The 922,746-nt window shown below is 73.5% G+C and carries 732 protein-coding genes, 3 rRNA genes, 16 pseudogenes and 4 riboswitches (2 of these 755 running past the window's edge); of the genes and pseudogenes, 325 read left to right on the forward strand and 426 right to left on the reverse strand.

Features of this window, described 5'->3' with window-relative positions; translation table 11 throughout:
* The 3 genes from C9F11_RS04140 to C9F11_RS04195 all read right to left on the reverse strand — a co-directional run.
* On the reverse strand, window positions 1-10,045 hold the 5' portion of the coding sequence (locus C9F11_RS04140) for a type I polyketide synthase (protein WP_138957968.1). It extends 9,671 nt beyond the left edge of the window; 10,045 of the gene's 19,716 nt are visible here — the first part of the coding sequence; it begins with the start codon at window positions 10,043-10,045; the stop codon falls past the left edge of the window.
* 53 nt (window positions 10,046-10,098) lie between these two features.
* Window positions 10,099-23,115 (reverse strand): type I polyketide synthase, encoded by a 13,017-nt coding sequence (locus C9F11_RS48500; RefSeq protein WP_269078070.1) that lies wholly within the window; start codon window positions 23,113-23,115, stop codon window positions 10,099-10,101.
* A gap of 1,944 nt (window positions 23,116-25,059) precedes the next feature.
* Window positions 25,060-25,596: a MarR family transcriptional regulator gene (locus tag C9F11_RS04195; RefSeq protein ID WP_138957970.1), complete on the reverse strand. Its 537-nt coding sequence runs from the start codon at window positions 25,594-25,596 to the stop codon at window positions 25,060-25,062.
* Between the two features lie 39 nt (window positions 25,597-25,635).
* On the opposite strand from C9F11_RS04195, the gene C9F11_RS04200 reads away from it, so the two are divergent.
* Window positions 25,636-26,586, forward strand: a complete 951-nt coding sequence (locus C9F11_RS04200; RefSeq protein ID WP_138957971.1) for an EamA family transporter — start codon at window positions 25,636-25,638, stop codon at window positions 26,584-26,586.
* A gap of 21 nt (window positions 26,587-26,607) precedes the next feature.
* Here the strand turns inward: C9F11_RS04200 and C9F11_RS04205 are convergent, their stop codons facing one another.
* From C9F11_RS04205 to C9F11_RS04215, 3 genes are all read right to left on the reverse strand, one after another.
* Entirely contained in the window at window positions 26,608-27,069 is a 462-nt protein-coding gene (locus C9F11_RS04205; protein ID WP_138957972.1) for a MarR family transcriptional regulator, read from the reverse strand.
* A 62-nt stretch (window positions 27,070-27,131) separates the two neighbouring features.
* Window positions 27,132-27,491 carry a DUF6204 family protein gene (locus C9F11_RS04210; RefSeq protein WP_138957973.1) on the reverse strand — a complete coding sequence of 120 codons (360 nt, stop codon included), beginning with the start codon at window positions 27,489-27,491 and terminating at the stop codon, window positions 27,132-27,134.
* Between the two features lie 75 nt (window positions 27,492-27,566).
* Complete coding sequence (locus tag C9F11_RS04215) at window positions 27,567-28,232, reverse strand: MerR family transcriptional regulator (protein WP_138957974.1); 666 nt, start codon at window positions 28,230-28,232, stop codon at window positions 27,567-27,569.
* Window positions 28,233-28,368: 136 nt separating this feature from the next.
* Between C9F11_RS04215 and C9F11_RS04220 the strand changes: the two genes are divergently transcribed.
* Entirely contained in the window at window positions 28,369-29,676 is a 1,308-nt protein-coding gene (locus C9F11_RS04220) for a YhgE/Pip family protein (RefSeq protein WP_138957975.1), read from the forward strand.
* A 58-nt stretch (window positions 29,677-29,734) separates the two neighbouring features.
* On the opposite strand, the gene C9F11_RS04225 is transcribed toward C9F11_RS04220, so the two are convergent.
* Window positions 29,735-31,396, reverse strand: coding sequence for an ATP-binding cassette domain-containing protein (locus tag C9F11_RS04225; RefSeq protein WP_138957976.1), 1,662 nt, complete (start codon window positions 31,394-31,396; stop codon window positions 29,735-29,737).
* A 323-nt stretch (window positions 31,397-31,719) separates the two neighbouring features.
* On the opposite strand from C9F11_RS04225, the gene C9F11_RS04230 reads away from it, so the two are divergent.
* The 4 genes from C9F11_RS04230 to C9F11_RS04240 all read left to right on the forward strand — a co-directional run bounded on the left by C9F11_RS04230 (window position 31,720) and on the right by C9F11_RS04240 (window position 35,819).
* The gene (locus C9F11_RS04230; RefSeq protein WP_138957977.1) at window positions 31,720-32,886 is read left to right on the forward strand and encodes a lactate 2-monooxygenase; all 1,167 of its coding nucleotides are present in this window, start codon (window positions 31,720-31,722) and stop codon (window positions 32,884-32,886) included.
* A 223-nt stretch (window positions 32,887-33,109) separates the two neighbouring features.
* Entirely contained in the window at window positions 33,110-33,265 is a 156-nt protein-coding gene (locus C9F11_RS47260; RefSeq protein ID WP_171075627.1) for a DUF6131 family protein, read from the forward strand.
* Between the two features lie 74 nt (window positions 33,266-33,339).
* Complete coding sequence (locus tag C9F11_RS04235) at window positions 33,340-34,887, forward strand: FAD-dependent oxidoreductase (protein WP_138957978.1); 1,548 nt, start codon at window positions 33,340-33,342, stop codon at window positions 34,885-34,887.
* A gap of 176 nt (window positions 34,888-35,063) precedes the next feature.
* Complete coding sequence (locus C9F11_RS04240) at window positions 35,064-35,819, forward strand: calcium-binding protein (RefSeq protein ID WP_138957979.1); 756 nt, start codon at window positions 35,064-35,066, stop codon at window positions 35,817-35,819.
* A 67-nt stretch (window positions 35,820-35,886) separates the two neighbouring features.
* Here C9F11_RS04240 and C9F11_RS04245 read toward each other — a convergent pair whose 3' ends face one another.
* The gene (locus C9F11_RS04245) at window positions 35,887-37,395 is read right to left on the reverse strand and encodes an amidase family protein (RefSeq protein ID WP_249401588.1); all 1,509 of its coding nucleotides are present in this window, start codon (window positions 37,393-37,395) and stop codon (window positions 35,887-35,889) included.
* Between the two features lie 84 nt (window positions 37,396-37,479).
* A complete protein-coding gene (locus tag C9F11_RS04250; RefSeq protein WP_249401589.1) occupies window positions 37,480-38,337 on the reverse strand; it encodes a helix-turn-helix transcriptional regulator in 858 nt (285 codons plus the stop codon).
* An 87-nt stretch (window positions 38,338-38,424) separates the two neighbouring features.
* Here C9F11_RS04250 and C9F11_RS04255 point away from each other — a divergent pair, with 87 nt between their 5' ends.
* Entirely contained in the window at window positions 38,425-39,216 is a 792-nt protein-coding gene (locus C9F11_RS04255; protein WP_249401590.1) for a glucose 1-dehydrogenase, read from the forward strand.
* Window positions 39,217-39,237: 21 nt separating this feature from the next.
* Here the strand turns inward: C9F11_RS04255 and C9F11_RS04260 are convergent, their stop codons facing one another.
* Complete coding sequence (locus C9F11_RS04260; protein WP_138957982.1) at window positions 39,238-40,680, reverse strand: PepSY domain-containing protein; 1,443 nt, start codon at window positions 40,678-40,680, stop codon at window positions 39,238-39,240.
* A gap of 314 nt (window positions 40,681-40,994) precedes the next feature.
* Between C9F11_RS04260 and C9F11_RS47265 the strand changes: the two genes are divergently transcribed.
* Complete coding sequence (locus tag C9F11_RS47265) at window positions 40,995-41,522, forward strand: luciferase family protein (RefSeq protein ID WP_171075628.1); 528 nt, start codon at window positions 40,995-40,997, stop codon at window positions 41,520-41,522.
* A gap of 16 nt (window positions 41,523-41,538) precedes the next feature.
* On the opposite strand, the gene C9F11_RS04270 is transcribed toward C9F11_RS47265, so the two are convergent.
* Complete coding sequence (locus C9F11_RS04270) at window positions 41,539-42,099, reverse strand: GNAT family protein (RefSeq protein ID WP_138966036.1); 561 nt, start codon at window positions 42,097-42,099, stop codon at window positions 41,539-41,541.
* A gap of 2 nt (window positions 42,100-42,101) precedes the next feature.
* Window positions 42,102-43,352, reverse strand: coding sequence for a GDSL-type esterase/lipase family protein (locus tag C9F11_RS04275; protein WP_138957983.1), 1,251 nt, complete (start codon window positions 43,350-43,352; stop codon window positions 42,102-42,104).
* Between the two features lie 231 nt (window positions 43,353-43,583).
* Between C9F11_RS04275 and C9F11_RS04280 the strand changes: the two genes are divergently transcribed.
* A complete protein-coding gene (locus C9F11_RS04280; protein ID WP_171076052.1) occupies window positions 43,584-43,784 on the forward strand; it encodes a hypothetical protein in 201 nt (66 codons plus the stop codon).
* A 103-nt stretch (window positions 43,785-43,887) separates the two neighbouring features.
* On the opposite strand, the gene C9F11_RS04285 is transcribed toward C9F11_RS04280, so the two are convergent.
* Window positions 43,888-44,871 carry a DMT family transporter gene (locus C9F11_RS04285; RefSeq protein ID WP_138957984.1) on the reverse strand — a complete coding sequence of 328 codons (984 nt, stop codon included), beginning with the start codon at window positions 44,869-44,871 and terminating at the stop codon, window positions 43,888-43,890.
* A gap of 93 nt (window positions 44,872-44,964) precedes the next feature.
* Here C9F11_RS04285 and C9F11_RS04290 point away from each other — a divergent pair, with 93 nt between their 5' ends.
* Window positions 44,965-45,948, forward strand: a complete 984-nt coding sequence (locus C9F11_RS04290; RefSeq protein ID WP_138957985.1) for a LysR family transcriptional regulator — start codon at window positions 44,965-44,967, stop codon at window positions 45,946-45,948.
* 69 nt (window positions 45,949-46,017) lie between these two features.
* Window positions 46,018-48,165 (forward strand): VCBS repeat-containing protein, encoded by a 2,148-nt coding sequence (locus C9F11_RS04295; RefSeq protein WP_138957986.1) that lies wholly within the window; start codon window positions 46,018-46,020, stop codon window positions 48,163-48,165.
* 30 nt (window positions 48,166-48,195) lie between these two features.
* On the opposite strand, the gene C9F11_RS04300 is transcribed toward C9F11_RS04295, so the two are convergent.
* On the reverse strand, window positions 48,196-49,119 hold the full coding sequence (locus C9F11_RS04300) for a glycoside hydrolase family 16 protein (protein WP_138957987.1): 924 nt from the start codon (window positions 49,117-49,119) through the stop codon (window positions 48,196-48,198).
* A 483-nt stretch (window positions 49,120-49,602) separates the two neighbouring features.
* A complete protein-coding gene (locus tag C9F11_RS04305; RefSeq protein WP_138957988.1) occupies window positions 49,603-49,872 on the reverse strand; it encodes a hypothetical protein in 270 nt (89 codons plus the stop codon).
* Window positions 49,873-50,035: 163 nt separating this feature from the next.
* Here C9F11_RS04305 and C9F11_RS04310 point away from each other — a divergent pair, with 163 nt between their 5' ends.
* The 3 genes from C9F11_RS04310 (at window position 50,036) to C9F11_RS04320 (ending at window position 52,511) form a co-directional block, all read left to right on the forward strand.
* On the forward strand, window positions 50,036-50,866 hold the full coding sequence (locus C9F11_RS04310) for a thioesterase family protein (RefSeq protein WP_138957989.1): 831 nt from the start codon (window positions 50,036-50,038) through the stop codon (window positions 50,864-50,866).
* A gap of 236 nt (window positions 50,867-51,102) precedes the next feature.
* On the forward strand, window positions 51,103-51,405 hold the full coding sequence (locus C9F11_RS04315) for a hypothetical protein (RefSeq protein ID WP_138957990.1): 303 nt from the start codon (window positions 51,103-51,105) through the stop codon (window positions 51,403-51,405).
* Between the two features lie 116 nt (window positions 51,406-51,521).
* Entirely contained in the window at window positions 51,522-52,511 is a 990-nt protein-coding gene (locus C9F11_RS04320) for an MsnO8 family LLM class oxidoreductase (protein ID WP_138957991.1), read from the forward strand.
* A 70-nt stretch (window positions 52,512-52,581) separates the two neighbouring features.
* On the opposite strand, the gene C9F11_RS04325 is transcribed toward C9F11_RS04320, so the two are convergent.
* From C9F11_RS04325 to C9F11_RS04345, 5 genes are all read right to left on the reverse strand, one after another.
* Window positions 52,582-52,977: a hypothetical protein gene (locus C9F11_RS04325; protein WP_138957992.1), complete on the reverse strand. Its 396-nt coding sequence runs from the start codon at window positions 52,975-52,977 to the stop codon at window positions 52,582-52,584.
* A 126-nt stretch (window positions 52,978-53,103) separates the two neighbouring features.
* The gene (locus C9F11_RS04330) at window positions 53,104-53,655 is read right to left on the reverse strand and encodes a hypothetical protein (RefSeq protein ID WP_249402136.1); all 552 of its coding nucleotides are present in this window, start codon (window positions 53,653-53,655) and stop codon (window positions 53,104-53,106) included.
* A 193-nt stretch (window positions 53,656-53,848) separates the two neighbouring features.
* Window positions 53,849-54,805 carry an AraC family transcriptional regulator gene (locus tag C9F11_RS04335; RefSeq protein WP_138957994.1) on the reverse strand — a complete coding sequence of 319 codons (957 nt, stop codon included), beginning with the start codon at window positions 54,803-54,805 and terminating at the stop codon, window positions 53,849-53,851.
* A 250-nt stretch (window positions 54,806-55,055) separates the two neighbouring features.
* On the reverse strand, window positions 55,056-55,760 hold the full coding sequence (fabG, locus tag C9F11_RS04340) for a 3-oxoacyl-ACP reductase FabG (protein WP_138957995.1): 705 nt from the start codon (window positions 55,758-55,760) through the stop codon (window positions 55,056-55,058).
* Between the two features lie 75 nt (window positions 55,761-55,835).
* Window positions 55,836-56,654: a helix-turn-helix domain-containing protein gene (locus C9F11_RS04345; RefSeq protein ID WP_242714792.1), complete on the reverse strand. Its 819-nt coding sequence runs from the start codon at window positions 56,652-56,654 to the stop codon at window positions 55,836-55,838.
* Window positions 56,655-56,821: 167 nt separating this feature from the next.
* Between C9F11_RS04345 and C9F11_RS04350 the strand changes: the two genes are divergently transcribed.
* Both C9F11_RS04350 and C9F11_RS04355 read left to right on the forward strand, forming a co-directional pair.
* Window positions 56,822-57,709 (forward strand): helix-turn-helix domain-containing protein, encoded by an 888-nt coding sequence (locus tag C9F11_RS04350; RefSeq protein WP_138957996.1) that lies wholly within the window; start codon window positions 56,822-56,824, stop codon window positions 57,707-57,709.
* On the forward strand, window positions 57,706-58,701 hold the full coding sequence (locus C9F11_RS04355) for an MBL fold metallo-hydrolase (protein ID WP_171075629.1): 996 nt from the start codon (window positions 57,706-57,708) through the stop codon (window positions 58,699-58,701). The genes C9F11_RS04350 and C9F11_RS04355 overlap by 4 nt, the downstream gene beginning before the upstream one ends.
* Before the next feature lie 550 nt (window positions 58,702-59,251).
* Here the strand turns inward: C9F11_RS04355 and C9F11_RS04360 are convergent.
* Together C9F11_RS04360 and C9F11_RS04365 are read right to left on the reverse strand one after the other, a co-directional pair.
* Window positions 59,252-59,704, reverse strand: coding sequence for an NUDIX hydrolase (locus tag C9F11_RS04360; RefSeq protein WP_171075630.1), 453 nt, complete (start codon window positions 59,702-59,704; stop codon window positions 59,252-59,254).
* 784 nt (window positions 59,705-60,488) lie between these two features.
* Entirely contained in the window at window positions 60,489-61,172 is a 684-nt protein-coding gene (locus tag C9F11_RS04365; RefSeq protein ID WP_138957998.1) for a hypothetical protein, read from the reverse strand.
* A gap of 522 nt (window positions 61,173-61,694) precedes the next feature.
* Between C9F11_RS04365 and C9F11_RS04370 the strand changes: the two genes are divergently transcribed.
* The gene (locus tag C9F11_RS04370; RefSeq protein WP_138957999.1) at window positions 61,695-62,366 is read left to right on the forward strand and encodes a hypothetical protein; all 672 of its coding nucleotides are present in this window, start codon (window positions 61,695-61,697) and stop codon (window positions 62,364-62,366) included.
* Entirely contained in the window at window positions 62,366-63,595 is a 1,230-nt protein-coding gene (locus C9F11_RS04375; RefSeq protein ID WP_138958000.1) for an MAB_1171c family putative transporter, read from the forward strand. Before C9F11_RS04370 ends, C9F11_RS04375 begins: the two co-directional genes overlap by 1 nt.
* Before the next feature lie 9 nt (window positions 63,596-63,604).
* On the opposite strand, the gene C9F11_RS04380 is transcribed toward C9F11_RS04375, so the two are convergent.
* Window positions 63,605-64,198, reverse strand: coding sequence for a TetR/AcrR family transcriptional regulator (locus tag C9F11_RS04380; protein WP_249401591.1), 594 nt, complete (start codon window positions 64,196-64,198; stop codon window positions 63,605-63,607).
* A gap of 128 nt (window positions 64,199-64,326) precedes the next feature.
* Here C9F11_RS04380 and C9F11_RS04385 point away from each other — a divergent pair, with 128 nt between their 5' ends.
* Genes C9F11_RS04385 through C9F11_RS04395 form a run of 3 tightly spaced genes read left to right on the forward strand, consistent with a single transcriptional unit; the run spans window position 64,327 to window position 66,298 of the window.
* Window positions 64,327-65,202, forward strand: a complete 876-nt coding sequence (locus C9F11_RS04385; protein ID WP_249401592.1) for an NAD(P)-dependent oxidoreductase — start codon at window positions 64,327-64,329, stop codon at window positions 65,200-65,202.
* 39 nt (window positions 65,203-65,241) lie between these two features.
* Window positions 65,242-65,652 (forward strand): metalloregulator ArsR/SmtB family transcription factor, encoded by a 411-nt coding sequence (locus C9F11_RS04390; protein ID WP_138958002.1) that lies wholly within the window; start codon window positions 65,242-65,244, stop codon window positions 65,650-65,652.
* Window positions 65,645-66,298 carry an SRPBCC family protein gene (locus C9F11_RS04395; RefSeq protein ID WP_138958003.1) on the forward strand — a complete coding sequence of 218 codons (654 nt, stop codon included), beginning with the start codon at window positions 65,645-65,647 and terminating at the stop codon, window positions 66,296-66,298. Before C9F11_RS04390 ends, C9F11_RS04395 begins: the two co-directional genes overlap by 8 nt.
* A gap of 13 nt (window positions 66,299-66,311) precedes the next feature.
* Here the strand turns inward: C9F11_RS04395 and C9F11_RS04400 are convergent, their stop codons facing one another.
* Both C9F11_RS04400 and C9F11_RS04405 read right to left on the reverse strand, forming a co-directional pair.
* Window positions 66,312-67,259 carry a TauD/TfdA family dioxygenase gene (locus C9F11_RS04400; RefSeq protein ID WP_138958004.1) on the reverse strand — a complete coding sequence of 316 codons (948 nt, stop codon included), beginning with the start codon at window positions 67,257-67,259 and terminating at the stop codon, window positions 66,312-66,314.
* A gap of 267 nt (window positions 67,260-67,526) precedes the next feature.
* The gene (locus C9F11_RS04405; protein ID WP_138958005.1) at window positions 67,527-69,038 is read right to left on the reverse strand and encodes a PLP-dependent aminotransferase family protein; all 1,512 of its coding nucleotides are present in this window, start codon (window positions 69,036-69,038) and stop codon (window positions 67,527-67,529) included.
* 28 nt (window positions 69,039-69,066) lie between these two features.
* Between C9F11_RS04405 and C9F11_RS04410 the strand changes: the two genes are divergently transcribed.
* Window positions 69,067-69,666: a LysE family translocator gene (locus C9F11_RS04410; RefSeq protein ID WP_138958006.1), complete on the forward strand. Its 600-nt coding sequence runs from the start codon at window positions 69,067-69,069 to the stop codon at window positions 69,664-69,666.
* Window positions 69,667-69,729: 63 nt separating this feature from the next.
* On the forward strand, window positions 69,730-70,434 hold the full coding sequence (locus tag C9F11_RS04415; protein WP_212767798.1) for a phenylalanine--tRNA ligase beta subunit-related protein: 705 nt from the start codon (window positions 69,730-69,732) through the stop codon (window positions 70,432-70,434).
* A gap of 22 nt (window positions 70,435-70,456) precedes the next feature.
* On the opposite strand, the gene C9F11_RS04420 is transcribed toward C9F11_RS04415, so the two are convergent.
* The 8 genes from C9F11_RS04420 to C9F11_RS04455 form a co-directional block, all read right to left on the reverse strand.
* Complete coding sequence (locus C9F11_RS04420) at window positions 70,457-71,533, reverse strand: LacI family DNA-binding transcriptional regulator (RefSeq protein ID WP_138958007.1); 1,077 nt, start codon at window positions 71,531-71,533, stop codon at window positions 70,457-70,459.
* A gap of 73 nt (window positions 71,534-71,606) precedes the next feature.
* Entirely contained in the window at window positions 71,607-72,452 is an 846-nt protein-coding gene (locus tag C9F11_RS04425) for an ROK family protein (RefSeq protein ID WP_138958008.1), read from the reverse strand.
* A complete protein-coding gene (locus C9F11_RS04430; protein ID WP_138958009.1) occupies window positions 72,449-74,143 on the reverse strand; it encodes a class I mannose-6-phosphate isomerase in 1,695 nt (564 codons plus the stop codon). Before C9F11_RS04430 ends, C9F11_RS04425 begins: the two co-directional genes overlap by 4 nt.
* 38 nt (window positions 74,144-74,181) lie before the next feature.
* Window positions 74,182-77,346 carry a glycoside hydrolase family 38 C-terminal domain-containing protein gene (locus C9F11_RS04435; protein WP_138958010.1) on the reverse strand — a complete coding sequence of 1,055 codons (3,165 nt, stop codon included), beginning with the start codon at window positions 77,344-77,346 and terminating at the stop codon, window positions 74,182-74,184.
* Between the two features lie 25 nt (window positions 77,347-77,371).
* Window positions 77,372-78,256: a carbohydrate ABC transporter permease gene (locus C9F11_RS04440; protein WP_138958011.1), complete on the reverse strand. Its 885-nt coding sequence runs from the start codon at window positions 78,254-78,256 to the stop codon at window positions 77,372-77,374.
* Between the two features lie 14 nt (window positions 78,257-78,270).
* Window positions 78,271-79,251, reverse strand: coding sequence for a sugar ABC transporter permease (locus tag C9F11_RS04445; RefSeq protein ID WP_138958012.1), 981 nt, complete (start codon window positions 79,249-79,251; stop codon window positions 78,271-78,273).
* Window positions 79,248-80,552: an extracellular solute-binding protein gene (locus C9F11_RS04450; protein WP_138958013.1), complete on the reverse strand. Its 1,305-nt coding sequence runs from the start codon at window positions 80,550-80,552 to the stop codon at window positions 79,248-79,250. The genes C9F11_RS04445 and C9F11_RS04450 overlap by 4 nt, the downstream gene beginning before the upstream one ends.
* Before the next feature lie 230 nt (window positions 80,553-80,782).
* Complete coding sequence (locus tag C9F11_RS04455; RefSeq protein WP_249401593.1) at window positions 80,783-81,802, reverse strand: serine hydrolase domain-containing protein; 1,020 nt, start codon at window positions 81,800-81,802, stop codon at window positions 80,783-80,785.
* Window positions 81,803-82,308: 506 nt separating this feature from the next.
* On the opposite strand from C9F11_RS04455, the gene C9F11_RS04460 reads away from it, so the two are divergent.
* Both C9F11_RS04460 and C9F11_RS04465 read left to right on the forward strand, forming a co-directional pair.
* Window positions 82,309-82,938 (forward strand): LysE family transporter, encoded by a 630-nt coding sequence (locus tag C9F11_RS04460; RefSeq protein ID WP_249402137.1) that lies wholly within the window; start codon window positions 82,309-82,311, stop codon window positions 82,936-82,938.
* A 123-nt stretch (window positions 82,939-83,061) separates the two neighbouring features.
* Window positions 83,062-83,502 carry a tautomerase family protein gene (locus C9F11_RS04465; RefSeq protein WP_138958015.1) on the forward strand — a complete coding sequence of 147 codons (441 nt, stop codon included), beginning with the start codon at window positions 83,062-83,064 and terminating at the stop codon, window positions 83,500-83,502.
* On the opposite strand, the gene C9F11_RS04470 is transcribed toward C9F11_RS04465, so the two are convergent.
* Window positions 83,469-84,254: a DUF4239 domain-containing protein gene (locus C9F11_RS04470; protein WP_138958016.1), complete on the reverse strand. Its 786-nt coding sequence runs from the start codon at window positions 84,252-84,254 to the stop codon at window positions 83,469-83,471. The genes C9F11_RS04465 and C9F11_RS04470 overlap by 34 nt on opposite strands.
* Window positions 84,255-84,392: 138 nt before the next feature.
* Window positions 84,393-85,400, reverse strand: coding sequence for a cation diffusion facilitator family transporter (locus tag C9F11_RS04475; protein ID WP_138958017.1), 1,008 nt, complete (start codon window positions 85,398-85,400; stop codon window positions 84,393-84,395).
* Window positions 85,401-85,939: 539 nt separating this feature from the next.
* Between C9F11_RS04475 and C9F11_RS04480 the strand changes: the two genes are divergently transcribed.
* The 4 genes from C9F11_RS04480 (at window position 85,940) to C9F11_RS04495 (ending at window position 93,169) form a co-directional block, all read left to right on the forward strand.
* Entirely contained in the window at window positions 85,940-87,100 is a 1,161-nt protein-coding gene (locus tag C9F11_RS04480; protein WP_138958018.1) for an ATP-grasp domain-containing protein, read from the forward strand.
* Between the two features lie 219 nt (window positions 87,101-87,319).
* Complete coding sequence (locus tag C9F11_RS04485; RefSeq protein ID WP_249401594.1) at window positions 87,320-90,109, forward strand: non-ribosomal peptide synthetase; 2,790 nt, start codon at window positions 87,320-87,322, stop codon at window positions 90,107-90,109.
* A 49-nt stretch (window positions 90,110-90,158) separates the two neighbouring features.
* Window positions 90,159-91,106 (forward strand): NAD(P)-dependent oxidoreductase, encoded by a 948-nt coding sequence (locus C9F11_RS04490; protein WP_138958020.1) that lies wholly within the window; start codon window positions 90,159-90,161, stop codon window positions 91,104-91,106.
* 119 nt (window positions 91,107-91,225) lie between these two features.
* Entirely contained in the window at window positions 91,226-93,169 is a 1,944-nt protein-coding gene (locus tag C9F11_RS04495) for an aminotransferase class I/II-fold pyridoxal phosphate-dependent enzyme (protein ID WP_138958021.1), read from the forward strand.
* Window position 93,170: 1 nt separating this feature from the next.
* Here C9F11_RS04495 and C9F11_RS04500 read toward each other — a convergent pair whose 3' ends face one another.
* The 3 genes from C9F11_RS04500 to C9F11_RS04510 all read right to left on the reverse strand — a co-directional run bounded on the left by C9F11_RS04500 (window position 93,171) and on the right by C9F11_RS04510 (window position 95,701).
* Window positions 93,171-93,617, reverse strand: a complete 447-nt coding sequence (locus tag C9F11_RS04500; protein ID WP_138958022.1) for a hypothetical protein — start codon at window positions 93,615-93,617, stop codon at window positions 93,171-93,173.
* A 100-nt stretch (window positions 93,618-93,717) separates the two neighbouring features.
* Window positions 93,718-94,278, reverse strand: a complete 561-nt coding sequence (locus C9F11_RS04505; protein WP_138958023.1) for a GNAT family N-acetyltransferase — start codon at window positions 94,276-94,278, stop codon at window positions 93,718-93,720.
* Window positions 94,279-94,309: 31 nt separating this feature from the next.
* Window positions 94,310-95,701 (reverse strand): helix-turn-helix domain-containing protein, encoded by a 1,392-nt coding sequence (locus C9F11_RS04510; protein ID WP_171075631.1) that lies wholly within the window; start codon window positions 95,699-95,701, stop codon window positions 94,310-94,312.
* A 234-nt stretch (window positions 95,702-95,935) separates the two neighbouring features.
* Here C9F11_RS04510 and C9F11_RS04515 point away from each other — a divergent pair, with 234 nt between their 5' ends.
* Window positions 95,936-97,267 (forward strand): M64 family metallopeptidase, encoded by a 1,332-nt coding sequence (locus C9F11_RS04515; RefSeq protein WP_138958024.1) that lies wholly within the window; start codon window positions 95,936-95,938, stop codon window positions 97,265-97,267.
* 294 nt (window positions 97,268-97,561) lie between these two features.
* Window positions 97,562-98,578: a M20 family metallopeptidase gene (locus C9F11_RS04520; RefSeq protein WP_346347223.1), complete on the forward strand. Its 1,017-nt coding sequence runs from the start codon at window positions 97,562-97,564 to the stop codon at window positions 98,576-98,578.
* A 27-nt stretch (window positions 98,579-98,605) separates the two neighbouring features.
* On the opposite strand, the gene secD is transcribed toward C9F11_RS04520, so the two are convergent.
* Together secD and C9F11_RS04530 are read right to left on the reverse strand one after the other, a co-directional pair.
* Window positions 98,606-100,966: a protein translocase subunit SecD gene (gene secD / locus C9F11_RS04525; RefSeq protein ID WP_138958025.1), complete on the reverse strand. Its 2,361-nt coding sequence runs from the start codon at window positions 100,964-100,966 to the stop codon at window positions 98,606-98,608.
* 73 nt (window positions 100,967-101,039) lie between these two features.
* The gene (locus tag C9F11_RS04530) at window positions 101,040-101,441 is read right to left on the reverse strand and encodes a hypothetical protein (RefSeq protein WP_138958026.1); all 402 of its coding nucleotides are present in this window, start codon (window positions 101,439-101,441) and stop codon (window positions 101,040-101,042) included.
* A 677-nt stretch (window positions 101,442-102,118) separates the two neighbouring features.
* Between C9F11_RS04530 and C9F11_RS04535 the strand changes: the two are divergent.
* Window positions 102,119-102,358: pseudogene (locus tag C9F11_RS04535) on the forward strand (helix-turn-helix transcriptional regulator); the annotation flags it as partial.
* 295 nt (window positions 102,359-102,653) lie between these two features.
* Here the strand turns inward: C9F11_RS04535 and C9F11_RS04540 are convergent.
* The 3 genes from C9F11_RS04540 to C9F11_RS04550 form a co-directional block, all read right to left on the reverse strand.
* On the reverse strand, window positions 102,654-104,516 hold the full coding sequence (locus tag C9F11_RS04540) for a protein-arginine deiminase domain-containing protein (RefSeq protein ID WP_249402138.1): 1,863 nt from the start codon (window positions 104,514-104,516) through the stop codon (window positions 102,654-102,656).
* Between the two features lie 315 nt (window positions 104,517-104,831).
* Window positions 104,832-105,260, reverse strand: a complete 429-nt coding sequence (locus C9F11_RS04545) for a pyridoxamine 5'-phosphate oxidase family protein (RefSeq protein ID WP_138958027.1) — start codon at window positions 105,258-105,260, stop codon at window positions 104,832-104,834.
* Between the two features lie 152 nt (window positions 105,261-105,412).
* A complete protein-coding gene (locus tag C9F11_RS04550) occupies window positions 105,413-105,922 on the reverse strand; it encodes a cupin domain-containing protein (RefSeq protein WP_138958028.1) in 510 nt (169 codons plus the stop codon).
* A gap of 233 nt (window positions 105,923-106,155) precedes the next feature.
* On the opposite strand from C9F11_RS04550, the gene C9F11_RS04555 reads away from it, so the two are divergent.
* The 8 genes from C9F11_RS04555 to C9F11_RS04590 all read left to right on the forward strand — a co-directional run bounded on the left by C9F11_RS04555 (window position 106,156) and on the right by C9F11_RS04590 (window position 134,236).
* The gene (locus tag C9F11_RS04555; protein ID WP_138958029.1) at window positions 106,156-106,794 is read left to right on the forward strand and encodes a TetR/AcrR family transcriptional regulator; all 639 of its coding nucleotides are present in this window, start codon (window positions 106,156-106,158) and stop codon (window positions 106,792-106,794) included.
* Window positions 106,795-107,200: 406 nt separating this feature from the next.
* On the forward strand, window positions 107,201-122,713 hold the full coding sequence (locus C9F11_RS04560) for a non-ribosomal peptide synthetase (RefSeq protein WP_138958030.1): 15,513 nt from the start codon (window positions 107,201-107,203) through the stop codon (window positions 122,711-122,713).
* Window positions 122,710-129,744: a non-ribosomal peptide synthetase gene (locus tag C9F11_RS04565; protein WP_138958031.1), complete on the forward strand. Its 7,035-nt coding sequence runs from the start codon at window positions 122,710-122,712 to the stop codon at window positions 129,742-129,744. The genes C9F11_RS04560 and C9F11_RS04565 overlap by 4 nt, the downstream gene beginning before the upstream one ends.
* Window positions 129,745-129,753: 9 nt before the next feature.
* Window positions 129,754-130,749 (forward strand): ketoacyl-ACP synthase III family protein, encoded by a 996-nt coding sequence (locus C9F11_RS04570; protein ID WP_138958032.1) that lies wholly within the window; start codon window positions 129,754-129,756, stop codon window positions 130,747-130,749.
* A gap of 16 nt (window positions 130,750-130,765) precedes the next feature.
* Window positions 130,766-131,050 carry an acyl carrier protein gene (locus tag C9F11_RS04575; RefSeq protein WP_138958033.1) on the forward strand — a complete coding sequence of 95 codons (285 nt, stop codon included), beginning with the start codon at window positions 130,766-130,768 and terminating at the stop codon, window positions 131,048-131,050.
* Window positions 131,047-132,216, forward strand: coding sequence for an acyl-CoA dehydrogenase family protein (locus C9F11_RS04580; RefSeq protein ID WP_249401595.1), 1,170 nt, complete (start codon window positions 131,047-131,049; stop codon window positions 132,214-132,216). The genes C9F11_RS04575 and C9F11_RS04580 overlap by 4 nt, the downstream gene beginning before the upstream one ends.
* The gene (locus C9F11_RS04585) at window positions 132,213-133,310 is read left to right on the forward strand and encodes an HAD-IIIC family phosphatase (protein WP_138958034.1); all 1,098 of its coding nucleotides are present in this window, start codon (window positions 132,213-132,215) and stop codon (window positions 133,308-133,310) included. Before C9F11_RS04580 ends, C9F11_RS04585 begins: the two co-directional genes overlap by 4 nt.
* A gap of 41 nt (window positions 133,311-133,351) precedes the next feature.
* Window positions 133,352-134,236 (forward strand): 3-hydroxyacyl-CoA dehydrogenase family protein, encoded by an 885-nt coding sequence (locus tag C9F11_RS04590; RefSeq protein ID WP_171075632.1) that lies wholly within the window; start codon window positions 133,352-133,354, stop codon window positions 134,234-134,236.
* A gap of 40 nt (window positions 134,237-134,276) precedes the next feature.
* Here C9F11_RS04590 and C9F11_RS04595 read toward each other — a convergent pair whose 3' ends face one another.
* Together C9F11_RS04595 and C9F11_RS04600 are read right to left on the reverse strand one after the other, a co-directional pair.
* Window positions 134,277-137,579, reverse strand: a complete 3,303-nt coding sequence (locus C9F11_RS04595) for a S8 family serine peptidase (protein WP_138958036.1) — start codon at window positions 137,577-137,579, stop codon at window positions 134,277-134,279.
* 155 nt (window positions 137,580-137,734) lie between these two features.
* Window positions 137,735-138,586 (reverse strand): LysR substrate-binding domain-containing protein, encoded by an 852-nt coding sequence (locus tag C9F11_RS04600; RefSeq protein WP_138958037.1) that lies wholly within the window; start codon window positions 138,584-138,586, stop codon window positions 137,735-137,737.
* Window positions 138,587-138,666: 80 nt separating this feature from the next.
* On the opposite strand from C9F11_RS04600, the gene C9F11_RS04605 reads away from it, so the two are divergent.
* The gene (locus C9F11_RS04605) at window positions 138,667-139,182 is read left to right on the forward strand and encodes a cupin domain-containing protein (RefSeq protein ID WP_138958038.1); all 516 of its coding nucleotides are present in this window, start codon (window positions 138,667-138,669) and stop codon (window positions 139,180-139,182) included.
* Window positions 139,179-139,541: a DoxX family protein gene (locus C9F11_RS04610; protein WP_138958039.1), complete on the forward strand. Its 363-nt coding sequence runs from the start codon at window positions 139,179-139,181 to the stop codon at window positions 139,539-139,541. Before C9F11_RS04605 ends, C9F11_RS04610 begins: the two co-directional genes overlap by 4 nt.
* Before the next feature lie 18 nt (window positions 139,542-139,559).
* Here the strand turns inward: C9F11_RS04610 and C9F11_RS04615 are convergent, their stop codons facing one another.
* Complete coding sequence (locus tag C9F11_RS04615; protein ID WP_138958040.1) at window positions 139,560-141,566, reverse strand: PucR family transcriptional regulator; 2,007 nt, start codon at window positions 141,564-141,566, stop codon at window positions 139,560-139,562.
* A 160-nt stretch (window positions 141,567-141,726) separates the two neighbouring features.
* On the opposite strand from C9F11_RS04615, the gene C9F11_RS04620 reads away from it, so the two are divergent.
* The 9 genes and pseudogenes from C9F11_RS04620 (at window position 141,727) to C9F11_RS04660 (ending at window position 151,845) form a co-directional block, all read left to right on the forward strand.
* On the forward strand, window positions 141,727-142,578 hold the full coding sequence (locus tag C9F11_RS04620) for a helix-turn-helix transcriptional regulator (RefSeq protein WP_138958041.1): 852 nt from the start codon (window positions 141,727-141,729) through the stop codon (window positions 142,576-142,578).
* Entirely contained in the window at window positions 142,575-143,381 is an 807-nt protein-coding gene (locus C9F11_RS04625) for an SAM-dependent methyltransferase (RefSeq protein ID WP_138958042.1), read from the forward strand. Before C9F11_RS04620 ends, C9F11_RS04625 begins: the two co-directional genes overlap by 4 nt.
* Entirely contained in the window at window positions 143,381-144,859 is a 1,479-nt protein-coding gene (locus C9F11_RS04630; RefSeq protein ID WP_138958043.1) for a helix-turn-helix domain-containing protein, read from the forward strand. The genes C9F11_RS04625 and C9F11_RS04630 overlap by 1 nt, the downstream gene beginning before the upstream one ends.
* 122 nt (window positions 144,860-144,981) lie before the next feature.
* A complete protein-coding gene (locus tag C9F11_RS04635) occupies window positions 144,982-145,557 on the forward strand; it encodes a phosphoesterase (protein WP_138958044.1) in 576 nt (191 codons plus the stop codon).
* Window positions 145,557-147,131: an alkaline phosphatase D family protein gene (locus C9F11_RS04640; protein WP_138958045.1), complete on the forward strand. Its 1,575-nt coding sequence runs from the start codon at window positions 145,557-145,559 to the stop codon at window positions 147,129-147,131. The genes C9F11_RS04635 and C9F11_RS04640 overlap by 1 nt, the downstream gene beginning before the upstream one ends.
* Before the next feature lie 753 nt (window positions 147,132-147,884).
* A complete protein-coding gene (locus C9F11_RS04650; RefSeq protein WP_138958046.1) occupies window positions 147,885-148,676 on the forward strand; it encodes a DUF4239 domain-containing protein in 792 nt (263 codons plus the stop codon).
* 316 nt (window positions 148,677-148,992) lie between these two features.
* Window positions 148,993-149,281 (forward strand): annotated as a pseudogene (locus C9F11_RS48505) (1-deoxy-D-xylulose-5-phosphate synthase N-terminal domain-containing protein); the annotation flags it as partial.
* 102 nt (window positions 149,282-149,383) lie between these two features.
* Window positions 149,384-150,433, forward strand: coding sequence for a hypothetical protein (locus C9F11_RS48510; protein ID WP_346347445.1), 1,050 nt, complete (start codon window positions 149,384-149,386; stop codon window positions 150,431-150,433).
* 41 nt (window positions 150,434-150,474) lie between these two features.
* Window positions 150,475-151,845 carry a cytochrome P450 gene (locus tag C9F11_RS04660; protein WP_138958047.1) on the forward strand — a complete coding sequence of 457 codons (1,371 nt, stop codon included), beginning with the start codon at window positions 150,475-150,477 and terminating at the stop codon, window positions 151,843-151,845.
* A gap of 45 nt (window positions 151,846-151,890) precedes the next feature.
* Here C9F11_RS04660 and C9F11_RS04665 read toward each other — a convergent pair whose 3' ends face one another.
* The 6 genes and pseudogenes from C9F11_RS04665 to C9F11_RS04690 all read right to left on the reverse strand — a co-directional run bounded on the left by C9F11_RS04665 (window position 151,891) and on the right by C9F11_RS04690 (window position 157,952).
* Window positions 151,891-152,622, reverse strand: a complete 732-nt coding sequence (locus tag C9F11_RS04665) for a hypothetical protein (protein WP_138958048.1) — start codon at window positions 152,620-152,622, stop codon at window positions 151,891-151,893.
* 542 nt (window positions 152,623-153,164) lie between these two features.
* Window positions 153,165-153,650, reverse strand: coding sequence for a hypothetical protein (locus C9F11_RS04670; protein WP_138958049.1), 486 nt, complete (start codon window positions 153,648-153,650; stop codon window positions 153,165-153,167).
* A 12-nt stretch (window positions 153,651-153,662) separates the two neighbouring features.
* On the reverse strand, window positions 153,663-153,797 hold the full coding sequence (locus tag C9F11_RS49630; RefSeq protein WP_138958050.1) for an MFS transporter: 135 nt from the start codon (window positions 153,795-153,797) through the stop codon (window positions 153,663-153,665).
* Window positions 153,798-153,925: 128 nt separating this feature from the next.
* Window positions 153,926-154,996 (reverse strand): polyprenyl synthetase family protein, encoded by a 1,071-nt coding sequence (locus C9F11_RS04680; protein WP_138958051.1) that lies wholly within the window; start codon window positions 154,994-154,996, stop codon window positions 153,926-153,928.
* A pseudogene (gene ispG / locus C9F11_RS04685) lies at window positions 154,993-156,116 on the reverse strand (flavodoxin-dependent (E)-4-hydroxy-3-methylbut-2-enyl-diphosphate synthase). The gene C9F11_RS04680 and the pseudogene ispG overlap by 4 nt, the downstream one beginning before the upstream one ends.
* A pseudogene (locus C9F11_RS04690) lies at window positions 156,113-157,952 on the reverse strand (1-deoxy-D-xylulose-5-phosphate synthase). Before C9F11_RS04690 ends, ispG begins: the two co-directional pseudogenes overlap by 4 nt.
* A 488-nt stretch (window positions 157,953-158,440) precedes the next feature.
* On the opposite strand from C9F11_RS04690, the gene C9F11_RS04695 reads away from it, so the two are divergent.
* Window positions 158,441-158,770, forward strand: coding sequence for a hypothetical protein (locus C9F11_RS04695; RefSeq protein ID WP_138958052.1), 330 nt, complete (start codon window positions 158,441-158,443; stop codon window positions 158,768-158,770).
* Between the two features lie 34 nt (window positions 158,771-158,804).
* Here C9F11_RS04695 and C9F11_RS04700 read toward each other — a convergent pair whose 3' ends face one another.
* A complete protein-coding gene (locus C9F11_RS04700) occupies window positions 158,805-159,434 on the reverse strand; it encodes a hypothetical protein (RefSeq protein ID WP_138958053.1) in 630 nt (209 codons plus the stop codon).
* Between the two features lie 281 nt (window positions 159,435-159,715).
* Between C9F11_RS04700 and tcmP the strand changes: the two genes are divergently transcribed.
* Window positions 159,716-160,822: a three-Cys-motif partner protein TcmP gene (gene tcmP, locus C9F11_RS04705; RefSeq protein WP_138958054.1), complete on the forward strand. Its 1,107-nt coding sequence runs from the start codon at window positions 159,716-159,718 to the stop codon at window positions 160,820-160,822.
* Here the strand turns inward: tcmP and C9F11_RS04710 are convergent.
* The 3 genes from C9F11_RS04710 to C9F11_RS04720 form a co-directional block, all read right to left on the reverse strand.
* Window positions 160,819-161,574 (reverse strand): phage Gp37/Gp68 family protein, encoded by a 756-nt coding sequence (locus C9F11_RS04710; RefSeq protein ID WP_138966060.1) that lies wholly within the window; start codon window positions 161,572-161,574, stop codon window positions 160,819-160,821. The genes tcmP and C9F11_RS04710 overlap by 4 nt on opposite strands.
* A gap of 244 nt (window positions 161,575-161,818) precedes the next feature.
* A complete protein-coding gene (locus tag C9F11_RS04715; protein WP_138958055.1) occupies window positions 161,819-162,040 on the reverse strand; it encodes a hypothetical protein in 222 nt (73 codons plus the stop codon).
* Between the two features lie 753 nt (window positions 162,041-162,793).
* On the reverse strand, window positions 162,794-164,095 hold the full coding sequence (locus tag C9F11_RS04720) for a hypothetical protein (RefSeq protein WP_138958056.1): 1,302 nt from the start codon (window positions 164,093-164,095) through the stop codon (window positions 162,794-162,796).
* Window positions 164,096-164,765: 670 nt separating this feature from the next.
* On the opposite strand from C9F11_RS04720, the gene C9F11_RS04725 reads away from it, so the two are divergent.
* Window positions 164,766-165,905: an RICIN domain-containing protein gene (locus C9F11_RS04725; RefSeq protein WP_138958057.1), complete on the forward strand. Its 1,140-nt coding sequence runs from the start codon at window positions 164,766-164,768 to the stop codon at window positions 165,903-165,905.
* Window positions 165,906-166,221: 316 nt separating this feature from the next.
* Window positions 166,222-166,884: a lysophospholipid acyltransferase family protein gene (locus tag C9F11_RS04730; RefSeq protein WP_138958058.1), complete on the forward strand. Its 663-nt coding sequence runs from the start codon at window positions 166,222-166,224 to the stop codon at window positions 166,882-166,884.
* A 599-nt stretch (window positions 166,885-167,483) separates the two neighbouring features.
* Here the strand turns inward: C9F11_RS04730 and C9F11_RS04740 are convergent.
* Both C9F11_RS04740 and C9F11_RS04745 read right to left on the reverse strand, forming a co-directional pair.
* The gene (locus C9F11_RS04740) at window positions 167,484-168,152 is read right to left on the reverse strand and encodes a hypothetical protein (RefSeq protein WP_138958060.1); all 669 of its coding nucleotides are present in this window, start codon (window positions 168,150-168,152) and stop codon (window positions 167,484-167,486) included.
* Window positions 168,149-168,847: a sigma-70 family RNA polymerase sigma factor gene (locus C9F11_RS04745; protein WP_171075633.1), complete on the reverse strand. Its 699-nt coding sequence runs from the start codon at window positions 168,845-168,847 to the stop codon at window positions 168,149-168,151. Before C9F11_RS04745 ends, C9F11_RS04740 begins: the two co-directional genes overlap by 4 nt.
* Before the next feature lie 328 nt (window positions 168,848-169,175).
* Between C9F11_RS04745 and C9F11_RS47270 the strand changes: the two genes are divergently transcribed.
* Window positions 169,176-169,418, forward strand: coding sequence for a hypothetical protein (locus C9F11_RS47270; protein WP_171075634.1), 243 nt, complete (start codon window positions 169,176-169,178; stop codon window positions 169,416-169,418).
* A gap of 170 nt (window positions 169,419-169,588) precedes the next feature.
* On the opposite strand, the pseudogene C9F11_RS04755 reads toward C9F11_RS47270, so the two are convergent.
* Window positions 169,589-169,753, reverse strand: a pseudogene (locus tag C9F11_RS04755) (pirin family protein); the annotation flags it as partial.
* 122 nt (window positions 169,754-169,875) lie between these two features.
* On the opposite strand from C9F11_RS04755, the gene C9F11_RS04760 reads away from it, so the two are divergent.
* The gene (locus C9F11_RS04760; RefSeq protein ID WP_138958061.1) at window positions 169,876-170,685 is read left to right on the forward strand and encodes an IS5 family transposase; all 810 of its coding nucleotides are present in this window, start codon (window positions 169,876-169,878) and stop codon (window positions 170,683-170,685) included.
* Window positions 170,686-171,212: 527 nt separating this feature from the next.
* Here the strand turns inward: C9F11_RS04760 and C9F11_RS04765 are convergent.
* The 6 genes and pseudogenes from C9F11_RS04765 to C9F11_RS04790 all read right to left on the reverse strand — a co-directional run bounded on the left by C9F11_RS04765 (window position 171,213) and on the right by C9F11_RS04790 (window position 179,768).
* The gene (locus C9F11_RS04765; RefSeq protein WP_138958062.1) at window positions 171,213-172,133 is read right to left on the reverse strand and encodes a recombinase family protein; all 921 of its coding nucleotides are present in this window, start codon (window positions 172,131-172,133) and stop codon (window positions 171,213-171,215) included.
* Window positions 172,134-172,375: 242 nt separating this feature from the next.
* Complete coding sequence (locus tag C9F11_RS04770; protein WP_138958063.1) at window positions 172,376-173,131, reverse strand: GAF and ANTAR domain-containing protein; 756 nt, start codon at window positions 173,129-173,131, stop codon at window positions 172,376-172,378.
* A gap of 1 nt (window position 173,132) precedes the next feature.
* Entirely contained in the window at window positions 173,133-173,861 is a 729-nt protein-coding gene (locus tag C9F11_RS04775; RefSeq protein ID WP_138958064.1) for a GAF and ANTAR domain-containing protein, read from the reverse strand.
* Between the two features lie 299 nt (window positions 173,862-174,160).
* Window positions 174,161-177,376 (reverse strand): Tn3 family transposase, encoded by a 3,216-nt coding sequence (locus C9F11_RS04780; protein WP_171075635.1) that lies wholly within the window; start codon window positions 177,374-177,376, stop codon window positions 174,161-174,163.
* Between the two features lie 461 nt (window positions 177,377-177,837).
* Window positions 177,838-178,455 (reverse strand): annotated as a pseudogene (locus C9F11_RS04785) (IS701 family transposase); the annotation flags it as partial.
* Window positions 178,456-179,144: 689 nt separating this feature from the next.
* Window positions 179,145-179,768 carry a hypothetical protein gene (locus tag C9F11_RS04790; RefSeq protein ID WP_138958066.1) on the reverse strand — a complete coding sequence of 208 codons (624 nt, stop codon included), beginning with the start codon at window positions 179,766-179,768 and terminating at the stop codon, window positions 179,145-179,147.
* A gap of 395 nt (window positions 179,769-180,163) precedes the next feature.
* On the opposite strand from C9F11_RS04790, the pseudogene C9F11_RS04795 reads away from it, so the two are divergent.
* The 4 genes and pseudogenes from C9F11_RS04795 to C9F11_RS04810 form a co-directional block, all read left to right on the forward strand.
* Window positions 180,164-180,457, forward strand: a pseudogene (locus C9F11_RS04795) (transposase); the annotation flags it as partial.
* Window positions 180,458-180,815: 358 nt separating this feature from the next.
* Complete coding sequence (locus C9F11_RS04800) at window positions 180,816-181,712, forward strand: hypothetical protein (RefSeq protein WP_138958067.1); 897 nt, start codon at window positions 180,816-180,818, stop codon at window positions 181,710-181,712.
* Window positions 181,713-181,763: 51 nt separating this feature from the next.
* Window positions 181,764-182,330: a hypothetical protein gene (locus C9F11_RS04805; protein WP_249401596.1), complete on the forward strand. Its 567-nt coding sequence runs from the start codon at window positions 181,764-181,766 to the stop codon at window positions 182,328-182,330.
* 49 nt (window positions 182,331-182,379) lie between these two features.
* Window positions 182,380-183,903: an ISKra4 family transposase gene (locus C9F11_RS04810; RefSeq protein WP_138958068.1), complete on the forward strand. Its 1,524-nt coding sequence runs from the start codon at window positions 182,380-182,382 to the stop codon at window positions 183,901-183,903.
* Between the two features lie 243 nt (window positions 183,904-184,146).
* Here the strand turns inward: C9F11_RS04810 and C9F11_RS48515 are convergent, their stop codons facing one another.
* Window positions 184,147-184,731 (reverse strand): hypothetical protein, encoded by a 585-nt coding sequence (locus C9F11_RS48515; RefSeq protein ID WP_249401597.1) that lies wholly within the window; start codon window positions 184,729-184,731, stop codon window positions 184,147-184,149.
* Between the two features lie 298 nt (window positions 184,732-185,029).
* Window positions 185,030-185,635, reverse strand: coding sequence for a hypothetical protein (locus C9F11_RS49905; RefSeq protein ID WP_346347224.1), 606 nt, complete (start codon window positions 185,633-185,635; stop codon window positions 185,030-185,032).
* Window positions 185,636-185,771: 136 nt separating this feature from the next.
* On the opposite strand from C9F11_RS49905, the gene C9F11_RS04825 reads away from it, so the two are divergent.
* Window positions 185,772-186,446 carry a hypothetical protein gene (locus C9F11_RS04825; protein ID WP_346347225.1) on the forward strand — a complete coding sequence of 225 codons (675 nt, stop codon included), beginning with the start codon at window positions 185,772-185,774 and terminating at the stop codon, window positions 186,444-186,446.
* Between the two features lie 106 nt (window positions 186,447-186,552).
* The gene (locus C9F11_RS04830; RefSeq protein ID WP_138958069.1) at window positions 186,553-186,750 is read left to right on the forward strand and encodes a hypothetical protein; all 198 of its coding nucleotides are present in this window, start codon (window positions 186,553-186,555) and stop codon (window positions 186,748-186,750) included.
* A gap of 436 nt (window positions 186,751-187,186) precedes the next feature.
* Here the strand turns inward: C9F11_RS04830 and C9F11_RS04835 are convergent, their stop codons facing one another.
* Window positions 187,187-187,660, reverse strand: a complete 474-nt coding sequence (locus C9F11_RS04835) for a hypothetical protein (RefSeq protein WP_138958070.1) — start codon at window positions 187,658-187,660, stop codon at window positions 187,187-187,189.
* Window positions 187,661-189,000: 1,340 nt separating this feature from the next.
* Here C9F11_RS04835 and C9F11_RS04840 point away from each other — a divergent pair.
* From C9F11_RS04840 to C9F11_RS47275, 4 genes are all read left to right on the forward strand, one after another.
* Window positions 189,001-189,480, forward strand: coding sequence for a hypothetical protein (locus C9F11_RS04840; protein ID WP_138958071.1), 480 nt, complete (start codon window positions 189,001-189,003; stop codon window positions 189,478-189,480).
* A 107-nt stretch (window positions 189,481-189,587) separates the two neighbouring features.
* Window positions 189,588-190,217, forward strand: a complete 630-nt coding sequence (locus tag C9F11_RS04845; protein WP_171075636.1) for a DUF4158 domain-containing protein — start codon at window positions 189,588-189,590, stop codon at window positions 190,215-190,217.
* A 38-nt stretch (window positions 190,218-190,255) separates the two neighbouring features.
* Complete coding sequence (locus C9F11_RS04850; RefSeq protein ID WP_138958073.1) at window positions 190,256-191,536, forward strand: IS701 family transposase; 1,281 nt, start codon at window positions 190,256-190,258, stop codon at window positions 191,534-191,536.
* 281 nt (window positions 191,537-191,817) lie between these two features.
* Window positions 191,818-191,979: a hypothetical protein gene (locus C9F11_RS47275; protein WP_171075637.1), complete on the forward strand. Its 162-nt coding sequence runs from the start codon at window positions 191,818-191,820 to the stop codon at window positions 191,977-191,979.
* A gap of 85 nt (window positions 191,980-192,064) precedes the next feature.
* Here C9F11_RS47275 and C9F11_RS04855 read toward each other — a convergent pair whose 3' ends face one another.
* The 3 genes from C9F11_RS04855 to C9F11_RS04865 all read right to left on the reverse strand — a co-directional run bounded on the left by C9F11_RS04855 (window position 192,065) and on the right by C9F11_RS04865 (window position 200,455).
* On the reverse strand, window positions 192,065-193,513 hold the full coding sequence (locus C9F11_RS04855; protein ID WP_249401598.1) for a hypothetical protein: 1,449 nt from the start codon (window positions 193,511-193,513) through the stop codon (window positions 192,065-192,067).
* Between the two features lie 451 nt (window positions 193,514-193,964).
* The gene (locus tag C9F11_RS04860) at window positions 193,965-198,536 is read right to left on the reverse strand and encodes an FG-GAP-like repeat-containing protein (protein WP_171075638.1); all 4,572 of its coding nucleotides are present in this window, start codon (window positions 198,534-198,536) and stop codon (window positions 193,965-193,967) included.
* A 407-nt stretch (window positions 198,537-198,943) separates the two neighbouring features.
* On the reverse strand, window positions 198,944-200,455 hold the full coding sequence (locus C9F11_RS04865) for an MBL fold metallo-hydrolase (RefSeq protein WP_138958075.1): 1,512 nt from the start codon (window positions 200,453-200,455) through the stop codon (window positions 198,944-198,946).
* A gap of 77 nt (window positions 200,456-200,532) precedes the next feature.
* Here C9F11_RS04865 and C9F11_RS04870 point away from each other — a divergent pair, with 77 nt between their 5' ends.
* The 4 genes from C9F11_RS04870 to C9F11_RS47280 all read left to right on the forward strand — a co-directional run bounded on the left by C9F11_RS04870 (window position 200,533) and on the right by C9F11_RS47280 (window position 203,554).
* Complete coding sequence (locus C9F11_RS04870; RefSeq protein WP_171075639.1) at window positions 200,533-201,171, forward strand: TetR/AcrR family transcriptional regulator; 639 nt, start codon at window positions 200,533-200,535, stop codon at window positions 201,169-201,171.
* 240 nt (window positions 201,172-201,411) lie between these two features.
* The gene (locus C9F11_RS04875; RefSeq protein ID WP_138958077.1) at window positions 201,412-201,843 is read left to right on the forward strand and encodes an SDR family NAD(P)-dependent oxidoreductase; all 432 of its coding nucleotides are present in this window, start codon (window positions 201,412-201,414) and stop codon (window positions 201,841-201,843) included.
* Between the two features lie 1,096 nt (window positions 201,844-202,939).
* The gene (locus C9F11_RS04880) at window positions 202,940-203,239 is read left to right on the forward strand and encodes a hypothetical protein (RefSeq protein ID WP_249401599.1); all 300 of its coding nucleotides are present in this window, start codon (window positions 202,940-202,942) and stop codon (window positions 203,237-203,239) included.
* Between the two features lie 177 nt (window positions 203,240-203,416).
* Window positions 203,417-203,554 carry a hypothetical protein gene (locus C9F11_RS47280; protein ID WP_171075640.1) on the forward strand — a complete coding sequence of 46 codons (138 nt, stop codon included), beginning with the start codon at window positions 203,417-203,419 and terminating at the stop codon, window positions 203,552-203,554.
* A 1,037-nt stretch (window positions 203,555-204,591) separates the two neighbouring features.
* Here the strand turns inward: C9F11_RS47280 and C9F11_RS04885 are convergent.
* Window positions 204,592-204,744 (reverse strand): annotated as a pseudogene (locus tag C9F11_RS04885) (pirin family protein); the annotation flags it as partial.
* 541 nt (window positions 204,745-205,285) lie between these two features.
* Here C9F11_RS04885 and C9F11_RS04890 point away from each other — a divergent pair.
* From C9F11_RS04890 to C9F11_RS04900, 3 genes are all read left to right on the forward strand, one after another.
* Window positions 205,286-206,428, forward strand: coding sequence for a hypothetical protein (locus tag C9F11_RS04890; RefSeq protein ID WP_138958078.1), 1,143 nt, complete (start codon window positions 205,286-205,288; stop codon window positions 206,426-206,428).
* Between the two features lie 200 nt (window positions 206,429-206,628).
* Window positions 206,629-207,588, forward strand: coding sequence for a hypothetical protein (locus C9F11_RS04895; protein ID WP_212767800.1), 960 nt, complete (start codon window positions 206,629-206,631; stop codon window positions 207,586-207,588).
* Between the two features lie 268 nt (window positions 207,589-207,856).
* Window positions 207,857-208,450: a YbhB/YbcL family Raf kinase inhibitor-like protein gene (locus C9F11_RS04900; RefSeq protein ID WP_138958079.1), complete on the forward strand. Its 594-nt coding sequence runs from the start codon at window positions 207,857-207,859 to the stop codon at window positions 208,448-208,450.
* A gap of 58 nt (window positions 208,451-208,508) precedes the next feature.
* Here the strand turns inward: C9F11_RS04900 and C9F11_RS04905 are convergent, their stop codons facing one another.
* The gene (locus C9F11_RS04905; RefSeq protein WP_138958080.1) at window positions 208,509-209,213 is read right to left on the reverse strand and encodes a DUF1326 domain-containing protein; all 705 of its coding nucleotides are present in this window, start codon (window positions 209,211-209,213) and stop codon (window positions 208,509-208,511) included.
* Window positions 209,214-209,488: 275 nt separating this feature from the next.
* Here C9F11_RS04905 and C9F11_RS04910 point away from each other — a divergent pair, with 275 nt between their 5' ends.
* A complete protein-coding gene (locus C9F11_RS04910) occupies window positions 209,489-210,637 on the forward strand; it encodes an alkaline phosphatase PhoX (protein WP_138958081.1) in 1,149 nt (382 codons plus the stop codon).
* Window position 210,638: 1 nt separating this feature from the next.
* On the opposite strand, the gene C9F11_RS04915 is transcribed toward C9F11_RS04910, so the two are convergent.
* From C9F11_RS04915 to C9F11_RS04930, 4 genes are all read right to left on the reverse strand, one after another.
* Window positions 210,639-211,322: a response regulator transcription factor gene (locus C9F11_RS04915; protein WP_138958082.1), complete on the reverse strand. Its 684-nt coding sequence runs from the start codon at window positions 211,320-211,322 to the stop codon at window positions 210,639-210,641.
* A 115-nt stretch (window positions 211,323-211,437) separates the two neighbouring features.
* Entirely contained in the window at window positions 211,438-212,436 is a 999-nt protein-coding gene (locus C9F11_RS04920; protein ID WP_249402140.1) for an acetylserotonin O-methyltransferase, read from the reverse strand.
* Window positions 212,437-212,701: 265 nt separating this feature from the next.
* The gene (locus tag C9F11_RS04925; protein WP_171075641.1) at window positions 212,702-213,529 is read right to left on the reverse strand and encodes an STAS domain-containing protein; all 828 of its coding nucleotides are present in this window, start codon (window positions 213,527-213,529) and stop codon (window positions 212,702-212,704) included.
* Between the two features lie 199 nt (window positions 213,530-213,728).
* Window positions 213,729-214,280, reverse strand: a complete 552-nt coding sequence (locus C9F11_RS04930; RefSeq protein ID WP_138958084.1) for a GNAT family protein — start codon at window positions 214,278-214,280, stop codon at window positions 213,729-213,731.
* A gap of 50 nt (window positions 214,281-214,330) precedes the next feature.
* Here C9F11_RS04930 and C9F11_RS04935 point away from each other — a divergent pair, with 50 nt between their 5' ends.
* The 5 genes from C9F11_RS04935 (at window position 214,331) to C9F11_RS04955 (ending at window position 218,626) form a co-directional block, all read left to right on the forward strand.
* Window positions 214,331-214,921, forward strand: a complete 591-nt coding sequence (locus C9F11_RS04935) for a TetR/AcrR family transcriptional regulator (RefSeq protein WP_171075642.1) — start codon at window positions 214,331-214,333, stop codon at window positions 214,919-214,921.
* A 155-nt stretch (window positions 214,922-215,076) separates the two neighbouring features.
* On the forward strand, window positions 215,077-216,375 hold the full coding sequence (locus C9F11_RS04940) for a histidine kinase (RefSeq protein WP_138958086.1): 1,299 nt from the start codon (window positions 215,077-215,079) through the stop codon (window positions 216,373-216,375).
* Complete coding sequence (locus tag C9F11_RS04945) at window positions 216,372-217,043, forward strand: response regulator transcription factor (RefSeq protein ID WP_138958087.1); 672 nt, start codon at window positions 216,372-216,374, stop codon at window positions 217,041-217,043. Before C9F11_RS04940 ends, C9F11_RS04945 begins: the two co-directional genes overlap by 4 nt.
* A 66-nt stretch (window positions 217,044-217,109) precedes the next feature.
* Window positions 217,110-217,586 carry a MerR family transcriptional regulator gene (locus C9F11_RS04950; protein WP_138958088.1) on the forward strand — a complete coding sequence of 159 codons (477 nt, stop codon included), beginning with the start codon at window positions 217,110-217,112 and terminating at the stop codon, window positions 217,584-217,586.
* A gap of 8 nt (window positions 217,587-217,594) precedes the next feature.
* Window positions 217,595-218,626: an aldo/keto reductase gene (locus tag C9F11_RS04955; RefSeq protein ID WP_138958089.1), complete on the forward strand. Its 1,032-nt coding sequence runs from the start codon at window positions 217,595-217,597 to the stop codon at window positions 218,624-218,626.
* Here C9F11_RS04955 and C9F11_RS04960 read toward each other — a convergent pair.
* Window positions 218,617-219,462 carry a class I SAM-dependent methyltransferase gene (locus tag C9F11_RS04960; RefSeq protein WP_138958090.1) on the reverse strand — a complete coding sequence of 282 codons (846 nt, stop codon included), beginning with the start codon at window positions 219,460-219,462 and terminating at the stop codon, window positions 218,617-218,619. The genes C9F11_RS04955 and C9F11_RS04960 overlap by 10 nt on opposite strands.
* 107 nt (window positions 219,463-219,569) lie before the next feature.
* Here C9F11_RS04960 and C9F11_RS04965 point away from each other — a divergent pair, with 107 nt between their 5' ends.
* Complete coding sequence (locus C9F11_RS04965; protein ID WP_138958091.1) at window positions 219,570-220,154, forward strand: TetR/AcrR family transcriptional regulator; 585 nt, start codon at window positions 219,570-219,572, stop codon at window positions 220,152-220,154.
* Window positions 220,155-220,214: 60 nt separating this feature from the next.
* Here the strand turns inward: C9F11_RS04965 and C9F11_RS04970 are convergent, their stop codons facing one another.
* The gene (locus C9F11_RS04970) at window positions 220,215-220,739 is read right to left on the reverse strand and encodes a VOC family protein (protein WP_138958092.1); all 525 of its coding nucleotides are present in this window, start codon (window positions 220,737-220,739) and stop codon (window positions 220,215-220,217) included.
* A gap of 289 nt (window positions 220,740-221,028) precedes the next feature.
* Window positions 221,029-222,954 (reverse strand): histidine kinase, encoded by a 1,926-nt coding sequence (locus tag C9F11_RS04975; protein ID WP_171075643.1) that lies wholly within the window; start codon window positions 222,952-222,954, stop codon window positions 221,029-221,031.
* A gap of 289 nt (window positions 222,955-223,243) precedes the next feature.
* Here C9F11_RS04975 and C9F11_RS04980 point away from each other — a divergent pair, with 289 nt between their 5' ends.
* Entirely contained in the window at window positions 223,244-225,757 is a 2,514-nt protein-coding gene (locus tag C9F11_RS04980) for an NEW3 domain-containing protein (RefSeq protein ID WP_138958094.1), read from the forward strand.
* Here the strand turns inward: C9F11_RS04980 and C9F11_RS04985 are convergent.
* A complete protein-coding gene (locus C9F11_RS04985; protein ID WP_138958095.1) occupies window positions 225,754-226,302 on the reverse strand; it encodes a hypothetical protein in 549 nt (182 codons plus the stop codon). The two genes, C9F11_RS04980 and C9F11_RS04985, sit on opposite strands and share 4 nt — an antisense overlap.
* Window positions 226,303-226,534: 232 nt before the next feature.
* On the opposite strand from C9F11_RS04985, the gene C9F11_RS04990 reads away from it, so the two are divergent.
* Window positions 226,535-227,113 carry a histone deacetylase gene (locus tag C9F11_RS04990; RefSeq protein WP_138966074.1) on the forward strand — a complete coding sequence of 193 codons (579 nt, stop codon included), beginning with the start codon at window positions 226,535-226,537 and terminating at the stop codon, window positions 227,111-227,113.
* A gap of 8 nt (window positions 227,114-227,121) precedes the next feature.
* Here C9F11_RS04990 and C9F11_RS04995 read toward each other — a convergent pair whose 3' ends face one another.
* The gene (locus C9F11_RS04995) at window positions 227,122-229,446 is read right to left on the reverse strand and encodes a collagenase (RefSeq protein ID WP_138958096.1); all 2,325 of its coding nucleotides are present in this window, start codon (window positions 229,444-229,446) and stop codon (window positions 227,122-227,124) included.
* 291 nt (window positions 229,447-229,737) lie between these two features.
* Here C9F11_RS04995 and C9F11_RS05000 point away from each other — a divergent pair, with 291 nt between their 5' ends.
* The gene (locus C9F11_RS05000; protein ID WP_138958097.1) at window positions 229,738-231,141 is read left to right on the forward strand and encodes an aminopeptidase P family protein; all 1,404 of its coding nucleotides are present in this window, start codon (window positions 229,738-229,740) and stop codon (window positions 231,139-231,141) included.
* 17 nt (window positions 231,142-231,158) lie between these two features.
* Here C9F11_RS05000 and C9F11_RS05005 read toward each other — a convergent pair whose 3' ends face one another.
* Both C9F11_RS05005 and C9F11_RS05010 read right to left on the reverse strand, forming a co-directional pair.
* Window positions 231,159-231,818, reverse strand: coding sequence for a class I SAM-dependent methyltransferase (locus C9F11_RS05005; RefSeq protein WP_138958098.1), 660 nt, complete (start codon window positions 231,816-231,818; stop codon window positions 231,159-231,161).
* 41 nt (window positions 231,819-231,859) lie between these two features.
* A complete protein-coding gene (locus C9F11_RS05010; protein ID WP_138958099.1) occupies window positions 231,860-232,261 on the reverse strand; it encodes a VOC family protein in 402 nt (133 codons plus the stop codon).
* Between the two features lie 173 nt (window positions 232,262-232,434).
* On the opposite strand from C9F11_RS05010, the gene C9F11_RS05015 reads away from it, so the two are divergent.
* The 8 genes from C9F11_RS05015 (at window position 232,435) to C9F11_RS05050 (ending at window position 240,279) form a co-directional block, all read left to right on the forward strand.
* Window positions 232,435-233,619 (forward strand): FAD-binding oxidoreductase, encoded by a 1,185-nt coding sequence (locus C9F11_RS05015; protein ID WP_138958100.1) that lies wholly within the window; start codon window positions 232,435-232,437, stop codon window positions 233,617-233,619.
* The gene (locus C9F11_RS05020) at window positions 233,609-233,929 is read left to right on the forward strand and encodes a (2Fe-2S)-binding protein (protein WP_138958101.1); all 321 of its coding nucleotides are present in this window, start codon (window positions 233,609-233,611) and stop codon (window positions 233,927-233,929) included. The genes C9F11_RS05015 and C9F11_RS05020 overlap by 11 nt, the downstream gene beginning before the upstream one ends.
* The gene (locus C9F11_RS05025; protein WP_138958102.1) at window positions 233,910-235,451 is read left to right on the forward strand and encodes an NAD(P)/FAD-dependent oxidoreductase; all 1,542 of its coding nucleotides are present in this window, start codon (window positions 233,910-233,912) and stop codon (window positions 235,449-235,451) included. The genes C9F11_RS05020 and C9F11_RS05025 overlap by 20 nt, the downstream gene beginning before the upstream one ends.
* 188 nt (window positions 235,452-235,639) lie before the next feature.
* Window positions 235,640-236,563: a dihydrodipicolinate synthase family protein gene (locus C9F11_RS05030; RefSeq protein WP_138958103.1), complete on the forward strand. Its 924-nt coding sequence runs from the start codon at window positions 235,640-235,642 to the stop codon at window positions 236,561-236,563.
* Between the two features lie 21 nt (window positions 236,564-236,584).
* Window positions 236,585-237,589, forward strand: coding sequence for a proline racemase family protein (locus C9F11_RS05035; RefSeq protein ID WP_138958104.1), 1,005 nt, complete (start codon window positions 236,585-236,587; stop codon window positions 237,587-237,589).
* Window positions 237,586-238,968: an aldehyde dehydrogenase family protein gene (locus tag C9F11_RS05040; protein ID WP_138958105.1), complete on the forward strand. Its 1,383-nt coding sequence runs from the start codon at window positions 237,586-237,588 to the stop codon at window positions 238,966-238,968. The genes C9F11_RS05035 and C9F11_RS05040 overlap by 4 nt, the downstream gene beginning before the upstream one ends.
* 143 nt (window positions 238,969-239,111) lie before the next feature.
* Window positions 239,112-239,834 (forward strand): GntR family transcriptional regulator, encoded by a 723-nt coding sequence (locus tag C9F11_RS05045; RefSeq protein ID WP_138958106.1) that lies wholly within the window; start codon window positions 239,112-239,114, stop codon window positions 239,832-239,834.
* A 91-nt stretch (window positions 239,835-239,925) separates the two neighbouring features.
* A complete protein-coding gene (locus C9F11_RS05050) occupies window positions 239,926-240,279 on the forward strand; it encodes a VOC family protein (protein ID WP_138958107.1) in 354 nt (117 codons plus the stop codon).
* Between the two features lie 109 nt (window positions 240,280-240,388).
* Here C9F11_RS05050 and C9F11_RS05055 read toward each other — a convergent pair whose 3' ends face one another.
* Window positions 240,389-241,549 carry an NAD(P)/FAD-dependent oxidoreductase gene (locus C9F11_RS05055; RefSeq protein WP_138958108.1) on the reverse strand — a complete coding sequence of 387 codons (1,161 nt, stop codon included), beginning with the start codon at window positions 241,547-241,549 and terminating at the stop codon, window positions 240,389-240,391.
* A gap of 179 nt (window positions 241,550-241,728) precedes the next feature.
* On the opposite strand from C9F11_RS05055, the gene C9F11_RS05060 reads away from it, so the two are divergent.
* Window positions 241,729-242,490: a class I SAM-dependent methyltransferase gene (locus tag C9F11_RS05060; RefSeq protein WP_138966076.1), complete on the forward strand. Its 762-nt coding sequence runs from the start codon at window positions 241,729-241,731 to the stop codon at window positions 242,488-242,490.
* 79 nt (window positions 242,491-242,569) lie between these two features.
* Here the strand turns inward: C9F11_RS05060 and C9F11_RS05065 are convergent, their stop codons facing one another.
* A complete protein-coding gene (locus C9F11_RS05065; protein ID WP_346347226.1) occupies window positions 242,570-243,595 on the reverse strand; it encodes a hypothetical protein in 1,026 nt (341 codons plus the stop codon).
* Between the two features lie 280 nt (window positions 243,596-243,875).
* Between C9F11_RS05065 and C9F11_RS05070 the strand changes: the two genes are divergently transcribed.
* On the forward strand, window positions 243,876-244,280 hold the full coding sequence (locus C9F11_RS05070; protein ID WP_138958110.1) for an FKBP-type peptidyl-prolyl cis-trans isomerase: 405 nt from the start codon (window positions 243,876-243,878) through the stop codon (window positions 244,278-244,280).
* Window positions 244,281-244,344: 64 nt separating this feature from the next.
* Here C9F11_RS05070 and C9F11_RS05075 read toward each other — a convergent pair whose 3' ends face one another.
* Both C9F11_RS05075 and C9F11_RS05080 read right to left on the reverse strand, forming a co-directional pair.
* Complete coding sequence (locus tag C9F11_RS05075) at window positions 244,345-245,502, reverse strand: endonuclease/exonuclease/phosphatase family protein (protein ID WP_249401600.1); 1,158 nt, start codon at window positions 245,500-245,502, stop codon at window positions 244,345-244,347.
* Window positions 245,503-245,525: 23 nt separating this feature from the next.
* Entirely contained in the window at window positions 245,526-246,158 is a 633-nt protein-coding gene (locus tag C9F11_RS05080) for a M15 family metallopeptidase (protein WP_138958111.1), read from the reverse strand.
* 87 nt (window positions 246,159-246,245) lie between these two features.
* On the opposite strand from C9F11_RS05080, the gene C9F11_RS05085 reads away from it, so the two are divergent.
* Both C9F11_RS05085 and C9F11_RS05090 read left to right on the forward strand, forming a co-directional pair.
* On the forward strand, window positions 246,246-246,941 hold the full coding sequence (locus C9F11_RS05085) for a response regulator transcription factor (protein WP_138958112.1): 696 nt from the start codon (window positions 246,246-246,248) through the stop codon (window positions 246,939-246,941).
* 10 nt (window positions 246,942-246,951) lie between these two features.
* Window positions 246,952-248,043, forward strand: coding sequence for a HAMP domain-containing sensor histidine kinase (locus tag C9F11_RS05090; protein WP_138966080.1), 1,092 nt, complete (start codon window positions 246,952-246,954; stop codon window positions 248,041-248,043).
* A 146-nt stretch (window positions 248,044-248,189) separates the two neighbouring features.
* On the opposite strand, the gene C9F11_RS05095 is transcribed toward C9F11_RS05090, so the two are convergent.
* Window positions 248,190-248,471: a peptidylprolyl isomerase gene (locus C9F11_RS05095; RefSeq protein ID WP_138958113.1), complete on the reverse strand. Its 282-nt coding sequence runs from the start codon at window positions 248,469-248,471 to the stop codon at window positions 248,190-248,192.
* Between the two features lie 310 nt (window positions 248,472-248,781).
* On the opposite strand from C9F11_RS05095, the gene C9F11_RS05100 reads away from it, so the two are divergent.
* The 3 genes from C9F11_RS05100 (at window position 248,782) to C9F11_RS05110 (ending at window position 251,744) form a co-directional block, all read left to right on the forward strand.
* Entirely contained in the window at window positions 248,782-250,233 is a 1,452-nt protein-coding gene (locus C9F11_RS05100; protein ID WP_138958114.1) for a glycoside hydrolase family 16 protein, read from the forward strand.
* 192 nt (window positions 250,234-250,425) lie between these two features.
* Entirely contained in the window at window positions 250,426-251,223 is a 798-nt protein-coding gene (locus tag C9F11_RS05105; RefSeq protein ID WP_138958115.1) for a thymidylate synthase, read from the forward strand.
* A 17-nt stretch (window positions 251,224-251,240) separates the two neighbouring features.
* A complete protein-coding gene (locus C9F11_RS05110) occupies window positions 251,241-251,744 on the forward strand; it encodes a dihydrofolate reductase (protein WP_138966082.1) in 504 nt (167 codons plus the stop codon).
* A gap of 46 nt (window positions 251,745-251,790) precedes the next feature.
* Here C9F11_RS05110 and C9F11_RS05115 read toward each other — a convergent pair whose 3' ends face one another.
* From C9F11_RS05115 to C9F11_RS05135, 5 genes are all read right to left on the reverse strand, one after another.
* Complete coding sequence (locus C9F11_RS05115; protein ID WP_138958116.1) at window positions 251,791-252,903, reverse strand: ABC transporter substrate-binding protein; 1,113 nt, start codon at window positions 252,901-252,903, stop codon at window positions 251,791-251,793.
* A gap of 77 nt (window positions 252,904-252,980) precedes the next feature.
* Window positions 252,981-254,114, reverse strand: coding sequence for an acyltransferase family protein (locus tag C9F11_RS05120; RefSeq protein WP_249402141.1), 1,134 nt, complete (start codon window positions 254,112-254,114; stop codon window positions 252,981-252,983).
* 148 nt (window positions 254,115-254,262) lie between these two features.
* Window positions 254,263-255,294: a hemolysin family protein gene (locus C9F11_RS05125; protein WP_138958118.1), complete on the reverse strand. Its 1,032-nt coding sequence runs from the start codon at window positions 255,292-255,294 to the stop codon at window positions 254,263-254,265.
* Window positions 255,291-256,619: a hemolysin family protein gene (locus C9F11_RS05130; RefSeq protein WP_138958119.1), complete on the reverse strand. Its 1,329-nt coding sequence runs from the start codon at window positions 256,617-256,619 to the stop codon at window positions 255,291-255,293. The genes C9F11_RS05125 and C9F11_RS05130 overlap by 4 nt, the downstream gene beginning before the upstream one ends.
* 187 nt (window positions 256,620-256,806) lie before the next feature.
* Window positions 256,807-257,292, reverse strand: a complete 486-nt coding sequence (locus tag C9F11_RS05135) for a flavodoxin family protein (RefSeq protein WP_249402142.1) — start codon at window positions 257,290-257,292, stop codon at window positions 256,807-256,809.
* Window positions 257,293-257,444: 152 nt separating this feature from the next.
* On the opposite strand from C9F11_RS05135, the gene C9F11_RS05140 reads away from it, so the two are divergent.
* The 3 genes from C9F11_RS05140 (at window position 257,445) to C9F11_RS05150 (ending at window position 259,397) form a co-directional block, all read left to right on the forward strand.
* On the forward strand, window positions 257,445-257,882 hold the full coding sequence (locus C9F11_RS05140) for a hypothetical protein (RefSeq protein ID WP_138958121.1): 438 nt from the start codon (window positions 257,445-257,447) through the stop codon (window positions 257,880-257,882).
* A gap of 146 nt (window positions 257,883-258,028) precedes the next feature.
* Window positions 258,029-258,676, forward strand: coding sequence for a DUF3105 domain-containing protein (locus C9F11_RS05145; protein WP_138958122.1), 648 nt, complete (start codon window positions 258,029-258,031; stop codon window positions 258,674-258,676).
* A 52-nt stretch (window positions 258,677-258,728) separates the two neighbouring features.
* Window positions 258,729-259,397 carry a thioredoxin domain-containing protein gene (locus C9F11_RS05150; RefSeq protein WP_138958123.1) on the forward strand — a complete coding sequence of 223 codons (669 nt, stop codon included), beginning with the start codon at window positions 258,729-258,731 and terminating at the stop codon, window positions 259,395-259,397.
* Here the strand turns inward: C9F11_RS05150 and C9F11_RS05155 are convergent.
* Window positions 259,352-259,912, reverse strand: coding sequence for a CGNR zinc finger domain-containing protein (locus C9F11_RS05155; RefSeq protein WP_138958124.1), 561 nt, complete (start codon window positions 259,910-259,912; stop codon window positions 259,352-259,354). The two genes, C9F11_RS05150 and C9F11_RS05155, sit on opposite strands and share 46 nt — an antisense overlap.
* A 102-nt stretch (window positions 259,913-260,014) precedes the next feature.
* Here C9F11_RS05155 and C9F11_RS05160 point away from each other — a divergent pair, with 102 nt between their 5' ends.
* Both C9F11_RS05160 and C9F11_RS05165 read left to right on the forward strand, forming a co-directional pair.
* A complete protein-coding gene (locus tag C9F11_RS05160) occupies window positions 260,015-261,277 on the forward strand; it encodes an MFS transporter (RefSeq protein ID WP_138958125.1) in 1,263 nt (420 codons plus the stop codon).
* A gap of 4 nt (window positions 261,278-261,281) precedes the next feature.
* Window positions 261,282-261,632 carry a hypothetical protein gene (locus C9F11_RS05165; RefSeq protein ID WP_138958126.1) on the forward strand — a complete coding sequence of 117 codons (351 nt, stop codon included), beginning with the start codon at window positions 261,282-261,284 and terminating at the stop codon, window positions 261,630-261,632.
* A 38-nt stretch (window positions 261,633-261,670) separates the two neighbouring features.
* Here the strand turns inward: C9F11_RS05165 and C9F11_RS05170 are convergent, their stop codons facing one another.
* Entirely contained in the window at window positions 261,671-262,969 is a 1,299-nt protein-coding gene (locus tag C9F11_RS05170) for an MFS transporter (RefSeq protein ID WP_138958127.1), read from the reverse strand.
* A gap of 55 nt (window positions 262,970-263,024) precedes the next feature.
* Between C9F11_RS05170 and C9F11_RS05175 the strand changes: the two genes are divergently transcribed.
* The gene (locus tag C9F11_RS05175) at window positions 263,025-264,026 is read left to right on the forward strand and encodes a DUF5937 family protein (protein WP_138958128.1); all 1,002 of its coding nucleotides are present in this window, start codon (window positions 263,025-263,027) and stop codon (window positions 264,024-264,026) included.
* Here C9F11_RS05175 and C9F11_RS05180 read toward each other — a convergent pair.
* From C9F11_RS05180 to C9F11_RS05200, 5 genes are all read right to left on the reverse strand, one after another.
* Complete coding sequence (locus tag C9F11_RS05180; protein ID WP_138958129.1) at window positions 264,023-264,988, reverse strand: threo-3-hydroxy-L-aspartate ammonia-lyase; 966 nt, start codon at window positions 264,986-264,988, stop codon at window positions 264,023-264,025. The two genes, C9F11_RS05175 and C9F11_RS05180, sit on opposite strands and share 4 nt — an antisense overlap.
* The gene (locus C9F11_RS05185) at window positions 264,985-265,695 is read right to left on the reverse strand and encodes a helix-turn-helix transcriptional regulator (RefSeq protein ID WP_138958130.1); all 711 of its coding nucleotides are present in this window, start codon (window positions 265,693-265,695) and stop codon (window positions 264,985-264,987) included. The genes C9F11_RS05180 and C9F11_RS05185 overlap by 4 nt, the downstream gene beginning before the upstream one ends.
* A 78-nt stretch (window positions 265,696-265,773) precedes the next feature.
* Window positions 265,774-266,418 (reverse strand): CatB-related O-acetyltransferase, encoded by a 645-nt coding sequence (locus tag C9F11_RS05190; RefSeq protein WP_138958131.1) that lies wholly within the window; start codon window positions 266,416-266,418, stop codon window positions 265,774-265,776.
* Between the two features lie 217 nt (window positions 266,419-266,635).
* Window positions 266,636-267,298 carry a hypothetical protein gene (locus C9F11_RS49910; RefSeq protein ID WP_138958132.1) on the reverse strand — a complete coding sequence of 221 codons (663 nt, stop codon included), beginning with the start codon at window positions 267,296-267,298 and terminating at the stop codon, window positions 266,636-266,638.
* Window positions 267,299-267,543: 245 nt separating this feature from the next.
* Window positions 267,544-267,876 (reverse strand): hypothetical protein, encoded by a 333-nt coding sequence (locus tag C9F11_RS05200; protein WP_138958133.1) that lies wholly within the window; start codon window positions 267,874-267,876, stop codon window positions 267,544-267,546.
* A 121-nt stretch (window positions 267,877-267,997) separates the two neighbouring features.
* On the opposite strand from C9F11_RS05200, the gene C9F11_RS05205 reads away from it, so the two are divergent.
* A complete protein-coding gene (locus C9F11_RS05205) occupies window positions 267,998-269,413 on the forward strand; it encodes an amino acid permease (RefSeq protein WP_212767802.1) in 1,416 nt (471 codons plus the stop codon).
* Between the two features lie 108 nt (window positions 269,414-269,521).
* Here the strand turns inward: C9F11_RS05205 and C9F11_RS48525 are convergent, their stop codons facing one another.
* Both C9F11_RS48525 and C9F11_RS48530 read right to left on the reverse strand, forming a co-directional pair.
* The gene (locus C9F11_RS48525; RefSeq protein WP_249401601.1) at window positions 269,522-270,826 is read right to left on the reverse strand and encodes a hypothetical protein; all 1,305 of its coding nucleotides are present in this window, start codon (window positions 270,824-270,826) and stop codon (window positions 269,522-269,524) included.
* On the reverse strand, window positions 270,781-272,427 hold the full coding sequence (locus C9F11_RS48530) for an NACHT domain-containing protein (RefSeq protein ID WP_249401602.1): 1,647 nt from the start codon (window positions 272,425-272,427) through the stop codon (window positions 270,781-270,783). The genes C9F11_RS48525 and C9F11_RS48530 overlap by 46 nt, the downstream gene beginning before the upstream one ends.
* 133 nt (window positions 272,428-272,560) lie before the next feature.
* Here C9F11_RS48530 and C9F11_RS05215 point away from each other — a divergent pair, with 133 nt between their 5' ends.
* From C9F11_RS05215 to C9F11_RS05225, 3 genes are all read left to right on the forward strand, one after another.
* Window positions 272,561-272,782, forward strand: coding sequence for a hypothetical protein (locus C9F11_RS05215; protein ID WP_138958134.1), 222 nt, complete (start codon window positions 272,561-272,563; stop codon window positions 272,780-272,782).
* An 83-nt stretch (window positions 272,783-272,865) separates the two neighbouring features.
* Window positions 272,866-273,615, forward strand: coding sequence for a FadR/GntR family transcriptional regulator (locus tag C9F11_RS05220; protein ID WP_138958135.1), 750 nt, complete (start codon window positions 272,866-272,868; stop codon window positions 273,613-273,615).
* A gap of 25 nt (window positions 273,616-273,640) precedes the next feature.
* A complete protein-coding gene (locus tag C9F11_RS05225; RefSeq protein ID WP_138958136.1) occupies window positions 273,641-274,921 on the forward strand; it encodes an MFS transporter in 1,281 nt (426 codons plus the stop codon).
* 83 nt (window positions 274,922-275,004) lie between these two features.
* On the opposite strand, the gene C9F11_RS05230 is transcribed toward C9F11_RS05225, so the two are convergent.
* The 4 genes from C9F11_RS05230 to C9F11_RS05245 all read right to left on the reverse strand — a co-directional run bounded on the left by C9F11_RS05230 (window position 275,005) and on the right by C9F11_RS05245 (window position 283,918).
* On the reverse strand, window positions 275,005-277,122 hold the full coding sequence (locus C9F11_RS05230; RefSeq protein WP_138958137.1) for a DUF11 domain-containing protein: 2,118 nt from the start codon (window positions 277,120-277,122) through the stop codon (window positions 275,005-275,007).
* An 85-nt stretch (window positions 277,123-277,207) separates the two neighbouring features.
* On the reverse strand, window positions 277,208-279,292 hold the full coding sequence (locus C9F11_RS05235; RefSeq protein WP_138958138.1) for a DUF11 domain-containing protein: 2,085 nt from the start codon (window positions 279,290-279,292) through the stop codon (window positions 277,208-277,210).
* Complete coding sequence (locus tag C9F11_RS05240; protein ID WP_138958139.1) at window positions 279,289-280,971, reverse strand: DUF11 domain-containing protein; 1,683 nt, start codon at window positions 280,969-280,971, stop codon at window positions 279,289-279,291. The genes C9F11_RS05235 and C9F11_RS05240 overlap by 4 nt, the downstream gene beginning before the upstream one ends.
* A 214-nt stretch (window positions 280,972-281,185) precedes the next feature.
* Window positions 281,186-283,918 carry a discoidin domain-containing protein gene (locus C9F11_RS05245; RefSeq protein ID WP_138958140.1) on the reverse strand — a complete coding sequence of 911 codons (2,733 nt, stop codon included), beginning with the start codon at window positions 283,916-283,918 and terminating at the stop codon, window positions 281,186-281,188.
* 239 nt (window positions 283,919-284,157) lie between these two features.
* On the opposite strand from C9F11_RS05245, the gene C9F11_RS05250 reads away from it, so the two are divergent.
* A complete protein-coding gene (locus C9F11_RS05250; RefSeq protein WP_138958141.1) occupies window positions 284,158-285,180 on the forward strand; it encodes a proline racemase family protein in 1,023 nt (340 codons plus the stop codon).
* A gap of 38 nt (window positions 285,181-285,218) precedes the next feature.
* On the opposite strand, the gene C9F11_RS05255 is transcribed toward C9F11_RS05250, so the two are convergent.
* The gene (locus C9F11_RS05255) at window positions 285,219-285,812 is read right to left on the reverse strand and encodes a TetR/AcrR family transcriptional regulator (RefSeq protein ID WP_171075644.1); all 594 of its coding nucleotides are present in this window, start codon (window positions 285,810-285,812) and stop codon (window positions 285,219-285,221) included.
* A gap of 82 nt (window positions 285,813-285,894) precedes the next feature.
* Here C9F11_RS05255 and C9F11_RS05260 point away from each other — a divergent pair, with 82 nt between their 5' ends.
* Window positions 285,895-286,311: a VOC family protein gene (locus C9F11_RS05260; protein WP_138966086.1), complete on the forward strand. Its 417-nt coding sequence runs from the start codon at window positions 285,895-285,897 to the stop codon at window positions 286,309-286,311.
* Here the strand turns inward: C9F11_RS05260 and C9F11_RS05265 are convergent.
* Window positions 286,301-287,143 carry an alpha/beta fold hydrolase gene (locus C9F11_RS05265; RefSeq protein ID WP_138958143.1) on the reverse strand — a complete coding sequence of 281 codons (843 nt, stop codon included), beginning with the start codon at window positions 287,141-287,143 and terminating at the stop codon, window positions 286,301-286,303. The genes C9F11_RS05260 and C9F11_RS05265 overlap by 11 nt on opposite strands.
* 166 nt (window positions 287,144-287,309) lie before the next feature.
* Here C9F11_RS05265 and C9F11_RS05270 point away from each other — a divergent pair, with 166 nt between their 5' ends.
* On the forward strand, window positions 287,310-287,666 hold the full coding sequence (locus tag C9F11_RS05270) for a MerR family transcriptional regulator (RefSeq protein ID WP_138958144.1): 357 nt from the start codon (window positions 287,310-287,312) through the stop codon (window positions 287,664-287,666).
* A gap of 64 nt (window positions 287,667-287,730) precedes the next feature.
* On the opposite strand, the gene C9F11_RS05275 is transcribed toward C9F11_RS05270, so the two are convergent.
* A complete protein-coding gene (locus C9F11_RS05275) occupies window positions 287,731-288,375 on the reverse strand; it encodes a dihydrofolate reductase family protein (RefSeq protein WP_138958145.1) in 645 nt (214 codons plus the stop codon).
* A gap of 87 nt (window positions 288,376-288,462) precedes the next feature.
* Entirely contained in the window at window positions 288,463-289,038 is a 576-nt protein-coding gene (locus C9F11_RS05280; protein ID WP_138958146.1) for a TetR/AcrR family transcriptional regulator, read from the reverse strand.
* 57 nt (window positions 289,039-289,095) lie between these two features.
* Between C9F11_RS05280 and C9F11_RS05285 the strand changes: the two genes are divergently transcribed.
* From C9F11_RS05285 to C9F11_RS05300, 4 genes are all read left to right on the forward strand, one after another.
* On the forward strand, window positions 289,096-290,298 hold the full coding sequence (locus tag C9F11_RS05285; protein WP_346347227.1) for an NAD(P)/FAD-dependent oxidoreductase: 1,203 nt from the start codon (window positions 289,096-289,098) through the stop codon (window positions 290,296-290,298).
* A gap of 413 nt (window positions 290,299-290,711) precedes the next feature.
* The gene (locus C9F11_RS05290; protein ID WP_138958147.1) at window positions 290,712-292,217 is read left to right on the forward strand and encodes an FG-GAP repeat protein; all 1,506 of its coding nucleotides are present in this window, start codon (window positions 290,712-290,714) and stop codon (window positions 292,215-292,217) included.
* A gap of 202 nt (window positions 292,218-292,419) precedes the next feature.
* Window positions 292,420-293,286, forward strand: a complete 867-nt coding sequence (locus tag C9F11_RS05295; protein ID WP_138958148.1) for a glycoside hydrolase family 16 protein — start codon at window positions 292,420-292,422, stop codon at window positions 293,284-293,286.
* Window positions 293,287-293,555: 269 nt separating this feature from the next.
* Window positions 293,556-295,622, forward strand: a complete 2,067-nt coding sequence (locus C9F11_RS05300) for an AAA family ATPase (RefSeq protein WP_138958149.1) — start codon at window positions 293,556-293,558, stop codon at window positions 295,620-295,622.
* A 75-nt stretch (window positions 295,623-295,697) separates the two neighbouring features.
* Here C9F11_RS05300 and C9F11_RS05305 read toward each other — a convergent pair whose 3' ends face one another.
* From C9F11_RS05305 to C9F11_RS05345, 9 genes and pseudogenes are all read right to left on the reverse strand, one after another.
* The gene (locus tag C9F11_RS05305; protein WP_138958150.1) at window positions 295,698-296,729 is read right to left on the reverse strand and encodes a terpene synthase family protein; all 1,032 of its coding nucleotides are present in this window, start codon (window positions 296,727-296,729) and stop codon (window positions 295,698-295,700) included.
* A 47-nt stretch (window positions 296,730-296,776) separates the two neighbouring features.
* Window positions 296,777-297,553 carry a glucose 1-dehydrogenase gene (locus C9F11_RS05310; RefSeq protein WP_138958151.1) on the reverse strand — a complete coding sequence of 259 codons (777 nt, stop codon included), beginning with the start codon at window positions 297,551-297,553 and terminating at the stop codon, window positions 296,777-296,779.
* Window positions 297,554-297,678: 125 nt separating this feature from the next.
* The gene (gene uppS, locus C9F11_RS05315; RefSeq protein ID WP_138958152.1) at window positions 297,679-298,398 is read right to left on the reverse strand and encodes a polyprenyl diphosphate synthase; all 720 of its coding nucleotides are present in this window, start codon (window positions 298,396-298,398) and stop codon (window positions 297,679-297,681) included.
* A gap of 239 nt (window positions 298,399-298,637) precedes the next feature.
* Window positions 298,638-298,757, reverse strand: a pseudogene (locus C9F11_RS48535) (4-hydroxy-3-methylbut-2-enyl diphosphate reductase); the annotation flags it as partial.
* Between the two features lie 537 nt (window positions 298,758-299,294).
* Complete coding sequence (locus C9F11_RS05325; RefSeq protein WP_138958153.1) at window positions 299,295-301,409, reverse strand: MMPL family transporter; 2,115 nt, start codon at window positions 301,407-301,409, stop codon at window positions 299,295-299,297.
* Window positions 301,406-302,632, reverse strand: a complete 1,227-nt coding sequence (locus C9F11_RS05330) for a beta-ketoacyl-[acyl-carrier-protein] synthase family protein (protein ID WP_171075645.1) — start codon at window positions 302,630-302,632, stop codon at window positions 301,406-301,408. Before C9F11_RS05330 ends, C9F11_RS05325 begins: the two co-directional genes overlap by 4 nt.
* Window positions 302,629-302,895: a phosphopantetheine-binding protein gene (locus C9F11_RS05335; protein WP_138958154.1), complete on the reverse strand. Its 267-nt coding sequence runs from the start codon at window positions 302,893-302,895 to the stop codon at window positions 302,629-302,631. The genes C9F11_RS05330 and C9F11_RS05335 overlap by 4 nt, the downstream gene beginning before the upstream one ends.
* A gap of 687 nt (window positions 302,896-303,582) precedes the next feature.
* Entirely contained in the window at window positions 303,583-304,830 is a 1,248-nt protein-coding gene (locus C9F11_RS05340; protein WP_138958155.1) for an MFS transporter, read from the reverse strand.
* A gap of 156 nt (window positions 304,831-304,986) precedes the next feature.
* Window positions 304,987-305,883, reverse strand: coding sequence for an alpha/beta hydrolase (locus C9F11_RS05345; protein WP_171075646.1), 897 nt, complete (start codon window positions 305,881-305,883; stop codon window positions 304,987-304,989).
* 284 nt (window positions 305,884-306,167) lie between these two features.
* Between C9F11_RS05345 and C9F11_RS05350 the strand changes: the two genes are divergently transcribed.
* Window positions 306,168-306,596 (forward strand): nuclear transport factor 2 family protein, encoded by a 429-nt coding sequence (locus C9F11_RS05350; protein WP_138958157.1) that lies wholly within the window; start codon window positions 306,168-306,170, stop codon window positions 306,594-306,596.
* Window positions 306,597-306,641: 45 nt separating this feature from the next.
* On the opposite strand, the gene C9F11_RS05355 is transcribed toward C9F11_RS05350, so the two are convergent.
* Window positions 306,642-307,160 carry a hypothetical protein gene (locus C9F11_RS05355; protein WP_138958158.1) on the reverse strand — a complete coding sequence of 173 codons (519 nt, stop codon included), beginning with the start codon at window positions 307,158-307,160 and terminating at the stop codon, window positions 306,642-306,644.
* Window positions 307,161-307,335: 175 nt separating this feature from the next.
* On the opposite strand from C9F11_RS05355, the gene C9F11_RS05360 reads away from it, so the two are divergent.
* From C9F11_RS05360 to C9F11_RS05375, 4 genes are all read left to right on the forward strand, one after another.
* Window positions 307,336-309,192: a hypothetical protein gene (locus C9F11_RS05360; protein WP_249401603.1), complete on the forward strand. Its 1,857-nt coding sequence runs from the start codon at window positions 307,336-307,338 to the stop codon at window positions 309,190-309,192.
* A 201-nt stretch (window positions 309,193-309,393) separates the two neighbouring features.
* Entirely contained in the window at window positions 309,394-309,906 is a 513-nt protein-coding gene (locus tag C9F11_RS05365) for a TetR family transcriptional regulator (RefSeq protein WP_269078125.1), read from the forward strand.
* A 76-nt stretch (window positions 309,907-309,982) separates the two neighbouring features.
* Window positions 309,983-310,069, forward strand: a riboswitch (ZMP/ZTP riboswitch).
* Window positions 310,070-310,090: 21 nt separating this feature from the next.
* The gene (locus C9F11_RS05370) at window positions 310,091-310,969 is read left to right on the forward strand and encodes a bifunctional 5,10-methylenetetrahydrofolate dehydrogenase/5,10-methenyltetrahydrofolate cyclohydrolase (protein WP_138958160.1); all 879 of its coding nucleotides are present in this window, start codon (window positions 310,091-310,093) and stop codon (window positions 310,967-310,969) included.
* A gap of 134 nt (window positions 310,970-311,103) precedes the next feature.
* Window positions 311,104-312,282, forward strand: a complete 1,179-nt coding sequence (locus C9F11_RS05375; RefSeq protein WP_138958161.1) for a trypsin-like serine protease — start codon at window positions 311,104-311,106, stop codon at window positions 312,280-312,282.
* Between the two features lie 18 nt (window positions 312,283-312,300).
* Here C9F11_RS05375 and C9F11_RS05380 read toward each other — a convergent pair whose 3' ends face one another.
* Together C9F11_RS05380 and C9F11_RS05385 are read right to left on the reverse strand one after the other, a co-directional pair.
* Window positions 312,301-315,222: an FAD-binding and (Fe-S)-binding domain-containing protein gene (locus tag C9F11_RS05380; RefSeq protein ID WP_138958162.1), complete on the reverse strand. Its 2,922-nt coding sequence runs from the start codon at window positions 315,220-315,222 to the stop codon at window positions 312,301-312,303.
* 135 nt (window positions 315,223-315,357) lie between these two features.
* Window positions 315,358-316,524, reverse strand: a complete 1,167-nt coding sequence (locus C9F11_RS05385) for an aminotransferase class V-fold PLP-dependent enzyme (protein ID WP_138958163.1) — start codon at window positions 316,522-316,524, stop codon at window positions 315,358-315,360.
* 201 nt (window positions 316,525-316,725) lie between these two features.
* Between C9F11_RS05385 and C9F11_RS05390 the strand changes: the two genes are divergently transcribed.
* Window positions 316,726-317,484, forward strand: coding sequence for an IclR family transcriptional regulator (locus C9F11_RS05390; protein ID WP_138958164.1), 759 nt, complete (start codon window positions 316,726-316,728; stop codon window positions 317,482-317,484).
* A 300-nt stretch (window positions 317,485-317,784) separates the two neighbouring features.
* Window positions 317,785-319,182: an SLC13 family permease gene (locus tag C9F11_RS05395; protein WP_138958165.1), complete on the forward strand. Its 1,398-nt coding sequence runs from the start codon at window positions 317,785-317,787 to the stop codon at window positions 319,180-319,182.
* Window positions 319,183-319,481: 299 nt separating this feature from the next.
* On the opposite strand, the gene C9F11_RS05400 is transcribed toward C9F11_RS05395, so the two are convergent.
* Together C9F11_RS05400 and C9F11_RS05405 are read right to left on the reverse strand one after the other, a co-directional pair.
* The gene (locus tag C9F11_RS05400) at window positions 319,482-320,105 is read right to left on the reverse strand and encodes a cysteine hydrolase family protein (RefSeq protein WP_138958166.1); all 624 of its coding nucleotides are present in this window, start codon (window positions 320,103-320,105) and stop codon (window positions 319,482-319,484) included.
* A gap of 260 nt (window positions 320,106-320,365) precedes the next feature.
* Window positions 320,366-321,358 (reverse strand): helix-turn-helix domain-containing protein, encoded by a 993-nt coding sequence (locus C9F11_RS05405; RefSeq protein WP_138958167.1) that lies wholly within the window; start codon window positions 321,356-321,358, stop codon window positions 320,366-320,368.
* A 462-nt stretch (window positions 321,359-321,820) separates the two neighbouring features.
* Here C9F11_RS05405 and C9F11_RS05410 point away from each other — a divergent pair, with 462 nt between their 5' ends.
* The 4 genes from C9F11_RS05410 (at window position 321,821) to C9F11_RS05425 (ending at window position 325,801) form a co-directional block, all read left to right on the forward strand.
* Window positions 321,821-322,972: an LLM class flavin-dependent oxidoreductase gene (locus tag C9F11_RS05410; protein WP_138958168.1), complete on the forward strand. Its 1,152-nt coding sequence runs from the start codon at window positions 321,821-321,823 to the stop codon at window positions 322,970-322,972.
* A complete protein-coding gene (locus C9F11_RS05415) occupies window positions 322,969-323,958 on the forward strand; it encodes an amino acid ABC transporter permease (protein WP_138958169.1) in 990 nt (329 codons plus the stop codon). The genes C9F11_RS05410 and C9F11_RS05415 overlap by 4 nt, the downstream gene beginning before the upstream one ends.
* The gene (locus tag C9F11_RS05420; protein ID WP_275940268.1) at window positions 323,955-324,725 is read left to right on the forward strand and encodes an amino acid ABC transporter ATP-binding protein; all 771 of its coding nucleotides are present in this window, start codon (window positions 323,955-323,957) and stop codon (window positions 324,723-324,725) included. Before C9F11_RS05415 ends, C9F11_RS05420 begins: the two co-directional genes overlap by 4 nt.
* An 86-nt stretch (window positions 324,726-324,811) precedes the next feature.
* Entirely contained in the window at window positions 324,812-325,801 is a 990-nt protein-coding gene (locus tag C9F11_RS05425) for an ABC transporter substrate-binding protein (RefSeq protein WP_138958170.1), read from the forward strand.
* On the opposite strand, the gene C9F11_RS05430 is transcribed toward C9F11_RS05425, so the two are convergent.
* From C9F11_RS05430 to C9F11_RS05440, 3 genes are all read right to left on the reverse strand, one after another.
* Window positions 325,770-326,882, reverse strand: a complete 1,113-nt coding sequence (locus tag C9F11_RS05430) for a LacI family DNA-binding transcriptional regulator (RefSeq protein ID WP_212767804.1) — start codon at window positions 326,880-326,882, stop codon at window positions 325,770-325,772. The genes C9F11_RS05425 and C9F11_RS05430 overlap by 32 nt on opposite strands.
* Window positions 326,876-327,796, reverse strand: coding sequence for an ABC transporter substrate-binding protein (locus C9F11_RS05435; protein ID WP_138958171.1), 921 nt, complete (start codon window positions 327,794-327,796; stop codon window positions 326,876-326,878). The genes C9F11_RS05430 and C9F11_RS05435 overlap by 7 nt, the downstream gene beginning before the upstream one ends.
* A 188-nt stretch (window positions 327,797-327,984) precedes the next feature.
* Window positions 327,985-328,443: a nuclear transport factor 2 family protein gene (locus C9F11_RS05440; RefSeq protein WP_138958172.1), complete on the reverse strand. Its 459-nt coding sequence runs from the start codon at window positions 328,441-328,443 to the stop codon at window positions 327,985-327,987.
* Between the two features lie 101 nt (window positions 328,444-328,544).
* On the opposite strand from C9F11_RS05440, the gene C9F11_RS05445 reads away from it, so the two are divergent.
* Window positions 328,545-329,099, forward strand: a complete 555-nt coding sequence (locus C9F11_RS05445) for a TetR/AcrR family transcriptional regulator (RefSeq protein WP_138958173.1) — start codon at window positions 328,545-328,547, stop codon at window positions 329,097-329,099.
* Between the two features lie 40 nt (window positions 329,100-329,139).
* On the opposite strand, the gene C9F11_RS05450 is transcribed toward C9F11_RS05445, so the two are convergent.
* Window positions 329,140-330,273 carry a hypothetical protein gene (locus tag C9F11_RS05450; protein WP_138958174.1) on the reverse strand — a complete coding sequence of 378 codons (1,134 nt, stop codon included), beginning with the start codon at window positions 330,271-330,273 and terminating at the stop codon, window positions 329,140-329,142.
* A gap of 149 nt (window positions 330,274-330,422) precedes the next feature.
* Complete coding sequence (locus C9F11_RS05455) at window positions 330,423-331,601, reverse strand: epoxide hydrolase family protein (RefSeq protein ID WP_138958175.1); 1,179 nt, start codon at window positions 331,599-331,601, stop codon at window positions 330,423-330,425.
* A 356-nt stretch (window positions 331,602-331,957) separates the two neighbouring features.
* Between C9F11_RS05455 and C9F11_RS05460 the strand changes: the two genes are divergently transcribed.
* Both C9F11_RS05460 and C9F11_RS05465 read left to right on the forward strand, forming a co-directional pair.
* Window positions 331,958-332,755, forward strand: coding sequence for an arylamine N-acetyltransferase (locus tag C9F11_RS05460; protein ID WP_138958176.1), 798 nt, complete (start codon window positions 331,958-331,960; stop codon window positions 332,753-332,755).
* A 168-nt stretch (window positions 332,756-332,923) separates the two neighbouring features.
* Window positions 332,924-334,162: a tyrosine-protein phosphatase gene (locus tag C9F11_RS05465; RefSeq protein WP_138958177.1), complete on the forward strand. Its 1,239-nt coding sequence runs from the start codon at window positions 332,924-332,926 to the stop codon at window positions 334,160-334,162.
* A 9-nt stretch (window positions 334,163-334,171) separates the two neighbouring features.
* On the opposite strand, the gene C9F11_RS05470 is transcribed toward C9F11_RS05465, so the two are convergent.
* The 3 genes from C9F11_RS05470 to C9F11_RS05480 form a co-directional block, all read right to left on the reverse strand.
* On the reverse strand, window positions 334,172-334,933 hold the full coding sequence (locus tag C9F11_RS05470; RefSeq protein WP_138958178.1) for a dual specificity protein phosphatase family protein: 762 nt from the start codon (window positions 334,931-334,933) through the stop codon (window positions 334,172-334,174).
* A 203-nt stretch (window positions 334,934-335,136) separates the two neighbouring features.
* Window positions 335,137-336,045 (reverse strand): hypothetical protein, encoded by a 909-nt coding sequence (locus tag C9F11_RS05475; RefSeq protein ID WP_138958179.1) that lies wholly within the window; start codon window positions 336,043-336,045, stop codon window positions 335,137-335,139.
* On the reverse strand, window positions 336,042-338,270 hold the full coding sequence (locus C9F11_RS05480; protein WP_138958180.1) for a PEP/pyruvate-binding domain-containing protein: 2,229 nt from the start codon (window positions 338,268-338,270) through the stop codon (window positions 336,042-336,044). Before C9F11_RS05480 ends, C9F11_RS05475 begins: the two co-directional genes overlap by 4 nt.
* Before the next feature lie 360 nt (window positions 338,271-338,630).
* Between C9F11_RS05480 and C9F11_RS47285 the strand changes: the two genes are divergently transcribed.
* Window positions 338,631-339,365, forward strand: a complete 735-nt coding sequence (locus C9F11_RS47285; RefSeq protein WP_171075647.1) for a class I SAM-dependent methyltransferase — start codon at window positions 338,631-338,633, stop codon at window positions 339,363-339,365.
* Window positions 339,366-339,391: 26 nt separating this feature from the next.
* On the opposite strand, the gene C9F11_RS05490 is transcribed toward C9F11_RS47285, so the two are convergent.
* The 3 genes from C9F11_RS05490 to C9F11_RS05500 form a co-directional block, all read right to left on the reverse strand.
* On the reverse strand, window positions 339,392-339,745 hold the full coding sequence (locus C9F11_RS05490) for a hypothetical protein (protein WP_138958182.1): 354 nt from the start codon (window positions 339,743-339,745) through the stop codon (window positions 339,392-339,394).
* 183 nt (window positions 339,746-339,928) lie between these two features.
* Window positions 339,929-342,151 carry an MMPL family transporter gene (locus C9F11_RS05495; RefSeq protein WP_138958183.1) on the reverse strand — a complete coding sequence of 741 codons (2,223 nt, stop codon included), beginning with the start codon at window positions 342,149-342,151 and terminating at the stop codon, window positions 339,929-339,931.
* Between the two features lie 517 nt (window positions 342,152-342,668).
* A complete protein-coding gene (locus tag C9F11_RS05500; protein ID WP_138958184.1) occupies window positions 342,669-343,547 on the reverse strand; it encodes an NAD(P)-dependent oxidoreductase in 879 nt (292 codons plus the stop codon).
* A 179-nt stretch (window positions 343,548-343,726) separates the two neighbouring features.
* Here C9F11_RS05500 and C9F11_RS05505 point away from each other — a divergent pair, with 179 nt between their 5' ends.
* Entirely contained in the window at window positions 343,727-344,749 is a 1,023-nt protein-coding gene (locus C9F11_RS05505) for a helix-turn-helix domain-containing protein (protein ID WP_138958185.1), read from the forward strand.
* On the opposite strand, the gene C9F11_RS05510 is transcribed toward C9F11_RS05505, so the two are convergent.
* Complete coding sequence (locus tag C9F11_RS05510; protein ID WP_138958186.1) at window positions 344,742-346,319, reverse strand: fatty acid--CoA ligase family protein; 1,578 nt, start codon at window positions 346,317-346,319, stop codon at window positions 344,742-344,744. The two genes, C9F11_RS05505 and C9F11_RS05510, sit on opposite strands and share 8 nt — an antisense overlap.
* Before the next feature lie 277 nt (window positions 346,320-346,596).
* Between C9F11_RS05510 and C9F11_RS05515 the strand changes: the two genes are divergently transcribed.
* The 10 genes and pseudogenes from C9F11_RS05515 to C9F11_RS05560 all read left to right on the forward strand — a co-directional run bounded on the left by C9F11_RS05515 (window position 346,597) and on the right by C9F11_RS05560 (window position 359,484).
* The gene (locus C9F11_RS05515) at window positions 346,597-348,204 is read left to right on the forward strand and encodes an NAD(P)-binding domain-containing protein (RefSeq protein WP_249401605.1); all 1,608 of its coding nucleotides are present in this window, start codon (window positions 346,597-346,599) and stop codon (window positions 348,202-348,204) included.
* Window positions 348,204-349,310, forward strand: a complete 1,107-nt coding sequence (locus tag C9F11_RS05520) for an alpha-hydroxy acid oxidase (protein WP_138958187.1) — start codon at window positions 348,204-348,206, stop codon at window positions 349,308-349,310. Before C9F11_RS05515 ends, C9F11_RS05520 begins: the two co-directional genes overlap by 1 nt.
* 83 nt (window positions 349,311-349,393) lie before the next feature.
* A complete protein-coding gene (locus C9F11_RS05525; RefSeq protein ID WP_138966101.1) occupies window positions 349,394-350,725 on the forward strand; it encodes a cytochrome P450 in 1,332 nt (443 codons plus the stop codon).
* 96 nt (window positions 350,726-350,821) lie between these two features.
* Window positions 350,822-352,117, forward strand: coding sequence for a cation:proton antiporter (locus tag C9F11_RS05530; RefSeq protein WP_138958188.1), 1,296 nt, complete (start codon window positions 350,822-350,824; stop codon window positions 352,115-352,117).
* Window positions 352,118-352,287: 170 nt separating this feature from the next.
* Window positions 352,288-353,040 (forward strand): class I SAM-dependent methyltransferase, encoded by a 753-nt coding sequence (locus C9F11_RS05535; protein ID WP_138958189.1) that lies wholly within the window; start codon window positions 352,288-352,290, stop codon window positions 353,038-353,040.
* A gap of 139 nt (window positions 353,041-353,179) precedes the next feature.
* Window positions 353,180-354,850 carry an IS1182 family transposase gene (locus C9F11_RS05540; RefSeq protein ID WP_138958190.1) on the forward strand — a complete coding sequence of 557 codons (1,671 nt, stop codon included), beginning with the start codon at window positions 353,180-353,182 and terminating at the stop codon, window positions 354,848-354,850.
* Window positions 354,851-355,109: 259 nt separating this feature from the next.
* Complete coding sequence (locus C9F11_RS05545) at window positions 355,110-357,035, forward strand: protein-arginine deiminase family protein (protein WP_138958191.1); 1,926 nt, start codon at window positions 355,110-355,112, stop codon at window positions 357,033-357,035.
* A gap of 163 nt (window positions 357,036-357,198) precedes the next feature.
* A complete protein-coding gene (locus C9F11_RS05550) occupies window positions 357,199-358,215 on the forward strand; it encodes a DUF5954 family protein (protein WP_138958192.1) in 1,017 nt (338 codons plus the stop codon).
* A gap of 17 nt (window positions 358,216-358,232) precedes the next feature.
* Window positions 358,233-358,559: pseudogene (locus C9F11_RS05555) on the forward strand (hypothetical protein); the annotation flags it as partial.
* Window positions 358,560-358,680: 121 nt separating this feature from the next.
* A complete protein-coding gene (locus C9F11_RS05560) occupies window positions 358,681-359,484 on the forward strand; it encodes an alpha/beta fold hydrolase (protein WP_138958193.1) in 804 nt (267 codons plus the stop codon).
* 35 nt (window positions 359,485-359,519) lie between these two features.
* Here C9F11_RS05560 and C9F11_RS05565 read toward each other — a convergent pair whose 3' ends face one another.
* Complete coding sequence (locus tag C9F11_RS05565; protein ID WP_138958194.1) at window positions 359,520-361,004, reverse strand: MFS transporter; 1,485 nt, start codon at window positions 361,002-361,004, stop codon at window positions 359,520-359,522.
* A gap of 112 nt (window positions 361,005-361,116) precedes the next feature.
* On the opposite strand from C9F11_RS05565, the gene C9F11_RS05570 reads away from it, so the two are divergent.
* Window positions 361,117-361,557: a MarR family transcriptional regulator gene (locus tag C9F11_RS05570; protein WP_249401606.1), complete on the forward strand. Its 441-nt coding sequence runs from the start codon at window positions 361,117-361,119 to the stop codon at window positions 361,555-361,557.
* A gap of 74 nt (window positions 361,558-361,631) precedes the next feature.
* On the opposite strand, the gene C9F11_RS05575 is transcribed toward C9F11_RS05570, so the two are convergent.
* Entirely contained in the window at window positions 361,632-362,471 is an 840-nt protein-coding gene (locus C9F11_RS05575) for a serine peptidase (protein WP_138958195.1), read from the reverse strand.
* A 148-nt stretch (window positions 362,472-362,619) separates the two neighbouring features.
* Between C9F11_RS05575 and C9F11_RS05580 the strand changes: the two genes are divergently transcribed.
* From C9F11_RS05580 to C9F11_RS05595, 4 genes are all read left to right on the forward strand, one after another.
* Window positions 362,620-362,958, forward strand: a complete 339-nt coding sequence (locus C9F11_RS05580) for a CU044_2847 family protein (RefSeq protein WP_138958196.1) — start codon at window positions 362,620-362,622, stop codon at window positions 362,956-362,958.
* Between the two features lie 34 nt (window positions 362,959-362,992).
* Window positions 362,993-367,414, forward strand: coding sequence for an AAA family ATPase (locus tag C9F11_RS05585; protein WP_138958197.1), 4,422 nt, complete (start codon window positions 362,993-362,995; stop codon window positions 367,412-367,414).
* Window positions 367,415-367,856: 442 nt separating this feature from the next.
* Window positions 367,857-368,306 carry a protein-tyrosine phosphatase family protein gene (locus C9F11_RS05590; protein WP_138958198.1) on the forward strand — a complete coding sequence of 150 codons (450 nt, stop codon included), beginning with the start codon at window positions 367,857-367,859 and terminating at the stop codon, window positions 368,304-368,306.
* 88 nt (window positions 368,307-368,394) lie between these two features.
* Entirely contained in the window at window positions 368,395-368,676 is a 282-nt protein-coding gene (locus C9F11_RS05595) for a metal-sensitive transcriptional regulator (protein ID WP_138958199.1), read from the forward strand.
* A 43-nt stretch (window positions 368,677-368,719) separates the two neighbouring features.
* On the opposite strand, the gene C9F11_RS05600 is transcribed toward C9F11_RS05595, so the two are convergent.
* From C9F11_RS05600 to C9F11_RS05610, 3 genes are all read right to left on the reverse strand, one after another.
* Window positions 368,720-369,493 (reverse strand): sulfite exporter TauE/SafE family protein, encoded by a 774-nt coding sequence (locus C9F11_RS05600; RefSeq protein WP_138958200.1) that lies wholly within the window; start codon window positions 369,491-369,493, stop codon window positions 368,720-368,722.
* Window positions 369,494-369,511: 18 nt separating this feature from the next.
* Window positions 369,512-370,882: an MBL fold metallo-hydrolase gene (locus C9F11_RS05605; RefSeq protein ID WP_138958201.1), complete on the reverse strand. Its 1,371-nt coding sequence runs from the start codon at window positions 370,880-370,882 to the stop codon at window positions 369,512-369,514.
* Between the two features lie 117 nt (window positions 370,883-370,999).
* Complete coding sequence (locus tag C9F11_RS05610; RefSeq protein WP_138958202.1) at window positions 371,000-371,419, reverse strand: nuclear transport factor 2 family protein; 420 nt, start codon at window positions 371,417-371,419, stop codon at window positions 371,000-371,002.
* Window positions 371,420-371,548: 129 nt separating this feature from the next.
* On the opposite strand from C9F11_RS05610, the gene C9F11_RS05615 reads away from it, so the two are divergent.
* The 4 genes from C9F11_RS05615 to C9F11_RS05630 all read left to right on the forward strand — a co-directional run bounded on the left by C9F11_RS05615 (window position 371,549) and on the right by C9F11_RS05630 (window position 376,110).
* Window positions 371,549-372,145 carry a TetR family transcriptional regulator gene (locus C9F11_RS05615; protein ID WP_138958203.1) on the forward strand — a complete coding sequence of 199 codons (597 nt, stop codon included), beginning with the start codon at window positions 371,549-371,551 and terminating at the stop codon, window positions 372,143-372,145.
* An 84-nt stretch (window positions 372,146-372,229) separates the two neighbouring features.
* On the forward strand, window positions 372,230-373,687 hold the full coding sequence (locus tag C9F11_RS05620; RefSeq protein WP_138958204.1) for an NAD(P)/FAD-dependent oxidoreductase: 1,458 nt from the start codon (window positions 372,230-372,232) through the stop codon (window positions 373,685-373,687).
* Between the two features lie 99 nt (window positions 373,688-373,786).
* Window positions 373,787-375,106 carry an aminotransferase class I/II-fold pyridoxal phosphate-dependent enzyme gene (locus tag C9F11_RS05625; protein WP_138958205.1) on the forward strand — a complete coding sequence of 440 codons (1,320 nt, stop codon included), beginning with the start codon at window positions 373,787-373,789 and terminating at the stop codon, window positions 375,104-375,106.
* Window positions 375,107-375,168: 62 nt separating this feature from the next.
* A complete protein-coding gene (locus tag C9F11_RS05630) occupies window positions 375,169-376,110 on the forward strand; it encodes a dihydrodipicolinate synthase family protein (protein ID WP_138958206.1) in 942 nt (313 codons plus the stop codon).
* Here the strand turns inward: C9F11_RS05630 and pulA are convergent.
* From pulA to C9F11_RS05665, 7 genes and pseudogenes are all read right to left on the reverse strand, one after another.
* Window positions 376,057-378,774 carry a pullulanase-type alpha-1,6-glucosidase gene (pulA, locus tag C9F11_RS05635; protein WP_346347228.1) on the reverse strand — a complete coding sequence of 906 codons (2,718 nt, stop codon included), beginning with the start codon at window positions 378,772-378,774 and terminating at the stop codon, window positions 376,057-376,059. The genes C9F11_RS05630 and pulA overlap by 54 nt on opposite strands.
* Window positions 378,771-380,123 (reverse strand): annotated as a pseudogene (locus C9F11_RS48100) (alpha-amylase family protein); the annotation flags it as partial. The gene pulA and the pseudogene C9F11_RS48100, both read right to left, overlap by 4 nt.
* Window positions 380,124-380,299: 176 nt before the next feature.
* Window positions 380,300-381,373: a LacI family DNA-binding transcriptional regulator gene (locus C9F11_RS05645; RefSeq protein WP_249401607.1), complete on the reverse strand. Its 1,074-nt coding sequence runs from the start codon at window positions 381,371-381,373 to the stop codon at window positions 380,300-380,302.
* Complete coding sequence (locus tag C9F11_RS05650) at window positions 381,370-383,025, reverse strand: glycoside hydrolase family 13 protein (RefSeq protein WP_138958207.1); 1,656 nt, start codon at window positions 383,023-383,025, stop codon at window positions 381,370-381,372. Before C9F11_RS05650 ends, C9F11_RS05645 begins: the two co-directional genes overlap by 4 nt.
* 35 nt (window positions 383,026-383,060) lie before the next feature.
* Window positions 383,061-383,909 carry a carbohydrate ABC transporter permease gene (locus C9F11_RS05655; protein ID WP_138958208.1) on the reverse strand — a complete coding sequence of 283 codons (849 nt, stop codon included), beginning with the start codon at window positions 383,907-383,909 and terminating at the stop codon, window positions 383,061-383,063.
* A 2-nt stretch (window positions 383,910-383,911) separates the two neighbouring features.
* Window positions 383,912-384,922, reverse strand: coding sequence for a sugar ABC transporter permease (locus C9F11_RS05660; RefSeq protein ID WP_138958209.1), 1,011 nt, complete (start codon window positions 384,920-384,922; stop codon window positions 383,912-383,914).
* A gap of 2 nt (window positions 384,923-384,924) precedes the next feature.
* On the reverse strand, window positions 384,925-386,196 hold the full coding sequence (locus tag C9F11_RS05665) for an extracellular solute-binding protein (protein WP_138958210.1): 1,272 nt from the start codon (window positions 386,194-386,196) through the stop codon (window positions 384,925-384,927).
* 288 nt (window positions 386,197-386,484) lie between these two features.
* On the opposite strand from C9F11_RS05665, the gene C9F11_RS05670 reads away from it, so the two are divergent.
* Window positions 386,485-387,510, forward strand: coding sequence for a LacI family DNA-binding transcriptional regulator (locus C9F11_RS05670; RefSeq protein ID WP_138958211.1), 1,026 nt, complete (start codon window positions 386,485-386,487; stop codon window positions 387,508-387,510).
* 36 nt (window positions 387,511-387,546) lie between these two features.
* Here the strand turns inward: C9F11_RS05670 and C9F11_RS05675 are convergent, their stop codons facing one another.
* The 7 genes from C9F11_RS05675 to C9F11_RS05705 all read right to left on the reverse strand — a co-directional run bounded on the left by C9F11_RS05675 (window position 387,547) and on the right by C9F11_RS05705 (window position 394,687).
* Window positions 387,547-388,041, reverse strand: a complete 495-nt coding sequence (locus tag C9F11_RS05675) for a PPOX class F420-dependent oxidoreductase (protein ID WP_138958212.1) — start codon at window positions 388,039-388,041, stop codon at window positions 387,547-387,549.
* A 102-nt stretch (window positions 388,042-388,143) separates the two neighbouring features.
* Entirely contained in the window at window positions 388,144-389,412 is a 1,269-nt protein-coding gene (locus tag C9F11_RS05680; protein WP_138958213.1) for an ABC transporter permease, read from the reverse strand.
* Window positions 389,409-390,164 carry an ABC transporter ATP-binding protein gene (locus C9F11_RS05685; protein WP_249401608.1) on the reverse strand — a complete coding sequence of 252 codons (756 nt, stop codon included), beginning with the start codon at window positions 390,162-390,164 and terminating at the stop codon, window positions 389,409-389,411. Before C9F11_RS05685 ends, C9F11_RS05680 begins: the two co-directional genes overlap by 4 nt.
* Entirely contained in the window at window positions 390,161-391,669 is a 1,509-nt protein-coding gene (locus C9F11_RS05690; RefSeq protein ID WP_249401609.1) for a peptidoglycan-binding protein, read from the reverse strand. Before C9F11_RS05690 ends, C9F11_RS05685 begins: the two co-directional genes overlap by 4 nt.
* Window positions 391,666-392,274, reverse strand: coding sequence for a hypothetical protein (locus C9F11_RS05695; RefSeq protein ID WP_249401610.1), 609 nt, complete (start codon window positions 392,272-392,274; stop codon window positions 391,666-391,668). Before C9F11_RS05695 ends, C9F11_RS05690 begins: the two co-directional genes overlap by 4 nt.
* A gap of 185 nt (window positions 392,275-392,459) precedes the next feature.
* Window positions 392,460-393,344, reverse strand: a complete 885-nt coding sequence (locus C9F11_RS05700; RefSeq protein ID WP_346347229.1) for a prephenate dehydrogenase — start codon at window positions 393,342-393,344, stop codon at window positions 392,460-392,462.
* On the reverse strand, window positions 393,341-394,687 hold the full coding sequence (locus tag C9F11_RS05705) for a PLP-dependent aminotransferase family protein (RefSeq protein ID WP_138958214.1): 1,347 nt from the start codon (window positions 394,685-394,687) through the stop codon (window positions 393,341-393,343). The genes C9F11_RS05700 and C9F11_RS05705 overlap by 4 nt, the downstream gene beginning before the upstream one ends.
* 192 nt (window positions 394,688-394,879) lie before the next feature.
* Here C9F11_RS05705 and hppD point away from each other — a divergent pair, with 192 nt between their 5' ends.
* Both hppD and C9F11_RS05715 read left to right on the forward strand, forming a co-directional pair.
* Window positions 394,880-395,995 carry a 4-hydroxyphenylpyruvate dioxygenase gene (hppD, locus tag C9F11_RS05710; RefSeq protein WP_138958215.1) on the forward strand — a complete coding sequence of 372 codons (1,116 nt, stop codon included), beginning with the start codon at window positions 394,880-394,882 and terminating at the stop codon, window positions 395,993-395,995.
* A gap of 73 nt (window positions 395,996-396,068) precedes the next feature.
* Complete coding sequence (locus tag C9F11_RS05715; RefSeq protein ID WP_138966119.1) at window positions 396,069-397,133, forward strand: alpha-hydroxy acid oxidase; 1,065 nt, start codon at window positions 396,069-396,071, stop codon at window positions 397,131-397,133.
* Between the two features lie 15 nt (window positions 397,134-397,148).
* Here C9F11_RS05715 and C9F11_RS05720 read toward each other — a convergent pair whose 3' ends face one another.
* From C9F11_RS05720 to C9F11_RS05810, 19 genes are all read right to left on the reverse strand, one after another.
* Window positions 397,149-397,553, reverse strand: coding sequence for a VOC family protein (locus tag C9F11_RS05720; RefSeq protein ID WP_138958216.1), 405 nt, complete (start codon window positions 397,551-397,553; stop codon window positions 397,149-397,151).
* A complete protein-coding gene (locus C9F11_RS05725) occupies window positions 397,550-398,512 on the reverse strand; it encodes a phosphosulfolactate synthase (RefSeq protein ID WP_212767805.1) in 963 nt (320 codons plus the stop codon). The genes C9F11_RS05720 and C9F11_RS05725 overlap by 4 nt, the downstream gene beginning before the upstream one ends.
* 7 nt (window positions 398,513-398,519) lie before the next feature.
* Complete coding sequence (locus C9F11_RS05730; RefSeq protein ID WP_249401611.1) at window positions 398,520-399,878, reverse strand: AMP-binding protein; 1,359 nt, start codon at window positions 399,876-399,878, stop codon at window positions 398,520-398,522.
* Window positions 399,879-399,887: 9 nt separating this feature from the next.
* Complete coding sequence (locus tag C9F11_RS05735; RefSeq protein ID WP_138958217.1) at window positions 399,888-400,145, reverse strand: acyl carrier protein; 258 nt, start codon at window positions 400,143-400,145, stop codon at window positions 399,888-399,890.
* Window positions 400,145-400,393, reverse strand: coding sequence for a ferredoxin (locus tag C9F11_RS05740; protein WP_249401612.1), 249 nt, complete (start codon window positions 400,391-400,393; stop codon window positions 400,145-400,147). The genes C9F11_RS05735 and C9F11_RS05740 overlap by 1 nt, the downstream gene beginning before the upstream one ends.
* Entirely contained in the window at window positions 400,390-401,634 is a 1,245-nt protein-coding gene (locus tag C9F11_RS05745) for a cytochrome P450 (protein WP_138958218.1), read from the reverse strand. Before C9F11_RS05745 ends, C9F11_RS05740 begins: the two co-directional genes overlap by 4 nt.
* Window positions 401,635-401,659: 25 nt before the next feature.
* On the reverse strand, window positions 401,660-402,838 hold the full coding sequence (locus tag C9F11_RS05750) for a cytochrome P450 (RefSeq protein ID WP_138958219.1): 1,179 nt from the start codon (window positions 402,836-402,838) through the stop codon (window positions 401,660-401,662).
* A gap of 12 nt (window positions 402,839-402,850) precedes the next feature.
* A complete protein-coding gene (locus C9F11_RS05755) occupies window positions 402,851-404,353 on the reverse strand; it encodes a tryptophan 7-halogenase (RefSeq protein ID WP_138958220.1) in 1,503 nt (500 codons plus the stop codon).
* A 108-nt stretch (window positions 404,354-404,461) separates the two neighbouring features.
* Window positions 404,462-405,817, reverse strand: coding sequence for a cation:proton antiporter (locus C9F11_RS05760; RefSeq protein WP_138958221.1), 1,356 nt, complete (start codon window positions 405,815-405,817; stop codon window positions 404,462-404,464).
* A gap of 11 nt (window positions 405,818-405,828) precedes the next feature.
* Complete coding sequence (locus C9F11_RS05765; RefSeq protein ID WP_138958222.1) at window positions 405,829-406,050, reverse strand: MbtH family protein; 222 nt, start codon at window positions 406,048-406,050, stop codon at window positions 405,829-405,831.
* 3 nt (window positions 406,051-406,053) lie between these two features.
* Complete coding sequence (locus tag C9F11_RS05770; RefSeq protein ID WP_138958223.1) at window positions 406,054-412,521, reverse strand: non-ribosomal peptide synthetase; 6,468 nt, start codon at window positions 412,519-412,521, stop codon at window positions 406,054-406,056.
* 35 nt (window positions 412,522-412,556) lie between these two features.
* Window positions 412,557-426,269, reverse strand: a complete 13,713-nt coding sequence (locus C9F11_RS05775; RefSeq protein ID WP_138958224.1) for a non-ribosomal peptide synthetase — start codon at window positions 426,267-426,269, stop codon at window positions 412,557-412,559.
* Window positions 426,270-426,294: 25 nt separating this feature from the next.
* Entirely contained in the window at window positions 426,295-430,977 is a 4,683-nt protein-coding gene (locus C9F11_RS05780; RefSeq protein WP_138958225.1) for a non-ribosomal peptide synthetase, read from the reverse strand.
* The gene (locus tag C9F11_RS05785; protein ID WP_138958226.1) at window positions 430,974-439,031 is read right to left on the reverse strand and encodes a non-ribosomal peptide synthetase; all 8,058 of its coding nucleotides are present in this window, start codon (window positions 439,029-439,031) and stop codon (window positions 430,974-430,976) included. Before C9F11_RS05785 ends, C9F11_RS05780 begins: the two co-directional genes overlap by 4 nt.
* Before the next feature lie 83 nt (window positions 439,032-439,114).
* Window positions 439,115-441,217, reverse strand: a complete 2,103-nt coding sequence (locus C9F11_RS05790) for an ABC transporter ATP-binding protein (RefSeq protein ID WP_249401613.1) — start codon at window positions 441,215-441,217, stop codon at window positions 439,115-439,117.
* A gap of 290 nt (window positions 441,218-441,507) precedes the next feature.
* Window positions 441,508-442,446, reverse strand: a complete 939-nt coding sequence (locus C9F11_RS05795) for a ParB/RepB/Spo0J family partition protein (protein WP_249401614.1) — start codon at window positions 442,444-442,446, stop codon at window positions 441,508-441,510.
* 442 nt (window positions 442,447-442,888) lie between these two features.
* A complete protein-coding gene (locus tag C9F11_RS05800) occupies window positions 442,889-444,160 on the reverse strand; it encodes an ATP-binding protein (RefSeq protein WP_138958228.1) in 1,272 nt (423 codons plus the stop codon).
* A gap of 8 nt (window positions 444,161-444,168) precedes the next feature.
* Window positions 444,169-444,822, reverse strand: coding sequence for a response regulator transcription factor (locus C9F11_RS05805; protein ID WP_138958229.1), 654 nt, complete (start codon window positions 444,820-444,822; stop codon window positions 444,169-444,171).
* 268 nt (window positions 444,823-445,090) lie between these two features.
* Window positions 445,091-447,919 (reverse strand): LuxR family transcriptional regulator, encoded by a 2,829-nt coding sequence (locus tag C9F11_RS05810; protein WP_171075648.1) that lies wholly within the window; start codon window positions 447,917-447,919, stop codon window positions 445,091-445,093.
* Between the two features lie 486 nt (window positions 447,920-448,405).
* Between C9F11_RS05810 and C9F11_RS05815 the strand changes: the two genes are divergently transcribed.
* Window positions 448,406-448,831: a metalloregulator ArsR/SmtB family transcription factor gene (locus tag C9F11_RS05815; RefSeq protein ID WP_138958231.1), complete on the forward strand. Its 426-nt coding sequence runs from the start codon at window positions 448,406-448,408 to the stop codon at window positions 448,829-448,831.
* 7 nt (window positions 448,832-448,838) lie between these two features.
* Here C9F11_RS05815 and C9F11_RS05820 read toward each other — a convergent pair whose 3' ends face one another.
* Window positions 448,839-449,738: a LysR family transcriptional regulator gene (locus C9F11_RS05820; protein WP_138958232.1), complete on the reverse strand. Its 900-nt coding sequence runs from the start codon at window positions 449,736-449,738 to the stop codon at window positions 448,839-448,841.
* A gap of 192 nt (window positions 449,739-449,930) precedes the next feature.
* Between C9F11_RS05820 and C9F11_RS05825 the strand changes: the two genes are divergently transcribed.
* Both C9F11_RS05825 and C9F11_RS05830 read left to right on the forward strand, forming a co-directional pair.
* A complete protein-coding gene (locus C9F11_RS05825) occupies window positions 449,931-450,842 on the forward strand; it encodes an EamA family transporter (protein WP_249401615.1) in 912 nt (303 codons plus the stop codon).
* Between the two features lie 53 nt (window positions 450,843-450,895).
* Window positions 450,896-451,534, forward strand: coding sequence for an NAD(P)H-binding protein (locus C9F11_RS05830; protein WP_138966129.1), 639 nt, complete (start codon window positions 450,896-450,898; stop codon window positions 451,532-451,534).
* Window positions 451,535-451,599: 65 nt separating this feature from the next.
* On the opposite strand, the gene C9F11_RS05835 is transcribed toward C9F11_RS05830, so the two are convergent.
* Together C9F11_RS05835 and C9F11_RS05840 are read right to left on the reverse strand one after the other, a co-directional pair.
* Window positions 451,600-452,985 carry a nitrate/sulfonate/bicarbonate ABC transporter ATP-binding protein gene (locus C9F11_RS05835; RefSeq protein ID WP_138958234.1) on the reverse strand — a complete coding sequence of 462 codons (1,386 nt, stop codon included), beginning with the start codon at window positions 452,983-452,985 and terminating at the stop codon, window positions 451,600-451,602.
* 56 nt (window positions 452,986-453,041) lie between these two features.
* Window positions 453,042-454,724, reverse strand: a complete 1,683-nt coding sequence (locus C9F11_RS05840; RefSeq protein ID WP_249401616.1) for an ABC transporter permease subunit — start codon at window positions 454,722-454,724, stop codon at window positions 453,042-453,044.
* Between the two features lie 429 nt (window positions 454,725-455,153).
* Between C9F11_RS05840 and C9F11_RS05845 the strand changes: the two genes are divergently transcribed.
* Window positions 455,154-455,885 carry an MgtC/SapB family protein gene (locus C9F11_RS05845; RefSeq protein ID WP_138958236.1) on the forward strand — a complete coding sequence of 244 codons (732 nt, stop codon included), beginning with the start codon at window positions 455,154-455,156 and terminating at the stop codon, window positions 455,883-455,885.
* 12 nt (window positions 455,886-455,897) lie between these two features.
* Here the strand turns inward: C9F11_RS05845 and C9F11_RS05850 are convergent, their stop codons facing one another.
* Window positions 455,898-456,356 (reverse strand): MarR family transcriptional regulator, encoded by a 459-nt coding sequence (locus C9F11_RS05850; protein WP_138958237.1) that lies wholly within the window; start codon window positions 456,354-456,356, stop codon window positions 455,898-455,900.
* A gap of 164 nt (window positions 456,357-456,520) precedes the next feature.
* Here C9F11_RS05850 and C9F11_RS05855 point away from each other — a divergent pair, with 164 nt between their 5' ends.
* Entirely contained in the window at window positions 456,521-457,303 is a 783-nt protein-coding gene (locus C9F11_RS05855) for a class III extradiol ring-cleavage dioxygenase (protein ID WP_138958238.1), read from the forward strand.
* A gap of 507 nt (window positions 457,304-457,810) precedes the next feature.
* On the forward strand, window positions 457,811-458,143 hold the full coding sequence (locus C9F11_RS05860; protein ID WP_138958239.1) for a hypothetical protein: 333 nt from the start codon (window positions 457,811-457,813) through the stop codon (window positions 458,141-458,143).
* 94 nt (window positions 458,144-458,237) lie between these two features.
* Here C9F11_RS05860 and C9F11_RS05865 read toward each other — a convergent pair whose 3' ends face one another.
* The 4 genes from C9F11_RS05865 to C9F11_RS05880 form a co-directional block, all read right to left on the reverse strand.
* Window positions 458,238-459,347, reverse strand: a complete 1,110-nt coding sequence (locus C9F11_RS05865) for a cytochrome P450 (protein WP_138958240.1) — start codon at window positions 459,345-459,347, stop codon at window positions 458,238-458,240.
* 230 nt (window positions 459,348-459,577) lie between these two features.
* Window positions 459,578-460,492, reverse strand: a complete 915-nt coding sequence (locus C9F11_RS05870; protein WP_138958241.1) for an N-acetyltransferase — start codon at window positions 460,490-460,492, stop codon at window positions 459,578-459,580.
* 76 nt (window positions 460,493-460,568) lie between these two features.
* Window positions 460,569-462,710, reverse strand: coding sequence for a glycosyltransferase family 4 protein (locus C9F11_RS49635; protein WP_138958242.1), 2,142 nt, complete (start codon window positions 462,708-462,710; stop codon window positions 460,569-460,571).
* Window positions 462,711-462,943: 233 nt separating this feature from the next.
* Complete coding sequence (locus C9F11_RS05880) at window positions 462,944-464,158, reverse strand: DUF418 domain-containing protein (protein WP_138958243.1); 1,215 nt, start codon at window positions 464,156-464,158, stop codon at window positions 462,944-462,946.
* Between the two features lie 250 nt (window positions 464,159-464,408).
* Between C9F11_RS05880 and C9F11_RS05885 the strand changes: the two genes are divergently transcribed.
* From C9F11_RS05885 to C9F11_RS05895, 3 genes are all read left to right on the forward strand, one after another.
* On the forward strand, window positions 464,409-465,074 hold the full coding sequence (locus tag C9F11_RS05885) for a response regulator transcription factor (RefSeq protein WP_138966131.1): 666 nt from the start codon (window positions 464,409-464,411) through the stop codon (window positions 465,072-465,074).
* 176 nt (window positions 465,075-465,250) lie between these two features.
* Complete coding sequence (locus C9F11_RS05890; protein WP_138966133.1) at window positions 465,251-466,345, forward strand: sensor histidine kinase; 1,095 nt, start codon at window positions 465,251-465,253, stop codon at window positions 466,343-466,345.
* A 70-nt stretch (window positions 466,346-466,415) separates the two neighbouring features.
* Window positions 466,416-467,447 carry a hydroxyacid dehydrogenase gene (locus C9F11_RS05895; RefSeq protein ID WP_138958244.1) on the forward strand — a complete coding sequence of 344 codons (1,032 nt, stop codon included), beginning with the start codon at window positions 466,416-466,418 and terminating at the stop codon, window positions 467,445-467,447.
* Between the two features lie 11 nt (window positions 467,448-467,458).
* Here the strand turns inward: C9F11_RS05895 and C9F11_RS05900 are convergent, their stop codons facing one another.
* Both C9F11_RS05900 and C9F11_RS05905 read right to left on the reverse strand, forming a co-directional pair.
* Window positions 467,459-467,986: a hypothetical protein gene (locus C9F11_RS05900; RefSeq protein ID WP_138958245.1), complete on the reverse strand. Its 528-nt coding sequence runs from the start codon at window positions 467,984-467,986 to the stop codon at window positions 467,459-467,461.
* Window positions 467,987-468,021: 35 nt separating this feature from the next.
* A complete protein-coding gene (locus tag C9F11_RS05905; RefSeq protein ID WP_138958246.1) occupies window positions 468,022-468,675 on the reverse strand; it encodes a DJ-1/PfpI family protein in 654 nt (217 codons plus the stop codon).
* Between the two features lie 235 nt (window positions 468,676-468,910).
* On the opposite strand from C9F11_RS05905, the gene C9F11_RS05910 reads away from it, so the two are divergent.
* Window positions 468,911-469,861 (forward strand): helix-turn-helix domain-containing protein, encoded by a 951-nt coding sequence (locus tag C9F11_RS05910; RefSeq protein WP_138958247.1) that lies wholly within the window; start codon window positions 468,911-468,913, stop codon window positions 469,859-469,861.
* A gap of 18 nt (window positions 469,862-469,879) precedes the next feature.
* Here the strand turns inward: C9F11_RS05910 and C9F11_RS05915 are convergent, their stop codons facing one another.
* Window positions 469,880-470,833, reverse strand: a complete 954-nt coding sequence (locus C9F11_RS05915; RefSeq protein ID WP_138958248.1) for an NADP-dependent oxidoreductase — start codon at window positions 470,831-470,833, stop codon at window positions 469,880-469,882.
* A gap of 132 nt (window positions 470,834-470,965) precedes the next feature.
* Between C9F11_RS05915 and C9F11_RS05920 the strand changes: the two genes are divergently transcribed.
* Window positions 470,966-471,379: a helix-turn-helix domain-containing protein gene (locus C9F11_RS05920; protein ID WP_171075649.1), complete on the forward strand. Its 414-nt coding sequence runs from the start codon at window positions 470,966-470,968 to the stop codon at window positions 471,377-471,379.
* A gap of 42 nt (window positions 471,380-471,421) precedes the next feature.
* On the opposite strand, the gene C9F11_RS05925 is transcribed toward C9F11_RS05920, so the two are convergent.
* Window positions 471,422-472,150: a class I SAM-dependent methyltransferase gene (locus C9F11_RS05925; RefSeq protein ID WP_138958250.1), complete on the reverse strand. Its 729-nt coding sequence runs from the start codon at window positions 472,148-472,150 to the stop codon at window positions 471,422-471,424.
* A gap of 119 nt (window positions 472,151-472,269) precedes the next feature.
* On the opposite strand from C9F11_RS05925, the gene C9F11_RS05930 reads away from it, so the two are divergent.
* The 3 genes from C9F11_RS05930 (at window position 472,270) to C9F11_RS05940 (ending at window position 476,597) form a co-directional block, all read left to right on the forward strand.
* On the forward strand, window positions 472,270-473,130 hold the full coding sequence (locus tag C9F11_RS05930) for a hypothetical protein (protein WP_138958251.1): 861 nt from the start codon (window positions 472,270-472,272) through the stop codon (window positions 473,128-473,130).
* A 103-nt stretch (window positions 473,131-473,233) separates the two neighbouring features.
* Window positions 473,234-474,019: a slipin family protein gene (locus C9F11_RS05935; protein WP_138958252.1), complete on the forward strand. Its 786-nt coding sequence runs from the start codon at window positions 473,234-473,236 to the stop codon at window positions 474,017-474,019.
* Window positions 474,020-474,170: 151 nt separating this feature from the next.
* Window positions 474,171-476,597, forward strand: coding sequence for a polysaccharide lyase 8 family protein (locus C9F11_RS05940; RefSeq protein WP_138958253.1), 2,427 nt, complete (start codon window positions 474,171-474,173; stop codon window positions 476,595-476,597).
* A gap of 11 nt (window positions 476,598-476,608) precedes the next feature.
* On the opposite strand, the gene C9F11_RS05945 is transcribed toward C9F11_RS05940, so the two are convergent.
* From C9F11_RS05945 to C9F11_RS05960, 4 genes are all read right to left on the reverse strand, one after another.
* Window positions 476,609-479,164, reverse strand: a complete 2,556-nt coding sequence (locus tag C9F11_RS05945; protein WP_138958254.1) for a sensor histidine kinase KdpD — start codon at window positions 479,162-479,164, stop codon at window positions 476,609-476,611.
* A 51-nt stretch (window positions 479,165-479,215) separates the two neighbouring features.
* A complete protein-coding gene (locus tag C9F11_RS05950; RefSeq protein ID WP_138958255.1) occupies window positions 479,216-481,759 on the reverse strand; it encodes an ATP-binding protein in 2,544 nt (847 codons plus the stop codon).
* 10 nt (window positions 481,760-481,769) lie between these two features.
* Complete coding sequence (gene kdpF / locus C9F11_RS05955) at window positions 481,770-481,859, reverse strand: K(+)-transporting ATPase subunit F (protein WP_138958256.1); 90 nt, start codon at window positions 481,857-481,859, stop codon at window positions 481,770-481,772.
* A gap of 143 nt (window positions 481,860-482,002) precedes the next feature.
* On the reverse strand, window positions 482,003-482,881 hold the full coding sequence (locus C9F11_RS05960; protein ID WP_138958257.1) for an NAD(P)-binding domain-containing protein: 879 nt from the start codon (window positions 482,879-482,881) through the stop codon (window positions 482,003-482,005).
* Between the two features lie 225 nt (window positions 482,882-483,106).
* Here C9F11_RS05960 and C9F11_RS05965 point away from each other — a divergent pair, with 225 nt between their 5' ends.
* The 7 genes from C9F11_RS05965 to C9F11_RS05995 all read left to right on the forward strand — a co-directional run bounded on the left by C9F11_RS05965 (window position 483,107) and on the right by C9F11_RS05995 (window position 492,723).
* A complete protein-coding gene (locus C9F11_RS05965) occupies window positions 483,107-486,457 on the forward strand; it encodes a BTAD domain-containing putative transcriptional regulator (RefSeq protein WP_138958258.1) in 3,351 nt (1,116 codons plus the stop codon).
* Window positions 486,458-486,902: 445 nt separating this feature from the next.
* Entirely contained in the window at window positions 486,903-487,352 is a 450-nt protein-coding gene (locus C9F11_RS05970) for an SSI family serine proteinase inhibitor (RefSeq protein WP_171075650.1), read from the forward strand.
* A gap of 207 nt (window positions 487,353-487,559) precedes the next feature.
* Complete coding sequence (locus C9F11_RS05975; RefSeq protein ID WP_138958259.1) at window positions 487,560-488,024, forward strand: nitroreductase family deazaflavin-dependent oxidoreductase; 465 nt, start codon at window positions 487,560-487,562, stop codon at window positions 488,022-488,024.
* Window positions 488,021-488,560 carry a GNAT family N-acetyltransferase gene (locus C9F11_RS05980; protein WP_138958260.1) on the forward strand — a complete coding sequence of 180 codons (540 nt, stop codon included), beginning with the start codon at window positions 488,021-488,023 and terminating at the stop codon, window positions 488,558-488,560. The genes C9F11_RS05975 and C9F11_RS05980 overlap by 4 nt, the downstream gene beginning before the upstream one ends.
* Window positions 488,561-488,671: 111 nt before the next feature.
* Window positions 488,672-490,075, forward strand: coding sequence for a dihydrolipoyl dehydrogenase (gene lpdA / locus C9F11_RS05985; RefSeq protein ID WP_138958261.1), 1,404 nt, complete (start codon window positions 488,672-488,674; stop codon window positions 490,073-490,075).
* A 139-nt stretch (window positions 490,076-490,214) separates the two neighbouring features.
* Window positions 490,215-492,362, forward strand: coding sequence for an MMPL family transporter (locus tag C9F11_RS05990; RefSeq protein WP_138958262.1), 2,148 nt, complete (start codon window positions 490,215-490,217; stop codon window positions 492,360-492,362).
* Between the two features lie 40 nt (window positions 492,363-492,402).
* A complete protein-coding gene (locus tag C9F11_RS05995) occupies window positions 492,403-492,723 on the forward strand; it encodes a DUF6191 domain-containing protein (RefSeq protein WP_138958263.1) in 321 nt (106 codons plus the stop codon).
* A 12-nt stretch (window positions 492,724-492,735) separates the two neighbouring features.
* On the opposite strand, the gene C9F11_RS06000 is transcribed toward C9F11_RS05995, so the two are convergent.
* Both C9F11_RS06000 and C9F11_RS06005 read right to left on the reverse strand, forming a co-directional pair.
* Entirely contained in the window at window positions 492,736-494,088 is a 1,353-nt protein-coding gene (locus C9F11_RS06000) for an MFS transporter (protein ID WP_138958264.1), read from the reverse strand.
* A 39-nt stretch (window positions 494,089-494,127) separates the two neighbouring features.
* On the reverse strand, window positions 494,128-494,925 hold the full coding sequence (locus C9F11_RS06005) for an isocitrate lyase/phosphoenolpyruvate mutase family protein (protein ID WP_138958265.1): 798 nt from the start codon (window positions 494,923-494,925) through the stop codon (window positions 494,128-494,130).
* A 281-nt stretch (window positions 494,926-495,206) separates the two neighbouring features.
* Here C9F11_RS06005 and C9F11_RS06010 point away from each other — a divergent pair, with 281 nt between their 5' ends.
* The 4 genes from C9F11_RS06010 to cpt all read left to right on the forward strand — a co-directional run bounded on the left by C9F11_RS06010 (window position 495,207) and on the right by cpt (window position 498,677).
* Window positions 495,207-495,707, forward strand: a complete 501-nt coding sequence (locus tag C9F11_RS06010) for a hypothetical protein (RefSeq protein ID WP_171075651.1) — start codon at window positions 495,207-495,209, stop codon at window positions 495,705-495,707.
* Between the two features lie 118 nt (window positions 495,708-495,825).
* The gene (locus tag C9F11_RS06015; protein ID WP_249401617.1) at window positions 495,826-496,455 is read left to right on the forward strand and encodes a class F sortase; all 630 of its coding nucleotides are present in this window, start codon (window positions 495,826-495,828) and stop codon (window positions 496,453-496,455) included.
* A 121-nt stretch (window positions 496,456-496,576) separates the two neighbouring features.
* Window positions 496,577-498,079, forward strand: a complete 1,503-nt coding sequence (locus tag C9F11_RS06020) for a serine/threonine-protein kinase (protein WP_138958266.1) — start codon at window positions 496,577-496,579, stop codon at window positions 498,077-498,079.
* 76 nt (window positions 498,080-498,155) lie between these two features.
* Window positions 498,156-498,677, forward strand: coding sequence for a chloramphenicol phosphotransferase CPT (gene cpt / locus C9F11_RS06025; RefSeq protein WP_138966142.1), 522 nt, complete (start codon window positions 498,156-498,158; stop codon window positions 498,675-498,677).
* A gap of 13 nt (window positions 498,678-498,690) precedes the next feature.
* On the opposite strand, the gene C9F11_RS06030 is transcribed toward cpt, so the two are convergent.
* Together C9F11_RS06030 and C9F11_RS06040 are read right to left on the reverse strand one after the other, a co-directional pair.
* Entirely contained in the window at window positions 498,691-499,506 is an 816-nt protein-coding gene (locus C9F11_RS06030) for a peptidoglycan recognition protein (protein WP_138966144.1), read from the reverse strand.
* Between the two features lie 324 nt (window positions 499,507-499,830).
* Window positions 499,831-500,778: a LysR family transcriptional regulator gene (locus tag C9F11_RS06040; RefSeq protein WP_138958267.1), complete on the reverse strand. Its 948-nt coding sequence runs from the start codon at window positions 500,776-500,778 to the stop codon at window positions 499,831-499,833.
* Between the two features lie 327 nt (window positions 500,779-501,105).
* Here C9F11_RS06040 and C9F11_RS06045 point away from each other — a divergent pair, with 327 nt between their 5' ends.
* Window positions 501,106-502,284 (forward strand): serine protease, encoded by a 1,179-nt coding sequence (locus C9F11_RS06045; protein ID WP_249401618.1) that lies wholly within the window; start codon window positions 501,106-501,108, stop codon window positions 502,282-502,284.
* A 155-nt stretch (window positions 502,285-502,439) separates the two neighbouring features.
* A complete protein-coding gene (locus tag C9F11_RS06050) occupies window positions 502,440-502,697 on the forward strand; it encodes a hypothetical protein (protein ID WP_138958268.1) in 258 nt (85 codons plus the stop codon).
* 48 nt (window positions 502,698-502,745) lie between these two features.
* Here the strand turns inward: C9F11_RS06050 and asnB are convergent, their stop codons facing one another.
* Both asnB and C9F11_RS06060 read right to left on the reverse strand, forming a co-directional pair.
* Window positions 502,746-504,587 carry an asparagine synthase (glutamine-hydrolyzing) gene (gene asnB, locus C9F11_RS06055; protein WP_138958269.1) on the reverse strand — a complete coding sequence of 614 codons (1,842 nt, stop codon included), beginning with the start codon at window positions 504,585-504,587 and terminating at the stop codon, window positions 502,746-502,748.
* A gap of 232 nt (window positions 504,588-504,819) precedes the next feature.
* Window positions 504,820-505,416, reverse strand: a complete 597-nt coding sequence (locus C9F11_RS06060) for a TetR family transcriptional regulator (protein WP_138958270.1) — start codon at window positions 505,414-505,416, stop codon at window positions 504,820-504,822.
* A gap of 458 nt (window positions 505,417-505,874) precedes the next feature.
* Between C9F11_RS06060 and C9F11_RS06065 the strand changes: the two genes are divergently transcribed.
* The 6 genes from C9F11_RS06065 (at window position 505,875) to C9F11_RS06090 (ending at window position 511,387) form a co-directional block, all read left to right on the forward strand.
* Window positions 505,875-506,819, forward strand: a complete 945-nt coding sequence (locus C9F11_RS06065; RefSeq protein WP_138958271.1) for a Gfo/Idh/MocA family oxidoreductase — start codon at window positions 505,875-505,877, stop codon at window positions 506,817-506,819.
* Window positions 506,820-507,272: 453 nt separating this feature from the next.
* A complete protein-coding gene (locus C9F11_RS06070; RefSeq protein WP_138958272.1) occupies window positions 507,273-508,094 on the forward strand; it encodes a helix-turn-helix domain-containing protein in 822 nt (273 codons plus the stop codon).
* A 273-nt stretch (window positions 508,095-508,367) separates the two neighbouring features.
* Complete coding sequence (locus C9F11_RS06075; protein ID WP_138958273.1) at window positions 508,368-509,408, forward strand: PhlD; 1,041 nt, start codon at window positions 508,368-508,370, stop codon at window positions 509,406-509,408.
* 142 nt (window positions 509,409-509,550) lie between these two features.
* Entirely contained in the window at window positions 509,551-509,898 is a 348-nt protein-coding gene (locus C9F11_RS06080) for a hypothetical protein (protein WP_138958274.1), read from the forward strand.
* Window positions 509,898-510,524, forward strand: coding sequence for a trimeric intracellular cation channel family protein (locus C9F11_RS06085; RefSeq protein WP_138958275.1), 627 nt, complete (start codon window positions 509,898-509,900; stop codon window positions 510,522-510,524). Before C9F11_RS06080 ends, C9F11_RS06085 begins: the two co-directional genes overlap by 1 nt.
* Window positions 510,525-510,580: 56 nt before the next feature.
* On the forward strand, window positions 510,581-511,387 hold the full coding sequence (locus C9F11_RS06090; RefSeq protein ID WP_138958276.1) for a GNAT family N-acetyltransferase: 807 nt from the start codon (window positions 510,581-510,583) through the stop codon (window positions 511,385-511,387).
* Here C9F11_RS06090 and C9F11_RS06095 read toward each other — a convergent pair.
* The 4 genes from C9F11_RS06095 to C9F11_RS06110 form a co-directional block, all read right to left on the reverse strand.
* On the reverse strand, window positions 511,368-511,922 hold the full coding sequence (locus C9F11_RS06095) for an isochorismatase family protein (protein ID WP_138958277.1): 555 nt from the start codon (window positions 511,920-511,922) through the stop codon (window positions 511,368-511,370). The two genes, C9F11_RS06090 and C9F11_RS06095, sit on opposite strands and share 20 nt — an antisense overlap.
* A gap of 47 nt (window positions 511,923-511,969) precedes the next feature.
* Window positions 511,970-512,419, reverse strand: a complete 450-nt coding sequence (locus tag C9F11_RS06100) for a MarR family transcriptional regulator (RefSeq protein ID WP_138958278.1) — start codon at window positions 512,417-512,419, stop codon at window positions 511,970-511,972.
* A gap of 71 nt (window positions 512,420-512,490) precedes the next feature.
* On the reverse strand, window positions 512,491-513,618 hold the full coding sequence (locus C9F11_RS06105; RefSeq protein ID WP_138958279.1) for an isoaspartyl peptidase/L-asparaginase: 1,128 nt from the start codon (window positions 513,616-513,618) through the stop codon (window positions 512,491-512,493).
* A 122-nt stretch (window positions 513,619-513,740) separates the two neighbouring features.
* The gene (locus tag C9F11_RS06110) at window positions 513,741-514,967 is read right to left on the reverse strand and encodes an acyl-CoA dehydrogenase family protein (protein ID WP_138958280.1); all 1,227 of its coding nucleotides are present in this window, start codon (window positions 514,965-514,967) and stop codon (window positions 513,741-513,743) included.
* A gap of 162 nt (window positions 514,968-515,129) precedes the next feature.
* On the opposite strand from C9F11_RS06110, the gene C9F11_RS06115 reads away from it, so the two are divergent.
* Window positions 515,130-515,783 (forward strand): TetR family transcriptional regulator, encoded by a 654-nt coding sequence (locus tag C9F11_RS06115; RefSeq protein ID WP_138958281.1) that lies wholly within the window; start codon window positions 515,130-515,132, stop codon window positions 515,781-515,783.
* Window positions 515,784-515,844: 61 nt separating this feature from the next.
* On the opposite strand, the gene def is transcribed toward C9F11_RS06115, so the two are convergent.
* Window positions 515,845-516,390 (reverse strand): peptide deformylase, encoded by a 546-nt coding sequence (def, locus tag C9F11_RS06120; protein WP_138958282.1) that lies wholly within the window; start codon window positions 516,388-516,390, stop codon window positions 515,845-515,847.
* Window positions 516,391-516,527: 137 nt separating this feature from the next.
* Between def and C9F11_RS06125 the strand changes: the two genes are divergently transcribed.
* The 5 genes from C9F11_RS06125 to C9F11_RS06145 all read left to right on the forward strand — a co-directional run bounded on the left by C9F11_RS06125 (window position 516,528) and on the right by C9F11_RS06145 (window position 521,148).
* Window positions 516,528-517,775, forward strand: coding sequence for a MurT ligase domain-containing protein (locus C9F11_RS06125; protein ID WP_138958283.1), 1,248 nt, complete (start codon window positions 516,528-516,530; stop codon window positions 517,773-517,775).
* Between the two features lie 33 nt (window positions 517,776-517,808).
* Entirely contained in the window at window positions 517,809-518,537 is a 729-nt protein-coding gene (locus C9F11_RS06130; RefSeq protein WP_138958284.1) for a glutamine amidotransferase, read from the forward strand.
* Window positions 518,538-518,767: 230 nt separating this feature from the next.
* Entirely contained in the window at window positions 518,768-519,793 is a 1,026-nt protein-coding gene (locus C9F11_RS06135) for a 6-phosphofructokinase (RefSeq protein WP_138958285.1), read from the forward strand.
* Between the two features lie 126 nt (window positions 519,794-519,919).
* Window positions 519,920-520,891: a cytochrome c oxidase assembly protein gene (locus C9F11_RS06140; protein WP_138958286.1), complete on the forward strand. Its 972-nt coding sequence runs from the start codon at window positions 519,920-519,922 to the stop codon at window positions 520,889-520,891.
* Window positions 520,892-520,989: 98 nt separating this feature from the next.
* The gene (locus tag C9F11_RS06145) at window positions 520,990-521,148 is read left to right on the forward strand and encodes a hypothetical protein (RefSeq protein ID WP_138958287.1); all 159 of its coding nucleotides are present in this window, start codon (window positions 520,990-520,992) and stop codon (window positions 521,146-521,148) included.
* 107 nt (window positions 521,149-521,255) lie between these two features.
* On the opposite strand, the gene C9F11_RS06150 is transcribed toward C9F11_RS06145, so the two are convergent.
* A complete protein-coding gene (locus C9F11_RS06150) occupies window positions 521,256-521,654 on the reverse strand; it encodes a subtilase-type protease inhibitor (protein WP_138958288.1) in 399 nt (132 codons plus the stop codon).
* 332 nt (window positions 521,655-521,986) lie between these two features.
* Here C9F11_RS06150 and C9F11_RS06155 point away from each other — a divergent pair, with 332 nt between their 5' ends.
* The gene (locus C9F11_RS06155) at window positions 521,987-522,730 is read left to right on the forward strand and encodes a lysophospholipid acyltransferase family protein (RefSeq protein WP_138958289.1); all 744 of its coding nucleotides are present in this window, start codon (window positions 521,987-521,989) and stop codon (window positions 522,728-522,730) included.
* A 67-nt stretch (window positions 522,731-522,797) separates the two neighbouring features.
* A pseudogene (locus tag C9F11_RS06160) lies at window positions 522,798-523,394 on the forward strand (NAD(P)-dependent oxidoreductase); the annotation flags it as partial.
* A 111-nt stretch (window positions 523,395-523,505) separates the two neighbouring features.
* Here the strand turns inward: C9F11_RS06160 and C9F11_RS06165 are convergent.
* The 6 genes from C9F11_RS06165 to C9F11_RS06190 form a co-directional block, all read right to left on the reverse strand.
* Window positions 523,506-525,110 carry an alpha/beta hydrolase gene (locus C9F11_RS06165; protein ID WP_138966148.1) on the reverse strand — a complete coding sequence of 535 codons (1,605 nt, stop codon included), beginning with the start codon at window positions 525,108-525,110 and terminating at the stop codon, window positions 523,506-523,508.
* 222 nt (window positions 525,111-525,332) lie between these two features.
* Entirely contained in the window at window positions 525,333-526,526 is a 1,194-nt protein-coding gene (locus C9F11_RS06170; protein ID WP_138958290.1) for a site-specific integrase, read from the reverse strand.
* A gap of 70 nt (window positions 526,527-526,596) precedes the next feature.
* A complete protein-coding gene (locus C9F11_RS06175) occupies window positions 526,597-526,806 on the reverse strand; it encodes a helix-turn-helix domain-containing protein (protein ID WP_138958291.1) in 210 nt (69 codons plus the stop codon).
* Window positions 526,807-527,328: 522 nt separating this feature from the next.
* Window positions 527,329-528,804, reverse strand: a complete 1,476-nt coding sequence (locus C9F11_RS06180) for an ATP-binding protein (RefSeq protein ID WP_138958292.1) — start codon at window positions 528,802-528,804, stop codon at window positions 527,329-527,331.
* A 2-nt stretch (window positions 528,805-528,806) separates the two neighbouring features.
* Window positions 528,807-529,646 (reverse strand): DNA primase, encoded by an 840-nt coding sequence (locus C9F11_RS06185; protein ID WP_138958293.1) that lies wholly within the window; start codon window positions 529,644-529,646, stop codon window positions 528,807-528,809.
* Window positions 529,643-530,719 carry a DNA cytosine methyltransferase gene (locus C9F11_RS06190; protein ID WP_138958294.1) on the reverse strand — a complete coding sequence of 359 codons (1,077 nt, stop codon included), beginning with the start codon at window positions 530,717-530,719 and terminating at the stop codon, window positions 529,643-529,645. The genes C9F11_RS06185 and C9F11_RS06190 overlap by 4 nt, the downstream gene beginning before the upstream one ends.
* A 99-nt stretch (window positions 530,720-530,818) precedes the next feature.
* Here C9F11_RS06190 and C9F11_RS06195 point away from each other — a divergent pair, with 99 nt between their 5' ends.
* Entirely contained in the window at window positions 530,819-531,790 is a 972-nt protein-coding gene (locus C9F11_RS06195; RefSeq protein WP_138958295.1) for an HNH endonuclease signature motif containing protein, read from the forward strand.
* A 9-nt stretch (window positions 531,791-531,799) separates the two neighbouring features.
* On the forward strand, window positions 531,800-532,441 hold the full coding sequence (locus C9F11_RS06200) for an HNH endonuclease (RefSeq protein WP_138958296.1): 642 nt from the start codon (window positions 531,800-531,802) through the stop codon (window positions 532,439-532,441).
* A gap of 104 nt (window positions 532,442-532,545) precedes the next feature.
* On the opposite strand, the gene C9F11_RS48105 is transcribed toward C9F11_RS06200, so the two are convergent.
* From C9F11_RS48105 to C9F11_RS06270, 13 genes are all read right to left on the reverse strand, one after another.
* Window positions 532,546-532,740, reverse strand: a complete 195-nt coding sequence (locus C9F11_RS48105; protein WP_212767808.1) for a hypothetical protein — start codon at window positions 532,738-532,740, stop codon at window positions 532,546-532,548.
* 87 nt (window positions 532,741-532,827) lie between these two features.
* On the reverse strand, window positions 532,828-533,247 hold the full coding sequence (locus C9F11_RS48550; RefSeq protein ID WP_249401619.1) for a hypothetical protein: 420 nt from the start codon (window positions 533,245-533,247) through the stop codon (window positions 532,828-532,830).
* Complete coding sequence (locus C9F11_RS06220; protein WP_138958297.1) at window positions 533,234-533,635, reverse strand: hypothetical protein; 402 nt, start codon at window positions 533,633-533,635, stop codon at window positions 533,234-533,236. Before C9F11_RS06220 ends, C9F11_RS48550 begins: the two co-directional genes overlap by 14 nt.
* Window positions 533,632-533,835, reverse strand: coding sequence for a hypothetical protein (locus tag C9F11_RS06225; protein WP_138958298.1), 204 nt, complete (start codon window positions 533,833-533,835; stop codon window positions 533,632-533,634). The genes C9F11_RS06220 and C9F11_RS06225 overlap by 4 nt, the downstream gene beginning before the upstream one ends.
* A 17-nt stretch (window positions 533,836-533,852) precedes the next feature.
* Window positions 533,853-534,161, reverse strand: a complete 309-nt coding sequence (locus tag C9F11_RS06230; RefSeq protein ID WP_138958299.1) for a hypothetical protein — start codon at window positions 534,159-534,161, stop codon at window positions 533,853-533,855.
* A 216-nt stretch (window positions 534,162-534,377) separates the two neighbouring features.
* Entirely contained in the window at window positions 534,378-536,411 is a 2,034-nt protein-coding gene (gene traB / locus C9F11_RS06235; protein WP_249402144.1) for a plasmid transfer protein TraB, read from the reverse strand.
* Between the two features lie 29 nt (window positions 536,412-536,440).
* Window positions 536,441-536,959, reverse strand: a complete 519-nt coding sequence (traA, locus tag C9F11_RS06240; RefSeq protein ID WP_138958301.1) for a plasmid transfer protein TraA — start codon at window positions 536,957-536,959, stop codon at window positions 536,441-536,443.
* A complete protein-coding gene (locus C9F11_RS06245) occupies window positions 536,959-537,471 on the reverse strand; it encodes a hypothetical protein (RefSeq protein ID WP_138958302.1) in 513 nt (170 codons plus the stop codon). Before C9F11_RS06245 ends, traA begins: the two co-directional genes overlap by 1 nt.
* 144 nt (window positions 537,472-537,615) lie before the next feature.
* Window positions 537,616-537,927 carry a hypothetical protein gene (locus tag C9F11_RS06250; protein WP_138958303.1) on the reverse strand — a complete coding sequence of 104 codons (312 nt, stop codon included), beginning with the start codon at window positions 537,925-537,927 and terminating at the stop codon, window positions 537,616-537,618.
* A 29-nt stretch (window positions 537,928-537,956) separates the two neighbouring features.
* The gene (locus C9F11_RS06255) at window positions 537,957-538,340 is read right to left on the reverse strand and encodes an RRQRL motif-containing zinc-binding protein (protein WP_138958304.1); all 384 of its coding nucleotides are present in this window, start codon (window positions 538,338-538,340) and stop codon (window positions 537,957-537,959) included.
* A 10-nt stretch (window positions 538,341-538,350) separates the two neighbouring features.
* Window positions 538,351-539,361 carry a DUF2637 domain-containing protein gene (locus tag C9F11_RS06260; RefSeq protein ID WP_138958305.1) on the reverse strand — a complete coding sequence of 337 codons (1,011 nt, stop codon included), beginning with the start codon at window positions 539,359-539,361 and terminating at the stop codon, window positions 538,351-538,353.
* Window positions 539,358-539,687: a hypothetical protein gene (locus C9F11_RS06265; RefSeq protein ID WP_138958306.1), complete on the reverse strand. Its 330-nt coding sequence runs from the start codon at window positions 539,685-539,687 to the stop codon at window positions 539,358-539,360. Before C9F11_RS06265 ends, C9F11_RS06260 begins: the two co-directional genes overlap by 4 nt.
* Entirely contained in the window at window positions 539,684-539,974 is a 291-nt protein-coding gene (locus tag C9F11_RS06270) for a hypothetical protein (RefSeq protein WP_138958307.1), read from the reverse strand. Before C9F11_RS06270 ends, C9F11_RS06265 begins: the two co-directional genes overlap by 4 nt.
* A gap of 595 nt (window positions 539,975-540,569) precedes the next feature.
* On the opposite strand from C9F11_RS06270, the gene C9F11_RS06275 reads away from it, so the two are divergent.
* The 3 genes from C9F11_RS06275 to C9F11_RS06285 all read left to right on the forward strand — a co-directional run bounded on the left by C9F11_RS06275 (window position 540,570) and on the right by C9F11_RS06285 (window position 542,897).
* A complete protein-coding gene (locus C9F11_RS06275) occupies window positions 540,570-540,938 on the forward strand; it encodes a winged helix-turn-helix domain-containing protein (protein WP_138958308.1) in 369 nt (122 codons plus the stop codon).
* A 233-nt stretch (window positions 540,939-541,171) separates the two neighbouring features.
* Entirely contained in the window at window positions 541,172-542,395 is a 1,224-nt protein-coding gene (locus tag C9F11_RS06280; protein ID WP_249401620.1) for a helix-turn-helix transcriptional regulator, read from the forward strand.
* Between the two features lie 52 nt (window positions 542,396-542,447).
* On the forward strand, window positions 542,448-542,897 hold the full coding sequence (locus C9F11_RS06285) for an NUDIX hydrolase (protein WP_138966155.1): 450 nt from the start codon (window positions 542,448-542,450) through the stop codon (window positions 542,895-542,897).
* Between the two features lie 42 nt (window positions 542,898-542,939).
* Here the strand turns inward: C9F11_RS06285 and C9F11_RS06290 are convergent, their stop codons facing one another.
* The 12 genes and pseudogenes from C9F11_RS06290 to C9F11_RS06340 form a co-directional block, all read right to left on the reverse strand.
* A complete protein-coding gene (locus tag C9F11_RS06290; RefSeq protein WP_138958309.1) occupies window positions 542,940-543,155 on the reverse strand; it encodes a hypothetical protein in 216 nt (71 codons plus the stop codon).
* A 471-nt stretch (window positions 543,156-543,626) separates the two neighbouring features.
* Window positions 543,627-545,072 carry a GGDEF domain-containing protein gene (locus C9F11_RS06295; protein WP_249402145.1) on the reverse strand — a complete coding sequence of 482 codons (1,446 nt, stop codon included), beginning with the start codon at window positions 545,070-545,072 and terminating at the stop codon, window positions 543,627-543,629.
* A gap of 135 nt (window positions 545,073-545,207) precedes the next feature.
* Window positions 545,208-545,843, reverse strand: a pseudogene (locus C9F11_RS48555) (caspase family protein); the annotation flags it as partial.
* Window positions 545,844-545,858: 15 nt separating this feature from the next.
* On the reverse strand, window positions 545,859-546,206 hold the full coding sequence (locus C9F11_RS06300; protein WP_138958311.1) for a hypothetical protein: 348 nt from the start codon (window positions 546,204-546,206) through the stop codon (window positions 545,859-545,861).
* Window positions 546,207-547,128: 922 nt separating this feature from the next.
* A pseudogene (locus tag C9F11_RS06305) lies at window positions 547,129-549,217 on the reverse strand (TerD family protein).
* 203 nt (window positions 549,218-549,420) lie between these two features.
* A complete protein-coding gene (locus C9F11_RS06310) occupies window positions 549,421-550,215 on the reverse strand; it encodes an urease accessory protein UreD (protein ID WP_249401621.1) in 795 nt (264 codons plus the stop codon).
* Window positions 550,212-550,898: an urease accessory protein UreG gene (ureG, locus tag C9F11_RS06315; RefSeq protein WP_138958312.1), complete on the reverse strand. Its 687-nt coding sequence runs from the start codon at window positions 550,896-550,898 to the stop codon at window positions 550,212-550,214. The genes C9F11_RS06310 and ureG overlap by 4 nt, the downstream gene beginning before the upstream one ends.
* A 134-nt stretch (window positions 550,899-551,032) precedes the next feature.
* Window positions 551,033-551,710: an urease accessory UreF family protein gene (locus C9F11_RS06320; protein ID WP_138958313.1), complete on the reverse strand. Its 678-nt coding sequence runs from the start codon at window positions 551,708-551,710 to the stop codon at window positions 551,033-551,035.
* Window positions 551,711-551,752: 42 nt separating this feature from the next.
* Entirely contained in the window at window positions 551,753-553,474 is a 1,722-nt protein-coding gene (locus tag C9F11_RS06325; protein WP_138958314.1) for an urease subunit alpha, read from the reverse strand.
* Complete coding sequence (locus C9F11_RS06330) at window positions 553,467-553,847, reverse strand: urease subunit beta (RefSeq protein WP_138958315.1); 381 nt, start codon at window positions 553,845-553,847, stop codon at window positions 553,467-553,469. The genes C9F11_RS06325 and C9F11_RS06330 overlap by 8 nt, the downstream gene beginning before the upstream one ends.
* Before the next feature lie 16 nt (window positions 553,848-553,863).
* On the reverse strand, window positions 553,864-554,166 hold the full coding sequence (locus tag C9F11_RS06335) for an urease subunit gamma (RefSeq protein WP_138958316.1): 303 nt from the start codon (window positions 554,164-554,166) through the stop codon (window positions 553,864-553,866).
* 296 nt (window positions 554,167-554,462) lie between these two features.
* Window positions 554,463-554,741: a type II toxin-antitoxin system Phd/YefM family antitoxin gene (locus tag C9F11_RS06340; protein WP_138958317.1), complete on the reverse strand. Its 279-nt coding sequence runs from the start codon at window positions 554,739-554,741 to the stop codon at window positions 554,463-554,465.
* 90 nt (window positions 554,742-554,831) lie between these two features.
* Here C9F11_RS06340 and C9F11_RS06345 point away from each other — a divergent pair, with 90 nt between their 5' ends.
* From C9F11_RS06345 to C9F11_RS06360, 4 genes are all read left to right on the forward strand, one after another.
* Window positions 554,832-555,461, forward strand: coding sequence for an ATP-dependent Clp protease proteolytic subunit (locus C9F11_RS06345; protein WP_138958318.1), 630 nt, complete (start codon window positions 554,832-554,834; stop codon window positions 555,459-555,461).
* Between the two features lie 7 nt (window positions 555,462-555,468).
* Complete coding sequence (locus tag C9F11_RS06350) at window positions 555,469-555,774, forward strand: hypothetical protein (protein WP_138958319.1); 306 nt, start codon at window positions 555,469-555,471, stop codon at window positions 555,772-555,774.
* A gap of 543 nt (window positions 555,775-556,317) precedes the next feature.
* A riboswitch (cyclic di-AMP (ydaO/yuaA leader) is annotated at window positions 556,318-556,485 on the forward strand.
* A gap of 3 nt (window positions 556,486-556,488) precedes the next feature.
* Window positions 556,489-556,965, forward strand: coding sequence for a C40 family peptidase (locus C9F11_RS06355; protein ID WP_138958320.1), 477 nt, complete (start codon window positions 556,489-556,491; stop codon window positions 556,963-556,965).
* A gap of 202 nt (window positions 556,966-557,167) precedes the next feature.
* Complete coding sequence (locus C9F11_RS06360; RefSeq protein WP_138958321.1) at window positions 557,168-557,686, forward strand: DUF6328 family protein; 519 nt, start codon at window positions 557,168-557,170, stop codon at window positions 557,684-557,686.
* Between the two features lie 13 nt (window positions 557,687-557,699).
* Here C9F11_RS06360 and C9F11_RS06365 read toward each other — a convergent pair whose 3' ends face one another.
* Complete coding sequence (locus C9F11_RS06365; protein ID WP_138958322.1) at window positions 557,700-558,131, reverse strand: ATP-binding protein; 432 nt, start codon at window positions 558,129-558,131, stop codon at window positions 557,700-557,702.
* A 263-nt stretch (window positions 558,132-558,394) separates the two neighbouring features.
* On the opposite strand from C9F11_RS06365, the gene C9F11_RS06370 reads away from it, so the two are divergent.
* Window positions 558,395-559,255 (forward strand): helix-turn-helix transcriptional regulator, encoded by an 861-nt coding sequence (locus C9F11_RS06370; protein WP_138958323.1) that lies wholly within the window; start codon window positions 558,395-558,397, stop codon window positions 559,253-559,255.
* Window positions 559,256-559,264: 9 nt separating this feature from the next.
* Window positions 559,265-559,489, forward strand: a complete 225-nt coding sequence (locus C9F11_RS06375) for a DUF397 domain-containing protein (RefSeq protein ID WP_138958324.1) — start codon at window positions 559,265-559,267, stop codon at window positions 559,487-559,489.
* A gap of 78 nt (window positions 559,490-559,567) precedes the next feature.
* Here C9F11_RS06375 and C9F11_RS06380 read toward each other — a convergent pair whose 3' ends face one another.
* Complete coding sequence (locus C9F11_RS06380; protein WP_138958325.1) at window positions 559,568-560,704, reverse strand: 8-amino-7-oxononanoate synthase; 1,137 nt, start codon at window positions 560,702-560,704, stop codon at window positions 559,568-559,570.
* Window positions 560,705-560,880: 176 nt separating this feature from the next.
* On the opposite strand from C9F11_RS06380, the gene bioB reads away from it, so the two are divergent.
* The 4 genes from bioB to C9F11_RS06400 all read left to right on the forward strand — a co-directional run bounded on the left by bioB (window position 560,881) and on the right by C9F11_RS06400 (window position 564,859).
* A complete protein-coding gene (bioB, locus tag C9F11_RS06385) occupies window positions 560,881-562,065 on the forward strand; it encodes a biotin synthase BioB (protein ID WP_138958326.1) in 1,185 nt (394 codons plus the stop codon).
* Window positions 562,058-563,353, forward strand: a complete 1,296-nt coding sequence (locus tag C9F11_RS06390; protein WP_138958327.1) for an adenosylmethionine--8-amino-7-oxononanoate transaminase — start codon at window positions 562,058-562,060, stop codon at window positions 563,351-563,353. The genes bioB and C9F11_RS06390 overlap by 8 nt, the downstream gene beginning before the upstream one ends.
* Window positions 563,350-564,054 carry a dethiobiotin synthase gene (bioD, locus tag C9F11_RS06395; protein ID WP_138958328.1) on the forward strand — a complete coding sequence of 235 codons (705 nt, stop codon included), beginning with the start codon at window positions 563,350-563,352 and terminating at the stop codon, window positions 564,052-564,054. Before C9F11_RS06390 ends, bioD begins: the two co-directional genes overlap by 4 nt.
* 133 nt (window positions 564,055-564,187) lie before the next feature.
* Window positions 564,188-564,859, forward strand: coding sequence for a class I SAM-dependent methyltransferase (locus tag C9F11_RS06400; protein ID WP_138958329.1), 672 nt, complete (start codon window positions 564,188-564,190; stop codon window positions 564,857-564,859).
* A gap of 6 nt (window positions 564,860-564,865) precedes the next feature.
* On the opposite strand, the gene C9F11_RS06405 is transcribed toward C9F11_RS06400, so the two are convergent.
* From C9F11_RS06405 to C9F11_RS06415, 3 genes are all read right to left on the reverse strand, one after another.
* Complete coding sequence (locus tag C9F11_RS06405) at window positions 564,866-565,228, reverse strand: VOC family protein (RefSeq protein ID WP_249401622.1); 363 nt, start codon at window positions 565,226-565,228, stop codon at window positions 564,866-564,868.
* 396 nt (window positions 565,229-565,624) lie between these two features.
* On the reverse strand, window positions 565,625-565,963 hold the full coding sequence (locus C9F11_RS06410; protein WP_138966161.1) for a fic family toxin-antitoxin system, toxin component: 339 nt from the start codon (window positions 565,961-565,963) through the stop codon (window positions 565,625-565,627).
* A 36-nt stretch (window positions 565,964-565,999) separates the two neighbouring features.
* Complete coding sequence (locus C9F11_RS06415) at window positions 566,000-566,227, reverse strand: antitoxin (protein ID WP_138958330.1); 228 nt, start codon at window positions 566,225-566,227, stop codon at window positions 566,000-566,002.
* A 186-nt stretch (window positions 566,228-566,413) separates the two neighbouring features.
* Here C9F11_RS06415 and C9F11_RS06420 point away from each other — a divergent pair, with 186 nt between their 5' ends.
* The 6 genes from C9F11_RS06420 to C9F11_RS06445 all read left to right on the forward strand — a co-directional run bounded on the left by C9F11_RS06420 (window position 566,414) and on the right by C9F11_RS06445 (window position 574,043).
* A complete protein-coding gene (locus C9F11_RS06420) occupies window positions 566,414-567,241 on the forward strand; it encodes an ABC transporter ATP-binding protein (protein WP_138958331.1) in 828 nt (275 codons plus the stop codon).
* 11 nt (window positions 567,242-567,252) lie between these two features.
* Window positions 567,253-569,820 carry an FtsX family ABC transporter permease gene (locus C9F11_RS06425; protein WP_138958332.1) on the forward strand — a complete coding sequence of 856 codons (2,568 nt, stop codon included), beginning with the start codon at window positions 567,253-567,255 and terminating at the stop codon, window positions 569,818-569,820.
* Window positions 569,821-569,896: 76 nt separating this feature from the next.
* The gene (locus C9F11_RS06430) at window positions 569,897-570,787 is read left to right on the forward strand and encodes a TIGR03621 family F420-dependent LLM class oxidoreductase (protein WP_138958333.1); all 891 of its coding nucleotides are present in this window, start codon (window positions 569,897-569,899) and stop codon (window positions 570,785-570,787) included.
* Window positions 570,788-570,926: 139 nt separating this feature from the next.
* Complete coding sequence (locus C9F11_RS06435) at window positions 570,927-571,352, forward strand: GNAT family N-acetyltransferase (protein WP_138958334.1); 426 nt, start codon at window positions 570,927-570,929, stop codon at window positions 571,350-571,352.
* Window positions 571,353-571,569: 217 nt separating this feature from the next.
* A complete protein-coding gene (locus tag C9F11_RS06440; RefSeq protein ID WP_138958335.1) occupies window positions 571,570-573,033 on the forward strand; it encodes a hemolysin family protein in 1,464 nt (487 codons plus the stop codon).
* Window positions 573,030-574,043: a hemolysin family protein gene (locus C9F11_RS06445; RefSeq protein WP_138958336.1), complete on the forward strand. Its 1,014-nt coding sequence runs from the start codon at window positions 573,030-573,032 to the stop codon at window positions 574,041-574,043. The genes C9F11_RS06440 and C9F11_RS06445 overlap by 4 nt, the downstream gene beginning before the upstream one ends.
* 45 nt (window positions 574,044-574,088) lie before the next feature.
* On the opposite strand, the gene C9F11_RS06450 is transcribed toward C9F11_RS06445, so the two are convergent.
* On the reverse strand, window positions 574,089-574,337 hold the full coding sequence (locus C9F11_RS06450) for a holin (RefSeq protein WP_138958337.1): 249 nt from the start codon (window positions 574,335-574,337) through the stop codon (window positions 574,089-574,091).
* Between the two features lie 41 nt (window positions 574,338-574,378).
* Window positions 574,379-575,365, reverse strand: coding sequence for a LysR substrate-binding domain-containing protein (locus C9F11_RS06455; protein WP_138958338.1), 987 nt, complete (start codon window positions 575,363-575,365; stop codon window positions 574,379-574,381).
* 70 nt (window positions 575,366-575,435) lie between these two features.
* Between C9F11_RS06455 and C9F11_RS06460 the strand changes: the two genes are divergently transcribed.
* From C9F11_RS06460 to purB, 4 genes are all read left to right on the forward strand, one after another.
* Entirely contained in the window at window positions 575,436-576,095 is a 660-nt protein-coding gene (locus tag C9F11_RS06460; protein ID WP_138958339.1) for a maleylpyruvate isomerase family mycothiol-dependent enzyme, read from the forward strand.
* Window positions 576,096-576,318: 223 nt separating this feature from the next.
* Complete coding sequence (locus C9F11_RS06465; protein ID WP_138958340.1) at window positions 576,319-577,164, forward strand: SGNH/GDSL hydrolase family protein; 846 nt, start codon at window positions 576,319-576,321, stop codon at window positions 577,162-577,164.
* 171 nt (window positions 577,165-577,335) lie between these two features.
* Entirely contained in the window at window positions 577,336-578,109 is a 774-nt protein-coding gene (locus tag C9F11_RS06470; protein WP_138958341.1) for an SDR family oxidoreductase, read from the forward strand.
* 118 nt (window positions 578,110-578,227) lie between these two features.
* Window positions 578,228-579,670, forward strand: a complete 1,443-nt coding sequence (gene purB, locus C9F11_RS06475; RefSeq protein WP_138958342.1) for an adenylosuccinate lyase — start codon at window positions 578,228-578,230, stop codon at window positions 579,668-579,670.
* 68 nt (window positions 579,671-579,738) lie between these two features.
* Here purB and C9F11_RS06480 read toward each other — a convergent pair whose 3' ends face one another.
* Window positions 579,739-580,332 (reverse strand): DedA family protein, encoded by a 594-nt coding sequence (locus tag C9F11_RS06480; RefSeq protein ID WP_138966163.1) that lies wholly within the window; start codon window positions 580,330-580,332, stop codon window positions 579,739-579,741.
* A 264-nt stretch (window positions 580,333-580,596) separates the two neighbouring features.
* On the opposite strand from C9F11_RS06480, the gene C9F11_RS06485 reads away from it, so the two are divergent.
* On the forward strand, window positions 580,597-581,739 hold the full coding sequence (locus C9F11_RS06485; RefSeq protein ID WP_138958343.1) for a sensor histidine kinase: 1,143 nt from the start codon (window positions 580,597-580,599) through the stop codon (window positions 581,737-581,739).
* Window positions 581,739-582,374, forward strand: coding sequence for a response regulator transcription factor (locus tag C9F11_RS06490; RefSeq protein ID WP_212767809.1), 636 nt, complete (start codon window positions 581,739-581,741; stop codon window positions 582,372-582,374). The genes C9F11_RS06485 and C9F11_RS06490 overlap by 1 nt, the downstream gene beginning before the upstream one ends.
* Window positions 582,375-582,528: 154 nt before the next feature.
* Here the strand turns inward: C9F11_RS06490 and lysA are convergent, their stop codons facing one another.
* The 4 genes from lysA to C9F11_RS06510 form a co-directional block, all read right to left on the reverse strand.
* Complete coding sequence (gene lysA / locus C9F11_RS06495; protein ID WP_249401623.1) at window positions 582,529-583,920, reverse strand: diaminopimelate decarboxylase; 1,392 nt, start codon at window positions 583,918-583,920, stop codon at window positions 582,529-582,531.
* A gap of 47 nt (window positions 583,921-583,967) precedes the next feature.
* A complete protein-coding gene (locus C9F11_RS06500; RefSeq protein ID WP_138958345.1) occupies window positions 583,968-584,414 on the reverse strand; it encodes an SAV_915 family protein in 447 nt (148 codons plus the stop codon).
* A gap of 339 nt (window positions 584,415-584,753) precedes the next feature.
* The gene (locus C9F11_RS06505) at window positions 584,754-585,437 is read right to left on the reverse strand and encodes a response regulator transcription factor (protein ID WP_138958346.1); all 684 of its coding nucleotides are present in this window, start codon (window positions 585,435-585,437) and stop codon (window positions 584,754-584,756) included.
* 182 nt (window positions 585,438-585,619) lie between these two features.
* A complete protein-coding gene (locus C9F11_RS06510; RefSeq protein ID WP_138958347.1) occupies window positions 585,620-586,015 on the reverse strand; it encodes a DUF2795 domain-containing protein in 396 nt (131 codons plus the stop codon).
* A gap of 911 nt (window positions 586,016-586,926) precedes the next feature.
* On the opposite strand from C9F11_RS06510, the gene C9F11_RS06515 reads away from it, so the two are divergent.
* From C9F11_RS06515 to C9F11_RS06540, 6 genes are all read left to right on the forward strand, one after another.
* The gene (locus C9F11_RS06515; protein ID WP_138958348.1) at window positions 586,927-587,736 is read left to right on the forward strand and encodes an SDR family NAD(P)-dependent oxidoreductase; all 810 of its coding nucleotides are present in this window, start codon (window positions 586,927-586,929) and stop codon (window positions 587,734-587,736) included.
* A 271-nt stretch (window positions 587,737-588,007) separates the two neighbouring features.
* Entirely contained in the window at window positions 588,008-588,826 is an 819-nt protein-coding gene (locus C9F11_RS06520; RefSeq protein WP_138958349.1) for a GNAT family N-acetyltransferase, read from the forward strand.
* 106 nt (window positions 588,827-588,932) lie between these two features.
* Complete coding sequence (locus tag C9F11_RS06525; RefSeq protein ID WP_138958350.1) at window positions 588,933-590,789, forward strand: methylmalonyl-CoA mutase family protein; 1,857 nt, start codon at window positions 588,933-588,935, stop codon at window positions 590,787-590,789.
* Window positions 590,786-593,041 (forward strand): methylmalonyl-CoA mutase, encoded by a 2,256-nt coding sequence (scpA, locus tag C9F11_RS06530; RefSeq protein WP_138958351.1) that lies wholly within the window; start codon window positions 590,786-590,788, stop codon window positions 593,039-593,041. Before C9F11_RS06525 ends, scpA begins: the two co-directional genes overlap by 4 nt.
* A gap of 12 nt (window positions 593,042-593,053) precedes the next feature.
* Entirely contained in the window at window positions 593,054-594,136 is a 1,083-nt protein-coding gene (gene meaB, locus C9F11_RS06535) for a methylmalonyl Co-A mutase-associated GTPase MeaB (RefSeq protein ID WP_249401624.1), read from the forward strand.
* Window positions 594,133-595,221, forward strand: coding sequence for an enoyl-CoA hydratase/isomerase family protein (locus C9F11_RS06540; RefSeq protein ID WP_138958352.1), 1,089 nt, complete (start codon window positions 594,133-594,135; stop codon window positions 595,219-595,221). The genes meaB and C9F11_RS06540 overlap by 4 nt, the downstream gene beginning before the upstream one ends.
* A 65-nt stretch (window positions 595,222-595,286) precedes the next feature.
* On the opposite strand, the gene C9F11_RS06545 is transcribed toward C9F11_RS06540, so the two are convergent.
* From C9F11_RS06545 to C9F11_RS06555, 3 genes are all read right to left on the reverse strand, one after another.
* Window positions 595,287-595,727, reverse strand: a complete 441-nt coding sequence (locus tag C9F11_RS06545; RefSeq protein WP_138958353.1) for a hypothetical protein — start codon at window positions 595,725-595,727, stop codon at window positions 595,287-595,289.
* A gap of 82 nt (window positions 595,728-595,809) precedes the next feature.
* Entirely contained in the window at window positions 595,810-596,547 is a 738-nt protein-coding gene (locus C9F11_RS06550) for an ABC transporter permease (protein ID WP_171075653.1), read from the reverse strand.
* 2 nt (window positions 596,548-596,549) lie between these two features.
* On the reverse strand, window positions 596,550-597,497 hold the full coding sequence (locus C9F11_RS06555) for an ATP-binding cassette domain-containing protein (RefSeq protein WP_138958355.1): 948 nt from the start codon (window positions 597,495-597,497) through the stop codon (window positions 596,550-596,552).
* A 109-nt stretch (window positions 597,498-597,606) separates the two neighbouring features.
* On the opposite strand from C9F11_RS06555, the gene C9F11_RS06560 reads away from it, so the two are divergent.
* The 3 genes from C9F11_RS06560 (at window position 597,607) to C9F11_RS06570 (ending at window position 600,832) form a co-directional block, all read left to right on the forward strand.
* Window positions 597,607-598,854, forward strand: a complete 1,248-nt coding sequence (locus C9F11_RS06560; protein ID WP_138958356.1) for a histidine kinase — start codon at window positions 597,607-597,609, stop codon at window positions 598,852-598,854.
* Between the two features lie 43 nt (window positions 598,855-598,897).
* On the forward strand, window positions 598,898-599,560 hold the full coding sequence (locus C9F11_RS06565; protein WP_138958357.1) for a response regulator transcription factor: 663 nt from the start codon (window positions 598,898-598,900) through the stop codon (window positions 599,558-599,560).
* Window positions 599,561-599,674: 114 nt separating this feature from the next.
* The gene (locus C9F11_RS06570) at window positions 599,675-600,832 is read left to right on the forward strand and encodes an ROK family transcriptional regulator (RefSeq protein WP_138966167.1); all 1,158 of its coding nucleotides are present in this window, start codon (window positions 599,675-599,677) and stop codon (window positions 600,830-600,832) included.
* Window positions 600,833-600,918: 86 nt separating this feature from the next.
* On the opposite strand, the gene C9F11_RS06575 is transcribed toward C9F11_RS06570, so the two are convergent.
* Window positions 600,919-601,680, reverse strand: coding sequence for a GntR family transcriptional regulator (locus C9F11_RS06575; protein ID WP_138958358.1), 762 nt, complete (start codon window positions 601,678-601,680; stop codon window positions 600,919-600,921).
* Window positions 601,681-601,969: 289 nt separating this feature from the next.
* On the reverse strand, window positions 601,970-602,860 hold the full coding sequence (locus C9F11_RS06580) for an RNA polymerase sigma-70 factor (protein ID WP_138958359.1): 891 nt from the start codon (window positions 602,858-602,860) through the stop codon (window positions 601,970-601,972).
* 170 nt (window positions 602,861-603,030) lie between these two features.
* Between C9F11_RS06580 and C9F11_RS06585 the strand changes: the two genes are divergently transcribed.
* The gene (locus tag C9F11_RS06585; RefSeq protein WP_138958360.1) at window positions 603,031-603,870 is read left to right on the forward strand and encodes an alpha/beta fold hydrolase; all 840 of its coding nucleotides are present in this window, start codon (window positions 603,031-603,033) and stop codon (window positions 603,868-603,870) included.
* A gap of 14 nt (window positions 603,871-603,884) precedes the next feature.
* On the opposite strand, the gene C9F11_RS06590 is transcribed toward C9F11_RS06585, so the two are convergent.
* Window positions 603,885-604,286: a VOC family protein gene (locus tag C9F11_RS06590; protein ID WP_138958361.1), complete on the reverse strand. Its 402-nt coding sequence runs from the start codon at window positions 604,284-604,286 to the stop codon at window positions 603,885-603,887.
* A 297-nt stretch (window positions 604,287-604,583) separates the two neighbouring features.
* Here C9F11_RS06590 and C9F11_RS06595 point away from each other — a divergent pair, with 297 nt between their 5' ends.
* The gene (locus tag C9F11_RS06595) at window positions 604,584-606,173 is read left to right on the forward strand and encodes an alkaline phosphatase D family protein (protein WP_138958362.1); all 1,590 of its coding nucleotides are present in this window, start codon (window positions 604,584-604,586) and stop codon (window positions 606,171-606,173) included.
* Window positions 606,174-606,567: 394 nt separating this feature from the next.
* Window positions 606,568-607,956, forward strand: a complete 1,389-nt coding sequence (locus tag C9F11_RS06600; protein WP_249401625.1) for a GNAT family N-acetyltransferase — start codon at window positions 606,568-606,570, stop codon at window positions 607,954-607,956.
* A gap of 69 nt (window positions 607,957-608,025) precedes the next feature.
* Here the strand turns inward: C9F11_RS06600 and C9F11_RS06605 are convergent, their stop codons facing one another.
* Both C9F11_RS06605 and C9F11_RS06610 read right to left on the reverse strand, forming a co-directional pair.
* On the reverse strand, window positions 608,026-608,937 hold the full coding sequence (locus C9F11_RS06605) for an NAD(P)-dependent oxidoreductase (RefSeq protein ID WP_138958363.1): 912 nt from the start codon (window positions 608,935-608,937) through the stop codon (window positions 608,026-608,028).
* 94 nt (window positions 608,938-609,031) lie between these two features.
* Entirely contained in the window at window positions 609,032-609,616 is a 585-nt protein-coding gene (locus tag C9F11_RS06610; RefSeq protein ID WP_138958364.1) for a TetR/AcrR family transcriptional regulator, read from the reverse strand.
* 201 nt (window positions 609,617-609,817) lie between these two features.
* On the opposite strand from C9F11_RS06610, the gene C9F11_RS06615 reads away from it, so the two are divergent.
* Entirely contained in the window at window positions 609,818-611,530 is a 1,713-nt protein-coding gene (locus tag C9F11_RS06615; protein WP_138958365.1) for a DUF885 domain-containing protein, read from the forward strand.
* Window positions 611,531-611,582: 52 nt separating this feature from the next.
* On the opposite strand, the gene C9F11_RS06620 is transcribed toward C9F11_RS06615, so the two are convergent.
* Complete coding sequence (locus C9F11_RS06620) at window positions 611,583-612,074, reverse strand: rhodanese-like domain-containing protein (protein ID WP_138958366.1); 492 nt, start codon at window positions 612,072-612,074, stop codon at window positions 611,583-611,585.
* A gap of 94 nt (window positions 612,075-612,168) precedes the next feature.
* On the opposite strand from C9F11_RS06620, the gene C9F11_RS06625 reads away from it, so the two are divergent.
* A complete protein-coding gene (locus C9F11_RS06625; RefSeq protein ID WP_138958367.1) occupies window positions 612,169-612,615 on the forward strand; it encodes an Lrp/AsnC family transcriptional regulator in 447 nt (148 codons plus the stop codon).
* Between the two features lie 70 nt (window positions 612,616-612,685).
* On the opposite strand, the gene C9F11_RS06630 is transcribed toward C9F11_RS06625, so the two are convergent.
* The 3 genes from C9F11_RS06630 to C9F11_RS06640 all read right to left on the reverse strand — a co-directional run bounded on the left by C9F11_RS06630 (window position 612,686) and on the right by C9F11_RS06640 (window position 617,728).
* Entirely contained in the window at window positions 612,686-615,730 is a 3,045-nt protein-coding gene (locus C9F11_RS06630) for an SMC family ATPase (RefSeq protein WP_138958368.1), read from the reverse strand.
* A complete protein-coding gene (locus tag C9F11_RS06635) occupies window positions 615,727-616,893 on the reverse strand; it encodes an exonuclease SbcCD subunit D (RefSeq protein WP_138958369.1) in 1,167 nt (388 codons plus the stop codon). The genes C9F11_RS06630 and C9F11_RS06635 overlap by 4 nt, the downstream gene beginning before the upstream one ends.
* A 208-nt stretch (window positions 616,894-617,101) precedes the next feature.
* Window positions 617,102-617,728 (reverse strand): YigZ family protein, encoded by a 627-nt coding sequence (locus C9F11_RS06640; RefSeq protein ID WP_138958370.1) that lies wholly within the window; start codon window positions 617,726-617,728, stop codon window positions 617,102-617,104.
* A 480-nt stretch (window positions 617,729-618,208) separates the two neighbouring features.
* Here C9F11_RS06640 and C9F11_RS06645 point away from each other — a divergent pair, with 480 nt between their 5' ends.
* Complete coding sequence (locus C9F11_RS06645; RefSeq protein WP_269078072.1) at window positions 618,209-621,481, forward strand: AfsR/SARP family transcriptional regulator; 3,273 nt, start codon at window positions 618,209-618,211, stop codon at window positions 621,479-621,481.
* A 381-nt stretch (window positions 621,482-621,862) separates the two neighbouring features.
* Here the strand turns inward: C9F11_RS06645 and C9F11_RS06650 are convergent, their stop codons facing one another.
* From C9F11_RS06650 to fabG (C9F11_RS06735), 18 genes are all read right to left on the reverse strand, one after another.
* On the reverse strand, window positions 621,863-623,713 hold the full coding sequence (locus C9F11_RS06650) for an AfsR/SARP family transcriptional regulator (protein ID WP_138958371.1): 1,851 nt from the start codon (window positions 623,711-623,713) through the stop codon (window positions 621,863-621,865).
* A gap of 183 nt (window positions 623,714-623,896) precedes the next feature.
* Window positions 623,897-626,833, reverse strand: a complete 2,937-nt coding sequence (locus C9F11_RS06655; protein ID WP_138958372.1) for an amino acid adenylation domain-containing protein — start codon at window positions 626,831-626,833, stop codon at window positions 623,897-623,899.
* The gene (locus C9F11_RS06660) at window positions 626,830-637,788 is read right to left on the reverse strand and encodes a non-ribosomal peptide synthetase (RefSeq protein WP_138958373.1); all 10,959 of its coding nucleotides are present in this window, start codon (window positions 637,786-637,788) and stop codon (window positions 626,830-626,832) included. The genes C9F11_RS06655 and C9F11_RS06660 overlap by 4 nt, the downstream gene beginning before the upstream one ends.
* Window positions 637,789-637,876: 88 nt before the next feature.
* Window positions 637,877-638,092 (reverse strand): MbtH family NRPS accessory protein, encoded by a 216-nt coding sequence (locus tag C9F11_RS06665; RefSeq protein ID WP_138958374.1) that lies wholly within the window; start codon window positions 638,090-638,092, stop codon window positions 637,877-637,879.
* Window positions 638,093-638,309: 217 nt separating this feature from the next.
* A complete protein-coding gene (locus C9F11_RS06670; protein ID WP_171075655.1) occupies window positions 638,310-640,799 on the reverse strand; it encodes an ABC transporter permease in 2,490 nt (829 codons plus the stop codon).
* On the reverse strand, window positions 640,800-641,567 hold the full coding sequence (locus tag C9F11_RS06675) for an ABC transporter ATP-binding protein (RefSeq protein WP_138958375.1): 768 nt from the start codon (window positions 641,565-641,567) through the stop codon (window positions 640,800-640,802).
* Window positions 641,560-642,927 (reverse strand): MFS transporter, encoded by a 1,368-nt coding sequence (locus C9F11_RS06680; protein WP_138958376.1) that lies wholly within the window; start codon window positions 642,925-642,927, stop codon window positions 641,560-641,562. The genes C9F11_RS06675 and C9F11_RS06680 overlap by 8 nt, the downstream gene beginning before the upstream one ends.
* On the reverse strand, window positions 642,924-643,910 hold the full coding sequence (locus C9F11_RS06685) for an ornithine carbamoyltransferase (protein ID WP_138958377.1): 987 nt from the start codon (window positions 643,908-643,910) through the stop codon (window positions 642,924-642,926). Before C9F11_RS06685 ends, C9F11_RS06680 begins: the two co-directional genes overlap by 4 nt.
* A gap of 18 nt (window positions 643,911-643,928) precedes the next feature.
* Window positions 643,929-648,851, reverse strand: coding sequence for a non-ribosomal peptide synthetase (locus C9F11_RS06690; RefSeq protein WP_138958378.1), 4,923 nt, complete (start codon window positions 648,849-648,851; stop codon window positions 643,929-643,931).
* 34 nt (window positions 648,852-648,885) lie between these two features.
* Complete coding sequence (gene sbnB / locus C9F11_RS06695; protein WP_138958379.1) at window positions 648,886-649,914, reverse strand: 2,3-diaminopropionate biosynthesis protein SbnB; 1,029 nt, start codon at window positions 649,912-649,914, stop codon at window positions 648,886-648,888.
* A complete protein-coding gene (sbnA, locus tag C9F11_RS06700) occupies window positions 649,908-650,927 on the reverse strand; it encodes a 2,3-diaminopropionate biosynthesis protein SbnA (RefSeq protein ID WP_138958380.1) in 1,020 nt (339 codons plus the stop codon). The genes sbnB and sbnA overlap by 7 nt, the downstream gene beginning before the upstream one ends.
* Window positions 650,924-652,306: a condensation domain-containing protein gene (locus C9F11_RS06705; protein ID WP_138958381.1), complete on the reverse strand. Its 1,383-nt coding sequence runs from the start codon at window positions 652,304-652,306 to the stop codon at window positions 650,924-650,926. Before C9F11_RS06705 ends, sbnA begins: the two co-directional genes overlap by 4 nt.
* A 3-nt stretch (window positions 652,307-652,309) precedes the next feature.
* Window positions 652,310-652,555, reverse strand: a complete 246-nt coding sequence (locus C9F11_RS06710) for a phosphopantetheine-binding protein (protein WP_138958382.1) — start codon at window positions 652,553-652,555, stop codon at window positions 652,310-652,312.
* A 68-nt stretch (window positions 652,556-652,623) separates the two neighbouring features.
* The gene (locus tag C9F11_RS06715; RefSeq protein ID WP_138958383.1) at window positions 652,624-653,604 is read right to left on the reverse strand and encodes a beta-ketoacyl-ACP synthase III; all 981 of its coding nucleotides are present in this window, start codon (window positions 653,602-653,604) and stop codon (window positions 652,624-652,626) included.
* Between the two features lie 43 nt (window positions 653,605-653,647).
* On the reverse strand, window positions 653,648-654,622 hold the full coding sequence (locus C9F11_RS06720; protein WP_138958384.1) for a TauD/TfdA family dioxygenase: 975 nt from the start codon (window positions 654,620-654,622) through the stop codon (window positions 653,648-653,650).
* Window positions 654,623-654,660: 38 nt separating this feature from the next.
* Complete coding sequence (locus C9F11_RS06725) at window positions 654,661-655,596, reverse strand: TauD/TfdA family dioxygenase (RefSeq protein WP_138958385.1); 936 nt, start codon at window positions 655,594-655,596, stop codon at window positions 654,661-654,663.
* Window positions 655,593-656,387, reverse strand: a complete 795-nt coding sequence (locus tag C9F11_RS06730; protein ID WP_249401628.1) for an alpha/beta fold hydrolase — start codon at window positions 656,385-656,387, stop codon at window positions 655,593-655,595. Before C9F11_RS06730 ends, C9F11_RS06725 begins: the two co-directional genes overlap by 4 nt.
* The gene (gene fabG, locus C9F11_RS06735) at window positions 656,384-657,172 is read right to left on the reverse strand and encodes a 3-oxoacyl-ACP reductase FabG (protein WP_138958386.1); all 789 of its coding nucleotides are present in this window, start codon (window positions 657,170-657,172) and stop codon (window positions 656,384-656,386) included. The genes C9F11_RS06730 and fabG (C9F11_RS06735) overlap by 4 nt, the downstream gene beginning before the upstream one ends.
* Window positions 657,173-657,309: 137 nt before the next feature.
* On the opposite strand from fabG (C9F11_RS06735), the gene C9F11_RS06740 reads away from it, so the two are divergent.
* On the forward strand, window positions 657,310-658,020 hold the full coding sequence (locus C9F11_RS06740) for a 4'-phosphopantetheinyl transferase superfamily protein (RefSeq protein ID WP_249401629.1): 711 nt from the start codon (window positions 657,310-657,312) through the stop codon (window positions 658,018-658,020).
* 21 nt (window positions 658,021-658,041) lie between these two features.
* On the opposite strand, the gene C9F11_RS06745 is transcribed toward C9F11_RS06740, so the two are convergent.
* The gene (locus C9F11_RS06745) at window positions 658,042-658,788 is read right to left on the reverse strand and encodes a transcriptional regulator (protein ID WP_138958387.1); all 747 of its coding nucleotides are present in this window, start codon (window positions 658,786-658,788) and stop codon (window positions 658,042-658,044) included.
* 263 nt (window positions 658,789-659,051) lie between these two features.
* Between C9F11_RS06745 and C9F11_RS06750 the strand changes: the two genes are divergently transcribed.
* Window positions 659,052-659,507, forward strand: a complete 456-nt coding sequence (locus tag C9F11_RS06750; protein ID WP_030678563.1) for a TerB family tellurite resistance protein — start codon at window positions 659,052-659,054, stop codon at window positions 659,505-659,507.
* Between the two features lie 46 nt (window positions 659,508-659,553).
* On the opposite strand, the gene C9F11_RS06755 is transcribed toward C9F11_RS06750, so the two are convergent.
* The gene (locus tag C9F11_RS06755; protein WP_138958388.1) at window positions 659,554-660,507 is read right to left on the reverse strand and encodes a M48 family metalloprotease; all 954 of its coding nucleotides are present in this window, start codon (window positions 660,505-660,507) and stop codon (window positions 659,554-659,556) included.
* A gap of 8 nt (window positions 660,508-660,515) precedes the next feature.
* The gene (locus C9F11_RS06760) at window positions 660,516-660,977 is read right to left on the reverse strand and encodes a BlaI/MecI/CopY family transcriptional regulator (RefSeq protein ID WP_138958389.1); all 462 of its coding nucleotides are present in this window, start codon (window positions 660,975-660,977) and stop codon (window positions 660,516-660,518) included.
* A gap of 258 nt (window positions 660,978-661,235) precedes the next feature.
* Between C9F11_RS06760 and C9F11_RS06765 the strand changes: the two genes are divergently transcribed.
* Together C9F11_RS06765 and C9F11_RS06770 are read left to right on the forward strand one after the other, a co-directional pair.
* On the forward strand, window positions 661,236-661,811 hold the full coding sequence (locus C9F11_RS06765) for a TerD family protein (RefSeq protein WP_138958390.1): 576 nt from the start codon (window positions 661,236-661,238) through the stop codon (window positions 661,809-661,811).
* 132 nt (window positions 661,812-661,943) lie between these two features.
* Entirely contained in the window at window positions 661,944-662,363 is a 420-nt protein-coding gene (locus tag C9F11_RS06770) for a CoA-binding protein (protein WP_138958391.1), read from the forward strand.
* Window positions 662,364-662,374: 11 nt separating this feature from the next.
* On the opposite strand, the gene C9F11_RS06775 is transcribed toward C9F11_RS06770, so the two are convergent.
* Both C9F11_RS06775 and C9F11_RS06780 read right to left on the reverse strand, forming a co-directional pair.
* Entirely contained in the window at window positions 662,375-663,463 is a 1,089-nt protein-coding gene (locus C9F11_RS06775; protein WP_138958392.1) for a helix-turn-helix domain-containing protein, read from the reverse strand.
* Between the two features lie 136 nt (window positions 663,464-663,599).
* Window positions 663,600-664,298 carry a hypothetical protein gene (locus C9F11_RS06780; protein ID WP_138958393.1) on the reverse strand — a complete coding sequence of 233 codons (699 nt, stop codon included), beginning with the start codon at window positions 664,296-664,298 and terminating at the stop codon, window positions 663,600-663,602.
* 302 nt (window positions 664,299-664,600) lie between these two features.
* On the opposite strand from C9F11_RS06780, the gene C9F11_RS06785 reads away from it, so the two are divergent.
* A complete protein-coding gene (locus tag C9F11_RS06785; protein ID WP_138958394.1) occupies window positions 664,601-665,644 on the forward strand; it encodes an NAD-dependent epimerase/dehydratase family protein in 1,044 nt (347 codons plus the stop codon).
* A gap of 31 nt (window positions 665,645-665,675) precedes the next feature.
* On the opposite strand, the gene C9F11_RS06790 is transcribed toward C9F11_RS06785, so the two are convergent.
* Complete coding sequence (locus C9F11_RS06790; RefSeq protein WP_138958395.1) at window positions 665,676-666,791, reverse strand: HAMP domain-containing sensor histidine kinase; 1,116 nt, start codon at window positions 666,789-666,791, stop codon at window positions 665,676-665,678.
* A gap of 452 nt (window positions 666,792-667,243) precedes the next feature.
* Window positions 667,244-667,939, reverse strand: a pseudogene (locus tag C9F11_RS06795) (response regulator transcription factor); the annotation flags it as partial.
* A 123-nt stretch (window positions 667,940-668,062) separates the two neighbouring features.
* Here C9F11_RS06795 and C9F11_RS06800 point away from each other — a divergent pair.
* The 3 genes from C9F11_RS06800 to C9F11_RS06810 are packed head-to-tail and all read left to right on the forward strand — an operon-like array spanning window position 668,063 to window position 670,271.
* The gene (locus C9F11_RS06800) at window positions 668,063-668,809 is read left to right on the forward strand and encodes a glycosyltransferase family 2 protein (RefSeq protein WP_138958396.1); all 747 of its coding nucleotides are present in this window, start codon (window positions 668,063-668,065) and stop codon (window positions 668,807-668,809) included.
* Window positions 668,806-669,510: a DUF2064 domain-containing protein gene (locus C9F11_RS06805; RefSeq protein WP_138958397.1), complete on the forward strand. Its 705-nt coding sequence runs from the start codon at window positions 668,806-668,808 to the stop codon at window positions 669,508-669,510. The genes C9F11_RS06800 and C9F11_RS06805 overlap by 4 nt, the downstream gene beginning before the upstream one ends.
* Window positions 669,507-670,271, forward strand: coding sequence for a methyltransferase domain-containing protein (locus tag C9F11_RS06810; RefSeq protein ID WP_138958398.1), 765 nt, complete (start codon window positions 669,507-669,509; stop codon window positions 670,269-670,271). Before C9F11_RS06805 ends, C9F11_RS06810 begins: the two co-directional genes overlap by 4 nt.
* A 397-nt stretch (window positions 670,272-670,668) precedes the next feature.
* On the opposite strand, the gene C9F11_RS06820 is transcribed toward C9F11_RS06810, so the two are convergent.
* Window positions 670,669-671,988: a molybdopterin-dependent oxidoreductase gene (locus C9F11_RS06820; RefSeq protein ID WP_138958399.1), complete on the reverse strand. Its 1,320-nt coding sequence runs from the start codon at window positions 671,986-671,988 to the stop codon at window positions 670,669-670,671.
* Between the two features lie 217 nt (window positions 671,989-672,205).
* On the opposite strand from C9F11_RS06820, the gene C9F11_RS06825 reads away from it, so the two are divergent.
* Window positions 672,206-673,576, forward strand: a complete 1,371-nt coding sequence (locus tag C9F11_RS06825) for a hypothetical protein (RefSeq protein ID WP_138958400.1) — start codon at window positions 672,206-672,208, stop codon at window positions 673,574-673,576.
* 83 nt (window positions 673,577-673,659) lie between these two features.
* On the opposite strand, the gene C9F11_RS06830 is transcribed toward C9F11_RS06825, so the two are convergent.
* From C9F11_RS06830 to C9F11_RS06840, 3 genes are all read right to left on the reverse strand, one after another.
* Window positions 673,660-674,016, reverse strand: coding sequence for a hypothetical protein (locus tag C9F11_RS06830; protein WP_138958401.1), 357 nt, complete (start codon window positions 674,014-674,016; stop codon window positions 673,660-673,662).
* A gap of 348 nt (window positions 674,017-674,364) precedes the next feature.
* Complete coding sequence (locus tag C9F11_RS06835) at window positions 674,365-675,174, reverse strand: lysophospholipid acyltransferase family protein (RefSeq protein ID WP_249401630.1); 810 nt, start codon at window positions 675,172-675,174, stop codon at window positions 674,365-674,367.
* Window positions 675,171-675,986: a GNAT family N-acyltransferase gene (locus C9F11_RS06840; RefSeq protein WP_138958402.1), complete on the reverse strand. Its 816-nt coding sequence runs from the start codon at window positions 675,984-675,986 to the stop codon at window positions 675,171-675,173. Before C9F11_RS06840 ends, C9F11_RS06835 begins: the two co-directional genes overlap by 4 nt.
* Window positions 675,987-676,485: 499 nt before the next feature.
* Between C9F11_RS06840 and C9F11_RS06850 the strand changes: the two genes are divergently transcribed.
* Window positions 676,486-677,709 carry a CaiB/BaiF CoA-transferase family protein gene (locus C9F11_RS06850; RefSeq protein ID WP_138958404.1) on the forward strand — a complete coding sequence of 408 codons (1,224 nt, stop codon included), beginning with the start codon at window positions 676,486-676,488 and terminating at the stop codon, window positions 677,707-677,709.
* The gene (locus C9F11_RS06855) at window positions 677,706-678,869 is read left to right on the forward strand and encodes an acyl-CoA dehydrogenase family protein (RefSeq protein ID WP_138958405.1); all 1,164 of its coding nucleotides are present in this window, start codon (window positions 677,706-677,708) and stop codon (window positions 678,867-678,869) included. The genes C9F11_RS06850 and C9F11_RS06855 overlap by 4 nt, the downstream gene beginning before the upstream one ends.
* Before the next feature lie 3 nt (window positions 678,870-678,872).
* Here the strand turns inward: C9F11_RS06855 and C9F11_RS06860 are convergent, their stop codons facing one another.
* Window positions 678,873-679,430, reverse strand: coding sequence for a YbaK/EbsC family protein (locus C9F11_RS06860; RefSeq protein WP_138958406.1), 558 nt, complete (start codon window positions 679,428-679,430; stop codon window positions 678,873-678,875).
* Between the two features lie 62 nt (window positions 679,431-679,492).
* Complete coding sequence (locus C9F11_RS06865; RefSeq protein WP_030678512.1) at window positions 679,493-680,077, reverse strand: XRE family transcriptional regulator; 585 nt, start codon at window positions 680,075-680,077, stop codon at window positions 679,493-679,495.
* 112 nt (window positions 680,078-680,189) lie between these two features.
* Here C9F11_RS06865 and C9F11_RS06870 point away from each other — a divergent pair, with 112 nt between their 5' ends.
* Window positions 680,190-681,056: a DMT family transporter gene (locus C9F11_RS06870; protein WP_138966180.1), complete on the forward strand. Its 867-nt coding sequence runs from the start codon at window positions 680,190-680,192 to the stop codon at window positions 681,054-681,056.
* A 39-nt stretch (window positions 681,057-681,095) separates the two neighbouring features.
* On the opposite strand, the gene C9F11_RS06875 is transcribed toward C9F11_RS06870, so the two are convergent.
* A complete protein-coding gene (locus C9F11_RS06875) occupies window positions 681,096-681,881 on the reverse strand; it encodes an acyltransferase (protein ID WP_138958407.1) in 786 nt (261 codons plus the stop codon).
* 136 nt (window positions 681,882-682,017) lie between these two features.
* Between C9F11_RS06875 and C9F11_RS06880 the strand changes: the two genes are divergently transcribed.
* A complete protein-coding gene (locus tag C9F11_RS06880; RefSeq protein WP_138958408.1) occupies window positions 682,018-682,554 on the forward strand; it encodes a gamma carbonic anhydrase family protein in 537 nt (178 codons plus the stop codon).
* 65 nt (window positions 682,555-682,619) lie between these two features.
* Here the strand turns inward: C9F11_RS06880 and C9F11_RS06885 are convergent, their stop codons facing one another.
* The 3 genes from C9F11_RS06885 to C9F11_RS06895 all read right to left on the reverse strand — a co-directional run bounded on the left by C9F11_RS06885 (window position 682,620) and on the right by C9F11_RS06895 (window position 684,344).
* The gene (locus tag C9F11_RS06885) at window positions 682,620-683,258 is read right to left on the reverse strand and encodes a DedA family protein (protein WP_138958409.1); all 639 of its coding nucleotides are present in this window, start codon (window positions 683,256-683,258) and stop codon (window positions 682,620-682,622) included.
* Window positions 683,259-683,358: 100 nt separating this feature from the next.
* Window positions 683,359-683,802 (reverse strand): DUF6234 family protein, encoded by a 444-nt coding sequence (locus C9F11_RS06890; RefSeq protein WP_138958410.1) that lies wholly within the window; start codon window positions 683,800-683,802, stop codon window positions 683,359-683,361.
* Between the two features lie 83 nt (window positions 683,803-683,885).
* Window positions 683,886-684,344 (reverse strand): DUF4442 domain-containing protein, encoded by a 459-nt coding sequence (locus C9F11_RS06895; protein ID WP_171075657.1) that lies wholly within the window; start codon window positions 684,342-684,344, stop codon window positions 683,886-683,888.
* Between the two features lie 82 nt (window positions 684,345-684,426).
* On the opposite strand from C9F11_RS06895, the gene C9F11_RS06900 reads away from it, so the two are divergent.
* The 3 genes from C9F11_RS06900 (at window position 684,427) to C9F11_RS06910 (ending at window position 687,779) form a co-directional block, all read left to right on the forward strand.
* On the forward strand, window positions 684,427-685,416 hold the full coding sequence (locus tag C9F11_RS06900; protein WP_138958411.1) for a hypothetical protein: 990 nt from the start codon (window positions 684,427-684,429) through the stop codon (window positions 685,414-685,416).
* 77 nt (window positions 685,417-685,493) lie between these two features.
* Window positions 685,494-686,516 carry a hypothetical protein gene (locus C9F11_RS06905; RefSeq protein WP_138958412.1) on the forward strand — a complete coding sequence of 341 codons (1,023 nt, stop codon included), beginning with the start codon at window positions 685,494-685,496 and terminating at the stop codon, window positions 686,514-686,516.
* Window positions 686,517-686,711: 195 nt separating this feature from the next.
* On the forward strand, window positions 686,712-687,779 hold the full coding sequence (locus C9F11_RS06910; protein WP_138958413.1) for a hypothetical protein: 1,068 nt from the start codon (window positions 686,712-686,714) through the stop codon (window positions 687,777-687,779).
* A 280-nt stretch (window positions 687,780-688,059) separates the two neighbouring features.
* On the opposite strand, the gene C9F11_RS06915 is transcribed toward C9F11_RS06910, so the two are convergent.
* The 3 genes from C9F11_RS06915 to C9F11_RS06925 all read right to left on the reverse strand — a co-directional run bounded on the left by C9F11_RS06915 (window position 688,060) and on the right by C9F11_RS06925 (window position 691,519).
* Window positions 688,060-688,893: a fused MFS/spermidine synthase gene (locus C9F11_RS06915; protein ID WP_138966184.1), complete on the reverse strand. Its 834-nt coding sequence runs from the start codon at window positions 688,891-688,893 to the stop codon at window positions 688,060-688,062.
* A 434-nt stretch (window positions 688,894-689,327) separates the two neighbouring features.
* Entirely contained in the window at window positions 689,328-690,506 is a 1,179-nt protein-coding gene (tuf, locus tag C9F11_RS06920) for an elongation factor Tu (protein ID WP_138958414.1), read from the reverse strand.
* Between the two features lie 308 nt (window positions 690,507-690,814).
* The gene (locus C9F11_RS06925; RefSeq protein ID WP_249401631.1) at window positions 690,815-691,519 is read right to left on the reverse strand and encodes a DNA alkylation repair protein; all 705 of its coding nucleotides are present in this window, start codon (window positions 691,517-691,519) and stop codon (window positions 690,815-690,817) included.
* A 49-nt stretch (window positions 691,520-691,568) separates the two neighbouring features.
* Between C9F11_RS06925 and C9F11_RS06930 the strand changes: the two genes are divergently transcribed.
* Entirely contained in the window at window positions 691,569-692,273 is a 705-nt protein-coding gene (locus C9F11_RS06930; protein ID WP_138958416.1) for a TVP38/TMEM64 family protein, read from the forward strand.
* A gap of 59 nt (window positions 692,274-692,332) precedes the next feature.
* On the opposite strand, the gene C9F11_RS06935 is transcribed toward C9F11_RS06930, so the two are convergent.
* The gene (locus tag C9F11_RS06935; protein WP_138958417.1) at window positions 692,333-693,502 is read right to left on the reverse strand and encodes a thiolase family protein; all 1,170 of its coding nucleotides are present in this window, start codon (window positions 693,500-693,502) and stop codon (window positions 692,333-692,335) included.
* Between the two features lie 437 nt (window positions 693,503-693,939).
* Between C9F11_RS06935 and C9F11_RS06940 the strand changes: the two genes are divergently transcribed.
* Both C9F11_RS06940 and C9F11_RS06950 read left to right on the forward strand, forming a co-directional pair.
* Window positions 693,940-694,377, forward strand: a complete 438-nt coding sequence (locus C9F11_RS06940; protein WP_138966186.1) for a helix-turn-helix domain-containing protein — start codon at window positions 693,940-693,942, stop codon at window positions 694,375-694,377.
* 392 nt (window positions 694,378-694,769) lie between these two features.
* A complete protein-coding gene (locus C9F11_RS06950) occupies window positions 694,770-695,642 on the forward strand; it encodes an undecaprenyl-diphosphate phosphatase (RefSeq protein WP_138958418.1) in 873 nt (290 codons plus the stop codon).
* A 345-nt stretch (window positions 695,643-695,987) separates the two neighbouring features.
* Here the strand turns inward: C9F11_RS06950 and C9F11_RS06955 are convergent, their stop codons facing one another.
* From C9F11_RS06955 to C9F11_RS06975, 5 genes are all read right to left on the reverse strand, one after another.
* Window positions 695,988-696,206: a hypothetical protein gene (locus C9F11_RS06955; protein ID WP_138958419.1), complete on the reverse strand. Its 219-nt coding sequence runs from the start codon at window positions 696,204-696,206 to the stop codon at window positions 695,988-695,990.
* On the reverse strand, window positions 696,203-696,730 hold the full coding sequence (locus tag C9F11_RS06960) for a hypothetical protein (RefSeq protein ID WP_249401632.1): 528 nt from the start codon (window positions 696,728-696,730) through the stop codon (window positions 696,203-696,205). Before C9F11_RS06960 ends, C9F11_RS06955 begins: the two co-directional genes overlap by 4 nt.
* Complete coding sequence (locus C9F11_RS06965; RefSeq protein WP_138958420.1) at window positions 696,727-697,101, reverse strand: hypothetical protein; 375 nt, start codon at window positions 697,099-697,101, stop codon at window positions 696,727-696,729. The genes C9F11_RS06960 and C9F11_RS06965 overlap by 4 nt, the downstream gene beginning before the upstream one ends.
* 87 nt (window positions 697,102-697,188) lie before the next feature.
* On the reverse strand, window positions 697,189-698,028 hold the full coding sequence (locus tag C9F11_RS06970) for a helix-turn-helix transcriptional regulator (protein WP_138958421.1): 840 nt from the start codon (window positions 698,026-698,028) through the stop codon (window positions 697,189-697,191).
* A gap of 15 nt (window positions 698,029-698,043) precedes the next feature.
* Complete coding sequence (locus tag C9F11_RS06975; protein ID WP_138958422.1) at window positions 698,044-698,772, reverse strand: DUF6879 family protein; 729 nt, start codon at window positions 698,770-698,772, stop codon at window positions 698,044-698,046.
* A 354-nt stretch (window positions 698,773-699,126) separates the two neighbouring features.
* On the opposite strand from C9F11_RS06975, the gene C9F11_RS06980 reads away from it, so the two are divergent.
* The 4 genes from C9F11_RS06980 (at window position 699,127) to C9F11_RS06995 (ending at window position 701,856) form a co-directional block, all read left to right on the forward strand.
* Window positions 699,127-699,627, forward strand: coding sequence for an RICIN domain-containing protein (locus C9F11_RS06980; protein WP_138958423.1), 501 nt, complete (start codon window positions 699,127-699,129; stop codon window positions 699,625-699,627).
* 309 nt (window positions 699,628-699,936) lie between these two features.
* Window positions 699,937-700,116: a hypothetical protein gene (locus tag C9F11_RS06985; RefSeq protein ID WP_138958424.1), complete on the forward strand. Its 180-nt coding sequence runs from the start codon at window positions 699,937-699,939 to the stop codon at window positions 700,114-700,116.
* Between the two features lie 174 nt (window positions 700,117-700,290).
* Window positions 700,291-700,845, forward strand: a complete 555-nt coding sequence (locus C9F11_RS06990) for a hypothetical protein (protein ID WP_138958425.1) — start codon at window positions 700,291-700,293, stop codon at window positions 700,843-700,845.
* Window positions 700,846-701,091: 246 nt separating this feature from the next.
* On the forward strand, window positions 701,092-701,856 hold the full coding sequence (locus C9F11_RS06995) for a GAF and ANTAR domain-containing protein (RefSeq protein WP_138958426.1): 765 nt from the start codon (window positions 701,092-701,094) through the stop codon (window positions 701,854-701,856).
* A gap of 115 nt (window positions 701,857-701,971) precedes the next feature.
* Here C9F11_RS06995 and C9F11_RS07000 read toward each other — a convergent pair whose 3' ends face one another.
* Entirely contained in the window at window positions 701,972-702,802 is an 831-nt protein-coding gene (locus C9F11_RS07000; protein ID WP_138958427.1) for a GAF and ANTAR domain-containing protein, read from the reverse strand.
* A gap of 122 nt (window positions 702,803-702,924) precedes the next feature.
* A complete protein-coding gene (locus C9F11_RS07005) occupies window positions 702,925-703,809 on the reverse strand; it encodes a maleylpyruvate isomerase family mycothiol-dependent enzyme (protein WP_171075658.1) in 885 nt (294 codons plus the stop codon).
* A 272-nt stretch (window positions 703,810-704,081) separates the two neighbouring features.
* Here C9F11_RS07005 and C9F11_RS07010 point away from each other — a divergent pair, with 272 nt between their 5' ends.
* Complete coding sequence (locus C9F11_RS07010; protein ID WP_138958428.1) at window positions 704,082-705,092, forward strand: SMP-30/gluconolactonase/LRE family protein; 1,011 nt, start codon at window positions 704,082-704,084, stop codon at window positions 705,090-705,092.
* Between the two features lie 69 nt (window positions 705,093-705,161).
* Window positions 705,162-706,160, forward strand: a complete 999-nt coding sequence (locus tag C9F11_RS07015) for an NAD(P)/FAD-dependent oxidoreductase (protein ID WP_171075659.1) — start codon at window positions 705,162-705,164, stop codon at window positions 706,158-706,160.
* A gap of 40 nt (window positions 706,161-706,200) precedes the next feature.
* On the opposite strand, the gene C9F11_RS07020 is transcribed toward C9F11_RS07015, so the two are convergent.
* Window positions 706,201-707,976: a hypothetical protein gene (locus C9F11_RS07020; RefSeq protein ID WP_138958429.1), complete on the reverse strand. Its 1,776-nt coding sequence runs from the start codon at window positions 707,974-707,976 to the stop codon at window positions 706,201-706,203.
* Window positions 707,977-708,095: 119 nt separating this feature from the next.
* Window positions 708,096-708,647: a cupin domain-containing protein gene (locus C9F11_RS07025; protein WP_138958430.1), complete on the reverse strand. Its 552-nt coding sequence runs from the start codon at window positions 708,645-708,647 to the stop codon at window positions 708,096-708,098.
* Window positions 708,648-708,803: 156 nt separating this feature from the next.
* Between C9F11_RS07025 and C9F11_RS07030 the strand changes: the two genes are divergently transcribed.
* A complete protein-coding gene (locus C9F11_RS07030) occupies window positions 708,804-709,664 on the forward strand; it encodes a LysR family transcriptional regulator (protein ID WP_138958431.1) in 861 nt (286 codons plus the stop codon).
* 34 nt (window positions 709,665-709,698) lie between these two features.
* Here C9F11_RS07030 and C9F11_RS07035 read toward each other — a convergent pair whose 3' ends face one another.
* Window positions 709,699-710,355: a TetR/AcrR family transcriptional regulator gene (locus tag C9F11_RS07035; protein ID WP_138958432.1), complete on the reverse strand. Its 657-nt coding sequence runs from the start codon at window positions 710,353-710,355 to the stop codon at window positions 709,699-709,701.
* A 67-nt stretch (window positions 710,356-710,422) separates the two neighbouring features.
* Here C9F11_RS07035 and C9F11_RS07040 point away from each other — a divergent pair, with 67 nt between their 5' ends.
* The 5 genes from C9F11_RS07040 (at window position 710,423) to lnt (ending at window position 715,700) form a co-directional block, all read left to right on the forward strand.
* A complete protein-coding gene (locus C9F11_RS07040; RefSeq protein WP_249401633.1) occupies window positions 710,423-712,042 on the forward strand; it encodes an MFS transporter in 1,620 nt (539 codons plus the stop codon).
* A gap of 206 nt (window positions 712,043-712,248) precedes the next feature.
* A complete protein-coding gene (locus tag C9F11_RS07045; RefSeq protein WP_138958433.1) occupies window positions 712,249-712,848 on the forward strand; it encodes a DUF2165 domain-containing protein in 600 nt (199 codons plus the stop codon).
* A 97-nt stretch (window positions 712,849-712,945) separates the two neighbouring features.
* Window positions 712,946-713,125 (forward strand): hypothetical protein, encoded by a 180-nt coding sequence (locus C9F11_RS07050; protein WP_078868890.1) that lies wholly within the window; start codon window positions 712,946-712,948, stop codon window positions 713,123-713,125.
* A 173-nt stretch (window positions 713,126-713,298) separates the two neighbouring features.
* Entirely contained in the window at window positions 713,299-713,829 is a 531-nt protein-coding gene (locus C9F11_RS07055) for a nuclear transport factor 2 family protein (RefSeq protein ID WP_138958434.1), read from the forward strand.
* 224 nt (window positions 713,830-714,053) lie between these two features.
* On the forward strand, window positions 714,054-715,700 hold the full coding sequence (lnt, locus tag C9F11_RS07060; RefSeq protein ID WP_138958435.1) for an apolipoprotein N-acyltransferase: 1,647 nt from the start codon (window positions 714,054-714,056) through the stop codon (window positions 715,698-715,700).
* Here lnt and C9F11_RS07065 read toward each other — a convergent pair.
* Window positions 715,624-716,529 carry a Gfo/Idh/MocA family oxidoreductase gene (locus C9F11_RS07065; protein WP_138958436.1) on the reverse strand — a complete coding sequence of 302 codons (906 nt, stop codon included), beginning with the start codon at window positions 716,527-716,529 and terminating at the stop codon, window positions 715,624-715,626. The genes lnt and C9F11_RS07065 overlap by 77 nt on opposite strands.
* 10 nt (window positions 716,530-716,539) lie before the next feature.
* Complete coding sequence (locus tag C9F11_RS07070; RefSeq protein ID WP_138958437.1) at window positions 716,540-717,841, reverse strand: FAD-dependent monooxygenase; 1,302 nt, start codon at window positions 717,839-717,841, stop codon at window positions 716,540-716,542.
* 92 nt (window positions 717,842-717,933) lie between these two features.
* Between C9F11_RS07070 and C9F11_RS07075 the strand changes: the two genes are divergently transcribed.
* On the forward strand, window positions 717,934-718,530 hold the full coding sequence (locus C9F11_RS07075; RefSeq protein WP_138958438.1) for a TetR/AcrR family transcriptional regulator: 597 nt from the start codon (window positions 717,934-717,936) through the stop codon (window positions 718,528-718,530).
* 138 nt (window positions 718,531-718,668) lie between these two features.
* A complete protein-coding gene (locus tag C9F11_RS07080) occupies window positions 718,669-719,169 on the forward strand; it encodes a hypothetical protein (RefSeq protein WP_138958439.1) in 501 nt (166 codons plus the stop codon).
* A 34-nt stretch (window positions 719,170-719,203) separates the two neighbouring features.
* On the opposite strand, the gene C9F11_RS07085 is transcribed toward C9F11_RS07080, so the two are convergent.
* From C9F11_RS07085 to C9F11_RS07115, 7 genes are all read right to left on the reverse strand, one after another.
* Window positions 719,204-719,698 carry a hypothetical protein gene (locus tag C9F11_RS07085; protein ID WP_138958440.1) on the reverse strand — a complete coding sequence of 165 codons (495 nt, stop codon included), beginning with the start codon at window positions 719,696-719,698 and terminating at the stop codon, window positions 719,204-719,206.
* A gap of 169 nt (window positions 719,699-719,867) precedes the next feature.
* Window positions 719,868-720,536, reverse strand: coding sequence for a uracil-DNA glycosylase (gene ung / locus C9F11_RS07090; RefSeq protein WP_171076061.1), 669 nt, complete (start codon window positions 720,534-720,536; stop codon window positions 719,868-719,870).
* A 128-nt stretch (window positions 720,537-720,664) separates the two neighbouring features.
* Window positions 720,665-722,251, reverse strand: coding sequence for an ABC transporter substrate-binding protein (locus tag C9F11_RS07095; protein WP_249401634.1), 1,587 nt, complete (start codon window positions 722,249-722,251; stop codon window positions 720,665-720,667).
* A gap of 204 nt (window positions 722,252-722,455) precedes the next feature.
* On the reverse strand, window positions 722,456-723,211 hold the full coding sequence (locus tag C9F11_RS07100) for an SDR family oxidoreductase (RefSeq protein ID WP_138958442.1): 756 nt from the start codon (window positions 723,209-723,211) through the stop codon (window positions 722,456-722,458).
* Between the two features lie 44 nt (window positions 723,212-723,255).
* On the reverse strand, window positions 723,256-724,017 hold the full coding sequence (fabG, locus tag C9F11_RS07105; RefSeq protein WP_138958443.1) for a 3-oxoacyl-ACP reductase FabG: 762 nt from the start codon (window positions 724,015-724,017) through the stop codon (window positions 723,256-723,258).
* A gap of 146 nt (window positions 724,018-724,163) precedes the next feature.
* Window positions 724,164-724,514 carry a DUF3037 domain-containing protein gene (locus C9F11_RS07110; protein ID WP_249402147.1) on the reverse strand — a complete coding sequence of 117 codons (351 nt, stop codon included), beginning with the start codon at window positions 724,512-724,514 and terminating at the stop codon, window positions 724,164-724,166.
* 83 nt (window positions 724,515-724,597) lie between these two features.
* Window positions 724,598-725,374, reverse strand: a complete 777-nt coding sequence (locus C9F11_RS07115; RefSeq protein ID WP_138958445.1) for a HipA family kinase — start codon at window positions 725,372-725,374, stop codon at window positions 724,598-724,600.
* A 306-nt stretch (window positions 725,375-725,680) separates the two neighbouring features.
* Here C9F11_RS07115 and C9F11_RS07125 point away from each other — a divergent pair, with 306 nt between their 5' ends.
* Window positions 725,681-726,190 (forward strand): Rieske (2Fe-2S) protein, encoded by a 510-nt coding sequence (locus C9F11_RS07125; RefSeq protein ID WP_138958446.1) that lies wholly within the window; start codon window positions 725,681-725,683, stop codon window positions 726,188-726,190.
* Window positions 726,191-726,194: 4 nt separating this feature from the next.
* Here the strand turns inward: C9F11_RS07125 and C9F11_RS07130 are convergent, their stop codons facing one another.
* Window positions 726,195-726,845, reverse strand: coding sequence for a cysteine hydrolase (locus C9F11_RS07130; protein WP_138958447.1), 651 nt, complete (start codon window positions 726,843-726,845; stop codon window positions 726,195-726,197).
* A 282-nt stretch (window positions 726,846-727,127) separates the two neighbouring features.
* Here C9F11_RS07130 and C9F11_RS07135 point away from each other — a divergent pair, with 282 nt between their 5' ends.
* Window positions 727,128-727,601 carry a pyridoxamine 5'-phosphate oxidase family protein gene (locus C9F11_RS07135; protein WP_138958448.1) on the forward strand — a complete coding sequence of 158 codons (474 nt, stop codon included), beginning with the start codon at window positions 727,128-727,130 and terminating at the stop codon, window positions 727,599-727,601.
* A 151-nt stretch (window positions 727,602-727,752) separates the two neighbouring features.
* On the opposite strand, the gene C9F11_RS07140 is transcribed toward C9F11_RS07135, so the two are convergent.
* Window positions 727,753-728,655 carry a LysR family transcriptional regulator gene (locus C9F11_RS07140; protein ID WP_138958449.1) on the reverse strand — a complete coding sequence of 301 codons (903 nt, stop codon included), beginning with the start codon at window positions 728,653-728,655 and terminating at the stop codon, window positions 727,753-727,755.
* A 94-nt stretch (window positions 728,656-728,749) separates the two neighbouring features.
* Between C9F11_RS07140 and C9F11_RS07145 the strand changes: the two genes are divergently transcribed.
* Window positions 728,750-729,742, forward strand: a complete 993-nt coding sequence (locus C9F11_RS07145) for a DMT family transporter (protein WP_138958450.1) — start codon at window positions 728,750-728,752, stop codon at window positions 729,740-729,742.
* Window positions 729,743-729,794: 52 nt separating this feature from the next.
* On the opposite strand, the gene C9F11_RS07150 is transcribed toward C9F11_RS07145, so the two are convergent.
* A complete protein-coding gene (locus C9F11_RS07150; protein WP_138958451.1) occupies window positions 729,795-731,126 on the reverse strand; it encodes an aminotransferase class I/II-fold pyridoxal phosphate-dependent enzyme in 1,332 nt (443 codons plus the stop codon).
* A 95-nt stretch (window positions 731,127-731,221) separates the two neighbouring features.
* Between C9F11_RS07150 and C9F11_RS07155 the strand changes: the two genes are divergently transcribed.
* Window positions 731,222-731,926 (forward strand): pyridoxamine 5'-phosphate oxidase family protein, encoded by a 705-nt coding sequence (locus C9F11_RS07155; protein ID WP_138958452.1) that lies wholly within the window; start codon window positions 731,222-731,224, stop codon window positions 731,924-731,926.
* Window positions 731,927-731,971: 45 nt separating this feature from the next.
* Here the strand turns inward: C9F11_RS07155 and C9F11_RS07160 are convergent, their stop codons facing one another.
* The 3 genes from C9F11_RS07160 to C9F11_RS07170 form a co-directional block, all read right to left on the reverse strand.
* On the reverse strand, window positions 731,972-732,961 hold the full coding sequence (locus C9F11_RS07160) for an EamA family transporter (protein WP_138958453.1): 990 nt from the start codon (window positions 732,959-732,961) through the stop codon (window positions 731,972-731,974).
* A gap of 285 nt (window positions 732,962-733,246) precedes the next feature.
* Window positions 733,247-734,263, reverse strand: coding sequence for an EamA family transporter (locus tag C9F11_RS07165; RefSeq protein ID WP_138958454.1), 1,017 nt, complete (start codon window positions 734,261-734,263; stop codon window positions 733,247-733,249).
* Between the two features lie 111 nt (window positions 734,264-734,374).
* On the reverse strand, window positions 734,375-734,917 hold the full coding sequence (locus C9F11_RS07170) for a Clp protease N-terminal domain-containing protein (protein ID WP_171075661.1): 543 nt from the start codon (window positions 734,915-734,917) through the stop codon (window positions 734,375-734,377).
* 198 nt (window positions 734,918-735,115) lie between these two features.
* Between C9F11_RS07170 and C9F11_RS07175 the strand changes: the two genes are divergently transcribed.
* The gene (locus tag C9F11_RS07175; protein WP_138958456.1) at window positions 735,116-735,304 is read left to right on the forward strand and encodes a hypothetical protein; all 189 of its coding nucleotides are present in this window, start codon (window positions 735,116-735,118) and stop codon (window positions 735,302-735,304) included.
* A gap of 59 nt (window positions 735,305-735,363) precedes the next feature.
* On the opposite strand, the gene C9F11_RS07180 is transcribed toward C9F11_RS07175, so the two are convergent.
* Complete coding sequence (locus C9F11_RS07180; protein WP_138958457.1) at window positions 735,364-736,155, reverse strand: putative protein N(5)-glutamine methyltransferase; 792 nt, start codon at window positions 736,153-736,155, stop codon at window positions 735,364-735,366.
* Window positions 736,156-736,314: 159 nt separating this feature from the next.
* On the opposite strand from C9F11_RS07180, the gene C9F11_RS07185 reads away from it, so the two are divergent.
* A complete protein-coding gene (locus C9F11_RS07185) occupies window positions 736,315-736,743 on the forward strand; it encodes an SRPBCC family protein (RefSeq protein ID WP_138958458.1) in 429 nt (142 codons plus the stop codon).
* A gap of 144 nt (window positions 736,744-736,887) precedes the next feature.
* Here C9F11_RS07185 and C9F11_RS07190 read toward each other — a convergent pair whose 3' ends face one another.
* On the reverse strand, window positions 736,888-737,532 hold the full coding sequence (locus C9F11_RS07190) for a PadR family transcriptional regulator (protein ID WP_138966199.1): 645 nt from the start codon (window positions 737,530-737,532) through the stop codon (window positions 736,888-736,890).
* Window positions 737,533-737,805: 273 nt separating this feature from the next.
* On the opposite strand from C9F11_RS07190, the gene C9F11_RS07195 reads away from it, so the two are divergent.
* A complete protein-coding gene (locus C9F11_RS07195; RefSeq protein ID WP_138958459.1) occupies window positions 737,806-738,633 on the forward strand; it encodes a PhzF family phenazine biosynthesis protein in 828 nt (275 codons plus the stop codon).
* An 81-nt stretch (window positions 738,634-738,714) separates the two neighbouring features.
* Here the strand turns inward: C9F11_RS07195 and C9F11_RS07200 are convergent, their stop codons facing one another.
* A complete protein-coding gene (locus C9F11_RS07200) occupies window positions 738,715-739,515 on the reverse strand; it encodes a type II CAAX endopeptidase family protein (RefSeq protein WP_138958460.1) in 801 nt (266 codons plus the stop codon).
* Window positions 739,516-739,721: 206 nt separating this feature from the next.
* The gene (locus C9F11_RS07205; protein ID WP_138958461.1) at window positions 739,722-741,242 is read right to left on the reverse strand and encodes a glutamate--cysteine ligase; all 1,521 of its coding nucleotides are present in this window, start codon (window positions 741,240-741,242) and stop codon (window positions 739,722-739,724) included.
* A 534-nt stretch (window positions 741,243-741,776) separates the two neighbouring features.
* Here C9F11_RS07205 and C9F11_RS07210 point away from each other — a divergent pair.
* Together C9F11_RS07210 and C9F11_RS07215 are read left to right on the forward strand one after the other, a co-directional pair.
* Window positions 741,777-742,373, forward strand: a complete 597-nt coding sequence (locus C9F11_RS07210) for a hypothetical protein (protein ID WP_138958462.1) — start codon at window positions 741,777-741,779, stop codon at window positions 742,371-742,373.
* 321 nt (window positions 742,374-742,694) lie between these two features.
* Entirely contained in the window at window positions 742,695-742,901 is a 207-nt protein-coding gene (locus C9F11_RS07215) for a DUF5999 family protein (RefSeq protein WP_275940270.1), read from the forward strand.
* Between the two features lie 177 nt (window positions 742,902-743,078).
* Here C9F11_RS07215 and gcvP read toward each other — a convergent pair whose 3' ends face one another.
* Entirely contained in the window at window positions 743,079-745,967 is a 2,889-nt protein-coding gene (gene gcvP / locus C9F11_RS07220) for an aminomethyl-transferring glycine dehydrogenase (protein ID WP_138958464.1), read from the reverse strand.
* A gap of 186 nt (window positions 745,968-746,153) precedes the next feature.
* Window positions 746,154-746,251: riboswitch (glycine riboswitch) on the reverse strand.
* 135 nt (window positions 746,252-746,386) lie between these two features.
* On the opposite strand from gcvP, the gene C9F11_RS07225 reads away from it, so the two are divergent.
* A complete protein-coding gene (locus tag C9F11_RS07225) occupies window positions 746,387-746,812 on the forward strand; it encodes a PRC-barrel domain-containing protein (protein ID WP_171075662.1) in 426 nt (141 codons plus the stop codon).
* A gap of 180 nt (window positions 746,813-746,992) precedes the next feature.
* Here the strand turns inward: C9F11_RS07225 and C9F11_RS07230 are convergent, their stop codons facing one another.
* The 13 genes from C9F11_RS07230 to C9F11_RS07290 form a co-directional block, all read right to left on the reverse strand.
* Complete coding sequence (locus tag C9F11_RS07230) at window positions 746,993-748,543, reverse strand: DNA polymerase IV (protein ID WP_138958466.1); 1,551 nt, start codon at window positions 748,541-748,543, stop codon at window positions 746,993-746,995.
* Between the two features lie 242 nt (window positions 748,544-748,785).
* Complete coding sequence (locus C9F11_RS07235; protein ID WP_138958467.1) at window positions 748,786-749,424, reverse strand: MerR family transcriptional regulator; 639 nt, start codon at window positions 749,422-749,424, stop codon at window positions 748,786-748,788.
* 262 nt (window positions 749,425-749,686) lie between these two features.
* Window positions 749,687-750,160, reverse strand: a complete 474-nt coding sequence (locus C9F11_RS07240; protein ID WP_028797289.1) for a bifunctional nuclease family protein — start codon at window positions 750,158-750,160, stop codon at window positions 749,687-749,689.
* A 53-nt stretch (window positions 750,161-750,213) separates the two neighbouring features.
* On the reverse strand, window positions 750,214-750,957 hold the full coding sequence (locus C9F11_RS07245; protein ID WP_138958468.1) for a MerR family transcriptional regulator: 744 nt from the start codon (window positions 750,955-750,957) through the stop codon (window positions 750,214-750,216).
* A 42-nt stretch (window positions 750,958-750,999) separates the two neighbouring features.
* Window positions 751,000-751,947: an FHA domain-containing protein gene (locus C9F11_RS07250; protein ID WP_138958469.1), complete on the reverse strand. Its 948-nt coding sequence runs from the start codon at window positions 751,945-751,947 to the stop codon at window positions 751,000-751,002.
* 82 nt (window positions 751,948-752,029) lie between these two features.
* Window positions 752,030-752,890 (reverse strand): DUF881 domain-containing protein, encoded by an 861-nt coding sequence (locus tag C9F11_RS07255; RefSeq protein ID WP_138958470.1) that lies wholly within the window; start codon window positions 752,888-752,890, stop codon window positions 752,030-752,032.
* 5 nt (window positions 752,891-752,895) lie between these two features.
* Complete coding sequence (locus tag C9F11_RS07260) at window positions 752,896-753,228, reverse strand: small basic family protein (RefSeq protein WP_003988855.1); 333 nt, start codon at window positions 753,226-753,228, stop codon at window positions 752,896-752,898.
* Window positions 753,225-754,124 (reverse strand): DUF881 domain-containing protein, encoded by a 900-nt coding sequence (locus C9F11_RS07265; RefSeq protein WP_138958471.1) that lies wholly within the window; start codon window positions 754,122-754,124, stop codon window positions 753,225-753,227. The genes C9F11_RS07260 and C9F11_RS07265 overlap by 4 nt, the downstream gene beginning before the upstream one ends.
* Window positions 754,125-754,213: 89 nt before the next feature.
* Entirely contained in the window at window positions 754,214-756,709 is a 2,496-nt protein-coding gene (locus C9F11_RS07270) for a mannose-1-phosphate guanyltransferase (protein WP_138958472.1), read from the reverse strand.
* 113 nt (window positions 756,710-756,822) lie between these two features.
* Window positions 756,823-757,431, reverse strand: a complete 609-nt coding sequence (locus tag C9F11_RS07275; protein WP_138958473.1) for a CDP-alcohol phosphatidyltransferase family protein — start codon at window positions 757,429-757,431, stop codon at window positions 756,823-756,825.
* 141 nt (window positions 757,432-757,572) lie between these two features.
* Window positions 757,573-757,689, reverse strand: a 5S ribosomal RNA gene (gene rrf / locus C9F11_RS07280).
* A gap of 89 nt (window positions 757,690-757,778) precedes the next feature.
* A 23S ribosomal RNA gene (locus C9F11_RS07285) occupies window positions 757,779-760,902 on the reverse strand.
* A gap of 317 nt (window positions 760,903-761,219) precedes the next feature.
* Window positions 761,220-762,745: ribosomal RNA gene (locus tag C9F11_RS07290) — 16S ribosomal RNA — on the reverse strand.
* The 16S, 23S and 5S rRNA genes sit together here, the layout of an rRNA operon.
* Before the next feature lie 667 nt (window positions 762,746-763,412).
* On the opposite strand from C9F11_RS07290, the gene C9F11_RS07300 reads away from it, so the two are divergent.
* Entirely contained in the window at window positions 763,413-763,862 is a 450-nt protein-coding gene (locus tag C9F11_RS07300; protein WP_138958474.1) for a PTS glucose transporter subunit IIA, read from the forward strand.
* Window positions 763,863-763,942: 80 nt separating this feature from the next.
* Window positions 763,943-765,613, forward strand: coding sequence for a phosphoenolpyruvate--protein phosphotransferase (gene ptsP / locus C9F11_RS07305; protein WP_138958475.1), 1,671 nt, complete (start codon window positions 763,943-763,945; stop codon window positions 765,611-765,613).
* A 105-nt stretch (window positions 765,614-765,718) separates the two neighbouring features.
* On the opposite strand, the gene C9F11_RS07310 is transcribed toward ptsP, so the two are convergent.
* The 3 genes and pseudogenes from C9F11_RS07310 to C9F11_RS07320 all read right to left on the reverse strand — a co-directional run bounded on the left by C9F11_RS07310 (window position 765,719) and on the right by C9F11_RS07320 (window position 770,296).
* On the reverse strand, window positions 765,719-766,984 hold the full coding sequence (locus C9F11_RS07310) for a transposase (protein ID WP_138958476.1): 1,266 nt from the start codon (window positions 766,982-766,984) through the stop codon (window positions 765,719-765,721).
* Between the two features lie 428 nt (window positions 766,985-767,412).
* Window positions 767,413-768,237 (reverse strand): annotated as a pseudogene (locus C9F11_RS07315) (hypothetical protein); the annotation flags it as partial.
* 76 nt (window positions 768,238-768,313) lie between these two features.
* Window positions 768,314-770,296, reverse strand: a complete 1,983-nt coding sequence (locus C9F11_RS07320; RefSeq protein WP_138958477.1) for an acetoacetate--CoA ligase — start codon at window positions 770,294-770,296, stop codon at window positions 768,314-768,316.
* Between the two features lie 214 nt (window positions 770,297-770,510).
* On the opposite strand from C9F11_RS07320, the gene C9F11_RS07325 reads away from it, so the two are divergent.
* Window positions 770,511-772,901 (forward strand): glycoside hydrolase family 31 protein, encoded by a 2,391-nt coding sequence (locus tag C9F11_RS07325; RefSeq protein ID WP_138958478.1) that lies wholly within the window; start codon window positions 770,511-770,513, stop codon window positions 772,899-772,901.
* A gap of 43 nt (window positions 772,902-772,944) precedes the next feature.
* On the opposite strand, the gene C9F11_RS07330 is transcribed toward C9F11_RS07325, so the two are convergent.
* Entirely contained in the window at window positions 772,945-773,478 is a 534-nt protein-coding gene (locus C9F11_RS07330) for an NUDIX domain-containing protein (protein ID WP_138958479.1), read from the reverse strand.
* A 71-nt stretch (window positions 773,479-773,549) separates the two neighbouring features.
* Between C9F11_RS07330 and C9F11_RS07335 the strand changes: the two genes are divergently transcribed.
* The 5 genes from C9F11_RS07335 to glpK all read left to right on the forward strand — a co-directional run bounded on the left by C9F11_RS07335 (window position 773,550) and on the right by glpK (window position 778,907).
* On the forward strand, window positions 773,550-774,353 hold the full coding sequence (locus tag C9F11_RS07335) for a M15 family metallopeptidase (RefSeq protein ID WP_138958480.1): 804 nt from the start codon (window positions 773,550-773,552) through the stop codon (window positions 774,351-774,353).
* Window positions 774,354-774,437: 84 nt separating this feature from the next.
* The gene (locus C9F11_RS07340) at window positions 774,438-774,863 is read left to right on the forward strand and encodes a zinc ribbon domain-containing protein (protein ID WP_138966203.1); all 426 of its coding nucleotides are present in this window, start codon (window positions 774,438-774,440) and stop codon (window positions 774,861-774,863) included.
* Window positions 774,860-776,050, forward strand: coding sequence for a lipid-transfer protein (locus C9F11_RS07345; RefSeq protein ID WP_138958481.1), 1,191 nt, complete (start codon window positions 774,860-774,862; stop codon window positions 776,048-776,050). The genes C9F11_RS07340 and C9F11_RS07345 overlap by 4 nt, the downstream gene beginning before the upstream one ends.
* A gap of 489 nt (window positions 776,051-776,539) precedes the next feature.
* Window positions 776,540-777,295, forward strand: coding sequence for an MIP/aquaporin family protein (locus tag C9F11_RS07350; protein WP_138958482.1), 756 nt, complete (start codon window positions 776,540-776,542; stop codon window positions 777,293-777,295).
* Between the two features lie 76 nt (window positions 777,296-777,371).
* The gene (gene glpK / locus C9F11_RS07355) at window positions 777,372-778,907 is read left to right on the forward strand and encodes a glycerol kinase GlpK (protein WP_138958483.1); all 1,536 of its coding nucleotides are present in this window, start codon (window positions 777,372-777,374) and stop codon (window positions 778,905-778,907) included.
* Between the two features lie 153 nt (window positions 778,908-779,060).
* Here glpK and C9F11_RS07360 read toward each other — a convergent pair whose 3' ends face one another.
* Genes C9F11_RS07360 through C9F11_RS07380 form a run of 5 tightly spaced genes read right to left on the reverse strand, consistent with a single transcriptional unit; the run spans window position 779,061 to window position 787,318 of the window.
* Window positions 779,061-779,666, reverse strand: a complete 606-nt coding sequence (locus C9F11_RS07360) for an ATP/GTP-binding protein (RefSeq protein WP_138958484.1) — start codon at window positions 779,664-779,666, stop codon at window positions 779,061-779,063.
* 17 nt (window positions 779,667-779,683) lie between these two features.
* Window positions 779,684-783,421, reverse strand: a complete 3,738-nt coding sequence (locus tag C9F11_RS07365; protein ID WP_138958485.1) for a hydantoinase B/oxoprolinase family protein — start codon at window positions 783,419-783,421, stop codon at window positions 779,684-779,686.
* 25 nt (window positions 783,422-783,446) lie between these two features.
* Entirely contained in the window at window positions 783,447-783,854 is a 408-nt protein-coding gene (locus tag C9F11_RS07370; RefSeq protein ID WP_138958486.1) for a DUF742 domain-containing protein, read from the reverse strand.
* Between the two features lie 9 nt (window positions 783,855-783,863).
* A complete protein-coding gene (locus tag C9F11_RS07375) occupies window positions 783,864-784,304 on the reverse strand; it encodes a roadblock/LC7 domain-containing protein (RefSeq protein ID WP_138958487.1) in 441 nt (146 codons plus the stop codon).
* On the reverse strand, window positions 784,301-787,318 hold the full coding sequence (locus C9F11_RS07380; protein WP_138958488.1) for a nitrate- and nitrite sensing domain-containing protein: 3,018 nt from the start codon (window positions 787,316-787,318) through the stop codon (window positions 784,301-784,303). The genes C9F11_RS07375 and C9F11_RS07380 overlap by 4 nt, the downstream gene beginning before the upstream one ends.
* 714 nt (window positions 787,319-788,032) lie before the next feature.
* Between C9F11_RS07380 and C9F11_RS07385 the strand changes: the two genes are divergently transcribed.
* Complete coding sequence (locus C9F11_RS07385; protein WP_138966205.1) at window positions 788,033-788,638, forward strand: hypothetical protein; 606 nt, start codon at window positions 788,033-788,035, stop codon at window positions 788,636-788,638.
* A 148-nt stretch (window positions 788,639-788,786) separates the two neighbouring features.
* Here the strand turns inward: C9F11_RS07385 and C9F11_RS07390 are convergent, their stop codons facing one another.
* Window positions 788,787-790,103: an FAD-dependent oxidoreductase gene (locus tag C9F11_RS07390; RefSeq protein WP_138958489.1), complete on the reverse strand. Its 1,317-nt coding sequence runs from the start codon at window positions 790,101-790,103 to the stop codon at window positions 788,787-788,789.
* The gene (locus tag C9F11_RS07395; RefSeq protein ID WP_138958490.1) at window positions 790,100-790,456 is read right to left on the reverse strand and encodes a bifunctional 3-phenylpropionate/cinnamic acid dioxygenase ferredoxin subunit; all 357 of its coding nucleotides are present in this window, start codon (window positions 790,454-790,456) and stop codon (window positions 790,100-790,102) included. Before C9F11_RS07395 ends, C9F11_RS07390 begins: the two co-directional genes overlap by 4 nt.
* A gap of 808 nt (window positions 790,457-791,264) precedes the next feature.
* Here C9F11_RS07395 and C9F11_RS07400 point away from each other — a divergent pair.
* The 5 genes from C9F11_RS07400 (at window position 791,265) to C9F11_RS07420 (ending at window position 798,587) form a co-directional block, all read left to right on the forward strand.
* The gene (locus C9F11_RS07400; RefSeq protein ID WP_138966207.1) at window positions 791,265-792,008 is read left to right on the forward strand and encodes an IclR family transcriptional regulator; all 744 of its coding nucleotides are present in this window, start codon (window positions 791,265-791,267) and stop codon (window positions 792,006-792,008) included.
* Between the two features lie 509 nt (window positions 792,009-792,517).
* Window positions 792,518-793,603 (forward strand): S-(hydroxymethyl)mycothiol dehydrogenase, encoded by a 1,086-nt coding sequence (locus tag C9F11_RS07405; protein WP_138958491.1) that lies wholly within the window; start codon window positions 792,518-792,520, stop codon window positions 793,601-793,603.
* A 131-nt stretch (window positions 793,604-793,734) separates the two neighbouring features.
* On the forward strand, window positions 793,735-796,227 hold the full coding sequence (locus C9F11_RS07410) for an FAD-dependent oxidoreductase (RefSeq protein ID WP_249402148.1): 2,493 nt from the start codon (window positions 793,735-793,737) through the stop codon (window positions 796,225-796,227).
* Between the two features lie 55 nt (window positions 796,228-796,282).
* On the forward strand, window positions 796,283-797,461 hold the full coding sequence (solA, locus tag C9F11_RS07415) for an N-methyl-L-tryptophan oxidase (RefSeq protein ID WP_138958493.1): 1,179 nt from the start codon (window positions 796,283-796,285) through the stop codon (window positions 797,459-797,461).
* 10 nt (window positions 797,462-797,471) lie between these two features.
* Complete coding sequence (locus C9F11_RS07420) at window positions 797,472-798,587, forward strand: aromatic ring-hydroxylating dioxygenase subunit alpha (RefSeq protein ID WP_138958494.1); 1,116 nt, start codon at window positions 797,472-797,474, stop codon at window positions 798,585-798,587.
* A 46-nt stretch (window positions 798,588-798,633) separates the two neighbouring features.
* Here C9F11_RS07420 and C9F11_RS07425 read toward each other — a convergent pair whose 3' ends face one another.
* The 4 genes from C9F11_RS07425 to C9F11_RS07440 all read right to left on the reverse strand — a co-directional run bounded on the left by C9F11_RS07425 (window position 798,634) and on the right by C9F11_RS07440 (window position 806,781).
* On the reverse strand, window positions 798,634-803,310 hold the full coding sequence (locus C9F11_RS07425; protein ID WP_138958495.1) for a hypothetical protein: 4,677 nt from the start codon (window positions 803,308-803,310) through the stop codon (window positions 798,634-798,636).
* A 94-nt stretch (window positions 803,311-803,404) separates the two neighbouring features.
* Window positions 803,405-804,298 carry a hypothetical protein gene (locus C9F11_RS07430; RefSeq protein WP_138958496.1) on the reverse strand — a complete coding sequence of 298 codons (894 nt, stop codon included), beginning with the start codon at window positions 804,296-804,298 and terminating at the stop codon, window positions 803,405-803,407.
* 76 nt (window positions 804,299-804,374) lie between these two features.
* A complete protein-coding gene (locus C9F11_RS07435; protein WP_138958497.1) occupies window positions 804,375-805,901 on the reverse strand; it encodes a hypothetical protein in 1,527 nt (508 codons plus the stop codon).
* Between the two features lie 175 nt (window positions 805,902-806,076).
* Entirely contained in the window at window positions 806,077-806,781 is a 705-nt protein-coding gene (locus C9F11_RS07440) for a GntR family transcriptional regulator (RefSeq protein ID WP_138958498.1), read from the reverse strand.
* Window positions 806,782-807,015: 234 nt separating this feature from the next.
* On the opposite strand from C9F11_RS07440, the gene C9F11_RS07445 reads away from it, so the two are divergent.
* The 5 genes from C9F11_RS07445 to C9F11_RS07465 all read left to right on the forward strand — a co-directional run bounded on the left by C9F11_RS07445 (window position 807,016) and on the right by C9F11_RS07465 (window position 811,445).
* Window positions 807,016-808,317 carry an MFS transporter gene (locus tag C9F11_RS07445; protein ID WP_138958499.1) on the forward strand — a complete coding sequence of 434 codons (1,302 nt, stop codon included), beginning with the start codon at window positions 807,016-807,018 and terminating at the stop codon, window positions 808,315-808,317.
* A complete protein-coding gene (locus C9F11_RS07450; RefSeq protein ID WP_138958500.1) occupies window positions 808,314-809,081 on the forward strand; it encodes a putative hydro-lyase in 768 nt (255 codons plus the stop codon). Before C9F11_RS07445 ends, C9F11_RS07450 begins: the two co-directional genes overlap by 4 nt.
* A 65-nt stretch (window positions 809,082-809,146) precedes the next feature.
* Window positions 809,147-809,911: a 5-oxoprolinase subunit PxpA gene (locus tag C9F11_RS07455; protein WP_138958501.1), complete on the forward strand. Its 765-nt coding sequence runs from the start codon at window positions 809,147-809,149 to the stop codon at window positions 809,909-809,911.
* A 23-nt stretch (window positions 809,912-809,934) separates the two neighbouring features.
* Entirely contained in the window at window positions 809,935-810,549 is a 615-nt protein-coding gene (locus tag C9F11_RS07460; RefSeq protein ID WP_138966209.1) for an allophanate hydrolase subunit 1, read from the forward strand.
* On the forward strand, window positions 810,546-811,445 hold the full coding sequence (locus tag C9F11_RS07465; protein WP_138958502.1) for a biotin-dependent carboxyltransferase family protein: 900 nt from the start codon (window positions 810,546-810,548) through the stop codon (window positions 811,443-811,445). Before C9F11_RS07460 ends, C9F11_RS07465 begins: the two co-directional genes overlap by 4 nt.
* Here the strand turns inward: C9F11_RS07465 and C9F11_RS07470 are convergent.
* From C9F11_RS07470 to C9F11_RS07490, 5 genes are all read right to left on the reverse strand, one after another.
* Window positions 811,411-812,268 (reverse strand): SGNH/GDSL hydrolase family protein, encoded by an 858-nt coding sequence (locus C9F11_RS07470; RefSeq protein WP_138958503.1) that lies wholly within the window; start codon window positions 812,266-812,268, stop codon window positions 811,411-811,413. The two genes, C9F11_RS07465 and C9F11_RS07470, sit on opposite strands and share 35 nt — an antisense overlap.
* Window positions 812,265-813,455 carry a glycosyltransferase gene (locus tag C9F11_RS07475; RefSeq protein ID WP_249402149.1) on the reverse strand — a complete coding sequence of 397 codons (1,191 nt, stop codon included), beginning with the start codon at window positions 813,453-813,455 and terminating at the stop codon, window positions 812,265-812,267. Before C9F11_RS07475 ends, C9F11_RS07470 begins: the two co-directional genes overlap by 4 nt.
* A gap of 158 nt (window positions 813,456-813,613) precedes the next feature.
* Window positions 813,614-814,738, reverse strand: coding sequence for a glycosyltransferase family 1 protein (locus tag C9F11_RS07480; protein ID WP_138958505.1), 1,125 nt, complete (start codon window positions 814,736-814,738; stop codon window positions 813,614-813,616).
* 394 nt (window positions 814,739-815,132) lie between these two features.
* On the reverse strand, window positions 815,133-816,551 hold the full coding sequence (locus C9F11_RS07485) for a HEAT repeat domain-containing protein (protein ID WP_138958506.1): 1,419 nt from the start codon (window positions 816,549-816,551) through the stop codon (window positions 815,133-815,135).
* Between the two features lie 301 nt (window positions 816,552-816,852).
* Window positions 816,853-817,245 carry an ankyrin repeat domain-containing protein gene (locus C9F11_RS07490; RefSeq protein WP_138958507.1) on the reverse strand — a complete coding sequence of 131 codons (393 nt, stop codon included), beginning with the start codon at window positions 817,243-817,245 and terminating at the stop codon, window positions 816,853-816,855.
* A gap of 324 nt (window positions 817,246-817,569) precedes the next feature.
* Here C9F11_RS07490 and C9F11_RS07495 point away from each other — a divergent pair, with 324 nt between their 5' ends.
* Both C9F11_RS07495 and C9F11_RS07500 read left to right on the forward strand, forming a co-directional pair.
* Window positions 817,570-817,764 carry a hypothetical protein gene (locus tag C9F11_RS07495; RefSeq protein ID WP_030674661.1) on the forward strand — a complete coding sequence of 65 codons (195 nt, stop codon included), beginning with the start codon at window positions 817,570-817,572 and terminating at the stop codon, window positions 817,762-817,764.
* Window positions 817,765-817,801: 37 nt separating this feature from the next.
* Window positions 817,802-819,379: a hypothetical protein gene (locus tag C9F11_RS07500; protein WP_138958508.1), complete on the forward strand. Its 1,578-nt coding sequence runs from the start codon at window positions 817,802-817,804 to the stop codon at window positions 819,377-819,379.
* An 86-nt stretch (window positions 819,380-819,465) separates the two neighbouring features.
* Here the strand turns inward: C9F11_RS07500 and C9F11_RS07505 are convergent, their stop codons facing one another.
* A complete protein-coding gene (locus tag C9F11_RS07505) occupies window positions 819,466-820,962 on the reverse strand; it encodes a PLP-dependent aminotransferase family protein (protein ID WP_138958509.1) in 1,497 nt (498 codons plus the stop codon).
* A 98-nt stretch (window positions 820,963-821,060) separates the two neighbouring features.
* Here C9F11_RS07505 and C9F11_RS07510 point away from each other — a divergent pair, with 98 nt between their 5' ends.
* From C9F11_RS07510 to C9F11_RS07520, 3 genes are all read left to right on the forward strand, one after another.
* Window positions 821,061-821,780, forward strand: coding sequence for a hypothetical protein (locus C9F11_RS07510; RefSeq protein ID WP_249401635.1), 720 nt, complete (start codon window positions 821,061-821,063; stop codon window positions 821,778-821,780).
* Complete coding sequence (locus C9F11_RS07515) at window positions 821,777-822,544, forward strand: glycerophosphodiester phosphodiesterase (protein WP_138958510.1); 768 nt, start codon at window positions 821,777-821,779, stop codon at window positions 822,542-822,544. Before C9F11_RS07510 ends, C9F11_RS07515 begins: the two co-directional genes overlap by 4 nt.
* Window positions 822,545-822,848: 304 nt before the next feature.
* Complete coding sequence (locus tag C9F11_RS07520; protein WP_030360404.1) at window positions 822,849-823,223, forward strand: RNA polymerase-binding protein RbpA; 375 nt, start codon at window positions 822,849-822,851, stop codon at window positions 823,221-823,223.
* Between the two features lie 243 nt (window positions 823,224-823,466).
* Here the strand turns inward: C9F11_RS07520 and fxsA are convergent, their stop codons facing one another.
* The 4 genes from fxsA to C9F11_RS07540 all read right to left on the reverse strand — a co-directional run bounded on the left by fxsA (window position 823,467) and on the right by C9F11_RS07540 (window position 827,625).
* Window positions 823,467-824,057, reverse strand: a complete 591-nt coding sequence (gene fxsA / locus C9F11_RS07525) for an FxsA family membrane protein (RefSeq protein WP_138958511.1) — start codon at window positions 824,055-824,057, stop codon at window positions 823,467-823,469.
* Window positions 824,058-824,104: 47 nt separating this feature from the next.
* Window positions 824,105-824,908 carry a polyprenol monophosphomannose synthase gene (locus tag C9F11_RS07530; RefSeq protein ID WP_171075664.1) on the reverse strand — a complete coding sequence of 268 codons (804 nt, stop codon included), beginning with the start codon at window positions 824,906-824,908 and terminating at the stop codon, window positions 824,105-824,107.
* A 549-nt stretch (window positions 824,909-825,457) separates the two neighbouring features.
* On the reverse strand, window positions 825,458-827,098 hold the full coding sequence (locus C9F11_RS07535; protein WP_138958512.1) for an amidohydrolase: 1,641 nt from the start codon (window positions 827,096-827,098) through the stop codon (window positions 825,458-825,460).
* 86 nt (window positions 827,099-827,184) lie between these two features.
* Window positions 827,185-827,625, reverse strand: coding sequence for an Lrp/AsnC family transcriptional regulator (locus C9F11_RS07540; protein ID WP_030674680.1), 441 nt, complete (start codon window positions 827,623-827,625; stop codon window positions 827,185-827,187).
* 386 nt (window positions 827,626-828,011) lie between these two features.
* Here C9F11_RS07540 and C9F11_RS07545 point away from each other — a divergent pair, with 386 nt between their 5' ends.
* The gene (locus tag C9F11_RS07545; RefSeq protein WP_138958513.1) at window positions 828,012-828,461 is read left to right on the forward strand and encodes a hypothetical protein; all 450 of its coding nucleotides are present in this window, start codon (window positions 828,012-828,014) and stop codon (window positions 828,459-828,461) included.
* 70 nt (window positions 828,462-828,531) lie between these two features.
* On the opposite strand, the gene C9F11_RS07550 is transcribed toward C9F11_RS07545, so the two are convergent.
* Both C9F11_RS07550 and C9F11_RS07555 read right to left on the reverse strand, forming a co-directional pair.
* Window positions 828,532-829,623 carry a phosphotransferase family protein gene (locus C9F11_RS07550; RefSeq protein WP_138958514.1) on the reverse strand — a complete coding sequence of 364 codons (1,092 nt, stop codon included), beginning with the start codon at window positions 829,621-829,623 and terminating at the stop codon, window positions 828,532-828,534.
* Between the two features lie 38 nt (window positions 829,624-829,661).
* Complete coding sequence (locus tag C9F11_RS07555) at window positions 829,662-830,789, reverse strand: hypothetical protein (RefSeq protein WP_138958515.1); 1,128 nt, start codon at window positions 830,787-830,789, stop codon at window positions 829,662-829,664.
* Between the two features lie 290 nt (window positions 830,790-831,079).
* Between C9F11_RS07555 and C9F11_RS07560 the strand changes: the two genes are divergently transcribed.
* On the forward strand, window positions 831,080-831,712 hold the full coding sequence (locus C9F11_RS07560) for a hypothetical protein (protein WP_138958516.1): 633 nt from the start codon (window positions 831,080-831,082) through the stop codon (window positions 831,710-831,712).
* On the opposite strand, the gene C9F11_RS07565 is transcribed toward C9F11_RS07560, so the two are convergent.
* Entirely contained in the window at window positions 831,704-832,876 is a 1,173-nt protein-coding gene (locus tag C9F11_RS07565; protein ID WP_138958517.1) for an acyl-CoA dehydrogenase family protein, read from the reverse strand. The two genes, C9F11_RS07560 and C9F11_RS07565, sit on opposite strands and share 9 nt — an antisense overlap.
* A gap of 408 nt (window positions 832,877-833,284) precedes the next feature.
* On the opposite strand from C9F11_RS07565, the gene C9F11_RS07570 reads away from it, so the two are divergent.
* Window positions 833,285-834,532: a glycoside hydrolase family 18 protein gene (locus C9F11_RS07570; RefSeq protein ID WP_138958518.1), complete on the forward strand. Its 1,248-nt coding sequence runs from the start codon at window positions 833,285-833,287 to the stop codon at window positions 834,530-834,532.
* Between the two features lie 89 nt (window positions 834,533-834,621).
* On the opposite strand, the gene C9F11_RS07575 is transcribed toward C9F11_RS07570, so the two are convergent.
* Window positions 834,622-835,224 carry a TetR/AcrR family transcriptional regulator gene (locus tag C9F11_RS07575; RefSeq protein ID WP_138958519.1) on the reverse strand — a complete coding sequence of 201 codons (603 nt, stop codon included), beginning with the start codon at window positions 835,222-835,224 and terminating at the stop codon, window positions 834,622-834,624.
* 334 nt (window positions 835,225-835,558) lie between these two features.
* Here C9F11_RS07575 and C9F11_RS07580 point away from each other — a divergent pair, with 334 nt between their 5' ends.
* The 3 genes from C9F11_RS07580 to C9F11_RS07590 are packed head-to-tail and all read left to right on the forward strand — an operon-like array spanning window position 835,559 to window position 838,062.
* A complete protein-coding gene (locus tag C9F11_RS07580; protein ID WP_216677669.1) occupies window positions 835,559-836,080 on the forward strand; it encodes a DUF6230 family protein in 522 nt (173 codons plus the stop codon).
* A complete protein-coding gene (locus C9F11_RS07585; protein WP_171075665.1) occupies window positions 836,071-837,114 on the forward strand; it encodes a DUF6114 domain-containing protein in 1,044 nt (347 codons plus the stop codon). Before C9F11_RS07580 ends, C9F11_RS07585 begins: the two co-directional genes overlap by 10 nt.
* Window positions 837,115-837,147: 33 nt before the next feature.
* Complete coding sequence (locus tag C9F11_RS07590; RefSeq protein WP_138958520.1) at window positions 837,148-838,062, forward strand: hypothetical protein; 915 nt, start codon at window positions 837,148-837,150, stop codon at window positions 838,060-838,062.
* Here C9F11_RS07590 and C9F11_RS07595 read toward each other — a convergent pair.
* On the reverse strand, window positions 838,040-838,222 hold the full coding sequence (locus C9F11_RS07595) for an SCO1431 family membrane protein (protein ID WP_138958521.1): 183 nt from the start codon (window positions 838,220-838,222) through the stop codon (window positions 838,040-838,042). The genes C9F11_RS07590 and C9F11_RS07595 overlap by 23 nt on opposite strands.
* A gap of 212 nt (window positions 838,223-838,434) precedes the next feature.
* Here C9F11_RS07595 and C9F11_RS07600 point away from each other — a divergent pair, with 212 nt between their 5' ends.
* Entirely contained in the window at window positions 838,435-839,919 is a 1,485-nt protein-coding gene (locus C9F11_RS07600; protein WP_138958522.1) for a M1 family metallopeptidase, read from the forward strand.
* A 55-nt stretch (window positions 839,920-839,974) separates the two neighbouring features.
* Here the strand turns inward: C9F11_RS07600 and C9F11_RS07605 are convergent, their stop codons facing one another.
* A complete protein-coding gene (locus C9F11_RS07605; protein WP_171075666.1) occupies window positions 839,975-841,333 on the reverse strand; it encodes a peptidase C39 family protein in 1,359 nt (452 codons plus the stop codon).
* Window positions 841,334-841,616: 283 nt separating this feature from the next.
* On the opposite strand from C9F11_RS07605, the gene C9F11_RS07610 reads away from it, so the two are divergent.
* From C9F11_RS07610 to C9F11_RS07620, 3 genes are all read left to right on the forward strand, one after another.
* Complete coding sequence (locus C9F11_RS07610) at window positions 841,617-842,267, forward strand: hypothetical protein (RefSeq protein ID WP_138958524.1); 651 nt, start codon at window positions 841,617-841,619, stop codon at window positions 842,265-842,267.
* Window positions 842,268-842,723: 456 nt separating this feature from the next.
* A complete protein-coding gene (locus C9F11_RS07615; RefSeq protein WP_138958525.1) occupies window positions 842,724-844,607 on the forward strand; it encodes an AAA family ATPase in 1,884 nt (627 codons plus the stop codon).
* A 126-nt stretch (window positions 844,608-844,733) separates the two neighbouring features.
* Window positions 844,734-846,695 (forward strand): histidine kinase, encoded by a 1,962-nt coding sequence (locus C9F11_RS07620; protein WP_138958526.1) that lies wholly within the window; start codon window positions 844,734-844,736, stop codon window positions 846,693-846,695.
* Window positions 846,696-846,734: 39 nt separating this feature from the next.
* Here C9F11_RS07620 and C9F11_RS47290 read toward each other — a convergent pair whose 3' ends face one another.
* Window positions 846,735-846,905 (reverse strand): hypothetical protein, encoded by a 171-nt coding sequence (locus tag C9F11_RS47290; RefSeq protein ID WP_171075667.1) that lies wholly within the window; start codon window positions 846,903-846,905, stop codon window positions 846,735-846,737.
* A gap of 343 nt (window positions 846,906-847,248) precedes the next feature.
* Here C9F11_RS47290 and C9F11_RS07625 point away from each other — a divergent pair, with 343 nt between their 5' ends.
* A complete protein-coding gene (locus C9F11_RS07625) occupies window positions 847,249-847,953 on the forward strand; it encodes a response regulator transcription factor (protein ID WP_249401636.1) in 705 nt (234 codons plus the stop codon).
* A gap of 123 nt (window positions 847,954-848,076) precedes the next feature.
* Here the strand turns inward: C9F11_RS07625 and C9F11_RS07630 are convergent, their stop codons facing one another.
* The 10 genes from C9F11_RS07630 to ribD form a co-directional block, all read right to left on the reverse strand.
* Window positions 848,077-849,138 (reverse strand): hemolysin family protein, encoded by a 1,062-nt coding sequence (locus C9F11_RS07630; RefSeq protein ID WP_138958527.1) that lies wholly within the window; start codon window positions 849,136-849,138, stop codon window positions 848,077-848,079.
* Complete coding sequence (locus tag C9F11_RS07635; protein ID WP_138958528.1) at window positions 849,135-850,484, reverse strand: hemolysin family protein; 1,350 nt, start codon at window positions 850,482-850,484, stop codon at window positions 849,135-849,137. Before C9F11_RS07635 ends, C9F11_RS07630 begins: the two co-directional genes overlap by 4 nt.
* Window positions 850,485-850,682: 198 nt before the next feature.
* Window positions 850,683-851,135, reverse strand: coding sequence for a PH domain-containing protein (locus C9F11_RS07640; RefSeq protein WP_138958529.1), 453 nt, complete (start codon window positions 851,133-851,135; stop codon window positions 850,683-850,685).
* A 20-nt stretch (window positions 851,136-851,155) separates the two neighbouring features.
* Window positions 851,156-852,004, reverse strand: coding sequence for an ATP phosphoribosyltransferase (gene hisG, locus C9F11_RS07645; protein ID WP_138958530.1), 849 nt, complete (start codon window positions 852,002-852,004; stop codon window positions 851,156-851,158).
* An 83-nt stretch (window positions 852,005-852,087) separates the two neighbouring features.
* Entirely contained in the window at window positions 852,088-852,360 is a 273-nt protein-coding gene (locus tag C9F11_RS07650) for a phosphoribosyl-ATP diphosphatase (RefSeq protein WP_030674739.1), read from the reverse strand.
* Between the two features lie 35 nt (window positions 852,361-852,395).
* Window positions 852,396-852,881: a 6,7-dimethyl-8-ribityllumazine synthase gene (gene ribH / locus C9F11_RS07655; protein ID WP_138958531.1), complete on the reverse strand. Its 486-nt coding sequence runs from the start codon at window positions 852,879-852,881 to the stop codon at window positions 852,396-852,398.
* A gap of 44 nt (window positions 852,882-852,925) precedes the next feature.
* Complete coding sequence (locus tag C9F11_RS07660) at window positions 852,926-854,254, reverse strand: bifunctional 3,4-dihydroxy-2-butanone-4-phosphate synthase/GTP cyclohydrolase II (RefSeq protein WP_138958532.1); 1,329 nt, start codon at window positions 854,252-854,254, stop codon at window positions 852,926-852,928.
* Window positions 854,251-854,919, reverse strand: coding sequence for a nicotinamide mononucleotide transporter family protein (locus tag C9F11_RS07665; RefSeq protein ID WP_138958533.1), 669 nt, complete (start codon window positions 854,917-854,919; stop codon window positions 854,251-854,253). Before C9F11_RS07665 ends, C9F11_RS07660 begins: the two co-directional genes overlap by 4 nt.
* Window positions 854,916-855,530, reverse strand: a complete 615-nt coding sequence (locus C9F11_RS07670) for a riboflavin synthase (protein WP_138958534.1) — start codon at window positions 855,528-855,530, stop codon at window positions 854,916-854,918. Before C9F11_RS07670 ends, C9F11_RS07665 begins: the two co-directional genes overlap by 4 nt.
* A gap of 2 nt (window positions 855,531-855,532) precedes the next feature.
* Window positions 855,533-856,624, reverse strand: a complete 1,092-nt coding sequence (gene ribD / locus C9F11_RS07675) for a bifunctional diaminohydroxyphosphoribosylaminopyrimidine deaminase/5-amino-6-(5-phosphoribosylamino)uracil reductase RibD (protein WP_138958535.1) — start codon at window positions 856,622-856,624, stop codon at window positions 855,533-855,535.
* Window positions 856,625-856,792: 168 nt separating this feature from the next.
* Window positions 856,793-856,923: riboswitch (FMN riboswitch) on the reverse strand.
* 321 nt (window positions 856,924-857,244) lie between these two features.
* Between ribD and C9F11_RS07680 the strand changes: the two genes are divergently transcribed.
* A complete protein-coding gene (locus C9F11_RS07680) occupies window positions 857,245-859,578 on the forward strand; it encodes a chitinase C-terminal domain-containing protein (protein WP_138958536.1) in 2,334 nt (777 codons plus the stop codon).
* A 129-nt stretch (window positions 859,579-859,707) separates the two neighbouring features.
* Here the strand turns inward: C9F11_RS07680 and C9F11_RS07685 are convergent, their stop codons facing one another.
* Window positions 859,708-860,880: an ROK family transcriptional regulator gene (locus tag C9F11_RS07685; RefSeq protein ID WP_138958537.1), complete on the reverse strand. Its 1,173-nt coding sequence runs from the start codon at window positions 860,878-860,880 to the stop codon at window positions 859,708-859,710.
* Between the two features lie 150 nt (window positions 860,881-861,030).
* Between C9F11_RS07685 and C9F11_RS07690 the strand changes: the two genes are divergently transcribed.
* Complete coding sequence (locus C9F11_RS07690; protein WP_138958538.1) at window positions 861,031-862,254, forward strand: MFS transporter; 1,224 nt, start codon at window positions 861,031-861,033, stop codon at window positions 862,252-862,254.
* 7 nt (window positions 862,255-862,261) lie between these two features.
* Here C9F11_RS07690 and C9F11_RS07695 read toward each other — a convergent pair whose 3' ends face one another.
* Window positions 862,262-863,563, reverse strand: coding sequence for an alginate lyase family protein (locus C9F11_RS07695; protein ID WP_138958539.1), 1,302 nt, complete (start codon window positions 863,561-863,563; stop codon window positions 862,262-862,264).
* Between the two features lie 320 nt (window positions 863,564-863,883).
* On the opposite strand from C9F11_RS07695, the gene C9F11_RS07700 reads away from it, so the two are divergent.
* Window positions 863,884-865,311: a solute carrier family 23 protein gene (locus C9F11_RS07700; RefSeq protein ID WP_138958540.1), complete on the forward strand. Its 1,428-nt coding sequence runs from the start codon at window positions 863,884-863,886 to the stop codon at window positions 865,309-865,311.
* On the opposite strand, the gene C9F11_RS07705 is transcribed toward C9F11_RS07700, so the two are convergent.
* Window positions 865,290-866,333: a glycoside hydrolase family 6 protein gene (locus C9F11_RS07705; RefSeq protein WP_138966221.1), complete on the reverse strand. Its 1,044-nt coding sequence runs from the start codon at window positions 866,331-866,333 to the stop codon at window positions 865,290-865,292. The genes C9F11_RS07700 and C9F11_RS07705 overlap by 22 nt on opposite strands.
* A 240-nt stretch (window positions 866,334-866,573) precedes the next feature.
* Here C9F11_RS07705 and C9F11_RS07710 point away from each other — a divergent pair, with 240 nt between their 5' ends.
* A complete protein-coding gene (locus tag C9F11_RS07710; protein WP_269078126.1) occupies window positions 866,574-867,230 on the forward strand; it encodes a DUF5995 family protein in 657 nt (218 codons plus the stop codon).
* A gap of 103 nt (window positions 867,231-867,333) precedes the next feature.
* Window positions 867,334-868,263 (forward strand): LLM class F420-dependent oxidoreductase, encoded by a 930-nt coding sequence (locus C9F11_RS07715; protein ID WP_138958541.1) that lies wholly within the window; start codon window positions 867,334-867,336, stop codon window positions 868,261-868,263.
* A gap of 46 nt (window positions 868,264-868,309) precedes the next feature.
* On the opposite strand, the gene C9F11_RS07720 is transcribed toward C9F11_RS07715, so the two are convergent.
* Both C9F11_RS07720 and C9F11_RS07725 read right to left on the reverse strand, forming a co-directional pair.
* The gene (locus C9F11_RS07720; RefSeq protein WP_138958542.1) at window positions 868,310-870,004 is read right to left on the reverse strand and encodes an NAD(P)/FAD-dependent oxidoreductase; all 1,695 of its coding nucleotides are present in this window, start codon (window positions 870,002-870,004) and stop codon (window positions 868,310-868,312) included.
* 53 nt (window positions 870,005-870,057) lie between these two features.
* The gene (locus C9F11_RS07725; RefSeq protein WP_171075668.1) at window positions 870,058-870,855 is read right to left on the reverse strand and encodes a carbon-nitrogen hydrolase family protein; all 798 of its coding nucleotides are present in this window, start codon (window positions 870,853-870,855) and stop codon (window positions 870,058-870,060) included.
* A 382-nt stretch (window positions 870,856-871,237) separates the two neighbouring features.
* Here C9F11_RS07725 and C9F11_RS07730 point away from each other — a divergent pair, with 382 nt between their 5' ends.
* Entirely contained in the window at window positions 871,238-871,846 is a 609-nt protein-coding gene (locus C9F11_RS07730; RefSeq protein WP_138958543.1) for a Repetin, read from the forward strand.
* Window positions 871,847-871,986: 140 nt separating this feature from the next.
* Here the strand turns inward: C9F11_RS07730 and C9F11_RS07735 are convergent, their stop codons facing one another.
* The 9 genes from C9F11_RS07735 to rpe form a co-directional block, all read right to left on the reverse strand.
* Window positions 871,987-872,442 carry an Lrp/AsnC family transcriptional regulator gene (locus C9F11_RS07735; protein WP_030674789.1) on the reverse strand — a complete coding sequence of 152 codons (456 nt, stop codon included), beginning with the start codon at window positions 872,440-872,442 and terminating at the stop codon, window positions 871,987-871,989.
* Window positions 872,443-872,467: 25 nt separating this feature from the next.
* The gene (locus C9F11_RS07740) at window positions 872,468-873,961 is read right to left on the reverse strand and encodes an amino acid permease (RefSeq protein ID WP_138958544.1); all 1,494 of its coding nucleotides are present in this window, start codon (window positions 873,959-873,961) and stop codon (window positions 872,468-872,470) included.
* Window positions 873,962-874,383: 422 nt separating this feature from the next.
* Window positions 874,384-875,826: a GuaB1 family IMP dehydrogenase-related protein gene (locus C9F11_RS07745; protein ID WP_171075669.1), complete on the reverse strand. Its 1,443-nt coding sequence runs from the start codon at window positions 875,824-875,826 to the stop codon at window positions 874,384-874,386.
* Between the two features lie 184 nt (window positions 875,827-876,010).
* Window positions 876,011-877,237 carry an MFS transporter gene (locus C9F11_RS07750; RefSeq protein ID WP_138958546.1) on the reverse strand — a complete coding sequence of 409 codons (1,227 nt, stop codon included), beginning with the start codon at window positions 877,235-877,237 and terminating at the stop codon, window positions 876,011-876,013.
* Window positions 877,238-877,407: 170 nt separating this feature from the next.
* On the reverse strand, window positions 877,408-880,278 hold the full coding sequence (locus tag C9F11_RS07755; protein ID WP_138958547.1) for a LuxR family transcriptional regulator: 2,871 nt from the start codon (window positions 880,276-880,278) through the stop codon (window positions 877,408-877,410).
* Between the two features lie 104 nt (window positions 880,279-880,382).
* The gene (locus tag C9F11_RS48560) at window positions 880,383-880,793 is read right to left on the reverse strand and encodes a barstar family protein (protein WP_249401637.1); all 411 of its coding nucleotides are present in this window, start codon (window positions 880,791-880,793) and stop codon (window positions 880,383-880,385) included.
* 13 nt (window positions 880,794-880,806) lie between these two features.
* Window positions 880,807-881,235 carry a ribonuclease domain-containing protein gene (locus tag C9F11_RS07765; RefSeq protein WP_138958548.1) on the reverse strand — a complete coding sequence of 143 codons (429 nt, stop codon included), beginning with the start codon at window positions 881,233-881,235 and terminating at the stop codon, window positions 880,807-880,809.
* Window positions 881,236-881,327: 92 nt separating this feature from the next.
* Window positions 881,328-882,326, reverse strand: coding sequence for a sugar-binding domain-containing protein (locus C9F11_RS07770; RefSeq protein ID WP_249401638.1), 999 nt, complete (start codon window positions 882,324-882,326; stop codon window positions 881,328-881,330).
* A gap of 172 nt (window positions 882,327-882,498) precedes the next feature.
* Window positions 882,499-883,185: a ribulose-phosphate 3-epimerase gene (rpe, locus tag C9F11_RS07775; RefSeq protein ID WP_138958550.1), complete on the reverse strand. Its 687-nt coding sequence runs from the start codon at window positions 883,183-883,185 to the stop codon at window positions 882,499-882,501.
* A gap of 145 nt (window positions 883,186-883,330) precedes the next feature.
* Between rpe and C9F11_RS07780 the strand changes: the two genes are divergently transcribed.
* Complete coding sequence (locus tag C9F11_RS07780; RefSeq protein WP_138958551.1) at window positions 883,331-885,529, forward strand: MMPL family transporter; 2,199 nt, start codon at window positions 883,331-883,333, stop codon at window positions 885,527-885,529.
* A gap of 55 nt (window positions 885,530-885,584) precedes the next feature.
* Here C9F11_RS07780 and C9F11_RS07785 read toward each other — a convergent pair whose 3' ends face one another.
* Together C9F11_RS07785 and fmt are read right to left on the reverse strand one after the other, a co-directional pair.
* On the reverse strand, window positions 885,585-887,051 hold the full coding sequence (locus C9F11_RS07785) for a transcription antitermination factor NusB (RefSeq protein ID WP_138958552.1): 1,467 nt from the start codon (window positions 887,049-887,051) through the stop codon (window positions 885,585-885,587).
* A gap of 73 nt (window positions 887,052-887,124) precedes the next feature.
* Window positions 887,125-888,069, reverse strand: a complete 945-nt coding sequence (gene fmt, locus C9F11_RS07790; protein ID WP_138958553.1) for a methionyl-tRNA formyltransferase — start codon at window positions 888,067-888,069, stop codon at window positions 887,125-887,127.
* 525 nt (window positions 888,070-888,594) lie between these two features.
* Between fmt and C9F11_RS07795 the strand changes: the two genes are divergently transcribed.
* Entirely contained in the window at window positions 888,595-889,140 is a 546-nt protein-coding gene (locus tag C9F11_RS07795; RefSeq protein WP_138958554.1) for a hypothetical protein, read from the forward strand.
* 154 nt (window positions 889,141-889,294) lie between these two features.
* On the opposite strand, the gene C9F11_RS07800 is transcribed toward C9F11_RS07795, so the two are convergent.
* The 14 genes from C9F11_RS07800 to pyrR all read right to left on the reverse strand — a co-directional run bounded on the left by C9F11_RS07800 (window position 889,295) and on the right by pyrR (window position 906,143).
* Window positions 889,295-891,445, reverse strand: a complete 2,151-nt coding sequence (locus C9F11_RS07800; RefSeq protein WP_138958555.1) for a primosomal protein N' — start codon at window positions 891,443-891,445, stop codon at window positions 889,295-889,297.
* 111 nt (window positions 891,446-891,556) lie between these two features.
* Window positions 891,557-892,765 (reverse strand): methionine adenosyltransferase, encoded by a 1,209-nt coding sequence (gene metK / locus C9F11_RS07805; protein WP_138958556.1) that lies wholly within the window; start codon window positions 892,763-892,765, stop codon window positions 891,557-891,559.
* 309 nt (window positions 892,766-893,074) lie between these two features.
* On the reverse strand, window positions 893,075-894,283 hold the full coding sequence (gene coaBC, locus C9F11_RS07810) for a bifunctional phosphopantothenoylcysteine decarboxylase/phosphopantothenate--cysteine ligase CoaBC (RefSeq protein WP_138958557.1): 1,209 nt from the start codon (window positions 894,281-894,283) through the stop codon (window positions 893,075-893,077).
* A 109-nt stretch (window positions 894,284-894,392) separates the two neighbouring features.
* Complete coding sequence (gene rpoZ, locus C9F11_RS07815; RefSeq protein WP_005319902.1) at window positions 894,393-894,665, reverse strand: DNA-directed RNA polymerase subunit omega; 273 nt, start codon at window positions 894,663-894,665, stop codon at window positions 894,393-894,395.
* Between the two features lie 26 nt (window positions 894,666-894,691).
* Window positions 894,692-895,249 (reverse strand): guanylate kinase, encoded by a 558-nt coding sequence (gmk, locus tag C9F11_RS07820; RefSeq protein WP_138958558.1) that lies wholly within the window; start codon window positions 895,247-895,249, stop codon window positions 894,692-894,694.
* Between the two features lie 62 nt (window positions 895,250-895,311).
* Complete coding sequence (locus C9F11_RS07825; RefSeq protein ID WP_016638838.1) at window positions 895,312-895,635, reverse strand: integration host factor; 324 nt, start codon at window positions 895,633-895,635, stop codon at window positions 895,312-895,314.
* A 424-nt stretch (window positions 895,636-896,059) separates the two neighbouring features.
* Window positions 896,060-896,902 (reverse strand): orotidine-5'-phosphate decarboxylase, encoded by an 843-nt coding sequence (gene pyrF / locus C9F11_RS07830; protein WP_138958559.1) that lies wholly within the window; start codon window positions 896,900-896,902, stop codon window positions 896,060-896,062.
* Window positions 896,899-898,011, reverse strand: a complete 1,113-nt coding sequence (locus tag C9F11_RS07835) for a quinone-dependent dihydroorotate dehydrogenase (RefSeq protein WP_138958560.1) — start codon at window positions 898,009-898,011, stop codon at window positions 896,899-896,901. The genes pyrF and C9F11_RS07835 overlap by 4 nt, the downstream gene beginning before the upstream one ends.
* A gap of 56 nt (window positions 898,012-898,067) precedes the next feature.
* Window positions 898,068-901,376, reverse strand: a complete 3,309-nt coding sequence (gene carB / locus C9F11_RS07840) for a carbamoyl-phosphate synthase large subunit (RefSeq protein ID WP_138958561.1) — start codon at window positions 901,374-901,376, stop codon at window positions 898,068-898,070.
* Entirely contained in the window at window positions 901,369-902,553 is a 1,185-nt protein-coding gene (carA, locus tag C9F11_RS07845; RefSeq protein ID WP_138958562.1) for a glutamine-hydrolyzing carbamoyl-phosphate synthase small subunit, read from the reverse strand. The genes carB and carA overlap by 8 nt, the downstream gene beginning before the upstream one ends.
* Window positions 902,550-903,179, reverse strand: a complete 630-nt coding sequence (locus tag C9F11_RS07850; RefSeq protein WP_138958563.1) for a hypothetical protein — start codon at window positions 903,177-903,179, stop codon at window positions 902,550-902,552. Before C9F11_RS07850 ends, carA begins: the two co-directional genes overlap by 4 nt.
* Window positions 903,176-904,462: a dihydroorotase gene (locus C9F11_RS07855; protein ID WP_138958564.1), complete on the reverse strand. Its 1,287-nt coding sequence runs from the start codon at window positions 904,460-904,462 to the stop codon at window positions 903,176-903,178. Before C9F11_RS07855 ends, C9F11_RS07850 begins: the two co-directional genes overlap by 4 nt.
* Before the next feature lie 5 nt (window positions 904,463-904,467).
* Entirely contained in the window at window positions 904,468-905,445 is a 978-nt protein-coding gene (locus C9F11_RS07860; RefSeq protein ID WP_138958565.1) for an aspartate carbamoyltransferase catalytic subunit, read from the reverse strand.
* Between the two features lie 122 nt (window positions 905,446-905,567).
* Window positions 905,568-906,143 carry a bifunctional pyr operon transcriptional regulator/uracil phosphoribosyltransferase PyrR gene (gene pyrR, locus C9F11_RS07865; protein ID WP_030674879.1) on the reverse strand — a complete coding sequence of 192 codons (576 nt, stop codon included), beginning with the start codon at window positions 906,141-906,143 and terminating at the stop codon, window positions 905,568-905,570.
* Between the two features lie 240 nt (window positions 906,144-906,383).
* Here pyrR and bldD point away from each other — a divergent pair, with 240 nt between their 5' ends.
* Window positions 906,384-906,884 (forward strand): transcriptional regulator BldD, encoded by a 501-nt coding sequence (gene bldD / locus C9F11_RS07870; protein ID WP_016638847.1) that lies wholly within the window; start codon window positions 906,384-906,386, stop codon window positions 906,882-906,884.
* A gap of 203 nt (window positions 906,885-907,087) precedes the next feature.
* On the opposite strand, the gene nusB is transcribed toward bldD, so the two are convergent.
* The 14 genes from nusB to C9F11_RS07940 all read right to left on the reverse strand — a co-directional run bounded on the left by nusB (window position 907,088) and on the right by C9F11_RS07940 (window position 920,745).
* Window positions 907,088-907,519, reverse strand: a complete 432-nt coding sequence (gene nusB, locus C9F11_RS07875) for a transcription antitermination factor NusB (protein WP_138958566.1) — start codon at window positions 907,517-907,519, stop codon at window positions 907,088-907,090.
* A 2-nt stretch (window positions 907,520-907,521) separates the two neighbouring features.
* Window positions 907,522-908,088 carry an elongation factor P gene (gene efp, locus C9F11_RS07880; protein ID WP_138958567.1) on the reverse strand — a complete coding sequence of 189 codons (567 nt, stop codon included), beginning with the start codon at window positions 908,086-908,088 and terminating at the stop codon, window positions 907,522-907,524.
* A 46-nt stretch (window positions 908,089-908,134) separates the two neighbouring features.
* Window positions 908,135-909,235: an aminopeptidase P family protein gene (locus C9F11_RS07885; RefSeq protein WP_138958568.1), complete on the reverse strand. Its 1,101-nt coding sequence runs from the start codon at window positions 909,233-909,235 to the stop codon at window positions 908,135-908,137.
* A 173-nt stretch (window positions 909,236-909,408) separates the two neighbouring features.
* On the reverse strand, window positions 909,409-909,903 hold the full coding sequence (locus C9F11_RS07890) for an excalibur calcium-binding domain-containing protein (protein WP_138958569.1): 495 nt from the start codon (window positions 909,901-909,903) through the stop codon (window positions 909,409-909,411).
* Window positions 909,904-910,023: 120 nt separating this feature from the next.
* The gene (locus tag C9F11_RS07895; protein WP_138958570.1) at window positions 910,024-911,082 is read right to left on the reverse strand and encodes an AAA family ATPase; all 1,059 of its coding nucleotides are present in this window, start codon (window positions 911,080-911,082) and stop codon (window positions 910,024-910,026) included.
* Window positions 911,083-911,240: 158 nt separating this feature from the next.
* Complete coding sequence (gene aroB, locus C9F11_RS07900) at window positions 911,241-912,332, reverse strand: 3-dehydroquinate synthase (protein ID WP_138958571.1); 1,092 nt, start codon at window positions 912,330-912,332, stop codon at window positions 911,241-911,243.
* Window positions 912,329-912,811 (reverse strand): shikimate kinase, encoded by a 483-nt coding sequence (locus C9F11_RS07905; protein ID WP_138966230.1) that lies wholly within the window; start codon window positions 912,809-912,811, stop codon window positions 912,329-912,331. The genes aroB and C9F11_RS07905 overlap by 4 nt, the downstream gene beginning before the upstream one ends.
* Before the next feature lie 53 nt (window positions 912,812-912,864).
* Window positions 912,865-914,049: a chorismate synthase gene (gene aroC, locus C9F11_RS07910; protein WP_138958572.1), complete on the reverse strand. Its 1,185-nt coding sequence runs from the start codon at window positions 914,047-914,049 to the stop codon at window positions 912,865-912,867.
* Between the two features lie 148 nt (window positions 914,050-914,197).
* Entirely contained in the window at window positions 914,198-915,040 is an 843-nt protein-coding gene (locus C9F11_RS07915; RefSeq protein ID WP_138958573.1) for a shikimate dehydrogenase, read from the reverse strand.
* Complete coding sequence (gene mltG, locus C9F11_RS07920) at window positions 915,021-916,688, reverse strand: endolytic transglycosylase MltG (protein WP_138958574.1); 1,668 nt, start codon at window positions 916,686-916,688, stop codon at window positions 915,021-915,023. Before mltG ends, C9F11_RS07915 begins: the two co-directional genes overlap by 20 nt.
* A 125-nt stretch (window positions 916,689-916,813) precedes the next feature.
* Entirely contained in the window at window positions 916,814-917,287 is a 474-nt protein-coding gene (gene ruvX, locus C9F11_RS07925; protein WP_138958575.1) for a Holliday junction resolvase RuvX, read from the reverse strand.
* Window positions 917,284-919,956 carry an alanine--tRNA ligase gene (gene alaS, locus C9F11_RS07930; RefSeq protein WP_138958576.1) on the reverse strand — a complete coding sequence of 891 codons (2,673 nt, stop codon included), beginning with the start codon at window positions 919,954-919,956 and terminating at the stop codon, window positions 917,284-917,286. The genes ruvX and alaS overlap by 4 nt, the downstream gene beginning before the upstream one ends.
* Entirely contained in the window at window positions 919,956-920,309 is a 354-nt protein-coding gene (locus C9F11_RS07935) for a DUF6167 family protein (RefSeq protein WP_138958577.1), read from the reverse strand. Before C9F11_RS07935 ends, alaS begins: the two co-directional genes overlap by 1 nt.
* A 7-nt stretch (window positions 920,310-920,316) precedes the next feature.
* The gene (locus C9F11_RS07940; protein WP_030681106.1) at window positions 920,317-920,745 is read right to left on the reverse strand and encodes a DUF948 domain-containing protein; all 429 of its coding nucleotides are present in this window, start codon (window positions 920,743-920,745) and stop codon (window positions 920,317-920,319) included.
* A gap of 195 nt (window positions 920,746-920,940) precedes the next feature.
* On the opposite strand from C9F11_RS07940, the gene C9F11_RS07945 reads away from it, so the two are divergent.
* Window positions 920,941-922,746: the 5' portion of an AAA family ATPase gene (locus C9F11_RS07945; protein WP_249401639.1), read on the forward strand. It continues 432 nt past the right edge of the window; the window shows 1,806 of its 2,238 coding nt (coding positions 1-1,806); the start codon lies at window positions 920,941-920,943; its stop codon lies beyond the right edge, outside the window.

The raw sequence follows: 922,746 nt of genomic DNA on the forward strand, positions 1-922,746 counted from the left end.
GGCGCTGCTGCGGGTCCATCGCCAGGGCCTCGCGCGGCGAGATCCCGAAGAAGCCCGCGTCGAACCCGGAGACGTCCGACAGGAAGGCGCCCGACCGCAGGTACGTGGTCCCCACCGCGTCCGGGTCCGGGTCGTAGAGCGCCTCCACGTCCCAGCCACGGTCGGTCGGGAACTCCGACACGGCGTCGCCGCCCTCGGTCACCAGGCGCCACAGGTCCTCGGGCGACTCGACCCCGCCGGGGAATCGGCAGCTCATCGCGACGATCGCGATCGGGTCGTCGGTCGTGGCCGCGACGGGCCCGCCGACCGTGACGTCGAGGGCCCCGCCCAGCAGCTCGGCGCGCAGGTGTGCCGCGAGGGCGGCAGGCGTCGGGAAGTCGAAGACCAGCGTGGAGGGCAGGGCCAACTCGGTGGCCGCGTTGAGGTGGTTGCGCAGCTCGACGGAGCTGAGCGAGTCGAAGCCGAGCTCCTTGAAGGCACGTTCGGGCGCGATCGCCTGGGCGGAGCTGTGCCCGAGCACGGCGGCCACGTGGCCGAGCACCAGGTCGAGCAGGGCGTTGTCCCGCTCGGCTGCGGTGAGGCCCGCGAGGGACTGTGCGAGCGCGGAGCGGGCAGCGGCGGGTGCGGCGGTCCTGCGTGCCGTGCCGCGTACGAGGCCGCGCAGGAGGTGCGGTACCGGCTGGGTACGCGCCTGGCGGCGCAGGGCGGGGATGTCCAGCGGCATCGGAGCCACCGTGGCCCGTCCGGTGGAGCCCGCCGTGTCGAACAGGGCCAGGCCTTCCGTCGGGCCGATCGGGAGGGCGCCGCCGCTGGTGATGCGGCGTACGTCGTTCTCGTCGAGGCTGCCCGCCATGCCGTCGGCCGTGTCCCACAGGCCCCAGGCGAGGGAGGTCGCGGGCAGGCCCTGGGCACGGCGGTGCTCGGCGAGGGCGTCCAGGAAGGCGTTCGCCGCCGCGTAGTTGGCCTGGCCGGGGGTCCCGAAGACGCCCGAGGCCGAGGAGAAGAGCACGAACGCCGACAGCTCCAGACCGGAGGTCAGTTCGTGCAGGTGCCAGGCCGCGTCGGCCTTCGGCCGGAACACCGCGTCGATCCGCTCCGGCGTCAGCGAGGCGATCACACCGTCGTCCAGCACGCCCGCCGTGTGCACCACGGCAGAGACCTGGTGCCCGGCGAGCAGAGCCGCCACCGCATCCCGATCCGCGACGTCACAGGCCGCGAACATGACTTCGGCGCCCTGCGCGGTGAGTTCGTTACGCAGCTCCTCGGCACCCTCGGCCGCCGCGCCACGACGGCTCACCAGGAGCAAGCTCCCTACGCCGCGCTCCGCGACCAGGTGCCGGGCGACCAGACCGCCCAGCGTGCCCGTCGCACCGGTCACCAGGACCGTGCCCGTACCGAAGCCCGGGTCGTCCACCGCGGACTGCGCCGCCCTGACCAGGCGAGGCGCACGGGCCTCGCCGGAACGCACCGCGAACTGCGGCTCCCCCGTGGCCAGCACCGAAGGCAGCACCTCCAGCGAAGCCGCCTCATCATCCAGGTCGACCAACACGATCCGGTCGGGATTCTCCGACTGAGCCGACCGCACCAGACCCCACACCGCGGCCTGCGCCAGATCCCCCACACCCTCATCAGGAACGGTGCTCACAGCTCCCCTGGTCACGAGGACCAGACGCACCGCCGCCAACCGCTCGTCGACGAGCCACCTCTGCACCACGTTCAACGCCCAGCACGCGGCCTCACGCGCACCCACCACCGGACCGGACACGGAGTCCACCGGGCACGACAGCACAACGAAGTCCGGCAGCTCGCCATCCCGCGGCCCGGCCAACGCCTCCAGATCCGACCACTCAGTAGTCGGAACATCACCATCGAGCATCAGGGCAACCGGCGCCCAGTCGACACCGAACAACGAGTCACCGCGATCGTCCCCGGCGAACTGGTCCAGCGACACCGGTCGCAGCACCAGCGAGTCAACCGTGGCGACCGGAGCACCCGCCCCATCAGCGACCGCCAGCGACACCCCATCCGCCCCAGCGGGCGCCAACCGCACCCGCAGCACGGTCGCCCCCGCAGCGTGCAGGCGCACACCCGACCACGAGAACGGCAGCCTGCCCGCCCCATCGGCCTCACCCATCAGCCCAATGGCATGCAGCGCCGCATCAAGGAGCGCCGGATGCAGGCCAAACCCTCCTGCGTCCACGCCTTCCGGCAGTACGACCTCGGCGAACACCTCGTCGCCCTTGCGCCACACGGCCCGCAGGCCCCGGAACACCGGCCCATAGGCGAAGTCGGGGTCGGCCACGCGGTCGTAGAACCCGTCGACGTCCACGGCCTCCGCACCGGCGGGCGGCCATGCGACCAGGGCGGGCCCGGCCGAGCGGCCGCCTTCGCGCAGCACGCCCACGGCGTGCCGGGTCCAGGAGGACGCCTCCTCCACCTCGCCGGTGCTGGAGTAGAAGGTCACCTCCCGCGCGCCCGAGGCGTCCTGGGCGCCGACCGACACCTGCACGCGCACGGAACCGCCCTCCGGCAGCACCAGAGGCACTTCCAGCGTCAGCTCCTCCACCAGGTCACACCCGACCTGGTCCCCCGCACGTACCGCCAGCTCCACAAAGGCCGAACCCGGAAGCACCACCGAACCCATGACCTCGTGATCACCCAGCCACGGGTGCGACTGCACCGACAACCGGCCCGTCAGGAGCACACCATCCGTCCCGGCCAGCGCGACACTCGCACCCAGCAACGGATGCTCCGCAGCACCCAGACCCGCCGCCGACACATCCCCCACCGACGGCAGCACGTCCAGCCAGAAACGCTCCCGCTGGAACGCGTACGTCGGCAGGTCCACCAGCGGCGCCCCGCTGCCCGCGAAGAAGGCGCTCCAGTCGACCGTCACGCCCCGCGCGTGCAGCGCGCCGACCGTGGTGACGAGGGCCGTTTCCTCGGGCCTGTCGGCGCGCAGCGCGGGCAGGAACACCGCGTCGGGCGCGCTGCCGTCGCCGAGCGCGGACAGCGTTCCCCCCGGGCCGACCTCGACGAACGTGCCCACGCCCTCGCCCGCCAACGTGCCCACGGCATCGGCGAACCGCACCGACTCCCGTACGTGCCGGACCCAGTACTCCGGCGAGGCGAGGTCCTCAGCGCTCGCCCGCGCACCGGTCAGCGTCGACACGAGCGGAATCTCGGGCTCGCCGAACGACACTGCCTCCAGCACCTGTCGGAAGCCGTCCAGCATCGGGTCCATCAGCGGCGAGTGGAACGCGTGGCTGACCCGCAGCCGAGTCACCTTCCGACCCTCCGCACGCCACTGCTCCGCCACTACCTCAACATCAGCGGCGACACCCGAAATCACCACGGAGGAGGGCCCGTTGACCGCCGCGACACCCACCGTCTCCGGCAGGTGCGCAGCGACCTCTTCCTCGGTCGCCTGGATCGCCACCATCGCACCGCCTGCGGGCAGCGCCTGCATCAGACCCGCACGCGCAGACACCACCTTCACCGCGTCCGCCAGCGACCACACACCCGACACGTGCGCGGCAGCAAGCTCACCGATCGAGTGACCCGCCAGCATGTCGGGGCGCACACCCCACGACTCAAGAAGACGGAACAGCGCCACCTCGACCGCGAACAACGCAGGCTGCGTCACCCCCGTCTGGTTCAACGCCTCGACGTCCTCGCCGAACAGCACCTCACGCACCGACGCGTCGAACTCACCCAGCACGCCATCCAGCGCCTCCGCGAACACGGGGAACCGCTCAGCCAACTCACGCCCCATGCCCAGGCGTTGCGACCCCTGGCCCGAGAACAGGAACCCCACCCGGCCGGGCTCATCAGCCACGCCGGTGGCCACCGCGCCGCCGGCCCGCCCCTCGGCCACGGCCTCCAAGGCAGCAAGCAGCTCCGGCGAGTCGGCGCCGACCACCACCGCGCGGTGCTCCAGCGCCGCCCGCGAGAACACCAGCGCGCGGCCCACGTCCGCCGCCGACAGCTCAGCCGACGCCTCCACAAAGGACTTCAGCCGCGCGGCCTGCTCCCGCAGGGCTACCGGGCTCTTGGCCGACAACACCCACGGCACCACCGCACCCTCGGACAGCGACTCCGAGGCCTCCTCATGCTCCGCCACAGGGGCCTGCTCGATGACGGTGTGTGCGTTCGTACCACTGAACCCGAACGACGACACACCAGCCCGCCACGGCCGATCCACCACCGGCCACGCACGCTCACCCGTGAGCAGTTCCACCGCACCCGCCGACCAGTCCACATGCGAGGACGGCTCATCCACGTGCAGCGTGCGCGGCAGAACGCCATGACGCATCGCCATGACCATCTTGATGACACCCGCCACACCGGCCGCGGCCTGCGTGTGACCGATGTTCGACTTGACCGAACCGAGCAACAACGGCTGACCCGCAGGCCGGTCCTGGCCGTACGTCGCAAGCAGCGCCTGCGCCTCAATCGGGTCACCCAACTTCGTACCCGTGCCATGCGCCTCCACCGCATCCACATCGGACGGAGACAGACCCGCACTCGCCAGCGCCTGACGAATCACCCGCTGCTGCGACGGACCATTCGGAGCCGTCAGACCATTCGACGCACCGTCCTGATTCACCGCAGAACCGCGTACGACGGCGAGCACCTGGTGACCGTTGCGCTGCGCGTCCGACAGACGCTCCACCACCAACATGCCGACGCCCTCACCCCAGCCAGTGCCATCAGCACCGTCGGAGAACGCCTTGCAGCGGCCGTCCACCGAAAGTCCCCGCTGACGGCTGAACTCGACGAACGCGGCGGGCGTCGACATCACCGTCACGCCGCCCGCGAGTGCGAGCTCGCACTCGCCCGAGCGCAGCGCCTGCACCGCCAGGTGCAGCGCCACCAGGGACGACGAGCACGCCGTGTCCACCGTGACGGCCGGACCCTCGAAACCGAACGTGTAGGAGAGGCGGCCGGAGATGACGCTCGCCGCGCTGCCGGTGCCCAGGTAGCCCTCGACGGTCTCCGGCGCGGCCATCATCAGCGTCGTGTAGTCCTGGCCGTTGGTGCCGACGAAGACACCGGACCGGCTGCCCCGCAGTGCGTTCGGGTCGATGCCCGCGCGTTCGAAGGCCTCCCAGGAGGTTTCGAGGAGGAGGCGCTGCTGCGGGTCCATGGCGAGGGCCTCGCGCGGGGATATCCCGAAGAAGTCCGCGTCGAAGTCCGCGACGCGGTCGAGGAAGGCGCCCCTGCGGGAGTACGACGTACCGACACCGGCGGTGTCCGGGTCGGGGGCGTAGAGCCCCTCCAGGTCCCAGCCGCGGTCGGCCGGGAACTCCGTGACCGCGTCCTCGCCCGCCAGGAGTGCGTCCCACAGGCCTTCCGGGCTGCTCACGCCGCCGGGGAACCGGCAGGCCATCGCCACGATCGCGATCGGCTCGTCGGTCGCCCCGGAGACGGCGAGGGGCGCGGCGGCCGCGGGGGCCGCACCGGACAGTTCGGTCCGCAGGTGGGCGGCCAGGGCGGCGGCCGTCGGGTAGTCGAAGACCACGGACGCGGGCAGGGCGAGACCGGTCGCCTCGCCGAGCCGGGCGCGCAGCTCCACCGCCGTGAGGGAGTCGAAGCCCAGCTCCCTGAAGGCACGCGTCGGTGAGAAGGCGTCGCCGGAGACGTGCCCGAGCACGGTCGCGGCCTCGTAGCGGACCAGCTCGGTCAGCTGCCGCTCCTGCTCGGCCTCGGTCAGGCCCGCCAGGCGCCGGGCGAGCGCCGAGGTGCCCTCGTGCTCCGCGGGGGCCGCGTCGAACACGGCGCGGGCCTGCGGCAGTTCGCGCAGGAGCGGGCTGGGCCGCTGTGCCGTGAAGGTGTCCGCGAACCGGGCCCAGTCGACGTCGGCGATGGTGATCTGCCCCTCGCCGTGGTCCAGGGCGGTGCCGAGACCGGCGAGGGCCGCGTCGGGGGCCATGATGGCGAGGCCCGCGCGCCGGAGGTGTCCGGCCTGCCCCGAGTCCGCGACCATGCCGCCGCCGCCCCAGGGCCCCCACGCGACGGCGGTGGCGGGCAGGCCCGCCGCCCTGCGGTGGGCGGCGAGGGCGTCCAGGTAGGCGTTGGCCGCGCCGTAGGCGGCCTGGCCGCCGCTGCCCCACACTCCGGCGATGGACGAGAACAGCACGAACGCGTCCAGCGGCTCGTCGGCCAGCAGTTCGTGCAGGATCCTCGCGCTGTCGGCCTTGGCCGCCAGTACGTCGGCGAACGCGGTGAGGTCGTCCGGGTCGAGGTCGGCGAGCGCGGCCGGGTGCTCGACGCCCGCCGTGTGGACGACGGCGGTGAGCGAGGGGACGCGCTCCAGGAGCGCCGCGACGGCGTCCCTGTCCGCCGCGTCGCAGGCGGCGATGGTGACGCGCGCGCCGAGGCCGACGAGTTCGGCCTCCAGCTCGGCCGCGCCCTCGGCCGCCGCGCCGCGGCGGCTCACCAGGACGAGGTGCTCGGCCCCGCGCTCCGCCAGCCAGCGCGCCACACGGCCGCCCAGGGCGCCGGTGCCGCCGGTGACCAGGACGGTGCCGCGCGGCGACCAGCCGTCGCCGGGAGCGTCGCCCAGGGGTGCGGGCAGCAGCCTGCGGCCGAGCAGCTGCCCGCCGCGCACGGCGAGCTGGTCCTCACCGGTCGTCCCGGTGAGGGCCGACGCGAGGAGGTCCCCGGTCGTCTCGTCCCGCGCCTCGGGCAGGTCGATCAGGCCGCCCCAGCGTCCGGGGTGCTCCAGCGCGGCCACCCGGCCCAGGCCCCACAGGGTCGACTGGGCGAACCCGGCCACCTCGTCGCTGTCGGCGGCCGCCACCGCGCCCGAGGTCACGCACCACAGCGGCGCGGGCACGTCCGCGTCACCGAGCGCCCGCAACAGGCCGATGGTGGCCGCGACGCCCGCGGGCACGGTCGGCCCGTCCGCGGCGGCGAGCCCCAGCAGCGAGACCACTCCGTCGGGAGCGGGCGCGCCGCCGAGCCGCTCCGCCCAGTCGGCCGCCGCCGGGTCCACGTACAGGACGTGCGCCGCGGCGCCGTTCCGGGTCAGCGCGTCGCCGACCCACTCGGCGCGGCTCTCCCCGGCCGGAGCCACGACCAGCCAGGTGCCGTCGAGCCGCCGGGGTCCGGCGGCGACCGGCCGCCAGTCGATCCGGTACCGCCAGGCGTCGGCGGTGGAGCGGTTCCGCTGCTTGCTGCGCCAGGCGGAGAGGCGGGGAAGCACCGCGCTCAGCGGGTCGTCGGACGACACGCCCAGCGTCCAGGCGAGGTCGGCGGGGTCGCCTTCCTCCACGGCCTCCCAGAACTTCGCCTCGGCCGGGGACATCCGCTCGACGGCCTCGTCGGCGGCCGGGGCGTCCAGCCAGTAGTGCTCCCGCTGGAACGCGTACGTCGGCAGGTCCACCCGCCGGGCGCCGCTGCCGTCGAAGCAGGCGGCCAGGTCCACCGCGGCACCGCGCACGTGCAACTGGCCCACGGCGGTGGTCAGCGCGACGAGTTCGGGGCGGTCGCCGCGCAGGGCGGGCACGAAGGCGGCCTCAGGGGCGGCGGACTGTCCGAGACCGGACAGCACGCCACCGGGACCGACCTCCAGGAAGACGTCCACGCCCTGCTCACGCAGCGCCGTGACCGCGCCGTGGAACCGTACGGACTCCCGTACGTGGCGGACCCAGTACTCCGGCGACGCCAGCTCCTCAGCGCTCGCCCGCGCGCCCGTGAGCGTCGACACGATCGGGATCGCGGGCGCCTCGTACGACACGCTCTCCAGCACCCGGCGGAACTCATCGAGCATCGGATCCATCAGCGGCGAGTGGAACGCATGACTGACCTTGAGCCGGGTGACCTTACGGCCCGCCGCACGCCACCGCTCACCCACCGCCTCCGCAGCGGCGGCGACACCCGAAATCACCACCGAAGAGGGCCCATTGACCGCCGCGATACCCACCGTCTCCGGCAGGTCCGCAGCGACCTCTTCCTCGGTCGCCTGGATCGCCACCATCGCACCGCCTGCGGGCAGCGCCTGCATCAGCCCCGCACGAGCCGACACCACCTTCGCCGCATCCGCCAGCGACCACACACCCGATACGTGCGCGGCAGCAAGCTCACCGATCGAGTGACCCGCCAGGACGTCCGGACGTACACCCCACGACTCAAGAAGACGGAACAGCGCCACCTCGACCGCGAACAACGCGGGCTGCGTCACCCCGGTCTGGTTCAACGCCTCGGCGTCCTCGCCGAACAGCACCTCACGCACCGACGCGTCGAACTCACCCAGCACGGCATCCAGCGCCTCCGCGAACACCGGGAACTGCTGGGCCAGTTCACGGCCCATGCCGAGGCGCTGCGACCCCTGGCCCGAGAACAGGAAGCCCAGCCGGTGGGGCTCCGCCTCGCCGACCACGACGCCGGGGGCGCCGCGGCCCTCGGCGAGCGCGGTCAGCCGGTCCGTGGTGGTGGTCGGGTCCTCGGCCAGCACCACGGCGCGGTGTTCGAACGCCGTCCGTGTCGTGGCCAGCGAGAAGCCGACGCCCACCGGGTCGAATCCGGCGGCTCCCGTCACGGTGGACAGCAGGCGCTGGGCCTGGGCGCGCAGGGCGTCGGGGGTGCGGCCCGACAGCGCCCACGGCACGACGGGCGCGGCGGGCAGATCGGCGGCCGGGGGCACCGGCTCCGCGGCGGGCGGCTCCTCCAGGATGACGTGGGCGTTCGTGCCGCTGACGCCGAACGAGGACACACCGGCGCGGCGCGGTTCGCCGGCCTCCGGCCACGGCTGCCGCTCGGTGAGGAGCGCCACGGTGCCCGCGGACCAGTCGACGTGGCTGCTCGGCTCGTCGATGTGCAGGGTGCGCGGAAGCACGCCGTGCCGCATCGCGAGGACCATCTTGATGATGCCGCCGACACCTGCGGCGGCCTGGGCGTGGCCGATGTTCGACTTCAGCGAACCCAGCCACAGGGGCCGGTCATCGGGCCGGTCCTGGCCGTACGTGGCGATGAGGGCCTGGGCCTCGATGGGGTCGCCGAGCGTGGTGCCCGTGCCGTGGGCCTCGACCGCGTCGACCTGCTCCGGGGTGAGCCGCGCGTTCGCCAGGGCCTGGGTGATGACCGCCTGCTGGGACGGTCCGTTGGGGGCCGTCAGGCCGTGGGACGCGCCGTCCTGGTTCACCGCGGAGCCGCGGACCACCGCGAGGACGGGGTGGCCGTTGCGGCGGGCGTCGGAAAGGCGCTCGACGAGGAGCATGCCGACGCCCTCGCCCCAGCCGGTGCCGTCGGCGCTGTCGGAGAACGCCTTGCACCGGCCGTCCCGGGCGAGTCCGCGCTGGCGGCTGAAGTCGACGAACGTGCGCGGCGTGGACATGAACGTGGCGCCGCCCGCGAGCGCGAGGGAGCACTCCTCGCGGCGCAGGGCCACCATCGCCAGGTGCAGGGCCACGAGGGACGACGAGCACGCCGTGTCGACCGTCACCGCGGGTCCCACGAGGCCGAGGGTGTAGGCGATGCGGCCGGAGGCGATGCTGCCCGCGCTGCCGTTGGCGAGGAAGCCCTCGAACCCTTCGGGTGCCTGCGGGAGGCGCGCCGCGTAGTCGTTGTACATCACGCCCGCGAACACGCCGGTCCGGGTGTCCCTGGCCTGCTCGGGGTCGATGCCCGCGCGTTCGAAGGCCTCCCAGGAGGTTTCGAGGAGGAGGCGCTGCTGCGGGTCCATCGCCAGGGCCTCGCGCGGGCTGATCCCGAAGAACGCCGGGTCGAAGCCGGTGGCGCCCTGGAGGAAGCCGCCGTGCCGGGTGATCGAGGTGCCCGCGTGGTCGGGGTCGGGGTCGTAGAGCGCCTCGACGTCCCAGCCGCGGTCGGCCGGGAACTCCACCACGGCGTCCCCGTCGTCGGCGAGCAGCCGCCACAGGTCCTCGGGCGACTCGACGCCGCCGGGGTAGCGGCAGCTCATGCCGATGATGGCGATCGGCTCGCTGTCGCGCTCCTCGACCTCGCGCAGGCGCCTGCGTGCGCTGCGCAGGTCGGTGGTGGCCCGCTTGAGGTAGTCGCGGAGCTTGTCCTCGTTCTCCATCTGGCGTGTGCTCCTTACAGCGGTGCGGACGGGTTCGACGCGGTCCGACCTGGTCACGAGGTCTCGAGTTCGTTGTCGAGGTAGCCGAAGAGTTCGTCGTCGGTGGCGGCGGAGACGTCGGACTCGATGTCCGCGTCGTCGTCCGCGTCACCGGCCCGCGCGTCGCTCCACTTGGCGAGCAGGGCCCGCAGCCGCAGGTCGACCTTCGTGGCGGTGCCGTCGTCGGCGAGGGCGAGCAGTGAGCTCTCAAGCCGGTCGAGCTGGGCGAGCACACCGGTCTCCGGCTCGGGCTCGGTGCGCGGGAGCAGGGTGAGGACGTGCCGGGTGATCGCGGCGGCCGACCGGTGGTCGAACACGAGCGTCGAGGGCAGTCGCAGGCCGGTGGCCGCGGTGAGCCGGTTGCGCAGCTCGACCGAGGTCAGCGAGTCGAAGCCGAGGTCCTGCAGCCCGCGGCCGGGATCGATGTGGGTGGCCGCGGAGTGGCCGAGCACCGCCGCGACCTGCGCGCAGACGAGGTCGAGCACGGTCTGCTCGCGCTCGGCCGCGGACTGGCCCGCGATGACGTCGGCGAACGCCGTGGTCGCGGCGGCGGGAGCCGTCGTGGCGCGGCGGGCGGGGGCGCGGACCAGGCCCCGCAGCATCGGCGGCAGGGTGCCGTCGGCCGCTTGGCCGCGCAGGGCCGCGGCGTCGAGGAGGACCGGCACGAGCTCGGCGCGGTCGTCCCGCGTCCCCGCGTCGAGCAGCGCGAGCGCGTCCTCGGTGGGCAGTTCGAGGATGCCGGAGCGGCCGAGCCGGGCCCGGTCGCCCCCGTCGAGCCCCGCCGTCATGCCGCTGGCGGCGGCCCACATGCCCCACGCGAGGGAGACGCCGGGCAGGCCGAGCGCGTGGCGGCGGCGCACGAGGGCGTCGAGCGCCGTGTTCGCGGCCGCGTAGCTCGCCTGGCCCGCGCTGCCGAGGATCCCGGCGGCCGAGGAGAAGACGACGAACGCGGACAGGTCGGCGTCCCTGGTCAGTTCGTCCAGGTGCAGCAGCCCGTCGACCTTCGGGCCGAACACGCGGTGGATCCGCTCGGGCGTCAGGGACTCCAGTACGCCGTCGTCGACGACGCCCGCCGCGTGCACGACCGCGCCGAGCGGCCGGTCGAGGGAGGCGAGGAGCGCCGCCACGGACGCGCGGTCGGCCACGTCGCACGCCGCCACGGTCACCTCGGCGCCGAGCGCGGCGAGGTCGTCCCGCAGCTCCGCGGCACCGTCGGTCGCGAGCCCCTTGCGTCCCGCGAGGACGAGCCTGCGGACGCCCCGGTCGGTGACCAGGTGCCGGGCCACGAGGGCGCCGAGCGTGCCGAGGCCGCCGGTGACCAGGACCGGGCGGTCCGGGTCGAGCGGTGCGGGCACGGTCAGCACGGCCTTCGCCGCGCCGAGGTCCTGGCCGAGCCCGCGGAACGCCTCGGGTGCGCGGCGCACGTCCCAGGTGCGGACGGGCAGGGGGCTCAGGGCGCCCGCCTCGAAGAGGGCGAGGACCTCGGTCAGGATCTCCTGGAAGCGGTCGGGGTCCGGCTGAGGGCTGTCGTACGCGAACTCCAGCGGATCCGGGAGGGCTTCGGCCTCCGCCGTCGGCGGGGTGAGCAGGACCTCGGCGTCGCCGCCGGTCCCGGTGGTGTGCACCCGCGCGCCCCAGTGCCGGGCGAGCTGCACGGCCGCCGTGCCGATGTCACCGGCCGCCGCGGGCACGAGGACGGGCTGTCCCCGGTGCAGCCCGGCCAGGGCGTGGTGGGCGGTCACGAAGGCCTGGGGCAGGGCGGCGGCGCACGCGAAGGTCAAGGCCGCGGGCATCGGGGCGAGCAGCCTGCGGTCGGTGACCGCGAGCGGCCCGAAGGCGTGGGTGGCGGCGCCGAGCACGCGGTCGCCGACCGCCAGGTCGGTGACGTCCGTGCCGACCTCGGTCACCACGCCCGCGACCTCGCTGCCGAGGGCCGCGTCGGCCTCGGTGCCGAGGGCGGTGCGCACGTCGCTGGGGTTCAGGCCCGCCGCGCGGACGGCGACGCGGACCTCGCCGGGCGCGAGGGGCGCGGCGGCGTCGGGGTGCGGCACCAGGGCGAGGTCGTCCGGGGAGCCGCCTGCCGCCGCGCTGAGCCGCCAGGGGCCGTCGGCGGGCGGGGTGAGCAGGCCGTCGGTGGTGGCACGGGCGAGCCTGGGCGCGTCGACCCGTCCCGCCCGTACGACCGTCTGGGGCTCGTCGGAGGCCAGCGCGGCGGGCAGGGCCAGGGCGGAGTCGTCGGTGTCGTCGAGGTCGACCAGGGCGAAGCGGCCGGGGTTCTCGGTCTGCGCCGAGCGCACCAGGCCCCACACGGCGGCCTGCGCCGGGTCGGGCGACGCGGTGGCGACGGCGCCGCGGGTCACGAACACCAGGCGGGTGTGCGCGGTCCGCTCGTCGGCGAGCCAGTCCTGGGCGAGGGCCAGGGCCCAGGCCACCGTCTCCCGCACCGTCCGCGCGTCCGCGGCGGACGGTCGGGGGCAGGGCGCGAGCAGGTCGGTCACGCCGTCGAGGGCGCCGAAGTCGGCCACGGTCGGCGCGTGGGCGCCGAGGTCGTCGGTGCCGAGGACGGCGAGCCCGGCCGGGCTCGCGCCGGAGGTCTCGACGGGCACCCACTCCAGGGCGAACAGGGCGTCCGCGGCCGGGGCCGCGGCCTTGCGGAGGTCCGCGGGGCGCATCACGAGCGACTCGACGGTCGCCACCGGCCTGCCCGCCGGGTCCGCGACGGCCAGCGCCATCGTGTCCTGCCCGGTGGGCGTCCAGCGCACCCGCAGCGTCGAGGCGCCGACGGCGTGCAGGCGTACGCCCGTGAAGCCGAACGGCAGGCGGGGGCCGCTGCCGGTCTCGTCCAGGGCGCGCAGGACGGGCGCGTGCAGCGCGGCGTCGAGCAGGGCGGGGTGCACGCTGAAGCCCTCGCCGCCCGCCGGGTCCTCCAGGGCGACCTCGACGTAGACGTCGCCGCCGAGGCGCCAGGCGGCGCGCAGGGCGCGGAACACGGGCCCGTAGCCGTAGCCGAGTGCGGTGAGCCGGTCGTAGACGTCGTCGACGTCCATGGGCGTCGCGCCCTCAGGCGGCCAGGCCGCGAGGTCGGTCGCCGGTGCGTCGCCCGTGGTGAGCCTGCCGGAGGCGTGCTCGGTCCACGGCGCGTCCCGGTCGGCGTCCTCGGCGCGGGCGTGCACCCGGATGCTCCGGCCGCCGTCGGTCTCCGCGCCGACGGCGACCCGCAGGGCGACGCCGCCGCGTTCGGGCAGGACGAGGGGGGCGTGCAGGGTCAGTTCCTCGACGGTGTCGAGGCCGCAGTGGCCCGCGGCGTGCAGGGCGAGGTCGAGGAAGCCCGTGCCGGGGAACAGGACGCGGTCACCGACGCCGTGGTCGGCGAGCCACGGCTGGGTCCGCGTGGACAGCCTGCCGGTGAACACCACGCCGTCGGAGTCGGGCAGGGCGACCGCGGCACGGAGCAGCGGGTGGTCGCCCGTGGCGACGCCGAGGGCCGCCGTCGCTCCGTCGCCCGCGGGCGCCACGGCCGCGGTGAGCCAGTACCGCTCGTGCTGGAAGGCGTAGGTGGGCAGGTCGACGCGGGCGCCGCGGCCGCCGAGGGCGGCGGCCAGGTCGAAGCGGGCGCCGCGGACGTGGAGGTGCGCGGCGGCGCGGGTCAGGGCGTCCGCTTCGGGCCTGTCGGAGCGCAGCGTCGGGACGAACACGGTGTCGGGGGCGCTGTCCTGGCCCATCGTGGCGAGCACGCCGCCGGGCCCGCACTCCAGCATCGTCGTCACGCCCTGCGCGACGAGCGCCGTGACGCCGTCGGCGAACCGTACGGGCCGGCGCACGTGCCGCACCCAGTGGTCCGGCGACGCCAGCTCCTCGGCGTCGACGGGCGTGCCGGTGAGCGTGGACACGATCGGGATCCGGGGCGCCGCGAACGACACGCCTTCGAGGACCCGGCGGAACGCGTCGAGCATCGGCTCCATCAGCGGCGAGTGGAAGGCGTGGCTGACCCGCAGGCCCGTCACCTTGCGTCCCTGTGCCTTGAGGCGGTCGGCGAGGGCGAGCACTTCGAGGTCGCTGCCGGACAGGACGAGGGAGTTCGGGCCGTTGATGGCGGCGATGCCGACGTGCTCGGAGCACTCCGGCGCGATCTCCTCCTCGGTGGCCTGTACGGCGACCATGACGCCGCCGGTGGGCAGCGCCTGCATGAGCGCACCGCGCGCGGCGACGATCGCGCAGGCGTCGGCCAGCGAGAACACGCCCGCGACGTGCGCGGCGGCCAGTTCGCCGATGGAGTGCCCGGCCAGGGCGTCGGGCCGCAGGCCCCAGGACGTCCACAGCCGGTACAGGGCGACCTCGACGGCGAACAGCGCGGGCTGGGCGTACTCGGTGCGGTCGAGGACGGCCTGGTCGGCGCCGAAGACGACGTCGCGCAGCGGCAGGTCGAGCAGCGGGTCGAGGTGGGCGAACACCTCGTCGAGGGCGTCGGCGAACACGGGGTGCGCCTCGTACAGGCCGCGGCCCATGCCGACGCGCTGGGAGCCCTGGCCGGAGAAGAGCACGGCGAACGTGCCGCCGTCGGGGGCGCCGTGCACCACCGCCGGGTGGTCGGTGCCTTCGGCCAGCGCGTCGAGACCGGCCTGGAGTTCGGGCGCGACGGTGCCGAGGACGACCGCGCGCCGGTCGAGCGCGGCCCGGCCGAGCGCGAGCGTCGCGGCGACGTCCACCGGCGACAGGCCGGGCCGCTCGTCCACGGCGGCCGCGAGGCGGACGGCCTGCTCGCGCAGCGCGGCGGTGTCGCGGGCGGACAGCGGCCAGGCAAGGAGTCGGCCGTCGGGCTCGGCCGCCGGGGCCGGGGCGGCGGGTTCGGCCTGTTCGAGGATGACGTGGCCGTTGGTGCCGCTGACGCCGAACGCGGAGACGGCGGCCCGCCTCGGCCTGCCGGACTCCGGCCACGGCCGCTGCTCGGCGAGGAGTTCGACGGCGCCGGTCGTCCAGTCGACGTGCTGGGAGGGGCGGTCGAGGTGGAGGGTGCGCGGCAGCACGCCGTGCCGGAGCGCCTGCACCATCTTGATGACGCCCGCGATGCCGGAGGCGGCCTGGGTGTGGCCGATGTTCGACTTCAGGGCGCCGAGCAGCAGCGGCCGCCGCGCGGGGCGGTCCTGGCCGTACGTGGCGAGGAGCGCCTGTGCCTCGATGGGGTCGCCGAGGCGGGTGCCCGTGCCGTGGCCCTCGACGGCGTCCACGTCGGCGGTCGTCAGGCCCGCGTTGGCGAGGGCCGCGCGGATGACGCGCTGCTGGGCGGGGCCGTTGGGCGCGGAGAGGCCGTTCGACGCGCCGTCCTGGTTGGTCGCGGAGCCCCGGACGACGGCGAGGACCTCGTGGCCGTTGGCGCGTGCGTCGGAGAGCCGCTCCAGCAGGATCAGGCCCGCGCCCTCGCCCCAGCCGACGCCGTCGGCCGCGTCGGCGAACGGCTTGCACCGGCCGTCGGGGGCGAGGCCGCCCTGGAGGCTGAACTCGGCGAAGGCCGTCGGCGTCACCATGACGGCGGCGCCGCCCGCCAGGGCCATCGAGCACTCCCCGGACCGCAGTGACTGCACCGCGAGGTGCAGGGCGACCAGCGCCGACGAGCACGCGGTGTCCACGGTGACGGCGGGCCCGCGCAGGCCGAGGGCGTAGGCGACGCGGCCCGACACGACGCTCAGCGCGTCGCCGGTCAGCCGGTAGCCGTCCATCTCGGGGGCCGCCTGCTCCAGGGTGCCCGCGTAGCTCTGCGGTGAGGCGCCGACGAACACGCCGGTGAGGCTGTCGCGCACCGAGGACGGGTCGATGCCCGCCCGTTCGAAGGCCTCCCAGGCCAGTTCGAGCACCTGCCGCTGCTGGGGGTCCATGGCCAGGGCCTCGCGGGGGGCGATGCCGAAGAAGCCCGCGTCGAAGCCGCCCGCGTCGTAGACGAAGGCGCCCTCCAGGGTGCGGCTGCGGCCGTGGGCCTCCGCGTCGGCCGGGTACAGCCGGTCGGTGTCCCAGCCCCGGTCGTCAGGGAAGGGCCCGATGGCGTCGCGCCCGGCGAGGACGAGGTCCCACAGGTCCTCGGGTCCGCCGACGCCGCCGGGGAAGCGGCAGCTCATCGCCACCACCGCGATCGGCTCGTCCGCGGCGCGGGCGGCGACCCGGCCCGCCGCGGCGGTGTGCCGCTCGCCGAGCACCACGGTGTGCAGGTGCTGGGCCAGCGCCGTGGGCGTGGGGTGGTCGAACACGACGGTCGTGGGCAGCCGTACGCCGGTGGCCGTGGTGAGGCGCTTGCGGAGCTCGATGGCGGTGAGGGAGTCGAAGCCCAGCTCGCGGAACGCCCGGTCGGGGGTGACGGTGTCGGCGCCGTCGTGGCCGAGGACGGCGGCCGCGTGGCCGCGCACCAGGTCGAGCAGGAGCCGGTCGCTCTCGGCTTCGGTGAGCCCGGCGAGCCGGTCGGCGAGCGCCCCTCCGGCGGCGGGCTGTTCCGCCGCGTCCCGCTCGGCCAGCGCGACGACGTCGGGTATCTCGCCGATGAGCGGGCGCGAGCGGGCCGCGGTGAAGCCGGGGGCGAAGCGGGCCCAGTCGACGTCCGCGACCGTGAGGGTCGTCTCGCCCGTCGCGAGGGCGGTGGCGAGCGCGCCGACGGCGAGTTCCGGCCGCATGGGGCGCATGCCCCTGCGGCGCAGCTGGTCGTCCAGGTCGCCGGTCACCATGCCGCCGCCCGCCCACATGCCCCAGGAGACCGAGGTGGCGGGCAGGCCGTCGGCGCGGCGGCGCTGCGCGAGTCCGTCGAGGAAGGCGTTGGCCGCGCCGTACGCGCCCAGTTCGCCGCTGCCCCACACGGCGGAGCCGGAGGAGAACAGGACGAACGCGTCGAGGTCGCGCCCGGCGCACAGCTCGTCGAGGTGGGCCGCGCCCGCGGCCTTCGCGGCGAGGGCGTACGCGAGGTCCGAGGTCTCGGTGTCGGCCAGCGGCAGGGACGGGACGGTGCCCGCCGCGTGGAAGACCGAGCGGACGGGTGTGCCGTCGGCGTCGAGCCGGGCGAACAGCTCGGCCAGGGCGGTGCGGTCGGCGGCGTCGCAGGCGGCGACGGTGGTCCGGACCCCGAGCGCGGTCAGCTCGGCCGCCAGCTCGGGTGCGCCGGGCGCGTCGGCGCCGCGGCGGCTGGTCAGCACGAGGTGCTCGGCGCCGTTGCCCGCGAGCCAGCGGGCGACGTGGCCGCCGATGGCTCCGGTGCCGCCGGTGATGAGTACGGTGCCCGTGGCCCGCCAGGGGGGTGCCGCCGCCGGCGCGGGGGCCGGTGTGAGGCGGCGTACCGACACGCCGGAGGCGCGGATCGCCAGCTGGTCCTCGTCCGCCCGGCCGGCCAGGACGGCGGCGAGCCGCGTCGTGGTCCGGGCGTCGGGGGTCACGGGCAGGTCGACGAGTCCGCCCCAGCGGTCCGGGTGTTCGAGGCCGACGGTGAGGCCGAGGCCCCACACCTGGCTCTGCGCCGGGTGGGTCAGCGGGTCGGACCGGCCGACGGACACCGCGCCCGTCGTGGCCAGCCACAGCGGCGCGCCGATCCCGGCGTCGCCGAGCGCCCGTACGAGCGCCAGCGTGCCGGAGAGGCCGCTCGGGACGACGGGGGCCGCCGGGTCGGGCCGTTCGTCGAGGGCCAGCAGCGACAGGACGCCGCTGGGTACGACGTCCACGGCGCGCAGCGACTCGGGCGAGCCGTCGGCCTCCAGGACGTCGGCGCCGTGGGCGCGCAGCGCCTCGACGGCCGCCGTGTGCCAGGGGTGTTCCGCCTCGGCCCGCGAGCCGACCACGAGCCAGGTGCCGGTGAGGGCGGGCGCGGGGGCGGCGGCGAGCGGGCGCCAGGTGATCCGGTGGCGCCACGCGTCGGCGGCGGACCGCTCCTGGCTGCGCCGCCGCCAGTCGGCCAGGCTGGGCAGGACGTCGGTCAGGGGGGCGTCGGCGGGCACGTCGAGGGTCGCGGCGAGGTCGCCGCGCTCCACCGCGGACCAGAACTCCGCGAAGGCGGGGTCGTCGCCCGCCGTCGTACGGGCGGTCTCCTCCAGCCAGAACCGCCTGCGCTGGAAGGGGTAGGTCGGCAGGTCCACGTGCTGCCCGGCGGGCACCGCGGCCCGCCAGTCGAAGGGCAGGCCCTCCACGTACGCCTCGGCGGCCGACAGCAGGAACCGGTCGAGGTCGCCGTCGGTGCGGCGCAGCGTGCCCACCACGACGGCCTCGGCGTCGGCCGCTTCCAGGGTCTCGCGCACGCCGAAGGTGAGCACGGGGTGCGGGCTGCACTCCACGAACACACCCACGCCCCGGTCCAGCAGACCGCGCGTGCCCTCCTCGAAGCGCACCGTGTTGCGCAGGTTCTGGTACCAGTACGCGGCCCCGACCTCGGTCCCGGTCAGCCACTCCCCCGTGACCGTGGACAGCATCGGCACCTGCGCGGGCACGGGCTCCAACCCGGCCAGCACGTCGGCCAGTTCCTCCTGGATGCGCTCGACGTGCGGCGAGTGCGAGGCGTAGTCGACGGGGACCCGGCGGGCCCGTACGTCGTCGGCGGCGCATGCCTCCATCAGCTCGTCGAGGGCGTCCGCGTCGCCCGCCACGACCGCCGAGCCGGGGCCGTTGACCGCGGCGACGGAGATCCGGCCGTCCCAGCGGGCGATCCGCTCCCGCGCGGCCTCGACCGTCACCGCGAGCGACACCATGCCGCCCTGCCCGGAGAGCGCAAGGATCGCCTTGCTGCGCAGCGCCACGACCTTGGCGGCATCGGCGAGGGACAGCGCGCCCGCCACGTGCGCGGCGGCGATCTCCCCCTGGCTGTGGCCGACGACCGCGTCGGGCTCCACACCGTACGAGCGCCACAGCGCGGCCAGCGACACCATCACCGCCCACAGCGCGGGCTGCACGACATCCACGCGCTCCAGTGCGGCGGCATCGTTCAGGACGTCGTACAACGACCAGTCCACATACGGCGCCAACGCCTGCGCACACGCGTCGAGGGAGGCGCGGAACACCGGCGAGGACTCCGCCAGCTCCACCCCCATGCCCAGCCACTGCGACCCCTGACCGGGAAACACGAACGCCACCTTCCCCGCAGGCCGCGCGACACCGACCGCCACCCGGGCGGACTCCGCCCCGTGAGCCACCGCCGCCAACGCCTCGGCGCCACCCCCGACCACCACGGCCCGGTGCTCGAACACCGACCGGGACAGCAGGGTGTCCGCCATGTCGGCGGAAGCGAACTCCTCCGCGGCGACGGCGAGTTGGGAGGCGTGCGCGCGCAGGGCGTCCTCGGTGCGCGCGGAGAACACGAAGGGCACCGGCGCCGACGGCGGGTCGGCCGGGGTCTCCGGGGTGGCCGGGATGTCGTCGGGTGCCTGCTCCAGGACGGCGTGGGCGTTGGTGCCGCTGATGCCGAACGAGGACACGGCGGCGCGCCGGGGGCGTGCGACCTCCGGCCACGGCGTGGTCTCGGTGACCAGCGACACCGCGCCCGACGACCAGTCGACGTGCGGCGTGGGCTCGGTGATGTGCAGGCTCCTGGGCAGCACGCCGTGGCGCAGCGCGAGGACCATCTTGATCAGGCCCGCGACGCCGGAGGCCGCCTGGGTGTGGCCGATGTTGGACTTCACCGAGCCGAGCAGGAGCGGGCGGTCCGCCGTGTGCTCCTGGCCGTACGTGGCGAGCAGCGCGTCCGCCTCGATCGGGTCGCCGAGGCGGGTGCCGGTGCCGTGCGCCTCCACGGCGTCGACCTCGGCGGCCGACACGCCCGCGTCGGCGAGCGCCTGCCGGATCACCCGGCGCTGCGCGGGGCCGCTGGGGGCGGTGAGGCCGTTGGACGCGCCGTCCTGGTTGATGGCGGTGCCCTTGATCAGCGCGAGGACGGGGTGGCCGTTGCGCCGTGCGTCGGAGAGGCGTTCCAGGAGCACCATCGTGGCGCCCTCGGCGAGGCCGAAGCCGTCCGCGCTCGCCGAGAACGCCTTGCACCGGCCGTCCGGGGCCAGCGCGCGCTGCCTGCTGAACTCCACGAACATGCCCTGCGAGGGCATGACCGTGACGCCGCCCGCGAGGGCGAGGGGGCACTCGCCGCGCCGCAGCGACTGCACGGCGACGTGCAGGGCGGTCAGCGACGACGAGCACGCCGTGTCCACGGTGACGGCCGGTCCCGCGAACCCGAAGGTGTAGGAGAGCCTGCCGGACGCGACGCTCGCGGTGTTGCCGGTGAGGAGGTAGCCCTCCAGGTCGGCGGGCGCCTCGTGCAGACGGGGGCCGTAGTCCATCGTCATGGCGCCCACGAACACGCCCGTCCGGCTGCCCCGGACCTGGGCCGCGTCGATGCCCGCCCGCTCCAGGGCCTCCCAGGAGATCTCCAGGAGCAGCCGCTGCTGGGGGTCCATCGCCAGGGCCTCGCGCGGCGAGATGCCGAAGAACTCCGGGTCGAACTGGGGGGCCTCGTGCAGGAATCCGGCCTCGCGCTGGTAGTAGCCGCCCGCCCGTTCGGCGTCCTCGTCGTAGCGTCCGTCCAGGTCCCAGCCCCGGTCGGCGGGGAAGGCGGTGAGGCCGTCGCCGCCCTCGGACAGCAGCGTCCACAGGTCCTCGGGGCTGCGTACGCCGCCGGGGAGGCGGCAGCTCATCGCCACGACGGCGATCGGCTCGTCGTCCTCGACCGCGGCGAGGGTCACCGGCTCGTCGTCCTCGGTGGGGGTGCCGAGGACGATCCGGCCGATGTGCTCGGCGAGGCCGCGGCACGTGGGGTTGTCGAAGACCGCGGAGACGGGCAGGTTCAGGCCGGTGGCCGCGTTGAGCAGGTTGCGCAGGGTCACCGCGCCGGCCGAGTCGAGGCCGAGTTCCAGCAGCGGCGCGTCCACGTCGGCGGCGGTGCCGAGGGGCCCGACGACGGCGGCCAACTGGGTGCGAACCAGGTCGAGCAGGAGTTCCGGGCGGTCGGGGGCGTCCGCGAGCCGGTCGGCGAGCGAGGCGGCGGGGGCGGCCTCGGGCACCGTGTGCAGGGGGTAGGCGGGCAGGGGCACGGCGCGGGCGCCCCGGCCCGCGAACACCGCCTCCCAGTCGGGGAGTGCGCCGTGCGCGTGCAGTGCGGCGAGCGCGGCGGCCAGGTGGTCGGCGCTGCCCTTGCCCCGGCGCAGCGTGCCGACGACGGCGGCCTCGACGGCGGCGTCCTCGATGGTCTCCTGCACGGCCCGGGTCAGGACGGGGTGGGGGCTCGACTCCAGGAGCAGCCGGTGTCCGGCGGCGAGCGCGGCGCGGGTGGCGCTCTGGAAGTCGGCGGTGCCGCGCAGGTTGCGGCACCAGTGGTCCGCGGTGAGGGTGAGCGGGTCGACCCGGGCGCCCGTGGTGGCCGTGTAGATCGGCACGTCCGTCGGGCGGGGGGTGAGGGGGGCCAGGTCGGTGCCCATCAGGTCGAGGACCGCGTCGACCTGGCGGCCGTGGGCCGCGAGGCGGATGTCGATGCTCCTGGCCCTGATGCCGTCGGCGGCGAGGTCGGCGAGGAGTGCGGTGGCCGCGTCCTCGGTGCCGGAGACCAGGACCGAGCCGGGGGCGTGCACGGCGGCCAGGTCGAGGCCCTCGTAGCGGGTGAGGCGCTCGCGCACCTCGTCGGCGGAGGCGAGGACCGAGACCATCACGCCGCGTTCGAGCAGGTGCACCTGGGCCTGGCTGAACAGGGCCACGGCCCGCGCGCCGTCCTCCAGGGACAGCGCGCCCGCGACCGTCGCGGCCGGGATCTCGCCGACGCTGGAGCCGATGACGGCGCCGGGCCGCACGCCCCAGGACCGCCACAGCGCGGCCAGGGACACCATCATCGCCCAGAGCGCGGGCTGCCCCACGTCCGGCCGGTCGAGGGAGGGTGTGTCCGTGGTGCCGCGCAGGACGTCGAGGACGGGCCAGTCCACGTACGGCGTGAGGGCGTCCGCGCAGGCGTGCAGCTGGTCGGCGAAGACCGGGTGGGCGGCGAGGAGTTCGTCGGCCATGCCCAGCCACTGCGGTCCGTGCCCGGGGAACACGAAGGCGATGCCGTCGGTGGGGTCCGCGGCCGGGAGCGCCGACGCCGTTAACGCCGGGCCCGGCACCACTAAGCGGCCCTCGCTGAGGGCGAGCAGCTCGTCGGTGAGCCGTGCGCGGTCGCCGCCGGTGAGCGCGGCGCGGCGGGCGAGCGCGGGCCGGGTCGTCGCGAGGGAGTAGGCGAGGTCGACGACGGGCAGGCCGGGCTCGGCGGTGAGCAGCGCGTGCAGGTCGGCGGCCCGTGCCCGCAGGGCGCCGGGGCTGTGCGCCGACAGGGCGACCGGGACCGCGGGTCCTTCGGGGGCGGTGCGCCCTGCCCCGGGGCGGCCCGCGCGCAGGGCGGCCTCGACGAGGGCGGGGACCGAGTCGGGCCACGCGTGGTCGTCGTCGAGCCGGTAGGCGAAGGCCGCGGTCCGGGCGTCGTCCCGGCGGGCGAGCACGACGAAGGCGCCGTCGGCCCCGACCAGGGCCGTGGCGCACGCGCCGGACCGGAGGGCGGCGACCGCTTCGGCGAGGGGGGCGCGGCCGGTGCGGCCGGTGCGGTGCGGGTTCGCCGGGTCGGGGAGGCCGAGGATCCGCGCCAGCTCGCCGGCGCCGTCCTTGCCCGCGTCCTCCGCGCCCGTCTCCTCCGCGCCCGCGCCGGTCGCGCTCGCTTCGGCGGCGCCCGTTACGACGGCGTCCGCTTCGGCGGCGTCCGCTTCGGCGGCGTCCGCTTCGGCGGCGTCCGCTTCGGCGGCGTCCGCTTCGATGGCGCCCGCGTCGGCCACGGCTGCTTCGGTCGCGCCCGCGTCGTCGGCCGCAAGGAAGACATCGATGTCCGCACGGTCGCGGGTGCCGATGCCCGCGTCCTCACAGGCCGTCCACGCCGATTCCGCTTCGGCCGCCCGGTCCGCGGGCAACGGCACACCGGTCAGCTCGGCCAGTACACCGGGATCCTGCCGCGCCCGCACCGGTGCCGCGGGTGCGGCACCGATGACGGCGACAGCGCTGGTGTCCACTCGTACCGATTCGCACATGGCGGTCTCCGCCCCCGTGAGTCGTCCATTAGTACTGAACTGATGGTTGCTCGGCCCGGATTGGATCGAGCCTTTCTCAGCCAATCCTCCGCGACAACGAGTGCAAGTCAAAACCAGCGCTTCGAAAAATGTCAACCGACGAACATTTTCAGCCTGGGGCGCGAACGCCGCCGTTTACACCCTACTTACAAGGCGTTTACGAGCGGCGGGCGGGTGGGAATGGCCGTAGCCCCGCGGACTCGCGGAATTCACCGAGCGGACTTCCGTAATCTGCGCGCCCCGCAGCGGTCGCAGAGGAGACGAGCGAGCCTCTCCCATGCCCCATGGCGCAGTAAGGCTTGCCCTTTCGGGCAGAAAGCGCCTGGCGTTCCGGATGGCTGGAAAACCCATGTCAGAGGCGTGTTTCGGTGCCCGAAGACCATGCAGCCACACCATTCAGGCCACCAAGGTCACATTATCGCGCCAACCCGGAAATCATTACTGGCCGGGGACGTCGGCGGCGGGCAGGGCTGCGGCGCTTGCACGGCGGCGATGTTCCCGGGTACGCGTTGCCCTGACGGCCGGGATGGAGCGCGGCCCCGCGTGGAGCGCCCCGGTCCGCGACGCTCACACCTCCGAGAATCCGCACGTCCCAGGGCCATTGCGCGGCTGCCGAGCGCGGGGCGCACGGCGGGCTCGGGGCGGGCCGGCACCGGCGCCGCCCACCGGGGCGAGCACTTCGCGCCACCGCGGGACGGTCGGCCGGGGCGACGGGGCGGCCACTGGAGTCACAGCGGCAGGAAAAAATAGGAGGGAAGTTGGCCCGATCAGCGCGCACCAGGTAAAAGGGCGACAAGCAAACTGCCATTAGCCCCGACCAGAGACAGGCCGGGGTTAGGAACGGTGATATGGGAGCCCTATTCATAGGGGCGCGCTCAGCCCGCCCCGGTCTCCAGGGGCAACGGAAACGGCACACAGGAAAAAGGCCAACACTTATACGGTCGACTGCCGGGCTCGGGCGTCTTTTTCGCATGCCCCCGTGCGAGCACCGGCCTCAAGGAAGATATTCCGGCAAGGCGATCCACCGGGAAGTCCGATGGGATGTGCAGCCGGATCGTGCGAGGTCAGAGGATTACGTTATCCGAACTCTCGTGTTGCGACCAACCATATCCCCGTGGGCGCTGCCCGCACCAGCCTCTCTTTTTGTGGCCGTCGCGAGCGAAAACAACACTCCCTCGCGGCCCTTCACGGGCGGCGCCGGGGGTCGTTTACGCGCTGACAAATATGCGGCAGCGAATCATTCACACCCACTCCACCTGGTGTTACTCTACGTAATTTTGCGACCGCGATAGATGACTTTGGCATATGCCCTACGTCCTGCGCGGCTCCCGCGGGCCGCGCCTCCGCGCCACGCCCATGCCCGTTCGGCCACGATCAGGCTCCGTTTCCTGCCCGTTTCGGGCCCCCATACCCACTCTCCGTGGCCCACCTCACACTCTCCGCGCCGCCCGGCGACGCCCGGCCGGGGCGCGGGCACCTCTCCGGAGCCCCCCGTCGCGGCCGGGCCCGCCACCGGGCCGTTCACCCGGGCCGCGCGGCCCGGGTGAACGGCGGACCGACGGCGACCGTCCGCACACCGTCCGCGCGGTGAAGCCGGACCCGCCCCCCACCAGCACCAGGTATCCGCAGGTCGCAGGCGTAAGCCCGAGATGCCCTGGAGGGCGCGAAGCCCAGCCGCCCGGTGCAGTACGCGGTGCCCGAACAGCGGGAAGATCATGCACGTTCGGGCGGCGGCCCCCCTCGGCATCGGTGGCGCCCACGCGCCCACGGCCGCGCCCGCCTCACCGGCCATGGCCTCCGCCCCGGCCCCAGCGGGCCGTCCCGGCGTCTCGCCCGCCCCGTCGGCCGGTCCGGCGCGCCCGCGACGGAGCCCGCCCAGGCACCGCCGGTGTCGCCCGCGTTCGTTCACCCACCGTCACGCGTGTGCGGCGGTTCCACACGGGAGAGCCAGGTCGTGAGCAGTGCTTCGAGCGACGCCGCTTCGTCGGGGGTCAGGAGGTCCACCAGCTGACGTTCGTTGCGCATGTGGTCGGTGAACGCCTCGTCGATCAGTTCCCGTCCGGGCCCGGTGAGAGCGACGATGCGGCCGCGCTGGTCGTCGCCGGAGCGGCGCCGGGTGACGAGTCCGGCCCGCTCAAGGCGGTCGATCCGCTTCGTCATCGCCCCGGTGGTGACCATGGTGTGCGCGGCCAGCTCGCCGGGCGCCCGCTCGTAGGGCGCTCCGGCCCGGCGCAGCGCGCACAGCACGTCGAACTCGCCCTCACCGAGACCGTACTGCCCATAGACGAGGCAGAGTTGCTCGGTGAGCCGGTCGGCCAGGCGGTGCAGCCGGCCGATCACCCCCTGCGGGGTGACGTCGACATCGGGCCGCTCGCGGCGCCAGTCGGCCTGGATGCGGGCCACGCGGTCCCGCGGCTGGTCCCCCCTGCGCACATCGTCCATCCGCACATACTAACTTCCCAGGAAGCTATATTAGCTTCCATGGAAGCCAATGTGCGATGGGTGGCACTGACCGCGATCGCTCCGGTGGCCTGGGGCACGAACTACTTCGTCACGCACGAGTACCTCCCCGCGGACCGCCCGCTGTCGGGGGCCGCACTGCGCGCGCTGCCCGCGGGCCTACTGCTCCTCGCCGTGCGCGGGCAGCGGCCGCGCGGCGCGTGGTGGTGGCGCTCCGCGGTGCTCGGCCTGCTCAACGTGAGCGTGTTCTTCGTCCTCGTCTACGTCGCCTCGCAGCTGCTGCCGACGAGCGTCGCCGCCACGGTCATGGCGGTGTCCCCGCTGACGATGATGCTGATCGCCTGGCTCGTGGTGTCCGAACGCCCCAGCGCCACCCACCTGTCGGGCGCGGTCGTCGGCCTCGCCGGGGTCTGCCTCATGCTGCTCACGGGGGTGGAAGGGGTGAGCGTGCCGGGCGTCCTCGCCTCGGCCGCCGCCATGCTGATGTCGTCCTTCGGCTACGTCCTGGCCAAGCGCTGGAGCGCCGACGCCGACGTGCTCGCCTCGACCGCCTGGCAGCTCACCGCCGGGGGCCTCTTCCTGCTCCCGGTGGCCGCCGCCGTGGAGGGCCCGCCCGCCGCGCTCTCCCTCTCCGAGATCCTCGCGTTCGTCTACGTCGGCCTGATCGCCACGGCCCTGGCCTTCGCCGCCTGGTTCACGGGGCTGCGCCATCTGCCCGCGGGGACGGTGGGTCTGATCGGACTGCTCAATCCCTTCACGGGCGTGCTGCTCGGCACGGCGGTCGCCGCGGAGGTGCTGACCGTGCGGCAACTGTGCGGGCTCGCCCTGGTGCTGGCGGGGGTCGTCCTCGGCAGGCCCGCACGCGCGGGGCGGCGCGGCGGCGGCCGGACACGCACGCGTGCCGTCGCCGACGGGCGGCCCGGCTCCGGCGAGGACTCCGCACGCGATCCCTCTCGGTGCGGCCCCGGGTGAAGGCCGCACCGAGGCCCCAGGTCAGGCGGATGGGGTGGCGCCCCGCCCGTCGAGGCCGGTGCCGCCGAGGCGGGTCAGCGCGGCGGACAGGGAGGCGACGTCCTCCGTCGCCCACGCGGGCGGCGCGAAGACGTCGGCGGCGACCCGCTCGGCCGTGGCGAGCATCTCCGCCAGGCGTTCACGGCCCGTGTCGGTCAGCGCGGCGTACGCCACCCGGGCGTCGCGGGCGTTCGCCTCGCGCGTGACGAGGCCGATCCGCTCCAGCGGGGCCAGGCCCCGGGTCACTCCGGACGCGGTCAGGCCGAGCGCCTCGGCCAGGTCCACCCGGCGCATGCGGTCGCCGGGCGCCTGCCCCAGGCGCAGGAGCATGGTGAAGTCGGCCAGGCTCACGCCGTGCAGGCCGCCCAGGGCCGCGTCGAACCGCTTCACCAGGGCGGTCTGGGCCCGTACGAGACGCAGCGACGCGTCGAGGGCATCAGTCATTGCTTCCTCCTTGACTGCTCAAGCTTAAGGCAAAGCTTGAGCAGTCAAGAATCGGAGTCGGGTCAGGTGCGCCGCTGGGCGGCGGCCCGGCGCCGCCGCTTGCCGAGCGGCGCCTGCGAGAGGTCCTCGGCCTGGGACCGGAGGTTCTTGTAGCCGTAGCCGCCCCGCGCGAGCCACGCCTTCGCGGCCGCCTCGGCCCGGTCGGCCGCCTCCAGGATGTCCTCCTCCGCCTCCCCCTCGGCCTGGAAGCGGAAGGTGAAGGCGGGCCGGGCCGCGATGTCGTAGCTGAGGTGCCCCTCGGGCGTGAAGGCGGCGCGCAGCACGTCGTGCTCCGCAGCCCGCGCCAGCAGCTCGGCCCGCTGGTCGGGCGTCAGTCCGTCGAAGACACCGCGCACGGTGATACGGAAGGTACGAGTAGTCATCCGGCGACCTTAGCCAGCGGGAGCGGAGGCGCTCCACCGCGTTTCCCGGCGGAGCGACCGGCTCCGCCGGGGCGGTCACGCGTCGCCGGAGCCCCCCGCCGCCTCCATCCGGCGGCGCACCTGGTCCTCCTGGGCCAGGCGCCGCAGGAGTTCGAGTACGGGGCCGGAGAGGGCGAGGACGACCACGGCCTGCTCGGCGAGGGCGGGCGAGTCGTCGAAGTCCGCCGCGCGTTCGAGGTCGAGGCGGGCGATCGACCGGGCCAGCTCCCCATAGGCGGCGAGCCGGTCCAGGCGGTAGTTGGCGTCGAGGCGTCTGAGCTCCCGCAGCACCGTCGTCAGCCCCTGGACGTGCGGGGAGTCGTCGGGGACCTGCCAGTCCATGGCGGCGATGAGGTCCGCGGCGTCCGCCTCCGCCGCCGCCTCGGCCGCCGCCTCCCGCTCCCCGTCCCCGGCCGGGGCCTGCGCGACGGGCACCGGCAGTGCGTAGCTGATCGCCTTGAGCGTGCCGTCGGTGCTGTCGGCCCGGTCGACCGCCGCGAGGACGTCGCCGGTGGCGGCGATGGACAGGCCGCCGAGCGTGGTGAGCGCCTTGATCAGGCGCAGCCGCTGGACGTGCTCCTCGCCGTACTCGGCCAGCGTCGCGGCCGTCGCGCGGCCCGCGGGCAGCAGCCCCTGGCGCCGGAAGTACTTGATGCTGGCGACCGGTACGCCGGTCCTCTGGCTGAGCTCGGAGATCTTCACGCGGCTTCCTCGACGACGGGGGACGCGTCCCGGCAGCCCCTCACGGCAATTGGACACCACCAACTCGATACTGTCACTATCTAGAGCTGGATACCTTAAGTATCTAGTTACGTAGCGTCAGTGCACTGGAGCGTCCATGCCTTCCCCTCAGCCCTCGTCCGCGCTCCGCAGCCCCCGGCTGTGGATCGGCACGGGCATCATCGTCGCGGTGGTCTCCACCTTGTTCGCCCTGCTCTACGTGGGCGGCAACGTGAACCCCAAGGGCAACCTGCGTGACCTGCCCGTCGCGCTGGTCAACAACGACCGCGGCGCGGGCACGGGCAAGCAGCACCTCAACGTCGGCGACCAGGTCGTCTCCGGCATCAAGAAGGCCGCCGCGGACAACGACAGCATCGACTGGCAGGTCCTCAGCCAGGCCGAGGCCGACAAGCGCCTCGGCCAGGGCAAGCTCTACGGCGCGCTCGTCGTGCCCAAGGACTTCACCGCCACGGTCGGCGGCCTCAGCAGCGCGCAGCAGAAGAACCCCGCCGCGCCGACCCTGACGGTGCTGACCAACCAGGCGGCCGGAAGCTTCGGCTCCTCCATGGCGAGCCAGGCCACGCAGAAGGCCGCCCACGCCGCGTCCGCGCAGCTCGGCAAGGAGCTCCTCGGCCGCGCGAGCGAGCAGAAGGCGCCGCTCGCCCCCGCCGCCCGGCTGATGCTCACCGACCCCGTGACCGTCCAGGTCGCCGACGGCCACCCGCTGGAGACGCACAGCGCCATGGGCCTGAGCGCCTTCTACTACGCCCTGGTCCTGCTGGTCTCCGGCATGCTCGCCGCCAACGTGATCCACTCCCAGGTCGACACGGCGCTCGGCTATCTGCACTCCGACTTCGGCCCGTTCCGCCAGCGCAACCCCCTGCGCCGCACCAGCCGCGTGCGCACCCTGGCCATCAACTCGGCCCTGATGCTGGGTCTCTCCGTGGTCATGGGCTCCCTCGTGGAGCTCGCCACGGTCGGCGTCCTCGGCATGGACGCGGACCACCTCGGCCTGCTCTGGCTCTACTCCGTGGGCACCATCGCCGTCGTCGGCCTCAGCGCGCTTGCGCTGCTCGCCGTCTTCGGCACCCCCGGCATGCTGCTCTCGACCATCGTCTTCGTCGCCATGGCCGTCCCGTCCTCCGGCGCCACGGTGCCGCTGGAGGCGCTGCCCGGGTTCTTCCGCGCGCTCGCCGAGTTCGAGCCGCTGCGCCAGCTCACCGGGGGCCTGCGCGCCATCCTGTACTTCGGCGCCCAGGGCGACGCCGGACTGACCCGCGCCTGGATCTCCATGGGCATCGCCCTGGTCGTCTCCCTGCTGTTCGGCTTCGGCATGACCCGCCTGTACGACCGCAAGGGCCTGCACCGGGTGCCCGCCGAGCCCGCCGAGGCCACCGAGGCCGCGCCGGAGCCCGCGACGGCCTGATACCCGCCCCGCCCACGGCCGGGCCGGAACGGTATGCACCGTTCCGGCCCGGCCGTCGTCATTCCCGGCGTTCGGCGAGCACCAGGCGCGGCCAGTCCGCGAGGTCCCGCAGGAGCCGGCGGTCGTGCGTGGCGACGACGACGGCCGCGCTCGTCCCCCGGACGGCGTCGGTCAACTCGTCGACGAGCGCCGCCGACAGATGGTTGGTCGGCTCGTCGAGCAGGAGCAGACCGGGCCGCGCGGCCAGCGCGAGGGCCAGGTCGAGGCGCCGCCGCTGCCCCTGCGACATCCGCCCGACCGGGGTGCGCAGCGCCTCGGCGTCCAGCAGGCCGAGCGCCTTGAGCGGGACGGCGTCGGCGTCGCGCAGCGTCCCTCCCGCCACGAGCCGCCCCACATGCCGGGCGTGCGCCTCGCGGGCGGTGAGCGCGGGGTCCTGCCCCGCCGTCTCCTGGGTGAGCCGGACGACCCGCGCGCCCCGGGCCGTCCGGACGTACCCCTCCGTGGGCGCGAGCGCACCGGCGAGCACCGCGAGCAGCGTGGACTTCCCCGCGCCGTTCGGCCCGGTGACGAGCAGCCGGTCGCCGCCGTCGACGCTGAGGCCGACCGGGCCCGCCAGGCGTCCTTCGACCGCGACGCCGTGCGCCCGCAGCTGCGGCGCCCCCGGCCGGACGCCCGGGTCCGGCCAGCGCAGCGCCGCAGGCGGCTCCGGGACGTCGATCCGGTGCGCCTCCAGGGCGTCCTGCTGCCGCTTCAGGGCCTGGACGACGCCCGGCGCGCGGGACTGGCGCTGGTGCTTGCCGGTCCCCTTCTCCGGCCGCCAGCCGGTGGAGAGCCGGTCGCGGGCCCTGGACACCGCGTCCTGCAGGTGCCGGTGCTCGGCCTGCTGCTCCCGGTGGTCCTGCTCCCAGCTCTCGCGCTCACGGCGCCGGGCGTCCTGCCAGGCGTCGTAGCCGCCGGCGTACAGGCGCGGCCTCGCGTCCCGGGTCGCGTCGAGGTCGAGGAAGCGGTCGGCGACGTCGCGCAGCAGCGCCCGGTCGTGGCTGACGACGGCGAGGCCCCCGGCGTGCTCGCGCAGCCTGCGGGTCAGGAAGTCCAGGCCGTCGGCGTCGAGGTGGTTGGTCGGCTCGTCGAGCAGCAGGACGTCGTGGTGCGCGCCGAGCAGACAGGCCAGGCGGACCCGGTAGCGCTGCCCCACGGAGAGGGTCGCCAGCGGGCGCTCCCGGTCGGCGGGGGCGCCGAGGGCCTCCAGGGCGACGTCGACGCGGCGTTCGGCGTCCCAGGCGTCGAGCCGGGTGGCGGCGTCGAGCGCGGCGGCGTAGCGGTCGTCGGCGCCGGGGCGGCCCTCGGCCAGGGCGTGGGTCGCCCCGTCCAGGGCGGCGAGGGCCGCGAGGGAGGCGGCGAGCGCCGCGGACGTCAGGGTGCCCACGGTCGCGCCGTCGGGTACGGCGAGCTCCTGGCGGGCCAGGCCGATGGTGCCGGCCCGGTGCACGCTGCCCTCGTCGGGCGCGATCAGTCCGGCGAGGACGTGAAGGAGCGTCGTCTTGCCCCGGCCGTTCTCGCCGACGACGGCGAGCCGCGAGCGGGCGGGGACGGTGACCGAGACGTCGTGCAGGACGCGGCGGGATCCGCGGGTGACGGTGACGCCCTCGGCGCGGACGTGTGCGCTGCCGCCCGCCTCGACGGGCAGGGGCGGGGTTTCGGGGGTGGGCGTGAGGTTCACGGGGTGCTCCGCAGCTCGCAGGGAGCCGGGCAGCGCACAGCGGCCGCCCGGCGGGAACCGGGACGGCGAGCGCGGATTCAGCAGAGGAAGGCGCCGCCGTCAGCGGGCGGAGCGGACCTTCTGCGACCAGATGCCTCGTGCCATGCCGATCACGGTAACAAGGGCGGCGCCCCGGTTCATCCGAATTTCCGCCGGTCATGGCGCGGCCCGCGCGGCCGCGCCGCACAAATCCGGTGAACGGCTGTGGTGGGGCGGGCCCGCCGCGCTGCACCCTGGTCGCTGGATCGCCGCACCGGGACGGCGGTAGGCGGAGAGGCAGGCACATGGGGCAGGCATTCGGTTCCTACCAGAACGAGATCTACCTCGAAGGGCTCGGCGGGGTCGTCCCGCGCTTCCCGATGGACTTCGCCGGGTGGGAGGCCAGGGCCCGGGCGGCGCTGCCGCCTTCGGTGTGGTCGTACGTCGCGGGCGGGGCGGGGGACGAGCGCACCCAGCGCGTCAACGTCTCCGCGTTCGACGGCTGGGGGCTCGTCCCGCGCATGCTCGTCGGCGCCGCGGAGCGCGACCTGTCCGTCGGACTCTTCGGGACGAGGCTGCCCTCGCCCGCGCTCATGGCGCCGATCGGCGTGCTCGGTCTGTGCGCGCAGGACGGGCACGGCGACCTGGCCACCGCGCGGGCGTCCGCCCGTACCGGCGTACCGATGATCGCCTCCACGCTGTCCGTCGATCCCCTGGAGGAGGTGGCCGCCGCGCTCGGGGACACGCCCGGCTTCTTCCAGCTCTACACCCCGAGCGACCGGGACCTGGCGGAGAGCCTCGTCCGCCGGGCGGAGTCGGCCGGATTCCAGGGCATCGTGGTCACCCTCGACACCTGGGTGACGGGCTGGCGTCCGCGCGACCTGAGCGTCAGCAACTTCCCCCAGCTGCGGGGCCACTGCCTCGCCAACTACTTCTCGGACCCGGTCTTCCGCGCACAGTTGAAGCGGCCGCCGGAGGAGGACCCGCAGGAAGCCGTCCTCAACTGGGTGCGCGTCTTTCCCCACGCGCTCACCTGGGCGGACCTGCCCTGGCTGCGCTCGCTGACCGATCTGCCGCTGATCCTCAAGGGGCTCTGCCACCCCGACGACGTGCGCCGGGCCAAGGACGGCGGGGCGAACGCCGTCTACTGCTCCAACCACGGCGGCCGCCAGGCCAACGGCGGGCTGCCCGCCCTGGACGCGCTGCCCGGCGTGGTGGAGGCCGCCGACGGGCTGCCGGTGCTCTTCGACTCCGGCGTCCGCAGTGGCGCGGACATCGTCAAGGCGCTCGCCCTGGGCGCCACCGCCGTCGGCATCGGCCGCCCCTACGCGTACGGGCTCGCCCTCGGCGGCACCGACGGCATCGTCCACGTGCTCCGCTCGCTCCTCGCCGAGACCGATCTGATCATGGCCGTCGACGGATACCCGGCGCTCGGCGACCTCACGCCGGAGGCGCTCCGCCGCGTGGTGTGACACGACCGCGTGTCGAGCCGGGGAAGCGGGGTACTGGGATTCTCACGCCGCCTCGACGACGCGACCGCGCGGTCGCGTCGAGCACGGCGGCTCCACGTCCGGTGGCCCGTGCCACCGGGCGCCCTCCCCCGACGACACAGCCAGTACGTCGCCCCCGGCCCGGCCGGTACGGCATCACACCGACGGGCGCATACTGGAATATATCCGCACATTGGAGGACCCAATGATCGCGATCGGCCTCGTCCTGCTCGTCATCGGCCTGGTGGCCGGCATCTCGATCCTCTGGACGATCGGTGTCGTCCTCGTCGCCGTCGGCGCCGTTCTCTGGCTCCTCGGCGCCGTCGGGCACGCGGTGGGCGGACGACGTCACTACTGGTAGCAGCGCACCGCACGACCGCCGCGGCCCCCCGGGGCCGCGGCGGCGCCCGCACCCGGCCCCCGAGGGGAACCGTCATGCAGCGCACCGCAGTTGTCGACGAGTCGTACTGGCTGGCCACGACGCCCGAGACCCGCTACCCGGCCCCCGACACGGATCTGACGGCGGACGTCGCGGTCATCGGCGGCGGCATCGCCGGTCTCTGCACGGCGTGGGAGCTCACCCGCTCCGGCCTCGACGTGGTCCTCCTGGAGGCGGACCGCGTCGCCGCGGGCGTGAGCGGGTACACGACCGCCAAGCTCAGCGCCGCGCACGGCCTGCGCTACGCGCGCCTGGAGGCCGAGCACGGCGCCGACGACGCCCGCCTCTACGCCCTCTCCCAGCAGGAAGCCGTCGAGCGGACCGCCGGACTGTGCGCCGACCTCGGTATCGACGCGGACCTGGAGGGCGCCCCCGCCCTCACCTATCTGCGCGACTCCGAACGCGTCCACGAGCTCCGGGACGAGGCCGCCGCGGCGCGGCGGGCCGGACTCGACGCCTCCTTCGTGACCGACACCGAACTGCCCTTCGCCATCGCGGGCGCGGTCCGCGTCGAGGGCCAACTCCAGTTCCATCCGCGGAAGTTCCTCCTCGCCCTGGCCGAGCACCTCACCCGAGCCGGCGGCCGCGTCTTCGAGCGCGCCCGGGTCACCGGCCTCCACGACGGCCACCGGTGCCGTCTGACCACCGAGGCCGGTGGCACCGTGCGGGCGCGCGACGTGGTCATCGCCACGCACTACCCGGTCTTCGACCGCACCCTGCTCTTCACCCGGCTCACCCCCCGCCGGGAGCTGGTGCTCGCCGCACCCGTGCCGTCGGCCGCGGCCCCCACGGGCATGTACCTCACACCGGAGGACGGGGTCCGCTCACTGCGCAGCGCGCCGTACGACCAGGAGCGGCGCCTCGTCATCGTCACCGGGGAGTCCTTCACGCCGGGAACGGGCGACGTGCGGGAGCGGTACGCCCGGCTCGACGCCTGGGCCCGCGCCCACGTGCCGGACTTCGCCCGGGCGGACACCGGCTACCGCTGGGCGGCGCAGGACAACGACTCGCTGGACCACCTCCCCTACGTCGGCCACGCCCACCCCGGCACCCGGCACGTCTATGTGGCCACCGGCTTCGGCGGCTGGGGCATGAGCAACGGCGTCATGGCGGGCGGGCTGCTCACGGCCCACATCACCGGCGGGCCCCGCCCCGCCTGGACCGACCTGTACGACCCGCGCCGGCTGCCGCCGGTCCGCGACGCGGGCCGGCTCGCCGCCCAGCAGGCGGCCGTGGCCAAGCACTTCGTCGGCGACCGGCTGCACACCGCGCACGTCGACTCGATCGCGGACGTCCCGCCCGGCAGCGGAGCCGTCATGCGCCTGGAGGGCCGCCGGTGCGCCGTCCACCGCGACGCGAGCGGCCAGGTCAGCGTGGTCTCCGCGCGCTGCACCCACCTCGGCTGCCTGGTGCACTTCAACGACGCGGAACAGGCCTGGGAGTGCCCCTGCCACGGCTCCCGCTTCGCGACGGACGGCTCGGTCCTGCACGGCCCCGCCACCCACCCCCTCGAACCGCGCGGGACGCCGGACCCGCCCGCCTGACGGCCCCTCGCCCCGGGGGCCCGGGCCGCTCGTATGCCGTACCGGCGAATGGTTGTACGTGACGCACGTGGCGATCGCCACGGTGATGAAGATGTGGTGAAGACCGTAAGGTCACTTCGTTCACATCTATCGCCGGGCAGCGCTCGCGTCCCGGCACCATCCGTGGGGGACTTGTCATGCAACACCGCACTCGCATCGCCGTGTTCGGCTCCGTGCTCGCCGCGGCCGCCGTGGGCTTCACCGCCCCCGGGGCCCTGGCCGCCGCGCCCGAGGGCATCTCGATCACGAACGTCACCGTGAACGACGGCAAGCCGGTCGTGCTCGGCACCACCGCAGGCAAGACCTTCAAGGTCTCGGTGACGGCGAGCACCGACTCCGCGATCACCGAGTCCGACATCACCCTGTTCGGCCCGAACTCGAACGTGGCGCAGCCGCAGACCACCCCCAAGTGCACCACCGAGGGCACGAAGGCGACCTGCACCGGGACGTTCACCATCGACCCCGACGTCGACTTCTACGACAACACGCCCGCGGGCACGTGGTACGTCAACCCCCTGCTGGTCTCCGACACCGACAGCATCTACGCGGAGAAGGCCGGGAAGTTCAAGGTCCAGCGCGAGTCGAAGCTGACGGTCGACGCCTCGCCCGAGCCGATCAAGAAGGGCAAGACCCTGACCATCACGGGCGCGCTGACCCGCGCCAACTGGGAGACCCACAAGTACGCCGGCTACACCGGCCAGTCGGTGACCCTGGAGTTCAAGAAGAAGGGCGCCACCGCCTACACCGCGGTGAAGACCGTCAAGACCGACACCAAGGGCAACCTGAAGACCACGGTCAAGGCCTCGGTCGACGGCTCGTACCGCTACGCCTTCGCGGGCAACGCCAGCACCGGGGCCGTCAACGCCGCCGGTGACGCCGTCGACGTGCGTTGATCGCCACGTCGTAGGCACCGGTTGAGCGGCGGGCGCGCGGGGCACGCCGCGCGCCCGCCGCGCCGTTTCACAGGGTCGGCCGCTCCTGAGCCCACGGAGCGGCCGACTCCAGTTGTCCGGCGAGCGCGAGCAGCAGCCCCTCGCTGCCGAGCGGCCCGCCGAACTGCACCCCCAGGGGCAGGCCCTCGGGCGTGCGGTACAGCGGGACCGACATGGCGGGGCGGCCCGTGATGTTGGCGAGCTGGGTGAAGGGGTTGGGCGCGAGGTTCTGGACGACGGCCTGCTTCCACAGCCTGGTCCTGCTGAGCCTGCCCGCCACCCCGGCCTTGAGCAGCGCCTTGCCGACCTGCCGGGTCAGCCAGGGCGTGTCGAGTTCGCCGATCCGCACCGGCGGCCGGGCGAGCGTCGGCGTGAGCAGCACGTCGTACGTCTCGTGGAACGCGGTCAGTTGACGGGCGTAGGTGTTCCACCGGGCGTTCCGCACGGAGTGCTCGACGGCGCCGACCGCGCGGCCCGCGGCCGCGATGAGGTGGGTGTCGAGCTCGAACCGGTCGTCGCCCGCGCCGGTGCGGTGCTTCAGCTCCGCCAGCGTCGCGGCGTTCTCCACCGCGTACATGGTCATGAAGTCGTCGGCCATGCGCAGGCCGTCGACGGCGGGCTCCGCCTCTTCCACGTCGTGGCCGAGCGCGGTCAGGAGCTTGACCGCCACGTCGACGGCTTCGACCGCCTCGCGCGCCACCGGGGTGCCGATCGGCGAACGGGTGCTCACGCCGACGCGCAGCCTCGGCGGTGTGCGCCGGGCCAGTTCGGCGTACGGCGCCTCGGGGCGGGCCGCGAGATAGGGGCCGCCCGGGTCGGGGCGGGCGGTGAGCACGTCGAGCAGGGCCGCGCTGTCGCGCACCGTGCGGGAGACGACGCCGTCGCTGGCCGCGCCCGCGAGCAGCTCCCCGTGCGCGGGGCCCGCGGGCACCAGGCCGCGCCCCGGCTTGAGGCCGAAGAGGCCGCAGCACGCGGCGGGTATGCGGATCGAGCCGCCGCCGTCGTTGGCGCCCGCGGCCGGGACGATGCCCGCGGCGACGGCGGCCGCGGAGCCACCGGACGAGCCGCCCGGGGTGTGGCCGAGGTTCCACGGGTTGCGGGTCGCGCCGTTGGCCTCGGGCTCGGTGATGCTCTTGATGCCGAACTCGGGCGTGTTCGTCTGCCCGAACACGACGAGCCCGGCGTCGAGCCACCGCCGCACGGCCTCGCTGTGGCGTGCCGCGACGAGCCCCGCGGCCGCGCGGGAGCCGCGCCCCGTGGGCCGCCCCTCGTAGTCCTGCATCAAGTCCTTGATCAGGAACGGGACTCCGGCGAAGGGTCCCGTGAGCTCGCCCGCGGCGCGCTCGCGCGCGATGCTCGGCATCGGGCGGACGATGGCGTTGATCTTCCCGTTGACGGCCTCGGCGCGCGCGAGTGCCGCCTCGAGGAGCTCGGCCGGTGACGCGTCGCCCCGCGCCACCACCTCGGCGAGCCCGACCGCGTCGTACTGCTTGTAGTCCTCGTAGTCCACCGCGCACCCCACCTGACTCGGCGTCATAGATCCCCGGGAGGTTAGATCGTCCGCGCCGTGGGCGGCAACGGTGTCCCGCAGGCCCCGGCACGAAGGCGGTGGCCGCGCGCGTCAGCCGGGCACGCCCATGCTCTGCGTGCCGATCACCGAGAGCAGCCGCAGCGCCTCTTCCGACGGCGAGCCGGGGACGGCGCTGTAGACGAGGACCCGCTGGTCCCGGTCGGTGAGGTCCAGGACGTCGCCGCGCACGGGGACGGGCCCGACGAGGGGGTGCGCGAAGGTCCCGCAGAACGTGGGCCGGTCGGCCACGTCGTGCGCGGCCCACAGCCGGGCGAACTCCTCGCTGCCCGCGAGGAGTTCGTCGACCAGGCCCCGCACCTCGGCGTCGTCGGGATAGCGGGCCGCGGCGGCGCGCAGGTGCCGGGCCGCGGTCCGGGCGAAGTCGTCCGCGTCGGAGAGGCCGTACAGCCTGCGGCCGTGCCGGTGCGGGCCGAGGTAGGCGCGCCGGACGAGGTTCCGGTCCCGGCGCGGGAGCGCGGAGAAGTCCTCCATCAGGGCGGCCGCGAGGTCGTTCCAGGCGAGGACCTCGTACGTCGCCGACAGGACGACCGCCGCCGCGTCCGGCATCCGCCGCAGCAGGTCGACGATGCTCGGCCGCACCTCCCGCGACGGTCCCGGCGGCTCCGGCGGGACACCGGCGAGCCGCAGCAGGTGGTCGCGCTCGGCCTCCGTCAGCCGCAGCGCGCGGGTGAGCTGGGCGAGGACCTCCCGCGACGGATGCGGGGCCCGGCCCTGTTCGAGGCGCGCGTAGTACTCGGCCGAGATGAACGCGAGCTGCGCCACCTCCTCGCGGCGCAGCCCCGGGGTGCGGCGGCGCGGCCCCGCGGGCAGCCCCACGTCGGCGGGGGTGATGCGCTCCCGCCTGCTGCGCAGGAAGTCGGCGAGCTCTCGTCGTTCACGTTGATCCACACGTCCAGTGTGGACGGTCGGCCAGGTGCTCATCCAGGCACTGTCAGTGCCTGGATGAGCGGGACGGGCGGCAGCAGGCTCGTCGGCATGAACGACACAGCAATGACCTCCAGCACCACCGCGAGCCTGCTCACCGGCAAGGTCGCCCTCGTCACCGGCGCCGGGCGCGGCATCGGCGCCGCCGCGGCCCGTCTCTTCGCCCGGGAGGGCGCCCGGGTGGTCCTCGCGGCCCGCACGGAGACCGAGCTCGAGGCGGTGACCGAGGAGATCAGGGCGGCCGGCGGCACCGCGGCGCACGTGGTGTGCGACCTGGCGGACCCGGCGAGCGTCCGCGCCGCCGTCGACCGGTGCGTGGAGCTGTACGGCCGGCTCGACGCGGCCTTCAACAACGGCGCGGCGGGGCAGCGGCCCGGCCCGATGGACCAGCTCCCCGAGGCCGACTTCGACCACGTCTGCGCCGTGAACCTCAAGGGCCCGTGGCTGGCCATGAACGCCGAGATCGCCGCCATCCGCGCCACCGCGGGGCGCGGCGCCATCGTCAACACCTCCAGCGTCGGCAGCCTGATGGCCAACCCCGCGCTGCCCGTGTACGCCGCGACGAAGGGCGCCCTCAACAGCCTGACCGCGTCGGCGGCCGCCACGTACGGCCCCGAGGGCATCCGCGTCAACGCCATCGCGCCCGGCACCACGCTCACCGAGATGCTCCAGGAGTGGGACGCCGAGTCCCCCGGCACCATCGAGCAGCTCAACGCCCTGACGCCGCTGGGCCGTGCCGCCGCACCGGAGGAGATCGCCGAGGCCGCCGCCTGGCTCCTCAGCGACCGCTCCTCCTACGTCACCGGCACGGTCCTGCGGGTCGACGGCGGCATGCGGGCCTGAACCACCGCCCGCCCGGGGCGGCTACGCGCGGTCCGCCGTGGCCCTGGGGCCCTGGTCGCGCCTGCCGCGCCGGTGCGCGATCTCGCCCAGGAGGACGTCGACCGCGATGAACGCGGCCAGCGGGATGCCGAGCAGCGGCACGAAGTAGCCGAGCACCGCGATCGCCGCCATCAGCGGGACCAGGACGTACGCCGGGACGTGCTGCCAGGCGCCGCGCGGCAGCGGGCGGCCGAACGCGCTGCCGCTGCCGCGCAGCCACCACATCCGGTAGCCCCACACGATCAGCAGGACCAGGGCGAGGGCGAGGGCGGCGAGCGCGATCTGGTTCGCGAGGCCGAAGAGGGTGCCGGAGTGCGCGTCGATGCCCCAGCGGGTCAGCTTGGCGAGGACCGGGAAGTCGTCGAACCGCAGGACGTCGGTGACCTCACCGCTCTGCGCGTCGACGGCGACGGAGTCCTGCTTCTCGGGCCAGCTGCGCTGGATCTGCTTGACGACGTAGCCGGAGGAGGCGTCGGCGGGCGGGACGATCTCCACCGGGTTCGTGAGGCCCTCGGCGCGGGCGGCCTTGAGGACGGTGTCGAGCCCGACGTCGCCCGTGCCGCCGGACCCGGTCCTCGCACCGCTGCCGCCGCCGTGTCCGGCGTGCTCCCCGGCGCCCGCCCCGGCCGCGCTCGCCGACACCGCGGGCGTCGTCTGGCCGAGGGTCTCGCGCAGGTCGCCGATGCTCTCGCCCGCGTACGTCGACCAGGTCAGGCCCGTGGCGGACAGGAAGAAGAGGCCTCCGGCCGCCCACACGCCCACCGAGCCGTGCAGCGAGAGCAGGCGCCGGCGGCCCGTCGTGCCCCGCAGCCCGCGCCGGGCCCGGCGGCGCCCGAACCACAGCACGACGCCGCCGCCCGCGATCACCCACAGCCAGCTCGCGGCGAGTTCGCTGTACAGCCGGCCCGTCTCGCCCAGGTGCAGATCGCGGTGGAGACCGGAGATCCAGGTGCGCAGCGGCAGCGAGCCGCTGGAGCCGTAGCTCTCCTCGGCGCCGCGCACCTCGCCGTTGTACGGGTTGACGAACACGGCGAGGGTGCGGTCCTCGGCGACGCCCGGCACCCCGGAGAGCAGTACGCGGGTCGTCGCGCCGTCCTCCGCCGAGGGCCGCACCGCGGCGACCGTGCCCTCGGGGTGGGCCTTGCGGGCCGCGGCGACCTGCCGCTCGATGGGCAGCTCCCGGTCACCCACGGGCACCGTCAGCTGATCGGCGTACACGACCTTCTCCGCCGTGTACGAGGCGGCGTAGAGGAATCCCGTCGCGGCGGCCACGAGCAGGAAGGGGGCGATGAGCACCCCGGCGTAGAAGTGCAGCCGCAGGACCAGCGGGCGCAGCGTGGACCACACGGACGGCCGCGGGGCGGGCTCCGCCGTGGCGGCGGGCCGCCCGTCGGGCGGTGCGGGGGCAGGGGGCTGGGCGGACATGTCGTGCTCTCCTGGTGCCGGTCGGTGGTACGAGGTGCTCCGGTGCTGACCGGACCGGTCCATGGGTCGAGCGGCGCGCAGGGCGAGTTCCCGGATGCCTATGTGATCTATGACACTCCCGTGCGGTTCTGCGGTACGACAACACCGCACGTCATCGGCACGGGCGGGTGACACGGTCCCTCCCCTTCCGCTCGACCGGGAGCCAGCCATACCCTTGCTGACCTCAGGCGCGAGCGCGGGCCCGGCCCGCCGCAGGGAATCAGCTTGTGAACAGGGGTAGTTCGCAGGGTGAAATCCGCGCGACGATGGGGCGCATGACGGCGGCGCAACGTGCCATGACCCAGCTGGAGTCATGGCCGAACCTCGTGAGCGGTTCCCCCCGGTGCGCGGTGGGACGTTCCTTCGGCACACCGGGCACACCCGCGCGAGCGGGCTACGAACTGGTCCACTTCCACTGCGACGACGCCGCGGACGTCTGCCTCACCCGCGCCGCCGTCGACCGGCTGCGGCCGCAGCTGAGACACAGCTCCGCGATCCGGGTGCGGCCCGGGGCGTCGTGGATCACGGTGCTGCTCGACTGCGACATGGACATCGCGCTCCTGCTCACGCTGGTCAGCGTCGGGCTCAAGGCGCACGACGACGCGCTGGCCGTGCTCCGGGGAGAGGAGCAGCGGGGCCGGTCGGCCGACTGCCCCTCTCCCCCGTGCGACTGGGAGGCCCGCGCCCAGCCCGTGGCCCACGCCGCGCTCGCGCCGGCGACGCCCCCGCCGCCCGTCGAGAGCCGCCGCGGCCTGCGCGCGACGTGGCGGGCGGTCGAGCGGCTCATCCCGCACGGGCACTGAGCGGCGCGGCGTCGCCCTACGCGTTCTCCTTCCGGGCCCGCCACGCGGGCGCGAGCACCGACCAGATCTCCTCGTCGTGCCGCACGCCCCGGTACAGATAGCTCTCCTTGAGCACACCGTCGCGCGTCATGCCGAGCCGCCGCGCCACGGCGATGCTCGGCGCGTTGCCGGACGAGACCCACCACTCCACGCGGTGGATGCCGCGCTCCTCCACGGCCCAGTCGATGAGGGCGCGCGCGGCGCGGGTCACCAGGCCCTTGCCCGCCGCCGACGGCTCCAGCCAGCAGCCCGCCTCCGCGGTGCCCTGCCCGACGTCCATCCGGCGCAGGATGACGGCGCCGACGAGCCTGCCGTCCCAGTGGATGCCGCAGATCCGCCCGGCGTCGGCGGCGGCCTTGTCCGCGTACGCCTGGAGGTAGGCGCGGCTCGACGCGAGGTCGGTGATGATGTCCGGCAGGCCGTTGTGCCGCCCGATGAACTCCCGTCCCCGGTCCACGTGCGCCAGGAACTCCTCGGCCTGCCACGGCTCCAGCGGGCGCAGCTCCGCGCCGTCGTCGCCCAGGGATATCGCGTACATCGTCATCTTCTGCCTCCGGTGGTGAGGAGTGAGAGGTCCATCGCGTCCGCCATGGCCTCGAAGCCCGCGTCGTTGACGTGGAGGCCGTCGCCGCTGCCCAGGTCCGGGTGGATGCGCTCCGGGTCCCGCGGGTCGGCGACCGCGGCCGCGGTGTCGACGTAGGCGTCGTAGGGGCTGTCGGCGCCGCGGATCCAGGCGTTGACCTCGCGGGCGACGGCCCGGCCCGCCGGGCTGTCGTAGCCGTCGAAGATCGTGCCCTTGTAGGGGCCGATGGTGGTGGCGATCGCGGTGAGCCCGGCCGCGTGCAGCCGGTCGGCGAGGGTCGTCAGGCCCGCGATGAGTTCGTCGGCGGTGGGCGGGGCCGCGGGCTCGGGGTGGGCGAGCTGGCCGGGCGTGCCCAGGTCGTTCACGCCGAGGTGGACCAGGACGTGGGTGGCCCCGGGCACGGAGAGCACGTCGCGCTCCAGGCGGTTCAGGGCGCTGTCGCCGACCTCGTCGGTGAGGAGGCGGTTGGCGGACAGGCCCTGGTTGACCACCCAGCCCGCGCCGTCGGGGAGCCGCGCGTTCAGCAGGTCGGTGAGGCGGCGGTCGGTATCGGGCGTGCTGCCGAAGCCTTCGAGCCAGGAGTCGCCGAACGCCACGGTGACGGGCGTCCCGGCCGGGGCGAGGACGTCGACGCCGGTGAGGTAGTGCCGGGTCACCAGGAGTTCCAGGCCCTCGGCGCTGTCGAGGGACGCGGTGGCCAGGGCGTTCCCGGGGACGGCGTAGCCGGTGGTGTTGGGGACGGCCGCGTAGGTGCTCAGGCCGGTCTCCTCGGGCAGGTACAGGCTCAGTGCCCACTCCTCGCCCGCGTGCACCGCGCGTTCGACGGCGTCGCTGATCACTTCCGCGCCCGGCGCGACGACGACCTCGGTGGCGCCGTCGAACAGCACCGGGGTGTCGGTCGCGGTGTCGACGGCGCTGTGCCGGGTGCGCCGCGCGAGACGGGCGCCCGCGACGCGCAGCGGGGCCGTGCCGTACTGGTTGCTCAGGCGTATGCGCAGGGCGCTGCCGCCACCGGCGAGACGGATGACCTGACGGACGGTCTGGTCGGCGAAACCACGGCGTTCGAAGAGCTCGATGGACTCGTAGGGGCTGAGGACCGCGGAGCGGAAGGCGGCTGTCCAGGCCGTCTGCGAGGCGGACGGGTCGAGCGCTGCGGGCGGGCGCCCGGTGGATCGGGGGGTGTGCGGTGCCGGGGTCTCTGCGTTCATGATCGACTGAACCGGAGGGGGCGGGGAGATATTTCCGGTGGGAGAGGCTCGCCCCCTTTCCCCACAGACTTCCGTCCACACAACCCGTTCGTATGATCGTCAGTGACTCCTTGATCCCTTCGGCTGTTGGGTACGACGAGGGGGCCGGAGCAGCCGGTCCGCCGGGCCGGGTGGGTCCCCTCGGCCGGACGAGGCAAGGAGCAGGTTGTGAACGGCAGTCGGGTGAGGAAACTGTCCCGCTGGGCGCTGGTGGCCGCGGTCGCCGTCGGGCCGGTCGTCGTGTCGGCAGGCGCGGCGCACGCCGACGAGACGCACCGCGACTCGCACAACGCGCCGGTGGTGGCACTGATCAACACCGGCCAGATCGACGACCCGATGGAGGACGTCCTGGAGCACACCCTGAACTTCGGGGACGGCTACAGGTGGGACTGACGCCTCACGAGCAGTGCCCCGCAGGGGCGTGGGCAACCGCGCGACCGGCCACGACGGACCCGCGGACGCCCGACAGCACGGTGCGGCAGATCCAGCGAAGCGCCTAGGTGACGCGCTGCGCGTCAGGGCCGGACGGCAACGCCGTCCGGCCCTCGCGCTCCCCGGCGGCCTCGCGGGCGGCCCGCCCCGTCGGCGCCGCCCGGTGGTCCCGCTCCACCGCCTGCCCCCAGTACGTGCCCACGACCATCAGCCCCGCGCCGAGTGCGGCGAACGGCGTGAAGCGCTCGCCCCCGAGGCCGATGCCGACCGCGACGGCCCACACCGGCTCGGTGCCGAGCAGCAGACTGGCCCGGCTCGCCGAGCTGTGCTGCACCGCCCACGTCTGCGCGAGGAACGCGAACACGCTGCAGAACAGGGCGAGATACACCAACTGCCCCCACACGGCGGCGTCCGCCGAGCCCAGCGCGGGCAGCCCGTGCGCGGCGGGCACCGCGAACACCGCGGAGCCGACGACGGTCTGGACCGTGGTGAGGTGCAGCGGCCGCACCGCACGGCCCGCCGTCAACCGCCCCACCAGGGCCACGTGCGCCGCCCGCACCACCGCGGCCGCCAGCATCAACAGGTCGCCGCCGCGCAGCCCGTGGAAGCCGCTGCCGGACATCAGAAGGCCGACGGCCACCAGACACACCCCCGCCGCAGCGAAGAAGCGCGGTGGCAGCCGCCCCGCGCCGGACGTGCGGTCGAGGAACGGCGTGAGCACGATGGTGAGGCTGATGATCAGGCCCGCGTTGGCCGCGCTGGTGTGCGCGACGCCGTACGTCTCCAGGACCAGGACGGCTGCCTGCGTGAGCCCGAGGAGCCCGCCCGCCGTCCACTCGTCCCGGGTGAAGCGCCGGTCCCGGCGTCGCACGGCGACCAGCGGGAGGCAGACGGCCGCGGACAGCACGTACCGCGCGCACAGCACCACCATGACGGGCAGCACGTCGACGGCCGTCTTCGCGGCGAGATAGCTGGAGCCCCACACGAGGGCGACGAGCAGCAGGACGGCGTCGGCGCGACCGGCCGGAAAACCGAGGTTCTGGGACACCCCGCACACGCTGCCCGCTCATGATGTTGAAGCCAAGAGCGTGCTTCTTCAGCAACAGTGAAGTATCACTACATCGTTGCCTACGATGGGCCGATGAACGAGCGGCAGCTACGGATCCTGCGGGAACTCGGCGAGCTGGGCAGCGTCACCGCGGCCGCCGAGGCACTCCTGATGACGCCTTCGGCGGTGTCCCAGCAACTGCGGCTGCTCCAGCGCGCGATCCCCGTGCCCCTCACCGAGCGCGCCGGGCGGCGCCTGGTCCTCACCGACGCCGGGCAGGCCCTGGCCGACGCGGCGGCCGGCGTGGAGAGCGCGCTCGCCCACGCCCGGCACACCATCGACGCGTTCCTCAACGAGCCGGACGGGCCGGTGTCCGTGGCGGCCTTCCACAGCGCGGCCGGGGCGTTCTTCCCGCTGCTGCTCCGCGATCTGGCGGGCCCCGGCGGCCCCCGGCTCGCCCTCGCCGACGAGGACGTGGCGCAGGACCGCTTCCCGGTGCTCACCCGGGACTACGACCTCGTCCTCGCCCACCGCCTGGACCCCGCGCCGCCGTGGCCGCGCTCGGTCACCGCCACCACGCTGCTGCGCGAACCCCTGGACGTGGCCCTGCCGGTGGACCATCCGCTGGCCGCCAAGCGCCGCCTCACGCCGCACGACGTGGCGGACCAGCCCTGGATCACGGTGCACGACGGCTTCCCGCTGCTCGCCACCATCGACGCCATCGCCACGGCCGCCAACCGGCGCCTGGACATCGTGCACCGCGTCAACGAGTTCACGGTGGTCGCCGAGGCCGTCGCCGCGGGCGGCGGCCTGGCCCTGATGCCCCGCTGGACCACGCGCCCGCACCCGGCGCTGACCCTCAAACCGCTCAGCGGCGTGCACGCCCGGCGCCACATCGACGTGCTCCACCGGCCCGAACGCGCGGCGCGCGGTGCCGTGCGCACGGTGCTCGCCGCGCTGCGCCGCGCCGCCGTCACCGTCCGGGACCGCGACGCCGCGCGGGCTCCCCACCGGCCCGCGCGCGGCCCCTCCGGGTCACCCGCGCACGGTCCCGCCGGGGCAGGCGAATCCCCGTAAGCGGCACGATCTTGGCTGATATACGCTGCCGCTACTTTCATGGCAGCCATCCCGGGGGGGAACTTTTCCATGACTCTGCAGTCCCGCGCGCTTCTGGGGAGCGCGCTCGCACCCGTACTCGCTCTCGCCGTCGCCGCGCCGAGCGCGCACGCGGCGCCGCCGCAGGCGGCGGCCAAGGCCGCCGAGGCCGCTCCGCGCGGGCCCGTGGGCCCGTGGACGGCGCCCGCGGCCCTGCCCGGCGTCTCCCAGGTCCACGACCTCAAGACGAACCGCGGCGGCACCGTCGTCGGCCTGTTCACCCAGGACGGCAAGCGCGTGGTCGCCCTCAGACCCGCGGGCAGCACTGCCTGGCAGCCCGCCCGGCCCGCGGAGAAGGGCTCGCTGCACCGGACCGACGACGGCGCGGTCTCGCTCCTGACGTGGGAGGAGCCCGCTGACGGCGGCCCCGGCGGGCTGCGCGTCTCCCGGCTCGGCCCGGACGCCACCGCCTTCGGCCCGGCCGAGACCGTGCCGACCGGCGGCCCGGCGCACTCCCCCGTCGCGGCCGCCGACGCGGCGGGCCGCACGGCCGTCGCGTGGATGGACGGCGACCGCCGGCTGAGGGTCGTGGAGCGGTCGGGCCCGGGTGCGGAGTGGACCGCTCCGGTCACCCTCGACCAGCTGCCCGAGCCGATCGAGCGGCCGGACCACTCCTACTACTACCGGCTGCGCGACCTGCGCCTCGCCGTCGCCGACGACGGCACCGTCGGGGTGGTCTGGGGCGGCAACAGCTCCTACGAGGGCGACGGCGTCGACCACGACCCGACCGCGCACAAGTGGCACTACAAGTACCTGGAGAAGCCCGCGGGGTCCGGCTCCTGGAGCGCGCCGCGCGATCTGCCGCAGCTCGGCGAGTACCCCGACCAGGTCACGTTCGCCGCCCACCCCAAGGGCGGCTTCCACCTGTTGTCCCACGGCGCGTACGCCCGCAAGCCCGCGGGAGCGGACTGGGGCACCACCCAGGCCACCGGGGCCGGCGGCGACGCCACCCGCCCCGCCGAGCTGTTCACGGCCCCCAACGGCGACGTCACGGCGGTCGGCCGCGGCGGCTGGGGCCCTCATGTGGCCACGCTCCGCGCCGCCACGGGGCGGTGGACCGAGTCGCGCCTGCTCGACCGCAACGTGCCGGACGACTCCGTGAGCAGCGCCCGGACCGCGACCGGCGCGCTGGTCATCACGTACGCGCGCAAGCGGTACGTCTCCGGCTCCGTGGTCCGCGTGGACTTCGTCGCGCAGACCTTCGGCGACCACGGCGTCTCCAAGCCGCGGATCCTGAGCGGGTCCGCCGACGGCCGCTCCAGCAGCGGGCGCGTGACCGCCGACGGCCAGGGCCGCCCCGTGGCGGTGTGGACCGAGGCCCAGGGCCGCGACGACCGGCAGACGTTCACCGCCACCACCGGCGAGCGCGCCCGGCCCAAGTGGCACGACTACGCCGACGACTCCAAGGCGGACCTGATCGGCCTGTCCACCACCGGCGCGCTCAACCTGTTCACGCAGGACGGCTCGCCGCGCCCCTTCCAGCTGCGGACCTGGCCGGAGAAGACCCGCCTCGTGCCCTTCGGCGACTTCGACGGCGACCGCTGCAACGACGTGGTCGCCCGGATGCCCGACGGCGAGACCCGGCTCTACACCCCGGTGTGCGGCGGCATGCCGCTGCCCGAGTCGCCGTACAAGAAGCTGGCGCGCGACTGGAGCAAGTACGACACGCTCCTCGCCTCCGGCGACCAGACCGGCGACGGGCGCCCGGACCTGCTGGCCCGCGACAAGGCCACCGGGCACGTCTATCTGTACGCGCACGACGGCCGGGACGGCTTCGCGCCGCGCGTGAAGATCCGCTCGTCGTGGACCGGCTACCGGCGGGTCATCGGCGCGGGCGACCTGAACGGCGACGGGATCGGCGACGTCCTCGCCCTCGACAAGTCCGGTGAGCTGTGGCGCTACGACGGCACCCGCACCGGCCGCCTCAAGGACCGCGTCCGGGTCTTCAAGGACTGGGGCGCCTCCTACAAGGACGTCATCGGCGCCGGTGACGTCGACGACGACGGCAAGTACGACCTGGTCTCCCGCGACACGTCCCACCGCCTGTGGCTGAACGCGGGCAACGGCAGGGGATCCTTCGCCGGCCGCACCCAGATCGGTGACAAGCCGTACTGGAGGCAGTGGGCGTCGATCGGCTAGGGCCGCACCGCCCGGGCCCCCGGCGGGACGCTACCGCGCGCCCTTCCAGCCGTACGCGTACGCGGCGACCCAGGTGATCTCCAGCTGGGCGCTGCTGCCGGGGGCCGCCGGCGGGCCCTCCAGGGCGCTCTCGTTCTGGAGCACCCAGGACAGCGGGCGGTCCGGCACGTTCCGCGTGTCGCGGCCCACTTGGCGGCCGTCGACGAAGAAGCGGACCTGGCCGGGCGTCCACTCGGTCGACACGGTGTGCCACCGCGTCCAGTCGTCGGCCCCGTGGTACGTGCCCTGTTCGCCGCCGCCGCAGGGGTGGTGGAAGGCGGTCAGGGAGCCCGTCCACTCGCCCTCGGGGTGGTCCATCTCGCAGCCGCCGCCGTAGTGCAGCCACGCCGACTTGTACCCGGCGGCGGGCTTGGTCACCTTGATGCGGGCGCTGTACTTGCCGTACTTCAGCTGCATCACGGCGCGCGGGACCACCGCCGCGGCGTGCACGGGACCGCCGTCGGCGGGCCGCCACATCCGGATGCGCATGCGGCCGTCCCCGTCGGCGGCGGGGCCGACGCTCACGGTGTCCTCCGGGTGGTAGACCCCCGCCACGCTCCGGCCCCGCTGCCGCTCGTTGGCCGTGTCACGCCAACCGGTCGGGTACGCCCACCAGTTGTTCCGGTACGCGCCCCGCAGCCCGCCGCAGTAGGCGGCCGAGGTGTCGACGTGGTGGGCGCAGTCGCTGAACGCGCCGAGCGGCACCCGGTCGCCGTTGAAGTCCTCCGCGAGGACCTGCCAGTACGGGCCGCAGTCGCCGTGCGGCATGGCGGCACCTGCGGTGCGGCAGGCGTCGGCGGACCGGGGCGCCCCGTCCGCGCGCGGGAGGCCGAGCAGTCCGGCCAGCAAGGTGACGCCCACGGCCGCGAACAGCGCGGGTCTGCGGCGCCGGTGCGGTGCTGCGTGTGTCCCCATGGCAGTGCGCTTCCTCCCGGGCACGGGATGCGGCTCCGGCGCGGTGGTGTCGGTGGTGCGCCGGGGAGAAGGGCATCTTTGCCGGGCGGGAGGGAGAGCGCCATCCCCCGAGACGGCTCATTCCAGTCCTTGTCCCGCCGCCGATTTCAGGTGTGGGATACACGCGACACTCGGGTGCGGACACACGGGCCGGGCCGTGACCGCGGACAACTCGCGGTCGTCCGCGCCGACATGCACCAGCTCTTCGGCCATGGCCGGGGCAACGGGCGGGCCCGCCCGAGGGGCACCGTCCGGCGTGGTGACCCGCTGCCCGTACGCAGGGCGTACAGCCGCCGTCGACGCCGTCGGCGTAGTCCGATCCCCGCGCCGCGCCCGGCCTCGTCCGCACCGGGCCACCGGTCCCGGCCTCCCCCGCCGCCGTCCGCCGGTCCCGTCGACGGCGTACCCCTTGTGGTCGTCACCGCCGACGTGCGCCGCTTCCCTTCAGGGGGTGTCCCCGCGCCAGTCCCACAGGTTCCGCGCACCGGCGCGCGGTCCGTACTCGGCGCGGCCGCCCGGGCCGTACCGGCCGATCTCGGTGTCGAGCAGCGCGCCCTCGGCGAGCCGCCCCGCCGTCCATCCGGTGACGTCGAGGAGCAGGCCGTCGAGCGGGCCGCCGACGAGCTCGCGGTAGTCGTGGCCCGGCTGCGGGCCGGGGTCCGGTGCGTCGTGGTCCGTGCCGTACACGCGGCGACGGCGTATCACCTCGTCCATGCCCCGAGCCTCGCATCCGGCACTGACAATCGCCCGGCCGGGGAGGCGAAGACCCGCACGCCGTGGCCGTCTGTGGGTCAGATCACGGTGACCTGCGGGACGCCCGCTCCTACGATGCGTGGCCAAGGCACCTATCCCCGCGCCTTCCCGCCCCGCCAAGGAGATGCATCCCGTGACCACCGGCGACGTCGCACGCGAGAGCTACTACGAGCGGACGGGCGAGGACCTCTACAAGCCCACGGCTCACGCGGGCGGCGCGTGGAGCGCGGACGAACAGCACTTCAGCCCGCTCGCGGGGCTCATCGCGCACGCGATCGACCGGCACCTCGCGCGGGACACGGCGGCCGCGGCGCGGCCCGCGCCCCTGGCCCTCGCGCGGATCAGCTACGACATCCTCGGCCGCATCGCCCTCGACGAGTGCCGGGTCACCGTGGAGACCGTGCGCCCCGGCCGGACCATCGAACTCCTCGAAGCGACCGTGGTCATCGGCGACCGCCCGGTCGTCCGGGCCCGCGCCTGGCTCCTCGCGTCCCTGGACACCTCGGCCGTGGCCGACAGCCCGCACGACCGGATGCCCGCACCGGAGGCGCTCGCTCCGTGGGCGATGAAGGAGAAGTGGCACGGCGGCTACATCTCGTCCGTCGACGTCCGCCGGACGCCTCCGTCCCGCAGGGGCCGCGCGGCCGCCTGGGTGTCCTCGCGCCTCGACCTGGTCGCGGACGAGCCGAGCACCGCCCTGGCCTCGTACATCGCGCTCGTGGACACCGCGAACGGGATCGCCGTGCAGCAGGACCCCGCCGCGTGGATGTTCCCGAACCTCGACCTGACGATCCATCTGCACCGGCAGCCGCGGGGGCCGTGGACCGGCCTGGACACGACCGTCACGTTCGGCCCGTCGGGGCAGGGGCTCACCAGCAGCGTCCTGCACGACGTCGACGGACCCGTCGGCCACGCCGAGCAGATCCTCACCGTCCGCCCGCTGGCCGACGGCTGAGGGGACCGCACAAAACGGGTGGACCGGGCGGGGGCGCGGAACCTACACTCACGGCGCTGCGGGAAGCGACGGTGCCGGTACGGCGCGACGGCTCCCGGAGCCACCCGTACCAGGGGCGCCGGATGCCGTGGGGCCGCCCCGTGCGCACAGACGAGGAGGTGTCGCCGTGAAGCGGCGAACCTAGCCGCCCGCCCGGAAGGTCCGGGAGCCCGGGCGGCGGTTCCGATGGGAACACGATGTCCCGCACGGACAAGACCAAACCCCTCTGGGTGCGCCACGAGGAGCACCGCCCCCGGCCGGTCCACGACCACCGCCACGGCCCCTGCGACCTGCCGCCGCGGCCCACGCGCGAGGCCCCGGAGACCCGCTGCCGGTGGGAGCACCCCGGCGCGCTGCTGTTCGGCCACACCTGCTGCTCGGGCTGCGCCCGGCGCGGCTGCGTCACCGAGCGCAGGCGGGAGGCCGGGGCCGACCGCCGCAAGGAACGCTACGCGGGCCGGCGCGAGGCCCGCCGCGCCGCCGGGGACGACACCGCCTGAGCGGCACGGCCTCCGCCCGCGCCCGCCGTACCCGGTGCGGCGGGCGGGCGGCAGGGGCGAGGCCCGTGGACACGGGCCCCGCTCCGCCGCCCGCCGCGCTGACCTATCGTGAACGCATGATCGATCTGCCCCTCTCCGCCCTCGAGGTCTCCCTCGTCGAGGAAGGCGCCACGCCCGCCGACGCGCTGCGCAACTGTCAGTCCGTCGCCGGGGAGTTGGCGCGGTTCGGCTATCACCGGCTGTGGTTCGCCGAGCACCACCACTCCCCCGCCATCGGCGCGTTCCCGCCCGTGCTGCTCGCCGCGGACACCGCCGCGACCACCGCCGCGATGCGGGTCGGCTCGGGCGGCGTGCTCGCCCCCAACCACGCCCCGCTCACCGTCGCCGAGCAGTTCGCCACGCTCGCGGCGCTGCACCCGGGCCGGGTCGACCTGGGCATCGGCCGGGGCCCCGGCACCTTCCACGAGCCGACGGCCCGCGCGCTGCGCCGGGGCGCCGGGCCCGCCACCGACGCGGAGTACCGCGCGGACGTCGAGGCGATCCTCGGCTTCCTGGGCGAGGAGAACTTCGGCGAGCTGCCCGAGCCGTGGCTGCTCGCCTCCAGCGACGCCGGGGCCGGGCTCGCGGCGGACCTGGGGCTGCCGGTCGCCTTCGCCCATCACATCCGCCCCGACAACACCCTGCGGGCGCTGGAGCGTTACCGGTCCGGCTTCCGCCCGTCCCGCTGGAGCGCCGCGCCGCGGGTCCTGGTGTGCGTCGAGGCCGTGTGCGCCGACACCGAGGAGCGGGCCGCCGAGCTCGCGCGGCCGATGGACGTCATCAAGGCGGGGCTGCTCAACGGTCTCGCCGAGACGCCCTTCCCGACCCCCGCCGCCGCGGCCCGGCACGAGCTCGGCGAGCGGGACCGCGAGGCCGTGGCGGGGTTCGTCGCGCAGCAGGCCCGCGGCACCAAGGAGTCGATCGCCCCGCAGCTCACCCGGATCGCCGAGGCCACGGGCGCCGACGAGCTGATGCTGGTCACCCCGGTCTTCGACCCGGCCGCCCGGGTCCGCTCCTTCGAGCTCATAGGGGAGCTGCGCACGCGTGGCGCGCGTCAGCCCGCCTGAGTACGCAGGCGGGCTGACGCGCTTGACCGGTGGCGGGACCCGGGGCGCCCGGGTCCCGTCACCGGAGTCGTCAGAAGTGGACCTCCGCACAGGCGCGGCCGCGGGACTCCATGCGGTCGCCCACGTGCTCCCAGCCCTCGGCGCACAGCACGGCGCCGTTGGGCAGATCACGGTGCACGGGCACCGTGAACTTCTGGTGGTAGCCCCAGAAGCCGGTGGCGCTGTTCTGGTCGATGCCACCGCCCCAGATGTGGAAGTGCCCGGTGAAGTCACCGTTCCACGTGGTAGCCGCCTGCACCGTCTCCACGCGCAGGCCGCTGCCGTCCACGCGGATGCAGGTCCGCTGGTTGCACCCCGAAGCCCCGGCGAACGCCGACGGCGCGGCGGCTGTCACAGCCACCCCCAGGCAGACGAACGTCGTCACCGTCCGTACCAGCCACCGCGCCTTCGCACCCATTCCGTTCACGTGCCACCTCTCTGGAGTCGTCAGCCATGTCGAAAAGGCGTGACGATCTTGGCAGTGACGGCGGGCCCGACCGGCGCTCCCGCGCGCCGGTCCACCCTGACGGGGGATCAGGGGCGTTCCGGGTGACTACTGCGGCACGTTCAGGACGAAGTCGAACTCGGCCTCCTTCGTGTTGCCGACGTCCCGTACGTTCATGAGCAGACGGGAGTCGAAGATGGGGTCGGTGTTGTTGCGGGGTTCGTTGGGGAAGTAGAGCTGGGTCGTGAGCACCGGGCGGCCGGGGGCCTGGAGCTTCACGTGGATGTGGCGGGTGCGCCCCGGGTACAGGCCGGGGAACACCGTGGTGAGGGTGAAGGCACCCTGCGCGTTGGTGAACTGGTGCCCGCGGAACTTGAAGCCCCTGTTGTCGTACGCGCCCCTGCTGTCGGCCTGCCAGAAGTCGAGGAGCACGTTCCCGATCGGCTTGCACCTGCGGCCGAAGACATAGCCGGTGACGGTCAGGCGTATGCCCTGGGTGCCGGGCTCGATGAGGTTCGTCCGCAGCGGGGAGTTGGGCTTGAAGTACGGTCCCTCGGTCTGCGGCGGGGTCGGGTCGTCGCCGTCGTCACAGGGCGGGGTCAGCTCCAGGGGCGCGCTGGTGCCCGCCTTGGAGCGGGCGAGGGCGGGGGCCGCCCCCATCGCCACCGGTACCGCGATGCCCGCGGCCAGGGCCGCGCGCAGCACCGTCTTGCGGCTCGGGCCCGGGCGGGGGGCGCCCGCGGCGGTGCCGAGGCCTTCGCCGTCCCTGGGCTCGTCCGCGTCGTGCCCGTTCACGTGGGTCTCGCCGTCCATCGCTCCTCCTGGGGGTGGGGGGATCGGATCGGCTATGAAGCTATGCGGAGGACCGGGCCCGGGCGATGGACGGAAGTCGGTGGTCGTGGTGAATATCACCACCGCCGCGGCGGAAGTCGCCGGGGCTCGTCCCCGTCTCGCGGCGGAAGAACCGGCAGAAGTAGGCGGGGTCGGTGAACCCCACCCGGTCCGCGACCTGTCGTACCGTCAGCTCGGTGCGGGCGAGGAGCCTCTTGGCCTCGTGGGCGCGGGCCTGCCGCAGGAGTTCGCCCGGGGTGCGGCCCATGGCCGTCTTCACCGCCTCGTTGAGGTAGCTCACGGAGACGCCGAGCCGGGTGGCGCATTCGCGCACCGACCACAGCGGTGTTTCGGCCATGTCCACGAGCGTGACGAAGTCGGCGGCGACGGAGGCGGGGCGGGCGGGCGCCGCCTGGCGGGCGGCCCGTTCGGGGGTGAGGAGGCGGGCGGCGCGTACGACGAGGACGTGCAGCAGCGCCTGGAGCACGCTGGGGAAGTCCTCGGCCCCCGTCCGGTACTCGTGGTCGAGGTCGCCCACGAGGTGGTGCGCCCAGGCGGCCTCCGTGTCGGAGAGTTCGAGCCAGGAGCGGCGGCCGAGTCTGCGCAGGGTCTCCTGATCCCCCGGGTTCTCCAGGAGGAAGTCGTCGGTGAACAGGATCAGACAGCCTTCGAGGTCCCGGACGCCGTCCCAGTAGTGCACCTGGCCCGGGGTGATGAAGCACAGGTGGGGCGGGCGCAGCGTGAAGCGGGCCAGGTCGACGACGTGGCTGCCGGTGCCGCCGGTGACGTACACGATCTCGTGGAAGGTGTGCCGGTGCGGGAAGGAGGCGCGCGACATGGGGCCGATGGTGTCGAAGGTGCCGATCGCGAAGGGCAGCGCGTTCGGTCTCGGCACCTCGAGCCGGTGGATCGGCAGCCCTCCCCTCTCCGGTTCGCTGCCGTTCGCCCGGCCGCCGGGCAAGATGGTGGTCCCGCGCATGCGTACGCTCCTCACCCTGACGCGGCCCGCCGCGATCACACGACCCTTGTCAGGTCCAGACCAATCGATGGGTCCACGATGACACGCGGGACGGAGCGTCTCCCACGCATCTCAGGCCAATTTGCGGCTCAACGAGCTTGACTGCCGCGGCCACGGCCGTACCCCCGTACCGGTCGTGGCCGCAAGCAGCCGCCCGTGTCCGCGCGGTCGGCGCGACGAATCAGTGCCGTCGCGGCGACCGCGCGGGGTCTCAGTGCCCCATGCCCGCGCCGCCGTCGACCGGGATGACGGCCCCGGTGATGTAGGCGGCGTCCGGCGAGGCCACGAACGCCACGGCGGCGGCGACCTCCTCGGGGCGGGCGAGGCGGCCCAGCGGGATCTGCCGCACCAGGGCCTCGCGCTGGTCCTGGGTCAGGGCCTCGCTCATGGCGGTCTCGGTGAGGCCCGGCGCCACCACGTTCACCGTGATGGAGCGCGAGCCCAGCTCGCGGGCCAGGGAGCGGGCGAAGCCGACGAGGCCCGCCTTGGACGCGGCGTAGTTGGCCTGGCCCGCCTCGCCGCGCAGGCCCACGGCCGAGGAGATCACCACGATGCGGCCGCTGCGGGCGCGGAGCATGCCGCGGGTGGCCCGCTTCGCGACGCGGAAGACCCCGGTGAGGTTCGTGTCGATGACGGAGGTGAAGTCCTCCTCCGTCATCCGCATGAGGAGCTTGTCGTTGGCCACGCCTGCGCAGGCCACCAGGACCTCGACGGGCCCCTGCTCCTCCTCGACCCGCTGGAACGCCAGGTCGACCTGGTCGGTGTCCGTGACGTCGCAGCGCACCGCGAGCAGGCCCTCGGGGGGCTCGCCCGAACGGTAGGTGACGGCGACGCGGTCACCGGCGGCCTGCATCGCGCGGGCGATGGCCAGGCCGATGCCGCGGCTGCCGCCGGTGATCAGTACGGAGCGGGACACTGAGAACCTCTCTGGTCGTGGTGGGGGGACGTGCGGTGGGCGGCGGCGTCACGTGGGGCGGACTCCGGCCGCGGATCAGCCCGCGTGCCGGACCCGGGTCCGGGTGAGCAGGCCGCTCATGGAGGCCGCCGTGTCCATCACCGCATGGACACAGCGAGTGCGGGTGACCGCGCCGCGCAGCTGCCGCCGCGGCGCGACCAGGGCCACGGCCCCGGCGAGCACGGAGCCGCGCCACACGGGGGCGGCTATCGACTCCCACTCCGGGAGCGGCGAAGGACCCACCGCGTGACCTTGCTCACGGATGCGGTCGAGCGGCGCACCCGGCGACGAGGTGCCGTCGAGACAGGCCAGGATGGCCAGGCCCGCGGCGTCGGCGTCCAGGGGCGCGCTCCACAGCCGCCGCAGCGCCGACCGGGGCGCGGCCTCCAGCGTCGCGGCGTGCGCACCGACCGCGCGGTCGATGCAGAACCGCAGTGCGGCACCCACCAGCAACGGAGCGTACAGGAGCGACACTTGCCCGGTACGTGACTGTAGAGTGACGAGTTCAGCACGCAACGCAGGCGAGGTCTGACCGACTTTAGTATCCGTGACCTCATCGACGAGGTGGGTGGATCGGTGCGGTGTCTCCGTCAGCGCGTAGTGGCCCCGAGGACCGCGCTGCTCGACGGCCCCTTCCCTGGCGAGGGCCCGCACATAGCGGTGGGCGGTGGGTGCGGGCAGCTCCGCGCGCGCGGCGACGACCGCCAACGGATGCGCTCCCGGGCCCAGTTCCCGCAGCGCGCGGAGCACGGCCAGTGTGCGGGCCACCGCACTGCCGGCGGGTTCCCGCACCGCCGTGGTGGCCACCGGTCGCAGCACCGCGCCGTCCTCCTCACTGGCACGGCTCGTCGCCACGCCCCGCCTGTTCAGGTCCTGACGCCATTCTCGTGGCAGGACCGGGAGGATCACCAGGCCGTGATTTTTCCGGTCCGCATTTTTCAGGAAGTTCAACTTCCGATGAAAATGTTTCCTACGGAACGGTGCGAGCGACCACCCCGCACAGCGCGGAGAAAGGTTGGAAATTGAACAACAAGGAGGCGCTGCAGCAATTGCTGCAGTTCAAGCGCAGCCAGATCAGCCCCACCGAGCTGGGCTCGCCGCGCCGCACCGGGCGCGGCCGGCGCTCGCACGGACTCTCGCAGGCCAGGGTGGCGCAGGAGCTGTTCGTCTCCGAGCGGACCTACGCGCTCCTGGAGCGCGGAGAGATGGCACAGCCGTCGGCCGAGTTCCTCGACAACGTGGCCACGGTGCTGCGGATGGAAGAGCCCGAACGCACGGCGCTGTACGTCTACGCGCTCGGATATGAGCCGCCCTTCCCGATGGACCCGCTGGCGGGCACGCACGTGGGCCCCGCGTGGCTGACGGCCGTGAATCGGGTCAAGGGCCAGCCGTGTTACATCAATGACGTGGCCTGGAACGTACTGGCGTGCAACGACGACTTCATCCGCATGTTCCCCCAGGTTCCCGGGACGACGCCCCAGTTGCCCGAGCGCAATCTGATGCGGTGGATGCTTCTGTGCGAGGCGGCACGGGAGTGTCACCTCGTCGACTGGGAGGAGAACTGGGCGGTCAAGGTGTCGGCCCAGCTGCGCACCGCGATCGCCGCGCACCCGCACAACAAGGACCTCCAGCAGATCGACGAGGAGGTCAACGACGACCCCGTCGCGGGCCCCATCTACCGTCGGCACGACGTGGCCTACGTCCACCCCGACGGGGACGCGCGCCCCATGCGGCACGCGGGGATAGCGTCGCTCGGCGTGGACCGGGACGACGCCAGCCGGTGCTGCGCCCGGCACGAGCCGTCGGTCCTCGGCTCGGTGACGATGTGCACCGCCCAGCCGCTGAAGTCCCCGGGGTCCCGCTTCTTCTTCCTGGTCTTCGCGCCCACGCTGCCGGGTGAGAATGCATGACCATGGAATCCGATCCGCGCCTCGTCCCCCTGGCCACCGGCGTCCACGTGTGGTCGCCCGACGCGGCGGGCGCCTGGGGGCTCGCCAACTGCGGCCTGCTCACGGCCGCCGGAGAAGCGGCCCTGGTGGACACGCCGTACACCCTGGACCGCACCGACGACTTCCTCGCCGCGGCGCGCGAGGCCACCGGGCCGGGCACCCGGATCTCCACCGTGTTCACCACGCACGGCAACGGCGACCACGGCTGGGGCAACCAGCGGGTGACCGGCGCGGAGATCGTCTCCACCCGGCGCACCCTGGAGCACCAGTGCTTCGAGCCGACGCCCGAGCAGCTGCGCTTCCTGGTGGAGGACACGGACCCGGGCGAGCCGCTCGGCTGGTACTTCCGGCGCCACTTCGGCCGGTTCGACTTCCGCGGCATCACCGTCCAGGAGCCCACGCGGACCTTCGAGGGCCGTCTCGACCTCCACGTCGGTGACATGCCGGTGGAGCTGCACGACGTGGGGCCGGCGCACACCGTCGGCGACATGGTCGTGCACCTGCCCGAGGAGCGCATCGTCTTCGCCGGTGACGTGGTGTTCGCCGGTGACCACGCGTGCCACTGGGCCGGTCCGCTGGAGCGGGTCGTCCTGGCCTGCGAGCGCGTGCTCGGCTGGAACCCCGAGCTCGTCGTCCCGGGCCACGGTCCGGTACTCGACCAGGAAGGCCTGCGGGGGCACGTCGCCTATCTGCGGGACCTGTCCGAGCAGGCGCGGTCCCTGCACGCGCGCGGCCTCACGCCGACCGAGGCCGCGCGGCACCTCATCGCGGAGGACCGCTATCCGGATCTGCATCTGCCCGAGCGCCTGGTGATCACCCTGGCGTCGGAGTTCCGGCATCTGGACCGGGCCGACGCGGAGCCCGACATCCTGGCCCTGATGACCGACTGCTCGCGGATCGCCTGGCAGCGGGACGGCGGCGAGCAGGCCCTGTCCGCCGCTCCGGCGGGCTGACGTCGCAGGGCGGCGGACGCGCCGCGGCAAGGTCCCTGGATTCCGGCTGCCGGAATCCAGGGACCTTCCCTTTCGCCACGTGAAACGCGCGGGCGTCCGGCGGTGCCGGAGTGTTGCGCGGCGGCGCGATGCGGGATGGGGTGAGCCTGTCGGCAGGCCGCTACAGGTTCCAGCGGGCGCCGACCGGCACACCGGGCAACGGTTCTCCCCCACGTTCGGTGTGCGCAGGGGCGGCGGGACGCCGTCGGCCCTGCGTGAGAATGCCGTCGCCGATCCCCCGGCGGCGGCATTCGTGCGTACCGGCACGTGTCGGCCCCCTCCCGCACGGGAGGGGGCCGGCGTGTCAGGCCGCGCACTGGTTCACCCGCCCGTCGCGGGCCGCACCACTGACCGGAGTGCTGGGCGCCGCCCCGGCCCCCGGGGGCCGGGTGCGGTGCGCTCAAGGTGTCGGATTCGGTGGCGGGACAGGATCCGGTCGGCTCGGGCCTCTCCCTGGCACGGGGTGGCGCCCCCGTGTGCGCCGCTCAACCGGCGGCCGTGCGGCGGTGGCTCACACCTCGACTTCGAGGCAGACCAGTCGCTTCTCCCGGCGGGCGGTCAGGGCGGCCTCCCACATGGGTTTGACGAACGGCGAGACCAGCGACGCGTCGACGCGCTGGGGCGGGGCGAAGCGGTAGCAGACGTCCCCGTCCTCGCACGGGGTGAGGGCGCGCCGCTGTTCGGCGTCCACCTCGCCCGCGTCGAAGATGTAGCAGACGCGGGGCATCGGCCCGCCGGAGTCGACCCAGGCGACCACGAGCAGGTCCCCCATCGTCACGTCCAGGCCCAGCTCCGCGCGGATCTCACGAGCGCACGCGGCGCTCGGATCCTCCCCTCCCTCGACATGCCCCCCGGGCAGATTCCAGTACGCCGTGTAGAGCGGCTTCACCATCAGCACATCACCGTGCTCATCGGTGATGATGGCCCCGGCCGATGCGGCCAGGGTCGTAGCAGTAGCATCCATGGCATCTTCCTGAATTAGCCCCGTCATGATCTGAGCACCGGCTCATCAGGAACGGGCAGCTCGGCGAGCGGAGTCCCCAACTCCCCCCGACGGGTACGCGCGCAGACGTCGCGTGCACCCCCCGGCAGCGGCTCGGCTCTCCGGGCCAAGGCGCCCCCGCGCCCCGGAGGGAACCATGACCGCGGCCGTGTCCAAGGCCGTACTGCCAAGGAGCGCGCCGGCGGTAAGCGGTGTCGCCACCAGTCCATCGCTCCTCCCCTGCACCGCCGCGGTCCGGGTCGGGCCGCGACAGCCCCTGGCATCACCTGATAGAACGCTCGTTCCATTCGCAGGGGCCAACCAGTCCCCGGGGATTGACTCCGCGGCGTCGGGCGGGCAACCCGTGGCCGCCGCGGGGCGGCATCGCTGCCTTCCGGGGCATGAGCAGGACCGTCGGCCGCTCGCCGAGCACTCCCGCCCCCACGGGAGAAGTCACGACAACGACCATACGGACGAATGGAACATCCGGGCAGGTTTCCTTCCCCGTCAGAGCCAACCTGCCCCCGGCTCTGGCGTAGACAGATCCTGATGCACTATCACAGGCGGTGTCAACGATTGAGAACGACGCATGTCATGGCGTCGGCGACTGCGGCAAGTCGGTACAGAGCACCGCACAGTGTTCGGCGCGGAACGCCGCACGGTGTACGGTGCCGCACGACAACGCGCGTAGCGCCCCGGCCCGGCGCGCCCCGCCCCGGTCCGGCCGGGCCCGCCGCCCGGACCCGAGCGACCTCCTCGACCGGACCTACGCGGACGCGTCGTCCGGGCCGGGGCCCTCGCCGGGCTTCCGCTCCTGGATCGCCCTGACCAGTTCGTCCAGGGCGGGCAGCAGGTCCCGCAGCGTGTCGATCTGCGCCCCGTCCGCGGTGCTGCGCAGGGCGACCGACCGGGCACCGAGCTCCTGGAGCACCGCGTGCGTCGCCAGCTTGGGCAGGTCCTCGTGCACCATGCGCCTTAAGTAGGCGACCAGGGCGGCGCCTTCGGTGCGGGAGCAGAAGCCCTCCGGCACCCGGAAGAACAGTTCGAGGCGGGCGGCGTGGTCGTGGTTCGCGCCGCGCTCGCCGTTCAGGAGGTTGGACACGTGCTGGGCGGAGATGCCGGTCGCGCGCGAGATCTCCCTGAGGCCGTACGGCTCCCTGCCCGCCGGGGTCTCCTTGAGCCGGGTGCGCTGGAGGAACCGCAGCCGCTGCTGGAAGAGGGCCTTGCGGAACGTCTCGCGCGCGTACTTCTCGCGCGGCTCGTCCTCGGGAGGCTCGCCGTTCAACAGGGCCCGCACCCGCTCGGGTTCGATCCCCGTGGCGCGGGAGATGAGCGTGAGGTCCAGCAGCCGCCCGCGCGTGGTCCCCAGGCGCGCGGCATAGGCGTCGACGTCATCGAGGAGACGGGCGATCACGTGTCCGGGCGCCGGTTGGTGGTCGGCTGCGTTCACCTGAGGGTCTCCATGGGCCACGGAACTCGTTGGGCGCCCTGAGAGTATCCGTCCGAACCATCCCCGGCCAGCACTGTCTTCAATTGTTGACACCATAACCGGCCGTAAAGCGTTCGACTTTCGGTCAAAACTGGCGGTCGAGCGGCAGCAGCTTCCGTTTCGTGCTCTCCGCCGTGTCCTGCCAGCCGTACAAACGGGCGGCGGTCACACGCCGCCGCGCGGCCGATACCCACCAGCGCACTCGCTACTCAACTCACCTCCGCACCACGGGAAAACACCACACTCGCACTGTCACAACGCCAGCCGACGCCGCCGTATGAATCCAGCCTGATAATGTCCCAGCGCAGGTCAGCGGGCACACGTCTGTCACAGGGGCGGAACGGGGAGTGTGAAGGGCCTATGAGAACCGCCAGCGCACGGGCGCCGCGCCCGTGTCTCGCGACGCACCCACGAAGAGCCGCGCCGGGGCCGGGAATCGCCCCCGTGCCACCCCCCTCACGGCCGACCCGGGAGAGCTGACCCGTGCTGTTCGCGGGCGCCTCCGCATCCTGGCGCCACACCGGCGAGGCCCGCGTCACCGACGCCCCGGCCCGCATCCTCGACGCCGTCCGCAGGCGCCGCGCCTGGGTCCGCGCGCGGCGGCGGGCCGTCCGCATCATCCACGACGACCTCGGGCTGCGGCCCGGCCAGGGCCTCCAGGAGCTCCTGCAGGCCGTCGTCCGGCGGCGCCGCCGGCCCCTCACCGTTCTGCGGGTGCCCCTGCCCCCGCACGTCAGCGGCTTCTGTGTGCGCGGCGACGTGGAGGACACCATCGTCGTCACCGCCAACACCAGTGAGCGGCAAGGGCTGCACGTCCTGCTCCACGAGCTCTACCACCTGCTGTGCGGCCGACCGCCCGCTCCGAGCCCGTACGCCGTCGCGGCCTGCGACCCGCCCGGTCTGGGAGCCGTGAGCGCACAGATGCCCTCCCTGCCTCCCGCCGTGGTCGAGGAGGTGCTCCTGCGACCCGCCCGGCCACGCGCCGGGACGCCGGTGCGCGCGGACGCCGCGGCGCCCGCGGAGCAGGGGGAGGACGAGGAGTGGGCCGCCGAAGTCTTCGCCACCGTCGGCCTGTTGATGCTGTGCCTCGACCCCGCGGTCAGCTATACCGGCGCCCTGACCTCGTCCTTCGCCCACCGGCGCGCCGACGTCTGATGTGGCACGCCCTGCTGGCCTCGGTCAGCCTCACCGTCGCCGCCGTCAGCCTGGCCCTCGGCACCGTCAAGGCGCTCGCGGCCCGGCGCGAACCGGCCCTGGTCCTCAAGCTCACCGCGTCGTCCCTGTTCCACTCGGCGGCGCTCTTCCTGCTCGTGACGCCCCCCGTCTACCACGCCGTCGGCGAGCTCACCGGCGTGCCCCATCTGGCCGCCCTGCTCATCGACTGCGCGGCCCTGCTGCGCGTCGGCCACGCCCATCTCCTGACGCATCTGTGGCATCCGCCGGACCGTGGCGGAGTGCCGCTGCGGCGCAAGGTGCGGGCCTGGGCGCCGCTGTACGGGGGCACGCTCGTCGTCCTCGCGGCCCTGTTCGCCCTGACGGACTTCGACGGGCCCGCCCGCCCCTTACTGTTAGCCACCGACCACGCGCGCGTGCCTCAGATCGTGGCGCTGCACGTGCTCTACTTCCTCGCCCTGTCGACGGCCGTGACCGCCACCGTGCTCAAGTGCCGCTCGCTCCTGGCCCTCGGCGCCCCCGGGCTCACGCCCGAACTCGACCGGTCCGTACGGGGCTTCGCGGTGGCCGTCGCCCTGGACCTGGTGCACGCCGTGTGTCTCCTCGTGGCCATGGCGGGCGCCGCGCACGGCCGCGGTCTCGACGCGCTCGCCGAGGGCGCCTGGCTGACCACGGCGGCCAGCGCGCTCGTCGCCACCCACAGCCTCGTACGCCTCTCGGTGCACGCCCGCCGCCAGGAGCGGCGCGACTACTTCGCGCTGCGGCCGCTGTGGCAGACCGTGGTGCGCGGCGATCCCCGTCTGGTGCTCACCCCCGGCCTCGCGTGGGACCGCTGGGACACGCGCATCGCCCTGTCCCGCAGGCTCGTCGAGATCCGGGACGGCGCCCGCGGCCTCCGGCCGTGGATGACCGCGGCGCCCGCCCACGCCGTGGCCCAGCTGGCCCGCGGGGGCGCCCACCCCGGCGTCGACGTCGTCGCGGCGCAGGCGGCCGCCACGCTCCTGTACGCCGCCGGGCGGCGCGGCGCGGGCAGACCGCCCGCCCCGGCCGACTCCGGCTTCCCCGGGCTGCCGGGCGAGGACGTCCCGGCCGCCGGGGAACGCGCCCATCTCGTCCTGGTCGCCCGCTACCTCGACCATCCGATCGTCCTGGAGGCCCTGACGCTGCCGTGCCGCCGGCCCCGGGCGATGTGCGACAGCGGGCACGCGTAGCCGGCCGCCTCACGTCCCTTCGGCGACCGCCGCGTCGAGGAGCGGGCCGAGTTCGGCGACCGCCGCCGTCAGGGCCCGCGCGTCCCGTTCGGCGCGGGCGATGAGCAGCGCGCCCTCCAGGGTGCTGATCATGAGGGTCGCGAGGGCCTCGGCGCGCGCGGCGGGCACGCCCATGTCCGTGAGCGCCCCGGCCACCGCCCCGCTCCAGCGGCCGAACGCGGCCGCGGCGGCGGCCCGGGTGGACTCCGTGGAGCTCCCGCGGTCGACGACGGCCGCGGCGACCGGGCAGCCGGTGGCGTCCGGGGCGGACTCCAGCTCATCGGTCCACTGGCGGACCATCGCGGCGAACAAGCCGCTGGGCGAGGGTTCGGCGAGCCCGGCCACGAACCGCCGCACGCGCCCCGCCGCATAGCCCCCGCCCCAGGCAACGGCCTCGTTGACCAACTGCTCCTTGCCGCCGGGGAAGTAGTGTTGGAGCGAGCCCCGCGGCGCGTTCGCGCGCGCGGCGACGTCCCGCATCCCGGCGGCGGCGACGCCGCCGCCGCGCATCAGCTGGGCCGCGCCGAACACCATCCGCTCGCGCGGCCCCCTCTCGGACCCCATCGCCGCTCCCCTTCTTCTCTTCCCGTACCGCCTGCCGACCGCCCCCGCGCGGGACTACTATGACAGCCGTCATAGCTATGACGGCTGTCATAACCGCGGCCGCGAGGCCGGAGCACGGGGGTGCGCGCGTGGACGTGGGATTCGTGGGACTCGGCGTCATGGGGCAGCCCATGGCACTCCGCCTCGCCGGTGCCGGCGCCGAGCTGATCGTGTGGAGCCGCACCGCCGCGAAGTGCGAGCCGCTGCGCGCCGCGGGAGCGCACGTCGCGGCGGACCCCGACGAGGTCTTCCGGAAGGCGCCCGTCGTGATCCTGATGCTCGCGAACGGCGACGCGATCGACGCCGTCCTCGGGCGGGGCACGCCGGACTTCGCCGCGCGCGTCGCCGACCTGACCGTCGTCCACATGGGCACGACGTCGCCCGAGTACTCCCAGGGCCTGGCGGCCGACGTCCCCGCGGCGGGCGGACGGTACGTGGAGGCCCCGGTGTCCGGCTCCCGCGAGCCCGCCGAGGCCGGGCGGCTCGTGGCGATGCTCGCGGGGGAGCCGACGGACGTGGAGCGGGTGCGTCCGCTCCTTGCGCCCCTGTGCCACGAGGCGTTCGCGTGCGGCCCCGTACCGAACGCGCTGGTGATGAAGCTTTCGGTGAACCTCTTCCTGATCACCACGGTCACCGGGCTCGCCGAGTCCTTCCACTTCGCCGAGCGGCACGGCCTGGACACCCGGCAGTTCCTGGAGGTCCTCGACGCCGGGCCGATGGCCAGCGGCGTCTCGCGGATGAAGGCGCCCAAGCTGCTCGCCCGGGACTTCGGCGTCCAGGCGGCGGCGCTCGACGTCCTGAAGAACAACCAGCTCGTCGCGGCCGCCGCCCGCGCGACCGGCGTGGCCTCACCGCTCCTCGACGTCTGCCACGCGCTGTACGCGGACACCGTGGCGCTGGGCCACGGAGGCGCGGACATGGTGGCCGTCCTGCACGCCATCGAGGCACGGACCGGGAACGCATAAGAGTTGCCTTATATAAGGCAGGGGTGGCACGCTGGGGCCGTGCACGCATTCGACGTGCTGGGCGATCCGGTCCGGCGCCGCATCCTGGAACTGCTCGCCGAGGGCGAGCGGAGCTCCGGCGCGGTGACCGCCGCGATCCGGGAGGAGTTCTCTATCTCCCAGCCCGCCGTGTCCCAGCACCTGCGCGTCCTGCGCGAGAGCGGGTTCGCGACGGTGCGCGCCGACGGCGCCCGCCGGCTCTACGCCGTGGACGCGGCGCCGCTGCGCGAGGTGGACGCCTGGCTCGGGCGCTTCCGCGGCTTCTGGGAACAGCGCCTGGACGCGCTCGGCACGGAACTGGCCCGGGGCAAGCGGGCCCGGCGCTCGCACGACGGCACACCAGGGGGTGGTGAGCGCGGTACGCGACCTCGTACCGCCACGGAAGAGAACGAGGAGACCTCCGATGGCTGACATCGCCGACCTGATCAACGCCATGCACCGCCAGGTGCGCGACACCGAGACCCCCCAGGGCACCGGCCGCGGCATCGTCATGAGCCGCACGTACGACGCCCCCGTCCACGACGTCTGGGAGGCGTGCACCGACGCGGAGCGCCTGGGGCGCTGGTTCCTGCCCGTCACCGGCGAGCTGAAGCCCGGCGGGCACTACCAGCTGGAGGGCAACGCGGGCGGCGAGGTGCTGCGCTGCGAACCGCCCCGCCTGCTGCGGGTCAGCTGGATCTTCGGCGAGCCGCAGGAGGGCGGCTTCAGCGAGGTCGAGGTGCGCCTGACGCCCGAGGGCCAGGAGCGCACCCGCTTCGAGCTGGAGCACGTGGCCGTCGTCGACCCGGCGTTCTGGGGCACCTACGGCCCCGGCGCCACCGGCGTCGGCTGGGACCTCGGCCTGGTCAGCCTCGGGAAGTACCTCGTCGAGGGCGAGGCCTTCGACCGCGAGGCGACGCAGGCCTGGAGCGAGTCCGACGAGGCGCGCGCGTTCCTCACCGCGAGCAGCGAGGCCTGGGGGACGGCGAACGCGGCCTACGGCACGCCCGCCGCGACCGTCGCGGCGATGACGTCCGCCACCACCGACTTCTACGTGCCGCCCGCCTCCGGCTCCTGAGCGCGCCGCGGGATCAGTACGGCCGGTCGCCCGCGATCGCCACGCGCTCGGCGACCCGGCGGGCGGCCCCGTAGTCGGCGACGGCGTAGTGCTGGGTGGCGCGGTTGTCCCAGAACGCGACGTCGCCCGCCTGCCAGCGGAACCGCACCTGGTACTCGGGCACATGGGCCTGCTGGAACAGCAGCCGCAGCAGCCGGTCGCTCTCCGCCCGCTCCACACCGAGGATCCGGGTGGTGAAGGAGGCGTTCACGAACAGCGTGCGCCGGCCCGTCGCCGGGTGCCTGCGCACGACCGGGTGGCGCACGGGCGGGAAGGCCTCCTGCCACCGGGCGAGCCGCTCGGGCCCGTAGAACCGCCGGAAGCCGGGCAGGAAGTCGTGCTCGGCGACGGCGCCCTCGACGCGCTCCTTCACCTCGTCCGCGAGGTTGTCGTACGCGGCGGCCATGTCGGCCCACAGGGTGTCGCCGCCGAACGGCGGGACCTCGCGCAGCTGGAGCACCGCGCCCAGCGCGGGACGCTCCCGGAAGGTCACGTCCGCGTGCCAGACGTTCTCGAAGGTGGGCACGGACGAGGCGCCCTTGTCGAACCGCGCCACCTCGTCGCTGTCGCCGCTCTCCAGCAGCGGGTTGGTCTCCAACTCGCCCCAGTGGCGGGCGAACGCGCGCTGCCGCTCGCCGCTCAGGTGCTGCCCCCGGAAGAACAGCACCTTCCATTCGAGCAGGGCCCGGTCCACCTCCTCGCGCAGGGCGGGCGACAGCGGCCGGGCGAGGTCGACACCGCGGATCTCGGCGCCGATGGTGGCGGCCCGGGGGACGACCTCGAACAGCTCGTAGGGCCGGTCCCGCCAGCCCTGCGGGGTGCGGCGCAGCACGCGCCGCCCCTCGTACAGGCCGTCGGCGGGAATCAGCGCGGGGCGCAGCGGGCCGGGGTCGGCGGGGTGCGGGGCTTCCGCGACGGACATGGGGCACCTCCGGAGCACAGGGGGCAGGCGTGTGACGCGTTGCGGCCGGGCCGCACGGCGGACGGCCGACGGGGACAGGCGGCGAGGGACCCGAGGTCCGCTACAAGCCGCCGCGCGCGCAGCCACATCGGTCCGGCACGGTGGCCGTTCCGAACGCGTGGGCGCGGTGCGTGAACATGCCCTCATCATGCGCCCCGTGGATCACCGGATCAAGGCCGGGGCCCGCGGGAGCGCGGCCGTGCGGACGCGCCGTCAGCGGACGCGCCGTCAGCGGACCAGGGTGCCCAGGACCGCCACGCCCTCGCGGATGTCCGTCGGCGTGCTCGCCGCGTAGCCGAGGACGAGGCCCGGCGGCTGGGGGCGCTGGGCGTGCCAGGACAGGGGCTGTACCTTCACGCCCCGCTCCAGGGCCGCCGCGGCGAGCTCGGTGTCGGCGCCCGCCGCGGCCCCGTGCGCGAAGGTCACCATCAGGTGCAGGCCCGCGGCGGCGCCGTGCACGACGGCGCCCGGCAGATGTGTGCGGATGGCCTCGATCATGGCGTCGCGGCGGGCGCGGTGCCGTCGGCGCAGCAGCCGCAGATGGCGCTCCAGGTCCCCGGACTCCATCAGCCGGGCGAGGACCAGCTGCGGCAGCGCCGCGTTGCCGAGGTCCGCGAAGCGCTTGGCGTCCACGAGCGCGGCGTGGTGCGCCCGGGGCGCGAGCAGCCAGCCCACGCGCAGGGCGGGCGCGAGGAGCTTGGACACGCTGCCCGCGTACGCGACGCGGTCGGGGAGCGTGGCCCGCAGGGCCGGGACGGGCGGCCGGTCGTAACGGTGCTCGGCGTCGTAGTCGTCCTCGATGATCAGCCCGCCGTCGCGGGTCCACCGCGCGAGTTCGCGCCGCCGTACGCCGTCGAGGACCACGCCGGTGGGGAACTGGTGGGCCGGGGTCAGCAGGACGGCCGGGGCCCCGGTGGCGCGCAGCGCGTCCACGCGGATGCCGTCGGCGTCCACGGGCACGGGCGGCGCGTCGAGGCCGGACACGCGCAGGTGCTGGCGGAGCCCGAGCGAGCAGGGGTCCTCCACCGCGACGCGGGAGATCCCCACGCCCTGGAGCACGGTGGCGAGCAGGCCGAGCGCCTGGGCGGTGCCCGCGACGACGAGCACCTCGTCCGGGTCGGCCGCGATGCCTCGGTTGCGGGCCAGCCACCGGGCCACGGCGCGGCGCAGGGCCGGGGTGCCGCGCGGGTCGCCGTAGCCGAAGTCCGAGGGCACGAGCCCGGCGAGCACGGACCGCTCGGCGCGCAGCCAGGCGGCGCGCGGGAACGCGGCGAGGTCCGGCAGGCCGGGCGACAGGTCGACCCGGGCGGGCGCGGCCCGCAGCGCGTCGAAGACGTCGGTTCCGGGCGGCGTCCTGAACAGCGGGGAGCTGCCTGACGGTACGTCATGTGCCTTGACACAGGCGTTAGTTGGCGAGGCCAGCGGTGCGGCCACGACCACGGTGCCGCCCCTCCCCCGCCCGGCCACGTGCCCGTCCTCCGTCAGCCTGCGGTACGCCTCCGTGATCACGCCGCGGGAGACGCCGAGCTCCGCGGCGAGCACCCGGGTCGCGGGCAGCCTGCTGCCGACCGGCAGCAGGCCGTCGGCGACCGCGCGCCGGACCTGGCGGGCCAGCCAGTCGGCCATGCCGCCCCGCGGGGCCTCGGCGGTGTTCAGCTGGAGGAAGTCGGAGGCGGTGGAGGACTCGGGTCCGCCGACCGCTTTGGACCTGTCAGGGGGAGATCCATTGGACCTGTTCACAGAACCATTGTGACGACAGAGTCAAGGCATGGAATTTCTGCTCACCACGCTCGTGATGACCGTGACGCCGGGCACCGGGGTCCTCTACACCGTCTCGGCGGGCCTCTCGCGCGGCCCTCGCGCCAGCGTCGTCGCGGCCGTCGGCTGCACCCTGGGCATCGTTCCGCACATGCTGGCGGCGATCACGGGCCTGGCCGCGCTGCTTCACACCAGCGCCCTCGCGTTCCAGACGCTCAAGTACCTCGGTGTCGCCTACCTCCTCTTCATGGCGTGGAAGACGCTCCGCGACCGGAGCGCGCTCACCGCGGACCGGGACGACGCGCCGCGCTCCTCTTTCCGGGTGATCGTCGACGCCGTGCTGCTCAACCTCCTGAACCCCAAGCTCACCCTGTTCTTCTTCGCGTTCCTGCCGCAGTTCGTGCCCGACGGCCATCCGCACGCGGTGCTCCGCATGCTCGAACTCAGCGGCTACTTCATGCTCCTGACGTTCGTCGTGTTCGCCGCGTACGGGCGGTTCGCGGCGGCCATGCGCGACCACGTCATCGCGCGGCCCGCGGTGGTGACGTGGCTGCGGCGCGTCTTCGCGGGCGCGTTCGCCGCGCTGGGCGCGAAGCTCGCGCTCTCGTAACGGGCCCTCAGCGGCTCCGCCCTCGCCTCCCCTCCCGTTCCTCCTCCCCCTCCCCCTCTGCCGATGGGAATCACCGTGTACTTCCAGCATGAGCCCGCCCTGTGGCGGGACTTCCCGGCCCTGGTCCCCGGCGTCCTCCACGCCCGTGGCATCACCCCGGACGTCCCGGTCGACGCGCCGGTCGCCCGGTACGCGGCGGCGGCGGCCGAGCGGCTCGCCGCCGCTCCGGAGAGCGGTTTCCCCGAAGTCCAGGCCTGGCGGCGGGCGTTCTCCACGCTCGGGATCAAGCCCACCCAGTACCGCTGCGCCTCGGAGTCCCTGCTGCGGCGCTTCCGCAAGGACGGCTCGCTGCCGCGCATCCACCCGCTCATCGACCTGTGCAACGCCGTGTCCCTCGCGTACGGCATCCCGGTCGGCGTCTTCGACCTCTCCCGCGTCGGCGGGGACCTCGAAGTCCGGTACGCCACGGGGGACGAGGCCTACGAGACGTTCTCCGGCGGCGTCGAGCGGCCCGACGCGGGCGAGGTCGTCTTCGCCGACGGCCGGGGCCGGGCCCACTCCCGCCGCTGGACCAACCGCCAGAGCGGCCGCTCGGCCGTGCGGACCACCACGTCCGACGTGCTGATCATCGCGGAGGCCCTGCACGACACCGCTCCCCAGGACGTGCCGAAGCTGGTCTCCGCGCTCGCCGACGAGCTGCGCGCGACGTGGTCGATCGAGCCGACGACGGGGGTGCTGACCCGGGAGGCTCCCGGGTTCACCTGCTGAGGGCGCGTCCAGCTCCCTCGGGTCAGTCGCCGTACTCGACCAGCTCGGTGGGGAGCACCACCCGTCGCGCGGCCGCGACCGGGCCGTCGGCCGGGTCGCGCCCGCGCATGCGGTGGCGGAGCAACCGGCCCGCCTCGCGGCCCAGTTCGTCGCTGTCGTAGGCGACCAGGGTGAGGGGCAGACCGAGGGCGTCGGCGAGTTCGAAGTCGTCGAAGCCCGCGAGTGCGGTGTCGGTGCGGCGCGCGCGAAGGGCCCGGAACGCCCCTATGGTGTTGCGGTTGTTGGAGCAGAACAGGGCCGTGGGCGGGTCGGGCAGGCCCAGGAGTTCGGTGGCCGCGCGCTCCGCCTGGCCGGGCCGGGTCTGGCCCTGGCGGACGTGCCGTTCGTCGACGGTCAGGCCCGCGTCCGCGAGGGCGGAGCGGTAGCCGCGCAGCCGCTCGGTGCCGGTGTAGACGGTCGGCGGCGAGCCGAGGAAGCCGATGCGGCGGTGGCCGCGTGCGATCAGGCGCGCGGTGGCGGCGCGGGCACCGCCGAAGTCGTCGACCAGGACGCAGTCCGCGGCGAAGCCCTCGGGCGGGCGGCTGGCGAGGACCACGGGGACGCCCTCGGCGGCCGCGGCGGCGAGATGACGCTGGTCGTCCCCCGCGGGCACGGCGATGATGCCGTCCACGCGGCGGCCCACCAGGTCCTCGACCAGGTCCCGTTCGGCGTCCAGGTCCTGCCCGGTGTTGCCTATCACCGTCTTGAGTCCGTCCGGGGCGAGCACGGAGTCGACGCCGAGGGCGAGCCGGGAGTAGAAGGGGTTGGCGAGGTTGGTGACCACCAGGCCGACGAGGCCCGTCCCCCGGCCGAGGCGCAGGCGGCGGGCCAGTTCGTTGGGCCGGTAGCCGAGCGCGGCGGCGGCCGCACGGACCCGGTCGCGGGTGGCCGGGTGGACCCGGGGGTCGTCGCGCAGCACCCGCGACGCGGTCATCGCGCTGACCTCGGCGCGCTCGGCGACGTCCCGGAGGGTGGCCTTGCCGCTCCTGGACTCGCGCGGGGCGGGGCCGCGCGCGGGCGCTCCCGTCCCGCCCTCGGGCTCGTGCGGAGTTCCGGGCATCCGGGCCTTCCTTTCCGTTCCCCCCGCTGCACGGTGTCCCCCGTCGCGGCGGGGCATCCCCCCGCCGGCTCCCCTAGCGCGGCCGCGCGTACAGCGCCGCCCCCACCAGCGCCGCGTCCCCGCCGAGCGCGGCCGCGCGCAGCGCGACCGGGGTGTCCCCCAGGCCGTCGCGCAGCGCGGGGCCGACGAGGTCCCAGGACGCGGCCATGCCGCCGCCCACGATAAGCGCCGTGGCCCCGAAGTCCCGCACGTACGGTGCGAGGACGGCGCCGAGGGGACGCAGGGACTCGTACAGGACGCGGGCGGCCCGGCCTTCGCCCGCGCGGGCACGGGCGGCGATGTCCCGCACGTCCGCGGCACGGTCGCCGTAGCGGGCGATGACGGCACGGCGCGAGACGGTGCCCTCCAGCGGGCGGCCCTCGGCCCGGGTCAGGTCGACGCGGCCGAGCGGCGGCACGCCGGGGCCGTCGCGGCAGACGGCGCCGTCGGCGAGGAAGGCCGAGCCGACGCCCGTGCCGAGGGTGACGCCGACGCATCTGCGGTGGCCGCGCGCGGCGCCCGCGTGCCACTCGCCGAGCGCGAAGGCGTGCGCGTCGTTGAGGAACGCCACGCCCCCGGGCCGGGGCCAGACGCCGTCGAGCAGGACGGAGCCCACGTCGATCCCGTACAGGTCGTCGAACTTGCCGACGCCCTCGTAGCGGGCCACGCCCTTGTCGTAGTCGAAGGGGCCCGGCAGGGCGACGCCCCACACCTCGCCCGGCGCCGCGTCGAGGTCGGTGGCGCAGCGCACCACGGCGCCGAGGACGTGCTCGGCGCTGCCGCGCGCGTCGACGCCGCGGCGCACCCGGCGCACGACGCGGGCCGCCTCGACGAGGGCCGCCGTCACATGGGTGCCGCCCAGCTCCAGGACGGCTGTCATGAGCGGCCCGCGGCGGGCGCGCGGACCAGCGCCTTGACGACCCGCACGGGGCCGCCGCGCGCGGCGATGCGGTACGGGCCGACGGCCGCGGGCACCGTCAGCGTCTCCGCGTACGACAGCGGATGCGAGGCGCCCGCCGCCGTGTGGAGCTCCACGCCCTCGCCCTCCACGACGTTCAGGACGTGGAAGCGCCCCGCGGTGTCGTCGGTGGCCTCGGCGCCGGCGTCCAGGGTGAAGCGCCGCACCTCGTAGAACATCTCGTCGAGGGCGCCGATGAGGTCCTCGCGCCAGCCCGGGCCCGTGCGCAGGGCGCGCGGCTCCTGGACGAGGTCGCGGGCGACGGCGTCGCCGCGCCGGACGGTGTCCAGGTTCGCCAGGCCGTGTGCGTAGGGCAGCGCGCGCGGCCTGCCGTCGGCGTCGGGGCGCAGCCAGTCGTAGAAGCGCAGGCTGTACAGGTACGGCGTGGCGCTGATCTCCAGGACGAGGTTGCCCGCGCCGCTGGCGTGCGGGGTGCCCGCGGGGATGAGGAAGAGCCGGCCCTGTTCGGCGGGGAAGGTGAGGACGTGGTCCTCGGGGTCCATGGGCACGCCGTCCTCCGCGGCCTCCTCGACCTCCTTGCGGAACAGGTCGGGGTCGGCGTCCTCGCGCAGGCCGAGGAACACGCGCCGGTCGGGTCCGCCGAGCGTCAGGTAGTACGACTCGTGCTGGGTGTAGGGCCAGCCGAAGCGCTCCCGCATGTACCGCTCGCGCGGGTGGCAGTGCACGGACAGGTTGCCGCCGTCGACGGTGTCCAGGTAGTCGAAGCGGATCGGGAAGGAGGTGCCGAAGCGGGCGTGCGCGTCGGCGCCGAGCATCTCTTCCGGGTGCAGGACGCACAGCAGTTGGAAGGGCACTTCGGCCTGGCGGTCGGGGCCCGTCCCGATGAGGACGCCGGATTCGGGGGCGATGAGTTCGTAGCCCAGCGCCGTGTTGCGCGCGCCCGCGGCGAAGCCGAGCCGCCGCCGCGCCCAGTGTCCGCCCCAGGGCGTGGAGTTGAAGTACGGGCGGGTGCGCACCGGCCTGCGCGCGAGGCGGGCCAGGGTGGCGCGCAGGCCGTCGCCGTCGAGGTGGACGGGCCGGTCGGGGTCCTGGACGTCGAGCCAGGCGTCGACGCGCGGGGCGAGGCTGTCGCGGTGCCGGTCGAGCACGGGCCAGTCGACGTAGAAGAGCCGCCGCAGGTCGCCCGGTTCGTGCGGCAGGCCCAGGTTGCGGCCGGTGCCCGCGGCGACGGCGGCCTCCGCGTACCGCTTGGGCACGTCGGCGTACCACAGGACGTCGTGCGGGACGAGGGACGCGCCCGGGCCGTACACGAGGCACAGGGCGTCCGGTGCCCCGGCCGCGCGCGGCAGTTCGTCGAAGAGGTCGCTGAGGGGGTTGGCGGCGAGCTTGCAGTAGTACGGGTCGCCGGTGCCGTCCTCGGTGCGCGCGCGCACCGAGGACGGCGGCGCGTAGTGCGCGCGCACGTCCAGGGTCCGCACGGGCCCGGCGAGGTGCGCGGCGAGCCGGGCGGCGAGGCGGTCGAAGTCCACGGACGGGGGCCCCTCCACGGCCACCGTCCGCGGACCGCCGGGCAGTCGTGCGGCCACGGCGGGCCAGCCGGTGGCCAGGACGGCCCCGGGCGCGGGGCCGTAACGCGGGTCGAGCCGGTACACACCATCTCCTTACCGCCGAGGCAGCGACGGGCCGGCTCTCACCGGCGCACGAACAGGACCGCCGCCGTGCCGAGGGCGGGCACGTCGACGCTCACCTCCCCGTCCTCCAGGGGGAGTTCGGATCCCCTGCCGCCCAGGTAGCCCGCCCGGTGGGCGGCGCGCGCGGGGAAGCCGATCCGCACCCGGCACGCCACCGGCTCCTCGGCGAAGGACTGCAGCCGCAGCAGCGTCTCGCCCGCCCGGGGCGTGGTGGCGCCGACCAGGCGCACCCGCGGGTCGTCCAGGGCGGCGAAGCAGTGCGTGGCCGGGGCGTCCCCCGTCGCGCCCCGGGCCCGCACCGCCCGCAGCGGCCTGCTCCACGCCGCCGCCGTCCGGGTCCCGAGCCCGGTCGCCGTCGGACCGCAGGCGACGCTGTAGCGGAAGGTGAACGCGAAGCCCTGCTCGCTGGGGAAGTTGGTGTCCCACAGGTTGTTGTGGATCCAGGAGAAGACGGTGGCGGGCTCGTCGTGCCCGAGCGTCCTGGGGAACGGCGCGTACGGCAGCGCGATGTTGCCGAACTGCACGAGCGGCGCGTCCTGCGTGGACCAGGCGACCGCGAGCCCGTCGTCGGCCAGGGTCACCCAGCGGCGCACGGCCCGCATGTGCCGCGCCGAGCCCGGCACCACCGGGAGCCCGGTGCCGGTGGCTCCGCCGGAGGCCTCCATGCGGACGACGGGGTGGTCGAAGGCGAAGGGGAAGGCGAAGTAGGCGCTCTCCTTGCCGAGGGTCCGGTCCTTGTCGAGGCGGTTCTCGACGTCTAGCCGGGGCACGCCGCGCGGCAGCGTGAGCGTGACCCGCAGGCGGTTCGCGCCCACCGGACGGGTCTCGTACGTGATCGACTCCGCGGTCGCCGTGGAGGTGCGGCCGATGAGCGCGGCGGGCGGGGCGACGGCACGCCGCCCCAGGTGCTCCAGGCGCTCGGAGGCCGTGGTGCGGCTGGAGTTGTGGTTGAAGGCCCCGGCGGTGGTGTAGCTGTCGTGGACGTATCCGTTGAAGCCGACGATCGCGTCGGCGCGCACGAGCTCGCGGCCGGTCGACTTGTCGATGATCGAGGCCACGCAGGCCTGGGCCAGGTCGACGCGGACGGCCAGGTACTCGTTCTCCAGGAGCGTGGGGTCGGGGTGGGCGGCGGCGCGCGCGGCGCTCTCTGCGGGGTCCTCGCGCTCGGTGCCGCCGGTGGGGTTCCAGCCGGTGGCGGCCTTGGCGACGGGGGGCGCGGCGCCTGGCTCGGCCCGCCCGGCGGCGGCCCGTACGTCGAGGCGCACCGAACCGGCGGACGGCACCTCGTCCACGCGGACCAGCAGGAAGCGGCCCGCGTCGCGGTGGTCGTCGTTGGTCTGCGGCCGCTCCTCGTGCGCCAGCGGGCGGCCGTCGCGGGCGTCGTGCACGGTGACCCGCCGGTCGAGCGGGACCGTGCTCTCCGGCAGGAAGATCCGTACGACGTCGGTGCGCGGCCAGGAGCAGGTGTTCACCACGTGGTACGTGGCCAGGGCGCCGGGCGCGGCGGCGAGCCGCTGGCCGAGCCTGGCCGAGGCGCGGCGCAGCAGCGCGGCGCCGTCGTCGTGGGCGCGCATCGCCTGTCCGTACTTCCAGTGCCACTGGTGCTCGCCGGAGTGGCCGCCCTCGTCGCCGTGCGTCCACGGGTCGCCGGCGCCCCAGGTGTGCTCGTCGAAGAGCGACACCGCCTCGTACACCCCGGCGGCGTCACGCGTGTCGTCCTCGGCCCCCGTGGCGTCGAGGAGAGCGGCGAACGTGCCGATGGTCTGGGCGTCGGCGACCGTGGACTGGGCGGTGCGGGCGAGCGACAGCGGGCGCGCGCCCGCGCCCACGCCGTCCACCCACCAGTCGGTCCAGTCGCCCTCGAAGGTGCGGATCCCGTCGCCGATCCTGGCCTCGGCGTCACGGAAGAAGTCCTCGTTGCGGGAGAGCCTGAGGCGCGGGTACGCCCAGGTCTCGTTCCAGCGGCGCACGGTCTCGGCGATGACGCGGCGCGGCGGCGCGTTGTCGCCGAACTTGCCCTGCACGCGCAGGTGGAGCACGTCCCACGGGTACGGTTCGCGCTTGACGTCCACGTGGTCCATGGCCCAGCCGAAGATGCCGCCCCGGTAGGGGTAGGGGTGGGTCGCCAGCGAGGTGAGGTAGGCGGGCAGCAGGTCGTCGACGTCCGCGTACGCGGTGTCGAAGCCGAGCAGCGGGCCCTCCATGTAGGCGAGGCCGTGCGGGGTGTCGGTGACCCACACCAGGACGCTCGCGCCGCTCGGGGCGCGCCAGCGGAAGAGGCGGGGCAACAGCTCGCCGCCGACGAGGTGCGGCACGGAGCGGCCCGCCCAGTTGTGCGCGACGGACAGATAGCGGACGCCCGCCTGGGCGAGGGCGTCGACGAGCCCGACGACCGCGCCCGGCACGTCGGTCTGCATCGCGGAGGTGAGGGTGATGCCGTGGCGTTCACGGAGCTCGTGGGCCGGGCGCAGCAGTTCGTGCAGCTCGTCCGTGGAGCAGGTCTCGGTGTGCAGGTTGAACGGCATCGCCGTCAGCTCGATGCGGCCCTCCCGTACGCGGCGCAGCAGTTCCTCGACCTGCTCGGCGGGCCGGGCGTCGGCCCACTGCCCCAGCGACCACAGGGACTCCACGCACCAGCGGAAGCGGGACTCGGAGGGCCAGTCGTCGGTCGCCCGGGTCAGCTCCAGACAGGAGTCGAGGAACGACAGGTGTTCGTTCAGGACCTGGCCCTGCGGGTCGGTGTAGCCGATGTCGAGGTGCGAGTGGTGCACCAGGTGGACCGTCCAGCGGCGCTGCGGGGTCAGCTGGACGGCGATCCCGTCGGCCCCCTGCGGCAGGCCCACGGTGAGGCGCGTCGCCGTGTCCACGGCGGGCACCAGGAGCCGGGCGCCGCCGCCGGGCCCGGCCACGCGCTCCGCCCGCACCGCCGTGCCCGAGGCGGTGCGTACGGCCAACTCGGCGGGGACCCGGGCGCCGTCCACGGGGTCGATCCGCAGCGATTGGAGCAGGGTGCCGTCGGCCGCCTCCCGCAGCAGGGGTTCCTCGCTGAGCCGGAGCGCGGCGCCGTCGAGGGTGCCCTCGGCGCCGACCACGTCGGAGCGCAGGCTGGCGCGGACGCGGTCGTTGTCCCAGTCGGCGGTGCGGACCAGGGCCCGTGTGGTCATGCGGATCTCCCCGGGTGGCGGGCGGTCAGCGGACGGACGCGGCCATGCCGCGCAGGAACAGGCCGCGGAACACGAGGAACAGCAGCAGCGTGGGCACGGACACGACGAGGGCGCCCGCGAGGATCACGGGCGGCCCGCTGGAGGCGTAGGTGGCGCGGAGGGTGGCGAGCGAGGCCATGACCGGCTGGACGTCGCGGCTGCGGCTGAGGGTGAGCCCGAGCAGCAGGTCGTTCCAGACTGCGGTGAACTGGAAGAGGAAGGCGGCGCCGAGCCCGGACCGCATCAGCGGCACGTGGATGCGCCAGAAGACGCGAGTGAAGGAGGCCCCGTCGATGAGCGCCGCCTCCGTCAACTCGGGCGGCATCGTGGTCATCTGATTGCGGATCAGGAAGAAGGCGAACGGCACCGCCCAGGCGACGTAGACGAGCATCAGGCCGAGCCGGGTGTCGTACAGATCGGCGTCCGCGTACAGGCCGAACAGCGGCGCGAGGAAGACCTGCAGCGGGAACAGCGTCCCGGAGTAGATCAGCCAGAACCAGAAGGCGGGCCGCGGGATCGGCAGGACGACCACCGCGAACGCCGCCATGGCCGCGACGAGCACCGCGAGCAGGCCGCACACGACGGCGTACAGGAGCGAGGCCTGGAAGCTGTCGCCGATGCCCGCCTCGTCCCAGGCCGTCCTCACGTTGTCGACGAGCGCGAAGCCCTGGAAGGTCCAGTCGGGCTTGCCCTCGTACGCGGCCACGGGGGTCAGCGCGTTGACGACGAGCAGGTACAGCGGGAGCAGCCAGAGCGCGACGCACCCGGCGACGAAGGCGTGCAGTCCTATGCGGCTAAACCGCCGCCGCTCTCGCGGACCCCACTCCCGCCATCGTGGTTCCTCAATTGATGGTTGCGGCGCATCCGCCATGAAAAATCCCTCCCTCAGGCCCTCGACCAGCCCGTGTCGGGCATCTGGCGGCTCAGATAGAGCCAGGACGAGGCGACGACGACCACGGAGAGCACGAGGGCGATCGCCGAGCCGTAGCCGACGTGGAAGAGGCGGAACGTCTCGCGGTACATGGTCAGGGCGAGGGTCTCGGAGGAGCGGGACGGGCCGCCCTGGGTGAGGATCCAGATCATGTCGAAGGCCTTCAGACTGTTGACGATGGCCATGCCGACCACGACGACGGTCACGGCGCGCAGCTGCGGCACCGTGATGTACCGGAACATGCGCCAGCCGCTCGCGCCGTCCAGCTGGGCCGCCTCGACGGTGTCCCGGGGGATGGCGCGCAGGCCGATGGCGAAGAGCACCACGTTCAGGCCGGTCGCCTGCCAGGTGCTCGCGACGATCAGCGCCAGGGTGTTCTGCGGCCACTCCAGGAGCCAGGTCTGCGCCCACGCGTCGAGGCCGACGGCGCGCAGGGCCTGGTTGACGGCGCCGTCGGAGGTCAGCATGAAGTACCACAGGGCCGCGGTGGCGGTCCCGGAGATCGCGAAGGGCAGCACGATCACCAGCTGGGCGACGCCGCCCCAGCGGAGGCGGTGCGTGGCCAGGGCGATGACGAGCCCGGCGAGCACCGGCAGGAGCAGCGTCCCGGCCACCCACATCAGGGTGTTGAGCAGGGAGCGGCCGAAGACGGGGTCGTCGGCGAGCCGGGTGTAGTTGTCGAGCCCGGTGTAGCTGCTCGTGAAGCCGTTGTCCTCGAAGAAGCTGCCGTACACGCTGCGCAGGAACGGGTAGACGAGCAGCACGCCCACGAACGCGAAGGCGGGCAGGGCCCAGGGCAGCGCGGTCAGCGGCCCGCCGAGCCGGGCGCCGGGGCGTACGGCGTGGTGCGGGGTGCGCAGGGGCACGCGGCGCCGGACGCGGCGTTCGCGGGCGCCGCGCGCCGGCGTCCCTGCGGGGGTCACGGTCCCGGTCATGTCTCGCCCGCCTCCCGCCACACCTTCCAGGCCTCGTCGGCGCGGCCCTGCATGGTGCGCAGGACCTTCCGGTACGAGGAGGGGTCGAGCAGGAATCCGGCGAGGTCGTCGACGGTGGCCTCGACGAGTTCGGGCGGGCCCTGCTCCCAGAAGCGGTTGAGCAGCCACAGGCGGTCGCCGCGGACCTTCTTCTGGAGTGCGGCGATCACCGGGTTGGCGGGCGTGACCCGGGGGTTGGGGCAGCCGTCCTGGAGGGTGTGCGAGAAGGCCTTCATCACGGCCGGGTGCAGCCAGGCTCCGGTCGCCCGCACGGCCTCGTCGTGGTCGGGTCCCTTGACGGTGGCGACGAGGGCGCTGGACTCGAAGACGACGCTGGGGCGGGCCCCGGGCTCGGCCATGGGCAGGACGAAGGCGCTCATGTTCCTGCCGGGCTCGGCGCCCGCGGCCACGAGCGTGGAGCCGAGCCAGGTGCCGCAGGGCACCATGCCGACCCTGCCGTGCACGAGCGCCGCGGCGGCGTCGACGTGGTTCATGTCCATCGGCGTGAACCAGTCCCGGTCGAAGAAAGAGACCAGGGTGCGCAGGGCGCGCTCGGCGCGCGGGTCGGTGTAGCGCGCGCGGCCGTTCATCAAGTCGTCGTAGAAGCGCGGGTCCTGGCGGCTGAGGACCTCCTGGAACCAGATGAAGGCGGGCCAGCGGCCGTCGGCGGTGCCGTGCAGCGGCGTCACCTCGTTGCGCTTGAGCCGGGCGCAGGCGGCGAGGAAGTCGTCCCAGGTGCGCGGCGGCTTCAGGCCGTGCTCGGCGAACACCTCGGGGTTGTGGAACACCACCCAGTACGCGAGGTTCATCGGCAGGCCGTAGACGCGCCCCCGCTCGGTGAACGCGGAGCGCAGCGAGGGGTCGGCCCAGCCCTTGCGCTCGGCGCGGTCCCACGCCGCGGAGAGGTCGACGACGCCGCCGGTGCGGGCCAGGTCCTTGAGGCGGTAGCCGGACCAGTACTTGAGCAGGTCCGGGGTCTTGCGGGTGCGCAGCGAGGACTTGACGACCTGCTCGAAGGATTCGAGGAGCGGGTTGACCTCGGGGACGAGCCGCAGCCCCGCGACGTCCTGCATGGCCTTGCCCGCGGCCGTCATCGGCGCGGCCCAGGCGGCGCTGTCCCCGAACACGCCCACCTTGCCCCGGGGTTGGCCCGTGGCGGTGCCGCAGGCCGTGGCGAGGGCTCCGGCGGCGGCCGCGGCGGCGCCGGTGATCAGCGTGCGACGTGCCGGAGCGGGTGGCGCGGTGGGCGTGGTACCTGACATGGGCGGCCCCCAAGTGGGTCCCGTGCGTCCCGGGTCGTCCCCCGGGTTGTACCGGCGTGTACCGAGCGGCACCGGGTGCGCCCGGGGCGTGCCCCGGCCCGGTGTTAGCGTTAACACGAGCGAGTTGGAGCGTCGCGGCGGCGGGGGCGGATGTCAAGGCCCGTCGCACCGTTCAGGCCATTTCGCCCTCCTGACGGTTCGGCCCGGTCAGCGCTCGGTCAGCGGCCCGGTCAGCGGAGGTCGCGGATGAGGGTGCGCAGGACGGAGTCCACCCTCGCCTCGTCGAACTCCTCGGAGCCGACGAGCAGGGTCACGGCCCGGCGGCCGTCGTCGGTGACGGCGTTCCTGATTTTGTGGCCGGTCTCCATGAAGCCGCTGTGCCCCCAGGTGACGAAGCCCTTGGTGTGCTCGTGGCGCTCGGCGCCCAGGCCGTAGCGCGCGCCCCGCTCCGTGGGGTCGGGGACGGTCCGCTTCATCTCGGCCAGCTGGGCCGGGGCCAGCAGCTTCCCGGACATCAGCGCGGACCAGAACGCGGTGACGTCGGCACCGGTGGAGACGAGCGCGCCCGACGCGTCGGCCCCGGAGGTGTTCCACTCCGTCCAGTCGAGGAGCTTCCCGGACCGCTTCACATAGCTGCGCAGGTCCGGCTCAGGGAGCGTGGTCCGGTCGCCGGGCCAGTACGTGCCGCGCAGTCCCAGGCGCTTGACGATCCGCTCGGTGATCTCGGTGCCGATGCCGCGCCCGGTGACCTTCGTGACGATCAGTCCGACCAGGTTGTAGTTGGTGTTGGAGTACGAGAAGGGCTCGTCCTCGGGCGGGGGCAGGGTCAGCGCCTGCTTGACCGTCCGCAGGGGGTCCACGTGGTCCCAGCGGTGGGCCAGTTCGTCGTCCCAGAACGGCGCGTCCAGGTAGTCGGGCAGGCCGCTGGTGTGCTGGAGCAGCTGCCGGATCGTGATCCTGCGCCCGTCGTAGGGCCCGGACCGGACCAGACCGGGAAGGTGGTGGTCAACGGTGTCGTCGAGCCCGAGTCTGCCTTCGCCGACGAGCTGGAGCACGACGGTGGCCGTCCAGGCCTTGGTGTTGCTGGCGATGCGGCTGTGCTCGCGGCCGGTCGCCTCGCGGCCCGTCCTGAGGTCGGCGAGGCCCACGCCCCTGGTCAGGAGACCACAGCGAGGGCTCTTCACCGCCACGCCGATCCCCGAGGCACCGGCCCGCGCCAGCTCCTTCAGCGCCGCCCGGACGGGCTTCACGTCACACCCCGGTGCCGTGGCCGACGCGGCCGGAGCCGTCAGCAAGGAGACGGTGACCGCCAGAGCGGCGACACCGCTCGTCCTCCGGCGTGTCCCGCGCCTTGTTCCACCTGTGGTCCCACCTCTTGTCCCACGTGTGGTCCCACCTGTTGTCCCACGTCGCATGAAGTCTCCCTCTTTCCTGCGCGGTCGCTCGCGGCGCGACCGGTCACGCCCAGCGTCGGGCCCCGACCGGACAGGGGCATGCGGCAGCCGTCCAGGGATTCCGCGCGCGGTTTGTGCGCTCGGCCAACAGGCCGTCGCGTCCGGTCTGCTAGACGGCAGGGCGGCGGGTGGACGGCCGGACGGCCAGGGGGTGAAAACCGGTTGCCCGGCCCCCTGCCGGGGCCGCAAGCTCAGCGCATGGTCCTCGCACCCACACCCACGTTGCCGCTCGCCCCCGCCGACCGTCCGGCGCGTGGCCAGCAGCAGCCCGGCCGTCCGTGGAGGTCCGCGCCGCCGCTCCGGTGAACGGGCACCTGGTCGCGGGGCTCGTCGCCGGGTACGGCATCGCCATGCCGGTGGGAGCGGTCGCGACGTATCTGGTGGGGCTCACCGCCCGGACGTCGTGGCGGGTGGGGGCGTGCGCCGCCCTCGGGGTGGCGACGGCCGACGGGCTGTACGCCCTGGTCGCCACCGTCGCGGGGGCCGCCGCGGCCCCTGTCGTCGCACCGGTGATGGGCCCGCTGCGCTGGGTCTCCGCCTGCGTCCTGGTCGTCCTCGCGGCACGCGCGGCCACGGCGGCCGTCCGCCGGTACCGCGCCCCGCGCACGGCCGCGCCCCGCGACGGCGCCCCGCCGACCCCGGCTCGCGCGTACACCGCCTTCCTCGGCATCACCCTGCTCAACCCCACCACCGTCGTGTACTTCGCGGCGCTCGTGGTGGGCAGCGGGTCCGGCGCGGACCCGGACCGCCTCGGGCAGGCGGTGTTCACGCTCGCCGCCTTCGTGGCCTCCGCGAGCTGGCAACTGCTGCTCGCCGGGGGCGGGGCGCTCCTGGGCCGCGTCCTGACGGGCCGCCGGGGCCGCCTCGTCACGGCGCTGACGTCCAGCGCGGTGATCACGGCGTTGGCGGTGCGTCTGCTGGTGGCGGGGTGAGTCCTCCTCCCGGCCGTGGGCCCGAGGCCGCCATGGCCGAGCGGGGCCGGATAGTGTACCTACTAGTATGTACACGATCCGGCCCGGCCCCGGGCGCACCGCACCTCCAGAAGGAGTCCCGCCATGCCCCTCGTCCGCATAGACGCCCTGCGCGCCGACGGGGCGCGCCTCGACGCGCTCGGGCGGGCCGTCCACGCCGCGCTGGTGGAGACGATCGGCATTCCGCCCGACGACCACTTCCAGATCCTGACCAGTCACGACGGCACCGGCAGCACGCTGCGGCACGGGACCTATCTGGGCGTGCGCCGCGACGACGGGATCGTCTACGTCGTGATCACCATGCGGGCCGGACGCACACCCGACCAGAAGCGCGCCCTGTACCGGCGGATCGCCGAACTCGCCGAGGAGTACGCGGGCACCGAGCCGCGGAACGTGTTCGTCACCGTGCTGGAGAACGCGTCGGCCGACTGGTCGCTCGGCCACGGCGAAGCCCAGTACGCCCCGGCCGAGCGGCCCCGGGACGTCCCGCCTCACCAGAACTGCGCCAGCGTGCCCTCCGCATAGGGCTCCGGGCTCACACTGATCCCACCCGCGAACGGGCGGTCGAGCACGAGGACGAGCAGCAGGCTGAAGCCGATGAGGGCGGCGATGGCGCCGACGAACAGTAACCGGACCTTGCGGCTCCTGTTGCCGTACAGAAAGGTCAGGGGTATGATCACCAGCGCGCCGCCGTACACCAACACCTGGAGCAGCGGGGGCAGTTCCTGGTGGGACTGGGTCAGCCGGGCCCGGCGCTGGGCCACCACGTCGTTGAGGTGCGTGATGGACTCGCGGTAGAAGGCCCGCTGCGGCCCGTCGTCCGGCTCGTACGCCTGGAGGACGGCGTAGATCCCGTCGATCTGGCGCTGGGTGACGGTGTGCTCGGCCTTCCCCGCGCGCATGAGCGGCCACTGCCGCTCCACCACCGCGTGGACGTACACGCTGACGGCGGCCTCCATCTGGCTGCGCTCGGCGGGTGGGAAGGCCCGTACGTTCCGCACGACCTGCTCCAGGTCGGACGCCTCGGTGGAGACGACCGTCTCGGCCTCCTCCAGCTGCGTCCAGAGCGTCACCACGACGAACGCGAGGATGATGCCGTAGATCGCGCCGAAGACGCTGAGCACCACGCCGACCATGTCGTTGTGCGCGCCCTCGGCGAGGGAGGGCCAGCGGCGGTGCGCCAGTTCGCTGCCGGCGAGCGACAGGGCCAGGATTCCGCCGACGACCATCGCCACGAGCGACAGCATGGAGAAGTTGTTCAGCAGCCAGACTCCCACGGGCACTCCCACGCGGCAGGCAACGGTGGACGTCCCGTTGTTCTGCGCCGGGCCCGCCACCGGTATGCGCCGTCCGCCGGGCACCACCCGTACGGGGACGGAGCGCGCGGGGCGGGGCCGCCCCGGGGTGGTGCCGGGTCAGTGGACGCGGCGGGCGCCGCGGTGCGTCGGGCCGTGGCCGCTCGGGCAGTGCGGGGCGGCGGAGGCGGGCGGCGTCGCGGCGGCGGCCGGGTCCTCGTGGTCGATCTGGAGCGTGGTGTGCGTGAGCCCGTACGCGTCGGCGAGGCGCTTGTCCAGCTCGCGCCGCACGGCGTGGCAGTCGCCGCCGGGGTGGACGAGGACGTGGGCCGACAGGGCGGGTTCGCCGGACGTGATGGTCCAGATGTGCAGGTCGTGGACCTCGGCCACGGAGGGCATCCCGGCGAGTTCGCCCCCGATCGCGTCCGGGTCGAGGCCCGCGGGCGCCGCTTCCAGGAGGATGCGGCCGGAGTCGCGGAGCAGCCCGCAGCCCGCCTTGACCATGAGGGCGACGACGAACAGCGTGGCGATGGTGTCGGCGCGGGCGAAGCCCGTGGTCATGACGATGACGCCCGCGACGGCGGTGCCGATGAAGGCGTACAGGTCGTTGAGGATGTGCTGGTAGGCGCCCTCGACGTTCAGCGACGAGCGGTTGGCCTTGGACAGGCACCAGGTCGCTGCGAGGTTGACGGCCACGCCGGAGAGCGCGGTGGCGAGCACCATCCAGCCGGTGACCTCCGGCGGGTGCAGCAGCCGCTGCACGGCCTCGAAGCCGAGCCAGGCGGCGGCGAGCAGCAGCGTGAGCCCGTTGGCCTGGGCGGAGAGTATCTCCGCCCGCTTCAGGCCGAAGGTGTACGTGCCCTTGGCGGGCCGCGCGGCGAGCCGCATCGCGACGAGCGCGAGCACGATGGAGAAGGCGTCCGTGAGCATGTGGACGGCGTCGGATATCAGCGCGAGGGAACCGGCCATGAAAGCGATGACCGTCTCGACGGCAATGAAAACGCCAATCAATACGAGGGCGAGCGAAAGCCATCGCCGGTCGGCGTCGGCGGAGACGCCGTGACTGTGCCCGGCATGACCTCCGCCCTCGTGGTCGTGTGTGTGCTGATCCGTATGAGCGTGCCCCACGGAGTTCCCCCCACGTGTGCCGACGGTGACTGCCGCAGGGGAGTCAAGCGCAATTCCACCACTACCGCAAAGGCTGCATCGGTGACCGTTTTCAATTCCGGTTCGCGCCCTGCTTCTTGGCGGCCCGCGTCTGGAATTTCGGGCCGGGGTCGGCTCAATTCAGTGCGTTTGACCGCGAGGACGGGCGCGCACGACCCGGCCCTCCCCCCCTCGCCACCCGCCCTTACCCGGCGTGCCGCCTGGACTTCGGGCGGGCCCTCCGCTCCAGCTGGAGAGGAAGTGGGACAAGAGGGCTTATACGGCTGGAAGGGGAGAAAGATTCTCCAAGCGTCCTACTTCCCCCCATCACGGCCCTCAACTTGTGACCCACACCACGCCGAATGGATAAAGGATCTTGTTCCGCGTATCCACACGGCGGGATCCCGTGTGCCACGATGCCAGCGTGTTGCTCGACCACTCAGGAAATCACCCACTGAATCAGCGGTGACTCCACTGATGACTTCTTGAACATTCGGCTGGCCGTCATACGGGGGACGAGAATGCCGACCATTATCGCCATCGGGCATCGGGACGACCTCGATCGGGCATTGCGACGCCGGGGCCTCGATCCCTTCTACATCGTGCAACAGCCGACGCGTTCGCTCCGTGGCGTCGACTGCACACGTGTCACCGACATCGAGAACGCCCAGGAAATCCTGCGAGCGGTGCTCTCCGCGCGCGTCCGTGATGCCGTGGGAGTGCTCACCGTCCACGAAATGGGCGTGTTCGGAGCCGCTTTCCTGCGGCAGCAGTTGAACCTTCCGGGAAACACGGACTCCGGGACGGTCCCCTACTTCCGGGACAAGTACCTGCAGAAGAGCGGACTGCCCGCGGGCATCGCGCGGGCGCGCTGTCGCTACGCCACCCCGGACACCACGTTCGCCGATCTCGTCGACGACCTGGGCGACACCTTCGTCGTCAAACCCGCGACCGGGGCCGGGTCCCTGCGCACCAGCGTCGTCCGCTCTCCCGAAGAGTACGCACGCGCTCTGGAGCCGTTTCCCGGCGACTCGGACGTCGCCGTCGTCGCCGAATCGTTCATCGCGGCGCCGGAAGTCTATATCGACGGCATCTGGGAGAACGGCGACCTCCGGTGGTCGTCGATGACGCGCTATCACGACGCGCCGCTGCGCGCCGCGCAAGGCGGCGTTCTGGCCGCGCACCTCCTGGACAAGAGGCGGCACGAAACGCTGTTCTCCCAGGCGGAGACGCTCGCCCGGCAGGTACTCAGCCACCTCGGCGCGCCGTCCTGCGTGTTCCATCTGGAGGCGTTCGTCCAGGAGTCGGGGCTGACGTTCGGCGAGTGCGCCATCCGCCTCCCGGGGGCGCTCTCCCCGCAGATCAACCACATGACCTACGGCGTCGACCTCTTCGACGTCGAAATCAGCCTCGCGCTCGGGGAAGGAGTCACGCAGACCCTCGACGACCGTACGCCGGATCGCTTTCACGGCTATCTGCTGCTGCGCCGCCCGAAGCGGGGAAGACTCACCCGCGAGGACTTCGAGCGGAGCTTCCTCTTCGACGAGATCGAGTACTCCTCCGCGCCCGATACGCCGCTCGGACCGTACGGCAAAGTGGGCCATGCGATCGTGTCCGACCACGATGAGCTGAAACTGCGGCAGACGATCGAGGAAATCGTCCAGTTCAACGAGGGCGACTGACACCGTCCCGCTCCGAAGCCCCGGCTTCCCGGGCGCTTCCCCGGGCATCCCAGCGCACCCCGGCCACGTCCTCCGTGCGGGGCAGTCGCGGATTCGCCCTCCCCTTTTCCCTCTCACTGCATGCGCTCACGGCTCTTCCGCGCTGTTTTTGGCTGGAGGTTCGTTCCGATGCCGGATCAACGTTCTTCTTTGACTGCTTCGTATGTGACTGTTGCTCATGTGCTCGAGCGTGCGGCCCATGACACGACTCGTGGTGTCACCTTCGTCGGCGGCTCCTTCCTCTCCTACGCCGAACTGTGGGATTCCGGCCGCCGGATCGCGCGGGGGCTGCGCGGCCTCGGCGCCGCGCCGGGCGACCGGGCGCTGATCGCCGCCCAGGACCCGGAGGGCTTCGTCCGTGCCTTCTGGGGGTGCGTGCTCAGCGGTGTCGTGCCGTGTCCGGTCGCGCCGCCCGCCGACCCCGCGCTCCGGCACGCGCGCCTGGCGCAGCTGCGCGCGCTCCTGGGCGACCCGCTGTTCCTCGTGCCCAAGGCCGCGCACGGGGACCTGCCCGAGACCGGCCTGCGGACCGTCACCGTGGAGGAGCTGAGCCAGGCCTCCCCCGAGGACGACCGAGTGCGCTCCCCCGCCGTCGGCCCCGCCCCCGACGACCTCGCCCTGCTGATGCTCACCTCCGGGTCCACCGGCGCGAGCAAGGCGGTCGAGCTCACCCACGCCAACCTCCTCGCGGCGGTGGCGGGCAAGGCCGGAGCGCTCGGCCTCGGGCCCGACGACACGATGATGAACTGGATCTCGGCCGACCACATCGCCGCGGTCGAGGCGCACCTGCTGCCGATGTCCCAGGGCGCGGAGCAGGTCATCGCGACACCGGAGACGGTCCTCGCCGACCCGGTGGAGTTCCTCAGGCTGCTCACGGCGCACCGGGTGCGCGTGGCCTTCACCCCCAACTTCCTGTTCGGGCAGATCAACCAGGCGCTCGCCCAGGGGCCGGCCGAGCGGCCGGACATCGACCTGTCGCAGGTGCGGCACATCATTTCCGGCGGCGAGGCGACGGTGACCGCCACCGTGCGGACCTTCCTGGACGCCCTCGCCCGCCACGGGCTGCGCGAGGACGCCGTCGTGCCCGCGTTCGGCATGACGGAGACCTGCGCGGGCAGCGTGTTCAACCGTGACTTCACCGCCCGCGACGGGGAGCCGGAGTTCCCGTCGCTCGGCCGTCCGGTACGGGGGCTGCGCATACGGATCGTCGACGGCGACGGCACGGTGCTCGCCGCCACCGGCGAGGAAGCCACAGCCGACGAAGCCTCCGCCGACGAAGCCACCATCCGGGGAGCCACCGCCATCCGGGGAGCCACCGCCGGAGAAGCCTCCGAACCCGGTGAGGTGCAGCTGCGCGGCACCATGGTCACCTCGGGCTACTTCGGCGACGAGCAGGCCACCGCACGGGCGTTCACCGCCGACGGCTGGTTCCGCACCGGCGACCTGGGACACCTCGACGCTGAGGGGCGGCTGACGCTGGTCGGCCGCGCCAAGGACTCCATCATCGTCCACGGCGTCAACTACTACAGCCACGACCTGGAAGCGGCCCTGGACGGGCTCGGCGAGGTGCGGCGCGGCCAGGTCGCCGCCTTCCCGGTGCGGCCCGAGGGGGCGGACTCCGAGCAGCTCGCCCTCGCGTTCGTACCGGCCTGCGATCCCACCGACGACGCGGCCGTGTACCGGGCGATCGTGGCGATCCGCAGCTCCACGGTGCTGCACTGGGGGTTCCGCCCCCGGCTGATCCTCCCCGTCACCGCGGCCGACATCCCGCGCGGCAACCTCGGCAAGGTCCAGCGCGCGCGGCTGCGCGCGGCCGTCGAGGCCGGGGACCTGGACGGCGCGGCCCGCCGGGCCCAGGAGGTCAGCGCCCGCTTCCTCGGCGCCCACACGGCCCCGGAGGGCGCGGCCGAGTCGACGCTCGCCGCCCTGTACGCCCGCGTCCTGAACACCCGCGAGGTGTCCGTGACCGCGAGCTTCTTCGACCTGGGCGGCACCTCCCTCGACGTGCTGCGGCTCAAGCTGGAGATCCAGGCCGCGTTCGGCATCGACGACGTACCGATGGCGACGCTCCTCCAGGCCCCGACCGTACGGGCCCTCGCCGCGCGCCTGGCCGCCGGGCGGGGCGGCGGCGACGCGGCCTACGACCCGCTGGTGCCGCTCCAGGTGACCGGGGACGGCACCCCGCTGTTCTGTGTGCACCCCGGCCTCGGCGAGGTCCTGGTGTTCGTCAACCTCGCCAAGTACTTCACCGGCGAACGGCCCTTCCACGCGCTGCGGGCACGCGGGTTCGGGCAGGGCGAGACCCACTTCGCGTCGTTCGCCGAGATGGTCTCCACCTACGTGGCGGCGATCCGGCGGGTCCAGCCGCGCGGGCCGTACGCCGTCGCGGGCTACTCCTACGGCGGCGCGGTCGCGTTCGAGATCGCCAAGCGCCTCGAGGCCGACGGCGACGAGGTCGGCTTCGTGGGCGTCTTCAACCTGCCGCCGCGCATCTCCGCCCGCATGAACGAGATCACCTTCACCGACGGCGCGATCAACCTGGCGCTCTTCCTCGAACTGATCGCCGCCGCCGACGTGGAGCGGCTCACCGCGACCCTCCGCCCCCTGCCCGAGGCCGACCAGCTCGCCTACCTCGTCGCGCACGCGCCGCGGCGCCGGCTGACCGAACTCGACCTCACCGTCGAGCGGTTCACCGCGTGGGTGCACCTCGCCCAGAACATGGTGCGCCTCGGCCGTACGTACGAACCGTCGGGGTCGGTCGGACAGGTGCGGGTCTTCTACTGCACGCCGCTGCGCGGCACCACACAGGAGTGGCTCGACGGCCAGCTGCGCCACTGGGACGCCTTCACCCGCGGCCCCAACCGCTACGTCGAGGTCGCCGGGGAGCACTACACCCTGATGAGCCCGCAGCACGTGGGGACCTTCCAGGCGACCTTGCGGCAGGAACTGACCCGCGCGCTCGGCCGATGAGCCCGGCCACGACCCCCGCCACCGCCGACACGAGCAGGAGCCGCTGACCATGCGAGGCAAGAAGATCCTCATCACCGGCGGGACCGGGCAGGTCGCCCGGCCCGTCGCCGAGGCGCTCGCCCCCGGCAACGAGGTGTGGTGCCTGGGCCGCTTCGGCGACCGGGCCGCCCGCGCGGCACTGGAGGAGCGGGGCGCCCGCACCTTCACCTGGGACATGGACTCCGGCGGCCTCGACGGCCTGCCGCGCGACTTCACCCACGTCCTGCACTCGGCGGTGCACCGCGGCGAGAGCGGCGACTTCGACGCGGCGGTGCGCGTCAACTCCGTCGGCACCGCGCGCCTGATGACGCACTGCTCGGCCGCGGAGGCGTTCCTGTACGTGTCGTCCGGAGTGGTCTACGACCGGGCGGATCCCACCCACCGCTACCGGGAGGGCGACCCCCTCGGCGTGGGCGCGCCGTGGCTGCCGACGTACCCCGTCGCCAAGCTCGCCACCGAAGGCGTGGTGCGGGGCCTGGCCGAGGCGCTCGCGCTGCCCACGGTCATCGCCCGCCTCAACATCGCCTACGGCCCGTACGGGCACGGCGGCGTACCCATGATCATGTTCCGGGAGATGCTGCGGGGCCTGCCGTGCGCGGTGCCGCGCGAGGGCCAGAACTACTGCAACCCGGTGCACACCGACGACGTCGTGCGCCAGGTCCCGCTCCTGTGGGAGACGGCGCGGACCCGCGCGCGGGTCGTCAACTGGGGCGGCGACGAGGAAGTCGGCATGACCGACCTCCTGGAGTACATGTCCGCGCTCACCGGCGTGCCGGTCACGCTGGACCGCGGCGACCGCAGCCGGGGCACGGCGGTCTTCGACCACACGCTGCGCCGCAGTCTCATCGGCGACTGCGCGGTCGGCTGGAAGGCGGGCATCGCCCGCACCCTGGCCGAGCTGTTCGGGGAGTACCGCGACCGCATCGACGCGTCCGTCGGACCGGGCGCGGCCCGGTGAGGGGAGCCGGGGCGTCCCGGCGGGCGGGGCCGGGACGGGCGGGACGCCGGGATAGGCGGGAGAACCACGTGCCCCATGTGACGAACACGAGCCCCATGTGACGAAGAGGAGTGCCCAGCGTGCGCAGGACCGCAGACATCGACGCGCTTCAGGACGTGCTGTGCGCCGCCCTCGGCTCCCGCGAGCCCGTGTGTTCGCTGGGGCACCTAGCCCAGGACACCGCCGCGTTCGCCACCCTGGACCCGGCGGTCCTGGAGCGCCCCACCCTGGTCAGCGGCGGGGCGCCGTACGCCCCGACCGGTCCGGTGCCCGCGCGCCCCGCGCTCGACGAGCTGCTGGGGCGGGCCGAGGCGCTGGACGTGCCCCAGGTCCTCGTGCCCCGGGTGCGCCGCAGCGACGACACGAGCGTGCTGCGCCGGGCCGGTTTCGTCCCCGTCGCCGTGGACCCCGAGTGCGTCTTCCGTCTCGCCGGGGACGTGGACGAGGCGCTGCGGACCCGCGTCGGCGCCGACCGGCTCGACGAGCTGCGCCGCCGCCACGCCGAGGCGGCCCGCGAGGTCCGCTGGGAGCGGGTGCCGCTGCGGGGGCTCGGCGGGCGTGCCGGGGTGCGCGAGGCCTTCGTGGCGCTGCACGAGGACACCGCCCTGTACACCGCCGACGCCCTCGACGCGCTGGCCCGCGGCCCGTTGGCGGAGCGCACCGAGATGCTCGTGGCCCGCCGCGGGAGCGCCGTCGTGCAGGCCGGTCTCCTGACGAGGTCCCACAACGGCCGGGGCGTGTACTGCCTGGCCCTGGCCACGCTGGACGACGGTCCCGGTGCGGACCTCGACCTCCAGGAGGCGGGCCTGTACGGGGTGTACCTCGACGCCCGGCGGGCCGGCCTCGCCTGGGTGCACCTCGGCGGGGGCGACGCCGGCCGGATGCGCGGTCTCGGGGCCGATCTGTTCGTGCCCGTCGACCACTGGCTGCGGGCCCCCGGCCTCGCCCCCGCCGAGGCGGACGCGGGCGAAGCGGTCCTCTCGGCCTTCGCGGCGCCGCCGGTCGCCGCGGTGCCGGTGCCGGGCCCGGCCCGGTTCCGGCGTCAGCCGCGGTTCGACGTGGTCGACCTGTCGAGCAACACCAATCCGTTCCTGGGGGCCGCGAGCCACTACCCCGAGCTCGACACGGCGGAGCTGGCCCGGACGTATCTGTCGACGGTGGCGCGGCTGCCCGGCCACGCGGGGGTCGGCGCGCTCACCGCGGACCACGTGCTGTTCACGAGCGGGGCGGTCGACGGCGCCCTGCTGCTCCTCTCGGCGCTCGCCTCGCCCGGCGAGCGCGTCTGCGTCACGTCGCCGACGTTCCCGCTCTACGAGCACTTCGCGCGCGTGCTGCGGCTACCGGTCGTCGACGTGCCGCTGCGCGGCGAGGACCTGGACGAGCTGGACGTCGAGGGGATCCTGGCGGCGGAGCCGCGGGTGACCCTCCTGTGCGACCCGAACAACCCGGTCGGGACCAGGCTCGACGCGGCGCGGGTGCACGCCCTGGTGGCGGGCCGCCAAGGGCTCGTGGTGATCGACGAGGCGTACGTCGAGTTCAGCGAGAAGCCCTCGTACGCCGGACTCGTCGCGCGCTACGACAACCTCGTCGTGCTCAGGACGCTGTCGAAGGCGTGGGGGCTCGCCAGCGCGCGCTGCGGCGTCGTCCTGGCCCGGCCGGGCGTCGTCGACGCGCTGCGGCGGGTGCAGGTGCCCTTCGGGTTCACCGACGCCTCGCAGCGGGCGGTGCGGGACCGGCTGACCGACGCGCCGCGCGTGCTCCACAGCGTCCGGCGCGTGCGCGCCGAGCGGGAGTGGATGGCGGCCGCCCTGGCCGGCCATCCCGCGGTGGAGCGCGTCTTCCCCTCGGAGACCAACTTCCTGCTGGTCCGGCTGCACAAGCACGAGCGGGTCATGGACCGGCTGCGCGACGCGGGAATTCTCGTCGCGGACACCGGGCGCGTCATTCCCGATACCTGCCGCATATCCATCGGCGAACGGCACGCGAACCATTCCCTGCTCGCCGCGCTCACCGCCGCTCTCTGAATCAGTGCCGCTGTGCCCCGGTGAGTTCCAGGGGTTCGTTCGGCCCGGCCTTTTCCTCTATCACCAGGAAGGAGAGGACTTCCTCGCCGATATTCCTCATGTCGTGGAGGTGGAACGCGCCTTCGGCGATACGGAAACGCTGGGTGTGGCCGCGTTCGTACGCGATCTCGCGGCTGGACCCGTCGCCCAGGTGCTGCCGGGCCCGGCCGCTGGTCAGGGCTATCCAGACGTAGTCGAGGACGTGGCGGTGGACGGGGATCCGCTCGCCGGGGCCGAGGCGGGTCTCCCAGATCCGTACGGACGCGGTCTCGGCCAGGAGCGAGGAGCCGACGCGGCCGTTGTGGGCGTTCTTCTCGAAGTCCTCGTGCAGCGGCGGACTCCAGCGGTCGAATGCCTCGGCCACCACGGTGCTGACCAGCGGGAGAACGGCGGGAATTCCTTGACCCATGAACCGGATCCTTTCGGTTTCGGGCGTGCGCCGGTGTCCCGGGAACGGGCGGCCGACGATCCGGCCCAGGCTATCCCCGGCGGAATTGCGGCGACAAGGATCAGTCGGGGAACACGTAGAGGACCTGTGGTTCGCCCCAGGCCACGAAGTGGTCGGCGGGGGTGGCGCCCAGGCTGTCCAAAAGGTGGCGGGAGCGGGTGTTGGCGCGCTGGGTGACGGCCACCACGCCGGGGATGGCGGAACGTATCGCCTGCCGGGCCCAGCCGACGACCGCGTGGACCGCCTCGCGGGCGTAGCCCTGGCCCCAGTGCTCGGGCAGGAGCTGGTAAGAGACCTCGGTGCGGCCGTCGTGGCCGTCGGGCTCGGCCACGACCAGGCCGAGCACCGCGCCGTCGTGCCGCTCGACGGCGAACGCCCCGGGCACGCCCACGCAGTGCTGCTCGCGGGCGCGGACGACGTCGGCGCTCACGGGCCCGCCGAGGTGCCGCCGGACCTGTGGGTCCGTCCACAGCCTGACGGCGTGCGGCACGTCCGGCTCCGCGACCGGGCGCAGGGTCAGGCGCTCGGTCGCGAGCGTCGTCGGCCAGTCGAGCACCGGGCGCTCCGGGGCCTTGTCCGGTGCTGTGGGTCGTTCCGCTGTCGTGCCCCCATCGGATGTCATGGGCCCATCGAAGCAGAGGCAAGATCGTGGTTCACAGGGGCGGTGTCGCCGGGGCCGGGCCCAGCGTGGTCGTCCCGGGTGCGGCCCGGTGGCCGAGGCCCGTGCGGTAGGCGTCGAGGGCGGCCTCGACGCGCCCGGTGCGCCGCAGCAGGTCGCCGAGCAGCCGGCACAGGTCGGCCAGGTCACCGGCCGCGCTGGAGCGCTCCAGGAGGGACAGGGCCGCGCAGTAGTGCTCCTCGGCGGACTCGGTGTCGCCGCGCTCCTCCGCGATCAGGCCGAGCAGGCGGTGCGCGCCGCCCGCGTGCACGGCGCCGCGCTCGGCGCCCAGCGGCCCGGTGTCGGCGCCGTCCGCGCCGGAGACGAGCAGCGGTCGCAGCAGGGCCTCCGCCTCGTCCGCCCGGCCGCGCCGCCGCAGCACGTCGGCGAGCTCGACCTCGACCTGCTCGGTGAAGAGCGCGGCCCGTTTGGAGGCGAGCATGTCGCGGGCCGTGCGCAGCTCGCTCTCGGCACGGTCGAGATCGCCGTCCTGGGCGTGGACGTAGCCGCGCATCCAGTGGCAGTGGGCGAGTTCGGTGCGGATGTGCAGCTGGCGGTAGAGCTCCTGCGCCTTGGCGAGGGACGCGTCGGCCTCGGCGGTGCGGCCCTCGGCGATGAGCGTACGGGCGACGCCGCGGTGCATGTGGGCCACGAGCGCGGGGTCGCTGACGCTCGGGGCGAGGGCGAGCGCCAGCTCGGCGGCGTGGGCGGCGCGGGCGTGCGCGCCCATGTCCATGTACGGCGCGATGGACGCCGTGTACAGGAGCAGCAGCGCGTCGGGGTCGTGCAGGCCCGCGGCGTTGAGCTCGTCGAGGGTGGTCTCCAGGAGGTAGCAGGCGTAGCGCAGTTCGCCGGTGAGCAGGTGCGCGGTGGCGCGGCCGCGGATGGCGGGGACGCGGCGCGGCAGCGGCTCGTCGGCGAGGAGGCGCTCCACGGCGGCGAAGCAGTCGCGGGCGTCGGTCAGCTCGCCGGACTCCAGGAGGCAGTCGCCGAGGCCCTGGAGGGCGGCGGCCTGCTCGGAGGGCAGGGCGTGGGCGACGGCTTCCTCGTGCAGGGTGCGGAAGACGGCGGCGGCGTCCTCGGGCGCGCCGGTGGCGAGGGCGCGCCGGGCGTCGGTGAGCCGCAGCCGCAGATCGGTGGCCAGGCGGGCGGGCCGCCCGGTGGCCAGCTCCTCGTAGCCGACGCCGAGGCGGCCCGCGAGGTGTCTGAGGGCCGCTTCGGAGGGCCGTACCTTGCCGGACTCCAGGGTGGAGACGTACGCGGGCGTGTAGGCCGGTTCGGCCAGCTGCCGCTGGGTGAGCCCCCGTTCGGTGCGCAGCCGCAGCACGCGGCGGCCGATCTCGGCCGGGTCGTCGAGCCGCGCCCCCTCGGGGCTGATTTCCGCCACCTCTCCCCCTCCGTGGATCCTCCGTAGGTCCGTGACCTGAGCTAAGTCGATGGGCGCGGGGGTTGGATAGGGGCCGGACGGGTTTGCCCGGTGGCGTGAAGTCACCCTCAACTCATGTGCCTCAAGTGAAACTTCACGTACTCATTGCCTCTTCCCTCGCGGCCCCCTACGTTGAGCGGCGCGTTAATCCTACTTAACTCGCCGCTTAATAAGCGGCCTTGAGGAGGCCCCCACATGGCCAGCGACACATCAGGCATACCGACCCGTACCAGACGAAAGCGTCTCCGGGTCGCCCTCGCGGCGGGCGTCACGCTCGCGGCGACCCTCTCCGCCACGGGCGGGGCGGTCGCCCACCCGGAGCCCTCCGCCGCCGAACCCTCCCGGAGCGTCGAGTACTTCGGCAAGGACGGCCACCCGCGCCACACGGAGGTGCCCGCGCCCGCGCCGCTCACGCGCGAGGAGCGGTCGGAGATCGCGGGCGGCGCCGACGGCGACGTCGTGCCGATCGTGCAGAACGGCCCCGTCGGCACCAAGGCCGACGTCGTCTTCATCGGCGACGGCTACACCGCCGCCCAGCAGGAGGACTTCCACGCCGACGTCCGCACCAAGTGGGCGGAGGTCTCCAAGGTCGAGCCGTACGCCTCGTACAAGAACCTCTTCAACGTGTGGGCGGTGGACGCCCACTCGCGGCAGTCGGGCGTCTCGGGCGACCCGACGAGCAACGTCCGCAAGGACACCGCGCTCGGCTCGTCCTTCTACTGCGACAACATCGAGCGCCTGCTGTGCGTCGACACCAACAAGGTCGAGGCGTACGCCCGCAAGGCCGCGGACCCCGACGTGGTGATCGTGCTCGCGAACTCCACGAAGTACGGCGGCGCGGGCTACAACGACATCACCTCGCCCTCCGGCTACGACGGCATCGCCACCGGCTCCTCCGACAACGCCCAGTCCTCGCAGGTCGTCGTGCACGAGCTCGGCCACTCCCTGGGCAAGCTCGCGGACGAGTACTGGTACGACGAGTACGGCACCTACACGGGCGCCGAGCCGTCCTGGCTGAACAGCAGCAAGCTCACGGCCGCCCAGCTGACCGCGCAGAAGAAGAAGTGGTACCGCTGGATCGGCCAGGCGTCCCCCGACGGCGGCACCGTCGGCGCGTACGAGGGCGGCAACTACTACCCGCGCGGCCTGTACCGGCCCACCGACAACTCGATCATGCGCACGCTGGGGCGGCAGTTCAACCTGCCCGGGCGCGAGGCGATGATCGCGGGCTTCCACCGGCACGCCTCGGTGGCGACCAGCGCGACGCCCACCGGCAGCGAGGTGCGCCGCAAGCAGCGCGTCGCCGTCGAGACGGGCGCGGGCGTCCGCCTGCGGTGGTACGTCGACGGCCGCCCGGCCAAGAAGGGCGACGACGCGCGGGCCGTCACGCCGCGCTCCCTCGGCGTGCCCGCCGACGGCCGCGCCCACACGATCTCCGTGCGCGCCAAGGACACCACGAAGGCGGTCCGTGACCCCGCCCTGCGCAAGCTCCTGACGAGCGAGCTGACCTGGCACGTCACCCGCTGAACCGCGGACCTCGCATGACGGCCCCCCGGGCGGGGCAGCCTTCTGGCCCGCCCGGGGCGGCCCACAGTCGCCCCGCCCCGTTCACCGGAGGTGGCACGCCATGACCGCCGACGACCCGCGGCCCCTGCTGGCACAGGCCCGTGAGCTGCTGCCCGGCCTCGTGACCACGCGGCGCGCCCTGCACCGCGCGCCGGAGCTCGGCCTGCGGCTGCCGCGTACGCAGGCCACGGTCCTGGCCGCCCTGGAGGGCCTGCCCCTGACGGTCACCACGGGGCGCGCTCCCTCAGCTCCGTCGTGGCCACCCTGGAGGGCGCGCACCCGGGCCGGACGGTGCTGCTGCGCGGCGACATGGACGCCCTGCCGCAGCGCGAGGACACCGGCCTGGAGTTCGCCTCCGAAGCGCCGGACGCCATGCACGCCTGCGGGCACGACCTGCACACGGCGATGCTGATCGGCGCCGCCCGGCTGCTCGCCGCGCGCCGGGAGGAACTGCGCGGCCGCGTCGTGTTCATGTTCCAGCCGGGCGAGGAGGGCGACGGCGGCGCCCGGCACATGATCGACGAGGGGGTCCTCGGGACCCGCGGGGAGGGCGGTGTGGACGCGGCCTTCGCCCTGCACGTGTCGACCCGGCTCGACTCCGGCACCGTGCACCTGCGTCCAGGACCCGCGCTCGCCGCCCACGACACGCTGCGCGTGACGGTCCGCGGCCGCGGCGGCCACGCCTCGGCGCCGCACCGGGCCCTGGACCCCGTGCCGGTCGCCTGCGAGATCGTGCAGGCCCTCCAGACGATGGTGACGCGCACGGTCCACGTCTTCGACCCCGCCGTGGTGACCATCGGCAGGATCGAGGCGGGCACCACCACCAACATCATCCCGGAGACCGCCGAACTCCACGGCACCCTCCGTACGCTGACCCCCGCCACGCGGGAGCTGCTGCGGGAGAACGTGGCCCGCGTCGCGCACCACGTGGCGGCCGCGCACGGCGCCACGGCCGAGGTGGAGCTGCCGGAGGGCTATCCGCCCGTCGTCAACGACCCGGACCGGACCGCGGCCGCGCGCGCCGCCGCGACCGCGCTGCTCGGGCCCGACCGGGTCCACGAGCTCGCCGAGCCCGTCATGGGCGCCGAGGACTTCTCGTACGTCCTTCAGCGGGTGCCCGGCGCCATGGCGTTCCTCGGCGCCTGTCCGCCGGGGACGTCGCCCGACGAGGCGCCCGACATCCACTGCAACCGGGTCGTGTTCGACGAGGACGCCATGGCCGTGGGCAGCGCCGTCCACGCGGCCGTCGCCCTGCGCTTCCTGGGCGACTGACCGCGCGGACGGCCCGGGCGGCGGGCCTCAGACCACCGCGCCGTCGCCGCTCCGGCGGCGCCCCGCCTCCAGCGGGCTGCGCGGACGGGGGCCTTCCGAAGGCCGTGCCGGACGCCGGGGCGCCGGGCTCCGCCGCTCCAGGAGGACCGCCGCGGGCACCGCGACGGACACCGTCGAGGCCATGCCGAGCACGACACCGGCGATCAGGGCGAGCGAGAAGTCCGCGAGCGAGTCGCCGCCGAGGACGGCGAGGGCGGCCAGGACGAACAGCGCTCCCATGCCGGTGTTCACGGTGCGCGGCAGGGTGCGGACGACGGCCTTGTTGGCGAGGTCCGCCAGCTCGGCCCGGGGGTCGCGGCGCCGCGCCTCGCGCACCCGGTCGAAGACGACCACCGTGTCGTTGACGGAGTAGCCGATGACCGTGAGGACGGCCGCGAGGAAGACGCTGTCGACGGTCTTGCCCAGCCAGGCGAACAGGCCGACCACCAGGAGCACGTCGTGCACCATCGCGGTGACGGCGGCCGTCGCGAACGTCCACCGGAACCGTACGCTCAGATAGACCAGCTGGGCGGCGACGGCGATGCCGAGCGCCACCAGGGCCTTCTGGCGCAGCTCGGCGCCGAGGCTCGGGCCGATGCGTTCGTCGCGTTCGACGGTCACCTCGCCGCCGGGGCCCGCCAGGGCCTTCTTGATGCGCTCCTGTTCGCCGTCGCTGAGTTCACCGGTGCGGACCGTGATGTCGTCCTCGCCCGACTCCTGCACCACGGCGCGCGGGAAGCCCGCGTCCGCGACGGCCTCGCGGGCGGTGTCGGCGTCCAGACGCTGGCTGGTGCTGTACTCGACGAGGCGGCCGCCCGTGAACTCGACGCCCAGGTCGAGCCCGCGCACCACGATCCCCGCGACCGCCACGGCCACCAGGAGCGCGCCGGCGCCCAGCCAGCGGCCCCCGTGGCGCACCGGGCGGGGGTTGCGCCGGGCGAGCAGGGTGCGGACGCGGCCCGTGGTGGCCAGGCCCGTGAGCCGCGGCCGGGCGCGGACGAAGCGGCGGCGCACGGCCGCGTCGGCGAGCGCCCTCGTGACGACGAAGGACGCGACCATCGACACGAGGACGCCGATCGACAGGGTCACGCCGAAGCCCTTGACCGGGCCGGTGGCGAAGAAGAACAGCAGCCCCGCGGCGAGCAGCGTCGTGACGTTCGAGTCGACGACGGCGCTCCAGGCCTTGGTGAAGCCGGTGTGCAGCGCCTTGGCCATGCTGCGCGGCGCCCCGGCGGTGCGGGACTCCCCGTCGGGACGGAGCGCGCGGGGGCCCAGGTACTCCTCCCGCGCGCGTTCGAAGACGAGGACGTTGGCGTCCACCGCCATGCCGATGGCCAGTACGAACCCGGCGAGGCCGGGCAGCGTGAGGGTGGCCCCCACCGCGAGGAGCGCGGCGTACGACATGAGTCCGTACAGGGCGAGCGCGAGGGTCGCGAGGGCGCCGAGCAGCCGGTAGACGACGATGATGAACAGGCCGGTCAGGACGAGGCCGATGAGCGCGGCCTGGGTGCTCGCGTCGATGGCGGCGGCGCCGAGCGTCGGGCCGACGGTGCGCTGTTCCACCACGTCGACGGGGACCGGCAGGGCGCCGCCCTTGACGAGGGCGGCCAGGTCGCGGGCCTCGCCCTCGTCGAAGCCGCCGGTGATCTGGGTGCTGCCGCCGGTGATGCCGGTCCCGCAGCGTACGTCGGCGTTGACGCCCGGCGCGGAGATGACCTTGCCGTCGAGGACGATGGCGACGCGCCGCTGCGGGGCGTCCCGCGGCGCGCAGGCCGCCTCGCCGGTGACGCGGGCCCAGTCGTCCGCGGCCTTCTTGCGGAAGTCGAGGGTGACGTACCAGCCGTTGAGGGCCTGCTGGTCCAGGACCGCGTCGGCGTCCTTCACGCCGTCGCCGGTCAGCGCGGTCGGGCCGAGCCGCAGGTGGCCGCCGGGCCGGTCGGGGTCGGGCAGGGTGCGGGAGCCGTCGGCGGCGGGCGCGGCCTTGCCGGGCCGGTCGGTCGCACCGGTCACCGGGTGCACGGTCAGCTGCGCGGTGCGGCCGATGACTTCGGCGGCCTCGCGCGGGTCGCGGACGCCGGGCAGTTCGACGACGATCCGCTTGGCGCCCGCCTGGGCGAGGCTCGGCTCGGACACGCCGAGGGCGTCGACGCGCTGGCGCAGGACCTCGACGGCCCTGCGGGTCGCGGCCTCGTCGGCCTTGACGGTGGGTGAGTCCTTGGTCTCCAGGACGATCTGGGTGCCGCCCCGCAGGTCGAGGCCGAGGCGGGGTGACTGGGTGAGGGCGAGGAACAGCGAGGCGGCGACGGCGACCAGGGCGACGATCGCCCGCCACAGGGGTGCGCGGGGCATGGGTGTACTCCACATCCACGATGAGGGCATGACGAAGGGGGACGGCGCGGCGGCCGGGCGCGCGAAGCGCCCGTCAGGCGGCGTCCTGAACGGTGTCGTTGCTCATCGGTGGCGGTGGGCCGCGCGGCCGCGGCCCGGCGTCGGGGTGCTGCCGGGCCGGGGCCGTGCCGCGCGCGGGCGCGGCGGGTCCGCCGACGGGCCGGTGCGGCGCGCGGTCGGCGGCCGTGGTGGCCGGGTACGGCGGGTGCGGAAGGTGCGCGTGGTGCGGGTGCGCGACCGTCGCGTGGACGACGCGCGGGAGGTCCGGGGCGTGGGGGCCCACGCTGTCGCTGTGGGAGCGGTCCGGGGCGGCCAGCGCCGTAGGGACCGCGGGGACGGCCCCCGGGGCGCGCGACGGCACGGCGAACGCCAGGACCGCGACGACCACCGAGAGGACCGAGGCGGCGAGCCGGGCGGACCGGGCGCGGTACTGCACGCGGGCCTCCTGGCCGGGTCGGCGGTCGTCGGGAGCCCGCGGCCGGGGGCGGCCGGGTTCGGGGTGCCAATTCGCTCAACGCGGAGGAGAACGGGGAGGTTCCCGCCCGGGCGGCTCGGGGGCGCGGGGCTCACCGGCCTTGTCCATGTGGGGCGCACGGGCCCGGGCCACGCGAGGCTCGCGACGAACTCCTCGGCGGAGCCCGACCCGCCGTCCAGACCCCGCGCGGCGACGGCTCCGGACAGCCACGGCTCCGGACGGCGACGGCCTCGGCGGTGGAGGACCCCGGGCGGCATCAGGCACTGCGCTACGCCAGCCGCAGACGACCTGAGTCTCCGCACGGCACCAGCGGCGAGCGGCGTCGGCGCCAAGCGTCAGCCCTGCACGTCCGCCCCGCGCGGCGCCAGCCCCGGACGGCCTCGCCCCGCGTCACCTCAGCCCCGCGCGGCACCAGCCCCGCGCGGCGCCAGCGCTGAGCGGCACCAGCGCTGGGCGGGACCAGCCGTGGACGTTCGCCCCGCGCGGCCCCCGCCCCCGCTTCGCCCGAGGCAGAACGTACTTCGCCCATGGCAGAACATCGCCCCCGCGGGCCCCCGCGCTCCTACGCTGAGGCCGTGACCAGCCATGCGACGAACGCCTCGCCCCCTCCGCCGCGGCCGGACCGGGACGCCCGCGTCATTCCCCTGCGCCCGGCCGCGCCCGCCCCCGCCGTCAAGGAGCCCCTGTGGCGTGACGTCGTCGGGACCGTGCTGCGACGCGAACGTCTGGCCCAGGAGCGCACGTTGAAGGACGTGGCGGACGCGGCGCGGATCTCGGTGCCGTATCTCTCGGAGGTCGAGCGGGGTCGCAAGGAGGCCTCGTCGGAGGTCCTCGCGGCGGCGGCGCACGCGCTCGGCCTCGGCCTCGGCGATCTGCTGGGGCTCGCGCACCACGAGCTGACGGCCGCCGCGCGGCGGGCACGCGGCGGACTGCACGGGCCGGGAGCCGCGGGCACCCGGGCGCCGCGGGCCGTGGTGGCGCGCACCACTGTGTCGCAGACCTCCGTGGCGCAGACCTCCGTGTCGCAGGCCAACGTGTCGCAGGTCTCCGTGGCGCGGCTCGGGAGCGGTGGCCCGCACCAGGGCCAACTGCGGCTGGCCGCCTGACGCGCAGGGGCCCGTGGGGGCCCGCGTCCGTCGTCGGGACGCGGGCCCCCACGGGCCCGGAGCAGGGTTACGCCTTGGGCCACCACGGGGCGGTGGTGTCCCGCAGCGTGTTGGTGCCGCAGTGCACCTCGCCCATGCCGATGTGGTACGTGTACCAGTCATCGATGTAGGTCGTGGTGAATCCGGCCTTGGCGTACACGGAGTTCACGGCCTCGGTGAAGATGTCCTTGCCGCCGATGACCGGGCCCCACTGCTGGGGCGCGAGGTAGCGGGTCGGGCTGAGCAGGACGCCGTTGACCGCGCCGGGGATGTAGGCGCTGTTCTGCCAGGCCGCGGCGGCCCGGGTACGGCCCTTGCCGCCCGCGTCGGCGCGGTTGTCGTCGCCGCGCAGCTGGTTGAACTTGCGCAGCGAGTCCGGGCCGAGGCGGCGCAGCTTGCGGCTGTTGCTCAGGCCGCTGCCTCCCTGGCCGTCGCGCACGTACAGGCCCGGCACGCGCACGATCTCGGCGTCGGTGACACCGGTCTCGCGCTTGAGGGTCGCCAGGTTGGCCTCGATGCGCTCGGCGGCCAGCTTGTTGTCCGCCTTGAACTTGGCGGAGCCGAGGACCTTGTCGATGGTCTCCTTGGGCGCCGGGACGTCCGAGCCGCGCGGCACCGAGAACATCTTCTTCGCGCCGTGGCCCTCGCGCTGGGCCTTGCGCAGGAGTTCCACACCGGCCTTCGGGTCGGCCACGCCGATGCGCCAGCCGCGCTCGGTGTCGGCGGGCAGGAACTGGACGAACTCGTCCACGTGCCCGACCGACAGCCAGGACGTGTCGAGCAGCAGCGGGTCCTGGGCACCCTGCGACTTCAGGAAGGTCCGCATGGACTTGGCGGGCTTGGAGCCGTTGTCCTTGCGGTAGCCCTGGATGATGCGCCCGGCGGGGTAGTCCTTGTTCCCCAGCTTGTACGGCGGAATGGTCTCCAGGTTGCCCATGGAGTTGAGCGTCCACTCCTCGTTGGCGCCGGCCTTGGCGACCTGCACCACGCCGACGTCGGGGCCGCGCAGCTTCTCGAACAGCTCGCGGCCCGCCGGACGGTCGAGCTGCGCGGAGCGGATCAGCACGCGCATCGTGCGCGGCTTGCCGTCCGGGCCCGGCATGCTGGCGTAGCCGGGCTCCACGAAGTCCTGCGCCCAGATGTCGCCGTACTTGGTGAAGGTGGTCAGCGGCTTGCTGATCCCGGCGTCCTTGACCTGCTTCGCCAGGTCCTTGACGAACTTCTGCTGGGCCTTGCTGTACGCGTCGCGGCCCGGCACCTTGGTCACCAGGACTTCCTGGGCCTTCTGCAGGTGGTGCTGGGTGAGCACCGGCGCGGTGCGCAGCACGACGTCGTCGGAGCGGGCCGGGCCGTCGCCGCCGCCGACGGTGAACCGGACGGTGATGTCGCCGTTCCACTGCGCGGCGTCCCGCACCACGTCGGTCGCCTCGATGCCCAGCTCGACGCCGGAGCGCAGCTCCTTGACGGTGAGCTTGTCGGTGGGCTTCAGCAGGGACCAGCGGCCGTCGCGGTGGACGAACAGACGGGCCTTCTTGGCGCCCGCGCCCACCACCTTCACGGTGCCGTGGCTGCCCGCGGCGGCGTCGGGCAGCGGCACGGTCCGCAGCCGGGCCAGGTCGAGGGCGTCCTTGGCGCCGTTGACCTTGGTGTCGGACGCGTCGTTGCACCGGGCGAGCTTGGCGCTCGACAGCGGCCGTCCGTTGCTGTCCTTGACGGGGCAGCGCTTGGCGTCGTCGTCGATGTTCGGCAGGACGATCGCGCCGCGCTCCCGCGTCCAGGTGTTCTCGCCGCGGCTGTCGCTGTCGCCCTCGACGTCGACGCGCCCGTCGCGGTTGACGTCCGCGCGCAGGTCGGGCTTGTTCGCCGGGGCCGGGGTCGCGGCGTCGGCCATGGCCGTGGCCCCCGTCGCCACGAGGACCCCGGCCGCGCCGGCCGCCAGGGCCATCTTTCTCCAGCTGTGCGTGTGCACAGTTCCCCTCTCCTTGTCAGGGCCCTCTGGTCGGTGGGTCGGTCGGCGAGGGCCGCTGCTGGAGAAGAGGCCGCGCGGGGGCCGCGGGTTGCCCGGAACCGGAGGACATCGGGGGTCACACGTGCACTTACTTCCGCTGACAGCCGGACCAACAGGCCGATATCAGGCACCGGGAATCCCCGGGTGGCCGTCGGGCGTCCCCGACAGCGGCCCACCGGACATTCCCCACGGCGGCCGTCAGATGGACCCGAGGTCCGAGGAGATCCACCGCTGCGGGCGCAGCCGGACGACGATCTGCTCGCCGTGCCCCTTCCAGGCCTCCTCCACATAGCCGTCGACCTTGTCGGCCGGGAGGTAGCGGGCGGAGATCTCGTGCAGCTGCTCGCGGGTCGCGGGCTCCGTCGCCACGACCGGGCCCTCCACCGACACGTACCGGACGGACGGCTCCACGCGCTCGACCATGAGCGTGAACCGCCCCGCCGCGGCGATCAGTTGCGCCTTGCGCGACTCCTTGCCCGTCATGATCCAGATCTCGCCGCCGGGCTCGTACTGGTACCAGATCGGGACGGTGACCGGCGCCCGCCCCTCCTCTCCCGCGTCCACGGACAGCGCCGCGATGTGCGCCTGCGCCAGGAACTCCTCGCGCTCCTCGGGTGTGAGGGCCATCTGCGTCTCCTTCGTACGTACGTCAGGACCGTGCGGTCGGCACCCCGGACGGCGGGGCCGCGGGGCGTGCCGCGACATCCCTACCCCGCCGAAAGCCCGTTTGATTCCCCCTCGGCCGGTCTTCGCGCGGACGGAGCGGCGGGGCGCGGCCGTCAGCGCTTGGGCGGGGTGAGGCCGTAGCGCCGTACGACGTCGTCGAACCAGTCGGGGTGGCCGTAGGTCAGCCCGTACTTCTCGGCGAGTTCGTCGAAGGCGCCGCGGTCGCTCGTGCTGGCGGCCACGAGGTCGGCGATTTCCTGGAAGTAGCGCTCGAAGCCGCCCGGGGTGATGATCTCGATGATGCGGCCGGGGGTGTCGCCGGCGTTCCACATGGCGTGCATCTGGCCACGGGGTTTGATGATGTAGCCGCCCGGGCCGATCACGGTCTCGGCGTCGTCGGAGCGGAAGCCGATCTCGCCCTCCAGGACGATGGAGTACTCGTCCTCCCTGGTGTGCAGGTGGGGCGGGGTGATCACGCCCACGCCGAAGGGGTGCTCGACGATGGACAGCGGGCCCCCGGAGGCCGCGCTGCTCAGCTTGAAGTCGGCGCCGAAGCCGGGGATGGGCGCGTGGTGGCCCTCCCCCGGCTGTACGACCGTGAGGCGCGGGACGCTGGTGCTCATGGGGGCGTTCCTCCCTGACCGGGTGCGGGGTGCGCCCCGGGGCCCAAGGCGCCGCGCAGGGGCGGACGTTGGACCGACGGCTTCCGGACTTGCGGGCTCCGGGCCGCCGTGGCGCGCTGCCTGACGCGGGCCACCCTGCCCTACAGGTTTCGTTACAGTCAATGATTGAAACTCCACCACGGGGTGCGCGAGGGGGCTCCGGTTAGGGTGATCCCGGACAGGAGGAGCACGTCATGAGCAGCAAGGACGCGGGGGCGCCCGCGCCGCGCCCCGGCGGCAGGCCCCGGGATCCGGCGATCGAGGAGGCGATCCTCAAGGCCACCCGGGCGCGGCTCGCCACCGACGGCTACGCGCGCCTGACGATCGGCGACGTCGTCGCCGACGCCGGGGTCACGCGCCCGACCCTGTACCGGCGCTGGGCGAACAAGCGCGAACTCGTCGTGGACGCCCTCGACTACGGCCTGCGCAAGCAGCGCGAGGCCTATCCGCCCATGGACCTGGAGCGGATGACTCCGCTGGAGGCGTTCACCGAGGCCGTACGGCGCCTCGACCCGCGCTACCACAACGAGCGGGCCATGGCCCTGCACGGCAACTTCATGGGCGAGGCCGAGCGCGAGCCGGAGCTGTTCACACAGCTGCGCGAGCACGGGAACGAGCCGCGCTGCGCGGAGCTGACGCGCACCCTGCGCCACCTCCAGGACGTGGGCGCCGTGCGCGCGGACGCCGATCTCGACGCCGTGGTGACCCTCTGCTTCGGCAGCTACTTCGGCGACTACCTGCGCGCGGGGCGGAGCACCCCGGCCGACCTCGCCGACCGGGTCGTCGCCGTGCTGTGGCCCACCCTGCGGGCGCACGAGCGGCCCGAGGCGTAGCCGAAGGCGCCAAACCTCCCGCTGGCAAAGGGAAATCCGGCCAATGATGCGGCTGAGGTGCCGTTGTCATGTCGACGGGACTTCCGCCACTCTGGACGCCACATCGCAGAGGTCACCTGGAATACCGGCCGAGTGCGGTGCCTCACGCAGCACAGCGGTCACAGCGATTGCACTGCCTCTTCTTCGTCTCCCCGAGCGTGCGCCAGGGCCTTGCGGGGTGCCTCTCCGGAATCGACCGAGAACCGCCGGGGTAAGCAAAACCATTGCCGGTATAGGTGAGTTGCCGCTCCTTCACTCCTGGAGCTGGTGGAAATCACGGCACGTTGCAGGAATTCGCGCATCAGCAGCGGGGCGGATCGGATCCAGCGGGGCCGGTCCGGCATGCGACGAACAGGAGCGGACGCAGGTGATCCCTTTGCTTTCGGTGCAGGTGTTTTCGGCGCAGGGCGGGGCGTGGTTCACGGAGCGGCGCGGGGACGGCCGGGCCCCGCACGGGCGGACCCTGGAGCTGCGCCTGCACGGCGAACCGGACGCGGAGGCACTGGCGTCGGCGGTCCGGGACGTCACGGCCGCCGGGGGCACCGGGACGGTCCGGCGCGTGGCCGGCGGTCACGTGGTCGCCCTCGCCGTGCCGCCGCGCGGCGACGGGCGGCTCGCCCCGCTCGTACGGGACCTGGAGGCCGCGTACGCCGCCCGGCGGCGGGGCGGCAAGGCGCCTGGGCGGTCCGGCGCGGCCGAGCCGGAGGGACCGCCGCGCACCGCTGTCGCCACGGTGGAGTTCCGCCTCGACCACGACCTGCTGCGCGCGGTGGAGGCGGCGGCCCGCGCGTGCGGGGTCACGGCTCCCGTGCTGCTGCGGGCGGCGTTCGCGGTGCTGCTGCGGCGGCTCGGCGACGGCGCGGGCCCGGTGCTGGGCCTGGGCCTGCCGGTCGCGGGGCGCCACAGCGAGCCCGGGGAGCCCGCCGAGTCCGAGGAACCCGCCGAGTCCGAGGGGCCTTCGGAATCCGGGCTTCCAGGGGAGGGCCCGGCAGAGCTCGTGTGGCGCGTCACCGAGACCCCGGCGCTCCCCGCGGACCTGTGGCGGGACGACCCGCCCTTCGCCGCGCTGGCACGGTGGCTGCGCGACCGGGAGGCGGCCGCGGACGGCGGTGCGGCCCTTCCGCTCGCGCTGCACCACCCCCTCGACGGCCCCGGCGGGAGCGGGCTGTCCGGCGTGCTCCCGTACGACACCGCCCTGGGCGACCGGGAGGCGGCGGTGGCGCTCGCGCGGCAGTTCGTGCGGGTCGTGCGCCAGGTAGCGGCCGGGCCCCGGCGGCGGGTCACGGCGGTGGGCGTGTCCCTGGCGCCGGTGGATCCGGGTGACCTCGACGCGTGGGAGCGGCGGTATCCAAGGCTCGTGGAGGTCTGGCCGCTCACCCCCGTGCAGTCGGGGCTCCTCTTCCACGCCCAGCTCGGCGACCCCTCCCAGGACGCCTATCGGATGCAGTTCGTCATCGGGCTGCGGGGGCGGGTGGAAAGCGAGCGGATGCGGGCGGCCGGACAGGCCCTGCTCGACCGGCACGCGAATCTGCGCGTGGCTTTCGTGGCAGGTTCCGACGGGGATCCGGCACAAGTCGTGGTGGAGGGAGTGCGACTGCCCTGGCGTGCCGTGGACTTACGTGAAAGCAGCACGGATTCGCCTGCCGGCGGGCCCCTTGCCGCGTTATTGGCCGAGGAATCACAGGCGCCCATCGACGTGCGTGTTCCGCCTTTGCTGCGCATGGCATTGGCGCGCACCGGAGAAGAGCGGTACGACCTCGTTCTGACGGCTCATCATGTCCTTTTCGACGGGCTTTCCCTGCCGCATCTGGTCAGGGACGTCCAGCGGCTTTACGAGGCGGGCGGGGACGGCTCCTCGGTGCCGCGAGGGCCCGCATACCGGGATTTCCTGGTGTGGCTGTCCGAGCAGGACCGGGACACCGCCGCGCGGGCGTGGGCCGAGGAGCTGGCCGGGATGACGGAGCCGACGCTGCTGGCGCCGGTCGTCGGGGCGGGCGCCGCCGGGGCGGTGGGAGCCCCGGCGGACGAGCTCGCCGCCGAAGGAGCAGTGAGCGCCTCAGAGGCCGAGCGCACTTCAGCAGCCGAGCCCGCCGAAAGCGCCGCAGAGGTCGAAGTCGCCCTCACCGGCACGACCGTGCGGGCCCTGGCGCTGCGGGCCGACGAGCTGGGCGTCACCGTGGACACCCTCGTGCGGGGTGCCTGGGCGCTGCTCCTGAGCGGCCTGACCGGGCGGCGGGACGTCGTCTTCGGCACGACCGTCCCCGGGCGGCCCGACGCGGTGCCCGGCGCGGCCGCGATGGCCGGTCTCTTCGTCAACACGCTTCCGGTGCGGGTGCGCCTCGCGCCCACGGACACCGTGGCGGACGTGCTGCGCGGCCTGCGGGAGCGACAGGAGGCCCTCCCCGGCCACACCTGCGGCCTCGCCGACATCCACCGGGCCACCGGCACGCCCCTGCTGTTCGACACCCTGGTGACGTCCGAGCCGTACACCGTGGAACACGGCGGCCAGGACATCAAGAACGGCAAGAACGGCCCGGGCGTCAAGGACGGCAAGGACGGCGGCGGTTTCGCGGTCACCGGGGTCCGCGCGTGCGCCGGGACCCACTATCCGCTGACGGTGACCGTCACCACCGAGCCGCGCCTGCGCCTCGCGCTCCAGTACCGGCGCCCCCTCGTCGGCCGCGGCGCCGCGCAGACCGTCGCCGACCGTCTCGCGCGCGTGCTCCGGCAGATCGCCGCCGACCCCGCCACCGCGGTCGCCCGACTCGACCTGCTCACGCCCGTCGAGCGCGCGGACCTGCTGACCGGGCCCGACGACACCGCTCCCCCGGTCGCGGCGGACACGGTCCCCGGGCTCTTCGCGCGGCAGGCCGCCGCCACCCCCGAGGCGGTGACGCTGGAGTACGGCACCGAGTCGGTGACGTACGCGGAGCTGGCGGCGCGCGCCAACCGCCTCGCGCGCGAGCTGCTCCGGCGCGGGGTAACGACGGAGACGGTGGTGGCGGTGGCGCTGCCGCGCTCCCCCGACCTGGTGGTGACGCTGCTCGCCGTGCTCACGGCGGGCGGGACCTATCTGCCGGTGGACGCCGCGTACCCCCCGGAGCGGATCGCCTATCTACTGGCGGACTCCGGCGCGCTGCTCGTCGTGGCGGACGGCGCGACGGCGCGGCGCCTTCCCGAAGGGGCCGTGCCCGTCCTGCGCCTGGACGATCCGGAGGCCGTCGCGTCGGTGGCGCGGCTCGACGACCGGCCGGTCGCCGACGACGAGCGCGGCGGGCCGCTGTCCGTCGCCCAGGCCGCGTACGTCATCTACACGTCGGGCTCGACGGGGCGGCCGAAGGGCGTGGCCGTCACGCACTCCGGCGTGGCCGCGCTCGTCGCGTCGCAGCGGCGGCGGCTCGGGCTCTCGGCCGCCACGCGGGTGCTCCAGTTCGCGTCCCCGAGCTTCGACGTATCGGTGTACGAGGTGTGCATGGCGCTGCTCACGGACGCCACGCTGGTCCTCGCCCCGCAGGACGAGCTGGCGCCCGGCGCCCCGCTGGCCGGGACGATCGCCGCGCGGCGCGTCACGCACGTCTTCCTGCCGCCCGCCGTGCTCGGCGCGCTGCCCGCGGGAGCACTGCCCACCGTCACCTCCCTGGCGGTCGGCGGCGACGCGGCGACGCCCGAGCTCGTGACCGCGTGGACCGGAGGCCGGGACCTGGTCAACGCCTATGGGCCGACCGAGACCACAGCCATCGTGACCTTCAGCGACCCGCTCGTCCCCGACGGCCGCACCCCGCCCATCGGCCGCCCCGTCGCCCGCACCGAGCTGTACGTCCTGGACGACGCGCTGCGCCCGGTGCCCCCGGGCGTGGCGGGCGAGCTGTACGTGGCGGGCGACTCCCTGGCACGCGGCTACCTCGGCCGCCCGGGGCTGACGTCGGGCCGCTTCGTCGCCTGTCCCTACGGCGCGCCCGGCCGCCGCATGTACCGCACCGGGGACGTGGTGACCCGGCGCCACGACGGCCAGCTCGTCTTCCACGGGCGGGCCGACGACCAGGTGCAGATCCGCGGCTTCCGCGTCGAACCCGGTGAGGTACAGGCCGCGTTGAGCGAGCACCCTGGGGTGGCGCGGGCGGTCGTCGTCGCCGACGAGCGGGACGGCGACCGGCGCCTCGTGGCCTATGTGGTGCCGTCGGCGGGCGCCGCCGGTCCCGCCTCCGGGGAGCTGCGGGCCTTCGTGGCCGAGCGGCTGCCCGCGTACATGGTGCCGTCGGTGGTCGTGCCCCTGGCCGCGGTGCCGCTGAGCCCCAACGGGAAGCTGGACCGGCGTGCGCTGCCCGCGCCGGAGCCCGGCGGCGGCGCGGCGCGGGGGCGGGCGCCGCGCAGCACGCGGGAGCGGGCCCTGTGCGCGCTGTTCGCCGAGGTCCTCGGCGTCGGGCACGTGGGCGTCGACGACAGCTTCTTCGACCTCGGCGGGCACTCCCTGCTCGCCACCCGCCTGGCCAACCGGGTACGGGCCGCCCTGGGCGTGGACCTGCCGATCCGGGCGGTGTTCGAGTCGGCGACCGTGGCGGGCCTGGCGGAGCGCGTGGGCGCGGCGGCCCGCTCGTCCCGCCCGGCCCTGCGCCGGGCCGACGCGCGCCCCGCCCGCGTTCCGCTGTCGTTCGCCCAGCACCGCCTGTGGTTCCTGCACCGCTACGAGGGCCCTTCGGCGACGTACAACCTGTCGTACGTCCTGCCCCTGAGCGGGGACCTGGACGTGCCCACTCTGGCGGCGGCGGTGCGGGACGTGGTCGTGCGGCACGAGAGCCTGCGCACGCTGTACGTCACCGACGACCGGGGCGTCGCGGCGCAGGTCGTCGTGCCCGGGGCCGAGGTCGCACTCGGCGTACCCGTACGGAACGTCGTGCCGGATGCGGTGGACGCGGCCGTGGCGGAGGAGGTCGCCTACCGCTTCGACCTGGCGGCGGAGCTCCCGGTGCGGGCGAGCCTGCTGCGCCGCGCCCCGGACGAGCACGTGCTGGTCCTGCTCCTGCACCACATCGCCGCCGACGGCGAGTCCATGGGGCCGCTCTCCCGCGATCTGGCCACCGCCTACGCCGCCCGCCGCCGGGGCGGCACACCGCAGTGGGCCGAACTCCCCGTGCAGTACGCGGACTACACCCTTTGGCAGCGCCACCTCCTCGGCGACGAGGACGACCCCGACAGCCTGCTCTCGACCCAACTCGCCTACTGGCGGGCGGAGTTGGCGGGCGTCCCGCAGCCGCTGCGGCTTCCCCTCGACCGACCGCGGCCGCCGGTGGCCGGGCACCGGGGCGACACCGTCGCGTTCGCCCTGCCCCCCGACGTCCTGGCCGCCGTCGAGGACGTGGCGCGGGCACAGGGCGCCACCGTGCCGATGGTGCTCCAGTCCGCCCTCGTCGTGCTGCTGCACCTGATGGGCGGCGGCGACGACCTGACGCTCGGGGTGCCGATCGCGGGGCGGACCGACGAGGGGCTCGGGGAGCTGGTCGGGTTCCTCGTCAACACCTGGGTGCTGCGGGCGGACCTGTCGGGCGACCCGACGTTCGCCGACGTGGTCCGGCAGGTACGGGACAAGGCCGTGTCCGCGTACGACCACCAGGACGTGCCCTTCGAGCGCCTCGTGGAGGCCCTCAACCCGGAGCGCTCCACCGCCCACCACCCGCTGTTCCAGGTGATGTTCTCCTGGCGCACGACGGACCACGAGGCCTTCGACGTGCCGGGGCTGCGGTCGGCCTTCGAGCTGGTTCCCACCCGGACCGCGAAGTTCGACCTCGTGTTCGCGCTCGCCGACACGCCGGGGCGCGGCGTCGTGGGCGGTCTGGAGTACGCCACCGACCTGTTCGACCGGAGCACCGCCGAGGCACTGGCGGCGCGCTTCACGCAGGTCGTACGGCGGTTGGCGGTCGATCCGGGGGCGCGGCTCGGCTCCGTGGACGCGCTGGTGCCCGGGGAGCGGGAGCAGCTGCTGCGCGCGTTCAACGACACGGACGTGAACACGCCCGACCTCACGGTCCCCGAGCTCTTCGCGCAGCGGGTCGCCGCCGCGCCGGACGCCGTCGCGGTGGTGTGCGGCGCGACCTCGCTGACGTACCGGGAGCTGGCCGCACGGGCCGACCGGATCGCCCGTGAGCTGCTGCGGCGCGGGGTCGGCCCCGACGCCCTGGTGGCGGTCGCGCTGCCGCGCTCGGCGGAGCTCGTCGTGGCGCTCCTGGGGGTCGTGCGGGCCGGTGCGGGCTACGTGCCCGTCGACCCCCGGCACACGAGTGCCCGCCTCGGCCAGGTCCTCGCGGACGCGGACCCGCGGCTCGTCCTGACCGACGCGGCCACACGGCACGCCCTGCCCGCCGGCCTCGAAGGGGTGCTGCTCCTGGAGGAGTTGACCGGTCCGGACGGGCCCACCGGACCCGGCAGGGCCGCGCTGTCGCCGCAGCACCTCGTCTATGTGATGCACACCTCCGGCTCCACCGGCACCCCGAAGGGCGTCGGCATCACCCATCGGGGCGTGGTGCGCCTCGCCCTCGACCGCGCGTACGCGGGCACCGGTCACGAGCGCGTCCTGATGCACTCCACGCAGGCCTTCGACGCCGCCACGTACGAGCTGTGGGTGCCGCTCCTGAACGGCGGCACGATCGTGGTGGCCCCCGACGGGCCCCTCGACCCGGCGGCCCTCGCCGCGCTGGTCGCCGAGCACCGGGTGACCGGACTCCTGGTGACGGCGGGCCTCTTCCGGGTGGTGGCCGAGGAGCTGCCCAAGGCGTTCACGGGCGTGCGCGAGGTGTGGGCGGGCGGTGACGTGGTGCCCCCGGACGCCGTCGAGCGGGTCCTGGCCGCCTGCCCGGGCACCACGGTCGTCGACGCCTACGGGCCGACGGAGGCCACCATGGCCGCGTCGGCGCACACGATGCGCGAGCCCGCCGACGTCGGGGCCGTCGTCCCCATCGGGCGGCCGCTCGACCACACCCGTCTGTACGTCCTGGACGCGGCGCTCCGCCCGGTCCCCGCGGGCGTGCCGGGCGAGCTGTACATCGCGGGCGACCGCCTCGCCCGCGGCTATCCGGGCCGTCCCGCCCTGACCGCGGAGCGCTTCGTGGCCTGCCCGTTCGACGGGCCCGGTGACCGCATGTACCGCACCGGGGACCGCGTGGCGTGGACGCCCGGGGGCCGCCTCGTCTTCCAGGGCCGCACCGACGCCCAGCTGAAGGTGCGCGGGTTCCGGATCGAGCCCGGCGAGGTCGAGGCCGCGCTGACCGCGCACCCCGGCGTGGCGCAGGCCGTCGTGGCCGCCCGGGCCGGGGCGGGCGGCGGCGCGCGGCTCACGGCGTACGTCGTCCGGGTCGGCGAGGGCGGCATCGCGGGCGTCGGGGACATCGACTTCCACGTCGGCGTGACCACGGCGGAGCTGCGCCGGTTCGTGGCGGACCGGCTGCCGGAGTTCATGGCCCCGGCGGCGTACGTGCTCCTCGACCGGCTGCCGCTGACGCCGCACGGCAAGCTGGACCGGGCGGCGCTGCCGGAGCCGGAGTTCACCACCGGCGCGTACCGGGCGCCCCGGTCCCGGCGCGAGCAGGTCCTCGCGGACGTGTACGCCGACGTGCTCGGCCTGGGCCGGGTCGGCGTCGACGACGACTTCTTCGCCGTGGGCGGGGACAGCATCCGCTCGATCCAGGTGGTCTCCCGCGCCCGGGCGCACGGCGTGGAGGTCACCCCGCGCCAGGTCTTCCAGCACCGGACGGTGGCCGCTCTCGCCGGGCTCGCGCCCACCGGCCCCCACGGCGGCGCGGGGCCGCGGCCGCGCGCGAGGCTCGCCGAACTCGACGGCGGCGGCACGGGCTTCCTGCCGCTGCCGCCCATCGCGCGGTACGTCCGCGAGCGCGGCGGCGGCATCGACCGGTTCGCCATGGCGGTCCTCCTCGACCTGCCCGAGGGCATCGACCGGGCCGGGCTCGTCGCCACCCTGAACGCGGTCGTCGACCGTCACGACGTGCTGCGCGCGCGCCTGGTGACCGACGGCGACGCGGGCGCGGGCCTGCTGGTCGGGCCGCCGGGCTCGGTGGACACCGGCGCGCTGCTGCGCCGCGTGGACCGTGCCGGGCCCGGGGGCGCGGCGGACGAGAGGTGGTGGCGGAGCGCGGTCGCGGCGGAGCGGGGCGCGGCGGCGGACCTCCTCGATCCGGCGGCCGGGGTGATGGCGCGGTTCGTGTGGTTCGCGCCGGACCCCGCCCCGGACCCGCCGACGGGCGCGGCGCCGGGCGCGGGGCGGCTCCTCGTCGTGCTGCACCACCTGGTGGTGGACGGCGTGTCGTGGCGCGTCCTGCTGCCCGACCTCGCGGCGGCCTGGGCGGACGTGCGCGCGGGCCGGACGCCCGCGCTGCCCGGGGTGGGCACGTCGTTCCGGCGGTGGGCGCACGCCCTCGTCGCGGAGGCGGGCAGCGACCGCAGGGCGGCCGAGCTGCCCCGCTGGCTGACCGTGGTGGAGGGCCCCGACCCGGCCCTCGGCGCCCGGCGGTTCGACCCCGCCGTGGACGTGCGGTCCACGGTGGACACGGTGCGCCTGCGGCTGCCCGCCGGGGTCACCGAGGCACTCCTGACCACGTTGCCCGCGACCTTCCGCTGCGGGGTCAACGACGGGCTGCTCGCGGGTCTCGCCCTCGCGGTCGCCCGCCTCCGCCGGGCACAAGGAGTCGACGAGCGCTCGCTGCTGCTGGCCCTTGAGGGCCACGGGCGCGAGGAAGCGGCGGTCCCGGGCGCCGATCTGTCGCGGACGGTCGGCTGGTTCACCAGCCTGTTCCCCGTCCGCCTCGACGTGTCCGGCTGCGACGTCGACGAGGCCTTCGCGGGCGGGGCCGCGGCGGGCGGCGCGGTCAAGGCCGTCAAGGAGCAGCTCCTCGCCGTGCCCGACGGCGGCATCGGCTACGGGCTCCTGCGCGAGCTGAACCCCCGCACCGCCGCCGTGCTCGCCCCGCACGGCACCGGGCAGATCGGCTTCAACTACCTGGGCCGGTTCTCCCCCGCCGACATGCCTCAGCGGCTGCGCGGCCTCGGCTTCACCCAGGTCGCGGGCCTGGGCGAGCCGACCGCCGAGTCGGGCGGCGCCATGTCCGCGCTCGCCGCGGTGCAGATCAACTCGATGGTCGTCGACACCCCGCACGGCCCGTGCCTCGACGCGGAGTTCGAGTACGCCACGGGCGCGGTGTCCCGCGCCCGGGTGCTGGAGCTCGCGGAGCTGTGGGCCGCCGCCCTCGACGGCCTCGCCCGGCACGCCGCGGGGCCCGGCGCGGGCGGGCTCACGCCCTCGGACGTGCCACTGGTGCCGGTGCGCCAGGGCGACATCGAGGCCTGGGAGCGCCGGTATCCGGGGCTCGCGGAAGTGTGGCCGCTCACCCCGCTCCAGTCGGGTCTGCTGTTCCACACGCTGTACGCCGACGGCGAGCCGGACGCGTACCACGTGCAGTTCGTCCTGCGTCTGCGCGGGCCCGTCGAGGCCGCCCGGATGCGGGCCGCCGGGCAGGCGCTCCTCGACCGGCACGCGAACCTGCGGACGGCCTTCGTCGCGGGGGCCGACGGGGACTCCGTACAGGTCGTCGTGGACGGCGTGGAGCTGCCGTGGCGCGAGCTGGACCTGGCGGGGGACGGCGACGGGGCGCGGGCCGGGCAGGGCGCGGTGCTCGACGCACTGCTGGCCGACGACGTGCGGGAGCCCTTCGACGTGGCGGTGCCGCCGCTGCTGCGGATGGCGTTGGTCCGGCTCGCCCCGGAGCGGTTCGAGCTGGTGCTGACCGCGCACCATCTGCTGTTCGACGGCTGGTCGTTGCCGATCCTCACCCAGGATCTGCTGCGGCTCTACGGCGCGGAGCGCGACGGCTCCGCGCTGCCGCCCGCGCCCCGGTACCGGGACTTCCTGGCGTGGCTGGCCGGGCAGGACCGTCAGGCGGCGGCCCGGGCGTGGGCCGAGGAGCTCGCGGGGGTGGCGGAGCCGACGCTGCTGGCTCCGGTGGCGCGGGCCGCCGCACGCGGGGCCGCGGCCCCGCCGCACCCGGCGCGGCCCGAAGGGTTCGGCCAGGTCGAGGTGCCCGTCCCCGTGGACCTGGCGCGGGACCTCGCGGCCCGCGCGGCCGGCCTGGGCGTCACCCTGAACACCGTGGTGCAGGGCGCCTGGGCGCTGCTCGTCGGCGGCCTGACGGGCCGGGACGACGTCGTGTTCGGCGCGACGGTGTCCGGCCGCCCCGGCGCGGTGCCCGGCGCGGACGCGATGGCCGGGATGTTCATCAACACGCTGCCGGTACGGGTGCGGTGCGGGCCCGCCGACAGCGTCGCCGAGGTCCTCACGGGCCTCCAGGACCGGCAGGCGGCGCTGCTCGACCACCACCACTGCGGCCTCACCGAGATCCACCGGGCCACGGGCACGAGCGTCCTCTTCGACACCCTCCTCGCCTTCGAGTCGTACCCCGTGGACCGGGTCGGCTTCGGCGAGGCGAACGCGGCGGCGGGCATCGAGGTCACCGGCATCCGCCCGCTGTCCGGCTCGCACTACCCGCTGACCGTGCTGGCCGCCGCCGACCCGCAGCTGCGGCTGACGCTCCAGCACCAGCGGAGCGTGGTCGGCCACGACGCGGCCCTGGACCTCGCGGACCGCTTCCGGCGCGTGCTGGCCCAACTGGCCGCACGGCCCGATGTGTTGGTCGGCCGGCTGGAGGTGCTGACGGCGGCGGAGCGGGAGCGGCTGCTGCACACGCTCAACGACACGGCCGTCGGGGCGCGGGAGCGTACCGTCGTCGACCTCTTCGAGGAGCAGGTCCGGCTGCGGCCCGACGCGCGCGCAGTGGTCTGCGGCGCGGTGTCCCGCACGTACGCCGAGCTCGACGCCCGCGCCGACCGGCTCGCGCGGGCCCTGGCCGGACTCGGCGTGGGCCCGGAGACGGTCGTGGCGCTCGCGCTGCCGCGCGGCGCGGACCTGGTCACCGGCATGCTGGGCATCCTCAAGGCGGGCGGCGCGTATCTGCCGCTCGACCCCGGGCACCCCGGCACCCGCATCGGCCACATCCTCACCGACGTGGGCCCGGAGCTGCTCCTCACCGACGCCGCCACGGTCGGCGGGCTGCCCGCGACCACCACCCGTACCGTCCTCCTCCACGACACCGGCATCGACAGCCCCGAACCCGTCGGCGGCGGGCCCGCGTCGCCGCGCCGCCCGCGCCCCGAGCACCTGGCGTACGTCATCGCCACGTCGGGTTCGACGGGGCGGCCCAAGGGCGTGGCCCTCGCCCACGCCCACCTCGTCAACCCCTTCGCCCGCCTGGCCGAGCAGGTCGGCGTGGCCGGGCGGCGGATGCTGACCGGCACCTCCATCGGCTTCGACATGGCCGCCTTCGAGATCTTCTGCACCCTCACCCACGGCGGCTGCGTCGAGATCGTCCGCGACGTGCTCGCCCTGGCCGAGCGCGACAGCTGGGACGTCGACGTCATCAGCTCCGTGCCGTCGGCCTTCGCCGAGCTCGTCGACCGGATCGGCGACCGCGTCCGCCCCACGACGCTCGCGCTCGGCGGTGAGGCGCTGCCCCCGGCCCTGGTCGCCCGGGTGCGCGCCCGGTGGCCCCGGATCCGGATCGTCAACGGCTACGGCCCCAGCGAGGCGTTCTACGCCACCTCCCACGTCCTGGACCCCGGCCGCGACTACTCCGGGGCGGTGCCGATCGGCCGCCCGCTGGCCGACGTGCGCGCCTACGTCCTGGGCCCCGGCCTGACGCCGGTCGCCCCCGGCGCCACCGGCGAGCTGTACCTGGCGGGCGCGGGCGTGGGCCGGGGCTACCACCGGCGCCCCGCCCGCACCGCCGAGCGGTTCGTCGCCGACCCGTTCGGCGCGCCGGGCACCCGCATGTACCGCACGGGCGACCTGGCCCGCCTCGACGACCGGGGCGAGCTGGAGTACGCGGGGCGCGCCGACGACCAGGTCAAGATCCGCGGCCACCGCGTCGAACCGGGCGAGATCGAGGCCGCCCTCGCCACACACCCCCGGGTGGGCCGGGCGGCCGTGGTCGTCCAGGGCGCCGCCGCGGCACGCCGCCTGGTCGCCTACGTCGTCCCCGCCGACGGGGGCGAGGGGCCGCCGCCCGCCGGGCTGCGCACGTACCTCGCCGGGCTGCTGCCCGACTTCATGGTCCCCGCCGCCTTCGTCGCCCTCGACCGGCTCCCCCTGTCCCCGCACGGCAAGCTCGACCGCACGGCGCTGCCCCGCCCCGCGTTCACCCGCGACACGGCCTACCGCGCGCCGCGCACGCCCCGGGAGCAGGTGCTGTGCGCGCTGTTCGCCGAGGTGCTCGGGCCGGAGAACGTCGGGGCCGCGCCCGTGGGCGTCGACGACAGCTTCTTCGACCTCGGCGGGCACTCCCTGCTCGCCACCCGCCTGGCCAACCGGATGCGCGCGTCCCTCGGCGTGGACGTCCCCATCCGGGCGGTGTTCGAGTCGGCGACCGTGGCGGGCCTGGCGGAGCGCGTGGGCGCGGCGGCCCGTTCGTCCCGCCCCGCGCTGCGCCGGGCCGACGCGCGCCCCGCCCGCGTTCCGCTGTCGTTCGCCCAGCACCGCCTGAGGTTCCTCGACGCCCTCGAGCCCCTGCCGACGTACCACCTGCCGCTCGTGGTCCGGCTCCGCGGGGACCTGGACGTGCCCGCTCTGGCGGCGGCGGTGCGGGACGTGGTCGTGCGGCACGAGAGCCTGCGCACGCTGTACGTCACCGGCGACCGGGGCGTCGCCGCTCAGGTCGTCGTGCCCGGCGCCGACGTCGAACTCGACCTGCCGGTACGGGACGTCGCGCCGGAGGCGGTGGCCGCGACGGTGTCCGGGGAAGTGGGCCGCGCCTTCGATCTGGCGGCGGAGCTCCCGGTGCGGGCGAGCCTGCTGCGCCGCGCCCCGGACGAGCACGTGCTGGTCCTGCTCCTGCACCACATCGCCGCCGACGGCGAGTCCATGCGCCCCCTCACCCGCGACCTGGCCACCGCCTACGCCGCCCGCCGCCGGGGCGGCACACCGCAGTGGGCCGAACTCCCCGTGCAGTACGCGGACTACACCCTCTGGCAGCGCCACCTCCTCGGCGACGAGGACGACCCCGACAGCCTGCTCTCGACCCAACTCGCCTACTGGCGGGCGGAGTTGGCGGGCGACCCGCAGCCGCTGCGGCTTCCCCTCGACCGGCCACGGCCACCGGTAGCCGGTCACCGGGGCGACACCGTCGCCTTCCGGCTCGCGCCGGAGGTGCGCTCCGCACTGGAGGACGTGGCCCGGGAGCACGGGGCGACCGTACCGATGGTGCTCCAGTCCGGCCTCGTCGTCCTGCTGCATCTGCTGGGCGGCGGCGACGATCTGGCCGTGGGCTCCTCCATCGCCGGGCGCACGGACGAAGGCCTGGCGGAGCTGGTGGGGTTCTTCGTCAACACCTGGGTACTGCGGGCCGATCTGTCGGGCGACCCGACGTTCGCCGACGTGGTCCGGCAGGTACGGGACAAGGCCGTGTCCGCGTACGACCACCAGGACGTGCCCTTCGAGCGGCTCGTGGAGGCCCTCAACCCGGAGCGCTCCACCGCCCACCACCCGCTGTTCCAGGTGATGTTCTCCTGGCAGCGGGGCATGGGCGACCTCGAACTCGCCGAGCTGAAGGCCACCCCGGAGCCGGTCGTGACGGGGACCTCCAAGTTCGACCTGCTCTTCCAGGTCGACGAGCCGTCGCCGGGCGGCCGGCAGGCCGGGCAGGGCCTCTCCGGGCTCGTCGAGTACGCCACCGATCTGTTCGACCGGAGGACCGCCGAGGAGCTGGCCGACCGGTTCACCCGCCTCATGGGCCGGTTGGCGGCGGACCCCGGGGCCCGCCTCGACGCCCTGGACGCGCTGACGTCCGCCGAGCGGGAGCTGCTGCGCGACCTGAACGACACCGCCGCGCCAACCCCGCCGGTGACGGTGCCCGCGCTCTTCGAGCAGCGGGCCGCCGCCGCGCCGGACGCCGTCGCGGTGGTGCACGGCGAGGGCTCCCTGACCTACCGGGAGCTGAACGCGCGCGCCAACCGCCTCGCCCGTCTCCTGGTGCGGCGCGGCGTGCGCGCGGACGCGGCCGTGGCCGTCGCCGTGCCGAGGTCGCCGGAGTACGTGGTGACGGTGCTGGCCGTCCTCAAGGCCGGTGGCGCGTACGTGCCGCTCGCGCACGACCATCCGCCGGAGCGTCTGGAGCGGCTGCTGCGGGACGCCCGCCCGGCGCTCCTCGTGAGCACGTCCGACGTGGCGGCCGACCTCCCCGACGGGCCGTGGCCGCGCCTCGTCGCCGACGCTCCCGACACGCTCGCGGCCCTGGCGGACGAGCGGGACGACGACCTGCCGGACCGCGGGCTGCCGGACCGGCTCGCCTACGTCATCTACACCTCCGGGTCCACGGGCGCGCCCAAGGGCTCCGGGGTCAGCCACCGCGGCGTGGTGGACATGGCGGCGGACCGGATCTGGCCGGGCGGCGCCCACGAGCGGGTGCTGCTGCACAACACGCCGACGTTCGACATGTCCGTCTACGAACTGTGGGTGCCGCTCCTGGGTGGCGGCACCGTCGTCCTCGCCCCGCCCGGCAGGCTGGACGTCGACGCGTACGCGACGCTGCTCACCGAGCGGCGGGTGACCGCGCTCCTGATCACCCCGGGGCTCCTGCCCCTGCTCACCGACGCCCGCCCGGACGCGCTCGCCGGGCTGCGCGAGGTGTGGACCGGCGGCGAGACGGTGCCCCCGGAGACGGTGGCGCGGCTGCTGCGCGCGTGTCCGCGGACCGTCGTCGTCAACGCGTACGGGCCGACGGAGGCCACGGTGTTCGCCACCCGCCGCCGCGTCACCGCCGCCGACCGGCTCGGCCCCACGGTCCCCATCGGCCGGCCCATGGACAACACGCGCGTGTACGTCCTCGACGACCTGCTGCGCCCCGTGCCGAGGGGCGTCGCGGGCGAGCTGTACCTCGCGGGCTCGGGCCTGGCACGCGGCTACGCGCACCGCCCCGCCCTCACCGCGGAGCGGTTCGTGGCCTGCCCGTTCGGCGGGCCCGGGGAGCGCATGTACCGCACCGGGGACGTGGTGGTGTGCACGCGGGACGGCGAGCTGCTCTTCCGCGGCCGCGCCGACGACCAGGTCCAGATCCGCGGCCACCGCGTCGAACCCGCCGAGGTGGAGGCGGCCCTCATGACGCATCCGGGGGTGGCCGCGGCCGTCGTGGTCGCCCGGGAGAGCCCTGGCGGCGGGGGGAAGCGGCTGGTGGCACACGTGGTCCCGACGGGTCTGGGGGCGGGCGCCGGGGCCTACGGGGACAGGGGGGCCGACGGGGCCTGCGGGGGCGGCATGGCTGACGCGGGCGGCGCGGGCGGCGCGGCTGACACGGGCGGCGCGGGCAGCGCGGCTGACACGGGCGGCGCGGGCGGCGTGGCTGGCGTGGCGTTCGGGTTCGCGGGGCTGCGGGAGCATCTGGCCCGGCGGCTGCCGCCGTACATGGTGCCTGCCGTGTTCGGCACGCTCGACGCCCTCCCGCTCACCCCGCACGGCAAGGTGGACCGCCGCGCCCTGCCCGAACCGCCGGATCCCGGGGCCGCTCCGGTGCGGCCGCGCACGGCCACCGAGCGGGCGGTCGCCGCGATCTGGGCGCAGCTGCTCGACCGGGACGAGGTCGGCGTGCACGAGAAGTTCTTCGAGGCGGGCGGGACCTCCCTCTCCCTCCTCGCGCTGAGCCGTCGCCTGGCCGGACTCGGCCCGCGCACGGTGCCGTTGAGCGCGCTGTTCGAGCACACCACGGTCGAGGCGATGGCCCGCCTGGTCGACGGCCGCCCCCTCGGCGCACCCTCCGACGAAACGAGGTACGAGCTATGACGCATCCGAGCCCACCAGGCCCGGAGGCCGTGGCGGTCATCGGCGTGGCCCTCGCCCTGCCCGACGCCGACGGCCTGGACGCCCTGCACCACAACCTCGTCGAGGGCAGGGTCAGCGTCCGGGCGCCGGGCCGGGACCGGGTCCACTACGCGGGCGCGGCCGCGGACGACGCCTACCTCCCGCTGGCCTATCTGGACCGGATCGACCTCTTCGACCACCGGTTCTTCGATCTGTCGCTGCGCGAGGCCGAGTTGATGGACCCGCACCAGCGCGTGACCGCCCAGCTCGCCCACCAGGCGATCGAGAACGCCTGCTACGCGCCCCGCGACCTGAAGGGCTCGCGGACCGCGGTCGTCCTCAGCGCGCCCGAGCCGCACTACGCGGGCCTGTACCCGGACGACGACCCGCAGCAGCTCCTCGGCTCGCACCCGTCGGCCACGGCCGCGCGGATCTCCTACCTCTTCGACTTCGCCGGGCCCGCGCTCGTCGTGGACACCGCGTGCAGCAGCAGCCTGACCGCGCTCGCCCTCGCCGTGGACCAGCTGCGCGAGGGGCGGGCGGACCTGGCGGTCGCGGGCGGGGTCAGCCTGTACCCGGTGCTGATCCGCGAGCGCGACTACGTGCCGATGCTCGGCATCGTGTCCGCCGACGGGGTGTGCCGCCCCTTCGACGCCGCCGCGGACGGCTCCACCGCGGGCGAGGGCGGCGGGCTCGTCGTGCTCAAGCGCCTCTCCGACGCGCTCGCCGACGGCGACCACGTCCACGCCGTGGTGCGCGGCGTCGCGGTCAACCAGAACGGCTTCCGCGCCACGAGCATGAGCGCGCCCAGCGCCCGTGGCCAGTCCGACGCCATCGTCGAGGCCTGGCGGCAGGCGGGCGGGGCGCCGCCCGACTACGTGGAGTGCCACGGCTCGGGCACCCGGCTCGGCGACGTCATCGAGGCCGAGGGGCTGCGACAGGCCTTCGCCGAAGCCGGAGTCGACGGCGACGCCGGAGTCGGGGGCGGGCTCGGAAGCGGCGAGCCCTGTGGGATCAGCAGCGTCAAGGGCAACATCGGCCACATCAACCATGCCGCGGGAGTCGCCGGGCTCCTCAAGGTCCTCGCCGGGCTCCGGCACGGCACGCGGTACCCGAACCCGAACTTCAGCACGCCCAACCCGCTGATCGACTTCAGCGGCCCGGTCCGCATCGACACCGGGGCGAAGGCGTGGGAGCCCGCGCCGGGCTCGCCGCGCCGCGCGGGCGTCAGCTCCTTCGGCCTGACGGGGACCAACGTGCACGCCGTCGTCGAGGAGCCGCCGCCCGTGCCCGAGGCGCCCGCCGCGCCGGAGCCGGGCACCGAGCTGGTCACCCTCTCCGCGAAGTCCCCCCGGGCACTCGCCGTCTACGCGCGGCGCGTCGCCGACTTCCTCGACGAAACCGGGCACCGGCTGCCCGACATCGCCCACGCCCTGAACCGGGGCCGCGACGACCACCCGTACCGCTGGGCGGGCACCGCACGCGACCGCCGCGAACTGGCCGCCGCGCTGCGCTCGGTCCGCCACGCCGAGCGGGAGCCGTCCCCGGCGGCCCCCCTCGTCCTGCTCTTCTCCGGCGACGCGGAACTCGGCGACGCCACCTGGGCGGCCCTGGGCGCGGCCTTCCCCCGGCTCGCCGACACCGACGCCGGCGCGGACGACGGCTCCCCCGGCGCCCGCCTGTTCGCCCGGCAGCTCGCGGCCCACCGCCTCGCGGGCGCCCTCGGCCTGACGGGGGCGCGCCTGGTCGGCTCCGGCGTCGGCAATCTCGCCGTACGGTCCGTGCAGAGCCCGGCGACGGCGGACGAGGCCCGCCGCAAGGCCACGGACACGCCGATCACGAGCCAGGTCGACGAGTCCGGGCTGCGGCGCGCGGCCCGCGGCCTCGTCGACGAGGGCGCCGTGGTGGTCGAGCTGGCCGCGGACGGCACCCTGGCCCGGCAACTCGCCCGGGTCGCCCCCGAGCTGCCCGTCGTCCGCCTCTACGCCGACCCTACGCGCGACGGCGTGCTCGCCGCGCTCGGCAGGCTCTACGCGCTCGGCGCGGACATCGACTGGAACGCGTACTACGCCGGGGCCCGGACCCGCCGCATCGAGGCGCCGACCTACCCGTTCGACGCCGACGCGGTGTCCTGCTGGTGCCTGCCGCCGGGCGGTCCGCCGCGGGACCACGCTCCGGCGCCCGCCCACGCCCCGGCACCGGCGCGGCAGACCGAACCGGGCGACACCGAGGCCGCGTTGGCCGCCCTGTGGACGCGCGTCCTCAAGGCCGACGGGGTCGGCCCCGACTCCAACTACTTCGAGCTCGGCGGCACGTCCATCGCGGGCATCACCGTGCTGCGGGCCGCCGAAGAGCGCTTCGGCGCCCGGCTGACCTTCGCCGACCTGCACCGCAACCCCACCCTGCGCGCCCTCGCCGCACGCATCGACGCCGTGCGCGCGGCGGGCCCCGAGCGGGACGACTGGACGATCACCCCACTGCCGCGCCCCGGCCGCCTGCCGCTCTCCTTCAACCAGGAACAGCTGTGGTACCTGGACCGGCTCAACCCGGGCAGCCCGCTGTACAACATCCCCGCCAACACCCGCTACGTCGGTGACTTCGACCTCGGCGCGTTCCGCGGCGCCCTGCGCGACGTCGTGGACCGGCACGAGGTGCTGCGCACCCGCCTCCCGGACGAGGACGGCACGCCCTACGCCGTGGCCGATGTGCCCGAGCCGCAGGTGGAGTTCGTCGACCTCACCGCGCTGCCGGTGGGCGAGCGCACCGAGGAGCTGGCCCGCGCGATCACGGCGGAGGCGACGGCGCCCTTCGACCTCGGGCGGGGCCCGCTCCTTCGGACCGTGGTGGTCAAGGCCGCCGAGCGGGACCACGTGGTCCTGCACACCGTGCACCACATCGCCTTCGACGGCTGGGCCCCCGCGGTGTTCTTCCGCGAGCTGTCGGCCTGCTACACCGCCCGGCTCGCCGGACGCAGGGCCGACCTGCCCGAACTCCCCGTGCAGTACGCGGACTTCGCGGCCTGGCAGCGGCGGTGGCTCGACGCGGCGCGCGTGGAGCGCGGCCTGACGTACTGGCGCGGGCAGCTGCGCGACCTGGACTCCCCCGAGCTGCCGCTCGACCGCCCGCGCCCGCCCGCGCAGTCGTACCGCGGCGGCTCTGTGAAGTTCACGCTCGACGAGGAACTGGCGCGGCGGCTGCGGGCGTTCAGCGCCGGTGAGAGCACGACGAGCTTCGTCACCATGCTCGCCGTGGTCGACGCGCTCCTGCACGTGTGGGCGGGCCGCCGGGACGTGGTCGTGGGCGCCGCGACGACCGGCCGGTTCAACCCCCTGACGCACGACCTGATCGGCTACTTCAACAACCTGCTGCCGTTCCGTACGAAGGTCGACCCGGGGATCGGCTTCCGCGAGCTGGTCGGCCGGTGCGCGGCCACCGCCACCGGGGTCCTCGACCACGAGGAGATCCCGTTCGCGAGGATCGTCGCCGACGCCGACCACCGCGACCCGTCACGGCACCCGGTGTTCACGGTCTGCTACACCCACCAGAACACCGCCGCCGCCACCCTCGGCCTGGAGGGCCTGCGCCCCGAGGCCCTGCGGGGCGACCTCGCCGGGGTCTCCGGAGTCGCCCCGGGCACCTCGAAGTTCGACCTCACCTTCGGCCTGTACGACCAGGACGACAGCCCCATGGACGGGTACCTGGAGTACGCGGTCGACCTGTTCGACGCGGCCACCGCGCACCGGCTGGTCGGCCTCTTCCAGGGCATCGCCGAGGCCGTGGTGAGCGACCCGGACCGGCCGCTCGCGGACCTCTCCCGGCTCCTCGACGCGCCCGCAGGACCCGACCTCACCGAGCCCTCCCTGCTGGTCGGCGAGCGCCGCACGCTCCCGGACGTACGCCTGGTCAGCGAGGTCTTCCAGGAGCACGCCGCGCGGCGCCCGGACGAGGTCGCGGTGATCGACGCCGCCGGGGAGCACACCTTCCAGGAGATCGACCGGCGCGCGAACCGCCTGGCCCGGCAGCTCATCGCCCACGGCGCCGGCCCCGAAAGCACCGTCCCGGTGCTCGCCGCGCGCGGGGCGGGCCTGGTCGTCGGCTGGCTCGGCGTCCACAAGGCGGGGGCGGCCTTCGCCTCCCTCGACCCGGCCGTTCCCGCGCGGCGCGTGCGGTCCGTCCTCGCCGGGGTGGACGCCGCCGCCGTGGTCCTGGGCGAGGGCATGACCGTCCCGGCCACCGACGGCGTCCCGCTCGTCAGGATCACGGACGCCGCCGGGGACCCGGCCCCGGACGAGGACACCGCGCCGCCGCAGCGAGCAGGCGTCCGCAATCTGGCCTACGTCGTGCACACCTCGGGCTCCACCGGGCTGCCGCAGGGCTGCGAAGTCGAGCACGGCGGACTGCTCAACGCCCTGGCGTGGTACGCCGACGAGGCCCGGCCGCGGCCCGGCGACCGGCTCGCGCAACTGGCCGCCACCGGCTTCGACCTGGCGGTGTTCGAGGTCATGGCGGCCCTGCGCCACGGCACGCCCCTGTACTTCGTCACGGACCCGCTCCAGACCCCGGACAAGCTCCTGGGGGAACTGGCCGAGCACGGCGTCACGCTGGCCTGCATGCCGACGCCGCTCGCCGAGACGGTCCTCGCCGAGCTGCCCGACGCGCCGGATCCCGCGCTGCGCCTGGTGCTCGCGGGCGGCGACCGGCTGCGGGTGCGCCCCCCGCGGCGGGCGCCGTTCGGCCTGGTCAACGTCTACGGCCCGACCGAGTGCACCGTCTGCGTGACCGCGAGCCGGGTGGCCGACGCCGAGACCGCCCCGGACGTCGTCCCGGACATCGGCAGGCCCCTGCCCCGCGTCCGCGTCCACGTCCTGGACCCCCGGCTCAAGGCCGTGCCGCGCGGCGGGCTCGGCGAGGTCTACGCCGGGGGCGCGCACGTCGGCCGCGGCTACCACGGCAGGCCGGGCGCGACCGCGGCCCGGTTCGTCGCCGACCCCTACGCGGACGAGCCGGGCGCCCGGATGTACCGCACCGGCGACCTGGCCCGGGTCCGCGCCGACGGCACCCTGGAGTTCCACGGCCGCGCCGACGACCAGCTCGAACTGCGCGGCCACCGGGTGGAACCGGCCGAGGTCGAGCGCGCACTGCTCGCCCACCCGCGGGTGCGCGAGGCGCTCGTCCACGCCGCCCAACAGCCCTCCGGCGCCCCGCTCCTGGTGGCGCACGTCGCGGGCGACGACGTACCGGAGGAGGCCGAGCTGACGCGGTGGGCGGCCCGCGCGCTGCCGGAGTACATGGTCCCCGGCCGGGTCCTGCGCCATGCCGCGCTGCCCAGGACGGGCAACGGGAAACTCGACCGCCAGACGATGAGGAAGAGGGACATGTCCGACCGCGACACGACGAACGAACTGACGGCGGTGGTCACGGCGGTGACCCCGGGGGCGGTCCTCGACGACGCCGGACGCGGGGCCGAGCGGGTCCTCGCCACGATCTGGACCGAGCTGCTCGGCGTCGCGCGGGTGGCGCCGGACGACAACTTCTTCCGCATCGGCGGTGACTCGCTGCTGAGCGTGGGCATCGCCGCGCGGGCCACCCGGGCCGGGCTCCCCCTGACCCCGCACGACGTGCTGAGCCATCCGACGCTGCGCGACCTCGCCGCGGTCGCCGCGAAGGGCGCGGGGCCCGGCGCCGCGCCCCGCCCGGCGGCCGCCGTGCCCGCGCCGCGCGAGCCGGTCCCGCCCGCGCCCCTGGTGCAGGCCCTGCTCACCGCGGCGCCGGACGGGGCCAGGGACTTCATCACGCCCGTCCTCCTGGAGACGGCCGCGGGCATCGGCGCGGACGCGGTGCGGGCGGCCTTCGACCGCCTCGTCGAGGTCCAGGAGCCGCTGCGCTACCGGTTCCTCCACAACAGCCTGGGCTGGCGCATCGAGTGCGCCGAGCACGAGGGCGCCCGGATCGTCGACCACCGGGTGCTGCCGCCGCTGGACGAGGAGCAGCTCCAGGCGTATCTGGAGGCCGATCTGGACGAGCTGCTCGCGGACGTCGACCCGGGGCGCGGACCGGTGCTGCGGGCCAGGTTCTACGACCGGGGCGCCGACCGGCCCGGCGTGGTCGTCCTCGCGGTCCACCACTTCGTCTTCGACTCCACGTCGTTCGTGCCGCTCATCGAGGACCTCAACGCCGCCTTCGCGGACAACGCCCCGGCGGCGCCGCGCCGGGCCGCCTGGCGCGCGTGGACACACCTGCTGCGCGCCATGGCCGCCTCCGACGAGGTCGCCGGTGAACTCCCGTACTGGAAGGGCGTCCTGAGCGCGGGTGCCACGGCGCGGCCCGTGCCCGAGAAGGGCGCCGACGGCGCGCCCTCCGGCCTGCTGCGCCGCCGGGTCGCGCCGGACCGGGTCGCGGCGCGGCTCACCGAGAGCGGGCCCACCGGTCAGAGCGCCGCGCTCGCCGCGGTCGCCACGGCCTGGTCCCGGTGGCGCGGGGAGCCCGACGCGTTCGTGAGCACCGTCGGCATGGGCAGCTCGCCGAACGCGCTGTGGAACGGCGACCGGAGCGATGCGGTCGGCTGGTTCACGCATCTGTTCCCGGCCCATCTGCGCGTCGCGGCCGGCGCCCGGGTCGCCGACGCCCTGCCGGGCGTCGCCACGGCCCTGCGCTCCGTGCCCAACGACGGCATCGGCTACGGCGTCCTGCGCCACCTCAGCCCGGCGACCCCGGCGGTGGCGGGCGTCCGCGCGCTGCCCGAACCGCAGGTCCTGGTCGAGCACGTGGCCAACGCCAACGACGGCCTGACCAAGCTGGGCGGGCCCCATGTGCGGCCCCGGCCGATGACCCTGGTCACCGTGCCCCACGCCCTGCTCACCCAGGTGCCGATCGTCGTGGAGACCCACGTCCTGGCCGGGGCGCTGGAGCTCGGCGTGATCCACCGGGGGTCCGTCGCCGCCGCCGACATGGAGGACTTCGCCGACCACCTGGTCGAGGCGTTCGCCGAACTCGCCGCCGACGAGGGCCGCTGAGTGCCCCCGGTGACGGCCATCAAGGCGGCCGCCTGCTACCACCCGGACCGGGTCCTGCCGGTCGCGGAGCTGCCGGGGCTCGCGGAACTCGGCGACGGCGAGCGCGAGACCTGTGCGCGCCTCGGCATCGACGAGGTCCGCGCGGACGAGACGCTGAGCGCGTTCGACCTGGCCGTGCGCGCGGCCCGGCAGACCCTGTCGGAGGCGCGGCTCGACGCGGCGGAACTGGGCGCGCTCGTCCTCATCGACGCGCGCGTCCCCGACACGCTGATGAGTTCGGCGGCCACCCGGCTGCAGGCGCTGCTCGGGGCGGAGCGCGCCCTGACCTTCTCGGTGGGCGGCCTCGGCTGCGTCTCCCTCACCCCGGCGCTGCTCACGGCCCGGGGCCTGCTCGCCGCCGACGGGGACCTGGACCACGTCCTGGTCGTGCACGGCAGCAAGCCGCCCACGCCCCTGCGCTACCGCCACCCGGTGACCGTCAGCGGCGACGGCGGCGCCGCCGCGGTGATCTCGCGCCGCGGCCCGGTGCGCGTCCTCGACGTCGTGCAGGAGACCAACGGCGCCCACTGGGACCTGTTCCGCGTCGACTACCGGGACCGGCCCACCGCGCGGTGGCGCGAGGAGTGCCGCGACATCCCGCAGTACTCCTTCCGGCTCGCCGTGGAGTCCCGCATCCGGCTGCGCGCGCTGCACCAGCGCCTCCTGGACCGCAACAACCTGGTGCCCGGGGACATCTCCCGCTACCTCAGCCACAACCTCTCCGAAGGCACCTTCCGGTTCACCGAGGAGGCCCTCGGCATCAAGATCAGTACGGCGTGCTTCGACAACCTCCGTCACTACGGGCACCTCGGCCCGAACGACGTCCTGCTGAACCTGCGCACCGAGCTCGACCGCGGCGGCCTGGCGGAGGGGCAGCGCGCGGTGCTGCTCAGCGCGAGCCCGGTCGCCGCGTGGAGCCTGCTGCTCGTGGAGATCGGCGACGGCGCCACGACCCACTACCTGTGAGAAAGAGGGCCCACCCATGGACACACCGAACGGGACGGACGCCGCCGACGCGGCGTCCGTGACCGAGGAGCTGCGCGCGTATCTGTCCGGCGCCCTGGGGCGGGAACCGGGCCCGGACGAGGACTACTTCGCCCTCGGCCTGGTGACCTCCCTGTTCGCGATCGAGCTGGTGAACTTCGTCGAGCAGCGGTACGGCATCGAGGTCACCGTCGACGACCTCGACCTGGACCACTTCCGCACCCTCGGCCGGCTGCGGGAGTTCGTCCTCGCGAAGGCCGCGGGCCGGGGCGCGGCGGCGTGAGCGGCACCGTCACGGCCGACCCTGCGGCCGTGGGGGCGCGGTTCGCCGACGCGGTGCGCCAGGACGCCGCCGCCTGGGACGCGCGCGGTGAACTGCCCGCCGAGGTGCGCCGCGCCCTCGCGCGGGACGGGCTGCTCGGCGCCGATCTGCCGCGCCGCCACGGCGGGCTCGGCGCCACGCCCGCCGAGCTGGGCGAGGTGTGTGCCCGGCTCGGCGGGGTGTGCGGCTCGCTGCGCGGCCTGGTCACCGTGCAGGGCATGGTGGGCGCGGCCCTGCTGCGCTGGGGCACCGCCGGGCAGCGCGAGCGGTGGCTGCCCGCGCTCGCCCGGGGCGAGCTGATCGCGGCCTTCGCCGCGACGGAGGCGGAGGCGGGCAGCGACCTGGCCGCCGTCGCCACCGCGGTCGAGCGGCACGGCGAGGCGTACGCGGTGAGCGGCGAGAAGCGCTGGATCACCTTCGGGGAGATCGCGGACGTGTATCTGGTCCTGGGCCGTACGGGCGGCCGCCCCGCCGCGGTGCTCGTCGAGGCCGACCGGCGCGGCGTGCGACGGGAGCCGGTGCGCGGCCAGCTCGGTCTGCGCGCCGCCCAGCTCGCCCACGTGACGTTCGACGACGTGCGCGTACCGCCCGAGAACCTGGTCGCTCCGCCCGGGTTCGGCCTGTCGCACGTGGCGGGCACCGCCCTCGACCACGGGCGGTTCACGGTGGCCTGGGGCTGCGTCGGGATGGCCGAGGCGTGTCTGGGCGCGGCCGCCGAGCACGCGGTGCGGCGCGCGCAGGGCGGGGTGGTCCTGGCCGAGCACCAGCAGGTGCGCGCGCTGTTGGGGCGCGCGGTGGTGGACGGCCGCGCCGCCCGGGAGCTGTGCCTGCGGGCCGCCCGGCTGCGGGCGGCCCGCGCCCCGGAGGCCGTGGCGGAGACCGTCGCAGCCAAGTACGCGGCGGCGCGCGCGGCCACCTCGGTGGCGGGGAGCGCGGTGCAGATCCTGGGCGCGGCCGGCTGCGCCCCCGACAGCCTGGTGGGCCGCTGCTACCGGGACGCCAAGGTCATGGAGATCATCGAGGGTTCGGCGCAGGTGTCCGAGCTGACCATCGCCGACCACCTGCTGCGCGCCCACGGACACGGGCGGGCCGGGCGGCGGCCCGAGGACGAGGGAGAGGGCCGATGAGCACACCGCCCCGCGGACCGCACGGCACGACGGCGGCCGGGCCGGGGACGGATCCCGCGCGGCCCCCGGAACCGACGGTGAAGTGCCTGGTGTGGGACCTCGACGACACCCTGTGGGACGGCGTCGTGCTCGAGGGCGACGCGCCCGTGCCCTTCGCGGCCGCCGTACGGACGGTACGCGCCCTCGACCGGCGGGGCGTCCTGCACGCGGTGGCGAGCCGCGGCGAGCACGACGTGGCCGCGGCACATCTGGCCGCGCACGGGCTCGACACCCTGTTCACCGTCCTGGAGGTGGGCTGGGGCGCCAAGTCCCGGGCCGTCGAGCGGATCGCGGCCGAGCTGAACATCGGCCTCGACACGGTCGCGTTCATCGACAACGACGCGGTGGAGCGCGCCGAGGTGGCCGCCGCGCTGCCGGACGTGCGCTGCTACCCCGCCCACGAGGCGGAACTCCTCACCTCCTACCCGGAGTTCACGCCGCGGTTCCTGACGGACGAGTCGGCGCTGCGGCGCGACCTCTACCGCACCGAGCGGCGGCGCAAGGCCGCCGAGGCCGAGCACACCGGGCCGCCCGCGGGGTTCCTGGCCTCGCTCGGCCTGGTCCTGACGGTCCGGCGGGCCACCGGCGCCGACCTCGCCCGCGCGCACGAGCTGACCGTGCGCACGCACCAGCTCAACACCACCGGGCGCACCTTCGGCCCGGACGAGCTGCGCGGCCTGTGCGCGGACCCCGGGCACGAGGTGCTGGTGGCCGGGCTCACCGACCGGTTCGGCTCCTACGGCACCATCGGGCTCGCGGTGACCGCGCTCCGGGACGGCGCGACCGTGCTCGAACTGCTCCTGATGTCCTGCCGGGTGATGTCCCGGGGCGTCGGCGCGGTGCTCATCGACCACATCGTCGCGACGGCCCTGGCCGCGGGCCGCCGCCCGGTCGCGGAGTTCGTGCCCACCGACGTCAACCGGCAGATGCTGGTCACGCTGCGCTTCAGCGGCTTCGCGGTGGTGGCGGACGCCGGTGACCGCCTCACCCTGGCCATCGACCCGGACGACCCGCCGCCCGCCCGCAAGCACCCGGTACGGGTGGTCACCGCATGAGCGGCGCCCGCCGCGGCACCGGCAGGAACGAGGAGGATCCCATGGTTCAGGACGGCGTCGGAGGCGGTGTCGTCGGCGTGGTCGGCGCCGGGACGATGGGCGTCGGCATCGCGCAGTGCCTCGCCGAGGCCGGGCACCGCGTGGTGGCCGTCGACCCCGAGGAGGCCGCCCTCGCTTCGGCCCCGGCCCGGCTCCGCGACGGCGTCCGGCTGGCCAGGATGGTCCGCGGGGCGACCGCGGCGGTCCCGCCGGACCAGGCCCTCGCGGCGGTCACCTGGACCGCGCGCCTGGAGGACCTGGCCGAGGCGTGGTTCGTGCTCGACTGCGCGCCGGAGCGCATACCCCTGAAGGAGAAGCTGTTCCGCGACCTCGACGAGGTGTGCCCGCCCGGGGCGGTCCTCGCCACGGGGACCTCGGCCATCCCGGTCGAGCGGCTCGCCGCGCGCACGGGGCGGCCGGACCGGGTGCTCGGCCTGCACTTCATGAACCCGGCGCCGATGAAGGAGGCCGTGGAGGTGGTCCGCGGCCCGCGGACGTCCGACGAGACCCTGGACACGGCCCTCGCCCTGCTCGCGGGCATCGGCAAGAAGGGCATCGTGGTCGCCGACGGCCCCGGGTTCGTCTCCAACCGGGTCCTCATGCTCACCATCAACGAGGCCGCCACCGTGGTGCGGCAGGGCACCGCGGACCCGGCCACCGTCGACCGGATCTTCGAGGAGTGCTTCGGGCACACCATGGGGCCGCTGGCCACCGGCGACCTGATCGGCCTGGACACCATCGTGGACACGCTGTACGTCCTGCTCGAATGCACCGGCGACCAGCGCTTCCAGCCCTGCGAGGGGCTGGAAGCGCTGGTCGCCGACGGTCATCTGGGCCGCAAGAGCGGCCGGGGATTCCACCGCTATCCGGCCCGCGCGCCGAGGTGACCCCCCGGCGCGCGGCGCCCTGGTGCGGTGCGGGCCCGCCCTAGGGGGCGAGCCGGTAGGCGTTGCTGATCGTCTCGGTCATGGTGTTGCCCGAGGTGTCCTTGAGGTACACCCGGTACGACACGGCCTTGGCCGTCGCCGGGTGCCGCACGCTCGCCGTGCGCGCGCCCGCGGCGTCGGTCGTGACGGGGGCGGTCTTCCAGGTCCTGCCGCCGTCGTAGGAGACCTTGACGGTCAGCTCGGCGACCTTGCCCCGGCCCGCGGCGGCCCCGGCCACCTTCAGCGGCACGGTCAGCGTGCCGCCCGCGGGGGCGGTGCCGTTCAGCGCCAGCTTCGGGGCGAGGCGGACGGTGGAGAGGGGCAGGTCGGTGGGCGGCTCGTCGGGCGTCTTCGCCGAGGTGAACGTCCAGGCGACGGCCACCTTCGTGCTCGTCGTGGCGTCCTTGGCCGGGCGGCTCGCCTCCATGGTCAGGCGGTACGGGGCGGAGGCGGCGGGGAGTTCGGCGTTCACCGCGCCGGGCGCGCCCTTCGCGATCAGGCGGCCGCCGGACTCCAGGCGGGTGGAGCCGCCGCTCACGGGAGAGGTGCCCGAGTGGCCCGCGCCGTCGCTGAACAGCTGGACGTAGGCGTCCATGGAGTTGCCCGCCCGGCGCGCGCCCTGGCTGCTGTCCGCCTTCAGGTCGGGGCCGACCACGCCGGTGTTGAAGTTCAGCGTGTAGCGCTTGCCCGCCTTGTACGCGACCGGGTCCGTGCCGTAGCTGATGCTCGGCTCACCCGTGTCGTCGAGCTGCTCCATGGACCAGCTCCAGCGCAGGCCCTTGGTGGTGACGTAGCTCGTGCCGGAGGCCGGGAGGTTCAGCTTGGTCGGCGACAGGAGGTTCGGGCCGTAGCCGTTCGTGCCGATGGGCAGGGCGGCGAGGGTGCCCTTGCGCCGGGCGGCGGAGGAGCCCGCGCCGATCTTCATCTCGGCGAGTTCGGCCTTGGTGGTGGCGTGCTTGAGGCCGGTGAACCAGGTGCCGGTGCGGCCGAAGGCGAGCCGGTAGTCGACCTTCTTCGTCGCGCCCGGGACCTTCCAGAGGCCGCTGTACTGGGCGTGGAAGGTGGGCGACTCCGGGCCGAGCCCGGCGGTGCGGACGGCCGTGGCGTCGGTGAGGCTCCAGCTGCCGGAGATGCCGGTCGCCTGGTCCTCGTAGCTGATGTGCGCCTCCGCCAGGCGCGCGGTCCTGTCCGGGGTGGTGACGGCGAACGGCTTGGCCTTGCGGGCGTCCAGCGTGATCGACTTCTTGGCGCCCACCGTCAGCTTCGGCTGGACGAAGACCGTGAGCCGCCCGCTCGGGTCGTAGACGGAGCTCTCCAGCGCGTAGGTGCCCTTGGGCACCCGCAGCGTGGCCTCGCCGTCGCGGTAGGGCACCTGGAGCTTCTTCTGCGTGGCGGGGTCGGTGAGCGTGGTGACGTAGGTGGACGCGCTCTCGCCGCCGGCGTCGAGGTGCCGGAACGTGACGTCGTACGACTCGACTTCGCGCTCGACGACCAGGCCGGTGCGCACGGACTGGCCGTCACCGGCGGCCAGCAGGCTGCCGCCGTAGGTGCCGTCGGCGGTGCCGAGCTTCGTGTTGACGGTGACCGTGGTCTTCGCGGTGCCGCCCGCCGGAACGGTGAGCTCGGTGTCCGCCGCGGTGAACAGGGCGGCCGGTCCTGGGCGGCCCGCCGGGTCCACGCTGGTGGTGGACAGCTTGAGGGTGACGGGCTTGGTGCCGTAGTTGCGGTAGGTGACGGTCTTGGCGACCGGCTTGTCGTCGGTGTGCGGCCACGCCTGCGTGCCGAAGGCGAGCGTGCCGGGCTGGGAGACCACGGAGGCGGTGATGGCGCGGGTCAGGTCCACCCGGCCCGCCCCCTGCTGGTACGGGTTGAGCTTGGGGTTGGGCTTGGCGGAGCCGGTGAGCGCGGCCTTGAGCTGCGGTCCGGTCCACGTGGGGTGCTGCTGGAGGAGCAGGGCGGCCGACCCGGAGACGTGCGGGGCCGCCATCGAGGTGCCGGACATGGCGACGTAGCCGTTGCCCTCGGTCCCGGCGGGACCGTCGGTGGAGGCGGCGGCGGTGATCTCGACGCCGGGGGCGGAGACGTCCGGCTTGGCGACGCCGTCGGCCGAGGGGCCGTGGCTGGAGTCCTCCGCGATCCGGCCCTGCTTGTCGACCGAGCCGACCGTGAGGGCCGCGGGGGCGCTGCCGGGGGTGGTCAACGTGCCCGCGCCGGGGCCCTCGTTGCCCGCCGACGCGACGAACAGGGCCTTGCCGGAGAGCCGGGCGACGGCCTCCTCCATCGGGTCGGTGCCCTGGGTGTCGAGGCTGCCGAGGCTCATGTTGACGATCTTGGCGCCGTTGTCGACGGCCCACTGCATGCCCGCGATGATGTCGGAGTCGTAGCCCCCGCCCACCTCCTCGGAGATGACCTTGCCGTCCAGGATCCGCACGCCGGGGGCCACGCCCTTGTACTTGCCGCCCGACTTGGCGCCGGAGCCCGCGACGGTCGAGGCGACGTGCGTGCCGTGGCCCATGCGGTCCTTGGCGTCGGGTGCCGTGGTGAAGTTCTTCTCGATGACCTCGACGCCCTTGAGGTCCGGGTGCGTCTGGTCGACCCCGGTGTCCAGGACGGCGACCTTCACGCCCTTGCCGGTGTATCCGGCCTGCCACATGGTGGGGGCGCCGATCAGCGGCACGCTCTTGTCGAGCGCGGGGCGGACCTTGGCGTCCAGCCAGACGTGGGCGACGGCCGGAACGGCGGTGGTGCGGACGTTCGCACGGCCGCCCGTGCCGCGGGTGAGCGCCGACCACAGGTCCGCCGTGTCGGACTTGGGCGTGCTGAACGCCTCGCCGCCGAGGGTGGGGAGCTCGCGGCGGTCATGGGCGCGGCCCTTGAACGTGTCGGCGGCCCGGAAGCTGTTGGCCTTGCCCGGCCGGTAGCCGACGATCAGCGGCAGCGACGGGCTGCGCGCGTCGTCGTACCGGTCCTTGACGAGCTGTGTGACGTCGAAGAGCCGCCGGTCGAGCCGGCCCGCGGTGATCAGCTCCTGGGCGTCCTGCGGCACGGCGAACACGTGCCCCGCCTCGCGCCGCACCGAGATCGTGACCTCTTCGCGGCCCTTGCCGCGGATGAGGCGGACGACCTCGCCGCCGCCCCTGGCGACGACCACCCGGTCGCCGGTGATCAGCGTGACCGTCGCCGTCTTCCCGGCCCGGTCCCCCCGACCGCTCTTGGCGGCCGCGGCCGCGGCGCCGTCCCGCGGTGTCCCGGTGTCGGCTGCCGCCGCCCCCGTGAGCAGTGCTCCGGACAGTACGGCGGCCATCGCCGCCGCCCCCACCCTCGATATGCCTGTCACCCGAATTGCCTGTCCCTTGAACGTGCCGATGCGCCCCCCGTGAGACGCGATCTTGGCACGGGCGGTTCTCAGGAGACGATTCCGGCCGGGCGGCCCCGTCCGTACCGCCTCCACCAGGGACGTCAATACCGGTATGAATCCACCGCAATCCGGACGAACGAGCGGATCAGTGGGTTGGTGTCCCCCTCGTTCCAGGCCACCAGGACGCGGCTGGGCTCCATGTCGGCCAGCGGCACCACGGTGAGGCCCCGGCCCGGCTCGTGACCCAGGGGCGTCATGCCGACCGTGCCGTTCCACAGGACGGCCTGCCGGCACTCCTGGACGGCGCGCACCACCGGGCCCTCGCGCGGTTCGCCGCCGCTCCAGTACGTCTGCCAGACGCCGTCGGTGCCCTGCGGGAAGAGGAACCAGCGGCGGTCGGCCAGATCGGCCAGGCGCAGGCGGTCGCCGCGGGCCAGCGGGTCGTCGGCGCGCAGCAGCGCGCCCACCGGGTCGGCCCGCAGCTCCCGGGTGCTCAGGCCCGTCTCGTCGAACGGCCCGCGGGTCAGGGCGACGTCGACGAGCCCGGCGTGGAGCCCGCAGGTGGGATCGGTCAGGTCGGTCTCGCGGACGCGGACCTCGACGTGCGGGTGGCGCCCGCGGAAGGCCTCGGCCAGGCGGGCCGCGTCCGGGTCGGCGCTGTCGCCCAGGATGCCGACGGTGAGGGTCGCGGCACCGGCCGCCGCGGCCACCCGGGCGTGCACCTGCTCGGCCCGCTCCAGCAGGGCGCGCGCCTCGTCGAGGAGCACCGAGCCCGCGCCGGTGAGCCGGACACCGGCGGACGACCGCACGAACAGGGCGGCGCCGAACCCGGTCTCCAGCTGTTTGATCGCCCGGCTCAGCGGCGGCTGGCTCATGTGCAGCCGGGCGGCGGCCCGCCCGAAGTGCAACTCCTCGGCGACCGCCACGAAATAGCGCAGCGTGCGCAGCTCCATGACAGCACGATACCCGTGGGGTATCGAGGGCACGGAAGGGGTCTTGGACACCCCGGGCGCACCGGCGGTGGAATCGACGCATGACAGAGACACCGAAGACCGCTGCCACACCCGACACCGGTACGCCGGACGCCGACCCCGCCGTGACCGTGGTCGGTCCGGGCGAGGGCGAGGTCATCGTCCTGGGCACCACGCGCATGCGCGTCCTGGAGGACGGCGCCGCCACCGGGAACCGCCTGGGCTGCACCGAGTCCGTCCTCGCACCGCACACGCCCGGACCGCCGCAGCACCGCCACGCCCGGCACGACGAGGGCTTCTACGTCCTCTCCGGCTCGGTGCGCTTCACGGTCGGCAGGCAGGACCACGACGTGCCCGCGGGCGCGTTCGTGACGGTCCCGCCCGGGGCCCCGCACACCTTCGCCAACGTGACCGGCGAACCGGCCGTCATGCTCAGCGTGTTCACGCCGTCCCTGTACGTGCAGTACTTCCGGGACCTCCAGGCGGCGGCCGCCGAGGGCCGGAGCCTGACCCCGCAGGAGCACCTGCGGACGATGAGCCGCTACGCCACCGAACCGGCCACCGACGTCGCCCCGTGAACGTCGCCTACGGAGTCATCGCCGCTCTGCTCGCCCTCTTCTACCTCTACGGCGGCGGGTTGAAGGCGGTCCGCAGCCGCGAGCGGCTCCTGCCGATGATGGCCTGGGTGGACGACACCCCGATGCCGGTGGTCAGGAGCCTCGGGGCCGTGGAGGTGCTGGGCGCGCTGGGGCTCGTCCTCCCGCCGCTGACCGGGATCGCGCCCTGGCTCGGCTCTGCCGCGGCCGTCGGGTTCGTGGCCCTGCAGCTCGCCGCGATCAGGGTGCACCTGCGCCGCGGCGACCGCGCGGTCGCCCTCAACGTCACGCTGCTGCTCGCCGCGGCCGCCACCGCCGGGCTCTCGACGGCGTGGTGGTGACGTCGGCGCGCCCCCGGGTCACGGTGTCGAGCACAGGTCGCCGCGCAGGTCCGTGCTGCCGACCTCGCCGTTCAGGATGTGCAGGGAGAACTGGAGGTCGCGCAGGCCGCCCAGGGAGCCGAGGTCCCGGGCCATGTGCCCTTCGAGGGCGCGCAGATGGGAGCGGACGGTGAATTCGGAGAGGCCGAGGGCGCGGGCGGTGGGTTCGATGTGGGCGTCGTGCGCGAGCCAGACCGTCGCGGTGGCGAGCAGGTTCCTGCGGTCGCCGCGCGCGCCGCACAGCAGGTTGTCCGCCCAGGCCCTGGCTTCGGGCGAGGCGAGGAGCGACTCCAGGGTGGGCGTCGCGCCGCCGACCAGGGTGAGGGAGCGCTCGGGCCGGTGCCGGTCGGCGAGCAGGTCGAGGGCGAGCCCGACGGTGGCCCGGTCCCGCACGGTCGCGAAGTCCATGTCCAGGAGCTCGGCCGCCTTGGCCACGCGGCGCCTGACGGTGTTGCGGTGCACGCGCAGCCGCCGGGCCGCCACCGCGTAGGGGAAGGCGAGGGCGGTGGGCAGGGTGTCCCGCATCTGCTCCCCCTGCGCGTCCGGCCCGAGGAGCGGGTCGAGGAGCCCGCGGGCCCAGCGCCGCGCCGCGTCCCGTGGCAACACGCTGACCAGGTCGGTGCTCTGCGCGGACAGCGCCACCGCGTCGGGGCGGCGCAGCGCGAACCGCTGTGCGGTGATCGCCTCCTGGAGGGCGTCGGCGAGCATCACCATCGGGTGCGTGCCGCTGCCGCCCAGCGAGGCGTCGGCGCCCAGCTCGGCGACGAGCCGGGTGAGCGCGGTGGCCACCGCGTCACCGGTGCGGCGCGGCCGGATCGGCTCGACGACCAGGATCCGGCGGTCCTCGCGCGGATCGGCGACGACCAGGGCCCGGCCCGCCGTTCCCGCCTCGCAGCGGAGCAGGACGGCGTCGCGCCGGTCCTGGGGGGTCTCGACGACGAAGACGCGGACGGCGTCCGGGGTGAGCAGTCCCGGCGCCTGGGTGGCCATGACCCGGCGCGCCTTGTCGACCTCGGCGTCCAGGAGCAGTTCCACGGCCGCCATCCGGGCCGCGTGCGCGGCGTCGGCGGCGGCGCGGTGCTCGCGGCGCGCCTGGTCGAGCAGGCCGAGCAGGCGCGCGGCGTGCCGCATGAGCCGGAGGTCGGCGTCGTCGAAGGGGGGCGAGCGACGGGCGACGGCCAGCACCGTGTTCCCGGCGTCCGCCGCGGAGACGGCGCCGACCGCGGCGAGGTCTCCGGCCGTGGCGCCCCGGCCGCCCCAGGCGTCGTCGGCGGGGGCGGGGGGCTGTGCGTCGCCCGCCGACGAGAGGGGGATGAGCCGGGTGTGCGGACCCTGTGACCGGTCGTGCGCGAGGCCTTCGCGGTGGCCGCGCAGGAACGCCTCCGCCAGGGCCTCGGCCGCGGTCTCGGGCGACGCGGCGAGGACGCTGCCGGGCTCGCTGACGAGGACCTGCGCCCGCAGGGCCCGCGCCAGCCAGTCCGCGATGCGCTGCATGGCCTCGGGGTCGGCGGCCCGGGTGGGCAGCTGCTGGACGAGGGTGGTGAGCTGACCGGCGCGGGCCTCGGCCTCGGCGAGCCGTCGCTCGGTGAGGTCGCGGCCCGCCCTGACCCACTGGCGCGGCGGCGCGGTGGTGGTGAGCAGGGGGACGCCGAGTGCGGCGGACACCTCCCGCACCGCCAGGGAGAACGGCTGGTGGGCGCCGGACAGGACGCTCACCGCGAGGCCCGCGCACCCGTCGAGGGCCAGCTGTTCCAGGAGCGTCTCCAGGGCGACTTCCGCGCGCCCCCGCAGCCGGAACGGCATCTCGGTGAGCAGGACGAGGGAGCCGGGTTCGAGGCGGCGCTGCGGCTCGCCCTCCAAGAGCTGGGGCAGGGTCAGGGTCGCCAGTCCGGCGACCCTGACCGCCTCGTGCGGTGTGGCGGCGACGCCTCCGGCGAAGGCAAGCTCGAGTTCGACCCTGCCGACCAGTGCGCCCAGCGTCAGCACGTCATCTCCCCCGTATTCCCCCGTGCGTACGACGTGTTGTCCGCCCCGGTTGTCCCGGCCGCTTCACCACAGCGCCTACTCAACGGGTTGCGTCCAGGGATTGCAAGCGACAAGGTGTGCACTGCCCACAAGTTGCGGAGACTGTCGGAAGGAGGGGCGCGTGGCTCGCGAACGATCCGGTCGGACCGTCGCGCACCTCGTGCTCGCCACCCGGCTGAAGGTCCTCCGCGAGGCCGCCGGGCTTTCGCTCAAGCAAGCCGCTTCGGCCCTCGGCGCGCACCCCGCCACGGTCCGCCGGATCGAGCAGGCCCAGACGTCCCTGGACGTGGGTCAGGTGTCCGTGCTCCTCGCGGCGTACGGGGCGGCGCGGGTGGAGACCGAGGAGTTCCTGGGCAAGTTGGCGAGTGCCAACGCCCCGGGGTGGTGGCACCCCTGGCGCGCCGTGATGGACCCGTGGCAGCTCGACCTGATGAGCGTGGAGTCCGCGGCCGGAATCGTACGCACGTGGGAGCCCGCACTCGTTCCGGCTCTGCTGCGCACACCGTCGTACGCGCGCGCCGTCGACGACGTGCTGCGCCCGGACCTCTCCCCCGCGGCCAAGGACCGCAGAACCGATCTGCTGGTCCAGCGCCAGGAGCGGCTGCGCACCCAGCAGACCCGCATCTGGGCCGTGATGTCAGCCGCGGCCCTGCACACCCGCGTCGGACTGCCGGGGGTGATGACCGAGCAGCTGGAGGTGTTGCGCGCCACGGCCGAGCGGCCGGACGTCACGCTGCAGATCCACCCGCTGGACGGGCCCCCGCACGCGCTGACCGGCAAACCGCCGCTGACCCTGTTCCGCGTCGAGGTGCCGGAGATCTCCGACCACGTGGTCAGGGAGGGCGGCCTGGCCGGCACCGCCGACGTCTGGGACGCGCCCGACACGGTGACGGCCTACCGTCTGCTCCTCGACTACTCCTGCGCCACCGCACTCCACCCCGACAAGTCGAAAGAGGTACTGGACCTGTCATGACCGAACCGATGAGGCTCCCCCCGCGGTTGGACGAGATCGACAGTTCCGTCGCCCACAGCGCGCGCGTGTGGAACTACTGGCTGGGCGGCAAGGACTGGTACGAGGCCGACAGGGCCGCCGGTGACGCCTACCGCGACAAGTACCCCCTGATCGAGCCGTTCGCCCAGGAGTCCCGGGGCTTCTTGGTGCGCACCGTCACCTGGCTGGCCAAGGAGGCCGGGATCCGGCAGTTCCTGGACGTGGGCGCGGGCCTGCCCACGGCCAACAACACCCACGAGGTGGCCCAGCGCATCGCCCCGGAGAGCCGGGTGGTGTACGTCGACCACGACCCGCTCGTGCTCCTGCACGTCCAGGCGATGGGCAAGAGCACCCCCGAGGGGGCCATGGACTACGTGCTCGCGGACATGCGCGACACCGAGGCGGTCCTCACGGGCACGGCCAAGACGCTGGACATGACCCGGCCCGTCGCCCTGGTGATCAACGACGTCCTCGGGCACATCGTGGACTGGGAGGAGGCCCTCGGTCTGGTGCGGCGCCTGGTGGCCCGGCTGCCCTCGGGGAGCTATGTGTCCCTGAGCCACTCCACGGCGTCGGACGACAGGCACCGCGAGGTGCAGGAGGAGTACAACAACTCGGGCGCGATTCCGTACGTCTTCCGTGAGCCGGAGGTGACCGTCGCGTTCTTCGAGGGCCTGGAGATGGTCGAGCCCGGCTATGTGTCCTGGCCCCACTGGCGGCCCGAGGCGACCACCGGCACCCTCACCGCGCGAGCGGGGTGGGGTGGGGTCGCGCGGATACCGTGATGACGACGCGCGGCCCGGGCCGTGAGCCGCACCCCGCACGGACCCCGGCCCCGTCCGCCGTGGAGCACGCGCAGGTGGTGCGGCGGCTGACACGTGCGGCGGCCCGCTCCGGCGCGCTCCTCGTCGCCGAGGTCGCCGCCCTGGCCGAGGGCTGGGCGGCGCTCGTGGACCCGGCGGCCGGCCTCGTGCACGCCACGCCGGACTCGGCGGGGCCCACGGCGCTGCGGGCCGCCGCGCACCCGCAGGCGCACCCGCACGTGAGCGTCCATCAGGTGCCGGGGGCGCAGGGCACCGTCCTCGTGGTCTGCCCCGGCGTGGCGGCGGCCCCGCCCCTGACGGCGCTCGTCACGCAGTGCGCCGTCGACCTGCTGCGCCTGCGGGCCCGGCACGCGGAGGAGACGCGCGGCGCCGAACAGCGCGTGCACACCGCCGTACTGCGGCTGCTGCTGCGCGGCCAGCACCGGCTCGCCGCCGAGGTCCTCGGCGGGGAGACCGCCACGCACGCCACCGTGTACCGCCTCACCGGGCGGGCCCTGCACACCGCCCACCACGCGCTGTGGCGGGCGACGCAGCCCGACCTGTCGAACGGCACCCGCACGCTGGTCAGTCTGGACGGGGCGGAGCTGACCGTCGTCGCCCTGCACGGCGCCCGCGACCTGCCCCGGGCCGACGCCGGTCACCCGACGCTCGCGCTCGTCGCGCGCGTCGCCGACCGGCACCAGCTGACCGGGGGCGCGGCGGCCCCCGCGCCCCTGGACATGTTCGTCACCGCTTGGGCCGAGGCGGGGAGCACCCGCAACAGCACCTCCATCGGCCGCCTCACCTCGGTGACCGGCCTGGGGGCGCACGGGCTGCTCCACGTGATACCGCCGGACCGCCTCGTCACCTGGTCCGCGGCCGTGCTCCAGCCGCTCGACGGCAGGGAGCGGCGCACCCTGGAGGCCTGGCTGCGCTCGGGCTCCGCACAGGCCGCCGCCCCCGCGCTCGACGTGTCCGAGGGCACGGTCCGCTCGCGGCTGCGCGGCATCGGCGTCCTGCTCGCGGTCGACCTCGACCACCCCACCGTGCAGGCCCAGTCGCTGCTCGCGCTGCGCGCCCCGGCCGCACCCGTCCCGGCCGCGGCGGCGCAACCCCTGCTGCCGAGCCCGCCGTTGCCCGCCGCCCTGCTCAGCGCCGAGCGGGCGGGGCGCTGGGCGTCCGGGCTGCTCCAGCCGCTCGACCCGCGGCTGCGCATCGCGCTGCGCTGCTGGCTCGCGCACCGCGGCCGCACCGCGCCCGCCGCCACCGAACTGGCCCTGCACCGGACCACCCTCAGCACCTGGCTGAGCGAGTGCGGCCGCCTCCTGGACCTGGACCTGTCGGCCGCGACCGTCCGGACGGAGCTGCACCTGGCCGTGGAGACGGCCGCGGCCACCGACGACGTACCGGCGGCGCTGCCGCGCCGGGGCGGCCGGACGTACCGCGAGCCGGGGCGGTAGCCGCCCGCCCACACGCCGTACCGGCGCCCCCGGCGGTAACAGAATTCGCCACGACGCTTCTCCTGGTTCACACGGGGCTGGTGGGCTGACCGCGCCCACATCACCCATCTCAGGAGGCGCGCGTGAATCTCGTCGTCAACGGCGACGCGGAGAGCGGGGCGGGCGGCAGCGCCGACCCCGTCACCACCGTCCGCGGCTGGAAGGTCGTCCAAGGAGCCCCGGCGCTCGTCCCGTACAGCCTGGGCGGCGGCTATCCGACCCCGTCGGACCCCGGCCCCGCGCGGCGCGGCAGCCGCTTCTTCTCGGGCGGCAACAGCCCGCGCACCGCCCTGGTGCAGGACGTCGCCCTGCCCCGGAGCGGGCCGACCGGACGCAGGGCCGTCGACGCGGGCGAGGTGCGCTACGCCGTGACCGCCTGGCTCGGCGGCTACGCGGGGCAGGAGGACGGCGCCCGCCTCTCCGTGGAGTTCCGCGACGCCAAGGGCACCCCGGTGGCCCTCAGCGTGCTCGGCCCGGTGAGCTCCGCCGAACGCGAGGGCCGCACGGCGCTGCTCGAACGCGCGGCGGCGGCCCAGGTGCCGCCCGGCGCGCGCACGGCGCGGGTCCTGCTGGTGTTCACGCGCAGTGGCGGCGGCACCTCCAACGACGGCTACGCCGACGCCGTCTCCCTCACCCTCGAGCCCACCGGAGACCGCTGATGACCGTGAACCGCCGTGACCTCCTCAAGGCCGCCGCGGCCGCGGGCGCGCTCAACCTGGCCTGGCCGCTCGCCCCGGGGCTCACCCCCGCGCAGGCCCGCGAGGCCGCCGAGCGGCTCGGCGCGGAGTACGACCGCGCGCCGTTCACGCTCGGCGTCGCCTCCGGTGATCCGCAGCGGCACTCGGTGCTCCTGTGGACCAGACTCGCGCCCGAGCCGCTGGCCGCCGAGCAGCAGCTCCCCGAGGTCGTCGAGGTCGAGTGGGTCGTCGCCAAGGACGCCCGCCTGCGCCACGTCGTCGCGCGCGGGACGGCTCCGGCGTCGGCGACGCTCGGGCACAGCGTGCACGTGCCGGTGAGCGGGCTCGCCCCCGGCCGCCACTACTGGTACGCGTTCAAGGCGCTCGGCAGGACCAGCCGGGTCGGCCGGACGCGGACCGCGCCGCGCGGCCGGGTGAAGAAGGTGACCTTCGCCGCCGCCAACTGCCAGGCGTTCCACGACGGCTTCTACGCCGCGCACCGGGGCATCGCGCAGGAGAACGTCGACTTCGTCGTGCACCTCGGCGACTACATCTACGAGCACGGGCAGGTCGGCGGCGTGCCGGAGAAGCACGTGCGCGACCACGACGGGCCGGAGATCCTCACGCTCGCCGACTACCGCAAGCGGCACGCCCTGTACAAGGGCGACAAGTCGCTGCGCGAGGCGCACGCCGCGCACCCGTGGTTCCTGACCTGGGACGACCACGAGGTCGTCAACGACTACAGCGGCACCGGGGGCGGCGCGCCGTTCATGCGGCGCCGCGCGGCCGCGTACCAGGCGTGGTTCGAGCACATGCCGCACCGCGACTCCTTCGGCGGTTCCGCGCTGCCGGACCCGGAGATCCACCGGGTGCGCCGCTGGGGCGACCTGCTCGAACTCACCGTCCTCGACCTGCGGTCGTACCGCTCGGCGCAGAACCTGCCGGACGGAACGATCCTCGGCGCCGAGCAGAAGGCGTGGCTGAAGAAGACCGTCGACAGGGCTCCGGACTCCTGGCACGTGTGGGCCAACTCGATCATGCTGAGCCAGCTGCGCGGCAGGCCCGGCGGCTCGTACATGTTCACCGACCAGTGGGACGGCTTCCTCGCCGAGCGCAAGGAGGTCCTCCAGCACGTGCACGGCAGCGGCCTGGAGGACCTGGTGGTCATCACGGGTGACTGGCACTCGGCGTTCGTCGACGACATCCGCACCGACTTCGACGCGCCCGACTCCCCCTTGGTCGGCACGGAGTTCACCGCGCACTCGGTGACGTCGGGCGCGTACTCCCCGGAGTGGAACGCCGCCAACGGCCCCGTGATGGGCAAGGCCAACCCGCACCTGAAGTACTTCGAGGGCAACCGGTACGGCTACGACGTGTACGAGGTGACTCCGGAGCGCTTCAGCACGCACATGCGGGTGATCGGCGACCGCCGCGACCCGCGCTCCCCCGTCACCACGCTGACCACCTTCCACGTGGACCGGGGCAGGGCGGGGTCGTACGAGGACGACGCCACGAAGGCGTCACCCGCGCAGTACCGCAGGGACCCGGCGGGTTAACGTCCCTACGCCTGATGAGCTGCGGGTACGTGTGACTCGTTCCATGTGAGTGCACATCGCGTGCACATGACCCCGATGGCAACAGCTCTTGGCACGTGAGGACACAGCAACAGCAGGACGTGATGCGGCGTCCACGACTCCAGGTGTTCCGCCGCCTCTCACGTCCACGCGTGTGCGCCACCCACCACCAACTAAGAGGTCAATCAGGCTGCAGATGCCCGGAAGGCGCTCGACGGGCGAGCCGATCGCCACTTGGAGTTCCACGCGTGCAAGGTTGGCCCCCAGCCAGAAGTGGGGGCCGTGCCCGAAGGCGAGGTGCCTGCTTTCGGCGGTCCGGTGGATGTCGAACTCATCCGGGTCGGCGAAGTGCCGCGGGTCGTAGTTGGCGGCCACCACCGGCACCAGGACAGCTTGCCCCTTCCGCACCGTGCCACCGGACGGGAGGGGCAGGTCCGCGGTGACCACGCGCAGCAGGCCTCCGTGCCCGGGCACCTCCGTGCGGAGGATCTCCTCGACGGCTCCAGGCCGGCCCTCGCGCGCTCGTCAGCGGCGTGAAGGGCCGACCAACGCCTGCAGTCGAGGACGGAGACGAGGCCTTGCGGAGCACCTCCGCGGATGCGGAGCGGCCTCTGGCTCTGGCTCTGGCTCTGGCTCTGGCTGCTCACTCGGCGGGGTGAACTTCTACCCGTATGCCCGCAGTTGCCTTCATCCAGGTGGTTTTGAACCGTCGTACCCGGCCTAGACTCCGCGCTCATGTCGCTCTGGCTGCTCAACCACTTCAGCACCTTCACGCTAGCCGTCATCACCGTGGGCGGAACCGTTCTCCTGGCCGTCGGCGGCAGTGTGCTGCTGCGGCGCAGGTACCCCTCGCTGATCCAAGGGGAGCACAACGACATGGTCGGTGTGACCCTCGGAATGTTCGGCGCGATCTACGGGATCATTCTCGCGTTCGTGATCGTCACCCTGTGGACGCAAGTGGAGGACACCCAGACCATCGTCGCCACCGAAGCCACCGACGCGGCCCTCATCGCCCGCGACGCCGCCGCGTTCCCGCCGCCGGTGCACGCCCGCCTCGACTCAGCGATGAGCGGCTACGTCCACGCAGTCGTCGAGGACCAGTGGCCCCGGATGCGCGAGGGGAACCCCAGCTACGGAGCGACCGAGACACATCTGCGGGCCGCTTACGAGGTCCTCCAGGCGTACGACCCGACAACCGATCGGGAGCAGGTCTTCTACGAACAGGCCGTCGGCCATCTCGACGACGTCGCCACGCAGCGGCGCGCCCGCATCACGATGGCGCGCCAGGAACTCCCCGTGCTGCTCCAGGTATTGGCGTTCGGCGGCGCACTCGTCCTGGTCCCGCTGACCTTCCTCTACGGCCTTCGCAAACTGCGGGTCCAGATGCTGTTCGTCGCCTCGGTCGCCGCGCTCGTCGGCTTCAGCCTGCTACTGGTCGTCGTCCTGGACCGCCCCTTCGCCGGCGACCTCGACGTCAGCCCCGCCCCGTACCGCGAGGGAGCGCTTGCCCAGTACTGGGTCAAGTGACGCAGTGAGCATGGCCGGTGCCTGGCCGGATGTGTTCTCCGGGGCGTGCGGGGTGGCGGGTCCGGGGTCCGGGGGTGGCTCCGGGTGGTGGTACGGGTGGGTGTCGCCCGCCCCGGGCCGTACGCGGGAGCGGGGATGGCGCTGCTGGCGTGTGGGCTGCGTCGGTGTGCTCCGCGCGCCCTGCCCGGCGGGGCTTGCCGCGTGATCGTGCACGCGTCACGTTGAACGGTGAACCCTGCACGGGCTGCGGCTGCGGCGAGGCCGGTAGCGGTGGTCCGGTGTTTTCAGCGGGCGCGGCCGGAGGCGAGGTCCAGGGATGGCGGTGCGGGCGGCGGGGCTGCTGGCGACGGTCACGGTGCCGCAGGACGTGCGGGCCCTGCCGCCGGAGGCGCTGCCCCAGCTGGCTCACGAGATCCGCGCCTTCCTGGTGAAGAAGGTATGCGCGGCCGGGGGGCATCTGGGGCCGAACCTGGGGGGTGGTGGAACTCACCCTCGCGCTGCACCGGGTCTTCGATGCCCCGCGCGACACGCTCGTCTTCGACACGGGGCACCAGACGTATGTGCACAAGCTGCTGACCGGACGGCAGGGCTTCGACCGGCTGCGGCAGCAACACGAGGGCGCTCCTTCTGAGGGTAATGCACCACGTGGAAGCTGCTCTGCAACGGCTGCTCCCGGGCCGATCAGGACCACGATGACGGAGGACACCATGGCTCAGCCGGCTTCTGAGAACCTGCTTTCCTTCGCCTTCCCCGCTTTGACCAAGCGTTTCCCTCCGGGCCGGTTGCATCCGCTCGCCGACAGGGAGGAGGAACGTACCGGAGCGTGGTGCCGCGAGCATCTGTCCTGGCTGCTTCCTCATTCCGGGCAGATGGAGGCTTTCCTCGCTGACCAGTGCGCGCTGGTCGGGCTGTACACCCATCCGGATGCCTTGCCCGACCGCATCACCCCGATCTGTGACATCTACCAGTTCTTCGGAGCGGTCGACAACGTCCTGGACAATGTCGACATCGCGGACCGCGGCACCCCCGCCATACGCGCCGTGGTCCAGCAGCTGCTCGACTCCATGCGCACGGGGGCGGGCGCAGCCGGTGACTCCTTGTACGCCAAGGAAGTCACCGAGCTGGTCTGTCGTTTCCACGCACACATGAGCGTGGCGCAGCGGCAGCGGCTGCAGGAGGCCCTCGCCGAGTACGTGCACGGGTGCGCTGTCGAGGACCCTCTGCGTACCGGAAATTCCGATCTGGACTTCGCTACCTTCATCGGGATTCACCTGAAGTCGGGGACCCGGGCCCTGGTCCAGCTCATGGTGGAATTCGGGCTGGGCATAGACATGACCGCCCCGCTGGCCGCCTGCCCGGCTTTGCAGGCGGCGGCCGATGCCTCGGTCAAGCACTGTCTGCTGACCAACGACCTGTTCTCCTACCGCAAGGAGCACTTCCACGGCGACGCGACCATGAACGCCCTGACCGTCTTCCTGCGGGACGGTTGCCATACCCTCCAGCAGGCCGTGGACCGGTTGTGCGAACAGGTGCACACGGCCGAGGAGGAGTTCTACACCGCCCAGGGAGAGGTCCTGGACAGCGCCGTCGGACAGTGCCCCGATGTCCGTGCCTATCTGCACGGTCTGGAGATGTTCTCGGCCGGGTTCGTGTGCTACGGCTTTACTTGCGGGCGCTACAACGGTCCGGGCCACCGGTGGAACGGTGTGGAGTCCGGTCTGATGGTCTTGCACCCGGACCGGACCGAGTACCGGTAACCCCTTTCGGGATCTTTCCGATGACCTCGCAGGGAAACGTCATGGAAACGGCACACGCCCCTGTCCTCGCACCCGGGGCACTGCCCCTTCTCGGGCACGCCCTGGCGCTCAGCGCCCCGCTGCGATTCCTGCGGTCCCTGCCTGCCCACGGCGACCTGGTGGAGGTGAGGGTCGGTCCGCTGCGGGCCGTGGTGGTCTGCGATCCCGCGCTCACCCACCAGGTCCTCCTCAATGACCGGGTGTTCGACAAGGGAGGCCTGGTGCTCAAACGAGGCCGGGAGATCGCCGGCAACGGGCTGGGCACCTGTGCCCACCGCGACCACCGGCGCCAGCGTCGCCTGGTCCAGCCCGCCTTCCACCGCCACCGGATGCCGCACTATGCGTCGGTGATGGTCCGACAGGCCAGCGAAGTGATGAACGCCTGGCGTCCCGGCCAAATCATCGACGTCCTCGACGAGATGGGCACCGTCAGCATTCGGAGCATCGCAGCTGCGGTATCCGCCGCGCTGCCGCCCGGGCGGGCGGACAGCCTGATCGCGGACTACTTCAGCCTCGAACAGGTCCTGTACCGGCGCATGCTCACCCCGCCGCCCTTTGACCGGCTGCCCACCCCCGGTAAGCGCCGTTACGACCGGGCCCGTGCCCGGCTCCAGCAGACCGTCCAGGAGATCATTGCTGTCCACCGGGAAGGAAAGCCGGACCGCGGTGACCTGATGTCGATGCTACTGCTGGCCCGCGTTGCCCCCTCCGATACGGACGACGGACGACGGCTGTCCGACCGGGAAGTCAGTGACCAGATCGTCTCGTTCTTCTTGGCCGGAGCGAAGACCGTCGCCGAGACCCTGTCCTGGTCCGCGCACCTTGTCGCCACGCATCCGGAAGTGCGGCAGCGGCTGCACGCCGAGGTGGACACCGTCATGTCCGCCAGCGTCCCACTCTATGGGGACCTGCACAGGCTCAAGACCACCGAGAACATCGTCAAGGAGACCCTGCGACTGTACCCGGCCGCCGCCCTGACCCGGACCACGACGACGGCCACCGAACTCGGGCGGTACCGCCTCCGTGCCGGGACCACCGTCGTCTACAGCCCCTATCTCCTCCACCGTCACCCCGGCCTTTTCCCCGATCCTGAACATTTCCGGCCCGAGCGCTGGCTCAGCATCCCCGCAGCTGACGCCCGCGCCGTCTATCTGCCCTTCGCTGCGGGCCCGCGCAAATGCATCGGGGACACCTTCGGGTTCATGGAGTGCACCCTGGTACTGGCAATGCTGGCGGCCCGGTGGCAGCTGGAGCCGGTGGGGGACTCGGACTCCTCCCCGGTGTTCGGCGCCACACTCCGGCCGCGGCGGCTGCGGATGCGGCTCATTGCCCGGACCGGAACGGAAGACGAGCCGCCTGCGAGCCCTGCCTGAACCTGGCTCGCCCCGGGGCACGGGCCTGCTCAACCGGCGGTCGGCCTACGGGACCGACTGGCGGGTGCCGGAATCCGGGCGGGGTGCATGGAGACCGGCGCGGCGCAGGAAGATCACTCCGGCGGCGATGATCCACGCATAGACACCGAACCACAGCGCGACGGCGAACAGCGACCCGGGTGCCCAGGGGCCGGATGGCACGAAGAGCGAGCCAGCGGCAGCCACGCACAGCACGGCGACGCCCGCTGTGCCCCACCGGCCGAGCACCGGCGGCAGCAGTGGCCACCGGTGGTTCGCGGCAAAGACCGCCACCCACACCAGGGAGAGCTGGAACATCGACAGCGTCGCCAGGATGTTGCAGGCCCCCCACAGCAGAGTGATGAGGTCCCGTTCGGCCTGGCCCGTGCCGAACCCGGGATGATGGCGTGCCATGTGGATGAAAGCGATGTCCAGTGCCGGAGCAATGACTTGCACGGTGGTGACGCAGATCATGTTGTAGGTCATGACCTTGACGGCCGCGGTGGTGCGGCCGGCGCGTCGGGTGTAAGCGACGCCCAGCAGGATCATGAACTGCAGCAGCAGCCCCCATCCGACAGCCCAGCCGATTCCGAGGATCTCCATCCGGCGGCCGGGCAGCCCCCAGGCGAGGAAGGCCGCCCCGTCAGAGCCATTGTGCGGGTACGCGCCGGCGGCAGGGCTTTGTGCCAGTTGCACGAGAGCGCCGGCCACGGCGCTCATGCCTGCCCAACGCAGGCAGGTGTGCTCCGTGCTGCTCATATGTCCTCCTTCGGCCCCTTGGGGCCCGGGCGGTCCGTACGTGCTTGCTGCGCGCTGGGTGCGCCGGTCGGGCAGCGGGTGAGGGGGCATGGGGCAGGTTTCTTTGGGGGAAGCCGGGCAGGCTGCCACGGCAGCGAGCAGGACGGCGCCGACGGCGGTCCGCGCAGCGGTGTGCAGTCCGTTCAGGAAGTACTCCCGGCCGACAGAGCAACCCCGAAGGAAGTGGGAACCGGCCGTCGGCAGCAGCGGATCGGACGCGGGGCCGTGTGCTGTGGCACGGGTGTACAGAGCGGTGGTCAGGACGGTGCCGAAGCCGGCGATGCGCCGCCGACTTCGCACAAGAGGTCGTTGAGCACGGTCCCGGTACTGGACCGCTCCGGGGGGATGGCATTCATGACGGCGTCGGTGGCTGGCGCGGTGGCCAGGCCAGCCCCCCGCTCCGGCGAGGAGTTGGAAGGCCAGGACATACCCGTACGCTCCGGAGTGAGCGGGCGTCCAGGCCAGGACGGCGAACCCGGCAACGACGAGCAGCATGCCAGCCACTACACCCTGACGCCGCAGCATGCGGTGGTGGGCAGGGACAGGGCGGCACCAAGGGCGGCGGCTGCGGCTAGCGGCAGGATCCTGAGGCCGTCCTGGAACAGGGAGTAGCTGAGCACGAGTTGCAGGTGCAGGGTGAGGACGTACAAGGAGCCGAAGAGGGCGAAGAGCAAGACGCCGAGCACGCCGGCCGCAGCGGAGAAAGGGCGGTTGCGCAACAGGCCGGGCGGCAGTAACAGCCCCGGACTGCGCCGCTGCCAGCGGGCCAGCACGATCAAGATGAGGACGGCGCCGGTGAAGCCGGGCTGGACCAACCGGCCGCCCCAGCTGCAGGACGGGCCTTCGACGACCGCCCACACCAGCAGGCGCAGTCCCGTTGTGGCCGCGGCCACGGCAAGGGGCGCAGGGGGGCCGCGACTGGGGGCGCGGTACTCGGGCAGCCACAGGCAGGCTCCGGCGAGGGGGGCGATCACGACCGGGAGATTCATCCAGAGGCCGGCTCACCACGAGAAGTACTCGATCAGTAGTCCCCCGGCCAGGGCCAGGGTGTAGGCATTAGCGATCCACTGCAATCCCGTCAGGGTCGGGCGCAGGCCCGTCTGCAGACTCGTCAGGGCCGTATTCATGACGGTCATGCCTAGACCGAACAGGAGCAGCCTCGCACGCAGTACGGCCAGTGCAGCCGTCGGATATCCAGCCGTCGTCCCGGTTGCTGCGGGAGCGGCCTTCTGGACGGGCACGGCCGGTGCACGCTCCTGCCGGGTCACAGGGCGCGCTCCGTGAGACTCAGCGCCTGCTGGCGCAGCACTTCACGTGCGGACGGCCGCAGGGGGGCCTGATCGAGGGCGTCCAGGGCGCGACGGTGCCGTTCGGCAATCATCTGTTCGACGGCTGCGCGGGCCCCCGTGTCCTTGAGTACCTGCCGTACAGCAGCGGCATCGGCGGGAGTCAGCCCCCGGACCCCGAGATGAGTGCGCAGTACCTGCTCCTGCTCGGCGGTCGCGCGGGCAAGGGCGGTGGCGACCAGGACGGTGTGCTTGCCCTCACGCAGGTCGTCCAGCACGGACTTCCCGGTCTGTTCCGGGGTGCCGAAGACGCCGAGCAGGTCGTCGCGCAGCTGGAATGCCTCTCCCAGCGGCAGGGCGTAGGCGGACAGGGCACGCAGCTGACCGGGGCGGGCTCCGGCGAGTACGGCGCCGATCTGCAAAGGACGTTCGACCGTGTATTTGGCGGTCTTGTAGCGGATGGCCCGCCAGGGCAGATCCGGATCGGTGACCGGCGGGCGGGTCGTGACGAGGTCCAAGTACTGGCCGACAAGCGTCTCGACCCGCATGGTGTTCAGCAACGGCCACGCCCGGATGAGTGGGTCCGCTCCGGCATCGGTGATGCGCAGGAGATCGTAGGACCAGCCCAGGGCAAGGTCACCCAGCAGGATGGCGGCGTTGATACCGAGGCTTTCCGCGTCGTACCGGTCGGTGTGAAGGGCAGCCAGGGCTCGCTGGGCAGTGGGGTGCCCGCGCCGGGATGCGGAGTTGTCCATGATGTCGTCGTGGATGAGGGCGAAGGTGTGGAACAGCTCCAGAGATGCCGCAGCCCGGTAGACGGCCGGCAGCGGGGGCTGCTCGGTGGTGGCGTACCAACCGGTGACACACAGCAGAGGGCGGATGTGCTTGCCGCCCGCCGCCAGGTGTTCGCGAAGTACACCCGTGAACAGGCTCAGCTCCGGCAGAGACGATGCCTGCTCCTGCGCGGTGAGGAAGTCCTCGAGCGTTCGGTCGACCACGTCACGGACCTTGTCCGCGTTCAGCGACGGAGAGGACGCGGCGAGCGTCATGACGTGCCGCTCCCGGCTTCTGACGCCTGCTCGGTCAGGCGCAGGGCCTGGTCCAGCAGGGCGTCGACGATCTTGGCTTCGGGGACGGTGGTGATGACCTGGCCGCCCCGGAAGATCTGGCCTTTGCCGTTGCCGCAGGACACCCCCAAGTCGGCCTCGCGGGCCTCGCCGGGCCCGTTGACGATGCAGCCCATCACCGCGATGCGCAGGGGATGGGGGAAGCTGCTAAAGGCGGCTTCGACGCGGGTGGCGAGGCGGTGGAGGTCGACCTGGAGGCGGCCGCAGCCGGGGCAGGAGACGATCTCCAGTCTGCGTGGGCGCAGGCCCAGGGAGGTCAGGATGTGGTTGCCGGCCTTGACCTGTTCCACGGGGGTGTGGAGAGGGAGACGCGGATGGTGTCCCCGATGCCTTCGCCCAGCAGTACGCCGAAGGCGACGGCGGACTTGACGGCTCCCTGGAGAGACGGGCCGGCTTCGGTGACTCCCAGATGGATCGGGTAGTCGCAGCGGTTCGCCAGGAGGCGGTTGGCGGCGATCACTGTGCGCGGGTCGTGGTGCTTGACCGCGATCTTCAGGTCGGTGAAGCCGTGCTCCTCGAACAAGGAGGCCTCCCACAGCGCGGATTCCACCAGGGCCTCGGCGGTGGCTTTGCCGTGCTTGGCCAGCAGCCGCGGATCCAGGGAACCCGCGTTGACCCCGATCCGGATCGGCACTCCGGCCGCCGAGGCCGCCTGGGCGATCTCGCCGATCCGGTCGTCGAACTTCTTGATGTTGCCGGGGTTGACCCGCACCGCCGCGCACCCGGCGTCGATCGCGGCGAAGACGTAGCGGGGCTGGAAGTGGATGTCGGCGATCACCGGGATCGGGGACCTCTGGGCGATCGCGGGCAACGCGTCGGCGTCCTCCTGGGTGGGGACGGCGACGCGGACGATGTCGCAGCCGGCCGCGGTGACTGCGGCGATCTGTTGGAGTGTGGCGTCCACATCAGCGGTGTTCGTGGTGGTCATGGTCTGCACGCTGACCGGTGCACCGCCGCCCACGGCGACGGCACCGACCTGGATCCGCCGCGAGGTGCGGCGTGCCGGAGTCATGACGGGCAGGGGCAGGCCGGTGGCCGTCATCGGCTGTCTCCTCCTGGAACGGGGCGGGCGGAGCCGCCGGGCGCCGTACCGGGCTGCTGGACGAGAGCCTGCCGGGCAGCGCGGGCGATGCCCGCCGCGTCCAGGCCCGCCTGGGCCAGCAGGGCGGCCCGGGAATCGTGCGGGAGGAAGGCGCGCGGCAGGCCGAGCACGATCAGGGAGGCGGCGGTGCCGGTGTCCTGGCAGGCCAGGGCCAGGGCAGCGCCGACGCCGCCGGTGCGCAGGCCGTCCTCGACCGTGACCGTCAGGCGGTGCCGGGCGGCCAGCGCACCCAGTGCGGGGTTGACAGGCAGCACCCAGCGCGGGTCCACCACCGTCACCCCCAGCCCCTGCGCCTCCAGCAGCCCGGCTGCCACACGGGCGGGGTCGGCGAGTGGGCCGACCGCTACCAGCAGCACATCCAGGCCCCGGTGCGCACTGCGGTGGAGGATGTCCAGACCGTCCATCCGCGCCAGCGCCTCCAGGCCGCCCGGGGCCTGGCCCTTCGGGATACGGATCGCGGTGGGTCCGTCGTCGGCGACAGCCTCGCCGAGCAGTTCCCGCAGCCGGGTGGTGTCCCTGGGGGCGGCGATGCGCAGGCCCGGCACCGCCGCCAGCACCGCCAGATCCCACATGCCGTGATGGGAGGGCCCGTCCGGGCCGGTGACCCCGGCCCGGTCCAGCACGAAGGTGACCGGCAGCCGGTGCAGCGCCACGTCCATCAACACCTGGTCGACAGCACGGCCCAGGAAGGTGGCGTAGATGGCGACGACAGGGTGGAAGCCGCCCATCGCCAGACCTGCCGCACTGGTGACAGCGTGCTGCTCGGCGATGCCGACGTCGAAGACCCGCCAGGGGAACCGTTTGGCCATGACGTCAAGGCCGGTCGGGCGCAGCATCGCCGCCGTGACCGCGACAATGTCCTCGCGCTGGGCGGCCAGCTCGGCCAGCGTCTGCCCGAACACGCCCGTCCACGACGGCCCCGGGCCGCCGCCGTCCGGGCGACCGGTGGACGGATCGAGGACGCCCACCGCGTGCAGGCAGTCCGCCTCATCCCCCTCAGCGGGCGCGTACCCCTTGCCCTTGACCGTCAGTACGTGCACGACCACCGGACGGCGCAGCGCCCGCGCCTGGCGCAGGACGGTCTCCAGCTCGGCGGTGTTGTGGCCGTCCGCCGGTCCGAAGTAGGCGAAGCCCAGCTCGGTGAACAGGTTCTGGCAAGCCCTTGCTCCTCGGCCGGCCTTCACGTCGGCCAGGCGGTTCGCAAGGGCCCCGACGGTGGGGGCGTAGGAACGTCCGTTGTCGTTGACCACCACGACCACCGGGCGCTCGCGGGCCGCGCCGAGGTTGTTCAGTGCCTCCCACGCCATCCCGCCGGTCAGGGCGCCGTCCCCGATGACCGCCACTACCGCGCGGCCCCGCTCGCCCGCCAGCTGGCGGGCCTTGGCCAGCCCGTCCGCATATGAAAGCGCCGTGGAGGCATGCGAGTTCTCCACCAGGTCGTGCACCGACTCCGCCCGTGAGGGATAACCGGACAGGCCGCCTGCCTGCCGCAGCCGGTCGAAGCCCTGCCGTCCGGTCAGCAGCTTGTGCACATACGTCTGGTGCCCCGTGTCGAAGACGAGCGTGTCGCGCGGGGCATCGAAGACCCGGTGCAGCGCGAGGGTGAGTTCCACCACCCCCCAGGTTCGGCCCCAGATGCCCCCCGGCCGCGCATACCTTCTTCACCAGGAAGGCGCGGATCTCGTGAGCCAGCTGGGGCAGCGCCTCCGGCGGCAGGGCCCGCACGTCCTGCGGCACCGTGACCGTCGCCAGCAGCCCCGCCGCCCGCACCGCCATCCCTGGACCTCGCCTCCGGCCGCGCCCGCTGAAAACACCGGACCACCGCTACCGGCCTCGCCGCAGCCGCAGCCCGTGCAGGGTTCACCGTTCAACGTGACGCGTGCACGATCACGCGGCAAGCCCCGCCGGGCAGGGCGCGCGGAGCACACCGACGCAGCCCACACGCCAGCAGCGCCATCCCCGCTCCCGCGTACGGCCCGGGGCGGGCGACACCCACCCGTACCACCACCCGGAGCCACCCCCGGACCCCGGACCCGCCACCCCGCACGCCCCGGAGAACACATCCGGCCAGGCACCGGCCATGCCCCACGCCACACTTCGCCGAGCGGCCAGGCCCATACCCCACTCCAGGCCGACAAACCGAACACTGCCCGCCAGGCGGTCGACGCAGCGGTCACGCCCTACAACTGCGCAGGGCCCACCGCACAGGACCTGCCCCGATGTACCGATTCCCACGGCGAACGCCCGAAGCTGCCGTCACCTGGGTGGATGCCGCCTCGCCGGTCACCGGGCAGGCCATCGAGCAGCGGCGCGGGGTGGGCTCCACCCACAGCACGTGGCTGATCTGCGCGGCCGACTGGCTTCCAAGTATCAGATCGTGCTCGCCGCAGCGCTGTTGTCTGCCGGCGAAGTTCGGCCTGCTTCTCCATCCAGACCCTCGCATCCTCAAGGACGGCGTCGATCCGCGTACGGGTCCCCTGGTCCACGCCGTCTATTGCGGTGAGGGTGCTGCTCACCCTGTTCACCACGACCAAGGCCCCGATGGTGCGGGCCTCCTCAAGGCGGCGGAGGAGGGCCTGAGCCTGGGCCCGTGAGTCCGGCGTCTGCCATTCCCCGACGGCCAGCGGGTCAGCCGGGCTTGCTGCACGCACGGACGACCCGTTCGAGCGCTCCAGTCGACAGGCCCCGCTCGGTCATCTCGCAGTCGTCCAGCGCGAACCACTCGGTGGGCCGGACGAAGGCCTCGGTGCCGATGCGGACACGCCGCGCCGTGCCCTGGCTGTCCAGGCGGATGCGGTGGACGTACCAGCGCTGAATGAGGGTGCCGCGGTCGGCGGGCACGGACAGACCCAGCACCGGCTCGCTCGGCCCGTCCCACACCGGGGGCACCGCCTGGTCCAGGTGCACGCGCAGGCGGCGCCCTCGGTGTGGGAGCTGGATGTCCACGACCGAGCCGATCGGCGCCCCCTCCGGCCGGGCGAACTCGAAGTCGGCATGCTCGCAACGGTGGTGCAGCCACGCAGCGGCAGCGGCCTTCACATACAGGTGGTCGACGCGGGAGATGCCGCGTGCCCGGCGGCCGCACACCTGCAGATGCCCGTCAGGGCCGGGATGGTGCGCGAAGTGGCAGACCCGGTCGGTGTACAGCTTGATGGTCAACCGCAGCCCGCAGCGGTCGAGCAGGATTCCGCACCAGAAGGTGTCGCCTCCATGCCTCTGCCGGAAGGCCCCCAGCTCGATCGCTTCCAACGGCAGCACAAGCGGCTCCTCAGACTCCGCACTGCCCGGGACCGCCGTTTGGATCTACCACTTGTCAGCCTGCACGCCATCCTCCCTCCATCCACCCAACTCAGCGTGCCGCCAACGGCGTTGACTCCACAGACGATCGGTGTGCCCGACGAGGCAAGCGACAGCTCCGGCTTGCCATGAGAGCGCTGGTGCCTTCGGGCTGAGGCTGGCCGACTTGGTGTTATAGACAACAAGTCGTCCTGCAGTCACGCTGGGTGTGCTCGATCGGTGTGGGGCCAGGGGAGGGAACCATGCGGAGAGTCGACGAGTTGCGGGAGCGGACCGTTTGGAAGAGCGATCCGCACACCCAGGTGAAACACCTCGTGTACCGCCATTACCTGCAGTGCTGGATGGGTAAGATCCTCCAGACGTTCTCGGAAGCCACCATCGTGGATGCCTTCGCAGGGCCCGGTGTCTACACCGACGGCCCGCCCGGCTCCCCCGTCGTGGTTGCCAAGACCTTCCTCGAGCACACGGCGCATCGGCGCTTCAACAAGCTCCACCTGGTCTGTCTCGAGGAGCGGCCCGACCGGGTGGAGGAACTCCAGCGGCAGTTGGCCAAGCTGCCCCCATCACCCCAGCTGAACATCAGCGTGCAGCCGCCCGGCGTCTTCGCCGAACAGCAGCCCCGGCTGTCCGCACTCGCCCACCGCGGCCGCGCCGACACCCCCGTGCTCTGGCTGATCGACCCGTTCCGCCTGAAGAGCGCACCGTTCTCGCTGATCAGGCAGTGCCTTGCCGGACCACGTGACGAGGTGCTGTTCACCCTCTTCACGAACGAGTTGCACCGCTTCTGCCAGCGCGAGGGCTACGACAAGACCATGACCCCCTACTTCGGCGGCACCCACTGGACATCCGCCGTGACCGAACGGCGCGGCCGCAGAGAGGCCTTCGCCACGGCCTACCAGCAGGGCCTGACGGATCAGGGCCTGTTCACAGGCAGCTTCGGCATCAAGGTCAGCAGCCAGAGTGCCCGGTACCACCTGGTCCTGGCCACCCACAGCGAAGCGGGCCTGAAGTGCTGGGCCCCCGTGACCTGGAAACTGGATCACTACAGCGGTCAGGGCGCCTCCGCCGAGACGGCAGGCGCCCTGTCGCTGTTCGACGAGACCTCGGTCGTGGACCGGCTGGATGTCGCACTGCGCGCCCATGCCGGCACCGCCCAGCGGCGGGAGACGCTCTCCAGCCAGGCAGCCCGGCTGAATCACATGGACAAGCACCTGCGCCAGGTCCTGGACACCCTCGCCGCCCAGGGCCTGGCGTTCCGCGTCGACCCGGTCCGCGCGCGCACCTCCTGGCCGGAAGGGTGCACCGTGCGCTTCTACGCCCCCGAGGACGTCGCCGACGAAGCCTCCTAGCGCGCAGGAAGCACCAGCTGCTGAGGCATGTCGTCCCAGGTACGGCCGTCCAGCTCACGGCCGCCGGCCTTCGGCGTGCGGCCGCCCCACTGCTTGAAGAAGAACGCCACCCCAGCGGTCTGGCAGGTGTCACGGATCTGCGTCACCCACGCCTGGTCAAGCGGCCGGTGCCCGGGACCGGACTCCCCTCCGGCGATCACCCAGTCGATCGCCGTGAGCTCCAGCCCGTCCAGCGGCCCAAGCAGCGGCTCGCACGACAGGAACCTCACCGCCGCCGGCACCTGCCGCAGATCATCCACGCGCGGCAGTTCCTTCGCGCTCTCCACCGACACGCCCATCCACACGTTCGCCGGCCACTCCAGCTGGCCGGCGACCTGCCGGAGCCGACGCGCACGCTTGGTGAGTACCTGGTAGGTGTGCTGCGGGGTGCCCGCCATCACCTCGAACACACGGCGCACATAGTCAAGCGGCACCCGGGCGTGGAACAGGTCGCTCATGGAGTTCACGAACACCGTCCGCGGGCTCTTCCACCCGTACGGCACGGCGAGCGCCTCCGGGTGCAGCGTCAAGCCGAACCCGGGCCCCGACGTGCGCGGGTCGCCGTCGTTCTGGTACTTCGCCGAGCCCATCGCCTTCAGCCGCTTCGCCAGCGTCAGCGCGTAGCAGTTGTCGCAGCCCGCTGAGACGCGGTCGCATCCCGTGGTCGGATTCCACGTCGCCTCGGTCCACTCGATCGCACTGCGATCACTCACCGCTCGGCCCTCCATCCCCGCCAACCGAGCCCTGCCACAGGCACGGCACCGACGTGACTCATGCCCAACGAGCCACCAGAGCAACGGTCATCGGCATCCAATCAGGCGCCGCCCGCAGGCGTGGCCTCATCACCCAACTCGAACATTCGCACCCATTTCCGTGAAGGTTTCTCGGCACAAACCAGCCACACGGCAGCAGCACCGACACACTGCGCCACCACGACCCGGACCAGGCCAACGCCGCTCACGCAGGCCCCCACGGCGTGTAGCCAAGGTCCAGATGCCCAACAAGGCCGGACAACCGCTGCACCCGCGTGAACAGGCGCTTGGCCGACGCCTCGCCGTACCGGTCGATGTGGTCGAACACGACCTGGTGGTCATGCGCGGCACGGGTGCGCCAGTCGAGCATCTGCTCGCGGGACAAGTCCGCCAAGACCACCTCCCGCTCGGCGTCGTCGACGTCCACGCGCTTTCACTCCGGGGCCGGGGTGACGGCGGCGGGACGGGGAGCGGGCAGCACGCTCGGGGCCGTCACCGGCGCGGCCGGGACCAGGACCTCGGGCCGCGCGGCCGCGGCTTCGGCACGGGCCTGAGCCGCGGCGGCCTGCCGGGCACGGACCTTGTCCCACTCGTGCGCCTGCCCACGCCCTGGCCGTCACGTCCTGGTGCAGCTGCTGCTCGGCCGCAGCACGCCGCCCCGCCTCCGAGGCACCGGGCAGCGCGCCGGAAGCGGACGGCGGAGGGCGCCAAGCCGCCCGGGGCCGGGGTGTGATCTTGGTGTAACTCCGCTGCAGGGCAGGGGGCCACGCGTCTGTGGTCCAAGGAAGGACGTCCACCACCCGATGGGAAATGCAGGTGCAAGGCCTGCCGGGCGCTCCACACGAAGGCCCCTTCGTTCGAGGGGGCCTTCACCGTTTTCCGGGTGGCGGTCCGGCTGCGGGTCCGTGGCGGCACCGGCGCTCGGGCGGCAGGTCCAGGTGGCCCGCTCAGGCGCTCCTGGGCGGCTTGCGGGACGCGCCCTTCTTCGCCGCGGTCTTCTGGCGGTGGTCTTCTTCACGGGCCGTTTCGGCTGGAGCTCGTGGACGTCTGCTTCGCCGCGCGAGGCGCGTGCGCGCTGGACGGGCTGCTCCAGCGCGGCCATCAGGTCGACGACGTTGTCCGCCAGGGCTTTCTTCAGACCTGCTGCTGGGGGCCTGCTCACACAGGGGTATGGAGGCGCCTACAGCCAGGTGACGTCGTCGCCGTCGACGATCAGGTTGTCCCAGGCGGGAATGCGGTAGAACTTCTTGTTCTCGCCGCCGCCGAGGACGTCCTTGCGCCAGACCCCGACGCCGTCGGTGAGGGTGTAGCGGCCCTCGTAGACCTTGTCGTGGGCAGGCACGAAGGTCCCCTGCTCGCAGGTGATGTCGGTGGACCACATGCCGTGCCCTCCGGAGTACTCGTTGTACCGGCGCGGCATGGCGTCGCGGTGGTAGTGCCCGGCGTACTCGGGCTGGGGCTGGGGGTCGGCTTCGCTGGCCGCTGCGGTCACCACGGCCAGCGGTGCGCCGGGCAGGCGGGCGGTAGCGGATGCCTCTGCGGCGTCGGGGGCGATCACGGTGCAGGTGTGGTCGGAGTAGGCCACGCACACGGTGCCGTCGGGGGCGACGGCGACGGCCGGGGCTGTGTCCGGGGCGCTGGGGAAGGTGCCGGTCTCGGTGAGGTCGGCGGCGTTGAGGATGCTGCCCGTGCGGTCGGCGTGGACGGCGCAGAGGTGGGTGCCGTCCGGGGACAGCGCGAGGGCGGTCGGGGCGGGGCCCTGGGCGCGGGCGGTGACGGTCAGGGTGGCGGTGTCGATGGCGACCAGCGGGTCGGCCTGATGGGGCACGAACGCGTACAGGGTGGAGCCGTCAGCGGCGAGGAGCACCTGGACGGCGTGGAACTTCTCCGCGGGGGCGGCGATGTCGACCACCTGCCCCGGCCCCGGATCTGTCTCCTCCGCGCCGTCTTCCTGCCCGGTGGTCCCTTCCTGGGTCCGCTCGGGTAGGTCCATGGCCAGTGCACAGGGCGTCACCTTCTGGTTCGTGTTCCCACCCTGCCTGCCCAGGTAGAGGCGTTTGCCGTCCGGGGACACCGCGATGGTGCCCCAGGAACTGAAGACGGGCTTCTGGGGAATGGGGTGTTCCTCCTCCTTCCCCGAGGCGGTGTCCACCTTGAGCACGACGGGGCCCTGGGGCAGAAACAGACGGCTGCCGTCGGTGTTCACCACGACGTCGGTTGCCCAGGGGCCCTCTTGACTGGAGTAGAGGGTGTCCGTCTCCAGGGTCCGGGTGGCGACCGTGCTGACGTGGTGGCCTCCCTCGGGCAGGACGTACAGCATCGTGGAGGCGCCGCCCAAGGGAGCGGCCAGGCCGCGGTTGCCCATCAGGGCCTGGGTCGCCCTGATCCGGCCGGTGGCCGTATCCAGCACCGCGATGCCGCCCGGCTCCGGCCCCGTCTGCCGGTAGGCGATGTAGAAGTGAGACACACCCGGCTGCGTCATGCGACGTCCCTCCCGAACGGCGAACGGCCCCGGCCGCCCCATGCGCCCGCGCCCTGCCACCCCATGCCGCGCACCGTAGCCAGCCCACCGTCGCCCGGGGAGGCCACCAATCCGCCCATAACCGGTACTTGGCCGCATTCGACTGGAAACCGACGCCCGCCGCATCAGCCAAGTCCCCAAGCCCATCAGCCGCAAGGAGGCAGCCCGCCCGACGCCTCGTGAGCCGCGGCATCCTCGCCGAAACACGTCTGTTCAGCATGCCCCGGCCGACGAGGTGGACCCGCGCGAAGCCTCGCAGAACACCCAATCGGCCAGCGCCCGCGCCCAGCGTGTGGCCGGCCAGAGCGCCACGTCCTGCCGCCCGCCCTGGTCTCGGAGCGCGGGCAGTGACGCTCGCGGGCAGTTCCTCTCCTGCTGCGGTGCGATGGCGGCCGCGATGTCCGGTCGGCGGTTCAGGGCGTGCGGCGACGGGGCGGCGGAGCTGTTGCGCCGCGCCGTCCGGCTTGACCGTCAAAGGACACAGCGAAGGCCTGCGCGGACTGCTTTGCCCGCAGGGGCCTTCGGCGAGTGCCGGAGCACAGCCTCCTGGTGCGGCGCCCGCGGTGTGCCATGCGCCATGGCGCATCCCCACCCGATCAGGTGATCATGTGGTGACGTCACGTCACATTCGATGACCGAAAGGCTGTTCACGATGCTGGTCGACTGGCCCACGGAAACCTTCGTACTACGGCTGCACCGCATCCCCGGCCTGGTGGCGGGGGCCGCGGCGGGGAGCCCGGAGGGCACCCCCGTGGTGCTCGGGCCGGAGAGCGGCGGCGACGGTGAGCGGTGGGTGGCCGAGCGGTTCCGGGTGATCAACCACCGGATCCGGCACGCCGCCACCGGCCTCTACCTGACCGCCGAGGGAACGGGCAGGGGCGCCGCCGTCACCCTGCGGCCCAAATTCTCCGACACCGGCAGCGATTCCTCGTACTGGCGGCAGGCGTGGCGGGCCTTCGTCCAGCGTGACACCGGTCGGCTGATGGCCCTCAACGACGCCTCCGACTGCCTCCTCGGCCTGGCCGACCCGGCTGCCGAGCGGCCCGGTGGACCGCTGGTCCTGGAGAAGGGCGCCGGGGCCGAGGACCGGTCCTGCACGGCCTGGGCTCCCGCCCCCGTCGCACCGCCGGCGCCCGCACCCGCTCCGGCACCCAAGGCCACCGACCTGCCGGTGGGGACGGGACGGGTCCGGGTGCCGGCCCGCCGCTACGAGAAGGACCGGCGGACCATCGAGCAGATCTTCGATGAGACCACCTTCCGGGAGGTCCCGGGCGAACTCCTCGCCCCGGGCACCCGCATCGCAACCTTCGACTTCGACCAGCACTCCCAGGGCGACTGGTACAAGGAGGGCCGCGAGGGACGTCTCGTGGCCTTCACCGACAGCTATGAGGGTGCGGGTGCCGTGCGCAAGGCCTTCCACCGGCTGCCCGGGGAGCCCGCCCGCTACGTCGACGGCGACGAGGTCGACGTCCACTACGTCCCGCCGAAGCTCGTCGCCCGCACCAACTTCCCCGCCGCACTCTTCGCCGACGTCAGCGGCGCCCTCGTCAGGACGCCGCACCGGCTGGCCAACGGGCACGGCTTCTACAACCAGCCGCAGCGCCGCGAGGGCCTCTACTACCCCAGGCGCGACGGCGCCGGCACCGTCGTGCAGTGGAACAAGACCTGGATGGCGGACAACGACACCACCTCCAAGGTCTTCCTCTGCTTCGACGGCCGCTACTTCATCGACGAGATGGACATCACCTGGGCCGAGGACGGCAAGAGCTGACCCGCCCGCCGGCACCCCGACATGTCCGGGGGGAGAGCAGCAGGTGTTCCAACTCCTCCAAGCCGCACACCGGGAGGTCAAACAATCTCGCTGATCGCGGACTCTGGCGATCACGAGGCCGCACTCACGGGCGCACGGCATTTTCATCCACGTTGTCGTCAAGGCGCCTCCCGTGCGGCAGCCGTGCGCCCCGCCCGGCTCTGCACCCGCGGCACTGGGTAGCCCGGCGGCCAGAAGATGAGTACGCCGACTCACGCCCGGACCGCGCCCGCCACCGACGATGAAGATCAACATCGTGGAAGCCGGGAGACCACTCATGCTCAGCCGCATCGCCGACCTTCTGGTCCCCGCCGTCGGCCGCCTGTCGGTGACCGCCGACCCCCGCGCCGAGCTCGCGCCGGGCAGTATCATCGCCGCGAACCACACCTCCCTCGCGGACCCGGCCATCGTCATCGCCGCCCTTCGCCGCCTCGGCGCCGAGCCGGTCATCATGGCGGCCGCCGGGCTGTGGCGCGTCCCGCTGCTCGGCCGTGCCCTCGCCCGGGAAGGACACGTCCCCGTCATCCGCGCGGACCGGCGCGCCGCGGACGCGCTGGATGCGGCAGCCGACGCCCTGGAGCAGGAACGGATGGTCCTCATCTACGCCGAGGGCGGGCTCCCCCGACGCCGCAACGCCGCGGAAGCCGCTCCCGGGGCCTTTCACAGCGGCCTGGCCCGACTCACCGAGCGCACCGGCGCCCCCGTGGTGCCCGTCGGCCAGGCCGGGGCCCGGCGGATCACCTCCGGCCACACCATGAAGCAACTCGCGGGACTCCTCACCGCTCCCGTGCGCCGCCCGCGTCTGCACGTTCATGTGGGCGCGGCACTGGAGCTGACCGGCGAGCGTGCCGTACGGACAGCGCGTGCCCGGACCGCGGTGACCAGCGCGTGGCGGACGGCGGCCGCCCAACTGGGTGAGCCCGCCGCGCTCGCCGCGTGACTTCTACCCGCGCGGCACCGGGCCGGGACCCGCACCCGGCCGGGGCAGGCCATCGTCGCCCGCCTGGACGCGGCCCTGGGCGAGACTGACGCCCTGCACAACCACGTCGATGCCCCGCAGCCAGCCATCGTCTGAACCCCGGCTCCTCCCCCGCCGCACGCTGGCTGATCATCTGCCTGACACGGCCTCAGCCTCCGTGGCAGGGGGCGGTGATCGGATCGGCAGACGGCAGGGGGCTCCTGTGGAAGCACGGATGTGGACCGGACTGGCCGGCATCGCGAAGAAGACGTACACCACCACGACGTCGCCACCGCCTGCGAGCTGCCCATCGTCGGCCCCGCGCCGTGCCTGAACATGGTGCTCGCCACGCATGACGGGCACGTCCTGCACCCGCCTCCCTGCATCGAGCAGTTCCTGTCCCGCAGCCCCGAGGGCTGGGCAGGGGTCCCCCCGGCTGCCGACCGGCCAGCCCGGTGTGCGGCCCCTCACGGGTCCGGGCGGTCCGAACGGAGTCGGGCAGGAAGATCCCCGCTCGTCCCGCAGAGGGCCGCGCCGTTCCCGCCCGGTGCAGGACCGGGCGGGAACGGCGCGGCGATTGGTCAGTTGCTCCCCCGCGGGCTCGGGACCGGCTCGCAGGGTGCTGCCTTGCCCCGGATGCCGTAGAAGCTCGTGGAGGCCATGTCATTGCCGGCGTAGAACCCGGTGCCGCGCTCCATCACCATGGTGTCGCCCCGGTGGAAGACCAGCTTCCACACCTTGGCGTACGGTCCGCCGGGCTTGCCCTCGCGCATCCCGGCCGGGCCGGGCTTCACCTTCTCGCGCCCGTCGGCGCCGTCGCCCTTGTCGTGACGCTCGGCGTTGAGAAGGCTGATGACGGTGTTGCCGATCATCTTGCCCCGCGGCATGTCGCAGACCTTGCCCTTGGGCAGCTCGTCCACCGACACCCGGACCCCGGCCGCGCGCAGCTTGTCGGCCAGCGCGTCCTGCTCGCCGGTGTCGAGCGTCAGATCGTTGACGGTGACCCGCACCTGACCACCGGGAAGCCGCTCCACGGCATACGCCGACGAACCTCCATCGCCCCCCGGCACGACGATCGCCGCCACGGTCGCCGCCGCGCAGGCCGCCAGGACCGCACCGGCCCGCACCGGCGTCACCAACCGCCGGCGCACCGGCACCACAGCGGACCGCGAGTCCGCCCCTGCGCCCTGCAGCCGTGCCTCGCGCTGCAGTTCTTCCAGCAGCCGGTCCTCGAATGTCTGGGTGCTCATGACTCTCCCCCCGCGTAAGCGATCGTGGTGGTACGTGACTCGGCCTGCCGCGCCTGCCCGGCGTGCCCTGCGCGTTCGTCCTGGCGCGTGCGCGCGACCGGCTTGTGGTGCCCGGCCTGGGGCACCTCCTGCCGCTCCCCCGCGAGTTCCTCGGCACCACGCAGCTTTCTGCGCGCGCGGTGCAGCCGTACGCGGGCGGCGACCTGGGTGGTCCCCAGGGCCGCCGCCGCCTCGCTGACGGTCAGCTGGTCGACGGCGACGAGTTCGAGCACGGCGCGCTCGCTCTCGGGCAGCTCGGCGAGCAGCTCAAGGGCCCGCCGTCCGCCCCGCTCGGCGTCGAGCTTCTCCTCCAGCCGCGCGATGTCGTCGTCGTCGAGCAGCCGCCGCCCCGCAATCCGCGCGCCCAGCCCGGCCTGCCGCGAACTGCGCCGGTACTCGGCGCGCACCACATTGCGGCCTATGCCGAACAGCCAGGCCGCCTCGCTCCCGCGCCCGGGCCGATACCCATCAGCCGAGTCGACCACCGCGAGAAAGACATCGGCGGTGAGATCCGCGACGGTGTGCGGATCACTCACCCGCCGTGCCACGAACCGCGTCACGGCGTCCACATGCCGCCGGTAGAACTCCTCGAACGCCTGCGGATCCCGCAGCCCGCCCCCGGACGGCCCGCCTCTGCTCCTGCTCTCGGTCCCCATCACTCTCCTCGGCACCCTGATCAATCATCACCAATGCTGCGTACGACTGTTTTTGGACGGAGAGGACCCTGGCGTTACATCCCCACCGGTGCGGAAGCTCCGGCGTCGCCGACGGCGAGCTCGCGGTCAGCCGGTGTCGGTAAGGCCACCGTGTTGCCACGGGCGGTGGCGAACCGCAACGGGACGCCCGCCCAGACCTGGCGATTCTGGGACACCGGAGACGACGGCCACCTCACCGAAACCGCCGTGCCCAACGGCGGTTTCGATGAGGTCCTCAACGCCGACACCGCCAACGCACAGGCGGCACCGATCCGCCTGTCTTCGGTGAGTGCCCGCGCCGTGCCCTCGACGCCCGTTAGCCCGCGGCCGCACGTTCGGCCTCCGCCCGCTGCGCCGCTGCCACACGGGCCGCATCCCGGCGGGCCTGCTCCGCGCGGGCCTGCTCCTGCCGCCAGGCGAGGTCCTCCGCCTCGCCAGCGGCGTGCTCGCGCAGCCGATCCTCGCGGACGCGCCGCCGCTCGCCGTCGGACAGGCCGGGCAGCTCCCGGTCGGCGCATGGTGGAACGCCTGAACAGAGTCCAGCCACGGGCCCGCCGAGGTCGCCACCGCACACCGGAGCAGCCGCGCGCCCACTGCGGAGAGCGGGCTGTCAGTGGCGGCGACAATCTAAGGTTCGGCAGTCACCCCACCGGTCGCCCTCGCCCACCGTTCCGAAGCGCCACTCGCCCACGTACCCGCAGGTCAGCGCACGCGACCTCGCGGCTTCAACGCCACCGGCGGCAGCTCCGCGGCGGGCAGTGGCCGCCCCTCGTAGCGCTTCACCTCGCCGAAGCGCGTGCCCGTCATCCAGTCGGTGCGGGCCTGTTCGATGTCGGCCTGGGTACGGCCGATGAAGTTCCACCACATACCCAACTACGGGAGTGTTTTCGCAGATCAGGGCCATTCCAACCTTAAGAGCTCGTAACACGATCTTGTGGATGTGTGCTGGTGGGGCGTGACCGGTACGACGAATCAGCCGTTCGTGAGGTGTGGGGAGTCGGCCGTGGATCGTGGAGGATGAACTGTGGGCGCTGATCGAGCCGTTGCTGCCGCCCTGGCCGCAGAGGGCGCCCGGCCCGAAGCCGGTGGATGACCGGCGGTGCCTGCAGGGCGTCCTGTACGTGCTCTACAACGACATCAGCTGGCAACTGCTGCCGCTGGAGCTGGGGTTCGGCTCGGGACAGACCTGCTGGCGTCGGCTGGACCGGTGGCACGAGGCTGGCGTCTTCGAGACGCTGCACCGCATCCTGCTCGCCGAACTCCATGCGGCCGACGCCCTGGACTGGACGCGGGCCTGCGTGGATGCCTCCCACATCCGCGCAAAAAAGGGGGGCGAGGCCACCGGCCCGTCGCCGGTCGACCGCGGGAAGACGGGCAGTAGACACCACCTGATCTGTGATGGGAAGGGCACCCCGTTCAAGGTCATCACCACCGCGGCCAACGTCAACGACGTCACCCAGACCCTGGCCCTGGTCGATGGCATCCTGCCCGTCGCCGGGAAGCCGGGCCGTCCGCGCAAGCGCCCCGACGCGCTGCTTGGCGACAAGGGCTACGACAGCAACCTCAACCGGCGTGAGCTGCGCCGACGCCGCATTCTGCCGGTGATCTCCTGCAAGGGCGCCCCGAACATCAAGGACCTGGGCAAGCTCCGCTACGTCGTCGAGCAGACCTTCTCGCTCCTGCACCACTTCAAGCGCCTGGCCGTTCGCTGGGAAAGACGCCTCGACCTGCACAACGCCTTCGTCTCCCTGGCCTGCGGCCTCATCTGCTGGAGACGCCTCAAGAAAGCCCGCCCATGATCGTGTTACGAGCTCTTAGGGAGCGGTCCTGGCTCAATTCGTGCACGAGCTTCGGCCCCACTGCCCTTCTGTGGGAGTCGCTTCCAGAGATTTTGGGCCCCACCCTCGCAGCAGGCCAGTCCCGTTCGGCGTGGGGCCGATGTCCATTGTCGATCAAGCCCATCAGAGCCGTCATGGGGCCAAATACCGCGCGAAGGTGGAGCCGTTCTCGTCCGTCAAGCCGCTGCGTCGGCGCCCGTGCCGCGAAGCCTCCGCCTGGAGGGGCCCGTGCGCCTGCGCGACCTGATCACTGACGTATGGAGCTGGCTCGTCTACGGGCCAGCCATGGCCGACCCACGCCGTGCCGGTCGCCGCAACGAGTGGGCGAGCCTGACCGGCTGTGGGTACCGGACGAGGAGCTGCGCCGTCTTGTCGCGTACCGGATGCTGGCCGCCTACGACTCCAACCAGGCCGGGCAACTCACCGCTGTCAGGGGTAGCGCCGAGGTAAGCCCAAAAGCCGCCAGAGCTTGATCTTGGTGGGTCTTTTCAGCTCCGGGTGTGAGCCCCGAGGGCGTTGACGCGGTTCTCGTACTCGCGGCAGGCCTTCCGCTGGGCCGGGATCGCCGCGGTGCCGTCGAGAGGCTGGCAGCGGTCGAGGAGTTGGCGGTGGACCGCGGGAGTGGCGGTAACGCGGAGGGTGTAGCCCGCGCCGCGTCGTACGGCCTGGCCGTAGGCGAGCGAGACTCGCTCGGCGTCGTCCAGCTCGGTGGCGCGGAGGAAGTCGGCGACCTTGCCGGGCATATCGAGGGTGACGGGCGCTTCCGGGGCCGGGGCACTCTTGTTGGCGGCGACGTGCTCGGGCAGGAGGTCCGCGACGGCCGTACGGACGGCGCCGCGGCTGACGCCGTGCTCGCGAGCCAGGGCGGCGATGGACCGGCTCTCCAGGTACGCGGTTCGCATGTCGTCGACCTTCGCGGCCGGGACAGCGGGACGGCGACCGCCCTTGTTGCCCTTCGCCGCAGCGGCCCGCAGCCCGTTGTACGTCAGCTCCCGCTGGAGATCGCGCTGGAGCTCCCCGGCGGCCGCGAGGGTCTGCACCATGAACTTCACGGTGGACAGCAGCTCGCCGGTGCGCGGGTGGCGGGCGGTGAGATCCATGCCGGAGAACGCGCCGTCGTGGATGCGCAGGGCGAGGTGGTCGCGGTGCAGGACGTCGAGCACGTCGAGGATGTGCACGGTGCCGCGTACGAGGCGGAACATCTCGGAGACGTGCACGGTGTCGCCCGGTCGCGCGTACTCCAGTAGCGTGCCGAACTTCGGCCGCTGGAGCGGGTGAAGTCGACTGGAGGTGCCGGCCTCCTCCTCGAAGACGACCGGTTCCTTGATCCCGGCCTCGTCCAGGACGAGATTCTGGCGGTCGGTCGACTGCTGGTCGGTCGACACCCGCTTGTAGACCAGATTGGCCACGCTGTTCCTCGCTTCTGCCGGCGCATCGGACCTCGGGTGTCATCTAACCCTGTCGCCAACCGCCATCGGATCTCATTGGATCTGAGCTGCCGTCAGGCTCCGGAATCGCCGGGTCCATTGGACCGTCGTCGCCCCTGTCGGCAAAGGTTCCTTTGCCGACAGGCAGCGGATGCGGCGTCGGTCGTGCGTGTGGGCGTTCCAGGGGTGTGGAGTGTGCGGGTGCCTTGGGGCTGTCGTGGTGGCTACTGGGGTTTGAAGGTGTCGGGGGGCAGGCGGCGAGTGAGGACGGCGCGGGCGAGGTGTGGCAGGGGTTGGTCGTGTGTGGCGGCGTGGGCTCTCAGGAGGTAGAGGGCTTGGCCCGGGGGGATGCCGAGTCGGTTGGCGAGGAAGCCGGTGGCCTGGTGGATTTCGGCGCGGTACAGCCGCAGTCCGGTGCCCGGTCCGCGGGTGCTGGCCGGGGTGGTCAGTTCGGTGTAGAGCAGGAGGAGCAGGGTGCGGCCCAGATGGTCCAGGCCGTGGAGTTGGGCAGTGGTGAGGGGGTCGGGGGTGGTGCGGTAGCCGGTGAGGACGCCGATGGTGGCGGCGCCGAGTCGCAGCGGGGTGGCGGTGACGGCACGGAGGGGGGTGCGGGCGGCGGCTGGCAGGAAGAGGGGCCAGCGGGCCGGGTCGGTGGCAGGCAGGTCTGGTTCGATCACCGGGTGGTCGTGCTGTGCGGCTTCGAGGGTGGGGCCGTCGCCCAGGGTGTATTGCAGGGTGTCCAGGTCGGGGCCCAGGCCCGTGTCAGGGTCGCACCACAGCAGTTCGAGGTGGCCGTCGTGGGCGAGCATGTTCAGGGTGAGAGCGTCCAGGCCGAACTGGCGGGCGGCGCCGGGCGGGACGGCGCACTCCGCGCCGTGTCCGTTGCGGGCGGCCAGGTGCGCGCGGGCCAGGAATGCGGTCAGGCCGTCATGAGGGAGAGGGGCGTCGCCGGTGGCGCCGTCCCGGTCGTCGCGGGGCATGTCACGGTGTCATGGTGAGGTCGGCCGGGATGTCTCCGTGCGCAACGTTGGATGCCAGCACGGTGAGTTTCTGCTGACGGGAACGAGCGTGGCGGCGCGGCCGGGCGAATGCCTCGTCCATGTCGATGCCCAGCTGCGAGGCGAGTACGCCCTTGGCCTGTTCGATCACGATGCGGGATTCCAGGGCGGTCTCCAGCTGGCCGATGATCTCCTCCTTGGCGAGCAGGGCCTGCCGGTGGTGCTGGCTGATCCCGGCAGCGTCGGCCAGCGCCTGCGCCAGGCGCAGGTCCTCCCGTGTGGGCACGCGCGCGGTGCTGAGCAGGTTGAGGGAGCCGAGCGGATGGTGGGGGGTGCGCAGCGGGACGGCGGCGACGCTGGTGATGCCAGCGCGCAGGGCGCGGGGGGTGAAGCGGGGCCAGCGCTGGTGGGCGACGCTGGTGTGCAGCAGGGCCGGGGCCAGCGCCTTGCTGGTGCGGGTGCTGTCCAGGCAGGGACCTTCGTCCAGTTCGATCTGGTCTTCTTCCAGACGCCGGCACGTTTCGTCGGAGGCGGTGAGGTAGTCGACCTGGCCGGTCTCGTCGAGGATGGTGAGGGCGGAGTGCACACCCAGCTGGCCGACCACATGTCCGGTCAGATCATGCAGCAGTTCGAGGACGTCGAAACCGTCCGCACGCCAGGCCAGGTCGAGCACGGCCTGGGAGGCGAGGACGCCATGGCGGGTGACAGACATCGAATGTCCGTTCCGTCGCCTCCCGGACACGCGGCAACGAGCGGGGGCCGGGCACGCCGTGAACGCACGAGAGGCGAGCCTAGATGAGGGCTGGCTCAAGGAGCCGTGTCATGCCCGCTGACGGAACGTTCGGATGTCGCCTCGATTCGCGTCTGTCCGCCGGAGTCGCCGCTGTGGCCAGTTCCATCCAGCCTGGACAGCTCACGGTACGTAATCGAGCGTACTCTTCCGGGGCCGGTAGGGAACCGGCCCCGGAGCCGACGATTCAGCCATGCGTAGCGAGTCTCTCCCCTGCCCGGTCAGGCCGCTGTGCCGAAACCCTCGGCTCGCAGGTCCCGGTCACGGAGCTGGGTGAAGTCGACGTCGAGCTTGGGGTCGTACGGGCCGGGCTGGATGCCGAGTTCGTGGGTGGAGTACTCGCCGAACCGCTTGATGTGCTCAGTCAAGTACGGGGAGATGTGGGCCAGGTCCTCCGGGTCGATCTCCCAGCCCTCCTCCAGGAGCTGACGGACGATCTCCGCGATGTCCAGGGCGTTGTGGAAGATCACCGCGTTCGTGAGCAGGGCGTTGAACTTCATCGCCTTCTCCTGCTCGATGGGGTCGTTGTCGGCGAGGACGCCCTGGTTGCCGAAGCCGACCCACTGGGAGAACCGGTTGAACGACTCGACCTTGTTCGTCGCAGCCGTCACCCGCCGGCGCAGCGGCGCGTCGGTGAGGTAGCGCAGCAGCTGCACCGTGCAGATCACACGGCCGACCTCGCGGAACGCGGTGTAGGTGGAGTTCTTGTGCGAGCCCGAGCGCAGCCGCTTCAGCAGGGTTGAGGAGGAGATGGCGCCCTCGCGCACGGACACGGCCACCTTCATCAGGTGCCGGAACTGGGACTCGATCAGGTCGAAGTCGATGACGTGTCTGCCCGGCTCACCGAACAGCGAGTCGATGTGGACGTAACTGCTCTGTTTGGACGGGCGGTAGAAGGTCAGGCCCTTCCAGTTCCTGATCCTGGGCATCAGGTCGAAGCCCAGCAGGTGCGCCAGGGCGAAAACGGGCACACTCTGGCCCTGTGTGTCGGCGTGCACGGTGGTCGGCTTGACCTCGCTGGTGTTCTTGAGGAGGCCCTCGATGATGTAGACGGCCTCCCATACCCCGCATGGGATGAAGTGCGTGAACAGCGCGATGTAGGTGTCGGAGATGTGGTGGTAGGCGATGCCGCCCGCCTTGCCGTAGCGCACGCTTGTCTCGGCGAGCAGGTTGTTGAGGTAGGTGTCCATGTGGGTGCCGTCCGCGGCCACGGCGGTGCCGTCGCCCCAGGCCTGGGAGATGTCGAGGCGGGCGTGCACGTTGACCAGGTCGGCGACGGCCTCGTTCAGCAGTGCGATGGAGAAGTGCCGGTTGGCCACGTACGACAGCTCGTGCCCGGACACCCCGGGGATGTGCCTGACCGCCTCGTACGGGCCCATGTTGGTGCCCTTGACGAACGTGGTCAGCACGTAGCGGCCGAACGGGTCCTTCAGCCTGGGGTCGTTGCCCGACGGTGGGCCGAAGCGGCGCCACCACTCCACCCAGTATGCGGTGCGGGCCACGATCCCCATCAGCGTGCGCTCCGGCATCCGGGCCTTGACCTCCTGCTCCAGGCGCTTCGCCGAGGGCCGCTGCCCCTCGGAACGGTGCGGCTTGAGTGAGGGGATGCCGGTCTCGGGGGCGATGACCAGGCCCTCGTTGTCCGGATACCCGGCATCGGCCGCCGCGGCGGCGCCGCGCAGCTTGTCCTCCAGTTGTCGGCGGAAGGAGCCCGCGTCGAAAGCACTCGCCTCGCCCTCCTCGCACAGCCCGACCTCCACGAGGTAGTCGGCCAGCTTCTCCTGGATGTCCTCCCATGCGAGCAGCTGCTCGGACCAGTCGGCGTACTCCTCCGAACTGACCACGGCGACGTCCCCGGTGCGCAGCTCCTCGGCGAGGTGGGTGAAGACCATCGCCTCGAAGTGCTTGCGGGCGAACCGGCCCGGCCGCGTCTTGTCGAGCACGGCCTTGCGCCAGTTCTGTGTGGCGAAGGAGATGTCGATCTGCTTGCCATGCTCGCCGAGCGCGCTGATGTACTCGCCGCGGGCGCTCTCGTGGCGCATCGCGTGCGCGAGCGCGGCCAGCACCCGACCGTCCTCGGAGGTGGTGGTGAACTCCAGCTTCTCCGCCAGGTCGAACATGACCGACCGGTCCCGGCCGAGCTGACCGTACAGCAGCACTTCCCAGAAGTTGCCGTGATGCGCGGCGACCTTCTCGATTCTCTCGTACTGCCCCGCGAATCCGCCGAAGACCTCCACCGCCTTGGTGACCGCCCCCAATCCGCCGGCCTGCACCAATTGGGCCTTCGCCAGGGCGAGCACGGCCGGGGAGACCTCGCCTCCCAGGCGCCGGGCGACCTCCTCCACCGGCGCCGCCTCGTCCAGCGCGTCCAGGGCCTTCACGGCCTCGGCGGTCATCGCCGCGGCCTTCGCCAGCGCTTCCTGGGCGGGGCCGCCGTCGTCGAGGTTCTTGAGCACGGTGCGGTAGTTCCCGATCAGGGCCTCGACGATCTCCCGCTCGGCCAGCCGGATCTCCTCCAGCTCCTCCTTGGCCTTCTTGATCTTCATGGCGACCCGCTCGCAGAACATCGTCGCCAGATCGTCCCGTACCCGCGTCCGGGCCTTGTGGGCGAGGCAGGCCAGCAGCGCGATCCGCTTCATGGTCGCGTAGTCCCGCAGTTCGGAGGCGTCCGCCGCATCCGCTTCCCCGGCGAAGTCGGTGACTTTCGGCGCGGCGACGCCGTCCACCCACACCGCGGTGTCACCGAGCTCGTCCAGCCACTCCATGTGCGTGAACAGGCGCTTGAAGTGCGACCAGCTCGGGCCCTGGGCGGTCTGCTTCAGCCGGTTGAACCGCGTGGTGCCGTCGCTGTCACGCTCGTCCAACAGCCGCAGCATCCCCGCCTGCTCGGCGAGGCTCATCCGGTCGTGGATGCCGCAGTAGATCGAGGTGTTCACCTCCGTGCGGGTCGTGGAGGCCATCGTGTCGAAGGTGGAGAACGCCGGCAGCTCCAGCCCGGCCGCCACCACCTTCTCCAACGCGATATTGATCAGGTCGGCGGGCCGGTTCTTCGACACGGCCTCCTTGCGGATCGCCGCCTCGGCGATCTGCCGGGCCTGGGACTGCCTGTACTTCGTCCCCACCCGCTGCCGCACCTCCGCACGCTGACGCTCAGCGGTGCGGCCCGTCTCGTACAGTGGGAGCGTGCCCTCCGGCAGCTCGACCGTACGGCGGACGAAGTCGACCACCATCGCCGGATACTCGTCCGACTTCGGGAACCGGCCCATCCGCTGGTACGACTTCAGTGCCAGCAGCAACGCGAGCTGACGGCCGTCAGAGTCCATCCGCTCGGCGGCCCACGCGGCCTCCTCCCGCGTCGGAGCGAAGAAGAGATGCAGCTCATGCGCGGTGATCAGCCGCCTGAATCGCGGATACGCGGTCCGCTCGATCGAGGTCACAAGTCCCGCCCCAGGCCCAGAGATCAGTCGGTACCAGCACCAACGACCTTCGGCCGAATGGGTGACGGCGCGACCGCATAGGACACCAAGATCAGGATCTGGCGGCTTTTGGGCATACCTCGGCGCTACCCCTGTCACGGGTGACGACGAGCCGGGGCTGGAGCGCCGTGAACTCGGGTCGCCTCCAAGGTCGTCGACACTGCTCTCGGCTACCTCCTTGGCTCCGAGCAGACCATCAGCGTCGCCGGGGCCGAGCATGCCGACGACGAACCGAGCCCCGAGGCCGCCGCGGCGCTCGCCGTGCAGGACCGGCTCCGGGCATGGGCGGAGAAGGAACTGCTGCCGCTCCGAGTCCAGCAGGCCGAGCGCACCGCGATCCTTCTCGGCGACGCCGTGTACTCCCTGGCCTGGGACCCGGGCTTGTACTTCCCCGAGTGGCCAGAAGACGGAGTGCGGCGCATGCGCCATTCCTGGCCATAGGCACAGTCGCCGGTCACCCAGGCAATGGGCAAGGGCGAGGCCAGGCCCCGCAGAATCATCACGCGGGCCAGCTCGCCCTTGGTCGCGAACCGTCGGTTCTGCGGAATGCCCGCCGCCCGGCACCGGTCCGTGTCACTCGTCCAGGACTTCGGCAGGTAGAGCTCCCGGTCTACCAGTGCCCGGCCCTTGGGCGAGGCATAGGCGGCGAAGACTCCGACCTGGCTGTTCTCGGTACGGCCTGCAGTGCCAGAGTACTGTCGCTGGACACCGGCTGAAGCGGTGCCCTCCTTGATGAAGCCGGTGTCATCCACGATCAGCACACCGTCTGGGCAGCCGAGCTGTTCGGCGACGTAGAGCTGCACGTCGTCCCGCAGCGTGTCGGGGTCCCAGGATGCACCGTTGAGCAGATGCTGAAATCCAGCAGGGCCGCGGTGGCCGGCGTACTCGGCCAGTTGCCAGCCGTTCTTCCGCTCCACCGGCGCCAGCAGTCCCCGCACGTAATCACGCATCCGCCACCGCAGATCCACCCGCGAGAACCGGCCCGCCACCCTCGCGAACACCGACTCCAGCTCGGCCGCCCACAGACCCGCCTCGTCCATCCCCACCATACCCAGGACAACGAAACCAGCCAGCTCAGGCAACGATCTCTGACTGGAGTACTAGGCCGCCTCAGCACACGCCGGGCCGCGCCCGGCAACGGCCCCGCCGTGCGGATGCGCGGCGGGGCCGTTGCCGGGCGTCCTGCCGCCCTACGGGAATGGGTCTTAGGGATCCTCAGAACCCTGACCACTGATACGTGGAACGGGTCGATAGGGACCCAACTGCGGCCGCTGAGTTCTCCAAAGATGCCGATGCCACAGTTTGATGGACCAGATAGCGCATGAGATCGGCACGAAGGACAACAGCGTAGGGACGGCCAGCGGTAGCCACGGCCAGACGGAAATTGGCCAAACCACTGCGACGACGATGGGAAGTACGAAACTCTGACCGAGCAAGAGCGCCCCCCATCCGTAGTCAACTCGAGACCACCATGATCGCTCCTCAAGGAACGGCTCGAACCGCAGCATGACGGCGATCACCAGCGCCACAGCGGGTGCAATGATCCAAGGAGAAGTGGGCATACCCCGATTGCCGATGAGTTCACCGATAAAGGTGGCAGGCATGTAAGCCACCAGAAGGAACATGGCCGTATAGAGAGCGCCTCCGGCTAGGGCCCCAAGTTCGCTATCCGATTCAGAGGCCGGAATCTTTGATTCGCCATTCACGGCGCCCACTTCCTCTCGTCAGCCTACAAGCACGCCTCTGCAAGCGCTGGAAGCCCCGTCGAGTTAACTATAAGATTAACGATGTCTTCATCGATGCCAGTAGGACGCTTCTTGTGCTTGATGTAGTCCCAGACAGCCTTGATTACCTTCTTGCCCCCCTTGGTAATCTTGTACACCTTGGCGATGCCGATTCCGTTCTCGGCGGCGAACTTCGCCACTCCAGTTACGCAGCTAAACCATCCACGTGTGGCAGGCTTAGAATTCAGGAAATCCACCACCTCCTGGACCGCTCCCTGGTCGCCCGTCTCGATGCGCTGGATCAGCGACTCGGGAATTGAGCCAATAATGTCGAACGCTTGCTCAAGTGCAGCTATACCCTTCTCGTCACTGATGTCAGCAAGGCTGTCAGAGCGTACGGCGGCAGAGCCCGTATCCGCAGCTGACTCACGTTCCGCGATATGAACCACGGCATTCCGCAAGATCTGTATCGCATCCGCAGAGGCCACCGCAGGCGCCGCCTCTACTTGCACGTGCGTCCGGTCAGCAGCCGCCGCCGACGCGGACGTCACAGTGCCAATCATGGCTGCGGCGACGAGAGTGGCAACTCCTGCCCCGAAGCGACGACGGATAGTCCTGTTCTGCAGCACGACACTCCTATTGGTTTCCATTTAAGGCGCGGGTTGGCGGCATCGATTCCCGACCGTACTGTCGGCGGCCGCAATCGCCTGTCGTCATCGAACCCTATTTCGAGGCCCAGCTAAGGTCTAATAGGAATATCCGGCGTGGCGATAGGAATTCCCTTTCGCTGCTTCGCCTCTCGCTGCGGAAGGGCCGGGAGTCATAACCGCTGCCGATAGAGACTCCCCGCGCCTTGAAGCGAGAGTTGCCCAAGAACTTCCCTCGGCGAGCCCCAGCGCTCCCCGACGCCGACCGCCACCACACCGACCACGAGGCATCTCGCGGCGGCTGGCACTCCGCCTAGTACTCCAGTCAGAGATCGTTGCCTGAGCTGGCTGGTTTCGTTGTCCTGGGCATGGTGGGGATGGACGAGGCGGGTCTGTGGGCGGCCGAGCTGGAGTCGGTGTTCGCGAGGGTGGCGGGCCGGTTCTCGCGGGTGGATCTGCGGTGGCGGATGCGTGATTACGTGCGGGGACTGCTGGCGCCGGTGGAGCGGAAGAACGGCTGGCAACTGGCCGAGTACGCCGGCCACCGCGGCCCTGCTGGATTTCAGCATCTGCTCAACGGTGCATCCTGGGACCCCGACACGCTGCGGGACGACGTGCAGCTCTACGTCGCCGAACAGCTCGGCTGCCCAGACGGTGTGCTGATCGTGGATGGGTGTAGCTCTCTTCCGGGGACAACCCCGATGGTTTGATCTGGGAGATCGTGGTTGTGGGTGATGGCGGCGTGGTCGGGTCTCTACCGTGTGGGTGGAGGAGGCGACGCTGATGGGGTCGTTGATCGGGGAGTTGGAGGCGCGGGAGGCGGCGGCCCGGGCCGGGTGCGGTCGCCACCGTCCTCGACGAGTGACGGAACCGCCGGGGCCGCACCGTGTCGGGGGCCGAGCGGGGCGGGCCGCCCACCGACTACCATCGCCGAGTTCGTGCCACCCACCGGCCCGGGCATCGCGGCGCGGCGTACAGGGGAGCTGACACGGCATGAGAACGAAGAGCGCAGCGGCGTGGGCGGTAGCGGTGCTGATGCTCGGCGCAGCCGTCGGCGGCTGCGCCGAGCAATCGGACAAGGGACCGTCCGGCAGCAGCGCGAAGCAGACGAAGTCCCACCGCGAACCCGAGGACAAGCCTGATTCACGGGTCGTCGAGCACGACGACGACCACACCGTCCTCGAACTGTCCGACGGCCGGCAGGTGTCCCTCCGCTTCACTCGCCGCGGCCTGCAGGCACAGCATCGCAGCGCCTCTGACGACGCCTGGTCCGCCCGGAAGACGGTCTATGAGACCGGCACCAAGCCGTGCCACGGCATCAGGGCAAAGGCGTACCGGGACACCGTGTGGCTCGCAGCCGGCTTCGGCGCGTACTGCAGGGACGGCGAAGAACCGCAGGAAGTGATCGCGGCCGTCGCCACCGGGGACCTCTCCTCCTGGACCACCGACCCGACCAAAAACTACATCGCCTGGCCGAAGGCCCGCATCCGCGACGGTGGCGCCCGAGTGGACTTCGTCGATAGCGGCATGCTGCGTACCACCACGCTGACCTGGCGCAAAGGCTCCGGATTCGCCGAGGTGGCAGCGAAGTACAAGCCCATCCACCCCTGGTTCGTGGGCCGGTGGCGAGCCACGGACGGCAGCCAGGAGCTGACCATCCACCAGGCCGAGCCGGGCAGATCCGCACGCGTGGTCATCGAGTCCCGCACCGGCCCGCGATGCAAGGGCAGCGGCGCTGTCTTCGGCATCAACCAGTACGACCTTTACGTGAGCAACTTCAAGCTCGATCAGGGCACCAGGACCTTCACCTGCCCGCCGGAGGAGACCAAGTACTCCTTCGACGTGAAGTCCTCGGACGGCCCGCTGCGCCTACGCAAGATCGGCAACCACCCGAAGACCGTCCTTACCTATGAGCGGGCGGGCTGACGTAAGACTGCGCATGAGGGGCGGCGGCGTGGTCGGGTCTCTACCGTGTGGGTGGAGGAGGCGACGCTGATGGGGTCGTTGATCGGGGAGTTGGAGGCGCGGGAGGCGGCGGCCCGAGCCCAGGTGGAGGCGCTCGAAGCGGAGCTCGCCCGACTGACGGCCCGTCTGGAGGACGAGCGGGAGGCATGGTCGCGGCTGCGGATCGCCCGGGAGACGGTGGCCGAGGTGATCATGGATCTGAACGGGTCCGGAGCGACCGCACCGGTGGCCAGCGGCGTGGAGCCGGAGAAATCGGTGCACCCCGGGGGGCGGGTGGTCGGGGCGATCACAGTGCCGCACTGGCGCCAGGGGCTGTCGGCTGCGGTGCTGCCGGATGTCTACCGGGACATCATCGAGGTCCTTACCGACGCCGAGAAACCGATGCAGGCCAAGCAGATCGTGCCGCGGATCGGGCTGCCCGCGGTGACCGGAAAGATCGAGGGGACGCGGGGGAAGCTGAAACGGCTGGTGGAGCGGGGCTGGCTGACCGAGGACAAGCCCGGACGGTTCACGGTGGCCCACCCCGGCGACGGCGTGGAACCGGTGAACTCCCGGAACGATAAAGGCTCTTCTCTCTAGCTTCGGAGGTAACCAACCAGACCGAAGCACCCAAGAAAGAAGAGCCGTGGTGGAACCCTACGACGCCTTGTCCGCCATCGATCCGTTCGCCGCCGCCGCAAGGGCCTTCGACCGCCTGACCGAGGAGTTGGCCGACCCCGCCTCGGCCGTGCTGACCCATCACGATCTGGAGGACCTGATCGAGGCGCGGGGCCGCGAGCTGCTGCTCCAGGCCCATCTCGACCTGCGGGAGCGGGCCGAGCGCGAGCAGGGGGAACGCGCTGGCCGCCCGGCGGTCCGGGGTGCGGACGGACAGGTTCGCCCGCATCGCGAGGTGGGCCATTGCAGGCGTCTGGCCTGCGTGTTCGGCACCGTGACCGTGACGCGGACCGCGTGGCGGGGCAGGTCGATGACCAGCGTCCGCCCCCTGGATGCGGACCTGTCGCTACCCGCCGGGCTGCACTCGCACGGCCTGCGCCGCCGCGCGGTTGCCGAGGCGGTGCGCGGTTCCTACGACCAGGCCAAAGAGGCGATCGAGCTGCGGTGCGGGAAGGTCCTGGGCAAACGGCAGGCCGAACATCTGGTCGCCTGCGCGGCCGTTGACATCGACGGCTTCTACGCCCGTCGCGTCCCGGCGCCGTCGACCGCTCCCACGACGCTGGTGATCCAGGTCGACGGCAAGGGCATCGCGATGCGACCGTCCGGTCTGCGGCCGGCCACGCTCAAGGCGCACCTGAAGACCCCGCGGGCGATGCGCACCCGCCTGGCGCCGGGCGAGAAGCCGCACCGCAAACGGATGGCCATGCTGGCCTGCGTGTTCGACGCCGACCCCGCCCCCCGGCGCCCGCACGACATCATCGCCCCGCCGGAGGGCCGCAGCGGCCTCCGGCCTCCGCGCCCGGGACCGAAATCGCGGGCGAAGTGGTTGACCGGCTCGGTCATACACCCGCCCGAGCACACCATCGCCGCGGCCTTCGATCAGGCCCAGGCCCGCGACCGCGACCACGTGCGGACCTGGGTCGTCCTGGTCGACGGCGCCCGCCACCAACTCGACCTGATCCGCGCCGAAGCCGACCGGCGCGGGATCACCGTGCAGGTCCTGCTCGACATCGTGCACGTCAGCGAGTACGTCTGGGCTGCCGCGCACGGCTTCCACCGGCCCGGCACCCCGGCAGCCGAAGCCTGGGTCGCCGGGCATCTGACCACGATCCTCCACGGCCGGGCCAGCCGCGCCGCCGCGGAGATCACCGCGCAGGCGGAGCGGGCCGGCCTGCGCGGAGCGAAACGCGAAGCCGCAGACACCTGCGTCCGCTACCTGGCGGGCCACCTTGACCAACTCTGCTACGACACCGCGTTGGCCGAGGGCTGGCCGATCGCCACCGGCCCAATCGAGGGCGCGTGCAGGCATCTCATCGGCGACCGTCTGGAGACCACCGGGGCAAGGTGGGGGCTGAGCGGCGCCGAGGCCGTCCTCAAACTCCGGGCGGTGAAGGACAACGGTGACCTCGACGCCTACTTCGCCTTCCATCTCACCCGCGAGCACGAACGGCTCTACTCCACCTCTGACCAGCACGACTACGACCTCACGGTCTGAACCACAGGCGTCCCCCGGGGAGAGCTACACCCAACCTTGAAGGCGACCAACGAAGCGCGTGCGCACTGCCTGGACTTGCTGCGCGAGACGTACGGGCTGCCCGTGTTGCAGCTCGACGCCCGCGGGAGGGCGCCGTCCCGGCCCACGACGGCGGCCAGGCCCAGTGCCGACAGCGCGAACCACTCGCCCCCGGCAGCGGCGTCGCCGCACTGAGGGCGCCGCTGCACGTACACCGCTCCCTGATCACGAGCGAGATGGAGCAGCAGTGCCACCAATTCCCGGCACGCGGCGCAGCGTCCAGGGTGAGCACGCGGGGACTGCCGCTGAACGCACAGTTGGTCGAGCGGGCCCACGACCTCGAAGCTGTGGATGAGCCTGCACCACGCGCTCTGCCCGGGCCCGCCACAGCGCCGCGGTATGGAAGACCTCGCCCTGGCAGCGGCGCTCGATCGGGGCTGGCACGTCGTCTGCGACGACGTCGGGCTCGAGGAAGGCCCGACGGAACAACCCGCGCAACGCGGCGGTCTGCCGCTCCATCGCCTCTGCGATGGCCTGGTCCGGGTCCACCCTCGATGGCGCGGCAGCCTGGCGGTGCGCGGCGATCGCGCGGTGGTAGCCATCCGGCGAGGGGCGGCGCTCCACCGGCGCGTCGGGGATGACGTCCAAGCGGCCAGTGTCCGGGCCGAACACCACCGCCTGGACGCGCTCGGCGAGTTCGGGCACCGCCGTGGCGAGGACGCTGTCGCCCACGGCTGGGGCGGCCAGGCCGCGCTCGGTCATCATCATGCCGATCGCCGCGCCGAGCCCAAACAGCTCGCACCCGTCCACCCGCCGAGTGCTTCGCACTGGACCCTCACCAGCCAGCAAGAACCCCTCGCTCCTCGCTGTGATCCGGCGGTCAGGTGGCGGGTTCGTAGGTAACGGTGGTGGCCGGGCCGTCCGGACGGAGAGGGCCAAAGGCCGGGCCGTGGCATGATCCTGGCAACTTCCGGTTGGCGGTTTTCACACGTTCGGCGCCCTTTGCTCTTATTTGCCGCCCGTGGCCGTCGTACGGCTTCACCCGTGGGGGGTGGCGCGTGACGGCGCGTGCGGGGGTTACGGCTGTGACGTCGATCACCCAATACCCCTAAGAGGTATAGACCCTTCCGGTAAGCGCCCCATAAACGGGCGGGTCACATTCCGCTACTGACGGGTGTGTCATCACGGGCTGCTGCGGCCCATGATCGCTGTGTGATTTCTCGTTCCTTACACATGCGTGTTCATCCGTTCGGCGGGGTTGAGTGGCCGTCATCAGTGGGCGGCGCGACAGGCGTTGACGTTCGCCCTTCGCCTGCCGCCTCAACGAAGAGGACTCATGACCGAAGATGCCCACGCGCAGGACGACAGCAGCCCAGTCGTCGCGGCCGTGCTGCCTCTGCCGCTGGAGTTCGAAGCGCTCTACCTGGCCAACCAGGAGGCGTTTCACGGGTACGCCGCCACGTGCCTGGGCAGCGACGCGGCTGCCGAGGACGCGGTGCACCGGGCCTTCCTGGAGATCCTGTCCCACTGGGAGGGCCTGCTGGGGGAGAGCAACCTCCAGCAGCAGGTGTGGTCGATCCTGCGCCGGGTCGTCATATCGCAACGGCTGGAGGAGTTCCGACATGAGCTCGCCGGGCTGCACGGCGACATCGGCCTCTTCACCGCCATGAGCAGCCTGCCGCCCCGGCAGTTCGACGTGATCGTGCTCCGCCACATCCTGAAGTACGACACCCAGCGCATCAGCTGGTACATGGGCGTCACACCCAGCACCGTCGACTACCACGCCGCAAGGCCAAGGAGCGCCTCGAGCCCGCTGTGTCCTCGTACATCAAGATGGAGGGGGAACCGAAGTGAGCAGTGTGGAAGAGCGATTGCACCAGGCGGGGAAGAAGCTGGCGATCCAGCGCAGGCCGTTCGACGTCGGCGCGGGCCTGCGCCGGCTCGCCGAGGACGGCGGATACGTCCTGCCCGCCACCCACGTGTCCTCAGTCTCCAGGGCCGGCCACCAGCTCTCGGTCGTCGTGCGCTGGTTCCTCAACCAGCCCCGCGCCACGGTCCACATGGAGCGCCTCGCCACGGCCATCGGGAACGGGGGGCCCGAGGACGGGACCGAGCCGCTGGCGGACCTCGACATACACGGCGCGCACGTCTTCGCGTGCATGCTCCACCTCGCCGACCATCCCGAGAGCGCGCAGTTCTGGTGGCAGCTCGCCGCCGGGGCCGGGCACCGCGGCGCGGCCTACTGCCTGCACCTGCACCACCTCGGACGCGGCGAGACCACCGAAGGCCAGCACTGGCTCCACGAACTCCAGCACGCCCTGGACGGACCCGACATCGACTTCGTCATCGGCATGGGGCAGTTCGCCGTCTACATGCGCGACAACCACCCCCCGGTGCCCCAGGGCGCCGGACTCACCGCCGAGGTCGAACGCCTCGCCTCCCGCGGCGACGCCGAACCCGTCCTGGTGTGCAGGCCCGAACGGGAGATCGCCGACCGGCTGCAGCACTTCGCCCAACAGCCCTGAGCACCCCGGAAAAAGCGAAGAGCCCCCGGCGGTCTCCGGTTTCCAGGCCACCGACCGCCGACAGGCTCCTCAACCCGGCACAGCCCTCCAGAAAGGACTCACCGCGATGCAGCGTACGCCCGCGACCACCCAGACGGCCATCGTCTCCCTCGACAAACCCCCACCCACCCGCACCGTCCGCATCCGCCGATGGCTGCGCCGCCGACGCCGCTACGCCGCCCTCCACCTCCCGCGCGGCCTCTGCTACGGCCTGGGCACCGGCCTGGCCGGCATCGGCTTCTACTGGCTCCAGCACCACCTCTGACCCGACAGATCCATGCGCCCACGCCCCTGAGCGAAACGTACGCGTACCCGCGCGTACGCCTGCGCAAGTCGCGCAACAACCAGGGGATACGGTGGCGCAGTGCCGCCGACCTGCTGCTCGGCGGCACGGACACATCGGTCATCGCAGTCGTCGCACGGACCGAGACGCTGCGTGTCGCCCATGTCGAACTGCGCGCGGCCGCTTCCGCCGACGGCCGACCGCGCTCGGTCATCATCAGGCCGAGCGACGCGCCGCACCTAAGCAATTCACGTCGGCGCCAATTCCGAGCCGAATCCGGCGCTACGTTTTGGTCAGGAGATTGCGGGTGCAGACAGGCCTGGTGTGTGCCCGAGAGCAGAGATCCGAGCTCACGGAAGTGCACTCGGCGTGACCGCACACCATGCCACTACTGCCTGGTTCAACGAGATATCGATACTCAGGGACGCTTCGACTTTACGAGATCTTCTATGGTGCAGCCCTCGCCCTCTCTCGCAAGAATCCTGAGGAGGGCCCCAGTCGCTGAGAAGCGGAGACGACTCCAGTAGAGAGCCCGGACATTGGTCACCCCCGTAGAGATGATCCAGAGTTCCTGAACGTCGACGAGTTCACCGAAAGCCGGGGCGCTGTGCCGCGCGGCGAAGATCTGTGATGGTGAGCTGTTATCGATGGCGTCCTTCAAGGAAACCAGAGACAAACTCGGCCCATCAGACACCTCTTCAAGCTGACCGGACAATAACGCGTGACAGGAAACGAAAAGCAGCACGGAAAGACGCCTCAGGAATCCAGCCGGCTCCACCTCCCATAGCGCACATCCTTCCTGGAGCCATGACGAGATATCGTCGTCGCCTTCGATGTACGCCGTGATGGTCCTGCTGATCTCCCGGCAAGACCGTACGAGGGGATCTTCCATGAGCTGACGCCCTTCAGAGTGCCCTGGCCGCGTGTGGGGAGGAGCTGTCCAGCACTATCGTGCACGGCTGCCGTCCTCGCCAGACCGGTGCTGCTCCCGCACCGCCCGCTGGCCGGCAGGGCGAGGGCCTTGCCGGGCAGCGGGCGGCAGAGGGATTCCAGCAGTGGCCGGGCCGGTGCCGGGCTTCACAGCGGGCCGCGTGCAGTGCCCACGACCAGCTCCCACTCCCCCAGAGCTGACGTCACCGAGACCACTTAGAAGCACTTCACCTCGAGCACCGCGCTCGTATCCGATCCCGTGTAGACGTTGCACCCGTCAACGACCGAGCCGTGCGCCTGGGTCCGGTAGCTGTATTCCTTGGGCGCTGGACGGCACCCGCCGCTGACGGATTTCGACCGTGCCGGGGGCGGGCACCCCTGACCTGTGCCGCTCTCCTGGCGCGTGGTCCACACACCTGGGCCAGGACCGGTCTGCTCGTAGAACTGTAGCTCTGTTTGATAGCTGCAGGTATCAGGCTTCCTGGCACACGCCTTGATCCCGCCAGTGGACGTGATCTTAGACCCGCTGTAGTTCGGCTTGTTCGCGAACCAGGCGCAGTCCGGATTCGCCTCTGCCCTTCCGCTGCCAGTCCTTACCTCGCCATGAGATTGACCTTCACAGGCATCTGCATGTGAAATCCCCCCACTGAACAGGACGGTAACGCAGGTCACCGAAAGGATGACCATGGGGCGTAGGATGCTTCCTCTCGCGCCTGCTGTCCGGAGAATCACGGTTCCCACTCCATTCACGTTCGCAATTTCTGCTCAAGTCAGCCCACACCAGGATCAAGGGAAGCGCAACCCTCGGCAGCAGATTCGCACAGCATGGCGAGAAATGGGCGCGGAAGTGGAATTGAATATCTCCATTCCGGCTTTGCAGGAGCTTTGGCCCGAGAGGTTCATCACCCGATATCAAGCACAAGCTCCGACGGCACGCAGTGTGGTGTGAGGGCGGCCGAGATGTCCGGCCAGTGCTCCAGGACGCTGCCGCCGACGGCCGGGAGATCCCAGGTCCGCTCGGCCATCAGACCCTGGAGCATGGCGGCGAACCCGGACGCCTCCTGGCTGTCGCGCCGCGCGTTCCGGGCCCGGGCGGCACCGCGGGGCGCGGGCCTCGCTCTGCCCGCGCTGCTTGGCGGCCTCCCCCGCGGACCGGAGCCTGACCCGGGCGGGTCGACTCCGGACACCTCCTTGCCGCTCATGCCTGCACCCACGGGGTGTAGCCGAGGTCCAGGTGACCAAGGGCCTGCGAGACGCTGCACGGTCGCGACGAACGACCTGGGTGAACAGGCGCTGTGCGGAGTGCTCGCCGTACCGGTCGATGTGGCCGTGGACGAGCTGGTGGTCGTGCGCGGCGCGCGTGCGCCAGTCGAGCACCTGCTCACGGGTCAGTTCCTCGAGGACCAGCTCCTGGTCGTCGTCGACACCGGCGGGCTCCGGCTCCGGAGCGGGGACGACGGCGGCCGGGCGCGGTGCGGGCGACACGACCGGGGCCACCGGCTCGTCCACGACGGCGTCGGCCGGCTGCGCGGCCGCGGCTTCGGCGCGGGCTTTGGCAGCGGCGGCCTGCTGCTCGCGGACCTGCTCCCACCGGCGGGCCTTGGCCCACGCTTCGGCCGTCACCTCCTGGTGCAGCTGCTGCGCGACGGCCGCGCGGCGCTCGCTCTCGGAGGCGCCGGGCATCGCGGCCTCGACTGCGGCCGCGACCACGCGGCGCTGGACACGGCGGTCGGCCTGCTTCTCGGCCCCGAACTCCTAGCGCAGACACCGGGGGACAAGTAACCCGCCGGTAGTTCCTGGGAGGTCTGCACGCGCCGTTTCCCGGCGCTCCGTGCCCTCGTTGAGCTGACCGGGTGAATGCCCGTGGGGTCCAACGGCAGGGGACTGGTGTGCGGCAGGAGTGGTCACCGGAAGACGTGGTGGCGTGCTGGACCTTGGTGGACGGCGACTGGGAGCCGGTCGCGAACAAGTCGGGTCCGACCCGGCTGGGCTTCTGTCTCATGCTCAAGTTTTTCGAGATCGAGGCCAGGTTCCCGGAGTTCGTCGAGGAGTTCCCGCAGCCCGCGGTGGAGTACGTCGCCGGGTTGGTGAAGGTCCCGGCGGCCGAGCTCGCGAAGTACGACCTGGCGGGCGCGAAGCGGCACCGCAGGCAGATCCGCGAAGTGCTCGGGTTCCGGCCGACGGCGCTCGCGGACGAGGAGGCACTCACCGGGTGGCTGGCCGCGGCAGTCTGTCCGGTCGAGTTGGCGGAGGACCGGCAGCGCGAAGCCCTGCTGGTCGAGTACCGGGCGCGGAAGATCGAGCCGCCGGGCCGGACTCGCGTCGAGAAGATGCTGGTCGCGGCCCGGGGCCGGTGGGAGGCGGCGTTCTGTGCCCGCGTCATCGACCGCCTGGGCGAGGTGGGCACGGCCCGGCTGCTGTCTCTGGTCGCGGAGGACAACGAGGCGGGCACCTCCCTGCTGGCCGCGCTCAAGCGCGACCGCATGTGTCAACGGCCACTCCTAGTAGGACTCCGTTAGGTCTTCCTGTCGGTTTGGTTCGGGAGCATGTTGGGTGTGTGGACGCACATGACGTGATGCGTGTTCGGGCGAAGTTGGCGTTGTTCGTGGCGGATGTGTTCGCCTCGGTGCCGCGCAAGGACCAGCGGGCCAAGGGTGACTGCTATCTGCGGGGCCTGATGCTGGACGGCCGGCGCAAGTCGATCCAGGCGATGGCTTCTCGGCTGCCGGACGGCAACGAGCAGAACCTGCAGCAGTTCGTGGACCAGTCCACCTGGGACCCGATGCCGGTGCGGCGGCGGATCGCCGAGCGGATGACCGGGCTGATCGGCCCCGAGGCATGGGTGGTCGATGACGTGTCCTTTCCCAAGGACGGCCGGATGTCGGTCGGTGTCGCACCTCAGTACTGCGGTGCGCTGGGCAAGCGGGCCAACTGCCAGGTCGCGGTGAGCGTGCATGCCGTCACCGCCACGGCCTCGTGCCCGTTGCAGTGGCACCTGTTCCTGCCCAAGGAGTGGGCCGCTGATACCGAGCGGCGCACCGCCTGCAAGGTACCGGCGGACATCGGGCACCGCGAGAAGTGGCTGCTCGCCCTGGACATCCGCGACGAGCTCACCGCCTGGGGCATACCGCCCCGCGTCGTGCTCGCCGACGCGGCCTACGGGACCAACGCAGCCTTCCGCACCGCGCTCACCGAGCGCGGCCTGGGCTATGTGCTGTCCATCCACGCCGACGCCACCGCCCGCCCCTTCGACGCAGTCCCCGAGGCGCCCGCCCGCAAGGGCACCAACGGGTGCTGGCCCCATCCCCGCTACCGACAGGCACCCCTGGCCGTGTCCGCGCACGCCGCCAACCTGGGGCACCGCGGCTTCACCGATGTCACCTGGCGCCAAGGCTCCCGCGGCCCACTGCACTCCCGCTTCGCGGCCCAGCGGGTACGCCCGGCAAGTAACTCCATCGTCCGCCCGCTCAGGTCCCGGGCTTCGGCCGAACAGGGCTGGTGGGACGGCGTCCTGTCCGACCTGTGGCTGCTGGTCGAATGGCCCGCCGGCGCCGAAGAGCCCACCGAGTACTGGTTCTCCAACCTGCCCGCCCACACCAAGCTGGAAGACCTGGCCGGCTGGGCCAAGCTGCGCTGGCGCGTCGAACACGACTACCGGGAGCTCAAACACGGCCTGGGACTGGACCACTTCGAGGGCAGGTCCTGGCCGGGCTGGCACCACCACGTCACCCTCGCCACCGCCGCCCACGCCTTCCTCACCGAACAGCGGCTCTCCCCAAAAGCCCCCACGCCGGCCCCACCCTCTACCTCGTCCTCGACCTCCTCCAGGACACGCTGAGGTGCTGGACCGGCATCTGCACCACCTGCCACCGCCCGCTACCCCGCCCCTACCAGCGGAAAGTAACAAGACCCCCTGCAACCTAACGGAGTCCTACTAGGAGACTTCGTCCGAACCGGCACCGAACCTGTTCTGGACGGGACACCGATGAGTTGACTCCTCGTACACCCGGGACCGGCATTGACGGACTACCCAGTGGCTCGCCCCTACCAGCTGCCCCTCGCCGGCTTCCTCCCGCTCCTCCACCAGGTGGTGCCCTACGCGGTCCTGACCGCTGGCGTGTGAGCACCACACGAGCCCGCTGCTGCACTCTCCCCCGCCTGCGGTGCGAGGTGACCGCCACGTCCTCGGAACCCCGGTTCAACGCCCGGGTCGCCGAGCGGCTCCGTGACCACACCGGTTATCGGGCCATCCAGCAACTGCCGGGCATCGGGACCAGCTAGCCGCAGTGCTGGTTGCCGAGATCGGCGACGTGCACGCACTGATCTACCTCGTCCCGGATCTGGCGCAGCGACGGCGCGGCGGTCGTCAAACGGTGCTGTCCCTACCAGGGCGGGACCAGAACCTACGCCTCCTAAGGGACTCTGCTGCGCTCGGAGCGGCGGAAGGTGTTCCCCGTGCATCAGGGTGAGGGTTGCCGAGCACAGCAGTCCGCACGGCCAGCCAGTTTTGGGTCCGCCACCAGTTGAACAGCTGGCCGGTGGCGAGCACTGGAAAGGTGAGCGCGTCGACGAATTCTCTACGCTGGTACACCTCGGTAGGGCGCTCGGCAGGGTCGAGCCGGTGCTGATGGTTGACGATCAAGGCCGCGCAGGTGACCGGTTGGCTGGGGCGTAGCTTCGGCCATGTCTCCAGATGTCGTTGAAGCTGAGAGGTCAGTTTCTCCGGTGCTGCGCCGGACGCGGCTTTCACCTCGACCAGGCATGTGGCCCCGTCCAGCACGACGAGCAGGTCCGCCGACCGGGTGGCGCCCAGTTCGGTATCCAAATCGGTGACGGTGAATCCGGCGGCGCGCAGCACGACAGCCACAGCATCGACCAGTTCGCTGCCGCTGGCGTACAGGAGCCCGGACCGCACCGGTTCAGCCGCCTGGCGCGCCCGCTCGACGTCGGCCTGGAAGCGAGCCTTGTCGTCGAGGTAGCGGCGCTCCAACTCATCAAGGGCGACGCGGGCCTGCGTCTCCGCGGGCGTCTCCAGGTCGGCGTCGATGCTGTGGCGGGAACGGACACGACGCAGCGCGGCCGGGACAAGTTCGGGCAGGGCGCGCTGGACGATCCAGTCGACCACGGTGTTCCAGTCGACCGCGTCCGGGATCAGGTACCAGATCTGCTGGCCGTTGCTGGGCGTCCAGCGAGCAACGATCGGTTCGCCCAGGCTGTCCACCAGGATCGGCACCAGTTCCCCTTCGGGCGGGTGGACAGTGGTCCCCTGAGGGCCCACCAGAGCCGTCGACTGCAGCGTCATGGCCCACCATGGGGCGTCGGCCGGGCGGTTCCGCAGTCGTAGGCCCAGGTCGCGGTCGGTCGCGTCCAGATCGGAAGCCAGGGAGACCTCCGCTCCTGCGGGCAGGCGCTTCCCAGCGATCGAGCCGGTGAAGCTGCGGAAGTGCACACTGGCGTCGTAGCGGCTGAAGACGTTTCGGAGGCAGTCATCATCCACGTTGCCCATCGTGGCAATGATCAGCGCGGGCTCGCCACGCGAGGCCGCGCCGGACAGGAAGCGCTCGAACTCGTCCGCACCCCGGCTGGCGAAGTGGCTCGGGTTGATGGCCACGGCGCAGGTACTGGTGTCCATGCCGAGCCAGCGTGGCTCAGCCCCTGCCTCGGTCCAAGAGATGTCTGCGTACTTGGCGGAGGCCGCGAAAAGCTGGTGCGCGTAGTCGGCTGCCTGCGAATCGGGCTCCGCCATCTCCGCAGGATTGTGAACAGCAACGTGGACAGCAATCAGGCCGTTCGAACCTTGGGAGTGTGCAGCCATGACAGCACCGTAGCGGCCGGGTATGACAACGCAGCCACACTTCTCCCTCCCCGACAGTGCGCGGCCCTGCCGGTGGCACCAGCCCGTTCGACAGCATGTCGACCCGTTTCCCTTCTGGTCATACCGCCCTTGCAGTCGATCAGCACGATGGTTCAAGTTGCGTCACGACCAGCGCGGCCGCCCATGGCTATGAGCACCACGGGCAGGCGCCAACGCGCGTGGCGGTGCCACTCGCTGCAGACGCTCAAGGCGCTCACAGACGCCGCATCGGTATAAGCGGACCTCGCCGCTGGCGAACGCGAGGCCCCCTGCCAGCATCTGGCCGGCAGGGGGCCTCAGAGTCCATCACGTGTCACGTCGCTGTCACCAACCCCGTCGAGGGCGAAGTGATCAAGGCCCCGGATTAACCAACAGCGTCCGGGACGGTGCCGGGGCCGCCGTGGTGGTGTGGTCAGATCCGGACCCGGTGTGCCGGAGCCGTGCCTGCGGCGATCCGGTCGGCTGCGATCCAGCCTCCGGAGTCTCCGCCGTTGTTGACCCAGGCGCTGATGCTTCCGTCGCTCTGCGACAGGAGGTAGTCGGCTTTGCCGTCGCCGTTGATGTCAGCGAAGCTGACATCGGCGCCGGAACCCGGCCCGCCGGGGCCGGAGGCGAAGGTGCCGTATTCGGTGAAGCCGCCCTTCCCGTCGCCTCCGTTGTTGATCCATGCTGTGACCGCGCCGTCGTCCGCGACGGAGAGGTAGTCGGCCTTGCCGTCGCCGTTGATGTCGGCGAAGCGGATGGTGGATCCCGGCTTGGCGCCGGAGGCGAAGGTGCCGCGGTCGGACCAGCCGTCCTTTCCATCGCCACCTCGGTTGAGGTGGGCCCGTACCGATCCGTCGTCCTCGACGACGAGGTAGTCGAGAAGGCCGTCACCGTCGATGTCGGCGAGCCGGACCTTGTCACCGGGGGCGCCGACGCCCGAGGCGTAGGTGGTGGGGCTGCTCCAGCCGCGGAAGGTGGGCTTGCCGGACACCGAGGTGGGCGGGTTCCAGCCCTGGTGAGTTCGGGCCGTCACCGATCCGTCATCCCGGACGACGAGGTGGTCCGTGTACCCGTCTCCGTTGAGATCCATGAAGTAGACGCGGTTGGTCTCGTGGTCCTGGAAGGTGATGAACTTCTCGGACTTCGTCGTGCAGCCGATCCACTCCGTGGCGCCGGTCTCATCGACGACGAAGCAGTCGTCCTTGCCTCCGTTGAAGTTGATGCCGGTATGAACCGCGGAGCGGGCTCCGGGTGAACCTGCCGGTGCGAGTTTCACCGGGTCGCGCCACCCGGGCTGGGTGCTGTCGCCGCCGTTGTTGATCCATGCGGTCAGCGCACCGTTTTCCGCAAGGACGAGGTAGTCGGCCTTGCCGTCGCCGTTGACGTCGGCGAACCGGACGTTCTCGCGGGTGGCCTGCACGGGGGTAGACGGACCGGAGGCGAACTTCCGTGGGGCTTCGAAGCCACCGTGTCCGTCCCCGCCCTTGTTCGTCCAGACCCAGGTCTCGCCGGTGGATCGCACGACGAGGTAGTCGGCTTTGCCGTCGCCGTTGACGTCGGCGAAGCGGACGTTCTCGCGGGTGGCTTGTTCGGGCGTGTCGGGCCCGGAGGCGAAGGTGCCGTGGTCGATCCAGCCGCCGTGTCCGTCGCCTCCGTTGTTGATCCATGCTTTGACGGCGCCGTTGTCTTCGAGGACGAGGTAGTCGGCCTTGCCGTCGCCGTTGATGTCGGCGAAGCGCACCGTTTCGGCTGGGGCGACGCCTGCGGCGATTTGGCCTGCTTCTTCCCAGCCGCCGCCGCCCTTGGCGTCGGTGCCCTTGTTGATCCATGCTTTGACCGCGCCGTTGTCCTCCAGAACGAGGTAGTCGGCCTTGCCGTCACCGTTGATGTCGGCGAAGCGCACTCTTTCGGCTGGGGCGACGCCTGCGGCGATTTGGCCTGCTTCTTCCCAGCCGCCGCCGCCCTTGGCGTCGGTGCCCTTGTTGATCCATGCTTTGACCGCGCCGTTGTCCTCCAGAACGAGGTAGTCGGCCTTGCCGTCACCGTTGATGTCCACCGGGCCATCGCCCAGGTGGCCCGTGCTGCTCGGAGCGGACTTGATCTCCACGTTCTCGGTGATCCAGCCGTCCGCGGCCGCGGCGGCGACACTGTCGCAGAAGGCGTCGGCCAGCTTCGTGTAGCCGCTCGCGGTGGGGTGCAGGCCGTCGCCACCCTTCATGTCGCCCGCGTCGACGGCGCTCATGTTCACGAAGCGGATCTTCATTCCCTTGCTCCGCCAGGTGTCCACCAGGGGCGGCAGGAGCTTGTTGTAGGCGGTGAACAGCGGCTGGAAGCGCGCCCACTTGGTGTCGGGGTCGGTCGGGGCGATCGAGCCGAGCAGCACCGTCATGTCCGGCGCCATGGCGTGGATCTTCCCCAGCAGGGTGTCCATCCGGTCCCGCGCGTCCTGAGGACTGGTCGCGGCCCCCCGGTTGAGGTCGTTGGTGCCCGCCATCAGCGTGATCACGTTCGGCTTCGCTGCTGGCAGCCATCGGTCGAGGTCACCCTCGGAGTAGCCGGCGTTGTCGGCCAACTCGTCGATCCGCCAGCCCGGATGCCCCTCGTGGTCGCCGTCGAAGGTGCCGTCACCGTTCTTGCGGGAGCCGACGAAGTCCAGCTTGCCGGTGTGGCCCTCCAGCGCCTCCCACAGCTCCTTGCGGTAGCCCAGGCTGTCGTTGGAACTGCCGACTCCCTGGGTGATCGAGTCGCCCAGCGGCATCACCGTAAGCCGCGGCACCTCCCACGGGTCCCGATTCTCCAGGCCCGTGTGCTTGACCTTCACTCCGCTCGGGGCCACCGCGGGGCCGCCCTGGCACGCGAAAGCCCCGTACTGCTCGTGCGCGTCGTGCTGCCGCACCGTCTGGCTCAGGCACTCCGAGAGGGCCTGCTGCCCGAAGGCGTTCGGATGGACGAACTCCTGGACCTCGCCTTGCGGCTTCCGGGAACCCGGCAGGTTCGGCAGATCCGGCAGATGGTCGACCCAGCGCACCCATTCGGCCACGTTGGCGGACAGCGGGGACTGACGCGAGTTGTTCTCGTCCGCCAGCTTCGCGTGTTTGGAGTTCAGCTCGTGCCCTGAAAGAGCACGCCCCAGATCGAGGAAGACGGCCTTCTTCTCGATCGCGGCTCCCTTGAGAGCATCGGCGATCTTCGGGACGACGGTGCGGTTGGTCCAGGTGGCGTCCTCGTCGTAGAAGGGGAATCCGGCCTTGGAGTACCGGGCGTAGGTGTCGCCGGTCTCACGCATGTCCTCGGCACGCGGCAGCGGACTCGGGTAGGACTGGATCACCAGCGTGTAGTCCCCGTCCTCTCTCCCCGCCGCTCTCATGGCCGAGCGGATGGCGTCGACCGTGCCCTCGACGCTGCCTTTCAGGCCCGCCAGCTTCTCCTTGAGGGGGCCCTCCTCTCCGCCGTGGCAGGCGCCCTGGTTGAACATGAACCTGCGAGCACAGCGCTTCAGGACCCCGGAGAAGTCGAGGTCGTTCCCGCCGATGGACAGCGCGATCACCTTGATGTCGTGGCTGCCCGCCAGGGCACGCAACTGCTGGACTTGCGGTTCCTCACCCTTGAGACCCACGCTCCGTACGTGCTTCGTCTCGGCGCCGGAACAGGCGATGTTGATGCGCCGCTCCGGTGGAATGCCGTAGATGTCGCCGCCTCGGATCTCGGCCACGTCCGACCGATCACACCCATTGCCGCCCTGGTAGGAGGTGTCTCCATACACGGTCGTCAGGTCGTGCTCGCATCGCGTGTCGTCGTCGTTGCACTTGATGGCGGCCCGGTCGGTTCCCCACGCCGAGCCCGCGGTGCGGCTCGTCGGGTCGGCGTTACCGGCCCAGCGGCCGCCTTCACCGGAGATGAAGCTGTCGCCCATGGACACGATCGTGTCCACTCCACAGGCATCCTCATCGGCGGCCGCACGAGCGGCGCGGCCCGGAGCACCATACAGGGTGCTCTTGTCCCAGGAACCGCTCTTGCAGCTGGGACGGTCGGCCGGGGCCGACCTGATGGGGAAGTGGTCGGAGGTGTCCCTGTTGCCCCGGGACACGGACAAGTTGGCGAGTGCGTCGTCGGCGACCAGGAAGTCCAAGGCGTAGCCGCCGCCCGCGCCGGCTTGCTGTGTGATGGCAGGAGGGCCGTCCGGCTTGCCGTTGTCGGTGACGTAGTAGGTGTGGGGCACGCCGAACGTGGACGGGCCGCTGTTGAAGTCGCCGACGATGCGCCAGTGGGCGCCCCCGACAGCGTCGCGGATGGCGTCGACCAGGGCGCGTGCGTGCGGGTTGGGCTTGTCGTCGGTGCGGATCGAGGCGGCGTGGACGCTGAAGTACCAAGTGTGGCCGAACCGTACGCCAAGCGCGGGCCGCTGCCGGATCCACTTGCGGTCGTCGCCGGTGACCCGGACGACTCTCACCTCGTCGGGGGCCTCCTTGGTCCAGATCGCCATGGACTTGCCCGCGTTGGAGCGGCCGGTCGTGGGGCGGTCCGGCTCGTCACCGGTTGTGGGGTCCGGCTCGTCATTCGGATCCTGTTGGTCTCCGTCCGACCCCCAGTCCTTCTTGTCCAGGATCTTCAGGTAGTACAGGTGCCCGAGATTCCTGTCGCGCGCGGTGGGGCGCCCCCATTGCTTGTGAAAGACCTGGTACTTCAGGCTGGGAAGCCCTTTCGCCGTACGGCCGTTGGCGCTGGTGTCGCTGGTGTAGCTGAGGTTCCGTTGCTCGTCAGGCGAGACGTAGTCGCTTGGTGGCTTCTGCGCCTCCTGCAAGGCGACGACATCACCCTCGGGTAGCAGGTTCTGTCGCGCGTAGGTCCACTTGTTGCCGCCCTGCATGTTCCACGAGATGACACGCTCGTCGTTCCCCGTCAAGGTGATCTGGGCCTGTGCCGGTTGGATGCCGGCAGCACTGAGCAAGGTGGCCACCAAGGCCAGCGTCAGAGTGACCATGGCGCTGATGCGTGCCATGGGTCTCCCCGTCCCGCAGGGCGAGCGTTCCCAGTGTCCGGGTGTCCGGGGTATGGGTGGTGTGTTCATGTGTCCGTTTCAGTCGCGGAGTGCCCGCTGTAGCAGCGGCCATCGGCGTTCGGGGTGGGGGCTGCACACGACCGTCGGCGCGTCGGCTTCATCTGGACTTCGCCTTTCGCCGTGCCCTTCCAGCGGAGGCTCGCGCCTGCTCAGCGTCTGGGTGTGCGACGGCCTTGCTGGACGGGCCGAACGGGCCGATCGTCGAGGTCATGCGTCGCGGGCGGACGGGCGTGCCCTTGTCAGCGTGGATCTCCACGACCGCCCGTGCTCATCGCGACGCCGTTCGAGGCTTGTCGGTCGGCGGGGGACCGGCGCACTCAGTCGGCTGCGCGGTCCGTGTCGGTTGTTCAGGCCTGCGCGGGTTGTGCGAGCCAGTCGTCGAGCGGGACCTGGCACGTGTTGAGGATGCCGGCGATCAGTGCGTAGGTGCCGGTGAGGGCGAGCAGTTCCAGCAGTTGTGGTGGAGAGTGGTGTGTGGTCAGTTCCTGCCAGGTGGCGGGGGACACCATGTGTTGCTCGTGGAGCTCGTCGACGGCCCGCAGTAGTGCCCGGTCGGCTTCGTCCCAGCCGGGGTCGTCCGGTCCCGCGAGGGCACGGGCGATCTCGGACTCGGTGAGCCCGGCGGCGGCGCCGATGTGGACGTGGTGCTCCCACTCGTAGGCCGAGCCGGTGCGGTGGGCGGTCCGAAGGATCGCTAGTTCCCGCTGGCGGGGCGGGATCAGTCCCTGGGCGAGCTGGGTGAGCAGGGGTGCCAGCGCGACCAGCAGGTCGGGGTGGTTGCCGATGGTCGCCAGGACGTTGAGTACCGGGCGACCCACCAGCGGCCCCGCGCCGCCTGCGAGGATCTGGGCCGCGGGGCCTTCCAGGCGTGGGGCCAGGGCGGCGATCTCGGACGCGGGGCGCGGCGCGATGCGCGGGGGCGTCTCGGCGGGGCGAGGCGCGGCGTATTCGTCGAGGTGGCCCATCAGCTCCTCCTCGGCGGGGGTGCCGTCGCCGTTGAGCTCGCGGTAGACCGCGCCGATGTTGAGCACCAGGCGTTCCGGGTCGTCCCAGTTGGGGAAGCCGTCCAGGTCCATCTCGCGGGCGGCTTGCAGTACGGGTACGCCCGCCTGGTGCGCGCGGACGGCGTGGTCGCGGACCCGCTCCAGGTAGTGCCGGAAGGCACGCACTTCGGGCTTGCCGACGACCGGGCCGTGTCCGGGCACGATCGTTTCGACGTCCAGGCCGAGGATCAGGTCGCAGGCGGCGATCCAGTTCTCCACCGGGCCGCTGTGGATCACCGGGTGGCCGCCGATGAACAGGATGTCCCCGGCGAACAGCACGGCGGCGTCCGGCACATGGACCAGTACGTCCCCGGTGGTGTGGGCCGGGCCGACCTCGATCAGCCGGACGGTTCGCCGGCCCACCGTCACCTCCAACTCGCCGCTGAAGGCCCGGGTCGGCAGCGTCGGGGTGATGCCGGTGAAGTCGAAGGTCTCGCGCATGTCCTCGGCGACCCGCGGGAGCGGGACCGTGCCGGGCGAGGCGAACAGTTCGTGGAGCCGGTCGCGGCGCATGGCGGCCGCGGCGGCCTCGGAGGCGAGGATCGCGGCATCCGGGAGCAATTGGTTGCCCCACCAATGGTCGCCGTCGCTGTGGCTGTTGACCAGAGTGTTGATCGTGAGCCGGGGCAGAGCCCGCGTCATCTCGTCCAGCATGGCGTGGGTCTGGGGGACGGTGAACAGGGTGTCGACGAGCAGCCCTTCGTCGCCGGAGACGACCAGCCCGGCGTTGCTGAAGCCCCAGGTGCCGCTCGGCTGTAGATAGGTGTAGGTATCTGCGGCGATCTGGTGCAGACCCAGGGTGTAGGGGACGGCCATCGCTCGACCTCCTCAGTGAGTGTACTGGAGTACTAAGCTATATCTGAGTACTTATTGGATTCAAGTACACTCCTGATGTGAGGTCGACAGCACCGCAGGACGCGGGAGAACCACAGGACCGCCGCGAACGGCGCCGCAACGCCACGCGCGAACGGCTGCTGGCCGCGGCCCTGGAACTGTTCGCCGCCCATGGGTACGCAGCCACCACCTATGAGCACATCGCCGAGCGCGCGGATGTGGGCCGCCAGACGGCGTTCAATCACTTCCGCCGCAAAGAGGACTTCGTGACCGCCTGGGTCCAGCAGAGGCACGAGCGCCTCGACCAGCACGAGGCGGCGGACGCGCTCGGCGCCGAGAGGCCGGCCGTCGAGTCACTGGCGGACGAACTGCGCGCACTCGCGGAACTCAACGAACAGGACTACGCGTTGGCCAGGGAACTGCACGACGGCGGAGTGCTGCACACCGCCTTCAGTCTCGGCGCCGCCACGCCTCGCGCGATCCTCGCCGCTGTCACCCGCGGTCAGCGGCGCGGTGAGATCCGCCGCGACCTCGATCCCGGGACGCTCGCCGACATGATCTTCGATGGTTACGTGACCGCCCTGAGCCGATGGCTGCGCGGTGAGGGTGCCTTCTCACTCACTGAGGCCCTGCTGACCAGGCTCGCTGTGCTTGCCGACGGTTTCACTGTTGACTCCCGCGGTTCCAGCCCGAGCTGACGCGACGCCCGTGGTGTCGTGGTTCTACGGCTGGGCGTCATCCGTTCCGTAACCGCATCTGGGCAGCCGATGGCGATGCGCGGCACCGGTCACAGCGTTCCGTTGTGACCGTCACGGAAACCGTTGTTCCCCAAATTTCCTCCTCACGTCGCGAGGATTGCGCTCCGGCACCAGAACGAACTGCGGAGTCGCCCGACCGGCGATATCCGGCCCATTGCGCGGCAGTGCGAGGAGTATCGGATGAGCCTGCACGGAAAGACAGCTCTCGTCACCGGGTCCTCCAAAGGGATCGGCAGAGCGATCGCGCTGCGGTTCGCCGAAAAAGGCGCCGACATCGTCATCAATTACTCCCGGGACAAGAGCGCGGCCGACGAGGTCCAGAAAGCGGCGGAGGAATACGGCGTCAGGGCCGTGTCGGTGCAGGCCGACGTCTCCCGGGTACCGCAGATCGAGCTGCTGTTCCAGGAGGCGCTGTCCGCGTTCGGGCAGATCGATGTCGTCGTCGCCAACGCCGGGATCGAGGAGGTGAACATTCCCGTCGCGGACGTGCGCGAGGAGGACTCCGACCTGCTGTTCCGCGTCAATACGAAGGGCCCGTACTTCGTGCTGCAGGCGGCGGCCCGCCATATGCCGCCGTGGTACGTCAACGTCGAGTCGAAGGCGGGCCATTGAAACGGCAGGTCAATGAGCGACAGCTCTCGGTGTTGCAGTGGGTGGGATCTGGGTGCCCTGCCGGCGTCTGGGAGAGCAGCTCCTACAAGACCACTTGCCAGGCACTGCAGAACCGGGGCCTGGTCACGATCTCCCGGAAGGGCGGGCAGTGGAATGTCGCCCTGACAAGCGTCGGCCAGCACTATCTGGCGCACGGCACGTACCCTCCCCGCGGTTCGCGCTCCCAGAAGACCCAGGCCGACACTCCACAACCCCCATCTCACCGCGCGCAGGAAACTCCGGCCTCCGTGCGAAAGCCAAGCCCTCCCCCGCAGCCTCGCATGACGTTCACGGAGCAGCTGCTGCAAGAGCTCGCGGAGACGGGCGGCCGGATCGTCAAGAGCGGAAGCGGGCCGGACTCCGTGAACTGGCCGTCCCGTATCGACGCTGCCCGCAGGTCCGGCAAGATCCCGGAGACGAAGGAGCTGTACGGGGGCTGGTGCCGTGACGGGTACGAGATCAAACTCGTCGACATCCCCGCCTGGCGTCTTGCCGTCCTCGACCCCGTCCCAGTGCCCTCGCGGCTCGTACGGCCGCACCCCGTGGTCCGGGCCATGCAGAACGAACGTCAGCCGCTGGGCCTGACCAAGCCCGTCCAAGGACGTGCTCTCCGGCTCATCCAGGCACTGATCGCCGCCGCCGAGAACGACGGACACCCCAGTTCAGCAGGACAGACTGGCTTCGCACCCCCGTCGCATCGCCGCCGCAGGGCATCTCCCCACTTCACCATCACCGCACAGGGACAGACAGTGGGGTTCCTAGTCCTCCAGGAGCAGGACCGTACGGAGCACGTCGCCACCGAGAAGGAACTCGCCGAGGCGAACTCCTGGATCAGGATCCCCGCTTCGACTACACGCCGTCTGAGCGTCTCCGCTTCGTCCTTAGCGGCTGCCAACCGCACCGGGCGAGCGAGTGGGTTGACACTCCCGGACACTCCCTCGAAGAGCAGCTCGCCGAGATCGCACAGGAGGTCGCTCTCCGCGGCGAAGCCGCAGAACGCAGACGCCTCGACGAGGTCGAAGCAGCACGCCAGAAACGGGTCCGCTGGGAAGCTGCCATGGAGGGGGCTCGCGTCCGGTACGCGGAGGCGTACCGCGTCAGGCACCTCGAAGCCCAGGAAGCGGCATGGCGCCACGCCACCCGACTGACCGAATACGTGAGCGCCGTGCGCACGCGAGTCGAGGTCATGCCGCCGGGAAAGGCGAGAACCGAAGCCGAAGCATGGATCAGCTGGGCAGCGGACACCGTGGAGCGTCTCGACCCCCTGGAAAATCCGCCCCGGTTGCCCGACATTCCCGAGCCGCGAGCCGACGACCTGAAGCCCTTCCTCGGGCACTGGAGCCCCTACAGCCCCTGAACCCGTCACCCACCGGACGGCCCCGCCCAGCGTCACGGAACGTCACCACCGAGAGCCTGGCTGGGCGGAGGCAGCCACGGCTGGGCAATCGGCCTCCCACCCCGCGCGCTGTACATACCGGCCTCCGGGTTCACCGGGCCGGCCATCAAGGAAAGCGAGCGGGCCCTGAACCAGCGAGTGATCATTCTCGGCGAACTACGAGAACTCGTCCTCCTGCTTGAACAGAAAGGTGATGTCGCGCACTGGCTGCACGAGAAGGTCCGTATCGCTCAGCTCGACCGGCGCCACCTCGCCTTGCTGGGCGCCGACTTCTGAATCACCACTCACCCAAACCCAAGACTTCACGCGCGTGTGCGTCCAGCCACCGCCGGTGCGGGACGCGGATCTCAGTTGTTGTGGCACCTGAGCGTCCGGGGCTGGCCTACAGCTGACCGTGCCGGGAGCAGTCCCGATTAGGCAGACGGGCACTCCTGGACGCCGGAAGGGGCACGAGCCCCCGTGAGGGAGTCGAGCAGGCGATCAGGGGCAACACCCGACCACAGGAAGCAACGCAACGGCCTCGCCAGGACCGGGCCGAGCGTGTCGAACGCGCTGGCTCCCTGGCCTAAGCCGACGCACGAGGGACCCCGCGAAAACAAGCCGACGGGGGTGCACATCAGTCACAGCGATCACACGCGTGTCACGAACTGTGTCGACGCCCCCGAACCACAAGGCCCTGACCAGGCAAGATGTTCCCTACCTGGACCATATGGACGCCATAAGACGCCTCCGCCTACCTGTGCCAGGTGGTACCGCGGTGACCGACTCGTGAGACCCCTCCAGCACGACAAGATCCGGACCAGATACGGACCAACTCAATCTCATGCCACCCGATTTCACACTTAGCTGCAGTTCAGAGGCGCTACGCAGCGTGTACCACCAGCAGACCAAGAATCTACCGGCATGGCCGCAACACGCAGCAGGGCCGGCCGAGCCACTCACCCCAACTAGGTTGTCGACTTTCTACAACACGGCAACTCTCACTTGGAGCACTCGCACGCCTCACGCCATCGAGTCAGCATGAGTCCATTCCATGACCCCGCCCCTGCACGCCCCGTGCGCCTGCGACCAGCCGGAACGAGACCGCAACAGAACCTGACACACCATCAGTAAAGTCAGCATTAGGTCAGCAAGAGTCCGACTAAAGCTGACCACACGCGCCCACAGCCTGGAATCACGCTCGACGCCGTCAAGGTCACGATCGGGCGGCCGAAGGCCCTCACTCTGCGGGCCTGACGACCGCTTCACCGGTCGCGCTCGCCAGCCGCCCCGAACCGCCACCCACCCGCGTTCCTGCAGTTCAGCGCACCCGCCCCCCGAGGCTTCAACGCCACCGGCGGCAGCTCCGGGGCCGGGAGCGGTGCTCCGTCGTAGCCCTTCACCTCGCCGAAGCGCGTGCCCGTCATCCAGTCGGTGCGGGCCTGTTCGATGTCGGCCTGGGTGCGGCCGATGAAGTTCCACCACAACCACGTAGCTGGCCAACGGCCCCACGTCTGGACTTGAGGGTGAACCCTCACCATGACGTGACAGCGGCACTGCCGAAACCATGCGACGCTCCTCGCGCAGGGTCTCGGCAGAGACGGGGCGCTGATGCGCCTCCCGGTGTCGGGCATCCAGCACCTGCGCCTTCACCAGCAGCGGATCCTCGTCCTCGTCCGTCCGCTCGCCGTCTGTGGAGGCGCTCTTCTCCTTCACGGGCGCAGCGGTGCCGTCTGTCGAGACACTGGGACGGTGGATCAGGAGTTCCACCGCCAGCAGCAGCGCGACCGGAGGCCGTCCAGCGACCAGCACTGGCTGCCGCTCCAGGGCCGGTGCAGAGGCACGCCTGGCCCTTCCGGCTCCGCCGCCTCCTCCCGGCCCGAGGCACCGGCACCGCTTCCGAAGGCCCGGGAGGAGGCGGAACGCGCCATGATCGCGGCGTTGGCCGTGCAACGCCTGTTTCCGGAGCGGGTGTTGGGGACACGATGAGTGCAAGTGGAGGAAGTACGGAGTAACGGGGGGATTTTCGTGAAGAGACGTAAGGCGTGGGTGGTGGCGGGGGCGCTCGCCGCGGTCGTGGTGCCGTCGGTGACGGCGGCCGGACCGGTGGTCGCGGCGCCGCGGGCGGCGGGGCCGGTGGCGCAGGTGCTGCCGCCGCTGCCGGGCGACACGGGGGCCTCGGCCAGCCTGATCAACGACGCCGGTCAGGTCGTCGGCTCCAGCCGCGACGGGGACGGGCACTACCGCCCGGTGCGGTGGGAGCCCGACCTCACGCCGACACGGCTCGGCCTGCTGGAAGGCGGGACGCTGGCCGACCCCAAGGTGATCGTCGCGGACGGCTCCATCGCGGGCCAGGCCGCGGCCGCCGACAAGCAGTGGCACCCGGTCATCTGGGGGACGGCGGGCACGGTGCGCCGACTGCCGGAGCCCGCCGGATACGCCACCGGTGTCGCGGAGGACCTCAACGACGACGGCGTCTCGGTCGGCACGGTCAGCGACAGCTGGGTGAGCCGCGCCGTCCGCTGGAACCGCCAGGGGCAGCCCGAACTGCTCCCGGTGGAACCGGGCATGCGGTACAGCAAGGCGCTGTTCGTCGACAAGCAGGGCAACGCGTACGGCTGGATGAACTCCACGGCGTCCCCAGGGGACGTCGTGCGCTGGGACCGGTCCGGGAACATCACCAGGCTCAAGTCCCCCGACGACCCCTACTACACCTACGCCGAGCTCCGTGACGTCAACGACCGCGGCACCGCCGTCGGCGCGAACGGCACCGGCGAGAACTGGGTGGCCGCCATGGCCCCGCCCGGCGGCACCTTCACGTCCCTGCCCGGCGCGCGGCACAAGAGCACGGTGACGGACGTCAACGCCACCGACGTGGCCCTCGGCGGCGTCAACGGCGCCGCCGTCCGCTGGGAGGGCGGCGAGATGGTCCGCCTTCAGCCCGTGACCGGCACCGTGGACGTCCAGGTGAGCGCCCTCAACGACGCCGGTACGGCCGTCGGTTCCTCCAGCGTCAACGCCGTGACCTGGGACGCCACCGGCCGGCCCACGAAGCTGCCGGTCACCCCGGACGTGCGGTCCGCCCGCGGCCTCGCCATCAACCGCCCCGGCCACGTCCTCGGATACATCGACACCTGGACCGCCTCCAGGGTCCCCGTGGTCTGGCGCTGACCCGTCGCGGTCGCACCGCACGCCCCGGCACGTCAGACGGACGTGCCGGGGCTCTTCGCGTGCAACGGAGCCATCACCCGGATGTTATGACGACGTGTTAGTAGGCACGGGGTGCGCGGGTCAGTAGCTTCGACGAGTGACGGGCGGTGCGGGCGCCCGTCGGCACGATCCCCCCACAACCGCTTCGAGACGAGGTCCTCGTGAGCCGTAGACAACTCCCCCGTCTGCTGACCGCATCCGTCGTCCTGGCCCTCGGCGCCGGGACCCTGGCCACCTCCGGCCCCACCGCGGCCGCCGCCCCCGGCACCCCACAGGGCCGCGCCGCCGCACCCTACTGCTACGACGAACCGTCGCAGCCGAACGCCGACGTGAGCGACCTCAAGGCGTCCTTCAACGCCTCGAACTGGATGCGCACCCTCCAGACCATGTACAAGCGGCGCTGGCCCAGCGGTGAGGCCCTGGCGATCGCCCAGGCCAAGGACAAGTACTGGGACCAGTTCGTGAACAAGCAGAGCTTCGAGGGATTCGCCGAGTCGATGATGGTGGCGATCCACGAGGAGACCCACATGTGGGACCTCGACCCGTCCCGGACCAAGTGGGACGTCCACATCGCGGCCTGGATCAACGCCGGTCAGCAGGCGCTGACGGTCCCCGTGCTCGGCGGCTTCCCCCGCAAGGAGATCCTGCCCCTGATCAAGGACAGCCTCAGCTCCTCCATGGACGACATCTACCTGCGGGACAGGACGCAGGGCGAGTACCGCCTCCAGGGCGTGCTGGCGGAGCAGAACGCGGGCCTGACCGGACTGCCCGCGGTGACGGTGGTCCAGGAGTACATCAAGGGCGTCGGCGCCAGCAACGCCCGGGACATCGCCGCCACCAACCTGCGCTACCTGCTGCTCTACTTGCGCGTCGCCAAGGACAAACACCCCGACTACTGGGCCCGGATCAAGGCCGAGCCCAAGCTGCGCGACCTGGTCCTGACCCAGTTCCTGCGTACCGCGTACTGGCTGGAGAAGTCCGCGCCCTACACCGGCAAGCTCGGCAGCCGCGACGCCGACAAGATCACGGCGGCGAACTACGCGCCGGAGAACATCGCCGTCCTGGAGGAGTTCACCGGCCGCAAGGTGCGCGTCGACGCGCAGAAGCACTGCACCGCCTGAGCGCGGGCCACGGGGAGGCCGGGCCTCCCCGTGGCACTTCGAGTGGCTCTGGAGGACCTGTTGCCGGTCGCAGTGGTCCGCGCGGAGGCCGTGGCGGCGCGGGCGGTGCCGCTCGCCCCCGCGCTCGCCGAGGACGAGAAAAGTACAGCGATCCGGGCCATGAGTGACATGACATCAGAAACGACGGTGCCTACGCTGGCCCCACCGCACGAACACCGCTCTCGCGCCACGGAACCCCAGCGACCCCCCACCTCCTCGGGAGCCTCCAGTGAGAAGTGCACGCATCGCGCTCTGCGCTCTGCTCGTCACCGGAGCCGTCGGCCTCTCCCCCGCCACCGCCTCGTCGGCCTCCTCGGCGCCGTCGGCGACCCGGAGCGCGTTCGCCCTCTCGAGCACCGCGTTCGCCGACGGCGGCGTCATCCCCAAGGTCCACGAGTGCACCAGCGGTGGCGGCAGCGACCCCGCCAAGAGAAACGAATCCCCTCCCCTGGCCTGGTCGGGTGCCCCGGCCGCCGCCAAGAGCTACGCGATCGTCATGCGCGACCTCGACAACGCCAACCTCATCCACTGGGTCATCTACGACATCCCGGCGAACACTGCCTCGCTCCCCCAGAACGTCGACCACAAGTACCAGCCCTCGACCCCGGCGGGAGCCAGGCAGGTCTACTACCGCGGCAGCGCCAGCCTCTACGGCTACCAGGGGCCCTGCTCGCCCTCGACGGTGAACACCTACGAGTTCGTCGTCCACGCGCTCAACCAGGCATCGCTGACCAGCCTGAACGCGAACTCGTCGACCCGGACCGCCGCCAGGGAGATCGCGGCGGCGTCGATCGGCTCGGCCAGGATCACCGGCGAGTCCTAGCGTTCGCACCGTGCCGAGGGCGGCCCGGTCAGCGGTCGAAGGCCGGCGGAGGGGCCGGTCAGGGGCGCCAGTCGAAGGGGAAGTGCTTGCTCGATCCGCCCCGGTACGCGTGGGAGAAGTCGAAGCCTTCCGCGTGGTCGCTCTCGACCACGCCCCAGGTGGCGATCTGGCCCGGCCCCACCTCGGCGCCCGGCGCGTTGACGAGCTGGACGCGGCGGTCGGGGTCGGCGGTCGGGCCGGTCAGGGCGACGGCACCGACCGCGACCTTGTCGCCGACGTCGGCCCGCCAGTACGAGAGGTCCTCGGCCGCGTCGAAGCGGACGGGGGCGTACTGGACGTCGCGCAGTTCGCTGATGAGGGAGCCGAACTCGCCCGGCCAGCCCCCGACGTGCCCGGCGAAGATCTGCTGGAGCGCGTCCCGCTGGGCCCGGTCGCCCTTGGCGTCTATGTAGAGCATCACCTTCATCGTGGCGTTCGGGTCGCCGACCCACATGTTGCCGGTGAACTCGCCGAGCGCGACGACGCCGAGGCCGTCCAGGCGCACCTCTCCGAAGTGCCCTTCGTGGATCTGCCAGACGAGCGTGAACAGGCAGTCCCCGTGGGTCGGGGCCTGCGCGAAGGTGCAGGGGCAGGGCAGGGAGCAGCTGCAGACGTCGAACCACTCGCCCCGCAGGTGCCAGTCGGGCAGCGAACCGTCGCCACCGGCGCGGACGACGGTGGGCGTGGCGGGCGCGCTCGGCGAAGTCGCGGACGTGGTGCACATGGTGGGGCCTCCTGAAGGGATGCGACAGATACCTGGTGGGGGTATCTGTGGTCGATGGGGAGGACGGTACGGGGCTGGGTTCGCGCCCGTCAAGTACCCCCTGGGGGTATTAGTAACCCTGGGGCCTGACATCTGACACCCGGGGCCCGGCGCCCGGCGCCCGAAGCCCATCGCCCAGTGGCCGAAAACAGTTCATCCCCCGGTGACTTACCGCCCCGGCGCGGCGGCCCTACTGTCCACGGCGTTCCCGTCCCCCGTGCGACGAAGGAGTCGACATGGAACGCCGTACCGTGCTGCGCGCTGCCGTCTTGAGCGCCGGAGCAGCAGCATTCTCCGGTTCGCTGTGGCGGCAGGCCGCCGCGTATCCCGCCCTGCCGGGGCCCAGCCCCTACGGGGCCCTCCAGACGGCCGACGCCAACGGCATCAGGCTCCCCGCGGGCTTCACCAGCCGGGTCATCGCCCGCTCCTCCCAGCAGGTGTCCGGCACCGGCTACACCTGGCACGGAGCGCCCGACGGCGGCGCCTGCTTCGCCGACGGCACGGGCTGGATCTATGTGTCCAACGCCGAGCTCAGCGGCGGCCAGGGCGGCGCGAGCGCGGTGAAGTTCAACAGCTCCGCCCAGATCACCGGCGCCTACTCCGTCCTGTCCGGCACGCAGCGCAACTGCGCGGGCGGCGCCACCCCGTGGAACACCTGGCTGTCCTGCGAGGAGACCGACACCGGCTACGTCCACGAGACCGACCCGTGGGGCGTGAACCCGGCGGTGCAGCGGGCGGCGATGGGCCGCTTCAACCACGAGGCGGCGGCCGCCGACCCGGTCCGCAAGGTGATCTATCTGACCGAGGACAAGACCGACGGCCGCTTCTACCGGTTCGTGCCCACCACCTGGGGCAACCTGGCGTCCGGCTCCCTCCAGGTGCTCAAGGAGACCGGCGGGACGCTGTCCTGGGCCACCGTGCCCGACCCGGACGGCAGTCCCACCGCCACGCGCTACCAGGTGTCCGGCGCCAAGGTCTTCAACGGCGGCGAGGGCTGCCACTACCGCGCCGACATCTGCTACTTCACCACCAAGGGGGACAACCGCGTCTGGGCCTACCACGCGGCGAACAACACCCTCGCCGTCGTGTACGACGACAACGTCGGCGGCGCCCCGCTGACCGGCGTGGACAACGTCACCGCCGCCGCGGTCGGCGACCTCTACGTGGCCGAGGACGGCGGCAACATGGAGATCTGCGTCATCACGCCCTCCGACGTCGTCGCCCCGTTCCTGCGGATCACCGGCCAGTCCTCGTCCGAGATCACCGGGCCCGCGTTCAACCCCGCGGGCAACCGCCTGTACTTGTCCTCGCAGCGCGGCACGTCCGGCTCCAGCAGCGGCGGCATCACCTACGAGGTGACCGGCCCCTTCCGCAACAGCCTGTGACCTAGGCCCCGTTCGCCGCGCCGTCCGCGCCCGGGCTCACCAGGCCGACCTCGTACGCGAGGACGATGGCCTGCGCCCGGTCGCGCAGCGACAGCTTGGCCAGGATCGCGTTGACGTGGGTCTTCACCGTGGACCTGCCGATGCCGAGGGCCTGGGCGATCTCCGGGTTGCTCAGGCCCGCGGCCACGGCGCGCAGGACCTCCGTCTCGCGCGCGGTGAGGGCGTCGAGACGGCCGTCGGGGCGCGGGCGCGCGAGGACCGCGCCGCCCGCGAAGGCGTCGATGAGCCGACGGGTGACGGCCGGGGCGAGCAGCGCCTCACCGGAGGCGACGGTACGGATGGCGTCGACCAGGTCCTGCGGTTCGCAGTCCTTGAGGAGGAAGCCGGAGGCGCCGCCGCGCAGGGCGGCGAACACGTACTCGTCGCGGCGGAACGTGGTGAGGACCAGGACCCGTACCGGCGGGTCGAGGGCGGTCAGCAGGCGCGTGGCCGTGAGGCCGTCCGTGCCCGGCATCCTGATGTCCATCAGGGCCACGTCGGGGCGGTGGGCGCGGGCCAGTTCGACGGCCTCCGCGCCGTCGGCGGCCTGGCCCACCACGGTCAGATCCGGCTCGGCGTCGATGACGGCGGCGAAGCCCGCGCGCACCACCGCCTGGTCGTCCACGACGACCACCCGCACCGCCATGGCCCGCCCTCCCCGACGTGTTCCCGCCCCGCTCGCGTCCGTATGGCAGGAAGCGTACGTGCGCCGGGGCGGAGGCGGCCGCCCCGCCGCCGCTCGCGCGGGGCCCCGCGCCCGGTCAGCCCTCGGCCGCCGCCTCGATGAGGCAGAAGGCGTTGCCCTCGCCGAGCCCGGTCACCGAGGTCAGGGTGAGCCCCGCCCGGTCGCAGAGCTCGGCGAACTCCTCGCGGGTGCGTTCCCTTCCGCCCACGTTCAGCAGCATGTTGAGGTCGGTCAGATAGAGGGCGGCGCTCTCGGGGGCGACCGCGGCGGGCAGCAGGTGTTCCACGATCAGCACGCGCCCGCCGGGCGGAAGCACCGCGCGGCAGTGGCCGAGGACGGTGACGGCCTGGTCGTCGTTCCAGTCGTGCAGGATGCTCTTGAGCAGATAGAGGTCGGCGCCCTCGGGGACCGACCGGAAGAAGTCACCCACCACCAGGGAACAGCGGTCCTCGACGCCGTGCCGCCGCAGCGTCAAGGGCGCCTGCGCCAGGCCCTCCTCGGTGTCGCAGAGGATGCCGGAGAGCGCCGGGTGCTCGCGCAGCACCGGGGACAGCAGGGTGCCGTCGCCGCCTCCGATGTCGGCGACCGTGGTGAAGCGGCCGAAGTCGTAGGCGTGCGGGAGCTGGGCCGCGGTGAGCGAAGTGGACTGGCTCATCGCCGTGTTGAACAGCGCGGACAGCTCCGGGTGCTCCTTGAGGTAGGGGAAGAAGTCCCTGCCGAAGACCGAGGCGAAGGTGGTCTCGCCGGTCCGCACGCCCTCGTCCAGGTGCTCCCAGGCGCGCAGCATCGCCGGTTCGGCGAACATGCCGACGAGCGCCGCGAGCGAGTCGGGCCGCGCCGGATCGAGGAGGGCTCCCGCGGAGGTCACCGCGTAGGACTCCGGGGCGCGCTCCTGGAGGATGCCGAGGCCCGCGAGGGCGCGCAGCAGCCGGGCGGTGGCCTGCGGCTGCGTCCCGGCCTCCGCGGCCACTTCGGCGGCGTGCCGCTCCTTGGCGCCGATGATCTCGACCACGCGCAGCCGGACGGCCGCGCGCAGGGTCTGGGCCGCCAGGCTGCCCAGGAGGAGTTCGACCACGCGCCCGCGGTCCTCGGCACTCGCCGCCGGGGTCTCGCCGTTCGTGTCCACCGGCGTCCCGCCGTTCGTTTCCGCCGGGGTCCCACCGTTCGTGTCCGCCACCGTCACTCCCCTTCCGGTCGGGTCGCGCGTGCCTCGCCGCACGGACGACCATGCAACTTAGGTAACCCTAACCTGGAGGGCGGGGGCGGGCATCGCGTTCCGGCCAACCGGGCACCGCCGCCCGGCCGTTGCCGTGCCCCGCGACCGCCCGGGCGCCGCCCTGTCAGATCAGACAGGAGGCGCGGGCCAGCCCCTCCAGGGCCCGGCGCCGACCGTCCCGCCACGCCAGGGCCCCCGGGAAGTGGACGGACACGACCCCGATCAGCGCACCGGCACGGGCATGGATCGGCACCGACGCGACCGCGCCGACGTCGGCGTCCCGCAGCACGTCGAGGGCCGGAGTGCCGAGGAAGACCGGGGAGTTCACCACGTCCGCGACGAAGACCGGCTCGTGGTCCCGGGCGGCCACGCCGCACGCGGTCTCGCGGTCGTCGACCGTCTCGAAGAAGCTCAGGAACGGCTGCTGGAACCCGTGGTGCGCGACGATGCGCAGCGCTCCGACCGCGGGGTCGAGGAGCTGGGCGTTGCCCATCGGAGCGCCGGTGATCCGCAGGGCCACCGAGAGCGCCTCCGCGAGGAGCGAGCGGCGCCGCCGGTACTCGTGGGGCGCCAGCGGTGCCGTGCGCGCGTCGTGCACGAGCCGCGCCCCGTCCGCGCCCCCGCACATCTCCAGCGGGCGCAGCACCGCGCTGTGGGCCCGCGTGACGGTCAGACCCCCGCCCTCGGCGGCGGCCTGGTGGTGGGCGTCCAGGAGGAGGTCGACACCGGCGGCGCCGCAGAACGTGACCCGGCTCAGGTCGAGCGCGACCTGGTCGCGCTCCTCGCGCGCGCGGTCCAGGGTGCGGGCGAGCACCGTGGCCGAGGAGACGTCCAGCTCGCCGGCCACGCGGATGACGACACGGCCGTCGGCGCGGGCGACCGCGAGCCGCAGGCCGTCCGACGCCCGGGACCACTCCACGGCCTCACCCCACTCCCCGGTCGCCGACCTCATGAGCCGTCCACCCATGAGCCGTTCACGCTGGAACCGTTCACGCTGGAACCATCCACGCTAGGACCGGGAGCCCGCGCGCCTCCCGCCCTCCACCGACCCTTGCCCGAACCATCATCGATACGGACAAGACCGGTCGGCCGGGCACGCGTTCGCGACCGGAGCGGACCGTTTCCGACAGCCCCCGAGGGGGGAAGCCGGGCTACACGCCGCGGGCGCGCCACTCCGGGGCGAGGACGGACCACTGCTGGGCGTCGTACCGCACGCCTTCGTACGGCCACGACGCGCGGCGCACGCCCTCCAGCGTCATGCCGAGGCGCTTGGCCACCGCGGCGCTGCGCTCGTTGTCCGCACGGCAGACCCACTCCGCGCGGTGCATGCCCCGGACGGTGAACGCCCAGTCGAGCAGGGTCTCGCAGGCCCGGGTGATCAGGCCGTGCCCCTCGGCCGCGGGCTCCAGCCAGCAGCCGACCTCGCACGTACCCGAGGCGGCGTCGAAGCTCACGAACATCACGCCGCCGACCAGCGCGCCCTCGCGCCGGATGCCGTACAGCCGGGCCCCGTCCGCGGCCTGCCGCTCGGCGTACCGGCCGAGCGTGGCCCGGGCGGCGTCGAGGCCGTCGGTGACGAAGGCCGCCCCGACCCACGGCCGGATGTGCTCGCGGGCCCGGTCCAGATGGGCGGCGAACTCCTCGGCGTGCCACGGCTCGAGCGGGCTCAGGTGGGCATCGTCCCGCAGCGGGAGGGCGAACATGGAGACCTCACATTCACACAACAAGTGTTATGACTATGTACGGTAGCAGCATGCCACGCACCAAGGGAGATCACGAAGCCCGCCGCCGCGACGTGTCCGAGGCCGTCTGGCGGGTCCTCGCCGCGCACGGCTTCGGCGGCCTGACCCTGCGCGCCGTCGCCGCCGAGCTCGGCGCGACCACCGGCCTGCTCACCCACTACTTCCCGGCCAAGCGCGACCTGGTCGCGCACGCCCTGGACCTGCTCGACCGGCGCACCGCGACCCGTCCCCGGCGCGCCGGGGGAACGGGCCTGCCGGCCGTGCGCGCCGCGCTGCTCGACGTGCTGCCGCTGACCGCGGAGGCCACCGACAGCAACCGCATCTGGGTCTCCTCCTGGGACACCGCGCTCGCCGACCCCGGCCTGAGCGAGGAGTACGCCCGCAAGTACGCGCGCAGCCGCGACAAGCTGCGCGACCTGGTCGCCACGGCACAGGAGCTGGGCGAGCTGCCCGCCGGGGACCCCGCGCGCATCGCCGCCGCCGCGCAGTCCTTCGTGCTCGGCCTGGTGGTGCAGGCCCTCTTCGCCCCGGCGGCGTTCTCGCCGCAGCACCAGGTCGAGCTCCTGGACGACTACCTCGCCGGGCTCACGGCGACCTCCTGACACCCCCCGGCGCGCTCCCTCCGGAGAGCTACGGACGATCTCACCCCAGGGCGGGACGCCGCCCCCGGCCCCGGCCCCCTAGCCTCACTTCCGGGTACGCCGACAGCCGTGCTCACGCCCTCCCTCTCGCACGGTGACCACCGAGGACGCCCGGCATGACCAGCCACCACCCCCCGCCCACGAGCCCCGCCCCGGCCCGGGTCGAGGCCGCGCTCCGCGACCTGCGCGCCGACCTGACGACCACCCGGGCCATGCCGCTGCCGCCCTGGTCCTGGCCGCGCGGCCTGCGGTGGCTGCGCCGGCTCCCGCACGCCTTGGTCGTCCTCGCGGCCGCGGCGGTGGCGGCGACCGGCGCGGACCTGCCCGCACGGCTCCTGGCCGTCGGGCACGCGGCCTGCTGGCCGGTGGCGCTGCGCCGCCCCGTGCCCGCCTGGTGGCTGTCGAGCGCGTTCTTCGTCGCCATCCCCCTCGCTCATCCGCCCACGCCCGCCAACGAGCTGTGGACCTGGACCGTGCAGGCGGGCGTGCTCCTCCTGCTCGCGCTGCGCGTGCCCCCCGCGTCGGCGGCCGCGGCGGCGGTCCTCAGCGCCGCGGCCGGAGTGGTCCTGAAAGCGGCCGGGGGCGCCGTCGGCTCCTGGGACCTGGTGTTCTTCGGCCTCGTCCTGTTCGCCCTCGCGGTGTTGGTCGGCGGGGTGGCCCGGGGGCGCAGGGAGGACCGCGCCCGGCTCGCCGCGCAGATCGCCGCCACCGCGCAGGAGCGTGCCGTGCGCACCGTCCTGGAGGAGCGCACCCGGATCGCCCGCGAGCTGCACGACGTCGTCGCCCATCACATGTCGCTCATCTCCCTCCAGGCCGACGCGGCGCCCTACCGCGTCCCCGACCCGCCGCCGGAGCTCGCCGCCGCGTTCGCCTCGATCCGCGCCAACGCCCTGGAGGGCCTCGCCGAACTGCGGCAGCTGCTGGGTCTGCTGCGCGCCGACGCCCCCGGCGCGAGCACGGCCGCCACCGCCCCGCAGCCCTCGCTCGCCGCGCTCGACACCCTGCTGGCGCACGTGCGCGCGGCGGGGCTTCCCGTGGCCGTGCGCGTCGACGGCGACCGCAGGCCGCTGCCGCCGGGGGTGGAGCTGTCGGCGTACCGCATCATCCAGGAGGCGCTGAGCAACACCCTGCGGCACGCCCCCGGCGCCGAGGCGGCCGTCGAACTCTCCTACGCGCCCACCGCGTTGCGGCTGTGCGTCACCAACGGGCCCGCCGCCGTGGCCGCCGCCCCCGCGCCGGGCGGCGGCCACGGCCTCACCGGGATGCGCGAGCGTGCTGCCATGCTGGAGGGCGACCTCGCCGCGGGCCCGCTGCCGGGCGGGGGCTGGGAGGTCACCGCCGTCCTCCCGGCGCGCCGCACCCCGCGCGGCCTTCCCGGCCAGGACCCCACCACGGACAAGGACTCCCCCGCATGACGATCCGCGTGCTGATCGCCGACGACCAGGCCATGGTGCGCGAGGCCCTCTCCGTCCTGCTCGGCGCCCAACCCGACCTCGACGTCGTCGCCACGGCCGAGGACGGCGCCGCGGCCGTGGCCCGCGCCACCGCGCTGCGGCCCGACGTCGTCGTCATGGACATCCGCATGCCCGGCCTCGACGGCATCGAGGCGACCCGCCGGATCACCGCGGACCCCGCGTCCCCGACGAAGGTCCTGGCCCTGACCACCTTCAACCTCGACGAGTACGTGTACGAGGCGCTGCGCGCCGGGGCGAGCGGCTTCCTGCTCAAGGAGGCCTCCGGCAGCCGGCTCGCCGACGGGATCAGGGTGGTGGCGCGGGGCGACGCGCTGCTCTCCCCGGAGCTCACCAAGCGGCTCATCACCGAGTTCGCCCGCATCGGCCCGGTGGCGAAGCGGCCCACCGGCGTGGTCGTCGACCGGCTCACCGCGCGCGAGACCGAGGTCCTCGTCCAGGTCGCCCAGGGCCTGTCCAACGCGGAGATCGCCACGGCCCTCACCGTCGCCGAGGAGACCGTCAAGACGCACGTCGGCCGGATCCTGCACAAGCTGGCCCTGCGCGACCGCACCCAGGCCGCCGTCTTCGCCTACGAGTCGGGCCTCGTCACTCCGGGCGCCACCGCCTGACGCCGGGCCGCCCGCACGCACAAAGCACTTGCTTCAAGTGCACTCGAACGCTTTAGCGTGATCGGCATGACGGTGACCGACAACGCCTCCTTGACAGCTCCGCGCCCGGACACGCGCCCGGACATCTGCGTGTCCCCGACGCTGCGGCATCCGCGCCCCGACGGCCAGGACCGCTACACGATCAGCGAGGTCGCGGCGTTCACCGGGCTGCGGGCCCACACCCTGCGCTGGTACGAGCAGATCGGTCTGATGCCGCACGTGGAGCGGTCCCACACCGGGCAGCGCCGCTTCAGCAACAGGGATCTGGAGTGGCTCGATTTCGTGGGCAAGCTGCGGCTGACCGGAATGCCGGTCGCCGCCATGGTCCACTTCGCGGACCTGGTCCGCAGGGGCGAGGTCACCCACGCGGAGCGGCGGGAGGTCCTGGAGCGGACCCGGCACGACGTCGTCGCGCGCCTCACGGAGCTGCGGGACGCCCTCGCCGTCCTCGACGCCAAAATCACCTTCTACGCGGGCGCCCACCGTGCGCCGGAAGGGGCCTGAACGCCCTCATGAGCACCTCCATCGAACCGATCCCCACGGTCCGCCTCGGCACCGGCGGCCCCCTCGTCGGCGTCCAGGGCTTCGGCGCCATGGGCATCAGCGCCGCCTACGGACAGACCGACGACGCGGCGGCCCGCGACACCCTGGAGGCGACCGTCGAGGCGGGCGTCACCCTCATCGACACCGCCGACATGTACGGCAGCGGCGCCAACGAGGAGTTCCTCGCGCCGTTCGTCGCCGCGCACCGCGACGACATCACCCTGGCCACCAAGTTCGGCATCGAGACCCGCGCCGACGACCCCGGCCACCGGGCCGTCCGCAACGATCCCGCGTACGTGCGCCGGGCCGTCGAGGGAAGCCTGCGCCGCCTGGGCGTCGAGGCCATCGACCTGTACTACATGCACCGCAGGGACCCCGGGGTCCCGCTCGCCGAGTCCGTCGGCGCGATGGCCGGGCTGGTGCGGGAGGGCAAGGTCAAGCACCTGGGTCTGAGCGAGGTCACCGGGGCCGAGCTGCGCGAGGCGTACGCCGTGCACCCCATCGCCGCGGTGCAGTCGGAGTGGTCGCTCTTCAGCCGGGACGTCGAGCACAGCGTGGTGGGCGCGGCCGCCGACCTCGGGGTCGCCTTCGTGCCGTACTCGCCGCTCGGGCGCGGCTTCCTCACCGGCGCCTTCACCGACGCGAGCGCCGAGCTGTCGAGTGACGACTTCCGTCAGTCGATGCCGCGGCTGAGCGGCGACAACGCCGTGGCGAACGCCGCCCTCCTGACGCCCCTGCGCGCCATCGCGGCCGACCGCGGCGCCACCCCGGCGCAGATCGCCCTGGCCTGGGTGCAGCAGCGGGCCCGGGCGCACGGCCTCGCGGTGGTACCGATCCCCGGCACCCGCAAGCGCGGCCGCCTCCTGGAGAACGCGGCGGCCACCCGGATCACCCTGACCCCCGGGGAACTCGCCCTCCTGGAGCCGATCGCCGACCAGGTGGCGGGCGATCGCTACCCGGACATGTCCCTCACCTCCGCCGCGCGGGAGGCTCAGGCCTGACGGCGGGCCGTCAGGAGCCGGCCGGTGCCGAGCAGCCGCAGGCCGTCCCCGGTCTCGTGCCGCCTCAGCCGCTCGGTGAGGCGGGTGCGGGCGAGGGCCCGCGCGTCGGCGCCGACCTGGTCGAGGAGGTGGCGGCCGGGGCCCGAGTCGAGCATGAAGCGGGCCGCGTCCTCGGCGTCGCGGCCCCAGGTCCCGTACGCCCGGACGCGTTCGGCCCGTACGTCGTGGAACCCGGCCGCCACGAGCAGCCCCGTAGCGGTGTCGGCGTCGGCCAGGGAGAACATGCCCGGCCCTCCGGGCGCGCCGAACCCCCGCATCGGCAGGATGTCGTCGAGCGCGCCGAGGGCCAGCAGCCACTCGGTGTCCTCCGGCTCGGCGGCGGTGAGGAAGGCGATCCGGCCGCCGGGCCGCAGCGCGCGGGCGACGTTGGCGAACGCGGCGACGGGGTCGGCGAAGAACATGACGCCGAAGCGGCTGATCGCCACGTCGAAGGCGGCGGGCGCGAGGGGATGGACCTGGGCGTCGCCGTGCGCGAAGGAGACGTTGGCGACGCCCTCCGCCGCCGCCCGCTCCCGGGCGCGCGCCAGCATGGGCGCGGAGAGGTCGAGACCCAGCGCGCGGCCGGGGCCGACGGCCCGGGCGGCGAGGCGGGTGGTGGCTCCGGCCCCGCAGCCGACGTCCAGGACCTCGTCACCGGCGCGGAGGGCGGCGGCGTCGAGCAGCGGCTGGTCGAACCCGCCGTTGACGGCGTTCCAGCGGTCCTGGTGGGCGGCCCAGTGGGTGCCCTCGTAGCCGTTCCACGCCTGCGCCTGGGCGGTGTTGACGATGCCGTGCATGCGAGATGACCTCCAGCGGTGCGGCCGGGCACCCTAGAATGGGCGAGTGCCCAAATAGTATGGGCACGCGCCCATACTGGCAATCGCCTTGCCCTGGGAGGGACTTGATGTCACCGCGCGGAGTCGCGATCCCCGATCTGCGAGAGCGGCTGTTCGACGCCGCGGAGCGCGTGCTCGCGCGGGACGGCGCCGGCGCCCTGACCGGCCGGGCCGTCACGGAGGAGGCGGGCTGCGCCAAGGGGGTGCTGCACACGCACTTCGCGAGCCTCGACCAGTTCGTCGCCGAACTCTGTCTGGACCGCTTCGCCCGTGCCGCGGCACGGGCGAAGGACCTGCCGGAGCGGGCGGGTACGGCCACCGTGGCCGAACACCTCGGCGCCGTGGCCGCGGCGGTCCTCTCCCTGGACCCCGGTGTCGTGGAGCTGGCCGTGACCCGCCCGGCCGCCACCCTGCGGATCCGCGAGGCCTGGCGGGCGGGCGCACCCGGCTTCGGCGCGGTGCAGGAGTCGATCGGCGCCTATCTGCGCGAGGAACAGCGCCTGGAGCGCGTACCACGGGAGCGGGACACGGCGTCCGTCGCCCTCGCCCTGGTCGGGACGCTGCACCATCTGCTGATGACGGGGTGGGAGGGCGCGGCGGATCCGCGGGGCGAGGTGGAGCGGCTCATCCGCGCGCTGGTCGGCGGGGCCTGAGGCAAGGCCTTCGGCGGAGCCTGGGGCAGGGCCTTCGGCGGGCCCCGATGCCCGGCCCGCTCAGTCGCCCGGGCGGAGGGGCGGGCTCGCCACGCCCTGCTCCCGGCCGCCGAGTTCGGCGTCCAGGGTCTGCTGCGCGACCCGCATCGCCTCGGCGTACCGCGGCTCGGACATGCGCTGCCAGGCCTCGTCCGGCGCGACCTCCTCCTGGCGGCTGACCACCCACCAGATGTTGCCGAACGGGTCGCGCACCCTGCCGCCCCGGTCGCCCCAGGCGCTGTCGGAGACCTCGGTGACGACCCGCGCGCCGTGGGCGACGGCGGCGGCCACGGCGGCGTCCGCGTCGGGGACGTAGACCCGCAGGAGCGAGGGCATCACCGGCCAGTCGGGCCGCCGGTCGAAGGCCAGCACGACCGTGTCGCCGACCCGGATCTCGCCGTGGCCGATGGTGCCGTCCTCGACCGGCACCCGCGCCAGCTCCTGCCCGTCGAACGCGGCGGCCACGAAGTCGAGCAGGGCACCGGTGTCGTCGGTGACCACCCAGGGCGCGACGCTGGTGTACCCCTCGGGCACGGTGCGGTTCATCGGTGACGTCCTTCCGTAGCGGCCTGCCGGGCCACGGCGTTCGGCCGGGGCCCACTTGCTTCGGAGCCGACACTAGAAGGCGCATAGGACGGTTCCTGACCTGGAGGACGCGCCGTCAGGTCGTACGTCCGCTGCGGCTGATCGCGACCGTGGCGCCGGGAGGTCGTACACCGAGGCCCGCGTCGCGAGGAGGTCCCCGTGAACCCCCGTCCACGGCTGGCGCGTCGCCATGCAGTCATCGTGGCACGGTGATCGTTCGGCGCCGTGGGAGCGTCCGGGCCCGCCGCGCTCAGGGGAGGCGGGCGGCGTCCATCGCGTCCAGGAGGTCCCGGAGTCCGGCGAGCGCCCCGCGGGCCGCTTCCGTCATCCCCGTCAGTGCCGCGCGGCGGTCGTGGGGCGTGGCCAGACCCTCCTCGGCGCGGCGGACGAGGCCCGCCGTGTGGGCGACGACCGTGCCGTGCAGGCCCGTCGCGACGCGGCGGCGCTCGCCAATCACCGCGTCGTCGACGCGCGCGGCCACCGCGTCGAGCACGCGTCGCTCCCAGCGCCCGCCGTCGCCCCGGCGGGCGCGGGTCAGCAGGCCGAGCGCCCACACGGGCAGCAGCCACGGCACGGCCACCAGGCCGAGGCCCGCGAGCAGCGCCGCGGTGCCGGGGCCCGCCGACTCGGCCGGGTCGCTCAGCACCGCGAGCCCGAGCACCGCCCCGCCGACGGCACCGACCGCGACCGGCGCGGGCCAGGTCGCGCGGGCGGGGCCGTAGGCGCCCACCGCGCGCAGCGCGGCCAGTTCCACCGCCCACGCGCAGGCCAGGGCCGCGAGCCAGGCGAACGGCAGCACGCCCGCGACCGTGGCCGCCGCCCAGGCCAGGGACACGCCGAGCGACACCGCGAGGGCCGTCGCGGGGGCCCGGCGGCGCAGCGGCAAGGGGGCCGCGTGGGCGGTCAACAGGGCGGCCAGGCCGCACAGTTCAGCGCCGGTCAGCGGCACGGCGGCGAGCAGCGGCGCCGCCGCGCAGACGGTGAACAGCGCCACGTCCACCGCTCGCGGCCACCAGGTGCGGGGCGGCCGCGTCGGCAGGGTCGCGGCGACGGTCCAGCCGCCGCGCCGCGACGGGCCCGCCGCGAGCCGTCCGCCGACGGACGCGGCCCGCGCCGTCAGGTGTGCGAGCCCCCGGCCGGTGCCGAGGCCGCCGCCCAGCGGCTCGCACTCCCGGGCGGGTTCGTTCGTCACGGTGACCGTCACCTCGCCGGGGGCGTACCCGAGACGGACGGTGACCGGCGCCCCCGGGGCGTACCGCATCGCGTTGGTCAGGGACTCCTGGACGACGCGGTACGCGGTGGCGCGGACGGCGGGCGCCAGGGGCCGGGGGCGGCCGCGGACGTCGAGGGCGACGGGCACACCGCGGCGCTCCAGGCCCGCGCACAAGGGCGGCAGGATGTCGTGCAGCGGCCCGTCGTCCGGCTCGTCGGCGACCACCGCGACCAGTTCGGCGAGGGCGGCCAACACGTCACGGCCCACCGCGGCGCCGTGGGCGAGGGCCTCGTCGGCCAGTTCGGGGCGGCTCTCCGCGAGCCGCAGCGCGGCCGCCCCCTGGACGGCGATGGCGGTGAGGTGGTGCCCCGCGGTGTCGTGCAGGTCGCGGGCGAGCCGTTCGCGCTCGGCGTCGGCGGCGGCCCGGCGTTCGCCGTCCACGTCGGCGAGGCGGGCGAGGAGGCGGGCCCTGCGGTCCTCGCGGTGGGCGCGCAGCCGCCCGCACAGCACGACGACCAGGTGCAGCAGGGCGCCCGCGAGCAGGTCGTCGAGGAGCGGGCCCGTCACGTCACCGCCCGCCCCGGGCAAGGGGGTCGAGGCGGTGGCGAGCGCCGCTCCGGGCAGCGCGAGGCGCGCGCGGCGGCGCACGGACAGGGAGAACAGCGCGACCCAGACGGCGACGGGCAGCGCGGGCGTCAGCGCGGCCTCCGGCAGCAGCGCCCGGGTCACCGCGTCGGCCGCGAGCACCGCGCAGAACACCGGCACCGGTGCCACCGCCCGCCACACCAGGGCTGCCGCCGACGCGAGCACCGCGAGGAGCCCCAGGCCCGTCTGCCAGGGCTCGGCATGGCCCGGGCCGAAGACGACCACGGTCACGTGTCCGGCGAGGAGCAGCGCGGGCACCGCTGCGCCGACGCCCTCCGCCCGCCTACGCGCCACCGCCCCGAGGCCGTCCGATGCCACGCCGTGCTGTGTGTGCCGCGTCCGGTGTCTGCGGGCCTCGTCGTGGCTGGTCGCGCAGTTCCCCGCGCCCCTTTGGGGCCCTGTCCCCTCGGGGCGCTGTCCCTTCAGGGCGCTGTGGCGCAGCCGTGCCCTCATCCGGTCCTCCCCCAGCCCGCGGCCCCGGCCCGCACCGCGACCCTACCGGCGTACTTCTCCACCCACGGGTGGAGGAGACACCGGCCAGCAGGCCGGTGCCGGGCCCCTGCCCGGGCAGGACGCGGACCCGCGCCGGTCGCGATGTGCTGGGGCCATGAGCATCGACCGACGTACCGCCGTCGCGGCGGGGATCACCGCCGGGCTCGGCCTGGCGGCGGCGTCCGCCGTGAGCCGCGCGACCACCTCGCCGCAGGGCGTGCCCGGGAACGGGGCGATCACCGTCCGGGGCGAGTCCGCCACCCGCACCTCCCTGCCCGTCGCCCGCGACCCGAGAGCGTCGGGCGGCGCCTACCTGGCCCTGGACACGGCCGACGCGCCGCCCGCGCGCGGCGGTTGGTACGCCACGTACACCGTGGACGCCCCGGCGGCCGGGCCGTACCGCCTCACGGCGGTGGCCTCCGTGCCCGTGGAGCAGCCGCACGCCGAGCAGCCGGGCTCGTACCTCCGGCTGGCCGTCAACGGCACCGCGCCGCTGCCGCTCGCCCACTCCCAGCCCCACTGGTACGAGTCCCCGAAGGCCTGGGGCGCGCTGTCCCGGGTCACGCTGGGCGAGGTCGAGCTGTGCCGGGGCGCCAACACCCTCACCTTCACCGTCGAGGGGCCGACCGTCCTGGACGCGTACACCGGATACCGCTTCCTCCTCGACGAGTTCACCCTCACCCCGGTCCCCCTCGCCCTGCGCGCCGTGCGCGTGCGGGACCGCGCGGGGGAGCCGGCGGACAACCTCGGCCACTACCGCGACGAGCGGCACGCGGCCCTGGCCTTCGAGCTCAACGCGGCGGCGCCGGAGCCGGTGGGCGTCTCGTACCGGCTGCTCGACCACTCCTCGAAGGAGGTGGCCTCCGGCCGCGTGCGCGTCCCGGCGGGCGCCGCCGGGGCCGTGCTCCCCCTGCCCGCACTGCCGCCCGGCGCCTACCGTGTCCTGGCGGCCCTCGGCTCGGCCCCGAGGGCCACGGTCACCGGGCGCTTCGCGCGCCTTCCGGAGCGGCGTGCGGTGCGGGGCCCGGCGAACCGCTTCGGCGTCAACGTCGCCACCTACGCCCTGGTGCCGCCCGCCCGGCTGCCCGCGCTCGCGTCGGCCCTCGCGGCCATGGGCGTCGGGCACGTCCGCGACGGCGGCTCCTGGCCCGCCGCGCAGCGCGCCCCGCGCGGCCCGTTCGCCGCAGAGCCCTTCGACACCGCCCGCGCGGCGTTCCACGACCACGGCCTGAAGGTCGTCGAGGTCGTCTCGCCGCCCCCCGACTGGGCGTTGACCAGGACCTCCGTGCCGCTCCCCGCCGACCTGCGCGACGCCTACCGCTACACCGCCCACCTCGCGGGGCGGGGCGGGCGCGTACCGGCCGACGCGCTCCAGCTGTCGAACGAGCCCGACGTCGACGCCACCGCGAGCACCGGCGACCAGCACGCCGCGTACGTCAAGGCGGCGGCGCTCGGCATCGCGGACCAGCCGGACGCGCCCCCGGTGGTGCTTCCCGGCATCGCGCAGGAGGGCCTCTTCCAGGAGCTGATGCTGCGCAACGACGTGGTGCGGTACGCCGACGTGTGGAGCTTCCACGGCTATCCGCCGCTCGACGACACCGACCCCGATCCTTCGTCGGCGCCGGAGGAGCAGCAGGAGCTGCGCGGGCGGTTCGGGGCGCCGGGCCGCGAGGTGGCGATGTGGATGACGGAGTGCGGTGCCTTCCTGCCCGCCGTACCGGGTGGCGACCCCGCGTACGCCACACAGCGCACCCAGGCCCGCTATCTGGTGCTTTCGGCGGTGGAGAGCCTGGCCGCGGGCACGGACCGGCAGTTCTGGTTCTGCGGGCCGCCGTGCACGGACGACGGCGTCTCGTTCGCGCTGTTCAGCCGGGACTTCCAGCCGCTGCCCGCGTTCAGCGCGTACGCGGCGCTCACCGCGCTCCTCGGGGAGGCCAACTACGCGGGAACGATCACGGAGTTGCTGCCGCGCGCGGCCGGTTTCGTCTTCGCGGACGGCGCGGGCCGCACGGTGACGGTGGTGTGCGCGCCCCGGCCGAGGTCCGTGGACGTCCCGGTGCCGGACGGGCCGACGCGCGTGTACGACATCATGGGCGCGGCCCGGGGCGCACCGCCCAGGTCCCGGCGGGGAACGGTCCGCGTGAAGGCGGGCCGCGACCCGCTCTACCTGGTGACCGAGGCTCCGCCGCCCCGGCGGCCCAGGCCGCCCGCGGGCGACGGCCGCACCCGGACGCGCCCGCTGTCCCCGGCCGAGCACATCGTCCTCGACCAGCGCTTCGCGGCGGCCGACGCGGCGCCGGACAAGGCCGACGGCGACGCCGAGCCGCCGCTGGGCTACCGCCTGGGCACGACGACCCGGATGCGCCTCGCCGTCTACAACTTCAACCCCACCGCGCGGACCGTCACGCTCACCGCGCGGCCGCCCGCGGGGTGGTCGGTGACGCCCCGCCGCGTGGCGGAGGTCCGGGTGCCCGCACACGGGCGCGTACGGGTGCTCTTCACGGTGACGGCGGGCGAGCGGGTGGCCACCGGAGCGGACCACCCGCTGACCTTCGAGGCCCGCCTCGGCGACGAGCCGGTCCCGCCGTCGGTGTCGCTCGTCCAACGGCGGCCCCGAGGCGGTGACTAGCGCAGGCCGAACTGGCTGCGGCCGTCCACCTTGCCGTTGCCGATGGAGAACGACGCCACGCCGTACGACGAGCCGTTCTGCTCGCACACGTAGATCGCCGACTTCACGCCCTGGGCCTCGGAGTCGGCGGAGCGCACGCAGACGCCCTTGCCCGCGATGGTGTGCATCTGCGCGACGGTCTTGCCCTTGGTGATCTTCTTGTACTTGGCCTTCGTCATCTTGCCGTTGGACTCCTTGCCGTCCAGACCGGCCTGCGACTTGATCTCCAGCTTGCCGTTGCCGAAGAAGAACTCCGCCGTGCTGAAGCGCTTGTTGCCCTTACAGGTGTACGTCTTGCTGGAGTAGCCCGGGAAGCTGTCGCTCGCGGTCTTCTTGCAGGCGCCGCTGCCCGCGACCGAGGTCAGCTTGGCGACGGACGCGCCGAGCTTCACCTTGTCGTACTCGGCGCGCGTGATGGTGCCCGAGGCCGCCTGCGCGGTCGGCGCCAGGGCGGCGGTGAGAGCGGTGGCGAGCAGACCGGCGGTGAGCAGGCTCTTGCGCGACATGCGAGTTCCTCATTCTTGCGCGAAAACGGCAGGGCTGAGGGACGTCACGAAGGCACAGCCCCCCACCCTTCGAACAAAGCGAAGTATAGGGAGACGTCGATCTTCTTTTCGAACACTTTCGCCGGATGACAGCTCATACTGGGTGACAAGCACCACACCGCACACGGAGCCTCATGTGCCGAGCCCCGACCCGGGCCGGGAGCGCGTCTGGTACGTCTCCTACGGCTCGAACATGCACCTCGACCGCCTCATGGCGTACATCGCGGGCGGCAGGCCCCCCGGCTCGTCCCGGGACCACCCGGGCTGCCGCGACCGGCGGCCGCCCGAGGTCTCGCGCGCCGTGGAACTGCCGGGCGCCCTGTACTTCGCGACGGAGTCGGCGCTGTGGACGGGCGGGCGGGCCTTCTACGACCCGGCCGCCGACGGTGTCCTGTACGCGCGGGCGCACCTGGTGACCCGCGGGCAGTTCTCCGACATCGCCGCGCAGGAGATGTACCGCGCCCCGGGCAGGGACCTCGATCTGACGGCGGTGGTCCGGAACGGCCGCGCCCGCCTCGGTGCCGGGCGCTACGAGACGCTGGTGTGCCCGGGGCTCCTCGACGGCCTGCCGCTGCTCACCTTCACGGCGCCCTGGCACCTCGCGGACGTGGCCCTCAACCCGCCGGCGGGCGCCTATCTGCGGCACCTGGGCGCGGGCCTGATGGAGACGGCGGCCTGGGGTGAGGCCGCCGTCTCCGCCTACCTCGCGGCCCGGCCGGGCGCCCTGGGTCACTGGACGGCCGAGCGGGTCGCGCGGCTGCTCGCGCGCTGACCTGTGGGTCAGCCGCGCAGCGGGCCCTCGCAGCGGAAGTCCGAGGTACCGGCCCGCCCGTCGGTCCAGATGTCCACGGCACCGAACGAGCAGTTCATGTCGGCGAGGTTGTTCTCACCGCCCTTGGCCCGGTCGAGGATGAAGTAGTCGACCGTCTCGGACATGTCCTTGTAGACCAGGTCCTCGTCCTGGGAGTCGGTGAGGCGGGCCGTGATCCGTCCCGTGCAGGCGAAGCGCGGGCGGTCCTGCGAGCCGCCGGCGGCGCACTCCGGGGCGTTGCCGGTCGTCGCCTTGATGGAGTCGCGGACCTGGGCCGCCGTGGTGGCGCGCAGCTGGCCCACCGGCACGTACGTGGTGGCGGGCACGAACAGGTCGTCGACCTTGGCGATCTGTTCGTCGAGGAAGGCGTCGTACTCGGACTGCAGGTGCGTGTCCCTGCCGACCCGGTCGCGCCAGGCGTCGAAGCCCGTCGGGTCGTCCTTGCGCAGCAGGCGGTACATCTCCTGGAGCTCGGCGGGGTGCTCGGCCCACAGGTACTCGAAGAACGTGCCCGCGTAGTTGTAGAACCGGAAGCCGTCGCCGTCGTAGGTGGCGTGCAGGAGCTGGTTGACACTCATCCGCGGGCCGCCGCCCGCGGTGTCGGCGATGATGCCCTTGACCAGGGACTTGCGGACCTTGATGCCGTCGTCGCGGGTGGCGCCGTCGAAGAACTCCGCGGTGCCCTCGTCCATCGCCGTGGTCCGGTCGCCCTGGTACCACGGGCCCTCGCCGAAGGAACCGGGCACCGCCCAGCGGCCGTTGAGATAGTGCGTGTACTCGTGCCGGAACAGCTCCTCGAGGGTGAGCGAGGAGTCCTGCGGGACGCGGCGCTGGTAGGTGTAGAAGGTGGCGCCCTTCTCGATGTACATGCCGCCGTTCTCGGTGCTCAGGCCGGTCAGGAGCGGCTGGAAGTTCTCGTACTCGGCGCGCGAGGAGTACAGGACCACGCGCAGGCTGGAGTTGGTGTCGCCCTTGAGCGGCTCCTGGGTGCCGACCACGCGGTGGAACTGCGCCTTGACCTGCTGGCTCGCGTAGTACAGCTGGTCGACGGTGGGGCGGTCGAGGGCGTGGCGCACCACGATCCCGTCGGTGCCCTGCTTGCCGTAGCTGTACGTCTGCGGGAACAGCTTCTTCTCGATGTCCTCGCGGCACACCTTGTACGGGGCGCAGGCCTCGAACTCGACCAGCCAGGTGGCGACCTTCGCCCACGGCGCGCTGAGGTTGCCGAAGGTCCGGGCGGTGACGTCGAGGAGCCCGCCGAGCCCCGAGACGATCTCGGTGCGCAGCGCCTCGACCTGGCCCATGCGGCCGTACTCCAGGAGGGCGTCGCGGGCCGCCCAGGCGTTGTCCGTGCCCTTCAGGTGTCCGTAGCCCGCGAACGCCTTGAATGCGGCGCGGTAGGCGGGGTCGGCGGCGACGGCCGCGTGGAAGGCGGTGTCCCGGTTGCCGGGGTAGACGCCCAGGTAGTTCAGGGACAGCGCGGCGAGGGCCGACCCGCCCCAGGAGCGGTTCTTGTAGGTGTCGGGCCGGTCGGCGTCCATGGTCTTCAGGACCCGTTTGACCAGGGGCAGCTGGTGCTGGCGCAGGCCCGGCGCGCTCGCCGCGTACAGGGCCTCGCGGAGCGTCTCGGCGTTCGTCCCGGTCGCGTCGAAGGTGCGGGCGGCCGAGCCGAAGGCGTCGACGGCCGCCCGCATGGCGGCGACCGTCGGCGGGTCGGTGACGTCGATCTCGTCGCGGGAGAAGTCGTGGTACGCGACGGCGTGCAGATAGGTGAACATCTCAAGGAGGTGGCCGGTGTTCTTGCCGTCGTGGCTCGCGGCGAGCGCGCTGACGCGCCGCGACACGGCCTGCACGTGCGCATCGGACATCACCGGGGCGAGGCGCCGGTCCCAGGTCCAGATCAGCGAGCGCAGACAGCCGTCTGCGGTGACGGCCGGGTCGGCGAGGAAGTCGGCGAGCCCCTCCGGGGACAGCCGGGTCAGGTCGTCGAGCGTGCACCCGGCGGCCGCGGTCCGCCGCTCGGGCTTGGGCGTACGGGGGCCGGGGACACGGCCGTCGGTGAGGCCGCCGGGCGCCGGGAGCCGCCGGGCCCCGGGCTTGGGCGCCTTGGCGAGGCGGTCGGCCCGGTCGTGCGGGTCGGGCGCGGCGGGTCCCGGTCGCGCGGCGGCCTGCCGTATCGCGTCGCCCGGCGCGGACGGGGTGTCCGCCTGGCCGAGCGGGGCCGCGGTCACGCAGAGGGTCACCGCCGTCGCGGCGGTGAGCAGGGATCTGCGCAGGGTTCTCGAAGGAAACACAGAGGGCTCCCAGGGTGGGGGTCATGGGAAAGCACACGAGGCAGGGGCGATGGGCGCCCAACTGCCCGCCTTGTAACGGCACTTGGCGACCAGGGCCCGTCAGGGAACCCAACGCCATGTGACGCGTAACGTAGTAATGTGAAATTGCACTGACAAGGGGTCAGGCGCTCCGTTATCCAGCTGTGTCCCGGCCGGACCACCCATCGCGTCCGGCCCGGACCCTCCGCCGCGCCCCGGCCGACCGGCCCGGACGGGCGGCCGGGTCACCCGGCGAACCGAGGAGGACCACCCATGCCCGAGACCACGACCGACACCCCCGGCCCGCGAGCGGCCGACACCCCCCGCGCCCCGGGCACGGTCAGCCACGACCTGCCCGTCTCCCCGGAGTTCGAGCGGTTCATGGCGGGTGACTGGGCGCCGAGCCCACTGCCCGGCGACCTCCGTCTGACGGCCGCCGACGTCACCCCGGGCCGCCGGGCGCGCCTGGCCGCCCGTTTCCCCGGGGAGCGGCTCGTCATCCCCGCCGGGGAGTTGCGGGTGCGCTCCAACGACTGCGACCACCGCTTCCGGCCGCACAGCGCGTACGCGTGGCTCACCGGCCTGACCGGCGAGGAGCAGGCGGGGCACGTCCTGGTCCTGGAGCCCGACGGGCCGCACCGGCACGAGGCGGTCCTGTACGTGCGGCCCCGCTCGCCGCGCGCCGACGGCGGCTTCTACCGGGACCGGCGCTACGGCGAGTTCTGGGTCGGCCGCCGCCCCGACCTGGAGGAGGCCGAGCGCATGACCGGCATCCGCTGCGCCCACCTGGACGGCCTCGGCGCGCTCCCGCCGGGGCGCCACGCGGCGACGGACGGCGAACTCGCCGCCGCCCTGAGCGAGCTGAGGCTCGTCAAGGACGCCTGGGAGGTGGCCCAGCTCCAGCAGGCCGTGGACCACACGGCGGCGGGCTTCGAGGACGTGGTGCGCGCCCTGCCCCGCGCCCTCACCCATCCGCGCGGCGAACGCTGGATCGAGGGCGTCTTCGGCCTGCGCGCCCGCGCGGAGGGCAACGGCACCGGCTACGAGACCATCGCCGCCTCCGGTGCCCACGCCTGCGTCCTGCACTGGATCCGCAACGACGGGCCGCTGGACGCGCGGGAGTTGCTCCTCCTGGACGCGGGCGTGGAGACCGACACCCTCTACACCGCCGACATCACCCGCACCCTGCCGCTCTCCGGGCGCTTCTCCCCCGTCCAGCGGCAGGTGTACGAGCTCGTGCTCGCCGCACAGGACGCGGGGATCGCCGCGCTGCGGCCGGGCGCGCGCTTCCGCGACTTCCACCGGGCCGCGATGCGCGTGATCGCGGAGGGCCTCACGGAGTGGGGCGTCCTCAAGAGCCCCGAGGGCGACTTCCACCGCCGCTACACCCTGTGCAGCAGCGGCCACATGCTCGGGATCGACCTGCACGACTGCGCGCAGGCGCGGACCGAGGTCTATCTGGACGGAGTCCTGGAGGAAGGCCAGGTCCTGACCGTCGAACCCGGCCTCTACCTCCAGCCGGACGACGAGACGCTGCCGCCCGAACTGCGCGGCATCGGCGTCCGCGTCGAGGACGACCTGGTGATCACCGCCGAGGGGGCCCGCCTCATGTCCGGGAGCCTGCCGCGCACTCCGGACGGGGTGGAGGAGTGGATGGGGAACCTCATGGAGGGCTGAGCGGGGCGCCCGGCCCGTTAGCCGGGGCTCCCGGCGGGGGCGTCGTAGAGCAGGCTGTAGCGCCAGAACAGACGGCGGCGGATGCGGGCGCCGGGCAGTTCCCGCGCGGCCGCGGCCCGGACGTCGGCAAGGGTCTCCAGCGGGTCGGCGGTCGGCGCCGTCATGTGCGGGGGCGGCGCGTCGGCGCGGGCCGGATGCCTGATCAGGCCCAGGACCGGATTCAGGAGCGCGGCGGGCAGGGTGGCGAGCCGGTCGACGGGCCCGGACTCCCGGTAGCAGCCGAGGATCACGAGGCGCCCGCCCGGAGCGAGACACCGGCGGAGCTCGCGCAGGGTGGGCGCCAACGGCAGGTGGTGCAGGACGGCGACCAGGGTGACGGCGTCGTAACGTCGCCGCGGGTCGCGCCCGTCGAAACCGGCCTCGACGACGGTGACCGCGGAATCGCCGGTGAAGCGCTCCGCCGCGACGCGGGCCGTCCCGGGATCGGGTTCGAGCCCGGTGACGGTGACGGCCCGGCGGCGCAGCAGCGCGGCGAGGTTCCCCGTGCCGCACCCGACGTCGAGGACGTGGCGGGCCCCGGACGCCGCCACCCGGTCCGCGATCCAGCGGCCGTAGTGGTCGTTGTGGCTCCAGGGATGCCGCTGGTTGAAACGGTGGAGGTGAGCGAGGAGCGCCATGGGGCCACGGTAGCCAGGAGCGCCCGCCCGCTCCGCCGCCCCTAGGCCCGGTCCCGCGGTGCCAGGGTGCGGAGCACGTCGAACTCGTTGCCCTCGGGGTCGGCCATGACCACCCAGTTCCGGTCCGGGCCCTGGCCCACGTCCGCCCTGGTGGCGCCGAGGCCGAGCAGTCTGGTCACCTCGTCCTCCGTGCCGCGGTCGATCGGGCTGACGTCGAGGTGGAGCCGGTTCTTCACGGTCTTGCCCTCCGGCACCCGGATGAACTGCAGGGTGGGTGGCATCTGGCGGGCCCGGACGTCCTCGACCGTCGGCACCCAGGAGCCGATCTCGACCCTGCCCTCGCCCCGGTCGATCACCTTGAAGTCCAGGACCGCGCACCAGAATGCGGCGAGCCTCTCGGGGTCGCGGCAGTCAACGACCAGCTCGGTGAACCTACTTGCCATGTCTCTCCCGGGTAGTGCCGACGAGGGCCCAGCGTATGCCGCGCGCCCGACGGAGCCGAGGCCGCCCGCGCCCCGGGGCCGTACGACCTGCCGAACGGGACCCGGGGCGGGGAGAGTTGGTGCCGCGTGCGGGATCCCTTGGCAACACCGGTGCAATGTGAAATATTACTGACGTGCCCACGAGGAACTCCACGGACGTCATCGTCATCGGGGCGGGAGTGGTCGGCGCCGCCTGCGCCTACTACGCGGCCCGCTCCGGACTCCACGTCACCGTGATCGACCGCGGCCCCGTCGCGGGCGGGACGACGGGTGCGGGCGAGGGGAACCTCCTGGTCTCGGACAAGGAACCCGGCCCGGAACTCGATCTGGCCCTGCTCTCCACGCGGCTGTGGCGCGAGCTGGCCGACGCCCTGCCGCCGCGCATCGAGTACGAGACCAAGGGCGGCCTCGTCGTCGCGGCCGACGCCCACGGACTGGCCTCCCTGCGGGAGTTCGCCGCCCGGCAGGCCCGCTCCGGCGTCGCCGCCGACGAGGTGCCGGGCGACCGGCTCCGCGACCTGGAGCCGCATCTCGCGCCCGGCCTCGCGGGCGCCTTCCACTATCCGCAGGACGCGCAGGTGCAGCCCGCACTCGCCGCCGCCCAGCTGCTGCGCGCGGGCGGCGAGCGGGTGCGGCTGCGGCTCGGCGAGGAGGTCACCGGCGTCCTCACCGGCTCCGGCGGGCGGGTGCGCGGGGTGCGGACGCCCGCGGGCGACGTCCACGCGCCGCACGTCGTCAACGCGGCGGGGACCTGGGGCGGCGAGGTCGCCCGGCTGGCGGGAGCGCCCCTGCCCGTGCTGCCCCGGCGCGGCTTCGTCCTGGTCACCGAGCCGCTGCCCCGCGTCGTCCGGCGCAAGGTGTACGCGGCGGACTACGTGGCCGACGTCGCCAGCGGCTCGGCGGCGCTCCAGACCTCCGCCGTCGTCGAAGGCACCCCGGCGGGGCCCGTGTTGATCGGCGCGAGCCGGGAGCGCGTCGGCTTCGACCGCACCCTGTCGGTGGCGGCGCTGCGGCGCCTCGCCGCGCAGGCCGTCCGGCTCTTCCCGGTGCTCGCCACGGTGCGGGCCATGCGGACGTACGCCGGATTCCGGCCCTACCTCCCCGACCACCTGCCCGCCATCGGCCCCGATCCGCGCGCCCCCGGCCTGCTGCACGCCTGCGGGCACGAGGGCGCCGGGATCGGCCTCGCTCCGGCGACGGGGCGCCTCGTCGCCGCGCTGCTCGGCGGCGGCACACTCCCCCTCGACATCAAACCGTTCAGGCCCGAGCGGTTCGACGAGGGCACCGACCCCAGGAAGGAGCCGGGGCATGGCGCGTGACCGCACCCCCGCCGACCTCGTCGGGGCCGCCCCCGACGCCGCGTTCGAGATCAGCTTCGACGGGCGCCCCGTCCCCGCGCTGCCCGGCCAGTCCGTGGCCGCCGCGCTCTGGGCGGCGGGCGTCCTCGCCTGGCGCACGACCCGGGTCGGCGGGCGGCCGCGCGGCGCGTTCTGCGGCATCGGCCAGTGCCACGACTGCCTGGCCACCATCAACTCCCGCCCGAACCGGCGGGCTTGTCTGGTCCCGGCGCGGCCCGGCGACGCGGTCACCACGCAGGAGGGACACGGGCATGCGGGACTCGGCGTCTGAGACGGCTCCGGAACAGCGGGCCCCTGCGGGGCCGTACGACCTCGCCGTGATCGGCGCCGGCCCCGCGGGCCTCGCGGGCGCGGTGACCGCCGCCGAACTCGGCCTGTCCGTCGCCCTGCTGGACTCCTCGGCGCAGCCCGGCGGCCAGTACTACCGCCACCCCGACCCGGCCCTGGGCGCCACCCGCCCCGAGGCCCTGCACCACGGCTGGGCGGCCTTCGCGGACCTGCGCCACCGCCTGGACTCCGGCACGGTCACCCGGCTGACGCGCCACCACGTGTGGACCGTCGTACGCGAGGACGCCGGGACAGCCGAGGGCGGCGAGGACCTGTGGGCCGTGCACGCCGTCACCGGCTCGGACGGAGGCGGAGGCGGGGACTCCGACGGGGGCAGGGGCGGGGAGCGTCCCGTGCGCGTACGGGCCCGTGCGGTGCTGCTCGCGACCGGTACGTACGAGCGCCACCTCCCCTTCCCCGGCTGGACACTGCCGGGTGTCGTGGCCGCCGGAGGGGCCCAGGCGATGCTGAAGTCCGGGCTCGTCCTTCCGGGCAGCCGGGTCGTGGTGGCGGGCAGCGGGCCGCTGCTGCTCGCCGTGGCCGCCTCGCTCGCCTCGGCGGGGGCCCGGGTGCCCGCCCTGGTGGAGGCGTCGGGCTACCTCGCCTACGCCCGTGAGCCGCGCACCCTCCTTGCCCATCCGCACAAGCTCCTGGAGGGCGCGACCCATGGCGCGGCGCTGCTGCGGCACCGGGTGCGGCCCCGGCTCCGCAGCGCGGTGACCCGCGCGCACGGCACCGACCGCGTGGAGGCCGTCACGGTCTCGCGGCTGGACCGCGACTGGCGGCCCGTACCGGGGACCGGCCGCCGCATCGCCTGCGACGCGCTCGCGATCGGCCACGGCCTGGTCCCCCAGCTCGAACTGGCCACCGGGCTCGGCTGCGCCACTCGGCGCGCACCGGACGGGACGCACGCGCTCGCCCTCAGCGCCCTCCAGAGCACCTCGGTGCCCGGCGTCTACGCGGCGGGCGAGGCGGGCGGCGTCGGCGGCGCCCCGCTCGCCCTCGCCGAGGGCGAGTTGGCGGGCGTCGCCATCGCCGCGCGGACCCTGGGGCGGCCCGCCCTGCTCGACGGCCCGCGCGTGCGCGAGCTGCGGCGGCGCCGACACCGGCTGCGCGCCTTCGCGGAGGTGATGGCGCGCGCCCACGCCCCGGGCGAGGGCTGGACGCGGTGGCTCGACGACGCGACGGAGGTCTGCCGCTGCGAGGAGGTCACCGCGGGCAGCGTCCGCGAGGCGATCGACGACTACGGCGCCCGGGACGCCCGCACCGTCAAGCTCCTCACCCGCGCCGGCATGGGCTGGTGCCAGGGCCGGATGTGCGGCACGGCCGTGACCTGCCTCGCCGCGGGCGCGGCCGGGGCGCCGCAGTCGCCGCCACCGGAGCGCAGACCACTGTCGGTGCCGGTGCCGTTGGGAGCGCTCGCCGTGGTGGACGGGGACGAGGAGACCCCGACGGCCGACGGATAGCGCCGCCCCCTTTCCCGCCGGACCGCCCGCACCGGTCACACCGGACCGCCCCGCACCGCACGGGACCGCCCCGCACCGGACCGTCTCGCACCGGTCGCGTCGGGCCGCCCCGCACCGGCCGCTTGTCGGCCTCCCAGGCTCCACGCTCTGCTCAATAAAATGTCACACACCATAGAAGGGCTCCCTTCATGACCCCCTCCCCCTCCCCCGCCGCCTCCTGGACCCCCGAGCGGCCGTGGCGCGGCATCATGGTCGCCACCGCGCTGCCGCTGCGCGACGACCTCTCCGTCGACCACGACGCCTACGCCGCACACGTCCGGTGGCTCCTGGACAACGGCTGCGACGGTGTCGTGCCGAACGGCTCGCTCGGCGAGTACCAGACCCTCACCCCCGACGAGCGCGCCCGCGTCGTCCGCACCGCCGTGGAGGCCGCGGGCGACGGGGCCCGGGTGATGCCGGGCGTCGCCGCGTACGGCAGCGCCGAGGCGCGCCGCTGGGCCGAGCAGGCGGGCGAACAGGGCTGCGGCAGCGTCCTGTTGCTGCCGCCCAACGCCTACCGGGCCGACGAGCGCGCGGTGCGCGACCACTACGCCGAGGTGGCCCGGGCACAGCTGCCCGTCGTGGCCTACAACAACCCCCTCGACACCAAGGTCGACCTGACCCCGGCCCTGCTCGCCCAGCTGCACGGCGCGGGGCACGTCGTGGCCGTCAAGGAGTTCAGCGGAGATGTGCGCAGGGCGTACGAGATCGCCGAACTCGCCCCGGACCTCGATCTGTTGATCGGCGCCGACGACGTCCTCCTGGAACTCGCCGCGGCCGGTGCCGTCGGCTGGGTCGCGGGCTATCCCAACGCCTTCCCCGCCTCCTGCGCCGCGCTGTACCGCGCCGCGACCGCCGGTGACCTTCAGGCCGCGCTGCCGCTCTACCGGTCCCTGCACCCGTTGCTGCGCTGGGACTCCAAGACCGAGTTCGTGCAGGCCATCAAGGCGTCCATGGACATCGTCGGGCGGCGCGGCGGCCCCACCCGGCCGCCGCGCACGCCGCTGGCCGACGCTGCGGGCGCCCAGGTGCGCGCCGCCACGGAGAAGGCCGTCGCCGACGGCCACCACTGACCCGGAAGGGGGGAGACTTCCATGCGTACGCGTCACGTCTTCCACGCCGTGGACTCGCACACCGAGGGCATGCCCACGCGCGTGATCACCGGTGGCGTCGGGGTGATCCCCGGCGCCACCATGGCCGAGCGCAGGCTCCACTTCATCGAGCACCAGGACCATCTGCGCACGCTCCTGATGTACGAGCCGCGCGGGCACGCCGCGATGAGCGGCGCGATCCTCCAGCCGCCCACCCGGCCCGACGCCGACTACGGCGTGCTCTACATCGAGGTGTCCGGGCTGCTCCCCATGTGCGGGCACGGCACCATCGGCGTGGCCACCGTCCTGGTGGAGACCGGCATGGTCCCGGTCACCGAGCCCGTCACCACGGTCCGGCTCGACACCCCGGCGGGCCTGGTCGGCGTCGACGTACGAGTCGAGGACGGAGCGGCGACGTCGGTCACGCTCACCAACGTGCCCGCGTTCTGCGTCGGCCTCGACCGCAAGGTGGAGGTGGAGGGGTACGGCACGGTGACGTACGACCTCGCGTTCGGCGGGAACTTCTACGCGTTCGTCGAACTCGACGCCCTCGGCCTGCCGTTCGACCGGGCCCGCAAGGACGACCTGCTCGCCGCGGGCACCGCGGTCATGGCCGCGATCAACGCGTCCGACGAGCGGCCCGTCCACCCGGTCCAGCCGGAGATCGCGGGCGTGAAGCACGTCTACCTGGCCGCTCCCGGCTCCGACGCGCACCGCTCGCGGCACGCCATGGCCATCCACCCGGGCTGGTTCGACCGCTCCCCGTGCGGTACGGGGACCTCCGCGCGGATGGCGCAGCTGCACGCCCGCGGCGCCCTGCCGCTGGAGCGCGACTTCGTCAACGAGTCCTTCATCGGTACGGAGTTCACCGGCAGGCTCGTCGCCGAGACGGAGGTCGGCGGGGTGCCCGCCGTCGTGCCGCGCATCACCGGGCGCGCCTGGATCACCGGCACCGCCCAGTACTTCCTCGACCCCGACGACCCGTTCCCCGGAGGGTTCCTCCTGTGATCACCGCCCTGGCCCCGGTTGTCTCGCGCAACCCGGCCGACCCCTCCGACGTGGTGGTACGCACCGCCGCGCCCGGCGCGTTCGCCGCCGTCGACACCGTCGAGCGGGCCCGCGTCGCACAGCCCGGCTGGCGCCTGGGCGGTGCGGCGGCCCGCGCGGGCGCGCTCGGCGCCATCGCCTCGGCCGTCGAGGCGGCCGCGGACGAGCTGGCCGCGCTCGCGGTCCGCGAAGTGGGCAAACCCCTGACGGAGGCCCGCGCGGAGGTGGCGCGCACCGCCGCGATCTGGCGCTACTACGCCGAGGCCCCGTACGCGGCCGAGGGCTCCGTGCACGAACCGGGCAGCGGCGCCGGGCTGCTGCTCACGCGCCGCCGCCCGCACGGCGTCGCCGGTCTCGTCACGCCCTGGAACTTCCCCTTCGCCATCCCCAGCTGGAAGGCGGCCCCGGCCCTCGCGACCGGCAACGCCGTCGTCCTCAAGCCCGCGCCGGAAGCCACCGCGTGCGCGCTGCGCCTCGCCGAGATCGTCCAACAGGCCCTACCCGACGGCGTGTTCACGGTGCTCCCCGGTGGAGCCAGCGAGGGCAACGCGGTCGTGTCGGCCGCCGACGTCATCTCCTTCACGGGCTCCACCGTCGTCGGCCAGGCCGTCGTGGCCCGCGCCGCCGCCCGCGGCGTCCCCGTCCAGGCGGAGATGGGCGGCCTGAACGCGGCGATCGTCCTGCCGGACGCGGACATCGCCACCGCCGCCGCCCACCTCGCCGCCGCGATCGCCGGGTACGCGGGCCAGAAGTGCACCGCGACCAGCCGCGTCATCGCGGTGGGCGCCGCCCTCGCCCCGCTGCGCGAGGCCCTGGCCGAGCGGTTGCGTGCCGTGACCGTGGGCGACCCCGCGGAGGCGGCCACCGCCTGCGGCCCGCTCATCTCCGAGGGCGCCCGCGACGACGTGGCCGAGAGCAGCCGGGGGCTGCCCGAACTCGCCGATGCCCGCGCCCCGCACGGCGACGGCTGGTACGCGGCCCCCGCCCTCGTCACGGACGTGCCGCCGGGCCACCGGCTGCTGCGCGAGGAGGTCTTCGGGCCGCTGGCCGTGCTGCTCGCCGCCGACGACCTGGACCACGCGGTCCGCATCGCCAACGCCACCCCCTACGGCCTGGTCACGTCCGTGCACACCGCGTCGCTCGACACCGCCCTGCACGGCCTGGACCACCTCGACACCGGCATGATCCGCGTCAACGCCCCGTCCACCGGCGTCGACTTCCACCTGCCGTTCGGCGGCACCAAGGCCTCCAGCCACGGCCCGCGCGAACAGGGCCGCGCGGCCCTTGAGTTCTATACGTCCAGCCGCACGTACACCTTGGCTCCCGCACTGTCCCCGTGAAAACAACGTGACATTGTACGCTGGTGATCCACTCGGCCGAAGGCGCGTGGCACGGTGCCGGCGCGACGGCGCGCGGGCACCGCGCGGGCGACGACAGCGCGCGGGCACGGTGCGAGCGACGGTCACGAAGGGACACCACGACCATGGGCCACCTCAAGCAGCGCAACCTCATCACCACCAGGGAGCGCCTGCGCGACCAGGTGGCCCACGCCCTGCGCGCGGCACTGATCTCCGGTGAACTGCGCCCCGGCGAGGTGTACTCGGCGCCGGGTCTCGCGGAGGACTTCGGCATCTCCGCGACGCCCGTGCGCGAGGCGATGCTCGACCTGGCCCGCGAGGGCCTGGTCGAGCCGGTCCGCAACAAGGGCTTCCGGATCACCGAGGTCAACGAACGCGACCTGGACCAGTACTCGGAGATCCGCACCCTCATCGAGGTCCCCATGGTCGGCCGGATCACCCGCTCCGCCGCCCGCGAGGACCTGGAGGCGCTGCGCCCGGTCGCGCAGGAGATCGTCCGCGCCGCCCGCGAGCACGACCTCATCGGCTATCTGGAGGCCGACCGTCAGTTCCACCTCTCCCTGCTCGCCCTCGGCGGCAACGACCGCCTCGTCGAGACCGTCGGCGACCTCCGCAAGCGCTCCCGCCTCTACGGCCTCACCGCCCTGGACGAGAACGACCAGCTGCTCCCCTCCGCCCAGGAGCACGTCGAACTCCTCGACCTGATGGTGGCCGGTGACGCGAAGGCCGCGGAGAAGTGCATGACCCGCCACCTCAGCCACGTCCGCTCCCTGTGGGCCGAAGGCGCCCCGGACAAGGAGCGGAAGCCCACCCGCACCGGCCTCGGCGTCCGCCTCGGCTCCGCCTGAGGTGCGCTTCCGGGCGGGGGCCCACTCTCCTCGGCCCACCGGAGCACCCTCCCGAAGCCGGCGGCACGGGGACCGTCGTAGGCTCCCGGGCATGCGCGCGCACCTGCAACAGATCGTCGTGGACTGCCACGAGCCGAAGACCCTGGCCGCGTTCTGGGCCCGGATCCTCGGGGGTGATCCGGTCGGCCGTGCCCGCGGCTGGTCACACGTCGAGCTGCCCGGACTCCCCCGGCTCGCCTTCCAGCCGGTGCCCGAGGGCAAGACCGTGAAGAACCGGCTCCACCTGGACGTCGCGGTCGACGACATCGAGGCCGCCACCACCGAAGCGGTGCGCCTGGGCGCGGCCCGGAGCGGTGGGACGGTCACCGACGACCAGGGGGCCTTCCAGGTCATGCTCGACCCGGAAGGCAACGAGTTCTGCTTCGTCAGCGCCGGGCCCCGGTAGCGGCGGCCCCCTCGCACCGGAGCCCTGCCCCGGTCGGCCGCCGCCGGTCTCCGGCACCCGGCGGGCCCGCCCCACACCATCAGGCGGACCTGCTCGACACCATCCGCGGTCAGGAAGGCTGGACCTCGTCGAAGAGGGCGAGGGCCGTGGAGGGGTCCGGGCTCACGAGGCGCTCCAGACCGGCCTTCGTCATGCTCGCCCACCTGGCGGCCCGTTCCCACATCCGTTCCTCGAAGGCGCGGACGGCCTCGTCCAGGCCTTCGGGGCCGGGGACGGCGGCGATGGCATCGGCGAGTTCGGCGCCTTCCAGCATCGCGAGGTTCGCGCCCACTCCGAGTGGGGGCATCAGGTGGGCGGCGTCGCCCAGGAGGGTCACCCCCGAGACGTGGGGCCAGGTGTGGGACACGGGCAGGGCGTAGAGGGGGCGGTGGACGAAGGCCGCGCCGCGGCGGATGAGGTCGAGGACGGGAGCGGCCCAGCCGTCGAACTGAGCCAGCAGGCTCGCCCGCACGGCCTCGGCGTCGGCCCCGTCCAGGCTCGCGCCCCGGTCCGGACCCGCGGGTCGGCCCGGGGCCGCGTGCCACTCCGGGTCCACGCGGAACTGGGCGTACACCTTGACGTGGCCGCCGCTGTTGCGCTGGGCGACGATCGCGCGGTTCACGCCGTACACCGCCACGGAACCGTCGCCGACCAGCCGGGCGAGGTCGGGGTGGCGGGCGTCGACGTCGTCCAGGGAGGTCTCGACCAGGGTGACGCCGGTGTACTCCGGCGTCACGGCGGAGACCGCCGGACGGACCCGGGACCAGGCGCCGTCCGCGCCGATCACGAGGTCGTACGTCTCCTGCCGCCCGTCCGCGAAGTGGACCCGCGCCCCGTCCCCGCTCCGCGGCACCACCTCCGTCACGGCCCGCCCCCACCGCACGTCCAGGGGCCCGAGCAGCAGATCGCGGAGTTGCCCGCGGTCGATCTCGGGGTTGGCCCGGTCGTCCGGCCGAGGCCGCCAGTCGCGCAGGACGGTCCCGTCCACGGCCAGGATGCGCATGGCCTGCCCCTCGGGGCGGGACAGCGCCCGGAACTCCGCCAGCACCCCCGCCTTCTCCAGCGCCACCTGGCCGAGCCCCTCGTGCAGGTCCAGCGTGCCGCCCGGGGGCCGGGCGTCGCGAGCGGGATCGCGTTCGAGGACGGTGACGGGGTGGCCATGACGGTGCAGGACTCGGGCGAAGGCAAGGCCTGCGGGTCCGCTGCCGATCACGGCGATACGGGGTCTCATGGTGATCCACCGTACGGTGTCGCGGAGTTGGACCACGAGGGGGTGGTGGGTGGCGGGGAGGGTCAGGCAGGGCCGGCTTCCGGGGTGCGTGGCGGCGCGGCGGGGCGGGGCTCTCCGGGCGCGGCGCTACCGTCAGGGGCGTGACGGGAATCAATGCAGGTCGGCGGTGGTCCGAGTCCATGTCGGCGGCCTATGAGCAGTACCTTGTGCCGGTGGTCTTCCGGCCTTTCGCCGAGGACCTGACCGTGAGGGCGGCGGCTCTTCGCCCGCGGCGCGTTCTCGAACTGGCCGCCGGAACGGGTGTGTTGACCTCGCGTCTGCTCGCGGCGCTGCCGTCGGCCGCGGTGACGGCCACCGACCTCAACGAGGCCATGGTCGCTTTCGGGTCGGCCCGGGCTCCGGGCGCGGAGTGGCGGCAGGCCGACGCGCGGCGGCTGCCGTTCCCGGACGGCGGCTTCGACCTGGTGGTCTGCCAGTTCGGCGTGATGTTCTTCGCCGACCACGTCGCGGCCTTCACCGAGGTCCGGCGGGTCCTGGCCCCGGGCGGCCGGTTCTTGTTCAACACCTGGGGCCCGCTCGGCACGCACGCCTTCGAAGTCGCGCTGCAGGCCGGTCTTGAGCGGGCCTTTCCGGCCGACCCACCGCGGTTCTTCCCGACGGTTCCGCACGGCTACGCCGACCCCGCCACCGTGTCCGCCGATCTGGGGGCCGCCGGGTTCACGGTCGAGGACGAGCGGGAGGTGACGCTTCAGGGCCGGGCCGCGTCGACCGCCGACCTCGCCACCGGGTACCTCACCGGGACACCGGTGCGCGCTGCCGTCGAGGAGCGCGGTGGCGGGCCGGCTGTCCGGGCGACGGTCATCGAGGAGATGACGGCCCGCCTTGGCCCGGGGCCGGTCAGCGCCCCGATGACGGCGTACGTCTTCCGCGCCGCGGCCTGAACGCGCACGCGCCTGCCGCACCGCTCCCGCCTGGGCGCGAGAGCGGTGCGGCGGCCGAAGAGCGCGGCGGCGGGGACGATCAGGAGAAGCGACGGACGAACACGTCCGACTTGCCGTTGGTGTCACCGGGCACGAGGTCGTCGGCCGTGGACTGGAAGACCACGTCGCGCCCACCGGCGCTGACCGCGTCGACCCCGGCCGTGGCGGGCCGGTCGGAGACGACCTCGTCGGTGCCCGTGCGCAGGTCGCGCAGCACGAGCGACGGCCCGGTCGTGTCGTTCGGGGCGTACAGCAGGTAGGTGCCGGTGGGGTCGATGGCCAGGCCCTTGACGTCCGGCACGCGCCGGGCGGTGCCCGAGCTCACGTCGTGGACGTAGGTGTCGGAGCCCGAGAGGTAGACGAGCTTGCTGCCGTCCTCGCTGAGCTGGACGACGGTCGCTTCCTTGGCCGGGCCCTCGATCGGGTCGGAGGTGGAGCCGTGGTCCCCGTCCCACAGGAAGACGTCCTTGGCCTTGCCGTCCTGGTAGGCGACGTAGCGGCCGTCACCGCTGATGGACGGCCGGGACGGCGCGGTGTGGGCGAACCAGGCGAGTTCCTGCTTGGTGCGCGCGTGCCAGTCCCATACGTCGATGCGCTGGCTGGTCGACGGCCGACCGATGGTGGCGACGTTGGCGACGTAGCGGCCGTCCCCGCTCACCGACGGCTGACTGCAGTTGAGGGCGTCGCAGTCGAGGCCGATCGAACTGCCCGCGGTCCACTGCGCCAGCTTGATCTTGGTGTCCCTGAACAACCGCACCCAATAGGCGGCGTACTCCCCGTCACCGCTGAGCACCGGGGAGTCGATCGGGTAGCTGCCCACCTGCTTGAGCTGCCCCGACGGCTCGTCGCGCAGGTACACCCTCTCGGCCGACGAGAAGACGGTGCGGCGTCCGTCGGTCGTGATCGCGCCCCCGGTGGAGTCGCCGTCGAACTGCGTGCCGTCGGCCGCGACGCTGATCCTCTGGACACCGGCTCCGCCGCCCCGCACGACGCCGGTGGGCTCGGCCGAGGCGGCTCCGGGCAGAGCCGTGGTGAGCGCGCACGCCACGAGGGCCGCGCCTAACACGCCCCGTACGCGTCTGGTGGTGCTCCGGTCCCTGTTTCCCCTCATTTTTCCCCCAGTCAGGAAGGTCTCGCCCCCGGATCCCCACCGGAGGGCCCCCAGCATGCAACCCCGACAGCGCCGAGGGGTCAATGCGTTCCATGCGTCACATGACATGTGAGAGGCGTCGTTTCGGTCATAGGGGAATCGGCATGCTCGGTAGCGTGACCACATCTGCCGCAGGGGGTGCCGCTGTGCCCGGCCGGTCCGTGCGGAGTTATCAACAGAGAGTGACGAGGCTGCCATGAGTGAACGGACGAAACCCGAGGTCCACGTTCCGGAGGGGGACGCTCCCACCGAGCTGACCGTCCGGGACCTGGTCGTCGGGGAGGGGCCCGAGGTCAAGCCGGGCATGGTGGTCAGGGTCCACTACGTCGGGGTGACCTTCGCGTCCGGGAAGGAGTTCGACGCCTCCTGGGACCGGGGCCAGCCGTTCAAGTTCGCCCTGGGCAGCGGCAGGGTCATCAAGGGCTGGGACCGGGGGGTGCGGGGGATGAAGGTCGGCGGTCGGCGCGAGATCATCGTTCCCCCGCGCCTCGGCTACGGCAACCAGTCGCCCTCGTCGTCGATCCCGGCAGGCTCGACCCTGGTCTTCGTGGTGGACCTGCTGGACTTGTACTCCAGCACCACCGGGTGGCAGCACACCTAGGCCGTGTCGTCCGGCTCGTCGGGCGGGCCGGACGCCTCGGCCTTCGCCGTCGCTCCCGCCGTGTTCACCAGCTGATGGCCGCCGCCACCGGCCGGTGGTCACTGCCGGTGGCGGGCAGCACCCACGCGCTGACCGGCGTGACGCCGCGGACCAGGACGTGGTCGATGCGCGCCATCGGGAACGTCCTCGGCCAGGTGAAGCCGAAGCCGTCCCCCGCCGCGTCCTGGGCCGAGCGCAGCCGCGAGGTGACGCCGTCGAGCGCGCGGTCGTCCACGGTGCCGTTCAGGTCGCCGAGCAGCACCATCCGCTTGTTCGGCTCGGCGGCGACGGCCGCGCCGAGCGCCCGCGCGTTCCGGTCCCGGCTGCCCGTCGTGAAGCCGTCCGAGTACACGCGTACGGACCCCAGGTGGGCCACGTACACGGCGAGGGGCCCCTGGTCCGTGGCCACCGTGGCGCGCAGCGCCCGGCCGTCGGGCGCCACCGCCGCGACCGGCTTGGTGTCCGCCAGCGGCCCGACGTCCTGCTGGATGTCGACCGCCCGGGTGTCCGACAGCGGCAGCCTGCTCCACAGGCCGACCGTGCCCCGCACCGTGTGGTGCGGGTACGCCTTGGCCAGTTCCCTCTCGTAGACCGGCTTCGCCTGCGGGGTGATCTCCTCAAGGGCCAGCACGTCCGCGCCGGAGGCGGCCAGGTCGCGGGCGGTGCCGGCCGGGTCGGGGTTGTCGGCGCCGACGTTGTGGGTGGCCAGGGTGAGGTCGCCGCCGGGGCGGGACTTGTCGACGAGCAGCCCGCCGAAGAGGTTCAGCCACACCGCGACCGGCAGCACGAGCGCCACCACCGCCGAGGCGGAGCGCCGCCACAGCGCCCCGGCGAGGAGCACCGGGACGAACAGGCCGAACCACGGCAGGAAGGTCTCCACCAGGCTGCCGATCCCGCCGCGGTCCGGGATCCGCGCGTGCAGCAGCATGAGCAGGCCCAGCAGCAGGGCCGACGCCGCGAGAACGAGGCCGCGCCGCCAGGGCCCCGGCCGCAGAGCGCGGCGAAGCGTGCGGCGGACGCGCCCGGACCGGGCGCCCGGACCGGAGGCACGGCGTCGGCCGCGGCCTCCCTGACCGGCCTCCGCCGCGTGCACCGTGTCCGTCTCGGCCTCCACATCCGCCGCGTCCACCACGTCTGCCACATCCGCCATGCCCGCCATGCCCGCCGCGTCCGCCTGTGCCATCGTCAGTCCTCGTTCCGTACCGGTCACTGCCGCGTCCTCGGGTCCTGGGTGGGGTCGGCGTACGCGCGCGGGCAGCCGTGATCGGTGGCTTCGGGGCGCAGTTCGTAGTGCCAGGGTTCGTTCTCGTAGATCTGGCACAGCCCGTGTCCGGCGCCGTGCTCGGACAGCCACGCCGTCGCGGCGGAGCGCCCGACGTCGACCGCGTCGCCCGACACATGGGGGGAGGTCTCCGCCGTGGCCACCCATCGGGCGGCCTCCTCCTCGGACCCGTACTCGGCGACCGCCTCGCGGAGGAGCCGGTTCTGGTACGACGGGGAGCGCCAGCCGCTGTTGACGCGGAACGCGACCCCGTCGTCCGCGGCGTCCTTGGCGGCCCGGCGCAGCGCCTCGAGCAGCTCCGGATCGAGGCGGGTCACCGCCGGCGTCGCCTCGTCGAAGACCGTCACGCCGTCGGGTACGACGCCGTCGGCCACGCCGGGCGCGCCGTGGTGCCCCCGGCGGGAGGCGTGCGCCGCCGCGTTCGAGGCCGTCGAGGACTCGGGCGACCAGGAGCAGAGGATCACGGTGATCGCTGTGATGACGACGGCCAGGACCGCGACGGCGAGGAGGTGCGTGCGGCGGCTCGGTGTTCGTGCGGTGGGCGTTGTCCGATTCATGCCGTCAGTCAAGGCAGTGCGGTGTTGTGGGCCCGTATGCGGATTTCGATACGCCGACGACATGCGCCGCCTCGTAGCGTGGACGGCATGCGTGTGCTGATCGTCGAAGACGAGCCCTATCTGGCGGAAGCCATCCGTGACGGCCTGCGCCTGGAGGCGATCGCGGCCGACATCGCGGGGGACGGCGACACCGCCCTGGAACTGCTGAGCGTCAACGCGTACGACATCGCCGTCCTCGACCGCGACATCCCCGGGCCGTCCGGCGACGAGGTCGCCAAGCGCATCGTCGCCTCCGGCAGCGGGATGCCGATCCTCATGCTCACCGCGGCCGACCGGCTCGACGACAAGGCGTCCGGCTTCCAACTCGGCGCCGACGACTACCTCACGAAACCCTTCGCCTTACGGGAGCTGGCCCTCAGGTTGAGGGCGCTCGACCGCAGACGCGCCCACAGCAGGCCGCCCGTGCGGGAGATCGCGGGGCTGCGCCTCGACCCGTTCCGCAGAGAGGTCTACCGCGACGGCCGCTTCGTCGCGCTGACCAGGAAGCAGTTCGCCGTGCTCGACGTCCTCGTCGCCGCCGAAGGCGGTGTCGTCAGCGCCGAGCAGCTCCTGGAGCGGGCGTGGGACGCGCACGCCGACCCGTTCACAAACGCCGTGCGCATCACCGTCTCGGCCCTGCGCAAGCGGCTCGGCGAACCCTGGATCATCGCCACCGTGCCGGGCGTCGGCTACCGCATCGACGCCGCACCCGGCACCCGGCGCGAGGAGCGGGACCGTGGATAGGCGCCCCGGTGTGAGCGTGCGCGTCAAGCTCACCCTCAGCTACGCCGGGTTCCTCATGCTGGCGGGCGCCCTGCTGATGGCGGCGGTGTGGGTGTTCCTCCTGAGGTACGTCCCCGACCGCGCGAAGCTCTACAACCCCGACGACAGGCCCGGCAGTGTGTTCCCCATTCGGTCCGTCCTGCTGGAGGTCTTCGCGCCGAGGGCGGCCGCCGTACTGGCGTTCCTGCTGCTGTTCGGCCTGGTCGGCGGGTGGTTCCTCGCCGGTCGCATGCTGGCGCCGCTGACCCGCATCACGGAGACCACCCGCATGACCACGAGCGGATCGCTCTCGCACCGCGTCCGGTTGCCGGGCCGCAACGACGAGTTCCGCGAACTCGCCGACGCCTTCGACGCGATGCTCGTACGACTCGAAGCCCACGTCGCCGAGCAGCGGAGGTTCGCGGCCAACGCCTCGCACGAGTTGCGCACCCCGCTGGCGATCTCCAAGGCCCTCCTCGACGTGGCCCGCACCGACCCGGACCGCGACACCGGCGAACTCATCGACCGCCTGCACACCGTGAACACCCGGGCGATCGACCTCACCGAAGCGCTGCTCGTGATCAGCCAGGTAGAACAGCGGTCCTTCACCCGGGAACGCGTCGACCTGTCCCTCGTGGCGGAGGAAGCCACCGAAACGCTGCTCCCCCTCGCGGAGAAGCACGGAGTCACCCTCGAGACCGAGGGAGACATCACCCCCGCCGTCGGCTCACCCGTGCTCCTGCTGCAGTTGGCCACGAACCTCGTGCACAACGCGATCGTCCACAACCTGCCGGAGAGGGGCACCGTCCGGGTCCGCACCGCCGTCCGCCCCGGCACGGTCACCCTCACCGTCGAGAACACCGGCGAGCCGGTCGCCCCGGAGCTGGCCTCGACCCTCACCGAACCGTTCCAGCGCGGCACCGAGCGCGTCCACACCGACCACGCGGGCGTCGGCCTCGGCCTGGCGATCGTCAAGACCATCGCCCACGCCCACGACGGCACACTCACCCTCACCCCGCGCCCTGGCGGCGGCATCCGCGTCACCGTGGAACTGCCCGCGACGACGCCACAGACCGACGGGTGAGGGGTCACCGGCCCTGCCGCCGGGCACGGACCGCGCGTCGCCCGCGCGGGACAACAGCGCGAGGCGCCCGGAAACAGCGCAGGCCCCCTCGCCGAGGGGGCCTGCCGACCGGGCCGCGCCACGACGGCGCGGCCCGGTCCACCGCTTCAGTCCTGGCGGCTCGTGACCTCGACGAGGTGCATGCCGAACTGGGTCTTCACCGGACCCTGGACCTCGCCGACCGGGGCCGAGAAGACGACCTGGTCGAACTCGGGCACCATCTGGCCCGGGCCGAACGAGCCGAGGTTCCCGCCGTCGCGCGACGAGGGGCACGAGGAGTGCTTCTTCGCCAGCTCGGCGAAGTCCGCACCGCCCGCGATCTGCTCCTTCAGCTGCAAGGCCTCGGCCTCGGTCTTGACCAAGATGTGCCGCGCGCTAGCCCTAGCCATGTGTTTCATCCTCTCGAGTACACGTCAACGCCGCCCAGGGTACGTGTCCGGCACCCCAGGGGCACTTCGCGGGAATCCCCCCCCCGCACCAAAACACTAACGACTACGGTTATGCAACCGTGACACCTTCACCTTCGAGGGCGGGAGCCCACCCCCTTCCCGATGTCCGCGCACAGCCACCCGCACTCCGACTCCCGTACGCCCTCGGGAAGTTGACGCACCCATCCCATTGACGCGGGGCATGCCCACAACTAAACAACCCTGAGAGCGCTCTCAGAACTGGCCGCACTCCCCACCCCCGAGGTGCCCCATGCGAGCAAGACGCGCCCCCTTCCGCTCCCTCCCGCGCACCCCGCTCCGCACCGCCCTGCTCACCGGCCTCGCCGCCCTCGCCCTGACCGCCCCGCTGCTGGCCCCCGGCGCGGCGAACGCCGACGTGCCCCCGGCCCCGGGCTGGACCCTCCAGTGGAGCGACGACTTCGACGGGCCCGCGCGGTCGCTGCCCTCCGCCGCGAACTGGCAGGTCGACACCGGCCACCACTACCCCGGCGGCCCGGCGAACTGGGGCACCGGCGAGGTCCAGAACTACACCTCGTCCCCCGACAACCTGGCCCTCGACGGCGGCGGCAACCTCCGCATCACCCCGCTGCGGGACGGCGCGGGCGCCTGGACGTCCGGCCGCGTCGAGACGCGGCGCGCCGACTTCAAGGCCCCCGCGGGCGGCACGCTCGCCATCGAGAGCCGCATCCGGATGCCGGACGTCACCGGCGAGCAGGCCCTCGGCTACTGGCCCGCCTTCTGGGCGCTCGGAGCGCCCTACCGGGGCGACTACTGGAACTGGCCGGGCATCGGCGAGTTCGACGTGATGGAGAACGTGAACGGGATCGACTCCGTGTGGGGCGTCCTGCACTGCGGCGTCAACCCGGGCGGCCCCTGCGGCGAGACCAACGGCATCGGCGCGAGCCGCGCCTGCCCGGGCACCTCCTGCCAGTCCGCGTTCCACACGTACCGCTTCGAGTGGGACCGCTCCGCGAGCCCGAACGTGCTGCGCTGGTACGTCGACGGACAGCTGTTCCACAGCGTCGACCAGAACCGCGTGGGCGCCGGGGCGTGGAACGACATGACCGGCCACGCCGGGTACTTCATCCTGCTCAACGTCGCGATGGGCGGCGGCTTCCCCGACGGCGTCGCGGGCCGCGCCACCCCGGTCGCGGCGACGGTGCCGGGCCGGTCCATGCTCGTGGACTACGTGGCGGTGTGGACGCGGGGCGGCACGGGCGGCGACCCCGGCACACCGTCCACGCTGCACCTGCGCCCCGGCGGCACCCTCGGCGAGGCCACCGGCACCGCCTCTGCCGCGACCCTCGCGTCGGCGGGCGGCACCAACCACGACGGCACCCCGCACGCCCCGCAGACGTTCACGGCGACCGGCGTGAACGGCACCTACGACGGCGGCCCGACCCAGTTCGACCTGCTCGTCGACGCGGGCTCCACGGTGGCCAACGGCCAGCAGGTCCGGGTGAGTTACGACCGCACGGGCGACGGCTCCTGGGACCGCACGGAGACCTACCGCTACTTCGCGACGGACCCGGTGCCGGGCTACGAGCACTACACCCAGGGCCAGGGCCTCAAGACCAGCACGGGCGAGCACGGCCCGATGCGCGGCGGCACCGTCAGGGTCGAGGTCTGGAACGCGATCGGCAACGGCCCGAGCACCCTGGGCACCGGCAACCAGTCCGTCGTACGGATCCCCTTCGCATGAGGCCGGGGCGGCCCGCGCCCACCCGTGATCCACTCCCCGAGCGGGTAGCCGGACCAGCACGGGAAGTCGATCTACGACCCCTGACCCGGGGGCCTGCGGGCGGGGCCCCGCGACCGGCCGTCGCCGACGCGGGGCGGCGCCCCCGGGGCGTGGGCGTCGAGCTCGCCCCGCAGGCCAGTAGACTTCTCGGCTGTGGCGGACACCCAGTACGAAGACCTGTTGCGGCTAGTGCTCACCTCCGGGACGGCGAAGGCCGACCGGACGGGCACGGGCACCCGAAGTGTCTTCGGGCACCAACTGCGCTACGACCTCTCGCAGGGGTTCCCGCTGGTCACCACCAAGAAGGTGCACCTGCGCTCCATCGTGTACGAGCTGCTGTGGTTCCTGCGCGGCGACTCGAACGTCGGCTGGCTCCAGGAGAACAAGGTCACCATCTGGGACGAGTGGGCCGGTCCGAACGGCGAGCTCGGTCCGGTGTACGGCGTCCAGTGGCGTTCCTGGCCCGCGCCGGACGGCAGGCACATCGACCAGATCAGCGAGGTCCTCGACACGCTGCGCCGGGATCCGGACTCCCGCCGCATGATCGTCTCCGCGTGGAACGTCGCCGAGCTCGACAAGATGGCCCTCGCCCCGTGCCACGCCTTCTTCCAGTTCTACGTCGCCGACGGCAAGCTCTCCTGCCAGCTGTACCAGCGCAGCGCGGACCTGTTCCTCGGCGTCCCGTTCAACATCGCCAGCTACGCCCTGCTCACGCACATGGTGGCGCAGCAGGTCGGCCTCGAACCGGGTGACTTCATCTGGACCGGCGGCGACTGCCACATCTACGACAACCACGTGGAGCAGGTGACCGAGCAGCTCTCGCGCACCCCGTACGCGTTCCCCCGGCTGCGGCTGCGACAGGCCGATTCGCTCTTCGACTACGCCTACGCCGACGTGGAGGTGCTCGACTACCAGCACCACCCGGCCATCAAGGCTCCGGTCGCGGTATGAGCACCGGAGCGGGCGGCATGCACGTCGGGCTGATCTGGGCCCAGACCCGCGAGGGCGTGATCGGCGCGGGCAACGCCATTCCGTGGCGCCTGCCGGAGGACATGGCGCACTTCAAGGCCACCACGCTCGGTCATCCCGTGGTGATGGGCCGCAAGACGTGGGACTCGCTGCCGCCGCGCTTCCGCCCGCTGCCCGGCAGGCGCAACGTCGTGGTGACGCGCGATCCGCACTGGGCCGCCGAGGGCGCGGACCGCGCCGGGTCCGTCGCCGAGGCCCTGGAGCGCGCGGCCGAGCCGCTGGACTCGGTGACCCCCGTCGCGGCCTGGGTCATCGGCGGCGGGGAGATCTACCGGGCGGCCCTGGAATTCGCCACGACGCTCTCGGTGACGGAGATCGACACGGTGGTGGCCGGCGACACCTACGCCCCGACCCCGGACCCGACGTGGAGCGTCACCGAGGACAAGGGCTGGCAGTCCTCCACGACGGGCCTGCGCTACCGCATCCGCACCTACACTCGGTAACGGTCCGCTCACCGCACCGAGCGCGGCCCCTGGGGCTGCCGCGCGCTCACCCGTCGTACCGGATCCGGAAGCGGTCCACGGACGCCGGGTCGCGGTCGACGACGTGGACCGGTGGCCAGGACCACTGCCACACGCCGATCCCCGGCGTGCGGGAGAAGCGGATGCGCCCGCGGGTGCCTTCGACGTCGACGTGCGGCCAGGACGCGGCGACGCCCGCCCGGTCCGTGCCGTGCGAGCGCAGCACGTCGGCGAGGACGGCGATCGTGTCGTAGCCCTCGAAGCCGACGAAGGAGGGCGTCACCGCGAGCTGCTCGCGCAGGGCCTTCTCGACGCGGGCCCCGAGGGGTCCGAGGCTTTCGGGGAGATAGCGCAGGAACGGGATCCCCGCGCCGTCGGCACCCAGCAGCGACGCCCATTCAGGGAGCTCGGGCTGGCCCGCCGGGGCGCCGATCAGGACCTCGGCGAGGCGCCCGTCGCGGCGTACGGACCGCACGAGGGGCACCGCGGGCTCCGGGTGGCCGACGAGGAGCAGCAGTGCCGTCGCGCGCTGGTCGACGAGCGCGTCGCACACCGCTTCGGGGGTGAGCGCGCTCATGTCGAGCTCGATGACGGTGCCGCCGCGCGGAGCGAGGCGGTCCCGCAGGACGCGGATGCCGGAGGCCCAGTAGACGCTCGTCTGCACCGCCACGGCGATGCGGCGGTGGCCCGCGGCGAGGAGGAAGTCCGCGTAGGTCCGCCAGCCGTGGGACTGCGCCGGGGCGATGCGCGCGACCCAGTCGGTCGGCCCGTCGGTGAGCGCGTCGAGCACCGCCGAGGAGCAGAGGAACGGCAGGCCGAGGGCGTCGGCCCGGGCGGCGGCGGAGCGGGCGACGACGCTGTGGTACTCCCCCGCCACGGCGGCCACGCCCAGACCGGCCAGCTCGTCCACGGCCGCCGCGGCCCGGAGGGGATCGGCCGCGGTGTCCCGGACCACCAGCTCCAGCGGCCGTCCGCCGATCCCGCCGGCCTCGTTGACGTCGCGGACGGCGAGTTCCAGTCCGGCGAGCAGCTGGCGGCCCGCCTCGGCCCAGCCGGGCCGGGTGAGCGGAGCGAGGGCGCCGATCCGGACGGACGGGCCGTCAGGGCGCCCCGCTCCAGGGGCTGATGGTGGCGTACTCATGCGTCGGTGTCTCCCCGTGTGACGGTGGCTGTCGGACATTGATCCACCGCCGCCGCCCGCGGGCAACCGGTTTTCCCTCAGCCGGGCTGCCGGGCCCTTCGGGCGGGGCCCGCGTGGCGGCCCTTGCCGCGCCGGGTCTCCTTGAAGGCCCACGCCATCTTCGGTTCCATCGCGAAGCGGAACAGGCGCTGCACGGGCGGGGTGCACAGGAGGGTGACGACGGTGGCGGCGATCAGGGTCACGGCGACCGCGCCGAGCGGCCGGTGGATCCAGTCGTGCTCGTACCAGTCCCAGAACCGGGAGCCCTTGGCGAGGAAGCCGTGCAGGAGGTAGCCGTACAGGGTGCCCGCGCCGAGCGCGGTGCACCACAGCCTGCGGCCCGGCACCCAGGCGAAGAAGCAGGCGACCAGGAGCAGGGAGCAGCCGAACATCGCCAGGGTCATGACGCCGCCGGCCCAGCCGGGGGCGGCCAGCTCCTGGGCGCTGTCGCGGCGGTAGAACCAGGCCGCGTTCATGCGCGGCGCCGCCCAGTAGGCGAACAGCAGGGCCGCGGCGAAGACGGGGACGGCCAGGACGCGGGCCTCGCGGCGGCGCACGATGCGGAAGTGCTCCGGCTTCAGACACAGGCCGAGGACGAAGAACGGCAGGAACTGCAGGACCCGTTGGAGGTCCAGGTCGTCGCCGATCTCGGGGGACGCGGAGGCGAGCACCGCGATGGCGAGCGCGAGCGGGACGGGCCAGCGCACGATCTTCCACACCGGCGTGGTCAGGCGCCAGATGAACAGGGCGGCCAGGAACCACGTCAGGTACCAGGGGTCGAGGAGGCTGACGGGGTACGTCGGGTCGTCGTCCGCCCAGCGCTTGAACAGCGTGTACGCCGCCTCGAAGAGGACGTAGGGGACGGCGATGCCCGTCACCAGGCGGCGCAGGCGTCCCGGGCTCGCGTCGAAGCTCCGCGAGAAGTAGCCGGAGATGACGATGAACGCGGGCATGTGGAAGGCGTAGACGGTGATGTAGAGCGCCGCCGCGGCACGGCTGTCGTCGCGCAGCGGCTCCCAGGCGTGGCCCATCGCCACCAGGACGATCGCCAGGTACTTGGCGTTGTCGAAGAAGGAGTCCCGCTTGGCGACGGCCGCCGGTCTGACCTGCGGTTGCGGCGGCGTGGGGCGGTCCGGCGTACGCGTGCGTTCCGGGACGCGGGGCAGACGCAGCGTGTCAGTCACGGGCCCTCCCGAGGGAACCCGGGAGGCCGCACGCACGTCCTACGTCAACTGTGGGGGAGGGGGAGGCGCTGGACATCCCCAGCACCTTCCCACTCCCCTTGTGGCCCGTTCAACCCTCGCACGTGTGACCCACCGCTCACACGTCGGCAGGGACCGCGGGATCCGGGCCGACGAGTTCGGACAGGACGTCCTCCATCGTGACGAAACCGATGACGGTGCCCTTGTCGCCGGTGACGGCGGCCAGATGGCTGTCCATGGCGCGCAGCGCGGTGAGGGTGTCGTCGAGCGGGGTGTCGATGCTGACCCGCGTCAGCGGATGCAGCACGCCCCGGGCGAAGGGCCGGTCCCGGTCGGCGGTGCCGAGCGTGTCCTTGATGTGCAGATAGCCGAGCAGGGCGCCGCCCGCGCCGGTGACCGGGAAGCGGGAGAAGCCGGCCTCGGCGGCCACCCGTTGCAGACGGGCCGGGGTGACGGTGTCGTCGACGGTGCGCATGCGCGCGACCGGGACGAGGATCTCGCCGACCGGGCGCGTGCCCAGCTCCAGGGCGTCCCGCAGCCGTTCGCCGTCGGCGGCCGAGAGGAGGCCCGCCTGGCTGGAGTCCAGGACCATGCGGGCGAGTTGGTCGTCGGTGAAGACGGCCTCGACCTCGTCCTTCGGCTCCACCCGCGCCAGTTTCAGCAGGCCGTTGGCGAACGCGTTGACGCCGAAGACCAGAGGGCGCAGGGCGCGGGTGAGCGCGACCAGGGGCGGGCCGAGGAGCAGTGCGGTCGGGACGGGCGCGGCGAGCGCGATGTTCTTGGGGACCATCTCGCCGATCAGCATGTGCAGATACGTCGCCACGGTCAGGGCGATGACGAAGGCGATGGGGTGGACGAGCGCGCCGGGGACGCGGGCCGCCTCGAAGGCGGGCTCCAGGAGATGGGCGATGGCGGGTTCGGCGACGGCGCCGAGCACCAGGGAGGAGACGGTGATGCCGAGCTGGGCGGTGGCCATCATCGCGGAGATGTGCTCGACGCCCCACAGCGTGACGCGGGCCCGGCGGTTGCCCTCCTGGGCCCGGGGCTCGATCTGGCTGCGGCGCACGGAGATCAGGGCGAACTCGGCGCCGACGAAGAAGGCGTTGGTCAGCAGGGTCAGGGCGCCGATGAGGAGCTGCACGGTGGTCATCGGGCGTCCTCCATGACCTTGCGCGCGGCGGGCGCGAGGATGCGGACGCGGTCGGCGCGGTGGTGGTCGACCGCGAGGACGGTGAGCCGCCACCCGTCGACGTCGACGCCGTCCTCCTGGGCGGGGATGCGGGCGAGGCGGGTGGCGATCAGCCCCGCCAGGGTCTCGTACGGGCCGTCGGGCGCGGGCAGGCCGATGGCGTCGAGCTGGTCGATGCGGACGCCGCCGTCGGCCTCCCACGCGGCCCGGCCGTCCCGGTCGGGCGCCGCGGGCACCAGGTCGGGGACCTCCACGGGGTCGTGCTCGTCGCGGACCTCGCCCACGACCTCCTCGACGATGTCCTCGACGGTGGCGACCCCGGCGGTGCCGCCGTACTCATCGATGACGACGGCCATGGTCCGGGTCGCCCGCAGGCGCTCCAGGAGCCGGTCGGCGGGCAGGCTGTCGGGCACCAGGAGCGGCTCGGTCGCCAGGTCGGTGACCGGGGTGAGCCGCCGCTCGTCCGGGTCGAGGGCGAGGACGTCGCGGATGTGGACGCTGCCGACGACCTCGTCGAGGCTGTCGCGGTAGACGGGGAAGCGGGACAGGCCGGTGGCGTGGGTGAGGTTCGCCGCGTCCTGCGCGGTGGCGTGGACCTCCAGGGCGCGGACGTCCACGCGCGGGGTCATCACGTTCTCGGCGGTCAGCTCGCTCAGGTGCAGGGTGCGGACGAAGAGTTCGGCGGAGTCGGGCTCGATGGCGCCCTCGGCGGCCGAGTGCCGGGCCAGGGCGACGAGTTCGTCCGGGGTGCGGGCGGAGGCCAGCTCCTCGGCGGGCTCCAGTCCGACGCGGCGGACGAACCGGTTCGCGGTGTCGTTCAGATGCCGGATGAAGGGCCCGAACGCCGCGGTGAAGCCGCGCTGCGGATCGGCCACCACCTTGGCGACGGCCAGCGGGCGCGAGATCGCCCAGTTCTTCGGCACCAGCTCACCGATGACCATCAGGACCACGGTGGACAGCACGACCCCGAGGACGGTGGCCACGGCCGGGGCGGCCCCGCCGAGGCCCGCGCCCCGCAGCGGTCCGCGCAGCAGCGCGGCGAGGGACGGCTCGGCGAGCATGCCGATCACCAGGGAGGTGACGGTGATGCCGAGCTGGGCGCCGGAGAGCTGGAAGGTCAGGCTCCGTGCCGCCTTCAGGGCGCCCCGCGCGCCCCGCTCCCCGGCCGCGGCGGCCTGCTCCAGGTCACCGCGCTCGACGGTGGTCAGCGAGAACTCGGCGGCCACGAACACGGCGCAGGCGAGCGTGAGGAGCAGGGCCAGGAGCAGCAGCAGGACCTCGGTCACCGTGCCACCCCCGTTCCCTCAACCTCCGGCTGCGGGCAGGGAATGGCACGGTTGGTACTGGGAGGCTCACCCATCGCGGGTCCGTGGCTCCTTCTGGTGACGTGTACGCGGATCAAGGTCAGCGAGCGCCGGCGCGGCGCTCGCTTCTACAGTCACTGTAAAGGAACGGCAAAGCCCGCGACAGGGGTCAGGCCTTCCGCGGGCCCCGCGCAGCCGTCTCGCCGATTCGCGCCGGCAGGCCCGCGGCGAACGCGCGCGCCGCTTCCAGATCGGCCGCGTCGGGCCGCCCCTTGCGGATGCCGCCGACGGGCTTGAAGAGGCCCCAGGTGTCCCAGGCCCGGCAGGAGAAGGTGTCGACCACGTCGAAGTCCCGCCGCTCCAGGAGCCGCACGAGGGGCCGGGTGAAGGGCCGGAACGGCGCTTCGGGAAGCCCGCTGGTGGCGAACACGAACGCGCTGCGGCGCTCCCCCGGCGGGAGGGACGCGGCCAGCTCGCGCAGCCGCGGATGGAGGGCCATCGAGTAGACCCCCGAGCCGAAGCCCACGAGGTCGCACGTGGCCAGTTCCGCGGCGTCGACCTCTTCGGGGGCGACGACAAGGGCGTCCAGGGCGCGCCCCATGACGTCGGCGACCTTCTTCGTGTTGCCGTGCGACACGGAAACGCACACGATCATGGCCTTCACGGCGATGCTCCTCTCGTTGCGGGCGCCCATAGGACACGGCCCGGGCCGCGAGCGTGACACCGGCCGTCTGTGACCTGCGTCACCGGCCGCGCTCGCACGGCCCCTCTCCCCGCCCCGGGAGCGCCTTGGCTACGATCTCCGCGATGAGCAATCGGCGGCAGGGCACCGGGAGCACGGCGGGACGCGTCGTGCCGTTGCTCGTGCTGCGCTGCGCGGCCCTGTTCGCCGTGCTGGTGTGGATGCTCCCGGTGTGCGGCCACGCCTCGAACGCGGCGGCGCCCGCGCCGGTCACCTCTGCCGCGTCCCAGGCGAGCGGGACGACCTCTCCCGCGACTGGTACGAACGTTCCATCCGGACGCGGACATGCTTGCCCGGACACGGAGCACGGGCCCGGCGACGCGCACTGCCGCCCGGTCTCCGGGGCCACCGTCGCCACCGGCTCCCCCGCGCCGGTGCCGCTCCCGCTGTCGGCGGACGTGACCGCGGCGCCCTGGGCGGCGGAGTCCCTGGCCCCGCGCGGGGCACCGGCCGATCCCGCCCCCGCCCCCGGCATCCATCAGTTGCAGGTCCAGCGGACCTAGGAGCGGCCCCCGCACGGCCCGGCGCCCGTCGCCGTACGGCCGTGGACCGCCGCTTCCCCCTGCCGCCGCGACCGTCGGCGCGCAGGCCGCCGACCAGTCGCAACGCACTGCCGCACGCCTCCGTGCGGCGGGGACAAGGACATGCCATGGGTTCCGCAGGAGCCAAGCAGAAGCGCGCCGACCGCCGCGCGAAGATCGAGGAGCTGCGCCGCGCCGAGGAGGCGCGGCGGCGCCGCAACCGCATCGCCACCTGGGCGTGCAGCGGCGTCGTCATCATCGGTGTGACAGCGGGCAGCTGGTACCTCGTGGACCGCTCCGCGACGCGGGACGAGCAGCGCGATCGCGCGGCGGCCGCCCCGATCAAGGGGGAGAGGTCCTTCAAGGACCTGGGCCGCAACCACGTCACCACGCCCGTCGCCTACAAGTCGTCCCCGGCGGCGGGCGGCGACCACAACCCCGTCTGGATGAACTGCGACGGCGACCTGTACGACAAGGAGATCGACGAGACCAACGCGGTGCACTCCCTGGAGCACGGCGCGGTCTGGGTCACCTACAGCGAGAAGGCCGCCGCCTCCGACGTGCGCGCCCTCAAGGCGAGGGTGGAGAAGACCCCGTACTCGCTGATGAGTCCGTACGCCGACCAGTCCGCGCCCCTGACCCTGTCCGCCTGGGGCAAGCAGCTGAGCGTGACCTCCGCCTCCGATCCACGGGTGAGCGCGTTCTTCGACACGTACGTGCAGGGCGCGCAGACCCCGGAGCCGGGTGCCGCCTGCACCGGCGGCAAGGCGGCGTGAGGACACCTCCCGCCCGCGTGACCATCCGACGCACTCCCCGCACCAAGGAACCATGAACAAGCTCAAGCGCAACCTGATCGTCACCGCCGTGATCGCGGCCGTCCTCGCCGCGGTCCTCGGCACCGCCCTGCTGGTCTTCCCCGACGACCGCGGAGGGGGCGGCATGGACGTGCGGCCCGCCGCCGACGCGCAGCCCGTGCGCGCGGACAGCCACCGCCTGACCGACCCGAAGAAGAGCGAGCTGACCGTCGTCGAGTTCCTCGACTTCGAGTGCGAGGGGTGCGGCGCGATGTACCCGGTCGTGGAGAAGCTCCGCGCGGAGTACGGCGACCGGGTCACCTTCGTCGCCCGCTACTTCCCCATGCCCGGTCACCGCAACGGCGAGCTCGCCGCCCGCACCGCCGAGGCCGCCGCACGGCAGGGCAAGTTCGAGGAGATGTACAGCAAGCTCTTCACCACCCAGAAGGAGTGGGGCGAGTCGCAGGACTGGAAGGAGGACGTCTTCCGCGGCTACGCCAAGCAACTCGGCCTGGACCTGGGCAGGTTCGACGCGGCGCTCGCCGATCCGGCCACGGCGGGGCGCGTCCAGGCCGACCAGCGCGACGGGCTCGGCCTCGGCGCGCGCGGCACCCCGACGTTCGTCGTCGACGGCGCGGTGATCCCGACACCGGCCTCCTACGCGGACTTCAAGGCCCTCATCGAGGAACGGCTCGCCGACTGACCGGCCCGGGCGCGGTGGCGGCGCACCGCGTCCCGGTTGGCGCACGGGTGGCAGCAGTAGCGCTGCCGCCCGGTGCGGGAGGTGTCGGCGAAGATCGTGGCGCACTCGGTGACGGCGCAGCGCCGGAGGCGGTGCATGCCCCGGCCCACGAGGTGCAGCGCCGTGCCGACGGAGAACAGCGCGTACAGCAGCGAGCCGAGCGACCGGGTGTCGTCGCGGTAGTGCAGGTGCCAGCCGTCACCCGCGTGGTCGGTGAGGCGCGGGTGGGCGGTGCTCGCCGCCAGCATCTCGTTGAGCCGGGCGGCGCGCTCGCGCTCGTCGGCGGCGTCGACGACCCGCTCCCAGGCGTCGAGCGCGACCCGTACGCGGTCCACGTCCGCGGGCACGGCAGGGTGTTCCAGCTGGAGTCCGGCGGCGCGGCAGCGGGCCGCGAGCTCATCGGCGTCGGCCGGGCGCCGGTTCGCGAGGTCCGCCGCCAGCTTCACCGCGTCCATACCGTAAGGGTTGAGCTGCATAAGGCTATTACAGCACCGTGGTCGTCATGCAGCGCAAGAGAGAACGCCGCGGGGCCGCGGCACGGCCGGAGCCCGGCCGCCCCGGAGCGAGGTGACCCCGGCATGCTCACCAAGGTGCTGCCCGCCGCCGGACCGCAGCGGGTCCTGGCCCTGTCCAACTTCGTCAACACCCTCGGCAGCGGCCTTTACTTGACCGCGGGAGTGCTGTACTTCACCCAGGCGGTGGCCCTGCCGACGGGCCAGGTGGGGCTCGGCCTCGGCATCGCCGGGCTGGTCTCGCTGGCCGCGGGCGTCGCCGTCGGCCACCTCGCCGACCGCCGCGGGGCGCGCGGCGTGTACGTCGGCACGCTCGTCGTGCAGGCCCTTGCCACGGCGGGCTTCGTCCTCGCCGACAGCTTCTGGCCGTTCGTCCTCGCGGTGTGCGCGGCCACCGGCGCCAAGGCCGCGGGGGTGGCGGCGCGCAGCCCGCTCGTGCGCCACTACGGCGGGGACCGGCCGCAGGAGTTCCGCGCCTATCTGCGGGCCGTGACGAACGTGGGCATCTCGCTCGGCGCGCTGCTCGCGGGCGTGGCCGTCCAGGTGGGCACGCTCACCGCCTATCACCTCCTCGTCGCCGGCAACGCGCTCGCGTTCGCGGCCTCCGCCGCGGTCCTGCTCCCGCTGCCGCCGGTCGCGCCCGCACCCGCCGCGCCAGGACCGCGCCGGGCGGCCCTGCGCGACCGGCCCTACCTCGTCCTGACCGCCCTGGACGGCGTCATGGCCATCCAGTTCAAGGTGCTCACCGTGGCCCTGCCGCTCTGGCTGGCCGAGGCGACCGCGGCGCCGCTCTCGCTGGTGTCGGTCACCATGCTCGTCAACACCCTCATCGTCGTCGCGCTCCAGGTGCGCGCCAGCCGCGGCGTCGACTCCCCCGCCGCGGGCGGGCGCGCCTACCGCCGCTCCGGCGTGGCCTTCCTGGGGTCCTGCTCCCTGATCTCGCTGTCCGCGGGGGTGCCCGCCCGGGCCGCCGTGACGTTGCTCGTGACCGCCGTGGTGGTGCACGCCGTCGGCGAACTGTGGCACGCGGCAGCCGGGTTCGAGGTGTCCTTCGCCCTCGCCCCGCCCCACGCCACCGGCCAGTACCTCGGCGTCTTCGGCCTGGGCGCGGGCCTCGCCGAGGCCCTCGGACCGACCCTGCTCATCTCCCTGTGCATCACGTGGGGCCGTCCCGGCTGGTACGTGCTGGGCGCACTGTTCGCCGTGACGGGCCTCGCGGCGCCGCTCGCCGTGCGGTGGGCCCGGCGGGCGCCGTCCCCGAGCGCACCGGGCGGCGGGTGCCCGGCCGGGCACCCGCCGGATCACGTCCTGACCGGCTCGGTAGATTGATCACATGTCTTCCGTACTCGTGGTCGGCTACGACCCCCAGGCGATCCCCGGCGTCGACGCGGCAGCCGTACACGCGGTGCTCGACGCGCAGCTGGACCGGTTCGCCGAGCTGGACGTCGAGGCGGCCATGACGGTGGTCGTGCACGACGAGTCGGCCGAGCCCACCCTGGTGGCGTCCCTGACCGCGCGGCCGTGGGACGTCGTGGTGGTCGGCGGCGGGATCCGCAAGACCGAGCAGTTGCTCCCGCTCTTCGAGCAGATCGTGAATCTGACGCGCCGTCATGCGCCGCAGGCCGCCATCGCGTTCAACAGCAACGGCGGCGACACGGTCGAGGCGGCGCGGCGCTGGCTGTGAGCGCGCCCGCGCCCCCGAGGTGAGGAGCGGCGGCACCGTCAGGGCCGCTTCCCGGTGGCGGGCGAGCCCTCCGCCGACGCCGGGGGCCGGGGCGGTGCCGGTGCCTCGGGGAGCTGTCGCAGCGTGCGCAGGGGCGAGCTGAAGACCGGCAGGAACGCGCACGCCATGCACACCGCGCCCGTCCACACCGCCACCCGGACGCCCGCGAGTTCGCCGATGACCCCGGCGAGGGCCGCGCCGACGGCGAGCGCCCCGGTGAGCAGGAAGCGGAAGGTGGCGTTCATGCGGCCGAGGAGGGGGTCGGGGGTGAGGTGCTGGCGGAGCGTGACGCCCAGGACGTTGTCGAGGCCCGTCTTCGCGGTGACCGTCAGCCAGCCGGCGCACGCCACCCAGAACCAGGGCCCGTCGCCCACCAGGCCCACGGCGAGCGCGGCGGGCGCACACCACAGCCCGGCGCGCGCCAGGGCCCGCCCGTACCCGAGCCGGGCCGCGAGGCGGCGGGCACACGCGGCGCCGGACAGCAGGCCCAGGCCGCCGATCGCCCAGTAGAGGCCGAGCGCCCCGGCGGGCAGGCCCAGTTCGCGGGTGAAGAGGACGGGCAGCATGACGTTGACCAGGTGCGCGCCGAGGTTGCCGAGCGCGCCGGTGAGGGCGAGGGCGCGCAGCTCGCGGCTGCCGAGGACGTGGCGCAGGCCTTCCCCGATCTCGGCCCGCAGGCGTCGCCGGGCGGCCGTGGGCGCCGGGGCCCGCCGCCGTCGGCCGATGCCGGTGAGGCCCGCGGCGGAGGCGAGGTAGGCGACCGCGCCGCCCGCGACCGCCAGCGGGGCGGTGGCGAGCTGCACCAGGAAGCCGCCCGCGCCCCGGCCCGCGATGTTGGCGCCCGCCATCAGGCCCACCACGGCGGTGTTCGCCGGGACGAGGCGGTCGCGGCCGACCAGTTCGGGCAGCACGGTCTGCGAGCCCACGTCGAAGAACACGGTGGCGCAGCCGTTGAGCAGCACGACGGCGTACAGCTGCGGCAGGGACAGCGCGTCGAGCCACCAGGCGACGGGGACGGAGGCGAGCAGCACGGCGCGGGCGGCGTCGGCGGCCACCAGGACGCGGCGCGGCGGGAGCCGGTCCACCCATGCCCCGGCGGGCAGCCCGATCAGCAGGAACGCGGCGGTGGACAGCGCGGCGAGGACGCCCGCCTGGCCGGGCCCCGCGTCGAGGACGGTGACGGCGAGCAGGGGGATCGCCACGTAGCCGACGTTGGTGCCGAGGTGGCTGAGGGCGCTCGCCGCGAAGAGCGTACGGAAGTCCCGTACGCCCCAAGGGGAGCCGGAGGCTGGGTTCATGCGCGACACGGTGCGCGATCTTCGGGCCTCCGCCCATTGATTTAGCCTGGGCTGAATGTTCGAGATCGAGTTCGGCACGGAGGACGTGGCCCGTACGCGTTTCGCGCTGTCCCCGCTGTGGGAGGTGGTGGCGAGCGTGCGGGTGCTCAAGGGCGCGGACGAGCAGGGCCTGCACCGCGCGTGGGTGGAGCAGGTGCGGCCGCGACTCGCCGCCGCGGACGTCGATCTGTCGCCGCTCTTCGACCTCGTGCCCGTTCCGACGCGCTCGCCGTGGGCGGGCCACGTCCCCGGATTCCTCTGCCCGCCGCCCACGACACCGCTGCCGTCCCTCGCGGTGGAGCTGGCGACGGTACGGGCCACTCCCCCGGCGCTGTTGCGGACGAAGGCCGATGTGCCGCCCGCGCGCATGGCGGCGCTGCGCGCGGATCCGGCCGCCGTGCTCGGCCGCCTCGCGGACGTGATCGAGGCGTACTGGGAGCTGGCCCTCGCCCCGTACTGGTCACGGATCCTCACCCTCCTGGAGGGCGACATCCGCTATCGGGCGGGCCGGTTGGTGGAGGGCGGCGCGCAGCACCTGTTCACCGACCTCGATCCGCAGGTCACCTGGGCGGGCGGCACGCTCCAGCTGGAGCACAGGACCGCCCGCGGCACGCGCCCCCTGGACGGCCGGGGCCTGCTGCTCGTGCCGTCGGCCTTCGTGTGGCCGCGCGTCTTCTCGATCCTCAACGAGCCGTGGCAGCCCTCGCTGCGCTATCCGCCGCGGGGTGTCGGCACGCTCTGGGAGTCCCGCCCGGTCCCGGCGTCCGAAGCCCTCGCGGGCGTGGTGGGCCGCTCCCGCGCGAGCCTCCTGGCCGAGCTGACCGCCCCGGCGTCGACCACCGCCCTCGCCCGCCGCACCGGCCTCACCCCCGGCGGCGTCTCCCAGCACCTCGCGCTCCTGCGCACGGCGGGCCCGGTGAGCGCCCACCGGGCGGGCCGCCAGGTCCTGTACGCGCGCACCCGGGCGGGCGAGGCGCTGGTGGCGGCGGCCGCGGGTGCCGCCGCCTCAGCCGTCTAGCCGCAGAGCTCCGCGAAGCGCTCGGTGCTGATGTTGCCGCCGGAGATGAGGACGCCGACGCGCGGCGGGACCTGGGGGAGGCGGCCCGCCAGGAGGGCCGCGACGCCGGTCGCGCCGCTGGGCTCGATGACGATCTTGAGGCGCTCGAAGGCGAACCGCATCGCGTCGCGGATCTCGTCGTCGGAGACGAGCACGACCTCGTCCACCAGGCGCTGGTTGATGGGGAAGGTCAGCTCGCCGGGGGTCTCGATGGCCTGGCCGTCGGCGATGGTGCGCGGGACCGGGACGGTGACGCGGTGACCGGCCTCCAGGGACCGCTTGGTGTCGTCGCCCGCCTCCGGCTCCACGCCGATCACACGGATCCGCGCGTCCAGGCCCTTTACGGCCGTGGCGCTGCCGGCGATCAGACCGCCGCCGCCCACCGGGCTGACCAGGGCATCCAACGCACCGACCTCCTCGATGAGTTCGAGCGCGGCGGTGCCCTGCCCCGCGATGACGTCCGGGTGGTCGTACGGCGGGACCAGGGTGAGGTCACGCTCCTCGGCCAGCTGCCTGCCGATGGCGGTGCGGTCGCCGGAGTAGCGGTCGTACGTGACGATCTCGGCGCCGTACCCCTCGGCGGCCCGGCGCTTGGAGAGCGGGGTGTCCTCCGGCATGAGGATCACCGCGGTGCTGCCCCGCTCTCGGGCCGCGAGCGCGATGGCCTGGGCGTGGTTCCCGGAGGAGAACGAGGCGATGCCCTTGGCCAGTTGCTCGGGGGTGAGCCGGGCCACCGCATTGTAGGCGCCGCGGAACTTGAAGGCGCCGATCCGCTGGAAGTTCTCGCACTTGAGGAAGACCTCGGCGCCCACGCGGGCGTCCAGGGTGCGGGAGCGGAGGACGGGCGTGCGGTGGGCGACGCCCTTGAGGCGGGCGGCGGCGTCGCGCACGTCGTCGAGGGTGACCAGGGGGGTGCTCGTCATGCGGGTGCTCCTGGTGGGGTGTGGGGCCCGGGCGGCGGTGCGCCCTGGGCGCGGGACTTGGCGAGATAGCTGTAGGCGGAGGCGCGGGAGATGCCGAGGCGGGCGGCGACCTGCGGGACGGCTCCCCGCACGGCGAAGACGCCGTGCTCGTCGAGGCCGCGGAAGAGCTCCACGCGCGCGTCGCGGCCGAGCTCGCTCCACGGACGGCTCAGCTGGAGCTGGTGGTTGTCCACGATGGAGCTGACGACGGACCCGACGTCGTCGCCGAACGTCGTGGTCGGCACCTCCGACCGGGCGGCCACGCCCGCGAGTTCACCGATGAGGGCGCTCGCCTGCTGGACCGCGGTGATGTCGAGGTTGACGCAGAGCGCGCCGAACACCGCGCCGCCGCTGTCGCGCAGCAGCATCGTGGACGACTTGACCAGCTTGCCGTCCCGGGTGCGGGTCAGGTAGTTCAGCTCGTCGGCCGCGCCGTCGCCGCGAGCCAGCATGCCCATGCCGATCTCGCTCATCGAGCCGCCGACGCTGCGGCCCGTGACGGCTCCGGCGATCGCCACGACGGATCTCTCCGGCCGCCGGTAGTCGTGGACGACCGCTTCGCACAGGGAGCCGAAGGTGGCGACGAGCCCCTCGACCACCGGTGCGAGGGCGGCGATGATCGCGTCGCGCTCGGCGTTCCGTACGTCGTCGGCGCTCTCGGCGCTCATGTGATGGCCCTCCCCTGCCGCAACAGCTCTGGACTCAACGTACACGCCTTGGACAGAAAGTCCAGAGCCATGGGTGGGCTAGGCCGTGGGCGCCGCTGCCTCCAGGTCGGCCACGCTGCCCGACATCACCGCTGCGACGTGGCGCGTCAGGTGCTCCAACGGCCAGTCCCACCAAGCCAGTTCGAGCAGCCGGGCGATGTCCTGGTCGCCGAAGCGGCGGCGCAGCAGCCGGGCCGGGTTGCCGCCGACGATGCCGTAGTCGGGGACGTCGTCGACGACCACGGAACCGGAGGCGATGACCGCGCCGTGGCCGATGCGGACGCCCGGCATCACCAGGGTCCGGTAGCCGAACCACACGTCGTTGCCGACGACGGTGTCGCCGCGGCCGGGCAGCCCGCTGATGAGGTCGAAGTGGTCGGCCCAGGAGCCTCCCATGATGGGGAAGGGGAACGTGGACGGGCCGTCCATGCGGTGGTTGGCGCCGTTCATGATGAACCGCGTGCCTTCGCCGAGGGCGCAGAACTTGCCGATGACGAGCTTCTCGGGCCCGTAGTGGTAGAGCACGTTGCGCGTCTCGAAGGCCGTCGCGTCGTCGGGGTCGTCGTAGTACGAGAACTCGCCGACCTCGATCAACGGCGAGGTGATCAGCGGCTTGAGGAGCACCACGCGGGGCTGGCCGGGCATCGGGTGCAGGACGGTCGGGTCGGCGGGGACAAGGGGCATGGTGGCGCCTTTCCGGTGTGCGGTACGGACCTCGGGCGCGGCTGCGCCCGCACCATGATCCCTGGACCGGCCGGCCCGCAGCACGCGGTTTACGCGCCGGGGGAAGCACCCGCCGAGGACGCGCGAGCGGCCCGTGGACGCGCCAGGGCCCCCGTCGCGTCCACTGTGGGACGCGACGGGGGCCCTGGCCAAGTGCGCGAAGGGGCGCCGGGAGGGGTCAGCGCACCGTCACGGCGAAGACGGGCGACAGGGTGGCGCCGCTCTTGGTGCGCAGCTCGTTCTTGCCCTTGAGGCCGAGCTTGACGCGCAGGGAGTACGCGCCGGACTTGTTGACGGTGGTGGACGCGGGCAGCGTCTTCCAGGTGCCGCGCTGCTTCTGCTGCAGGTCGACCTTGGCGCCCGCCTTGATGCCGGTGGCCTTGCCGTTGACGCGCAGCTCCTGCCAGGCCTTCACCGAGGCCGTGGACGGCTTGGCGGTCAGCGCGGCCTTCGCCTTGGCGGTGGGGCTGGTCTTCTGGGTGCCGAGGCTGTTGCCGGTCTTGACGTCCCAGATGGCGTACGGGGTGCCGCCGCCCTGCGTCTTGCTGTACAGGCGCTTGCCGTCGGCGCTCAGGTGCAGGTAGATGCCGTTGTCGACGGTCTGGCCCGGCTTGAGGGCCTTGCCGTTGTAGTACGGCTTGCCGCCCTTGACGGTGAGGGTGACACCGGCGCCGATGTCGATTTTCACGGGCTTGGCGGCGGCGGTCCGCACCGCGGCGGGCCGCTCGGGGGCGGGGGTGCTCGCCATCGCGGCCGCGGCCGGGGCCAGGAGGGCCGTACCGGCGAGGACCGAGACGGCGGCGGTACGGAGGGCGCTGCGGCGGTGAGTGGTGATGCGCATAACGACGGTGTTCCCCTTCACGGTCATGGATCTGTTCGCGTGCACGGCACGGCTGCGCCCTCGGGCGGCGCCGCGCGGTGCGGTCCCGTTTCGTCCCCGCCGTCCGTGCTGTCCGTGCTGTCCGGCGAGTACGGAATCAACCTAGTTCACCCGCCATTACGGCTATCCGAAGATCACGTAACGGTGCCCCATAGATCACTTCACGGCATGGCATCGGCCCGCTCCCCGCACCGCCGGGGCCGCCCTCAGCCGTCGAGGCGCACCCCCTGCTTCCTCGCGTACGCCTCCTTCGCCTTGGTGTGCCACCACTCGAAGAGTTCGATCCGCAGCGACCGCGCTATCCACGTCACCAGGCCCTCGGGCGGGCTGCCGTTGAAGACGTTGATGTCGCTGTTGTCGCGCTCGGAGCGGACCGACCAGCGGCCGTCGGGGGCGACGACGCCCAGGTAGACGTCGAACTTCCGCCCGCTCACGACGACTTCGAGGTCCGTGACCTCCAGGACGACGCGTCCTCCCTCGTCCCACTTCCCCACGACCAGCGGGGCCAGCAGGTCCCGCACTTCCTCCGGAGTCAGCATCCGTCCAGGGTCCCGCACCCGCCGTGGACCGCGGATCCCGGGCCCTCGGGGCCGCCGCGTCCACGCACCCGCAACACCGCGGCAACACCCCCGCAGAGTTGGCCGCCTAGCGTCGCCTGACGTGAGTACGGACACGCGGAACACCTCGGCCCCGCCCGCCCCCACGCCCGGCGAGGGCGGCCTGGGGAAGGGGCTCCGGCGGCGGCACATGAACCTGATCGCGCTGGGCGGGGTGATCGGCGCCGGGCTCTTCGTGGGCAGCGGCGTGGTCGTGCGGCAGACCGGGCCCGCGGCCGTCCTCTCCTTCCTGGCCGCCGGTGTCCTGACCGTGCTCATCATGCGGATGCTCGCGGAGATGACGGTGGCGCGGCCCGCGCTCGGCTCCTTCTACGCCCACGTGCGCGAGACGCTCGGCGCCCGCGCCGGGTTCGCCGTCGGCTGGCTGTACTGGTACTTCTTCGTGATCGTCGTCGCCGTGGAGGCGGTGGCGGGCGGGCGGATCATCCAGCTGTGGCTGCCGGACGCGCCGCTGTGGGCCATCAGCCTCGTCCTGATGGCCCTGCTCACGGCGACCAACATGGTCTCCGCGCGCTCCTTCGGCGAGTTCGAGTACTGGTTCTCGTCCGTGAAGGTGCTCGCCATCGTCGTGTTCCTGTTCCTGGGCGCGCTGTACCTCTTCGGGCTCTGGCCCGAGGCGTCCGGCGGCCTCGGCCACCTCACCGCGCACGGCGGCTTCGCGCCCGAGGGCGTGGGGGCGGTGCTCGCCGCCGTCGTGCCGTGCGTCGGGTTCTTCACCGGCGCGGAGATCGTGACCATCGCGGCCGCGGAGTCCACCGAGCCCGAGCGCGCCGTCGCCGCGGCGATCCGGTCGATCGTGCTGCGGGTCGTCGCGTTCTACGTCCTGTCCATCCTCGTGGTCGTCGCGGTGGTCCCCTGGACCGACGACGCCGTCGAGGTCAGCCCCTACGCGGCGGTCCTGGAGCGCCTGGACGTGCCCGCGGCGGCGACCGTCATGAACGCGGTCGTCCTCGTGGCGGTCCTGTCCTGCCTCAACTCCGCGCTCTACACCTCGTCCCGGATGCTCTTCGCCCTCACCCGCGGCGGTGACGCGCCGCGCGGCTTCACCCGGCTCAGCCGGGGCGGCGTGCCCCGCCGCGCGATCCTCGCGGGCACCTCCGTCGGCTACGCCTCGGTCATCGCGGCGTGGATCTCCCCCGACGTCGTCTTCCAGTTCCTCATCGACTCGTACGGGGCCATCGCGCTCTTCGTCTACCTGGCGATCGCCGTCGCCCAGCTGCGCATGCGACGCGCCCTGGAGCGCGAGTCCCCCGACCGGCTCACCCTGCGCATGTGGGGCTTCCCCTGGCTGAGCCGCCTCACGATCGCCGCCATGGGCGCGGTCATTCTGGCCATGGCCTTCCTGCCCGACAGCCGGACGCAGTTCTGGCTGAGCCTGCTGACGGTGGCGATCGTGCTCGGGGCGTACGAGGTGAGGCGGCGACACGGGGAACCGGTGGGTCCGGCGCGGGAACTGTAGGCCCGGTGTCGGGGCCTGTAGTCGCGCACGCACGTCACGATCTCGCGCGGTCGCGGGCCTCGCCGAACTCCTCGACGGCTGGAGCGGCCGGAGGCGTACCGGGGGGCTTCAGAGGTTCGTGCGGGGGCGGGGGTAGCGGGTGATGGCGCCGGGTGGGAAGTGTTCGGTGCCCCCTACTTCGTCCGCGTCGTGGAGGGTCACGGTCAGGTCCGGCATGTCCCGCAGGGAGGTGAGGTCGACTTGCCGGTACTTGTCCCAGCAGTGGATCTCCAGCGTGGTCAGGTTGGGCAGGGCCGTGCGTACGCAGGCGAGGTCGTCGACGCCCTCGGCACCGTTCAGCATCAGGCTCCGGATCTGCGGTGACGGCGGAAGCTGCGCGAGCATCTCCAGTCCGGAACTGGTTTGCAGCATGAGGCGATTCAGGTGGTGGAGTGACGCCACCAGGTGCATTCCTTCGACGGCGCCGCACAGGTTCAAGGTGGACAGGTTCGCACAACGGTCGATCCCGTCCAAGGCGCCGAGGCCCGTACAAGCCGTCCTCCCGAGCATGAGGTCTCTGAGGTCCGCAGGGATCGGAAGCGTCCGAAAGTCTCCGGGGGCCAATTCCACGTTGAGCCCCAGGTAGCCCACCTTCGGCAGATGACGAAGCGCCTCCAGGCACTGCGTGCGTTCTCCCGAAAGGTAGAAGCCGGTGATGTCCGTATGAGCCAGCGCGGAAAGGTTCGTGAGGTTGCTGCAATGGGTCAGGCTCACATGGACCAGGGCGGGGAAAGAGCGGAGGAATTCCACATCACGCAGCTCAGAGTTGTTCACCACATAGAGCGACCGGATTTCCTGCGGTACGACCGCTTCGGCGATGTCGCGCCCCAGGAAGTCGCCCTGCAGGTAGACGCCCTGGGGCGATGCCAGCGTCCACAGCGCAGCGAGCTGCTCGACCGAGCGAATGGTCAGGAGACTGAAGCCGGGCACGTGGCTCAGGACTTCCTCGGCGTAGTCGGTGATGTCAAAGCTGTGCCAGCTCTCCTGCAACGCACTTCGCACACCGTCAACGGCACTGGCGCGAAACCTCTTCATCACCGTGAGAGCCGCGTCGCCCCCGATCCTCCCCGCGGTGAGGACGACCGCCATCGCCTCGTCGTCCTCCAGGCCCTCCGGCCCGGGAAGCAGGTCCAGGATGACAGGCCCGACCTCGGCCAGCGCCCACGCTTCGGCCCTGCTACGCGGCGGCAGCAAGCCCTCCGTGCGCCGTCTCACCTCCTCCCGCACGACCGGGTCGAGTTCCGTCGCGTACTCCAGGCAGGCCGTGGCAAGAAGATGCAGCCGCACCCGGTGTCTGGCCACGCGGTCGCCCCGGGCGATGAGGCGGCTCAGGAGGCTGGCGCGTTCGGCGGGGCGGGCGTGGGCGACGGCCATGCGGAGGACGTCCTCCCAGCGGTCGTCGTGGGCGTTGCGGACGAGGAGCGGGAGGTCGCGCGCCTCGATGGCGGCCTTGGCGCCGAGGTAGTCCTGGAAGGTGCGGTGGACGAAATCGACGGTGTCCGCGGTGGGCCGGCGGAGCGGGCGAGGAGGTGGGTGAGGACACCCCGCGCGTCCGTCTGCCGACCGACGTGCGGCATCGCGGGCAGCGCGTCGCCGATGAGGTCGACGGCGGTGTCCTGGTCCAGTTCGTCCTGGCCGTTGCGGATGAGCCAGTAGGCGAGGCGTTGCAGGATCTGGACGCTCTGGTGCTCGGTGAGGCAGAGGCCCTCGGGGGCGTCGATGTCGCGTTCGCGGTCGCGCCGGTGCAGCAGCATGGACAGGGCGGCGTCGTACAACTCCATGCGGCCGTGCGGCAGACGGCCGCGCCGGTCGCGGTGGAGCGCGCAGACCAGGGCGCACAGCAGCGGCGTGGTGGTCAGCCGGGACAGCTCGCGCTGTGAGCGCACGGTGTCCTTGAGGGACTCGCCGAGCGCGGCGAGGTGGGCGCGCTCCTGCGGGCTCGCGCCGTCGGCGGCGGCCGCGTCGTGCCAGCGGGTCAGGAACACCGCCACGTCCCGGGCGCTCATCGGCCGCACGGTCAGCTCGGCGAAGCCGCCGTCGGCGAGCCAGCCCTCGGGCACGGCGGAGGGCCGGGTCGTCACCACGTACGCCGCGCGCGGGTAGGCCGCGAGCAGGTCGTGCAGCCACTGCCGGGTCCGGGCGCGCTGGGCCCGGGGCACCTCGTCGAGGCCGTCGACGAGCAGCAGCCCCCGCCCGTCCAGGAGGACCCGGTCGGCCCAGCCGGGCGGCTGGGCGCCCTCGCGGGGGCAGCCGGTGGCGGCCAGGTACTCGTGCGGGGCGGGCAGTTCACCGCGCCGGACCAGGGTCCGCAGGGGCAGCACGAACGGCAGGCGGTCCGCCAAGTGGGCCAGTTCGGCGGGCAGTTCACGGCGGGCCGTGGCGACCGCGAGCCACTGCACGAGGGTGGTCTTGCCGCTGCCCGCGAGGCCGCGCACCAGGGTCCGCGGGCGGCCCGCGAGGGCCTGCTCGGCCCGCTCGACGCTCACCGCGGCCCCGTCGCCGCGGCCACCGGCGAGGCCGCCCGGAGGCAGGCCGTGGGTGAGCGTGGCGAACTCCAGGCTGAGGTACGCGGCGTCCAGCGGCCAGCGGTTGCGCTCCGGCCGCGCCAGGTCGAGGCCGATCACGGAGAGCTGCCCGTACCGGTGGGCGACGTAGCTCCGGTACCAGGCCTCGAACCGCTCCTCGGCACCGAGGGAACCGTCCGCGGCGGGGGCCTCCGGCGGCGCGGGAGGCGGCACCGCCCGGTCCCGGAGCCGTAGCAGCTCCTCCGGGTCGGCGCCGAGCGCGGCGGCGAGGGCCGCCACCGTCGCGTCGCTCGGCACCCCCGTCCCGTTCAGGGCCTGGCTCACGGTCGTGCGCCCGAGCCCGGCCCGCCGGGACAGCGTGATCATGGAGAGGCGCCGCCGCGCGCGCAGGTTCCGCAGCCGCCCCTTCAGGTCCGTCAGCGCGTCCGCCCCGTCCTCGCTCGCCCCCACCGGCCCCTCCACGGACAGCGCCCCCTCCTCGTTCGGACCCGTTCATCTTGGTCCAACCGGACGTCGCCGTACGGGACTTCGGACATCTTCCTTCCCGTCGGACATCCACTCCCCTCGGGAAGGGAACCTCCTCATGACCTCCACCCCGGCACTCCGGGTCCTGCTCGCCCTCTCGGTGGTCGCGGCGGTGCTCGTCGCAGCCCTCGCCGCCGTCGCCACCGCGCTGCTCGCCCGCTGGGACGGCGCCTCCGTGCCCGCCGCCCTGCTGCGCGCGGGCGCCGCCTTCGGCGCGACGCTCACCCTGGCCACCGCGCTCCTCGCGCTGTGCCTCTCGGGGGCGGGCCCGGCCGCTTGACACCCCAAACATGGGATGTTCCCATGTCTGGGCATCCAGAGAAGACGTACGCCCCGAACCGTTCGGCAGAGAGGCCCCGACCGATGCCGCTGCGCACCACCGCACGGACCAACCTCGTCGATCTCGTCATCGCCCAGATGGAGAGCCTCATCGCCGACGGCGAGTGGCCGGTCGGGGCGAAGATCCCGGCCGAGCCGCAGCTCGTGGAGCAGCTCTCCGTCGGCCGCAACACCGTGCGGGAGGCCGTCCGCGCCCTGGTGCACACCGGAATGCTCGAACCCCGCCAGGGCGACGGCACCTATGTGCGCGCGAGCAGCGACCTCGGCGCCGCCGTGCAGCGGCGGCTGCGCAGGGCGGGCGTCCTGGAGGCGTACGAGGTGCGGGCGTCCCTGGAGCGGGACGCCGCCCGGTACGCGGCCGAGCGCCGCACCCCGGAGGACCTCGACGCGCTGCGGACGGCCCTCGCCGAGCGCGGCCGGGCCTGGGAGGCCGGGGACATCGAGGCGTTCATCGACGCGGACATGACCTTCCACCGCGCGGTGGCGGCCGCCGCCCACAACAGCGTCCTCGCCGATCTGTACGGGCACCTCAGCGACGGGATGCGCTCCACCCTCCAGTCGGTGGTCGGCGCCCCGGTCCCGGACTCCGTACGCCACCAGATCGGCGCCCACCGGGCGATCCTCGACGCCATCGAGGCGCGGGACCCCGCCAGGGCCGAGTCCGCCGTGCTCGCCCATCTCGCCGAGGGCATGGCCGCGCTGCGCGAACAGCCGCTGGACGACCACGGCGGCGACGCCACCGACGGCGCGGCCGCCGCCGCGCCCACCCACTGACACCCCCACCCCCAGGAGACACGGCATGCGCAGGGAAGCGCCCGCCGCCACGGCCACCGTGGCGCGGGACGACGACACCACCGACACGGCACCCGGCCAGGCCCCGCCGAGCCCGCCCGGCGTCACCGGGCGCCGGGCGCTGTACCTCGGCCTCGGCGTCGTCCTGCTCGCCCTGAACCTGCGCCCCGCGCTCGTCGCCGTCTCCCCCCTCGCGGACGTCATCCGCGACGACAGCGGCATGTCGGCCACGGCCACCAGCCTGCTCACGGCCCTGCCCCTGCTGTGCTTCGGCCTGCTCGCGCCGGTCGCGCCCGGCCTCGGCCGCCGCTTCGGCATGGAGCGCTCGCTGCTCGGCACCATGGCGCTGATCTGCGCGGGCACCGCGCTGCGGATGGTGGACTCGGTCATCGCCCTGTTCGCCGGCACGGTCGTCATCGGCGCGGGCATCGCCGTCGCCAACGTGCTCCTGCCCGGCCTGATCAAGCGGGACTTCCCCGGCCGGGCGGGCCTGATGACGGGCCTGTACTCGATGTCGCTGTTCGGCGGCGCCGCGCTCGCGGCCGGCGTCACGCTGCCGGTGCGGGACGCCTCGGGCATGGACTGGCGGACCACGCTGGCGTGCTGGGGCGCGCTCGCGCTGCTCGCCCTCCTGGTGTGGCTGCCGCAGGTGCGCTCGCGCACCCGCGTCGCCGCCGCGGCGGCCCGGCAGGCGGCGCACCCGGTGCGCGGCCTGTGGCGCTCGCCCCTGGCCTGGCAGGTCACCGCGTACATGGGGCTCCAGTCGCTGAACTACTACGCCGCCGCGGCCTGGCTGCCGACGCTGCTCCAGGACTCCGGGATGAGCGCGGGCGACGCCGGGTGGATGCTGTCGTTCTCGGCGCTGCTCGGCATCACGGGCTCGTTCGTGACCCCGGTGATCGTCGGCAGGCGGCTGAGCTCCGCGCTGCTCTCGACCCTCGGCGCGCTCCTGTGCGCGGCCGGGTACGCCGGGCTGCTCGCCGCCCCGGTCGGCGGCGCCTACGTGTGGATGAGCCTGCTCGGACTCGGCCAGGGCGCGGCGATCAGCCTCGCGCTGCTGTTCATCGTGCAGCGGGCGCCGGACGCCCGGCACGTCGCACAGCTGTCCAGCATGGCGCAGTGCTTCGGCTACGTCCTCGCCGCCACGGGGCCCGCCATCCTGGGCGCCGTCCACGACGCGTCCCACGACTGGACGATCCCCGTGGTGGTGCTCCTGGTGCTGCTGGTCCCCCAGGTCGTGGTGGGCGTCGGCGCGGCCCGCGACCGGCACGTGCGCGGGACCGCGTAGCGCGTGCGGACACCCCTGTGGGGCGGGCCCGACGGGCCCGCCCCACAGGGGTTCTCAGGGATTCGCCGCGACGCCGGGAGGCGTCAGGGAATCTGCTTGGTCACCTCCAGGTCGGCCGTCGGCTTGGTGACCTTGCCTCCGGGCGGGCCCGTGGTGCTGGAGTTGTTGTCGGTGACCGGGTCCTTGGTCGCCGACGACACGGTGGCCGTGTTGTCGAGGTCGTCGCCGTCACCGGTGTAGGTGGCGGCGAGCTTCACCTTGAACACCCAGCTGACCGAGGCCCCGGGGGCCAGGGTCGCGAGCGGGCCGCAGGTGACCGTGCGGCCCGCGGTGCACGGGTCGTCCGAGGAGACGAAGCTCAGCGCCGTCGGCAGGACGTCGGACACCTGGACCTGCTCGGCCTGGGACGGGCCCTTGTTGGTGACCGTCAGCGTGTAGTCGAAGGTCTCGCCGGGGGCGACCGGCTTGTCGGTGGCGGGCTTCTTCACGATCGCCAGGTCGGCGGCGGGCGCCGCGATCTCACCGTCGGGCGGTCCCGCGGTGTCGGTGTCGTTCTCGCTGGCCGGGTCGATGTTGTCGGCGGTGACGTGGGCGGTGTTCTTGATGTCACTGCCGTCGCCCTGGTAGGCGGGGTCCACCTTCACCGTCAGCGTGTACTCCACGGTCTCCCCGACCTTGAGCGGGGTCGTGCGGCGGCAGTTGACCACCTGCCCGGAGACCGTGCACCCGGTGGGCGAGGAGGAGACGTACGACAGGCCCACGGGCAGGTCGTCGGTGAGCTTGACGTTGTAGGCGTCGGCCGACGGGCCCTTGTTGGTGACGGTGATCTTGTAGTCGAAGGTCTCGCCGGGGCGCGGCGCGGTGTCGCCGACGGCGGTCTTGGTCACGGCCAGGTCGGCCGTGGGCTTGTTGACCTTGCTGCCCGGCACCCCGGCCTCCGCGCTGTTGTTGCCCGGGACGGGGTCGGCGGTGTCCGAGGAGACGGTCGCGGTGTTGCGGATGTCGCTGCCGTCACCGGTGTACTCGGAGTCGAGCCGGACGGTGAACTTCCACGTCTTGGACGCGCCCGGTTCCAGGACGGCCTGCGGCCCGCAGGTGACGGTCTGGCCGGAGGCGGTGCAGCCGTCCGCCGAGCCCACGAAGGCGAGGCGCGCGGGCAGGGTGTCGGTCGCCTTCGCGTTGAGTGCCCGGGAGGGTCCGTCGTTGGTGACGGTCACGGCGTACTCGAAGGTCTCGCCCGGCGCGACGGGCGTGGTGGTCGTGGGCTCCTTGCCCGCCCAGAGGTCGGCCTGGGGCTCGCTGACGCCGCCCGGCGGGAGGACCGCCTTGCTGGTGTTGTTGGTGAGGTCGGGGTCCTTGGAGTCGGACGTCGACGTCGCGGTGTTGTGCAGGTCCGAGCCGTCACCCTGGTAGGCGGCGCTCAGCTTGACCTTGAACGTCCACTTCACGGAGGCACCGGGGGTGAGCTTGGCGTGCGGGCCGCAACTCACGGTCTGTCCGGACGCCGTGCAGGGGTCGGCCGACGACACGAACGAGACGCCGTCGGGCAGCGTGTCGGTGGCGCGCACGTTGCGGGCGTCCGAGAGACCGGCGTTGGAGGCCTCGATCTCGTACTCGTACTCCTGGCCGGGCACGATCGGCCCGTTGCCGAGGGCCGTCTTGACCGTCGAGATGTCCGACTCGGGCGTGAAGGGTCCCGGGGGCGTGACCGGGTCGGGCTTGTTGTTGTCCGGGTCGGGGTCGGTGGCGTCCGACGTGCCCGACGCGCTGTTGCCGAGGTCCGAACCGTCGCCCTGGTAGGAGGAGTTCAGCCGGGCCAGGAACGTCCACTTCTTGGTCTGGCCCACGCCGAGCTGCGGCTCGGGGCCGCAGGTGACCGTGCGGCCGCTGGCGGTGCAGCCGTCGGCCGAGGACACGAACACCATGCCTTCGGGCAGCGTGTCCGTCGCGGTCACGTTGCGGGCCACGGACGGCCCGTTGTTCTTCGCCGTCAGCGTGTACGTGACCAGTCCGCCGGGCGGGGTGTCCGCCCTGCCCGCCGCGGGCAGGGCGCGGCTCAGGTGCGTGGTCACCCTCGCTTCCGATCCGGACGGCGCGGCCGCCCGGGCCGGGTCCTGGCCGGACCACTGCGGCAGCACGCAGATCAGCGCGGCGACCGCGGCGCCCACGAGGGCGCGTCGGCGATGTCGTGTCGTACTCATCTCACATCGGTTCCGTTCGTGCTCCGGTCACGTACACCGCTGTACGGACGTGCGAGGAGGGGTCCCGCCACCGCGGCGGGGCCCGTCAAGCGGGGGTGTTCTCGGCCGTCTTGCCGAATTCGAGGTCGGCGGTCGGCGGCTTGACCCGCCCGCCGGGCACGGTGGCGCTGCCGCTGTTGTTGCCGGTGTCGGGGTCGGCGGTGTCGGCACCGGCCGTCGCGACGTTGAGGACGTCCGTGCCGTCGCCGCTGTAGTCCGCGTCGAGCCGCACCCGGAACGTCCACGACGTGGCGGCGCCCGGCGCCAGGGTCGCGACCGGCCCGCAGGTCACCGTGCGGCCCGACAGGGTGCAGGCGTCGGCGGACGACACGAAGGTGAGCGAGGTCGGCAGGGGGTCGGTGACCCGCACGGCGCGGGCGACGGACGGGCCCTTGTTGGTGACCGTCACCGTGTACGCGTACTCCTCGCCCGGGGCCACCTGCGCGGTGGTCGTCGTCCTCTTGACGGTCGCGAGGTCGGCCGCGGGCGCCCGCACGCCGCCCGGGGGCAGGGCGGCGGTGGAGGTGTTGTTGGTGAGGTCGGGGTCGGTGACGTCGTGCGTGACCTTCGCGGTGTTCCCGAGGTCGGAGCCGTCGCCCTGGTACGCGGCGTCGAGCTTGACGCGGAACGTCCAGGACACCGTGGCGCTCGCGGCCAGCCTGGCCGCGGTGGGGCAGGTGAGGGCCTGCCCGGACGCCGTACAGCCGTCGGTGGACGATACGAAGGTCAGGCCGGTCGGCAGGGTGTCGGTGACCTTCACGTTGGAGGTGTCGGACGGACCGTTGTCGCGGACGGTGATCCGGTACTCGAACTCCTCGCCCGGCCGCACCGGGCCCTGCCCCACCCCCGCCTTGGTGACGGCCGCGTCGGCGCGCGCGGTCACGGTGGTGGAGGCGGTGGCGGTGTTGTCGTCGGGGTTGGTGTCGGTGCGGTTGCCGGGGGCGATGACCGTCGCCGTATTGGTCAGGGTCGTCGGCTGTGCGGGGGCGGTGCCGGTGACGGTGTAGGTCACGGTGCCGCCGCGGGCCAGGTCGGCGGTGGTGTCGAGGGGGCCGCTGCCCGACGCCGCGCCGCACGCGCTGCCGGAACTGGCGGTGCACGTCCAGGTCACGCCGGTGAGGCCGGGAGCCGCGTCCTTGACGGCCGCGCCGGTGACCGCGTTGGCGTCGCTGTTGGTGACCTTCACCGTGTACGTGACCGGTCTGCTCCCGGCCGCGACGGTGGCGGGCTTGCCGGTCTTGGTGATGCCGAGGTCCGTCGGGACATTGATCTTGAGGTCGCCGATCTCGTGGTTGTTCGTGGCGCCGCCGGTGCCCGCCGAGAAGCCGACGCGCAGGGTGGACGGCAGCGACGGCTGGCCGCTCACGGTCGACACGTCGAAGTCGCTGATCAGCTTGGTGAAGGTAGTGCCGGGCCCGGAGTCGGACCAGACCGAGACGAGGAGCTTGCTGCCGCTGGGCTGCACGGTGACGCGCACGGTGCGGAAGTTGGTGCGGCTGCCCGTCTCGACGGTGCCGCCGGGGCCGCTCGCGGAGGTGCCGAAGCGGTAGCCGGACGTGCCGTTGCCGCCGCCGCGCAGCACGATCTTGTTGGCCTGGGTGCCGGGTCCGCTCGCCCCGGTCGAGTTGGCGGAGAAGTTGCCGAACTCGTCGATGCCGACGCCCAGGAACGCGCCGGGCACGCCGTTGCTGGTGCAGCGCGTCGCGTTGCCGGCGCAGGCGTAGCCGAGGGCGCCGCCGGTGGCGCCGGTCCCGGTCGCCGCGGAGCCGTCGGCGAGGAAGAACGCCAGACCGTCACCCCGCTTGCCGTCGAAGGTGGCCCCGCCGTAGGTGGCGTACGTGAACTCCGCGACGATGCCGAGGCTCGTGGGGAACGAGTCCTTCATCTGCCACGACCCGGCCCTGGTCGCCGTGGCGGGCGTCAGGCGCAGCCAGCCGTCCGAGTAGGAGGCGCTGCCCGTGGCGGTGCCCAGGTCGTTTCCGTTGTCGAAGCTCTCGTGGACGGGGAAGGCCAGCTCCGCCCGCGCGTGCGAGGCCGCCGTGGAGGCGAGCAGCCCGCAGACCAGGACGCCGAGCGCGAGCAGCAGGGCGGCGAGCCGTCGGGGGCCCGCGGGGTGCCGGGAGGTCGTCATCGCCGCGGCCCCTGCCCCGCCTCGCGGCGTCGCACGGCCGCCACCAGGAGGCCGCCGCAGGTCACGGCCGCGCCCGCGACCCAGCCGAGCCAGGCGGGCACGTCACCGCCGGTGTCCGGCAGTTCGCCGTGGTCGCCGGTCTTGACGTACACCGTGTACGGCGGGTTCTGGTTGTCGCTCGGGTCCGGGTCCTTCGTCGTGGAGGTGACCGTGGCGACGTTCTCGATCCTGCCGAAGTGGCGGGTCTGCGCCGTCGCCACGCGGACGGTGAGCGCGTACGAGACCGAGGTGCCCGACGCGAGGCGGTCGGGGCCCGGGCAGACGATCAGGCGCCCGCCGTCGTCCGGGGCACAGCCGTCCGGGGAGCCGACGAAGTGCAGGCCCTTCGGCAGCGGGTCGGTCACCCGCAGTCCGCGCGCCGTGCCGGGGCCGTTGTTGTGCACGGTGATCCGGTACGTGAAGGTCTCGCCGGGGCGGACCCAGTCCCGGCCGCCGGGCAGCACGGCCGTCTTGGTCAGCGAGAGGTCGGCGCGGCCCCAGTCCGGCGGGACGGGCAGGCCGGTCACGGACGTCGTGTTGTTACTCGCGTCGGGGTCGCGGGTCTGCGAGGACACCGAGGCCAGGTTCACGATGTCCCGGCCGTCGCCCTCGTAGTCGTCGGCGAGGCGTACGGTCACGATCCAGGTGTGGGACGCGCCGACGGCGAGCTGCGGCAGCGGGCCGCAGGTGACGGTCCGTCCGCTCGCGGTGCAGCCGTCCGCCGACGACACGAAGACGAGGGACGCCGGCAGCCGGTCCTGGACCGTGACCCCGACGGCCTGCGAGGGGCCGTGGTTGACGGCCGTGATGCGGTAGTCGTACACCCCGTCGGGCCCCGGGGCCGCGGCGCGCTGCGGCCCGCCGGAGTGCGACCGGACCTCCAGGTCGGCCCGGGCGGCGGCCGGGCGGCCCCGGCGCTCGCGGGCCCCGGCGGACGGCGGCGGGGCGGAGGCGCGGGGGGCGGCAGGCGTGGTCTCCGCCTCCTCGCGCGGGGCGTGCGCGGGCGGGCCCTTCCGTGCGGGGGCACCAGGCGAGGCGGCCTGCGGCGCGGCGGCGGATGGTCGCGCCGACGGAGTCTCGCGGCGCGCCGCCTGCGGGCCCCGCGGCGGCGTGCCGCTGCCGGGCGCGGAGGCCGAGGGCACCGGCGTACCGGCGGGCGGGCCCGAGGGGGAAGCCGACGCGGCCGGGGACGGCGGGGCGGACGCGGGCACGGAGCCCGACGGCGACGCCTCCGGGCGGGGTGACGCCGCGTCACCGGAGGGCGGGGGCGCGGCCTCCGAAGGGGACACCTCCGCGGCGTCCGGACCTGCCTGCGGGCCTGAGGCGGGGCCTCCCTGCGGGCCTGAGGCGAGGCCCGCCACCGGGCCTGCCTGCGGGCCCGCCTGCGGACCTGCCACCGGACCTGCCACCGGACCTGCCTGCGGGCCCGCCTGCGGACTTGAGGCCGGGCCCGCCTCCGGACCTGACGCCGAGCCAGGTGCCGCCGGCTCCGCGGCCGACGGCGCCGGTGCCGCGGCGAGGGCTGCCGCCGTGACCGCCGCCGCGGGCGGCGCGACCAGGGCCGCCGCACCGGCCGCGAGCGCCACCGCGCCGCGCGGCCAACGGCGGGCAGCCGCGCGCCGTCTGAGGTTGTGTCGCATCGGGAGACCCCTTCACATCGGGCACGGAATGGCGGCACCGTTCCGGTCCGACCGAAACGCAAGATCTGTTTATCCGACTTTTCGCGCTTTGAGATGATCAAGGGGGGCGAACGAGTGAGAAGGGGACACCGAACAGCCCAGCGAGGAGGCCCACGACGCGACGCGACCCCGGGCCGTGGGCCCGGGGTCGCGTCGTCGCGGGAGACGGCAGCGACTAACGCACAGTCAGCTCCGCGATGCCCGGGCGCTCCTTGGCCCCCGGCTCGCCGTGCACCGTCACCCGGACGTACCGGGCGAGCCGCGGGGAGGCGTCCGTCCGGTACCAGTGCCGCCCGTCGAGGGAGACCTCCACCTCGTACGACACCGGCTCGGCACCGGTCCACGTCGGGGTGGCGCCGCCGACCCGGACGGGCTCGCCGAGGTCCGCCGTGAGGGCGCCGCTGGTCGCGTCCGGGACCCAGGCCGTGGCCGGGTCGCCGTCCACCGCGGCCCCCGCGTACATGCCGGGCTCCTCCGACGACGCCTTCGCGGCGGCGCACCGGGCCGCGTTGTCGGTGGGCGCGAGGTCGGGGCGGCGCGTCTTGAGGACGGCCGGGGCACCCGCGCCGAGGACCTGCTCGCCCTGCGGCGTGTCGAGCGTCATCGCCTTCCCTCCGGTGAGCCGCACCGTCGTGCGGTGGGCACCGATCTCGATGTCGAACGTGCGGCCCTGCCAGGTCAGGCCGCGCAGCGTGACGCCCGCACCGAACTGCGGGGGCAGCGTCGGGTCGAGGCGGAGCCGGTCCTCGCGCATCCGCATGCCGGTCAGGCCCTGGGTGAAGGTCTGCAGGAAGCCGCCCTTGCCGGTGAGGAAGTCGTGCGCGGGCGAGCCCGACAGCGGGTCCTCGGCACCGGCCTTGTCCCCGCGCGCCTCGGAGAACTGCGCGAACGGGCCGCGCACGAAGGGCTTGATGGACCGCTCCATGTACGTGTACGTGGCGCAGCCCGGCCCGCCGATCCCGGCGGCGTCGATGGCGTGCACCGAGTCCGTCATGGCGGGGCCGTCGGGGTCGGTGCGCCGCGCGTAGTAGTCGAGCGTGGCGGCCGCCGCGCCCTCGGGCATCCGCCACTCCAGCGGATACATCAGGAGCACCGTGTCGGCCTGCTTGATCTTGCTGCCCCGGTAGCCGTCGTACTGCTCGAAGACCTTGCGCCCGGCGTCGTACGGGATGCGGATCCTGTCGGCCATCCGCGTCCAGGCGGCGGGGGCCCGCTCGCCGAGGAGCGCGGCCGCGCGCGTGGCGTGGCGCAGGGCCGTGACGGCGCCCGCGTTGGTGAACACCGCGTCGTCGACGCCGTTGCTGTACTCGTCGGGGCCCGCGGTGTCCTTGATCGAGTAGCTGCCGTCGGTGTTGCGGCTGACGCGGCCCGCCCAGAACTCGGCGATGCCCTTCAGGACCGGCCAGCCGCGCTCGCGCAGCCAGGCGGTGTCCTTGGTGGCCAGGTAGTACTGCCAGGTCGCCAGGGAGACGTCGGACTGGAGGTGGATCTGCGTGCGGCAGTGGGGCGGGTCGACGCTGTGGCACTCCTTGGCCAGATCGCCCGAACTGCCGCTGTTCCAGGGGTAGAAGAGCCCCTTGTAGCCGAAGGCACGGGCGTTGTCGCGGGCGGCGGCGCGGGTGCGGTAGCGGTAGTCGACCACGGACTTCGCCAGCTCGGGCCTGGTCGCGAGCAGCCCGGGGTACATCCAGGTCTCGGCGTCCCAGAAGATGAGGCCCGCGTAGTTGTCGCTGGTCAGGCCCGCCGGGGCGATGCTGTTCGCGGCGCCTTCGCGGGTGCTGGAGAGCAGCCCGTACTGGGCGGAGCGCACCCACGTCTGCCAGTCGCGGCGCCCCGGTACCTCGATGTCGCTGCGCCACAGGCGGGCCCAGGCGGCGGTGTGGGCGCGCAGCAGGGCGTCCCAGCCCCGGCCTGCGGCGCGGCGGGCCGCGGCGGTGGCGGCCGCGCGCGGGGCGCGCGAGGTGAGGGCGGTGTCGACGCCCACGTACTTGGTGAGTTCGTAGGTCCGGCCGCGGCGCACCGGCAGGGTGAGGCCCTGCCGGGCCGTCAGCCCGCGGGCTGCGGACGCCCTGTGCTCCCGGGCGCCCCGCACGCCGTGCCCGGCGCGCAGGGTGGAGGCGACCGCGCCGTCGACCCCGGTGCCGTCCGTGCGGAAGGTGACGTCCATGGCCGGTCCCGGGCGGCCGTGCCGGTCGCCGCCGGTCCGGTCGCCGCCGCCGGTCTGCCGCACCCGGCGCGCGCCCCGGCCGTCGACCAGGTCGGTGACGGTCGCCGCGCCGCTCCAGTGCGGCCGCATCCGCAGGCGTACGGCGCCGACGTGCGGGTCGGCGCGGTCGGCGACCACCTCGTAGACGAGGTCGGTCCTGCGGCCGTCGGCGGCGGTCCAGGTGAGGGTGGTCCGCACGAGGCCGCAGTGCATCAGGAGGCGCTGGCGGTAGGCGGAGACGCGGCCGGGCGGCGTCGAAGAGTTGAAGGTCTCGCCGCGCTCCCCGCCGGTGGTGACGGTCAGCGGGGTCCAGGTGGGCAGGGCGGCGACGGCCTGCCGGTCGCCCGCGGTGCGCGGGTTGTGCGCGTACAGGCCGGACACGAAGGAGCCGTCGTAGCGCGGGGTGTACAACGGCCAGCCGGTCTTCGCACCGGACGCGGTGTACCCGGCGCCGTTGGGCGCGACGCGCTGTCCCAGGTAGCCGTTGCCGACGAAGGCGTGGTGGGAGTCCTTGGGGTCGATGCGGGTGCTGTCGAGGGACCAGCCCCCGCCCGCACGGCAGTTGGCGGGCGGGGCGGCGGAGGCGTCCTGCCGCTCCTGCTGGGCGCCTGCGGTGGGCGGGACGGCGGCGAGGAGCACTCCGGCGAGTGCCGCCGCGGACAGACGGGCGGCGCGGGGCCGCGTGACCAGGGAGTACGTCATTGTTCTCCGTCTTGGTGATCTGTGAGGGTCCACGGACCATAAATTTTGTGAACGAGGCACGTCAATATCCGCGCATCATCAATCAAGTTCTTAAGGCAAGGGGCGGAGATTGAGCCATCCAGCCCTCCGCGGCGTACGGACGGCTCCCCCGCCGCACGCGTTCAGCTCCGGGGCCGCGGCGGGTAGCCTGCCCCGGGCCCGGATCTCCCGACGCCCTTTCCGACGCCCGGAGTTCACCTGTGACCGACGTGCGCACCATCGACTACCACGCCGCCGGAGAGCCCTTCCGCATCGTGCGCGAGGGGCTTCCCCCGATCCCCGGCGACACCGTCGCCGAACGCTTCGCCACCGCCGTCGGCGCGGGCGGCGCCCCCACCGCGCCGCGGCGCGGCCCGCTCGACGACGTCCGCCGGCTGCTGGTCCGCGAGCCGCGCGGCCACTGCGGCATGTACGGCTGCTTCGTGGTCCCCGCCGACGACGAGGGCGCCCACTTCGGCGTCCTGTTCTGGCACAAGGACGGGTACTCCACGGCCTGCGGCCACGGCACGATGGCGCTCGGCGCCTGGGCCGTCGACGAGGGGATCGTGGCCGCGCCCGCCGACGGCTCCGTGCAGGTCCGCGTCGACGTGCCGTCCGGGCGCGTCACCGCCACCGTGCACCGCGAGGGCGGCCGCACGACGGGGGTCACCTTCCGCAACGTGCCCGCCCGCGTCACCGCGCGCGGCGTGCGCGTCGCCACCGGCGCGGGCCCCGTCGACGTCGACCTCGCGCACGCCGGGGCCTGTTACGCCTCCGTGCCCGCCGCCGCGCTCGGGCTCACCGTGGACCGCGCGGCGCTGCCTCGCCTCGTCACGGCGGGGCAGGAGATCCGGTCCGCCCTCGCCGGGCACCCCGGCAGCCTCGACCCCGTCCGCCCGGACCTGTCCGGCGTGTACGGCGTGATCCTCCACGAAGAGCTGCCCCGCCGCCCCGAGGGCCCCGCCCAGCGCAACGTCACGGTCTTCGCCGACGGGCAGTTCGACCGCTCCCCGTGCGGCTCGGGCACGTCGGCGCGGCTCGCCCTGCTCGCCGAGGACGGTCTGCTCGCCCCGGACGAGGTGCTGCGCCACGAGTCCGTCGCGGGCACCGTCTTCACCGGCCGCGCGGTGTCCCGTACGGACCGGGGCACGGTCACCGAGACCACAGGCCGGGCCTTCCGCACCGGCGAGCACCGCTTCGTCCTCGACCCGCACGACGAACTGCCGGAAGGGTTCCTGCCGTAGCCGCGCTCCGCCCCCCCGGGGCTCGCGGGCGGTCCGCCTCAGTCGGCGCGCAGCCCGTCGAGCAGCCGCTCCAGCGCGGTCTGGGTGCGGGCCAGGTCCTCCGGGTCCTGCGACGACGCAAGCCACAGGGCCGCCTCGTTCATCGCGCCCGACAGCAGGTGGGACAGCGGGGCGACGGGCTGGGGGCTCAGCACTCCGCCCTCGACGAGGTCGGCGAGGGCGTCGTCGAGGTGCCGGACGGACGCGGCTTCGTCCATGGCCCGCCACGCGCTCCAGCCGAGCACCGCGGGCCCGTCGACGAGCATGACGCGCTGGACGTCGGGGTCTGCGGTCGCCGCGAGGAACGCCCGGCAGCCGGCCGTGAGCCGGGCCCAGGGGTCGTCGTGCGCGTCGGCGGCGTCGGCGACGCGGCGGCCCACCTCCTGCTGCACCTCCTCCAGGACCGCGCGGAAGAGGTCGGCCTTGTCAGCGAAGTGGTGGTACAGCGCGCCCTTGGTGACCTCCGCGGAGCGGACGATCTCCGCGAGACCCACCGCCGCGTACCCGTGGGCGGCGAAGAGGCGCCGCCCTTCCGCCACGAGCCGCCCCCGCGTGTGCTCCCGCTGCCGGGCGCGCATGCCCTGCTCCGCCATCAGCCCTCCACCACATTGACATACCGATGGTACGCGAATAGGTTCATTCGCATACCGATGGTATGTGAACCAGGGGGTCCTGATGCAACTGACCGGCTTCTATCCCGTGATCGCCACCGACCGGCTGCGGGAGTCCCACGCCTTCTACACCCGACTGCTCGGCTTCGAGACGACCTTCGAGGCCGACTGGTACGTCAGCCTGAGACGGCCGGGCACGTCGCCCTACGAACTGGCCCTGCTCGACCACACCCACCCGACGATCCCGGAGGGCTACCGCACCCCCGCGCGGGGCCTGCTCCTCAACTTCGAGGTGGAGGACGTGGACGCGGAGTGGGAGCGGCTCGTCGTCCACGGCGGCCTGCGCCCCGAACTCGCGCTGCGCAGCGAAGACTTCGGGCAGCGCCACTTCATCGTGGCCGATCCGAACGGCGTCCTGATCGACGTCATCACCCCCATCGACCCGGTGGGTGATTTCGCCGCGCAGTACGTCAGCGGCTGAACCCGGCCCGCCCGGCCCCGGTGACCGCGGCGATGTCGGCGAGGAGCCGGGCGGGCTCCGCGTACAGGTAGAAGTGGCCGCCGGGGTAGAGCGTGACGGGGACGGCGGAGGTCGCGTACGCCTGCCAGTCCTGGAGTTCGCCGGGCGGCACGAGGGGGTCGGCGGTGCCGCCGAAGACGTGCAGCGGGCAGGCCAGCGGCACCGGCTCGGGCCGCTGATGGGCCACGCCCAGGGTGAGGTCCGCGCGGACGGCGGCCAGGACGGAGCGGACGTAGCCGGTCTGCCGCAGCAGGCTCGCGGGCATGCCGCCGGTGCCGCGCAGCCACTCCAGGAGGCCCGCGTCGTCCCGCTCGTGGACGGGCTCGGCCCGCGCCGCGGCGTGCGGCGCACGGGCCCCGGAGACCAGGACGGCGCGCGGCGGCGCGATCCCGTACCGGCCGATCCGCAGGGCGAGTTCATAGGCGACGAGGCCGCCGAAGCTGTGCCCGAAGAGCGCGTACGGCTCCTTGAACTCGTCGGCGAGCGCTTCCAGGAGCGCGCCGAGGAGCGCGCCCAGGTCGTCGGGGAGCGGCTCGGCGCTGCGGGTGCCGCGCCCCGGGAGCTCGACCGGCGCCAGTTCCAGGCCCGTGGGCAGGTGCGGGCGCCACACCGAGAAGGCCCCGGCCGCGCCGCCCGCCTGCGGGAAGCACAGCAGCCGCACCTGGGGGTCGCCCGTGGCCAGACGGCCGGTGACCCAGCGCCGGGCGGCCGGACCGCCGTCGCCGTGCGGCCGGTGCCGGTTCGGATGGCGCCGGTTCGCGTGGCGCCGGTCGGTGCCGGTGGGTTCGTCCATGGCGTCCTGCTCACCGCCTCCGTGGAAGGGAGGCCGCGACGTTCGACGGCGTCGCGGCGCGGTCGCCGCTCACGCTAGCGGTGACCGCGCCCCCGTAGGATGGAAGTTGTCATCGATGTCAGGTTCGCGCGGCCGTGCGAACCCGTGGCGGCGAGCGAGGTGGACGATGCGGATCGGCGAACTGTCCCGGCGCACCGGGGTGAGCGAACGCTCCCTGCGCTACTACGAGAACCAGGGGCTGCTGGCCGCCGAGCGCACGCCCGGCGGCCACCGCGACTACGCCGACAGCGCGGTCGACCGGGTCATCCGCATCCAGGAGCTGTTCGCCGCGGGCCTGTGCAGCTCGAAGATCGTGCACCTGCTGCCGTGCATCCGGGACAAGGACGGCGGGCCCTCCGAGACGGCCACGCCGTTCCTGGTGAGCCAGCTCAGCGCGGAGCGGGACCGCATCAACCGCATGATCGGCGACCTGGTGCGGTCCCGCGACGTCCTGGACGAGGTGATCGAGGCGGCGTCCGGCTGAGCTGCCGCCCGGCGCCCCCGACGGCCCCGGCAGGCGCCGGGCCGCCGCCCCGAGGGACCCCCCGTCACCTGCGCCAGAACAGGTGGTGCGTCACTCCGCTCGGGCTGGGCACGACGTCGAGGTGGTACCGGTCGAGCAGTTCGTCCGGCGACTTCCACAGCCGCGTCCCGGACCCCAGCTCCGTCTGCGAGACCGCCACGTGCAGGGTGTCCACGAGGCCCGCGTCGAGGAACTCCCGGATGGTGGTGGCCCCGCCGCCGAGCCGCACGTCCTTGCCGCCCGCCGCCTCCTTCGCCCGCTCCAGGACGACGGCCGGGTCGTCGTCGACGAAGTGGAACGTGGTGTCGGAGAGGGTGAACGAGGGGCGCGGGTGGTGCGTCATGACGAACACCGGCGTACGGAAGGGCGGTTCGTCGCCCCACCAGCCGCGCCAGTCGAGGTTCTCCCAGGGCCCGCGCTGGGGCCCGAACTTGTTGCGGCCCATGATCTCGGCGCCGATGTTGCGCGCGTAGTCCCGCGTCAAGTAGTCGTCGAGGCCGCGGCTCCCGCCGGGGTCGGTGCGCATCGGCCAGCTCGCCGTGGCACCGGCCCAGGCGAACATCTCGCCAGGGTCGGCGTCACCGAACGGCCGCTCCAGGCTCTGGTTCTCCCCCGCGCCGAATCCGTCCCGCGAGACGTTGAAGTTCTGCACTCTCAACAGCTGACCCATGGGTCCCTCCAGTGTTGTCGACACAGGAAGGACTCCCCGGCCCGGCAGAACTCATCGGCCGCGGCCGCGCGGATTGACCCTGGTGCACTAGCTCGGCCCCCAGCCGTCCCGCAGGAGCGCGAAGGCGGCGTCCAGGGCGCGTCCGGGGTCGTCGGCGCGCAGGGCGAAGGCCGACGCCTCCAGGGCGAAGTGGGCGAAGGCGGCGCACCGGTAGTCGTCGGGGCGGCCGCCGGTGGCCTCGGCGACGGCCCGGGCGAGGGCGTCCTGGTGGCGCATCCACATGCGGTGCCCGTACTCGCTCAGGGCCGGCGTCTCCTTGACCAGGCGCAGGAAGGCGGCGAAGCGCTCGTCCCGGCCGCCCGCGTCCGTCCGCACCCGCTTGACGTACGCGCACAGCGCCCCGGGGATGTCCTGGCCCTCCGCCCGGTCGCGGACGGCGGCGACGAGCCCGGCCTCCCGCTCGGCGTCCTCGTCGAAGACCAGTGCCTCCTTGACGGGGAAGTACTTGAGCAGCGTGGTGGTCGACACGTCCACGGCGTCCGCGATGTCGCGGATGGTGACGTGGTCGTAGCCGCGGTCGAGGAACAGGGTCAGGGCGGTGTCGGCCAGCGCCCGGCGGGTGGCGGCCTTCTTGCGCTCGCGGCGCCCCACGGTTGCAGTCATGTCTGCATCATAGAGAAAAACGACCGAACCCAAAAGTTGTGTCGTTGCACTTATTGCATGAGTGTGCTTTTGTGGCCGGGCAGCCGCCACTTCCAGAGAGAGGGCACCTCGATGAACACCACCGCCCCGCGCGTCGCGATCGTCGGAGCCGGGCCCGGCGGGCTGGTCTGCGCCCGCGTCCTGCAACGGCACGGCATGCCCGTCACGGTCCACGACCTCGACGCCTCTCCCGCCGCCCGGGACCAGGGCGGCACCCTGGACCTGCACCCCGGCACCGGCCAGGCCGCCCTGCGCGCGGCCGGCCTGCTCGACGCGTTCCTCGCCCTGGCCCGGCCCGAGGGCCAACAGATGCGCCTGGTCGGCGCGGACGGCCGGATCGTGTTCGACGGCATCCCGCCCGAGGCCGCCACCCGCGAAGGCAACCCCGAGATAGACCGCGATCAGCTGCGCGGTCTGCTCCTGGACTCGCTCGCACCCGGCACCGTGCGCTGGGGCCACCGGCTCACCCGTGTCGAGCCCGTCGGCGGCGGCGTCCACCGCCTGCGCTTCGCCGACGGCACGAGCGCCGACGCCGACCTCGTCATCGGCGCCGACGGCGCCTGGTCCCGGGTCCGCCCTCTGCTGACGGACGCCACGCCGCGGTACACCGGCGTCACCTTCGTCGAGACCGGCTTCGACCACGTCGACACCCGCCACCCGCGCCTCGCGGCCCTCACCGCCGCGGGCACCATGATGGCCCTGCACGACCGCCGCGGCCTCGTCGCCCAGCGCACCGGCGGCGGACACATCCGCGCCTACGTCGCCCTGCGCGCCGACGAGGACTGGCACCGGCGGGCCGGACTCGACCTCGCCGACGCCGCCGCCGTACGGGCCGCCCTCCTGGACCGGTTCACCGGCTGGAGCGAGCCGCTGCTCGCCTTCATCACCGACACCGACCGGGGCTACGTCCACCGGCCCCTGTACGCGCTGCCCGTCCCGCACACCTGGGCGCCGACACCCGGCCTCACCCTCCTGGGAGACGCCGCCCACCTCATGTCACCGTTCTCCGGGACGGGGGCCAACCTCGCCATGCTCGACGGCGCCGACCTCGCCCGGGCGCTCGTCGGCCACGCCACCGTCGACGAGGCCGTCGCCGCCTACGAGAAGGTGCTGCTGCCGCGCTCGGCCGAGGCCGCCGCAGGCGCGGCCGAGGCCATCGACGACGCCTTCGGCCCCGACGGCGCCGACCGGGTCCTCGCCCACCTGACCGGACCCCGGTGACCGGGCCCACCGGCGGTAGGGCTCAGAGCACAGGCGCGCGCGGCCCGTTCGGCTCGTCCAGGCGCCGGTCGACCACGGCCCTGGCGACCTCGGCGACCTCGTCCCGCGCCACCTGCCGGTAGCCGTCCTCGGACCGGTGCTCATGCGCGTCCCTCCCGGGCCTGCCGGCCGATCCGTGCTCGCCGGCGGACCGTCCGGCGCCCCCTACCCGCAACCCCAATCGGGTAACCCCGGCGACGAGTTGGTCCGCTCCCCGCCCGGTCCGCGACGCGCGGGCGAAACGCGTGCCCCGTACAACCCTCACGCCCCATCCTTGGTCGAAGAGGGCGCCGGAGGAACGGAACGGGCTTGTCCGGACCACCCCCGTACCGCCCGGACAGCCCTTCCCCACCTTTCCTCAACGGGAGCTCTTCTTGCGCAAGAACCGTTCGGCCGCGCTCACCGCGGCCTCCTTCCTGCTGCTCACCGGGGCGGGTGTGGCCGCCGCCCCCGCCGCGCTCGCGGGCACGCCGGGCAGCACGCACGCCAACGACCGCAACAGCGACTACAACGGCGACGGCTACGAGGACCTGCTGGTCGGCGCGCCCGGCGCGACCGTGGACGGCCACAAGGGCGCCGGGCTCGTCACCGTGCAGTACGGCTCCCGGCAGGGCATCGGCACCACCCGCGTGGCCCGGCTCAGCGAGGCCTCCACCGGTGGCGACGGCACCCCCGAGGCGGGCGACGGCTTCGGCACCACCGTCGCGAGCGGCGACCTGAACTCCGACGGCTACGACGACGCCGTGATCGCCGCGCCCGGCGAGGACGTCGACGGACAGCGCGACGCGGGCCGCGTGACGATCTTCTGGGGCACCAAGAAGGGCCTCAAGCCCGGCCTCAGCGACTGGATCGAGGCCGAGGAGCCGCGCGCGGGCGAGCGGTTCGGCACCGGGGTGGCCGCAGCCCGGTTCAGCGGCGCGACCGAGGGCGACGTCCTCGCCGTGACCGACCGCGACGAACTGGACACCTACACCTACGGCGACCAGCCGCACATACCCGCGGGCCGGGCGTTCCGGCGGCAGTCCTCCCAGCCCCTCGCCGGGCCGGTCGCGGGGGCCGACGGGGCGCGGGCCGCCGCCCGCCGCGTCGTGCTGTCCAAGTCGCTGACCACCGGGGACTACGACGACAACGGCTTCGCCGACCTCGTGGTCTCCGGCGTGACGACCGGCGCCGAACCCGGGCACGGCTGGTCGACGTACTACTCCGGCCACGCCGCGGGCCTCACCAAGGAGCGCGAGCTGCGCGGCGGCCCCGTCGCCGCCACCGGGGACATCGACGGCGACGGCTACGACGACCTGGTGACCGGCGAGCCCGACTCGCCCGACGACGGCGGCGAGACGCTGACCGGCGGCCTGGTCGGCGTCCGCTACGGCAGCCCGAACGGCCCCTCCTCGGCGGTGAAGTGGTGGAGCCAGGGCACCGCGGGCGTACCCGGCGTCGTGGAGAAGGGCGACCGCTGGGGCGCCGACCTGTCCGTGGACGACACGAACCACGACGGCTACGCGGACGTCGCGATCGGCGCACCCGGCGAGGACGTCGGGCGGGTCGCGGACGCGGGCGCGGTGTGGGTGCTCCGCGGCGCGCGCGGCGGCCTGACCACGCGCGGTGCCGCCTCCTGGACGCAGAACAGCGCGGGCGTTCCCGGGGTGGCCGAGCAGGGCGACGAGTGGGGCGCGCAGGTACGACTCGCGGACCCGAACCGCGACCGCCGCTTCGATCTGATCGCCTCGGCGCCGGGCGAGAACGCCGGTGACGGTGTCGCGTGGTTCCTCCCGGCCGCGCGGGGCGGCGTCACCGCCTCCGGGTCCTGGACGTTCGGCGTGAAGTCGCTCGGCGTACCCGTCGACGGGGCCGCGTTCGGCACGGCGATCGACGAGTAGCGCGCCCCTGCGGCGACGGGCCGAGGGACCGGCCCGGCGTCAGGGGACGGAGGCCGTCGGGCAGTTGGTCCGCACCACATGCTTGACGGCCCTATTCCGTTTGCCCTAAACCAAGTAGAGGCACCGCAGGGCTGTGAGCGCTCTCAGCGTTCACTTCCCGACGCTTGATTGTCATGCACACACCCCCACGCGAAGCGATGTGATGACAGTGCTTCCTCACTCCCGTCCTCGCCGCCGCCGCGCCGCGCTCGGCGCGCTCGCCGCGGCCTGCTGCGCCCTCGCCGTGAGCCCCGCCGCCGCGTCGGCCCCGCCCGCGCCGCGCCCCGCCGCGGCCCTCGCGTTCACCGACGACTTCAACGGGCCCGCGGGCGCGGCGGTCGACGGCGGCAAGTGGCAGCTGGAGACCGGCGACAACGTCAACAACCACGAGCGGCAGTACTACACCTCAGGCGCCAAGAACGCGGCCCTGGACGGCCAGGGCAACCTGGTCATCACCGCGCGCAAGGAGAACCCGGCCAACTACGCGTGCTGGTACGGCCGGTGCGAGTACACCTCCGCGCGCCTGAACACGGCGGGGCGGTTCACCCAGGCCTACGGGCACGTCGAGGCCCGGATGAAGGTGCCCCGGGGCCAGGGCATGTGGCCCGCGTTCTGGATGCTCGGCACCGACATCGGCAGCGTGGGCTGGCCGAACTGCGGCGAGATCGACATCATGGAGAACGTCGGCTTCGAGCCCGGCACGGTCCACGGCACGCTGCACGGCCCCGGCTACTCCGGCTCCGGCGGCATCGGAGCGGCGTACACCCTGCCCGGCGGCGAGGCGTTCGCGGACAAGTTCCACACCTTCGCCGTGGACTGGTCGCCGAACAAGGTCACCTGGTCCGTCGACGGCCGGGTCTACCAGACCCGCACCCCGGCCGACCTCGGCGGCAGGCAGTGGGCGTTCAACAAGCCGTTCTTCCTCATCCTCAACCTCGCCGTCGGCGGCTACTGGCCGGGCGACCCGAACGGCAGCACCGTCTTCCCGCAGAGGCTGACCGTCGACTACGTCCGCGTCACGGGCGGCTGACCCGCGCCGGGGGGGGGCGGCCGAAGTCGCTCCTCGCAGCGCCCCGCGGGGGGGGCATGCCGTCCGTTGATCGTCGTACAGGACGTGCAAGGGGCGTTCATTTCCTGCACTGCTGTGGTCCACTTCCAGCGTTTTGGGACGCCTTCTCTGCATCTGCGCGCGGCGTCACCCGGGGTGGAAGAGACTGCCCTTGCCCGTGCGGGCGGTGTGCGGGCAGGGGGGAGCCGAAAGTGGCGGTGGAGCAGTCGCGGGTGGGGAATCTGCCGGCCGTGAGGACGAGGCTGGTGGGCCGCCAGGGTGAACTGGCGGAGATCGCGCGGCTGTTCGCGGGACCATCGCGGCTGGTGACCTTGACGGGAGTCGGCGGGGTGGGCAAGACCCGGCTCGCCCTGGAGGCCGCTGCCAGGCTCCAGCCGCGGTTCCGGGACGGGGTGTGGCTGGTGGAGCTGTCGGCGTTGGGCGAGGGCAAGTCGCTGCCGTTCGCGATCGCCGAGGCGCTGCCGCTGGTGGACCAGAGCACCCGCCCGATGATCGACGTCCTGGCCGAGTACCTGGCGGACCGGGAGGCGCTGCTGGTCCTGGACACCTGCGAGCACCTGACGGAGGCCTGTTCGCTGGCCGTGCAGGCGCTGGTGCGGGCCGCTCCCGCCGTGCGGGTTCTGACCACCAGCCGCCGGCTGCTGGGCGCCCCGGGTGAGGAGGTGTTCACCGTGGAGCCGCTGCCGGTCCCCGAGTCCGGCGATCCCGCGGCGGCGCGGGCGGACGCGGTGGTGCTGCTGGCCGAGCGCGCCGCCGTGCGGATCCCCGGCCTCGCCCGCTCCGAGGCCGAGCGGAGCGGGTTCATCCGCCTGGCCCGGCGCCTGGAGGGCCTGCCGCTCGCCATCGAGCTGGCCGCGGCACGCCTGGGCGAGATGTCCGTCGAGGAGCTCACCCATGCCCTGGACGACCGGTTCGCCGTCCTGGGAGACACCGATGAGGTGGTGTACGAGGCCGATCCTCCCTGGCACCAGGCGCTGCGGACCGCGATCGGCTGGAGCCATCAGCTGTGCACCCCGGCCGAACGGCTGCTGTGGGCGCGGATCTCGGTGTTCGCCGGGACGTTCGACGTGGAGGCGGCACAGCAGGTGTGCACCGACACGCGTCTGGCCGCCGAGCGCGTTCCCGGCCTGCTGGCCGCCCTGGTGGACAAGTCGATCCTCGTCCCGCAGCTCGCCGCCGGGCGCGGAGCGCGCTACCGGATGCTGGACACGCTGCGCGAATACGGCGCCGGCTGGCTGCGCGGTCTGGGCGAGGAGGTGGAGCTGCGCTGCCGCCACCGGATCCACTACCGGGCCCTGGCCCTGGCGGCGGACGCCGCCTGGATGGGCCCCGACCAGGCCGCCTGGTACGAGCGGGCGTCCGCCGACTACGCCAACTTCCGCACGGCCCTCGACTTCTGCCTGGGCGAGGGAGAGGACCCGCGGACCGCGCTGGAGCTGGCCGGGGCGCTGTGGTTCTTCTGGCTCGGCTGCGGCTTCCTGCGCGAGGGCCGTCACTACCTCGACCGGGCCCTGCGCCTGGGCCCGGTCGCGGGCCCGGTGCAGAGCAAGGCGGTGTGGGCCTGCGGCGCGGTCGCGCTGGGGCAGGCGGACTGCGACGCGGCGGCCCGGCTGGCAGCGGTGTTCCGGTCCCACGCCGAGACGGCCGGCGATCCGGCCATGCTGTGCGCGGCCGCGCACCTCGAAGGCGGGCGCCTGGTGCTGACCGGACGGCCCGCCGAGGCCGCCACCGTCCTCGATGTCGCGCCCTACACCGAGGACCACGACGGCGGCTACACCGGGGCGCGCTTCCTGGCCTGGGCGGTGCGCGTGTTCGCCCACACCAACCTCGGCGAGTTCGCGCGGGCCTGCGCGGTGGCGGACGCCCTGCGCGCGGCGTGTGACGAGCGCGGTGAGCGGTGGGCCCGGGCCTTCGCCGACTACGTCCACGGCCAAGCGGCGTACGGCCTGGGCCGACTGGACGAGGCCGCCGCACACGCCCGCACCGCCCTGGAGGGCAAGGCCCTGCTCCACGACAGCATCGGCATCGGCACCGCCATCGACCTGCTGGCCTGCCTGGCCGCCACCACCGGCCACGGCGAACGCGCGGCCCGGCTGCTCGGCATCGGCCAACAGACCTGGAACACCATCGGCCGCGCCCAGCTGGGCATCCCCGAACTCATCGCCGCCCGCGAGGCCTGCGAACGCGGCGCACGCGCCGGCGCCGGGGACGCCGCGTACGAGGCGGCCTTCCACCGGGGCCTGGCGGACAGCAGCAGCGACGGCCTCGCCTACGCCCTGCGCCACGACGCGCCCTGACCGTGCGGCCACGGCTTCGGCACCGGCCTGAACCGCGTCGAGCTGCCGACGCTTCCCCTTACCGAGCGAGGGGGGCTACATGAGGGAGCTCTGGCCGGGGTTTCGGAGCTCCGGGGCCGGGAGAAGGGTGGCGCGCGTGCGGAGGAGAGGGCCGTACCGGGGGGCGTGGAGATGCCAGTTGGCGATTCCGGCGACCAAGTGCTGCACGCTGTGGACGTAGCGTTCCACGGCGGGCCGACCCCGGTGGCCGGCAAGGAGTTCCGCGGTGCACTGTTGGGTTTCGCGTACCAGGGTGTTGTGCCACTGGGCGATGGCTTCGATGCTGTCCGACAGCGTGCAGGCGTTTTCGTGCTGGTGCATCAGAACCACGTTGGGGGCGGGACCTCCGTTGTCGTCCTTCTCCAGCGAGGCCACGTCGTTGAACATGCCGAACAACAGACAGGCGTTCTCTTCCAGTTTGCGCAGCCTGGGGTCCTCCCATGCGGTCTGAGGGATGAAGCAGTCGTCAGCGATCTCCAAGAGCGGCATGAAGGGGAGTACACCGGGGGTGAAGGGCCGGATCTTCGCGTAGAAGTCCAGTCCCATCCATTGCTCTGCGGCGAGGGGTTCTTCTGTCAGGGAGACCCGATTGCACGCTTTGAGTTCGTAGTGCAGGCGGTCTTGCCACAGATCGTGCCGGGAGGACGGCATCAGGTCCCGGGCGCGCGCCTTCACGTCCTGGTATCCCGTGACGTACCCGGCGAGGACCGGGTGGACGGAGCCGGTTGGGCCTTCGAAGAACTCGGCGCAGGCGTCGGCCAGTTCGACGCGTTCCTTCTCCTTGAGCGTCGGACCGAGGCGTTCGAGAGCATCGTCGAGCACAGTGATCCACAGTGCGAAGTCGCTGCTGAGCTGGAGCAGTTGGATGTTACTGGTCAGAGGATGGATCCATCCGGCGTACGCTCCCATGTTGAGGCCGCGCCCCATGGCATGCAGGCCGTGAGGGGGCGCGTCGGGCAGGCCGACACGGTCACCCCACCGCAGCGACACGTCGGTCAGCGCATGGGAGAGGTGGTTGCGGGGCGCCCCCCAGGAAGGGGGATAGCGAAAGGCAGGCAAGTCCGGCATGTCGAATACTCCAGTCCGTGTCAGGGGCGTGTGCTGCGGCCGGTGCGCTATCCGCAGGTGGCGCCCCCGTCGACGGGCATCGCGATGCCCGTGACGAAGGACGCGTGGTCAGAACACAGCCATGCGGCGGCCTGCGCGATCTCGTGCGGGGCACCCAGGCGGCCCAGCGGCTGCAGCCCCCTGGCCTGCTCCTCGGTCAGGGCGCCGCTGCGGATGGCGTGGTCGAGCAGGGCGGTGCGTACCGCCCCCGGGCAGACCGCGTTGACGCGGATGTTCTTGTCCGCGTACTCCAGTGCCGCGGCCTTGGTGAGTCCGACCACACCGTGCTTGGCCGCCGTGTAGGCGGACAGCCCCATGTTCACGCCGACCAGCCCCGCGATCGACGACGTGTTGACCACCGAGCCCGCCTGCTGGACGGCCATGACGCGCAGCTCGGCGCGCATGCACAGATACGTGCCCGTGAGGTTCACGTCGGTCACGCGCTGCCAGTTGCTGTCTGTGGATTCGGCCAGGGGGGCGGAGTCGCCGTCGATCCCCACGTTGTTGAACGCGCAGTCGAGGCGCCCGAAGGTGCGCATCGCGGCTTCTACCATGGCATCCACCTGGTCGGCCACCGTCACATCGGTCGAGAGGAAGACGGCCTTGCCGCCGTTCTGCTCCACCAGGGCCACGGTGCCCTCCCCGCCCTCCGCGTCGATGTCGGCCAGCACGAGTCGGGCTCCGTGGGCCGAGAACACCTGTGCGGCAGCCCGTCCGATCCCCGCGGCCGCCCCGGTGACAACGGCGACCTTCCCCTCCAGCAGCAGACACCCGGTACCGGTCATCGCTGATTCCCTTCTCTGTGATCCTCTGTGCTTGGGTGGACGCCACGGCGACTCAACATCCCGTGAGACGGCGGCTCCTCAGCCATGCCCGCGGTACGGGGGCCTGCCACCGGCGGGAGCATGACTCACGCCCCCAGGCGGCGATGACGGCGGGCATAGGCGCGCAGGGCCGCCTGGAGATCGTCGCGGGTGAAATCAGGCCACAGGCGGTCGCTGAAGTACCACTCCCCCAGGGCCGCCTGCCACAACAGGAACCCTGAGGTCCGGCACTCACCGGACGTACGGATGATCAGGTCCGGGTCGGGTTGCCCGGCAGTGGACAGAAAGCGCGCCAGGCGGTCGGCGGTCACCTCGCCGGTCAGCCCGTCCGCGCTGTCCCGGACCAAGGCGTTGATGGCGTTGAGCAGGTCTCTGCGGCCGCCGTAGCCGATGGCGAGGTTGACCAGCGGTCCGCAAGCGTCACGGGTGACGTACTCCGCGTGGCGCAGAGCCTTCACCAACCGGTCGGGGAGCAGGGCAGGGTCACCGATGTGGTGCACCCGCCAGCGTCTCATCGCCGTCAGCCGGGTAATGACGGCCTCATCGATGCTGTAGAGGTGTTCGAGCTCTTCGGTGTGACGTCGGGCGATGTTGTCATCGGACAGCATCCACAAGGTGATCACGCCGATCCCGAACTCCGCACACCAGGTGAGCACCTCCGGGATCTTGGCGAAGCCGTCGCGGTGCCCGTGTTCGGCACCCGGCAGCCCCTGCCGACGTGCCCAGCGGCGGTTGCCGTCCAGCACGATGCCCAGGTGCCGAACCGGCGCTTCGGCGGTCGGAGCACGAGAAGGCACCTCACTCATGTCGACTCCCCCTGGGCGGTAGTCACGATGGGCATTCACAGCCCCGGCTCGACGTGTTCTCCCGGTACGGGGCCGCTCTGGTGACCGGTCAGTACGCGTGGCGGCGCGAAGTGCTGTTTTCCCCGGGCGACTTGAGCGGTCTCGGCATCCCGAGAACCCCGCTGAGCCCGCCGCCCAAGGACCTGTCCGAGGAGGATCCCGGGTACGGGGGCGCCGGAAACGTCGGCGCGACCGCCGGCCAGAGTGATGCGGTCCGGCGCCTCCCCGTCCGTACCGACGACCTCCTCGTGGCCTTCATGGCCGATCAGGGGGACGTCGTAGCCCTCCTGGACGAACCGGGTCGCCTCCTCGTACGGCTGCCGCGCGGCAACCTCCTCGTCCACGGTCGGGACCACACCACGCGGAGAAGATACCTGTGCCATAACAAGGCCTCACACCAGAGGAGAGAGCGCCCCGCCCAGGAGCCCCCTGGAGGCCACGATGAGCGGATACTTCCCCACCATCGCCCCGATCAGCCCAGCTCGCACAAGGCGCAACCCGCCCGCGCATTGACGCGGACACGACCTGCGAAGCGCGCCCGGGAGATTGCCGAAGTACACCGCAGCGCGGTCGCCGCATCCGCATCCATCTGCCCACGCACGCCCCTGCACGCCCGCGAAGAAACGACACTGCACACTGATGGGAGCGCACCGCGTCAACAGGTGCCGAGCCGGCCGCCGCGCCACGATCTTCCACCGAGCGGATCCGGCATCGACCACGCTCTGGCCGATGACACGCCCTGGACGTCACCCGGGAAGCCGACGCAGACAGCGTGCACGGCCTCCGCCCGGCCTGGCACGCGCCCCCGAACGGGGCGAGCACGGCCTGATCACGCCGAGGAAGGGCTCGGAGCACTCCTACGGAACCGCCCCCACATCCTCACCACGTACGACACGACCAAGACGGAGGACGCCCCTGAGCGGGCCTCCGCGCGGCAGCCACGCGGGTGCCCACCAGTTGGCGCGGCCCGCCAGGGTGAGGAAGGCCGGTACCAGGATTCCCCGTACCACGGTGGCGTCGAGGAGCACGGCGACGGCGAGCCCGGTGCCGAGGAGCTTCAGGACCGTCAGGCCGGACGTGGCGAGGACCCCTGTGACCAGGGCCACCGCGAGGGCGGCCGTGGTGACGAGGCGGCCGGTGCGGGCCACGCCCTCCACCACGGCGTCCCGGTTGGTCAGGCCCCGCAGCCGCTGTTCGCGCACCCGGGAGAGCAGGAAGATCTCGTAGTCGATCGCGAGGCCGAAGGCGACGGCCGCCATGAGCAGGGGCAGCGTCAGGTCCAGCGCGCCGGTGACGGCGAACTCCCCGAGCGTGCCCCGCAGATGGCCGTCCTGGAAGATGTGCACCACCAGGCCGAAGCTCGCCGTCAGGCTCAACGCGCCCACGAGCAGCGCCTTGAAGGGCAGCAGCACGCTGCGGGTCAGCAGGAAGAGCATCGCCCACGTGGTGACCGCGAGCATTCCCCCGGCCAGGGGCAGCCGTTCGGCCACCGCCGCCTTGGTGTCGGCGAGCATCGCCGCGCGGCCCGCCACCCGTGTGCCCTCGGGGGACGCCGAACGGAGGTCGGCCACCAGCCGCTGGGCGGCGGCCGATTGGGGTTCGGCGGTGCTGACGACGGTGAGCACCGGGCCGAGTCCGGGCAAGGACGCGGGGCGGACCGTCGCCACGCTGTCCAGGGCGGCCACCCGCTGCCGGTACGCCCCGGTGTCCGCGGCCTCGGGCAGCACCACCGTGAGGGTGCGCTCGGCGGGCGCGGCGAAGCGTGCCCGGATCTCCTCGCCCGTCGCATGGGCCTCGGTGCTCGCCGGCAGCGTCCGCTCGTCGATGAGCCCGAACCGGACGTGCCCGAACGGCATCGCGCAGAGCACCAGGGCCACGGCGCAGCCGATCCCGTACAGCGCGGGCCGCCGGGTGATCACCTTCGCGGCCCGCCGCCACAGCGGACTGTCGGGGCGCCCGGTGCGGCCGATGCGCTCGCCGAGCAGGAGCAGCAGCGGCGGTACGACGGCCATGGCCGCGGCCGCCGCGAGGAGTGCCACCGCCATGCCCGCGCAGGCCATGGAGCGCAGGAACGGCAGCGGCAGCACGAGCAGCGCCGCCATCGCGAGGGCCACCGTGCAGGCCGAGACCGCCACCGTGCGTCCGGTGGTGCGCACCGTGCGCGCCACCGCGTCGGGCACGTCGCGACTGTGGCCGAGCTCCTCGCGGAACCGGGTGATGAGGAAGAGGCCGTAGTCCACGGCGAGGCCGAAGCCGAGCGCCGTGGTGAGGTTCATCGCGAAGACCGACACCGGCATGGCGTACGTCAGGGCCCGTAGCAGCGCCGTCGTGCCCGCGACCGCGAGTACGCCGATCACGACGGGCACCAGCGCGGCGAGCAGCGAGCGCAGCGCCACCACGAGGAGCAGCAGGGTGAGGGGCGCCGCGATCAGCTCGGCGGTGACGAGGTCCCGTGCGCTCGCCTCCGCGGCCTGCACGCTCACCCAGGAGCCGCCGGTCGCGGAGACGTCGAGGGGCCCGCGCCGGCCCGTCAGCTTCGGGACGAGGTCGCGGGCTGTGGCGGTCGCGTCCCGGTCGGCGCCCGCGAGGTCGGCGGTGACCAGGGCGGCCCGTCCGTCCGTGGAGCGCAGCGGCGCGTCGGGCGTGGTCCAGTACGAGCGCGTCGAGGCCACTCCGTCGGCCGCGGCCAGCTCCCGTGTGAGGGCACGGCCCGCCCGTCGGGCGGCTGCCGCGTCCACGCCGGATGCGGACCGGGCGAGGAGCACCAGGTCCGGCGGGGCGGCGCCCGCGCGGGCCAGCGCCGTGGCCGCCCGGTCCGCCTCCGTGTCCTTCGCGGTGTAGCCCCCGTTGGCGAGCCGCTCGTGCGTGCCCGCGCCCGCGACCGCGCAGAGGGCGGCCACCAGGGCGGCGAGCAGCAGCACGAGGCGGGGTCGGGCCGCCTGGAGGCGCGGGCGGGCGGTCGCTTCCGTCATGCGGCCCGGAAGAAGAGCACCGCGTTCTGACCGCCGAACCCGAAGGCGTTGCTGAGGGCGCCCGTCATCCGGTGGGCCCGGGGCGCCTTGGTGACGACGTCGATGGCCAGGCCCTCGTCGAGCTGGTTGAGGTTGGCGGTGGGCGGGACGAGCTGCCGCTCCAGGGAGAGCAGCGTCACCGCGGCCTCCACCGCCCCGGCGGCGCCCAGCGTGTGGCCGATGGTGCCCTTGACGGAGGTCACCGGGGGTGTGCCCGTCCCGAAGAGGGCGCCGAGCAGGTTCGCCTCGATGCGGTCGCCCTGCGGGGTCGAGGTGCCGTGGGCGTTGACGTGGTGGACGTCCGCCGGTTCGGCACCGGCGTCGGCGAGCGCCGCTTCGACGGCCCGCCGTGCGCCGTCGCCGTCCGGCCGGGGGCTGGTGGCGTGGTAGCCGTCGGCGGAGGCTCCGTAACCGGCGAGGTAGCCGCGGATCCGGGCGCCGCGGGCACGGGCGTGCTCCGGGCGCTCCAGGACGACGACCCCGGCGCCCTCGCTGAGCACGAAGCCGTCCCGGTCCACGTCGAAGGGGCGGGACGCGGCGGCCGGATCGTCGCGGCGCTGGGAGAGGGCGCCGAGCCGGTGGAAGGCGGCCGAGCCCATCGGCACCCGGGCGCAGTCGGTGCCGCCCGCGATCGCGATGTCGCAGGATCCGGCGCGCAGCAGGTCGCGGGCCACGCCGAGAGCGGTGGCCCCGGAGGCGCACGCCGTCGACGTGGTGAGGCACGGCCCGGTCGCGCGCAGGTCGATCGAGACCTCACCGGCGACCATGTTGGGCAGCGAACGGGGCAGGGTGAGGGGCGAGATGGCGTCGACGCGGCCCTCCGCGAGATGGCGGTAGGCATCCGCCCAGGTGTCACCTCCGGCGGCGGCCACGCCGAGGACGACGGCGACCCGCGGCCCGTCCCACGCCTCGGGATCCAGCGCGGCGTCCGCCACCGCCTGGCGTGCGGCCACCATGGCGAGCTGGGTGAACCGGTCGATGCGCCAGGTGAGCCGCGGGCCGAGCAGGGCGGCGGCGTCGAAGTCCGGCACCCGGCAGGAGAAGTCGACGGGGAGCCCGGTGAGGACCTCGTCGCGCGCCGCGAGGCCACTGCCCGCGCAGATCCCCGTCCAGGACTCCTCGACACCCACCCCCGCGGGGGTGACGAGGCCGAGCCCCGTGACGGCCATGTCCCGCGCTGTCACCGAACCGCCTTCTGCAGGGACTCGGCCGCTGCCGCAGCGCCGACGGCCGCCGTCAGGTGCTCGGCCGCCTCGGCGAGCGTCATGTCCACCTGGTCCTCGGGCAGGCTCACGCCGAAGGTGTCCGCGAGCACCATGCCCAGCTCGAGGCGGGCGAGTGAGTCGAACTCCAGCGCCTCGAAGGTGGCGTCCGGGCGGATCTGGTCCTCCGGCACGCCGAAATGCTCGGTGAGCAGGCGGGTCATCACGTCGTAGACGGGCTCCATCGTCGTTCTCCTTCGCGCCGGTGGGGGCAGGGTTGTCTGAGGTGTCTCGGGTCGTCGCCGCCGACGTGCGGGGTGTCCCCGCACGTCCGCCGTACGGGCACGGAGCAGGGAGAACAAGCCCGGGAACGCGCATGCCGGGCCGCGGCAGTGGCTCCTCCGGTGAGCGCGATCGCTGCCTTCGCATGCCCGGCGTCTCGTTCCATCAGGCCGCCGAAAGCAGGCGGCGTGGCTCACAGCGGCGGTCCCGGACACCAGGAACGCTCCGTGGCACGTGAGAGGAACCGGATGGGCAGCAAAGCATTTTGTTTTCCCATCACTTCATGTCGAAACCGGATTCCTCGCCCAGTTTGACCACGACGGAAGCGAAAACGGCACTACCGGCACGCGGATTCCTCCATTGGGAGGACGCAGGAAATGCGGCAGAAAGCACGGACCTGAAATCTGGAATTCGTGCGGGGCGTCCGCCAGGTCGCGAGGCCGTCCGGCAGACCGCGAGGCGGTCCCGCAGGTCACAAGGCCGTCCGGCAGGTCCGCTCCTGAGAAGCCGTCGCCGCGGCCGGGACCCGCGGAGGGGCCGCGCCGAACGCTCCTGCCGTGCGCCCCGATCGCGGAGCGGCCGGGGTGGGGAGCGGCCGGTCACCGCCGGGGCGGCCGGTCACCGCCGGGGAGTGACCGGCCGCCCTTCGTTCAGGAGCAGAGCGCGGGCTCGCCCCCGTCGGCCGTCACCGCCGCCGCGGTCCCGCGCTCCGCGTGGACGAGCCGTGCCCGCAGCATCGGCAGGCCGCACAGGGTGAGCAGCAGCGCCAGGGCGCCCGCGACGACGGCCACCGAGACTCCGGCCGTGGCGCCGAGGCGGTCGTGGACGACGCCGGTGACGGCCGCGCCGATCGCGACGCCGCTCTGGAGGCCCGCGATCATCCAGGTCAGGGCCTCCGTGAGCTGGTGCTCCGGGGTCGTGCGCTCCACGATGCCCATGACCACGACCATGGTCGGCGCGAAGAAGACCCCGGCGAGGAACACCACCACGACCATCCCGGCGACGCCGTCGACGAGCAGGAACGGCAGGGTCGTCAGGGCCGTCCCGGTCACACCGACCAGGAGCAGGCGCGACAGCGGAGCGCTGCGGCGGCGGGCGCCGAAGAGCAGCCCTGAGATGCCGGAGCCGATCGCGTACACGGCGAAGACCAGCCCGGCGAGCGACTTGTTGCCCGCGTCCTCGGCGAACGCGAGGCCCATCGTGTCGACCATGCCGGGGATCGCACCGCCGCACAGCAGGACGAGGGCGAGGACGAGCACCGGCGGCGAGGAGAGCGCCGAGGCGCCGCCGTCGGCGGAGTGCGGCCCGACCGGCGGCTCGGTGCTCTTCTGCGGGACGAACAACGCGACCCCGACGATCAGGAGCAGCCCCGCCACCAGGGGTGCGGCCTGCGGGAACAGCGCAGTGGAGAGCACCACGGCGAGCGCCGGACCGATGACGTACGTCAGCTCGTCGACGACGGACTCCATGGAGTACGCGGTGGTCAGCCGGGGCGTGCCCCGGTAGATCTCGGTCCAGCGGGCCCTGACCATCGCGCTCATGCTCGGCATCAGGCCGGAGAGCAGCGCGAAGAGGAACAGCGTCCAGCTGGGCGCGCCGGCGGTGGCGCACAGCAGCAGGCCCGCGAGCCCGAACACGCTGACGCCGGTGGCGACGGGCAGCACCCGGCTCTGGCCGCGCCGGTCCACCGCCCTGGACACCTGCGGCCCGAGGAAGGCCATGGAGAGGGTGAAGGCGCCCGCGACCAGGCCGGACAGGGCGTACTCACCGGTCGTTTCGGACAGCATCGTGAGGATGCCCATATGGGTCAGGGGCAGCGGGAGCCGGGCGAGGAGCCCGGCGGAGCTGAACGCCTTCGCGCCCGGGGCGGAGAAGATCTCGCGGTATGCGTGGGGCATTGCGTGTCCTGTCGTGGAATCGGCCCTCGGCCCATGGGGGCGTGCGCGGCACCCGGCGCGCGCACGCCCCCGGAGCAACATCCGGGACTATCGTTCCACTTTCTATCATGCCCCTCACCGGGCGGCGGCGGTGGCGTGCGCGCCACCGCCGCCGCCTCAGCCGGCCAGGCCGCGGCGCAGGGCCGCGCCGAGTTCGGCGTTCTGGCGCCGGGACACGTCGGCGCTCAGGAGGGCCTGCGAGCCGTGGAACGTACCGGCCCACTGGTGCAGTTCGACCGGCACGCCCGCCTGGAGCAGGCGCAGCGCGTACGCGATGCCTTCGTCGCGGTTCGGGCAGAACTCGGCGGTGGCGATATAGGCGGGCGGAAGCCCGGAGAGGTCCTCGGCCCGCGAGGGCGCGGCGTACGGCGTGGCCGGCGCACCGCCCAAGTAGTGCCGCCAGGCCGCGGTGATCTTGTCGCGGGTCATCCAGGGCGTGTCCGTGAACTGCCGCGCCGACCAGGTGCCCTGGCGGTCGTCGAGCCCCGGCTGGTTGAGCAGCTGGAAGCGGACGGGCGGGCCCTGGCGGTCGCGCGCCCGCAGCGCCACGGCCGCGGCCAGCCCGGCCCCGGCGCTGTGGCCGCCGACCGCGACCCGCTCCGGGTCGACCCCCCACTCGGCCGCGTGCTCGACCGCCCAGGACAGCACCGCGTACGCGTCGTCGAGGGCGGCGGGGTACGGATGCTCGGGGGCCAGGCGGTAGCCCACCGAGATCACGACCTCGCCGGAGCTCTCCGCGATGCGGGAGGCCCAGGGGTGCTCGGTGTCCACGTCGCCCATGACCCAGCCGCCGCCGTGCATCCAGACGACGGCGCCGCGCGCGCCGCGCGGGCGGTAGATCCGCACGGGCACCGCCGGATCGCCGGGCACCGCGCGGTCCTCCACCTCCGTGCCCGAGAGGTCCGGCGCCGGTACGGAGGCGGACAGCCCGGCGAGGTTCTTGCGGGCGGTGACGGGGTCGGACAGGTCGGCCCGGGGGATCAGCGGGATGAACGCTTCGAGTTCGGAATCCATGACGGTCATCCTCACGGCCGTGACCACCGGGGAGCAGCCGCCAGTTGTCGGGCAACTCCCCCGTTCCACGCGCCGATCGGCGCCCGCCCCGGCCGGGGGGCGCGGCAGCCGGACCCTGCTGCGGAAGGGCCCGGCGCAGGACCTCTCGCACGGCCGGGAGGGACTTGACACCCACGGATTTCATTATTCAAGTTTGACTAGTGCGCCTTCACGGTATACCTTTCCCCGCGTGGTCAAGTTTGACTACGTGGATGCGCCAGAGCCTCATCAGCAAGGGAGCCCGTATGACTCATCTGCCCGACACCGGATACACCCCGACCGCCGAGGACCGCGCGAGCCTGGACGCCTGGTTCGCCGCTTACGACGCGGCGAGCGGCAAGCGGGACGTGGAGCGCATGGCCGACATGGCGGTGTTCCCGCTCAACCTGGTGAGCGACGACTCGCAGGGGGACGGCCGGTCGGCGCAGTGGGACCGGCAGCGGTTCGTCGCCACCATGACGCAGGTGATGGGCGACGGCAGCCAGGACATCACCTTCGAGTCCACCCGGACCCCGGTGTTCCTCTCCGCGTCGATGGCCGTGGTCTTCACGGACTCGACGATGACGGCGGACGGCCACACCCAGCAGCTCCGGTACGCCGACATCCTGCTCAAGCGGGACGGGACCTGGGCGTTCCAGACCATGATCCAGGGCGGCTGGGGAGACAACCTGTAAGGCGGGCGACGGCCGTCGGCCGCCCCTGTCGTGCCGTGCGGGCGCCTAGGAGCGGCGCCTGCGCAGCACGACGAGGGCGGCGCCGACGGCCACCACGGCGACCGCTCCCCCGGCGACGGGAAGGATCGGCACGCCCTTTCCACCGTCGTCGCCTCCGTCGTCGCCCTCGGCTTTCGTGGCGCACTGCGGGCCGTCAATGGGCCCGCCCTTTTCCACGGTCACTTCGCCCGCCCGGGTGCTCTCACCGGGATGCACCGGCTCGGCGAAATGGATCGCATACGTACCGGGCTCCGCATCACAACGGATCCGCGCGTGCGCGGCAAACGAAACCTTGCCCGTGGACTTCAACTCCACGGGCTTGAGGAACACTTTGGAACGCAGTGTCGCGCCCTCGTCGAGTTCCGGATTCACCAAGGACAACGCGACGCGCTCCCCGGGCCGCGCGGCACCCGGCGTGACCGTCAACTCGCCACTGCCACCCGCGTCCGCGAACGCGCTCGGCACGGCCACCGACGCGGCCCCGAGCAGCAAAGCCCCCACAAAAGCGGCGCGTACACGTGACATAAGATGCAGTCCTCGGGTTCGGATGACCAGGGTCGATTCTGGTGACGGGATCCGTTATCAGCGATCTTACCGGGGGGATTCGCGAGCAGTGCACGGACTATCGCCGCTCGCCCTTCGGCATGCCATCACGGGCGAACACCGAGTTCTTCCACCAGCACGCAACTGAAGGGGAGCCGTGCGCATTTCCCGTTGGTCCCGGTCCGTCGCCGTGGGGACGGGCGGCGTCGTTCTCGCCGCTCTGGCGACCACCGCGTCGGCGCAGGAATCCATAGCCGGGCCGGGCACGCCCCGGCCCGGACCGGACGGGGCGCCCGGCGGCGTCAGCGCGTCCGCCCCGCCGAAGAGCGGCGCCGCCTGGACGGTCGAGGACGCCGAGGACTTCTGGACCTCGGGACGCATGGCGGCGGCGACCCCGCCGCCACCCGCCAAGGACTCCGCGCCGGGAGGCGCGCGCCCCGGCAGCGCCACGAAGGCCACCGCGAGCGCCGCGTCCACCCCGCGCGTGCGCGCGGCGGCCGCCGCCCCCGCCGCCGCGGCCTACAAGGGCGCCAAGACCATCGGCGTGCTGTACTACGTCGACAGCGGCATGACCGCGCACAGCTGCACGGCCAGCGTCGTGCACAGCCCCAAGGGCAATCTGATCCTCACCGCCGGGCACTGCGGCCCCGGCAAGAAGCACGCCTTCGTGCCCCAGTACCGCACGGGCAAGCCCGCGGCCCAACAGCCCTACGGCATCTGGGCCGTCGACCGGTTCTTCAAGGACCCCCGGCACACCGACACGGGGCCCGGCTCCAACCTCGACTTCGGCTTCGCCACGCTCAAGCCCGACCGGGACGGCCGCCCCATCGAGCGGCGCACCGGCGCCAACACCCTGACGCGGACGCCCGGTTACCGCGTCCCGGTCACCGTCATCGGCTATCCGAAGGCGAAGTACGACCCCAAGGACCGGGCCGTCAAGTGCCGCACGACGACGGACCGGCTGCCCGGCTACAAGCAGCTGCGGATGAAGTGCGCCGGTTTCCACGGCGGCACCTCCGGCAGCCCGTGGCTGATGGACTTCGACGAGCGGACCCAGCGCGGCAAGGTCGTCGGGAACCTCGGCGGCGCGGGCGGCGGCGGGTCGAGCAGCTCCGTCTCGTACGCGCCGTTCTACGACGACGAGGTGTTCAAGCTCTACGACGACGCCGTCGCCGACGTCGCCAAGGTCGAGCGCCCGCCACTGCCCTACGCGCTCGGCGTCGGCGAGACCTGGCAGCACGCCAAGCAGCTGGCCGCGGGCGACTACACCGGTGACGGCAAGGCCGACCTGCTCGCCGTGTGGGCCAGCGGCGAGGTCACCCTGCACACCGGCGACGGCAAGGGCGGCTTCCGCGCCCAGCGGCGCCTCCAGGCGCCCAACGGCACCTGGAAGCACGCCGCCGCGATCACCGGCGGCGACTTCGCCGGCGGCCGCCGCTCCGACCTGATCGTGCGCTGGTCCGACGGCGAGGTCACGCTGTACCCCGACGTGTCCACCGCGGGTTTCGGCCGGGAGGTACGGCTCGCCAAGGCCGGGTCCACCTGGAAGCACGCCACCCGGATCACCGCGGGCCGCTTCAGCGGCAACGATCGCGCGGACGACCTGGTCGTCCGCTGGAGCGACGGCGAACTCACCCTCTACCGCGAGGCGGGCGTCGGCTTCACGAAGGAGACCAGGCTCCAGAAGCCCAACGCCACCTGGAAGCGTGCCGCCCTCCTCGTCGGCGGCGACTTCACCGGCGGCGACCGCTGGGACGTCGTCGTGCGCTGGTCCGACGGCAAGCTCACCCTGCACCAGGACGTGGGCACGGGCGGCCTCGGCAGGAAGACGCAGCTCGGCGGTCCCAGCGCGCTGTGGAAGCACGCCACGGTGGCGACGGCCGGCGGCTACACCGCGGGCGGCCGCCCCGACGACATCGTCGTCCGCTGGAGCGACGGCGAGGTCAGCCTCTACGCCGACACCACGACCAGGCTGGGCACCGAGCGGAACCTCGTACCGCCGAGAACGGCCTGACGCACGCGCCGCCGCCGCGACCGGCGGCGCCCCCGTACGCGGACCGGGTAACGTCGGCGCGAACGGCGCACGTACGCGGCACCAGAGGTCCGCGCGCACGAACGCGGGAGAGCCACCCTGAACGAGCCGACCACCGGGCCGACCACGCCGCCCGTCACCGACGGCCGCCGCGCCAAGGGCGAGCGGCGGCGCCGGGCCCTCATCGAAGCCACCGTGCGCGTCATCGCCCGCGACGGCGCCGCGGGCGTCACCCACCGCACGGTGGCCCGCGAGGCGGAGCTGCCCACGACCGCCACGACGTACTACTTCAGCAGCATCGACGCCCTCCTCACCGCGGCGCTCACCCAGTGCATGGAGGAGGACTCCGCGCGCGTCGAGGCGCTCGCGGAGGCGCCCGGCGGCCCCACGCTCCGGGCGCTCGCGGAGCTCATGGCGCGGCTCCTCAGCCCGCCCGGACACCTGCTCGCGGAGTTCGAGCTGTGTCTGCTCGCGGCGCGCCGCCCCGAGCAGCGGGCGGCGACCCGGCGCTGGCACGAGGCGCTCGCCGCGTTCGCCCGCCGTTTCACGCACGAGCCGCTGCGCGTGAAGCTCTTCACCCACGCCTACGACGGGCTGCTGCTCCAGGGCCTGCTCGCGGACAAGCCCCCGACGGCCGACGAGTTCGAGGAACTGCTGCGGGAGCTCCTGCCCGAGCCCGCCCCGGGCCCGCCGTAGCCGCCGGGGCCGGGGCACGCGCCCGCCCCCGCCGGTGACCGCGCCGTCAAGGTCCGACACGCCCTCGACTACAGTGGAGGCGGGCCGTGACTGGCGCTGAGGTGGAGCACCACCGGGGAGCGGCCTGACGCAGATGTCGATGCCGTGCGCCTGGGCGACTGGTCAACCACGCCTGGAGGCGGCCATGTCCCCGACCACTTCGACGGTCCCTGCCCAGCTCATGGACGGCACCGCCCTCGCCCGCCGCGTGGGCGAGGAGACCGCGGCCCGCGCCGCCGAGCTGACCCGGCGCACGGGCGCGGCGCCCTGTCTCGCGACCGTGCTCGTGGGCGAGGACCCCGCGTCGGTCACGTACGTACGGATGAAGCGGAACCGCTGCGCGAAGGCGGGCATCGTCTCGCGGCACGTCGCGCTGCCCGCCGCGACCACGACCGAGGAGCTCGTCGCCACCCTCGGCGCCCTCTCCGAGGACCCGACCGTGCACGGCATCCTGCTGCAGCACCCCGTCGGGGACCACATCGACGAGCGCGCGGCCTTCGAGGCGATCGCCCCGCACAAGGACGTCGACGGCGTCACGCTCAGCTCGTTCGCCGCGATGAGCTTCGGGCGGCCCGGCTTCGTGTCCTGCACGCCGGGCGGGATCATGCGGCTCCTCGACGCGTACGACGTCGACCTCGCCGGGAAGCGGGCCGTCGTCGTGGGCCGCAGCGCGATCCTCGGCAAGCCCGTGGGCATGCTGCTGCTCGCCCGGGACGCGACCGTCACCTACTGCCACTCGCGCACCGCGGAGCTCTCCGCGCACCTGCGCGAGGCGGACGTCGTCGTGGCGGCCGTGGGCAGGCCCGAGCTGATCCGCGGCGAGGACATCAAGCCGGGCGCGGTCGTCATCGACGCCGGGTACAACGCGGGCAACGTCGGCGACGTCGACTTCGACGGCGCCCTGAACAGGGCCCGCCTCATCACCCCGGTCCCGGGCGGCGTGGGCCCCATGACCATCGCGGTGCTCCTCGAACAGACGGTGGCCGCCGCGGAGCGGCAGCTGGGGGCGCGCGCCGCACGGTGACGACCGTGCCCCGCCCCGTGGCCGTGCCTCCATCTGGCGCTTTCAACGGGTGTTGACCCGCCGTTGACCAACTCCCCCTACTTTCCCCACAGTTGCGGTGACAGCCCGTCGCCGCAGGGTCTCCAGGGGGTTCGATGCGTCGCAAGAAGGCTCTCCTCGCCACGGGCGCGGCAGTGTTCAGCATGGCGTTACTCGGTACGGCGGGGCAGGGCGCGAGCGCCGACGAGGACGGCCGGAGGACGGTGGCCGTCGCTGAGGTCGCGGGCAAGGACGCCGCACGCAAGATGGCCCAGCAACGGCCGCTGGTCGCGGCGGCCGACGTCATCAGATGGGCACAGGAACGCGGCCGGTTCGCGGGCTTCACCGGCATCGCCCTGGAGCGCGGCCGCGTCGCCCTGTACTGGAAGGGCGCGCTGCCCGCCCGGATGCGCGAGGCCGTCGCCGAGGCGCGCGGCACGGCGCGGGTGCGGATCGTGACGGCCCCGTACTCGCTCAAGGAGCTGAAGACCGCTTCGGCCCGGCTCCAGGAGCGGCTGCGGGCCGAGCCGTCGCTCGGCCACACCGTGAAGATCCCCGCGGACGGCAGCGGGCTCGTCGTCGCCGCGGACCCGGTCCGCGGCGCGGCGGCCGCCGCGCCGCGCACGGCCGCCGCCCTCGAGGGGGACCTGGGCGTGCCGGTGCGCACCATCCGCGAGGGCAGGATGAAGGAGCGCAGCCGCGACAACGACTCCCACCCCTGGTCGGGCGGCGCGCTCATCAAGATCAACGGCGTGCCCTGCTCGTCGGGGTTCGGTGTGCGCAACGGGTCGGGCGCGCAGTACGTCCTCACTGCCGCGCACTGCGGCCAGCCGGGCGGCCGGACCACGAACGGGGCCGACCAGTACATCGGCACGGTCGGGCCGCGCCACCAGCCCCACGACGTCATGCTGATCCCCACGTCCGACGTGGACGACTTCATGTACACGGGTGCGTGGGGCGACGAGCGGGGCGTGCGGGTCGATGGCTGGGACTGGGTGTACACCGGCGAGTACCTGTGCCAGTCCGGTGTCACCAGCGCCGCGGAGACCGGCGGGCCCGTCTGCAACCTGAAAGTGAAGTTCTTCTACAACGACACCGAGGACCTGGTGGAGGCCGAGCAGATGAACGGCCAGGCGGCGGCGCGGGGAGGTGACAGCGGCGGCCCCGTGTACGCGGCCTCCGCCAACGGGGGCGCGATCGCCAAGGGCACGGTGACGCGCTCACTCGGTTCCGGCCTCGGCTTCCAGGACTTCGGCACCGCCTGGCGCGACTTCGGGGTGTGGATCGACAAGTAGGCCCGGCGGCCGGGGCATTCACAGCGCCTCGCGCAGCAGCTGCACCGGGTGCCACGCGGTGCGCTCCGTGCCGTGGAAGATCTGCTGGCGGCACGAGGCGCCCGTGGCGACCACGACGGTGTCGGCGGACGCGGCCCGCACGGCGGGGAAGAGACGGTCGGCTCCCACGGTCATCGAGAGGTCGTAGTGCTCGGACTCGAAGCCGAAGGAGCCGGCCATGCCGCAGCAGCCCGCGTCCAGTTCGGTGACCTCCACTCCGGGGATGCGGCGCAGCAGCGCCATGGTGGCCGCCGTGCCGACCTCCGCCTTCTGGTGGCAGTGGCCGTGGTAGAGGAGGGTGCGCCCGCTCAGCCAGGAGTCGGGGCGCAGGGTGAGGCGGCCGTCGTCGACGGCGTCGCCGAGCAGTTCCTCGAGCTGCTTCACCCGTGCCGTGACCGCCTCGCGGGCCGAGTCGCGGGGCAGCAGCGCCTTGTGCTCGTCGCGCAGGGTCATCAGGCAGGACGGTTCGCAGCCGGTGATGGGGGCGTCGGCCGGGGTGGTCTCGGTGAGGCGGTGGACCAGCTGGAAGGCCTTGTCGCTCGCGTCGTCCAGGAGGCCCTTGGACAGGCTGGCCCGGCCGCAGCAGCCGCCGCTCTCCAGGTGCACGTTCCACCCGGCGTGTTCGAGGAGCTCCACGGCCGCCTGCCCGATCTCCGGCTCGGTGTACGTGGTGAAGGAGTCGGCGAGCAGCACGACCGTGCCCTGGGTGGTCGTCGCGGCGGGCGTGCGGCGGCCGAACCAGCGCACCAGGTTGCGGCGGGCGTAACGCGGCAGCGGGCGGTGGCGGGTGATGCCGAGGGTGCGCTCCAGGAGGCGGCGCAGGAGCGGGAGGCGGCCGGGCAGGTTGGAGAGCGGGGCGGTGGCCGAGCCGAGGCGGTTGAGGGTGCGGATCGCCCCGAAGGTCCGGGAGCGCAGCGGGATCCCGTGCTCGTCGTGGTGGTGGGCGAGGGCCTCCGCCTTCAGTGAGGCCATGTCCACGCCGAGGGGGCACTCGCTCTTGCACGCCTTGCACATCAGGCACAGGTCGAGGACCTCGTGCAGCCGCTCGTCGCCGAGCGCGGCGTGCGGGTCGGGTGCCGAGAGGGCCTGGACGAGGGCGCCGGCGCGGCCGCGCGTGGAGTCCTCCTCGTTGCGCGTGGCCATGTAGGAGGGGCACATGGCGCCGGTGCCGGACTTGCGGCACAGACCGATGTTCATGCAGCGGTCGGCGGCCGCGCGCATCCCGCCCGCCACCTCGAAGTCGAGCCGGGTGCGCAGACCGGGCGCGGGCGGCAGCGCCGCGTCGCGCAGGTGCTCGGTCATGGCGGGGGCGTCGACGATCTTGCCGGGGTTGAGCCGGTCGTCCGGGTCGAAGAGGCCCTTGACCTGGCGCATGGCCTCGTACAGGGCGTCGCCGAACAGCTCGCGGTTGAACTCGCTGCGGGCCAGGCCGTCGCCGTGCTCGCTGGAGTTGACCCCGCCGTACTCGGTGACGAGGTCCTTGATCTCCTCGGCGACCTCGCGCATGGTCCTGCGCTGCTCGGGGTCGGTGACGTCGAGGAACGGGCGGATGTGCAGACAGCCCACCGAGCAGTGGCCGTAGAAGCCCGCGGTGAGGCCGTGCCGGTCGAGGACCTTCTTCAGCCGGGCGGTGTACGCGGGCAGGTGGACGGGGTCGACGGCGGTGTCCTCGATGAACGCCAGGGGCCGCTTGGTGCCCTCGCTCGCGGCCATGAGCAGCCCGAGGCTCGACTTGCGGACCTTCATCAGGGCCGTCCGGTCGGCGGCGGTGACGGCCCTGAGCGTGTGGTAGCCGTGGCCGTGCCGCTTCCACAGGGCCGTCAACCGGTCCAGGCTGCCGAGCAGTTCGCGCTCGTCGTCGCCGGTGAACGACACGAAGAGCAGCGCGTCCGGGTCGCCTTCGAGGACCGTGGAGAGGGAGGCGTACTCGATCTTCTGCCGGGACAGGTCGAGGATCGTGCGGTCCATCAGCTCGACGGCCGCCGGGTCGCAGGCGAGCGCGTCCTGGGTGGCCTCGATGGCCCCGGCGACCGAGGTGAAGTGGCCGACGGCGAAGACCGTGTGCGCCGGTTTCGGTACGAGGTCCACGAGCGCCCGGGTGGTGACGGCCAGGGTGCCTTCGGAGCCGACGACGAACTTCGCCAGGTCGAAGGGGGTGTCCTCGCGGGCGAGCCGGTCCAGGCGGTAGCCGCCCGCGCGCCGCCAGTGCTGCGGGAAGCCGTCGGCGATGGCGTCGGCGTGGGCGGCGACGAGCCGGGGCAGTTCGCGGTGGATGCGGCCGTCCAGGGTGTCGAGCCCGGCGCGGCTCGCGTGTTCCCCGGCGGTGAGCGGCGCCAGATGCGCGCTCGTCGCGTCGGAGAGCACCACGTCCAGGGCGCGCACGTGGTCGATGGTCATGCCGTAGCGCAGGGAGCCGCTGCCCGCCGAGTTGTTGCCGATCATGCCGCCGACGGTGGCGCGGTTGCTGGTGGAGGTGTCGGGGCCGAACATCAGGCCGTGCGGGGCGGCGGCGCGGTTCAACTGGTCCTGGACGACGCCCGGTTCGACGAGGGCGGTGCGGCCCTCCGGTTCGAGCGCGACGATGCGGCGCATGTGGCGGGAGAGGTCGAGGACGATGCCGGGCCCGGTGGTCTGCCCGGCGAGGCTCGTCCCGGCGCCGCGCGGCACGACGGACACGCCGTGCTCGACGGCCGCGGCGACGGCGGCCCGCACGTCGTCGGCGTGCCGGGGGAAGACGACGCCGAGCGGGGTGATGGCGTACATGCTGGCGTCGCGGGCGAACAGATGGCGGCTCACGGAGTCGAAGCGGACCTCGCCGTCGAGGTCGGCGCCGAGCCGCTGGGCGAGTTCACCGCCGAGCTCGGCACGCTCGGCCTCCGTGCTCTCGATGCTGGATGTCATACGACACGCTCCGGGGGCGAAGGGAGTACGGGGACTTGCGAGGGGGGACGGCGCGGGTCCGCCGGTGTGGCGGACCCGCGCCCGGAGGGGGGCTCAGGCCGTGCGCAGGGGGTCGAGCCCCGCGCCGGGGGTGGCTCAGGCCATGCGGAGGTAGTCGAGCCCGGCGGCGAGCCCCTCGGAACCGACCGCGATCCCGGCGAGCTCCAGGCCCATCTGCACCCCGGCGAGGGTCCCGGCGAGGGTGAGGTCGTTGAAGTGACCGAGGTGGCCGATGCGGAAGACCTTGCCCGCGAGCCGCCCGAGGCCCGTGCCGAGCGACATGTCGAAGCGCTCCAGGACGATCTTCCGTACGGCGTCGGCGTCCTGGCCGTCCGGCAGGAGCACGGCGGTCAGCGATCCCGAGTGCTCCCGGTCGTCGGCGCACAGCACGTCGAGTCCCCAGCCGCGCACGGCGGCCCGGGTGGCGGCGGCGTGCCGGGCGTGCCGCGCCCAGACCTGTTCGATGCCCTCCTCCGCGAGCATGCGCAGGGCCTCCTCCAGGCCGTAGAGGAGGTTGGTGGCGGGCGTGTACGGGAAGAACCCGGCGGCGTTCGCGTCGAGGATCGGCGCCCAGTCCCAGTACGACCTGGGCAGCCGGGCGGTGCGGGACGCCTCGACCGCCTTGGGGCTGACCGCGTTGAAGCCGAGGCCGGGCGGCAGCATGAGGCCCTTCTGCGAGCCGGTCACGGTCACGTCGACGCCCCACGCCTCGTGGTGGTACTCGATCGAGGCGAGCGAGGAGACGGTGTCGACCAGGAGCAGGGCGGGGTGCCCGGTGGCGTCCAGGGCGGCACGGATCTCCGGCACGCGGCTCGTGACGCCGGTCGAGGTCTCGTTGTGCACCACGCAGACGGCCTTGATCCGGTGGGCCAGGTCGGCGGTGAGGAGGTCGGCGGCGGCCTCGGGCGAGGCGCCGTGCCGCCAGTCGCCGGGCACGAACTCCACCTCCAGGCCGAGGGATTCGGCCATGTCCCGCCACAGCGTGGCGAAGTGGCCGGTCTCGAAGCACAGCACGCGGTCGCCCGGGCTGAGCGTGTTGACCAGGGCCGCCTCCCAGGCGCCGGTGCCCGACGACGGATAGACGACCACCGGGGACGTCGTGCCGAACACGGGCTTGAGGCCGTCGAGCACCCGGCGGGTGAGCTCGGCGAACTCGGGGCCCCGGTGGTCGAGGGTGGGTGCGGCCATGGCGCGCAGAACGCGGTCGGGAACGTTGGTGGGTCCGGGAATCTGCAGAAAGTGACGGCCGGTCCTGACGGTCATCGCGCGAATCTCCCCTCCACACTTGTGCCGTGAGGCGGCACAGCGTATCGTGATGCGGCACAGTGGAGCATAGGGGCGACGGCTGACGACGGTCAACGGTGCTGCCGCACGCCGCCGTTGAGGCCGGCCCATGCGCCACCCTGGGGGCGGGCCGACGCGGAGCCCGCCGGGCGCACCGACACCAGACCTTCGGGGGAACCCATGCAGAACGTCCTCAACACCCTGCGCGTCCTGGAGGAGTTGGCGACGCGCCAGCCCGTCGGGGTCGCCGAGCTCGCGCGGGCCATGGAGCTGCCGAAGAGCACCGTGCAGCGCGCGCTCGGCACGCTGCGCACCGCGGGCTGGATCAGACAGACGGGCACCCCGCCCACGCGCTGGACCCTCACCACGAAGGCGCTGCTGGTCGGGCGGCAGGCCACGGGCGAGCTGGGGCTACGGGACGTGGCGGTGCCGGTGATGGAGGAGCTGCGCCGCGCGGTCGACGAGACGGTGCACCTGGCGGTGCCGGAGGGCGACCGGGTCGTCCTGGTCGAGCGCCTGGAGACGGCCCAGCCGGTGCGGATCGTGCTCCCGCTCGGCCAGCACCTGTCGGGCCACGCGTCCGCCAACGGCAAGGCCATCCTCGCGGCCCGCTCCCCCGAGGCCGTCGACCGGTACGTCGCGGACGGCCTGACCCGGTTCACCGAGGCCACGATCGACGACCCGGACGCGCTGCGCGCCGAACTGGCCGCGACCCACGCCCGCGGCTACGCGCTCAACGAGGGCGAGTGGCGCACCGACGTCGCGGCGGTGGCCGCGGCGATCCTCGGCCCGGACGGCACGCCCGTGGCCAGCATGAGCGTCAATCTGCCCGCCAGCCGCTGCGACCGAAAGCGCCTGGACGACCTGGGCGTTCACGTGCGGGCCGCGGCCCGCGAGATCAGTGCGGCACTCGGATACGAGGAGCCCCGTACCGCCTGAGGACCGCGAGGACGGCGCGCCCGCACCGCTCGAACGCCCGTGAAAGCGATGTCCGCGCACCCCCTTGACGGGCCGTGACACCCGTCACATACTCGCCAACGTCGCCCTGCGAGTTCCGCATAGCGGAACTCAGAGTCCGTGCTGCGGATATCCAGGCCCGGTGTGCCCGTCATCTCACACGCCCTACGACGCTCAAGACCACCCCGCTCAGCTCCATGACGCCCCGGAGTCGCATCCGCACGTCCACGCACGTGACCCTCCATCCGCTACTCGGCCGCAGTCCGAAGGCGAGGACGTGTCATGACAGACCATCTCATCGCGATCGGCGCATTGGTGCTTGTCTTCGCCATCGCCACCTTCACCTCCGTCCACATGGGAGCGCTCGCGCTCGTCGCGGCGTTCGCCGTCGGCTCCACCGTCGCCGGCGAGAACGCCGACGACGTCTTCGGGGGCTTCCCCGGGGACCTCTTCGTCGTCCTCGTGGGCGTGACTTTCCTGTTCGCCGTCGCCAAGAACAACGGCACCATCGAATGGCTCGTCCACGCCGCGACCAAGGCTGTGGGCGGCCGCATCGCCCTCATCCCCTGGGTCATGTTCCTCATCACCGCCGCGCTCACCGCGGTCGGAGCCGTGGTGCCCGCGGCGGTCGGCGTCATCGCCCCCATCGGCATGAGCCTGTGCGCCCGCTACGGCATCCGCCCGCTGCTCATGGGGCTGCTCGTGGCCAACGGGGGCTGCGCGGGCGGCTTCTCGCCCGCCAGCGTCTACGGCTCCATCACCAACGGCGTGGTCGAGCACAACGACCTGCCGAGCAGTCCGGCGCTCCTGTTCGCCATGACGTTCCTGTTCAGCGTGGCGCTCAGCGTCGTCGCGTACTTCATGTTCGGCGGGCGGCAGCTGCTCGGGCGGCGCGCACAGGACACCGAGACGGCGGACGGCGCCGCGACGGGCGGATCCGCCGGGCCCGACAGCGCCGTCGGCCCTGCCGGGCCCGGGGGCGCCTCGCCGGGCCCCGTCGGCACCGCACCCCGAGGTACGGCACCCGCGGGCGGCACCGCCACCGCGACGGTCGCACTCGCGAAGCCGGTCGTGGCGCCCGGCCTCGACGTCTCCCGTTCCCTGACCCTGCTCGGGCTGCTCGGCATGGTCGCGGGCGCGCTCTTCTGGGAGTGGAACGTCGGGCTCATGGCCCTGACCGTCGTGGTCGTCCTCACCCTGGTGGACCCCGACGCCGCCAAGGGGGCCGTCGACCGCTGCGCCTGGTCCACCGTGCTCCTCGTCTGCGGCGTCGTCACCTTCGTCGGCGTCATGGAGCGCATGGGCACCATCGAGTGGCTCGGTGACAGCGTCGCCAAGATCGACTCGCCGCTCCTGGGCGCCCTGCTGATCTGCGTCGTCGGCGCCGTGGTCTCCGCCTTCGCCTCCACCACCGGCATCCTCGGCGCCCTCATCCCCCTCGCCGTCCCCTTCCTGATGGACGGTCAGGTCAGCGCCATCGGCCTCATCATCGCCCTGGCCATCTCGTCCTCGGTGGTCGACTCCTCCCCGCTCTCCACCAGCGGGGCCCTGGTCACCGCCAACGCCCCCGAGGAACAGCGCCCCCAGATCTTCAGCGCCCTGATGCGCTGGGGCATGTCGATGACGCTCGTCGCCCCGCTCGCGACGTGGGCGCTGTTCGTGATCCCGGGGCAGGTCTGAGGGATGGCGGCGCCGTGTGGTCAACCGTGCGCCCGCTGGGCGTTCTTGGGCAGCGGCCCGACGCAGAGAGGCCCGAGGCCGCGAGGCTCTCGGTCCGTCTGCGTCACGCCGTCCGCGCGATCGTGCTCGACGAGGCCGTTCGGCCCGTGACCAGGGGCCGGTCGCACGGTCCGCGGAGTGCGGCGCGGTCGCGACGGGCGTCCGGCCGCGGCTCGCGTCCACGCGGAGCGGCCCCGGACCGCCGGAGGAACATCCGGCGGCCCGGGGCCGGGGCGCGCCGCCCGGCGCGGGCGGCGGGCTCAGTCGCGGAGGTCCTCCACGGTGGGCACGACCACGCCGAACAGATCGGTGACGGTGGTCAGGGCGGCGTCCTGAAGGGCGGCGGCGGGCAGGACCGTGCCGTCCGGGGCGGCGAGCGCCCGCGTGGCGGTCGCCTCGGCGACGACGGTGGGCCGGTAGCCGAGGGTGAAGGCGCCCTGGGCGGTGAACGCGACGCACATGTGGGTCATGAACCCGGCCAGCACGAGGTCGCGGCCCTCGCCCGGTTCGACGCCCGCGTCGCGCAGGACCTGCTCCAGGTCGGTGGCGTGGAAGGCGTTGGGGACCTGCTTGACCACGACGGGCTCCCCGGCCACGGGGGCGACCTCGTCGCTGATCGACCCGATGTGGGCGCGGATGTCGTACGGAGTGCCCGCACCGCCGTCGTTGACGACGTGCACGACCGGGACGCCCGCGGCGCGGGCGCGCTCCAGGAGCCGGGCGCCCGCCGCGAGGGCCTTCTCGGCGCCGTCCAGGGTCATGACGCCGGTGCGGTAGGTGTTCTGGAAGTCGATCATTATCAGGGCGGACTCGCCGAGGCGGGGCGGCTGGTTGTCCAGGCCGATCACGTCGCGCAGGGTCGTGGCGGGGTGAGTCGTGCTCATCAGGGAGCCTTTCTTCTGGTTTTCGGGCGGGGCAGGGCAGGCCGAGGCCGCGGCCCGGCGTCCGCGCCGATGGATGGGTGGAGAAATGGAGAGGAGGGGAGGGGAAGGAGGCGGTCAGGCGGTTCCGCCCGGACGCGGCCAGGCGGTTCTGGTCCGAGCGCGGTCAGGCGGTCCGGCCAGGACGCGGTCAGGCGGTTCTGGTCCGAGCGCGGTCAGGCGGTCCGGCCAGGACGCGGTCAGGCGGTCCGGCCGGGACGCGGTCAGGCGGTTCTGGTCCGGAAGCGGCGGCGGTAGGCCGCCGGGGTGGTGGCCAGCTGCCGTCGGAAGGCCCGGTGCAGGGTCTCCACCGAGCCGAGCCCCGCGGCGGCCGCGACCCGGTCGAGCGGGCAGTCCGTGGTTTCGAGGAGCCGCCGGGCGACCTCGATGCGGACGCCCTCGACGTAGGCGGCGGGGCTGGTGCCCGTCTCCTGGGCGAAGACGCGGGCGAAGTGCCGCTCGCTCAGGCACATCCGAGCGGCCAGGGCCGGCGCCGACAGGTCCTCGTCGAGGTGGTCGGCGATCCACAGGCGCAGCTCGTCGATGTCCCTGCGGCTGGTGCCGGAGCGGCGCAGCGGCACGGAGAACTGGCTCTGGCCGCCCTGCCGTTTGAGGTAGACCACGAGCTGGCGGGCCACCGCGAGGGCGGTCTGCTCGCCCTGGTCCTCGGCGACCAGGGCGAGTGCCAGGTCCAGGCAGGCGCTGATGCCCGCCCCGGTCCACAGCCGGCCCCGGTCGGCCCGGACGAAGATGGGGTCCGGGTCGACCGTGACGTCCGGGTGGTCGGCGGCGAGCTGGGCGGCGGTCGACCAGTGGGTGGTCGCCGTCAGACCGTCCAGGAGCCCCGCGGCGGCCAGCAGATGGGCGCCCACGCACACGGACGCCACCCGCCGGGCGTGCGGAGCGGTGGTCCTCACCCACTCCACGACGGTGGTGTCGATGCGGGCCACGGGGCCGTCGTCGGTCATGTCGACCGCGCCCGGCACCAGCAGCGTGTCCACCCGGTCGCCGACGTCGTCGAAGGCCACGTCGGTGAGCAGCCGCACCCCGGCCGACGTCCGGACCGCTCCGGCGGTCGGTCCCGCGAGGCGGACCTCGTATCCGGCGCGGCCCGCCGTCTCCCGGTTGGCCAGCGCGAACACCTCGGCCGGACCGGTGACGTCGAGGAGGTCGACATCGGGGAAGACCGCGATGACGACCCGGTGGGGAAGGGGCATGTCCCCATGCTCACCCGCGCCCCCGATGACCGCAATGACGATTCCCTGTCACATCCGGACACCCGACCGAGGGGGCCGTCCCGGCGCTACGCCCGTGTGAACAGCGTGTGGCGGCGCTCCGACAGCGTCCCGGTGCCCGTTGACGACGTCGAAAGTCCGGTGCTCAACTGTTCGTATGCCGTCCTCGCAGCCACTGGTCTCACGCGAGCACATCGACCTCTGTCGGGTGTGTTCCACCGCGTGTCCTGGCGTGGGCGCCCTGCGCGGGTAATCGGCCCTTCGGGCCTCGTCCTCAAACGCCGGACGGGCTCCATCGGTGTGCCTGACGCACGTTCTCCCCTGATCCCCGTCATTCGGATCCGGCCCTTCGGCCTTGTCCTCAACCGCCGGACGGGCTCCGACCCTCCCGCCGGGCCCTCCCCGCCCGAGCCCGTTCTCTCACCCACGTACGAAAGGCTCGCCATGCCCGTGGAGTTCCTCGGTATCGCCGCGACCAACGACGGTTCGGAGACCCGGCCCCGCTCCGGTGCCGCCTTCGACAAGCAGTACACGCTGCGGCTCGCCCGGGCCCACGAGGACCACGGCTGGGACCGGGTGCTCTTCGCCTACGGCTCCGGGTCGCCGATCCCCGCGGCCGCCGCCGGATACCTCGCGGCGAAGGTCGAGTCGCTGCAGATCCTGCTCGCGCACCGGCCGAACGTGTCGTACCCGACGTACGCGGCACGGACGTTCGCGACGCTCGACCAGATCAGCGACGGGCGTCTGACCGTCCACTTCATCACCGGGGGCAACGACCACGAGCAGCGCCGCGAGGGCGACACGCTGAGCAAGGACGAGCGCTACGCCCGCACCCGCGAGTACATCGAGATCGTCAAGAAGGTGTGGACGCGGCACGAGGCCTTCGACCACGAGGGCGCGCACTACCGCTTCCAGGACTTCGTCAGCGACGTCTTCCCGGTGCAACAGCCGCACCCGGGCGTCTCGTTCGGCGGTTCGTCGCCCGCCGCGTACGCCGCGGGCGGGGCCGAGGCCGACGTCTACTGCCTCTGGGGCGAGCCGCTGGCCGAGACCGCCCAGCAGATCGAGGAGGTCACCCGGGCGGCACACGCGGCCGGGCGCGCCGACGTGCCGCGCGTCCAGGTGGCGTTCCGGCCCATCATCGCGCCGACCGAGGAACTGGCCTGGGAGAAGGCGCACCGCACGGTGGGCGCGATCCGGGAGCGCCGCGCGGGCGGGCAGACCCTGACGCGGCGCCGCTCCTTCGACGCGCCGGAGAACACCGGCTCGCAGCGGCTCATCGCCATCGCCGAGCAGGGCGAGCGCTTCGACCGCGCCCTGTGGACGCCGACCGCGGCCGCCACCGGGGGCGCGGGCAACTCCAACGCCCTGGTCGGCACCCCGGAGACCGTCGCCCAGGCGCTGCTCGACTACTACGACCTCGGCGTGGACGTCCTGTCCGCACGCGGCTACGACCTGCTCGGCGACGCCGTCGACTTCGGCCGGTACGTCATCCCGATCGTCCGCGAGGAGGTCGCCAAGCGCGACCGCGAGGGCGCCGAGCGCGGGCCGCAGACGCTGGAGCGCACCCTGAGCCGTCTTGCGGTGGCGGGATGACCTCCGCCGCGCCGCCCTCGGCGGCGGCCCCCGCGCCCCCGGCCGACGCCGCCGGGCCCCAGGTCCCCGCCGAGCCGACGGTCGTCCCGGCCCGGCACTACTGGCGCTGGGCCGCCGGAGCCGCCGTCCTGGTCGTGGCCGCCCAGTTCGCCCACGGGCTCCTCACCAACCCCGCCTGGGAGTGGGAGGTCTTCTTCCGCTATCTGACCGCCGACAGCGTGCTCCGCGCGGTCTGGGTGACCCTGCAACTGACCGTGTACGGCACGGCGCTCGGCTTCGCGCTCGGTCTGGTCGTCGCCCTGATGCGTCTCTCCAGCAGCCCGCTGCTCTCCGGCGTGGCCTGGCTGTACGTCTGGGCGTTCCGCTCCATCCCGCTGATCGTGCAGCTGCTGTTCTGGTTCAACCTCGCTTATCTGTACGAGGAGTTGGGGATCGGCATCCCCTTCGGGCCCGTCGTGTGGAGCTTCGGCACGATGCACCTGGTCGGGGCGATGTCCGCCGCCGTCATCGGGCTCGCGCTGCACCAGGCCGCGTACGCCGCCGAGATCCTGCGCGGCGGCTTCCTCGCCGTCGAGCCCGGCCAGTTGGAGGCGGCGGCCGCGCTCGGCATCCCCCGGCTCCGGCAGCTGCGCCGGATCGTCCTTCCGCAGGCGATGCGCTCGGTCCTGCCGAACGCCGCCAACGAGATCGTCTCGCTGTTCAAGGGCACGTCCATCGTCTCGGTGATGGCGATCGGCGAGCTGTTCTACCAGGTGCAGGTGATCTACGGCCGCAACGGCCGGGTGGTGCCGCTGCTCATGGTCGCCACGGTCTGGTACATCGTCCTGACCACGCTCCTGTCGATCGTCCAGTACTACGTGGAGCGGCACTTCGCGCGCGGCGCCGACCGCACTCCCCCGCCGACGCCGCTCCAGCGCGCCCGCACCTTCGCCCGCGCTCTCCTGTCCTCCTCTCACCCCCTCACCCCCCTTCGGGAGAAGCGATGAGCACCGCCCCCGTGATGGTCGACGTCCGCGGCGTCCACAAGAGCTTCGGCGCGCACGAGGTGCTGCGCGGCATCGACCTCCAGGTGCGCGCCGGTGAGGTCACCGTGGTCATCGGCCCCTCCGGCTCCGGCAAGTCCACGCTCCTGCGCGCCATCAACCACCTGGAGAAGCTCAGCCGGGGCTCGGTCAGCATCGACGGCGAGCTGATCGGCTACCGGCGGCGCGGCGACAAGCTGTACGAGCTCAAGGAGCGGGAGATCCTGCGCCAGCGCACCCGGATCGGCTTCGTCTTCCAGAACTTCAACCTCTTCCCGCACCTGACCGTCCTGGAGAACATCACCGAGGCGCCCGTCTCGGCGCTGCGCCGCCCGAGCGCGGAGGCGAAGGACCGGGCGCGGGCGCTGCTCGACCGGGTGGGGCTCGGCGACCGGGCCGACGCCTACCCCCGGCAGCTGTCGGGCGGTCAGCAGCAGCGCGTGGCGATCGCCCGCGCGCTCGCCCTCGACCCGCAGGTGCTGCTCTTCGACGAGCCGACGTCCGCGCTCGACCCGGAGCTCGTCGGGGAGGTCCTGGACGTCATCAAGGACGTGGCCCGGGCCGGTACGACCATGATCGTCGTCACGCACGAGATCGGCTTCGCACGCGAGGTCGCCGACACCGTGGTCTTCATGGACGACGGCGTGGTGGTCGAGCAGGGCCCGCCCCGGGACGTCCTCGACCACCCGCGGCACGAGCGCACCAAGGCGTTCCTCTCCAAGGTCCTGTGACCCCCGCACACCCCGCCCCGGCCCCCGGCCCTCCGTCCCCTCCGTCCCCCTGGCCCCCTCCCCGCACCGCCCCGAGGAGCACCACCATGCCCGCGCCCGTCAGCCGCCGCGCCACGCTCACCTTCGCGCTCGCCTCCGCCCTCACCCTGACCACCGCCGCCTGCGGCGCCTCCGCCGACGACGAGACGGGCCCGGCCGCCCGCGCACGGCCCGGCGCCAAGGGCGCGAAGATCGACCTGAGTCCCGATCAGAAGCGCCTCAGAGCCCGGAAGGTCGACGCGATCGCCCGCCTCGTGCCCGACCGCGTCCGCTCCCGCGGCACGCTCGACGTGGTCGCGTCCGCGGGCTCCGTACCGCCGCTGACGTTCTACGCTACCGACGACAAGACCGTCATCGGCGTGGAGACCGACATCGCCCACCTGGTCGCCGACGTGCTCGGCCTGAAGGTGCGCTCGCACGCGGTCGACTGGGCGAACATCTTCGTCGGCCTGGACAGCGGCAAGTACGACGTCGGCTTCAGCAACATCACCGTCACCGAGGAGCGCAAGGAGAAGTACGACTTCGCCACCTACCGCCTGGACACCATCGCCTTCGAGGCCAGGAAGGGGCGCGGCTGGAAGGTCAAGGGGCCGGAGGACGTGGCGGGCCGCGTCGTCGGGGTCTCGTCCGGCACCAACCAGGAGAAGCTGCTCGTCGACTGGAGCAGGCAGAACGTGAAGGCGGGCCGGAAGGCCACCGAGATCAAGTACTTCCAGAACACCAGCGACTACTACCTGGCGCTCGGCTCCGGCCGCATCGACGCCTACCTCGGCCCCAACCCGGTCGCCGCCTACCACGCGGCGAGCACCGGCAGGTCCGAGGTCATCGGCACCTTCTCGGGCGCGGGCGACCGCCTCCAGGGCAAGATCGCCGCCACCACGAAGAAGGACAACGGCCTCATCGAGGCCCTCCACAAGGCGCTCCAGCACCTCATCGACGACGGCTCCTACGGCAAGGTGCTCGCCCACTGGGGGCTCGCCGACGAGGCCGTGCGCACCTCGGAGCTCAATCCGAAGGGGCTGCCCAAGGGCGCGTGAGGGCGGGGCCGCCGCCGGTCCCTGGAGGGGGGAGGGACCGGCGGCGGCCGAAGTCCGCCCGGGGCGGCGCGGTGGAGGCGCGGACCACCAGCGACACCGGGAGCAGCAGCGAGCGGGCGGGCCGCGCCGGGCCCGCCACGCAGTCGAGGAGCATGCGCGCGGCCTCGGCGCCCACCTCGTGGTGCGGCACCCGCACGGTGGTGAGCGCGGGACGCAGCCGGCCCAGGAAGGGCATGTCGTTGAAGCCGACGACGCTGACATCGGCCGGGCAGCGCAGGCCGCGCTCGGCGATGGCGTCGTAACAGCCGAGGGCGAGCAGGTCGTTGGCCGCGACGACGGCGGAGCAGTCGGCGCCCGCGTCGAGCAGCGCGCGCAGGGCCCGCGCGCCCGCCGCCTCGCTCCACCGGGCCGCCTCGGTGAGCAGCGCGGGGCCCTCGGCGAGCCCGAGGTCGCGGACGGCGTGCAGGAAGGCGCGGGCGCGGGCGGCCCCGGTGGAGGTGGTGGCGGGCCCGCCCACGAAGGCGACGCGGGTGTGGCCGAGAGCGGCGAGGTGGGCGACGGCCTGGGTGATGCCGGAGGCGTCGTCGGGGGTCACGCACGGCACGTCGAGGCCGTCGACGCGGCGGTTGACGAGGACCAGGGGGACGCCGTCGGCGTGCAGGGCGCGCAGTTGCGGGTGGTCGCGCAGCGCGGTGGCGACGATGAGCCCGTCGACCTGCCGGGAGCGCAGCGAGTCGACCTGGGCGTGCTCGCGCCGCGGGTCGTGGTGGGTGTCGACGATCCAGGCGTGGTGGCCCGCCGGTTCCAGGACGCTCTCGATGCCGCGCACGAGGGGCGGGAAGCAGGGGTTGGTGAGGTCGGGGACGACCAGGCCCACGGTGTGCGAGCGCGCGGTCTTCAGGCTGCGGGCGATCGGGTTGGGCCGGTAGCCGAGGTCCTCGGCGGCGCGCAGCACGCGGCGGGCGGTGGCCGCGCTGACCCGGGCGCGGGTCGCGGGGTTGAGGGCGCGGGACGCGGTGGCCGGGTGCACGCCCGCGGTGTCGGCCACGTCGCGCAGCCGGACCGGGCGCGGCCTCAGCACGCCTGCGGGTCGAGCAGGCCGTAGGCGGGGTCGAGCGCGGTGGCCGGGGCCGGGTCGCCGGGGCGGTAGCGCAGGCGCAGGCCGAGCACGGTGTCCAGGGCCGCGCGGTCGGCGGCGCCGTCGGGGACGAGTCCGTCGGCGGGGTCGCGCAGGCGCGCCGCGTACCGGGCGGCGAGGTCGTCGGGCAGGGCGAGGGCGGCGCGCGTCTGCTCCAGGACGAGGCGGTCGAGCACCCCGGAGACGATGAGCCGGGACGTCTGCGCGAGCGCCGAGCTCAGCGCGTGCGCGGCCTGCGCGCGGCGCGGCCCCACGGCGGTCAGCACGGTGCCCAGATAGGGCCCGCACACCTCGGTGAGCCCGGCGAGGCGCACCGCCCCCGCGGCCTCCGCGCGCAGTTCGCTGCCCGCGCCGAGGACGGTGGCCGCGCACCGGCCGTCGAGCAGCGCGGCCAGGCGGCGGGGCGTCGAGCCGAGGGGGACGGCCTCGTAGTCGCCGGGGCCCCCGCAGGGCGCCTTGAGGCCGAGCGACTCCAGGACGGCGTACAGGCCGAAGGCGAATCCGGAGTCCGGCACGTCCACCCCGACGGCGGCGCCGCGCAGTTCGTCGGGCCCCTTGACGCCCGGTGCGGCGTACACGCCGAGGCCGAGGCCCCGGTCCAGAGCGGCGAGGATGCGGGCGTCGCCGGTGTGCCCGAGCGGGTTGTCGGACACGAAGCGGTACGCGATGACGTTGTCGGGGCTGGTGAACGCGGCGTCGACCGCGCCGTCGAACAGGTCGCGGAACTGCGCGGGCGAGGAGGCGCACGGCACTTCGGTGACGGTCAGACCGTGCTGGTCGAACAGCCCGGACGCCCGCGCCACGCGCAGCAGGACGGACGGGCTGAACACGCCGACGGTCAGTGAGCGGTGGCGCATGGGCGCGCTCCTGGGCTCGGGAGAGTTCACGGAATCGCCGTGGGGCCTGCCGTGCGCAATCGATTGTGGAGAGTCCGGCCCGCCCGCGACAAGGGGCAGATGCGCGCGAAGCCCCGAGTGGCCCGCAATCGATTGCCGCCGGAGGAGGAAGCCGCGCCTCCCCCTCCGCCACCGCACCGGTCCCCGCGCTAGCGGACGGGGAGCGGGGCGCCGCGCTCCGCCTCGCCCCGGGGGCCGAAGATGCGGCGCTCCGCCGCGGTGATCGGCACGTCGTTGATGCTGGCCTCGCGGCGGGCCATGAGGCCCTCCTCGGTGAACTCCCACAGCTCGTTGCCGTAGGCACGCCACCACTGGCCGTTCGCGTCCTGGGACTCGTACTGGAAGCGCACCGCGATGCGGTTGCCGTGGAAGTCCCACAGCTCCTTGCGCAGCGCGTACTCCCGCTCCCTCGACCACTTGTCGCGCAGGAACTCCACGATCTCGGCGCGGCCGGTGACGAACCGGTCGCGATTGCGCCAGACCGAGTCCTCGGTGTAGGCGAGCGCGACGCGCTCGGGGTCGCGGGTGTTCCACGCGTCCTCGGCGGCCTGGACCTTCTGCCGGGCCGTGGCCTCGTCGAACGGCGGGAACGGCGGACGTGCCGTCATGGCGGGCTCCTCTCGTTGTCGCCACCCCCTGGAGAACGCTCGTTCTCCGGCGCTGCGCACCAGCATAGAGAACGATGGTTCTCAGCGGTAGTCTTTGGCCAATGGACACCACCCTCGCCAGGGAGAAGGCGCTGGACGCGGCCGAGGAGCTCTTCTATCGGCGCGGCGTCCAGACCGTCGGCATGGACGACATCCGCTCCGCTTCGGGCGTCTCGCTGAAGCGCCTCTACCAGCTCTTCCCCTCGAAGGAGCGGCTCGTCGAGGCCTATCTGGAGCGACGGGACGTGCGCTGGCGCCGGCAGCTCGCCGCGCACGTGGAGCGGCACGAGGATCCCGAGCGGCGGCTGCTCGCGGTCTTCGACTGGCTGGGCGAGTGGTTCGCCGAGCCCGGCTTCCGCGGCTGCGCCTGGATCAACTCGTACGGGGAGCTCGGCGCGACGTCCGAGCCGGTGGCCCGCCAAGTGCGCCTGCACAAGGGGGCGTTCAAGGAGTATCTGGCCGCTCTCGTGGCGGGCGCGGGGCTGCCCGGCGAGCTGGCCGAGCAGCTGTTCCTGCTGGCCGAGGGCGCGATGGTGAGCGCGGGGATCGACCGCGCCCCCGGCCCCGCCGCGCACGCGGCCCGCGCGACGCGGGCGCTGATCGCGGCCGCGCGGTGAGCACGGGGCCCGGCCCCGCCGGGCCCCGTCGGGTGGTGCGTCAGCCCGTCTGCGAGGCCTTGCGCAGCGCCGTCAGGCAGGTGCCGATGGCCTCCTGGAGCTCTTCGAGGCGCTGGACCATGTCGTCCTCGTAGATGTCACCGAAGTCGGCGGCGTCGTCGAGGGTCAGCTCCTCGAAGACCTTCGTCGCCTTCTGGAGGCTGCTGTAGAACTTCGTCCGCCGCTCCTGGACGCGCAGCTCCGGGTCCGCCTCGACGGTCTCGGCCACGAGCGTCTTCACCGTGTCGTAGGCCTCCGAGGCCCACTCCCCGGCCTCCTCGGGCTCCAGCTCGTCGATCAGGGACAGATGCCGCTCGGCTTCCTCGCGCAGCTCGGCCGGGGCGTCGATGGTCTGCCCCGCGGGGGTCCTGACCTGGCCCTCCTCCGCGATCTTACGGACGTACTCGATGCGGTCGGCGGCCCTGGCCTCGCCCGCGACGGCCTTCTTCAGGTCGTCGGTGCGGGCGATGTCACGGGCCAGGTCGACCTGGAGGACCGGGTCCTCCTTGATCCGGTCGAGCAGCGCGTGCCGGGCGGCCTGCGCGGTGGAGGGGTCGGCGAGGATCGCGGCGCGCAGTGCCGTGGGGTTCTCGGCGACCTCCAGGGCCTTGGTCGGGCGGATGCCCTCGGCCTCGGCGGCCGCCATGATCGCGGTGCCGCGGGCGGAGGAGGCGCTGGAGCGCGGCACGTAGTAGGTGAGCCAGACGTCGGCGTCGGGCAGCTCGACCTCCTGGCCCGGCGCCAGCTCCTCGAAGTGCGGCACGAGTCCGTCGTCGGCGGCCCGGTCCCAGGCCTTGTAGAAGCGCATGACGCGCTCGGCGGAGCACCCGGCGAGCTCGCCGAACTCCTTCGCGGACGCCTTCGGCGTCTCGGCCGCCGACTGCCCGCCGGGCCGCACGCTGCGCGCCACCTTCAGGCCGAACGTCCAGCCGCCGGTGCGCGCGTACACACCGAACTCACGGGCGTCGCGCGCGACGAGCTCGCGCGCGGCCTCGTACGCGCCGTCCCGTCCGGCCTCCGGTGCGGCATAAGCGGACTCCTGCACGTCATCGCGTACGTCCAGGGGCGCGTCGGTGGCCGGGGCGGGCCCGGCCGTCGGGCCGGCCGGGGCGGACGGGGCGATCACTGCGGTCACAGATAACTCTCCGAGTGTGCGTCGTGAGCGATAGGAAACAGAACGTACAGCCTATATCGCCCCGTTGCTCCGGCTTTCCGCATCCGCCCGTGCCGCCCCACGGCGCGTCGGCGCGGCCCGCCGGACCCCGGCGGGCCGCGCCTGTCGCGTCAGGCCCCCGGCCTCAGCGGGCCGAAGAACGCGCGCAGTTCGGAGGCGACCTGGTCCGGCTCCTCATGGGACATGAAGTGGCCGCCGCGCCGCGGCTCGCGCCAGTGCCGCAGGTCGGCGAAGACGCGCTCGGCGAGGCTCCGCGGATAGTTCGCGTACCCCGGCTCGTGGCTGAGCGTGACGGCCGCGGGCACGGTGACGGGCGGCAGGATCTTGTTCAGGTGGAAGTCGTAGTACTGCTGGAACGAGGTGCCGATGCTGGCCGTCGCCCAGTACAGGGTGGCCACCGTCAGGAGCGTGTCCCGGTCCCAGCGCCGCGCGACGTCACCGTCGCAGTCGCTCCAGTCGCGGTACTTGTCGACGATCCAGGCGAGCAGCCCCGACGGCGAGTCGATCAGGGCGGCGGCGACCGTGTCCGGCCGGGTGCACATGATCTCGCTGTAGCCGCCGTCGGTGCGGTCGTACGCGGCGAGCGCGTCGAGGTACGTCTGCTCCTCGGCGGTCGGCGGGTGCTTCTCGAAGTCGGCGCTCACCAGGGCGGAGGTGACGTGCACCCCGGCGACGTGGTCCGGGTACAAGGCGCCGAGCCACTGGGTCACGCCGCCGCCGATGTCACCGCCGAAGGCCCCGTACCGCTCGTAGCCCAGCGTCCCGGTCATCAGGGAGTGCCACGTCTCGGCGACGCCCCGGCGCGTGAACGGCCCGCGGGGCAGCTCCGAGTACAGGAAGCCGGGCAGCGAGGGGATCACGACGTCGAAGGCGTCGGCGGGGTCGCCGCCGTACGCGGCCGGGTCGGCGAGGCGCCGGGCGACGCGGAGCATCTCCACGAAGCTGCTCGGCCAGCCGTGGCTCAGCACCAGCGGCAGCGGCGCGGGCGCGCCATCGGGGCGCCGTCCGCGCAGGTGGAGGAAGTGCAGGCGGGCGCCCGCGACCTCGGCGGTGTAGTGCGGGAAGTCGTTGAGCGCGGCCTCGGCTGCGCGCCAGTCGAAGCCGTCGGCCCAGTACGCGACGAGGTCGCGCAGCTGCGCCGGGTCGGCTCCGGCCGCCCAGGGCGTCGCGTCGGACGCGGGCGTGAAGCGGGTGCGGGCCAGGCGTGCGCGCAGGTCGGCGAGGACGTCGTCGGGCACGTCGACGCGGAAGGGGGTGGGGGTGGAGGTGGTGCGTGCGGTGGAGGTCATGGTTCCTTCGCTCAGGAGTGCTGCGGGTGCTCGGGCGAGCGGGCGCTCCTGCGCGGCGGCCGTGCGGGGAACCGGTCAGACGGAACAGGCGGTCTGACGGTCAGGCGCGGACGGCGGTCGGGAGGGCCCGGACGGTGCGGTCAGTGGTCAGGTCGCGCAACGGGCTCACCTCCTTCGTCGGTCCGCACGCGGTACGGAGGACCGCGTGACCCGGCCGACTATACACACGAACTGATCATCGCCACAGGGTCCGCGGACCTAGGACTCGCGGCGCCGGAGGCCTAGGACGAAAGGAACGGCCCGGGTCTGGCCCGCGGCCGGTGGCCCGGGCGGTCACGCCCCGTGAGACTTGCCCCATGGACACCTCACGGACCGACGCCTATCTGCTCCGCATCGGCGCGGAGCGCCCCGCCGCGCCCACCTCGGCGGCCCTGCGCGACCTGCACCTGGCGCATCTGCGCGCCGTTCCCTTCGAGAACCTCGCCATCCACTTGGGCGTGGAGGTCGACCTCGTCGAGGAGGACCTCGTCGCGAAGGTCGTCGACGGCCGCCGCGGCGGGTTCTGCTACGAACTCAACGGGGCCTTCGCCGCCCTCCTCACCGCCCTCGGCTTCGAGGTCGACATGCTCCAGGCCAGCGTCTACCAAGGGGACCGCCTCGGGATCCCGTACGACCACATGGCGCTGCGCGTGCGCACCGCCGACGGCGGCGACTGGCTGGCCGACGTGGGCTTCGGCAAGCACAGCCACCACCCGCTCGCCGCCGCCGAGCGCGGCGACCAGAGCGACCCCGCCGGCACCTTCCGCGTCGCCGAGACGCCCGCGGGCGACCTGCGCGTCCTGATGGGCGGCGAGCCGCAGTACCTGCTCGACCCGCGGCCGCGCGCGCTCGCCGACTTCGACGGCGGCGCCTGGTACCACCGCACCTCGCCGAAGTCCCACTTCACCCGGTCCCTGGTGTGCTCGATCCTCACCACCACCGGCCGGACCACGCTCAGCGGCAGCAAGCTCACCGTCACCCCGCTCGACGGCGAGCCGCAGGTCACCGAACTCTCCACGGACGCCGAGGTCCTGGAGGCGTACGCCACCCGCTTCGGCATCGTGCTCGACGAGGTGCCCCGGCTCGCGGAGCCGGTCCGGGTCGGGGGCCGGTAGCCTCCACGCCGCGGGCGGCGGTGTCCTTGCGACATGACACACGGGGGGCGGACACCATGCGGCACGCCCGCTCCTTTGTCCAGGTTTTCCGGCCCCGCGCGGCACCCGCCGGGCGCGGTGACGTTCGTCGCGGCGTGCGCGGCGCGCCCGGACGTAGGCTGCCGCACTGTGAAGAGACACATACCTTTCGACCGGCTGCACAACTTCCGTGACCTGGGAGGCTACGTCACTGAGGACGGCCGTACGGTGCGGTGGGGGACGGTGTACCGGTCGGACTCGCTGAGCAAGCTGCGGGACGCCGACTGGGAACGCTTCCTCGGCCTGGGTGTCCGCACGGTCATCGATCTGCGCTACCCCTGGGAGATCGAGGCGAAGGGCCGGGTGCCGGACCACGCGTCCTTCGCCTACCACAACCTGAGCGTCGAGCACCGCCCCTACGACCAGGCCGCGCTGGGCCCCGACGTGGACACCGGGCGCTATCTCGCCGACCGGTACGTGGAGGTCGCCGAGGACGGCGTCAAGGAGCTGCGCCGGGCCCTGGAGCTGATCGCCGAGGACGGTTCGGGGCCCCTGGTGTTCCACTGCGCGTCCGGCAAGGACCGCACGGGCCTGCTCGCCGCGCTCGTCCTGACGCTCCTCGGCGTGCCCGAGGCCGCCGTGGTCGAGGACTTCACCCTCACCGGGCTCGCCACCGACCGGCTCGTCGCCGACTGGCGCGCCGCACACCCGGACCGCGAGCTGACCTGGCCCGACTACGGCCGGGCACCCGCGGAGGTGATGCGCCTCTTCCTCGCCGGGATCGCCGAGCGGTACGGCTCCCTGCGCGCCTACGCCGCCCAGCTCCTGGACGTCGACGAGGAGTTGGTGGCCGCGTTGCGCGCCGCCCTCCTGGAGGGGCCCGGGCTCACCTTCCGGCGGGCCGGAGCGGCCGACCTCGCCGAGCTCGTGCGGCTGCGCGACCAGGCCGCGCGCTGGCAGCTCAGCCGGGGCATCGCCCAGTGGAAGCCCGGGGAGCTGGGCGAGGACCACTTCCGCGCCCGCCTCGCGGACAGCGAGGTGTGGCTCGCGACCCTGGGGCCCGACGGGCCCGTCGCCGGGGCGTTCGAACTGTGGTGGGACGACCCCGTCCCGTGGGGCCCGCAGCCGCCGACCGCGGGCTATGTGCACCGCCTGATGACCGACCGGCGCACCGCGCCCCCGGGCACCGGGCTCCTTCTGCTCGCGCACGCCGAGCAGCGCATCCGCGCCGCCGGGCGCGGTCTGAGCCGCCTCGACTGCCGCTCCAACAACCCGCGGCTGCGGGAGTACTACGCGGCGGCGGGCTACGCGGAGGTGGGCGAGCTGGCGTCGAAGGACGGCGGGGTCGCGGGCCGGTACGCCGTCACGCTCATGGAGAGGCGGTTGTAGTCCGGAGCCCTACAGCGAGGCCTTGATGCGGCGCGGCGCGTCGGCCAGGCGGCTGATCAGGGAGACCACCTCCGGGGGCTGGCGGCTGGCGTCCCGGTCGGCGCTGAGCACGTAGTAGATCTGCTCCAGGGACGGCGGGCCGACCGCGACGGTGCGCAGGGCCGCCTGGCCGGGCGTGGCCTGGCCCGTGCGGACCAGGTAGGCGGCCGCCATCGAGCCGGTGCGGCCGACGCCCGCGCCGCAGTGCACGAAGACCGGGCCCTTCGCCTCGGCGACGACGCGCAGGAACCGGTCGACCTGCCCGCCGTCGGGCGTCTGCCCGTCGCGCACGGGCAGCCGTACGACGGCCAGTCCCGCGCGCCCGGGCCGGGCGAGCTCCGCCGCGCTCAGGTCCTCGGCCCGCAGGTCCACCACGGTGCGGATGCCGTGGGCGGCGAGCGCGCGGTACCCGGCCTCGGTGGGCGCGGAGCCGCGCCACAGCCGGTCGTCGACCCGCTGGAAGTGGCGGACGCCGGTCATCTCCCGGTCGGCGCGGACGTGTTCGCCCGCCCAGGCCGAGACGGCGAGCACGCCGAGCGACGCGGCGCCCCAGAAGACGGTGTAGCCGAGCGCGCACAGGCCGATCAGCTTGAGCGCGCGCCGGGGCGTCGGCCGTCTCGCTCCGAGCTTCCTGCCCGCGTGCGCGCAGGCGGCGCTCGCGGTGGCGGTGGCCGCGGCGACGCGGGCGACGGCACGGGCGGACGCGGCACGGACGGAGGAGGTACGGGACACCAAGCGGTCACCACCAGAGGGCGTACGCGTCGCGCACACCGGACTGCACGGAAGGGAGAGAGGCACGAGCCTCGTCCAGGCTACCGGCGCCCGAGAGGCCCGGCGACCCGGTCCGCCCACCCCTCGCGCCCCTCACGGCGCCTCAGTTCACTCGCGCGGCACGGCAGTTGATCCACTCGCCCGGCCGATCGGCACGCGCGGGCTCAGTGGCCCCGCCGCGCCTGGCTCTCCCCCAGGACCTTCGCGCTCGTGCGGTGGGCCGTCGCGTCGGCGAGGCAGCCGCGCAGCCGCATCACGTCGTGCTCGGAGAGGGCGGGGCGGATCACTCCGGCCCACACGTCGCCGTCCAGGCGGGTCAGCGGCGCGTGGACGTTCAGGGCGGCGGTGGACCTGCGGCAGCTCTCCCACAGCTCCCGGGCGGCCAGCGCGCGGGCCGGCGCGCCGGCGCTGCCGCGCACCCGCACCTCGTACACCACGGTGGTCGCGGCCGCGGCCGTGGCCTTGCCCGGGCGGGTCTGGGTGGCGTCGGAGAGGGTGTCCACGAGCAGGGCGAGCAGCAGGACGGCGGCCACGGCGGCGCCGCTCACCACGGCGGTGCGCAGGGCGCGCGGCCGGGGCACGGCCTCGCGGTCCTCCAACTCCGGGATGCGGCCGCCCCGTTCGTCGCCGGGGGCGGCCAGGCGCGCGAGGCGTCCGGCGAGCCTGCGCTCGGCGCCGGGCCGGACGGTGGCCGCCGAGATCCGCTGCACGACCCAGGCGACGCCCGAGAGCAGCGCCCCGGCCGCCATCAGGACCGGCACGAAGACGTACGTGCGGTGGGTGCCGTCCGGGGTGCCCTGCTCCAGCCAGCGGAACCGGGCGCCCTCCTCGGACCGGGACTCCTCGAGGCGCCGCCACACCTCCTCGGTGCGCCGCCCGGAGTCGGCCAACTGCCGCTCCAGGCGCCCCAGACGGCTCAGGAGCACTGTACCCACCAGGAGGCCCTCGATGACCAGCAGGAGCACCCCGCAGATGAGGGCGCGCTGCCACTCCCAGCGAGTGAGGTAGACGACGCTGTAGGTGGCGGCCGCGGCGGCGCTGAGGCCGCCGAGGAGATAGCTCACGTACTTCATGACGCCATGCCCTCCGTGCGGTCGGCGCCGTCCGGGGGCGCGGCCGGGGGTGCGCCGACGGCGGACATGCGCACCACTTCCACGGCGCCCGTGCCGCCGTCCACCGTCAGCCGGGTCCCGTCGGGGAAGCGCTCCAGGGCGTCGGGGACGCCGACGGCCGTCGGCACCTGGTACTCGCGGGCGAGCACGGCGAGGTGGGAGAGCACGCTGCCGGTCTCCGCGACGAGCCCGGTGAGCCCGGGCAGCAGCGGGGCGAGCGCCGGGTCGAGGGCGCGGACGACGAGGACCGCGAACCGGGGGCATTCGCCGCCGCCGTGCCAGGCCGTGCCGGAGCCGAAGCCGCCGCCCGCGCCCTGCCCGTCGGTGGCGGCGCGGCGCCTGCCCGGCTCGGCCACCGGCAGGCCGTCCGCGAGCCGGAACGCGGCGGGCAGCTCCGAGCGCTGCGGCCTCGGCAGGCGTTCGCGCAGATCGGCGGGGAGGCCCTTGCCGTCGCCCGCGGCGGTCAGCTCGGCCCAGCGCAGCAGGGCGACGCGGTCCGGGTCGTCGAGGAGTTCCACGGCGGTCAGCCTGCGGGCCAGCTCGCGCACCATGCTGGTCTGCATCTCCTGCACCCAGCGCACGCGGAGCCGCAGCCCCTCGCGGGTGGGCAGCACGGCGGTGCCGCGCGGCACGCCGGTCAGGGCGGGGCGTCCGGGCAGCGGCGGGCGCGGGCCGAGCGCGGGCGGCAGGAGCGAGAGGAGGACCGGGTGGCGGGCGATGAGCCGGGCGTCGTCGGGCTCGTCCGCGCGCGCCTCGGCGAGGACGGCGAGCGCCTCACCCACGGCCGTGGCGCCCGAACCCTGCCCGAGCACCGCCCCGGCCAGGGACTCCTGAGCGTGCAGCGCGGAGAGGACCGTACGCCCCCAGGAGACGGCGGCGAGCAGCCGGCCGCTCAACATCTGGGCGGGGGCGGGCAGTTCGCTCAGATACCGGTCGACGTCGGCCATGAGGTCGAGGGCGAGCGCCGGGAGCGTCGTGCGCACCCGGCCCATCCGCCAGGCGGCGGTGGCCCGGCGGGCGGCGGGCGCCGGGTTGAGGAAGCCGAGCAGGCGGTGGGTGGGCGGGGCGGCGCCGAGCAGCCGGAGGTCGGCCGCCGCGCGGCCCTCGACGGTGGTCACGGGCGGCAGTCTGCGCAGCCGGCGGCGGGGTGCCGCGCCCGCGATGTCCAGGGCGACCGCGAGCCCGTGCGCCATGGGCACCAGCCACAGGTCCTCCTCCAGGGGTTGCAGGACCCCGGGGAAGGTCTCGGCGACCGGGCCAGGACCGAGCAGCCGGGCGCGGCGGGCGGGGCGCGGGGGCATCGCGGTGATGGGGCGGGTCTGGAACAGCCACAGCCGGTCCTCGGCGTCGAAGGCGAACTCTATGTCCTGCGGGCCGCCGAACTCCCGCTGCGCGTCCCGGGCCAGGCGCAGCAGACGCAGCTGCCGGGCGCGCGTGAGCAGGCGCGCGTCGCGGGGTTCGCCGGGCTCGGTGTGGACCTGGCGGCCGTGCCGGGTCAGGTGGTACCGCACGCCCTGGACGCTGCCGTTCACCAGGCGGTCGGGGCCGCCGTCGACGGCGCTGATGACGACCCGGTCGCGGCGGCCCGCCATCGGGTCGGCCCCGAACATCACGCCGCCCACGGTGGCGCGCACCATCGGCTGCACGAGCACCGCCATCCCCCCGTGCGAGGTGTCGGCGCCGTGCGCGGCGCCCGTGGGCGCGCGCCCCGCCGAGCGCAGCACCCGCCGCACGGCGTCGGTGAAGTCGCTCCATCCGCGCACGTCGAGCACGGTCTCGAAGAGCCCCGCGAGCGACGAGTCGGCGGCGTCCTCCCACGCGGACGAGGAGCGCACGACGAGGGGCCGCTCCCCGTCGCCGCTCAACTCCCGCCAGGCACGCCGTAGTTCCCGCTCCTCATGAGGAGGCTCACCACGGGGCGCGGCGTCCACGGTGGCCGCGGCTGACGCGGTGGCGCCCCCGGTGCCCGCGGCATCAGCGGCGCCCGCGGTGGGCGTCACGGCGTGCGGGGCACCCGCGCTGCCCTCGGCGCCCGCGGGCACCAGTACGAACCCCGGCAGCACGGGAAGGCCCACGGCCGCCGCCCGTGCCAGATGGGCCGCCTTCGCACCCGCGAGGCGCGGGTCGCGGGCGCGCCGCGCCTCCAGCCCCACCGCAACCAGCCGGTCCGTCTCCACCCCGATCATGGCCTGCCTCCTTCGCCCGACCGCGCGCCCCGTCCCGCCCGCACATCTGCTTCCCGGCGCCGTTCCCTCCGCGGTGAGGCCCTGCGCGCCCGCCGCGCCACGCGGGCGAAACGCCAGGCCACGAAGCCGGACCGGAAAATCATCCAGCCCTTAGCACGGACGCGTGGCCGCGCCATGAAGTTGACTACAAGCCCACCCGAATTCGGCCGAACCCGTCGTCGGCGGCGACGGCGCGGGAGGCGGCGGTCCGGCGGCCGTGCGGCCTGTGCTAAGGCTTCTGCGCGGGGGATGTGCGGCGGAGGCACGGCCCTCGGCCCCGCGCCCGCCGCACGCTGTCAGCAGACGCAGAGAGGCGAAGACGTGACAGGCAGTCAGTTCGACGAGCTCGGGCAGGTCTACGAGGAGTCCTCGGGCATGGCCTTCAGGCAGGGCCTGGAGTTCCCCACCGTGCTCGGTCACCTCGGCGACATCGGGAGCCAGGACATACTCGACTTCGGCTGCGGCAGCGGGGTCTACACCCGGTTGCTCGCGCGCCGCGGCGCCCGGCGGACCGTCGGTCTCGACGCGTCCGAGGGCATGGTCGAGCACTGCCGCCGCCGGGAGGAGGACGAGCCCCTCGGCGTCGAGTACGTCGCGGGGGAGCTCCCGGAGCGGCTGCACGGCGCCTTCGACACCGTGCTCGGCGTGTACGTGCTGCCGCACGCCGAGACGTACGACGGGCTCGTCGCGATGTGCCGGGCGGTGGCGGCGGCGCTGCGGCCCGGCGGGCGCTTCCTGACGCTGCCCATCCACCCGGACGTCCACCCGGACCCGGAGCACTACGCCCGCTACGGCTTCCGCCTGGACGTCAGCGCCCGCGAGGACGGCGCCCCGGTGGACTTCGGGTTCACCGTGGGCGAGCACAGCGCGCGGTTCACCGCCCGCTACTGGACCGCCGCGTCCCTGGAGGGCGCGCTGCGCGACGCGGGCTTCGGCGCGCCCGAGTGGCGCGCGCACCAGGTGTCCGAGGCCGCCGAGCCCGGCCCCTCGGACGACTTCTGGGCCCGCTACCTCACGACGCCGCACGCGGCGGTCCTGGACGCGCGCAAGGCCTGAGGCACGGCCCGCCGGGCGCGGGCGGCTCAGCCCCCGCCGTCGGGCGGCGGCCCGGCCGCGCGGTGCCGGTGCGGCAGGTGCAGGGAGTGCTCGTGGTGCGGGCGCGGCGGGTGTTCGGCCGCGTGGGCCCGGTCGGCGAACCCGGGCGCCATCACGTGCACGGTCCGCCCGCCGCACTTGGGGCACACCGCCGCCGCCAGGGGCGAGCGCAGGGCGTTTCCGTCCTCGTCGACGTACTCCTGAGCGGCCGGCCCCGGGGGGCCCGCGGAGGCGGCGGGGTCGGGGAAGAACATGACCCGGAAGGTGGACTCCCAGGTCTCCCCGCAGTCTCCGCAGGTGAAGGCGAAGGTCTCGGTGACCGGTTCGGGCTCGGGCGGCATGGGCACTCCTCGTCGTCGCTCCCCCGGCATTCCAGCGGACAACGGCCCGCGCGGCCCGGCAACCCGGGCGCGCCGGTCGGGCGGCGCGGCCGGTGAAACGCCGGTGGCCCGGTGACCGTCGAGGTCACCGGGCCACCGGGCCGTGCACTGCGGGTGCTGTCCGCGCGGACAGCGCGTGGGGCGTCAGCGCGTCGGCTGCAGCTCCCGCTCCGGGTCGGAGTAGGGGGCGCCGCCGTTGTCGCCGAGCTGCTTGTAGAGCTTCTCGCCCTCCACGTCGACGTTCGGCAGGATCTTGTTCAGCCAGCCCGGCAGCCACCAGGCGGACTTGCCGAGCAGGGCGAGCACCGCCGGGACGATCGCCATGCGGACGACGAAGGCGTCGAACAGGACGGCGGCGGCGAGGCCGAAGCCCATGGTCTTGATGATGTCGTCGTCCTCCAGGATGAAGCCGGAGAAGACGCTGATCATGATGACCGCGGCCGCGGCGACGACGCGCCCGCCGTGGGTGAAGCCGGTCACGATGGCCTCGCCCGGACGCGATCCGTGGACGTACGCCTCACGCATGCGCGTCACGAGGAACACCTCGTAGTCCATCGCCAGACCGAACACCACACCGATCATGAAGATCGGCATCATGCTCATGATCGGGCCGGGCTGGTCGACGCCGAACACGTTCGCGAGGTGGCCCTCCTGGAAGACCGCCACGACCGCGCCGAGCGCCGCGAGCACCGAGAGCAGGAAGCCGAGCGCCGCCTTCAGCGGAACCAGGATCGAGCGGAACACCAGCATCAGGAGCAGGAAGGCCAGGCCGACGACCAGGGCCAGATACGGGATCAGCGCGTCGTCGAGGGTCTGCGAGAAGTCGATGACCGAGGCCGTCTGGCCGGTGATCAGGACCTCGGCGCCGGTCTTGGACTCGATCGTGCCGATGTCGGAGCGGATCTTCTTGACCAGCGTCTCGGTGTCGTGGTCACTCGGGCCGGACTTCGGCGTCGCGGACAGGATCGCCAGGTCGTCCGCCTTGTTCGGCGACGCCGGGCTGACGGACACGATGCCCTTGACCTTCTTGAGCTCCTCGCCGACGTCCTTCGCCGCGGCACCGGCGCCCTTGTCCTTGTCGACGACGATCGTCAGCGGGCCGTTGAAGCCCTTGCCGAAGGAGTCCGACAGCATGTCGTACGCCTTGCGCTGCGTGGTGTCCGGCGCGTACGTGCCCTCGTCGGGCAGGCCGAGCTGCAGGTTGGCGGCCGGGGCGGCCACCGCGCCGAGACCGGCGATGGCGACGAGCAGGACGATCAGCGGGCGGCGCAGCACGAACCGGGCCCAGCGCGTGCCGAGCTTCGGCTTGGCGTGGGGGTCGGTGAAGGGCACGCCGACGGGCTTCTTGCGGTCCTTGCGGCGCAGCGTCCTGCGGGGCGCGATGCCGAGCAGCGCCGGGATGAGGGTCAGCGCGATCAGGACCGCGATCACGACCGTGCCGGCCGCGGCGAGGCCCATCTTGGTGAGCAGCGGGATGTTCACCACGGCGAGGCCGGAGAGGGCGACGATGACGGTGAGGCCCGCGAACACCACCGCGGAGCCCGCGGTGCCGACGGCGCGTCCCGCGGCGTCCTCGGGAGTGCGGCCCTCCGCCCGCTCGGCGCGGTAGCGCGAGACGATGAACAGGGCGTAGTCGATGCCGACCGCGAGGCCGATCATCGTGGCGAGCGTCGAGGTGGTGCTGGACAGCTCCAGCGTGCTGGCCAGCGCGGTGATGCCGGAGATGCCGATGCCGACGCCGATGAGCGCGGTCAGGATGGGCATGCCCGCGGCGATCAGCGAGCCGAAGGTGATGAGCAGCACCACCGCGGAGATGCCGATGCCGATGAGCTCGGCGCTGCCGCCCAGCTCCTGCTCGGTCGGGACCGCGTCACCGCCCGCCTCGACGGTCAGGCCGTCCTTGCGGGTGTCCTTGAGCGTGTCGGTGAGCTTGTCCTTGACCTTGTCGGTCAGCTCGGGTCCGGGGACCTTGTACGACACGGTCGCGTAGACGGTGGTCGAGTCCTTGCTGACCGCGCCCGTCTTGAACGGGTCGTCGACCTTCGAGACCTGCGCGCCCTTGCTCAGCCGGTCGACGGCCTTGTTGACCTTCGCCTTGTTCGCGGCGTCGGTGATCTTCTCGCCCTTGGGGGCGCGGAGCACCACACGGGCCGTGGCGCCGTCGGCGCTCGTCTCGGGGAACTTCTCGTCGAGCAGGTCGAAGGCCTTCTGCGACTCCGTGCCGGGCATGGAGAAGACGTCGGCAGGAGCCTTGGGAGCCGAGGACGCTGCGACGCCCGCGCCGATGAAGAGCAGCACCCATATGAGCGCCATCCACCAGCGCCGTCTGAAGGCGAGACGGCCCAGTTTGTAGAGGAACGTAGCCACGGCGAACGAGACTCCCGTCGGGATTGGCAGGCAGGACCGACCCGTCCGCGGCGGTGCGCCGCACGACAGGGTGGGTCGGCAGGATCCACTCCATCGTGACGGCACCGAAGCGCGCGGAAGTCAGACTGCGGGCCGGAGTCCGCGCCCACGTCCGTCGTAGTCGGAAGTCGGCCGACTCATCCTCGGGTAGGAGACGCGCCGACTACATGTAGATCTCATGTACCAGGGGTGTGACCTGCGTCTCTTGGTCAACAACCCGCTCTCGGTATCGGACATTCAGGCGGAATACCCGACCTTTTCGACAGGTGTCGTTTCGGACACCAGAGGCATCGAGCGACACCTGCGCCGACGCGCCGGGGGCGCCCGGTCACCGCCGCATGACGTGCGCCGCAGCGACACGACCCCGCCTCCTCCAACGACGCGGCGCGCTGGCGTGTTCCAAGGGGGTGGCGGGCGGCCCGCGGCGGGGCCGCCCGCCGCCCTCGGGGCCCCCTAAGGGTCGGCCCCGGGGCGCGCGTCAGGCCGTGCGCAGGACCTCGATGACGCTGGCGAAGCTGTCCCCGCCGTGCCCCGCGGCGTGCGTCCGCTCCATGAAGGCCTTCAGGAGTTCGGGCAGGGCGCTGTCGACGCCGCGGTCGGCCGCGGCGTGGACGAGGTGGTCGATCGCCGTGATCTGCACGTCGACGGTGGCGTCGTCGCCCGGGTAACTGCCCTCTTCCACCTGGGCCGCGTACCGGGTGATGAAGCCGCTCACGGCACCGCCGAGCCAGCGCAGCGCGAGCGGCGCGAACTCCGTCGCCTTCGCCCCGTCGGCGCCCACGAGCGCGGTCCCGTGCAGCCAGCCGCCGAAGGCCGCCCACATCAGGCCGAGCAGCGCCACGTCGTACAGCGGGGCGAAGCCCGCGTCCTCACCGAGGAACAGCGGGTCGCCGAGCGCTTCGAGGACGGGCCTGTGGGCGTCGAAGGCGGTCCGCGGGCCGCTGTAGAGGAACATCATCTCGGGGCTGCCGACGCCGGGCGGGGTGGTCATGACCGCGCCGTCCAGATAGGCGACGCCGCGCTCGGCGGCCCAGGCGGCGAACTCCCGGGCCTGCTCGGGCGAGCCGGTGGTGAGGTTGACGAGCGTGCGGCCCGCGAGCGTCGCCGCGGCCGGGTCGACGACCGCGTGCAGCGCGTCGTAGTCGAGGACGCAGGCGATCACCAGCTCGCTCGCGGCCACGGCCTCCGTGGGGGTCGCCGCGACCCGGGCGCCGCGCGCGGCGAGCGCCTGCGCCTTCGCCGGCGTGCGGTTCCACACCGTGGTCTCGTGGCCGCGCTCCAGGAGGGCGGCGGCGAGGGCGGCACCCATGTTGCCCAGGCCGATGACGGTGACGGGGGTGCGGCGTTCAGCGTTCATTGCGTGCTTGCTCCTTGCGCGTCCACCGGACGCGGTCGTGTCCGGACGACCGCCCGCGGCGGCGTCCGTGGTGATCCGGTACGAGAACCCTCGCAGCGGGCCGGGGAGCGGGACAGTGACAGCGGTGACGTCGGTCACCAAATTCCTGCCACCCCGTGAAGCGGCCGTACGCTCGCCGCATGAGCGCTGGTTCCGTCGCGGTGGTCGTGACCGAGGAGATCGGGGTCCCCTCCTGGGACCTGTACGAACTGAGCATCCCGTGCACGGTGTTCGGCAAGCCCCAGCCGGACCTCTCCGAGCACTGGTACGACCTGATGCTGTGCGGCACCGACACCGGCTCCGGCGCGCGGGACGCCGCCGCGCACCCCTTCGGCGTCTCGGTGCGCACGCCGTACGGCCTCGACGACCTGGTCGGCGCGGACACCGTGATCGTGCCTTCGGTGCCGGACGCCTGCGTCGAGGAGGGCGCGCCCCTGCCGGACGGGCTGGTCGACGCGCTGCGCCGCGCCCACGCGGCGGGCGCGCGGATGGTGTCGCTGTGCAACGGCGCCTTCGCGCTCGCCGAGGCGGGACTGCTCGACGGCCGCCGCGCCACGGCGCACTGGCAGCACACCGGCCAACTGGCGGCGCGCTACCCCAAGGTCGAGGTCGACGACTCGGTCCTGTACGTCGACGAGGGGGACGTGCTCACCAGCGCGGGTCTGACGGCGGGGCTCGACCTGTGCCTGCACCTGGTCCGCCGCGACCTGGGCGCGCACGTCGCCAACCAGCTCGCGCGGCGCATGGTGGTGCCCGCGCACCGGCCGGGCGGGCAGGCGCAGTTCATCGACCTGTCGGTGCCCGCGGCCGACGACGCGAGCCTGAGCCCCGTCCTGGAGTGGGCGCGCGGGCGCCTCGACGAGCCGCTGACCGTCGACGACTTGGCGCGCCGCGCGGCGATGAGCCCGCGCACGTTCTACCGGCGGCTCCAGGCGGCCACCGGCACGACGCCGCTCCAGTGGCTCCTGAACCAGCGCCTGGCGCGGGCGCAGAGCCTCCTGGAGGCGACGGACCTGCCGGTCGAGAAGGTCGGCGAACTCAGCGGCCTCGGCACGGCGAACAACCTGCGCCACCACTTCCTCAAGCACGTGGGGGTGCCGCCCAGCGACTACCGCCGCGCGTTCTCGCAGACGGGCCGGGCGCCGGAGCCGCCGGCTAGGTGACCGCTCCCGGAGCCTTCGCGCGGACCCGGGCGAGCAGCGCCCTCTTGTCCGGCTTGCCGCTCGGCGCCACGGGCACGTCGGTGAGGACGGTGAGCGTGGACGGCAGCCCCGCGACGCCGAGTTCCGCCTCCACGTGCTCCCGTACGGCGTCGAGGGCGGGCGTGCGGCCCGGCGCCGCGACGACGAAGGCGTGGGCGGCCTCGCCCGTGCGCCGGTCCGGAGCGGCCACGACGTAGGCCCGGTCGACGTCGGGGTGGGCGGCGACGGCCCGTTCGAGGGCGCCGCAGTAGTGCACGACCGCGTTGACGATGACGATGTCGCGGCTGCGGCCCGTGAGGTGGAGGAAGCCCCGCGCGTCCAGGTGCCCCACGTCGCGGGTGCGCACCCAGCCGTCGCGCAGCGCCTGGGCGCTCTCCGCCTCGTCGCGCCAGTAGCCGGTCATGGCGCAGGGCGTGCGCGCCCAGATCTCGCCGGTGGCGCCGGTCGGGACCGGGAGGCCCTCGGCGTCGCGCACGCTCAGCTCGGTGCGCGCCCAGGGGCGGCCGACGGAGGTGGCGGCCCCCTCGGGCCCGTGCGCGAGGTCGTCCGGCGTCAGGAGCGTGAGCATGCCCGTCTCGGTCTGGCCGTACGCCTGGTGCACGGCGGGGCCGATGCGGCGCACGGCCTCGGCGAGCGTGTGCGGGGCGAGCGGGGAACCGGCCACGATCAGGACCCGCAGGCCGCTGAGGTCGGTGGCACGGCCGGGCCCGGCGCGCAGCGCGTCGAGCACGTGGTGCAGCCGGGGCACGGTCATCAGCAGGGCGGTGATCCGCAGGCGCTCGACGAGCCGGGGGAACTCCAGCGGGGGCGCGGGGATCACGGCGGTGCCGCCGCCGAGGAGGCACAGGCCCAGGTGCTCGAACATGACGGCGCTGGTGAGGGTGCCGAACAGCAGGAAGCGCCGGTATCCGGCCGCGAGGCGCGCGATCCGCTCGTCCCCGTGGGCGGCCTGCCAGGACCAGTACGCGGTGAGCGCGCGGTAGTCGAGGACACAGCCCTTGGGGCGGCCCGTGCTGCCGCTGGTGAGGTGCACCAGGGCGGCGTCGTCCGGGCGGCCGCGCGCCACGAGGCCGTCGCCGGGCAGCGGGCCGGCGTGCGGATGCGCCGCGAGCAGGTCGCTGTCGAGCCGCAGGACGGGCAGGTCACCGGCGGCGCGGAGCAGTTCGGGCGGCGGCGGGGCGGCGTCGGTGACGACCACGTCGACGTCGGCGGCGAGGACGTGGGCGAGCTGGGCCGGCGTCAGGCCCGGTCGCAGACCGGTCACCCGACAGCCCAGCAGATGGGCCGCGATCTGCACGGCGAAGCCCTCGGGGGTGACCTCCGTGGCGAGGGCGACGGCGCGCCCCGGGCCGAGCCCCGCCGCGCGCAGCCCGGCCGCGCACCGGGTGACGAGCGCGAGCACCTCACCGCGCGTGACGGCACGGGAGCGGTGCTCGAAGGCCACGGAGGCGGGATGGCGGCGGAACGCGTCGATCAGGGCCTGCGGGAAGGCGGCTTCCGTCGAATTGCTCGCTTTGCGTCCGTTTTCCACGGGGCATCCGTTTCGGAGGATGAAACAGCGGCAGCGGGAATGAGGGTACAGAACAGGAAAGCGGCGTACGATCTCTGGCCGATTTTCGCCCGGGGGCCGACCGGCCAGGCTCACGGTATCGCTCGGCCCTCTCCCCACAAGCCCCCATTCTCTGTGACGCACGCCACACCGAGGCGATCTGGCGGCCCACTTGAAGTGTCAACTACCGTGATGTATCCGCTCGTTGAAGCCTCTCACCGGGGACGTCGGCGACGCTCACCGGAGACGGGAGCAAGGCGTGACTCACGGTGGCTTGATTGACTACTTGATAGTCGGCGCGGGACCCGCGGGACTCCAGGCCGGATATTTCCTTGACCGCTCCGGCCACAGCTATCTCATCGTCGAGTCCGGAACGGCTCCGGGAACGTTCTTCACGCGTTTCCCGCGCCACCGGAAACTCATTTCGATCAACAAGGTGCACACCGGCTGGGACGACCCCGAGCTGCGCCTGCGCACCGACTGGAACTCGCTCCTCTCGGACGAGGGCGCACCGCTGTTCACCGAGTGCACCCCGCGCTACTTCCCGGCCGCCGACGACATGGTCCGCTACTTGGCCGACTTCGCCGCGACGCACCGCCTGAACGTCCGGTACTCCACCCGCGTCACCGAGATCAGCAGGCCGGGACCGCCCGCGGGGACCGGCGACTTCACCGTCCGCACCGCCGACGGCGACGTCCTGCGCGCCCGGCGCCTCATCGTGGCCACCGGCGTGAGCCGGCCCTACGTCCCCGGGGACATCGAGGGCGTCGAGACCGCCGAGCGGTACGACGAGGTGTCGGTCGACCCGGCGGACTTCACCGGCAAGCGGGTGCTGATCATCGGGCGCGGCAATTCCGGCTTCGAGACGGCGGACAACCTGATCGAGACGGCCGCGGTCATCCATCTCGCCGGGCCCGGATCGCTGCGCATGGCGTGGCAGACGCACTTCGTGGGACATCTGCGGGCGGTGAACAACAATTTCCTGGACACCTACCAGCTCAAATCGCAGAACGCGCTCCTCGACGGCCGTGTCCTGTCCCTGCGCAAGCAGCCCGACGGCACGTATGTGGCCGCGGTGAGCTTCGCCCGGGTCGACGAAGTGGTCAAGGAGATACCGTACGACCGCGTCATTCTCGCCACCGGATTCCGCTTCGACGCGTCCCTCTTCGCCCCGGAATGCCGCCCGCGCCTTACCGTAAACGACCGGTTTCCGGCGCAGACCGACGCGTGGGAATCCGTCGACGTGCCGGACCTGTTCTTCGCGGGCACGCTCACCCAGGTACGGGACTTCAAGAAATCGACCAGCGGATTCATCCACGGATTCCGCTACGGCGTCCGGGCGTTGCACCGCATCCTGGAACGCCGCTACCACGGCGTCCCCTGGCCGGGCAGGGAGCTTCCGGCCACCGCGGCGGCGGCCGCGGACGCCGTGCTCGCGCGCGTCAACCGCACCTCCGCGCTGTGGCAGCAGTTCGGCTTCCTCGCCGACGCGCTGCTCGTCGGCGCCGACGGCGGGCTGCTCCACTGCGAGGAAGTACCGGTCGACCACCTCCACCGCGCGGTCGCGCAGGGGCACTTCGGCGAGGTCACGGAGTACTGCGCCGTCACCCTCGAATACGGCGCCGACCACGACCGCGTCGACCCGTTCGACATCGGGACCGGACGGGTCGGGCAGCGCGACACCACCGGACTCGACGGCCGCTATCTGCACCCCGTCGTCCGCGTCTTCCGCGCCGGTGAGCTCCGCGCCGAGCACCACCTCACCGAGAACCTGGAGAACGAGTGGGACAGCGAGGAGGTCCACCGCGTCCCGCTCCTGGCCTTCCTGCGCGAACACCTCGCGCGGCAGAGCGCGGGCCGCGCCTGATGTCCCGCATCGAAGAGTTCCACGACCGCGCCCGCGCCGCGCTCGACCGCGTCCACTACGACTACTACGCCGGGGGCTGCGGGGCCGAGACCGCCCTCGCCGACAACGAGCGCGCCTTCGCCGAACTGGCCCTGCTGCCCCGGGTCCTGCGCGGCAACGACCGGCGGGACACCGGGGTCGCGCTGCTCGGCGACCGCGCCTCGCTGCCGGTCGTTGTCTCCCCCACCGCCTTCCACCGCCTGGCCCACCCCGACGGCGAACGCGCCACCGCCCGCGCCGCCGCGCGGGCCGGGACCGTCCTGGTGACCAGCATGGCGGCCACGGTGGCCGTCGCCGACGTGGTGGCCGCGGCGCGGGCCGTGCGCGCGGACGCCGCCGTGTGGTTCCAGGTCTCCTTCCACCCGGACGACGACGTCACGACCGCCCTCGTGCGCCGCGCCGCGAAGGCGGGCTGCACGGCCCTCGTGGTCACCGTGGACACCCCGGTCTTCGGCCGCCGCACCCGCGACGAGCGCAACGGCTTCCACGACCTGCCGCCGGACCTCGCGCCCGAGAACCTGCGCGACCTGCCCGGCACCCCGCCGGGCGGCACCCTGCCCATCGCCATGTCCCCGGAGTTCACCTGGCGGCACCTGCGCAGGCTGCGCGACCTCACGCACCTGCCCGTGGTCCTCAAGGGAGTGCTGCACCCAGCGGACGCGCGTACCGCCGTCGACGAGGGCGCGGACGCGGTCTGGGTGTCCAACCACGGCGGCCGCCAGCTCGACGCGGCACCGGGAGCCGTCCGCGCGCTGCCGCGGGTCGCCGCGGCGGTCGCGGGGCGCGTGCCCGTGCTGCTCGACGGCGGGGTCCGCTCCGGAGCCGACGTCGCGGCCGCGCTGGCGCTCGGCGCCACGGCGGTCGGGGTGGGCAGACCCGTGCTGTGGGGCCTCGCGGCGGACGGCGAGGCTGGTGTGCGGGACGTCATCGAACTGCTGCGCGCGGACTTCGACCACGTCCTCGCCCTGTGCGGCGGGCGCGGTCCTGCCGACCTGACCGCCGACATGGTCGTCACCAGGGCGTGGCCGCCGGCGGGGCCCGACGAGCGGGCGGGGCAGGGCCGGTGAGGCTCCGGCCCTGGGCGGCCGCCGCCGGGCTCGCCGCGCTGTCGTCGCCGTACTGGCTGCCGTCCGCGGTCGTCGCGCTGCGGATGCGGATCTTCGCGCGGCTCGGCGGCGGCGAGGGCGTCCCGGTCCCGGGCGAGCAGGTGGGGCCCGACCGGTTCGAGGAGCTGTACGGGCATCCGGCGGCGGGCGGCCGCAGCCGGGGAGCCGCCCTGTCCGACCTGTTCTGGTACTGGCTCGCGCCCGGCGCCGACGTCCACCAGGAGCACCTGGAGGCCGGTCCGCGCTACGACGAGGTGGCCCGCACCACCCTGGCGATCCTCGCCGGGCCCGCCGCGGACCTCTCGCGCGCCGCGGCCCGCTGCACCGCCGCCGTCCTCGACGAACTGGGGCCGGGCCGGGCCACCTTCGTGCGGCTGCGCGACCTGATGATGCCCGTGTGGGCGGAGTTCTTCCACGAGCGCGTCTTCCACGAGCCGTGCCCGCCCGGGGTGCGCCGCCTGATCACCGATCACGCCGACGACGTGGTGAGCGCGCTCAAGTGCACCCGCCCGCGCCACATGCGGCGCAGGCACCGCCTCACCCGGTATCTGGCGCGCCGCGTCGCCGCCGGAGCCGTGCCGCACGCGCTGCCGCGCTCCCTGACCACGCGCGAGCGGGCGTACTACCTCCAGGGCACGTTCTTCAACACGGCCGTGGTGCAGCTCTCCGAGGCGATGGCGCATCTGCTGCTCGCCCTCGCCGAACACCACGACGTACAGGAGCGCGTGGCGCGCGCGCCGGACGACGACCGCTATCTGGACCACGTCATCGACGAGACGTTCCGGCTCTATCCCCTCTTCGGCGTCGCCCACCGCATCACCACGGCCGACATCACGCTCGGCACGGGCCCCACGCTGCCCGCCGGATCGGTGCTCTGCTTCAGCTACCCCGCCTACCACGCCACCGGGTACGCGGACCCGGAGGTCTTCGCGCCGCACCGCTGGGAGACGCGCACGGCCAGGGACGCCCACCACATCCCCTTCGGCGTCGCCGCCAACCGGCCGTGCCCGGCCTGGCGGCTCGCCCCCGTCGTGATGCGCGCGGCCGCGCGCGAGGTGCTGCGCCGCTACGCGCTCGACTCGGCGGTCTCGCACACCCGGTCCATCCCGCACCGGGCGCCCTGTCTCCTGGTGCGGCGCGGGCGGCCGCTGCCCCGGCCGTGGGCGCGCGGCGCCCGCGCGTTCCTGCGGGTCAGGGACCGCTTCGAGGACGTGGGACGGGCACCGGCACAGCTCGTCCTCGGCACCTGGATGGTGCTCGACGCCCGCCGCCACCGGCTCGCCGCGACGTACTTCGCGAGCCACGACACCGAGGGGCGGCCGCTCGCCGCGCACCCCGGCACGGACTCTCCCGGGTGTCCCCACCTGTCCGGCTGAGGCCCGGCCGAAACCCACTCGGAGCCCGCCCGGAGCCCGCTTCAGGCCCGGGCGGGCCCACCGTCCCCAGCCGTCCCGACGCGAAGGGTGCGGACCATGTCCACCACCGAGCTCGGCCCCGCCTTCTTCCTCGCCGTCGTGGTGATCCTCGTGACCTGCCGGCTCACCGCGCTCGCGCTGCGCGGCCTGGGGCAGCCGCCCGTCGTCGGCGAGATGGTCGCCGGGGTGCTGCTCGGCCCGTCCCTGCTCGGCCTTGTCGCACCCGGCGTCGAGGAGGAGCTGTTCCCCGACGCGCTGCGCCCGGTGCTCTTCGTGGCCGGGCAGATCGGCCTGGTCGTCTTCATGTTCCAGGCCGGGTACGAGCTGCGCGCCGACCGGCTGCGGCCGGTGGCCCGGGCGGCCGGGGTGATCTCGGCCGCGGGCATGGTCGTGCCGCTCGCGCTCGGCTCCGGTCTGGCGTGGGCCGTGCACCGCTCCGTCGACGTCCTGCCCGGCGACGCCCCGGTGCCGGTCTCCTGTCTGTTCGTGGGCGTCGCCCTGGCCATCACGGCGTTCCCGATGCTGGCCCGGATCATCACCGAACGCGGCCTGACGGGTTCCAGGTTCGGCTCCATCTCGCTGGCCGCGGGCGCCGTCGACGACGCCGTCGCGTGGGTGCTGCTCGCCGGTGTCCTGAGCCTGTCGCAGGGCAGCGCGGGCCCGTTCGCCAAGGCGGTGGCCGGGACGCTCGGCCTGTTCCTGATGCTCGCGCTGCTGTTGCGCGCCCGGGAGCCGATCGCGCGCCGCCTGGAGCGGCTCGCCCCCGAGCGGGCGCTGCTGCTCGTCGTCCTCACGCTGTTCCTCGCCGCCTGGTACACGGACACGATCGGCCTGTACGCCGTCTTCGGGGCGTTCAGCCTCGGCGTGGTCTTCCCGCGCTGTGCCGCGGTGGACCGCGCGGTCGGCGCCATCGCGCCCGCGGGCCAGATCGTCTTCCTGCCGCTGTTCTTCACGTACTCGGGCCTCAACACCGACTTCGGACTGCTCACCGGGCCCGCGCTGCTGCTGGTCACGGCCGCGTGCGTGGCCGCCGCCGTCCTGGGCAAGTTCGGCGCGTGCTGGCTGGCCGCGCGGGCCGTCGGCGAGGAGCGAGGTGTCGCGCTGCGCGTGGGCACCCTGATGAACGCGCGCGGCCTGATGCAGCTCATCGCCATCAACGTCGGGCTCTCCGCGGGCATCGTGACGCAGCGGATGTTCTCCATGCTCGTGGTCGTCGCGCTCGTCACGACGCTGATGGCCACCCCCGTCCTGAGCCTCTGGGACCGCCGCGACCGCACGGCACGGCCCCCCGCGGCCGACGCCCGCGAACCTCTTCAGGAACTGGCTCCGAAGGCGGCCGAAACAGGCCCGTGACGGCCCTGTGCGGGGGCCTCCCCGGGTGTACGGGGCGAACCGCGCAGCCCCGGTCACCCGGTCCGCCCACGCCCCGCACACGCCCGTACGCGCGTTCGCCACATGCCGTCTGACCTGGGCTTTCATAGCGCCCGACGGTACTGTCCAGGGACATCGCGAAAGGGGATCGGATGGACCGGGACGCACGCGCAACCGAGCGGCACCTCCGCAGTGTCGAGGACGTACTGGAGCTCATGGACGGCCTGTTCGCGCCGGAGGCCGACCGCTGGACGGCGGGCGCGGCCGACTGGTGGGACGGGTTCTACACCGACCGGTCCAAGCCGGTGCCGTTCTTCGTGGACAAGCCCGACGCCCACCTGGCCGCGCACCTCGACTCCGGGCTCGTCCAGCCCGGCCGCGCCCTCGACCTCGGTTGCGGCCCGGGGCGCAACGCGCTCCACCTGGCCGCGCGCGGCTTCACGGTGGACGCCGTCGACCTGTCACCGGCCGCGCTCGCCTGGGCCGGGGAGCGGGCCCGCGAGGCCGGGGCCGACGTGCGCTTCCACCACGGCGACGCCTTCGCGCTCGGCCCGGACGTCCTGCGCGGACCGTACGACCTGGTCGTCGACTCGGGCTGCTTCCACCATCTGCCGCCGCACCGGCGCGTCAGCTATCTCGCGCTGCTCGACCGGGTGCTCGCGCCCGGCGGCCATCTGGCGCTGACCTGCTTCGCGGCGGGCGGCATGGGCTCGGAGCTGTCCGACACCGACTTCTACCGCCAGGCGCGGCTGCACGGCGGCCTCGCGTACTCGGCCGAGTCGCTGCGCTGGATCTTCGCCGACCTGACGGAGGTCGAGTTGCGCCGGATGCGCGACGAGCCGCCCGGGTCGCCGCACTTCGGCGAGCCCTTCCTGTGGGCGGGCCTGTTCCGCCGGGACGCGTAGCGGATCGCCCACGGCCCGGCCGCGCGGGGCCCTGCACCCTTCGGGATGCCGTTGGCGAATTCGGGGCTCTGCGTGACGTCGGCCTTCAAGACCTGGTTGTGGTCTTGAAGGCCGACGTTGTCGTATGGGGTGGGTGTCGATGTCGATGCGTCCGATCGGAGATGGGGAGATCCCCGCGGAGACGGTGCGGGTGGCCCAGGCGGCGTTCCCGAAGGGCAGTCTGGCGATCCGGTTGCGGGATGAGCTGGGGGTGCTGTTCCGGGACGAGCAGTTCGCGGATCTGTTCCCGTCCCGGGGCAAGCCGGCCTGGTCCCCGGGCCGGCTCGCGCTGGTGTCGGTACTCCAGTTCGCCGAGGGGCTGCCCGATCGGCAGGCGGCCCTGGCGGTGCGGGCCCGGATCGACTGGAAATACGCCCTGGGCCTGGAGCTTACCGACCCGGGCTTCGACTACTCCGTACTCAGCGAGTTCCGCACCCGGCTGGTCGAGGCGGAAGCGGGGCAGCAGGTCTTCGACCACGTCCTGGAGTCCGCCCGGAAGGCGGGAATGCTGAAGGCGCCAGGCAGGGCCCGCACCGACTCCACCCACGTACTGGCCGCGATCCGGTCGCTGAACCGGCTGGAGTTCGTCATCGAGACCCTGCGCGCTGCGCTCAACGCACTCGCCGCTGCGGCCCCCAACTGGCTGTCCGCCCACGCTGATCCGGCCTGGTTCGACCGGTATGCCACCCGGCCGGAGGACTACTGGCTGCCCTCCGGCAAGGCCAAGCGGACCGAGTTGGCCGAGCAGACCGGCCGGGACGGCATGCGCCTGCTGGCCGACGTGCACGCCGCCGGGGCGCCCGTGTGGCTGCGCGAGCTGCCCGCCGTCCAGATCCTGCGCCGGGCCTGGGTTCAGCAGTACGTGTTCGATACGGAGGGCGAGGTGCGATGGCGGGACCCAAAAGAGTGCCCGCCGGGTGCTCTTCGCCTGGTCAGCCCCTATGACACCGACGCTCGCGCGAGTGTGAAGCGGGATATCAAGTGGGACGGTTTCAAGGTCCATTTGACCGAGACCTGCGATGCGGACACGTCTCACCTGATCACGAACGTGCTGACGCAGGACGCTACCGTCCAGGACAGCACGGCCACCAACCTGGTCCACGACGCCCTCGCCGCCAGGGACCTTCTGCCCGGCGAGCATCTACTGGACGCTGGCTACATCGACGGACCCCGCATCGTCACCGCCGATCGTCAGTACGGCATCACCCTGACCGGCCCCATCCGCGGCAACACCACTGCCCAGGCCAGCGGCCCCTACAGCCAGAGCGCCTTCGCCATCGACTGGCAGAGCCAGACCGTGACCTGCCCGAACGGCAAGAACGCCACCCAATGGCGGGACAAGATCTCCGATCGTGGCGCCCCCATCATCATCGTCCGGTTCTCACCCGCTGACTGCCGCACTTGCCCCGCGCGCCCCGAGTGCGTGAGCTCACCCCGAGCCGCGAGAAGGGAAATCACCCTGCGGCCCCGGGCCGAACACGAGGCGATCCAACAGGCCCGTGCAGCCCAGGGCACTCCCGAGTGGCGGGAACGCTACGCGGCCCGCAACGGCATCGAGGGCACCCTCTCCCACGCTGTTCACACCGCCGGTCTGCGCCGGTGCCGCTACCGCGGACTCGCCAGAACCCGCCTCCAGCACCAGCTCACCGCAACCGCGATCAACCTTGCCCGCCTCGACGCCCACCTCACCGGAACACCCCTGGCCCGGACCCGCACCAGCCACTTCGCACGACTTCGCCCCGCCGACCAAACGATCGACGGGGCGAAGTAGCAGGACCCCGAATTCGCCAACGGCATCCCCTTCGGTGCGGGGCCCCGCCGCCATGGGTGGAGCTCCTCCACCCGGAGCTGCACCGAAGTGTGCACGCCCACGTCACCCGGGCGCACGACGCACCGGGCCGACCGCGCCGGAAGAGTGGAGGGCGACCAGTGACGCGATCCCGCCTCCGCTCGGCGGCGGGCGACGGAAGGGGCCCGCGATGGACGGCTGCGCTACAGGGGGAGCCCGGGGCGGCGGTACGGGGCCGTCCGTGGCGGGGGCCGAACGGCAGGGCCCGCACGGCCCGCACGGCCCGCGCCGCCGGGCGGGGTTCGGCGCCGGGTTCGGCACGGCGTTCGGCGCGGCGGGGTGCGCGGTGCTCGTGGCGGCGCTGCTCAGCCCGGGCGCCGCGGGGGCCACGACGGGGGCCGTGGGATCTGCGGGGCCTGCGGGGGCCGTGGGGGCCGTGGGATCCGCGGGGGTCGCAACGGAGGACGCGAGGGACGCGACGCCGCACCGCCCGGCTCTCGACGCGCCCGAGGGCACGGCCCTGCTGCCCAACCTCGACGACGACACGCGCCGCTGCCGGCTGCGCCCCGGCGACCTCGACCGCCTCGACGTGGCCGTGGACCGGCGGCTCGCCGCGTGCCACGACGCGGCCGACGAGGTCGTCAACGGACCCGAGGACCTCAAGGACTTGACCCCCGTGCGGGTGCGGCCGACCCGGGCGGACGGGGACGCGGGCGGCCGCGTGACCGTGCCCGCGGCGCAGCGCCCGTACGTACGGATCTTCGTGGAGCGGGGCGGCCGCTACGTCCCGCTCGGCAGCGCAGGGCGCCTGACCGCACGGGAGGTGCGGCAGGGTGCGCGGCTCGCCGTGGAGGGGCGCGACATCGTGCGGGACACCCGGCGGTGGGACGGCGACGTCGACCTCACCCTCACCACGGCGGGCGCGGAGCCCCGGCACGCCACGCTGACCCTGCGCATGACGCCGGTGCTGCTCCAGCACGACCTCCAGCGCGCCCGGCACGTCTTCGCCGCCGCGCCCGGCCCCGGCGCCCCGCACAGCGGGCAGCCCGCCGAGGTGCCGGTCCACACGCGGCCGCCGGGGCAGTGGCGGGAGTTCGCCGACTCGCTGCGCGCGGCGACCCGCGCCGCGGGCCTGCCCGACCGCGAACTGCGCTTCCAGGCGGGCTCGTCGCGGTGGTGGCGGGACATCTGGCGCCAGGACGTCGTCGAGCCCGGCTACGTCAGCAAACCCACGCCCGGCGGCACCCCGCACACCCTGCGCGTCCTGCTGCGCTCCCCCAACCACTGGAAGTCCGCCGACGGCCGCCGGGAGAGCCTGCGCCGGGCCGGGCGGCTGCTCTTCCGCGATCTGCGCGGCCCGGGCGTCGGCGTCGTCCAGCAGTACACGACCCGGCGCGGCCCCGGCGTCGACGAACTCCTCAACTTCACCGGCAACATCGAGGCCCTGCCGCCGTACCCGGGGCATCCGCGAGGCCGGATCGTGTACGGGGCGACCGCGCGGCGCCACCCCGACCCGTCGTTCACGCGCATGCTCCGTGCCCAGCGGCAGCAGGAACCCGTCGTCCTCGACACGTCCTGGCTGGTCGCCGGGCACGCCGACGAGACCGTGCACGTCGTCCGGGCCGACAACGCGCGCGGCTGGACGCTCGCCGTGTCCGACCCGCGCCTCGCGCTCGGCCTGCTGCGCGAGGCGCGGCGCGCCGGTGCGGGCGGGCAGCGCCTGTTCGCGGACACGGTCGCGCCGGACAAGCCGACCGTCGACGCGTTCCTGCGGTACGAGGCCGCCGAGGGCGACAACGCGGACGCGGCCCGGCACATCGAAGGGCAGCTGAAGGTGCTCCTGCGCGAGACCGGCCTGCGCGCGGACGAACTCGTCCGCCTCCCCGTGCTGTACGCCCGGGTCGACGCCGGGCCCGGCGGGACGCGCCGCCACATCGCCTTCTCCCCCGCGCTCGCCAACGGCCTGTCCCTGACCGCCCGCGACTACGCGGCTCCGGCCCCGCACGGGCCGAGGGTGCGCGGGCGCGACCTGTTCCGGGACGCGGCCGCACGCGCCCTGACCGCCAACGGGGTGTGGGTGCGCTGGGTGGAGAACTTCTCCTGGGCGCATCTGAGCCTGGGCGAGGTGCACTGCGCGACCAACGCGCTGCGCGAGATCGCGCCCTGACCCGACGGCACCGCTCCTGCGTGGCTGCTCACGACGCTCCAACAGGTCTCCGACAGGGCCCCTATAGGGCACAGCCGCCCCGCTGCCAAGCGATCGACGGAATCATCATGCTCTCGCGTGACACCGCCGACCGGACGGGCCGCGTCCCGGAACAATGGCGCCCATGTCTGACGACTGGAAGCGGCAGATCGACGCGCTCCACTCCGAGTTGGTACGCCGCGACGACCCGGCCGCGTGGGTCAGCGAGGCCGACGCTCTGGACGCCTCGTACCTCTATCCCCATCTCGCGGTGCGCGGGCCGGTGTTCGGGCTCGCCGCGCGCGAGCCGGGCGACGAGACGGACTGGCGGCTCCTCAACGACGTGATGGACGGCACGCCGCAGCAGGCGCGCGACGGCCTCAACTCCCTGCTGTGGTTCAGAGCGAAGGACGACGCGGACGGCCGCGCCGAGCGCCGGGCCCTGCTCGCCGCCGTGGCCCGCCTGGAGCGGGAGCGGGTGAACGAGGTCACCGTCCTCGGCACCCGCTACCGCGTCGTGCGCGGCGAGGAGTTCGCGCGCGCCGGTGACGACGGCCTCGAACCGCCGCGCCCCACCGACCCGGAACCCACCGTCCCCTCCTGGGACCAGCGGCCCTCACCGCCCTCCCACGACGCGGGCTTCGCCCTCGCCCCCGGCCGCGACAGCGGCGTCATGGCGGGCGCGCTGCGACTCGCGCTGCGCGGCTTCACGTACGCGGGCGACGACTGTCCCCCGGCGATCCGCGAGGAGGCGCGGCGGGCCGTACGGGACTACCCGGAGGTGGTCCTCCTGCCCGTCAGCTTCGGGGTCGCGGAGCGCCGCGGCGAACGCTGGCGGCCGCGCGGCGCCCTGATGCCGACCCCGCACGACGCCCGCCGCCTGCTCGTCCACGGCCTGACCGAGTTCTGGCCGCTCCTGTACGACCTCGACGACGCCGGCCGCGCCGCGTTCGCCCACGCCGCCGAACGCTTCAAGTCGGCGGGCCGCGCCAACGAGGTGGTCGTCCGCGACCAGTGCTTCCGCATCTGCCGCGTGGAACGCATGGTCCGCGTCGGCCCCGACGGCCCGGAGCCCGCCCGCCCCTCGGACGTGGAAACGACGGACCCGATGAAGCTGCACCCGACGATGGACGAGGACGGGGCCATCCACTACGACGAGTGAGGCGCCGCCGCGGACGCGCCGGGCGCGAGCGGCTCCTTCAGTGGCTGCGCGCCCCCGCGCCGCACGAGATCACCGACCCCACCGGGTTCTTCACCGTCCTGGCGTTCCTCTCGCTGCTGCCCGACAGCGCGCAGCAGCACGCGGTCCTGCGGCGGCGCCTGGAGTTCCTGGAGACCTCCGCGAGCTTCTTCTACGACGGCGACCGCCCGCTGCGTGCCGAGGAGGTCGAGGACCCCTGCCGCCGCGGCATGCTCCGCACCGCCCCCGCCAGCCCCACCGGACCATCCGGGCCGTCCGGGCAACCGGACAGACCGCTGTGGATATCCGGAGGCCGAGCCGGGTAGGGAACCCGGTCCGACGTGCGGCGCACATCGAGGTTGCGGCGTCCGCCCCGGTTCTGGTTGCGTCACGCGGGCGACCACGAGAACCGCGGCCCGACCGACTTCCCGCCCTGACGGAGTGCTGATGACCATGGAACCGAGGACGACGACCACCCGCGCCGAGGACGCCGCGGCCCGCTGGCTGCGGCGCCCGCAGCCGCGCCCCGGCGCGCGGACCACTCTGGTGTGCTTCCCGCACGCGGGCGGGACCGCGTCCTTCTTCACGCCGTGGGCCCAGCTGATGCCCCAGCACGTGGAGTTGGTCGCGCTGCAGTACCCGGGCCGCCAGGACCGGCTCGGGGAGCGGCCGATCGCCACGATGACCGACCTGGCCAACGCCGTCGCGGAGGTGCTGCGCACCGGCATACGCGCCGACCGCGAGCTGATCCTCTTCGGGCACAGCATGGGCGCCGCGCTCGCCTGGGAGACCGCGCTGCGCCTGGAGGCCGGGACGGGGCCCGCGCCGGCGCGGCTCTTCGCCTCCGGGCACGAGGGCCCGAGCCGCAAGCGCCGCGGCACGGTGCACCTGCTGCCCGAGGAGCAGTTCGTCGGGAAGATGAAGGAGCTGGGCGGCACCGACCCCCGCCTCCTGGACGAGCCGGAGCTGCGCGAGATGGTGCTGCCCGCGGTCCGCGCCGACTACCGCCTCATCGAGACCTACCGCCCGGACCTCGGCGCCCGGCTCCGCTGCCCGATCGGGGTGTTCACGGGCGACCAGGACTCCGAGGTGACCACGCAGGACGCGGAGGCGTGGCGCGAGGCGAGCCTCGGCGGCGACTTCTTCACCCGGGTGTTCCCCGGTGACCACTTCTACCTCGCGGACCACGCCGCCCGCATCGTCGCCGAAATGTTCGGCGCCCGCTCGGGCGCCGGACACGGCGAGGGCTGAGCGGGCGCAGGACACGGCGAGGCGCGGGGGACGGTTCAGACCGTGGCGCGCTCCGGCTCCGGCTCCGCCACCTTCGTGAGCGCCTCCGCGCGCGGCGCGTGCGCTCCCCGCAGGCCGATCAGGGCGACCGCCACCACCAGGAGGAACGCCCCGCCCGCGATGGCGAAGCTCAGGGTGAACTGGCTCTCCTCGGGGAGCGCGGGCATCCCGGCGGGCAGCTCGATGGTCTTCGACGCGAGGAGGGTAGTGATCATCGCGCTCGCGATGGCACTGCCCACCGAGCGGGAGATGGAGTTGATGCCGTTGGCGATGCCGGTCTGGTGGGCCGGGACGCTCGCGACGATGAGCGCGGGCATGGAGGCGTAGCCGAAGCTGATCGCCAGGCCGACGACCATGCCCGCGCCGATCACGGAGGCACTGGTGTCGTGGGCCAGGGTCAGCCAGGCGAAGCCGAGCACGCCGAAGGCCGCGCCGACGGCGAGCGTGACGCGCGCCCCGATCCGGCGCACCAGGACGCCGCCGAACTGGGCGCCGACCAGGGAGACGAGGGTGGTCGGCAGCAGATAGACGACGGAGGCGCCGAGCACGGAGGCGCCGAAGCCGTACCCCGCCACGTCCTCGGGCATCTGCACGAGGTACGAGACGCCGATGAACTGGGCGAACATCGCGAAGCCGAGCAGCAGGCCCGCCAGGTTGGTGAAGAGCACGGGGCGGTGCGTGAACATCTTCATGTCCACCATCGGCTCCTTGACCCGGTTCTCGGTGAGGACCCATACGACCGCCATCACGACCGCCCCGGCGAAGGAGCCGAGCGTACGGCCCGACGTCCAGCCCCACTCGTGGCCCTGCGAGACCGGCAGGAGCAGCAGGACGAGGAGCAGCGCCAGGGTGAGCGCGCCCAGCCAGTCGGTCCTGCCGCCCGTCGTGGCACGGGATGCGGGCACGACGAAGATCACGCCGACGAGGGCGACCACGGCGAGGACGACCGCGAGCCAGAAGACCCGGTGGTAGTCGGGGTCGTCCCCCTGGGTGAGGAGCCCCGCGCCGACCAGGGCGAGACCGCTGCCGAACGCGAGGGTGCCGCTGACCAGGGCCATCGCCCCGTGCAGCTTCTCCGGCCTGATCTCCTCGCGCAGTACGGACAGGGCCAGCGGGAAGATCGCCGTGGCCGCTCCCTGGAGGACGCGGCCGACGATCAGCCAGGTCAGCGAGGTCGTGGTGGCGGCGAGGACCGAGCCCGCGATCATCACGAGGAGCACGCCGACGAGGGTGGGCTTCTTGCCGTGCTGGTCGCCGAAGCGGCCGAGGAGCGGGGTGAAGACGGCGGCGGACAGGAGCGTGGCCGTGGTCACCCAGCTGACGTTGGCCGTGGTGGCCCCGAGATCGTTCTGGATGATCGACAGGATCGGGACGACCAGGGTCTGCATCATCGATACGACCATGGCGGCGAGCCCCAGGACCAGGACGATCGAGGTCTGCCCCGAGGGGCGTGACGTCCCCGTGCGGTGTGCGTGAGACACGGAATCTCTTCCCAACTGCTTAAGAACCTAGAAACTTGAGAACCTCAAGCAACCGCATCACTGTAGGGGCCATTGTTTGAGATGGTCAAGTTTTAGGGCGTAAGATGGGCCCATGCCAGAAACTCCACGCGTCGGCACCGGCCAGCTGATGGAGCTGCTCTCGGTGTCCCTCGGCGCCTACTACGGCGACTTCACGGCCGCGGCCGCCCGCGAGAACCTCACGGCCAGCCAGGGCAAGACCCTGAGCGTGCTGCGCCGCGGCCCGGCCGCGATGCGCGTCCTCGCCGGGATCCTGGCCTGCGACGCCTCGAACATGACGGGGATCGTCGACCGCCTGGAGAAGCGCGACCTGGTGCGCCGCGAGCCCAGCCCCGGCGACCGGCGCGTGAAGAACGTCGTCCTCACCACCGAGGGCGAGCGCGTCATCGACGCGATCCGCGCGAACATGCGCACCACGCTCGCGGGCCTGGACGCCCTCGACGACGCGGAGCGCGCCGCCCTGCACGACCTCCTGAGCCGCGTCTTCGTCGCCGGGCCGGGCGAGGCGTCCTAGGGTCTGCGGGCCGGGGCCAGGGCCTGCGGGCGGCCGTGGTCCCGGCGTGACCGCTCACGCCGTTCCCCGCGCCCCTACGGGGTGTCCCACCGGGTCAGCGTCTCCCCCACCGCCGCACTGGCCAGGTAGTTCGCCGCCAGGTGGAAGTCGAAGGCGTGGATGGTCTCGTGGGTGTCGGCGTCCACCCCGTGGAAGTACCGGGAGACGCCCCGTACGGGCAGGGCGACCAGGTCCCCGAGATCGGCGATGTTGACCCAGCGGCGCACCGACGGCGGGCGGGCGCCGACGTCGTCGGTGGGTGCGGGAGCGAGGCGGGGAAAGACGGCGTGCGGCAGGGCGAGGGGCGAGCCGAGCGTGAGGAAGAGGTCCACTTCGTGCTCGGGCCGGGCCCACAGCGCTTCGTAGGCGACGACGGAACCGAGCGAATGCGCGACGACCACGTGGGGCCGCTCGCGGGCGATCACCTCCGCCACCGCGTTCCGCGCGTCGTCCCTGGCCGGGGAACCGCTCCGCAGATACGCGGCCACCTCGCCGAAGAAACGCGCCACGAACCGCTCGACGAGCTGCGGGGACAGCCGCCGCCGCGCGGCCAGCCAGCCGAGGGCCTGCCGCACGGGCCAGGTGCCCGGGCCCTGGTCGTCCTCGTCCGGGAGGCCCAGCTCCCCCAGCCAGAGCCGGACCAGGTCCTCCGCGTCGCCCGGCAGGTCGTCCAGGTCCGCGTCCTCGCCCTGGGCGCCCTCGTCCTGGACGTGGTCGGCGTAATAGGCGACGGTCAGGTCCGCCGTCGCCATGAGGGCGGCGCCCGGGCCGCGGGCCAGATGGCGCCGCCAGATCCCGGTCAGCCGCGCCGACGCGTCCTTCGCGGACCGTCCCGGCTGGTAGTTCCCCACACCGTGTACGCCGACGATCCGCACCGCACCCCCTGGTCGCCCCTGCCCCGGCCCTCACCGCGCCGTGGGCGAGCGATCTCCTTTGCCCACCGGCCCGTTGAGCTTCCTGCACAATAGTGGCCGGGCCCGATTCGCCGGGGCCGAAGCCGACTCTTGGGCCAGAAGGAGAACGATGCGCGAGGTGGTCCGGTTCCCGCTGGCCAGCGGCGGGATCGCGAGCGTGGAGGTCGAGGACCAGGAGTACGGCGCGCGCCCGGTGGCCCGCTCCCACCACGGCTACATCGAGGCCGCCGGCAGCCTGGACCAGGCCATGGACCAGATCCGCGAGGTCGCGAACGCGATGGTGCGCCCCCTGCGGGACATCCAGCCCCGGCCGGACGGCGTCGAAGTGGCCTTCGGCGTCCGGCTCAACGCGGAAGCGGGGGCCCTGATCTCCAGCAACGTGGGAGAGAGCCACTTCCAGGTCACCCTCACCTGGCGGGCCGCGCCGCCCGGCGAGGCCATGGTCTGACCGCGGGCCGCCCGGCAGCCGACCCGAGCGCGACATGACCGACCCGACCGAGCCGCCACCGCCCCCGCCGCACGGACCGGACGCGGGCCCTGTCGGCCAGAACCCCACCGAGCGCTCCCTGGTCATCTCCGTGGGCGCCTTCAAGCCCCCGGCGGCCGCCCCCGCCGACGAGGAGGCCCCATCGGGCTTCCGTCCGCTGCGCTTCGCCCACGACCGCAGCGGTGCCGTCGCCGCCGCGCTGTCCGCGCTCGGACACCGCCTGCACGGCGACGGCGTCCTCACCGACCCGGCCCTCGCCGAGACCCAGGGCGCCCTCGACGAGGCCCTGCGCGCCACGCCCGTCGCGGGCAGCCTGGTCGTCCACGTGCTCACCCACGGCCACACCGACGACCAGGGCGGCCTCTACCTCGCCATGACCGACAGCGGACCGTACGACGGACTCGACGTCGAGGCCTGGCTGCGCGCGGTCGAGCGCCGCCCCGACCGGCCCTGCGTGCTGCTGCTCCTCGACGTCTGCCACGCCGGTTCGGCCGTGGACTGGCAGTGGGTCGCGTGGCGGACGCGGCTGCGCGCCGAGCGCCGCAAGGCCTGGGTGCTCGCCGCGTCGGCGGCGGACGAGAAGGCCTACCAGGGCCGGTTCAGCCAGGCCGTCGCCGAGGTCCTGCGGCGCATCCGCGCCGACGGCCTGGGAGCCGACCCCGGGGTCGAGTTCGTCCCCGTCTCGCTGATCGCGCGGGAGATACGCAGGACCCTCGACGCCCTGTGGCGCGCGGAGGAGGGCAGGCCGCAGCACCTGGACTCCACGCCGCTCGCCCTCGGTGAGGAGCCCGCCCTGCGGCTCTTCCGCAACCCCCGCTACCGCTCGACGCCGCTGGCCCGCCTCCGCCTGCACACCGAGGACTCCCTGCGCGGCTTCCTCGCCGAGCTCGACCCCGTGCTCGACGCCCAGCACTACCTGGGGCGCGCCTTCGGCGCGCACCGGGTGGCCGAGCGGTCGGTGTGCCTGTTCACCGGCCGCCAGGACGAGTTGACGCTCCTCACGCCCTGGGTGGACGGCGGCACGGACGACGACGTCCTCCTGCGCGTGGTCACCGGCGGCCCCGGATCGGGGAAGTCGGCCCTCCTCGGCATGCTGGTGTGCGCCGCCCATCCGGACCTGCGCCCGCTGCTCGTCGACCGGCTGCCGCCGGACCTGCGACTGCCCGGACGCGGGACCTCGTTCGCCGCCGTGCACGCCCGCGGCCGGGGCCCCGCCGAGCTCGCCGCCTCCCTGGCGGGGCAGCTGGGGCTCGGCGCCGGGGGCGGGGCGTGGACCGCGTCCGACGTCGTGGGCGCGCTGCGGCGGCGGGTGTCGCAGGGCGGGGCGCCCGCCGTGATCGTGGTCGACGCCCTCGACGAGGCGGCCCATGTGCCGGACACCGTGGCCCTGTTGCTCCTCCCGCTCGCCCGCGCCCGCAGCGTCGACCGGGGGCGGCGGCGCGGCGGGCGGCCGGTGTGCCGCCTCCTGGTGGGCACCCGGGACGTGCCCGAGGCGGCCCCGCTGCTCGCGGAGGCCCACCGGCACGGCGGCGTCCTCGACCTCGACGCCGGGTCCGCCACCGCGCTGCGCACCGACGTGACCCGCTACCTCCGGCGCCACCTGGAGCGGGATCCCGCGTACGACACCGCTGCCCAGGCGGGCCTTCGGGACGAACTCAGCCTGCGGATCGCCGGGGCCCTGGTGCCCGACGCCCGCGCCCCCGGCCCGGCACGGGGCGGCGCGCCGGGCGCGTACCTCCTGGCGAGTCTGTACCTCCAGCACCTGCTCACGGCCCGCGAGCCCGTGAGCCCCGGCGCGGTCGACCGGGTGGTGGCGGAGGTGCCGCGGGACGTGCCCGACGTACTCGCCCTGCACTTGCGGCAGTTGGGCGACGCCTGGGCCCGGCCCGTGCTCACGGCCCTGTCCCACGCCGGGCATCCTGGCCTGCCCGCCGAGCTGGTCCTCGCCCTGGCGCCGCTGATGGACGGCGCGCCCGCCGCGGGGACGGACCGGGCGACCGTGGCGCAGGTCCTCACCGACCTCGCGTTCTACCTGAGGCGTTCGGTGGACACCGACGGCACGACCCTGTACCGCCTCTTCCACCAGGAGCTGGTCGACCACCTCAAGGCGGCGCCGGTCTCGGCCCGCGCCGTCCACCTGGCCCTGCTCGCACCGCTGCGGCCCGCCGGGGCCGACGCCGTGGACTGGGCCCTCGCGCTGCCCTACCACCTGCGTCACCTGATCGAGCACGCCGCCGCCGCGGGGCTGCGCGACACGCTCCTCGCGGACCCCGGCTTCCTGGCGCACGCCGACCCGGCGGGGCTGGTCCGGCACCTCGACGCCGCGGCGAGCGCGGAGGCGCGCGAACTGGCGGGCGTGTACGGCATGTCCGCCGACCGGCACCGCCACGCGGACCCCGCGGCGCGGCGCTCCGTCATGGCCGTCGACGCGGCCCGCGCGCGGAACACCGGGCTCGTGCGGCGCCTCATGCGCTCCCCCGGGGCCGCGCCCGCCGCGTGGACGCCCTCCTGGTTCTCCGGACGGCTGGGCCGCCCGGTGTCCGGCACGGTCGTGACCACGCAGCGGACCGTCACCGCGCTGGCCGTCGGCGAGTCCGCCGGGCGCCCGGTGGCGCTCAGCACGGACGGGGCCGCGCTACAGCTGTGGGACCTGTGGACGGGGCAGTCCCTCGGCCTGCCCCTGACGGGCCACACCCGTCCGGTGCGCGCGGTCGCCCTGGGGCGGCTCGGCACCCGGACCTACGGCCTGACCGGAGCGGGCGACGCCGCCGTCCGCCTGTGGGACCTGGAGGAACAGCGCCCCCATGGACCCGCGCTGCGGGGACACCGGGGGTCGGTGACCGGCGTGGCCTTCGTCGCGGTCGACGGGGCCGCGCTCGTCCTGTCCGCCGCCACCGACGGCACCCTGCGGCTGTGGGACCCCCACCAGGGGCGGCCCGTCGGCCCGGTCGTCACCACCGGCACGGCGCCGGTCCGCGCCCTCGCGGTGCTCGACGATCCCCACGGACCGCTCGCCGTCACCGCCGACGGCGACGGGGCGGTACGGCTGTGGAGCCTGCGGCGGCGCGCCGCGCTCGGCGCTCCGCTCCCGGGCGCCCCCGCGCGGATCGAGCACCTGGCCGCCGCGCCGTGCGGCCGGGGCCGTGCGCTGGTGCTCGCTGCGGGCCCCGACCGCGCCTGCCTCTGGGACGTCGCCCTCGACAGCACGGGGGCCGCACCCGGGGCCGACCCGGTCCTCGTCACGGGCCCGCCGGCCGTGCTCCCCGCGGCCACGGGGCCGGTGGGCCTGCTGCCCGCCGCCCACCGCGACCTGGCCGTCGCCGTCACGCCCCGGGCCGAGAGCCTCGCCCTGCGGACGCTGCCCGACGGCAATGAGCGGGTCGTCGGCGGCCACGCGCGGGCCGTCACCGCCCTGACGACGAGCGTGGTGGACGGTCGGCGCGTGGTACTGACCGGCAGTCAGGACACCACCATCCGGAGCTGGTACCCGGACTCCCCCACGTCCCCGCCCGAACACGGCCATCCCGGTCTGGTCACCGCTCTGGCCTGCGGCACCGTCGGCGGTCTGCGGGTGACGGCCGTCGCGTCCGACAGCGAGATCTGTCTGCGCGACCTCGCCGGCGGCCGCGTCCTGCGCCGCCTCGACACCGGCCACGGCATCGTCACCGGTGTGGCGTTCGCCCGGACGTCCCGGCGTACGGTCCTCGTCAGCGTGGGCACGGACCGGGCCGTACGGGTCACGGCCTCGGGCGGGGAGCCGGTCATGCCGCCGCTGACCGGGCACACCGGCCGTGTCGACGCGCTGGCCGTGGGCCGCGTCGACGGCGGGCCCGTCGCCGTCACCGGCGGGGTCGACCACAGCATCGCCGTCTGGGACTTGAGGGGCCGGAGCCTGCTCGGCCGACACGTGTCCGCACACGACGCGCCGGTCACCGGCGTCGCCGTCGCCCCGGCCGCGGACGGCGCCGCGACCGTGGTCTCCTGCGGCGACGACAGGACCGTCAGGCTCTGGCGCCTGACCTCCGAAGGGCTCATCCCCCGGCACGTCATCCGCCACGAGGGCCCCGTCCACTCCGTGGCCCTGCGCCCCTCCGTGGCCGGCCCTGTCGCCGTCACCGTCGGCAGCGACCACGCGATCCGCCTCTGGGACACCACCGACGGAAGCCCGCTCGGCCCGCCCCTCGCGGGGCACACCGCCGCCGTCATCGGCGTCGCGGTGGGGCGCTGCCAGGGGATCCCCGCCGCGTTCACCCTGGGGGCCGACGCCACCGTGCGCGCCTGGGACCTGCACGGCCGCCGCCCTCTGGCGCTGCTCGAACTGCCCGAGCCCGGCGAGGCGTTGGCCTGGGCGCCGGGCAGGGGACTGCTGATCGGCATGGGCCGGGACGTCCTCCTGCTCCGCGAAGCGCCCCGCTGAACCCCCGCGCGCCCGCGGCGAACGCACAACCCTGCCCGCTCTCCGTGCCGGCCGTCGCCCTCTGCGGGCCCAGACCCCAGAGGTGTTCAACTCGGTGCCCGAGCACCGCTTTCCCGCACCGGGCGAGCGCGCCGACGGCATCCGGCTCGCCTCGGAAATCCCGCTATGACGACGGCGCGGCCGCCGCCCTCCCCCCGCGCACAGCGCCGGGCGTCTCGGCCGCCGGGAGATACGCGGTCACGCTCACCGCGGGCGCCGAGGCGGGGTTCGCGCCCACCGCCGGGCATATGCACTCGACCCGCCCGCAGTACGGGCAGACTGGAACCATGGATGTCATGCCTTGCACTATGCCCTCCTGAAGTCAAGATTCCGTTAGAACCCGATGATTATCGGCTAGCTCACAGTGGACACCTGCTCCGCGCGGGGCGGATACGGTGGCCGCGTGATCGAGAGATGGGACGACACGGCTCCGGGGGTGCTGAAGCTGCCCTCGGGCCGTCTGGTGCGTGGGCGCGGTCTGCGAAGGCCGCTGCCCGAGGGGCCCGCGCCGATGTTCGCCGTGTACCTCCTCGGCAGGCCCGCACCCCCCGTGGAGTGGGACGCGCGCTGGCTGCGCTGGCCTGACTTCCGGCTGCCGTCGGATCGCGAGGAGGCACGGCGACTGCTCGGCGAGGCCTGGGCGCGGGCCGCGACGGAGCGCGTCGAGGTCGCGTGCGGCGGCGGTGTCGGCCGGACCGGCACGGCGCTCGCGTGCCTGGCCGTGCTCGACGGCGTCCCCGGCGACGAGGCCGTCGGATACGTCCGCGCGGGCTATCACCGCCGCGCGGTGGAGACCCCCTGGCAGCGCCGCTTCGTCCGCGCCTTCGCCGCCGGATCCGGCACCGCCGCCTAGGCGCGCGGCGGCCGGGGCGCCGTGAACTCGCCGCGCCCGTACGTCACTTCCGTAGGATTCCCGCAGAGGTATGCCGAAGGAGTGGCCCATGGATCTGGAGCTGGCGGCCGATGAGCTGAAGACCGTGGTCAACCGGCTGCGCCGGGCGCAGGGGCAGATCGCCGGAGTGATCAGAATGATCGAGGAGGGGCGGGACTGCGAGGAGGTGGTCACCCAACTCGCCGCCGCGTCCCGGGCGCTGGACAAGGCCGGGTTCGCCATCATCGCGACGGGGCTCCAGCACTGCCTCGCGGACGAGGACCTCGCCGAGGGCGGGGACAGGGACCGGATGCGGGCCCGCCTGGAGAAGCTGTTCCTGTCCCTGGCCTGAGGGCGCGCGCGTTCCCGGCGCCACCGTGCGCTCCGTGCGGCCTTCATCGTCGTACGGCGACGTCGAGGAGCATCCCGGCGGCCACCGCGAGCAGCACGCAGGCGAAGGCCTGCCGCAGCCGGGGCCCGGAGAGCCGGGCCGCGAGGCGCTTGCCGTCCCAGGCGCCGAGGACGGCCGCGCCGGTGAACGGCGCGATCACCGACCAGTCGAGGCCCGCCGTGGTGTTGCCCCGCGTGGCCAGCGAGGCAAGGGAGTTGGCCGCGATGACGAGCAGGCTGGTGCCGGTCGCGGCCCGCATCTCGAAGGCGAGGACGGTGACCAGGGCGGGCACGACGAGGAATCCGCCGCCCACCCCCAGGAGCCCGGTCAGCGCGCCGAGCGCGGCCCCGGCGCCCGCCGCCCGGGCGGGCCGCACCTCGCCCGACCCGCGCGCCCCCGTCGCCCCCGTCGCCCCCGTCGCCCCCGGCCTGAGCATCCGCAGCGCGGCGAGGCCCGCCACGGCGGCGAACGCGCCGGTGAGCACCGGCTGCGGCAGCCGCCCCGCCGCCGCACCCGCCGCGGCGGCGGGCGGGATGCCCGCTCCGGCGAACAGGCCCCCCGCGCGCCAGCGGACGTGGCCCGCGCGGGCATGGGCGTACAGGGCGCTCACCGAGGTGACGGCGACGATCAGCAGGCTCGCGGTGGTCGCGGCGGCCGGGGTGAAGCCGAGCGGATAGATCAGTGCGGGGACCGCGAGGACGCTGCCCCCGCCGCCCAGGGCGCCGAGCGCGAGGCCCACCACGGCTCCGGCGGTCAGGGCGAGGACGAGCGCGCTCATCGACGGTTCCGTGCCGGGTCAGGAGGAGGGCCGGAGAGGGACGAGGCCCGCCTGCTCCGCGGCGGCGAAGCCGTCGTCGACGACGACCACGTCCCGCCCGGCCGCGTCGAGGAGCGAGGCCCCGATCGTCGCCCGCGTACCGCTGGCGCAGTGCACCCACACCACGCCGTCCGGCACCTCGCGGACGCGGTCGCGCAGTTCGTGGACGGGGATGTGCACGGAGGCCTCGACCCGGCCGGCGCGGCGCTCGGCGGCGCGGCGCACGTCGAGCACCACGACGTCGTCGCGTCCCGCGCGGGCCCCGGCGAGGTCGGCGAAGGTGGCGCAGCCACCGGCCGCGAGGCGTCCGCCCGGACCCACCCAGGAGCGCGGGTCGCCGGTAGCGGCGGCGGCCGGACGGTCGATGCCGACGCGCACCAGCTCCCGCTGGGCGTGGGCGAGTTGACCGGCCGACGCGGCGAGCAGCGTGACGGGTCTGCGCCAGGGCAGCAGCCAGGCCAGATAAGTGGCGAGGCTGCCTTCAGCCTCGAAGTTGACGGACCCCGGCACGTGCCCGGCGGCGAAGGCCACGCGGTGGCGCAGGTCCACCACCCACTCCCCCGCGGCGAGGCGCGCGGCGATGCCCTCGGCGGTCGCGGGCTCCGGCGGGGTGAGGTCGACGGGGGCGGGCCCCGCGGCGTTGGCCGGGCCCATGTGCGCGTAGTACGCGGGCACGTCGTCGAGCCCGGCGAGCAGCTCGGTGACGAACGCGTCCACGTCCTTGGTCAGGGCGGCGTTGCCCGCCCTTTCGGCGCCGACGGTGGTCTCCTCGCCCGGTGCGCGGCCGGACGCGCAGAAACTGCCGAAGCCGTGGGTGGGCAGCAGCCGCACCGCGTCGTCGAGCGCGTCCGCCAGCCGGTGCGCGGACGCGTGCTGGGCGCGGGCCAGGCGTTCGGTGAGCCGTGGCTCGACGAGGTCGGGCCGCCCCACCGCGCCGATCAGGAGCGAGCCGCCGGTGAACGCCGCGACCGCGCGGCCGCCCTCGGTCAGGACGTACGCCGTGTGGTGCGGGGTGTGGCCGGGGGTGGCGAGGGCCCGCAGCGCCAGGTCCTCGTCGACGGTGACCGCGTCGCCGTCCGCGACGGGGGTGTGCGGGAAGGACACGGCGGCCCCGGCCGGGACCAGATAGCGGGCGCCGGTGAGGCGGGCGAGCTCCAGGCCGCCGCTGAGGTAGTCGTTGTGGACGTGGGTCTCCGCGACGTACGCGATCCGCACGCCCCGGCGGGCGGCCGCCACGATGACCTGATCGACGTCGCGCGGCGGGTCGATCGCGACGGCCGAGCGGGGGCCCGCCGCCAGATAGCTGCGGTTGCCCAGGCCCGGGAACTCCAGGGTGTCGACGGCGAACACGGCGGCTCCTCCCCATGCGGCGGCGGTACCGGGCGAGTACCCAGGGGGGTATTTTCGATTCCGGCCGCCGCACAGGTTGGCGCGGTTCTTACCCCCGCGCGGGCGCCCGCCCCGCGCTCACGCCCCCGCGGCCGGGGCCCCGTCGGCCCCTGGCGCGGGCAGGGACCGGGTGAGCTGGTGCGATCTGCGCAGGCGGCCGTCCTCGGTGAACTCGCCGAAGAGGTGCACCTCGGTGACGGTGGGGCCGCCCTTGCGGGTCCGGGCGTGCATCGTGAGGCGGGCGGCGATCCGGCCGCCGTCCGCGACGGCCTCGTGCACGTCGAACCGCCAGCCGACCACGTTCTTGCGCACGGGGCGCAGATGGGCGAGGAGGCGATCGTGGTCGATCGGCACCCCGTCGCTGATCTGCACGACGTCCGGCGTGTAGTGGCGCTCCATGACGGACTCCGGCGCGTCGCCACGGACCGTGGACTCGGTGAGGGAGGTGAAGAAGTCCGCGATGAACTGTTCGGGGGTGGTGTCGGCTAGTGGCTTCATGACGCTCCTGTCCACTGGGCGGGTGCCGTTGACCGCCGGGCGGGTGCCCGTCGGCCGGGGCGTCGGGCTACGATCTCTGACATCTCTGTAAGATATGAGTGCTCGACAACTTAGACAAGGCTGTAAGAGATGACGCCTCCCACGGAACCGCCCCGGCGCCGCCGCGCCGACGCCGAGCGCAGCAGAGCCGCTGTCCTGGACGCGGCGGTACGCCTGCTGCGGCAGCGGCCGGACGCGGGCATGGCGGCCGTCGCCGAGGCGGCGGGCGTGACCCGGCAGACCGTCTACGCCCACTTCTCCTCCCGCGACGACCTCCTCACGGCCGCCGTCGACCGGATCACCCAGGACGCGGTCGCCGCCCTGGACGCCGCCGCACTCGACGAAGGGCCCGCCGTCCAGGCGCTGTTGAGGTTCCTCGACGCCTCCTGGGCGTCGTTCGAGAACAACGCGTGGCTGCTTCAGGCGCCGCCCGCCGCCGGTGCCGCGGAGCGCGACGAGGCCCGCCACGAGCCCGTCACCGAGCGGCTCGTCCGGCTGGTCGAACGGGGCCAGGAGGCGGGCGAGTTCGCCCCCGGCCTCGCGCCGCGCTGGCTGGTGGCCATGACGGTCGCCCTCGGCCACGCCGCCGGTGACGAGGTCGCCGCGGGGCGCGTGCCGAGCGCCGCCGCCGGGGCCGCGCTGCGCACGACGGTCCTCCGGGCCCTCGGCGCCACGGAGCCCGGCTAGGGCGTGCCCGGGCCCTGGCCCGTCCGCACCGGAGGACGCCGACTCCCCCTGCCGCAGCGCACGCTCAGCTGCTAAGGAAGGGGCATGACAGATCACGTCGCCGTCATCGGTGCCGGGTTCGCCGGCCTGTGCATGGCCATGCGCCTGACCCGGGCCGGTGTCACCTCGTTCACCGTGTACGAGAAGGCCGACGACCTGGGCGGGGTGTGGCGGGACAACACCTACCCGGGTGCGGGCTGCGACATCCCCTCGCAGCTGTACTCGTACTCCTTCGCGCCCCGCGAGGACTGGAGCCGCGCCTACCCCGGGCAGCCGGAGCTGCTGCGCTATCTGCACGACTGCGCCGACGCCCACGGCCTGCGCCCCCGGATCCGCTTCGGCACGGAGATCGTCGCGGCCTCGTACGACGAGACGCACCGGCGCTGGGAGCTGCGCACCGCCGCGGGCCGCGTGCACCGCGCCCGGGTCCTGGTGACGGCCGTCGGCCAGCTGAACAGGCCCCGCTTCCCCGACGTCCCCGGCCGCGGGGACTTCGCGGGCACCGCGTTCCACTCGGCCCGCTGGAACCACGGGCACGACCTGGCAGGGAAGTCCGTCGGGGTGATCGGGACCGGCCCGAGCGCGGTGCAGTTCGTGCCGCGCGTCGCGCGACAGGCGCGCACCCTGCGGGTGTTCCAGCGCTCGGCGAACTGGGTCATGCCCAAGTGGGACTACCGCTACGGGCCCGTCCACCAGGCCCTGTTCCGCACGGCGCCAGGCCGCCTCGCCTTCCGCGGCGGCTGGTTCGCCTTCTGCGACACCGTGCTGTACTCGGCCGTGCGGGGCGGGCGGCTCGGCAAGGCCGTCGAGTACCTCTGCCGCCGCCAACTGCGCACACAGGTAACGGATCCGGCGCTGCGGGCCAAGCTCACCCCCGACTTCCCCCTCGGCTGCAAGCGCGTCCTCATCTCGGACGACTACCTTCCGGCGCTCGGGCGGGACAACGTCGAGCTGATCACCGAGAGGGTCACCCGGATCACCCCGCGCGGCGTCGTGACCGCCGACGGCGCCGAACACGCCCTCGACACCCTCATCTACGGCACGGGGTTCACCGCCACCGAGTTCCTCGCCCCCGTGACCGTCACCGGGCGGGACGGCCGGCTCCTCCGCGAGGAGACCTGGGCGGACGGGGCGGCCGCCTTCCTCGGCATGACCGTGCCCGGCTTCCCCAACCTCTTCCTCCTCTACGGCCCGAACACCAATCTCGGCAACAACTCCGTGGTCCTCATGATCGAGGCCCAGGTCCGCTACGTCCTCGACTGCCTGGCCACGCTCGACCGCGACGGCCGGGGCGAGTGGGAGGTGTCCCCCGGGGCCTTCGCCGCCTTCCAGGACCGCGTCCAGGAGGCCCTGGGCGAGACGGTGTGGCAGGCGGGCTGCGACAGCTGGTACAAGACCGCGACCGGCCGGATCACCAACAACTGGCCGTACCGCGCCGCCCGCTACCGCGCCCTCACCCGCCGCCCCGGCCGGGCGGCCGCACGTCCGGCGACGAAGGAGTGACGGGAAACCGCCCTCTCCCGCCCACCCATTGCGTTTGGCATAGGACAATCCTATGTTTGGCACAGGACAAAGTCCGGCCGAGCCGTGGAGGTGGTGGGCGTGGCGATCCGCGGGGCGACGGCCGTGGAGATCGCGGAGAGCGTGCGGGACCTGATCACGGCCGGAGAGCTGGCGCCCGCGGATCCGCTGCCGCCGGTGCGGGCGCTCGCGGCCGACCTCGGGGTGAACCGGAACACGGTGGCGGCGGCGTACCGCCAGCTGGTGGTCGCCGGGGTGGCCGAGACCCACGGGCGCGGCGGGACCGTGGTCGCGGGGACGCCCCAACTGGCCCGCGAGGGCGCCGGGTTCGGCGGCGGCCTCACCGACCTGGCCAGCGGCAACCCCGATCCCCTGCTGCTGCCCGACGTCCTCGCGGCGGCCGGGCGCGGCGGCTACCGGCCGCAGCTGTACGGCGCGCCCGCCGTCGACCCCGGCCTCCTGGAGTGGGCGACCGCGCACTTCGCCGAGGACCTGCCGGACCGCCCGTTCCGGGTCCTGGTGGCCAACGGCGCGGCGGACGCCACGGAGCGCCTCCTCACCGCCCACCTCACGCGCGGCGACGCCGTGGCCGTGGAGGACCCGTGCTTCCTCGCGAGCATCGGCACGCTGCGCCTGAACGGCTACCGCACCGCCCCGGTGGCGGTCGACCACGCCGGGATGCGCCCGCAGGCGCTGCGCGCCGCCCTGGAGTCGGGGGCGCGCGCGGTGGTGTGCACGCCGCGCGCCCACAACCCGACCGGAGCGAGCCTGACCGCGGGGCGGGCCGCCGAGCTGCGCGCCGTCCTGGCCGCGCACCCGGGGGTCCTGGTCGTCGAGGACGACCACTTCTCGGCCGTCTCCGCCGTGCCGTACCACCGCGTCACGCCGACGGGGACCGCCACCTGGGGGCTGGTGCGCTCGGTGTCGAAGTTCCTCGGCCCGGACCTGCGCCTGGCCCTCGTCGCCGCCGACCGGGAGACCGCCCGGCGCCTGGAGACCCGGCTGAGCGCGGGCACGATGTGGGTGAGCCTGCTGCTCCAGCACACCGTCCGCGAACTCCTGCGCGATCCGGACGTGCGGGCCCTGCACGACCGGGCGCGCCGCGCCTACGCCGCGCGCTCGGCGCTCCTGGTCGGGGAGCTGGCCGCGCACGGCATCGGCGTCCCCGCCGCCCACCGCCCCGACGGCCTGAACGTCTGGGTGGACCTGGACCGGCGGGCCCGGCCCGTCGTCGAGGCCCTCGCGCGCCGCGGCTGGGCGGTGCGCCCCGGTGACCTCTTCGCCGCGGGTCCCGCCGACCGGCAGGCGCTGCGGATCACGACCGCCACGCTCACCGGGGCGCTCGCCCGGCGGTTCGCCGCCGATCTGGCCGCCGTCCTCGACCGTCCGCACGCCGTGTGAGCCGCCCCGGGCCCCGCACGCCCTCCGCTCCCGCACACTCTCCGCAGAAGGGACATCCCGTCATGTTCACCGGCCTCAGCGCCTTCCCCCTCACCCCCACCGACGAGTCGGGCGTCGACGAGCGGGCCTACGCCCGGCTCGTCGCGCGCCTCGCCGCCGCGGGCGTGGACTCGATCGGCGCGCTCGGCTCCACCGGCGGCTACGCCTATCTGACCCGCGAGGAGCGCGCCCGCGCCACGCGCGTCGCCGTCGAGGCGGCCGGGGACACCCCGGTCCTCGTCGGGATCGGCGCCCTGCGCACCGCGCAGGTCCTGGCGCTGGCCGAGGACGCCCAGAAGGCGGGCGCGGCGGCGGTCCTGCTCGCCCCGATGACGTACCAGCCGCTCGGCGACGACGAGGTGTTCGGGCTCTACGAGGACGTGACGCGCGAGCTGTCCGTGCCGCTGTGCGTGTACGACAACCCGCGCACCACCCACGTGGACTTCAGCGACGAACTCCACGGCCGCATCGCGCGGTTGCCGAACGTCGCCGCGATCAAGATCCCGCCGGTGCCCGGCGATCCGGCCGCGGCCCGGGAGCGCGTCGCCGCGCTGCGGGCGCTCGTCCCGGACACGGTCTCGCTCGGCGTGAGCGGCGACTGGTCGGCGGCCACCGGGCTGAGCGCGGGGTGCGACGTGTGGTACTCGGTCCTCGGCGGGCTCTTCCCCGCCGTCGCCCTCGCCCTCACCCGGGCGGCCAGGAACGGGGACGCGGCCGGGGCCGCGGCCCGCTCCGCGTGCCTCGAACCGCTGTGGGAGCTGTTCCGGCGCCACGGCGGCCTGCGCGTCATGTCGGCCGCGGCCGCCCATCTGGGCCTCGCGTCGGAGCCGAACCTGCCCCGGCCGCTGCGCGGCCTCGCCGCCGAGGACCGCGACCGCCTGGTCGCCGTCCTCGACGGCCTGGGCCTCGCCTCAGCCGCGCCGGAAGACCGCGACCGTGCGGGCCGGAACCCGGAAGGCGCCTGAACTCCGCGCGTACGAGGACGACTTCACCACCGCGTCCGCGCCGCGTGCCTGCACGGGATGCAGGGCGTACGGCGCGCCCTTGAGGCCGGTGACGCGCTGCGTCTGCTCCCGCGGGGTCGCGTTGAAGACCACCACCAGATCGCCGAGGCGCATGGTGATCACCCCGGGAGTCTCGTCCGCCGTGCCGGACAGCGGGAAGGACAGCTCGGACTGGACCCGCTCGCTCGTCGCGAGGGAGAACACGGGCTCCGTGGTGCGCAGCCGCAGCAGGTCGCGGTAGGCGGCCGAGGCGCCGCTGATCTGCGCGCAGCCGGGCGCCAGGGCCCGGTCGGCGAGGAGCGGCTTCGCGTAGGGCCACTTGTCCTTGTTGTCGGCGGCCGGGGGCAGGCCGCGGCCGAAGCCGTTGCCGTCGCGGCAGTCCCAGTGGACGGCGTTGAACCAGTCGCCGCTGTCGTAGGAGTTGCGGTCCAGGGACTTGGACCGCAGCAGGTCGCTGCCCGCCTGGGAGAGCTCGGGGCCCTGCGCCAGGGTGGCCGTGGCCATCGCGAGGACCTGGGCGCGGGCCCGGTCCGCGGCGGGCGTGGACGGCGGGAGCTTGTGGGCGAGGGCGTCGTACAGCGTCTCGTTGTCGTGGGCGTCGGCGTAGGCGAGGGCGTCGCCGGGGGCGGCCGCGTAGCCCGCGGGGGCGCCGTTGTAGTCGACGTCCGCGCCCTTGACCGCGCGGCCCGAGGAGTCGGTGAAGGAGTACGCCGCCAGATTGCCGGTGAGGCCGACCTTGATGAGGTCCTGGTAGTGCAGGAGGCGGGCCTTCTGTGCGGCGCGGTCGCCGTTGGCGGGCGAGGAGTTCGGGTCGGTGTACAGGCCGCTCGCGAAGCCCTGCACGCGCGGGTCGGCGTCGAAGGGACCGCCGCCGCGGACCGCGTCGCGGGCCCGGTCGGAGAACGTCGCGATGCCCGTGCCCGCCATGTTCTTCTGCGTGGCCTGCACGAAGCGGGCGTCGTCGGCCACCTCGCCGAAGTTCCAGCCCTCCCCGTAGAGGATGATCTTCTTGCCGTCGACGCCGTCCTTCGCCGGCGTCAGGGCGTCCAGGGCCTTGCGGACGGCGAGGACGTTGGCCTTCGGGTGGTGGCCCATGAGGTCGAAGCGGAAGCCGTCGACCTTGTACGCGCGGGCCCAGGTGACGACGGAGTCGACGACGAGCTTGCCCATCATGGCGTTCTCGGGCGCGGTGTTGGCGCAGCACGTGGACGTGGCGACAGTGCCGTCGGCGAGCAGCCGCTGGTAGTAGCCGGGCACGATCCTGTCGAGTACGGACCTGTCGGCCTGGCCACTGGCCACGGTGTGGTTGTAGACGACGTCCATCACCGTACGCAGGCCCGCGCGGTTGAGGCCCTGGACCATCTCGCGGAACTCGACCGTGCGCCGGGTGCCCTCGGGGTCGCTCGCGTAGCTCCCCTCGGGCACCGTGTAGTGCAGCGGGTCGTAGCCCCAGTTGTAGGCGTCCTTCGCGGCGGTCCGCGCCACGCAGGCCTGCTGGGTCTCGGAGTCGGGCGCGGCGGCGGGCAGGTCGCAGCCGGGGGTCGCCTGGTCGTCGCGGCGCTCGGGGACGGTGCCGAAGTCGAAGACGGGCAGCAGATGGACGTACGACGTCCCGGCCCGGGCGAGCTCGCGCAGGTGCCGCATCCCGGCGGAGCGCCTGTCGGTGAACGCCCGGTACTGGCCGGGGTACTTGGCCGTGCGGTCGGCGACGGAGAAGTCCCGCACGTGCAGCTCCTGGACGCGCGCGGAGCGCAGCGGGACCGCGGCCGGCTTGCGCAGGTCCTGCCATCCCTCGGGCGCGAGCCTCGGGTCGTCCAGGTCGACGGCCAGGGACTGCCGGGAGTCGGCGGTGAGGGCGGTCGCGTACGGGTCGGTGACCTTGTTCGTGACCACCTCGCGCACGCTGGGCGCCCAGACCTTCACGGCGTACCGGTACGGCTTGCCCGTCCAGCTCTTGGGGCCCGCGGCCGACCACACGCCGGAGGCCGCGTCGCGGCGCATCGGGACGCTGCGGCCGCCGATGTCGAGGCGGACGTCCTGGGCGGTGGGCGCCCACACGGCCAGCCGGGGGCGGCCGCCCCTGAAGACCGGGCCGAGGTCGGCGCTGGCGGCCGCGCGGCTGTAGAGGTCGTCGAGGACGCCCTGGATCTGTACGCCCGTCGCGGCGCGCGCGGTGCCATCGGTGTCGCGCACGACGGCGGCGAGCTGGCCGGTGAGGGCCGTGCGCACGCGGCCCCGGTCGCGCGGGTCGACGCGGAAGGCGGCGTAGTCCTTCAGGTGCGGGTACGCGGCCCGTTGGGCGTCGGTCAGGCCGCCGGGGACGCGGGCGAGGCGGATCCGGTGGGCCTGGCCGCGCACGTCGTCGCCGTCCGTGCCGTCGGTGGTGAGGCCGCCGTCGCGGGCGTACCGGACTTCGGCCTCCCGGCCGGGTGTGTCCCATACGACGGTAGAACGGTCTATCCACTGTGCCTTCGACGTCGTGAGGTCGAGGTCCGTGCCGCCGGGTGCCGCCGCCGCGTCGGAGGCGAGGGGCACAGCGGTCGCGAGCAGGGCGAGCGCCACGGCGGCGGTCAGCGAGGCGCGGGAGGCCAGGGAGCGGGAGGCCAGGGAGCGGGAGGTCAGCACTTCCGCGCCCCCGTGTGCAGGGCGAGGGCGGTGTCCGGCGCGACGGCGGCCGTGAACCGGCCCGAGCCGTCGACGGTGACGGACCGGCCGCTCTGCACGTCGCAGTAGCCGCCCGCGGGCAGCGAGGTCTGGAAGGTGCGGTTCAGCTCCGTGCCCTCGTGGTTGACGACGACGTACGCCTTGTCGCCCCGGCCGAAGGCGATGGCGTCGTCGCCGTTGTCCCACCAGTCGGTCACGCCCGTGCCCCGGGCGGTGTTGCGGAGCTTGACCATGCTGCGGACCTCGGGCCAGGCGTGCTGGCACTTCCAGCCGTCGCGGTAACAGGCGCCCACCTGGCCGCCGTTGGGCGGGCCCGCGTCGCGGTCGGTGAACTCGTAGCCGGAGTGCACGTCCGGGGAGCCGTAGGGCCAGGCCAGCATGAACACGTGCGCCAGGGTGTGGTCGGCGCCGTCCTTGTAGGTGAGCGTGTCGCCGCCGCGCTCGGTGTCGTGGTTGGCGACGAACACGGCCGCCTTGCCGGACGGCATATAGGCCCAGCCCTCGCCGTAGTTCTTCAGGTAGGCGAGCTTCTCGCTCCGGAACACGCGCTTGAGATCACGGGCGTAGCGGAACTCCTGCACGTCGCCGTTGCCCAGGTACTCGTCCGGCGAGACGGCCTCGCCCGCGCCGTGGATGGCCTCCTGCTTCCAGTACGCGTTCGGGTCGGTCAGCCGCGACTTGATGTTCTTCAGGTCGGCGGCGGCCATGTGCTTGGCCGCGTCCACGCGGAAGCCGTCGACGCCCAGGGAGAGCAGGTCGTTCAGGTACGCGGCGACGCGGCCGCGCACGTGGTCCTCGCCGGTGTCCAGGTCCGCGAGGCCGACGAGCTCGCACTCCTGGACGTTGAAGCGGTCCTGGTAGTTGGTGATCTGCGCGGTGCAGTTGTCGAAGTCGGGGCGCGAGTAGACGCCCGGGTAGTCGTACTTCGTGTACGACGAGCCGCCGGTGCCGGTGCCGTCGCCCGCCGCCATGTGGTTGATGACGGTGTCCACGACGACCTTGACGCCCGCGCCGTGGCAGGTGTCGACCATCTTCTTGAAGGCCGCGCGGTCCCCGAGGCGCCCGGCGATCCGGTAGCTGACGGGCTGGTAGGAGGTCCACCACTGCGCGCCCCGGATGTGCTCCTGCGGCGGCGACACCTGGACGAAGCCGTAGCCGTCGGGGCCGAGGCGGCCGGTGCACTCCCTGGCGACCGCGTCGAACTTCCACTCGAAGAGCACCGCGGTGACGTCCTTGCCGCCGGGCGGGGCCGCCTGTGCCTGCGGGGCGGCGCCCACGACGCCGCCGACGACGGCCGCGAGGAGCGCCAGGGTCGCGGTGCGTGGCCGTCCGCGGTGCGCGCCGCTGCTCGGGGATGTCACGGGGCCTCCTGGGGGGTTGAAGGTTGTTGCAGAAAACTTGCGACACCGTTTGCGCCGTGACCGTACGGCGCTCAACAACCCCGGTCAACCCTTCGGACACACTCCCGTCACCGGGCGGAAACGGCTCAGGCGCGGGGCGCTGCCGCCGTGGAGCCGCGCACGACCAGCTCAGGCTGGAAGACGAACTCCGTGCGCTGCACGGGGTTTCCGTCGATCTCCTCCAGGAGGGCGCCGACGGCCGCCGACGCCATCGCCTGCACCGGCTGCCGCACCGTGGTCAGCGGCGGGTCCGTGAAGGCGATGAGCGGCGAGTCGTCGAAGCCGACCACCGACACGTCACCGGGCACCGCGAGGCCCCGCTGACGGGCGGCCCGCACCGCGCCGAGCGCCATCATGTCGCTGCCGCACACCACCGCCGTGCAGCCCGCGTCCAGGAGCGCGCTGGCCGCCGCGTGGCCGCCCTCGACGGTGAACAGCGTGTTCCGTACGAGCAGTTCGGCCTCCCCCCGCGCCAGGCCGAAGTGCTCGTGCAGGGCCGCGGTGAAGCCCTCCGCCTTGCGGCGCGAGGGCACGTAGCGGCTCGGGCCGATGGCGAGGCCGACGCGCTCGTGGCCCAGCTCCGCCAGATGGCGCACGGCCATCCGTACGGCGGCCCGGTCGTCGGGCGAGACGAAGGAGACGGGGACGTGCGGGTTGTAGCCGTTGATGAGCACGAACGGCACGCCCCGGCCCGCCAGTTCCAGATAGCGCCCCGGGTCGGCCGTGGTGTCGGCGTGCAGCCCGGACAGGAAGACGATGCCGCTGACGCCACGCGCCTCCAGCTGTTCGACCAGCTCGTCCTCGGTGGCGCCGCCCGGCAGCTGGGTGCAGAGCATGGGCGTGTAGCCGTGCCCGGCCAGGACCTGCTCGACGACCTGCGCGAACGCCGGGAAGATCGGATTGGTCAGCTCGGGGATGACCAGGCCCACCAGGCCCGCGCTGCGCCGCTTGAGGCGCACCGGGCGCTCGTAGCCGAGCACGTCGAGGGCGGCGAGCACCCGCCGCCGGGTCGCCGCGGCGACGCCCGCCTTGCCGTTGAGGACGCGGCTCGCGGTGGCCTCGCTGACCTCGGCCTGCGCGGCGATGTCCGCGAGCCGCGGGGCGCCGCGGTCCACCTCTCGTGGCCCCCGGTCGGCACCCCGCGGCGCAGAGGTCGTCACACCGCCCACCAGACGGTGGCGTCGGCGGGCAGCTCGACCACGCCGTCGTCCGCCGTCTCCACGTCGGCGCTGGCCAGGAGCGCCCGGCCGGGCGCGGGCAGGCGTACGGCGGTGCCCGTGGTGTTGGCGGTGCACACGAAGCCCTCGCGGCGGAAGGCGAGCACGCCCTCGGGCGCGTCCAGCCACTGGAGGACGTCGCCCGCGCCGAGCTCGGGGCGGGCGCGGCGCACCCGCAGGGCCTCGCGGTACAGCTCCAGGGTCGACGCCGGGTCGCCGGTCTGCGCCTGGACGCTCAGCTCGCCCCAGCCCTCGGGCTGCGGCAGCCAGCTGCCGCCCGCGCCGAAGCCGTACGACGAGCCGTCCTTGGTCCACGGCAGGGGCACCCGGCAGCCGTCGCGGAAGCCGTCCTGGCCCTGGGCGCGGTGGAACGACGGGTCCTGGCGCGCCTCGTCGGGCAGGTCGGTGACGTCGGGCAGGCCGAGCTCCTCGCCCTGGTAGAGGTAGGCGGAGCCGGGCAGGGCCAGCATCAGGAGGGTGGCGGCGCGGGCCCGGCGCAGGCCGAGCGCGCGGTCGCCGGGGGTGCGCAGCTGGGTGCCGAGGCCCGGCGGGTTGGCGAACCGCGTGGCGTGCCGGGTCACGTCGTGGTTGGACAGGACCCAGGTGGCCGGGGCGCCGACGGGCCGCATCGCGGCGAGCGAGGAGTCGATGACCGCCCGCAGCTCGGCGGCGTCCCAGTGGGTGCCCAGGTACTGGAAGTTGAAGGCCTGGTGCATTTCGTCGGGGCGCACGTACAGGGCGGTGCGCTCGACGGTGGGGGTCCAGGCCTCGGCGACCAGGACCTTGTCGCCCGCGTACTCGGCGAGGACCTGCCGCCAGCTGCGGTAGATCGCGTGGACGCCGTCCTGGTCGAAGAACGGCATGCTGTCGTTGCCGAGGAGCTTGAGCTGGTCGTGGTGGCCGATGTCGGGCAGGCCCGCGGCCTTGACCAGGCCGTGGGCGACGTCGACGCGGAAGCCGTCGACGCCCTTGTCGAGCCAGAAGCGCAGGATGGAGCGGAACTCGTCGCGGACGGCCGGGTGGTCCCAGTTGAAGTCGGGCTGCTCGGGGGCGAACAGGTGGAGGTACCACGCGCCGTCCTCGGTGCGGGTCCAGGCGGGCCCGCCGAAGATGGACTCCCAGTCGTTGGGCGGCAGTTCGCCGTCGGCGCCCTTGCCCTCCCGGAAGTGGTAGCGCTCCCTGAGCGGGGAGCCGGGGCCCTCCGCGAGGGCGCGCCGGAACCAGTCGTGCCGGTCGGAGGAGTGGTTCGGCACCAGGTCGACGATGACGCGCAGGTCCAGGTCGTGCGCCTCGCGGAGCAGGGCGTCGGCGTCGTCCAGGGTGCCGAACATGGGGTCGACGGCCCGGTAGTCGGCGACGTCGTAGCCCGCGTCGGCCTGTGGCGACGCGTAGAACGGGCTGAGCCAGACGGCGTCGACACCGAGGTCCTTCAGATACGGCAGGCGGGCGCGGACGCCCGCGAGGTCGCCCATGCCGTCGCTGTCGCCGTCGGCGAAGCTGCGCGGATAGACCTGGTAGATCACCGCTTCGCGCCACCAGTCCGTACGCGTACCGGAGGTGTGGTCGGCGGCGGGGGCAGCGAGATGCTGGGTCATGTCTTCCCTGAGGAGTGGTGGCGGGTGCTGGGGTGTCAGGACTTCGTCGCGCCGGCCGTGAGCCCGGAGACGAGGTGCCGCTGGACGAGGCCGAAGATCACCGCGGCGGGCACGGCCACGATCACGGCGGCGGCCGTCAGCGAACCCCAGTCGCTGGTGTACTGGTTGACGAAGGTCTGCAGGCCGCCCGCGAGGGTGAGGTTCTCCTCGCCCGTCATGAACGCGGAGGCGTAGGCGACCTCGGCCCACCCCGTGATGAAGCTGTAGAAGCCGGTGACGGCCAGGCCGGGCTTGGCGAGCGGCAGGATCAGCCGCCAGAAGGTGCCGAACGGGTTGAGCCCGTCGACGCGGCCCGCCTCGTCGATCTCCACCGGGATGGTGTCGAAGTACCCCTTCATCATCCAGGCGCTGAAGGGCACCGCGATGGTCAGGTACGTGAGGACCAGGCCCATGGGCTGGTTGAGCAGCTCCAGGCGCGCGAGCAGGTTGTACAGCGGCACGATGAGCACCGCGACCGGGAACATCTGGGTGATGAGCAGCAGCCACATCAGGGGCCGCATGCCGGGGAACTTGAACCGGCTGACCGCGTACCCGGTGGTCGCGGCGATGAACACGCCGATGACCGTGGTCAGGCCGACGACGAACAGCGAGTTGCCGACCCAGTCCAGGAACTTGGTCTCGTTCAGGACGTGGTCGTAGTTGCCGAAGGTGAAGTCCTTGACCAGGGCGGTCGAGAACGCCTCGCTCTCCGGTTTGAACGAGGTGACGAGCAGCCACAGCGGCGGCAGGACCGCGATGAGACTGGCGATCAGCAGGGTGGCGTGCAGGGCGACGGAGGCGAGCGGTCCGCGCTCGCCGCGCGGCCGCGGCTTGCTGTTGCTCATGGTCACCACACCTCTCCTTGCTTGCGGAGCGCGCGGCGGTAGACCACCGCGAAGAGCGAGAGGAGCAGCAGGATGAGCACGCCCCAGGCCGCGGACCCGGCGAAGTCGCGCGGGCTGACGACGAACGACAGGCGGTAGGCGTACGTCACCAGGATCTCGGTGGCGTCACCCGGTCCGCCCCGGGTGAGCAGGAAGATCACCGGGAACATGTTGAAGGTCCAGATGGCGCTGATGAGGACCACGGTGGTGGCGACGGACCGCAGGCCCGGCAGGGTGATGTGGCGGAAGCGCTGCCAGGCGCTCGCGCCGTCCATCTCGGCGGCCTCGTACAGCTCTCCGGGGATGGACTGGAGTCCGCCGAGCATGGCGACGAGCATGAACGGCACGCCGAGCCAGACGTTCACGGCGATCACCGAGAGCTTCGCCCAGGTGGGGTCGTTCAGCCAGGGGACCGCGTCGAGGCCGCCGCCTTCGAGGACCGCGTTGAGCAGGCCCTTCTTCTCGTTGAAGAGGAGCCGCCAGGTGAAGACGGAGACGAAGGCGGGCACCGCCCAGGGCAGGATCAGCGCCATCCGGTAGAAGGAGCGGCCCTTGAGCTTGCGGTTGAGCATGTTCGCGAGGACCAGGCCGATCGCGAACGACAGGGCGACGCAGGACACCGTCCACACCACGGTCCAGGTCAGCCGGTCCCAGAAGACGCCGTCGTCGAGGATCGCCTTGTAGTTGTCCAGGCCGACGGACTCGTAGGTCGCCGGGATGTGGTTGACGCCGATGGTGCGCTCGACGTTCGCCTCGTTGGCGTTGGTCGTCGACAGGTAGACGCCGCGCACCAGGGGGTAGCCGACGATGACGCCGATGACGATCACCACGGGGGCGACCATGGCCCAGGCGTACCAGTACGTGCTCAGCGCCCTGCGCAGGCGTCCGGGGCTCTTCCCCGCGCGGGGGCCCCGGCCGCGGACGCGCCGGGCGTCCGCGGTCGGGGCGGCCCGGGGGCCGCTCTCAACAGCCATCGCTACTTGTAGTCCTTGAGGAGCTTGCGGTAGGCGTCGCCGATGCCCTTGGCGCCGTCCTCGGGCGAGGTCTTGCCGCTGAGCACCTTCTGCATCTGCAGGCGGATCGGCTCGAACAGCGAGTTGGCCTCGGGGATCCAGGGGCGCTGCACGGACTTGTCGACGGCGGGCTTGAAGAACTGCACCATCTGGTTGTCCTTGACGGACTTGACGTCGTACACGGAGGTGCGCGTCGGCAGCAGGCTGAGCTTCTCGGTGGTCTGCTGCTGCACCTTCGCGGAGCTCATGTACTTGATGAACTCGTAGGAGGCGTCCAGGTTCTTGGAGCCCGCGTAGGCGGCGAGGTTCCAGCCGCCCTGCGGCGAGGCCTGGCGCGCGCTGCCGCCGGGCACGGGGGCGACGCCGAGGTTGGCCTTGTCGCCCTTGAACTGCTTGCCCTGGAGGGCGCCCTCGATGGACCAGGGGCCGTCGAGGGCCATGGCGACGTCGCCGTCCTTGAAGGCGTTGAGCTGGTTGTTGTAGCCGTCGCTCGCGTCGGTCACGGCGGCCTTGGAGTCGACCAGGTCCTTCATGACCTCGAAGGCCTTGGTGCCCTCGGCGTCGTCGACGGTGATCTCCTTCTTCTGGGTGTCCAGGAGGTCACCGCCCTCGCCGTAGAGGTAGGGCAGATAGAAGTACGGGTCGTCGCCGCGCAGGTAGAGGCCGGTCTTGCCGGACTTCGACTTGATCTTCTTGGCGGCGGACTTCACGTCGTCGAAGGTCTTGGGGACCTCGACGCCCGCGGCCTTGAGCATCTTCTTGTTGTAGAAGAGCGCGAGGGTGTCGATGGTCTGCGGGGCCGCGTACGTCTTGCCCTTGAACTCGGTGCTCGCGGCGGCCTGCGGCAGGTAGTCGTCGGGCTTGTCGAGCGCGGCGGTGCCCTCCAGCGGGGCCAGGTAGCCGAGGTTGGCGAAGTCGGCGACCCAGGCCACCTCGGTGCGCATCACGTCGGGGGCGCCGGAGTTGCCGCCCGCGGCGTTCTTGAACTTGGCGTTGGCCTCGCCGAACGGGACGTTCACGTAGTTGACCTTCACCCCGGGGTGCAGGTCCTCGAAGCCCTTGGCGAGCTTCTCGTACGTCGCCTTCTCGGCGTCGTTCGAGGTGTCCCAGAACGTGACGGTGCCCGACAGCTTGCCGCCGCTCTTCTTCCCGCCGTCGCCGTCGTCGCCGCCGCACGCCGCCGCTGTCATCGTCAGGGCGGCGACCACCGCGGTGGCCGCTATGCCACGCCGCATGTGAACTCCTTCAACTGGACCCGGAATGACCCGGGGTGATCCCGGGGTGGCCCGGAACGAGGGGAGGCGAAAGGGGAGCCTCCTGCTGGCCGCACTCGACGCGGCGCCGGGTTGGCAGGAACGTAACAGGCTTGAAAACGTCCCGAAAGACCTTGCGGGGAATTTCTGCAAGAGATGACGATCGTTACCGCCGCGTGTCCTCGGGGTTGCGATCCGGGCACGTCAGGCCCTGCCGCAAGCTTGCGCAAGCGGTGGGCAAGACGCGTGCCGCCGGGTACAGTCCCGTCCATGACCGCGCGGCTCGTCGACATCGCAGCTCAGGCGGGGGTCAGCGAAGCCACCGTCAGCCGTGTGCTCAACGGCAAGCCCGGCGTCGCCACGGCCACCCGCGAAGCCGTCCTCGCCGCGCTCGACGTGCTCGGCTACGAACGGCCCGTACGGCTGCGCCGCCGCGGCAGCGCGGGCCTGGTCGGCCTGATCACGCCCGAGCTCGACAACCCGATCTTCCCCGCGCTCGCCCAGGTCATCGGGCAGGCCCTGACCCGCCAGGGCTATACGCCGGTGCTCGCCACCCAGACCCCGGGCGGCTCCACGGAGGACGAGCTCACCGAGATGCTGGTGGACCGCGGCGTCGCCGGGATCATCTTCGTGTCCGGGCTGCACGCCGACACCACCGCGGACCCGCGGCGGTACGCGGCGCTGGCCGCCAAGGGCGTCCCGCACGTCCTGGTCAACGGCTTCTCCCCCGAGGTCGACGCGCCCTTCGTGTCGACGGACGACCGGGCGGCGGCGCGGCTCGCCGTGCGGCACCTGGCCTCGCTCGGCCACACCCGCGTCGGCCTCGCGGTCGGCCCCCGGCGGTTCGTGCCCGTCGTCCGCAAGATCGAGGGCTTCCGCCTCGGCATGCGCGAGCGCTTCGGCCTCACCGCCGAGCAGTCCGACGCCCTCGTCGAGCACTCCCTCTACACCCTGGAGGGCGGTCAGGCCGCGGCGACCACGCTCATCGCACGCGGCTGCACGGGCATCGTCTGCGCCAGCGACATGATGGCGCTCGGCGCGATCCGCGCCGCCCGGCAGCAGGGCCTCGAGGTGCCCCGCGACGTCTCGGTGGTCGGCTTCGACGACTCCCCGCTCATCGCCTTCACCGACCCGCCGCTGACCACGGTCCGCCAGCCCGTGCAGGCCATGGGCCAGGCGGCGGTGCGCACCCTCCTGGAGGAGGTCGGCGGCACGCCCGCGCCGCACAGCGAGTTCGTCTTCATGCCGGAGCTCGTGGTGCGCGGCTCCACGGCGTCGGGGCGCGACCTGGCCTGACCGGCGGGGCCGGGGCGGACGTCGGAGGCCCCGCGCTCACGGCCGGGCACCGACCGCCCGCTGGTCCGGCGGCGGCCCGGCAAGGCGGCGGCCCGCCGCCCCGTACACCTTCGCGACCGGCAGCCGGACCACCAGGCGGCGTTCGGCGACCATCACCGAGCGGAAGCGCTCCCAGTCGGGGTGCTCGCCCTGGAATCCCCGGAAGACCAGGGTGAGTTCGTCGGCCACCGCGTCGTGCGGGTCCGTGGTGACGGGGGTCAGCTCGGCCGTGCCCTCGGCGACCATGTACGCGTAGCCGTTGGGGCTGGTCACGAAGAAGCTCGCGCGCGGGTCGCGGCGCAGATTGCGCGTCTTGGCGCGGTCGTAGGTGACCATGAGGCGGATGAGCCGCGCCTCGGGGTCGTAGGCGTAGCCGACGTTCGACAGCTGGGGGCGGCCGTCGCGCTTGAGGGTCACGAGCGTGCCGATGCGCCCGCGCCCGAGCAGCTCGTACAGGGCGTCGTCGCCGGTTGTCGCCAAGTGCTCTGCCATGCGGCGAGCGTAGGGCAGCGGGCCGCTGTCCAGGGGACGCGGAGCGGTGCCCTCGCCGCCCGCGGGGGAGGTGGACGGGGCGAGGGCACCGCGGCCCGGGTGTCACGTGGTGGCGAGGGCCTCCGTGGGCGGGAGCCGGGCGGCGCGGACCGCCGGGTAGAACCCGGCGAGGCCGCCGATGACGAGGGTCGCGCCGACGCCGCCCGCCATGGCCCACACCGGCACCACCGACGGCCAGCCCTGGTAGGCGGCGTACCCGGAGGTGACGGCGATGCCGAGGAGGACGCCGCCGAGGCCGCCGAGGGCGGACAGCAGCAGGGCCTCGCAGAGGAACTGCGTACGGACCTGGCCGCGGGTCGCGCCCAGGGAGCGGCGCAGGCCGATCTCGGAGCGGCGCTCCAGGACGGAGATGACCATGGTGTTGGCGACGCCGACGCCGCCGACGAGCAGCGCGACCCCGCCGAGGCCGAGCAGCAGGCCGCTGAGCGCGTCGTCGGTGGCCTGCTTGGCCTCCAGGGCGTCGGAGGGCCGGGAGACGTTGGTCTCGCTGGGGTTCTCCGGGTTGGCGGTGGCGCCGAGGAGGGCCTGCACGTCGGTGACGGCCGAGTCCTCGGCCCGGGTGTAGACGGTGGTGGGATGCCCGTCGAAGTCCAGCTCCCGCTCGGCGGCCGGCCAGCCGACGAGCGCGGCGGAGTCCAGGTCGGGCACCAGCTCGTTGGGGGCGAGCAGGCCGACGACGGTGAACCACTGCCCGCCGAGCCACACCTTGGTGTCGGATCCGGCCCGGAAGACGCCGAGCTGTTCGGCGGCCTTGGGGCCGAGGACCACCGCCGGGTAGCGCGCGTTGGCGGCGTTCAGCCAGCGCCCGTCGACGAGCTTCGCGCCCGCCGTGCCCGGCAGGTCCGCGCGGGCCGCGTACACGGTGAGGCCGCCGGTCTCCTCCTTGGGGACGCGGTCGTTGCGGTAGACCTTGGCGTCGGTCTTGCCCACGGCGGAGACCGAGGCGACGCCGTCGATGTTCCCGATCATCCCCACGGCCTCGTCGGGCAGATGGGCGGCGCCGCCCGCGAAGGACTGGCCCGGCGAGACCGTGAGCAGATTGGTGCCGAGCGCGGCCAGGCGCCGGTCGAGGTCCTCGGTGCTCGACGTGGAGATGCCGACGACGCCGACCATGGCGGCGATGCCGATGGCGATGCCGAGCGCGGACAGGAACACCCTGAGCGGCCGCGAGCGCAGGCCGGAGCCGCCGACCCGCAGCACGTCGGCGGGGCGGAGCCGGGCGGGCCGGGGGCGGGGCGGCGCCGGGTGCGGCTCCTGGGGAGCGGGCCGCCGTTCCCGCGCGGCCCCGGTGACGGCGTGCGTCGTGCTCATCGCGGGGCCCCCTCACGCGGGGGCGCACCCGCCAGGACCGGCGCGGCCGGGGCGCGGTCCGGGGCCGCCCCTGCGGCCGAGTCGTGCTCGATGCGGCCGTCCTTGATCCGCACCTCGCGCGGCAGGGAGCCCGCGATGTCCCGGTCGTGGGTGATGACGACGACCGTGGTCCCGGCCCGGTGCAACTCGTACAGCAGGCCGATGACCACCGCGCCGGAGCGGGAGTCGAGCGCGCCGGTGGGCTCGTCGGCGAGCAGCAGCGGCGGGTCGCCGAGCACCGCGCGGGCGAGCGCCACGCGCTGCTTCTCGCCGCCGGAGAGCTGGTGCGGCTCGTGGTGGAGGCGGTGGCCTAGCCCGACCCTGCGCAGCGCGCGCTCGGCGAGCCGGCGCCGCTCGGCGCGGGAGCGGCCGCCGTAGAGCAGTCCGTCCGCGACGGAGTCCACGGCGGGCACGCCGGGGGCGAGGTGGAACTGCTGGAAGACGAAGCCGATCGCCTGGGCGCGGAGCGCGGACAGCTCCCGGTCGCTGAGCAGGTCCACGGCGTGCCCGTCGACGCGGACGGTGCCGGTGGTGGGCCGGTCGAGGGTGCCCATGATGTTGAGCATCGTGGACTTGCCGGAGCCGGACGGGCCGACGACGGCGAGGAGTTCGCCGCGCCGGACCACGAGGTCGGCCCCGGTGAGGGCGCGGACGTCCCCGTACGTCTTGGAGACCCCGGTCAGTTCGAGCACCGGGCGGCCGTGCGCGCTCACTTCGGCACCCCCACGACCGTGCCCGCGGTGAGGCCCTTGCCGGAGACCTCCACCATGCTGTCGGCGAACAGGCCCGGCTTGACCGGTACCCGCCGCACGTCGCCGCCGGACTCCACGACGTCCACGGCGTAGCCGCCGCCCCGCTGGGCCACGAGGGCGTTCACGGGCACGACGAGGACGTCCTCGCGGGTCTCCGCCTTCAGGGAGACGTCGACGGACGCGGCCTGGTAGCGGCCGAGCCCGCGCTGCGAGGGGACCTTCAACTCGACGGGCAGCGTGGCCTTGTCGTCGCCGGAGCCGCCGCCCGAACCGCCGCCGCCGTCCGCACCGCCGCCGTCCCGCGCGGTGGTGGGGGTGCCGACGTCGGTGACCTCGGCCCGCACGGTCGTGTCGTCGGGCAGCGTGACGGTGGCCTTGGTGCCCTTGCGCACCAGGTCCTCGAACTGCGCGTCCAGGTCGACGGTGACGGCCCGTTCGGTGCCGGTCCAGCTCAGGACGGTGCCGCCGAGGGGCGCGCCGGGCACGGCCCGGACGTCGGCGACGCGCCGCGCCCCGGGGGCGACCACGGCGTCCGCGGGCTGCACGGTGCCGGTCTCGTCGCGGCCCAGGTCGTCCTGCCAGTCGCGGACGGCCGCCGCGGTGCCGGAGGTGTACGTGTCGTCGACCGTGAAGCCGGTGTAGCCGAGCGCGGCCAGGTTGCGCTCCAGGATGCGGACGTCCGCGCCCTCGCTGCCGGTGTTCAGGGTCCGGTAGAAGGGGATCGAGCCGTACAGGAGCGGCACTTCGCGCTCGGCGACGCGGTACACGGTGTCGCCGCGCTTGAGGACGTCGCCGTCCTCGGGCACCCAGGTGACGACGCCGCCGCTGCCCCGCCCTGCCGCGGGGGCCGCCACGGCCGTCGTGTCGCCGTAGCCCAGGCTGCCGTTCACGGTCTCGGTGCGGGTCAGCGTGGTGCGCTGCACCTTGGTGGTCCGCGGGGGCGCGTCGGGCGCGGCCGTGTCGGAGCCGTCGCCGTCACCGCCGAAGACGCCGGTGGCGGCGGCCCCCGCGCCGCCGACGACGGCGACCGCGACGGCCACGAGCACGGCGGTGCGCAGCGGGCGGCGGCGCCTGCGGTGGCTCGCGGGCACGCCGGAGCCGCCGCCGTCGTCATCGCCGCCGCCGTCGCCGTCGTCCCGCTCGGCGAGGCCGTCCGGCTCGGTGGTGGCCCGCTCCGGGGCGGTGGCCCCCTCGGGCGCCGGGGCGTCGAGGTCCCGGGCGGCGCGGGGCGCCACGTCCTTGGTGCCGGGCGGGGTCACCTCGCCGGGCTTGCGCAGCTCCAGGGCGCGGGCCGGGCCTGAGGCCGCCGGAGCCGCGGCGGTGCCGGGGGCGTCGGCCTCCATGTCGCGGGCGTCGGCCTCCGTGTCGGGGAGGTCGGCCTCCGTGGCGCGGGCGTCGAGCTCCGTGACGTGGGCGTCGAGCTCCGTGTCGCGGGCCCGCTCGCGGGTCTCGTCGGGTGCGGTCACTGGCCGCCGCCCGTGCCGGTGAGGCCGCCGCCGGGCCACTTGTCCTGGCAGGCCACCCGGGCCTTCTGGAACGCGTCGCCGCCGGGGTTGATGCCGCTGGACGCGAAGTCGATGCTCATCGAGCCGCCGTTGATCTCGGGGTCGGGCAGGTTGGGCAGCCCGTTCTTGCGCATGCACTTGGCCCAGGCGGCGACCTTGCCCGAGTCCAGCGGCTCACCGCCACCGCCCCCGCCGCCCCCGCCGAGTTCGCCCTGGGGCATCTTGTCCCGGCAGGCCTCCATGGCCTTCTGGAACTCCGCCGAGTTGGGGTCGACGCCCTGGCCCGGCGTGAGCTGGAGGCCGCCGCTGCCGCCCTGTTGCGGGTCGGGGAACTTGGCCACGCCGTTCTCGCGCATGCACTTGGAGAAGGCGAGGGCCCGGTCGAAGGGGCTGGTGGGCGAGGGGTCGGGGGCGGCGGAGCCCTTGGCCTCGTTCGACGACGGGCCGCCGTCGTCGGAGCAGCCCGCGAGCAGGGCCCCGGCGAGCAGCGCCGCGGCCGCGAGCACGGTGGAGCGGGTCCGCCCGTGGAGTGTGGACGTGCCGGTTCGCTTGCGTGTGGTGGACATGCGGACCAGGTGTACGCGGGCGCCGGTCACACGGCGGGCACAACCACCCGCGCGCATACAGACTCGGGGCGGACGAGAGCCGTACCGACGGCAGGGGCAGCGGCGGGGGGGGCCGTGGCGGGACCGCGGCGGGGGCCGTGGCGGGACCGCGGCGGGGGCCGTGGCGGGACCGCGGCGGAGCCGTCCTAAGGCACCGCCCGCTCGTCCCCCAGCTCCCCCACCCCGGCGATGCCCCGCTCCAGGAGGTCCACCAGGGTGTGTCTGCTCTTGCCGCGCGCCTCCGGTGCCAGGCCGCCGTTCGGCTCGGCGAGGTCGGACAGGGCGGCGAGCACGGCGGCCAGCTCCTCCTGGAGCCGGGTGAGGACACCGGCGACCGCCGCCGCGTTGGACTCCACGATGTCGCCCCACAGCCGGGAGTCGCCGCGCGCGATGCGGGTGACGTCGCGCAGGCCCTGGCCCGCGAGCCGGGCCGCCGCCACCGGGCCCTCGCTCAGCCGTGCCGCCATCAGGCTGGCGAGGAGGTGCGGCGCGTGCGAGGTGAGGGCGACCGCGTCGTCGTGCGCGCGGGCCCGCATCACGCGCGGCACCGCCCCGCACAGCGCGACCAGGCCGAGCGCGCGGTCGAAGGCGGGCTTGGTGGTGAGCCGGGTCGGGGTGAGCACCCAGGGGCGGCCCTGGAAGAGCTCCGCCCGGGCGGCGAGCGGGCCCGAGCGCTCCCGGCCCGCCATGGGGTGCCCGCCGACGTACGCGGCGGGGTCGGGGGCCCCGGCCAGGATCTCGCGCTGCGGGCGGACCTTGACACTCGCCACGTCCGTGTAGCTGAGAGCGAGGCCGCGCGCCTGCTCGCGGGCCAGGACCGGGGCGATCTGGCTGGGCGGCACGGCGAGGACCGCCAGGTCCACGGGGTGCGGCGGCGGTCCGGGGCGGCCCGCGCCGAGGACGGCGGCGGTGCGGACGGCGGACTCGTCGCGGTCCGCGAGGTAGACGCACACGCCACGGCCGCTGGCGGCCAGCGCCACGGACGTGCCGATGAGGCCGGTGCCGACGACGGCGAGCGTACGGATCCTCACGGGGTGCCTCCCGCGTCCGCGGGGTCCGCCCCGGCGAGCCGTTCGTCGACGAGCGCGGCGATCCGGTCCAGGCCCTGCTCGATCCGCTCGGGCGTCAGCGTGCTGATGGAGAGCCGCAGTTGGCGGTGGCCCGCGGTGGAGCCGTAGAAGTGGTGCATGGGGGTGAAGAGCACCCCGTGGCGGCGGGCCGCGTGGGCGAGCAGGGCGTCGTCGACGGTGAAGGGCACGGTGACGACGATGAAGAAGCCGCCCGTGGGCGCGTTCCAGCTGACGCCCGCGCGGTCCCCCAGACGCCGGTCGAGGCCGTCGAGCACCTGTTGGAGGTTCTGCCGGTAGACCTCCGTCTCGCGGCGGTTGGCGGCGGCCATGCTGCAGCCGTGGGTGAGCAGCTTGCCGCCGATGACCGCCTGGACGATCGGCGGGGTGTTGACGGTCAGCATGCTCTTGATCTTCGAGAGTTCGTCGGCGAGCAGGGTGACGGCGCCGCCCGCCCCGGTCACCCGCTGGCCCGCGACCGCGTAGCCCACGCGGGCGCCGGGCATCCCGGTCTTGGCGAACGAGCCCAGGTAGACGACGTGTTGCCGCGTGTCGAGGGCCTTCAGGGTGGGCGGCCGCTCGGCGGCGCTGTTCAGGAGCCCGTACGCGTTGTCCTCCAGGAGCAGCAGGTCCTCGGCCGCGGCGAGGTCGAGGAGCCGCCGCCGCTCGGCGACCGGCATGCTGACACCTACGGGGTTGGCGAAGTCGGGCGTGACGTAGCAGGCGCGCACGCGTCGGCCCGCGGCGCGCGCCCGGTGCAGCTGGTCCGCCAGGTCGTCGAGGTCGATGCCCCGCTCCCCCGTGCGCACGGGGAGCACCGGCAGGTCGGCGAGGAGCGCGGCGCCGGTCAGGCCGACGTAGGTGGGGCTCGGTGCGAGGAGCGCGTCCCGGTCACCGGCGCGCAGGGCGCGCAGGACCAGGAACATCGCCTCCTGGCAGCCGACGGTGACGACGACCGACTCCGGGTCGGCGTCGATGCCCTCGTCCACGGCGAGGCTGCGCGCGACCAGGCCGGCGATGATGCCCTTGGTGTCGCCGTACTGGAAGAGGGCGCGGGCCACGGCGGCCTCGCTCATGCCGAGGTCGCCGCGCAGATGGGCGCAGAACGTCCGCAGGTACTCGTGGATCAGCGCCACGTCGTAGAAGCCCTCGTAGGGGCGGCCCGCCGCGAAGGAGATCGCGTCCGGGTACGTGCCCGCGACCTCGTTGAGCAGGTTCATGGATTCCATCGACGTATCGCCGAGCGAGGCGTGCAGGGTGGCCGCGTCCAACTCGGCGCGGACGATTTCCGATTCCAGGATTTCCATCACCTGAGTCCTTAAACGACGACGGGTGCGGTCAACAGGGCGGAGCGGTGCGCGGCCCGCTTTCTGCCCGTTCACTTTGACAGGTGCGGTAATCCGGCGGACGACCGTACGATCGGGGCCGCATCAGAAGTATTCGGCCTCGCCGCCCGGCGGTAAAGACACACCACGAAAAAAGGAAGTGCGAGGAGCGTCATGACGGATTTACCCGCACAGGCCACGGCAAGTGACCTCCCCGGGGTCTCGGACCTGGCCGTCGACCACGTCGAGTTGTACGTCGAGGACCTGGATGCCGCGGTGCGCGACTGGGTCGACCGCTACGCCTTCACGGTCGTCGGCACCGGAGGCGGCCCCGAGCACCGCGGCGTCGCCCTGCGCCAGGGCCGCACGACGCTCGTCCTGACGTCGGCGACGGGCGGGCGGCACCCCGCGTCCGCGTACGTCAGCACGCACGGCGACGGCGTCGCGGACATCGCGCTGCGCACCGCCGACGTGTCCGCCGCGTTCGCCCGGGCGGTGGCGGGCGGCGCGCGTCCGGTGCGCAGGCCCACGCGGCACCCGGGCGGCGGGCCGCGGGTCACGGCCGCCGTCAGCGGCTTCGGCGACGTGACGCACACGCTGGTGGAGCGGGCGCCCGGCGCGGGACCCGGCCTCCCGGCCGGGTTCGTGCCGGTGCCCGGGGCCGACGACGGGCGCGCCGAGGGGGTCGGGCTCGTGGAGGTCGACCACGTCGCGGTGTGCCTGGAGGCGGGCGACCTCGACGCGACGGCGCTGTTCTACCGGCGCGCCCTCGGGTTCCGGGAGGTCTTCCAGGAGCGCATCGTCGTGGGCGCCCAGGCGATGGAGTCCACGGTGGTGCAGAGCGCGGTCACCGGAGCGGTCACGCTGACGCTGATCGAGCCCGACCCGCGGGCGCAGCCGGGGCAGATCGACGAGTTCCTCAAGAGCCACCACGGGCCGGGCGTGCAGCACCTGGCGTTCTCCAGCGCCGACGCCGTCCGCTCGGTGCGCGCGCTCTCCGGGCGCGGCGTGACGTTCCTCAAGACGCCGGGCACGTACTACGACCTGCTCGGCGAGCGGATCGGCCTGCGGACGCACGACCTCGACGACCTGCGCTCCACGCAGCTGCTCGTGGACGAGGACCACGGGGGCCAGCTCTTCCAGATCTTCACCGCGTCCGCGCACCCGCGCGGCACGCTCTTCTACGAGGTCATCGAGCGCCAGGGCGCGCGGACCTTCGGCAGCGCCAACATCAAGGCGCTGTACGAGGCCGTGGAGCTGGAGCGGACAGGACGCCGTGCCGAGGGCTGACGACGCGGGGACGGACGCGTCGAGCGGCGCGCGGGCCTGCTACGACCCGCGGGACGCGTACGACCTCGACGACATGGAGCGGGCCGCCGCGGCCGTGCTGCCGCGCGACGTCTGGGACTTCGTCGCGGGCGGCAGCGGCCGCGAGCGGTCGCTCGCGGCCGACCGGGAGGCGTTCGACCGCCTCTACGTCACGCCCCGGGTGCTGCGGGACGTCTCGGCGTGCACGACGGACACCACGCTCCTCGGGCGTCCGGCGCGGCTTCCTGTGGCCGTCGCGCCGGTCGCCTACCAGCGGCTGCTGCACCCCGAGGGGGAGCTGGCCGCCGCGCGGGCGGCCGCGGCCGCGGGTGTGCCGTTCACGGTCGCGACCCTCAGCAGCGTGCCCGTGGAGGAGGTCACGGCGGTCGGCGGCACCGTGTGGTTCCAGCTGTACTGGCTGCGGGAGCCGGGGCGCACCCTCGATCTCGCGCGCCGGGCCCAGGACGCGGGCTGCGCGGCGCTGATGCTCACCGTGGACGTGCCGTGGATGGGGCGCAGGGCGCGGGACGCCCGGGGCGGCTTCGCGCTGCCCGGGCACGTGCGCGCCGTGCACCTCGACGCGGGCGCCCGCTCGGCGGCGCACCGGGCGCCGGGGCGCGGCTCGGCGGTGGCCGCGCACACGGCCGCCGCGTTCTCGGCGGCCCTGACGTGGTCGGACGTGGCCGAACTGCGGTCCTCGACGCGCCTTCCGCTGATCCTCAAGGGCGTGCTCGCCCCGGCCGACGCGGCGCGCGCGGTGGAGCTCGGCGTGGACGCGGTCGTGGTGTCCAACCACGGCGGGCGCCAGCTCGACGGCGCGCTGCCCGGCGTCGCGGCGCTGCCCGGAGTGGCCGCGGCCGTCGCGGCGGCGGGCGGCGGCTGCGAGGTGCTGCTCGACGGCGGGGTCCGCGGCGGCGTGGACGTGCTCACGGCCCTCGCCCTGGGCGCCGCCGGGGTCCTGGTGGGCAGGCCGCCGCTGTGGGGGCTCGCGGCGGCCGGGGAGGCCGGGGTCGCGCGGGTCCTGGACCTGCTGGCGGCCGAGCTCCGCGACGCTCTCGGCCTCGCGGGCTGCGCGGGGGTGGACGCGGCCCGGGAACTCGTCGTGACGCCTCTTCCCTGAACCGCCGCCGGGCGGTCAGTACATCATGCGTGGATCAACGTAATGCTTGAATTCAAGGAGATTTCCGGTCGGGTCGACGAGCACGAAGGTGCGGTGTTCCTCGACCGTTCCGTCGAATCGCGACCGCGGCTCCTGGAATACCGGCACCTTGCGCAGATCGACGAGTCTGAGCAGCGCGTCGAAATCCGTACGGGAGCGGAACGTCACGCCGAAGTGCCGGGGATAGAGGGAGAGCCGGGGCCGCTCCGGCTCTTCCGGCGCGTAATGGCAGACGAGTTGGTCGCCGAAGAAGTCGAACGTGACGCGGTCCGGATAGCGGCGGGCCAGCGGGCAGCCCAGGAGCTTGTTGTAGAAGTGCGCGGCGGCGTCCAGGTCGCGGGCCGGGACGGCGATGTGGAAGGCGTCGGCGGAGTTCCTCACGGGCTCTCCCGGGAGTCGGCGGGGGGCTCGCCGGAGCCGGTGGGGCGCTCGGGCTCCGCCGGGCCCGCGGGGTCGTCGAGGAGCGTGTCGGCGCGCAGGCCCAGGCGGAGCGTCTCCAGGGCGATGACGTCGTCGAGGGCGACGTTGCCGAGGTTCACCCGGCGGCCGACGCGCTGGATGAAGTACGTCTGGAGCCCCTTCGTGGGCGCCTCGAAGATCAGCAGGTCCGGGTGGGGACCGGCGTCGAGGATGTCCTCGATGAGGCCGAAGCGCACCTCGCCGTCGGCCCGGCAGATGCCGCTGGTGCCGCTCTCGCGCGCCTCCAGGATCACCGCGCGCGCCCCGGCGTCCAGATCGCGCCGGATGTCGGCGATCCACTGGCTCGGCGGATACGTCTCCGAGCGGCGCGGGTCCTTGAAGCCGACCTCGGAGACGACCTCGAAGTCCGCGGCGAGCCGGGCGATGTAGCGCGCCTTGTGCCGCGGGGCCAGGTCGATGGTGCCGTTGGACACCTCCACGCGCCCGCAGCCGTGCTCGCGGCACAGCGCCCGGTAGTCGTCGAAGCGGCCCTTGCGCACGTACGCCTCGAAGAGCGTCCCGCCGAACATGTACGGGATGCGGTGCTGGCGCAGCACCTCCGTCTTGGCCTTGATGCCGGAGGTGACGAGCGCGGTGCCCCAGCCGAACTTGACCAGGTCGATGAACTCCCCCGAGCTCTCCACGACGTCCTCGAACCAGCGGACGGGCGCGCCGCCGTCGATGACCATCGTCTGGCCCCGGGTGCGCGGCTTGGGTTCGCGCAGGGGCAGGTCCAGGGGTCGGGGCGCGCCGGGCGGGGCGGGATCCTGTGGCGCGCGGGCCTGCGGCAAGGCGGTCCGGGGCACGGAGGTCTGCGGCGTGGAGGTCTGGGGCGTGGAGGTCTGGGGCGTGGAGTTCTGCGGCGTGGAGGTCTGGGGCACGGGTCTCTCAACTCCCTTGTCCTTGAGGGCTTCTGGCGCGGTCGGCCACGAGTGCGCGCTTGTGCACCTTGCCGAGGTCGGTGCGCGGCAGGGCGTCCACGACGTGGATCTCCTGCGGCAGCTTGTACGGGGCGAGGCGGGCGGCGAGGAAGGACGCGAGGGCCGCGCGGTCCGGCGACCCGGCGACGATCCAGGCCGCGACGCGCTGCCCGAGCCGGTCGTCGGGCAGGCCCACGACGGCCGCCTCGGTGACGTCCGGGTGGGCCAGGAGCGCGTCCTCGACCTCGCCCGCGCCGACGCGGTAGCCACCGCTCTTGATCAGGTCGGTGTCCTTGCGGCCGAGCAGCCCGAGGGACCCGTCCGGCAGCCACGCGCCGAGGTCGCCGGTGCGGAACCAGCCGTCGCCGTCCACGGCGGGGCCGCGCCCCACGTAGCCGGAGAACAGGCCGGTGCCGCGCACCATGACCTCTCCGTCGACGGGGTCGAGCCGCACCCGTGCGCCGGGCACCGGGCGCCCCACCGAGCCCGCCGCCGCGTCCGCGCCGAGGTCCGCCGGGCGGGGCGAGGCGACGACGAGGGTCTCCGTCATCGCGTACCGGTTGAGGAGGCGGTGCCCGGAGAGGCGCCGGACGCGCTCGGCGACCGCGCCGGTCAGCCGGTCCGCGCCGGACACCAGGAGCCGGGCGCCGCCGAGGGCCCGCAGGTCGGCCGCGCCCAGGGAGCCCCACAGGGCGGGGACGCCGAAGTAGAGGGAGGCGCCCTCCACGGGCGTGAGGTAGCGGCCGGTGTGCACGAGCGGCGAGCCGATCCGCAGCGGTCCGAGCCCCCCGAAGACGAGGCCGTGGACGTGGGACAGCGGCAGGGCGTGCGCCAGGACGTCGTCCGGGGTCCACCGCCACAGCGCGGCGAGCGCGTCCAGGCCCGCGGCGAGGGCGCGGCGCGGGAGCACGGCGCCCTTGGGCTGCCCGGTGGAGCCGGACGTGTACAGGATCAGCGCGGGCGTCTCGTCCGGGGGCGGCCCGGGCGGCGGCGCGGTGTGCGCGGCGCGCGGGGTGAGTGCGGCGAGCCGGTCGTCGTCGAGGACGAGGTCGACGTCGGCGTCGCGCAGCACGTGCGCGCGCTCGCGCGGGGCGGCCGCCGGGTGCAGCGGGACCGCCGTGCCCCCGGCGGCGAGGACCCCGGCGACGCCCACGAGGGTGTCCACGCTCGGGTGGGCGACGACGGCGACGCGGCGGGCCCCGGCCAGCGACCGGGCGACCGCGCCGACGGCCCCGGCGAGTTCGTCGCCCGCCAGACTCCGCCCGGCCACGTCGAGGCGGGCCCGGCCCTCCTGGAGGGCGGGCAGCAGGACCGGAGCGGACTCCACGGCCACGGCCTAGGCGGCGACGAGCGCGGCGACCACCGCGACGAACGCGCCGAGCGTCGGGTTCTCCCAGATGTCGCGCATCCCGCCCAGCTCCACCTGGTAGGTCTGCTCGACGGCGGCCATCACGTGCAGGGCGGCGAGCGAGTGGCCGCCGAGCGCGAAGAAGTCGTCGCCGTCCGCGACTTCGGGCACGTTCAGGGCCTCGCACCACAGCGGGGCGATGACGTCCCGGACTGCCGTCGCGGTCGTCGTACGGGTCGCTTCCATCAGGTCTCCTCCAGGTCGTGGCCCGGCCCTCCGGGGCCGCGCAGGGTGATCGCGCCGGACGGGCAGCGGGCGAGCGCGGCTCGCACCCGGTCGGCGAGGCCGGGGCCGGGGTCCGGGTCGAGCAGCAGGACCCGGCCGTCGGTGTCCGACTGGTCGAAGACCTCGGGCACCTGGGCCAGACAGAGGCCGGACGACGCGCACCGGGCGCGGTCGACGTGGACGCGCAGCCCGCCGTCCTCCCCGGTCACCGGGTGGGCTCCTGCCAGGTCACCGGCAGGTGGTCGAGGCCGTGGGCCAGCGCGTGGACGCGGAACCGGACGGCGTCCCCGGAGCCTTCGAGCCGCAGCCCGGGCAGGCCGCGCGGCAGCGCAGGATAGGCGGCGCCGAGCAGCATCCGGGCGAGGGCGGCGCCCAGGCAGTGGTGGATGCCGTGCCCGAAGGTGACGTGCGCGGCGGGCTCCCGCGCGATGTCGAAGCGGTCGGGCTCGGCGAGCAGCGCGGGGTCGCGGTTGGCCAGCGGCAGGGAGCAGATGACGTACTCCCCCGCCCGCACGAGCTGCTCGCCGACGGTGACGTCGGTCAGCGCGACGCGCGGGGTGGGGGCGTGCGGCACCGCGAGGTAGCGGAGCAGTTCGTCGACGGCGCGGCCGACGGCGTCGCGGTCGTCGTGGGCGGCGGCGAGCCGGGCCAGCTGTCCGGGGTGCTCCAGGAGCAGCAGGGCGCCGAGGCCCAGCATGCCCGACAGGTTGTCCAGGCTGGCGAGCACGAGGAGGACGCACACGCCCCGCAGTTCCTTGTCGGTGACGTCGGCGCCGTGGTCGGTCACCAGCGTGCCGAGGAAGCCGTCGTCGGGGGCGCGGCGCTGCCGGTCCACCATCGCGGCGACGTAGCGGGACAGGAGTTCGCCCGTCGCGGCCCGTCGCCCGCGGGCCGCGCCACCGGCGAGGAAGCCGTGGCACAGGCGCAGGAACTCGGCGCGGTCGTCGCGCGGTACGCCGATCAGCTCGCACAGGACCGCGCCGGGCACCGGCAGGGCGAAGCCGTCGACCAGGTCGGCGGGCGGCCCGGCGCGGCGCAGCGCGGCGAGGCGCTCGTCGATGACGGCGTCGACGCGGGGCCGGAGCCTGCGGATGCGGCGGAGGGTGAACTCCGGGGTGAGGATCTGCCGCAGGCGGGTGTGCTCGGGCGGGTCGTAGTCCATGAGCTGGCCGATCATCGCGTCGGGCCGGACGCCGAGTTCACGGCCCGACGCGGTCCGGGAGCCGAAGCGGCGGCGGGTGGAGAACCGCAGGTGGTCACCGAGGACCTGGCGCACCTCGGCGTGTCCTGTGACCAGCCAGACGGGCCGCCCGTCGGTGCCCGGCCCGACGTCGATCCGGCTCACGGGGGCGCGCGCGGCGAGGGCGCGCAGGTCGCCGGCCGGGTCGAAGCGGTCGCGGCGGGTGTGGACGACCGTGGCGACGCCGCTGGACGTGGCTGCCTCGGACATGGCTCCCTCCCGGGAATTCGGCGGTCTACCAGCTGATCGGCAGTGTCTCCACGCCGTACGGGGCCTGCCGCCGGAAGCGGATCCCGGCGGGGTCGACGGCGAGTCGCAGGCCGGGGAAGCGGCGCAGGACCGCCGGGTAGGCGGCGCGCAGCTCCATGCGGACCAGGGACGCGCCGACGCAGTAGTGGACGCCGTGGCCGAGGGCCACGTGGGGGCCCGGCTCACGGGTGAGGTCGAGGCGGTCCGGGGTGCCCTCGGGGGTGGCGCGGTTGGCCGCGATCAGCGAACAGGCCACGCGGTCACCGGCCTTGATGACCTGGCCGCCCAGGGGCACGTCCTCGCGCGCGGTGCGCGGCGAGGCGGTCGGGATGACCGAGAGGTAGCGGATGAGCTCCTCCACCGCGCGGTCGGTCGACTCCGGCCGCCCGCGCAGGAGTTCGAGCTGGTCGGGGTGGTCGAGGAGGGCCAGGAGGCCGAGGCCCAGCATGGCCGCCACGTTCTCCACGCCGGAGCCCATGACGAACGCGCTGAGGCCCACCAGCTCCTCGTCGCTGACGTCGTCGCCGTGTGCGCGCACCACCCGGCCGAGCAGGTCGTCGGTGGGCTCGCCGCGCTTGCGGGCCACGAGCCGCCCCATGTACGCCATGTACGCGCCGCCCGCGGTGACCTGGGCGCCGCGCCCCCGGAACGCGGGGCGGCCGATCTTGAGCAGCCGCGCGAGTTCGGCCCGGTCGTCGCGCTCCACGCCGAACAGCTCGCACATGACGAGGCCGGGCACGGTCCAGGCGACGTGCCGCATGAAGTCGGCCGGTGACCCGGCCTTCTCCAGGGTGTCCAGGCTGTCCGCGACGACGCGTTCGACGGCGGGCTCCAGGCCGCTCATGCGCCGGACGGTGAATTCCGGGGCGAGCAGCCGGCGCAGCCGGGTGTGGTCCGGCGGGTCGTACTGGACGAGGTTGCCCACCTGGGCGGGGCGTCCCCGCGCTCCGCCCGGGGCGGCGACGCGGGTGCTGAACCGGTCGGTGTCGCCGAGGACGGCCCGCACCTCGTCGGGCCCGGTGACCAGCCAGCCGGGGCCCGCCGCCGGGTCGTCGGTGAGGTCGGCGCGGGTCAGCGGGGCCTCGGCGGCGAGCCGGGTCAGGTCCGGCAGCGGGTCGAGCCGGTCGCGCCGGTTGTGCGGGGAGAGGTCGGTCGGCCGTGCCATGGGCGGATCACCTCACTCGCCCGCGCCGGGCGGCTCGCACCAGAGCATGCCGTCCGCCGAGGGCACCAGGCCGTCGCCGTACAGCGGCGCCTCCGGTTCGGCGTCCTCGCCGAGCAGGGCGCGCATCTGGACCTGGCCGCCCTCCTGCATCACCTCGCGCACCACGGAGGACTTGAACAGCGGCACCATGCTGCCGTCGGCGCTGCCCGCGACCTCGTCCACGGCGTCGGAGAACTCCGCGGACCCGGCCCGGAAGCGCTTGGCGACGACGTCGGCGTCGGTGAGGACCTGCTCGCCGGAGGACACGCCGCCGATCAGCTCGACGAACGACTGCAGTTCGGGCCGGTCGGCCCGGGTGACCTTCTTGGCCCGCCAGAAGTAGGAGTCCTCGTCGTGGTGCATCTCGTAGAAGGAGAGCAGGAACTCGTAGAAGACGCCGTACTCGCGGCGGTAGCGGACCTCGAACTCCCTGAGGGCGCGCGGCTCGTCGACGGTCCCGGCGAGCACGCTGTTGATCGAGCGGGCGGCGAGCAGCGCGCTGTAGGTGGCGAGGTGGACGCCGGAGGAGAACACCGGGTCGACGAAGCAGGCGGCGTCGCCGACGAGGACCATGCCGGGCCGCGAGAACGTCGTGTGGTGGTACGAGTAGTCCTTGCGGACGCGCAGTTCGCCGTACGGGCCGCTCGTCACCCGGTGGGCGTCGGCCAGGTACTCGCTGATCAGCGGGCACTCGGCGATGAGCGCCTGGAGCGCCTGGTGCCGGTCGCCACGGATCTTGTCGGCGAGCTCGCGGCGGACGACGGCGCCGACGCTGGTGAGGCTGTCGCTGAGCGGGATGTACCAGAACCAGCCGCTCTCGAAGGCGACGGACAGGATGTTGCCGGAGTTGGGTTCGGGCAGCCGCTTGCCGCCTTCGAAGTAGCCGTACAGGGCGAGGCTGCGGAAGAACTCCGAGTACGCGCGGGTGCCGCCCACGCGCTGGTGGACGCGGCTGCCGTTGCCGGAGGCGTCGACGACGAAGGCGGCGAGCGCCCGGCGTTCGTGGCCGTCGGCGTCGGTGTAGCGCACGCCGCGCACCCGCTCGTCGTCGGCGACGACGTCGAGGACGGCGCAGCCCTCGCGGACGTCGGCGCCCACGCGGCGGGCGTTCTTGAGGAGGATGTCGTCGAACTTGGACCGCTCGACCTGGTACGCGTACGACGTCGGTCCCGACATGCGGGGCGAGACCGCGAAGGAGAAGGTCCACGGGTCGGGGTTGGCGCCCCAGCGGAAGGTGCCGCCGCGCTTGCGCGGGAAGCCCGCCCTGGCGAGTTCGTCGGCGACGCCGGTGAGGCGGCACACGCCGTGCACCGTGGAGGGCAGCAGGGACTCGCCGATCTGGTGGCGGGGGAAGTGCTCCTTCTCCAGGACCAGGACGCGGTGTCCCCGCATCGCCACCAGCGCGGCCAGGGTCGATCCTGCGGGTCCTCCGCCGACGACCACCACGTCGAATTCCTCGGAATCCGGCAACGTCATCTCCCTCCCCATTCGGGCTTTCCGACGTTTCCCCGGTGGCCGGAATTCCTTCCCGGGCCCGGGATTCCTGTGCGCTCGGTCGAGTCTGGTAATGACCGCGGGTGCGCGTCAAGCGCGTCCAAGGTCGTTCAAGTCGGCACCGTCTGTTTCAACTCGGGAATTCCCCGGCGCCGCGCTCCGGGAAATGTCACCGGTGGGCGGGTGTGGTGCCCGGGGTGTTTTCCGGAACCGGCGCGCGACGCGTCCCTCCCTTCTGACGAGCGAGATCAGCGGGCCGGTCATGAACGTCGTCACCAGGGCCATGAGGACGAGGACGGTGAAGAGTTCCTCGCCGATGATCCCGGCGTCGAGGGCGACGTTCAGGACGATCAGCTCGGTCAGGCCCCGGGTGTTCACGAGGGCGGCGACGAGCGCCGCGTCGTGCCGGTCGAGGCCCGCGAGGCGGGCCGCTCCGTAGCCGGGCAGGAGCTTGCCGAGGGTGGCGACCGCCAGGACGAGGAGCAGCAGGACGACGCCGTCCCCGTCGAGGGCGCCGATGTCGAAGGACAGGCCGGTGGTCACGAAGAACAGCGGCAGGAGCAGCCCCGCGCTCTCCTCCATCGGGCGCAGCACGTCGGCGTCCGGCACCCCGTCCCCGCGGGGCATGGCGATGCCCGCGAGCAGGCCGCCGAACACGGCGTGCAGGCCCAGTTCGGCGGTCACCCAGGCGCTGCCGAGGGCCAGACCGAGGGCGAGCGTGAGCTGGTGGGCACGGAGCGCCCCGGAGCGTTCGAGCCACCGCGTGAGCAGCGGCCGTACGACCAGGAACAGGAACGCGACGAACACCGAGAGCAGCGCGAGCGACAGCTGCCAGGAGCGCGCGGCGGCGTGCCCGGTGCCCGCGAGCGCGGCGGCGAGCACCAGCCAGGCCACGACGTCCATGAGCCCGGCCGCGGTGGTCGCGACGGTGCCCGGCGCGGTGCCCGCGAGGCCGCGCTCGCGGACGACGGCGGCGAGCACCGGCAGCGCGGTGACGGACAGCGCGACCGCCATGAACAGCCAGAACGACCGGCCGTCCACGCCGTCGGGGCGGACCGCGTCGAACACGCCGGGGAACATCCCCGCGGTGCCCGCGCCGATGCCCGCGGGCACGAGGAACGCGCACAGGGCCACGGTCGCCGCGGCTCTGCCGCCCTGCCGCAGCTGCCGCGCGTCCATCTCGTAGCCCACCACGAACATGAAGATCACGATGGCGATCTGGGAGAGCACGGTGAGGAACGGCAGGACCTCCGCCGGGAAGAGACGGCCCGTCAGGTCGCCCGGCAGCCGTCCGAGGAGCGTCGGCCCGAGCGCGATGCCCGCCGCGATCTGCCCGATGACGGCGGGCTGGCCGCAGCGGCGGGCGAGCGCGCCGAGCAGCCGGGACGCGACGACGATGAGGGCGACGTCGCCGATGGCGACGGTCGCGATGGATTCCGTGGTCATCGCCGCGGCCGCTAGGGTGCCGCGGTCCTGTCCATCTCCGCCACGAGGCTCTTGGGCCGCATGTCCGTCCAGTTCTCCTCGATGTACGCGAGGCATTCCTCGCGGCCCGCCGCCCCGTGCGCGGTGGTCCAGCCGTCGGGAATCTCCGCGAATACCGGCCACAGCGAATGCTGGCCCTCGTCGTTGACCAGGACGAGGAAGCTGCCGTTCTCATTGTCGAAGGGATTGGTCATGGTTCAGTCCTTTCGGGAATTCCCGTGGATCCGGAGTGTTTCGGTGACGACGCGTCCCACGTGTGACAGGGGACCGGGTTTGAGCATGTCGTAGTGGCCGGCGGAAATGTCGTACGGCCGTACGGCGCCCTGGACGTACGGCCGCCAGCTGTCCGCCGCGGCGGCGGCCGGCAGGTCGTCCGGGCGGTCCTCGGTCGCGACGAAGAGGAGCAGGTCGCCGCCGAAGGGGCGGGGGGTGTGGGTGGGCGTGAAGGCGGCCATGTTGCGCAGCACCTTCTCCAGGTTGGCGAGGGGCTGCGCGCCCAGGCCGGTCGAGCGGTAGAGGTCGGCGATGCCGCCCTCGTCCCGTTTGAGCAGGGCGTAGCCGTCGGAGCCCGTGTCGTCGGCCTGATCGTTCTCGCCGCGCAGCCGCGACTTGGCGGAGCTGTGGGGGTAGGCGTCGAGCAGGGCGAGCAGCGCGACCTCTTCGCCGAGCTCTTCGAGGCGGGTGGCGACGGCCTGGGCGAGGGTGCCGCCGACGGACCAGCCGAGGAGGTGGTAGGGGCCGGTGGGCTGGACCGTGCGGATCTCCTCCGCGTAGTCGGCGGCCATCTCCTCGATGCTGCCGGGCAGCCGCTCGGGGCGGGCGAGGCCCCGGGCCTGGATCCCGTAGAGCGGCACGTCGGCGGGGAGGTACGGCAGGAGCGCCGCGTAGCCCCAGCTCAGACCCATGCCGGGGTGCAGGCAGAACAGTGGCGGGCGGCTGCCCTCGGGGCGCAGCGGGAGCAGCACGTCGAGGTCGCCGCGGGTCTGCCCCGGGCGCCGCCGTCCGGCCGTCTCGGGGGCGCGGCGCAGGGCCAGTTCGCCGGTGGCGGTCCACCGCGCGCGGTCGCCGGTGCGGAACATCCGCGTGCCCGGGGTGCCGTGGGGGTCGGCGACGAACCGCTCGCCGGTGGCAGCGGGCCGGTCCGCGTAGCCGCGGGCGAGCACGGGTCCCGCGACGTACAGGTCGCCGGTCGCGCCCGGGGGCACGGGCCGCAGGAAGTCGTCCAGGACACGGGCGCGGGCGGGGTCGACGGGGTGGCCGGTGGCGGCCGTTCCCTCCTCGGCGGCGCCCGCGAGCCGCAGCCAGGTGCCGCCGGTCTCCGGCGTGCCGTGGCCGCCGGCGGCCGGGGCCCCGCCCGCCCCGAGGCGCACCTCGGCGCCCGCGCAGAGTGCGGCGAGCAGCGCCACCGCGAGCTCCGCGGGCGGGTCCGCGCTGTCCAGCGGTACGGGGTCGCCGGGGCGCGGGGCCTGCGACGCGCGGGCGGTGAGGGCGCGGTGCGTGAGGACGGTGGCACCGGCTCCGAGGACGAGGGCGGGGTGGTCGGGGTGCAAGGGGCGTGCGGGGCCGGGGGCGTTGGGGGGTGCCGTGCGGGCGCTGTCAGCCGCTCCGTCCCCGGGCGCCTCCCCAGGGGCGCAGCCAGCCGCCCCGCCCCCGGGCGCGGCCCCAGGGCCGGAGGCCTCCGCCCGCCCCGGCCCGGCCCCTGCTTCCGTCGCGCCCGACGCCGGGTCGTCGAGGGCGAGGAGCGGTATCCCCGCGGCCACGGGCGCGGCGGCGGTGGCGTCGTGCACGAGCGCGGCGGGGCGGGGGCCTTCGCCGGGTTCCACGGGCCGCGCCGGGTCGGCGAAGCGGCAGGCGGCGCCCGCCTTCAGGACGCCGAGCAGCGCGACGACCAGCGTCAGCGTGGGCGGTACCGCCACGACGACCACGCGCTCCGGTCCGGCGCCGAGGGCGGTGAGGCGCCGGGCGAGGCCGTCGGCGGCCGCGTCCAGCGTCCCGTACGTCATGGACGCCTCGTACATGCCGGGGACGCGCTGGTCGACGACGGCGACGGCGCCGGGGTCGGATGCCGCGCGCTCGGCGAAGAGGCGGGGGACGGTGTCGGCGCGCGGGTCTTCCACGGTGGCGGCGGCGAGGGCGCCCGCCCGCGCGCGTTCGGCCTCGTCCACGAAGACGTCGACCGCGCCGAGACGCACCTCGGGGTCGGCGACGGCCTGGTGCAGGACGCGGACGAGGCGGCGGGCGAACGCGTCGGCGGTGGCCTCGTCGAACAGCTCGGCGGCGTAGCGGAGGCGCCCTTCGAGGCCGCCGAAGTCGCCGTCGGACAGATACCGCTCGGTGAGCTCGACGGACAGGTCGAGCTCGGTGGCCGGCGCCCCGGTGTCCAGGCGGGTGGAGCGCACGCCCGGCAGCTCCCAGAGGTCCCACGCGTCGGCGATGCTGTCGCGGACGTCGAGGAGGACCTGGAAGACCGGATGGCGGGCCAGGGAGGGCGGCGTGTCGAGGGCGTCGATGAGCCGCTCGAAGGGCACGTCGCGGTTTCCGGCCGCTTCCTGGTACGACTCCCGCGCCCGGCCGACGAGTTCGCCGAAGGTGGGGTCGCCGGACACGTCGGTGCGCAGGGCGAGGGGGCCCACGAAGGGGCCCACGACGCCTTCGAGGCCCGGGTCGTCGCGGCGCGGCACGAGCGTGCCGACGGTGATGTCGTCGCCCGCGCCGAGCCGGGACAGCAGCAGGGCGAGGGCCGCGTGCACCACGGTGAACACCGTCGTCCCGGCCTCCTCGGCCACGTCGGCGACGCGGGCGTGCGCCTCGGGGTCCAGGCGGAGCGGGACCGTGCCCGCGCGGTGGGAGGCGACCGGGGGCCGGGGGCGGTCGGCGGGCAGCACCAGTTCGGCACCGGTGCCCGCGAGGGCGGCCCGCCAGTGGGCGAGCTGGGCGTTGACGAGGCTGTCGCGGCGGCTCTCGCCGTCGAGCAGCTCCCGCTCCCAGTGGGCGTAGTCGGTGAACTGCACGGGCAGCGGGGCGCGTTCGGGGACGCGGCCCTCGCGGCGCGCGCCGTAGGCGGTGGCCAGGTCGCGCAGGAGCACCTCCAGGGACGCGTCGTCCGCCGCGATGCGGTGCAGCACGAGGAGCAGGACGTGCTCGGTGTCGGACAGCGTGAACAGGTGCCGCGTCCAGGGGGTGTGCCGGGCCAGGTCGAACGGGCGCCGGACGTGCTCGGCGATCAGCTCGGGCAGCCCGGCCTCGTCGGCGGGTGCGACGGTCAGGAACGGCGGCTCGGCGGTGCCGGGCCGGGGTGCCGCGTCCGCCCGCTGGACCTGTTGGCGCAGCTCCCCGCCGTGGGCGCCCGGGAAGAGCGTCCGCAGCACGTCGTGGCGGGCCGCGACGTCCGCGAGGGCCGAGCGCAGCGCCTCCTGGTCGAGGTCGCCGCTGAGCCGCAGCGCCACCGGGACGCGGTCGAGGCCCGACTCGTCGTCGAGGCGCGCGAGGAGCCAGGTGCGCAGCTGGCCCGCGGTGACGGGGGCGTCGCCCCGGTCGGGGGCGGGCGCGAGCACGGGGCGCGCCTTGGTGGCCAGGAGCCGGGCGACTCCGGCGGGGGTGGGGGCGCCGAAGAACTGGCGGATGGGCAGCTCCGCGTCGAACTCCTCGCGGATGCGCCCGGCGAGGCGCATGGCCAGGCCCGAGTCCCCGCCGAGGTCGAAGAAGTTGTCGTCGGAGCCGACCCGTTGGAGGTCGAGCACTTCGGCGAAGAGACGGCACAGCGTCTCCTCGGCGGCGGTGCGGGGCCTGCCGCCGGTGACGCGTTCGGCGAAGTCGGGGGCGGGCAGGGCCGCGTGGTCGACCTTGCCGTTGCGGGTCACGGGCAGGGCGCCGAGGGTGAGCACGGCGGCGGGGACCATGTACGGGGGCAGACGCTTGGCGGCGTGCTCGCGGACGTCCTGCGGGTCGACGCCCGCGGCGGCGGAGGGGACGACGTAGCCGACGAGGCGGCGCCCGCCGGGCCCGTCGTCGCGGGCGACGGCCACCGCTTGGGCGACGTCGGGGTGCGCGGCGAGGGCCGCCTCGACCTCGCCGAGCTCCACGCGGAACCCGCGGATCTTCACCTGCGCGTCGGCGCGGCCCACGAACACCAGCTCGCCGTCGGCGGTGCGGCGGGCCAGGTCACCGGTGCGGTACATGCGCGCGCCGGGGGTGCCGGACGGGAACGGGCAGGCCACGAAGCGCTCGGCGGTCGGGCCCTGCGCCCGCCAGTAGCCGTGGGCCAGCGAAGGGCCCGCCAGGTACAGCTCGCCGGTCGCGCCGGGCGGCACCGGCTGGAGGAAGGCGTCCAGGACGTACGCCTGCCGGCCGGGCAGCGGGCGGCCGACGGGCAGCACGGCGAGGTGCTCGTCGCCGGGCCCGACGGGGTGCCAGGTGAAGCACAGGGTGGTCTCCGTCGGCCCGTACATGTGCCGCACGGCGACGTCCGGGCAGGCCGCGCGCACCCGCGCCACGGCCTCGGCGGGCACCACGTCCCCGCCGGTGAGGACCTCCCTGAGGCCGGTGAAGCACGCGGGTGTCTCGCCCGCGAGCACCCGGAACGTGCCCGCGGTCAGGTGCAGCGTCGTCACGCCGCGCGCGGTGTACCGGCGGATCTCCCGGGCGTCGACGACTCCGGGCCCGGCGACGAGGACGCGCCCGCCCGCGGCCAGCGGGACCCACGCCTCGAACAGGAACGCGTCGAAGGCGTGCGGGGCGTGCAGCAGCACCGTGTCGTCGGGGCCGACGCGCCAGCCGGGCTCGCCGACGAGGGCGGCCACGGCGCCGTGCGGGACGGCGACGCCCTTGGGGGCGCCGGTGGAGCCGGAGGTGTACATCACGTACGCCGTCTCGCCCGCCGTCACGGGCACGGCGGGGCCGCCGTCGTACCCGGCGAGGCGCTGGAGGACCGCCGGGTCGTCGAGGACCACGAGGGGCCGCGGCCCGGGCGGCACGGAGGCCCGCGTGCCCCGGCCGCAGACCACCGCGCGGGTGCCGCTGTCGGCGAGGACCGTCGCGATCCGCTCCACCGGGTGCCCCGGGTCGACGGGTACATAGGCCGCTCCGGCGCGCCAGACGGCGAGGAGGGCCACGACGACGTCCGCCGACCGGTCGAGCACGACGGCCACGCGGTCGCCGCGGGCCACGCCCGCCGCGGCGAGGTGGGCCGCGAGACGGCCCGCCGCGTCCCACAACTCCCCGTAGGACCAGGTGCGTTCGCCGTCCAGGAGGGCCACGGCGCGCGGGGACGCCGCGGCCCGCGCGGCGATCAGCGCGGGCACCGGCCGGCCGGGGGCGGGGCCGGGTGTCACGCATCCGGCGGGTCGCCCGGGGGCGGTGACGCGCAGGCTCCCCACGGGGGCGCCGGGGTCGGCGACGAGCTGCTCCAGGGCGCGGACCAGGCCCGCGTGCGCGGCCTCGGCGGTGGCGCGGTCGAACAGGTCGGTGCGGTACTCCAGCTTGAGGTGGGTGCGTTCGCCGGGGGCGACGACGAGGGTGAGCGGGTAGTGGGCCGCCTCCCGGGCGAAGCCGTGCGGGCGGATCGTCAGGGCGCCGGGGTCCGGGGCCCGTCCCGCGGGCGGCCGGGGGAAGCTCTCGTACACCATGAGCGTGTCGAACACCGCGCCAGGACCGGCGAGTTCCTTGACGTCGAGGAGGCCCAGGTGCTGGTGGGCCAGGAGGGCGGTCTGGCGCTCCTGGAGGCGTCGCAGCATCTCGACGGCTGGCTGCGCGCCGTCCAGGGGCACGCGTACCGGCAGGGTGTTGATGAGCAGGCCCACCATCGACTCCACGCCGGGCAGTTCGGCGGGGCGGCCCGCCACGGTCGCGCCGAACACCACGTCCGTGCGCCCGGCGAGGCGGGCGAGGACCAGGGCCCAGGCGCCCTGCGCCACGGTGTTGACGGTCAGGCCGTGGGTGCGGGCCAGCTCGGTGAGGCCCCGGCCGAGCGCGGGCGGCAGGTCGCCGCCGACGTGGCCGGGGAAGGCGGGCGGGCGGTCCGGGACGGCGGGGGCGACCAGGGTCGGCTCGGCGGCGCCGTCGAACTCCGCGCGCCAGGCGGCCCGGGCGGCCTCCTTGTCCTGCTTGCCGAGCCACAGCAGGTAGTCGCGGTAGGAGGTGGTGCGGGGCAGGCGCGCGGTGTCGCCGCCGTGCGCGTAGGCGGCGGTGAGCTCCGCGACGAGCACGGGCGCGGACCAGCCGTCCATGAGGATGTGGTGGCTGGTGAGCACCAGGCGGTGCCGGTGCGCGGCGAGGCGGACGAGGAGCACGCGCAGCAGCGGGGCCTTGGCCAGGTCGAAGCGTTCGGCGCGCTCCTGTTCGGCGAGGCGTTCCAGGGCGGCGCGGGCCTCGGCCCCGGGGAGGCGGGACAGGTCTTCCGTGCGCCAGGGCAGGGTGACGTGGCGGGCGATGACCTGCACCCTGCGGGCGCCGCTGACCTGCCGGAAGCAGGCGCGCAGCGCGGCGTGCCGGTCGAGGAGCGCGGCCCAGGTCGCCCTCAGCCTGGCCTCGTCCAGGGGGCCTTCGAGCGCGAGCGTGGACTGCACGGTGTAGACGTCGGGTCCCTGGTCGTCGAAGGCGGCGTGGAACAGCAGGCCTTCCTGTAGCGGCGACAGCGGCCACACGTCCTCGACTGGGGATCGGGTCATCGCTTCTCTCCTCGGCACGGCGTGGGCGGCGCGGGTCAGGGCTGGTCGTCGGTGAGCCCGGCTTCGAGTTCCTCGATCTGGTGCTGCGCGAGGTCCAGGAGGGGGAAGTCGGACGGGGTGTGGCCCCCGGCGGCGGGGGCGGTGGTGTGGGTGGCGAGGCCCGCGAGCAGGTCGAGCCAGGCCTGGCCGATCCGCTGTCCGGTGGCCTCGGCGAGCGCGCCGCGCGGCCAGCTGAGGGACAGGGTGAGTTCGGGTCCGTCAGCAGTGTCCACGATGACCGCGCCCGCCTCCAGGGCGTGGGTGGACGGCATGTCCGGGTCGGCGCCGCCGCCGATGTTCCCGGTCGGCTGCCAGGGCACGGGCGGTCCTGTGCGGGGTCCTGCCGGGAAGCGTCCGAGGTAGTTGAAGCCGATCTGCGGGCGGGGCAGGGCGGCGAGGGCGTCCGCCGTCGCGGGGTTGAGGTGGCGCAGCAGTCCGTGGCCCAGGCCGTCGCCGGGGACGGCCCGCGCCTGCTCCTTGACCTGCTTCAGGAGGGCGCCGCTCGCCGGGCCTCCGGCCCGCGCGCCGTCCAGGTCGACGCCGCGCACGTCGAGGCGTACGGGGTGGGCGCTGGTGAACCAGCCGACGGTGCGGGACAGGTCGACGCCGTCGACGGGCTCGCGGCCGTGGCCCTCGACGTCGAGGAGGAGGGCGGCGGCGTGCGGCCGCGTCCGCGCGACGGCGCCCGCGAGGGTGGCGAGCAGCACCTCGTGCACCCCGCAGTGGAACAGCGCCGGCGTGGTGCCCGCGAGGGTGGCCGCCTGTGCGGCGGGCACGGTCCACGTGGTGCGCCGCACGGTCGCGGCGGTGTCCCGGGCCGGGTCCAGGGCGCGCTCTCCCAGGAGCGGTTCGCCGGTGTCCAGGAGGGCGGCCCACCCGGCCAGTTCGGCGACGCGGTCCGGTGCGGCGGCGCGTTCGGCGAGGAGGCGCGCCCAGCGCCGGAACGAGGTGCCGGGCGGGTCGAGCGCGGGTTCGTCTCCGGCCGCCGCGGCCCGGCAGGCCTGGGCGAGGTCCGGCAGGAGGATCCGCCAGGACACGCCGTCCACAGCGAGGTGGTGCACGGCGAGGACGACCCGGCCGGTCCGCTCGGGCCCGGCGTCCAGCCACACCGCCTGGAGCAGGGTGCCCGCCGCCGGGTCGAGGCGCCCGACGGCGTCACGTGCGGCGCGTCCGGCGAGTTCGTCGAACTCCCCGGTGGCGGCGTCCCGCGCGTCGACGCGGCGCACCAGGTCGTCGGCGGTCACCGTGTCCGCGGCGCCGACGACGAGCCGGGGCCCTTCGGCCACGCGGGCCCGCAGCATGTGGTGGGTGCGCAGGAGCGCGGCGACCCCGGCGGCCAGGACGTCCCGGCCGAGCCCCGGCGGGGCGGCGACGGCGGCCCACTGCGCGAACCCGGGGCGCAGGGCGTGCTCCCCCAGCTCCCGTGCCACCGGCGTCCAGGGCACCTCGCCGACGGCGACGTCCTCGGCGTCGGGCCCGTCGGGCGCGGTGGTCCCGGCCACGGCCGCGAGGCGTTCGGGCGTCTTCTCCTCGAAGACCTGGCGCGGGGTGAGCACGAGTCCGGCGCGCCGGGCGCGGGACGCCAGCTGCATCGAGGAGATCGAGTCGCCGCCGAGGGCGAAGAAGCTGTCGTCGGCGCCGACCCGGCGCAGGCCGAGGACGTCGGCGTACAGGGCGCACAGGACGGTCTCGGCGGGGGTGCGCGGCGCGCGTCCCGTGGCCGGGCCCGCGACGTCGGGGGCGGGCAGCGCGGCCCGGTCGAGCTTGCCGTTCGCGGTGAGCGGCAGCTCGGCGAGCGGCACGTAGGCGGCGGGCAGCATGGGGCCGGGAAGCCGCTCGGCGGCGAAGTCCCGCAGGGCTGCGGCCAGTTCGCTGTTTCCGGGCGGCGCGGCCGCTCCGGGATCCGTCCGCCGCGCCACGACGTACGCGATCAGGCGCCGCTCCCCCGGCCGGTCCTCGCGCGCCACGACGGCGGCTTGGGCGACGTCGGGGTGGGCGGTGAGGGCGGCTTCGACCTCGCCCGGCTCGACGCGGTGGCCGCGCACCTTGACCTGGGCGTCCGCGCGCCCGGCGAAGACGAGTTCGCCCTGTTCGGTCCAGCGTGCCAGGTCCCCGGTGCGGTACATGCGTGCGCCGGGCTCGAACGGGCAGGCCACGAAGCGTTCGGCGGTCGGCGCGGCCCGGCCGCCGTAGCCGCGGGCGAGTCCGGGGCCCGCGACGTACAGTTCCCCGGCCGTGCCCGGCGGCAGCGGCTGGAGGAAGGCGCCCAGGACGTACACGCGTGCGTTCGTCAGGGGGCGGCCGATGGGCACGGTGGCGGCGCCGGGCGCGAGGGGTTCGCTCATGGCGGCGCACACGGTCACCTCGGTGGGCCCGTAGGCGTTCACCATGCGCCGCCCGGCCGACCAGCGGTCGACGAGGGCGGCGGGGCAGGCCTCCCCGGCCACCACCAGCGTCGTCAGGTCCGGGGGCAGTTCGTCCTCCGTGGCGAGGACGCCGGGCGGGACGGTGACGTGGGTGGCGCGCCACCGCCGCAGCGCGTCCGTGAGCGTGACGTGCGGCGGCAGCTCGTCGGCGCCGGGCACGACGAGCGTGGCGCCGGACAGCAGGGCCATGCACAGCTCGGACACCGCCGCGTCGAAGCCGAGCGAGGCGAACTGGAGCACGCGCGCGTCCGGCCGTACCGCGAACCGTTCGATCTGGGCCCGCGCCAGGTGCGCGAGGCCGCCGTGGGTGACGACGACGCCTTTGGGCCTGCCCGTCGAGCCGGAGGTGTAGATGACGTACGCGGCGTTGGCCGGGGCCAGGGGCACGTCGTGCGGGGGGCCGCCCTGCTGCCGGGCCACGGCGGCCGCGACGGCCGGTTCGTCCAGGACGACGACGTGTCCCGGGAAGCCGTCGGGCACCGCCGCCGCGGTCCGGGCGGTGCACAGCAGCACGGCGGGCCCGGCGTCGCGCAGCACGTACGCGACGCGGTGCGCCGGGTGGCCGGGGTCGACGGGTACGAAGGCGCCGCCCGCCATGGTCACGGCGAGCACGGCCTCCACCATCGCGGCCGAGCGCGGCACGAGCACGGCGACGCGCGTCTCCGGCCGCACTCCGGCGTCCCTGAGGTGGCGGGCCAGGCGTCCGGCCCGGTCCGCGAGGCGCGCGTACGTCAGCTCCTGTTCGGCCCCGTCCGGCGCGCGGCACGCCAGGGCCACGGCGTCGGGCGAGCGCTCCGCGCGGCGCCGGAACAGCTCGGGCAGTGGCGCCGCGTCGACGGTGGCGCGGTCCTGGTTCCAGGCGCGCACGACCTGTTCGTGCCGTGCGGCGCTCAGCGCCCTGACGCGCGCCACGGGGGCGTCCGGGTCCGCCGTCAGCTGGGTGAGGACGTGGGCGAGGGACGCGGTCAGCTCCTCGGCCCAGGCGCGTGTGAACACGTCGGGCCGGTGGATGAGTTCGCCGTGCAGCCGCTCCCCGGGCACGGCGATCAGCGTCAGCGGGTAGTGGCCGGTGTCCTCCGGTGTGCCGCCGGGCCGGATGGTCAGCGTGTCGGGCGAGGGCTCCGCGAGCACGGGCCGCGGATAGCTCTCGTACACGAGCAGCGCGTCGAAGGCGGCGCCGGGACCCGCGAGGCGGCGGATCTCGGGCATGCCGACGTGCTGGTGGGCCATGAGGGCCACCTGCCGCCGCTGGAGGTCCGCGAGCAGGGCGGCGACAGGCTGCCCGCCGTCGAGCCGCACGCGCACCGGAAGCGTGTTGAGGAACAGGCCGACCATGGATTCCACGCGTGGCAGTTCGGCGGGGCGGCCCGCGGCGGTCGCGCCGAACACCACGTCCGTGCGGCCCGTGAGGCGTGCGACGAGCAGGGCCCAGGCGGTCTGCACCACGGTGTTCACCGTGACGCCCCGGGTGCGCGCGAGGTCGGTCACCGCGGCAGTGAGCTCCTCGGTCAGCTCGAACGGTACGCGGGCGGGCACGACGGGTTCCCGCGTGACGTCCTCGGGCGCCACGAGCGTCGGCCCGTCCGTGTCCGCGAACTCCTCCCGCCAGGCCGTCCGCGCCGCCTCCTTGTCCTGCCGCCCGAGCCAGGCCAGGTACGCGCGGAAGGAGGTGGCCGGGGGCAGGTCCCGCGCGTCGCCGCCCGCCCGGTAGAGCGCGGACATCTCGCCGATGAGCACGGGCAGGGACCAGCCGTCCGTGACGATGTGGTGGTTGGTGACGATCTGCGCGTGCCGGTTCTCGCCGAGCTTGGCCAGGGTGAGCCGCAGCAGCGGGGCCGTGGTCACGTCGAGGCGCCGCTCCCGCTCCTCGTCGACGAGGCGGTCGAGGGCGGCCCGCGCCCCGTCGGCGCCGAGCGTGCTCAAGTCGACCTCGCGCCAGGGCAGTTCGACGTCCGGGGCGATGACCTGGACGGCCTGCCCCGACGCCGTCTCGTGGAAGCTCGCGCGCAGGATTGGATGCCGCTCGCACAGGGCCCGCCAGGACGCCTTCAGCCGCGCCACGTCGAGGGGCCCGTCCAGGGCGAGGACGCGCCGCCCTTCGTACAGGTCCGGCCCCTGCGCGTCGTACGCCGCGTGGAACAGCAGCCCTTCCTGGAGCGGCGACAGCGGCCAGACGTCCACCAACTGCGGTACGCGCGACTCCAGTTCGGCCACGGCGTGCTGGTCGAGGGCGAGCAGCGGGAAGTCGGAGGGCGTGTGCCCACCGGCGCCGGGGCGGCCGGTGTGTGCGGCGATCCCGCCGAGCAGTGCGCACCAGGTCCGGGCGATGCCGTGGACGGCCTCTTCGTCGAGGAGCCGCTCCGGCCAGCTGAGCGTGAGGGTCAGCGCGGGCCCCTCTTCGCCGTCCCGCACGGCGACGGCCGCTTCGAGCGCGTGCAGGGCGGGCATGCCCGGGGCCGCCGCGCCGCCGATGGCTCCGGTGAGCCGCCAGGGGCCTTCGCCGTCGCCGCCGGTGGTGAAGCGGCCGAGGTAGTTGAAGCCGATCCGGGCGCGGGGCAGGGCGGCGAGGGCTTCGGCCGTGACGGGGTCGAGGTGCCGCAGCAGGCCGTAGCCGAGCCCGTCGCCCGGGAGGGTCCGGGACTGCTCCTTCACCGTCTTCAGCAGCGCACCCGCCGCCGGGCCACCGGCCAGGGCCTCGTCCAGGTCGACGCCGCCCAGCTCGACACGGATGGGGTGCGAGCTGGTGAACCACCCCACCGTCCGCGAGAGGTCCACCCCTTCCAGGGGTTCACGGCCGTGACCCTCGACGTCGATCAGCAATCCGTCGGCCGCCGACGGCCGGTGCCGCGCCACCGCGCCCGCGAGCCCGGCGAGCAGCACCTCCCGCACACCACAGTGGAAGGCCGTCGGCGTCTCGTCCAGAAGGGTGCGCGCGTACGGCTCCGGCACGGTCCACGACTCCCGCCGCATGCTCGCGGCCGTGTCCAGCGCGGGGTCCAACTCCCGTTCGCTCAACGGGTTCTCGGGTACGTCGACGTGCCGCGCCCAGGCGTCGAGTTCGGCTGTGGGTACGCGTTCGGCGAGCAGGCGGGCCCAGCTCCGGAACGACGTGCCCACGGGTTCGAGCTCCGGCTCCCGTGCGGCCGCGAGAGCCTCGCAGGCGGTACGGAGGTCCGGCAGCAGGACGCGCCAGGACACGCCGTCCGCGACCAGGTGGTGCACGACGAGGACGAGCCGGCCGACCGCGTCCGGCCCGGCGTCCACCCACACGGCCTGGGCCATCACGCCCGCCGCCGGGTCGAGGCGCCCCACCGCCTCCCGGGCCGCCTGGGCGGCGGTCTCTTCGAGTGGGCTGCCGCTCGCTTCCACGCGGGTGACCAGGGCGGTCGCGTCGACGGAGCCCGTCTCCGGCACGATCAGGGTGACGTCGTCGACCACCCGGGCCCGGAGCATGTCGTGCGTGTCCAGGACGACGCCCAGACCGGCGGCCAGGACGTCGAGGCCGAGGCCGGGCGGGGCGCCCACCACCGTCCACTGCGCGAACTCCGGGTCGGCCGCCCAGCGCCCCAACTCCCGCATCGCGGCCGTGAACGGGACCTCGCCCACCCCGTCCCCTGCGGCAGGTGTGCCGCCGGTCGCGGACTCCGCCGTCGCCGCGAGCCCGGCCGGTGTCTCGTGCTCGAAGACGTCCTGCGCCTTGAGGACGAGTCCGGCGCGGCGGGCCCGGGCGACCAGCTGCATCGACATGATGGAGTCGCCGCCCAGCTCGAAGAAGCTGTCCTCCACGCCGACCCGCTCAAGCCCCAGAACCTCGGCGAACAGCACACAGAGGGCCTTCTCCGCCTCCGTAGCGGGTTCACGTTCGGTCACCCGGCCCGCGAAGTCCGGCGAAGGCAGCGCCGCACGGTCCACCTTGCCGTTCCGCGTCACCGGCAGCACGTCCAGCACCAGCACCGCGGCAGGAACCATGTACTCCGGGAGGACCTTCGCCACGTACTCCCGTACGGAACCACCCTCCAGGGCCTGCCCGTTGGGCACCACGTAACCGACCAGACGCCGCTCCCCCGGGCCTGTCTCCGAGGCCGTGACCACGGCCTGGGTCACACCCGGGTGCGCTGCCAGCGCCGCCTCCACCTCGCCCAGCTCCACCCGATACCCACGAACCTTCACCTGCGCATCCGCGCGCCCGACGAAGACGAGTTCACCTTCGGCGGACCACCGCACCAGGTCCCCGGTGCGGTACATCTGCCCACCCGGCACGTACGGGCAGGCCACGAACCGCTCCGCCGTCAGCCCCGGCTGCCCCTCATACCCCCGCGCCAGCCCCTCGCCCGCCACATACAACTCGCCGTCCGTCTCGGGCGGCACCGGGCGCAGGAAAGCGTCCAGGACGTATGCCTTCCGTCCGGGCAGCGGGCGCCCGATGGGCAGCACCGAACCCACCGACTCCCCCGGCCCCCAGCTCCGCCAGGTAGCACACAGGGTCGCCTCCGTCGGACCGTACATGTGCCGCACGGCCAGACCGGGGCAGGCCTCCCGCACCCGCGCCACCGACGCGGCGGGCACCACATCACCACCCGTGAGGACCTCCCGCAGACCCGCGAAACAGTCCGGTGCCTCACCCGCGAGAACCCTGAAGGAACCCGCCGTCAGATGCAACGCCGTCACCCCAGCGGCCACGAACTCCCTTACCCGCCCGGCATCCACCGGCCCCGCCCCGGCCACCACCACCCGCCCACCCGACACCAACGGCACCCACACCTCATACAACGACACATCGAACGCATGCGGAGCATGCATCAGGACCGCATCATCCGGTCCCACCCCCCAAGCCCGCTCCGCCACCAGCGAAGCCACACTCCCGTGCGGCACCGCCACACCCTTGGGCACACCCGTCGAACCCGACGTGTACATCACGTACGCCACATCGTCAGGGCACACCTGAGTGCCCGTCGGGACCTCGCGCTCGGCCGCCAACTGGCTTGCGGTGGAAGGGTCGTCGAGGACCACGACACGGGCATCGACCTCCGGCACCGCTTCGCGTGTCGCCCGGGTGCAGAGCACCGCCGCCGGAGCACAGTCGCCCAGCACCAAGCCCACCCGCTCCACCGGAGCCGACGCGTCCACCGGGACATACGCCGCCCCCGCACGCCACACCCCCAACAACGCCACCACCACATCGACCGACCGCTCCAACACCACGGCCACCCGGTCACCGCACCGCACACCCACACGCGCGAGGTACGCCGCCAAACGACCCGACTCCACCCACAACTCCCCATACGACAAGGAGCGATCAACCCCGTGCAGCGCCACGGCGTCCGGCGCCGACGTCACCCTGCCCGCCACCAGCTCGGGCACCAGAGCCTGCGGGCCCTCGCCCGGCGCCGTACCCCACTCCTCCAGGACGAGGCCGTACTCGGACGCGGTGAGGACGTCCACGCGGGCGACCGGGGCGGAGGGAGTGGCGATCAGCTGCTCAAGGACCCGTACGACGCGCTCCGCGATCGAGGTGGCCCGGCTCCGGTCGAACAGGTCCGGCCGGTAGGTCACCACGACCCGCAGCGGCTCGGTGGGGACGACACCGACGGCGAGCGGGTAGTGGGTGCCGGCCACCGTGTTGAGCCGCTCGATCGTGACGTCGGCGGCGCCCCGGCCGGGGCCGGTGAGGGCGACCGAGCCGCGCGGGTAGTTCTCGAACATCAGCATCGTGTCGAACACCGCGCCGGAGCCCGCCAGTTCCCTGATGTCCCGCAGGCCCACGTGCTGGTGCGCCGTGAGGACCGACTGGTGTTCCTGGAGCGTGCGGAGCATGTCGACGACCGGCTGCCCGGCGTCGAGGCGGACGCGGACCGGGAGGGTGTTGATGAACAGGCCCACCATCGACTCCACGCCCGGCAGCTCCGGCGGGCGCCCGGCGACCGTGCCGCCGAACACCACGTCCGTGCGCCCGGCGAGCCGGGCCAGGACCAGGGCCCACGCGCCTTGGGCCACCGTGTTCACGGTGAGGCCCGCGGTACGCGCCCACGCGTTCAGTTGCCCGGTCCGTTCCAGGGACAGCTCCGCCGAGACCACCTCGGGCGTCACCGGGGACCGGCCGGGGTCGGCGGGGGCCACCAGCGTCGGGCCCTCGGCGCCCGTGAACTCCGCGTCCCAGGCGGCATGCGCCGCCGCCCCGTCCTGCCCGGCGAGCCAGGTCAGATAGGCCCGGTAGGAGGTCGCCCGCGCGAGGCCCGAGGCGTCGGCGGCGGCCGCGTACAGGGCGGACACCTCATGGAGGACGACCGGCATCGACCAGCCGTCCAGGAGGATGTGGTGGCAGGTGAGAGCGAGGCGGTGGCGGTTCTCGCCGAGGCGGACCAGCAGCAGCCGGAGCAACGGCGGCCGCGACAGGTCGAACCTGCGGTCCAGCTCATCGGCCGCGAGCCGGTCCGCGGCAGCCGACGCCTCGGCCTCAGGAAGCCCGGACACGTCGGCCTCGCGCCAGGGCAGTTCGACGGTCCGCTCGACGACCTGTACGGCCTCACCCGACGTCGGCCGGTGGAAGCCCGCCCGCAGCACGGCGTGCCGGGCGAGCAGCGCCTCCCACGACGCGCGCAGGCGCCCCGCGTCCAAGGGGCCTTCGAGGGCGAGCAGCCGCTGCGTCTGGTAGACGTCGGGCCCCTCGTCGTCGTACGCGGCGTGGAAGAGCATCCCTTCCTGGAGCGGTGACAGCGGCCAGATGTCCGCCAACTCCTGGGCCTGCTCTTCGAGTTCCGCGACGGCCCGCTGCGTGAGGTCGAGGAGCGGGAAGTCTGAAGGCGTGTGCCCACCGGCCCCGGGGCGGCCGGTGTGTGCGGCGATCCCGCCGAGCAGTGCGCACCAGGCCCGGCCCAGGTCCTCCGCCGCCCGTGCGTCCAGGACGTTCGTCGGCCAGCCGAGGGTGACGGTGACCGTCGGGCCGTCCCTGGTGTCCTGGACGGTGGCGCTCGCTTCCAGGGCGTGGAGGGCGGGGGTGTCCGGGGGGATCGTGCCGCCGATGGCTCCGGTGAGCTGCCAGGCGGCTTCGCCGTCGCCGTCGGTGGTGAAGCGGCCGAGGTAGTTGAAGCCGACCCGGGCGCGGGGCAGGGCGGCGAGGGCTTCGGCCGTCGCGGGGTCGAGGTGCCGCAGCAGGCCGTAACCGAGCCCGTCACCCGGGAGGGTCCGGGACTGCTCCTTCACCGTCTTCAGCAGCGCACCCGCCGCCGGGCCACCGGTCAGGGCCTCGTCCAGGTCGACGCCGCCCAGCTCGACGCGGATGGGGTGCGAGCTGGTGAACCACCCGACTGTGCGGGTGAGTTCGACCCCCTCCAGGGGTTCACGGCCGTGGCCCTCGATGTCGATCAGCAGCCCGTCGGCCGCCGACGGCCGGTGTCGCGCCACCGCGCCCGCGAGCCCGGCAAGGAGCACCTCCCGCACACCGCAGTGGAAGGCGGCAGGTGCCCTGCTCACCAGGTGGACGGCCGTGTCGCCTGTGACCGTCCAGGTCTGGTGCGTCATCGTGGCCGCCGTGTCCCGCTGCGGGTTCACCTCGCGGGCGGCCGGCGTGGTTTCCGGCACCGCAACGTGCCGCATCCAGGCGTCGAGTTCGGCTGTGGGTACGCGTTCGGCGAGCAGGCGGGCCCAGCTCCGGAACGACGTGCCCACGGGTTCGAGCTCCGGCTCCCGACCGGCGGCCAGCGCCTCGCAGGCGGCACGGAGGTCCGGCTGGAGGAGGCGCCAGGACACGCCGTCGACCACCAAGTGGTGGGCTACGAGCGCGAGTCGGCCGACCAGGTCCGGTCCCGCGTCCACCCACACCGCCTGGACCATCACACCCGCCGCCGGGTCCAGACGCCCCACCGCCTCCCGGGCCGCCTGGTCCGCGATCTCGTCCAGGTCGCCGCCCGTCCCGTCCACGCGGGTGACCAGAGCGGTCGCGTCCACCGAACCCGCCTCCGGCACGACCAGGGTGAAGTCCTCGGCCACCCGCGCCCGCAGCATGTCGTGCGTGTCCAGGACGACATCGAGACCGGCCGCCAGGACATCGAGACCAAGGCCCGGCGGGGCACCCACCACCGTCCACTGCGCCAGCCCCGGGTCCGCCGCCCAGCGCCCCAACTCCCGCATCACCGGCGTCCAAGGCACCTCGCCCACGCCGTCGCCCGGTACGGCCGTTCCCTCGCCCGTGGCTCCCGCAGCGGCAGCGAGCCCCGCCGGGGACTCGCACTCGAACACGTCCTGGACCTTGAGGACGAGTCCGGCGCGGCGGGCCCGGGCGACCAGCTGCATCGACATGATGGAGTCGCCGCCCAGCTCGAAGAAGCTGTCCTCCACGCCGACCCGCTCAAGCCCCAGAACCTCGGCGAACAGCACACAGAGGGCCTTCTCCGCCTCCGTAGCGGGTTCACGTTCGGTCACCCGGCCCGCGAAGTCCGGCGAAGGCAGCGCCGCACGGTCCACCTTGCCGTTCCGCGTCACCGGCAGCACGTCCAGCACCATCACCACAGCGGGAACCATGTACTCCGGGAGGACCTTCGCCACGTACTCCCGTACGGAACCACCCTCCAGGGCCTGCCCGTTGGGCACCACGTAACCGACCAGACGCCGCTCCCCCGGGCCTGTCTCCGAGGCCGTGACCACGGCCTGGGCCACGCCCGGGTGCGCTGCCAGCGCCGCCTCCACCTCACCCAGCTCCACCCGATACCCACGAACCTTCACCTGCGCATCCGCGCGCCCGACGAAGACGAGTTCACCTTCGGCGGACCACCGCACCAGGTCCCCGGTGCGGTACATCTGCCCACCCGGCACATACGGGCAGGCCACGAACCGCTCCGCCGTCAACCCCGGCTGCCCCTCATACCCCCGCGCCAGCCCCTCGCCCGCCAGATACAGCTCGCCCGCCACATCCGGTGGCACCGGCTGGAGATACGCGTCGAGAACGTACGCACGCCGTCCGGGCAGCGGGCGCCCGATGGGCAGCACCGAGCCCACCGGCTCGCCCGGATCCCAGCTGCGCCAGGTGGCACACAGGGTCGCCTCCGTCGGACCGTACATGTGCCGCACGGCCAGGTCAGGGCAGGCCTCCCGCACCCGCGCCACCGACGCGGCAGGCACCACATCACCACCCGTGAGGACCTCCCGCAAACCCGCGAAACAGTCCGGCGCCTCACCCGCCAGAACCCGGAACGACCCCGCCGTCAGATGCAGCGCCGTCACCCCGGCATCAACGAACTCCCTTACCCGCCCGGCATCCACCGGCCCCGGCCCGGCCACCACCACCCGCCCACCCGACACCAACGGCACCCACACCTCATACAACGACACATCAAACGCATGCGGAGCATGCATCAACACCGAGTCACCCGGACCCACCCCCCAGGCCCGCTCCGCCACCAGCGAAGCCACACTCCCGTGCGGCACCGCCACACCCTTCGGCACACCCGTCGAACCCGACGTGTAAATCACGTACGCCACGTCACCAGGAGCTACCCGGACGCTCCCGGAGGCGCCGTCGCACCTCTCCAATTCCTGTGCTGTGGCGGGTTCGTCAAGGACCACCCGGCGTGCGCCCGCATCGGTCACCCTGTCCCGTGTCGCCCGGGTGCAGAGCACCGCCGCCGGAGCACAGTCCCCCAGCACCAAGCCCACCCGCTCCACCGGAGCCGACGCGTCCACCGGGACATACGCCGCCCCGGCCCGCCACACCCCCAGCAACGCCACCACCACGTCGACCGACCGCTCCAACACCACCGCGACACGGTCACCACGCCCCACGCCACGACGCGCGAGGTACGCCGCCAACCGGCCCGACTCCGCCCACAACTCCCCGTACGACACCGACCGATCGGCCCCGTGCAGCGCCACCGCGTCCGGCGCCGACGCCACCCTGCCCGCCACCAGCTCAGGCACCAGGCCCTCCGGGGCCTCGCCCGGCGTCGTGCTCCGTTCCTCGACGAGGGCCGCTCGCTCCTTCTCGTCGAGTACGCCTATCCGGCCCACCGGTGCCGCGGGGTCGGCCGCGATCTGTGTCAGTACGTGGAACAGCCAGGTGAGGACCGATTCGGCCGTGTCGCGGGCGTACAGGTCGGGGCGGTGGTCGAGCTTGCAGCGCATGGGGGTGCCGGGTGCCACGACGAGGGTGAAGGGGTAGTGGGCGGTCTCCTCACCCGCGACGACCCGCAGGGAGAAGGTGTCGGGGGCGGGCGTCTCGGCGGGGGTGCGCGGATAGCTCTCGTAGACGACGAGCGTGTCGAAGGTCGCTCCGGGGCCCGCGAGTTCCTTGATGTCGGAGAGGCCGAGGTGGTGGTGGGCCAGCAGGGCCGTCTGGCGCTCCTGGAGTTCGGTCAGCATGCGCGCGACCGGCTGCCCGGCGTCGAGGCGGACGCGGACGGGGACGGTGTTGATGAACAGGCCCACCATCGACTCCACGCCCGGGAGGTCCGCGGGGCGTCCCGCAACGGTGGCGCCGAACACCACGTCCGTGCGTCCGGCGAGCCGGGCGAGGACGAGGGCCCAGGCGCCCTGCACCACGGTGTTGACCGTGAGGGCGTGGCGGCGGGCGAACGCCGTCACCGCTCGGGCGAGGTGCGTCGGCACGTCCCGGGTGAGGATCTCCGGGGTGCCGGGCGCGCGGCCCGGGTCGGCCGGTGCGACGAGGGTCGGCTCGTCCGCGCCCGCGAGGTCGAGCCGCCAGGCGGCCCGTGCCGCTTCCTTGTCCTGGCGGGCGAGCCAGACGAGGTAGTCCCGGTACGAGACGGGTGCGGGCAGGGCGCCCGGGTCGCCGTGGGCCGCGTACAGCGCCTTCAGCTCGCGCAGGAGCACGGGCAGGGACCAGCCGTCCATGAGGACGTGGTGGCTGGTGAGCACCAGGCGGTGCCGCGTCTCGCCGAGGCGGATCAGGAGCAGCCGCAGGAGCGGCGGTGCCGTGAGGTCGAACCGCTCGGCCCGCTCCGCACCGGCCAGGTCGTCCATGGCGGCCGCGGCATCGCCGTCGGGAAGGCCGGAGAGGTCGGCCTCGCGCCAGGGCAGGGTGACGTCCCTGGCGACGACCTGGACCGCCCCGCCGGACCTGCGCCGCCGGAAGCCCGCGCGCAGGGCCGGGTGGCGGGCCAGGAGGGTCTGCCACGCCGTGCGGAGCCGGGCCGCGTCCACCGGTCCTGTCAGGTCGAGCAGGCGCTGCCCCTGGTAGACGTCGGCCCCCTGGTCGTCGAGGGCCGCGTGGAAGAGCAGCCCCTCCTGGAGCGGCGACAGGGGCCACACGTCCTCGACACGGGATCGGGTCATCGCTTCTCTCCTCGGACGCGGCTGGTCAGAACGTGTCGTCGTGCGGCCCGGCCTCCAGTTCGTCGACCTCGTCCTGGCCCAGGTCGACGAGCGGGAAGTCGGAGGACGTGTGGCCGCCCGCCGCGGGGTCCGCGGTGTGGACGGCCAGGGCGGTGAGCTGGTCGAGCCAGGCCCGGCCGATGCCGTCGGCGGCCGTGTCGTCGAGGAGGCCGCCGGGCCGGCTCAGGGTGAGGGTCAGCTCCGGCCCTTCGGGGGTGTCGCGGACGACGGCGCGCGCGTCCAGGGCGTGCCGGGCGGGCATCCCGGGGGGAGCCGAGCCGCCGAGCGCCGTCCGCCCGGCGGCGGCCCAGGGGGCGACGACCCCCCGCGTGCCGCCGTCCGCCGCGAACCGGCCCAAGTAGGTGAAGCCGATCTGGGGGTGCGGCAGGGCGGCGAGAGTGGGTGCCGTGTCGGGGTTGAGGTGGCGCAGGAGGCCGTGGCCGAGCCCGTCGCCCGGCACGGCGCGGACCTGCTCCTTGACGGTCTTGAGGAGCAGGCCCGTCGCCGGGCCTCCGGCGCGGGCCTCGGCGACGTCGAGCGCGGACAGGTCGAGGCGGACCGGGTGCGTGCTGGTGAACCAGCCGACGGTGCGGGTGGGTTCGGTGCCGTCGAGGGGTTCGCGTCCGTGCCTCTCCACGTCGACGACGAGCCCGCCCGCGGCCTCCGGACGGTGGTGCGCGACCGCGCCCGCGAGGCCCGCGAGCAGCACCTCGTCCACCCCGCAGTGGAAGGCGGCCGGGGCCGCGCCCACCAGGGTGCGCGCCTGCTCCGGCGGCACCGTCCAGGTCCGGTGGACCAGGGTCGCCACGGTGTCGCGCGCCGGGTCGAGGGCCCGGTCGCCGAGTGGCGGCGCCCCGGCGCCGAGCACGGTGGTCCACGCGTCCAGCTCGGCGACGCGGTGGTCCTGGTGTGCCTGCTCGACGAGGAATCGAGCCCAGCTCTGGAAAGAACGTTCTACCGTCTCCACTTGAGGTTCCCGTACGGAGGCGACGGCCTCGCAGGCGGCGTGGAGGTCCGGCTGGAGGAGGCGCCAGGACACGCCGTCGACCACCAAGTGGTGGGCAACAAGAGCGAGTCGGCCCACCAGGTCCGGCCCCGCGTCCACCCACACCGCCTGGACCATCACACCCGCCGCCGGGTCCAGACGCCCCACCGCCTCCCGGGCCGCCCCATCCGCGATCTCGTCCAGGTCGCCGCCCGTCCCGTCCACGCGGGTGACCAGAGCGGTCGCGTCCACCGAACCCGCCTCCGGCACGACCAGGGTGAAGTCCTCGGCCACCCGCGCCCGCAGCATGTCGTGCGTGTCCAGGACGACATCGAGACCGGCCGCCAGGACATCGAGACCAAGGCCCGGCGGGGCACCCACCACCGTCCACTGCGCCAGCCCCGGGTCCGCCGCCCAGCGCCCCAACTCCCGCATCACCGGCGTCCAAGGCACCTCGCCCACGCCGTCGTCGGCCACCTGGGCCCGTTCGGCCGTGCGGGCGGCCAGGGCGGCGAGTCCGGCCGGGGTCTCGTACTCGAAGACGTCCTGGGAGGTGAAGTCGAGCCGCAGGCGGCGGGCGCGGGCGGCGAGTTGCATCGACATGATGGAGTCGCCGCCCAGCTCGAAGAAGCTGTCCTCGACGCCGACGCGGTCAAGCCCCAGGACCTCGGCGAACAGCCCGCACATGACCTCTTCGGCCTCCGTGCCCGGTTCGCGTTCGGTGACCCGGCCCGCGAAGTCCGGCGAGGGCAGCGCCGCACGGTCCACCTTGCCGTTCCGCGTCACCGGCAGGGCGTCCAGGACCAGCACCGCGGCAGGGACCATGTAGTCGGGGAGGACCTTCGCCACGTACTCCCGGGCCGAAGCGCCGTCCAGGGACTGCCCGTCGGCGACGACATAGCCGATCAGGCGGCGCTCGCCCGGTCCCGTCTCCGGAGCCGTGACCACGGCCTGGGCCACGGCGGGGTGCGCCGCGAGGGCCGACTCCACGTCGCCCGGCTCCACCCGGAACCCGCGGATCTTGACCTGCGCGTCCGCGCGCCCCACGAAGACCAGGGTGCCGTCGGCGGTCCAGCGGACCAGGTCCCCGGTGCGGTACATGCGCCCGCCCGGCACGTAGGGGCAGGCCACGAACCGCTCCGCCGTGAGCGCGGGCTGCCCCCAGTAGCCCTGGGCGAGTCCCTCACCCGCCACGTACAGCTCGCCCGCCACACCCGGCGGCACCGGCAGCAGGAACGCGTCGAGGACGTACGCCTGCCGGCAGGGCAGGGGGCGGCCGATGGGCAGGACGGGCCCGACCGGCTCGCCCGGTCGCCAGGACCGCCAGGTGGCGCACAGGGTCGTCTCCGTCGGGCCGTACAGATGGCGCACGGCCAGGCCGGGGCAGGCCTCGCGGACCCGGGCCACGGACGCGGCGGGCACCACGTCACCGCCGGTGAGGACCTCGCGCAGGCCGGTGAAACAGTCGGGCGCCTCACCCGCGAGGACCCGGAAGGACCCGGCCGTCAGATGCAGGGCCGTGACCCCGGCGGCCGCGCAGGCACGGACGCGTGCGGCGTCCACGGGGCCCGGTGCGGCGACGACCACGCGGCCGCCGGACACCAGGGGCACCCAGATCTCGTACAGCGACACGTCGAAGGCGTGCGGCGCGTGCATCAGGACCGCGTCGTCCGGGCCGATCCGCCAGCGCCGCTCGGCGATGAGGGCCGCCGCGCTGCCGTGCGGGACGGCCACGCCCTTGGGCACGCCCGTCGAGCCGGACGTGTACATCAGGTACGCCGCGTCGGCGGCGCCCGGCCGGGTGCGCGGGCCGTCCTCGTACGCGGCCACCTCCCGCGCGGTGCCGGGCTCGTCGAGGGCCACGACGCGCGCCCCGGTCTCCGGTAGCGCGCCGCGCGTCGCCCGGGTGCAGAGCACCGCCCGGGGCGCGCAGTCCACGAGGACCCGTGCCACGCGCTCCACCGGCGTCGACGTGTCCACCGGCACATAGGCAGCGCCCGTGCGCCAGACGGCGAGGAGGGCGACCACGACGTCGGCGGACCGCTCCATCAGCACGGCCACGCGGTCGCCCCGGCGCACCCCGCCGTCGGCGAGGTACGCGGCGAGACGGCCGGAGTCGCGCCACAGCCGTCCGTACGTCAGGGTCCGTTCGCCGTCGACGACGGCCGGGGCCTGCGGTGTCCCGGCGGCCCGTTGCGCGATCAGCTCGGGCACGAGCGCGTCCGGCGTCTCGCCCTCCGTGGCGCCCCAGCCCTCCAGGACGAGGCCGCGCTCGGGTCCGGTGAGGACGCCGACGCGGCCCACCGGCACGGACGGGTCGGCGGCGATCTGTTCCAGGACGCGCGCGACGACACCGGTCAGGCCCTCGCCGACGTCCGGGTCGACCGGGCCGGGCTGGTGGGTGACGTCGACGCGGACGCGGTCGCCGGGGACCACGCCGACGGACAGGGGGTAGTGGGTGGCCTGGCGGGACTCCGCCACGGTGAGGGCCGGGGCGTCGGGGCGGGGCGCGTCGCCGGTGACGCGGGGGTAGTTCTCGTGGACGAGGAGGGTGTCGAAGGCCGCGCCGGGCCCGGCGGCCGCCTGGATGTCGGCGAGCCCCAGATGCTGATGGGCCATCAAGGCGGTCTGGCGTTCCTGGAGTTCGGTGAGCATGCGGGCGACCGGCAGCGTGGCGTCGAGGCGGACGCGGACCGGGAGGGTGTTGATGAACAGGCCCACCATCGACTCCGCGCCCGGCAGCTCCGGCGGCCGCCCGGCCACGGTGGCGCCGAACACCACGTCCGTGCGCCCGGCCAGGCGCGCCAGGACCAGCGCCCAGGCGCCCTGCACCACCGTGTTGAGGGTGAGGCCGTGGCTGCGGGCCAGGCCGGTGAGCGCGGCGGAGGCGGCGGCGGAGAGCCGGACGGACGCCCGGACGGGCGCGGCGTCACCGGGGGCTCCGGCCGCGGGCCCCGCGACCAGGGTGGGTTCCCCGGCCCCGGCGAGCTCCGCGCGCCACGCGGCCCGCGCGGCCTCCTTGTCCTGCCGGGCGAGCCAGGCGAGGTACTCGCGGTAGGAGGTGACCGGCGGCAGGCCCGAGGCGTCGCCCCCGGCGGCGTAGACCGTGGCGAGCTCGTCGAGGAGGACCGGCAGGGACCAGCCGTCGAGCAGGATGTGATGGCTCGTCAGGACGAGGTGGTGGTGGCGCTCGCCGCCGCGGATCAGGAGCAGGCGCAGCAGCGGGGCCGCGGCCGGGTCGATGCGCCGGGCGCGCTCGCTCTCCGTGAGGCGGTCGCGTTCCGCGCGGGCGGCGGCTTCGGGCAGCGCGGAGAGGTCGGCCTCGGCCCACGGCAGCGTCACCTCCCGCATGACCAGTTGGACGGCCTCGCCGGACGCGCGGCGGTGGAAGCTCGTCCGCAGGACCGCGTGCCGGGACAGGAGGGCCTGCCAGGAGGACCGCAGCCGGGCCGCGTCCAGCGGGCCGTCGACGGACAGGACGGACTGGACGGTGTACACGTCGGGGCCCTGGCCGTCGAAGTCCGCGTGGAACAGCAGGCCTTCCTGGAGCGGGGAGAGCGGCCAGACCTCCGCGAGGGCGGACCCCTGGGCCGCGGGTCCCCCGGCGGCGGCCCCCCGGGCGGCGGACCCCTGGGGTCCGGACCCTTCGGCGGTGGATTCCTGACCGGCGGTGGGAGCCTTCACAACGACCGTCCTCCTTCGAGTCCCTCAAGTCCTTCGCGTCCTGCGAGCCGTGCGGTGCGGGGGTCCGGCGGGCCCGGCGGCGGCCCCGGTGGGTGCGGTGGCCCGGCGAGCTGGGCGGCGATCGCCTCGAACTCCTCGACCTCGTCCTGTGCGAGGTCGAGGAGCGGGAAGTCGGAGGGGGTGTGCCCGCCCGCCGTCGGGTCCGCGGTGTGGGCGGCGAGGGCCGCGAGCAGGTCGAGCCACGTCCGCCCGAGGCGCTCCGCGTCCGCGGCGGCCAGGACGGCGGAGGGCCAGCCGAGCGTGAGCGTCAGCTCGGCGCCGCCGGGCGTGTCCCGCAGGGCGGCGGCGGCCTCGACGACGTGGGCCGCGGGCAGGTCGGGGGCCGCCGAACCGCCGATCGCCGTGTCCCCGGCGAGGTCCCAGGGGGCGACGGGCCCGCCGGGCGTGCCCGTCGCGAAGCGGCCCAGGTAGTTGAAGCCGATCTGCGGCCGGGGCAGGGCGGCGAGGATGGGCCCGGTCTCCCGGCCGAGGTGGCGCAGCAGGCCGTAGCCGAGGCCGTCGCCCGGCACCGCGCGGGCCTGCTCCTTGACCGTCTTCACCAGCGCGCCGACGGCGGGCCCCGCGGCGAGGGCGTCGTGGAGGTCGACTCCGGTGAGGTCGACGCGGACCGGGTGGACGCTGGTGAACCAGCCCACCGTGCGCAGCAGGTCGGCGCCGCCCACGGGCTGGCGGCCGTGGCCCTCGATGTCGATGAGGACGGTGCCCGCGGGGCTGTCGTCGTCGCGGCGGGTGCGGGCCACGGCGCCCGCCAGGGTGGCGAGGAGCACCTCGTGCACGCCGCAGTGGAACAGCGCCGGAGCCTTGGTGACCAGCGTGCGGGTGTGCCGCGCGGGCACCGTCCACGTGGTGCGGCGCGCCGTGGCCGCGGTGTCCCTGCGCGGGTCGAGGGCCCGGCGGCCGAGAGGCGGCTCGGCGTGGGCCACCACGGCGGCCCAGCCTTCGAGTTCGGCGGTGCGCTCCGGCTCGCTGGCCTGCCCCGCCAGCAGGCTGGCCCAGCGGCGGAAGGACGTACCGGCGGGTTCCAGGGACGGCTCGTGGCCCGCGGCCGCGCTCTCGCAGGCGGACCGCAGGTCGGGGACGAGGACGCGCCAGGAGACGCCGTCCACCGCCAAGTGGTGCACGGCGAGGGCGAGTCGGCCCACGCGGCCCGGCCCGGCGTCCAGCCACACGGCCTGGAGCATGACGCCGCGGGCCGGGTCGAGGCGCCCCACCGCGTCGCGGGCGGCGTCGCGCGCCGCCGTGTCGAGGCGGCCGTCGGCCACGTCGGTCGCGTCCACCGCGGTGACGAGGTCCGCGGCGGACACCGCCCCCTTGTCCCGGACGACGAGGCGCGGTTCGGGGCCCGGCCCGACGGTGTGGGCGCGGAGCATGTCGTGGGTGTCGAGCAGGGCGCGCACGCCCGCGACGAGCGTGTCCGCGCCGAGCCCCGCCGGGGCGCCGACGAGGACCCACTGGGCGAACGCGCCGCCGGTCACCCGCTGCCCCAGGGCCCGCATGACGGGCGTCCACGGTACGTCGCCGACCCCGATGTCCCAGGCGGGCTCCGCGCCGGTGCCGAGCCGGGCGACGCGGGCGAGGTCCGCCGCCGTCGGCCGCTCGAAGACGTCCTGCGAGGTGAACGCGACCCCGGCCGCGCGGGCCCGGCTGACCAGCTGCATCGAGGTGATGGAGTCGCCGCCGAGGCGGAAGAAGTGGTCGTCGGCGCCGACCCGGTCCAGGCCGAGGACCTCGGCGATCAGGGCGCAGAGGGTCTCCTCGGCCGCGGTCGCCGGGGCCCGGCCCGCGACGCGCCCGGCGAAGTCGGGCACGGGCAGGGCCGCCCGGTCCACCTTGCCGTTGGGGGTCACCGGCAGCGCGTCCAGGGCGAGCACGGCGGCGGGCACCATGTGGGCGGGCAGCACCTCGGCGGCGTGCGCGCGCACCGCCTCGCCGTCCAGGCCCCGGCCCCGGTCGGGGTCGGCCGTGACGTAGCCGACGAGGCGCCGCTCCCGGGGCCCGTGCGCGGTCAGGCCCACCACCGCGCGGCCGACGCCGGGGTGCGCGGCGAGGGCCGCCTCGATCTCGCCGAGCTCCACGCGGAAGCCGCGCACCTTCACCTGGGCGTCGGCGCGGCCCTCGTACACCAGGTGTCCCGCGGGGGTGCGGCGGACCAGGTCGCCGGTGCGGTACATCCGGGCGCCGGGGGCGAACGGGCAGGCCACGAACCGCTCGGCGGTCAGGCGGGCGCGGCGCAGATAGCCGCGCGCGAGCCCGGCGCCCGCGACGTACAGCTCGCCCACGGTGCCGGGGCCCACCGGCTGGAGGAAGCAGTCGAGGACGTACGCGGCCGTGTTGGCGACGGGGCGGCCCGTCGTCGGCGGGTCGTCGGCGCGCAGCGGGCGGCTGACCGTGGAGGTGACGGCGGCTTCGGTGACGCCGTACTCGCTGTGGACGTCGCGGCCGCGCGCCGTCCACCTGCGGCGTACGCCGTCGGGCGCGGACTCGCCGCCGATGATGAGGACCCGCAGGTCCGGCAGGTGGCCCGGGGGCAGTTGGGCGAGCAGCGTGGGGGTCATGGCGACGTGCGTGACGCGGCTCGCGCGCAGCAGCCGGACGAGTTCCTCGCCGGTCGCGTGGCGCCGTGCGGGCGGGGCGAGGACGAGGCGGCCGCCCGCGCACAGGGCGGGCCAGATGTCCGCGATCGACACGTCGAAGCTGGGCGAGACGAGTTGCAGGACGCGGCTCGTCCCGTCCATGGCGTAGCGGCGCGTGTGGTCGGCGACGAGGTTGCGCAGCGCGCCGTGCGGCACGACGACGCCCTTGGGGGTGCCGGTGGAGCCCGACGTGTAGATCGTGTACGCCGCGTTGGCCGCCGCCAGGGCGGGGCGCTCCGCGCCGGTGAGGGGGCCGGGGGCGTGCGCGGCGACGGCGAGGACGGTCGCCGGGTCGTCCAGGACGACGACGTGGCCCCGGTAGCCGTCCGGCACGACCGCGCGCGTGGCGCGGGTGCACAGCAGGACCGGCGGGGCGACGTCGTCCAGGACGAGGCGGACGCGCGCGGGCGGGTGGCCGGGGTCGACCGGTACGTAGACGCCGCCCGCGAGGGACACGGCGAGGAGCGCCACGATCAGCTCGACGGAGCGGTCGGCGCACACGGCGACCGGCGTCTCCACGCCGACGCCGCGCCGCTTCAGGTGGCGGGCGAGGCGGGTCGCGCGCGCGGACAGCTCCTCGTAGCGCACGGTTCCGCGGCCGGACTCGACGGCCACGGCCGCCGGGGTCGCGGCGGCCCGCAGCGTGAAGGCGTCGGGGGCGAGCAGATCGGCGCGCGGGTCGGTCGTGGCCGACGCCAGGGCCTGCTCCACGGCCAGGGAGCGCTCCGCGGGGCCGAGGACGCCGACGCGCCCCACCGGCAGGCCGGGGTCCGCGGTGAACTGTTCCAGGACGCGGGTCAGCCAGCGCACCAGTTCCTCGACGCGGGCGTGCGGCACGGCGTCCGGGCGGCCCACGAGGTGGCCGCGCAGCCTGCGGTCGGGCACCACGATCAGCGCGAGCGGGTAGTGGCCGCGGTCCTGCGGCTCGCCGACGGGCCGCATCCTCAGGGCGGGCCCGGCGGGGTGCTCGGGCCCGGCGGGGTGATCGGGCTCGGCGGGGTGATCGGGCTCGGCAAGGTGCTCGGGCAGGTTCTCGAAGACCACGAGGGTGTCGAAGACCGCGCCGTCGCCCGCGGCCCTGCGGATCTCCTGAAGTCCCGTGTGCTGGTGGGGCATGAGCGCCACGTGCCGCTCCCGCAGCGCGGCCAGCAGACCGGCGACCGAGGTCCCGGGCGTGAGCCGTACACGCACGGGCAGGGTGTTGATGAACGGGCCGACGGACGACTCGACGCCCGGCAGATCGGCGTGGCGGCCCGCGACGGTCGTGCCGAACACCACGTCGGCGCGGCCCACGAGCCGGGCCAGGACCAGCGCCCAGGCGCCCTGCACGACCGTGTTGACGGTGACGCCGTGGGTGCGGGCCAACACGCCCACGGCGTGCGTGAGTTCGTCGGTCAGCTCGAAGGTGACCGGGCGGGGCACGACCGGCGTCCGCACCGACTCCTCGGGCACCACGAGGGTGGGTCCTTCGGCGTCCGCGAGCTCCGCGCGCCAGGCGCGGCGCGCCGCCTCGCCGTCCTGCCGGGCCAGCCACGCCAGATGGGCGCGGTACGGGACCGGGGCGGGCAGGGCCGAGCCGTCGCCCGCGGCGGCGTACACCGCGGCGAGCTCCCTGAAGACGACCGTCATGGACCAGCCGTCGACGAGGGTGTGGTGGCTGGTGATGACCTGCTGGTGGCGGTCCGGGCCGAGCCTGATCAGGAGCAGCCGCAGCAGCGGGGGCGAGGCGAGGTCGAAGCGCGCGGACCTCTCCGCCTCGGCGAGGCGGGCGGCCTCGGCCGACGCCGCCTCCTCGGCGAGCCCCGACAGATCGCTCTCGCGCCAGGGCAGCGGTACGTCACCGGCGATGACCTGCACCGGCTGGCCGGACGCGCGCTGGTGGAAGCCGGCGCGCAGCACGGCGTGCCGGTCCAGGAGCGTGCGCCAGGACGCGCGCAGGCGGGCCACGTCCAGCGGCCCGTCGAGGGCGAGGACGCGCTGACTCGCGTACACGTCCGGGCCCGCGTCGTCGGCGGCGAAGGTGGTGTGGAAGAGCATGCCTTCCTGGAGCGGTGACAGCGGCCAGACGTCGGTGAGGCCGGGCAACCGGGTGCGCAGCCGGGCCAGTTCGCCGGGGGTGAGGTCGGCGAGGAGGGGCGCGGCGGGCTCGGAGCCTTCGGCGGCCTCGGGGGCCTCGGGGGCCTCGGCGGCCGCTCCGCCGGGGCGCGTGTCGCGTGCCGTGCCCCCGGCGCCTGCCTCGAAGCGCGCCACGGCCGCGAGCCCCGCCGGCGTGTCGTGCTCGAAGACGTCCTGGGCGCCGCACCGCACCCCGGCGCGCCGGGCCTGCGCGGCCAGTTGCATCGCCATGATGGAGTCGCCGCCGAGGCCGAAGAAGCTGTCGTCGGCGCCGACCCGCTCCAGGCGCAGCACGGCGGCGAACAGGTCGCACAGGATCGCCTCGACGGCGTTGCGGGGCGCGCGCCCGGTGACCTTCGCGGCGAAGTCGGGGGCGGGCAGCGCCGCCCGGTCCACCTTGCCGTTCGGGGTCACCGGCAGCGCGTCCAGGGCGAGGACGGCCGCCGGGACCATGTGGTCGGGCAGCAGCGAGGCGACGTGGGCGCGCAGGGCGTCGGGGTCGATCACCCCGCGGCCGCCGCCCCCGCCGTCTCCGCCCCCGCCGCCCAGGCCGTCGCCTCCGCCCCCGCTCCTGGCGTCGCCCGCCACGACGTACGCGATGAGGCGGCGCTCCCCGGGCGTGTCCTCGGGGGCCGTGACGACCGCCTGCGTCACCGCCGGGTGCGCGGCGAGCGCGGCCTCGACCTCGGCCGGCTCGACGCGGAACCCGCGGATCTTGACCTGGCCGTCCGCCCGGCCGACGAAGACCAGCGCGCCGTCGTCCCGCGCGCGGACCAGGTCCCCGGTGCGGTACATGCGCGCGCCGGGCTCGAACGGGCAGGCCACGAACCGCTCCGCCGTCATCGCGGGCTGCCCCCAGTAGCCACGCGCGAGACCGGCCCCGGCCAGGTACAACTCCCCCACGAGGCCCGGCTCCAGGGGCCGCAGGGCCGCGTCGAGGACGAAGGCGCGCCGCTCGGGCAGGGCCCGGCCGACGGGCAGCACCGGGCCCACGCCCTCGCCCGGCCGCACGTGGTGCCAGGTGGCGCACAGGGTCGTCTCCGTCGGCCCGTACATGTGCCGGACCGTCACGTCCGGGCAGGCCCGGCGCAGCCGCTCGACGGCCGCGGCGGGCACCACGTCGCCGCCGGTGAGGACCTCCCGCAGACCGGTGAGGCAGTCCGGCGCCTGACCGGCCAGGACGCGGAACGTACCGGCGGTCAGGTGCGCCGCGGTGACGCCCCGGGCCACGTACCGGCGCAGGGCCTCGGCGTCGACGGGCCCCGGCCCGGCGACGACCACGCGGCCGCCGGACACCAGCGGCACCCACATCTCGTACAGCGAGGCGTCGAAGGCGTGCGGCGCGTGCATCAGGACCGCGTCGTCCGGGCCGACGCCCCAGCCGGGCTCGGCGACGAGCGCGGCCACGGCGCGGTGGGGCACCGCCACGCCCTTGGGCACGCCCGTCGAGCCGGAGGTGTACATCACGTACGCGACGTCGTCGGCGCGCGCCTCGTCCGCGAGGCCGCCCCCGGCGGCCGCCGGGCCGTCGAGGAGCAGGACCCGCGCGTCGCCGTCCGGCACGGCGGCGCGCGTCGGTCCGGCGCACAGCACGGCGGACGCGGCGCTGTCGGCGAGGACGCGTGCCACGCGCTCGGCCGGGTGCCCGGCGTCCACGGGGACGTACGCGGCCCCGGCGCGCCACACCCCGAGCAGCGCCGCCACCAGGTCCGGGGAGCGTTCGAGCACGACCGCGACCCGGTCGCCGCGGCCCACGCCCGCGCCGGTGAGCCGACGCGCCACGTCTTCGGAGCGCTGCCACAACTGTCCGTACGTCACGGCCCGTTCACCGTGTACGAGGGCCACCGCGCCGGGGCGGCGGGCCGCCTGGCGGCCGATGAGGTCCGGCACCGGGCGGGGGCGCACGGGCTCCCGTCCGCGCCGGGCGGGGGCGGGCGCCAGGTCGACGCGGCCGGTCGGCACGGCCGGGTCGGCGACGAGGCGCTCCAGGAAGCGCAGCAGGGACCGGTGGCCCGCCCGCGCCCAGTCCTGGTCGTAGCGCGTGGCGTCGGCCTCCAGGGAGAGGGCCAGGCCCTGGTCGTCGGACCAGCCGCTGACCACGACGCTCAGCTCCTCGACGCGGCGGTGGGACAGGTCGCGGGCGATGCCGCGGCAGGGGCCGAAGCGGAGGTTCTCGCCGAGGGGCAGGACGTTGACGAACGGCCCGAAGTGCCAGCGGCCGCCGCTCGGCCAGGCGAGTTCGCGGCGCAGCCGTTCGCCCCGGTACCGCTGGTGGCGCAGCAGGCCCGTGGCCTCGCGGGCCGCCTCGCGGGCCAGCTCCGTGAGGCTCATGCCGGGTGCCGCGGGTATCCGGAACGGCAGGACGTTGGCCGTCGTGCACGGGGTACGCCGTTCCTGGGCGGTCAGGCGTCCGGCGACGGGCAGGCTGAGGACGGCCTCGTCGGCGCCCGTCAGACGGCAGCCGAACGCGCCGACGGCGGCGACCACGAGCCGGGGCCAGCTCACCCCGGCGGCGGCCGCGGCGGCGCGCAGCGCCCGTACGGCGGGCGGCGGCAGGTGGCCGGTGGCGCGCGCGGCGGTGCCGGGGGCGGCGGCCCCGTGGCCGGGCACCGCCGTGAGCGGCGGCCGGTCGGCGAAGCGGTCGTGCCAGTAGGCGCGGTCGCGGAGGTGGTCGGCGGAGGCGCGGTAGGCGTCCTGCTGCCGCAGCAGTTCGCGCAGCGGGGCGTGGCCCGGGGGCGGCGCGGCGCGGCCGTCCAGCGCCGCCGTGTAGAGCTCGGCGACGCGCCGCGCCATGAGGGAGCAGCCGAAGCCGTCCATCAGGAGGTGGTCGTAGCGCTGGTACCACAGGTGGCGGTCGGGGCCGAGGGTGAGCAGCGCGTAGCCGAACAGGCCGTTCGCGCCGTGTGCCGCCATGGCGTGCTGCTCGGCCCGCATCCACGCCTCGGCGGTGCGCCACGGGTGGTCGGCGCCGGTCAGGTCGACGGTGGGCAGGCTCCACTCGGGCGTCGGCGCGAACCGCTGGGTCACCCGGCCGCCGGTGTCCTCGACGAAGCGGGCCCGGAGGATCTCCGTCTCCGCCACGGCCCGGCGCAGGGCGTGCTCGAACACGCCGGTGTCGAGCGGGCCGAGGATCTCGACGTGCTGGCCGATGGTGTAGAGGCCGCGCGTGCTGTCGATGCGCTGTGCCAGCCAAATTCCCTCTTGGCTCTCGGACAGGGGCAGAGTGGAATCCGCCTGGCTGCTCATCGCTCTCCCTTCTGCTGATGGGCGGCTGTACGGGGCGTGGGGTGCGGGGCGTGGCGTGAGGCGTGGGGTGCGGGGCGCCGTGGCTAGTCGTCCGGCTCGCCGCGGCGGCGGACGGCGTACTCGCCGCCCCCGGGCGGCAGCCCGCCGCCGAGGACGAGGCCGTCGCTGCCGCCGGGCATGGGGCCACGGCCGAGCACGGGGCCCTGGCCGAGGACGGGGCCCTGGCCGAGGACGGGGCCCTCGCCGAGGACCGGCCCGTCGCCGGGCGTGCGGGTCCGCGTCCGGGGACCGGTGCCGTTGGCGCCCTTGCGCTGGAACTGCGTGTGGTACAGCTCGGCGTACAGGCCCTCGGCGGCGAGGAGTTCCTCGTGCGTGCCGCGTTCGCGGATGCGGCCGCCGTCCACGACGAGGATCTGGTCGGCCTCGCGGATGGTGGACAGGCGGTGGGCGATCACCAGGGAGGTGCGGTCGCGCAGGGCGGTGGTCAGGGCCCGCTGGACGGCCGCCTCGGACTCGGAGTCCAGATGGGCGGTCGCCTCGTCGAGGACGACGACGGACGGGGCCTTGAGCAACAGACGGGCCAGGGCCAGGCGTTGCTTCTCGCCGCCCGACAGTCGGTAGCCGCGGTCGCCGACGACGGTGTCGAGGCCGCTGGGCAGCGAGCGGATCAACTCGCCGATCCGGGCCGCGTCGCAGGCCTTGAGGAGGTCGCCGTCGGTGGCGTCGGGGCGGGCGTAGGTGAGGTTGGCGCGGATCGTGTCGTGGTAGAAGTGCGCGTCCTGGGTGACCACGCCGACCGTGTCGCGCAGCGAGTCCAGGGTGAGGTCCCGCAGGTCGTGGCCGTCGACGCGGACGGTGCCCGACGTCGGGTCGTACAGGCGCGACACCAGGTGCGTCATCGTGGTCTTGCCGCCGCCGGACGGGCCGACCAGGGCCGTGAGCTTGCCGGGCGGCAGCTCGAAGGTCAGCTCGTGCAGCACCACCGGTGTCTCCTGGTCGCGCTCCCGCTGCGAGAGCGCGCCGGCCTCCAGGGACGCGAGCGACACCTCGCTGGGGCGCGGGTAGCGGAAGCCCACCCGGTCGAACTCGACGCGCGGCGCGGCCCCGGTGCCGGGGGCGGGCAGGGCGCGGGCGTCGGGCTTCTCCTCGATGAGGGGCTTCAGATCGAGCACCTCGAAGAGCCGGTCGAAGCTGACCAGGGCGGTCAGGACGTTCGACTGCATGCTGGACAGCTGGGTGATGGGGCCGTAGAGGCGGCCCATGAGCACGGCGAGGGCCACGAGCGTGCCGAGGCGGAAGGCGCCGTCCAGGACGAGGGCGCCGCCGACGCCGTACACGAGCGCCGTGGCGAGCGCGGCGAGCAGCGCCATGAAGATGAACGACATCCGGCTGAACACGGTCCAGACCACGCCGACGTCGCGGACCCGGCGCGCGCGGGCCGCGAACGCCTCGGCCTCGGAGCGGGGGCGGCCGTAGAGCTTGGCGAGCATGGCGCCGCTGACGTTGAACCGCTCCTGGATGACGCCCGCGAGTTCGGCGTTGGACTGCATCTGCTCGCGCGAGTAGCGCTGCAGGCGCCGCCCGACGTAGAGGCCGGGCACGACGAACAGCGGCAGCATGGCGACGGCGATCAGGGTGATCAGCCAGGACAGGTAGAACATCTCGGCGAGCACGAGGAGCACCGTCAGGACGCTGGTGGCCGAGGTGAGGATCAGGCCGATGGACTGCTGGGCCAGCATCACGTCGGCGTTGAGGCGGCTGGTGAGCAGGCCCGTCTGGGTGCGGGTGAAGAACGCCATGGGCTGCCGCTGGACGTGGGTGAACGTCTGGACGCGCAGGTCGTGGCTGACGCCCTGGCCGACGCGCCCGGAGAAGTAGCTCTGCGCGAGCTGCATCACCGCGTCCACGACGGCGAGCCCGGCGACGACCAGGGCCAGGGTCACCACGAGCCCCAGGTCGTCCTTGAGGATGCCGTCGTCGACGATGTCCTTGAGCAGCAGGGGGGTCGCCACGATGACGAGGGAATCCACCACGGTGGTGAGCAGCAGGAAGAGCAGCGCGTTCCGGTGCGGGCGCACATAGGTGAGGGCGCGGCGCGACGTTCCCGCCCGCAGTTTCTGTTTCTCGGTGTCGGACGAGTTCGGGTCTCCGACGGTAATTCCACCAGGACCTTGGGTGATTAACACGCGATGGAATCCTCTCGGGATCGCGTACGTTCCTTCGGCTGCGCTCGTACCCAGGACGGTAGCGCCCCGCATTCCCGCCAACCAGGCCTGAAAAATAGGCAGTGGACGACCTTCGCGGGAATATGGAGAGGCCACTGTCCGACCGAGTGACGTACACACTTGGACGGGGCGGGGCGGGGCGCCCCGAAGGGGCGCGGGGAACTGCGCGACCAGCCACAACGGACCCGCAGACGACAGAACGGGCCACGGCAGGCGGCAGAGGGCGGCCGCCCGGCGGCCAAGCCCCCCGCTCAGGCCGTCTCCACGGCCTTGCGCTGCACGCGCTGCGCGAACTCCGCCCACATCTCCGCACAGTCCGTGGCGAGTTCGGCCACGATGGCACCGCAGTGCGGCGGCACCCTGTCGATGATCTTGTCCCAGTCCTCCGGGCTCAGCGTGTGGATGGTGAGCAGCCGCAGCAGCATGCGCCCGGTCTCGCTGAACCGCAGGGCCGGGTCCGCCTTGAGCCGGTCCACGATCGCGGCGCGGGCCTGGGCCTGGCCCCGGTCGGGCACCGCGACCGGGCCGAAGCCCGTGCGCGGCCCGGTGGGCGCCGCCTCCCGGCAGCCCGCCCGCCGTCCGCGCCGCAGCTGCGGATCCTCGCCGCGCATCATGCGGTTGCGCACGTCGCGGACCGTCTCGGGCGAGATGGAGGCGGCCCGCGCGACCTGGCGGAGCGACAGGCCCGGGTTCTCCGCGATGATCTCGCTGGCCAGCCTGCGGCCCTCGGCGCCGTTGACCGGGCGGACCCTGCCGTCCTGGCCGATGCGGGACTGCGCGCCGGTGACCTGGCCCGGCGCGCGCCTGCGGATCTCGGCGACCGTGCCGGGCGCGATGCCCGCGACCGAGGCGATCATGCGGTCCGACCACTGCGGGTGCGAGGTGATGATGCGCCGGGCCGCGCGCTTGCGGTCCGTGGTCGTCAGCGGAAGCCCGTGGGCGATGTTGGACTCCACAGCGAGCACGAAGGCGTCGGCCTCGTCGCCGTCGAAGAACCGGACGGCGATCGCGGTCCGGCCGCGCACCTGTGCGGCGCGCACGCGGTGCAGCCCGTCGATGACCCGCATCGTCGAGCGGTGGACGGTGATCGGCGGCAGTGGTGTCTGTACGGCGGCCAGTGTCTCCACGTGGTCCGGATCCGCTCCGGAGAGTCTGGGTGAACCGGCCGTCGACAGTGTGCTGATCTCCACTTCGACGACCGTGAGTCGATCGATGCGCGGGTGCCCGGGTAGTGCCAACTCAACTCCCCCTAGTGATGTGTTCGCGCCGAGCAGGCCGTCGATACCCACCGCCGTTCCGTCTCCCCGGTGCGTGCCGCGGTCGTCGTCACGCGGACTCCCGTCCCGGACAGAGCGGCACCGACGTCTGCGGCTCTGAAGTCTCCGAAATCCCCGAATTCAATGTCCTGGCGTGAACGCCGCATTGTGCTGCGACGCGGCGTTCACGGACGGCGTCGCATTCCGCGGGCCCGTATTTCCTGGCGCGATCTGCGCGACACCGCATTCATGACGTAACAGAACGACTTCGTGATAGCCGAACACGCTCACCTTAACAACGCGTTTTCCGGCCTGGTACCCCTCATTAACAGGCCGGTCCGCGCCCCGGACACCCCTATTCACCCCTATCCGGGCGTCACCGGGCGGCGGTGGGGTCGTGCCGCGGCGCGGGGCTCGCGGGCTCGGCGCGCGCCGGGAAGGCGACCGCCACCACCAGGCCGCCGCCGGGCCGCGCGGACGCGCTGAGCAGGGCGTCGTGGGCGGTGGCGATGGTGCGGACGATGGACAGACCGAGCCCGTGGTGGCCCTCGTCGGCGGTGCGGCCGAGCCGCTGGAAGGGCTCGAAGAGCCGCTCCACCTGCTCCGGCGGCACCCGGGGGCCGGAGTTGACGACGGTCACGAGGGCCCGGCCGTCCTCGGTGCCCGTGCTGATCCGCACGTGGCCGCCGGGCACGTTGTAGCCCACGGCGTTGTCGACGAGGTTCGCCACGAGCCGCTGGACGAGCGCGGAGTCGCCCGCGAGCGGGGCGGGCGCGGTGCTCGTCGTGATCCGCAGCCGGTGCCGCGCGGCGTCGGGGCGCGGCACGCGGACCGTCTGCTCCGCGACGTCGGCCAGGTCGAGCGGCTCGCGGCGGTCCAGGCCGCGCTCGCTGCTGGACAGGGTGAGCAGCGATTCGAGCAGCCGCGCCTGCTGTTCGCTGATCGTGAGGAGCCGCTCCAGATTCGAGCGGTACGACTCCACGGTGGCCTCGCGGTCCATGAGCGACTCCTCCACGAGCGCGTGCTCCAGGGTGAGCGGGGTGCGCAGCTCGTGGGCGGCGTTGGCGACGAAGCGCTTGTGCGCGTCGAGCGCGGTCTCCAGGCGGCCGAGGAGCCCGTCGACGGTGTCGGCGAGGTCCTTCAGCTCGTCGGCGGGGCCCGCGACGGCGAGGCGCTCGTGCACGTTGCGCGCGGAGATGCGGCGGATGGTGCCGGTCATGGTGCGCAGCGGCCGCAGCACGCGCCCGGCGACGAGCCAGCCGAGCGCGATGGACAGGACGGCCATGATGGCGAGCGCGATGCCGGACTGCACCACGAGGCTCCGCAGGTCCTGCTGGTGCTGGCGGTAGGCGTGTTCGCGCAGCGCCCGGGTGCCGTCCTTGAGGGGCAGGGGCAGCCGGCCGCCGGTCAGGCCGAGCGGGCCGCTCGCGCCGTCCGCGCGCCCCAGGACGGGGCCGTCGCCCTCCCTGCCGAGGACGACGCTCGTCGAGGCGTGGGTGACGAGCAGATAGGTGATCGCGAGCAGCACGGCGCCGGAGACGACGAACAGCACGCCGTACAGGAGCGTCAGGCGCATCCGCACCCGCTTCGGCAGCAGTCGGCGGAACACAGCGGACACAGGGGGCGCGGACGGCGCGGTCAGTCGCATGGGGTGCCTCAAATCCGATACCCACCCCGAGGCACGGTCTCGATGACGGGCGGGGTGCCGAGCTTCGGGCGCAGCCGGTTGATGGTCGCCTTGACGGTGGTGGTGAAGGGGTCGGCGGCCTCGTCCCACACCCGTTCCAGGAGTTCCTCCGCCGACACCACCCTCCCTTGGGCGGCGAGCAGGTACTCCAGGACCGCGAACTCCTTGGGCGTGAGGGCCAGTCGGTGCCCGGCCCGGGTCGCGATCCGCTGCGCCGGGTCCAGGCACAGGTCGTCGTGGACGAGGACCGGCGGCAGGGCGGGCTGCGGGCGCCGGGCGAGCGCGCGGATGCGGGCGACCAGCTCGGCGTACGCGAAGGGCTTGGGCAGATAGTCGTCCGCGCCGAGGTTGAAGCCGTCGACGCGGTCGGCGATGGTGCCGGACGCGGTGAGCATCAGGACGCGGGCGTGCACCGGCTGCGCGGCAAGGCGGCTGCACACCTCGTCGCCGTGGACGACGGGCAGGTCCCGGTCCAGGACGACGACGTCGTACTCGACCACCGCCGTGCGCTCCAGCGCGTCGGCGCCGTCGTACGCCACGTCGACCGCCATGCCCTGGCGGCGCAGGACGCGCGCCACGGACTGGGCGAGTTCGGTGTGGTCCTCGACCACGAGCACTCTCATCGGCCACCCCCGCACCACTGGAGACTGCCCGGGCCCGCGTCACGCACGGGTCACAGCCCGGGCCCGTCCCACAGCGGCAGCGTACCGGCGCCGCCCGGTGTCCATGTCCACAGGACCGCGCCGGGCGCCGGTGGGTGCCCGGTGGCCCCCTGTGACCGGAGCGGACGCGCGGACCGCCCTGTGACCGTCCGCCTCGTAGAACGAGACGGTGACCACGGAGACGACCGACGGACGTCCGCGACCGGTCCCGGCGCGGCGCGGGGCGCCGCTAGCGGGTGCCGCTGCCCGCGGCGGGTCTGATCTTCTCCGTGAGGTCCGTGCGGCGCTGGACGTCCAGTTTCCGGTAGGCGCGGGTCAGGTGCTGTTCGACGGTGCTGATGGTGATGAACAGCTTGTCCGCGATCTGCCGGTTGGTGTGCCCGCGGGCGGCGAGGGTGGCCACGCGCAGCTCCGCGTCGCTCAGTTCGACCGGGCGTCCGGCGGCGGGCGGGGCCCAGGCGCCGTCGCCGCCCAGCGGGGTGCCGGGATCGGCCGGCCGCGGCGCCGCGGGGGCGGGCACGCCGCACTCGCGGGCCAGCTGCTGCGCCTTGCGGGCGAGGGACCTGGCCTGCCCGGCGCCGCCGAGTTCGCGGTGGGCGCGGGCCAGCTCGTCGGTGGCGCGGGCGAGTTCGAGCCGGTGCCCGCTCTCGCGCAGTATCTCCACGGCCTCCTCCAGGAGCGGCGGGCGGCGGGCCGCGGGCAGGGTGCGGGCGAGGACCCGCAGCGAGACGCCGCGCGTCCAGGCCGCCCCCGGGCCGACCAGGGCCAGCTGCTCCTCGGCGAGGTCGTGGGCGCGGCGCTCGTCGCCCAGGGCCAGCTGGGCCTGGGCCGCGTCGGTGCGCCAGGGCACGAGCCCGGGCAGGTCGAGGTCCCAGCAGGTCATGAGGTCGCCACAGGTGCGGAAGTCGTCCAGCGCCGCGTACGGCCGGCCCGCCGCCAGGTAGTAGTGACCGCGCGCCCACAGATAGACGAGGCCGTCGGGCGTGTGGAAGGCCATCTCCGGTACGGGGACGCACAGATGGGCGGCGGCGGCGTCCAGCCGGCCGAGCGCGGTCTTGGCGTACACGGCGAGGGCGACCGGCGCCGCGAGGGCGACGCCCCAGCCCTCGGCGGGCACCAGCGTGATCGCCGTGTGCGCGGACCGGTCGGCCGCGGCGAGCCCGCCGAGCCTGACCTCGACACGGGCCTTGACGGACGCGAGCTGCGCCTGCCACATGGGGGCGCTGCGCGCGGTGGCCTCCTTGAACAGGGTCTCGCTCCAGTACGCCGCCTTGTCCAGGCGGTCGGCGAGGATCAGCGCGTTCAGCGCGACGACGAGCGCGGGCACCGTGCCGTCGTCGAGCCGGGTGCCCTGGAGGGTCTGCTCCGCCCGCACCACGACGTCGTCACCGGCCCCGTCGAGCACCGCCCGCACCAGCGTCGCCGCCCGTTCGTGCGCGCTGCGCGCAGGTCCGGCCCCCCACGACGCCTCATCGGCCGCCCGCGCGGGGCGCGGCAGGCCCGGGTACTCGTACGCCAGCCAGAGCCGCACGTCGTCGAGCCGGTGCGGGGTGCCCGCGCCGGGCGCCGCGCCCGCCGCGCGGCACTTCTCGGCGGCGCGGAGCACGGCGGTGGCCTGGTCGACCTGCCCGAACCACAGCAGGTGGCCGACGAGTTCGGCCGCGTGCCGGGTGCTGACGCGGCCCGCGAGCGCCCCGGCGGTGAGCGCGGGCAGGTGCTGGGCGGCCGTGGCCGGGTTGACCCGCCGGGCGGCCCGGGTCAGCGCGGCCCTGATCTCCAGGGAGCGCCGCTCGTCCGCGCAGCTGGCGCGGGCGACGCGCAGACAGGCGAGGGCGAGCCCCACCTCGTCGTCGGCGAGGGCCCGCTCGGCGGCCTCCAGGAGGGTGGGCAGCGCCCACGCGGCCTCGATGGGGCCCGCCTGGATCAGATGGCGCACGACCACCGTGGCCGCGTGGCCGTGGTCGTGCAGGACCTCGGCGACGCGGGCCTCCAGGTGCGCGCGGTGCGTGGGCTCCATGCTGCGCAGGACCGCGGCGCGGCCCGCCTCGTGCCGGAACCAGCCGGAGCCGAGCAGTCCCCCGGCGCGCAGCGCGTCCAGGCCGCGGTGCGCCGACTCGCGGCTGACGCCGAGGACTTCGGCCAGCTCGGCGTGGGCGGCGTGCGGGCCGAGGACCGCGAGCGCCCAGGCGGCGTTCCGCGTCGCGGTGTCGCTGCGGTACAGACACATCGTCACGGCCTGCTCGAAGGCCTCGCCGGGCACCAGGTCCGCGGGGCCGCCCTCGCCGCTCCCGGCGCCCGGTCCACGGCCGTCCTCGATCAGCGCCCGGGTGAGCAAGGGGTTTCCACCGCCGATGCGGTGGAGCTCCGCGACCAGCGGGCGCGTCCCCCACCACCGCCGGCCGTGGCCGCCGCACGCGGCGGCCAGCTCGGCCACGCCCCGCCGGGTCAGCGGGCCGAGCCTGATATGGCGGCAGCCGGCGACGCGCAGCAGATCCACCTGGAAGCGCGCCGCGCCGGATCCCGTATTGCCGGAAAGGCCACTTCCGCTTTCTCCGAGCAGCATCAGAATGCGGCTCGCATCCAGTCTGCGCGCCAGATAGAGCAGCCCTTCCAGAGAATAAGGATCGGCGTGGTGGACGTCATCGATGACGAGCACCACTGGCCTTTCCTTCGCCTTTTCGATGATAATCCCACTGAGTTCCGTGATCACATTCACCACCGTGGCGGGCAGCGTGACCCGCGCCCGCCGCGTCGGCACGGTGACCGCCACGAGATCGACGAGCCGTGCCGCCCTGGTGGCGTCGACGTCCGGCAGCTCCGCGCCGAGCAGCAGCTGCCCCATCACCCCCAGGGGCATATCGCGCTCCACATCCGAGGCTGTGGCCTGCATCAACAGCGCCCCAGCGGCGTGCGCCCGAGCACCGAAGGCACGCAGGAGCGCGGTCTTCCCGCTCGCCGCGACCCCGCTCACCAAGAGCGCTCCGCCCTGCCCGGCGACGGTGGCGCCGAGCATGCCTTCCATGATCGAGAATTCCTCGTCCCGTTCCACCACATTCATGAGCCGACTTCTCCCCCGCACCTGACGGCTGACTCGTGTCCGGCACTGCCGGATGGTCTGACCCAATCTTTCGGACGCGACCGACCAGCTGATTGAAGATTCTTCCACATCAGAAAATCGACTACCAGCGGGATTTAACGCAATCGCGCCCGGTGACCGCCGAAATTGCGCCATCCACTCCATGAACGGATTTCTAAATTCCGCATCGCCGGACGTTTCTTGCACTATTCCACCGGAGCGAAAAGCAATGGCTATTCAGAAGGGCGTGCCGGGCCTGCCGCGCTGACCTGGCGCGACGCTCCCGCGGCGGGCCTTGCAGCTGAACACACCCGACCCGGCGGCCCCGCGCCCGCCGTCTTGGCCCGGACCTTTGCCATGAAAGGGCTTGCGGCGGGCTTCCAGCGGGCGTCACCGACGCCCCGGCGGTGACCGGCCGTCGCCGCCCGTGGGCGCCCACCGCTCCCGGAGCCGACGTACCCTACTTGCATGGATGCGCAAGGACAGTCGTGGGACGCGGCGGCCGCGGACCAGGCCGTGGCCGTGCTCAAGGCCGTGGCCGACCCCTCCCGTTACCGCCTGCTGTGGGCGCTCAGCCAGCAGGAGCTGCCGGTCAGCGCGCTCGCGGAGCTGATCGGCGCGCACGTGGCCGCGACCTCCCAGCACCTGGCGAAGCTGCGGGCGGCCGGACTCGTGGTGCCGCGCCGCGAGGGCACCCGGATCTACTACCGGGCCGCGGACGTGCGCGGCCTCCTCGAAGAGGCGGCCCTGGTGGCGCGGCCCGCCGCCGCGCGGGCCGAGCCGAGCGCCCCGGAGGGCGCGGCCGCCGAGCCCGCCGCCGCGCACGCGCCCGCCACGGCGCCGCGGGCCCGGGTGGGCCGGGCCGCCCGCCGCCGCCCGGCGACCGGACACTGACTGCTCGTCAGGACGCCGTCGCCGACTGCCCCTTGACGCCGAGGACGGCGAGGAGGGCCCGGGTGGCGGGGCTGGGGTTGAACCGGCTCCACACCAGGTACTCCACGCGCCGCGGCCCGTCGACCACCGGGACGAGGGCGAGCCCGGGGTCCGCGGCGACCGGCGGCCGGATGAACGCCGACGGCAGCAGCGCGACCCCGAGCCCGCGCGCGATGAGACCGGTCATCAGGGCGACCTGGGCCTCGAACGCCACGTCACGGACCAGGCCCGCCGCCGCGAACGCCTGATCGGACTGGGCCCGGGCGGGCGACCCGGCCGCGAAGTCCACGAACGTCTCCCCCGCGATCTCCCCCAGCGTGACCCGGTCGGCGCCCGCGAGGCGGTGCCCGGCGGGCACGACGAGCACGTGCTCGTCCCGGTCGAGGACGAGGGACTCCACGCCGGAGGGCACATCGCCCTCCGGCAGGCCGAGGAAGGCGATGTCCAGGTCGCCGTCGCGGACCGCGGCCGTCAGCGCGTCGCTGCGGCCGCCCCGCAGGAAGACCCGGACGTCCGGATGGCGGGCGCGATAGCGCTGGAGCAGTTCGGCCACGTCGACGGCCGCCGTGGTCACGATCACGCCGACGGCGAGCCGCCCGCTCACCACGCCCGACGCGGCCGCGGCGTCGGCGGCCGCGCGCTCCGCGGCGGCCAGACACGCCCGCGCGCCGACGAGGAACGCCTGACCCGCGCTGGTCGGTTCGGTGCGGCGGCTGGACCGGGCGAACAGCTTCACCCCCAGCTCCCGCTCCAGGCTCGCGATCCGGTGGCTGAGGGACGACTGCACCACGGAGCAGCGCTCCGCGGCGCGCGTGAAGTTACGGGTTTCGGCGACGGCGACGACGTACCGCATCTGCTGGAGATCCACGCGATCATGGTGATCGTTCATAGCTGCGATGACAACCATGCTTTGGAGCCATGGAGGGGTGCGGCCGAGACTCCTCACATGCCGAGCACGCCGATACCGACCGAGCGGTCACCGGGCCCTTCACGGGCCACTCCTCCGGGCCCTTCACGGGCCTCTTCACCGGGCCCTTCGCGGGCCTCTTCGGCGCCACGGGTGGCGACCGTCGCGCTGACCGCACTCGCTCCCGCCTCCTGGGGCACCACGTACGCGGTGACCACGGAGCTGCTGCCGCCCGGGCAACCGCTGTTCGCCGGGCTCGTGCGCGCCCTGCCCGCGGGGCTGCTCGCCCTCGCGCTCACCCGGGTCCTGCCCCGCGGGGACTGGTGGTGGAAGGCCGCCGTCGTGGGCGCGCTCAACATCGGCGCGCTGTTCCCCCTGTTGTTCCTGGCGGCCGAGCGGCTCCCCGGCGGGGTGGCGGCCACCCTCGGCGCCGCCCAGCCGCTGCTGGTCGCCGGTCTCTCCATCGTGGTGCTGCGCGACCGGCCGACGGCCTGGCAGTGGACCTGGAGCGGGCTCGGTGTGCTCGGTGTCGGGCTCGTCGTGCTCGGCCCGCAGGCCCGCCTGGACGCCGTCGGCGTCCTGGCCGCCCTCGGCGGCACGGCGGGCATGGCGGGCGGGATCGTCCTCACCAAGCGCTGGGGCCGCCCCGCGGGGGTCGGTCCGCTGGCCCTCGCGGGCTGGCAGCTGACGGCGGGCGGGCTGCTGCTGCTCCCGCTCACGCTCCTGGCCGAGGGGGTGCCGCACGGGGTCGACGGCGAGGCCGTGGCCGGTTACCTGTGGCTCGGCGGCATGGGCGGGATCGTCTCGTTCACGCTGTGGTTCCGCGGCATCGGCAAGCTGCCGGTCGGCGCGTCCGCGCCGCTGGTGCTGCTCTCGCCGCTGGTCGCCACCGTCGTCGGCCTCGCGCTCGGCGAGTCCCTGAACCTGCCGCAGGGCCTCGGCTTCGCCCTGGCCCTCGCGGCCCTGCTCGCCACGCAGCTCGGTCCCCCACGGCTGCGGCACCACAGCCCCCCACCCGACATCCACGTAACCGAAGACCTGACGCAAGGAGAGCGGACGCGATGAACACCTCGGTGAAGACGGCCACGCGGGAGACGCCGGCGGAAGGAAGGGCGGGCATGACGATCGCCGTGCTCGGCGCCACCGGGATGGTGGGCAGCCGGGTGATCGCCGAGGCCGGTGCCCGGGGGCACCGCGTGCTCGCCCTGTCCCGGCGGCCCACGGGCGACGCGCCGCACGTGACGCCGGTCGGGGTCGACGCCCGCGCCCCGGAGTCGCTGCACGCGGCCCTCGCGGGCTCCGGCGCGGACGCGGTCGTGGTGACCCTGCGGACCCTGCCGGTCGACCAGGAGTTCCTGGTCGGGGCCACGCGGACGGTCCTCGACAGCGCCGCGCGGCTCGGCCTGCGCGTCCTCGTGGTCGGGGGCGCGGGGGCGCTGCGCAGCCCGGGCGCGGCGGGCCTGCTGGTCGCCGACGATCCGGCGTACGTGCCCGCGGCGGTGACGGCCGTCGCCGCCGCGGGCGTGGCCCAGCTGCGGACCTGCCAGGACCACGCCGGGGGCGACTGGGTCTATCTGAGCCCGCCGGCGCTGCTCGAACCCGGCGACCGCACGGGCCGCTACCTGCGCGGCACCGACACCCTGCTCACCGGCGCCGACGGCCGCTCGTGGATCAGCGCGGAGGACCTGGCGGTGGCTGTGGTCGACGAGCTGGAGTCACCCGGCCCGGAGCGCCACATCACGGTCGCCGCTGCCTGAGCGCTGCGGCCGCACCGCTCTCGTCTGCGGGTCCGCCGTGGCTGGTCGCGCTGTTCCCCGCGCCTCTACGGGGCGCTCTCGTAGGCCTCGTCGAGCCGGTACTCCTCGCGGTCCGCGTCGTAGGCGTACAGCTCCGCGTACCGGCCCCAGTCGGTGGCCGTCTCCAGCTGCCGCTCGACCTGCTCGCTCGTGAAGTGGTGGGCGAGCAGGTCGCGGAAGTACCCGGCGCGGGCGGTGCCGTCCGGGCTCCGGGGCAGGCTGTTGGTGATCAGCTTCACCAGCGGGACCTCCAGGGCGGCGCGGGCGAACAGCGGCTTGGACGTCTGTACGTCGGCCCCGGCGAACGCGGCGCCCTCCTCGGTCAGGACGAGGTCGTCGCCCCTGACGTGGGCGAAGCCGAGCAGGTCGAGCGCGTCGACCTGCGGCAGCAGGTCGTCGACGTCCAGACCGAGGTCGTCGGCGAGGTCGGCGAGGTCGCAGCTCCCGCCCCGGTGGGCGACCGTCTCGGCGAGGCCGGACAGGCCGTCGACGGTGGCCGGGGGCAGCGGGGTGGTGGCGACGGTGCGCCGGTCCTGCTCCGCCGCCCCCGTGCGGCCCGGGAGGCGGGATTCGCGGGGGCGGCCCGTCATGATCCGGTAGACGCGGTCGATCAGCTCCTCGAAGGCGGGCGCGGTGCGGTCGCGCGGGCGCTCCAGGCCGACCTCGATGGTCTCGCGGACGGTGCCGTAGGGGCGGGAGCCCAGGACGACCACGCGGTCGGCCATCAGGACGGCCTCCTCGATGTTGTGGGTCACCAGGACCACGGCCCGGGTCGGGAACCGGCCGGACTCCCACAGCTCCATCAGCTCGCCGCGCAGGTTCTCGGCGGTGAGCACGTCGAGCGCGGAGAACGGCTCGTCCATCATCAGGACGTCCGGCTCGACGACGAGGGCGCGGGCGAAGCCGACCCGCTGGCGCATGCCGCCGGACAGCTCCTTGGGGTACGCCGACTCGAAGCCGTCCAGGCCGATCAGGTCGATGGCCTGCACGGCGGCGCGGGCCCGTTCGGCGGCGGGCACGCCGCGCGCCTCCAGGCCGAGTTCCACGTTCTGCTGCACCGTCAGCCACGGGAGCAGCGCGAAGGTCTGGAAGACCATGGCCGTGCCCGGGTTGGCGCCGGTCAGCGACTCGCCGCGGTAGGCGACGGAGCCGGAGCTCGGCGGGATGAGCCCGGCGAGGCAGCGCAGCAGCGTGGACTTGCCCGAGCCGGACTTGCCGAGCAGGGCGACGATCTCGCCCGCGCGGATCGTCAGGTCGACGCCCGCGAGCACGGGCAGTTCGCCGTCGGCGCCCGCGTAGGACTTGGTGAGCCCGGCGGTTTCGAGCAGGACGTCGCCGTCGGCGGCGCGCGGGGGCCCGGCGGTGGGGCGGGCGGTCGGGGTGCGCAGGGCGCGGAGGGCCTTGAGTGCCATGAGGGAGGCTCCAGTTCTCCAGGCGGGCGGGGAAGTTCGGGGGGACCGGTCGGCGGTCAGAGGGAGTAGCGCCGTTCGGCGAGGCGGTAGAGACGGCGCCACAGCAGCCGGTTGAGCCCCACCACGTACAGGCTCATCACGGCGACGCCCGCGATCAGCCGGGGGAAGTCGCCGTCGGCGGTGGCCCGGGCGATGTACGCGCCGAGGCCGGTGGCGGTCAGGGTGGTGCCGCCGAAGGTGACGACCTCGGAGACGATCGAGGCGTTCCAGGCGCCGCCGGACGCGGTGATGCCGCCGGTGACGTACGCCGGGAAGACGCCGGGGAGGATCAGCCGCCGCCAGCGCTGCCACCCTCGTACGCCGAGGTCGTCCATGGCCTCGCGCAGGTCGCTCGGGATCGACATGGCACCGGCGATGGTGTTGAAGAGGATGTACCACTGGGCGCCGAGCGCCATCAGGAGGATGCCGCCGACGTCGAGGGACAGGCCCGTCCGCAGGAAGAACCAGACGGCGAGCGGGAACAGGAAGTTGGCGGGGAAGGACGCCAGGACCTGGACGACGGGCTGGGCGATCCGGGTCAGGCGCGGCGAGAAGCCGATCCACACGCCGACGGGCACCCAGACGACGGTGGCGGCCGCGACCAGCACGACGACGCGGGCGAACGTGACGAGGCCGACGAGGAGCGGCTCGCCGAACACACCGAGTCCGGTGCGGTCGTGCAGATAGCCGCCGAGGTCGGCCAGGCCCCAGGCGACGAGGCCGCCCGCGACGAGCGCGAAGGCGATGTCGCCGGTGCGCCGCCGCGCCGGGTCGAAGGACAGCGGCCGGTCGTCGGTGCCGAGGACGCGGGCGGCCCGGCCCAGGGCACGGCCCGCCGGGCGCAGCAGGGAACCGAGCAGCCGGGGCCAGTGCGAGCGGCGCAGGAAGTCGAGCACGGCGGAGCGCTGCGCCTCGCTCGCCTCGGACTGCTCGTTCCTGAACCGCTCCGCCCAGGCGGTCAGGGGGCGCCAGAACAGGAAGTTCACGCCGATGACCATGACGGCCATGGTGAGGACGGCCCAGCCGACCTTGCCGAGGTCGCCGTCGGCGACGGCCGCCCCGGCGTAGGAGCCGACGCCCGGCAGCGCGTACTCCTTGTTGTTGACGCTGATGGCCTCCGACGCGACGAGGAAGAACCAGCCGCCGCCGAAGCTCATCATGCCGTTCCAGACCAGGCCGATCATCCCGGCCGGGACCTCGACCCTCCAGAACCGCATCCACTTGGTGAAGCGGAACGACCGGGACAGTTCGTCGAGTTCACGGGGCAGCGAGGTGAGGGACTGGTAGAAGCCGAACGTCATGTTCCAGGCCTGCGAGGTGAAGATCGCGAAGATCGACGCGCACTCCAGGCCGAGCATCGAGCCCGGGAAGAGCGCGAGGAACCCGGTCACCGCGACCGTCAGGAAGCCGAGCACGGGCACGGACTGGAGGATGTCGAGGGCCGGGATCAGGATGCGTTCGAGGCGGCGGCTCTTGGCCGCCGCGTAGGCGTACGCGAAGGTGAAGACGATCGAGGCCGCGAGCGCGGCGAACATGCGCAGGAGCGAGCGTGCCGCGTCGTACGGCAGCCGCGCGGGGTCGGTGTCCACCGTGACCGACTGCCCGGTGGAGAAGCGGACGGTGGTGCCCTGACCGACCTTGAGGACGAGGTAGAGCAGTACCAGGACGGCCGCGGCGACCACCGCGTCCACCCATGTCATGCGGGACACGCGGCCCGCGAACCGGGATGCGAGCGGGGCGCGGGGAGCGCCGCCACTGGTCCGGAACGACATCACAAGAACCTCCGACCACACTGTGGGCACAGCGGACCCCGGGCCGCGACCGCAGAACGCGGCGGGCCGTGCGGGGTCCAGGGCGATGCCCGGTGTGCGTAAGTGAATTGACTAGCGGGATCAGATGCCGCCGTCGAGGCAGCGGCCACTACTGGGAGGGTCTGCGCCCATGGCTGCCTCCTTCGGTGATGTGCCGGACAGGGGCCGTGGGGGGCCAGGGGAAGTGTGCGCCTCTTTGCGTCGATACGCAAATAAGCAGATGGGGCGGCAGCCGCCGATGGACATCCTCTGTGCGTAGTTGCGCAACTATGCAACTATGGGGTGTCCCGTACGACCGCGCCACCGGGAGGTGCCGCCATGCAGGCCCTGACCACGTTCGACTTCGCCCTCCGCCTGGCCACCGGCGTCGGCTGCGGCGCCCTCATCGGAGTGGAGCGCCAATGGCGCGCCCGCATGGCGGGCCTGCGCACCAACGCGCTCGTCGCCGCCGGAGCCACCCTCTTCGTGCTCTACAGCGAGGCGATGGCCGACCCCACGAGCCCCACCCGGGTCGCGTCGTACGTCGTCTCCGGCGTCGGCTTCCTCGGCGGCGGCGTCATCATGCGCGAGGGCGCCTCCATCAGCGGCCTCAACACGGCGGCCACGCTGTGGTGTTCGGCGGCGGTAGGCGTCCTCGCCGCCTCCGGACGGCTCGCGCTCGCACTGCTCGGCGCGTTCGCGGTGATCGGTGTCCACCTGGTCCTGCGGCCCACCAGCCGCCTCATCGACCGGGCCCCGCAGGCGAGCGCCGACACCACCACGCGGATCGCCTTCCACGTCACCTGCGAGCGCCGCGCCGAGGGACACGTCCGGGCGCTGCTCATCCAGCTCCTGAGCAGCGCGGACCCGCGCCTGGCGGGGCTGCGCATCCGGCGCGGCGAGGACGGCTCGACCACCGCGCTCGAAGCCGCCGTCACCCTCGACGGCGCCCCCGGCGCGGACATGGAGCAGCTCGTGACCCGGCTCTCCCTGGAGCCCGGCGTGCGCGATCTGCACTGGCACCTGGCCGACCAGGACGACCAGGCGCGCGCCGAGCGGTCGGCGGCCTGACCCGCAAGCCCCTCACGCCGCGCCGAGGCGCCGCGCGACCTCGCCGAGCCCCTCCTTCAGGGCGGTGAGCTGGCCGGGCGTCAGCACGTCGATGAGATGGCCCCGGACCACGTCGACATGGCCCGGGGCGGCGGCCTCAAGACGGCGGCGGCCCTCGTCGGTGAGGGCCGCGTACACGCCGCGCACGTCGTCGGCGCAGGAGCGGCGGCGCACCAGGCCCGCCTTCTCCAGCTGGTTGATCTGATAGGTCAGCCCGCTCTTGCTCGTGACGACCACCGCGGCGAGTTCGGTCATGCGCAGCGCGCCGCCCTCGGCGGCGGAGAGCCGCACGAGCACCTCGTACTGGAGGTGGGACAGGCCGGACTCGTCCTTGAGCTGCTCCTCGATGCGCCGGTTGAGCAGCGCGCCCGCGGTCAGGAAGGCCTGCCAGGCAGCCATCTCGTCGTCGTCGAGCCAGTGGGTCTTGGGCATGGCCCCAGCCTACGCTGTTGTTCAAATTCAAACCATCGAGTACGGTCGAGGGGTGGTTCAAATTTGAACTCGCTTCCCCCGTGAACCCCTCGCGTCGCCGCTGTGCCCCGCCGCCGCGCTTCCGGCCGCCCCGCCGGGCGCGCCCCACCGCAAGGAGCCGACCCATGACCACCGCAGCCCCGGAGCGCATGCCGTCCCTCTTCCTGAGCCACGGCGCCCCCACCCTCGCCGAGGACCCCGTCTGGCCGGGCGAGCTGGCCCGCTGGGGCGCCGAGCTGCCGCGCCCGACGGCGATCCTGATGGTCTCCGCGCACTGGGAGGAGGCCCCGCTCGCCCTCGGCGCCACCACCGCCGTGCCGCTCATCTACGACTTCTGGGGCTTCCCCGAGCACTACTACGGCGTCCAGTACGCCGCCCCCGGCGCCCCCGAACTCGCCGAGCAGGTCCGCAAGCTGCTGCGCGGCCCGGGCACACCGGTGCAGGACCTGCCGGACCGCGGCCTCGACCACGGCGCGTACGTACCGCTGCGGGAGATGTACCCCGACGCCGACGTGCCGGTGCTCCAGGTGAGCCTGCCGACCCTGGACCCGCGCAAGCTGATGGAGATCGGGCGCAAGCTCGCGCCGCTGCGCGACGAGGGCGTTCTGATCGTCGGCAGCGGACACTTCACGCACAACCTCCGGGCCATCAACCCCGGGAACGACGTGCCCGCCGCCCTGGCCGAGTTCGACGACTGGGGCCGGCGCACCCTGGCGGCCGGGGACGTGGACGCGCTCCTGGACTTCGCGCACAAGGCCCCGGCCGCCCGCTACGCCCACCCCCGCGAGGAGCACTTCGTCCCGCTCGCGGTCACGCTCGGCACCGCCGTGGACGACCTGCGCACGCAGCGCAGCGTCATCGAGGGCACCTGGCTCGGCCTCTCCAAGCGCTCGGTGCAGTTCGGCTGAGCCGAGCGACCGGCGGGCCTCGACGTGGTGCGTGGGCGGGCTCGTCCCGCACGTGCGGGTGACTGCGTCAGGCGGCGTACGCACACCGAGGTGTAACGATCGTCGCGGGGGTCACCCGTACACCACGCCGGTGCCGCCGGGACGCGGAGCCCAGGTCAGCCGGTGGATCACTCCCGTCCCCCCGCGTCCTCCCGCGCACGGGGCGACGGTCGAGGCGGACAGGCCGCGCGCGCGAGGCAGGAGCGCGCGGCCACTCCGTGTGCTCCCGCACTCCCCCAGGGTGACGCGCGGGAGTACGCTACGGGCAGTCCGTGGAAGGTGTGTCGCCGTCAGCGCGGCGACGCCCGTCCGGCGATCTCTCGGGCCTGGAGCGAGGCCTCCTCCGCCAGCGGCTGTGTCCAGCGGGACTCCCTGCCCGCTTCTTCGGCACCGCGCGAGGGGTCGCCCGCGAAGGCCCTTCCCCCATCGCCGCCTCCCCCGCGAGGTGCTCGGCATCCAGGACTCAACATGCGCGGCTACTTCGCCGACGACCTCCTCGTCATGATGCCCGCGGGCGCGTTCGCGGGCATTCGCCTGTTCGGCGAGGTCGTCAGCGTCCACCGAGGGCCGCTGGCCGTCGCCCTCACCGAACAGAGCAAGGACTCGCAGGAGATCACCCTCGACCTCACCGGCGTCCGCTACTTCGCCAACAGTGCCCTGGAGATCCTCGTCGTCCTCAGCCGCCACCTCCGCCCGCCCCAGTGCCTGGTCGTACGCGCCGCCCCCGAACTCGGGCTGCGGGACCGGCTCGCCGCGCGCGGCTGGGACGACATCGAGACGCTGCGGCTCGTCGACGCCTGACCGCGGGACCGGAGGCCCTTGCCGTCGCGGGAGGCGGTGAGGTCCACCCGGCGAACGCCCGCGCGGCGGCCCGCGGCAGCGTCCGTCGGCGGTGTCAGCGCGCGTCCGTGATGACGAAGCCGCTGCGGGGCCGGGTCGGGACCCGGCGCAGCGGGATCCGCAGGTCCTGGTCGGGGACGCGGTAGTCGAGCCGGGCGAGGCGGGGCAGCAGGGTGCCGAGCACCGCGAGGGTGACGTCCTCCCCCGGGCAGCGGTGGCCGGTGGCGGCCTCTCCGTCGCCCTGCGGGACGAGTTCGTCGCGGCCGGGCTCGCGGCCCGTGAACCGCTCGGGGTCGAAGGTGTACGGCGCCTGCCACAGGTCCGGATCGTGGTTCTGCCCGTAGAGGTCGAGCAGGACCAGGGTGCCCTCGGCGATCGGCTCGCCGCGCCACTGGACGTCCCGCGGGGCGAGCCCGGCGACGAAGGGCGCGAACGGGTAGAAGCGCCGCACTTCGTGGGCGAAGGCCCGGGCGTACTCCTCGCCTCCCTTGGCGAGCGGCACGCGCAGCTCCGGGTTCCGGTGCAGGGCGTGGGCGCCGAAGACGGTGTACCAGGTGACGGCCACCGTGGGGCGGATGACGTTGAGGAGTTCCACGGCGGCCGTGCGCGGGTCGAGCGGCTCGCCGTCGGCGTCGCGGTGCGCCGCGACGGCGTGCAGCGCGGAGGGCCGCCGGCCGGGGTCCTCCCCGGCGGAGGGCTCTGTGGCGGACGCCGCCCGGGTGGCCTCGACCAGCCGGGCGAGGCGCGCCTCCTGGCGCCGCCGGGCACGCCGGGCCCGCAGCCGGCGCGGCCCCGCGGTGGCGAATCCGTCGACCATCGCCACCAGGTCCGCCGCGGTCCGCCGGGGCTCGTCGTCCCAAGGCGCCCCGAGGGGAATGCCCGCCCAGGCGCACACGGCCCGGGTGATGAGGACGCCGACCTCGTCGAACAGCGTCACCTCGGAGGCGCCTGCCCACTCCTCGCGCGCACGCTCCCACTCCTCGGCCACCCGGTCCGCGAGGGCGGCCACGCCCGGCGCGTCCTTCAGGAGCGACACGAACAGGGCCTTGCGCGCCCGGTGCTCCGCCCCGTCGAGGGTGTGCACCGGGCCCGGGCCCCGGCGGCGGCTGAGGTCGGGCAGCCACGCGTAGCCCTGGAGGAGCAGCGGCAGAGTGTGGTCGAACAACGGAACCTCCTGGCATCCGGTGCCCGGCGAGGGGGCGCGGCGAAGAGGACGCGGCCCCGTCCCGCTCCACCCTCCGCCGGACGGGACACCGCCACCACCGGAGCGGGCGTACGCCGCCCGGCCCGGCTGCGCGATCGGCGGTGCACGGGTGCCCGGCACGGCCACGGTGAATCAGGGACGGCCGAGTCCAAGCCGGTGGGTTCGGCCCGTACGTCGACCGGTGTCGAGGGCTAGCCGTGGTGCCGCCAGCCCCGGTCCGTGCGGACCAGTTCCGTGAAGCCGAGGTCCTCCAGGAGCGCGAGGGCCTCGGGGTCGTCGGCGGACTCGTAGGCCAGGAGGCGGTCGGCCCCGGCCAGGCGCAGCCACCGGGCGGCCTCGCCGAGGAGCCAGGCGGGCAGCGGTGCGAGGCCGTGGCCCGGCTCGATGCGGAGGTTGCCGATGTCGGCGAGTGAGCCGTTGCGGGCCTGGCGCTCGGGGCGGCCGAGGGCGGTGTCGACCTCGATGAAGCCGAGGTCGCGGCCGTCCAGGTGCGCGGTGAGGCGGGTGCCGCACTCGCCGAGGGTGCGGCGGACGGCCAGGCCGTCCACCGGGGCCGGGGGTGTCGGCAGGTCGGGCACCGCGGCGATGAGGACGACCTCCGTGTGCCCGGTGTGCCGGAACCCGGCGCGCTCGTAGACGGCGCGGACGTGCGGCCAGGTCCGGGGCAGGCCGTACACGGCGGGCGCGGGCAGGGCGCCGTCGGCCTCCCGCACGCGCACGCCCCAGCGGGCCAGTTGGGCCAGGCAGGCGCTCATCAGCAGATCGGCGGCCGTGTCCGCGTCCGGCCAGAAGGACGCGGCCGGGCGCGCCACGAACCAGTCGATGACGCCCATGTCCCGGTAGTCCGGGCCGACCTCGGCGTCGGAGCGGTAGCGCAGCAGGTGCGCGGCGGCCACGACGTACGAGCGCTGTTCGGCGACGAGCGTCACGCGCTCGGCGACCCAGGGGTCGACGATGAACTCGTCGGGCCTGCGCGCCAACTGGCCGAGGACGGTGTTCACGGAGACGGAGACGCCGGGGACGACGGCGGCCACATGGGCGTTCACCAGCTCCGTGAGCTGGTCGCGGTCGTCGCGGTGGAAGGGGCGTACCTGGAGCGCGGGCATGCGCGGACCTCACTGTTCAGGCCGGTCGTGGCCGTGGTGGTCGAGGAGGCCGCCATGCGATGCGGTACGCCGCCGATCATACGACGGACTCCCGCGCGGGTGCCACGGGGTCCGGTACCGCCTTCAGGGCCAGGTCGTTGCTGGACGTCAGATACGGGCGCAGCTCCAGGGCGCCGTCGGCGGTGGCGGGCCGTGCGCCGGGGAAGACGTCGGTGCGGCGCCGCTCGATGACGTCGCCGCGCAGCCGCGCGAGCCGGATGACGTGACCCTGCTCGTCGTACGGTTCGAGGCCCAGGTCCCAGATCGCCTCGCCGCCGGGGTGCTGCCCGGCCGGGTCCGCCAGCGGGACCCGGGCGGTGAAGCAGCCCGCCTCATCGACCGTGCAGCGGGTCTCGAACGAGGCGTCGCCGCCGCGCAGCCGGGCCCGGAGGCGGTAGTGGTGGCCGCGTGCCGCCGCGCCGTGCACCGTGCCGGTGAGGGTGATCGCGTCCGGGTCCACGGCGAGCGACTCCAGTTCGGCGTGGGCCGCCCTGCTCCAGGTGCGCAGGGAGAGGTTGCCGTCCTGGGTGCGGTACGGCACGGCGGTGGCGAAGCCCGCGCCGGAGGGGTGCGGGGGCACGGTGGGGGCGAGCAGCCTGCCGGTCTCCACGAGCCCCGCCCGCGCCCGCCGGACGCGGCCCTTGCGCCCCTGCTGGAGGTGGACGTTCCAGTAGCCCTCGGCCATGGGGCGGCCGCTGCGGTGGAGCAGGAGCTTGGCGTACGGCTCGGTGTCGTCGGCGGTGATCCGGAACGGCAGGCGCACCGTGTCGTCCTCGGTGCCCGCGCGCGGCCTGAGCACCAACTGCCAGTCCCCGTGGGTGAGTTCCGCCACGGGCACGCGGAAGTAGAGCGAGCCGTCGGGGGCCACGCGGCAGCCGACGGCGACCGGCGGCAGCGCCTTGCCGAGCCAGGCCGCCACGCCGAGGCGCTCGGCCAGCGCGCCCACGCGCTGGCGGGGCGTGCGGGCCACCGCCGTGCGCGCGGTGCGGGTCCGGGAGCGGCGGGAGGCCGCCGCGCCGGGCCGCAGGTCGTCGATCAGCGCCTCGTACTGGGCGGCCGTGTGGTCCGGCAGGAAGCGGCGGGCCGAGCGGATCGCGGCCTGGGCCATGCGGAAGCGTTCGGCGTCGTTCTCGATGAGGCGGCAGAGGGCGTCGGCGATGCCCTCCTCGACGGCGGCGTCCGGGCCGTCCGCCGGGACCAGCAGCCCGTCCTCGCCGTGCGTGATGATCTCGCGCGGCCCGAAGTCGCAGTCCGTGCTGACCACCGGCACGCCCAGGCGCATGGCCTCCACGATCGTCATGCCGAACGACTCGGTGGAGCTGGAGACGGCCGCGACGGCGCCCTTGGCCCACTCCGTGTCGATGGACGTGCGGGCGTCCATCAGGAACACGTGGTCGTGCAGGCCGAGTTCGTGGACGCGGTGGCGCAGCTTCTCCTTCTCGCGGCCCTGTCCGTAGATCCGCAGGGTCCAGTCCGGGTGCTGGGCCGCGACCTTGGCGAACGCCCCGATCAGGCGGTCGTAGCGCTTGACGGGCACCAGGCGGCCCGCCGCGACGACCGTCCTGGTGTCGCCGGAGGAGGCCTCGGCCTCGGGGGCGGGGATGCAGTTCGGGATGTGGGTGAGCCGCGTGGGGACGTCGGGCAGGGCCGCGCGGTAGGCGCGCTCGTCGCCGTGGCTGACGGTCACGAACGCGTCGAGGCGCGCGATCGCGGCGTCCTGGTCACGGCGCAGGCCCGCGCGGTGGAAGTCGTGGGTGACGTGCTCCTGGCCGATGCGCAGCTGGTCGGCGCGGCCGTGCTCGGCGAGGAAGCACACCAGGTAGGGGCGGGTCGCGATGACGACGTCCGCGTCGGAGCGGCGCAGGTGCTCGGCGAGCCGCGTCTCGCCGAGCCTGCTGGGCGGCGTCTTGCCCTTGTACATGAGGTCGTGCGGGCACACGGTGCCGGACGCGCGCTGGGCCGGGTCGCGGCCGTCGTAGTGCCGGGAGCCCGGGCGCAGGTCGACCAGGGGGCGCAGGGCGACGCCGGGCCCGAAGGGCAGGCTCGGGGTGTCGGCGGTGCGGTAGTACGAGACGACCTCGACCTCGTGGCGCTCGGCGAGCGCGGTGGCGAGGTTCGCCGTCGCGCGGATGGTGCCGCCGATGCCGTACGCGTTGTAGAGCAGGAAGGTGATCTTCATGAGGGGGTGTCCCGTGGGCTTCGAAATGAGGGGGGTGGCATCGGTGGGCGGGCGCTGGGGTGCGCTCCGGCGGCTAGATCACATGTGGGCCTTGGCCGGGGTGTCGTCCGAGATGTCCGTGGCTCATACACCCTCCCGCCCGTGCGGGGCCCGAGGCGTCCCGCCGGGGGCTGAATCCGGGGCGCCGAACGGCGGGAGCGACCCCCGCCGTTCGGCGGGGGTCGCGAGGACCGTCACGGGACGCGGTCCGCGACCTTGGTCGTACGCTGGAGCAGCGCCTCCAGCGGGCCGCGCCGGAAGAACCGCGTCCACAGCGCCGCGAACGCGCAGATGCCCACGACGAACCCGAGCAGCACGAGCGTCGACTGCGGCAGTTCGTCGCCGCCGAGGAAGCGGATGGCGACGATGTGCAGGACGTACGCGGTCAGCGACATGCTGCCGACCGCGATCACCGGCCCCGCGAGACGCCGGAAGCGCGGCAGCGCGTCGGCGGCGAGCAGGCACAGGGCGAGCACGGCGACGGCGACCCCGGTGTTCGCCACGATCGACAGGGTCGTCTCGCTGTGCGGCGCGGCGACGAACAGCCAGCCCCAGGTGTCCTCCTCGGGCCAGCCCGCGACGTCGGACCACCACGCCGTGCCCGTCCCGCCGGCCGGGAAGCCCGCCCGGCCCAGGGCCTGCGCCACGCCGGGCAGGTGGTGCAGGGCGAACCAGGACCCGCCGTAGCCCAGCACGGCCAGGCCCGCCCCGGTGGCGGCCAGGCGGATCCGGACGGCCGTGTCCGCCAGGTCGAGCCGCGCCACGGCCATGCCCGCGATGACGAAGGGCAGCCAGGACAGCGCCGGGTAGGAGCCGGTGAACAGCAGCGGGACCAGGCCGTCCCCGGTGCGGGGCCAGGCCAGGGGGCCCGTGGAGCCGCCGCCGAGGGCACCGTCGTAGTACACCGCTCGCACGATCAGGAACAGGAGCTGGGGCAGCACGAGCGCCGCCACCACGGCGATCTCGGCGAGCGTGCGCGCCGAGAGGCGGTACAGCGGCAGGACGAGCAGGAAGTACAGGCCGTAGAAGGCGAGGATCACCTCGACCGGCGTGCCGGTCATGGTGAGCGCGGTGCCGAGCACGAGGAGGACGACGGCGCGCAGGACGACCTTGGCCACGGCCTGACGGCCCGCGCGGCCGGTCCTCGGCGCCCGGCGCCCGGTCATCAGGACCACGGAGAAGCCCGCGAGGAACGCGAAGAGCGCCGACGACCGGCCGTGCGCCAGCTCCATGAGGAACCCCCGCACCCCGCCCGCCGTCGCGGGGTCGGGCCCCACATGGGCCGCGTACATGCCGAAGACGGCGAGGCCACGGGCGAGGTCGACGCCTATGAGACGGCCGGTCGACCGCGCCTCGGCCACCGGCGGCGCGGCCGGTGCCGGGGCCGTGGCCGCTGCGTTCTGTGTCATGCCGCTCAGCCTCGGCGGCGGGCCGCGCGCGGGGTATCCGGCAGTCGTCCGGCGCCGCTCCGCCGCCCGGCCCGCCCCTCCCCCCGAACGGCTGGAACCCCCACGCCGGGTGGCTGCCGTACGGGACCGCCCCCGCGCGCCACCGGCGCCGCCGCCTAGAGTCGTACGGGGACGATCACGAGGGCGGTCCCCTTCGCGGGCGGGCGGTCCGCGGGACGACGACGGCGAGGCGGCAGGCGTGATCCGGGTAGTGGTGGTCGACGACGAGGCCCTGGTGCGATCCGGGTTCGAGCTCATCCTCAACGCGGCCGACGACCTGCGCGTCGTCGCGACCGCCGCCGGGGGCGACGCCGTGGACACCGTGCGGCGCGAGCGCCCCGACGTGGTGCTGCTCGACATCCGCATGCCGGACGTCGACGGCCTCACCGTCCTCAGGGAGCTGCGGTCGCTGCCCGAGGCCCCGGCCGTGGCGATGCTGACCACCTTCGACACCGACGAGTACATCGTGACCGCGCTGCGCTCCGGGGCGGCCGGGTTCCTGCTCAAGGACACCGAGCCCGACCAGCTCGCCCAGCTGGTGCGCACCCTCGCGGCGGGCGGCGTGGTGATGTCGCCCAAGGCGTCGCGGTCCATGCTGCGCGCCCACCCCGGGCCCGGCGGCTCCGCCGCCTCGGGTGCGGACCGGGCCCGCGTGGAGCGCCTCACCGGCCGTGAGCGCGACGTCCTCGTCCTCATCGCCGAGGGCCTGACCAACGCCGACATCGGCACCCGTCTCCACCTCAGCGCGGGCACCGTCAAGGACCACGTGAGCGCCATCCTGACCAAGCTCCGCGTCACCAGCCGCGTCCAGGCGGCCCTGCTCGCCGAGCGCGCCGGGCTCCTGGACGCGGGAGGCCGCGCGGAGGAGCCCCGGTGAGCGACCGGCAGGACGCGGACGCCCCGACGCCGCGGCCCGACGCGCCGGGCCCCTCGGCGGACGACGGCGGGGCGCCCCCCTCGGCCGCCCGCCCGGCGGCGGACCGGCAGGCGTCGCGCCCCCCGGCGCGCCGTCGGGGCACGCTCGCGGCGCTGCGGGCCGAGCGGCCGCGACGGGTGCCGCCCTACCTCGTCGACCTGGTCGTCTTCCTCTGCGCGGTGATCGACCTGGGCTTCACCACCGACGGCTACGACGAGACACCGGGGGCGCTGACCGCGGCGACGGTGGCCTGTCTCGCGCTGCTGCTCCGGCGGCGGTTCCCGCTCGTCGTCGTGCTGCTCACGCTGCCCTCCAGCGTGATGGTGGAGCTCACGGTGCCGCCGTTCGCCGCCCTGTTCACGCTGGCCGACCGGACGCGGGACCGCAGGCTCCTCGCGCTGTGCGCGATCCTGTCGGCCGCCGCGTCCGCCTTCCCGTGGCCGCCGAGCGCGCTCGCCTCCGGCGACCAGACGTGGACCCTGATCTACTTCGTCTACACGCTGACGACCGCCGCCGCCCCCGTGCTGCTCGGCCAGCTCACCCAGGCGCGCCGGGACCTGTCGCGGCGCCTGGCCGAGATCGAGCAGGCGCGCGAGCACGAGCGGGCGCTGCACGCGCAGGCCGTGCTCGCCCAGGAGCGCGCGCAGCTGGCCCGCGAGATGCACGACGTCGTCTCGCACCAGGTGTCGCTGATCGCGGTGCGGGCGGGCGCCTGGCAGGTCGCCGCCAAGGACACCGACTCGCGGGAGGCGGCCCGCACGATCCGCTCCCTGAGCGTCAACACCCTCGACGAGCTGCGGCACATGGTCACGCTGCTGCGCGCCTCCGGCGGCCGGGCCACCGAGCTCACGCCACAGCCCACCCTCGCCGACCTGCGGACCCTGGTCGGCTCCAGCGGCATCGAGGCGGAGCTGACCGGCGCGCTGCCGCCGGACATCGCGACGCCCGCGCAGCGCGCCCTGTACCGCACCGTGCAGGAGGCGCTCACCAACGTGCGCAAGCACGCGCCCGGCGCCCGCGCCCGCGTCCACCTGTGGGACGACGGCGAGGAGTTCGGGGTCACGGTCACCAACACCCCGCCCACCCGTCCTTCGCTGCCCCTGCCCGGCTCCCAGCAGGGCCTCATCGGCCTGCGCGAGCGCGCGGACCTGCTGCACGGCACCTTCCACGCGGGCCCCACCCCGGACGGCGGCTACCGGGTCAGGCTCGGCGTCCCGAGCGCGGGCGACTGAGCCCGGCACGCCCCGGCCTGTCCGGCCTCCTCCTGTGCCGCGCGGACGGCACCCCGTATACCTGGGGCCCATGACCACGCCGCAGCCCCGCCCCGCATCCCGGCCGCGTGCCGCGCTCGCCATGGCGCGCGACGCCGCCACCGCCGTCCTCGACGACCAGGCGCTCGCCGCGCTCGACGCCGTCTGCGACCTGACGTATCCGCCGCTGCTCGACGACTTCGGCACGGCGGCGGCCCGGGCCGTCCTCGGCCGGGTCGAGGTGCTCGTCACCGGCTGGGGCTGCCCGCCGCTCGACGCGGCCGCGCTCGCCGCCGCGCCCGGCCTGCGGGCCGTCGTGCACACGGCGGGCTCCGTGCGGGGGCACGTCACGGACGCCTGCTGGGAGCGCGGCGTGCAGGTGTCGTCGGCGGCCGCCGCCAACGCCCTGCCGGTCGCCGAGTACACGGTCGCGATGGTCCTGCTCACGGGCAAGCGGGTCCTGGAGCGCGCCCGCGCCCACACCGCCGCGCGCCGCCCCGACGACCCAATGCGCACGCCCCGCACGCTCGGCAACCACGGCCGCACCGTGGGGATCCTGTCCGCCTCGCACGTCGGCAGGCGCGTCATCGAGCTGCTGCGCCCGTACGACCTGCGGATCCTGCTGCACGACCCGTACGTCGACGCGGCGCGGGCGGCCGCCCTCGGCGTGCGCGGCGTGGGCCTGCGGGAGCTCTTCGCGCAGAGCGACGTCGTGAGCGTGCACACGCCGCTGCTGCCCGAGACGCGGGGGCTCGTCGGCCGGGACCTCATCGCGGCCCTGCGCAGGGACGCGGTGCTCATCAACACCGCGCGCGGGGCCGTCGTCGACCAGGACGCGCTCACCGAGGCCGTGACGGCGGGGCGGATCCGGGCCGTGCTCGACGTCACGGACCCCGATGTGCTGCCTCCCGGACATCCGCTGTGGGACTGCGAGAACGCCCTGCTCACCCCGCACCTCGCCGGGTCGCAGGGCAACGAGTGGCGGCGCCTGACCGACCTCGCCGTGAGCGAGGTGGCCCGCTGGGCGGCGGGGGACGGCTTCGCCCACGCCGTGTCCGCCCGGCGGGCCCGGCTGCTTGCCTGAGGGGCGGGGCGTCAGGCTCCCGTCGTGGAGCCCGGCCGGACGATCATCAGGATGGTGACGGTCGCCCACAGGACGTTGAAGATCCCGGTGGCCATGGCGAGTTGAGCACTCGCCCGCGCGTCGGGCCGCACCGCGACCGCGCCCTCGGCGGCGCGGGCCGCGCCGTCCTCGGCCCCGGGGGCGGCATCGGGCCCCGGCCCGGTCACCGCCGCCAGGGCCGTCTCCTGCCGGGGCAGGACCAGCAGCATCAGGACCAGGGCCGCCAGCAAGGTCAGCCCGATCGACGTGACCAGCCACGGGCTGCCCAGGACGTCCATGCTGCTCGCGGTGGCGAAGCCGAAGGCCACCACGGCGATGCCGAGGCCTCCGTAGACGCGGCTGATGCGGTGCAGGGTGCGCAGGGTGGTGACGGGCCGCGGGTCGTCGGGGGCGGCCAGGGCCTCGCGCAGGACCTTGGGGAACATGCTGGCGGCGACGGTGACGGGGCCCACGGCGACGATGGCCGCGAGCACGTGCAGGGTGAGGAAGAGTTTCGACATCGAGGGCTCTCGGGTGGGCGGCGGGACAGGGGGCTTCAGATCGCGACGGGCTCGGTGCCGGTGTCGCTCCAGACCACGCCGCGGCGCTCGTACGCGAAGAGTTCCTCGACGGCGTGGGCGACGCGCGGCCCGAACTCCCGCTCGAGGAGGTACAGGCCGAGGTCGAGGCCCGAGGTGACGCCGCCGCCCGTGACCAGGTCGCCGTCGTCGACGACGCGGGCCCGGACGGTGCGCACGCCGAGCCCGGCCATGCCGTCCAGGGCGGCGTGGTGCCCGGTGGCGGGGCGGCCCTCGACGAGCCCGGCCAGGGCCAGGAGCAGCGAGCCGCCGCAGACGCTGGCCACGGTCACGCCGGGGCGGGCCAGGGCGTCGCCGAGGAGCCCGGGCAGGCCGGTGCGCAGCGTGCGCCCGAGCCGTGCGGGGATGCTGTCGTCGTCGGGGTCGCGCTGTTCGGTCGCCCCGGCGGCGCCCGGCAGGAGCACCAGGTCGGCACGGGAGGGGTCGAGCCGGGCCGTGGCCCTGAGGCTGATCGCCGCCAGCCCGCTGGGGACGTCGCGGGGGCCCTCCGCCGAGACCAGTTCCACGGTGAGCGCGCCGCCGGTCGCGTGCCCGCCCGCGTACAGGACCTCCAGCGGGCCGAGGACGTCCAGCGGGTCGAAGCCGTCGAAGAGTACTGCCTGCACGCGCATGCCGGGGTTCCGTTCCGTGGTGAGGGATCCGTGCTGAGGGGCTCGGGCACCGCCGAGGCTAGCCAGGGCGCGCCGCGCCTCGACAGTGGCTGGAATGACAGCTTTCAACGGGATATCGCCAGCACGGCACGGGGAAGGACCGAGGGGTACGCGGGTCGGGGAGAGCCTGGTCGGGCGCTGTCCGCGTACGGCGTCCCGGCTTGGCGGGAAACCGGCGATGTCGTACGTTGCCGCCATGCACACGGTCGCGGTCCTCGCCCTGGACGACGTCATCCCCTCCGACCTGGCGATGCCCATCGACGCCTTCGCCCGCACCCGGCTGCCCGGCGAGCGCTCCGGCTACCGGGTACGGGTGTGCGCGGCCGAGGAGGAGGTCGACGCGGGCGGCGCGTTCGCGCTGCGGGCGCCCTACGACCTGAGCGGGCTCGCCGACGCCGACACGGTGATCGTGCCGGGCGTGCACGACCCCTCGGCGCCGGTGCGCGAGGACGTCCTGGACGCGCTCCGCGAGGCGGCCGGCGCGGGCACCCGGATCGCCTCGGTCTGCGTCGGCACGTTCGTGCTCGCGCAGGCCGGGCTGCTCAAGGGGCTGCGGGCCACCACGCACTGGTACGCGGCCGACCGGCTCGCCGCGGCCTACCCGGACATCGACGTCGACCCGGACGTCCTGTACGTGGACAACGGCCAGATCCTCACCTCCGCGGGCGCGGCCGCCGGGATGGACCTGTGTCTGCACATGATCCGCCGCGACTACGGCTCGGCGGTCGCCGCCGACGCCGCGCGCGCGTCCGTGATGCCGCTGGAACGCGAGGGCGGCCAGGCCCAGTTCATCGTCAGCCAGCCCCCGGCGCACCCCTGCGGCCGGGCCCTGGAACCGCTGCTCGCCTGGCTCGACGAGAACGCGGCCCGGGAGCTGACCCTCGACGACATCGCCGCGCACGCGGGCCTGAGCAGCCGCACCCTGCTGCGCCGCTTCCGCGAGCAGACCGGCACGACGCCGCTGCAGTGGCTGCACCGGGCGCGGGTGCGCCGGGCCCAGCACCTCCTGGAGACCACCGCCCACCCGGTGGAACGCATCGCCGCGCAGGTCGGCTTCGGCTCGCCGACGGCGTTCCGCGACCGCTTCAAGCGGGTCGCGGGGGTCAGCCCGCAGGCGTACCGGCGGGCCTTCGGGGCGCGGGCCTAGCCCTCGGGGACCGATCCCTCAGGGGACCAGGACGAGACGGCCGCGCAGGCCGCCCGCCGCGAGGCGGGTGTGGGCCTCGGCCGCGCGCGCCAGGGGCAGCGTGTCGGCCACGCGCAGCGTGAGTCGGCCCGCCGCCGCCAGGGCGGACAGCTGCCCCAGGGCCGCGCCGTCCGCCGCGATCCAGTGGTTCCGGGAGCGGATGCCCCGCAGGCCGGGCGGGGCGTCCGCCGCCACCGCCACGAACGCCCCGCCGCCCCGCACGGCCGCGAGCGCGGGCAGCCCGACACCCGCCGCGTCCAGGGCCCCGGCCGCGCCGCCCGGCACGGCCGACCGCACCGCCGCCGCCAGGTCCGGGACGTCCCGGGGCACGAACCACTCGGCGCCCAGGCCCCGCACCAGGCCCTCGTCCGCCGCGCCCGCGACCGCCACCACCCGCAGCCCGCGCAGCGCCGCCAGCTCCACGGCGTACCCGCCGACGGCCCCCGCCGCGCCGGTCACCACGAGCGGCGCCCCGGGCGGCAGGTCGAGGGCGGCAAGGGACTGCCAGGCCGTGAGTCCGTTCAGCGGCAGGGTGGCGGCCGCCGCCGACGGCTGTCCCTCGGGCGCCGGTGCCACCGCCGTCGCGTCCAGGACCACGTAATCGGCGTACGTCCCGAGGGAGACGTCCAGCAGGTCGCGCAGGCCGATGACCTCGTCGCCCACGGCGAGGGCGGTCACGGACGGGCCCGTCGCGTCCACCGTCCCGGCCACGTCCCAGCCGAGGCCGGTCGTCGCGCGCGGCGCCATCCGCCCCGCCGCCACGAGCGCGCCGGAGCGGGTCAGCAGGTCCACGGGGTTGACGGCCGCCGCCGCCACGCGGATCCGCACCTGGCCGGGGCCCGGCACGGGCACCGGTACCCGCGTGAGCCGCACGGCCTCCGGTCCGCCCGGCACCCGCACCACCGCCGCCCGCATCACCGTCGTCGCGCTCATCGCCCCGCTCCTCCGCCGTCGGCCCCGCCGCCCCGTCGGCGGCCGGTTGACCTCGGCACCCAACGTAGGGAGAGTTGCTCTCCACAGGGAAGTACGCACTTCAGAGTGCCTATGTCACCCGGAGGAGACCCCGTGACCACCCGGACCGCCGCACAGCGCCGCGCCGAGGCGCGGGCCGCGTACGACGCCTTCGTCGCGCAGTGCCCCACCCGCCAGCTCCTCGACCGCATCGCCGACAAGTGGGTCTCGCTCGCCCTGACGGCGCTGGCCGACGGGCCGCACCGCTACAGCGAGCTGGCCCGCCGCCTCGCGGGCGTGAGCCAGAAGATGCTCACCCAGACCCTCCGCAACCTGGAGCGCGACGGCCTGGTGAGCCGCACCGTCACCCCGGCCGTGCCGGTCCGCGTCAGCTACGCGCTCACGCCGGCCGGCGAGAGCCTGGCCGGGCTGATGGGGGCGATCAAGGGCTGGGCCGAGGACCACATGGACGAGGTGCTCGCCGCGCGGACCGCGTACGACGACGGGGCGACGGCCGCCGCCGACTGACCCGACAGCCGTGCACGGGAGCGCGCGCACCCGGCGAGCGGCTCACCCCTTGCGCGCCACCACCAGGCGCCAGCGCGGGCTGCCGTCGTCCCTGCGCCCGAACTCCGCCAGCGGCAGCAGCCGTACCGCGAACCCGGCGCGCTCCAGATCAGCCCGCACTCCGGCCAGTGGAAACGTGCGGTAGTACATGACGAAGGGCGGCCGCCACAGCGCGTTGCGCACCCGCATCGCCGAGTCGAAGCCGAGCATGGCCCAGTACCATGGTGACGTGAGTGGCTGGGGTGCGCCGAGAGGAAAGGCGAACAGGCCGCCGGGGCGCAGCGCCCGGTGCACCTGGGCGAACAGCCCGGGCCGCTCGGACGGCACGAAGTGGCCGAACGCCCCGAAGCTGACGGCCACGTCGAAGGCTCCGGCGAACGGCAGCGCGCGGGCGTCGGCCCGCACCCAGTCCACCGTCGGGCCGGAGTCCGGCGCGGCGACGGCCGCCCGCGCCTCGGTCAGCATCCCGGCGCTGAAGTCGACGCCGGTGACCCGCTCCCGGCACAGCGGCAGCAGCGTCTCCACGCCCGCCCCGGTGCCGCAGCACACGTCGAGACCCACCGGGAACGGGCCAAGTGGACGCAGGGCGTCGGCGGTTGCCTCCAGGATGCGGTCGGGCGTGCGGAACGGCGTGCGGTCGAACTTGGGAGCCAGCAGGTCGTAGCCGCGCTCGGTGGAGGACAGCGCCTGCACGGCCAGTTCGCGGAACGAGGGGCCCTGGGAGGTGAACACCGGCACAGCCTAATGAGTCGGCCTGGCCGGGAACCGCCGCGCGGTCTACCGGGCCGGGAAACGCGTCGGGTAGAGCTTCGACTGCCGCACACCCGAACTCACGCCCCGGAGGTATCCCCATGTGCGCACGTAGGACGCCCGACGGCACCGGCCCGGCGATGGCCGAGATGGCCGGCAAGACCCGCTTCGACGACATCTACGACCGCCCCGACCCGAGGGCGTATTTCCGCCGCCTCGCGCCCTTCGCCTACGAGATCCCGCAGCACGCCCAGGACGTCTTCCGCCGCACGCTCGCCGAGCGGGAGCAGGAGGGCCCGCCCGGCGCGGACGGCGAGCGCATCACGGTCCTCGACCTGTGCTGCTCGTACGGCATCAACGCGGCGCTCCTGAACCACGACCTCACGCTCGACGACCTGTACGCGCACTACACCGACGAGGCGGCGGACCGGCTCACGCCGGGTGAACTCCTGGACCGCGACAAGGAGTTCTACGCCGAGCGGCGCCGCCCGGACGCGGTGCGGATCATCGGCGTCGACACGGCGGCGCAGGCCACGGCCTACGCCCTGGCCGTCGGCCTGCTCGACGAGGCCTATGCGGAGAACCTGGAGCGGGTCCCGCCCAGCCCCGGACTGGCCCGCGCCCTGGGCCGCGTCGGTCTGATCACCGTCACCGGAGGCATCGGCTACGTCTCGTACCGCACCTTCGACGCCCTCCTCGCCCACGTCCGGCTCCCCTTGTGGGTCAGCGCGTTCGTGCTCCGCACGGTGCCCTACGACAGCATCGCCGAGAGCCTCGCCGCGCACGGCCTCACCACCACGACGGACCCGCACCGCCTCTATCCGCAGCGCCTGTTCACCGGCCCCGCCGAACAGCGCGACGCCGTCGCCCGGGTCGCCGCCACGGGCGCCGACCCCACCGGCTTCGAAGCGACGGGCCGCTACTACACCCGCCTGTACGCGTCACGGCCCGAGGCCGCCTGAGGACCGCGCCGGGCAGGCCCTCGCCCCTCCCCCACTCCCGGGCGTATCGTTAAATACGGGACAAATCAGCGATCCCGGACGGCTCGACCGACAGGGGGTCGTCATGCTGGAGGAACTGATCGTGGCGGGCGCGGCCACGGCCTCCGCCGGTCTGGTGTACGCGGCGTCGGCGGCGCGTGTCGTCAAGCAGTACGAGCGCGGTGTCGTGTTCCGCCTCGGGCGGCTGCACGGCTCGCCGCGGCCGCCCGGGTTCACGATGGTCGTGCCGGGTGTGGACCGGATGCGCAAGGTCAACCTCCAGATCGTGACGATGCCCGTGCCCGCGCAGGAGGGCATCACCCGGGACAACGTCACCGTCCGGGTCGACGCCGTCGTCTACTTCAAGGTCGTCGACGCCGCCAACGCGATCGTGCAGGTCGAGGACTACCGCTTCGCCGTCTCCCAGATGGCACAGACGTCGCTGCGCTCGATCATCGGCAAGAGCGACCTGGACGACCTGCTCTCCAACCGCGAGAAGCTCAACCAGGGCCTGGAGCTGATGATCGACAGCCCCGCCATCGGCTGGGGCGTGCAGATCGACCGCGTCGAGATCAAGGACGTCTCCCTGCCCGAGACCATGAAACGCTCCATGGCCCGCCAGGCCGAGGCCGACCGCGAACGCCGCGCCCGCGTCATCAACGCCGACGCCGAACTCCAGGCCTCCAAGAAACTCGCCGAAGCCGCCAAGGAGATGTCCGAGCAGCCCGCCGCCCTCCAGCTGCGCCTGCTCCAGACCGTCGTCGCCGTCGCCGCCGAGAAGAACTCCACCCTCGTCCTGCCCTTCCCCGTCGAACTCCTGCGCTTCCTGGAACGGGCCGCACCGCAGCAGACCCCGCGGGACGGGAGCTGAGAAGGAGGGCCGCGGGGTCTTGAGGGGCCTGCCGCCGCATGCTAGAAAGCGCTTGCCAGACCGCGCGGCACGCCTCTGCACCTCTGCTTCCCCCGCACCTCTTGCTCCCCCCTGGTCCCCCTGCTCCCCCTCCGTCTCCCGGGAGTCCCGCATGCCCTCATGGCCCCGCCGCGCCTTCCTGCTGACCACCGGCACCGCCGCCCTGACGCTCGGCGGCCCCGGCGGGCCCGCCGCCCGGGCCTCGGCCGGGGACGCGTACGCCGAACTGCGCGCCACCTGGCGGACCCTCGTCCTCGGCGAGGGGTTCACGCCGACCTCCGAGCCCTTCAAGGGCCGCCTCGCCGGGCTCGGCGAGGCGGCCCGGCGGTGGCGTTCGGCCATGGCACCGGCGAGCGGCTCCCTCTGGCCCGACCTGCCGTACGCCGACCCCGAACCGGACACCGACCAGGACTCGTTCACGTACTCCGCGAACATCGTGGCCAGCTACACCCGGCTCGCCTCGATGGCGCAGGCCTCCTGCCAGCCGGGCACCGGCCTGACCGGGGACGCCGGGCTGCGGGCCGACGTCCTCACCGGGCTCGACCATCTGTACGCGCAGGTCTACAACGAGCGCACGACGCGCTTCGGCAACTGGTGGAGCTGGCAGATCGGCGCCCCGCAGGCGCTGCTCGACACCTGCGTGCTGCTGTACGACGCGCTGTCGGCACAGCAGGTGGCCCGGTTCTGCGCGGCGGTCGACCACTTCGTGCCCGACTCGGCGGTCGCGCACTACACCGGCACCAGCACCGGTGCCAACCGCGTGGACCTGTGCCGGGTGCTCGCGCTGCGCGGCATCGTGGGCGCGGCCCCGGCGAAGCTCGCCCTGGCCCGGGACGCCCTGTCACCGGTCTTCCCGTACGTGAGCAGCGGCGACGGTCTGTACCGGGACGGCTCGTTCATCCAGCACACCACCGTGCCCTACACGGGCTCCTACGGCGCGGTGCTGCTCGGCGGGCTCGGCCTGCTGTTCGCGCTGCTCGCCGACTCGCCCTGGGCGGTGACGGACCCCGGCCGGCAGATCGTGTTCGACGCCGTGGAGCACGCGTGGGCGCCGTTCCTCTACAACGGCCTGGTGATGGACTGCGTCGCGGGCCGCGCGCTCAGCCGGGGCGTCGCCGCGTCCGACGACCGGCGCGTCCAGGCCGACGACCATCTGCGCGGCCATCCGATCCTGGCGTCGGTGCTGCTGCTCGGCCAGGGGGCGTCCGCCGCCGAACGGGCCCGCTGGCGCGGCCTGGTGAAGGGCTGGATGCGCCGTGACCACTACAGCCCGGCGCTCGCCGACCCCCTGCTCGGCCTCGCCGCCCTGGCCCGCCTCAAGGACGTCGAGGACGACGCGGGGACCGCCCCGCTGCCCGAGCCGACCGGCCACCGGCTCTTCCCCGAGATGGCGCGGGCCACGCACCGGCGCCCCGGCTGGGCCGCGTCCCTCAGCATGGCCGACTCCCGCATCACGTACTACGAGACCGGAAACGGCGAGAACCTGCGCGGCTGGCACACCGGTTCGGGCCTGCTCGCCTGGTGGGGCGACAGCTTCGCGGGCGGCCAGTACAGCGACGCCTACTGGCCCACCGTCGACCCCTACCGGCTGCCCGGCACCACCGTCTCGCGCACGGTCCTCGCGGACGGGGCGGGCGGGGACTGGGGCGCCGCGCGGCCTGCCGTGCGCTGGGTGGGCGGCGCCACGGACGGGCAGCGGGCCGCGCTCGGGCAGCATCTGAAGGGGCTGCTGAGCACCCTGTCGGCGCGCAAGTCGTGGTTCTGCCTGGACGACACGATCGTGTGCCTGGGCGCGGGCATCAGCTGCGCGGACGGCACGGCGGTGGAGTCGACGGTCGAGAACCGCAACCTGGGGACGGCGGGCCGCGCCCCCTTCCAGGCCGACGGCGTCCCCAAGCCCGTCGCCACGCCCTGGGCACAGACCCTGACCGGCGCCCGGTGGGCGCACATCGGCGGGCACGGCGGCTATGTCTTCCCCGGCGGCGCCACCGTGAAGGCCCTGCGGGAACGGCGCACCGGCAAGTGGAGCGACATCAACCGGGGCGGCTCCGCGACACCCGTCACCCGCACCTTCCTCACCCTGTACGTGGACCACGGCACCGACCCCACGGACGGTTCGTACGCGTATCTGCTGCTGCCCGGCGCGAGCGCGGACCGCACCGCCGAGCGGGCGGCGGCCGTCGACTGGCTGCGGATCCTCGCCAACACGGACACGGCACAGGGCGTCGGCGTGCCCTCGCTCGGCTGCACCGCCGCGAACTTCTGGGCGGGCGGCGCGGCCGGGCCGCTCACCGCGAGCGCCGCCTGCTCCGTCCTCGTCACCGAGCGGCCCGACGGTACGGCGACCGTGTGCGTCAGCGACCCGACCCGGGCCCCGGGCGGCGGCCTGACGGTGACCTGGCACCGGCCGGTCGCCGAGGTCACGGGCCGGCCCGCCACCGTGACCTCGGCCGCCACGGGCGGCTCGCTGACGCTCGGCTTCGGCGACCTCGCGGGCACCCGGGGCGCCACCCAGAAGGTCACGGTGCGGCTCGGCTGACCCGCCGCGCGCTAGGACGTGGCCGCCGCCGGGAGGTCCGTCCGGGGCCTCGGACGCCCGGGGGCCGTCCGCAGGACCAGGACCATGGTGAGCCCGCCGCCGGGGGTGTCCTCGGCGGTCAGGGTGCCGCCGAGGGCCTCGGTGAAGCCGCGGGCGACGGCGAGGCCGAGGCCCACCCCGGCGCCGCGCGGGGCGTCGCCGTGGCGCTGGAACGGCTCGAAGATGCGCTCCTTGGCGTCGTCGGGGACGCCGGGGCCGCGGTCCACGACGCGCAGCTGCACCTGGTCGGCCATGGTGCTCGCGGCGACGAGGACGGGCTCGCCCTCGGGGCTGTACTTCAGGGCGTTCTCTATGACGTTGGCGACGGCGCGCTCCAGCAGGCCCTTGTCCGCGGCCACCATCGGCAGGTCCTCGGGGATGTCGAGGACGACGTGCTCGGCGGGCGCGGCCATGCCCTCCAGGGCGAGCGGCACCACCTCGTCGAGGTCGATCTCGCGGACGATCGGCTGGACGGTGTCGGTCTGGAGGCGGGACATGTCCAGGAGGTTGCCGACGAGGTGGTCGAGCCGGTCGGCGCCCGCCTCGATCGCCTCCAGGAGTTCGGCCCGGTCCTCCTCGGACCACTCGACGTCGTCGGAGCGCAGGCTGGACACCGACGCCTTGATCCCGGCGAGGGGGGTGCGCAGATCGTGGCTGACGGCGGCGAGCAGGGCGGTGCGGATGCGGTTGCCCTCGGCGAGGGCGCGGGCCTGGTCGGCCTCGGACTGCAGGCGCTGGCGGTCGAGGACCACCGCGGCCTGCGCGGCGAACGCGCCGAGCACGCGGCGGTCCTCGGCGGGCAGCACGCGCCCGGTGAGCGCGAGCGACATGGTGTCGCCCACCGGCATGTCCACATCGGCGTACTCCGGGCGGAGCGCGGGCTGCCGGGTGCCGACGCTGCCCGCACAGGTCCAGGGCGTCGTGTCGTTCTCGCGCTCCAGGAGGGCCACGGCCTCCATCGCGAAGGTCTCCCGGACGGTCTCCAGGAGCGAGGCGAGACCGTTCTCGCCGCGCAGCACGCTGCCCGCGAGGTGGGACAGGATCTCCGACTCGGCCCGCAGGCGCGCGGCCTGGTGGGTGCGCCGGGCCGCCAGGTCGACCACGGACGCCACGGACACCGCGACCCCGATGAAGATCACCAGGGCGACGATGTTCCTGGGGTTGGAGATCAGTACGTGGTGGACGGGTGGCGTGAAGTAGTAGTTGAGCAGCATCGACCCGAAGGCCGCCGAGGCGAGGGCCGGGAGCATGCCGCCGAGCAGCGCCGCCGCGACCGTGAGGGTCAGGAACAGCAGCATGTCGTTGGCGAGGCCGAGGCCCGGCGCGACGCCGCGCAGCAGCAGGGCGAGCAGCACCGGGCCGACCATGCCGATGAGCCAGCCCCAGATGAGGCGGGAGCGGCCGAGCCGGGCGGTGCGCGGGGCCGTGGACAGGCCCGTGCCGGTGCCGACCTCGTCGTGGGTGACGAGGTGGACGTCCAGGTCGGGCCCCGACTCACGGGCCACCACCGCGCTGACGCCGGGCCCGAACACGTACTGCCAGGCCTTGCGGCGCGAGACGCCGAGGACGATCTGGGTGGCGTTGACGCCCCGGGCGAACTCCAGGATGCCCGCGGCGATGTCCTCCCCTATCACCTGGTGGAAGGAGCCGCCGAGGTCCTCGACCAGGGTGCGCTGGACGGCGAGTTCCTTGGGCGAGGCCGCGGTCAGGCCGTCGCTGCGGGCGATGTAGACCGCGAGGACCTCGCCGCCCGCGCCCTTCTCGGCGAGCCGGGCGGCGCGCCGCAGCAGGGTGCGGCCCTCGGGTCCTCCGGTGAGGCCGACGACGATGCGCTCACGGGCCTGCCAGGTCGAGCGGATGTTGTGCTCGCCCCGGTACTGCTGGAGGTACTCGTCGACCCGGTCGGCCACCCACAGCAGCGCCAGCTCCCGCAGCGCCGTCAGGTTGCCCGGCCGGAAGTAGTTCGACAGGGCCGCGTCGACCTTGTCCGCCTTGTAGATGTTGCCGTGCGCCATCCGCCGCCGCAGCGCCTGCGGCGACATGTCCACCAGCTCGATCTGGTCCGCGCGCCGCACCACCTCGTCCGGCACCGTCTCGCGCTGACGCACCCCCGTGATCGACTCCACCACGTCACCCAGCGACTCCAGGTGCTGGATGTTCACCGTCGATATGACGTCGATGCCCGCCGCGAGGAGCTCCTCGACGTCCTGCCAGCGCTTGGCGTTGCGCGAGCCCGGCACGTTGGTGTGCGGAAGTTCGTCCACGAGCGCCACGGCCGGGGCCCGCTCCAGGACGGCGTCCACGTCCATCTCGGTGAAGGCCGCGCCCCGGTACTCCAGCTCCTTGCGCCGTACGACCTCCAGGCCGTGCAGCATCACTTCCGTGCGCGGCCGCCCGTGGTGCTCGACGAACGCCACCACGCAGTCCGTGCCGCGCTCGATGCGACGGTGCGCCTCGGACAGCATCGCGTACGTCTTGCCGACGCCCGGTGCCGCCCCCAGATAGATCCGCAGCTTGCCGCGTGCCATATATCTCGGTGTCTCGTCTCTGCGCTCGGGTGCGATGGATGCGCCCATCACTCAAAGGCGCTCAGAATGCCAGACGCTTCCCCGGCGCGCACCGTTGACCTCGGCGAAGTGTCCGGCGCAGGGCAGCGAGAGCACCATGGTGAGCCCCCCGCCGGGGGTGTCCTCCGGCGTGAGCGTGCCGTCCATCGCCTCGGTGAGGCCCCGGGACAGGGCCAGGCCGAGGCCGAGCCCCGTGGTGTTGTCGGTGTCGCCGAGCCGCTGGAAGGGCTCGAAGACGCGGTCGCGGTCGGCGGCCGGGAGGCCGGGGCCCCGGTCGACGACGCGCACCTCGACCCGGCCCGCGAGGGCGCTCGCGGTGACCAGGACCCGGCCGCCGGGCGGGGTGTGCCGGGCGGCGTTGTTGACGAGGTTGGCGAGGACGCGCTCCAGGAGCGGCGGGTCGGCGAGGACGGCGGGGATCTCCGCCAGGCCGCCGGTGTCCACGGGGCAGGCCACCGGCAGCGAGTCGAGGGCGGGTCCGAGGACCTCTTCGAGGGCGGTGGCGCGCAGCTCCAGGCGGAGCGCGCCCGCCTGGAGGCGGCTCATGTCGAGCAGGTTGTCGACGAGCCGGTTGAGGCGGGTCAGGGACTCCTCGGCGGTGGCGAGGAGCTCCTGTCGGTCCTGCTCGCAGAAGTCCAGGTCGGGGCTGCGCAGCGAGCCGACCGCGGCGAGGGCGGCGGCCAGCGGGGTGCGCAGGTCGTGGCCCACGGCCCGCAGCAGGGCCGTGCGCATCCGGTCGGCGGCCTTGACCGGCTCCACCTCGGCGGCGGCCTCGGCGAGCCGGGCCCGCTCCACGGCGGCGCCGACGTGCGCGGCGAACGCGGTGAGCACGCGCCGGTCGGCGGCGGGCAGGGTGCGGCCGCGCAGCACCAGGTAGGCGTCGGTGCCCGCGGGCACGGCGGTCACCCGGGCGTCGGTGGTGTCGGGCGGCACGTCGACGAGCTCGGCGGCGGCCACGCCGAAGGCCTCGCGGGCCCGTTCGAGGAGGGCGGGGACGGGCCGGCCGCCGCGCACGATGGTGCCCGCGAGCGCCGACATCGTCTCGGCCTCCGCGGTGGCGCGCGCCGAGCGCCGGGACAGCCGCAGCGAGCGGTCGACGACGGCGGCGACGGTGGCCGCGACGATCGCGAAGACCACGAGCGCGAGGACGCTGTTGGGGTCGCCCAGCGTGAAGTGCCCGACGGGCGGCATGAACCAGTAGTTGAGCAGCAGCGACGCGGTCACGGACGCGACCACCGCGGAGGCCACGCCGCCGATGCAGGCCACGCCCACCACGGCGAGCAGGAAGAGCAGTGCCTCGCTGGTGAGGTTGAGGTGACCGCGGGCGGCGTCCAGGTCGAGCAGGAAGGTCAGGGCGAGGGGCAGGAGCAGCCCCGCCACCGGGCCCGCGACGCGGCGCGGGCCCGACAGGGTGCGTCTGCGGGAGGGCAGGAGGGTGCCGTGCCCGGCGCGTTCGTGCGTGACGGTGTGGACGTCGATGGCCCCGGAGAGGGCCACGACGGTCTCGCCGGTGCCGCGCCCGGTGAGGAACCGCTCGACGCGGCCGCGGCGGCTGGAGCCGAGGACGAGCTGGGTGGCGTTCTCGGCGCGCGCGAACTCCACGAGGGCACCGGCCACGTCGTCGCCGACCACCGAGTGGTAGCTGCCGCCGAGGTCCTCCACCAGGCGCCGCTGCCGGGTCAGGGAGGCGTGCGAGGTACCGGCGGCGAGGCCGTCGCTGCGCGTGATGTGCACGGCGAGCAGTTCGCCGCCCGCCGAGCGGTCGGCGATGCGGGCGGCCCTGCGGACCAGGGTGTCGCCCTCGGGCCCGCCGGTGAGGCCGACGACGACGCGCTCGCGGGTCTCCCACCCGCCGCCGATGCCGTGCTCGCAGCGGTAGGCCTGGAGGGTCTCGTCGACGCGGTCGGCCAGCCAGAGCAGGGCGAGCTGGCGCAGGGCCGTGAGGTTGCCGGGGCGGAAGGCGTGGGCGAGGGCCGCGTCGACGTCCTCGGGGGCGTGGATGTTGCCGTGCGCCATCCGGCGGCGCAGCGCCTCGGGGTCGATGTCGACGAGTTCGATCTGGTGGGCGCGGCGCACCACCTCGTCGGGGACGGTCTCGGCCTGCGGCACCTCGGTGATCTTCTCGACGACGTCGTTGAGGGACTCCATGTGCTGGATGTTGACCGTGGTCACGACGTCGATCCCGGCGGTGAGCAGCCGGTCGACGTCCTGCCAGCGCCGGGGGTTGTGGCCCGCGCCCGGCACGTTGGCGTGGGCCAGGTCGTCGACGAGCGCGACCTGGGGGCGGCGGGCGAGCAGCGCGTCCAGGTCGAGCTCGGTGAACTCGCCGCCCCCGCGGGAGCGGCGGGCGGGGGCGACGGCCGTCACGCCGCCGGCCCGCGCCCGCGCCAGGGCGGCCTCGGTGTGCGGCCGCCCGTGGCACTCCGCGTAGCCGATGACGACGTCCGCGCCGCGGGCGGCCCTGCGGCGCCCTTCGTCGAGCATGCGGCAGGTCTTGCCGACCCCCGGTGCCGCTCCGAGGTAGATCTTCAGCTGTCCGGGTCGTCCGTCCGTCATCGCGCCGGTGTCAGAACCTCTCGGGGTAGAGCCGCGCGAGGACGAGGTACCCGACGAGGGCGGCGGCGATCAGAAGTCCCACCACGTTCTCGGCGTTCATGTGCCTCAACTCCCTGGCTTCCTGGGTGACTTCCCCCACCGAAGCGGGTGCCGGGGACTTCGGACACGGCCCTTGACGCATCCTTGGCAGCCGCCGCCGGGACGTTGACGCGGCCTTGACGACGGGCCGACCAGGGGGAACGCCTAGCGCAGGGACTCGATGGCGCGGGCCATGCTCTCGCTGCCGCGGCCCTCGGCCAGCTGCCGCTGGAAGACCTCGTGCAGCGGCTGGAGCAGGTCGACGCCGACGCCCTGCGCCCGGGTCGCGGCGAGGATGTTGGCGAGCCCGACGGCGTTGATGTCGATGTTCGACGTGTCCGTGCGGTAGTCGCCCGCGTCGATCTCGGCGGCGAAGCCGGGGAGCGCGCCGAGCGCCTCCTTCAGCCAGCGCACGAGGAGTTCGGTGACCTCCGCCGCCCCGATCCCGGCGGAGCGGCCGACGGCGACGGTCTGGAAGAAGCCCGCGAACATCCCGTACATGCCGCTGAGCAGGGCCACGTCGTGCACCGGCGCGAGTCCGGCGTCGGCGCCGACGAACACCGGCGAGCCGAGCGGCTCCAGGAGCGGCCGGTACGCGGCGAAGGCGTCGGCGTCGCCGCTGTACAGGACGAAGGCCTCCGGCGTTCCGATGGTCTGCGGGATCGCGTACACGGCGCCGTCGACGTAGGCGGCGCCCCGCCCGGTGACCCAGGTGCCCAGCTCGCGGGCGGGGCCGGGGGTGCCCGATGTCAGGTTGACGACGGCGCGGCCCGCGAGGGCGTCGCCGACGGGGGTGAGCAGGTCGCGGACCGTCGTGTAGTCGAGGACGCAGACGACGACCAGCTCACTGGCCTCGACGGCGGCCTGCGGCGTGGGCGCGACGGTGGCGCCCAGCGCGACGAGCGCGTCCGCCTTGCCCCGCGAGCGGTTCCAGACGGTGACCCGGTGACCCTGGTCGAGGAAGGCGCGGGCGAGGACCTGGCCGAGGTTGCCGAGGCCGATGACGGTGACCGTGGTGGGGGCCGTGGGAGTGGCGGTGCTCATGGGGTCGCTCCGTGGTGAGGGGCCGGGCTCCTGGGCGCCGCGGCCTGTGGTCATCACCCTGCGGGCGGGCGCTGTCGGTCGGCTGCCGGTCCACTGCCGGTCCGGCTGCCGCCGGGGCACAAGGGGTCAAGGGGCCGGGGGCCAAGGGGCAGAGGAGTCAAGGGCCGAGGGGGCGAGGGGCCGGGGGCCGGGAGGCCGTTCACCTGGCGCGTTATCGTCGTCCGTATGCGATTCGGGGTGCTCGGTCCGCTGGCCGTGTGGACGACGGACGGCGCGGCCGTCACCGTGCCGGGCGCCAAGGTCCGTGCGCTGCTCGCCCAGTTGCTCGTGCACCCCGGGCGGCCCGTCTCCGCCGAGCGGCTCATCGACGGCCTGTGGGGCGAGGCGCTGCCGGACCACCCGGCCAACGCCCTCCAGGGCAAGGTGTCCCAGCTGCGCCGGGCCCTGGACGAGGCCGGTCCCGGCGGCCGCGACCTGGTCGCGTCGGGGCCCGCCGGGTACGCGCTGCGGGTCGCGCCCGACGACCCCGACGACGTCGACGCGACCCGGTTCACGGACCTGGTCGAGCGGGCGCGCGCCGCCGGGGAGCCGCGCGAGCGGGTCCGGCTGCTCACGGAGGCGCTCGGCCTCTGGCGCGGCGAGGCGTTCGCCGACTTCGCCGGTGAGGCGTTCGCGCGGGGCGCGGCGGAGCGGCTCGACGAGGCCCGGCTCACCGCGCGGGAGGAGCACGCCGAGGCGCGCCTCGACAGCGGCGAACACGGGCCGCTGGCCGCGGACCTCGCCGACCTGGTCGTACGCCATCCCGCGCGGGAGCGGCTGCGGGCGGCGCAGCTGCGGGCGCTGTACCGCTCGGGCCGCCAGACGGAGGCGCTCGCCGCGTACGAGGACCTGCGGCGGCGCCTCGCCGAGGACCTCGGGCTCGCGCCGGGCCCGGAACTGGCCGCGCTGCACGGGGCGATCCTGCGCCAGGACCCGTCGCTCGACGGGCCGTCCCCGGCACCCGGCGGGCCCGCGCGCCGCGGCCGTCCGCCGGCCGCCGCCCCGGCCGCCGCGCCGGGCGCGCGCTCCAACCTCCCCGCCCCGGTGTCCGGCCTCGTCGGCCGGGACGACGCCGTGCCGGGAGTACGCCGGCTGCTCGGCGCCACCCGTCTGGTGACGCTCACCGGACCCGGCGGCGTGGGCAAGACGCGGCTCGCGGTGGCCGCGGCGCACGGGCTCGCGCCCGCGTTCCCCGACGGGGTGTGGCTCGTGGAACTGGCGGGCGTCGACGCGGGCCGCGACCGGGCGGAGGCCGCCGTCGCGGAGGCCGTGGCGCGGGTCCTCGGGCTGCACGAGGAGCCGGAGGCGGGCCCGCCGCGGGACGCCGTGGCCCGGCTGACGGACGCGCTGCGCGCCCGGCGGCTGCTCCTGGTGCTCGACAACTGCGAGCACGTGGTGGACGCCGTGGCCGCCCTCGCCGCCGGGCTGCTGCGCGCCGCGCCGGACCTCACCGTCCTCGCGACCAGCCAGGAGCCGCTCGACGTGAGCGGCGAGCGGGTGTGGCCGGTGCCGCCGCTGGAACTCGGCGGCGCCATGGAGCTGTTCGTCCAGCGGGCCGGGCTCGGGCCCGGCGCGGCGGCGCTCGGCGCGGACGACACGGAGGCCGTCGCCGAGCTGTGCGTACGGCTCGACGGGCTGCCGCTGGCCCTCGAACTCGCGGCGGCCCGGGTCCGCACGATGGGGGTGCACGGTCTGCTCGCCCGGATCGACGACCGGTTCGCGCTGCTCCGCCGGGGTCTCCGCGACGCCCCGGCCCGGCAGCGCACGCTCCGCGCGGTGATCGACTGGAGCTGGTCGCTCCTGAGCGGGCCCGAGCGCACGGTGCTGCGCAGGCTCGCCGTGCACGACGGCTGCGGCCCGGCCGCGGCCGAGGCCGTCGGCGCGGGCGGCGCGGTGCGCCCCGCGGACGTCCTCGACCTGCTCGCGCGGCTCGTGGACCGCTCGCTCGTGGTCGCCTCCGACCGCCCGGACGGGCCGCGCTACTGCCTCCTGGAGTCCGTACGGGCGTACGGGGCCGAGCAGTTGCGGGAGGCGGGCGAGGACGAGGACGTGCGCGAGCGGCACAGCGCCCACTACGCCGCGCTCGCCGAGCGCGGCGGCGCGGCGCTGCGCGGCCCGGAGCAGCGGCGGTGGCTGGAACGGCTCGACGAGGAGAGCGGCAATCTGCGCCGGGCCCTGGACGCGGCGGTCGGCCGCGGGGCCGTGGAGCGGGCGCTGCGGATGGTGAACGCCCTGGCCTGGTACTGGGTGCTGCGGGGCAGGGTCGCCGAGGCGCGCCGCTCCCTGGACGCGGCCCTGGCGCTCGCACCGACCGCCGCGGGGCTCGCGCCGGGGACGGCGGCCGCGCGGGCGCTCGCCCTCGCCTGGCGCACCGGCATCGCCCTGCGGGAGGGCGACGAGGGGTTCACCGACGCGTGCGCCGGGACCGGGGCCGACACGGCCGGCACGGCCTCCGCCGCGGCCGATCCGCTGTCGGCCGCGTACCCGGACGTCGAGCCGCCCCTCGCCGCCGTCCTGGAGGCGTACCGGCACGTCGACGACCCGTCGGGGCGGGCCACCGCGCTGTGGATCCTCGGCTCCGCGCAGCTCGGCGCGGGTGCCGTGCGCACCGGGGAGCGCCTGGTGAACGAGGCGCTCGACGCCTTCGAGGCGCTCGGCGACCGCTGGGGCACCGCCGCCGCGCTCAGCGTGCGGGCCCGGCACGCGATGGCGCGCGGCGACCTGGCGGCGGTGCGGCGCGACAGCGCGCGCAGCGCGCGCCTCTTCCGTGAACTCGGCGACGCCCTGGGGCAGTTGCAGACCGTCTTCCCGCTGGCCACGCTCAGCGAGATCGCCGGGGACCACGCCGAGGCCGCCCGGCTGCACCACGAGGGGCTGCTCGTCGCGGAGCGGCTCGGGCTGTGGGCGGAGGCCTCCAAGCGGCTGTCCGGGCGTGGCCGGATCGCGCTGCTCACCGGCGACCTGGCCCGGGCGCGCGCCGATCACGAGCGGGCCCTGAAGCTGGCGCGCGACCACAGCTTCCGCTCCGGCGAGATCGACGCCCTGATCGGCCTCGGGCTCGGCGCGCGCAGGGAGGGCGACCTGGACGGCGCCGAGCGGCACATGCGCGCGCTCCTCGCCTGGTTCCGCAAGGCCGACTACGGACCCGGCGTGACGCTCGCCCTCGCCGAGCTCGGCTTCGCGGCGGAGCTGCGCGGCGACGCGGCGGCGGCCCGGGCGCTGCACGCGGACGGGTTCGCGGCGGCGCTGCCCCTCGGCGACCCGAGGGCGCTGGCCCTCGCCCTGGAGGGCCTCGCGGGGGCCGAGGCGGCCGCGGGCGCGCCCGGCACGGCGGCGACGCTGCTCGGCGCGGCGTCGGCGGCCCGCGCGTCGGTGGGCGCGCCGCTGCCCGCCGCCGAGCGCGGGGACGTGGACCGCGTGGAGGCGGCGGCCCGCGCCCGTCTCGGCACGCAGTCGTACACAACCGCTTTCAAGCAAGGGCAGCGGCTGAGCCCGGTGGCGGCACGCGCCGTCGTGGCCTCGCCCTCACCTGCTTGACCTGGGACGACACCCGTTCCCGCCCCTGCTTCAGCGTCCGCCGCAGGCCTCCCTCGCGCTCCGTGCGCCCCGCTGGTTATCGGGCGGGACCCGGCCGGTCAAGCACCGGTTTCCGGTCGAAGCCCACGCCGCGAAAAACGACCGACCGCTCATTTTCGCAGGTCAGAGGGTTGTTTTGGGTTATACCACCAGTGTCAAAACGGCGCGCCGCGGGACGGGTGGGCGCGCTCCCGCATACGTTGAGCTGCCCGAATGACCAAGCGCGCCTCGCTCAGCGGACGCCCGCATCCGGAAATCGACCATGCGTTTGCTGCTCACTCAGCGCACTTGCCAGACTCCTCAACGCAATCGCCGCTACGGCACGCAACCCGTCCGTAACGCGCAGCAGCATCGGTACGCAACACCCATTCTCGTACCACTCACCCGCAGTTGAAGGAGCATTACAGTGCGTCACCTCCTCAAGACCGTGAGCACGGCCGCTGCCGTGGCCGCCGGCGTCCTGACCGTCTCGGCGGTCACGACGGGCGCGGCCCAGGCCGCCACGCCGAAGCCGATGGGCCTGTACGCGCCCTCGGACCTCGTGCTCACCGTCGGCCAGGGCGAAGACGCCGCCACGGCCACGGTGCAGCGCGCGGTCACCCTGACGTGTGCGCCGAAGGCCTCGGGCACCCACCCGGCACCTCGTGCCGCCTGCGCGGAGGCCGGCGCCGTGGGCGCGCGGTTCGACGCGCTCGTGAACAAGGAGCCCAAGGCCTTGTGTACCAAGGAGTGGAACCCGGTCATCGTCTCCGTGAGCGGTGTCTGGCAGGGCAAGCACGTCGCCTGGACGACCACGTTCGGCAACCCCTGCACGAAGGACGCGGCGCTCACCGAGGGGGCGCTCCTGAACTTCTGACGGACCGTCCCCCAAGACCCCTCGGCCACCTTTCGTGGGGGGAGGCAGCCGAGGCCCGCGGCCCCCGATGTCCCGAGCATCGGGGGCCGCACAATGCCGTCTTCGGGCAGGGCGCGGGCGTGCGGGAAGAGTTCGCGGGCACGGCCGGTTGGCACCAACCGGACCGGCATCCGGCCGGCCCCGCACGCCCTTGCCGAAGGAGCCCCCATGAGCCCCGCGGACGACCACACCCTCGACGGCGAGTACGCACCCAACACCTGGGACTGGGTGGCGGAGCACGTCGCCCGCTACGAGTCCAGCGGCGGCCTGGACCACACCCTCGTGAACGGCTACCCCACCGTCGTCCTCACCACGAGGGGCGCCCGGTCCGGGAAGATCCGCAAGACCCCGGTGATCCGTGTCGTCGACGGCGATCGCTATGTCGCCGTCGGTTCCGTCGGCGGCGCGCCCCAGCACCCCGCCTGGTACTACAACGTGCTCGCCCACCCCCGCGTACGGCTCCAGGACGGCCCCGTGACCGGCACGTACGAGGCGCGCGTCACCGAGGGCGAGGAACGCGCCGCCTGGTGGGCGCGGGCCGTGGAGACCTTCCCCCAGTACGCCGAGTACCAGCGGCAGACCGAGCGGGTGCTGCCCGTGGTGGTCCTCGAGCCGGTGGCGGAGGACGCGTGAGCCGTCCCGGCACCGGCCCGGTCGTCCCCGAGCCGCTCGACACCGACCGGCTCGCCCTGGAACCCCTCGTTCCCGCGCACGCCGAGGAGATGGCCCTCGTCCTCGCCGACCCGGCGCTGCACGCGTTCACCGGCGGGGCCCCGGACGACCTCCCCGCCCTGCGCGCCCGGTACGCGCGGATGCTCGCCGGGCCGCCCGAGCCCGGGGCCTCCTGGTGCAACTGGGTCGTCCGCGTCCGGGCCGACGGGCGCCTCGCGGGCACCGTGCAGGCCACCGTCACACCTGACGGTGCCGATGAGCTGACCGCCGAGGTCGCGTGGGTGGTGGGCACGCCGTGGCAGGGGCGCGGCATCGCCACGGAGGCGGCGCGGGCGCTGGTCGCCTGGCTGTTCGGGCACCCCCGGGTGACGTCGGTGAGCGCGCACGTCCACCCCGATCACCACGCGTCCACCGCCGTCGCCCGCGCCGCCGGGCTCGCCCCCACCGCCGAGCGGCAGGCCGGCGAGGTCAAGTGGCGGCTCGTACGAGAGCCTTGAGGGGTAAGGACACCGACCCGCCCCACACCCCGGGGCGGGTATGACGGATGATCGTGTCAGCCACACCACAGAGCTGCACACAGCACCGCAAACGCAGAGAGGAACCACCCCATGGATGACCGCTTCGACGTCGTCGTGCTCGGAGCAGGACCCGGCGGTTACGTGGCCGCCATCCGCGCCGCCCAGCTGGGCAAGCGGGTAGCGGTCGTGGAGGAGAAGTACTGGGGCGGCGTCTGCCTCAACGTCGGCTGCATCCCGACGAAGGCCCTCCTGCGCAACGCCGAGCTCGCCCACCTGTTCACGCACGAGGCCAAGACGTACGGCATCAAGGTCGACGGCGAGGTGTCCTTCGACTACGGCGAGGCGTTCCGGCGCAGCCGCACGGTCGCGGACGGCCGCGTCAAGGGCGTCCACTTCCTGATGAAGAAGAACAAGATCACGGAGTTCGACGGCCGGGGCACCTTCCTGGACGCCAACACCCTCCAGGTGGCCAAGCCGGACGGCACCACCACCACGATCGGCTTCGACAACTGCATCATCGCCACCGGCGCCACCCCGAAGCTGCTGCCCGGCACGCGCCGCAGCGACCGCGTGGTCACGTACGAGGAGCAGATCCTCGCCGACGAGCTGCCGGGCTCCGTGGTGATCGCGGGCGCGGGCGCGATCGGCATCGAGTTCGCGTACGTCCTGCACAACTACGGCGTGAAGGTCACGATCGTCGAGTTCCTGGACCGCGTCGCCCCGCTGGAGGACGCGGACGTCTCCAAGGAGCTGGCCAAGCAGTACCGCAAGCTCGGCATCGACGTGCTGACCTCCACCCGCGTGGAGTCCATCGACGAGTCGGGCCCGCAGGTCCGCGTGACCGTCACCGCCAAGGACGGCAAGCAGCAGGTCCTGGAGGCCGACAAGGTGCTCCAAGCCATCGGCTTCGCGCCGAACGTCACGGGCTACGGCCTGGAGGCGACCGGGGTGGCGCTCACCGAGCGCGGCGCCATCGACGTCGACGGCCGCTGCCGTACGAACGTGCCGCACATCTACGCCATCGGCGACGTGACCGCCAAGCTGATGCTCGCCCACACCGCCGAGTCCATGGGCGTCGTGGCGGCCGAGACCATCGGGGACGCCGAGACGATGGAGCTCGACTACCCGATGATCCCGCGCGCCACCTACTCGCAGCCGCAGATCGCGAGCTTCGGCTGGACGGAGGCGCAGGCCAAGGAGAAGGGCTTCGACGTCAAGGTCGCCAAGTTCCCGTTCCAGGCGAACGGCAAGGCGCACGGCCTCGGCGACACCGTCGGCTTCGTGAAGATCATCAGCGATGCCGAGTACGGCGAGATCATCGGCGCCCACCTCATCGGCCCGGACGTGACGGAGCTGCTCCCCGAGCTGACCCTGGCCCAGCAGTGGGACCTCACGGTGCACGAGGTGGCCCGCAACGTGCACGCCCACCCGACCCTGGGCGAAGCCGTCAAGGAGGCCGTGCACGGCCTCGCCGGGCACATGATCAACTTCTGAGTCCACAGCCGCACTCCCCGCGCTTCCCGGGGCCGCCGCCGCGGTCCCGGGAAGGCCGTCCCGAGTGGCGGGCCCGCATGGTCCGGCCGATGCTGGGCAGGATGTGATGTGCCTCGGGGGCGAGGAGAGGCAGTGATCCATGTTCTCTGCACTGGGCCGTTTCGTGGTCCGCCGCCCCTGGTGGGTGATCCTCGCCTGGGTCGTCGCGGCCGCCGCCGTGATCTCGCTGGCACCGAAGCTCACCTCCAGCACCGACGAGGCCAGCTTCCTGCCGGATCACTACGAATCCATCCGCGCCTCCGACCTGCAGGAGCGGGACTTCCCGCAGCAGGAGAACATCGGCGCGATCATCGTCTTCCAGCGCTCCGACGGCGGGCGGCTGACCCCCGCCGACTCCACCGTGGTCACCCGGGTGTCCACGGACCTGGAAGCGAAGAAGATCAAGGAAGTCCAGGCTGTCACGCCCGGTGAGGTGTCGCCCAACAAGCGCGTCCAGACCTCCGTCGTGGCCATGCCGAAGATCACCAACCCCGAGGACACCCAGCAGCAGGACGCCGTCGAACAGCTCCGCAAGGACCTCAAGGGCGAGCTGAAGGGCACCGGCCTCGACGCGGGCATCACCGGCTCGGCCGCACAGGCCCTCGACGAGAGCGACGCGTCCGAGCGCGCGGGCCTGCTCGTCGGCGTCGGCACGATCGTCATCATCATCGTGCTGCTGCTCGTGATCTTCCGCAGCCCCATCATCGCGCTGCTGCCGGTCGTCCTGATCGGTCTGATCTCGCCGATGGCGACGGGCCTGATCGCCTGGGCCAACGAGGCCTTCGACATGAAGGCCGACTCGTCCGTCCAGGAGCTGCTCACCGTCGTCCTGTTCGGCGTCGGCACGGACTACATCCTGTTCCTGCTCTTCCGCTACCGCGAGGCGCTGCGCGCGGGCGAGGACGCCAAGGGCGCCATGGTGCACGCCGTGGAGCGGGTCGGCGAGGCCATCACCTCGGCGGCGGGCGCCGTCATCGTCGCGTTCGCCGCGCTCACGCTCTCCTCCCTCGGCATGCTGCGCTCCATGGGCCCCGCCCTCGCGATCGCCGTGTTCCTGACCCTGCTCGCCGGGCTCTCCCTGGTCCCGGCCGTGGTGTCGCTGCTCGGTACGAAGGTCTTCTGGCCGTCGAAGTCCTGGCAGCGCGAGCCGCAGGGCACGGGCTTCGCCCGGCTCGGCACCTCCATCGCCCGCAAACCGGCCGTGTGGGCGGTCGTCTCGGCCCTCTTCATGGGCGCGCTCGCGCTCGGCGCGCTCGGCTACAAGGCCAACTTCGACCTCGCCGGGTCCTCGCTCCCCAAGGACAAGGAGTCGATCGTCTGGCAGGACAACCTGGAGAAGGGCTTCCCCGCGGGCACCACCGACCCGACGTTCGTGTATCTCACGTCGACCGGCGACGGGCCGCTGGCCGAGGGCCAACCGGCCGCGTTCCGCAAGCGGCTGGAGTCCGTCGACGGCGTGGGTTCGGTGGCCGCGCCGAAGGTCAGCAAGGACGGCACGACCGCGTCGTACTCGGTGGTGCTCGCCGACCCGCCCGCCTCCGAGAAGGCGCTCGGCACCATCAAGGACGAGCTGCGGCCCGCCGCCCACGCCGACGCGCCGACCGGCACCAAGGCGCTCGTCGGCGGCATCACGGCCGTGTACGTCGACATCAACAAGGCCGTGGACCGCGACTATTCGGTCGTCTTCCCGGTGGCCGCGATCGCCATCATGGTCATCCTCGGACTGCTGCTGCGCAGCCTGGTGGCGCCGTGGTACCTGATGCTGTCGGTCGCGCTCGGGTTCGGCGCGACGCTGGGCGCGACATCGCTCCTCTTCCAGCAGATCGGCAGCCAGCCCGGCCTGATGTTCATGCTGCCCGTGATCATGTACTTGTTCGTGGTCGCGCTCGGCACGGACTACAACATCCTCATGGTCTCGCGGCTGCGCGAGGAGGCCCGGGAGGGCCGTGGCCCGCACGAGGCGGCGGGGGTCGCGGTCCGGCACTCGGGCCCGACCATCGGCTCGGCCGGTGTGATCCTCGCGGGGACGTTCGCCACGCTGATGCTCGCGGGCAACTCGACGCTCTCCCAGATGGGTTTCTCCCTGTCCTTCGGCATCGCGATCGCCGCGTTCGTCATGGCGATGCTGTTCACCCCCGCGCTGACGGCCCTCATCGGGCACGCGGCGTGGTGGCCGGGCCACGGCGACCGGGCGCCCGGGGCCGGGGCGGACGAACGGGGCCGCACACGGGAGGAGTCACGGCACTGAGCGCCGCCCGGCGGCGGGGCGCGCCGCGCATACTGGCGTCATGGGATTCGCCGTCTTGATGACCCTGCCCGGCCTCGTCATCGCGCTGACCGTCGTGGCCTTCGTGGACCAACTGCTGCTCCGCGCCGGGCGCGCCGGGCTGCTGCCCTGGCGGAACAGCGCCCGCCAGGGCCAGATATCGGCGACCGGCTTCGAGCAGCTGCACGCCAGCTTCTCGCCCGGCAAGCAGAACGAGCTCAAGGAGCGCCAGTCCTCCCTGGTGATGCGCGACGACGAGGAGGACGGCGCCCCGCCGCACCGCACCTCGGTGGACCTGGACGGCGGCATCGCGAGGATCCGGCTGCCGCGCCCCGGCCGGTAGCCGGCCCCGGTCTCAGGTCCCGTCGGCCCGGGTGGCGCGGCCCCTGCGGGTGCGGCCGATGCCCGTCGCCGTGGCGGACAGGGCCACGGCCACGACGCACGCGCCGACGGTCAGGCACACGGCCCGGACGCCCCACGTCCCGGCCGCCGCGGTGACGGCTGCGGCACCGGCCGGGCCGAGGGCGTTGTGGAGGGTCCAGAAGGACGAGGTGACCCGGCCCAGGAGATGACTGGGCGTCACCTCCTGGCGCAGGGACATGGAGTTGATGCCCGCGACGCCGGTGCAGAAGAGCACCACGGCCGCGAGCACCGCCACCAGCGGCACGCTTCCGGTGAGCCCCAGGCAGGCCACGGCGGTCCCGGCGAGCAGGTGGACGCCGATCCAGCTCACGCCGAACCCGAGGCGCCGGCGCAGCCGGTCGACGGCGAACGACGCACCGAGCGTGCCGAGCGTCCCGGCCGCCAGCACAGAGCCGACCGTGCTGTCGCCGTGCCCGAGGCCGTGCTTGACGTAGTAGACGATGACGTCGGTCAGGCCGTAGGTAAGGAACGTGAGCAGTGCCAGGAGCACGGTCAGCGGCCGCAGCACCGGGTGCTCCCACAGGAAGCGGGCCCCGGCGAGGAACTCCCGCCGGACACCGCCCCGTTCGCCCCGTCCATCCCGCTCGTCGTACCCAGCGCGCTCGTCGCGCCCATCCCGCCCGTCGCGCCCCTCGCGCTCGTCCGTCTCGTCGGGCGACGGCATCGGCCGTATGCGGACGAAGAGGATGCCGACCGCCGATACCGCGAACGTCGCGGCGTCGATGCCGAGCGCCGCGGCGGGCCCGAACGCGGCCGCGACGAGCCCGGCCAGCATGGGCCCGCCCGCGCTCGCGATGGCGTACGCGCCGAACAGATGACTGTTGGCCTTGAGGATCTGGCCGGGCCCCACGATGGCGGGCACCACCGTCACATACGTCACCTGGAAGAGCATCGCGAAGGCCCCGGCGACCGGCACGACCGTGCAGACCAGCCACAGCGGCGTAGCGAACAGCCACACGAGCGGCACCGTGCCGAAGAGCACGCAGCGCGCGACGTCGGTGAGCACCAGCAGACGGCGCCGGTTCACCCGGTCGGCGACGACGCCCGCGAAGAGGCCGGTGACGATCGAGGCCAGGCCCGTGAGCCCGGTGACGAGTCCCATCTGCGCCACGGAGCCGGTCTGGTGCAGCACGAGCAGCGGGATCGCCACGTGCGAGAAGGAGTCGCCGAGCGCGGACAGGCCCTGGAGCGCGAGGAAGAGGCGGTAGTTGGGGTCCGCCCACAGGGAGGCCGGGCCGGGGCTCGACGTCCGTGCCGCGCGCCGTGAGGTGTCCCGCCCCGCCATGTGCTCCCCCTCCGCACCCCGCCCCACCGGCGGCCCGGGTCACTCCCCGGGCTCGAACGCCTTTGCGAGATCTTGGGCGTCGGCGTACGAGAGTACGTCCCTGGGGCGCGCGGCGCCGCGACGGAACTCCTGGGCCACGTCCACCGCCTGCTGCACGGCCGCGCGGAACAACAGCGAGCCCGTGCTCACGCGGCGCACGCCGAGCTCGGCGAGGCGCGCGGGCGACAGGCCGTCCGGTGCGTGCAGCACGTTCAGCGGTACGTCGAGGGCGCCGACGAGCCGGGCGATCACGGCCTCGTCCCGCACGCCCGGCACGAACGCCCCGTCCGCGCCCGCCTCTTGGTACGCGGCGAGGCGCCCCTCGGTCTCGGGCGCTTCCCCGGCGGCGAGCCAGTACGTGTCCGTGCGCGCGTTGACGAACAGGTCGGGCGCGGCGGCCTTCACCGCGCGGATCAGCGCGCACTGCGCGTCGACGGCGGTGAGCGTGCCGTCCGGGCGGCCGTCCTCCAGGTTCACCCCGACGACGCCCGCCCCGTCCAACGCGCGGGCCAGGTCCGCGACGTCCTCGGGCCGGTCGCTGAACCCGCCCTCGATGTCGACGGAGATCAGGGCGGGCAGCCGGGCGATGCCCCGGGCGAGCCGCAGCGTCTCCTCGCGCGCGGCCCCGGTGGCGTCCGCCTTGCCCGCGGCGGCGGCCACGCCGAGGCTCGTCGTCCCGATCGCGGGGAACCCGGCACGGGCGAGCGCGGCGGCGGACGCGTGGTCCCAGGCATTGGGCAGCAACAGCGGCGCCCCGACGCGGTGCAGGGCACGGAAGGCTTCGTGGCGATCACTCATGCCGCGCACTCTGCCAGAGGGGTCCGACAGCGAGGGCCCGGCGCTGTGCCACCGCCCGGCCCGGCGGAACCCGACGGAGCCTCGGGCAGGCCGGCCGTGCCCCTGCCCCCGGCGGGCGGCCGACCGGCCCTCCCCGCAGGGCTGATCGAACCCCAACAGGAACCTGACAGCTTCCACATAACTTCGCGCCAGTCTGGCGACCGTGCCCGGCGGAACACCGGTGTCCGCCGCCCCCGCCGGGCACGCCCCCTCCTGTACGAGCCGGAACGGAGCCCCATCACATGACCCACCGCGCCCACGCCCGTCCCCACGCCCGCCCCCTGCGCGCCGCCGCCGTCGCCGCCTCCGTGGCCGTCGGCGTGCTCGCCGCCCCGTCCGCCGTGGCCTTCGCCTCCGAGTCGACGCCCAAGCCGAAGCCGACGGCCGGCGAGAGCACGCCCGCGCCCGAGGTCTCCAAGGAGTCCGTCGCCAAGAAGCGGGCCGCGCTGGACGAGGCCCTGCGGGACAAGCGCAAGCAGGCCGCGCCGCGCGGCGGGGTCGCCGCGGGCGACAAGCCCGTCGTCGAGGACGCCAAGGAGAAGACCGCCGCGCCCGCGCCCGAGCCCGCGCGGAAGAAGCCCGCCGTGACCCCCAGGGGCGGCGTCGCCGCGGGCGAGCGGCCCGCGGCGGGCGGCAGCGACACCACCCCGGCCCTCGTCGGCTCGGCGGCGGGCATCGCCCTGCTCGCGGGCGCGAGCACCCTGGTCCTGCGCCGTCGCGCCACCGGCCGCGCCCAGGGCTGAGCCCGGCCGCGAGGACCACCTCCCCCGCCGGGCACCGCGCCGCGCGCGCCCGTCCGGCCCGATCACGCGTGGTGGCGCCGCCCCTTGCCCCGGCGGCGCCACCGCGTCCGGAGCACCCATGCCCCTGAAGAGCCGACCGCTCCCGCGCCGCGCCTTCGGCGTCTGCGTCCTCGCCGTCGCCGTCGGCGCGGCCGTGGGCGGCTGTTCCGCCGCCGACGGAACGGCCGCCGCCACCAAGGAGAGGCCGTCCGCCTCCAGGACGTACGACGTGGGCACCCCGGGCGCGGCCGCGTCGCAAGCGCCCGCCGCCCCCGTGCACGTGGCGATCCCGTCCATCGGCGTGCGCAGCCCGCTGCTGCGCCTCGGCCTGAACCCGGACCGCACGGTCGAGGTGCCGCCCGCCGAGAAGGGCATGACGGCGGGCTGGTACACCGGCGGCGCGATCCCCGGGCGGCGCGGTGCGGCCGTCATCATCGGCCACAACGACACGCGCTTCGGCCGGGCCGTCTTCCACGACCTGAAGAAGGTGCGGGTGGGTGCGGACATCGCCGTACGGGACGCGCGTGGCAGGACGGTCCACTTCCGGGTCACCGCCACCGAGACGGCCGCCAAGAAGGCCTTCCCCACCGACAAGGTCTACGGCGCGACCGATGCCCGCGCCCTGCGCCTGATCACCTGCGACGGCGCGTACGACGCCCAGGGGCACCCCGTGGACAATCTCATCGTGTACGCGACAGCGAATCGCTAGCCGGTCCGGTGCCGCGTCGCCAGCCGGTCCGGGGCCGCGTCCGGCTCCGGGGACCGCCGGGCGATCGGGTTAGGCTTCTTCCGCAACCTGTTCATGTGTGCGAAGCGGGGGAACGTCGACGGTGTCCGATCTGGGACGGCTCGTGGCCGGCCGGTACCGCCTGGCGGAGCGCGTGGGCCGGGGCGGCATGGGCACCGTGTGGCGGGCCGAGGACGAACTGCTCGGCCGGCACGTCGCCGTGAAGAAGCTCCACGTGCCCCCGCATCTCGACGACGACGAGATCCGGACGCTGCACGAACGCACCCGCCGCGAGGCCCGCAGCGCCGCCCGGATCACCCACGCCCACGTGATCGTCGTCCACGACGTCGTGGACGACGAGGGCCTGCCGTGCATCGTCATGGAGTACATCCCCTCCGTCACGCTCGGCGACGTCCTGGCGGAGCGCGGCTCGCTGGCGCCCGCCGAGGCGGCCCGGCACGGCCTGGCCATGGCCGCCGCGCTGCGCGCCGCGCACGACGCGGGCGTCCTGCACCGGGACGTGAAGCCCGCCAACGTCCTGCTCGGGCACGACGGCCGGACCGTGCTCACCGACTTCGGCATCGCGGTCGAGAGCGGTACGCCGTCCCTGACCCGGACCGGTGAGCTGATCGGCTCCGTGCGCTACCTGGCGCCCGAGCGGCTGCGCAGCGCCGAGCCGAGCCCCGCCTGCGATCTGTGGTCCCTGGGCGTGACGCTGTACGAGGCGGTGGAGGGCCGCCATCCGTTCGAGCGGGGCACCGCGATGGAGACGGCGTACGCCATCGCCACCGAACCGCACGCTCCCCCGCGCGCCGCCGGGGAGCTGGCCCCGCTGATCGAGGGCCTGCTCGTGAAGGACCCCGAGCACCGCACCCCGGCACACGAGGCGGAGCGCCTGCTGCGCCGGGCGGCGGCCACGGGCCCCGGCACCGGCACCGGCACGGCCGTGATCGACCCGGCCGGTCCCGCGTCCGTCCCGGCCCCCGCGGCCCCCGCGCGCCGGGACGGACGCGGGACCGGCCGCCGCGCGGCCCTGTGGTGCGGCTCCGCCGCCGTGGTCGCCGGATGCGTGACCGGCGGCGTCCTGCTGTGGCCCGGCGACGGCGGCGAGGCGTCCGGGGCCCGGCCCGCGACCGGCGCCTCCCGCCCCGCCGTCCCGCCCGTGCCGTCCGGCTACCACCTGGCGCGGCAGGAGGGCGGCCTGGCCCTGCCCGTGCGCGACGGCTGGACCCGCAAGAACCTGCCGGGCGGCGACGTCGCGTACATCGACCCCACAGGACTGGTGGGCCTGCGGGTCAACGTCGCGGAGTTCGCGGGGTCCGACCCGGTCGAGCACTGGCGCAGGACCGAGGAGAGCCAGACCCGCCGGGACAACCCGGGCTACGAGCGGGTGCGGATGGCGGCCACGACCTTCCGGGGCGCGCCCGCAGGGTACTGGGAGTTCACCTTCGACGGCAAAGCCCGAAAGTTCCGGGCCGTGGAAATGGCGTTCTCCGACGACGACGGCACCCAGTACGTCGTCTACCTCTCCGCGCCGAACGAGCGGTGGAAGCAGTACCGCCCCGTCTTCGACGCGGCCGTGAAGGGCATCCGCCTCGACGGCTAGGCCTGTCGCCGCACCCGGGAAAACGCGGTGGCCGGTGCGCGGCGCGGCGTCCTAAGGTGGCGCGGTGACAACGCGGATGATCATCCTCAACGGCGGTTCCAGCTCGGGCAAGTCCGGGATCGTGCGGTGCCTGCAGGCCGTCCTGCCCGACCAGTGGCTGGCGTTCGGGTGCGACGCGTTCGTCGACGCCCTGCCCGCGCGGATGCAGGGGGCGGACGGCGGGATCGTGTTCGCCGCCGACGGGGGCGTGGACGTCGGTGCGGACTTCCGGGCCCTGGAGACGGCCTGGACGCACGGCATCGTGGCGATGGCCCGCGCGGGCGCCCGGATCGTCGTCGACGACGTCTTCCTCGGCGGCGCGGCGTCCCGGCAGCGGTGGGAGAAGGCCCTCGGCGACCTGGACGTGCTGTGGGTCGGCGTCCGCTGCGAGAGCGCAGTGGCCGCGGGCCGCGAGGTCGCGCGCGGGGACCGGACCCCCGGCATGGCCGCGGCGCAGGCGCGCCTCGTCCACGAGGGCGTGCGCTACGACCTGGAGGTGGACACCACCCGTACCGAGTCCCTGGAGTGCGCCCGGGCCATCGCCGCCCGCGTCACCTGACCGGCGCCTCCGGTCACCGCGGACGGGCCGCCTGCGCCCGCTCCTGCGTACGGCCCTGGAGGCGGGCGGCCCGCTCCCGGATCGCGGGCAGCTCGGCGCGGAGCGCGGCGCCCGGACAGCTGGTGGTGTAGCCGTCGGTGTGCCCGGCCACGGCGTCGAACTCGGCGCGCGTGCCCACCGGGAAGCGGCTGAGGCTGTTGCTGGACACCAGCTGCGCCCGCAGCCGCGGGTCGACGTCCGCGAGGCCGAGCTTCCACGCGGTGAGCGCGGCGATGGCCTCCGTCATCGGCCGCGGCACCGGGGTGCCCGCGGTGAACGTGCCGAGCGCGGCGATCCCGGCCGTACGGTGGTTGAACCCCTGCGTGTGCGCGCCGACGACGGGCCGGTCGACGCCGCCCGCGCGGCCCTCGTAGATCGTGCCGCAGCGGTCGACGAGGAAGTTGTAGCCGATGTCGTCGAAGAGCCGGGCACCCGTCTGGCCCGCCGCGAGGGCCCGGATGATGCGCGGCGCGTCGGCGCAGTCGTAGCCGTTGGGCGAGTCCGTGTGGTGGACGAAGACGGCGACGACGGGGCCGCCGTAGCGCACCGGCGGGCCGGTCTCGCCGGTGTCGCCCAGCCACTTGGCGCGCGGCACGATGGGCGGCCGGGCCGCGCGGTGGGCCGCGGGGACCACGGCGGCGGTCCGGTGCCCGGCCTCCTCGGCCGCGTGCTCGACGCCCACCGTGCACAGCGCGAGCGCCCCCACGGCGCACAGCCCCGGCACCCCGGCGAGGACCGCGCGCCCGGCAGGCGGCAGCCGCCCCGCCACCGTCTCCCGCCAGGCACGCATGCCTCCCACTCTCCGGGCGGCCCACCGGGCCCGCGCGCGGGGTGCGCCCGGTCGGGGGACGCCCCCGCGACCGGCGGCGGGCCCGCGCGATCCGTCGCGAGGAGTTCCGCGCCGGGTGTCGAGCACCCCGTGCAGGCCCGCCTGCTCGGCCGGGACGCGGACGGCCGCCCCGTGATCACGGACGGCCCGTACGGCGAGACGCAGGAGGTGCTCGCCGGGTACGGGCTCCTGGACCGCGCGCCGGGCCAGCGACATCGAGGGGGCGCGGGCCGCGTACCGGACGGCGGCCGAGCGCACGCTGGGCCGCCCGGAGATCCGCTGCCTTCAGACCCGCGCCGCGCGGCTCGCCCCCTGGACCGACTGCGCGGGCACCGCACCCATGCCGCCCGCGCCGCAGTCGGTGGCCACCGTGTCGGCGAAGGCGCGCGCCAGCGGACTGAGCGCGTCCCAGCGGCGCACCGCCCAGCCCACGGACAGCGCGGGCAGCTCCGGCACGGGAATGAGGCGGAGCCCCGGCGGACCCGCGGCCCGCCAGCCGGGCAACTCCGGCACGACGGCCTGGCCGACGCCGAGTTCGGTGAGCAGCAGGGCGGTGTCCCAGTCGGCCACGCTGGTGTGCCCCTGCGGCCGCAGCCCCGCGTCGGCGAGGGCCGCGTCGAGGCGGGAGCGCGAACTGGACACCTCGGGGGGCCGGATGAGCTGCACGGCCGCCAGGTCGGCGAGGGTGACGCGCCGCTTGGCGGCCAGCGGGTCGCCGCAGGGGACTGCCAGCACCCAGCGCAGCTCGGCGACGGGCCGCTGCTCGATGCCGCGCACGGGTTCGCCGATGGTGACCCAGGCCAGGTCCAGGTCGTCGGCGGCGAGCGCGTCGAAGCAGGCCCGGCTCGAACTCGCCGTCTGGAACTCCAGGGCCACCTGCGGGAACCGCTGCCGGAAGCCGACGATCGCGTCGGCCATGAAGTGCCGCACCGTCGTGGCACCCGTGGTGATGCGCACCGTGCCGCTCTCCCCGCGCACCAGGTCGCGCAGGCGGCGCAGGGCGAGGTCGATGCCACCGATGCCGTCGGAGGCGGCGGCGTGCAGGATGCGGCCCGCCGACGTCGGCACGACACCGCGCGCGTGCCGCTCCAGGAGGCTGACGGCCAGCTCCTTCTCCAGGCGTTTGACGTGCTGGCTCACCGCCGACTGCGTACAGGAGAGGTCGCGCGCCACGGCGCTGAGGCTGCCCGCGCGGCAGACGGCGATGAAGACACGGAGATCGTCGAGCGTCACGGCACGACGCTAGGGCGTCCCCGGCACGGGTGTCACATCCGGGGCCCGACCCGGCCGGGGCGGCCGGGGCCTGGCCCGGCCGGAGTGCCCGCGTCGCCTGCATGTTGCACAGATCACACGGGGTCGCGGAGTACGCGGGAACCCCCCTCCCTATTTCACCGTTGAACAAGATGAGGGTCCCGACCGCGATTCCCCCGTCCGGCCGGGGCCCTCTCGCACGCGCCCCCTCCCGGCACTTCTGACCGACACACATCTCGCCTGGTTGTCATGTACAGGCCTACTGTCGAGGGCAGGAGCTCCTTCCCCCACCCGCCCCAAGGAGGCACCGTGTTAAGACGCGTCATCGCGGCGGCCGCTCTCGTGGTCACCGCCGCCCTCGTCCCCGCCGCGCCGACGACGGCGAGCGCACCGGCACCGGCACCCGTCCGCACCGCCCCGGTCCCGGCCGCGGGCGAGGAGCAGACGGTCGACCTCAGGCTCGGCTCCCCCGGCGGCCCGGCCCGGCAGGTGATCCGGCACCCGGGAGCGGCGTACGTCAAGGTGCACTTCGCCCGCCTCGCGCTCGCCCCCGGCGACCGCCTGACCGTGGCCGACCCGGCCGGACGCGAGGTGCACACCTACCACGGCGACCCCACCCGCGGCGGGGCCGCGCCGGGCGACGCGGGCTTCACCCGGCACGGGCGCACCGGCTTCGCCGCGATGTCCGTCGACGGGGACACCGCGGTGATCACCCTGCACACCCGCGGCGAGCGGCGCTCGCAGGCGACGGTCGACCGGTACTGGCGCGGCTACACCCCGGCGGAGTTCACCGCCGAGAACCCGGCGACGCGCAGCGTGTGCGGCGCCGACGGCCGCCGGGACGCCGTCTGCTACAAGACCAGCCACCCCGCGCACTACGCCGCCTCGCGCGGCGTGGCCCGCATGCTCCTGAACGGCGGGGGCTACTGCACCGCCTGGCGCGTGGGCCGCGGCAACCACATGATGACCAACAACCACTGCATCAAGACGCAGGCCGAACTCGACAAGGTGGAGCTCCAGTTCGACTACGACTGCGCCACCTGCGGCGGCAACGACCCGCGCCCGGGCACCAAGGTCGGCGCGAACGCCCTCCTGCGCACCTCGGCGAGCCTCGACTTCACGCTCTTCAGCGTGGACGACTTCGACCGGATCACCCAGTTCGGCACCCTGTTCCTGGAGACCCGCGCGCCGATCGCGAACGAGCAGGCGTACATCGCCGGGCACGGCGACACCCGGCCCAAGCGCATCTCGATCTACGAGGAGCGCGACGGCGGCGCCTACTGCGGCGTACGGACCCCGCAACTCGGCCCCGAGGACGTCGGCTACAACTGCGACACCTCGGGCGGCAGCTCCGGCTCCCCGGTGCTCGCGGGCTCCTCCCACAAGGTGATCGCCCTGCACTGGGGCGGCTCCTGCCCGACCAACGTGGGCACGCGCATGGAGAAGATCTACCCGCAGGTCCAGGACCTGATCGACAACCGTCCGTAACCCACGGGCCTTCCCGGACGGAGCCCGCGCCGACCGGCGCGGGCTCCGTTCCGTACCCACGCGCCCCGCCGCGCGCCCGCACCCCCGCGCCACCCCTTCGGGCGGAATAGGCCATCTGTCCCGCGCCTGGCTGGACAGGACGACATCATGCGTCCATGGACGGTGCCACGCCTGTGCAGGTCTTGTTCCCACCCGACGAGTACGACGCCGTACTGCGGCACGCGGACCGGCTCGGCCTCACCGTCGCGGAGTTCATACGGCGGGTGGCGACCGGGCACGTACGCCGGGGCGGCGACGCGCGCGCCGGGGCGGTCCGGCGGGGCGCGAGCGTGCCGCCGGTGCGCCGCCGCCTCGACGCCTCGTCGACGCCCGCGCTCCAGCGGTTCCTGGACACCCTGGCGACGGGGTCCTGAACCCGGCGGGGCCCTAAACCCGGCGCACGGCTCGCCCCGGCCGGGGCCTCAGCCCAGCGCGATCTCCGGCTCGTAGAGGTCGAGCCACACGGCCAGATCGAGGGCGCGCTCCATGCCGCGCCGCGAGGCGGGCCTGATCTGCGGCGTCTCGCGGTGCGCGAGGCGCCGCAGCGCGTCGCGGTCCACGAGGTCGAAGACCGGATGTCCGGGCCGGGCGAGCAGGTCCTTGGCGTGTTCCTGGAGCGCGAAGGCGTACTTCGGGTCCTGCGTCGACGGGTAAGGGCTCTTCACCCGGTCGTACACCGACTGGGGGAGCCGGTCCGCGGCGGCCTCCCGCAGCAGCGACTTCTCCCGGCCGTCGAAGGTCTTCAGGGCCCAGGGCGCGTTGTAGACGTACTCGACGAGGCGGTGGTCGCAGAACGGCACCCGCACCTCCAGGCCGACGGCCATGCTCGCCCGGTCCTTGCGGTCGAGCAGCACCCGCACGAAGCGCGTCAGGTACAGCTGGCTGATCGTGCGCATGCGGTACTCGAAGTCGCTCTCGCCGTCGAGGCGTTCGACCGCGGCCACGGCCCCCGCGTAGCTGTCGCCGACGTAGGACCGCAGGTCCAGGGTGTCCAGGACGTCCCGGCGCAGCAGCCCCGCCTCGTCGCCGAGGGTCTCGGCGTGCCGCACCAGCCAGGGGAAGGTAGTGCCGCGCCGCGCCTGTTCGTCGAAGAACTGCAGATAGCCGCCGAAGACCTCGTCCGCCGACTCGCCGGACAGGGCGACCGTGGAGTGTTCGCGGATCGCCTGGAAGAGCAGGTACAGCGAAGCGTCCATGTCGCCGAAGCCGACGGGCATGTCGCGCGCGGTCAGCATCTTCGCCCGCACCTGGGGGTCGGCCAGCGTCTGCGCGTCGAGGACGATGTCGCGGTGGTCGGTGCCCGCGAGCCGCGCCACGTCGTGCGCGTAGGGGGAATCCGGCGTCCCGCGCAGCTCGTCCGCCACGAAGTGGTCGCTCTGCCCGGTGAAGTCGACGGAGAAGCTGCGCAGCGTCTCGCCCGCGCCCTTGAGCTGGTGGGCGGCGAGCGCCGAGAGGGCGGAGGAGTCGAGGCCGCCGGAGAGCAGCACACAGCGCGGCACGTCGGACACGAGCTGGCGGCGGACGATGTCGTCGAGCAGGGAGCGGACGGTGGCCACGGTCTCGTCGCGGCCGTGCGGGTGCGGCCGCGTCTCCAGGCGCCAGTAGGTGCGGGTGCGCAGGCCCCGGCGGTCCACGGTGACGACGGTGCCGGGCTCGACCTCGCGCATGCCGTCCCACACGGCGTGCCCCGGCGTCTTCACGAAGGCGAACACCTCACGCAGCCCGTCGACGGTCACGCGCGCCCGGGCCAGCGGGTGGGCGAGGATCGCCTTGGGCTCGGAGCCGAAGAGGACGCCGTCGGACGTCGGGCGGTAGTAGAAGGGCTTGATGCCCATGCGGTCGCGCACCATGACGAGCCGCTGACGGGGGCCGTCCCACACGGCGAAGGCGTACATCCCGTTGAGCCGCTCGGCCACCTCCTCGCCCCACTGGAGGTAGCCGCGCAGCACGACCTCGGTGTCGGACTCGGTGGTGAAGGCGTGCCCGAGCCCGGCCAGTTCGGCGCGCAGCTCGGTGAAGTTGTACGTCTCGCCGGAGTACACGAGCGCGACCGTGCCGCCGGGCGTGGCCGCGGTCATGGGCTGGCGGCCGCCGGGCAGGTCGATGACGGCCAGGCGCCGGTGGCCGAGCGCCGCGGGGCCCTGTGCCCAGGTGCCGCGGTCGTCCGGACCGCGACAGGCCATCGTCTCCGTCATCGCGTCCAGGACCCGGCCCTCGGTCCGCAGCTCACGGTCGAACGAGACCCACCCGGTGATGCCGCACATGCGATTCCTCCCGCCGAAGTAGATGTATCTAGCAGCTATATCGACAGGCTCCGCCCCGAACCCCGCGCGGTCAACGCTCGCGTCACCCCGCGCACCCGGCCGACCCGCGGATTCCGGCCGCACCGGACCGAAGGTCAAGGAGTCACCACGGCCGGACAGCCGCTCCCACCGCGCCCGGCCACGCCAGGGGCGCATCTGGAACATCAGATTCCGGCCATCCGTAAAGCTTTGCTCAACACGCGGGCGTCAGACAGGCCTGCACGGCGGGCGCGTACCGTTCGGTGATCTCGGCGATCGCCATCGCCCGCAGATGGGGGCCGCGGGCGATGCCGTACATCACTCCGAGGCCGAGCAGCATCGCCACCGCCATCTCGGCGCGCAGCCCCGCGTCCGCGCCCGGGAGGCGCTCGCCGAGCCTGCGCACGACCTGCGTGCGGAAGTTGGCGCGCAGCACATAGCCGTGCTCGCGGTGCAGCGGGGCGAAGACGATGCGCAGGATGGGGTCGGCGCCCTGCTCGGCCTGGCTGGTGAGCAGGTGGTGGACCATGTGGCGGCCGAGGTCCGCCAGGGGCGCGTCGAGGATGGCCGCGGCGTCCGTCTCGAAGGACATGATCTGCGCGAACAGCGCGTCCTTGCTGCCGAAGTACTTCAGGACGAGCGGCGGGCTCACCCCCGCCCGCTCGGCCACCGCCTTCAGGGTGATGTCGGCGTGCGCGTGCCGCGCGAGCAGATGCCGGGCCGCCCGCACGATGGCGGCCTTGGTCTCTTCGGCGTCACGGCGCGCGGACCCCGTCACGTGCCGGTGCGGCCGCGGGGTGGAGCTGGTCATGGCGTCACTTTCCCTCACCGGCCGCCCGGTCCCGGCGGCCGCGTCCGAGGGTAGGCGGCGGGCACCCCACGGGCCACGGACGGTTGCACGGGGCGCAACAGCCCCGCCGCCAGCCGCACCACCGGATACCGGAGAATTCCCGGACAGTCGGGACAGTTCACGCGCGATTCTCGGACATCTTCCCCGGGGCGGAGTGAATGGCAATTCACCTGGCCCGGCGAATTGCCATTCACCCGCGAAGAGTTGACGGTACGTCGATTAGTGGGCCGGACTTCGCGGGCCGACCCCGGGAAACGATCCCGCGGCCGGACACCGGCTCGCCGCAAGGTCCGTACCTTTATGGCCGAGAGGCGCCGGGGCCGCCCCGGCGCGGGCGCGCAGACCGTCCCGCGCCGCGCCCCTCGGCGACCGCCACCCGGCCCGTGGGGCGCCCCGCACCGCTCCGCCATACTGCGGCCATGACCAGATTTCGTGTGGGCTTGATCGGTACGGGTCCCTGGGCGACCGCGACGCACGCGCCGGTGCTCGCCGCGCATCCGGACGCCGAGCTCGCCGGCGTGTGGGGCCGCCGCCCCGAGGCCGCCGCCGAGCTCGCGGCCGCGCACGCCACCACGGCGTACGAGGACGTGGACGCGCTCTTCGCCGCGAGCGACGCGGTCGCCTTCGCGGTGCCGCCGGACGTACAGGCGCCCCTGGCGGCGCGGGCCGCGCGGGCGGGCTGTCACCTGCTCCTCGACAAGCCGGTGGCCACGACCGCGGCGGCGGCTCGCGCCCTGGTCACGGAGGTGGAGCGGGCCAAGGTCGCCTCCGTGGTGTTCTTCACACTGCGGTTCGCCCCGCCCGTGGCCGACTGGCTGGCCGAGCGGGCCGGGGAGGGGCCGTGGTTCACCGGGCGCGCCGACTGGTACAGCTCGTTCTACGCGGCGGACGGGAGCGGCGCCTTCGACTCGCCGTGGCGGGCGAGCAAGGGCGGCCTGTGGGACGTCGGGCCGCACGCGCTGTCCGTCCTGACGGCCGTGCTCGGCGAGATCACGACGGTGACGGCGGCCCCGGGACCGGCGGACACGGTCCATCTGATCCTGCGGCACGCGGGCGGCGCGTCCAGTACGGCGGCCCTGACGCTGCGCGCCCCGGAGCGGGCGACGGGCGTGACGCTGGAGTTCCGCGGCGAGCGCGGGACGGCCTCCCCGGAGGCCTTCGAAGAGACAGGGTGGGGCGATTCGGGCGTCGCGTTTCAGTCAGCTGTGAGCGCGCTCGTGACGGCGGCACATGCCGGACGGCCGCACGCGTGTGACGTGCGATTCGGCGCGCGCGTGACGGAGATCCTGGCAGCGGCGGAAAAGCAGGTGGCGGTGCTCGACGGCACGGAGCAACAGGGCCGAACGCGGACTCGGGCCTCTTGAGCGAATACCAGCCACAAGGGCCGCCCGGAACAACACGGGGCGGCCGGTACCGTGGCCGCTACGTAATGGCGAGTGACGGCACCGGCCGCAGCCAGTGAACCCAGGAACCGAACCGGGTAGTAACTGCCACGCAGGTACACACTGCTCAGTTTCCGACCACACAGATCGGAATACGAACAACCGGTCCCGCGCGCTACCCGACTACGACCCCGTAGGCGGAGGGGGTATCCGACGCCGAGGAATTTCAGCCAATTTCATGCTCCCCGAACAAGATGCCCCTGAGTTGTGCCCGCGAGCCCACCGACGATCAAACCTGCAGGTCGGTGGCCCCGCCCACTCCATGATGCCGCACGAGCTGATCGTTTTCTTCAGGCAATGTTTATGCCCAAAGACGATGCGAATATTTAGACTGCTGACGCTCAACTCGGCGTGTACGAAGAGGGATTACCCACCATGAACAAGACGGCGCTGCGCGCTCTGCTCCGTGAACGACGCGCCCTCATCGCCCCCGAATCGCACGGCTTCGTCCGCTCGACGGGGCAGGGCAGACGGGCACCGGGGCTCTCCCAGCATCAGGTGGACCAACTCCTGCATCGCACCCTTGGTACGTACCACCGCCTCGAGTCCGGCAACTACCCCAACCCACCGACGGCCCTCCTGCGCGACGTGGCCCGCCTGTTCGGGCTGAACGAGCAGGAATGGGTCTCTTTGTGCCGGTACGCCCTGCTCCAGGACCCGCCGGGGCCGCTGCACCTGTCGTCGGGCAAGGAGGTGCCGGGCGTCTGGCGCGAGGCTGTCAACGGCATCGCGCACATCGCGTACATCGCGGACGCGTCCTGGGACATGCTCGTGTACAACGACGCCTGCGCCGCCGTCTTCCCCGGGGGCGAGGTCCCGCCGAACATCATGCGCTGGATGGTCCTCAGCCCGGTGGCCCGCGAGATCCTCCTCGACTGGGACACCTCCTGGGCACCCATGCTGCTGCCGCAGCTGCGCGGGGCGCTCGCCACCCGGCCCGAGGACGAGACCCTCCAGCAGATCGAGAAGGAGGTCCTCGCCGACCCCCTGGCCGCCCCGCTGTACGGCGCGGACAAGCCCTACCCCCACCCCGACGGCGACGAGCGGCCCCTGCTGCACGCCGAGAAGGGCGCGGGCTGGGTCACCATGTGCGCCGCCCAGCCGCTGACCGCTCCGGGCGCCCGGATGATGATCCTGGTGTTCCACCCCGGACGGGAGCGCGTCCACCCGCGGGCGCCGATGCTGCGGGCCACCTGACGGCCCACGCGGTCGGCCACCGCCCCGGCACCGCCCGCCCGCGTGACCGCGGGCCGGGCCCGCCCCGGCGCCACCTGATCGCCGCACGCGGGCCCGCTCCCGGCCGACGGCCGGGAGCGGGCCCGTACGACGGCCGGGAGCAGGCCCGTACGACGGCTCTTCCCAGGTCCGGGGCCCGCGCTGGAACCGCCACGCCAGGACGCACGTTCGACGAGGTGCAGTACGTTTCCTTATGCCCTCCACATCCGACCTGCACCTGGCGGGAGTTCCTCCGTGTCCGCATATGTCCTCAGACCCCAGACCGTCGTCGGTGACCACAAGGTCACCACCGCGGAGATCACCGACGACATACGCAGGCACCACCCCGACCACCCCCGTCTCAACGCGTTCCTACGGGTCATCGGCAACTGCGGGGTCGAGACCCGCTACTTCACCCGGCCCCTCGACTCCCCGACCGTCGCCGGCACGGCCGATGTGCACGAGCGGGCCACCGCGGCCTTCGGCGACGCCCTCGCCATGGCCGAGCGCGCGGCCACGGCCGCACTCGCGTCGGCCGGCCTCGCCGCCACCGACATCGATGCCCTGGTCACCACGCACACCACCGGCTGGTCCGTCCCCAACCTGGACATCCACCTGATCGAACGGCTCGGCCTGCGGCCCACCGTGCGCCGCATCGCCCTCACCACGCTCGCCTGCCCCGGCGGCACCCAGTCCCTGATCCGGGCCGCGGACCTGGTCGCCGTCCGGCCGGGCAGCAAGGTCCTCGTGGTGGCCGCGGAGGTCATCTCGTCCGTCTACCACCACAGCGACACGGGCATCGAGGCCATGATCTACAAGGCCCTGTTCGGGGACTCGGCGGGCGCCGCCGTCGTGACGGACGAGCCCCTGGGCCCGGGCCTGGTCATCGAGGACACGTACGAGTACGTACTGCCGGGCAGCATCGACCGCCAGCGCGGCCGGATCACGGCCGACGGCTTCCACTTCGACTCCACCAGGAAGGCGCTCACGGCCGCGGACGACGTCCTTCCGCAGCTCCTGGAGTGGGTCGGTCCGCAGCAAGCCGAGTTCGCGGTCGTCCACCCGGGCAGCCCGCGCATCATCGCCGACACCGCGGCCGCCCTCGGACTGGAGGCCGTTGACACGCGTCACTCCACGGACACGCTCGCCCAGGAGGGCAATCTGGGCGGGGTGAGCGTGCTGCGCGTCCTGGAACGCACGCACAGCGCGCCGCCCGCCGACGGCGCCCGTGGCTACACCGTCGCCTACGGCCCCGGCTTCACCACCGCCGCGCTGCGCTGCCGCTGGCACGGGTGAGGGCGCCCCGGAGCAGCGGCGCGGGGGCCGCTGCTCACCCCTCCGGCTCGTCCGCCGCTGTGCTCTTTCGTCCTTTCGGCCACCCCGGTCCGGCCACCTGACCGATGGCGCGGACCCCGGGGCGTCCGGGACGGTGGGGAGCATGGACACGGTGTGGAATCGCGGGCGGCGGCTCGTCGCGGTGGCCGTCGCCGGCGCGGTGACGGCCGCCGTGGCCTTCGCGCTCGCCACGGCGGCGCCCGCGCGGCAGAGGCAGGGGCAGGAGCAGGGGCGAACGGCCGTCGCCGACGGCGGGCGGTCCGCCGCGTCGGACTGGCGCCTGGACGCGACCGCCCTGGGCCTGACGGCCACCGCGTCGGCGGCGGGACTCCTGGTGCTGCGGCGGGGAGGCCGTCACGGCGCCCGGCGCACGGCACCGGCGCGCCCGCGCGCCGTCGCGGCCACCTCCCCCGCGCCCCGGCGACCGGCCCCGCGCGCGGCGGCCCGCTGATGCTGCACGCGCTCTACCTCGTCGGCATCGCCGCCTTCGCCGCGAGCGGCGTGCTCGCCGCGCACCGGGCGCGGATGGACCCCTTCGGCGGGCTCGTCCTCGCCTTCGTGGCCTCCATCTCCGGCGGCACGCTGCGGGACCTGATCCTGGACCGCCACCCGCTGTACTGGACCCACGACTGGGTCCTGCTCACCGTGATCGCGGTCACGGGCGTCACCACGATGCTGTATCTGCGCCACCGCGAGCTGCCGCAGCGCACGCTGATGGTGGTGGACGCGGTGGGCCTCGCCGTGGTGACCGTCATGGGCGCGCAGGCCGCCATCGACGCGCACGTCACCCCGCTCGCCGTGATCATCCTGGCCGTCCTGACGGGGGTGACGGGCGAGGTCCTGCGCGACGTGCTGTGCGGGCAGTTCCCGCCGCTGCTGCTGCGCGAGGAGGTGTACGCGACCGCCGCGCTCGCGGGCGCCGGCTGCTACCTCGGGCTGCACCACACGGGCGCGTCCCCGACCACCACCACGGTGACGTCGGCCGTCCTCGTCCTCGCGCTGCGCCTCGCGGCGATCACCAGGTCGCTGCACCTGCCGCCGCTGTCCCGGGCCCGGGCCCCGCGCGCGGACCGCTGACCGCCCGCCGGAGAAATCCGGTTGTCCGGCGCGGAGCCCCCTGCTGAAGTGGCCGGATGGACTCGACAGCGGCCCTCGCGGCATACGACCAGCAGATCCGGCAGAGCCCCGACCCGGAGGGGCCCGGCGGCCGCGTGGAGGGGGCGGACGGCGTCATCCGCCATGTCGGCGCCGCCGCCCACGACTGGAACGGCGTGCTGTGGTCGGACCTCGACCCGGCCACGGCCGATGCCGCGATCGCCGCGCAGGTGCGCCTGTTCACCGGCCTGGGGCGCGAGTTCGAGTGGAAGCTGTACTCCCACGACCTGCCCGCCGATCTGCCCGAGCGGCTTCTCGCCGCCGGGTTCGCGCCCGAGCCCGCCGAGACCCTGATGGTCACGGAGGTCGACGCGCTGCCCCTGGACGCCGCCGCGCCCGAGGGGATCGAGCTCGTCCCGGTGACGGACGAGGCGGGGGTGCGGCTGATGGTCGCCGCGCACGACCGGGCCTTCGGCTCGGACGGCGCCGCGCTCGGCCGGCAGGTGCTCGACCAGCTGACCGCGGCGCCCGACACGCTCGCCGTGGTCGTCGCGCTGGCCGGGGACGAGCCGGTGAGCTCGGCGCGCATCGAGTTCCGGCCGGGCACGGACTTCGCGGGCCTGTGGGGCGGCGGCACCGTGGCGGCGTGGCGCGGCAGGGGCATCTACCGCGCGCTGATCGCCCACCGCGCCCGCCTCGCCGCCGCCCGCGGCGTGCGCTACCTCCAGGTCGACGCGTCCAGCGAGAGCCGCCCGATCCTGCGGCGGCTCGGCTTCGCGGAACTGGCCACGACCACGCCGTACGTGTACCGGCCCGGGGAGCCGCTCAGCCCAGGAGCTCGATGATCGCCTCGGCGGTGTCCGTCTCGCCGAGCCGCGGGAAGACCTTCTCGACGGCGGCCAGATGGGCCTGCTCGTCCATGTCGGTCACGGCGTCCACGGCCACCGTCACGTGGTAGCCGTGCTCGTGCGCCGCCCGGGCCGTCGACTCCACGCCGAACGCCGTGGCGATGCCGCCGACGACGACCTGGGTGACGCCCCTGCGGCGCAGCTGGAGGTCGAGGTCGGTGCCGTGGAAGGCGCCCCACTGGTGCTTGGTGACGACGATGTCGCTGTCCTGGCGGTCCAGTTCGGGGCGCAGCTCCGCCCAGTCGGCGGGGGTCGCGCCACCGCCGCCGAGCGTGACCTCGGTGCGCCCGGGCGCCCGGCCCGTCACGCGGACCAGGACGACGGGCAGCCCGTGCGCGCGGAAGGCGGCGGCGAGCCGGGCCCCGCGCTCGACGATCCGGTCGGCCGGATGGAGCGTGGGCAGGGCGGTGATGCCCTTCTGCAGGTCGACGAGGACGAGAGCGGTCTTCGGGTCGAGGGTGGTGGCGGTCATGGGGGTGCCTTTCTCGTACGGGGTGGGGGCACTCGGCGGCGCCGGGGTCACGGGTGGACCAGGCGCTCCAGGAGCACGACGGCGTCGGCCAGCTGCCGCTGCTCGCGCTCGTCGAGGCGGTCCGCGACGGCCGCCGCGAGCCAGTTCCGCTTGGCGTCCCGCGCCTCGGCGAGCACCCGGCGGCCGCGCTCGGTCGCGGAGACCACGGACCGGCGTCCGTCGTGCGGGTCCGGCGCGCGCTCGATCAGGCCCTCGGCCTCCAGAGCGCCGACGGTCAGGCGCATGGACTGGGGCCGCACGTGCTCGGCGCGGGCCAGCTCCGCCGTGGTGGCGGGCGCCTCCGCGAGCAGGGCGAGCGCGGACCGCTGCGAGGCCGTCAGGCCGGTCTCCGGCGTCTGCGTGCGCAGTCTGCGCACGACGTGCCGGACGGCGACGGTGAGGTCGGCGGCGATCTGCTCCGGCCCGGGTCCAGCCGTGCTTCCTGACGATTCGGTCATGACGACACCGTACGAAATAGGCAGGCAGACTTGCAAGTCTGCCTGCCTATTTCCTGAAGGTCCGCGGCGTCTCAACTGTTGGGCGGCGTCTCGTCCGGGAAGATCTTCGTGACCGCCTCGCCGTCCTCGGTCAGATAGCCGTGCAGCATGCCGGGGCTGCTGTGCGGCGCGTCGAACTGCCCGTCGGGCGCGAGGGCGATCACACCTCCGTCGCCGCCGAGGGCCGGAAGGCGCTTGACGATCACCTCGTACGCGGCCTTCGCCACGCCCACGCCCTTGAACTCCATGAGGTTCGAGATCGTCGCGGTGGCCCCGCCCCGGATGAACACCTCGCCCGCGCCGGTGGCGCTCGCCGCGACCGTGCCGTTCTTCGCGTACGTGCCCGCGCCGATCAGGGGCGAGTCGCCGACGCGGCCGGGGAGCTTGTTGGTCAGGCCGCCGGTGGAGGTCGCCGCCGCCAGGTCGCGGCGCTTGTCGACGGCGACCGCGCCGACCGTGCCCTTGGACTGCTCGTCGGCGAGGGCGGCCGGGGAGCGCGCGGCCTTGCTGTCGCCCTTCTCGGCCTCCTTGGCGGCCATCAGGGCGTCCCAGCGCGCCTGCGTCCAGTAGTAGTCCTGGGTGACGGTCCGCAGCCCGTGCCGGGCGCCGAAGTCGTCGGCGCCCTCGCCCGCGAGCAGCACGTGCTTCGACTTGTCCATGACGGCCCGGGCGCCCTCGATGGGGTTGCGCAGGCTTTTCACGCCCGCCACGGCACCGGCCTTCAGGTCCGAGCCGCGCATGAGGGACGCGTCCAGCTCGTGGCCCGCGTCGGCGGTGAAGACCGCGCCCTTGCCCGCGTTGAACAGCGGGTTGTCCTCCAGCCGCGTGACCGCCGCCTGGACGGCGTCCACGCTGGAACCGCCCTTGTCGAGCACCTTCTGCCCGGCTCTGAGGGCCTCGGTGAGCCCGTCCCGGTACGCCTTCTCGCGCTCCGGCGTGGTCTTGTCGCGGTCGAGGGCGGTGCCGGCGCCGCCGTGCACGGCGAGCACCACGTTCCGGGCGTCGGGCCTGGCCTTGCCCGTGGGCCGGGCGTCGGCGGCGGCAGCGGCGCGACCGTCCGGAGCGCGCTCCCCGCCCTGCGGGAGGGCGAGCGCGGTGGCGGTGACCGCGGCGGCGGTGGCGAGGGCGGGAACCAGCCAGGTCAAGGGACGTAAGCGCATGGGCACTCCTCGGCAGGACGACGACGGGGCCACCGTAAGGGCATGCACATGACGCCAACCAGAGGGCGTGACGCGGGGGGCAGCGGCGGCGGACCGCCCCCTCCCCCCGCGCCGCGGGCGTGTCACCGGATCGGCAGCCCCGACAGCGTGCGCGCGATCACCAGGCGCTGGATCTCGCTCGTCCCCTCGAAGATCGTGTAGATCGCGGCGTCCCGGTGCATGCGCTCCACCGGGTACTCGCGCGTGTAGCCGTTGCCGCCGAGGATCTGGATCGCCTGCGCGGTGACCTTCTTGGCCGTCTCGCTGGCGAACAGCTTGGACATGGAGCCCTCGGCGCTCTCGAACTTCTTGCCCGTGACCGCCATCCAGGAGGCGCGCCACACCAGCAGCCGGGCCGCGTCGATCTGCGTGCGCATGTCCGCGAGCTGGAAGGCGACGCCCTGGTTGTCGATGATCGGGCGGCCGAACTGCTCGCGCGTCCTCGCGTACTCCAGCGCCTCCTCGTACGCGGCGCGGGCGGTGCCCACGGCCATCGCGCCGACGGCCGGGCGCGAGGCCTCGAAGGTGGCCATGGCCGCGTTCTTCACGCGCTCGCCGCCGCTCTTCGCCCGCTCCCGCGCGCGGGCGAGCCGCTCGTCCAGCTTCTCCTTGCCGCCGAGCAGACAGGAACCGGGGACGCGTACGCCCTCCAGGACGACCTCGGCGGTGTGCGAGGCGCGGATGCCGTGCTTCTTGAACTTCTGCCCCTGGGACAGACCGGGCGTGCCCGGCGGCACGATGAAGGAGGCGTGCCCCTTGGAGCCGAGGTCGGGGTCGACCACGGCGACGACGACGTGGACGTTGGCGATGCCGCCGTTCGTCGCCCAGGTCTTGGTGCCGTTCAGGACCCACTCGTCCTTGACCTCGTCGTAGACCGCGCGGGTGCGCATCGAGGCCACGTCGGAGCCCGCGTCCGGCTCGGACGAGCAGAAGGCGGCGACCTTGACGTCGCTGGCGTCGCCATACATCTGCGGGATCCAGGTGCCGATCTGCTCCTCGGTGCCGTTGGCGAGGACGCCCACGGCGGCGAGGCCGGTGCCGACGATGGACAGGGCGATGCCCGCGTCGCCCCAGAACAGCTCCTCCATGGCCATCGGTATGCCGAGCCCGGTGGGGTCGAAGTACTGCTGCGCGTAGAAGTCCAGGGAGTAGATGCCCACCTTCGCGGCCTCCTGGATGACCGGCCAGGGCGTCTCCTCGCGCTCGTCCCACTCGGCGGCCGCGGGACGGATCACGTCCGCGGCGAACCCGTGGAGCCAGTCCCTGACCTCCTTCTGTTCGTCGTTGAGCTCCATGGTGAACTCGGCCATGACCCCTCCAGGCTGCGAACCCGTGCTACGTTACTTGCGGTAACTGGAGTCTGTTACCGGCCGGTAGCCTGTGTCAACTCCCGGCAGCCCGTTCGATGCGCGAGGGCTTCCGGGTGTTACGTTGCGCGTTGCGTCAGGAATCGCACGGGCGGAGAACACCACATGGAGACCACGCAGCGGACCGATCAACAGCGGTCCGCCGAGCAACGACGGCGCGAACTCCTTGAGGCGGCCGACCGCGTCGTGCTCCGCGACGGCCCCGGGGCCTCGATGAACGCCATCGCCGCCGAGGCGGGCATCACCAAGCCCATCCTGTACCGGCACTTCGGCGACAAGGGCGGCCTCTACGCGGCGCTCGCCAAGCGCCACACGGACGCGCTGCTCGCCTCGCTGCGCGCGGCCCTGGACGCCCCGGCCGAGCGCAGGGAGCGCGTGGAGGCCACCCTCGACACCTACCTCGCGGCGATCGAGGCCCGGCCGCAGGTCTACCGCTTCCTCATGCATCCGTCGGAAGCCGTCTCGTCCGGCGAGGTGAGCGGCGAGGGCTTCGACGTGGGCCTGCACTCCGCTCCCCTGCTGCGGCGCCTCGGCGAGGAGCTCGCCGAGGTCATCGAGGAGCGCGTCGACCTCGGCCCGCAGAGCGCGGAGCTCGCGCGCGTGTGGGGCCACGGCATCGTCGGCATGATGCACGCCGCGGGCGACTGGTGGCTGGGCGAACGCCCCTGCCCCCGCGCCCAGTTGGTGCGCAGCCTGGCGGACCTGCTCTGGGGCCGCCTGGCCGCCGCGGGCAACCGCGTGGGCGGGCCCGGCTTCTGAGAGCCGCGAGGGCCCGGCGCGCGCCGCGCCCCGGGCCCTCGCCTCCGCCTCGCCCGACGGCTCAGGCCGTCGTCGCCCAGGGCGCCCGCGCCGCCCGGCGCAGCACCCGCCGCCTGCGCCAGCCCGTGACGTGGTCCGTGTACACGCCGCCCGCCAGGTGGTCGCTCTCGTGCTGCAGACAGCGCGCGAAGAATCCGGTGCCGTGCACCCGCACCGGCTCCCCCGTCACGCTCACGCCCTCGACGACCGCGTGGTCGAAGCGCGGCGTCGCCGCCTCCAGGCCCGGCAGCGACAGACAGCCCTCGGGGCCGCGCACCGTCACGCCGTCGAGCTCCACCACCCGCGGGTTCACCACGTGACCGAGGTGGCGCACGTCCTCGTCGTCCGGGCAGTCGTACACGAACACCTGGAGGCCCACGCCGACCTGGTTGGCGGCGAGGCCGACGCCCCGGGCCGCGTACATCGTGGCGAACATGTCCTCGACGAGGGCCGCCAGTTGGGGCCCGAAGTCCGTCACCTCCGCACAGGGGGTGTGCAGCACGGGGTCACCGAGCAGGGTCAGGGGTCGTACGCGCCCTGAGGCGCCCGGGATCGAGCCGTGTCGCATGGCCGCAAGAGTACGGTCCAGGGGACAGCAGTGGTGCCGGGTGGTGGTGCGATTCGGGCTTGTCAGTCGATCTCGATAGGCTGGGCCGACACGATGCCGGGCAGGCGCGGCGCCGTACGCAAGGAGGACCCAGAACGATGGCAGGACACCCTGGCAGCTCAGAGCCGCTGTCGGCACGCGCCAAGCTGGCCGTGACGGCGGGCAAGGCGGCCGCGGCGGTGTCGCGCGCGGCGGGCCGCGGCAGCGGTTCGGTGATCGGCGGCAAGGTCGCGCTCAGACTCGACCCGGAGCTCCTCGGCCGGCTCGCGACCCACCTCGACGTGGTCCTGGTCTCGGCCACGAACGGCAAGACGACCACGACGCGCCTGATCGCCGAGGCCCTGCGCGCCAGCGGCCAGGTCGTGTCCAACGCCCTCGGCGCGAACATGCCCGCGGGCATCACCTCCGCCCTCGCGGGCGGCTCGGACGCCAAGTTCGGCGTGATCGAGGTCGACGAGAAGTACCTGGCGGGCGTCGCCCGCGACGTCGACCCCAAGGCGATCGCGCTCCTGAACCTCTCGCGCGACCAGCTCGACCGCGCGGCCGAGACCCGCATGCTCGCCGAGAAGTGGCGCGAGGGCCTGGCGGGCACCAAGGCCGTCGTCATCGCCAACGCCGACGACCCGCTGGTCGTCTGGGCCGCCTCCTCCTCGCCGAACGTGGTGTGGGTGGCCGCGGGCCAGGCCTGGAAGGACGACGCCTGGTCGTGCCCGGCCTGCGGCGGCGTCATGCAGCGCCCCGGCGACGACTGGTACTGCGGCGAGTGCGGCTTCCGCCGCCCCACGCCCAGCTGGGCGCTGTCCGGCGACCACGTCCTGGACCCGCACGGCTCGGCCTGGCCGATCCACCTCCAGCTCCCGGGCCGGGCGAACAAGGCGAACGCGACCTCGTCCGCCGCCGTCGCCGCCGTCTTCGGCGTGCCGCCGCAGGTCGCCCTGGAGCGGATGTATCAGGTCCAGGCCGTCGCGGGCCGCTATGACGTGGTCCAGTTCCAGGGCCGTGACCTGCGTCTCCTGCTCGCCAAGAACCCGGCGGGCTGGCTCGAAACGTTTTCGCTGATCGACGGGCCCCCGGCCCCGGTGATCCTCTCGGTGAACGCGCGCGGGGCCGACGGCACCGACACCTCCTGGCTGTGGGACGTCGACTACACCCGGCTCGCCGGTCACCCGATCTTCGTGCTCGGCGACCGCAAGCTGGACCTCGCCGTCCGCCTGGAGGTCGCGAACCTGGACTTCCGCGTCTGCGAGAGCCTCGACGAGGCCGTGCAGCTGGCCCCGCCCGGCCGCATCGAGACCATCGCGAACTACACCGCCTTCCAGGACCTGCGCCGCCGCGTGGGCAACTGACCGCGCCCCGACCGTCACTGAGGACCAATGAGCATGAGCGACAACAGCCTCCGGCTGGTCTGGGTCTACCCGGACCTGCTGTCCACGTACGGGGACCAGGGCAACGCCCTGGTCGTGGAGCGCCGCGCCCACCAGCGCGGCCTCCAGGTCGAGCGCTACGACGTGCGCAGCGACCAGCCGGTGCCCACCTCCGGCGACATCTACCTGATCGGCGGCGGCGAGGACCGGCCGCAGCGGCTCGCGGCCGAGCGCCTGCGCCGCGACGGCGGCCTCCAGCGGGCCGTGGGCAACGGCGCGATCGTCTTCTCGGTCTGCGCCGGCTACCAGATCCTGGGCAACGAGTTCATCAACGACCTGGGCCAGCGCGAGCCCGGCCTCGGCCTGCTCGACGTGGTCTCCGTGCGCGGCGAGGGCGAGCGCTGCGTCGGTGACGTCCTCGGCGACATCGACCCGCAGCTCGGCCTGCCGGAGCTCACCGGCTTCGAGAACCACCAGGGCGTCACGCACATCGGCCCCAACGCCCGCCCGCTGGCCCGCGTCCGCCTCGGCAAGGGCAACGGCACGGGCGACGGCACGGAAGGCGCCTACAACGGCACCGTCTTCGGGACGTACATGCACGGGCCCGTCCTGGCCCGCAACCCGCTGCTCGCCGACCTGCTCCTGAAGCTGGCGCTCGACGTGAACGCACTGCCGCCGACGGACGACCGCTGGTACGAGGCGCTGCGCGCCGAGCGGATCGCGGCCGCCCAGCAGCCCGCGTAACGCCTTCGGCGCGGGGTGCGGCTCTGTCGCGCTTCGCGCTCGTCCTCAAACGCCGGACGGGCTGGATATTTTCCGCCCGTCCGGCGTTTCGCTGTCCCGTCGTGTGTCCCCTCGTGTGTCCAGTGGGTGGGCGATGCCTGCGGGGGCGGGCGGTGCGCCGGTAGGGTGGGCCGGGATTTCAGCCGGACGACGGGGTCCGGTCACCGCCCACCTTGCAAAGGTTTCGCACCATGCGTATCGGTGTCCTGACCTCCGGCGGCGACTGCCCCGGACTCAATGCCGTCATCCGCTCCGTCGTGCACCGTGCCGTCGTCGACCACGGCGACGAGGTCATCGGCTTCCACGACGGCTGGAAGGGCCTCCTGGAATGCGACTACCGCAAGCTCGACCTGGACGCGGTCGGCGGCATCCTGGCGCTCGGCGGCACGATCCTCGGCTCCTCCCGGGTACAGCCCGCCCATCTGCGTGACGGCGTCGCGCGCGCCAAGGGGCACGTCGCCGAGCTCGGCCTCGACGCGATCATCCCGATCGGCGGCGAGGGCACCCTGAAGGCAGCCCGGCTCCTGTCCGACGCGGGCCTGCCGATCGTCGGCGTACCGAAGACCATCGACAACGACATCGCGGTCACCGACGTGACGTTCGGCTTCGACACCGCCGTCGGCGTGGCCACCGAGGCCCTCGACCGCCTCAAGACCACCGCCGAGTCGCACCAGCGCGTCCTGATCGTCGAGGTCATGGGCCGTCACACCGGCTGGATCGCGCTGCACTCGGGGATGGCCGCGGGCGCGCACGCCGTCGTCGTACCGGAGCGGCCCTTCGACATCGAGGAGCTGGCGAAGAAGGTCGGCGAGCGCTTCGAGGCGGGCAAGAAGTTCGCCATCGTCGTGGCCGCCGAGGGCGCCAAGCCGCGCCCCGGCACCATGGAGTTCGACGAGGGCGGCAAGGACGTCTACGGCCACGAGCGGTTCGCGGGCATCGCCCGGCAGCTCTCCCTCGAACTGGAGCAGCGCCTCGGCAAGGAGGCCCGCCCGGTGATCCTCGGCCACGTCCAGCGCGGTGGCACGCCCACGGCGTACGACCGCGTGCTCGCCACCCGCTTCGGCTGGCACGCCGTGGAGGCCGTGCACCGCGGCGAGTTCGGACGGATGACCGCGCTGCGGGGCACCGACATCGTGACGGTGTCGCTCGCCGAGGCCGTCGAGACGCTCAAGACCGTGCCCGAGCAGCGGTACGAGGAAGCGGAGTGCGTGCTCTAGGGCACCGCCCCGCCCCCGGCGAGCGCCGGGGTCCCGAATCCGCCCCCGGTCGCGAGCGCGCCCGGGGGCGGTTCTACTCTGGTGCGGACACACAGCGCACAATCTGCACGAAACAGGAGCCAGCGGATGGATCACGGCGGGCACGGCATGCACGGCATGGACCATGGGATGAACATGGACCTGCCGCCGTTCACGCTGGCGCGCGGCCTGGAGATCTCGGTCGAGCCCTTCTTCCTCATCAGCTGCCTGGTGGCGCTCAGCCTGTACGGCTGGGGCGTCGCCCGCCTCGTGCGGCGCGGCGACAAGTGGCCCGTCGGGCGCACGGTGTCGTTCGTCGTGGGCGTCCTCACGATCCTCCTCGTGATGTGCACCAAGCTGAACGACTACGGCATGGTCCTGTTCAGCGTGCACATGGTGCAGCACATGATCATCAGCATGCTGTCGCCGATCCTGCTGCTGCTCGGCGCGCCGATCACGCTCGCGCTGCGGGCGCTGCCGGTCGCGGGCCGGGGCCGCAAGGGGCTGCGCGAGCTGCTGCTCATGCTCCTGCACAGCCGGTACGTGCGGATCATCACGCACCCCGCGTTCACCATCCCGATGTTCATCGCGAGCCTGTACGCGCTGTACTTCACGCCGCTGTTCGACACCCTCATGGGCTCCAAGGCCGGGCACATCGGGATGATGGTGCACTTCCTCGCCGTCGGCCTGGTCTTCTTCTGGCCGATCATGGGCATCGACCCGGGCCCGCACCGGCCCGGCCATCTGATGCGGATGCTGGAGCTGTTCGCGGGCATGCCGTTCCACGCGTTCTTCGGCATCGCCCTGATGATGGCGTCCGAGCCCATGATCGAGACGTACAAGAACCCCCCGGCCTCGCTCGGCGTCGAAGCGCTCGCCGATCAGAACGCGGCGGGCGGCATCGCCTGGGCGTTCAGCGAGATCCCGTCGGTGCTCGTCCTCATCGCCCTGCTCTTCCAGTGGTACCGCTCCGACCAGCGCGAAGGCCGCCGCAAGGACCGCGCCGCCGACCGCGACGGGGACAAGGAGCTGGAGGCGTACAACGCCTATCTGGCGTCACTGGCGTCGCGCGGGCGCTAGCGTCCGGGCCTCCTCACGGGTGAGGATGGCACCGAGGCCACGGTCTCGGTGCCCCGGATACCGGACGCCCGAGCCGTCTGTCGTGAGGAGGCAGGGCGATGCCGGGTGCTACGAAGACGATGGGCGCGTTCACCATCGGCGGGCTGGTGATGGTGACCGCTTACACGGTGGCCCTCGGCAGCAACGGCTGGCTGTGGTTCGGCTGGGTGGTGCTCGGCCTGATCACGCTGGCGATGGTCTTCTCCCGGCCCACGTGAGGCGGGGGCGGGGCCGGGGGTCCGGCACCGGGGCTCCGAATCCTTCGGCACCTCAGGCTCTTCCGGCCCCTACACCCCCCCTTCCGCGGTCCTTCCGGTCCTTCCGGTCAGAAGCGGAACACGTGCCCCGTGGACGCCTGCATCTCGCACGCGTTGCCGTACGTCTTGTGCCAGGCGACCGGCCGCCCCCGGAACGTGCCGGTCGCGCCGACGGTGACCGGGTCGTACTCCTTGGTGCAGATCCGGTCCTCCCGCGGGAGCTCACCGAAGTCGCCGCCCGCCCGGTCCAGCTCCGCACACGCCTCCCGGGCGAACGGGTGGTGCCCGGACGGCTCGGGCGTACAGCGCAGCAGCAGCCCGCGGATCCACGTGTTCTCAGCACCCGACACCGTCAGGAAGAGACCGCGCGCGTCGGGCCGCGGCCCGTCGACGGGCGCGGCGGCCGCCGGACCGGTGACCGTGGCGAGGGCGAGCAGCGCGGCCGGGGTGACGAGGAGCGAACGCATGGGACCTCCGGAGGGGCGGAAGCGGACGCCGCGTCACGGACGAGGACGTCGGGCGTCACGGACGGTGGCGTCAGGGGCGGCTGGGCATCGGCCCATCGCACCGTACGACGCCGGGACAGACCCGCCGGACGACGGCGGGCCGGGCCCACAGCACCCCCGCCGGGCGGCGCCCGGCCAGCGGCCACGCCTCGCGCTCCCCCGCCCGGCCGCACGGCGGAACCCGAACGGACCAGTCCGCCGCGCGATCGAATCGACCCGAACGGGCTCTCGCCTAGGCGCCGCCGATTGACTACTGTGCGTCGGCACCACCCCCGGGGGAAGGCGGCGCCCGCATGTTCTACCTGGTCCTCAAGTACGCACTGATCGGGCCTCTGCTGCGGCTGATGTTCCGGCCCAGGATCGAGGGGCTCGAACACATCCCGGAGTCCGGCGCGGCGATCGTCGCCGGGAACCACCTGTCGTTCTCCGACCACTTCCTGATGCCCGCGATCCTCAAGCGGCGCATCACGTTCCTGGCCAAGGCCGAGTACTTCACGGGCCCGGGCGTCAAGGGCCGCCTCACCGCCGCGTTCTTCCGCAGCGCCGGCCAGATCCCGGTGGACCGCTCCGGCAAGGAGGCCGGGCAGGCCGCCATCCGCGAGGGGCTCGGCGTGCTGCGCAAGGGCGAGCTGCTCGGCATCTACCCCGAGGGCACCCGCTCGCACGACGGGCGCCTGTACAAGGGCAAGGTCGGCGTTGCCGCGATGGCCCTCAAGGCGCAGGTGCCGGTGATCCCGTGCGCGATGATCGGCACCTTCGAGGCGCAGCCGCCCGGCCAGGTCGTGCCGCGCTTCCAGCGCGTGACGATCCGCTTCGGCGAGCCCCTCGAATTCTCGCGGTACGCGGGCATGGACGGCGAGAAGGCGGTCCTGCGCGCGGTCACCGACGAGATCATGTACGCGATCCTCGGCCTGTCGGGCCAGGAGTACGTCGACAAGTACGCGGCCGCCGTGAAGGCGGAGGAGGCCGCGGGACAGACCGAGGAGAGCGGGCGGCCCGCGCCGCGGCGCAGGCTCCCGAGGCTGCCGCTGAGCTGAGCGCGGCCGCCGGGACGCTCGTCTGCCGACGGCCGCTTGGGCGCTCGTCTGCCGACCGCCAAAAGGCCTGGAGGCCGCGCTCGGCGACGCGCTGCCGACGACGCTGCTGCGCGCGGGCGCGGTCCACGGCCCGCACTGCCGGGCGCCGCGCGAGCTGTACTTCGTCAAACGGGTCCTGGACGGGCGGCGCGTGCGCGTCCTCAGCCACGGCGGCACCGGCCTGTTCCATCCGGTGAGCGTGCTGAACCTGGCGGAGCTGGTGCGCCTCGCGGCGGCGCGGCCCGGCTCGCGCGTCCTGAACGCGGGCGACCCGGACACCCCGACGGTGGCCGGGATCGGCGCGGCGATCGACGCGGCGATGGGCTTCGAGAGCGAGACGGTGCTCATCGAGGGCGAGGCGCCCGGCAAGGGCGTGGGCCCGACGCCGTGGACCACGGCGCATCCGGTGGTGTACGACATGACGGCCGCACGGCGGGAGCTGGGCTACACGGCGGTGACGACGTACGCCGACTCGCTGCCGGACACGGTCGCCTGGCTGACGGACCGGCTCGCGGGGAAGGACTGGCGCACGGCCTTCCCGGTCCTGGCACGCGCCTACGATCCGGTGATCGACCTCTTCGACTACGCGGCGGAGGACGCCTGGCTGAGGGCGCGGGCGGCCTGAGCGGCCTGGGCGACCAGCCGGAAACGCGATCGGGAGACCGCCCGGCCGAGGCCGAGGGCGATCTCCCGACAGCAGACATCACCTACAGGTCGTGCAGGTGTCGTACAGGCGTCACGGCTTGGGCGTGGCGTGCGGGGCGCACGTCACGTCGCGGCTGTCGACCTTGCCGGTGAGCAGGTAGGTGTCGACCCGCTCGTTCAGGCACGGGTTCTCCAGGTTGGTGATGCCGTGCGAACCGGCGTCCTTCTCGGTGATCAGACGCGAGCCCTTGAGGCGCTTGTGCAGCTCCACGCCGCCCTCGTAGGGGGTGGCGGCGTCACGCGTGGACTGGGCGATCAGCGTGGTGGGCAGACCCTTGCCGCTCTTGACCTCGATCGGCTGGTGCTGCTTGCTGGGCCAGGTGGCGCACGGCAGGTTCATCCAGGCGTTCGCCCAGGTCATGAACGGGTGGTCCTTGTGCAGGCGGGTGTTGTCCCGGTCCCACTTCTTCCAGCTGGTGGGCCACTTGGCGTCGGCGCACTCGACGGCGGTGTAGACCGCGTTGCTGTTCTCCGAGGCCTTGTTGCCCGCGATGTCGGACAGGTCCGGGCTTGCGGCCTTGATGAGCGGCTGCCGGTCACCGGCGACGAACTTGCTCCAGTTGGTGGCGATCGAGACCCACGTGGAGTCGTAGTACGGGGCGCTCTGGAAGTACGAGGTCAGCTCGGCGGGGCCGACGACGCCGTCGAACGGCGCCTTCTTCGCGGCGGCACGCAGGTCGGTCCACTGCGCGGCGACCTTCTTCTGCGTGTCACCGAGGTGGAAGACGGAGTCGTACTTGGCGACCCACGTCATCCAGTCCTTGAGACGCGTCTCGAAGGCGACGTCCTGGTCGAGGTTGGCCTGGTACCAGATCTTCTCGCGCGAGGGGTTCACGACGGAGTCGAAGACCATGCGGCGCGCGTGCGAGGGGAAGAGCGTCGCGTACACGGCGCCCAGGTACGTCCCGTAGGACACGCCCAGGTAGTTCAGCTTCTTCTCGCCGAGCGCGGCGCGGATGACGTCGAGGTCACGCGCCGTGTTCGGGGTGGTCATGTGCGGCAGCATCCAGCCGCTGCGCTCCTTGCAGCCGTCCGCGTACTCGGCGGCGAGCTTGCGCTGGGCACGCTTGTCGGCCGCGGAGTCGGGCACCGGGTCGAGCTTGGGCGCCTTGACGAACTCCTGCGGGTCGACACACGAGATCGGCGTCGAGTGGCCGACACCGCGCGGGTCGAAGCCGACGAAGTCGTAGGCCTTCGAGGTCTTCTCCCACAACTTGCTCTTGTTCACGACGCGCAGCGGGAAGCGCATGCCGGAGCCGCCGGGGCCACCGGGGTTGTAGACGAGCGCGCCCTGGCGCTCCTCCTTGCTCCCCGTGCTGCCTATGCGGTCGACGGCCAGCTTGATCTGCTTGCCGTAGGGCTTGGCGTAGTCGAGCGGAACGCTGACCCAGCCGCACTGCACGGGCTTCGGGAAGCCCCAGTCCTCGGGACAGTCCTTCCAGTCGACGCCCTTCTTCGCCGCCCGCGCGGCGGCGACGGCGGCGCCCCGGGCCTCACGGTCCTTGGCGTAAGCGGCCTTGCCGCCGGCGGCATCCGCACTGGCGGCGGGCGCACCGAGCGCCCCCGCGATCAGCGTCGCCGCAACGAGAGCACCCGCGGATCCGAACGTCATCGCTCGTCTGCTCCGCGCGGTCATCGGGGTACGTGTCAAGTGGGGCCTCCCGCACATCGTTTCGGTCATTCCCTCGGTACGGGGATACTTCCGTCTGCGGGGGTGGTCAGGACAGATGTGGTTGTTGTTCTTTACCAATCCGATAAACGGACCGGCCAGTACGGTGAACGGTTCATGCACTTCAGCGGGCGGACGCTGGGGCTCCGGCTGGCTCGGGGAGCCAAACAGGGAGCCAAAGCACCGGGGTCAGTCGCCCTTCGGCGCCTCGTCGGCCGCCGGCCCCTCGTCCCCGAAGATGTCGTCCATGGCTTCCGCGCCCTCCGCGATGACCGGCCGCAGCTGCTTGCGGTAGACGCGCTCCGTCGTCCCGCTGCCGCTGTGGCCCACCAAGCGCGCGATGACTTCGATCGGGATGCCGTGGTCCGAGAGCAGGGACACGAAGCTCGTCCGTAGCTCGCGGGTGGTCCACTCCCCCGGGTTCTTGAACCCCGCCTCGCGCAGCAGCGCCCGGAGACTGCGCCGCACGTTCGTGGCGTCGCGCTGCGTTCCGGTGTCGGTGGGGAAGACGAGCCGCTGGTCCGTCCACGCTGCACCGGTTGCCCGGCATGCAGCCTTCTGCCGGGCTTTGTGCTCCTTCAGGACCAGAGCGGCCTGTTTCGGCATGGCCAGCGAGCGCCGACTCTTGTGGGTCTTGGTGTCGCCGTGCCGCCGGACGGAGCGCCAGACGTCCACGTGCGGCTTCTGGCCTCGCGCTTCGCCGAGATGCACGTGCTTCCAGGTGAGGGGGCGCGCCTCCTCCGGTCGGACTCCCACGAGGAGGGAGAGCACCACGTAGGCGTGGATCCAGGTGCCGTCCATGGCGCGCAGCACAGCCTCCCCCTGTTCCAGGGAGAGGGACTTGCTCGGCCGACCGGCCTGCCCTTCGGGTAACGCGACCATCTTGGCCACGTTCTGGGCGGCCCTGCCGCGTCTCTGCGCGTGCGTGATGGACCGCCGGAGGATCGCGAGCACCATCCTCAAGGACTGGGTCGCGAGCACTTTCGCACGGGCCTCCAGCCAGTCGTCCACTTCATCGGCTTCAAGGTCCCGCAGCTTAGCCGCACCCAGGTAGGGAACAACGTGATTGTCCGCCAGACTCCGGTACGTCCCGATGCTGGAGGCTTCCTTCCCTTTGAGACCTTGGGAAAGCCAGTCCCCAACTGCCTGCGCCACGGTGTAGTTGGCGGGCGCCTTCGCTCCGCGGGCCATCTCCTTGCGCAGCTCGCGCAGCTTCCGGCGTACCTCGGTCTTGGTCTTCCCTGTCACCTTCGGGCGCCGGCGCTTGCCTGACGGGGCGTGGCCGTGGGACATCGCGCCGACGTATCGGTTCTTGGACTTGTCCCAGTAGATGGAGTCCTCGCCGTGGCCTGCCTTCTTGCGGCCGGTGGATTCCTCGGTCATGCGGTGTGCCTTCCATGGGGAACGAGCAGGGCCGCACCCGTGCCGGGTGCGGCCCTGCTCAGATATCGGGTCAGGCGGTGGCTTCGGCCTCGTGCTTGAGGAGTTCGACGTACTGCGCGATGTACTCCGGCGGCACGAGTCGGCGGCGGCCGATGCGGACGGTCTGAAGTCGACCGAGGCGTATTTCCTCGTAGACCATCGAGCGTCCAATTCTCAAGGCCCTGGCTGCCTCTTCGGGGCGGTAGAGGACATGGTCGGCGAACTCAGCAACAGCGGTCATGCGGCGGTGCCTCCTCGGCTCCGGGGCGGCGGGCCTGCGACTGGAGTTGGTTCGGGGGTTCCTTGGAGCCCGCCTGTCCTAAGTGCGGATTTCTGCGTCATCGCGTCACTTGCGTCAATCAGGCTTTTGACCTGCGGGTTTCGGTGACGCAGCAGGGCGGGGGCTGCGTCACCGGTGACATGGGCACCGGTCACGGAGGTGACGCGGGTGACGCGGGTGACGCGGGTGACGCGGGTGACGCGGGTGACGCGGGTGACGCGGGATGACGCAGGATTCGCCGTCTGCGTCACGCCTTGCTGTCGCAGGTCAGGGGCCGTCTGGTGGGCCCGTGGTGACGCGGTGACGCAGGTCTTCCCTTCTTAGGACAAAGGAAGATGGGGTGTCTGTGGTCTTGCGTCGCCCCTTAGGGCTTGAAGAACGAGCCGCTTCGCGGCGCGACTCGTGCAGGGCGGCTGCGCCGCCGGAACAGCAAGAGGAGCACCCCGGGCGCGGCGTGCTCCTCTTGCTTGTCCGCCCTGGCGGTCAGAACGCGGGCTGCTGCTCGTGCTCCGGGGGCGGGGCCTGGTGGGTGATCTCGATGTAGCGGGCGGCGCTGGTGCGGCCCCAGTCGACCAGGACACCCCGGGCGGCCAGGGTGGGCTGGATGCGCCTGAGCCGGTCGGAGAGCACCTTGCCCGTGGTCGGCCACCCCTTGGGCAGGGGGCGGCACTCCTCGCCGCTGTAGAGGGCGCTGAGGGCGTGCAGCCACTCGGCCGACGTCATGCGCACGTCCTCGCCCGGGGCGAGCTCTGCGGCGTGCTTGAGGACCGTTTGTGCCAGGAGGTCGCCCTCGATGACGTCGTCATTCAGGTCATCCAGGCTTGCCCGGTAGGCGGCCAGCGTCCCGAAGCCGGTGGCCGCGTCGAGCTGGGCGCACAGGTGGGCGAAGTCGGCCATCCGCAGGTCGGTCGGCGTCTCGGCCTGGACCGCCCGCACCTGGACGGCCAGGTCCAGCAGGGAGCCGAGGACGACGGGCAGGATCTCGGCGTACTCCGCCCACAGCTCCGCCTCGGTGCGCCGCACCTTGGGCCGCTCCAGACGCAGCGTGAGGAGGCGTTCAGCGAGGTCGGGGCGGATGACGCCGACGTCGATACCGGTCAGCAGCATCGGTCGCCGGTAGCGGGAGCGCACCACGTCCCCGTCCGTGAACAGCGCGCGCTTGATCGACTCAGCGCCCGTGATGACGCAGCACATCAGGTCGGACAGGTCCGGGGGCAGGTGGGAGAGATTGTCGAGAGCGGTGATCCATCCGGCGGCGACGGCCGTGATCATGTTCTCTTCGTCTTTCGGCGCCCGGCGCAGGTCGCCGGTCATGCCCTCGATGATCCGCACGAGCATCCGCCCGCCGGTCGACTTGCCCGCCCCCTGCGGGCCGGTCAGGAACGGTGCCGGGACCGGGGCAGACGGTTCCAGGCAGCCGATGAGCCAGGCGAGGGCCAGGGCCTCGGTCTTGGCGTCGGCGAAGTTGCACAGCCGAAGGAGCAGGTCCAGGCCCTTGCCGCCTGTGTCCCTCGCCGGGAGGGGGAGTTCGCCGGTGAGCTGGGTGCGCCTCCAGCAGACCTCTTCGGGGTCGGGGGTGCGGATGTCCCATCCGGTGGGGTGGATGCGGACCGACTGCCCGTCGGTGCGGCCCAGGTCCAGCCAGGTGGCTCCGTCGAAGCCGGGCGCGACGCGGATGTGGGTGGGCTGTACCGGCTCGGTCAAGGCGAGTGCTTCGATCAAGTCCAACGCCTCCTTGAGGGCGGTTCCGTTGAAGACGCCGACCCCGTCGCGGAAGAGGCCGACCATGAGTTCCTGGCGGTGGCTCCCGCTGGTGCCCTGGGAGCGGATCGGGCGAGCGACGGGGTGGCCGGTGCGCTGGGCGTAGACGGTGCCGTCGACGGTGCGGAAGTACCGGAAGTGGCTCTGCACGTAGTCGCAGATGACCTTGCGTGCAGGGTCCTTCTCGTCGTCGGCCATGGTCACAGCCCCAGCCGGGCGCGGGCGTTGGCCCACGCATCCGTGCAGTGCCGGGCGGTCTCGCCCTTGGCCTGCGCGGCGGCGAACAGCCGCACCACGTCGGTGTCGGTGAGGCAGCCGCACCGGCCGTGCGTGGACAGCACGGCCAGGAAGGTGCGGTAGACGGTGGCGTGCACGGCGCTGCGGGCGTCGGTGATGCGCTGCTCGGCCATGGCGATGCCGCGCTCCAGGTAGGCGGGCGTGCGGTGGGGGCATGCTCCGCCCCCGGCGGGTGCGGGCACGCTGAGGGAGCTCGGCGTGGGCCGGGCCGTGGCGGGCTTCTTCACGGCCAGCGCGCGCACGATGTCCGGCAGCGCCGCGGGGGTGCCGGTGCCGGGGCCGAGCCAGCGGGCGTAGGCCATGCGGGACTTGATGTCGATGCCGGGGCGTACTCCGTGTGAGGAGGGCATGGTGCCCGCGTAGAGCCAGTGCTGGCCGCGTGTGGTGGGCAGGGTGCGGGTGGGGGGCAGGTGGGCTTGGGCCCAGGCGATGGCGTCGGCGTGGTCGAGGTCGACGACGGTGAGGCGGGCACCGGCGGGGTGGTAGGCGATGGCGGTGGCTTGCCGCCATGCGGCCGTCCAGGCCGGGGAGGTGAGCGTGCCCGGGTCGGTGGTCGCGGCAGCCCAGGCGTGGCACGGGCGCGGGCACCTGCACGGCCCGGCCTGTTTCATGTTGGGTCGGCCGCCGCAGGCGTTCTTGGCGCAGGCGCAGCAGTTGCCGAAGGGGGCTTTGCCCACGCGCAGCGGCAGCACCGGCACGCCTTTGGCCGCGAGCTGGAGCGCGGTGCGCAGGTGCTCACTCATGCCGCCACCTCCAGCGCGGGCGCGGCGGTGGCGCCGAGGAGCAGGCCGTAGGCGTGGTGGGCCTGTTGGGGCACGACGCCGTTGCCGATGATGCGGAGCTGTTCCTTGCGGGGGATGCCGGGCACGGCGGTGACCCAGCCGGCCGGGAGGCCCATCATCCATTCGGCGAACGCCGGGGAGAGTCGCCGGTTGCCGCGGGCGCCGGGCTCGGTCGGGCAGGGTGCCGCCCGGCCGGTGAGGTGTTCCCAGCGGCGGATGGCGGGCCCGTAGTCGGTGCCGTCGGTGGCCACCCAGCGCTCATCGAGACGCACGGCCTGGCCGGGCAGGTAGTAGCGGCCCGAGGTGTCGCGCTGGTTGGGGCCGCCGTGGGGTCCGTCGGAGGCCTTGGGGGTGGGCAGCAGCCTCAGCCGGCGGGCGGGGGCGGCAGCAGGAAGACCACCTCGTCCTCCAGCGTCGGCCCGTGCCCGCCCGCCTTCCGCTTCGCCGGCGGCTGCGGGCCGCCATTGGCCCCAAGCTGCGCCGTGGGGGTCTTCAGCAGCCGGATAGGCGAGGGCGAACCAGCGGTCGCGCTCGTGCGGGGCGCCGGTTTCGGGGTCACCAGCTCGTAGACATGTCCAGCGCGCGTCATACCCGAGCGCGGCCAGGTCCTGGGCGACGACGTCCAGCCCCCGCGAGCGGAGCGCCGCCACGTTTTCCAGGAAGACGAGGCGCGGTCGAAGGTAGCCCACAGCCTGAGCGACGTTTTTCCAGACGCGCGACCACTGGCCATTGATTCCATCCCTTCGTCCAGCGTTGCTGATGTTGCGGCAGGGGAAACCGGCGCTGATCACGTCCGGGGCGTACTGGTCGCGGACTTGGTGCCAGTCCATGGCGGTGATGTCCCCGAGGTTGGGCACCGCGGGGTGGTGCGCGGCGAACACGGCCGCGGCGTGCGGGTCGTTCTCGGCGTAGGCGGCCACCCGGCCGCCGATCCCGGCACGGATCGCCGTCTCCAGTCCGCCATAGCCGGCGCACAGGGCGACGATCCTTGGCGGTGCCCCGGAGGTGTGCCGGATGTCAGTGGGGTGGTTCATGCTGGGGTCCTCCTTGCTGATGAGTGGTGGGGAGCCGGGCCGGTCGCGGGCTTTGGCGAGAGCGCGACCGGCCCGGAGCTGGGGAGGGAAGGGGAGCGTGTGGCAACGGCGTGGCTGGTCCTGGCGGCGGGCGACAATCGCAAGCACGGGGGGAATGGCGGCTATGACGATCTGCCGTCGGAGCACTACAGCTGGGACAGCTCGGTGCCGCATCACGCGTCCCTGGCCGCCGGGGACGTGATCGCTGTATGGGACAAGACGGCCCTGCTGGGCATCTCCGTCATCGAGGCGATCGAGACCGGCCAGGCCGTGAAGGAGGTCTACCGCTGCCCCGGGTGCGGCAAGGCGGACTTCCAGCCGCGCAAGACGAAGCGGCCCGTATACGTCTGCCTGAAGTGCCCGGCGAGATTCGACGTCCCCACGGCCGGGACCAAGACCGTGACGACCTACCGCTCGCGCCACGGTGCGGCCTGGGTCGACATGCCCGGGGTGCTGAGCGGCGCCGAACTGCGGGCTCTGTGTGACAACCCCCGCACGCAGCACAGCTTGCGCTCGATGCGGTGGGAAGGGCTGCGGTCCGCGATCGAGGAGACCGGCGCGGCCACGAGCGTGGATATCGCCGACAGCGCGCAACGGGCGATCGCGGGCGGGCACCGGCAGGCCACCGTGCGCGCCCGGCTGGGCCAGGCCGCCTTCCGCCGCCAGCTCTTGCAGGCCCACGGGCAGACCTGCGCCATCACCGGGCCCGCCCCGGCGGCGGTGCTGGAGGCCGCCCACCTGTATAGCTACGCGGTCAGCGGCGAGCACCACAGCGACGGCGGGCTGCTGCTGCGCCGCGATGTCCACCGACTGTTCGACCTGGGCCTCCTGGTGGTCGACCCGGCCTCGCTGACGGTGGATGTCGCAGCCCCGCTGCTGCCCTACCCCGCGTACGCGGCCCTGCACGGCGCGCCGCTGGCCGTCCCGGTCACCACACGCCACCGGGCATGGCTGCGGGCTCACCGGGACCTCCACCGCCACGGCCGGCCCGCCACGGCACCTGCCTCCCGGGGCGAGCTGGACCAGGTGTAGGAGAGCCGGATGCCCTCACACCTCGCGCGGCGCGGGAAACATGAATCAGAGCGGCGCAGGCGGCGCTACTTTCCCCTGTGGGAAGAACTCACCGTGGTGACCGCCCACGACGGGCGGTGCGTGTACTGCCTGGCTCCCTCTGAGGTCAAAGACCACGTCATCCCCTACAAGCGCGGCGGAGACGACGACCCGCGCAACCTCGCTCCGGCGTGCGTGGCCTGCAACCTCGCCAAAGGCGACCGCACACCGCTGGAGTTCGCCGCGCTCAGCCTCAACCCCGGCGTCTGGGGCCCGGGCGGACACCCGGGACGAGGACGATTACGAGACGAGATGGACGAGCTGCGCCGACGCTATGAAGTATGGGTGGAGCGCATCGAGTGCACACAGCTCGAAATCCTCAACCCGCGCCGCAGGAGCTGGTTCCAGTACGACCTGGGCAGCACCTATTTCAACACCAAGACGCCGCCAACGATCCGGGTGAGGGCGGCCATCTACCGCGCCTTCTACCCCCGGCACATCGCGCAGGCCGCGGCGACGGACTGGACCACGGACCACTTCACCTTCCGCGCCTTTCAGCACCGCCGCTGGGGTGTGGAATCCGAGGACCCCAACGACTGGAAGCTGGCCTGGCCCGACCCGCAGTCGGGCTAGAACGGCAGTTCGTCACCGGAGCCAGAGTCCGGCCGCGCGGCGGCGGATCCCAGCGCGGACGTACCAGACGCGCTCCACGGATCGTCACCGCTCGCGGAAACGTCTCAGGCAGGACCTTTGGCGTTGATGGTGACGGTGGTGAAGCGAACGCTGGCGTCGATCTCGACGACCTCCAGGACGAGCATCGAACGCTTCTCGCCCTGCTTGTTCCTCCAGTCGTGCTGCCCGATCCGCCCGTGCGCGGCGAGGCGCAGGGCGGTGCTGAGGTGGTCTCGCCGGTCCGGGGCGGGAGGGGTCATGCTGGTTCTCTCCTGCTCTCATGGAGGGACGGGAGAAACCCGGGCCGGGCGCGGCTTGTGGAGAGACGGCGCCCGCCCCGGGCGGAGCTAGCAGGCGTTCGGCTGGTCGTCCTCGGGCCGCTTCAGGTCGGCGGTGAAGTAGAGACGGGTGCGCATGCCGTCGCGGGTGGGGTAGGTGCGGGCGGTGCCAGTGCGGAAGGCCTCGGCCAGCGCGCGGGTGATGGCGTCGGCGTCGCGGTCGTCGCAGATGATCCGGATGTCGAACGTCACGGGCTCTCCTCGATGGCGGGGACGGGGATCAGGGGCCAGAGGGATCTCGATGCCGGGGTCCAGCAGCCACGCGGTGGTCTCCGGCGCGGTGTCGCCGCCGACCGCGACGACTGCCGCGGCCACGATCCGGGCAGATTCCGGGTCGAGGCCGGTCGTCTCCACATCGAACGCCAGCATCGGGCCGCCCGGCCAGGCGCCGGAAGCCACCGCGTCGTTGTGCCGCTCAGCGTCCGTCACGGCTGGCCCCCTGCGTGACGATGGGCAGGGGGTACCAGGTGGCGAGCTGGTACATCTCCAGAACCTCGATGAGGAATTCGTCGCTCTGGCCGGTGGGGTCGTCGGGGTCGGTGACGATGACGCGGGGCGGGCTGGTGAGGCGGGCGTGGACGCACAGGCGGTGGGCGGGGGCGTCGTCAGGGTCGACATCGGAGCGCAGGGTCCAGGTCTGGCGCTCGGCGGCCAGCACCAGCGGGTCCCCGCGCAGCGCGCCGCAGTAGACGAGCCGTAACGCGACTGCCTCGGGCAGACAGTCGAGCTGGGTCAGTTCCCAGGCGCGGGCGTGCAGGAACGCGCGGGCCTGGTCGGGACCCACGATGAGGTCTAGTGGGGTGGTGGGGGCGGTCATCGGGTGCCTTCCTTGGGGGTGGTGGTGCGCAGGACGACGAAGGTGTCGTGCAGGGCGTCGTAGTGGACGTGCACGGGCTGATCGGTGCGGGTGCGTTCCTCGGACGCGGCGTGGGCGGCCTTCAGCGAGGCGCGCACGTCACCGGCGGGGAAGCGTTGGAGCGGAATGGGGTGGTGGCCGGTGCAGGTGGTGCAGGGCATGTCTCCTCCCGGCAAGGTCACTTGGGCGCGCGGAAGAGCCGGAGGGTGATGCCGCCGACGCCGATCGGGCCTGCGGCGCCGCCGATGGCGATGGCGGTGTGGGCAGCGAAGTCGAGCAGGGCCAGGAACGCGGCCACGACGCCGAACAGGCCGAGGGCGCCCGCCCCGGCGACCGTGAGGGGCAGCAGGTAGCTGCGAGCCGGGCGTGCGGCAGGGTGGGTTGTGATGGTGTGGATGATGATGGGTTGGCCGGTGGCTTGTGCGCGCCGGTAGTCGTCGGCGGGGATGTGCGGGGCCAGGTGTCCGGGCGGGCCGGTGTGGTGCATGCGTGGTGCTCCCTTCCGCGTGCCGGAACGGGGCGCGAGCACGCGCGTGTATGCGTGCCCGAGCCGCGCGTGCGTGTGGAGGCCGACCCGGAATGCCTCCAGGCCAGGTGCTGTGACAGGCAGGTGTGATGCGGTGTGACGGCCGCCGTGATGGGCCCGTCACACCCGTGTCTGCCTAGGGGTTTGGGTGTGACGGGCCCGTCACATGTGACGGCGTCACGCTGCGGCGCGCTCGGGGATGATTCGCCATCGGCCTGTGGTGTTGGTCGCCTCCAGGCGGCCCTGGATCGCGGCAGCCTTCAGGCGCTTGGACACCCATGAGCGGGTCAGGTCGTGAGCGTCGCACCAGTCCATGAAGTCGCGCGGGCCGACGACCATCCGCCCGGCGGCCTCGAACTCATCCAGTGCCTGCGCGAACAGCTCACGGGCCTCAGCCGGGGAGGGCTTACGGCCGCTGTCCGTCCCGAACAGCGGGGCGTCGTCGCCCTGCTGCGCTTCGGGCAGCTCGGCTTCGGGGTCGATGTCTGCGTCCTCGGGGTCGACCAGCAGGCCCGCGTCCTCCACGTCCTGATCGTCGCCCGATCGGATCGGCCGCACCACTGGACCGTCGCCCGGCTCGGAGGCGGGACGTCCGGTATACGCGGTCCCGGCCACGCTCTTGAGTGCGCCGGCGGTGACGGGGTCGGCGGCGGCACCGTGGCGCTGTGCCCACAGGGCGAGTTGCTGCATGGTGTCCACGGCGCCCGGTGTGAAGCGCCAGGTGCGGCCCGGTGAGGCGTAGCGGTCTTCGTCGATGCCGGGTGAGACGACGTAGCAGTAGCCGGGCTTGCGGTTGCGCCACGCCCCCGGGTGGGCGCCCGCGGCGAGGACTTCGTCGGGCAGGCTGAAGCCTTCGTCGTCAGGGTGGCAGCCGAGCGCGATCACCGACGGCAGCGAGGCCCTGGTGGATGTCGACATCTGGTCGTAGGACGGGCGCTGGAGGGAGATGACCAGGGAGACGCCCGCGGAGCGGGCTTCTTGGGCAATGCCGGTGAACGCGTCGTCACCGACGAACCGCAGGGTGTTCGCGGCCTCCTCGAACCAGGCGACCATGAACGGCATCCCCGCACACCCGCACGCGCGTCCGTCAGGGCGGCAGGAGTGGGCCGGGTCGGTCTGCTCGTGTGCGGCTTCGGGGATCCACTGGCGGTACTGGTGCTGGCCGAGCCAGCGAGTGCGGGCCGGGATCGCCGCCTGCACGGCCGCCACCATGGTCTCGGTCGGGGCCCCACCCTCCACTGCCCAGTCGTAGCCAGGCAGCAGCGGGCGGAAGTCCTGGAAGGACTTGGGGTCGGAGAAGACCATCGTCACGTCGCGGCGGGAGAGGATTTCAGTCTGCAGGTTCAGTGCGGCGTCGCCCTTGCCGGAGCCCGTTCCGCCCGCGACCAGCACGTGCGTGCCGTTCCGTCCGGACTCCGGGTCCCCGGGCAGCCACAGCAGCAACGGCGAGCCATCGTCATACCGGCCGATCACCAGCGGATCGGCGATCGACCCGCCGAGGTTGGAGGGGCCTTCCCATTCCACGGTCTCGGCGAGCATGTCTTCGGGGACGATGACCAGGTCGCCGCGGCGGGCCGAGTCGGGGTCGGGCTGGTAGCGCACTGCGGAGGCGGGCAGGTCCAGCGCGGAGGCGATGCGGGGCAGCGCCCCGGCCATGTCCGCGTTGGTCTGCGTGCCCGCATCGAGTTCCACGCGTGCCGTGGCCCGGTTCGGCTCCACCCGCGCGGCGCGGATCTGCGCCCGGGCCAGGCCGATCTTCTCCATCAGCCCGCCGTCCCCGCTGCTCTGCTCGCCGGTGTCGGAGGTGCGCATGAAGATCCGCACGTTCCACGACAACGCCAACGCCGGACCGCCCATCAGGTAGAGGTCATCGACCGGCCCGGCGGCGGGCCCTGCGAGGCAGGCGGCCGTCAGCCACGCCGAGCCCAGCGCCGTGGTGATCGCCGAGTGGAGCCGCCGCTGCTTGCTGGCGCTCTTGCCGATCACCCACGCACCGCCGGACATGGCGACGGAGGTGAGGGTCAGGCCGACGGCGGCGGCCGGGCTCGCCGCCCACCGCTCGTGGCCGAGGACTCCGGCCAGGCCGACCCCGGCCACCCCGAGCCAGGGCGGCAGGTGCGGCTTGGCCCTGCCCAGCAGGTAGTTGCTGACCCCGCTGGCGCCGGTGCCGCCTTCGCGGGTGTTCACCAGTTGCGCGAGCTGCGCCTGCATGTTCTGGTCCGTGGTCATCGCGCGGCGCCTCACTGCTGTGCCCAGTTCATCGCGGGCGTCTTCGGCTTACGGGCCCGGTGGCGGACGCGGTTGATCTCCTCCTGGTACTCCTGCTGGAACACCGCGTACGTGGCCGCGGCGTTCTTGGCCGCGTCGCGCAGCGCGTTCGCGGACTTCTTCAGCTTGCGGGAGACCTTCGCGGCGCGGAGCCGCGAGCCCAGCACCCGCCCCTCCGGGTCCGGCACCGCGGCGAGGACGCTTTGCATGATCTCGGCGGCCATGGCGACCTCCATGGACAGCATCACCCCGGCCGCGCGCAGGGTGTTGCAGTAGTTGCGCACCTGGGCGGGGCTGTTGAACTCCGGCGGCGGCAGCAGCGACTGCCCGCCCCCGGCACCGTGGCGGGAGGGCCGGTTGACGTTGATGTTGATGGACGGCATGAAGCTGCCGCCCATGGCGCCGACGAAGCCGCCGGCGGCGGCTCCGGCGTTGGCGAACTTGTTGCCCTTGTTGGCGCCCGCAGCGCCGTTGCGGGTGGGGGTGGCCATCAGTCCGTCTCCTTGGAGATCGAGCGACGCAGCACAAACCAGGCACCCTGGGCCGCCAGCAGGCCCAGGAACCACAGGACATCCAGCGGCCCGGCCAGCGGGCCGAGCAGGATCGCGAGCGCGGTCCACAGGCCGACGACGGCCGCGGTGGCTGCGGCGGCCCACTGCCAGGACCGGTCCCCGCCCTTGACACGGCGGCGCAGCGGCGGGGTGAGCAGGACGAGCGGAGGCAGCAGCCCGGCCACGGCCACCAGCGCGCCTGCCCACGGGGCGAGGACGTGCAGGATCGCGGCCAGCAGCAGGAGCAGCACGGCCGTGGCGGTGGGGAGCAAGGCCAGGCGGTGGCGCCATAACAGCAGCCCGACCGTGTGCAGGGCGCGCGCGGCGAGGGAGGGGCGCTCGGGCACGACCAGCAGGAAGGAGTCCTGGCGGCGGCCGCGCTGGCGCGGGATACGGACCGTAGTGGCCCCGGCGGACACCTTCACCGTGCGGGGACGAGTAGGACTGGGCACAGCAACACTCCTTGGATGAAAACTCAGTGGGGCAGCGCGAGGCTACGTCGGCGACCTCGTGCACCGGCGAGGGCAGGCGCCTTCGCAGTCGCGGTGAAGACCAGACCTGGACAGGGCGCCCGGAGAGGGTTGGGGCGCTGGGTGTCACACCGTGTGGTGCGGGTGAGCGGCAGCAACTTGCTGCCAGCGACGGTCTTCCGCGGCGCCCGCGCGCTTCAAGCGGACCTGGAAGGTGCAGCCCGAACGCGTGCAGCGGTGCGTCGTGGTGTCCCGGGCATCAACGATGCGGAACAGCAGATCCAGGGCGCTGGCCAGCACCGAGCCCGCACACGCCAGCAGCAGCAAGAGCGGCACGTGGTGGTTGTGCAGGCGCAGGCCTACCGCCATGGCCAGCGTCGTCGCGATGGCGGCACAAACGGGAATGACGAGACGGTCACGGAACGTCCTGCGGTTCACGGTCAACCTCCGGTCAGGGGACGGAACGTTCAGGCAGCGTGCTGTTCGGTGGCGGCGATGCAGGCGCCGCAGATGCCGTAGGAGCGCGGGATGCAGTAGCCGACGTCGCGGCGGCAGCGCGGGCAGGTGCGGCGCGCCAGCATGGCCAGCGCGAGCGCACCCCACTTGCGCGAGGTCATCGGCCGGACCGGCTTGGCCAGGTCGATCCGGTACAGGTAGGCGACCTGGTGCCCGCCGGTGCGGCGGTTGGCGCGCATGACCTGCGCGGCGATCGGCTGCCCGCCCGGCCGCAGCCCGCGGGCCCGCAGCTGGCGCCGCGTGGCCAGGCCGGCAGGGGCGAGGCGGTAGGGGTAGGCGGGTATCCCGTAGCGGGCACCGGTGGGGTCGAAGCAGTCGGCGTACGCGTGCGGCATCGCGGGCCTCCTAGCGGCTGGCGATGGCCAGGTCGGCACGGACGCCGGTGTGCGGCTGGCGCTGCTCGGCATAGCGCGCCGAGACCCAGCCCACCGACCAGCCGCACAACTCCGCCGCCGCCCGCACCGACAACTCCGCCACGAACGCGGCACTCACGATCTGCCGGGCCTCGGGCTCGGGCAGCTTGCCCGCAGCCGGGCCACGCTCCAGCAGCGCAGCTTGTTCACGCTCTGCCCGCTGCTGGCGTTCACGCTGTTCACGAACGGCAGCCTCCTGCGCCGCGCGGCGTTGCTGCGCGGCTTGCTCGGCGGCCTCGCGGGCGAGGCGTTCACGGTCGGACTCGCGCTGTTCACGCTCGCGTTCACGGCGTTCACGCGCCTCCCGCTCAGCGGCTGCTGCCCGCTCACGGCCTTCACGCTCCGCACGCCACCGCCAGTCCTCCCGCTCAGCCTGTTCACGGGCCAAGCGGGCCTCGTGTTCACGCTGTTCACGCGCCAGCACGGCAGCGTGCTCGCGCTCCTCCCGCGCCTGCGCACGGGCCCGCTCGGCGCGTTCCCGGGCCGCTTGCTCAGCTACGTCGCGCTCGGCCTGCTGCCGGGCCTCCAGCGCCGCGACGGCGTCCGCGAGGGCGCGGCGGTAGGCCAGGCTGGTCTCGGCGGTGACGATCAGCAGCAGCGGCGCCACCGCATGCACCGCCACCCCGACCAGGTCCTTCTGCAGGGCGGAATCGGCGGTGTTCAGGGCGAGCGTCATACCGCCGGTCATCCACCGCAGCACGACCGGCCACCCGCCCCCACGCCCACCCAAACGAGCGAGCACGGAGTCCAGGCGGACCACGATCACCACGGCGGCATCCACGACCAGGGGCAGGATGGGCGCCGTCCACTCCCACCGAGCGGGGGTGTGCGCGGCCATCAGCGGCGTGACCGTGAGCACGGAGTAGAGCATCGCCCCGCACACGATCAACCACGTGCCCAAAGTCAGCGCCCGCTCCGCTGAACGGATATGAACAGCGTTCACGCCACACACCCCGCCGAGGCCGGGGCGGGGACCTTGCCGAAGCCGATCAGCTCCAGCTCGGCGTCCGCGAGGGTCGCACTCGCCTGCAGCACGCGCGTGCGGCCGCCACTTTGAACATGGCCGTTCACGTCCTGCGGGGCGATGCCCAGCGCTTCCCGCCACGCCTCGAAGCCCGGCAAGTCGTCGTGGAAGCTCAGCCGCAGCCGCTCCGGAAAGATCGGCGACACCTGCACATCCGGCGCCGCCAGATGCCCGAAGTCCACCGCCAGCAGCCGCAGCACGCGCAACGCGACCGCCAGATCATCCAGCCTCAGGTCCTCGCTCACGCCGCCACCGCCCTGGTGGCGCTGCCACGGCGGGCGGACGGTCGGGGCAGAGGAACGACACTCAGCTCCGACAGGTGCGCGTCGATGGCCTCGGCGGCGACGCGCGCCACGTCGTCGACCAGGTGCGGGTGATCGGCCAGGATGTCGCGGGCCGCGTCCTGGCGGGCCGCGCGCTCCATCCTGCTCTCGCCCTCCACCCCCAGCCACAGCTCAACGGGGGTGCCGAGGGCGAGTTCGATGTAGTCGTCAGCCGAGACGACCTGATGCATGCCGATGAAGGACTTCATGGCGAGGCTCCTGATATGGAGGGACGGAAGGAAGCCGAGGCGGGCGCAGGCCTCTGGCGAGGCGGCGCAAATCCACGGCGGGAAGGCTGAACGGGTAGCAGAGACCCTCTTCAGCTCAGCGGGTGGCGCCCCGGCCGGGAGTCGAACCCGGCCTACGACCATCGGGGCGGAAGAATCTGAAGCGCGTCATCGTCACTGCTCTGACGCCAGCAGGGCGGCGCGCACCAGGTGGCGCCCCAGGGGTTGGCCTCCCGTGAGGAAGGGATGATCCCCGAGAGCGTTCTCCAGAGCTGGCACGCGGGGCAGGGACAGATTCGCCCCGCCACGAGGTGGCCGCCAGCGGCCGTCACCCGGGCCGTTGCGGGGACGGGGACTCTCACCCCGTCGACTTGTCGCGCTATTGAGTTCTCAACCAACGGCGCTCACTTCGTACTCACCCCAGCGGGGCTTTCCTCCGGGCGATGGAGTCGGCCGGGCCGCCCCCTATCGGGCTCTCACCCAATGCAGACTGTTCTAGCACGACTGCTACAACTAGTACAAGAGGTTGTATTGATCGTGCTGCTTGACCTAGATCAAGGAGAGCTAGCATCGACGCATGACGCCTACTTCTGACGACGCGCGACGGGTGAACGAGCAGATCGCCGAGACCCTGCGGGACGAGATCAAGACCGGCAGGCTGAAGGTGGGAGACAAGCTCCCCTCGGTTCGCGCGATCGCCGAGCGCTTCGAGGTCGCCCCGGGGACGGCGACCAAAGCCGTCCAACTGCTCGCGAAGTGGGAGCTGGTGGCCCCCGACTCGACGCGCGGCTACTTCGTGAGCGCTCAGGTCTCAGGCGATGAGGAAGTGCCGGGCCCCAGCCCCGAGTTCGCGGCCATCATGGAGGAGGTCGCAGCGATGCGTGAGCACCTAGCGCGTCTCGACGAGCGGCTCCAGCGGTTGGAGGATTCGGAGAAGCGAGGTTGACGGGCTCCGCGAGGCGCCGCGCCCTCTCCGCGAGGGCGCCCACTTCCGCGGAGAGCTCCGCAAGGGCCACCATCACCTGGTGCCGCTCATCAGCCGTCAGAGACATGCCTGTGCCTCCTTGCCGCCGCCGTGGGCGTCTCGGTCTCGACACAGACGACGCTATGACCAGGCCCTTGGGCGACCCCGGAAAAACCTTCCGGGGTCCTCATCCCAACTGAGGTGAGGCTGAAGCCATGCGAGGAATGACGCAGCACCTGACAACCGGCGAGCGCGTGGCCTGGTACCGGCATCGCCGAGGCCTCTCCCAGGAAGTGCTGGCCGGACTGGTTGGCCGTACGTCGGACTGGCTCGGCAAGGCGGAGAACAACCGTATCGAGCTCGATCGCCTCTCCGTGATCCGCGCCCTGGCGCACGCCTTGGACGTGTCCGTCGGCGACCTGATCGGCGAGCCCACCCTCCTAGAGTGGTCGGACGACAGCGGCCGGCGTACCGTCCCCGCCCTGCGTGAAGCCCTCATGGACTACCGCCAGTTGACTCCGCTCTTGAGCCCGCCTGCCGACGGCGAGCCCTCGACCCTGGCGAACCTTCGTGCCGACGTCGGTGAGGTGTGGGACGCCTACCAGGCATCGCGCTTCGGCTTTGCCACGCGGCAGCTGCCGCTCCTCCTGGCCGACGCCCTCCTGGCCGCCCGTACGTACGCGGGAGAGGAGCGCGAGGAAGCCAACGCCCTGCTGGCGCTGACGTACCAGGGCGCGGCGATGGTGCTCGGCAAGCTTGGGGAGAACGAACTCGCGTGGATGGCCGCCGACCGCGGACTGGCCGCCGCCCAGCAGAGTGGCAACAACGTGATCACGGGATCGCTCTTCCGCTCCGTGACCCACTGCCTGCTGTCGACCGGGCGATACGAGACCGCCGTGCAACTCGTGGGCGACGCGGCCGGATTCCTGGAGCCAGGGCTCAGCGAGGCGACGCCCTCGTTCCTGTCCGTCTACGGGACCTTGTTCCTGGCCGGGTCGATGGCGGCCGCCCGCGCGGAGGACCGCGCGACGATACAGGCCTTCCTACGCGAGGCGGAAGCGACAGCAACGCGGCTCGGCACCGACGCCAACCACATGTGGACCGCCTTCGGCCCCACCAACGTTGCCATCCACAAGGTGGCCACGGCCGGGGAACTCGGAGACTTCCAGGTCGCTTCCGACCTCGGCCCGCAGATCGACACGAGCAGCCTGCCCGTCGAGCGCCGGGTGCGCCATGACCTCGAAGTAGCGCGCGCACTCACCGCCCGAAACCGCACAGACGAAGCACTCGCCGTCGTCCTCGAAGCAGAACAGCTCGCACCCGAGCAGGTCAGGCACCACTACATGAGCCGCGAACTCGTACTCGGCTGGGTCCGCGGCACCCGCGGCCGGCCGAGCAGCTCCGTGGCTGACCTGGCCGACAGGCTTCGAGTCGTCTGAGGTGGTTAGGCTCGGTCACGTGAGCGAGACCGAGAACGAACACGAGGCGAAGATGGCGCGTCCGCGCATGGCCGCGGGCGCCCTGTTCTTTGACGAGCAGGGCCGCGTCATGCTCCTTGAGCCGACGTACAAGGACTACCGGGATATCCCGGGTGGGTACGTCGACGTCGGCGAGTCTCCGTTGCAGGCATGTGTGCGGGAGGTCCGCGAGGAGCTGGGCATCACGCCAGGGATCGGTCGTCTGCTGGCCGTCGACTGGGCCCCCAGCCCTACTGAAGGCGACAAGGTGCTGTATCTCTTCGACGGTGGTGCTCTACCGGCGCGGCTTCAGGAACAGATCCGGTTGCAGCGTTCCGAGATCAAGGCGTATGCCTTCCACAGCGTCGACGACGTCGACTCTCTGACCATTCCGCGCCTCGCACGCCGGGTCCGGGCTGCCGTGATCGCTCGTAGCGAGGGCCAGGTGGCCTATCTGGAGCACGGCCAGCATCCAGAGCGGTAGAGGCCCGAATCAGGCCATGGATATCCGCAGGCTGTCGCAAGTTCATGGGGTGCCCGCATCCGAAACGCTCTGCGCGAGGTCACTCACGGTACGCAGGATGCCCTGACCGAAGTCGGTGGGGGCGATCAGCACGCCGAACGTCACCGCCACGGTGAGGACCATCGTCTGGTCGACTCGGCTTCTGGCCTGCACGCGCCGACGTACGAGCACGATGAGGATGACAGCGAGCAGAACTGCCAAGTTGATCGTCAGTTTCACCGGTCGGCCCTTCCCTCAGGCAGGAACGTCCCAACTCTCCTGTGTAGCCAGAGCCGTGTGACTCAGCGACTCAGATGCCTGTGGTTGGCGGCAAAGCGCTCATCTGAGGCCGGATCAGCTTGCCGTTGGCGTTGTAAGGCGCAAACCCCTCGACGGGATACGACGAGGCCTGTCGACGTAGCGGCCGGGCGACGGGCAGCCGGGGCCACTCCCTCGCGTGCAGGGCCCACAGGAGCTGAACAGGTACGCTAATGCAACAGACGCTGAATTTCACTCACTTCCGAGGAAGCCCATTTCACCCTCGGATCTTGGGCGACCTAGCGCACCTTGCACTGCATCGATCCGCTACACCGGCGGAGCCAGACTGCGGCAAGGAAGCGAATGAGGCATCCACCCATGACTCTGTCAGGTGTCCTGCCCGGCGAGGCGTCACGGAAGGCGGCTGAACTTCGAGTGCGCTTGTGAACTTACTTAGTCAGTTGCAGCCTCTCGTGCAGCCCGTATCACATCAGCTGCCTTCATGCCGCATTGAGCCCACGTAATACTAAAGCTCCAGCCTATGCGGACAACCTGGTCACCGCTAATGCCGATGGGTAGGCGGATATTATTCTGCATTCTCAAGACGAGGTCCTGGGCAGCGAACTTTGTGATGCCGTCGACAAGCAAGACGAACTCGTCCCCGTCAAGCCGGGCGATTGTATCTCCCTCTCGAGAAAAGACTGCCAGACGTCGGCCGACCTCGATGAGGACGAGATCACCACTCTGACGCCCAAATCGAACATTGATCCGCTTGAAGTCGCGGAGCGCACAAAAAACAACAGCCAGCCCGGTGTCATGCGGATCATTTTGGGGAGCAGTTGCATGTCGATGGTGTTCCTGAAGGTCACCATACGGTTGGCAAAGGTAAGCGCTCAGGCGAACGTGCAGCTCAGCAGAGTTTGAGAGCCCCGTGAGCTGGTCATGAGAAGCGCGATGAGCCAGTTCGAGCTCGCGACGCTTTCGCTCCTGGATGTCTTCGACATGGGTGAGTAGAAAACGCGGCCCTTCAGGGGAGTCCGCGACGACAGTGTTCCGCATGGAAACCCATACATAGGTGCCGTCGCGGCGCCCAAGGCGCAGCTCCACACGGCCATTTTCGGCGGAAGTTCTCAGTAGCAGTTCAATGTCCTCAGGATGGACGAGATCCGAGAAGGCGTAGCGGCGAAGCGCTCTTGCAGGACGCCCGAGCAATCGGCACAGCGCGTCGTTGGTGCGCAGAATTCGACCGTGCTGGTCACCACCCATCTCAGCTATAGCCGCGCCATTAGGGGCATACTCGAATGCCTGCCTGAAGCTTTCCTCGCTAGCGCGCAAAGCCTTCTGCTCCCGCTCCAGGCGGACCAGGGCACGCTGCATGTTGGCACGGAGACGAGCATTACTGATTGCGATGGCCGCCTGGAATGCGTAGGACCGCAATGCATCCCGCTGTTCCAGGTTGGGGCGGCGGCCAGCGGGCGGCCCACCTACGGTTATGACGCCAAGCAACTGCCGGCGGGTACCGTCGGGCACATACATGGCGGCGAATAGGCGATCCAGGGGGTGCCACTCATCCTCGAAGCGTGGCAGGGGGCCGTCGGTGTACCACCCCGGGATGTCATCATCGTCGCCGAGTCGACTTTCGGTATAGGGGATGAAGCGGAGGAGGTCACCCCACGCTTCACCCATGGAGAAGTGACGGTCCCAGGCAGCGCGAGAGCCGACCTGTCCAGTAATGCGACCTTCAACCTCGATGTTGCCCGAAAAGGAAGCTACGACGAGGTCACCGTCTGGGCGTACAAGGTTCACGCAAACCATCTCGTAACCAAGCCCACTCACGAGACCGTCCGAGACGGCCTGCAGCGTGTCGGCCAGACTACGGGCAACATGCAGGTCTTGCATAGCGGCTTGGAGATCAGAACGAAAATCGTGAGCTTGTTCCGGCACATAGGCAGGGTTCCGGACGAATGCAGCACGACCTACCTGGTTGCGACCCAAGCACTGTGGATCAGGCCGTGCCTGACGCCTCAGAATTGACTGAACTCCTAGGAAAACCGTGTCTAGGTCGAGAAACTCGGGCGCGTCCGCTATGCCATCAGTTAACACGCCCACCAAAGCACCAGTGAAGGCCGTGAACGCCTCCCCGGGAGGTGCAAGGGCGATGGCACTCTCGTGGGCTGCCGCAAGTACATAAGTACCTTCTACTTCAGCGAGTGCCGCGATGCTCGATGCAGGTGACTGCACTCCCATCGCGCGGGCACTGAAACAGCAGTCGAGAATTACGACGCACCGTGCCGCACCACTATCGGTCAGCCGCATGCGCATCCAGTCGTAGGGGAATGCCGTCGAATGAACGGCACTCGTATCACTGTCGGGCATGCCCAAATACAGTCGGCCTTGACGGTCGAGCAACCCATGTCCCGCGTAGTACAGCAACAAAGTGTCCGTTGCTGCTTCTGCGGCGCTGAAGATGGCTTGGTCAACCTCGCGAGTAGAGGCAGGATTAAGTAACTGGGTACAGCATGACGGGTCCATCCCCCACACGTCACCGGAAAATAAATCGACAAGCGTAGACAAATTTCGCTGGACCGCTGGAAGAGGTTCGAGACTGCTGAACCTGTCAACCCCGATGAACAGCGCCCGTGATTTTTGGGCGTCGGGAAGTTCACTCACGTGCCGCCCCTACCGTTATTCTTCGAGCAGTTGTTCTATCAGGTGCTGCGCCTCATCTCGAGTTGCGCCTGTGATCGTGACCTTGCTGCCGTCGGCGCGCTCGACGGTGATGGTGGGTTTCTGGGGGCGAGTGGCCCGCCACGACGCGATGGATACCCCGAGAGAGCCAGCACTGATGCCGCTGCCAAGCACAAGTGACACCAGGTCCAGGGGTGCACCTTGCTGTCCCGGTAGCGGCAAGGAAGAGGATGTCATCTCAACGCGGACCTCACGTCGAATAGTGCGATCCAGGAGTAACCATTCAAATAGGGAGCGAACGTCGCCCTCGGTAGAGTCGCCATCGATCTGCAATGTGACGCGCAAGTGCCCCACCCTCAGTGTGCTGTCTCACGGACCGTCAGCATAGAGCGACCAAGTAGGGCCGCGCGGTGCGGATGGCAATGCCGGGAAAGTTCTGGCTACAGCGGCGCATCTCGATAGACGCGCGTGAGGAGTGCGTGAGCGCCATCAGACCTTTCAGCCCAGGCTGCTTCCCTGCAGGTCAGAGTCACCAACCCGGACGATATCCGCATGCGCTCCGGAGCCGTGTGCGCAGCCAAGTCACGTGAGATGGCGCCGTCGGCGCCGGGCCGTCTGTGGGCCGTGCGAGCGTGGCCTCCAGCGACCGGCAACGACGAACGACAGCCATTGGGGCGGCTGGCCAGCCCTACGGCAGGGGCGACTGAGCCAGATCGCCCATGGGCCCCGCCACTTCGTGCGCAACAAGAGGCAGGGCTGCCGCACGGGGACTCACCGGGGAGCCATACAGGGAGCCAATCACCGCAGCATTAGGTGGACTCCCATGGACCCGCATGGATGTTCGTAGGCCCCAGGGCCTGGTCAGGGAGGAGGTTCAGGGCCCCGTTCATGCCTCACCGATCAACCTAGCCTTACCAATCCGATAAACGGACCGGCCAGTACGGTGAACGGTTCATGCACGTCAGCGGGCGGATGTCGGGGCTCCGCTCGGCCCGGCCAGGCGCCGTGGCTCCCCGTTCGGCCCCCCGGGCCCGAATATGTCGCCTATATCACCCATGTCGCTTATGGCATCCGCGCCTTCGGCGCCGACCGGGTAGGAGCACGCCTTCGCCCGAGTGAAGACCTGGAAGATCCTGCGCGGCTGTGAGCGAGGCCGCCAGGCCCGAGGGATCCTCGGCTTCCGCTCCGGTCAAGTCGTCAACCGGGCACATCGATGCCGTGCCACGGCGTACACGGTGTCGATCCAGCCTGCCCCGGGGTGGGGGAATCAGGTCGCTGATGTCCGTTCCGGGGAGGAGGGCCGGCGTGGGGGCGAGGGTTCCAGGTGGGTCACCACCGTGGCGTAGAAGCGGTGTACCGCGTCGTCGACGCTGCGGATGAAACCGGACTCGGCGTTGCCGCGGCTGCTGCCCATGCCCTTGAAGAGGGAGAGGCGGAAGCCGGTGATGTGTGCGCCGTCCTTGGGCAGCAGGTCGGCCGGTTCGGGGCGCAGGCGTTCCAGGGTGCCCCGCGGCCCGCCCGCCTCCTCCTCGACCAGGGTCTCGATGTGGAGGTCGGCGGGGGCCTCGGCGAGGCGCCTCACGAGCCGTTTCGCCCAGGTCAGGGGATAGCCCTGGTCCGGTGCGGGAATCTCGACGCAGGTGCGCAGCCTGCCGGCCGGTGCGCAGGTCGGCGATCACCGTGAGGAGGCCGGGCGTGCCCTCGATGCGGACCTCCGCGTGCAGCCTGCCTTCGAGGCACAGCTGGTCCGCGAGGCGCGACCGGCGGGTCCCGGGGTCGATACCGCGCTTGGACCGCTGGACGGGCAGCACCTTCTGGCCGAGCTCACCGCCGAGCCTCAGGCACACCTGACGGATGAGCCGTTCCCAGCTCTCCACCACCTCTAGGGCGCGGGCGTCTCCATGGCACAGGGTCTCGTCGTCGATTCCGTTGCGTACGGGAACCCAGGCGGAGCCCATGTTCTGGAAGCCGTGACAGCCCGAGCTCTCGTGCTGGAGGTAGTGCAGCAGCTCCTGGAGCAGCCAGGCGTGCGCCACGTTGCCCACACCCTCGTGCCGGATCAACAGCTGCGCCTGGTGGACGACTTCGGCCCAGGACAGGTGCCAGAGCGCCACCTTGTGTTTGCGCCGCCCGTCGATCCTGACGTCGACGAGGGGGCTGCCCTCCAGCGCGACGTCGTTCGACAGGGTGATGACGGCCTCGTAGCCCCGGCGCGTGGCGATGTCCATGTACGCCTGCACCTGTTCGGCCCTGAGGGCGTTCCCGTTGGTCTTCGTCTCCACCAGCGCGGTCCACAGCTTTCCGGCCCGCTCGACGCGGATCACTCCGTCCGGGCGCCGCGGAGCGTCGCCGTGGGGCAGCGAGACCTCGGCGAACGTCTCCATGCGGCCCGCCGGCGCGCCGAACCCCGCCGTGAGCCTCCTGCCGAACTCCGGAACCTGCGCCATCACCGAGAGGAGCACGGACGTGGCCCGCGTCTCCCGGTCCCGGTCGCTCTTGAGCACGGAGACCGGGAAGAGCCTGGCCGACCTCCAGGACTCGTTCTCCGCCAGGGACTTCCTGGCCGCCCTGGGCAGGGTGACCTTCTTCTTGGCGGTACGAGGACGGGGCGTGGGCTTCTCCGGCTCCCCCTCGCCCTCGGGCCGCCGGGGAGCCGGTACGGCCTCAAGGACCGGGGGCGGTGCGCCGTCGGCCGCCGGGGCCGCGGGGGCGACGGCTGCCTCCACGCCCCCCGCCGCCACGTCCCGCGGCTCCCCGTCGGCCCCGTCAGCCCCGTCAGCCCCGTCAGCCCCGTTGGCCTCGTCAGCCGCGTCGTCATCGATGTCCACACCGAAGTCCGTTGCCAGGCCCGCCAGTCCGGCCGCGTACCCGTCCCCGACGGCCCGGAGCTTCCACGCGCCGCCGCGGCGGTAGAGCTCGCCGAAGATGAACGCGCTCACCGCTCCCGCCTCGTCGATCCCGAAGCGGACCAGGTCCTCGCCACAGGCGTCGGACAACGTCAGCCGCAGATCGCCCAGTTCCCCGAAGCGAGCTCCGTCGTACCGGCTCGCCGCCACCACGATGCGGTCGATCCCGTCGGGCACCGCGGTCAGGTCGAAGCCGATCCGGTCCTTGTTGCCGCTCCCGCTGGGAGACTTGCCCAGGAGCTGGACGCTTCCGTCAGCGGCCACCGGGTTGTTGTAGAAGTAGAAGTCCGCGTCACTGCGCACCTTGCCGTTGGCGTCGAGGAGCAGGACGGAGACGTCGGCGTCGCCCTCACCCGTCGAGCTGGTCCACTCCAGACTCACCATCACGGAGCCGACGTTCTCGCTCAGGGCCGCCAACCCCACGTTGGCACCCTTGGTCAACTCGTACATGCCCCCGCCCCCTCTTACGCACGCCGAACGCGCATCGCCCGTCCCCATCGCCCGACGGACGACCCGATGTGATGTGCGACACATTCGCCGCACGGCAGGACTCTAGTACTCGGCGGGCGCGGTCCGTGGCGGTCTGCCGGAAACGGCGGAAGGGGGTGCGGCCGCGGTGAATGTGCTGTTCCGAGGGGCCCCGGCCCGGGGGCCTACCCCCACCGCTCCAGCGCCCCGTCCAGGATCCGGCGCAGGCGCAGCGCGTCCGGGGCGACGGCCGTGACGAGGGCTGCGGGGCCGGGGAGGGGGGTGAGGGCCGCGTGGTCGTCGAGGACGGTGGCGGGGGGTGGGGAGGTCCGGAACTCGGGGCGTACGAGGAGGAGTTGACCGACGGCACGGTGGCCGTCCAGGACCGCCGGGCCGTTCCAGCCGGGTGGGGCGGTGGGGCCACAGGTCAGTTGCTGGTCGAGGAGGGGGCGGCCCGCGTGGTGGACGGTGAGGCGGGTGCGCAGGAGGCCGGGGGGTTCCGCGGTGCGGCCCAGGGCCTGTTCCTCGCGCAGGACCAGGCGGCCGCCCTCGGTGATGTCCACCCGGGTGGTGACCCGCAGGTCACTGTCCCGTACGGAGATCAGCTGCTCGGGGAGCCAGTGCAGTTCCGCGTCCTCGGCGACGGTGAGGCGCACGTCGTAGTGGGCCTCGCGCCGGTCCTGGCCCGGCAGGGCCATCGTGGCCGCCGCGGAGCCGATGTGCAGGCGCGCGCCCCGCTCGGCCGTCGCCTCGACGGTGAAGTGGTCGCCGCCCAGCGGGCCGCTCATCGCGCCGACCAGCAGGACCCGGGCGGCACCGCCCGCCGGGCCCGCGGCGCGGACGCGGCGCAGCGCCAGCGGGCCCTCGCCCTCCAGGACCGGCAGGGCGGTGCCGCCGCGGCCGTCGGGCCGGGCGGTCACGCGGGCGGTGGCCCTGACTCCCGCGGAGCCCAGGGCCCGCGCCACCGGTGCGCTCGTCACGCGTCGGCCGCGACCCAGGCCGCGTACTGCGCGCGCACCCAGTCGGACACCGCCGTCACGCCCTCGGCCGAGCGCAGCGACTGGAAGACCACCGGCAGTTCGGCGCGCTGCGCCTTGGCGTCCGCGGCCATGCGGGCCAGGTCCGAGCCGACGTACGGGGCGAGGTCCGTCTTGTTCACCACGAGCAGGTCGGCCGTCGTCACGCCGGGGCCGCCCTTGCGCGGGATGTCGTCCCCTCCGGCCACGTCGATCACGAAGATCTGGGCGTCCACGAGGCCGCGCGAGAAGGTCGCCGTCAGGTTGTCGCCGCCGGACTCCACGAGGATCAGGTCCAGCGGGCCCACCTCGTCCTCCAGGTCCTCCACCGCCTCCAGGTTCGCGGAGATGTCGTCCCTGATCGCGGTGTGCGGGCAGGCGCCCGTCTCCACGGCGGCGATCCGCTCCGGCGGCAGCACCGCTTCCTTGAGCAGGAACTCGGCGTCCTCGCGGGTGTAGATGTCATTCGTCAGGACGGCGAGGGACAGCTCCGCGCGCAGCGCGCGGCACAGGGCCGCCACCGTGGCCGTCTTGCCCGAGCCGACCGGGCCGCCCAGGCCTATGCGGAGGGCCCGGCGCCGGCCGTCGGGGCGGTGCGCGTCCGCGCTCACGGCCGAGGCTTCGTCGTGGCTATGGTCCAAGTGCATGGTTCTCCTCGGGAGCGTTCGGTGGGGTATTCGGGTTCTCAGGGGTGGCGCCGGGCAGGGGGGCCTGCCCCTACCGAGGGCTCTGTGGCGGGTCGGCCTCGCGCGCTCGGAGCGGCCGCCCGCGCCCCCGGGCCCTACGACGCGAACAGCCGTACCGGCCACGCCGCATGCGCCTCGCCCCCGATCTCGAGGAGCGGCGCCGACGCCGCCGGGAGCGCGTCGAGGCCCTCGTCGCGTACGTTCCCGGCCGCGGCCACCGCCTCCGCCACCACCCGGTCCACGTCGTCCCCGAGCCGCGCCAGCGCGGCCGTGGCGTCGAAGGGGTCGAGGCTCAGCAGGCGCACGACCGCCGTGGCGGGCCCGCTGACGGACTCGTAGGCGGAGCAGTACGCCGCGTCGGCGGCCCCGAGCCCGGCCGCCCGCGCCGCGGCGCCGAGGACGACCGGCTGGTGGGCGCCCTTGGGGAAGGCCCGGGCCAGCGCGTCGAGCTCGGGCGCGGGCCAGGTGGCACGGGCCGCCCGCAGCAGCTGGCGGCCCAGCTTGCGCGCGGCGGTCCGCAGGGCCAGGGACGGGGTGCGCGCGTCGGCGGCCTCGTCGAGGGCGGCCGTCTCCGCGACGCCGAGCGCGGCGGCCGCCGCCAGGGCGGCGGACACCAGGCCGGTGGTGTGCAGCCGCCCCCGGCAGAAGGCCTCCAGGCTCGGCGCCCCGGTGATCCGCCCGGCCTTGACGGCCGCCTCGGCGCCGCCGGAGTGCGCGTGGCCCCCGGCGGGGAAGCGGCCGTCGGCCAGGATCAGGAGTGCTGCTCGTGACATGTTGACGACAACCAGGATCTGAGGATCGGAGGGAGGGCGCGGTCAGAAGAGGAAGTAGCGCTGGGCCATGGGGAGTTCGGCCGCCGGTGCGGGCTCCACCAGCTCGCCGTCGATCGTGACCGCGAAGCTGTCGGGCGCCACCTCCACCCGGGGCAGGGCGTCGTTCTCCCGCATGTCCGCCTTCGTGCGCCCCCGGGTCGAGCGGATGGCCACGAAGCGCCGGTCGAGGCCGAGGCGCTCGGGCAGGTCGTCGTCGAGGGCCGACTGGGTGACGAAGTTGACGGAGTTGAGCGCGGGCGCCCGGCCGCGGGCGCCGAACATCGGGCGCGGAAGGACCGGCTGCGGCGTGGGGATCGAGGCGTTGGCGTCGCCCATCTGCGCGTACGCGATCTGCCCGCCCTTGAGGACGACCTGCGGTTTGACGCCGAAGAACGCGGGTTCCCACAGGACCAGATCGGCCAGCTTGCCGCTCTCCACCGAGCCGACCTCGTGCTCGATGCCCTGGGCGATGGCCGCGTTGATCGTGTACTTCGCGACGTAGCGGCGGGCCCGGTGGTTGTCGGCGCGGGTGTCGCCGGGCAGGGCGCCCCGGCGGCGCTTCATCACGTGCGCCGTCTGCCAGGTGCGCAGGACGACCTCGCCGATCCGGCCCATCGCCTGGGAGTCCGAGGACATGATCGAGATCGCGCCCAGGTCGTGGAGGACGTCCTCGGCGGCGATGGTGGTGGGGCGGATGCGGGACTCGGCGAAGGCCAGGTCCTCCGGGACCGCCGGGTTGAGGTGGTGACAGACCATCAGCATGTCGAGGTGCTCCTCGACGGTGTTGACGGTGTGCGGACGCGTCGGATTGGTCGAGCTGGGCAGCATGTTCGGCAGCGAGACCGCCGTGATCATGTCGGGGGCGTGGCCGCCGCCCGCGCCCTCGACGTGGAAGGCGTGCATCGTACGGCCGCCGACCGCGGCGAAGGTGGCGTCGACGAAGCCCGCCTCGTTCAGGGTGTCGGTGTGGACGGCGAGCTGGGCGCCCGTGTCCTCGCAGACGTTCAGACAGGCGTCGATGACGGCGGGGGTGGCACCCCAGTCCTCGTGGATCTTGAAGCTGACGGCGCCCGCGCGCAGCTGCGCGTGCATCGAGGCGGCGTTGGTCGTGTTGCCCTTGCCCAGGAAGCCGATGTTGACGGGGCTGTTCTCCATCGCGGCGAACATCCGCGCCAGATGCCAGGCGCCGGGTGTGATCGTCGTGGCCTTGCTGCCCTCGGCGGGGCCCGTGCCGCCGCCGATGAGCGTGGTGACGCCGGAGGCCAGGGCCTCGTCGACGATGGTCGGCGAGATGAAGTGGATGTGCGTGTCGATGCCGCCCGCGGTGAGGATCTTGCCGTTGCCCGCGAGGATCTCGGTCTCGGGGCCGATGACGAGCTCGGGGTGCACCCCGTCCATGGTGTCCGGGTTGCCCGCCTTGCCGATGCCCGTGATGCGGCCGTCGCGGATGCCGACGTCGGCCTTGACGACGCCCCAGTGGTCGATGATGAGCGCGCCGGTGACGACGGTGTCGGGCGCGCCCTCGGCCCGGGTCGTGCGGGCCTGGCCCATCGACTCGCGGATGACCTTGCCGCCGCCGAACACGGCCTCGTCGCCGGAGCGTCCGGGGCCGCCCGAGCGGTCCTCCTCGATCTCCACGAGCAGGTCGGTGTCGGCGAGCCGGACGCGGTCGCCGGTGGTGGGGCCGAACAGGTCCGCGTACGCGGCTCGGGACAGCTCAGGCACGGGTCGCTCCGTTCGGTTCGCCGCCCGGGCCGGGGGCGTCGAGGGCGCCCCCGGTCTCCCCGCGCAGTCCGGGGACGACGCGGGCGCCGGCCAGGGGGACGAGCTCCACGTCCACCGGGATGCCGGGCTCGAAGCGCACGGCGGTGCCCGCGGCGATGTTGAGCCGCTTGCCGCGCGCGGCGGCTCGGTCGAAGTCCAGGCCGGGGTTGGCCTCGGCGAAGTGGTAGTGGGAGCCGACCTGGACGGGCCGGTCGGCGGCGTTCAGGACGGTCAGCCGGGTCGTCTCGCGGCCCTCGTTGAAGGGGACGGGTTCCTCGGCGAAGAGGATCTCTCCGGGGATCGGGCCACGGCCCGATCCGGTCACGGTGTGCATGCTGCGCGAACTCCCGTCACACGATCGGGTCATGGACGGTGACGAGCTTGGTGCCGTCCGGGAAGGTCGCCTCGACCTGGACGTCGTGGATCATCTCGGGGATGCCCTCCATGACGTCGTCCCGCGTGAGCACCCTGCGGCCCGACGCCATCAGATCGGCGACGCTGCGGCCGTCCCTCGCGCCCTCCAGGACGTGCGACGTGATGAGGGCGATCGCCTCGGGGTGGTTGAGCCTGAGGCCGCGCGCCCTGCGCTTCTCGGCCACGTCGGCGGCCACATGGATGAGCAGTCTCTCCTGCTCGTGCGGGGTCAGTTGCACGTCCCACCTCACAGTCCTCGCCCCGGACCGTGCGGGGTCCGGCTGCCGCGGCCACCGCGACGGGCATAGATGTAACACGCAGCGACTCACGTGCCGGTGTCCACTTTCGCTTACGGAATCCCCAGGTGGCGTGGCAGGGCAGGCTAGTTGGGCGGAGTTTCAGCGAGGTTAACCAGCCCTTGACCGAGCCATGACCATCAGCGGGGCTCCGCCATACCGATCAGGCCACGCGGGCCGTCCGCGAGGACGGGCACGGCCCGGCGCGCGGCGGCGGTGCCGGGCGACCGGGCGGGCCGCTAGGTCATCCGGGGCCCGTGGTGCTCGGCGGCGATGCCGAAGCGCTGTCGCTCCCCGGGGGCGGATGCCGTGCCGCCGATCGACGACACCGAGGTGATCACCGGCTCCTGCGCGGGCTCTTCCGCCTCTTCCAGGCGCCGCAGGTCGTCCGCGGACACCAGGGCCACGAGCGGCTTGCCGTGCCGTGTGACGACGACGCGCTCACCGCCGTACACGACGCGGTTGATCAGGTCGGCGAGCTCCGCCCGGGCTTGCGTCACCGGAATCTCGTAGGCCATGTCCCCATCATAACGTCACGTACGTCCTGTACATTTTTTACAGAAGGCCGCCGCGCCGGGCGGCGGCCCCGTGCTGCCAGGAGGCGTGCCATGCGCGGACCGTCCGCCCGTTCCGTCCTGCCGGAGTTCACCGAGCGCACCAGTTCGGGCACGCGCACCTGGGATCCGTACTCCAAGCTCCTGGACGAGCGGATCGTCTTCCTCGGCACGCCGGTCGACGACGTCTCGGCGAACGACGTGATGGCACAGGTCCTCTATCTGGAGCACGCGGCACCGGACCGGGACATCTCGCTGTACATCAACTCCCCCGGCGGCGACTTCAGCGCGACGACCGCGATCTACGACACGCTGCTGTACGCCTCCTGCGAGGTGGAGACGGTCTGCCTCGGACAGGTCGCGTCCGCCGCCGCGGTGCTGCTCGCGGCGGGCACGCCCGGCAAGCGGGCGATCCTGCCCGGCGCCCGGGTGCTGCTCCAGCAGCCCGCTCTTCCCGAGCCGGTGCGCGGCCAGCCGACCGACCTGCGGATCCGCGCGGAGGAGCTGCGGCGCACCCGCGCGCTCCTGGAGGAGATGCTCGCCCGTCACACCGGGCGCACGCCCGAGCAGATCTCGGCCGACATCGAGCGGGACACGGTGCTCGACGCCGAAGCCGCCGTCGCCTACGGTCTGGTGGACCGGGTCGTCCCGAGCCGCAAGGCCGTGCGCCCGGACGCGGGATGAGGCGCGGGTGCTTCCGGAACCGCCGCCGCTGCCCGCGCTGACCCGCGCCGAGGGCGAGCTGGTGGACGCCTATCTGGCGGTCCTCGACCTCCTCGGCCGGATCAACCCGGCCCGTGCCGAACACACGTACGGCGGGCTCCGTGCCGCGCAGGCGCTGGTCGCCCGGGCGACCGACCTGCGGGACGCGCTGGCGCTCATGCATCAGCGCGGGGAGAGCGAGGTGCACGCGCCGACGCTCGCGCGGGCGCTGCGCGTCCTGGACGGCGAACGGCGCGCCGCGCGCGTGACGGTGCCGCCGCCGACGGGGCCGTGACGGAGGTCAAGGCGACGCCGGCGGTACGAGGGTCCGTCATGATTCAGTCCGATTCACCCCCCACGACCGGCCGTCTCGTGCCACACTTCCAGCCAGCCCTCATTCCGTTTTCGGCCTGGCCGCTCCGTGCGCCGGTGACATCTGACACCGTGGAACGCGCCCCGGACCCAGCGCGCCCGCGCCATCCGCCCGTTGCCGGTGTGCGCCGATGTCGGGCCGAGTCCGAGGCTGCCCCGGAGATGACCAGAGATGATCGCCCCTTCTGCGTAATCGGCGCTCGTCCCGGCGGCCCCCCGAAGATGCGCAACTCCCTTACGCCGCAGCCGGATTCGGGCGTTCCGGCGCTGATGGGGCAATCATCTCCGAGTGTGACCTAGACCCCATTCGGGCCCTGTCCACCGGAACGGGTCAGGCGTGAGGAGCCTCACATACCGCCGATCCGGCTCGGTTTTTTCGCCCCTCTCGGGTGAAGATCCCTTCCGACGACAAGCCCCCGCCACAGGCGGCGGGGCGATCCGGGCGGACGCCGAGTCCTGCCGCCGCCCGGATGCCCGGTCGACATCTGTGCACCGGCAGGAGTGGAGGACCCAGCAAGGCGGGCCGTCCGGCTAGTCCGGAAGGCCCTTGGGGTGAAGTCGCATCGCGCGGCCGGGCATCTTCGCCTGCCCGAACCCGACAGGTCATCCTTCACAGGCGGCTGACGAAGGGTTGCGCATGACTGCGCTGCATCGTGTTCCGTCGCTGCTGACGAGGGCCAGTACGGCCTCGGCACTCACACTCGCCGCCGTGGGCGGCACCGTCGTGGCCCCCGGGCTCACCGGAGACGCACAAGCGGCCACCTCGCACGGGACGAAGGCGCTCAAGGTCGCGGCGTCCAAGAAGGGCTCCCCGTACAGCTACGGCGCGATCGGGCCGAACCGTTTCGACTGCTCGGGCCTGACGCTCTACTCGTACAAGCGCGTCGGCAAGAAGCTGCCGCGCACCGCACAGCAGCAGTACAACAAGACCCGCAAGGTGTCCTCCGCCAACCGCACCCGGGGGGACCTGGTCTTCTTCCACTCCGGCCGGAGTGTCTACCACGTCGGCATATACGCCGGTAAGGGCAAGATCTGGCACGCCCCGAAGCGGGGCACCGTGGTGCGGCTCGAGAAGATCTGGACCAACCAGGTCTGGTACGGCCGGGTCCGCTGACCCGCCGGCGGGCGGCGGCCCACCAGGGCCCGCGCCGCCGCCCGCTCCGGGCGCCACCAGCGCCTTTCGCCGCCGTCCGGTCAGGGCCCGGACGGCGGCACCACCCCGAGGACGCGGCGGACCACCCCTCGCGCCGACGTCACCCGCCCGGCCCCGCCGTCAGGGCGGGAGTGGAGCGGCTCCGCGCGGATACTCGTGGACCATGGCCGACCATCACCCCCGTGCCGCGGGCGTCTCCAGACCGGACGCCGCCCGGCACACGCGCAACGAGACGCCGCTGGAGCGGGCCGACCGCAACTTCTCCGAGCTCCTCCAGGAGCTGCGGGTCACCCAGACCGGTGTGCAGATCCTCTTCGCGTTCCTGCTCACCCTCGCCTTCACCCCGCGCTTCCCCTCGCTCGACTCCGTGCAGCGCGCCACGTACGTCGTCACGCTGCTCCTGGCGGTGCTCGCCGCCGCGCTGTTCACGGCGCCCGCCGCGGTGCACCGGACCCTGTTCGCGCGGGGCGCCAAGCCGCTGATCGTACGGGTGTCCTCGCGGCTCGCGGCCGTCGGCCTCGCGGTGCTCGTGCTCGCCCTCACCGGATCCGTCCTGCTCGTCGTCGACGTGGCCGTGGGCCGCACGGACGGGGTGCTCGCGGCCGCGGGCACGTTCCTGGTGTGCGCCGGGCTGTGGGGCGTGCTGCCGCGCCTGGTCGGCCGCGCGGGCGGGAGGCGCTGACCCCGCGCCCGATTCAGCTCTGCACCGGCACCGACCACGGCAGGGTGATCCACACCGTCTTGCCGCCCGCCGCCGTGGGGCGGACCGTGAGTCTGCCGCCGCACTCGGCGGTGAGCCAGCGGACGATGACCATGCCTCTGCCGTTGTCCTGCTGGACGGCCGCGGGCAGCCGCTTGGGGAAGCGGGGGTGACTGTCCGTGACCCCGATGCGCAGCCGCTCGTCGCGGTCGAGCCGGACGTCCACGGTGAAGGTGGGCGAGAGGCCGAGGGTGTGCTGCACCGCGTTCGTGGCGAGCTCGGAGACGATGAGCCGCACCGTGTCGGCCACGTCGGCATCGGCCGGGAGGCCCCACTCGGTGAGGACGTCCGCCACGTACGTGCGGGCGGTGGAGACCGAGACAGGGTCGCTCGGCAGGGTGACTGATGCTTCCTGGTGGTCTGCCATGACGGCGCCGTCCCTTTCCCACCGGGACCGCACTTCCGACGCGTGGCGGAAGTACTCGAGGATCGTCCCGGAGCTGGTGCTTCGCGCCAGATTGCCACTCTCTCGCGGGCCGCGCCCGCCGATCCACCGAGATGTGCATATATCTGTCGCTCGAAGCGGTGAACTCTGCGACGGCAGACCGTATTTGGGCGCAACACTGGCAGTTCCCCTACTGTCCCCTACCGTTGGCGCGGTCCTCCGGAAGGACCCAGAAGGAGACAGCCATGCAGTACGGTCCCGCGGTGCGCCGTCGCAAGCTCGGCGCGGAATTGCGGGCGTTGCGCGCCGAGGCCGGGCTCACCAGTGGCGAGGCCGCCTCCCTCGTCGGCTGGCACCAGTCGAAGGTGAGCCGGATCGAGACGGGCCGCAGCGGCGTGAAGGCCACCGACGTACGACTCCTCCTTGAAGCGTACGGCGTTCAGGACCCGCATCTGCGGGAGCTCCTGGTCGCCCTCGCGGGCGGGGGCGACGAGCACGGGCGCCACCACTGGTGGCACGCCTACCGAGGGCTCCTGCCGCCCGCGTACCGGGACTTCATCAGCCTGGAGTCGCAGGCCTGCCGGGTGCGCACGCTGGAGACGACGGTGGTTCCCGGCCTGCTCCAGACGCCCGAGTACGCCCGTGCGGTGACACGTGCCGCGCTCGGCGGGCGGCCCGAGGAACAGGTCGAGGCCCTCGTGCAGGTGCGCCTCGCCCGCCAGGACGTGCTGCGCAGCGAGCCGCCGCTCAGGCTGAGCGTGGTCCTGGACGAGGCGGTGCTGCGGCGGCAGGTGGGCGGCCCCGAGGTGCTTTCCGGACAACTGCGTCGGTTACTGGACGCGGCTCGGCTGCCTCAAGTGCGGCTCCAAGTACTCCCGTTCGCCTCCGGCGAGCACATCGGGCTGATCGGCCCTTTCGTTATTCTCTCCTTTCCGAACATTTCCGATCTGGATGTGGTTGTTCTCGACCACTTGACGAGTAGCCTCTACCTCGAACGGAAAGAAGACCTTCAGGCGTACACCGACGCCTTCAACTCGCTTCGCGGACAGGCGCTTTCCGTTCAGGATTCAATGGATTTCATCGCCGAGTTAGGTGACGGCGCGTAAGGAGGCACCATGACTGCACTGCCTCGGTACGTTCCCTCCAGCACGTCTCTCAGGGGCGCGCGGTGGCGGCGCAGCAGCCGCAGCAACGGAATGAACAACTGTGTGGAGACGGCCCCGCTCGGCGCAGGCCCCCTGACGGGCCTGCTCGCCGTGCGCGACTCGAAGGACACGGCCGGCCCGGCCGTGCTCTTCTCCCCCACGGCCTGGGAAGTCTTCGTCGACGCCCTTCGATGAAGGCTCACGGCCCTTAGGTGAGGCCCGAGTGAGTGCGCCGGACCCTGGACCCAGGTCGTAGGTGCCAGATCTCAGGTGTCAGGGTGCGGTGCGGCTGATCACCCCGACGACCTCGGCGACCTGTGTGTCGCTCAGGTCCGCACGGGCGGTCAGCCGCAACCGCGAGACGCCGTCGGGGACCGACGGCGGGCGGAAGCACCCCACGGCGAGACCGGCGGCACGGCAGTCGGCCGCCCAGCGCACCGCCGCCCCGGGTGACGGGGCGCGCACGGAGACGACGGCGGCGTCCGGGCGGACCGCCGAGAACCCCTCCCCCACAAGGAGTTCGTGGAGCCGACTCGCCACCGCACGCGCGCGTGCGGCGCGCTCGGGCTCGCGGCGCAGCAGCCGCAGCGCGGCGAGCGCCGCCCCCGCGGCGGCGGGCGCGAGACCCGTGTCGAAGATGAACGTGCGGGCGGTGTTGACCAGGTGGTCGATGACCCGCGCCGGGCCGAGCACGGCGCCGCCCTGACTGCCCAGGGACTTCGAGAGCGTGACGGTGACCACCGTGTCGGGCGCGCCCGCGAGCCCGGCGGCGTACGGGGCGCCCCGGCCGCCGTCGCCGAGGACGCCGAGGCCGTGGGCGTCGTCGACGACGAGCCCCGCGCCGGACGCGCGGCAGGCGGCGGCCAGTTCGGCAAGGGGCGCGGCGTCGCCGTCCACCGAGAACACCGAGTCCGTCACGGCGATCGCGGGGCCCTCGTGGGTGCCGAGCGCCTTGCGCGCCGCCTCGGGGTCCGCGTGCGGCACGACCTGGGTGGTGCCGCGGGCGAGGCGGCAGCCGTCGATCAGGGAGGCGTGGTTGCCCGCGTCCGAGACGATCAGCGAGCCGTACGGGGCCAGGGCGGTGACGGCCGCGAGGTTCGCCGCGTAGCCGGAGGACAGGACGAGGGCGGACTCGAAGCCGCAGAACGCGGCGAGCTCCCGCTCCAGTTCCGCGTGCAGTTCGGTGGAGCCCGTGACCAGGCGCGAGCCGGTCGCGCCGCCGCCCCAGCGGTGGGCGGCCGCGGCCGCGCCCGCGGTGACCTCCGGGTGGCGGGTGAGGCCGAGGTAGTCGTTGCCCGCGAGGTCGACCAGGGTGGTTTCGGCCGGGCGCGGGCGCAGGCCGCGGACGAGCCCGGCGCGTTCGCGCGCCCGCGCCTGCTCGTCGATCCAGTCGAACGGCGCGCTCGTCATGAGGCCTCCAGGTCGTCGTCCGCCTGAGCGGTGCGAGGGGATGCGTTTGTAGACAGTGCACAGACCCTAGCTGTCGCGCCACCGGGCCATGGTGTGGCAATACCCACAGCTGTCAGAGGTTCTGTTGTGTGGTTTCTCCATGGTCAGACGGACCCGGGTACGCCAGGATCGGCGCCATGGATCTGCTCAACACGCTGGTGGACAAGGGGCTTCGGCGCGAGCTGCCGACCCGTGACGAGGCGCTTGCCGTGCTCGCGACCTCCGACGACGAACTGCTCGACGTGGTGGCGGCGGCCGGAAAGGTGCGGCGCCACTGGTTCGGTCGACGGGTGAAACTGAACTATCTGGTCAATCTGAAGTCGGGCCTGTGCCCCGAGGACTGCTCGTACTGCTCGCAGCGGCTCGGCGCGGACACCGGCATCCTGAAGTACACCTGGCTGAAGCCGGACGAGGCCTCGCAGGCCGCGGCGGCCGGGCTCGCGGGCGGCGCCAAGCGGGTCTGCCTGGTGGCGAGCGGCCGGGGGCCGACGGACCGGGACGTCGACCGGGTCTCGGACACGATCAAGGCGATCAAGGAGCGACACGAGGGCGTCGAGGTGTGCGCCTGCCTCGGCCTGCTCTCCGACGGCCAGGCCGAGCGGCTGCGCGGCGCGGGCGCCGACGCGTACAACCACAATCTGAACACGTCGGAGTCGACGTACGGCGACATCACCAAGACGCACACCTACGCCGACCGCGTCGACACCGTGCAGAAGGCCCACGCGGCCGGTCTTTCGGCCTGCTCGGGGCTGATCTCGGGCATGGGCGAGACGGACCAGGACCTGGTCGACGTCGTCTTCGCGCTGCGCGAGCTCGACGCGGACTCCGTGCCGGTGAACTTCCTCATCCCCTTCGAGGGCACCCCGCTCGCCAAGGAGTGGAACCTCACGCCGCAGCGCTGCCTGCGCATCCTCGCGATGGTGCGGTTCGTCTGCCCGGACATCGAGGTCCGCATCGCGGGCGGCCGCGAGCTGCATCTGCGCACGCTCCAGCCGCTGGCCCTGCACCTCGCCAACTCGATCTTCCTCGGCGACTATCTGACCAGCGAGGGCCAGGCGGGCAAGGCCGACCTGGAGATGATCGCGGACGCCGGGTTCGAGGTGGAGACCGCGGACCAGGTGACGCTGCCGGAGCACCGCCGGGGCGGAGGCTGTGGGTCCGGTTCTGGGTCCGGGGCCGGCGAGGGCACGGGATGCGGCTCCGCCTGCGCCCCCGCCGAGGCGCCCGAGGCCGCCGCGCAGGCCGAGCCGGGCGGCGCGCGGACCGACCTGGTGGCGGTGCGCCGCCGGGGCGCGGGGACGGACGTGGCGCCCAATGCCTGACCTGCGCGAGATCCTGGACCTCGACCGCGCCCACGTCTGGCACCCCTACGGGCCGATGCCCGGCCGGCAGGAGCCGCTGGTCGTCGAGGAGGCCAGCGGGGTCCGGCTGCGGATCGCGGGCGTCGGCGACGTGGTCGACGGGATGTCGTCGTGGTGGTCGGCGATCCACGGCTACAACCACCCGGTCCTCAACGAGGCGGCGCGCGACCAGCTCGGCCGCATGAGCCACGTCATGTTCGGCGGCCTCACCCACGAACCCGCCGTGCGCCTGGCCAAGCGGCTCGTCGACCTCACGCCCGACGGCCTCGAACACGTCTTCCTCTCCGACTCCGGCTCGGTGTCGGTCGAGGTCGCCGTGAAGATGTGCCTCCAGTACTGGCGCTCCGTCGGCAGGCCCGAGAAGCAGCGGATGCTCACCTGGCGCGGCGGCTACCACGGCGACACCTGGCAGCCGATGGCCGTGTGCGACCCGCAGGGCGGCATGCACTCCCTGTGGCAGGGCGTCCTGCCCCAGCAGGTCTTCGCCGACATGCCGCCCGCGGGCTTCGACGCGTACGACGACGCGTACGCGGCCCACCTCCACGACATCATCGGGCGGCACGCCCACGAACTGGCCGGCGTGATCGTCGAACCGGTCGTCCAGGGTGCGGGCGGCATGCGCTTCCACTCCCCGCGCTATCTGCGGGCGCTGCGGGAGGCCTGCGACGCGCACGACGTGCTGCTCGTGTTCGACGAGATCGCGACGGGCTTCGGCCGCACCGGCGCCCTCTTCGCGGCCGACCACGCGGCCGTCACCCCGGATGTGATGTGCCTGGGCAAGTCGCTGACCGGCGGCTATCTGACGATGGCGGCGACGCTGTGCACACCGCGCGTCGCCGACGGCATCGCCCGCGGCGAGGTCCCCGTGCTCGCGCACGGCCCGACCTTCATGGGCAACCCGCTGGCCGCCGCGGTGGCGGGCGCCTCCATCGACCTGCTGCTCGGCCAGGACTGGCAGACCGAGGTCAAGCGGATCGAGACGGGCCTGCGGGCCGCGCTCGCCCCGGCCGCGGAGCTGCCTTACGTCCGTGACGTACGGGTCCTCGGCGCGCTCGGCGTCGTCCAGCTCGACCACCAGGTCGACATGGAGGCGGCGACGCGGGCCAGTGTGGCGGCGGGGGTGTGGCTACGGCCGTTCCGCGACCTCATCTACACGATGCCGCCCTTCATCACCGGGGACGACGACGTGGCGCTCATCGGGCGCGCCGTGTGCGCGGCGGCGCGCGCGAGCGGGGAGGCACAGGCGTGAGCGTGATCGTGGTGTCCGGCACGGGCACGGAGATCGGCAAGACGGTGACGACGGCGGCCGTGGCCGCGCTCGCGCTCGCCGCCGGGCGCAGCGTGGCCGTCCTCAAGCCCGCGCAGACCGGCGTCGGTCCCGGGGAGCCCGGTGACGTCGCCGAGGTGCAGCGGCTCGCGGGCGCCCGGGTGACGGGCGCCGAACTGGCCCGCTTCCCCGAGCCGCTGGCTCCGGCGACGGCCGCGCGGCGCGCGGGGCTCGCGCCCGTCACGCCCGGCGACGTCGTCGAGGCCGCGCGGAAGCTGGCGGCCTCGCACGACCTCGTCCTCGTCGAGGGCGCCGGGGGCCTCCTCGTGCACCTCGACGGGAGCGGCGCCTCCCTCGCGGACGCGGCGCGCGAGCTCGCGGCGCCGGTGCTCGTCGTCACGGCGCCGGGGCTCGGCACCCTCAACGTGACCCAGCTGACGGGCGAGGCCCTGCGGGCGCGGGGCATCGAAAGCCTCGGCCTGGTCATCGGCAGCTGGCCCGCCGAGCCCGACCTCGCGGCGCGCTGCAACGTCGAGGAGCTGGCCCGGGTGGCGGGTGCGCCGCTGCTCGGGGCGGTGCCCGAGGGGGCCGGGAGGCTGAGCGGGCCGGAGTTCCAGGACGCGGCCCCGAGGTGGCTGGGGCCGGAGCTGGGGGGTATGTGGGACGGGGTTTCCCTCCCCTAGCCCGCCCCTTTGCACACGCGCGGGCGCGGGGCGGGCAGGGCCCGTCCGGCGCCCGCGGCCGGGGCCGCGGCCCGGTTGCGGCGGGCCCTGAGGGGGGAAGAACCAGCCATCTCCCCTCCGTGAGGAGGCCACCGTGCCGACCGCCAAGCCGTCCCGCCGCGCCCCCGTCCACCACCCGCTCTTCGCCCGTTGCTACGCCCGCTTCAGCGTCGCGGCCGAACCGGCGATCGCCCCGTACCGCGCGGAGCTGCTCTCCGGGGTCAGCGGCCGCGTCATCGAAGTGGGCGCGGGCAACGGGCTGAACTTCCCGCACTACCCCGCCGCCGTCTCCGAGGTCGTCGCGATCGAACCGGAGCGTCTGCTGCGCCAGTTGGCCGTCTCGGCGGCGCTGCGCGCGGACGTGCCGGTCGACGTGGTGCCGGGCGCGGCGGAGGCCCTGCCGGTCAAGAGCGAGGCCTTCGACGTGGCCGTCGCCTCGCTGGTGCTGTGCAGCGTGCGGGACGTGCCGCGCGCGCTCGCGGAGCTGCGGCGGGTCCTTCGGCCGGGCGGCGAGCTGCGGTTCTTCGAGCACGGGCGGGCGCGGGGCACGGCCTTCGCCACGGCCCAGCGCGCCCTGGACCGCACGGTGTGGCCGCTGCTGTTCGGCGGCTGCCACACCGCGCGGGACCCGGTGGGCGCGCTGCGCGCGGCCGGGTTCGAGCTCGGCCCCTACCGCCGGGTCCTGGTGCCCGCGAAGCGCCCGCGCCTGCCCACGTCGCCGTGTGTCATCGGCACCGCCTGGCGGCCGTCGGAGGACGGGGCCTGAGCGGTCTCAGAGGGGCTGGACGAGGTTCACCGCGTTGCCGTCCGGGTCCTTGATGTGGACGACGCGCTGGCCCCACGGCATGTCGTTCGGCGGCCCGAGGACCTGGCCGCCGAGGTCCTCCACGGGGCCGAGGAGCGCGTCCACGTCGTCGACCGTGACGCTGAGCAGCGAGCGCTGGGGCGCGTCCAGCGGGGCCTTCTCGTCGGCGACGATGCCGAGTTCGGACTCCCGTACGCGCAGGCCCACGAAGAACACCGGGCCTTCCTCGGGGACGCGGGTGGTCTGTTCGGCGCCCAGGAGCTGGGCGTAGAAGGACTGGAGCCGGATCACGTCCGGGGTGATGAGCATCGGCTGGATGGTGGCAGGCATGCCTGGCCTCCTGGGAGTCGTGAACGGGCGAGCGCGGGTGCGGAACGAGTGTGTGGGGGTGACCGCAGCGGGCCGCGAAACTCATCGGTGCCCGGCGGGGCACGCGCCCGCGCCGCCGCCGCACGCCGTGTCCGGCCGGGGCGGGGGGACCGGCCTGCCCCGGGGCGCCTGACCGGGGGTGCGGGTCACCCGGCCCGCCTCAGGCCACCCTGGCCGGGGGGCGGGGGGCCATCGGCCCGCCTCAGGCCACCCCGCCAGGGGCGCGGGTCACCCGGCCCACGTCAGGCCGCCCGGCCAGAGGTGCAGGTCACCGGCCCGCCTCAGGCCCCCGGCGGTGCCGGGCGCGCGGGGCGACGCGGGGGCACGCGGTCGCGGAGACCCCGGCTGCCGCGCCCGTCACCGGCTCCACTGGCGCAGTTCCCGCGCTATCTCCCCGACGCCCGCCGCGTCCTCCTTCACCAGGCGGGCGAGGTCGCGCACCTGCTCGGGCGAGGTCACGACCTTCACTCCGCTCGCGACCAGATAGGCGTACGCGACGGACACCGCGAAGAGCGCGTTCGAACGCTCCAGGGCGGGGACGTGGAGCAGTACCTGGAGCAGGGCGGCGGCGCGGTCGTGCGGTCCCTCGTAGACGGGGACGTCGAAGATCTCGGCCCGGTGCCGGGCCACGGCGGCCACCAAGGCGCCCCAGTCGGTGACTTGGGGGTCTCCGGGGGTCTTCTGTTCGGCGATCATCAGGAGCCAGGCGAGGTCGATGCGGAGGTTCAAGAGTCAGCGACGACCTTCGCGGTCCGTGCCGAACTCCTCGGCGAACACGCCTTCGTACTGCTTCATGAAGTCGGCGGCGGCCTCCACGAACGTATGGCCGAGCTCGCCGACGTCCTGTTTGACCAGCTCTTCGATGTACCGGTTCACGCTCATGCCGCGGGCCAGGGCGCGCTCGCGCGCGGCCCGGGCGGTGTGCTCGTCCACCCGCACGTTCAGCTGCGTCTTCGCCATGCCCTCAAGCTAGCGCCGCCGCGCTAGCACCGACAAGGGCGCCAGGACGGTGCCCCTTACATATGTCCGGGTGCCCGACCTGCGAGGGATACCGGCCCCTTGACCCCGCGCCTACCCTCTGAACCCTCTCCACTCCTGCGCCGCGCCCGCCCGGCCCGGCCGACGGCCTCAACCAGGGAGGCGGCTTTGTCCACACCCGCTACGACGCCGCACACGGAACGCGCCGAGCCCCCGGGCACCGCTGCCCGCGCCCGCGGTCTGACCAAGGCCTACGGCTCGGGCGAGACCGCGGTGCTCGCCCTGGACGCGGTGGACGTCGACATCGCGCGACGCCGGTTCACGGCCGTGATGGGCCCCTCCGGCTCCGGCAAGTCCACGCTGATGCACACCCTCGCCGGGCTCGACTCGGTCTCGGCGGGACAGGTGTGGCTCGGCGAGACCGAGATCACCGGGCTCAAGGAGCGCGAGCTGACGCGGCTCCGGCGCGACCGGGTGGGCTTCATGTTCCAGTCGTTCAACCTGATCCCGACGCTCAACGCCCGCGAGAACATCACGCTGCCCATGGACATCGCGGGCAAGCGCCCCGACGCCGAGTGGCTGGAGCACGTCATCGACACGCTGGGCCTGCGCGACCGGCTCCGGCACCGGCCCGCGCAGCTGTCCGGCGGGCAGCAGCAGCGCGTCGCCTGCGCGCGGGCCCTCGCCTCCCGCCCCGAGCTGATCTTCGCCGACGAGCCGACCGGCAACCTCGACTCACGGGCCGGGCTCGAAGTCCTCGGCTTCCTGCGCGACGCCGTGGACGCGCTGGGCCAGACGGTGGTGATGGTCACGCACGACCCGGGCGCGGCCGCCCACTCCGATCTGGTGCTCTTCCTCGCCGACGGCCGGATCGTGGACGAGATGGACCGGCCGACGGCGGAGGCCGTCCTGGAGCGCCTGAAGCGGTTCGACGTGCTGCACGCGGTGCCGCGCGAGGCCGAGGGCCCGGCGCAGAGCACCCCCGACGAAGGCTGAGGCGGACCGCCGTGCTCAAGTCCACGCTCCGCAGTTTCCTCGCCCACAAGGGCAGGCTGTTCCTCTCCGCGCTCGCCGTGGTCCTCTCGGTGGCGTTCGTCGCGGGCAGCCTGATCTTCTCGGACACCGTCAACCGCACCTTCGACCGGCTCTTCGCGTCCACCTCGGCCGACGTCGCGGTCTCCCCGAAGGACGACGACGGGCGGGTGTCGACGGGACACACCCCGACGCTGCCCGCCGCCGTGGCGAAGGAGGTCGCGCGGATCGACGGCGTCGCGGCCACGCACGTCGACGCGTCCGTGGAGAACGTCACCGTCGTCGACCGCGACAACGACGCGGTGAGCCCGACGACCGGGGCCCCGACCATCGCCGCCAACTGGTACGAGACCGAGCGCAGCCCGGTGCGGCTCACCTCGGGCCACGTGCCGCGCGGCCCCGGCCAGGCCCTGCTCGACGCGGACACGGCCGACAGGAAGGACGTGGAGATCGGCGACACGCTGACGGTGATCGCCGCGCCCGGCTCCTTCCGGGTCGAGGTCGTCGGCATCGTCACGTTCCGCACCACCAACCCCGGTGCCGCCCTGGTCTTCCTGGACACCCCGACCACGCAGACCAAGCTGCTCGGCGACAAGAAGGCGGCGACGAGCATCGCCGTGGACGCGGCGCCCGGGGTGAGCGACGCCGAGCTGAAGCGGCGCGTCGCCGCCCGGCTCGGATCGACGTACGAGCTGAAGACCGCGGCCGAGCAGGCCGAGTCCGCCGCGGCCGCGCTCGGCGGGTTCCTGGACGTCGTCAAGTACGTGATGCTCGGCTTCGCCGGGGTCGCCGTCCTCGTCGGCGTGTTCCTGATCGTCAACACCTTCTCCATGCTCATCGCGCAGCGCACCCGCGAGCTGGGGCTGCTGCGCGCCCTCGGCGCCGACCGCAGACAGGTGCGCCGCTCGGTGCTCATCGAGGCCGTGCTGCTCGGTCTGGCGGGCTCCACCCTGGGGCTCGGCGCCGGGATCGGGCTCGCGGCCGGACTCATCGAACTGATGGGTCTGCTCGGCATGAACCTGAAGTCGACGGAGATGGTGATCGGCTGGCCGACGCCCGTCGCCGCGTACGTGGTGGGCGTCGGGGTCACGTTCGTCGCCGCGTATCTGCCCGCGCGCCGGGCCGCGGGGGTCTCGCCGATGGCCGCGCTCGCGGACGCCGAGATCGCCGGTGTGGGGCGGCCGCTGCGGCTGCGGGCGCTCGTCGGGGCCGGGGTCGGGGCGGCCGGGGCGGCGGCGCTCGTGGGGTGCGCGGCCGCGGGCGACACCTCCACGTCGGCCTCGCTGCTCGGGCTCGGCGTCGCCCTCACCCTCGTCGCCATGGTCGTGGCGGGCCCGCTGCTCGTCCGCCCGGTGGTCCGGGTGCTCGGCGGCGCCTTCCCCGCGGTCTTCGGGTCCGTGGGCCGCATGAGCCAGCGCAACGCGCTGCGCAACCCGCGCCGCACGGGTGCGACGGCCGCCGCCCTGATGGTGGGCCTGGCGCTGGTGGGCGGCCTGTCCGTGGCGAGCGCGTCGATGACGAAGTCGTTCGACGAACAGATCGACAAGACGCTGGGCGCGGACTTCGTCGTCAACGGCGCCGCCAACCCCTTCACCCCGTTCCCCGCCGAGGTCACCGAGAAGGTGCAGGCGACACGGGGCGCGGGGCTCACCGTCCGCAACCGCTTCGCGAACCTGAAGCTGCGCACGCCCGACGGCAGGACCGTGAAGTCCACCGTCGCGGGCTACGGCGACCGGGTCGACGAGGTCCTCAACCTCTCGTACGCGCGCGGCAGTACGGCCCGGGCGCTGGCCCCCGGTCACGTCGCGATGGACCAGGACTTCGCCGAGGACCACGGCGTACGCGTCGGTTCGGTGCTGCCCGTGGAGGTCGCGGACCGGCGCGCTGCCGACCTCACGGTCGGCGCGCTCACCGACATGGACCTCGCGGAAGGGCCCGGCCTGGAGGGCGGGATCTTCATGGGGCTCGGCACGCTGGAGAAGTACGTCCCCGACGGACAGGACGCCACGCTCTACGTCAACGCCGCCGAGGGCACGGACGCGGGCACGCTGCGGGACCGGCTCGAGTCCGTGCTCGACCCGTACCCGCAGCTGAAGGTGCTCGACCAGGCCGACTACAAGAAGCTGATCCGCGAACAGATCGCCGTGCTGCTCTACCTGGTGTACGCGCTGCTCGGCCTCGCGATCGTCATCGCCGTGCTCGGCGTGGTCAACACCCTGGCCCTGTCGGTCGTGGAGCGCACCCGGGAGATCGGGCTGCTGCGCGCGATCGGCCTCGCGCGGCGGCAGCTGCGGCGCATGATCCGCCTGGAGTCGGTGGTCATCGCGGTGTTCGGCGCGGTGCTCGGGCTCGCGCTCGGCCTGGTGTGGGGCGTGTCGATGCAGCAGGTGCTGGCGCTACAGGGCCTGAAGGCGTTCGCGGTGCCGTGGGCGACGATCGTCGCCGTGGTGGTCGGTTCGGTCGTCGTGGGGATCGTCGCGGCCCTGCTTCCGGCGCTGCGGGCGTCGCGCATGAACGTGCTGGAGGCGATCGCGCACGAGTGAGCGACGGACCTGCGCCCGGTACGGTCGAGGGGGCGGCGTGCCCGCCCCCCAACCGCGCGACACGTGAGGAGCGTTCATGACCAGGCCGTTCCGGTTCGGCGTCACCATGATGACCCCCGCGGCGGGGGACGAGTGGCGCACGAAGTGCCGCAGGGCGGAGGAGCTCGGCTACGACGTGATCCTGGTCGCCGACCATCTGGGGATGCCCGCGCCGTTCCCCGCGCTCGTCGCGGCGGCCGAGGCCACGGAGCGGCCGCGGGTCGGCACCTTCGTCCTCAACGCCGGGTTCTGGAACCCCGCTCTGCTCGCGCGCGAGGTCGCCACGGCGGACGCGCTGACCGGTGGCAGGCTCGAACTGGGCCTCGGCACCGGATACGTGCGGGCGGAGTTCGACGCGGCGGGCCTGCCGTGGCCGACGGCGAGCGAGCGCGTGTCCCATCTGGTCCGCACCATCGAGGAGTTGGACCGGATCCTCGCCTCGCCGGAGCACCGGCCCGAGCCCCGGCAGCGGCCGCGCCCGCCCCTGCTGGTCGGCGGCAACAGCGACCACGTCCTGAAGGTGATCGCCACGCACGCCGACATCGCGGCGTTCACCGGTACGCGCACCGTCCCGGGCGACCCGAACGGCAAGCTGGCCGTCCTCACGGCAGAGGCCGTGCACGAGCGAGTGGCCGCGTACCAGCGGTTCGCCGCGGGGCGCTCCGCCCCCGCCGAGCTGAACCTCCTGCTCCAGGTGGTCGAGGAGACGCGGGACCGGCGGGCCACCGTCCGGCCGTCGCTCGGGCACGTCCCGCACCTCACCGAGGACGAGGCCCTGGAGGCACCGATCCTCCTGCTGGGCACGGTCCGGCAGATGGCCGAGCAGCTGCGCGCGCAGCGGGAGCGGTACGGCTTCTCGTACATCACGGTCCTGGAGCGGAGCCTGGAGGCGTTCGGCCCGGTCATCGAGGAGCTGCGCGGGGAGTGACACACCGCGGCCCCGCCGTCCTGTCGCCCCGCTGTCCTGTCGTCCCGCTGTCCCGCCGCGCTGCCGCGCTCTCGTCCGGGCTCTGTCCGGATTCTGAAATTCCGGGCGATGGGGCCGCGGCCGGTGATGGGATGCGGCCATGGATGATCTACGGATTCGGCCCGCCCGGCCCGGCGACCTGGACGCGGTCCTCGCCTTCTGGAAGGTGGCCGGGGAGGGCACGAGCATCAGCGACGACCGCGCGGGCGTGGAGCGCCTCGTGGCCCGCGACCCCGACGCGCTGCTCCTGGCCGAGCGCGGTGGCGAGCTGGTGGGCACGGCGATCGCGGGCTTCGACGGCTGGCGGTGCCATCTGTACCGGCTCGCCGTACACCCCGACCAGCGCAGGCGCGGGATCGGCTCGGCGCTGCTCACGGCGGCGGAGCAGCGCTTCGCGGCGCTCGGCGGGCGCCGCGCGGACGCCATGGTGCTCAACCGCAACGAGCGGGCCCACCACGCCTGGCACGCGGCCGGGTACGCGCCGGAGCCGCAGTGGAGCCGCTGGGTGAAGCACCTCGACGAGTGACGCCCCCGGAGCCACGCATCCGTCACTTTTCATCACTTTTCGCAGCCATTTACTACGGAACGTAATGCCCCTGATAGTGCTTTGCTGATCCTTTAACATGGATGGACCCCTGTAACCCCGACGAAAGGTGTGAGCGTCCGCCCATGGGCGAGCCTCCTAGTACCCGACATCGCGCACTCACCACGCCCCTGGCCGATCATGGGACGGAGGTGACCCGATGACCGAAGTGCTCCTGCTCCTCGTGGCGGTGCTGCTGTCGCTCGCGTGCGGCGTCTTCGTCGCGGCGGAGTTCTCGCTCACGACCGTCGAGCGCAGCGAGCTGGAGAGCGCGGCGGAGCGCGGCGAACGCGGCGCCGAGAGCGCCCTCAAGGCGGTCAAGAACCTCACCTTCCAGCTCTCCGGCGCACAGCTCGGCATCACCGTGACCGGCCTGGTCGTCGGCATGCTCGCCAAGCCCGCGATCGGCGATCTGATCGAGGGCCCGCTCGGCTCCGCCGGCGTGCCCGAGGGAGCCGCGTCGACCGTCGCCCTGCTGCTCGGCACGGCGCTGTCCACGGTCTTCCTGATGGTCGTCGGCGAGCTGGTGCCGAAGAACTGGGCGATCTCCTCGCCGCTGCCCATCGCCAAGCGCGTCGCGACCCCGCAGCGGATCTTCAGCGCGGCCTTCCGGCCCTTCATCACGCATCTGAACAACACCGCGAACCGCGCCGTGCGCCGCATGGGCATGGAGCCCGCCGAGGAGCTCGCCTCCGCACGCGGCCCCAAGGAGCTCGCGGCCCTGGCCCGGCACTCCGCCAAGGAGGGCGCCCTCGAGGCGGAGGCCGCCGAGCGGTTCATGCGCACGCTGAACCTCGCCGACCTGACCGCCGAGAACGTGATGACGCCGCGCGTCCAGGTCGTGGCCCTGGAAGCCCAGGCCACCTGCCAGGACGTCGCCAACGCGACCCGCGGGACCGGTCTGTCGCGCTTCCCCGTCTACCAGGGCTCCCTCGACACGGTCGTCGGCGTCGTCCACATCAAGGACGTCATCGCGCTGCCCGCCGAGCGCAGGCCGCGGCTGCCCGTCCGCGAGCTCATGCGCGAGCCGCTGCTCGTGCCGGAGTCCCTGACCGTCGACCGGCTGCTCGACCGGCTCTCGGGCAAGCGCACCATGGCCGTCGTCATCGACGAGTACGGCGGCACCGCGGGCGTCGCCACGCTGGAGGACATCGTCGAGGAAGTCGTCGGCGAGGTGCATGACGAGCACGACCCGCACGAGACGCCCGACCTGGCCGCCGTCGGCACCGACGAGGACGGCCGCGAGCTGTACTCGGCGGACGGCTCGGCCCGCACCGACGAGCTGGCCCGCGTGGGCCTGCGCGTACCGGACGGACCGTACGAGACGCTCGCCGGAGTCGTCGCGACCGAACTCGGCCGCATCCCCGCCGTCGGCGACCGCGTCGACGTCGGCGGCTGGCACCTGGAGGTCGTGGACGCGGGCGGCCGGCGCGCCGCGCGCGTCCTGCTGCACGCCCCGGCGCCGAGCGACGACGCGGACGCCGGGGACGGCGAGGGCGACGGATACGGCCGCGAGGGCCGTGACGGCGGACGGACCGGCACCGGTGCCGAGGGACGTGGCAACGGCGAGGACCGGCGCGGAGGCTCTCTTGGGCGGGACGAGAAGGGGAAGGGCGAGCGATGACCGTCATCCAGTTGCTGATCGGCCTGGCGACGCTCGTCGTCAACGCCTTCTTCGTGGGTGCCGAGTTCGCTCTGATCTCGGTGCGCCGCAGCCAGATCGAACCGCACGCCGAGGACGGCGACCGGCGCGCCAAGAGCGTGCTGTGGGGGCTCCAGCACGTGTCCGTGCTGATGGCCGCGGCGCAGCTCGGCATCACGCTGTGCACCCTGGTGCTCGGCGTGGTCGCCGAACCCGCGATCGCGCACCTGCTGGAGCCGCTGTTCGACGCGGTGGGCGTGCCGCACGGCCTGGTCCACCCCATCTCGTTCGTCATCGCGCTCGCCGTGGCGACGTATCTGCACATGCTGCTCGGCGAGATGATCCCCAAGAACGTCGCGCTGGCCGAGCCGGTGCGCAGCGCCCTGCTGCTCGGTCCGCCCCTGGTGGCGCTGGCCCGCACGCTGCGCCCGGTGGTCTTCACGGTCAACGCGTTCGCCAACGGGATCCTGAAGCTGCTGCGGGTCGAGACCAAGGACGAGGTCGCGGCGACCTTCTCGGACGCCGAACTGGCCCGCATGGTGCAGGACTCCAGCGACGCGGGACTGATCGACGACCGCGCCCAGGAACGGCTGCACGACGCGCTCGAACTGGGCCGCCGCCCCGTCCGCGACGTGGTGCTCCCCCTGGAACGCGTGGTCTACGCGCGCGTGGGCGTCACCCCGGAGAAGCTGGAGCGCCTGTCGGCCGACAGCGGCTTCTCGCGCTTCCCCGTCGTCGACGAGGGGCGGCGGATCGTCGGCTATCTGCACGTCAAGGACGCTCTGGAGGTCACCCCGCGCGACCTGCCCTTCCGGGTGGCGGACATGCGGCCGATCGCGCGCGTCCGCGAGACCACGCCGCTGGACGGCGTGCTCACGGCCATGCGGGGCAGCCGTACGCACGTGGCCGCCGTGCTCGGCGCGGACGGCCGCCTGGCGGGCATGGTCACGATGGAGGACGTGCTGCGGGAGCTGTTCGGGCAGCCCGTCTAGCTCCGCTGGTCCCTCTGCGCGAGCTCACCGGAGGGCGCGCTTCCGTCAGCCGACGGGGGCGCGCCCTCCGCCGTCCGGGGTCTCCGTGAAGCCGGGCCCGGGCGGGCCGACCTTCGCCGAGCCGAGCGCGGTCAGGACGGCGAGCAGGGCCGCCATGCCCGCGGTGCCGAGGGCCGCCGCCCAGGCCACGTCCAGGAGGTTCGTCGCCCCGGCGACGAGGATCGCGGCGAGTGCCTGCGCGAAGGTGCGGACGGCACGCTCCGCGGTGGCTTTCCAGAAGGCAGCGCTCCACATGGCGGCCCCCTCTCCAGGAGCGAGGCCTCACGGTTGAGCCCTCAACTGCCCTTATGGTCGCGCCCCTTGGCACCGCTTGTCGACGCGTCGGCCGCCCCGGGCATGAGGGCCTCCTGGAGCCGGGTGAGGAAGGCGTGGGCGGCGGGCCCCTGCGGGCCGTCCGCACGGCGGGCGAGCGCGATCCGGCCGCGCGGCACCGGCTCGGCGAACGGCAGCGCCCGCAGGCCGAGCTCCGCGACCTCCGCCTCCGTCGCGGGGAAGACCGCCACGCCCAGGCCGCGCGCCGCCAGCTGGGTGACCAGATCGGGCGCGGCCGCCTCGAAGGCGACCCGCGGCGCGAACCCGGCCTGCGCACAGGCCCGTTCCAGGGCCGCCCGCAGCCCGGTGCCCCGCAGCAGGCAGATGAGGGGGCGCTCGGCGAGCGCGGCCAGGGGGAGGCCGGGGGCGGTGGCGGTCTCCGCGAGGCCCGCGCGTTCCTCCACGTACGCGATCAGCGGGTCGCCCTCGGCCACGACGGCCGCCAGCGGTTCGTCCACCACGATGTCCCAGAGGACGCCCTGGGGCGGGGTGTCGGTCGTCGGGCCGACCAGGGCGATGTCGAGTTCGCCCGCCCGGAGCGCGGCCAGCATGCGCTCCGACGTGTCCTCGGTCAGGGCTATCTCCACGTGCGGATGGTCGTCGTGGAAGTCCGCGAGCAGCTCCGCCACGCCGAACATGCCGGTCGCGGAGCCCGAGACCACCCCGAGCGTGACGCGGCCGCGCAGCAGCCCGGTGAACTCGTCGGCCGTCTGCCGCATCCCTTCCACGGCGGCGAGCGCGGCACGGGCGTACGGCAGTACCGCCGCGCCCGCCTCCGTCACGGTGACCGTACGGCCCGAACGGTCGAGGAGCCGCTGCCCCAACTCCCTCTCCAGCTGACGCACCTGGGCGCTCACCCCGGGCTGCGCCACGTGCAACCGGGCCGCGGCGCGGGTGAAGTTGGCCTCTTCCACGACGGTCAGGAAGTACCGCAGCTGGCGAAGTTCCATAACCAGGAATGCTAGTCACCAGACGTACTGGCTCTTGGACTTGTCGCACCGCCCCTTGGATCTTGGAACCATGGGGAACACACGGGGCACGGGTCCCGGAACCACATCGGAACAGCACATACGGTCCGCCATCGCGGCCGAGCGCCGCGACCTCGCCGACCTCCTGGAGAGCCTGACGCCCGAGCAGTGGGACGCACCGTCGCTGTGCGCGGGCTGGCGGGTGCGGGAGGTCGCGGCGCACATGTCGCTCGGCTTCCGCTACCCGCTCCCCCGCGTCCTGTGGCAGCTCGTCAGGGCGGGCGGCAGTCTGCACCGCATGACGGACCGGTGCGCCCGCGCGGACGCGGCGGCGTACGGGACGGACGAGCTCGCCGGTTTCCTGCGCGAGCACGCACACCACCCGTGGACCCCTCCTGTGGGCGGCTTCGCCAGCGCGCTCGGCCACGACGTCGTGCACGGCATGGACATCACGGTGGCCCTCGGCGTGGACCGGCGCGTACCGGAGGACCGGGTGCGGATCCTCCTGGACCACGTCACCGTCAAGGGCGCCAAGTTCTTCGGCGCCGACCTCGCCGGGGTCCAGCTGTGCGCCGACGACCTCGACCGGACGTACGGCTCCGGGGCGCCGCTGCGGGGAGCGGGCCAGGACCTGCTGCTCGCCGCGTTCGGCCGCGCGGTGCCGCGGGGGCGGCTGCACGGGGAGCCGAGCGGGCGCTTCACTGCGGCCTGAGCGGGGGGGCCGCGCGTCGGCCTGAGCGGGGGCCGCGCGTCGGGCAGGGCCGGGGTCGCGCGGCGGCCTGGGGGGGCGCGGCCGCACCCGGGCCCGGGTGCCATCCGGGGCTCAGGCCAGGTGCCGTCAGCGGCTCAGGTCCGGGCGCCAGCGGCGGCTCGGGCCCGGGTGCCATCGACACCTCGGGCCCGGCCCGCACCCGCGGGATACCATCGACCCCGCCATGCAGATCAACGCCACCTACTCCAGCCTCGTCGCGGTCGGCGACTCCTTCACCGAGGGCATGTCCGACCTGCTGCCCGACGGCGGCTACCGCGGCTGGGCGGACGTCCTGGCCGAGCGCGTCGCCGCCCGCACCCCCGGCTTCCGGTACGCCAACCTCGCCGTGCGGGGCAAGCTCATCGGGCAGATCGTCGACGAGCAGGTCGGCGTCGCCGCCGCGCTCGGCGCCGATGTGATCACGCTCGTGGGCGGCCTCAACGACACCCTGCGCCCCAAGTGCGACATGGGGCGCGTACGCGGTCTGCTCGAACAGGCCGTGGAGACCCTCGCCCCGTCCTGCAAGCAGCTCGTCCTGATGCGCAGCCCCGGCCGCCAAGGCCCGGTCCTCGAACGGTTCCGGCCCCGCATGGAGGAGCTCTTCTCCCACGTCGACGACCTCGCGGCCCGCCACGGCGCCGTCGTCGTCGATCTGTACGGGTCGGCGGCGCTCGGCGACCAGCGCATGTGGGACGTGGACCGCCTGCATCTGACGGCGGAGGGGCACCGCAGGGTCGCCGAGGCGGTCTGGCAGACGCTCGGGTACGAGCCCCAGGAGGACTGGCAGGCACCGCTGCCCGTCGCCGTGCCCCCGTCCTGGTCCGCGCGGCGCGTCGCCGACGCCCGCTTCGCCCGGCAGCACCTGGCCCCGTGGATCGGCCGCCGACTGACGGGCCGCTCCTCCGGCGACGGCCGGACAGGCGCCCACGTGGACCCCACGACGGGCCGCGCCTTCTGGGTCACCCCGACCGACACCGCGTCGCCCGGCCCGGTCCAGGGCTGGCACCGCGTGGAGCCGGACCCCTCCTGAGCCCGGCGGCACAGCCACTCGTGCCCGGCCCAGCCGGGTGGCCGGGTGGCCGGGTGGCCGGGTGGCCGGGTACAAGCTGTACCCCCTTGCACGGAATGCCGTCGCGATCTCGGGAGTTGGCCGGAACAGAAGTGGATCACTCCTGCTCCCCACCCCGACAAGGATCGCGCCATGACCACCCCGCCTCCCGCCCCTCGCCCCACGGCCCCCGCCGCCGTGCCCGGCCCGGGGCCCCTGCACGGCCGTACCATCGTCCTCATCGGCGGCGGCTCCGGCATCGGGCTCCGCGTCGCCCACCAGGCGGTGGCCGCAGGTGCCCGGGTGGTGCTCGGCGGGCGGTCCGCCGACCGGCTCGCCGCCGCGGCCCAGGAACTGGGGGACGCCGCGACCTGGCACACCGTGGACGTCACCGACCGCGCCTCCCTCGCCGCGTTCTTCGCCCCCGTGGAACGCGTCGACCACCTCCTCACCACCGCGGGCACCTACCGGGTCGGCCCCATGCTGGAACTGAGCGACGAGGACGCCGAGAGCCCCTTCGTCGCCAAGTTCTGGGGCCAGTACCACGCGGTGCGGCTCGCCGCGCCCAAGCTCACGGCCGACGGGTCCGTGGTCCTGATGTCCGGCGCCGCGGGCGCGCGCCCACCGGGCCCCGCGCCCGCCTACGCCGCCTGCAACGCCGCCCTCGAAGGCCTCGCCCGCGGCCTCGCCGTCGAGCTCGCCCCCGTACGCGTCAACGTCGTCTCCCCCGGCACCATCGACGGCAACCTGTGGCAGGGCCGCCCCGCCGAAGCCCGCGAGCAGGCCTTCGCCCAGTACCGCAGGGACACCCTCCTGCACCGCCTCGGCAGCGAGGACGAGATCGCCCACGCGGTGCTCTATCTGTTCGGGAACGGCTATACGACGGGGTCTACGTTGTATCCGGATGGGGGCTACACGCTGAGGTGACTGTCAGACGGGGGGTGGGGCCCCTCCCCCCCTCCCCACCCCGCCCCTCCCCCTCGTAGATTCAGACGAACCCAGCCATGGCGCTGGCCTGCAGAAACCGCCAGTAGAATGGCCGACTGTGACTGCTGCGCCTGCTAAGCCCCGTATCCCGAACGTCCTCGCCGGGCGTTACGCCTCCGCCGAGCTCGCCACGCTCTGGTCGCCCGAGCAGAAGGTCAAGCTCGAGCGTCAGCTCTGGCTCGCCGTGCTGCGCGCGCAGAAGGACCTCGGCATCGAGGTGCCGGACGCGGCGCTCGCCGACTACGAGCGGGTCCTCGACCAGGTCGACCTGGCCTCCATCGCCGAGCGTGAGAAGGTCACGCGCCACGATGTGAAGGCCCGCATCGAGGAGTTCAACGCCCTCGCCGGACACGAGCACGTCCACAAGGGCATGACCTCCCGCGATCTGACGGAGAACGTGGAGCAGCTGCAGATCCGGCTCTCCCTGGAGCTGGTGCGGGACCGCACGGTGGCGGTGCTCGCGCGGCTCGGCCGGCTCTCCGGCGAGTACGCGGAGCTGGTCATGGCGGGCCGCTCGCACAACGTGGCCGCTCAGGCGACGACCCTCGGCAAGCGCTTCGCGACCGCCGCCGACGAGCTGCTCGTCGCCTATCGCCGTCTTGAGGACCTCCTCGGCCGCTACCCGCTGCGTGGCATCAAGGGCCCCGTCGGCACCGCTCAGGACATGCTGGACCTGCTCGGTGGCGACGCGGACAAGCTCGCCGATCTGGAGCGCCGCATCGCGACGCATCTGGGCTTCGACAGTGCCTTCACCTCCGTCGGTCAGGTCTACCCGCGCTCCCTCGACTACGAGGTCGTCACGGCGCTCGTGCAGCTGGCCGCCGCGCCGTCGTCCCTGGCGAAGACGGTCCGGCTGATGGCCGGGCACGAGCTGGTCACCGAAGGCTTCAAGCCGGGCCAGGTCGGCTCGTCCGCCATGCCGCACAAGATGAACACCCGCTCCTGCGAGCGTGTCAACGGTCTGACGGTCATCCTGCGCGGCTATGCCTCCATGACCGCCGAGCTGGCCGGCGACCAGTGGAACGAGGGCGACGTGTCGTGCTCCGTGGTCCGCCGTGTGGCCCTGCCCGACGCGTTCTTCGCGCTGGACGGGCTCCTTGAGACGTTCCTGACGGTGCTCGACGAGTTCGGTGCGTTCCCCGCTGTCGTCGCCCGGGAGCTGGACCGCTATCTGCCGTTCCTCGCCACCACCAAGGTCCTCATGGCGTCGGTGCGGGCGGGTGTGGGCCGTGAGGAGGCCCACGAGGCGATCAAGGAGAACGCGGTGGCTTCCGCGCTCGCCATGCGGGAGCAGGGCGTCGAGCGCAACGAGCTCCTCGACAAGCTGGCCGCCGACTCCCGGATTCCGCTGGACCGCGCGCAGCTGGACGAGCTGATGGCCGACAAACTGTCGTTCACCGGCGCTGCCGGGGCGCAGGTCGCCGCGGTCGTCGCGCAGATCGAGGCGGTGCTCAAGGAGCACCCCGCGGCTGCGGCGTACGCGCCGGGCGCGATTCTCTGACGCGCGGTCTCCCGCGTACCGGGAGGCCACACTCGTCGGGCGGGCCGTGGTCCGCGTGCCCGGCACGGTCAGCTCCGTGCCCGGTGCGCGCCGCGGCCCGCTTTGCGTATGCGGGCCACCACGAAGGCCAGGGCGGTGAGGGCGACGATGCCGAGGACGGCCTTCGAGTAGAGGCCGACGACGTCGGTGACTTCGTGCCAGCGGGTGCCCAGGGCATGGCCGACGAGCACGAAGCCGCTGTTCCAGATGAGGCTGCCCGCGGTGGTGAGACCGAGGAAGACCGGTAGGGGCATGCGCTCGATGCCCGCCGGTATCGAGATCATGCTGCGGAAGATGGGCACCATGCGGCCGAAGAACACGGCTTTGGTGCCGTGGCGGGCGAACCACGCTTCTGTCTTCTCTATGTCGGACGTCTTGACCAGCGGCAGGCGGGCGGCGATCGCGACGGTGCGGTCGCGGCCGAGCAGGGCGCCGATGGCGTAGAGGGCGATGGCTCCCGCCACTGATCCGGCGGTGGTCCACAGGAGCGCGGCGAGGAGGCTGAACTTGCCCTGGCTCGCGGCGAATCCGGCGAGGGGCAGGATGACTTCGCTGGGCAGGGGCGGGAAGAGGTTCTCCAGCGCGATGGCGGCGCCCGCGCCTGCCGCGCCGAGGGAGTCCATGAGGTCGGCGGCCCAGCCCGCTATGCCGCTCGCGGGGGCGTCCGGTGATGCGGACGCGTGGGGGGTGAGGAGGGGTGCGTGGAGTGCGTGCTCGGCTGTGAGGATCATGTCGTCGACGCTACGGAATGTGCAGGCCAGGGCGGTATGGGGGGCGCCGCAGAGTTGGGCTGTGGGGCTCCGTAGGGCGGGGCTGTGGGGTCCCTCAGTGAGGTGTGCGGTTTTCCGCAGTCCGCGGAGCGCGGCGCTCGACTAGCGTGATTGATCATGCGGAGCTATTTCATGCGCCGACTGCGCGTCGCCGTGGGCGTGTTGCTCGGATTCCTCAGCGCGATCGTCGAGCTGGTCCTCACCTTGGCGTCGGGCCTCTGGCTGCTGCTCACGCTCGGGCGGTCCGGCGCGGGCCGGGGCGAGTCGGCCGTGGTCGCTCGGGTCGCCCGCCGGTGGGCCGCCGGGCAGCGGCGCCGGATGGCGAGGTGGTACGGGTCGGAGATAGCGCCGCCGACGAGCGGTGCGCCCGCGCTGGCCTTCGTCGCCACGCGCTGGCCGGTGGGGCTGCTCGGCGGCCTGGTCCTGGTGTGCGCCTTGATAGGTGGGGGCTATGCCTCGTTGCTGCTGTGGGGCTGGGCCGCGGTCGATCTGAGCAGATGGCCGATGACCATGGGCGTCTCGGGCTTTGGTGGGATGTTCCTGCTGTTCCTGGCGGCTCAGGGGGTACGGGCGGTGGCGCTGATGGACGAGCGCCTCGCGCGGCACTTCCTCGGGCCGAGTGCCCGTCAGCGCATGCAGCGCCGGATCGGGGAGCTGGCGGAGAGCCGCGCGGGTGTGGTGGAGGCGGTGCACGACGAGCGGCGCCGTATCGAGCGCGATCTGCACGACGGCGTGCAGCAGCGTCTGGTGGCGCTGGGCATGCTGCTGGGCCGGGCCCGTCGTACGCCGGATGCGGAGAAGTCGGCGGCGCTGCTGCGCCAGGCGCATGAGGAGAGTCAGCAGGCGCTGGTGGAGCTGCGGGAGGTGGCCTGGCGGGTGTATCCGGCGGCGTTGGACGAGGGCGGGCTGGCGGCGGCTCTGGAGACGGTCGCGGAGCGGGCCGCGATCCCGGTGCGCCTCGACTGTGAGCTGCGGGACGCGCCGCCGCCCACGGCTCAGGCCGTCGCCTACTTCGTGGCGGCCGAGGCCGTGACGAATGCGGTGAAGCACTCGGGCGCCAGCCTGGTCACGGTGCGTGCGCGGGGTGCGGAGGGGGTGTTGCGGCTGCGGGTGGAGGACGACGGCCGGGGTGGTGCCGATCCGGCGGGCGGTGGGCTGTTGGGCCTGACGCGGAGGGTCGCCGCGCTCGACGGTACGTTCAGTGTGGCCAGTCCGGCCGGGGGTCCCACTGTCATCACCGCGGAGTTGCCATGCGTGTAATGATCGCCGACGATTCGACGCTGCTGCGCGAGGGGCTGTCCCGGCTGTTGGCGGACGAGGGGCATGAGGTGACGGCGTCCGTGGGGGACGCGCAGGCGTTGCTCGACGCGATCGCGGCCGATCCGCCGGACGCGGCGGTCGTGGATGTGCGGATGCCTCCGACACATACGGACGAGGGGCTGCGCGCGGCGCTGGAGATCCGCCGTTCCTGGCCGGGTACGGGGGTTCTGGTGCTGTCCCAGTATGTGGAGCGGCGGTATGCCACGGATTTGTTGACCACGGCGACGGAGGGCGTGGGCTATCTCCTGAAGGACCGGGTGGTGCAGGTCGACGAGTTCTTGGACGCCCTGGACCGGGTGGGTGCGGGGCGGACGGCCTTCGACCCGGAAGTCGTGCGTCAGTTGCTGACGTTCAGCAGGCAGGTGGATCCGCTGGCGCGGTTGACGGACCGGGAGCGCGAGGTGCTGGGCAAGATGGCGCAGGGGCATACGAACGCGGCGATCGCGGAGCAGTTGCACGTGTCGCAGAGCGCGGTGGAGAAGTATGTGAACGCGATCTTCGACAAGTTGGAGTTGCCTTCGGCGAGCGGGTACAGCCGCCGGGTGTTGGCGGTGCTGCGCTTCGTGGGGTCGTGAGGTGGGGCCGTCGAGGGCGTGGAGGAGTCGTCCGGGTGAGGTCCGGGTGTGGAGGGCGTGGCAGGTGTGGGAGCTGTCCGGGGGCGGGGGGTGCGGACCCGCTGGCGGGCCGCCCCTGAGGGGGCGTGAGGGGGGCGGCCCGCCTTCGGTGCGGCTAGAGGCCGACGTCTCGGCTGCGGATGTCCTCCAGGGACTCGCGGCGTACGAGGAGGCGGGCGTGGCCGTCTGCGACGGCGACGACCGGTGGGCGGCCGACGAGGTTGTAGCCGGAGGCCATCGACAGGTGGTAGGCGCCCGCGACGGGTACGGCGAGCAGGTCGCCGGGGTGGGTGTCGCCGGGCAGTTGGATGTCGGTGGCGAGGACATCCCCGGCTTCGCAGTGGCGGCCGACGACGGTGACGGTGGTGGGTTCGGCGGTGGAGCGGCGCCCGATGAGGCGGGGCAGGTAGCGCACTCCGTACAGGGCGGGGCGTGGGTTGTCGCTCATGCCGCCGTCGACGGCGACGAAGGTCCGTTCGCTGGTGCGCTTCACGGACAGGACGCGGTAGAGGGCGACGCCTGCGGGTCCTGCGATGGCGCGGCCGGGTTCGACGATCAGGCGGGGCACGGGGAGGCCGGCCGCCGCGCAGCTCTCGGTGAGTTCGGCGCGCACCTTGCGGGCGAGGGTGGTGATGTCGAGTGCGTCCTCGCCGGGGCGGTAGGCGATGCCGTGGCCGCCGCCGAGGTCCAGTTCGGGCAGGGTGATGCCGTGGTGGTCCTTGATGCGGGCCATCAGGCCGACGAGGCGGCGCACGGCGCACAGGTAGGGCTTGTCCGTGGTGATCTGGGAGCCCAAGTGGCAGTGCAGGCCGACCAGTTCGAGTCCGGGCTGGTCGAGGATGCGGGCGATGGCGTGCTGGGCGGAGCCGTCGGTGATGGACAGGCCGAACTTCTGGTCCTCGGTGCCGGTGCGGATCTTGCTGTGGCCGCCCGCGGCGATGCCTGGTACGACGCGGACGAGGACCTTCTGGCGGCTGCCGTGGGGCACGGCCGAGGCGAGCCGGGCGATTTCCGAGGCGCTGTCGATGACGATGCGTCCGACGCCGAGCCGCAGGGCGGCGTGCAGGTCCTGCGGGCTCTTGGCGTTGCCGTGCAGGACGATGCGGTGGGCGGGGAAGCCGGTGGTGACGGCGAGTTCGAGCTCGCCGGCGGAGCACACGTCGAGGCCGAGTCCCTCTTCCGCGACCCAGTGCGCCATGGCGCGGCACAGGAAGGCCTTGGCCGCGTACAGGACGTCGGTGTGGGGGAAGGCGTGCAGATAGGTGCGGCAGCGGTCGCGTACGTCGGCTTCGTCCAGGAGGTAGGCGGGAGTGCCGAAGCGGTCGGCTATGTCGGTGAGTGCCACGCCGCCGACGGACAGGTCGCCGTGCGGGAGGCGGGTGGTGGAGTGCGGCCAGACCGTGAGGTCGTCGTCGGCGTCCAGGTGTGCGGGGGGCGGGGGCGGTGGTGCGGGCGGGGTGGGGAGCGCGGTGTGGTCGCGGGCCGCGGGCAGGTCGGCAAGGGTCATGGCGGGGTCCTCGTTTCGCCTCGTCTTCACATCGTCACCGGGCCGTGTCAGCCGATCCAGGCGGTCAGCGCGCCGACCAGGGCGGCGGCTCCGGTGACGCGCAGCGCGCCCGCGGTCAGCGGGTCCCCTTCCCGTCGGCGTGCGGGGCGGTGGGCGGAAGAGGCGGCGACGGACGGCACGGTGACCGGCGGCACGGGGGTGGCTGGTGTATCGGAGGTGAGCCGCGGGTCGACGGTGACGCCGGTGACGCCCAGTGGTTCGGTGAGGGCGCGCAGCGCCGGTTCGGCGAGGCGGATCCAGGGCTGGCGGGCGCCGAGGGTGGCGGCCAGCCGCTGCTCGGTGGTGAAGGCGACGGCGGTCCGGCCGCCGACGGGTGTGCGGAACAGGCGGGCGATACAGCCCGCGGGTCCCGGCCGGACGGGGACGAAAAGGGGTCCGGCCGGGCCCCGTTCGGCAGGCTCGGGGTCTTCGCCGCACACCAGGGGCTGGGTCATGGTTCCTCCTTGAGCAGCCTCGGGCGAGGCTCTCGTGGGTCGGTCGGGCGCCGCGGCCTCGGTCGGTGCGGGGCGCCGGGGGCCCGGTGCCGGGCAGCGGGCACATGGTGACGTTATGCCCGGCACGGGGTGTCAACCGACTGTCCATGACGTGCCGTTGACGGTAAAGGGGCGCACGCTGACACTCTGCTGACGCGCCCCCCGGTCGGCAGGCCCGGAACGGGTGAACGGGGCCGGGCGTGGGTGACGCCCGGCCCCGCCGCGGGCCCGCCCCGCTGTCCCTGCTCAAGCTGTCACGCTCGAAGCCGTCACCGTTCGAACTGTCACCGCTCGAAGCCGTCACTCTTCGAACCGGTAGCCCATGCCCGGCGCGGTGATCAGGTGCCGTGGATGGGCCGGGTCCGGCTCCAGCTTGCGGCGCAGCTGGGCCATGTACACGCGCAGGTAGTTAGTGCGTGTGCTGTGCGAGGGTCCCCATACCTCGCCGAGCAGTTGCTGTTGGCTGACGAGGCGGCCGCGGTGGCGGATCAGGACTTCGAGGAAGTGCCACTCGGTCGGGGTGAGGCGTACGACGTGGCCGTCGCGCAAGGCCTTCTTGGCCAGGAGGTCGAGGGTGAAGCCCGGCGTCTCGACGAGGGCCGGGGTCTGTTCGTGGTCGGCGGGCCGGGTCCTGCGGGCCGCGGCCCGCAGCCGGGCGAGGAGTTCGTCCATGCTGAAGGGTTTGGGTATGTAGTCGTCGGCGCCCGCGTCGAGCGCCGCGACCTTCTCGTCGGAGGCCTGGCGGGCGGATACGACGAGGATCGGGGCGCGGCTGAATCCGCGCAGCCAGCCGATCAGATCGATGCCGTCCATGTCGGGCAGTCCGAGATCAAGGAGGACCACGTCCGGCGGCCGCGCCGACGCCAGACGCTGGGCCGTGCCCCCGTCGACCGCCGCGTCCACCTCGTACATACGCGCCTTGAGGTTGATCTCCAGAGCCCGTACGAGCTGTGGGTCGTCCTCGACCACCAGCACCCGGGTCATCGTGTGCCGCCTCCTGACAGTGCGGGCGGACCCTGCCCGCGACCGTACGCGGCCGCAGCGGAACGGGCCCACAGAAATTAGTGCGGTCCCGTTCAGCAAAGCGCCCACCAGCGCGTTCGCCGTTGCTCTTGATGTCTCTCATACGGCGGGCCCAACGGCGTTGACGCGTCTCTTACATGTCCTCAGCCGTCGGCGAGTCCTCGGGCGATGTCCTGGGCGCTGGCGTAGGGCCGGTCGTCGGGGAGTCGTGCCGCGAGGTCGACGAGGCGGTCCGGCGCGTGGTGGTCGCGCAGGGTCCGCACCAGTTCGTCGCGGTGGAGGGGGTAGGCACGGCGGCTGAGATGGCGGGCCAGTTCGCCGCGCAGTTCCACTTCCCTCGGGGTCACTCCGGGTGGTGTCGAGCCCGGCCGTGGCGGTACGGGCATCGGGTCGACGGCGGGCTGGTCCTCGCCGGAGGGTTCCAGGGCCCGCTCCTCGCGCGCACGGGTTTCGTGGCCGCTGGGGAGTTGCCCGCGTAGCTCCCTCTTCAGCTCGTCGTCCCGCAAGGGGCCCGTCTTGTTCTGGCCTCGGTCGCTCATCCTCACTCCCCTGTCGGCGGTCGGCTCGCTCGTCATGCGTCACATCGGGTCGGTGGGCGATCTGGCGGGTCGCGTATCCGCGTGGCGCCTCGTCAAACCGATGTGCCCCATCCGTTTCCGAGAGTCACAACGAACAGCCACTGTGAGCAACGACGGCTGGAGGCCCAAGGGAGCCAGCGATGAGGAGGGGGACACGAAAACGTCCCGGGCCCCGGCCCCCTCGTGGCCGCGACCCGGGACGTCCGCTTGGACGGACGAGGGATGCCCGCTGCGGGGCGCACCCGCCCCGACCCCCGTTACCCCCGTATCAGGATGGGTGCGCTGTCGGCGGTGGTCGTCGTCACACGGCCTCCGATCCCGCACCGGGGTCCGTTCGTCCGTCCCCCCGCAGTGATCAGTCTTGGGCCGGTTCCGGAGGTTCCTGTTCTTGTTGACGCTCTCCTGATGTGTCATCAGGGCCTCTTGACGCGGTCTTGACGCCTGAGGGGCGGGCCGTGCCCAGGGGAGGCGCGGCACGTATCAGGGGCCCGTCAAGGACCGCAGGGACGGCTTGAAGGCCAGCTCAGGGGCCAGTTGGATGAGGATCGTGAACAGCTTCGCGCGCCATGACGACCGGCCGCCTCATACGGTGGTGCCGGTCGCGCGCCCGTTCTCCTGACGGGGCGCTCAACCCGCACCGCATCCGCCGCATCCGCTGCGCCCGCCACGCCCGCCGTATCCGCCGTATCCGCGGCACTCACCACCACCGCCGACACCCGTTGGCGCCCTTCCCGCCGTGACCCGGCGCTCCTGACGAGCGTGCACGGCCCCTTCACGGATTCACCGGCCTCCTTCGCGGGTCACAGCTCCCCACCCGCATGCCCGCCCCCGCCGGGGGCCGCCCCGGCATGCCCCGACACAGGAACACAGTCATGTCTTCTGCCTCACTGTCCGGCCGTACCGCGCTCGTGACCGGAGCCACCTCCGGCATCGGCTTCGAGACCGCCCGCCTGCTGGCCGAGCGCGGCGTCACCGTGCTGGTGCACGGCCGTACCGGCGACGAGGCGCGGGCCGCCGTCGACGCGCTCGCCGCCTCGGCCCGCGCCGGCGCGGCGCGCCCTAACGCCGTCGCCGCCGACTTCACGCGTCTGGAGGAGGTCGAGGAGCTCGCGCGGCGCGTCGTGGCCGAGCACCCGCGTCTGGACATCCTGGTGAACAACGCGGGCATCGCGGCGCCCGAGCGGCACACGGTCACCGCCGACGGCAACGAGATCGCCTTCCAGGTGAACTTCCTCGCGCACTACCTCCTGACCAGCCTCCTGGAACCCGCGCTCACCAGCGATCCGGGCGGCCGCGTCGTCAATGTCTCCTCGTCGCTGCACCGCACGGCGTCGATCCAGTGGAGCGACCCCCAGCGCCTCCGCCGCTACGCGCGCCTGGCCGCCTACGCCCAGTCGCAGCTCGCGCTCACCGTCTTCGCCGCCGATCCGCGCGTGACCGCGGTGTCCGTGCACCCGGGCGTGTGCGACACGGCGCTGCTGGCGCTGTACGCGCACGAGGGCACGACCGCCGCCGAGGGCGCCGCCCACGTGGTGCGTCTGTGCGACCCGGCCGTCGAGATCGTCAACGGCGCGTACTACGACCGTGCCGAGCGGGTGGAGCCGGCCGCGGCCGCCCGCGACGACCGCACGGTCAGGCGCCTCAGCAAGCTGGCCGACGTGCTGGTCGGCCACGCCTCCTGACGGAGCCGCCGGTTCCCGCGCCCGGCCCGGCCGCTGTCCGTGCGGCCGGGCCGGGCGCGTCACGGCCGGGCGCGTCACGGCCGGGCGCGTCACGGCCGGGCGCGTCACGGCCGGGCGCGTCACGGCCAGGCGCGTCACGGCCAGGCGCATCACGGCCAGGCGCATCACGGCCGGGCGCCTCACGGCCGGGCGCCTCACGGCCGGGCGCGTCCCTTCGCGTGCGCCCTCTATCCTCTCGATCGCTTGTTGACACCCCTGGAGGTCGGCTTCCGTGATCCCGCTCGAGCCGCGTCAACTTCCCGCGCTCTCCGACTGGTTCGCCGTCGGGGCGCCCGGGACCGCCGCCCTGCCCGAACACGTCCTGGCGCACGGCGCCGGGCAGTGGTGGGCGGACCGTGCCGAGGCGCCGCGCGCACTCGCGGTGACCTGTGCCGGGCACGTCGTGCTGCGCGGCGACCCGCGCGCGGTGACGGCCGCGGGGCTGGCGCCGTTCGCGGCCGGGCACGTCGATGCCCCGCTGCGCTTCCTGCCCGTGCTCGGTGCCGCGTTCGAACGCCTGGTGCCCGTCGAGCGGATGGTGTACGTCCACCGGGAGCCGGTGGCCGCCACGCGCCCGCCGCGCGGGGTGCGGGTCCGCCCGCTGGCGGCGGGCGACGCGGCCGCGCTGGCGGCGGGGTGGCCCGGTTCCGACTGGATCCACGACAGTTGGGGCGGCGCCGAGGGGCTCGCCGCCTGCGGGCGCGCGGTCGCCGCCTTCGACCGCGGCGGCCGGGTCCTCTCCGTGGCCTGCTCCTACTTCGCGGGCGCGGCGTACGAGGACGTGGCCGTCGCCACCGCCCCCGAGCACCGCCGCAGGGGGCTCGCCCACGCCTGCGTGACGGCGCTCACGGCGGACATCGCGGCGCGCGGCCGCACCGCGAGCTGGTCCTGTGCACGCGACAACCGCCCGAGCCGCCTCCTCGCCTGGACGACGGGCTTCCGGCTCGAGAGCGAGTACACGCGGTTCGCCACCGGGTCCCCTCTACCTCAATCGGCGGCATTGGGCAAACCCCTCCCGAACCCCACATCACCCCTGATGCCCCTTCTGTGACGTGCAGCAATAGCGTTCACGCCGCCCGAGTTCAAGAGCATCCAAAGAGTCCAAGGTCACAGCCGAGCCTCGGCATCAGGTGCTGTTTCCGCCCTAGCATCGACGCATGACGGTCCTGCCTGACGACGGGCTTTCGCTGGCCGCCGAATTCCCTGATGCGACCCATGAGCAGTGGCAGCGCCTGGTGGAAGGCGTACTGCGCAAGTCGGGCAAGGACGTATCGGGGGCGGCGGCCGAGGAAGCGCTGTCCACCGCGCTAGAGGACGGGCTCAGCACCCGCCCGCTGTACACCGCCCGTGACGCCGTGGCCGACGTGGGCCACCCGGGCTTCGCCCCCTTCGTGCGGGGCGGCTGCGCCGCGGGCGCCGCCGCCACCGGCTGGGACGTGCGCCAGCGGCACGCGACGAGCGACCCCGGTAGCACGAACGAAGCGGTCCTCGCCGACCTGGAGAACGGCGTCACCTCGCTGTGGCTGACCCTCGACCCGGACGCGCTGCCCGTGTCCGGCCTGGAGCGGGCGCTCGACGGCGTGTATCTGGACCTGGCCCCGGTCGCCCTGGACGCCGGTGCGGCGTACGAGTCGGCGGCGCGGGCCTTCCTCGGGCTCGTGGACGCGGCGGGCGTCGCCAAGAGCGCGGCGCGCGGCACGCTCGGCGCCGACCCGCTGGGGTACGAGGCGCGTACGGGTGAGGAGTTGGGCGCGGACGCCGCCGTGGAGCTCGCGCGGCTCCTCGGCCGTGAGTACGGCGGTCTGCGGGCCCTGGTCGTGGACGCGCTGCCGTACCACGAGGCGGGCGGCTCGGCCGCGCAGGAGCTCGGCGCCTCGCTCGCGACGGGTGTCGCGTATCTGCGGCTCCTGACGGACGCGGGCCTGTCGCTCCAAGAGGCGTGCGCGCAGCTGGAGTTCCGCTACGCGGCCACCGCCGACCAGTTCCTGACCATCGCCAAGCTGCGGGCGGCGCGGCAGCTGTGGGCCCGGGTGGCCGAGGCGTGCGGCGACGCGGGCGCGGGCGCCCAGCGGCAGCACGCGGTGACGTCCCCGGTGATGATGGCCCGCCGCGACCCGTGGGTGAACATGCTGCGGACGACGGTGGCCAGCCTGGCCGCCGGGGTGGGCGGCGCCGACGCGGTCACGGTCCTGCCCTTCGACCACGCCCTGGGCCGGCCGGACGCGTTCGCGCGCCGGATCGCCCGCAACACCTCGACGATCCTCCTTGAGGAGTCGCATCTGTCACGGGTCATCGACCCGGCGGGCGGCTCCTGGTACGTGGAGCGGCTGACCGCCGAACTGGCCGACGCGGCCTGGGCGTTCTTCCAGGAGATCGAGCGGGCGGGCGGCCAGGCGGCGGCCCTGCGCTCGGGTCTGCTCGGCGAGCGCCTCGCGGCGACCTGGGCCGAGCGCAGCCGCAAGCTCGCCAAGCGGCGCGAGCCGATCACCGGCGTCAGCGAGTTCCCGCACCTCGGCGAGAAGCCGGTCGAGCGCGAGCCCGCGCCCGCGGGGCCGACGGGCGGTCTGCCGCGGGTGCGCCGCGACGAGGCGTACGAGGCGCTGCGGTCCCGCTCGGACGCCCATCTGGCGGCGACCGGCGCCCGGCCGAAGGTGTTCCTGGCCGCGCTCGGCCCGGCGGCCGCGCACACGGCGCGCGCCTCGTTCGCCGCGAACCTCTTCCAGGCGGGCGGTGTCGAGCCGGTCCACGACCCGGTGTCGGTGACGGCCGACTCCGCCGCCGACGCGTTCCTGGCCAGCGGGGCGACGGTCGCCTGTCTGTGTTCGAGCGACGCGCTGTACGCCGAGGAGGCGGCGGCCGTCGCGGCCGCGCTGAAGGCGGCGGGCGCCCGGCACGTGTTCCTCGCGGGGCGGCCCGGCGAGTACGGCGAGAACATCGACGCGTACGTCTTCGCCGGCTGTGACGCCGTGGCCGTGCTGTCCTCCACCCTCGACCTCATGGGAGTGGCGCCATGACGATCCCCGACTTCTCCGGCATCGGCCTGGGGGCGGGTGCGCCGCCGCAGGGCTCCGCCGGGCAGTGGCGCGCCGCCGTCGAGGCGGTCACCGGCAAGGACGCGGACGACCTGCTCTGGGAGACGCCGGAGGGCATCGCGGTCAAGCCGCTGTACACCGGCGCGGACGTGGAGGGCCTGGACTTCCTGGGCACGTATCCGGGTGTGGCGCCGTATCTGCGCGGGCCGTATCCGACGATGTACGTGAACCAGCCGTGGACGATCCGCCAGTACGCGGGCTTCTCCACCGCCGAGGAGTCCAACGCCTTCTACCGCCGCAATCTGGCCGCCGGGCAGAAGGGCCTCTCGGTGGCCTTCGACCTGCCCACGCACCGCGGCTACGACAGCGATCACCCGCGGGTGACCGGTGACGTCGGCATGGCGGGCGTGGCCATCGACTCGATCTACGACATGCGTCAGCTGTTCGACGGCATTCCGCTGGACCGGATGACCGTGTCGATGACGATGAACGGCGCGGTGCTCCCGGTGCTCGCGCTGTACATCGTCGCCGCCGAGGAGCAGGGCGTGCCGCCGGAGAAGCTGGCGGGGACCATTCAGAACGACATCCTCAAGGAGTTCATGGTCCGCAACACCTACATCTATCCGCCCAAGCCCTCCATGCGGATCATCTCCGACATCTTCGCGTACACCTCGCAGAAGATGCCGCGCTACAACTCCATCTCGATCTCCGGCTATCACATCCAGGAGGCCGGGGCGACGGCCGATCTGGAGCTGGCGTACACGCTCGCGGACGGTGTGGAGTATCTGCGGGCGGGGCGGGAGGCGGGCCTGGACGTGGACGCGTTCGCGCCGCGGCTCTCGTTCTTCTGGGCGATCGGCATGAACTTCTTCATGGAGGTCGCCAAGTTGCGGGCGGCGCGTCTGCTGTGGGCCAAGCTGGTCAAGCAGTTCGACCCGCAGAACCCCAAGTCGCTGTCTCTGCGCACGCATTCGCAGACCTCGGGCTGGTCGCTGACCGCGCAGGACGTGTTCAACAACGTGACGCGTACGTGTGTGGAGGCGATGGCCGCCACGCAGGGCCACACCCAGTCGCTGCACACCAACGCCCTCGACGAGGCGCTGGCGCTGCCCACGGACTTCTCGGCCCGTATCGCGCGCAACACGCAGCTGCTCATCCAGCAGGAGTCGGGGACCTGTCGCGTCATCGACCCGTGGGGCGGCAGCGCCTACGTGGAGCGGCTGACCTACGACCTGGCGCGCCGCACCTGGCAGCACATCCAGGAGGTCGAGGCCGCGGGCGGCATGGCGCAGGCCATCGACGCGGGCATTCCGAAGCTGCGCGTCGAGGAGGCCGCGGCGCGGACGCAGGCGCGGATCGACTCGGGCCGCCAGCCGGTGATCGGTGTGAACAAGTACCGCGTGGACAGCGACGAGCAGATCGAGGTCCTGAAGGTCGACAACTCCTCGGTGCGCACGCAGCAGATCGAGAAGCTGCGGCGGCTGCGCGCCGAGCGCGACGAAGCGGTCTGCCAGGACGCGCTGGCCAAGCTGACGGCCGCCGCCGAGCGCGGCTCCGGCACCGGCCTCGAGGGCAACCTCCTGGCGCTCGCCGTGGACGCGGCCCGTGCGAAGGCCACGGTCGGGGAGATCTCGGACGCCCTGGAGAAGGCGTACGGGCGGCACGCGGGCCAGATCCGTACGATCTCGGGTGTGTACCGCACCGAAGCAGGCCCGTCGCCGTCCGTGGCGCGCACCCGCGCGCTGGTGAAGTCCTTCGAGGAGGCCGAGGGGCGCCGTCCGCGCATCCTGGTCGCCAAGATGGGCCAGGACGGCCATGACCGCGGCCAGAAAGTCATCGCGACGGCCTTCGCCGACCTGGGCTTCGACGTCGACGTCGGCCCGCTGTTCCAGACGCCCGGGGAGGTGGCGCGGCAGGCCGTCGAGGCGGACGTGCACATCGTGGGCGTGTCCTCGCTGGCGGCCGGGCATCTGACGCTGGTGCCCGCGCTGCGCGAGGAGCTCGCCGCCGAGGGCCGCGAGGACATCATGATCGTCGTGGGGGGCGTCATTCCCCCGCAGGACGTGCCGACGCTCCTGGAGATGGGGGCGGCGGCCGTGTTCCCGCCGGGCACGGTGATCCCGGACGCGGCGTACGACCTGGTGCGGCGGCTCGCGGTGAGTCTCGGTCACGAGCTGACGGCCGAAGGCCCCGAGGACGAACAGACCGCCGACGGTCCCGGGAACGGGCTGTGAGCCGCTGACCCCATGGCACCGACGATCGATCTCGACAGTTATGTGAAGGGCGTTCTCGACGGCAAGCGCGCGCACATCGCGCGCGCCATCACGCTCGTGGAGTCCACCAAGCCCGAACACCGCGTCCTCGCCCAGCGGTTGCTGACGCAGCTGCTCCCGCACGCGGGGCGGGCGCGGCGCGTGGGCATCAGCGGGGTGCCGGGGGTGGGCAAGTCGACGTTCATCGACGCGCTCGGCACGATGCTCACCTCCCTCGGTCACCGGGTGGCGGTGCTCGCGGTCGACCCGTCGTCGACGCGCACGGGCGGCTCCATCCTGGGTGACAAGACGCGCATGGAGCGCCTGTCGGTGGATCCGATGGCGTTCGTGCGCCCCTCGCCCACGGCGGGGACGCTGGGCGGCGTGGCGAAGGCGACCCGTGAGTCCATCGTGGTGATGGAGGCGGCGGGCTACGACGTGGTGCTCGTGGAGACCGTCGGCGTGGGCCAGTCGGAGACGGCCGTGGCCAACATGGTCGACTCGTTCCTGCTGCTCACGCTCGCCCGGACCGGCGACCAGCTCCAGGGCATCAAGAAGGGTGTTCTGGAGCTCGCGGACGTCATCGCCGTCAACAAGGCCGACGGCCCGCACGAGCGGGACGCGCGCTCGGCGGCCCGTGAACTGGCGGGCGCGCTGCGCCTCATGCACGGCAGAGACGCGGTGTGGACGCCGCCGGTGCTCAGCTGCAGCGCCCGCGAGGGCAGCGGGCTCGACACGTTGTGGGAGCGCCTTGAGCAGCACCGCGCGCTCCTGGACTCCACGGGCCGTCTCGCCGCCAAGCGCCGCGACCAGCAGGTCGACTGGACGTGGACGATGGTGCGCGAGGAGCTCCTGGGGCGGCTGTACGCCCACCCGGACGTGCGGCGCCTCGCGCCGGAGCTGGAGCGGGGCGTGCGCGAGGGGACGGTGACCGCGACAACGGCCGCGGAGCGGATCCTGGCGGCGTTCCAGGACACCGGGGCGGGCGGCGCCGCGGCGGAGAGCGCAGGACCGCGCCGGGCCTCCGGGGACGCGCCCCCTCACGACGTACTACCGAAGGACGGAACCACCCCGTGAGCCATGACGCATCGCCCCCGGTCCTCCTGCACACCGAGGGCCGCGCGGCCCACGTCGTCCTGAACCGGCCCCGCGCGCTGAACGCCCTGGACCACACCATGGTCCGCCTGATCGACGAGGCGCTCACCGCCTGGGAGCGGGACGAGGCGGTGGCCACCGTCGTGGTGTCCGGCGCCGGGGAGCGGGGCCTGTGCGCGGGCGGTGACATCCGGGCCGTGCGCGCGGACGTCCTGGCGGGCGGTGGCGCCGCGTCGGCGGCCTTCTGGCACGACGAGTACGTGCTCAACTCCCGCATCGCGCACTATCCGAAGCCCTATGTCGCCCTCATGGACGGCTATGTGATGGGCGGTGGCGTCGGGGTCTCGGCCCATGGCGGCGTGCGGGTCGTCACGGAGCGTTCGCGGGTCGCCATGCCGGAGACGATCATCGGTTTCGTGCCGGACGTCGGCGGGACGTACCTCCTGTCGCGGGCGCCGGGTGAGCTGGGCACGCATCTGGCCCTGACCGGCACGGCGGTGGGCGCCGCGGACGCCCTGCTGTGCGGGCTCGCCGACCACTACGTGCCCTCCGGTCGGCTCGCGGAGCTCACCGCGGCGCTCGCGGACGGTGAGGCGGCGGACGTGGTGGCCGCCTTCGCCGGGGCCGCGCCCGAGGGTGAACTGGCCGCGCACCGGGAGTGGATCGACGCCTGCTACGCCGCCGGGTCCGTGGAGGAGATCGTCGACCGGCTGCTCTGCTGGGGCGATCCCGCGGCGAAGGAGGCCGCGGAGACGCTCCTCTCGCGCTCGCCCACGTCCCTGAAGGTCACGCTCGCCGCCGTGCGCCGGGCCCGCGCGCTCGGGTCCCTGGAGGACGTGCTGCGTCAGGAGTACCGCACGTCGTGCGCGTGCCTGACTGCCGCGGACTTCCCGGAGGGCGTGCGCGCCCAGGTCGTGGACAAGGACCGCAGGCCCCGCTGGTCGCCCGCGCGCCTCGCGGAGGTGCGGGACGCGGAGGTGGCCCGCTTCTTCCTGCCCTCCCCGTACGGGGAGTTGAAGTTCGCCCCGGTGGCTGCCGGGCCTGTCCTTCGGGGCGGCCAGGGCTGACGCGCGGGGTCCCCCGGCGGCCGAGGCCGACGCGCGGGGTCCCCCGGGTGGAGGGGGCGCCGCCGTCACGGCGGGTCGACCTTGGTGACCACCGCGAGGAGTTGCAGCGCCTCCCAGCCGCCCCAGCGGGCCACTCCCAGGGCCAGCCAGTGGCCTTCGGCCTGCCACAGGTGCACGTCGGGCACGGTCTCGCTGAGGGACGCCCAAGGCTCCGGCACGTCCCCCGAACCGGCCACGACGCGGGCGAAGGCGCTGGCGAGGCTGATGATGTGGGGCTCGCCCCAGCGCGCGGTCAGGAGCACGGCGAGGGCGTCGCGCTCCGCCTCGTACTGCTCCTCCATGGTGTCGCGGGCCGTGCCGTCGTCGTCTTCCGCCGCCTCGTACGTGCGTAACTCCGCGATGTGGAAGCCGGGTCCGGCGCGGACGGCCGCGGACCTGCCGGGCGCCTCGGGGAAGTCCCGGGCGCGCAGCAGGTCGATCGTCGCGAGGTGCTCTGCGCTGCTCATGCGGTCCAGTAAAGCGGCCGCCACTGACAATCAGTCATCGGCGCCGGGGCGACGGGGGCTGCCGGGGCCGTGCGGGCTCCGCTCAGGCGTCCCTGCGGCGTACCGCCCACCAGCCCGCGAGCAGCGCGGCGCCCGCCCAGGCCGCCGTCACGGCGAGCCCCGTCCACGCGCCGAGGGTGCCCGTGGGGTCCGTGTGCAGGACCTGCTGTCCGGCCTTGTCGGGCAGGAACTGGGCGGCGCCGCCCGCGACGTCGCCGACCACGAAGGACACGATGAGGAGGAACGGGATCAGCAGGCTGAGCACGGCGGTTCCGCTGCGCAGCAGGGTGGTGAGGCCCGCCGCGAACAGTGCCATCAGGGCCAGGTAGACCCCGCCGCCCAGGCAGGCGCGCAGCGCTCCGGGGTGGCCGAGCCCGATGGCGTACTCCCCCAGGAAAGCCTGGCCCGCGAGGAACGCGCCGAAGCAGGTGACGAGGCCGACGAGCAGGGCGGCCGCGCCGATGACGGCCGTCTTCGCGGCGTAGAACAGGCCCCGGCGCGGGACGGCCGCGAGCGAGACGCGCAGCGCCCCCGTCACGTACTCGGAGCCGACGGCGGCCGTGCCGAAGCTGATGGCCGCGATCTGGCCGAAGTTGAGGGCGTAGAAGGCGTCGAAGACGGGTTCGGCGTCGACGTTGTCGGCCTCGGCCTTGCCGACGGTGGCGAACGCGAGGACGGTGATCGCGAGGGTCGCCGCGAACACCGCGAGGAGGGAGACGAGCGTCGCCCGCAGCGACTTGATCTTGATCCACTCGGAGTGGAGCACGGCGGCGGTCGACATGGTCAGGCCTCCTGGCGGGTCGGGGCGGTCGCGGAGCCGGTGGGGCCCGCGGAGAATTCGGTCTCCTCGGCGGTGAGGGCCAGATAGGCCTGCTCCAAGGAGGCCTCCTCGTCGGCGAGTCCGAGGATCGGGACGCCCTCGCGGGCGGCGAGGGCGCCGACCTCGGCGGCGCGGGCGCCGTCCACCGTCCAGGCGCCGTCCTCGGCCTCGGTCAGCTCGTGTCCCGCGCGGGCGAGGACCGCCCGCAGCCGTGCCGGGTCGCTGGTGCGGGCGCGTACGCGGGGGCTGCTGTGCGCGGTGATGAACTCCCGCATGGGCGTGTCCGTCAGGAGCCGGCCCTTGCCGAGGACGACGAGGTGGTCGGCGAACGTGGCGGTCTCGTTCATCAGGTGGCTCGACACGAGCACGGTGCGGCCCTCTCGGGCGAGGCGGCGCACGAGCTCGCGGATCCAGATGATCCCCTCGGGGTCGAGGCCGTTGGACGGCTCATCCAGGAGGACCACGGCGGGGTCGCCGAGAAGGGCGGCCGCGATGCCGAGGCGCTGCCGCATGCCCAGCGAGAACGTCTTGATCCGCTGGTGCGCGACGGCGGCGAGGCCGGTCTCTTCGAGGACGGCGCCCACGCGCGGTGCGGCGATGCGGTTGCTGACGGCGAGCGCGCGCAGGTGGTCGCGGGCGGTGCGCGACCCGTGGGCGGCCTGCGCGTCGAGCAGGGCGCCGACCTGGCGCAGCGGCTCGTCGTACGTCGCGAACGGACGGCCGCCGACGGTGGCGGTGCCCGACGTGGGCCGGTCGAGGCCGAGCACGAGGCGCATCGTGGTGGACTTGCCGGCGCCGTTGGGGCCGAGGAAGCCGGTGACGCGGCCGGGCCGGACGCTGAAGGTCAGGTCGCCGACGGCGCGCCTGGTGCCGTACTCCTTGGTCAGCTGGTGGACGTCGATGCTGGTCATGGGGCAACCCTCGCGGCGCGCGCCGGGGCGGGGCCTCCCCCGGCCGGGGAGATCGTCTCCCCCGTGCGGGGGAGCCGGGCCACGCGCGCGTACTGGCACGATGACCTGCATGATCCGCCTGCTGCGACCGCTGACCCGCGCGGTCACGTACACCCGCTGGCTGCATCTGCTCGTCGGCGGCCTCGTGGTCCTCGCCGCGGCCACGGTCCACGGGGTCGAGGACGCCACGGCCCGGGACTGGGTGGTCATCACGCTGCTGCCCGTGCCCTTGATGGCGGCGGTCGCGCTGGTGCCCGCGATGCGCCGGGCGGAGGGGCTCCAGGCGCGCCTGATGCTGTTCCCGGGGGCGCACGCGCGGGAGGCGCACTCCGTGGCGAAGGGGAACGAAGGGGCCGACGGCGCCGTCGGGGAGGGCCCCGGCATCTCCGTGGCCCCCTCGGCGTCGTGGCGCGACCGCGGCCGGACCGCCGTGTGGCTCGTGGTGCGCCTGGAGCTGGGATGGGGGCTGGGCGTCGCCTCGGTGCAGCTCATCGGGTACGCGCTGGCGCTGCTCGGCACGACGTCCGAGGCCCCCGACGACGACGGGCTCTTCCTGCCCCGGCCGGGGCAGGGCGCCTGGAACGCGCTGCTCGTGCCGCTGCCCCTGGCCGTCCTGAGCGTCCTGGTGGTGGCGGCGGGCGGCCTCGCCGCGGCCGCCGCACGCAGCCTCCTGGGCCCGTCGCCGACCGAGCGTCTTGCGGCCCTGGAGGAGCGCACCGAGCAGCTCCTGGAGCGCAACCGCATCGCCCGCGAGCTGCACGACTCCATCGGGCACGCCCTGACCGTCGCCGTGGTGCAGGCGGGCGCCGCGCGGGCCGCCGCCGACGCGGACTTCACCGACCGCGCCCTGGAGGCCATCGAGGAGACGGGCCGCGACGCCCTGGAGGACCTGGAGCGGGTCCTGCGCGTGCTGCGGGAGGACGCCGGGCCCGCCCGCCGGCGGCCGACGCTGGCCGCCGCGGACCGGCTCCTGGAGTCCGCGCGCACGGTGGGCGCCGAGGTCGACGCCGTGGTGTCGGGCCCGGTGGACGAGGTGCCGGGGCCGGTGTCGCGGGAGGGCTACCGCATGCTCCAGGAGGCGCTGACGAACGTCCTGCGGCACGCGGGCCCGGTTCCGGTGCGGGTGCGCGTGGCGGTGTCCGGCGGCGCGCTGACCCTCGACGTGCGCAACGCCCTGCCGCGGCAGGCGGCCCCGACCGGCCGGGGCGGCAGCGGTCTGCGCGGCATCCGCGAGCGCGCCGTCCTGCTCGGCGGCCGGGCGAGCACGGGGCCCGAGGACGGCGAGTGGCGGGTGCACGCCGAACTGCCGCTGCGCTGAGGTCCCCTGAGCCCCCGCCGGGCCGGTGATCTAGGCTGGCCGGATGCCCGTGACCGTGCTCCTCGTCGACGACGAGCCCCTCGTCCGCGCGGGTCTGCGCGCCGTCCTGGAGGCGCAGCCCGACATCGAGGTCGTCGGGGAGGCGGCCGACGGCGCCGCCGTGATCCCTTTGGTTCGGCAGCTGCGCCCGGACGTCGTCGCGATGGACGTGCGCATGCCCCTCCTGGACGGCATCGAGGCCACGCGCGCGGTGCTGCGCACGGTGCAGGACCCGCCCAAGATCGTCGTCATCACGACGTTCGAGAACGACGAGTACGTGTACGAGGCGCTGCGCGCGGGTGCCGACGGCTTCCTGCTCAAGCGGGCGCGGCCCGCGGAGATCGTGCACGCGGTGCGGCTGGTGGCCGAGGGCGAGTCGCTGCTGTTCCCGGCCGCGGTGCGCCGCCTGGCGGCCAGCCACGGCGAGGAGCGGGGCGAGGAGGGTGCCCGGTCCGCGTTCGCGCGGGCGGGCCTCACCGGGCGTGAGGAGGAGGTGCTGCGCCTGATGGCGCGCGGCCTGTCGAACGCGGAGATCGCGGGGCGGCTCGTGGTCGGCACCGAGACGGTGAAGTCGCATGTGAGCGCGGTGCTCGCGAAGCTCGGCGCGCGGGACCGGACGCAGGCGGTGATCGTGGCGTACGAGTCCGGTTTCGTGGCTCCGGGGTGACGCGCGGCTCCGGAGGGGGTGGTTCCCGGGGGGTCGGCGCGATCAGCACTCGCACTGGTGGACGGCTTCCGAGTACCATCCGCCCATCATGCGCATGGGATGGAAGGTAGGACGTTGGGGCGGCTGACCGGCGGAGATCCATCTCTGCTACGGCGGATCAACTCCTCGGTGGTGCTGCACGCGCTGCGCGCCGCGGATTTCGCGACACTCACGGAGATCACCCGGGCGACGGGCCTGTCACGGCCCACCGTCGAAGGCGTGGTCGAAGGGCTGATCGAGGCCGGTCTCGTGGTGGAGACGGACGTGGACGACGGTGCCGCGCGGCGCCAGGGACGACCGGCACGGAAGTTCCGCTTCCGTGCGGAGGCGGGGCATCTGCTCGGCCTGGAGATCGGCCCGCACCGGGTGGCCGCCGTCCTGTCGGACCTGCACGGCAAGATCCTCGGCACGGCGGCCAAGGACGTCTCCGAGACGGCGTCGGCGGACGAGCGCCTGGAGCGGCTGCGCGGCGCGGTCGCCGATCTGCTGCGCCGCGCCGGGGTGGCCCGTGGCTCCCTGCGCGCTGTCGGCGTGGGCAGCCCCGGCATCGTGGAGGCGGACGGCTCGGTGCGCCTGAGCACGGCGCTGCCCGGCTGGACGGGGCTGCCGCTCGGCGAGCGGCTGCGCCGCTCCTTCAAGTGCCCGGTCCTGGTCGAGAACGACGCGAACGCGGCGGCCGTGGCCGAGCACTGGAAGGGCGCGGCGACGAAGTCGGACGACCTGGTGTTCGTCCTGGCCGGGCTGAGCCCGGGGGCGGGTTCGCTGATCGGCGGGCGGCTGCACCGCGGCTACGGCGGCGCGGCGGGCGAGATCGGCGCGCTGCACCTGCTGGGCCGTGAGGTGAAGCCGGAGACGCTGCTCTCGACCACGGACGAGCCCTTGCACCCGCTGGACGAGCAGGCCGTGGCGGAGGTGTTCGCGCACGCCCGGGAGGGCGACGAGCGGGCCCTCGCGGCGGTGGACCGCTTCATCCGGCGGCTGGTGCACGACGTGGCGGCGCTGGTCCTGGCGCTGGACCCGGAGCTGGTGGTGGTGGGCGGCTGGGCGGCGGGCCTGGACGGTGTCCTCGACCCGCTCCGCCGCGAGCTGGCCCGCTACTGCCTCAGGCCGCCCCGGGTGGCGCTGTCGATGCTGGGCGAGGCGGCCGTCGCGACGGGCGCGCTGCGGCTGGCGCTCGACCACGTCGAGGACGAGCTGTTCGCCGTGGAGGGCACGGTGTCCGCTCCGCGGTGAGGTGCGGGATCCCCGCGCCGCGCGCTTGTCCTCGAACGCCGGACGGGCTCGATGCCCGTCCGGCGTACTCGTCCGTCCGGCAGGGCTCAGGAGGCCTGGCGCTCCGGGCCGTGGTGGATCTCCACCGCGCCCTCGTCGCCGAACGTGAGGCGGCAGGTGTCCGCCCGGTACGTGGCCACGGAGAGCGCCGCCGTACGACCGCCCGCCAGGAAGCGGGTGGTGACGACCAGGACGGGGGCGCCGGGCAGCCGGTCCAGGGCCCGGGCGTCGTCCGCGCGGGCCGAGCCGAGCTCGACGGCGCGGTCCTGGCCCTCGATGTCGAGGCGGGCGAGCTCCCGCAGCACCGCACGCGCGCGTGCCGGTCCGGCCGGGGCGTCGATGGCGGTGAGGTCGGGGACCGACGCCGAGGGTACGTACAGCAGCTCGGCGGCGACGGGGTGGCCGTGCGAGACGCGGGTGCGGCGGACCGTGTGGACGGGCTCGTCGGGGCCGGTCTCCAGGGCGCGGGCGACGTCGGCGGGCGGGACGGCGGCCTCGCTGTCGGCGGGCTGCCAGTCGTCGCCGGGCGCACCGGGCCAGCTGCCCCGGTCGGTGCCGACGGCCACGCCCATGCGCGGCGGCGCGACGGTCGTGCCGACGCCGCGGCGGCGCTGGAGCCTGCCCTCCAGCTCCAGCTGCTCCAGGGCCTGGCGCAGGGTCGCGCGGGCGACGCCGAACCGGGCGGCGAGGTCCCGCTCGTTCGGAAGGATCTCGCCGACGGCGAACTCGGAGTCGAGTGCTTCGCTGAGCACGGTCTTGAGGTGCCAGTACTTCGGCTCCGGCACCGTTTCCAGCTGCGTGGTCCCCACCCTGTCCTCCGCAATCGCCGTGCGCAGGCGGCTTTTCAGCGCCTTGTTTATTAAAGGTTCCTGCACTATCTCAGCGACGATAGAGCCGCGCTCATCCTTGGTCAAGACCAATCCTGCTTCCGTTACTGCCCGCACAGAAGTGGTGCCACAGAGCATTCACGCGGTGTTCGCGCAGGGTCGACACCTCACCCCCTGGGGTGACGAAAACCGATACGTCCCCCATGCGCGCGCGTGACAGCAAGCCCCCGCCGGTGGCACGGGCGGGGGCTTGGTCCAGGACGCCGGGAAACTAGACGGAGAGACTCCCGAGCTTGTCCGGATTCCGTACGATGTACACGTGCTGCACGCGCCCGTCGGCGACATCCAGCTGGAAGACGCTGTCCACCTTGCCGTCCACCAGGAAGGCGACGGAGGAGGCGCCGTTGAGCTCCAGGAAGCGGAACTCGACCCGCTCGGCGCTCGGGACGCTCTTCTTCGTCACGCCCAGGACGAAGCGGCCCACGTTGTCGGCCGTCTCCAGGGTCCGCAGCGGTGCCCTGACCTTGCCGCCGCTGTCGCCGACCAGGCGCACGTCCGGGGCGAGCAGCGACATCAGCCCGTCCAGGTCGCCCTCCAGGGCCGCGGCGAGGAACCGCTCGGTCAGGTCGCGCCGCTCGGCGGGGTCGACCTCGTAGCGCGGCCTGCCCTCGTCGACGTGCTTGCGGGCGCGCCCGGCGAGCTGGCGCACGGCGGCCTCGGTGCGGTCGAGGGTGACGGCGATCTCGGCGTAGGGGAACCCGAAGGCCTCGCGGAGCACGAACACCGCGCGCTCCAGGGGCGAGAGGGACTCCAGGACGACGAGGACGGCGAGCGACACGGAATCGGCGAGCACGGCCCGCTCGGCGGTGTCGGGGACGGTCGGTCCGAAGTCGGTGACGAAGGGCTCGGGCAGCCAGGGGCCCACGTAGGACTCGCGGCGCGACTGCGCGTGGCGGAGCCGGTCGATGGCCAGGCGCGTGGTGACGCGCACCAAGTAGGCGCGCGGTTCGCGCACTTGCTCCCGGTCGGCGTGGGACCAGCGCAGCCAGGCGTCCTGGACGACGTCCTCCGCGTCGGCCACGCGGCCGAGCATGCGGTAGGCGACGCCCAGGAGGACGGGCCGGTGTTCTTCGAAGACGTCGGTCGCGGTGTCGGTAGCCACGCCCCCATCCCAGCTCACCGGCGATGGGCTGTCCACCCGCGGCGGGCCCGGCGGGCGAGGATCACAGCCGTCGGCGGCCGGGCGTTCCCGGCCGGTGGCGGACGGCCCCTTGAACTCGGCGCTACTGAAGGGTAATTGTTGCTGACAAGCTGTCTAAGTCAGGAGTGGTCATGGCCGCAGAGGTGGCAGATGTCACGTTCGCCGTCGAGTCGCCTCGCGGGCCGCGCACGGTGACCGTCTCCTACCGGCGCACGGGTGCCGGAGCGCCCCTGCTGCTCCTGCACGGCATCGGGCACCACCGCCAGGCCTGGGACCCGGTCGTGGACATCCTGGCGGCCGAGCGCGACGTGATCGCCGTGGACCTGCCGGGTTTCGGCGTGTCGCCGCCGCTCCCGGACGGCCTCGCGTACGACCTGTCGTCGGTGGTGCCCGCGCTGGCGGCGCTGTGCGGGGCCCTGGACGTCGAGCGGCCGCACGTGGCGGGCAACTCCCTCGGCGGCCTGCTCGCCCTGGAGCTCGGCCGCGAGAAGCTCGTACGGTCCGTCACGGCGTTGTCGCCCGCCGGGTTCTGGACCCGGGCCGAGCGGCGGTACGCGTTCGTGACCCTGCTCGCGATGCGGCGCGCCGCGTCCGCCCTGCCGGTGCCCGCGATCGAACGCCTCTCCCGCAGCGCCGCGGGCCGCACGGCCCTGACGAGCACCATCTACGCCCGCCCCGCGCGCCGGGCGCCGGAGGCCGCCGTCGCCGAGACGCTGGCGCTGCGGTACGCGACCGGGTTCGAGCAGACCCTGGCCGCGGGGCGCGACGTGGTGTTCCGGGACGACGTGCCGGGCCTGCCGGTGACGATCGCCTGGGGCACCCGTGACCGCCTGCTCCTGCGCCGCCAGGGCGTGCGCGCCAAGCGGGCCATTCCCGGGGCCCGGCTCGTCCGGCTGCCCGGCTGCGGGCACGTGCCGATGAACGACGACCCCGCGCGCGTGGCGCGCGTCATCCTCGACACGAGCCGCTGACGCGCGGGCAGGCGTCAGGAGTTGGACCACGCGCGCGTGCAGAGCACCAGGCGGTAGCCGTCCGGGTCCTCGACGGTGACGCCCCACTCGTTCCAGTACGGGTTGGGCGACAGGACGCGCTTGCCGCCGTGGGCTTCCAGGCGCGCGACGAGGTCGTCCGGCACCTCGCCGTCCACGTAGACGACGAGGAGGTCCTCCTCGGTGGGCCGGGCGTCCACGGGCGCCCCGTGGACGAGCTCCACGTGCCAGGAGGCGTCCGGCCAGCCGACCATCAGCAGCGCGTGCTCGCCGGGGCCGCCCTCGTCCTTGCGGTAGACGACGCCCAGGCCGAGCCCCTCGACCCAGAACCGCTCCGCCGCGGCGAGGTCACGGGAGGGGCGGGCGATGCGGATGTGGCTCGAACCGTTGACGGGCACGGGGTACTCCTTGCGTCCTGCTGAGGTGCGGCCCGCCCGGTCGCGCGCCGTCCGGACCACTGTAGGAAGCAGTGGATCTTGTCACCATCGGCCCTCGGTCCCGGTGCCCGGGGCGCGCGGCGTACGCCGTCGGGACTAGGCCCTTGCCGTCGGACAGACGGCGGGTGCGCGGGTGCCCGCGCGGCGGTTCCCCTGGAGCCATGGCCAGTTGTTCACTTGGGGTTCGCGTGCGAGCCGTGACACGAAAGTAAACGTGACTTCGCACACCGAACGACCGCCGTCCTTGGAGGCGCCCTCATGTCACACCGTCCGTCGAGCCCGTCCCCGCGCCGCCGCAGCGTGCTGCGCGGCTCGCTCGCCGTGCCCGCGGCGCTGGCCGTGCCCGCCGTGCCCGCGCTCGGCGGCGCCGCCCCGGCCTTCGCCCTCTCCGGGCGCCCCAGCGCCCGGTGGGGCGTGCAGGCCGGTGACGTGGGCGCGCACTCGGGTCTGGTGTGGGTCCGCTCCGACCGCCCGGCCCGCATGATCGTGGAGACCTCCGCCACCGAGTCGTTCCGCAGACCCAAGCGCTGGTACGGGCCGCTGCTCGGCCCCCGCACCGACTTCACGGGCACGACGCGGCTGCGCGAGCTGCCCGCCGGCGAACAGATCCACTACCGCGTGCTCCTGGCCGACCCGGACGACCCCCGGCGCACGAGCAAGCCGGTCACCGGCACGTTCCGCACGGTCTCCCGCTCGCGCAAGGACGACGTGCGCTTCCTGTGGTCGGGCGACATCGCGGGCCAGGGCTGGGGCATCAACCCCGACCTCGGCGGCTGGCGCGTGTACGAGGAGATGCGCCGGCGCGACCCGGACTTCTTCCTGTGCAGCGGCGACAACATCTACGCCGACGGCCCCATCCAGGCGAGCGTCACGCTGCCCGACGGGCGGGTGTGGCGGAACGTCACCACGGAGGAGAAGTCGAAGGTCGCCGAGACCCTCGCGGAGTTCCGCGGCAACTTCCGCTACAACCTGCTCGACGAGCACGTGCGCCGCTTCAACGCCCAGGTGCCCTCCATCGTGCAGTGGGACGACCACGAGGTGCGCAACAACTGGTACCCGGGGCAGATCCTGGAGGACCCGCGCTACACGGAGAAGAACGTCGACGTCCTCGCGGGGCGTTCGCTGCGGGCGTTCAGCGAGTACTACCCGATCTCGACCCAGCGCCCCGGCGACAAGGACGGGCGGGTCTACCGGGTGCTGCGGCACGGCCCGCTCCTGGACGTGTTCGTGCTCGACATGCGCACGTACCGCAACGCGAACTCGCCGAACCGGCAGCCGGATGACGCCACCGGCATTCTCGGCGCCGAGCAGCTCGCCTGGCTCAAGCGGGAGCTGTCGCGTTCGCGCGCGGTGTGGAAGGTGATCGCCTCCGACATGCCGCTCGGCCTGGTCGTCGCGGACGGCGCGACGAACTTCGAGGCCGTCGCGCAGGGCGACCCGGGCGCGCCGCTCGGCCGTGAGCTCCAGATCGCCGAACTGCTGCGGCACATCAAGCACCGCAGGATCACCGGCACGGTGTGGCTGACGGCCGACGTGCACTACACCTCGGCACAGCACTACGACCCGTCGCGCGCGGCGTTCAAGGACTTCGCGCCGTTCTGGGAGTTCGTGTCGGGCCCGCTGGCCGCGGGCGGCTTCCCGGCGGTGAAGCTGGACGGAACCTTCGGTCCGGACCAGACGTTCGTCAAAGCACCGGACCGGCCCAACACCTCGCCGGCGGAGACACCGCCGTACTACGGAGAGGTGGACATCGACGGCGGCAGCGGCGAGTTGACGGTGCGGCTGCGGCAGCAGGGCGGAGGCGTGCTCTTCACCAAGGTGCTGCAGCCGGGGCGCGTGGGCCAGTGAGCCTCCGGCGGGCGCGTCCGCCGGCGAGCGCTCACGGGTGCTTCCGTTGGCGCGTACCGATGGGGGCTTCCGCCGGTGAAGTGCTGGACGGCACGTCCACCGGTGCGCCACGGTGGACGCGGTGCCGCTGACGGCCCGCGGTCGGTGACGACCCGCGGGCCGACGGCGGCCGCGGAACCGTCGCGGGCCAGGGGCCCGCGGCGGTCGCACGGGTCGGACGGACCGAGAGGTCAGTGACGATCAATGGGCCGGTGACGGCCGACGGGGGAGATCGATGGACCATCACGGTGAACTAAAAGGAATGAAAGCGACAGAACCGCACTTAACCCATCAGACACAAGACGTTCGTGATCACGCAACACCCTTGGGCCACAGTGGCCGTATGACTGCTGACATGCCTGAGGTGACACGGAGCAAGGACGGTCGGCCGGTGCACCACTGGCGCCGGGACGTCGTCGAACTGGCCGCGCTGTTCACGGCCGTGGCCGCCGCGGACGCCGTGGCGAATCTCGTGGGGCACGGCCCGGACGGGCCCGAGCTCCTGCTCGTCTCGGCCGTCGTCCTGGTCGCCACGGCCGGGTTCCACACCTGGTGGGCGCGGCGCCATACCCACGCACCGCCCGGCACGGGCGATCCCGATACCGGCGCCCGGCCCTCCGCCGTGGAGGTCCAGGGCGCCACCGGCCCGGCGTCGTCCCCGGACGGGTCGACGCTGTGGCGCATGCGGACGACCGTGCGCGACGAGCCGGGTTCGCTCGCCGTGCTGTGCACGGCGCTCGCGCACGCGCGCGTGGACATCCTCAGTCTGCAGACACATCCGCTGGCCGACGGAACGGTCGACGAGTTCCTGCTGCGCGCGCCCACGGCACTCCCCGCGGCGGACCTCACGCGGGCGATCGCCGGGGCGGGCGGATCGAGCACCTGGATCGAGCGGGCGGACGCGCACGACCTGGTGGACGCGCCCACGCGCATCCTGAGCCTCGCCACGCGCACGGCCCTGGACGCCGCCGAACTGCCGCTCGCGCTGCGCCAGTTGCTGGGCCGCTGCACGATCCGCCTGCTGCCCGCCCCGCGCGGACGGGACGGCGGGGCGGTGCCGGCGGAGGGCGCCTGGGACGGCACGCTCCTGCGTCTGCGGGCCCCCGAAGGCGGAGTGATCACGGTCGAGCGGCCGCATCTGCCGTTCACGCCCACGGAGTTCGCCCGCGCGCGGGCCCTGGTGGAGCTGGACGCCAGGCTCGGCCCCCGCGTGCCGCGCGGCGAGGACGTCCTCACCCTCGCCGAGGGCAACGACATCACGGTCAGCCGCGCCGACACCGCCGACCTGGACGCCGCGAAGGCCCTGCACGACAGGTGCTCCCCGCGCACCCTGGGCATGCGCTACCACGGCCCGGTGGGGGACGCCGACCGCTATCTCAACCACCTGTTGAGCCCGCGCTTCGGCCGCACCCTGGCCGCGCGCACGGCCTCCGGCCGCGTCGTCGGCCTCGGCCATCTGCTGTGGGACGGGGACGAGACGGAGATCGCCCTGCTCGTCGAGGACGAGTGGCAGCGCCGCGGCATCGGCCGTGAACTGCTCGCCCGCCTCGTCTCGATGGCCGTGGAGGCGGGCTGCGACAACGTGTACGCGGTGACGCAGTCGTCCAACACCGGCATGGTCGCGGCGATGCGCGGCCTCGCCCTGCCCCTCGACTTCCAGATCGAGGAGGGCACGCTGGTCATCACCGCCCGCCTGGACGCGACACCGGTGCGCTCGCACCTTCCGTACGACAGCCACCAGTAGTCCCACGCGACACCGGCGGCCCTGCCGGGGCCCGGACACCCCGGGCCCCGGCGGGGGAACCGCGCGGGGCTAGGCCGCGGCGTCCGGGGCGAGGTGGGAGGCGGCCATGTCCTTGTCGCCGTGCCCGGCCCCGGCCGCCCGCTCGAACCGCCGCAGGCCGGCCGCCGTGACGTCCACCGGTACGCCCGCGGACCGCGCGGCCTCGACCACCAGGCGCGCGTCCTTGGCCGCGTTGGCCACGGAGAAGCTGGGCGCGTGGTCGCCCGTGAGCATGGCGGCCGCCTTGGCCCGGAAGAACGGGCTGTCCAGGGGCCCGCCCGCGATCACGTCCACGACGAGGGCGGGATCGACGCCGAGGCCCTCGGCCAGGGTCAGGGCCTCCGCCGCGCCATGGGTGAGCGCGAACACGAAGCCGTTCAGGGCCAGTTTGAGGCGGCTCGCGGCGCCGTGCTCCTCGGAGACCCACACCGTGCGGCCGCCGATGGCGCCGAAGACCGGCTCCACCCGGTCCCGCCCGGCTTGCGGGCCGGAGGCCAGGACGACGAGCTTCCCCTGCTCCGCGGGCTGCTTCGTGCCCTGTACCGGGGCGTCGTACAGGACGAGTCCGTGGCGCTCGGCGAAGCCCGCCAGGTCGTCGGCCGCGGCCACGCCCACGGTGCTGAGCTGGATCCAGACCGTGCCCGGCGCGAGGCCCGGCGCCGCGGCCTCCATGACCTCGTACACCGCGGGCCCGTCCTTGAGCACGGTCACCACGACGTCGGCGCCCGCCACGGCCGCGGCCGGGTCGGCGTGCGCCTCCACACCGTCGAGCGCGGCGAGTTCGGCGGCCTTGGCGGGCGTGCGGTTCCACACGCTCACCGCGAACGCGCCGCGCAGGTTGCGTGCCACGGGAGCGCCGATGGTGCCGGTGCCGAGCACGGCGACCTTCTGCTGTGTCATGGGGGTTCCTTCCGAGCGATTTTTATTGACCGAACGTTCCATTATTTGGGCATGCGAAAGGGCACGAGAGGCATGGGGAGCGGAGCGGCGGCACCGGCCGGGCCCGCCCCCCCTTCCACGGACCCCGGCCGCCCCGTCAGTCCAGGAGCGCCAGCGCCTGCTCCGCCGCGTCGCGCACCCGCTCCTGCCCGCCGGAGACCTTCCCGACCACGCGGATGCCCTGGAGCAGTACGAGCAGCATGCGGGCGAGGGCGCGCGGGTCGCGGTCCTCCGGGAGTTCGCCCTGCGCCTGGGCGCGGGTGAGCGCGGAGCGCAGCAGCGTCTCCAGGCCTTCCCAGTTCCGCTCGACCCTGCGGTCCGCCGCCTCGTCGTGCGGGGCCAGCTCCGCGGCCGTGTTGGTGATGAAACAGCCGGTGCGGCGGCCGTCGGCGGCCGCGGCCTCGGCGGCGAAGCGGCGCACCAGGCTCCGCACGCCGGGCAGCGCGGGCCCGGGGCGCGACAGCTCGTCGAGCAGCTCGGGCTCCCGCGTCTCCGCGTACCGGTCCAGGGCCTTGAGATACAGCTCGTGCTTGTTGCCGAAGGTCGCGTAGATGCTGGCGCGGCCGATGCCGAGACGCGCGACGAGGTCCGCCATGGACGTCGCCTCGTACCCCCGGCTCCAGAACAGGTCGAGCGCCGACCGGAGCGCCACGTCGGGGTCGAATTCCTTGGTTCTGGCCATGGCGCAGAAGCTAGCCGCAACTGGAACGGTCAGTCAAACATGTGCGAGGTGCGACGCCCATCGTGCGGGCGCTCCCGAGTCCGCTTCCCCTACCTGCGCCCCGTCCGCGCCCCCCTGCCCCGCCCCGTCCGCGCCCCCTGCCCGCGCCCGTCCGCACCCCCGCCCGTGACGCGCACCCCGGTCTCGTATCAGGATGTCCGCATGTCAGACACGAAGATCGCAAGCACCACGACGGGCCAGGGCCCGCTGCCCCGCGAGGTCGCCGACGCCTACGTCGACGCTCTGGTCGCCCTCGACCCCGTCACCGGCACCTACCTCGGCGTCAAGGAGAGCCACAGCAAGCTGCCCGACCTCTCCCCCGCGGGCCACGCGGCCCGGGCCGACCTCCTGCGCACCACCCTCGCGCGGCTCGACGAGGCCGAGGCGCGCCCCGGGGCCGACACCGCGATCGAGCGGCGCTGCGGGCGGCTGCTGCGGGAGCGCCTGACGGCGGAGCTCGCCGTGCTGGAGGCCGACGAGCCCCTGCGGACTGTCGGCAACCTGGGCACCCCGCCGCACGAGGTGCGGGAGATCTTCACGGTGACCCCGGCCGAGACCGAGGAGGACTGGGCGGCGATCGCCGAGCGGCTGCGCGCCGTGCCCGCCGCGTACGAGGGCTACCGCGCCTCGCTCGCGCTCGGCCTGGAACGGGGTCTGCCGGGCGCGCCGCGGCCGACGGCGACGTTCGTCGAGCAGCTCACGGAGTGGGTGGGGCCGCAGGACGGGCGCGGCTGGTTCGAGGACTTCGCGGCGGCCGGGCCCGCGGCCCTGCGGGGCGAGCTCGACGCGGCGGCGAAGGCGGCGACCGGCGCGGTCGTGGCCCTGCGCGACTGGATGCGGGACGTGTACGCGCCCGCGGTCGCCGGTGCCCCGGACACGGTGGGCCGCGAGCGGTACGCGCTCCTGTCCCGCTTCTTCAACGGTACGGACCTGGACCTGGGCGAGGCGTACGCCTACGGCTGGGCGGAGTACCACCGCCTGCTCGGCGAGATGCGGGCCGAGGCGGAGAAGATCCTGCCGGGCGCGGCCACGCCGTGGGAGGCGCTCGCGCACCTGGACGAGCACGGCACGCACATCGAGGGCGTGGACGAGGTCAGGCAGTGGCTTCAGGGCCTGATGGACGAGGCCATCGAGGCGCTGGACGGCACCCACTTCGACCTGGCCGAGCGGGTGCGGAAGGTGGAGTCGCGCATCGCCCCGCCCGGCGGCGCCGCGGCCCCGTACTACACCCCTCCGTCGGAGGACTTCTCCCGGCCCGGCCGGACCTGGCTGCCGACGATGGGCCTGACCCGCTTCCCCGTGTACGACCTGGTGTCGACCTGGTACCACGAGGGCGTGCCGGGGCACCATCTGCAGCTCGCGCAGTGGGTGCACGTCGCCGACGACCTGTCCCGCTACCAGGCGACGATCGGCGGCGTCAGCGCCAACGCGGAGGGCTGGGCGCTGTACGCGGAGCGCCTCATGGACGAACTGGGCTTCCTCACCGACCCGGAGCGGCGGCTCGGCTATCTGGACGCGCAGATGATGCGCGCCCTGCGCGTGATCGTCGACATCGGCATGCACCTGGAGCTGGAGATCCCGGCGGACTCCGGCTTCCACCCGGGCGAGCGGTGGACCCCCGACCTGGCACAGGAGTTCTACGACGCGCGCTCCAGCCGCCCCTCGGACTACGTGGAGAGCGAGATGACGCGCTATCTGACGATCCCGGGCCAGGCCATCGGCTACAAGCTGGGCGAGCGCGCCTGGCTGCTCGGCCGCGAGAACGCGCGCCGCCGCCACGGAGACGCCTTCGACGCGAAGGCCTGGCACATGGCGGCGCTCTCCCAGGGCTCGCTGGGGCTCGACGACCTGGTGGACGAACTGTCGGCGCTCTGACCGGCGGCTCACGGGCCCCAACTCGCCGAAGGCCCTTCCCCCGACGGCGGCTTCAGCAGCCGCAGTTGCCGTCGAGGGGGGCCGTCAGGGGGTCCGGCTCGCGCCGGTCCCGGCCCTCCCACGTCTCGTACGCGAAGCCCTCGCGGGCCCAGTACTCGAAGCCGCCGAGCATCTCCTTGACCTGGAAGCCGAGTTCGGCGAGGGCGAGGGCGGCGCGGGTGGCGCCGTTGCAGCCGGGGCCCCAGCAGTAGGTGACGACGGGCACCGACTTGTCGAGGAGGGCCTCCGCCTGCTCGGGGATGAGGGCGGTCGGCAGATGGACGGCGCCCGGGACGTGGCCCTGGTCCCAGGACTCGGTGGAGCGGGAGTCGAGGACGACGAAGCCGGGGTCGCCGTCGGCGGCGAGCGCGGCGGCGACGTCCGAGACGTCGGCGTGGAAGGCGAGGCTGGCGCCGAAGTAGGCGGCGGCCGCGGCGGGAGCGGCCGGGGGCACACGGAGGACGGGGTTGGGGGCGGTGGCGCTCACGGCGGTGATCGTGTTCATGGCCGAAAATCTACGGGCAGGGCGGTCAGGGCTGAACTCGCGATTCCCGGCGTACCTCTTGATCGGCCGGGGATTTCCCTGTTTCCTCTCGGGCATGACCGGTTATTCCACGGACGCCACCGACTGGCGCATCCTCGACGTCCTCCAGCGGGAAGGGCGCGCCAGCTACGCGGAGCTCGCGCGGGCCGTCTCGATGTCCCCGAGCGCCGTCACCGAGCGGGTGCGGCGCCTGGAGGGGGCGGGCGTGATCCAGGGGTACGCGGCCGTGGTCGACCCGGAGCGGCTCGGCCTGCCGATCCTCGCGTTCGTGCGGCTCCGCTACCCGAACGGCAACTACAAGCCGTTCCACGACCTGGTCGACAGAACGCCCGAGATCCTGGAGGCGCACCACGTCACCGGGGACGACTGCTTCGTCATCAAGGTCGCCGCGCGCTCCATGCGGCACCTGGAGGAGGTCTCCGGCAAGATAGGCGCGCTCGGCGCCGTGACGACGAGCATCGTCTACTCCTCTCCCCTGCCGAGGCGTCCGCTGGGGCGCTGACGCCACCCGACCGCTGACGCCACCCGACCGCCGGCCCCGCCCGGCCGCTGCCCGCGCCCGGCAGGCGGCCTCACCCGGCGCCGCGCCGGCGCACCACCGATCCTTCGCGTCCCTTGAGGACCTCCAGCTGCGCGTGCACCCGGCGGCGCAGGTCCGCGACGTGGCTGACGATGCCGACGCTGCGGTCCCGCTCGCGCAGGGAGTCCAGGACGTCGAGGACCTCGTCGAGGGTCTGGTCGTCCAGGGTGCCGAAGCCCTCGTCGATGAAGAGGGTGTCCAGGCGGACGCCGCCCGCCTCGTCCGTGACGACGTCCGCGAGGCCGAGGGCGAGGGCGAGGGACGCGAAGAACGTCTCGCCGCCGGAGAGCGTCGAGGTGTCCCGCTCGCGGCCCGTCCAGGCGTCGACGACGTGCAGGCCGAGGCCGGAGCGGCCGCGGCCGGTGCGGTCGGCGGAGTGGACCAGGGTGTAGCGCCCCGAGGACATGCGGAGCAGCCGGGCGGTGGCCGCCGCGGCGACCTGTTCGAGGCGGGCGGCGAGGACGTAGGACTCCAGGCGCATCTTGCGTTCGTTGTCCGCCGAGGTGCCCGCGGCGAGCGTGGCGAGGCGGGTCACGCGGTCGTACTCCTCGCGCAGCGGCGCGATCCTGTGGGCCGCCGCGGCCGAGCGGGCGGAGAGCCGGTCGAGGTCGGCGCCGCGCCGGGCGGCGGCGTCGCAGGTGGACGCGGCGGCGCGCGCCCGCAGGTCCGCGGCCTCGGCGGCGGCTTCGGCGGCGGCGAGGGGCGCGGCCGGAAGCCGGGCCGCGGCGGCCGCGTCCGGCTCGGCGAGCAGCGCGCGGACCGCCGCCTCTTCCCGCTGCCAGGCGTCGACGCGGTGCTGGAGCTCCCGGTGCCGGGCGTCGTCGAGGAGTGCCGCGGCAGCGGCGGCCGGGGTGTCGAACCCGGCGCGGAAGGCGGCGTCGGCGAGGCGGGCGTCGGCGTCCTTCAGGCGCTGGGCGGTGTCGTCGGCGGTGCGCGCGGCGTCGGCCGCCTCGGTGAGGAGGGCGGTCCCGCGCTCCAGTTGGGCGGCGCGCTCGGCGACGCTGGCGCAGCCTCCGCGGGCGTGGGCCAGCTCGTCCGCCAGGGCGGTCCGCTCCCGCTCCAGGGCGTCGCGCAGCGCGGCGCGGGAGTCGACGCGGCGCGCGGCCTCCTGCTGGGCCGCGACCCTGCGGTCGTGCTCGCGCTCGGCCCGGGCGAGCGCCTCGCGCGCGGCGTGCAGGCCGGACGCGCGGTCGCGGGCGCTCCCGTGCTCCTGGCGCAACCGCGCCACGGCCGCGGCCAGTTCGGCCACGGGGGTGTCCGAGGCGGCGGCGGTGGCCGCGGCGAGCTCGGCGCGGACGTCGGCGTGCTCGCGCTCGGCGCGCTGAGCGGCCTCCTCGGCGCGCTGGTGGGCGGCGAGCGCGGCCTCCTCCGTGGCGCGGTCGACGTGTCCCTCGGCCCTGCGGGCGGGCGCGGGGTGCTCGGTGGCGCCGCACACGGCGCACGGGGCGCCGTCGCTGAGGTGCGCGGCGAGCTCGGCGGCGATGCCCGCGAGGCGCCGCTCCTTGAGGGTGAGCCAGTGCGCGTGGGCGCGGGCGGCGGCCTCGCGGGCGGTGACGGCGCGCTCCCTGGCCGCGGCGGCCGCCTCGGTGAGTCCGTCGCGGCGCCGGGCGGCGTCCAGTCGCTCCTGGTCGGCCTTGAGCTGACCGGCCAGGTGCTCGGTGCGGGTGGCCGCCTCCTGGGCGGCTTCGATGTCCTGCTGGAGGCGGGTGCGGGTGCCGTCCCAGTCGGCGAGCCAGCCCTCGGCCTCCTGGAGGAGGTCGTCGTCGGCCCGCTCCTGGCGGTCGAGGTCGGCGCGCTGCGCGGACAGTTCGCCCAGGCGGTGCTCGGCGCGGCGGGCCGACGCGAGTCCGCCGAGCTCCTCACTGGCCTTGCGGGCGGCGCTCGCGAGGCCTGCCGCCCCTTCGTCGGCGTACCTCGCGGGGAGGCGTCCGCGCGCGTGTGCCTCGGCGGCGGTGGCGCGCCGGTGGTCGGCGTCGATGTCCGCGCGCAGCGCGAGGGCGGGGGCGACGGCCTCCGCCTTGCGGCCCTGCTCCATGCGGGCGAGCACGCGCCGGTGGTCCTCCGCGTGCTCCTCCAGGCGGGCCGCCCGCTCCTCGGCGTCGGCGAACCTCCGCTGCAGCCGGGCCCGTTCGCGTACGTCGTCGAGCTCGGCGGCCGCGGCGGCGCGGGCGGACTCGGCGTGGGCGAGGGCGCAGCGCGCGACGGTGTGCCGCTCGCGGGCGCCGGAGCGGGCCACGGCGGCCCAGGCGAGGACGGCGTCGGCGAGCCCGGGGTCGCCGGGCTCGACGTCCGGCAGCGGCAGCTCGGCCCCGGCGTCGCCGGGCGCGGCGCCCGCCGCCTGCTGCATGCGGTGGGCGTCCGCGAGGAGGTCCGCGTCGGCCTCGCGGACCTGGGCCTCGGCGGCGCGGCGCCGCTCGGCGAGGCGCTGCTCGACAGCGGCGAACCTGCGGGTGTCGAAGAGCCTCCCGAGGAGCTTGCCGCGGGCCTCCGCGTCCGCCCGCAGGAAGCGCGCGAAGTCGCCCTGCGGCAACAGCACGACCTGGCAGAACTGCTCCTTGCTCATGCCGAGCAGCTGGGTGATCTCCTCGCCGATCTCCTGGTGGGAGCGGCTGAGGTCCTTCCAGGTCCCGGTGGCGGCGGCCGCGGCCGGGTCGTCCTTGCCGGGGACGTGCTCCCGCAGCCAGCTCTGCGCCTTGTCCGTCGTGGTGCCCGTGCCCCGCTTCTTCGGGCGCTCCCACGGGGGCTGCCGGGTGATCTCCAGGCGGCGTCCGGCCACGGTCAGTTCGAGACGCACCTCCGTGCGGGCGTCCGGGCGCGCGTGGTCGCTGCGCAGGGTGACGCCCTGGCCGCTGCCCTGGCGGGGTCCCGGGACGGAGCCGTACAGGGCGTAGCACACGGCGTCCAGGACGGAGGTCTTTCCGGCGCCCGTCGGGCCGTGCAGCAGGAAGAGCCCGGCGGCGGACAGCTCGTCGAAGTCGATATCCTGGGTGGTGCCGAAGGGGCCGAAGGCGGTGATCCGCAGCCGGTGCAGCCTCATCCGGCCACCTCGCGCAGCACGTCGTCGGCGCGTACGGCGTCGAACGCGTCCCGCAGCACGGTCCGCTCCCGGTCGTCGGGGCCCGCGCCGCGCACATGGGTCACGAAGTCCTCCGCGATCTGCTGGTCGGTGCGGTCCTTGAGGCGCCGCGCGTACGACACACCGGGTTCCTCGGGGGCGCGGGCCGGGTCGAAGACGAGGCTGAGGGTGTGCGGGAAGCGCTCGCAGAGGCGGGCCATCGGCTCGTCCGGACGCACGGGGTCGGTGAGGGTCGCCTCGATCCAGGCGTCCTCGTGCCGGGCGAGGTCCGGGTCGGCGAGGAGGTCCTGGAGGTCGCCCCTGACGCGGGCGAGGGGCCGGGGCACCGGGCAGTCGACGCGCTCGGCGGTGCTCAGCCCGCCCGCCGCGTCGAGCTCGACGAGCCACATGCTCTTGCGGTGGTCGGCCTCGGAGAAGGAGTACGCCAGCGGGGAGCCGCTGTAGCGGACGCGCTCGTCGATGATCTGGCTGCCGTGCAGATGGCCGAGGGCCACGTAGTCGACGCCCGCGAAGACGGCGGAGGGCACGGAGGCGACGCCGCCGACGGTGATGTCCCGCTCGCTGTCGCTGATCTCGCCGCCGGTCACGAAGGCGTGGGCGAGGACGACGGAGCGGGTGCCTGCGGGCCGGGCGGCCAGGTCGGCCCGCACCCGGTCCATGGCGGCGCCGAGCACCGCCTCGTGTCCGGCGCGCTCGACGCCGAACTCGTCCTTCACGAGGGCGGGCTCCAGATACGGCAGGCCGTAGAAGGCCACGTCCCCGTGGGCGTCGGCGAGCACCACGGGCTCGCCGACGCCGGCCGGGTCGGTGCGCAGATGGATGCCCGCACGGTCGATGAGTCCGGCGCCGACGCCGAGGCGCCGCGCCGAGTCGTGGTTCCCGGAGATCATGACCGTGGGCACGCCGAGGTCGGCGAGGCGGTGCAGGGCGTCGTCGAACAGCTCGACGGCGGCGAGCGGGGGCACCGCCCGGTCGTACACGTCTCCCGACACGACGACGGCGTCCACCGCGTGCTCGCGGATGGTGGCGACGAGATGGCCGACGAACGCGGCCTGCGCGTCGAGCATGCTCACCCGGTGCAGGGCCCGGCCGAGATGCCAGTCGGAAGTGTGCAGCAGCCTCATGGCTCCCGAGACTAACGGCCGGGTCTGACATCACGGGCACCCCCACAGGTCCCCCCGAGCACACCGCACGCCCCTCCGGGGCACGATGCCCCGCCCCTTCGGGCCACCGCCCCGGTACGGGCAGCGCCCCGAAGGGGCGCGGGGAACCGCGCGCCCGGCCACGACGTGGCGGCAGACGGCGACGGCCGACCCCGCGGAGCCCGGCCGGTCAGGCGTCCCCGTAGGCCTCGCCGCCCAGTTCGAACCCGGCGCTGCCCGCCGTCGCGTCGGCCAGCCAGGCGCGGAACCGCTCGACGTCGGCCTCCGGGAGGCCGATCTCGATGGTCACCGCTTCGCCGTAGCCGACGTCGCGCACCTCGCGGCCCGCCGCGCGCAGGTCGTTCTGCAGCTTGCCCGCGCGCTGGTGGTCGACGGTGACGGTGGCCAGGCGGAAGCGGCGCCGGGTGCGGGTGCCGAGCGCGTCCAGGGCCTCGCCGACGGCGCCGCCGTAGGCCCTGATGAGCCCGCCCGCGCCGAGCTTGACCCCGCCGTAGTCGCGGGTGACGACGGCCACCACGTACCGCATGTCGCGGCGCAGCAGCATCTGGAGCATGGGCACGCCCGCCGTGCCGCCCGGCTCGCCGTCGTCGCTCGCCTTCTGTACGGAGGCGTCCGCTCCGATGACGTACGCGAAGCAGTTGTGCGTGGCGGTGGGGTGTTCCCTGCGGACGCGGGCGACGAAGTCCTGGGCCTCCCGCTCGGTGGCGGCGGGTGCGAGCGCGCACAGGAAGCGCGAGCGGTTGATCTCGGTCTCGTGCACGCCCTCACGGGCCACGGTGCGGTACTCGTCCGGCATCCGCCCAGCGTATGCCCCCTGTCGGGCGGTCCGGACGGGTGCCCACGGCAACGCGGCGGACCGGTGCGCCTGCTTGCCGCCCTCGGACGGCCCTGGGTACTTTCGCGGCGGTTCACAGGGCCGTCGCGATTAGTCGACGTCCGTAGTCGGTGTTACCGCAGTTCTTACTCACAAGTACCACAACGACATTACCGCGCAGTATTTATAGGATTCAGGCAGCGAGAATCCGGAACCCTACCAGCAGGAACCACGACAGTTACCGGTGCGTCTATTGAGGGGCATTCACAACCGGGGATCACACCACGGTGAAAAATCGATGAGCGGTACGGAATTGCGGCTTCCATTTATGGTTCCGATGCATGATTCCTCCGCACCGATGCGTAAGGTGTAACACTCAAGTGCTCTGGTCAGGGACACCAGGGCCCCGGAGGAGATATGGGGCACCGATTCAGATTCAAGATTCTCGGCCCGCTCTCTGTCATGTCCGGCTCCGGCCAGGTACACGTGGGAGGCCCCCGGCACCGCACCATCCTCGCGTCCTTGCTGCTCAACACGGACCGGATCGTGTCGGTCGACACGCTCGTCGACACGGTGTGGGACGGCCGCCCACCGGCCACCGCACGCACTCAGGTGTCCATCTGCATCGCGGCGCTGCGCAAAGCATTCAAGGCTGCTGGATTCACGGACCAGGTCATCGTGACGGCGCACCCGGGATATCTGTTGCGCATCGGCGAGCACGAGGTGGACGCCATCGAGTTCCAGCAGCTCGTGACCTCGGCCGAGGAAGCCGTCAGGACTGACCGATTAACGGACGCCGCCCATGCGTACACCCGGGCGCTCGGCCTTTGGGAAGGCCCGGCATTGACGGGTGTGACGGGCCGCGCCGTCGAGGACGAGGCCCGGCGTCTGGACGAGCTGAAGCTCAGCGTGTTCGAGGACGCCGCCGACGTACGGCTGCGTCTGGGCCAGCATCACCGGGTCATTCCGGAGCTGGCCGCGACCGTCCGCGCCCACCCGCTGCGCGAGCGCGCCCTGCACCTGCTGATCACCGCCCAGTACCGCTCGGGCCACCGCGCCGAGGCCATGGAGAGCTATCGGCAGGGGCGCAAGCGCTTCATCGACGAGCTCGGTCTCGAACCGGGGCCCGCCCTCAAGGAGCTGCACCGCTTCATCCTCCAGGACGACCGCGAGCGCGACCCCGGCACCGGGGACGGCGCGGGCACCGACCCGCCCGCCGCCGTGGCGCTCCCGCACGATCCGCCCTTCGAACTGCCCACGGACGCCCCCGGGTTCACCGGCCGCGCCCGCGAACTGGAACAGCTCGGCGTGCTCCTCGACCGCGGCGCCGACGTGCGCGGGCCGACGGTCGGGCTGATCAGCGGGCTCGCGGGCGTGGGCAAGACCTGTCTCGCGGTGCGGTGGGCGCGCGGGGTCGCCGACCGGTTCCCCGACGGCGTGCTCTTCGCCGATCTGCACGGCTACGACGAGCGCCACGAGCCGACGGCCGCCGCCGGGGTCCTCGGCGGCTTCCTGCGCTCCCTCGGCTTCGCGGGCGTCCAGATCCCGCAGGCCCCCGAGGAGCGGGAGGCGATGTACCGCAGCGCGCTCGCCGACCGGCGCGTCCTCGTGGTCCTCGACAACGCCCGTACGTACGCGCAGATCCAGCCCCTGCTGCCGAGCAGCGAGGGCTGCAGCGCCCTCGTCACCAGCCGCGACCAGCTCGCCGAGTTCGTGGCCTGGCCGCCGCGGGCGCGCGTGCACCTCAACCGGCTGGCCCCGGCCGAGGCGGTGGAGCTGGTCGACCGCGTCGTCGGCTCCCAGCGCGTCGCCGCCGAGCCCGCCGCCGTGGCCCGGCTCGTGGAGCTGTGCGACCTGCTGCCCCTCGCGCTGCGGATCGCCGCCGCGCGGCTCGCCGCCAAGCCGCACTGGACCGTGACCCACCTGGTGTCCCGGCTCAGCGACGAGGAGCGGCGCCTGGACGAGCTGAGCCAGGGCACCTCGCGCATCCGGGCGAGCTTCGGGATCAGCTACCGCTGCCTGTCCGCCGACGCCGCCCGGCTCTACCGCGGCCTCGGCCTCCTCGACGTCCACGACTTCGCGCCCTGGGTGGCGGCGGCGCTGCTCGACACGGACCAGTTCACCGCGGAGCGGCTCATCGAGCAGCTCGTCGACGCCCAGTTCCTCACCGCTCTGGGACCGGACGCCGCCGGGCAGCCCCGGTACCACTCCCCCAGCCTGCTGCGCATCTTCGCGCGCGAGCGGGCCCACGGGGAGGACGCCGAGGAACAGGGGCGCGCCGCCGTCGTCCGGGTCCTCCAGGCTGCGCTCGGCCTGGCCGAGCAGGCCCACCGGCGGCTCTACGGCGGCGACTTCAGCATCATCCACAGCGCCGCGCCGCGCTGCGCACCGCCCGAAGCCCTGGCCGCCGAGCTGCTCGCGAGACCGCTGGAGTGGCTGGAGGCGGAGCGGCTGTCCCTGGTACGTCTCGTCGGGCAGGCCGCGGGGGCCGGCCTCGACGAGCTGGCCTGGGACCTCACCCTGTGCTCGGTGGTCCTCTTCGAGACCCGCAACTACGTCGACGACTGGCGCCAGTGCGCCCAGCAGGCCCTGACCGCCACCCGCGCCGCGGGCAACATCCGCGGCCAGGGCGCCATGCTCTACGCCCTGGGCGCCCTGGAGATGCGCCTGCGCCGGTTCGCGGGCGCCGACGCGGGCTTCGCCGCGGCGCTGGCGCTGCACGAGCTCGCGGGCGAGGAGCACGGCCGCGCCCTGGTCCTGCGCAGCATGGCGATGATCGACCAGATGCGGGGTGCGGCGGACTCCGCGATGGACCGCAGCGTGGCCGCCCTGGAGGTGTTCCGCGCGGTGGGCGACCTGTCGTCACAGGCCCATGTGCTCAACAACATGGCGCAGATCGAGCTCGACCGCGGCCATCTGGCCCAGGCCCGCAAGCTCAGCCTCCGGTCGGTGCGGATCTCGTCGGGCATCAGCCCGGGAGGCGCCCGCAGCACGGCGCAGGGCACGCACCGCCTGGCCCGCGTCTATCTGGCGGAAGGGCGCTACGACCTGGCCGAGAGCGCTCTCCTGCGCATGATCCGCATCACCCGGGCAAGCTCCGACCTGCTCGGTCTCGCCCATGGCCTCCTCGGCCTCGGCGAGGCCCGGCTCGGCCGCGGCGACTGGGAACAGGCCCGCGCCACGCTCCTGCACGCGCTCGACATCGTGGCCACGGTGCACAGCCCGCTGGTCCTGGGGAAGATCAAGCTGGCCCTCGGGGCGGCCTGCGGCATGGGCGGCCAGGACGACCGCGCCCGGGAGTACCTGCGGGCGGCCCGCGACTGCTTCCTGCGCGTGGGCGTAGACGACTGGGTCAAGCGCGCCGACGAGGCGCTGGCCGCGCTGCGCACGGCGGGGGCGCAGCGGCGCGCCGAGGGCCAGGCGCACCTGGGCGAGGCCGCCCGGCGCCTGACGGTGCCCCGGGCCCGCGCGCCCTGGGACCGCACGGCCGCCGAGCGCGCCGTCTGGAACCCCACGGCGGCGCGGGCCCGGGCCGGGCACGCGCCCGCGGAGCACGGCGACCACGAGGAGGACGGCGCCGAACCCGGGCCCGAACGCGGCGGTCCGCGCCGGATCCACCCCGAGCAGCAGGGCGCGGACCGCGAACTCGGCAAGGCCACCGCCCTCGGCCTGGCGCCCGGCGGTCCCGGCGGCGGGCCCCCGCACGAGGGGCCGCGCGAGCACCGCGATGGCTGAGCTGGGGCGATATCGCGGCGCGGGCACGGCGGAAGGCGGATCGATAGGGGACCGAAGTCCCCGTCTCCTACTGTCGGCCGCGCGGGGCCGCTCGCCTCACCGACGCGGCCCCGCACCGCCGTGGACCCCCACGGCACCCCGTACGCCGCCGTGGCGCCCCGCGGTGTCCCGCGAGGCGCCACGACCAGCATCGTTCCCGTCAGTTCCCGTCGTTCCCTTCAGTTCCCGTCGTTCTCTTCAGCTCTCGTCGTTCGTGGAAGGAATGCGATGCACAGCAGGCGCACCACACCGGGCGGCGATACCGCCCCCCTCAAGGGCCGGGTCGTCGCCGGGCCCCTGGAGCCCGGCGACGACGAGGACTGGCACGCGGTCCCGCACCGGTCAGGTCCGCGCGGGCTCGGCTCTCGCGCTCCCGAGTGACTGGCTGAACAGCAGCACCAGTTCGTGGAAGCGGTACAGGGGCCGCCCCAGGCGGTCCACGCCGCAGATGTCCAGGAGGGCGGCGTCCACCAGGCGCTCCAGGCGCCGCTCCGCCGTCGACTCCGGCTCGGCGAGGCAGCGCGCGGCGGTCTCGGCCCGGAACGGCTCCGTGCCGAGGCTCGCCAGGCACATCAGCGTACGGCCGGTGTGCCGGGGCAGCTGCCGCAGTGAGGTGAGCAGCGCTCCGCGCACGTCCAGGCCGCCGTACGACAGTTCGCGCAGCCGCGTCGACGGCTCCGCGAGGCGGTTCGCGAGCCACGCGGCGGGCCAGCGGGGCCGGGCGGCGAGGCGGCTGCCGACGACGCGCAGCGCCAGCGGCAGGCCGCCGCAGCGGGCGAGCAGCGCCTGGGTGGCCGCCGGGTCGGCGAGGAGCTGGGCGCGGCCCGCCACGCTGACGAGCAGGTCGAGCGCGGCGTCGTCCTCCAGGGGGGCGAGCACCGTGGTGCGGGCCTGGGTGACGCGCGGCAGCCGGGCCCGGCTGGTGATGAGGACCGTCGCCTCGGGCGAGCCCGGCACCAGGGGCTCCAGCTGGCCGCTGTCGACCGCGCCGTCGAGGACGACGAGCAGCCGCTTGCCCGCGGTGCGGATGCGGTAGAGGCGGATCAGCTCGTCGAGGCAGGTGCGGTCGTCGTAGGAGCCGTCCGTGCCGCCCACGCCGCCGGTGGTGTCCGCGAGCTCCGGTACCGCGCCGAGCGCCCGGAGCAGCATCGTGAGGACGTCGCGCACGCTGCGGGGCGTGCCGTCGGCCGTGGTCAGCTCGGCGAAGAGCTGGCCGTCGGGGTAGTGCCGGGCGGCGGCGTGCGCGGCCCGGACGGCGAGCGCCGTCTTGCCGACGCCCGCCATGCCGGTGACGAGCAGGCCGCGCGGCCCGCCGCCGTCCGGGTCGGGCGTCAACTGCTTCTGCATGGACGCCAGTTCGTCCTCCCGGCCGATGAGTTCCTCGACGTCCGCGGGGAGCATCGAGGGCCGGGGCGCGTCGTCGTAGGCGTCGGCGCCCGATCCGCCGCCGGCGGCGCCGGGGCCGAGCTTGCCGACGAGGACCGCGTGGTAGGTCGAGCCGAGCGTCTCCCCCGGGTCGATGCCCAGCTGGTCCGCGAGGACGTCGCGGCCCTCGTGGTAGCTGCGCAGCGCCTCGGCCTGCCGTCCGCACCGGTACAGGGCGGTCATCAGCTGGGCGCGCAGCTTCTCGCGCAGCGGGTACTCCGCGACCAGGCCGGTGAGTTCGGCGGTCAGCCGCTCGTGCCTGCCGAGCGCGAGGTCGGCCTCGATGCGCCGCTCCAGGACGTGCATCCTGGCTTCCTCCAGGCGGGGCAGCTCGGCTTCGGCGAGATGGTCGGTCACGCCGGAGATGCCGGTGCCGCGCCAGAGGCCGAGGGCCTGGCCGAGCAGGGCGGACGCCTCGCGGTTGCGGCCCGCGGCCAGTTCGGCGCGGCCCCGCTCGGCGAGCCGCTCGAACTCGATGAGGTCGACCGTGCTGCGGGGCGCGCGCAGCGCGTACCCCGGCGGGCGCCGCTCGATGGCGACCTCGTCACCGAGCAGCTTCCGCAGCCGCGACATGTACGTGTAGATCTGCGCGCCGGACGTGGCCGGCGGCTCCCACCCCCACAGCAGGGTGCTCATGCGCGCGTCGGACACCACGCGCCCCCGCGCGAGCAACAGCGCCGCGAGCACCGTAGGTACTTTGGATCCGGTCAGGGCGACTCTTTCGGCGCCCCTTACTGCTTCCACCGGGCCGAGGACTCGAAAGTCCATCTCGGCACCCCCCGTCTTCAGGCGAACACTTGCTGGGCCTGACGCTACGAAGTGCCGTTATCCACGGCTTATTCGGCGGACAACAACCTTTAAACCTCACGCACCGCATACGGCTGAATACATACCTTCAGTCGTAGGGGCGTTGTTGCCGGATCCTGCTGTTCCCGTGCCGCGGGGGGCCGTTCAGTCGCCCGCGAGCCGTGCGGTGATGTCCCGGCCGAGGCCGGCCGCGACGGCTTTGTGTACCTCTTTGCCCAGGTCGGAGTTTGTCATCACGACGCATCCGGCGCCGGACCGCAGCCGCAGGGAGGTCAGTGCCCGATAGCCGGGCGTCTGTCCGCCGTGGCCGAACTCCACGTCTCCCAGGGAGCCGTCGATGACCGTACCGAGGCCGTAGAAGCTCCCCGGGAAGGCTTCCGTGAGCATCGCGTCGGCGAGCGGTCCCGGCAGCAGGTCGCCGAGGCCGTTGCGGGTCCTGCGCAGCGCGCCGGCGAACTGGGCGAGGTCGGCGGGCGTGCTCCACAGCCCGGTGCCGGCCCGCGCGGGGCGGCAGCGGTGGCCGCCGTGCAGCGCCTCTCCGTGCCGGTCGTGTCCCGCGGCGAGGTCGGCGGCGGTGCCCGTGGCGAAGGAGCTGTCCCGCATGCCGAGCTCCCGGAACACCAGCTCGTCGACGAGCTTGCCGAGCTCCTGGCCCGTCACGTCGGTCAACACCTGCTCAACAAAAGCCCATTGGCTGCCCGCCTTGCGGAACACCGATCCCGGCTCGGCCTCCGCCTCGACGTCGTCGAGGACGTCGGACAGCGTGGGCATGGCCTCGTCGGGGTGCCACCAGGTGGCCGGGGCCGAGGACAGGCCCGCGGTGTTCGACAAGCAGTGCCGCAGGGTGACCCGGCCGCCGCCGGGCAGCCGCGGCACGGTCCGCCCGGTCAGATACGCGTCGAGCGGTTCGTCCAGGGTGAGCGGCCCGTCGGCGACGAGGCGCAGCGCGGCGAACGCGATGACGTGCTTGCTGATCGACCCGGCCTGGAAGCGGGTGCGCAGCGTGACGGGCGCGCCGGTGTCCATGGACCGTACGCCGTGCACGTGCAGGGCCGTGACCTCCCCGTCCCGCAGGACGGCGACGGCCGCGCCGGGGATGCCGTGCGCCGCCATCACGGCTTCCACGTCGGGCGCGGGCGTGCCGCCGGTCACCGGCGCACCGGCCCGTGACCGGCCGCCGGGGCCGTCGTCCGCCGCGGTGCCCGCGCCGTCCTCCGCCGCGCGGGCGCCGTGGGTTTCCTGGGGGTGGCCGTCATCGTCTTCTGCTCCGTAGGTAGCGGGGGTTCCGTCGATCGCGGCCCCGAGGTCGGCGATGGTCACGCTGTCCAGGAGCATCCGCAGGGTCACGGTGAGGCCCGCTCGCCGCCCGGCGGCGAGGACGTGCACGATGCGCATGGAGTCGACCCCGAGGTCGGCGAGCCGGTCGTGCGCGCCGACGCCGGGGACGCCGAGCACCTCGGCGCACACGTCGGCGAGCAGCCGCTCGGTCGGGGTCCGGGGCGCCTGGTAGGCGCGGTCGGCGACGAGCGCCGTGCGCTGGGGCGCGGGCAGGGCGGCGCGGTCGACCTTGCCCGCGGCGTTGAGGGGCAGCCGGTCGAGCAGTACGAAGCCCGTGGGCACCATGTACCCGGGAAGCCGCGCGGCGAGGTGGCGGCGCAGCTCGTCCTGCCCGGCCTCGGCGGCTTCGGGGCCGCCGGGCCCGGTGGTCCCGGCGCGGCCGCCGGACGGCACGACGTACGCGACCAGCCAGGGTTCGCCCTGGCCGTCCTCGCGGGCGACGACGACGGCCGAGCCGACGCCGGGGTGGGTGACCAGCTGCTCCTCGATCTCGCCGAGTTCGACGCGGTAGCCGCGGATCTTCACCTGGTGGTCGGCGCGGCCCAGGTACTCCAGTTCACCGTCGGCACGGAAGCGCACCCAGTCGCCGGTGCGGTACATCCGCGATCCCGGCGGCCCGCCGAGCTCCTCCGGCAGGAAGCGGCCCGCGGTCAGACCGGGGCGGCCCACATAGCCGCGGGCCACGCCCGCGCCCGCCAGGTACAGCTCGCCGATGACGCCGACCGGCACGGGCTGGAGCGCGGCGTCGAGCACGTACGCGCGGGTGTTGTGGATCGGCCGTCCGACCGGCATGTCCGGCGGGTCCGCGGGCACTTCCCAGCCGGTGGACCAGACGGTCGTCTCGGTCGGCCCGTACAGGTTGGCGAGGCGGTCCACGTGGCCGCGCAGTTCGCGGCCCAGTGACGGCGGGCACGCCTCGCCCGTGGTCACCGCCGTGAGGGGGCGGTCCGCGAATCCGGCGGCGAGCAGCAGTTTCCAGCCCGCGGGGGTGGCCTGGAGGTGGGTGACGCCGTGGGTGTCGATCAGGTCGAGCTGGGCGAGCGCGTCGCCCAGGCCGCTGTCGTCCACGAGCACCACGGAGCCGCCGGTGATCAGCGGCAGGTACAGCTCGGCGTACGAGATGTCGAAGGACACCGACGTCGCCGCGAGCCACACGTGGTCCGGTGCCGCGTCGAACCGCGCCCGCATCGAGAAGAGCAGGTTGAGCAGCGAGCCGTGGGCGATCTGCACGCCCTTGGGCCGCCCGGTCGAGCCGGAGGTGAACAGCGTGTAGGCGAGGCCGTCGGGCGGCGGCGGGCCCGCCGGGGCGGCGGGGGCGGGGCCCGGCGCGGTGCCGGGCCGCTCGCTGATCCGCCCCTGGTCGCGGTCCAGGTCGAGGAGTTCGCCGCCGTACGCGTCGCCGAGCAGCCCGGCCAGGGTGCGCTGGGTGACGACGAGCCGGGCGCCCGCCGTGTCCAGCATGTAGGCCAGGCGCTCGGTGGGCAGGGCCGCGTCGAGGGCCAGCTGGGAGCCGCCCGCCTTCCAGATGCCGAGCAGCACCGGGAGCAGCCAGGGGCCGCGCTCCAGGAGCACGCCCACCACGGACTCCGGGCCGACGCCCGCGGCGCGCAGCTCGTGCGCGACGCGGTTGGCGCGGGTGTCCAGTTCACGGTAGGTCAGGACGGTCGATCCCGCCCGTACGGCGATCGCGTCCGGGGAGGCCGCGGCCGTCGCCTCGAACACGTCGTGCACGCGCCTGCTCATTCCCACTCCATGTCGGTGTCGTTCCAGTCCTGGAGAAGCCGCGCGCGTTCGGTGTCCGTGAGGACCGCCGCGCGGGCGTCGCCGTCCGCGTCGGCCGCCATGGCCTCGAGGACGGTCCGGTACATCCCGGCGAGGCGTTCCGCGTTGGCGCGGTTGAGGCCGGTGCTCACGGCGCGCAGCACGAGCCTGCCGGGGACGTTGGCGATCGACATCGTGAACTCGTTGGAGCTGTCGCCCGCGCCTGCCCGGACGTCCACGGAGCCGGTGTCGACCTGGTGGAAGTCCTGGTAGCGGAACATGATGTCGAACAGCCGCCCGCCGCCCGCGAGGCGCTGCACGGCCGGCAGCGGATACCGCCGGTGGCGGTACACCTCGGCCTCGCGGTCGAACACCTGCCGCACGAGGTCGCGCCAGGTGTCGGCGGTGCGGTCGTGGGCGAACGGCAGCGTGTTCAGGAACATGCCGTACACCCGCTCGGCGCCCGGGACTTCGGGGCGCGCGCTGTACAGGACGCCGGTGTGGAAGGCGTCCTCGTTGGTGACCGAGCCGAGCACCTTCAGGTGCGCGGCCAGCAGGACGGCCTTGAAGGACGTGCCGGTCTCCGTGGCGAGCGCGCGCAGCGCGGGCTCGATGTCACGGAACTCCACCGACAGCTTGAAGTCCTCCCGTTCGGCGGTCACGCCGTCGCCCCACTCGGGCGGCAGCGCGCACGGCGCGTGGCCGTCGACGACGAGCCGCCAGTAGTCCCGGTCCTGCGTGGAGTCCAGCGCCGCGAGTTCGGCGGCGACGAAGTCCGCGTACCGCACCGGCATCGGTTCCTCCGGCTCCGGTTCGGCGCCCTCGGCGAACGCGCGGTACGCGTTCAGCACCTCCATCAGGAGCGACTGCTGGCTCCAGCCCTCCGTGATGGCGTGGCAGTGCGTGAAGCCGAGGTGCCACGCCTCGTCGGACTCGACGAGCGCGGAGATCCGCAGGAGCGGCGGGCGCGAGACGTCGAACAGCTCGGCGCGTTCCCGCGCGATGTGTGCGCGCCGCCCTTCCTCGAACTCCTCGGGCGTCGTCCCGCGCAGATCGTGCACGGCGACCGTGGTGTCGGCCTCCTGGTGCACGAGTTGCAGGGGCATTTCGTACGTTTCCAGCGCGAAGGACGTCCGCAGCATCTCGTGCCGCGCGAGGACCGTCCGTGCGGCCCGGGTGAGCGCGTCGGCGTCGAACGGCCTGCCGTCCTTGATCCGGAACGTGGACGTGTTGTGGTACTTGTTCAGGCCGTCGTCGGAGAGCATTTCCAGGAGCATGCCGAGCTGGACCTGGGAGAGCGGGTAGGCGTCGGCGACGCCTGCGGGCAGGGCCTCGCGCACGCTCTGCGGTACGAGTGCGAACGGCTTGATGCCTTCCGGTTCGGGGGCGCTGCCGCCGGTTCCGAGCGCGGCGGCGAGACCCGCCACCGTCCGGTGCCGGAACACATCGCCCACGCCCGCTTCGAAGCCCTGCGCCCGCAACGCGCCCACCAAGGCGATCGCCTTGATCGAGTGCCCGCCGAGGTCGAAGAAGCTCTCCTCCACACCGACCTTCTCCAGGCCCAGGACCTGCCCCCACACCTCGGCGATCCGCGCCTCGGCGTCGGAGCGCGGGGCGACATAGGTGTCGGCCACCGCCGCCGTCGCCTCGGGCAGGGCCCGCCGGTCGACCTTCCCGTTGGCCGTGAGCGGGATGGTCTCCAGCTCCACGAACACCGACGGCACCATGTACTCCGGCAGGACCTCACCGAGGGACTCGGCGAGCCCCTCGCTGTCCCCGACCACATAGCCGATGAGTCGCTGGTCGTCGGAGACGAGGACGGCGGCATCGGACACCGAGGCCTGGGCGACCAGCGCGGCACGGATCTCGCCCAGCTCGATGCGGTAGCCCCGGATCTTCACCTGGTCGTCGATGCGGCCCAGGAAGTCCACCGCACCATCGGCCCGCCACCGGACCAGGTCACCGGTCCGATACAGACGCTCACCCGGCCCCCCGAACGGATCCGGAACGAACCGCTCAGCAGTCAGCCCAGGACGCCCGGCGTAACCGCGCGCGACACCCGCGCCTCCGACGTACAGCTCCCCCACGACCCCTACGGGTACGGGCTGGTGCTGTGCGTCGAGCACCCTCATGACCATGTTGGGGAGCGGCCGTCCGATGGGCACGACTCCGGTGAACTCCTCCTCCAGCGGGAACACGCACGTCCCCACGGTCGCCTCGGTCGGACCGTACTCGTTGATGACCTGACCATCACCGAGCAACTGCCGCCACCGCTCCACCAGCTGACCCGGCAGCGCCTCACCGGCCACCACCACACGAGAAACGAGCGACTGAATCTCAGCATCACCCAACTGACCATCCAGCACTTCGAGATGACCAGGCGTCAGCTTGATGAACGCGAACGGACCCGCCGCCACCAACGCATCACCCAGCTCCGTCAACTCACCACCAAACAGCCACACCCGCTGCCCCGCCACCAACGGCGCCCACACATTCGGCACCACCAGATCGAACGCCACCGACGAGAACACCGGCGCACCACCCGAACCAGCAGCCGCCAGCTCCCGCTCCGCCCACTCCACATGATTCGCCAAACCCCGGTGCGTAACCTCCACACCCTTGGGCCGACCCGTCGAACCCGACGTGAACACCGTGTACGCCACAGCATCCAGATCGACCACGACCTCAGGCGCCCGCGCCGGATACGCCGACAGGTCCTCAGCCGTCAGCACCGTCGGTACGCCAGTGAACCTGTCGACATACGCGGCCGACGTCACGGCAGCCGTAACGCCGCCGTCCGCCACCATCGCCGCGATCCGCTCGGAGGGAAGTACCGGATCCATCGGCACATAACCCGCACCCGCACGCCACACACCCAACAACGCCACCATCAGCTCGACGGACCGGTCAAGGAGCACCGCCACCGACGAACCCACACCGACCCCGTCGACACGCAGACGATGAGCCAGACGATTCGCCGCCGCATCCAACTCCGCGTACGACAGCCGCTGTTCACCACACTCGACGGCCACAGCATCCGGAACACGAGCCACCTGCCGCGCCACCAACTCCGGCACCGACACCCCCGACACCACCGCGGCCGACTCCGAACCACCCCACGCACGCAGCACGCGCTCGCGCTCGCCGTCCGGGAGGAGGGTCGTCTCGGCGTCGCCGTCGGCGTCCGCGGCGATCGCTTCGAGGGCCGCGCGGTACATGGCGGCGAGGCGCGTGAGGTTCGCCCGGGTGACGGCGCTCGGGTCGACCGTGAGGAGCAGGCCGCTGGCGCGGGCCGCCACGGCGAGGCCGAACTCGGTGGCTCCCTCGCCCATGCCGGAGTCGGCGTCGACGATGTCGCTGTCCGTCTGGGCGTCGCTCAGGTCGAGGTAGCTGAAGCGGACGTGCAGCAGGCGGGAGCCGTCGCCCAGTTCGCGCTGCATCACCGGCATCGGGAAGCGCCGGTGCGGCCAGAGGGCACCCTCCTGCTCGAAGACCTGGCCGATGAGCTCGCGCCAGGTGCGGGCGCCGCGGCGGTGGGCGAACGGCACGGTGTTGAGGTACATGCCGTAGACCCGTTCGGCGCCCACCGCTTCGGGGCGGCCGCTGCACACCAGGCCGGTGCTGAAGGCGTCCTCCGGCGTGAGCTGGCTCATCACCTTCAGGTGCGCGGCGTGCAGCACGGCCTTGAGCGAGGTGCCGGTCTCGCTGGCGCGGGCGCGCAGCGTCGGCGCCAGGTCGTCGAGCGGGACGCGCAGCGTGTGCGCGTCGCGTCCGGCGGCCTGCGGGTCGCCCAGGGCGGACGGCAGCTCGAACGTGCCGTGGCCGTCGATGACGTCACGCCAGTAGGCGCGGTCCTCCTCGGAGGCGAGGGAGGCGATCTCGGCGGCCACGAAGTCGGCGTACCGCACGTCGGGGGTGTCCGCCCGGGGAAGCTCCCCGTCGGCGCGCAGTGTCAGATAGCCCTCGACGATCTCGCTCAGCAGCGAGCGGTGGCTCCAGCCCTCGGTGATCGGGTGGCAGACGCTGACCGACAGCCACCAGGCCTCGTCGGACTCGACGAGCGCGGAGATCCGCAGGAGCGGCGCGCGGTCGAGGGCGAACGGCAGGGCGCGCTCGCTGACGATGTGCTCACGGCGGAAGGTCTCCTGCTCGTCCGCGTTCCGGTCGCGCAGATCGTGGACGGTGACCGGCAGTTCGGCGGCCGCGTGGATCAGTTGCAGCGGTGTCGAGTAGCCCTCCAGGTCGAAGGAGGCGCGCAGCATCTCGTGGCGTTCGACGACGGCGCGGCCCGCCGAGGCGAGCGCGGCGCGGTCGAAGGGGCGGCCGTCCTTGATCCGGAAGGTGGTGGTGTTGTGGTACCTGTTGCGGCCGTCGTCGGCCAGCATCTCCACCAGCATGCCGAGCTGGACCTGTGCCAGCGGGAACGCGTCGACGAGTCCGTCGGGCAGCCGATCCCGGTCGTCCGGGTCGAGCAGCGCGAACGGCTTGATGCCTTCCGGTTCGGGGGCGCTGCCGGTGCCGAGCGCGGCGGCGAGACCCGCCACCGTCCGGTGCCGGAACACATCGCCCACACCCGCTTCGAAGCCCTGCGCCCGCAGCGCTCCGACCAGGGCGATGGCCTTGATGGAATGCCCGCCGAGGTCGAAGAAGCTCTCCTCCACACCGACCTTCTCCAGGCCCAGGACCTGCCCCCACACCTCGGCGATCCGCGCCTCGGTCTCCGTACGCGGGGCGACATGGGCGTCCGTGTCGGTCGCGCCGGGGTCGGGCAGGGCCCTGCGGTCGGCCTTGCCGTTGGCCGTGAGCGGGATGGTCTCCAGCTCCACGAACACCGACGGCACCATGTACTCCGGCAGGACCTCGCCGAGGGACTCGGCGAGCCCCTCGCTGTCCCCGACCACATAGCCGATGAGTCGCTGGTCGTCGGAGACGAGGACGGCGGCATCGGACACCGAGGCCTGCGCGACCAGCGCGGCACGGATCTCGCCCAGCTCGATGCGGTAGCCCCGGATCTTCACCTGGTCGTCGATGCGGCCCAGGAAGTCCACCGCACCATCGGCCCGCCACCGGGCCAGGTCACCGGTCCGATACAGACGCTCACCCGGCCCCCCGAACGGATCCGGAACGAACCGCTCAGCGGTCAGCCCAGGACGCCCGGCATATCCGCGTGCGACGCCCATGCCACCGACGAACAGCTCTCCGGTCACACCGACGGGGACCGGTCGCATCCCGCCGTCGAGCACGCGCATCACCATGTTGGGGAGGGGCCGTCCGATGGGCACGACTCCGGTGAACTCCTCCTCCAGCGGGAACACGCAGGTCCCCACGGTCGCCTCGGTCGGACCGTACTCGTTGATGACCTGACCATCACCGAGCAACTGCCGCCACCGCTCGACCAGCTGACCCGGCAGCGCCTCACCGGCCACCACCACACGAGAAACGAGCGACTGGATCTCAGCATCACCCAACTGACCATCCAGCACTTCGAGATGACCAGGCGTCAGCTTGATGAACGCGAACGGACCAGCCGCCACCAACGCATCACCCAGCTCCGTCAACTCACCACCAAACAGCCACACCCGCTGCCCCGCCACCAACGGCGCCCACACATTCGGCACCACCAGATCGAACGCCACCGACGAGAACACCGGCGCACCACCCGAACCAGCAGCCGCCAGCTCCCGCTCCGCCCACTCCACATGATTCGCCAAACCCCGATGCGTAACCTCCACACCCTTGGGCCGACCCGTCGAACCCGACGTGAACACCGTGTACGCCACAGCATCCAGATCGACCACGACCTCAGGCGCCCGCGCCGGATACGCCGACAGATCCTCAGCCGTCAGCACCACCGGCACATCAACGAAACGATCCGCATACTCCGCCGACGTCACCGCGGCCGAAACGCCACCGTCCGCCACCATCGCCGCGATCCGCTCGGAGGGAAGTACCGGATCCATCGGCACATAACCCGCACCCGCACGCCACACACCCAACAACGCCACCATCAGCTCAACCGAACGATCAAGCAGCACCGCCACCGACGAACCCACACCCACACCATCCGCACGCAGACGATGAGCCAGACGATTCGCCGCCACATCCAACTCCGCGTACGACAGCCGCCGCTCACCACACTCAACAGCCACAGCATCCGGAACACGAGCCACCTGCCGCGCCACCAACTCCGGCACCGACACCCCCGACACCACCGCGGCCGACTCCGCACCGCCCCACGCACGCAGCACGCGCTCGCGCTCGCCGCCGGGCAGGTAGTCGTGGAGGGCGTCGCCGTCCGCGTCGGCGGCCATCGCTTCCAGGACCGCGCGGTACATGGCCGCGAGGCGGTCGACGCCGGCGCGGGACATCACGTGGTTCTGGGCGGTGATGACCATGAATCCGGCCCGGGTGGACACGCCGAGCGGGAACTCGGTGGGGCTGTCGTCGATGGTGGCCGGGTAGTCGATGACGTCCTGGTCGACCTGGCGGAAGTTCTGGTAGCTGAAGCGGACGTCGACCAGGCGCCCGGCGGCCCCGCTGTCGCGCTGCATGGCGCCGAGCGGGTAGCGGCGGTGCGGCCACAGCTCGATCTCCTGGTCGAAGACCTGCTGGACGAGGTCGCGCCAGGTGCGGGCGCCGCGGCGGAAGGGGAACGGGAGGGGGTTGAGGTAGACGCCGTGGACGCGGTCGGCGCCGACGGCCTCGGGGCGGGCGTTGGTCACCAGGCCCGTGCGCAGGGTCGCCTCGGGCGTGAGCTGGCTCATCACCTTCAGGTGCGCCGCGTGCAGGACGCTCTTGATCGGCACCTTCGCCGTGGCGGCGAGGGCGCGCAGGCCCTGCTCCACGTCGTGGTAGGGCACCCAGGCCCGGTGCAGTCCGCGCGGGGTGGTGGCGGGGTCGTCGCCCCAGCCCGCGGGCGGGTCGAACTTGGCGTGGCCGTCGATGATCCGCCGCCAGTAGTCGCGGTCCTCCTCGGAGGCGAGGGCCGTCAGCTCGGCCGCGACGAAGTCGGCGTAGCGCACGGCGGCCGGTTCCGGCTCGGCGGGCGGGACGCCGTCGCGCAGCGCGCGGTAGGTGGCGACTAGCTCCATCAGGAGCGAGTGGTGGCTCCAGCCCTCCAGGACCGCGTGGCACTCGGTGAGGGTGAGCCACCAGCTGCCGTCGTCGCGGGTGTGGCCGGTGAAGCGGACCAGCGGCGCCGCGGTGAGGTCGAAGAGCTCGGTCCGCTCGGCGGCCATGAACTGCCGCAGGTCGAGGTCGAGTTCCTCGGTGTCGAGCGCCCGTACGTCGCGGACGGCGACCGGGGAGTGGACCTCGCCGGGGGCGTGGACGAGCTGGAGGGGGACGGAGTAGCCCTCCAGGGCGAAGGAGGTGCGCAGGATCTCGTGGCGGCCGAGGACGGTCCGCACGGCCCGGTCGAGGGCGCCCGGGTCGAGGGGCCGGTCGTCGAGGATCCGGAAGCAGGTCGAGTTGTGGTAGTGGTTGCGGCCGTCGTCGGCGAGCATCTCGACGACCATGCCGAGCTGGACCTGCGCCAGCGGGTAGGCGTCCACGACGCCGGACGGCAGCTTCGCCCGGTCCTCGGCGGACAGGAGCGCGAAGGGCTCGACGCCGGGCTCGGGCGCTGCGGGCGCCGGGCGGCCGGTGAGGAACTCGACGAGTTCGGCGGGGGTGCGGTGCGCGAAGACGTCGCGGACCGTCACGTCGTACGCGGCTTCGCGCAGGGCCCCGACGAGGGCCACGGCGCGCAGGGAGTCGCCGCCGAGGTCGAAGAAGTTGTCCTCCACGCCGACCTGGTCGACGCCGAGCACGTCGCGCCAGACGCCCGTCATCTCCTCCTCGGCCGCGGTGCGGGGCGCGACGTGCGCGCGCTCCACGGCGAGGGCCCCGCGGTCGGGTGCGGGCAGCGCGGCCTGGTCGAGCTTGCCGTTGACGGTCAGCGGGATCTTCGCGATGACGAGGAACGCGCTGGGCACCATGTACGCGGGCAGCGCCCGGGCCAGGAGGGCGCGCAGCTCGCTGGGCGCGGCGACGGCGTCGCTGGTGGGCACGGTGTAGGCGACCAGGCGCCGGTCGCCCGGCGTGTCCTCACGGACCACGACGACGGCGTCCCGCACCCGGGGGTGCCCGGCGAGGAGGGCCTTGATCTCGCCGAGTTCGATGCGGTGGCCGCGGATCTTGACCTGGTGGTCGATGCGGCCGAGGTAGTCGAGGGTGCCGTCGGGGCGGTAGCGGGCGAGGTCGCCGCTGCGGTAGAGACGGGAGCCGGGCGGCCCGTACGGGTCGGGCACGAAGCGCTCGGCGGTCAGGCGCGGGCGGCCGAGGTACATGCGGGCGACGCCGGGGCCGCCGACGTGGATCTCGCCGGGCACGCCGACGGGCACGAGCTCGCCCTGCGCGTCGCGGAGCTGCACCCTGAGGTCGGGCAGCGGCACGCCCACCGGGTTGCCCGCGTCGGAGGCGATGTCGGCCTCGGTGACGCGGTGGTAGGTGGTGTGCACGGTGGTCTCGGTGATGCCGTACATGTTGATGAGCTGGGTGCGGTCCAGGTCGCGCCGGGCCGTCCAGGGGGCGAGGCCGGGCACGTCGAGGCGCTCGCCGCCGAACGTGACGACGCGCAGGGCGAGTTCGTCGATCAGCGGATGCCCGTCACCGGCCAGGGAGACCAGGCTGCGGAACGCGGACGGCGTCTGGTTCAGGACGGTGACGCGCTGCTCGGCGAGCAGGGCGAGGAAGTCCTCCGGGGAGCGCGCGGTCTCCGCGTCCACGACGACGAGCCGCCCGCCGTACAGCAGGGCGCCCCACATCTCCCACACCGACATGTCGAAGGCGTACGAGTGGAAGAGCGTCCAGGTGTCGCGGTCGTCGAAGCCGTAGTACCGCTCGGTGCTCGTGAACAGGCGCAGGACGTTGGCGTGCGTCAGGCCCACGCCCTTGGGGCGGCCGGTGGAGCCGGAGGTGTAGATGGTGTAGATCAGGTCGTCGGGGGTGACGCCGGAGTCCGGGTTCGTGTCGGGCGCGGCCGCGAGGGCGGCTGTGTCCTCGTCGTTCTCGTCGCCGTCGAGGACGACGAGCCGTCCCGTGTGCGCGCCGCGCAGATGCTCGGCGCGCGCCCGCGAGGTCAGGACGATCTCGGCGCCCGCGTCCTTGAGGGTGTACGCGATGCGGTCGGCGGGGTGCTCCGGGTCGAGCGGCAGATAGCCGGCGCCGGACTTGAGCACGCCGATGAGGGCGGGCAGCAGGTCGACGCCGCGGTCGAGGCTGATGCCCACCAGGTCGTCGACTCCGGCGCCCAGCCGGCGCAGGTGGTGGGCGATGCGGTTGGCGCGGGCGTTGAGTTCCCCGTACGTCAGGCGCTGCGCGCCGCACACCAGGGCGACGGCGTCCGGGGCCGCCGCGGCCCGCTCCTCGAAGACCTCGTGGGCGCAGGCGGCGGGCGCCGGGAGCGTCTCGGCGGGCGGCACGAGCACGGCCAGGTCGGCGGTGTCGAGCAGCTCCAGGCGGGACAGCGGCAGGCCGGGGGCTTCGGCGGCGGCTTCGAGGAGGCGCACGTAGTGGCGGGCCAGGCGTTCGGCCGTGGCCCTGTCGTACAGGGCGGTGCTGAACTCCAGGGTGCCGCGCACGCCGCCGTCGGGGCGCTCGCCGAGCTGGAGGGTGAGGTCGAAGCGGGAGACGCGGCTGGTGGCGCGCAGCGGCTCGGCTGCGACGCCGGGCAGCCGGAAGGAGCCGGTGCGCTCCTGGTGCAGGGTGAAGGCGACCTGGCACAGCGGGGTGCGGGACAGGTCGCGCTCCGGCTGGAGGTCGTCGACGAGCCGGGCGAAGGGCACTTCCTGGTGGTCGAAGGCGTCCAGGGTGGTGGCGCGGGCCTGCTCGACGAGGTCGGTGAAGGCCGGGTCGCCGCTCCACCGGCCGCGCAGCACCAGGGTGTTGATGCCGTAGCCGATGAGCTGCTCCAGCTCGGGTCTGCCGCGCCCGGACACGACGGTGCCGACGGGGACGTCGGTGCGGCCGGTGTAGCGGGAGAGCAGCGCCTGGTAGCCCGCGAGCAGGGTGTGGAAGAGCGTGGCGCCACGGCCGGTGCCGAGGTCGCGCAGGCGGGCGGTCAGCTCCGGCGAGAGCGCGACGGGCACCGCGTCGCCGTCCCAGGAGCGGGTCGCGGGGCGCGGCCGGTCGGTGGGCACCTCCAGGGCCGTGAGCCCCTCCAGCTGGGTGCGCCAGTACGCGAGGTGCCGGTCGAGCGCGCCGTCGGCGAGCCGGGAGCGCTGCCAGGCGGCGTAGTCGGCGTACTGCACCGGCAGCGGAGCGAGCGGCGACGGCTGCCCGGCGGCGAACGCCTCGTACAGGGCGGAGAGTTCGCCGAGGAACTGGCCGACGGACCACTCGTCGCACGCCACGTGGTGGAAGACGACGACGAGGATGTGGTCCTCGGCGGCGACGCGGACGAGGCGGGCCCGCACCGGGCCGCCGCGCTCCAGGTCGAAGGGCCTGCCGGGCTCGGCCTCGGCGAGCGCGAGGGCGCGCCGCTCGCGCTCGGCGGGGTCGCCGAACGCGCTGACGTCGTCGGTGGGCAGGTCGAACAGGCCCGGCTCGTCGATGACCTGGACGGGCTCGGTGCCGTCCAGGCGGTAGCGGGTGCGCAGGATCTCGTGCCGGGCCACGACCGCCGTCAGGCCGCGGCACAGCACGTCCGGGTCCAGGGGACCGCGCAGGCGCAGCGCCACCGGGACGCTGTACTCCCAGCTGTCCGGGTCGAGGCGGCTGAGGAACCACATCTGCTGCTGACCGTGGGAGAGGGCGAGGGGGCCCTCGCGGTCGGCACGGGCCACCGCGGCGCGCCGTCCGCCGCGGGCTCCGGCGAGCCTGGCGCGCACCAGCTCCTCGCGCTTGTCCTGGGCCGCACCGGCCCCTTGGCCCGTCCGATTTCCGCCAGTGCTCATGCTGAGCGCTCCTCCCGACCTTTCACGTGATGCGTCCGTGCGTTGCCGCGAACCTGCTGGGTGTGGCGCCCCGGCCGGGGCGCGGATGTCAGGTGCCCGCCTGCTCCATGCGGCGGCGCAGGCTCGCCGGGCGCATGTCGGTCCAGACGGTGTCGATCCGGTCCAGGCACTCCTGGCGGGTGCCCTCGGTGCCCTCGGCGTGCCAGCCGGCGGGCGGCTCGCGGTCGGCGGCCCAGATCGAGTACTGCTCCTCGTCGTTGCGGACGACGCGGTAGAGGCGGTCGTCGTTGAGGTCGTCGGCCATGTCGGCGTCCCTTCGAAAGCCGGGGCGTGCCCGGGGGAAAGCCGGGGCAAGCCCCGGGGATCGTTACGTCCTCAGCTTCCGGCGGGCACCTATATGCGGCCTCTACGCAGACAACACGGCGAGCGCGCCGCTCGGGCGCGCGCGGACAGCACGCGGCCCGGTCCCGCCGGGGCGATGGGGACCGGGCCGCGTGATCTTCGGGGCGGGCGCGAACCGCCTATTCGCGGGCGCCCACCAGCTGGACGATGCGCGAGCGCAGGGCGGCGCCGACGGGCAGCACGGTGCCGACGACGGCGAGGACCGCCGAGACGGCGGTGACCGTGCCGACGACGGCCCACGGCACCACGATGGGCGCCGCGCCGAACAGCTCGTGGAGGGCGCCCCACAGGCCGATGAGGTTGACCGCGGAGGCGATGACCGCGAGGGCCACGCCGATCGCGGTGACGAGCAGTGACTCGGCGACGAAGAACCGCACGACCTGTTTCGGCGTGGCCCCGGCGAGGCGGAGCACGGCGAGGTCGCGGCGCCGGTCGGCGGTGGCCATGAGCAGGGTGTTGAGGATGGCGATGAAGCAGAACAGGACGACGATCAGCGCGGTGGAGCGCTGCCGCACCTCGATGAGGTGGCGCGCGTACGCGCTCTCGGTGGCGACGAGTTCGTCGCGCGTCATGAACTTCGCGCCGTTGCCCCGCACGGCCTTCTCGATGGCCGCGGTGGCGGCGGCCCGGTCGGTGCCCGGCTTCAGGGAGATGTAGGCGCGCCGTGCCAGGCCGTCGCGCGAGTACGCGGCGGACGCGGCGAACCGCTCGGGCAGATAGGCGACGTCCGAGCCGCGCAGCGCCTTGTAGACGGCGGCGACCTTCAGCGTGGCCTGTTCGCCGTCGCCCAGGAAGATCTTCACGCGGGTGCCCACGTCCCAGCCCCACAGGTCGGCGACGGCCATGCTGGTGTCGTCCAGCTCGTCCAGTGACCCTTCGGTGACGTCGAGGTCCATGGTGTGCTTCAGCGCGGCCGTGTCGACGACCAGGCCGTCGTTCACGTCGAAGCGGTCCTCGTCGCGGGTGTACACGGTCGTCAGGAGCGGCGCGGTGATCCGTACGCCGTCGATCCGCTTGACCTTGTCGATGACGTCGGGGCTGATGCCCGGCGTGTCGTCGGGCGCGAGCGCGTACTCGGAGGTGACCGAGTTGCGCAGGCCGTGGTCGCGGGCGGCGCCGAGCGAGTCGGTGGCCGCGAGCAGCGACAGGGCGAGGCCGACGGTGAGCAGGATCGGCGCGGCGGTGGCGGCCGTGCGGCGGCGGGCGGTGAGCGCGCTCTCGCGCACGAGCATGGCCGTGGGCCCGGCGGAGTTGCGGAAGGGCCACATGAAGAACCGGGTGAGCGGTCCGACCGCGAGCGGGGCGAGGACGGCCGCCGCGAGGACGGGCACGAGCAGCTCGGTGACGTAGGTGTTGGGCGACAGGACGCTCTGCGGCTTGCCGAAGGCGATCCACCCGGCGAGGCCCACTCCGGCGGCGACGCCGGCCGCGCCGAGCAGCCGGCGCGCGGGCGTCATGCCGGTGTCGTCCACGGCGGCTTCGCGCAGCGCCTCGACGGGGCGGACCGTGCCCGCCCTGCGGGCGGCGGCGACGGCTCCGCACCACGCCACCGTGACGCCGACCAGGAACGCTCCGGCGAGCGGGGTGACGATCGTCCAGTGCAGGGACGGCTTCACCTCGAACCAGTCCGGGGCGATGTCCATGGCGATGAGCACGTCGGCGAGGAGCTGCGCGCCGTACAGGCCGAGCGCCGCGCCCGCCGCGGACGCCAGCGTGCCGACGAGCAGGGCCTCGCCGCGCACCATGCGCCGCACCTGCTTGGGGGTGGCGCCGACGGCCCGCAGCAGGGCGACTTCGCGGCGGCGCTGGACGACGGCGAAGGCGAACGTGGAGGCGACGACGAACACCGCGGTGGTGCCCGCGACGCTCGCCATGACCGGCACCAGGGTGACGGTGTTGTCGAGCGTCTCGCGGTCGCGGTCCTCACTGGCGTCGGCCTTGTGCCGGTCCTGCCCGGTGAGCACCTCGGCGTCGTCGCCGACGGCCGAACGGACCGCGGCGAGCGGGCCGAGCGGGACGAGGGCCTCGATCCGCGGCGAGATCCGGGCCGCCTCGGCGTCGCTGAAGAAGACGGCGTCCTCCCAGTCGACGGGCGAGACGGTGCCGGAGACGGTGTAGCGGGAGACTCCCGCGGCGGTCATCACGGTGACCTGCTCGCCGGTGCGGGCCTGGTCGGAGGGGACGACGACCTGGTCCTTGCCGGTGGGGGCGCGCCCGTCGGTGAGGCGGTAGCCGCCGAAGCGCGCGACCGGCCAGGGGTGGCCCACCTGGTCCTTGGGGCCGCCGTCGAGCTGGGCGTAGAAGGCGCGGTCGACGACGACCCCGCCGGTGTCGGCGACCTTCTGCCGCAGCGCGGGCTTGACGCCCTCGGACTCGGGCAGGGAGCGGACGCCGAGGTCGTGCTGGGAGGCGTTCCAGTCCCCGTCGTCGGGCTTGACGACGGCCGTGGCCTTCGCGAAGCGTTCGACGGGGCGGTCGGGCAGGTCGAGCACGGTCATCAGCAGGGCGCCCATGGCGGCCACTTGGGCGACGCCGAGGACGAGCGCCACGAGGGTGCCGAGGAACGACACCCAGCGTGACCGCAGGGTCTGGTAGGCGATGAAGAGCACTTACGACACCGCCAGGCTGGTCATCCGGGCCGCGACCGCCTCCGCCGTGGGCCGCTCCAGGCCGCCGGCGAGGTTGCCGTCGGCGAGGAAGACGACGCGGTCGGCGTACGCGGCGACGTTCGGGTCGTGCGTGACCATCACGATGGTGGTGGGCCGGTCGGCGAGCTCGGTGGCCGCGTAGCCGTCGCCGGTGGGCGGGCCCGCGAGCTTGCGCAGGGTGTCGAGGAGCTCCCGTCCCGTGTGCAGGTCGAGGGCGCCCGTGGGCTCGTCGGCGAAGAGCACGGCGGGTCGGCTGACCAGGGCCCGGGCGATGGCGACGCGCTGCTGCTGGCCGCCGGACAGCTGGCTGGGGCGGCTGCCCGCCTTGTCGCCGAGGCCCACGAGGGCCAGCGACCGGGCTATCGCCTCGCGCTTCGGCTTGCGCCCGGCGAGGCGCAGCGGAAGGGACACGTTCTGGGCGGCCGTGAGCGAGGGCAGCAGGTTGAAGGACTGGAAGATGAAGCCCGTCCGCTCCCGGCGCAGCTCGGTCAGCTGGGTCTCGTTCAGGGTGCTCAGATCGGTGCCGTCGACGCTCACCCGGCCCGACGTGGGCCGGTCCAGGCCCGCGGCGCACTGCAGCAGTGTGGACTTGCCGGAGCCGGAGGGGCCCATGATCGCCGTGAAGCTGCCCCGGGGGAAGGCCATCGTGACCTCGCGCAGCGCGGTCACGGGGTTGGCTCCCGAGCTGTATGTCTTGGTCAGCGACTCCAGCCGCACTGCCTCATCCATCGATTCTCCGTAAGGTCAGGGTCGTACGTGGGGAGACGACCACTGGCTCGCTCTCCCTCTCGGGGGGCGGCGCCATGTTGTTCTCGTCCTCCAGTGCCGCACCTCGGCGCGTGAACACGAGGGTCGCGACGGCGGCGAGGACCGCCATCACCACGGATGCGCCGATCAGGACCTGACGGGTGCCGTACGCGTCCAGGAGGAAGCCGGTGCCGAGCGCGCCCAGTGAACTCGCGCCGGAGACGAGCAGCATGACGACGCTGCCGACCCGCCCCTGCATGTTGTTCGGGGTGATGCGCACCTGGTGGGACATGCCTGCGACGGTAACAGCGGCTCCTATATGCGATGTTATGAAAAAGAGAGACCCAAGTGCCGCCGGATGGTGGAAAACCACCGTTCCGGGCAGGACGAGTGCCCAGGCCACATGGGACACGATCATGGTGTGGCGCATCGGCAGGCGCTTGCTGAGCGCGCCGCCGGTGATGGCGCCGAGGAGGCCTCCGACGCTGCCCGCGGCCATGATCAGGCCGACGGTGCCCGCGGGTCTGCCGGAGTCCCGCACCACCACCGCCACGCTGAGGATCAGGGCCTGGAAGATCAGGTTGCTGCCCGCCATGATGAGCAGCGCGGTGCGGAAATAGGCGCGTTTCCATACCCAGTCGAGCCCGGCGCGGATCTCCGCGGTCATGGGCCGCTTCTTCCCGCCCTTGCCGCCCTTCCCCTTGCCCCCCTTGGCCTTCGTGTCGTCCTTGGCCCGCAGCCGCACCAGGGTGATCAGGGACAGCAGGTACATCCCGACGCTGGACATGAACGGCATCCACGCGGAGATGCCGAACAGCATGCCGCTCGCCGGGTGTCCGACGAAGTTGACCGCGCGGGAGCGCGCCTCGTTCGTGGCCATGGCCGCCGACAGCTGCCGGGCGGGCACCACGCCGCGCACGGTGGCCCGCTCGGCCAGCTGGTAGAAGACGGTCAGCGCGCCCTGCACGAAGGCGACGGCGGCGATGTGCCACACGTAGAGGCGGTCGCCCGCCAGGGCGACGGCGACGGTCGCGACCGCCACCATCCGCCCCACCACGCACACGAGCATCACGCCGCGCCGGTTCCAGCGGTCCACCAGGACCCCGGCGGGCAGCTGGACGAGCAGCGCGGGCAGGAGCGCGGCGAAGCCGACGAGGCCCGCCGCGCTCTTGGACCCGGTGTGCCACAGGATCAGCAGCGTGAAGGCCATGCCGGAGCAGCGCTCCGCCATCACCGACAGGGCCGAGCCGGTCCACAGGAGCCGGAAGTCGCGGTAGGAGTTCAGGCCCGGGAGGGCGTGCCGGCGACGCGGTTTCGTGCCGCCGTCGGCTGCCTTCCTCATCGCGCCCCGGCCCGGCACCACTCCAGGACGGCCATCGCGCTGTGCAGCTTGTGGGTCGCCTGGGTGAAGGCGATGCTGGCGGGCCCGTCCAGGACGTCGGCCGTGACCTCCTCACCGCGGTGCGCGGGCAGGTCGTGCAGGAAGACCGCGTCGGGGCTCGACCGCCACAGGTCGCGGGTGACCTGGAAGGGGGCGAAGACCTCGCGCCAGTCGGCGGTCGGCTTCGTCGTCCCCGTGGTCTGCCAGCGCGTGGTGTAGATCGCGTCCACGCCCTCGGGCAGGTCCGCCATGTCGTGCCGCTCGCGCACGGTCGCGCCGTGCATGTCGGCCTGCGCGACCGCGGTGGCGATGACGTCCGCGGGCAGGCCGTAGCCGGGCGGCGTCCGCAGGTCGAGGGTGGTGTCGGGGAACCGGCTCAGGGCGAGCGCGAGGGCGGCCGCGCTGTTGTTGCCCTCGCCGACGTACAGCACGCGCAGTCCGTCGACGTGCCCGAAGTGGCGGTGCAGCGTGGTCAGGTCGGTCAGCGCCTGCGTGGGGTGCTCCTCGGCGCTCATCGCGTTCACGACGGACATCGGCCCGGCCGCGGCCCAGGTCCGCAGCTCCTCGGTGGCGTCCGACGTGCGGGCCACGAGCAGGTCGAGCATGCCCGCGAGGACGCGCCCGGTGTCCTCGCTGGTCTCCCCCGTGTTGAGCTGGAGGTCGCCCGGCCCGAAGGTCACCGTCCTGGCGCCGAGACGCAGGGCGCCGGTGGTGAAGGCGGTGCGGGTGCGCGTGGAGGTGCGCCGGAAGTAGATCCCGACGATCGCCCCGGCGAGGGTCTCCTCGCGGACGCCCGCCGCGAACTCCGCGCCGCGGGCGACCAGGGCGCGCAGGTCGTCGTCGCTGAGGTCGCACACGGAGATCAGATGGCGGGTGGCGCCGTCCGGTGTTCCCGTGGCCTCCGTCCGGGCCCCGTTGAGGTGTTGTCGAGCGTGCTGCTGCATGGTGGTTGTCCCCCTGTCTCAGACCTGGTCGGTGGGCGTGCCGGTGCGGGTTTCGCCGTCGCCGTCGGCGCTCGGCGCGAGGATCGCCTCGATCTCGGCGCGTACGCGGTCCTCGATCTCCTGGGCGAGCCCGGCGACGGTGGGCCGCTCGAAGGCGACCCGGACGGGCAGGTCGAGGTCGAACTCGTCCTGGAGCCGCGAGATCAGCCGGACCGCGAGGATCGAGTGGCCGCCGCGCTCGAAGAAGTTGTCGTCGGCGCCGATCTTGTCCACGAGGAGGATCTGGCTCCACACCTCGGCGATGCGCGCCTCGACCTCGGAGCGCGGGGCGACATAGGTGTCGGTGACCGTCGCGCCGGGGTCGGGCAGGGCCCTGCGGTCGGCCTTGCCGTTGGCCGTGAGCGGGATCGCGTCCAGCTCCACGAAGAGCGAAGGCACCATGTACGGCGGCAGTGCCTCGCCGAGGGCCTCGGCGAGCCCCTCACTGTCGCCGACGACGTACGCGATCAGCTGCTGCTCGTCGGAGACGACGACGACGGCATCGGACACCGAGGCCTGCGCGACCAGCGCGGCACGGATCTCGCCCAGCTCGACGCGGTAGCCCCGCACCTTGACCTGGTCGTCGATGCGGCCGACGAACTCGACCGCCCCGTCGGCCCGCCACCGGACCAGGTCACCGGTCCGGTACAGGCGCTCGCCCGAGCCCCCGTACGGGTCGGGCAGGAACCGCTCGGCGGTCAGCCCGGGGCGTCCCGCGTAACCGCGTGCGACACCCGTCCCACCGACGAACAGCTCCCCCACGACTCCGACCGGAACCGGACGCATCCCCCCATCAAGCACCCGCATCACCATGTTGGGAAGGGGCCGTCCGATGGGCACGACTCCGGTGAACTCCTCCTCCAGCGGGAACACGCAGGTCCCCACGGTCGCCTCGGTCGGACCGTACTCGTTGATGACCTGGCCGTCTCCGAGCAACTGCCGCCACCGCTCGACCAGTTGGCCCGGAAGGGCTTCACCGGCGACGACGACCTTGCGCGTCAGCTCCTGCACCCGCTCGTCCGACAACTGCTGATCGAGGACTTCGAGGTGGCCGGGGGTGAGCTTGATGAACGCGAACGGACCCGCCGCCACCAACGCATCACCCAGCTCCGTCAACTCACCACCGAACAGCCACACCCGCTGCCCCGCCACCAACGGCGCCCACACATTCGGCACCACCAGATCGAACGCCACCGACGAGAACACCGGCGCACCACCCGAACCAGCAGCCGCCAGCTCCCGCTCCGCCCACTCCACATGATTCGCCAAACCCCGGTGCGTAACCTCCACACCCTTGGGCCGACCCGTCGAACCCGACGTGAACACCGTGTACGCCACGGAATCCAGGTCGAGCACGACTTCAGGCGCCCGCGCCGGATACGCCGACAGATCCTCAGCCGTCAGCACCACCGGCACATCAACGAAACGATCCGCATACTCCGCCGACGTCACCGCGGCCGAAACGCCACCGTCCGCCACCATCGCCGCGATCCGCTCCGACGGCAGTACCGGATCCATCGGCACATAACCCGCACCCGCACGCCACACACCCAACAACGCCACCATCAGCTCAACCGAACGGTCAAGGAGCACCGCCACCGACGAACCCACACCGACCCCGTCCGCACGCAGACGATGAGCCAGACGATTCGCCGCCACATCCAACTCCGCGTACGACAGCCGCCGTTCACCACACTCAACAGCCACAGCATCCGGAACACGCACCACCTGCCGCGCCACCAACTCCGGCACTGACACCCCGGACACCACCGCGGCCGACTCCGCACCACCCCACGCACGCAGCAGGCGGCGTTCCTGGACGGAGGAGATGTCGAGGGCCGACAGGGGCAGCTCGGGGTGGGAGGCCACACCTTCCAGGAGGCGGACGTAGTGCTCGGCCATGCGGGCCGCGGTCGGCTGGTCGAAGAGGGCCGTCGCGTACTCGAAGGCGCCGACGAGGGAGCCGTCCGCCTGGCGCCACATGAACAGCGTCAGGTCCGTCTTGGCGACGCGCCAGGCGCCCTGGAAGGCGTCCATCAGGACGTCGTCGGTGGCGACGGCGGTGGCGCCCTCGTCCTGGAGGTCGAAGGCCACCTGGTACAGGGGGGTGCGGGAGAGGTCGCGCACCGGCTGGAGCTCGTCCACGAGGCGCTCGAACGGCAGCTCCTGGTGGGCGAACCCGGCGAGCGTCGTGGTGCGCACGCGGTCGAGCAGCTCGGTGAACGCCGGGTCGCCGCTCGTGTCGCAGCGCAGCACGAGGGAGTTGAGGAAGAAGCCGACCGTGTCCTGCGTCTCGGGGCGGGTGCGGCCCGTGACCGGGCTGCCGACGCCGATGTCGTCCTGGCCGGAGTAGCGGGCGAGGAGCCCGGCGAAGGCGGCGAGGAAGGTGACGTACGGGGTGGCGCCGTGGCGGCGGCCGACGCCGGTGAGGGTGTCGGCGAGCCCGGCGGGGATGGTGAAGCGGACCCCCGCGCCCTGGGCGTCGCGCCGGGCGGGCCGGGGCCGGTCCGTCGGCAGCTGGAGTTCCGTGAGGTCCGCCAACTGCTCCTTCCAGTACTCCAGTTCGCGGTCGAGGGCCGGGTCGTCGGCGCGCTCGAACTGCCAGGCGGCGTAGTCGGCGTACTGGACGGACGGCTCGGCGAGGTCCGGGGCGCGGCCCTCGGAGCGGGCGGCGCACAGCTCCCGCAGCTCGCGCTCCAGGAGGACCGTCGACCAGCCGTCGGTGGCGATGTGGTGGGTGGTGACGAGCAGCACGGGGCCGCCCTTCGGCACGTGGACGAGCAGCGCCCGCCACAGGGGCCCTTCGCCCAGGTCGAAGCCGCGGCCGAACTGCTCCCCGAACAGCCTCTCCAGCTCGTCCTCACCGGCGTGCTCGACCCGCAGTTCCACGGGGGCGGCGGGCACGACGGCCTGCCGGGGCTCCTCGCCGCGCAGCACGTAGCGGGTGCGCAGCGACTCGTGCCGGGACTCCAGCGCGTCCAGGGCCCCCTGCACGGCGGCCGTGGTCGTGCCCGCGGGCAGCCGCAGGAACATGGGCGCCACCCACTCGGGGCTGCCCGGGTGCATGCGGTCGAGGAACCACAGGCGGTGCTGGCCGAAGGACAGGGGCAGCGGCTCCGTGCGCGGGACGGGCGTCACCGGCGGCACGGCGGGCCGCGCCTCTTCGAGGAGGCGCGCCTGCGCCTCGACGGTGGAGGCACCGAACAGGCCGCGCAGCTGCACGTCGCCGCCCGACGCGGTGCGCAGCGCGTCGGCGAGGCGGGTCAGGACGAGCGAGGAGCCGCCGAGGGCGAAGAAGTCGTCGTGGGCGCCGACCCGTTCGATCTGGAGGAGCTCCTCCCAGACCTGGGCGACGAGCTTCTCGGCGGGCGTTCGCGGCGCGGTGTACGCGCCCTGGGCTCCCTGGTCGTCGACCGGGTCCGGCAGGGCCGCCCGGTCGACCTTGCCGCTCGTGGTGAGCGGGAAGGCGTCGAGGGTGACGAACAGCGAGGGGATCATCGCCTCGGGCAGCCGACCCCGCAGGGAGCGGCGCAGCTCGTCGCGCGGCACGCGGCGGCCGGTGGTGAGGTAGGCGACGAGCCGCTTCCCGCCCGGGGTCTCGCGGGCCGCGACGACGGCGCCGCGCACGTCCTGGTGGGCGGTCAGCGCGGCCTCGACCTCGGCGGGCTCGATGCGTACGCCGTTGACCTTGACCTGGTGGTCGGCGCGGCCGAGGAAGTCGAGGGCTCCGTCGGAGCGCCAGCGGGCGAGGTCGCCCGTGCGGTACATGCGGCTGCCGGCCGGGCCGTGCGGGTCGGGCACGAACCGTTCGGCGGTTCCCGCGGGGTTGCCCGCGTAGCCGCGGGCGACGCCCACGCCCGCCGCGTACAGCTCGCCGACGACACCGATCGGCACCGGTGCGAACTCCTCGTCGAGGACGTAGGCCCGCATCCCGTCGAGGGGGCGGCCGATCGGCACGGCGTCGGCGTGCCGCTCCGGGTCGAAGAGCTGGCCGCTGACGTCGATGGAGCACTCGGTGGGCCCGTACGTGTTCCACACCTGGGCGCCGGAGGGCTCGGCGAGGCGGCGGCACAGCGCGGCGTCCAGCGGCTCGCCCGCGGAGGCGACCAGGCGCAGCGTCGCGCAGTCGGCCCAGGCGGGCTCCTGGACGGCCATCCGCAGGACCGACGGCACGCCTTGCAGGACGGTGACGCGCCGCTCGGCGACGGTGCGGGCGAGCAGCGCCGGGTCGGACTCGGTGCCCGCGGGGGCCATCACGACGGTGCCGCCCGCGGCGAGCGGCGCGAACAGCTCCCAGGCCGCCGCGTCGAAGGTGATCACGGTCTTCTGGAGCACCCGGTCCTCCGCGCAGAGCCCCTGGTGGGAGAGCGACCAGGCCACGCGGTTGGCGATGCCGCCGTGCTGGATGACGACGCCCTTGGGGCGGCCGGTGGACCCCGAGGTGTAGGTGAGGTACGCGGCGTGGTCGCCGGAGGCCTCGACCGCCACGTCCTCCTGGGGGAGCCCGTCGAAGGCGCCCTCCTCGTCCAGGGCGGCGACGCGCCCGCCCAGGGCGGCTTCGAAGAGTCCGGCCGAGGCCCGCGTGGTCAGAGCGAGGGCCGCCCCGCTGTCCCGGGTCACCCAGGTGTTCCGCTCCGCCGGGTGCCCCGCGTCGAGGGGCACGTACGCCGCGCCGGCCCGCCACACGCCGAGCAGCGCCGCGAGCAGGTCGCGCCCGCGGGGCAGACACACGGCGACGCGCGCCTCGGGTGCGACGCCGCGCGCCACGAGCAGCCGCGCGACGTCGCCCGCCCGCCGGTCGAGCTGTTCGTAGGTGAGGGAGCCGAGGTCGTCCTCGACCGCGACGGCCCGCGGCGTCGACGCGGCCTGGGCGGCGATGAGCTGATGGAGCGGGACGGTCATGTCTGTTTCTCCGTAAGAGTGTCGAGCCGCGGTGTCAGAGGGCCGGCGCCGGCAGGAAGTCGCTGACGACGGTGCCGATGCCGCAGCGGCGCGCCTTGTCGTGGACGAAGCGGGCCAGGGCCAGGTCCAGGACGCCGAGGCCGAACGGCGAGAACACCAGGGGCCTGCCCGGGGCGGGGCTCAGGGTGGCCCGGCCGCGCAGCAGCTCGCCGACACTGGCCTCGATGAAGTCCCGCCCGCCGGTTTCCTGTTCGGCCAGGTGGATGGAGGTGCGCTCGCGGCAGACGTGGTCGACGTCGTCGACGACGTTGTGCGCGCCGAGGATCGCGGGCACGGTCAGGTCCCGCAGCGACACGTGCAGCACGGCGGCCGACGGCGGGCAGGCGGCGAGGCCGGTGTGCGGGGTCGCCGCGGTCGTGGCGAACGACACCAGGTCGTGGTCGGCGAGGGCGTCGTCGAGCCGGTCGCGCCGGCGGACCTTGACGTCGGGCAGCAGCCGCGCGTTGTCCCGGGCGAAGCACCGGGCCCGCTCGGGGTCGCTGTCGTACAGGGTGAGGTCCGTCAGTTCGGGCCGGTCGGCGGCGAGGAAGCGCAGGACCTCGCGGTTGATGACGCCGCAGCCGATGAGGGTGACGCCGGTGGGCCTGCGCTCGCCGAGGAGCAGCCGGGCGCCGAGCGCGGCGGAGGCCGCGGTGCGCCGGGCGGAGATCACCGAGGCTTCGATCAGGGCCTCGGGGTGGCCGTTCTGCAGGGAGTTGAGCAGGATCGCGGCGCTGGCGCGCTGGAGGCCCGAGGCGACGTTGTCGGGGAAGGAAGAGATCCACTTCATGCCCGCGACGGCTTCCTGGCCCTCGTCGCCGTCCGTCGGCGCGCTCGCGCCGAGGTAGCCGGGCAGCCCGATGATGCGGTCCTTCGGCCGGTCGGGGAAGCGCAGGAACACGGAGTGCGGAAGGCTGGTGCGGCCTTCGTCGTGCGCGGTGTACGCGGCGGCGACCAGGTCGATGAGCTCCCGCTCGCGCCCGGCGAGCAGCCCCTCCACCGCGCCGTGTCCGAGGATCAGCATGCTGCGACCGCCATGGTGTGTCCCTGTTCCTTCCACAGGTGCTCGATGTCGCCGAAGTGGCGTCGCACCCAGTCGTCGTCGTAGATCGTGTCGAGGTAGCGGTCGCCGCGGTCCGGGAAGACCAGCACGCAGGTGCTGCCCGGGGGGATGCGGTCCGCGAGCTTGCCGAGCGCCGCGGTGACGGCGCCGGACGAGCCGCCCGCGAGGATGGCCTCGCGCAGCGTCAGGGTCCGGCAGCCCACGACGCACTCCAGGTCGGAGACGAGGACCACCTCGTCGGCGGCGCTCGGGTCGAAGAGCTCGGGGCGCACGGCGGCGCCGTGGCCGGGCAGCAGGCGCGGCCCGGGCGGGCCGCCGAAGAGCACGCTGCCGAGCGCGTCGACGCCCACGACCGTCGTGGAGAGCCCGCGGTCGCGGATGTACTGGGCGCAGCCGCGCAGGGTGCCGCCGGTGCCGGTGGAGCAGAAGAGGTAGTCGACCCTGCCGTCGAGCGCCTCGTCGATCTCCCGCATGGTGCGCACGTGGGCGCGCGGGTTGAGCGGGTTGCGGTACTGGTTGGGCCAGTACGCGCCGGGGGTCGTCGCCACCAGCTCGCGCACCCGTGCGAGCCGGCTCGGCAGATAGGCGCCGGTCTCCGGGTCGGGCTCGGTGACCATGTCGACGGTGACCTCGTAGGCGTGCAGGATCGCCAGGTTCTGCCGGGTGGTGCGCGGGTCGACGACGCACGTGAAGTCGATGCCGTAGTAGCGGCAGATCTGCGCGATGCCGATCGCGAGGTTGCCGGAGCTGGACTCCACGACGGTGGACCGGCCGGGCAGCAGCTCCCCGGCCCGGATCTTGCCCAGGAGCATGGAGAGCGCCGAGCGGTCCTTGACGCTGCCGCCGGGGTTGGCCGACTCCAGCTTGGCGAAGACGCGGGAGCCGAAGCTCGGCAGGAGCCCGCCGAGCTCCACCAGCGGGGTGCCGCCGACGGCGTCGAGGATGCTGGCGTGGACCGCGGTGCGGGCGCTCACGCCTGCCCGCCGCTCAGCGCGAGCAGCAGGTCCCGCTCCGTGTCGTCGGTGAGCGGCACCCGGGCGACCCGGGTGTCGGGCGCCTCGACGGCGGCCGTGACGCACCGCTGGAACTGGTCGAACAGCCGCTGGGCGGTGGCCTCTTCGAACAGGTCGGTGTCGTAGCGCAGGGCCACGGTGAGGCCGTGCGCGTCGCGGGTGATCTCCAGGGCCAGGTCGCACTGGCCCTCCAGGTGCGGGATCTCGACGTAGGCGAGCTCGTGTCCGGCGAGGGTCACCTTCTCGCCCGCGACCAGGCCGTCCATGCCGTGTCCGAACCGGTCGGTGGCGACCATGGTGACGGAGATGCGGAACAGCGGCCCGGAGGCGCCCTGGGCGACCAGCGGGAACGGGTAGGAGACCCGCGCGGTGGCCTGCCGGACGCGGTCCGCCGCCGCGTCCACGGCGTCGCGCAGGGTGGTCTCGCGGTCGAACCGGGCGCGGATCAGGACCGGGTTGACGAAGTAGCCGATGATGTCGGCGGCCGCCGCGCGCCGGGTGGAGGCCGGGCAGGCGATGAGGAAGTCGCTCTGTCCCGTGCAGCGGTGCAGCATGGCCTGGAAGGCGCCCACCATCAGGGCGAACGGCGACACGTGGCGCTCGGCGGCGGCCTTGGACACCGCCTGCGCGAGCGCGTCGGGCAGCCTGCGCACCAGGCTGGCCCCGGTGTGCGAGGACACCGCGGGGCGCGGCCGGTCGGTGGGCAGCTCGGCGGGGGTGGAGCCCTCGCACTCGGCGCGCCAGAACTCTCCCTGCCCGGTGCCGCGCGGCGAGTCGAGGAGGGTGCGCTCCCGGCCCACGAACTCGTCGTAGTCGTGGGTGATGGGCTGCCAGTCGGGGGCGCGTCCGGCGATCTCCGCCTCGTAGGCGGCGAACAGGTCGCGCCACAGCAGCCACTGCGAGATGGCGTCGGTCGCGATGTGGTGCGTGACGACGACCAGCAGCGCGTCCGTGCGGCGCAGCAGCAGCGTGGCCCGCACCGCCCCCTCGTCCTGGAGCCTGAACGGCGCGCGCACCTCGGCGTTGACGCGGCGGCGCAGCTCCTCCTCGGTGGCGTCCGGCACCTCGACGACCGCGATCTGCGCGGCCTCCTCCGGGGCGTCGACGACGCGCCGGGGCCGGCCCGCGACCTCGGTGTAGCGCGAGCGCAGCATCGGGTGCCGGGCGAGCAGGGCCCGCCAGGCCCGGTCCAGGGCCGCCAGGTCGGGGGCGGGCGTGATCCGCCCGCCGCCCGCGAGGTTGTAGGTGGTGGACTCGGGGTGCAGCGTGTGCAGCAGCCACAGCCCCTCCTGCCCCACCGACAGGGGCAGCGTCCCGGCCAAGGGGTCGGTGCGGTCCATGCGTCAGACCCCTGCCTTGGCCTCGACGAGGAAGTCGACGACGTCGCGCACGCGCAGCAGGGTCGCCACGGTGTCGTCGGGCACCGAGAGCTGGTAGGTCTTCTCTACGGCGGCGAGCAGGTCGACGCGGGTGAGCGAGTCCATGCCGAGCTCTTCGAAGCTGGACTCGGCGGTGACCTCGCCGTCCAGGTCGAAGGCGGTGTCCTGAACGAGGCGGACGACGTCGGCGGTGAGTGCGTCTCTGGCCATGGTGACCTCTTTCTCCGTGCGGTTGGGGACGTGACTGGTTGCGATGGGTGGTGCGGTGCGGACGCCGGTTACGGCATGCGCACGATCTGGCCCGCGTAGGTGAGCCCGGCGCCGAAGCCGAGCAGCAGCACGATGTCGCCGGGGGTGCTGCGGCCGCTGTCGTAGAGGCTGCTGAGGGCCAGCGGTACGGACGCGGCCGAGGTGTTGCCGGTGACGACGACGTCGTTGACGACGCGCTCCGGCGGCAGCCCCAGCTCGTGGGTGAGGGTCCTGATGATGCGGTTGTTGGCCTGGTGGGGCACGAACCAGTCGACGTCGTCGATGGTGATGCCCGCGGCCGCGCAGGCGCGGTGGGCGACGTCCGGCATGGTGGCCGTCGACCACTTGTAGACCAGCGGCCCGTTCATCTGGACGTACTCGCGGCCGTCGGCCTTCTCCGTGATGCCGAGCACCTTGTGCCGGGCGCCGTCGCTGCCCCACACGGCGGGTCCGACGCCCACCTCGGTGGAGCGGGAGACGACGGCGGCACCGGCCCCGTCACCGAAGATGACGAAGGTGTCCGGGTCCTGGGGGTCGATCCAGTCGCTGGTGCGTTCGGCGCCGACGACCAGGACGGTCCGGGCCTCGCCGAGCCGTACCGCGTTGGACGCCATCGCCAGGGAGTAGGTGAAGCCCGCGCAGACCGCGTTCAGGTCGTACGCGCCGGAGTTGGGCAGGCCGATGCGGCTGGCCACCTCCGGGGCGATGCCGGGCATGCGGCGCTTGCGGGTCGCGGTCGCGACGATGGTGAGGTCCACCTCGGCGGGGTCGACGTCGGCGTGTACGAGCGCCTTCTCGCCGGCCGCCACGGACATGGCGACCAGGCCCTCGCCCTCGCCCGCGTGGTGGCGGGTCTTGATGCCCGTGCGCTGCTCGATCCACTCGGGGGAAACCGTCGTCAGCGGCGCCAGGTCCTCGTTGGTGAGCTGCCGGGCGGGCCGGTAGGCGGCGATGCCCGTGATGCGCGAGCCGTAGGTGCGCTCGTCTTGCAACAGGTCTGCCAGGGGCATGTCTTCCTCGACTTCTCTGAAATGTCCTCGGCGCTCGGGGCGCTCAGGTGTCCGAAGGCTCGGCCATGGCGACGGCGATGCGCCGGGGGCCGGTGAAGGGCTCACGCGCGTGCGCGGTGAGCATGTTGTCGACGATCAGCACGTCGTCGCGCTGCCAGTCGAAGCGGACCGTCGCGGCCCGGTAGGCGGCGCGCAGCTGGTCGGTGACGGCGTCGGGGATCGCGCCGCCGTCGCCGTAGTAGGTGTGGGTCGGCAGGTCCGGGTCGTCGAAGATGGCCCGCAGCCCCGCGCTCACGTCCTTGGCGAGGGTGGTGAGGTTGAAGAACGTGGCGTGGTTGAACCACACCTGCTCGCCGGTCACGGGGTGGCGGTGCACGGCGTGCCGCACCGCGGTGGTGCGCAGGCCGCCGCCGGGCCGCCACTCGGCGGTGATGTCGCGCTCCGCGCAGTACGCCGTGACGGCCGCCCTGTCGGTGGTGTTGAAGGCCTCCTGCCAGGGCACGCCGAAGCCGGGGTGGAAGTTGCGCACGACCTGCCAGCCGCGCCGCTGGAACTCCTCGCGGACCTCCGGGTCGAGGGAGCGCAGCACCTGCCGGGTGTCGGCCAGCGGGGTCGCGCCCTGCGTGGTGGGCGGCTCGACGCAGTAGAAGTACAGGGTGCGCGGCCACACCGCCTGGTAGGAGTTCTCGTTGTGCAGGAAGATCTCCTCGTCCGGCGGGTAGTCGGTCGAGGTGTACACCTGGCCCTTGATGGTGCTGCGGGGCGACGACCGCTCGGCGTAGGCCAGCGGCGGCGTGCCGGAGAAGGCGCGCACCGCCCCGTCGAACCCGTCGACGCCCGCGACGTCGAAGCCGCGCAGGAGCAGGGCACCGCGCTCGGTGAGCTGTGCGCGCAGCGCGGTCCGGCGGCTGTGGATGTAGTCCTGTACCCGGGTCCCCGGGACCTCGGGCCGGTGCAGCCCGGGCAGGGTGCCGGCGCCGGCCCAGCCCGCGGGCACCTCTTCGACCTGGTGGCTCATGGCTGTCTCGCTCTCTCGCTCTCCGCGGCCCGGCGCCGTCAGTCCGACATGGCGACGAGGACGCGCCGGTCACCGGTGAACGGGCGGCGGCCGTGCGCCAGCAGGACGTTGTCGATGAGCAGCAGGTCGCCCTGGTACCAGTCGACGTCGACGGCGGCTTCGAGGCCGCGGTCGCGGATCTGGGTGACGTACTCGCCCGGGATGCGGCCGCCGTCGGCGAAGGTGACCATCTGGGGCAGCTGGTCCTCGGGCAGGATCGCGGCGAGCTCGGCGGCCGTCTCGTCGCCGAGCCCCGCCGGGTGCCACTGGTCGGCCTGGTTGAACCACACCTCGGCGCCGGTGACCGGGTGCCGGGTGGTGGCGGGCCGCACGGACTCCACGCGCAGGGAGCCGTCGCGCTGCCACTCCCATTCGGCGCCCGAGCCCTTCAGGAAGTCCTCGACGGCGCCGCGCTCGTCGGTCTCGAAGGTGTCCTGCCAGCTCTTGCCGAGGCCGTAGCCGTCGTGCAGGTTCTGGATGTAGCGCACGCCGCCCGCGAAGGCCTCGCGCACCTCCGGGTCGAGGGCCGCCAGCCACCGGGCGGCGTCCAGGACGGGGGTGGCGCCGCCGCCGCCGGGCTGGATCGCGCAGTAGAAGGCGAGCCGGGCGGGCCACACGTGCGCGTAGCTCATCTCGTTGTGCATGGAGATGGTGAACTCGGGCGGGTACTCGGTGGACGTGTAGACGTTGCCGCCGACCTTGGTGCGCGGCGAGTTGCCGTGCACGTAGGCGAGGCGGTGCGGCAGCAGCCGGTCGAGGACCTGGTCGAGTTCGTCCGTGCCGACCTTGAACCCCCGGAACACCAGGGCCCGTTCGCGCACGAGGGCGGCGTCGAGGCCGCCGTCGAGCTCGTCGATGCGGGTGAGCAGCTCGTCGGCGCCGCCGCCGGCGGCGGCCCGCACCTCGTGCGGGGCCCAGGTCTGGGATCGCGTCATGTCGCTGTCGTTCCTCTCGCGGTTGCCACCGGGGCGGGCGCGAGCCGCTCGGCGATGTCCGAGGTCAGCTCCGCCTCCCTGGGGGCGAGGTAGAAGTGGTCTCCTGAGAACGCCCGGAGCGCGAAGTCACCGGTGGTGAACCCCTCCCAGGCGCGCACCCGGTCGCCCGGGCACCCCGGGTCGCGGTCGCCCAGGTAGGCGGTGATGGGCGCGCGCAGCGGGGCGGCCCCGGCGGCGGGCGCGTACGTCTCGACGAGCCGGTAGTCGCTGCGCAGCACCGGCAGCAGCAGCTCGCGCAGCTCGGGCTCGGCGAACGGGTCGACGCCGCCGAGCGTGCCGAGGCGGCGCACGGCGGCGAGCAGGACCTCGTCGGCCGCGCGGTGCAGCGTGGTGCGCCCGCCGTGCCCCGGGGCGGCCCGCGCGGACACCATGAGGTGGACGGGGGCGGGGCCCGCGCCCGCTTCGAGGCGCCGCGCGACCTCGTAGGCGACGCTCGCGCCCATGCTGTGCCCGAACAGGGCGAGCGGCACGTCGTCGTACCCGGCGAGGGCGCCGGTGATCCGGTCGGCGAGTTCGGTCATGGACTCCACGCACGGCTCGTCGAGCCGCTCCTGGCGCCCCGGGTAGCGCACGGCGACGACCTCGACGGTGGTGGGCAGGCGGTGCCGCCAGCCGTCGAAGAGCCGTGCGGTGCCGCCCGCGTGCGGGAAGCAGACCAGGCGCAGGCGCGGCGTCCGCGGCGGCCCGGGTGCGCGGTGGAACCACAGGCCCGGATCGTCGGGCGCGGTCACAGGGCCATGCCTCCGTCGATGCGCAGCACCTGCCCGGTGACGTACGACGCCTCGTCGGACACCAAGTACGAGACGAGCGAGGCGACTTCCTCGGCGCGGCCGAAGCGGCGCAGCGGGATGGCGGTGAGGGCGCCCTGCACCGCCTTGTCGGGGAGGCCCGCGACCATGTCGGTGTCGATGAAGCCGGGCGCCACCACGTTGGCGCGCACTCCGTAGCGGCCCGCCTCCTTGGCGAGCGACAGGGTCAGGCCGATGATCCCGGCCTTGGAGGCGGCGTAGTTGGCCTGTCCCGAGTTGCCCGCGACGCCCGACACCGACGAGAGCGTGACGATGGATCCGCCGCGCCGCCCCATCAGGGGCCGCACCACGGACCGCAGCAGGTGGTAGGTGCCGTCGAGGTTGGTGCGGACGACCCCGTCCCACTCGTCGTCGGTCATGAGGCCGAGCGGCCGGTCCCGGGTGATGCCCGCGGAGGCCACCACGGCGTGCAGCGGCCCCAGTTCCCCCTCGGTCTCGGCGACGAGCTCGCGCACCGCCGCCCCGTCGGCGACGTCGACCTGCCGGGTCAGGGCGCGGCGGCCCGCGGCCTCGACCTCCTTGGCCACGACGTCGGCCGCCGCCTGGTCCGAGCGGTAGCACAGCGCAACGTCGAAGCCGTCCCGTGCGAGCCGGGTCGCCACCGCGCGGCCGATGCCCCGGGAGCCCCCGGTCACCAGCGCGACGCGTGCTTCCCGGCCCTTGCCCTGCTGCCCGGCCTGACGCCCGGCCCCCTGGTCCGACTCCACGTGAAGCCCCCCTCATTCGTTCGAATGAGTCGAGCGTCGGTTCGGTCGCTATATGTGACCTATACGGTGACCAGCCCGGCGCGGACGGGCCGTGCGGCCCTGTCGGGGGCGCGGGCCCCCCGGTAGAGTGATCCGCCGTGAACTCACCTTCGAACGCGGCGGCCGAGGCCTCCGGCGGAACCCGCATACTGAGCGCGCTCCTGGCCGGGCTGCCCGTCGCCGTCTGCGAGACGCGCGAGGACCCGGCCGACGCGGTCCTGTACCCCGAAGAGGCCGTGCACGTGGCGAAGGCCGTGGACAAGCGGCGGCGGGAGTTCACCACCGCGCGGCACTGCGCCCGTACCGCCCTCGCCCGCATCGGCGTGCCGCCCGGGCCCATTCCGCGCGGCGAGAAGGGCGAGCCGATCTGGCCGGACGGCGTGGTCGGCACCATGACGCACTGCGCGGGCTACCGCGCGGCGGTCGTCGCCGAAGCCGCCGCCGTGACCTCGCTCGGCATCGACGCGGAGCCCGCCGAGCGGCTCTCGGACCCGGGCGTGCTCGACCTGGTCAGCGACGAGGCGGAGCGTGCCGCGCTCGCCGCGCTCGCCGCCGAGCAGCCGTCCGTGCCCTGGGACCGGCTCCTGTTCAGCGCCAAGGAGTCCGTCTACAAGACGTGGTTCCCGCTGGCCCGGCGCTGGCTCGGCTTCGAGGACGCGCACCTGACCATCCGCGCCGACGGCACCTTCTCCGCCAAGATCCTGATCGAGGGCCCGCTGGTCGCGGGCTCGGAGCTGACCGGGCTCGACGGCCTGTGGACCATGCGGGACGGGGTCATCGCGACGGCCATCGTGCTGCGCCCGGAGTGAGCCGCGCGCCGGGCGGCCGGGTCACGGCCGTTCGTCCCCCGCCCGCCCTTCGTCCCCCGCCCGCCCGGCGAGGCTCGCCCAGAACATCCCCTCGTACTCCTGGAGCAGCCGACCCTGCCGCAGTGCCGTCCCGGGGGTGACGCCGCCCCTGGCCACCCCTTCCTCCAGCGCGGCCAGGGCCTCGCGGTCGAGGTCGGGGGCCGGCGCGGCGAAGAAGTCGAAGAACGCGCAGGCCTCGTCGGAGAAGCCGTAGCGCGTGCGCAGCGCGGCCGCGAGCGTCGCGCAGTAGCCGCCCCACGCGGCGAAGTTGGCGGTCAGGGCGAGCACCACGTCGGCCGGTTCGCCGTTGAGGGCCAGCCAGGCCACGTACGCGGGGTAGGCCTGGCAGCCCGCCCTCGGTACGTACGCGCGCTCCTGCTCCGCGCTCACCCGGCAGGCGGCGAGCAGCGGGCCGAGCCGGTCGGCCGCGAGGCGTTCGCCCTCGGCGAGGGAGGAGAAGAACGCGGCGCCCGCGGGCAGCCCCGCCCGCGCCGAGCGGTCCGCCAGGTACAGGAAGGCACGGCGGTCGGCCGGGATGACCCGGCACTGCTCCAGGGCGAGCGCGGCCACGGCGCCCCGCGCCGCCGTGCCGTCGGCGACGAGCGGCACGAACGGGTTGGCGTCCGGCGCGGGCCGGAGTTCCGCCGCCGCGCGGGCCAGCAGGTCCCGCGCCGTGAACTGCGGCCGCCCGCCGGGCGGCTCACTCGGCCCCGGGGTCGTCGACGTCATCGGGGGCACCCCTTCCGTGGTGGTACGTCCACTGCGTGCGCGTGCGCGCGTCCGCCGACCAGGTCGGCGTACGTCCCTCGCGTACGTCTCTCACGTACGTCCCTCGCGTACATCTCTCATGTACATCCCTCGGGTACGTCCTCCCCCATCCTTGCGGAACTTTCCCGCCCTGGTGTTAGTTTCTACATCGTTGTAGAAACGAGCGTGCCGCGTCGGCGCCGTCCGACGCCCGCTCACGAGCACCAACCCGATGGAGACTTTCCATGGCCCTGTGGGACCGCTTCAAGGAATCCGCCTCGACGATGCAGGCCCAGCTGCTCGCGAAGAAGAACGACCTCAAGAGCGGCTCCTTCCGCGACGCGAGCATGGCGATGTGCGCCCTGGTCGCGGCCGCCGACGGCACCGTCGACCAGGCCGAGCGCCAGCGCGTGGCCCAGCTCATCGCGTCGAACGACGTGCTCCAGAACTTCCCGGCGGACGACCTGCGCCGCCGCTTCGACGAGTACGTGAACAAGCTCACGACCGACTTCGACTTCGGCAAGGTCAGCGTGTTGCAGGAGGTCGCCAAGGCCAAGAAGAAGCCCGCCGAGGCCCGTGCCGTGGTGCAGATCGGCATCGTCATCGGCGGCGCCGACGGCGACTTCGACAAGGACGAACAGGCCGTCGTGCGCGAGGCGTGCTACGCCCTCGACCTGCCGCCGCACGAGTTCGACCTCTGACGGACGCCCCCCGGGGCACCGATGACACCGCGGGCGGCGGCGCACCTCACAGGGGCGTCGCCGCCCGCAGCACGAGCACCATCGTGACCGCCGCGTTCGCCGACGACATCGCGGAGACGGCGGTGCCGCCCGCCGCGCACCACAGGGCGAGCCCCACCCCCGTGAACAGCGAGGGGCGGGTGCGCGCGGCCGGGGCGGGCGCCAGCAGCGCGGCGACCCGGCGCGGCACCGGGCCCGCCGCGGCGAGACCCGCGAGGCCCGGCGCGGGGGCGCGGCCCGCCAGCAGGGCGGCCTTGCCGATGGCCCGCGCGACCACGCGCCGGTCCCGCACCACCCGGGCCGCGTCCTCGTCGGCCCACCGCTCGACCGTGTAGGCGGTGGCCGTGCGCAGCGGCACCAGGAACGGGTTGGCCCGCGCGGCCAGCTGCGTCACCAGCAGGAACCGGTGGTGCCGCGCGGCGAGATGGGCCCGCTCGTGCGCGAACAGGGCCCGCCGCTCGGCAGGACCGAGCCGGTCGAGGAGGGCGCGCGTGACGACGACGCGGCCGGGTCCGGAACGGCCGGGCGGTCCGGGCAGGGCGTACGCGTAGGCCGCGCCGTCGGCGGCGTCGCCGAGGACCGCCACCGAAGTGCCCTTCAGGCCCGCGACGGCCCGCGCGGCCCGGCGGCGCACCGCGAGGTGCCGCCACACCGTGCGGCCCACCGCCGCGCACACGGCGAGCAGCGCCGGGATCGCGGCCGCGCCCGCGACCTCGTCGTACGGCAGGGCGGCACGGACCTCGGGGTCGGACCAGGCGTCGGGCAGCGGATTGCCGGGCAGCTGGGCGGTGCCGACGACCATGAGCAGGGCCAGGCACAGGGTGCTGCACAGGGCCATCACGGCGGCGAGGGACGCGAGCAGCCGGGTCGCGGTGCGCGGGTGCAGGTGCTGCGCGGCGAGCCGGGCGACCGGCCAGGCGGTGAGCGGCAGGACGAGCGGCAGGTAGACGAAGAGTCCCATGCGTACGGTCAGCCCTCCGCCGCCGCGCCGCCGGTGTCGCCGGTACCGCTGGTGTCGCCGGTACCGCTGGTGTCACCGGTCACGCCGGTGTCGCCGAGCAGCTCGCGCAGCAGGCGTTCGTCGGCGGCGGACAGGGTGGTCACGAAGCTGGCGAGCACGGCCCCGCGGTCGCGCTCGCTGTCGAGCACCTTGCGCATGCGCAGCGCGGCGAGGCCCGCCTCGTCGGCGGTGGACCGCCAGTGGAAGGAGCGGCCCGCGCGCTCCCTGCTCACGACGCCCTTGGCGAGGAGCCGGGTGAGAATCGTCATGACCGTGGTGTACGCGAGGTCGCCGCCGACGCGTTCCTGCACCCAGACCGCGCCGACCGGGCCCGGGGCCTCGTGCAGCGCCGCGAGCACCTGGGCCTCCAGCTCGCCCTGGCCCCGCCTGCGCGGGCGGTGCTCCCGCCCGTCGCCGTCCTGCCGCTCCATGCCGTGTCCTCGCCTGCCGTCGTGGTGACGGCGCGCGCCCGGCCCGCCGTCGGCGCTCCGCGCGCCTCACGCCTGTCGGGCACGTCACTGGGGAGCGCCACATCGTAACGGCCCCAGTGGGCAGGAGGCCTCCTGGGCGCCGGTACGGCCGCCGCAGCAACTTCTACAGTCATGTAGATTCTAATTCCCGGTCCGGTTCACGGACGGGGCCGGTTTTCCAGCAAGGACCATCTCCGCAGAGGACCACAGGAGGACACCGTGGGAGTTTCCCTCGCCAAGGGCGGCAACGTCTCGCTGAGCAAGGAGGCACCCGGCCTCACCGCCGTACTGGTCGGCCTCGGCTGGGACGTGCGGACCACGACCGGCACGGACTACGACCTCGACGCCAGCGCGCTGCTCTGTGACGCCTCGGGCAAGGTCGTCTCCGACCAGCACTTCGTCTTCTACAACAACCTCACCAGCCCCGACGGCTCGGTCGAGCACACCGGTGACAACCTCACCGGCGAGGGCGAGGGCGACGACGAGGCCGTCAAGGTCAACCTGGCCACCGTCCCGGCCGACATCACCAAGATCGTCTTCCCGGTCTCCATCCACGACGCCGAGAACCGCGGCCAGAGCTTCGGCCAGGTCCGCAACGCCTTCATCCGCGTCGTCAACCAGGCCGACAACCAGGAGATCGCCCGCTACGACCTCTCCGAGGACGCCTCCACCGAGACCGCCATGGTCTTCGGCGAGCTCTACCGCCACGGCACCGAATGGAAGTTCCGCGCCGTAGGCCAGGGCTACGCCTCCGGCCTGCGCGGCATCGCCTCGGACTTCGGCGTCAACGTCTGAGGACCGCCGCCCGGCACCGACGCCGTCTGCCCGGAGAACGCATCCGCGTCCTCCGGGCAGACGGCGTTCCGGAATCACCGCGCCCCCGACGTGGTTACGGCAGTCAGACCGACCATCGCCCAGGAGGCCCCCATGTACGGCGACCCCGCCACCGTCCGCAAGATCCTCACCCAGCTCGGGGACACCTGGGCGGTCGTGGGGCTCTCGTCCAACCAGGAGCGGGCGGCGTACGGCGTCGCGGAGGTGCTGCAGCGGTTCGGCAAGCGGATCGTGCCGGTGCATCCGAAGGCGGAGACGGTGCACGGGGAGAAGGGGTACCCGTCCCTGGACGCGATCCCCTTCGAGGTGGACGTCGTGGACGTCTTCGTGAACAGCGAGCTCGCCGGGGCCGTCGCCGACGAGGCGGTGGGCATCGGCGCCGCGGCGGTCTGGTTCCAGCTCGGCGTCGTCGACGAGGCGGCGTACGAGCGGACGCGGGCGGCGGGCGTCGACATGGTGATGGACCGGTGCCCCGCGATCGAGATCCCGCGGCTCGGCCCCGCGCCGCGCTGAGCCCCCCGGGGTCAGAACTCCCGCGCGGGCCAGCCGAGGAGGCGTGCTCCGATCACGGCTGTCTGGAGGGTGTAGCGGTGCATCGGGTCGGCGGGGTTGGTGCCGGTGAGGCGGTGGATGCGCTCCAGGCGGTAGGTGAGGGCGCGCACGCTCAGGCTGAGGCGGCGGGCGGCCTGCGCGGCCACGCAGCCCGCGTCGAAGTAGACGGCGAGGGTCTCGATGAGCGGTTCGGCGCCGCCCCTGGCCGCCCGCAGCGGGCCGAGGGTGTTCAGGACCAGGTCGGCCATCGCCTGCCGGTCGCGGGTCAGGACGGGGTAGACGAGCAGGTCGGCGGCGCGCAGGACCGGCTCGGGCAGGCCCAGGCGCGCGGCGAGGTCGAGGGCGCTCAGGGCTTCCTCGTACGACTGGACGACGCCGCCCGCGCCCGGCTGCGGGCGGCCGACGGCGACGCGGCCGCCGTCCGTCGCGGCGTGCGCCTGCTTGGCGAAGAAGTCGAGGACGTCCTCCTGGTCGGCCGTGGTCACACAGACCAGACGCCCGTCCTTGGTGGCGAGCAGCGGGCTGCGGTCACCGAAGCGGCCCGTCAGCGCCCGCTCCACCTCGCGCGGGGCGTCGTCGCCGTCCTCGTAGGCACGATCGCCCTGGGCGACGGCGACGGCGTGCGCGAGGGACAGGCGCAGCCCGAACCGCTCCGCGCGCTCGGCGAGCAGCCCGAAGTCGCTCCGCCCGTGCAGCAGGTCGTCGATGAACTCCCGGCGCGTGGCCTCCTCCTGACGGATCGCCAGCCGCTGGGCACGTTCGTAGCCCTCGGCGAAGGCGTCGACGGCCTGCTCGACGGCGGCGAGGACGGCCTCGGCGGACACCGGCGGCGCGGCCCCCGGCGCCCCGTGCGCGCGGGGCGCGGCACCGAACGCCCTGGCCCGCGCCAGGTGCGCGCCCACCAGCGCGCGCAGTCCGTACCCGGCGTCGGCCGCGCGCTCGCCGAGGGCGCGGCGCGAGTCCAGCTCGTCGCGGGTCAGGCCGCGCCCGGTCGCGGAGGCGTCGGCGAGCAGCCGCGTATAGCCCTCCAGGAATTCATCCGGTATGTCCTGCCCCACCATGTACGCCCCCGGTTCTCCGCTCGGCCCGCTCCGCCTTTCTAACGCATGGGGGCGCGGCGGCAGGCAGGGGGGGTGGGGCGGTGGTGGATTCCGCTCCCACCCCGCTGACCAGGGGGAACATTGACATGACAGGGGCTCAGGCGCAGTCGGCGCAGGGCCAGTCGTGGCCCGCGGACGACCGCTCCCGCGCATGCTCGTGCGGGTGCGGCAGGCGCGGCGGGCGCACCCCCGGGGTCAGCGTCACCGCCGCCGGGGCCGCCCAGAAGAAGGCGCCGGGCTCGTCGTACGCGTACAGCACCGCGCTGCTGCCGGAGGCGAGGGGCGCGGTCGTCCCCGACGGGTCCCGGCGCACGTCCACGACCACCACGGCGCCGTCGCGCGTGGCGATTTCGGCCTGGCCGGAATCCGCGCCCGCCCCGCCCGCGCGGACCCTGCCCACCGAGCCGACGAGGTCGTGGGGCGAGGGGTCCGACGTGTCGGCGGAGCGCCGCGCGCGGGCGCGGACGAGCACCCGGGTCACGCCCCAGCCGACGCCCGCGGACGCGAGCAGCAGGCCCAGGTCGACCGCCGCGTGCGCCATGCCCGTCAGGCCGGCCCGCGTCATCGCCACCGAACCGGCGACACCGGTCACCCATCCGCCCAGGGTGAACAGCGAGGCCGCCACGGAGACCGGCACTCCCCCGAGTCCCACGACGTCCAGGTCGGCGTCCTCGTCGAAGCTGTCCGCGCGGGTGACACCCACCGCCACGAGCAGCCAGAAACACACGACGACGGCCAGGGCCGAGGTGAACACCACCCCTGGAAAGCCCACCACCGCGCCCAACAACTCCCCCATGCCCCCGCCCCCTTGACCGGTGGTCATCCGGGGGTCGTCCCCACTCGGGTGCCGGACCTCGTTTCCGTGATCCGGCACCCGGGCCTCGCCCCCCGTTCCTGCCTTTCCATCCTGACCTGTCCGGACGCCTCGGCGCACTGCCATTTTCCGGCAATCTTTATGCTTTCTTGATGCCGGGCGGGGGCCTCTTGACGGCCGGGGTACGGCAACGTCGCGGCGCGGGGGGGGCGAGGTCTTACGGAACGGTGACACGGGCCGGTGGCAGCGGCCCGCGGGCCTCCCGGCTGCCTAGCGTGGACGGCATGCGGGTACTGGTCACCGGCGGAGCCGGGTTCATCGGAACACACCTCGTCGACGCGCTGCTCGAACGCGGCCACGACGTCGTCTCGTACGACGCGCTCCTGGCGTCGGCGCACTCGGGCCCGCCGCGCGCGGCCCGGCCCGGCGAGCGGCTCGTCGTCGCGGACGTACGGGACGAGGCGGCCGTCGCCCAGGCGCTGCGCGGGGTCGACGCCGTCTGCCACCAGGCCGCGATGGTGGGGCTCGGCAAGGACTTCGCGGACGCGCCCGCGTACGTCGGCTGCAACGACCTGGGCACGGCGGTGCTGCTCGCCGCGGCGGCCCGGACCGGGGTGCGGCGCCTGGTGCTCGCCGGGTCGATGGTGATCTACGGGGAGGGGCGGTACGCGTGCGCCCGCCACGGCGTGGTGCGGCCCGGGCCGCGCGCCGAGGCGGACCTGGCGGCGGGCCGCTTCGAGCCCCTCTGCCCGCGGTGCGGCGCCGACTTGACGCCGGGCCAGGTCCCGGAGGACGCCCCCGCCGACCCGCGCAACGTGTACGCGGCGACGAAGCTCCAGCAGGAGCACCTGTGCGCCGCCTGGGCCCGGACCACCGGCGGCCGCGCGGTGTCGCTGCGCTACCACAACGTGTACGGGCCCGGCATGCCCCGCGACACCCCGTACGCCGGGGTGGCGTCCCTGTTCCGGTCCGCCCTCGCCCGGGGCGAGGCGCCGCAGGTCTTCGAGGACGGCGGGCAGCTGCGGGACTTCGTCCACGTGCGGGACGTGGCGTCGGCGGCGGCGACCGCCGTCGAGGCGGACGTCGCGGCCGGGGCGCTCACCGCGTACAACACCGGCAGCGGGGAGCCCCACACCGTCGGCGAGATGGCCGAGGCCCTCGCCCTGGCCCACGGCGGGCCCGCCCCGGTGACCACGGGCGCCTACCGGCTCGGCGACGTGCGGCACATCACGGCGGACTCGGCCCGGCTGCGCAGGGAGCTCGGCTGGAAGCCGGTGACGGGCTTCGCGGCGGGGATGCGGGAGTTCGCGGGGGCGCCGCTGCGGTAGGCGCTTCGCGCCGGGCCGCCGGCCGGGTCCGCTACACCGCCCCGGCCGGTGGCAGGACCACCTCGAAGCGGCAGCCGCCGGAGACGTTGCGCACGGCCGCCCGGCCCCGGTGGGCCTCGACGATGCCGCGCACGATGGCGAGGCCGAGCCCGGCGCCCGCAGGCGGGGTCCGCGCGTGGGTCCCGCGCCAGCCCATGTCGAAGACCCGCGCCAGGTCCTCCTCCGGGATGCCGCCGCACTCGTCCGTCACCGACAGGACGACTCCGTCGCCGGACCGCTCCGCCGTGACGGCGACCGTCCCGTCCGCGGGTGTCCTGCGGATCGCGTTGATCAGGAGATTGCCGAGGACCCTGCTCATCTCCTTGCTGTCGACCTCCACCGGCACGGCGTCGATGCGCTGCCCCACGAGGCGTACGCCGTGCTCGCGGGCGAGCGGGTCGGCCCCGGCCAGGGCGTCGCCCACCAGGTCGTAGACGGAGATCCGTGCGCGCGTGAGCGCGAGGGCCCCGGCGTGGATGCGGGAGAGTTCGAACAGGTCGCCCACCATGCCGTCCAGGCGCTCGACCTCCGTACGGATCTGGCGCAGATAGCGGTCGGGCTCGGCGGCCACGCCGTCCTCCAGGGCCTCGGCCATGGCGCGCAGGCCCGCGAGCGGGGTGCGCAGGTCGTGCGAGATCCAGGCGACGAGGTCGCGGCGCGAGCTCTCCAGGGCCCGTTCCCGCTCCCGGGACTCGGCGAGGCGCGCGCTGGTGTGCTCCAGCTCCCGCGTGAGCGCGAGGAGCTCGGCCGTGGTGGGCGCGGCGGGCGCGGCGAAGCTGCCGCCGGTGCCGAACGAGCGGGCCGCCCGCGCCAGGTCCCGGCTGCGGGCGACCACCCACCGGCCGAGCAGGAGGGCCGTCGCGAACGACACGACGGAGGCCATGGCGACGACCACGGTGACGACGGTCAGGTCGTGCGGGGACAGGAACATCTGCCACGCGACGGCGAGCGTCCCGGCGAGCATGGCCGTGACGGCCACCGCGACGACGACGGTCAGGGACACGACGAGCGAACGGTGGCGCAGCAGCCGCAGCACACCGGCGCCGAGCAGTCCGGCGGCCACCGCGCCGAGGAAGGCGTAGAGGGCGATGAGCAGCATGTCGGTCATGCGCGCGGGCCGCCTTCGCCGCGCGCCGTGCCCGCAACCGCGGCCGCGGCCGGAGGCCCCGCCCCCGGCCCGTCCGGCTCGCACGACCCACCCGGCTCGCACGGCCCGTCCGGCTTGCACGGCCTGCTCGGCTCCCCCGGCGCGGCTTGATCGTCCGGCTTGCACGGCCCGCCCGGCTCCCCCGGCGCGGCTTGATCGTCCGGCTCGTCCGGCTCCTCCAGCCCGTACGGCTCCCCCGACGCGGCCGGATCGTCCGGATCACCCGTCCTGTCCGCCCCACCCCGGCCACCTGGCTCACCCTGCCCACTCAGGCCACCTGGCTCACCCTGTCCGCTCGGGTCACCTGGCTCACCCTGCCCACTCGGGTCACCCGACTCGCCGAGCTCGGCGGGCTCGGCGGGCTCGGCGGGCTCGGCGGGCTCGGCGGGCTCGGCGGGCTCGCCCGTTTCCAGGCGGTATCCGACCCCCCACACCGTCCGGATCAGCCGCGGCGCCCCGGGGTCGTCCTCCACCTTGCCGCGCAGCCTGCGGACGTGGACCGTGACCGTGGACAGGTCGCCGAAGTCCCAGCCCCACACCTCGCGCATCAGTTCCTCCCGGCCGAAGGCGCGGCCCGGGTGCCTCAGGAAGTGCGCGAGGAGATCGAACTCACGCACGGTCAGGGCGAGTTCGGCGCCGTCCTTGGTGGCGCGGCGCGCCGCGGGGTCGAGGGCGAGGGCCCCGGCGCGCAACGGCGCGTCCGGCCGCCGCGCCGGGTCGGCGGCGCGGCTGCGGCGGAGCACCGACTCGACCCGCAGCACCAGCTCGCGCGGGCTGAAGGGCTTGGTCACGTAGTCGTCCGCCCCTATCTCCAGGCCCAGGATGCGGTCGTCCTCGTCGCCCCGCGCGGTCAGCATGATCACCGGTACGGGGCCGCGGGCCCGCAGACGGCGGCAGACCTCCAGGCCGTCCATGCCGGGCAGCATCAGGTCGAGGACGACGAGGTCGGGCTCGCGCGCCGCCGCGCCCAGGAGCGCGCCGGGTCCGTCGACCGCACGGTCGACGGCGTACCCGGCGCGCTCCAGGTAGCCGGTGACGACTTCGGCGACGGTCAGGTCGTCGTCCACGACGAGGACGCGCGCGCCGGTGCCTGGTGGTGGGTTCCGCATGCCACCAGCGTCGCACCACGCGTCCACGGGTGCGGACCGCGCGGGGTCCGACAGCCCCGACGTCCGCGTTTCGTAAGGACCCGAAGTCCTTTTTGTCCGTTTCCGCTTCGTAGGGTGAGGGCCGTGACTCACCCTTCCCCCGACTCCCCGGCTTCGGCGGAGCGACCCGTTCCGCCCGCTGACATCGTGCTGCCCTGTCTGGACGAGGCCGCGGCGCTTCCGTGGGTGCTCGCCCGCGTTCCGGCGGGCTGGCGCGCGATCGTCGTGGACAACGGCTCCACGGACGGCTCGGCGGACGTCGCCCGCGCGCTCGGCGCGACCGTCGTGCACGAGCCCCGGCGCGGCTTCGGCGCCGCCTGCCACGCCGGGCTCACCGCCGCCGACGCGGACGTCGTGTGCTTCTGCGACTGCGACGCCTCCCTCGACCCGGGCCTGCTGGTGCCGTTCGTCCGCGACGTCGCGGCGGGCCGCGCCGACCTCGTCCTGGGCCGCAGGCGGCCCCAGGCGCGCGGAGCCTGGCCGCCGCACGCCCGCGCGGGCAACCTCGCGCTCTCGCTGATGCTGCGCCGCCGCACCGGTCTCGCCCTGCGCGACCTGGGCCCGCTGCGGGCGGCGCACCGCACGGACCTGCTGTCCCTCGGCCTCACCGACCGGCGCAGCGGCTATCCGTTGCAGATGGTGGTGCGGGCCGCCGACGCGGGCCTGCGGATCGAGGAGCGCGACGTGCCGTATCTGCCGCGCGTGGGCGCGTCCAAGGTCACCGGCACCTGGCGGGGCACCTGGCAGGCGGTGCGGGACATGCGCCGCGTCCTCGCCGAACCTCCCCTCGAGCCACGGCCGCGCGGCCCGCGCGCGGCGGGCACGCGATGACCGCGCGCACGGGGCCCGCCACGCTCCTGGTCATCGCCAAGGCTCCCGTCCCCGGCGCGGTGAAGACCCGGCTCACCCCGCCCTACACCCCGCACGAGGCCGCCCGGCTCGCCGAGGCCGCGCTCCGCGACACCCTGGACGCCGTGCTCGCGGCTCCCGCGCGGCGCAGAGTGCTCGTGCTCGCCGGGGAACCGGGGCCCTGGCTGCCGCCCGGCATCGAGGTGGTGCCGCAGGCCGCGGGCGGGCTCGACGCGCGCATCGCCGCCGCGTTCGCGGGCTGCGCGGGGCCGGCCGTGCTCATCGGCATGGACACCCCGCAGGTGACGCCCGCGCTCCTCGCGCCCGCGCTCGCGGCCGACGCCCGGCGGGACGCCGACGCCTGGTTCGGGCCCGCCGCCGACGGCGGGTTCTGGGCCCTCGGACTCGCCGAACCCGACCCGGACCTGCTGCGCGGGGTGCCCATGTCCACGCCGACGACCGGCGCCGCGCAGCGCGCCCGGCTCACCGGGGCCGGCCTGCGCGTGCGCGACCTCGCGGTGCTGCGGGACGTCGACACGGCGGCCGACGCCGCCCACGTCGCGGCCCTGGCTCCCGGCACCCGGTTCGCCGCCGTACTGGCCCGGATCGACCGCCCGGCCCGGATCGACGGGACGACCCGGCTCGACGGAACCGCCCGGATCGACGGGACGGCCCGCCGATGAGCACCGTCGTACCGCCGCCGCCGTGGGGTGCCGACCTGTACGAGGAGGCGCTGCGCGCCGGGCGCGGCCCGCTGTTCCTGCGCCGGGCCGACGGCTGGCTGCTCCCGCTCGACGTGGAACGCTGGTGCGCGGCGCCCGATCCGGCCGACCGCTCGGCGCTGCGCCGCTGCGCGGGACCCGTCATCGACATCGGCTGCGGCCCGGGCCGCCTGGTCGCGGCGCTCGCCGCCGGAGGCCACCGCGCGCTCGGCATCGACGTCAGCGAGGCGGCGGTCCGGCACACGCTGCGCCTCGGCGGCTCCGCCCTGCGCCGGTCGGTCTTCGACCCGTTGCCGGGCGAGGGCCGGTGGGGCACCGCGCTGCTCATGGACGGCAACGTCGGCATCGGCGGCGACCCGGCCGCGCTCCTCGGCCGCGTCGCCGGACTGCTCGCTCCGGGCGGCCTGTTGATCGCCGAGGCGGCACCCGTCGACGTGGACGAGCGCGTCCGTGTCCGCGTCGACGACGGCACGGGGCGCGCCGGGCCCGGGGGTACGTTCCCGTGGGCCCGGCTCGGCACCGCCGCGCTTCTCGGCCACGCCCGCCCTGCGGGGCTGCGCCCGGCCGATCAGTGGACGGCCGACGGCCGCTGCTTCGTGGCCCTGCGGCGCCGCGCGGCCCGCAGCGCGAGCCACAGCGCGGAGCCCGCGAAGAGGCCCGCCGTGACCAGCAGCCAGCGGGCCAGGAACACGTCGGCGGGCAGCCCCGTGGCCCGTTCGTAGCGCGGCACCTGACGGGTGATCAGCGGGAACCACACCAGCAGGAGCAGCAGCGACAGGGCCGCCGGGACCCGTACGTACGCGGTCAGGTTCCGGCGCCGCCCGCCCAGCGCGGCCGTGACCGCCCGGTCGGCGGCCGCGTACAGCGGCGCGAGCAGGAGGTCGTGCAGCAGCGCGGCGCCGACGAACCACACCGCGACCGCCGTCCAGTCGTCGCGCAGCAGCCGCACCCCCGCGTACCCGGCGAGCGCGAACGAGGCGAGCAGCAGCAGGAGGTGGCAGGGGGCCGCCCCGTACCGGCGGCGCGCCGCCCCCGGCCACCGGCCGCCCCTGCCCGGCCACCGGCCGCCCGTGCCCGGCCGCCCGGACGTCGGTCCGCCCGTACGCTTCCCGGACTCGCTCATACCAGCTCCCCGAAGGTCATCCGCGCCACCCACTTGGTGTTCAGTACGCCCGGTGCGGCGGGCACGATGACGCGTGCCGGATAACCGTGGTCGGGGGTCAGGTCGGCGCCGTTGACGCGCAGGGCGAGCAGCGAGCGCGGGTCGCGGACCTGGTTGTCGCGCAGCGCGGCGCGGCGGAAGGCGCCGCGGGTCTGCAAGGACTCCACGAGGACGCCGGGCGGACCGTCCCCGCCCTCCCCGCCTTCCTCGTATCCGACGAGCGCGGCCAGGTCGCGCAGCCGGACGCCCTGCCAGGCCTGGTCGGACGTCGACCAGCCCTCCACGCAGGCGATGGGCAGGTCCGCGCGGTGCTGCGGCAGGGCGAGCAGATCGGCGCGGGTCAGGCGCACGGTGCGGCCCCGGCCCACGACGTCGAGCCGCCAGCCGTCGACGAGGTCACGGCGCCCCAGGCCCACCGCCGCGGCCGTCTTGTTGACCTGGAACGCGCCGGGTCCGGTGCCCGGGTCCCGGCCGCCGTGCGGCGCGAACAGGGCCGTGGCGCGCGGCCAGCCGTCGAAGCTCTGCCCCGCCGTCGTCGCGAACAGCAGCAGCGAGCCGCCGCCGACCAGGCCCAGCGCGCCCCGCCGGGACACGGTCGGCCCGGCGGGCCGCTCGGCGACGAGCCCGGAGCCGCGGTCGGGTTCGGGGCCGCTCGTCCGCAGCTGTGCCCGGAACCCGCGCTCCCGCAACACCCGTACGGTCCGCGGCAGTTTCAGGACCACGTGCGCGACGAACCCGGCGAAGAACACCCACGCCCCGTAGAAGTGCAAGGGGTAGAACGAGCCCGGGAAGACGTACTCCAGCTGCACGTTCAGGATGCCCGTCGCGAACTCGAACAGGGCGCCGCCCACGAGCAGCAGCAGCGAGAGGCGTTCCAGGGCGTGCCCCGCCGACCGCACGGGCGGCAGCTCGAACAGCTTCGGGAGCACCGACCACAGCTTGGCGAGCAGCACCGGCACGAGCGTGATGCCGACGGTGACGTGCAGGCCCTGGGTGAGGCGGTAGAGCCAGTGCGGACGGGTCGGCCAGGGGAAGAGGTAGAAGCCGAGGAGTCCCTTGTCGGGTGTCTTGTCGTTGACGGGCGACAGTCCGGGGTTGTACGCGGCGTAGGACAGCAGCCCGGTGACGAACAGCAGGGTCATCCCGACGAGGAGCACCACGCCGAGCACGGAGGTGAGCCACGGGCCGCGCAGCGGGCTGCGCCACACGCCGGTCGCCGCGTGCTCCACCGTCTGTCGTGCGGTGCTGGTGGCCGTCGGCCTTGTTGGCTTGCCCATGGGCGTGTCCTCGCGGGTCGGCGCGACGCGGGTCCGTCGCCTCGCGTCGACCGTAGGACCGTGGGGCGGCCCGGAGGCGGCCGCGACGCATGACGAAACGCTGACGGATCGCGGTGGGCCCGGACGGAGTACACCGGGGCGGCGGAAGATCTGACGGTTCCGTGACGGGGGGTGGCGCGGCGGCCCGTACGCGCCCCCGGCGGCCTAGCGTGCCAGCGTGAACCACCCCGAACGACGTACCCCCGGCCCCCGGCGCGATCTGCTCGCCGCCGGGCTCGCCGCCCTCCTCGTCACCGCCGCCGTCGTGGTCGGGCGGGCCGTCGAGCGCTCCGACGGCAGCCTGCACGTCAACTGGCCGCCGCTGTACGCCGACTGGGATCCGCACGTCGGGCCCGGCACCCCGGCGGCGCTCGCCGTCGCCGTCGCCGTCGTCGGCCACGGCCCGGTGCTCGCGGCCCGCCTGCCGTGGCGGGCGCTGCTCGCCGCGTCGTGGGCGGCGTCGACGGCGTGGCTCTGGTCGCTCGCGCTCGTGGACGGCTGGCACCGGGGCGTGGCGCGGCGGCTCACCACGAAGTACGAGTACCTCCAGGTCATCGACCGCTTCGCGGACATCCCGGCGACGCTGCGGGACTACACCCAGTACATCCTGCTCGGGGAGCCGGGCGCGTACCACTGGCCCGCGCACACGGCGGGCCATCCGCCCGCCGCCCCGCTCACCTTCGTCCTCCTCGACCGGATCGGCCTGGGTGGCGGCGGCTGGGCGGGCGCGTTCGTCATCACGGCGGGCAGCACGGCCGTCGTCGCCGTACTGATCACGCTGAAGGTCCTCGGGGACGAGGCGAGCGCGCGCCGGGCGGCGCCGTTCCTCGTGCTCGCTCCGGCCGCCGTGTGGATGGGCGCGTCGGCGGACGGCTACTTCGCGGCCGTCGCGGCCTGGCTGACCGCGCTGCTCGCGCTCGCCGCGACGCGCACGGTCCGCCGCCCCGCCCTCGCCGCCTGCGCCGCGGGCCTCCTCTACGGCCTGCTCTGCTATCTGTCGTACGGCCTCACGCTCTTCGCGGTGGTCGTGGCCGGCGTCCTCGTCCTGGCCAGGACGCCGCGCCCGCTGCCGTACTTCGTGGCGGGCGCGCTCGTCGTCCCCGCGGCGTTCACCGCGTTCGGCTTCAACTGGTGGGAGGCGTACCGCCTGTTGGTGGAGCGCTATTACCAGGGTGCGGCCGGGGTGCGCCCCTACTGGTACTGGATCTGGGCCAATCCGGCCTGCACGGTGCTGACCGTGGGGCTCGCGACGGTGGCCGGGCTGCGCCGGGCGGTGGGTTCCTCACCGGGTGCGGCGCGCCGCTGGCGGGCCGGAGCGTCCACGGCGGCGGACCGCGTCGCGGGCCTTGCCCTCGCGGCCCTCCTCGCGGTGGCGGTCGCGGACGTCTCGGGCATGAGCAAGGCGGAGACCGAACGCATCTGGCTGCCGTTCGCCCTCTTCCTGCTCGCGGCGACAGCGCTCCTTCCCGAGCGCGGTCGCCGCTTCTGGCTCGCGGGCCAGGCGGTCCTCGCCCTGGCCCTCAATCACGTGCTGTTCACGGGCTGGTGAAACCCGATCAGACTTCCGCGTCCCGGTCGACCATCGGGGTTCCGGTCGGCCTTCGGGGGCGGACTCCCGGTCGGCCTTCGGGGTCAGACTTTCTCGAACTCCACCTTGAAGATGTTGTACTCGTCCCAGAAATAGACCCACGGCTCGCCGTTGCGGAACGAGGCCCGCTGCCCGTTGTAGTTCGAGACGAGCTCCTTGTCGTCGGTGAGCCGGAAGCTCGATGCGCCGGACCAGCCGTAGAAGCCGCCGTACCCGTTGTTGCTGACCGATAGATACCGGCCCTCACCAGGAATCTTGTAGTAGGTCACACCTTTCCACTCGTAGAATTCGAGGGTCAGCGGGTCCTGGCTGTAGATGGCCCAGTTGTCGCCGTTCCTGTTCAGATAGCCCTTGAACGTACCGCTGGGGTAGTAGAGCTTGATCCGGAACTGGCCCGTCATCAGGGCACTCTGCGGCCGCGTCGCCATAGCCTGGGCGAAGGTGGCTTCTGTGGGAGATACCGCGTCCATCGACCGTCCTCTCGTCGCGCTTTCTGGCACGTTGCTTGTGCTGCTTTTCGACGTGAGCTGGACAGTGCATCGAACGTCACTGGAGTGGTGATTCTGCCGTCAGCCAGTGGGTACCGCCAGAGGAATATTCCGCCATTGCGGACGGATCTCGGCGGGGCTTCCCGAATGATCGGGGCGCGAACGATTGAGGGTGCGGTTACGCCGTTCCTGAGCCGTTGTGCCTGACATCCGTGTGGCGCGGGACGCACACGGGAAGGGGAGGTGCCCCTCGGACGGGCCCTAGTGCGCCGGACCGCACGGAAGTCCCGGCACCGGACGACAGCCCGTGACCGCGGTCCAGGCCTCCTCGGCCAGGCCCTTGCGGTCGCTCCCGTACAGCGGCGCGTGCGCCAGGACCCGCACGCTCAGGTCCCGCGCACCCACCACCCTGCGCAGCGACGTCCCAAAACCCTCGTCGCCCAGGAACGCCGCCGTCGTGCTTCCCGCCCCGCCCGCCTCGTACGCCACGGTCACCGGGCGCACCGCCGCCCCCGCGTCCACGGCCGCCTGGAACGCCGCCCGCCGGAACCGGCCGCCGGAGACCGAGCACCAGGTCGTGGCCTGGGGGAAGACGAGCACGGAGCGCCCCTGGGCGAGCGTCTTGGCCAGCTCCTCCACCATCAGGGGGAGTTCACGCCGACCGCCCTCGCGGTCGATGAACTGCGTGCCGAGCCGCCGCGCGAGCGTCCCCACGACGGGCCACCGGCCCACCTCCCGCTTGGCGACGAAGGCGACGGGCTCGACGGCGAGCAGCGCCACCACGTCCAGCCAGGAGATGTGGTTGGCGACGACGAGCGTGCCCGCGCCCCCGCCGGGCACGGTCAGGGGCACCGGCCCCGTGTCGAGCCGCACGCCGAGCGCCCCAAGGACCCGCCGCGCCCGGACCCGTACGGCGTCGCCGTCGGCGAGCCGCTCCCCGAGGGCCAGACTCCGCCCGAGCTCGCGCCCGAGCGCCGCGTACCGCCGCGCGGCCCCGCCGGCGCCCACACGGGAGTCGGCCCGCAGGGCGCAGGTCCGCGGACAGCCCGCGTCCACGGACCAGGGGTTCACACGGACCCCCGGGATCCCTCGTCGCCGAGGAAGAAGCGGCGGTGGCGCTCGTTGAGCCGCTGGGTGTCGAGCACCACGAAGAAGTCGGCGGAGTCGAAGTCGGGGTCGTGCGCGGGCGCCCCGCACATCCAGGCCCCCAGGCGCAGGTATCCGCGCAGCAGCGGCGGCAGGTCGGCGTACGTCGGCCGGTGTCCGGCGCGCTGCTCGGGCGGTGTCCACGGCCGGTGCGGGTGGACGCGCAGCTCGGGCGGCGAGGCGTGCTTGGCGGTGCCGAGCAGCCAGGCGCTCGCGGCCGCGGTGCCGCCGTCGGCCAGCGGCACGGAGGCGCAGCCCGCGAGATAGCGGTGGCCGGAGAGCAGGACGTAGCGGGCGAGCGCGGACCACATCAGGTTGATGACGGCGCCGGAGCGGTGGTCGGGGTGGACGCAGGACCGTCCGGCCTCGATGGTCGCGGGCCGCAGCGGGGCCAGGGCGCTCAGGTCGAACTCGCCCGCCGAGTAGGAGAGCTCGCCGCGGCCGGGCGGGATGAGCCGGTAGGTGCCGACGACGGCGCCGCTCGTGGTCTCGGTGACGATCAGATGGTCCGCGAGCGCGTCGAAGGCGTCGATGTCGTGTCCGGGCAGGGGCGTGTCGAGGGCGGCGCCCAGCTCCTCGCCGAACACCTGGAAGCGCAGGCGCTGGGCGGCGCGGATCTGCTCCTCGGAGTGGGCGATGGAGGGGACGTAGGCGGGGCGGGTCCCGGAGGTCCGGCCGGGGGCCGGGGCGGGCGGGGACGCCGACGGGGTCGCGGGGGTCGCAGGTGTCGCGGGCATGACAGTACGTTCTCCGTTCGACGGGCGATCTCGACGGGGACGGACGGGGACTGACGGGGACGGTGGGGGGGGCGACGGGCCTGAGGACGACAAGGCCTCAAGGCGGGGGCTTCAAGGGGAGGGCCTCAAGGGCGACGGTCCGGTGGGAACGCTTCGGGCTGGTCCGGGGAAACGCTTCGTTGAACTGCGACGGAGGGGAACAGGCAGGGCACCCACTCAGCACGGTGACCGCCCCGGCTGAACTGCGCACGAGGTCCGCGCGGCGGATCGGGCCGACCCTCGTGAGCATCAGGTGAACGGCGCCCACAGCTACGCGCCCCGGCCCCCGGCGCTCGTCGCCACGCGCCACGCGCCCCGGCTCCCGGCTCCCGGCTCCCGGCTCCCGGCTCCCGGCTCCCGGCTCCCGGCTCCCGGCTCCCGGGCCCAACGCCCCGTACCGCGGCGGGTCGCTGTCCCGTACAAAGAGTTCCGGACGTCCGAGGGAGGATGGAGCCCCGCCATGCCGCACCCCCTGCCCCTGACCGGCATCACCGTGCTGAGCCTCGAACAAGCCGTGGCCGCCCCGTTCGCCACCCGCCAGCTCGCCGACCTCGGCGCGCGCGTGATCAAGGTGGAGCGGCCGGGCGGCGGCGACTTCGCCCGCCGCTACGACACCACCGTGCACGGCCAGGCCAGCTATTTCGTCTGGCTGAACCGCTCCAAGGAGTCGCTCACCCTGGACGTGAAGTCCGCGCGCGGGCAGGAGGTGCTGCGCGAACTCCTCGCGCGGGCCGACGTGTTCGTGCAGAACCTCGCGCCGGGCGCGGCCGCCCGGCTCGGCCTCTCGGCCGAGGAACTCCAGGCCCGCCACCCGTCCCTCGTCACCTGCGCGGTCAGCGGCTACGGCACGTCCGGACCCTGGGCCCACCGCAAGGCCTACGACCTGCTCGTGCAGTGCCAGACGGGGCTGCTCTCGCTCACCGGAACGCCGGAGGAGGCCGTGCGCGTCGGCATCTCGGTGGCCGACATCGCGGCCGGGATGTACGCGTACAGCGGCATCCTGTCGGCGCTGTACACGCGGGCGACGACCGGCCGGGCCCCGGCGGTCGAGGTGTCCCTGTTCGACGCGCTCGCCGAGTGGATGAGCCAGCCCGCGTACTACACCCGCTACGGCGGCACCCAGCCGCCGCGCGTCGGCGCCCGGCACGCGACGGTCGCGCCGTACGGCGTGTTCACGGCGCGCGACGGCAAGGAGGTCCTGTTCTCGGTGCAGAACGAGCCGGAGTGGGTGGCGCTGTGCCGGGTGTTCCTCGGCCGCCCGGAGCTGGCCGACGAGCCGCGCTTCGCCACGGGCCCGGCCCGGGTCGCGCACCGCGAGGAGCTCGACGGGATCGTCGCGGCGCGGTGCGCCGAGCTGGACGGCGAGGAGGCGGTGGCCCTGCTCGACGCCGCGAACATCGCTCACGCGGGCGTCAACTCGGTCGCCGAGTTCCTGGAGCACCCCGTCCTGACCGAGCGCGGGCGCTGGCGGGAGGTGGGTCTTCCGGGCGGCGCGCCCCCGATGCGCGCCCTCCTGCCGCCCGCCGGGCTCTCGGGGGTGCGCCCCCGGATGGGCCCGGTGCCCGCGGCGGGCGAGCACACGGAGAAGATCCTGGCCGAGCTGGGGCGCGGCCCCGACGGCCGCGCCCGGCCGCTCCCTCGGGGCGCGAACGGCACGCCGCGCCCCGGGGAGGCGGGCGCGTGAGCGCGCCGGACGGTCTGCCGCCCGCCGAGCGCCTGGCCGTCGCCACGGTGCGGGACTTCGTGGACCGGCGGGTCCGGCCCGTCGTCCGCGACCTGGAGCACTCCGACACGTATCCCGAGGCGCTCGTCGAGGAGATGAAGCGGCTCGGCGTGTTCGGGCTCGCGGTCCCGGAGGAGTACGGCGGGACGCCCGTGTCGACGCCGTGCTTCGTCCTGGTCACCGAGGAGCTGGCGCGCGGCTGGATGAGCCTCGCGGGCGCCATGGGCGGCCACACCGTCGTGGTGAAGCTGCTGCTGCGGTTCGGCACCGACGCGCAGCGGGCGCGGTGGCTGCCGCTCCTGGCCACCGGCGAGGTCCGCGCGGCGATGGCCCTGACCGAGCCGGACGGCGGCTCCGACCTCCAGGCGCTGCGCACCGTGGCCCGCCGCGACGGCGCCGGGTACGTGGTGAACGGCGCGAAGACGTGGATCACCAACGCCCGCCGCTCCGGCCTGTTCGCCCTGCTGTGCAAGACCGACCCCGAGGCCGAGCCGCGCCACCGGGGCATCTCCGTGCTGCTCGCCGAGCCCGGCCCCGGCCTGACGGTCGCGCGGGACCTGCCGAAGCTCGGCTACAAGGGCGTGGAGAGCTGCGAGCTGCTCCTGGAGGACTTCCGCGCGGGCCCGGACGCGCTGCTCGGCGGGGTCGAGGGGCACGGCTTCGGCCAGATGATGCACGGCCTGGAGACCGGGCGCCTCCAGGTGGCGGCGCGGGCGCTCGGCGTGGGCCGCGCCGCGTTCGAGGACGCGCTGCGCTATGCCCAGGAGCGCGAGGCGTTCGGCAAGCCCATCTGGCGCCACCAGTCCGTCGGCAACTACCTGGCGGACATGGCGACGTCACTGACGGCGGCGCGCCAGCTGACCCTGTACGCGGCGCGCGCGGCCGACGCGGGACGCCGCGCCGACCTGGAGGCGGGGATGGCCAAGCTGTGCGCGTCGGAGACGGCCATGAGGATCGCGCTCGACGCCGTGCGGGTGCACGGCGGGCACGGCTACTCGACGGAGTTCGACGTCGAACGCTACTTCCGCGACGCCCCGTTGATGATCGTCGGCGAGGGCACCAACGAGATCCAGCGGAACGTGATCGTGCGTCAGCTCATCGCCCGCGGCGGCCTGGAGTGACGCTCAGGCCGTGCCGAGGCCCTCGATGAGCACGGCGTTCGGCAGGTCGGCGAGCGCCTTGCCGGGCACGATGAGCTTGCCGCGACGGCTGCCGCTGCCGATCAGGACGTGCGGAAGGGCGGCCACGGCGGTGTCCACGAGCAGCGCCCAGCCCGCGGGCAGGCCGATCGGCGTGATGCCGCCGTACTCCATGCCGGTCTCGCCCACGGCGGTGTCCATCGGCGCGAACGACGCCTTGCGGGCGCCCAGTTGGCGGCGCACGGCACCGTTGACGTCGACGCGGGCGCCGGAGAGGACCACGCACGCGGCGAGCGTGGTCTCGCCGCCGCGCTTCCCGGCGACGACGACGCAGTTCGCGGACTCCTGGAGCAGCTCGGGGCCGTAGTGCTCCACGAACGCGGCGGTGTCCGCCCACTGCGGCTCGGTGTCGACGTGGATCAACTCGTCGGCGGGCACGGATCCGCTCCAGGCGCGGACGGCGTCGGCCACGGGGGCGACGAGCAGGTCGAGGGCCTGCGGGGCGGGGCGGACGACGTCGAAGTTTCCGAGAGGGGCGCGCATGTCCGCACCGTAACAGGGCGGTTCGGCCCGGCCGGGGCCGGGCGCCGCGCCGCGGCGGGCCCTCAGTACGACCCGGCGTGCGCGGGCGGCACCGCCACCGACATGGTCATCTCCACCGGCTCGGCGCCCTTGTTGTGGTAGCCGTGCGGGACGTTGGCCTCGAAGGTCGCCGAGGACCCGGCGGGCACGAGGTGCTCCGCACCGTCCACGACGAGGGTGAGCTCACCGGCCCGTACGTGCAGCAGCTCGATGGTGCCGGGCGGATGCGCGTCGGAGTCGCTGCCGTCGCCGGGCATCAGGTGCCACGACCACAGCTCGAAGGGGCCGCGCGCCTCGGCGCCGACGAGCAGCGTGGTGCTGGAGCCCTCGTCGGTGGACCACATCCGCACCATCTGCTCGGGCGGTACGACGCGCACGTGCGGCCCCTGCTCGTAGTCGAGCAGCGTGGTGATGCTGATGCCGAGGGCGTCGGCGAGCTTCACGGTGATGCCGACGCTGGGGTTGGTGCGGGCCTGCTCGATCTGGATGATCATGCCGCGGCTGACCCCGGAGCGGGCCGCGAGGGCGTCGAGCGTGAAGCCCCTCTCGCCGCGCCAGCGCTTCAGGTTCCGCGCGAGCGACTGCGTGAGCTGGTCGAGATCCGACACATTCCGTCCAATATTTTGGATGACAGGGTTCACTGTACTGAACTACGGTGTGGTGCACCCGAAGGCTCCCGATGGTTCACCACACTGTACTGCGAGGTTCCCGATGTCAGGACTGACAGCACTGTTCGCCCTGGCCACGAGCCTGCTGTGGGGCCTCGCCGACTTCGGTGGCGGACTGCTGACCCGGCGCGTCCCCGCGCTGACGGTGGTCGTGGCGTCCCAGTGCGTCGCGGTGGCCGTCCTCGGGGTCGTGGTGGTCGCGACCGGCGCGTGGACCGAGTGGGGCCCGCAGCTGTGGTTCGCCGTCGGCGCGGGCCTGGTGGGACCGGTCGCGATGCTCTCCTTCTACAAGGCACTCGCGCTCGGCCCGATGGGCGTGGTCTCGCCGCTCGGCTCCCTCGGCGTCGTGGTGCCGGTGGGCGTCGGCCTGTTCCTCGGCGAGCGACCGGGCCCCGCGCAGTTCGCCGGCATCGCCGTGGCCGTCGTCGGCATCGTCCTCGCGGGCGGGCCCGAGCTGCGCGGCGCTCCCGTGCAGCGCCGGGCGGTCCTGCTCACGCTGCTCGCGGCCTTCGGCTTCGGCGCCGTCATGGCCCTGATCGCGGAGGCCTCCACCAGCGTCACGGGCCTGTTCCTCGCGCTGTTCGTCCAGCGCGTCACCAACGTCCTGGCGGGCGGGACAGCCCTGTACGTCAGCGTGCGGCGCGGCGGCGCGGCCCTGCCGGAGGGCGGCGGCATGCAGCTCGTCCTGGCCGCCCTGCCCGCGCTCGCCTTCGTCGGCCTCGCGGACGTCGCCGCCAACGGCACGTACGCGATGGCGGCCCGCGGCGGCCCCGTCACCGTGGCGGCCGTGCTCGCCTCCCTCTACCCCGTGGTCACCGCGCTCGCCGCGCGCGGCGTCCTCAAGGAACGGCTGCGCGGGGTGCAGGCGGCGGGCGCGGGCCTCGCCCTGGTGGGGACGGTGCTGCTGGCGACGGGATGAGGCGGCGCGGGGCGGCGGCGCCCGCACCGGCGGGCCCGGCTAGGCGCCGCCCTCGGTGTCCGCAGCGTCGGTCAGCTCGCCGAGGCGGCCGAGGTCCTCCAGATCCCCGAGCGCGAGCAGCTGCTCCGGCGTGATGCCTTCGGGGATCGGCACCGGGGCGGGCGTCCGCAGCGGCGGCTGCCACCCCCGCTCCGCGCACCACGTCCGGACGACCCGCGCGGGCGCCCCCGCCACCACGGCGTGGTCGGGCACCTCGCCGCGGACCACGGCGCCCGCCGCGACCACCACGTTGCGGCCGAGCCTGGCGCCCGGCAGGATCACCGCGCCCGTGCCGATCCAGCAGCCGGAGCCGATCGCCACCGGCTCCATGCGCGGCCACTGCTTGCCGATCGGCGTGTGCGGATCGTCGTAGCTGTGGTTGGTCGAGGTGACGTACACATACGGCCCGAAGTAGCAGTCGTCGCCGATCGTCACCGACGTATCGGCGATCACGTGGCTGCCGCGCCCGAGGACCACGCCGTCGCCGACGCGCAGGATCGGGTCGGGGCCGAGGTCGAGGTCGGGCATCAGCCCGGCGGTCAACGTGACCTGTTCGCCCACGATGCAGTGCGCGCCGAGCCGGATCCAGGGGGCGCCGAAGACCGTGCCCTGCGGGAAGGCGAGCTTCGTGCCCTCGCCGATCGCGCCGAACTCCAGGCGTCCCGGCCGCCGGGCGGTGACCGCGCCGGTGCGCTGCACCCAGGCCCAGCCCGCGTGGACGGCGCGCTGCGCGACGCCGCGCCGCCACGCGGCGAGGGATGAGAACACGTTCTTGTTCCTGGGCACGCGCTCACGTTACTCAGCCCCGCGCGGGGCGAGCACTCCCCCCTCCTGTGATCTTCACCCCACACCGCCGGGCCGGGACGGGGGTCCCGTACGGTTCGCTCAGGCGCGACGGACGCAACGATCCAAGGAGAGAACGATGAGTCACCAGGCACTCGTCATGGGCATCGGCGGCAAGGACCCCCGGATCGACCCGGAGGCGTTCACCGCGCCCACGTCCGTGGTGATCGGTGACGTGACGCTGCACGCGGGCGCGAGCACCTGGTACGGCGCGGTCCTGCGCGCCGACTGCGGGCCCATCGAGATCGGCGCCGACAGCAACATCCAGGACAACTGCAGCCTGCACGTGGACCCCGGCTTCCCGGTCACCATCGGGGAGCGGGTCTCGGTCGGCCACAACGCCGTCGTGCACGGCTGCACCGTCGAGGACGACTGCCTCATCGGCATGGGCGCGACCGTCCTCAACGGCGCCGTGATCGGCGCCGGTTCGCTCGTCGCCGCCCAGGCCCTGGTGCCGCAGGGCATGCGGGTGCCGCCGGGCTCGCTCGTGGCGGGCGTACCCGCCAAGGTGAAGCGGCCGCTCACCGAGGAGGAGCGCGCGGGCATCTCGCTCAACGGCGCGATGTACGTGGAGCTCGCGAAGGCCCACCGCGCCGCGCACGCCCAGGAGGGCTGAGCGCTTCCACCCCACACGCGAGCGGCCGGGGACGGAGCCCGTCCCCGGCCGCTCGCGCACGGCTCCTACGCGGCCGCGGCCTCGCTCGCCGCGTGCTCCTCTGCGGCCTTCTTCGCCCGCCGCTTGACCAGCAGCATCGAGCCGATGCCGATGAGCACCGCGATGCCGAGACCGACGTACGAGAACCGCTTCAGCCAGTCCTCGGCGACCACGCCGATGTAGTAGATGACGGCGGTGGTGCCGCCCGCCCAGACGATGCCGCCGAGCACGTTGGCGGTGAAGAACTTCCAGTACGGCATGCGCAGGACGCCCGCGAGGGGGCCCGCGAAGATGCGCAGGAGCGCGACGAAGCGGCCGAAGAAGACCGCCCACATGCCCCACTTCTGGAAGGAACGCTCGGCACTGCCGACGTTCGCCGCGCTGAAGTGCTTGGGGAACTTCCGTTCCAGCCAGCCGAGCAGCGGTCTGCCGCCCTTGCGGCCGATGGCGTATCCGATGGAGTCGCCGATCACGGCCCCGGCGGTGGCGCAGGCGCCGAGCACCACCGGGTTCACGTCGCCGTGCTGCGACGACAGGAGCGCCGCGGAGACGAGGACGATCTCACCTGGCAGCGGAATGCCCAGTGACTCCAGGCCGATGACGAGGCCGACGAGCGCGTAGACGCTGACGGCGGGTACGTTCTCCAGCCACTCCTGGACGTGCAACCCCGGTTCCTTCCGTGCGCGGACAACTCCCCCGGCGCGCGCGATGACCGCGCACGCCGGGGCAGCCTACCCGCTCACGCCTCACCGCCCGCGCGCCGCCTCAGCCGCCCGTGGACGCGCACTCGTGGCTGTCCCCGCCGCTGCGGCAGCCGACCTGCCCCGTCCACACGGGCGCGGGCCGCCGCACCTCGTCCTCGTGCCGCTGGTACGAGAACCCGGCGAGGACCGCCACGGCGATCACCACGGCCATGAACCCCTGGCTCCACGCGGTCACCGGAGCCCGCACCCGGACCGCCACACCGGTGGCGAGCAGCGCGAGACCGCCCACGCAGGCGGAGGCGACGAGATAGCCGTCGAGCCGGTCGAACTCGGCGCGGACGGCGGGGTCGAAGGTGAGGCCGCTCGCTATCCACGCCGCCAGGATCCCGGCGAGGACGAGCACTTGGGCCGCGAGGAGCCCGACGGCCGCGCCGACGTCGGGCCCGGTGTCGGCGCGGGTGCGGACGGAGGCGTCGTGGGCGGGCGGCGCGATCGGCAGGTCCATGCCACCGATCCTCACGGTCCGCGGCCGGGCCCGCCTGAGTACGCCTACTCAGACGCGCCCGTCCCGGCCGGGGAAGTGGCGCCCTACTTCGGCTCGTTGGGCCGCAGGGTCCAGGTCACGGACATCTCGCCGGTCACGGCGCCGTCCTCGCGGGTGAGGGCGATGGCCACGCGGAACTCGGGGCGCCGCCCCGCGTCGAGCTCGGCAACGACGTCCGCGACCGGGCGCCCCAGCGTCGCGGTGGCCTTGACCCTGCCCATCGCGAGCTTCTTGTACGCGATGTCCGCGGACACCGCGAGCGGCACGGCCCGCGAGAGCTGGTCCCCGAACGCGGCGAGCACGATGGCCCCGCTCGCGGACTCCCCCAGGGTGAACATCGCGCCGGCGTGCGGCCCGCCCACGTGGTTGTGGTACTCCGCCTGGTCCGGCAGCTCGACCACGGCCCGCTCGGGGGTCGTCTCCAGGAACTCCAGGTTGAGGGTCCGGGCCATGGGCACGGTGGCGGCGAGCATCTCGCCGATCGACATCTGGTCTGCGCTCATGACCGGGATGTTACCCACGAGTAGCAGCGCTTGGCCAGGCTTGTGCGAACGGCCGTTCCCTTCGGGCCTATCGTGGACGCCCATGTGGCCAGGACAAGATCAACCCGATGGACCCCGGCAGCCGGACCCCGGCCCGGGACAGGACGCGAACCCGTACCGGCAGCCGGGCTACCAGCAGCCCAACCCCTACCAGCAGCACACCCCGGCACCCTCGCCACAGGAGCCGTGGAACGCGCCGACGGTGTCCGCGGCGCCCGCCGCCCCGCCGGGCGGGCGCGCCCGCAGGACCAAGGTCATCGCCGTCGCCGCCGCAGCGGTGGTCGTCGTGGCCGCTGCCGCCACCGCCCTCGCGGTCCTCGGCGGCGACGAGGACGACGCGGCAACGCCCGGGCCGACCCGCTCCACGACCGAGGCGCCACGCCCCGCGCAGCCGGAGGACTCCGACCGCCGGGGAACGGACGACGGCCCCGAGCCGACGGTGCCGGGCTGGAAGACCGTCGTGAACCCCAGGGACGGGCTCGCCTTCGACGTCCCGCCGCAGTGGGACCTGAAGTCGGCCGACTACGCCACCTGGGTCGCGGAGAACGACGACCCCTCGGACACCCCTCTCGTCGCCATGCTCGCCCCCGCCGTCCTGAAGGAGCGCTGGTGCGCGTCGGACGACGACAAGGACGGCAGGAAGGACTACACGCCCCTCGGCCTCGCGGGCACCAAGCGCAACAAGACCGCGAGCAGCACGGCGGAGATCGCCCGGAACAACGCGACGGCCTGGGTCTACGGCGGGTACGCCCAGCCGGACAAGAAGAAGGTGACCGCCGGCCCGGCGGAGTCCTACACGACCGCGTCGGGCCTCAAGGGCAGCCTGGTGACGGCCACTTCCTCCGGCGTGCCGAAGAAGGGCGCGTGCGACACGGACGGCAAGGCCACCACGTTCGGCTTCAAGAACGCCGACGGCGAGTTCCTCTCCTGGTCCTTCCACGGCGTGAAGGGCGTCAAGGAGGAGATCCCGGACCGGACGGTACGCGCGATCCTGCGCACGGTGCGCGAGTACCGGGCGCCCGAGAAGGGCTGAGGCCGGCAGGGGCCGAGGCCGGCCCGCCCCGGGGTGGTTGTGAGCACATCAACCAGCCACACGTATCGTTACCGGCCATGTGGCCAGGACAGCAGCCGCCCGGGGGCGAGCAGAACCCGCAGCAGCAGAACCCGTACCAGCAGCCGGGATATCAGCAGCCCAACCCCTACCGACAGCCGGGCTACCAGCAGCAGGCGGACCCGGCCGGGCAGCCCGGCCAGTGGAGCGCGCCGACGGTCCCCGCGGGCGTGCCCCAGGCGCCGACGGCTGACGGCGGCAGCGGCGGCGGGGGCGGGAACAGGACCAAGGTCATCGCCATCGTCGCGGCGGCGGCCGTGGTCGTGGCCGCGGGCGTGACCGGCTTCCTGCTCCTCGACGACAAGGACGACGAGGGCGGCAAGTCCCCGCATGCCGAGGGCAAGCCGTCCGCGTCCGCCCCCGCGAAGCCCGGTTCCGGCGCGGCCGACGGCGACGACGAGCGCGGCACCGCGGGCGACCCCAAGCCGACCGTCCCCGGCTGGCAGGTCGTGGTGAACCCCCGGTGGGGCACCGCCTTCGACGTGCCGCCCGACTGGGACGTCCGGAAGCCGGACGCGATCGTCGCGTTCGAGGACGTCAAGACCGGCAAGCCGCTGATGACCATGTCGGGGCCCGCGTACTTCAAGTCGAAGTGGTGCACCTCGGACGACGACAGGGACGGCCGCACCGAGGACAAGGAGCTCGGCGCGGTCGGCACCAAGGGGGCCAACGGCGCGAAGAACACCGACGAGGTCGCGGTGAACCAGGTCGCCTGGTGGGTGTTCGGCGGCTACACGCAGCCGGACAAGAAGAGCCTGCACTTCGACGAGAAGGCCAAGCCGTACACCACCAAGGCGGGCATCAAGGGCAGCATCGCGTGGTCCCGCTCGCAGCACACGCCCCAGCAGGGCAAGTGCGCCTCGGAGGGCAAGGCGATCACGTTCGGCTTCAAGAACGCCGAGGGCGACTTCGTGGCGTGGAGCCTCTACGGCGCGAAGGACGTCAAGGAGGAGATCCCGGACGAGACGATCATGAAGATCCTCAGCACGGTACGCCTCCACGGGGACGCGACGGAATCGTGAGCCGCGCCGCCTTCCGGCATACCGGGCGCTAGAGGACGCACCGCTCTCTCGCTCACGCACCACACCATTCCCACCACCTCGTCCACTGCTTCTTCACCGGTTCGTCACGGCTTCGTACGAGGTCATGGCCGGTGCCCGTCCGGCCGCCGACCGGGCGTGGCACCTGGGGCCCGGGCCCATCTATGGTTACTGGCCATGTGGCCAGAACAGCAGCCGCCCGGGGGCGAGCAGAACCCGCAGAGTCCGGGTCCCAACCCGTATCAGCAGCCCGGGTACCAGCAGCCCAACCCGTATCAGCAGCCCGGCTACCAGCAGCCGAACCCGTATCAGCAGCCGACCGGGGGCCAGCCCACCGGCGGGCAGCCCCAGTGGGGCGCGCCGACGTTCCCGATGGGGACGGCGCAGCCCGGCGGCCCGGACGCGGGAGGCGGCGGGGGCGACGGCGGCGGCAACCGGACGAAGGTCACGGCCCTCGTCGCCGTGGCGGCCGTCGTCGTGGCCGCGGGCGTGACCGGCTTCCTGGTCTTCAGCGGTGGCGACGACGACAAGTCCGACGAGGCGGCCACCAAGCCGTCCAAGTCGGCCACCGAGAAGCCGAGCCCCAAGCCGTCGGACGACGACAATCCGCGCGGCACCGGCAACGACCCCAAGCCGACGGTCCCCGGCTGGCAGGTCGTGGTGAACCCCAAGTGGGGCACCGCCTTCGACGTGCCGCCGGACTGGACGGTCAAGACCCCCGACACGTTCGTCGGCTTCGAGGACCACAACAAGGGCGACGGCTCCAAGCCCCTGATCATCATGTCCGCCCCGGCCATCTACAAAGAGAAGTGGTGCTCCTCCGACGAGGACAAGGACGGGCGGATGAACGACTCCTCGCTCGCCAGCGTCGGCACCAAGGGCCAGAACGGCGCCAAGAGCACCAAGCAGGTCGCCCGCAACGACTCCGCGTGGTGGGTCTTCGGCGGCTACACCGGCCAGAAGAAGGCCGACAAGAAGAACGTCAAGATCGGCAAGGTGGAGTCGTACACCACCAAGTCGGGCATCGAGGGCAGCGTCGTCACCACGACCTCGGTCGGCGACCCCGGCTCGGGCAAGTGCGACTCCAACGGCAAGGCCACGACGTTCGCCTTCAAGAACGGCGCGGGCGACTACGTCGCGTGGACGCTGCACGGGGCGAAGGGCGTGAAGGGGGAGGTTCCCGACACGCTGGTGAAGAAGATCCTCGCCACGGTGCGCCTCCACGGCGAGGCCAGCGAGTCCTGACCTTCTCCACCGCCCGCCCGCCCTCTGATCGGCCACCGGCCTCGTCCTCAAACGCGGGACGGGCTTGATTCCCCCCATGCCCGCGGCCGCCAGGTCGGGGCGCGCCCTGGCCACTGGGGCGGAAACGGGTGGGCGGGTGGGATCATCCCGCTGCGGCAGCGGCGGGCAGGTGGGCGACGGCCCGCGAGCCGCCAGGTCGGGGCAGGCCCTGGCCACTGGGGCAGGAACGGGTGGGCGGGTGGGAGAAACCCTCCGCGGCAGCGGGCCCCGGCGGCGCGGGTCAGCCCACGCTGAAGGCGCCGCCCGGGGGCTCCGGCGAGGCCACGGCGTCCCCGTCCCGCACCCCTCGCGCGGGCCCCACGAACCGCCGCAGCTCGTCCCCGTGCACGACCCGCGCGGGAAACACGTCGGCCCGGGCCCGCCGTACCAGCGCCTCGACGTCGAGCGGCCCGTGCGAGGCGACCAGCACGGCGTTGCCGAAGCGACGCCCCCGCAGCAGCGCGGGCTCCGCGATCAGGGCAAGCTCCGCGAAGCGCTCGGCGAACGTGGCCAGCTGGGAGCGCAGGAAGTCGAACGGCGCGCCGTCGGCGAGGTTGGCCGCGTAGACGCCGTCGGCGCGCAGGACCCGGTCGACGGCACGGGCGTACGCGTCCGACGTGAGGTGCGCGGGCACGCGCGAGCCGCCGAAGACGTCGCCCACGACCACGTCCGCGCTGTCGGCGGGCGCGGCCTCCAGCCAGGCCCGGGCGTCCGTGCCGTGCAGACGGATCCCCGGCTCCTGGGGCAGGGGCAGCTTCTCGACGACGAGCCGCAGCAGCGCGAGGTCGGCTTCGACGACGTCCTGCCGGGAGCCGGGCCGGGTCGCGGCGAGGTAGCGGGGCAGGGTGAGGGCGCCCCCGCCGAGGTGCACGGCGTCCAGCGGAAGGCCCGGCGCGGCGAGGGTGTCCAGGACGTGGGCGAGCCTGCGCGCGTACTCGAACTCCAGATGCGTGGGCGCGTCCAGGTCGACGTACGACTGCGGGGCACCGTCGACGGTCAGGAGCCAGGCACGGTCGCGGTCCACGTCGGGCAGCAGCTTGGCGGTGCCGTGGTCGACGACGCGGGTGACGGGCACGGGCTCGTCCGAGGGGCCGGTCCCGTACTCGGGCTCCGGCTCGCGCTCGGAAGGCCGCTCGGCGCCGGCTATCGGCGTGGGGTCGGGGGCATCGGCAGGCTGGTCCACCGCCCCATTGTGCCCGCCCCCGCCCCACCACGACCCCCGCCGAACCCGGACCCGCCCACGAGGAGCGGACCCCGACGGTAAGCGGACCACGGGCCACGAGCCGACCCCCGACCGGAAGCGGACCCACAGGCCACGAGCCGCCCCCCGACCGGAAGCGGACCCACAGGCCACGAGCCCACCCCCGACCGGAAGCGGACCCACCGGCCACGAGCCCACCCCCGACCGGAAGCAGACCCACCGGCCGGAAGCGGGCCAGCGGCCAGAAGGGAACCCACCCGCCGAAGGGGGGCCCGGCCTCCCCGGGCCGAACCCCCCTCACCGGAACCTCAGGCGACAGCCGTCACCGTGCCGGCGCCCACCGTCCGCCCGCCCTCGCGGATCGCGAAGCCGAGCCCCGGCTCCAGCGGGACGTCCCGCCCGAGCTCCACGGTCAGGGTGACCGTGTCACCGGGGCGGGCCACGGCGGTCTCGCCGAGGTCGATGTCGCCGACCACGTCCGCGGTGCGGAGGTAGAACTGCGGCCGGTAGCCGGTCGCCACCGGTGTCGTACGACCGCCCTCGCGGGCCGAGAGGACGTACACCCGCGCGGTGAAGCGGCGGCTCGGCCGGACGCTGCCGGGCGCGGCGACCACGTGCCCGCGGCGGACGGCGTCGCGCGGCACGCCGCGCAGCAGCAGCGCCACGTTGTCACCGGCCTGCGCGGACTCCATGGGCTTGCCGAACGTCTCCAGGCCGGTGACGACCGTCTCCGTGTCGGCGCCGAGGCCACCGAGGACGTCGACGCGGTCGCCGACGCGGACCGTGCCGCGCTCGACGGCGCCCGTGACGACCGTGCCGCGGCCGGTGATCGTCAGGACGTTCTCCACCGGCAGCAGGAACGGCGCGTCGACATAGCGCTCCGGCATCGGCACGTACGTGTCCACGGCGTCGAGCAGCGCCTCGATCGCCGCGGTCCAGCGGGGGTCGCCCGTCAGCGCCCTGAGGCCCGAGACCCGGACCACGGGCGCGGAGTCGCCCCCGTACCCGTGCGCGGACAGCAGGTCGCGCACCTCCAGCTCCACGAGGTCGGCGAGCTCCTCGTCAGCGGCGTCGGCCTTGTTCAGCGCCACGACGATGTGGTCGACGCCGACCTGGCGGGCGAGGAGCACGTGCTCGGCGGTCTGCGGCATGATCCCGTCGAGCGCCGACACCACGAGGATGGCGCCGTCGAGCTGGGCCGCGCCCGTCACCATGTTCTTGACGTAGTCGGCGTGACCGGGCATGTCCACGTGCGCGTAGTGCCGCGTGTCGGTCTCGTACTCGACGTGCGCGATGTTGATGGTGATGCCGCGCTGCGCCTCCTCGGGCGCGCGGTCGATGCGGTCGAAGGGCACGAACGTGCCGGTGCCGCGCTCGCTGAGCACCTTGGTGATGGCGGCGGTCAGGGTGGTCTTGCCGTGGTCGACGTGGCCCATCGTGCCGATGTTCAGATGCGGCTTCGTACGGACGTAAGCGGTCTTGGACATGGTGGTTCCTTCTCCGGAACTCGAAAGCTGAGGCCCGCGGCGCACGGCCGTCGGACGGGGACCCCTGGGGCCTGGCCGACCCTCCCCCTGAGGGGTCCGCCGGAATGTCCGGGGAGAGTCAGCTTCGGGCGCCGTCGAAAGGAAGAGCGGCAGCCTTCGCAGCGACCGCGACCGCGGTCGGAGCTGTGGGAAAGGCGTGCCGGAACATGTCGACGATCATGGCTGACCCGTCGCCGCCCGTCGAATGATTTTCTGCGACGCACCGGTCACGCACGGCAGTTGCGCCCCGCGTGCCCCCTGAGGCCCCGTCAGCCGCCGATGTTCTTCAAGGCCTCGCGCACGGAGAGCGGCGACAGCGCGGCGCGGTGGCGCTCGACGAAGGCCCGTACCGCGTCCGGATCGGTCTTGGCGTACTCGCGCAGGCTCCAGCCGATGGCCTTGCGGACGAAGAAGTCGGGGTGCCCGGCCTGCCGCGCGCAGTACGCGAAGAGGCGGTCGGAGTCCGTCCGCTCCTTGTGGCGCAGCTGGTGGAGCAGGGCGGTGCGCACCACCCAGAGGTCGTCGTCCGTGCTCCACTCGTCCATGGCGGCGGCGAGCTCCGGGTCGGCGGCGACGAGGCCGCCGACGACGTGCGCGGCCAGCAGGTCGACGGTGTCCCACCAGGGGACGGTCGTCACCAGGTGCCGGGCCACCGGCAGGAAGCCGGACGAGCAGCGCTTCACGTGCCGCCGCAGGTAGTCGACCGCGAAGTAGTGGTACTCGCGCTCGGGCAGCCGCCAGCACCGCAGCGCGAGCGCCGCGCAGTCGGCCTCGTCGGGGCGCGGGGTGCCCGCGAGCACGGCCCGCGCGAGGTCCCGGCGCTCCGTGGAGGCGAGGCCGAGGAACGGCGCGACGTCTTTCATGTACGCGCGCATCTCCGCGGCCCGGACCGGATCGGCCGCCTCCGCGTAGCTCGTGGTGAGCCGGTCAAGGACCGTGTCGGCCAGGGAACTGCGCGGCGCTGTGACGCTCATGAGACGCACCATACGGCGATCAGACGCGTCTGTCGGTTAGTCTCCCCGGATGCTCGACACCGCTGCCGCTCCCCCGCGGGGCCTCGCCGTGCGCTGCACCCGGGTGCTCCTGTCGCCGTGGTCGCGGCTGTCCCTGCTCGTGCTGCTGCTCGCCGCGGCCGGCACGTGCGTGCTGCTCTTCGAGCCGCAGCGGCTGCTCGCCGACGGCTGGCCGCCGCAGCTCACGGGGGCCGCCGCGGTGTGCGTGTTCGCGGTGGCGTACGGCACGTGCACGGTCGCGTTCGTGCCGCGGCCGCTCCTCAACCTCGCGGCGGGCGCGCTGTTCGGCTCGCAGGCGGGGCTCGCCGCGGCGGTCGCGGGCACGGTCCTCGGCGCCGGTGCCTCCTTCGGGCTCGGCCGGATCCTCGGCCAGGACGCGCTGCGGCCGCTGCTGCGCGGCCGCTGGCTGAAGGCGGCCGACGGCCAGCTCAGCCGCCATGCCTTCCGCTCGATGCTCGCGGTGCGCCTCTTCCCCGGCGTGCCGTTCGCGGCGGCCAACTACTGCGCGGCCGTCTCCCGGATGGGCTGGCTCCCCTTCCTCCTCGCCACGGCCCTCGGCTCGGTTCCGAACACGGCCGCCTACGTGATAGCGGGCGCCCGCGCCGACACCCCGACCTCGCCCGCGTTCCTGCTCGCGATGGGCTTCATCGCGGTGTCGGGGCTCGGGGCGGCGGCGGTGGCCTGGCGCAAGCGCCACCGGCTGCGGGGGAACTGACCGGGCGGTCCGCCCCGGCGGGGGCTCGGGCCCGGCTCAGCGGGGTCCGGCCCCGGGCGTCACATGGCCTCGAGGATGGTCGCGTTGGCGAGTCCCCCGGCCTCGCACATCGTCTGCAGGGCGTAGCGCGCCCCGCGGACCCGCATGGCGTGGACGAGGGTGGTCATGATCCGCGTCCCGCTCGCGCCCAACGGGTGGCCGAGGGCGATGGCGCCGCCGTGCGCGTTCACCTTCCGCTCGTCGACTCCGGTCTCCCGCAGCCAGGCCAGGACGACGCTCGCGAACGCCTCGTTGACCTCGAACAGGTCGATGTCGTCGAGCGTCAGACCGGCCCGGCGCAGCACCTGTTCGGTCGCGGGCAGGATGCCGGTGAGCATCAGGAGCGGGTCGGAGCCCGCGACGGCGAAGCTGTGCAGCCGGGCGAGCGGGCGCAGGCCGAGCCGGGCGGCGTTCTCGCTGGTGGTGATGAGCACGGCGGACGCCCCGTCGTTGAGGGGGCTGGTGTTCCCCGCCGTCACCGACCAGTCGATCTGCGGGAAGCGCTCGCCGAACGCAGGGTCCTCGTACGCGGGCTTGAGCCCGGCGAGCACCTCGGGCGTGGTGGTGGGGCGTACGGACTCGTCGCGGGTGACGTGGTCGAGCGGCGCGACCTCCGCGTCGAAGAGGCCGCCCGCCCAGGCGCGGGCCGCCTTCTGGTGCGACCCGGTGGCGAAGACGTCCATCTCCTCGCGGCTGATGGACCACTTGGCGGCGATGAGCTCGGCGCTGACGCCCTGCGGGACGAGCCCCTCGGGGTAGCGCTCGGCGATGCCGGGGCCGAAGGGGTCGGCGCCCGCGGGCACGTTCGACCACATCGGCACGCGGCTCATCGACTCCACGCCGCAGGCGATCGCCATGTCGTACGCGCCCGCGATGACGCCCTGCGCGGCGAAGTGCACGGCCTGCTGGGACGAGCCGCACTGCCGGTCGACGGTGGTGGCGGGCACGGACTCCGGGAAGCCCGCGGCCAGGGCGGCGTACCGCGTGGTGTTCATGGCCTGCTCGGCGACCTGGTCGACGCAGCCGCCGATCACGTCGTCTATCCGCGCCGCGTCGATGCCGCTGCGCTCGACCAGGCTGCGCAGGGTGTGCGCGAGGAGCTGGACGGGGTGGATGTGGTGGAGGGAGCCGCCCGGCTTCCCCTTGCCGACCGGGGTGCGTACCGCTTCGACGATGACGGCGTCGCGCATGAGGGTGCCTCTCGGACAGGCCGGGCCGTGTGCCCGGCGGCCTGGGAACGAGTTTGAAAACTGGACGCACTTGCGTACTCCACGGTAACCAAGTGGGTTGGATTTTCCAACCCGCCCGTAGACTGGCTTCCATGCCCTCGACGAAGGACCCGCAGCCTCAGCCCCAACCGCAGCCCCAACCGCAGCCGCAGCCGCTCGCCCGCGAGGCGACACCTGGGGGGAAGACCGCCCGTGAGTCCGCTCCGCGAGGGGCGAACTCTCCGCAGAAGGCGAACCCCCCGCAGGAGGCGAACCCCCCACGGGAGGCGAACCCCCCGCAGCGGGCGGACTCTCCGGAGGGTTCGCGCCCTCCGGAGGGGACGTCCTCCGGCACCGGGGCCGCGCCGGACCGGCGGGGCCCGGCGGCCACGGCCGCGAAAGGCCCCCGCCCCTGCGCGATCGCCGACACCCTCGCCCTGGTCGGCGAGAAGTACTCCCTGCTCGTCCTGCGCGAGGCCTTCCTCGGCGCCCGGCGCTTCGACCAGCTGGCCCGCAACACGGGCGCCCCGCGCGACGTCCTGACCGCACGGCTGCGCCGCCTGGTCGACGCGGGCATCCTGGAGAAGGTCCGCTACAGCGAGCGCCCCCAGCGCTTCGAGTACCGGCCGACGCCCGCGGGCCTGGAACTGGAGTCCGTCCTGATGACCCTGATGGCCTGGGGCGACCGCCATCTGCACCCCGACGACGACCGCCCCATGATCGTCGAGCACGCCTGCGGGCACACGCTCGCACCCTTGGTCACCTGCGCCCACTGCGGCGCCGAGGTCCGCCACGAGGACCTGACAGCGCATCCGCAGGCACCGGGGTGGACGGTGACGGGGCCTGCGGGGGTGTGACCCGAGGGGCGGAGGGACCGGGGCGGGGGTCGCGGGGCTGCGGGGCCGCGGCTCGCCGGGAGCGGCGAACGCGGACGTATCGGGGACTTACCGGGGACGGCGAACGCACAGGAGCACCGGGACCACCGGAACCACCGGAACCACCGGAACCACCGGAACCACCGGAACCACCGGGGAAAGGCAACCCGAAGAAAGCATTCGGCCGCCAACACACGGCCCTCACACGGACCCGTAACTTTGTGACGCTACGCTGCCCCCGGCGAGGCACGTGATCCCCTTCAGCACCACCCCCTCCTGCCCGAGCACCACTCGCCGCCCCGGTCCCCCTTCACCGCTTCTGACCGCCACCACACGGGTCAGCGCACGATCAGTAACTGGACGGCGCAGTTCTCATGTCTTGGCTCGAATCGTTCATCCTCGGACTCGTCCAGGGACTGACCGAGTTCCTCCCGATCTCCTCCAGCGCGCACCTGCGGCTGACCGCGGCGTTCGCGGGCTGGCACGACCCGGGTGCCGCGTTCACCGCCATCACGCAGATCGGCACCGAGACCGCCGTCCTGATCTACTTCCGCAAGGACATCGGCCGCATCCTCTACGCGTGGTTCGGCTCGCTGGTGGGCAGGGTGCCGCGGTCCGACCACGACGCGCAGATGGGCTGGCTCGTGATCGTCGGCTCGATCCCGATCGGCGTGCTCGGCGTGACGCTCAAGGACCAGATCGAGGGCCCGTTCCGGGATCTGAGGCTCATCGCCACGACCCTGATCGTCATGGGCATCGTCCTCGGCTTCGCCGACCGCCTGGCCGCGCGCGACGAGGTCGGCGGCAAGCACCGCGCGGTGCGCGAGCGCAAGGACCTCAAGCAGCTCAACGTCAAGGACGGCCTCATCTACGGCGTGTGCCAGGCCATGGCCCTGATCCCCGGCGTCTCCCGCTCCGGCGCGACCATCAGCGGCGGCCTCCTCATGGGCTACACCCGCGAGTCCGCGGCCCGCTACTCCTTCCTCCTGGCCATCCCGGCGGTCCTCGCCTCGGGCGCCTACGAACTCAAGGACGCGGGCGAGGGCCACGTCTCCTGGGGCCCGACCATCTTCGCGACGATCATCGCCTTCGTCGTCGGCTACGCGGTCATCGCCTGGTTCATGAAGTTCATCACGACCAAGAGCTTCATGCCCTTCGTCTACTACCGCGTCCTCCTGGGCATCGTCCTGTTCATCCTGGTGGGCATGGGCGAACTGAGCCCCCACGCGGGAGAATCCGCCGACTAGCCGGGGCATCCCCTGCATCACGAAGGCCCCCACAGGTTCACCTGTGGGGGCCTTCGTGATGCCCCAGTTGATCGCCGCCTACCGCAGGCACCTGCGTGCGTGGAGGTAGCTGTACACAGGCCCGCTCAGGCCCTGCCCGAGGTGGGGACGGATGACCTCGCCGGGGGTGATGGGTGTCCGGCAGCCGACGCAGCACGCAGGCGCGCAGACGGCCATCAGGGCTGAGGTCGATGCCTTCGCCGGGTGGCAGCGCGCGGGCACCATACGCACACGGCGCCGGAGCGCTGCTCCGGGCAGAGGGTGCTGAGCGCGGGCACTACGGCCAGGAGCAGTCCGCGGGTTGCGTCAGGCACGAGTTCGCTCTCCCCAGTAGAAGCGTGGGGTGGTTCCGGCGGCTCCGTAGCCGGGCCAGTCCTCTTCGAGCCATGCGGCGGCCAGGCGGGCGCCTTCGACGCAGTTGGTGAGGAGGCCGGCGTGGATGAGGGGGCAGGTGTCGAGGTGCTCGCGGTAGGCCCCGTACAGGTCCGGGTACTCGTAGTCGTCGTCATGGTCAGCGGTCGTCATCGGCCCACCGTCCTGAGGGAGGCGGTCGTGGCGAGGAGCGTGCGCAGGTGCCGGGTGTCGCACAGGGCGCCGGGGTGCGGCGGCAGGACCACCCAGCGGGACAGCGTGGTCGCGTGGCCGGGGCGCGGGACACCGAGGTAGGTGCCGGTGGTGAGCCGCTCCGCGGGGCCGTCCCAGTCGGCGCCGGGCGCGATGAGTACGTAGTACGGGCCGTGGCTGCTGCGGAAGTCCCGGATCACCGGACCGTCGAGCCACGCGCGCAGCACCGTAGCCACTGTGTCCACATCATCGCTGCCCACCGTGTGATGGACCTGCTCGGCCGGGACGCGCAGCGCGTCGAAGCGGCGGCCGAGCGGGAGCAGCGCGACGCCGTACCTCGCCCAGGCCGCCCACACCGTGCCCGGATTGGGGTCGGCCTCCGCCAGGCAGCAGGCGGTCATCAGGAGTTCCTGCTCGGTCAGTGGAGCTCGCGCTGGGGAGTTGTTTCTCGGCGCGGGCTGGGGGTGGTCGCTGTGCATGGTCATCCGAGTGCCTCCGTGGGAAGGCTGGGGCCGCCCGAGCCGAGCGCGGCGCCGGGCCGGTCGCCCTGTGTGAGGCGACCGGTGCCATCGGGAAGCTCCAGCCAGGAACTGCCGCCTGTCGGGTAGCTCGTAGAGGTAGAGGGGGTCTGGAGAATCCGGCCCGGCGGACGGACGGCCGGCGGACGGACGTCGGCCAGGTGGCCGGCACCGGCCGGGATCGGCCCCTGGGCACACATCACGATGGCGTCGGCCAGGAGGGGCCCGCGGTGCCACACGGGGATGCGCCGGGTGTTGAGCGCGACGGTGAGCGAGGCCTCCGCGGCGAGCCAGGCATCGCCTGCGAAGCAGCGCGCAGTGCGCGTCGGTGCGTCCATGACCAGCACGTTAGGGAGCAACAAGAATCAGAGCATGCTCTGATTCTCGAATATTCGCTTGCGCCGCACGCTGATTCGCGCTGATTCTCACGCGTCAGCGAAATGCGCCCGGGCCCGCGTGATCAGGCGCCGCGCATGCGTGCCGTAGACCGCTGACGCGCTGAGCTTGTCCCACACCCGTTGGTACACGCCCAAGCTTTCTGGATCATCGAGCCAGAGCTCGGCGTGCCACTCCTCCACGATCACGAGCCGGTCGTCGTACAGCCAGAAGCCCGTGGCCGGAGGCAGCGCGAGCTGAGCGCCGAACGGCACGATGCCCAGTTGCACCGTGTCCAGGCCGATCACGTTGGTGAGCTTGTCCATCTGCGCGGCCAACACGTCCGGCGGTGCGAGCCCCGCGTGCAGGGCTGCCTCCCACAACACGATGTGGAAGGCGCGGCCCCGCTGGTACAGCAGCTCCTGGCGTCGTACACGGGCCCTCACGGCCTCCTCGATGTCCCGCGGGGACCGCTGGAGATCGGTGAAGCGCGAGAAGACGTTCCTGGCGTAGTCCGGGGTCTGGAGCATGCCTACGACCATGGCCCCCTGCCAGGCCCGCAGTGCCTTGGACCGTTCGTACTCCACCGTAAGAACGTCCTGAACAGGACGGTGCCCCGCACTCAGCTGGCGCCTCCACGACCGAGAGTGCGTCTCCATGCCCTGAAGGCGGGCGACCAGTTCTTCGGTGACCGCAGGATGACCAGTGGCTTGAGCCCAGGCTGTCAGGTCTTCGGGGGTGGCCGTCTGACGTCCGGTCTCCAGCTTGGACACCTTGGCCTGCGGCCACCCCAAGAGGGCTCCCAGCTGCCGTTGAGTGGTCCCTTTGCCACGCAGCTCACGCAGTCGGCGGCCCAGGGCCTGACGGGCCTGTTGGAAGTCCGTGGTCACCTGGGCAAGTTACCGTCAGGCCTGGTCGTAGGGGATGGCATGGTGCCATGCGGCCTCGCGGGCCTGGGCGTAGCGCAGCACCTGGACAGGATCGGTGATCAGTTCGACGCGGGTGATCTCGTCGCCGTCGTCGAAGTGCAGCAGGCCCACGGCGCGCGAGTCGAAGACCCAGAAGTCCTGGTCCGGGAGGCCGAGCTCAACGGCTTTGCCGCGCGTGAGGACGCGGATGTCCTCGCCGACGGCTGTGTTCCGGCGCGCGTTGTCGAGCAGGTACAGCTGCCCCGCGGTCGGCGGCTCGTCGAGGACCCGAACGCGCTCGAACCTCTTCCCCAGCGCCGCCTGTTCGCGGCGTCCGCGGCACCACGGATCGTCGAAATCCCAGTCCACCCGGCCCTCGGCGAGAAACTGCGCGTACGTGTCGGTGGCTTCATCGGACGCATACCGGCCGCGGGTCTCCAACCGCCAGGCCGAGTGCTTCAGCGTAGTGAACATGCTGGTGAACTCGTCGAAAGTGATGAACTGAGGCACGTGCACAGGCTCCTTGGGGCCGAAATTCGCGAGCAGTTCGCGCGGTACGACGACGGCACTCTCCCCCTTGGCCAACCTCTCCAGCTGGCCAAGCTCCTTCGGGTCGATGACGGTCGCGCCCTGGACGACGAACCGGTCCGACCCGGGGACCTCGTACAGGGTGGGACAGCCGTCGTTGCCACTGTTCGTGCCGACCTTCCACAGACGTCGGGCCATGGCCGACTCCCTTCTGGCGGGTGGTGCGGGCACGCTAGCCGTGGGCGGATTCCGGGCAACAGGGCGCCTGCCCGTGCGCCCTGCCACGGCCACGAACGAGAACATCCACGCCCTCCGGACAGCCCCCGCTTCCGGCTGACAGCCACCCAGGTCTTGCCCCCACGCTGATGTCACGGGCGTCGGGCGGCCCCTGATGCTCCGTCATGGGGACATCCGGTTCCGGCCGAAGCGCGGTGGTAGTCGGACATTCGGTGGGCGTGGGGACGCCGAGTGGAACGGTGTCTTGTGGGGCCGCTCCGGCGGGAGCATCGTCGGGCGAGGTGCATCCGCGCACATGTCCCTGAGGGGGAGAGCATGCGCAAGACGTATCAGTCGGTGGGATTGCTTGCGGCGGTCGGACTGGCGATCACCTTCGCCTCCGTCTCCTCGTCGGCGTCCGCCGACACGGCCCGCAAGGAGAGACCCAAGGCGGTCGGTTCGCAGATCGTCTCCAACTTCAACAACAGGTGCCTGAACGTCGCCCATCTGAACACCGGCGACGGCGCCTCCGTGCAGATGTACGACTGCGATGGTTCGCCCAGCCGACGCTGGACGCCCAACGGCCCCGAGTTCCGGAGCGACCTGAGCGGCAGATGCCTGGAGCCGGCCATCGACAACGGTGACAACGGGGCGGCGATCCAGGTGTTCGGCTGCGCCGGTCTGCCCCGGCAGCAGTGGCACTGGAACGGCACCGAGCTGCACACCGCCCTCAACCACCGGTGTCTGGCCATCGCCGACGCGAACTACTGGCAGGGCGCCTCGGTCGTACTCAAGGACTGCTCGGGTGCCGGCAATCAGCAGTGGCACCTCGGCTGAGCGACGAGCTTCCGCGCTCCGAGCGGTGAGCTGACGGGAGCGGTGAGTTGCCTGTCAGCTGACGGTGAGCTGACAGGTGACGGTGAGCTGACAAGTGGGCGCGTCGCCACGTCCCACCCTGTCGTGGGCACACGACTCCGCGCCCCGCGCGGCGGCAGCGAGTAGCGGCGGCGCTCTCCTCACCGCCCCCGGAGAGGGCTCCGGCCCCGGTTCCCACCGGGTCACCGAGGAAGGCCCCTGCCCGACGCGACGGCACGCGCGCCAGGCAGCGCCCACGCCGCTGTCAGTGCCAGCCCCTACGCTTGCCTCATGTCCCCTACCCCCGGCCCCCGGGCCCCCGCGGTCGTGAACGAGGACATCCGCGCCCTCTGGGCAGGCCGCGGCGGAGACCCCCGCGTCAGGCTCACCGCCGCCCAACGGGAGCTGTACGAGCGCCTCCTGATCGAGTGGGAAGCCGCCGTGCGGGCGGACATCGTCACGGCGGCCTGACCCGTGGCCCGGCCCCCGTTGACCGGCCCCTCGTGGCCGGGCCCCGTGGACCGGCCCGAGGAAGCCGAGGTCGACGGCGCCGCGTCCGGCGTGGTACGAACACGGCCGTCGGGTAACGGAGTTCGGCGGTGGACCTCGATCGCTCGTTCTGGGGGCAGTGTGTGGATCACGCTCGTGGCGACCTTGTGCGGTACGGCTGCCGGTGTCGCTTCGACGGTGGTCGCCGACCGGGTGCGGTGGAAGCGTGACCGGGCCCATCAGCAGCGGGACAGGCAGGTGGAGGTCTGTGTCGAGTTCCTGAGGGCGCTGATGCGGGCCTATGAGGGGCTCTATGACGTCGCGTGCCGCGAGGACCGGGCCGCCGACCGGAACTACGGCACCGTCAGGGACCTCATGGCCGACGCGGGCACGGCGGATTCGCGGCAGCTCCTGCTGGTCACCGCGCCGTCGCACGTCACGGTCGCCTGTGAGCACGCCTTCGCCGTGCTGCGGGACCTCAGGGACGCCGTGGGCAGGGGGCTGACCGTGGACACGAGGGACTACCAGGAGGTCGACGCCAGGTTCAGGGACGCGCTGCACGACTTCCGTGTCGAAGTCCGGCGCAGCCAGGGCCTCGCCGACGCGGAGGCCCTACGCCGTCCGCGCGTCCCCCCGTACGCGATGGTCGCCGTCCCCTCCGCGGGCGGGTCACCGGCGGCACCCGCGCCGCCGCGGCGGGCGAGCGGCTGACGGCCCGGGTCCCACCAGCACCGGACCGGGGGCTTTTCCCTCCCTACACCCCAGGGTTACATTGCGTACGAGGCAAGGTCAGGAAGCGGCCGCCTCGCCGGCCTGCGCCGCCTCCGCCTACCCCCCTCCTTAGCCTCCCCCTCGCATCCCCCACTCCTTCGCCTCCCCCTTCTTCCTCCTCCGTCCCGTAGCCACCGCTTCCCACGTGCAGGCCGGTGACCACTGAGAAAGGAGCGTCGAGCCGGAATGCCCGAACAGGCCCGTGAGGAGCGGCTCGCCGCCGCCTTCGTCGAGCTCGCCGACACGCTCGTCGACGACTTCGACGTCATCAGCTTTCTCCAACTCCTCGCCACGCGATGCGTCGACCTCCTGGACGTCGCGGCCGCGGGCGTCGTCCTGTCCACGCCGGAGGGCGGCTCCCTGGAGGCGTCCGGGTCCGACGAACGCAGCGGCCGCCTGGAACAGCTCGGCGTCGAGTGGGGCGAGGGTCCGGGCCTCGACTGCTTCCGCTCCGGCCGGGTCGTCGACGGCACGCTCCTGGCGAACGGGAGCCCGCACGCGCGCTGGCCCCGCTTCGCCCCGCACGCCCTCCAGACGGGCTTCGCCTCCGTCACGGCCACGCCCCTGCGGCTGCGCGGGCTGACCATCGGCGCGCTCAGCCTCTTCCTTGAGCGCCCCGAGCCGCTGCCGGGCGCGCAGCTCGGGCTCGCGCAGGCCCTGGCCCGCCTTGCCACCATCGGGATCCTCCAGCGGCGCGCCGTACACCGGCAGAGCGTCGTCGTCGGCCAGCTGGAGACGGCCCTGCGGTCCCGGGTCGTCATCGAGCAGGCCAAAGGCGCCCTGTCGCACCGCCACCGGATCAGCGTGGACGAGGCGTTCACGCTGATGCGCCAGTACGCCCGCTCGCAGCGGCGGCGGCTCACCGCGGTCGCCGAGGAGGTGGTGGACGGCACCGCGGACCCGCCGTTGCCGCCCTCTCCGCCCCTGCCCCGCGCGGAGACGGCCGACTGACCGCGCCCGGGCCCCGCCTCGTCCGGTCTGGCGCTTGCCCCTGTCCTGTCCGGTCCGTGCCCCTGTCCGGTTCGGTGCGTGCCCTCGTCCGGTCCGGTGCGTGCCCTCGTCCTCTCTAGCGCGGGCCCTCGCCCGTGGAGCCCCCCGCAGCGGGACCGGGCCCGCCGCCGTCGTCGTCCCGTCGGAACCGGAGCCTGCGGTCCACGACCTCGCGCGCCACCTCGCTCACCCCCCACCCTTCGGCGAAGGCCCGCGCCCGCAGCAGGTCCAGGGCGTGCCGCGGGCCGACGCCCAGCTGGACCATCACCATGCCGACGGCCTGGTGGACCTCCATGTGGTCGGCTTCCGCGGCCTCGATCCACGACGCCGCTGCCTCGTCCGCCGCCGCGCCGGTGCCCGTCCCGCCGAATCCGAGGTCCAGGACGGCGAACGTCACCGCGTCGCACACGATCAGTGCCGTACGCAGCTCGCGTGGGGACAGGTCACCGGCGGTGTCCCGGTACAGGTCGAGCGTGCCGAGCGGCCGTGCCCCGGCGCCGAGCGGCAGCGAGAAGACCGCGCGGACGCCGAGGCCCCGGGCCTGCTGGGCGAAGACGGGCCAGCGCCAGGTGTGCGCGCCGCTGGTCAGATCGCCGAGGAGCACCGGCGCGGCCAGCGTGAACGCGCTCTGGCACGGGCCCTCGCCCAGCGTGTACTGCGCCTCGGCGAGCGCGGCCGCGACGGAGTCGCTGGCCCACCACAGCGCTCGTACCTCCTGGCCCGCGATGAAGGACAGCGACGCGCCGCTCACCGCGACCAGCGCGAGACAGCCCCGGCACAGGGCCGCGGGCACCTCCCGGGGCTCGGCCGCGGCGGCGACGGCCGCGGCCAGGGCGCCGCCGACGCGCCGTCGCCCCGCCCCCGAGGAACCGTCGGACGCGTCGCCGCCAGGGCGATCAGCTCGCATGTCACACCTCCGCCCGCTCGTGCCGACGGCCCACCCGGCTCCGGGGAACCGGCCGCCGTCGGCCGGGCCCGGCGGCCCGGAGCGGCGTGGGCCGGGTGAACGGGTGCCCCGGGGCGGCGGAGTTAGTGGACGACGGACACGATCTGGCCTGCCGCTTCGACGAGTTGACGGTCACCCTCCGTACGGGCGAGGGCCAACGCTGCGGCCGGGGAGATGCCGCGAGTGCACAGCCGCCACGCGGTCTCGGCGTCGAATTCGACCACGGCGTCGGCCGCCCGGGCGTCCCGTTCCCCGGTCACGGCGTCCGACAGGGCCAGGGACCAGCGGCCCGCCCCGCCTGCCCCCGTGGCGGTCGCCGTCCACGTACCGCCGGACGGGCCGCCGACGCGCACCTGGACCCGGGTGCCGACGGGCGCCCCCGTGTGCCGCAGGGTGTGCGGCAGCGCCCGCATGAAGGTGTCGAGGACCACGGCGAGGGCGCGCGGCCCGGGGTCGCTCTCCTGGCCGACGGCGTGGCGGAGCTGCTGGCGGTGCGTCCAGAACTCGGTGAACTCACGCGCGCAGTCGAGCCACATCGGCGCCGGGTCGGCCCCCGCCCAGGAGACGCCCAGCGAGGCGGCGTCGAGGTCCGCGGTCGCGAAGAGGCGGGCGACCTGCGCGCCGACCAGGTCCAGGGTGTCGATGAGGGCGGCGGGGCTCACGCGCGCCCAGGCGTCGACCCACTCCTGGTTGAGGCGGTGGATGAACGCCTCAAGGGTCTCGCCGGGCGCGGGGCGCGGCCCTCCCTCGTGGCGGTCGCGGTCACGGGCGAGGCGTCCGTAGCAGTCGCCGACGAGGTGCGCGGCGAGATCGCGCACGGTCCAGCCGGGTACGGCCTCCCGCCGCCAGTCGGCGGGCTCCAGAGCGCGCAGCGTCGCCAGGAGCGCCGCGTGCTCGGCGGCGAAAAGGGGGCGGGCGTCGATCGGAGGGCCGAGCCACGGGAGGTCGGGGGCGGAGGAAAGAGCCATGCCCAAAGCCTGTGGCAGCGGTCGCCGATCAGCCACTGAATATCTCGTTCCGGTCATGCGGACCGGGTCGGCCCTGCTCGCCGTGCGCCGCACGCATCGGCCGGTCCCCGCTGGGCACCTATACGGGCTGGGACCCGTAAGGCTGCGGGCCGGCCGGTCCGGTCCCCGCCGCCCGGACCCGGCGGCCCGCCCCGCCGGGTCCGGCGGAAGGGCCACCGCCCGGCGCGCACCGGAAGGTCCCTCTCACCACGCATCACCAGGAGGTCCGCCCCATGCCCACCCTCGGTGCCTCGCGCGCGCGTGCCCGGCGCGCGGCAGGCTCGGTCCCGCCGTCTCCCCTGCCGCCGCTGCACGTCCTGCGGCTGCCCGCCGCCGGTCCGGAGGACGTCGTCGTCGACGGCACGGGCCGGGTGCTCACCGGCACCGCCGACGGCCGGATCCTGCGCGTCACGCTGCCGGGGCCGGGGCGCGGGGGCCGGGTGGAGGAGCTGGCCCGCACCGGCGGCAGGCCGCTGGGCCTCGAACCGCTTCCGGACGGGCGGCTGCTCGTCTGCGACGCGCACCGGGGCCTGCTGCGCGTCGCCCCGGAGGACGGCGGCCCGGTCGAGGTCCTCGCCGACGCGGTCGCCGGGGAGCCGCTGAGGTTCTGCAGCAACGCGACCGCCGCCCCCGACGGCACCGTGTACTTCACGGTGTCCAGCCGCCGTTACGGCCTCGACGACTGGCGGGCCGACATCGTCGAGCACGTCGGCACCGGCCGCCTGCTGCGGCTCGCCCCGGGCGGCGCGCCCGAAGTGCTGCTCGACGGGCTGCACTTCGCGAACGGGGCGGCCCTGGCACCCGACGCCTCGTACGTCACCGTGGCCGAGACCGGCGCCCGCCGCCTCACCCGGTACTGGCTCACCGGCCCCAGGGCGGGGCGGGCCGACCCCCTCGTCGAGGACCTGCCCGGCTTCCCCGACAACCTGTCGCGCGCCGCGGACGGGACGCTCTGGGTCGCCCTCGCCGGGCCGCGCGAGCCGCTCCTGGACCAGCTGCACCGGGCGCCCGCGGCCGTGCGCCGCGCGGCCGCCGCCGCCGCACGCCGCGTGCGCGTGCCACCGCGCCGGGTGCTGCGGGTGATGGCCTTCTCGCCCGGGGGCGGGACCGTGCACGACCTGGCCCGCCGGGGCGCCGGCTACCGCATGGTCACCAGTGTCAGCGCGCACGCCGGGACCCTCGTCCTCGGCAGTCTCGTGGAACCGGGCATCGCCGTGTGCGCGCTGCCACCGGCACGGGTCTGACCGGATCGGGAGCCTTTCGATACTTGCTGGATCGGCAAGTGCACTTGCCTCTTTCGCCAGGCCCTGCGCATGGTCGTCGTGGAGGTGGTCACGATGACCGATCAGCTGAGCGACAGCTACGACGTGGTGGTGATCGGCGGCGGTGCCGCCGGACTGAACGGGGCCCTGATGCTGGCCCGGGCGCGGCGTTCCGTGGCGGTGATCGACGCGGGCGCGCCGCGCAACGCCCCGGCCGACGGCGTGCACGGGCTCCTGGCCAGGGAGGGGATGCCGCCCGCCGAGCTCCTCGCGCGCGGCCGGGCGGAGGTACGCGGATACGGCGGGCACGTGGCGTCCGGCACGGTGGCCGCCGTGACCCGTGACGCGGGGGGCTTCGCGGTGGCGCCGGCCGACGGCCGTACGGTCCGGGCGCGGCGGCTCCTCGTGGCCACCGGCCTCGTCGACGAGCTGCCGGACGTGCCGGGGCTGCGCGACCGCTGGGGCCGGGACGTGCTGCACTGTCCGTACTGCCACGGCTGGGAGGTCCGCGACCGGGCCGTCGGGATCCTCGCCGGAGGGCCGATGGCCGTGCACCAGGCGCTGCTGTTCCGGCAGTTGAGCGACGACGTCACGTTCTTCACCCACAGCGCGGCGCCGCCGTCCGCCGAGGACGCGGAGCGGCTCGCCGCTCGCGGCGTCCGCGTGGTGCACGGCGAGGTGACGGGCCTTGAGATCGTGGACGACCGCCTCGCCGGGGTGCGGCTCGGCGACGGCAGGGTGGTGGCCCGCGAGGCGCTGGCGGTGTCGCCGCGGATCGTGGCGCGCGCCGGTTTCCTCGCGGCGCTCGGGCTGCGGGTGGCCGAACACCCGCTGGGCATCGGCGAGTACGTCCCCTGCGACGCGACCGGCCGTACCGATGTGCCCGGGGTGTGGGTCGCGGGCAACGTGACCGATCTGTCCGCCCAGGTCGGCTCGGCCGCGGCGGCGGGTGCCGCGGCCGGTGCCCAGATCAACGCCGACCTGGTCACCGAGGACACCCGCCTGGCCGTCGAGACCCACCGCGCCGCGTACGGCGTCAGCGCGTGCTGACGTCGTACGCGTACGACACGGGCGGCGTGGACCCGGCCCGTCAGGCGGTGAGCCGCGCCTCCAGTGCCAGGACCTCCTCCGCCGCCCGTACGGCGTCCGGGCAGGCGACGGCGATCAGCCCCCAGTTGCCCGGCACGGACGTGAGGGCCCGGGCGTAGGACGTGGGGGTGCGCTGGTCGACGAGGCGGCGCAGGCGGGGCAGGTCCATGTCGGACGCCGGGCGGATCACCTTGGTCGCGGCGGAGATGCCCGTCCCGGTGGCGGCGAGGTCGCCGAGCGCGGTGCGGCTCTCCTCCAGGAAGGCGTGCAGGTAGTCGGCGCCGCACGCGGAGAGGTTCAGGTCCTGCATGGCCACCAGGGGCGTACCGCCGAAGCGGCCGCCGACACGGGCGATCGCGAAGTCGACACCCCCGTTGATCAGGCCCTGTCCCTGGAAGAGGCGCACGAAGTCGGCCATGGCGCGGCGGACCCGCGCGTAGTGGCTGCGGGTGATGCCGAACGCCGCGTGGGTGGCCTCGTCGAGGAAGACGTTCCCCTCCCACATGGTGCCGTTCAGGAACTGCAGGGCCATGCCGTCCGCGAGGGCGCCCGCCCGCACGTGCACGGACGGCGCGAGCAGGAACTCGTGGCCGGTGACCGCGTGGCGGAGGTAGTCGGCGTGCGCCTCCAGGAGGTAGTCCTCGCCGGAGCGGGCCGCCTGGTGGGCCAGCGCGGCCAGGGTGTCCGGCTCGTCGAGCGGCACCCCGACGTGGATGCGCTGCCCGGTGCCGCCCCTGACGGGCTTCAGACAGCCCAGGCGCAGCCCGTGACGCTCCCTCAGAAGTGCCGCCGCCAGGTGTAGTTGATCCGTGAAGGCGTCCTCGGCGCGGTGGCCGAGGCCGTTGCCGAGCACGTCGTCCCCGGGCTCGCCCGGCGCCCGCGGGCCGACCGGAGTTGTCCGGATCCGGCCGTCCGTGGCGGTGTCGCCCCCGGGCCCGCCGTCCCACACGACGGTGTACCCGGGAAGCCGCGGCACGGCCAGGCCGAACGCGCGGTACAGCGGCGTGAGCGCCGTCTCCTCGTCGAGTACGTCGAAGGGGTCGCGCCCGGAGGCGGTCGGCAGGCCGCGGGCCGCGCGGGCCTCGGGGTGCAGGACCGCCTTGTGCCCCCACCGCTCGGTGATGTCGGGGCTGTTGGCCTCGACCAGGAGGCGGTCGACGCCCGCGACCCGTTTCAGCCACAGGAGCAGCATGCGCATCGGCTCGTCGAGGGCGTAGACGCGTACGACACAGGCCGGGTCCGCGCGCAGCCGGTCGATCGCCGGGCCGAGGACCCGCGACCAGCGGTCGGCGGGGCCGTCGGCCAGGCGCAGCAGCGCGTGGCTGAGGTGGAAGTGGTCGTGGTCGGGGACCACGACCACCGGACGGTCCGCCGCGGCCTCCCGCCAGGGCGGCGTCCTGCCGATGAGCAGGTCGTCCGCGTGCGCCAGGCAGACCGAGCGGGCCTCCAGGATCGTGGGCCAGTCCTCGGCCGGTTCACCGGCCGCGAGGCTCTCCAGGGCGCCCTCGAACATGCGCTTGGCCATGGGCGGCGAGTACGCCACGATGCCGGGCCGGTCACGGGCGGCCCCGGCCGGGCTCAGCTCCTCGCGGGCGGCGGCCTCGGCCTCGGCGGGACCGAACCCGAGCAGCCTGCGGCAGATGCCCGCGAGCTCCCCCGGCGCGATGCCCGCCGGGCCGACGTGGAACCCCGTCCACGGCACGACGCGGCCGTCCGGCAGGGCGACCTCCCAGCGTTCACGGGCCGGGCGGACCTCCCGGCTCTCCACCGTCGACACCAGCAGCCTCCTGACGTGAGCCCTGCCGCCAGGCACAGGCTGTAGCGGGCGGCGTCCCGTTGTGTGCTGCGTGCTGTCTGCAGTGTTGCCCAGAACCCTGCTGGGGGTCACCACGGCCATCAGGGCATTCGGCGGCCTTTGGCGCGTTGTGCTCCCTGGGCGGCCGGGGCCCCGGCCGCGGCGCGCGCCGCCCGCCAGTCCGTGGCGTCCAGGAAGTGCACGTCGTAGCGGTCCTGTTCGGGCAGGAGGCTGTCGAAGGAGTCCAGGCCGTGCTGGATGCGGCCGAGGGACCGGAAGTAGTCGAAACGGTCGACACCCGGCGTGAGGACCGCGAGCAGATCGGCGCTCGCCCCGGCGGCGGCGCCGAAGGCGTGGGGCAGCCCGGGCGGTACGACGACGAGCCCGCCGCGCCCCACGGTCTCAAGCGCGCCGTCCAGGAAGAGGTCGAGGGTCCCGTCGAGGACGTAGAACAGCTCCGTCGACAGGGCGTGCAGATGCGGCCGCGCGCCGTCCGCGCCGTCGGCGAGCGTCAGCCGGTTGACGCCCAGGGAGCCGCCGGTGGCGGCGGCGTCGGCGAGCAGTTCGAAGGCGCCGCCGTGCGGCAGCGGCACGCGCTCGGCGGTGCCGGGCCGCACGACCAGGGCTGCGGCGGTGGGCTGGGGGTCGGTCATCCGGGCTCCTCGGGTTCGGTCGACCGCGGCGCGGTCCGCGCGCTCTGCGCGGAACTCATTCGACCCGGGGAACAAGCCGCGTACCAGAAGCAGTTGTCACCTGCAGAAATCATCGATCGTGATGAATGGGCCCGGGCGGGCGGGAGGGTCGGGGCCGTGGAACTGCGCCAGCTCGAGTACTTCGCGGCGGTCGCCGACGAGGGCGGCTTCAGCCGGGCCGCCGACCGGCTCGGCATCGTCCAGTCGGCGGTGAGCCAGCAGGTGCGCCGCCTGGAGCGCGAGCTCGGCGTCCGGCTCTTCCGGCGCACCACGCGCCACGTCGAACTCACCGGCGCGGGCGAGCGCCTGCTGCCCGAGGCGCGCGCGGTGCTCGCCGCGGCGCGCCGCACCCGTCAGGTCGCGGCCGACCTCGCGGCGGGCGGGGCGCCGCTGCGCCTCGGCACCGTGCAGGGCCCCGGCGACCGGCTCCACCGGCTGCTCGCGGACCTCGCGGTCGCGGCGCCCCGCCTCCCCGTCCGGCTGCGGCGCCTGGGGCTCGCGGAGCGGCTCGCCGCGGTGCGCTCCGGCGAGCTGGACGCGGCCCTCGTCCGGGCGGCGGACACCGCGCCGGGGCTCGAACTCCTGCCGGTGTGGAGCGATCCGCTGTACGTGGCCCTGCCGGCGGGGCACCGGCTCGCGGGCTCGTCCCCGCTCCGCCTCGAACAGCTCGGGGAGCTGCCGCTGCGCCTCGCGCCGCGCGAGCAGAACCCGCCGTTCCACGACCTGGTGACCGGCGCGCTGCGGGCGGCCGGGGCGGGGCCGCCGCTCGGGCCGCCGTTCACCACGCTCCAGGAGACCCTGGCCGAGATCGGCGCGGGCGCCCCGTCGTGGACGGTCTTCTACGAGGTGGCGGGCCTGCCGTCGTTCCCGCGCGTGGCGGTGCGGCCGCTCGCCGCCCCGGCCGTCACGACGTATGTGGCGGTGCCCGCGGGGGCGCCGGGGCCCGCGCTCCGGCAGCTGCTCGACGTGCTGCCCTGAGCCTGGCTGTGGGGCGGTTGCTCGACGCGCTGCCCTAGACCTGGCTGTCCGCACGCTCGTGGTGGCGCTGGTAGTGCCCGCGCCAGCGCGGCGTGGCCGCGCCGCCCATCACCGTCATCACCACGTCGTGCGCGAGCGCGTCGGTGACCGGCAGGTGCCCGAAGAGCACGCGGTGGTACGTGGTGGCGCCGAGCATGTCCAGGAGCAGGTCGATGTCGGCGTCCGGGCGGATGTCGCCGCGCTCGATGCCCCGGCGCAGCGCCGCCTCGGTGGTGGCCCTGCGGGGCCGGAAGACCGTCTCGGTGAAGACGCGGTCGAGGTCGGGGTCGTCGGCCAGTTCGGCCACGAGCGCGGGCAGCGTGCGGCGCCCGAGGGTGCCGCCGAAGGCCTGGCTGAGGGTCTCGATGCCGAGGATGAGGTCGCAGTGCGTGCACCCGGTGTCGGGGGTGGGCGCGGTGCCCATGGTCTCGGCGAGCGCGGCGATCACGAGGTGCTGCCGGGACGGCCAGCGGCGGCGGATGGCCGGCTTGGTGGTACCCGCGCGCCGGGCCACGCCTTCGAGCGTCAGGTGCGGATAGCCGGACTCCTCCAGGAGGTCGAGCGTCGCCCTGACGATGGCCTCGTCGAGCCGGGTGTCGCGCGGGCGGCCCGCCGAACGGGCGGGCGGGGCTGCGGAATCCGGGGTTGCCATGGGGATCAGTATAGGTAGCATGTGATTTCGTTCCGTTCCGGATCGAAACATAAAGGAGGGGTCGGCCTTGCCGTCAGAGCAGGAAGCGACCGTCCACGGCGGTCCCACCGCGTCCACGTCCCCCGCGCCCGAAGCGGGCGGCCCGGTCCCACCGGCCGACGCGGGCGGCCGGGTCCCACCCGCCGACACGGAGGGGGCGGTCCCCCCGGCTGACGCGGCAGAGGCGGTCCCACCCGCCGACACGGAAGGGCCGGGCGGGCCGCGGCCGTCGGAGCCCGTCGCCGCCCCTGCCGCCCCCGCCGCCGAGAGCGTCTTCCGCGCCCCCTACGCCGCCCTGACCTGGGGCATCGTCCTGTCCGTCGGGCTCGTGGCCTTCGAGTCGATGGGCGTGGCCACCGTCCTGCCCGACATCGCGGAGCGGCTCGGCGGCCTGCACGCCTACGGCTGGGGCCTGTCCGCGCTGATGCTCGCCAACCTCATCGGCACCGTCGCCGCGGGCCGCGACGCCGACCGGCACGGCCCGGCGCGGCCGCTCGCCGTCGGGCTCGTCGTGTTCGCCGTCGGCTGCGCGCTCGCCGGGGCCGCGCCCAACTGGCCCGTCTTCCTCGCCGGGCGCTTCCTCCAGGGGCTCGGCGTCGGCGCGGTGATGGCACTCGCCTACGCGGCCATCTCGCTGGCCTACCCCCAGCGGCTGCGGGCGCGGATGTTCGCGCTGGTCGCGGGCGGCTGGACGGTGCCCTCCCTCGTCGGCCCGACACTCGCCGCCGTGATCTCCGACCACATCTCCTGGCGCGGCGTCTTCGTCCTGCTGCTGCCCCTGATCGCGGTCGCCGCCGCCCTCGCGCTGCCGCAGCTGCGCCGTCTGGACCGGCCCGAAGGCGCCGCGAGCACCCCGGCCGACACCCCGGCGGCCCGCTGGTGGGCCACTCCGGTCGCGCGCAGCGTGCTGCTCGCGGCGGGCACCGGCGTCCTGCTCGCCGGGCTCCAGCTGCGCCAACTCGCCCTGCTGGTCCCGCTGGTCGTGGCCGGCGGCGTCGCCGGGGTGCTCGCCCTGCGCACGGTCACGCCGCCCGGCACCCTCGCGGTGCGGCGCGGCGTGCCGACGGGGGTCGTGCTGCGCTTCCTGCTGTGCGGGGCGTACTTCGGCAGCGAGGCGTTCCTGCCGCTCGGCCTGGTCCGGCTGCGGGACCTGAGCGCGTCCGAGGCGGGTCTCGGCCTCTCGGCGGGCGCGATCACCTGGGTGCTCGGCGCCGCCTGGCAGGGGCGGGCCGACGGCCGCTGGAGCGGGCGTTCGCGCGCCGTGCCGATCGCGGCCGGGTTCGCGGTGCTGCTCGTGGGCATCGTGGTGATGGCGCTCGGCGTCCTCGTCGACGCGGTGCCCGCCCTGGTCGCCGTGGTGGGCTGGGCGACCGGCGGCGCGGGCATGGGTGTGGCGTTCAACGCGGCCACCACCGACGCCATGGAGCAGGCGCCCGCCGACCGGCAGGGCGAGGCCAGCGGCGCGATGCAGCTCGCCCAGACCCTGGCGGTCGCGGTGCTCAGCGGCCTCGGCGGCGCCGCCGTCTCGCTGGCGTCGGCGTACGGCTCGACGGTGACGGTCGCCCTGACCGCCACCTTCACGCTCACCGGCGCGCTCGCGGCGGCCGGGATCCTGGCGGCCCACCGCATCCGGCCCGCGGCGTCCTGAACGACGCGGGGCCGCGGGCCGGGATTCGCCGTGCGGAAATGGCGCACCCGGCCCGCGGGGATCGCGCGCCGATCCGTGAGAATGGCGTACCGATCCGCCGTGCGAAGGGGCGGGGCGAGCGTTCCGCGCCCGCTCCGGCGCCCGCCCGCGCGGGTCGTCAGCCGCCCGCAGTGGGCGAACGGACAGGCGGGCGAGAGGAGTTGGGCATGGCCACAGATGCTGGCGAGCGCACGAAGAGGAGACACGAGGGGACCGGCATCGGCACACCGGCCGTCGCGGCGGCCGTCCTCACGGGTGTCGTCGCGCTGTACATCGCGCTCGTCGCGTTCGGGAACATCACCGACTTCGACAGCAACCAGCAGTTCGTCCGGCACGTCCTGGCGATGGACACGACGTTCAAGGACGACGACCTGATGTGGCGGGCCGTCGAGTCCCGCGCCCTCCAGGACGCCGCGTACGTCGCGATCATCGCCTGGGAGACGCTGGCCGCCCTCACCCTCGTCGCGGGCACGGCCCTGTGGATCGCCGGGCTGCGCGGCCGGGGTGACGGCTACGCCCGGGCGCGGCGCGTGAGCACCACGGGACTGCTGATGCTGGTGCTGCTGTTCGGCGGCGGCTTCATCGGCATCGGCGGCGAGTGGTTCGCGATGTGGCAGTCCGAGGACTGGAACGGCCTCGACGCCGCGACGCGCGTGGTCACGCTGTGCGGCATCGCACTGCTCGTGGTGCACCTGCCCTTCGTGGGGCGGCGATCGAGCGGTGCGGACGGCGCGGACCCCGCGCGGAGCGGGGATGTGGACGCGTGAGGAACGCGCGCCGGATCCCACTCCGGCGTGATCACGTGCCGCAGGTGTGCGGTAGCCGACAGTTCCGATTGTCGGACCCATCGCCTAGGCTGAGTGCATGCCCTTAACCCCTCAACCCCATGGTTCCGTGCGGTCTTCTACCGAGTTGAACGAGCGGATACGAGGCCTGTGGCTGCGCGCCGGCGGCCGACTCTCCGCCGAGCAGCGCCGGGAGTACGAGCAGCTGGTGACCGAGTGGGCCGAGGCGGTGCGCGCGGAGGTCGTCCAGGCCGCCTAGGCAACACTCCCCCTCCCCCGGACGCTATGGCGCCCCTCCCCCGGGGACACTGTCCCCGGGGGTTCTTCCCCGGGAGTCCCCCCTCCCGCGGGCAGGTCACGAGGAGTTCCTCGATCCACGCCCTCCCTGCCCTCCCTCTTGGCTCCGCACGCCCGGTGCCCAACACTGAGGCGATGACGCAGCGCGTGGAACTCGCCGCCCTCATCGACCGCTTGGCCATCGACACCCTCATCACCGACTACGCCGGTTCCGTCGACGACGGCGACTGGGACGCGTACCGACAGCTGTTCACGCCCGAAGGGCGCGCCGACTACCGGTCGGCGGGCGGCATAGAGGGCTCCGCGACGGAAGTCTCCGCGTGGCTCGCGGAGACGATGCGCATGTTCGCGATGCGCCAGCACTTCATCGTCAACCGCAGACTCCGCTTCGGCGTCCGCGAGCAGGACGTCGGCGACACCGCGCGCGTACGGGCCGACTATCTGAACCCCATGCGGTTCGCCGGGGAGCCGGACGCCGAGCCCGCCACCGCGCCCGACTTCACCTGCGGCGGCCGCTACGAATTCACCGCGCTGCGTACGCACGGCGGCTGGCGGCTGCGTCAGGTGGTCGTACGGGAGAAGTGGCGCAGCACCCAGGCCGCGGGGCAGACGTGGGACCAGGCCGTCGTCGGACAGCGGACGCCACCGCTCACCGAGCCGGGCTGACCGAGGCCGGACACGGGACCGGGCCGCGCCCGGACCGGGCCGCGAGCGGTCGGCGCACGGCGGATCCGCGCACGTCCGCACGGAAGCGGTCACCCGGCGCGCCGGGCGCTCCGGGGCGCTCCGTGACCCGGGCGGCTCCGCCCCCTGTCCTAGATCGTCACCGGCGCGCACACTGGGAGCACGACCGGGCGTCGGGCCGAGTCGGGGGCAAGGAGGCGCGCTGCATGGACGTACTCAGCGGCAAGCGGCCACGCCGGTGGGCCCCCCGCCGGGCCCGGCCCCGGGGGGACTCCCCCTCGTGGCGCCAGCGCCTGGACGCCGCCCTCGCCTCGCGGTGGCAGCGCGGCTCGCTGGCCGCCCTGAGCGGCGCCCTGCCCGCGCTGGCCTTCCCCGAACCGTCCTGGTGGTGGTTCGCGTACGTCGCGCTCGTGCCGTGGATCCTGCTCACCCGCTCGGCGGAATCGGGGCGGCGGGCCGCGCTCGACGGCTGGCTCGGCGGGCTCGGCTTCATGGTGGCCGTGCACCACTGGCTGCTGCCGAGCCTGCATGTGTTCACGCTCGTCATCGCCGCGCTCCTCGGGCTCCTGTGGGCGCCCTGGGGCTGGCTCGCGCACCGCTTCCTCGGCGGCGCCCCGTCCCGGGGGCGGGCCGCGGCCGCGCTGCTCGTGCTGCCCTCCGGCTGGCTCTGCGTCGAACTGGTGCGGTCCTGGGAGGGCCTCGGCGGCCCGTGGGGGCTGCTCGGTTCCAGCCAGTGGCAGGTGGAGCCCGCCCTGCGGCTCGCTTCGGTGGGCGGCGTGTGGCTGGTCAGCGCGCTCGTCGTGGCGGTGAACACGGGGGTCGCGGTGCTCCTCGCGTGGCGGTCGGCGCGGGCTCCCGCCGTCGCCGGGCTCGTCGCCGTGGCCGCGGCGACCACCACGGCGTGGACCTGGTCCCCGCGCCCCGAGGCCGCGGGCAGCGTCCGCGTCGCCGTCGTCCAACCCGGTGTCCTGGACGGGGCGGACGGCCCCGACCGGCGGTTCGACCGCGAGGAGGCGCTGACCCGCGCCCTCGCGGGCCGCGGCCTCGACCTCGTGGTGTGGGGCGAGAGCAGCGTCGGGCACGACCTGGCGGACCGGCCCGACCTGGCCCGCCGGATCGCGGCGCTCTCGCGCCGGGCGGGCGCCGAGGTCCTGGTGAACGTGGACGCCCGCCGCTCGGACAGGCCCGGCATCTTCAAGAGCTCCGTGCTCGTGGGCCCGGACGGGCCGACGGGCGACCGCTACGACAAGATGCGCCTCGTCCCGTTCGGCGAGTACGTCCCGGCGCGCTCGCTGCTCGGCTGGGCCACGTCGGTGGGCAAGGCCGCCGGTGAGGACCGCAGGCGCGGCGAGCGGCCCGTCGTGATGGACCTGGCGGGCGGCCTGCGCGTGGGGCCCCTGGTGTGCTTCGAGTCGGCGTTCCCCGACATGAGCCGCCACCTCACCCGCGCGGGCGCACAACTGCTGCTCGCGCAGTCCGCCACGTCCTCGTTCCAGCACAGCTGGGCCCCCGAGCAGCACGCCTCGCTCGCCGCCCTGCGGGCCGCCGAGACCGGCCGTCCCATGGTGCACGCGACGCTCACCGGCGTCTCCGCGGTCTACGGCCCGAGCGGCGAGCGCGTCGGTGAGCCGCTCGGCACCGCGGCGTCGGGCACGGCGGAGTACGAGGTTCCGCTGGCCACGGGCACCACGCCGTACGTGCGGTTCGGCGACTGGCCGGTGTACGGCGCGCTCGCGGTCCTCGTGGCGCTCGCGGCCGCCGAGGCGGCGCGGGCGCTCAGGCGGCCTGCTCGCGCACCGCTCGTACCACCCGCTCGCACAGCTCATGGGTCGCCAGCGCGTCCCGGGCGCTGAGCACCTTGCCCGCGCGCACGGCGTCGAGGAAGGCGAGCGTGACCTGCTCGATGCCGCGCTGGCGGGCCACCGGCACCCAGTCGCCGCGCCGCCGCACGGTGGGCTGGCCCTTGTGGTCCACGACCTCGGCGAGGTTGAGGACCTGCCGCTTGGTGTCCTGCCCGGAGACTTCGAGGATCTCCTCGGTGGAGCCGCTGAGCCGGTTCATCACGCCGATGGCGGTGAAGCCGTCGCCCGCGAGCTGGAGCACGACGTGCTCCAGGAGGCCGTCCGCGACCCGGCCGCGCACGCTCACGTGGTCGACGGCGCCGGGCACGAGGAACCGCAGCGTGTCCACGACGTGGATGAAGTCGTCCAGCACCATCGTGCGCGGGTCCTCGGGCAGGCCCACGCGGTTCTTCTGCATCAGGATCAGCTCGCGCGGGTGCTCGGCGCACTGGGCGTAGCCGGGCGCGTAGCGGCGGTTGAAGCCGACGGTGAGGCTCACGCCGCGCCGCTCGGCGAGTTCCACGAGCCGCTCGGAGTCGGCGAGTTCGTACGCGATGGGCTTGTCCACGTACGTCGCCACGCCCGCCTCCAGGAGGCGCTCCACGATCTCGGGGTGCGCGGCGGTCGGCGCGTGCACGAAGGCCGCGTCGAGGTCCTGGGCGAGCAGCGCGTCCAGGTCGGTGTGGCGCTGTCCGGCGGGGATGTGGTGGATCTCGCCGATCCGCTCCAGGGTGGCCGGCGTGCGGGTCTGGAGGTGCAGCTCGACGCCTGGCTGCGTGGTGAGCACCGGAAGGTACGCCTTCCGCGCGATGTCACCGAGTCCGATGCAGCCGACCTTCACCGCTGTCTCCCTACCGTCGTGCCGGTTGACGCCCATGCGCCCCCGCGTCCGTCTCCGCAGCATACGGGGGACCCGGCGGCTGCCAGTCGGCGATCGAGGAGAAGCCCCGCGTGATCAGGTTCGGGCCGAGCCGGTGCGCGGCGCGGATCAGCGTGTCGCGCGCGGTGATGAGCCCGGGGTGGGTGAGGTGGTTGAGGCGGGCGGTGCGGGCGGCCCGCCTCACGATGGCGCTGGTCCGGGGCACGCGGGCGGCGCTGTACGCGGCCAGGCCCGCGAGGAGGTCGCCGCCGGGCCGCGCGTGGTGGGCGAGCACGACGCCGTCCTCGATGGCCTGGTTGCCGCCCTGGCCGAGGGTGGGCGCCATGGCGTGCGCGGCGTCGCCGACGAGCGCGACGCGGCCGCGGTGGTGGGCGGCGAGCGGGGTGGCCAGGTGCCACACGTCGTTGCGCAGGACGTCCTCGGGGCGGGCGGCGGCGACGATCTCGGGGATCGGGTCGTGCCAGTCGCGGAAACGCCGCGTCAGCTCGGCCTTCTCGTCGTCGGGCGCGCGGGTGCCCGGCGGTACGAGCGCCGTGCCGTACGCGTAGATCCTGCCGTCCTTCAGCGGCTGGGTCCCCCATACCCCGCCGCGGCCCCAGGTCTCGTGCGGGGCGAAGGGCCGCTCAGGCGCGGGCACGACGAGCCGCCAGGCGGTGAACCCGGTGTACTCGGGCCCGGGGTGGGCCGGGAACAGCTCCTCGCGGACCCCGGAGTTGATGCCGTCGGCGCCGACGACGAGGTCGGCCTCGATGTCGCCCTCGGAGGTGCTCACGACGGCGGGGCGGCCGGGCCCGCCGGGGTCCACGAGCCGCGCGGCCGTACCGGTGCGCAGGCTGTCGCCGGGCAGCGCGGCGACCAGCAGGTCGACCAGCGTCGCCCGGTGCAGGAGCACGAGCGCGCCGCCGAACTCCCGTGCCGTGGCGGCGGACGTGGTGCGCACCAGCCAGCGGCCTCCTTGCGCGCGCAGGCCGCCCACGCCCTGCCAGGCGGCGAGCTCGCGCACGGCGTCGCCGAGGCCGAGGACGTCGAGGGCGCGCTGGGCGTTGGGGGCGAGGGCGATGCCGGAGCCGACGGGCTCCAGGGACGCCGCGCGTTCGAGGACGGTGACGCGCCGGCCGGACCGGTGCAGGGCGATCGCGGTGGTGAGTCCGCCGATGCCGCCGCCCACGACGACGGCGTGGGGCCCGGCGGGCCCGCCGGACGGGACGAGCCTGCCGGACGGGACGGGCCTGCCGGACGTGAGGGGCTTGAGGGGCTTGCCTGTGGGGGCCATGGTCTCTCCTCGGTCGCACACCCGCGGCACTACAGCTGTAGTGCCGCGGGATGAAGTTACTACAGCTGTAGTGCGATGGGTAGGGTGTCTCCATGTCCGCACGCGCCCAGGGCCCCTCGCGCCCCGAACTGATCGCCGACACCGCGCTGGCCCTGCTCGCCGAGCGCGGGATGCGCGGCCTGACGCACCGGGCCGTCGACGAGGCGGCGGGGCTCCCCCCGGGCTCGACGTCGAACCACGCCCGGACCCGGCTCGCGCTCCTCGAAGCGGCGGTGCGGCGCCAGGCGCAGCGCGAGGCGGCCGTGCTCACCCCCGACGAGCTGCCGGACCCGGCGGCCGGCCGCGCGGGCCTGGCCGATGGCCTCGCCCGGACCCTGCACCGCTTCCTCTCCGGCGCCGAGCACCGGGCCCTGCTCGTGTCCCGCTACGAGCTGGCCCTGGAGGCGACGCGACGCCCCGAGCTGCGGGCGTACTACGACGCCACGGGCGCCCGGTTCCGCGAGCCGCTGCACGCGTTCGTCCGCGCGGCGGGCTCCACGGACCCGGACCGGCACACCCTGGCCCTGGTCGCGTGGTGCGACGGCCTGATGTTCTCCTGCGTGGCGGGTTCGTACAGCGCGAGGACCCCGTCCCTGGCGGAACTGCGCGCGGGATTCGGGGAGTTGCTGAGCGGGATGCTGGACGGATAGCGGACGGGGGCGCGCCCCGGCCGGGCGGCGCACTCCGGCAGGGCGCGCCCCGGCCGAGGGGCGGTGCCGTCCCCCGTGCGGGCGCATCGGCCCGCCTTCACGGCCGTACGCCGCCGAGCGCCCGGCAGAGTGCTCGGGATGCGGCGTACGACGACCACCATGGCCCTGCTCGTCTCCGTGACCGTCTCGGCCGTCTCCGGCTGCGTCGGCGTGAGCCTCGACCGGGCGGCCGCCGACCGGGGGAAGGCGCCCTCGGGACCGGCGGAGCGTCCGCCCCGCTCCGGGGACCGGCCGCCCCCGCGGGCCACCCAGCCCCCGGCCCGCGAGCGGCTGCAGCGCGCCGCACCGCCGTCCGCGCCGCCGAGACGGGTGCTGCGCCCGGCGCCCCCCGCCGCCACGGTCCCGGCGCCACCGCCCCGCGCGGCCGTGCGGGGCGGGCCGCCGGCCCCCGTGCGCACCCGCCCCGAGCAGCCGCGCCCCAGCACGCCCCGGCCCGGGCCCCGCCCCCGTGAGACGCCGCCCGGTCCGCCGCCCCGCCCTCGCGGCGAGCCGGGAGTCTGCGCCCTCGCGCAGAAACACGGCCACTGGGACCCGGACAGCCCTCAGGCGGTCATCTGCCGCCAGGTGTACGGGGGTTGAGAGGCACGGCCCGGCCGCACGGCGCGGGGCGGAGTCACTCCTCGACGGCGCCCTCGCCCACCTGTGTCTCCAGCCGGTGCAGGGCCGCGCGGATGCCGTCCCCGTAGCTGTCGTCGCCGAGCGCGCCGACCGCGCCGCGCGCGAGGCGCAGCTGGCTGCGGGCCGCCTCGGGGCGGGCGAGCTTCACATAGTCCGCCGCCAGGTTCAGATGCAGCGAGGGGTAGAACCCGCGGACGGCGAGGGAGTGGTGGTGGGCGCCGACCCGCTCGTCGGTCAGCTCGTCCGCCGCCGACAACGCCCTGAGGTCCCAGGCCAGTTCGTCGGCCGGGTCGTCCTGGGTGTCCGCCATGTAGTGCGCGAGGGTGCAGCGGTGCAGCGCGTCGCCGTCCTCGCCGATCTCCGCCCAGAGCGCGAGGAAGCGGGTCCTGGCCTCCTCGCGGTCACCGGCGTGCTGGAGCATGACCGCCTGTCCGATCCGGGTCATCACGACGTCCTCGCCGTCCGCCGTCCGTTCCTGCCGCTCCACCACCGCGCCGCCCTCCGCGTCCGCCGTCAGTCCTCGGTCGTCCCACGGCTCCGACGCTAGCCGCCGCCACTGACAATCCCCGTCAGGCGCGGTGCGACGCGGGCGGCCCGCGCCCGCCCGCTGCGCCAGGCCGGTGACGGACACCGGCCCGGCCCGGCGGGCGGGCCCGAGGTCAGCCCGCGCTCGGGATCCGCCAGTCGATGGGGGCGTGGCCCTGGGCCGCCACCGCCTCGTTGATCTGCGTGAAGGGCTGCGAGCCGAAGAACTTCCTGGCGGACAGCGGGGAGGGGTGGGCGCCCTTGACCACGACGTGCCGCTCCTGGTCGATCAGGGGCAGCTTCTTCTGCGCGTAGTTCCCCCACAGGACGAAGACGACCGGCTCCTCGCGGTCGGCGACGGCCCGGATCACCGCGTCCGTGAACTTCTCCCAGCCCCGGCCCTTGTGCGAGTTCGCCTCACCGGCGCGCACCGTCAGGACCGCGTTGAGCAGCAGGACGCCCTGGCGGGCCCACGGCATCAGATAGCCGTTGTCCGGGATCGGCAGGCCGAGCTCCGCCTGCATCTCCTTGTAGATGTTCCGCAGCGACGGCGGGGTCCGCACGCCGGGGCGGACCGAGAAGCACAGGCCGTGGCCCTGGCCCTCGCCGTGGTACGGGTCCTGGCCGAGGACCAGGACCTTCACGTCCTCGTACGGCGTCGCGTCCAGGGCGGCGAAGACCTCCTCGCGCGGCGGGAACACCGGCCCCCTCGCCCGCTCCTCCTCGACGAACTCGGTGAGCTCCTTGAAGTAGGGCTTCTGGAGCTCCTCGCCGAGGACTCCGCGCCAGGACGCGGGCAGCATGGCGATGTCGGTCACGTCAACAACCTCCGGTGTGCGGTCTGTTCTTCGGCTCCGAACCTACCGCCGACCACTGACAACCGGTCCCCGGCCGCCGACGGCCGCCCGCCGCCCGGCCCGCGCCGCCGCGGCTACCAGCTGGTCTTCCGGCTCAGCTCCCACATCATCATGATCGCCGACGGGTCGAGGGCCCGTTCGCCGCCCGCGATCTCCTCGCTGGCCATGATGTACTGCTTGCCCTGCCACACCGGCAGCAGCCGGACGTCGTCGACGAGGACGCGCTGCGCCTCCTCGAACTCGCCGGCGACCTTGCCCCGGTCCGCCTCGCGCCGCGAGCGCGGAAGGAGCCGGTCGGTGATCGTCGGCGACGGGTAGGGCGTGTTGAGGACGTTGCGCTCGCCCACGAAGGGCGCGATGAAGTTCTCCGCGTCCGGGAAGTCCGGGAACCAGCCGCGCCCGAAGACCGGGTACCGGCCCTCCTTGTAGCCCGCCTCGAAGGCCTTCCAGGGGCGGCCCTTGACCGTGATCCGGAACAGGCCCGAGTCCTCCAGCTGCCGCTTGAGCTCGGCGAACTCCGACGCGGTCACGGAGCCGTAGCGGTCGGTGGCGTACCAGAGGGTGAGCGGCACCCGCTCGGTGATGCCCGCGGCCGTGAGGATGCGTTTCGCCTTGGCCGCGCTGGGCTCGCCGTACTCGTCGAAGAAGCCCGTGGTGTGGCTGTTCACCCCGCGCGGCACCATCGAGTACAGCGGCTCGACGGTGTCCTTGTACACCTTGTGCGCGAGCGCCGGGCGGTCGAGGACCTGCGCGAACGCCTTGCGCACCGCGGGCTTGCGCGCCCAGGGGTCCTTGGGGTTGAACACCAGGTAGCGGATCTCGGCGCCCGCGCCCTCGACGAGCCGGAGGTGCTCCGCCTTGCCCGCGCCCTGCTGCGCCACGATGTCCTCGGCGGCGATGCCGCGGAAGGTCAGGTCGAGCTCCTTGTCCCGCAGCGCCTCGACCATGGCCGCGGAGTCGTCGAAGTAGCGGATGGTCACGGCGTCGTTCTTGCGGTCGGCGGCGCCCCGGTAGCGGTCGTTCTTGACCAGGACCGCCTTGTCGTCGGCGCGGTAGTCGTCCAGCTCGTACGGGCCCGAGCCGGTGACCCCGTCGCCCTCGCGGAGCCTGTCCGCCGGGTAGTCGTCGGGGTCGACGATCGACATGGCGGGCGTGGCGAGCACGAACGGGAAGGTCGCGTCCGGCCTCTTCAGCCGGAAGACCACGGTCCGCTCGCCCTTGGCGGAGACCGAGTCCAGGGCGCCGAGCAGTCCCGCGGGGCCGCCCTTGACGTCGATGCGCCGGATGCGGTCGAAGGTGTACTTCACGGCCGCGGCGTCCAGCGCGTCACCGTCGGAGAACGTCAGGCCCTCGCGGAGCGTACACGCGTAGACCGTGCTGGAGCCGTCGGTGAACCGGCACGAGCGCGCGGCGTCCCCCTGCGGCTGCGTGGCGCCGGACGGGAAGCTCAGCAGCGTCTGGAACACGTTCCGGTACAGCTCCCAGGAGCCGTCCCAGGACGCCGCGGGGTCGAGCGTCGTCGGCGCGCTCGTCGTCCCCACCGTGATGACGTCCTCCTCGTCCGAGTCGTCGGACGAGAACATCCCGCACCCGGCGAGCAGGGATATGGACAACGACGCCGCGAACGGACGCAGACATCGCAGCTGACCTCTTGTGAACACGGTGGCGCTCCTCGATCTGCCGTGCCATGGGGCGGCAGACCATACCGCAAGGTCCAGCCGCTCCAACCCGGCTCGCCGAGGCGGTACTTGATGCGTGCGAACGTCGCGTACGGGCGGTTGTTGAGGTTTGTACGATGTGCCGCTCCGCCCCTCACCGGCCGGTGGGGCGGGGCGCCCGCACCGGCCGGAGACGGAAGCGGCCGGTCAGCCCACGCCCGCGTTCAGGAAGATGCCGCCGTCGACCACGAGCGTCTGACCGGTGATCCAGTCGGACTGCGCGGAGGTGAGGAAGGCCGCCGCGCCGCCGACGTCGGACGGCACGCCGAGCCGCCCCAGCGGGTACGCCGACGTCACCTCCTCCTCGCGGCCCTCGTACAACGCCCGCGCGAACTGGGTCTTGACCACCGCCGGGGCGATCGCGTTGACCCGGACCTTCGGGGCGAACTCGTGCGCCAGCTGGAGCGTCAGATTGACCATGGCCGCCTTGCTCATGCCGTACGCGCCGACGAACGGCGACGCGGCCACGCCCGCGATCGAGGCGATGTTCACGATCGCGCCGCCGTGCTCGCCCTGCCACGCCTTCCACGTCAGCTGCGCGAAGCCGAGCGCCGAGATCACGTTCGTCTCGAAGACCTTGCGGGCCACGTTCAGGTCGAGGTCGGCCATGGGCCCGAACACGGGGTTGGTCCCGGCGTTGTTGACCAGGTAGTCGACGCGCCCGAAGGCCTCCATGGCCCGCTCCACGGCGACCGCCTGGTGCGCCTCGTCGTGGGCCTTGCCCGCGACGCCGATGACGCGGTCGGAGCCGAGCTTCTCGACGGCCTCCTTGAGGGCGTCCTCGTTGCGCCCGGTGATGCACACGCGGTCGCCGCGGGCGACGAGCGCCTCCGCGATGCCGTAGCCGATGCCGCGGCTCGCCCCGGTGACGAGCGCCGCCTTGCCGCTGTCCTGCACTGCCATTCCGTACTGTCCTTTGCGTCGGGCCTTGCGTCGGGAAGGGAGCGCTAGTTGAGCGGGCCGCCGGCCACGTACAGGACCTGGCCGGAGACGAAGCCCGCCGCGTCGCCGGTGAAGAAGGCGATGGCGTTGGCGATGTCCTCGGGCTCGCCGACGCGCTGCACGGGGATCTGTGTGGCCGCCGCGGCCTGGAAGTCCTCGAAGCCCATCCCGACGCGTTCGGCGGTGGCCTTGGTCATCTCGGTGGCGATGAAGCCGGGCGCGACCGAGTTGGCGGTGACGCCGAACTTGCCGAGCTCCTTGGCGAGGGTCTTGGTGAAGCCCTGCATGCCCGCCTTGGCCGCCGCGTAGTTGACCTGGCCGCGGTTGCCGAGCGCGGAGGAGCTGGAGAGGTTCACGATGCGGCCGAAGCCCGCGTCCACCATGTGCTTCTGACAGGCCTTGGACATCAGGAACGCGCCCCGCAGATGCACGTTCATGACCCTGTCCCAGTCGTCCGCGCTCATCTTGAACAGGAGGTTGTCGCGCAGCACGCCCGCGTTGTTCACCAGGATCGTCGGGGCGCCGAGCTCCTGGGCGATGCGGGCGACCGCAGCCTCGACCTGCGCCTCGTCGGACACGTCACAGCCGACGGCGAGGGCCCGTCCGCCCGCCGCCGTGATCTTCTCGACGGTGTCCTTGCAGGCGGCCTCGTCGAGGTCGATCACGGCGACGGCGCGGCCCTCGGCGGCGAGCCGTACGGCGGTGGCGGCGCCGATGCCTCGCGCCGCTCCGGTCACGACCGCGACGCGCTGCTCAGTGGTGGACATGCTGGCTCTCCTCGCCCTTGGGATGCGGCTCCGCGGCACGCCCCCAGGTGAGCGACCGCTTAGTACCTTCAGCAGACGAGACGCTAGAAGCCCTGGCACCCGGTGTCAACGGCACCTCCGGGGTCAGCGCGCGGGGAGTTCCCCGGTCAGTGCACCAGGAGCTCGACGAGCCGCTCGACCTCGGCCTCGGGGTCGGCGGTGAGGCCGGTGTGCACGGGCCCCGGCTGGACCACCGTCGAACGCGGCGCGATGAGCCACCGGAAGCGCCGCCCGGCGTCGTCCCGCGCGGCCTGCCCCGCCGCGTCGCCGCCCGCGCAGACGCCCGCGACGGCGGCGAGGGCCGCGCGCACCCCCGCGGCGTCGGCCGCCGGGTCGAGGGCGCGGAGCTTGGCCTCGTCGAGGTGGACGCGGGCGGCCACGTAGGACTTGGCGCGGCAGTAGAGCACCACGCCCGCGTTGAACTGCTCGCCGCGCTCGACGCGCGGGACGACCCGCAGGAGGGCGTACTCGTAGACGTCCCGCGCGGGGGTGCCGGTCGCGTCGGCCGGTTCGGTCGCGTCAGCCGGTTCGGTCGCGTCAGTCACTTGCCGGTGCCTTCCAGGGTGATCCGTTCGTGGATGCTCTCCGCGCGCGGGAGCAGCGCGTCGGCGTACGCCTGCCGCACCGCGTCGGCGCCGTCGAAGCCCGGCTCGCCGTCCAGCCACGCGTCGGGCACGTCGGCGGTCACCTCGGCGAGCAGTTCCTTGGTGACCAGCGGCGCCAGCGCGGCGGCGGCCGCGGCGACGTCGGGGCCGTACGGGGCGAGGGCGTGGTCGGAGGCGTCGTACGCCCTGGCCGAAGCGGTCGCGGCCGTGGGCCAGTTGTGGTGCCAGATCATGCTGGCGCCGTGGTCGATGAGCCAGAGGTCCCCGTGCCACATCAGGAGGTTGGGGTTGCGCCAGGAGCGGTCCACGTTGTTGACGAGCGCGTCGAACCACACCACGCGGCCGGCCTCCACGGGGTCGATCACGAAGGCCAGCGGGTCGAAGCCGACAGCGCCCGACAGGTACTCCATGCCGAGGTTCAGCCCGCCGCTGGACTTCAGCAGCTGCTGCACCTCCTGGTCCGGCTCGGCCAGACCGAGCACCGGGTCGAGCCCGACGCCCGCCAGACGCGGCACGCGCAGCCCCAGGCGGCGGGCCAGCTGCCCGCAGATCACCTCCGCGACCAGGGTCTTGCGGCCCTGGCCCGCACCGCTGAACTTCGTGACGTACGTCCCGTACGCCCCGTCCCCGTCGGCGGTCTCGACGAGGCCGGGCAGCGACCCGCCCTCACGCAGGGGCGCGACGTACCGGACGGCGGTGACTTCGGAGAGCATTGCCCCAGGTTACTGGCCCCCCAAGCCCTCGCGGTGCGCCCCAGACCCGCCCCTTCCCGATCCGGGGGCTGCCGCCCCCGTGCCCCCGCCTTTTCGGCGCTCCGCGCCTCGTCCTCAAACGCCGGACGGGCTGGAACGGTCGCCGGTCGCGGCAGGGATTTCAGCCTCTCCGGCGTTTGAGGAGCGGGGGTCTGGGGGCGGAGCCCCCAGTTTCGGGAAGGGGCGGGTCTGGGGCGCCCCGCGAGGGCAGCGCATCCACACGTCGCCCCCTTGAACAACCCGCCCCACGCATCCGTATCCCCCCACATGACTGCTTCAAGGGACACCTCCCCGCTGCCCACGGGCCACCACCTCACCCGCCGCACCGTCGTCACCGCCGCCGGCGCCGGCAGCCTGGCCGTCGTGCTCATCGGCTGCGGCTCCGGCGACGACAGCGACGACGGCGACAAGGGAGCGCCGGAACCGGCGGGCAAGAAGGACGAGAAGGGCGAGGAGAGCGAGGAGAAGGACACGGGCGGCGCGGCGGCCGCCGCCGTGCTCGCCAGGACGGCCGACATCCCCGTGGGCGGCGGGAAGATCTTCAAGGACGAGGGCGTGGTGGTCACACAGCCGACGAAGGGCCGCTTCAAGGCGTTCTCGAACCGCTGTACCCACAAGCAGTGTCCGGTGACCAGCGTCGAGGGCGGCACCATCAACTGCCCGTGTCACGGCAGCAAGTTCGACATCGCCGACGGCAGCGTACGGCAGAGCCCGGCGACGAGCCCGCTGCCCCCGGCCGAGATCCGCGTGGAGGGGGACGCGATCCGACTGGCCTGAGCCGCTACGCGGGCCGCAGCCGTCGCGGCCGCCCCCACACGGCGAGGACGTCCTCGGTGGAGGTCACGGTGGCGACGAGGGCGAGGGTGTTGCGGACCATCGCGAAGGTGTAGTCGGCAGGCACTCCCGCGATGGCGTCCGCGGGCACGACGGCGGTGTAGCCGAGGTTCACGGCGTCGAAGACGGCGTTGGGGATCGCCACGTTGGCCGAGACCCCGGTCACCAGGAGGGTGCGGCAGCCGACGTTGCGCAGCAGGGCGTCGACGTCGGTGCCCGCGAGCGGCGAGAGGCCGTGCAGACGGCGGACGACGAAGTCCTCCTCGGCGACCTCGATCGGCGGCGCGACCCGCACGGCCGTGGTGCCGGACAGCTGCTGCACGGGCAGCTTCTCCGCGGCCCTGAAGAGCCGGGCGTTGCCGCTGGCCCCGCGCCCGTCGGGCCGCCGTTCGGCGACGGCGTGCAGGACCTGGACGCCGCCGACGTGCGCGGCGGCCACCAGGCGCGCCACATTGGTGAGGGCCCCCGATGCGCGGGCAGCCTCGGCGAGTTCGGGCAGCGCGCTCTGCGGCCCGACGACGCCCTGCTGGCACTCGACCGTGAGCAGGGCGGTGGTCGCGGGGTCGAGCAGACGGCTGAGCTGTTCGTACGTGGGCATGGTCCCCCTCGGCTGAGCCCGTCGCGCGCGCCCCGGCCCGCCCGGTCGCGGTCCGTGGCCTTCCGGCGGCCGCGGTGCGCGGTGCGCGGTGCGCGGGAGGCTAACCGGCATTGCGTCCCGGCGGAAGACACCGCATGCTCATCTGACGCATTGTCAGCTACGGCCGCCGCGGCGCGGGCACGGCATCGCGCGAGCACGCTCCCGCACGGGCACGACGTCGCACGGTCACGGCCGCGCGGCCGTGACCACCGCGCGCACGGCCCCCTCAGGAGGAGACGACGCATGGCCCTGACACAGCGCCGCGGCCGCAGGATCATGATGACGCCGGACGAGCTGGACGCCTTCCTGACCACCGAGCGGACCTGCCGCGTCGCGACGGTGTCCGCCGACGGCTCCCCGCACGCGAGCCCGCTGTGGTTCGTGTGGGACGGCACGTCCCTGTGGCTGTACTCGCTCACGCGCAGCAGGCGCTGGGCCGATCTCGGGCGCGACCCGCGGATCGCGGCCGTCGTCGACGCGGGCGAGGCGTACGGCGAGCTGCGCGGCGTCGAGCTGAGCGGCACCGTCGAGCGCGTCGGGGAGACACCGCGCACCGGCGGGCCCTGCCCCGAACTCGACGCTGTGGAGCGGCTGTTCGCCCGCAAGAACTTCGGCCTCGACGCGATGGTGCACGACGGGCGGCACGCGTGGCTGCGGCTCACTCCGGACGCGGTGACGTCCTGGGACTTCCGGAAGCTGGCGCGGCCCGGCCGGTAGCGCGCGCCGACGCCATGGCCTGACAGGTCACGACCGGGCGGGCCGCGGCCGGACACGCACGGCCGGGGCCGCAGCAGGGATCGCGGCCAGGCCCTCAGCAGGGGCCGTGGCCGAGCCAGGGCCCCACCACCACCCGCCACGGCCGCCCCCCTCAGCCGAGCCCCGCGCCCGCCACCCGCAGCGCCTCCACCGCCGCGCGGATCGACGGGCGGCGGTCGGCGTCCGCGCGCCACACCACGTACACGTGCCGGCGCACCCGGTGGCGGACCGGCACGGTCCGCACGCCCGCGGGCATCGGGTCGCGGCCGAGCCGCGGCACCACGCACACGCCGAGCCCGGCCGCGACCAGGGAGAGCTGGGTGTGGTGCTCCTCTGCGCGGTGGGCGATGCGCGGCTCGAAGCCCTGGCCGCGCAGGGTGAACATCAGCCACTCGTGGCAGAACTCGCCCTCCGTCCACGTGATCCACTCGTCCTCGGCGAAGTCCTCCAGGTCGACCTCCGGGCGGTCGGCCAGCGGGTGCGCCACGGGCATCGCCACATCGGCGGGGTCGTCGAGCAGAGGGGCCTTCAGCAGGCCTTCGGGCAGCGGCAGCGGCTTGTTGTACCAGTCGAGGACCACCGCCACGTCCAGGTCGCCGCGCACCACCTTCTGGACGCCCGCCTGGGGCTCCAGCTCCTCGGCCGTCACGCGCAGGCCCGGGTGGTGGGCCCGCAGCGAGGCGAGGGTGGTGGGCAGCAGCCCGCGCATCGCCGTCGGGAACGCGGCGATCCGCAGCTCGCCGACCGCCTTGCCGCGCTGTCGCTCCAGATCGGACTGGGCCAGCTCCACCTGGGACAGGATGCGCGCGGCGTGGTCGGCGAGCAGCCGCCCGGCATCCGTGAGGCGCACACCTCTGCCGTTCTTCGCCAGCAGCTGCTGGCCCACCTCGCGCTCCAGCTTGGTCATCTGCTGCGAGACGGCGGACGTCGTGACGTGCAGCCCGGCGGCGGCACCGCTCACCGATCCGTGCCGCGCGAGCGCGTCGAGGGTCCGCAGGCGCTCCAGATTCAACATGGCCGCTCCAGGATCGACATATAAGCAATGCTACGCGATACAAGTGACAAAAACTCGCTTGTGCTAAGCCTTCCACTGATCCATCGTGACGACCATGAGCACCTCCGCCGCCGCTCCGGCCCCGACCTCCGCGCCCCCGTCCGCGCCCGCGCCCGCGCCCGCGCCCGCGCCCGCCCAAGCCGCCTCCCCGCGCGCGGACGGCCGGCGCAAGCTGGACTGGCGTCTGCGCTTCGCGTTCCTCTCCCTGGTCTGGGGCTTCAGCTTCCTGTTCATCAAGGTCGGCACGGAGGGGTACGCGCCGTTCCAGGTCACCTTCGGGCGGCTGCTGTTCGGCACGCTGGTGGTCGCGGTCTTCCTGGTCGTGAAGCGCGAGCGGCTCCCCCGCACCCCGCGCACCTGGGCGCATCTGGCGGTGGCGGCACTCCTGCTCAACGCGGCGCCGTTCTCCCTGTTCGCGTACTCGGAGCTGACGATCCCCTCGACGCTCGCGGGGATCTGCAACGCGACGTCGCCGCTGTGGGGCATGGCCCTGTCCCTCGTCGCGCTCTCCGAGGACCGCCCCACGCGCCGCCGGGTCGCGGGCCTCGGCCTCGGCTTCCTCGGCGTGCTCACGGTGCTCGGCGCCTGGCAGGGCTTCAGCGGCCTGGACGCCCGGGGCACGGGCATGGCCCTGCTGGCCTCGCTGTGCTACCCGATCGGCTGGATCTACGTCCGCCGCACCCTGGCGGGCTCCGGCCACTCGAACCTCTCCCTCACCGGCGCCCAGCTCCTCGTCGCCACGGTCGAACTGGCCGTCGTGACCCCGCTGTTCACGTCCCTGCCGCGGCACTTCCCCGTGGTGCCGCTGCTCGCGGTCGTCGCCCTCGGCGCGGTCGGCACCGGGCTCGCCTTCCTGGTGCAGTACGACATCGTCGCCGAGGTCGGCCCGACGACGGCCCAGATGGTCACGTACTTCACCCCGGTGATCGCGACGGCGGCGGGCGTCGCCGTGCTCGGCGAGTCCCTGACCTGGACGACCCCGATAGGCGCCGTCATCGTCCTGGCGGGAGCCGCACTCACCCAGTCCAAGCCGCGCAGACAGAAGTGAGCACCACCGGAGGAGTGCGGCGGACCGCGCACCGGCAGGCAGCCGGCGGCCGTCAGCCGTAGCGGCGCTCCACCACCGGCCCCACAGCCGCCGCCAGGGCCTCGGCCACGGCCGCGATGTCGCCCCCGCCGAGCGCGGAGACGGTGATCCGCACGCCCGGGGGAGCGCTCAGGCGAAAGCGCGCTCCCGGGGCGACCGCCCACCCCGCGTGCAGCATGCGGGCCACCACCCCCGTCTCGTCGGGGACCGGCACCCACACGTTCATGCCGCTGCGTCCGTACGCCGTGACGCCGCGCTCCGCGAGGGCCGCGATCAGCGCGTCGCGCCTGCGCCCGTACGCCGCCGCCACCTCGCTCGCATCCACGGCGCCGCCCTCCCAGAGGTGGACGACGGCCCGCTGGAGCACCTTGCTGACCCAGCCGGGCCCGAGCCGCAGCCGGCCCTGCACCCGGTCGACCGTCTCGACGTCACCGGCGAGCACGGCCAGGCGCAGGTCCGGGCCGTACGCCTTGGCCGTGGAGCGGACGAACGCCCAGGCGTGGGTCACACCGGTCAGGGTGTGCAGCGGCAGGTCGACGATGCCGTGGCCGTGGTCGTCCTCGATGACCAGCGTCTCCTTGTGCGCGGCGAGGACCTCGCGCAGGGCACGCGCGCGTGCGGCCCCGACGGCCGCGCCGGTCGGGTTCTGGGCGCGCGCGGTGACGACGAGCGCGCGGGCCCCCGCCCGCAGCGCCCGCTCGACGTCGTCGGGCAGCGGCCCCTCGTCGTCGACGCCGACCGGGACCGGGCGCAGGCCGAGCGCGGGCACGAGGTCGAGGACGCTGCCCCACCCGGGGTCCTCCACGGCCACCGCGTCGCCGACCTTCAGCCGGGCGACGAGCACCCGCTCGATCGCGTCGAGCGCTCCGGAGGTGACGGCCAGCGGTCCCTGGGGCACGCCGTCCCGGTCGAGCGTCCCGCGCGCGCAGCGGCCGAACTCGGGGTCGACGGCGGACTCCCCGTACAGGTCGGGGTGCTGGTCCGCGTGCGCCGCCGCCGTCGCGAAGGCCTCGGCCAGCGGGGGCAGGAGCGCGGTGTCCGGGTTGCCGCTGGCGACGTCCCGCACCCCGGGCGGCACGACGAGGCGGCTGTACTCGCGCGCGGTGGTCGCGGGCTTGCTGCGCACCCGGCTGCCGCGCCGCCCGGCCGTCTCGATGACACCGCGCTCGCGCAGCGTGCGGTAGGCCGCCGCCACCGTGTTGGGATTCACCCCCAGCTGGCGCGCCAACTCCCGCATCGGGGGCAGCGATTGCCCCGGCTCCAGGTCACCGCGCCCCACGGCGCGCTCGACACTGGCGGCGATCTCGGCTGCGCCCCGCCCGGCGATCGGATACTCTCCTAGCACAAAGCATAGTATGCACTAGTGCAATAGATGAGGCAACACGGCGGCACGCACGGCACGCGGACGCCGGAGCACGACGCGCACCCGAGGGAGAAGCCATGGAGACGACGACGCACCCGGCCGCACCGGACAGCACCCCCTATGCGGCGACCGACCGCACCGTGCCCACCCGGGCCCGCGAACGCGCGGCGTACGACCGCGCGTCGGTGCACGCGATACTCGACGAGTCGTACGTGTGCCACCTCGGCTTCGTCCGCGACGGCGCCCCGGTCGTCCTGCCGACGCTGTACGGACGGGTCGGCGAGCGGCTCTACGTGCACGGTTCGACGGGGTCGCGCCCACTGCGGATGGCCGGTGCGGGGCAGCCGGACGAGCAGGCGGACCCGGGCCTCGCGGTGTGTCTGACGGTGACGCACGTGGACGGACTCGTGCTCGCCCGCTCGGCCTTCCACCACTCGATCAACTACCGCTCCGTGGTGGTGCACGGCATCGCGCGCCAGGTCACGGACCCGGAGGAGAAGCGGACCGCGCTCGACGCGCTCGTCGACCACGTGGTGCCGGGGCGCGCCGCCGACTCGCGGCCCGCGAACGCCAAGGAGCTGGCCGCGACCGCCGTGCTCCGCCTCGACCTCGACGAGGTGTCCGCGAAGGTGCGCGCCGGCGATCCGAGCGACGACCCCGAGGACATGGACCTGCCGTACTGGGCGGGCGTCGTGCCGCTGCGCAAGGGCTACGACCCGGTCGTCGCGTCCGCCGACCTGAAGCCCGGCATCGAGGTCCCGGACTATCTGATCGAGCCCTGATCCGCGCGGCGGGCGGGACGGTGCGCCCCGCCCGCCGGACGGTCCCTAGGCCGTCGCCTCCGCGCGGCGCGCGCGGGCCGCGGCGCGCGCCTCCGCCGCGGCGAGGCCCGTGACGGCCGCGAGCATCAGGAGGGTGCCCGCGACGGTGGCGGCGTTCAGCTCCTCACCGAGCAGGGCGACGGCGATGACCGCCGCGCTCACCGGCTCCAGGAGCATGATCACGGAGACGGTGGCGGAGCGGACGACGGCCGCCCCGGCGAAGTACAGCGCGTACGCGAGGGCCGTCGGCACGGCGGCGATGTACAGCAGGCAGCCGAGCACGCGGGTGGCGTCGGCGGCGTGCGGCCACAGCCCCTCGGCCACGGCGAACGGCAGCAAGGTCAGCGACACCACCGCGAACGACCACACCGTGGTGCTGGACGCGTCGCCCTCGCCGGTCCGCCCCCACCACCGGGTCAGGAGCGTCATGACGGCGTACCCGGCGGCGGACGCCAGGGCGAAGACGACGCCCCAGGGGCGCACGGCCGACTCGCCGCCGCCCACGAAGAGGACGCCGAGCCCGGCGAGCGCTCCGCCCACCGCGCACAGACCGCCGACGCCGAGGCGCTCCCCCATGGCCAGGCGGGCGCCGAGCGCGATGAGCACCGGACCGGCCCCGAGCGTGACGACCGTGCCGACGGCGAGCCCGGTGGCCTCCACGGCGGCGAAGTACGCGGTCTGGAACACGGTCAGGGCCAGGCCGATCGCGGTGACGCGCAGGGCCCTGCGGCGCAGCGGCGGCCGCGCGGCCTCGCGCGCGCCGCCGCGCGGCCGCACCAGGCGCGCGGCGAGCAGCAGCAGGAACCCTCCGGCGCAGCGCCAGAAGGACAGGGTGACGGGCCCCATGTCACCGGCCGAGAAGACCAGCGAGGCGGCGGCACCGGCGGTGCCCCAGGCGGCTCCGGCGATGCTCAGATAGACGAGGCCGCGGCCCACGGAGAGCCGGGGCAGGGCGGTGGGGGCGACGGGGGTCGCGTCCGTGGACGCGGGGGACATGCTGGACACGCTCGACACGTGGAATCTCCGCAGCGGTTCGGGAAGGAGACCGCGTCACGGCCGGGCGTGGCGACGATGGGTGCCCGTGGGCACCCGGCTCACCAGGGGCCGCCCGCAAGACAGAAGGGGCGACATCCGCACGGGCCGCGAGGACGCAGGTCTGGGACTGTCGTCTGCGGGCAGCACCGTTCGGCCCGGCCGACGGCCGGGCGTGATCCGTGAAGGGCCCGCGCTCAGGCGGCCGGAGGCGGAAGAACGAGTGCTCGTGCGTGCATGATCGGCACCCTATGCGCCGGTCCCGTTCGGGGACAACTGCTGTTCGGATCGCGGGACGGCGCCCGCGGCCGCGCCGGACGACGGCTTCCGCGGCGCCGACGACTGGGCGATGAACGCGCCCACGAGGACGAGGGCGCCCCCGGCGAGCTGCGGCGCCGAGAGCCGCTCCCCCAGCAGGACCCAGGCGAGCACGGTGGCGACGACCGCTTCGAGACAGGCCACGACCCCCGCGACCGGCGGCGAGAGGCGGCGCACCGAAAGGACTCCGGTGACGTACGCGACGACCGTGGCGAGCAGCACGATCCAGCCGATGAGCACCCAGGCGGGCACGCGCGAGCCGTCCATGTCGGCGGCCCGGCCGAGCACGCCCCAGTCCATGCCCCAAGGGCGTGCGACGACCGTGAGCACGGCCGCGCCGACGAGCAGGCCGTACGCGATGACGCCGAGCGGGTCCGGGGCGTCGTCGCCCGCGTCACTGCCCTGGTCGGAGAGGACGAAGTAGCCGACCTGGCAGCAGGCGGCGGCGAGCGCGAGCAGCAGCCCGAGCGCGTCGAAGCTCAGCCCCGCCCAGATCTCGACGACGCAGGCGAGCCCGCCGACGGCGAGCACCACACCGAGCGCCGCCGCCCGCGTCACGGGCCTGCGCTGCACGAACCGCACCCAGCCGAGGACGAGCGCGGGCGCGAGGTACTCCACGAGCAGGGCCACACCGACCGGGATGCGCGAGATCGAGGCGAAGTAACAGGCCTGCACACCGGCGACGGCGAGCAGTCCGAACCCGGCGAGCAGCACGGGCCTGCGGCGCACGAGCGCCCGGTGCCGCCAGGCCACGGGCAGCATCACGAGCGCGGCGCCCGCGACCCGCAGCCACACCACGTGCAACGAGTCGAGCCCCGCTTCGATCAGCGGTTTGGCCGCCACTCCCGAGCCGCCGAAGGCGACCGCCGACACCAGGGCGAGGCCGAGGCCGAGCCCTCTGCCGCCGTCCGCCGCCGCGCCCCGACGCTTCTCCTGAGTCCCACGCACCGGCACATGATGACAGCCGGGGTCATGACCGTCACGCCTGATGACCACTGTCTCAATCGGCGGACGCCTGCCGCGTGCGGTGTGCGCCGGTCGCGGCCGGCGCGCGGGCCGTCACACGACGGGCTCGCGCTCCGCGTCGCCGTCGCTCTCGAGCCGGGCGAGCAGCGCGTCGGCGTCGACGCCCGCGCGCCGCAGCACCTCGACGGCCCGGCACTCCCGGTCGGCGGCGAGGGCGGCGAGCACGTCGACGCCGTGGGCCCGCGGCTCGCCGCGCAGCACGGCACGCTCGTGCGCCGCCTCCATGGCTCCGGCGGCGGCGGGCGAGAGAACCGTTTCCTTGGCGGACGGCACGACCGGCACGGCCCCGGAGTCCTCGACGGTGCCCTGCCACTGGAGGCCGTAGCCGATGCTGCGCTGGACGAGATAGCCGAGCAGCCGCGCGATCTGCGGCCCGCCGTCGAAGACCGCCCGCACCTGGGGCTCGTACTCGAGGAGCGAGTGCAGCAGATGCGCCGTGTCGACCTGCCGGTCCCCGTCCCGTACGGCCCGCCTGCGCGCGCCGGACACCACCGAGGCCAGCGCCGCGCTCAGACGGGGATCGACGTCGGTTCGGGTCGGGCCGGGTTCGGCGCCCTGGGGGGTACGGCTTTGCACACCTCCCACCCCATCAGCCCCCGGCGCTCCCGGCATCGGCGGCGGGAAGCATTTCCGCGTCCCGCGCAAGTTGGGCACTGCCGGGCGGGTTGTCCTCCTTAGGGATGACTTTCCGCTGTTTCCGCTGGTGGGGCGCGCGCTGCTGTGCTTCGCGCCGGGTGCGCAACCAGTTCGCTCCGGCGCTCGTCTGTCTGTGGCATGGAGAGCAGGTGCTGGCTGGTCACCCTGCCAGCGGTCGACGGCCGACTGTACGTGTACCGCGTGTACGCGCCGGAGGACGCCCTGCCCGCCGACCTGTTCTGGGACGCCTGGCACTGCCACGACGAAGGCCCCTTCCCCCGGGCCTGCGACCTCTTCGACGCGGCCGAGATACAGCACGTCGGCTGACCCGGGCCGGGGTCCGACCGGCGCCTTCGGCCGCACCGGGGCGACCGGGCACGGGTCCCCTACGCGGGGCGCCTGCCGGTCACCACCGTGGCGTACAGCTCCTCGTCCCTGACGACGCGCGGTACGAGGCCCGCGTCCGTGACGGCCTCGACCGCCGAGGCCACCTGGCGCTCGCTCGTCTCGAACAGCAGGGATCCGCCCGGCGCCAGCCAGCGCACCGCGTCCGCCGTCACCCGCCGCAGCACGTCGAGCCCGTCGGCGCCGCCGTCGAGCGCGACGCGCGCCTCGTGCTCGCGGGCCTCGACGGGCAGCAGGGCGACCTCGTCGGACGGCACGTACGGCACGTTGGCCAGCAGGACGTCGGTCCGGCCGCGGAGCCCGGTGGGCAGCGCCTCGTACAGATCGCCCTCGTAGACCCGGCCTCCGGCACCGCTCACGTTGCGGCGCGCGCAGGCCACGGCCGCCGGGTCGATGTCGGCGGCGTGCAGTTCGGCCCGGCCGAGCGCGGCCGCGACCGCGGCCCCCAGGGCGCCGGACCCGCAGCACAGGTCGACGACGACGGCACCGGGCGCGGCGAGCGCGGCCGCCTCGCGGACGAGGGCCTCGGTGCGCCTGCGCGGCACGAAGACCCCGGCGTCCACGGCGATGCGCAGGCCCGCGAACTCGGCCCAGCCCACGACGTGTTCCAGCGGCAGGCCGCTCGCCCGCCGCGCCACCATGGCGTCGAGTTCCTCGGGGCTCGCGGCGGCGGCCGCGAGCAGTTCCGCCTCCTCCTCGGCGAACACACAGCCCGCAGCGCGCAGCCGCGCCACGACGGCGGCGGAAGCCGGGGGGCGGGTGGATGCTGGCATGCGGGGGCCTTCCGACAGGGCGGGGAGGTGGGTCGGCCAGCCTATCCGCCCGCCACGGACGGCCGGTTCGGCCGTCTTGAATGTTGTGGACCCGGGGGCTACTTTCCGCGACACCGTCGCTGCGCCCGCCGCAGCGCCCGACGAGAAGGGGTGGTCGCAGTGCCCGCAGTCAGCGCGGAGGCACGGATCGAGGCACCAGCGGAGAAGGTCTGGGCGCAGCTCACCGATCTGTCCCAGTACGGCAAGTGGAACGCGACGCACACCGGCTTTCCACAGGGCCCGCCCGCCTCGCTGGAAGTGGGCGGAACGTTCACGGAGAACATGAAGCTGATGGGCTTCCCCGCCGAGGTCGCCTGGACGGTCGTGGACCTGGAGCCCGGCCGCACGTTCGCGATCAAGGGCAAGGGCCCCATGGGCGTCACGGTCGGCACCCGCTACACGGTGGAGCCGGACGGCGGGGCGACGACGGTGCGCGCCAACGGCGAGTTCAGCGGCGCGGCGGTCTCGATGATGGCGGGCAAACTCAGGGACTCGGTGACGGCGGCGCTCAACGAGTCGCTGCGGAAGCTGGGCGACCTGGTGACGTGAGCGCGCGGCCCGCACCGCTCACAACGCCACCGGCGGGCGGGCCCGCGGCACCCGGGCGTGGAAAGCGGCGGGACGAGGAAGGCGCCCCGCACAGCTCGTGCGGGGCGCCCGGACGGCCGCGCGCAGGGCACGGTCCTCGCCGCCTCAGTCCTCATCGGCGAGGATCAGATACAGCTTCTTGCGCGCGTCGTTGATGACGGTCAGGGCCTTCTCGCGCTGCTCCTTGGACCCGGTCTTCCAGACCTGGCCGAACGCCTCCATCAGACCGAATCCGGCCTGCCGGATCTCGGTCAGGGCCTCCCAGTCGACCCCGCGCCCGGCCTCTTCCCAGGGCGCGTCCGTGCCCTCGTCGGCCGCGGCGCGGCCGGACTCGGTGAGCGAGAAGAGCTTCTTGCCGCCCTCGCTCTCACTGACGATCAGGCCCTCGTCCTCCAGGAGCTGGAGGGTCGGGTAGACGGAGCCGGGGCTGGGCTTCCACGCCCCGCCGCTGCGCTCGGCGATCTCCTGGATCATCTCGTAGCCGTGCATGGACCGGTCCTTCAGGAGGGCCAGGATGGAGGCGCGTACGTCGCCGCGCCGGGCGCGGCCGCGGGGACCGCCCCGCCCGCCGCGTCCGCCCCAGGGACCGGGGCCCCCGAAGCCGGGCCCGAAGGGGCCGAACGCTCCGCGCCGCCCTTCGAAGCCGCCGCCGAAGCCGCCGCTGAAGCCGCCGCGCCCCTCGGGGCCGGGGCCGAAGGGACCGCGTCCGCGACCGCGCTGGTGCTCGTGTTCAAAACCGTGGGAACGCATGTCGATCATTCCTTTCCTCGCTCCTTCACTTCGCCGCTCATCCGCTGATCAGCGACATCGCCGATCAGTGCTGCCACCCATCAGTGACATCGTTGATCAGTCGCGATGCCTCAACGATATATCGGAACTGTTCGGCTGGCAAATCCCCTGCCGTCACGCACCCACCGACACGGCCCGCACCCATGACCAAAAACCACCCCGCACCACCAAGCAGAGCCAGTTTCAGTGGATTGGCCTTACCGAAGGCCCTCACTGGCCCCCTACGGTCGCCCCATGACGACATCCCCACGGAAGCGCATCCGCATCGTCGACGCCTTCGCCGAGCGCCCCTTCACCGGCAACCCGGCGGGCGTCCTGCTGCTCGACTCGTTCCCGGACGACGTCTGGCTCCAGCACGTGGCCACCGAGGTCAACCACGCCGAGACCGCCTTCGCACACCCCCTGCCGCCGGGCGGCGACGCCGACTGGGCCCTGCGCTGGTTCACGCCCGCCACCGAGGTCGACCTGTGCGGCCACGCCACCCTGGCCCTCGCCCACGTCCTGCACACCACGGGCACGGCGCGGGGCACGGTGCGGTTCGCCACCCGGGCCGGGGTGCTCGTCTCCACCAGCCACGCGGACGGCACGCTCACGCTGGACTTCCCGACGGCCCCGCTCACAGCGACCGCTGCCCCGGACGGCATCGCCGAAGCGCTCGGCGCCGAGCCGCTCGCCGTGTACGACACCGGGCCGCACACCGGCGACCTGCTGGTCGAGCTGGCCGACGAGAAGACGCTCCGCTCCCTCGCCCCCGACCACCGGGCCCTGGCCCGGCACTCCGAGCGGGGCATCATCGCGACCGCGCTCGCCGAGGACCCCGCCCGCGGCTACGACTTCGTCTCGCGCGGCTTCTTCCCGCGCGTGGGCATCGACGAGGACCCGGTCACGGGCAGCGCGCACACCGCCCTCGCGCCCTTCTGGTCCGCGCGCCTCGGCCGCACCGACCTGACGGGTCTGCAGGCCTCGCCCCGCTCCGGCCTGGTCCGCACCGATCTGCGCGGCGACCGCACCCTGCTGACCGGCCGCGCGGTCACCGTCATCGAGGGCGACCTGCTGGCCTGACGCGCGAGCGCCCGCCGCGTCGGCTCACGCGGCGGGCGCTCGGCACGGCCCGGGGCGGCGGCCGGCCGCCGCCCCGGCACGTCACGCGGTGGGCAGCCACCCCACCTTCCCGGCGAGCAGCGCGTAACCGACGAACGCCCCGATGTCCAGGAGCGAGTGCGCCACGACCAGCGGCCCGACCCGGCCCCACCGGCGGTAGAGCAGGACGAAGACCACACCCATCGCCATGTTGCCGACGAACCCGCCGATGCCCTGGTACAGGTGGTACGAGCCGCGCAACACCGAGCTCGCCCCGAGGGCGGCCATCGGCGACCACCCCAACTGGTCGAGCCTGCGCAGCAGATAGCCGACGACGATCACTTCCTCGAGGATCGAGTTCTGCAGCGCCGACAGGACGAGCACCGGATACTTCCACCACACGTCCGGCAGGTCCTCCGGCACCACCGTCAGATTGAAGCCGAGGCCACGGGCCGCCAGATAGAAGGCGATGCCCGTGGAGCCGATCACCGCCGCCACCGCGGCCCCCCGGCCGAGGTCCGGCCACGGCCGCGTCCGGTCGAAGCCGAGCACCCGCAGGCCCGAGCCCTCCCGCAGCAGGAAGTGGGCCACGAGGGCGACCGGCACCAGGGCGGTGGTGATGCCGAACAGCTGCCACGCGAGGTCCAGCCAGGGCCGCCCCGGGGCCGCCGAGGAGTTGAGGGTCGCCGCCTGGTCCTTGAGCCCGCCCGGCTTGGTGACCGAGCCGATGAAACTGATGAGCGCGGACACGCCGCTCGCGCCGAGCGACAGGGCGAGGACGAGCAGCGTCTCGTCGCGCAAGGACCGCCGCGACGGCTTCGCCTCCGGAAGGACACCAGCCGTCGGCCCCGGCTCCGCTCGCACTTCTGCCTCCACTGCGTGATCCCGCCTCGTCGCTCACCGCACCGCACCGCACCGCCGCACCGATCGGTACGAGGCCGCGCCTGGTCGTCAAGCTTGCCCGATGACCGCCGGGGGCGGTCGGCCGACCCGCGCTCACGAGATCACGCGCGCCACGCGGCGCGCCCGGGGCCCGCACCTCCACCGGGGCCCCGGCGCGCCGCGGCGCGTCACCGCACCGGCAGCGCCGGCTCCGGAAGGCCCACGGGCCAGGTGTGCACCGGCTCCCCCGCGTGCATCAGCTCGCAGTACCTGCGCGTGGTGGCCGCGAGGGCCGCGTCGCGCTCCAGGCCGCGCTCCAGGGCCCGGTGGTACGTCGCCGCCTGCCAGGACGCGCCGTTGACCCGCCGCCTGCACCGCTCCTCGATCACACCCAGGTACAGATCGCGATCGGCGGGCTCCACGCCCCACGCGTCGAGACCGGCCCCGGCCAGCGGCAGCAGTTCGTCGCGTACGAGATCGACGGCCGCCACCTGCGCGAGGCCGCCGTACCGCCCGCGCCGCGGCCACTCCAGGGACGCCTCGATGCCGTGGCGGCACGCGGTGTCGAAGTTCCGGGCCGCCGTCTCGAAGGGCAGCCTGCTCCACACGGGCCGCGCCTCCTCGGCGAGCGCGCGCACCACCCCGTAGTAGAAGGCGGCGTTGGCGATGACGTCCGTGACGGTCGGGCCCGCGGGCAGCACCCGGTTCTCCACGCGCAGGTGCGGCACTCCGTCGGCGATGCCGTACACGGGGCGGTTCCAGCGGTACACCGTGCCGTTGTGCAGCGTCAGTTCGCCCAGCTGCGGCACCCCGCCGTCGTCGAGCACGCGCTGCGGGTCCTCGTGGTCGCACAGCGGGATCAGCGCCGGGAAGTAGCGCACGTTCTCCTCGAAGAGGTCGTACGCGCTGCTGACCCAGCGCTCCCCGAACCAGCTGCGCGGCCGCACTCCCTGCGCCTGGAGCTCGGGCGGCCGCGTGTCCGTGGACTGCAGGAACAGCGGCGGCCGCGACTCGCGCCACAGCTCGCGCCCGAACAGGAACGGCGCGTTGGCGCCCACCGCGACCTGGGCGGCCGCGATCGACTGCGCCGCGTTCCACACGTCGGCGAACTTGCCCGGCGTGACCTGGAGGTGCAGCTGCACCGACGTGCACGCGGCCTCGGGCGCGATGGACGCCGACGAACACCGCAGCCGCTCCACGCCCTCGATGTCCAGGGCGAAGTCCTCGCCGCGGGCCGCCACCATCTGGTCGTTGAGCAGCGCGTAGCGGTCGTCCTCGGAGAGGTTCGCGGACACCAGGTCCGCGCGGCTCAGGGTCGGCAGAATGCCGATCATCACGATGCCCGCGTCCACCTCGTTCGCTTTCCGGTGGGCGTAGGCGAGCGCCGTGCGCAACTCCTCGGCGAGCTGGTCGAGAACACGGCCGCCGAGCCGGTGCGGGGCAATGTTCACTTCCAGATTGAACATTCCGAGTTCGGTCTGGAAATCCCGGCTCGCGATGCGCCTGAGAACTTCCGCATTCATCATTCTCGGCGTGCCGTCGGGCCCCGCGAGATTCAGCTCTATCTCCAGGCCCAACAGGTTCTTGGGCCGGTCGAAGCGCCGCTCGTCGAGCATCCGCCCGAGCGCGGCGAGGCACTGCCGGTGCTTGATCCGGTACAGCTGGCGATCGGACAGGTCGTACGATCCCGCCTCGACCTTTTCCCCCATCGAAGTGTCCCTCCTCCGGATGGGCAGCCAACGACCCGGCCGCTGTGTACGGGGGATGATGCCCCGACGATGTGATCCATAACGCCCCGCGCGAGCCCCTGGACCGGTAGGCTCCAGAATGTGCCGTGCGGCACATTCACGGGGCATGAGACGGGCGTGGGACGAGCAAGGGGCGGACAGGGGACGCGATGTCGCTTTCCGTTCCTCCGGTTGTGGTGAAAAAACCGACGAGAATCAGCCGACCGCGGCCGCGATAAATCCCGAGGTCACACACCCGGACACGATCCGGAATCAGGAGAAATCCCCCGGAAGAGCGACCGAATGACGACTTGCCCGGCATATGAGGAACAGCTAGCCGAAACACTTCCTGAACACGTGTCGTATAAACTCCCGGGTTGAGGCAGAGAGTTGGCGCTCGCGGTCCCCCGCCCCCCGGGGCCCCTGCCCCCGCCCCCTCTGGCCCCGAGCAGACAGCGCCGTCCGCACCTGCCCCCCGCTCCACTTGTGCCTGTCGAATAAGAGAGGCGACCCACCATGCCGCTGCATGTTCCCCCGGCTCCCGCGCCCGCACTGCGCAGCGTCCTCGCGGCCCTCAGCTCTCCCACCGCCGTCCGCGAGGCCCGTACCCCGTCCCTGCGCACCGCCCAAGGGCCCGTGAGCCCGGATGTCCCGCTGCCCGTGCACGAGTTGGACCACACGGCGACGGAGCCCGCACCGGGAACCGGAGCGGCCACCAAGCTCACCGGCTGGCGCTTCCTGATCCGCTGCGGCGAGCGCGCGGTGGCCGCGGCGGAGACGATGCTCACCCCCGACGGCTGGGCGTTCTCGCACTTCTGCGAGGGCCCGTACATCGCGTCCGCCGAGCGCGCGCTGCGCCACGCCGAGGCCATGCCGCAGCTCTACCAGCCGCGCCTGCTGTCCGTACCGGAGCTCTACATGCTCACCCTGTGGCTGCACGCCGACCGCACGGCGGACGCCGCGGGCGGGCCGCTCGCCCCCACCGACATCCTGGTGCCGCTCGCCCCGGCGCCCCCCGGCATCGCCGCCCACCGGCCGCACCGCGCCGCCGACCTCCTCCCGGTGCTCATCCACCGCCTGGCCCCGGCCCCGCTGCTCGGCTCGCCCGCCTGAGCCCGGCGCGATTCCGTTTGCGTGCCCCGCCGCCCCCTGGGCCGCGGGGCACGCCCCTGCCCGGATTGCCCATCCGGACTAGCCCACTTCGGCCACGCCGAACCACCCGAAGGGACAGGGGAGTTGGGCTGAACCGTCCGGGCGGGTGATACGTCCTTAAGGCAGTAGGGAGCACTGCCGCAAAATCCCTGCGGAATCACGGCCGTGGGGCAACACTGGACTGGACCGACCAACCAACGGGGGAACGGGGGCGGCATGACCAACGCATCGAGCCGCAGCACAGACGCGACAACCACCACTTCGCAACGAAAGAACCCTTCCATGTGCCAGCACCAGCCGCCGTGCCCGACAGCCGAATCCGCCGACCGGGAGGCCGCGCTCCTCATCGCGCACCACCCGGAGCAGGGCTGGAGCCTGCTGTGCAACGGTGTCCTGCTCTTCGAGGACACCGGTGAGCTGCTGCCGAACGGCGAGATCATCGCGCCGCACCGGCCGCTGGGCACCCATCAGGTGATGACGGCCGCCTGAGCCGTCCGCACGGAAGCGGAGCACCACCGATAGTCCGGAGAACAAGCAGACAGTCCAGTAAGAACCGCAGGGCCGGCCCGGAAGACGCGAAGTCCTCCGCACCGGCCCTGACTCGTGCCCGGGTCACACGGCCTGCCGCCCGGGCCCCTCGGCCGTCGGGATCAGCCCGCCCGCGGTTCAGTCCTCGTACGCGTCCAGCGGCGGGCAGGAGCAGACCAGGTTGCGGTCGCCGTACGCCTGGTCGATGCGGCGCACCGGCGGCCAGTACTTGTCCGCGGTCGACACACCGGCGGGGAAGACGGCCTCGGCACGGCTGTAGCCGTGCTCCCACTCGCCGCCGAGGGCGGCCGCCGTGTGCGGCGCGTTCCGCAGCGGGTTGTCCTCCGCGGTCCACTCGCCGTTCGCGACCTTCTCGATCTCCCCGCGGATGGCGATCATCGCCTCGCAGAACCGGTCGATCTCGACCAGGTCCTCGCTCTCCGTCGGCTCGATCATCAGCGTGCCCGCGACCGGGAAGGACATGGTCGGCGCGTGGAAGCCGTAGTCGATGAGGCGCTTGGCGATGTCGTCCACGCTCACGCCCGTGGCCTTGCTCAGCGGCCGCAGGTCGATGATGCACTCGTGCGCGACGAGCCCGCCCGGGCCGGTGTAGAGCACCGGGAAGTGCGGCTCCAGGCGCTTGGCGATGTAGTTCGCCGAGAGCACGGCCACCTGCGTGGCGCGCTTGAGGCCCTCGCCGCCCATGAGCCGGACGTACGACCAGGAGATCGGCAGGATGCCCGCCGAGCCCCACGGTGCGGCGGAGATCGGGCCGACACCGGTCTCGGGACCGGCCGCGGGCTGCAGCGGGTGGTTCGGCAGGTACGGCGCGAGGTGCTCGCGCACCGCGACCGGGCCGACGCCGGGGCCACCGCCGCCGTGCGGGATGCAGAAGGTCTTGTGCAGGTTCAGGTGCGAGACGTCGCCGCCGAAGTGGCCCGGCTTGGCGAGGCCCACCAGGGCGTTGAGGTTGGCGCCGTCGACGTACACCTGGCCGCCCGCCTCGTGCACGGCCGCGCAGATGTCGGCGACGTGCTCCTCGAACACGCCGTGCGTGGACGGGTACGTGATCATCAGCACGGCCAGCTCGGCGCGGTGCTTCTCGATCTTGGCGCGCAGGTCCTCGACGTCGATCTCGCCGTCGTCGGCGGTCTTCACCACGACGACCTTCATCCCGGCCATGACGGCGCTCGCGGCGTTGGTGCCGTGCGCGGAGGACGGGATGAGGCAGACGGTGCGCTGGTCGTCGCCGTTGGCGCGGTGGTAGCCGCGCACCGCGAGCAGACCGGCCAGCTCGCCCTGGGAGCCCGCGTTCGGCTGGAGGGAGACCTTGTCGTAGCCGGTGACCTCGGCGAGGCGTTCCTCCAGCTCGCGGATCAGGGTCAGATAGCCCTGCGCCTGCTGGGCGGGCACGAAGGGGTGCAGCTGCCCGAACTCCGGCCAGGTGACGGGCTCCATCTCCGTGGTCGCGTTGAGCTTCATCGTGCAGGAGCCCAGCGGGATCATGCCGCGGTCGAGCGCGTAGTCACGGTCGGCGAGCCGGCGCAGGTAACGCAGCATCGCGGTCTCGGAGCGGTGCTGGTGGAAGACCGGGTGGGTCAGGTACGCGTCGGTGCGCAGCAGCCCGGCGGGCAGCGTGTCCTCGACGCTCGCGTCCAGGGCCTCGACGTCGGCCTCGACGCCGAACGCCGTCCACAGCGCGGAGAGCTGGGCGCGCGTGGTGGTCTCGTCGCAGGCGAACGACACGTGATCGGCGTCGACCGGGTGGATGTTGACCCCGCCCTCGCGCGCGGCGGCGACCACGTCGGCGGCCTTGCCGGGCACGCGCGCGGTCAGCGTGTCGAAGTACGCGCCGTGCACGATCTCGACGCCGCCGGCCTTGAGGCCCTCGGCGAGCAGCGTGGCGTAGCGGTGGGTGCGCCGGGCGATCGTCTTCAGGCCCTCGGGGCCGTGGTAGACCGCGTACATCCCGGCCATGACGGCGAGCAGCACCTGGGCGGTACAGATGTTACTGGTCGCCTTCTCGCGGCGGATGTGCTGCTCGCGGGTCTGCAGGGCGAGGCGGTAGGCCTTGTTGCCGTCGGCGTCGACGGAGACGCCGACCAGGCGTCCGGGCAGGTTGCGGGCGAACTTCTCGTGCACCGCCATGTAGCCCGCGTGCGGACCGCCGAAGCCCATCGGCACGCCGAAGCGCTGCGTGGTGCCGACCGCGATGTCCGCGCCGAGTTCGCCGGGCGAGGTGAGCAGCGTGAGCGCGAGCAGGTCGGCGGCGACGGTGACGATCGCGCCCAGGCCGTGGGCCTGCTCGATGACCGGCTTGATGTCGCGCACGGCACCGGAGGCCCCGGGGTACTGGATCAGTACGCCGTTGATCTCGCGCTCGGCGAGGTCGGCGGGGATGCCGTCGCTGAGGTCCGTGACGACGACCTCGACACCGGTCGGCTCGGCCCGGGTCTGGATCACGGCGATGGTCTGCGGCAGCACGTCGGCGTCGACGACGAACACGCCGTTCTTGACCTTGCCGACGCGCCGGGAGAGGGCCATGGCCTCGGCGGCCGCGGTGCCCTCGTCGAGCAGCGAGGCGCCGGAGGTGGGCAGCCCCGTCAGCTCGGCGACGACGGTCTGGAAGTTGAGGAGCGCCTCGAGGCGGCCCTGGGAGATCTCCGGCTGGTACGGCGTGTACGCGGTGTACCAGGAGGGGTTCTCCATCACGTTCCGCAGGATCACGGGCGGCGTGAACGTGCCGTAGTAGCCGAGCCCGATCATGGAGTCGAGCACCTGGTTGCGGTCCGCCAGGGAGCGCAGCTCGGCCAGGACCTCGGCCTCGGTGCGCGCACCGGGCAGCTCGAGGGCCTCGGCGTTCTTGATCACATCCGGCACGGCGGCGGCCGTGAGCTCGTCCAGGGAGCCGTAGCCGACCTGGGCGAGCATCTTGGCGCGGGCTTCCGCGTCGGGCCCGATGTGCCGCTGCTCGAAGGGGATTCCCTGCTCGAGCTGCGAGAGCGGAGTGCGAGGGGTGGCTGTCATTGCGGAGGCCTCCTGGTCTGACACGACCTGCGAGGGGCACCACGGCGCGGGTACCCGGACGGCCTCCCCCTCTGTCATCTCAACCTGAGAGCTTCACAGGACCGCCGGAGCGGCTCTGCTTTCACCGTCGGTGAGGAAGGGTTCCGGGCGTGCCCGCCCGACGCCCGCCCTGCTTTCCAGAGTGGCCTCGTCCGTGCGGTACAGGGGCCTGAGAGATTCCGGGGAGGAGTTGCTCCTTCGGCGCCTCCGGTGCTGCCACCGAAGAGCTCTCCCGCACGGGGTCAACAGCCGCTTGCCAGCCTACCAGCGCGGTCCGTGGCCGATCCCTCGAGTGGCCGCCCGTCCCGATGTGCTCTTTCGTAGGTATGACGACCGAAAAACGGATGAGCCCGGATGACTTGCGACCAAGTGGAGGGAACGTGCAGACAGATATCGATCCCCGCAATCTGATCGGCCGCAAGGCGTTCGACCGCGACGGAACCAAGATCGGCACGGTCGACGAGATCTATCTCGACGACGCCACGGGCGCCCCGGAGTGGGCGGCCATACGCACCGGTCTGTTCAGCCGTGACGCGTTCGTCCCGCTGGAGCCCAGCGAGCTGGTCCAGGACGGCACCCTGCGCGTGCCCTTCGAGCGCGCCCTGATCAAGGACGCCCCCGACTTCGGCGTGGGCCGCCACCTCTCCCCCGAGCAGGAGCTCCAGCTCTACCGCCACTACGGCCTGGACGTGACGCCACCGCCCCCGCCGGACCACGACTTCGGCCGCCGGGCGGACCGGGTGAACCGAGCGGACGGGGTGGATGGGGCGGATGGGGCGGGCGGCGTGGAGGGGGCGGGCGCCTGACCGCCACGCAGCCGACAGCCCCGCCACACCAGCCTCACTCCGCGGCACCATTCAGACCCGCCGCACCACCCACACCACCCACACCACCCACACCACCCACACCACCCACACCACCCGCACCACCCGCACCCGAGGGTGCCTCCCCGGGGGCCTGCCGGGGCGGCGCTTACCCGAGGATGCCTACCCGGCCCCCTCCACCATCGGCAGCGCCCCTCCCTCCCCGTCCGAGGTCTCCCGCCCCACCGAAGCGGCCTCCGGGGTCTCCTGGGTCTCCTGGCCCACCGGCTCCCCCTCCGCGTCCTCCCGCTGCGCCGAAGCCCCCGCGTCCGCCACCACCAGAGGCAGCGGATCCGAAGGCTCCAGCTCCGGGTCGTCCGTGCGGAACGTCCGCACCCGCCCCGGCACCGAATCCGGGGTCTCGAACCGCACGGTCACCCGCCCCAGCCCGCTGCCCTGCACCCATCCGGGCCCGTACACCGCGTGCCGGACGTCGTGCCCCGCGGGCCACCGCCGCTCGGCGGGCACCACCGGCTCCCCGACCGCGTCGCCCGGCCCGGACGCCGCGTCCGGCCCGCCCTCCTCGGCCACGGCGGCCACCGGGACGGCCGCCGCTTCCTCCTCCTCGGCCCCGGGCGCCAGGGACTCGGTCTGCAGCACCGCGTGGGCCTGCGCGAACAGGTCCTCCTGCGTGAAGTCCGCGAGGCCGCTCACCCCGACGCCGAGCAGCCGCACCCCGCCCGTGGTGTCCACGGACTCCAGGAGCCGCGCTGCCGCCTCCCGCACCACGGCCGGATCATCCGTCGGCCCCCGCAGCGTCTCGGAGCGGGTCAGCGTCGAGAAGTCGAATCGTCGCACCTTCAGGACGATGGTCCGCCCGGAGTGCCCGGCCGCCCGCAGCCGCTGCACGCACCGGTCGGCGAGCCGCGCCACCTCCATCCGCACCCGCACCCGGTCGTGGATGTCCACGTCGTACGTGTCCTCGACGCTGACCGACTTGGTGTCCCGCTCGGCCACCACGGGCCGCTCGTCCCGGGCCAGCGCCATCGCGTACAGCGCCCCGCCGTGCGCCTTGCCCAGGAGCCGCACCAGCTCGTCCTCCCCGGCCTCGGCGAGCTCCTCCACGGTGGCGATACCGGCCCGCCGCAGATGGTCCCCGGTCGCGGGGCCCACCCCGGGCAGCACCCGCACCGGCATCGGCCCGAGCAGCGCCCGCTCCGTGCCGGGAACTATCAGGACGAGGCCGTCGGGCTTGGCCTCCTCCGAGGCGATCTTCGCCAGCATCTTGGACACGGCCAGGCCCACGGACCCGGTGAGCCCGGTCACCCGCAGGATGTCCGCCCGCAACCGCTCCCCCACGGCCCGCGCGGACGCCTCGTCGTCGGCGACGCCGCCCGCCTCCAGGTCCACGAAGGCCTCGTCGAGGCTCAGCGGCTCCACGAGCGGCGACAGCTGCCGCAGCAACCCCATGACCTGCTCGCTGACCTCCCGGTACAGGCCGAAGCGGGGCACGAGGTACGCGGCGTTCGGCGCGAGGCGCCGCGCCTGCCCCATCGGCATCGCCGAGTGCACCCCGAACCGCCGGGCCTCGTACGACGCGGTCGCGACCACGCCCCGCGGCCCGAGGCCGCCGACCACGACGGCCTTGCCGCGCAGGCTCGGCTTCGCGGCCTGCTCGGCGGACGCGTAGAAGGCATCCATGTCGAGATGCAGGATCGTCGGCGCGGTTCTCACGCCCCTGATGCTGCCCTACGCCACTGACAATGCCCGTGACCAGCGGCGACGGACGAGTCAGCGAGGACGTACGACGGCAGGCCGGACCTTTTGACTACGGGGAAGCCGGAGTTTTCGGCCACGGGCCGGACCAGCGGACGGCACGCGCAGGCGCCCACCAAGGGCGCGTACGGCCCTGTGCGCGCCTCAGGCGCGCAAAAGGAGGTGGAAGGGCGCAGCGCCTCCGCTCGCCCCGCAGAGCCTCACACAGCGCGATTGCGGCGCTGCGCCAGCTCGTCCCCCGGGTGGTTCCCGACGAGGGTCTCCCCCGTGTCGACGCGCTCTCCGTGCAGCTGCGACAGCGCCGCCTCGACGTCGCGCCAGACGACGCCGACGGCGATCCCGAAGACGCCCTGACCTCCCTGGAGCAGCTCGTGCACCTCGCTGGGCGACGTGCACTCGTACACCGTCGCGCCGTCGCTCATCAGCGTCGTGCGCTCCAGGTCCCGGAAGCCGCTGTCCCGCAGGTGCTGGACCGTGGTGCGGATGTTCTGCAACGACACACCGGTGTCGAGGAAGCGCTTCACGATCTTCAGGACGACGACGTCGCGGAAGCTGTAGAGCCGCTGCGTCCCGGAGCCGCCCGCGGCGCGCACGCTGGGCTCGACGAGACCGGTGCGCGCCCAGTAGTCGAGCTGGCGGTAGGTGATGCCCGCGGCCGCGCACGCCGTCGGGCCCCGGTAGCCGATCTGTTCCTTGTCGCCCTGCTGCGCCTGGCCTTCCGGTCCGGACGGGCTGCCGCTACCGTGAACCGGCACCGGGCGCCTCAACGAGGGTTCGGCCGAGCCACCGTGCAGCGGATACGAACCGCCCACCGCTGTACCGTCGCCGCTGCTTCTCACGCCGACCTCCGTCCTTGACCTGCCTTCTCGACGGTAGGCAGTCGCCAGGGGCTCGTCAACGATCGCCACACTCGCCACGCCGAGTGATAATCACCCTGCGAGTGGTTTCCCGTACCGCCCTGCGGGGAAAGGCTAGCCGAATGCTCCGGAGCGGGCCCCTCGGCCGCCCCTCGCAGGGTCTCTCAGCCGTCCGTCCGCCACGGTCGGCGCCCGGCCCGCTCCCTGCGGGCCGCGCCTCCCCCGCGCAGCGGATTCCGGCCTGTCACTGGCTGCTGGTGCCGAAGTCCTCGGGCGAGATCTGGTCGAGGAACTCGCGGAACTTCTCCACCTCGTCCTCCTGCTCGTCCGGGATCGCGATGCCCGCGTCGTCGAGCACGCCGTCGCTGCCGAAGATCGGCGTCCCGGTGCGCAGCGCCAGCGCTATGGCGTCCGAGGGACGGGCGCTCACCTCGACCCCGCTGGCGAAGACCAGCTCGGCGTAGAACACGCCTTCCCTCAAGTCGGTGATGCGCACTTCGGTGAGCTCCTGACCGACGGCCTCCAACACGTCCTTGAACAGGTCGTGGGTCAGCGGCCGTGCGGGCGCCATGCCCTGCTGTGCGAAGGCGATGGCGGTCGCCTCCCCTGGTCCGATCCAGATGGGGAGGTACCGGTCGCCTCCCACTTCACGCAGGAGCACGATCGGCTGGTTGGAGGGCATTTCGACCCGGACACCTACGACGTCGAGCTCGTTCACACAGCAACCCTAGGACGTGCCCGGCGGGTTTGGGTAGTCGGGCTCCCGCCGAGTCAGCGCGGCCGCACGCCCAGCGCGCTGTGCACGAGGGCCGTGTGCAGCCGTCCCGCAAGGCCCGCGAGCTCTTTCGTACGTGCTTCCGCATGGGCCCTGGTCTGCGGATTGCGGTGCCTGCGCAGCGGCGCCACGACCTGGTCGACGAGCGCGGCGTCCCGCTCCGCCGCGGCCTTCATGGCACGCAGATGCCGCGGCTCGATACCGAACCGCCCCAGCTCGACGACGAGCGCGGCCACGGTCACGGCGTCCGCGTCATAGCTGCCGTCCGGCAGCGCGGCGATCAGGCCGTACGTCTCCCAGTCGGCCAGTTGCCCCTCGTCGGCCTCCACGGCGGCGAGCAGGGCCTCGCGCCCCACCCGGGCGGCGGTGCGCTCGTCCTGCGCTTCGGTGTCGCCGTCGGCGCCCCCGTCGCGCTGCTGCCCGACCGAGGGCAGCGTGACCTGCTCGCCCCGCTCCATCGCGTCCAGATGCTCGCGGATGACCTTCAGCGGCAGATAGTGGTCACGCTGCATCCGCAGGACGTGCGCCAGGCGCTCGACGTCCTCGGGGCTGAATTTGCGGTATCCGGACGGCGTGCGCTGCGGTTCGATGAGGCCCTCGGACTCCAAGAACCTGATCTTGGAGATGGTGACCTCGGGAAACTCGTCACGCAGCACGTTCAGCACGGCGCCGATGCTCATCAGCCGGTGTTCCGCAGCGGCGGTGCCGTGACCGGCACCGCCCCTCGGTGTGTGCAGCATGGACCTTCCTCGGGATTCCCCCGGACGGTGTCCGGGGGAGTGTCAGATGCCCCGCTGGCTCGCGTAGAAGACCAGCCGGTACTTGCCGATCTGCACCTCGTCGCCGTTGGACAGGGCGACGGAGTCGATCCGCTCCCGGTTCACGTACGTGCCGTTGAGGCTGCCGACGTCGGCGACGGTGAAGCTGCCGTCCGCGGCGCGACGGAACTCCACGTGGCGGCGCGACACGGTCACGTCGTCCAGGAAGATGTCGCTCTGCGGGTGACGGCCCGCCGTCGTCAGGTCGCCGTCCAGCAGGAAGCGGCTGCCCGAGTTCGGACCGCGCCGGACCACGAGGAGCGCCGAGCCGAGCGGCAGGGCGTCCACGGCCGCCTGGGCCTCGGGCGACAGCGCCGGGGACGGCGTCTGGCCCGTGGTCTCGGCGTCGTAGGCCTCAAGACCGGAGATGGAGATCGTCGAAGTGGTTTCGGACGGGCGCTCGCTCACCGCTCCGGGCCGCAGCGGCGCGCCGCAGTTGGAACAGAACCGGCTCGCCTGCGCATTGCGGTTACCGCACCTCTGACACACCAGGGCCGACATGGACGGATCCTCCTGCCGCGGCTGCCCCGCTGGGGCATGGGACGCGTACGGGTCGGAAAACCCTCCACCCGTACCTGAGGTCGACGGATCCCCGAAACCTATGCGGCCGGAAGTAGCAGGGTCAACAGACGACGCGCCCTGTCCGCCCGAAATGTCACCACCCGGACCAGCCACCTGGTCCCGGAACAGCGGGCGCTCGCCCACCTGGGTCTCCGGCACGTCTCCCTGGCGCGGCGCACGATGACGCGCGTCCTCACGCGCACTCTTGCCGAACAACTTCGCAAACAACTTCACGGGCGATTCCCCTTGACCGAAACAGACCCGCCCGTGGGGCAGGACGAACCCTGACTGCACACACCGGCGTGCATCGCCAACACGGACATCTTCACAACGTCCGTATCCGCCAAACAGTTTCCACCACGCACCCCGTCCCGGGTGCGCCGACCCCCCGCAACCTCATGCCCTGGACCGGAAGCCCGCATGCACCCCCGCCTCACTGGGAGGACGACCGAGCGTAGTCAGGCCGCTTCGCCGGTCGCAAGGCGTCCACGACGATCTTCTCCGTACGTGCGACAACGACTGTGGCCTGCTCCTTCTCCAGAGTCTGCACCACCCCTCCGGGGATGTTCAGCGCAGGCTCCAGGTCCTGGGGCTTGCCGATGACCTTGAAGCGGTACGGCTCGGCGACCTTCTGGCCGTCCACCCGCACACCGCCGCCCGCCGCGTCCGACAGATGGGTGCTGGCCACCACCCGTACGTCATTGACCTGGATGGCCTCGGCGCCGGCGGCGCGCAGCTCCTGGATGGCGTCGAGCAGCATGTGTGCCTCCACCGTCCCCTTCTTGTCGTCGATCGTCAGCGTGATGCCCGGCCCCTGCGCGGCCACCGTGCCCGCCAGGATGCCGAGTTGCCGTTCCCTCTCGGCGGTCTGTTTGCGGGCCTCCTCGGCCTGGTCCGAGCTGCTCTCGAGACCGGTGCGCTGTTCTTCGAGGCGCCGCTTCTCATCTTCCAGACGCTGAGTTCGGTCATCCAGTTCATCCAGGATGCGAACAAGATCTTCTTGTCGCGCCCCGCGCAGCGCGTCACTGCTGTCGTTGGTCGACCGCACCTGGATGGCCAGGCCCAGGCCCAGCACGAAGAGCAGCAGGGCCACGATGAGTTGAGCGCGTGTCAGCCGCGGCGGCCACAGCCCCTGCACGAGCCGCTGGCGGCCGGTCACCGGCGCGGGGCCCGCCCCGTCGCCCGCCGCCGCGGCACCGGCCCTGCCGGGCGTCGGCGGGACCTCGGGAGGCAGTTCCCTGCGGCGGCCGTCGTCGGGCGTGTCGTCCCCGTTCGCGGGGTTCGTCGAGCTCATCGGCATCACGCCCGGAAGACGTGGCGGCGGATGGCCGCGGCGTTGGAGAAGATGCGGATCCCGAGGACCACGACGACGCCCGTCGACAGCTGGGCACCCACGCCCAGCTTGTCGCCCAGGAAGACGATCAGCGCGGCCACCACCACGTTGGACAGGAACGACACCACGAAGACCTTGTCGTCGAAGATCCCGTCGAGCATCGCCCGCAGGCCTCCGAACACCGCGTCGAGCGCCGCCACCACGGCGATCGGAAGATAAGGCTCCACCACCGCGGGAACCTCGGGCCGGACCAACAGTCCGGCCACGACTCCCACGACGAGGCCCAGTACGGCGATCACGATGTGCCCTTTCCTGCCTTCGGCTCTGCTGTACGTACGGTCACACTGGGCGCTGCCGGCAGCCGGAGGTCGTCGGCCACGGAGATGTTGGTCCGGATGCCGAAGTTCTCCTGCAGAGCATGCAGATACTGACCGTCGGGGCTGTTCTGGAACCTGGTGCTCAACTGTTGCCCCTGGCCCACCGCCAGCACCGTATACGGCGGCACCAGCGGCTTGTTGTCGACCAGTATCGCGTCACCGGCCGCCCTGATCGCCGACAGCGCGGTCAGCCGCTGGTCGTTGATGGCGATCGCCTCGGCGCCGGACTGCCACAGACCGTTGACGACGCGCTGCATGTCGCGGTCACGCACCCGGCCCGTGTCGGAGAACCCGGCGCTGTCCCGGGGCCCGCCGCCGCCCTGGTCGGCCTGCTTCTTGTCGTTGACGACGAGCCGCACGCCCGGCCCCCGCACGGGCGTGGCGCCGGACAGCAGCGACACCAACTCGGCCCGGCCACCGCCGTGTTTCCGCAGCGCGGCCCGCTGCCGCGCGCTCACGTCGTTGCGCAGGTCGTCGACCTCGTCCTCCAGGTCGTCCGCGTCCGCCGTGGCCGACTCGACCCGGTCGATCAGCTCGGCGCGCTCCTTGGCGAGCACGGGCGCCGCTATGCGCGCCTGGGCGGCGCCGACGGTCACGACGAGCGCGGCCAGGACGAGCCCCGCCGCCAGCCCCAGCTTCGCCCGGAGGGTCTTCGGCACTCCTCCGGTGCCGGATTCCCTCTTGCGGGCGGCGGCCTCGGCGTATCCCTCGTCCAGGCTGTGGTCCATGACGGTGGTGAGCAGCGACATGGAGGCGTCCGGGCGCGAAGGGCGCGAGACGGTGCTCCGAACGGGGGGCTGCTGCGGCATGCCGCACATCGTCGCACGTCGCGGGCGCTACCTCCGAATGGCCCCACCGGTGTGCCGGACAGCACCACTTACGGGTGCGGACCGGCACACCCGCACGCTCAGCGCCCGGCGCCGTCCACGACAGCCGACCACTCGTCAAGGAGAGCTTGAGCCGAAGCGTCGTCGGGTCCCTCGGCCCACAGATGGGTGACCGCCTCCGCGGGGTCGGGCAGCACGAGCACCCACCGCCCGTCCGCCTCCACGACCCGTACGCCGTCCGTGGTGTCCACGGACCGGTCGCCCGCGGCCTCCACCACGCTCCGCATCACCAGGCCCTTGACCGCCCACGGCGTGGCGAGGTCCCGCCGCTGCACGTGCGCACGCGGAATGCGGGCGTCGATCTGGCTGAGAGTGAGCTGTGTGCGCGCCACCAGACCGATGAGCCGTACGAACGCCGCCGTGCCGTCGAACACGCTGCTGAACTCCGGCACGATGAAGCCACCGCGCCCGTCACCACCGAAGATCGTCGAGTCGCCGCGCCCGACCCGGGTCAGGTCGTCCGGCGAGGTGGTCGTCCAGTCGACCTGTGTGCCGTGGTACGCCGCGACCTGCTCGGCGATGCGCGTCGTCGTCACCGGCAGCGCCACCCGACCGCTGCGCCGCTCCGCGGCCACCAGGTCGAGCATCACCAGCAGCGCCCGGTCGTCCTCGACGATCCGTCCCTTCTCGTCCACGAGGGAAAGGCGCTCGCCGACGGGGTCGAACCGCACTCCGAAGGCGGCGCGCGCCGATGCCACGATCTCCCCCAGCCGTACGAGCCCCGACCTGCGGGCGTCGGACGACTCGGTGGGCCGTGACTCGTCGAGCCCGGGGTTGATCGTGAGCGCGTCGACGCCGAGCTTGCCGAGCAGACTGGGCAGGACGAGCCCGGCACTGCCGTTGGACGCGTCGACGACGACCTTCAGCTCCGCCTCCGCGATGCCCGTCGTGTCCACGTTCCGCAGCAACGACCCGGTGTACGAGTCGAAGACGCTGGACGGGAAGTGCAGGTCCCCGATCTCGCCGGGGAACGCCCGCCGGTACTCCTGGCGCGCGTACACCCGGTCGAGCTTGCGCTGCTTGGCCTGGGAGAGGTCGGCTCCCTCCCCGTCGAAGAACATGATGTCGACGGAGTCCGGCACTCCGGTCGTCGTACGGATCATGATCCCGCCGGCGCTCCCCCGCGCCGTCTGCTGCCGCGCCACCGGCAGCGGCACGTTCTCCAGGTCCCGTACGTCGATGGCGCTGGCCTGCAGCGCGGAGATCACGGCCCGCTTGAGCGCTCGCGCGCCACGCGAGTGGTCGCGGGCCGTGGTGACCGTCGAGCCCTTCTTGAGGGTCGTCGCGTACGCCCCGGCGAGCCGCACGGCGAGTTCCGGCGTGATCTCCACGTTGAGGATGCCGGACACGCCGCGGGCCCCGAAGAGGTGTGCCTGGCCGCGGGATTCCCAGATGACCGAGGTGTTGACGAAGGCACCGGCCTCGATCGTCTTGAACGGATAGACCCGTACGTTCCCCTGGATGATCGATTCCTCACCGACGAGGCACTCGTCGCCGATGACGGCTCCGTCCTCGATGCGGGCGGCCCGCATGATGTCGGTGTTCTTGCCGACGACGCAGCCGCGGAGATTGCTGTGCTGCCCGATGTACACGTTGTCGTGCACAACGGCCTTGTGCAGGAAGGCACCGCTCTTCACGACCACGTTCGAGCCCACGACGGTGTGCTCGCGGATCTCTACGTCGGCCTCGATCTTCGCGTAGTCACCGACGTACAGCGGGCCGCGCAGGACGGCGTCGGGGTGCACTTCGGCGCCTTCGGCGACCCACACCCCGGGCGAGATCTCGAAGCCGTCGAGTTCGACGTCGACCTTGCCTTCGAGGATGTCGGCCTGCGCCTTGACGTAGCTCTCGTGGGTGCCGACGTCTTCCCAGTAGCCCTCGGCGACATAGCCGTAGATCGGCTTGCCTTCCTTCATGAGCTGCGGGAACACGTCCCCGGACCAGTCGACGGGCACGTCGGCCTCGACGTAGTCGAAGACCTCGGGCTCCATGACGTAGATGCCCGTGTTCACCGTGTCGGAGAAGACCTGGCCCCAGGTCGGCTTCTCCAGGAAACGCTCGACCTTGCCGTCTTCGTCGACGATGGTGATGCCGAATTCCAGCGGATTGGGGACACGTGTCAGGCAGACCGTGACGAGCGCGCCCTTCTCCTTGTGAAAGCTGATCAGGTCGGTGAGGTCGAAGTCGGTCAGAGCGTCACCGGAGATGACGAGGAAGGCGTCGTCCTTCAGCGCTTCCTCGGCGTTCTTCACGCTGCCGGCGGTGCCGAGTGGCTTCTCCTCGTTGGCATACGTGAGCTCCATTCCGAGCTCTTCACCATCGCCGAAGTAGTTCTTGACGAGAGATGCCAGGAACTGCACTGTCACTACGGTCTCGGTGAGCCCGTGCCTTTTCAGCAGGCGCAGCACGTGCTCCATGATCGGCCGGTTGGCCACCGGCAGGAGCGGCTTGGGCATGCTCGAGGTCATGGGGCGCAGGCGTGTGCCTTCGCCTCCGGCCATCACGACGGCCTTCATGTCGGAAACGTCCTCCTTGATAGGTGACGATCTAGCCGACTCAGCCCGCCGATATTGGCCCGCTCAGGTTTCTTACGGGCCCGCAAGCCGCAACAGCTGCCTTACCGGCGAGCTCAATCGGCCATGGCATCCGCCCTGACAAGTCGGCGGACCTGAACCACGTAGAGGATCCCTGCCCACCAGTACAGCGTTGTACCCCATCCGGCGAACGCCCATCCGAAAATACCAGCGAGCGTGTGGAACCAGCCAGTTCCGTCACTGAGGAGCAGCAAGGGAAAGGCGTACATCAGGTTGAAGGTGGCGGCCTTGCCCAGGAAGTTCACCTGCGGCGGCGGATAGCCGTGCCGCCTGAGGATCCCGACCATCACCAGCAGTACCAGCTCGCGCAGGAGTAGCACGGCGGTCAGCCACAGCGGCAGAATCTCCCGCCAGGTCAGGCCCACCAAGGTCGACAGGATGTAGAGCCGGTCGGCCGCGGGGTCGAGGATCCGGCCGAGGCTGCTGATCTGGTTCCACCGGCGGGCGAGCTTCCCGTCGAGGTAGTCGCTGACGCCGCTGAGCGCCAGGACGAGCAGCGCCCAGCCGTCGCTCTTGGGTCCGCCGAACTCCGGCCTGAGGATCAGCCACAGGAAGAGGGGCACGCCGACGAGGCGCGCCATGCTGAGGATGTTGGGGATGGTGAGGACCCGGTCCGTCTGGACACGGGTCTCTTGGACCTCCACCCGGGGGCCTCCTGTGAACGAGCCGATGGTGCCCCCAGACCTTACCGTCAGTTGTCGGGATCCAGTGCAGAGGGGTGGCGTCCGGCCCTGAACGCAGAAAACCCCCGTGCCATCCGGCACGGGGGTTTCCCATCACAATTAGTTCGGCGGCGTCCTACTCTCCCACAGGGTCCCCCCTGCAGTACCATCGGCGCTGTAAGGCTTAGCTTCCGGGTTCGGAATGTAACCGGGCGTTTCCCTCACGCTATGACCACCGAAACACTATGAAACTGTGAACTACCGCACCACACCATGCAGGTATGGGGTTGTTCGTGGTTTCAGAACCAACACAGTGAACGCGAGCAACTGAGGACAAGCCCTCGGCCTATTAGTACCAGTCAACTCCACCCGTTACCAGGCTTCCATATCTGGCCTATCAACCCAGTCGTCTACTGGGAGCCTTACCCTCTCAAGGAGGTGGGAATACTCATCTCGAAGCAGGCTTCCCGCTTAGATGCTTTCAGCGGTTATCCCTCCCGAACGTAGCCAACCAGCCATGCCCTTGGCAGAACAACTGGCACACCAGAGGTTCGTCCGTCCCGGTCCTCTCGTACTAGGGACAGCCCTTCTCAATATTCCTACGCGCACAGCGGATAGGGACCGAACTGTCTCACGACGTTCTAAACCCAGCTCGCGTACCGCTTTAATGGGCGAACAGCCCAACCCTTGGGACCGACTCCAGCCCCAGGATGCGACGAGCCGACATCGAGGTGCCAAACCATCCCGTCGATATGGACTCTTGGGGAAGATCAGCCTGTTATCCCCGGGGTACCTTTTATCCGTTGAGCGACGGCGCTTCCACAAGCCACCGCCGGATCACTAGTCCCGACTTTCGTCCCTGCTCGACCCGTCAGTCTCACAGTCAAGCTCCCTTGTGCACTTACACTCAACACCTGATTACCAACCAGGCTGAGGGAACCTTTGGGCGCCTCCGTTACCCTTTGGGAGGCAACCGCCCCAGTTAAACTACCCATCAGACACTGTCCCTGATCCGGATCACGGACCCAGGTTAGACATCCAGCACGACCAGAGTGGTATTTCAACGGCGACTCCCCCGATACTGGCGTACCGGGTTCACAGTCTCCCACCTATCCTACACAAGCCGAACCGAACACCAATATCAAACTGTAGTAAAGGTCCCGGGGTCTTTCCGTCCTGCTGCGCGAAACGAGCATCTTTACTCGTAGTGCAATTTCACCGGGCCTATGGTTGAGACAGTCGAGAAGTCGTTACGCCATTCGTGCAGGTCGGAACTTACCCGACAAGGAATTTCGCTACCTTAGGATGGTTATAGTTACCACCGCCGTTTACTGGCGCTTAAGTTCTCAGCTTCGCCACCCCGAAGAGTGACTAACCGGTCCCCTTAACGTTCCAGCACCGGGCAGGCGTCAGTCCGTATACATCGCCTTACGGCTTCGCACGGACCTGTGTTTTTAGTAAACAGTCGCTTCTCGCTGGTCTCTGCGGCCACCCCCAGCTCAGGATGTAAAACCCATCACCAGGCGTGGCCCCCCTTCTCCCGAAGTTACGGGGGCATTTTGCCGAGTTCCTTAACCATAGTTCACCCGAACGCCTCGGTATTCTCTACCTGACCACCTGAGTCGGTTTAGGGTACGGGCCGCCATGAAACTCGCTAGAGGCTTTTCTCGACAGCATAGGATCATCCACTTCACCACAATCGGCTCGGCATCAGGTCTCAGCCTTAATGTGTGACGGATTTGCCTATCACACGGCCTACACCCTTACCCCGGGACAACCACCGCCCGGGCTGGACTACCTTCCTGCGTCACCCCATCGCTTACCTACTACCACCTTGGATCGGCGGCTCCACCACTCCCCTTTGCCCGAAGGCTCCAGGGCGGCTTCACGGCCTTAGCATTAATGGGCTCGATATTGGGCGTTTCAAAGCGGGTACCGGAATATCAACCGGTTATCCATCGACTACGCCTGTCGGCCTCGCCTTAGGTCCCGACTTACCCTGGGCAGATCAGCTTGACCCAGGAACCCTTAGTCAATCGGCGCACACGTTTCTCACGTATGTATCGCTACTCATGCCTGCATTCTCACTCGTGAACCGTCCACCACTGCCTTCCGGCGCAGCTTCACCCGGCACACGACGCTCCCCTACCCATCACAGTCCCCGTTGGGGGTATGTACTGCAATGACACGACTTCGGCGGTACGCTTGAGCCCCGCTACATTGTCGGCGCGGAATCACTAGACCAGTGAGCTATTACGCACTCTTTCAAGGGTGGCTGCTTCTAAGCCAACCTCCTGGTTGTCTCTGCGACTCCACATCCTTTCCCACTTAGCGTACGCTTAGGGGCCTTAGTCGATGCTCTGGGCTGTTTCCCTCTCGACCATGGAGCTTATCCCCCACAGTCTCACTGCCGCGCTCTCACTTACCGGCATTCGGAGTTTGGCTAAGGTCAGTAACCCGGTAGGGCCCATCGCCTATCCAGTGCTCTACCTCCGGCAAGAAACACACGACGCTGCACCTAAATGCATTTCGGGGAGAACCAGCTATCACGGAGTTTGATTGGCCTTTCACCCCTAACCACAGGTCATCCCCCAGGTTTTCAACCCTGGTGGGTTCGGCCCTCCACGAAGTCTTACCTCCGCTTCAGCCTGCCCATGGCTAGATCACTCCGCTTCGGGTCTTGGGCGCGCTACTCAATCGCCCTATTCGGACTCGCTTTCGCTACGGCTTCCCCACACGGGTTAACCTCGCAACACACCGCAAACTCGCAGGCTCATTCTTCAAAAGGCACGCAGTCACGAGACACCAAGCAAGCTTGATGTCCGACGCTCCCACGGCTTGTAGGCACACGGTTTCAGGTACTATTTCACTCCGCTCCCGCGGTACTTTTCACCATTCCCTCACGGTACTATCCGCTATCGGTCACCAGGGAATATTTAGGCTTAACGGGTGGTCCCGCCAGATTCACACGGGATTTCTCGGGCCCCGTGCTACTTGGGTGTCTCTCAAACGAGCCGCTGACGTTTCGACTACGGGGGTCTTACCCTCTACGCCGGACCTTTCGCATGTCCTTCGCCTACATCAACGGTTTCTGACTCGTCTCACAGCCGGCAGACTGTGAAAGAGAGATCCCACAACCCCCCAAGCGCAACCCCTGCCGGGTCTCACACGCTTGAGGTTTGGCCTCATCCAGTTTCGCTCGCCACTACTCCCGGAATCACGGTTGTTTTCTCTTCCTGCGGGTACTGAGATGTTTCACTTCCCCGCGTTCCCTCCACACCGCCTATATATTCAGCGGTGGGTGACAGCCCATGACGACTGCCGGGTTTCCCCATTCGGAAACCCCCGGATCAAAGCCTGGTTGACGACTCCCCGGGGACTATCGTGGCCTCCCACGTCCTTCATCGGTTCCTGGTGCCAAGGCATCCACCGTGCGCCCTTAAAAACTTGGCCACAGATGCTCGCGTTCACTGTGCAGTTCTCAAACAACGACCAACCACCCGTCACACACCACCAAATGGCGCTTCACCGGGGTCGGCATTGAGGTCGGAAAGCAAGTTCCGTACCCTCAGATACCCAACAGCGTGCCCGACCCGGTCCCGCCCGGAGATCATGCGTTCCACGCTCTTACGAGCAGTACTAGCAGCCTCCGACCCGTGAACCAGGCCGAGTAGTCAACGTTCCACCCATGAGCAACCAGCATCAGACATTCGCTGATGTACTGGCCTCTGGACTGTCAGCAGAGCCGGCAGCCAAGAAGTGCTCCTTAGAAAGGAGGTGATCCAGCCGCACCTTCCGGTACGGCTACCTTGTTACGACTTCGTCCCAATCGCCAGTCCCACCTTCGACAGCTCCCTCCCACAAGGGGTTGGGCCACCGGCTTCGGGTGTTACCGACTTTCGTGACGTGACGGGCGGTGTGTACAAGGCCCGGGAACGTATTCACCGCAGCAATGCTGATCTGCGATTACTAGCGACTCCGACTTCATGGGGTCGAGTTGCAGACCCCAATCCGAACTGAGACCGGCTTTTTGAGATTCGCTCCACCTCGCGGTATCGCAGCTCATTGTACCGGCCATTGTAGCACGTGTGCAGCCCAAGACATAAGGGGCATGATGACTTGACGTCGTCCCCACCTTCCTCCGAGTTGACCCCGGCGGTCTCCCGTGAGTCCCCAGCACCACAAGGGCCTGCTGGCAACACGGGACAAGGGTTGCGCTCGTTGCGGGACTTAACCCAACATCTCACGACACGAGCTGACGACAGCCATGCACCACCTGTACACCGACCACAAGGGGGCGACCATCTCTGGCCGTTTCCGGTGTATGTCAAGCCTTGGTAAGGTTCTTCGCGTTGCGTCGAATTAAGCCACATGCTCCGCCGCTTGTGCGGGCCCCCGTCAATTCCTTTGAGTTTTAGCCTTGCGGCCGTACTCCCCAGGCGGGGCACTTAATGCGTTAGCTGCGGCACGGACGACGTGGAATGTCGCCCACACCTAGTGCCCACCGTTTACGGCGTGGACTACCAGGGTATCTAATCCTGTTCGCTCCCCACGCTTTCGCTCCTCAGCGTCAGTATCGGCCCAGAGATCCGCCTTCGCCACCGGTGTTCCTCCTGATATCTGCGCATTTCACCGCTACACCAGGAATTCCGATCTCCCCTACCGAACTCTAGCCTGCCCGTATCGACTGCAGACCCGGGGTTAAGCCCCGGGCTTTCACAACCGACGTGACAAGCCGCCTACGAGCTCTTTACGCCCAATAATTCCGGACAACGCTCGCGCCCTACGTATTACCGCGGCTGCTGGCACGTAGTTAGCCGGCGCTTCTTCTGCAGGTACCGTCACTTTCGCTTCTTCCCTGCTGAAAGAGGTTTACAACCCGAAGGCCGTCATCCCTCACGCGGCGTCGCTGCATCAGGCTTTCGCCCATTGTGCAATATTCCCCACTGCTGCCTCCCGTAGGAGTCTGGGCCGTGTCTCAGTCCCAGTGTGGCCGGTCGCCCTCTCAGGCCGGCTACCCGTCGTCGCCTTGGTGAGCCATTACCTCACCAACTAGCTGATAGGCCGCGGGCTCATCCTGCACCGCCGGAGCTTTCCACACGAAGATCATGCGATCCCGTGTCATATCCGGTATTAGACCCCGTTTCCAGGGCTTGTCCCAGAGTGCAGGGCAGATTGCCCACGTGTTACTCACCCGTTCGCCACTAATCCACCCCGAAGGGCTTCATCGTTCGACTTGCATGTGTTAAGCACGCCGCCAGCGTTCGTCCTGAGCCAGGATCAAACTCTCCGTGAATGTGTACCCGTAATCGGGTGCAACACCACGAGAGCGGAACAACCAGGAGGAATAATCCCGGTCGTTCACAGCGTCCTCGCTGTGCGCCTCCCACAATGTGGAAGGACTTTTTCAAAGGAACCTCGCCGCCGGAACTGATGTCCGGCAGACGGGGTATCAACATATCTGGCGTTGACTTTTGGCACGCTGTTGAGTTCTCAAGGAACGGACGCTTCCTTTGTACTCACCCTCTCGGGCTTTCCTCCGGGCGCTTCCCTTCGGTATTTCGTGTTTCCGACTCTATCAGATCTTTCCGGCTTCCCGGTCCGTTCCGATTTCCTCGGTGCTTTCCGGCCTCTCGGCCTTCCGGCGGTTCCGACTCTATCAAGTCTTTTCCGTCCCGCTGACCACGATCTCTCGTAGGCATACGGAACCAGACCCTGAGTAGGATCCGACTTGAAAGAGGCTGCCGAGCCGGACGCTCATCGCGTCGCTTGGCCCCGGGCAGGCTCCCGACTCTACATCGGGGTTCCGGGCGGCGCAAATCGTTTGTGCTGCGCTCCTACGTCCGCCAACCAGGACCTTCGTGCGGAACCGGGACTTCCTATGACTTACCCTTCTGAACAGTGCGTCGTCCAGGACAGGTAGTGGCGGCGGTTACCCATCTCCACCCCCTGGGAGGCTTGCCATGACCAGCGTTTCGTCCCCGCTCGCCGGACGCGCCATCGGACTCGCGGCGGTACCGGACCCCGTCTTCTCGGGCGCCATGGTCGGACCCGGCACGGCCATTGACCCCGTGCGCGAGGCGTCCGAGGCCGTGGCCCCCGTCGACGGCATCATCGTCTCGCTCCACCCCCACGCCTTCGTCGTCGTCGACGACCAGGGCCACGGTGTGCTGACGCACTTGGGCATCGACACCGTTCAGCTCAATGGCGAGGGTTTTGAACTTCTTGTCAATAAGGGTGACACCGTACAGCGCGGCCAGGCCGTCGTGCGCTGGAACCCCGCGGCGGTCGAGGCCGCGGGCAAGTCTCCGGTGTGCCCCGTCGTAGCGCTCGAGGCGACGGCCGAGTCCCTGGCCGACGTCGTCGAGGACGGCGACGTGAAGTCCGGCGACGCTCTCTTCAGCTGGAAGTGACGTCGGCGCCGTCGGCAGGCGACGGCAGGCAGTACAACCACCGCGGCGGCTGGGCCCGCCGCACTATCGGAGACGGTGAGATGGAGACAACGCTGCGAGGCGTCGGCGTAAGCCACGGGGTGGCCATCGGCGAGGTTCGGCACATGGGAACGGCGGTGCTCGAACCGCCTGCCAAGCAGATTCCGGCGGACGAGGCGGAGCGCGAACAGGGGCGCGCCCGTCAGGCCGTCGAGGCTGTCGCGGCCGACCTGATGGCCCGCGGCAACCTGGCCGGCGGTGAGGCCCAGGCCGTGCTCGAGGCGCAGGCGATGATCGCGCAGGACCCCGAGCTGATGGCCGACGTGGACCGGCGCATCACGGTGGGCAGCTCGGCGGAGCGCGGCGTCTACGACGCCTTCTCCTACTACCGCGAGCTGCTCGCGGGCGCGGGTGAGTACATGGCGGGTCGCGTCGCCGACCTCGACGACGTGCGCAACCGCATTGTCGCGCGGCTCCTCGGCGTGCCGATGCCGGGCGTCCCGGACAGCGACGAGCCGTACGTCCTCATCGCGCGTGACCTCGCTCCGGCGGACACCGCGCTGCTCGACCCGGCGCTCGTGCTCGGTTTCGTGACCGAAGAGGGCGGTCCGACCAGCCACAGCGCGATCCTGGCGCGGGCGCTCGGCGTTCCCGCCGTCGTGGCGCTGCCCGGCGCCGGTGAGCTCGCCGAGGGCACGGTCGTGGCCGTGGACGGCAGCACCGGCGAGATCTTCGTGAACCCGAGCGCGGAGAAGCGCGCCGAGCTCGAGGCCGCGGCCGCCGAGCGCAAGGCCGCGCTCGCCGCGTCGACCGGTCCGGGCGCGACGTCCGACGGGCACAAGGTGCCCCTCCTGGCGAACGTCGGCGGCCCCGCCGACGTCCCCGCCGCGGTCGAGGCGGGCGCCGAGGGCGTCGGTCTGTTCCGTACGGAGTTCCTCTTCCTCGACGACAGCAGCAAGGCGCCGACCGAGGAGAAGCAGGTCGAGGCGTACCGCCAGGTGCTGGAGGCCTTCCCCGAGGGGCGTGTCGTCGTGCGTGTGCTCGACGCGGGCGCCGACAAGCCGCTGGACTTCCTCACGCCCGCCGACGAGCCGAACCCGGCTCTGGGCGTGCGCGGGCTGCGGTCGCTGCTCGACCACCCCGAGGTGCTGCGCACGCAGCTGACCGCGCTGGCCAAGGCCTCCGAGGGGCTGCCCGTCTACCTCGAGGTCATGGCGCCGATGGTCGCGGACCGTGCCGACGCCAAGGCGTTCGCCGACGCCTGCCGTGCGGCGGGGCTGCAGGCGAAGTTCGGCGCGATGGTGGAGATCCCCTCCGCCGCGCTGCGCGCGCGCTCGATCCTCCAGGAGGTCGAGTTCCTGTCCCTGGGCACGAACGACCTGGCGCAGTACACCTTCGCCGCCGACCGTCAGGTCGGTGCGGTGTCCCGGCTCCAGGACCCGTGGCAGCCCGCGCTGCTCGACCTGGTCGCGCTGTCCGCCGAGGCGGCGAAGGCCGAGGGCAAGAGCTGTGGCGTCTGTGGTGAGGCCGCGTCGGATCCGCTGCTGGCCTGTGTGCTGACGGGTCTGGGCGTCACCTCCCTGTCCATGGGTGCCGCTTCGATTCCTTACGTGCGGGCGACGCTCGGCAAGTACACGCTGGCCCAGTGCGAGCGTGCCGCGGCCGCGGCGCGTGCCGCGGACAGCGCCGAGGATGCGCGCAAGGCCGCGCAGGCCGTGCTGTCCGGCGAGTGACGATCCGTACGAACGGGCCGGCCTGATCGGCGGGCCCGTCGCAGGACCGCTGTTCCGAAGGGGCGCTCCACCGCAGGGGATGCCGTTGGCGAATTCGGGGTCCTGCTACTTCGCCCCGTCGATCGTTTGGTCGGCGGGGCGAAGTCGTGCGAAGTGGCTGGTGCGGGTCCGGGCCAGGGGTGTTCCGGTGAGGTGGGCGTCGAGGCGGGCAAGGTTGATCGCGGTTGCGGTGAGCTGGTGCTGGAGGCGGGTTCTGGCGAGTCCGCGGTAGCGGCACCGGCGCAGACCGGCGGTGTGAACAGCGTGGGAGAGGGTGCCCTCGATGCCGTTGCGGGCCGCGTAGCGTTCCCGCCACTCGGGAGTGCCCTGGGCTGCACGGGCCTGTTGGATCGCCTCGTGTTCGGCCCGGGGCCGCAGGGTGATTTCCCTTCTCGCGGCTCGGGGTGAGCTCACGCACTCGGGGCGCGCGGGGCAAGTGCGGCAGTCAGCGGGTGAGAACCGGACGATGATGATGGGGGCGCCACGATCGGAGATCTTGTCCCGCCATTGGGTGGCGTTCTTGCCGTTCGGGCAGGTCACGGTCTGGCTCTGCCAGTCGATGGCGAAGGCGCTCTGGCTGTAGGGGCCGCTGGCCTGGGCAGTGGTGTTGCCGCGGATGGGGCCGGTCAGGGTGATGCCGTACTGACGATCGGCGGTGACGATGCGGGGTCCGTCGATGTAGCCAGCGTCCAGTAGATGCTCGCCGGGCAGAAGGTCCCTGGCGGCGAGGGCGTCGTGGACCAGGTTGGTGGCCGTGCTGTCCTGGACGGTAGCGTCCTGCGTCAGCACGTTCGTGATCAGGTGAGACGTGTCCGCATCGCAGGTCTCGGTCAAATGGACCTTGAAACCGTCCCACTTGATATCCCGCTTCACACTCGCGCGAGCGTCGGTGTCATAGGGGCTGACCAGGCGAAGAGCACCCGGCGGGCACTCTTTTGGGTCCCGCCATCGCACCTCGCCCTCCGTATCGAACACGTACTGCTGAACCCAGGCCCGGCGCAGGATCTGGACGGCGGGCAGCTCGCGCAGCCACACGGGCGCCCCGGCGGCGTGCACGTCGGCCAGCAGGCGCATGCCGTCCCGGCCGGTCTGCTCGGACAACTCGGTCCGCTTGGCCTTGCCGGAGGGCAGCCAGTAGTCCTCCGGCCGGGTGGCATACCGGTCGAACCAGGCCGGATCAGCGTGGGCGGACAGCCAGTTGGGGGCCGCAGCGGCGAGTGCGTTGAGCGCAGCGCGCAGGGTCTCGATGACGAACTCCAGCCGGTTCAGCGACCGGATCGCGGCCAGTACGTGGGTGGAGTCGGTGCGGGCCCTGCCTGGCGCCTTCAGCATTCCCGCCTTCCGGGCGGACTCCAGGACGTGGTCGAAGACCTGCTGCCCCGCTTCCGCCTCGACCAGCCGGGTGCGGAACTCGCTGAGTACGGAGGTAGTCGAAGCCCGGGTCGGTAAGCTCCAGGCCCAGGGCGTATTTCCAGTCGATCCGGCCCGCACCGCCAGGGCCGCCTGCCGATCGGGCAGCCCCGGCGAACTGGAGTACCGACACCGGAAGCGCGGGGACCGGCCTGGACGGCCGGAACTGCTCGTCCCGGACGGGAACCCAGCTCATCCGGTGAACTGCTCGCGGAACCGACCAGCACCCCCAGCTCGATCCCGCAAACAGGATCGCCGACACGCCCTTGAACGCCGCCAAAGCCCGCAATTGGGCATCCCCAGCGGGATTCGCCCCATCTCGTCGCACCGACACGCCGCTCACCATCGCCCGACTCCGGGGCGATCAGGTCGCCGGAGAGCGCGTCGGTGCAATAGGCGTCGAAGACCTCGGCGGCGGTGAGCGGGCGCAGGCGCTCGCCCTCCAGGCGCCAGCCCTGGACGCGGTCGCCCCTCTCGCCGCTGGTGCGCATGACGAGGCCGCCCGCGCTGCGGGTGGCGATGCCGACCGCGAGGACCGTGGTGAACTCCAGGGCCTCGGCCTCGTCCAGGCGGGCGGTGCCGTCGTGGTCGTGTCCGGCGTGCAGGGCGGCGAGGAGCGTCTGGCCGTCGCACGGAACGCTGCACACCAGATGACGGGGGCCCGGACCCGCCGTCTCGAGCACGCGCATCAGGAGGTCGGAGGCGCGGGCGAAGGCGGACCTTCCGATGTCCACGCCGCACTCGGCGCAGGCGCCGATGCCGGCCAGGAGCATCGTCGCGTACTCCCACGTCGTCTGCCGGACGGTCTCGTCGACGAGGTCGGGGACGAGATCGGCCAGCGTCTGGCCCTCGTACGGCACGGTGGGGCCCGCTGTCGCCAGTTCGGCGGCGAAGCGGGCGCGGCTGGCGGAGGCGTCCGGGGCGAGGCCGGTGTCCGCGCAGAACTCCTCGTACTCCTCCGGGTCGAAGAGGGCGATGCTCGTGAACCTGCCCTGGGAGGCCAGGGATTTGAGCAGGCCCTCCACTTCCTGGAGGTAGGTCACGTGGTCGTCGAAGGTGAAGGTGCGATACCGGCGCATCGCAGCGAAGTCGCTCTCGTCGGCCAGCAGGCCGATGGTCCCGGCGACTTCGCGGCGCAGCGCGCGACGCATGGAGTGGTGCTGGGTGTTCCCCATGATGTCCCCCTGCGATCCGTCGATCAGTGCTCACCCAACGTAACGGGAGGCACTGACAACGGCCGCCGGGCGGGCGTCAGGCGCGGTCGCGGGCCAGCTGCTCGTAGAAGCGGAGCAGCTCGATGTTGTCCACGGAGCCGGGGTTGACGGCCTTGTCGAGCGGGGTGCCCTGGAGGAGGCGCTTGACCGGGACTTCGATGCGCTTGCCGGTGAGGGTGTGCGGGACGGCGGGGACTTCGATGACCTCGTCGGGTACGTGGCGGGGCGAGAGCTGTGCGCGGATGGTCGTCTTGATGCGGTCGCGCAGGTCGTCGTCGAGCACGGCGCCGGGGGCGAGGTGGATGAACAGCGGCATCCAGTAGCCGCCGTCGGGCAGCTCGACGCCGATGACGAGGGATTCGCGGATCTCCGGGAGGCGTTCGACGGCTTCGTAGATGTCGGCCGAGCCCATGCGGACGCCCTGGCGGTTGAGCGTGGAGTCGGAGCGGCCGTGGATGACGACCGAGCCGCGTGCGGTGAGGGTGATCCAGTCGCCGTGGCGCCAGACGCCGGGGTAGGTGTCGAAGTAGCTGTCGTGGTAGCGGCTGCCGTCCGGGTCGTTCCAGAAGTGGATGGGCATCGACGGCATGGGGTTGGTGACGACGAGTTCACCGACCTCGTCGACGAGGGCCTTGCCCTGGGGGTCCCAGGCCTGGAGGTCGGTGCCGAGGCAGGGGGCCTGGAGCTCGCCGATGTGCACGGGCAGCGTGGGCACGGCGCCGGCGAAGCAGGAGCAGACGTCGGTGCCGCCGCTGACGGAGGCGATCCACACCGGCCCGGTCACCTCGGCGAAGGCGTCGTGGAGCCAGCGGAAGCCGTCGGGGGGCAGCGGTGAGCCGGTGGTGGCGACGCACTGCACGCGTGAGAGGTCGAAGTCGCGCGCGGGGTGCACGTCCGCCTTGCGGCAGGCCATGACGTACGCGGCCGAGGTGCCGAAGAGCGTGGCTCCGGTGCGTTCGGCGACGCGCCACTGGGCGCCGGTGTCCGGGTGGCCGGGGCTGCCGTCGTAGAGGACGATCGTCGTGCCCGTGAGCAGGCCGGAGACGAGGAAGTTCCACATCATCCAGCCGGTCGAGGTGTACCAGAAGAACCGGTCGTCGGGCCCGAGGTCGCAGTGCAGGCCGACCTGCTTGAGGTGCTCGACGAGGATGCCGCCCTGGGACTGGACGATGGCTTTGGGCAGGCCCGTGGTGCCGGAGGAGTAGAGCACCCACAGGGGGTGGTCGAAGGGGACGGGCTCGAAGACGGGGGCCGTGTCCGCCGAGGTGAGTTCGGACCACTCCAGGGCCCCTTCGGGGGCCTCGGTGCCGAGGAGCGGGATGTGGACGACCGCGCGGAGGGTGGGCAGTTCGCGGCGCAGCTCGGCGACGGTGTCGCGGCGGTCGTGCTCCTTGCCGCCGTAGCGGTAGCCGTCGACCGTGAAGAGGACGACCGGTTCGACCTGCTGGAAGCGGTCGAGGACGCTGCGGGCGCCGAAGTCGGGCGCACAGGAGGTCCAGACGGCTCCGACGGCGGCGGTGGCGAGGAGCGCGACGACGGCCTGCGGGATGTTCGGTACGTAGCCGCTGACGCGGTCCCCGGGGCGGACGCCGAGGGCACGCAGCTCGGCGGCCAGGGAGCCCACCTGGCGGCGCAGCTCGGACCAGGTGACGGGGATCGGGTCGTGGGTCTCGTCGACGTACAGGAGGGCCGGGGTGTCCGCCCGCGTGGGGTCCTCGCCGGCGCGCAGGGCGTGCTCGGCGTAGTTCAGCGTGGCGCCCGGGAACCACTGGGCACCGGGCATGGAGCGATCGCCGAGCACGCGCGCGTAGGGGGTGGTGAAACGCACGTCGAACCACTCGGTGACGGCCTTCCAGAAGGTGTCGAGCTCGTCCACGGACCAGCGGTGCAGGGCCGCGTAGCCGCCGGTGGCGGGGGCTCCGTGGTGTTCGGCCGCCCAGGCCTGGAAGCGCGTGATCCGGGCGCCGGCGATTCGCTCCTGGTCCGGCTGCCAGAGCGGCGAGGGGTTCGCTGTGGACATGCGGCTGCTCCTGGGCTCTACGCGTTGTGGGCGGCTGTCGTGCGCACGGGCTCGGTGTGCGCGTGACACGGCTGACAGGACGATGCCACGTGATCGACTTCCGCACCAGGGTCTGCCGCGCCGGAGGCGGCCGGGCGACGGCGTACCGGACCCTTGAGTGAACGGCAGTTGAACGCGGTGCACCCGCTCCTCGTTCGGTGGCAGGGTGAGCAGCATGAACGGTCGTGACCTGGTGCGTTCGGTGAAGGCGGTCGGCATGTCCGACCCGGCCCGCAGGGTGCGCGAGGTGCGCTCCGCATGGCGTCGGCGGCGGGCCGACGCGGCCGGTCTTGCCCCCCGGGGTGCCGAGCGGGCCCGGACGCCGGGGCCCGTGACGATGGTGGAGCCGGGGCCCGGCGGTGGTGTGGTGCGGTTCGCGCGGTCCGAGCTGCGGGTGCGGGTGGCTGCGGGCGGGGCCGTGTTCTGGGGCTGGGACGGGGCCGAGCCGTCGCCGTCGTACGCGCTGGTGGGAGGCAGTCCGGAGGCGGATCCCAGGGCGGTTCTGGAGCCCGACAAGGAGGGCGGCTGGCGGGTGGTGTCGGAGCGGGCGACGGTGGTCGTCTCGCGCCACGGGGCGGTGGAGCTGCGGACGCCCGGTGGTGTGGTGCTGCGGCGTGACCTGCCGCCGCGCTGGTGGGAGCCGGTGGACGGCGGGACGGCTCGCTGGGTGCAGCGGTCGGAGGTGGCGGCGGACGCGCGGTTCTTCGGGCTCGGCGGGAGGGCCGCGGGGCCACGGCTGCGGAATGGCACATACCGCTTGTGGAACACCGATCCGGGCGGTTCGTTCGAGCCCGGTGACGATCCTCTGTACATCACGATGCCGGTGCAGCTGGTGGTCGCCGACGTGGGCACACATCTGGTGTTCCACGACAACAGCTGGGACGGCGAGGTGCGGCTGCGCGAGGGCCTGGAGGGTGCCGGTTCCGGTCACGACCGGCCGGGGTCGTGCGAGGTGCGGATGGACGGGGGGCCGCTGCGCTGCTGGGCGATGGTGGGGACTCCCGCGCGCGTGCTGCACTCCTGGGCGTCGCTGACGGGCGCGCCCGCGGTGCCGCCCGCGTGGGCGCTGGGCCACCACCACGCGCGGTGGGGCTTCGGCAGCGAGCGTGAGGTGCGGCGGGTCGTGGCGGGGTATCAGGAGCGCGGGCTGCCGCTGGACGCCGTCCACTTGGACATCGACCACTTCGACGCGCACCAGGTGTTCACGGTCGACAAGGAGCGCTTCCCGACGCTGCCGCAGCTGGCCGGGGAGCTGCGCCGGGACGGGGTCCGTCTGGTGTCGATCGTGGACCCGGCGGTGAAGGCCGCGCCGGGCAACGCCGTGTACGACAGCGGGACGGCGGCGGACGCGTTCGTTCGCGATGCGGCGGGGCGGGTCGTACGGGGCCTCGTGTGGCCCGGGGACTCGGTGTTCCCTGACTTCACGGCGGGACGGGTGCGCAAGTGGTGGGGCGGCCTGTACGACGAGCGGCTCGCGCAGGGCTTCTCGGGCTTCTGGCACGACATGAACGAGCCGGTGTCGTTCGCGGCCTTCGGGGAGACGACGCTGCCCCGTTCGGCGCGGCACGCGCTGGAGGGCCGCGGCGGTGACCACCGGGAGGCGCACAACGTGTACGCCCTGAGCATGGCCCGGGCGGGGTACGAGGCGATGCGCGAACTGCGGCCTACGGAGCGGCCGTTTTTGTTCTCGCGCTCCGGGTGGGCGGGAATGCAGCGCTACGGAGGGACGTGGTCGGGCGACGTCGCCTCCACGTGGGCGGGGTTGCGGGCCTCGCTCGCGCTGGTGTTGGGGCTCGGGCTGTGCGGGGTGCCCTATTCGGGGCCTGATGTGGGCGGCTTCGACGGCAGCCCCTCCCCTGAGCTGTTCCTGCGGTGGTTCCAGCTCGGCGCGTATCTGCCACTGTTCCGTACGCATGCGGCGTTGCGGGCCGGTCGCAGGGAGCCCTGGGAGTTCGGCCCCGAGGTGCTGGAGCACGCGCGCGTGGCGCTCGAGGAGCGGCGTCGGCTGCTGCCGTACTTCGTCACGCTGGCGCAGTTGGCGCGGCGTACGGGGGCACCGTACGTGCGCCCTCTGTGGTGGGTCGGTCCCGAGGACAGGGCACTACGGGACTGCGAGGACGCGTTCCTGCTCGGCGACGGGCTGCTCGTGGCGCCGGTGCTTTCGGAGGGGGTCACGCAGCGGACCGTACGGCTGCCTCCGGGGCGGTGGTACGACACCGCGACCGGGATGGCGTACGAGGGGCCCGGCACGGCGATCCTGGAGGCGCCGCTGTCCCGCGTCCCGGTGCTCGCGCGGGCCGGGGCGGTGCTGCCCGTGCGCGGCGAGGACGGGCGGCTCGCCCTGGAGGTCTGGGCTCCGGCCAAGGGGCGTACCGGCGGGGGCCTGGTGATAGCCGACCCCGGAGACGGGTGGGACGAGCCGGAGCTCCAGCGCTACGGGGTGCGCTGGAGCGGGGACGAGCTGCTCGTCGAGCGGGAGGGCGAGAAGGGCGGCGGGTACCCGGTGGAGCATCCGGTGCGGATCCGGGGACTCGTGACGCCCCGGGGGACACACGGCGCCTCTTAGGGGACGTGCGGCGCCCAGGGGCCGCTCTCGCGTGCTCCGGGGCTCAGATGTAGCGCCCTTCGAACCAGGCCCGCACCACGGACGTGTGCAGCGGGAAGGCGAGTTCGGTGGGGCGGTAGAGGAGCTCCCAGCCCTCGGTCTCGTCCGTGGGGGTGGACTGGGGCAGGTCGGCCGCGGGGCGCTCCGGGAGCAGGCCGAAGAGGAGCAGGTGGCCGTCGGGGGAGCTGAGGACCTCCACGATGCGTACGTCGCGGCTCGCGGCGCCGATGCCGGTCTCTTCCTTGAGCTCCCGGGCGACGGCGTGGCGCCAGTCCTCCCGGTGGTCCACGTAGCCGCCGGGCAGCGCGGAGCCCCCGCGCGCGGGGGCGATGGAACGGGTCACGACGACCAGGGAGGTGCCCTTCGTGTCGTACACCGGCTGGAGGGCGACGGCCACGGGCAGCGGATTGCGGTAGGCCACCGTCTCGCAGTCGGCGCAGGTGCGGGGCCAGCCGGTGACGTGGTCTCCGTAGCGCGCGCCGCAGCTCGAGCAGTGGGCGTCCGGCGCGGAGTTGGTGGGGTGTTGGGATGGGGACACGCGGCGGACTGTAGCCGATCTCCGGGCGTCGGTCTTCCGTGGAGTACGGAGATGCTGATAGACGCACGGGCATGACGACATTCGCTCCCGCTCTGCGGAGACTCGCCCTTGCCGCCGTTGCCCTCTTCGCGGTGTCGGCCGCGCCCGCGCCCGCCGAGGCACGCACAGAACCGCAAGCCCCGGACGGCTTCGTGGCGTTGCGGGACGTCGACCCGACGATCATCCAGGAGATGCGCTACTTCACGCCGCACAACTTCGTGGGCCGACGGATCGACGGCTATCGGCAGCCGATGTGCGTCCTCACCGAACCGGCCGCCAAGGCCCTCCGCACGGCGCAGCGCGCACTCCTCCGGAAGGGCTACTCCCTCAAGGTGTACGACTGCTACCGGCCGCAGCGGGCCGTCGACCACTTCGTGCGCTGGGCCGAGGACCTGGGTGACGAGCGGATGAAGGCGGAGTTCTACCCCCGGGTCGACAAGTCGCGGCTCTTCGAGGACGGCTACATCGCGAAGAAGTCCGGGCACAGCCGGGGCTCGACGCTCGATCTGACGGTGGTGCGGCTTCCCGCGCTGCCCACCCGGCCGTATGTCCCCGGGGAGCCCCTGAAGCCGTGCTACGCGCCCCGGAGCGAGCGGTTTCCGGACAACTCCCTCGACATGGGCACGGGCTACGACTGCTTCGACACGCTGTCCCACACGGACGACCCGCGCGTCACCGGCGAGCAGCGCGCGCACCGGGATCTGCTGCGGAGCGCGCTGACCAAGGCCGGCTTCGTCAATCTGCCCGAGGAATGGTGGCACTTCACGTACAAGCCGGAGCTCTTCCCGGACACGTACTTCGATTTCCCGGTGTCGCGTCGTTCGCTGCCCCACTGACGCGACAGGGGCCTGCGTGTCACACTTCTGACGTCCCGTCAGATCAGTGCTCCTGGAGGGCTCATGTCGCCGAAGCGAGCGCCTGTGGTGGCGCAGTGGTTCGCCGGGGAAGGGGATTCCTTCCGACTCCTGGGGACGCGGTGCGCGCGGTGCGCCGCGGTCCACTTCCCCCGCGAGGACGGCTTCTGCCGCAATCCGGGATGTGCGGGCGACGAGCTGGTCGAGGTCGCGCTGTCGCGGCGCGGGCGGGTGTGGTCGTACACCGACGGGCGCTACCGCCCACCGGAGCCGTACCTCTCCGACCCGGAACTTCCCTGGCGGCCCTACACGTTGATCGCAGTGGAGCTCGAAGCCGAGCGCATGGTCGTGCTCGGCCAGGGGGCTCCCGGCGTGACCGTCGCCGACCTGGAGGTCGGGATGGAGGTCGAGGTCGTGCCCGGCGTGCTCCATGAGGACGCGGAGACGGCCTGGGCCACGTGGCACTGGAGTCCCGTGGGGGTGAAGGCGTGACGGGCGAGGTGGCGGTGCTCGGCGCGGGCATGCACCCCTGGGGCAAGTGGGGGCGCGGCTTCGTCACGTACGGCACGGTGGCGGCCCGCGCGGCCCTCGCGGACGCGGGCGTCGACTGGCGGGACGTGGGGTCGGTCGTCGGCGCGGACACGGTGCGCGGCGGCTATCCGGGGTACGTGGCGGGGGCGGCCTTCGCCAAGGCGCTCGGCTGGCAGGGCGCGCGCGTGGCGAGCGTGTACGCGGCGTGCGCGTCCGGGGCCCAGGCCATCGCCACGGCCCGCGCGCAGCTGCTCGCGGGGCTCGCGGACGTCGTGCTCGTCGTCGGCGCGGACGCGGCCCCCAAGGGGTTCTTCCGGCCCGCGGGCGGTGACCGGCCGGACGACCCGGACTGGCTGCGCTTCCGCGTCCTCGGCGCGACGAACCCGGCGTACTTCGCCCTGTACGCCCGCCGCCGCATGGCCGTGCACGGTGACACGCTGGAGGACTTCGCGCAGGTCAAGGTGAAGAACGCGGCCCTGGGGGCGCTGAACCCGCACGCCCGCTACCGCACGGCCGTCACCGCCGACGAAGTCGCCGCCTCCGCCGTCGTGGCGGACCCCTTGCGGCTGCTCGACATCTGCGCGACGTCCGACGGGGCGGCGGCCCTGGTGCTGTCCACGATGGAGTTCGCCCGGCGGCACGGCGCGCCCGACCCGGTGCGCATCCGCGCGGTGTCCACGGTCACGCCGACGTATCCGAACACGGTCCTGGACCTCCCGGACATCGCCACCGACTCGGCCGTCGCCGTGCCGCCCGCAGAGCGGACGTTCCGGGCCTCCGTCGCGCACGCCGCCTACGAGGAGGCGGGCGTCGGCCCGGACGACCTCTCCTTGGCCGAGGTGTACGACCTGTCGACCGCTCTGGAACTCCAGTGGTACGAGGACCTGGGGCTGTGCGGCGAGGGCGAGGGGGTCAAGCTGCTGCGCGACGGAGCGACGCGCCCCGGCGGGCGCATACCGGTGAACACCAGTGGCGGACTCGCCTCCTTCGGAGAGGCCGTTCCGGCCCAGGCGATCGCTCAAGTCTGCGAACTGACCTGGCAGTTGAGGGGCCAGGCCGGTGGCCGTCAGGTGACCGGGGCGCGGGTGGGACTCACCGCGAACCAGGGGCTCTTCGGGCACGGCTCCTCGGTGATCGCGGTGCGCTGAGCCCCGCGGACCGTGCCGCGCCGGGTATCGCGGGACCGTGGACGCCGGACGGCGCGTACCGGCGCGTCCGGCGCCACGGAGCGGGCCCTCCGGCCGGCAAGGAGCCGTTCCGCCATGCGGCACAGGACTGTTCCGCCGCGCCGCACGGGCGACCGGGCGCGGAGGAGTGTGCGCCGGTTAACCGGTGGTGTCGGCGACCTTGACGCTCCATCACGGGCGGTGAACACTTCCCGGTGTCAGTCGGCATCGCCGTTCTTCGGCTCCGTGCCGCTCAGGGCCCGTGTGCTCCCAGGCTCTGCATAGAAAGGGCCTGTTCAGCGGGTTATCCCCCCATGGGCGATGCGACTGTGACGGCACGCTCGTCTCCGGGGCGCGGGAGTCCCCTGCCACAGCGGATGCCGCTGTGCGTGAGCGGGCTGTAGTCGTGGGAAGCGCACCCTGCACGGAGGACCGGGGCTCGTCGCCCCGGGCGAGGGACTAGGAGCCGCCATGTACTCGAACGGGGACATCTTCGTCGGTGAGGTCATCGGCACCGCGATTCTGATTCTCTTCGGCGCCGGCGTATGCGCCGCCGTCACCCTCAACCACTCGAAGGCCAAGGCCTCCGGGTGGGTCGTCATCGCCTTCGGGTGGGGCTTCGGCGTCCTGGCGGGGGCCTACACCGCCGGGCCGCTGTCCGGGGGGCACCTCAACCCCGCCGTGACGATCGGCATCGCCATCGACACCGACAAGTGGGGCAAGGTCTGGATCTATCTCGCCGGGCAGATGGTCGGCGCGATGCTCGGCGCCGTCCTCGCGTACCTCACCTACCTCGCGCAGTTCAACGCCAACGTGCCGACGGGCGGCAAGGACGACCGGGCGGGCGGCGGAGGGCCCGCGCCGACGCTCGGCATCTTCTCCACCATCCCGGAGATCCGGAACCCGGTCGCCAACCTGATCACCGAGGTCATCGCGACGGTCGGGCTGGTCCTTCCCATCCTCGCCTTCGGGCTCACCAAGGGCCTCGGGGAGTCGGGCACGCAGACGCTGATCGTCGCCTTCCTGGTCGTCGGCATCGGCCTCTCGCTCGGCGGGCCCACCGGCTACGCCATCAACCCGGCCCGTGACCTCGGCCCGCGCATCGTGCACCAGTTCCTGCCGATCCCCCACAAGGGCACGTCCGACTGGAGCTACGCCTGGATTCCGGTGGCCGGTCCGCTGATCGGCGGCGCCCTCGCGGGCGTCATCTACAACGCAGCCTTCTGAGCGGCCGCCCGGGAGACCTCCAGCGCTCCCGGGCGGTCTCCCACGCGCCCCGAGCAGCTTCCGACAAGGAGGAGCCATGACGGACAGCTCCGAGAAATTCGTCGCCGCGATCGACCAGGGCACCACCTCGAGCCGCTGCATCATCTTCGACCAGGACGGCGCGATCGTCGCCGTGGACCAGCGCGAACACCGCCAGATCTTCCCCAAGCCCGGCTGGGTGGAGCACGACGCCACCGAGATCTGGTCCAAGGTGCAGGCCGTGGTGGCGGGCGCGATCGCCAAGGCCGGGCTGCGCGCCGACCAGCTCAGCGCCCTCGGCATCACCAACCAGCGGGAGACGACGGTCCTGTGGGACCGCGCCACGGGCAAGCCGGTGCACAACGCCATCGTCTGGCAGGACACCCGCACGTCGGCGCTCTGCCACGAGCTGGGCGGCACCGACGGCCAGGACCGCTTCCGCGAGCAGACCGGCCTGCCCCTGGCGAGCTACTTCTCCGGGCCCAAGGCGGCCTGGCTGCTGGACAACGTGCCGGGGCTGCGCGCGCGTGCCGAGCGGGGCGACATCGCGTTCGGCACGATCGACACCTGGCTCATCTGGAACCTCACCGGCGGCACCGACGGCGGCGTCCACGTCACGGACGTCACCAACGCCGGGCGCACGATGCTGATGAACCTGGAAACGCTCCAGTGGGACTCCTCGATCCTCTCCGCCATGAACGTGCCGGAGGCGGTCCTGCCGGAGATCAGGTCGTCCGCCGAGGTGTACGGGACGGCCGTGGGGCAGCTGGCGGGGGTGCCCGTGGCCTCCGCCCTGGGCGACCAGCAGGCGGCCGTCTTCGGGCAGGCCTGCTACGACACCGGCACGGCCAAGAACACCTACGGGACGGGCAGTTTCCTGCTCCTCAACACCGGGAACAGGCCCGTGCCGTCCAAGAGCGGGCTGCTCACCACGATGGGATACAAGATCGGCGGTGAGGCACCCGTCTACTGTCTGGAGGGGTCCATCGCGATCACCGGGGCGCTCGTGCAGTGGTTCCGGGACCAGCTCGGCATCATCCGTACGGCCGACGAGATCGAGCCGCTGGCGGCGAGCGTGGAGGACAACGGCGGCGCGTACGTCGTGCCCGCCTTCTCCGGTCTGTTCGCCCCGTACTGGCGCTCCGACGCGCGCGGCGTCATCACGGGTCTGACCAGGTACGTGACCAAGGCGCATCTGGCGCGCGCGGTCCTGGAGGCGACGAGCTGGCAGACCCGCGAGGTCGTCGACGCGATGTACCAGGACTCCGGGGTACGGATCACCACCTTGAAGGTGGACGGCGGCATGACCAAGAACAACCTGCTGATGCAGCACCAGGCGGACGTGCTGGGCGTGCCCGTGATCCGCCCTCAGATCGCCGAGACGACGTGTCTGGGGGCCGCGTACGCCGCGGGGCTCGCGACGGGCGTGTGGCACGACCTGGACGAGCTGAAGGCCCACTGGCAGCGTGACGCCGAGTGGACGCCGCGGATGGAGGCTCAGGTGCGCGACCGCGAGTACCACAACTGGCGCAAGGCCGTGGAGCGCAGCTTCGGCTGGCACGACGACGGCACCGACGGCAACGCCGGGGGCTGAGACCCCGCGCGCCGAGGCGACGGCGGCGGGCACGCGCGCGTAAGGGGGCCATCGAGGCTCACGCGCGCGCGCGTGGCGGCGGCTCGTACCCCGGTCGGCGGGGGTGCGGGCCGCTCGCGGCGCGCGGGCGGCGGGGCCCGTCGGGCTCCGGACTCAGGTGGCGACGGGCTCGCGGGCCGCGGCGCCGACCGCCATCGCGTGCTCCACCACGTCGATGAGGACCTCCTTGACGGACTCCTTCTCTCGCGCGTCGCACAGCACCACAGGGGTGCCCGGGTCGAGGTCGAGCGCCTGGCGCACCTCGTCGGCCGGGTAACGGGACGCTCCCTCGAAGCAGTTGACTCCGACGACGAAGGGTATGGAGCGGCGTTCGAAGTAGTCGACGGCGGCGAAGCAGTCCTCCAGGCGGCGGGTGTCGGCGAGCACCACGGCGCCGAGCGCGCCGGTCGCCAGCTCGTCCCACAGGAACCAGAAGCGGTCCTGGCCGGGGGTGCCGAAGAGGTACAGGACGAGGTCCTCGCGGAGCGTGATCCGGCCGAAGTCCATGGCCACGGTGGTGGTGTGCTTGCCCGGGACGCCGTTGACGTCGTCCACGGGGCGCCCGGCCTCGCTGAGCGTCTCCTCCGTGCGCAGCGGCTTGATCTCGCTGACGGCGCCGACGAGCGTCGTCTTGCCCACGCCGAAGCCGCCCGCCACCAGGATCTTCAGCGTGACCGGCTCCACGGGGGCCGTACCGCGCTCAGAACGCTTGAAGATCATTGCTCTCTTCTCCTGCATCAGTCATCAGTGGTGTCGCGTGCTTCCGTCGGGGCGGAGGGCGCCGGCGCGAGCGGCGGGCCGTACCCGCCGCCTCCGGGCGTCTCGATCACGAGGACGTCACCGGGGCCCGCCTCTGCCGTGTCGCTGCCGTCGAGCCGTACGACGGTGCCGTCGGCGCGCTCGACGCGGCCCGAGCCCAGGGCTCCGGGCGCGCCGCCCGCCATGCCGTACGGCGCCACCCTGCGGTGCTGGGACAGCGTGGAGACCGTCATGGGCTCCCGGAAGCGGATGCGGCGTACGGCGCCGTCTCCGCCGCGCCAGCGGCCGTCGCCGCCGCTGCCGTGCCGTACGGCGAACTCGTCGAGCAGGACGGGCAGCCGCCACTCCAGGACCTCGGGGTCGGTGAGGCGCGAGTTGGTCATGTGGGTCTGTACGACGGACGCCCCGGGGAAGCCGTCGCCCGCGCCGGACCCGGAGGCCACGGTCTCGTAGTACTGGTGGCGGTCGTTGCCGAAGGTGACGTTGTTCATGGTGCCGGAACCCTCGGCCTGGACGCCGAGCGCCGCGTACAGGGCGCCGGTGAGGGCCTGTGAGGTCTCCACGTTGCCCGCGACGACGGCCGCGGGCGGCTCCGGCGACAGGAACGTGCCGGATGGAACGATGATGCGCAAGGGGCGCAGACAGCCGTCGTTGAGGGGGATGTCGTCGGCCACCAGAGTGCGGAAGACGTACAGGACGGCCGCGTTGACCACGGCGAACGGCGCGTTGAAGTTGGTCGTCAGCTGGGGTGACGTTCCGGTGAAGTCGATCGTCGCCTCGCGCTGTTCGCGGTCCACGGTGACACGGACGTTGATGACGGCGCCCGAGTCGGTCTCATAAGCGAACTCGCCCTCTTCTAGGGCGTCGATGACGCGGCGTACGGAGTCCTCGGCGTTGTCCTGGACGTGCCGCATGTACGCCTGGACGACGTCGAGCCCGAAGTTGCCGATCATGCGGGTGACTTCGTCGACGCCCTTCTGGTTGGCGGCGATCTGGGCGCGCAGGTCGGCGAGGTTCGTGGCCGGGTTGCGGGAGGGGTAGCGGGTCTCGGTGAGCAGGCGCGAGGTCTCGTCCTCGCGGAAGCGGCCGCCTTCGACCAGGAGCCAGTTGTCGAAGAGGACGCCTTCCTCGTCGATGGTGCGGCTGTGCGCGGGCATGGAGCCGGGCGCGATGCCGCCGATCTCGGCGTGGTGGCCGCGCGAGGCCACGTAGAAGAGGATCCGCTCGCCCGGGGTGTCGAAGACCGGGGTGATGACGGTGACGTCGGGGAGGTGGGTGCCTCCGTGGTACGGGTCGTTCACCGCGTACGTGTCGCCGGGGCGCATGGCGGCACCTCGGCGGCGGATGACCTCCTTGACGCTGGTCCCCATGGAGCCCAAGTGCACCGGGATGTGCGGGGCGTTGGCGACGAGGCTGCCGGCCGGGTCGAACAGGGCGCAGGAGAAATCGAGCCTCTCCTTGATGTTGACCGACTGGGCGGTGGACTCCAGGCGGGCGCCCATCTGTTCGGCGATCGACATGAAGAGGTTGTTGAAGACCTCCAGGAGGACGGGGTCGGCCTCCGTGCTCGCGCGGGAACCCGCGGGCGCCGCCGCCCGTTCCATGATCAGGTGCCCGTCCTCGGTCGTCGCGGCCTGCCAGCCGTCGTCGACGACCGTGGTGGCGCCGGCCTCGGTGATGATCGCGGGGCCTGTGACAATCCGGCCGGGCGGCAGTTCCTCGCGGCGGTGCAGGGGGACGTCACGCCAGGCGCCGCCCGTGTGCAGGCGTACGGGGCGTGCGGGGGCCGTGGTGCCGGGTGCGGTGGCGCCGCCGAGCCCGGAGAGGTCCGGGGGCTCGGTGAGGCCGGTGGCCTCCACGGAGAGGGCTTCGACGACGACGGGGCGGTCCAGGGCGAAGGAGTAGTGCGCGCGATGGCGTTCTTCGAAGGTGCGGCGCATCGCATCCGGCTCGGTGAGCTCCACGGCGAGCGTGGTGTCGGTGCCGTCGTAGCGCAGGTGCGCGCGGCGCGTGACGCGGACGCGGTCGGCGGGCACGTCCTCCGCGCGCAGCTCGGCGCGGGCGGCCTCCTCCAGATCGTCGGCCGTCTTCAGGACGTGGTGCATCGCCGTGGCCTCCAGGGGCGCCTCGACGGACCGCTCGCGCATCGCTGTGGTGTCGGCGAGGCCGATGCCGAGGGCGGAGAGCACGCCCGCCATGGGAGGCACGAGGACGGTGCGGATGCCGAGCGAGTCGGCGACCATGCACGCGTGCTGCCCGCCCGCGCCGCCGAACGTCGTCAGGGCGTAGCGGGTGACGTCGTGGCCCTTCTGGACCGAGATGCGCTTGACCGCGGCCGCGATGTTGGCGACGGCGATCTGGAGGTAGCCCTCGGCAACCTGTTCCGGCGTGCGGTCGTCCCCCGTGCTCCGGGTGATCTCGCGGGCCAGCGCGGCGAACCGCTCGCGGACGCGCTCCTCGTCCAGCGGCTGGTCGCCTTCGGGGCCGAACACCTGGGGGAAGTGGGCCGCCTGGATGCGGCCGAGCGCGACGTTGGCGTCGGTGAGGGTCAGGGGGCCGCCGCCGCGGTAGCAGGCGGGGCCGGGGTCGGCGCCCGCCGAGTCGGGGCCCACGCGGTAGCGGCTGCCGTCGAAGTGGAGCACGGAGCCGCCGCCCGCGGCCACGGTGTGGATGTCGAGCATGGGGGCGCGCAGCCGCACGCCCGCGATCTGCGTGGTGAAGACGCGTTCGTACTCCCCCGCGTAGTGCGACACGTCCGTCGACGTGCCGCCCATGTCGAAGCCGATGACGCGGTCGAATCCGGCGAGCCGCGACATGCGGGCCATGCCCACGATGCCGCCCGCGGGCCCGGAGAGGATGGCGTCCTTGCCGCGGAACTGCCCGGCTTCCGCGAGTCCGCCGTTGGACTGCATGAACATCAGGCGCACGCCGCGGAGTTCGTGGGCGACGTGCTCGACGTACCGGCGCAGGACGGGCGAGAGGTAGGCGTCGACGACGGCGGTGTCGCCGCGCGGTACGAGCTTCATCAGCGGGCTGACCTCGCTGGACAGCGAGACCTGCGGGAAGCCGACGGCGCGGGCGAGCTCGCCGACCGCCTGCTCGTGGGCGGGGTACAGATGGCTGTGCAGGCACACGACGGCGACGGCGCGGATGCCGTCGTCGTAGGCCTGCCGCAGCGGTCCGTCGAGCGCCTCCAGGTCGGGGGCGCGCAGCACCTCGCCGTCGGCGGCCACCCGCTCGTCGACTTCGAGCACGCGCGCGTACAACGCTTCGGGCAGGACGATCTCGCGCGCGAAGATCTGCGGGCGGTTCTGGTACGCGATGCGCAGGGCGTCGCGGAAGCCCCGGGTGATGACGAGCGCCGTGGGCTCTCCCTTGCGCTCCAGGAGGGCGTTGGTGGCGACGGTGGTGCCCATCCGGACGGCGTCGATCGGTGCGGAGCGCGGATCGGCGGCGCGCGGGAGGTCCTGGGGGGCGTGCGGCGCGTGGCCGTCGCCCGCGCTCGCCCCCTGGGCGCCGGGTGGCTCCGGGACGCCGGTCGGCTCCGGGGCGCCCGCTCCGGCGAGGAGGTGCGCGATGCCCGCGACGGCCGCGTCCGCGTAGCGCGCGGGGTTGTCGGACAACAGCTTGTGGGTGAGGAGGCGGCCGTCCGGACGGCGCGCGACGACGTCCGTGAACGTGCCGCCCCTGTCGACCCAGAACTGCCAGCCAGTCACGTCTCAATCCCCGCTTTCGCGCTGTTCAGAGCGCCCGGAGGCCGTCGATCACGTCGCGCAGAATACTCTCGTCCGGCAGCTCGGCGGGGGGTACGGGGCGGGTGACGTGCACCAGTTCGTCGTGGACGAGGTCGCCGATCAGGACACGGATCACACCGATCGGAAGGTCGAGTTCCGCGGCGAGTTCCGCGACGGACTGAGGGCTGTCGCGGCACAGGTCGACGATGTCCACGTGCTCCGGTGACAGCGTCTGGTCGGCTTCCGTGTCATCGGCGCGGGACTCCGCGACCACGACCGCGATCAGGTCGAGGCGGTGCTGGGCCGGGCTGGTGGTGCGGCCGCGCGTCATCGCGTACGGGCGCACCACCGGACCGGCGTCGTCGTCGAACCAGCGAGGCGTCGAGGGAGGGGCCTGACCGTCGTCGTCGCTCATGCCCTCCCACTACCCTCCCGTGGGCAGGTCGGTGCGCGGCGCCGAACCCAGGTGCACGCCCACCCTCTTGACCAGCAGCGTCATCTCGTACGCCACCAGGCCGACGTCGGAGTCCGCGTCCGCGAGGACGGCGAGGCAGCTGCCGTCGCCCGCGGCCGTGACGAAGAGGAACGCGTCGTCGAGTTCGACGACGGTCTGCCTGACCTTGCCCGCCTCGAAGTGGCGCCCGACGCCCTTGGCGAGGCTGTGGAAGCCGGACGCGACGGCGGCGAGGTGCTCGCTGTCCTCCCGGGTGAGGTTCTTGGACACGCCCGTCGGCAGGCCGTCGCCGGAGAGGACGAGCGCTTTGCGGATGCTGGCGACACGCTCCACCAGGTCGTCGAGGAGCCAGTTCAGCTCTCCCGCCGCCCCGGTCGCGGTGGTGCGTGCGTCGGCCTTCGGTGCGGTCATCGACCGTCCCCCTCAGATGTCGTTCCTGGTGCTGTGCCGTCAGGGGCGCTGTCGCCCGCGGCGTTCTCTTCGCGGCCGCGCTGCCAGCCGCGCTGGAGCGAGGCCATGCGGCTGCGTACCTCGTCGGCGTCGCGCTCGTCCGGCCTTCCGGCGGCCGGGGCGGTGGTCTCGCGTTCCGTGGGGCGGCCGGGGCGGTCCTTGAGCTGCGGGGCGAGGTTCGCCTGCCGGACCCTGCGCGGCAGCCCTCCCAGAGCGGGCCTGTCCGGGTCCTGGGGCGCCGTGCGGGGCGGCGTCTCGGTGCTGCCTGCGGCCCGGTCCATGGCGCCCCTGTCCGTCCTCGCCGCCCGGTCCGCGCCGGGCGCTGTCTCCGTGCGGGTGGTGCTGCGCGGCGGATCCACCGCCGGACGCCGCCGGGGCAGCGGTCGCGGGTCCGCCTGGGGCTCGCTCCGCTCCGGGCGGGGCGGGGTCAGGTCGGGCCAGCCGTCGTCGGGGCGGGCGCGGCGCGGCAGTTCGAGGCCCGCGCGGTCGGTCGGACGGGCGTCCCGGGCGGGACCGCGTCCGGGGCTCCCGTCCGGGGCCTCGCGGCGGGACCGTACGTCGTCTCCGGCGCCGGTGGCGTCGAGGGCGTCCGTGTCGCGCGCGCGGGTCGGGCCGACGCGGCGGCCGTGCGAGGAGACCAGCTTCGGCGTGCTGCGGCGCGGCAGGGGAACCGTGGCCCCAGGGGGGCGCTCGTTGTCCAGGAGGTCGTCGCGGCGGGAGATGCCGTAGTCGACGGGGTCTCCGCCCCGGGCGGCCTCGTCGAGGACCGGTTCGCGCGCCTGCTGATGCTGCTCTCCGGGGGCATCGGTGGCACGGCGGCGGGGGCGGAACAGGCCGCCGCGCTCGCTGTCGGCATCCTCCAGGTCACCGAGTTCGCCGAGGGAGCCCGGGAAGCCCTCCAGGCTCGCCATGCCGACCGGCGCCTCCAGCTCGACCGGTCCGTCCAGGATGGACGCGGGCAGGCCGGGGAGCTGGACGGGCACCTGGGCGAGGGCCGCGGCGCGGTCGCCCGCGGGCTCACCGCCCGCGGGCGTGGCGGGCTGCGGCCGGTCGAGACGGAATCCGACGCCTCCGGTGTCGGGTACGTCGTCCGTGAGCAGGGACTCCGGGATGAAGACGACGGCGGTCGTGCCACCGTACGGGGAGGGCTGCAAGGAGACGCGGACCCGCTGGCGCTGGGCCAGACGGCTGACGACGAAGAGGCCGAGGCGGTCGGTGTCGGACAGTTCGAACTCGGGCGTCTCGGCGAGGCGGAGGTTGGCGTCGAGGAGGGCCTCGGACGCCATGCCGAGGCCCCGGTCGTGGATCTCCAGGGTGAAGCCGTTGGCCACGTGCTCCCCCAGGACCTGCACCGCGGTGTGCGGGGGCGAGAACACCGTGGCGTTCTCCAGGAGCTCGGCGAGCAGATGGGTGAGGTCGGCGACGGCGGGTCCGGTGACGGCGATCCGGGGCAGTCGGCGTACCTCGATGCGTTCGTAGTCCTCGACCTCGGCGACGGCCGCGCGGACGACGTCCATGAGCTGGACGGGCTTGCGCCACTGCCGGGAAGGCGCGGCACCGGAGAGGATCACGAGTCCTTCGGCGTGCCGCCGCATGCGGGTGGTGAGGTGGTCGAGGCGGAACAGGTCGGCCAGTTCGTCGGTGTCCTCGGTCCTGCGCTCCATGGTGTCGAGGAGCGTCAGCTGTTTGTGCAGCAGGACCTGGCTGCGGCGGGCGAGGTTGACGAACACCTCGGAGACGCCGCGGCGCAGGTCGGCCTGTTTGACGGTGGCCTCGACGGCGGCGCGCTGGAGGGTGTTCATGGCCTGGCCGACCTGGCCGATCTCGTCCTTCTCGTAGCTGAGGCGGGGGGCCTCGGTCTCCACGTCGACCTGCTCGCCCGCCGCGAGGCGCCGCAGCAGGCCGGGCAGGCGCACGCCGGACGCCTCGTGGGCCTCCAGCCGCAGTCGGCGCAGGTCGCGGATGAGGCCGCGGCCGATGCGTACGGAGAGCACGATGGAGACGACCACGGCCAGCAGACCGACCACGCCGGCGACGGCCAGCTGCACGATCACCTTGACGGCTTCGGGGCGGGCCCGGTCGCGCAGCCGGTCGATGGCCGCGTCGTTGCGCTCGGCGAGGCCGAGGAGGACCTTGTTCGCCTCCTGGTTCCAGTCGGAGGAGGTGACCGCGCGCGGGGTGCCGGGGCCGGACTCCACGAGGGACTTCTCGGCGGCGCGCAGGCGGGCGGTCTCGGTGCCGTTCCAGTAGCGCTCGTAGCGGGCGCGCTCGCCGTCGGGGAGCTGCGCGAGGCTGTTGTCGAGGAGCAGTGAGCGCTGCGCCATCAGGTCGGTGACCTGGCGGACCTCCGCCTTCGTGACGGTGCCCGTGGCCAGCGCCGAGGCGATCAAGGCGTCTTCGCGGGACAGGAGTTCACGGGCCTGGTCGACGCCGACGAGGGCGCGGCTCTGCGCGGTGATGCTGACGTCGTCCAGGGCGTTGAGCGTCGTCAGGAAGCCGTAGCAAGGGTCGGTCAGACGCGTGTACATCTTCAGCGCCTCGTCGCGGCCGATGGTGCCTTGCCCGACGGTGCGGCGCAGGGCCTGGATGCCGTCGAAGGCGTCGAGGACGGCCGTCAGGCGTTCCTCCGAGTGGCCGTCGAGGACGTCGCGGGACTTGGAGTCCTTGGCGGCGGACCTGACCTTGGCGATGAGTTCGTCCGTGGCGTCGCGGCTGCTGCGCAGCGCGGCGAGCGCGTCCGACGCCCGTGGGTCCGCCAGGTGGATGAGCGTCTGACGCCGCTCCTCCTGGACGACTTGGACGGTGTCCTGGATGGGTTTGGCCAAGTCGTCGATGATGTACGCGGTGTCGATCAGCTTGTTGGCCTCACGCCCGGTCACAAACGTGGCGAAGCCCCAGATCGCCGTGAGGGACACGAGCGGCACGAGCAGCAATGCCACGATCTTCCGGCGGATCGACTTCCCGCGAAAGCGCATGGCCTCCCCTAGATCGGGCCCCATGCAGCCGCGCGAATGGCCCAGGGGCACGCATGTGCGTCAACAAACGGCGTGAGCCTACTACTGACACACGGGCAACTCGAAGACACGTCCGGACGCTTTTCGGCCGTGACGCGAAACGGACGTCGGGAGTTGTCCGCCCATTGCGGGAGATTGCCTCCCGCCTGCGGCGCGGCCCGCGCGCCACCATCCCCCTTACGTCAGAGGCCAGTTGGCCTGAAGTGTGCGCCAACGGGAACCGATCACCCTTCCGGGTGACGTCTCGTGCGGAGCGGGAATCATCGGTGGGGCTCGTTCGTCGATCAGTACGGAAGGTGAGCACGAGGTCGAATGGATGGACGGGGCGACCGAGTGGGGCGCGCGGGGGCCGAACGCCGAGGGGCGCGGGACCGAGCGGCCATGTACGGCTTGGCGGGCGGCGTAAAGCAGCGTAAAACGGGCAGCAGCCAGAGAGTCGGACAAGAGACTCTCGGTGGCCGCGGGGCGCGGGACGGCGTGCGTGCGACACGCGTCGCGCCGCAAGGCAGCGGGGGGAGTGACGAGTTGATGAGCACGACGGAGCGCGACAAGGCATCCGAGAAGCACGCGAGCGGTGAATCGCCAGGTCTTGAGCAGCAGTTCACCGCGCGGCAGAAGGACGAGCGGGCCGTGCCGGGGCAGCCGTGGCGCGCCGAGCGCGCACGCAGACGAGAGCTGCGCCGGGCCGAGCGCGACGACGAGGCCAGAGCACAAGGTGCCGGGCCTCGGAGCTCGCAGGGGCCGAGGGCCGACCCTCGGGCCGCACCTGGACGCGCCGCCCTGGGCCAAGCCGGGCAGCGGAGAGCCGATGCCGCAGCAGCCGCCACCACGCCAAGGGGAGCCGACCGCTTGGGATACGACACATACACGGGACACGACACCTATGACGCGCGGCGGCCCCTGTGGGTCGAGGAGCCCGCGACCCGGCCGCGCCTGCCGGACCCGGTGCGCACCGCCGCCGTACGGGCCGTGATCATCGTGGCGCTGACCCTCATCCAGGCGATGACGGCGTTCTTCTGCGCGATGGCCGGGTCCTGGTTGGCCTTCCCCATGGTGCTCAGCAGCGTGGCCAGCACGGTCGCGGCCACCTGGGGCGTCCTCGACGTCTGGGTGACCCGCCAGGTGTGGAGCCAGCGCAACGGCGTGGTGTCAGCGCCCAACAGCACGGCACGCCAGCTCCGGCGCGAGCGGCGCAAGGCCCGCCGCGCGGCCCGCGCGGCCGCCCGCACCAAGGAGGGCATACGGGGGCGCGGCGCGGCGCGACAGCTGTCACACTCCTGACGGCGCGCCGCGTCTCGCTTCCCGCGCATCGTCGGCTACCGGCAAGTGGCTACGGGCTACGGGCTACGGGCTACGGGCTACGGGCTACGGGGCCCAACCCGCGCGCTGCCGGGCGGGTATCACGCGCTCCGGGCCGTGCGCGGCGCCGTCACACCGCGGCCGCGCGCCCGGCCCGTAGCTCTCTGCGGGCTCGCATGAACGCGCGCGGGCGGTCCACGGCCAGGACGGCCGTCGGGCACCCCTCGTCCTCGTACACGGCCAGGAAGCCACCGTCGCCCGGGGCGGCACCGCCCTCCCGCACACGGACCGCGGCCGAGGCGGAGCGATGGCCCGCGAACTGGATGCGGGAGCCGTACTGGTCCGACCAGAAGTACGGGAGGGAGTTCACGGTCTCCACGGTGCGGGCGGCGAGCAAGTTGCGTACGGCTACCCGAGGTTGCTCCGTGGCATTCGTCCAGTGCTCGACGCGGACACCACCGACACGGGCAGTGGCCCCGGCCCCGGCCCCGGCCCCGGCCCCGGCCCCGGCCCCGCCAACGCCGCCGACGCGGGCTACGTCACCCACAGCCACGACCTGCGGCAGCACGGTTACGCAGCCCTCGTCGCACGGGACTCCACCGCGCAACTCTCCGGCGCCGCCATCGAGCGATGTGCCCTCCAGCCACGCGGTGTTGGGCTGGGCGCCGATGCCGACGACCACCACGTCGGCGGGGAGCAGACGGCCGTCGGCGAGCTCCACCGCGGCGACCCGGGCTCCGGGGTCGGACCCGGAGGCCGTGCGCAGTGCGGGGCGCAGGCCCGCCACGCCGGTACCGGTGAGCAGGCGTGCGCCGCCCCGTCGGTGCAGGTCGGCGCAGAACGCGGCCATGTCGGCGCCCAGTTGGGGGACCAGCGGCAGCGGGGCGGCCTCCACGACGGTGACGTCGTGGCCGAGCGTCACGCACGAGGAGGCCGTCTCCGCGCCGATGAAACCGCCGCCGATCACCACGACCCGGCGGGGGCCGCGGGTCAGCGCGGTGCGCAGGGCGCGGGCGTCGTCGAGGGTGCGCAGGGTGTGGACCCCGGTGAGGGGCGGGCCCGGGAGGGGCCGGGCCCGTGCGCCGGTGGCGATGACGACGCCGTCGCCGACGACCGCGCGGCCGTCGACGAGCAGCACCGCACGGCTACCCGTGTCGAGCCCGCTCGCGGGGACGCCGAGGAGCCACTCGGCGTCCAGTTCCGCGAGTTCTTCGGCGTCGGCCAGGGCGAGGCCGGGCTCGACGGCGGTGCCGGGGCCCAGCCCGGTGGCGATGCGAGTGCCGGGTGTGGGGCCCGTGAGGAAGGTCTTGGACAAGGGCGGGCGGTCGTAGGGCGCGTGGGGCTCCGCGCCGATGACGACGACGCGGCCGTCGAAGCCCTGGGCGCGCAGCTCGCGGACCGCGTAGAGGCCGGCGAGGGAGGCGCCCACGACGATGACCGTCCTCATGCGGCGGAGCCCTCCCCCGTCGCCGCGCCCGCCTCGGCCGGGACCGAAGGGGCGCCCGTCACGTGGACGTGGACCATGCCGTCCACGACGCTCACCCGGTGGGTGCGCACGGGGCGGCGGGCGGGCAGGCAGGTCGGCTGGCCCGTCCTGAGGTCGAACGAGGCGGCGTGCAAGGGGCATTCGACCAGGCAGCCCTCCAGCCAGCCCGCGGCGAGGGAGGCGTCTTGATGGCTACAGGTGTCGTCGATGGCGTACAGCGCGCCGTCGGCGTTGAACACCGCGATGGGCGGGGTGGTGTCGAGACGGACGGATTCGCCCGCGGGGAGCTCGTCGAGGCGGCAGACGGGAATCATGGCGTCCCTCTGGATCTCTCGGTCGGATGTGGTGGAAGGCTCGGCTCGAAGCGGGGCGGTCGGGCCGGGTCGGTGCTTGGCTCGGTTCGCCGGGTCTGGTGCGGCCTCGGGCTCCCGGAGGGAGGTAGGCCTCGGGCTCCCGGAGAGAGGCGGGCCTCGGGCTCCCGGGGGTTGGGGCTTCGGGCTCCCGGATGGCTTTGGTTCCCGGCCAAGGCCTTGGCCGGGCCCAGAAGTTCTGGCTTCGCTCAGGCTCAGAGAGGTTCAGGTTTCGGTCACTGGCTCGGAGGTTCAGGCCCTGGTCGGGTCGGGGGTCCGGGCTCGGCCAGGGCGCGGGTTCCGGTTTCGGCCGGGGCGGAGCGTCAGGAGGGGTCCGGCCGGGCCCGGAGGTTCGCGTCGAGTCCGGCCAAGGTGCAGGGCCTCCGTCAGGTTGGGCAGAGGCAGGGCCCCAGGCCTCGCCTTCCGCCCGGAGCCCGGCCGCAGCGACGGCCACGACCTCGGCCCGGACGTCGGCTTCACGCCCGGCCCTGTCAGGAGGTCCCAGCCCTGTCCGGCCCCGTTTCGACTGGGGACTCTTCGGTAACATGAAGTTCCATATGACGCACCGCGTAGTGCTATGCGCAACAGAATCCGGTGGGACGCCCACGGAGTCAAGGGCTTCCCTCAGAAGCGGCTTCAACCGCCGCCGAGTGGTGAGAGTTGAGACATGACCCGCACGCCGAAAAGCCCTGACCAGACCGGTGAGCCGCACCAGGACCAGCCCGGGGCGGGCAGGTCCCGGGCGCGGCAGTCCGGGGCGGCCGCGGGCTCGGTGCAGTCCGTGGACCGGGCCGTGAGCGTCCTGGAGATCCTGGCCCGGCACGGCGAGGCCGGAGTCACCGAGATCGCCGACGAGCTGGGCGTGCACAAGTCGACGGCGTTCCGGCTGCTCGGGGTCCTGGAGAACCGGGGCCTCGTCGGTCAGGCCAAGGACCGCGGCAAGTACTTCCTCGGCGCGGGCGTGCTGCGCCTCGCGGGCGCCGCGGCCGTACGCATGGACATCTCCCAGGAGGGCGCCCCCGTCTGCCGCGCGCTGGCCGACGAGCTGGGCGAGACGGTCAACATCGCGGTCCTCGACGACGACGCCGCGGTCAACATCATGCAGGCCCGCGGCCCCGCGTCCGTGACCGCGCAGAACTGGCTCGGCCGCCGCACCCCGCTGCACGCCACCTCCAGCGGGAAGGTGCTGCTCGCCCATCTGCCGACGACGCTGCGCGAGGGCCTGGTCGCCCGTACGCTGCCGCGGCTCACCGACCACACCGTGACCGGCACGGTGGCGCTGCGCGGCGAGTTGGAGACCGTCGTCGAGCAGGGCTTCGCGACGGCCGTGGAGGAGTTCGAGGTGGGGCTCGCCGCGGTCGCCGCGCCGGTGCGGGCACACGACGGCAAGGTGATCGGGGCGCTCAGCGCGTCCGGGCCGGTGTACCGGCTGACCGAGGACCGGCTCACCGAGCTGGCCAAGCGCACGGTCGCGGCGGCCGTGGACCTGTCCCGCCGCATGGGCTACGGCCTCTGACCACAGGCCGGGACGGGACACCGCCGCCCCACCCGTCGGAGGCCTGCCGGCCCCGCCGCCACACCACCCGGAGAGGCCTGCCAGTCCCACAGCCTCGCGACCGCCCTCCCTCCCCCCCCGGGGGGGGGGAGGCCAGGCCAGCCCCGCGACGTCCCTCCCCCGGGAGGCCGGCCAGCCCCCGACCCCCTGCCGCCCGGAGGCCACCCAGCCCCGGGGCCAGTCTCCGCCGCACCGCCCGGCGCCCCCCCCAGCCCCGCTACTCCCCTCCGCCCCAACGCCCCCAGCCCGGAGGGGCGCCCGGCAACACCGCCCGGCCGCCCCTCCGTCAGGCCTCCCGCCACACCGCGCCCCGAAACCGCGCCGGCCTTTTCCCGAGCCTTCGCGTCCGCCCCTTGACGGCCCCTTGATGCCGCTCGCACGATGTTCCTGATAGCGCAACGAATCGTGGAGTACGCAACAACAGCCGCGTTTGCGCGGAGTCGCGCAACGGTCCGCAGAGGAGCCTGGCCGTGCCACACGAGGTCCGTGGCGTCGTCGCCGCGAAGAAGGGCGCACCCGTCGAGGTGCAGACGATCGTCGTGCCGGATCCCGGACCGGGAGAGGTACTCGTCTCCGTGCAGGCCTGCGGGGTCTGCCACACCGATCTGCACTACCGGGAGGGCGCGGTGGACGACGGCTTCCCTTTCCTGCTCGGGCACGAGGCCGCCGGAACGGTCGAGGCGGTCGGTGAGGGCGCCGAGGGCCTGCGCCCCGGCGACTACGTGGTCATCGCCTGGCGCGCACCGTGCGGAGCGTGCCGCTCCTGTCTACGGGGCCGCCCCTGGTACTGCTTCGACTCGCGCAACGCGGCCCAGCCCATGACGCTTCTCGACGGCACCCCGCTGACCCCCGCCCTCGGCATCGGCGCGTTCGCGCAGAAGACGCTGGTCGCGGCGGGCCAGGCCGTGAGGGTCGACCCGGCGGCGCGCCCGGAGGCGGCGGGCCTCATCGGCTGCGGTGTGATGGCCGGTTACGGGGCTGCCGTGCACACCGGCGGCGTACGCCGCGGCGACACCGTCGCCGTCATCGGCTGCGGCGGCGTGGGCTGCGCGGCGATCGCCGGGGCCGCGCTCACCGGGGCCAGACGCGTCATCGCGGTCGACGTCGACGACGCGAAGCTCGACGGCGCGACGCGGTTCGGGGCGACGGACACGGTCAACTCCCGCGGCACGGAACCGGTGGCGGCGGTGCGCGGGCTCACCCGCGGCTTCGGCGTCGACGTGGCGATCGACGCGGTGGGCATCCCTGACACCTATCGCCAGGCCTTCTACATGCGCGACCACGCGGGCACCCTCGTCCAGGTCGGCGTGCCCGACCCGGCGATGACCATCGAGCTGCCGCTGATCGACCTCTTCTCACGCGGCGGCGCGCTCAAGTCCTCCTGGTACGGCGACTGTCTGCCCACGCGGGACTTCCCGATCCTCGTCGACGAGTACGTGCGCCGCAGACTGGACCTCGGCGCCTTCGTCAGCGAACGGATCGCCCTCGACCAGGTCGAGGCGGCCTTCGACCGCATGCGGGACGGCACGGTGCTGCGCTCGGTGGTGGTCCTGTGACGGCCGCGCCGGACCGGGCCCCGAACGCCCCGCGGCAGAACACGCCGACCGCCCCCCGGCACGGCACGCCGAAGGCCACCGCCCCCACCCCACCAGACCGTCCCCACGGCTCGCGCGGCCCGCGCGTCGTCATCATCGGCGCCGGAATCGTCGGCTGCTCGCTCGCCGACGAGCTCACCGCGCGCGGCTGGAGCGACGTCACCGTCCTCGAACAGGGGCCGCTGCCCGCCCCGGGCGGCTCCACGTCGCACGCGCCCGGGCTCGTCTTCCAGACCAGCCCGTCCAAGACGCTGAGCGACTTCGCCGCCTACACCGTGCGGAAGTTCACCTCCCTGACCGTCGACGGGCTTTCCTGCTTCCACCCGGTCGGCGGCCTGGAGCTCGCCACCACGCCCGAGCGCTGGGCCGATCTGCGCCGCAAGGCCGGGCTCGCCGCGTCCTGGGGCATCCGCGCGCGGCTCGTCGGGCCCGAGCGGTGCGCCGCGCTGTGGCCGCTGCTCGACAGCGGGCAGGTCATCGGCGGGCTGCACACGCCCGACGACGGGCTCGCCCGGGCCGTGCCCGCCTGCCGCGCGCAGCTCGACCGGGCCGCCCGGCGCGGTGCCCGCTTCCTCGACCGGCACACCGTGACCGGCATCGAGCGCGCCGACGGCCGGGTCACCGGCGTGGTCACGGACCGCGGCGCCCTCCCCGCCGACCACGTGGTGTCGGCCGCGGGCTTCTGGGGCCCTGTGATCGGACGGATGGCGGGCGTCGACGTGCCGCTGCTGCCGCTCGCCCACCAGTACGCGAAGACGCGCCCGCTGCCCGAGCTCGCGGGCGTCAACGACCCGCGCACGGAGGCCTCCCGGCCCATCCTCCGGTTCCAGGACAGGGACCTGTACTTCCGCGAGCACACCGACCGCATCGGCATCGGCTCGTACGCCCACCGGCCGCTGCTCGTCGATCCGTTCACGGTCGACTCGTACGGGGAGGCCGCCGGGCGGCGCGGGCGTACCGTGCCCGTGATGCCGTCGGTGCTCCCCTTCACCGAGGAGGACTTCGCACCGAGCTGGCAGGACTGCTGCGGTCTGCTGCCCGCGCTCAAGGAGTCGGCGGTCGACGAGGGCTTCAACGGCGTCTTCTCCTTCACTCCGGACGGCATGCCCCTGCTCGGCCCGTCCCCGGCGCTGCGCGGCTTCTGGCTCGCCGAGGCCGTGTGGGTCACGCACTCGGCGGGCGTCGCCAAGGCGGTCGCCGAGTGGATGGTCGACGGCAGGCCCTCGACGGACGTCCACGACTGCGACCTGACGCGCTTCGAGGACGCGCAGCGCTCCCCCGCGTACGTCGCGCGGCGCGGCGCCCAGCAGTTCGTCGAGGTCTACGACGTGATCCACCCGCAGCAGCCGATCGACCAGCCACGGCCGCTGCGCGTCAGCCCCTTCTACGCCCGCCAGCTCGAACTGGGGGCGGTGTTCCTGGAGGGCGGCGGCTGGGAGCGCCCGCACTGGTACGAGGCGAACGCGCCGCTCACCGCGGGCCTGGAACTGCCCGCGCGGGACGCCTGGTCCGCCCGCCACTGGTCACCGGTCGCCGCCGCCGAGGCACGGGCGACACGCGAACGGGTCGCGCTGTACGACATGACGCCGCTGCGCCGCCTGGAGGTCACGGGGCCCGGCGCCCTGGCCTTCCTGCAGCGCATGACCACCAACAACCTTCACAAGAAGCCCGGTTCGGTCACCTACACCCTCCTTCTCGACGAGGCGGGCGGCATCCGCTCCGACCTGACCGTGGCACGGCTCGCCCCCGACCACTTCCAAGTCGGCGCCAACTCCCCCGCCGATCTCACCTGGCTACTGTGGCACGCGCCGGGCGACGTCCACATCAGGGAGATCACCCAGGGGACGTGCTGCGTCGGCGTCTGGGGTCCGCGCGCCCGCGCGCTGGTGCAGCCGCTCACCCGCGACGACTTCTCGCACCGGGCCTTCGGCTACTTCAAGGCCCGGCGGACGCACATCGGCGACGTCCCGGTGACGGCCCTGCGCCTGAGCTACGTCGGGGAGCTCGGCTGGGAGCTGTACACCACCGCCGACCTGGGCCTGCGCCTGTGGGACACGCTGTGGGAAGCGGGCCGGGACCTCGGCGTCGTCGCGGCCGGGCGGTCCGCCTTCACCAGCCTGCGCCTGGAGAAGGGCTACCGCGCCTGGGGCCAGGACATGACCACCGAGCACGACCCCTACGAGGCCGGGCTCGGCTTCGCCGTACGCCAGGACAAGGGCGACTTCGTCGGCCGCGCGGCCCTGCGACGGCGCGCCCCCGACCCCACCGCCGCCCCCGCCCCCGGCACCAGCACCAGCACCAGCACCAGCACCAGCACCAGCACCCGAAGGCTGACCCCCCTACTCCTCGACGACCCGGCCGCAGTCGTCCTCGGCAAGGAGCCCGTGTACGTCCAGGCGGCCCCGGCCGGATACGTCACCAGCGCCGCGTACGGCTACACGCTGGGCCGCTGCGTCGCCTACGCCTGGCTGCCGCCGCTGCCCGCCCGAACCCCCGTCCACATCGAGTACTTCGGCGAGCGCCTGCCCGCGACGGTCGCCGACGAACCCCTCTTCGACCCCGAGATGACCCGGATCCGCTGCTAGCGGTCCGCGCCGTCCCCGAGCCTGCCCGCACCGTCGCCGTCCCCCTGGAGACCGCATGTCCCGCACCACCCCCACGTACGACGTGATCGTGATCGGCCTGGGCGGCATGGGCAGCGCCGCCGCCCACCACCTGTCCGCGCGCGGGGCCCGCGTCCTCGGCCTGGAGAGGTTCGGCCCCGTGCACCAGCGCGGGTCCAGCCACGGCGGCTCCCGCGTCACGCGCCAGTCGTACTTCGAGGACCCCGCGTACGTACCGCTGCTCCTTCGCGCGTACGAGCTGTACGAGCAGGTGGAGCGGGACACCGGGCGCGAGATCGCGATCCTGTGCGGCGGTGTGATGGTCGGCCGTCCCGACGGGCGGGTCGTCTCCGGGGCGCGGCTGTCCGCCGAGACCTGGGGCCTGCCGCACGAGATGCTCGACGCCCGCGAGATCCGCCGCCGCTTCCCGACGCTCACGCCCCGGGCCGACGAGGTGGCGCTCTTCGAGCGGCGCGCGGGGCTGCTGCGGCCGGAGAACACCGTCGCCGCGCACCTCCAGCTCGCCACCCGGCAGGGCGCCGAGCTGCGCTTCGAGGAGCCGGTCGTCCGGTGGGAGCCGTACGGGGGCGGCGTCCGCGTGCACACGCCCGAGGACACGTACACCGCGGGCCAGTTGGTGATCTGCCCCGGTGCGTGGGCGCCCGACCTGCTCGCGGACCTGGGGGTGCCGTTCACGATCGAGCGGCAGATCATGTACTGGTTCCAGCCGACCGGCGGCGTCGGGCCCTTCCTGCCCGCACACCATCCGATCTACGTGTGGGAGGACCCGGAGGGCGTCCAGGTGTACGGCTTCCCGGCGATCGACGGCCCCGAACTCGGCGCGAAGGTCGCCTTCTTCCGCAAGGGCGACGCCTGCACGCCCGAGACCATCGACCGCACGGTCCACCCGCACGAGGCCGCCGCGATGGCCGACCACATGTCCCGCCAGATCCCCCTGCTTCCCGGGCGCCTGCTCAAGGCCGCGACCTGCATGTACACGACGACACCCGACGAGCACTTCGTCATCGCCCGGCACCCCGCCCACCCGGAGTCGGTGACGGTCGCCTGCGGCTTCTCCGGGCACGGTTTCAAGTTCGTGCCGGTGGTCGGCGAGATCCTCGCCGACCTGGCGCTCGACGGCGCCACCGCGCACCCCGTCGACCTGTTCGACCCGCGCCGGATCACCGGCCCGCTGCCCGCCGCGGCGCCCGCTTAGGAGGACCGACGTGACGACCCAGGTGTCCAGGAGCCTCATCGCGACCCTGCCCGGCCGCTCGTACACCGACCCCGAGGTGTTCGCGCGCGAGCAGGAGCGCGTCTTCGAGGCGCTGTGGGTGTGCGCCGTACGCGCCGCCGACCTCGACAGGCCCGGCGCGTACCGCACCGTCCAGGTCGGCCGCGAGAGCGTCCTGGTCACCCGTGCCCGCGACGGCGGACTGCGCGCCTTCCTCAACGTCTGCCGCCACCGGGGCGCCCGGCTGTGCGCCGACGACGCGGGCGAGGTGCGGCGCGGACTGCGGTGCCCGTACCACGCCTGGACGTACGACCTGGACGGACGGCTCGTCGCGGCGCCGAACCTCACCGGGATGCCCGACGTCGACCGGACCGCGTACGGCCTGGTGACGGTGGCGCTGCGGGAGTGGCTCGGCTACGCCTGGGTGTGTCTGGCCGACGAGCCGCCGTCCTTCGAGGAGACCGTGGTCGGCGACGTCACCGCGCGCCTGGGCGACCCGGCGGCCGTCGAGCGCTACCGCCCCCAGGACCTGGCCCTCGGGCGCCGGGTGCGCTACGACGTGCGCGCCAACTGGAAGCTGATCGTCGAGAACTTCATGGAGTGCTACCACTGCGCGACCATCCACCCCGAACTGACCGACGTCCTGCCGGAGTTCACGGACGGCTTCGCCGCGCAGTACTACGTCGGGCACGGCGCGGCCTTCGGCGACGAGGTGCGCGGCTTCACCGTCGACGGCAGCGCGGGCTTCGGGCGCCTCCCGGGGGTCGCCGACGAGCAGGACCGCCGCTACTACGCGATCACCGTCAGGCCGACGGCGTTCGTGAACCTCGTACCGGACCACGTGATCCTGCACCGCATGGTCCCGCTGGCCGCGGACCGCACGGTCGTCGAGTGCGACTGGCTGTACGCACCCGACGTCGTGGCCCGCGGGGCCGATCTGTCGAAGTCCGTGGAGCTCTTCCACCGGGTCAACGAGCAGGACTTCGCGGCGTGCGAGCGGACCCAGCCCGCGATGAGCTCCCGCGCCTACCGGCACGGCGGGGTGCTCGTGCCGACCGAGCACCACATCGGGGAGTTCCACGCCTGGGTGACCCGACGGCTCGCCTGAGCGCCGTGCGCCCCCGAAGCCCGGGAGGCCGCCGCTCCGCGCGCCCTCAGGTCGTGACGGGCCGCTTGTACATCCGCGTCGCCGTGATCTCCCCGTGCACGGTCTCCTCGGCCGGGGCCTGCTGCTCCTGCGGCAGACCGGGGCGCAGATGCTCCTCGACGCTGATGTACTTCAGGCCCGCCCGCAGGTCCGCGTCGTTGCGCAAGCGGATGACCAGCGGGAACTCGGCGAGGGCGGTCGTGTCGAACAGCCCCGTGGTGTACAGCAGCTGCACGCCCAGGGCGTCCGACACGGCCCGCTGGAGCTCCAGGAGGTACGTGGCGTTGGCGCGGCCGATGGGGTTGTCGAGGAACAGCGTGCCCGCGTGGCGGTGCTTGTCGCGGCCCCGGTCGTTCGACCGCAGGGCGGCCATCGTGCAGTACAGGGCGATGGCGGCGGTGAGCAGCTGGCCGCCGGAGAACACGTCGCCCATCTGGCCGACGGGGACGCGCTCGGCGCGCAGCACCGCGTCGGGCTTGAGGATCTCCACGGCGATGCCGCGCGGCTCCAGGGCGGCCTGAACTCCCCTGAGCAGCAGGGACATTCCGTCCCTTCGCAGGTCGGAGTTCTTCTTCACGGCCGCGCGCGTGGCCTCGTCGATGACCACGCCGAGGCGCTCCACCAGGGTGGCCTGGTCGGGCTCCTCGAAGCGGATGCGCAGGAACTCCTGACCGGACCACTCGCCGAGGCCTTCGGGGAGCCGGGACAGGCGCTGGGCGGACCTGAGGGTGGCGAGGGCCGACTCGACGAGTCCGCGCAGCCGGTCGACGATGCTGTCGCGGTTGCGCTCCAGCTGCTCCAGCTCGTCGGTGAGGACGCGCAGGCGGGGCGCGAAGGCGTCCGCCCACTTCTTGGCGTGCTCGGGCAGCGCCGCGGCGGGCAGCTCGCGGATCTGCTGGCGGGCGGGGGTGCGGACCTGTTCGTAGCGGGTGGAGTTGGCGTGCCGGACCAGGACGTCGGCGGCCTCCCGGACGGCCGTCTCGGCGGCGGACAGGTCGGCGGCGCAGCCGCGCAGCGAGCGGCGGGCCTCGGCGGCGGCCTGGCGGGCCTCCTCCAGGGTGCCGGGGTGGGGCTCGGGCTGCTCCTCCGCGTCCGCGTCGGGGTGCTCGCGCAGCAGGTCGCGCAGGAGCGCGGCCGTCTCGTCGAAGCCTCCGGCCGCGTCCTCGGTGGCGCGGTGGGTGCGCAGGAGCGCGGCGTGCGCCTCCTTGGCCCGGGTCAGGGCCGCGCTGTGGGCGGCCAGTTCGCCCGTGGCCGTACGCAGCAGCGCCTGGGCCTGCTCGGCGTCGGCGGGCACCAGGTCGGCGGGCAGCTCGGTGTGCGCGTCGCCGTCCTCGGGCGCGTGCCGCTCGGCCTCGCCGCGCAGCCGGCCGAGCTGCTCGCTGGCGGCGGACGCACGGGACTCGATGAGCTGGACCTGCGCCTCCGCGCGCGCGGCGGCGGCCTGCCGGGAGGGGCCGTCGGCGCCGTCGGTGCCTTCGAGGAGCTGGGCGGCGCGGGTGCGCACCTTGTTGCTGAGCCGGTCGAGCTCGGCGAGGGCGGCGGACTCGTCGCTCTCGGCGCGGGCCTGCTCGGCGCGCAGGTCGGCGCCGACTCCGACCTTCTCGTACAGCTGCGAGGCCGCGCGGTAGGCCTCGCGCAGCGCGGGCAGCGAGGTCTTGGGGGCGTCCTCGTCGAGGGCGATGTCCTCGGGGGCGCCGGCGATCTCGGCGCGCTCGGCGCGCAGCGCGCGGGCGGTGCGACGGGCGTCGTCGGCGGCGCGCTGCGCGGCACGGCGGTCCTCGTCGGCGGCGCGGGCACGGTCGAGGCAGGCCTGGGCGCGGGCCTCGGACTCCACGGCCTCGTCGGCCAGTTCGCGCAGCTTCGTCTGCCAGCCGGTGCGCTCGCGCAGCCGGAACGCGAGGCCCGCGAGCGCGTCTGCGGCGCGGCGGGCCCGCTGGGCGGCCTCCTGCCGCTCGTCGCGCACGCGTGCGGCGTCGCCCGCGACCTCGTCGGCCTCGGCGCGGGCGGTACGGGCCTCGGCGAGCTCGGCCTCCGCCTCCTCGGCGAAGGAGCGGGCCGCGCGCGCGGCGGCGGCCAGCTCGGCGAGGCGCCCGGCCGGGCAGCCGGAGCGCCAGGACGCGAGCCGGGCGGCCAGCTCACGGTCCTTGGCCAGGCGCTGGGCGAGGACGCGGATCTCGTCGTCGCGCCGGGTGGCGCGGGCGCGCAGGGCCTGCCGCTCCTCGTCGGCGGCGTGCTCGTCGTGCATGGCCGGGTTCGGCGGTACGAGGAAGACGTCGCCGTCGGCTTCCGCGTCGGCCGCGGGGGCCGGGGCGAGGAGGGCGGCGGCGGTGCCGACGGCGACCGTCGAGCGCGGCAGCAGGGCGGCACCGGAGAGCGCCTCGCGGGCCCGTACGTGCGTGTCGGGGTCGGTGATGATGACGCCGTCGACGAGCTCGGGCCGGGCCGCGAGCACGCGCGCGTGGTCGGTGGGGTCGACGGCCTGGGCCAGATAGCGCCAGCCGGGCAGCGCGGGGATGCCGTGCTCGCCGAGGAACTCGACGGTGGCCAGGACGTCGGGCCCCGGCGGCAGCAGTCCGCCGTCGCCGAGCGCGCCGAGGATGCGGGAGTCGTCGGCGGCGGCGGTGCGCAGCTCGAACAGCTGCCGCTCGGCGGCGGCCACCCCGTCCTCCAGGAGGACGCGCAGGTCGTCGGCGCTGTGGTCGAGGTGCTCGGCGGTGAGGGCCTCGTCGGCGCGGCCTTCGTGGTCTGCGGGCGCCTCGCCCTCGGGCGTGCCGCCGGTGGCGTCGTCGGCGGCCGCGCGGCGCGGCTGCGGCACCCCGGCGCCGGGCGCGCTCCCGGTGCCGGGCAGGCCGAGGAGTTCCGCGAGCCGCTCGTCGCGCGCGAGGGACTCGGCGGTCCGCCGCTCCCCGTCGTACGCCTGCTCGGCGGCCGTCGCGGCGTCGGCGGCGCGGGCCGCCGTCAGCTCGGCGCGGGCCTCCGCGGCGGCGGCCTCCTTGGCGTGCTCGGCGGCCCTGCTCGCGGCCTCGCGGGCGGTGTCCCAGGCGGCGACCGCGGACTTCTCGGCGTCGCTCGCGGCGAGGGCGGCGCGCGCCGGGTCGGCGTCGGGCTCGCTGTCGTCGAGCCAGCCCGCGCGGACGGCCTCCGCGGTCTCCTGCTCGACCTCGGCCAGGCGTTGGCGCAGGTGGCCGGTCTCGCTGCGGGCGCGCTGCGCCTCGGTCGCGGCGGCGGTGGCGTCGCGGTGGGCGGCCTCGCCGGTCTCCTGGAGGACGGCGGAGCGCTCCTCCTCCTCGTTCGCGTGCGCCTCGGCGCCCTCGGCCGCCGTGTGCAGCGCCCGTACGAGGTCGGCGGCGGCCTTGGCGCGGGCGGCGAGCGCGGGGGCCGCGTCCCGCTCGGCCTCGCGGATGGCGGCGGCCACGCGCGCGGAGCGGTCGGCGGCCGCCCGGTGGCGCAGGACGGCCTCGGCGGCCTGCCACGCCGCGTGCAGGGTGCGGGCGTCGGCCAGCTCGCGGCGCTGGGCGGTGGCGGCCTTCTCGGCGACGGTGAGCGCCAAGGAGGCGTGGCGGTAGGCCAGTTCGGCGGAGATGAGCGCGGAGCGCTCGCGGGCCTGCTCGGCCGAGGTGACGGTGTGCGCGGCGGCCGTGACCTGCTCGGCGAGGTCGGCGGCGCGGCCGCGCTCCTCGACGCCGCGGGCGGACAGGCGCCGGGCGAGGGTGCGGGTGCGCCGCTCGGCGCCCGCGTGCACGTCACGCGCGCGGGCCCGGGTCTCGGCGGCCTCGACGATGCGGCCGAGCAGGTCGACGGAGCCCGCGGTGAAGTCCCGCTCGGCGATCAGCTCGGCGCGGCGGCCCAGCTTGTTGCCGAAGCCGTGGACGAGGTCGGCGAGGCCGTCCGTGTCGCGCGTGTCCGTGACGGCGCGCAGCAGCAGGTCGGTGAAGTCGGAGTCCTTCTTGACGGCGAACAGGCCCGCGGCCTCGCCCTCGTCGGCGTTCATCTCGCGCTGGTAGCGGAAGAGTTCGGGGTCGAGGCCCAGGTCGCCGAGGTGTTCGTTCCACCGGTCGTGGATCTCTTCCCAGTGCACTTCGAGGTGCGGGTACGCCTTGCCCGCCTCCGTCAGGGCGTCCCGGAAGCCCTTCATGGTGCGGCGGCGGCCCTGCGCGCCGGACGCGCCCTCCGCGGCGGCCCTGACGGCGGTGGACTCGGCGACGGGCAGCGAGTCCAGGCTCATGCCGGGGCCCGGCCGGAAGGAGTACCAGGCCTCGGCGAACTTCCGCGGGTCGTTCGAGACCTGGCGGCCGCGCCACTCACTGACCTTGCCGACGACGACGCACTCGCCGGTCAGCGTGTGCTGCCACTCCAGGGCGACGTGGCCGCAGTCGTCGGCCAGCAGGAACTTGCGCAGGACGCCGGAGCTGGCGCCGCCCAGGGTGTTGCGGTGGCCCGGCAGCATCACCGAGAAGATCAGCTTGAGCAGGACCGACTTGCCGCCGCCGTTCTCCAGGAAGAGCACGCCCGCGGGCGCGGGCCTGCGCGGCGGGCCGACCGGCTCCTCCTCGAAGAACTCCGCCTGCGCGGGCGCGGGGTCGGGCACCACCTCGCCGACTCCGCGCAGGTCGAGGACGGTGTCGGCGTAGCGGGCACCGGCAGGTCCGATGGAGTAGAGGCGGACCCGGGACAGCTCGTACATGGCGGCGGACTCTCGTCGTAAGTCGTCGGTCGGTGACTCGTGCGGAACGGCGGGGCGGTGGGGGCGGTCCCCGGTGGTGGGGCCCGCCCGGGGGTCAGGCGTGGAACGGCAGGCCCGCGTCGGCCACCAGCTCCAGGTCGTCGGTGTCGTCGGGGGGCAGGAGCGTCGCGGAGCCGTCGGTGACCGGGACGACGCCGAGCTCCAGGAGCTCGGCCATGGCGGCGCTGCCCGCCATGTCGCGTACCTGGAGCTGGTAGCGCGCGGTCGTGCGGTAGGTCCCGCCGGAGTCGTCGCCGGTGCGCTGGAGGAAGCCGGAGTCGGTGAGGAACGCGGCGGCCTTGCCGACGATGCCAGTGGTCGAACCGGCCAGTCTGCGCGCGTCCTTGGTGGCTCCGGTGGAGCTGCGCCGGGCCCAGACGCGCCAGGCGGCCTCCAGGCCGGGGGCGTTGGTCGCCGGGTCGGTGTTCTCGCCCTGCTCCTCGGCGCGCTCCTCCAGGCGGCGGCAGGCCTGGCGGACGAACGCGTCGACCCCGTTGACCGTGACGCGGCCGATGTAGCCGTCGTCGGCGAGGTCCTCGGGGCGCGGGAAGGCCATGGCGGCGACGGCGAGGTGGGCGAGGCCGTGCAGGAAGCGGTCGGTGGAGTCGGCGGCGGCGCGGCGCGCGTAGTCGCCCATGCGCACGGCGAACACGGAGTCCTCGGCGGCGGTGACCGCCATCCCCGCGCGCGGGGACACCTCCAGGACGACGAGGCCGAGCCCGGTGGCGACGGCGTCGGCGAGGCGCGCGAAGGGGGGGTCCTCGCGGTAGCGGCGCAGCAGTTCGCCGTACTCCTGGTCGCGGGCGGGCTGGAGCTTGGGCTGGAGCCCGAAGGCGACGAGCCGGGCGGCGTCGGCGGCGTCGGCCGGGGTGACGGCGGGCGTGGCGGCCGGGGCCGGGGCGGAGTCCGGCTCGCCCCACGCGGCGTGCTCTGCGGGGTGGTCGGTCACGGCTGCGGCTCCTTGCTGCGGTGGGTCGGTCGTACGTCTCCTGGGGCGCCCGGGGCGGTGCCGCGGGCCCGGGGCGTCACGCCGCCTCCGTGCGGTCGGCGGCCATCCCCGCGGCGTCGAGCAGCGCGGTGCCGACGACGAGGTCGGCGCCGCCGAACTCCGGGTCGTCCAGCTCCGTGCCGTCGTCCACGGCGAACAGGAGCTGCTCCTCGCCCTGGCGGTAGGCGGTGCCCACCGGCGGGCTGGCCGCGTGCACGGCGAGCAGGGCGACCAGGTACGGCAGCTCGGGGTCGCGGCGGCGGGCGTCGGCGAGCAGCCCGGAGAGCCTGCGCGGCGCGTCCGGCGGCAGGGAGAGCAGCTCCATGGCGCTCGCCAGCTGCTCCTCGCTGAACCGGCTGTCGTCGGGGGTGGCGATGAGGTCGGGCTCGGGCATCTCGGCGCCCAGGTGCTCGCGCTCCATCGGCGGCGTCAGGAGTATGTCGACGAGGTCGCCGACGCGGACGGACACGGGGGTGCGCAGGCCCGTGCCGTGGGCGAAGAAGGCGTCCGTGACGCGGGTGGCCTGCTCGGCGGGGAGCGGCAGCACGGGGGCGACGAGCTGGCCGTACAGGTCGAGGCCGGTGCGGGCGGCGGGCGTGGCGAAGGCCTGCCGGTCCTGCTCGGCGCGGAACAGGGGGCCCGCTTCGAGGAGCCGGGACTGGAGCTGGGTGTGGCGGCGGATGCAGTCCTTGACGATGTCGACGAGCTCGGCGGCGCGGCGCTTCTGCTCGGGGTCCTCGGACTCGTCGCGGGCCTTGCGGATGTTCGTCAGGATCGCGTTCTCGTGGCGGTAGCGGTCGGCCACGTGGTCCAGGGCCTCGGCGATCATGTCGGGGACGGCGCGCAGCCAGTCCACCGCGCGGACGTTGCGCCGGGTGGCGTCGAGGGCCTTGCGGAGCGTCTCCGAGTACTGGACCGTGCGGTAGCGCGCCTGCTCGGCGGCGAGCTGGGCGTCGGCGAGGCGGCCCCTGCTGATGAGCACCTCCAGCTTCACCTCGGCGGCGATCTGGGCGCTGGTGACGTCCGTGTCGAGGGCTCCCACCAGGACGTTCACGGCCTCGTCGGTGGTGCGGAGGTAGACACCGCCGCCGTATCCGGGGACTTCCTCGATGAGCTTGAAGTCGTAGTCCCTGCGGACGTACGTCCCGTCGGGGTCGAAGGTGCCGTAGACGGCGCGGAAGCCGCGGTCGACGCTGCCGACGTTGATCAGGTTCTCCAGGACCCAGCGGGCGACGCGCTCGTGCTCGGCGGCCGGGCGGCGCGGGGCCTGGGCGGCGACGCGGGGCAGCAGGCGGGCGACGATCTGCTCGTGGTCGGCGCCCGTGTCGAAGTCCATGTTCAGCGTGACGAGGTCGATGGCGGACAGGGCCACCTCCGCCATCGCGTACACCGAGTACTCCCCCGCGAGGTTGGCCTTGCGGGCGTCCAGGTCGTGCAGCGGCGCCGTGCACGCGAGCGCGCGCAGGCGCCGCGCCAGGCCCTCGTCGGCGGCCGGGCCCGGCGCGGGCCGCGGCCCCGCGCTGAGCTGGGGCGGAGCGGTGTCCGATACGGCAGGCGAAGTCACGGTGCACAGACTAGGTCCTCGGTCTGACAACGGTCGAAACGACGCAGATGCACCGTGCGGGCCCCGGCCCCGGGCACGGCCCCGCGGGCCCGTCGCCGGGCCGTGGCGCGCGCCGCCCCGGGGCGCCCCGCCGCTCCCGTCCCCGGGTGCGCGGCGGGCTTCCGCCGGGGCCGCGTCAGCGCCCGCCGAGCCCGCCCTCCGCCACCCGGCGCGCGTAGGTGTCGACCAGGCCGCGGCGCGAGTCGTCCAGGTACTCGGCGAGCAGCCGCTCGGCCTCGGGCGCGGTACCGGCCTGGAGGGCTTCCAGGAGCTGCCGGTTGCGGGCGAGGTAGGGCTCGTGCAGGCGGCGCGGGTCGTCCACCACGTGGAAGGCGAGGCGCAGTTCGGCGAAGACGCTGCGCATCAGCTCGTCGGTGCGGTCGCTGCCGGCGAGCGCGACCAGTTCGCGGTGGAAGTGGATGTTGGCGGTGGACACGCCCTTCCAGTCCCGCGCGCGGGCCGCAGCCCCGCCCTCGGCGACCGCGTCGGCGAGTCCGTCGACGGCGTACGGCGGCGGTCCGAGGCCGCGGACGACGGCGCACTCGACCAGGCTCCGGATGCGGTAGATGTCCTCGACGTCGTCGACGGTCAGGACGCGTACGAACACGCCCCGGTTGAGCTCGTGGACGAGGAGCCGCTCGTGGGTGAGGAGCCGGAAGGCCTCGCGCAGGGTGTTGCGGGAGACGCCGAGCGCACCGCCGATGCTGTCCTCGGAGAGGCGTGTTCCGGGAGGGAAGTACCCCTCGGCGATGCGGCTCCGCAGGATGTCCGCGACGCGTTCGGCGGTGCTGGTGCGGCCCAGCAGCGCGCGGTCGTCGGCGAGACCCGTCAGTTCAGCCATGCTCAGCGATCCCCTCAGCCATGCCCGGATTCAACCGCAGAGACAAGAACGAAACAACACGGGTATTGAGGGATCGTTGAACAATCCTCTACGTTGTCCGGCAGGCGGCTCCCGCTCCCCGCCGGGGACCGCCACGCTCAGCCCGTCAACAGCACCCGCGGCGCTCCCGGACCCCCTTCGGCACCGCTCATCAGAAGCACCCTCCAGCACCGCCAACCCCTCTGCGAGGTGCCCATGAGCACGACCCCACCGCCCTCCCCGATATCCGTCGACGGCTCCCCCGGCGAGGCCCGGCCCCCCGACGACGACGGCGCGTTCGGCTGGCTGCGCGCGCTCGGCCCGCGCGGCCGCCGCGCCTTCACCGGCGCCTTCGGCGGGTACGCGCTCGACTCCTACGACTACTTCACGCTGCCGCTGACGATGGTCGCCCTCAAGGCGTACTTCGACCTGAACAGCGGCCAGACCGGCCTGCTCACCACCGTCACGCTGGTCGTGTCCGCCGTGGGCGGCGCCGTCGCGGGCGTCGTCGCCGACCGCATCGGGCGTGTGAAGGCCCTGATGATCACGGTGGTCACCTACGCGGTGTTCACCGTCGCCTGCGGCTTCGCGCCCAACTACGAGACCCTGCTGCTCTTCCGCGCCCTCCAGGGCCTCGGTTTCGGCGGTGAGTGGGCGGTCGGCGCCATCCTGGTCGCCGAGTACGCGAGCGCCAAGAACCGCGGCCGCACGCTCGGCGCGATCCAGAGCGCCTGGGCGGTGGGCTGGGGCCTCGCCGCGATCGTGTACACCCTGGTCTTCCAGTTCCTGGACGACGACGTCGCCTGGCGCGTGATGTTCTGGACGGGCGCCCTGCCCGCGCTGCTCGTGGTCTACGTACGCCGCAACGTCCACGACGCCCCGGAGGCGGCCGCCGCGCGCGAGAAGAGCACCGACAAGGGCTCCTTCACGGCCATCTTCAAGCCGGACCTGCTGCGCGTCACGTGCTTCGCGGTCCTGCTGTCCACCGGCGTCCAGGGCGGCTACTACACGCTCGCCACCTGGGTTCCCACCTACCTCAAGGACGACCGCGGCCTCACGGTCGTCGGCACCGGCGGGTATCTGACGTTCCTGATCTCGGGCGCCTTCCTCGGCTATCTGACCGGCGGGTACCTCACCGACAAACTGGGCCGCAAGCGGAACATCACCCTGTTCGCCTTCCTCTCCGCGGCCAGCATCGTCGCCTACACGAACATCCCCGACGGCGCCAACGGCCTTCTCCTGGTGCTCGGTTTCCCGCTGGGCTTCTGCATGTCGGCCATCTTCAGCGGCTTCGGTTCGTTCCTCAGCGAGCTGTACCCGGCCGCCGTGCGCGGCACCGGACAGGGCTTCACGTACAACACCGGGCGCGCGATCGGTGCCGTGTTCCCCACCACGGTGGGCTTCCTGGCGGACAGCTGGGGCACGGGCGGCGCACTGATCTTCGGCGCGTTCGGGTACGCCCTCGCCGTCGTCGCCCTGCTGGGCCTGCCGGAGACGCGCGGCAGGGAGCTGCTGTGACCCCGGCGGAGGCGCGCGGGAGGTTCCGGGCGGGCCTGAGCGTCCCGACGGCGGGCTGGGCCCCGGGGCACACCCAGGCGAACCTGATCGCCGTCCCGGCCGACTGGGCGTACGAGATGCTGCTGTTCTGCCAGCGCAATCCGAAGCCGTGCCCGGTCCTGGACGTCACCGACGCGGGCTCCTGGACCACGCCGCTCGCCCCGGGTGCCGATCTGCGCACGGACCTGCCGCGCTACCGCGTGTGGGTCCGCGGCGAGCTGGTCGACGAGCCCACCGACGTGCTCGCGCACTGGCGCGACGACCTGGTGGCGTTCCTCATCGGGTGCAGCTTCACCTTCGAGTGGTCCCTCGCGGCGGCGGGCGTGCCGCTGCGCCACATCGACCAGGGCCGCAACGTCTCCATGTACGTCACCGACCGCCCGTGCAGGCCCGCGGGGCGCCTGAAGGGACCCATGGTGGTCTCCATGCGCCCGGTCCCGCCCGCGCACCTGACGGCGGCGATCGAGGAGAGCGCCCTGCTGCCCGCGGTGCACGGCTCCCCCGTCCACTGCGGGGACCCGGCCGGGCTCGGCATCGCCGACCTCGGCGCGCCCGACTTCGGCGACCCGGTGGACGCCGAGCCCGACGACATCCCGGTCTTCTGGGCGTGCGGGGTCACGCCGCAGGCCGCCGTGATGGCCTCCCGGCCACCGTTCGCGCTCACGCACGCGCCCGGCCGGATGTTCCTCACCGACGCCCGCGACGAGCAGTACCGCGTGGCCTGACCGGACCGGCAGCCGCGCGCACGCGCGCGTGGACCCGCGACAACGAAACAGGAGCGAAGACGTTCATGACCTGGGCCTCGATCGACCTCAACGCCGACCTCGGCGAGGGCTTCGGACGCTGGCGGCTCACCGACGACGAGGAGCTGCTGTCCGTGGTCACCAGCGCCAACGTGGCGTGCGGCTTCCACGCGGGCGACGCGGCCACCATGCGGCGCGTGTGCGAGCGGGCGGCCGAGCGGGGCGTGCGGATCGGCGCCCAGGTCTCGTACCGCGACCTGGCGGGCTTCGGGCGGCGCGCGATGGACGTGCCGCCCCTGGAGCTCGCGGCCGAAGTGGCCTACCAGATCGGCGCCCTGGAGGTGTTCGCCCGGGCGGCGGGCACGCGCGTGTCGTACGTGAAGCCGCACGGCGCGCTCTACAACCGGGTGGTCCACGACGCCGAGCAGGCGGCGGCCGTCGTGGACGGGGTGCTGCTCGCCGACGACCGCGTCCCGGTGCTCGGGCTGCCCGGATCGCGCCTCCTGGAGACGGCGGAGAAGGCCGGACTCCCCGTCGTCACCGAGGCGTTCGCCGACCGCGCGTACACCGCCGGGGGAACCCTGGTGCCGCGCGGCACGGACGGCGCCGTCATCACCGAGGCCGACGCCGTCGTGGAGCGGTCCGTCGGGATCGCCCTCTCCGGGACCGTGACCGCGCACAGCGGAGAGCGCGTCCCGGTCCGCGCGCGCTCCTTGTGCCTGCACGGCGACACACCGGGGGCGGTGGGCCTCGCCCGGCAGGTCCGCGCGCGCCTGGAGGCGGCGGGCGTCCGGGTGGAGGCGTTCGCGTGAGCGACTCCCCCGCCCGGCCGCGCATGACGGTGCTGCCGATGGGCGAACGGGCGCTGCTCGTCGAACTGTCCGACGGAAGCGCAGCCGAGGCCCTGCACGCCGAGCTGCTGCGCCGCCGCGCCGCCGGGGAGCTCACGGTGCGGGAGATCGTCCCCGCGGCCCGTACGGTGCTGCTCGACGGCCTCGACGCCCCCCAGCGGCTCGCCGCCCGCCTGCCTTCCTGGGAGATCCCGCCGCTGTCCCCCCGCGCGCGGGACGTCCTCGAACTCCCCGTGCGGTACGACGGCCCCGACCTGGCGGACGTCGCGGCCCTGTGGGGAGTGCCGGTGCGGGAGGTGCCGCGGATCCACGCGGCGGCCGAGTTCCGCGTCGCCTTCTGCGGGTTCGCCCCCGGCTTCGGCTATCTGACCGGCCTCGGCGGGCTGCCCGACGTGCCGCGCCGGGCCACGCCGCGTACGGCGGTGCCCGCGGGCTCCGTGGGCCTCGCGGGGCCCTACACGGGCGTGTACCCCCGTACGTCGCCCGGCGGCTGGCAGCTGATCGGCACCACGGAGGCCGTACTGTGGGACGACGCGCGCGCACCGGCCGCGCTCCTGACACCCGGTGCGCGGGTCCGCTTCGTCCCGGAGGGCCGATGACCGACCGGGCCTTCGTCGTCGTGCGCTCCGGAGCGCTGACCACCGTGCAGGACGAGGGGCGGCCCGGCCACGCCCACCTGGGGGTGCCGCACTCCGGAGCCCTCGACCGGCCGGCCGCCGCGCTCGTGAACCGTCTCGTCGGCAACCCTCCCGAAGCGGCCGTCCTGGAGACCACCCTCAACGGCTGCGCGGTGCGGCCCCGCTGCGCGGTCACCGTCGCGGTGGGCGGCGCGCCGTGCCCGGTGACGGTGGACGGCAGACCCGCCCCCTGGGGGATGCCGGTACGGGTGCCCGCCGGGGCCCTGCTCGACGTGGGAACCGCCGTCTCCGGAGTACGCGGATACCTCGCCCTGAGCGGCGGCGTGGCCGTCGAGCCGGTGCTCGGCAGCCGCTCCACGGACCTGCTCTCGGGCCTCGGGCCACCGCCGCTCACGGACGGGGCGGTACTCCCCCTGGGGGCCGCGGCCCCCGCTCACGCGCGCGTGGACGTCGTCCCCCATCCGGCGCCGCCGGGCGAACTGGTGCTGCGCCTGACGGCCGGGCCGCGTGCGGACTGGTTCACGCCCGGGGCGCTGCGGACCCTCACCACGCGCACGTACCGCGTGGCGTCGGCGAGCAACCGCATCGGCCTGCGCACGGAGGGGCCCCCGCTGGAGCGGGCGGTGAGCGGGGAACTGCCCAGCGAGGGCATGGTGCTCGGCGCGGTCCAAGTGCCGCCGGACGGCAGGCCCGTGGTGTTCCTCGCCGACCATCCGACCACGGGCGGCTATCCGGTGGTGGGCGTGGTGCGGCGCGCGGACCTGGCGGGAGCGGCGCAGGCGGCGCCGGGGACACCGGTGCGGTTCGTGGTCACGGGGGCGCTCACGCCGCCTCTGGCCGGCTCTCCGCGACCGTGAGCCCGGTGAGCGCCGCCGCGACCGACCGCGCGGCCCGTACGTCAAGGCCGCCGCTGGTGCCGCACAGCCCGTGCTGCACCTCCGTCGCGGCCAGGGCGAGGAGCTGGGGCAGCAGGTCGGTGCAGCGCCGGGCGACCCACCCCGTGCCCGCCGTGGCCAGCCACCACAGGCTCGCCGAGCGGGTGGGCGGCGGCAGTTCGGGCTCGCGCCCGGGCGCGGGCCCGACGGCCAGGCCCTCGGCGGCGAGCAGGGCGTGGCAGCGGGCGGCGAACACCCGGTGGCCGCGCTCGCCGGGGTGCAGCCGGTCCGCGCTCCACAGGGTGCGGTCGGCCACCCACTCCTCGTCGGCGGCGTGCAGGTGCAGCGCGCCGTGGCGCTCCGACAGCGCGTGCACGACCGCGTTCACCGCGCGCTGACGCCGGGCCAGCGGGCGGCCGAGGGCGCCGGGGAGCCCGAGCATCGCCCCGGGGTTTGGCAGACAGGCGGTGAGCAGGGCGGCGCCGCGCCCGGTCAGCGTGCCGTAGACCTCGTCGAGGCGGGCGGCCACGGCGTGCAGGTCGAAGGTGTGGCGCAGCGTGTCGTTGACGCCCACGACGACGGACACCAGGCCGGGGCGCAGGGCCAGCGCCTCGGGCGTCTGGCGGTGCAGGACGTCCCAGGTCCTGGCGCCGTTCACGGCCAGGTTGTGGAACTCCACGGGCCGTTCGGGCGGGCCGATGCCCGCGGCCAGCAGGGCCGCCCAGCCCCGCCAGGCGCCGTCCACGGGGTCGCCCACGCCCGCGGTGAGCGAGTCCCCCAGGGCCACGTAGGTGCGGGCGCTCATCCGGCACCGCCGTGCCCCGGCAGCGCCACGGCCCCCGGGGCCTTTGGCTCCACCACGGCGCCCGTGTCGTGCGCCGCCAGGAACGCCGCCACCGCGGCGTCCCAGCCGAAGCCCTCAGCCCGCGCGCGTGCGCGCTGTCTCCGGTCCCGCTCGGGCCTGCCGAGGACGGCCTGGACGGCGTCCGCGAACGCGTCCGCCGTGTCGGCGGCCACCGCTCCCGCCCCGCCCACGATCTCCGGGAGCGCCGACGAGGCGCTGGCCACGACGGGGGTGCCGCACGCGAGCGCCTCCAGGGCGGCGAGCCCGAACGTCTCGCAGGGCCCCGGCGCCAGACACACGTCGGCGGTGGCCTGGAGCGCGCCGAGGGCGGCGCGGTCGGCGACGTGCCCCAGGAAGGTCACCGGCAACCGCCGCTCCCCGGCCCGCTGTTCGAGGCGCGGGCGCAGCGGCCCGTCCCCGGCGACGACGAGCACCGCGCGTACGCCACGCCCCCGCAGCTCCGCCAGGGCGTCGAGAGCCCTTCCGGGCCGCTTCTCCACCGAGAGCCGGGAACACAGCAGGAGCAGGACGTCGCCCTCGCGCGCGTGGGCGGCGCGCAGCCGGGCGTCCCGCAGCCCCGGGTGCCGGTCCCGCAGATCGACCCCCAGGGGAGCCCGTACGACATTGCCCGCCCCTATGCGGACGAATTCGCGCTCGGCCCATTCGGTGGTGCACACCACGCGCGCGTAGGCGTACGCGGTACGGGAGTTCAGGGAGTCGGCGGCCCGCCGGGCCAGGCGCGGCGGCAGTCCCCAGGTGCGCATCACGGCGTCGGCGGCCTCGTGGGAGACCATCACGGCCGGAACCCGGGCGCGGCGCGCCCACGCCCCGGTCCAGCGCAGCGTCGTACGGTCCGAGACTTCGAGGCGGTCCGGGGCCAGGCGCTCCAGGAGGCGGGCCACGCCGCGCCGGTCGGCGAGGACGCGGTAGCCGCCCGTACCGGGCAGTTCGGGCCCGGGCACCGTCACGACGCGCCCCTGGTCGGTGTCGGCCACACAGGCTCGTTCCCCGGGGACGATCAGGACGGGCTCGTGCCCGGCGGCCCGGTAGCCCCGGCCCAGCTCGCGCAGGGCGGTGCGCAGACCGCCCGACGAGGGCGTCACGAAGTTGGCGATGCGCACGATGCGCAGGGGGCCCGTGTGGCGCACGGGGAACGGCCCGTCGGGCCGCACGGGGGCCGGGCCGGTGCGCGGCACGAGACGCAGACCTCCGCGCCGCACGGCCCCCGGCCCCGCAGCCCCGGCCCCGGCCCCGGCCCCGGCTCCCGCTCCCGCTCCGGCTCCGGGCCCCTGCCTCGTCCCGGGCTTCACGCCGCCACCGCCGTGCGCTCCGCGAGGACCTCTTCGTAGTGCCCGACGAGCTGGTCCCCGACGGCGTCCCAGGTCCGCCCCTCGACCGCGGCACGCCCCGCGGCGCCGTACGCCGCGCGCAGGCCCGGGTCGGCCGCCATGGCCCAGACGGCGTCGCGCACGGCCTCGGCGTCGCCCGGCGGGACGAGGCTCCCGGTGCGGCCGGGGACGACCAGGTCGAGCGGCCCGCCCACGGCCGGGGCGACCACCGGAACGCCGCTGGCCATGGCCTCCTGCACGGTCTGGCAGAACGTCTCCAGGGGCCCGGTGTGCACGAAGACGTCCAAGGAGGCGAAGATCCGGGCGAGTTCGCCGCCGGTACGGCGCCCGAGCAGCAGCGCGCCCGGCAGCGCCGTGCCCAGCGCGACCCTGCTCGGCCCGTCGCCCACGACGACCACGCGCACTCCGTCGAGGCCGCACACCCGTGCCAGGAGCTCGACGTGCTTCTCCGGGGCGAGCCGTCCCACGTAGCCGACGAGGAGTTCGCCGCCGGGGGCGAGTTCGCGCCGCAGCGCCTCGTCGCGCCGCGAGGGGTGGAAGCGTTCCGTGTCCACGCCGCGCGGCCACAGGCGCACCCGGGGGACGCCGTGGGCCACCAGGTCGGAGAGGGCCGCGGAGGACGGCGCGAGCGTGCGGTCGGCGGCGGCGTGCACGGCCCGGATGCGCCGCCACGCGGTGGCCTCGCCCATGCCCATGTACGTACGCGCGTAGCCGCCGAGGTCGGTCTGGTAGACGGCGACGGTGGGGATGCGCTGGCGGGCCGCGGCGGTCATGCCCCGGGCACCGAGCACGAACGGGCTGGCGAGGTGGACGAGTTCGGCCCGGTGCGCGCTCAGCGCCGCGGCCAGGCGGCGGCTCGGAAGCGCCACCCTGACCTGCGGGTATCCCGGCAGCGGCAGCGAGGGCACACGGATGACGGGGCACGGCGCGCGGCCGTCGGGCTCGGCCCCGGGCACGGCGGCCGGGGCGATGACGAGGGGGTCGTGGCCGCGGGCGACGAGCTGCCGCGCGGTCTGCAGGGCGCAGTGCGACACGCCGTTGACATCGGGCGGGAAGGACTCGGTGACGATGACGACACGCATACCGGTGTTGTCGTCAGATGGGGCGTGCCCACGTCAAAGTGGATCTTTCCTGGCGAGGAACGTCCCATGAGCGTTCCGCTCCGCACGGCGGCGGCCCACGCACGGGACGTCACGCACCCGGGGAGCGGCCCGCGGCCGGGACATCGTGCGCGTGGCGGCGACCCACGGCCGGGACGTCATGCACACGGGGGCCAGCCCACGGCCGGGACGTCATGTACACGGGGGCGGCCCACGCCCGGGGACGTCGTGCGCGCGGCGGCGACCCATGGTCGGGACATCGCGCGCGGCGACGACCCACGGCCCGGACATCCTGCGCGCGGCGACAGCTCATGCTGCTGCCGTCACGGACGGTCAACACCCAGGCCCTGGCTCGCCGCCGCCGCGCGCCGGGTGCTCACACGGCGGGTGCGTCCGGGCCGATGCGGTTGCGCACCGCGGACTGGACCTCGTCCTCCTCGGCGGGATCGGCGGCGAGCCGCCTGAGCCGGGCGACGACGCGCGCGTCGCCGGTCTCCGCGTGCCGTGCGGCGACCTCGCGGGTGGTCTCCTCGCAGTCCCAGAGGCACTCGACGGCGAAGCCCGCGGCGAAGGAGGGGTCGGTGGCGGCGAGCGCCCCGGCGGCCCGGCCCCTGAGGTGGGAGGAGGCGGTCTCGCGGTAGACGTGGCGCAGGACGGGCGCCGCGCAGCAGATGCCGAGGCGTCCGGCGCCGTCGACCAGCGGCCACAGCGTCGGCGCGTCGGGCCCCTCGCCGCGCACGGCCTCGCGCAGCGCGGCGAGCACCAGCTGGCTGTCCTCGGCGCCGCCCCGGCAGGCCAGCACGCGCCCGGCGGCGGCGCCCAGCACGTCCGGGCGCCCGGCCCACTGCCGGGCCCGCTGCACGGCGGCGACGGAGCGCATCCGCTCGAAGGTCTCGGCGGCGACCTCCACGACGACGGACGACGCGCTCCGCGCCGCCTCCTCGATGAGGTCGAGCACATCGGGGTCGTGCACGTCGGCGAGATAGCGCAGGGCGGTGCCGCGCGCCCCGTCCGCGCCGTACCGCGCCGCCGCGATGATCTCGGCGCGGTCCTCGGGCCCGGCGACGGCGCTCAGGCAGCGGGCCGCGGGGACGTGCAGCGCGGCGCCGCGTTCGAGCCCTTCCTGGGCCCAGTCGAGCACGGCCTTGACGCTCCAGCCGGGCCGCGGCCCGGACGGTTCCAGCTGGCGCTGCCAGCGGTCGAAGGAGCCGCGCTCGCGGGCGGCGCGCACCCGGGCGCCGATCTCCGGGCGGGGGTCATCGGCCCACAGCCGCCAGGGCCGCGGCTCGAAGGCGTCGCGGACGGCGACGGTGAGGGCGGCCTCGCCCTCGGCGTCGGGTGAGAAGCGGGCGAGCACGGGCCCGGCGAGAGCGCGCAGCGCCGCGTCGTCGTCGCGCAGGGCCAGCTCGTCCAGGGCCCAGGCCCAGTTGCTGCCGTACTCGGCGTACCGGCGCAGCAGCCTGAGGGCGTCCAGGCGGTCGTACGAGGCGAGATGACCGAGCACCGAGAGCGCGAGGCCGGTGCGCGAGTCGTCCGTGACCAGGGCGTCCTCGGGGTCGAAGAGATGGCGCTCGACGGCGTCGAGCTCACCGTTCAGATCGAGGTACAGGCGGGCGTAGTACAGGGAGCGGTTCTCCACCTGCCAGTCGTGCCGCGGGTCGTTGAGCACGCAGTGGTCGAGGGCGGCGAGCGCCTCGGCCCGGGGTGCGGTGAGCGCGTGCAGGGTGCCGTCGCCGCGGCCCCTCTGCAGCAGGCCGAGCAGCGTACCGCTGGGCGCTATGACCGGTTCGAACATGGGAAACAGCCTCACATCAAGCGTCGACGCAACCGGGAATCCGCATTACCTGGCCGTGCGCCAACACGTCGGGCCGCCCGCCGTCTCTTGCTTGTCGAAGACCATTTTCCTCTGCCTTTCGTCGGTGGCCCGGGGGGATGCCGGACACCAGGTCCGGGTTCGGGCCGATCACGGGCCACGCGCTGCGGCAACTCCTGCCCCGACGTCATGTCCGTGAATCACGTCGTCATGATGACCCAGCGGTTACACCCGCCGCGACCACATTTCCGGCGCCCCCGTCGCACCAGGTGGGGTACCCCGGTCAGGCGGCCCCGAACAGCGTGAGCAGCTCGACCTTGTCGAACATCCGTGCGGTGTCGATGGCCGACGGCGTGCCCGCGGCCGGATCGGCACCCCCGTCGACGAGCGCCCTGACCACGTCGTCCGCGCCCTTGAAGACGGCACCGGCGAGGGGCGTCTGGCCCCGGTCGTTGGCGCGGTCGACGTCCGCCCCGCGCTCGACGAGGGCCCGCACCGCGGGCGCGTGCCCGTGGTAGGCGGCGAGCATGAGGAGCGAGTCGCCGCTGTCGTTGGTCAGGTTCACGGAGACGCCCGCGTCGACGTACGCGGCGAGGGCGTCGGTGTCGCCGGCGCGCGCCAGATCGAAGATCTTGCCCGCCAGCTCCACGACCTCGGGGTCGAGGGCTTCGCCCATGGTGGTGCCCGCCTTTCGCGATGCGCGTGAGCCGGGCCCCAGCGCGTGCTGGGGCCCGGATGGTTCCCGGCTGCGCAGCCGTGCAGCCGTACGAGTGAATCGACAGGGTACTGCCCGTCACGGCACATGACCGACCGCGTCCGCGGCAAAGATCACCGCGGGTGCGGCCGACCGCCCGCCCCTCCCCCAGGACGGCCCGGCGACCCGCCGCCGTTCAGGGGAAATTTCGATAATTTCCCCCATTTGCACCCCATCTCGTATGGATACATGCTGTGAGCCTGGAAGTACTGATGGTGACTGTCCCCCTCATTCAGGAGAACTCTCATGGTCCTGTCCATCTCCGGAGTCGTGCTGCTCGGCATCATCGTCTTCCTCTTCTTCCGCAAGGACGGACTCAAGGCCTCCCACGCCCTGGTCTGCGCCCTCTTCGGCTTCTTCCTCGCGGGCACCGCCATCGCGCCGAGCATCCAGGCGGGCAGCGCGAGCCTCGCGAGCCTGCTCGGCGGCATCAAGTTCTGACGGCTGAGCCCCTCACCACCACCTCCAGGAGACCGACGTGGCCCGGCGCCCTCTCCCCCGCATCCTGAGCAACGGCACCGCCCAGATCGCCCGGGGCCGGGAGCACATCGCGCGCAGCCGCGAGCTGGCCCGGTCGGCCGCCGACAGCGCCACCGACGTCCTGCACCCGCTGATCACCATCACCCGGGGACTGCGCCGCCTCGCCGGAGCCGGGCGGCGCAAGTGGTCCGCGACGCCCAAGGACCGGCGGGGCCCGCTGCTGTTCCTCGTGGCCTCGGTGATCCTGGTGGTGGCCCTCATCCCCTACGGGCCGCTGCTCGCCGTCATCAGCCTGATGGCGGCGGCCGCCTGGAAGGGCCGTGAGCGCACCGTCCCCGCGCCCACCGGCCCGGACGAGGCGCAGGTCCAGCGCTTGCAGTCGCTCTACGAAGCGCTGGTGCCGTACTTCTCCGTCCCGGAGGACCCCAGCCCGCTGTTCACGCACGGCGGTGAGTGGGAGAGGGCCTTCCCCGCCCACGAGTTCGACGACACCGGCCGCGTGTCCCACCTCGTGGTGCGCTACCCGGCGTACTTCACGGACGGGGAGGCCGCGTCCCGCGCGCGGATCGAGCAGCTGCTGCACGCCAAGTCGGGCCGTGGCCGCGAGTACCGCTTCGAGTGGGACGAGGAAGGCAACACGCTCACCGTGGACGTGCTGCCGCCGCTGCCCACCGACATCGCCGCCCAGCGGTTCGTCACCGCTCCCGGCGAGACCGTCCTCGGCTTCACCGACCCGACCTCGGTCCAGCGCACCCTGCCCGTGGCCGACGGCGAGGAACAGCGCGACGTGCCGCCCGTCGTGTGGCGCACAGGACCGCGCTCGACCGAGCCGCACCTGCTCGCCGTCGGCACGCCCGGCAGCGGCACCACCACGCTGCTCCGCTCGATCGCCCTGCAGGCCCTCCAGCACGGCGACGTGGTGATCGTCGAGGGCAGCGGCACCGGCGACTACGCGTGCCTCACCGGGCGCGACGGCGTCCTGGCCGTCGAGTGCGGGCTGACCGGGGCCCTCGCCAGCCTGGAGTGGGCGGCGCACGAGACGGAGCGGCGGCTCATCGCCGCCAACCGCGCCCGGCAGGCGGGCCAGCCGCCGCCCGAGGACACCAGGCGCCCGCTGTGGATCCTCCTCGACCGCCCGAGCACGCTCGGCCACCTGGCCGCGGCCGACGGGCACCGGGACCCCCAGTCGCTGCTCCAGGTGCCGTTGCGGCACGGCCGCGCGGCGGGCGTCACCGTCGTGGTGGCCGACCAGCTCGACAGCGTGGACGCCCTCAGCGACGCGGTGCGGCAGCACACCCGCGCGCGCGTGGTGCTCGGCCCCGCCACCCCCGGCCAGCTGGAGCAGATCCTCGGGGCGGCGCCGCCCACGACCCCCACGGCGGAGGTCCCCGCGGGGCGCGGCTACGCCCGCCTCGGCACGGGTCCGGTGCACCGCCTCCAGGTCCCGGCGACACCGGACCCGTACGACGACGCGACGAGCGACGCGCACCGGCGGGCGGTCCTGGAGCTGCTCCCGGCACGCACGAGGCCCGCGGACGCGGCCCTCACCGCGGCACCCGCCGCCGCGGAGGGCTGAGGCGCGGGGCAGCCACCGGGCCCCGCCTCCTCACTCACGCACCGGGGCCCGCCCCCTCGTCCCGCGAACGGCCGCGCCCCGTCCCCTCACGCCACGAACGACTGCGGGGCCTGCATCCCTCCGCCCGCCCCCTTCTCCACCAGGCGGGCGGCCGCCGCGAGGCGCACCGCCGCCTCGTCCGCGACGGCTCCCCCGACCGTGAACGGCAGCCGTACATAGCCCTCGAAAGCGCCGTCCACGCCGAAGCGGGGCCCGGACGGCACGCGGACGCCGACGCGTTCGCCGACCTCGGCCAGGCGCGACCCGGACAGGCCGCCGGTGCGCACCCACAGGGTCAGACCGCCGTGCGGCACCTCGAACTCCCAGCCGGGCAGCTCCCTGCGCACGGCGGCGACCAGCGCGTCGCGGTTGTCGCGGGCCTGTTCCCTGCGCACGTTCACGGCCTCGCGCCAGCCGCCGGTGCTCAGGAGCCAGTTGACGGCCAGCTGCTCCAGGACGGGCGTGCCCAGATCGGCGTACGCGCGCGCCGCCACCAGACTGCGGATCACGTCCGGCGCGGCCCGCACCCAGCCGATGCGCATGCCCGCCCAGAAGGCCTTGCTGGCCGAGCCCACGGTGATGACGGTGGCGCCCGCGGGGTCGAACCCGCAGACGGGGCGGGGCATCTCCACGTCGTCGAGGCCGAGTTCGCTCATGGTCTCGTCGACGACGAGGACGGTGCCCGCGGAGCGCGCCGCGTCGACGAGCTGCCGGCGCTGGTCCTCGTCGGCGAGCGCGCCGGTCGGATTGTGGAAGTCCGCGACGACGTACGCGAGGCGCGGCGCGGCGTCGCGCAGCACCTGCCGCCAGCGGTCCAGGTCCCAGCCGCGCAGCCCCTCGGCCATCGCGACGGGCACAAGGCGGGCCCCCGCCTCGCGCATCAGCTGGAGGATGTTGGCGTACGAGGGCGACTCGACGGCGATGCGCTCGCCGCGGCCCGCGAAGAGGTGGCAGATCGCGTCGATGGCGCCCATGGCGCCGGTGGTGACCATGATCTGTTCCGGCATGGTCGGGATCCCGCGCGCGGTGTAGCGCTCGGCGAGCATGGCGCGCAGGGCGGGCAGCCCCGCCGGATAGTCGCCGTGGGTGTGGGCGTAGGGAGGCAGCTCCTCCAGGGCGCCCTGCACGGCGCGGGTGAGCCAGGGCTCGGGGGCGGGCAGGGCCGCGCAGCCCAGGTCGATCATGGAGCCGACGGCTTCGGGCGGCAGGGGTTCGAGCCCGCGCGCGGGGAGCGGGTTCCCGGCCGGGACGGCGGTCCAGCTGCCCGCGCCCCTGCGGGACTCCAGGAATCCCTCGGTGCGCAGCGCCTCGTAGGCGGCGGCGACCGTGGTGCGGCTCACGGACAGCGCGACCGCGAGTTCCCGCTCGGCGGGCAGGCGCGCGGCCACGGGGACGCGTCCTTCCAGGACGAGGAGCCTGATGCCGTCGGCGAGGGCGCGGTAGGCGGGCGGACGGCGGGTGCCCGCGCCCGCCGGGCGCGCCTGCTGGGAGGTGAGCAGCCGGGCGAGCTGGGTCGAGCCCACCGCCGATGTCCACTGAGCCATGATCCCAGTCCACCTTCATCGAATTGGCCATGGTTGGCGCCTTGCACCACGCCACAGAGTGTCATGAGTCAGGCCACTACCACCACGGGGGGCACCACTTGTCCAGGGAACATCCAGTTCCGTCCGCCCCGGCCCCGGAGCACCGGGGCCGGTCCCTACCCAGACTGCCGGGCGGCGGCCGACTTCCCCGGCGCCTCGTCCAGCTGTACGCGGGCCTGGTCCTGTACGGCGCGAGTTCGGCTCTGCTCGTGCGCTCGGGGCTCGGCCTGGAGCCGTGGAACGTGCTGCACCAGGGCCTGGCCGAGCGGACCGGCCTGTCCATCGGCGTGGTCTCGATCTTCGTGGGGGCCGCGGTGCTGCTGCTGTGGATCCCGCTGCGGCAGCGGCCGGGCCTCGGCACGGTGTCGAACGTCTTCGTCGTGGGCCTGGCGATGGACGGCACGCTCGCGCTCGTTCCGGACGCGCACGGGCTCGGCATACGGATCCCGCTGATGGCGGCGGGCATCGTCCTCAACGGGGTGGCGACCGGCCTCTACATCGCGGCGAAGTTCGGCCCCGGCCCCCGCGACGGCCTGATGACGGGCCTGCACGAGCGCACCGGCCGCTCGATCCGGCTGATGCGCACGCTGGTGGAGGTCGCGGTGGTCGTCACCGGCTTCGCGCTCGGCGGCACCCTCGGCGTGGGCACCGTCGTGTACGCCGTGACGATCGGCCCGCTCGCCCAGTTCTTCCTGCGCCTGTTCGCCCTCCCCGCGCCGCCCGCCGGAGGCGTGGTGGCCGCGGGCGCGCCATCGGAGCAGGTGATACTGCGTCGGTGACCACGCGCGTACGCCATCCGTACCTCGACCACCCGGGGCCGCTGGCCTTCGCCCACCGGGGAGGCGCGGCCGAGGGCCTGGAGAACACCGCGGCGGCGTTCCGGCGCGCCGTCGACCAGGGCTACCGGTACCTGGAGACCGATGTGCACGCCACGGCGGACGGCCGGCTCGTGGCGTTCCACGACGCCACGCTCGACCGGGTCACGGACGGGACCGGCGGCATCGCGGACCTGCCCTGGCGCGAGGTGAGCCACGCGCGCGTGGCGGGCCGTGAGCCGGTGCCGCTCTTCGAGGACCTCCTGGAGGCGTTCCCCGAGGCGCGCTGGAACGTGGACGTGAAGGCCGAGCCCGCGCTCGTGCCGCTGCTCGACCTGATCGAGCGCGCCTCCGCGTGGGGCCGGGTCTGCGTCGGCTCGTTCTCGGAGGCGCGGGTGGCGCGGGCCCAGCGGCTCGCGGGCCCGCGCCTCGCCACGTCGTACGGCACGCGCGGCGTCCTGGCGCTGCGGCTGCGCTCCTTGGGGCTCCCCGCGGTGCCGCGGGGCTCCGCGGTGTGCGCGCAGGTGCCCGAGGCACAGTCGGGGGTCCGGGTGGTCGATCACCGCTTCGTGCGCACCGCCCACGCGCGCGGGCTCCAGGTCCACGTGTGGACGGTCAACGACCCGGCCCGGATGCACGCGCTGCTCGACCTGGGGGTCGACGGCATCATGACGGACGACACGGAGACGCTGCGCGACGTCCTCAAGGACCGCGGCACCTGGGTCTGACCGCGCCCTGCCCAGGGCGCGGACCAGCCGATTCCGGGCCTGATTTAGCAACGAGGGCCGAAGGCCGGTAGTGTACGCCTTTGGCCTGCCAGGCGGACCGTTACTGCGTGCTGAGTTTATGGCAACGCTGGGTGACATCTGTTGTCAGATGTGACAAACCGGGCGCCGGTGGGTACAACAAGGGGCGGCATACGACGGCGACGCATGGCCCGGTACGGGAATCTTTACCGCCGACCGGACGTTGTCCGGATGACGACGACAGCGACACCTGTCCTGTGGGCGACAAGCCCGGGAGGCACGATTCATGAGTGAGCGAGCTCTTCGCGGCACGCGCCTCGTGGTGACCAGCTACGAGACCGACCGCGGCATCGACCTGGCCCCGCGCCAGGCCGTGGAGTACGCATGCCAGAACGGACATCGATTTGAGATGCCGTTCTCGGTCGAGGCGGAGATCCCGCCGGAGTGGGAGTGCAAGGTCTGCGGGGCCCAGGCACTTCTCGTGGACGGCGACGGACCGGAGGAGAAGAAGGGCAAGCCCGCGCGTACGCACTGGGACATGCTCATGGAGCGCCGTACTCGAGAAGAGCTCGAGGAGGTCCTGGAGGAGCGCCTTGCGGTCCTCAGGTCCGGCGCGATGAACATCGCGGTGCACCCGCGTGACAGCCGCAAGTCCGCATAGACGCGCGGCGGTTCAGCAGTAACGACGAGGGCCGGGCCCGCTGCTCTGCAGCGGGCCCGGCCCTCGTCGCGCATCCGCCCCGTGCGAGGCCCTGTGCGAGGCGCGCACCGGCCCGTGGCGAGTCCGCATCCGCCCTGCGGCGAGTCGCGTCTGCGCCCCGTACGGGACGGCGTCGTACGTCTCGCAAAAGACAGGCCGAGGCCCTCTGTCCCGCGCGGGACAGAGGGCCTACCGGCAGAGGGCTTACGAGCGGGGAAGCTGGGGGTCGCCCGGACGGCCGCTCGGACGCGTCGGGGGCTGGTCCTCACGGATCACCTCGCCCTGGACGACCTTGCCGTCGGGGCGGTGCATCCGCGCCTGCTGGAAGGCGTCGCCGAGGCCACCGGGGGCGGCCGCCGCGGCCGCGGTGAGCTTGCGCTCGAAGGCGCGCTCGGCGCTGCGGCTGAGGACCTTCTGGAGCGGCGGCACGAGCAGCAGCAGACCCAGGACGTCCGAGATCAGGCCCGGCAGGATGATGAGGAGCCCGCCGAGCATGGTCAGGGCGCTGCCGCCGCCCTGGTCCGGCGCGGGCGCCAGGCCCTGCTGCTGCTGTCGCAGGCCCTCGCTCAGGTTCTTGAAGGCGCGGCGCCCGGCCCGCTTGATCACGAAGGAGCCGAGCACCAGGCCGCCCACGAGCAGCAGGAACACGGTCAGCCCGCTCGACGCGCCCGCCACCACGGTGAGCAGCCAGATCTCCAGGACCAGCCACGCGGCGATGCCGAGGGGAAGGAACCTGAGGACGCGGGAGCGCCGGGGCCGTGCGGGCTTGAGGGGAGGCGGTGCGCCAGTCGTCATGCTCCCAGTGTGCCTGGCCCCGGCTCAGACCGGGATAAGCGGGGTGATCAGGAGCGGGGGCCGGACGGCTTGCGGCCCAGGGCCTTGCCGACCCGCTCCCCCACGCCCCAGGCGGTGACCCGCCACAGCGCCTCCGCGACGATGTCGCGGCTCATCTTGCTGTCGCCGAGCTCGCGCTCCACGAAGGTGATGGGCACCTCCACGACGTGGTACCCCGCCTTGATGGCCCGCCGGGCCAGGTCGACCTGGAAGCAGTAGCCCTGGGAGGCCACGTCGGCGAGCCCGAGCCCTTCCAGGGTCTCGCGGCGGAAGGCGCGGTAGCCGCCGGTGACGTCGCGGATCGGCACGTCGAGGAGCAGACGGGAGTACGTGCTGCCGCCGCGGGAGAGGAACTCGCGCGACCTGGGCCAGTTGACGACCCGTCCGCCCGGCACCCAGCGCGAGCCGAGCACCAGGTCGGCGCCCTTGAGGGCGGTGAGCAGGCGCGGCAGTTCCTCGGGTTGGTGCGAGCCGTCGGCGTCCATCTCGACCAGGACGCCGTAGCCGTGCTCCAGGCCCCAGGAGAAGCCCGCGAGGTAGGCGGCGCCGAGGCCCTCCTTGCCCTTGCGGTGCAGCACGTGGACGTGGTCGTCCTCGGCCGCCAGCTCGTCCGCGATCTTGCCGGTGCCGTCGGGGCTGTTGTCGTCGGCGACGAGCACGTGCGCCTCGGGCACAGCGGTGCGCACCCGGCCCACGATCGCCTGGATGTTCTCCGCCTCGTTGTAGGTCGGGATGATCACCAAGGCCTGGCCGAGCGGGCCGAACTGCCGTCCCTCGTCCGCTGCTTCGCTGATCCCGCCGCCGTTGCTCACTACTGCCCCTTCGTTCGTACGCAGGGGACCACCATAGTGGCCCGTGCCTGGGGCTCTCGCGACGCCACGGGTCCGGCCCCCGCGCCGGGGCGGTACCGGTGCGGAAGCGATCCTGCGGGTAGGGGCCCGGTGCCCTTCGGGCCGGCCTGGGACCCGCTGGCTGCGGATCGTCCGAGAGCCGTTGTCTACTGAGCGTCCGGGCCCCACCCGGGTCGCACCTCCCCCTGGCTCCCAGGGAGCGGGAGGGACGCCCTTGCCCCGGTGATCGCGTTCCCGCGCCCGGGCGTCGCGGGCGCTGGACCTGGCTCCCTGTGGCGGTGCGCCGGTGCGGCGCGCCACCCGTGACCCAGCGGCGTTCGACGACTGCGTGCGGGTTCACCGGTCGGACGTCCTGTGGTGGACGCGCCGAAACTACCCGTGCGCATCGGCCGTCTGTCAATAGCCGTGTGACCTGCGCGGTTTCCGTAGATCAGCAGGTCAGTGGCGAGGGACGCGGCCGCGCGCGACGCGCCGCGTGGCCCCGTTCGGAGCCGCGCGGCCGCACCGGCGTCACTCGCCCGGCCGTACGAACACCGTCTCCCCGGCGACCACGGTGCGCAGGCAGACGGGCAGCTCGGTGCCGGGCGTCAGGTCGGGCAGCCCCGGGGTGCCGGAGCGCGGGTCGGTGGACCAGCGGGCGACGCGGTCGTCGGGGGCCTGGACCACGAGCTCGCCGGTGCGCCACACGGCGTAGTCGGCGGGGGCGCCGGGCACCAGGACGCCCGCGTCGTCGCGGCCGGTGGCCCGCCAGCCGCCGCGGGTGTGGGCGGTGAAGGCGGCGCGCACGGACACCCGCTGCTCGGCGGTGTGGTGGAAGGCGGCGGCGCGCACGGTGCCCCACGGGTCGAGCGGGGTCACCGGGCTGTCGGAGCCGAAGGCGAGCGGCACCCCGGCGCGCAGCAGGGCCGCGTACGGGTTGAGGGCGCGGGCGCGCTCGGCGCCGAGCCGCCGGGCGTACATGCCGTCGCCGCCCCACAGCGCGTCGAACGCGGGCTGCACGGAGGCGGTCAGGCCGAACTCGGCGAAGGCGGCGATGGTCTCCGGGGTGAGCATCTCGGCGTGCTCGACGCGGTGCCGGGCGGCGCGCACGCGGGCGAGGCCGACCTTGTCGGCAGCGGCGCGCACGCCGTCGGTCACGGCGGTCACGGCGGCGTCCCCGATGGCGTGGAAGCCCGCCTGGAGGCCCGCCTCGGCGCAGGCGACGACGTGGTCCGCGACGTCGGCGGCGCTCAAGTAGGCGTTGCCGGTGTGGTCGGCGGCGTCCGCGTCCTCGTACGGCTCGTGCAGCCAGGCCGTGTGCGAGCCGAGCGAGCCGTCCACGAAGAGGTCACCGGCCGCGCCCCGGGCGCCGAGCTCCCGCGCGCGGGCGACGCCCTCGGCGCCCAGCTCGCCCCAGTAGCCGACGACGCGCGGCCCGGGCTCCTCGGCGGCCAGGCGCAGCAGCCCGGTGAAGTCGTCCTCGCTGGAGATGGTGGGGCCCGCGCACTCGTGCACGGAGCCGATGCCGAGCGACGCCGCGTGCCGGAGCGCGGCACGCTGGGCCTCGGCGCGCTGGAGGGGCGTGAGGGCCCCGTGGGCGGCCTCGCGCACCGCGTGGTGGGCGGCGGCGGTCAGCGGCGCGTCGGCGCGGTACCCGGCCGTGTCGGCGACGCCGGGCACCAGGTCCAGGAGGGCGGTGGTGACGACGGCGGAGTGCACGTCGATGCGCGACAGGTACAGCGGGCGGCCGCCGGTGGCCTCGTCGAGCTCCGCGCGGGTGGGTGGGCGGCCGTCGGGCCAGCGGGCGGCGTCCCAGCCGTGGCCGAGCAGCACGCGGTCGCCCGGGCGCGCGGCGGCGTGTTCGCGGACGAGAACGAGCGCTTCGGCCAGGCTCCGGGCCCGGGAGAGGTCCAGGCCCGTGAGGGCGGTGCCGGCGCCCGTGGTGTGCACATGGGCGTCGGTGAACGCGGGGGTGACGAGGGCGCCGTCGAGGTGGACGACCTCGTCGACGCCGTCCGCGAAGGCGTCGGCCGCGCCCTCGGAGCCGACCCAGGCGACATGGCCGCGCTCGACGACCATCGCGGTCGCGAAGGGGTCGGCGGGGCTGTGGACTTCTCCGCCGCGCAGCAGGACGGTGCGGTGCCCGCTCTCGGGGGTGGTGCGCTCGCTCATGGGGACAGTCTCGCGCCTGCGCGAGGGCGCCGTGCCGCCGGGGTGGCGCGCCGGGCCGGGCGCGCCGCGGAGGGCCCGCGGGGGCCTCAGATCCGCGGCGGCCGCGCCTCGTAGGGCGTGGAGAGGACCACCGTCGTATGGGTGGAGACCCCGGCGAGCGAGCGCAGCCTGGCCAGCAGGTTCTCCAGCTCGTGCGGGGTCGCGACCCGGACCTTCAGGAGGTAGTTCTCCGCGCCCGCCACGCTGTGGCAGGCCTCGATCTCGGGCACTCCGGCCAGCCGTTCGGCGATGTCGTCGGGCGCGCTGGGGTCGAACGGCTTCACCGCGATGAAGGCCGTGAGCGGCAGGCCGACGGCTTCGGGGTCGACGACCGCGGCGTACCCGCGGATCACCCCGCGCTGTTCGAGCCGGCGCACCCGCTGGTGCACGGCAGACGTGGACAGGCCCGTGGCCTTGCCCAGGTCGGTGTAGCTCATCCGCCCGTCCTTGACGAGCAGCTGCACGATCTGTCGGTCCAGCTCCTCCATGCGCCGAACCTACAGTGCCCTTGATCCCCGCCGATACCTGAGGGACATCCGAACGCCACCGGGACGGGCCCCGGGCGCCGCCCGCGCGGGCCCCGGAGCGGCGCGAGCAGGGCGCCCGCGGCCCTGGCTCCCGGTGCCACGGACGCGGCGGCGGGCAGGGCCGCGGGAGGGGATCGCTCCGCATGACTCCTCGCACGTCCGCATACCTGCGCACGCCTCGGGAGCCGCCCCGCGCACAGCGGCATCTTCATCCGGCATGTGACGAACACCACACATCAGGGGGCGGGTCCGCGGAAGTGCCGCGATTACCGCCAGGACGGGACGGGAAGTGCTTGCTGTGGTCGAGGCCGCAGTGCCTTGTCGGCCCACCCGAGGGGGAGATTCCCATGCATAACCTGAAGCGCCCCGGTCGTACCGCGCGCCGTAAGCAGCAGGCCGTAGAACTGCTCGAACCCGCACCGGAGGGCGTCGAACCCGCCGACGCCGAGGACGAGGAGTTCGACGCCTACGACACCCTGGAGATGTACCACGTGACCTGCCCGGACTGCGGGCAGCCCATCGCGCTCCTGGCGGACGAGGACGTCCTGCCCGAGCACGCCCTGTGCCCCACGCCGTGGAACCCCTTCGGGCTCACCGTCTGCGCGGGCACGGGCCGTCCGGCGGCCGAGGCCGAGTCCGCGGACGAGACGCCCGAGCCCCAGGAGCAGGACGCCGCCCGGCTCCTGACGCTCCCCCAGGGCCTGGACTGGCGCACGCAGCCGTTCTCGCACGTGGGCGGGCCCGGCTCACGCCCGATCCGGGTGCCCCGGCAGCGGCAGCTCGGCCGCGCGGCCTGAGGGGCCGCTCCGGCGGACACCGACCGCTCCGGCGGACATCAGGGGCGGCCCGTCAACCACCGGCGGGCCGTCACCAGTAGTCGCCGCGCACCATCGCCGCGAGGCTCTCGTGGTGCAGGATCAGCTTGTCGGGGTCGTCCGGCACCACGGCCTCCCCGAAGTGCACCTGCCGGTGGGCGACGCGCAGCATGACGACGGCGTGCCGCAGCGCCGCGTACAGCGTGTAGAAGTCCATGTCGCGCGGCCGGTGGCCGGTCAGCTCCGCGTAGCGGTCCTCGACGCGGTCGCGGCGCAGGAAGCCGGGCAGTCCGGGCTGCCCGAAGCCCGCCGTCAGGTCCTGGAAGAACCGGTGCAGATACACGGTCCAGCCGAGGTCGACCTCGCGCGGCCCCAGACAGGCCATCTCCCAGTCGAGCACGGCGGCCGGGTCGAAGCCGTCGTAGACGATGTTGCCGATGCGGGCGTCGCCCCAGTTGAGGACCGTCTCGCCGGGGTCGGTGGGCCACAGGTCCTCAAGGCGCGCGAAGGCGCTCTCGATCAGGGGTGAGCGGGGCAGGCCCCGCACCACCCACGCGTAGTACGCCCGCTGGGCCGTCACGTGGCGGCGCAGCGGGTCGCCGTCGCCGGGCAGCGCGAGGAACGCCGCCTCCCCGGCCGGGGCCCGGTCGTGCAGCCGGGCCAGGACGCGGATCGTGGCGTCCTCCAGGTGCGCGCGCTCGGCGTCGCTCGCCGCGTGCAGCCAGTTGCCCTCGTACGTGTACGGCATGACGTCGGGCGGCACCCGGCCCGTGACGCGCTCCATCACGAAGAACGGCGCGCCGAGCGGCCCCGGGTCCTCCTCCAGCCACAGCACCCGCGGCACCGGCACGCCGGTGCGCTCGGCCACGAGCCGCAGGGTGCGGTACTGGCGCGGCATGTCGTACTCCGGGAAGACCGTGTACGCGGCCGGGTCCGCCGCGAGCCGGGCCGCGCAGGCGCGCACGGGCGGCCGGGGGTGGTCGAGGGTGAACAGGAGCGTCTCGCTCGACATGCCGTTGGACTCGGGCACGCTCACGTCGACGGCCCTGGCGCCGGGCAGCCGCGCCCCGAGCCAGTCGGTCAGTCGGCGGGCGAGTGCCTCGGGGTCGCGCGTGGTGGTGCGGGGCCGGGGTGCCGTGGCCATGTCGGCGCTCCTCTCTGGGGGCGGCCCGCGGGCGCCGCTCAGGGCGCGACGGAGCCGAAGCCGGTGAAGCCGCTGGGGTCGTGGCGGCCGAAGGTGCCGTGCTCGAAGATCCCGTGGCCGACCCGGCCGTCGAGGGTGCAGCGGGCCGCGTGGTCGACGACGCCGTACGCGGCCAGCGGATGGGCGGCGGGGTCCGACAGGTCGTAGGAGCGGCGCTCGCACCAGGAGCGGCCGCGCCAGGTGCCGTGCTGCCAGTCGTCGGCGGGCGGGTATCCCGCGCCGACGGCGAGCGGCAGCGAGGTGAGGACCTCGACGCCGAGCTCCATCGGCTTGTGGGTCAGCGGGTCGGTCAGGTGGATGACGGCGGACTCGGGGTGCCGGGTGCCGGAGCGGTAGGCGACGTCGGCCCGGGGCCAGCCGAGCTGGCGGTCGCGGTCGCCGGGGCGGACCAGGGTCGCGTCGTTGAGGGTGCGGTAGCCGTCGGCGTCCTCCTGGGTGATGACCATCAGGAAGCGGTCGTCGAAGCGCACCGGGCACCAGATCCAGTGGAAGCCGTCCGTGGGGTGCTCCTCGGCGAGGCGGCCGCCCTCCTCGCCGGGGATGGGCCGCACGCCCCAGCTGCGGTCCCGGGTCGCCGTCCACTCCCCGGCCGTCACCGGGATCTCCTCACCGCCGAGGCGTATCGTTCCGGCACAGTGGCCCGCCTGGACGAAACGGCGGCCTTCGAGGGTGAGCCGGTCGCCGCGCCGCTGGAGGTGGTGCGGCTCCCACAGGGCCGGGAAGTCGGCGTGCCAGGTGAGGTCGTAGCCGAGCGAGTCCGCGTCGTCGGGGTCGGCGGCACACGTCAGCCGGAGCCTGCGCAGGGGTTCCTCGACCACGATGCGGAGGGGACCGACGGAGAGTTCCATACGGTCGTCGCCGAGCGCGTCGGAGGCGCGTACGGCGTGCAGCGTATCTCCGGTGCGCAGGGTGGCGTACGCGTCGATGACGCCCGTGTTCGGATAGACGCCGAGGCCGAGGATCAGCAGGGCCCGGCCCCGGTGGTCGAAGAGGTGGAAGATGCACCGGTCATAGGCGTTGCGGTCGCCGGTGGCCACGTGCTTCATGGACAGCGGGACCTGGTGGACGGGGTACTCGTCGAGGGGCACGGGGCGGTCGTCCGGCACGGAGTGCCTCCCTGGGGGACAGGGTGCTCGGAAGGTGCGGGCCGCGCGCCCGGACCAGAGTTGACGGTACGTCAGATACCGTGCGGGGGCCATACACGTGTCAGCACCGGGCGCGCGACCCGGGTGGCGGGCGTGCGAGGCGCTGTCGGCGCGTGCGACTGCGACGGCGTGCCGCCGCGTACGGCGGCGCTGGTGCGGTGCGACGCGCGCGCCGCGCGGCGGCGGACCCTGAACGCACTCTCGATTCGACCCGATGGTGACCCGGCCACGGGGCCGCGCGTTGGCCGGACATGACCCCCACCCATGCTCCGGCAGGCCAGCACCGCCGTACATCGACACCGCAGCCCCCCATCGCAGAATCGGTTCCTCACCGATCCCCCTACGCACACCAGCAGCCGTACGCACCACAGGCCCCGTACTCCCCCCAGACCTCGTACGCACCATCCGGCTACGCCGCGCAGCACCAGCCGCCCCCGCCGCAGCCCGCGCCGCCCCAGGACCCGCCGATCTACCGCGCGCTGATCCGCCACTGGGCCGACCGCGGCCGGACGCTGCCGGGGCGCCACGACCCCGAGTGGGTGCGGCTCGCGGCCCCGCCCGCGCCGAGCGGCCAGTTCGCGGACCGCTTCGGGACGGGCCAGGACACGGCCTTCGGCTCCTCGTACGACCTGGCGCCCGGCACGCGGTACGAGACGGGCCGGGGCTCCCCGTACGGCACCCGCGGCCCCGGTGACGACACCCGGCCCGGCGGCGGCCACGAGCCCTACGGCCGGGGCCGGCGCCCGCAGGTCCCGCCGGTCCCCCCGGAACCCGGCCCGGAGGCGGACGCGGAGCGGCACACCCGCCCGCCGGGACCGGACCCCCGGCTGCTGATCAGTCCCGCCCCGCAGAGCTCCTTCGGCCTGCGGCCCGGATCAGCGTGAGTCGGGGCCCGCGAGGTGGCGGGCGATGACCATGCGCTGGATCTGGTTGGTGCCCTCGACGATCTGGAGCACCTTGGCCTCCCGCATATAGCGCTCGACCGGGAAGTCGGCCGTGTAGCCGTAGCCGCCCAGGACCTGCACGGCGTCCGTCGTGACCTTCATCGCGGCGTCGGTGCACAGGAGCTTGGCCATCGCGGCCTGCTTGGAGAACGGCTTGCCCGCGTCCCGCAGCCGGGCCGCGGCCAGATACAGCGCCCGGCCCGCCTCGATCTGCGTCGCCATGTCGGCGAGCATGAAGCGCAGGCCCTGGAAGTCGGCGATGGGCCGCCCGAACTGCCGGCGCTCGGTCGCGTACCTCAGGGCCTCGTCCAGCGCCGCCTGGGCCACGCCGATCGCGCACGCCGCGATCCCGAGCCGCCCCGAGTCCAGCGCGGACAGGGCGATCGCGAACCCCTGCCCCTCGTCGCCGAGGCGGCGGGCGTCGGGCACGCGGACCCCGTCGAAGTGGAGCTGTGCCGTGGGCGAGCCGTTCATGCCCATCTTCTTCTCCGGGACGGCCGCCGAGAGGCCCGGCGCGTCACCGGGCACCAGGAAGGCCGTGACGCCCTTGGCGCCCTCGCCGCCGGTGCGGGCGAGCACGGTGTAGAAGTCGGCGACGCCGCCGTGCGTGATCCAGGCCTTCGTCCCGGTGAGGACCCAGTCGTCGCCGTCGCGCACCGCCTTGGTGCGCAGCGAGGCGGCGTCGGAGCCGGAGGACGGCTCCGACAGGCAGTAGGCGCCGAGGAGTTTGCCGCCCAGCATCCGCGGGAGGTGCTCGGCCCGCTGCTCCTTGGTGCCGTAGCCCGCGAGGGCGTGGCAGGACAGGGAGTGCACGCTGACGCCGAGGCCGATGGTGAGGCGGGCCGCGGCGAGCTCCTCGAGGACCTGGAGGTACACCTCGTAGGGCTGGTCGCCGCCGCCGAACGCGGAGTCGTAGGGGAGTCCGAGCAGGCCCGACTCCGAGAGCAGCGAGAAGAGTTCGCGCGGGAAGCGTCCTGCGGCCTCCTCGTCGGCCGCGTGCGGGGCGATCTCCCGCTGGACCAGCTCGCGGACCAGCGCCAGCAGATCCTGGGCCTCCTCCGTGGGCAGTTGGCGCTCCACCGGCTGCACGGCTCCGTCGGGCATCCCGCTCTCCTCTCCCCTGTTCCCCTGTCGGGCGCTTGCAGCGGACGCACGCACGGGGTGTGACGACGCCGCCGGGACACTGCCACGCCGATGCTGCCCTTCCGGATCGCGGAAGCTGCTGACCAGCGACTGTGGCGCGTTGAGTATGCCCGATCGGCGGCATGGCGTCACGGGTTCTCCCGGCCGCTTTCCGATCTTCGAATCAGCCACTCCACGGGGTGCGCGGACACCCGCCACGAGGGCCGGGGGGAACGGGAATTGGTCCGAACCATTGACGCAATGGTCTAGTCCTCCCTAGAGTCCAGCGGCACGGAACCCTTCGCGTTCATGCCAATTCAAAGCGCGACTGTTCTTTGGTCAACAGCACCATCCCCCCTTGCTCCCCTCTTCCCCCACGAGGAGACAGCGATGCCAAGACCACACCGTCCCCGCGCCCGCCTCCGGGCGCTCGTGGCCACCGCCTGTACCGCCGTGCTGGGCGCGGGCCTGCTCGCCGGTGCGGGCACCGCCGCGGCCGACCAGAGCGCCGCCCCGAAGGCCGCCGAGGCCCAGGCGGGCTCACGCGTCGTCGGCTACTTCACCGAATGGGGCGTCTACGGCCGGAACTACCACGTCAAGAACGTCGAGACGTCGGGCTCCGCCAACAAGCTCACGCACATCAACTACGCCTTCGGCAACGTCCAGGGCGGCAAGTGCACGATGGGCGACGCCTACGCCGCGACCGACAAGGCCTACTCCGCCGACCAGAGCGTCGACGGCGTGGCCGACACCTGGGACCAGCCGCTGCGCGGCAACTTCAACCAGCTGCGCAAGCTGAAGAAGAAGCACCCCGACCTCAAGATCCTGTGGTCCTTCGGCGGCTGGACCTGGTCCGGCGGCTTCACCGAGGCCGCCAAGAACCCGCAGGCCTTCGCCCAGTCCTGCTACGACCTGGTCGAGAACTCCAAGTGGGCCGACGTCTTCGACGGCATCGACATCGACTGGGAGTACCCCAACGCCTGCGGTCTGAGCTGTGACACCAGCGGCCGGGCCGCGTACAAGAACCTGATGTCCGCGGTGCGCGCCAAGTTCGGCTCGAAGAACCTGGTCACGGCCGCCATCCCGGCCGACGCCTCCAGCGGCGGCAAGATCGACGCCGCGGACTACGCGGGCGCCGCCCAGTACGTCGACTGGTACAACCCGATGACGTACGACTTCTTCGGCGCCTGGGACGCCAAGGGGCCGACGGCACCCCACTCGCCGCTCACCACCTACCCCGGCATCCCCAAGGCCGACTGGAACTCGCAGGCGACGATCGCCAAGCTCAAGGGCCTCGGCATCCCGGCGGACAAGCTGCTGCTCGGCATCGGCTTCTACGGCCGCGGCTGGACCGGCGTCACCCAGAAGGCGCCGGGCGGCACCGCGACGGGGCCCGCGCAGGGCACGTACGAGCAGGGCATCGACGACTACAAGGTGCTCAAGACCAAGTGCCCGGCCAACGGCACGGTCGGCGGGACCGCGTACGCGCACTGCGGCACCAACTGGTGGAGCTACGACACCCCGGCCACCATCGCCGGGAAGATGAGCTACAAGAACCAGCAGGGCCTGGGAGGCACCTTCTTCTGGGAGCTCAGCGGCGACACCTCGAACGGCGAGCTGATCAAGGCCATCAACTAGCCGTCCACAGCGCGTGATCGGGGCGGGAGCCGGCGGGCTCCCGCCCCTTCGTCGTGTCACGTCCGCCGGATCGCGGCCGTCATGTCACGTCACGGCGGCGGCGCCGGGCACTCGGGCTCGAACTCCTCGATCACGTTCAGGGTTTCGCGGAGCGTGCGCACCAGCAGCTCGCGCACCGTGTCCCGGGGCAGCTCCCGCTCGTCCGCCCCTCCCCCGCGGCCGATCCAGTCGAGCGTGATCCCCTCGACGCTGCACAGCCAGCCGAGCAGCGCCGTGCGGGCGAGCGCCGGGACCGCGCTGCGGCCGTACGCGCCCTCGGCGATCGTGCCGACCATCGCCTCGCGCACGCCGTCGCGGATGGCGTGCACCTCGGCGTCGAAGCCCACGCCGCCGCTGACGATCGTGCGGTAGGCCGCCTGGTGGTGCTCGGCGTAGCGCAGATAGCCGTCGATGGTGCGGTGCACCCGCTCCACGGGCGGGAGTTCGGTGTCCCCGGCCGCGCGCTCCACGAGGTCGGCCACCGAGTCCTCGATGATCGCCAGGTAGTACCCGCGTTTGGACTTGAAGTAGTAGTAGATCAGCCCCTTGGCGACCCGCGCCTGTCTCGCGATGTCGTCCATCGAGAGCGCGTCGTAGGACGTGTCGGCGAACAGCTTCCGGCCGATGGTGATGAGTTCGGCGCGGCGCGCCATGGAGCGGTCGGTGCCGCGTGCCTGCGGGCGGTCAGCGTCGGTGGAACGGTCGCTACCGCGCTGTTGACTATTATTCAATTTCGGCCCTAGTCTCCAACTGCCTTGGGATGGGCCGCAGTATGGCAGACCCTCGCCGCCTGCCCGGAACGGCGCGGCCCTCCCGACGGCGCCCTGTAACGCACTCCCCTGACGCACCCGCGGTACGGCTGACTCGTACGGGAGGAAGACAGTGAGCGCATCCAAGCGGCCCGCAGCGGGGGCCGCCCCCGTGGGCAGAACCAACTGGAAGAAGACGGCCGTCATCGCGCTGCCCGCGTTCGTCGCGGTCGGCGCGATGGCGTCGATCATGGCGGAGGGCGCGCTGGCCGCGTCCTTCGCGGTCTCCGGCACCAGCTTCCAGGTCTCGTCGGGCAAGCTGACGAGCCAGGGCCTGGCCAGCTACGTGGAGACCGACCGGAGCGTCGACGGCAAGGGGCACCCGGTGGCGCTGCTCGGCATCGGCGACGCCACCCTGTCCGACATCTGCCAGGCCGCCTCGGTCAAGACGCCGCTGGGCACGGTGGTGTTCAAGCTGACGGCGGGCGGCGACGCGGGCAAGGTCACCGCGAGCAACCTGATCATCGACGCCGAGGACCTCGTCGGTGACGCCCGCTTCGGCACCGCCCAGATCGGCCGGGACGCCTCCACGCTCGACGAGGTGCCCGGGGTCAAGGGCGAGAAGGGCAAGTTCGGCCTCCAGGCCGGGGACATCGAGGTCTCCGGGGTCAGGTCGCACGCCTGGTCGGCCACCGGCGGCAACTTCCGCCTCAAGGGCATGCGGGTGGACGTCAGCCTGGACGGCAAGAAGTGCTTCTGAGCGGGCCGGGCGCGCCGCGCGAGGGCGGCTGGCTCGACGAACGGCTGCCGCTGCGGGAGGTGCGCCGGGCAGTGCGCGGATGGCGGCGCACCCGCCCGTTCTGGGGCGGGCTCCTGCTCGTCCTCGGCGGCGCGGAACTCCTCGTCGTGCCGCTGTCGCCGCTGACGGTCCTGGTGAGCCTCGGGCTCGGCGGGATCGCCGCGATCGGCATCGGGATCGCCCTGATGGTCGCCGGGCTGTTCCTGTGGCTGCTGCCGCAGGCGCACCACTACGTGTCCGTCAACGCGCTGATCCTGTCGGTCCTGTCGTTCGCGGCGACCAACCTCGGCGGCTTCCTGGTCGGCATGCTGCTCGGCATCGTGGGCAGCGCGATGGGCTTCGGGTGGACGCCGGTGCCCGAGGACGGCCAGGAGGAGGCACGGCGGCCCGGGCTCCGCGACGGGCAGGGCACGCGGACCCTCGCCGTGCTGCTTCCGGTGGTCCTCGCCGGGGCGGCGTTGTGGGGCGCCGCCCCGGCGAAGGCCGTCCCCGTGGCCGGGGCCGTCGGCGGGGCTGCGGGCGGGGCTGTCGGCGGGGCCGCGAGCGGGGCGCACGCGGCCCCGCGGGCGCCGGGCGACGGGCCCGTGGTGGCGGCGCGGACGCCGCCGACCATCACGACGACGCTCTTCGCGCCGAAGGGCTTCATCGTCGCGGGCGTGCGCGACATCCCCACCGCCGACGGGCCGTTGAAGGTGATGGTGCTGCACATGAACGCCGCCTCGCTCACCGACTACCGGCTGCGCACCCGCGACGGGAGCCGCGAACTCGCCCTGGGCGCCGACACCTTGGACCTGAGCGGCAGGGTCACCCTGTATCTGACCAAGTTCAAGGGCTGTATCGAGGGCCTGCTGTGCCTGACGTTCACGCCCGACCGGCTGCCGGTGCCGCCGCTGGTGCCGCCGTTCGTCTTCATGACCGACGTGAGCGCCGAGCAGGCCCTGGTCACCTCGGACGTGATCACCGCGGGCGGGCTCAGCCTGCGGGCGCACCCCTGAGAGGTCATCCGAGAGGTCACCCGAGAGGTCATCGTGATCCAGATCCAGGCAGCGCTGTTCTGGGCGTACGCGGTGGGCGCGACCTTCGCGCTCGCCGCGGGGCGCCAGCTCCAGGTGTGGGAGCGGATCAACGCGGGCGAGGGCCCGCGCACCCGCAGCCGTGCCGCCAACCCCTATCTGGCGCTCACCCTGCTCTTCGCGGCCGTGCTCATGGTGCCGACGGGGCTCTTCGTGCTGTGGCAGAACCCGTCGTGGGCGACCATGCACGTCGCCGACGGGCACGACGGGGTGTGGGCGGGCTTCGTGCTGCTCTACGCGGGCGGCATCCCGGTCGGGGCGGTCCTCGGGTTCCTCGCGGCGCAGGTCCTGGTCCTGGTGGGGGCGGGCTACTGGGCCTACCTCCAGTGCGTGGGCGGCTACTTCCTGCTCTTCGGCACGCTGGTGCACGGCTGGGACGGCAGCGGGTACGAGCGGTTCCTCTCCCCCGGGGCCCGCGACTGGGCCGACTGGCCGCGGGACAGCGTGGTGAACAACGCCCTGGGCTTCGTGACCTCCGGCACGTTCCTCGCCCTGCTCGTCTTCGGCGCGGCCGTCATCGGCACCATGCTGATCACTGAGATCGGCTGGCTGATGGAGGGCTGGTCGCTGCCCGGCGCGGACGAGGACCGCAAGGTGCACCGCGTCCTGGCCGTGGCGATCGCGGCGGCCGGGGTCTACGGCCTGCCGTTCCTCGGCGCCGTGGCCGCGAGCGCGCTGGTGCGGCTGCTCGGCGCCCTCCTGGGCCTGCCGCTGTTCGCGGTGCTCGCGGGCGTCGTCCTGCTGCCGCGGCGTTCGCCCGTACGGCGGCTCTACGGCCTGGTGGGCGTACCGCACCGGCACTGGCGGGCGGACCTCGACGCGAGCGCCGCCCCGGGCATGGCCCAGGTCACATCAGACCAGTCCGGGTGACGAGCATCGCGAGCACGACGACGAGCGTCCAGCCGAGGAGGTGCTCCAGGATCTTGGGGCCGTCCTCCCGGGGGCCGCCGGTGCGGGCCCGGAGCCCCGCACGGGCCCGGAGCCCCTCGTGGGCCTGGAGAACGGTGGCGGTGGCGGAGCTCGCGGTCATGGCAACTCTCGATACGTCGTCCGGCAGTGGTGTCCCCCCACTGGCCGACAGTGGCACCTGCCACTGCCCCCTCCACCATGCCAGCGAAATCACTCGTATCGGGCGAGACGTTGGTCACCCCACAACTCGGACCCCGTGCCGTGCGTCTAAGTCGGCGTACGTCCGCGCGCCACCGGTCGTACGTCCACGCACCATCGACCGAAGGGTTTCCGATGAGTACGTTCCCGACGCCCCGCCGCAGAGCGCGGCTCGCCCTGGCGGCGGCCGTGACCGTGGCGGCCGCCCTCACCGGACCGGTCTCGTACGCCACCTCCGCCTCGACCCCCGAGGCCAAGCCGTCGCCCGGCGCCCCGGGCCTCGGCGACCCGATGTTCCCGCTCGACGGCAACGGCGGCTACCAGGTCGACCGCTACCTCCTGGACTTCGACTGGCAGGCGCCCAGGACGCCGTTCGAGGCGACCGCGACCATCAAGGCCACCGCCACCCAGTCCCTCTCCCGCTTCAACCTCGACTTCGGCGGCAACACCCTGCACGCGGTCACCGTCGACGGCAGGGCCGCGTCCGCCTCGCGCGCGGGCGACGAGCTGACCGTCACGCCCAAGTCGCCGCTGGCCAAGGGCCGCTCCTTCACCGTGAAGGTGACCTACACCGCCGACCCCACCCAGGTCCGCCACCGCGACGACGCCATCGAGGACTACGGCTGGATCCCCACGCCCGACGGCACGGTGGTCTACCCCCAGCCCAACGGCGCCCGGCTGATCTTCCCCGCCAACGACCACCCCAGCCAGCACGCCCCCATCACCTTCCGCATCACCACGCCGAAGGACCTGACGGCCGTCGCCAACGGCAAGCTGGTGGGCAAGACCGCCAAGCCGGGCGACCGGGTGCAGTGGACGTACGACTCCGAGCAGCCGCTGTCCACCCAGCTGGTGCAGCTGGCCGTCGGCAGGTTCACCCTCGACGACCGGACGGGTCCGGGCGGGCTGCCGATCCGCGACGTGGTGCCGGACGCCCTCGTCGAGCCGACCGCGAAGTACCGCAAGCTCACCGGGGACCACCTGGCCTGGCTCCAGGAGAAGCTCGGCCCCTACCCGTTCAACCGCTACGGGATCCTCGTCGGCGACACCGACCTCGGCGTCGCCCTGGAGACCCAGACCCTCTCGCTCGTCCCCAAGGCCGATCTGCTCGGCACCCAGGTCGACGCGGAGCGCAATCTGGTGCACGAGCTGACCCACCAGTGGTTCGGCGACAGCGTCGCGCTCAAGGGCTGGTCCGACCTGTGGGTCAGCGAGGGCCACGCCCGCTTCTACGAGCGCCTGTACTCCGAGCAGCACGGGGGCACCAGCTTCGAGGAGGCCATGAAGGCCGCGTACAAGGCGCACGACCAGTGGCGCAAGGACTACGGCGCGCCCGCCGAGCCCACCGAGCCCAACCTCTTCAAGCGCATGCGCTACGACGGCTCGGCGCTCGTCCTGTACGCGCTGCGCGAGCGGGTGGGCGAGCAGACCTTCCAGAAGATCGAGCGGGCCTGGGTCACCCAGTACCGCGGGAAGGCCGCCGGCACGCAGGACTACATCGACCTGGCCTCGCGGGTCGCGGGCGAGGACCTGGAGGGCTTCCTCAAGCCGTGGCTGTACGGGGCGAAGACGCCGCCGATGCCCGGGCACCCGGACTGGGTGGTGGATCCGGCGACCTGAGCGCCGTGACCGCGGGCCCCGCCCCCGGGAGGTAGCCGGGGGCGGGGCCCGCGCCTCAGCGCACGCCGACCGCGGCGAGCGCGGCCAGCTGGGCTTTGGAGGGCCGCAGCGGGAAGTACAGGTAGCAGACGCCGCCGGTGCCGGAGACGACCTTGCCCTGCGCGTTCTTGCGCTTGGTCCGCAGCCAGATCGTCTCCCACTCGCGCCGCTCGTACACGCGCCGCACCGCGGCGTTGCTCGGCGACGCCGGGTCGTTGGCGATCACGTCACCGGTGTCGGTGAAGCCGACGACCGTCATCAGGTGGCCCGCCGTGCCGTAGCCCGCGCCGGTCAGCTCCTCCTTCAGGAACGACTGCGACGTGATGGCGGGGATGCCCGCGGCGATCAGCGTCTCCAGGTCGGTGAGCGACCCGAGCCGCGTGACGACGCCCTGCATGTCCCGGTACGTCGCGGCGTAGGCGGCGTTGAACGGCCAGTTGCCGCAGCCGCCGTACTGGTAGTCGTAGGTGAAGCGGGCCGCGTGGCACACCTGCGGGTCGGCGAAGGAGGGGTCGACCCAGGCGAGGTCCGCGGCCGTGGGCCCGCGGCCCCAGTACTCCAGGATCATCTGGGACGAGGTGGGGCTGCACCAGGCCTCGCCGCCGTTGTCGTACTCCGGGTACTGGCCCTTGTGGACCTCCTGCGAGTAGCGCGGCACCGCGAGCTCCCCGGCGTGCCCCGGCTCGGACGCGGGCACCGTGAAGCGGTCCGGCACGTCCGACGTCATCGCGCCGAGCCGCCACACCGTGGGGGTGAGCGTGGTCCCGGGCGCGCGGTACAGGGTCAGGCGCAGCCGGTACGACACGAGGCGCAGGCCGGTCGTGGTGTCGTCGAGGGACAGGGTGTCCGTCCACACGGTCGACCTGCCGTCCTTCTGGCCGTCGACCGAGGTGCGCCGGATGACCGGCGCCGCCGGGTCCTGGCGGTCGTCGCCGGAGGTCCAGCGGCCGAGGACGTACCAGGGCGTCCGCACGCCGTCGGAGTAGGTGGCCTCCACCTCGACCTGGATCCAGGTGGAGCGGGGCGTGCGGGCGTTCCAGGAGGCGATGAGCTCCGTACCGGGCACGGCCGAGCGGTGCACGGGGCCCGTCCACCGGGCGTACTCCCAGGTGGTGGTCCTGCCGGTGTGCGGGTCGGCGTAGGCGACGGTGCCGACCGGCCGGGCCAGCTCGACGCCCGCGCGGGGCTTGGCGACGGTGCGCACGCCGTCCGCCGCCCCGGCGGACCAGTCCTTGCGGGAGGTCCAGAAGCGGTTGTCCACCGGGCGGTCGGCGCGCGGCGGAAGGGGTCGGGCGGCGGCGGGGTCCGCCGCGGCCACGGCGGCCACGACGCCCGCCGTGGCGACGAGGATGGTTCTCCGGGACATGCTGTCCATGATCGGTCCCCCAGTCGGCATGGGGTCCGGCAGCGGCCGGACGCTTCGGTGACGGGCTCCGGAGCGGAGCCCATGGGGACGAAGCCCGCCGGGACGAGGCCCGGGCCAGACTCGTCAGGTGCACGACAGTGCGCCAACTATGGCCGTGCGGTGGCGGGTTCCGCCAGGGAGCGGACATCGGCGAAACCCCCCGCCAGTGGCCTCCACCACTGGTATGACCTGCGACGCCCCGCCGAACCGTGCAACTGTTCGGAAATCGGCGCGGGGCCTAGGCTGGCGGGTGATGACCATGACCCGGCACCCCACTCCCCTCCCGCGCCTCGCCCGTGCGCTGCGCACGCTCCCGCCGTCCTGCGGCCCCGTCCGTCTCGTCGCCGTCGATGGGCACGCGGGCTCCGGTAAGTCGACGTTCGCCTCGCGGCTCGGGGGCGCGCTCGGGGGTGCGCCGGTGCTCCGGCTCGACGACATCGCGAGTCACGAGGCGCTGTTCGACTGGACGGACCGGCTGCGGGAGCAGGTCATCGATCCGCTGTCCCGGGGCGAAACGGCGCATTACGCGGCGTACGACTGGCACGCGCGCCGCTTCGGCCCTGCAAGTCGCCCCCTGCCTGCCGCCCCCGTCGTCCTCGTCGAGGGTGTCGGCGCGGGCCGTCGCGTGCTACGCCCGTTCCTGGCGCGACTGCTGTGGATGGAGCTGCCGCGCGCCGAGTCCTGGGCCCGCGGGCGCCACCGGGACGGACCGGGACAACGCGCCTTCTGGGACGGCTGGGAAGGCGCCGAGCGGCGTCATTTCGCCGAAGACCCGTCGCGGCCGTACGCGGAGCTTCTGGTACGCCAGTTGCCTCAGGGGTACGAGGTGCTGACGGGACCCGCCGGGACGGCAGCCGACGCCCAAATGGTGACTGAGAGTGAAGGTCCGTCGGCAGCGCGCTGAAACTTCGGGAAGTCCGTTTCCGACCACATGGCCAGTTTCCGTGAGTGGCTCAACTCTGCTTGACCCGGGGGCCTTACAGGACTTACGTTCTCAAGGAGCGCCCTTTCGGGTCGCCCCTCTACGCGAAGCCCCCGGTTGTTCCCCCGTGATCGGGGGCTTCGTTCTGCCCGCACAGCTCTTACGCCGGGCGCCACGAGCCGCCATTCGCTCACCCTGGGTGACCATCAGGCCCGCTCCCACCAGGGCGGCTTCCGCACCCTCCGCGCCCGATCCCGCGCCCCCCGCACCCTACGGCCGGGCACCTCTCCGCAGGTACGATGCCTCTCGGTGCGACCAAACGGACGGCGGCTTCGCGCACCGAGTCAACTCCCGTCCGCAGCAAGGCGGTTCAGATCGGTCGCCGACGGGCAGCGGCCCGGTGGCACACACACGGGGGCACGGCTTGTGGGGGACGTGATGGACTTCGGCACGCAGGGCCGGGCCGCCCCGGCCGACCTCGCCTGGCTGCGGGGGGTCGACGCCTACACGATGGGCGCCTATCCGCAGGCGGAGGAGGAGTTCCGGGCCGCGGTGCGCATCGACCCGGGCATGGCCGACGGCTGGCTCGGGCTGCACGCGCTGCGCGTCGACACGACGACGGCGCTCCTGCGCATGTACCAGCACCGGGACCGCTTCGGCGAGCAGCGCGCCCGGCACGGCCGCACCCTCAACTCCTGGTACTGGCTCGGCTGGTGGGTCCAGCCCGTCCTGGAGTCCATCCGCGACCTGCTGCTCGCGCACGCCTCGCACTGGCTGGACGGCCGCCACGTACCGGAGCTCGACCGGGCGCTCGCGGGCCTGCCGCCCGTCGACACCGACAGCCAGGTGCGCTTCCTGCACGCCTGCCGCGCCTACCTCGTCAAGGACTGGGAGCAGCTGGTGCGGCACACCGACCCGCTGATCGACGACCCGATGCTCGGCATCGAGGCGGGCCTGTTCGGCGGCATGGCCCGGGTCCGGCTCGACACGTACGGCCAGGCGGAGCCGCTGCTCTCCGCCGCCCTGATGCGCTGCCGCAGCGAGCAGCCGCAGCGCAAGGAGCTGCGCTACTGGCTGGCCCGCGCGCACGAGGGCACCGGCAGGTCCGCCGCCGCCCTGCCGCTGTACCGCGCGGTGCACCGCGTCGACCCCGCCTTCATGGACACCTCCGCGCGGCTCGCGGCCATCGCCGAGGGCGACGGCTTCGACGACGGCACCGACCTCGCCGCCGTCACCCTCACCGGCCTCGGCCAGGACGTGCTCGACGCGCCCGACGGCGTGGACGCCCTGTTCGGCGCCGAGGGCCGCGACCTGAAGGTCACCGAGCCCGATCTGCCGCCGGGCACGGGCGCCGCCGACCCGCCCGCCGCCGACACCGTGCGGGAGAAGGCGGTCATCCCCGTCAAGCCCCCGCCGCCGCAGCTGCCGCCCGGCCCCACGGATCCGGCACTGCTCGCCCAGGCCATCGCCGAGCTGGAGCGCATGGTCGGGCTCGAACCCGTCAAACGGCAGGTCAAGGCGCTGTCGGCACAGCTCAACATGGCCCGTCTGCGGGCGGCCCAGGGCCTGCCCGTGCAACCGCCGAAACGACACTTCGTCTTCTCCGGCCCCTCCGGCACCGGCAAGACCACCGTGGCCCGCATCCTCGGCCGGGTCTTCTACGCGCTCGGCCTGCTCGGCGGCGACCACCTGGTGGAGGCCCAGCGCGCCGACCTGGTCGGCGAGTACCTGGGACAGACCGCCGTCAAGGCCAACGAGCTCATCGACTCCGCCATCGGCGGCGTCCTCTTCGTCGACGAGGCCTACGCCCTGTCCAACTCCGGCTACGGCAAGGGCGACGCGTACGGCGACGAGGCGCTCCAGGTGCTCCTGAAGCGGGCCGAGGACAACCGCGACCACCTCGTGGTGATCCTCGCCGGCTACCCGGAGGGCATGGACCGCCTGCTCGCAGCGAACCCCGGCCTGTCCTCGCGCTTCACCACCCGCGTCGACTTCCCCTCGTACCGCCCGCTCGAACTCACCGCGATCGGCGAGGTGCTCGCCGGTGAGAACGGCGACGTGTGGGACGAGGAGGCCCTCGACGAGCTGCGGTCCATCAGCGGCCACGTCGTCGACCAGGCCTGGATCGACGAACTGGGCAACGGAAGGTTCCTGCGCACCCTGTACGAGAAGAGCTGCGCCTATCGTGACCTGCGGCTGTCCGGCTATCCGGGCGAGCCGACCCGCACCGACCTGGCGACGCTGCGGCTGCCCGACCTGATGCAGGCGTACGGCGAGGTCCTCTCGGGCCGCGGCCCCACGGGACCCTCCGGAGCGGGCTGACCGCACCCGGGCGGAACGGCCCCGCCTGTCACCCCTTAGGGGCATTTGCCGCCCAAGCGTGCAAGTCCTGGCCAGAAGTCCGCGACCCTGACCACAAGGGCGCGGACACGGTGGGGGTGCGCGACGATGACCACCTGGCTGGCATGGGGATCCTTCGCCGCCGTCACGACGGCCACCGGCACCGGTGTGGCCCTGTGGATCGCCTGCGGGCTCAGCTTCCAGCTCGCCGCCGACAGCTTCGTCGTCACGGACACCACGCTGTCCCTCGTCTTCGCCGCCTGCGGGGTCGCTGTGGCCTGGCGTCGCCCCCGCAACCCCATCGGCTGGCTCCTGCTCGGCGGCGGCGCGGCGCACGCCGGGACCGTCCTGAGCCTCGGCCTCCTCGCCCTCGGCCTGCACGAGGACTGGGCCCCGGCGACGCTCCGCGTCCTGGTGACCCTCGCCCTGGCCGCCTGGCCACTGGGCCTGCGGCTCTTCGTGCCGCTCGCGCTCCTGCTGTTCCCCACCGGGCAGCTGGCCGACCCGCGCTGGCGCCCGGTGCTCTGGGGCACCGCCGCCCTCGGGGGCCTGTTCTGGCTGTGGAGCGTGACGACGCCGGAGCCGTACGCGCTCGGCGGCCCCTCCGGGTATCTGCGGGTCCTGAGCTGGCCGCCGCTGGAGCCCTACCGGGCGCAGACCGACCTCCTGGGCATCTTCGTGCCCATGCTCATCGACCTCGCCGCCCTGATAGTGCGCTACCGCTGGGGCGACGAGCGGCTGCGCCGCCAGATGCTGTGGCTGATGCTCGCCGTGCTCTGCGCCGTGCCCTGGTGGCCGCTCGGCATGAACGCGGAGGCCCTCCAGGTCCTCATCACCGCCCAGCCGATCGCGATCGCCGTCGCGATCCTGTGCCCGCAGGTCCTCGACATCCAGTGGGTGGTCTCCCGCGCCCTGCTGTACATGACGCTGTCCCTCGGGGTGCTCGGCGTGTACACGGCCGCGGTCCTGTTCCTGGACCGGGTGCTGCGCGAGACCTTCCACATCGGCGGGGCCGCGCTGGTCGCCATCGCCGTCGCGATCGCCTTCCACCCCGTGCGCGGCGTGCTCCAGCACGGCATCGACCGGCTCCTCTACGGCGACCGGGCCGACCCCGTGCGCGCGCTCAACCGGCTCGGCGCCCGGCTGACCGCCGAGGCCGGCCTGGACGGACTGCTCCTCGCGGTCCGCGACGCCCTGCGCCTGCCCTACGCCGCCTTCCACCTCGAAGGGCGCCCGGTGGCGGCCTCCGGCACCCCGCCGCCCGGCTGCGCGATGGTGCCGCTGCCCGCGCCGGGCACCAAGGAGGCCGAGCTGGTCGTGGGCACCCGCCGGGGCCAGGCCCGGCTCGACGCGGAGGACCTGCGCACCCTCCAGGTCCTGGTGGTGCCGCTGGGGGTGGCGGTGCGGGCGACCGTCCTGTCCGAGGAACTCCAGTCCTCGCGCGAGCGCCTGGTCTCGGCCCGCGAGGAGGAGCGCCGGCGGCTGCGCCGCGATCTGCACGACGGGCTCGGGCCCACCCTCACCGGCCTCGCCTTCACCGCCGACGCGGTGCGCAATCTGATCCGCTCCGACCCGGCCACGGCCGAGCTCCTGCTCGACCAGCTGCGCGGGCACGCGAGCGGCGCCATCGACGAGATCCGCCGTCTCGTCGAGGGGCTGCGGCCGCCCGCCCTGGACGAGCTGGGCCTGGTGGCCGCCCTCGCCCGGCAGGCCGAGCGGCTCAGCCACCGCGTCGGCGGCGCGCCGCTCGCCATCACCATCGACGCGCCCGGCAGGCTCCCCCGGCTGCCGGCCGCGGTCGAGGTGGCGGCGTACCGGATCGCGACCGAGGCGCTGACGAACGCCGCCCGGCACTCGCGGGCCGACCACGCCCTGGTCCGGCTGCGCGTCGACGACGCGCTGCGCATCCGGGTCACCGACAACGGCGGCCCGTCCGCCCTGCCGTGGCAGCCCGGGGTGGGCATGTCCACGATGGCGGAACGGGCCGCCGAGCTCGCCGGCTGGTGCCGGTGCCGGTCCGGTCCGGAGGGCGGGGAGGTGAGCGCCGTCCTGCCGTTGCGGTCCCGCTAGCACCAGCGCGGCACTGTACGGCTGAGGCCCCTGATTCCGTCAGCCGCACAGGATCCGTGTCCACGCCTGGTGGACGTACTCACCCGCGGCCACCACCCTCGTGACCGCACCACCTCCCCCCGTCGCGGCCGCCGCTGTCCCGGCGAAACCGGCGCAGAGGGCCGCCGCGGCAAGGGTCGCCACGCCAACTGCCTTGAGTGTGTCGCGCATTGCCGTTCTCCTTGTCCTTGGGGTGCGGGCTCGTGGGAACCAGCACGTGCCGGGCCGCGCACATGCAGACCGGCGGGCTCAAGGGCGGTGCCCCGAAAGGAGGTGTCCGGCGCATCGGGTGTGCCTCCGTTCCGGGGCCTGGTCATCGGCTTTGCGGGGCTTCGTTTGCGTGCCGGGCCCGATGGCACGGGCCCGGCAGCCCCCCGTTTCCAGGCTCAGCATGGTCCGGTGCGGGCCCTTCGGGTCAGGGCGCGTGCTCCTTGCCGTACCGGGAAGTCCTCCCGGCCGGTTCGGGTGCCCGCGCCCAGGACGGAGGGTCCGCCGTCCGGAACGATGGGTAGACATGGCAGGACGCACCACCGCCGTTGGGAGCCGCGCCTTGACGACGCCCGCCGAGTCCAGTGAGCTGACCGTGGTCCTGGCCGACGACCACCCCGTGGTCCGCGGGGGCCTGCGGGCGCTGCTCGGGTCCATCGACGGCATCAGAGTCGTCGGCGAGGCGGCGGGCGGCCGCGACGCCGTGCGCGAGACGCTGCTCCACCGGCCCCGGGTGCTCGTCATCGACCTGGAGATGCCCGACCTCGACGGGGTCGGCGCGACCCGGGAGGTGCTCGCGTCCGCGCCGGACACGGCGGTGCTCGTCCTGACGATGTTCGAGGACGACGAGTCGGTGTTCGCGGCGATGCGCGCGGGCGCCCGCGGCTACATCCTCAAGGGCGCGGCGCAGGACGAGATCGTCCGCGCGGTCCGCTGCGTGGCCGCCGGGGAGGCCATCTTCGGGCCGCGCATCGCCCGGCGCGTGGCCGAGTGGATGGCCCGGCCGCGGGACACCACGGCGCGCTCGCCGTTCCCGGAGCTCACGGCGCGCGAGCTGGAGGTCCTCGATCTGATCGCCGCGGGCATGGCCAACCCGGCGATCGCCCGCAGGCTCCAGCTGGCGCCGAAGACCATCAGCAACCACGTCTCGGCGATCTTTGTGAAGCTCCAGGTCGCCGACCGCGCCACGGCCATCGTGCGGGCCCGCGACGCCGGCCTCGGGCGGTCCTGAGGCCGGGGGCCTGGACGGGGTTGTCGCGCTGCGCGCTCGCCCTCGGGCGCCGGACGGGCTGCGTACTGCCCCGTCCGGCGCTTGAAGGAGTGCGGTCCACCCGGTGTTCGGCAACCTGGTCGGTCAGCCCACGAGGGTCTTCCCCCTCGTCGCCCGGGGCACGGTCACCCGGTGGGCGGGGTCCCTGACCTCACCCACCAGGAGCTCCAGGACGTCCTCCAGGGCGACGAGGCCGAGGATCCGGCCGCAGGGGTCGGCGACCTGCGCCAGATGGGTCGCGGCGTGCCGCATCACCGACAGGGCGTCGTCCAGGGGCAGTTCGGCCCGCAGGGTCGTCATCTGGTGCCAGACGTGCTGCGGCACCGCACGGTCGGTGTCCTCCAGGTCGAGGACGTCCTTGACGTGCAGATACCCCATGAAGGCACCGCTCTCCGCACGGACCGGGAACCGGGAGTAGCCGGTGCGGGCGGTGAGGTCGACCACCTGGTCGGGGGTGACCGACGGGCCGACGGTGACCAGGGACGCGCCGTCGAGCAGGACGTCGGTGACCGGGCGCGAGCCCAGCTCCAGGGCGTCCTCCAGGCGCTCCTGCTCCTGCGGGTCGAGCAGCCCGGCCTGGCCCGCGTCCTCGACCAGGCGGCCCAGCTGCACGCTGGTGAAGACCGCCTCGACCTCGTCCTTGGGCTCGACCCCGAACAGCCGCAGGATCACCCGGGCGCAGGCCCCGAGCGCGGCCGTGACCGGGCGGCACAGCCTCGCGAAGGCGACCAGACCCGGGCTGAGCCAGAGCGCGGTCCGCTCCGGCGCCGCCATCGCGAGGTTCTTGGGGACCATCTCGCCGATGACGAGGTGCAGGAAGACGACCACCGCGAGCGCGATCACGTACCCGAGGGGGTGGACCACGCCGTCCGGGAGTCGGGCCGCCTCGAACAGCGGCTCCAGGAGGTGCGCCACGGTCGGCTCGGCGACCGCGCCGAGCGTCAACGAGCAGACGGTGATGCCGAACTGGGCGGCGGCCATCATCTGCGGCAGGTGCTCCAGGCCGTACAGGACCTGGCGGGCCCGCGCCGTGCCGAGCGGCTCGATCTGGCTGCGGCGCACGGAGACGAGCGCGAACTCGGCCCCCACGAAGAAGCCGTTGGCGAGCACGAGCAGGAGGGCCAGGAGGAGTTGGAGGGCGCTCATCGCACCGCCTCCGCGACGGCCCTGTCCCCCGCGGGCCGCGCCCCCGCGGTCCGTACGAGCCGCACGCGCTCGGCGCGGTAGTGCCCGACCTGGCGCACCGCGAGCCGCCAGCCCGGGAGTTCGGCCCGGTCGCCGGGCGCGGGGATGCGCCCGAGGAGGTCGGCGACGAGCCCGGCCACCGTCTCGTACGGCCCCTCGGGGACGTCGAGGCCTATGCGCTGGAGCGTGTCGACGCGGCAGCCGCCGTCGGCGTCCCAGGCGGGGCGGCCGTCCTCGGGCGGGGCCGCGGCGAGTTCGGGCAGGTCCTGGCGGTCGTGCTCGTCGCGGACCTCGCCGACGAGCTCCTCGACGATGTCCTCCAGGGTGACGACGCCCGCCGTGCCGCCGTACTCGTCGACGACGACGGCCATGGGCTGCTCGCTGCGCAGCCGCTCCAGGAGGGGCTGCACGGGCAGCGTCTCGGGGACGAGCAGCGGCGGCTTGGCGATGCGGCTGACGGGTGTGCGCAGCCGCGCGTGGCCGGGCACGGCGAGGGCGTCCTTGAGGTGGACCACGCCGACGACCTCGTCGATCCGCTCGCGGTAGACCGGGAAGCGGGACAGGCCGGTGGCGCGGGTCAGGTTGACCACGTCCTCGGCGGTGGCGGACGACTGGAGCGCGCTGACCTTCACGCGCGGCGTCAGCACGTGCTGCGCGGTCAGTTCGCCGAGGGACAGGGTGCGGACGAACAGGTCGGCGGTGTCCTGCTCCAGGGCCCCGGCGCGGGCCGAGTGCCGGGCGAGCGACACCAGTTCGCCGGGGGTGCGGGCGGAGGCGAGCTCCTCGGTGGGCTCGACGCCGAGGGCACGTACGAGCCGGTTGGCGACGGCGTTCAGCGCGGCGATCACCGGGCGGAACAGGCGCGCGAAGACGTGCTGCGGGCCCGCGACGAACCGGGCCACCTGGAGCGGCTTCGACACCGCCCAGTTCTTCGGCACGAGTTCGCCGATCACCATCTGCACGGCGGACGCCAGGAGCATGCCGACGGCCACGGAGACCCCGGGAACCGCCGCTTCGGGCAGGCCCGCGGCGGTGAACGGGCTCGCCAGCAGGTGCGCGAGGGCCGGTTCGGCGAGCATGCCGACGACGAGGGAGGTGAGGGTGATGCCGAGCTGGGTGCCCGACAGCTGGAAGGACAGCTCCTTGAGGGAGCTCACGACCCTGCGGGCACGGCGGTCGCCGTCGGCCGCCGCCTGCTCGGCGTCGGGCCGCTCGACGGTGACGAGGCCGAACTCGGCCGCCACGAAGAAGCCGTTGGCGAGGATCAACAGGAAGGCCGCTCCGAGGAGCAGCAGGGGGATGGTCATGATGCCGCCGCCTCGCCCGGTGCGCGGGTCCCGGTATGTCGGGAGGGGGCGGCGCAGGTACTACAGGACGATCCGTCCATCGCCGGAGGGAGTCACTCCTCGGATAGCAGGAGCCCCTGGGGGCCGTGGGCCCGGCAGGGGCGGGGCGGCACACCGGGCCGACCCCGCCACCAGGTTAATCAAGACCCCCCGCTGAGGTCAGCCGTGCTCGCTGCCCGAACGCGCGTCGGCCAGGGAGCGCAGTGCCCGGGCGTCGCTGATGGCCTGCTGCTTGGCGATGCCCGGCTGGATGCCGAGGGCGGGCAGGCTGGTGCCGTCGGTGAGGTTGAGGAACACCCACGGGTCGCCGGGGCGCAGGTTGACCTGCACGATCTCGGCCCAGGCGAGCCGGCGCCGGGTGGCGATGTTGACCACGGTGACACCGGACTCGTCGGCGATCACCTTGGGCCTGCTGAGCAGCACGAGAGCGCCGGAGAGCAGCGCTCCGGTGAAGACGAAGCTGACGCGCTCGCCCGGGTTGAGGTCGGGCAGGATCACCGCGATCACCACCAGGACCGCGAAGATCGCGGCGGCGGCGGTGAGCAGCACGGCCCGGGTGCGCCCGGGCCGGAAGGTGACCGGGAGCGCGGGCGGGGCGGGGGAATCGGTCATGACGGTGCTTTCCTGTCCGGTCACAGGCGGCAGGCGTGGATCGCCGTGGTCAGGATGGCGCGCGCGCCGATGGCGTACAGGTCGTCCATGACCCGCTGGGCGTCCTTGGTGGGCACCATGGAGCGGACGGCGACCCAGCCCTCGTTGTGCAGCGGGGAGATGGTCGGCGACTCCAGGCCCGGGGTGAGGGCCACGGCCTGCTCCAGGTGCTCGGCGCGGCAGTCGTAGTCCATCATCACGTACGTACGGGCGACCAGGACGCCCTGGAGGCGGCGAAGGAACTGCTGCACCTTGGGGTCGTCGGCCTCGGCGCCGGTGCGCCGGATGACCACGGCCTCGGACTTCATGATCGGCTCGCCGAACACTTCGAGGCCCGCGTTGCGCAGGCTGGTGCCGGTCTCCACGACGTCCGCGATCACCTGGGCGACGCCCAGCTCGATGGCGGTCTCGACGGCGCCGTCGAGGTGGATGACGGAGGCGTCGACGCCGCTGTCGGCCAGGTGCTTGCCGACGATGCCCTCGTAGGAGGTGGCGACGGTGCGGCCCGCGAGGTCCGCGAGGCCCTGGGCGGTGCCCGGCCTGGCGGCGAAGCGGAAGGTGGAGCGGGCGAAGCCGAGCGGCAGGATCTCCTCGGCGCTCGCGCCGGAGTCGATCAGCAGGTCTCGGCCGGTGATGCCGATGTCGAGCTTGCCCGAGGAGACGTAGATGGCGATGTCGCGCGGGCGCAGGTAGAAGAACTCGACCTCGTTCTCGGGGTCGACGATGACGAGTTCCTTGGACTCGCGGCGCTGCTGGTATCCGGCCTCATGCAGCATCGCCGACGCAGGTCCGGACAGTGAACCCTTGTTGGGGACGGCGATGCGCAGCATGAGGTCGGATTCCTTTGCGTGAAGGTGCGGGTGCGGAGGTGCGGGGGCGGCGTACGTGCGGCGCGCCGGATGGAACGTTCGTCCTAGAGGTGGGCGTACACGTCGCTGAGGGAGATCCCGCGGGCGACCATCATCACCTGCACGTGGTACAGGAGCTGCGAGATCTCCTCGGCGGCGGCTTCCTTGCCCTCGTACTCGGCGGCCATCCACACCTCGGCGGCCTCCTCGACGACCTTCTTGCCGATGGCATGGACGCCCTTGTCCACCAGTTCCGCGGTGCGGGAGGTGGCGGGGTCGCCGTGGGCTGCCTTGTGCTGGAGCTCGGTGAAGAGCTCCTCGAAAGTCTTCTTGGACATGATGCCGCTTACTCTACGCGCCCGCGGTGGCCCGCTCAGCGCCAGGGCTCGGAGACCGTGCGCAGGGTGGCGGCCGTCGCGACGGCCGCCGTGACCGCCTCGTGGCCCTTGTCCTCGCTGGAGCCCTCGATGCCCGCGCGGTCCAGCGCCTGCTCCTCGGTGTCGCAGGTCAGTACGCCGAAGCCGATCGGGACACCGGTGTCGACGGACACCTGGGTGAGGCCCTGGGTGACGCCCTGGCACACATAGTCGAAGTGCGGGGTGCCCCCGCGGATCACGACGCCGAGGGCCACGATCGCGTCGTAGCCGCGGCCCGCGAGGACCTTGGCGACGACCGGCAGCTCGAAGCTGCCGGGCACGCGCAGCAGGGTCGGCTCGTCGATGCCGAGCTCGTGCAGGGCGCGCAGCGCGCCGTCGACGAGGCCGTCCATGACCTTCTCGTGCCAGAGGGCGGCGATGACGGCGACGCGCAGGTCACCGCAGTTCTTCACGCTCAGTTCGGGGGCACCCTTGCCGCTCACGCGCTTCTCCTAGGGGTGGTGGGGTGGACGGTGGTGGACGGAAGTCACTGGTTGCCGCAGGCGGACATGTCCGTGGCGTCGAGCCAGGGCAGGTCGTGGCCCATGCGGTCGCGCTTGGTGCGCAGATAGCGCAGGTTGTGCTCGCCCGCGGTGACCGGCATGGGCTCGCGGGCGATGACCTTCAGGCCGTGGCGGGCGAGCGCCTCGGTCTTGTCGGGGTTGTTGGTGAGGAGGCGCAGGCTGCGCACGCCGAGGTCGTCGAGGATCTGCGCGCCCGCGCCGTAGTCCCGGGCGTCGGCGGGCAGGCCCAGCTCCAGGTTGGCGTCCAGGGTGTCGCTGCCGCGCTCCTGGAGCTCGTACGCGCGCAGCTTGGACATCAGGCCGATGCCGCGGCCCTCGTGGCCGCGCAGATAGACCACGACGCCGCGTCCCGCGGTGGCGATGCGCCGCATGGACTCCTGGAGCTGCGGGCCGCAGTCGCAGCGCAGGGAGTGGAAGACGTCGCCGGTCAGGCACTCGGAGTGGACGCGCACCAGGACGTCCTCGCCGTCCTGGATGTCGCCGTGGACGAGCGCCACGTGCTCGACGCCGTCGGCCGTGGAGCGGTAGCCGTACGCGGTGAACTCGCCGAAGGCCGTGGGCAGGTGGACCTCGGCCTCGCGGCGCACGGTGGGCTCCGCCGAGCGCCGGTAGTCGATCAGGTCCTCGATGGAGATGATGGTCAGTCCGTGCTTCCGTGCGAAGGGGATCAGCTGGGGCAGGCGCAGCATGCGCCCGTCCTCGCCGGCGATCTCGCAGATCGCTCCGGCCGGGCGCAGGCCCGCGAGCCGGGCCAGGTCGATGGCGGCCTCGGTGTGGCCGTTGCGGGCGAGGACGCCGCCCTCCTTGGCGCGCAGCGGGAAGATGTGGCCGGGGCGGACGAAGTCGTCGGCCTTGGCCTTGCCGCCGGCGAGCATCTGCAGGGTGGTGGCGCGGTCGGCGGCGGAGATGCCGGTGGTCACGCCGTGCGCGGGACCGGCGTCGACGGTCACGGTGAAGGCCGTGCTCATCGACTCGGTGTTCTCCGTGACCATTTGCGGCAGTGCGAGCCGGTCGAGTTCGTCGCCCTCCATGGGGGCGCAGATCAGGCCGCGGCACTCGGTCATCATGAAGGCGACGATCTCGGGGGTCGCCTTCTCGGCGGCGACGACGAGGTCGCCCTCGTTCTCCCGGTTCTCGTCGTCGACGACCACGACGGGGCGGCCCGCGGCGATGTCCCGGACGGCCAGCTCGACGGGGTCGAGGCAGAGGTCCTCGGAGTTGTCGGTCGTGTAGTAGAAGGGGTGCACCGGCCCGGCGTCATCGGGGGCGGCGGGAGGCGTGTGGGTGGTCATGCCGGGACTCCTTCGATGACGGGCTGCGGCTGCGGAGCGGCGGTGGCGCGGCGGGAGCGCAGCCACCAGTCGCGCAGGCCCCACAGCACGAGGGCGAGGTAGACGACGTACACGAGGCCGGAGAAGGCGAGCCCGCTGGAGAACGCGAGCGGCACCCCGACGACGTCGACGAGCAGCCACGCGAACCAGAACTCGACCAGGCCGCGCGCCTGGGCGACCATCGCGGCGAGCGTGCCGACGAAGATGTAGGCGTCCGGCCAGGGGTTCCAGGACAGGTCGGGCACGGCGGAGAACAGCGCGCCGACCGCGAGGGTGCCGACGGCGGTGCCGCCGAGGAGCAGTCCGCGCTCCTTCCAGGTGGCGAAGCGGACGGCGATGGAGCCGTCCTGCGCCTTCTGGCTGCCGCGGGTCCACTGCCGCCAGCCCCACACCGCGACGCCGATGACCAGGAGCTGCTTGCCGACGCCGCCGGACAGCTGGGCGGAGGCGTAGGCGGCCACGAGGATCACGCCGGACAGGAACTGGGCGGGCCAGGTCCAGATCGAGCGGCGCCAGCCGAGGGCGAGGGCGATCAGGCCGACGCTGTTGCCGACCATGTCGGACCACATGATGTGCTGGCCGACGGCGGTGAAGGCCTCCGCGTTGAGCCAGTCGAAGTGGTTCATCGCGTGGGCTCCTCACTCTGGGAGCGGGTGCCGAGCAGGCGCTCCACGTACTTGGCGATGACGTCGACCTCGAGGTTGACGGGGTCGCCGGGCTGCTTGACGCCGAGCGTGGTGAGCGCGAGCGTCGTGGGGATGAGGCTGACGGTGAAGTAGTCGGGTCCGGCGTCGACGACGGTCAGGCTGACGCCGTCGACGGTGATGGAGCCCTTCTCGACCACGTAACGGGCGAGGTCCGCGGGCAGGGAGACCTTGACGATCTCCCAGTTCTCGGAGGCCTCGCGGCTCACGACGGTCCCGACGGAGTCGACGTGCCCCTGCACGATGTGGCCGCCGAGGCGGGCGCCCACGGCGGTGGGGCGCTCCAGGTTGACCTTCGAGCCGGGCACGAGGGCGCCGAGGCTGGAGCGGTTCAGGGTCTCGGCCATCACGTCGGCGGTGAACTCGTCGCCCTCGTGGTCGACGACGGTGAGACACACGCCGTTGACGGCGATGGAGTCGCCGTGCTTCGCGCCGTCGGTGACGACGGGACCGCGCAGGCGGAAGCGGGACGCGTCGGCCAGGGTCTCGACGGCGGTGACTTCGCCCAGCTCTTCGACGATTCCGGTGAACACGCTCAGCGCTCCTTCGGTGCGGGGGTGGCGGTGATCCGCAGATCGGGTCCGATGCGGACGGCCTCGCTCATGTCGAGCCGCAACGCTTCGGTGACGGTGGTGATTCCGCCGCCGGTGAGGGCGGCGGGGCCCGCGCCGAGCAGGGCGGGCGCGAGATAGCCGATGACGCGGTCGACGGCGCCCGCGGCGACGAAGGCGCCCGCGAGCGTCGCGCCGCCTTCGAGCAGGACGGAGCGCACGTCGCGGGCGTGCAGCGCGGCGAGCAGCGCCGTGACGTCCAGGCCGCCCGCGGCGCGCGGCAGGCGCACCGTGTCGGCGCCGGACGGGTGGCGCGCGGCGTCGGTGTCGTCGGCCATCGCGATCAGGGTGGGGGCCGCGTCGTCCAGGACGCGGGCGCCGGGGCGGACGGCGGTGCCGTGGGTGTCGACGACGACCCGCAGCGGCTGCCGGGCGCCCTCGATGCCGCGGACGGCGAGGTGCGGGTCGTCGGCGCGCTGGGTGCCCGCGCCGACCACGACGGCGTCGCACTCGGCGCGCAGCCGGTGCACGTCGGCGCGGGACGCGGCGGAGGTGAGCCAGCGGCTGGTGCCGTCGGCGGCGGCGGTGCGGCCGTCGAGCGTGGCGGCGTACTTCCAGGTGACGTGGGGGCGGCCGCGGCGCACGGAGGTGAGCCAGGCGGCGTTGGCCGCCTCGCCCTCGGCGGTGAGCAGGCCCGCCTCGACGTCCACGCCGGCCGCGCGCAGGGTGGCGGCGCCGCCGGTGGCCTGCGGGTTCGGGTCGCCGACGGCGTAGACGACGCGGGTGATCCCGGCGTCGACGAGGGCCTGGGCGCAGGGGCCGGTGCGGCCGGTGTGGTTACAGGGTTCGAGGGTGACGACCGCGGTGGCGCCGCGGGCCCGGTCGCCTGCCGCGCGCAGGGCGTGGACCTCGGCGTGCGGTCCGCCCGCGCGCTGGTGGTAGCCCTCGCCGACGGTGCGGCCCGCGGCGTCGATGATGACGCAGCCGACGACCGGGTTGGGGCTGGTGAAGCCGAGTCCGCGCACGGCGAGTGCGAGCGCGTGCCGCATGGCGGCTGCTTCGGCCTGGGTGGCCACCGGGTCCTCCTGCCTCTTCGGGCACGGACTCCGGGGCGCGTCGATGACGACGACAACGAACGAGCGGGAACACCGGGAACGCACGGGGCCGTGGACGCCTGAAGAGACCTGTCCCCTGTCGGGAACAAGCCACTACGACGGCACGGCACACCAGGGTGTGCCTGCTCGCCGCGCACTGCCTCCCATCCGGACTTTCACCGTCGGTCCAGGAGTTTCACCTGGTCAACCGGCCACTGGAGGTGACCGGGTCGCGGACTATAACCGCCGGTTCGGAATTACACCGACCCCGGAGTGCGCTGCTTTTGGTACGCAGCCAGTGTGCCACGCCCGGTAGTGACCGTGCGGGCCGCCTTCTGTGGGCTGGCTCACAGCGGGCGCCGCGGCGCCCGCGATCCGGCCCGGCCGGATCATGTCGCCCCGTTCTGACCGGATTCCGCCTGCCGCCGGTCCGGAAATGGCGAAACCCCCTCCGCAACGGGGTTGGTCCATACCTATTGACGCTCTGGTCTAGTCCTTTTAACGTCTGCGTCACTCTGCGGAAAGGCCCGCCCGGTGTGCGCACATCGTGGGCCGACGTCCCCGTCCGTTGTGCGACACCGAGCCTCCCCAGGAGGAACAACGTGCCCACCCCCACTCGCGCGAGAACCACGCTCCTGGCCACCGGCGCCGCCGTCGCCGGTCTGCTCCTGAGCACGCTCGCCGCGACGACGTCCCAGGCCGCGGACCCCGTGGCCAACGAGTCGTGCAGACCCGACGGCCTCTACAAGACCCCCGGCGTCGACGTCCCCTACTGTTCCGTCTACGACGCCGACGGCCGCGAGAAGATGGGCGCCGACCACCAGCGCCGCGTGATCGGCTACTTCACCGGGTGGCGCACCGGCAAGAACGGCGAGCCCGCCTATCTCGCCTCCGACATCCCCTGGAACAAGGTCACCCACCTCAACTACGCCTTCGCGCACGTCGACAAGGACAACAAGATCTCCGTCGGCTCCGACGGCGAGAAGAACGCCGCCACCGGCATGACGTGGCCGGGCGTCGCGGGCGCCGAGATGGACCCCGGGTTCTCCTACAAGGGCCACTTCAACCTCCTGAACAAGTTCAAGAAGAAGCACCCGAACGTCAAGACCCTGGTCTCCGTGGGCGGTTGGGCCGAGACCGGCGGCTACTTCGGCGACGACGGCAAGCGCGTGAACTCCGGCGGCTTCTACTCGATGGCCACCAACGCCGACGGCTCGGTGAACCAGGCGGGCATCAACACCTTCGCCGAGTCGACCGTCGACTTCATCCGGAAGTACGGCTTCAACGGCGTCGACATCGACTACGAGTACCCGACGACGATGAAGGACGCGGGCAACCCGCTCGACTGGCAGCTCGCCAACGGCCGCCGCGCGGGCCTGGTCAAGGGCTACGCGGTGCTGATGAAGACGCTGCGCGAGAAGCTCGACCGCGCCGGGGCCACCGACGGCAGGCACTATCTGCTGACGGTCGCCGCGCCCTCCTCGGGCTATCTGCTGCGCGGCATGGAGACCTTCCAGGTCCAGAAGTACCTGGACTACGTCAACATCATGTCCTACGACCTGCACGGCGCCTGGAACGAGCACGTCGGTCCGAACGCCTCGCTCTACGACGACGGCAAGGACAGCGAGCTGGCCGCGGCGGGCGTGTACGGCAGCCAGCAGTACGGCGGCATCGGCTACCTCAACACCGACTGGGCGTACCACTACTTCCGCGGCTCGATGCCCGCCGGGCGCATCAACATCGGCCTGCCGTACTACACGCGCGGCTTCAAGAACGTGCAGGGCGGCACGGACGGCCTGTGGGGCAAGGCGGCCACGACGAACTGCCCGGCCGGCTCCGGGCTCACCAAGTGCGGTGACGGCGCGGTCGGCATCGACAACCTGTGGCACGACAAGGACGACAACGGCAAGGAGTCCCCGGCCGGGTCGAACCCGATGTGGCACGCCAAGAACCTGGAGAAGGGCGTCGTCGGGGACTACGTGACCAAGTACGGCTTCCCCGCCGACACCAAGCTCACCGGCACCTACGCCCGCAAGTACGACGCGAAGCTGGTCGCGCCCTGGCTGTGGAACGCCGACAAGAAGGTGTTCCTGTCCACCGAGGACGAGCAGTCCGTGAAGGCCAAGGCCGACTACGTGGTCGACAAGGGCATCGGCGGCACGATGGTGTGGGAGCTCGCGGGCGACTACGCGTACAACGCCGCCAAGGGCCAGTACGAGATCGGCGACACGCTCACCACGACGATGTACGACGCGTTCAAGTCGGCGGCCCCCTACGGCGCGAAGGTCGCGGGCAAGGACCTGCCCGCCAAGGCCGTGGACATCGGCGTGGAGTTCGGCGACTTCAAGCTCGGCGACTCCAACTACCCGATCACGCCCAAGCTGAAGATCACCAACAACACGAAGACGACGCTGCCCGGCGGCACGGAGTTCCAGTTCGACTACTCCACCTCGGCCCCCGCCAACGCCTCCGACCAGTCCGGCTTCGGCACGAAGGTGATCAGCACCGGCCACACCGGGAACAACGTGGGCGGCCTGAAGGGCGACTTCCACCGCGTCTCGCTGAAGCTGCCCGCCTGGCAGACCCTGGCGCCCGGCGCGTCCGTGGACCTGTCGTTCAACTACTACCTGCCGGTGTCGACGCCGTCGAACTGGACCGTGAACATCGGCGGTACGACCTACGCGCTCGCCGGTGACCTGGCGCGCGGCACGACGGTGGTGGAGCCCGGCACGGGCCCGGGCCCGACGGACCCGCCCGGGCCGACGGACCCGCCCGGCAAGTGCACCCCGCCCGCGTGGAGCGCGACGTCGGAGTACGGCTCCGGGACCACCGTGTCCCACAAGTCGCACACCTGGAAGGCCAAGTGGTGGACGAAGGGCGAGGAGCCCGGCACCACCGGCCAGTGGGGCGTCTGGCAGGACCTGGGAGCCTGCTGACGGCCCGACCGGGGCACCCGGTGCCCCTCCCCGAAGCGCCCGGCGGCGGGAAGAAACGCCCTTGCCCCGCCGCCGGGCCACCACCTCACCCCGGCCCGCGCGCCTGCCCGCGGGCCGGGGTGCCCGGCGTCACGCCCCGGTCGTGAACAGCTCGTCCTGCGCGGCGTCCCGGGCGGTGAGCAGCGCGCCGCGCAGCACCGCGGCGCCGCCCAGGGCGCTCGCCCTGACCTCCGTGCGCAGCGGTGACATCGCCGCCACGCGCCGTGCGACGCGGTCGGCGAGCGCCGCGCCGCCCGCCCGCCCCAACTCCCCGCCGAGCACCACGCAGCCCGGGTCGAGGACGGCCGCGACGGACGCGGCGCCGATGGCCACGCGGTCGGCGAGCGCGGTCAGGAACGCCGCGTGGCCCGTCTCCACGGCGTGCCGCACGAGCGCGGCCGCGGGCAGTTCGCCCGGCTCCGGCTCCGCCTTCAGACCGTGGTCCGCCGCCAGGTCCGCCACCGCCCCGGACCCGGCGAGCGTGTGGAAGCCGCCGTCGCAGGCCGTCGCCGAGGGCAGCCCGCCGGTGCCGGGCACCGGCAGGAAGCCGATCTCCCCGGTGCCGCCGGACGCGCCCCTGCGCAGCGCCCCGTCCAGGACGACGGCCGCGCCCGTGCCCGCGCCGAGCCACAGGAGCACGAAGGTGTCGCGGTCGTGCGCGGCGCCGTCGCGCTGCTCGGCGCGGGCGGCGAGGTTGGTCTCGTTCTCCACCAGGACGCGCGCGGGGAGCCGCTCCGTCAGGGCCGCCACCAGGCTGCGGTGCCAGGCGGGCAGGCCCGCCGAGTCGCGCAGGTCGCCGGTCGCCGGGTCGATCAGGCCCGGGGCGCCCACGCCGACGGTGTGCAGCCGGGTGGCCCCGGCCGTGGCCGCGGTGCGCTCGACGAGGGCGACGGCCCGCTCGACGGCGGGCCCGGTGGACGTGCCGTCGTCCATGGGGAGCGAGGCCTCGGCGAGCGGGGCGCCGAGCAGATCGGCGACGACGACGGTGACGCTCTCGGTGCGGACGTCGAGCGCGGCCAGCTGGGCGCGGTCGGCGACGATGCCGTACAGGCGCGCGTTCGGGCCCCGGCGCCGCTCGCCCGCCTCCCCGACGACCGCGATCAGGCCGGAGTCGCGCAGCCGCTCCACGAGGTCGGCGACGGAGGGCCGGGACAACCCGGTGAGCTGCTTCAGCTGCCCTGCCGTCAAGGGGCCTTCGCTTTGCAGGAGGCGCAGCGCGAGCCGGTCGTTGATGGCCCGAGCGGTGCTCGGTGATGCGGGCATGGCCGGATCCTTCCCCAGCGCCCGCGCCGGTCCGCCGGGGCGGCGGCCGCGCTGCGCGCGATATTCGGTTCCCTGACCCTCTTCTATCAGGCAGGGTTCCTGATAGTTTACTGCGGCGGTCCCGGAGGGGACGGTGGAGGGGTGGAGCGGATGAGTGAGGGGCAGGCCCAAGTGGTGTACAGCAAGAGCCAGTTGAGCCGGGCGCGGCTCGCGGTCGCGGTCATCTTCTGCGTGCACGGCTCGGTCGCCGGGTCGTTCGCGACCCGGGTGCCGTGGATCCAGGACCACGCGGACGTCAGCGCGGGCATGCTCGGCCTCGCGCTGGCCTTCCCGGCGATCGGCGCGTCCCTCGCGATGCCCCTCGCGGGCTGGCTGAGCCATCGCTTCGGCGTGCGGACGGCGCTGCGCGCGCTGCTCGCGCTGTGGACGCTCGCGCTCACGCTCCCCGCGCTCGCGCCGAACCTGCCCACGCTGTGCGCGGCGCTCTTCGTGTACGGCGCGACGTCGGGCATGGCGGACGTCGCGATGAACGCGCTCGGCGTCGAGATCGAGACCCGCATGGAGAAGTCCATCATGTCGGGCCTGCACGGCATGTGGAGCGTCGGCGCCCTGATCGGCTCGGCGGGCGGCACGGTCGCGGCGCACCTGGGCGCGGACGCCCGGGTGCACCACGCGCTCGCGGCGGCCGTGCTCACCGCGGCCGGTCTGATCGCCTGTCAGGGCGTGCTCGAACTGGGCGCGGCCCCGGACGACGACCCGCCGCCGCGCTTCGCCCGGCCGCCGAAGTCGGCGCTGCTCATCGGCGCGGTCGGGTTCTGCGCGGTGTTCGCCGAGGGCGCCAGCCTGGACTGGTCGGCGGTGTACCTGAAGGACGTGCTCGACTCGTCGGCCGGTCTGGCCGCCGCGTGCACGACCGGCTTCACGCTGACGATGGCCATCGCCCGACTCGTGGGCGACAAGGTGGTCGACCGGTACGGCTCGGTGCGCACGGTGCGGGTCGGCGGGCTGCTCGCCGCGGTCGGCGGGCTGTGCGTGGTGACGGCGCCGCACGCGGCCCTCGCCATGGCCGGCTTCGCGCTGATGGGCCTCGGCATCGCCGTCGTCGTGCCGCTGGCCTTCGCCGCGGCCGGGCGCAGCGGCCCCAACCCCAGCCAGGCCATCGCGGGCGTCGCCACCATCACCTACACCTCCAGCCTGATCGCGCCGTCGGCGATCGGCACGCTCGCCGACGCGACGAGCCTGGTCGCCTCCTTCGCCCTGGTCACCGTGCTCGCGTGCGGGCTCATGGTGTTCGCCGGGGTGCTGCGCACGGCCGGGCGGGCGCCCGTGCAGACCCCCGCCCCGCAGACCGAGGCGGTGGACCGCAAGGGCTGAGGCGCCCTCACCCGGTGATGGAGTCCAGCTGCTCCGCCGCGGGCCGCAGCTCCCACAGGTCGCCGCCGGGCGGGGCCTGGAGCTTCGGCACCGCGGCCCGCGCCGCCCGGTCACCGGCGTCGGCGGCCGCGTGCACGACGTCGGCCGCCGCGTACCGGCGGAAGTCCAGCTCGGGGTGCGGCCACGGCCGCTCGCCGGTGGCGGCGGGCAGCAGATAGCGGACGGCCCCGCCCAGGCTCTGCCCGGCGGGGCCCCGGTGGGCCCAGAGGTCCACGCCCACGTGGCGGCCGATGTCGGCGAGGCGCGCGTAGGCGACCAGGTCGAAGGTCGAGTAGTGCCAGCTGCGGGTGCGGGCGAGCTCCTGCGGCTGGCTGCCGTCGGCGGCGATCTGCGGGTCGACGCGCCGGGCGCGCGCGTCGCGGACGGTCCTGCGCGCGAGGGCGTCGTCTCCGGTGGCCCGGGCGAGGGCGGCGATTTGCAGGTCGTAGAAGGTGCCGTGGTTGTTCTTCGCGGCGCCTTCCTGCCTGCCGAAGTCGCTGTGCACCAGCCAGTCGCGGAAGTCCTTGTTCCAGGCCGTCGTCCGCGCCCGGTCGGCCCGGGTCCAGCCGGGGGCACCGGCGGCGAGGATCGCCTGGGCGTCCAGGACGCTCGTGTACGACTGCGAGAAGTCGATGATGCCGATGGCCCGGCCGTCGTACTTGCAGGGGATGAACTGGCCGTGGTCGAGGCGCGGGTTCATCCGGGTCGCCGGGTCGAGGAACCAGGTGCGCAGGACGGTCGCGGCGTGCTCGGCGTACGCGCGCTCGCCCGTGTAGTACCAGGCGAGGGACAGCTCGTAACTGGAGTCGAAGACGTTCTCCGCGTCCCGGCGGTCGGTGCCGGTGTCGACCTCGGGGTTGCGCTCGCCGTCGCGCTGCTCGTACGGGCAGCCCCAGGGGTTCTCGGGGGTCCTCGGCCCGGTCGGCCACCAGTAGGGGGCCTGGCTCAGATAGTCGTGCGGGTCGCCGCCGGGCGCGGGCCTCGGCTTGTCGACGACGGTCCAGGGGCCCTGGCCCAGCCAGCGGTCCGCGCGGGCCGTGAGGTCCCGCAGGGCGCGGCGCAGCCGCGGGTCGCCCCGGTCGAGGCGGCGCTTGGTCTCGGCGAGCCGGTGGCCGTCGAGGACGACGGTGTCGGGGACGGCGGGGGCGAGGGCGGCGGGACGGGCGGGCGGCGCCGCCGTGGCGGGGGCGGCCAGCGACACTGCGGCGAGGACCACCGCCGCCAGCAGGGCGCCTATGCAGGAGCGGGCTGTCGAGGAGCGGACTGTCATGACACTCCGATCAGATACATGAACAAAGTTCATCGACCTGGCCGCGCCACCGTACCGGAAGGAGCCGGGGAGCCCTACCCACCGGGACCCGGCAGCCGTACCGGACACAGCACCGGCTGCCGCACCGAATGCCGTACCGGACACCGCACCGAATGCCGCACCGGCCACCGCATCGGACACCGCTGGAAAGAAGTCGCACTTACGTCGCACTAACATGTCGACGCTGATCGTCGACATGACGACACAGCTCGTCCCCCGCGACGACAGGCCCGTCCTCCGCGACGGCACAGCTCGTCCCGCGCACAGAAAGCGAACTCACCATGGATCTCGGCGTGCGCTGGCGGCTGCACGGCGACGGGCGCACCCCCGCGCCCGGGGCCGTCGTCCGACCCGACGAACGGCTCTCGTGGCCCCGGACGTTCGGGCTCGGCGCCCAGCACGTGGTGGCGATGTTCGGGGCGTCGTTCGTCGCCCCGGTCCTCATGGGCCTCGACCCGAACCTCGCGATCATGATGTCGGGCGTCGCGACCGTCATCTTCCTGCTCGCCACGCGCGGCCGGGTGCCCAGCTACCTCGGCTGCTCGCTGTCCTTCGTGGGCGTGGCGGCCGTGATCCGCGCCCAGGGCGGCTCCAGCGCCACGGTGACGGGCGCGGTGTTCGTGGTGGGCGCGGCGCTGTTCGTGGTGGGGCTCGCCGTACAGCGGTTCGGCGCGCGGATCATCCACGCGGCGATGCCGCCGATCGTCACCGGCGCGGTCGTCATGCTGATCGGCTTCAACCTCGCCCCGGTGACGGCCTCGACCTACTGGCCGCAGGACCAGTGGACGGCCCTGTGCGTCATGCTGTTCACCGGATTGGCCGTGGTGTGCCTGCGGGGTTTCTGGTCCCGGGTCGCGATCTTCCTCGGTCTGCTCTTCGGCTACGCGCTGTCCTGGGCCCTCGACACGGTCTTCGGCAAGATCCACTCGGCGGACGGCTCCGGCAAGGTCACCGACCACTGGCGCCTGGACCTGTCGGCGGTCGGCAACGCGGACTGGATCGGCCTGCCCACCTTCCACGGCCCGAGCTTCGAGTGGTCGGCGATCCTCGTCGCGCTGCCCGTCGTGATCGCCCTGGTCGCCGAGAACGCCGGCCACGTCAAGGCGGTCGGCGAGATGACCGGCGACTCCCTCGACGACAAGCTCGGCACCGCGATCTCCGCGGACGGCGCGGCGTCCATGCTGTCCACGGCGGTCGGCGGCCCGCCCAACACCACGTACTCCGAGAACATCGGCGTGATGGCCGCGACCCGCGTCTACTCCACGGCCGCGTACTGGGCGGCCGCCGCCTTCGCGCTGCTCTTCGGCCTGTGCCCCAAGTTCGGCGCGGTCGTCGCCGCGATCCCCGGCGGGGTGCTCGGCGGCATCACCGTCATCCTGTACGGCATGATCGGCCTGCTCGGCGCCCAGATCTGGATCAACGCCGACGTCGACCTGCGCAATCCGCTGAACCTGGTCCCGGCCGCCGCGGGCATCATCATCGGCGTCGGCAACGTCTCGCTGAAGTTCACCGACACCTTCTCCCTCAGCGGCATCGCCCTCGGCACCATCGTGGTGATCACCGGCTACCACGTGCTGCGCGCCTTCGCCCCCGCCCACCTCAAGTCCCAGGAGCCGCTGCTCGACTCGGGGACGTCGTCGTACGACGAGCAGGAGCCGGACGGGCGGGGCACCGGCGGCTCCCCCGGTCAGCCGCGCGCCAAGTCGTAGGCGTACCCCGGCGAGAAGGTGCCGGGCCTGCCCCGGCACCCGTCCGACTCCCCGGGCAGCTTGACCCAGAGGTAGGCGTCGATGCGGGCCGCGCCGGTGCGCAGCGTGGGCGGGCGGCCGACGCGGCGCCCCGCGGGGTCGCACCACCGGCCGTCCGCCGGGGCGCCGTTGCCGTTGCGGCTGGTGTCGATGACGGCGCCGAGGCCGCGCGGCCCGCCCAGGGCGGTGAGGACCCGACGCGCGTACGCCACTTCGGCGGCGGTGCGGTGGAAGTTGGACACGTTCGTGAACACGCCGTCCGACGAGGCGGGGGACGCCGCGCCCGCCCGGCGCAGCGCGGCCGCCTGCCGCTCGGGCCGGTGCCAGCCCGAGTGCCCGCCGTCGTAGTAGACGCGCGCCGCGGGGTTCGCCCGCTTCAGGACGGCGCCCGCGCGGGCCAGCGCCGCGAACCGCCGCGACCGCTCACCCGGGGACAGGCAGTCCGCGAGCGCGACGGCGTCCGGCTCCAGGATGACGACGGCCGCACGGGAGCCGAGGCCCGCCGCGAACCGCTCGATCCACCGGGCGTACGCGGCGAGGCGAGGCACCCCGCCCCGCGAGGGGCCGCCGCAGTCGCGGTTCGGGATCGCGTACGCGACGAGGACCGGCACCCGGTCGCCCGCCCGCTCCGTGACCGCCCGCACCTGCGCCGTGACGGCCCACGGCCGGGGGTCGGTGAACCACACGGCGGCGGGCCGGGCGGCGATCCGGGACGCGATCAGCGGGCTTCTCGGGTCGTCCCGGTGCGCCCGCACCCACGCGACGACCTGCGCGTCCTCGGCCCGGTACAGCTCTCCGGCACCGGCCGCCGCGTCCCCTCCCGGCCGCGACGGCCGCGCCGACCCCGCGTGCCCGGGCGGCGCCGGACCCGACCGCGGCCCCTCCACGGCCTCGGTCCGGCCCGGCCCGTCGTTCCCGGCCACGGTCACCGCCCCGGCCAGCACCCCGGTGGCCGCCACCACCAGGGCCGCCGTCGCCGTGATCCCGCCGAGCCCGCGCCACCGCCCGCCCCGGCCGCGCGCACGTGTCTCCCCCACGTCCCGCTCCCCCCTCGTACCGCTCCCCCGGGGGTCCGTCGCGGGCCGTTCCCCCGTTCTGGGGAAGCGCCCGCCCGGCGGACCCGTGCGCAAGGCTAGGGCTGGGACCCTGCCCCCATGGCGCGGTTGGAGCGGTTGGCCGAGTGCACTCACCCGGCGCACGGAGTGGACGTGGTGGCGCGCGACGTGGACGCGGTGGTGGCGCGCATGCGCGCCCTTGACAGGGCGTGGCCGCGCCGGGACGGCGTCGCGGTCTTCAACCGCGTGTACCTCACGGTGACTCAGGAGGTCGGCCGGCACGTCGGCGCGGGCGCGTTCCTGGACGTCGAGGCCGCCGTCACACTGGACGTCCGCTTCGCCGAGCGCTATCTGGCGGCCGTGGACGCGGTGGCCGCCGACCGGCGCCCGCCCGCCTGCTGGCGTCCGCTGTTCCAGCTCCGGCGGCATCCGGGCGTACGGCCGCTGCAGTTCGCCCTCGCGGGCGTCAACGCGCACATCGGGCACGACCTGGCGCTCGCCGTCGTCGACACCTGCCGTGCCCTCGGCTGCGAACCGGCCGACCTGGAGGACGAGTTCGACCGCGTGGGCGACATCCTCGTGTCGCTGGAGGAGCGCGTCCGCGAAGAGCTGATGCCGGGCCCCGACGTGTTCCAGGTCGCCGATCCGCTGACCCATCTGCTGGGCTCCTGGAGCCTGGAGCGGGCCCGGGACAGCGCCTGGTCGACGGCGCGCGCCCTGTGGGCCCTGCGCCATCTCCCGGCCGTCGCCGGAGAGTTGCGCGAGCGGCTCGACGGGGCGGTGGGCCTGGTGGGGCGGATGCTGCTCACTCCGCTGCCCGACTGACGCCGGGCCGATCCGGCCAGGCGCGGAGCGGCCGCACCGGAACTCCCGTGCCTTCGTTGTACGTTGAACCGGCCACGGCGATCTCCCCCGCAGGAGGACAACGATGACGACCCGACTCGGACTGGGCCTGCCGCAGCTGAAGTGGGCGGACCTCGGGCGCGACGTCCCGGACGTGGCGCGCTTCGCCGAGCGGACCGGCTTCGACAGCCTGTGGGTCTTCGAGCGCGTCCTGTTCCCCGAGCCCCCCGCGCACGGCCTGTACGGCGTCCCGGGCCTGCCCTGGCCCGACGACTACCGCTCGGTCGCCGACCCCCTGGTCACGCTGGCCCTCGCCGCGACGGCCACCGAGCGGGCCCGGCTCGGCACCAGCGTCCTGGTGGCCCCGCTGCACGTGCCCTTCCAGCTGGCCCGCTCGCTGGCCTCGCTCGACGCGGCCAGCGGCGGCCGGGTCGTCGCGGGCCTCGGCACCGGCTGGTCCGTGGACGAGTACGCGGCCGCCGCGGTCGCCCCCTTCGAGCGGCGCGGCGCGGCGCTCGACGAGGTCATCGACGTGTGCCGCGCGGTGTGGGGCCCCGACCCGGTGGCGCACGAGGGCGAGCTGTCGCGGATCGTGCCGTCGGAGGTCGGCCCGAAGCCCGCGCGGCCCATCCCGATCCTGCTGCCCGCGAACAGCCCGCGCGCGCTGCGCCGCCTGGTGGACCGGGCGGACGGCTGGATGCCGATCGGCACGGGCGCCGACGAGCTCGCCGGGCAGTGGCGACGGCTCCGCGAGGTGGCCGCCGAGCGCGGCCGCGCGGAGCCCGTCCGCTCCGTCCTGCGCGTCAACCCCCGGTACACGCCCAAGGCCTACGACGGCGCCGACCGCGCGCCCTTCCGGGGCAGCGTCGAGCAGATCGCCGAGGACCTGGCCGCGCACGCCGCGGTCGGCCTCGACGAGATCTTCATCGACGTCCAGACCAGTGTGCGCGACGCGCAGGAGCTCAAGGACGTCGCCGCCGAGCTGTACGCGGCTGCGCGGGCCGCGGGGGTGTAGCGCGGCGACGGGGGCCCCGCGCTCGGGCGCGGGCCCCCCGTCGGCCTCAGTCCTCCGGCAGCTCGACCGGCGCGATGTCCTCGTAGAGGTCGCCGGGGCCGGGGTTCGTCGGGTCCGTGGTGCCGCCGAGGTGGTGCATGACGCCCCACACGGCGTTCAGGGCGGTCGTCACGGCGCCCTCGGCCCAGCCCGCCGTCCAGGAGATGTCGTCGCCCGCGAGGAAGATGCCGCGCTTGTCCTCGGGGAGGCCGTCCTGCATGAAGTGCGTGAACAGGCGCCGCTGGTAGCGGTAGTGGCCCGGCAGGTTGGCCTTGAACGCGCCCATGAAGTAGGGCTCGTTCTCCCAGGACACGGTCACCGGGTTGCCGATGATGTGCTTGCGGATGTCGACCTTCGGGTAGATCTCGCCGAGCGACTTGAGCATGACGTCCATGCGCTCGTTCGCCGAGAGGGGCAGCCACTTCAGGCTGTCGTCGCACCAGGTGTACGAGAGGCAGATGACGGCGGGCTTGTCCGGGCCGTCGTCGAGCAGGTAGGTGCCGCGCGTCATGCGGTCGGTGAGCGTCATCGACATGACGTCCCGGCCCGTCTCCTCGTCCTTATCGAGCCAGAACGGCCGGTCCACCGGCACGAAGAGCTTGGACGACTCCATGTAGTGCGTGCGCTCCATCGCCGTCCAGTGGTCGATGGGGAACAGCGAGTCGTCGCACTCGATCTTGGAGAGCAGCATCCAGGACTGCGCGGTGAAGATCGCCGCCCGGTAGGTGCGGATGTCGCCGTTCGCGTCGGTCACCGTGATGTTGTTGCCCGCGGTGCGGTGCAGCCGGGTCACGGCGGGCTTCGGCGCGCGGCCCTCGTGCAGCTCGGCCAGGGAGGTGCCGAGCGGCCAGTGCGTGATCTTCCGCGGCTCGCGGTCCCACAGGCGGAGGGGCAGCTGCTGGGAGCCGCCGACGATGCCGCGGTGGTGGTCGTCCGCCTCGGTGTAGACGACGCGCAGGATCTCCAGGATGGAGTTGGGGAAGTCCGTGTCCCAGCCGCCGGTGCCGAAGCCGACCTGGCCGAAGATCTCGCGGTGCCGGAAGGACTTGAAGGCCTCGGACTCGCAGAGGAAGCCGTAGAAGGTCTGGTTGTCGAGCTTCTCGACGAGCTTCGCCCAGATCTCGCGGATCTTCGGCACGTCGCGCTCGCGCAGCGCGCGGTTCATGTCGGAGAAGTCCGCGCCCTCCTCCAGGCAGTCGTTCCACGCCTTCGCCACGTCGCGGTAGACCTGCGGCAGGTCGGCGACGGTCTCGGCGTAGTGCGACTCGCCCTTGAGGTCGACGACGGTCGAGGGCGTCGACTCCGCCAGGGGGTTGGGGAACGGCCGCGTTTCCAGGCCCACCAGGTCGATGTAGTGCTGGAGCGCCGTCGAGGACGGCGGGAAGCGCATCGCGCCCATCTCGGCGGTCAGCGACGGGTCGCAGCCCTCGAAGCCGACGGTGCGCAGCCGGCCGCCGATCTGGTCGGCCTCGTACACGACGGGCTTGAGGCCCATCTTCATCAGCTCGTACGCCGCCACGATGCCGGACAGACCGCCGCCGATCACGGCGACCTCGGTGCCGAGCTCGGTCGCGGGTATCTGCCCGAGCCCCGCCGGGTGCGCGAGGAAGTCGTCGTACGCGTACGGGAAGTCCGGCCCGAACATGGTGATGGGCGGCTGCGCGTCGGTGTGCTGGACGGCGGTGGGCACCGTGGACGTCATGGGGTACGGACTCCTTGCACAGTACGGAACGGTGGTACGGGTGGGGGCTCGGCTCAGCCGAGGGACGCGTACAGGCCGGGGCGGCGGTCGCGCAGGTAGGGGTTGGCCTCGCGGGAGGCGGCCAGGAACTCCGGGTCGGCGTCGGCGAACACCAGCTCGTCGCCGCGCCCGGCGCGGGCGCGGGCCACGCCGTCGGGGCCCGCGAGCGTCGACAGGCCGACGAACTCGAACTCGCCCTCGTGGCCGACGCGGTTGACGTACGCGACGTACATCTGGTTCTCGAAGGCGCGCACGGGCACGACCGACTCGGCGACGAACTGGAAGGGGTGCATCTGGGCCGTCGGCACGAGCAGCAGGTCGGTGCCCGCCAGGGCGTGGGCGCGGACGTTCTCGGGGAACTCCACGTCGTAGCAGATCATCAGGCCGATCCGGACGCCGTCGAGCTCGGCCTGGACGACCGGCTGCTCCCCGGGCGTGAAGTGGTCGCGCTCGAAGCAGCCGAAGAGGTGGGTCTTGCGGTAGTTGGCGAGGCGGGTGCCGTCGGCGCCGATGAGCTGGACGGCGTTGTAGACCCGCTCGCCGTCGCGCTCGGGGTAGGCGTAGGCGATGGCCACGCCGTGGCGCACCGCGGTCTCGGCGACGGCGTCGGCCGCCTCGCCGTCCGCGGGCTCGGCGAGGCGCGGCACGTCGTCGCCGATGGCGTAGCCCGTCAGGAACATCTCCGGCGTCACCAGGAGCCGCGCCCCGGCGGCCGCGGCGCGGGCGGCGGCCTCGTCCAGGACCTTGAGGTTGGCGGCGACGGAGCCGGGACGCCCCGAGCTCTGGAGCAGGGCGGTGCGCAGCGGCGGCATGGCTGACCTCGGGGGCGCAGAAGGGGCACGGGCGGGGGCGGGGTGAGTCGGATAGACCGTACGTTTCGCGGGTGTGACGGGACAAGACACGACCGTTGCGCCTGCCCCCGCGATCCGTTGCGCGTCCGGGGGCCGGGACGGAGATTCGTTGCGGGGCGGCGTACGGGTCGCGTAAGGACGGTGTACGGGGCGCGTACGGGCGGTGACCCGTGTGCTGGAGGGCTACGAGAGGTCCGACCTGGGGCGCAGACGGCCGCCCCGGGGCTCCCCCGCGCGGGGGAAGCGGAGAGCAGCCTCGGGCCCGACGTGCCGGGACCCCGGCCCGGGAGATCGTGAAGTCACCCGGAACGACCGGGTCACTTCGATCGACGGAGGGCTTCCCGTGAGCCGCATCACCTTCACCCGCAACAGCACCCGCGTCCTCGCCGTGAGCGCGGCGTTCCTGGTCGCCGCGGGGGCGGCGGGCGTGGCCGCCGCGTCCGGCGAGGACGTCACGCGCCCCGCACCGGCCGCCGAGCAGCAGGCGAAGCCCCGTGAGGCGGCCGCGCTCACCGGCACGGGCAAGATGTTCCGCAAGACGACGGAGGACGTCACCTTCACCTTCGACGCGCACCTGGCCGAGCGGCACAACGGCGACCCGTCCAAGGCCACCGGCACCTTCAAGTTCGTCCACCTGGACAAGCCGGGCGGCAAGGGCGGCTGGGCCAAGGGCCGGATCGACTGCCTGGTGACGGGCGGCAAGGTGGCGACGACGACCGGCGTCATCACCGACACCAACATCAAGGAGATCAAGGGCGGCCGCGTCGGCTTCAGCGTCCACGACCAGGGCAAGAACGACCGCGTCGGCTACAGCTGGGGCGCGACCGGCGGCCCCACCGGCGACAAGAAGCTGACCAAGTGCAACAGCGCCGCCCCCTTCGAAAAGCTCAAGAAGGGCACCGGCGACTTCCACGTGACCCCGTGGAACCCGCCGTACCCCGAGGGCAACTGAGCCGGGGCACGGGCGGCCCGCACGGGGGTGGGGCCGCCCGCGCCCCTTGGGGGAAAGCGCCCCGAAGGGGCGCGGGGCTGTTTCGATATGCGGCTCCGCCGCGTGGGCGCGCCCGGCCACGACGCACCCGCAGCGAACGACTAAGCAGGCGACCCCGAGGAGAACCGCCGCATCAGCGGTGAAAGGACGAGCACCGACTTGGTGCGCTCAACGAACGGCTCACCCGCGATCCGCTCGAGCACGCGCTCGAAATGACGCATGTCCGCGGCGAAGACCTGCACGAGCGCGTCCGCCTCCCCCGTGACGGTGGAGGCGGACGCGACCTCCGGATAGCGCTCCAGACCGCGCTGGATCGCCTCCGGCGAGGTGTTGCGGCGACAGTAGATCTCGATGAACCCCTCGGTCTCCCAGCCGAGCGCGGCCGGGTCGACGCGGACGGTGAATCCGGTGATCGCTCCGGTGGCCCGCAGCCGGTCCACGCGCCGCTTCACGGCGGGCGCGGACAGGCCGACGAGCTGGCCGATGTCGGCGTAGGAGCGGCGGGCGTCCTCGGCGAGGGCGTGCACGATGCGTTCGTCGAGATCGTTCAGTCGCACTGGGGGTCGTTCACTTCTCTGCGTGTCACTTCACTGCGGAGGCCTCCGCGGCGGGCGGCTCGGTCTCCAGACGGGAGCGGCGCATCCCGTACAGGAAGTAGAACACGAGCCCGACGACCATCCAGACACCGAAGACCTTCCAGGTCGCCGCGTCGAGGTTGTACATGTTGTAGGCGCAGAAGCCGAAGCCGAGCACCGGGAAGAGCCAGCCGAGCGGCACCCGGAAGGTGCGGGGCATGTCGGGGCGGGTGCGGCGCAGGATGACCACGGCGATGTTGACCAGGCCGAAGGCGAAGAGCGTGCCGATGCTGGTGGCGTCGACGAGCTTGCCGAGCGGGATCACCGAGGCGAGGACGCCGCAGAACAGGGACACGATGACGGTGTTCACGCGGGGCGTGCCGGTCTTGCCGCTGACCTTGGCGAACGTCTTCGGCACGAGGCCGTCGCGGGACATCGCGAACAGCACGCGGGTCTGGCCGTAGAGGACGGTCAGGACGACGCTGGCGATCGAGATGACGGCACCGGCGGCGAGCAGGGTGCCCCAGAAGGTCTGGCCGGTGACGTCGTTCATGATCGCGGTGAGCGACGCCTCGGAGCCCTCGAAGTCCTTCCAGTTCCAGGCGCCGACGGCGACGGCGGCGACCAGGACGTACAGGGCGGTGACGATGATCAGCGAGAGCATGATCGCGCGGGGCAGGTCGCGCTGCGGGTTCTTGGCCTCCTCACCGGCGGTGGAGGCGGCGTCGAAGCCGATGTAGGAGAAGAACAGGCTCGCTCCGGCCGCGCTGACCCCGGCGACGCCGAGCGGCATGAAGTCGGCGTAGTTGCCGGACTTGAAGCCCGTGAAGCCGACCGCGCAGAACAGCACGAGGGCCGCGATCTTCACGATGACCATGATCGTGTTCGCGCGGGCGGACTCCTTGGCGCCGCCGAGCAGGAACACCATGGCGAGCAGCACGACGATCAGGCCGGGCAGGTTGATGATCGCCCCGTCGACCTCGCCGGGCGCCGCGGAGAGCGCGTCCGGGATGGTGACGCCGATGGTGCCGTCGAGCAGCTCGTTCAGGTACTGGCCCCAGCCGACGGCGACGGCCGCGACAGACACGCCGTACTCCAGGACCAGGCACCAGCCGCAGACCCAGGCGACGAGCTCGCCCATCGTCGCGTACGCGTACGAGTACGAGGATCCGGCCACCGGGATGGTGCCCGCGAGCTCGGCGTAGGACAGGGCCGAGAACAGGGCGGTGAGTCCGGCGATGACGAAGGAGACCGTCACGGCCGGGCCGGCCTTGGGCACGCTCTCGCCGAGCACCACGAAGATGCCGGTGCCGAGCGTCGCGCCGATGCTGATCATGGTCAGCTGCCACATGCCGAGGGTCCGGCGGAGCGTGCCGCCCTCGCCCTGGCCGCCCTCGGCGACCAGGCGGTCCACCGGCTTGCGCCGCGTTATTCGGCTGCCGAAACCGCTGTCGCCCTGGGGGCGTGGGCGGGTCTTCGGGGGGGCGCCCTGGTCGAGCACGGGTGGCTCCTTAATCGCTGCCGGTCGAAATGGCCGGGACCCACGGCAGCCCGGGCATCACCACGGGAACCACCGAGCAGGCAGTCCCCGCCACGCCACGTACAGCGCCAGACTCTAAGGGGTTCCGCTTCTCAGCCGAAATGCAGCAACGTTGCGCACCGGCGGAAGATCGTTGCGTGAGCGCCGAAGGGACGGATCTTTATTGCGCCGTCCCTTTCGTCCGTTGCGTGACGCCCGATTTGTCCGCTGCTGGGGATTCCGTTTGTTTCCGGTGCGGCTCCCGTCGGCACGGCTCCCGTATCCCGCCCGTCGGCCGATCCGTATTCCGTTTGTAATCTTCCCGAAGCACCGGGGAAACGCCGACGGCCCCCGCGAGCGAACTCGCGGGGGCCGTCGATGAGTTGGGCCCGGGGGCCGGCGCGTCAGCTCCAGCTGGCGTGCAGCGGCTTGCCCTCGGCGTATCCGGCGGCGCTCTGGATGCCGACGGTGGCCCGGTCGGCGAACTCCTCCAGGGAGCCCGCGCCCGCGTAGGTGCAGGAGGAGCGGACGCCCGCGATGATCGAGTCGATCAGGTCCTCGACGCCCGGACGCGCCGGGTCGAGGAACATGCGGGAGTGCGAGATGCCCTCCTCGAACAGCGCCTTGCGGGCGCGGTCGTACGCGGACTCCTCGGACGTGCGGTTGCGCACCGCGCGGGCCGAGGCCATGCCGAACGACTCCTTGTAGAGCCGGCCGTTCGCGTCCTGCTGGAGGTCGCCCGGGGACTCGTACGTGCCCGCGAACCAGGAGCCGATCATGACGTTGGACGCACCCGCGGCGAGCGCCATGGCGACGTCGCGCGGGTGGCGGACACCGCCGTCGGCCCAGACGTGCTTGCCGAACTTCTTGGCCTCGGCGGCGCACTCCAGGACGGCGGAGAACTGCGGGCGGCCGACGCCGGTCATCATGCGCGTGGTGCACATGGCGCCGGGGCCCACGCCGACCTTGATGATGTCGGCGCCGGCCTCGATCAGGTCGCGGACGCCCTCGGCGGCGACGATGTTGCCCGCCACGATCGGCACCCGCGGGTCGAGCGCGCGCACGGCCTTGACCGCGGCGATCATCGACTCCTGGTGGCCGTGCGCGGTGTCCACGACGAGCGTGTCCACACCGGCGTCGAGCAGCTGCTTGGCCTTGCCCGCCACGTCGCCGTTGATGCCGACGGCGGCGGCGATGCGCAGCTTGCCGTCCGCGTCCAGGGCGGGCTTGTAGAGGGTCGCGCGCAGGGCGCCGGTGCGGGTGAGGATGCCCGCGAGGCGGCCGTCCTTGTCGACGGCGGGCGCGTAGCGGCGGTTGGCGCCGTCCAGCTTGTTGAACGCGTCGCGCGGGTCGATGTCCGCGTCGAGCAGCACCAGGTCCTTGGACATGACCTCGGCGAGCTGCGTGAAGCGGTCGACGCCGCTCAGGTCCGCGTCCGTGACCACGCCGACCGGGCGGTGGTCCGCGTCCACGACGACGCCCGCGTTGTGCGCGCGCTTGGGCAGCAGCGCGAGCGCGTCCGCGACCGTCTGGGCCGGCGAGAGGACGATCGGGGTGTCCAGGACGTGGTGGCGCGTCTTCACCCAGGAGATGACCTCGGTGACGACCTCGATCGGGATGTCCTGCGGGATGACGACGAGCCCGCCGCGACGGGCGACGGTCTCGGCCATGCGGCGGCCCGCGATCGCCGTCATGTTGGCGACGACCAGCGGGATCGTGGTGCCGGTGCCGTCGGGCGAGGCGAGGTCGACACCCTGGCGGGAACCGACGGCGGAGCGCCTCGGGACCATGAAGACGTCGTCGTACGTCAGGTCGTACGCAGGCTGGATGTCATTGAGGAAACGCACGTGCTGCTCATCCCAGTCGATCAGAGGTGGCCCCCGAACCGGACAGCCGGGGGAAAAGCACGTACTTCATTGTCCCATGCCCAACCGATTGCGCCGCCTGGGACGATCACCCAGGCGGCGCGGGAACCCCCTGGTCAGATCCTCCAAGGGCGCCACCGTCCGCTGCCGCGGGCCTGCGCTGCGTCTAGATCTTCCGGGTGCGCCACACCGCCAGCGAGGTGAGCGCGCTGAGCACCGCGCCGAATCCGAGGACCGCGGTGAGCGACACCGCGCTCACCACCACGCCGCCGAGCGCCGCGCCCGAGGCGATGGCCAGGTTGAACATCGAGGTGTTCAGGGCGGTCGCCGCCTCGGTCGAGCCGGGCGCGGCCTTGAGCACCCAGGTCTGCACGGCCACGGGGATGCCGCCGAAGGCGAGGCCCCACAGCACCAGGAGCACGATCCCGGTCGCCGGGCTCCGGCCGACCAGCGGGAACAGCGCGAGCACGGCGGCGAGCAGCACGCTCATGGTGATGATGGTGGCGCGGACGTCGCGGGTCGCGGTGATGCCCGCGAGGACCGTGCCGCCGATGCCCGCGAGGCCGTAGACCAGCAGCAGCGGACCGATCAGGCTCTCGCTGACGCCCGAGGTGTCCTGGAGGATCGGGCTGATGAAGGTGAAGGCCGCGTAGTGGCCGCCCACGAGCAGGCCGGTGGCGATGACGCCCGCGCGGACCGTGCGGTTGCGGAACTGCCGGGGCAGCTCGGACAGGCGCACCGGCTCGGTGGCGGGCAGGCTCGGGAGCAGGAACACCAGGCCCGCGACCACGATCAGGCCGAGCCCGGCGACGGCCAGGAACGCGATCCGCCAGTCGGAGAGCTCACCGACGAACGTCGCCGCGGGCACGCCGATCACGTTGGCCGCGGTCGCGCCGCCGAAGACGAGCGCGGTGGCCCGGGGGATGTGCCGCTCGGGCACGAGCCGCACGGCGATGCCCGCCGCGAGGGCCCAGAACCCGCCGATGCTGACGCCCGCGACGAACCGCGCGACGAGCAGCAGGGCGAAGCCGGAAGCGGCGGCCGAGAGGGCGTTGGCCGCGACCATCAGCGTGAGCAGGGCGAGCAGGACGAGCCGTCGGTCGAGGCGGCCGATGAGGACGGGCAGGACGGGCGCGGTCACCGCGGCCACGAGCCCCGGCACGGTCACGAGGAGGCCGACCGCGCCCTCGGAGACGTCGAGCCCGCCGCTGATCGAGGTCATCAGGCCGACCGGGAGGGCCTCGACGGTGATCATGGCGAAGGTGCCGAGCGCCATGGCCACGACGGCCAGCCAGGTCCTGACGGAGACCCGGTCCGGCGGCGGCGCGGGCGTGCTGGGGGTGACGGGAGCGGCGGGTGTGGCGGAGGTGGCTGACTTGCTGGGGCCGGACATGGCTGAACTCCCGTTCCGAGCGGTTCGCTTGGGGCTGTGCGCGGCGGTGAAGGCCGCGAGGAACACGCTAGGAAGCGGCGGAGGGACGCGAATCAGTCACATGACTGGCGTGCGTCCGTCGTCGGTCCTACGCCGGTCCAGGCACCCGCGCCGCCCGCCCCGCCCCGGCCCTACTCCCCCAGGTCCATGCGGGCCAGCTCGCCGCGTGAGGCGACGCCCAGCTTCGGATACGCCTTGTAGAGGTGGTAGCCGACGGTGCGCGGGCTGAGGAACAGCTGGGCCGCGATGTCCCGGTTGCTCAGGCCGGTCGCCGCGAGCCGCACGATCTGGAGCTCCTGCGGCGTGAGCCGGTCGAGCAGGCCCGGCTCGCGGTCGCGGACCGGCGTGGTCTCGCCGGTGGCCCGCAGCTCGGCGCGGGCGCGCTCCGCCCACAGCGGGGCGCCGACCGCGTCGAACAGCTCCAGGGCGGCGCGCAGCCGGGGCCGGGCGTCGGACCTGCGCAGCCTGCGCCGCAGCCACTCCCCGTACAGGAGCTCGGTGCGGGCCCGCTCGAAGGGACGCTGGTCGTGCAGGTGGACCCGGACGGCCTCGGCGAAGAGGGCGTCGGCGGGGTCGCCCTGCGCGGCGGCCTCAGCGGCCCCGTCGGCCCCGGTGGCCCCCTCGCCCGCCACGGCCCCGGTGGCCGCCGCCCCCGCCACGGCTCCGGTGACCCCCACCGTGGCGAGCAGCGCGCGGCAGCGCAGCGCGACGGCCCGCGCCCAGGGCTGCCCGGTGGCGTCCGCCCACTTCGCGAACGCGGCGGCCGCGGCCCGGGCTCGCTCCGGCCTGCCCACGCGCACCGCGCTCTCCACCAGGTCGGGCAGGGCGTACAGGGCGAAGCCGGAGTGCCCGTGCGGCCCGGCCCACAGGTCCTCCAGGCGGTGCAGCGCCTCGTCGTGGCGGCCGTGGCCGAGGTCGAGCAGGGCGAGCGCGCCGCTCGACCAGGCGCCCGCGATGGGCAGGCCCTGCGCGGCGAGCTCCCTGGTGAGCGCCCGGCAGCGGTCCTCGTCACCCTCGGCCGCGGCGATGTGCGCGAGCACGCCGCGCAGATTCCCCGCGAACAGGCCCTGCGCGGTGTCCTCCGCGATCCGCGCGCCCTCGGCGGCGGACGCCGTGGCGTCCCGGAGGCGGCCCATGAGCAGCTGCGCCCGCGCGAGGTGGAACAGCGCGGCGGGCATGAGGCCGATCGCGTCCCCGGCCCGGCAGTCCCGCTCCAGCGCGCGGGCCCGCTCGTACGCGGCGCCCAGGTCGCCGATGAGCTGGTGCCACCAGTGCGTGCTGGCCCGCTCCCACAGGCCGGGCGCGCTCGCCGGACCGGGCGCGCCCGCCGCGTCGCCGGGCGCCTCGACGAGGAGGCGCGCTGCGGGCAGCCCCCGGGCCGGGTCGCCGAGCGCCACGGTGGCCAGGCCGTCGACGGCGGTGATCAGGCGTGCGGCCCCGGGCTCGGCGTGCGGGCCGGACAGCGAGGGCCGCAGCGCCGTGAGCCCGGCCGAGGTCCGCGCGATCATGCCCGGGTCGTTGAGCGCCCAGGCGGCGGACATCGCGTCCAGGAACATGTACGCGGCCGCCCGCGCGTCGTGCGGCCCGACCTCGGCCGCCGCCTCGACGAGGAGCGCGTGCGCGGCGCGCTGGTCGCCGCGCGCGTTCGCGGCCGTGGCGCGGATGCGGGCGAGCCGGGCCCGGGTGAGCGGGTCGTGCGGGTGCGCGGCGGCCCGGTCCGCGAGCCCCGCGGCGCGCTGCTGCTCGCCCGCGTTCTCCACGGCCTCGGCCGCGGCCACGAGCCGCCGGGCGCGCCGCTCGTCGGTCGGCGAGAGCGCGGCGGCACGTTCGTACGCGGCGGCCTCGGCCTGGTGCCCGCCGCGGCGGCGTGCGGCCTGAGCGGTGTGCTCCAGGTCGGCGGCGACGCTCTCGTCGGGGCCGGTCGCGGCCGCCGCCCGGTGCCAGGCGCGGCGGTCGGCGGTGGTGGCCCCGGCGAGGGCGCGGTGCACGACCGTGCGCAGGGACAGGGGCGCGGCGCGGTACACCGCGGAACGGCTCAGCGGGTGCGTGAAGCGCAGCCGCCCGTCGGCCACGGAGATCAGCCGGCTCGCCTCGGCGGCGGCCAGGTCGTCGAGCGAGGCGTCCAGGGCCCGCCCCGCCGCCAGGACGGCGCCCAGGTCGCCGGTGGGCTCGGCGGCGGCGACCACGAGCAGGTCCTGGGCCCGGGGCGGCAGGGCCCGCGCCCGGTCGAGGAAGGTGCGCTCGACGCGTTCGGACACCGGCCGGGAGCCCAGGTGGAAGAAGTCGGCGTGCAGATCGCCGGAGCGCTGCGCGGCGCTCAGCGCGGCGGGCAGTTCGAGCAGGGCCAGCGGATTGCCGCGCGCCTCCCGGAGGACCAGGCCGCGCACGTGCGCGGGGAGCCCGTCGGCGTGCTGGTGGAGCAGGCGCGCGCCGGTCTCCTCGTCGAGCCCGGCGAGCCGTAGTTCGGCGAGGCCCGACGCGGGGAACGGATGCCCGTCGCGGACCGCGAAGACCAGCGCCACGGGGTCGGAGCCGAGCCGCCGCGCGGCGAAGAGCAGGGCTTCCACGGACGCCTGGTCCAGCCACTGCGCGTCGTCGACGAGCACGGCCAGGGGCCGCTCCTCGGCGATCTCGCCGAGCAGGGACAGGACCGCGAGCCCCACGAGGAAGCGGTCGGCGGCGCCGCCGCCCGGGAAGTCGGCGTCCAGGCCGAACGCCGCGCGCAGTGCCCGCGCCTGCGGCGCGGGCAGCGCGTCGAGCCGGTCGGCGTGGGCCCCGAGCAGCAGGTGCAGGCCCGCGAAGGCCAGCTCCGACTCCGACTCGATGCCGAGCCCGCGCAGCACCCGCAGGTCCGTGGCGTGCTCGGCGGCGTGGTCCAGCAGGGCCGTCTTGCCGATCCCGGCCTCGCCGCGCACGACGAGCACCCCGCCCCGCTGTTTCCTCGCCCCGTCGAGCAGCCCGTCGACGACGGCCCGCTCCCGGTCCCGCCCGTACAGCTCCATGCCCCGTTCCCCCCGTGTGTCCGCGCGTCCGCCGGCGTGCCCGCCGTCCGCCCGGTGTGTTCCCGTGCCGGTACGCCGTCGGCGCGGCGTACGCCCCGGTGCCGTCAGTCCGGCGGCCCCAGTGCCAGGACGATCTCCAGTGCCGTGTCCTCGCCCCGCCAGTGCCCGACCGCCGCGGCGAAGACGTCCTGCGCGATCTCCCAGTCGCCCGGTGCCCGGCGCGCGTACTCCTGCCAGCCGGTGACGGCCACGAGGAGCCCTCGCGCGCGCGGCTGCCACGACAGGTCCGTCAGACAGTCGGCGAGCGCGTCCCAGTTGCGCCCGAACCACTCCGGCAGCGCGAACGCCGTGGCGCACCGCTCCATGAAGGCGTCCTTGTCCCGGACGCCGCTCAGCTCGAGGGCGACGGTGCTCCACCCGGTGCCGCGCACGGCCCCGAGCACCCCCGCCGGCGCCCCCGGCGTCGCGCCGTCCGCAGCGGCGGGGTCCCCGCCCGCCCAGTCACCCGTCGTCACGCTCGTGCCTCCGTCATCTCAGCACCGCCTTGAACGACGCGTAGTGGTCGTCCGTGTAGTACGTCTCGTGCTCGCGGCCGGTGACGAGGCGCCGGGCGCCCCGGCCGCGCTCCCCCGGCGTCCGGACGGTGTACTCGTGGTAGTAGCCGCGTGGCTCACGGGGCAGCCGGCCCTCGAAGTTGCCGAAGACCGTGCCGTCCTTCGCGTAGGGGAAGGGCCCGCCCTCGTCGATGAGGCGCAGGGTCCTGCGGGCCTCGGCGGGCAGCCGGTCGGCCGTGACGGTCGCCATGCCGCGCGCCCAGGCGGGTGTCGGGGCGGGTGTGGAGGCCGTGCCGCCGTCCCGCTCCGTGCCGCTGTCCCGCTGTGTGCCGCAGCCCGTGACGAGGACCGCGAGACAGACGAGCAACGCGCCCAGGACGCGCCCCGCCGACCGAATGATCATGGGCCCGATGCTGCCACAGCCTCCGCGCACCGGCACGCGCCGGCGTCCGGACGCCGGACACCACCGGGCCCCTGGTCGTTCCTGCGAGCGGGTCAGTTCCCGTCCGGGTCCGCGCGGTCGAGCGCGGGCCGGGGGGACGGACCCTTCTCCAGGAGGTGGTCGGCCGCCGCCGTGTCCGTGACCAGGCTGGTCACGAGCCCGGAGCGGAGCACCGCGTCGATGGCCGCGGCCTTGCGCTGGCCCCCGGCGATCGCGACGACCTCCGGGATGCGGCGCAGCCGGTCCGCCTCGACGGTGATGCAGCGCTCGCCCAGGTCGCGCCCGACCCTGCGGCCCTCGGCGTCGAAGAGGTGCGCGGACATCTCGGCGGCGACGCCGAGCGAGGCGTAGTGCGCCCGCTCCTCGTCCGTGAGCATGTCGTGCACCGTGGAGATGCCCGGCTCCCAGGAGCCGATGGACACCGCGGCGACGGTCACCTTGTCGAAGTACTCGAAGGCGCGGGCGATGCCCGTCTGGTGCCGCAGCGCGGCGGCCGTCGCCGCGTCCGGAAGGAGCATGGGCGCGTAGATGGGGTGGGCGTCGCCGCCGGAGACCTGCGCGGCGCGGCGCACGGCCTCGACGGAGCCGCGCTCCGCGGTGCCCGCGTCGTACACGCCCGTGAGCTGTACGACGGTGCAGGGCGGCAGCGCCTCGAGCGCCGCCGCCATGTTGATGGTCGAGCGGCCCCACGCGAGGCCGAGCACGTCGCCCTCGGCCACGAGCTCGCCGAGCAGTCCCGCCGCGACCTCGCCGAGGTTCTCCGGGTCGGGCGACTCGTCGACGTCGTCCGTGGAGGACGGCGACTCGACGACGACGGCGTGCCGCAGCCCGTAGCGGGCGCGGAGCGCGTCCGAGCGCTCGGCGTCCAGCTCCGCGGGCACGCGGATCTCGATCCGTACAAGGTCCCGTTCGAGAGCGGTCTCCAGGACCCGGGCCACCTTGAAGCGGCTGACGCCGAACTCCTCGGCGATCTGGATCTTGGACTTGCCCTCGAGATAGAAGCGGCGGGCCATGGCCGCCGCCTGCACCAGCTCCGCGGGTCCCATCCGCATGGCTGACCGACCCGCCGACATGGCCGACACGGCGCTCTCCTCACTGCTCACTGCTGTTCACGACATTCGTACACCTGGATTCGCTGTTCATCCTCGCAGATCCGGCGTACTTGATCAGCCTCGATGGGCCGCGTTCACGTTCCCGTGGCCAAGCCGTTGGCCGCGCGGGGGCTCAGTGGCCGCACGCCCACCCGGCGGTCGCCGTAGCGGCCCCCGCCTGTGCGCGCAGGGAGCGGACCGCCTCGGCCGGGTCCTCGGCGCCGTACACGGCGGACCCGGCGACGAAGACGTCGGCGCCCGCCTCGGCGCACCGCTCGATGGTGGCGGCCGAGACCCCGCCGTCGACCTGGAGCCACAGGTCGAGGCCGTGCTTGCCGATGAGCTCACGGGTGCGGCGGATCTTGGGGAGCATGATGTCGAGGAAGGCCTGGCCCCCGAAGCCGGGCTCGACGGTCATGATCAGCAGCATGTCGAGCTCGGGGAGCAGGTCCTCGTACGGCTCGATGGGCGTCGCGGGCTTCAGCGCCATGGAGGCGCGGGCGCCCTTGGCGCGGATCTCGCGGGCGAGCCGCACGGGCGCGGCGGCGGCCTCCGCGTGGAAGGTGACGGACCCGGCACCCGCTTCGACGTACTGCGGGGCCCAGCGATCCGGGTCCTCCATCATCAGATGGCAGTCCAGCGGCGTGTCCGTCGCCCGCGCCAGGGACTCTACGACCGGCACCCCGAGGGTGAGGTTCGGCACGAAGTGGTTGTCCATGACGTCGACATGGAGCCAGTCCGCGCCCTCGACGGCCTTCGCCTCCTCGGCGAGGCGGGCGAAGTCGGCGGACAGGATGCTGGGGTTGATCTGCGGGGCCATGCCCCAAGCCTGCCATGCCCGGCGGTGGTTGCCCGCTCCGGTCCCGCCAAGGTGTGCGGGGCGTCCCCGTACTCCCTCCCGCGCCCGCACGCCGCGTGCCATGCTGGCCGTCCACCGGCAGTGCGTGGGGCAGCAGGGGGCACCTATGCCAGGAACGCCGAAGGCACGGCCCGACCAGCGGCGGCAGGCCCGCCGGGGAGCGGCGTGGCTGGTCTGCGGACGGCGCGCCAAGTGGCTGGTGCTCGTGCTCTGGCTGGCCGCCCTCGTCATCGCGGCGCCGTTCGCCCAGAAGCTCACCGACGAACAGGACAACACCACCTCGTCCTGGGTGCCGCGGTCCGCCGAGTCCACCCAAGTCCTGGACGTGTCCGAGGAGTTCAGGCCCGAGACGATGCCGATGGTCGTCGTGTTCGCGCGCGAGGACGACCCCCTGACGGCCGCGGACCGCGAGCGGATCGACCAGGGCGTCGGCAGGATCAAACAGCTGCGCTCGCACTGGATCCGCGGCGACGAGACCCGCGGCCCGACGTTCGACAAGAAGGGCGGCGGCGCGAAGGGCGGCGACGCCCACGCGGCCCAGGTGTACGTACCGCTCACGGTGAACAACGACACCTACAACGACCTGCCGGACGCCGTCGACGACGTGCGCGACGCGGTGGGCGACAGCGCCGACGGCCTGGACGTCTACGTCACGGGGCCCGCCGGGATCGGCGCGGACTTCTCGAAGGCGTTCGCCGACATCGACTCCACGCTGCTGCTCGCCGCGGGCGGCGTCGTCGTGGTGGCGCTGCTGATCACCTACCGCAGCCCCGTGCTCCTGCTGGTGCCCCTGTTCTCCGCGCTCGTCTCCCTCTTCACCGCCCAGGCGCTGATCTACCTCCTCGCCGAGCACGCGGGCCTGACCGTGAACGGCCAGAGCGCGGGCATCCTCACCGTGCTCGTCTTCGGCGCGGGGACGGACTACGCCCTGCTCCTGGTCGCCCGCTACCGCGAGGAGCTGCGCCGCCACGAGGACCGGCACGAGGCGATGGCCCTCGCCCTGCACCGGGCCGGGCCCGCCGTCATCGCCTCCAGCGCGACCGTCGTCGTGAGCATGCTGGTGCTGCTCGCGGCCGAGATGAACTCCACGCGCGGCCTCGGGCCCGTCGCCGCGATCGGCGTGGGGGTCGCGCTGCTCGTGATGCTGTCGCTGTTCCCCGCCCTCCTTGTGATCTGCGGCCGCTGGCTGTTCTGGCCGAAGATCCCGCGCCACGGCTCCGCCGACCCCGCCGAGCACGGCGTGTGGGCCCGCATGGGCCGCCGCATCGCGCGCCGCCCCCGGCTGACGTGGGTCGCCACCTCCGTGGCACTCGCGGCGCTCTCCCTGGGCCTGCTCCAGCTGCGCGCGGCGGGCGTCAGCAACGAGGACGCCTTCCTCGACAAGCCGAACTCCGTCACCGGCCAGGAGGTGTCGGCGGAGTACTTCCCCGCGGGCAGCGGCGACCCGCTGGTCGTGGTCGCCGACCGGGCCAGGGCCGAGGACGTCAGCCGCGTCGTCAGCGGGACCCGGGGCGTGGACCCGGCGACGGTGGCCGTGCCGCCGGGCACCAAGGCCGAGCACGACGGCAAGGTCCTCTACGAGGCGGTCCTCACGGACCCCTCCGACAGCGAGGCGGCCAAGGACACCGTCGAACGGGTCCGGAACGCCGTCCACGACGTACCCGACGCGGATGCGAAGATCGGCGGCGGCACAGCGACACTCCTCGACATGGACGAGGCCACGATCCACGACGACAAACTGGTCATCCCGCTCGTACTCGTGGTGGTCCTGCTGATCCTCGCCCTGCTGCTCCGGGCGATCGTGGCGCCGCTGCTGCTCATCGCCACCGTGGTGCTTTCCTTCTCCGCGGCCCTCGGCATCAGCGCGCTGGTCTTCCGCCACGTCTTCGACTTCCCCGGCGAGTCGACGGACTTCCCGCTGTTCGTCTTCGTCTTCCTCGTGGCCCTGGGCATCGACTACAACATCTTCCTGACCACCCGCGTCCGCGAGGACGCGGCCGCCCACGGCACCCGCCCCGGCGTCGTGACCGCCCTGGCCGCCACCGGGGCGGTCATCACCTCGGCGGGCCTGGTCCTCGCGGGCACCTTCGCCGTCCTCGGCACGATCCCGATGGTCGCCTTCGTCGAAGTGGGCTTCTCCGTGGCCCTGGGTGTCCTCCTGGACACCTTCATCGTCCGCTCGATCCTGGTCACCAGCGTGTTCCTGGACGTGGGCCCGAAGATCTGGTGGCCGCACGCGCTGGCGAAGGAACAGGCGCCGGAACAAGCGAGCCCCACGGGAGACGCGAGCCCGTCCGACGTGTGAGGACGAGCCCGCGGTGCGCCGCACCCGGCCGGGGGCTCCGGGGCGGAGCCCCGCGTCACCCCGTACGCCGGATGACCGCCAAGTACATCGCGTCCGTACCGTGCACATGGGGCCACAGCTGTACGTCGGGCCCCTCGCCCAGCGCGGGCACCCCCGGGAACAGCGGGCGCGCGTCGACCAGCTCGGCGCCGCCCGTCTGCTTGAGCACGTCGTCCACGACGGCCCGGGTCTCCGCGAGGTGCGGCGAACAGGTGGCGTACCCCACGACACCGCCCACGCGCACGGACTCCAGCGCCCTGCGCAGCAGCGACCGCTGGAGCGGCGCGAACCCCTCCAGGTCCTCGGGGCGGCGCCGCCACCGCGCCTCGGGCCGCCGCCGCAGCGCGCCGAGCCCCGTGCAGGGCACGTCCATGAGGATCCGGTCGAAGGTGCCGGGCCGCCACGGCGGGCGCGTGCCGTCGGCGGCGATGACCTGGTACGGACCGGGGTTGCCCGCGAGGGCCTGGCCCACGAGCCCGGCCCGGTGCGGCTGCTTCTCGGAGGCGAGCAGGACGGCCCCGCGCTCGGCGGCGAGCCCCGCGAGCAGCGCGGCCTTGCCCCCGGGCCCCGCGCACCCGTCGAGCCACTTCGTGTCGGGCCCCTCGATCGGCACGTCCGCGAGCGCGCGGGCGACGAGCTGGCTGCCTTCGTCCTGCACCCCGGCGCGCCCCGCGCGCACCGCCTCGATCCGCCCGGGCTCGCCGCCCTCGGCGAGCCGCACGGCGTACGGCGACCAGCGGCCCGGCAGCGCGGCCTCGCTGTCGAGCGCGTCAAGGAGCTCGGTGGCCGTGGACCGCCCCGGCCGGGCCACGAGGGTCACCTCGGGCCGTTCGTTGTCGGCCTCGAGCAGGCCCTCGATGCCCGCCCGGCCGCCGCCGAGCGAGTCCCACAGCGCGGAGACGACCCATCGCGGATGCGAATGCACCACGGCCAGATGGTCCTCGGGGTCGTCGTCGTACGGCGGGGCGACCTTCTCCAGCCACCCGTCGAGGTCGTCGCCCGCGACCTTGCGCAGCACCGCGTTGACGAACTTGGCCCGCCCGTCGCCGAGGACCACGCGCGCCAGCTCCACGGACGCGGACACGGCGGCGTGCGTGGGGATGCGGGTGCCGAGCAGCTGGTGCACGCCCAGGTTCAGCACGTCGAGGACGGGCGGGTCGACCTCGCGCAGCGGCCGGTCGATGCAGGCCGCGACGATCGCGTCGTACGTGCCCTGACGGCGCAGCGTGCCGTAGACGAGCTCCGTGGCGAGCGCCGCGTCCCGCGCGTCGAAGTCACCCTTCTCCCGGGCCTTGCGCAGCAGCGGCGGAAGGACCAGGTTCGCGTACGCGTCGCGCTCGTCCACGGCCCGCAGCGCCTCGAAGGCGAGGATGCGCACGGGGTCCCGCTCCGGGCGCCGGTAGGGCTTGTGGGGCCTGCCGGGCTTCCCGGACTTCCCGGGCTTGCCCTGGGTGCGGGGACGGCGGCTCGGCTGGTCGTTCAAAGGTGCTCCGCTGCATGAGGATCAGACGTCCGCCAAGGCCGGGGGCCCGCTGCGGGCCGAGGGACGGACCAGTTCAGCGTACGTCGCCCGCGCCCAAGGTCTCACCCGGGGCGATCCGCACCCCGCGCGCCCAGTCGGCGGCGGCCATCGGCTTCTTGCCCTGCGCCTGCACCCACAGCAGCTCCACGGCGTACGAGCCCGTGCCGACGTACAGGTTCTTCTTGCCGACGGAGAGCTCGCCGGGCGCGAGGTCGGTGCGGTCCACCGCCGGCACGGCCTGGATCAGCTTGAGGCGCTCGCCGCGGAAGACGGTCCAGGCGCCCGGCGCGGGGGTGCAGCCGCGCACCACGCGGTCCACGCGCAGGGCGGGGGCCGTCCAGTCGACGCGCGCGTCCTCGACCGTGATCTTCGGCGCGAGGGTGACGCCGTCGGCGGGCTGCGGGACGGCGGTCAGGCTGCCGTCCTCGATGCCGTCCATGGTCGCGGCGAGCAGCCCGGAACCCGCGAACGCGAGGCGGGTCAGCAGGTCGCCGCTGGTGTCGGTGGGCCGAATCTCCTCGGTGACCGTGCCGTACACAGGACCGGAGTCCAGGCCCTCCTCGATCAGGAAGGTCGAGGCACCGGTGATCTCGTCACCGGCCATGAGGGAGTGCTGCACGGGGGCCGCGCCGCGCCAGGCGGGAAGCAGCGAGAAGTGCAGGTTGACCCAGCCGCGGGCGGGGATGTCCAGGGCGGCCTTGGGCAGCAGGGCACCGTAGGCGACCACCGGGCAGCAGTCCGGAGCGATCTCCCGGAGCCGGGCGAGGAACTCCTCGTCACGCGGCTTCGCGGGCTTGAGCACCTCGATCCCGGCCTCCGCCGCGCGCTCGGCGACCGGGCTCGCGACCAGCCTGCGGCCCCGGCCCGCCGGGGCGTCGGGGCGGGTGACGACGGCGGCCACCTCGTGCCGGCCGGAGGCGATCAGGGCGTCCAGGGCGGGGACGGCGACCTCGGGGGTGCCTGCGAAGACCAGCTTCACTGGGTGCTACCTCGGATTTCTGGGGGTCGGCGGCGGCGCGCCGTGCGGCGACGGCAGCGCACCAGTCTATGGGCCGCCGCGGTTCCCCCCACGGGGGACGGGACACAAGCCTCCTTACACGGTTTTCGGGCGACTTGACGGCATTGCCCGAAGTGTCGGTTCGGGGTACCTCGGGGCGTCTCGACGGGACGCCCCACGCAACCGTGGAAGCACCCTGGGGGCGTACGCACCCCCGCGCGCCCTGCGCATATGCGGATACGCCCTGGGACCGTGACCCCTCACGACGTAGCGCGTTGGTCAAGAAAAAGTTGACCGGAACGGGCCGCGCACGCGGCCCTCTCCGCATTGCCCGTCGTTCCCCGTCATTTCCTTCACCACCGCGCCCAAGGCGTCCCGGCAGCCGCACGACGGCCGGGCCACCCGTCGCTTCCGCCCCGCCCCGTCCCCACCCACCCCGTTCCCGACCTCCCAGCCCGATCACTCCACAACACCCGATCCCTCAACGCCGGTTCGAGAGGCTTGTTCATGGCCGACCACGCAACCCACGACGCCCAGGCACGGGCCAGCCTGCACCTCCTGGTACGGGACATCGAGCGGGTCCGCCGGCAGGTGGACGCACTGCGCACCCTCACCGCGCAGCTCGGCAACGTCTACCGCCCGCGTCGCTCCAGCCCCTCCGCGGGCTTCGTCGTGTACGGGCGCGCACCCGCTCCGACCGTCCGCCTCGCCCAGGAACTGCGGGACAGCGTCGAGACCCTGGTGACCGCCGCGGTCGACTTCGACCGCTCGCTGGGCTTCTCGTGGGACGCGGTGGGCTCCGCGCTCGGCGTCACCAAGCAGGCGGTCCACCGCCGCTACGGCGCCCGCAGGACCACGGCACAGACCACACCGGCCGCCGCCGAGCCGGACCGCGCCACCGAGCCCTCCACCACGACCCGCACGGTCCCCGTGGGCACCCCGCTCCCCTCCGTCCCCGCGGCCCGCGCCATGCCCACCCAGCCCACGGCGGGCAGCCCCGGCCTCCGTGACGACGTCCGCCCTGGCGCCTTCCCCGGCCCGCGCAACGGCTGACGTCCACGATGCCCCTGCCCGGACGCCGGGCGGGGGCATCGCTGTGTCCTGTGACAGGACGGGCGCGGAAGCCCGTACGCCCCGGGAGGCGCGGCGAAGGCCTCCTCCCGGGCCCGGCCGGAGGCCGCGCCAGAGGCCGCACCGGCCCCAGGGCTCACCCGATGTCCGCCGGATCGATCCGCACCCGGACCGCCTGCTGCGCCGCCACCCCCCGCGCCATCCGCGCGGCCAGCGCCGTCTTGAGGGCGCGGGCAAGGGCCGCGCCGCTGCCCGGGGGCACCCGCACCAGGGCGCGCTCCCACCGCTCGCCCGGAGGCGCGTCGCCGGGGCGGCGCGGGCGGCCGGGCTCGGCGGCGGGCACCGGCACGGGCCCGAGGATCTCGGCGTCCGGGGGCAGCTCCGCCTGGGCCAGGAACTCGGTGAGCGCCTCGGGGGCAGCCGTCACCGACGCCATCCGCGACACCGGCGGAAACCCCAGCTCCGCCCGCTCGGCCAGCTCCCGCACCGCGTGCCCGACCGGATCCCACCGCACCAGCGCCTGCACCGGCCGCAGCGTCGGCTCGGCGACGATCACCACGGTGCCGCCCGCGCCCTGGTCGCGCACCAGCGCGGCGGCGCCGATCCACCGCCGCAGCGCGTCCTCGCCCGCGCGCAGGTCCGGCCGCCCGAGCATGGCCCAGCCGTCGAGGAGCAGCGCCGCGGCATAGCCCCCCTCGGCCACGGGCTCCGCGCCCGGCGTGCTCACGACCAGGGCGGGCGCCCCGCCCACCGTGTCGAGCACCTGCTCGCGCCCGGAGGTCCGCACCGGCACCGCGGGAAAGGCCCGCCCCAGCTCCTCGGCGGTCCGCCGCGCGCCCACGACCTGCGCCCGCAGCCGGAAGCCGCCGCACTCGGGGCAGTGCCAGGCGGCCTCGTCCCGCCCGCACCAGCCGCAGACCAGGGCCCCGGCGCCGCGCGCCTCCAGCGGGCCCGCGCAGTGCCGGCACCGCGCGGGCTCCCGGCACCGCTCGCAGGCGAGCCGCGGTACGTACCCCCGCCGGGGCACCTGCACCAGGACGGGGCCGTGCTTCAGCCCGTCGCGGGCGATCTGCCAGGCCAGGCTCGGCAGCCGGGCGGCACGGGCGGCCTCGTCGCGCGCGAGGTCGCCGTCCCCCACGGTGCGCACCAGCGGCGCCGCGCCCCGCACCTGGTCCCGGTCGGCCACCACGGGCACCGCCCAGCCGCTCTCGACGAGCTGCGCGCCCTCGACCGTGCAGCCCCAGCTCCCGAGCAGGAAGGCGCACCTGTCCCGCGACGCCCGCAGCTCCAGGACCTCCCGCACGTGCGGGAAGGGCGCGTTGTCGTCCGCGTGGCTGGCGTCCCCGTCGTCCCAGACGACGACGAGGCCGAGATCGCGCACGGGGGCGAACATGGCGGCCCGCGTCCCCACGACGGCCCGCACGGAGCCGCGCCGGACGGCCAGCCACTCCCGGTACCGCCGCTCCGGCCCCGCGTCGGCGGTCAACAGCGCGTGCTGCCCCTCGCCGAGCAGCGCCCGCAGCGCGGCGTCCACCCGGGCCGCGGGCCGCCCGGCGGGCACGACGACGAGCGCGCCGCGCCCCGAGGCGAGCGTCGCCCGCACGGCCCGGGCGATCTCCTCGGCCCACAGCGGCCCCGGAAGCGCGGTCCACACGGCCCGGGGCGCCCCGCCCGCCGCGAGCGCGGCGACGAACTCGGGCCCCCGCGCATACCGCCGCCACGACCCGGGCTCCGGCGCGGGCGGCGGCTGCGGGGCGGGCGGCGACGGCCGTCCCTCGGCCCGGCCGTGCCGGGGCGGAATCGCCAGCTGCAACACGTCCGCGAGGCTTCCCGCATAGCGGTCGGCCACGGCCCGGGCGAGCCCGAGCAGCTCCTCGTCAAGGACGGGCTCGGGCGACACGACCTGGGCGATGGCCGCCAGCGGCCCGCTGTAGTCCGATTCGGCGACGCGCTCGACCAGGAAGCCGTCGATCAGGCCGCCGCCCTCGCGGCGCCCCGCACGCACGTTCCGCGAGCCGGCGCCGAAGCGGACGCGCACCCGCACCCCGGGCTGCGCCTGCTCGTCGAGCTCCGCGGGCACGGCGTAGTCGAAGTACCGGTCGAGGTGCAGCACGCCCTTGTCCACGACGACCCGCGCCACCGGACGCTCCGCGGCGAGCGCGGCCCCCCGCCACGTCCGCGGCTTGGCCTTCGGCGCCTTCGCCTTCCGCACGCTCTCCCGAATGAGCGCAAGCTGCTCCGGCCCCTCACCCACCGCCCCGCCACCTGCCCCGTTCTCGCTGCTCACAGCCAAATTCCTACCAGACGTCACTGACAGCGCCACGGCCCGGCGGCCCGCACGGGCACACGACAACGGCCCCGGACCACAGGGGTCCGGGGCCGTGCGTACTGGGTTCGATCAGAGACCGGCGGCCGTCCGCAGCGCGTCCACGCGGTCCGTCTTCTCCCAGGTGAACTCCGGCAGCGAGCGGCCGAAGTGGCCGTACGCGGCGGTCTGGGAGTAGATCGGGCGGAGCAGGTCGAGGTCGCGGATGATCGCGGCCGGGCGGAGGTCGAAGACCTCGCTGATGGCCTGCTCGATCTTGTCCGTGTCGATCGTGTTGGTGCCGAAGGTCTCGACGAACAGACCGACCGGCTCGGCCTTGCCGATGGCGTAGGCGACCTGAACCTCGCAGCGCGAGGCGAGGCCCGCGGCCACGACGTTCTTGGCGACCCAGCGCATCGCGTACGCCGCCGAGCGGTCCACCTTGGACGGGTCCTTGCCGGAGAAGGCGCCGCCGCCGTGGCGGGACATGCCGCCGTAGGTGTCGATGATGATCTTGCGGCCGGTCAGGCCCGCGTCACCCATCGGGCCGCCGATCTCGAAGCGGCCGGTGGGGTTGACCAGGAGGCGGTAGCCCTCGGTCTCCAGCTTGATGCCGTCGTCGACCAGGGCCTTGAGCTCCGGCTCGACGACGAACTCGCGGATGTCGGGGGCGAGGAGCGACTCCAGGTCGATGTCCGACGCGTGCTGCGAGGAGACGACGACCGTGTCGAGGCGGACGGCCTTGTCGCCGTCGTACTCGATGGTGACCTGGGTCTTTCCGTCGGGACGCAGGTAGGGGATGGTGCCGTTCTTGCGGACCTCGGAGAGGCGGCGCGAGAGGCGGTGCGCGAGGTGGATCGGGAGCGGCATCAGCTCCGGGGTCTCGTCGCAGGCGTAGCCGAACATCAGGCCCTGGTCACCGGCGCCCTGGCGGTCGAGCTCGTCCTCGTCGCCCTCGACGCGGCTCTCGTACGCCGTGTCGACGCCCTGCGCGATGTCCGGGGACTGCGCGCCGATGGACACCGAGACGCCGCAGGAGGCGCCGTCGAAGCCCTTCTTCGAGGAGTCGTATCCGATCTCGAGGATCTTCTCGCGCACCAGCTGCGCGATCGGCGCGTACGCCTTGGTCGTGACCTCACCGGCGACGTGCACGAGGCCGGTGGTGATGAGCGTTTCGACGGCGACCCGGGACGTCGGGTCCTCACGCAGAAGCGCGTCGAGAATGGTGTCGCTGATCTGGTCAGCGATCTTGTCGGGGTGACCCTCGGTCACGGACTCCGAGGTGAAGAGACGGCGGGACACATCGCTCCCTGTGGTTGCAGCGGCTGCTGGCTGATCATTGATGGACGGGCCGAGAGCTGCGCTCGACGACGTCCGAGACCAGTTTATCGGTCACACACGGCCGCATGGCCACCTCTCTCGTCAGAAGAGAGGCCTGTGACCTGCGGCACTGCATTGTGCGATACGACGATCGGTCTCCACCAGAGGGCTCAAGGCCCGCATTTGGCGGGTTTAGGGTGGGTTTAAAGAGCCCAGAGGGGCGAATGGTGCGCCGGAGGTTGAATCCGGCCATCGGCCCGGTCGCGATCCGGACCGATGGGTTCAGTGGCGTTACGACCGGTCAAGGCGCGGAACGACCAGGTCCCACACCGTGTCGGCGAGATCGTCCTTGGGCCCGTAGGGCACCGGCGTCTCGCTGCCGTCGGCGCCAAGGACCACGGCCTCGTTCCGCTCAGAGCCGAACGTCTTGCGCTCGCCGACTTCGTTCACTACGAGAAGGTCGCAGCCCTTGCGGGCGAGCTTGGCCCGGCCGTTGGCCAGCACGTTGTCCGTCTCGGCCGCGAAGCCCACGACGACCTGCCCGGGGCGCGGGCGGTCGCCCGCGAGCTCGGCGAGGATGTCCGGGTTGCGGACGAGGGCGAGCGGCGCCGGGTCCTCGCCGTCCTGCTTCTTGATCTTTCCGGCGGCGTAAGCGGCCGGGCGGAAGTCGGCGACGGCGGCGGCCATGACCACGGCGTCGGCGTCGGCCGCCGCCTTCAGGACGGCCTCGCGCAGCTGCACGGCGGTGCCCACGGGCACGAGGTCGACGCCCGCCGGGTCCGGCAGCGCGGTGTTCGCCGCGACGAGCGTGACGCGGGCGCCGCGCGCGGCGGCGCTGCGGGCGAGGGCGTAGCCCTGCTTGCCGGAGGAGCGGTTGCCGAGGAAGCGCACCGGGTCGAGGGGCTCGCGGGTGCCGCCCGCGCTGACGACGACGTGCCGGCCCGCGAGGTCCTGGGCGGCCGTGCCGCGCGCGAGGACGCGGCGTACGACGTCGAAGAGCTCGGCGGGCTCGGGGAAGCGCCCCTTGCCGGTGTCGACGCCGGTGAGGCGGCCGACGGCCGGTTCCACGACGAGCGCGCCGCGGCGGCGCAGCGTGGCGACGTTCTCCTGGGTGGCCGGGTGCTCCCACATCTCGGTGTGCATCGCGGGTGCGAAGACCACGGGGCAGCGGGCCGTGAGCAGCGTGTTCGTCAGGAGGTCGTCGGCGAGGCCGTGGGCGGCCTTGGCCAGCATGTCGGCCGTGGCGGGCGCCACGATCACCAGGTCGGCGTGTTGCCCGATGCGCACGTGCGGCACCTCGTGGACGTCGGACCAGACCTCCGTGGATACGGGGTGGCCGGACAGCGCCGACCAGGTCGCGGCGCCGACGAAGTGCAGCGCGGACGCGGTGGGCACGACCCGTACGTCGTGGCCGGACTCGGTGAGCCTGCGCAGCAGCTCGCACGCCTTGTAGGCGGCGATTCCACCGCTGACCCCCAGAACGACCTTCGGCTTGTCCACCGTGCCTCCCCGCACTCGGTTGCGCGGCCGCTGCCGCGCGCGTACGACTCCATGACACACCACAGGCCCGGCAGGTGCTCTGCCGGGCCTGTGGTGAACGTATGACTGCTTACTGCGCCGGGCCCTCGATGGCCTCGGACGTCAGCAGGCCGGCGTTGATCTCGCGGAGCGCGATCGACAGCGGCTTCTCGTGCACGTGGGTGTCCACGAGCGGGCCCACGTACTCGAGGAGGCCCTCACCGAGCTGCGAGTAGTACGCGTTGATCTGACGGGCGCGCTTGGCGGCGTAGATCACCAGGCTGTACTTCGAGTCGGTGGCCTCGAGCAGCTCATCAATCGGCGGGTTGATGATGCCCTCGGGCGCGGTGATGGAAGAGGACACTCTCTGCCTTCCGAAGGGGGTGAAGATCAAACAACTTTCATCAAGGCTAGCAGCTCGCGCGCCACGTCCTCGACCGAGGTGTTGACCAGGGTGGTGTCGAACTCGGGCTCCGCGGCCAGCTCCACGCGCGCGGCCCGGAGCCTGCGCTCGATGACCTCGGCCGCCTCGGTGCCGCGGCCGGTGAGGCGGCGGACCAGCTCGTCCCAGCTCGGCGGGGCGAGGAAGACCAGCTGGGCGTCGGTCATCGACTCCCGCACCTGCCGGGCGCCCTGGAGGTCGATCTCCAGGAGGACGGGCTCGCCCGCCTCCAGGCGGTCCATGACGGCCCGGCGGGGCGTGCCGTAGCGGTTGCCCGCGAACTCCGCCCACTCCAGGAGCTCACCATTGGCGATCAGCTTGTCCATTTCCTCGTCCGAGACGAAGAAATAGTGCACACCATGGCGCTCGCCGGGGCGCGGCTTGCGGGTCGTCGCCGAGACCGAGAGCCAGACCTCGGGGTGTTCCTTGCGCATATGGGCGACGACCGTGCTCTTGCCGACCCCGGAGGGGCCGGAGAGCACGGTCAGCCGCGGACGTTCACTCATGCAGCGATTATCCAGGTTCTCAGAGGTGCCTGAGACCAGGTTCCCAGGACGGCGCGGGGCCGTCAGGCGCCGCTGCCGCCGAACTCGCGCTCCAGGGACGCGATCTGGTTGGAGCCAAGACCGCGCACTCGGCGGCTCTCGGAGATGCCGAGGCGCTCCATGATCTGCTTGGCGCGGACCTTGCCCACGCCCGGCAGGGACTCCAGGAGGGCGGAGACCTTCATCTTGCCGATGACGTCATTCTCCTGGCCCTGCTTGATGACCTCATGCAGGGAGGCGCCGGAGTGCTTGAGTCGATTCTTGACCTCGGCCCGCTCCCGGCGAGCCGCGGCGGCCTTTTCGAGCGCGGCTGCGCGCTGTTCAGGGGTAAGGGGCGGAAGAGCCACGCCTACGTCACCTCGAAGATCGAACTGTCGGATACGGACCGGTGAGGAACCTAGTCGCCCCACACCAGGGGAGCAACGTGCAACGCGCTTGCCCGTTGGCTCTGGTCGGAGACTAGCGGCCATGGCCGCCTGAGTCAGCGAGAACAAGCGAAAAGTCCAGGTCAGCCTCGCCCGAGCCGGGCATATCGGGCAATTCACCCCTGTTTTGGCCGGGTGTCGTGTAAGCAACGCGTTAGTTCGGCAGGCTGATGCCGTCGATGCAGGACGTCCGCGGAACGTCCACGGGGCCGAATGCGGAACACACACGTGGCCGAGGATCGACCCCGAAGCGAGGTCGCCCGCCGGGTCCGGGCCCCCCTGCGTCCGCCCCGGGACCGGACGATCCGGCCCCGGGGCGTACACCTCGGGCGCGTGGCGGTGAGAGCTAGCCGCCGACCGCTTGGCGCACCTCGTCCGCGAAGCGCGCGGCGGCCTCCCGCAGCGCCCCGGCGTCGGGGCCCGCCTTCAGCACGCCGCGGCTCACGTTCGGCACGACGTTGCGCACGGCCGCGCCGAAGACGCGGGGCAGGTCCGCGGGCGTCGCCCCCTGCGCGCCGATGCCGGGGGCCAGGAGCGGCCCGTTGATGTCCAGGTCGAAGGAGGACAGGTCGCCGAGGGTGGCGCCGACCACCGCGCCGTAGGAGCCCATGGGCGCGGCGCCGGCGTTCTCGCGCGCGAGGTGGCCCAGCATGGTCGCTCCGACGGTGCGGCCGTCGGCGCGCTCGGCGCGCTGCACCTCCGCGCCCTCGGGGTTGGACGTCAGGGCGAGCACGAAGAGCCCCGAGCCGCTCTCCCCGGCGAGGTCCGCGGCGGGCCGCAGGGACTCGTACCCGAGGTACGGCGAGACCGTCAGGGCGTCCGAGAACAGCGGCGCGTCCGGGTGCAGGAAGGCCTCCGCGTACGCGGCCATGGTGGAGCCGATGTCGCCGCGCTTGGCGTCCATGACCACCAGGCCGCCGGCGGCGCGCAGCTCCGCCACGGCCCGCTCCAGGACGGCGACGCCGCGCGAGCCGAAGCGCTCGAAGAACGCCGCCTGCGGCTTGAAGACGGCGACCTGGTCGCCCAGGGCCTCCACGACGGTGCGCGTGAAGGTCTCCAGGCCCTTGATGTCGTCGCCGAGGCCCCACGCCGCCAGGAGGGAGGCGTGCGGGTCGATGCCCACGCAGAGCGGGCCGCGGGTGTCCATGGCCCGGCGCAGGCGCGCGCCGAAGGGTTCCTGGGGGCTCATGCGGCGGAGGCCTTTCGGGTGTCGGCGCCGATCGCTTCGGCGAGCGTGGCGTACGGGGAGGCGGCGAGCCGCGCGGCGAGGCCCTTGTGGATCCCGCGCGCCCAGAACGGGCCCTCGTAGATGAACGCGCTGTAGCCCTGCACCAGGGTCGCGCCCGCGAGGATGCGCTGCCAGGCGTCCTCGGCGTTCTCGACGCCGCCGACGCCCACCAGGGTGATCCGGTCGCCCACGCGCGCGTAGAGGCGGCGCAGGACCTCCAGGGAGCGTTCCTTCAGGGGCGCGCCGGACAGGCCGCCGGTCTCCTCCACGAGCTCCGGGTCGGAGACCAGGCCGAGGCCCTCGCGCGCGATGGTCGTGTTCGTGGCGATGATGCCGTCCAGGCCGAGCTCCACGGCGAGGTCGGCGACCGCGTCGACGTCCTCGTCGGCCAGGTCGGGCGCGATCTTGACGAGCAGCGGGACGCGGCGGCCCTCGACGCTGCGGTCGGCGGCCTCGCGCACGGCGCTCAGCAGGGGCCGCAGCGACTCGGTGGCCTGGAGGTTGCGAAGGCCCGGCGTGTTCGGCGAGGACACGTTCACGACGAGGTAGTCGGCGTGGCGGGCCAGGCGCTCGGTGGACTTCACGTAGTCGGCGGCGGCCTCGGCCTCGGGCACGACCTTGGTCTTGCCGATGTTGACGCCGACGGTGGTCCGGAAGACCGGCGTGCGGGTCGCCAGGCGCTCGGCGACGGCCGCGGAGCCGTCGTTGTTGAAGCCCATGCGGTTGATCAGGGCGCGGTCCTCGACGAGGCGGAAGAGGCGCTTCTTGGGGTTGCCGGGCTGCGGCTCGCCGGTGACCGTGCCGATCTCGACGTGGTCGAAGCCGAGCATGGCCATGCCGTCGATCGCGACGGCGTTCTTGTCGAACCCGGCGGCGAGCCCGAAGGGGCCGTGCATGCGCAGGCCGAGGGCCTCGGTGCGCAGCTCCTTGTAGCGGGGGGCCAGGGCGGCGGCCACGAAGGTCCGCAGGACGGGGACGCGGGCCGCGAGGCGGATCCAGGCGAAGGCGAGGTGGTGGGCGCGCTCGGGGTCCATGCGCCGGAAGACGAGCCGGAAGAAGAATGCGTACATGCTGGTGTCCTCATGAGGAGGGGGACACCGGATCCGGTGTCCCCCTCGTGGGCTGTCTAGTCGCGGGCCGCGGTCAGGTGTTCCGCGTGTTCCTGGAGCGAGCGCACGCCCACTCCGCCGTGGTGGAGGGCGTCGATGCCCTGGACCGCGGCAGCGAGGCCCTGGACCGTCGTCAGGCACGGCACGGACCGGGCGACGGCCGCGGTGCGGATGTCGTAGCCGTCGAGGCGGCCGCCGGTGCCGTACGGCGTGTTGACGATGAGGTCGACCTGGCCGTCGTGGATCAGCTGGACGATGGTCTTCTCGCCGTTCGGGCCCTCGCCCTCGGACTGCTTGCGCACGACCGTGGCGTTGATGCCGTTGCGCTTGAGGACCTCGGCCGTGCCGGACGTGGCGAGCAGCTCGAAGCCGTGCGCGACGAGCTCGCGGGCCGGGAAGATCATCGAGCGCTTGTCGCGGTTGGCGACGGAGATGAACGCGCGGCCCTTGGTGGGCAGCGGCCCGTACGCGCCCGCCTGCGACTTGGCGTACGCCGTGCCGAAGACGGAGTCGATGCCCATGACCTCGCCGGTGGAGCGCATCTCCGGGCCGAGCACGGTGTCGACGCCGCGGCCCTGGATGTCGCGGAAGCGCGACCACGGCATCACGGCCTCCTTGACGGAGATCGGCGCGTCGAGCGGCAGCTCGCCGCCGTCCCCGGTGGCCGGCAGGAGCCCCTCGGCGCGCAGCTCGGCGACGGTCGCGCCGAGCGAGATGCGGGCGGCGGCCTTGGCGAGCGGCACCGCGGTGGCCTTCGAGGTGAAGGGCACGGTGCGCGAGGCGCGCGGGTTGGCCTCCAGGACGTAGAGGATGTCCCCGGCCATGGCGAACTGGATGTTGATCAGGCCGCGCACCCCGACGCCGCGCGCGATGGCCTCGGTGGAGGTGCGCAGGCGCTTGATGTCGTGGCCGCCCAGCGTGATGGGGGGAAGGGCGCACGCCGAGTCGCCGGAGTGGATGCCGGCCTCCTCGATGTGCTCCATGACGCCGCCCAGGTACAGCTCGTGGCCGTCGTAGAGCGCGTCCACGTCGATCTCGATGGCGTCGTCGAGGAAGCGGTCGACCAGGACCGGGCGGTCCGCGCCGATCTCGGTGGACTCGGCGATGTACGCCTGGAGGCGGGCCTCCTCGTACACGATCTCCATGCCGCGGCCGCCGAGCACGTACGACGGGCGGACGAGCACGGGGTAGCCGATCTCGTCGGCGATGGCCTTGGCCTCGGCGAAGGTCGTGGCGGTGCCGTGCTTGGGCGCGGGCAGGCCCGCCTCGGCGAGCACGCGGCCGAAGGCGCCGCGGTCCTCGGCGGCGTGGATGGCCTCCGGCGGGGTGCCGACGACGGGCACGCCGTTGTCCTTCAGGGCCTGCGCGAGGCCGAGCGGGGTCTGGCCGCCGAGCTGGACGACGACGCCCGCGATCGGGCCCGCGAGGGACTCGGCGTGGACGATCTCCAGGACGTCCTCCAGGGTGAGCGGCTCGAAGTAGAGCCGGTCGGAGGTGTCGTAGTCGGTGGAGACGGTCTCCGGGTTGCAGTTGACCATGACGGTCTCGTAGCCCGCGTCGCTCAGCGCGAAGGAGGCGTGGACGCAGGAGTAGTCGAACTCGATGCCCTGGCCGATGCGGTTCGGGCCCGAGCCCAGGATGATCACCGCGGGCTTCTCGCGCGGCGCGACCTCGGACTCCTCGTCGTAGGAGGAGTAGAAGTACGGCGTGTTCGCGGCGAACTCGGCGGCGCAGGTGTCGACCGTCTTGTAGACCGGACGGACGCCGAGGGCGTGCCGGACCTCGCGCACCACGTCCTCGCGCAGACCGCGGATCTCGGCGATCTGCGTGTCGGAGAAGCCGTGCCGCTTGGCCTCGGCGAGCAGCTCGGGGGTGAGGTCGTCGGCCTCGGTCAGCTCGTCCGCGATCTCCTTGATCAGGAAGAGCTGGTCGACGAACCAGGGGTCGATCTTGGTTGCGTCGAAGACCTCCTGCGGGGTGGCCCCGGCGCGGATGGCCTGCATGACGGTGTTGATGCGGCCGTCGGTGGGGCGCACGGCGGCGCGCAGGAGCGTGTACTTGTCGCCGGGCTTGCCGGTGAAGGAGAACTGGCTGCCCTTCTTCTCCAGGGAGCGCAGCGCCTTCTGCAGGGCCTCGGTGAAGTTGCGGCCGATGGCCATGGCCTCGCCGACCGACTTCATGGTCGTGGTCAGCGTGGAGTCGGCCTGCGGGAACTTCTCGAAGGCGAATCGCGGCGCCTTGACGACCACGTAGTCGAGGGTCGGCTCGAAGGAAGCCGGGGTCTTCTCGGTGATGTCGTTGGGGATCTCATCGAGCGTATAGCCCACGGCCAGCTTTGCGGCGATCTTCGCGATCGGGAAGCCAGTGGCCTTCGACGCCAGCGCGGAGGACCGCGAGACACGCGGGTTCATCTCGATGACGATCACGCGGCCGTCGACCGGGTTGATCGCGAACTGGATGTTGCAGCCGCCGGTGTCGACGCCGACCTCACGGATGATCGCGATGCCCACGTCCCGCAGGATCTGGTACTCGCGGTCGGTGAGGGTCATCGAGGGCGCGACGGTGATCGAGTCACCGGTGTGCACGCCCATCGGGTCGAAGTTCTCGATGGAGCAGACGACCACGACGTTGTCGCTCTTGTCGCGCATCAGCTCCAGCTCGTACTCCTTCCAGCCGAGGATGGACTCCTCCAGGAGCACCTCGGTGGTCGGCGAGAGCGTGAGGCCCTGGCCCGCGATGCGGCGCAGCTCGTCCTCGTTGTGCGCGAAGCCGGAGCCGGCGCCGCCCATGGTGAAGGAGGGCCGCACGACGACCGGGTAGCCGCCCAGCTCGTCGACACCCTTCAGGACGTCGTCCATGGAGTGGCAGATCACCGAGCGTGCGGACTCGCCGTGGCCGATCTTGGCGCGGACGGCCTCGACGACCTCCTTGAACAGGTCGCGGTCCTCGCCCTTGTTGATCGCCTCGACGTTGGCGCCGATCAGCTCGACGCCGTACTTCTCCAGGACGCCCTGCTCGTGCATGGAGATCGCGGTGTTGAGCGCGGTCTGACCGCCGAGGGTGGGCAGGAGCGCGTCGGGGCGCTCCTTGGCGATGATCTTCTCGACGAACTCCGGGGTGATCGGCTCGACGTACGTGGCGTCGGCGATCTCCGGGTCGGTCATGATCGTCGCCGGGTTCGAGTTGACGAGGATGACGCGCAGGCCCTCGGACTTGAGGACGCGGCACGCCTGGGTACCGGAGTAGTCGAACTCCGCGGCCTGGCCGATGACGATCGGGCCGGAGCCGATGACCAGGACGGACTGGATATCGGTGCGCTTAGGCACGCTGGCCCTCCATCAGGGAAACGAAGCGGTCGAAGAGGTACGCGGCGTCGTGCGGGCCCGCGGCCGCCTCAGGGTGGTACTGGACGCTGAACGCGGGCTGGTCGAGGAGCTGGAGCCCCTCCACCACCTGGTCGTTGAGGCACACGTGGGAGACCTCGGCGCGTCCGAAGGGGGTGTCGGAGACCTGGTCGAGCGGCGCGTCGACGGCGAAGCCGTGGTTGTGCGCGGTGACCTCGACCTTGCCCGTGGTGCGGTCCTGCACGGGCTGGTTGATGCCGCGGTGGCCGTACTTCAGCTTGTACGTGCCGAAGCCGAGCGCGCGGCCGAGGATCTGGTTGCCGAAGCAGATGCCGAACAGCGGCGTCCTGCGCTTCAGGACTTCCTGCATCACGGCGACGGGGCCGTCGGCGGTCGCCGGGTCACCGGGGCCGTTGGAGAAGAACACGCCGTCGGGGTCGACCGCGTAGACGTCCTCGGCGGTCGCGGTGGCGGGAAGGACGTGCACCTCGATGCCGCGCTCGGCCATGCGGTGCGGGGTCATGCCCTTGATGCCGAGGTCGACGGCGGCGACGGTGAAGCGCGCGGTGCCGATGGGCAGGGCTTCGCCGCCGGGGCCGATCGCGGGGACGACGTACGTCTCCTTGGTGGCGACCTCGGCGGAGAGGTTCGCGCCCTTCATCTGCGGCTGCGCCTGCACCTTGGCGAGCAGCTCGGCGTCGGGGGCGAGCGCGTCGCCGGAGAAGACGCCGACGCGCATGGCGCCGCGCTCGCGCAGGTGGCGGGTCAGGGCGCGGGTGTCGACGCCGCTGATGCCGACGACGTCCTGCCGCCGCAGCTCCTCGTCGAGGGAGCGCCGGGAGCGCCAGTTGGAGGGCACCCGGGCGGGGTCGCGGACCACGTAGCCCGCGACCCAGATGCGCTGGGACTCGGGGTCCTCGTCGTTGACGCCGGTGTTGCCGACGTGCGGCGCGGTCATCACGACCACCTGGCGGTGGTACGAGGGGTCGGTGAGGGTCTCCTGGTAGCCGGTCATGCCGGTGGAGAACACGGCCTCGCCGAAGGTCTCCCCCACCGCGCCGTAGGCGCGGCCGCGGAAGACGCGGCCGTCCTCAAGGACGAGTACGGCGGGAGGCGCCACCTTCCGCTGCGCGGCGTTCCCCTGGGTGGAGGTCGTCATCGTGCGCCTTCCGTTTCCGTCGTGCTGTGGATCCCGGCGCCGGTGCCGTCGATCTCGGTGTTGTCGATCATGTTGTTGAGGGCCTCGACCCAGTCGGCCTGCTCCGCGGCGTGGTCGGAGCGGAAGCCGGAGTCGAGCAGCCTGTCGCCGTGCGCCCAGGTGACGATCAGCAGACCGCCCTCGGCGAGGACCTTGCCCGCGATGCCCTTGTCGAGGCGGGCCTCGCGCAGGGCCTCCTTCGGGATGAAGAAGTCCCGTGCCCCGGGGCGTACGACGTCCAGGCCCGCGTCGGTGAGGGTGAGCTCCACCCGGCTGCGGGTGCCCAGGCCGTGCGCCACGATGCGGTCCAGCCACTGGCCCGCGGTGGTGGAGCCGTGGTAGCGGCCGGTCAGCTCAAGTTTCGTCGCACCCGGCTCGGACGGCGCGCCAGGGAGCTCCGGCAGGTCGCTCTGGAGGGTGCCGCGCCACTTCCAGCCCTCGCGCATCAGCCAGTAGACGAGCGCGACGAAGAGCAGGATTCCGACGACCCAGCCGATGCGCGCGGCCCAGTCGGTGACCTGCGCGGACTTCTCGTCGGCGGCCAGCTGGGGCAGGGCGGAGGGGGTGAGGAGATGCGTTGCGGTCACTGAAGCTTCCCGTCGACGAGCGTGGCCCGACCCCGGAGCCAGGTGTGCGTGACGCGTCCCGGAAGCTCACGGCCCTCGTAGGGGGTGTTGCGGCTCCGGGAGGCGAAGCCCGCGGGGTCCACTGCTCCACGGTATGCCGGATCGACGAGGGTGAGGTTCGCGGGCTCGCCGGGCGCGACGGGACGGCCCTGGCCGCGCGCCTGCCCGATCTCGGCGGGCTTGGCGGACATCCGGTCCGCGACCCCGGCCCAGGTGAGCAGGCCGGTGTCGACCATCGTGTGCTGGACCACCGAGAGGGCGGTCTCCAGGCCCACCATGCCCATGGCGGCCGCGGCCCACTCGCAGTCCTTGTCCTCGTGCGGGTGCGGGGCGTGGTCGGTGGCCACGATGTCGATGGTGCCGTCGGCCAGGGCCTCGCGCAGCGCCATGACGTCGGCTTCGGTGCGCAGCGGCGGGTTGACCTTGTAGACCGGGTTGTACGAGCGGACCAGCTCGTCGGTGAGGAGCAGGTGGTGCGGGGTGACCTCGGCGGTGACGTCGATGCCGCGGGACTTGGCCCAGCGGACGATCTCGACGGACCCGGCCGTGGACAGGTGGCAGATGTGCACCCGGGAGCCGACGTGCTCGGCGAGCAGCACGTCGCGGGCGATGATCGACTCCTCGGCGACGGCGGGCCAGCCGCCGAGCCCCAGCTCCGCCGAGACGACGCCCTCGTTCATCTGGGCGCCCTCGGTGAGCCGCGGCTCCTGGGCGTGCTGGGCGACGACGCCGCCGAAGGCCTTCACGTACTCCAGGGCGCGCCGCATCATCACGGCGTCGTCGACGCACTTGCCGTCGTCGGAGAAGACCGTGACCCCGGCGGCCGACTCGTGCATGGCGCCCAGCTCGGCGAGCTTCTTGCCCTCCAGGCCGACGGTGACGGCGCCGATCGGCTGGACGTCGCAGTAGCCGGACTCCTTGCCGAGCCGCCAGACCTGCTCGACGACGCCCGCGGTGTCGGCGACCGGGAAGGTGTTGGCCATCGCGAACACGGTGGTGTAGCCACCGCTGGCGGCCGCGCGGGTGCCGGTGAGGACGGTCTCGGAGTCCTCGCGGCCGGGCTCGCGCAGATGGGTGTGCAGGTCGACGAGGCCGGGCAGGAGGACCTGGCCGTCCGCCTCGACGACGGTAGCGCCCTCGGCGCTCAGACCGGCGCCCACGGCCTCGATGGTCTCGCCGTCGATCAGCACGTCCTGCGGCTCGCCGCCGAGCACCCGCGCACCACGGATAAGGATCTTGCTCATGATGTCTACTTCTCCTCGGTACGGGTGTGGGTGACGGCGGGCTCCTGGCCGCCGAGCAGCAGATAGAGGACGGCCATGCGGATGGAGACGCCGTTGGCGACCTGCTCGACGACCGTGCAGCGGTCGGAGTCGGCGACCTCGGCGGTGATCTCCATGCCGCGGACCATCGGGCCCGGGTGCATCACGATCGCGTGGTCGGGCATCTTGGCCATGCGGTCGCCGTCCAGGCCGTAGCGGCGCGAGTACTCGCGCTCGGTCGGGAAGAACGCGGCGTTCATGCGCTCGCGCTGGACGCGCAGCATCATCACGGCGTCGGACTTCGGCAGCACGCGGTCGAGGTCGTACGACACCTCGCACGGCCAGTGCTCGACGCCGACCGGCACCAGGGTGGGCGGGGCGACGAGGGTGACCTCTGCGCCGAGGGTGTGCAGCAGGTCCACGTTGGAGCGGGCGACGCGGCTGTGCAGCACGTCACCGACGATCGTGATCCGCCTGCCGCTCAGGTCCTGCCCGAGGCCGGTGTCGCGGCCGACGAGCCTGCGGCGCATGGTGAAGGCGTCGAGCAGGGCCTGCGTGGGGTGCTGGTGGGTGCCGTCACCGGCGTTGATGACCGCCGCGTCGACCCAGCCGGAGTTCGCGAGTGTGTACGGCGCGCCGGAGGCCCCGTGCCGGATGACGACGGCGTCGACACCCATGGCCTCCAGGGTCTGCGCGGTGTCCTTCAGGGACTCCCCCTTGGAGACGCTCGACCCCTTGGCGCTGAAGTTGATCACGTCGGCGGACAGCCGCTTCTCGGCGGCCTCGAACGAGATCCGGGTGCGGGTCGAGTCCTCGAAGAAGAGGTTGACCACGGTACGGCCGCGCAGCGTCGGCAGTTTCTTGATCGGCCGGTCGGCGACGCGGGCCATCTCCTCGGCGGTGTCGAGGATGAGGACGGCGTCGTCGCGGGTGAGGTCGGCGGCCGAGATGAGGTGTCGCATCATCTGGTGGGCTCCGTAAGGGATTTCAGGTGTGCTTCAGGCCTGGGGGCGTCCCTGGGCCGGGCAGCGGCGCGCGGGCGCGCGCCAGTACGGACCCGACGGGTCCGGTACCGGTACGGGGCGGGCTACTGCTCGCCGGCCGCGGCGGTCGGCTTGGCACCGAGCAGCACGGCGTCGCGGCCGTCCTCCTCGGCGAGCTGGACCTTGACCGTCTCCCGCAGCGACGTCGGGAGGTTCTTGCCGACGTAGTCGGCGCGGATGGGCAGTTCTCGGTGACCGCGGTCGACGAGAACGGCGAGCTGCACCGCGCGCGGGCGGCCGATGTCGTTCAGGGCGTCGAGGGCGGCACGGATGGTGCGACCGGAGAAGAGCACGTCGTCGACCAGGACGACCAGGCGGCCGTCGATGCCGTCACCGGGGATCTCGGTGCGGGCGAGCGCGCGCGGCGGGTGCATGCGCAGGTCGTCGCGGTACATCGTGATGTCGAGGGAGCCGACGGGGACCTTGCGGCCGGTGATCTCCTCGAGCTTGGCGGCGAGCCGCCGGCCGAGGAAGACGCCGCGGGTCGGAATGCCGAGCAGAACGACGTCGTCGGCGCCCTTGGCGCGCTCCACGATTTCGTGGGCGATACGGGTCAACACCCGTGCGATGTCCGGGCCTTCGAGAACGGGCCGCGGCACACCGGAGGCATGCGTGTCCATAAAAACGGACCTCCTTCTCCGCCTCACGGGACGGACCTTAAAGGACGTCTAATTTGCGCCATCTGGCGCCTACAGCGTCTTTCACGGTACCAGCAACGGCAACGTGGGCCGTCACCTCCCCCTCGGAAGGGGCCCTCGGACCCATTCGGCTTGACGCAGCCAAGTAACGCTGCGTAACCTCACAGTGAGTCACCAGCCGCGCGGCGGAGCCGCACGTTGTCACAGCGTCCGGGGAGCTATATGTCCAGCGAATACGCCAAACAGCTCGGGGCCAAGCTCCGCGCCATCCGTACCCAGCAGGGCCTTTCCCTCCACGGTGTCGAGGAGAAGTCCCAGGGTCGCTGGAAGGCGGTCGTGGTGGGGTCGTACGAGCGCGGCGACCGCGCCGTGACCGTGCAGCGCCTTGCCGAGCTGGCGGACTTCTACGGCGTTCCGGTGCAGGAACTGCTTCCGGGCACCCCGCCCGGCGGTGCCGCCGAGCCGCCGCCCAAGCTGGTCCTGGACCTGGAGCGCCTCGCCCACGTCCCCGCCGAGAAGGCGGGCCCGCTGCAGCGCTACGCCGCCACGATCCAGTCGCAGCGCGGTGACTACAACGGCAAGGTGCTCTCCATCCGCCAGGACGACCTGCGCACCCTCGCCGTCATCTACGACCAGTCGCCGTCGGTGCTCACCGAGCAGCTGATCAGCTGGGGCGTCCTGGACGCGGACGCGCGCCGCGCCGTGGCCCACGAAGAGGTCTGATCCCGTCAAGGGAGATTCCAGCAGAAACGTGCCGCCGGGGTGGCCGGAAACCCAGAGAGGGTTTCCGGCCACCCCGGCGGCTTTGTCATGCCCAGTGGCGGCTTTGTCGGGCCCAGTGGATTTCACCCGACGCGGAAAACCCCGGAGGGCCCGTGGCCGTATTGGCCGCGGGCCCTCCGGGGTACCGCGAAAACGAACTGTCGCTATGCGTCCCGGCGAAGGCTCGGCTTGAGGTCCTTGAAGCGACCGAGCAGCCCATTCACAAAGGCGGGCGAATCATCGGTCGAGAACTCCTTGGCGAGCTGAACCGCCTCGTCCAGGACGACGGCGTCGGGCGTGCCGTCCACCCAGATCAGTTCGTGCGCGCCGAGCCGCAGGATGTTCCGGTCGACGACCGGCATGCGGTCGAGCGTCCATCCCACCGCGTACTGGGAGATCAGCTCGTCGATGCGGGCCGCGTGCTCCTGGTAGCCCTCGACGAGCTCCATGGTGTACTCGCTCACCGGCGGCTGCCGGGTGTCGCTCCGGGAGTGACGCACCCAGTCCGCGAGCACGGTGAGCACGTCGACGCCACGCTGGTCGGCCTCGAAGAGGATCTGGAAGGCGCGCTTGCGGGCCGTGTTACGGGCGGCCACGGTTAGCTGTTCACCCGGCCGAGGTAGCCGCTGTCGCGGGTGTCGACCTTGATCTTCTCGCCGGTGGTGATGAAGAGCGGCACGTTGATCTGGTGGCCGGTCTCCAGGATGGCGGGCTTGGTGCCGCCGGTGGAGCGGTCGCCCTGGACGCCCGGCTCGGTCTCCTGGATGGTGAGCTCGACGGCGGCGGGCAGCTCGACGAAGAGGACCTCGCCCTCGTGCTGCGCGACCGTGGCCGTGAAGCCCTCGATCAGGAAGTTCGCGGCGTCACCGACGGCCTTCTTGTCGATGTGCAGCTGGTCGTAGGTCTCCATGTCCATGAAGACGAAGTACTCGCCGTCCATGTACGAGAACTGCATGTCGCGCTTGTCGACAGTGGCCGTCTCGACCTTGACGCCGGCGTTGAACGTCTTGTCGACGACCTTGCCGGAGAGCACGTTCTTCAGCTTGGTGCGCACGAAGGCAGGGCCCTTGCCGGGCTTGACGTGCTGGAACTCGACGACGGACCAGAGCTGGCCCCCGTCGAGCTTGAGCACCATGCCGTTCTTGAGGTCGTTCGTGGAAGCCACGGTTGCGGAATCTCCTGGACTGACGTGGACGACCCCGGCGCACGCGCTACAGCGCGAGCAGCTCCTTGGTCGTGATGGTGAGTAGCTCGGGTCCGCCGTCCGCCTCGCAGCGGACGACGAGCGTGTCATCGATCCGGACCCCGCCCCGGCCCGGGAGGTGAACCCCCGGTTCGACGGTGACCGGCACGCAAGCATCCAGTTTACCCATGGCTGCGGGCGCCAACTGCGGGTCCTCGTCGATTTCGAGCCCGACGCCGTGTCCGGTGCGTGCGGCGAGGCCCTCCGCGTACCCGGCGGCGTCCAGGACGTGGCGGGCCGCGCGGTCCACGTCGCGGCAGGCGGCACCGGGTGTGAGGGCCTCGCGGCCCGCCCGCTGCGCGGCGAAGACGACGTCGTAGAGCTCGATCTGCCAGTCCGCGGGCGAGGTCCCGATCACGAAGGTCCGCCCGACCTCGCTGCGGTAGCCGCGGTACGCGGCGCCGAGGCACACGGAGAGGAAGTCGCCCTCCTCGACGCGCCGGTCGGTGGGGCGGTGGCCGCCGCGCCCGGAGTGCGGCCCGGTGGCCACGGAGGTCGGGAAGGCCGCGCCGTCCGCGCCGTGGTCGACGAGCCGCCGCTCCAGCTCCAGGGCGAGATGGCGCTCCGTGCGGCCCACCAGGATCGACTCCAGGAGCTCCCCGAGGGCCTGGTCGGCGATCTCCGCCGCGATCCGCAGACAGGAGATCTCCTCCTCGTCCTTGACCAGGCGCAGCTGCTCCACGCCCCGCGCGAGGTCGACCAGGCGCAGCCGGGGCGCCACGGACGCCAGGGCCCGGTGCCGGGCCACGCTGAGGTGGTGCTCCTCGACGGCCAGGGACTCCGCGCCCTGCGCCTGCGCCTGCCCGGCCGCCGCGACGGCGGCGTCGCCGTCCGGGGCGTCGAGGACCCGGGTGCGCAGCTCGGTGTCGGGCCGCTCGGGACCGTCCTCCTCCCCCGGCGGCCGCGGGCACAGCAGGACGTCCTCGGACCGGCCCAGGAGGAGGGCGGCCCCCTGGGGCGCCGCACCCGCGAGATAGCGGATGTTGGCGGGCCGTGACACCAGGGCCGCGCCACCCCCCGCACACCGCTCCCTGACCCGCTCCCGCCGGGCCGCGTACACCTCTGACATGGGGCGAGCCTAAGAGCGCGCTCCCGTCCGGGCCGGTTCAGCGCGTCCGACCGGGCGTCAGGGCCGCGCGGACGAGGGGCGGGGCCGGGCCGGGTTGACGGACTCCCCTGCCCGCCCTGCCCGCCCGGTCCACCCGGTCCACCCGGTCCACCCGGTCCACCCGGTCCACCCGGTCAGGTATCGCAGCCCACCCCGTCGCCGTCACGGTCGAGGTGCCGTCCGTACCCCGGATCGCCCTGGTGCACGGGTGCCGCACCCGCGGCGCGCGCCTCGGCGCAGTTGGCGAAGGAGACACCACCGCCACCGCCCACGTCACCGCCGCCCACGCCATCGGTCCCGTCGTCGGTCCCGTCGGCGGCGGAGCCGCCGCCCGCGGGCGGCCGCGCCGTGACGGTGGCCCTGACCGTCTTCGTCGCGCGCACGGTGACGGTCTCGGTCGGCTCCGGCTCCGGCTCGGCCGTCGGCGTCGCGGTGCGCGTCCTGGTGAGGGTCTCGGTCGCAGTGACGGTGGGGTCCGGCGCCGCGCTGGGGGACCCGCCCTCGTCCCCGCCGCCTCTCACGGCCGCGCCGAGGAAGCAGGCGAGGACCAGGGCGGGGATGACGTAGCGCTTGCGCGCCCATCTCGGCGCGGGCCGGGGCGAGGGCGTGGGTGCGTACGGATGGCTCATGGCGTCCCCCAAGGGGTCGTGCTCGCTGGGAGCAGACCGTAGCGCCGGGGGTGGCGGGCGCGCGGGGGCTTCGGCTCGGTGGTGACGCAGTCGTGACCGTGCGGCTCTAGCGGCCCGGGACTACCACTGGGGCGGGCTCGTGAGGGCGCGGGTGAGGACCTCGTCCAGGACGTGGGCCGTGGCGGGGACGTCCAGCTGGGAGTTGTCGATGATGGGCAGGCCCGAGCCGTACCAGCCGGCCATGCGGCCGTGGATGCGGGCCACCTCCTCGTCGGTGAGGCGGCGGTTGCCCGAGCGCTGGGCGTTGCGCTCCAGGACGACCTCCAGGCCGGGCAGCAGGACGACGGGCAGCAGGCCGGGGCCCACGTGCCGCTTCCAGCCGCCGAGGCCGACGACCGGGCGGTCCGGGAAGACCGCGTCGTCGAGGACGCAGGAGATGCCGTTGGCCAGGAAGTTCCGCGCGGCGAAGCCGCAGGTGCGGCGGGCCAGGCGGTACTGCGCCTCGGAGTTGTCGTTCCACCCCGTCTGGGGGTCGGCGAAGCCCGAGCGCACCCATTCGCGGACGTCGTCGAGGCTGATGTGGGCCGTCGGCACCCGGCGGTGCTCGGCCCAGTACTTGGCGACGCTGGTCTTGCCCGCGCCCGCGGGGCCGATGAGGAGCACGGCGAGGGTCGTGGAGCCCGTGTCGGCGGGGGCCGTGCCGGGCGGCGGGCTCGGCACGGCGACGGGGCCGCCGGGCGGGAGCTGGATGTGGCTCGTGGTGTCGCGGGCGGGCGGCGCCGGGGCCGGGGCGTGGTGCGCGGCGTGCGGGACGGCGTGGGGGTGCGGGGCTCCCCCCGGGGCGTGGGGGGCTCCCCCGGGCACGTGCGGGGCTCCCCCTGGCGTGTGGGGGGCTCCGCCGGGCACGTGCGGCGCTCCCGGCGCGTGCGGGGCGCCAGGGGCCTGTGGGGCCCCCGGAGCGTGGGCGGCGGGCGGCAGGGGCGCCGGGCCCGGAGGGTGCGGTGCGGGGCCGGAGGCAGTGGCCGCGAAGCCCGGCGCGGGCGCGACGTGCGGCGCGCCGACGGGCACGGCACCCGGCTGCGGGGCGCTCGGGTGGGGGGCGGACACCGACCAGCCGGTGGCCGGTCCGTGCCCCGGCTGAGGGGGCGGCGGCAGCGGAGACCCCACGGTGTGCTGCATCCGGTGCCACTCCGTCTCGTGCGACTGACCTGGTACGGGCGGCGGGGCCACCCGCATTGAACGGTACCGCCCCCGGCCGACGTTGTGTGAACGGCCGGGGCGGCCCCGAAGTGCCCGTGGCTTGTTTCGCTCCGCCCGCGCGCGGGCGGAGCGAACGGTCAGTCGGCGACCTCGCCGTACGCGGCGAGCAGCACCGCCGGATCCGGCCCCTCCAGGACGGTCGGCTTGCCGAGGCCGTCCAGGACGATGAAGCGCAGCAGGTCGCCACGGGACTTCTTGTCGACCTTCATCGTCTCCAGGAGCTTGGGCCACTGGTCGTAGCGGTAGCTCAGGGGCAGTCCGACGGACTCCAGGACCGTGCGGTGCCGGTCCGCCGTCTCGTCGTCCAACCGTCCGGCCACGCGACCGAGTTCGGCCGCGAAGTGCATGCCGACCGCGACGGCCGCGCCGTGGCGCCACTGGTAGCGCTCGTTCTTCTCGATGGCGTGCGCCAGCGTGTGCCCGTAGTTGAGGATCTCGCGCCGCCCGGACTCCTTCAGATCGCCGGAGACGACGTCGGCCTTGACCCTGATGGAGCGCTCGATCAGCTCGGCGGTGTGCGGCCCGGCGGGCGTGCGGGCCGCCTGCGGGTCGGCCTCGATCAGGTCGAGGATCGCGGGGTCCGCGATGAACCCGGCCTTGATGATCTCCGCGAGCCCGGAGACGTAGTCGTGCACCGGCAGCGAGTCCAGCGCCGCGAGGTCGCAGAGCACACCGGCGGGCGGGTGGAAGGAGCCGACCAGGTTCTTGCCCTCGGCGGTGTTGATGCCGGTCTTCCCGCCGACCGCCGCGTCCACCATGGCGAGCACGGTCGTGGGGACCGCGATCCAGCGCACCCCGCGCAGCCAGGTCGCGGCCACGAACCCGGCCACGTCGGTGGTGGCGCCGCCGCCCACACCGACGATCACGTCGGTGCGGGTGAAGCCGGACTGGCCGAGCGCCTTCCAGCAGTAGGCGGCGACCTCGGCGGTCTTGGCCTCCTCGGCGTTGGGCACCTGGATGGCCACCGCCTCGTACCCCTGGTCCGCCAGGTCCTGGCGGAGCGCCTCGCCGGTGTCGGCGAGCGCCTCGGGGTGGATGACGGCCACGCGCTTGGCCGAGCCGCCGATCAGGCCGCCGAGCTCACCGAGCAGCTGTCGCCCGACGAGCACCTCGTACGGCTCCGTGCCCGCCGTGCCGCCGACGGGGATCCGCGTCACTGCCTCACTCATGCTTCTGTCAACTCCAGGGCGTCGAGGACCGCTTCCGCGACCTCTTCGGGGGTCCGGCCGTCGGTGGCGACGACGGCGCGGGCGACTTCTTCGTACAGGGGACGGCGGGCGTCCATCAGCTCGCGCCACTGCTTGCGCGGATTGACGGCGAGCAGCGGCCGCGCGGTGCCGAGGCCGACGCGGCGCACCGCCTCCTCGACGTCCATCGAGAGGTAGACGACGGGCAGGCCGCGCAGCAGCGACCGGGTGCCCTCGTCGAGGACCGCGCCGCCGCCGAGGCCGAGTACGCCCTCGTGCCCGGCGACGGCGGCGCGCACCGCCGCGCGCTCCAGGGCGCGGAAGTGCTCCTCGCCGTCCTCGACGAAGATGTCGGAGATCTCGCGGCCCTCGGCCGCCACGATGTCCGCGTCGGTGTCCCGGTAGGGCAGGCCGAGCCGCTCGGCGAGCAGCCCGCCGACGGTGGACTTGCCGGAGCCCATGGGCCCGACGAGCACGATGCGCGGCGCGCCGGCGCCCTCCGGTGCCGGGGTGCTCACCGGATCTGGAGGTGGTCGAGGTACGACCGCACGTTGCGCCGGGTCTCCGGCACGCTGTCGCCGCCGAACTTCTCCGCGACCGCGTCCGCGAGGACGAGGGCGACCATGGCCTCGGCGACGATCCCGGCGGCCGGGACCGCGCACACGTCGGAGCGCTGGTGGTGGGCCTTGGTGGCCTCGCCGGTGGCCACGTCGACCGTGGCGAGCGCGCGCGGCACCGTCGCGATCGGCTTCATCGCCGCGCGCACGCGCAGCAGCTCACCGGTGGTCAGACCGCCCTCGGTGCCGCCGGAGCGGCCGGTGGTGCGCCGGATGCCCTCGTCCGTGGAGACGATCTCGTCGTGCGCCTGCGAGCCGGGCACGCGGGCGAGCTCGAAGCCGTCGCCGACCTCGACGCCCTTGATGGCCTGGATGCCCATGAGGGCCGCGGCGAGGCGCGCGTCCAGACGGCGGTCCCAGTGCACGTGCGAGCCGAGCCCGACGGGCACGCCGTAGGCGAGCACCTCGACGACGCCGCCGAGGGTGTCGCCGTCCTTGTGGGCCTGGTCGATCTCGGCGACCATCGCCTTCGACGCGTCGGCGTCCAGGCAGCGGACCGGGTCGGCGTCGAGGCGCTCCACGTCGGCGGGCGTCGGGTACACGCCGTAGGGGGCCTTGGCCTTCGCCAGCTCCACGACGTGGGAGACGATCTCGATCCCGGCCGTCTCCTTCAGGTACGAGCGGGCCACCGCGCCGAGCGCGACGCGGGCCGCGGTCTCGCGGGCGGAGGCGCGCTCCAGGACGGGCCGGGCCTCGTCGAAGCCGTACTTCTGCATGCCCGCGAGGTCGGCGTGGCCGGGGCGGGGGCGGGTCAGCGGCGCGTTGCGCGCCAGCTCGGCGAGCTCGGCCGGGTCGACCGGGTCGGCCGCCATGACCTGCTCCCACTTGGGCCACTCGGTGTTGCCCACCATGACCGCGATGGGCGAGCCCATGGTCAGGCCGTGGCGCACGCCGCCGAGGAAGGTGACCTCGTCACGCTCGAACTTCATGCGGGCGCCGCGTCCATAGCCGAGGCGGCGCCGGGCCAGGTGGTCCGCCACCATCTCCGTGGTGATCGGCACGCCGGCGGGAAGTCCCTCCAGCGTCGCGACGAGTGCGGGGCCGTGGGACTCCCCCGCGGTCAGCCAGCGCAACCTGCTCAACGGTGCTCCTCCTGCTCGCGCCTGGAACTGCGACGGCGCGACCGGGTGCGCGGCCTGGCCCGCCTCCCCTGATCCTCCCACGTCCGGCGCCCCGCACCGGCCCCGGTCCACTCGGCGGACACCGGGATGGGCAAGTCCGGGCCGGGGCTCAGCGCGCGGCCAGCGCCTGTTCGCCCGCCTTGCGCATGGCGTCGAGCGGCGCGGGCGAGCGCCCCGTCATCTGCTCGACCTGGAGGACGGCCTGGTGCACGAGCAGGTCGAGGCCGCTGACGACGGCCCCGCCGTACGCCGACCAGCGGGCCGCGAGGGCGGTGGGCCACGGGTCGTAGAGCACGTCGAAGAGCGTGGCGGGCCGCTCGGGCACCGCGTGGGACAGGGCGTCCGTGCTGCCCGCGGGGGTGGTGGCGATCACCAGCGGCGCTCGCAGGGCCCGCTCGGCGTCCGCCCAGTCGGCGGTGCGCACCTCGATGTCGAGCCGCTCGCCCCACTGCCGCATCTCGGCGGCGCGCTCCGCGCTGCGGACGTACGCGACGACCTCGCCGGTGCAGATCCGCGCAAGGGCGGCGAGGGCGGACGAGGCGGTGGCGCCCGCGCCCAGGACCGCGGCGGATTCGACCTGCTCGATGCCGCGCTCGCGCAGCGCCGCGACCATGCCGGGGATGTCGGTGTTGTCGCCGAGGAGCCGTCCGTCGTCCGTGCGCACGACCGTGTTGACGGCCTCCACGGACGCGGCGGTCTCGCTGACCTCGTCGAGCAGCGGCATCACCGCGCGCTTCAGCGGCATCGTGAGCGAGAGCCCCGCCCACGCGGGCCCGAGCCGCTCGACGAATCCGGGCAGCGCCGCCTCGTCGATCTCGAAGCGGTCGTAGCGCCACTCGGCGAGACCCAGCTCCTGGTACGCGGCGCGGTGCAGCACCGGGGAGAGGGAGTGGGCGATGGGCGATCCGAGTACGGCCGCCCGGTGCCGGGCCTCAGCCTCCTGTGCTCGCATTGAACTTGTCCTTCAGCTTCAGGAATTCGGCGTGGGTCTTGGCGAATTCGGTCTTGTTCATGCCGTCGGTGGCGACGAAGTAGAGCCAGCCGTCCGTCGACGGATTGAGTGCCGCCTTCAGTGCCACCTCGCCCGGATTTCCGATGGGCCCCGGCGGCAGTCCCGTGTGCTTGTACGTGTTGTACGGGTCGGGGTTGGTCTTGATCTCGCTCTCGCTGATCTTGATCTTGCTCTGGCCCATCAGGTAATTGAAGGTCGAGTCGAATTGGAGATAGCCGACCGTCTCCATGTTGCCGGGCTTGAGCCGGTTGTAGATGACCTCGGCCATCTTGCGGAAGTCCTCGTGGGTCTTGCCCTCGGCCTGGACCAGGCTCGCGACCGTGATGAGCTCGAAGGGGTTCTTGAGCTTCAGCTCCTTGGCCTTGCCCTCGACGCCCAACTCGTCGTATTCCTCGGTGGCTTGGGCGACCATCTTCTTCAGGACGTCCGCGGGCTTCTGGCCCTTGGCGACCGGATAGCTGGAGGGGTAGAGGAAGCCTTCGAGCGGGTCCTTGACCTTGCTGCCCATGTTGGCGACGGCCCACTGGGGAAGCCCGAGCTGCTTCCAGTCCTTCTGGGCGATGTTCTTCGTGGTGCCCTCGTCGAGTTCGAGCCGCTCGTCGATCTGCTTGTACACCCACGCATTCCGCTTGCCTTCCGGAATGATGAGGTTGTCGCGGCTCTTCGGGCTGAGCATCAATTCAAGGGCGGCGGCGGCCGACATCTCTTTCTTGAGCGTGTAGACGCCCGCCTGGATCTTCTGGCCCTCGGGGTTCTTGCCCTGCGCGGAGACGAACGCGTCGACGCTCTTGACGACCCCGGCGTCCTTGAGCGCCTGGCCGATGGCGCCGCCGGTGGCGCCCTTGTTGATCGTGACCGTCGCCTTGGCGTCGATGCCGTCGCCCGTGTAGTCCGGGGCCGTGCCGAAACGATCCTGGTAGAACTGGTAGCCGAAGTACCCGACCCCGCCGATGCCGCCCGCGAACACCGCGGCCACGACCAGACAGGCGCAGCCGCTGCGCCGTTTCTTGGGTTTCTTGCCGCCGCGGCCGCGCCGCTCGCTCCGGCTGCCGCGGGCCGCGTCATCGCGGTCCTCGTCCTCGTCGCCGCCCGCGAAGAAGGCGTGCTCGCCCTGGTCGGGGCCGGGATCCCAGCCGGTCTCGTGGTCGGGCTCGGGGGCGGGGCGGCGCCGGCCCGGCGGCTCGGGCGGCGGATACGCCTCGGGCGTGCCGTAGAAGTCCGGGCGCTCCTCGCCGTACGCGGCGGGCTGCTGCTGCCCGTAGGGGTCGGCCGGATCGCCGCCGTAGGGGACCTGGCCGGGCCGGCCGGTGTCCCAGCCGCCGTCGTGCGGCTGGGGACCGCCGTTGTACTGCGCCTGCAGGGGGTCGTACCCCTGCTGATGACCGTAGGACTGCTGCTGGCCCGCGTCCCACTCGCCGTACGGCTGCTGGGGGTGGGCCTGCTGCGGCTGCTGCGGGTGGTACTGCCCCTGGCCGCCGTAGGGGGACTGGCCGTCGGCGGCCTGCTGTCCTCCCCATCCGCCGTCCCCGTACAACGGGTCCTCCGGATGCCACGGTTCGGAGCCTGGGCCCCGGCCATACTCAGTCATCGATCCCCTACGAGCCGCGAGGCGGGGGCCGCCGTCTGGATCCCAGGGCAACCGTTCCGCCTCTTGATGCTGTGTAGCGGCTGTTCGAACGCCGCCACACCGCGCGGAACGTTACCGTATCGCGATCAGATGACCACTTCGACGCCCTCACCCGGAGCCTCGCCTGACGCCCGTTCGGACTCCAGGGCCTGCTGCAGGATGATGACCGCCGCGGCCTGATCGATGACAGACCTGCCCTTTTTGGACTTCACCCCGGAGGCGCGCAGTCCCTGACTGGCCGTCACTGTGGTCATCCTCTCGTCCACGAGCCTCACCGGAACGGGGGCGATCCCGGCGGCGAGCTCCTGGGCGAAGGCGCGGACCTTGACGGCGGCCGGGCCCTCGCCCCCCTTGAGGGAGCGAGGGAGTCCGACCACGACCTCGATGGGCTCGTACTCCTCCACGAGCTGGCGAAGGCGGCGGTGGGCGGCCGGGACGTCCCGGCCCGGCACCGTCTCCACCGGCGTCGCGAGGATCCCGTCGGGGTCGCACGAGGCGACCCCGATCCGGGCGTCCCCGACGTCGATCGCCAGGCGGCGGCCGCGTCTGACGGAGCTCATCGGGCGGTTTCGCCGACGAGGCGCTCGACGGCGGCGATGGCGTCGCCGACGGCGGCCACGTTCTGGCCACCGCCCTGGGCGACGTCCGGCTTGCCGCCGCCTCCGCCGCCGAGGGTCTTGGCGGCGGTGCGGACCAGGTCACCGGCCTTCAGACCGCGCTCACGCGCGGCCTCGTTGGTGGCGATGACCGTGAGGGGCTTGCCGTTGGCCGAGGTGAACAGGGCGACCACGGCCGGGCGGTCGCCGGGGATGCGGCCGCGCACGTCGAGGACCAGCTTGCGCAGGTCGTCGGCGCCCGTACCGTCCGGGACCTGGCCGGTGACCAGGGCGATGCCGCCCACGTCCTTGGCGCCCTTGGCGAGACCGGCGGCGGCCGCGAGGACCTTCTCCGCGCGGAACTTCTCGATCTCCTTCTCGGCGTCCTTCAGCTTGGCGAGCATGCCGGAGATCTTCTCGGGCAGCTCCTCCGGACGGCCCTTGACCAGCTCCTGGAGCTGGGCGACGACCGTGTGCTCCTTGGCCAGGAAGTTGTACGCGTCCACGCCGACCAGGGCCTCGATGCGGCGCACGCCGGAGCCGATGGAGGACTCGCCGAGCAGCTTCACGAGACCCAGCTGGGCGGTGTTGTGCACGTGGGTGCCGCCGCACAGCTCCTTGGAGAAGTCACCGATGGTCACCACGCGCACGCGCTCGCCGTACTTCTCGCCGAACTCGGCGATGGCGCCCGCCTTCTTGGCCTCGTCCAGGGACATGACCTCGGCCTGGACGTCCAGCTCGCGGGAGAGGACCTCGTTGATCCGCTGCTCGACGTCCGTCATCACGGCCGTGGGCACGGCGGACGGCGAGCCGAAGTCGAACCGGAAGCGGCCCGGCTGGTTCTCGGAACCGGCCTGGGCGGCCGTCGGGCCGAGGGCGTCGCGCAGCGCCTGGTGCGTGAGGTGCGTGGCGGAGTGGGCGCGGGCGATGGCGCGGCGGCGGTGGGAGTCGATCGAGGCCCACACCGGGGCGCCGACCGTGACCTCGCCGACCTGCACGACGCCCTTGTGGACGTGCACGCCCGGCACCGGCTTCTGGACGTCGCGGACCTCGATGACGGCGCCGCTGTCCAGGCGGATGCGGCCGGTGTCGCCGATCTGGCCGCCGCCCTCGGCGTAGAACGGGGTGCGGTCCAGGACGACCTCGACCTCGTCACCCTCGGTGGCGGCGGGCGAGGAGGCGCCGTTGACCAGGAGGCCGACGATCACGGCCTCGTTCTCGGTCAGGCTGTAGCCGGTGAAGTCGGTGGCGCCGGAGCTGTCGGCGATCTCGCGGTAGGCGCCCATGTCCGCGTGGCCGGTCTTCTTGGCCTGGGCGTCGGCCTTGGCGCGCTCCCGCTGCTCCTTCATCAGGCGGCGGAAGCCGTCCTCGTCCACGGTCAGGCCCTGCTCGGCGGCCATCTCCAGGGTGAGGTCGATCGGGAAGCCCCAGGTGTCGTGGAGCAGGAACGCCTTGTCGCCCGGCAGCACGCTGGAACCGGCGGCCTTGGTGTCGCTGACGGCCGTGTCGAGGATGTTCGTGCCGCCCTTGAGGGCCTTGAGGAAGGCGGCCTCCTCGGCGAGCGCGACGGTCTCGATGCGCTTGCGGTCGGTGAGCAGCTCCGGGTACTGCTCGCCCATGGTCTTGATGACCGAGTCGACGAGCTCCGCGACGACGGGGCCGGTGGCGCCGAGCAGGCGCATGTTGCGGATGGCGCGGCGCATGATGCGGCGCAGGACGTAGCCACGGCCCTCGTTGCCGGGGGTGACGCCGTCGCCGATGAGCATCACGGAGGTGCGCATGTGGTCGGCGACCACGCGCAGCGAGACGTCCGAGCCGTGCTCGGCGCCGTAGCGCACGCCGGTCAGCTCGGTGGCCTTGTCGATGACGACGCGCAGGGTGTCGGTCTCGTACATGTTCTGTACGCCCTGCAGGATCATGGCCAGGCGCTCCAGGCCGAGACCCGTGTCGATGTTCTTCGACGGCAGGTCGCCGAGGATCGGGAAGTCCTCCTTGCCCGTGCCCGCGCCGCGCTCGTACTGCATGAAGACCAGGTTCCAGATCTCCACGTAGCGCTCGTCGTTGACGGCCGGGCCGCCCTCCTCGCCGAACTCGGGACCGCGGTCGTAGTTGATCTCGGAGCACGGGCCGCAGGGGCCGGGCACGCCCATGGACCAGAAGTTCGGGCCCATGCCCAGGCGCTGGATGCGCTCGGCGGGGACGCCGATCACGTCGCGCCAGATGCGCTCCGCCTCGTCGTCCTCCTTGTAGACGGTGATCCAGAGCTTCTCCGGGTCCAGGCCGTAACCGCCCTTGTCCTGGGGCGAGGTGAGCAGCTCCCAGGCGAGCTTGATCGCGCCTTCCTTGAAGTAGTCACCGAAGGAGAAGTTGCCGCACATCTGGAAGAACGTGCCGTGCCGGGTCGTCTTGCCGACCTCTTCGATGTCCGGCGTGCGCACGCACTTCTGGACGCTGGTGACGCGCGGGGCGGGCGGCTTGGTCTCACCCAGGAAGTAGGGCTTGAAGGGCACCATGCCCGCGGGGACGAGGAGCAGCGTCGGGTCGTCCGCGATCAGTGACGCCGACGGCACGACCTTGTGCCCACGCTCCTCGAAGAAGCTCAGCCAGCGGCGACGGATTTCAGCCGACTCCATCAGTGGTCCTCATTCCGGTTGTACGAGTACGTCGTGTCCGTCGTGTTCGCGAGGGACTTGGGGTTCTTCTTGGTGGCGGGCTCGACGAGCGCGAGGCGGCGCTGGGCGGGCAGCTCGGGGTCGACCGGGGCGTTCAGCCCGAGGGCGTCCCCCAGCTCGGCCTCCCGCTCGGCCATGCCGTCACGGACGTCGAGTGCGAAGTCCTTGAGCCGGTGCCCGGCCTCGACGGCCTTGTCGGCGGCGCGCGCGGCGAGGCTCTCCGGGGTGAGCTGCTTCAGCTTGCGGTTGACCTTGGTGGTGGCCCAGACGCCGGCGGCCGCGCCCGCGGTGAACCAGAACGTACGTCGGAACATCGCTGCGTCAGTCCTTCTTCCGCTTGCCCCGCCGTGCCGACGGGAGGGTGCGGCCCACGATCACCGTACGACGGGACGGCTTGGCGGGCACTTCCTTACGGCTGATGGCCCGGCGCACTCCGTAGCCGAACGCCGCGACCTTGACCAGGGGGCCGCCGAAGGTGGAGGCCACGGTCGTCGACAGCGCCGACGCGTTCGACGTGACCTCCTGGACGTCGGAGGCGATGGCGTCCACGCGGTCGATCTGGGTCTGCGCGGAGCGCACCGCCGTCGACGCGTCGGCGAGGAGCGGCACCGCCTGCTCGGTCACGTCCGCGACGAGCTTGGTGGTCGCCCTGAGCGTCTGCGCCAGCCTCGCCAGCGCCACCGCCAGGAAGGAGACCAGAATCGCCCAGAAGACGGCCACCAGGATCCCGGCCACCTCTCCACCGGACACTGTGCACCGCTCCCTGAGACACCGCCCTGGATTCCAGGGTCGTCGAACGTCGAAAAGTCGTGCTCCGACCCTATCGCGCCGGGGCCCCGGCTCCGTACCGCATTACCGCACGCGGCACTTGGAGCGGGGGGCTTGCACGGAACTGACGCGAGCTGATTGTACGTACCGCTTACGCGTGAGTACGCTCCGTACCCCATGCGACGCCCTCAGCGCCCCGACGACCGTCGGAACGATTCAGCAGCCGCCGCCGGCCCGTCGTCCCCGCCCCCGGACCCGGCGGCGGACGGCCCCGCGGGCAACCTCCCGGCGGAGCTCACCGCCTTCGTGGGGCGCGGCGCCGAACTGACCGCCCTCACCGAGGCGTTGGCGGCCGCCCGGCTGATCACGGTGACCGGGGTCGGCGGCGTCGGCAAGTCCCGGCTCGCGGCGCGGGCGGCCGCCGCCGTCCGGCCGCGCGACGGCGCCTGGCTGGTGGAGCTGGACTCCGTGCGCGACCCCGAGCTCGTGGAACACGCGCTCGCCAGCGCCCTGGAGCTGACCGACCACACGAGCCGCTCGCCCCGCCAGGTGCTGCTCGACCGGCTCGCCGGGCGGGAACTGCTGCTCGTGGTGGACGGGTTCGAGCACCTCGTGGCGGCCACCGCCTCCCTGGTGCGCGACCTCCTCGTGCGCTGCCCGGGCCTGCGGGTCCTCGCCGCCGGACGCAGGCCCCTCGGCATGGCGGGCGAGCGCGTCTTCCCGCTCGCGCCGATGGCGGAGCCGGACGCGGCGGCCCTGTTCGCCGAGCGGGCCGCGGCCTGCCTGCCCGGCTTCGCCCTCGACGGCGGCCACCGCACCGAGGTCCTGGAGCTGTGCCGCCGCCTGGACGGCATCCCGCTCGCCCTGGAGCTCGCCGCCGGACGGCTGCGGGCGCTCTCGCCGGGGCAGCTGCTCGCCCGCCTGGACGACCGCTTCCGGCTCCTGACCGGGGCCCACCGCGATCTGCTGCCCCGGCACCAGACGCTGCGTACGGCGATCGGCTGGAGCCACGAGCTGTGCACGGCACAGGAGCGGCTGCTGTGGACCCGGCTCTCGGTGTTCTCCGGGCCCTTCGACCTGGAGGCCGTCGAGTACGTGTGCAGCGGCGACGGGCTGCTCGCCGAGGAGGTGCTCGACCTCGTCGACGAGCTGCTCGCGCAGTCGGTCCTGACCCGCGAGGACAGCCCCACGGGCGTGCGCTACCGCATGCTCGACACCGTCAGGGCGTACGGTGCCGAGTGGCTGCGGGCGACCGGGGACACCGCGCGGATGCGGCGCAGGCACCGCGACTGGTACATGGGCCTGGCCACCTGGTGCGAGCTGGACTGGTTCTCGCCCCGGCAGGCCGAGGTCGCCACGCTCGTCGAGTGCGAGCTGCCCAATCTGCGGGCCGCCCTGGAGTTCTGTCTGACCGAGCCGGAGGAGACGCACCTCGGCCAGTACCTCGCGGGCACGCTGTGGTTCTGCTGGGTGGGCTGCGGGCGGCTCGCGGAGGGCAGGCACTGGCTGGACCGGGCCGCGGACCTGGAGGGCGGCCACGAGGAGTCGCGCCTGAAGGCGCTGTGGGTGCTCGGCTACGTGGCGATCCTGCAGGGCGACACGGTGCCCGCGCTGTGCGCGCTCCAGGAGTGCCAGGACACCGCCGAGCGCACGGGCAGCGCCGTCGCGGCGGCGTACGCCGTGCACCGTCTGGGCTGTCTCGCCCTGGTCTCGGACGACATGCCGCGCGCGGAGCGGCTGCTGCGCACCGCCCTCGACGCCTACCGGCGCATCGGCGAGCTGAACAGCAACGTGCTGATGGGCCAGGTGGAGCTGGCGATGACCCTGGCCTTCCAGGGGTCCCTCGGTGACGCCGTGGCGCTGTGCGAGGACGTGCGGCAGGTGTGCGAGGACCACGGCGAGCGCTGGACGCTGGCCTACGCGCTGTACGTCCTCGGGTACGCGGCGTGGACGCGGGGCGAGCCGGACCTCGCGCGCGAGCTC

This window comes from Streptomyces sp. YIM 121038, assembly GCF_006088715.1.
In the GTDB taxonomy this organism is placed as follows: domain Bacteria; phylum Actinomycetota; class Actinomycetes; order Streptomycetales; family Streptomycetaceae; genus Streptomyces.

Bases quoted from the DNA above. Each gene is read 5' to 3' on its own strand.
- C9F11_RS48500 (WP_269078070.1), bottom strand. From the start codon at position 23,115: ATGTGCGAATCGGTACGAGTGGACACCAGCGCTGTCGCCGTCATCGGT.
- C9F11_RS04195 (WP_138957970.1), bottom strand. From the start codon at position 25,596: ATGGACGATGTGCGCAGGGGGGACCAGCCGCGGGACCGCGTGGCCCGC.
- C9F11_RS04200 (WP_138957971.1), top strand. From the start codon at position 25,636: ATGGAAGCCAATGTGCGATGGGTGGCACTGACCGCGATCGCTCCGGTG.
- C9F11_RS04205 (WP_138957972.1), bottom strand. From the start codon at position 27,069: ATGACTGATGCCCTCGACGCGTCGCTGCGTCTCGTACGGGCCCAGACC.
- C9F11_RS04210 (WP_138957973.1), bottom strand. From the start codon at position 27,491: ATGACTACTCGTACCTTCCGTATCACCGTGCGCGGTGTCTTCGACGGA.
- C9F11_RS04220 (WP_138957975.1), top strand. From the start codon at position 28,369: ATGCCTTCCCCTCAGCCCTCGTCCGCGCTCCGCAGCCCCCGGCTGTGG.
- C9F11_RS04230 (WP_138957977.1), top strand. From the start codon at position 31,720: ATGGGGCAGGCATTCGGTTCCTACCAGAACGAGATCTACCTCGAAGGG.
- C9F11_RS47260 (WP_171075627.1), top strand. From the start codon at position 33,110: ATGATCGCGATCGGCCTCGTCCTGCTCGTCATCGGCCTGGTGGCCGGC.
- C9F11_RS04235 (WP_138957978.1), top strand. From the start codon at position 33,340: ATGCAGCGCACCGCAGTTGTCGACGAGTCGTACTGGCTGGCCACGACG.
- C9F11_RS04240 (WP_138957979.1), top strand. From the start codon at position 35,064: ATGCAACACCGCACTCGCATCGCCGTGTTCGGCTCCGTGCTCGCCGCG.
- C9F11_RS04245 (WP_249401588.1), bottom strand. From the start codon at position 37,395: ATGACGCCGAGTCAGGTGGGGTGCGCGGTGGACTACGAGGACTACAAG.
- C9F11_RS04255 (WP_249401590.1), top strand. From the start codon at position 38,425: ATGAACGACACAGCAATGACCTCCAGCACCACCGCGAGCCTGCTCACC.
- C9F11_RS04260 (WP_138957982.1), bottom strand. From the start codon at position 40,680: ATGTCCGCCCAGCCCCCTGCCCCCGCACCGCCCGACGGGCGGCCCGCC.
- C9F11_RS47265 (WP_171075628.1), top strand. From the start codon at position 40,995: ATGACGGCGGCGCAACGTGCCATGACCCAGCTGGAGTCATGGCCGAAC.
- C9F11_RS04270 (WP_138966036.1), bottom strand. From the start codon at position 42,099: ATGTACGCGATATCCCTGGGCGACGACGGCGCGGAGCTGCGCCCGCTG.
- C9F11_RS04275 (WP_138957983.1), bottom strand. From the start codon at position 43,352: ATGAACGCAGAGACCCCGGCACCGCACACCCCCCGATCCACCGGGCGC.
- C9F11_RS04290 (WP_138957985.1), top strand. From the start codon at position 44,965: ATGAACGAGCGGCAGCTACGGATCCTGCGGGAACTCGGCGAGCTGGGC.
- C9F11_RS04295 (WP_138957986.1), top strand. From the start codon at position 46,018: ATGACTCTGCAGTCCCGCGCGCTTCTGGGGAGCGCGCTCGCACCCGTA.
- C9F11_RS04300 (WP_138957987.1), bottom strand. From the start codon at position 49,119: ATGGGGACACACGCAGCACCGCACCGGCGCCGCAGACCCGCGCTGTTC.
- C9F11_RS04305 (WP_138957988.1), bottom strand. From the start codon at position 49,872: ATGGACGAGGTGATACGCCGTCGCCGCGTGTACGGCACGGACCACGAC.
- C9F11_RS04310 (WP_138957989.1), top strand. From the start codon at position 50,036: ATGCATCCCGTGACCACCGGCGACGTCGCACGCGAGAGCTACTACGAG.
- C9F11_RS04315 (WP_138957990.1), top strand. From the start codon at position 51,103: ATGTCCCGCACGGACAAGACCAAACCCCTCTGGGTGCGCCACGAGGAG.
- C9F11_RS04320 (WP_138957991.1), top strand. From the start codon at position 51,522: ATGATCGATCTGCCCCTCTCCGCCCTCGAGGTCTCCCTCGTCGAGGAA.
- C9F11_RS04330 (WP_249402136.1), bottom strand. From the start codon at position 53,655: ATGGGGGCGGCCCCCGCCCTCGCCCGCTCCAAGGCGGGCACCAGCGCG.
- C9F11_RS04335 (WP_138957994.1), bottom strand. From the start codon at position 54,805: ATGCGCGGGACCACCATCTTGCCCGGCGGCCGGGCGAACGGCAGCGAA.
- C9F11_RS04355 (WP_171075629.1), top strand. From the start codon at position 57,706: ATGACCATGGAATCCGATCCGCGCCTCGTCCCCCTGGCCACCGGCGTC.
- C9F11_RS04360 (WP_171075630.1), bottom strand. From the start codon at position 59,704: ATGGATGCTACTGCTACGACCCTGGCCGCATCGGCCGGGGCCATCATC.
- C9F11_RS04375 (WP_138958000.1), top strand. From the start codon at position 62,366: ATGTGGCACGCCCTGCTGGCCTCGGTCAGCCTCACCGTCGCCGCCGTC.
- C9F11_RS04380 (WP_249401591.1), bottom strand. From the start codon at position 64,198: ATGGGGTCCGAGAGGGGGCCGCGCGAGCGGATGGTGTTCGGCGCGGCC.
- C9F11_RS04395 (WP_138958003.1), top strand. From the start codon at position 65,645: ATGGCTGACATCGCCGACCTGATCAACGCCATGCACCGCCAGGTGCGC.
- C9F11_RS04400 (WP_138958004.1), bottom strand. From the start codon at position 67,259: ATGTCCGTCGCGGAAGCCCCGCACCCCGCCGACCCCGGCCCGCTGCGC.
- C9F11_RS04410 (WP_138958006.1), top strand. From the start codon at position 69,067: ATGGAATTTCTGCTCACCACGCTCGTGATGACCGTGACGCCGGGCACC.
- C9F11_RS04415 (WP_212767798.1), top strand. From the start codon at position 69,730: ATGGGAATCACCGTGTACTTCCAGCATGAGCCCGCCCTGTGGCGGGAC.
- C9F11_RS04420 (WP_138958007.1), bottom strand. From the start codon at position 71,533: ATGCCCGGAACTCCGCACGAGCCCGAGGGCGGGACGGGAGCGCCCGCG.
- C9F11_RS04425 (WP_138958008.1), bottom strand. From the start codon at position 72,452: ATGACAGCCGTCCTGGAGCTGGGCGGCACCCATGTGACGGCGGCCCTC.
- C9F11_RS04435 (WP_138958010.1), bottom strand. From the start codon at position 77,346: ATGACCACACGGGCCCTGGTCCGCACCGCCGACTGGGACAACGACCGC.
- C9F11_RS04440 (WP_138958011.1), bottom strand. From the start codon at position 78,256: ATGGCGGATGCGCCGCAACCATCAATTGAGGAACCACGATGGCGGGAG.
- C9F11_RS04445 (WP_138958012.1), bottom strand. From the start codon at position 79,251: ATGACCGGGACCGTGACCCCCGCAGGGACGCCGGCGCGCGGCGCCCGC.
- C9F11_RS04450 (WP_138958013.1), bottom strand. From the start codon at position 80,552: ATGTCAGGTACCACGCCCACCGCGCCACCCGCTCCGGCACGTCGCACG.
- C9F11_RS04465 (WP_138958015.1), top strand. From the start codon at position 83,062: ATGCCCCTCGTCCGCATAGACGCCCTGCGCGCCGACGGGGCGCGCCTC.
- C9F11_RS04480 (WP_138958018.1), top strand. From the start codon at position 85,940: ATGCCGACCATTATCGCCATCGGGCATCGGGACGACCTCGATCGGGCA.
- C9F11_RS04490 (WP_138958020.1), top strand. From the start codon at position 90,159: ATGCGAGGCAAGAAGATCCTCATCACCGGCGGGACCGGGCAGGTCGCC.
- C9F11_RS04500 (WP_138958022.1), bottom strand. From the start codon at position 93,617: ATGGGTCAAGGAATTCCCGCCGTTCTCCCGCTGGTCAGCACCGTGGTG.
- C9F11_RS04505 (WP_138958023.1), bottom strand. From the start codon at position 94,278: ATGACATCCGATGGGGGCACGACAGCGGAACGACCCACAGCACCGGAC.
- C9F11_RS04515 (WP_138958024.1), top strand. From the start codon at position 95,936: ATGGCCAGCGACACATCAGGCATACCGACCCGTACCAGACGAAAGCGT.
- secD (WP_138958025.1), bottom strand. From the start codon at position 100,966: ATGCCCCGCGCACCCCTGTGGCGGGCGATCGTCGCCCTGGTCGCCGTC.
- C9F11_RS04540 (WP_249402138.1), bottom strand. From the start codon at position 104,516: ATGGCCGACGCCGCGACCCCGGCCCCGGCGAACAAGCCCGACCTGCGC.
- C9F11_RS04545 (WP_138958027.1), bottom strand. From the start codon at position 105,260: ATGGCCCTCACACCCGAGGAGCGCGAGGAGTTCCTGGCGCAGGCGCAC.
- C9F11_RS04550 (WP_138958028.1), bottom strand. From the start codon at position 105,922: ATGAGCACCAGCGTCCCGCGCCTCACGGTCGTACAGCCGGGGGAGGGC.
- C9F11_RS04555 (WP_138958029.1), top strand. From the start codon at position 106,156: ATGAGCAGCAAGGACGCGGGGGCGCCCGCGCCGCGCCCCGGCGGCAGG.
- C9F11_RS04565 (WP_138958031.1), top strand. From the start codon at position 122,710: ATGACGCATCCGAGCCCACCAGGCCCGGAGGCCGTGGCGGTCATCGGC.
- C9F11_RS04575 (WP_138958033.1), top strand. From the start codon at position 130,766: ATGGACACACCGAACGGGACGGACGCCGCCGACGCGGCGTCCGTGACC.
- C9F11_RS04585 (WP_138958034.1), top strand. From the start codon at position 132,213: ATGAGCACACCGCCCCGCGGACCGCACGGCACGACGGCGGCCGGGCCG.
- C9F11_RS04590 (WP_171075632.1), top strand. From the start codon at position 133,352: ATGGTTCAGGACGGCGTCGGAGGCGGTGTCGTCGGCGTGGTCGGCGCC.
- C9F11_RS04595 (WP_138958036.1), bottom strand. From the start codon at position 137,579: ATGGCCGCCGTACTGTCCGGAGCACTGCTCACGGGGGCGGCGGCAGCC.
- C9F11_RS04600 (WP_138958037.1), bottom strand. From the start codon at position 138,586: ATGGAGCTGCGCACGCTGCGCTATTTCGTGGCGGTCGCCGAGGAGTTG.
- C9F11_RS04605 (WP_138958038.1), top strand. From the start codon at position 138,667: ATGACAGAGACACCGAAGACCGCTGCCACACCCGACACCGGTACGCCG.
- C9F11_RS04625 (WP_138958042.1), top strand. From the start codon at position 142,575: ATGACCGAACCGATGAGGCTCCCCCCGCGGTTGGACGAGATCGACAGT.
- C9F11_RS04630 (WP_138958043.1), top strand. From the start codon at position 143,381: ATGACGACGCGCGGCCCGGGCCGTGAGCCGCACCCCGCACGGACCCCG.
- C9F11_RS04640 (WP_138958045.1), top strand. From the start codon at position 145,557: ATGACCGTGAACCGCCGTGACCTCCTCAAGGCCGCCGCGGCCGCGGGC.
- C9F11_RS04650 (WP_138958046.1), top strand. From the start codon at position 147,885: ATGTCGCTCTGGCTGCTCAACCACTTCAGCACCTTCACGCTAGCCGTC.
- C9F11_RS48510 (WP_346347445.1), top strand. From the start codon at position 149,384: ATGGCTCAGCCGGCTTCTGAGAACCTGCTTTCCTTCGCCTTCCCCGCT.
- C9F11_RS04660 (WP_138958047.1), top strand. From the start codon at position 150,475: ATGGAAACGGCACACGCCCCTGTCCTCGCACCCGGGGCACTGCCCCTT.
- C9F11_RS04665 (WP_138958048.1), bottom strand. From the start codon at position 152,622: ATGAGCAGCACGGAGCACACCTGCCTGCGTTGGGCAGGCATGAGCGCC.
- C9F11_RS04670 (WP_138958049.1), bottom strand. From the start codon at position 153,650: ATGAATCTCCCGGTCGTGATCGCCCCCCTCGCCGGAGCCTGCCTGTGG.
- C9F11_RS49630 (WP_138958050.1), bottom strand. From the start codon at position 153,797: ATGACCGTCATGAATACGGCCCTGACGAGTCTGCAGACGGGCCTGCGC.
- C9F11_RS04680 (WP_138958051.1), bottom strand. From the start codon at position 154,996: ATGACGCTCGCCGCGTCCTCTCCGTCGCTGAACGCGGACAAGGTCCGT.
- tcmP (WP_138958054.1), top strand. From the start codon at position 159,716: ATGCGGAGAGTCGACGAGTTGCGGGAGCGGACCGTTTGGAAGAGCGAT.
- C9F11_RS04720 (WP_138958056.1), bottom strand. From the start codon at position 164,095: ATGACGCAGCCGGGTGTGTCTCACTTCTACATCGCCTACCGGCAGACG.
- C9F11_RS04725 (WP_138958057.1), top strand. From the start codon at position 164,766: ATGACCGAAAGGCTGTTCACGATGCTGGTCGACTGGCCCACGGAAACC.
- C9F11_RS04730 (WP_138958058.1), top strand. From the start codon at position 166,222: ATGCTCAGCCGCATCGCCGACCTTCTGGTCCCCGCCGTCGGCCGCCTG.
- C9F11_RS04740 (WP_138958060.1), bottom strand. From the start codon at position 168,152: ATGAGCACCCAGACATTCGAGGACCGGCTGCTGGAAGAACTGCAGCGC.
- C9F11_RS04745 (WP_171075633.1), bottom strand. From the start codon at position 168,847: ATGGGGACCGAGAGCAGGAGCAGAGGCGGGCCGTCCGGGGGCGGGCTG.
- C9F11_RS04770 (WP_138958063.1), bottom strand. From the start codon at position 173,131: ATGCCCCGCGACGACCGGGACGGCGCCACCGGCGACGCCCCTCTCCCT.
- C9F11_RS04775 (WP_138958064.1), bottom strand. From the start codon at position 173,861: ATGTCTGTCACCCGCCATGGCGTCCTCGCCTCCCAGGCCGTGCTCGAC.
- C9F11_RS04830 (WP_138958069.1), top strand. From the start codon at position 186,553: ATGCAGCGTACGCCCGCGACCACCCAGACGGCCATCGTCTCCCTCGAC.
- C9F11_RS04835 (WP_138958070.1), bottom strand. From the start codon at position 187,660: ATGGAAGATCCCCTCGTACGGTCTTGCCGGGAGATCAGCAGGACCATC.
- C9F11_RS04855 (WP_249401598.1), bottom strand. From the start codon at position 193,513: ATGGCTGCACACTCCCAAGGTTCGAACGGCCTGATTGCTGTCCACGTT.
- C9F11_RS04860 (WP_171075638.1), bottom strand. From the start codon at position 198,536: ATGGCACGCATCAGCGCCATGGTCACTCTGACGCTGGCCTTGGTGGCC.
- C9F11_RS04865 (WP_138958075.1), bottom strand. From the start codon at position 200,455: ATGGCCGTCCCCTACACCCTGGGTCTGCACCAGATCGCCGCAGATACC.
- C9F11_RS04875 (WP_138958077.1), top strand. From the start codon at position 201,412: ATGAGCCTGCACGGAAAGACAGCTCTCGTCACCGGGTCCTCCAAAGGG.
- C9F11_RS04880 (WP_249401599.1), top strand. From the start codon at position 202,940: ATGGAGGGGGCTCGCGTCCGGTACGCGGAGGCGTACCGCGTCAGGCAC.
- C9F11_RS04905 (WP_138958080.1), bottom strand. From the start codon at position 209,213: ATGTGCACCACGTCCGCGACTTCGCCGAGCGCGCCCGCCACGCCCACC.
- C9F11_RS04910 (WP_138958081.1), top strand. From the start codon at position 209,489: ATGGAACGCCGTACCGTGCTGCGCGCTGCCGTCTTGAGCGCCGGAGCA.
- C9F11_RS04915 (WP_138958082.1), bottom strand. From the start codon at position 211,322: ATGGCGGTGCGGGTGGTCGTCGTGGACGACCAGGCGGTGGTGCGCGCG.
- C9F11_RS04925 (WP_171075641.1), bottom strand. From the start codon at position 213,529: ATGAGGTCGGCGACCGGGGAGTGGGGTGAGGCCGTGGAGTGGTCCCGG.
- C9F11_RS04930 (WP_138958084.1), bottom strand. From the start codon at position 214,280: ATGTTCGCCCTCCCGCTGCGGGACGATGCCCACCTGAGCCCGCTCGAG.
- C9F11_RS04935 (WP_171075642.1), top strand. From the start codon at position 214,331: ATGCCACGCACCAAGGGAGATCACGAAGCCCGCCGCCGCGACGTGTCC.
- C9F11_RS04940 (WP_138958086.1), top strand. From the start codon at position 215,077: ATGACCAGCCACCACCCCCCGCCCACGAGCCCCGCCCCGGCCCGGGTC.
- C9F11_RS04945 (WP_138958087.1), top strand. From the start codon at position 216,372: ATGACGATCCGCGTGCTGATCGCCGACGACCAGGCCATGGTGCGCGAG.
- C9F11_RS04950 (WP_138958088.1), top strand. From the start codon at position 217,110: ATGACGGTGACCGACAACGCCTCCTTGACAGCTCCGCGCCCGGACACG.
- C9F11_RS04955 (WP_138958089.1), top strand. From the start codon at position 217,595: ATGAGCACCTCCATCGAACCGATCCCCACGGTCCGCCTCGGCACCGGC.
- C9F11_RS04960 (WP_138958090.1), bottom strand. From the start codon at position 219,462: ATGCACGGCATCGTCAACACCGCCCAGGCGCAGGCGTGGAACGGCTAC.
- C9F11_RS04965 (WP_138958091.1), top strand. From the start codon at position 219,570: ATGTCACCGCGCGGAGTCGCGATCCCCGATCTGCGAGAGCGGCTGTTC.
- C9F11_RS04970 (WP_138958092.1), bottom strand. From the start codon at position 220,739: ATGAACCGCACCGTGCCCGAGGGGTACACCAGCGTCGCGCCCTGGGTG.
- C9F11_RS04980 (WP_138958094.1), top strand. From the start codon at position 223,244: ATGAGCATCGACCGACGTACCGCCGTCGCGGCGGGGATCACCGCCGGG.
- C9F11_RS04985 (WP_138958095.1), bottom strand. From the start codon at position 226,302: ATGTCGCGCAAGAGCCTGCTCACCGCCGGTCTGCTCGCCACCGCTCTC.
- C9F11_RS04990 (WP_138966074.1), top strand. From the start codon at position 226,535: ATGCACCTCGACCGCCTCATGGCGTACATCGCGGGCGGCAGGCCCCCC.
- C9F11_RS05000 (WP_138958097.1), top strand. From the start codon at position 229,738: ATGCCCGAGACCACGACCGACACCCCCGGCCCGCGAGCGGCCGACACC.
- C9F11_RS05005 (WP_138958098.1), bottom strand. From the start codon at position 231,818: ATGGCGCTCCTCGCTCACCTCCACCGTTTCAACCAGCGGCATCCCTGG.
- C9F11_RS05010 (WP_138958099.1), bottom strand. From the start codon at position 232,261: ATGGCAAGTAGGTTCACCGAGCTGGTCGTTGACTGCCGCGACCCCGAG.
- C9F11_RS05020 (WP_138958101.1), top strand. From the start codon at position 233,609: ATGGCGCGTGACCGCACCCCCGCCGACCTCGTCGGGGCCGCCCCCGAC.
- C9F11_RS05025 (WP_138958102.1), top strand. From the start codon at position 233,910: ATGCGGGACTCGGCGTCTGAGACGGCTCCGGAACAGCGGGCCCCTGCG.
- C9F11_RS05030 (WP_138958103.1), top strand. From the start codon at position 235,640: ATGACCCCCTCCCCCTCCCCCGCCGCCTCCTGGACCCCCGAGCGGCCG.
- C9F11_RS05035 (WP_138958104.1), top strand. From the start codon at position 236,585: ATGCGTACGCGTCACGTCTTCCACGCCGTGGACTCGCACACCGAGGGC.
- C9F11_RS05045 (WP_138958106.1), top strand. From the start codon at position 239,112: ATGGGCCACCTCAAGCAGCGCAACCTCATCACCACCAGGGAGCGCCTG.
- C9F11_RS05050 (WP_138958107.1), top strand. From the start codon at position 239,926: ATGCGCGCGCACCTGCAACAGATCGTCGTGGACTGCCACGAGCCGAAG.
- C9F11_RS05055 (WP_138958108.1), bottom strand. From the start codon at position 241,549: ATGAGACCCCGTATCGCCGTGATCGGCAGCGGACCCGCAGGCCTTGCC.
- C9F11_RS05060 (WP_138966076.1), top strand. From the start codon at position 241,729: ATGTCGGCGGCCTATGAGCAGTACCTTGTGCCGGTGGTCTTCCGGCCT.
- C9F11_RS05070 (WP_138958110.1), top strand. From the start codon at position 243,876: ATGAGTGAACGGACGAAACCCGAGGTCCACGTTCCGGAGGGGGACGCT.
- C9F11_RS05075 (WP_249401600.1), bottom strand. From the start codon at position 245,502: ATGGCACAGGCGGACGCGGCGGGCATGGCGGGCATGGCGGATGTGGCA.
- C9F11_RS05080 (WP_138958111.1), bottom strand. From the start codon at position 246,158: ATGAATCGGACAACGCCCACCGCACGAACACCGAGCCGCCGCACGCAC.
- C9F11_RS05085 (WP_138958112.1), top strand. From the start codon at position 246,246: ATGCGTGTGCTGATCGTCGAAGACGAGCCCTATCTGGCGGAAGCCATC.
- C9F11_RS05095 (WP_138958113.1), bottom strand. From the start codon at position 248,471: ATGGCTAGGGCTAGCGCGCGGCACATCTTGGTCAAGACCGAGGCCGAG.
- C9F11_RS05100 (WP_138958114.1), top strand. From the start codon at position 248,782: ATGCGAGCAAGACGCGCCCCCTTCCGCTCCCTCCCGCGCACCCCGCTC.
- C9F11_RS05110 (WP_138966082.1), top strand. From the start codon at position 251,241: ATGCACGTCGGGCTGATCTGGGCCCAGACCCGCGAGGGCGTGATCGGC.
- C9F11_RS05115 (WP_138958116.1), bottom strand. From the start codon at position 252,903: ATGAGTACGCCACCATCAGCCCCTGGAGCGGGGCGCCCTGACGGCCCG.
- C9F11_RS05125 (WP_138958118.1), bottom strand. From the start codon at position 255,294: ATGACCACCGTGCAGCTCCTCATCGGCGCCCTGACCCTGCTGACCAAC.
- C9F11_RS05135 (WP_249402142.1), bottom strand. From the start codon at position 257,292: ATGATCGTGTGCGTTTCCGTGTCGCACGGCAACACGAAGAAGGTCGCC.
- C9F11_RS05140 (WP_138958121.1), top strand. From the start codon at position 257,445: ATGAGCAATCGGCGGCAGGGCACCGGGAGCACGGCGGGACGCGTCGTG.
- C9F11_RS05145 (WP_138958122.1), top strand. From the start codon at position 258,029: ATGGGTTCCGCAGGAGCCAAGCAGAAGCGCGCCGACCGCCGCGCGAAG.
- C9F11_RS05150 (WP_138958123.1), top strand. From the start codon at position 258,729: ATGAACAAGCTCAAGCGCAACCTGATCGTCACCGCCGTGATCGCGGCC.
- C9F11_RS05155 (WP_138958124.1), bottom strand. From the start codon at position 259,912: ATGCAGCTCAACCCTTACGGTATGGACGCGGTGAAGCTGGCGGCGGAC.
- C9F11_RS05160 (WP_138958125.1), top strand. From the start codon at position 260,015: ATGCTCACCAAGGTGCTGCCCGCCGCCGGACCGCAGCGGGTCCTGGCC.
- C9F11_RS05165 (WP_138958126.1), top strand. From the start codon at position 261,282: ATGTCTTCCGTACTCGTGGTCGGCTACGACCCCCAGGCGATCCCCGGC.
- C9F11_RS05170 (WP_138958127.1), bottom strand. From the start codon at position 262,969: ATGAACCCAGCCTCCGGCTCCCCTTGGGGCGTACGGGACTTCCGTACG.
- C9F11_RS05175 (WP_138958128.1), top strand. From the start codon at position 263,025: ATGTTCGAGATCGAGTTCGGCACGGAGGACGTGGCCCGTACGCGTTTC.
- C9F11_RS05180 (WP_138958129.1), bottom strand. From the start codon at position 264,988: ATGACGAGCACCCCCCTGGTCACCCTCGACGACGTGCGCGACGCCGCC.
- C9F11_RS05185 (WP_138958130.1), bottom strand. From the start codon at position 265,695: ATGAGCGCCGAGAGCGCCGACGACGTACGGAACGCCGAGCGCGACGCG.
- C9F11_RS05190 (WP_138958131.1), bottom strand. From the start codon at position 266,418: ATGCCCCTTGTCCCCGCCGACCCGACCGTCCTGCACCCGATGCCCGGC.
- C9F11_RS49910 (WP_138958132.1), bottom strand. From the start codon at position 267,298: ATGCGCATCACCACTCACCGCCGCAGCGCCCTCCGTACCGCCGCCGTC.
- C9F11_RS05200 (WP_138958133.1), bottom strand. From the start codon at position 267,876: ATGCTGACTCCGGAGGAAGTGCGGGACCTGCTGGCCCCGCTGGTCGTG.
- C9F11_RS48525 (WP_249401601.1), bottom strand. From the start codon at position 270,826: ATGGCCGTCGCCCACGCCCGCCCCGCCGAACGCGCCAGCCTCCTGAGC.
- C9F11_RS05215 (WP_138958134.1), top strand. From the start codon at position 272,561: ATGACCTCCACCCCGGCACTCCGGGTCCTGCTCGCCCTCTCGGTGGTC.
- C9F11_RS05220 (WP_138958135.1), top strand. From the start codon at position 272,866: ATGCCGCTGCGCACCACCGCACGGACCAACCTCGTCGATCTCGTCATC.
- C9F11_RS05225 (WP_138958136.1), top strand. From the start codon at position 273,641: ATGCGCAGGGAAGCGCCCGCCGCCACGGCCACCGTGGCGCGGGACGAC.
- C9F11_RS05230 (WP_138958137.1), bottom strand. From the start codon at position 277,122: ATGAGTACGACACGACATCGCCGACGCGCCCTCGTGGGCGCCGCGGTC.
- C9F11_RS05235 (WP_138958138.1), bottom strand. From the start codon at position 279,292: ATGACGACCTCCCGGCACCCCGCGGGCCCCCGACGGCTCGCCGCCCTG.
- C9F11_RS05240 (WP_138958139.1), bottom strand. From the start codon at position 280,971: ATGCGACACAACCTCAGACGGCGCGCGGCTGCCCGCCGTTGGCCGCGC.
- C9F11_RS05245 (WP_138958140.1), bottom strand. From the start codon at position 283,918: ATGACGTACTCCCTGGTCACGCGGCCCCGCGCCGCCCGTCTGTCCGCG.
- C9F11_RS05255 (WP_171075644.1), bottom strand. From the start codon at position 285,812: ATGGCGGAGCAGGGCATGCGCGCCCGGCAGCGGGAGCACACGCGGGGG.
- C9F11_RS05260 (WP_138966086.1), top strand. From the start codon at position 285,895: ATGCAACTGACCGGCTTCTATCCCGTGATCGCCACCGACCGGCTGCGG.
- C9F11_RS05265 (WP_138958143.1), bottom strand. From the start codon at position 287,143: ATGGACGAACCCACCGGCACCGACCGGCGCCACGCGAACCGGCGCCAT.
- C9F11_RS05270 (WP_138958144.1), top strand. From the start codon at position 287,310: ATGCGGATCGGCGAACTGTCCCGGCGCACCGGGGTGAGCGAACGCTCC.
- C9F11_RS05275 (WP_138958145.1), bottom strand. From the start codon at position 288,375: ATGGGTCAGCTGTTGAGAGTGCAGAACTTCAACGTCTCGCGGGACGGA.
- C9F11_RS05280 (WP_138958146.1), bottom strand. From the start codon at position 289,038: ATGACTGCAACCGTGGGGCGCCGCGAGCGCAAGAAGGCCGCCACCCGC.
- C9F11_RS05285 (WP_346347227.1), top strand. From the start codon at position 289,096: ATGAGTGTGCTTTTGTGGCCGGGCAGCCGCCACTTCCAGAGAGAGGGC.
- C9F11_RS05295 (WP_138958148.1), top strand. From the start codon at position 292,420: ATGACAGTGCTTCCTCACTCCCGTCCTCGCCGCCGCCGCGCCGCGCTC.
- C9F11_RS05305 (WP_138958150.1), bottom strand. From the start codon at position 296,729: ATGCCGGACTTGCCTGCCTTTCGCTATCCCCCTTCCTGGGGGGCGCCC.
- C9F11_RS05310 (WP_138958151.1), bottom strand. From the start codon at position 297,553: ATGACCGGTACCGGGTGTCTGCTGCTGGAGGGGAAGGTCGCCGTTGTC.
- uppS (WP_138958152.1), bottom strand. From the start codon at position 298,398: ATGAGTGAGGTGCCTTCTCGTGCTCCGACCGCCGAAGCGCCGGTTCGG.
- C9F11_RS05325 (WP_138958153.1), bottom strand. From the start codon at position 301,409: ATGACGGAAGCGACCGCCCGCCCGCGCCTCCAGGCGGCCCGACCCCGC.
- C9F11_RS05335 (WP_138958154.1), bottom strand. From the start codon at position 302,895: ATGGAGCCCGTCTACGACGTGATGACCCGCCTGCTCACCGAGCATTTC.
- C9F11_RS05340 (WP_138958155.1), bottom strand. From the start codon at position 304,830: ATGCCCCACGCATACCGCGAGATCTTCTCCGCCCCGGGCGCGAAGGCG.
- C9F11_RS05345 (WP_171075646.1), bottom strand. From the start codon at position 305,883: ATGGATTCCGAACTCGAAGCGTTCATCCCGCTGATCCCCCGGGCCGAC.
- C9F11_RS05350 (WP_138958157.1), top strand. From the start codon at position 306,168: ATGACTCATCTGCCCGACACCGGATACACCCCGACCGCCGAGGACCGC.
- C9F11_RS05355 (WP_138958158.1), bottom strand. From the start codon at position 307,160: ATGTCACGTGTACGCGCCGCTTTTGTGGGGGCTTTGCTGCTCGGGGCC.
- C9F11_RS05370 (WP_138958160.1), top strand. From the start codon at position 310,091: ATGTCCCCGACCACTTCGACGGTCCCTGCCCAGCTCATGGACGGCACC.
- C9F11_RS05375 (WP_138958161.1), top strand. From the start codon at position 311,104: ATGCGTCGCAAGAAGGCTCTCCTCGCCACGGGCGCGGCAGTGTTCAGC.
- C9F11_RS05380 (WP_138958162.1), bottom strand. From the start codon at position 315,222: ATGACATCCAGCATCGAGAGCACGGAGGCCGAGCGTGCCGAGCTCGGC.
- C9F11_RS05385 (WP_138958163.1), bottom strand. From the start codon at position 316,524: ATGACCGTCAGGACCGGCCGTCACTTTCTGCAGATTCCCGGACCCACC.
- C9F11_RS05390 (WP_138958164.1), top strand. From the start codon at position 316,726: ATGCAGAACGTCCTCAACACCCTGCGCGTCCTGGAGGAGTTGGCGACG.
- C9F11_RS05395 (WP_138958165.1), top strand. From the start codon at position 317,785: ATGACAGACCATCTCATCGCGATCGGCGCATTGGTGCTTGTCTTCGCC.
- C9F11_RS05400 (WP_138958166.1), bottom strand. From the start codon at position 320,105: ATGAGCACGACTCACCCCGCCACGACCCTGCGCGACGTGATCGGCCTG.
- C9F11_RS05405 (WP_138958167.1), bottom strand. From the start codon at position 321,358: ATGCCCCTTCCCCACCGGGTCGTCATCGCGGTCTTCCCCGATGTCGAC.
- C9F11_RS05410 (WP_138958168.1), top strand. From the start codon at position 321,821: ATGCCCGTGGAGTTCCTCGGTATCGCCGCGACCAACGACGGTTCGGAG.
- C9F11_RS05415 (WP_138958169.1), top strand. From the start codon at position 322,969: ATGACCTCCGCCGCGCCGCCCTCGGCGGCGGCCCCCGCGCCCCCGGCC.
- C9F11_RS05420 (WP_275940268.1), top strand. From the start codon at position 323,955: ATGAGCACCGCCCCCGTGATGGTCGACGTCCGCGGCGTCCACAAGAGC.
- C9F11_RS05425 (WP_138958170.1), top strand. From the start codon at position 324,812: ATGCCCGCGCCCGTCAGCCGCCGCGCCACGCTCACCTTCGCGCTCGCC.
- C9F11_RS05435 (WP_138958171.1), bottom strand. From the start codon at position 327,796: ATGCGCCACCGCTCACTGACCGTCGGCGTGTTCAGCCCGTCCGTCCTG.
- C9F11_RS05440 (WP_138958172.1), bottom strand. From the start codon at position 328,443: ATGACGGCACGTCCGCCGTTCCCGCCGTTCGACGAGGCCACGGCCCGG.
- C9F11_RS05445 (WP_138958173.1), top strand. From the start codon at position 328,545: ATGGACACCACCCTCGCCAGGGAGAAGGCGCTGGACGCGGCCGAGGAG.
- C9F11_RS05455 (WP_138958175.1), bottom strand. From the start codon at position 331,601: ATGACCTCCACCGCACGCACCACCTCCACCCCCACCCCCTTCCGCGTC.
- C9F11_RS05460 (WP_138958176.1), top strand. From the start codon at position 331,958: ATGGACACCTCACGGACCGACGCCTATCTGCTCCGCATCGGCGCGGAG.
- C9F11_RS05475 (WP_138958179.1), bottom strand. From the start codon at position 336,045: ATGAAGTACGTGAGCTATCTCCTCGGCGGCCTCAGCGCCGCCGCGGCC.
- C9F11_RS05480 (WP_138958180.1), bottom strand. From the start codon at position 338,270: ATGATCGGGGTGGAGACGGACCGGCTGGTTGCGGTGGGGCTGGAGGCG.
- C9F11_RS05490 (WP_138958182.1), bottom strand. From the start codon at position 339,745: ATGCCGCCCGAGCCCGAACCGGTCACCGAGACCTTCGCCTTCACCTGC.
- C9F11_RS05500 (WP_138958184.1), bottom strand. From the start codon at position 343,547: ATGAACGCTGAACGCCGCACCCCCGTCACCGTCATCGGCCTGGGCAAC.
- C9F11_RS05505 (WP_138958185.1), top strand. From the start codon at position 343,727: ATGAGCGCTGGTTCCGTCGCGGTGGTCGTGACCGAGGAGATCGGGGTC.
- C9F11_RS05520 (WP_138958187.1), top strand. From the start codon at position 348,204: ATGTCCCGCATCGAAGAGTTCCACGACCGCGCCCGCGCCGCGCTCGAC.
- C9F11_RS05525 (WP_138966101.1), top strand. From the start codon at position 349,394: ATGCGGATCTTCGCGCGGCTCGGCGGCGGCGAGGGCGTCCCGGTCCCG.
- C9F11_RS05530 (WP_138958188.1), top strand. From the start codon at position 350,822: ATGTCCACCACCGAGCTCGGCCCCGCCTTCTTCCTCGCCGTCGTGGTG.
- C9F11_RS05535 (WP_138958189.1), top strand. From the start codon at position 352,288: ATGGACCGGGACGCACGCGCAACCGAGCGGCACCTCCGCAGTGTCGAG.
- C9F11_RS05540 (WP_138958190.1), top strand. From the start codon at position 353,180: ATGTCGATGCGTCCGATCGGAGATGGGGAGATCCCCGCGGAGACGGTG.
- C9F11_RS05550 (WP_138958192.1), top strand. From the start codon at position 357,199: ATGTCTGACGACTGGAAGCGGCAGATCGACGCGCTCCACTCCGAGTTG.
- C9F11_RS05560 (WP_138958193.1), top strand. From the start codon at position 358,681: ATGACCATGGAACCGAGGACGACGACCACCCGCGCCGAGGACGCCGCG.
- C9F11_RS05570 (WP_249401606.1), top strand. From the start codon at position 361,117: ATGCCAGAAACTCCACGCGTCGGCACCGGCCAGCTGATGGAGCTGCTC.
- C9F11_RS05580 (WP_138958196.1), top strand. From the start codon at position 362,620: ATGCGCGAGGTGGTCCGGTTCCCGCTGGCCAGCGGCGGGATCGCGAGC.
- C9F11_RS05585 (WP_138958197.1), top strand. From the start codon at position 362,993: ATGACCGACCCGACCGAGCCGCCACCGCCCCCGCCGCACGGACCGGAC.
- C9F11_RS05595 (WP_138958199.1), top strand. From the start codon at position 368,395: ATGGATCTGGAGCTGGCGGCCGATGAGCTGAAGACCGTGGTCAACCGG.
- C9F11_RS05600 (WP_138958200.1), bottom strand. From the start codon at position 369,493: ATGAGCGCGCTCGTCCTCGCCCTGACCGCCGGAGCCGTGGTGGGCCTC.
- C9F11_RS05610 (WP_138958202.1), bottom strand. From the start codon at position 371,419: ATGAAGCCACTAGCCGACACCACCCCCGAACAGTTCATCGCGGACTTC.
- C9F11_RS05615 (WP_138958203.1), top strand. From the start codon at position 371,549: ATGACGCCTCCCACGGAACCGCCCCGGCGCCGCCGCGCCGACGCCGAG.
- C9F11_RS05620 (WP_138958204.1), top strand. From the start codon at position 372,230: ATGACAGATCACGTCGCCGTCATCGGTGCCGGGTTCGCCGGCCTGTGC.
- C9F11_RS05630 (WP_138958206.1), top strand. From the start codon at position 375,169: ATGTTCACCGGCCTCAGCGCCTTCCCCCTCACCCCCACCGACGAGTCG.
- C9F11_RS05650 (WP_138958207.1), bottom strand. From the start codon at position 383,025: ATGACCCAGCATCTCGCTGCCCCCGCCGCCGACCACACCTCCGGTACG.
- C9F11_RS05655 (WP_138958208.1), bottom strand. From the start codon at position 383,909: ATGAGCAACAGCAAGCCGCGGCCGCGCGGCGAGCGCGGACCGCTCGCC.
- C9F11_RS05660 (WP_138958209.1), bottom strand. From the start codon at position 384,922: ATGGCTGTTGAGAGCGGCCCCCGGGCCGCCCCGACCGCGGACGCCCGG.
- C9F11_RS05665 (WP_138958210.1), bottom strand. From the start codon at position 386,196: ATGCGGCGTGGCATAGCGGCCACCGCGGTGGTCGCCGCCCTGACGATG.
- C9F11_RS05670 (WP_138958211.1), top strand. From the start codon at position 386,485: ATGACCGCGCGGCTCGTCGACATCGCAGCTCAGGCGGGGGTCAGCGAA.
- C9F11_RS05675 (WP_138958212.1), bottom strand. From the start codon at position 388,041: ATGGCAGAGCACTTGGCGACAACCGGCGACGACGCCCTGTACGAGCTG.
- C9F11_RS05680 (WP_138958213.1), bottom strand. From the start codon at position 389,412: ATGAGCACGACGCACGCCGTCACCGGGGCCGCGCGGGAACGGCGGCCC.
- C9F11_RS05695 (WP_249401610.1), bottom strand. From the start codon at position 392,274: ATGTCCACCACACGCAAGCGAACCGGCACGTCCACACTCCACGGGCGG.
- C9F11_RS05705 (WP_138958214.1), bottom strand. From the start codon at position 394,687: ATGGAAATCCTGGAATCGGAAATCGTCCGCGCCGAGTTGGACGCGGCC.
- hppD (WP_138958215.1), top strand. From the start codon at position 394,880: ATGACGGATTTACCCGCACAGGCCACGGCAAGTGACCTCCCCGGGGTC.
- C9F11_RS05715 (WP_138966119.1), top strand. From the start codon at position 396,069: ATGGAGCGGGCCGCCGCGGCCGTGCTGCCGCGCGACGTCTGGGACTTC.
- C9F11_RS05735 (WP_138958217.1), bottom strand. From the start codon at position 400,145: ATGGAAGCGACCCGTACGACGACCGCGACGGCAGTCCGGGACGTCATC.
- C9F11_RS05745 (WP_138958218.1), bottom strand. From the start codon at position 401,634: ATGTCCGAGGCAGCCACGTCCAGCGGCGTCGCCACGGTCGTCCACACC.
- C9F11_RS05750 (WP_138958219.1), bottom strand. From the start codon at position 402,838: ATGGCACGGCCGACCGACCTCTCCCCGCACAACCGGCGCGACCGGCTC.
- C9F11_RS05755 (WP_138958220.1), bottom strand. From the start codon at position 404,353: ATGACGTTGCCGGATTCCGAGGAATTCGACGTGGTGGTCGTCGGCGGA.
- C9F11_RS05760 (WP_138958221.1), bottom strand. From the start codon at position 405,817: ATGACCACGGAATCCATCGCGACCGTCGCCATCGGCGACGTCGCCCTC.
- C9F11_RS05765 (WP_138958222.1), bottom strand. From the start codon at position 406,050: ATGACCAATCCCTTCGACAATGAGAACGGCAGCTTCCTCGTCCTGGTC.
- C9F11_RS05770 (WP_138958223.1), bottom strand. From the start codon at position 412,521: ATGACCCGATCCCCAGTCGAGGACGTGTGGCCGCTGTCGCCGCTACAG.
- C9F11_RS05775 (WP_138958224.1), bottom strand. From the start codon at position 426,269: ATGACCCGATCCCGTGTCGAGGACGTGTGGCCCCTGTCGCCGCTCCAG.
- C9F11_RS05785 (WP_138958226.1), bottom strand. From the start codon at position 439,031: ATGAGCAGCCAGGCGGATTCCACTCTGCCCCTGTCCGAGAGCCAAGAG.
- C9F11_RS05800 (WP_138958228.1), bottom strand. From the start codon at position 444,160: ATGCGACTGACCGCGCCGTCCGCGCCCCCTGTGTCCGCTGTGTTCCGC.
- C9F11_RS05805 (WP_138958229.1), bottom strand. From the start codon at position 444,822: ATGAGAGTGCTCGTGGTCGAGGACCACACCGAACTCGCCCAGTCCGTG.
- C9F11_RS05810 (WP_171075648.1), bottom strand. From the start codon at position 447,919: ATGAATGTGGTGGAACGGGACGAGGAATTCTCGATCATGGAAGGCATG.
- C9F11_RS05815 (WP_138958231.1), top strand. From the start codon at position 448,406: ATGGATGCGCAAGGACAGTCGTGGGACGCGGCGGCCGCGGACCAGGCC.
- C9F11_RS05830 (WP_138966129.1), top strand. From the start codon at position 450,896: ATGACGATCGCCGTGCTCGGCGCCACCGGGATGGTGGGCAGCCGGGTG.
- C9F11_RS05835 (WP_138958234.1), bottom strand. From the start codon at position 452,985: ATGGCACTCAAGGCCCTCCGCGCCCTGCGCACCCCGACCGCCCGCCCC.
- C9F11_RS05840 (WP_249401616.1), bottom strand. From the start codon at position 454,724: ATGACATGGGTGGACGCGGTGGTCGCCGCGGCCGTCCTGGTACTGCTC.
- C9F11_RS05845 (WP_138958236.1), top strand. From the start codon at position 455,154: ATGCAGGCCCTGACCACGTTCGACTTCGCCCTCCGCCTGGCCACCGGC.
- C9F11_RS05850 (WP_138958237.1), bottom strand. From the start codon at position 456,356: ATGCCCAAGACCCACTGGCTCGACGACGACGAGATGGCTGCCTGGCAG.
- C9F11_RS05855 (WP_138958238.1), top strand. From the start codon at position 456,521: ATGACCACCGCAGCCCCGGAGCGCATGCCGTCCCTCTTCCTGAGCCAC.
- C9F11_RS05860 (WP_138958239.1), top strand. From the start codon at position 457,811: ATGCGCGGCTACTTCGCCGACGACCTCCTCGTCATGATGCCCGCGGGC.
- C9F11_RS05870 (WP_138958241.1), bottom strand. From the start codon at position 460,492: ATGCCCGCGCTCCAGGTACGCCCCTTCCACCGCGACGACCGCGACCAG.
- C9F11_RS49635 (WP_138958242.1), bottom strand. From the start codon at position 462,710: ATGAAGATCACCTTCCTGCTCTACAACGCGTACGGCATCGGCGGCACC.
- C9F11_RS05880 (WP_138958243.1), bottom strand. From the start codon at position 464,158: ATGACACAGAACGCAGCGGCCACGGCCCCGGCACCGGCCGCGCCGCCG.
- C9F11_RS05895 (WP_138958244.1), top strand. From the start codon at position 466,416: ATGACCACGCCGCAGCCCCGCCCCGCATCCCGGCCGCGTGCCGCGCTC.
- C9F11_RS05900 (WP_138958245.1), bottom strand. From the start codon at position 467,986: ATGTCGAAACTCTTCCTCACCCTGCACGTGCTCGCGGCCATCGTCGCC.
- C9F11_RS05905 (WP_138958246.1), bottom strand. From the start codon at position 468,675: ATGCGCGTGCAGGCAGTACTCTTCGACGGCTTCGACCCGCTGGACGTC.
- C9F11_RS05910 (WP_138958247.1), top strand. From the start codon at position 468,911: ATGCACACGGTCGCGGTCCTCGCCCTGGACGACGTCATCCCCTCCGAC.
- C9F11_RS05915 (WP_138958248.1), bottom strand. From the start codon at position 470,833: ATGAGCGCGACGACGGTGATGCGGGCGGCGGTGGTGCGGGTGCCGGGC.
- C9F11_RS05930 (WP_138958251.1), top strand. From the start codon at position 472,270: ATGTGCGCACGTAGGACGCCCGACGGCACCGGCCCGGCGATGGCCGAG.
- C9F11_RS05935 (WP_138958252.1), top strand. From the start codon at position 473,234: ATGCTGGAGGAACTGATCGTGGCGGGCGCGGCCACGGCCTCCGCCGGT.
- C9F11_RS05940 (WP_138958253.1), top strand. From the start codon at position 474,171: ATGCCCTCATGGCCCCGCCGCGCCTTCCTGCTGACCACCGGCACCGCC.
- C9F11_RS05945 (WP_138958254.1), bottom strand. From the start codon at position 479,164: ATGGCACGCGGCAAGCTGCGGATCTATCTGGGGGCGGCACCGGGCGTC.
- C9F11_RS05950 (WP_138958255.1), bottom strand. From the start codon at position 481,759: ATGACGGACGGACGACCCGGACAGCTGAAGATCTACCTCGGAGCGGCA.
- kdpF (WP_138958256.1), bottom strand. From the start codon at position 481,859: ATGAACGCCGAGAACGTGGTGGGACTTCTGATCGCCGCCGCCCTCGTC.
- C9F11_RS05960 (WP_138958257.1), bottom strand. From the start codon at position 482,881: ATGAGCACCGCCACTCCCACGGCCCCCACCACGGTCACCGTCATCGGC.
- C9F11_RS05965 (WP_138958258.1), top strand. From the start codon at position 483,107: ATGCGATTCGGGGTGCTCGGTCCGCTGGCCGTGTGGACGACGGACGGC.
- C9F11_RS05975 (WP_138958259.1), top strand. From the start codon at position 487,560: ATGAGCCCCGCGGACGACCACACCCTCGACGGCGAGTACGCACCCAAC.
- lpdA (WP_138958261.1), top strand. From the start codon at position 488,672: ATGGATGACCGCTTCGACGTCGTCGTGCTCGGAGCAGGACCCGGCGGT.
- C9F11_RS05990 (WP_138958262.1), top strand. From the start codon at position 490,215: ATGTTCTCTGCACTGGGCCGTTTCGTGGTCCGCCGCCCCTGGTGGGTG.
- C9F11_RS05995 (WP_138958263.1), top strand. From the start codon at position 492,403: ATGGGATTCGCCGTCTTGATGACCCTGCCCGGCCTCGTCATCGCGCTG.
- C9F11_RS06000 (WP_138958264.1), bottom strand. From the start codon at position 494,088: ATGGCGGGGCGGGACACCTCACGGCGCGCGGCACGGACGTCGAGCCCC.
- C9F11_RS06005 (WP_138958265.1), bottom strand. From the start codon at position 494,925: ATGAGTGATCGCCACGAAGCCTTCCGTGCCCTGCACCGCGTCGGGGCG.
- C9F11_RS06010 (WP_171075651.1), top strand. From the start codon at position 495,207: ATGACCCACCGCGCCCACGCCCGTCCCCACGCCCGCCCCCTGCGCGCC.
- C9F11_RS06015 (WP_249401617.1), top strand. From the start codon at position 495,826: ATGCCCCTGAAGAGCCGACCGCTCCCGCGCCGCGCCTTCGGCGTCTGC.
- cpt (WP_138966142.1), top strand. From the start codon at position 498,156: ATGATCATCCTCAACGGCGGTTCCAGCTCGGGCAAGTCCGGGATCGTG.
- C9F11_RS06030 (WP_138966144.1), bottom strand. From the start codon at position 499,506: ATGCGTGCCTGGCGGGAGACGGTGGCGGGGCGGCTGCCGCCTGCCGGG.
- C9F11_RS06050 (WP_138958268.1), top strand. From the start codon at position 502,440: ATGGACGGTGCCACGCCTGTGCAGGTCTTGTTCCCACCCGACGAGTAC.
- asnB (WP_138958269.1), bottom strand. From the start codon at position 504,587: ATGTGCGGCATCACCGGGTGGGTCTCGTTCGACCGTGAGCTGCGGACC.
- C9F11_RS06060 (WP_138958270.1), bottom strand. From the start codon at position 505,416: ATGACCAGCTCCACCCCGCGGCCGCACCGGCACGTGACGGGGTCCGCG.
- C9F11_RS06065 (WP_138958271.1), top strand. From the start codon at position 505,875: ATGACCAGATTTCGTGTGGGCTTGATCGGTACGGGTCCCTGGGCGACC.
- C9F11_RS06070 (WP_138958272.1), top strand. From the start codon at position 507,273: ATGAACAAGACGGCGCTGCGCGCTCTGCTCCGTGAACGACGCGCCCTC.
- C9F11_RS06080 (WP_138958274.1), top strand. From the start codon at position 509,551: ATGGACACGGTGTGGAATCGCGGGCGGCGGCTCGTCGCGGTGGCCGTC.
- C9F11_RS06085 (WP_138958275.1), top strand. From the start codon at position 509,898: ATGCTGCACGCGCTCTACCTCGTCGGCATCGCCGCCTTCGCCGCGAGC.
- C9F11_RS06090 (WP_138958276.1), top strand. From the start codon at position 510,581: ATGGACTCGACAGCGGCCCTCGCGGCATACGACCAGCAGATCCGGCAG.
- C9F11_RS06095 (WP_138958277.1), bottom strand. From the start codon at position 511,922: ATGACCGCCACCACCCTCGACCCGAAGACCGCTCTCGTCCTCGTCGAC.
- C9F11_RS06100 (WP_138958278.1), bottom strand. From the start codon at position 512,419: ATGACCGAATCGTCAGGAAGCACGGCTGGACCCGGGCCGGAGCAGATC.
- C9F11_RS06105 (WP_138958279.1), bottom strand. From the start codon at position 513,618: ATGCGCTTACGTCCCTTGACCTGGCTGGTTCCCGCCCTCGCCACCGCC.
- C9F11_RS06110 (WP_138958280.1), bottom strand. From the start codon at position 514,967: ATGGCCGAGTTCACCATGGAGCTCAACGACGAACAGAAGGAGGTCAGG.
- C9F11_RS06115 (WP_138958281.1), top strand. From the start codon at position 515,130: ATGGAGACCACGCAGCGGACCGATCAACAGCGGTCCGCCGAGCAACGA.
- def (WP_138958282.1), bottom strand. From the start codon at position 516,390: ATGCGACACGGCTCGATCCCGGGCGCCTCAGGGCGCGTACGACCCCTG.
- C9F11_RS06125 (WP_138958283.1), top strand. From the start codon at position 516,528: ATGGCAGGACACCCTGGCAGCTCAGAGCCGCTGTCGGCACGCGCCAAG.
- C9F11_RS06130 (WP_138958284.1), top strand. From the start codon at position 517,809: ATGAGCGACAACAGCCTCCGGCTGGTCTGGGTCTACCCGGACCTGCTG.
- C9F11_RS06135 (WP_138958285.1), top strand. From the start codon at position 518,768: ATGCGTATCGGTGTCCTGACCTCCGGCGGCGACTGCCCCGGACTCAAT.
- C9F11_RS06140 (WP_138958286.1), top strand. From the start codon at position 519,920: ATGGATCACGGCGGGCACGGCATGCACGGCATGGACCATGGGATGAAC.
- C9F11_RS06145 (WP_138958287.1), top strand. From the start codon at position 520,990: ATGCCGGGTGCTACGAAGACGATGGGCGCGTTCACCATCGGCGGGCTG.
- C9F11_RS06150 (WP_138958288.1), bottom strand. From the start codon at position 521,654: ATGCGTTCGCTCCTCGTCACCCCGGCCGCGCTGCTCGCCCTCGCCACG.
- C9F11_RS06155 (WP_138958289.1), top strand. From the start codon at position 521,987: ATGTTCTACCTGGTCCTCAAGTACGCACTGATCGGGCCTCTGCTGCGG.
- C9F11_RS06165 (WP_138966148.1), bottom strand. From the start codon at position 525,110: ATGACCGCGCGGAGCAGACGAGCGATGACGTTCGGATCCGCGGGTGCT.
- C9F11_RS06170 (WP_138958290.1), bottom strand. From the start codon at position 526,526: ATGACCGAGGAATCCACCGGCCGCAAGAAGGCAGGCCACGGCGAGGAC.
- C9F11_RS06175 (WP_138958291.1), bottom strand. From the start codon at position 526,806: ATGACCGCTGTTGCTGAGTTCGCCGACCATGTCCTCTACCGCCCCGAA.
- C9F11_RS06180 (WP_138958292.1), bottom strand. From the start codon at position 528,804: ATGGCCGACGACGAGAAGGACCCTGCACGCAAGGTCATCTGCGACTAC.
- C9F11_RS06185 (WP_138958293.1), bottom strand. From the start codon at position 529,646: ATGAGTGAGCACCTGCGCACCGCGCTCCAGCTCGCGGCCAAAGGCGTG.
- C9F11_RS06190 (WP_138958294.1), bottom strand. From the start codon at position 530,719: ATGAACCACCCCACTGACATCCGGCACACCTCCGGGGCACCGCCAAGG.
- C9F11_RS06200 (WP_138958296.1), top strand. From the start codon at position 531,800: ATGCCCTCACACCTCGCGCGGCGCGGGAAACATGAATCAGAGCGGCGC.
- C9F11_RS48105 (WP_212767808.1), bottom strand. From the start codon at position 532,740: ATGACCCCTCCCGCCCCGGACCGGCGAGACCACCTCAGCACCGCCCTG.
- C9F11_RS06220 (WP_138958297.1), bottom strand. From the start codon at position 533,635: ATGACCGCCCCCACCACCCCACTAGACCTCATCGTGGGTCCCGACCAG.
- C9F11_RS06225 (WP_138958298.1), bottom strand. From the start codon at position 533,835: ATGCCCTGCACCACCTGCACCGGCCACCACCCCATTCCGCTCCAACGC.
- C9F11_RS06230 (WP_138958299.1), bottom strand. From the start codon at position 534,161: ATGCACCACACCGGCCCGCCCGGACACCTGGCCCCGCACATCCCCGCC.
- traB (WP_249402144.1), bottom strand. From the start codon at position 536,411: ATGCAGGCGCAGCTCGCGCAACTGGTGAACACCCGCGAAGGCGGCACC.
- traA (WP_138958301.1), bottom strand. From the start codon at position 536,959: ATGGCCACCCCCACCCGCAACGGCGCTGCGGGCGCCAACAAGGGCAAC.
- C9F11_RS06255 (WP_138958304.1), bottom strand. From the start codon at position 538,340: ATGCCGCACGCGTACGCCGACTGCTTCGACCCCACCGGTGCCCGCTAC.
- C9F11_RS06270 (WP_138958307.1), bottom strand. From the start codon at position 539,974: ATGAAGTCCTTCATCGGCATGCATCAGGTCGTCTCGGCTGACGACTAC.
- C9F11_RS06275 (WP_138958308.1), top strand. From the start codon at position 540,570: ATGACGCCTACTTCTGACGACGCGCGACGGGTGAACGAGCAGATCGCC.
- C9F11_RS06280 (WP_249401620.1), top strand. From the start codon at position 541,172: ATGCGAGGAATGACGCAGCACCTGACAACCGGCGAGCGCGTGGCCTGG.
- C9F11_RS06285 (WP_138966155.1), top strand. From the start codon at position 542,448: ATGGCGCGTCCGCGCATGGCCGCGGGCGCCCTGTTCTTTGACGAGCAG.
- C9F11_RS06295 (WP_249402145.1), bottom strand. From the start codon at position 545,072: ATGCAAGACCTGCATGTTGCCCGTAGTCTGGCCGACACGCTGCAGGCC.
- ureG (WP_138958312.1), bottom strand. From the start codon at position 550,898: ATGCACTTGGACCATAGCCACGACGAAGCCTCGGCCGTGAGCGCGGAC.
- C9F11_RS06320 (WP_138958313.1), bottom strand. From the start codon at position 551,710: ATGTCACGAGCAGCACTCCTGATCCTGGCCGACGGCCGCTTCCCCGCC.
- C9F11_RS06330 (WP_138958315.1), bottom strand. From the start codon at position 553,847: ATGCACACCGTGACCGGATCGGGCCGTGGCCCGATCCCCGGAGAGATC.
- C9F11_RS06340 (WP_138958317.1), bottom strand. From the start codon at position 554,741: ATGGCCTACGAGATTCCGGTGACGCAAGCCCGGGCGGAGCTCGCCGAC.
- C9F11_RS06345 (WP_138958318.1), top strand. From the start codon at position 554,832: ATGCGCGGACCGTCCGCCCGTTCCGTCCTGCCGGAGTTCACCGAGCGC.
- C9F11_RS06355 (WP_138958320.1), top strand. From the start codon at position 556,489: ATGACTGCGCTGCATCGTGTTCCGTCGCTGCTGACGAGGGCCAGTACG.
- C9F11_RS06360 (WP_138958321.1), top strand. From the start codon at position 557,168: ATGGCCGACCATCACCCCCGTGCCGCGGGCGTCTCCAGACCGGACGCC.
- C9F11_RS06365 (WP_138958322.1), bottom strand. From the start codon at position 558,131: ATGGCAGACCACCAGGAAGCATCAGTCACCCTGCCGAGCGACCCTGTC.
- C9F11_RS06370 (WP_138958323.1), top strand. From the start codon at position 558,395: ATGCAGTACGGTCCCGCGGTGCGCCGTCGCAAGCTCGGCGCGGAATTG.
- C9F11_RS06375 (WP_138958324.1), top strand. From the start codon at position 559,265: ATGACTGCACTGCCTCGGTACGTTCCCTCCAGCACGTCTCTCAGGGGC.
- C9F11_RS06380 (WP_138958325.1), bottom strand. From the start codon at position 560,704: ATGACGAGCGCGCCGTTCGACTGGATCGACGAGCAGGCGCGGGCGCGC.
- bioB (WP_138958326.1), top strand. From the start codon at position 560,881: ATGGATCTGCTCAACACGCTGGTGGACAAGGGGCTTCGGCGCGAGCTG.
- C9F11_RS06390 (WP_138958327.1), top strand. From the start codon at position 562,058: ATGCCTGACCTGCGCGAGATCCTGGACCTCGACCGCGCCCACGTCTGG.
- C9F11_RS06405 (WP_249401622.1), bottom strand. From the start codon at position 565,228: ATGCCTGCCACCATCCAGCCGATGCTCATCACCCCGGACGTGATCCGG.
- C9F11_RS06410 (WP_138966161.1), bottom strand. From the start codon at position 565,963: ATGATCGCCGAACAGAAGACCCCCGGAGACCCCCAAGTCACCGACTGG.
- C9F11_RS06415 (WP_138958330.1), bottom strand. From the start codon at position 566,227: ATGGCGAAGACGCAGCTGAACGTGCGGGTGGACGAGCACACCGCCCGG.
- C9F11_RS06430 (WP_138958333.1), top strand. From the start codon at position 569,897: ATGACCAGGCCGTTCCGGTTCGGCGTCACCATGATGACCCCCGCGGCG.
- C9F11_RS06435 (WP_138958334.1), top strand. From the start codon at position 570,927: ATGGATGATCTACGGATTCGGCCCGCCCGGCCCGGCGACCTGGACGCG.
- C9F11_RS06440 (WP_138958335.1), top strand. From the start codon at position 571,570: ATGACCGAAGTGCTCCTGCTCCTCGTGGCGGTGCTGCTGTCGCTCGCG.
- C9F11_RS06445 (WP_138958336.1), top strand. From the start codon at position 573,030: ATGACCGTCATCCAGTTGCTGATCGGCCTGGCGACGCTCGTCGTCAAC.
- C9F11_RS06450 (WP_138958337.1), bottom strand. From the start codon at position 574,337: ATGTGGAGCGCTGCCTTCTGGAAAGCCACCGCGGAGCGTGCCGTCCGC.
- C9F11_RS06455 (WP_138958338.1), bottom strand. From the start codon at position 575,365: ATGGAACTTCGCCAGCTGCGGTACTTCCTGACCGTCGTGGAAGAGGCC.
- C9F11_RS06460 (WP_138958339.1), top strand. From the start codon at position 575,436: ATGGGGAACACACGGGGCACGGGTCCCGGAACCACATCGGAACAGCAC.
- C9F11_RS06465 (WP_138958340.1), top strand. From the start codon at position 576,319: ATGCAGATCAACGCCACCTACTCCAGCCTCGTCGCGGTCGGCGACTCC.
- C9F11_RS06470 (WP_138958341.1), top strand. From the start codon at position 577,336: ATGACCACCCCGCCTCCCGCCCCTCGCCCCACGGCCCCCGCCGCCGTG.
- C9F11_RS06480 (WP_138966163.1), bottom strand. From the start codon at position 580,332: ATGGACTCCCTCGGCGCGGCAGGCGCGGGCGCCGCCATCGCGCTGGAG.
- C9F11_RS06485 (WP_138958343.1), top strand. From the start codon at position 580,597: ATGCGGAGCTATTTCATGCGCCGACTGCGCGTCGCCGTGGGCGTGTTG.
- C9F11_RS06490 (WP_212767809.1), top strand. From the start codon at position 581,739: ATGATCGCCGACGATTCGACGCTGCTGCGCGAGGGGCTGTCCCGGCTG.
- lysA (WP_249401623.1), bottom strand. From the start codon at position 583,920: ATGACCCTTGCCGACCTGCCCGCGGCCCGCGACCACACCGCGCTCCCC.
- C9F11_RS06500 (WP_138958345.1), bottom strand. From the start codon at position 584,414: ATGACCCAGCCCCTGGTGTGCGGCGAAGACCCCGAGCCTGCCGAACGG.
- C9F11_RS06505 (WP_138958346.1), bottom strand. From the start codon at position 585,437: ATGACCCGGGTGCTGGTGGTCGAGGACGACCCACAGCTCGTACGGGCT.
- C9F11_RS06510 (WP_138958347.1), bottom strand. From the start codon at position 586,015: ATGAGCGACCGAGGCCAGAACAAGACGGGCCCCTTGCGGGACGACGAG.
- C9F11_RS06515 (WP_138958348.1), top strand. From the start codon at position 586,927: ATGTCTTCTGCCTCACTGTCCGGCCGTACCGCGCTCGTGACCGGAGCC.
- C9F11_RS06525 (WP_138958350.1), top strand. From the start codon at position 588,933: ATGACGGTCCTGCCTGACGACGGGCTTTCGCTGGCCGCCGAATTCCCT.
- scpA (WP_138958351.1), top strand. From the start codon at position 590,786: ATGACGATCCCCGACTTCTCCGGCATCGGCCTGGGGGCGGGTGCGCCG.
- meaB (WP_249401624.1), top strand. From the start codon at position 593,054: ATGGCACCGACGATCGATCTCGACAGTTATGTGAAGGGCGTTCTCGAC.
- C9F11_RS06545 (WP_138958353.1), bottom strand. From the start codon at position 595,727: ATGAGCAGCGCAGAGCACCTCGCGACGATCGACCTGCTGCGCGCCCGG.
- C9F11_RS06550 (WP_171075653.1), bottom strand. From the start codon at position 596,547: ATGTCGACCGCCGCCGTGCTCCACTCCGAGTGGATCAAGATCAAGTCG.
- C9F11_RS06555 (WP_138958355.1), bottom strand. From the start codon at position 597,497: ATGACCAGCATCGACGTCCACCAGCTGACCAAGGAGTACGGCACCAGG.
- C9F11_RS06560 (WP_138958356.1), top strand. From the start codon at position 597,607: ATGATCCGCCTGCTGCGACCGCTGACCCGCGCGGTCACGTACACCCGC.
- C9F11_RS06565 (WP_138958357.1), top strand. From the start codon at position 598,898: ATGCCCGTGACCGTGCTCCTCGTCGACGACGAGCCCCTCGTCCGCGCG.
- C9F11_RS06585 (WP_138958360.1), top strand. From the start codon at position 603,031: ATGGCCGCAGAGGTGGCAGATGTCACGTTCGCCGTCGAGTCGCCTCGC.
- C9F11_RS06595 (WP_138958362.1), top strand. From the start codon at position 604,584: ATGTCACACCGTCCGTCGAGCCCGTCCCCGCGCCGCCGCAGCGTGCTG.
- C9F11_RS06600 (WP_249401625.1), top strand. From the start codon at position 606,568: ATGCCTGAGGTGACACGGAGCAAGGACGGTCGGCCGGTGCACCACTGG.
- C9F11_RS06605 (WP_138958363.1), bottom strand. From the start codon at position 608,937: ATGGAACGTTCGGTCAATAAAAATCGCTCGGAAGGAACCCCCATGACA.
- C9F11_RS06610 (WP_138958364.1), bottom strand. From the start codon at position 609,616: ATGGCCAGAACCAAGGAATTCGACCCCGACGTGGCGCTCCGGTCGGCG.
- C9F11_RS06615 (WP_138958365.1), top strand. From the start codon at position 609,818: ATGTCAGACACGAAGATCGCAAGCACCACGACGGGCCAGGGCCCGCTG.
- C9F11_RS06620 (WP_138958366.1), bottom strand. From the start codon at position 612,074: ATGAACACGATCACCGCCGTGAGCGCCACCGCCCCCAACCCCGTCCTC.
- C9F11_RS06625 (WP_138958367.1), top strand. From the start codon at position 612,169: ATGACCGGTTATTCCACGGACGCCACCGACTGGCGCATCCTCGACGTC.
- C9F11_RS06630 (WP_138958368.1), bottom strand. From the start codon at position 615,730: ATGAGGCTGCACCGGCTGCGGATCACCGCCTTCGGCCCCTTCGGCACC.
- C9F11_RS06635 (WP_138958369.1), bottom strand. From the start codon at position 616,893: ATGAGGCTGCTGCACACTTCCGACTGGCATCTCGGCCGGGCCCTGCAC.
- C9F11_RS06640 (WP_138958370.1), bottom strand. From the start codon at position 617,728: ATGCCGGACGAGTACCGCACCGTGGCCCGTGAGGGCGTGCACGAGACC.
- C9F11_RS06645 (WP_269078072.1), top strand. From the start codon at position 618,209: ATGTCCGGCTCCGGCCAGGTACACGTGGGAGGCCCCCGGCACCGCACC.
- C9F11_RS06650 (WP_138958371.1), bottom strand. From the start codon at position 623,713: ATGGACTTTCGAGTCCTCGGCCCGGTGGAAGCAGTAAGGGGCGCCGAA.
- C9F11_RS06655 (WP_138958372.1), bottom strand. From the start codon at position 626,833: ATGAGCAGGCGCGTGCACGACGTGTTCGAGGCGACGGCCGCGGCCTCC.
- C9F11_RS06660 (WP_138958373.1), bottom strand. From the start codon at position 637,788: ATGAGCACTGGCGGAAATCGGACGGGCCAAGGGGCCGGTGCGGCCCAG.
- C9F11_RS06665 (WP_138958374.1), bottom strand. From the start codon at position 638,092: ATGGCCGACGACCTCAACGACGACCGCCTCTACCGCGTCGTCCGCAAC.
- C9F11_RS06675 (WP_138958375.1), bottom strand. From the start codon at position 641,567: ATGGATGAGGCAGTGCGGCTGGAGTCGCTGACCAAGACATACAGCTCG.
- C9F11_RS06680 (WP_138958376.1), bottom strand. From the start codon at position 642,927: ATGAGGAAGGCAGCCGACGGCGGCACGAAACCGCGTCGCCGGCACGCC.
- C9F11_RS06685 (WP_138958377.1), bottom strand. From the start codon at position 643,910: ATGCAGCAGCACGCTCGACAACACCTCAACGGGGCCCGGACGGAGGCC.
- C9F11_RS06690 (WP_138958378.1), bottom strand. From the start codon at position 648,851: ATGACCGTCCCGCTCCATCAGCTCATCGCCGCCCAGGCCGCGTCGACG.
- sbnB (WP_138958379.1), bottom strand. From the start codon at position 649,914: ATGCTGATCCTCGGACACGGCGCGGTGGAGGGGCTGCTCGCCGGGCGC.
- C9F11_RS06705 (WP_138958381.1), bottom strand. From the start codon at position 652,306: ATGGACCGCACCGACCCCTTGGCCGGGACGCTGCCCCTGTCGGTGGGG.
- C9F11_RS06710 (WP_138958382.1), bottom strand. From the start codon at position 652,555: ATGGCCAGAGACGCACTCACCGCCGACGTCGTCCGCCTCGTTCAGGAC.
- C9F11_RS06715 (WP_138958383.1), bottom strand. From the start codon at position 653,604: ATGCCCCTGGCAGACCTGTTGCAAGACGAGCGCACCTACGGCTCGCGC.
- C9F11_RS06720 (WP_138958384.1), bottom strand. From the start codon at position 654,622: ATGAGCCACCAGGTCGAAGAGGTGCCCGCGGGCTGGGCCGGCGCCGGC.
- C9F11_RS06725 (WP_138958385.1), bottom strand. From the start codon at position 655,596: ATGACGCGATCCCAGACCTGGGCCCCGCACGAGGTGCGGGCCGCCGCC.
- C9F11_RS06745 (WP_138958387.1), bottom strand. From the start codon at position 658,788: ATGACGTCGACGACCCCGGGGCCGAGTGAGCCGCCCGGCGGGCGGCCG.
- C9F11_RS06750 (WP_030678563.1), top strand. From the start codon at position 659,052: ATGGCCCTGTGGGACCGCTTCAAGGAATCCGCCTCGACGATGCAGGCC.
- C9F11_RS06755 (WP_138958388.1), bottom strand. From the start codon at position 660,507: ATGGGACTCTTCGTCTACCTGCCGCTCGTCCTGCCGCTCACCGCCTGG.
- C9F11_RS06760 (WP_138958389.1), bottom strand. From the start codon at position 660,977: ATGGAGCGGCAGGACGGCGACGGGCGGGAGCACCGCCCGCGCAGGCGG.
- C9F11_RS06770 (WP_138958391.1), top strand. From the start codon at position 661,944: ATGTACGGCGACCCCGCCACCGTCCGCAAGATCCTCACCCAGCTCGGG.
- C9F11_RS06775 (WP_138958392.1), bottom strand. From the start codon at position 663,463: ATGGTGGGGCAGGACATACCGGATGAATTCCTGGAGGGCTATACGCGG.
- C9F11_RS06780 (WP_138958393.1), bottom strand. From the start codon at position 664,298: ATGGGGGAGTTGTTGGGCGCGGTGGTGGGCTTTCCAGGGGTGGTGTTC.
- C9F11_RS06785 (WP_138958394.1), top strand. From the start codon at position 664,601: ATGCGGGTACTGGTCACCGGCGGAGCCGGGTTCATCGGAACACACCTC.
- C9F11_RS06790 (WP_138958395.1), bottom strand. From the start codon at position 666,791: ATGACCGACATGCTGCTCATCGCCCTCTACGCCTTCCTCGGCGCGGTG.
- C9F11_RS06805 (WP_138958397.1), top strand. From the start codon at position 668,806: ATGACCGCGCGCACGGGGCCCGCCACGCTCCTGGTCATCGCCAAGGCT.
- C9F11_RS06810 (WP_138958398.1), top strand. From the start codon at position 669,507: ATGAGCACCGTCGTACCGCCGCCGCCGTGGGGTGCCGACCTGTACGAG.
- C9F11_RS06820 (WP_138958399.1), bottom strand. From the start codon at position 671,988: ATGGGCAAGCCAACAAGGCCGACGGCCACCAGCACCGCACGACAGACG.
- C9F11_RS06830 (WP_138958401.1), bottom strand. From the start codon at position 674,016: ATGACGGGCCAGTTCCGGATCAAGCTCTACTACCCCAGCGGTACGTTC.
- C9F11_RS06840 (WP_138958402.1), bottom strand. From the start codon at position 675,986: ATGCCCGCGACACCTGCGACCCCCGCGACCCCGTCGGCGTCCCCGCCC.
- C9F11_RS06850 (WP_138958404.1), top strand. From the start codon at position 676,486: ATGCCGCACCCCCTGCCCCTGACCGGCATCACCGTGCTGAGCCTCGAA.
- C9F11_RS06860 (WP_138958406.1), bottom strand. From the start codon at position 679,430: ATGCGCGCCCCTCTCGGAAACTTCGACGTCGTCCGCCCCGCCCCGCAG.
- C9F11_RS06880 (WP_138958408.1), top strand. From the start codon at position 682,018: ATGAGTCACCAGGCACTCGTCATGGGCATCGGCGGCAAGGACCCCCGG.
- C9F11_RS06890 (WP_138958410.1), bottom strand. From the start codon at position 683,802: ATGGACCTGCCGATCGCGCCGCCCGCCCACGACGCCTCCGTCCGCACC.
- C9F11_RS06895 (WP_171075657.1), bottom strand. From the start codon at position 684,344: ATGAGCGCAGACCAGATGTCGATCGGCGAGATGCTCGCCGCCACCGTG.
- C9F11_RS06900 (WP_138958411.1), top strand. From the start codon at position 684,427: ATGTGGCCAGGACAAGATCAACCCGATGGACCCCGGCAGCCGGACCCC.
- C9F11_RS06905 (WP_138958412.1), top strand. From the start codon at position 685,494: ATGTGGCCAGGACAGCAGCCGCCCGGGGGCGAGCAGAACCCGCAGCAG.
- C9F11_RS06910 (WP_138958413.1), top strand. From the start codon at position 686,712: ATGTGGCCAGAACAGCAGCCGCCCGGGGGCGAGCAGAACCCGCAGAGT.
- tuf (WP_138958414.1), bottom strand. From the start codon at position 690,506: ATGTCCAAGACCGCTTACGTCCGTACGAAGCCGCATCTGAACATCGGC.
- C9F11_RS06925 (WP_249401631.1), bottom strand. From the start codon at position 691,519: ATGAGCGTCACAGCGCCGCGCAGTTCCCTGGCCGACACGGTCCTTGAC.
- C9F11_RS06930 (WP_138958416.1), top strand. From the start codon at position 691,569: ATGCTCGACACCGCTGCCGCTCCCCCGCGGGGCCTCGCCGTGCGCTGC.
- C9F11_RS06935 (WP_138958417.1), bottom strand. From the start codon at position 693,502: ATGCGCGACGCCGTCATCGTCGAAGCGGTACGCACCCCGGTCGGCAAG.
- C9F11_RS06950 (WP_138958418.1), top strand. From the start codon at position 694,770: ATGTCTTGGCTCGAATCGTTCATCCTCGGACTCGTCCAGGGACTGACC.
- C9F11_RS06955 (WP_138958419.1), bottom strand. From the start codon at position 696,206: ATGACGACCGCTGACCATGACGACGACTACGAGTACCCGGACCTGTAC.
- C9F11_RS06960 (WP_249401632.1), bottom strand. From the start codon at position 696,730: ATGACCATGCACAGCGACCACCCCCAGCCCGCGCCGAGAAACAACTCC.
- C9F11_RS06965 (WP_138958420.1), bottom strand. From the start codon at position 697,101: ATGGACGCACCGACGCGCACTGCGCGCTGCTTCGCAGGCGATGCCTGG.
- C9F11_RS06975 (WP_138958422.1), bottom strand. From the start codon at position 698,772: ATGGCCCGACGTCTGTGGAAGGTCGGCACGAACAGTGGCAACGACGGC.
- C9F11_RS06980 (WP_138958423.1), top strand. From the start codon at position 699,127: ATGCGCAAGACGTATCAGTCGGTGGGATTGCTTGCGGCGGTCGGACTG.
- C9F11_RS06985 (WP_138958424.1), top strand. From the start codon at position 699,937: ATGTCCCCTACCCCCGGCCCCCGGGCCCCCGCGGTCGTGAACGAGGAC.
- C9F11_RS06995 (WP_138958426.1), top strand. From the start codon at position 701,092: ATGCCCGAACAGGCCCGTGAGGAGCGGCTCGCCGCCGCCTTCGTCGAG.
- C9F11_RS07000 (WP_138958427.1), bottom strand. From the start codon at position 702,802: ATGCGAGCTGATCGCCCTGGCGGCGACGCGTCCGACGGTTCCTCGGGG.
- C9F11_RS07005 (WP_171075658.1), bottom strand. From the start codon at position 703,809: ATGGCTCTTTCCTCCGCCCCCGACCTCCCGTGGCTCGGCCCTCCGATC.
- C9F11_RS07010 (WP_138958428.1), top strand. From the start codon at position 704,082: ATGCCCACCCTCGGTGCCTCGCGCGCGCGTGCCCGGCGCGCGGCAGGC.
- C9F11_RS07015 (WP_171075659.1), top strand. From the start codon at position 705,162: ATGGTCGTCGTGGAGGTGGTCACGATGACCGATCAGCTGAGCGACAGC.
- C9F11_RS07025 (WP_138958430.1), bottom strand. From the start codon at position 708,647: ATGACCGACCCCCAGCCCACCGCCGCAGCCCTGGTCGTGCGGCCCGGC.
- C9F11_RS07035 (WP_138958432.1), bottom strand. From the start codon at position 710,355: ATGGCAACCCCGGATTCCGCAGCCCCGCCCGCCCGTTCGGCGGGCCGC.
- C9F11_RS07045 (WP_138958433.1), top strand. From the start codon at position 712,249: ATGGCCACAGATGCTGGCGAGCGCACGAAGAGGAGACACGAGGGGACC.
- C9F11_RS07050 (WP_078868890.1), top strand. From the start codon at position 712,946: ATGCCCTTAACCCCTCAACCCCATGGTTCCGTGCGGTCTTCTACCGAG.
- C9F11_RS07055 (WP_138958434.1), top strand. From the start codon at position 713,299: ATGACGCAGCGCGTGGAACTCGCCGCCCTCATCGACCGCTTGGCCATC.
- lnt (WP_138958435.1), top strand. From the start codon at position 714,054: ATGGACGTACTCAGCGGCAAGCGGCCACGCCGGTGGGCCCCCCGCCGG.
- C9F11_RS07070 (WP_138958437.1), bottom strand. From the start codon at position 717,841: ATGGCCCCCACAGGCAAGCCCCTCAAGCCCCTCACGTCCGGCAGGCCC.
- C9F11_RS07075 (WP_138958438.1), top strand. From the start codon at position 717,934: ATGTCCGCACGCGCCCAGGGCCCCTCGCGCCCCGAACTGATCGCCGAC.
- C9F11_RS07080 (WP_138958439.1), top strand. From the start codon at position 718,669: ATGCGGCGTACGACGACCACCATGGCCCTGCTCGTCTCCGTGACCGTC.
- ung (WP_171076061.1), bottom strand. From the start codon at position 720,536: ATGCTGCCCGCGTCCTGGCGCGGAGTCCTCGGCGAGGAGCTCCAGAAG.
- C9F11_RS07100 (WP_138958442.1), bottom strand. From the start codon at position 723,211: ATGGCAGTGCAGGACAGCGGCAAGGCGGCGCTCGTCACCGGGGCGAGC.
- fabG (WP_138958443.1), bottom strand. From the start codon at position 724,017: ATGTCCACCACTGAGCAGCGCGTCGCGGTCGTGACCGGAGCGGCGCGA.
- C9F11_RS07115 (WP_138958445.1), bottom strand. From the start codon at position 725,374: ATGCTCTCCGAAGTCACCGCCGTCCGGTACGTCGCGCCCCTGCGTGAG.
- C9F11_RS07125 (WP_138958446.1), top strand. From the start codon at position 725,681: ATGACTGCTTCAAGGGACACCTCCCCGCTGCCCACGGGCCACCACCTC.
- C9F11_RS07130 (WP_138958447.1), bottom strand. From the start codon at position 726,845: ATGCCCACGTACGAACAGCTCAGCCGTCTGCTCGACCCCGCGACCACC.
- C9F11_RS07135 (WP_138958448.1), top strand. From the start codon at position 727,128: ATGGCCCTGACACAGCGCCGCGGCCGCAGGATCATGATGACGCCGGAC.
- C9F11_RS07140 (WP_138958449.1), bottom strand. From the start codon at position 728,655: ATGTTGAATCTGGAGCGCCTGCGGACCCTCGACGCGCTCGCGCGGCAC.
- C9F11_RS07145 (WP_138958450.1), top strand. From the start codon at position 728,750: ATGAGCACCTCCGCCGCCGCTCCGGCCCCGACCTCCGCGCCCCCGTCC.
- C9F11_RS07155 (WP_138958452.1), top strand. From the start codon at position 731,222: ATGGAGACGACGACGCACCCGGCCGCACCGGACAGCACCCCCTATGCG.
- C9F11_RS07160 (WP_138958453.1), bottom strand. From the start codon at position 732,961: ATGTCCCCCGCGTCCACGGACGCGACCCCCGTCGCCCCCACCGCCCTG.
- C9F11_RS07175 (WP_138958456.1), top strand. From the start codon at position 735,116: ATGGAGAGCAGGTGCTGGCTGGTCACCCTGCCAGCGGTCGACGGCCGA.
- C9F11_RS07180 (WP_138958457.1), bottom strand. From the start codon at position 736,155: ATGCCAGCATCCACCCGCCCCCCGGCTTCCGCCGCCGTCGTGGCGCGG.
- C9F11_RS07190 (WP_138966199.1), bottom strand. From the start codon at position 737,532: ATGCGTTCCCACGGTTTTGAACACGAGCACCAGCGCGGTCGCGGACGC.
- C9F11_RS07195 (WP_138958459.1), top strand. From the start codon at position 737,806: ATGACGACATCCCCACGGAAGCGCATCCGCATCGTCGACGCCTTCGCC.
- C9F11_RS07205 (WP_138958461.1), bottom strand. From the start codon at position 741,242: ATGGGGGAAAAGGTCGAGGCGGGATCGTACGACCTGTCCGATCGCCAG.
- C9F11_RS07210 (WP_138958462.1), top strand. From the start codon at position 741,777: ATGCCGCTGCATGTTCCCCCGGCTCCCGCGCCCGCACTGCGCAGCGTC.
- C9F11_RS07215 (WP_275940270.1), top strand. From the start codon at position 742,695: ATGTGCCAGCACCAGCCGCCGTGCCCGACAGCCGAATCCGCCGACCGG.
- gcvP (WP_138958464.1), bottom strand. From the start codon at position 745,967: ATGACAGCCACCCCTCGCACTCCGCTCTCGCAGCTCGAGCAGGGAATC.
- C9F11_RS07245 (WP_138958468.1), bottom strand. From the start codon at position 750,957: ATGCTGCACACACCGAGGGGCGGTGCCGGTCACGGCACCGCCGCTGCG.
- C9F11_RS07255 (WP_138958470.1), bottom strand. From the start codon at position 752,890: ATGAGCTCGACGAACCCCGCGAACGGGGACGACACGCCCGACGACGGC.
- C9F11_RS07265 (WP_138958471.1), bottom strand. From the start codon at position 754,124: ATGTGCGGCATGCCGCAGCAGCCCCCCGTTCGGAGCACCGTCTCGCGC.
- C9F11_RS07270 (WP_138958472.1), bottom strand. From the start codon at position 756,709: ATGAAGGCCGTCGTGATGGCCGGAGGCGAAGGCACACGCCTGCGCCCC.
- C9F11_RS07300 (WP_138958474.1), top strand. From the start codon at position 763,413: ATGACCAGCGTTTCGTCCCCGCTCGCCGGACGCGCCATCGGACTCGCG.
- ptsP (WP_138958475.1), top strand. From the start codon at position 763,943: ATGGAGACAACGCTGCGAGGCGTCGGCGTAAGCCACGGGGTGGCCATC.
- C9F11_RS07310 (WP_138958476.1), bottom strand. From the start codon at position 766,984: ATGCTGAAGGCGCCAGGCAGGGCCCGCACCGACTCCACCCACGTACTG.
- C9F11_RS07320 (WP_138958477.1), bottom strand. From the start codon at position 770,296: ATGTCCACAGCGAACCCCTCGCCGCTCTGGCAGCCGGACCAGGAGCGA.
- C9F11_RS07325 (WP_138958478.1), top strand. From the start codon at position 770,511: ATGAACGGTCGTGACCTGGTGCGTTCGGTGAAGGCGGTCGGCATGTCC.
- C9F11_RS07335 (WP_138958480.1), top strand. From the start codon at position 773,550: ATGACGACATTCGCTCCCGCTCTGCGGAGACTCGCCCTTGCCGCCGTT.
- C9F11_RS07350 (WP_138958482.1), top strand. From the start codon at position 776,540: ATGTACTCGAACGGGGACATCTTCGTCGGTGAGGTCATCGGCACCGCG.
- glpK (WP_138958483.1), top strand. From the start codon at position 777,372: ATGACGGACAGCTCCGAGAAATTCGTCGCCGCGATCGACCAGGGCACC.
- C9F11_RS07360 (WP_138958484.1), bottom strand. From the start codon at position 779,666: ATGATCTTCAAGCGTTCTGAGCGCGGTACGGCCCCCGTGGAGCCGGTC.
- C9F11_RS07370 (WP_138958486.1), bottom strand. From the start codon at position 783,854: ATGAGCGACGACGACGGTCAGGCCCCTCCCTCGACGCCTCGCTGGTTC.
- C9F11_RS07375 (WP_138958487.1), bottom strand. From the start codon at position 784,304: ATGACCGCACCGAAGGCCGACGCACGCACCACCGCGACCGGGGCGGCG.
- C9F11_RS07380 (WP_138958488.1), bottom strand. From the start codon at position 787,318: ATGCGCTTTCGCGGGAAGTCGATCCGCCGGAAGATCGTGGCATTGCTG.
- C9F11_RS07390 (WP_138958489.1), bottom strand. From the start codon at position 790,103: ATGAGGACGGTCATCGTCGTGGGCGCCTCCCTCGCCGGCCTCTACGCG.
- C9F11_RS07395 (WP_138958490.1), bottom strand. From the start codon at position 790,456: ATGATTCCCGTCTGCCGCCTCGACGAGCTCCCCGCGGGCGAATCCGTC.
- solA (WP_138958493.1), top strand. From the start codon at position 796,283: ATGTCCCGCACCACCCCCACGTACGACGTGATCGTGATCGGCCTGGGC.
- C9F11_RS07425 (WP_138958495.1), bottom strand. From the start codon at position 803,310: ATGTACGAGCTGTCCCGGGTCCGCCTCTACTCCATCGGACCTGCCGGT.
- C9F11_RS07440 (WP_138958498.1), bottom strand. From the start codon at position 806,781: ATGGCTGAACTGACGGGTCTCGCCGACGACCGCGCGCTGCTGGGCCGC.
- C9F11_RS07445 (WP_138958499.1), top strand. From the start codon at position 807,016: ATGAGCACGACCCCACCGCCCTCCCCGATATCCGTCGACGGCTCCCCC.
- C9F11_RS07455 (WP_138958501.1), top strand. From the start codon at position 809,147: ATGACCTGGGCCTCGATCGACCTCAACGCCGACCTCGGCGAGGGCTTC.
- C9F11_RS07460 (WP_138966209.1), top strand. From the start codon at position 809,935: ATGACGGTGCTGCCGATGGGCGAACGGGCGCTGCTCGTCGAACTGTCC.
- C9F11_RS07465 (WP_138958502.1), top strand. From the start codon at position 810,546: ATGACCGACCGGGCCTTCGTCGTCGTGCGCTCCGGAGCGCTGACCACC.
- C9F11_RS07470 (WP_138958503.1), bottom strand. From the start codon at position 812,268: ATGAGCGCCCGCACCTACGTGGCCCTGGGGGACTCGCTCACCGCGGGC.
- C9F11_RS07480 (WP_138958505.1), bottom strand. From the start codon at position 814,738: ATGCGTGTCGTCATCGTCACCGAGTCCTTCCCGCCCGATGTCAACGGC.
- C9F11_RS07485 (WP_138958506.1), bottom strand. From the start codon at position 816,551: ATGTTCGAACCGGTCATAGCGCCCAGCGGTACGCTGCTCGGCCTGCTG.
- C9F11_RS07490 (WP_138958507.1), bottom strand. From the start codon at position 817,245: ATGGGCGAAGCCCTCGACCCCGAGGTCGTGGAGCTGGCGGGCAAGATC.
- C9F11_RS07495 (WP_030674661.1), top strand. From the start codon at position 817,570: ATGGTCCTGTCCATCTCCGGAGTCGTGCTGCTCGGCATCATCGTCTTC.
- C9F11_RS07505 (WP_138958509.1), bottom strand. From the start codon at position 820,962: ATGGCTCAGTGGACATCGGCGGTGGGCTCGACCCAGCTCGCCCGGCTG.
- C9F11_RS07520 (WP_030360404.1), top strand. From the start codon at position 822,849: ATGAGTGAGCGAGCTCTTCGCGGCACGCGCCTCGTGGTGACCAGCTAC.
- fxsA (WP_138958511.1), bottom strand. From the start codon at position 824,057: ATGACGACTGGCGCACCGCCTCCCCTCAAGCCCGCACGGCCCCGGCGC.
- C9F11_RS07535 (WP_138958512.1), bottom strand. From the start codon at position 827,098: ATGAGCGAGCGCACCACCCCCGAGAGCGGGCACCGCACCGTCCTGCTG.
- C9F11_RS07540 (WP_030674680.1), bottom strand. From the start codon at position 827,625: ATGGAGGAGCTGGACCGACAGATCGTGCAGCTGCTCGTCAAGGACGGG.
- C9F11_RS07545 (WP_138958513.1), top strand. From the start codon at position 828,012: ATGCATAACCTGAAGCGCCCCGGTCGTACCGCGCGCCGTAAGCAGCAG.
- C9F11_RS07550 (WP_138958514.1), bottom strand. From the start codon at position 829,623: ATGGCCACGGCACCCCGGCCCCGCACCACCACGCGCGACCCCGAGGCA.
- C9F11_RS07560 (WP_138958516.1), top strand. From the start codon at position 831,080: ATGACCCCCACCCATGCTCCGGCAGGCCAGCACCGCCGTACATCGACA.
- C9F11_RS07565 (WP_138958517.1), bottom strand. From the start codon at position 832,876: ATGCCCGACGGAGCCGTGCAGCCGGTGGAGCGCCAACTGCCCACGGAG.
- C9F11_RS07570 (WP_138958518.1), top strand. From the start codon at position 833,285: ATGCCAAGACCACACCGTCCCCGCGCCCGCCTCCGGGCGCTCGTGGCC.
- C9F11_RS07575 (WP_138958519.1), bottom strand. From the start codon at position 835,224: ATGGCGCGCCGCGCCGAACTCATCACCATCGGCCGGAAGCTGTTCGCC.
- C9F11_RS07580 (WP_216677669.1), top strand. From the start codon at position 835,559: ATGGCGTCGATCATGGCGGAGGGCGCGCTGGCCGCGTCCTTCGCGGTC.
- C9F11_RS07595 (WP_138958521.1), bottom strand. From the start codon at position 838,222: ATGACCGCGAGCTCCGCCACCGCCACCGTTCTCCAGGCCCACGAGGGG.
- C9F11_RS07600 (WP_138958522.1), top strand. From the start codon at position 838,435: ATGAGTACGTTCCCGACGCCCCGCCGCAGAGCGCGGCTCGCCCTGGCG.
- C9F11_RS07605 (WP_171075666.1), bottom strand. From the start codon at position 841,333: ATGGACAGCATGTCCCGGAGAACCATCCTCGTCGCCACGGCGGGCGTC.
- C9F11_RS07610 (WP_138958524.1), top strand. From the start codon at position 841,617: ATGACCATGACCCGGCACCCCACTCCCCTCCCGCGCCTCGCCCGTGCG.
- C9F11_RS07615 (WP_138958525.1), top strand. From the start codon at position 842,724: ATGGACTTCGGCACGCAGGGCCGGGCCGCCCCGGCCGACCTCGCCTGG.
- C9F11_RS07620 (WP_138958526.1), top strand. From the start codon at position 844,734: ATGACCACCTGGCTGGCATGGGGATCCTTCGCCGCCGTCACGACGGCC.
- C9F11_RS47290 (WP_171075667.1), bottom strand. From the start codon at position 846,905: ATGCGCGACACACTCAAGGCAGTTGGCGTGGCGACCCTTGCCGCGGCG.
- C9F11_RS07625 (WP_249401636.1), top strand. From the start codon at position 847,249: ATGGCAGGACGCACCACCGCCGTTGGGAGCCGCGCCTTGACGACGCCC.
- C9F11_RS07630 (WP_138958527.1), bottom strand. From the start codon at position 849,138: ATGAGCGCCCTCCAACTCCTCCTGGCCCTCCTGCTCGTGCTCGCCAAC.
- C9F11_RS07635 (WP_138958528.1), bottom strand. From the start codon at position 850,484: ATGACCATCCCCCTGCTGCTCCTCGGAGCGGCCTTCCTGTTGATCCTC.
- C9F11_RS07640 (WP_138958529.1), bottom strand. From the start codon at position 851,135: ATGACCGATTCCCCCGCCCCGCCCGCGCTCCCGGTCACCTTCCGGCCC.
- hisG (WP_138958530.1), bottom strand. From the start codon at position 852,004: ATGCTGCGCATCGCCGTCCCCAACAAGGGTTCACTGTCCGGACCTGCG.
- C9F11_RS07650 (WP_030674739.1), bottom strand. From the start codon at position 852,360: ATGTCCAAGAAGACTTTCGAGGAGCTCTTCACCGAGCTCCAGCACAAG.
- C9F11_RS07660 (WP_138958532.1), bottom strand. From the start codon at position 854,254: ATGACCACCCACACGCCTCCCGCCGCCCCCGATGACGCCGGGCCGGTG.
- C9F11_RS07665 (WP_138958533.1), bottom strand. From the start codon at position 854,919: ATGAACCACTTCGACTGGCTCAACGCGGAGGCCTTCACCGCCGTCGGC.
- C9F11_RS07685 (WP_138958537.1), bottom strand. From the start codon at position 860,880: ATGCCCGCATCACCGAGCACCGCTCGGGCCATCAACGACCGGCTCGCG.
- C9F11_RS07690 (WP_138958538.1), top strand. From the start codon at position 861,031: ATGAGTGAGGGGCAGGCCCAAGTGGTGTACAGCAAGAGCCAGTTGAGC.
- C9F11_RS07695 (WP_138958539.1), bottom strand. From the start codon at position 863,563: ATGACAGTCCGCTCCTCGACAGCCCGCTCCTGCATAGGCGCCCTGCTG.
- C9F11_RS07700 (WP_138958540.1), top strand. From the start codon at position 863,884: ATGGATCTCGGCGTGCGCTGGCGGCTGCACGGCGACGGGCGCACCCCC.
- C9F11_RS07715 (WP_138958541.1), top strand. From the start codon at position 867,334: ATGACGACCCGACTCGGACTGGGCCTGCCGCAGCTGAAGTGGGCGGAC.
- C9F11_RS07720 (WP_138958542.1), bottom strand. From the start codon at position 870,004: ATGACGTCCACGGTGCCCACCGCCGTCCAGCACACCGACGCGCAGCCG.
- C9F11_RS07725 (WP_171075668.1), bottom strand. From the start codon at position 870,855: ATGCCGCCGCTGCGCACCGCCCTGCTCCAGAGCTCGGGGCGTCCCGGC.
- C9F11_RS07750 (WP_138958546.1), bottom strand. From the start codon at position 877,237: ATGTCCGGCCCCAGCAAGTCAGCCACCTCCGCCACACCCGCCGCTCCC.
- C9F11_RS07755 (WP_138958547.1), bottom strand. From the start codon at position 880,278: ATGGAGCTGTACGGGCGGGACCGGGAGCGGGCCGTCGTCGACGGGCTG.
- C9F11_RS07765 (WP_138958548.1), bottom strand. From the start codon at position 881,235: ATGATCATTCGGTCGGCGGGGCGCGTCCTGGGCGCGTTGCTCGTCTGT.
- C9F11_RS07770 (WP_249401638.1), bottom strand. From the start codon at position 882,326: ATGCGGATGGGACCCGCGGAGCTGGTGCAGGCGGCGGCCATGGCCCGC.
- rpe (WP_138958550.1), bottom strand. From the start codon at position 883,185: ATGGCCCCGCAGATCAACCCCAGCATCCTGTCCGCCGACTTCGCCCGC.
- C9F11_RS07780 (WP_138958551.1), top strand. From the start codon at position 883,331: ATGCCAGGAACGCCGAAGGCACGGCCCGACCAGCGGCGGCAGGCCCGC.
- C9F11_RS07795 (WP_138958554.1), top strand. From the start codon at position 888,595: ATGGCCGACCACGCAACCCACGACGCCCAGGCACGGGCCAGCCTGCAC.
- gmk (WP_138958558.1), bottom strand. From the start codon at position 895,249: ATGAGTGAACGTCCGCGGCTGACCGTGCTCTCCGGCCCCTCCGGGGTC.
- pyrF (WP_138958559.1), bottom strand. From the start codon at position 896,902: ATGAGCCCCCAGGAACCCTTCGGCGCGCGCCTGCGCCGGGCCATGGAC.
- C9F11_RS07835 (WP_138958560.1), bottom strand. From the start codon at position 898,011: ATGTACGCATTCTTCTTCCGGCTCGTCTTCCGGCGCATGGACCCCGAG.
- carA (WP_138958562.1), bottom strand. From the start codon at position 902,553: ATGACGACCTCCACCCAGGGGAACGCCGCGCAGCGGAAGGTGGCGCCT.
- C9F11_RS07855 (WP_138958564.1), bottom strand. From the start codon at position 904,462: ATGAGCAAGATCCTTATCCGTGGTGCGCGGGTGCTCGGCGGCGAGCCG.
- C9F11_RS07860 (WP_138958565.1), bottom strand. From the start codon at position 905,445: ATGATGCGACACCTCATCTCGGCCGCCGACCTCACCCGCGACGACGCC.
- pyrR (WP_030674879.1), bottom strand. From the start codon at position 906,143: ATGGACACGCATGCCTCCGGTGTGCCGCGGCCCGTTCTCGAAGGCCCG.
- bldD (WP_016638847.1), top strand. From the start codon at position 906,384: ATGTCCAGCGAATACGCCAAACAGCTCGGGGCCAAGCTCCGCGCCATC.
- C9F11_RS07885 (WP_138958568.1), bottom strand. From the start codon at position 909,235: ATGTCAGAGGTGTACGCGGCCCGGCGGGAGCGGGTCAGGGAGCGGTGT.
- C9F11_RS07890 (WP_138958569.1), bottom strand. From the start codon at position 909,903: ATGAGCCATCCGTACGCACCCACGCCCTCGCCCCGGCCCGCGCCGAGA.
- C9F11_RS07895 (WP_138958570.1), bottom strand. From the start codon at position 911,082: ATGCAGCACACCGTGGGGTCTCCGCTGCCGCCGCCCCCTCAGCCGGGG.
- aroB (WP_138958571.1), bottom strand. From the start codon at position 912,332: ATGAGTGAGGCAGTGACGCGGATCCCCGTCGGCGGCACGGCGGGCACG.
- C9F11_RS07905 (WP_138966230.1), bottom strand. From the start codon at position 912,811: ATGGGCTCCGGCAAGTCCACCGTCGGCGGGCTGCTCGCCGAGCGGCTC.
- C9F11_RS07915 (WP_138958573.1), bottom strand. From the start codon at position 915,040: ATGCGAGCACAGGAGGCTGAGGCCCGGCACCGGGCGGCCGTACTCGGA.
- mltG (WP_138958574.1), bottom strand. From the start codon at position 916,688: ATGACTGAGTATGGCCGGGGCCCAGGCTCCGAACCGTGGCATCCGGAG.
- ruvX (WP_138958575.1), bottom strand. From the start codon at position 917,287: ATGAGCTCCGTCAGACGCGGCCGCCGCCTGGCGATCGACGTCGGGGAC.
- alaS (WP_138958576.1), bottom strand. From the start codon at position 919,956: ATGGAGTCGGCTGAAATCCGTCGCCGCTGGCTGAGCTTCTTCGAGGAG.
- C9F11_RS07935 (WP_138958577.1), bottom strand. From the start codon at position 920,309: ATGTTCCGACGTACGTTCTGGTTCACCGCGGGCGCGGCCGCCGGCGTC.